Here is a 910,904-nt window from a genome sequence, read left to right on the forward strand (position 1 = left end):
CCAGTACGGACTCGGCGTCGAAAGGGGAGTACAGCTCCCCCGAATGGTGTGCTTGCTCGATCCTGCCCTCGCTGACCGCGTTCGCCTCGTCCATGGCCCGCGTCGCGTCCCCCCACTCCCGGAGCAAGACGTCCGCCGCCCGCTCCATCGCGGCGAGCTTCTCGTCCACCTCCTCCGCCGTCATGGTGCGAGGCGACTCAGGGCGATCACTCATGGCCGAACTCCTCTTGAGGCCGGTGAACTTCCTCCTGCGCCCACGGTATGAGGCCGTTGACGAGCTGCGGGAGAAGTCCCGTGTTCACCCGTGGCCGGAGTAGTCGCTGTGCTACCGGAGAGTGACCCGAGCCCGATGATGGCTGATTGAAGGCTCCCGGTAAGAGCCGCACAAAGGGGATGTAAGGTGACAGGGTGTGGCTCTCCAGGCGTCACTCCGGGTTCACCCGGAGGTTCCTGCGCCCGTCCGAACGCGGTGCTTATCGTGCGGAACACCCCCTTCCGCATCGATTGCCCGGAGCCCCACCATGCCCCACCGGATACCCGCCCGCTCCCTGCGTACGGCGGTCGCCGTGCTGTGTGCCGGAGGGCTTGCCCTCGCTGCCTCGGCCTGTTCGTCGGCCTCGGCGAGCGGTGGCTCGGACCACCACCTCACCGCGTACGTCGGCGGGGACACGAACATCCAGACGCTGTGGCAGGACATCGTCGTCCCGGCCTTCGAGAAGGCGAACCCCGGCTACCAGGTCAAGGTCGTCTACTCGGCGCACGGGGTCGCCGACGCCGCGACGCTCGCCAAGCTCCAGGCCGCCTCGAAGACGAAGCGCGACGCCGGGTACGACGTCATCGAGTCCTCGATCACCCCGGACGCGGCGGCAGCGGGCCTGCTGACAACGGTGTCGTCGGCTGACGTCCCGAACCTGGCCAAGGTGGATCCGAGCCTCCTCGGTCCGGTGAACAACGCCGCCGTCCCCTACCGGGGCTCCTCCGTAGTCCTCGCGTATGACTCCACCAAGGTGAAGACCCCGCCGAAGACGTACGACGACCTGGTGGCCTGGATCAAGGCCAACCCCGGAAAGTTCGCCTACAACAGCCCCTCCACCGGCGGCTCCGGCGGCTCGTTCGTCGAGACGACCCTCGACCGCCACCTCGACGCGGCGACCCTCAAGACCTTCCAGACGGGGTATGACGCCTCGCAGGAGTCCAAGTGGGACGCGGGCTTCGCCGACCTCAAGGGTCTAAACGGGTACGTCTACGGTAAGGGGGTCTACCCCAACGGCAATCAGGCCGTCCTCGACCTCCTCGCCAAGGGCCAGATCTCCATCGCGCCGGTCTGGTCCGACATGTACCTCTCCGCGGTCCAGAACCACACGCTCGACTCGACCGTGAAGTTCACCCAGATCTCCTCCCCGACCTTCACCGGCGGCGCCTCCTACATCGGCATCCCCAAGGGCGGCACCAAGCAGAAGGCCGCGCTGAAGCTCGCCGACTTCTTCCTGGAAGCGGCCCAGCAGGACGCGATCGTCAAGAACCTCGCCGCCTACCCGGTGATCCCGCTGACCGAACTACCCAAGGCAACTGCCGACCGTTTCACGGGAGTCGACGTCACCAAGCTGCGCCCCGGCTACTCCGGGAAGACCGGCAACGACATGAACAACCTGTGGCAGCAGAAGGTCCCCGGCCAGTGAGTCTCGCCGAACGCGTACGGGGCAGGGGCGCGGGGCATCGCACCCCGGGCCCCGGCCCGGCCGGCGCGACAAACCGGCCGGCGAGCGGCGTACGACGTCAACGCCCGCGCCCCGGCGGCCTGTTGGTGCTCCCGCCGCTCCTCCTGGTCGCCTTCTTCGTCGGCATCCCGGTCGTCTCCGGCGTGCTGTACACGCTCGGCCACTTCGGCGGCCTCAACTCCGTCATCGCCGCGATCGGCCTGCACCAGCACACCGCCGACCACTGGTGGGGCACCCTCGGCGCCTACCGCGAGGTCCTGACCAGCGACGCCTTCCTGCGCAGCCTGACGGTCACGGTCGAGGTCACCCTCCTGAGCGTCGTCGCCGTGTTCGCGCTGGCGCTGACCGTCGCCCTGTACGCGCGCCTCACCGGCGGCCGTACCGCGAAGATCGTCAGCGCCCTCGCGATCACCCCGCTGTTCCTGCCCGCGGTGATCGGCTCGTACGCGATCCTCACCTTCTACGCGGGCGACGGCGCCTTCACCACCCTTGCGCACGCGCTGGGTTGGAGCCACGCGCCCCGCCTCAGCTACACCGTCTGGGGCGTGGTGATCGGCCAGGTGTGGACCAACCTCCCCTTCGCGGTCCTCGTGCTGTCGTCGGGACTGGCCGCCGTGCCGGACGCCCTGATCGAGGCGGCCCAGGACGCGGGGGCGGGTCGTACCCAGGTAGTACTCCGGGTGCTCCTGCCGATGGCGGGCGTACCGGCCGTGATCACCGCCGCGTTCACCACCATCTCCGTACTCGGGAGCTACACCGTCCCCTACCTCGTAGGTCCTACGGCGCCGACGATGCTCGGGGTGCAGCTCGCGAACACCTTCCAGTCCTACAACCAGCCCCAGCAGTCCCTGGTGATGGCGGTCGTCGTGTTCGCGCTGGCCTCGCTGGTGGGTGTGGCGTACGTCCGGGCCAACGTCCGCGAGGCCAGGAAGGCGGCGGCGACGCGATGACCGTACGCATTCTCCGAAAAGCCCTTACCGGCCTGGGAGTTGGGCTGCTGGCCCTCTTCATTCTCGGCCCGCTGCTGTGGCTCTTCCCGCACGCCTTCGCCGGCACCTGGCGCTACCCCGGACTCCTCCCGCAGGAGTGGACGCTGCGCTGGTGGCGGGCCGTCGCCGACAACCCCGACCTGGTCGCGGCGGTGCGCTGGAGCTTCGTCTTCGCGCCGGTCGCCACGCTGCTGTCGGCGGTCGTCTGCCTGCCCGCCGCGTACGCGTTCTCCCGGTTCGACTTCCCCGGCCGCCGCTTCTTCCTCGTCGCGCTGTTCTCGGTGAACGCCTTCCCGAAGATCGGCCTGTACGTCGCGATGGCGTCGCTCTTCTACACGCTGAACCTGATGACGACGTTCTGGGGCGTCGTCATCGTCCAACTCCTCGGCACCGTCGTCTTCATGACGTGGCTGCCCGCCGCCGCGTTCTCCTCGGTGCCGCGCAGCCTGGAGGAGGCCGCGCGCGACGCGGGCGCCGGTCCGCTGACCGTGTTCTGGCGCGTGACCCTGCCGATCGCCCGCCCCGGCATCCTCGTCGCGGTGATCCTCTCCTTCCTCGCCGCGTTCGACGAGGCCCAGGGCACGCTGCTCGTCGGCGCACCGGTCTACCTGACCATGCCGACCGCCATGTACAGCATGGTCACCAACTACCCCGAGGGCGTCGCGGCCGTCTTCTCGCTCCTGCTGTCCATCCCGTCCGTGGTCCTGCTGTTCGGCGTGCGCCGGCACATCATGGGCGGCCATCTCGCCGAAGGGTTCCAACTGCGATGAATTCAGGGCTGGTTCTGGCAGGTCTCACCAAGACGCTCGGCGGCCGGACGATCGTCGACGGCCTCGAACTGCGGGTGGAACCCGGCGAGATGGTCTGCCTGCTCGGCCCCTCGGGCTGCGGAAAGACCACAACTCTCCGTATGGCGGCGGGATTTCTGGCCCCCGACTCCGGCCGGGTCGAGATCGGCGGCACCGACTACGCGGCCGTCCCGCCCGAACGGCGGCCCACCGCCATGGTGTTCCAGAACTACGCCCTCTGGCCGCACATGACCGTCGCGGGCAACGTCGGCTTCGGGCTCAAGATGCACAAGGTCCCCAAGGAGGAGGCGAAACGGCGGGTCGCCGAGGCCCTCGACCTGGTCGGCCTCGCCCACCACGCCGACAGCTACCCCGCCCGCATCTCCGGCGGCGAACAGCAACGCACCGCTCTCGCAAGGGCGTTGGCGCTCCAGCCCCAACTCCTGCTGCTGGACGAGCCGTTGTCCAATCTGGACGCCAAACTCCGCGAGCGCGTCCGGGAGGAGATCCGCGACATCCAGCAACGCCTCGGCATCACCACCCTGTTCGTCACCCACGACCAGGACGAGGCCCTCAGTGTCGCCGACCGCATCGCCGTCATGAACGCGGGCCGCATCGAGCAGTACGCCGCACCCGACGACCTGTACCGCACACCGGCGACCCTCTTCACTGCGGAGTTCGTCGGCAGCCTCAACCGGCTCGACGAGGTCACCGCCGGCCAGGGTGTCCTGCGCCACGCCGACGGTACGGAACTCCTGCGCTGCACCGAACTGGTGGGCCCCACCGGGCCGGGCAGGACGGTCGGCATCCGGCCGGAGGAGATCCGGATGGGAGGCGAGGACGGCAGCCCGGCGGTGGTTACCCGGGTACTTCCCAGGGGGCACTTCACGGAGGTCGTGCTGCGGCTGGAGACCGGCGGGGTAGCTCTCAGGTCGTACCTCACAGGGGGTACGCCCGGAGTGGGGGAGCGGGTACGGGTATCGGCCGGACGCGCTCTGTCGTACGACATACCTGAGAGCTACGACGCTCAGGGCGCCGCCGCGTGAGCGCCCTCGCCGTCGCCCACCGGGGCGACCCCCGACGCGCCGTCGAGAACACCCTCGCGGCGATCCGGCTCGCCGGAGCTGCCGGGGCCGGCGCGATCGAGGTGGACCTGAGACGTACCACCGACGGCGTACTCGTCCTCCACCACGACGACGACCTCAGCCGTCTCTGGGGCCGCCCGGAGCGCATCGCCGACCTCACCCTGCCCGAGCTGCACGCCCTCGCCCCCGAGGTCCCCACCCTCGCCGAGGCCCTGGAGACCGCCGACCGCCCGCTGCTCCTCGACACCGGTGACCCCGCGCTGGCGGTCGCCGCCCTCGCCGAGACCGGCGGAACGGACGCCATGTTCTGCGGCTCGGCCGAGGCGATGGCCGCCGTCCGGGCCCGGGACGACCGCATCACCCTCTTCCTCAGCTGGTACGGCGCCGAACCCCCGGCCGAACCGGTCCTCACCGCCGTACGCCCCCAGTACTACAACCCCGAGCACCGGTTCCTGAGCTCCGAAGAGGTACGGGTATGGCATACCCGGGGCATCAAGGTGAGCTGCTGGACGGTGGACGACGCCGCCCGGCGGGAAGAACTGATCTCCTGGGGCGTGGACGCGATCATCAGCAACGACGTGGAAGGCGTGGTGAAGAGCTGTGCGTGACGAGGTGGACCTCGACGCGGCGATGGAGGTCGCACAGGAGCTGGCGTACTGGGCGTCGGAGGTGATCCGCCGGCCTCGTCCTTCGGAGGTACGCCAGAAGGACGGCCCGGCGGACATCGTCACCGACCGCGACGAGGAGGTGGAGGCGCACGTCCGCGAGGTCCTCACCCGCGCGTTCCCGTCGTACGGGATCGTCGGCGAGGAGTACGGGACCACGGACGGCGTCCCCGACGCGCCGCACTGGCTGATCGACCCCATCGACGGCACCACGAACTACGCGCACGGCATCGGCTGGTGCTCCTTCTCCCTGGGCCTCGCCGCGCCCGACGGCAGCCCGCTGCTCGGCGTGGTGGCCGACCCGTGGCGGGGCGAGGTCTTCACCGCGCTCAAGGGCAGGGGCGCTCACCTGAACGGCGTACCTCTGAAGGCCGACCCGCATACGACCCTCACGGGCCACGTCTTCATGACCGAGTGGGCCGCGCACCGGCACTGGACCGGCCTCGACGCGCTGCTCGCGGCGCTCGCCGAGCGGCACTGCACGGTCCGCGTGATGGGCTCCACCGCCCTCTCCCTGGTCCAGGTCGCGGCGGGCCGCGCGAGCGCCGCCGCGATCGGCGAGTTCCACCCGATCGACGGCCTCCCCGCCCTGCTGATCGCGACCGAGGCCGGCGCGGTGGCCCTGCCGGAGCTGCCCGGGTACGACACACCGCTGCTGCTGGCGGCGCCGGGCGTGGCCGAGGAGGCGGCGGAGCTGCTGCGGGCCGCGCGGGGGTGACCCGTACTGACCCCGGAGAGGGACGCCGCCCGTCCCCCTCCGGGGTTACCCCGTAAGGGACCCGTCAAAGGGCCGTCCCGCGCCGTATGGGACCCGTCAAGAGGGGTCGGAAACAGCCGCCCCGGGAGGTTTGCTCGAAAGCGTCCGATCCGCTTGCGGATGCATTCGATCCTTCTCAGGAGCTCGCGATGGCCGACCTGGCCTTCGTCGTCACCACGGTCGCGGTGTTCGCGCTGATGGCTCTCGCCGCCAAGGGGGTGGCGAAGCTGTGACCGTCGAGAACGTCGTCGGCCTGATCGTGGCCGTCGCCCTGCTGGGCTATCTCGTCCTCGCCCTGATCTTCCCGGAGAGGTTCTGAGAGCATCATGGGTCCCGTACTCGCGGGGGTTCTGCAACTCCTCGCACTCATAGGCGCGTTGGCACTCGCCTACGTCCCCCTCGGCAACTACATGGCCCGGGTCTACTCCACCGACAAGCACCTGCGCGTCGAGAAGTGGATCTACAAGGGCATCGGCGCGAACCCCGACACGGAGATGACGTGGCCCGCGTACCTGCGCGGGGTGCTCGCCTTCTCGGCCGTCGGCGTGCTGTTCCTGTACCTGTTGCAGCGCCTCCAGGGCGTCCTGCCCGGCTCGCTGGGCTTCGACTCGGTGAACCCGGCGCAGGCGTTCAACACGGCCGTGTCGTTCGTGACGAACACCAACTGGCAGTCGTACTACGGCGAACAGACCATGGGCCACGTCGTCCAGACGGCCGGGCTCGCCGTGCAGAACTTCGTCTCGGCGGCTGTCGGCATCGCGGTCGCGGTCGCGCTGGTACGTGGGTTCGCTCGTTCGCGGACCGGTGAACTCGGCAACTTCTGGGCCGACTTGGTGCGCGGAGTGACCCGCATCCTGCTGCCCGGCGCGCTGATCGCGGCCGTCGTCCTCGTCGCCTGTGGCGTGATCCAGAACTTCTCCGGCATCCACGAGGTCGGTCAGTTCATGGGCGGGTCGCAGCAGTGGAACGGCGGCGCGGTCGCCTCGCAGGAGGCCATCAAGGAGCTCGGCACCAACGGCGGCGGCTACTTCAACGCCAACTCGGCGCACCCGTTCGAGAATCCGACGCCGTTCACCAACCTCTTCGAGATCTTCCTGATCCTCGTCATCCCGTTCTCGCTGACCCGGACGTTCGGCGTCATGGTCGGCTCGGTGAAGCAGGGCTACGCGATCCTCGCGACGATGGGCGTCATCTGGGTCGGCTTCGCCGCGCTGATGATGTGGACCGAATTCGCCCACCACGGACCGGCGTTGACGGCGGCGGGCGGCGCGCTGGAGGGCAAGGAGGTGCGCTTCGGCGTCGGCGGATCGTCCATCTTCGCGGTGTCGACGACGCTCACCTCGACCGGCGCGGTGGACTCCTTCCACTCGTCCTTCACCGGCCTCGGCGGCGGCATCGCGATGCTGGGCATGATGCTGGGCGAGATCGCGCCCGGCGGCACCGGCTCCGGCCTCTACGGCATGCTCGTCATGGCGATCATCGCGGTGTTCATCGCGGGCCTCATGGTCGGCCGCACCCCCGAGTACCTGGGCAAGAAGATCGGCGCCCGCGAGATCAAGCTCGCCGCCTGCTACATCCTCATCACCCCGGCGCTGGCCCTGGTCTTCACGGCCGTGTCGATGGCGATGTCGACGCCGCCGCACTCGATGCTCAACTCCGGTGCGCACGGCTTCTCCGAGGTGCTGTACGCGTTCACCTCGGCGGCGAACAACAACGGCTCCGCGTTCGCCGGACTCAACGCCAACACCGACTGGTACAACACAACGACCGCGCTGGCCATGGCACTTGGCCGGTTCCTCCCGATGGTGTTCGTGCTGGCGCTGGCCGGCTCGCTCGCCGAACAGCGCCCCGTGCCGGTCACGGCGGGCACGCTGCGCACCGAAAAGCCCCTGTTCACCGGCCTGTTGGTCGGCGCGATCCTCATCATCACGGGGCTGACCTACTTCCCGGCGCTGGCGCTGGGACCGCTGGCGGAGGGGCTGGCGTCATGACGACTCGTACGAAGGACCAAGAGGACGCTATGTCCACTCCCACCCTCGCACCCCACCCGGACGCCCCGGCCGGACGGGACTCCGCCCAAAACCGTGTGGGCGCAGGGCTGTTCGACCCGAAGCAGTTGCTGAAGTCGGTTCCCGAGGCGGTCCGAAAGCTCGATCCGCGGGTGATGGTCAAGTCGCCCGTGATGTTCGTGGTGTGGATCGGGTCGGTGCTGACGACCGTCTTCTCCTTCAAGGACCCCACGGACTGGTTCGGTTGGACGATCAGCGCCTGGCTGTGGCTGACCGTCGTCTTCGCCAACCTCGCGGAGGCGGTCGCGGAAGGGCGCGGCAAGGCGCAGGCGGACACGCTGCGCAAGGCCAAGACCGACACGGTCGCGCGCAAGGTCGACGGGACCGAAGTCCCGGGCACGGAACTGAGGATCGGGGATCTCGTCGTCTGCGAGGCGGGGGACGTCATCCCCGGTGACGGCGACGTCGTCGAGGGCGTCGCCTCGGTCGACGAGTCGGCGATCACCGGTGAATCGGCCCCCGTCATCCGGGAGTCGGGCGGTGACCGCTCCGCCGTGACCGGTGGGACGAAGGTCCTCTCCGACCGCATCGTCATCAAGATCACGACGAAGCCCGGCGAGACCTTCATCGACCGGATGATCAACCTGGTCGAGGGCGCGGCCCGGCAGAAGACGCCCAACGAGATCGCGCTGAACATCCTGCTCGCCTCGCTGACCATCGTCTTCTTGCTCGCCTGCGCCACGCTCCCGCCGTTCGCCACCTACGCGGGCACCCACCTGACGATGGTCGTCCTGGTCGCGCTCCTGGTCTGCCTCATCCCGACCACGATCGGCGCGCTGCTCTCCGCGATCGGCATCGCCGGCATGGACCGGCTCGTCCAGCGCAACGTACTCGCCATGTCCGGCAGGGCAGTTGAGGCCGCCGGGGACGTCTCCACGCTGCTGCTCGACAAGACCGGCACCATCACCTACGGCAACCGCAGGGCGGCGGAGTTCGTGCCCGTGCGCGGTACGACCGAGGCCGAGGTCGCCGACGCCGCGCAGTTGTCGTCGCTGGCCGACGAGACCCCCGAGGGCCGCTCCATCGTCGTCCTCGCGAAGGAGAAGTACGGGCTGCGGGAGCGCCACGAAGGGGAGTTGAGCCACGCCGAGTGGATCGCCTTCACGGCCCAGACCCGTATGTCGGGCGTCGACCTGGACGGTCGTAAGGTCCGCAAGGGGGCAACGGCCTCCGTCGTGGCCTGGGTTCGCGAACAGGGCGGTGAAGTCGCCGCCGACGCCCAGGAGTTGACCGACCGCATCTCTCAGTCCGGCGGCACCCCGCTGCTGGTCGCCGTCGAAGACGCCGACGGGGCACGGGTGTTGGGCGTCATCCACCTCAAGGACGTCGTCAAGGACGGCATGCGGGAGCGGTTCGAGGAACTGCGCCGGATGGGCATCCGTACGGTGATGATCACGGGCGACAACCCGCTCACCGCCAAGGCGATCGCGGAGGAGGCCGGCGTCGACGACTTCCTCGCCGAGGCCACGCCCGAGGACAAGATGGCGCTGATCAAGCGGGAGCAGGCGGGCGGCAAGCTGGTCGCCATGACCGGCGACGGCACCAACGACGCCCCTGCGCTCGCGCAGGCCGACGTCGGCGTCGCGATGAACACCGGTACGTCGGCCGCGAAAGAGGCCGGCAACATGGTCGACCTCGACTCCGACCCGACCAAGCTGATCGAGATCGTCGAGATCGGCAAGCAACTCCTCATCACCCGGGGCGCGTTGACGACGTTCTCGATCGCCAACGACGTCGCGAAGTACTTCGCGATCATCCCGGCGCTGTTCGCGGCCGTCTACCCGGGCCTGGACAAGCTCAACATCATGGACCTGGCCTCGCCCGACTCCGCGATCCTGTCCGCCGTCATCTTCAACGCGCTGATCATCATCGCCCTCGTGCCGCTCTCCCTGAAGGGCGTGCGCTACCGGCCCGTCAGTGCCGACAAGTTGCTGCGCCGCAACCTCACGGTCTACGGACTCGGCGGGCTGATCGCGCCGTTCATCGGCATCAAACTCATCGACCTCCTCATCTCCCTCATCCCCGGGATCGGCTGAAAGCCATGAACAACTCCCTTACCAACACAGCCCGGTTGCTGGGTGCGGGTCTGCGAGCGCTGCTCGTCCTGACCCTGGTGACCGGCGTGATCTACCCGCTGGTGGTGACGGGTATCGCCCAGGCCGCCTTCCACGGCAAGGCGAACGGCTCCGAGGTCAAGTCCCAAGGAAAAGTGGTCGGTTCGTCCCTCATTGGCCAACAGGGCTACAGCCTCGGCTACTTCCAGGGGCGGCCCGCGAACGGCTTGGGCGCGAACTCGGTCAACACCCAGTACAAGCTGCTGCTTTCGGGAGCGACGAACCTGTCCGCCGACAGCAAGACGCTGATCAAACAGGTCGACGACGCCAAGGCGAAGGTCGTCAAGGACAACTCTGTACCCGGCTACCCGGTGAAGCCGTCGGACGTCCCCGCCGACGCGGTCACCTCGTCCGGCTCCGGACTCGACCCCGACATCTCCCCGGCCTACGCCCAACTCCAGGTCCACCGCGTGGCGTTGACCAACCACCTGCCGGTCGCGGCGGTCGAGAAGCTGGTCGACGACCACACCGAGGGGCGCACCCTCGGCTTCATCGGCGACCCCCGGGTCAATGTCCTCCAACTCAACATCGCTCTCAAGGCACTTGTGGCCCGGCAGTGAGGAAGGCGCACTGAGATGACGCGGGTGCTGGTGGTCGAGGACGACCCGCAGCTCGTCCGAGCCCTCGTGATCAACCTCCAGGCGCGGCGCTACGACGTCGACGCCGCCCCCGACGGTACGACGGCCCTGCGCCTCGCCGCCGCCCGCCCGCCGGACGTCGTCCTGCTGGACCTCGGCCTGCCGGACATGGACGGCGTCGAGGTCATCAGGGCACTGCGCCTGTGGACCCGCGTCCCGGTCATGGTCCTCTCGGCCCGGCAGGCATCCGAGGACAAGGTGGCGGCGCTCGACGCGGGGGCGGACGACTACGTCATCAAGCCGTTCAGCATGGACGAGTTGCTCGCCCGCCTGCGGGCCGCCGTCCGCCGTACGGAGGAGACGCCCCTGGCTCCCGAGTCCAGCCGGGTGGAGACGGACGCCTTCACCATCGACCTCCTCGCCAAGAAGGTCGTACGTGCGGGCCAGGACGTCAGGCTTACGCCGACCGAGTGGCACCTCCTGGAGATCCTCGTCACCCACCCAGGCCGCCTCGTCACCCAGAAGTACCTCCTCCAGGAGGTGTGGGGGATCACCCGGGGCAACAAGACCAACTACCTGCGCGTCTACATGGCCCAGCTCCGCCGGAAACTGGAGACGGACCCGTCCCACCCCCGCTTCCTGATCACCGAGCCGGGGATGGGGTACCGCTTCGAGGGGTGAACCGGCGCAAAGAGCTTGGGTATACGGCTTGTTCAGGGTTTCCGGGCGGATTCCTTCCGGCGCGTGGATGTTTCGTGGATACCGATCGGTACAGCAATCTCCGGCCCGATCCGGGCATAGTGGACTGGTAGCTTCCGTTTCATCGGCCCCGGCCCAAGTGCTGTGCGGCCACCAGACCTTCGCCGATGCGCGTGACGCATCTGGACGGAAACGGAATACCCTTGCGCGTCTTTCGTGAGAACACAGGAGGAAGGCACCGCTGGCGGGTGCCGAAAAGCAGGCGGGGGCGGATGGCGGCGGCCGGTGTGATGTCCGTGCTCGCCACGGCGATCGTCGCCCCCCTCGCCTCGGCGACGCTGAGCGGACCGTCGTCGTCCGACGGCGCCGCCCCGCCGGACCGAGTCACCGACACGTCCCAACTCCCGTCGAACTGGCAGAAGTCGGGCGACCGGATGGTGACCTACGACGGTGACGCGACCGGCTTCCACGTCCTCGTCGCCGACTCCGCGCACGCCTACGCCTGGCGCACCGCCGCCACCCTCTCCGAGCCCGGCGTCGACACCGATCAGTGGATCGGGCAGACCTGCGTGACCGGTTCGGGCGACAAGGCGGTCGTCGTCTACGCGCCCCGCCAGGCCGCCAACGATCAACAGGGCTTCCAGGAAGGCGCGTTCGCCGCCGTGGTCGACCTGGCCGACGGCGCGGTGACCAAGCTCCCCGAACTGGTCTCCCTCGCCTACTTCAACCCCGGCTGCGGCGACGGCGAACAGGCCGTACTGACCCGGCCGCAGGGCGACGACACCCAGTTGCTGACCGTCGACGCCGGACAGGGCAGGATCGTCCGACAGCAGTCCGTGGCAGGGCAGTTGACCTCGGCCGTGCCCTTCGGGAACGGGATCGCCGCCTCGTCCGGCGACTCGGTCGTCTCGGTGAACAGCAAGGGCGACGTCCGTACGCTCACCCGGGCCGGCGGCAGGCCGTTCCGGCTCGTGCCGGACGCGCAGACCGGTCTCGCCTACCAAGTGCCCTCCGGGGACAAGGCAGTTCAGGTCCGCCGGGTGACGGCCGACGGAACCGACCACGTGCTTGGTTCCGGCGCGCTAGGCGCCCTCGCGGTGCACGGGACCGGCGGACAGGTCTTCGTCACCGGCGCCGACGCCGGCGAGAAGCTCAAGAAGGCCGATCTGCCGAAGAGTTGGCGGACCCTGGACGACGTACCCGCCTTTGCCGAGGTGTCCACGAAGGGCGCCCTCGCCCTGACCGGCGTCGGCAGCGGCACGGAAGCGGCGGGTGCCGAGCCGGGTGCGGTCGCGGACGCGGGGACCGCGCAGCCCGTCGGTATCGACGCCCTCGCGACCGGCACCGGCGCCGACTTCGCGTTCCGCGTGAAGCCCGACGCGCTTGAGGCGGCGCAGGGGCTGGCGCAGTCACCGGCGCTCGGCGGCAACAAGTCCGGTGCGGGCAAGGCGAGTTCGGACGCCGGTGCGCACACCGACAGCGTCCGCACGGAGCCGGTGGGCACCCGGTCCGGCGTACAGCCCCCGGCCGACGACCCCGCCCACGCCACGACCGACCCCGACCGCGCCTGCGCGGTGACCCGCAACGACCCGAACCTCCAGTCCCTCCAGCCCTCCCCGGCGATGGCCGAGTGGGCCACCGACCTCGCCGTCCAGGGCAAGCTCGACGTGCGGCGCCGTAAGGGCTGGAACGGCACCGACCTCCCGTCGTACACCCCGCAGGGCATGTTCCCGCCGCTCCAGCTCAAGGGCGGCGGACGGGTTCCCGCGCAGATCATGCTCGGTGTCCTCGCGCAGGAGTCCAACCTGGTGCAGGCGACGCCAAGGGCGTCCGCGGGGGAGAGCGGGAACTTCACGCAGGGCGGCTACTACGGCAACGCCGGCAGCGTCCACGCCATCAACTGGGCCGGTGCGGACTGCGGTTACGGCATCGCGCAGGTCACCAGCGGCATGGCGAAGACGCAGACCGACTACACCGCCGAGCAGCAGAAGGCGATCACCGTCGACTACGCGGCGAACATCGCGGCCGGGCTGCGCATCCTCCAGGACAAGTGGAACCAGCTCCACGACAAGGGCGTACTCGCCAACGGCGGCGACCCGCGGTACCTGGAGAACTGGTGGTTCGCGCTCTGGGCGTACAACAGCGGTTTCAACCTGCCCAGTACGACGGACAGTTCGGCACCCTGGGGCGTCGGCTGGTTCAACAACCCGGCCAACGGCCTCTACCCGGCGGACCGGAAGATGTTCCTCTCCTCCGGGTACGGGGACTCGCGTACCCCCAACCTGTGGACCTACCCCGAAAGGGTGATGGGCTGGGCGGCGTACTCCCTACAGAAGAACGACCCGGAGACCGGCAAGCCCGTCCCCGCGTTCACCGTCGGCTCCTGGCCGACCGGCAACGCGCCGGACGCGCAGCCCGCGCACGACACGTTCTGCGCGCCGGACGTCAACGACTGCGACACCGGCAAGCCGCACCAGGTGCCCGGCTCCACCCAACCGGTGGGACCCTGCCAGCGCGACGACTTCAAGTGCTGGTGGAACAAGCCGGTGACCTGGACCGACTGCGCGAAGACCTGTGGTACCGAGGTACTGAAGTATGAGGCGACCGCCCCGGAGCCGAAGGTCACGTCCGTCCACCCGGCGGCCTGCACCTCCACCCTGCCGCCGGACGCGCTGATCGTCGACGACGTCCCGAACACCGTGAAGTTCCGCGTCGGATCCGCCAACCCCTGTGCGGGGCAGCGGAACTGGGTCAGCCGGGGCACGCTGACGTTCACCTTCGGCTCGGCCGTGCGGAACGGGGCGACGGTCTACCCCTCGAAGATCGACTTCCATCAGCTCGGGGCCGGGTTCGGCGGGCACTTCTGGCTCACCCACACCCGGGTACCGACCTTCACGGACTCGGTCGTCACCGGCACCTGGACCCCCGACCGCACCCTCAAGGGCTGGGCCCGGGTCATGGTCCACCTGCCCGACCACCAGGCCGACACCCCCTCGGCGACCTACCGCATCGACCTCGGTGACGGCACGGTCCTGGAGAAGACGGTCTCCCAGGACACCGGCGGCAAGAACACCTGGCTCTCCCTGGGGTCGTACGACTTCCGGGGTACCCCCAGCGTCTCCCTCAGCTCGGCCACGGCCGACGGCACGGGCGACGCGGCGATCGCCTGGGACGCGCTGGCCTTCGTACCGCAGGCCGGTACACCGTCGGACGCGGTCACTCCGTAGTACCTCAGTAGGGGGTCACCGAGGCCGGGGAAGGGGAACACCCTTCCCCGGCCTCCGGCGTGTGAGCAGCTGGTACGGCAGACCCCTGAACCCCGCCGACGTCATCCGCCCCTTAGGCTCCTGTTGATCGTTCGAACAGCAGGGGGGAAGAACGGCCTTGGGGAACGCGGGCGGTGGATTCGAGGCGCTCCAGTGGGACGACCCTCAAGTGGCGGGCGGATACCGGCTGGTGGCGCGGCTGGGCGCCGGGGGGATGGGGCGGGTCTATCTGGCGTACACACGGGGCGGCCGGGCCGTCGCCGTCAAGGTCGTGCGGCCGGAACTGGCCGACGACCCGGTTTTCCGGAAGCGGTTCCACCGGGAGGTGAAGGCCGCTCGGCGCGTACAGGGCGCGTACACCGCGGAGTTGGTCGACGCCGACGCGGACGGCGTACCGCCCTGGCTCGCCACGCTCTACGTACCCGGGCCGTCGCTGTCCCAACTCGTCGCCCGGCGCGGGGCGTTGCCGGTGTCGGCGGTGCTGTGGCTGATGGCCGGGGTCGCCGAGGCGCTCCAGGCCATCCACGAAGTCGGCGTCGTGCACCGGGACTTGAAGCCGTCCAACGTGCTGCTCGCCTCCGACGGGCCCCGGGTCATCGACTTCGGGATATCGACGGCCCCCGACAGCACCGTGCACACCACGCAGGGCGCCGCCATCGGCACACCGCAGTTCATGGCCCCGGAACAGGCGTCCGCCGGTGAGATCACCCCGGCGGCCGACGTGTTCTCCCTCGGCCAGACCGTGGCGTTCGCCGCGCTGGGGGAGCCGTTGTACGGCAGCGGTACCGCGCTCAACGTGATGTACCGGATCGTGAACTCCGAACCCGACCTGTCGGCGCTGCCCGGACAGCTCCGGCCGATCCTCGCGCGGTGCCTGGCGGCCGACCCGGGGGAGCGGGCCACCCCGGCGGAGGTCGTCGCGTGGTGCCGGCGGGAGTTGGGGCCCGAGGCTGATACCTCCGGGGGACCGGAGGTATGGCGCGAGGTCGTGGGGCCGCCGGTGCCGGCGCCCGAGCCGGTACCGCCGGTCGTCCCCACACTGTCGGCCACCAGCCCGTGGGCGCCTCCCCCGGAGGTACTACGCCCCTCCGAGGTACTACGGGCAGGGCGGCGCCGTACTCGGCTGATCGCGGGCGCCGGTGCGCTGATGGCCGTTCCGCTCCTGGCGGCGCTGGCGTGGCTGGGCTCGGAGATCTCGGAACTGAACCGTGACAGGGCCGGTGCCTCCTCCTCGGCCACGCCGTCGCCGTCGGCCTCGGGGAAAGATGTGTCGGAGAAGGCCCTCCCGGAAGGGGCCGCCGGTGGCAAGGCGGCGGGATCGGCCGACCAGCCCGCCGCCGGCCCGCCGGAAGCGGTCGCGCATCCGCTGGTGAGGCTGGACGAGAAGAACTCGATCAGCCTCGACGCGCAGGGCCAACGCGACGACCGTAAAGGGGATGTCCGGCTCGTCTGCGGCAACTCCCGCTGCACATTGCGGAGCAGCACCAGCGCGATGAGCTATCTCCCGGCCGAGCCGACCAATTCCTATGAGGAGTGCCGTACTTACCTCGCGGGGTCCAGCACTCGCGGCAGCGAGCTTCCGCTCGTCGTCGTGGCGGAGGGGAGCCGGATCTGCGTCAAGCACCGCTCCGGGGCCATCGGCATGCTCGTGATCCAGATCAAGTCGACCTACCTGCCCGACAGCGGGGTCAACTTCCTGATGGGGGACCTCACGGTCTGGCCGACTTCCTAGGGTTACCTCTCTGGAGCTACCTCCTTGGGGCTACCCCTCCAGAGCTACCTCCTCCGGGGAGCGCCCCGGGTTTCCCGCCCGTCACTATCATCCGCACGTGGACCGTCCCCGAAGCTCTCCCTCATCCCCGCACACCCCCCTCGTCGTCTGGGACCTCGGCGGCGTCCTGGCCCCCTCCGGGCAGGCCCTCACCGCACTCGCCGAGGCGCTGGACCTCCCCGAGGCGGAGTTCGCCGCCCTCTACTGGGCCCACCGGGACCCGTACGACCTGGGAGGGACCCCCACCCAGTACTGGAGTCTGATCGGCGAGGCCCTGGGCCGGACGTTCGACGCCGAGTGGATCGCGCGGCTGGACCGGATCGACACCGCCGCCTGGGCCGTGCTCGCCGACGACCCGGCGCACCTCCTGGACCGGATCGCCCGGCGGGGAACCCCCCTCGGGGTGCTGTCCAACGCGCCCGCGTCCCTGGCGACGGCCGTCCGGCAGGCCGCGTGGAGCGCGCGGTTCGAGACGCTCGTCTTCTCCTGCGACCTCGGGCTCATGAAACCGGACCCCCAGGTCTACCGCAGCGCCGACCGGCACTTCGGGCGCCCGCCGTCCGACGTGATCTTCTTCGACGACCGTCCCGTGAACGTCGAGTCGGCACGCGAGCACGGCTGGCGCGCCCACGTGTGGACGGGCGTCGCGGCGGCGACCCAAGTCCTCGTCGGCGAGGGGGTGTTGGCGGGCTGACCCGCCACGCGCGTCCCGGCGGTCACCGATGCGGCTCGGCTCGCCGGGGCCCGGCACATGACGTGAAGCGGCCGACGCGGGCATTGACGCCCCGACCCGACGCGGTCACCTTGAACAAGGCCCCTGTGGGAGCGCTCCCGCATCCGACTCGTCGACGAGGACGATCACATGCCTTCTGGATTCCAACGCCCCTTGTCCCGCCGGACGTTGATGGCCGCGACCCTCGCGGGGGCGGTGGCCGCCGTCGCCACCCCCGCGCGGGCGATCGCCGCCCCGACCCGGTTCCATACGGTGGGCCGGACCGCGCCGGGCGCCGACGGGTTCGTCCAATTCACCTGGCCCGGCGTCTACTTCGAGGCCCGCTTCCAGGGGACCGGAGTGGGCGTCGTGCTCGACGACTCCGTCAACGACTACGACGTACAGATCGACGGCGTGACCGTGACGACCCTGGTGACGCCGGGCCGGACCACCGCCCGCATCGACGGTCTCGCCGACGCCGTACACCGCGTGCGGCTCGTCAAGCGGACCGAAAGTCCTTGGGCCGTAGGGAAGTTCGGGGGTTTCGTGGCCGTGCGCGGTGGTGCGATCCTGCCCGCGCCGAGTGCCCGGCGCCGGCAGATCGAGTACATCGGGGACTCCTTCACCGCCGGGTACGGCAATGTCTCCGGCGTGCGTGACTGCTCGGCCGTCGGGGGCGTGGACCGGAACACGAACGCCGACCTGTCCTTCGGGGCGCTGACCGCCAGAGCGCTCGACGCGGACTACCAGATCAACGCCTTCTCGGGCCGGGGCATGGTCCGCAACTACGCCGGTACCAGCCCCGGCACCGACTACCGGACGTACTACGACCGGGCGTTGCTGAACGTCGACGGCGACATCTGGCACCGGCCGCCGAGCTGGCGCCCTCAGCTCATCGTCGTAGGTCTCGGCATCAACGACTTCTCCACCCCTCTCCACCCGGGCGAGCCCTGGACGACGCAGGCGGAGCTGGTGACGGCGTTCGAAACCGCCTACCACGGCTTCCTGGACAGGCTCCGGACCCGCTACGGTCTCCACCCCCACCTCCTCCTCAGCTCCACCCAGATCTCCGCCCCCTACCGTGAGACCGTCGAACGCATCACCCGTACCCGTCATACCCAGGGTGACCCCCGCGTCCACCACTGGTACTACGGCGACGCCCCCTTGGACCTCCTGGCCTGCGACTGGCACCCCTCGGCGCAGGACCACCGCACCTTGTCGGCCCTGCTCCTCGACCGCGTCTCGACCATCGGCCTGCGCTGGTAGAACCCGCCCCCCCGGGCGCGGCGGCCACTCCCTGCGACCCGCCGCGCCCCGGTCCGGAAACCCAGCCCGGAGGAGGTGCGGGGGGCGGTGCGGGCGCTGGTGTCGGCCCAGTAGAGGCAGCGGTCGGTCGCGTTGTCGCGGACGGTGACTTCGTCGTAGTCGCTGTGGCGGTAGAGGTCGACGGTCCAGGTCTGGTAGGCGTTCCCCGGCCGGCAGGGCAGGGTGTGGACGTCACGGTTCCCCCGGCTGACCGGCCAGCTCACGGCGTTCGCCGGGGACCACGCGGAGGCGCAGGACGTCGTCCAGAAGGCGTTCGTGCGCGCCGCTGGCTGGAGTTGGTGCGCCGCACCCCGCCGCCCGAAACCGCGCCGGGCCCCGGTCCCGACCGCACCGCGCTGGTCGCCGCACTGTGCCAACTCCCCACGCCCCAGCGGATGGTGATCGTCCCGCACCACCTGTGTGACCTGAGCGTCGAGCAGGTGGCCGTCCGAGACGGGCGCGCCGGTGGGCACGGTCAAGGCCAGACCCTCCCGGGGCCGCGCGACCCACCTTGAAGTGGACGACGCGCGGCGCGATGTGCAGGACGGTACGGCCAGGAAGGAGAACGGCCGTGCCGGATGAACTCACCCGCGCACCGCACGAGTTGGCGTCCGCCCACGAGACGCCGCCCCCACCACCGGCACCGTCGACCTCGCCGGCCGCACCCTGACCATCGACGGCAGGCGCATGGGACTGGCCTCGGGTTTCGACAACTCACCCGCGCTCAAAGGCCCGTTGACGGTCGGCGAGAAACCCGGCACCGAGACCGTGACCGTCACCAACACCACCCGCTGCAACGCGGTCATCTCTTCCGTGGTCGAACTCCTCGACGCCGATGGGCGGCCCGTCTTCGTCGGAGCGTCCGACTCCTGCGACACGGAAGGCATCGGGGCGTACGAAAAAGCCGACGGCCGGCTCGCGTCGAACCAGTCCGACGCCAAGTGGTTCTACGGGGAAGCGGAGTTGGGAGAGGTCCTCTCCGTGGCCCCCTGAGGCGCTGCCTTCACCGCACCGGGAACCCGAACACGTACCCTTCCGCCTTGAGGCGCGGCAGCACCCGTCGCAGCGCCGCCACCGTCTGCGACCGGTCCCCGCCCGCGTCGTGGAAGAGCAGCGTCGGCCCGTTCGGCAACTCCCGTTCCACCGTGGCGACGATGGCGTCCGTGCCGGGGCGCTCGAAGTCCTTCGTGTCGACGTTCCAGCCCAGTGGGCGCATGCCGTGCGAGGCCGCGAGCTTGCGGCTGTACGGCGTGAACGCGCCGCCCGGCGCCCGGTAGTACATCGGCCGCACGCCCCCCGACGCCTCGGTGATCATGCGCTCGGCGTCGACTATCTGCTGCGACTGGTACGCCTCGGACTTCTTGTCCATGCCGGTGTCGTGCGAGACGGTGTGGTCGCACAGCCGGTGTCCGGCGGCGACGACCTTCTTCACCATGTCGGGGTGCGCCTGCGCCTGCGTCCCCACCATGCAGAACGTCGCCTTCACGCCGAACTCGCGCAATATGTCGAGCATGTGGGGCGTCCACACCGGGTCGGGGCCGTCGTCGATGGTGATGTTCACGCCGCGCGGGCCCGCGTCCGACGCGTGCACGATGGTGACGTCAACGGCCTTGGCCTGGCTGCCCGGTGACGCCGGCGCGCTCGCCTTCGGCCCCGAACCCGCCGTACCCGGCGCCCCGTTCGTCGCCGGGCCCGCCTGCGCCGTCCACGCCGCCGTGCCGGCCGCCAGCAGCGTCACGCCGAGCGCGGCCCCGACCATCTTGCCGTACCAGCCCCGCCCACCGTTGTGCCGCGCCATGTCCGCCCCGCTTTCCTCGCCGGTGTCTCCCCGCAACCACCTGGCATGACGGAGTCCGGCGCCCGCCGGCTCCCTCCGTTACGGATCACGGACATTTCCGGGGGAGTTCGGGGACATGAGGGAACGAGGGCCGCGCGGTCAGCCTCGCCCGTCCGGCCCTCGTGAGAACGCGGTCAGCCTCGCCCGTCCGGCCCTCGTGAGAACGCGGTCAGCCCCGCCCGTCCGGTCCCCGCGAGAACGCCGTGTCCCCCGCCGTCCCCACGATCGCGTCGTCGACGAGTAGTACCTGAGGGGGATACCCCTGCACCTTGTCCCCGGGGTCCGGTAGCGCTGAGGTAGCCCATACCTCCGCCCCCGTACGGCTGTCGAGCGCCAGCAACCGCCCGTAGCGGCTGGCGAAGTACACCCTCCCGTACCTCGTCGACACCACCGGCGCGGAGAGGCTCTCCACGTCCGTCACCCGCTGCCAGAGCTGCTTCCCGTCGGCCGCCGACACCGCCGTGACCGACCCGTTGGACCGGACGAAGTAGACGACGCCGCCGATCAGGGTCGCCGTACCGGTCAGCGCGCGGGCCAGCGGGACGCGGGTGACGTGTCCGGTCGCAGGGTCCACCCGCAGCAGCGCGTCGTACGGCCGCTCGTACCCGGACTCGTACACGTCCTCGGCGGTCTGCGGCGCGAGGAACAGGGGCTGTCCGCCGACCGCGCCGAGCGCCACCGCCTTCTTCGGCAGGATGGCGGTCGTGGACAGGCTGCCGGCCTCGGCCCGCATCAGCTCGACCGGCGCCTGCCCGGGCTCGGTGCCCTGCTCGCACAGGGCGTACGGCACGCCGCCCAGCGCCGCCGGGGTGCAGTACTCGTCCAGCGACGGCGCCCGCCACAACTCCGCGCCCGTAGGGCCGTACGCCACGAACTCCGAGGCGTCCGGGGACAGGGTCAGCAACCCGCCGTCGTACAGCACCGCCCCCTCGGACATGCTGATGTCACGCCGCCAACGCGCCTTCCCCGTACGGGAGTCGAGCGCCACCACGCGCCTGGTCTCGTCGTCCGGCTGCTCGTACGCGTAGACGATCCCGTCGCGTACGCCGATCGGGCCCGCCCCCTGCGGACGGGTCCCGGTCCGCCACGCGACCCTGCCGGACGCCGCGTCGACCCTGGCGGTCGTGAACCCCGTACCCCCGCAGTAGAGGGCGCCGCTCTCCGTCACGCACGCCGGGTTGTTGTACTCGAGAGGGATGCCTTTCACCTCGTACCTCAGAGCTACCTGCCACGGCTTCCAACCGGCGGGTAGCTCTGCGGTAGGGGTGGTACCAGTACTCGGGGTGGTACTAGTACTCGCCGGGTCTTCGGGGTCCCGGCCCGCCAGGAAGACACCCGTCGTACCCGTGACGGCCAGTACCGTGCCGAGGGCGGCCAGCAGCACCTTCGTACGGCGCTTGCGGCCCGTGCCGCCGGTCGAGGTCTCCACCGGGATCGTGGGTGAACTCCCGCGTATCAGGCGGCCCTTGGGGACCGTGTCGGCGGGTACGTCCTCCGGCAGCGCCTCCAGCATGCGCTGTACGTCCGCCAGCTCCGGGCGTTCGGCGGGATCCTTGGCCAGGCAGCGCTCGATCGTACTCAGGAGTTCCCCGGGTACCCCTGTGAGGTCAGGGGCCCCGAACGCCACCTGGTACCCCGTGATGTACGGGCTGTCCGAGTCGAACGGGCCCGCGCCCACCGCCGCGAACACCAGCAGCGAACCCAGCGAGAACACGTCCGAGGCCGGGGTGACGTCCCGGGGCGACGCCATCTGCTCCGGCGACATGAACGGTGGCGTACCGATCATCCGGCCCGTCGTGGTCAGGCTCTGGTGATCGGCCGCCCGTGAGATCCCGAAGTCGATGACGCGCGGGCCGTCCTCCGTCATCAGGACGTTCCCCGGCTTGAGGTCCCGGTGCACCAGGCCCACCCGGTGGATGTCCCGCAGCGCCTCGGTCAGGCCCAGCCCCAGCGCGCGCACCTCGCGCGGCCCCAACGGGCCTTCTTTCTGGACGACTTCGGCGAGACTCAGGCCCGGTACGTACAGCGTCGCCATCCACGGGCGCTCCGCGTCCGGGTCCGCGTCCACGACCGGTGCGGTGAACGCGCCGCTCACCCGGCGGGCCGCCGCGATCTCCTGCCGGAAGCGGGTGCGGAACTCCTCCTCCTGCGCGTACGCCCCGCGTACGAGCTTCACCGCGACCTGTCGTCCCGACGCGGACACCCCCAGATACACGACCCCCATCCCACCTGCCCCCAGCCGCCCGAGCAGGGTGTACCCGCCTATGGACTCCGGGTCCCCGGTGTTCAGGGGTGTCATCGCCGGTCATCCTTTCCCGGGTGGGGTGGGTTACGGGGATCACAGTAGGGCCTGGGGTTTCGGGGACAGGGCGGAGGTGGGGGAGTCTTTTGGGACGGCAAGTCAGGGACTGTAGAGGCATTTTGAGACCGTTCCGGGTGAACTGCGGCTCTGCCGGGTTCAGTTGCCTACCGCTTCTGCGCCCTGTACCGCTTCATCAAGGCGGCGATCCGGGTCGGGTCCGCCTTGCCGTTGAGCTCCGTCAGGAGATCGTCGGGGCACAACTCGTACAGGTCGCCCCACCATCGGCGTCCTCGGTTGCTCCAGATCCGGTATCCACCCGGTACGCCCCTGGCGACGTAGCGTCTTCCGCTCACACTCCTCCGTTCCGGCGCGGTTGGCTTCAGCGCGTGACGGTACGTGGGGTGCGGGCAACCGGCGAGTGAATATGCGGGTGTTGGCCCGCCGGGCTTCCAACTGCGTTGATTTGGAGGGGTGTTCCTGGTTCGGGAGTCGGCGGTCGGCGTTCGGGGGAGCGCACCCGAGGGCGAGCGAGGAGGATCCCGGCGACGCGCGGCCCGGACGTAGGGCGATCCCGACACGGCCGACCGACAGCCGGACAAGGCCAACGAGCCGGACGAGAGACCCGGCGCCCCGCAGCCTCACGTACACGTCTAATACCCGCGCGGCGGAGACCGGCACAACAAAAAGCCCCCCACCAGCACCGCGACGTGCCACAAACATCACACCCCCCACCCCACCCCACCTTGCTAACCTTAAGTCGTATTTATACGACATCCCGTGAGGGCAAGCCGTGAGCAGTGTGATCCCCACCATCGGCAACCTGCCCACGTCCCTCAACAGCTTCGTCGGCAGACGCACCGAGCTGGCCGAGATCCGCCGCCTACTGAACGCCGGCCGCTTGGTGACACTCACCGGCGCAGGCGGCACAGGCAAGACCCGCCTGGCACTGGCCGCAGCGGCGGCGGCCCGAAAGGCGTTCCTGGACGGAGTCTGGCTGGTCGAACTGGCCACCGTACGAGACCCGTCGACCCTGGCCGCAACAACCGCGAACGCCCTCCGCATCCCGGACCGCACCACCACCCCCGCCCTCGACCGCCTCACGCACCACCTGGCCCACCACAGAGCACTGATCGTGCTGGACAACTGCGAACACGTCATCGACGAGTCCGCCGCCCTGGCAAAGACCCTGCTGTCGGCCTGCCCGCAGCTGCGCATCCTCGCGACAAGCCGCCAGACACTGGACGTCACCGGCGAGAACGTCTTCGTCGTCCCCCCGCTCTCGATCCCGGACGAGGCGGTCGAACTGCTGCGGCAGCGAGCCACCGCCCTCCGCCCGGACTTCCGCGTCACCGACCAGGCCCAGGCCACCCGGCTGTGCACCGCCCTCGACGGACTCCCCCTGGCCATCGAACTGGCCGCGTCACGGCTGCGGACGCTGACCGTCGGCCAGGTCGTCGAGCGCCTGGAGGACCGCTTCGCGCTGCTCACCGGCGGCTGCCGCGGCACACTCCCCCGCCGCCGCACCCTGCGCGGAATGATCGAGTGGAGCTACGAGCTGTGCACCCCCGCCGAGCAACTGTTGTGGAACCGGTTGTCGGTCTTCGCCGGCGGCTTCGGCCTGGACGCCGCCGAAACCGTCGGTACGGGGGACGGCATCGCGGCGCACGAGGTGCTGGACCTCCTCGACCGGCTCGTGGCCCAGTCCGTCGTACTGACCTGCGAAGGCGACGGCGTACCCCGCTACCGGCTGCTGGAAACCATCCGTACGTACGGCAGGACCCGGCTCGCCGCGTCGGGTGAGGAGCGACCGCTGCTGCGCCGGCACCGCGCCTTCTTCCTCGCCCTCGCCGAACGCACCGCCTCCGCCTGGTTCGGCCCCGGCCAGGAAGAGGCGCTGGCCCGGATGCGTACCGAGCACCGCAACTTCCAGGCGGCACTGGACGTTGGAGCGAGCGCCGGCCCACCCGTACCGGCCCGGCCCGGCGAGCCGGAGCCGCACCCGCCGGAGCGTGAGGCCGCGGAGCCCGCCGACGCACAGGAAGCGCTCCGCCTGGCGACAGCCCTCCGCTTCCACTGGTGCGCCGACGGATACCTCGGCGAAGGACGCCGCCAGTTCGACCGCCTCCTCCCGGCGGCCCCCGACCCCACCCCCGTCCGGGCCCGCGCGCTGTGGGCCGCCGCCTGGGTGGCGATCCTGCAAGGAGATTTCGCGACGGCCGACCGTCGGCTGGACGAGGCCGGGCAACTGGACGACCCGTCGTCCCGGCCGTACGTCCTGGGCCACCGCGCCGCGTCGGCGGCCTTCCAGGGCCGGACGGCGCAGGCCGTGCCCCTGTACGAGGAGGCGCTGGCCGCTCACGAGGCGGCGGGCGAAGGACCGCAGGGGCTGTTCTGGCTGTTCCAGGTGGTGATCGCACAGGTCCGCCTCGGAAACCCGCACGCGGCGGAGGAGACCGGCCGACGCGCGACGCGCCTCGCGGAAGCGTCCGGGGAGCGGCTGTACGGGGCCTACGCGAAGTGGGCGCTGGGCTACGTACGCTGGGCCCGGGGCGACCGGCAGGAGGGTACGGCCCTGACGCGGGCCGCGCTGGAGATCCTGCGGGGCTTCAACGACTACGCCGGGACCGTGGCGGCCCTCCAGGTCTTCACCTGGATCACCGCGTCCCGGGGCGACCACGAGCGGGCGGCACGGCTGCTGGGCGCCGTACACGCCCTGACCAGGGACATCGGCGACAGCCCCGTCTGCGCGCTCGGCGGGCACCGCGCACGCTGCGAGGAAACGGTCGTCTCCGCGCTGGGCCCGGCCGGGTACGAGAGGGCCTTCGCGGAAGGCGCCCGGCACGACAGCCCGGCCCGGGCCATCGCCCTCGCCCTGGACGACACCGGGCAGGACGGGGGCACGCCGAGCCCCCTGAGCCGCCGGGAGCGGGAGGTCGCCGCGCTCGTCGCCCAGGGCATGACCAACCGCCAGGTCGCCGCCGCGCTGAACCTGTCACCGCGTACCGCCGACCGCCATGTCGAGAACATCCGGACCAAGCTCGGCTTCACGTGCCGGACGCAGATCGCGGCGTGGTGGGCGGAGAGCCCGGCGCCGTAGAACCGGGCGGCCCCGGCGGACGGGGTGAGGCCGGGTTCGTGGTCTCGCCGTTCAGGACGGTGTGCCGATGACCTCGGATTCTCCCTCCGGCGTGGCCCGCCCGCCCGCGCTGAGCCGAGCGCCGGGCGTGCGGTCTGCCGGTGCGCCACCGGCGCGGCAGCGAACGACGTCCACCGTGCTGCGGCAGACCGGTGTCCCGCGGCAAGCTTCTTGCCTCGGTTCAGTCGGCCGTGGCCGGGCCGAACCAGGTGGTGAGGGCGGTCCGGAGGGCGGCGGGGTCGGGGGTGGCGTCGGCGTGTGCGGTCCAGGCGACGTGGCCGTCGGGGCGGATGAGGAGCGCGGCGGGGGCGGGGGTCTCGTCGACCGGCCAGACGGGCCAGTGGTCGGCCGTGGACCGGGCTTCGACGAGGTCGACGCGATCGGCCCAGCTCTCGGCCGTGGCCGCCAGCGCGGTGTCACCGCGGAGGTCGAGCAGCACGGGGCGCGCGGTGCGCAGCAGTTCGACGACGCGACGCCGGCCGTCACCGGTCTTCAGATCGACGTCGGGGACCCGGCGGCCGGTCAGCGGATGGTCGTCGCTCATCGGGTAGCGGAGGTCCAGCGCGGTGATCATGCCACCCAGGTGCCGGTTGACGTCGTCGTATTCGATGAGCGAACGGAGTACGTCGCGCAGCGCGTCGGTCTGCGGGCCCGGACGCGTCAGCGCCGCCTGTGCCCGGGTGTTGTGCAGCACCCGTTCCGCGACGGGATACCGCTCGGCGTGGTAGCTGTCCAGCAGGATCTCCGGCGCCCGGCCGTGCACCACCGAGGCGAGTTTCCAGCCGAGGTTGACCGCGTCCTGGACCCCCAGGTTCAGTCCCTGGCCACCTGCCGGGAAGTGGATGTGAGCCGCGTCGCCCGCCAGCAGCACCCGGCCTTCCCGGTACCGCTCGGCCTGCCGGGCCGCGTCGCCGAACCGGGAGATCCAACGGGGGCCGTGCATACCGAAGTCGGTGCCCGCGATCCTCAGCAGCGACTCCCGCAGCTCCTCGAACGTCACCGGTTCTCTCTGGCCGGCGACACGGTCGTACGCCGTGGTGATCACCCGGTACCAGCCCGGCTCGAAGGCGAACACCGAGAAGTCACCGGCCGTCCGCCGCTGCATGAAGAGCGGTTCGGCGGGTGGATCGGCGAGTTCGACGTCGCCGAGCAGCGCGGTCACTGTCGCCGGGGTGCCCGGGAAACCGATGCCGGCGAGCTTGCGCACCGCGCTGCGCCCGCCGTCGCAGCCCACGAGGTAGCGGGCGCGCAGCGTCGAACGTAAGCCCTCCGGTCCGCCCACTTCGACCTCGACGTCGGAGTCGTGCTGTCGGATCCCGATCACCTCGGACGACCAGCGTACCTGTACGCCGAGCTCGGTGGCCCACTCCTCAAGCAGCCGCTCGATGTGGGACTGCAGGAGCACCAGCGACCGGGGATGCCTGGTCGCGAACCGGTCGAAGTCCAGCCACAGCCCCGAGAAGTGCCCTATCGGGCGCGGTGTGCCGGCCGCCAGGAAGCGGTCCAGGACGCCCCGCTGGTCCAGTACTTCCATGGTCCGGGCGTGCATTCCGCCGGCCCGCGACTCACCGGTCCGCGCGGCGAGCCGGTCGGCCACCACCACGTCGACCCCCGCCAGCCGTAGTTCGCAGGCAAGCATCAGGCCCGTCGGTCCGGCGCCCGCGATCACCACATCCGTGTCGGTCATCTGTACTTCCCCTGTTCAGGTTCGGCTTCCAGCCGCGCGTATCTAACGACGTTAGAAACCCTAACGCCGTTAGAGAGTGTCTCTAACGGTGTTAGGGTGTCAAGGGCCCAAGAAGGAGGGAGCAGGATGAAGATCAACGCCGAGGTGATCGCCCGGACGGCGTTGCGACTGCTCGACGACGTCGGCCTCGACGGGCTCACCATGCGCCTGATCGCCCAGGACCTCGGCGTACGAGCTCCCACCCTCTACTGGCACATCAAGAACAAGCAGGACCTGCTCGACGCCATGGCCACCCTGGTGTACGTCGATGCGGCCGAGAGGCTGGAGCCACCCCGCGACGGCTCCTCCTGGGAGGACTGGCTCGCCGACTGGGCCCGCCACCTGCGCCAGGCGATGCTGAGCCATCAGGACGGAGCACGCGTCCTCGCCGGCACCTACGTGAACCACGAGACCGTGCACCGGGCGGTGGAGCTGAACCTGCGAAACCTGCGGGATGCCGGCTTCACCCTCAGCGAGGCGGCACGCGGTTTCCCGGCGGTCCTGCACTACACCATCGGCCACACCATCGAGGAGCAGGCCCACACCAGCACGGCGTACGGCGACGACAACCCCTACGCCCCCGAGCGGCTCGCCGCGATGATCGACGCCGAACGCTTCCCCCTCACCGCCCAGGCGTCGAGCGACCTGCTCGGCATGGACGGCGACGTCGGCTTCGAGTACGGGCTTCGCATCATCGTCCTCGGTCTGCGCGCCGTCAGGGACGAGCGGGAGCGCGGCTGACCCGGTCGCGGCGCTTGAAGACGCTATGCAGGCCGACGCGGAAGGGCCATCTCGGCCGCCATCACCCGGCAGACTCCGCCCCGCCTACGGAACTTGCCACGCCGGCCTCCCCCAGCGCGTACGGCCCGATGCGGCCGGCCTTCGCCGCAGGGACGTCGACCTCGACAACCTGCGCGTCTGCGTTCGCCTCACCGAGCCGGAGCGTATGAAAGGGGCGCCGCGTCCAGGCCCACACCAAGTCCGGGGCGGACACTGCGATTCTTCCCGTCTTCCTCCGCCACGAGCACCGTTGGGAGTCGTACGCCGAGCCGACCCCCGATGGGCTGCTCTCCGCCGGCGAGCAAGGTGCTCCCTTCCACCGCAGCACCTTCGGCCCAAGGCGCGGTAGATCGTCGGCATCCCCGAGCGCTTCCGCTTCTACGACCTCCGCCACCGGCCAAACGCTGTCCACCCGCTCCGGTGCCCCCCCTCAAGGACACGACGGTCAGCGCCGGGCGGCCCTCCGAGAAGGCCACGCTGATCTGGGCCTTGATCGTGGAGCGGGTGACGAGAATCGAACTCGCGCTCTCGGCTTGGGAAGTTGCGATCATTTTGGGCTGGTCCGGGTGCTGACCTCGTAGAACTGCTTCGGCGCGAATTCCTCCAGGTCGACCACCGCAGCGAGGTTAACCCTTGCATTAACATCGGGACCGTGGCTCAATGGGAAGTGGTTCTCGTCGGGGAGGTCGCGGCGTGGTTCGAGGCACTGGCCGAAGAGGACTGGGACAGCTCTGAACAGGTAGAAGACGCCATCGACATGCTGGCGGCAACGGGCCCGACGCTCGGCCGTCCGCTGGTGGATCGGATCAAGGGTGCTGAGAACCATCACCTGAAAGAGTTGAGGCCGGGATCATCCGGGAGCAGCGAGATCCGCATCCTCTTCGCGTTCGATCCGGTGCGCCGGGCAGTCCTGCTGGTGGCCGGCGACAAAGCTGGAAACTGGCAGCGCTGGTACGACATCAACATTCCGCTTGCTGAGAAGCGGTACCAGGCACATCTGGCTGATCTTGAAATCAGGGAGTACGAATGAGCACGGTGAGCTGGGAGGAGACCAAGCGCAAGGCGCGCGAGCGGCGTGTGGCCTCGGGGCTGCCGGTGCGGTCGCCTCAGGAGAAGCAAGCGGCCATGGACCGGTTGACCGCTGAAGTGCGCGCTCACAAGCTCGCGGAGGTCAGGCGTGAACAGGCGCTGACTCAGCGCCAAGTGGCCGCGTCAATGGGGGTCTCGGCACCTCGGGTCTCCGCCATCGAGCACGGTGAATTGGATCGCGCGGAGGTCGCGACTCTCCGGGCCTACGTGGAAGCGCTCGGCGGTCGACTGCGCGTAGTCGCAGACTTCGGGGACGCGGAGTACACCGTCGCCTGAGACGCGCGCCGAACCTCTCGCCAACCAGCAAGGCCCGGGTCTCTGGCCTGGAACGGAAGAGCGTCTGACCCGCAATGTGGCGGTGATCGATCCCCGCTCTTCCGGGACCGCTTGAATCTCCGCCCACGAAAGTCAGCCACGATGTCGGGTGCGACGACTGATCAGGCGCGCGTGTGCCAGAGCACCCACCGCTGGGCCTCAGCCAAGCTGTTACGCAGGTGAAGTCGCGATGCGCCACAGAGGCGCGTCGTACTGCTCCGGGCGGTTGTCGAGCAGCAGCCGCCGTAGGGCATGGTGCTGGCCGCCGTTGAGGTTCAGCACCTCGGTGATGTGCCGGAACGTCGTATGCGTGACCCCACGGCCGCGCGCCTCGGCCTCGAACCGGGCGAGTTGGGACAGGACTGCCTTCGGGTCCAGCTCCTCCCATGGCCGCGCCTTGAGCCAAGTCGCCTTGTTCCGTTCGTAGTCGACCTCGGAGTACCCGCAGATCTCCCGACTCAGCGCCTCGACTTCCTCCAGGCTCCCCGTCGACATGATCGCGCGGGCCAGCTGGTTACGGCTCAACGCCTCGTCCATATCGACCTCATGGACCGTGGGCCCCTTGTCGGTCAAGGGAACGGGCAGCCCCGCGTCACGTACCTCGCAGATGCCCCGCGCACCCCGGGCCGTCGCCGCGAGCATCCCCGTAGCCTCGGACGGATGCCACTCCAGGACCGGGCCGACCGGCTCCACGTCCTTCGCCGTGAAGGCGTGAACGAGCGGGCCCAGCACCCCCCGCAGCTCATCGGCCGACAACTCACCGTCCAGACCAGGCCCCGCCACCAGCAGCCGCACCGGCGCCTCGACCTGACAACACGCGGCCAGCGCAAGAGCATCGGCGAGCGGACTCCTGAGCGTCGGCTCATCCCCCCTGGCCAAGATGTCCCCGCCGACGTCCAACAGGTCGACCGACTCAGGCCCCAAACGCCGGATCAGCTCTTCGAGTTGACGCGTGACCCCCTCGACTCCCCGGTGCGGGTCGATCAAGGCCAAGGTCTGTGGTACTTCTGCTGCGAGTCGCGGAAGGGTGGAACCCGCCGGAGCGATCGGACGGGCCGTCGCCGGCACCCCGAAGACAGCTGGGGTGAGCTGTTCGAGCCCGGTGAAGTCGTCCGCTCTTCGCGGCCCCGGTACCGGATCGATCAGGAGGCGATCCCATGAGTAGGTGAAGATGACCGCCAGGCTGTCAACGCCGTAGAGGGCAGCGCTGAGCATGGAAGCGGCGACGGTGTCGCCCCCTCCTCCTGCCGCGACGATCAACCTCGTCATGAGATCACCCCACGGGTTCGAACTGCTGCCCACCCAACCCTATAGTGGCTAGAGGCTATAGCCACTTGACCGCCATATGACCGAGGGGGATCAATGCCGCAGATCGAAGAGACCCAACCGAAGTATCTACAGATCGCGCACTACATCCGTGACCAGATCCTCCGGGGCGACCTGCGGCCAGGGGACGAAGTCCCTTCGGAACGGCAGTTGGCGGCGGACTGGAAGGTGTCGCGCCCCACGGCCGCACGCTCGCTGGAAGCCCTGAGTCATCAAGGACTGGTCGAGAAACGCCAAGGGTCCGGCACGTACGTACGAAGCCTCGAAGTCAACCGGCGCGCACGCGAGTTGTACGGCCGGGCCCGGCAGACCGGGAAGATCTACACGCCCGGCGAGTACGCGGTGATCACGGCGGCCGGCTGGCAGGAAGCCCCCGGCCACGTCGCCGAAGCGCTGGGGCTGGCGAAGGACTGCCGCGCCGTACGCCGAGAGCGCGTGACCCACGACCAGGACGGCCCGATCACACGGTCCACCTCATGGTTCGCGCCGGACGTCGGGCAGAAGGCTCCCGCCCTCACGGCGCCGGAGCGCATCCGGGAAGGCACCCTGATGTACATCGAGAGCATGACCGGCCGTCAGGGGAGTTACGCCGAAGACCGCATGTGCGCCCGGCAGGCGACCGACAGTGAAGCCGCTGACCTCCGGTTGGAGCCCGGCTCGGCGGTCCTGGTCGTCCATCACGTCGTCTACGACCTCCAGGACCGGCCGCTGGAGTTCGCCGAAGCCACCTACCCGCCTGATCGCTGGGCGTTCGAACAGGGCTACCCGCTCACCTGATGGGTCGTGAGTTGCTCGAATCGCTTGCACACTCCAAGTGGCCAATGCCACTATCCATTAAGTGGCTAAGGCCACTTGATTGGAAGGGGGCATGGGTGACGGGTCGGCGGCCTGAGCGGGGCTCGCGCTCAGCCTGTCGGGGATGCCGAGGGCACGGTGGGAAACGCATCGGTTCCCGTACGGCTCTTGCGCTCTCCACGGCCGGTGATCACGCCTATGCACCGTTACGGAGACGCTGCCTCGACCGCGACGGCAGTGGCAGCGGCAGCGGCAAGGAGTGAGCACGAATGGTCTACATGATCGACCGTTACCCCTCCCCGGATTCGCCTCGCCTGGGGGCGATGATCCTGCGCCCGGAAGCGGAGTCCGTACCTCGGGCGCGGCGCTGGTTCCGGAAGTTCATCGCCCCGTACAACCCGGCTTGCTCGGTCGACGACTGCGCGCTGATGATCTCGGAGTTGGTGACCAACGCGATCGTCCACGGGCAGCCGGAAGACGAGTCGGACGCGGAGACGGAGGACGAGTGGCGCGTACGCGTGGAATGGTTCCGCGACGACACAGACCTTCGGGTCGAAGTCCATAGCCCGGGGTCCCCGACAAGCGTGCAGATGCGACGCCCGCCCGCCGACGACACGCATGGGCGCGGCCTGTTGCTGGTCGACTCCATCGCCGACTCGTGGCACTACGGCCCCAGCCCCTTCGGCGGAACCAAGGTCTCCTTCGTCGTTGCCGACGCCTGGCCGCTGGAAGACTGACCGTCATGACCGGAATACGCTCCGCTGGGTATTCCAGCCACCGACGACGAACGGACCAAGCGCAACCCGTGCCGGATCAAGGGCGCCAGAACGCTGCATCGCCACCGTCCCCCAGGCCGACGAGCTCGCCGACCGCATCGGCTTGCGCTGGCGCCTCATGGTCGCCCTCGGCGCGTACGGGCCTCTCCGCCCAGGGGAGTTGGCGGGTCCGCGTCGCCGGGACGTGGACGTAGCGGCGCTACGGATCTGGCGCGCGACAACTGAACGACCGCGCACAGCAAAAAGGCCCGGGTCTTCGACCTGGGCCTTCACTATGGAGCGGGTGACGAGAATCGAACTCGCGCTCTCAGCTTGGGAAGCTGCGGGCCTATAAGGACCTACCAGCCTGCTGACCTGGGTGAACGGCTGGTCAGTGCCCTCGTTGGTTATGGTGGTTTTCGCCGTGGCTCCCCTCTGTTCCCCCTCGATCTGGTGCGCTTGTGGTGCTACGGACTTCAGTGCCGGAGGCCACGAGTACGCTTGGGGCTCCTCCGGGGATCTGGTGCGGTTGTGATGCAGGTTGTGCATCACGCAGAGGCGACCAAGCCCAGGACCTGTTCAACGTCATCACGCGTCCGGCTGGCCATCGCAAGAGCACATACTGAGCACTCACCTCGGCGGTAGCATGAGAAGACCGTACGTTTGAGGGGGAATACATGTCGTCGCACGTCGTCTCCTACTTGCTGGACGAGAAGACCACGGTCGGTTTCGAGATTGAGCCAGGCGACGACTTCCGCCCTGTCGGAGCGGAGCAAACCGTTGCTCGTGTCCGTGAGGCTGTACAGCCTGCTGTTCAGGCGGCGCGTAGCGTGCTCGACGAGCTGGCAGCGATGAAACCCGGTGAGATTCAGCTCAAATTCGGCATCAAGGTCAGCGGCAATGCCAACTGGCTGGTTGCAAAGGCCGCAACCGAGGCGAATTTCGAGGTCACTCTGACATGGCGGAATGAAGCAGCCTCGCCAGGACCCGACGCACAGTAGCAATAACGGGGCAAGCGCGGAACGCCGGCGGGAAAATCAATCATGGACAATCAGCCCAGCAGGCCCACAAATGACACTTGGGTTGCTGCCGTCCATCGCGCCGAGAACGACGAAAGATCCCTCGGATCTGCTTTCGTTTTGGATGTCCACCGCCTTGTCACCTGTGCCCATGTAGTGGCGAGCTTTGCCGAATCCGGAGCTTCACTCTGGGTCGCTTTCCCTAAGGCGGAGGAGAGCGACACTATCCGAGTGCGGGTTCGGGAAATCGTCCTGCCGCCACCGCAACTCCAAGGCACCCAAGACGTAGCGATTCTTCGACTAGTAGAGCCCATGCCAGCTACGCGAGTTCCCCAGCTACGCTGCCCGACGCCAGCCGATCTGGTCGGTCGGGACTGGTGGGCATTCGGTTTCCCGGGCGGCGAACAACTTGGCAACTCAGCTGCCGGAGTGGTCGGCGAGGCCCTCGGATACGGCTGGATACGACTAGACACTCACTCTCGGTACGTCGTTAAGTCTGGATTCAGCGGTTCCGCTCTGTGGTCACCTGAGTACGACGCGATTGTAGGCATGGTTGGTCAAGCGGGCGGCGAGGGCGACGGGCGCGCCTTGTCTCTCTGGAAGATCGACCGCATTTTCCCAGACGAGGGAATTGATGATCTTGCAGCGTGGTCGGTCGAGGCGGCTGGAGAGTCCGCTCTCGCCTCTTGGGGATGGTCCCTTCAGAGCGACCCAGAAGCTGGACGCCACTGGCGCCCGCGCGCCCGCGGGGTCAGCATCGAAACCGAGAAGGGCTTCCGCTTCCGTGGGCGGACAGCGGCCCTGACGGCCATCACTGATTGGATCAACCGCACGCCAGAGCGGAAAGCCCTCGTCGTCACGGGGTCTCCTGGCGTGGGTAAGTCCGCTGTTCTGGGACGGATCGTTACTACAGCAGACCGGGAGATTGCTGACCAGCTACCGATTGACGACACAGCTATGCGTGCACCAATTGGCTCAATTTCCTGTGCCGTGCATGCCAAAGGCAAGACAGCTCTCGACGTCGCGGTCGAGATCGCGGCAGCTGCCTCGGCTGCCTTGCCGGACAGCATTGATTACCTACCAGAACTGCTGCGCGAGGCGATTTCGTCCCGCCTCCCAACTAATGAAAATAGTCCTCGCCACCCGTTTAATGTGGTCATCGACGCACTTGATGAGGCAGCGACCCCACAGCAGGCGCGTTTGATCATTCGGCGGATTGTGGTGCCGTTGGTGGAGACCTGCGCTGACCTTAACCTCCGTGTTGTGGTGGGAAGTCGACGCCGAGATGACTCCGGTGACTTGCTTTCTTCCTTTGGTAGAGCTAAATCGCTTATGGACCTAGATCAACCCGATTATTTCGATCAGGAAGATCTAGAAGACTATACTCTTGCCACCCTCCAACTGTTGGGTGACGAACGGCGAAACAATCCTTACACCGACGACAGTGTTGCCGAACCAGTCGCCAGGCGAATCGCCGAAATGTCCGACCGTAACTTTCTTATAGCAGGGCTCGTGGCGCGGGCACATGGGTTGCATGACCAAGAACCTGTCCAGCCCGATAAGATCGCCTTCATCCCAACGGTAGACGGAGCCCTGCGTGACTACCTCGACCGCATCCAGCCGGTTGATGGCTGCTCAGCGCAATCTGTGCTTACGGCCCTCGCCTTTGCAGAGGCTCCGGGATTCTCCATCAGGCTGTGGAGTATGGCGATCGTCGCGCTTGGCGGGTCGAACGTTGCAGACAGAAGCCTCGCCGCGTTTGCCCGCTCCTCGGCAGCAAATTTCCTTGTGGAGTCGGGCGGCGGGCAGGAATGGGAAACTACCTATCGTCTCTTCCACCAGGCGCTCAACGATACATTGATCAGTGCGCGGTCCGACCTGCATCCCCGACGTGAGGACGAACGAGGGCTCACCCGAGCCATGATCGCAGAAGGGAAACGAAGTGGTTGGACGAATGTGGATTCATACCTGAAACGTTCGCTGCCTGCGCACGCTGAGATCGGTGCAGCAGTGGACGAACTGTTGACCCAAGATGAGTATCTCCTCCATGCGGATTTGCGTCGACTTCTTCCAGTAGCAGATCGCGTAGCTTCTGATCTCGCTCGCACTAAGGTGAAACTCATTCGGCGCACGCCCCAGGCATTCAATGCCGATCCTGGCCAGCGTCTGGCTCTCTTCAGCGTGACAGAGACTGAGCAACGCCTAGGCCACGTCTACCGCGACCTTCCAGAATTTGCCCCATATCGGGCTCGTTGGTCCACCGTGCTGCCTGGCAGCGAGGAGGCCGTTCTCGACGGCCATACACGTTGGGCTTATGTCCTTTGCGCGTTCAATCTCGAAGGACAGGAACTTCTGGCTAGCGCGGGTGGTGACCGCACCCTACGGATCTGGGACCCAATCCTTGGCGAGGCTGTGCATGTTATGGAGGGGCACTCGGACGAGATTCGGTCCATCGTTCCCATCCGCCTTGGAGCAGTGGAATCGCTGGCCACCACTGGCCGAGACGGGACCATCCGATTTTGGGACCCGTTGACCGGCGAAGCCGTTCATATTTTATCCGGAGATCCCGGAGGTTATTCGACCCTCTGCTCGATTAATCGGAGTGGGCAGACGCTGCTTGCTGCGGCAAGGTCGTCGGATGCGGTAATTCAACTGCTCGACCCCGAGTCTGGTCAGGAGGTCGCTGTACTCGATGGGCACGGCCAGTGGGTTACCGATCTCTGTGAAATCATCGTGGATGATGTTCCTCTGCTGGCCTCCAGTGGCGAGGACGGGACTGTTCGGCTATGGGACCCCAGCGACGGAACAAGCCGCTGGGTCGTGAGTGATGATGGCGCATGGGATGGGGTTTGGATCCGGACGTTGTGCGCGATCGAGGTCGGCGACCGCACGTTGCTCGTGGGCGGCGGATATGACCCTGCAATTCAGCTTTGGGATCCACGTGATGGCACGGAGGTTGGACTACTCACAGGGCACGACGGGGCTGTTTTCGCCGTGTGCGCTGCAACGCGCGATGGTGAGCCTGTGTTGATGAGTGGAGGTGATGATGGGACACTTCGACTCTGGTCTCTGGAGAGTAAGAGTGAGCTCGCTGTGTGGTTCGGGCACGCTGGCGCGATTTACTCTGTATCTGCGATCCATACAGAGCCACAGCTCCGATTCGCCAGCACTGGTGACGATCGTTCGATCCGCATTTGGGATCCTGCTACCGGCAGACAGACTGAACTAATAGAGAACAAGCCAACTCAGCTGTTCGATGATGCCTGCGTGCTTCGAGCCGAATCCGGGCTACTTGCCGCGACCAGGAGAGTCGGTAATGATTTCATCGATATCCGGGATCCCATGTCATGGGAAGTGGTGCGCAGAATGCCCGCAGAGGATGCGTCGGCAATGTGCAGGATCACAATCGATGGGCAAGCTTTTCTTGCGGTCGCCGGAAAGCAGTTGCAGATTTTGGATCCACAAGTTGGTCGTCAAGTCCGGGCGTTCAAGTATCGTTTTGTGCCGTACAGTGGTGTGGCCTCCTTGTGTGCAATCAAGGTTGGTTCGGTACCAGTGCTGGTTGCATCTTACGGAAACTCCCTTCACTTCTGGGACGTAACGCGTGAGTATCCTGTCCACTCTTTTAAAGTGGGAATCGGGGCGGCATGGAATATCTGTCCCGTTCCAGTTCGTGGACGGCTTGCGATTGCTGGCTTGAGCCTTACCGGCCGACGGGTTCAGGTCTGGAATCCCGCCTCGGGTGATATAGTGGCTCAGCTGGAAATTGAGCGATCTGTAATTACATCACAATGTGTCGTCAAGGTGGGCGGTAAAATTCTGCTAGCGACCGGTCATGACAGTGGCGACATTCGGCTTTGGGACCTTGACCACGAGAATTCGATGGCCATACTTGAAGGACACTCTGCCAGGGTTCAGCAGCTATGGGTGTCAAATATCGAAGGCTGTGCCGTGCTGGTAAGCGCTGGCGATGATCGCACCCTGCGCATCTGGGATCCAGCCAATTATCGCCTTCTTGTCGATATGCCTATGAATTATCCGATTGAGTGGGTGGCTCAGGCGGGTCCATATATCACAGCAAGCCTAAATGCGGGAATGATAGGTGTTACGCTGGAGAGCGTTTCAGGAATTACCGATCAGGTCTCGACCAAGGCTTCCGAATTGATGTCGACGAGTCTCACCCGCCAAGCGTGATGAGTAGTTGCCGCCGAAGGTCCATGACTCGGTCGGTGGAAGGGCTTTGGGCTGGAGCTGCTTTGGGGCGAGTAATCATGGCCCCGAAGCTTCCGGCGCGTCCGGCAGTCTGTGGACCTGCCCGGTAAAGCACGACGTTGGGGCCATGATCTTCGAGGCTCGCCCCAAAGTGGCTGCCTAAAGCCGTGGAACCGACCGCCCCAGCCACGACGTACCCCTTCTCTGACCTCATGCACGACGTGCCTGCTGATTGGGCGGGCGGGGGCCGACGGCCGTGCCGAGCGGGGCGGAGACAGGAGCGCGGGCGCGGACGGCGGCCCCCGCCCGCCCGGAGGAGCGAAGCGACGACGGGTGCTTGAACCAGTAGAGAAAGTTGTAACGCACCTTCGTCCGGGGCTATGTGGAGAATCCTCGGGCCACGATGACCATGATGGTGACGACCCACAAAGCCGCGCTGACTGTGATGGCGATCGCCCGTGCTCTGCTCATGCTGGCTCCAACTCGGCGGGATCTGCCGACCACTCGACTCCGCCGTTCACGGGTCGTACGAACGCCTTGGTCTGTGCATGGCGGTCTCCTATATTGATCAGAAACTCATGGGGTTCTCGTCCAGGACGTAGCGGACGTGCGGGCCGCCGAAGTAGCCGCGGACGATGTGCGGCTGACGCTGACGCCTTCGGAAGAAGCGGCGGGTCTCGGCGGCGAGTTCGGCCTGGTCCCGGGCCCGGTGCTGCTTGGGCAGGCTGTGCTTAAGGTCCGCGTTGACCAGCTCGTCGGGGTTCAGCTCGGGCGAGTACGGCGGCAGGAAGTGCAGTTCGACATCGTCGGGGTGGGCGACGAGCCAGTCGCGGACCTTCTTGGAGCGATGGGCGGAATGCCCGTCGACCACGAGATGGACCTTGCGGTCGAAGTGGCCGGCGATCCGGTCCAGGAAGCGGCACATCACCTCGGCGGTGAAGCTCTCGGTGAAGACCATGAAGTGCATCCGCCCTCTGGTGCTGATCGCCGACATCGCGTTGACCGAGAACCGGTTCCCGCTCCGCCGCACCACGGGCGTCCTGCCCTTCTCGCCCCAGGTACGGCCGGTGACCTGGTCGGAACGGATGCCGACCTGGTCGGCGAACAGGATCTCGCCGCCGTCCCTCTTCGCCTTCGCCCGGATCGTCGGCCAGGTCTCCTCGTGCCAACGGCGCACGGCCCGCGGGTCCTGCTCGACGGCCCGCTTGTCCGGACGCTGGAAGGACAGCCCCCACCGCCTGAGGTACTTGCCCACCCCCGGCTCGGTCAGCCGCAGCCGGTACAGCTTCGCGATCAGGTCACCGATCAGCCGCCGAGTCCACAACTGCCCGCTCAAGCCCACGTCGCAGGGCCGGTGATCGAGGATCGCCTGCCGCAAGGCGGCCTGCTCGGCCTCCCCGAGCACCTGATGCACCCCGACCGGCTTGCCGCGCGGGCGCATGACCAGCGCTTCCCGGCCGCCGGCCTGCCACTTCACCCACCAGATGTCGACCGCCTTCAGCGACACCCCGAAGAGTGCCGCCACCTCCTCACGGTCCCGCCCCGCCACCAACGCGGCCACCGCCCGCAGCCGCAGGGCCTCCTGCGCCGACGGCGACAGATGCCGCGCGTCCCCCACCAGATCACTCACACCCCACCAACGACCCAGAACCCAAACCGTTTCGGATCAATAGGGCTGGCCGGGTCCACCCAATCGGCGATCACGTCCGTCAGGATGCCGCTGCGGACACCGTCAGTGACCTTCTGGCCGATGAGCTGTGCCGTGACCATCACTCGCCCCTCTCCGGTTCCTCCGGGCTGTCCAGGAGCCGAACGACCTGAGGCAGACCCGCTGCATCAGGGGCCGTTGCGTGATCACGTTTCGTCCGGAGTGTCGTGCTGGCCCGCCCTTGGAGGGGACATCCCGGTTCGGGCGGGGGCGGACGCGGTGCAGGCACGGTCTCAGTGATCATGTGAGTGTCGAAGTCCCATGAACACCTGGCGAGTCCGTGCCTGCTCCTGCATCTTCTCCCATACCCACCGTGCTGGCCCAACTGGGCCGGACTGCCGCGCCCATCCCGCTGGCGGACGCGGTCGCACTGTCCGGTTTCCTGGATCTGGTGCCCGACCCGCGAGGCGTCCGTGGCCGCCGGTACCGGTTGTCCGCCCTGGTCGCCGCGGCCGCGGCGAGTGTCCTGGCCGGTGCCCGCTCGCTCACCGCGATCACGGAATGGATCAGCGACGTCCCCGCGTGGGCCTGCCGGGTTCTCGGCTTCCCCACCGACCCGCTCTCCGGCACCGTGTCCGTCCCGCACCCCCACACCCTGCGCCGTCTGCTCGTCCAGCTCGACGGCGACGCCCTGGACCGGGCGACCGGCGACTTCCTCACCGCCCGCGCCACCCCGGCCGGCCCCGGACTGCGGGCGATCGCTGTCGACGGCAAGGCCCTGCGCGGCTCGCGCACCCACGCCACCGGGCACGTCACCCTGCTCGCCGCGATGGACCACACCGGTCACGTCCTGGCCCAGCGCCAGGTCGCCGGCAAGAGCAACGAGATCCCCGCCTTCCGGCCCCTGCTGGACAGCGTCGACCTGACCGGCACGGTCATCACCGCCGACGCGCTGCACACCCAGCACGCCCACGGCACCTACCTCCGCGAGCGCGGTGCCCACTACATCGCCCAGGTCAAGGCCAACCATCCCGGCCTCTTCCACCGCGTCCGCCGCCTGCCCTGGCGCGAGATCACGCTCGACCACTACGACCGCACCCGGGCCCACCACCGCCTGGAGAGCCGGCGGCTGAAGACCGCCGGCTTCGCCCACCTCGACTACCCCGACGCGCGCCAGGCCCTGCAAGTCGTGCGCTGGAGGGCGGACTTCACCACCGGCAAGCTCACCATCGAGCGCGTCTACCTGATCACCAGCCTGCCGCCCGGCGCGGCTACCGGCGCCCAGCTCGCCGACTGGATCAGAGGGCACTGGAAGATCGAAAATCTTCTGCACCACGTCCGCGACCGCACGTTCCGCGAGGACGACTCCAAGATCCATGCCGGCCATCTCCCGCGCATCATGGCCGGCCTGCGCAACCTCGCCATCGGCGTCCACCGCCAGGACGGCCACACCAACATCGCCGCCGCCCTACGCCACACCGCTCGCGACTGGCGAAGGCCCCTGGCCGCCCTCGGCATCACCGGATGAATCCGGACAGACCTCGATCATGCAAGGGACCCTGCCCGCTGCATGCACGCGGTTCTCGGCGGCCTTGCCAGACGGCTTCACCGGGACCTCTTCGCACGCTTCTTGGGCCGGTAACAGGTGTAGTGCCGGTAGTCAGGTACGGCCTGCCCGTCCCCAATGTGGTCGGTGGCCAGCCGCACCGCCTTCTCCTCGGTGTCGATCGGCTCCTTGCAGTCGGCGCAGACGTACCCGGAAGGCGCATAGGTCGTGTACACGATCGGCGACACCTGCTCGCTTCCGCGCCGGTCGTCATCCCTGCTGGTCCTGTCAGACACTTTCCTCAACTCCTCTTGCTCTTCGACTCACTTGGGTGGCCATTGAGGTGGCCGACAGACACCGACCGTGCGAGGTGTTCAGAGCGGGGCGCCGCGTACAGCTCGGCAGTGACGGTGTGGCCCTGCCCGCTCCGATGCACGACGACCCGATGAGCAATCGCGCTGACCATCTCCAGCCCCCGCCCGTGCTCGGCGTCCTGCTCCTGGTGCTCGGCCTTCGGCGCCGTCCCGGTCTTGCCGTGGTCGGTCACGGAGACCGCGACGACCTGATCCGAGACCGCGAGCGCGAGGTGGAAGCTCCCGGCCTCCAACCCGCTGGCGGTGTGCAGGATCGCGTTCGCGCTCAGCTCGCTCACGATCAGCTTGGCGTCGTCGACGAACGGAGATCCGCGCAGAACATCCCGAGTCCACCGCCGAGCGCGACCAACTTCCTCCGGGAAGCCTGGGCAACTGAGCCCCCAGACCCTCACCTGACTCATATACTCGTGCATACAAGTTCCTTCGTGCTGGTAGGCCGCCATGTGCAGCGGGTTAGAGCTAGACGAGTTTCACGCCGTCATGGGCGCGAACGGCAGGCGGAGACGCCGAGTCCAACGCGTCCAGAACACGGATCGTGTACGCCTCATCGGCAAGCTCGGAGACTTCCTCGCGAGTGGCCCACCGCAGCGCGCGGGTCTCGGCGCCAGTAGTAGGGGTGCCGTCAGCCGCCTCGCACCGGAACACTAGCGAGACGATCAGCCCGGTCATGTTCTTGTAGACGCCAGTCAGCGTTGCGGGAAGGGCGATCTTGATGCCGGTCTCTTCGAGGACCTCGCGTTGAAGGGCCTCAGGGATGGTCTCCTCCCGTTCGAGGACACCCCCCGGCGGCTCCCACTTCCCGTTGTCCCGGCGCTGTATCAGGAGGGCCCGGCCACGGTTGTCGACGACGACCCCGGCCACGCTCACGGAGTGCGGGCGTTCTGTGCTCACGTACCTCGGCCCTCTCGGCTGGCTAGGCTCTCCACGGTAGCAACAACGCTCACCCGCTCGTCTAGATATCTAAAGGAGTACATGTGAGCCCTTCTCTCCCTTCGGGTCTCCTCGGCGGTCTCGATCCCACGAGTGACCGTGCGGTTTTCCGGCAGATCGCGGACCAACTCCGCGAGGCGATCGACCGTGGCCGCTTCAGCGAGGGGGAGAAGCTCCCGTCGGAGGCCGAACTGGTGGACCACTACGGGGTGTCCCGGATGACGGTCCGCAACTCCTTCTCGATCCTCCAGGGGGAGGGCCTGGTCCACGCGGAACACGGCAAGGGCGTCTTCGTCCGGCCGCGCCCGCCTGTTCGGCGTCTCGCCTCCGACCGCTTCGCCCGGCGCCACCGTGAACAGGGCAAGGCGGCGTTCATCGTCGAGGCCGACACCGTGGGCAGTCAGCCCCACGTCGACAGCATCGAGATCAAGGAAGTGAAGGCCAGCCCCGACATCTCCGCCCGCCTCGGCTCCGTGCGCCGAGTCCTCGCCCGCTACCGCCGCTACCTCCACGACGGCCGCCCGGTCGAGTTCGCCACCTCCTACCTTCCCCTCGACATCGCTCGCGGCACGCCGATCGCCGAACCCAACCCCGGCCCCGGCGGCATCTACGCCCGCCTCGAAGACCTCGGTCACCACCTGGACCACTTCGAGGAAGAGATCCGCTCCCGCATGCCCTCACCCGCTGAGGTCAAGACCCTCAACCTCGCGGCCGGCGTCCCGGTGTTCCACCTGATCCGCACCGCGTACGACACCGAAGGCCGCGCGGTCGAGGTCTGCGACACGGTCATGGCGGCCGACGCGTACGTCCTCTCGTACCAACTCCCGGCCACGTGACGACATGACCGGCGGTGGTGCGCGGGGCCGTTCCTCCGAACTCGTACACCCCAACACACTTGCTCATGTAGACGAGTAGATAGGGATGCGCTGTGCGCACCATCCGCGCAGAGACCTCCGCCGCGACGATCCTCCTGACCGAAACCCCCGAGCCGAAGGCTCGCGACCGCCAGACGAGCGAGAACGCGAAGGACGCCGTAACCGGCGAGGCGCTATGGAAGCCTGCGCCCCAGCCTCCCGACTCCGCGTCCTTGCGGCCCAAGCCGCCACCCGCTGAGAGATACGGCCGGTCCCACCCGAACGCCGCATCGCCACCGTCCCTCAGGCCGACGAGATCGCCGACCGCATCGGCCCGCGCTGGCGCCTCATGGTCTACCTCGGCGCGTACGGACCTTTCCGCCCAGGGGAGTTGGCGGGTCCGCGCCGCCGGGGTGTGGACGTAGCGGCGCTACGGATCTGGCGCGCGACAACTGAACGACCGCGCACAGCAAAAAGGCCCCGGTCTTCGACCTGGGCCTTCATCATGAAGCGGGTGACGAGAATCGAACTCGCGCTCTCAGCTTGGGAAGCTGATGTTCTACCATTAAACTACACCCGCACAAATTCGCCCCGGAAAGATCCGGCGGGCGACTGCTCCGTCACTCTACCTCATCAGGGGAGGCCAGTGCCGGAGGTGGAGTGGTGGAGGGGTGGTGTGGGGGATGGATTCGGGTGCGCGGCAAGGGAGTTGGGGCGTACCGTGGAGACCCGGAAGAGGAGCCGAGGAGTGCGGAGTGCCGCCTGGAGGCTCGTCCCTTTCATCCCGTAATGTGACGCCCGTCGTCACGGCATCCCGCCAGAGGTGACGCGGTTCTTGGGGAAGGGATTCCAGGACTTGATGGAGCGCACCGTCGTCCGTTGTGCCGATGGGCACGTATTCAGCACCGCCTCGTTCCCGATGCAGCAGGCCGACCGGCTCGGCCCGGGCCGCCTCGTCCGATGTCCCCGCTGCGCGCGGCTGCGCAGCGCGGTACCGGTCGTGGCACAGAAGCGGTAGCTCTCAGGTAGTACCCGGGTAGTACCCCGACGCGTGGAGCCGTCCGATTGGGGCGACTCCGCGCGTCTTGCGTATCCTCGGGGCGTGCTTCTCTCAGACAAGGACATCCGGGCCGAGATCGACGCCGGACGGGTACGGATCGATCCCTACGACGAATCCATGGTGCAGCCGTCCAGCATCGACGTACGACTCGACCGGTTCTTCCGGGTGTTCGAGAATCACCGCTACCCCCACATCGACCCCTCGGTCGAACAGGCGGACCTGACGCGGCTCGTGGAACCCGAGGGTGACGAGCCGTTCATCCTCCACCCGGGGGAGTTCGTCCTCGCCTCCACCTACGAGGTGATCGGTCTCCCGGACGACCTGGCCTCCCGCCTGGAGGGCAAGTCCTCCCTCGGCCGCCTCGGCCTCGTCACCCACTCCACCGCGGGTTTCATCGACCCCGGTTTCAACGGCCACGTCACCCTCGAACTCTCCAACCTCGCCACGCTCCCCATCAAGCTGTGGCCGGGTATGAAGATCGGCCAGCTGTGCATGTTCCGCCTCAGCTCCCCCGCCGAGTTCCCGTACGGCAGCGAGCGGTACGGCTCCCGCTACCAGGGCCAGCGCGGCCCGACCGCCTCGCGCTCCTTCCGTAACTTCCATCGCACCCAGGTATGAGGCGGGCGGCATGACCGACGTACGAGAGAACCTCAGCTACGACCGTTTCGGCACCGCCGTCCGCGAACTCGCGCAGACCATCGCCGACGACGGGTACGCGCCTGACGTCGTCCTGTCCATCGCCCGCGGCGGGGTCTTCGTCGCCGGCGGCCTGGCGTACGCGCTGGACTGCAAGAACATCCACCTGGTGAACGTCGAGTTCTACACCGGCGTCGGGACGACCCTCGACATGCCGGTCATGCTGGCCCCCGTCCCGAACGTCATCGACTTCTCCGACAAGAAGGTCCTGATCACGGACGACGTCGCCGACACCGGCAAGACCCTCAAACTGGTCCACGACTTCTGCCTCGACACGGTCGCCGAGGTCCGCAGCGCCGTCATCTACGAGAAGTCCCACTCCCTCGTGAAGTGCGACTACGTCTGGAAGCGCACGGACGACTGGATCAACTTCCCCTGGTCCGTGGAGCCCCCGGTGGTGAAGCGCTCGGGGCAGGTCCTCGACGCCTGAGGTATTACACGGGTACGACCACGAGGGCTTAGCGTCACATCGGCGCCGGGCCTTTGTCATACCCGTAGTACCTGAAACGTACCCGGCTGGATCGCGGAAGCCCCGAGCGTCCCGCTCCATGCGGAGACCAGCCACGCTCCGCGAAGGAACCTGTGGCCGATTTTCGCCTTACCCGGTCTCAAAACCGCAGGTCAGTGGCGCGGCAGGGCTGCTCTCGTCCGGATCTGTGCCGACGACCACAGCGAGCGGGGTACACGTAGGCTCATACTGAGTCATGACAAAGCCTGCTGCACCGAAGCGTCACCTGCCCACCAGCCCCTTCAAGGCCCCGGTCACACCGGCTCCCAAGCACTTCGCCGAGGGCGACCAGGTTACCCATGACGTGTACGGTCTCGGCCGGGTGATCAGCATCGAGGACCGTATCGCGGTGCTGGTGGATTTCGGTTCGACGCAAATGCGGATCTTGAGCCCGTACTCCAAGATGACCAAGCTGTAGGACCACCGCGCCCGGTCACGGCACTCCAGGCCCCCTCGGGGACCTGTAACGAAAGAGAGTCCTCTCATCGATCCGACGTCGCTGTTCTCCGCTCCGGAAAAGCAACCTCGCTGCTCCACCGCAGCGTCGCCGCCTCCGACGACAAACCCCTTCCAGGCCCCGGACTTCAAGGGGGACGACGTCTTCCTGTTCGACGATGCGCAGGATCCCGCCCCGGGCATGCGCTCGGCGCGCCACGAGGCGGCTTAGCTCCACGCAGGACGGTGACTTCGGCAGTCGGCCGTGGGGCGCGGCCGTCTCCGGTTCCGTCTCGTTCAGCCCCGGTCACGGTCGTTCGGACGAGATGGGGTCGCAGGTCGGTGTGGGACGTGCGGCCCCTGAAGGCAATGCCCCGGTCTGCCGCCTCGTCCAGGGTTTCGGCGGGCAGCCACGAACCGGTCGAGGCGCGAGCGAGCCCGAGGAGGACTCAGGTCGGCCGTCTGCCCAGGGCGGCGCCCGAACCGACGCCCGAATCGACGCCCGAATCGACGTCACCCGCTCCGTAGAAAGCCCCCAGGTCGAAGACCCGGGGGTTTTGTGTTGCCCGGATCCCCCTGCGCTCCGTCTACCGCCACCGGCCGACACGCCCCGCGCGAGAGATGTGACCTTCAGCGCGGCAGTGGAGTTTCGAGGTGCTCGCCGCTGTGCCGGCCGACGGCGGCGTCAGCAGCGGCGCACACCCCGTCGGTGGAGGTCACAGCGCTGTGGGCGGAAGCGCGGGCAGGAAGGGTCACCCTCGCGGCGAGCAATATCTGTTCCCGTGGAATGAGAAATAGGCGCGGGGCGCGGCGAGTATTCCTCGATCGTCGGCGGGGTCGGAATTATTGACCTTTCGAGGCCGATGGGACCGTGCTACTGTCGATCTCAGTTGCAGGTGTGGTTGCCAGAAGGTTTATTCCCGACGGGTTAATCAGCACGGCGACACGGAGTTCACGCAGGGTGAATTCCTGACACCGTCTCCGAAGGAGAATAGATATGTCTACTGGCACCGTGAAGTGGTTCAACGCGGAAAAGGGCTTCGGCTTCATCGAGCAGGACGGCGGCGGCCCCGACGTCTTCGCCCACTACTCGAACATCGCCGCCCAGGGCTTCCGTGAGCTGCTGGAAGGTCAGAAGGTGTCGTTCGACATCGCGCAGGGCCAGAAGGGCCCGACGGCCGAGAACATCGTTCCCGCCTGATCACCGGCACGCATTCTTCGCAGCTGGGGCCCGCACCTTGGGGTGCGGGCCCCAGCTTGCTGCATTTCAGGGCGCATCCCCTGTCGTACTGGCTCGTTCTCGCAATTCTCTGCGCCGCTCACCTGCTGCGGGAATTCCTTGATACGCGCCGCATCAAGGAAGGTTCCGCATGAATCGCACGCGCACAAACACCTACACCCGTGGCCGCTCCGGCGCTCCGCACCGCTCCAGGCCCCAGGGAAACCGGCAGGCCGTACAGGGCGAGTTCGCGCCGCCGAAGACGATCACGCCGGCGCTCCCCGCCGTCGAGGCGTTCGCCGAACTCGCCATGCCCGCGCGGCTGTTGGCCACGCTGGGCCACGAGGGCGTGACCGTACCGTTCCCGATCCAGGCGGCGACCCTGCCGAACTCCCTGGCCGGTCGTGACGTACTCGGCCGGGGCCGTACCGGCTCGGGCAAGACCCTCGCTTTCGGCCTCGCCCTGCTGGCCCGTACGGCGGGGCGGCGGGCCGAGCCGCGGCAGCCGCTCGCGCTCGTTCTCGTCCCCACCCGCGAGCTGGCCCAGCAGGTCACCGACGCGCTCGCGCCGTACGCCCGGTCCGTGAGCCTGCGGCTGGCCACCGTCGTCGGCGGGATGTCCATCGGCAGGCAGGCCGGTGCGCTGCGGGCCGGGGCCGAGGTGGTCGTCGCGACGCCCGGGCGGCTCAAGGACCTCATCGACCGGGGCGACTGCCGGCTGGACGAGGTCGCCGTCACCGTCCTCGACGAGGCCGACCAGATGGCCGACATGGGCTTCATGCCCCAGGTCACCGCCCTGCTCGACCAGGTGCGTCCCGGCGGGCAGCGGATGCTCTTCTCGGCCACCCTGGACCGCAACGTCGACCGGCTGGTGCGGAACTACCTGCACGACCCGGTCGTCCACTCCGTCGACCCGTCGGCGGGCGCGGTCACCACGATGGAGCACCACGTCCTCCATGTGCACGACGAGGACAAGCACCGGACGACCACCGAGATCGCGGCGCGGGACGGCCGGGTGATCATGTTCCTCGACACCAAGCACGCGGTGGACCGGCTGACCAAGCACCTGCTGAGCAGCGGTGTCCGCGCCGCGGCCCTGCACGGCGGCAAGTCCCAGCCGCAGCGCACGCGCACGCTGGCCCAGTTCAAGAGCGGGCATGTGACGGTGCTGGTGGCGACGAACGTCGCGGCGCGCGGGATCCACGTCGACAACCTCGACCTGGTCGTCAACGTCGATCCGCCCACCGACCACAAGGACTACCTGCACCGAGGCGGTCGTACGGCCCGTGCGGGCGAGTCCGGCAGCGTCGTCACCCTGGTGACCCGTAACCAGCGTCGCGAGGTGAGCCGGCTGATGGCTACGGCGGGCATCACCCCCCAGGTCGCCCAGGTGCGGTCGGGCGAGGCGGAGTTGAGCCGGATCACCGGTGCGCAGGCCCCGTCCGGGGTGCCGGTCGTCATCACCGCGCCGGAGGCGGAACGGCCGCGTGGCGCGGCGTCCTCGTCCCGGGGCCGGCGCGGGCGCCGGGGGCAGGGCGGCGGGCGGCCCGGTGGCGAAGCGGCGCCCCGCAGGGCACAGCGGCGGACCGGCTACGGCTCGGCTGCCTAGAGCCGCGCCGCCCTCTCATACGTCGCGGGCCCGCCCCGCACATCACAGGCCCACCCCTTTCTCGCAGGAGGCACCTTGACGCCGGTTCGGACGCAGCACGATGGAGTGGTTCCCTCCCTCAAGGCCATGGCCGACGGCAGGGCCGCGTCCGGACCCCGGGTCTGTGACGACATGACCGTCGAGGTGGCGCTGTCCCTCATGGCCGGTGCCCGGGTCGACCACCTCGTCCTGTGCGACGGGGACGAGCAGAGCACGGGCCTGATCACCCGGGCCCGGCTCGCCGTTCTCCGCGACGGTCCCACCTACACGGACCGGCTGCGCCTGCGGGACGTCCTCGACGGACCGTCCGGCGCCCTCGGTGACCACGGCCGGACCCCGGGCGTCCTCACCCTCGCCCGCTGATCCATCTCGCCCGATCGGCCCGCCCCCATCTTCCCTGTGAGGCATCCATGCGCTGTGTCATCGCCCGGTACCCGTTCGAGCTGACCAAGAGCGGGGTGCAGGCCTCGATGAAGGGCGTCGCGCCCGAGCTCGTCACGGGTGAGTCCGTGACCATCGGCCGCCGCCGCTACCCGGTCAAGCAGGTGGGCCAGGTCATCACCCGGCAGGACCGCCGCGACTTCAGCAGCGGCGAGGTCGTCCGGGCCATGACCCGCCTCGGCTTCACCTGCCACGAGCAGCCCGTGCCCGAGCCGGCGCTGCTCGGGGACATCGCCTGGTGAGGAGACAACGCCAGGTGAAGAGACATCGCCTGGTGAGGTGAGCACCCCGCCACCAGAAGCCCAGTGAGGGCCCTGCCGACGCGCGTCGGCAGGGCCCTCACTGTCGTATCGCCGCCTTCTTCCACCCGCCGCCGCGGGATCCAGGATGCCTGCGCCCCTTGGACACCAAAATCTACTCTCGCCGGAGTAGACATTGGCTCCTCGTGTGGTTACTCTTCTTCTCGTAGACGAAGTCAGAGAGACCCGGCAGACACGAACTGCCGGGTAGTAGTACCCCTTCACCCAGTGATTGGTCCAGAGGAAGAACGGAGGAGCAGACGCCATCAGGATCGCCCGGCCGGACTCGGTCCGGGTGCCGCAAGACCCCGGATTGGATGGTGGTCCCCGGTCACGCAGTCGCGATCCCCGCACCCCTCCCCTTGCCGGGCCGGGAAGCGGAAACAGAAGGCCGGCGCAGCATGAGGGCCGGCAGATGGTGTTGAATTCCCCTCGGGGCCCTGGTGCCGTACGGCACCAGGGCCCCTCGACGCGTTGTACAACGAGGTGACATGGCAGCAGATAATCCGCTCGGCGATCGTCTGGACGACGACGACTACCCCGCGTACACCATGGGCCGGGCCGCCGAAATGCTCGGTACCACCCCCGCTTTCCTCCGGGCCATCGGTGAGGCCCGGCTGATCACTCCGCTGCGCTCGGAGGGCGGACATCGCCGGTACTCCCGCTACCAGCTGAGGATCGCCGCCCGCGCCCGCGAGCTGGTCGACCGGGGGACCCCGATCGACGCCGCGTGCCGCATCGTCATCCTTGAGGACCAGCTGGAGGAAGCCCAGCGGATCAACGCCGAGTACCGCCGGGCCGCGAACGCGGCGTCCGACACCTTCGATTCCGGCCCGGGCTGACCGCGCGAGCGCGTACGGCTGCGCCACGGCGCGTACGGCCCCGCCGTACGACCGCTCACCGCGCGGTCCGCTCCGGGAGCAGTTCGAAGGTGATGTGCGGGGACAGCGCGCGCAGGAAGCGGGGCGCGTCGAAGGTTTCGCCGGCGGAGGCGACACCGGTCGTGCGGGTCCGGCCGGTGAGGATGCGGTGGACCGCCTCCACCGCGAGCGGTGCGCTGACCGCGTAGATGTCCCTGCCGCTCGCCACGGCGCGCCGTTCGGTGGAGCCGGAGCGGACGACGGCGTCGACGAGGAAGGTCTGGTCGGACCGTCCGTCCTCGTCGGCGGGGGCCGGCGCCGGGGTGTCCGGGGCCGAGAGGTCCCGGGCCGCTTCGCTCGCCATGTGGGTGCGCACCTCGGGGATGGCGAGGTGGCGGGGGACGGTGACCACGTCGGCCATCGTGAACTCCCCGACGACCTCCCTGATGCCCATCGGCTCGGGGAAGGGCCACTTCAGGAGCGTCGGCGCGTCGTCGTGGTACTCCAGCCGCCCGCCCGTGTAGCGGACCCGCCGACCGCCCCGGCGCTCGCCGGAGACCGCGCCCGCGGTGCGCGTCCCGGGCGTGGGGTGCCAACTGCTCAGTCCGTACGCGATCTCCGCCTCGTCGGCCGCCGTCCAGTCGCCCATCGCGGCGGTGGCCAGCAGGTCGCCGAGGCCGCCGTAGAAGGCCATCGCGGGGACGACCACCACTCCCGCCGCGCGGGCGCGGTCCGCGAAGTGCGTGAACGTGTCGAGGTTCGCCTCGATCTCGGCCGCCACGTCGACGTACGGGATTCCGGCGCGCAGGGCCGCCTCGATCACCGGCGCGGCGGTCACCGCGAAGGGCCCGGCGCAGTTGATCACGGCGTCGGCGCCGGCCAGGGCGCGGTCGAGCGAGGCGGGGTCGTCGACCGACGCCGGCCGGACCTCAAGACCCGGGCCGGACGCCGCCAGCGCCCGCAGCTTGCCGTCGTCGCGGCCGGAGAGGACCGGGACGAACCCGCGCTCCCGCAGGTGTGCCACCACGAAGCGTCCGGTGTGCCCGTACGCGCCGAACACCGTCACCGTCTGTCCCTGACCCATGGGTTCTCCCCCGTGCTCGAATGATCCGCTACGACCATCCTGGCGGGACCGGTGGTCTCGGCGTGAGTGTCCGGAACGACGTGCCCCGTACACTTTCGGACATGGGTACCGTCGTGGCGCTGGCCGTCACCAAGGGGATGCTGCACTTCGAACTCTCCCTGGCCTACGAGGTGTTCGGCGCCGCTCCGGCCGGCGTGACCGTTCCCTGGTACGACGTCGAGGTGTGCGGGTCGGACGCCGTGCGGCTCGGCCGGTTCCGGCTGGAGCCCGACCAGGGGCTCGGCCGGCTCCGGTACGCCGACACCGTGATCGTCCCCGGCTGGGCGGACACCGACGAGGAACCGCCCGCCGAGCTCGTCCGCGCGGTGCGGGCGGCCCATGAGGCGGGTGCGCGCGTGGCCTCCCTGTGCACGGGCGCCTTCGTGCTGGCCGCCGCCGGTCTGCTGGACGGCAGGCGGGCGACCACGCACTGGGCGCACACGGACGCCCTGGCCGCCCGGTACCCGCGCGTGGAGGTCGATCCGGACGTGCTCTACGTGGACAACGGCAGCGTGCTCACCGCCGCCGGCAAGGCCGCCGCGCTCGACCTGTGCCTGCACCTCGTCCGGCTCGACCACGGTACGTCCGTCGCCAACGCCGTCGCCCGCCGACTGGTCGTGCCGCCGCACCGGGCGGGCGGGCAGGCGCAGTTCGTGGCCGCTCCGGTGCCCGCCCGTGACGACCATCCGCTCGCCGCGCTGCTGCCCTGGGCGATCGAACGCCTCGGCGACCCGCTCTCGGTGGAGGACCTGGCCCGGCAGGCCGGGATGAGCTCGCGTCAGCTGGGCCGCCGGTTCAGGGCGGTGACCGGTACCACTCCGCTGCGGTGGCTGCTGACCCAACGTATCCGCCGCGCACAGGAGTTGCTGGAGACCACGGACGACGTCGTCGACGCCATCGCGGCGGCCACCGGTATGGGGACCGCGACGACGCTGCGCCGGCACTTCAACCGCACGGTGGGCGTACCCCCGGACACCTATCGCCGGACCTTCCGCTCATAGCCCCGCACCGGCTCGGGCCGAGGTATTAGACGGGTACGACCACGAAGGGCCCGGCGTCTTGGCGACGCCGGGCCCTGTCATACCCGTAATACCTAGAACGTCCCCAGCTTCACGATCGACAGCAGCGCCACCAGCTGGATCGCGGACGCGCCCAGCGCCTTCGGCCACGGCAGGTCGTGCGACTTGCCCACCATCAGGGTGAGCAGAACGCCGGCGGCGACCCACGTCGCCCACCCCAGCACCTGTACGAAGGGCGCGTCCCCGCCGAAGAACATCGCCACGATCAGCCGGGGCGCGTCCGTGAGGGACATGATCAGCATGGAGAGGCCGACGGTCGGCTGCCAGGCACCGTCGCCGCCGAGCTGGCGGGCCAGCGTGTGGGTGACGACGCCGAGCACGAACGACGAGAGCACCATCGCCACGGCCGTCGTCAGGACGATCGGGATCGCGTTGGCGAGCGTCGCGTCGATCGCGTCCTCGCGCGCCCCGTCGAAGCCGAAGACGGCGAGCAGACCGTAGAGGAAGGTGACGATGAGGGCCGGGACCCACATCGTGTAGTCCCGCATGACGAGGAAGGTCTGGTTCGGGGCGGTGACGATCCCCTTCAGCAGTTCCTTCCAGGGCAGCCGGGGCCCGACCGGACCGGCCGGCGCGGAGCCCGCGTGGTACGTCCCGCCCTGGTTGTACTGCTGGTGGTCGTCGACCGAGAACGCCTGCGTGTGCCCGGGGTTGTTCGCGGCGTACGGGTCGTACGGGGCGCCCTGCGGCTGGCCGTGACCCGGTCCTCGCCCAGGCCCTTGCCCAGGCCCCTGCCCCTGTCCGGGACCCTGGGGGTACCCCCCGCCGCCGAAGTACTCCGGCTCCTCCGAGCCGCCTCTCCCGCCGTCCTGCCGGCCGCCACCGGGCCCACCGCCCGGCCCGCCGTACGGCCGCTGCTGCTGCGGGTACGACGGCTGCGGCGGGTACCCGTACGACGGGCCGCCCTGGCCGTAGGAGGGTGCACCCTGCCCGTACGTGGGGCCCTGGGTGCCGTACGACGGTCCCTGCTGCCCGTGCGGGGGGTGTTGCGGTCGCGCTTGCGGGGCGCGGTCGTCCCGGCCGCCGCGTCCGATCCTGAATCCAGCCACGCCTTCGAACGTACCTGGTCCCGGAGAGTGAGGAGGGTGAGGGGACGGATACCGGACCCCATTGCGGCCTACCTGTGACATCCCGTAGGGGGCCGACCCCTAGTACCCGTACGCCTCAAGTACGAGGGGGCTACGAGGGCGCCCCCCACCTCCCCGGAGAGAGGCGAGGGGCGCCCTCGTAGCCGTACTACTACCCGGGAGCTACTTCACCGGCTCCGGCTCCGGAGCGTTCTCCGTCTCAGCGTCCCCCGCCGGGTCCACCGGGGTCCGCACGGATTCGAGGAGCAGCTGGGCGACGTCCACGACGGTGATGGACTCCTTCGCCTTGCCCTCGTTCTTCTTGCCGTTGACCGAGTCGGTCAGCATGACGAGGCAGAAGGGGCAGGCGGTCGAGACGATGTCGGGGTTGAGGGAAAGAGCCTCGTCGACACGCTCGTTGTTGATGCGCTTGCCGATCCGCTCCTCCATCCACATCCGCGCGCCACCGGCACCGCAGCAGAAGCCGCGCTCCTTGTGCCGGTGCATCTCCTCGTTGCGCAGGCCCGGGACGCTCGCGATGATCTCGCGCGGCGGCGTGTAGATCTTGTTGTGCCGCCCGAGGTAGCAGGGGTCGTGGTACGTGATGATCCCCTCGACCGGCGTCACCGGCACCAACTTGCCCTCGTCGACGAGGAGTTGCAGCAGCTGCGTGTGGTGCACGACCTCGTAGTCGCCGCCGAGCTGCGGGTACTCGTTGCCGATGGTGTTGAGGCAGTGCGGGCAGGTCGCGACGATCTTCTTCGCGGACCTCGGCTTCTTCGACTCCGGCGTCACCTTGCCGTCGTCGTCCATCTCCTCGCCGAACGCCATGTTGAGCGCCATGACGTTCTCCATGCCGAGCTCCTGGAACAGCGGCTCGTTGCCGAGGCGCCGCGCCGAGTCACCCGTGCACTTCTCGTCGCCGCCCATGATCGCGAACTTGACGCCCGCGATGTGCAGCAGCTCGGCGAACGCCTTGGTCGTTTTCTTCGCGCGGTCCTCCAGGGAGCCCGCGCAGCCGACCCAGTACAGGTACTCGACCTCGGAGAGGTCCTCGATGTCCTTGCCGACGACCGGGACCTCGAAGTCCAGCTCCTTCAGCCACTCCAGGCGCTGCTTCTTGGCGAGCCCCCAGGGGTTGCCCTTCTTCTCCAGGTTCTTGAGCATCGTGCCCGCCTCGGAGGGGAAGGCCGACTCGATCATCACCTGGTAGCGGCGCATGTCGACGATGTGGTCGACGTGCTCGATGTCCACCGGGCACTGCTCGACGCATGCCCCGCAGGTGGTACAGGACCACAGGACGTCCGGGTCGATGACGCCGTTCTCTTCGACGGTGCCGATGAGGGGACGCTCGGCCTCGGCGAGCGCGGCGGCGGGGACGTCCTTGAGGGCTTCCTCGGACGCCTTCTCCTCGCCCTCCATGTCCTTGCCGCCACCCGCGAGCAGGTACGGCGCCTTGGCGTGCGCGTGGTCGCGCAGCGACATGATCAGCAGCTTGGGGGAGAGCGGCTTGCCGGTGTTCCAGGCGGGGCACTGCGACTGGCAGCGACCGCACTCCGTGCAGGTGGAGAAGTCCAGCAGGCCCTTCCACGAGAACTGCTCGACCTGCGAGACGCCGAACACGTCGTCGTCGCCCGGGTCGGTGAAGTCGATCGGCTTCCCGCCGGACGTCATCGGCAGCAGCGCGCCGAGCGACGTACCGCCCTTCGCGTCGCGCTTGAACCAGATGTTCGGGAACGCGAGGAAGCGGTGCCAGGCGACACCCATGTCGGTCTTGAGAGCTACCGTGATCATCCAGATGAAGGACGTCGCGATCTTCAGGCCGGCGAAGAAGTAGGTGAGGTTCTGGAGGGTGGAGACGTCCATCCCCTCGAACCACGACACCACCGGGTACGAGATGAAGAACGACGCCTCGTAGCTGTCGACGTGGTGCTGGGCACCCTCCAGCGCGTGCAGCACGAAGATGCAGACGCCGACGATCAGGATGACCGTCTCGACGAAGTACGCCTGGCCGAAGTTGGAGCCGGCGAACCGGGACTTGCGGCCCGGCTTGTCCGGCCGGCTCAGCTGGCGGACGACGATCAGGACCAGGATGCCGAGGACGGTCATCGTGCCGATGAACTCGACGAAGACGTTGTACGGCGCCCACTCGCCGACCACCGGCAGCAGCCAGTCGGCCTGGAAGAGCTGGCCGACGGCGTTGACGATCGTCAGCAGCAGCGAGAAGAAGCCGACGGCGACGAACCAGTGCGCGACCCCGACGATGCCCCAGCGGTTCATCCGCGTGTGGCCGAGGAACTCCCTGGCGACGGTCAGGGTGCGCTGCGCGGGTTCGTCGGTGCGGGTGCCGGCCGGCACGTTCTGGCCGAGGCGCATGAAGTTGTAGATCTGTAGCAGGGCGCGCGCGAACAGGGCCACGCCGACCACGATCAGGACCAGCGACACGATGATCGCGGCGAGTTGCATGGGGGCTCCTCGTGCCTGCGAGAAGGAGAGCGGAGTTACTAAGCGGTAACTTATTCAGTCCGTCCGAGGGTACCCCGTGTTCCCCGTCGCACTGTAGCCGGGCGCGGAGTGATCTGAATCGCTGAGGGTTGCCTCAGGGTGGGTGGTACAAGGCTTCCGGGGGTGACTGGATCGTTCCGTTCATGTCATTCGTACTTAATTGCTACATTTGTGACTAATTTGTCACTGTGCTCTATGGAATCGTCGCCGCCACCGCCGCGCTCGCGCTGGCCGCCCTCCTGGCCGCCCTGCTCCGTGTCCCCGCGCTGCGCGTGGGACTGGTCGAGCGGCGGCAGCGGCTGCGAAGGGTGCCGCTGTCCGGGGGGCCCGCGGTGGTGGCGGCCACCTGTGGGGTCGCGGCCCTCGGCGACCGCACCGGCCTCGCCCCCCTCGGTCCCGACGCGGGCGTGCTCCTCGCCGCGGCCGGCGCCGTCGCCCTGCTCGGGCTCGCCGCCGATCTGTGGCGCCTCAAGAGCCGCTTCCTGGTGCTCGGTACGACCGTTTCGGCGGCCTTCGTGATCCCTTATGGCGTGATCGGCGTCCTAGGGGGCGCCGTTGCGGTCGGGTGGGTCGTCTTCGTCGCCCTCGCCTTCCGGAGCCTCGACCATGCGGACGGCGTCGCCGGGACGGTCGGCGTCGTCACCGCCTTCGGTGCCGGGGCGTGCGCCGCCGCCGAGGTGATGGACGGACCCGCCGTCCTGCTGAGCGTCCTCGCGGCGGCCCTGACCGGCTTCCTGATGCACAACTGGCCGCACGCGCGCGTGGGGCTCGGTACGTCGGGTGCGCTGTTCACCGGGTTCCTGCCGGCCGCGGTCGCCGTGCGCGCGTGCGCGGAACGCGGGCCGCTCACCGGTGCGGGCGCGCTGTTCGCGCTGACGGCGGTCGCGAGCCTGGACGTCGTCCTCGTCGCCCTCTCGCGCAGGCGCGCGGGACGGCCGCTGCTGAGACCCGCGCCGGACCACCTCGCGCACCGGCTGCGCCGCCTCGGCGTCACGGACCGGGGGGCGGTCGTCCTGATCGGCGCGGCGGCCTTCGGGGGCGTCCTGGTCGGGGGGCTCGTGCACGCGGGCTGGACGGGCGTCCCGGCGGTGCTGTGGGTGGTGGCCGTCGTGGCGGTGGCAACGGCGGGGCTGCTGCGCGTGCGCGTGCGCGTGTACGGGGTGCGGCCGAGGCGTGCGGGGGAGACGCTGGACAAGCGGCCCGGCGTACGGCGGCCCCGGCGCGCGCCCGGCGGTGCGGACGGTCGGCGCCTCACCCTCGTACACCGCCTCCTGGGCCTTCTGAAGCCTCGGCGGAAGCTCCCACAGGCCCCTGGAGTCACCCCTGGTGCGCATGTTCAGGCGCCTCGGAAGCCGGAGTCGTCGCAGGTCAAGGCTGCCATGCGTGTAAGGAACGGATAAGAGTTGAGCCTGTGTGACTCAGCTCTGTTGACTCCGCTGGGCGGGTGATGCACACTTGAGCCTGTTCCACTCAAGTCAGCTGGAGGAAGATCACCATGGCACGTGCGGTCGGCATCGACCTGGGCACGACTAACTCCGTCGTCAGCGTTCTTGAAGGCGGCGAGCCCACCGTCATCACCAACGCAGAGGGCGCCAGGACCACGCCGTCCGTCGTCGCCTTCGCGAAGAACGGTGAGGTCCTCGTCGGTGAGGTGGCCAAGCGCCAGGCCGTCACCAACGTCGACCGGACCATCCGCTCCGTGAAGCGCCACATGGGCACGGACTGGAAGATCCAGCTCGACGGCAAGGACTTCAACCCGCAGCAGATCTCCGCGTTCATCCTCCAGAAGCTGAAGCGGGACGCGGAGGCGTACCTGGGCGAGAAGGTGACCGACGCGGTCATCACCGTCCCGGCGTACTTCAACGACTCGGAGCGCCAGGCCACGAAGGAGGCCGGCGAGATCGCGGGCCTGAACGTCCTGCGCATCGTCAACGAGCCGACGGCCGCCGCGCTCGCGTACGGCCTCGACAAGGACGAGCAGGTCATCCTGGTCTTCGACCTCGGTGGCGGCACGTTCGACGTCTCGCTCCTGGAGATCGGCGACGGCGTCGTCGAGGTGAAGGCCACCAACGGCGACAACCACCTCGGTGGTGACGACTGGGACCAGCGCGTCGTCGACTACCTGGTGCAGCAGTTCAAGTCGGGCCACGGCGTGGACCTCGGCAAGGACAAGATGGCCCTCCAGCGTCTGCGCGAGGCCGCCGAGAAGGCGAAGATCGAGCTGTCGTCGTCCTCCGAGACGTCGATCAACCTGCCGTACATCACCGCCTCCGCCGAGGGCCCCCTGCACCTCGACGAGAAGCTGACCCGCGCGCAGTTCCAGCAGCTCACCGCGGACCTCCTGGAGCGCTGCAAGACGCCGTTCCACAACGTCATCAAGGACGCCGGCATCGCGCTCAGCGAGATCGACCACGTCGTCCTGGTCGGTGGCTCCACCCGTATGCCGGCCGTCGCCGAGCTGGTCAAGGAGCTGACCGGCGGCCGTGAGGCCAACAAGGGCGTCAACCCGGACGAGGTCGTCGCGATCGGCGCCTCCCTCCAGGCCGGTGTCCTCAAGGGCGAGGTCAAGGACGTCCTGCTGCTCGACGTCACCCCGCTGTCCCTCGGCATCGAGACCAAGGGCGGCATCATGACGAAGCTCATCGAGCGCAACACCACGATCCCGACCAAGCGCTCCGAGATCTTCACCACCGCCGAGGACAACCAGCCCTCCGTGCAGATCCAGGTCTACCAGGGCGAGCGCGAGATCGCGGCGTACAACAAGAAGCTCGGGATGTTCGAGCTGACCGGCCTGCCGCCCGCCCCGCGCGGTGTCCCGCAGATCGAGGTCTCCTTCGACATCGACGCCAACGGCATCATGCACGTGACCGCGAAGGACCTCGGCACGGGCAAGGAGCAGAAGATGACCGTCACCGGCGGCTCCTCGCTGCCGAAGGACGAGGTCGACCGCATGCGCCAGGAGGCCGAGCAGTACGCGGACGAGGACCACAAGCGCCGCGAGGCCGCCGAGGCGCGCAACCAGGGCGAGCAGCTCGTCTACCAGACCGAGAAGTTCCTCAAGGACAACGAGGACAAGGTCCCCGGCGAGATCAAGACCGAGGTCGAGGCGTCGATCGTCGAGCTGAAGGAGAAGCTCAAGGGCGACGACACCGCCGAGATCCGCACCGCCACCGAGAAGGTCGCGGCGGTCTCCCAGAAGCTCGGCCAGGCCATGTACGCGGACGCGCAGGCCGCCCAGGGCGAAGCAGGCCCGGCGGGTGACGCCAAGGCCGACGACGACGTCGTGGACGCCGAGATCGTCGACGACGAGAAGCCCAAGGGTGGTGCCGCGTGACGGAGGAGACCCCGGGCTTCGAGGAGAAGCCCGACGTCCCCTCCGGCGCCCCTGAAGACGCCGAGCCGAAGGCCGCCGCCCCTGAGGAGGAGGCGGCCCCGGCCGGGGACGCGAACCAGACAGCCGGTCTGGTGGCCCAGCTGGACCAGGTGCGTACGGCTCTCGGCGAGCGCACCGCCGACCTCCAGCGCCTCCAGGCCGAGTACCAGAACTACCGCCGCCGCGTGGAGCGGGACCGCATCGCGGTCAAGGAGATCGCCGTGGCGAACCTCCTGACCGAACTGCTGCCGGTCCTCGACGACATCGGCCGCGCGCGGGAGCACGGCGAACTGCTCGGCGGGTTCAAGTCCGTCGCGGAGTCGCTGGAGACCACCGCCGCCAAGATGGGTCTGACGCAGTTCGGCAAGGAGGGCGAGCCCTTCGACCCGACGATCCACGAGGCGCTGATGCACAGCTACGCGCCGGACGTCACGGAGACGACGTGCGTGGCGATTCTCCAGCCCGGGTATCGGATCGGCGAGCGCACCATCCGCCCCGCGCGGGTGGCCGTCGCCGAACCGCAGCCCGGCGCGCAGACCGTCAAGGCCGAGGACGAGGCCGGCGACGAGAAGGACAACGGCCCTGAGGAGGGCTGACACGGACGACGAGCGGAAGGGGGTGCGTCGGGGATGAGCACCAAGGACTTCATCGAGAAGGACTTCTACAAGGTCCTCGGCGTCCCCAAGGACGCCACCGAGGCCGAGATCAAGAAGGCGTACCGCAAGCTCGCGCGCGAGTTCCACCCGGACGCCAACAAGGGCAACGCCAAGGCCGAGGAGCGCTTCAAGGAGATCTCCGAGGCGAACGACATCCTCGGCGACCCCAAGAAGCGCAAGGAGTACGACGAGGCGCGCGCCCTCTTCGGCAACGGCGGCTTCCGTCCGGGCCCGGGCGCGGGCGGCGGCTCGTTCAACTTCGACCTGGGCGACCTCTTCGGAGGCGGCGCGGGCGGCGGCTCCCAAGGCGGCTTCGGCGGCGGCATCGGGGACGTCTTCGGGGGCCTGTTCAACCGGGGCGGCACGACCGCGGGCCGTACCCAGCCCCGGCGCGGGCAGGACATCGACACCGAGGTGACCCTCAGCTTCACCGAGGCCATCGAGGGGGCGACGGTCCCGCTGCGCATGACCTCCCAGGCCGCATGCAAGGCGTGCTCGGGCACCGGCGACAAGAACGGCACGCCGCGCGTGTGCCCGACCTGCGTCGGCACCGGGCAGGTCGCGCGCGGCTCGGGCGGCGGCTTCTCGCTCACCGACCCGTGCCCCGACTGCAAGGGGCGCGGCCTGATCGCCGAGCAGCCCTGCGAGGACTGCCACGGCAGCGGCCGGGCCAAGTCGTCGCGGACGATGCAGGTCCGCATCCCGGCAGGGGTGACGGACGGGCAGCGGATCCGGCTGCGCGGCAAGGGCGGCCCGGGCGAGCGGGGCGGCACCGCCGGTGACCTCTACGTCGTCGTCCACGTCGGAAGCCATCCCGTCTTCGGGCGCAAGGACGACAACCTGACGGTGACCGTGCCGGTCACGTTCGCGGAGGCGGCGCTCGGCGGGGAGATCAAGGTGCCCACCCTGGGCGGGCCCGCGCTCACCCTGAAGCTGCCTCCGGGCACGCCCAACGGGCGCACCATGCGTGCGCGCGGGAAGGGCGCGGTCCGCAAGGACGGCACTCGCGGGGACCTGTTGGTCACCGTCGAGGTGAGTGTCCCGAAGGACGTGACGGGGAAGGCTCGTGACGCACTGGAGGCGTATCGCGAGGCGACCGCGGGCGAGGACCCGCGGGCGGAGCTGTTCGAGGCCGCGAAGGGAGCATGAGAGTGATGGACGGCCGCCGGCGCAACCCGTACGAACTGACCGAGGAGACCCCGGTCTACGTCATCTCGGTGGCGGCCCAGCTCTCCGGTCTGCACCCGCAGACCCTGCGGCAGTACGACCGTCTCGGCCTGGTCTCCCCGGACCGCACGGCCGGGCGGGGCCGCCGCTACTCGGCCCGCGACATCGAACTCCTGCGCACGGTGCAGGCGTTGTCGCAGGACGAGGGCATCAACCTGGCCGGCATCAAGCGGATCATCGAGCTGGAGAACCAGGTCGCCGCGCTCCAGTCCCGGGTCGCGGAGCTGGAGTCGGCGCTGGACGGCGCCGCCGCGGCGATGCAGCAGCGCGAGGCCGCGGTGCACGCGTCGTACCGGCGCGACCTGGTGCCGTACCAGGAGGTGCAGCAGACCAGCGCGTTGGTGGTCTGGCGGCCGAAGAAGCCCAAGGACTGAGACACGGCCGAGATCGGTCAAGGATGGACGAAACACCGTGAAAGGGTTCGGAGTTCATGACTCCGGGCCCTTTCGTGCTTCTCAAGTGGCGGGGGTGTGAAGGGAGTTGGGGAAGGCTGAGGAGTCGTCTCCATGTGTTGCCGTTGCCTCAGCGCAGGGTGATGTTGCCATCTCGTTAAGTGATTCTTCTTGACTCTGCGGGAGCGGGCCGCGTTGGCTCTCAGTACCTGGGTCCTGGAAGTCGCCGTGCCCACGTCCGGAACGTCACCTGAAGTGAGCCCCCGCATGCGTCGTATCGCCATATCCGTCGTCGCTTCGACGATGACCCTCTCGCTCGCCGGATGCGGGATGCTGAACGCGACGGGGGACACGGCCGACGCGAGCCCGACGAAGGGCAACGACCTCACGGTCGGCGTGCTCATGCCGGAGAAGACCAACACCCGGTACGAGCAGTTCGACTACCCGATCATCCAGAAGACGATCGCCCAGCTCACGAACAAGCAGGGCAGGACGGTCTACGAGAACGCCTCGGCCAAGGCGGCGACGCAGGTCCAGCAGATGGAGAAGATGATCAGCGACAAGGTGGACCTGATCCTCCTCGACGCGGTCGACTCCAAGGGCATCGCCGCCACGGTCGAGAAGGCCAAGGACGCGGGCATCCCGGTCATCGCCTACGACCGGCTCGCCGAGGGGCCCATCGACGCGTACGTCTCCTTCGACAACGAGCTCGTCGGGCAGGTGCAGGGGCGCACCCTCGTCGAGACGATCAACAACGCGAGCACCGCCGACAAGATCGTCATGATCAACGGCTCGCCGACCGACCCCAACGCCGGGCAGTTCAAGGCGGGCGCGCTCTCCGAGATCGACGGGCGGGTGACCGTCGCGGCCTCCTACGACACCGACGAGTGGAGCCCGGCCCTCGCGCAGTCCGAGATGGCGCAGGCGATCCAGCGGATCGGCAAGAACAACATCGCGGGGGTGTACTCCGCGAACGACGCGATGGCCGGGGGCGCGCTGAAGGCGCTCGAAGCGGCGGGGGTCACCGATCTGCCGCCGATCACCGGGCAGGACGCCGAACTGCCCGCCGTGCAGCGGATCATCACCGGCAAGCAGTTCATGAGCGTCTACAAGCCCTATCCGCAGATGGCCGCCGCCGCCGCGGAGATGGCCGTCGCCAAGATCCAGGGCAAGGACATCAAGTTCGACTCGCTGACGCGGGACCGGGTGGACAGCCCGACGAACAAGAAGATCCCGGCGCAGCTGGTGACCGTGGTCGCGCTGACCAAGAGCAATGTGAAGCAGACGGTGGTGGCCGACGGGATCTACACGGTCGGGCAGATCTGCACGGCGAAGTTCGAGGCGGCTTGCGAGGCGGTCAACCTCAAGTAGGGGGGACCGGGGGTACTCCGGCGGGAGCCGGGGGGTCGGCCAGGGGCGGCGGGGTGTTCCGGTAGGGGATACAGGGGGTACCTCGGTAGGGGGTCTGCCGGGAGTACTTCGGTAGGGGGTACTCCGGGGCTACCCGTCCATCAGCGGTTTCATCGGGATCAGCAGGCCGTCCGGGGCGTGTGCCGCCGGGGTCGTCGCCATCCAGCTCGCCGGGTCGCGGTCGCCGGTCACCCGCAGGCCGGTGATCTTCGCGCCGCGGGGTACGTCGTACCAGAGCTCCACCTCCACGAGGGAGTGGCCGCCGATCGAGATCGACTCGTGCTGGCGGCGTACGGCCATGGCGAAGCTGTCGGGGCGGGCCGCGCGGCCTGTCGCGCCCTCCAGGCGCTGGTCCTTCACGGCGTAGGTGTGGAAGTCGGCGCTGGGGTTGTCGACGCGGAGTCTGGCCGCGCAGAACTGGCCGTCGGGCATGGCGTCGCTGTGGGTGCCGGTGACGCCGAGGATGCCGCAGCGCAGGGAGAGGACGGTGAAGACGAGGTGGCCGTCCTGGTGGGGGCGGGAGGGGGGTTGGGGGGTGGGGGTGGCGTTGGGTGCGGTGCCGGGGGTGGAGCCTGTGTCGCAGCTTGTGATGAGGACGGGGGCGAGGAGGGCGAGGGGGAGGGTCAGCAGGGCCGGGAGGCGGCGTAGGGGGGTGATCGGGTGGGAGGGGTCTGGTGTGCCTCGGTTCGCCATACCTGGGATTGTGCGGGGTGCGGGCGGGGGTGGGGAGGGGTATGGCGGGGGAGGGTTGCGTCGTACTGCGGGGAGGGCGCCAAGGTGTCGTCGTACCTCGGTCGTACACGGGTAGTACCCGGGGCGTACGCGGGGCGTGGAGGCTCCTGTCGGGTGTCCTCGTGGGCGCGTGGTGGACCCGGCCGGACGGGGAGCGTCCGGCCGGGTCTCCCGGGCGAGCGGCAGCCCGGGTGGAGCGGTTCCACCATGCCGTGAGTGGGTACGGTGCACCACCGTCAGCTTGTTGCAGTGCGAGGGGCGGAGGCGGGTCGAAACGGCCGTATACCGGGGGATTTCAGGTCGCGTGACCGAGGGCGCCGTGTTGCGGAGCCGGGTGGACGCCCCGCATAGTTGCGCTGCGGAAGAGCAAACTGCGGGGGTGGGATGGACGATGACCGGGCACGGGACGGAGCATCCCCCGCACGGTGCCGACCGACTGTGCGAGGCCGGTGACCGGGTCTACTCCCGCGCCGTGCGCCGTGGCCGCATCCCGCGCGCCGACGCCGGACCGGTCCCCTGTCTCCTCGAACTCGCCCTGCTGCACCCCGATCCCGACGACATGGACTGGCTCGTCCCGACCGCGCCGCAGGAGGTCATGACGCGGCTCCTGCGGGGCCTGTACGACGACGTCAGCGAGAGCCGGCGCCGGATGGGCGCGGCGGTCGCCGCCTTCGAGTGGTACGCCGGGCTCGGCGGCCCCGTCAGCGTCTCCGGCGAGGGCATGGCGCTGCGCGTCCTCGACGGGGCGTCCCGGATCCAGGCCGCGCTCGACGAGGCGACCGACGCGTGCACGACCGAGGTGCTGACCGTCCAGCCCGGCGGGATCCGGCGCGAGCACGAGCTCTCCGAAGGGCTGCACCGGGCGATGTCCCTGCGGGCGCGGGGAGTTCGGATGCGCGACCTCTACAACCACGTCGCCCGGCACGGCCAAGGGCTGCTCACCTACCTCGACTTGATGGGCGACGCCGTCGAGGCGCGCACCCTCGACGAGGTCACCGACCGGCTCATGGTGTTCGACCGGGTCGTCGCCTTCATCCCGGCGAACCCCGACCGCACGATGGCGCTTGAGCTGCGGCATCCCGCGCTGATCACGTACCTGGTCACGGTCTTCGAGCGCCTGTGGCGGCTGGCGATTCCGCTCTCCACGGCCATCCCGGCGCCTGCTGTCGAGGGCGTCTCCCATCGGGAGCAGTCCATCGCCGCGTTGCTCGCGGAAGGCCACCAAGACGCCGTCATCGCCGAGCGGTTGGGAATCAGCGTCCGTACCTGCCGGGCCCATATCGCCCGGCTCTCCGAGACGTTGGGGGCGGCGAGCCGTACGCAGCTCGGGGTGCGGATCGCTCAGGTCGGGCTGGTGGGGGGTGGGGGGACCTACGAGGCGGGCAAGGGGGTCACTCTTCCCGGTCAAGGATTCCCGACTGGCCTATGAGGTAGCCGAGTTGGGCTCGGCTGTCGCTGCCGAGGGTGGCGGCCAGCTTCGCGATGTGCTCGCGGGCCGTGCGGACGTTCATGCCGAGGCGGTCGGCGATGACGGCGTCCGTGTGGCCCTCGACGAGGAGGGCGGCGATGGTGCGTTGACGTGCGGTGATGCCGTCCGGGGAAGGCGGCCGGACAGCCTGGGGGTACATGGGGGTGGCGAGGTTCCAGAGGCGGTCGAAGGTGGTGGTGAAGTAGCTGATGAGGGCCGGGTGCCGGACTTCCAGGGCGAGGGTGCGGTCCTCGTTCGCAGGGATGTAGGCGACTGCACGGTCGATGATGATGAGCCGGTCTGTGACCTGGTCGAGGGTGCGGGCTTCGGCGTCGCCTCGCAGCTGTTCGTAGCGGGCGATAGTCGTGAGCTTGTGCTGCTGGGTGTGCTGGTAGAGGGCGCGGATACGGCCACCGCGGTCGAGCAGCGCTTGGTCGCGTTCCAAGGCGGCTTTCACCGTTGAAGGGATGCGGCCCGTGAAAGAGGGCTGGATGGTGAGGAGTTCACCGGTGCTGCCGGCCATGGCCTCGGTGATGGCTCGGTTGATGCGGTCTTTACCGCTCAAGACCCTGAGGGTCGGCGTGTCCGTCGTCGCTGGGTTCGTGTCGTACTTCACCAACCGTTCGAACAGCTCGGCCAGTCGTTCCTCCCGCTTCCGCTCGTCGGCGATGCGGCGGGCGGAGCGGCTGAGCATACGGTGCAGGGCGAAGGCGGCGGAGACCGGTTCCAGTCGGTTCAGGTCGTCCACGGAAGGGTGCAGCAGGCCGAAGTCCACGAGGCAGGGGGATTGTTGGACGTCGGCGACCGGTATGTGGCCTTCCCGTAGGGCCCGTTCATACAGTTCCGTACCCGCTTCGCAGAGTTCTTCCACGCCGTGGGGTGGGTGGAGAGCTGTCATGCGTCGACTTCCTTCTGCTCCAGGATCCCCGACTGGGCGATCAGATAGCCGAGTTGAGCCCTGCTGTCGCTGCCCAGGGTCGTCGCGAGCTTGGCGATGTGGACGCGGGCCGTGCGGATGTTCATGCCGAGGCGGTCGGCGATGACGGAGTCCGTGTGGCCCTCGACCAGGAGGGCGGCGATGGCGCGTTGGCGGGGGGTGATGCCGGTCAGGGGGGTGCGGTGGGGGGAACGGGGGTGCATGGGGGTGGCCAGGCGCCAGAGGCGGTCGAAGGTGGTCGCGAAGTACGTGATGAGTGCCGGGTGGCGGACTTCGAGGGCGAGGGAGCGGTCCGTGCCGGCAGGGATGAAGGCGACCGCGCGGTCGACGAGGATGAGGCGGTCGGTGACCTCGTCGAGCGTGCGGGCCTCGACGTCGCCCCTCAACTGCTCGTAACGGGCCAGGGTTTCGGGGATGTGGCGCTGGGTGTGCTGGTAGAGCGTACGGATCCGGCCGCCCCGGTCCAGGAGCGCCTGGTCGCGCTCCAGGGCCACGCCGACCGTCCTCGGGTGGCGGTCGGGGGAGGGCTGGATGGCGAGGAGTTCGCCCGAGGCGGTGGCCATCGTCGCGGAGATCGCGGAGTTGATGCGGTCGACGCCGCTGAGCAGTTGGGTGCCGGAGGTCTTCGTGCCGCCGCTGTCCGGTAGGGCGAGCGCGAGGAGCGGCTCGAAGGTCTCCGCGAGCCGTGTGCTCTGTCTGCGGCGCCGGGCGATGTCGTCGTCGGCGGTGCGCTGGAGGCGGGCGAGGGCGATGGCGGGGGGTACCGGCCGCAGCCGTCGTACGTCTTCGAAGTCCGGTTGCAGGAGGCCCGCTTCGAGCAGGCAGGGCAGCAACTCCGCTTCGGATGCCGGGACTTGGTCCTCGCGCAGTGCGCGGGTGTACAGCTCCAGGCCCGCTTCGCACAGGTCCTCCACGCCGTGGGGTGGGTGGGGCACCGTCATGTGTCGGTTTCCTTCTGTTCAAGGATTCCGGACTCGCCTGTGCGGTAACCGAGTTGGGGGTTGCTCTGTGCCGCGGGGTGTTCGCGGGGGGTCCGGATGTTCGTGCCGGGACGGGACGTGATCGCGGCGTCCGTGCGGCCTTCGGCCAGGAGTGCGGCGGAGGCTCGTCGGCGGGGCGGGGCACCGTCGGGTGAGAGGTGCTGGGCGGTCTTGGGGGGTTGGGGCGTCGTGTGCTGGTGCAGGGGGCGCGTACGGCCGTCCCGGGGCGCCTTCGGTGGGAGGGGCTCGGCCGAGGGGCCGGGCGTGGCCTGCCTGATCGCGTCGTCGGTCCGGGCGGGGGTGGGAGGTTCCGCCGAGGTGGGGGGCCAGCGTTTGTGCTTGTGCCCCTGCTCGCGCTTGGGGAGGGGCTGGAGCGGCGCGTAGGGCTCGGTCGGGTGGGGGAGGGCTTCGGCATCCGCTCCGTGCGTACGGGGCCCGCTCAGCGCCCGCGCGTAGAGCGCGAGGTTCTCCCCGCGCGCTTCCTCGGTGCTGTGACGGTGTGCTTCCACGTCACCTCATTGCTCCCTGTCCAGGATTCCGGACTGGGCGATGAGGTAGCCGAGCTGGGCGCGGCTGCCGCTGCCGAGGGCTGTGGCGAGTTTGGCGATGTGGGCGCGGCAGGTGCGGACGTTCATGCCGAGGCGGCGGGCGATGGCTTCGTCTACGTGGCCTTCGATGAGGAGCTTGGCGATGGAGTGCTGGATCTCGGTCAGACCGTCGGCGGCGGCTTCGTAGGGGGTGCCGGTGGTCATCGGGACAGCGCGGGTCCACATGAACTCGAAGACCTTGACCAGGTATCCGACGAGCCCGGGATGCCTGAGCTCCAGGGCGACCTGACGGTCGTCCCGCACGGGGATGAAGGCGACGGTCTCGTCACAGATGATCAGACGTTCGACGAGTTCATCGATGGTGCGGTACTCGACCTTGCCGTCCGCGAAATGGTCCACATAGGCGAGCCGGTCAGGGGTGTACCTCGCTGTGTGCTGGTAGAGGGTCCTGATACGGACCCCGCGTTCGATCAGCGGCCTGTCGCGCTCCAGGGCTTCCATGAGCCGGCTTTCGGGATGGCGGGCGCTGGGCTGGACCGTGAGCATCTCGTTCCGGCATTGGGCTGTGGCCAGATCCAGCGCGGCGTTGATCCGGTCCAGCCCTTCCAGGACCGTGATCGAGTGGGTCGGCGTGGTGTGCCGCGTACTCAGCTCCATGAACGGTTCGAACGCCTCGGCCAGCTCGATCGACGTGCGCCTTCGCGCGGTGATCTCGTGTTCCAGGGGAGTGAGCCGCTGAGCCAGAGCGATCGTGGGGGGAACGGGAAGCATCCAGTTCGCGTCGTCCGGATCGGGGTGCAGCAAGGCGAACTCCATCAGGCAAGGAGCCGCGTCCACCTTCGAACGGGCGATGCGTCCAGAGCTCAGGGCATCCGCATAAAGACGGCCGCCTTCTTCACACAGCTCCGTCAAGGCATGGGGATGTTTACCTTTAGTCCGATTCATCACCAAATCTCCACCCCCCAGGGTCCTGAACATGCAGGAACATGATGCACCGATCGTGTGGCCATGACGTGCCTGAATGAGCCATCGTCGTACTCGACGGGGGAAGAGGAGACCTTCAGAATGAGGACGAAGCCGACTATGAGCAAGAGAATGCTTCGCTCGGTGACTGTTGTGGCCCTCTCCGCTGTCGTTGCCTTTGGGGTGTCGGGTTTCTCCTCGGGGGCGAAGAGCGAGGGGCGGACCGATGGCGGCATTCGGTCATCGTCGACGGTTCTCGCAGCGGATAGCGGTGACACGACTGTCGCTTTCCCGAACGACAGCGTTTGGAGCTGACGGTGACCACCCCACCCGACGACCGCTCCTTCCGCCGCGAAATGGCCACCGCCTACCGCTCCGGCTGGCACTTCATCGATCTGGTCACCGCCATCCCCCACAACGGTGACTCGCTGATGGTGGCCGTGTTCGGTGAGCCGGTGGTGGTCACGCGGGACGAGGACGGGGACGTGCGGGCGTACCGGTGTCTGCGGCGGCCCCGTGGTGCGCCGCAGCCGGTGCAGTGTGCCATCCGGTACGGAATGATTTTTGTGAACCTTGATCGACGAGACCACAGGCTGACGGACGCGGAGCCCCCCACCTCGCGGACCGTTTCGGCCACCCCCCGCAGTGCCTGACGCGATTCCCCCGTCGTAAAAGATCGCTCAGGTGCTTCCCCCCGCAGCGGCGTCACCGTGACCTGAACACGGTGACGCCGCTGTGTTTTGCGGTGACATCTCACGCTTTGCGGCGGTCCCCCGGTTGGCCGGAAACCGCCCCTCGGGCCCCAGGTGTCACCCTCGCCCCATGGCCCGCGTCAGTGTGATCTCGATCACCACGCGCTCGGGGTTGGGTGACGGCGTCCTCCCGTACCGCTCGGCATAACGCCGCTCGGCGTCGGCCACCTGCTCCGGCTCGGTACGGACGACAGCGCGCCCTTCGAGCGTCGCCCACCGCGCCCGGTCGACCTGGCAGACGGCGACCAGGGCCCCCTCCTCCCCGGCGGCCAGCACGTTCCGCACCTTGCTGCTGGTCCGGCTGGCGATCACCCGCGCGAGCCGGTGCTCGGGGTCGTACGTAACTCCTACCGGTACGACGTGCGGGGTCCCGTCGGGGCGTGGTGTCGTGAGGGTGCACAGGTGGTATTCGCGCCAGAAGTCGACGTACGCGGCATCCGGCGCGTCCAGGTCTTGGGGGTATGCGGCCATGGCGTGAATCTAGCCGCTCGTGACCGCTTCCCCTCCCGGGCCAACCTTGAGTGGAATAGACTCAACTTTGTGGACGTTGCTCAAGTCAGCAACAGCCGCACTCGTAGTACCCGTAGTACTCCAGGACGCCAGGAGGAGACCCCGACCGTGGACGCAGAGCTGACCAACCGGAGCCGGGACGCGATCAACGCGGCGAGCAGTCGCGCCGTGTCCGAGGGGCACCCCGACCTCACCCCCGCCCACCTGCTCCTGGCTCTGCTCGCGGGCCAGGACAACGAGAACGTCATCGACCTGCTGGTCGCCGTCGAGGCCGACCAGGCCGCCGTACGCCAGGGAACGGAGCAGGTACTCGCCTCCCTCCCCAGGGTGACGGGGTCCACGGTGGCCCCGCCGCAGCCCAACCGTGAGCTGCTCGCCGTGATCGCGGACGCGCAGGCCCGCGCCGCCGACCTCGGGGACGACTACCTCTCCACCGAGCACCTCCTTATCGGCATCGCCGAGAAGGGGGGCCAGACGGGTGACGTGCTCGCACGGCAGGGCGCGACGCCGAAGAAGCTGCTGGAGGCGTTCCGCAAGGCGCGCGGCGGCCGGCGCGTCACCAACGCCGACCCGGAGGGCTCGTACAAGGCGCTGGAGAAGTTCGGCACGGACTTCACCGCCGCCGCCCGCGAGGGCAAGCTCGACCCGGTCATCGGCCGGGACCAGGAGATCCGCCGGGTCGTGCAGGTGCTGTCGCGGCGCACGAAGAACAACCCGGTCCTCATCGGTGAGCCCGGCGTCGGCAAGACGGCCGTCGTGGAGGGGCTCGCGCAGCGCATCGTGAAGGGCGACGTCCCGGAGTCCCTGAAGGACAAGCGGCTCGTCTCGCTCGACCTCGGCGCGATGGTCGCGGGCGCCAAGTACCGCGGCGAGTTCGAGGAGCGGCTGAAGACGGTGCTGGCCGAGATCAAGGACTCGGACGGGCAGGTCATCACGTTCATCGACGAGTTGCACACCGTCGTGGGCGCCGGTGCGGGCGGCGACTCCGCGATGGACGCGGGCAACATGCTCAAGCCGATGCTGGCGCGCGGCGAACTGCGCATGGTCGGCGCGACCACGCTCGACGAGTACCGCGAACGCATCGAGAAGGACCCGGCGTTGGAGCGCCGCTTCCAGCAAGTCCTCGTCGCCGAACCGTCGGTGGAGGACACGATCGCCATCCTCCGTGGCCTGAAGGGCCGTTACGAGGCGCACCACAAGGTGCAGATCGCCGACAGCGCGCTGGTCGCCGCCGCGACCCTCTCCGACCGGTACATCACCTCCCGCTTCCTGCCCGACAAGGCCATCGACCTCGTCGACGAGGCGGCCTCCCGGCTGCGCATGGAGATCGACTCCTCGCCCGTTGAGATCGACGAACTCCAGCGTGCCGTCGACCGGTTGAGGATGGAGGAGCTGGCGCTGGAGAAGGAGACCGACGCCGCCTCCCGGGACCGCCTGGACCGCCTGCGCCGTGACCTCGCCGACAAGGAGGAGGAGCTGCGCGGCCTCAACGCCCGCTGGGAGAAGGAGAAGCAGTCCCTCAACCGGGTCGGTGAACTCAAGGAGAAACTCGACGAGTTGAGGGGCCAGGCCGAACGTGCCCAGCGCGACGGCGACTTCGACACCGCGTCCAAGCTGCTCTACGGCGAGATCCCCACGCTGGAGCGGGACTTGGAGGAGGCGTCCGCCGCCGAGGAGGAGGTCTCCCGCGACACGATGGTCAAGGACGAGGTCGGCCCCGACGACATCGCGGACGTCGTCGGCTCCTGGACCGGCATCCCCGCAGGGCGGCTCCTGGAGGGCGAGACCCAGAAACTCCTGCGCATGGAGGAGGAGTTGGGCCGCCGCCTGATCGGCCAGACCGAGGCCGTCCAGGCCGTCTCCGACGCCGTACGCCGCTCCCGCGCCGGCATCGCCGACCCCGACCGGCCGACCGGGTCCTTCCTGTTCCTCGGCCCGACCGGCGTCGGCAAGACCGAACTCGCCAAGGCCCTCGCCGACTTCCTCTTCGACGACGAGCGGGCGATGGTCCGCATCGACATGTCGGAGTACGGCGAGAAGCACAGCGTGGCCCGGCTGGTCGGCGCGCCGCCCGGCTACGTCGGGTACGAGGAGGGCGGCCAGCTCACCGAGGCGGTGCGCCGGCGGCCGTACAGCGTCGTGCTGCTCGACGAGGTCGAGAAGGCGCACCCCGAGGTCTTCGACGTGCTCCTCCAGGTGCTGGACGACGGGCGCCTGACGGACGGTCAGGGCCGTACGGTCGACTTCCGGAACACGATCCTGGTGCTGACGTCCAACCTGGGCAGCCAGTTCCTCGTCGATCCGCTGACGACCGAGCACGAGAAGCGGGAGCAGGTCCTGGAGGTCGTACGGACGTCCTTCAAGCCGGAGTTCCTCAACCGGCTGGACGATCTCGTCGTCTTCTCGGCGCTCTCGCGGGACGAGCTGGCGCACATCGCGCGGCTCCAGATCGGCCGGCTCGCCCGGCGCCTCGCCGAGCGGCGGCTCACGCTGGACATCTCCGAAGCGGCGCTGGCCTGGCTCGCGACGGAGGGGAACGACCCGGCGTACGGCGCGCGTCCGCTGCGGCGGCTCGTCCAGACCGCGATCGGGGACCGGCTCGCCAAGGAGATCCTCTCCGGGGAGGTCAAGGACGGGGACACGGTCCGGGTGGACGTGTTCGGGGACGGGCTGATCGTGGGTCCGGCGACGGGGAAGACGCTGTAGGGCGCGGCGGGAGAGACGTAGTACCCGTCATACCTCCGAGGGTCCGGGCGGACCGGATACGACCGTCCTCCCGGGCCCTGGTCACCCTCGATGTTCAAGCCCCGGTCAGTTCCTGTCAGCCGACGGCTGACAGGGTCCTGCGGGGGTTGCCAGTCCCCGCCCCGCATGGGAGAGGATGGCGGCATCCGTACGAAGGGAAAAACACGGTGAGCATCGACCCGTCCTCGATTCCGAATTTCGGGGGCCAGCCCGAGCCGCAGTCCCAAGGACCGGCGGGCCCCGTCGTCCCTGACCAGGATCTCGTGAAACAGCTCCTCGACCAGATGGAGCTGAAGTACGTCGTCGACGACGAGGGTGACCTCGCGGCGCCGTGGGAGCAGTTCCGTACGTACTTCATGTTCCGCGGCGAGGGCGAGCAGCAGGTCTACTCGGTGCGGACCTTCTTCGACCGGCCCCACCAGATCGACGACAAGCCCCAGCTGCTCGAGTCGATCGACGACTGGAACCGCCGGACCCTGTGGCCCAAGGTCTACACGCACACCCACGACGACGGCTCGGTCCGCCTCATCGGCGAGACGCAGATGCTGATCGGCGCGGGCGTGAACATCGAGTTCTTCGTCTCCTCCACGGTCAGCTGGGTCCGCGCCGCGATCGAGTTCGACAAGTGGCTCGTGGAGCAGCTCGGTCTTGAGGACGAGGGCGAGGGCGTGGAGCTGGAGAAGCCGTCGGACGACGAGCAGTAGGGCGTTGCCCTGCCGGGGGTGGGCGTAGGTCCTGAGAGCTACCGGGTGAGTGGCTCCGTGGGTCTAGGTACCTACCTCCGGGGAGCCACGGGGCGCGTCTACAACGGCGTGTCCGCGAGCACCACCAGGTACGCCCCGTACGCGAACGAGAGCCCGGCCAGGGCCGCGACCACCACGGCCGCGTGCCACGGCCGGGCTCTCGTCGCCCGGGCCAGCGCCGCCGCGAGCGGCAGCAGCAGCGGGAACGCCGGCAGCAGGAACCTCGGCTTCGACTCGAAGAACCCCGACCCGCCGAGGGCGATCAGCAGCAGTACGCCGGTGTACACCAGCAGGGGCAGCGGCACGCGCTCGGCGAGCAGCAGGGCGTACAGCACGACCGCGGCACCGACGATCACGAGCGTCACCGGGAAGACGAACCGGTCCCCCTCCAGCAGCAGATGCCGCGCGAACCGCAGGGACCCTTCCCCGAAGTCGAAGCGCGACCCCCACAGGCGCTGCACGGCGAAGTAGCCCCCCAGGGGATCGCCCTTCCGGACGCCGACCCACAGGACGTACCCGATCCACCCGAGGGGCGCGAGCGCGATCCCCGTCCACAGCCTGTGGGAAACCCGCGCGCGCGAGCCCTCGGAACCCGGCCCGGAGCAGTGCCCTCCCGCCGCCCCCGCCATCCCCCGGCCCCACCCCCGCGCGCGTACCGCCTCACAGACCCCCGCCACCACCACAGCCGCCGCCACCGCGAACCCATTGGGCCGTGACACCCCCGCCGCAGCCGCCAGCGCGCCCGCCCACACCCACCGCCCCGTCAGCACGGCGTACAGCGCCCACGCGGCGAAGGCTGTCAGGACGGGCTCGGTGTAGGCCATCGACAGGACGACGGAGTGGGGGAGCAGGCCCCACAGGAGGACCGTCGCGGCGGCCACGGCGGGGCCGCGCAGGTGGCGGGTCACGGCGTAGATCCCGCACGCGGCGACCGCGGCGGCCGTCCAGGACACCAGGAGGCCCGCCGAGCCCGCGCCGAGGGGTGTCACGGCGGTCACCGCGCGGACCAGGGCGGGGTACAGCGGGAAGAACGCCAGGTCGCTGTGGACGACGTCCGGGCCGAACCGCAGCGTGCGGCCGTAGCCGTGCTCGGCGATGCCCAGGTACCACCGGGAGTCCCAGGAGTGCCCCAGGAGCCGCAGAGGCCGCTTGCCGGCCGCCCAGGCGACCCCTGCGAGCACTCCGGCCCCGGCGAGCCGCGCCAGGACGAACAGGCCGAGGGCGCCGAGCACGCCCCGGTGGCGCCGTACGGCGCGGCGGCGCGCGACGGCTGGTGGCGGCGGGGCGAGGGCGGTGGTGGCGTGAGTCACACTCGGCACCATGCAGGCCGATGCGCCCGCGCGCGAGCAGGACAGGGCCGGGCGGGGGGACTTTGACGGAGTGTCGGATCGGAGTGTCGCCGGTACGGCGCACCGGATCGCGGTCTGTGCGCCGCTCCGTAGGGACGCCGTTCCGGACATCGCCGTTCGCCGGGTGACGGAACTTGACCGAATCGCCGTCCCTATGAGGAAGGCGGTCTCACGACCCCTCTGCTTGATCGGATCATGACACTATCCTGGCCCGGCTGTGGGGGCTGGGACAGGGGAGGAAAGCAAGGATGAGTCGGCGTTCGACGCCCGGCACGCTGGGGGAGCTGCTGCGCGGGTACCGGTTCGCGGCCGGGCTCGGCCAGCGGGCGCTGGCCGAGCGGGCGGGGATCAGCGTCCGGACCCTGCGCTACCTGGAGCAGGGCCAGATCCGCAGGCCGCACGCCGACTCGATCCGGCAGCTGGTGGTGGCGCTGAACCTGTCGGATGCCGCCCGCACCCGGCTGCTGGAGGCCGGCGAAGCGCCACGGACGGCAGGGCTGCGCGTGACGGTCCTCGGCCCGCTGGCGCTGCACCGTGACGGCAGCCCCGTCGAGCTTCCGTCGGCGCTGCGGCGCAGCCTGCTCGGCCTGCTCGCCGTGCAACCGGGCGTGGTGGTCGGTACCGACGAGATCGTCGACGTGTTGTGGGGCGAGCAGCCGCCACGTACCTGTCGGCAGCTGGTGCAGACCTACGTCAGACACCTGCGTGATCTGACCGGCCCCGGCCGCCCGGGGCCCGACGAGGGGCGCGTGCTGCGGGCCACCAAAGGCGGGTACCGGGCCGACCTGTCGGCCGAGGAGTCCGACGTGGTCGCCTTCGACGAGTTGCTCGGCCGGGCCCGGCGTGCCGAGACGGACGGCGACGGCGCCGCCGCGCTGGAGGCGTACGGCCGAGCGCTGCGCTGCTGGCGAGGACCGGTGCTGGCCGATGGCGGCGAGCGGATCCGGGCGCATCCCGCGGCGGTCGCGATCGGTTCTCGTCGGGTCGCGGCGGCGGTGGCCCGGGCGGACCTGGCGCTCGCGCTCGGCAGCGCGGAGGACGTGGTCGCCGACCTGCGCGAGCTCAGTACGCGCGAGCCGCTGCACGAGGAACTCGCCGGCCGGCTGATGCTGGCCCTGGCCGCGTGCGGGCAGCAGGCGGCGGCGCTCGACGTCTTCACCCGGATCAGCGGGCGACTCGACGCCGACCTGGGTCTTCAGCCCTCCACGGCACTGCGCGCCACGCATCTGCGAGTGCTTCGCGGAGACGTCCCCGAGATCTCCAGAAACTCCGAGACCCCCAGGACCTCCCTGACGCCACCCGCCTTGTCCGCCTTACCGGCTTTACCCGGCTTCTCCGCGCGGGCGTTACCCCACGCCGCCGACAGACCGGTTCCGGCGCAGCTTCCGGGGCCGACGCCGGGCTTCACCGGCCGGACCGATCAGCTGCGGCAGCTGGACGCCCTGCTTCCCGGCCCGGCGACGGGGGACGGCCGTCACCGGCCGCAGGGGATGGTGCTCGCGGCGATCACCGGTACCGGTGGGGTGGGCAAGACCGCCCTGGCGGTGCACTGGGCCCACCGGGTGCGCGACCACTTCCCGGACGGCGAACTGTTCGTGGACCTGCGGGGCCACTCGGCGCAGGCTCCGGTGCGTCCGGTCGAGGCGCTGGCCCGGTTCCTGCTGGCCCTGGGCGTGGCGGCGGAGCGGATTCCCGGGACGCCCGAGGCCGCCGCCGACCTGTACCGCACCCTGTCGGCCGGACGGCGGATGCTCGTCGTGCTGGACAACGCCGTGGACCCGGAGCAGGTCCGGCCGCTGCTGCCCGGCGGGCCGGGCTGCGTGGCGCTGGTCACCAGCCGGGACCGGCTGGCCGGGCTGGCGGCCCGTGACGGCGCCCGCCGGATCGGGGTGGACATGCTCACGCCCGAGGAATCCAGGCTGCTGCTGCGCCGTACGGTCGGCGAGAGCCGCGTCGACGCGGACCTGCGGGCGGCGGCGGACCTCGCCGACGCCTGCGGCCACCTTCCGCTGGCCCTGCGGATCTCCGCCGCCAACATCGACCACACCCCCTGGCGTACCCTGCGCGACCAGGCCGACGAACTGCGCGAGGGCGACCGGCTGACCGCCCTGTCCGTCATCGGCGACCGGACCACGGCCGTACGGACCGCCTTCAGCCTCTCCTACCACGCCCTCGACGCACCGGTCCGGCGGATGTTCCGCCTGCTGGCCCTGTTGCCCGGACCGGAAACCGGCCTCCAGGCCGCCGCCGTCGTCACGGGCACCACCACCGAGGACGCCGCCCGGCTGGTGGAGCGGCTCACCGCCGCCCACCTGCTGCGCGAGCACCGGCCCGGACGCTACCGCTGCCACGACCTCGTCGCGCTGTACGCCGCCGAACGCCTGCGCCTGGAGGAGACCGAAACCTCCCGCCGGTCCGCCTCCGACGCCCTCTACGACTGGCTGCTGGCCGCGGTGGACCGCTGCGCGCTGCTGCTCTACCCCGGGATGAGGCAGCGCCTGCCCGGCGTCGACGACGCTTCCCGGAGCGCCGTGGCGCCGCCGGAGATCACCGACGCCGGGGCGGCGATGCGCTGGCTGGACGCCGAACTGCCCAACCTGGCGGCGGCCGTCCACCAGGCCGCGGCCGAGGGCCATCGGGCGGCCTGGCTGCTCGCCGGCGCCCTGCGCGGCTACGCCTGGATCCGCAAGCACACCGTGGACTGGGCGGCCCTCGGCCAGGCCGCCCTGGCCGCCGCCCGCGCCGCCGGAGAGCCTCTCGCCGAGGCCGCCATGCACCACGTACTCGGCCACGCGCACGTGCGGCAGGGCCGCGTCGCCACCGCGATCACCGACTTCGAGCAGTTGCTCACCCTCGCCGAGGCCGCCGACTGGCCGGAGGGAGCCGCCATCGCGCACACCAACCTCAGCATGGTCACCCGGCTCAGCGGCCGGCTGCGGCGCAGCGCGGAGCACCTGGAGCGGGCCATGGACCTCGACCGGCGGGGCGGCCTGCCGGACGGGCACCCCGTCGTCCTCGGCAACCTCGCCCACGTACGGCGTGACCTGGGCCGCCTGGCCGAGTCGCTCGACTGCCTCGTGCGGGCGGAGAGCCTTCCGCCGGACCTGGACAACCAGCACAACCGGATCCGCAGGCAGGCCGACCTCGGCCGTACCCGGCACCTGCTCGGCGACACGGCGCAGGCGGCACACCACCTCCGGACGGCTCTGGCGATGGCCCGGGAGTGCGGCGACCTGGGAGGCGAGGCGTACGTGCTGCGGCTGACCGCGTCCGCCGACAGGGACGCGGGCGACCTCGGCCGCGCCCTGGAACGGGCACGGACCGCCACCGCTCTCAGCGACCAGGACGTCGACGACTACTTCCGGGCCGCCGCCCGTCTCACCCTCGGCAGTGTGCTGCTCGCCCTCGGGCGCGGCGGTGAGGCCTCCGACGTCTGGCGGGAGGCGCTGAAGCTGGCCCGTGAGCGCGGCGCGCACGATCTGGAGGCACGCTCCCTGATCGCGCTGGCGGCCGTCCGGCGTCCCCTGGACCGCGAACAGGCGGCGACGGCGCTGGATATCGCCCGCCGTACGGAGTACGTCCTGGTGGAGGGCGAGGCGCTGACCGTCCTGGCCCGAGGCGGCCTGGAACACGGCGAGCCCGCCACCGCCGCCGGTCACGCCCGCCGGGCCCTGGCCCTGCACCGCGACTCCGGCCACCGCAGGGGCCAGGCACAGGCGCTGGACCTGCTCGGCCGGGCCGTGGACGCGACGGGCGAGGAGGACCCCGCGCCGTACTGGCGAGAGGCCCTGGCGGTCTTCGACGCGATCGGGGACCGGCGTGCCGCGGTGCTCCGGCAGCGGCTCGTCATGACGGACGTATGACCGCGTGCCGTCCGGACCCCGCAGGGGGGCCCGGACGGCGTAGGTCAGCTCGTGACCTTCTTCCAGGTCAGTTCCCGCTGGTCGCCGTGGCGCCAGCCGCGGGTGTGGACCGCGTCGGTGCGGGGCTTGTCGCGCTCGTTGATGTAGGGGGACCTGGCGTCGACGTTCTGCCCGCTGTCGTAGTACGACTGGAGCGCCGAGGCCCCCCAGCCCTCCTGTCCTCCCCAGGACCAGAGTTCGTCGTGAGCGTTGGCGCCGCTGCTCCCCTCGGGCTCCATCCACACGTTGTTCTCGTTGCCGCCGTGGTAGGCCATCACCTCGTCCTTGCCCATGTTGTACAGCGTGAACTGCCCGTCGGTGCCGAACTGCTTCCACCGGCAGTAGGAGTTGCCGGCGGCGGCACTCCTGGCCACCATCCAGAGCGCCTGGTTGTCGGGCGAGGCGCACAGCACGGCGTCCTCGAACCTGCCGTTCTGGAGCATCACCCCCGCGGCGGTGGGGGCGGCCGAGGCCGACGTGGCCGGTACGGCGGTGACGCAGAGCGCGGCGAGGCCGGCCGCTGCGGCGAGGCGGGTCCCGAGGCGGGCCCGGCTCTGGGGAACCCGTGTGGCTGAAGCCATGTGAAGAAACTCCCTACCTGTGTTCCAGGACATTCCGGGACCGAGGGCCCGGAGTGGACATGCCAAAGGTAGGGATGGGGTGCGTGTACCGCGGCGCACGCGTGACGCAGCGGAAAACCCCTGCTGGCGGCGGTGATGCGGCAAGAACCGGCAATACGTGGGGATCGCGGAGGACGAGCGCCTCGGCGACCGCGTACTGGAAGGGGCCGGAGGCGACGTACGTGAGGTGTAGTGCCCGACCCCCGAGTCCCGTCAGCTTTCGTAGTGGTAGCGGCACTGTGCGATCAGGACGCCGTCCTCGGTGGCCTTGTAGATCAGCCGGTGCTCGTCGTTGATGCGGCGCGACCAGTAGCCCTGGAATCCGTGCTTGAGCGGTTCCGGTTTGCCGATGCCCTCGTTGCCGTTCCGGGTGATGTCCGCGACGAGCGTGTTGACGCGCTTGAGGGTCTTCCGGTCCTGAAGCCGCCACCACAGGTAGTCCTCCCAGGCGCGGGAGGAGAAGGTGATCTTCAACTCGCGGGCCTTACCCGTCGGTCGCCAGCTCGCGCACGGTGCCGCCGCCGTTCTCCAGCTCGTCGATGGACGCGAGCAGGCGCCGGGCGTTGGCCGGACTGCGCAGCAGGTACGCCGTCTCCTTCAGGGACTCGTAGTCCTCAAGGGAGACGATGACGACCGGCTCATGTCCGGCCCGGGTGATGACGACCTCTTCGCGGTCGTCGGTGACGGAGTTGAGCACCTCGGCGTACCGCGCGCGCGACTCGGAATACGTCATGGTCTTCACGACCGACCTGCCTTCCACGTACAGAATGTTGTACGTCCACTCCTGTCGGTGCGGCAAGCGCCGACCAGTCCCGCAGGGCGACGGTCAGCCCGCGAGCTTCTTCAGCCGCTCCGCCGCCTCCTCCAGGACCGAGGTCCGCTTGCAGAACGCGAACCGTACGAAGGGGGCGCCCTGGTCGCGGTGGTCGTAGAAGACCGCGTTGGGGATCGCGACGACACCCGCGCGCTCGGGCAGCGCACGGCAGAAGGCGAAGCCGTCGCTCTCGCCGAGGGGGCGGATGTCGGTGGTGATGAAGTACGTGCCGGCCGGGCTGAACACCCCGAAGCCGGCCTCCTTGAGCCCCGCCGACAGCAGGTCCCGCTTCGCGCGCATGTCCGCGCGGAAGGACGTGAAGTACGACTCCGGGAGGGCGAGCGCCTCGGCGACCGCGTACTGGAAGGGTCCGGAGGCGACGTACGTGAGGAACTGCTTCGCCGAGCGGACGGCGGTCGTCAGCCCCGGGGACGCCGTCACCCAGCCGACCTTCCAGCCGGTGAACGAGAACGTCTTGCCGGCCGACCCGATGGTCACCGTCCGCTCGCGCATGCCCGGGAGGGAGGCCAGCGGGATGTGCTCGGCGTCGTCGTACACGAGGTGCTCGTAGACCTCGTCCGTGACGACGAGCAGGTCCCGTTCGACCGCCAGCTCGGCGATCGCGGTGAGCTCCGCGCGCGTGAGGACCGTTCCGGTCGGATTGTGCGGCGTGTTGATCAGAAGCAGTCGCGTCGAGTCGGTGACCGCGTCGCGCAGCTCGTCCAGGTCGAGGCGGAAGCGGGCCGCCTCGGGGTCGGGGCGCAGGGTCACGGGGACCCGGCGGGCGCCCGCCATGGCGATGCAGGCGGCGTACGAGTCGTAGTAGGGCTCCAGGGCCACCACCTCGTCCCCGGGCTCCAGGAGGGCCAGCAGGGTGGCCGCGAGGGCCTCCGTGGCGCCGGCCGTCACCAGGACCTCGGTGTCGGGGTCGTACGACAGGCCGTACCGCGCGCGCTGGTGCGCGACGATCGCCGTACGCAGCTCCGGCACGCCCGGGCCCGGCGGGTACTGGTTGCCGCGCCCGTCGCGCAGCGCGCGCACCGCCGCCTCGCGGATCTCCTCGGGGCCGTCCGTGTCGGGGAAGCCCTGGCCGAGGTTGATGGCGCCCGTGCGCACCGCGAGGGCCGACATCTCGGCGAAGATCGTCGTCCCGAACTCGGCGAGACGGCGGTTGAGGAAGGGGCGTGCGCTGCTGGTCATGCCCGCCATCCTGCGCTCAAGCTCTGGACTTCCTCAAGTGTGCTTTGGCTGCTGAGACGGCGGGGCATCCCCAGGTCACGCACCGCTCGTACGGTGCGCGAGGCGCCCGAGGGGGGCCGCTTCGGGGGACTTGTGAGAAGCGGAAGGAGGGTGATCGTCATGCCCATGGCAATCGGAATCATCCTGCTCGTCCTGTTCCTGGCTCTGATCACGGCGGCGCTGATCGGCAGCCGGCGCCGGGAGCGGGCCGAGAGGCGGGCGCGCGCCGCGCGGCGGCGGTCGTACAGCGGGAGCGGCAGCGGCAGCGGCAGCGCGAACAGCGACAGCATGAACAGCTCCTACACGGGCGGCGGCTGGTGGATCTTCGGGGGTGACTCGGGGGGTGGCTCGGGGGGCGACTCGGGGGGTGGCTCCGGAGGGGGGCACGGGGGGCACGGGGGTCACTCCTGCGGGGGAGGCCACTCCTGCGGCGGGGGTAGCTCCTGCGGGGGAGGCGGCGGCGGTTGCGGCGGAGGCAGCTGACACGGGGCAGCTGAGCTTCGTCCGGGCCGGGGGGCCTCGGAGGTACCCGGGTACCTCCGAAGTAGGGGGACGGGGGTGCGGGGCTTCCCGTGAGGGAGCGCCGACGGGGTCCGAGGGGAATACCGCAGAGGGACGCCCGCCGCGCGGCGACACGCGGCGGGCGTTCTCGTATGTGACATACGCCTCGCGTACGCCAGGGCCGCCCGGCGTACGCCGTAGTTGAACAGTTGAGCTGTGGAGCCCTCTGAGGGATGGAAACCGCACGAAGTTGGGTAAAAACGCTGTGGTGGGACCGCGGTCCATGATTCCCTCTAAAATACCAACGCAGCCCCTCGGACCCCTCGGACGTCCTGCGCGGACGTCCTCTCACACCGGGCCGACCGGGGCCGGACCCCGGAGTCGACCGGGGCGCGCCGGACCTACCCGCTTCTTCCTCGCGTGCTTGCGGAGCCGATCCATGCTCACGACCCTGACCACCTCCTACACCGACACGCGCGCGGCCGACCTCGCCTGGGCCCTGGGGCGCGAGCCGCTGCCGGCCCTGGCCACGCTCGACCTCGAACTGTCCGGTGCCAAACTCCAGTTGAGGCTCCTCGGCGCCTCCCACCAGGTGCTGCTGGAGGAGGCGGAGACCTCCTGCTCGGAGACGGTCGCCTGTATCCCCGGCAGCAGCACCCCGCTCCCGCTCGGCGTGGCCAAACGCGTCGGCGACTGGGAGTACGAGTTCGCGGCCCACGTGGAGGTCCTCTCCCCGGGCCAGTTCGCGGGCCGCGCGCAGGAACTGCTCGCACTCGTCTCCGACCACCCCCACGGCCTCGCGGGCGTCTTCCCCGGCAGCCCGCACGCCTTCACCGCGCTGCTCGCCCACAGAGTCGACGGGTACGTGCACTGGCGGACCTGGCACGCGTACCCCCAGGACGGGCAGCTGGTGGCGACCCGGACCCGGGTCGGGGTGCGGGTACCCGTGGGGTAGTCCCCGCGTACCCCTCACGGGGGCCGGACCGCCGTGTCCCCCGAAAGGGGTAGTACCCCCGTACCCCCGCACCCTCCCGGCTGCTTCCCTCACACGGGTGGAGCAGCCCGTCAGGACCCCCTCCCGGCCTACCCGGGTAAACCCAAGGGACCACTCCGGCCTCCGGTTTCACGCGTGTGGGTGACATGGCGTACTGAGGCCGTGACGTAACGTCGCAGTCGTGATCGAACCGCACGCGCCCGCTCCCCCCGGTGCCCCGCCTCCGTGGGGAGGCCGGGCCCCGCTGCCCGTCCGGCCGGCGACGGGGCGGTTCCTGGTCCTGGCCTGTGTGTTCGTGTGCGCCGCGTGCGGGCTGGTCTACGAACTCGAACTCGTCGCGCTCGCCTCGTACTTGATGGGCGACTCGGTCACCCAGGCGTCCGTCGTGCTGTCCGTCATGGTGTTCGCCATGGGCATCGGTTCGCTCGCCGCCAAGCGCCTGCGCACGCTGGCCGCCGCCGGGTTCTGCGCGGTCGAGGCGGTGCTCGCGCTGATCGGCGGGTGCAGCGCGATGGCCCTGTACGCGGTGTTCGCCTGGACCGGTGACTGGGGCGGCATGTGGGCGAACGGCCCGCGCGTGCTGCTCGTCGCGTTCTCCCTCGCCATCGGTCTGCTGATCGGCGCCGAGGTCCCCCTCCTGATGGAGCTGATCCAGCGCATCCGCCGCCAGGACGCGGGCGGCGCGGTCGCCGACCTGTTCGCCGCGGACTACGTCGGCGCGCTCGTCGGCGGCCTCGCCTTCCCCTTCCTCCTCCTGCCGTTCCTGGGCCAGCTGACGAGTTCGCTGCTCACCGGCGCGGTCAACGTCGTCGCGGGCAGTGCGCTGATCCTCGGCCTCTTCCGGCGCGACCTGACCCGCCGGGCGCGCTGGCTGCTGCTGGTGGCCAACGTGACCGTCCTCGGCGTCCTGGCCGCGGCGGCCGTACTCGTCGACGACTTCGAGCGCGCGGCCCGCGAGGCGGTGTACGGGGACGACGTGCGCGTAGCTCTCCAGACCGATGTGCAGGAGGTGGTCCTCACGGGGGGTACGCCGGGTCATCCTCTGGGGCTGTACCTCGACGGCCGGCTGCGTGTCGAGGGGCGGGACGAGCGGAAGTACCACGAGGCGCTCGTCCATCCCGCGATGTACGGGTCTCATGCCCGCGTCCTGGTCCTCGGGGGCGGGGACGGGCTCGCCGCGCGCGAGGTCCTCGCCCATCCCGGCGTACGGCGGGTGGACATCGTCGATCTCGACGCCGGGCTCGTCCGCCTCGCCCGTACCGACCCGGCGCTCTCCCGGCTCGGCGGGCACGCGCTGGGCGACCCCCGGGTGCACGTCACCATCGGGGACGCGTTCCACGTGCTGCGCACGACGGTGCCGGGTACGTACGACGTCGTCGTCGCCGACCTGCCCGATCCGGGGATCACCGCCAGCACCAAGCTGTACTCGGAGGAGTTCTACGGCCTCGCGCGCCGCTCGCTCGCACCCGGGGGGCGTCTCGTCGTCCACGCCGGGCCGCCGGCCAGCCGGTCCCAGGTGTTCTGGACGGTCGACGCGACCATGCGGGCGGCGGGGCTGCACACCACCCCCTACCGGGTGACCGGCCGCGACTCCGGGTTCGCGGCGGGGCCCGACCGGACGACCGCGCGGTCCCGGGCGCCGAAGGACTGGGGGTTCCTGCTGGCCTCGGCGGGGCCCCGGCCGCCGGTCCTCGCGCTCGACCCCCGGGCGCCGCGACCGCAGACGCTCACGCCGGAGGGGCTGGCGGAGGGGGCGCGGGTGGCCGAGGCTACGCGGGTGACGGGGGTGCGGGTATCTACGCTGGTCCATCCCAGGTATTAGGGGGAGGGGGTACGGGGGGATGAGGTCCTACTGGCTGGGGGGCTTGACGGGCTGGGGGCCTGATGGGGCGTCTCTCCACCCCCGGGTGCAGCGGAGCGAATCACCCTCTCCAGGGGTGCTTTTCCCCGACCGGTGGGTAGGCTCCACCGACATGGAGCAAGAGGTGTTCGTTCCGGTTCCGGCGGAGCGGCTGCGAGCGGCCCTCGCCGACCCCGCGCAGGTGGCCCGCGCGGTCCCCGGCCTCCAGCAGGACGCGGGGACGCCCCCGGTCGCGGGCCGGCTGAAGATCCGGGTCGGCAGCCACACGATCACCTACCGGGGTAACGCCCAGGTATCACCCGGCGCCGACGGCACGTACACCGTCCGGGCGGACGCGGCGGAGGCCAGGGGCAGCGGCAAGGTCCACCTCGCCCTCACCCTCGCCCTCACCGAGACCCTCACGGGGACGACCCTCAGGTTCACCGGCACCGCCCGCGCGGACGGCCGGATCGCGGAACTCCCGCAGGAGACGGTCGCGGCGGCGGTGGCCCGCCTCGTCAACCGCTTCGGGGGGAACCTGGGGACTACGGGTACGGATCCGCAGGCGGCGAAGCAGGACCGGGAAGCCGGGCGGGGCCCGGAGGCCGAGCAGAGCCCGGGAGCCGACCGGAACGTGGGAGCCGACCAGGACCCTGGAGCCGGCCGGGACCTTGAAGTCGGCCGGGGCCTTGAAGCCGAGCGGAACCCCGGGGCCGAGCACGAGGCGGAGCCGGCACAGCCGACGCCCCCGAAGCAGTCCCCGGACCCTGAGCCGGCCCCGGACCTGAAGCCCGAACTCCCCTTCCCCTCAACGGTCTTCGAGGCCGAGACCCCCGCGTCCGCCCTGGACCCGCTGGCCTCCCTGAACCCCGCCGACCCCCCGGCGGAAGCCGCCCACGCCCGCCGCACGATGATCGGCAGGAGCGCGGAGGAGGTCGACCACGCCCCACCGCGAGGCCGCTACGCCCCGGTCCCGGCCCCCCAGTCGTTCACCCCGGCGAACACCCTCCGCTGGGCGGCCCCGGCGGCGGCCCTCGCGGTGGTGTCGGCGGTGGTGGTGGGCCGCGCCCTGCGCAGACGCCGCTGAAACGAGGCCGGAGCGGAACGCGGGACGCCGGGACAGGGGACGTACCGCAACCGGCGTACCTCTCAGGAGGCAGACGTACCTCGGTACGACGCCCTGGCAGTCCGGCCCTTCGCCGCGCTCCCGGCGCAGCCACCCCCGCCGCCCGGCCGGACCCGTAGCCCCCCAGTACTGTCATCCCTTGTGAGCAACGAAGAGATCACACTGACCGCCGGCTCCGCACAGGCGACCGTGCACCCCGCCAACGGCGCCCGCGTGGCCTCCCTCCAGGTCGACGGTGTCGAACTGCTGCGCCAGGGCGAGAAGTTCGGCTGCTTCCCGATGGTCCCGTGGTGCGGCCGGATCAGGGACGGACAGTTCCGCAACGGCGGCACGACGCACCAGATGCCGCTGAACGCCCCGCCGAACGCCATCCACGGCACGGCGCGCGGCAGCGCCTGGAACGTCGCCCGCGTCGCACCCGGTGAAGCGGTCCTCACGTACGACCTCGTGGCTCCCTGGCCCTACCCCGGACGTATCACCCAGGTGTTCGCCCTGACCGAGGAGACCCTGACCCTCACCATGGCGGTGGAGACGTACGACGACTCCTTCCCGGCGCAGATCGGCTGGCACCCCTGGTTCAACAGGAACCTGGGAGGTACGGACGTACACCTCGCGTTCGCCCCCGCCTGGCAGGAGGAGCGCGGCGACGACCACCTCCCCACCGGGAACCGGATCGAGCGCAAGCCCGGCCCGTGGGACGACTGCTTCGGCATGCCGGACGGCGTCGACGTGACGCTGACCTGGCCGGGGCAGCTGGAGCTGAAGGTCGCCAGCCGCGAGCGGTGGGTCGTGGTGTACGACGAGCAGGAGCCCGCCGTGTGCGTGGAACCGCAGACCGGCCCGCCCAACGGGCTGAACACGCACCCCCGTCTGGTCACCCCGGTGGACCCGCTGGAGGCGTCGACGACGTGGACCTGGCGGCGCCTGTAGTACCCGTAAGACCCGAGAGCCACGGCCCCGCGTAGCCCGTACAGCTCGCCTCTAAGCTGTTCGCCATGACGGACGTCGACGAAGTAATGCCGCAAGGCACACGCGCTGAGCTGCTGCAACAGATCAAGGACAAGGCCGTGGTGCACGGCAGGGTGACGCTCTCCTCGGGGCTGGAGGCGGACTACTACATCGACCTGCGCCGCGTCACCCTGGACGGTGAGGCCGCCCCGCTGGTCGGGCAGGTGCTGCTGGACCTGACGGCGGAGCTGGAGTTCGACGCGGTCGGCGGGCTGACCATGGGCGCCGACCCGGTCGCGACGTCGATGCTGCACGCCGCCGCCGCGCGCGGCCGGCAGCTGGACGCCTTCGTCGTCCGCAAGGCCGCGAAGGCGCACGGGATGCAGCGGCAGGTCGAGGGCCCGGAGATCCGCGGGCGGCGCGTGCTGGTCGTCGAGGACACCTCCACGACCGGCGGCTCCCCGCTGACGGCGGTGGAGGCGGTGCGTGCGGCGGGCGCCGAGGTCGTGGCCGTCGCGACCATCGTCGACCGCGCGACCGGCGCCGACGAGAAGATCCGGGAGGGCGCGGGTGTGCCGTACCTCTTCGCCTTCTCCAAGGACGAACTGGGCCTGGACTGATACCTGAGACGTACCCGGTTACACCTTCCGGAGCAGAGGGCCATGTCTGGAAAGATGGGCATGACGACGACGTCATACCCAAGGTCTAGGTCAGGGCCGTAGTACGAAGATCGCCAACCCGCACACCCAAGGAGCGGACAGATGCCCATCGCAACCCCCGAGGTCTACAACGAGATGCTCGACCGGGCGAAGGCAGGCAAGTTCGCCTACCCGGCCATCAACGTCACCTCGACCCAGACCCTGCACGCGGCGCTGCGCGGCTTCGCGGAGGCGGAGAGCGACGGCATCATCCAGATCTCCACGGGCGGCGCGGAGTTCCTGGGCGGCCAGTACAGCAAGGACATGGTGACCGGCTCGGTCGCGCTCGCCGAGTTCGCGCACATCGTCGCCGAGAAGTACCCGGTCACGGTCGCGCTGCACACCGACCACTGCCCCAAGGACAAGCTCGACGGGTACGTACGGCCGCTGCTCGCCGTCTCCGAGGAGCGTGTGAAGGCCGGCCGCAACCCGCTCTTCCAGTCGCACATGTGGGACGGCTCGGCCGAGACGCTCGCCGACAACCTGGCCATCGGGCAGGAGCTGCTGGCCCGCGCGGTCGCCGCGAAGATCGTCCTTGAGGTGGAGATCACCCCGACCGGCGGCGAGGAGGACGGCGTCTCGCACGAGATCAACGACTCCCTCTACACGACGGTCGACGACGCGATCCGCACGGTCGAGGCGCTCGGCCTCGGTGAGAAGGGCCGCTACCTGCTCGCCGCGTCGTTCGGCAACGTGCACGGCGTGTACAAGCCGGGCAACGTCGTGCTCCGCCCCGACCTGCTGAAGGAGCTGAACGAGGGCGTCGCCGCCAAGTTCGGCAAGCCGGCCGGTTCGCAGCCGTTCGACTTCGTCTTCCACGGCGGTTCCGGCTCCTCCGAGGAGGAGATCGCGACCGCGCTGGAGAACGGCGTCATCAAGATGAACCTCGACACGGACACGCAGTACGCGTTCACGCGGCCGGTCGCGGCGCACATGTTCCAGAACTACGACGGCGTCCTGAAGGTCGACGGCGAGGTCGGCTCCAAGAAGACGTACGACCCCCGTACCTGGGGCAAGCTGGCCGAGGCGGGCATGGCGGCGCGGGTCGTCGAGGCCACGCAGAACCTGCGGTCGGCGGGTACGCGGATCAAGTAGTACCTCCGGGTGAGTGGTCCGGTGTCGTCCTCAGGGGACGGCGCCGGACTTTCTGTATGCCGGAGTACCCCCCTACCTGAGAGCCAGTGATCCACGCCACGCCACATGTGTGAATCCTGTGGACACGTTGTCATAGGCATGCAATAGGCTGCGATCACCGCACCCCGGTTCTCGGGGCACGCCCCAACTCACGGGGCAGCGAAGACCATTGGGGGGTCTTTTCATCGTGTTCGTGCGTAAACGCACTCTTTCGACCGCGACCGCGCTCGCGGTTCTCGTCAGCTCCGCCGCGCTGGTCGTGGGGACGGCCGGTTCGGCCGCGGCGGACAGCAGCAAGGTGCTCCCGCTGAAGTCCGCGGGCGACATCGTGGTGGACGGCGTCCACCGCAAGGTCTTCGTCAGCGACCCCGTCACCGGACGGGTCGTCGCGACGGACTACTCCGGCAACGTGCTCACCACCGTGCCCGAGCTGTACGGCGTCGCCGGCCTGGCTCTCTCGGCCGACTCCGGCTGGCTGTACGCGGCCGTCCCGAGCGTCGACGCGATCGTCGCCCTCGACACCACGACGATGGCCGAGCAGGCCCGGTACGCCACCGGCGAGGGCACCGACCCGCAGTTCCTGGCCCTCGCGGGCGACAAGATCTGGTTCGGGTACGGCACCGAGTCCGACGGCTCGATCGGCTCGCTGGACGTCTCCGGCGCCGAGCCCGTCGTCGCCCTCGACCAGGACGCCGAGACGGACTACTCCGGCGCCCCGCGCCTGGCCGTCTCGCCGACCGAGCCGAACACCATCGCGGCGGCCGGGTCGTCCTCCCAGCGGTTCGCCCTCGCGACGTACGACGTGACGACGGGCACCGCGGCCCGTACCTCGCGTAATACCTCAGGACTGACCGGGCAGACCAACGACCTCGCCTACACCCCGGACGGCAAGCGCATCATCACCGCCAACCCCGGCAAGGTGCACCACGTCTGGCAGGCCGCCGACCTCGCCGAGGCCGGTAGCTACACCAGCACCGAGCACGGCACGTCGGTCGCGATCGCCCCCGACGGCACCGTCGCGGCGGGCTCCGACGCCCCGTACGGCAAGGACGTCTTCGTCTACCGCCCGGGTCAGACCACGGCTGTACGGCAGTACGACTTCCCGGTGACGGGTACGACGTCCGCCGGCGACGGCCTCGTCAACGGCGGGCTCGCCTGGGAGCCGGGCGGCAGCCGCCTGTTCGCGGTCACCGACAACTGGGACAGCAACGTCCGGCTGCACATCCTGGACGAGCCGACCAAGTCCGCGCCGGCCGTCGCCGTCAAGGCACCGGCCACGGCCGCGCTCGGCAAGGCGCTCACCGTCTCCGGGACGGTCTCGGGGACCCTCGCACTGCCCGTGGGTACCCCGCTGGTAGTCACGCGGTACGACTCCGAGTCCCCCAAGGGCAAGTCCCTGGGGACGAAGAAGCTGGCCGCGAAGGGCGCGTTCTCCTTCACGGACACTCCGGCCGTCGCCGGGAACGTCACCTACAAGGTCGCGTACGCCGGAAGTACTACGCACTCCGCCGCATCCGGGTCCTCGGTCGTCAAGGTCGCCTACAACAGGACGGCCCTGAAGATCGACCGCAACAACCTGACCGTCAACTACGGCACCAACGTGACGTACACGGCGACGCTCGGCTCGACGTACAAGAACCGCACCGTCGAGATCTGGGCCGACCCGTGGGGTCCCGAGCCGAAGCGGCTGCTCAAGCGCGGCAAGGTCAACGCGAAGGGCCAGCTCGCGGTGGCGCTGCGGATGACCCGGGACACCACGGTCAGCGCGGTCTTCACCGGGGACGCGCGCTTCGGCAAGGCCGAGGCCAAGTCCGGTGTGCGCACGCGCGCCGGGGTGACGACCTCGCTGTCGGGCCACTACAAGTGGACGAAGTTCGGGAAGACCAACTACCAGACCTTCCACCAGACGACCGACCCGCTGATCACCACGTGGATCAACGCCTACCCCGGCCGGTACACGCGTCTCGACCTCGAGTTCTACTCCCAGGGCCGCTGGGTCTCGGGCGAGCCCGAGTACTTCCCGCTGGACAGCGCCGGCAAGTCGTACGTCACGCTGGACGGCGACGGTGCGGCCGGGTACCGGTTCCGCCTGCGGTCGGTGTACGTCGACGGCTACAACGGCGACATCGCGAACACGACGTCGTACGGGCCGTGGAAGTACTTCAACTTCACGAAGTGATACCTGCGAGGTAGCTCCACGGAGCTACGTCCGGCCGTGCGCTCCCACCGGGCCCGGCGCCCTTCCCGGGGTGCCGGGCCCGGTGCCGTCCGAGGTGACAGACTGGAGGTCATGACGATTCACGAGAACCTCCTCGGGGGCCCGCCCCCGACCCACCTCCCCGACGACCCCGAGCCGCGCGAGCTGCTCGCGGGCGGCACCGCGGCGGCCGACGTCGCCGCGAAGTACCCGAAGTCCTCGCTGGCCTGGGCGCGGCTCGCCGACGAGGCGTTCGAGCGGGGCAGCGTGGTGGAGTCGTACGCGTACGCCCGTACCGGATACCACCGGGGTCTCGACTCCCTGCGCCGCAGCGGCTGGAAGGGCCACGGCCCGGTGCCGTGGGAGCACGAGCCGAACCGCGGCTTCCTGCGCGCCCTGCACGCCCTCGCGCGCGCCGCCGGGTCGATCGGGGAGCAGGACGAGTACGAGCGGTGCACGCAGTTCCTGAAGGACTCCTCGGCGACGGCGGCGCAGACGCTGGGCTGAGGGCCGGGCCGAGGGAGTACTGAGGTTGTACCCGTGTAGTACCCGGGTATCAGGTTGGCCCGTCTGGGCGTGTGATCAGGCGGGCCTTGCCTTTTCGACCGAGGATCGAAGAGGATGCCCGGCGGGGACCGGGGCCCCCGTGTCGAGAACGGCAGGGGCGGACCGCTACCCGGAGCAACAAACAGGAGACAGCGATGTCCCAGGAGGCTCACGAGGCTCACGAGCCCGAGACACCTCATCTCGACTTCGCGGGTACGACGCCGTACGAGGACTACGTCCGGGCGGATGTGCTCACCCACCTCCAGCACCCCCTCTCCGAGGACCCCGGAGAGATGGTCTTCCTGGTCACCACCCAGGTCATGGAGCTGTGGTTCACGGTGATCGTCCACGAGTGGGAGACGGCCACGAAGGCCCTGCGCTCGGACCGCATACCGGTCGCGGTCGACGCGCTGAAGCGCTCCGTACGGGAGCTGGAGGCGCTCAACGCCTCCTGGCGTCCGCTCGCCCAGCTCACCCCGGCCCAGTTCAACTCCTACCGCGCGGCCCTCGGCGAGGGCTCCGGCTTCCAGTCCGCCATGTACCGGCGGATGGAGTTCCTGCTCGGCGAGAAGTCCGCGTCCATGCTCGTCCCGCACCGGGGAGCGCCGCGCGGGCACGCCGAGTTGGAGAAGGCACTGTACGAACCCAGCCTGTACGACGAGGTGTTGAGGCTGCTGGCGCGCCGTGGACACGCGATCCCGGACGAGGTGCTGAGCCGCGACGTGTCCCTGCGCTACGAGCCCTCGCCCGAGGTGGAGGCGGTCTGGACGGCCCTCTACCAGGGCGACCAGAACGCCGAACTCGCCCGGCTCGGCGAGGCGTTGACCGACGTCGCCGAGCTCGTCTGGCGCTGGCGCAACGACCATCTGGTCGCCACCCGGCGCGCGATGGGCGCCAAGGCCGGCACCGGCGGCTCCGCGGGCGTGGCCTGGCTGGAGAAGCGGGCCCGCAAGAACGTCTTCCCCGAGCTGTGGACGGCGAGGTCCCATGTCTGAACTGGCAGTCAAAGCACAGGAGTTGGACGCCAGGGACGAACTCGCCGCCAAACGCGCCGAGTTCGCCCTCGACGACGGGGGCGTCTATCTGGACGGCAACTCGCTGGGCGCCCTGCCCGCCGCCGTCCCCGACGCGGTCGCGGACGTCGTCCGCCGCCAGTGGGGCGAGCTGCGCATCCGTTCCTGGGAGGAGAGCGGCTGGTGGACGGCGCCGGAGCGGATCGGCGACCGGATCGCCCCGCTGATCGGCGCGGGACCCGGCCAGGTGGTGGTCGGTGACTCGACAAGTGTCAACGTCTTCAAGGCACTTGTGGCCGCACGCCGGATGGCGGGAGCGGGGCGGGACGAGATCGTCGTCGACGCCACGACCTTCCCCACGGACGGGTACATCGCCGAGTCCGCCGCGAGGATGACGGGGTGCACGCTGCTCCCCGTACCGCCCTCGGAGGTCGCCGGAGCGCTCTCCACCCGTACCGCCGCGGTACTGCTCAACCACGTCGACTACCGGTCCGGGCGGCTGCACGACCTCCCCGCGCTGACGTCCGCGATCCACGCGGCGGGCGCCCTCGCCGTCTGGGACCTGTGTCACAGCGCGGGCGCGCTGCCGGTCGGGCTCGACGAGCACGGGGTGGACCTCGCGGTCGGCTGCACCTACAAGTACCTGAACGGCGGCCCGGGTTCACCGGCGTACCTGTACGTGCGCCGCGATCTCCAGGGGGAGTTCGACTCCCCGCTGCCCGGCTGGAACTCGCACGCCGAGCCGTTCGGGATGAGCCCGTCGTACGAACCGGCGCGCGACGTCGTCCGGGGCCGGGTCGGGACGCCGGACATCCTCTCCATGCTCGCGCTGGAGGCGGCCCTCGGGGTGTGGGAGGGCGTGTCCATCGAGGCGGTGCGCGCCAAGTCCCTTGCCCTGACGGACTTTTTCCTCGAATGCGTCGGCGAGTACGTCCCCGCGGGCCTGGTCGAGTGCGTGACGCCGCAGGCCCACGCGGAGCGGGGCAGCCAGATCGCGCTGCGCTGCGACGACGCGGGCGACGTCATGAAACGGCTCGTCGCGCAGGACATTGTGGGGGACTTCCGGTACCCGGACGTCCTGCGGTTCGGATTCACGCCGCTGTACCTCGGGTTCGCGGACGTGGAACGCGCGGCGCGGGCACTGCGGCTGGCTCTCAAGTAGTCCCGCACGACAACCCTGTTCACACGAAGGGCACACCGCACGACCACGCGCGGTGTGCCCTTCGGTACGTACGGTACGAGGGGTGGGGGTGTCATATCCGGGCAGAACCGTTTACCCCTCACCCAGCGTGACATCCGCGTGTCCGCGCACGTCACGGGCCTGATAGCGTCCCCGCCAGCGGACGGATCAGTAGCCGTCCTCACCTGTCTGGTCGTCAATTCCATTTCGTTGCTGAGAGGTTGGAGCATGCCGGACGACGTCGCCGCAGCCCGGACCGCCGCCGAGGAGCAGTCCGCCTTCTCACATCCGCCCGTCGACCCCGACGTGACCGCCGCCTACGGCGACCACCCCGACCAGGTGATCGACTTCTACCTCCCGAGGACCACGGGGGGTACGGGGGGACTCGCGCCGCTGGTCGTCGTGCTGCACGGGGGAGCCTGGCGCGCGCGGTACGACCGCCGGCACCTGACGCCGTTCGCGGACTTCCTGGCCCGGCGCGGGTTCGCCGTCGCCAACGTCGAGTACCGGCGCGGGGAGTTGGGGACCGACGGCACCTCCGGCGGAAACGCTCCGGTGACGGACGACGCGGACGCGACGCCGGTCGCGGGGCGCTGGCCGGACACCTTCGACGACGTCGCCGCCGCGCTCGACGCGCTCCCCGCCCTCGTCCGGGACGTCCTCCCCACGGCCGACCCGCGCCGTACCGTCCTCACCGGCCACTCGGCCGGCGGCCACCTCGCGCTGTGGGCCGCCGCCCGGCACCTCCTCCCGGCCGACGCGCCCTGGCGCACGGCCGCTCCGCCGAACCTGAGGGGCGTGGTCGCGCTCGCGCCGATCGCCGACTTCGAGATCGCGCGGAAGCTCGACGTGTGCGGCGACGCCTCCACTCAACTCCTCGGTGGAGACGAGAAGTTCGCCGAGCGGCGGCCGTACGCCGACCCGGCGCTGCTGCTGCCGACAGGCATCGCCACGACGATCGTGCAGGGCCGCGCGGACGAGGTCGTGCCGATGGCGGTCGCGGAGGCGTACGCGGACGCGGCGGCGAAGGCGGGGGAGGTGGTGGGGGTGACGCTGCTGGAGGACGTCGGGCACTTCCCGCTGATCGACCCGGTGGCGGACGCTTGCGCGGTGGTGGGGGAGGAGATCGCGCAGCTGGCTTGGTGAGGTGGGGAGTTGGGGGGTGCGGGAGGAGATGCGGAAGGCGGGGAGCTGGCGGGAGGGGGGCCTGTGGCAGGACGCGTGTGGGGTTCCGCGCTGGTGCTCTCGGTACCTCTGCGGTAGTCCCCGGTCAGCTCCTGGGTATCCCCGGCCCGAGCCTGCCGCGTGGACGCCCGAGGCCCGCTGCGGACTCCTGGGAAGAGCCCCCGATCCAGGAGCCGCGTCATACCCGTAATACCTGAGAGCTACGTCGAAGAAGAGCTCTCAGGCGGGACGCGGACGACGAGCGCCGATCCGTAACTTCGCAACCAGTTCGCCCGACGGTCGGGCGGCCTGGACGGGGAGGGGCGCGGCGATGCGGCTCGATGACGCGGAGAAGACGGACGGAAGGGCGGGGCGCCTGCTCCGGGCCCTGCTCGCCGTCCTGGTCGTCGCGGCGGTGGTCGTCCCCCTTGTCGCGGCGGCCCGCCCCGACATCCCGGCCCCCACTCCGGCGCCGGCACTCCCGCTGACGGCCGCGACGCTGGAGAAGACGTACGCGGCCAACCGGGCCGACGCCGAGCTGGCGTCGAGGATGGCCCGGGACAACGGCGACCGGCACAGGGCCGAGGCCGACCGGAGACTGGCCGACCCCGACAGGCACCTCCTCTCCTTCGACGGCCGCGGCGAGGGCCGGGCCACGGAGGTCTTCGGCGACCTGGCGCACGCACACCGCATCGCGGTCCTCGTCCCCGGCTCCGACACCACGCTGGACACGTACGAACGCTTCCGCGCGGGAGCCGACGCCCTCCACCGCCGGCTCACCCGAGAGGGCCCGGCCGGTTCGGGGGCGGCGGTGGTCGCCTGGCTCGGGTACACGACGCCGGGCACGATCAGTACGACGGTCCTGACGCCGGACCGGGCGCAGGAGGCGGCACCGGACCTGCGCGACCTCGTCGCCGGGCTGCGCGCCCTCACCGGCCCGGACACCGACGTCAGCGTCCTGTGCCACTCCTACGGCACGGTGGTGTGCGCCCGAGCGGCCGACGGCCTGGACGCCGACGACCTGGTCCTCCTCGCCAGCCCCGGCACCGGCGCGGACTCGGTGGCCGACCTGGACACCCGCGCCCGGGTATGGGCGGCGCGCGGAGCGGACGACTGGGTCGCGGACGTCCCGCACACCAGCGCCCGCCTCTTCGGCACGACGATCGGCTTCGGCACGGACCCGGTCTCCCCGGCCTTCGGCGCCCGCGTCTTCGCCGCCGGGGACGGCGGACACAGCGACTACTTCATCCCGGGCTCGGTCTCGCTGGCCAACCTCACCCGGATCGTCCTCGGCGAGTCGACGGAGGTCACCCGTGTTCACCACACGTGATCCGCGCGGCACTTACCTGGCCCGCACGGCGGCCCGCATCGACGCGGCCACACCCCCGCACCGCGACCGCGCGGTGGACGCCCTGCGTGCGCTGGCCATCCTCGGCGTCGTCCTCGGCCACTGGCTGGTGACCGCCCTGGTCGCCGACGGCGACACCCTGCGCGCGGCGAGCCCTCTGGCGTCGATGCCGTGGCTGGCGCCGGTGTCGTGGACGTTCCAGACGCTCGCGGTGTTCTTCATGGTGGGCGGGCATGTGGCGACGCGGAGTTACGCGGCGGCGAGGGAGAGGGCACGGGGCGCGGGCGGTGCGCGCGAGGCAGGGCGGGCCGCCCGGGCGAGGGCCGGCGCTGGACGGGAGCCGTCGCGCGGCGTCTACGCCGACTGGCTGCGGGCCCGCCTCGCGCGGCTGTTCCGGCCGGTGGCCGCGCTCGTGGCCGTGTGGCTGACGGTGACCGTCTGCCTCCTGCTGGGCGGCGCCTCGTTCCTGACGGTGCACACGGTCGTGAAGCTGGCGCTGTCCCCGCTGTGGTTCCTCCTGGTCTTCGCGCTGCTGACGGCGGCGACCCCGCTGCTGGCACGGCTCAACCCGCTGTGGCCGCTGGTGGTGGTGCTCCACGTGGACCTGGTCCGCTTCGGGCTCGGCGGCCCGTCCTGGCTGGGCTGGGTCAACCTCGCGGCGGGCTGGGCGGTGCCGTACACGCTGGGCGCGGCATGGACACGGGGCGAGCTGGAACGTCCGCGCGCTGGGTGGGTCCTGCTGACCGGCGGTGCGGTGGTGACGGCGGTGCTGGTCCGGTGGGGCGGATACCCGGCGTCGATGGTGGGGGTGCCCGGGGAGGAGATCTCCAACCTGAACCCGCCGACACTGGCGGCGGTCACCTTTGGGCTGGCCCAGTGCGGAGCGGCGCTGCTGCTGCGGGGCCGGCTGCGCCGGGCGATGCGGCGGCCCCGCGCGTGGGCGGCGGTGGCCCTGCTCAACCTCTCGGCGATGACGGTGTTCCTCTGGCACCTGACGGCCCTGATGGCGACGACGGCCCTGGCGCTGTCCGCCGGCCACCTCCCCGGCCTCCACACCCGCCCCGACACCCTGGCCTGGGTCCCGTACCGCCTCCTGTGGCTCCCGGTGTTCGTGCCGGCGCTCGCGGTGTGCTGGGCGGCGTTCCACGGCTGGGAGACGCGGCCGGACCGGCGTGGGGGAGGGCGTGCGCGGGGCGTGATCGTCAACAGGACGACGCGTTCCGCCGGTGAACTGCCAGGCAAGGAGCGGATGTTGGCGTGCCTGGTCACAGGCCGGGAGCATCCGCTTCCGCGCCCGGGATCGGCCGCTCTGAAGGAGGTCGGCGGTGCATAGGGTGATGAGGGTGACACAGCTGGAGAAGCACCTGGAGCGCGCACTGCGCCGGTCATCGGGCGAGGACCGTCGGCGCCGCGTACTGCGGGACACGTGGGCGGGGCGGATGTTCGTCGCGCTACAGCGAGATCTGTGGCCGACCGAGGCGATGCCGTTGCCGCCGTCGGTGTGGCTGCGGTGGCTGCCGCACGGGCTGGTGTGCCTGGCGGCGCTCGTGGCGACGCTGGCGAACGGGGACCAGTTCAGTGCGCGCTACCAACTGGGCGTCGAGTTCGGCCTGTTGTGCGCGGCGGCGCAGAGCGTGGCGCTGGTCGTGGCGCTGTGGTGGCCGCTGCACGGGTGGTGGCTGTCCCTGGTGGCCACGGTCGTGGCGGCCCTGGGAGCGCGCAACCGACTGATGACGGGCACTTTCCCGGGATCGAACCAAGCCGTCTGGAACGGCGATGTCCCCTGGCCCTGGGGCGTTCCCGGGATAGTCGTCCACGCACTGGTCCTCCTCCTGGTCGCCCTGCGGGTCCGCGCGCGGGTCTCCATCGAAGTGCTGGCCCTGACCGCGCTGGCCACCTGGATCGTGGAGGGCGTGATCGGTGGCGGGTACTACTCCCCGAGCGGTGTGCCGGCGATGGCCGTCTTCCTGGGCTTCGTCCTCGTGGGCGCCGCCCTGCGAGGCCGTCGCGAGGCCCGGACCGAACTCGTCGAGCAGACCGGCATCACCGCGGAGGAGCGCGCGCGGCGCACGCTGCTGGAGGAGCGCACCCGTATCGCGCGGGAGCTGCACGACGTGGTGGCGCACCACATGTCGGTGATCTCGATCCAGGCGCAGGTGGCCCCGCACCTGGTGGCGGACCCGTCTGAGGAGCTGAAGGAGAACCTCGCGGGCATCCGGCAGAACGCGCTGGAGGCGCTGACGGAACTGCGCCGGGTGCTGGGGGTGTTGCGCTCGGAGAGCCCCGAGGACCCCGACGGGCCGTACGGGCTCGGCGCGGCGACCGGCACGGCGCCGGACGCTCCGCAGCCCACCCTGGACCGGCTGGACGCGCTGCTGGACAACACCCGTGCGGCGGGGCTGGACGTGGTCAAGGAGATGACCGGCGAGCCGCCGACGCCGCCGTACTCACCGGGCGTCCAGCTCTCGGCGTACCGGATCGTGCAGGAGGCGCTCAGCAACGTGTTGCGGCACGCGCCGGGGGCCGGTGTGACCGTGGAGATCGGGCAGCGGCGGGACGGCGTGTACCTGTGCGTCACGAACTCCGCCCCGAGCGGCCGGGCCGACCCGTCACCCGGCGCGGGGCACGGACTGCTGGGGATGCGTGAGCGCGCGGTGATGCTGGGCGGTCACTTGATGGCCCACCCGACTCTGCACGGCGGCTTCGTCGTCTCGGCGTTCCTGCCGCGTGACGGCGTCCGCGTGGACAGGCCCGCGAGCGACGAGGGGTACGTGGCCCTCCCCGGACTGGTGCAGGAGATGTCCGACGTTCCGAAAGTTCGATTGATCCTCCCGGAGGCGTTCCGGAAGAAGGGACGGGGCGACGTCCCGTCCCTTCGGCAGCCTCCTCCCGATGACGAGACAGGAGACGAGAAGAGATGACGAACGACACGAAGATCCGCGTACTCATCGCGGACGACCAGCAGATGATCCGGCAGGGCTTCACCGTCCTGCTGGACAAGCAGCCAGGGATCGAGGTGATCGGCCAGGCGGTCGACGGCCTGGACGCGGTGGAGAAGGCGGCCGAACTCACCCCGGACGTCGTCCTGATGGACATCCGGATGCCCGACCTGAACGGCATCGAGGCGACGCGCCGGATCACCGCCCTGCTGCCGGACATGAAGGTGCTGGTGCTGACGACCTTCGACCTCGACGAGTACGTGTACGAGGCACTGCGCGCCGGCGCCTCCGGGTTCCTGCTGAAGGATGCCTCCGCCGACCAGCTCGCCGAGGCCGTCAGGACCGTCGCGGCGGGTGACGCCATGCTCGCGCCCGGCGTCACCCGCAAGCTGATCACCGAGTTCGCCCGCATCGACAGCGGCCCGCGCGCGCCCGAGAAGGTGCGCCTGGAGGAGATCACCGAGCGGGAGACGGAGGTGCTGTCGCTGATCGCGCAGGGCCTGTCGAACGGGGAGATCGCCCGGCATCTGTGCGTGGCCGAGCAGACGGTGAAGACCCATGTGGGCCGGATCCTGGTCAAGTTGGGTCTGCGGGACCGGACGCAGGCGGCGGTGTTCGCGTACGAGGTGGGGCTCGTGCGCCCGGCCGTCCGCTGAACGGTGCTTCGCCGGGTCCGGCCAGGTGTGGGGGAGACCCCGTAGTACTTGAGATGGACCCGGCGGAACCCCTCTCAGTGGTGACGACGACGATCCCGGCTCCGGCCTACGGTGGTGAATGTGACCGAGACGACGCAGACCACCCGGACGCGGATCATGGATCCGCAGCCCCCGTACGGCGATTCGGACGGCGGCGGATACACCCCGCGCAGTCCGGAGGCCAAGGCGGCCCTGGACGCCCTGCGCGGGCTGCGGGGGGACTTGATCGACGACGCCTTCGCCTACCGCCCGCTGCCCCGCCTGGGCGACGAGAGCCGCCTGGTCCGCCGGCTGAAGGGCCGGCCCCGGGAGTACGCGGCCTGGGCGAGGCACGGCCTGGTCGCGGCGGTCGGCGTCCTGGCGATGATGAACACGTGGACGTACGCCCGGGACGGCGCCCTCAACATGGTGTGCGGCCTCCTGGTCCTGGCCCCGGTGCTGCTGACGCTGGTCCGGCCGGTGGGCGCCTTCTGGCTCTCGTTCGCGTCGACGACAGCGGTCGCGGCGGTCGGCACGTCGTACACGATGTGGCCCTGGGAGCCGGGCCCCTTCATCTCCCACCTGCTGGTGCTGACGGTGGTGGCGGTCCGCACCCGCCCGCGCACGGCGGCCTGGATGTGGCTGCTGACAGCCGTCTACGGCTTCACCGCCGAGTCGCTCTTCCGCTGGAGCCACGACGGGTACGGCACGGACACGGGCCCGATGCTGGTGCTCTCCGCGTTCGCCCTGCTCGCCGTCACCGTCTGGCACACCCGCCGGCAGGCGGAGCGGGAGGTCACGGCGCAGCAGACGGTGACCGAGCACGAGCGCTCCCGGCGGACGCTGCTGGAGGAACGCACGACGATAGCCCGGGAGTTGCACGACGTGGTGGCGCACCACATGTCGGTGGTGGCCATCCAGGCGGAGGCGGCCCCCTACCGGGTGGAGAACACCCCGCCGGAGCTGGCGAAGGCGTTCGCGACGATCAGGGAGAACGCGGTGGCGGCCCTCACCGAACTGCGCCGGGTGCTGGGCGTGGTCCGCGCCGAGGACTACGAGGTGCCGGACGCCCCGCAGCCGATGCTGGCGGACCTGGACGGCCTGCTGGCGAACGTGCGGGAGGCCGGCCTGGCGGTGGAGAAGGTGACGACGGGAGCGGTGCGGGAGCTGCCCCAGGGGGTGGAGCTGTCGGCGTACCGCATCGTGCAGGAGGCCCTGAGCAACACCCTGCGGCACGCGCCGGGGGCGAGGGCGACGGTGGAGTTCGGGTACGTGCTCGGGGGCCTCGGGATACGGGTGGTGAACGGCCCGGCGGAGCACCCGTCGCCGGCCAAGGCGCAGGCGGGCGAGGGGCACGGCCTGACGGGGATGCGGGAGCGGGTGATGATGCTGAACGGCGAGATGACGACGGGCGGTACGGACGACGGGGGCTACGAGGTGGCGGTGTTCCTGCCGGTCGTGGCTCATGGCGCGGAGTGAGAGGGGAGGCGGGACGTGACGATCAGGGTGCTGGTGGCGGACGACCAGATGATGGTGCGGGAGGGATTCTCGGTCCTGCTCAACGCGATGCCGGACATCGAGGTGGTCGGGGAGGCGGTGGACGGGCGGGAGGCCGTGGCGAAGGTGCGTGACCTCGCGCCGGACGTGGTGCTGATGGACATCCGGATGCCGGAGCTGAACGGGATCGAGGCGACGCGGGAGATCGTGGCGGCGGACGGTGTGGCGAAGGTGCTGGTGCTGACGACGTTCGACCTGGACGAGTACGTGTACCAGGCGCTGCGGGCGGGCGCCTCCGGGTTCCTGCTGAAGGACGCCTCGGCGCGGCAACTGGCGGAGGGGGTGCGGGTGGTGGCGTCCGGGGAGTCACTGCTCGCGCCCTCGGTGACGAAGCGGCTGATCACCGAGTTCTCGCGGCTCGCGGAGAGCGAGAGACCCCGGATCCCGGCGAGCGCCCAGGCGGCGTACGGGGACCTGACCGAGCGGGAGACGGAGGTGCTGGTGCTGATCGCGCAGGGCCTGTCGAACGCGGAGATGGCGGAGCACCTGGTGGTGGCGGAGTCGACGGTGAAGACCCACGTCAGCCGGATCCTGGTGAAGCTGGGGCTGCGGGACCGGACGCAGGCGGCGGTGTTCGCGTACGAGACGAGGCTGGTGGTGCCGGGATAGGGACGAGAATCGTCAATGTGTTCCCATGAACCCGTAAACCCCCTCCTCACCGGTCACTTCGGGACCTACGCTCACTCAGACGCTGTGCCGCGACTGTGAGTCGGCCGAGTGACCTCGGCTGACCCGGCGGGACGCGACCTATCACTTTTTTCATCTGCTCCGTGCCGGCCGGGGGACGGCAGGGCGGAGCGTCTGATCCATTGGGGGGTCGACACCTTGAGTTCGTTGTTCACACGTCGCGGCGCGGCGACGCTCGCATCGGCGGTGACGCTGGCCGCCGTAGGAAGTCTGGCGCTGGCGCCGGGCGCCCTGGCCGACGGCGCCGGGTCCTGGCCGGGCACGGAGGGGAAGCTGCTGACCGACGGTCCGGTGCTGGTGGACCCGGTGACCGGGGCGCAGACGAAGGTCGGCAGCGGGGCGGGGGCGTACGCGACGTGGGCGCCGGACGGCAGCCGGATCGTCAGCGTCGTAGGGGGCAGGATCGCCAGTGTGCGGCCCGACGGGAGCGGGCAGTTCCTGCTGCCGAAGCCGCAGGGGGTGCGCAGGAGCGCGCCGTACCAGGACCTGACGTTCTGGTGGGGCGGGCAGGCCGTCGTGTTCGCGTCGGGCGGGCAGCTCGTCGCCGGTCCGTCGGACGGCACCCGGGTGCCGCAGCCGCTGCTGACGGCGGCGCTCGAACCGGCGTCGGTGTGCGACAGCGGCCCGACGGTGAACGAGAAGGGGCAGGTCGCGTTCACCCGCAGTCCCACGGGCAACTGCACGGGCGCCGACGCGGTGTACGTGTACGACAACGCCAAGCGGACCGTGAGGAAGGTGCTGGACGACGCGGCGCAGCCCGCGTTCTCGCCGGACGGCGCGCAGCTGGCGTTCGTGCGCAAGGACGCGGGCGGCCTCCGGCAGGTGTTCACGGCGAACGCGGACGGTACGGGGGTGCGGCAGCGGACGAGCGGGACGGGCTGGGCCGAGCACCCGTCGTGGTCGCCGACCGGCAAGCGGATCGTGTTCGACGCGCACACCGCGAGCGACGCGACGGACGTGCACAGCACGGCGTACGTCGACCTGGCCTCCGGCGCGGTGACGCAGGTGCCCGGTACGCCCAAGGGGGACCGGCCGAGCTGGCAGCCGCTGCGGAAGAACAACACCGGGCGGGTGTGGGGTGCGACGCCGGACGCGACGAACATCGCGGCCTCGCGCTGGACGTGGAACAAGCTGGGCGCGCCGAGCGTGCCCGGGCTGATGAACGCGCGGTCGGCGGTGCTGGTCAACCGTGACGACTGGGCGTACGCGCTGACCGCGCCCGCGCTCGCCGGCAAGAAGGCGGGCCCGGTGCTGGCCACGCCGAAGACCGGCCTCACGACCGCCGTCAAGAACGAGCTGAAGCGGACGCTGAAGAAGGGCGCCCCCGTCTACCTCATGGGCGGCACCTCGATCCTCACGAACACGGTCGCCACGCAGGTCAAGTCCCTCGGCTACACGCCCCAGCGGATCGCGGGCGCGGACCGGTACGCGACGTCGGTGCTGTCCGCCAAGGCGATCACGACCGCGCCGAAGTACGTCTTCGTCGCGACCGGCGCCGACTATCACGCGGCGCTCGCGGCAGCGGCGGCTGCCGGGTCCGGTGGTACGAGCGGCGCGGCCGGCGTCGTCCTCAGCAACGGCAACAAGCTGACGGCGCCGGTCCAGGCGTACCTCAACGGCCTGAACCCCACCAGGACGATGATCATCCCGGTGGGTTCGCCCGCCGTGTACGCGGTGGCGCACGGGCGTTTCCCGAGGTGGCCGTCGAACTCCGTCTACTACCCGGTCTCCGGCGCCACCGACGAGGCGACGTCCGTGGCGCTCGCGAAGTTCTGGTGGGCGGCGCCGAGACAGATCACGCTGGTCGGCCCCGCCTGGCGCGACGGCATCTCGGCCGCCGCCGCGATGAACGTCTTCAGCCCCCTGATCTGGACCCCCAAGGCGACCGTCCTGCCGGGCACCGTCCAGAGCTACCTCACGCAGGCGTCGGCGAGCATCCAGTTCACGGCGACGTTCGGGGGCACGGGTTCGGTCGCAGCGGCGGCGCTGGACGCGGCGGGGAAGGCGATCAGCGCGGGCGCCGGGCAGTGGACGTACCACCCGTACTACAACGGGGTGGGTCCTGCGGCGGCGCACAACAGCCTCGTACGGTAGGGGAGTCGGCGAGCTGGGGGCTCTACGGCGTCCCCAGCTCGCACCACACGTACTTCCCCCCTCAGGCCCTGCCTGGTCGACGGCTTCCACCCCCACACGTCCGAGCAGTACCGGACCAGCGCGAGCCCTCGCCCGTTCTCGTTGTCCTCCTCGAACTCTCTGGTGAAATCGGGGGGTTCGGGGTCCGTGTCCCAGGTGCCGATCCGCAGGGCACCGGCGTCACGGCAGATCCTGAGGGTGGCGGGGCCGTTGGTGTGGCACAGGGCGTTGGCGAGGAGTTCGGCGGTGTCGAGTCCGTCATGGCAGGGCGGGGCGGTGCGCTTTCGGTCCCCGGGTGGAGGCGGGCAACGTCGGAGTGAGCGAGGAGAGGGTGCGGCGCCTTGCCGCCAACTATGCCTGTGTGGACGAGGAGTTGATCGACGCCCTCGTCGCCATGGCCACAGAGCGGACGCGCGGCTGGTGGGAGGCGTACCGAGGAGTGCTGCCTCAGGTGAACCTGGACGCGGCGGAGGCCGAGCACCACGCGACGTACCTGCGGGACATCGTCATCACCCGGATCTCCTGCCTTCTCCAGACCGCGGACTACGCCCGTCCGGTGTTCGCCTACATGAATCCGGGGCTGCCCGAGCGGGAGGTGGACACCAAGGTCGAGTACCGGATGAGGCGCCGCGTCGTCATCGAGGGGGACACCCCCCGTACGAAGCGATCATCCACGAGATCGCACTGCGGCTGCGCATCTCCGACCGGCGGGCGGCGTGATCCCAACTCCAGGAGATTCTCGGCCGAGTTGACGAGGGGAATGTCGCGGTGCGGACGACCTCGCGGGGGACCGGCTCGCTCGGCGTTGCACCGCCGAGTGCGGGGTCGTGGCGAACGCGATCAGCAGGCCGCGTCGAGTGGGTTCGGTCATGCGGGACACGATCTCCGTCGGGAACGGTTGCGGAAAGTGATGACCGCGTACGGAAGAGGCCCTGGTCAGAGCCGGTTTTCCGGGTTAGCGTCCGGGCATGGCAGCCTTCGACCCCTGGGACCCGGCGTTCCTCGCCGACCCGTACCCCGCGTACGCCGGACTGCGTGAGCGGGGTCGGGTGATCCACTACGAGCGCACGGACCAGTGGCTCGTCCCGCACCACGCGGACGTCTCGGCGCTGCTGCGGGACCGGCGGCTCGGACGCACCTACCTGCACCGCTACGAGCACGAGGACTTCGGCCGGACCCCGCCGCCCGCCGAGCACGAGCCGTTCCACACGCTCAACGACCACGGCATGCTGGACCTCGAACCGCCGGACCACACCCGCATCCGCCGGCTCGTCTCAAAAGCCTTCACCCCGCGCACGGTTGAGCAGCTCAAGCCGTATGTCGCCAAGCTCGCCGGGGAGTTGGCCGACCAGCTCGTCGAGTGCGGCGGTGGCGACCTCCTCACCGACGTCGCCGAACCGCTCCCCGTCGCCGTCATCGCCGAGATGCTGGGCATCCCCGAGAGCGACCGCGCACCGCTGCGCCCCTGGTCGGCGGCCATCTGCGGCATGTACGAGCTGAACCCGTCCGAGGAGACGGCGGCGGAAGCCGTACGGGCCTCCGTCGAATTCTCCGACTACCTGCGGGAGTTGATCGCCGAGCGGCGCAACTCCCCTGGCGACGACCTGATGTCGGGCCTCATCGCCGCCCACGACGAGGGCGACCGCCTCACCGAGCAGGAGATGATCTCCACCGCCGTCCTGCTCCTCAACGCCGGCCACGAGGCGACCGTCAACGCCACCGTGAACGGCTGGAACGCCCTCTTCAACCACCCCGATCAGCTTGCCCTGTTGCGCGCCGACCACTCCCTGATCCCGGGCGCGGTGGAGGAGTTGATGCGGTACGACACTCCGCTCCAGCTCTTCGAGCGCTGGGTGCTGGACGACATCGAGATCGACGGCGTCACCGTCCCGCGAGGCGCCGAGGTCGCGCTCCTCTTCGGCGCCGCGAACCACGACCCGGCCGTCTTCAACGACCCCGAGCGCCTCGACCTGCGCCGTACGGACAACCCGCACATCTCCTTCAGCGCCGGTATCCACTACTGCATCGGCGCGCCACTGGCCCGCATCGAGCTGGCGGCGTCCCTGGCGGCCCTGCTGGAGAAGGCGCCGACGCTGCACCGGGTGCGGGAGCCCCGCCGTAAACCCAACTTCGTCATCAGGGGGTTGGAGGGGCTGGACGTCGAGATCTAGAGCGTCGCCGGTCAGCGCTTCCTGCGCCTCAACAGCGTTGCCCACAACAGGAGTCCGGCGGCCGTCCCACCCAGGACGGCCAGCGGGAGTTCGGCGTACAGGACGCTCCAGTCGGACATCGCCTCGAACCGGTGGAACCGCCCACGGACGTCGACCGACCACAGCGCCAGCCCGGCTCCCGCTCCACCGACCGCCAGCAGACACCCCGCCGCGTCCCGGCCGTTGCCCCTCATGGGAACCAGGACGCGCACAACTCGCCCCGAGTTCCCGGCAGAAGAGCGGACCGGTCAGGTCACCAGATCGCGGCGGCGCAGTCCCGCCAGCCCTCCGGCCACCAACACCCCGGCCAGCGCCAGCAGTACACCCACCGGCCCCCAACTCATCTCACCACCAGGCAACTTGGGCAGGTGCCCGAACGGGGAGAGATCCAGCACCAGTTGGGGAACGTCGAGTGCCGGCCCCACCCACCCGATGAGCAGCGCGGCCCCGGCGACACCCCAACTCGCCGTTGCCAGCCGGGGAGTTGCCCCGACCAGCAGCACCGCAAGCCCGCCGATCACCCACACGCCGACGAGCTGCACGAGACACGCCCCCAGGATCGGCCCGAGCCGCTGTCCGTACCCGGCGCCGAATCCCAGCCCCGCGAGCAGCATGAGGACGGCCGACCCGCCGAAGGCGATCAGCAGATGACCGGCGGCCCACCGCACCCGGCCCACCGCGTTCGCGAGCACCAACTCGGCTCGCCCGGAGGTCTCTTCACCATGCAGCCGCAGCACCGAGGCGACGACGTACAGCGCGGCGACGAGCCCCACGAGTCCGGTCATCGAGGCGAGAAAGGCGTCGGCGAGGCCGGACTGTCCGCCCATCCGCTCGATGATCTCCCGCGTCCGCTCGTTGTCCCCGACGAGATCGGCGACCCCGTCGGTGAGGCCGCCGAACACCACCCCGGTGAGGAAGAACCCGAGCCCCCAGCCGAAGACGCTCCCGCGATGCAGCCGCCAGGCCAGGGCCAGGGCGGTACCGAGGCCGCCGGTGGCGGGCCCGGGGCGCGTCGGCAGGAAGCTCATGCCCACGTCGCGCCGCCCGGCCAGGACGTACGCGAGCACACCCTGAACGGTGGCGGCCACCGCGAACAGCCCCAGCACCCACCAGCGTTCACCGGCGAACGGCCGCAGATTCTCCAGCCAGCCCAACGGCGAGACCCAGGTCAGAAGTGACGAGCCATCAGAGGTCGCGGAGTCTCCGGCCGCCCGCAGCACGTACGCGAGACCGATCATCGCGGCGGCCAACCCCCTTGCCAGACGGGCGCTTTCCGTCAGCTGCACGACGACGGCGGTGAGCGTCGCGAACACCATCCCGACGCCCGCGAGGCCGAGCCCGAACGCCAGCGCCCCCGATGCGCCCTGCCCGGCGAGGCCGGCCGTCACGAGCAGTCCGAGCGCGCCGCTCGCGACGGTCGAGGCCAGCAGAGCCGCCGTGAGCGAGGCCCGCCGGCCCACCGCTCCGGCCGAGACGAGCTCCTGCCTGCCGGTCTCCTCCTCCTCGCGGGTGTGGCGCACGACGACCAGGAGAGCGGCGGTGGCCGCGAGGGCGCCCGCGAAGACACCGACGCGCCAGGCGGTGAGGGCGCCGAGGGAGTCGCCGAAGAGCGGGCCGATCAGTGACCGGAAGGAGGAGTTCGTCTCCAACTGGCCCAGCAGGTGGTCGCGTTCGGCCTGTGTGCCGTACAGGTTCTTCAGCGTGTCCGGCATCGACAGGACGAGCAGGGCGTTGACGGCCACCCAGAGCGGGATCAGCAGCCGGTCGCGGCGGAGCGCGAAGCGCAGAAGTGTCCCGGTTCCGGCGAGAGTTGTCATCGGACGCCCGCCTCTTCCCGCTGGTAGTGGCGCAGGAACAGCTCCTCCAGCGTGGGCGGGGTCGACGTCAGCGAACGCACCCCGGACTCGTTCAACTTCCTGAGCACGGCGTCGAGTTCACCGGTCTCGACCTGGAGGCGGACCCGGGTGCCCTGGATGTCGAGGTCGTGGACGCCGGGCAGGTCGGCCAACCCGCCGGGCGGGGCGGCGAGTTCGGCCCTGATGCTGGTGCGGGTGAGGTGGCGCAGTTCGGCGAGGGAGCCGGTCTCCACGGTCCGGCCCTGCCGGATGATGCTCACGCGGTCGCACAACTCCTCGACCTCGCTGAGGATGTGGGAGGAGAGCAGCACCGTCCGGCCGCGTCCGCGCTCCTCGCGCACGCAGTCGCGGAACACCTCTTCCATCAACGGGTCGAGTCCGGAGGTCGGTTCGTCGAGGATGAGCAGGTCCACGTCCGAGGCGAAGGCGGCGACCAGGGCGACCTTCTGCCGGTTGCCCTTGGAGTAGGTGCGGCCCTTCTTCGTCGGGTCGAGTTCGAAGCGGTCGACCAGGTCGGCGCGGCGGCGCGGGTCGAGGGGGCCGCCGCGCAGCCGGCCGTACAGGTCGATGACCTCGCCGCCGGAGAGATTGCGCCACAGGGTGACGTCGCCGGGGACGTACGCGATACGGCGGTGGACCTCCACCGCGTCCTTCCACGGGTCGTGGCCGAGGATGCGGGCGGTGCCGGAGTCGGCGCGCAGCAGGCCGAGCAGGACGCGGATGGCGGTGGACTTGCCGGCGCCGTTCGGGCCCAGGAAGCCGTGCACCTCGCCGGTCTCCACCCTGAGGTGGAGGCCGTCCAGGGCATGGGTGCGGCCGAAGGACTTGTGCAGGCCGGAGACCTCGATGGCGGGGCCGGACGCGGTGGCGGTCATGCTTCAGAACGTACACTTCTTTCAGAAATTTGTGAAGTTAATGAAATCTCGGATGCTATGAAAGTTCCCGAAGTTACGGAAGTCTCGGAAGCATCGGAAGCCCCGATAGGGTGGGAACATGGATGAAGCAGCAGGTGAGCGCGACCCGGCGGCCGTCTCCAGGTTCGTCGAGTCCTTCGCGGCACAGCTCGTCGAGGCGGGGATGCAGCGCATGCCGGCCCGGATCTTCGCCGCGCTCCTCTCCTCCGACACGGGCGTCCTCACCGCCGCCGAACTCGGCGAGCAGCTCCAGGTCAGCCCGGCGGCGGTGTCCGGCGGGGTGCGCTACCTCTCCCAGCAGCACATGGTCACGCGCGAGCGGGAGCCCGGCTCGCGACGGGAGCGGTACCGGGTGCACAGCAACCAGTGGTACGAGGCGCTCACCAACCGCGAGTCCGTCCTGCACAGGTGGGAGGTGTCGTTGCGGGAGGGAGTGGACAGCCTCGGCGAGACCACGCCCGCGGGGCGCCGGATGGCCGAGACGCTGGCCTTCTTCGAGTTCGTCGACGGGGAGATCGCGGCCATGATGGAGCGGTGGCGGATCCACCGCGACGAGATGTTCGGCAACGCCTCGGACGTGGCGTCGGGTCGGTGAGAGCGGACGTGACCGGTTTCGGAGAACGGTTGCTGAATCCGGTCACCGCCGGTCAGCGTTCCTTCGTCTCCTCCAGTACCGTCCGCCCCAGCAGCGCGTACCGCTCGGGCGAGCGCCGCTTCAGGAACTGCGCGTAACCGATCCCCCCGAGCGCGATACACGCCACCAGCCACGGCGTCGCCTTGAGCAGCAGCGCGCCCGACTCCGGCCCCGCCGCCACTCCCATGTTGGACACCAGAAGGACGACGACCGCGAGCATCGCCACGCCCCCGACGACGGGTGCGGTGAACGTCCGGAACCAGTGCCGGCTCTCGGGGTGGTGGGAGCGGAAGTAGACGAGGACGGCGAACGAGCAGACCGCCTGGACGACGAGGATCGCCATCGTGCCGAGGATGGCGAGCAGGACGTACGTACCGGAGTACGGGTCCTTCCCGGCCAGCCAGAACGCGCCGATGAGGACGGCGGACACGGCGGTCTGGACGAGGCCGGCGATGTGCGGGGAGCCGTGCCGGGGATGGGTACGCCCCGTAGTCCTCTGGAGGTAGGGGACTACACCCTCGCGGCTGAGGGCGTACACGTAGCGGGCCGCGCAGTTGTGGAAGGCCATACCGCAGGCGAGTGAGCCGGTGATCATCAGCCACTGCATGACGACGACGGCCCAGTGGCCGACGTACCGCTCGGTGGGGTCGAAGAACAGGGCGAGCGGGTCGGCGGTCGCGATCCTCACCGCGTCGCCCTCGCCGACGCCGCTGATCGCCATCCACGAGACGAAGACGTAGAAGACGCCAACTCCCAGGACACTCACCATCGTTGCCTTCGGGATGATCCGCTTCGGGTCGCGGGACTCCTCCCCGTACATCGCCGTCGACTCGAAGCCGACCCACGACCAGAACGCGAAGAAGAGGCCGAGCCCGGCGGAGGTGCCGTGGAAGGCGTTCACCGGGTTCACGGGGTCGAGCGAGAGGCCGTCGGGGCCGCCGCCGTGCAGCAGGACGGAGACGGCCATCGCGGCGAGGACGGTGACCTCGGTCGCCAGCAGCACGACGAGCAGCTTCTCCGCGACGGACACCCCGAACCAGGTCCCCATCGCGTTGACCGCCAGCATCAGCACCGCGAACGCCCACCACGGGACGTGAACTCCCGTCTGGTCCTTGAGAGTCGACGTCGCGAACGAGGAGAAGATGCCGATCAGCGCCGGCTCGAACACGACGTACGCGAACGTCGCGAGGAGGCCCGAGGCGAGGCCGACGGTGCGGCCGAGGCCGTACGAGATGAACCCGTAGAACGCGCCCGTCGACGTGATGTGCCGTGCCATCGCCGTGAAACCGACGGAAAAGATTCCCAGCACGACCATTGCGACGAGGTAGCTCGCGGGGGCGCCGACGCCGTTGCCGGACGACACGATGAACGGCACGTTCCCCGTCATCGCGGTGATCGGCGCGGCCGTCGCGACGGCCATGAACACCACGCCCAACAACCCGACGGCGTTGGGTTTCAGCCGGTGCACCGACCCCGATCCATCCGTCCCCGTCGCCGGTGCGACTCCCTCGTCCACTGCCATCGGGCGCCCCTCTCCCTGCCGGTGGCCAGCTTTGCCATAGCGGCCCTCGGAGGAGAATGCTGTAGCCCGAATGAGTCGGGCAAGAGGCGTGCGAGGTTAAATATGCGTCAACCAGACCTTTAGGCCGGCATCCGCACGACAGCCGAGGCCGGCCCTTCGCGGGGAAGAGCCGGCCTCGTGTCGAACTGCTGTGCCGAACTGCCGTGTCAGATGAACGAGTTGATCTCGATCGTCTCGTCCCGGCCCGGGCCCACGCCGATCGCGGAGATCGGCGCGCCCGACATCTCCTCCAGCGCCTTCACATACGCCTGCGCGTTCTTCGGCAGGTCCGCGAAGGTCTTGGCCTTCGTGATGTCCTCCGACCAGCCGGGCAGCGTCTCGTAGATGGGCTTCGCGTGGTGGAAGTCCGACTGGGAGTACGGGAGTTCCTCGACGCGCTTGCCGTCGATCTCGTACGCGACGCAGACCGGGATCTCCTCCCAGCCGGTGAGGACGTCGAGCTTGGTGAGGAAGAAGTCGGTCAGGCCGTTGACGCGCGTCGCGTACCGCGCGATCACCGCGTCGAACCAGCCGCAGCGCCGGTCGCGGCCGGTGGTCACGCCCCGCTCGCCGCCGATGCGGCGCAGCGCCTCGCCGTCCGCGTCGAACAACTCGGTCGGGAAGGGACCCGCACCCACTCGGGTGGTGTAAGCCTTGAGGATGCCGATGACCCGGCTGATCTTCGTCGGTCCCACACCGGCACCGGTGCAGGCGCCGCCCGCGGTCGGGTTGGACGAGGTGACGAAGGGGTACGTGCCGTGGTCGATGTCCAGGAGCGTCCCCTGGCCGCCCTCGAAGAGGACCACCTTGTCGTCCTCAAGGGCCTGGTTCAGGACCAGGACCGTGTCGGCGACGTACGGCGCCAGCTTGTCGGCGTAACCCAGAAGTTCCTCAACCACCTGAGCTACGGAGATAGCTCTCCGGTTGTACAACTTGGTGAGGATCTGGTTCTTGGCGTCGAGCGCCGCCTCGACCTTCTGGGTCAGGATCGACTCGTCGTACAGGTCCTGCACCCGGATCCCCACGCGGTTGATCTTGTCCGCGTACGTGGGGCCGATGCCGCGACCGGTCGTACCGATCTTCCGCTTGCCGAGGAAGCGTTCCGTCACCTTGTCGACCGTGACGTTGTACGGCGTGATGATGTGAGCGTTGCCGCTGATCAGGAGCTTGGACGTGTCGACGCCGCGCTCGTTCAGACCGCTCAGCTCGGAGAGCAGGACCGACGGGTCGACGACGACGCCGTTGCCGATGACCGGCGTACAGCCGGGGGAGAGAATCCCGGAAGGGAGAAGGTGGAGGGCGTACTTCTGGTCGCCCACGACCACCGTGTGGCCGGCGTTGTTACCACCCTGGTAACGGACCACATAGTCGACGGAGCCGCCGAGCAGGTCCGTCGCCTTTCCCTTGCCTTCGTCACCCCACTGAGCACCGAGCAGCACAAGTGCGGGCACGCGCGTACACCCCTTCCGGGCGGGGCAGACCCAAGGTCAGGGGCGTACGCGGCACGGCCTTGTGCCTCGTACCCCGACGGCCGCTGTACGGCCGCCGGCAGCCGTCGTACGGCCGTTGCCCGTCGGACCCGGATGCCCCGGAATAGACGAAGCCCCTGGCGCAATAGCGCAAGGGGCTCTTGCACAAAGATGCTACCCGAGGAAGCGAGGCAGGACCGAGGTGGCGACTTTCGCGACTTCCGATTTCGCGGCGTCCGATCAACTGCTGGTGGTCATCGACCCGGTAGCCCGGAAGACCGACGGTGAATCCGTGCGCATCGTGAAAGATGTCCTGAGTGCCGGGGCGGCGACGAAGGTCTGCCTTCCCGATGATCACGAGGAATTCGCCCGCGCGCTGGTCCGCAGGGGGTCCCGTAGACCTGTGGTGGTAGGCGACGACCTGGCTCTCGTGCGCGCGGTGGCCCTGCTGCACCGGCGCCGCGAGCTGGACGCGTGCGTCCTGTCCGTCGTCCCCGTGGGGGGTGCGGTGGCCGTCGCGCGGGCGCTGGGGGTGCCGACGGACACCGTCGCGGCGGCGCGGGCCGTGCTCGACGGGGTGGAGAGACGGGTGGACGTGCTGGTGGACGAGAGCGACGGGGTGGTGCTGGGGATGCTGTGGATCCCGCCGGGGGCGGGGGGAGGTACGCCGGGGGTACGACGGGGGCCGTGGGACCGGGGTACGACGGGGTCTACGGGTACTACGGCGGCCCCGGACGGCCTCTCCGGTGCCCGGCGCTGGCGTCGTACCTGTAGCTCCCTGGTACGGGCTCTCGTCCCCTCCCGGGAGGGTCCCGCTCTCTCGCCGCCCGGGCCCTTCCGGCTGCGCGTCGAGGTCGACGGGAAGGTGCTCGTCGGTCTGGACCAGCCGGTGGAGTCGGTCTCCGTGACCCCGGGTGCCTCGGGCGCGGCGCTGGTGGAGGTGCGGCCCGTGTCCGTGGGGGCGGAGGCGTCGCCGCTGGTCGCGCACGGGGGTGTGGTGACCGTGTCGGGGGGCGACTTCCTGTACGGCGCCGACGCGGGGGTCGGGGGACCGGTGCGGACGCGGACGTGGCGGGTGCGGGAGGGGGCGCTGGGGGTGGTCGTACCTGGGGTGTAGCGGGGGACGACTCAGGGACGGGCGCTGTCTGGCCGGTGGAACTCGGTCGTGTCGAGGACGCAGTCGAAGGGGGCCGGGACCGGGATCTCCTCGCCGAACGGCTTGTTGATCCGGATCTGGTACCCCTTGGCCGACGGCGACCCGTAGACGATCGCCTCCCGCGCCTGCATGTCGAGGATCAGGTAGACGGCGACCCCGGCCCTGGCGTAGACCTCGACCTTGTCGGTCAGGTCGTTGCTCCTGGTGGAGGGCGAGGTCAGCTCGGCGACGAAGGACAGGGCCTTGCCGTCCAGGTGGACGGCCTCCGTCTCGAAGACGTCCTCGTGCGCCGCGAAGATGTCGGGCCCGTACGCCGACGCCTCTCCGGGGAAGACAAACAAGTAGGGCGCGCGTTCGAGCACATGGCCCTTGGGGAGGTACGGCTCCAACTGGGTGCAGACCAGCTTCATCACTCGCCGGTAGTAACCCCTCGACCACGGTGACAAGACGATGCTCCCCCGGATGACCTCGGCCTGGAAACCAGGCACGTCCAAGCCTTCGAGGATGTTGAGAAGCGCCTCGAAGTCGTACGGCTCGGTGTCGCTCATCGGTCGCTCGGTCATCAGAACCATGATGCGCCCCTCCCGCCCACGCAGACCAGCCACCACTCAGAGTATCCGATCAAATACGCCCCCGTATCCCATCCTTGACCCGCCCATGGCCAACTCCTGGTTCCGTCCCGAAGTCAAGGGCCGCAAGCATCTACGCGGGTAGTCATACCCGTACCCCCTCGCGCGCTCCAGGAGCCCCCTCATGTCCAAGTCCCCTTGGAACCGACGTCAGTTCATGAAGAAGTCGGCCGTCACCGGTGCCGCGGTCGCCGCCGCGAGCGCGGTGGGCGCACCGGCCGCGCAGGCGGCGCAGCCCGAGAAGTGCCGGACGAAGAAATGGTCGTTCTCGATTCTCGGCACGACGGACCTGCACAGTCACGTATTCGACTGGGACTACTACAAGGACGCCGCGTACAGCGACAGCAAAGGCAATTCCGTAGGGGTGGCCCGGGTGGCCACCCTCATCAAGGAGCAGCGGAAAGCGAAAGGCGAGGGGAGAGTTCTCCTCGTCGACGCGGGCGACATCATCCAGGGAACGTCGCTCGCCTATTACTTCGCCCGCGTCGCGCCGATCACCGAGAAGGGCGGCCCGAAGCACCCGATGGCCGTCGCGATGAACCACATGCGCTACGACGCCGCCGCGCTCGGAAACCACGAGTTCAACTACGGCATCGACACCCTGCGCAAATTCGAGAAGCAGTGTCATTTCCCGCTGCTCGGCGCCAACGCGCTCGACGCGAAGACCCTCAAGCCCGCTTTCCAGCCGTACGTCGTGAAGCGGATCCGCGTCCCCGGAGCACCGGACATCAAGGTCGGCATTCTCGGTCTCACGAACCCCGGAATCGCTCTGTGGGACAAGGACAACGTCAGCGGGAAAATGGTCTTCCCCGGCCTGGTGGAGCAGGCGAAGAAATTCGTCCCCCGGCTGCGCGCCCTCGGCTGCGACGTCGTCTTCCTGACCGACCACTCCGGTCTGGACGGCTCGTCGTCGTACGGCGACGAGCTGCCGTACGTCGAGAACGCCTCCAACCTGGTCGCCCAGCAGGTCCCCGGCATCGACGCGATCCTCGTCGGCCACACGCACGTCGAGGTGCCGTCGTACACCGTCAAGAACGAGGAGACCGGCGAGGACGTCCTCCTCTCGGAACCCTATTGCTGGGGATACCGGCTCAGTGTCTTCGACTTCGAGGTCGAATTGGTGCGCGGGCAGTGGAAGGTCACGAAGAAGACCGCGACCACGCTCAACCCGAACACGGTCGACGAGGACCCGGAGATCAAGAAACTCCTCGAAGCGGACCACGAACTGGTCGTGAAGTACGTCAACACGGCGGTGGGAACCTGCACCGCCGACCTCTCGGCCGCCGATTCCTGCTGGAAGGACGTCCCGATCATGGACTTCATCCACCAGGTCCAGACCGACAGCGTGAAAGCGGGCCTTTCCGCCGCCGACGCCGCGCTCCCGCTGATCTCCGTCGCCGCGCCTTTCAGCCGCACCGCCGACATTCCGCAGGGCTCGGTCACCATCAAGGACATCGCCGGGCTCTACATCTACGACAACACCCTGTACGGGAAGAAGCTCACCGGCGTACAGCTCAAGGACTACCTGGAGTACGCCGCGAAGTACTACCACCAGGTGCCGAGCGGTACGAAGGTGGATACCGCTACCCTCACCAACGCCAACAACTTCTGGGACTACATGTACGACACGGCGGCCGGCGTCGACTACGAGATCGACATCGCGCAGCCGGAGGGGTCGCGGATCAAGAACCTCTCGTACGCGGGTAAGCCGGTCGCCGACGACCAGGTGTTCGTCGTCGCGGTCAACAACTACCGGGCGAACGGCGGTTCCGGGTACCCGCACATCGCCGCCGCCGAGATCGCGTACAGCTCCACCAACGAGATCCGGCAGCTGATGATCGACTACGTGACCGCGAAGAAGACGCTGGACCCGGCGGACTTCGCGGACGTCAACTGGAAGCTGACGCAGGGCGGGACGCCGGTGTTCTGAGCCGTACCGGGGAACTACCCCTCAGGTAGGGGAGCCGTCCGGACGGGCGGCCCCCTCTGCCCTCTCGACCTCACATATAAACCTTTTCGGGCATATGATACTTCTGACCGAGAAGGTGAGTGTCATGCGTGTACTTCTCAAGGCGACATTCGACACGGAACGGGCCAACGACGCGATCCGCACCGGCAAGATGCCCCAGCTGGTGGAGGAGGCGCTCGGCCAACTGAACCCGGAGGCCGCCTACTTCACCCTCGACCAGGGCCGGCGCGCGGCCTACCTCGTCCTCGATGTCCAGGACAGCTCCGAGATGCCGAAGATCGGCGAACCCTTCTTCCTCGACTTCGGTGCCGAGATCGACCTGACCCCGGTCATGAACCGGGAGGACCTCGCGAGGGGCCTCTCCCGGCTCACGTGAACCGGCGCGCCTGAACCGCCTCAGCTGAACACGATCATCGACCCCTGCGCCAGACTCCGCGTCGCCGCCGCGTGCAGCCCGAGCCATACGTGCCGCTCGCGCGCGAAGGGGCTGGGATCGTACGGCGCCGGGATGGCGGGCTCCTCCAACTCCGTCGGCGCGGACGGGGGTTGCGGCGGCGCCGGCGGGTTGGCCGGGTCGATGCCGATCGCGGGAGCGACGTACTCCAGCTCCCGCAGCAGCGCCTGCGAGGAGCCCAACGGGCCGCCCCCGGCGAGGAGTTCGTCGTTGGACAGCGGCGCCGGGAAGTCCACCGGCACGTACGCGCCCGCGTGGTCGTAGTGCCACACCAGGTGCGACTGCTGCGCGGTCCCCTCGAACATCTCCAGCAACTGCTCGTAGTCCCCGCCGAGTTCACCCACCGGCGTCACCGGGAGACCGCACACCTGCAACAGATAGACGCGCCGCAGGAAATGCAGCGCGTCGTAGTCGAACCCCGCCACCGGCGCGACCTCTCCGGACAGGCCCGGCATGTACTGGTACACCGGCACCGGCGGGAGCCCGCTCTCGGCGAGCACGTTGTTGTACTGCGCGAGTTCGTCCGCGAACGGGTTGTCGGGGGTGTGGCACAACACGTCCACGAGCGGTACCAGCCACAGGTCACAGGCCAAAGAAGTACTCCTCATCCGAAGTCACCCAGCGCACTCGTCCGATCAGGGAAGGGTAGTCGCTGCCGCTTTCGTCGGCTCCCCCTCGTGCAGGTCCCATACCCATACACCGCCCACCCGCTCACCAGGCCGCCCCACCAGCTTCTCCACGGTCTCACGCAGCTGCTCGGCGTACCTCCCTGGGGGTACGACCAGTGCCCCCGCCCGCCACCCGGCGAGATCGGCCCGCGCCTGCCGCCGCGCCGCCGCGTCCACCACAGGTACTACACCGGTCGCGTGGACGTCGGCGAACAACGCCGAGGTGAAGTTCAGCGGAACCCCGTACACCCCGGTCCGGTCCCCGTCCCCGTACGGCCCGTTGAAGTACCCGCCCGGCATCCGGAAACCCAGCCCCGCGACGACCTGCCAGTGCAGCGCCTCGGCGTCCAGCGGGTCCGCCAGGGGCACGGGCACGAGGGTCTCCCCGCCGCCCCGCTCCCCGCCCCGTACGTACGCCTTCCAGGCGCCGTCCGCGAAGAACGCGGGTACGGCCGCCCGGGGTTCGGACTTCAGCGGCGCCGGTACCAGCGGCAGCAGCGCGACGCAGACCGCCGCGAGCCCGGCGTACCGTTCCCGGCGGGGCCGCCGGGCCAGCCGCTCGACGCCGATCGCGACCAGCATCCCGAGGACGGGCGCGCAGACCATCGCCGCCCGCCCCTCGATCACCGAGTCGAGCAGCGGGAGCCGCCCGAGGAGCGCCCAGGGACCCGGAAGGACCACATCCGTGAGAGGTACGCCGATCCGGGGACCGAGGGACAGCAGCGCGGCGACGGACGCGGTGACCCCCAGTACCCGTACCACCGGAGTACTACGCCACATCAGTACGGTGACCGCGAGAGCCAGCAGCACCAGCGGGAAGCCGTAGAAGGCGTTCTGCTCGGTCGGGTTGAGGGAGAGCGCGTCGGCCCGCGCAGCGTCCCCGGCGATCAGCGAGCGTTCGGCGAACGACAGGAGCGCGAGCGGGCTGTTGCCGGCGTTCGTGCCGTGGTCGATCCCCGTGTAGCTCTGCGGTCCGTGGAACTGCCACAGCAGCGGGTAGCAGACGACCGGCAGGCACACCGACGCCGCGACCGCCAGCCCCCGCAGCAGCCCGGGCGCCGCCCGCCGCGCGACGTCCGGCCGTACGACGGCGTAGCCGACGGCGAAGACGGTCATCCCCAACACGGCCAGGAGCAGGGCCTCTTCGCCCAGGAAGCACTGGTACGCCGCCATCAGGCCGAGCACGATCGCGTTCCGCGTCGGCCGGGTGCCCTCGCAGAGCCGCAGGGCCCGTTCGACGATCGGCGGGATCATGAACAGGACGACGAAGTTGGGGTGCGCGTTGGCGTGGCTGACCATCGGCGGCGCGAACGCGGCGAGGGCCGCGCCGAGGAACGCGGCGGGGCGGTGCTGCACAACTCGCCTCACCAGCAGGCGGTACCAGGCGACCGCCGTGGCCGCGAGGCCCAGCGTCATGCAGAGGCTGAGCGCAACCGCCGGGCCCAGCAGGAGAGTTACGGGGGTGAGGGGCACCGACAGGCCCAACATGACCGTGTTCGCCATGAGGTTGACGCCGTCGGGGTAGCCCTGGAGGTCGGTGAAGAGGGGGTTGCGCAGGTGCGCGACGTTGTCCGCCGTCACCGCGAAGAACCACTCCCACTGGTTCTGGTCCTGGAGGGAGTCGGTGAGATAGCGGCCGTCCGGACCGAAGAAGCGGCCGGAGTACAGGATCACCGAGAACGCGAGGAACAGCAGCGCGGCCGAGACGCCGGAGCGGTGCAGGCGTATCAGGTCGGCGAGGAAGCGCGGGTAGTCCAACGGGCGGAGTTTCGAACCCGGTTGGTGCGCCCAGCGCACCGGGACCTCGGTGACCGTACGGCCGCCCTGGCGCAGCCGGCGCAGGACCTCGACGTCCGTCGCCCAGCCGTCGAGGCGTGAGGCGGCGTACGCGTCGCGGGCGGCCTCGCCGTCGTACAGCTTGAAGCCGCACTGGGTGTCACGGATGCCGGGGAGCGTGGTACGGCGGATGAGGAAGTTGCCCGCGCTGCCCAGGAGTTGGCGCAGCCGGGCGGGGCGGGCCTCGATCGTGGCGCCGGGTGCGGAGCGGGAGGCTATCGCCGCGCCGCCGTCCGCCAGCTCCTTCTCCAGGTGCTCCAACTCCTCGACGGGAGTGGCGAGATCGGCGTCCGTGACGAGGACGCGGCGGCCTCGGGAGGCGGCGACCCCGAGGCGCAGGGCATGGCCTTTGCCTTTGTTCTCTGGGGAGTCGAGGAGGCGGACGCGGGGATCGGCCGCCGCGCGGCCGGTGACGAGGGCGGCGGTGGCGTCGGTCGAGCCGTCGTCGACGACGATCAACTCCCAGGAACGGGAGGGGGTTCGGTCGAGGTGGGCGATGACGGCGTCGAGGGTGGGAGCGAGGCGCCGCTCCTCGTTGTAGGCGGGGACGACCACGGACAGGTCGAGTTCCCCCGCGACCCGGCCCGTTTCCGTCCGGCTCATCCGGCGGTGGCCAGTCGCTCGATCAACGCCACCGAGCCCGTGTTGTACTCGTCGAGGAGCGCCCGCGCCGTGGCCGTGTCGTGGCCGGCGAGGGCGTCGACGAGTTCGGTGTGACGGGACCAGAGGTGGCCGCGCAGATCGGTGAGGCGGCGCAGGTGCTGGACGGCGCACACCCAGGACTGCACGCGCAGCCGGTTGAGGAAGTCGGCGAGGTAGGGGTTGCCGAAGAGGATGCTCAGCTCCCGCCAGAACCGCAGGTCGTACCCGATGAGTACCGTGAGGTCACCCGCCGCGGCGGCCCGCTGCGCCTCCTCACCCCTGCGGCGTACCCCGGCGATCGCCGTGGCCACCTCCGGGTCCCCCGGGTCGCGCAGCTTGGCTCTGTCCCTCTCGGTGGCCAGGAACATGCCCTCCATGACGAGCGCGCGGGCCTCGACCATCCCCCGGTAGTCCGTCGCCGAGTACTCGTGGACCCGGAACCCCCGGTGCTGGTCGGCCTCCAGCAGCCCCTGCGCCGAGAGGTCCACGAGCGCCTCGCGGACCGGGGTCGCGGAGACCCCGTACTGTTCGGCGATCTCCTTGACCGTGAACTCCTGGCCCGGCTGGAGCCGGCCCCCCAGCACCTCGTCGCGAAGGGCCTCGGCGATCTGCTGCCGCAGGGTGCTGCGGGTCACGGCGCCGTTGCCGCTGCCGGCGGACATGGTCGGGGGCCTCCTTCGTCCTTCGTCACGTTCGACGCGCGGCCGGCCGGCGGGGTGTCGCCGGAGCCCGTGGGGTGACGTACTCGCCTATACCTACGAGCACGCCACCTTACGCGTTCGAATCGGAAGAGGGCCTAATCGCGCGATACCCCCTCAGGGGTACCCCGCTACGCCCCCAGGACTACGCGGAGTGCCCGGTCGTGTGCTCGTCGGCCACGGAGAGTGCCGCGTCCAGCGCCGCGAAGCCCTCCTTCAGCTCCTCCTCGGTGACGTTGCACGGCGGGACGACGTGGGTGCGGTTCATGTTGACGAAGGGCCACAGGCCGTTCTTCTTCGCGGCGGCGGCGAAGGCGGCCATCGGCGCGTTCGCCTCGCCGGCCGCGTTGTACGGCACCAGCGGCTCACGCGTCTCCTGGTCCTTCACCAGCTCCAGCGCCCAGAACATGCCGGTCCCGCGGACCTCGCCGACGCTCGGGTGCCGCGCGGCCAGCTCCCGCAGCGCCGGGCCCACCACGTCCGCGCCGAGCCGCTTCGCGTTCTCGACGACGCCCTCCTCGGCCATGACGCCGATCGTCGCGACCGCCGCCGCACAGGCCAGGGGATGACCCGAGTACGTCAGACCTCCGGGGTACGGCCGCTTGGCGAACGTCTCCGCGATCTCCCCCGAGATGGCCACGCCCCCGAGGGGGACGTACCCCGAGTTGACGCCTTTCGCGAAGGTCATCAGGTCCGGTACGACGCCGAAGAGGTCGGCCGCGAACCACTCGCCGGTCCGCCCGAACCCGGCCATGACCTCGTCCAGGATGAAGACGATGCCGTACTTGTCGCACAGCTCCCTCACCCCCGAGAGGTAGCCCGGAGGGGGGACCATGATGCCGGCGGTGCCGGGGATCGTCTCCAGGATCAGGGCGGCGATCGTCGCCGGGCCCTCGAAGGCGATCGTCGTCTCCAGGTGCTCCAGGGCGCGCGCGGTCTCCTGTTCCTCGGTCTCCGCGTAGAACCGCGTGCGGTAGAGGTAGGGGGCCCAGAAGTGGACGACCCCGGCGGAGGCGCTGTCGGAGGCCCAGCGGCGGGGGTCCCCCGTGAGGTTGACGGCCTGCTGCGTACCCCCGTGGTAGGAGCGGTACGCCGCGAGGACCTTGGTCCGGCCGGTGTGCACCCGCGCCATGCGGACCGCGTGCTCGACCGCGTCCGCGCCCGCGTTGGTGAAGAAGATCTTGTCCAGGTCGCCGGGGGTCCGCTCGGCGATCAGCCGGGCCGCCTCCGAACGGGCCTCGACCGCGAACGCCGGTGCGAACGTGGTGAGTCGGGCCGCCTGCTCCTGGATCGCCGCGACGACCTTCGGGTGCTGGTAGCCGATGTTCGTGAAGACGAGGCCGCTCGTGAAGTCGAGGTACCGGTTCCCGTCGTAGTCCCAGAAGTACGACCCCTGCGCGCCGGCCACGGCGAGCGGGTCGATGAGGTCCTGGGCGGACCAGGAGTGGAAGACGTGCGCACGGTCCGCCGCCTTCACTGCGGCGCCGGCCTGGGGATCGGTCTCAAGGGTCATGGGAGTGAGCGTAAATGTCCGCGATGCGGAAAGGTATCGGCGTCCTGTGCTGTGGGGGTGAGGAATCCGCGACAGGTTGTCGGGGGTGAGGGGCGGGGGAGGGGCGAGGAGCAGGGGTACTACGGGTATGACGGGACTACGGGTACTACCCGCGCCCGGCCCCCTGTTACGGAACCGTCGACCCCGCGCCGTACGACTCCTCGTACCGCCCGATTATTCTCGGCCCGTTCACGTGTGCGGGGGGAAGGCGGGCGGCGGCGATGGAGAAGCTGGGCGCGGGGGACCCGATGGGGATCTCGCCGGGGTTTCGGCTGCGGGGGCGGACCGGGGAGTACCGGCTGGTCGCGCGCCTCGGGGGCGGCGGCATGGGCCACGTCTACCTCGCGCGGTCGGACCGGGGCCGCACCGTCGCCGTGAAGCTGGTCCGCGCCGAGCTCGCCGCGCGCGAGGAGTTCCGGCAGCGGTTCCGGCAGGAGGTCGCCGCCGCGCGCCGGGTCGGCGGCCACTGGACCGCGCCCGTCCTGGACGCCGACACCGAGGCCGAGATGCCGTGGGTGGCCACCGGGTACGTCGCGGGTCCCAGTCTCCAGCAGGTGGTCGGCCGCGACCACGGCCCGCTGCCCGAGCGGTCCGTCCGCATCCTCGCCGCCGGGCTCGCGCACGCTCTCCAGGACATCCACGCGGCGGGCATCGTCCACCGCGACCTCAAACCCTCCAACGTCATGGTGACCATCGACGGCCCCCGGGTCATCGACTTCGGGATCGCCCGCGCGCTGGCGGGTGATACTCCAGAGCTAACTCTCACGGGGGTCATGGTCGGGTCGCCGGGTTTCATGGCGCCCGAGCAGGTACGGGGTGACCGGATCACCCCCGCCTCCGACGTGTTCTGCCTCGGCTCCGTGCTCTCGTACGCCGCGACCGGGTCGCTGCCCTTCGGCAACGCCGACAGCGGCATCCCGGCGCTGATGTTCCGCATAGCCGAGGACGAGCCCGACCTCACCGGCGTCCCCGAGGGCATCGCCGACCTGGTCCTCGCCTGCCTGCGCAAGGACCCCGCCGCCCGGCCCTCCCTGGACGCCGTCCTGGAAGGCATCGGCGCCGAGGACACCGTGTCCGGCGGACGCTCCCGCGACCCCTGGCTGCCCAGCGGCCTGGTCGCCCAACTCGGGCGGCACGCGGTCCAGTTGCTCGACATCGAGGGGCCCGGCGAGGAGGACGGCGAGACCGAGGCGGCGCCCGAGCACTCCGGGCCCCGCAGCACGGAAGGCTCCCGCGCCACGGAAGGCCCCCGCGGCACGGAGCGCGCGGCGCGAACGCCGGACGCGGACGGCGTCCCGCCCACCCGCCCGGCCGTCCACCCACCCGGCCCGCCGTCCCCGTCCACCCCCCTCGGCACCCCCGCGCCGGACCACCCCGCGTACGGCCGCCCCCAGCAGCACCCGCAGCCCGCACCGGGGTACGGGCCGGCGCCGTACGGCAGCGGCCCCCCGTACCCCGGAAGTACTACGGGTACGACGGCCCCCACCACCCCCTACGGCCCGCCCCCGCACCTGCCCCCCACCGCGTACACCACGTACACCCCGTACGCCCCCACCCCCTACTCCCCGTACCCCCCGGAGGACCCCGCCCCCCGCCGCAACAACCGCGCCACCGCCCTCCTGATAGCCGTCGCCCTGGTCGTGGCCGTCGCGGCGGGCGCCTCCGTCTACGCGCTGCTGAACGGCGACGGCACCGCCGGGGCGAAGACCCCCGACCCGGCCCCGACCGCCACCGGAACCGCCCCGGACAGCACGGCGCCCACCCCGGAACCCTCCGCCTCGCGGACCGCCGGGGGTGAAGGGGCCGTCCCCGCCGCCTACCTGGGCACCTGGAAGGCGACGATCGACACCACGAGCACCCGCGAACTCACCATCGCCCAGGGCGAACCGGGCAGCGCGGCGCTCACCCTGGTCGCCGAAGGCCCCGGCTACCACTGCGAGTTCACGGCGACGCTGACCCGCGGCCCGGCCGGCGGCGGCACCGGCCCGCTGGCGTACGGTCCCTCCCGGGTCACCACCGGCCGCCCCCTCTCCTCCTGTACGCCGGGCGCGGCCACCGAGGTCGCGCTCCTTTCCGGCGGCACCCTGGAACGGGTCAACACCTCCACCGGGGAGAAGCTGACTTACACCAAGGGGTGAACGTCCGGAGAACACAAGGGAGTTGGCCCGGTTTGTCCGGGCGTACGCCCCCCGCGCGCCCGTACCGTGACGGCACGGTCCAGGGATCGGCAGGGGCGGGGGAGCCCAGTGGAGTGGCTGAACGCGGAGAACGTGGTGGCCGTGGGCACGGCGATGCTCGGCATCGTCGCCTCCGGGGTGATGGTCTGGTACGAGCGCCGGGTGCCGCGCCGCAGACGGGTCGGGTACCGCGTACAGATGGACAACCCCATTGGTGACGACGCCCGTTCGGGCCGCGCCAACCGGCGGCTGGGTCTCTTCGAGGAGGCCCCGGGGATGATCGACGCGACGCTGGTCCTGCTGCGGATCGAGAACGACGGCTCGCAGGGCATCGACCGCGACGACTACACCTCGCCCGAAGTCCACGGCCTCACCGCGGTGTTCACCGACCGCACCGTCAAGGGCGTCACGGTCACCCAGCCGACCGACACCGACCACCTGATGGACCACTTCACCGAGGCGCGGGGCTTCGGCTACGACGGCCACACGCTGCGCATCCCGCGCGTCCCTCTGAACCGGGGCGACCACTACAAGCTGCTCGTCCTGCTCTCGGGCGGCGACGTCGGCAGCCCCATTCGCCTGTACGGCGGCATCCGTGAGGGGGAGGTCCACCCCAACCGCAGTGCTACCCCGGACGACGTACCCCCGCTGTTCAGCCGGGCGGCGCGGACGATCTCGATCATGCTGACGGTCTGCGTGCTGACGCTTGCGGCGATCGTCGTGGTCCGCGACGACACCCCGCCGCCCGTCGAGTGCGCGAAAGGGAAGCTGACGGTCAGCGGTTCGACCGCCTTCGCGCCGGTCGTACGGGACGTCGCCGAGCGGTTCCAGCACGACTGCGAGGGCGCGGCGGTCGACGTCGACGCGCACGGCTCGACCGCCGGGCTGCGCGACCTGATGTCGGCGGGCGGCGGACAGGGCTTCCCGTCCCTGATCGTCCTCTCCGACGGCCCCAAGCTCGCGGGCATGGACGCGCTCACCGAGGACCGGGCGGCGCTCTCGGTCTTCGCGCTCGTCGTGAACGACGACGTGCCGCTGAAGAACCTCTCCACCGACTCCGTACGGCGCGTCTACCGGGGCGAGATCACCAACTGGCGCCAGGTGGGCGGCCCTGACCTGCCGGTGCGGATGGTCAGCCGGGACGCCAACTCCGGTACCCGGCAGGTCTTCCAGCGCCGGGTGCTGGACCGCAGCGAGATGGAGAACACCTCCTCCGACTGCGTGCAGCGGGACTACGCACCGCAGAAGGGCCCCGTCCGCTGCGAACTCGACTCCACCGCACAGGTGTTGGCGCAGATCCGGAAGACCTCCGGCGCGATCGGCTACAGCGAACTGAACGTCGCCGAACGCACGAAGGGCCTGCACCCCCTCGAACTCGACGGCGACGCGCCGGACCTCGAAGCCATCGAACAGGGCACCAGCGCCTACCCGTACCGCGAGGTCGAGTACGCCTACACGTACGGCAGTCCGCCCGCCGGCTCCCTCGCCGCGAACTTCCTGACCTACCTCATCCGGGGTACCGGCCAGACGACGATCCGCTCCCACGGCCACCTGCCCTGCTGGAGCCCCCAGGGCCTGCAACTCTGCGCGGAGACGGTCCAGCCCGCCAACTCACCCTGAAACAGGCCCTCTTGCCGCCCGCCGACGGTGTCCAGGAGCATCGGCAGGACACCGCCCCAGGAGGAGCCATGCCCCCGACCCCCACCAGGCGCACCGTCCTCACCGCGACAGCGGCCACCGCCGCGACCCTCGCCGCGACGGCCACGGAGGCGACCGCCGCCGAAGCGACCGCCAACGGCCGGCCGGCGACCGCCCAGCCCCCGAGCCGTGAACTCAGGTCCCTGCTCAAGGAGTTGGACCCGGCCCGGATCGAGGCGACGATCCGCGCCCTCGTCTCCTTCGGCACCCGGCACACCCTCTCCACCCAGGACGACCCGGCCCGCGGCATCGGCGCCGCCCGCGACTGGATCCAGGCTCAACTCCGTTCGTACGCTGCCGAGTCGGGCGGCCGGATGACGGTCGAGCTCCAGTCGTACGTCCAGGAACCGGCGTCCAGGATTCCTGTCCCCACGCGCATCACCAACGTCCTTGCCACGCTGCGGGGTTCGGTCGCCCCCGAACGCGTGCACGTCGTCTCCGGGCACTACGACTCGCGCGTCAGCGACGTCATGGACGCCGTGTCCGACGCGCCGGGCGCGGACGACGACGCGTCCGGCGTGGCCGTGGTGCTGGAGCTGGCGCGGGTGTTCGCGCGGCGCCGCCCGGCGGCCACGATCGTGTTCGCGGCGGTCGCGGGGGAGGAGCAGGGCCTGTACGGATCGGGTTACCTGGCACGGCAGTTGAAGGGCGCCGGGGCGGACGTCCGGGCGATGTTCACCAACGACATCGTCGGCAGCCCGACCGCCGACGACGGGAGCCGCGACCTGTACACGATCCGGCTCTTCGCCGAGGGCGTGCCCACCTCCGAGACGCCCGAACAGGCCGCCGTGCGACGCTCGGTGGGCGGCGAGAACGACTCGGACACCCGCCAGCTCGCCCGCTTCGTCAGGGACGTCGCCGACAACGACGCCACCGGCATGCGCGTCCGGGTGATCTACCGCCGGGACCGCTATCTGCGCGGCGGCGACCACATCCCGTTCCTGGAGAACGGCTACCCCGCGCTCCGGTTCACCGAGCCCGCCGAGGACTTCGCCCATCAGCACCAGGACGTCCGCGTCGAGAACGGGCGGCAGTTCGGGGATCTGCCGGAGTTCTGCGACTTCGCCTACACGGCCCGCGTCGCCCGCGTGAACGCCGCCGCGCTGTGGACGCTCGCCCAGGCGCCGGGCGCGCCGCGCGGGACACGGATCGTGACCTCGGCGCTCACCAACTCGACGCGCCTGGTGTGGAGTCGGGGCACCGAGCCCGACCTCGCCGGCTACGAGGTCGTCTGGCGCGAGACGACGGCGCCCGAGTGGACGCACGTCGTCGAGGCCGGTGACGTGACCTCGTACGAGGTGGACCTGTCGAAGGACAACGTGTTCTTCGGCGTACGGGCCGTGAACCGCGCGGGGCTGCGCGGGCCGGTGTCGTTCCCATCTCCCCAGTCGTAGCGGAGAGTTGGCCGACTCCGTCAACTCCCCTGTGTCAGGCGGGCGGTCAAGGCCGCGAGGCGGTCCGGGGTGTCGTCCAGGAAGAGGAGGAGGCGCGGGGCGGCGCTGCCGTCGCCCGCCGCCTCGGCCAACACGTCGAGCAGCACGGCGAGTTCGAGCTGCGGCGCGTCGGCGAGGAGGGCGCCCGCGTCCCGTACGACGACCGCCGTCGGCACGACGTCGCGCAGACAGTCGGTGAACGCGTCCCAGTTGCGGCCGAAGTGGGCCGGGAAGCCGAGTGCGGCGCTCCACTCCGTGAACAGGTCCTGGCGGGTGCGGCTGCGCGCACCGCTCACCTCCTTCGCGGCGGCCGGCGCCTCGGCCAGGGGGCGTATCCAGTCGGTCGTGCGGGTCAACGGACGTACCTGCCTTTCGAGTTGAAGGGGGTGCGGCAGGCAGCCGCACCCCCGGTGAGCGGCTGTCAGTACTTACCCAGCCAGGCGAACGTCTGGTAGTGGTCCCAGGTCGCGAAGACGTTCCCGGTCAGCGGGTTGCGGATGATGCGGCGCAGCCCGCGGTCCTGTCCGCGCGTCGAGGTGTGCTCGTCGATGTCGTACTCGACGTAAGGAGCCGTACGCCCGTTGCCCGTCGAGAAGGCGCGGGACGAGGGTTCGTGGCGGGCCTGCTGCTCGAACGAGGCGAGGTCGCCGCCGCGGTCGTTGTAGCGACCGCCGTAGTAGATGTACCGGGTGGCGTGCGCGGCGCTGTCCCAGAAGTCGAACCAGCGCCCGCCGTCCGCCTGCCCCGGCCAGCCGTGGCCGTCGGCCGCGTCCAACTGCCCGATGCCCCACGTGAAGTGGGGGTCGACGTGGTGGTTCGCCCAGAAGTCGGCGGCCTGTTCGGCGTCGTCCCACTGCTGGTTGGTGATGACCGGGGTGCCGCCGGGCGGGTTGTTGCACCACTGGCGGCAGGCGCCGGGCGGCGGCTGCGCGATCGCCGTACCGGCCGCGCCGCCGACGAGGGCGAGCAGGACACCCGCGACGGTCAGGGCCCGGCGGCCACGCAGCCGGGGCTTCTTGCGGCGTTCCGCGTCGGGCGCGGACACCGGGGCAGGGGAGGTCGACACCTGGCGTTCCTCGATTCGTTCCGGGTTCCCCGAGGCCGACGGCCCCGGTGCGACACAAGGAACCAGCCGGGCATGACGGTGATCCGGCGGCCGGATCACAGCCGGTGGTCGGAAATGACGGCCGACCGTTACCGAAATGTGGGAGCGTTTCCACGTTTTGCCCGATCCTTAATGTAAGGACATGGTCCGTTTACCCCGGATCGGGTCAAAGTGGTGCTCTTCCTGTAAAGGTGGTCCAGACCACCGGAGGCGCGGAGAGGAGAGCGGTATGCGGTACGACATACCCGCGCTGGCGGCGCTGCTCGTCCTCGGGCTCGCGGGGTGCGGCACGGTCTCCGGCGGCGCGCGGGCCGAGGGCCCGGCACCGACCGCGATCCCCTGGACCGGTCCGGCCTACGTCGACGACGCGCGCTCGATCCCCCGGCAGAGCCCCGATGTCGTGGACCTCACCGAAACCACCACCCTGTACGGCCTGAAGTGGCGCGGCTGGGGCACGTCCCGCGCCGTCGCGACCGGCCTCGTCGTCGACTTCGCCTGCGTCTCCGGCTGCCCCCACGGCGATCCCCCCTCCTTCCCGGCCGGCCTCGTCCTCACCGGCCTGGTCAAACGCGAGTACGCCGCGTACTACAGCCACGCCGTCCTCACCCCGGACCGCCCGCCCGCCCCCGACTGGGCCCTGGACGTAGGACCCGTACGACTCCGGGTGCCCAAGGCGTGAGGGGGCGCGGGCCGTAGTACCCGTAGCTCCCGAGGGCCACGAAGGAGAGGCCCCCTACCCCCCTACCTCAGGAGTACAGCCATGCACGAGGTCCTGCTGGTCGAGGACGACACGTTGGTCCGGGAGGCCACCCGCCTCGCCCTGGAGTCCAACGGGTACGCCGTACGGACCGCCGCCGACGGCGCCACCGGCCTCGCCCTTTTCCGCGAGCACCGCCCCGACGTGGCCGTCCTGGACATCATGCTCCCCGGCCTGAACGGGGTCAGCCTGGCCGGCCGCATCCGCGACGAGTCCCGCGTACCCGTCCTGCTGATCTCCGCCCGCAACGACCCCGTCGACGTGGTGATGGGCCTGGAGGCCGGCGCCGACGACTACGTCACGAAGCCCTTCGACGGCGTGGTCCTCGCCGCCCGCATCCGCTGCCTCCTGCGCCGCGCCGCCCCCGCGGCCCCCCGCACCGCCCGCCGCACCTTCGGCGACCTCGACTTCTGCCCCGTCTCCCTCACCGCGTACCGCTCCGGCGAGCCCCTCTCCCTCACCACCACCGAACTGCGCCTCCTCCAGGAGTTCACCTCCTCCCCGGGGACGGTCCTCACCCGCGACCTCCTCCTGGAGAGGGTCTGGGACTACGCCTGGACCGGCGACACCCGCGTCGTCGACGTCCACATCCGCCGCCTGCGCACCAAGATCGGCCACGACCGCATCGAGACGGTCCGCGGCTTCGGCTACAAGCTGCGCCCCTGAAGTACTACGGCTCTACGACCTGAGTACCAGCAGACCTGAGGCCCAGAAGACCTGAGGCCCAGGGGACCCAAGAGGAACGCCATGAACATCGGTACGAAGGTCGCGCTGGCCGTCGCCGCCGCGGCCGTCTGCGTCGCGGGCGCCGTCGGCGTGCTGGTCCACCGCATCACTGCCGCCGACCAGCTCACCACCGCCCGCGCCGACCTGGACCGCCAACTGGTCGCCGCCGCCTACGACCACGCCGCCGGCCGCGAGACCGACGCCCGCATCGACCCGCCCGACCTGCCCGCGCCCCTCACCCGGCTGATCGCCAAGGGGGTACGGGCGACCTACCTCCGCAGCGGCAGCCGCCCCGAGCTGTGGGCGGCGACCAGGGTCTCCGACCGGACCGTCCTCGCGCTGTCGCGCCCCTACGGCCACGAGGCGGACGCGCTCGCCGACCTCGACCGCACCCTCGCCACCGCCGGCGTCGCCGCGACCGGCGCCGTGGCGCTGCTCGGCCTCGCCCTCGGCGTACGGATGGGCCGCCGGGCCACGGTCGCCGCCCGGACGGCGGAACGTATCGCCCACGGCGACCTCGACGCCCGCGTCCGCCCGCGCGGGCGGGACGAGATCACCCGGCTCGCCGAGTCCGTGAACGCCATGGCCGACGCGCTCGGCGCCCGCCTGGAGGCCGAGCAGCGTGTCACCGCCGACATCGCGCACGAGCTGCGTACGCCGGTCTCCGTCATGGTCACCGCCGCCGGGCTGCTGCCGCCCGGACCGGCCGCCGACCTCGTCGCGGGCGGGGTCCGCAAGCTGCACGGGCTCGTCGAGGACGTCCTGGAGATCGCGCGGCTCGACGCGCGGGTCGCGGTCGTCGAGACCGAGCACCGGCAGGTCAGCGCGATGGCGCGGCGCGCGGTCGCCGGGCTCGAAGGGGTCGGGGTGCGCATCGTCTCGGACCCGCTCGTGGAGACCGACCCGCGCCGGGTGGAACGTATCCTCACCAACCTCGTCACCAACGCGCTGCGGCACGGCGCGGCACCCGTGACGGTCACCGCCGACCGCGGTCCGGACGGGCCCCTCCTGCGCGTCCGTGACCACGGCCCCGGCTTTCCGCCCGACACGCTCGCCGTCCTCACCACCTCCGGCCCGCAGCGCTTCCGCACGGCCCGCACCTCCCCCGGCACCGGCCTCGGCCTCAGCATCGCCGCGGGCCAGACCCGCCTCCTCGGCGCCCGCCTGGTCTTCCGCAACCCCCCGGAGGGCGGCGCGGAGGCGACCTTGTACCTGCCGGCGGGGGGTATGGGGGAGGGGTACGGGGAGGGGGGTACGGCGACGGGGCACGGGTACGGGGATGCGGGCGCGGTAGTCCCCGTGTAGTACCCGAGAGCCACACCCCCCGCCCCTTCACCTCACCGCGGCTCCGGCGGCCTCTGCCTCGGCATGTTCGGCCGGGTCCCGTTCACCGGCGGCGGCGAGAACCGCCCCAGGTGCGGACCGGGCGCGTCCTGGCGGGGCACGGAGGGCGCGGTCGTCTGGAGCGCCAGCGACGTGGACGCCGTACGGAACTCGATCATCCAGTCCGCCGTCTCCGTACGGATCAGGTCCGTGACGTCCTCCGAGAACCGGCGCAGCACGCCCAGGCACCGTTCGGCCGCCTCGCCGGCGGTTCCCTCGGCCGGGCCGAGCACCTCGCGGACGCTCTCCGAGGCCCAGTCGAACTGGAGCACCTGGAGCCGCCGCTGGACGGCCTGCGCGGTGGCGACGTCCCGCATCCACCCCGAGGTCAGCCCGAAGGACCGGTCCGCGGCGACGCAGGAGACGGCGATCAGCAGGGCGAGGTACCCCCAGGTGGACGCGCCGGGCAGCAGGCCGGTCAGGTCGAGCAGCGGCAGCGCGGCACCGGCCACCGCGGAGCCCGCCGCCGTACCCCGCAGGGCGCGCGCGCCGCGCCGCTTCCACCCGCGGTCGGCGAGGTACCAGGCGGCCGTCTCCAGCGCCCCCCGCTCCACCCACCGGTACAGCTCGTCGAGCCGCACGGCGGGCTCACCCCAGTCGCCGTGCGGGAACGTCCGCCCGGTCAGGTCGCCCGGCCGCAGCCCGGCCGCGCCCTCGTCCCGTCCGTCCTGAGGCGGACCCTCGGGCTGCATCTCCGGCTGCTGACCCACCCGGCACTCCCTCCTGAACCCCGTTCCCACTACCTGACACACCCGGCACGCGGGGGTCCGCCGCGACGGGCCCGCTGCCACGAGGGCCGGACCCCGGCCGAAACCGTTGCCCCGCGAAGCGGCCCCGCGGCGCGGCCGTGTCGCCGTATACCGCCGGACGGCACCCCGTGTGCGCCGTGAACGCCCGTTGTCCGTGCGTCTGACCCTTCCTACCTCCCAATGGGTGGCGAAGAGGAAGGTTTCGCCGGTTTTACGCCCGGAAGTGGGCCTTGATCAGGTATAGGCCGTGGAGGAGACTCACTCGAAAGAGTGCCGGGGCAGCGTCCGCACAGACCACGTAGGCTCGTGCCGAGCGGGAAACCCCCCCGCCCCCGACGTCGCACGACACAGGAGCCGATGGTGTTTCCCGGTGGTGGCCAGCCCAACATGCAGCAGTTGCTCCAGCAGGCCCAGAAGATGCAGCAGGATCTCCAGGCCGCCCAGGAGGAACTGGCGAACACGGAGGTCGACGGCCAGGCCGGCGGCGGCCTCGTGAAGGCCACGGTCACCGGTTCCGGCGAGCTGCGCGCCCTGCACATCGACCCGAAGGCCGTGGACCCGGAGGACACGGAGACCCTCGCGGACCTGATCGTCGCGGCCGTCCAGGCGGCCAACGAGAACGCGCAGACCCTCCAGCAGCAGAAGCTCGGCCCGCTGGCCCAGGGCCTGGGCGGCGGCGGAATCCCGGGCCTCCCCTTCTGACCCGCCCCGACCCGACCCACCCACCCCCTACCTCCACCCCCTACCCAGGTACTACCCGGGGACTACTTTCCCGGGCTCGACCGGTCTGTTCACGCCGGTCGCCTTTCTGGGAGGGGTACCCGGCAACTACCGTACGCACTGAAGGAACCCCAGGAAGGACGGCAGTCCGTTGTACGAAGGCGTGGTCCAGGACCTCATCGACGAGCTGGGTCGGCTGCCCGGCGTCGGTCCCAAGAGCGCGCAGCGGATCGCCTTCCACATCCTCCAGGCGGAACCGACGGACGTACGCCGCCTCGCGCACGCCCTGCTGGAGGTCAAGGCGAAGGTCCGCTTCTGCGCGACCTGCGGAAACGTCGCGCAGGAAGAGCTGTGCGGCATCTGCCGCGACCCCCGCCGCGACCCCTCGGTGATCTGCGTCGTCGAGGAGCCGAAGGACGTCGTCGCGGTCGAGCGCACACGGGAGTTCCGCGGCAAGTACCACGTCCTGGGCGGCGCGATCAGTCCCATCGAAGGGGTAGGACCCGACGACCTGAGGATCAGGGAACTCCTCGCGCGCCTCGCGGACGGCACGGTCACCGAGCTCATCCTCGCGACCGACCCCAACCTTGAGGGTGAGGCGACGGCGACGTACCTCGCCCGCATGATCAAGCCCATGGGCCTGAAGGTCACCCGCCTGGCCAGCGGCCTCCCGGTGGGTGGCGACCTGGAATACGCGGACGAGGTGACCCTCGGCCGCGCCTTCGAGGGGAGACGACTCCTAGATGTCTGACGTCACGATGCCCGACGCCACACTGCACGCGACCGGCCGGGATCCGGACGACTTCGCGGTCCAGATCGCCGACCAGGTGGAGAGTTTCCTGGTCGCGGTCACCGAGGTCGCCAAGGGCGACGAACCCGGTTCCGCGGTCCCGTTCCTGCTCCTGGAGGTCAGCCAACTCCTGCTGGCCGGCGGCAGGTTGGGCGCTCACGAGGACATCGTCCCGGACGAGCGGTACGAGCCCGACACGGGCCCGGACCCCGACGCGGACGAACTCCGCGAGAACCTCGCCCGTCTCCTGGAGCCGGTCGACGTCTACTCCGAGGTCTTCGACCCGTACGAGCCCCGCAAGGCCCCGGTCCCGGCCCGCATCTCCGACGACCTCGCCGACGTCATCACCGACCTGCGCCACGGCATGGCCCACTACCGCGCGGGCCGTACGACCGAGGCGCTGTGGTGGTGGCAGTTCTCGTACTTCTCCAACTGGGGTACGACGGCCTCGGCGACCCTGCGCGCCCTGCACTCCGTCCTCGCGCACATCCGCCTCGACCAGCCCCTCGCCGAACTGGACGGCCTCGACACCGACCAGGCCGTGGGCGACGAGACCCTGGAGATCGAGGCGGGCCGCGTGATGACGGAGGAGATCGCGCAGCCGCTGGGGCTGAAGGCTCCGAAGTAGGGGGTACCGGGGGTACTCCGGAGGGACAGCGAGGGGTGGACGCGGCCGGACGCGCCCACCCCTCGGACGCGCCTCCCCCGACGCGCCCACCCCGACCCGCCCACCCCGACGCGCTCAGACGGAGACCGCCGTCCCCGTCACCCCGATCCCGCTGGCCGGCTCCCGGGGAACCGTCACCGTGAGCCTGCTGGGCCGCCCCATGTCCACCCCCTGATGGATCGTCAACGTCGCCGGCGTACCGACGAGTTCGAGCTCCCGGAGGTACCCCCCGAAGGCAGCCGCCGCCGCACCGGTCGCCGGGTCCTCGACAACTCCCCCCGGCGGAAAGGGATTCCGCGCGTGGAACACGGTCTCCGACTCCCGCCAGACCAGCGCGACGGTGGTCCACGAGCGGCGCTCCATGATGCCGCCGAGCGCGCCCATGTCGTAGTCCAGATCGGCGAGTCGACCCCGTTCGGCCACCGCGACAACGGGGTGCCAGGCACCGCCGTACGCCACGCGCGGCGGTAGCGCGGGGTCGAGGTCGTCGGCCTTCCAGCGCAGCGCCGAGAGCAGCTCGGAGAGGTCGTCCGGCGCCAGCTCAGTGGTACGCGGCTCCACGCTCACCAGCGTCGCCACGGTCGAACCCCCCTCGTCCACCGAGGTGTTGACGGGAACCGGCCCCGCCTTGGTCCGCAGCCGCAGCGGCCCCGTCCCGTGCCGGTCCGCGTGCGCGACGGCCAGCGCGATCGTCGCGTGACCGCAGAACGGCACCTCGGCGAGCGGGCTGAAGTACCGCACGTCCAGCGTCCCGTCGTCCGACGGCACCGCGAACGCCGTCTCGGAGTAACCGACTTCGGCGGCGACGGCCAGCATCGCCGCGTCGTCCATCCCGGTCGCGTCGAGGACCACTCCGGCGGGGTTGCCCCCCGTGGGACCGGTGCCGAACGCCACGTAGCGCAGAACATCCATGCGGTGACCGTACAGTTCCCCGACGTGCGGGAGAACGAGTTTTGGAGAGGTCCTGGATCTCTCCTGTACGACGGCTGCACGGGCGCTAACCGGTGAAACGGGAGTCTGGAGTCACTTCCTCCACAGGAGAACCGGAGGGAAGCGAACTAGCCCCAGACGCACTGGAGTTGTGATGAACCGTCGCCGTCCTCGCCCCGTCAGCAAGAGAGCCCTCGTCATCGGTACGGCCTCGCTCGTCGTCGCCGGGACCGTCGGCGCCGGTGTCAGCTTCGCCGGACCCGAGCACCAGCCCCAGTCCAAGAGGGCGACGAAGACCCGGATAGCCGGCCTGTTCAACACCTGGAACGCCACGCTGAAGACCGGCGACCCGGAGAAGGTCGCCGACCTCTACGCGAAGAACGCGGTCCTGCTGCCGACGGTGTCGAACAAGATCCGCACCGACCACGCCGGCATCGTCGACTACTTCGAGCACTTCCTCGCCAACAAGCCCGTCGGCAAGAAGATCACGACGATCGTGACCGTGCTCGACGACAACTCCGCGATCGACACCGGGGTTTACCAGTTCACGCTCACCGACCCGAAGACGGGCGTGAAGAGCGTCGTCAAGGCCCGCTACTCCTACGAGTACGAGAAGCAGCGGGACGGCGACTGGAAGATCGTCAACCACCACTCCTCGAAGATGCCCGAAGGCTGATCGAGACGCAGAGGCCGCCACCGGGAGCGTCGTTCAGGGCCACTGTGCCGCCGTCGTCCGTCACCAGCTGCTTGACGACGGCGAGGCCGAGCCCCGAACCGCCCCGGCCGGTGAGTCCCTGGCCCCGCCAGAAGCGGTCGAACGCCCTCGACTTCTCCTGGTCCGACATGCCCGGTCCCTCGTCCAGGACCGACAGGACCACCGTCCGCTGGCCCGAATCCCAGCGGGCGGTGCCCCACTTGACGGTGATGGTGCCACCGTCCGGCGAGACCTCCAGGGCGTTGGAGAGCACGTTGTCCAGCACCTGGTCCAGGTGACCGGGAGCGGCCAACACGAGCGGCCGGTCGTCGACACTTCCCCCCACGAGCGCGATGGTGACTCCGCGCTCGTCGGCGGCCGGCCTCCACACCGCGAGCCGTTCGTGCACGGTTTCGGCAAGGGGCAGCGGTTCCGCGGCGGTCACCTTCGCCTCGGCCCGCGCGAGCACCAGCAGACCGTTGACCAGGCGGCTCATGCGGACGACTTCCGCGGTCGCCTGCTCGACGTCCTCGCGGACGAATTCGTCGTCGACGCCGTCGGCGATGTTGTCGAGCGACAGCCTCAATGCCGTGAGCGGCGTACGGAGTTGGTGCGAGGCGTCCGCGACGAAGATGCGCTGCGAGGCGATCAGCGTGTCCAGTCGCTCGCCCGCCTGGTTCAGGGTGCGGGCGAGCGTCCGGGTCTCCTGGGGGCCCGTCTCAGGGGTACGGGCCGTCAGGTCGCCGTCGCTGAACTTGGTCGCCATGTCGTTGAGTTGGCGCAGCGGCCGGGTGAGCCGGCGGGCCACCACGGCGCCGATCACGGCAGCCACACCGAGGACGGCGGCGGCGAGTCCGGCCCGGAAACCCCAGATGTTCCACAGGCGGTCGGTCATGCCGTGCGTCGAGTAGACGATCCGTACGGCGCCGACGGTCTCGTCGCCCGACTTCGCGGGGACGGTGATCGTCAGTTCGTCGCCCCAGATGAAGTTCGAACCCCAGTCGGTGGTGTCCTTGCCCTGGCCCAGCGCACGCTCCAGGGCCTGGCCGGCCTGCGGGCGGGGCAGCGGGGGCGCGCAGTCGGCGGTCGCCGTGACCTGGATGTCGTCCTTCGTCGCCTTGGCGTACGCGCGCGCGAGCTGGGTCAGCGCCTGGCAGGACGCCGGGTCCCCGTTGCTGAGCAGCACCGCCATCGTCGTCGCCTCCCGCTTCACGGACAGCGCGGTGTCGTCCCGGAGCTGGTTGGTGAGGGTGAAGGCGACGGGGAAGGTGAACAGGCTGATCGCGCCGGCGACGAGCAGCGCGTAGCTGAGGATGAGCTGGCGGATCATACGGAGGTATCCCCCGGGGCGGCCGTAGTACCCGTAGTACCTGTAGTACCCGCGCCGCCGGAACCGGGCCCCGTAGTACCCGTACTACCCGTACTACCGGCGATCTCCAGCCGGAACCCCACCCCGCGCACCGCCTCGATCGTGATCGCCCCCGCCAGCTTCCGCCGCAGCGCCGCCACATGGACGTCCAGCGTCTTCGTCGGCCCGAACCAGTTCGCGTCCCAGACGGCCTCCATGATCTGCTCCCGGGTCATCAGCGCCCCCGGCTCCTCGGTGAGGAAGGCGAGCAGGTCGTACTCCTTGGGAGCCAGCGACACCTCCTCCCCGTTGAGCCGGACCCGCGCGGCCTTGCGGTCGACGGTGAGGCCGGGACCGTACCGGTCGGGCCCCGCCTCGGCGGACGTACGCGGCTGGACCCGCCGCATGACGGCCCTTATCCGCGCGATGACCTCCCGCACCCCGAACGGCTTGGAGACGTAGTCGTCGGCGCCGAGTTCGAGCCCGACGACCCGGTCCGTCTCGTCGCTGCGGGCGCTGATGACGATGATCGGCACGTCGCTGCGGGCGCGCAGCGCCTTGCAGACGTCGAGTCCGTCGGTGTCGGGCAGCCCGAGGTCGAGGAGGACGACGTCGTGGGGGTCGGCGTGAGCGAGCGCGGCGGCCCCGGTCATCACCCAGTCCACCTCGAAGCCGTACCGCTTCAGCCCGCGCCGCAGGGATTCCGCCACGGGCTCGTCGTCTTCCACCAGAAGTACGCGCACAGCGGCACCCTAGTGCTTGAAACTTAATTCACAGCAATCACGCGCGTAACCCGTACGACCTGGGTACTAGCTCTCACGTACTAGACCGGAAAGAGCGTCGGGAACGGGTGTCGGACATCTCACCATGCGATACCCCGGAGGGGGAATTCGGACGCTCGTTAGACTGACCGGTGCAATCGACTAACTGAGCGAGGAGCGCACGTGGGCCTTGTCGTGCAGAAGTACGGAGGCTCATCCGTAGCCGATGCCGAGGGCATCAAGCGCGTCGCCAAGCGGGTAGTGGAAGCGAAGAAGAACGGCCATCAAGTGGTCGTCGTCGTTTCCGCGATGGGCGACACGACGGACGAGCTGATCGATCTCGCCGAGCAGGTGTCTCCGATGCCCGCCGGGCGTGAGTTCGACATGCTGCTGACCGCCGGAGAGCGGATCTCCATGGCCCTGCTGGCGATGGCGATCAAGAACCTGGGCCACGAGGCCCAGTCCTTCACCGGCAGCCAGGCAGGCGTCATCACCGACTCCGTCCACAACAAAGCCCGGATCATCGACGTCACGCCCGGCCGGATCAGCGAGTCCCTCGACCGGGGCAACATCGCGATCGTCGCCGGATTCCAGGGCGTCAGCCAGGACAAGAAGGACATCACCACGCTCGGCCGGGGTGGCTCCGACACCACGGCCGTCGCCCTCGCCGCCGCGCTCAAGGCCGAGGTCTGCGAGATCTACACCGACGTCGACGGCGTGTTCACCGCCGACCCGCGGGTGGTGAAGAAGGCTCAGAAGATCGACTGGATCCACTTCCAGGACATGCTGGAGCTGGCGTCCTCCGGCTCCAAGGTATTGCTCCATCGGTGTGTGGAGTACGCCCGCAGGTATGACATCCCGATCCACGTCCGCTCCAGCTTCAGCGGCTTGCAGGGGACCTGGGTCAGCAGCGAGCGGCCCGTTTCGAAGACACAGCAAGGGGACCAGCAGGTGGAGCAGGCCATCATCTCCGGTGTCGCGCACGACACCTCCGAGGCCAAGATCACGGTCGTCGGTGTGCCGGACAAGCCGGGCGAGGCCGCGGCCATCTTCCGGACGATCTCGAACGCCGAGATCAACATCGACATGATCGTGCAGAACGTCTCGGCCGCCTCGACCGGCCTGACGGACATCTCCTTCACGCTCCCCAAGTCCGAGGGCCGCAAGGCGATCGACGCGCTGGAGAAGAACCGCTCCGGGATCGGCTTCGAATCCCTGCGCTACGACGACCAGATCGGCAAGATCTCCCTGGTCGGCGCCGGGATGAAGACGAATCCGGGGGTCACCGCGGACTTCTTCACCGCGCTGTCCGACGCGGGCGTGAACATCGAGCTGATCTCGACATCCGAGATCCGTATCTCGGTCGTCACCCGCGCGGACGACGTGAACGAGGCCGTCCGCGCCGTCCACTCGGCGTTCGGACTCGACTCCGACAGCGACGAGGCCGTCGTCTACGGCGGCACCGGACGATGAGCGGGGGCTCTGCCCGATGACCGTACGACCGACGCTCGCGGTCGTGGGAGCGACCGGGGCCGTCGGCTCGGTCATGCTCACGATCCTCTCCCAGCGCGCCGACGTCTGGGGCGAGATCCGCCTCGTCGCCTCCCCGCGCTCGGCCGGCCGCAAGCTGACCGTGCGCGGTGAGGAGGTCGAGGTCGTAGCCCTTTCGGAGGAGGCGTTCGACGGGGTCGACGTCGCGATGTTCGACGTCCCCGACGAGGTCGCCGCGCGCTGGGCGCCGGTCGCGGTCGCGAAGGGCGCGGTCGTCGTCGACAACTCCGGCGCCTTCCGGATGGAGCCCGACGTACCCCTCGTAGTCCCCGAGGTGAACCCGCACGCCGTCCGGGTCCGCCCGCGCGGCATCGTCTCCAACCCGAACTGCACGACCCTGTCGATGATCGTCGCCCTCGGCGCGCTGCACGCCGAGTTCGGGCTGCGGGAGCTGGTGGTCTCGTCGTACCAGGCGGTCAGCGGGGCGGGCCGGGAGGGTGTCGAGACGCTGCGCCGGCAGCTGGCGCAGGTCGTGGGTGGCTCCGGGGTAGGGGGAGACCTGGGTACTACCCCTGGAGATGTACGCCGGGTGGTGGGGGACGACACCGGGCCGTTCGCGGCGCCGATCGCGCTGAACGTCGTCCCGTGGGCCGGATCGCTCACCGAGGACGGCTGGTCCTCCGAGGAGCGCAAGGTACGGGACGAGTCCCGCAAGATCCTCGGGCTGCCGAAGCTGCCGGTCGCCGTCACCTGCGTACGCGTCCCCGTCGTCACCACCCACTCGCTGACCGTGCACGCCCGCTTCCAGGACGAGGTCACGGTCGCCGGTGCGCGCGAGATCCTCGCGACCGCGCCGGGCGTCGTGCTGTTCGACGACCCCGCGGCGGGCGAGTTCCCCACCCCGGCGGACGTGGTGGGCACGGATCCCACCTGGGTGGGACGGGTACGACGCGCCCTCGACGATCCGACCGCGCTCGAACTCTTCGTCTGCGGCGACAACCTCCGCAAGGGCGCGGCCCTCAACACCGCGCAGATCGCGGAGCTGGTCGCGGCGGAGTGGGCGCCGAAGTGAAAAGCCGCTGGCCAGAGCCGGACGGCTTTGTAGGATCCACGTCAGAACTGTGAGCCGGAAGACGGTCGCGCCGCCTTGTCCCCGGGCCGGTCGGCGTCCGAAGATTTTTCTCCCCGCGCACCGCAACCGAGCGGCGCACGGGGAGCGTCTTTGCGGTCACCCTCTCCGGGTGCGCAGGCGTGTGACCACGGGCTGTAGCTGTCGGAAGCCTGTGGACGGGCGTGGGGACGCCCGTTTCGTATGGGGACACTTCCTATGGGACATAGGGAACATAGGGGAAGAGCGGGACGTATGAGGGTAGACCAGGGGGCGCGGGCCGGCAGACGGCCGGCCGCGCGACCCGGCGGGACCGGCGCGAGCGCCGGTGGAGAAACGATTCAGGCGATGCCGTACGGAAAAGAGACGGCCGACACGTACAACCCCGCCCGGGGTACGGGTGTCCAACTGGCGTGGCAGAGGTACTCGACTTCACAGCGGCGACCCGCGGCGCGGCACTGCGCCCGCCCCGCCGGACCGCCCGCCCCCGCGTCGCCGGGGCGCCCGGCGGCCTGCCGGTGATCGCGCCCGTGCCAGCGACGCGGCCCACCCGCATCCCCGGCCCGCGTGCCGGCGCCGACAGCACCGATGACGTTACGGCCGCCGGTACGACAGTCGACCACCTCACCGAGACCTACCAGGCGCACTACCGCTCCCTCCTGGGTCTCGCCGCCCTCCTCCTCGACGACACCGCCTCCTGCGAGGACGTCGTCCAGGAGGCGTTCATCCGCGTCCACTCGGCGCGCAAACGCGTCCGGGACCCCGAGAAGACGCTGGCCTACCTGCGCCAGACCGTCGTCAACCTCTCCCGCTCCGCCCTGCGCCGCCGCATCCTCGGCCTGAAGCTCCTCTCCAAGCCGATGCCGGACATGGCCAGCGCGGAGGAGGGCGCCTACGACCAGCTGGAGCGCGACTCCCTGATCAAGGCGATGAAGGGCCTCCAGCGCCGCCAGCGCGAGGTCCTGGTCCTGCGCTACTTCGCCGACATGACCGAGGCTCAGGTCGCCGAGACCCTCGGCATATCCCTCGGCTCCGTCAAGGCGTACGGCTCGCGCGGCATCGCGGCGCTGCGGACGGCGATGGAGGCGTCGGCGTGAGCGGGGAACCGGACAGGGACGGTACCCCTCTGGAGGGACGGGGGGACTACCTGGGAGGTAGCCACCCCCCGTACGACACGGGCGGACCGCTGCCGTCGTACGGGACCGAACCGAAGCAACCAGACGCTGGGAACAGGACTGTGAACCACCACCTCGACGACCAGGGCCCGGACGGGCTCGACTCGGACGAGCTGGAGCTGCGCCGCATGCTGCGCGGGGCGGTGGACGAGATGGCGCCGCGCGACGGCACGCTCGACCACCTCCGCCGGGCGGTCCCCGCGCGCAAGGCCCGCAAGCGGCAGGCGATCGTGGGGGTGGCCGCCGCGGCCCTGTTCGCGGGGGTCGCCGTACCCGCGCTGATGACCGTCTCCGGCGTCGGCGAGACCGCGAACCCCGCCGTCGCGGGCCAGGCGTCCCAGACCGGTGGCTCCACCGGTGGGGGCAAGAACCCCGACGGGGGGTCCGCCGGGAAGGTCGGCGAGTCCACCGGAGGTACTACGGGTACGGGGTCCGGGGAGTCCAAGGGGACCGGCGGCGGCAAGCCGACCCCGGGGGCGGACGCCTCCAGCGGTACGGGGCCCTCCGCGTCGGCCGGTCCGGCCGCGCCTTCCTGCACCGCCGACCAGCTGGGGTCGGCGACCTCGACGGTGGACGGGCCGGACTCGACGGGCGTGGTGTACGGCACGTTCCGCGTCGTCAACGTATCCACCACGAGCTGTACGGTCGCCGGGGCCGTCGCGCTGTCCCCCGCGGTGCAGGGTGCTGCCGACGCCACGAAGGTCGGTGTCACCGAGCACGCGGCCGGGGATGTGGCCGCCGCTCTGCCGGACCCCTCCCTGTACGTCACGAAGCTCGCGCTGGCGCCGGGGTCCGCGTACGACGTGAAGTTCGCGTGGGTGCCGTCGGGCTCGTGCCCCTCGGACGGAGGGACCACCGGGGGGAATACCACGGGTGGAGATACCGGGTCTTCCCCGTCGCCCTCGCCGTCGCCCTCCGAGCAGACGACCAGTACCAGCAGCGGTACTACGGGTACGAGTCCGCAGTTGGTGCGGGAGGACGGGACCACGACCGCCGAGGGCAGTGTGTCGGTGACCTATACGGCTGACGCGGGGTCGCCGTCGGTGACGGCTACTGTGCCGGACGCGTGTGCGGGGACGATCTACCGGACGGGTGTGCTGGCGTCGTCGTGAGGGTGGGGTGGGGAACCGGCCTGAGGGGGAGCTGGCTCTGAGGTATTAGCGGGTTGGCAACTGTTGGTTGGTTTGTAGGCCATGGTCGGTCATACAGTCACTCACATGAGTGAGAAGGCTGACGATTGGATCTCTGCGGGTAGGGCTGCGAAGCGGCTTGGTGTGTCGACGCGGACGTTGCGGCGTTACACCCTCGAAGGGGTGTTGGAGGACCGGCGGTCGCCGGGTGGGCGGCGGATCTTCCGTGTGGGGGACCTGGACGCACTGTCCCGGCGGCGGGGTGAGCCGCTCCTGTCCACCCCGGGTGGTGTGGTGTTGTACGGGCGGGTGTCGTCGCACGGTCAGCGGGCCGAGGGTGATCTGGACCGGCAGATGTCCAGGCTGCGCGAGGCCGCGAAGGACCGGATCGTGATCGGTGAATACAGCGACGTCGCGTCGGGCCTGTCCGACCGGCGCAGGGGTCTGCGGAGGGCTTTGCTGGCCTGTCAGGCGGAGAACGTGAGCGTTCTGCTGGTCACACACGAGGAACGCCTCGCCCGGTTCGGTACCGCCATGCTGGCGGAGGCGGTTCTGCCGTCGTGGGGGGTCCGGTTGGAGATCGCCGGCGGGGACGAGGCGGGGGACGGGGATCTGGCGCGGGACATGCTCGCGATCGTCACCTCGTTCTCCGGCCGTCTGTACGGTGCCCGTTCCGCGAAGGCTCGTGCTGTGGTCCGTGCGGTCAAATCCACTGTCGATGAAGGAAATTTGTAGGCCACTATTGGTCAGGCGTAGGGTTTGGCTTGTTGATTGAGGGACCTGAACGGGAAGGGGACTGTGGTCGTGGCGAAGCGCCGGAAGGAACGCGAGTTGCGGACGATCGCAGCCCCCTTCACCATTGCCGCGCCGTCTGGCGCCCGGATAAGGGACCGGCTCCGGCTCGCCGCCGACGAGGCCGCTGTGGTGCGGCAAGTCGGCGAGCACCTCGGGCACCATCAGCGGGCCGACCTCGCGACGCGTGTCTCGTTGGGCCGGGTCAAGGTCAAGGAGAACCAGCGGGCGCAGCGGAAGAAGAAGCTCACCGCCGTGTCCTCGTCCCGCTGGGCCGGGGAAATGACCCGCGCCTCGGAGGACCAGTACCAGTTGTCCTTGCGTTGCCTGTTCGACGAACGCTCTTCACTCCGTCGCGCCGTCCGCACCATCGAGCGACGCCTCGCCGTTGCGTGCGGTCAGCGCATCGGCAAGGTGCGCGGCTACCCGAACCAGACCGAACGCTTCGAGAAGCAGCGCCGCCTGCAAGTACTCACCGCCCGGCTTGCCGGAGTTGAGCAGCGCATCGAGGACGGCCGACCGGGCATTGTGGTCGGCGGCCGACGCTTGGCCAAGGTGCGGCACAACCTTGCTGACGCGCGCCTCACCGAGGCTGACTGGCGTGAGCGTTGGGAAACGAGGCGGCTGTTTCTCACCGCGGACGGCGAGTCCGGCGCCCCGCACGGCAACTACACGATCACCGTTGACCCGGAGACGGGCGAGGTGTCGATCGTTCTGCCTGAGCCGCTGAGGCATCTGGCGAACGCCCCGCGTGGCCGATACCGGTTCGGCCGCACCGTCACGTTCTCCCACCGGCGCGGCGAATGGCTCGACCGCGCCACCGCGCACCGCGCCATCCGCTACGACATCGTGCACGACCCGGCGCGGGACCGCTGGTACCTGGACGCGTCCTGGTCCGGCGACCCGGCAGTGCCGCCCACCCCGGAGGAGGTCCGACAGTTCGGCGAGCGGCTGCTCGGCGTCGACTTGAACGCCGACCATCTGGCGGTGGCCGTGCTCGACCCGCACGGCAACCCTGTCGGCGAGCCGCACACGATCCCGCTGGAACCGACAGGCCCGGCATCCCAGCGAGACGGCAGACTCAGGGCGGCGATCAGTGAGTTGCTGGCCATCGCGCGCGAACACGACTGCGTCGGCATCGCGATCGAGAACCTGGGTTTCGACGACGCACGCTCCACCGGCCGGGAAACCATGGGCCGGGGCAAGCGCGGCAGGAAGTTCCGCCGCACCGTCACCGGTATTCCCACCGCGAGGTTCCGCGAGCGGCTGCGCGGCATGGCCTACCACCAGGGCCTGGTCGTCATCGCCGTCGACCCGGCGTACACCTCGATCTGGGGCGACAAGCACTGGAAGAAGCCCCTCCAGCAGCAATCGAAGACTTCCGTCACCCGGCACCACGGTGCCTCGGTGGCGATCGGCAGGCGTGGCCTGGGACACAGGATCCGGCGTCGGCCAGGTGTGACCTCCAGCGACCAGAGGATCGCTGCGAGGAGAGGATCGCTGCGAGGAGAGCTACCGGCCAGACCGTGTTCGCTCCCAGGCCACGCGGGACCACGAGCCCACCCAGGACCACAGGCACGCCAAACGGAGGCGACAAGACCTGCTGGAGCCGAAGTGACCAACTCGTGCTGTTCCCCGACCCTCAAGACCGTTCGGAGGGCCACCGGACTACCTGTCCGGATACATGCGATTCGGCCAACACTGGCCAACTCGCATAGGAACGGTTAGCACTGAAGGGCTGGCAACTCGCCGTCCTCGGTGATCAGCCCCAGCTCCGCGTCCCGCGCGGCCTCCACCTCGCGCCGCAGCAGCCGGAACCACATGAACACCACGAACCCGGCGAAGACGAACCACTCGCCGGTGTAGCCGAGGTTCTGGAACGCCTTGAGGTCGAGCCCGGTGTTGGCGGGCGCCTCGGCGGGCACGGTCGTCATACCGGGGTCGGCGCTGTCGAGCGTCACCCACGCGTCGTACAGGTCGTACGGCACGAGGTTGACCAGCGAGGCGGTGCTGATCGCGCCGATCTGACCGGCCGGCAGTCCGCCGCGCGCACTGACCCCGTTGTCGCCGGGCGTCTCGGACGCCTGGAGCGCGCCGGTCACGCTGACCTCGCCGCTCGGCGCGGCCGGAGCCTTCGCGGCGTCCGCCCTGCCGGGGAGCCACCCGCGGACGACGGGCAGGGCCTTCCCGGAGTCGGTCCGCAGCAGCGTGAGGACGTAGTACCCGGTCCGCTGCTCGATCTCCCGTCCGGGTACGAGGAGTTGCTCCCCGTAGTGCCCGGTGACGGTGACCCGCTTGCCCACGGTCGCCTTGTCCACCGGCAGCATCTCGCCGAGGGGCCGCGCGGGCTGCGACTTGCCCGTCTCGGCGGCTCTGTCGAGCGCGCGGTGGTCGTCCATCCGCGACTCGAACCGGCTCAGCTGCCAGGACCCCATGAACACGCAGAAGGGGATGGCCAGCAGCACGAAGACGTTGATTCCCCACCAGCGAGGCGTCAGCAGAAACCGGTACACGCGTTCAACCGTACGCGCCGGGGTGGGCGGCGGGGGCGGCGGGGTGGGCGCCGAGGGCTGTGGGGCGGGCGCGGGGCCGGTCGGCGGGGCGGTGGGTCGGCGGGTTGGTGAGGTGGGGCGAGGCGGGGTGAGGCAGGGCGAGGCAGGGCGGGGCGGGGCGAGGTACTACCCCGCTAATACCTCCGACGTACCTCCGGGTATCACCTCCGCTTCTTCACCGGCCCCGCACTTTCTGACGGATGCCGCGCTTCTCCTCGTGCAGCGATGTCCACGCGACCCTCCTCATCAGGTTTGATGGACGTATGAGTGACGCTGAGGCCATGCCCGAGTGGGAGAAGCGGTTCAGGGCGCCGCGGGTCTCCCTGCCCGACTGGGCGGAGGACGCCCCCGACCGCTCGCTGTTCACGTCGAACGCGACCGGGACGTACGAGCTGTACGCCTGGGACCGCGTGAGCGGCGAGCAGCGGCAGGTGACCGACCGGGCCAACGGGACGACGGACGGCAGGCTGTCCCCGGACGGCGCCTGGATCTGGTGGTTCGACGACAAGGACGGCGACGAGTTCGGCGTCTGGCGCCGGCAGCCGTTCGCCGGCGGCCCCGACGAGCCCGCCACCCCCGGCCTCGACCCCTCCTACCCGGCCGGACTGGCTCTCGGGAGGGACGGCCGTACCTCCGTGGTGGGACGCTCCACCGACGAGGACGGCACCACGATCCACGTAGTACTCCAGGGGGAGGCGCCCCGCGAGATCTACCGCCACCGCGAGTCCGCGGGCGTCGGCGACCTGTCGTACGACGGGACGCTGATCGCCGTCGAGCACACCGAGCACGGCGACGCCATGCACTCGGCGCTGCGGGTGCTCGCCCTCGACGGCACGACGGTCGCCGAACTCGACGACACCCGGGGCGGCGCGGAGGAACTCGGCCTGGAAGTCCTCGGGTTCGCGCCCGTCGCGGGGGACACCCGCCTGCTCATCGGCCACCAGCGGCGTGGTCGCTGGGAGCCGCTGGTGTGGGACGTGGTCTCCGGCGGGCAGACCGAACTGTCCCTCGACCTGCCGGGCGACGTCAACGCGGAGTGGTTCCCCGACGGGGGTTCGCTGCTGATCGCCCACAGCCACGAGGCCCGCAGCGAACTCTTCCGCTACGACTTCGCGTCGGGTGGGCTGGAGCGGATCCCCACCCCCGCCGGTACCGTCTCCGGCGCCTCGGCGCGGCCCGACGGGAGCGCCGAGTACCTGTGGTCCTCCGCCGCCGAGCCGCCGGCCGTGCGCTCTACCTCCGGAGGGGTAGTACTGGACCCCCCGGGTATGAGGTCGCCGGGTTCGGTCCCGGTCGAGGACGTGTGGGTGGAGGGCCCCGGGGGCCGGATCCACGCGCTCGTCCAGAAGCCGGCCGGTGCGCGGGGTCCGCTCCCCACGGTCTTCGACATCCACGGCGGTCCCACCTGGCACGACAGCGACGCCTTCGCCGCCGCGCCCGCCGCCTGGGTCGACCACGGGTACGCGGTCGTCCGCGTCAACTACCGGGGCTCCACCGGGTACGGCCGCGCCTGGACCGACGCGCTCAAGCACCGCGTCGGCCTGATCGAGCTGGAGGACATCGCCGCGGTCCGCGAGTGGGCCGTCTCCTCCGGGCTCGCGGACCCCGCGCGCCTGGTGCTGACGGGTGGCTCCTGGGGCGGCTACCTCACCCTGCTCGGCCTCGGCACCCAGCCCGACGCGTGGGCGCTGGGCATCGCCGCCGTACCCGTCGCGGACTATGTCACCGCCTACCACGACGAGATGGAGGCCCTGAAGGCGATGGACCGCACCCTCCTCGGGGGTACCCCGGAGGAGGTACCCGAGAGGTACGAGGCGTCCTCGCCGCTGACGTACGTCGACCAGGTGAAGGCGCCGGTCTACATCTCCGCCGGCGTCAACGACCCGCGCTGCCCGATCCGCCAGGTCGACAACTACGTCCGGCGGCTGGAGGCGAGGGAGGCTGTCCACGAGGTGTACCGGTACGACGCCGGGCACGGCTCGCTGGTCGTGGACGAGCGGATCAAGCAGGTGCGGCTGGAGCTGGAGTTCGCGGAGCGGCATCTGGGGAAGCCGGGGGTGTAGGTCCCGGGCGTAGGTCCCAGGGGGTACCTCTGAGGTACCCCCTGCGGACCGGTACTCGGGAGGTAGTTCTCAGGAGGTAGTTCTCAAGGGGTAGCTCTCGGGAGGTACCCCCTGAGAGCTACCCCGCCGGTTGCCCGTGCCTGCGCAGCAGGTCCGCCATCCCCTGCCGGGTCGCCGCCAGGATGACCCGGTCCGTCGGCCGCAGCACCCGGTCCGCCGGCAGGTCCCAGGCCAGCCCCGTACCGGTGTCGAGGGCCAGGACCCGCCAGTGACCGGAGCGGAACGCCTCGCCCATCGTGCGGCCCTCCAGCTGCGGGTGCCCGCCCGCCTCCAGCGCCGAGAACAGCAGCACCCGGCGCTCCACGGAGATCGCGCCCAGGATCTGGCGGCCCATCATCGCCCCGGCGAAGGAGGGGGCCGCCAGATGGGAGACGCTGCGGCTGCGGGTGCGCGCGTAGGGGTGCGCGGCGCGCAGGGTGCGGTAGACGGCGGTCGCGAAGTCGTCGTCGTACAGCCGTAGTACCGCGTTCAGGTCCTGGCGCAGGGAGCGGGCGTAGAGGACGGCCTCCAGGTTGGTGGTGTCGGAACTGGTGACGGCCAGCAGGGTGTTCGCCCGCTGGATCTTCGCCGCCTCCAGGACCCCCTCCTGGGTGACGTCCCCGAGGACTACGGGTACCCGCAGCCGCCGGGCCACCGCGAGCCCCCGCGCCTCGGGCCCGGACTCCACGCACACCACCGGGATGTCCAGCTCGCGCAGCCGGATCAGCACCCGGGTGCCGATCTTGCCGAGGCCCAGCAGCACGACGTGCCCGCTCATCCCGCGCGGCGGCTTGCGCAGGGAGCTCGCGCTGCGGAACGTGCCCAACGCTTCGAGCACGGCGGCCAGGAGGACCGGCAGCAGCAGCAACCCCATGAGTCCGGACAGGAGTTGGAGGATCTGCCGGGCCAACGGGTCGCCCACGGCGGGGTCGTTGATGGCGAAGAGGTCCAGCAGGGTCAGGTACAGGGCGCCCAGCGGATGGATGCCCGTCGTCAGCCACAGGGCGACCGCCAGCGCGAGGACGCAGGTGACGACACCCGCCAGCGACCAGCGCAGCCGCCGGGAGAAGAGCGAGGCCATCGGCGCGATGAGTCCGGTGCCGCGCCCCGTCGAGAGGTTGCCCTCGGAGGCGTACGACACCTGCTCCAGGACCACGGTCCCGCGCCCCGGCGAGGCGGCCGTCGCCGTCCTCACCTCCTCGGCGTCCGGCAGGAGTTGGGGTCCCTGCTCGATGTTCCCGTCGGTCTCCGAGGAGAGCAGCGCGAGCGTGGCGAGGCCGGGCGGGGCGCCCTCGCCGTGGTGCTCGACCGCCCGCAGGAGCAGGCCGTCGGTCTGAACGACCTTGGTGGTACCGGCGATCGCGGTCGCGGCCAGGGCCGGTGCCGCGGTGTCCGCGTCGGACAGGACCGTCGTCGTACCGGCGGTGGCGTCCTCCTCGCCGGACGCCAACAGGGCGGCCTGGTCGAGGAGTTCCTCGATGTGCTGGCCCAACCTCCGGTTGTACAGGCGCAGTACGAGGCGCACGCGCGGGTTGAGGCGGCGGGCGGTGAGGGCGGCGCGGATGTTGGTCTCGTCATCGTCGTAGACCAGCGCGAGGGCCGCCGCCCGGGCCACGCCCGCCTCGGAGAGGACCGCCTCGGTGGGCTCGGCCGCCTCCAGCGTCCGCTCGTTCCCGGCGGGGGCCGGTTCCGGCGTGCCCGAACCGCCGGTGCCCGACGCCCTGTTCACGGCCACGCTCACCACCCGGTCGATCAGCGCCGCCGAGACCGCGCGGGCCCGGCCCACCACCGGAGGGCGTACCGTGCGCTGGGCGGGCGGGACGACGAGAGTCACCTGCTCGCTGTAGACGCCCCGGAGTTCGGCGGCCAGACGGTGCGCGAGACCGTCGTCGCCGCACACCACCATGTGCGCCTCGACATCGATCGGTCTGGCCTGATTCGGAACGGTCCCCACGACGGAGAAGACTGCCTCATCGAGACAGGTGGTTCCACCAACGATCCGTTCGGGACCGCCTGAACGGAGCGGACGATTCGGTCGTACTTGAGATGTAGGGGGCGTACGGGTCGTAGAGAGCGGAGGCAGCGGATGCGATCCACGAGTGCTGAGGTGCCCCGGCCATGACCACCGTCGTCACCGGGCAGGAGCTGAAGGACGGTAGTCCTGAAGAGGTAGCCCGCAAGAGGGAGGAGCGGCCTCCCCGGCTCAGCTCCCAGCTCGTCCTCGTCCTCGGCATGCTGCTGATGGTGCTGTTCCAGTCCCCCATCCGGCGCGCGCTGGGCTCCCCGGTCATGCAGAGCTGGACGACCGTGTTCGTCGCCGTCGTCGTCCAGGCGCTGCCCTTCCTGGTACTGGGGGTACTGCTCTCGGCGGCGATCGCCGTGTACATCCCCCCGTCGTTCTTCGCGCGCGCCCTGCCCAAGCGGCCCGCACTCGCGGTGCCGGTCGCCGGGATCGCCGGGGTGGCGCTGCCGGGATGCGAATGCGCGTCCGTTCCCGTGGCCGGGGCACTGGTGCGCAGAGGCGTGACTCCGGCCGCCGCGCTCGCCTTTCTGCTGTCCGCGCCGGCGATCAATCCCATTGTGCTGACGGCCACCGCGGTCGCTTTTCCGCGCAATCCGGAAATGGTCGTGGCGCGTTTCGCCGCCAGCCTGGTCGTCGCCTGCCTGATGGGGTGGCTGTGGTTGCGGCTGGGGCGGACGGATCTGCTGAAACCGCCCACGCACGCCGCCTATGAGGGGCGCACCAAGGGTGCCGCTTTCTGGGGTGCCGTACGGCACGACGTCATGCATGCCGGGGGATTTCTCGTGGTCGGCGCGATGGCCGCCGCGACCCTGAAAGCGGTGGCGCCGGAGAGCTGGCTGAAGGCCGCCGCCGACAATCCCGTGATCGCCGTTCTGGCGCTGGCCGTTCTCGCCGTCGTGCTCTCCATCTGCTCGGAGGCGGACGCCTTTGTCGCCGCTTCCCTGACGCAGTTCTCCTTGACCGCCCGGCTGGCCTTCCTGGTCGTCGGGCCGATGATCGACCTGAAATTGTTCGCGATGCAGACGGGGACGTTCGGCCGGAGTTTCGCCCTGCGATTCGCGCCGGCGACCTTCGTCCTCGCCATCGTGGTGTCCGTGCTCACCGGGGCGGTGCTGCTGTGAATCGTCAGGCCCAGTCGGCCGTGCTCTTCCTTCTCGGCGCGGCCCTGCTGCACGCGGGGAGCACGGACCTCTATCTGCGGTACGTCAAGGCCGGGTTGCAGCCGTTGCTGCTGGCGGCGGGCGTGGTACTGATCGTCGCGGCGGCGGCGACGTGGTGGTACGAACGGAAACAGGCGCAGAGCGAGGAAAGCCATGCGCACCGCGAACCCCGCATTTCCTGGCTCCTCCTCCTCCCTCTTCTCGCCCTGATTCTCGTCGCCCCGCCCGCCCTCGGTTCCTACAGCGCCACCCGCACCGGAACAGCGCTCCAGGAACCCGTCGTCTACGGGAAGATCCCCGCCACCGGCCCGCTGAAGCTGGCGCTCGTCGATTACGCGGGCCGGGCGATCTACGACAACAAGAACATCAAGGGCCGGGAGATCCAGATCGCCGGATTCCTGGCACTGGGCAAGGACGGCACCCCGTATCTCGTGCGGATGGCGCTGAGCTGCTGCGCGGCCGACGCCCAGCCGGTGAAAGTCGCGCTCACCGGGAACATTCCGCCGGTCCTCCAGCCGGACACCTGGCTTTTGATCACCGGCACCTATTCCCCCAAACGCAGGGCGGACCCGGTGAACGGCGGCCCCATTCCCTTCATCCAGGTGACCCGAGCGGCCCCGGTCGCCGAACCGAGGGACCCTTACGACGAGACATGGAACGGCTGAAACATCTGAAATCACCCTGAATCGCCCGGAATTGTGCCGGAATTCAGAACGCCATGTCGTCCGGCCCGCCATTTCGCCGCCGCAGGAACAACACCGCCCCCGTCACCGCGGACGCCCCCAACAGGACCGCGCCGATGAGGAAGGTGTTCCGGGGAATGCCGAACCAGCCCAGGCTGGAGGCGCCCTTGGGGGTGGCGCTGCCGGGGTCCTGGGAGGCGGTGGCTCCCAGGTCGTACGGGTCCGGTACCTGAGTACTACGGGCCGGGCCGTGCGAGGCCGGGGGATGCGAGCCGGTCACCGGGGAGCCGACCTCGTGCGAGCCGGGGGTACTGGTGGTACCGGAGCCGGTGTGGTGGCTCCCGGGATCGTTCGGGTGCCCGGACGGGACCAGCGAGAACGCGGGGAGCTCACCGGGGACCTGGCTCCCTGAGGGGTGCGTGGAGGGGATACCTGGGAGGTACCCCCCAGGTACCTCGCCGGGCAGGAACCCAGGGACTACGGCGGGTACGTCGTCGTACCCCGTGACGGGTGCCTCCCCGGGTACGACCCCCTGTGCCGCCCCGGCGGAGAACGTGGCCGAGTTCTCCGACGTCCCCTCCGGCACCGACGTACCGGACGAGGGCACCTCGTCCTCGCCGGCGGCGGGTTCGGGGTCGGTCTGCGCGCCGAGCGGCATCGGCACCGGCGTCACGACGTCGCCAGCGCTCTGCGCGTACGGCACCCCGAACCGCAGCGAACTGTGCGCCCGCAGCGTGGGCGCGCCGATCAGCCGGCCCTTGTGGTCCAGGGTGCGGGTGCGGTCGCTGCCCTCGGCGAACCCCTCGCTGACCTGGCTGCCGGGGTCGAGGCGCAGCCGGACGGTGCAGTGCGCGGTCAGGCCGGGTTCCACCCGGCGTAGTACCGACGTACCCTCCGCACACCTCACCCCCTTGGGGGCCAGGGTGCGGTCGATGATCCGGACGCCGTGGACGGGCAGGTTGCCGGTATTGGTGAGGGAGTACTTCAGAGTGACCCGCGCCGGGTCGTCGGGCCCGGCGGGCGCGGCGACCGTGGCGCGCTGGCTGAGCGCGAGGGTGCCGCCGACCCCGGCGTACCCGGACCGGGCCGTGGCCCTGACCGGCGCGTTCAGGGAGGGGATCCGGCCGGAGGCGGTGGCCTGCGCGATCCGCCGGCCCTTCTGCGCGGAGCCCTGAGCCGTGCAGGTCGTGGAGGTCAGACCGGGCAGGAGCCGGACCTTGTCCGCTCCGCCCGCGCAGACGATGCGGGCGCCCTTCATACCTGGGTCGTAGACGTGTACGTCGTGCAGGTCGGCGCCGCCCTTGTTGGTGAGGCGGTACTCCTTGTACACGGGGTGGCCGGTCCGGATGCCCGGGTCGACGGCGCCGGTGCCGGGCCGTTTGTTGACGATCACCCGGAGGACCAGCCCCTTCGTGCCGGTCCCGTCCGCAGGGGCCGCGGCCGGTGCCGCGTGGGTGGGCCAGCAGGTGGAGAGGGCCGTGCACGCCAGGACCAGCGGCAGGACCGCCCGCCGGACCAGGGCGCTGGCGGCCCGGGGAGCCGGGGCGCCGGTGTGCTCGTCACACAGGGGAAATCGGATGATCATGAACGTATTGATCATTATGGTTGCGGGTGCGGGAGAGGCGGCACGCGCAGCGGACGTCATATGGGCGCATGGATTCACCCCGTTCTTTTGGCGGGCGCCCGGAGGAGGGGCCGGGGGCCAATCGGTGGTCCCGCAGGGGGAGATGGGGCCCCGGAGGAACGGCCGATAGACCCGTGCGTGGCTCCGGAGGCGTACGGCGCCGACGTACGGCCCGTGCGGGCGCCCCGATCGGAGGCCGCCGTTTCGTCTGATCGGATGCTGATCATCCATGGTTCTCGGGACACGCCGCAGACCTACGGGTGGCTCCGAGGTAGGAGCCGGTTACATGCGAGCCGACCCACCCGCCCCCACCCCGCTGGAGCACAGGTTGGCGCCGAGCAGTACCCCGAGCACCCCCGGCGGCAGGGCCCTCAAGACGTACGGCACGGCCGCAACCGCCGCCGCCGTACTGGCCGTTGCCCTGACCGTCGCCCTCCACCCGCACGCCGACGCCCCGGCCACGGACGGCAAACCCGCCCCGCCGCAGCCGGAGGTACGGGTCGGCACGCACTCCCAGGAACCGGAACCCCGCTCCCCGGGACGTACGGCTCCCGTCGACCCGGACGCCCCCGTCACCGTCACCCTCCGGGGCCAGGGTCACCTCACGGACGTAACGCTCAAGGACGACGCGGGACACCGGGTCGCCGGGCACCTCGACCCCTCGGCACGCGTCTGGCGCAGCATCCACGTCCTGCGCGCCGCCACCCACTACGTCGCCGAGGTCCGCACCGACCCCCAGCCCCACAACGCCCCCCACCGCACGGAGTTCACCACCTCCCGCGCCCGCAGCGGCCTCCTCACGGTCACCCTGGGACCGTCCGGCGGGGATACCCGTAGTACCTCCGGGGCAGCCGCCGCCGGTGATACCCGTAGTACCCCGGAGGGAGCCCGCACCTACGGCGTCGGCCAGATCATCACCGCCCACCTCAGCCACCCCGTACCCCCCGAGAGCCGCGCCCTCCTGGAGAGCCACCTCAGCGTCACCGCCACTCCGGCAGCCGCCCCCGGCGCCTGGCACTGGCTGAACCCCACCACCCTCCACTACCGCCCCCGCACCTACTGGCCCGCACGGGCCGACATCCGCGTCACCGCCGACGACCTCGCCGGACTACGCCTCACGGAGCACCTGCGCGTAGCCCCCGTAGTACCCCTGAGGTTCTCCACCGGCCCCCGGGTGGAGGCCGTCATCGACGCCTCCGCCCACCGGATGAGCGTCCTGCGCGACGGTACGACCCTCCGAGTCATCCCCGTGACGACGGGCAAGGAGGGCTACCGCACCCGCGCCGGCATCAAGGTGGTCCTCGACAAACAGGCCGTCCTGCGGATGCGCAGCACGACCATCGGCATCCCCTCCGACACCGACGAGGCGTACGACCTGCCGGTCCGCCACGCGATCCGCCTCACCCTCAGCGGCGAGTACCTCCACGCGGCCCCCTGGGCGGCCTCCTCGTTCGGGCGCCGGGACGTCAGCCACGGCTGCGTCGGGATGAGCGACGGGGACGCGGCGTGGCTGTTCCTCGTCCTCGGCGAGGGCGACATCACCCGGACCGTGCACACGCGCGGCCAGGAGATGACGCCGTTCTCCAACGGCGTGGGCGACTGGAACATGCCGTGGCGCGCATGGGTCAACGGCAGTGCCCTGAACGGGAGCAGCGCCGCACGGCCCGCCGAGGAACACCTGCGTCCCTCGGCCTCCTGACACGGCCGTACGAGGTCAAACCTCCAACTCCACGATCCTCACGGCTTCTTGACGGATTCTTGACGGCAGTCGGAACCAACACCCCCGAAAACACTGCCGAGAACCGGCAATGCGCGAAGCCCCAGGCCACGGGCACGATGACGGCACCAACCCAACGGCCGAAGGACGTACTCCATGGATGTCGTCGTCGTGCTGGCAGCCGTCGGCCTGATCCTGCTGCTGCTCGCGCTCCTCCTGGTCTCCCGGCTCTTCCACAAGGTCGAGCAGGGCAAGGCGCTGATCGTGTCCAAGATGCGCAAGGTGGACGTGACGTTCACGGGGCAGATCGTGCTGCCGGTCCTGCACAAGGCCGAGACGATGGACATCTCGGTGAAGGCGATCGAGATCACCCGCGCGGGCAAGGAGGGGCTGATCTGCAAGGACAACATCCGCGCCGACATCCGCATCTCGTTCTTCGTCAAGGTCAACAAGACGGCCGAGGACGTCGTCAAGGTCGCCCAGGCGGTCGGCACGGCCCGCGCCAGCGACCAGCGAACCCTCCAGGAACTCTTCCACGCGAAGTTCTCCGAGGCGCTCAAGACCGTAGGCAAACAACTGGACTTCACCGATCTCTACACCAAGCGCGAGGAGCTGCGGTACCGGATCATCGAGGTCATCGGCGTCGACCTCAACGGCTACCACCTGGAGGACGCGGCGATCGACTACCTGGAGCAGACGCCGCTCACCCAGCTCGACCCCGCCAACGTCCTCGACGCGCAAGGCATTCGGAAGATCACCGAACTCACCGCCGTCGAGCACGTCCGCACCAACGAGGCCCAGCGCACCGAGGAGAAGGAGATCACGCGCCAGAACGTCGACGCGCGCGAGGCGATCCTCGAACTCGAACGCCGCCAGGCCGACGCGGAGATCAAGCAGCGCCGCGAGATCGAGACCAGCCGGGCCCGCGAGGAGGCCGAGACCGCGCGGGTCGTCGAGGAAGAACGCCTGCGCTCCCAGGGCGCGTTCCTGCGCACCGAGGAACAACTCGGCGTCCAGCGCGAGAACCAGGCCCGCGAGGTCGCCGTCGCCGCGAAGAACCGCGAGCGCGTCATCGCCGTCGAGAACGAACGCATCGAGAAGGACCGGCTGTTGGAGATCATCGCGCGCGAGCGGGAGACCCAGCTGACGCGGATCGCCGCCGACAAGGAGGTCGAGGCGGAGCGCCGGGACATCGCCGAGGTCGTGCGCGAACGCGTCGCCGTGGACCGGACGGTCGCCGAACAGGAAGAGTCCATCAAGAAGTTGAGGGTCGTCGAGGAGGCCGAGCGCGGGCGCCAGGCCGTCGTCATCGCCGCCGAGGCCGAGGCCCAGGAGAAGCTCGTCAAGGACATCAAGGCCGCGGAAGCCGCCGAGGTGGCGGCAGTTCACCGCGCCGCCGAGGAACTCACCCTCGCCGAGGCCCGGTTGAAGAGCGCCGACCTCGACGCGCGCGCCAAACTGCGCCTCGCGGAGGGCATCCAGGCCGAGGCCGCCGCCCAAGGACTCGCCGCCGTGCAGGTGCGCGACAAGGAGGCCGAGGTCATCGAGAAGGCCGGCCGCGCCGAGGCCGAAGCGGCGGCGGCGAGGCTGCGCGCCGAGGCCGAGGGCACCCGCGCCACCGCCCTCGCCCGCGCCGAGGGCGCCGAGGCACAGGCCCTCGCCGACGCCAGGGCCATCGGCGAGAAACTCAAGGCGGAGGCCGCCGGACTCACAGACAAGGCCGCCGCGATGGCCGCCCTCGACGAGGCGTCCCGCACCCACGAGGAGTACCGCCTGCGGCTGGCCGCGGAGAAGGAGATCCGCCTCGCCGGGCTCGACGTACAGCGCCAGATCGCCGAGGCGCAGGCCACCGTCCTCGCGACCGGCCTGGAGAACGCGGACATCGACATCGTCGGCGGCGACTCGGTCTTCCTCGACCGCCTCGTCGGCTCCATCGCACTCGGCAAGGGCGTCGACGGATTCCTCCAACACTCCGACACCGCCCAGGCGTTGACGAAGCCCTGGCTCGACGGCAGCGCCTCGTTCACCGACGACCTCACCGGGGTGCTGGGCTCGGTCACCACCTCCGACGTCCAGAACCTCACCGTCTCCGCGCTCCTGACGAAGCTGATGAAGTCCGGCGCCGACCTGTCCCAGCTCCGCCAACTCCTCGACACCGCAACCGAGTCGGGCCACGCCGAACTCAACGGCACCACCAGGCCCTGACCCCCGGCGGGACGCCGTAGCTGCCGCGCGGGGGGCAGCAGCTCCGGCGTCCCGCCCGCCCTGACGACCCACCGAAGACAACACCCCTGGGGGAGCAGTTGAGTTCACAGGCGTACGACGGTGTCGACCCCGGCACCTACGAACTCCTCCGCGACCGACTCGCCGCCCAGGCCGACGAACTCGCCCGGCACACCGAGGAGTTGAACGCCCGCCGGGTCGCGGAGTTCGGCGCCGTCGGCCTCACCCTCACCGGCACGGACGCCCTGCGCACCGAACACCCCGTCCTGCCCCGGGACATCGTGGGCATCGGCGGCTTCCTCCTCTTCGGGTACGACACCGGCGCCGACGGCGACAGCCGCACCGGACGCCAGGTCTCCGACGTACTCGCCCTGCACGACCGCGAGTTGAACCGTGTCTCGGCCGACGCCCTGCCCGGACTCCTCGATTCTCCCGACTTCGTGCGGGAGTTCACCGACCTCCACCGCTACTACCGGCAGGCCCGGCTCCTGCGCCTCCGGCTCACCGACGACCGGCTGCTGGCCGTCTTCCGGACCGGCGAGAAGACCGACGACATCCGCGTCCTGCGGTGGTCCCTCACGCCGGGCGGGCGGCCGGAGTTCCTCGACGCGCGGGGCGACCGGGACCTCGTACGACCTGAGAGGTACGACTTCCGCTGGACGGAGGTAGTACGGGAGGACCACGTCCAGGGGCGCTACGCACGTCTTCCGGAGGGGCTGCGGGTCTCGACGTCGGAGGGCCTGCTCACCCTTGCCGCCGGCGGGGGTGATGCGGAGGACAAGGGGGACCGGAGCGGCAGCAGTGACCAGGGTGACGCGGGTGACGCCCTCTACACCGAGCCCGTCACCGAAGCCCTCCAGTCCCTCGCCGACGCCGACATCGCGCACGCCCGCGTAGGCCCCCTGGTCCTCGTCCGGGTCCGCCCCTACCGCGAACCCGGCCACCGGTACCTCGTCGTCAACACCCTGACCCGGACCGTCGTCCGGCTCGACGGCGTCGGGCAGGCATGCCGCCGCCTCCCCGACGACCAGGGCATCGTCTTCCCCGGCGGCTACTGCCTGGTCTCCGGCGCGCACAAGACCTTCGAACTCGACGCCGGGGGGCTGGAGTTCGAGCGCGAGGTGCGCTCGCCGTACGGGGAGGACGTCCTCTACGCCTTCGCCGGCGACGGCCGGGCGCTGCTGCTGTCGTACAACACCATCCGCAAGGAGTTCGCCGCGCCGCTGCCCTGCCGGGGGTGGGCGCGGTGGGACGACGGGGAGTTGCTGGTGCTGCGGGCCGGCGAGGAGCCGGGGCACCTGCACACCGTGCGGCGCTGGGCGTCGCCGTACGTCTCCGACCTGCGCGCACGGGCCGGGGGAGGGGGCGGGGCACTGGGCCGGGTGGGGAACGCCGACCTGGTGCGGGGGATCGCCGACTGCCTCTCGATCGCGCGGTCGGTGGGGGAGACCACCGCGACGGCCGAGGGGCACGAGGCCCTGGTCGCCGCCTGCGCAAGGGCAGTTGACGTCCACCACTGGCTCGCCGACGACGAACTCGGCGGCCTCGGCGCCCGGTTGGCGGACGTCCGGGCCACCGCCGAACAGGTCCTCGCCGAGTTCCGCACCGTCCGCGCCCTCACCCGCCAGGCCGCCGACGCCCTCGACGAGGCCGCCGGGCAACTAGCCTCCGTCATACGGCGGTTGCGCGGCGAGGCCCCGCGCACGGCCGCCGCCTGGGTGGCCGGCCTGACCGAACTCCGGCACGCACAAGGTCACTTGCTGACGCTGAAGGAGCTGCGGTACGCCGACCTGCCCCGCATCGACGCACTGTCCGAGGAGGCCGGCGCCGACCTCGACCGGTTCGGGCGGCGGGCCGTCGAGCACCTGGCCCGGCCGGACGCCTTCGACGCCCAACAGGCCGACGTGGAAAGGCTGTCGGCCGACGCGGGCGCCATCACGACCGTCGCGGAGGCCGGCCCCGTCGCCGACCGCATCGAGGCCCTGGGGGAGGGGCTGCGCACCGTCACCGAGGTGGTGGCGGGCCTCGACATCGGGGACGCGACCGTGCGGACGTCCGTGCTGGAGCGCATCGCCGACGTCCTCGGCGGCGTCAACCGCGCCCGCGCCGTCCTCGACGCCCGCCGCCGCAGCCTGCGCGACAGCGAGGGCCGCGCCGAATTCGCCGCCGAATTCGCCCTGTTGGGCCAGACCGTCACCGGCGCGCTCGCGGCGGCGGACACGCCGGACGCCTGCGACACCCACCTCGCGGGCGTCCTCGTCCGGTTGGAGAACCTGGAGTCCCGCTTCGCCGAGTTCGACGACTTCCTGGCCCAACTCGACGACCAGCGAACCGAGTTGACCGACGCCTTCACCGCCCGCAAACAGAGCCTCCTGGACGCCCGAGCCCGCCGCGCCGAACACCTCGCCACCTCCGCCGCACGCGTCCTGGAGACCATCGCCCGCCGCGCCACGGCCCTCCCCGACGCGGACGCCGTCAGTACCCACTTCGCCTCCGACCCGATGGTCGCGAAGATCCGCCGCACCGCCGACGAACTCCGCCGGCTCGGCGACTCCGTACGGGCGGAGGAACTGGACGGCCGCCTGCGCGCCGCCCACCAGGAGGCGACCCGCGCCCTGCGCGACCGCACCGACCTGTACGCCGACGACGGCCGCACCCTGCGCCTGGGCGCCCACCGCTTCACCGTCACCACTCAGCCCCTCGACCTCACCCTCGTACCCCAGGGTGACGGCCTGGCCTTCGCCCTCACCGGCACGGACTACCGCGCCCCCGTCACCGACCCCGCCCTCACCGCCGCCCGCCCCTACTGGGACCGCACCCTCCCCTCCGAATCTCCGCAGGTCAGCCGCGCCGAACACCTCGCCGCCCGGCTCCTGCGCGACCCCGGCCCCACCACCCTCACGACGACCGACGACCTCCCCGCCCTCGTACGCCGGGTAGCTCTGGAGTCGTACGACGAGGGGTACGAGCGCGGCGTCCACGACCACGACGCGACCGCGATCCTGCGCGCGGTACTACCCGTGTACGACCACGTGGGTACCCTCCGCCACGAGCCCGCCGCCCGCGCCGCCGCCCACCTGGCCTGGACGCACGGCATCGGCGCCGACGCCCGCGAGACCTGGACCCGGCGAGCCGTCTCCCTCGCCCGCGTCAGCCGGATGTTCGGCACCGCACCCGGACTCCCCTACCTGCTGGGGGAGTTGGCCTCCGCCCTCGGCGGATCACGCCCTGCCGCCGAGTACCTCTTCGAGGAACTGACCTCAGGTCCCGAGGGGTTCGTCCTGAGCGAGCCCGCACGGACCCTCCTCGACAAGTTCCGTTCCGTCGCCGGGAGTTCCGCCCACGACGACTTCGCGGCCCTGACGGTACTGGCGGAGCGCCGGCAGCTCGTGGAGTCATGGCTGTCGGCGTACGCCTCCTCAAGTGGCCTGGAAGTGACGGAAGGTGAGCTGGCCGAGGCCGTAGCGGCCGAACTGTGCCCGGAGTTGACGCGATACTCGGTGGACGCCTCACCCACCGTGACGGTCGAGGGCCTACTGGCTCCCCATCCACGGTTCACCGACGGCAAGTTGACACTCCGCCTCGACGAATTCCTCGCCAGAACCGCAGAGTTCGAGGAGCACGACGTACCCGCCTTCCGCGCCTACCAGCGGCGGCGCGGCGAACTGGTGGCGGCGGAGCGCTCCCGCCTGCGACTGTCCGAGCACCGGGCGCGCCCCATGACGACCTTCGTCCGCAACCGCCTGATCGACGAGGTGTATCTGCCGCTGATCGGCGACAGCTTCGCACGACAACTGGGCACCGCCGGGGAGACGAAACGCACCGACACCGGCGGCCTTCTCCTCCTGATCTCCCCACCGGGATACGGAAAAACGACCCTCATGGAATACGTGGCGGACCGGCTGGGCCTGATGCTGGTAAAAATCAGCGGACCGGCACTGGGCCACGACGCCACCTCGCTGGACCCGGCCGAGGCCCCCAACGCGACGGCCCGGCAGGAAATAGAAAAGGTCAACTTCGCGCTGGCCGCAGGAAACAACACACTGCTGTACCTGGACGACATCCAACACGTCTCCCCCGAGTTCCTCCAGAAATTCATCCCCCTCTGCGACGCGACCCGACGCATGGACGGAGTGGGGAACGGAGAACCCCGAACTTTCGACCTACGGGGCAAACGATTCGCCGTCTGCATGGCAGGCAACCCCTACACGGAGTCCGGCGCGAAATTCCGCGTCCCCGACATGCTGGCGAACCGGGCGGACGTATGGAACCTCGGCGACGTCCTCACCGGAAAAGAAACCGCATTCGCCGAAAGCTTCCTCGAAAACGCCCTCACCTCAAACCCCGTCCTGGCTCCCCTGTCCGGCCGCGCCCGCACCGACCTCGCCCTCTTCACCCGCCTGGCCCAGAACGACCCCACAGCAACCCCGGACCGACTGCACCACCCCTACACCACCGCCGAAACCGACGAGATCGTCTCCGTGATCCGCCACGTCCTGCGGGCCAGGCAAACGGTCCTGGCGGTGAACGTCGCATACATCGATTCCGCCGCCCAATCCCCCACAACCCGAACCGAACCCCCGTTCCGCCTCCAAGGCTCCTACCGAACAATGAACCGCATCACCCAACGCATACGCCCCGCAATGAACGAAAGCGAACTCGACGCCACCATAGAAGACCACTTCCTCGCCGAGGCACAGACATTGACCAGCGGGGCAGAGTCGAACCTGCTGAAACTCGGCGAGCTGAGAGGAACACTTTCGGACGAGCAGGCGAAGCGATGGCAAGCAATAAAAGCGTCCTATGCCCCGGAAGATGGAACCGATCCGATGGGCCGGGCTGTAGCCGCGCTGGAAAATCTCGCGGAGCGCATCTCGGCGATCGAAGAAGCCATCGGACGGGCCGTCGACCGACGGTGAATCAGCGGAGACCCGGCAGGCTGCGGAATTCCTCTCCCGACCGCGGAGCGCCGGCCGGCCGGTCGGCCTGACCAGATCGCCCTCTCCCTTTCCGACTGCGGTACGCCATACGATCACCACTCCGCGTACAGGGGAGGCGGTATGGCGGCTGGGGGATCGGCGTCGCGGCGCGCGCAGGAAGCGCGGCGTCAGGAACGGCTGTTGCGCGAGCAGTGGCAGGCAGCCCGGCAGGAGGCCCGCCGCTGGGAGGCCGCGAGCGAGGGGGAACGCCTGGTCGCGGCCCAACTGCTCGTCCTCACCGAACGCGGCTGGCGCCTTCTGGTGGACCGCCGTTGGCCCGGAACCCGCACGGCCAACGTGGACATGCTGTTGGCCGGCCCGGGCGGGGTCTTCGTCCTCGACGTGAAGAACTGGCGGGCCGCACCGCGGATCACGGACGGCCGCCTCCACGCCGAGGGGCAGGACCGCGACGCCCACGTCCGCAAGCTCCTCGCGATGACCCGTACGGCCGAACACGCCGTGTCAGCACTGGGGTTGTCGCCGGTGGCGGTGCGTCCGCTGATGGTCTTCGCCGGACAGCACGTGGACGCGACACTCGGCCGGGTCAGGCTGCTCGGTGAACGCGAGGTGGGCCCAGTGCTGTTGGGCGAGCCGATACGCCTGAGGCCGGAAGGGGTACGGGCCCTCGCCGACCACCTGGAACGCGCCTTCCCCGACTACGAGAACTCGTCCGTCCCGAAGCCGACCGAACAGCCACCCCAACTCACCGAGAACAAGGGCCTGTTCGACATCGACGGACTGCGTGACGCGGCCCTCGCGGAAGCCATGAAGCCCCCCGTCGAACAGTGGATGACCTTCCTCGCCCCCGACCAGATCCCTCTCGTACGCCGCAACTGGTCCGGCCCCGCGCGCATCAGCGGACCCGCCGGCACCGGCAAGACCGTGGTCGGACTGCACCGCGCCGCGCACCTGGTCCAACGGACCGGCGGACGCGTCCTGTACGTGACCTTCGCCAACAACCTCCCCCGCGTACAAGGCACGTTCCTCAAGACGATGTCCCCCGCCGTGGCCGACCGCGTGGACTTCCGCAGCCTCCATCAGTGGGCGCAGGAATTCCTCCGCGCCCGCGGCATCGACACCCGCCTGCACAAGGAGAAGTCGGACACCGCGTTCGGCCTGGCCTGGAAGGACGTGGGACGCGCGGGCCCACTCGCCGAGTTCGACTCCGACCCCACGTACTGGCAGGAGGAGATCGCCCACGTGATCAAGGGGCGGGGCATCACCGCCTTCGAGGAGTACGCGACACTGCGCCGCGTCGGCCGCCGGACGGCCCTGCGCCGCGTCCACCGCGAGGCGATGTGGGCTCTCTACGAGGAGTACGAGAAGCGGCGTACGGAGAAGGGCGTGCACGACTTCGACGACGTACTCACCCTGGCGCTCGCGGAGTTGACCCGAACGGGAGCGGACGGGACGGGGACGAGCCGGGGCGGGACGCCCAACTCCCCGTACACATCAGTGATCGTGGACGAGGTCCAGGACCTGTCCCTCGTGGGCGTACGCCTCCTGCACGCCCTCGTGGGCGACACCCCCAACGGCCTCCTCCTCATCGGCGACGGCCAACAGGCCGTATATCCAGGCGGGTTCAGGCTCGGTGACGCCGGCATCGACATCCGGGGCGACCGTGGCCAGGTGCTGCGCACGAACTACCGCAACGCGGAGGAGATCCTGGAGGCCGCCCTCGCCGTCGTCCGCGACGACCCCTTCGAGGACATCGACGGCATACGCACCCCCGGCCGCCGCGACGTAGACCTCACGTACCACGACGGCAAGGTCCTCCGCTCGGCCCACCCCACCCTCGCCGACCACGATCAGGCCCTCCTCGCCACCCTCCACGCCCTTCCGCCCGACCGCCTCGGCGACGCCGCGGTCCTCTGCCCCTCGAAGCGCGCCATCACCCAGTACCACCGCCTCCTCACCCGCTCCGGCCTCCCCGTCTGCCTCCTGGAGCACTACGACGGCCGCCCCACCCCCGGCATCAAACTCGGAACCTACCGCCGTGCCAAGGGACTTGAGTTCAAGCACGTCTACCTCCCCCAGCACGACGCCCACCTCACGACTCCCACCACCTCCCCCGAGACAACCTCCGAACGCCGCCAACTCGCCCGCAGCCAGCTCTTCGTAGCCATGACCCGAGCCCGCGACCTCCTGTGGCTCGGCACCGTCACTCCACACCTGAACCTCGCCGCCTAATAATGTCGACGAGGCCGTGGGATCCGTCCCACGGCCTTGCCGCACGGGCCCGACCTCAAACCGGACGCGGGACGGTCCTGCCCTACTTCCGGGTCACGGTGCCCGTCATGACGAGGGCGGCGCCGATGTCCTCATAGCCGGCCAGGCAGAGGATCACACCGCCGGTGCAGCAGGCTGCGGACAGTCCGACCGTGGCCCAGGCGAGAGCACCCTGCGAGCGCGAGTGCTCTGCGGAGGTCTCGTCCTGCTGCGGGACATCTGGATCATTGTTTGCCGTGGACATGGTGAACCTTCACTCCTCGGACGTGCGGCAGCACGCGCTGAATGGATGAAGGGACCTTGGATCGGCGGGGAGTTAGCCGCGCAAGTCCGTCACTGCGGTCCGGATAGCAGCTTGCTGGACCCCGAAAACCACACCCAGCCGGCACCCAGCCCAGGACCACAACGCAAATCAGGCCCTGCGCTGATCTCTCAGCACAGGGCCTGACCTGCTCAAACACTGTCGGGGTGGCGGGATTTGAACCCACGACCTCTTCGTCCCGAACGAAGCGCGCTGCCAAGCTGCGCTACACCCCGATGCCGCTGCGAATCCTGCTCGTTGCGGCGACGTCGTTAACTTTAGCCCACCGGCGGCCGGAGACGAAATCCGGTTTTGGGGTGGGGGCGGATGGGGTTGGGGCGGGTGTGGTCGAGGGCTGTGAGCAGGAGAGATAGGGCGTAGACGGCGAGCCCGAGGAGGAGCGCGTTGGCGAGAGTGTGCCGGTAGCCGTCGGCCGCCGCGTCGAGGAAGGGGTAGAGGTAGCGGCCGGGGGAGGACGCCCCCAGGAGGTGACCCCGCACGAGCGTGAAGCCCAGGAACAGCAGCGGATACACCAGCCACGCCGCCGCCTGCCGCAGCCGCAGCCTCGCCGGCGGCGTCAGCAGCAGCCAGTCGAGGACGGCCGCCGCCGGGATCGCCGTGTGCAGCAGGTGGGACGTGACCGCGTGCCACCCGCCCGTCCCGCCGGTCAGCGGCGCGGCCTGCGCGTTGTGCGCGAGCAGCAGGTGGTACGTCAGCGCGCCGGTCACCGTGTAGAGGAGCGCCGCCCCCGTCACCGCCCCCGGCAACGGACGCCGCGCCGTCCACGCACGCCGCGCCGACAACGCCGTCACCAGCGCCAGCAGCAACGCGCTCTGTACGGAGAACCGGCTCAGTACGGCCAAGGGGTCACCCAGCGCCACCGCCATCCCCACGCTCCCCGCCGCCGCCCCGGCCAGCAGCAGCCGCAGCACCGCGGCGAGGGGCCGCCGTACCGGCGCGACCACCGCAGCCGCCGGGACGTGCGAGACGTACGAGGGGAACAGCGCGTGCGTACGGGGAATCGCCGGCAGATCGGGAATGTCCCGGGGTATCGGAGCGGTCATGCCCCCAAGCTAGGGAAACCGGGCATACGGGGCGATCCGGGTGGGCCGAGTGGGGGACGCGGTACGACGAAACACCGTACGAAAATATGCCCGCCCCGCCCTTCTCCCACCCCGCCCCGCCCCTCTCCGGCTCCTCCCCCCCAGCTCCTCAGCGCCGCCCCGCCCCCAGCCCCCCTACTCCCACCCCCAGCCCCCTACTCCCGCCCCACCAACGTCAACAACGTAACCTCCGGCGGACAAGCGAACCTCACCGGCGTATACCGATTCGCCCCACACCCCGCCGACACATGCATGAACGAGGTCCGCCCCCCAGCACTGTGCGTCGACAACCCCTTCACCCGCCCCGCGTCCAGATCACAGTTGGTGACCAGCGCCCCGTAGAACGGCACACACACCTGCCCCCCATGCGTATGCCCCGCGAGAATCAGCGGATAGTCATCGGCGGTGAAGGAATCCAGCACCCGCAGATACGGCGCATGCACGATCCCCATCGAGAAGTCCGCGGAAGCGGACGGCCCCCCGGCGACCCGCTCGTACCGGTCCCGCCGGATATGCGGATCGTCGAGCCCGGTCAGCTCGATGGAGACGCCCTCGATCTTCAGCACCCCCCGCGTGTTCGTGAGGTTGAGCCACCCGGCCCCGTCGAACCCGTCCCGCAGGCTCTCCCAGTCGATGTGGACGACGTCGACGGCGGGCGCGTTGCCGTTCAGCCCGTGCCGCCCGCTCGCCTTCTCGAAGAGGTACTTCGCGGGGTTGCGCAGCCTGGGCCCGTAGTAGTCGTTGGACCCGAAGACATAGGCGCCCGGGAACTCCATCAGCGGCCCGAGCGCGTCCAGCGTCTCGGGGATGCCGTCGGGGTCGGAGAGGTTGTCGCCGGTGTTGATGACGAAGTCGGGCCGCAGCCCGGCGAGCGACCGCAGCCACCGCTGCTTCTTGCGCTGCCCCCCGACCATGTGGATGTCGGAGACCTGGAGCACTCGCAGGGGCCGCATCCCCGGCGGCAGCACCGGCACGGTCACCCGTCGCAGCCGGAACGAACGGGCCTCGAACCCGGCGGAGTAGGCCAGTCCGGCGGCGCCAACCGCCGCGATTCCCAAGGGGACTCCATAACGCGCGCGCATACCCCCATCGTGTCAGACCCCGCCGAGCCCCTTGACCACACGCCCCCCTTGCCTTAGAGGAGCCCGCACGTAATAGAGGAGCCGCCTTCCTCCCGCACCTGCCACAATCGACGTCATGACCACGCTCAAGTCCAAGCTCAAGGAAGACCTCAACACCGCGATCAAGGCCCGCGACGAACTGCGCTCCTCGACGCTGCGCCTCACGCTCACCGCGATCACGAAGGAGGAGGTCGCGGGCACGGAGAAGCGCGAGCTCTCCGACGACGAGGTCCTCAAGGTGCTCGCTCACGAGGCGAAGAAGCGCCGCGAGGCGGCGGACGCGTTCGCGCAGGGCGGCCGGGCGGAGCAGGCGGCGCGGGAGAAGCAGGAGGGCGAGGTCCTCGCCGAGTACCTCCCCCAGCAGCTGAGCGACGAGGAGCTGACGGAGATCGTCACGGCGGCGGTCGCCGAGGCCAAGGCGTCCGGCGCGGAGGGCCCCCGCGCGATGGGCGCGGTCATGAAGCTCGTCAGCCCCAAGGTCGCGGGCCTCGCGGAGGGCGGCCGGGTGGCGGCGGCGGTCAAGAAGCTCCTGGCAGGCTGACCGACACCGGCCGGCTTCCCCGGGCAACACCAGCCGAAACCCCGGCGACCTCATGACGAAGGGCGCCCTCATCACCGTACGAATCTGTACGAGGATGAGGGCGCCCTTTCTCAGGTCAGTGGCCGGAGCTCAGTTCCGCCCCCCGTTGCCGTTCCCGTTGTTCCCCCGGAACAGGCCCTCGGGGAGGCCCGTGATGGTCGGGGTCGGGAAGTCGCCGCCGTTCGAGCCGCCGTTGTCGGAGCCGCCGGATGCCCCGCCGGTCGAGGTGTTGGCGCCGTTCACGCCGCCGACGAGGCCGCCGAGGAAACCGCCGTTGTTGTCGCCGTTGTTGTTGTCGTTGCCCCGGCCCCGGCCGTTCCCCTTGCCCCGGCCGCCGTTGTTGCCGTTGTTGTCCAGGCTGCTGCCGGGGATGGTGACGGTGTTGAACTGCGGGGAGTCCTTGCCGGCGAGGGCGCCGGTCATGGCGTCCTTCCAGATCGGGCCCGGGGTGTCGCCGCCGTAGACGAGGGAGTGGTACTCGCCGCCGATGTAGATCTTCTCCATCTCGACCTTCTGGGTGGCGCTGCCGACCCAGACGGCGCCGGAGAGGTTCGGCGTGTACCCGGCGAACCAGGCGTTCTTGCGGGAGTCGGTCGTCCCCGTCTTGCCCGCGTTGGCGCGGTCCTTGAGCCCGGCCGTCTTACCGGTACCGGAGTCGACGACCCCGCTGAGCAGCGTGTTGATGGTGTCGGCGGTCTTCTGGCTCATCGCCCGCGAGCAGGTCGACTTGGGCACCTCAAGGGACTTCTTCGTGTTCCCGACGGTCTGCGTGATCGACTCGATGGCGACCGGCGTGCAGTACATCCCGCGCGAGGCGAACGCGGCGTACGCACTGGCCATGGTCAGCGGGGAGAGGCCGGTCGCGCCGAGGGTCATCGACGCGGGCCGCTCGGGAACCTTCTCGCCGTTGCCCTGCACGACCCCGAGGCCGTCGATCATCTTGGACACCGGGCACATCCCGATGTCCTCCAGCATCTGCACGAAGTACGTGTTGACGGAGAGTTCCATCGCCTTGCGCAGGTCGTACGGCCCGACCTCGGACTCGCTCTCGTTCTCCACCGTGTCGTTCCCGGTGTTGCGCCAGTCCTTGCCGCTGCACGTGGAGACCCGGTCCGGGTACGGCATGTCGTACGGCGCCGGGTACACCTGGTTCGCCGGCTTGCCGTCCTCCAGCGCCGCCGCCGCGAGGAACGGCTTGAACGTCGAACCGGTCGGCCAGCCGAAGTTGGAGCCGCCGTACGCCGAGTCGACGGAGTAGTTGTACTCCGTCTCGTTCTTGCCGTAGCCGTACGGCTTCGACTGGCCCATGCCGAGGATCTTGCCGGTGCCGGGCTCGACGAGGGTGACGGCGGTGGCGACCTTGTCGGACTGGTAGACGTGGTCCTTGATCGAGTCCTGCACGGACTCCTGGGCCTGCGGGTCCAGGGTCGTACGGATCGTCAGGCCGCCCTGGTTCCAGACCTTCGCGCGGTCCTCCTTGGTCCGGCCGAAGACGGGGTTGCTGAGGAAGACCTTCTCGACGTACTTGCAGAAGAACCCGGCGCCCTTGACGGCGGTGATGCAGCCGTTCTTCGGCTGGGTGACCTTCAGGCCGAGCGGCGCGGCCTTCGCCTTGTCGGCGTCGGCCTGCGAGACGTCGCCGAGTTCGGCCATGCGCTGGATCACGACGTTGCGGCGCAGGGTCGCCTGCTTCTCGTCGTTGATCGGGTCGTACAGGCTCGGCGACTGGACGATGCCCGCGAGCAGCGCCGACTCCTGGAGGTTCAGGTCCTTCGCGTGCTTGGAGAAGTACCGCTGCGACGCGGCCTCCACGCCGTACGCCTGCTGGCCGAAGAACGTGATGTTGAGGTAGTTCTCCAGGATCTTCTTCTTGCCGAGTTCCTCCTCGACCTGGATCGCGTACTTCAGCTCGCGGATCTTGCGGCCGATCGTCTGCTGGGTGGCCTCGGCGACCTTCGTCGGGTCGTCGCCCGCCTCCTCGATGAAGACGTTCTTCACGTACTGCTGGGTCAGCGTCGAGGCGCCTTCCGATACGCCGCCGCTCTGCGCGTTCTTGTTCAGCGCGCGCAGGATGCCCTTCAGGTCCACCGCGCCGTGCTGGTAGAAGCGCGAGTCCTCGATCGCGACGATCGCCTTCTGCATGTACGGCGAGATGTCCTTGAGGTCGACCACCGTGCGGTCGCGCGAGTACACGGACGCGATCCGGTTGCCCTTGGCGTCCAGGATCGCGGTGCGCTGGCTGAGCGGGGGCGTCTTCAGGTTGGCCGGGAGCTCGTCGAACGACTCCACCGACCCCTTCGCGGCGAGGCCCAGCGCGCCGACGGCCGGCAGGGCGATCCCCGCCAGGACCGCGCCCGACAGGACACTGACACCGAGGAACTTGGCGGCCTGCTGCGTCGTGGACAGACCACCGCCCGAGCGCTTCTTTGGCATGAGGGCAGCCTAATCCGTCGTTTCGGGGGTTCCGGTGGTGCGGGTGGGGGTGAGGCTGTTCGGGGCGGGATTGTGACATGGGGGCGTACGCCCGGCTCACGGACGTTCTCATTCTCCGGACACGCGCACAGGCATTGGCCTAAGCTGTTTCCACGAGTCACGGCGACAGGGCTTCGTATCAATACGTCCGACGACCCCGAATCGTTCTTGAGATCCCGGAGTTTTCTGCCGGGGACGTGCCCGAATCCGCCTCGTGTGTCACGCGGCGTCCGTTGTGGCACCAGTGAACTGCCCCCATTCGCCGGGAAAATCACGTATGTCGCGGGCTCACTCGCCCGGGTGATCTGCCGGATGCGCATAGTCCGTTCGGGCCATTCAAGATTGGGCCCGAAGGGGGTGTTGCGCTGTGCCCACCTTCCGTAACGTCCTCAACTGGCGGCGGTGAATATGCCGCTGCCGCCGTGGGGGAGCCTCGATTCGGGAGAGGACGGCGCCGGTATGGGCTGGGTAACCGACTGGAGTGCGCAGGCTGCCTGCCGCACTACTGATCCGGATGAACTGTTCGTTCAGGGAGCAGCGCAGAACAGGGCCAAGGCGGTGTGCACCGGATGCCCGGTACGCACGGAATGTCTGGCCGACGCGCTCGACAACCGCGTCGAGTTCGGCGTGTGGGGAGGGATGACGGAGCGTGAACGGCGGGCCCTGCTGCGCCGCCGGCCGACCGTCACCTCCTGGCGCAGGCTCCTGGAGACCGCACGCTCGGAGTACGAGCGCGACACTCCGGGCGTCGTGAGCGTCGCCGGGGTCGTCGCACTCGACGACGACCGGGTGTACGAGAGTTACGCGGCGGTGGGATAGCCGCCGCAGGACGTGAGTCGGGGGTTCTCGTGGGCCCTGCGGTGAGCGTTTTCCGGTGCGTGGACCTCGCGGTCCGCCTGCCGTCGTTGTTGGCGGTGCCTGGTCCCTTGTTCCTTTGTCGCGGAGCGGCATTTCGCGGCGCGGGGCGCCGGGTCCTCGGGTGACGTGCGCTGAATTCCTTCCGAGCCGAGTCGGGGGTTCGATTCTCGGCTCGGAGTTTTCGGCTTCTGCCCGGGGTTGTGCGGGGCTTTTGTGTGCGCCGGTGTACGGGGTCCGCCCCGCTGTGCGCCCGCGCCTAGTTCCCCGTGTCCTGCGGCAGCTCCGGGCGGTTCGCCGCGAGGCGTGCGCCGATGTCGCGCAGGCCCGCCAGGTCGTGGACGTCACCGGGGAGCGCGGCGACCTCGGCGACCGCGACCTCGGGGTGGCGCGCGGTGAAGCGGTCACGGGTGCGCTGCTCGCGGGAGAGCAGGTGCATACGGTCCGCGTGCAGGCGCAGCAGGCCCGCGGTGAGCCGGTCGACGGAGTGCTCCGCGTCGACGCCGGTGGGGGAACCGTCGTCGGGGGTCGGGGCGGCCGGCGTCGGCTGGGCGTCGTCGGAGGCGGTGACGGGGTCTGGGGCCGAGGCCGGAACTGGGGCGTCGGAAACGGGGGAATCCGAACTGCCGCGTGGGTCGGGAGAGTTACGTAGGACAGCCTTCCCTGGGTCCTGATCCACAATGCCGGCGGGGGCAAGATTTTCCGCGCCGGGTTCGGGTGGGCGGCGGCTGTTCGACGGGTCGGCGTTCTGGGGGAGGCGCGGCTCCTCCGGGGACAGGCCCGCCTCCAGGACCTCCGCCGCGCTCAGTGCCCGCTCCGCCGAGAGGTGCGCCGCGCCGCTGCCGTGCACCCGGTTGAGGACCAGGCCGGCCAGCGGCATGTCCTCGGCGGCGAGGCGCTCGACGAAGTACGCGGCCTCCCGCAGCGCGTCCCGCTCGGGCGCGGCGACGACCAGGAACGCCGTACCGGGGGCCTGGAGGAGTTTGTACGTCGCGTCCGCGCGCGTACGGAAGCCGCCGAACATGGAGTCCATCGCGGCGACGAACGTCTGGACGTCCTTGAGGAGCTGTCCGCCGAGCAGCTTGCCCAGCGCGCCGGTCATCATCGACATCCCGACGTTCAGGAACTTCATCCCCGCGCGCCCGCCGACCTTCGCGGGCGCCAGCAGCACCCGGATCAGCTTGCCGTCCAGGAACGACCCGAGCCGCTTGGGCGCGTCGAGGAAGTCCAGCGCGGACCGCGAGGGCGGCGTGTCGACGACGATCAGGTCCCACTCGTCCCGCGACCGCAGCTGGCCCAGCTTCTCCATCGCCATGTACTCCTGCGTACCGGCGAACCCCGCGGACAGCGACTGGTAGAACGGGTTCCCCAGAATCGCGGAGGCCCTCTCGGGGTCCGCGTGCGCCTCGACGATCTCGTCGAACGTGCGCTTCATGTCGAGCATCATGGCGTGCAGTTCGCCGCCCCCCTCGACGCCCTTCACCCGCCGGGGAGTGTTGTCCAGCGAGTCGATCCCCATCGACTGCGCGAGCCTACGCGCGGGGTCGATGGTCAGCACGACGACCTTCCGCCCCCGCTCGGCGGCGCGCAGCCCGAGCGCGGCGGCGGTCGTGGTCTTCCCGACTCCACCGGAGCCGCAGCACACGACGATGCGGGTCTTCGGGTCGTCGAGCAGGGGGTCGACGTCGAGGACGCGCACGGAGGAGATCCGGCGGGGCGTGTCGTGGGCCTCGCGGCCGGCCGGGTGCGTGCTCATGCGATCCCCTGCTTCCGCAGCTCGGTGGCGAGTTCGTAGAGGCCCGCCAGGTCCATGCCCTCGGAGAGGAGCGGGAGTTCGTGGGTGGTCAGGCCCAGGCCGGTGAGGACCGCGCGCTGGTCCTGCTCCAGGCGGTGGCGCTCCGCGTACTCCTCGGCCTGCGCCAGGAGGGGGGCGACCAGCTTCTCCGCGTTGCCCCCTCGGCGCGCTCCGCCCAGACCCGCCGAGGACAGCGACCGTGCGACAGAAGAACGCGCGACGCCGTCGGCGAGTTCCAGACCGGCGCCGTCCAGCACCTCGGGCCGGACCATGTTCACGACGACCCGCCCGACCGGCAGCCGCGCGGCGCGCAGCTCGGCGATGCCGTCGGCGGTCTCCTGGACCGGCATCTCCTCCAGGAGCGTCACCAGATGCACGGCGGTCTCCGGGGACTTCAGCACCCGCATGACGGCCTGCGCCTGGTTGTGTATCGGCCCGATCCGCGCGAGCCCGGCGACCTCGTCGTTCACGTTCAAAAACCGCGTCACCCGCCCCGTGGGCGGCGCGTCCATGACGACGTAGTCGTACGCGAACCGCCCGGACCTGTCCTTGCGCCGCACCGCCTCGCACGCCTTGCCGGTCAGCAGGACGTCCCGCAGCCCCGGCGCGACGGTCGTCGCGAAGTCGATCGCGCCGAGTTTCTTCAGCGCGCGCCCCGCACTGCCGAGCTTGTAGAACATCTGGAGGTAGTCCAGCAGGGCCAGTTCGGGGTCGATGGCCAGCGCGTACACCTCCCCGCCCCCGGGCGCGACGGCGATCTTCCGCTCCTCGTACGGAAGTGCCTCCGTCTCGAAGAGCTGCGCGATGCCCTGCCGGCCCTCGACCTCGACGAGAAGCGTCCGCTTCCCTTCCGTCGCGAGGGCCAGCGCGAGGGCCGCGGCGACCGTCGTCTTTCCGGTCCCGCCCTTGCCGCTGACGACCTGGAGCCTGCTCACATCTTCGAGCGTAACCACTCGACGCCCGGACCAATCAGCAGGCTGTGGATAACCGGTACGACAGTCGCACGAACCGCCCGCCCCCAACCTGTGGACAACCCCCTCGCCGCGTGCGGATACAGTCGCCCCATGACCAAGTGGGAATACGCAACTGTGCCGCTGCTCGTCCACGCCACGAAGCAGATCCTGGACACCTGGGGCGAGGACGGCTGGGAGCTGGTCCAGGTCGTGCCCGGCCCCAACCCCGAGCAGCTGGTGGCCTACCTGAAGCGGGCCAAGGCGTGAGCGCCGTAGAGGACCGGATCGCCGAACTGGGCCTGGCCCTCCCGGACGTCGTCCCGCCGCTGGCCGCGTACCAGCCCGCCGTGCGCACGGGCGCGTACGTCTTCACCTCCGGCCAGCTCCCCCTGGTCGACGGCAAGCTGCCCGTCACCGGCAAGGTCGGCGCGGAGGTCACCGCCGAGGAGGCAAAGGAGCTCGCCGCACGCTGCGCGCTGAACGGCCTGGCCGCCGTCAAGTCCGTGATCGGCGACCTGGACCGCGTCGTCCGCGTCGTCAAGGTCGTCGGGTTCGTCGCCTCCGCCCCGGACTTCACCGGCCAGCCCGGTGTGATCAACGGCACGAGCGAACTGCTCGGCGAGATCCTCGGTGACAAGGGCGTGCACGCGCGCAGCGCGGTCGGCGTCGCGGTGCTGCCCCTGGACGCGCCGGTCGAGGTCGAGTTCCTGGTGGAAGTCAGCGACTGACGTACCCCCTCGCGAAACCCCCCGGCCGGGGGGTTTCCGCATGTCCGGCCCTCGTGAACCGCCCCCTCTCGAACATTCGCTCCCCAGCGGATAGCCTCCGCCCATGGCGAATGGGCAGTGGTTCCCAGCGGACTGGCCGGACCGCATCCGCGCGCTGACGGACGGCGCGCTCACCCCGGTCGCCCCCAGACGCGCGGCCACCGTCATGCTCCTCAAGGACACCGCCACCGGCCCGGTCGTCCACATGCTGCGCCGCCGTACGTCGATGGCGTTCGCCGCGGGCGCGTACGCGTACCCCGGCGGCGGCGTCGACCCCCGGGACGACGACCGCACGGTCCGCTGGGCGGGCCCCTCGCGCGCGTGGTGGGCCGAGCGGCTCGGCACGGACAGGGCGACGGCCCAGGCGATCGTCTGCGCGGCCGTGCGCGAGACGTACGAGGAGGCGGGCGTCCTGCTCGCGGGCCCGGCCGCCGACTCGGTGATCGAGGACACCACCGGCGACGACTGGGAGGCCGACAGGGTGGCCCTGGTGGCCCGTGAGCTGTCGTTCGCGGAGTTCCTGGACCGGCGGGGGCTCGTGCTGCGCTCGGACCTCCTGGGGGCCTGGACGCGGTGGATCACCCCCGAGTTCGAACCCCGGCGCTATGACACGTGGTTCTTCGTCGCCGCCCTCCCCAAGGGCCAGCGCACCCGCAACGCCTCCACGGAGGCCGACCGCACGGTCTGGATCCACCCGGCCGAGGCAGCCGCGTCGTACGACAAGGGCGAGCTGGTGATGATGCCGCCGACCATCGCGACCCTGCGTCAGCTCGCGCCCCACGCGCGCGCCTCCGACGCCCTCGCCGCCGCACGCGTGCGCGACCTCACGCCGGTCCTCGCGACCGCCCGCCTGACGGACGGCGAGATCGTGCTGTCCTGGCCGGGCCACGAGGAGTTCACCCGGCACATCCCGATCCCCGGAGCCCCCGCATGACCCACGCAGGCGCCCTGCCCGGCCGGCCGCGCGGAGCGGTCCTCTCCGGACCGGCCACCCCGCGCGCGGTCAACGTCCTCGCGCCGAACGCCTCCGCGATGACGCTGGACGGCACCAACACGTGGATCGTCGCCGAACCCGACTCCGACCTGGCCGTCGTGATCGACCCCGGCCCCCTGGACGACGGCCACCTGCGCGCGGTGATCGACACGGCAGAGCGCGCGGGCCGCCGTATCGCCCTCACCCTCCTCACCCACGGCCACCCCGACCACGCGGAGGGCGCCGCCCGGTTCGCCGGCCTCACGCGTACGCGCGTACGCGCGCTGGACCCCGCCCTGCGCCTCGGCGACGAGGGCCTCGCGGCCGGTGACGTCATCACGACCGGCGGCCTGGAACTGCGGGTCGTCCCGACCCCCGGCCACACCGCCGACTCCCTCTGCTTCCACCTCCCCGCCGACGGCGCGGTCCTCACCGGCGACACGATCCTCGGCCGCGGCACGACCGTCGTCGCCCACCCCGACGGCCGCCTGGGCGACTACCTCGACTCCCTGCGCCGCCTGAGATCCCTCACGGTCGACGACGGCGTCCACACGGTCCTCCCGGGCCACGGCCCCGTCCTCGAAGACGCCCAGGGCGCCGTGGAGTTCTACCTGGCCCACCGCGCCAACCGCCTCGCCCAGGTCGAGACAGCGGTCGAGAACGGCCACCGCACCCCCGAGGAGGTCGTCGCCCACGTCTACGCGGACGTCGACCGCTCCCTGTGGCCGGCGGCGGAACTGTCGGTACGCGCACAGCTGGAGTACCTGCGGGACCACGGGCTCATCTAGGGACGCGGGCTCTTCACCCCGTGCACGCGCGCGTACTCCTCCGCCAGCCACGGCCCCAGGTCGTCCACGTACTCCGCGAGCGCCTCCGGCGAGTCGACCGGCTCGTACCCGCGTACGGCCGCCGCCCGGACCTGGTCCCCGCGCGCGGGGTAGTACCCGGCGAACGCCTCGGCCATGTCGTACAGGTCGCTCGTCCAGCCGTTCCAGCGGGGCATGACGAGGGTGAAGGCCGTGCGGACCAGGTGGCGGGACTGGTAGCGGACGAGGCGGCGGCGGGTGCCGGGATCGGTGGCCTCCGCCACGCGTGCGCGCCAGTGGGGGAGCAGCAGGTCCAGGTCACCGTTGGTCTCGCGGGCGAGCAGGGAGTCGGGGCGGTAGCGCGGGAGGTACTCGGCGAGGTCGTCGCCCAGGAGCGGCGTGCACAGGCAGGCGACGAAGAACCCCATGTCGTAGGTCTCGGCGTCGCTCAGGAGGCGGCCCCGGCCGTACAGCAGGGCGCCGACCCCGTCGATCTCCGGGAACTCCTTGTCGAGCCGCTCCCCGAGGGCCTGCACGGCGTCCCAGTCGGCCGGTGAGGGTTCCTCGCGCGTGGCGACGAGCAGGTCCAGGTCGCTGCGGCCCACGCGCGCGGTGCCGCGCGGGATCGAGCCGTACAGGTACGCGCTGTGCAGGCGCGCCCCGAAGAGGTCGAGGATCGCGTCCCGGGCCGCCGCGACGACGGGCCGGAACTCGTGCCGTACGCGCGCGAGGGAGCCCTCCCGGGCGATGTGACCCTGCGCGTCGAGACCTCTGTGGGGGACCGTTTCAGCCATGCGCCCACTGTGGCGCGAGGAGCACCGCCCGGGCACCTCATTTCGGCCGCGGCCCGGCCGATTCAGCGCCGATTCAGCCATGAGGGCCTCTGACGGCCGGGAACAGCTGTACGGACGGCGAGGGGGCCGTCCGTACCGTGCCAGGCCCTCCAGGGCCCGCTCAGGGCCTCAGCGGGAGCGCTTGGCCAGCCGCTCGACGTCCAGAAGGATCACCGCGCGGGCCTCAAGCCGCAGCCAGCCGCGCTGCGCGAAGTCCGCGAGCGCCTTGTTGACGGTCTCGCGGGACGCGCCGACCAGCTGGGCCAGCTCCTCCTGCGTGAGGTCGTGGACGACGTGGATGCCCTCCTCCGACTGCACGCCGAAGCGCCGCGAGAGGTCGAGCAGCGCACGCGCGACACGGCCGGGCACGTCGGAGAAGACCAGGTCGGACATCTGGTCGTTGGTCTTGCGCAGGCGCCGCGCGACCGCGCGCAGGAGCGCGCCGGCGACCTCGGGGCGCGCGTTCAGCCAGGGCTGGAGGTCGCCGTGGCCGAGGCCCAGCAGCTTGACCTCCGTCAGTGCCGTCGCCGTCGCCGTACGCGGGCCCGGGTCGAACAGCGACAGTTCGCCGATCAGTTCGCCGGGTCCGACCACCGCCAGCATGTTCTCCCGGCCGTCGGGGGATGTGCGGTGAAGCTTGACCTTGCCCTCGGTGACGACGTAGAGCCGGTCGCCCGGGTCGCCCTCGTGGAACAGGGAGTCACCACGCGCGAGGGTCACCTCACTCATGGAGGCGCGCAGCTCCGCGGCCTGCTCGTCGTCGAGAGCCGCGAAGAGCGGGTTGCGCCGCAGGACGTCGTCCACGAGTTCTCTCCTTGTCGACCTGCTCAGGGGTTCTTGTGCCCCCACGTACCAAGGGGCCCTGGTGCCCATTTTGCCGGACGGTCCAAACAGTGTGATCTGTCACAAGGATGCCGCACACCCGTCCCGGGGTAAGCGGCAGGGGTCCAATCGGGGGCCGCGCACCGGGGGCCGGGGCGGATGTCGGTGCCGGGCTCTAGGCTGGCCGGGAGTCCAAATCGCCGGTGGGAGCGCGGGATGGGGGACCGGGCGGGCGCTTCCCCCACGGCTTTCCGCTGTGGGCGAACAGGACGTCGGGGGGATCTCTGGTGGCGGCACGAAAAGGGCAGACATGACGGAGAAGGCTTCTGTGAAGAAAACGTCCGCAGGCGGGAAAACCGGCGGCGGGAAGGCCGAGTCCCGTACGGCGCTGGTGCGCCGGGCCCGCCGGATCAACCGCGAACTCGCCGAGGTCTATCCGTACGCCCACCCCGAACTCGACTTCGAGAACCCCTTCCAGCTCGTCGTCGCGACGGTCCTGTCCGCCCAGACGACCGACCTGCGCGTCAACCAGACCACCCCGGCGCTCTTCGCCAAGTACCCGACGCCCGAGGACCTCGCCGCGGCCAACCCCGAGGAGGTCGAGGAGATCCTCCGTCCCACGGGCTTCTTCCGCGCCAAGACGAAGTCCGTGATCGGCCTCTCCAAGGCGCTGGTCGAGGACTTCGGCGGCGAAGTCCCGGGCCGGCTGGAGGACTTGGTCAAACTCCCCGGCGTCGGCCGCAAGACGGCGTTCGTGGTCCTGGGCAACGCGTACGGCCGTCCCGGCATCACCGTCGACACACACTTCCAGCGCCTGGTCCGCCGCTTCCACTGGACGGCGGAGACGGACCCCGAGAAGATCGAGGCCGCGATCGGCGACCTCTTCCCCAAGTCCGACTGGACCGACCTCTCCCACCACGTCATCTGGCACGGCCGCCGCATCTGCCACGCCCGCAAACCGGCCTGCGGCGCCTGCCCCATCGCCCCCCTCTGCCCGTCCTACGGCGAGGGCGAGACGGACCCCGAGAAGGCCCGGAAACTCCTCAAGTACGAGAAGGGCGGCTTCCCCGGCCAGCGCCTGAACCCGCCCCAGTCGTACCTGGACGCGGGCGGCAAGGCGGCCCCGCCGCTGGGGAGCGCGTGAGGAAGAGGCCCGGCCGGGCTTCCCCGCGCACGCCCACATGATCGTGGCCGAATCCGGGGAGGAGCATCCGCGTGGGTGGAACGATCTCGGGGACACCGGGCGTTGAGCAGGGAGAGAACGGGGGGTGGTGTGGTCGTGCGGCATGTGGAGGACGACGGGGTGCCGGTGGAGGTCAGTGAAGAGGGGCTGCCGGAGTGGCTGGAGCCGGTGGTGCGCGCGGTGCGGGAGGTCCGGCCGGAGCAGCTCAGCAGGTTTCTGCCGCCTCAGGACGGGGGAGGGCGGCAGTCCGCCGTACTGATCCTGTTCGGGGAGGGGGAGCGTGGGCCGGAACTCCTCCTGATGGAGCGGGCCGGGTCGCTCAGGTCGCACGCGGGGCAGCCGTCGTTCCCCGGGGGCGCGCTCGATCCCGAGGACGGGGATCCGCAGGGCGACGGGCCCCTGCGGGCCGCGTTGCGGGAGGCCGAGGAGGAGACGGGGCTCGACCCCGCAGGCGTACAGATCTTCGGCGTCCTCCCCAAGCTGTACATCCCGGTGAGCGGCTTCGTCGTGACGCCCGTGCTGGGCTGGTGGCGCAAGCCCAGCCCCGTCGGCGCCGTCGACCTCGCCGAGACGGCCCGCGTCTTCACCGTCCCCGTGGCGGATCTCACGGACCCCGCGCACCGCGCCACGACCGTGCACCCCAGCGGCTACCGCGGCCCGGCATTCCTGGTCGAATCGGCCCTCGTGTGGGGGTTCACGGCGGGCGTGATCGACCGGATCGTCCATTACGCGGGCTGGGAGCGCCCGTGGGACAGGGGCAACGAGGTCCCGCTGGACTGGCGGTCATGACAGGGTGTCCCCCGGACGAGGGACCCCAGGCCGACCCGGAGTGAGGGCGAGTTGAATAGGCGAGGCGCCGAGCGGTGAACGTGCTGGACATCCTGTTGCTGGTCGCGGCCGTGTGGTTCGCGGTCGTCGGCTACCGCCAGGGCTTCGTCGTCGGCATCCTGTCGGTCGTCGGGTTCCTGGGCGGCGGCCTGATCGCCGTCTACGTCCTGCCGGTCGTGTGGGACGCCCTGACCGACAGCTCGGAGGTCAGTACGACGGCCGCGGTCGTCGCCGTCGTCGTCGTGATCGTGTGCGCCTCGGTCGGCCAGGCCCTCACCACGCACCTGGGCAGCAAGCTGCGCCGCTACATCACCTGGTCCCCCGCGCGCGTGCTGGACGCGACGGGCGGCGCGCTGGTGAACGTCGCGGCGATGCTGCTGGTCGCCTGGCTGCTGGGCTCGATGCTCGCGCAGACGACGCTGCCGACGCTCGGCAAGGAGGTCCGCGGCTCGAAGGTCCTTCTGGGCGTGTCCCGGACGCTGCCGGTGCAGGCGGACACCTGGTTCAAGGACTTCACCTCGGTCCTCGCGCAGAACGGCTTCCCGCAGGTCTTCTCCCCGTTCTCCAACGAGCCGATCCGCGAGGTCGACCCCCCGGACCCGGCGCTCGCGGGCAGCCGGGTCGCGGCCTTGGCGAAGCGTTCCATCGTCAAGGTGATGGGCACGGCGGAGAGCTGCGGCAAGGTCCTGGAGGGCACCGGCTTCGTCTTCGGCGAGCGCCGCGTGATGACGAACGCGCACGTCGTGGGCGGCGTCGACGAACCCACCGTCCAGATAGGCGGCGAGGGCCGCACGTACGACGCGAAAGTCGTCCTGTACGACTGGAAGCGCGACATCGCCGTCCTGGACGTCCCCGACCTCGACGCGCCCGCGCTGCGCTTCACCAAGGACGACGCGGGCAGCGGCGACGGCGCGATCGTCGCCGGCTTCCCGGAGAACGGCGCGTACGACGTACGGGCCGCGCGCATCCGTGGACGCATCACGGCGTCCGGCGCCGACATCTACAAGCGCGGCACGGTACGCCGGGACGTGTACTCCCTGTACGCGACGGTCCGTCAGGGCAACTCCGGCGGCCCCCTGCTGACCCCCGAGGGCGAGGTCTACGGCGTCGTCTTCGCGAAGTCCCTCGACGACCCGCAGACCGGGTACGCGCTCACCGCCGACGAGATCCGGCAGGACATCACCGAGGGCCGTACCGCTTCGCAGCAGGTCGACAGCGACAACTGCGCGCTGTAGGAGCCGGTCGAGGGGGCCGCGTCAGCCTCGTGGGTGACGCAGGCGCACCGAGACCCAGCGGGCCCTGCGGCGCAGGATGCGCGGAATCCCCACCCGGAGGTCACTGCCCGGCAAGTCCGGGTCGCTGCCTTGCCGGTGAGCGCTCAGACCGTCGGCGGAGCGGCGGTTGCGTGCGGCGTCACTGTAGTCGTGCGTCCAGCCCATACCCCGACGTCTGCCCCCGCCCCAAGGTCGATAACCTCACCGAGCCCCGCCAATCGGCCTATGCGCCGGGCACATGGCCGTTCGTAGGACAAGCGTTCTACAGGGGCCGTATTCACCGGTCAGGCTCGGGGTCCTTCAGCCAGTTGACCAGCTCCGTGGAGAACGCCACCGGGTCCTCCTCCTGAGGAAAGTGGCCGAGTCCGTCGAACAGCCGCCAGCGGTACGGCGCTTCCACGTACTCCGCGCTGCCCGCCGCGCTCCGCGCCCGTGACACCGGGTCCAGGGAGCCGTGCAGATGCAGCGTCGGCACACGCACCGGGCGCTTCATGCGCCGGTAGAACTGCACCCCGTCGGGCCGCGCGAGGGAGCGGACCAGCCAGCGGTACGGCTCGATCGAGCAGTGCGCGGTGGACGGGATGCACATCGCGCGCCGGTACACCGCCAGCGCCTCCTCGTCCGGCGGCACCGGCCCCGACCACTCCTGGATCAGCTCGCCGACCAGCGCCCCGTCGTCCGCGACGAGCCGCCGCTCGGGGAGCCACGGCCGCTGGAACCCCCAGATGTGTGAACTCGCCGTCGTCTGCTTGACGTCGGCGAGCATCGCGGAGCGCCACCGCCGGGGATGCGGCATCGAGGCGACCGCGAGGCGCCGTACGAGCTTGGGGCGCATCACCGCGGCCGTCCAGGCGAGGTAGCCGCCGAGGTCGTGGCCGACGAGCGCCGCGTCCGGCTCGCCGAGGGAGCGGATGACGCCGGTGATGTCGAGCGCGAGGTTCGCCGGGTCGTAGCCGCGCGGGGTGCGGTCGCTGCCGCCGACGCCGCGCAGGTCGAGGGCGACCGCGCGGAAGCCCGCGTCCGCGAGCGCCGTCAGCTGGTGGCGCCACGTCCACCAGAACTGGGGGAAGCCGTGCACCAGCAGGACCAGCGGGCCCTCACCGGCCTCGGCGATGTGGAATCGGGCGCCGTTCGCGGCGACGTCGCGATGCGTCCAGGGACCGTCGGGTCGTACCACCGAGGAGGGTGCTGTCGAGGGGTCCGTCATGATGTCGAGCGTGCCACAGCCTCGACGGCCTTCGGGGCTTTGCCCTCGACGAGTTCGGGACGGGGGTGCGGCTTCGCGTTCTGGAGGACGCCGGCGGTCTCCTTCATGGACGCGGCGACCTTCTGGGGGGCCTTGCTCTTCGCGGCCTTCTTCGCCATGGCTACGCCGACCAGCCCCAGCAGGACCGCGACCAGCACGTTCGCCGCGAACGACAGCAGGAAGCAGACGGCCAGGTTCCAGTGGCTCCAGGTCCGGATGCCGTACGCCAGCGCGAAGTTGAGCATCGGCAGCGAGAACAGCAGGACGACACCGGCGACGGTGAACGCACCTCCGCTGATCGCACCCCGCTTCACGTCCCGCTTGAGCTGCGCCTTCGCCAGCGCGATCTCGTCGTGCACCAGCGCGGACATCTCGGCCGTCGCGGAGGCGAACAGCTGTCCGACACTGCGTTCGGCGCCGACCGGGCTGTCGTCGGGTGCGCTCATCGCGTTCTCCCTCGTCCTGTTCACACGTTCTCGTTCCGTACCGTCCCGTCAGATCATGCCGGACGCCCGTCCCCGACGCCCGTCCCGCCCGGCACTTGTGCGGCCATGTCCCGGGCGATACGGCGGTGCTCGGCCGCCTTCCGCTCGTGGATCTCCGCCATCCGCAGGTGGTACGCCGGGTCGTCCTGCTCGTACACGTCCGGGATGCCGTCCGCGTCCTCGTCGCGCTCCTCGTCCTCCGCGAGCCTGCGGTAGCGCGTGTTGCGCAGCTTCAGCAGGACGGTCGCGCAGCACGCCGAGATCAGCGAGCCGATCAGTACGGCGGCCTTCACCTCGTCCGTGAGCGCCGCGTCATCGGCGAACGCCAGCTCGCCGATCAGCAGCGACACGGTGAAGCCGATCCCCGCGAGGGAGGCCAGCGCGAAGACGTCCGCCCAGGCGAGGTCCTCGCTCAGCGAGGCCCGCGTGAACCGTGCCGTCAGCCACGTACCCCCGAAGATCCCCAGCGTCTTCCCCACGACCAGACCGAGCACGACACCCAGCGTCTCCGGCTTCCCGAACACAGCCCCGAGCGCCCCGCCCGAGACGGTCACACCCGCGCTGAACAGCGCGAACAGGGGTACGGCGAGACCGGCCGACAGCGGCCGTACGAGGTGCTCGATCCGCTCACCCGGCGAACGCGTCTCGCCCTCCCGCGTCGTACACCGCAGCATCAGGCCCATCGCGACGCCGGCGACCGTGGCGTGGACGCCGCTGTTGTACATCAGCGCCCAGATGACGACGGCCAGCGGGACGTACACGTACCAGCCCTTCACGCCGCCCCGCAGCAGCACCCGGAACAGGACCAGCCCCGCCACCGCGCCGCCCAGCGCCGCGAAGTTCAGCGAGCCGGTGAAGAACACGGCGATGATCAGGATCGCGAACAGGTCGTCCACGACGGCCAGCGTCAGCAGGAACGCGCGCAGGGCACTCGGCAGGGACGTCCCGATGACCGCGAGTACGGCCAGCGCGAACGCGATGTCCGTCGCGGTGGGGACGGCCCACCCCGCGAGCGAGCCTGTGCCACCGGCGTTGACGATGGTGTAGACCAATGCCGGTGCCGCCATCCCGCACAGCGCGGCGACGACAGGGAGTGCGGCGGCCTTCGGGTCCTTGAGGTCCCCGGCGACCAGCTCACGCTTCAGCTCGATGCCGGCGACGAAGAAGAAGACGGCGAGCAGGCCGTCGGCGGCCCAGTGGGCGAGGGAGAGGTCGAGCCCGAGGCTTGAGGGGCCGATGTGAAAGTGGCTGACGTCGGCGTAACTCCCCTTGATGGCAGGCACGTTGGCCCACACCAACGCCCCGACGGCCGCGACGAGCAGGAGAACCCCACCCACCGTCTCCGTCCGCAACGCGTCCATCACGAACGTCCGCTCGGAGAGCGACATCCGCCCGAAGAACTTGCGACTGTCACGGGCCGCGACCACGGGAACCTCCGGTCTCTGGACATGCCGACTGCCATGCCGACCAGACTTCCCGGCGCACCTTGACGATCCCCCTGGGGATCTTGCCGCGCCCTTGACGCGACCTTTACCAGGGTACCGAAGGCGGGGTGGGGGGTGCAGCTACGTCAGGTGGGCGGACGGGCGCGGGGCTGTGTCGATATGCGGCTCCGCCACGTGGGCGCGACCAGCCACGGACGGTCCGCACTCGGCAGCGATCAGAAGCCCCCACTTCAGTAGCCGCACACACAAACGCTCCCGGCACCCTTTCCGATGCCGGGAGCGTCCCTGTCAGCCGGTGTCTCAGTCCTCGCTGGGCGCAGCCGGAAGCTTCGCCTGGATGAAGTCCATGACCGTGGAGTCGGTCAGCGTCGTGACGTCCCCCAGCTCGCGGTTCTCCGCGACATCCCGCAGCAGACGCCGCATGATCTTGCCCGAGCGGGTTTTCGGGAGCTCGGCGACGGGGAGGACGCGCTTCGGCTTGGCGATGGGGCCGAGGGTCGCGCCCACGTGGTTGCGGAGGTCCGTGATCAGATCCTCGCTCTCCGACGCCGTACCCCGGAGGATCACGAACGCCACGATCGCCTGCCCGGTCGTCTCGTCGGTCGCGCCGACGACCGCCGCTTCCGCGACCGCCGGGTGCGAGACCAGCGCCGACTCCACCTCCGTCGTGGAGATGTTGTGCCCGGACACGAGCATGACGTCGTCCACCCGCCCGAGCAGCCAGATGTCGCCGTCGTCGTCCTTCTTCGCGCCGTCCCCGGCGAAGTACTTGCCCTCGAAGCGCGACCAGTACGTGTCGATGAACCGCTGGTCGTCCCCCCAGATGGTGCGCAGCATGGAGGGCCACGGCTCGGTGAGGACGAGGTAGCCGCCGCCACCGTTCGGAACCTCGTTGCCCTCGTCGTCGACGACGGTCGCGGAGATCCCGGGCAGCGGCGTCTGCGCGGACCCGGGCTTCGCCTCGGTGACACCGGGCAGCGGCGAGATCATCATCGCGCCGGTCTCGGTCTGCCACCACGTGTCGACGACGGGCGTCTTCTCGGCCCCGATGTTCTTGCGGTACCAGATCCACGCCTCGGGGTTGATGGGCTCACCCACGGACCCCAGCACCCGCAGCGAGGACAGGTCGAACTTCGCGGGGATGTCGTCGCCCCACTTCATGAACGTACGGATCGCGGTGGGCGCGGTGTAGAGGATGGACACCCGGTACTTCTGGACGATCTCCCAGAAGCGCCCCTGATGCGGGGTGTCGGGGGTCCCCTCGTACATGACCTGGGTCGCCCCGTTGGCGAGCGGCCCGTAGACGACGTACGAGTGCCCGGTCACCCAGCCGATGTCGGCGGTGCACCAGTACACGTCGGTCTCGGGCTTGAGGTCGAAGACGGCGTGATGGGTGTACGCCGCCTGGGTGAGGTAACCGCCGGAGGTGTGCAGGATGCCCTTGGGCTTACCCGTAGTACCCGAGGTGTACAGGATGAACAGCGGGTGCTCGGCGTCGAATGCCTGCGGCGTGTGCTCGGCGGACTGCCGTCCGACGACGTCGTGCCACCACAGGTCGCGGCTGTCGTCCCAGGCGACCTCCTGCCCGGTGCGCCGTACGACGAGGACGCTGCGCACGCCGCCCGCCTTGGCGACGGCGTCGTCCACGGCCGGCTTGAGCGCCGCGGGCTTCCCGCGCCGGTGGCCGCCGTCCGCCGTGATGACGACCTTCGCGTCGGCGTCCTGGATGCGCGTGGCCAGCGCGTCCGCCGAGAAGCCGCCGAAGACCAGCGAGTGCGGGGCGCCGATGCGGGCGCAGGCCAGCATCGCGATCGCCGCCTCGGGGATCATCGGCAGGTAGATCGCGACCCGGTCGCCGGCCTGGACGCCCAGCTCCAGCAGCGCGTTCGCCGCGCGGGAGACCTCGTCCTTCAGCTCCGCGTAGGTGATGGCCCGGCTGTCGCCGGGCTCGCCCTCGAAGTGGATCGCGACCCGGTCGCCCAGGCCGTTCTCCACGTGCCGGTCGACGCAGTTGTAGGCGACGTTCAGCGCGCCGTCCTTGAACCACTTCGCGAACGGCGGGTTCGACCAGTCCAGCGTCTCGGTCGGCTCCTCGGCCCAGCTCAGCCGACGGGCCTGCGCCGCCCAGAAGCCGAGCCTGTCAGCCTTGGCCTGTTCGTACGCCTCGGCCGTGACGTTGGCGGCTGCCGCCAGGTCAGCCGGCGGAGCGAAGCGCCGCTCCTCCTTGAGGAGGTTGGCCAGGCTTTCGTTGCTCACGACATCTCCCTTTCCCAGGGTGTCCGTTGTGTCCCGGGCCACAGCTCATCAGACCCGGGGAGCGATGACAAGGGTCGGCCGATCAATGGTTTAGACCTGTAGAGCTCCAGGACCAGCCGGGTCATCCGTACCCACGGATCTCGGGGAAAGGGAGTTCAGCAGGTGTAACACCTTTCACACTCCGGGGGGTTGGGGTTCGAATTACCGGTTTGCGGGGAAGGCGCGTCAGACCACGCGGTCCGTCGTCCCCACGTGATCGAAGACGTCTTCCGTCAACAGGTACGCCTGTGCCTCCCCCACATGGAAGTACATGCCGTGCAGCTCCAGCGCGCCGGTGCGCAGGGCGTGGGCCACCGACTCGTGCGCGCGCAGGTGGTCCAACTGCTGGACGACGTTGGTGAGACAGAGCTGCTCCACCGCGTCCACGGGCGCGCGCCCGGCGAGCTTCGCCCATGCGCGGCTGTCGTCGGCCATCCGCTCCAGACTCGGCTGCCCGTGCCGCAGCCACCGCTTCAACGGGGTCTGCGTGCCGCCCGGTTCGGTATTCAGCAGCGCCTGCATCGCCCCGCACCCGGAGTGCCCGCACACGGTGATCGACCGCACGTTCAGCACGTCCACCGCGTACTCGATCGCCGCCGCCACCGAGTCGTCCCCGCTCTCCGCGCCGGGCAGCGGCACGAGGTTGCCCACGTTCCGTACGACGAACAGGTCACCCGGCCCGCTGGAGGTGATCATCGACGTCACGAGCCGCGAGTCCGCGCAGGTCAGGAACAACTGCGCCGGCCGCTGCCCCTCCCTGGCGAGCCGCGCCAGCTCGCCCCGCACGTGGGGTGCGGTGTTGCGCTGGAACGCGCTGATGCCGCGGGCGAGTTGGTGCGCGCTGGGCGGGGGGACGGGGGTGGCGGTGCTCTTGGGGGCGCCGGGGGGTGTTGTGCCGGGGGCCTCGGGACGGCTGGAGCCGGTGGGGGTGCCGGTGCGAGGGGTTCCGGCGGGAGCGTTCACGGGGCGGGTACCGGCGGGGCCGTTCGTGCGGCTGGTTTCGGCGGGGGTGTCGGCGGGGGTGCTGGCGCGACCGGTTTCGGCGGGAGCGCTCGCGGGGCCGGTCCCGGTGGGGCCGTTCGCTGGGGTGGTCCCGAGGGGGGTGTTGGCGGGGCCGATTCCGGCGGGGGCGCTTGCTGGGCCGGTCCGAGCGGGGGTACCGGCGTGGCCGGCCCCATCGTCCCCGGCCCCCGATGCTCCGCCGCGAACCCCCGGGGTTCCGCCCTCCGGCCCTGGGGCTCCTGGCGCCGGGGTTCCGTCCCCCGGGCCACCCGTCCACCGCCCGCCCTCCGGAGGTACGCCGCTGTCCTCGCCCAACCCCGAAGCCCCGGCCGCTTCCTGCGGGGCCGGCATCAGGCTCCCGCACTGGTGGTTGCGCCACGGCGTCCAGGGCCGGCACCGGCACTCGGCGGGCGCGGCGGGCGTGCGCCGCCCCGTGAGGTCGGCGGTGCCGCCCTGCGCGGTGTGCGTCTTGTGCCAGTCCTGGAGGGACTCGTACGCCGCGTGGTCCATGAAGGAGCCGTCGAGCTCGACGACCGCGTGCGCGCCCTGGGGGACGAGGTGGAGGGTGCGGCTGAGGCGCGGGACGGCGAGGAACGTCAGCTGGCCCCGGACGTGGATGTGGTGGACGCCGTCCTCCTCGGCGTGGGTGATGCGCGTGCGCGCGAGGCGGCGCAGGGCGACGGCCACGGCGACGGCGATCCCGAGGAGGACGCCCTCCAGGACGCCCAGGAACACCACGCCGAGGGTGGTGACCGCGTACACCAGCACCTCGCGGTGGCGCGTCACCGTACGGATGTGGTGCAGCGACACCATCTGGATGCCGACGGCCATGACCAGGGCGGCGAGGGAGGCGAGCGGGATCAGCTCCAGGACCGGGACCAGCAGCAGCGCGGCGATCACCACGAGAACGCCGTGCAGCATCGTGGAGTTCCGGCTCACCGCGCCCGCGTGCACGTTCGCGGAACTGCGGACGGCGACCCCGGCGACGGGCAGGCCACCGAGCGCGCCGGAGACGATGTTCGCGGCGCCCTGGCCGAGCAGTTCGCGGTTGAGGTCGGAGCGGCCCACGCGCGGGGCGGGCGCCGACGGCAGGGGGCCGGGGCCTTTGCCGGCCACGGGCGCGGACGTCTGCCGGGAGGCGATCATCTTGTCGACGGCGACCGCGCCCAGCAGCGACTGCACGCTGCACACCAGGGTGACCGTCAGCACGGCGGCGACGATGCCGGACACCGGCCCCTCGGGCAGTCCGGCGAGCGCGTGGCTGGACCAGGACGGCAGGTCGACCTTGGGAAGCGTGAGGGAGGCGAGCGCGGCGACGGCGGTGGCGCCGGTGACGGCGACGAGCGCGGCGGGGATCTTCCGCAGCAGCCGCCCGAGACGCCCGGGGATGCGCGGCCACAGCAGCAGGAGCGTCAGCGTGAGCGCGCTCACCGCGACGGCGGCCGGGTGCAGCCCGGCGAGCTGCGCGGGCAGGGCGCGCAGGTTGTCCAGGACGGAGCTCTGCGGGCTGCCGCCGAGGACGATGTGCAGCTGCGCGACGGCGATGGCGACGCCGATGCCGGCGAGCATGCCGTGGACGACGGCGGGGCTGACGGCGAGTGCCGTACGCGCGACGCGCAGGCAGCCGAGGGCGAGCTGGGCGAGTCCGGCCAGGACGGTGATCCCGCAGGTCGTGCGCCAGCCGTAGCGCTGGATGAGGTCGGCGGTGACCACCGTGAGCCCGGCGGCCGGGCCGCTGACCTGCAACGGGGACCCGCCGAGCCGCCCGGCGACCAGACCGCCGACGGCGGCGGCGACCAGGCCCGCCTGGAGCGGGGCGCCGGTGGCGAGCGCGATGCCGAGGGAGAGGGGCAGCGCGATCAGGAAGACCGCGATCGAGGCGGAGACGTCGGCTCCGGCGAGGCGGAAGCGGCGGCGCGGCGGCGGGCTGTGCGGCCGGTGGTTGCGCGGGGTGTGGTCGTAGGGGTCGATGGCTCGGGTGGGGGCGCAGGTGAACATGTTTCCCGTCTCCTGAGGGGCAGCGCGGTCGCGGAACTCGCGACCGTGGGGCACGGCAATACAGCGGCGGGATGAGATAACACTCGGTAAACGAATCGTAATGCAGAGTAAAGTCCCGGAATAGAACTCACGAGCAAATGGGCCAATAATTCACTCTTCGGGATGAAGCGGCTATTTGATCGGCTTGTCGTACTAATTCCTTTCCGGTCCCGTGCGACCTTGGCGGCGCCGTCGGCTCGCCCCGGCGGCCCACCACCGTCGCGCCGGGAACTCCGGGAAAGAAGGATGCTGATGGCCGCCACCCAGAGGATCGCCGCGTGCGCAGTGCTCGCCGCGGCCGTCGCCACGTCGCTCGCCGGCTGCGCGGGCACCGGCTCGCCCGGCGCCAAGGAGGGGGCGCAGGGTCCGCAGAAGGCGAAGCCGGCCGCCCCGGCGCCGAAGAGCGCCGTACGGCTCATCGGGGACGGGTCCACCTCCTACACCGGGGCCCAGCCCCACCTGCCCCGCCCCGAGCGGCTCGCGCCGGGCGCGAAGCCGCCGCAGTTCGTGGTCTTCTCCTGGGACGGCGCGGGCGAGGACAGCCAGAAGCTGTTCTCGCACTTCCGGGGGGTCGCCAAGGCCAACCACGCGACGATGACGTACTTCCTCAGCGGCGTGTATCTGCTGCCCGAGGAGAAACGTGACCTCTACCGGCCGCCGCAGCACTCGCCGGGCCGCTCCGACATCGGCTTCAACGACGAGCAGGGCATCGCCGACACCGTCAAGCAACTGCGCCTGGCCTGGCTGGAGGGCAACGAGGTCGGCACCCACTTCAACGGCCACTTCTGCGGCAAGGGCGGCGGGGTCGGCGAGTGGTCGGTGGACGACTGGAAGGACGAGATCGCCCAGGCCAAACGATTCGTCAAGACCTGGCGGACCAACACCGGGATGACGAAGGCGGCGCCCCTGCCCTTCGACTACGACAAGGAACTCGTCGGCGCCCGCACGCCCTGCCTCGAAGGCCAGAAGAACTTCCGCAAGGCCGCCCGCGAACTCGGCTTCCGCTACGACACCAGCGGCGTCAACAACCAGCTGTGGCCCGGGAAGAAGGAAGGGCTGTGGGACCTGTCCATGCAGCTCGTGCCGTTCCCCGGCCACTCCTACGAGCAGCTCACCATGGACTACAACTTCATGGTCAACCAGTCCGGCACCACCACCCAGGGCGACCCCGACAAGCACGAGTACTGGGGCGACCAGATGCGCGACGGCCTCCTCAAGGGCTTCCACCGCGCCTACGACGGCAACCGCGCGCCCCTGATCATCGGCAACCACTTCGAGTCCTGGAACGGCGGCACCTACATGCGCGCCGTCGAGGAGACGATCGAGCGGGTCTGCAACAAGCCCGACGTCCGCTGCGTCTCCTTCCGCCAGCTCTCCGACTGGCTCGACGCCCAGGACCCGAAGGTGCTGGCGAAACTCCGCACCCTCGACGTCGGCGAGGCCCCGAAGCAGGGCTGGGCGAACTTCCTGAGCGCCCGCCCGGCCCCCGCCCCCAAGGGCGTCCCCGGGGCCCCGGCCGCGACCGTCACGCGGTAACCGCGAGCCCCTCGCCGAGGACGAAGCCGGGGTCGACCTGCGCCGCCAGGTCGGCCCCGGTGCGCGCGTTCCCCCACGACTCGGCGTTCTTCAGGTGGAAGTGCACCATCTGGCGCGTGTACCGCTCCCAGTCGCGGCGGGCGTACGACGCGTCGGCGGTCGACCGCAGCCGCTCCAGGGCCGTACGGTTCGCCTCCTCCAGGGACGCGAACCGGGGCGGGCGGCCCTTCTCCATGGCGCGCACCCAGTCCGAGTGGCCGACGGTCACCAGCAGGTCGTCCCCGGCCTCCGCGCGCAGGAAGTCCACGTCGTCCGGGCCCTGCACCTTGTTGCCGACGACCTTCAGCTCGACGCCGAAGTCCCGGGCGTACTCCTTGTACTGGCGGTAGACGGAGACTCCCTTCCGGGTCGGCTCGGCGACGAGGAACGTGATGTCGAAGCGGGTGAACATGCCGGACGCGAAGGAGTCCGAACCTGCCGTCATGTCCACCACGACGTATTCGCCCGGGCCGTCCACCAGATGGTTGAGACACAGCTCCACTGCACCAGTCTTGGAGTGGTAGCAGGCGACCCCGAGGTCGGCGTCCGTGAACTGGCCCGTGACCATCAAACGGACGGCGCCGCCGTCGAGTTCCACACTCCGGGCACATTTCTCGTAGACCGGGTTGTCCTCGCACACCCGCAGCAGCCGGGAGCCCTCGCCGGGCGGGGTGGTCTTGATCATCGTCTCGGCCGAGGCGATACGCGGGTTGTCGCCGCGCAGGTAGTCCTTGATCAGCGGCAGGTGCTCGCCCAGCGCGGGCAGGGCCGCAGCCTGGTCCTCGTCGAGGCCGAGCGCGGGCCCCAGATGCTGGTTGATGTCCGCGTCGACCGCGATCACGGGCGCGCCGAGGGCGGCGAGATGCCGGACGAACAGGGAGGAGAGCGTCGTCTTGCCGCTGCCGCCCTTCCCGACGAAAGCAATTTTCATGTTCACGAAGGGTAGTGGCCCGCTGGCGCTGCGTGGCAGGGGTGCGTGAAGAAGACCACTCCTTCGAGGGGCGCGGGCGCGGGGTGGTTACTGTCGTACTCATGAGTACGACCGCCGATCCTCTTGTGGCCCTGGGCGAGCTGCCCGGGGTGGCCGAGTCCGTGGAGTCCGTCCGCAAGGCCGTGGACCGGGTCTACGGCCACCGCGTCATGCGCCGCCGCAGCACCGCCGTCACCTCCGAGGCCGCCCTGCGCGGGGCGCGCGGTTCGGCCGCGCTGGCCGGGGCGGACTGGGCGCTCGAAGAGGTGCGCCGGCGCACCGACTTCCGCGCCGACGACCAGGCGCGCGCGGTGGGCGCCGCGCTGAGGCTGAGCGCCGAGGCGGGCCAGCTGCTGTCCGTGTGGCGGCAGTCGCCGCTGCGCGTGCTCGCGCGCCTGCACCTGGTCGCCGCGGCCGAGCAGAGCGGCGCGACCGGGCGCCCCCGGCAAGGCGGCGAGCCCGTCGACGAACCCCTCGTCGAACTCCCCCTGCCGGGCGCCGCCGAGGTCTCCGCGCGCCTGGAGGGCCTCTCCGGGCTGATCGTCGCCGGCAGCTCCGCGCCCGCGCTGGTGAGCGCCGCCGTCGTCCACGGCGAACTCCTCGCGCTGCGGCCGTTCACCTCCCACAACGGGCTCGTCGCGCGCGCCGCCGCGCGCATCGTCCTGATCGGCAGCGGCCTCGACCCCAAGTCGATCTGCCCCGCCGAGGTGGGGCACGCGGAGCTGGGGCGGGCCGCCTACCTCGCGGCCCTGGAGGGGTACGTCTCCGGGACGCCCGAGGGGGTCGGGGCGTGGATCGCGCACTGCGGGCGGGCGGTGGAGCTGGGAGCGCGGGAGTCCACGGCCGTCTGTGAGGCGCTCCAGCGCGGGGCCGCCTGAGGCGCACGCGCGGGCGCGCGGGACAGGAAAGTGCGGCGGTACGGGATCCGTACCGCCGCTGGCATGTTCACCGGGTTACCAAGCGTCCTCGAATGTTGCCCATCAGGCCGGGAGCTTCGCCCGTCACCTGGTGCGGCTGGCCCGTAATCGACGGGTCGACGTCGCGTGGGTGCCCTGTTCACATGCTCGGTCCGTGGGGCCATGTGCGTCAGTCAGGTGATCCTCTCGGATGTCCTTCGGTCTCGCGGGCCGTGTCTTCCTTTGTACTCCCGGACCCGGGAGAGCGAAAGTCCTGGCCGCGATTCTTTGCTTTTGGTCGCAAACAGGGGCATTCGGTCAGATCAACGGGGGCCGCTTCCGGCTGACGTACCAGACGAGCCCCGCCGTCGCCGCCGCCGCGCCCACGGCCGCCGCCGCGACCAGTGCCGGGCGGGGTGCGAACGAGGGGATGCGCTGCTTGAGCCGTACCGGGCGGTGGAAGTCGAGAATCGGCCACCCGCGCGCGAGCGCCTCACGGCGCAGGGTGCGGTCCGGGTTCACCGCGTGCGGGTGCCCGACCGACTCCAGCATCGGCAGGTCCGTCGCCGAGTCGCTGTACGCGTAGCAGCGCTCCAGGTCGTAGCCCTCGGACTCGGCCAGCTCCCTGATCGCCTCCGCCTTCGTCGGGCCGTAGGCGTAGTACTCGACCTCGCCGGTGTAGCAGCCGTCGTCGCCCACGACCATCCGGGTCGCCACCACCCGGTCGGCGCCCAGGAGTTCGCCGATCGGCTCGACGACCTCGGCGCCCGAGGTGGAGACGATGACGACGTCCCGGCCGGCTGTGTGGTGCTCCTCGATGAGGGAGGCGGCCTCGTCGTAGATGATCGGGTCGATCAGGTCGTGCAGGGTCTCGGCGACGATCTCCTTCACCTGCTCGACGTTCCAGCCGCGCACCAGCGCGGAGAGGTACTCGCGGGTGCGTTCCATCTGCTCGTGGTCCATACCGCCCACGAGGAAGACGAACTGGGCATATGCGGTGCGCAAGGCCGCCCTGCGGTTGATCAGACCGCCTTGGTAGAAGGACTTGCCGAAGGTGAGAGTGCTCGACTTGGCAATGACCGTCTTGTCCAGGTCGAAGAAGGCCGCAGTCCGGGGAGAGGGGTGGTTTTCCACATCCCTGAGCATAGGTGCAGCCCATTCGGCGTAAGCTGAGGCGTGTGGGTTTGCCTGAGAGGGCTCTCGGGTACACCATGGAAGTCACGGATCGTTCGCGACCGTGCTAACCCGGCCCGACTCCTCCCCCCCCGAGTAGGGCCGCGGAGACGACCCCCACTCTCCCCCCCGGTGGGGGTCGTCGCATGTCCGGATGGGTTTTTCCCCTCTCTCCCCGGTGATCACGCTGTACGAGGCGGCTTCGGCCGCCTCTTTCGCATGCCCACGGAGCATCACTGAGCGTAGTCGTGATGATGCTCTGCGGAGATCGCCGAGGTGGGACGGGGGAGTTCGAGGGGGTGGGGGTGGTGAGTTCGCGGGAGTGGGGGCGGGGGTTTTGTCGACACTCCGTCGGGATTTCCGGGAGGCGGAAGTCAGCGGAAGTCGGAGGGCTCACCGGTTCGGGTGACGGAGATATCCACAGGCCGTCCTCCGTCCACAGTTTTCGACCAAGATCCACACGATTTCCGGGGCCGCCGCATCGTGATTCCACCGCGTCAGGTCGGGCCGAGTTCCGGGCCCGTTCCGCTTTTCGGACGCGGGGTGGCCGGTTTCCGTCCGGCCGCCGATGTCGGTCGATTGCGAGAAGGGGGAGGAAACCGTGTCCGGATCCGTCACACACGACCCGTCGTCCACAGCTCCGGGGCGGCCGGGCAGGCCGCTCATCGTCACCGAGGACGTGTGCCTGCTGGACGACCTGCTGCGGCTGTGCGCCGCCGCCGGCGCGACACCCGAGGTGCACCCCGCGCTGCCGCAGCGCCGGGGCGTCTGGGAGTCCGCGCCGCTGGTCCTCGTCGGCGACGACGCCGCCCGACGCGTACGGCACTCCGCGCGCCGTCGCGGGGTCGTGCTCGTCGGGCGCGACCAGGACGACCCCGACGTGTGGCGGCTCGCCGTCGAGATCGGGGCCGACCATGTGCTGGTGCTGCCCGACGGCGAGCAGTGGCTCGTCGACCGGATCGCCGACGTCGCCGAGGGCGTGGGGCGGCCCGCCCTCACGGTCGGCGTCATCGGCGGGCGCGGGGGCGCCGGGGCCTCCACGCTCGCCTGCGCCCTCGCGGTGACCTCCGCGCGGGAAGGGCTGCGCACGCTCCTCGTGGACGCCGATCCGCTCGGCGGCGGGCTCGACGTCCTGCTCGGCGGGGAGACCGCGAAGGGGCTGCGCTGGCCCGCCTTCGCCGCCTCCCGGGGGCGGGTCGGCGGGGGTGCGCTGGAGGAGTCGCTGCCCGAGCTGCACGCGCTGCGGGTGCTCAGCTGGGACCGCGGCGACTGTGTCGCGGTTCCGCCGCAGGCCGTCCGCGCGGTCCTCGCCGCCGCGCGGCGCCGGGGCGGGACCGTCGTCGTCGACCTGCCCCGCCGCTTCGACGACGGCGTCGCCGAGGTGCTCGCCCAGCTCGACCTGGGGCTCCTGGTCGTCCCCGCGGAACTCCGCGCCGTCGCCGCGGCCGGACGCGTCGCCTCGGCCGTCGGCATGGTCCTGCGGGACCTCCGCGTCGCCGTCCGCGCGCCGTACGTACCCGGCCTCGACGACCACGAGGTCTCACGGCTGCTGCGGCTCCCGCTGGCAGGTGAAGTCCCGCTGGACCCGGCGCTGCTGAAGGCGGACACGGGGCGCAGACCGCCGGGCGCGGCTGCCCGGGGGCCGCTGGGGCGATTCTGCAAGGAGTTCTGGGAGCGGGCGTTGGTGGAGGGAGGCGGGGGTGATCGGGGGGTTCAGGGGGCGGTGAGGTGAGCGGGTGCGGGTGCGGGTGCGGGTCGGTGGGTGGGGCGGTGCGGCCGGCCGTAGGTGCGGGGTGTGTGTAGCGCGTTTGTTCGGGAGTTGTCCGTGTTCTTCGTTCTTCGTTCTTTGTTCTTCGGGAGGAGAGAGTCGTGAGTGTCGAGTTGTTGGACGGGGTGCGGCAGTGGCTGGCCGTCAGTGGGGGTGAGCCGACGCCGGCTCGGGTGGCTCAGGCCCTGCGGGAGCAGGGGCGGGTGCTGGGGGACGCCGAGGTGCTCGGGGCGGCGGATCGGTTGCGGTCGGAGCTGGTGGGGAGCGGGCCGCTGGAGCCGTTGCTGGGGGACGCGTCGGTGACCGATGTGCTGGTGTCCGCGCATGACCGGGTCTGGGTGGACCGGGGCGGCGGGCTGGAGCTGACCGGGGTCGCGTTCTCCGATGCCGCTGCTGTCCGGCGGCTCGCTCAGCGGCTCGCCGCTGTCGCAGGGCGGCGGCTCGACGATGCCCGGCCCTGGGTGGACGCGCGGCTGCCCGACGGGACCCGGCTGCACGCGGTGCTGCCGCCCGTGGCCGTGGGGTGCACGTGCCTGTCGCTGCGGGTCGTACGGCCCAAGGCGTTCACGCTGGACGAGCTGGTGGCCGCCGGGACCGTGCCGCCGGGCGGGGACCGGGTGCTGCGGGCACTGCTGCGGGCGCGGCTGTCGTTCCTCGTCAGCGGCGGGACGGGGACCGGGAAGACCACGCTGCTGAGCGCCCTGCTGGGACTGGTCGGGCCGGGGGAGCGGATCGTGCTTGCGGAGGATTCGGCCGAGCTGAGGCCCGATCACCCGCACGTCGTACGGCTGGAGAGCCGGCCCGCGAACCAGGAGGGCGCCGGGCTGGTCACGCTGGAGGACCTCGTACGGCAGGCGCTGCGGATGCGGCCGGACCGGCTGGTCGTGGGGGAGGTGCGCGGGCCCGAGGTCCTGGACCTGCTGGCGGCCCTCAACACCGGCCACGAGGGCGGCTGTGGGACGGTCCACGCCAACGCCGCGTCCGGCGTGCCCGCCCGCCTCGAAGCGCTCGGCACCGCCGCCGGGCTCGACCGGGCCGCGCTGCACAGCCAGTTGGCGGCGGCCCTGTCGGTCGTCCTGCACCTCGTACGGGACGGGAGCGGGCGGCGCAGGATCGCCGAGGTGCACGTCCTGGAGCGGGACCCCGCCGGGCTCGTACGGACCGTGCCGGCGCTGCGGTGGGGCGCCGAGGCGTTCGTCCAGGAGACCGGGTGGGCGCGGCTGCGGGAGCTGCTCGGGGGTGAGGGCGCGTGACGTCGGCGTACGAGTTGTCCCTGGGCGCGGCCGTCGCGTGTGCCGGGGTCGTGTTCTGGACCGTCGGGGAGCAGCGGCAAGGGGTCCGGCGGGCTCGGCTGCTGCTCGCCGGGGGCGGGGTCGTCGTGGACGGAGGGTGGGACGCCGGGCGGGAGTGGCGGCGGGTGCGGGAGCGGTGGCGGGCCGAGTGGTGGGCGCCTGTTGTCGGGGTCGCCTTCGGGGTGTTCGGGGCGTCTGCGCTGCCGGTGCTCGCCGGGGTCGCCGCGGTGCCGCTCGTACGGAGGCTGCGGCTGGCCGCCGAGGCCCGCCGGGAGCGGGAGAGCCGGGTCGACGCGGTGATCGGGCTGTGCGCGGTCCTCGCCGGGGAGGTGCGGGCGGGGCGGCAGCCCGGGGAGGCGCTGTCGCTGGCCGCGCGGGAGTCCGCCGGGCTCGACGAGGCGCGGGCGGGGGTGCTGGCCGCTGCGCGGTTCGGCGGGGATGTGCCGGCCGCCCTCGCGGTTGCCGCTCGGCAGCCCGGCGCGGAGGGGCTGCTGGGGCTCGCCGCGTGCTGGCGGGTCGCCGTCGACCAGGGGGCCGGGCTTGCTGCCGGGCTCGATCGGGTGGAGGAGGCGTTGCGTGCGGAGCGGGACCAACGGGCGGATCTGCGGGCTCAGTTGGCTGGGCCTCGGGCGACCGCGGTGATGCTGGCGGGGTTGCCGGTGGTGGGGCTGGGGCTGGGGGCGGCGGTCGGGGCGGATCCGTTGGGGGTGTTGCTGCACTCCGGGGTGGGGGTGGGGTGCCTGGTGGTGGGCGGGGTGTTGGAGGCGGCGGGGGTGTGGTGGGTGGCTCGGATCGTTCGGGGGGCGGAGGTGGGGTGAGGGGCGCGGGCGGGGTGGAGGGGTGGGGCTTTGGGGCGGGGGGTGAGGGCGGGGTTCGGTTCGGGGGGTGACGGGGCGAGAGGTCGGTTCGGGTCGGGAGGTGACGGGGCTGGAGGTCGGTTCGGGTCGGAGGTTCGGGAGGTGACGGGGTGCGGCAGGTCGGTTCGGGATGCGGAGTTCGGGAGGTGAGGGCTGTGCGGTCTGTGGGGGCAGGCGGTGGGCGGGGAGTTTCGGAGGGGTTCGGAGAGAGGCGGTGTGACGTGTCGGGCGTGCTGGGGTTCAGGCGGTTCGTGGTGTTCGGAGAGGTGGTGGCCGGGTGAGTCAGGAAGTTGTCCACAGGCTGGGGGTGGCTCTCGGGGTGCTTGCGGTGCTCGGGTGGGGGCTGCGGGGTGTGGAGAAGGTTCGGCGGGAGCGGAGGGTTCGGCGGCGGCTCGCGGAGTTGATGGCTCTGCGGATGGTGGCCGAGGCGAGTGTGCCGAGGGTGCGGGTGTGGGAGCTGGGGCGGCGGTGGGGGCTTGAGGCGGGGGTTGTGGGGGTCGCCTGGGTGCTTGTCGGTGGGGGGCTCGGGGGCGTGCTCGGGGTGGTGGGGGCCGTCGGGGTGTGGCGGTGGCGGCGTGGGCGCGAGAGGAGCGCCGGGGAGCGTGGGGAGGTGGTCGACGCGGTGGCTGCGGCTCGGCAGCTTCCCTTGGCCGCAGATCTGCTGGCCGCGTGCGTTGCCGCCGGGGCCGGGCCTGTCGTCGCGGCTCAGGCTGTGGGGGAGGCGCTGGGCGGGCCTGTGGGGGAGGGGCTTGCCCGGGGGGCCGCCGAGGTGCGGCTCGGGGGTGAACCCGGGGACGCGTGGGGGCGGTTGGCCCGGGTGCCGGGGGCGGAGGGGTTGGCTCGGCTTCTTGAGCGGGCCGATGTGTCCGGGGTGCCTGCGGCCGGGCCCGTGGCGCGGCTTGCGGCGGACGCGCGGGCGGAGCGGTTGCGGTCGGCCACGGCTCGGGCCCGGCGGGCCGGGGTGTTGGTCACGGCTCCGGTGGGGCTGTGTTTTCTGCCGGCGTTCGTGGTGATGGGGGTGGTGCCGGTGATGGTCGGGCTGGCGGGAGGGGTGATGGGTGGGTGATCGCTGTGGGGTGAGGGCGGGGTGAGTGGTCGAGAGCGGTGTGAAGCGAATGAGAGATGGACTGTTGGAGGTCGGGATGTACCAGGTTGGAATGGGTCGGGCCGGGATGGGACAGGCCGACGTGTGGCGGGCTGCGCGGGCTCGCGTGCGTGGGTGGGGGTGTCGGGTGCGTGCCCGGAGGGGTGGGCGGGATGCCGGCATGGCGACCTCGGAGTACGCGGTCGGCATCTTGGTCGCCGTTGCGTTCGCGATGGCCTTCTACAAGGTTGTGACCAGCGATGCCGTGTCCGGGCAACTGGCGGCGATCGTTTCGAGGGCGCTCAGTGCGACGGTGTGAGCGGGATCGGGGGTTCGTCACCGCCGAGGCGGCCGTGGTGTTGCCTGTGCTGGTCGCGTTTGCGATGGCGTTGGTCTGGGGGCTGCTTTCGGTCGTCGTGCAGATCCGGTGTGTGGACGCGGCGAGTGCCGGTGCGCGGGCCGCTGCGCGGGAGGAGACCGAGGAGGTGGTCGTCCGGGTGGTCCGGGCGACCGCCCCTCGGGGCGCGCGGGTGTCGGTCGGGCGGGAGGGGGATCAGGTTCGGGTGGTCGTCGTCGCCAAGCCGGTCGGGTTCGGGGGGTTGCCGTTCGAGGTGCGGGAGGAGGCTGTTGCCGTGGCCGAGGGTGTGGAGCGGTGAAAGGGGGTTCTCGGGACCGGGGGTCCGCGAGCGTGTGGGGGGTCGTGGTCGTCGCCGCGCTGTGTGTCGTGTTCGGGGCGGTGCTGGCGCTGGGGCAGGCCGTCGTCGTACGGCACCGGGCGGCCGGTGGGGCGGACCTCGCGGCGCTGGCGGGGGCGGGGAGGGCGCTGGAGGGGGCGGGGGTGGCCTGTGAGCGGGCTCGGGGGGTGGCTCGGGCCCAGGGTGGGCGGGTGGTGCGGTGTTCCGTGGCGGGGGGTGTCGTGGATCTGACGGTGGCGGTGGGGGCGGGGCCGTTCGAGGCGGAGGGGCGCGCTCGGGCGGGGGTTGTGGGGGAGGGAGGTGAGGTCGGTGGGTGAGTGCGGGTTCGTCGCGCGCTGGTCGCGCCCGCGCGGCGGAGCCGCACACCGGTTCGGCCCCGCGCCCCAAGGGAGTCGGGCCGCTCGCCGTCTTGGTTGCTCCGCTTCAGCCGCCTTCCCGTGCCTTCACGCCCCCGACCCGCCCCCATGCCGCCCCGCACGCCCCCGCCGCACCCCTTCACGCCCCCCGCAGCAGCTCCCCCAACAGCCGTATCGCCCCCCGCTTGTGCAGCGGCTCGTTGCCGTTGCCGCACTTGGGGGACTGGATGCAGGACGGGCAGCCCGCCTCGCAGGGGCAGGACTTGATGGCCTCCAGGGTGGCTGTCAGCCAGGTTCGCGCCGTGTGGAAGGCGCGTTCCGAGAAGCCCGCGCCGCCCGGGTGGCCGTCGTACACGAAGACCGTCGGCAGGAGCGTGTCCGGGTGCAGGGGGATCGAGACGCCGCCGATGTCCCAGCGGTCGCAGGTCGCGAAGAGGGGGAGCATCCCGATGGAGGCGTGCTCGGCGGCGTGGAGGGCGCCTCCCAGGATCTCCGGGGAGATGGTGGCGTGGTCGAGCTGGGATTCCGTCACCGTCCACCAGACCGCGCGGGTGCGGAGTGTGCGGGGCGGCAGATCCAGCTTCGTCTCGCCCAGGACCTCGCCCGTCAGGACCCTGCGACGCAGGAACGACACCACCTGGTTCGTCACCTCCACCGAGCCGTAGTGCAACGTCCCCTCGCCCCAAGGGATCTCGGCGTCGACGGACAGCACCGCGACAGCCGTCGTATCGCGGGCGATCGTCGAGTAGGGCGGGTCGGCCTCCTCGACCAACGCCGTGGAGTCGTCGAGATCCAGCGCGCGCACGAGATACGTACGGCCCTGATGCAGGTGCACAGCCCCTTCGTGGACGCTCGTGTGCGCGGACCCGGCGTCGACGGTGCCGAGGAGCCGCCCCGTACCCGCCTCGACGATCTGGACCGGCGTACCCCCCTCGCCCCGGATGTCGGCGAGGTCGGCGGCCCGTTCCCGGCGTGTCCAGTGCCACGCCTTGGTGCGCCGGCGCAGCAGCCGCGCGGCCTCCAGCTGGGGGAGGAGGTCCTTGACGGAGGGGCCGAAGAGCGAGAAGTCCTCCTCGGTGAGCGGAAGTTCCGAGGCAGCCGCACACAAGTGGGGCGCCAGGACGTACGGGTTGTCGGGGTCGAGGACCGTCGACTCGACGGGCTGGTCGAACAGCGCCTCGGGATGGTGGACGAGGAACGTGTCCAGCGGATCGTCCCGCGCGACGAGGACCGCGAGCGCCCCCTCACCGCCCCGCCCCGCACGCCCCGCCTGCTGCCACAGGGACGCGCGGGTACCGGGGTACCCGGCGATGAGGACGGCGTCGAGCCCGGAGACGTCCACGCCCAGCTCCAGGGCCGTCGTGGCGGCCAGTCCCAGCAGCTCCCCGGAGTGCAGCGCCTGTTCGAGCGCCCGCCGCTCCTCGGGCAGGTATCCGCCCCGGTACGCGGCCACCCGCCGCGCGAGCGACCGGTCGACCTCGGAGAGCCGCTCCTGGGCGATGACGGAGATCAGCTCGGCCCCGCGCCGGGAGCGCACGAAGGCGACCGTACGCGCCCCCTGGACCGCGAGGTCGGTCAGCAGGCCGGCGGTCTCGGCTATCGCCGTACGCCGCACCGGAGCGCCCTTCTCGCCGTGCAGGTCGGTCAGCGGCGGCTCCCAGAGGGCGAAGACCAGCTCGCCGCGCGGGGAGGCGTCGTCGGCGACCTCGACGACCGGCAGGCCCGTCAGACGCCCGGCGGTGACCGCGGGCTCGGCGGCGGTCGCGGAGGCCAGCAGGAACACCGGGGAGGAGCCGTACCGCGCGCACAGCCGCCGCAGCCGGCGCAGGACTTGGGCGACGTGGGAGCCGAACACGCCCCGGTAGGTGTGACATTCGTCCACCACGACGTACTTCAGGGACTTCAGGAACGAGGACCAGCGCGGGTGCGAGGGGAGGATGCCGCGGTGCAGCATGTCGGGGTTGGTGAGGACGTACGTGCCGTACTGGCGGACCCACTCCCGCTCCTCGACCGGAGTGTCACCGTCGTACACGGCAGGACGCACCGCGGTGCCGAGAGGTTGTGAAAGTTCCTTCACGGATCGGAGCTGATCCGCCGCCAGCGCCTTCGTCGGCGCGAGGTAGAGGGCTGTCGCGCCACGGCCGTTGGGGGCCTCGGAGCCGTCCAGGAGGGCCGACAGGACCGGTACCAGATAAGCCAGCGACTTGCCCGAGGCGGTGCCTGTGGCAACGATCACCGACTCGCCGTCCAGGGCGTGTTCGGCGGCCAGTGCCTGGTGCGCCCAGGGGTGCTCGATGCCGTACTCCTGTACGGCCGCGACCACTTCCGCGCGGATCCGGTGCGGCCAGACGGCATGACGGCCCGCGCGCGGGGGCAAGTGCTCCGTATGGGTGATGCGCGAGGCACGGTCGGACCCCGCGGCGAGGCTGTGCAGCAGCGCCTGCGGCGAGGGTCGATCGGATCGGTGATTCTTTGCCATCGGCACCGAGTGTGTCACCGGCGTGACGGACAATGGAGCGAAGGCGTCGTGCACGCCTGCCGGTAAGTGATTGAATGCCATCGCGGCTGGCGAACCGTCCAGGGGCTCCTGCCTAGGTGTCCCGAGGGGCGACCGCTCGATAGCAAGGTGCTGGAGGATCCGTGGACCTGTCCCTGTCGACCGAGACCATCGGCGATCGCACGATCGTCAAGGTCGGTGGCGAAATCGACGTATATACCGCGCCCAAGCTGCGCGAGCAGCTGGTCGAGCTGGTGAACGACGGGAATTTCCACCTCGTCGTGGACATGGAGGGCGTGGACTTCCTCGACTCCACCGGGCTCGGCGTCCTGGTCGGCGGCCTCAAGCGTGTGCGTGCCCACGAGGGCTCGCTGCGCCTGGTCTGCAACCAGGAGCGCATTCTGAAGATCTTCCGGATCACGGGGCTCACCAAGGTGTTCCCGATCCACACCTCGGTCACGGATGCCGTCGAGGCCACCGACTGACCTCCGCCCACCAGCGGTACGACGAACTGAACAACCGGGGGGACCGGGCCGCCGTACACCGGCGGTCCGGCCTTCCCACAAGCACGCCCGTAGTTCCGAGGGGGACGCATGGCCACCGTTGAACTCCGCTTCAGCGCGCTGCCCGAGCACGTCAGGACCGCCCGACTGGTGGCGGCAGCGGTGGCGCGCAGGGCCGGAGTGGACGAGGCCGTACTCGACGAGGTCCGGCTCGCCGTCGGCGAGGCATGTACGCGCGCGGTGGGGCTCCACCAGAGCGCGGGCCTCACCGCACCCGTGCAGGTCGCGCTGATCGAGGAGGAGAAGCAGTTCTCCATCGAGGTCGGCGACGAGGCGTCGGTCACCGCCCCCGGTGACGGTCCGTCGGGCGGCGCGGAGACCGAGGAGGACGACATGGGCCTCGCGGTCATCAGCGGGCTCGTGGACGACGTCCAGGTCACGCCGGGTCTCATCCGGATGACATGGCCGACGACACCGGCGTAATACGACAGCAGTACCGAAGGGCCCCCTCAGCGGGGCCCTTCGGCATGTGCGGACCCGGTGATCAACACTTACAGTGGATTCGTCAAAAGAATCTTAATGCCCTCGCCGCATTACTTGACGCAGCGGCGAATTCTGCCTGCCGCGCACTGTATTGATCGGGTTCCGGTACCTACAATCCGTCCACATCTCAGGAGCTCAGCCCAAACGTCAAGGAGGACGAATGGCGGAGCTGACCGACGGAAATCGTGTCCTGGTGGCGGTGATCGCTGTCGTGGCGCTCGCCGCCCTGGTGGTCGCGGGTGTGCTGGTGCGCCAGGTACTGGCTGCCGGCGAGGGCACCGACAGCATGAAGAAGATCGCGGCGGCGGTCCAGGAAGGCGCGAACGCGTATCTCGCCAGGCAGTTGCGCACGCTCGGCGTATTCGCGGTGATCGTGTTCTTCCTGTTGATGTTGCTCCCCGCCGACGACTGGAATCAACGGGCCGGAAGGTCGGCTTTCTTTCTGGTCGGCGCGGGGTTCTCCGCGGCCACCGGCTATATCGGCATGTGGCTCGCGGTGCGCAGCAATGTACGGGTCGCGGCGGCGGCCAGAGAAGCGACTCCGGCCGAGGGGGAGCCGGAGAAAGATCTCACCGCTGTATCGCATAAGGCGATGAAGATCGCATTCCGTACCGGCGGAGTCGTCGGCATGTTCACCGTCGGCCTCGGCCTGTTCGGCGCCTCCTGCGTCGTCCTCGTCTACGCGGCCGACGCCCCCAAGGTCCTGGAGGGCTTCGGCCTCGGCGCCGCTCTCATCGCCATGTTCATGAGGGTCGGCGGCGGCATCTTCACCAAGGCCGCCGACGTCGGCGCCGACCTGGTCGGCAAGGTCGAGAAGGGCATCCCGGAGGACGACCCCCGCAACGCCGCGACCATCGCCGACAACGTGGGCGACAACGTCGGCGACTGCGCGGGCATGGCCGCCGACCTCTTCGAGTCGTACGCCGTGACGCTGGTCGCCGCGCTGATCCTCGGCAAGGCCGCCTTCGGCGACGCGGGGCTCGCGTTCCCGCTGCTCGTCCCGGCGATCGGGGTGGTCACCGCCATGATCGGCATCTTCGCGGTGGCGCCCCGCCGCGCCGACCGCAGCGGCATGAGCGCCATCAACCGAGGCTTCTTCATCTCGGCTGTGATCTCCCTCGCACTCGTCGCCGTCGCCGTCTTCGTCTACCTGCCGGGTTCGTACGGCGACCTGGACGGCGTCACCGACACCGCGATCAGCGGCCGGGGCGGCGACCCGCGGATCCTCGCGCTGGTCGCCGTCGCGATCGGGATCGTGCTGGCCGCGCTCATCCAGCAGCTCACCGGCTACTTCACGGAGACCACCCGCAGGCCCGTGCAGGACATCGGCAAGACGTCCCTCACGGGCCCCGCGACGGTCATTCTGGCCGGGATCTCCATCGGCCTCGAATCGGCCGTCTACACCGCCCTCCTGATCGGCCTGGGGGTCTACGGCGCGTTCCTGCTCGGCGGTACGTCGATCATGCTCGCCCTGTTCGCGGTCGCGCTGGCCGGGACGGGGCTGCTGACGACCGTCGGCGTCATCGTCGCCATGGACACCTTCGGGCCCGTCTCCGACAACGCGCAGGGCATCGCGGAGATGTCCGGCGACGTCCAGGGCGCGGGCGCGCAGGTGCTCACCAACCTCGACGCCGTCGGCAACACCACCAAGGCCATCACCAAGGGCATCGCCATCGCCACCGCCGTACTCGCCGCCTCGGCGCTCTTCGGGTCGTACCGGGACGCCATCACCACGGGCGCGCGGGACGTCGGCGAGCAGCTCAGCGGGGAGGGCGCGCCGATGAGCCTGATGATGGACATCTCGCAGCCCAACAACCTCGTCGGGCTGATCGCCGGCGCGGCCGTCGTCTTCCTGTTCTCCGGGCTCGCGATCAACGCCGTGTCCCGGTCGGCCGGTTCGGTCGTCTACGAGGTGCGGCGGCAGTTCCGGGAACACCCCGGGATCATGGACTACACCGAGAAACCCGAGTACGGGCGGGTCGTCGACATCTGTACGAAGGACGCGCTCAGGGAGTTGACGACGCCGGGTCTGCTCGCCGTCATGGCGCCCGTCTTCGTCGGGTTCACGCTCGGCGTCGGGGCGCTCGGCGCGTACCTCGCGGGGGCGATCGGGACGGGCACGCTGATGGCCGTCTTCCTCGCGAACTCCGGGGGCGCCTGGGACAACGCCAAGAAGCTCGTCGAGGACGGCCACTACGGCGGCAAGGGCAGCGAGGCACACGCCGCGACCGTCATCGGCGACACGGTCGGCGACCCCTTCAAGGACACCGCCGGGCCCGCTATCAACCCCCTGCTGAAGGTCATGAACCTCGTCTCCCTGCTGATCGCTCCCGCCGTGATCAAGTTCTCGTACGGCGTGGACAAGAGCGTCGGGATACGGGTGCTGATCTCGGTGCTGTCCCTCGCGGTGATCGTGGGCGCGGTGTACGTGTCCAAGCGGCGCGGGATCACGGTGGGGGACGAGGAGGAGTCCGAGGAGGCGACAGGCGCGCACCATAGGGCGGCCGTTACGTAAGTTCTGTACAGAACGTCGTCCCTATAGGGCGGGCGGTCCGTGCGTGGGCCGTCCGCCCTTGCGCGCCGTGAGGCTTCTCTCCCGGGAACGGGGGAGCGGGTGTGGGGGACAAAGGTCCCGATAGTCCCCTATAGAGGCCGCTCTCCCGGCGGTGCGGGTCCGGTCGGCGTGTATGTTTCCGTGGCCGAGAGCCAAGGAAGGGACCGATCCGGTGAACAAGAAGCTTGCGGCCGTACTGTCCGGCGGTGCGGTCCTGATACTGACGCTGTCGGGTTGCAGCAACCAGAAGAACAACGAGGTCGACAAGGACCTCGTCGCCTGGGCCGGGAAGCTCTGCTCCGACATCCCCGCCCTCAAGGCCAAGATCGACACGGCCGGTGCCTCCATCCAGAAGGTCTCCACCAACGGCCTCCCGCCGAAGGAGGTCCAGCAGACGCTGTCCCTGGCGTTCCAGCAGCAGGCCGACGGCTACAAGGGGCTCGCTGACGCCATCAGCTCCGCCGGGGCGCCGCCCGGGGTCGAGGGCGGCGCCACGAAGCAGCAGAACGCCGTCACGGCGCTCACCTCGCTGTCCACGTCGTACGCCGGGCTCAAGACCAAGACGGACGCGCTCGACACGAAGAGCGAGGCCAAGTTCTCCGTCGGGCTCGAAGCGGTGGCCTCCGACCTGAAGACGCTCAAAACCAGCGACACGGCGCTGACGGACCTGGAGACCGGGGACGTCAAGCGGGCGATGGTGGAACAGGACACCTGCAAGCAGACGGCGGCCCCCTCGGCACCGGCCGACGCGGGGACGCCCTCGGCACCGGCGGCCTCGCCGTCGCCGTCGGGGTCTGCGACGGGTCCGGCCAAGGGGTCGTCGCCGTCGGCTTCCACGGCGGGCTGAGGGCCGACGGCCGCCCACGCACGCGTACGGCCGGCGGGACTCGGAGGGGCCGCTCGACAACGTCCGCAGCCGCCCACGCGCGCGTACGGCCGACCGCGAGCCGCACCCGCGCGTGCGTACGGGGGACAATGAGCGGGTGAGTGAAGTCACCCCCTCCCCGCTGCCCTCGTCCGACCACGTCGATGTGACCGTCCGGCTGCGGGAGGCGCTGCTCGCGGCCTCCTTCACCGCCGACGGGCTCCTCGACCTGCTCGGCGCCCCCGCGTACACGGCGCTGGCCCGCAGCGAGACGGTGCCCGCGGTGCGCGCGACACGCGGCGACACGCCGCTGGAGGCCCTCGTACGGCTCTTCCTGTTGCAGCGGACCGTGCCGCACGCGCGCGTGGCCGGCGTGCTGCCGGTGGACGCGTGCGTCGAGAGCGGCTGGCTCACGCGCGCGGGCGACACGGTCGCGGCGACCGTCGACGTACGGCCGTACGGTGGGCCCGACGGCGAGGACTGGTTCGTCGTGTCCGACCTCGGGTGCGCGGTCGGCGGGGCGGGCGGCATCGGGAAGAGTGCCGACGCCGGTGTCGTGCTCGGCGTCGGCGGCGCCTCCACGACGCTCGCCGGGATCACCGTCCGCACGCCCGTGGGCGCCGCGCTCGACCTCGGCACCGGGTCCGGCATCCAGGCCCTGCACGCCGCCCGGCACGCCACGCGCGTGACGGCCACCGATCTCAACCCGCGCGCGCTGCACATCACCGCCCTCACGCTCGCCCTGTCCGGCGTCCCGGCGGCCGACCTGCGCGCGGGCTCGCTGTACGAGCCGCTGCGCGACGACGAGTCGTACGACCTGATCGTCTCCAACCCGCCCTTCGTGATCTCCCCGGGCGCACGCCTGACGTACCGGGACGGCGGGATGGGCGGCGACGACCTGTGCCGCGCGCTCGTCCAGGGCGCGGGCGTGCGGCTGAACGAGGGCGGGTACGCGCAGTTCCTCGCCAACTGGCAGCACGTCGAGGGCGAGGACTGGCAGGACCGGCTGCGCTCGTGGATCCCGCGCGGGTGCGACGCGTGGGTCGTCCAGCGCGAGGTCCAGGACGTCACCCAGTACGCCGAACTGTGGCTGCGCGACGCCGGGGACCACCGCGACGATCCGGCGGCCTACGAGGCGCGCTACGACGCCTGGCTGGACGAGTTCGAGGCGCGCAAGGTGAAGGCCGTCGGGTTCGGGTGGATCACCCTGCGCAAGGCCGCCGCCGCCGAGCCGTCCGTCACCGTCGAGGAGTGGCCGCACTCCGTCGAGCAGCCGCTGGGGGACGCGGTCCGCGCCCACTTCGACCGCGTCGACTACCTCCGCGGCCACGACGACGCGGCCCTCCTCGCCGCGCGGTTCAGGCTGGCCGCCGAGGTCGTCCAGGAACAGGTCGGCCTGCCCGGCGCCGAGGACCCCGAACACGTCGTCCTGCGCCAGCACCGGGGCATGCGCCGGGCCACCAAGGTCGACACCGTCGGCGCCGGGTTCGCGGGCGTGTGCGACGGCTCGCTGGCCGCCGGCGTGATCCTCGACGCGATCGCCCAGCTCCTCGGCGAGGACCAGGTCGTCCTGCGCGACCGCACGCCCGCGCAGATCCGGATGCTGGTGGAGCAGGGGTTCCTGGAGCCGGTGGCCGGGGACTGAGGCGGGGCGCTCGACCTCGGCCTCGGCCCGCGCGCGGAAGTCGGCCGGAAAGGCACCCGCGCGCGGGTGGTGTGTGCCCGGCGTGTGCGTCGGTGCGCCGGGTTTCGTCCGAGGGCCGAGGGAGCGTCGGGGCCGTGTTCACCTGAGGTTCGCCGGGGTGCCGTCCGGGTGTGGCAGGGTCCGGCGCAGCCGCACGCGCGTGCGGGGCGACGAGGGGGCGTGGACGGACATGGAGAGCGGGCCGGCGGTCTTCGCGGGGGCGGTGTTCGCGCTGTTCGGGGGCGGGTTGTTGGTGTGGACGACCGTACGCGCGCGTCAGCGGCAGCCGGTCGCCCAGGGGGTCGGGCAAGGGGTCGCGGTGACGTTCGCCACGGCCGCCGCCGTGGCGTCGCTGGCCGTCGCGGCGTGGTGCCTCACGCGGGTGTGAGCGCGCGTCCGGTGCGGCGCGGGGACACCGCGCGCGGGAGCGCCGTACCGGTCGGCGGGGTGGGGCGGCGGTGGCCGTCCTGAATACGTCGGTCGGGACTCCGGGCGGCAGGAATGGCGGTAGTCGGGTTACCGTTCGAGTGGCCGTTGCGGGCTTTTCCCGTTTGACACGGGGGCGGGAGGTACCGTCACACTCCGCAGCGTCACCATGACCGTGCCCCGGGACGAAGCCTGGGGAGGCCCCCAGCGTCGATCCGGAGAGAAGAGCGAAGTTGTCCCCGACAAGCGAGACCGCGAAGGGCGGCAGGCGACTCGTCATCGTCGAGTCGCCCGCCAAGGCGAAGACGATCAAGGGCTATCTCGGCCCCGGATACATCGTCGAGGCCAGCGTCGGGCACATCCGCGACCTTCCGAGCGGCGCCGCCGAGGTGCCGGAGAAGTACACCGGCGAGGTGCGCCGCCTCGGCGTGGACGTCGAGAACGACTTCCAGCCCATCTATGTGATCAACGCCGACAAGCGCGCGCAGGTCAAGAAGTTGAAGGACCTCCTCAAGGAGTCCGACGAACTCTTCCTGGCCACCGATGAGGACCGCGAGGGCGAGGCCATCGCGTGGCACCTCCAGCAGGTCCTCAAGCCGACGATCCCGGTCAAGCGGATGGTCTTCCACGAGATCACCAAGGACGCGATCCGGGCCGCCGTCGCCAACCCGCGCCAGCTCAACCAGAAGCTCGTCGACGCCCAGGAGACCCGCCGCATCCTCGACCGCCTCTACGGCTACGAGGTCTCGCCGGTCCTGTGGAAGAAGGTCATGCCGAAGCTGTCGGCGGGCCGCGTCCAGTCCGTCGCGACACGACTCGTGGTCGAGCGGGAACGCGAGCGCATCGCTTTTCGTTCTGCTGAGTACTGGGACCTGACGGGGACCTTCGCGACCGGCCGCGCCGGGGACTCGTCGGACCCGTCGTCGCTGGTCGCCCGCCTCCAGACCGTCGACGGCAGGCGGGTCGCGCAGGGCCGCGACTTCGACTCCCTGGGACAACTCAAGAGCGAGCAGATCCTCCACCTCGACGAGGCGAACGCCCGCGCCCTGGCCGCCGCCCTCCAGGAGACCCGGTTCGCCGTCCGGTCGGTCGAGTCCAAGCCGTACCGCCGCTCGCCGTACGCCCCCTTCCGTACGACGACCCTCCAGCAGGAGGCCAGCCGCAAGCTCGGCTTCGGCGCGAAGGCGACCATGCAGGTGGCGCAGAAGCTGTACGAGAACGGCTTCATCACCTACATGCGTACGGACTCGACGACCCTCAGCGACACGGCGATCAACGCCGCCCGCGCGCAGGTCACGCAGCTGTACGGCGCCGACTACCTCCCCTCCGCCCCGCGCACGTACGCCGGCAAGGTCAAGAACGCGCAGGAGGCGCACGAGGCGATCCGCCCCTCGGGTGATCGTTTCCGCACCCCCGCCGAGACCGGCCTGACCGGCGACCAGTTCCGCCTCTACGAGCTGATCTGGAAGCGCACGGTCGCCTCCCAGATGAAGGACGCCACCGGCAACAGCGTCACCGTCAAGATCGGCGGCACCGCCGCGGACGGCCGGGACGTCGAGTTCACCGCCTCCGGCAAGACGATCACCTTCCACGGCTTCCTGAAGGCGTACGTCGAGGGCGCGGACGACCCGAACGCCGAACTGGACGACCGCGAGCGGCGCCTCCCGCAGGTCACCGAGGGCGACCCGCTGACCGCCGAGGAGATCACGGTCGACGGGCACGCGACGAAGCCCCCGGCGCGCTACACCGAGGCGTCCCTCGTCAAGGAGCTCGAAGAGCGCGAGATCGGCCGCCCGTCGACGTACGCGTCGATCATCGGGACCATCCTCGACCGCGGCTACGTCTTCAAGAAGGGCACGGCGCTCGTCCCGTCGTTCCTGTCCTTCGCCGTCGTCAACCTCCTGGAGAAGCACTTCGGGCGGCTCGTCGACTACGACTTCACCGCCCGCATGGAGGACGACCTCGACCGCATCGCACGCGGTGAGGCGAAGTCCGTGCCGTGGCTCAAGCGGTTCTACTTCGGCGAGGGCACCGGCGCCGCGGGCGGCGCGGCCGACGCGGGCAACGGCGACGGGGACCACCTCGGCGGGCTCAAGGAGCTGGTGACCGACCTCGGCGCGATCGACGCGCGCGAGGTGTCGTCGTTCCCCGTCGGCAGCGGGATCGTCCTGCGGGTCGGGCGGTACGGGCCGTACATCGAGCGCGGGGAGAAGGACGCCGAGGGGCACCAGCGCGCGGACATCCCCGAGGACCTCGCGCCCGACGAACTGTCCGTCGAGATGGCCGAGGAACTCCTCGCGAAGCCCTCCGGGGACTTCGAGCTCGGCACCGACCCCGTCTCCGGGCACCAGATCATCGCGCGGGACGGGCGCTACGGGCCGTACGTCACCGAGGTGCTGCCCGAGGGGACGCCGAAGACCGGGAAGAACGCGGTCAAGCCGCGCACCGCCTCGCTCTTCAAGTCGATGGCCCTCGACACGGTCACCCTCGACGACGCGCTCAAGCTGATGTCCCTCCCGCGCGTGGTGGGCGCCGACGCCGAGGGCGTCGAGATCACCGCGCAGAACGGGCGCTACGGGCCGTACCTCAAGAAGGGCACCGACTCGCGGTCCCTCCAGACCGAGGACCAGCTCTTCACGATCACCCTCGAAGAGGCGCTGGAGATCTACTCCCAGCCCAAGCAGCGTGGCCGGGCCGCCGCCAAGCCTCCGCTGAAGGAGCTCGGCGCGGACCCCGTCAGCGGGAAGCCCGTCGTCGTCAAGGACGGCCGTTTCGGGCCGTACGTCACCGACGGCGAGACCAACGCGACGCTCCGGTCCGGCGACAGCGTCGAGGAGATCACCCCCGAGCGGGGCTTCGAACTCCTCGCGGAGAAACGGGCGAAGGCGCCGGTGAAGAAGACCGCGAAGAAGGCGCCCGCCAAGAAGGCTCCGGCGAAGAAGGCGGCGGCTACGAAGACGGCTGCCGCGAAGAAGACGGCGGCCAAGAAGACGACCACCGCGAAGAAGACGACGGCTGCGGCGGCTGCGGCGAAGAAGAGCGCTGCTTCCCGGGCGGCTGCGGAGGACTGAGCGAGGGACAGGGTCCCGTGTCGCGCCGAGGGTGGCGTGGCGCGGGGCTCTGTCGTTTTCGGGTGCGGGGGACGGGTGCGGGGGAGTGGTGAGGGTCTGGTGGGGTTTCGGTGGGGGCCGAGGTCGGGCGAGAGTGGTCGTATGGGGTGGGCTGTCAGTGGGGGCGGATAGGCTGAAAGCATGACGCGAGCCGAGCAGCCGACGGGCCTTCACCCGGCAGAGAATGACGCCCTGGTGGTGGACTCACGCGAGCGCGCCGTGCGGGCGTTGCTCAGGCAGCCGCAGTTGCGGCGGTTGTGGAGTGCGCAGCTGGTGGGCGGGGTGGGGGATGCCCTCGCCGTCCTCGTGCTGGTGTTCCTCACGCTTCAGGCCGTCGTCGCCCAGGAATCGCTGGGCGGCGGATACCGCGGCATGGCCCTGTCCGTGGCGCTCGTGCTCGGCGTGCGCGCCGCGGCCACCGTCCTGTTCGGGGCCGTCCTGCTCGGCCCGCTGACCTCGCTCACCTCCCCCGACGGCCCGCTGGACCGCCGCTGGACGATGGCGGGTGCGGACGGCGTGCGCGCGGTGCTGCTGATCGTCGCGCCCCTGTGGATCGACTGGACGCCGGGCAACGCGCTGGTGCTGCTGCTCGCGACGGTCTTCGTGACCGGCGTCGCCGAGCGGCTGTGGACCATCACGCGCGAGGGCGCCGCGCCCGCGCTGCTGCCGGCGCCGCCGCCCGAGGGGGCGACCGTACGGCCGCTCCCGGACCACATGGACGCCCTGCGCCGCCTGTCGCTGCGCACGAGCTTCGCGGCGATCCCGCTCGGCGGCGCCGTCCTGATCGCGGCCGGTCTGGTGAACGTCCTGCTGGGCGCCGGTGTCGCCTGGTTCGACCAGCACCAGGCGGCGCTCGCGTCGTACGTCGCGGCGGGCCTGTTCGCCGCGTCCCTGTCGGTCGTCTCCGCGCTGGAACTGCCCAAGGTGCGCACCCCGCGCGCGCGGTCCCCGCTGGAGGGCCTGCGCCGCCCGCGCGCGGGCACCGGCTCCGAGACCGGCCGCACCGGCGCGATCCCGCTGCTGGTGACGGCCTGCGGCGCCATCGCGGGCGCGATCGCCGCCGCCGTGGCGGTGTCGGTCCTCCAGGCCGTCGACCTGGGCGGCGGCCCGATCTCGTACGGCCTGCTCGTCCTCGGCCTGACCGGCGGAGTCGTCGTCGGCATCCGTACGGCGGCCAAGATCCTGCCCGCGCTGTCGCGCCGCCGCCTGCTGGCGCTGGCCATCGCGGTCACCGGCGTGGCGCTGCTGGCCGCCGGGCTCGTCCCGGACAACGCGACGGTCCTGCTGCTCGCCGCCCTCGCGGGCGTGGGCGCGGGTGTCGCCGCCAACACCGGGCACGCGCTGCTCGACCAGGAGACCGAGGACAGCCGCCGTGCGCGGGTCACCGAGCACCTGCACGCGGTCGTCCGGGTCTTCGTCGGGTTCGCCGCGCTGATCGCGCCCCTCGTGGCCGCGCTGATCGGCCCGCACCGCCTGGAGAGCGGCCGGTTCGTCTTCGCGCACGGCGGCGCCGCGTTCACCCTGATGCTGGTCGGCGCGCTGCTGCTGCCCGTCGCCGCGCTGGTCCTCGCCAAGGTCGACGACCGCTCCGGCGTCCCCCTGCGCCAGGACCTGCGCGACGCGCTCCTCGGCGGCTCGGAACCCGCCACCGCGCCCGCCACGACCGGCTTCTTCATCGCCCTGGAGGGCGGCGACGGCGCCGGCAAGTCCACCCAGGCGGAGGCGCTCGCCGAGTGGATAAGGGCCAAGGGCCACGAGGTCGTCCTCACCCGCGAGCCCGGCGCCACGCCGGTCGGCAAGCGGCTGCGCTCGATCCTCCTCGACGTCTCCTCGGCCGGCCTCTCGCACCGCGCGGAGGCGCTGCTGTACGCCGCCGACCGTGCCGAGCACGTCGACACCGTCGTACGGCCCGCCCTTGAGCGCGGCGCCGTCGTCATCACCGACCGGTACGTCGACTCCTCCGTCGCCTACCAGGGCGCCGGGCGCGACCTGTCGCCGGTCGAGATCGCGCGCATCTCGCGCTGGGCGACCGACGGTCTCGTACCGCATCTGACCGTCCTGCTCGACGTCTCGCCGGAGACCGCGCGCGAGCGGTTCACCGAGGCGCCGGACCGGCTGGAGTCGGAGCCCGCCGAGTTCCACGCGCGCGTGCGGTCCGGTTTCCTCACGCTCGCCGCCGCCGACCCCGGGCGCTACCTCGTCGTCGACGCGGGCCAGGAGCCCGAGTCCGTGACGACCGTCGTCCGCGCGCGGCTCGACCAGCTGCTGCCGCTGTCCGAGGCCGAGATCAAGGCCCAGGAGGAGGCGCGCAGGAAGGCCGAGGAGGAGGCCCGGCGCAAGGCCGAGGAAGAGGCCGCCCGCAAGGCCGAGGAGGAGCGCCTGGAGCGCGAGCGCCAGGAGCAGCTCGCCAAGCTCCGTGCCGAGGAGGAGGAGCGCAAGCGGCGCGAGCTGGAGGAGGCGCAGCGGCGCGAGGCCGAACGGCAGGCCGAGGAGGCGCGTGTGCGCGCGGAGGAAGCGCGCAAGCGGGCCGAGGAGGAGCGGGTCCGGCTCCTCGCGGAGGAGAAGGCGCGCGCCGAGGAAGAGGCGCGGCGTGCCGCCGAGGCGGAGCGGCGTCGTCAGCAGGCCGAGGAGGAGGCGCGGCTGCGTGCCGAGGCCGAGGCCCGGCGGGTCGAGAAGCAGCGGCGCGCGGAGGAGGCGCTGGTGCGGGCCGAGGAGGCGCGTCGGGCTGCTGAGGCGGCGGCTGCCGCTGCTGCGGCCGGGCCTCGGACGCCGGCGCACGGTACGCCTGTCGCGGGTGGGGGGTGGCCCGCCGTTGGCGAGCCCGGGACCGGTGCGGGGGCGGTGAGTTGGCCTGCCGCGCGTGGGGGTGCCGGGGGGGCTTCCGAGGGGCGGGATGTGCGGACCGAGTCCGGGGAGTCGGCGGCTTGGCCTGTGGCTCGGGGTGGGTCCGGTGCTGGGTCCGGTTCCGGTTCTGGTGCTGGTTCTGGGAAGAAGGGGGGCTGGCCTGCTGCTTCCGAGGCGATCACCGTGCCTACGCCCGCGGTGACGCCGGAGGAGGCTGTGCGGGGGCGGGACGTCGAGGAGACGGCTGTGCTGCCGCCGGTTCGGTTGGTGAAGGACGACGTGGCTTCGGGGCTGGGGGACGTGACGGCCGAGCTGCCTCAGCCGTCCGCTTCCGCGCGGCCGTCCTGGGCTGTGGACGCCGATGCGGAGGAGACGGCTGTGCTGCCGCCGGTTCCGGGGGCTTCGGCGGGGGAGCGGCCTGCCGATCGGGTGCCGCCGGGGTTCTTCCGGGAGGAGCGGGAGGACCGTACGCGGGAGTTGCCTCAGGTCGATGAGAGCGGGGCGCCTCGTCGGCGGCCTCGGTCCGACTGGGCCGAGGAGACGCCGTTGGACGATCTGCCGTCGTTGGCCGATGAGTTGCTGGGGTCTCGGCGGGATGACGATGAGGGGCGCCGGCGGTAGGCAGGCGCGTCACGGGGCGCCGCATCTGCCGTAAGGCGGGTGCGGCGCCTTCGTGGTTTCTCGCGCCCGCGCGGCGGTAGCCGCAGATCAGACACAGCCCCGCGCCCCTGAAGATGTGGGCTGGTCTTCGTTTGTCAGTGGCGCCACGCACAATGGAACCCGCAGCGCCGAGTGGGACGAAACGGAAGGTGGTCGGCCAGGTGAGTGTGTGGGACGACCTTGTCGGGCAGGAGCGGGTCAGCGAGCAGTTGGGGGCCGCCGCTCGGGACGCCGACGCGTTCGTGACCGCCGCCACCACCGGTGCGCCGCCTCCCGAGGCATCGTCGATGACGCACGCCTGGTTGTTCACCGGGCCTCCCGGCGCCGGTCGTACGCAGGTGGCGCGGGCGTTCGCGGCGGCGTTGCAGTGCGTCAGTCCGGACCGGGCGCTGGGGGGCGCGCCGGGGTGCGGGTTCTGCGACGGGTGCCATACGGCGTTGATCGGGACGCACGCGGACGTGACGACCGTCGCCGCCGTCGGTACGCAGATCCTCGCGGAGGACATGCGGGACACGGTCAGGAAGTCGTTCACGTCCCCGGCGACCGGCCGCTGGCAGATCATCCTCGTCGAGGACGCGGAACGGCTGAACGAGAAGTCGGCGAACGCGGTGCTGAAGGCCGTCGAGGAACCGGCGCCGCGTACCGTCTGGCTGCTGTGCGCGCCGTCCCTCGAAGACGTCCTGCCGACGATCCGCTCCCGCTGCCGGCACCTCAACCTGAGTACGCCGTCCGTCGCCGCCGTCGCCGACATGCTGGTCCGGCGCGAGGGCATCGCGCCGGACGTCGCGGCCTCCGTCGCGCGCGCGACGCAGGGGCACGTCGACCGCGCGCGGCGCCTCGCGACCGACCCGGCCGCGCGGGAGCGGCGCGCGTCCGTGCTGAAGCTGCCGCTGCGCGTCGGTGAGATCGGCGGCGCGCTGAAGGCCGCGCAGGAACTCGTCGACGCGGCGGCCGAGGACGCGAAGGTGCTCGCCGAGGAGGTCGACGTGAAGGAGACCGACGAGCTGAAGGCGGCGCTCGGCGCGACCCAGGGCAGCCGGATGCCGCGCGGCACCGCCGGGGTGATGAAGGACCTGGAGGACAAGCAGAAACGCCGCCGGACCCGTACCCAGCGCGACAGCCTCGACCTCGCGCTCACCGACCTCACGGCCTTCTACCGCGACGTCCTCGCCCTCCAGCTCGGCACGCGGGTCGCCCTCGCCAACGCGGACGCGGAGGACACGCTGGAGCGGCTCGCCCGGGAGGGGTCCGCGGAGGCGACGTTGCGGCGGATCGAGGCGATCGGGGCGTGCCGGGTGGCGCTGGACCGGAACGTGGCGCCGTTGCTGGCGGTGGAGGCGATGACGATGGCGCTGCGGGCGGGCTGAGGTTTTTCGGGCGTGCCTCGATCGCCTTGACGTCACCGCGAGTTGACTGACCGTCACTCGTACGGGGTGAATCCTGGGCGAATCGTGTTCATGTCGTCGCTCAGCGTTACTCTCGGTGTATGAGTCTCAGCCGCCTCCTCCGACCCCCCACCGTCCTGATCGCGTCGCTCGCCTCGGCGGCGCTGCTGCTGAGCGGCTGTTCCGCCGGGGGTGCCGCCTCGGTGGCCGACGCCGCGCGGGCCGAGCTGGTGGCGCTGCCGAAGGCCACGCCGGCCGAACTGTCGTCGTACTACGGGCAGAAGCTGCGGTGGCGCAGCTGCGGGGTGCCGGGCTTCGAGTGCGCGACGATGAAGGCGCCGCTGGACTACGCGAAGCCGGCGCAGGGGGACGTCCGGCTCGCGGTGGCCCGGAAGAAGGCCACGGGTCCGGGCAAGCGGCTGGGATCGCTGCTGGTCAACCCCGGCGGGCCGGGCGGCTCGGCGGTCGGCTACCTCCAGCAGTACGCCGGCCTCGGCTACCCGGCGCCGGTGCGCGCGCGGTACGACATGGTCGCCGTCGACCCGCGCGGGGTCGCGCGCAGCGAACCCGTGGAGTGTCTCGACGGGCGCGCGATGGACGCGTACACGCAGACCGACACGACCCCCGACGACCAGCGGGAGACGGACGCGCTGGTGGGGGCGTACCAGAAGTTCGCGGAAGGCTGCGGCGCCGACGCCCCCAAGCTGCTGCGGCACGTCTCGACCGTCGAGGCCGCGCGCGACATGGACATCCTGCGCGCGGCACTGGGCGACCCGAAGCTGACGTACGTGGGCGCGTCGTACGGCACGTTCCTCGGCGCGACGTACGCGGGCCTGTTCCCCGGCCGCGTCGGCCGCCTCGTCCTCGACGGCGCGATGGACCCCTCCCTGACCGCCCGCCGGATGAACCTCGACCAGACCGCCGGCTTCGAGACCGCGTTCCAGTCGTTCGCGAAGGACTGCGTACGGCACCCCGACTGCCCCCTCAGCGGCACGCCCGCGCAGGTCGGCGCGGGCCTGAAGGCGTTCTTCCGGCGCCTCGACGCGCACCCGATCCCCACGGGCGACGCGGACGGCCGCAAGCTGGGCGAGGCCCTCGCGACGACCGGCGTGATCGCCGCGATGTACGACGAGAGCGCGTGGGAACAGCTCCGCGAGGCCCTCTCGTCCGCGATCCGCGAGAACGACGGCGCCGGTCTCCTCGTCCTCGCCGACAGCTACTACGAACGCGACTCCACGGGCCGCTACGCCAACCTCATGTCCGCCAACGCGGCGGTGAACTGCCTCGACCTCCCCTCGGCGTACTCCACGCCCGACGAGGTGCGCGCGGCCCTCCCCGCCTTCGAGAAGGCGTCCCCCGTCTTCGGCGAGGGCATGGGCTGGGCGTCCCTGACCTGCGCGTACTGGCCGGTGGGCGCGACCGGCACCCCGCACCGCATCACCGCGCAGGGCTCCGCGCCGATCCTCGTCGTCGGAACGGTCCGCGATCCCGCGACGCCCTACCGCTGGGCCGAGTCCCTCGCGGGCCAGCTCTCCGCCGGGCACCTCCTCACGTACGACGGCGACGGGCACACGGCGTACGGGCGCGGCAGCAAATGCATCGACTCGGCGATCGACGCCTACCTCCTCACGGGAGCCGTCCCAGCGCCCGGCAAGCGCTGCTCCTGACCCCATCAGGGGTGGTCGGAGCACCCTTCGAAACTGTGTAGACTTAACCCCGTTGCTGACCGCACCATGGTGCGGACGGCGTGCCGCCTTAGCTCAGATGGCCAGAGCAACGCACTCGTAATGCGTAGGTCTCGGGTTCGAATCCCGAAGGCGGCTCTGTAGAAGCCTCAGGACTCACTCGCCGTGACCTGAGGCTTTTGCTTTTCCGTCCCCCGCGTCGGCCGACACAGCCCCCTCCGTTCGTGCCACCAAATCCAAGGGGTGCGCGAGGGGAGCGCATGAGCGCGGAGCCTGTGCAGAGGGGTGCGCGCGGGAGGGCGCGCCATCGCCATGGAACGGTCCGGTCAGATCACTTGGCGATTACACCGGTTTTGTGGAAAGGCTCCAACGTCCGCTTCTAGGCTGGGGACTGTGGCAGAGCTGATGGACCTGGTTCCGTTCAAGACCCTCGTGACCCAGACGAGCGCTGTACTGCTGACCCGTGGCGTCGAGGTGGAGTCGACATCGGTTCAGGGTGTCGCGGCCTATCTCGTCGAGACCATGGCGCGACAGACAAGAATGGATCTTGAGGAAGCGGTCCATCTGGTGACCCCGGAAGCCGCTGCCGAGATCATCATGAAGGCGGCGACAGAACACGATCAGGGAGCCGCCGGTCCTCATGCGGTACGGCCGGTACGGATCGACGACCGCACGGTCAACGTTCCCGTCGAGTCGCTGGGGCATCTGGTCACGGCCGCTGCGCAGGCCGGGAAGTACGCGAGCCTCAACGACGACGGCGCGGCAGCAGCTCATCTCCTGGACCTCGCTACGGAGATCGGTGCCGCGCTCGTGAAGCGTCATGCCGGCGGGGCGGCGGAGATTCCGGTGGGGGTGCTCGACGAACTGGCGGTGTTGGTGGACAGCGTTGCCGACCGCGTGGAGGAGGAAGGCTGGAGCATCTGTCCCTGCGGGGAGGAGCACAGCCAGGACAAGGTGGATTTGGGCACCGTAGCGGTCATGCGTCGCCATGCAGCGCTCGCCCGCGGTCTGCGCGAGCAGGCCAATGGATGATCTCGAAGATCAAGGGGACTGCTGGCTCGGAGCAAGGCGACGTGGAGCAGCTTTGCCAGTGTGGCCGCGAGACATCGGCCGACTCTCGGTTCTGCCGATTCTGTGGCCGCGACCTGCGCGAGAAGTCGCTCTGCCGCACATTGAGCCTGTGCTCCGAGTACACCTTCGGGCGGTTGTCTCACGGCCATCGGAAAGGCCAGGCACCCGGCGAGGTGGGGCTCACCGAACATCATCTGACGACCATCAGCATGGAGCACGCGGACCGCGTGGCAGTCCGCTGGTTCACGGGCACTGAGGAAGCCACGAACGGCGCGGACTGGGAATGGTGGTTCTATGCCGGAGACATCGGCTTCGGCATGAGGGTCCAAGCTAAGCGCGAGGAGTGGGACGGTACTTACAAGCTTCGGTACCGGCCCAACAAAGGGCGCCTGCAAAGCGACCTCCTGATCGAGGACGCTGTCGCCTCAGGGTGCTTGCCCGCCTACGTGTTCTACAACCGTCGGAGCTGGCAGTCAGACCTCCTGCCAGGGTCACTGGCGGGCTGCCGCCACGGCCCCGTTGGTGAACGACAGTTTGGGTGCACCATCGCCTCTGCCCTCGTCGTGCAGCGGGCCTTGCTCCTCAGCCGGGCCCGCACTTCGTACGTGAAGGACCGGAGCCTGCCGTGGCACCGTGTTCTGTGCGATGAGAATGAGTCCGAGGGCCGGAGGGCGGAGGCGCCGTATCGGCGAGTGAGGGACCTTCACCGGGCAGCGGTCAAGGAACTCCAAGTCGCCTTGAACGAGGAGTACGGTCCCCTCACGGTGAGGCCTGACGTGCCGTCGCGGCCCGCTAGGCCCAGGGCCAGTGGGCGAGTTCAGCCCACTGAGACCGAGGATGTTCGGCGAATGGAACGGGACGCCCTCGACCAGGAACTCGGCTTGGCGGGGGCCGCCGGCGAGCAGCCTCGCGACTTGAGGCAATGGCCGCTGTACCGGCGCATGAAGGAAATCGCGGAGCGCCCGCCATCCGAGCTGCCGAACCGCGTGCGAGGCATGATCCTTGGAGATGACGCCATCGCTCCGGATGAGCGAGCCGCTGGTGCGGTTCTCGTGAACCTGGAGGCGGATAACTAAGGGAAAGCGGAACCCGGCGCCCAACCGACGCGACAACCTGTCCTAGGCCCGGAAAATCCTTGCTACACAAACACAGAATCTCCGTCAGTACACCGACGGAGACTCATTGACGATCGAGGTTCGAAGGCCGATCTGGTTCCTGTGCCCAATCCGGGGACCGGCACTGGAACTGCAAGAGATTAGGCTGAGCACTAGGTGTTGCTGTCATGTGTAGAAGATGTCGTTTCGGTCTGATTCTTCAGATCTTGACTTCGTAACTCACCCCAAGCGCCTCTAGGTGACTCCTCAGCCTTTTTATCACCCCCAACAGATAATCATCGATATCGTCCGAGAATGGAATCCGGTTATTGGATTGATTCTCTCCCCGTTCCCATGATATGCGCAGCAGTCTTATGCGTGCGATGAATTTACTGAGAATGTCCGGCGGAGGGAATGACTCGTACAGTCCAGCCTTTGAGGTCAGGATATTTTCGATCTCGCTGTTGATTGCTAGTATCTGCTCAATGGCCTCTATTCTAGTAAGGTCACCACCTGCCTTGACGTCTGTAATGTGGTCGACGAGCCGCCATCGAGTACCATCGTCTTGCTTATCGGGTAGAAGATCGCGCAGACTCTCACTAGCACGCCTGCGCATGTAAATTGGTCCGTATAGTTCATTTAGTTGCTGACGGAGGAAATCCACGTTGCGTTGTCTTTCTGTATGCGCCGTTTGAGACCTAGTTGACCTCCAAGCAAGCGCCGCCGCCGAAATTGCCGCGATAGCCGCGATCCCGGCCGCAACAAGTGTTACCCACCACTTTGTATTAGCGGTCTCGCCTGCTACCCAGGAAAATACGGATATCATTGAATCCTCCTAGCGTGCGAATTTATCCACATGCTTCCGCTCATTCCGGGTTCTGCGGTAGTGGATAGAATTTCATAACCTGAGGAATCCAGGGCGTTGCTCACCTCTGCCTCTGAATAGAGGTGGAACCAACGGTCGCCCACCTCATGGCATTTTTCCCAGCCTTCCCCTGTGCCATGGCGTACTGCTACAAACAAAATTCCTCCCGGCTTCAGGACGCGCCTAAATTCCGCAAGCGTGCGTGCCGCTTGCCCCGTAGACAGGTGCACAAGGGAAGCGCATGACCAGAGACCGAAAAAGCTCATGTCCTCGAAGGGGAGCGCCCGGAAATCTGATTGGATGAGTGGGGTCGACGGCGACTGAGCATGAGCTATCTTTAGGAGGCCGTGTGACAAGTCACAGCCTGCGACGCGGACGCCCTCCCGCCTTAGGGCTTCGCAGTCCCGCCCCGCGCCACAACCGACGTCTAGGACCCAACCATTCCGATTTGGCAGTGAATTCAGAAAGCGCTGCCGATGCGTGCTCAAGTCTGCCTTCTTGAATCGTGCAGCATATTTTTCTGCTCTAAGGTCGTAGCTTTTAACGGTCTTCTTGAGGCGACTTTCGGTGAGAGGTTCTTCCATGGCGGATGCGTCGCTTTCGGAAATCGCTTGGAGGGTGGATTTATATAGCCTGCCGTCAGATCAGCTGAGAGGCGACTTACTCAAGCGCGCATGGCAAGCTGATGTTTGGCCGCACCCATTCACCGAGTCAGTGACCTTGTGACCTTGTGGAGTGATCCACGTTGTCCTCTCCCTGTCGCGGCCTCCTTAGTAATAGGCTAGCTTCCTTGGCTTCTGACCGCATCTCTCGCTTATTCTTCCTGTTGGTAGTGGCATGCCCCGTGGACATGAGACGCAAGGTCCAGAAATAAGTTGCTGCTCTCCGAGGGGGCGCGCAAAAAAGATCACTTCAGTCCGATGAGGCGAACGGGCTGGCCATCAGAGAACCGTGGTTGACAGGGTCAGCACAGCGGCGGGGACAACTCTGTATTGAGGCTGGTCCTTTATAGCTTGTGGAGCTCACGGTGCTACCGGTGCCACAGGCCAAAGGATCAACGGCAACGAGATCGACTACTTTCTTCCGAAAGACGCCAGCGCGAAGCGCCTGGAGGAGTTCAAGACCGCATACGGTCTACCCAAAAGCACAGCACTCTTCAACGTGCAGCATCAAGCTCAGCAATCCGTGTCCGGATTTCCGTGATGGAATTTTGTATGTCGTCGTCAAGGTCTCGAGGGAAGGAGACCCTCGGTCCTTCGAGGTCGCCTTTCTTACTCCATGCGACCTGAAGTTGCCTTGAGTGAGAAACGAATTTTTGGAAGCTTTCGGGTGGCGGGAATTTGTCCACTAGTCCAAATTGTGAAACCAGTAGATCCTCGATAGTTTTGTTGATCTTGATTATTTCTTCGATCGTCCCTATCTTGCTTTTCTCGTCCTCCGCGATTATCTCGTCGATGTGATCAACGAGGCGCCAATCTTGCGGTCGCTCCCCACTCGCATGCAAAGTAGCGTACAGACTCTTGCTAGCCTGCCTTAGCATGTAGAGCTGCCCGTATAGGTTGTTCAACTGTCGTCGACAGTATTCGATTCTCCGTTCGACTCTTACTGCTTCCCTCTGTCTATTGGCGGTTTTGGTTGCAATGACAGCAGCAACGATGGCGGCGACGGCTGCCACAACGGAGGCGATCACTTGGGGGGAGAAGATGTTACTCGTGACCCAGGGGCTACCAGCTTGCTCAATGCCGACCTGCATGTGATGTGCGCACTTTTCATTCATTGCGACCCCTTCGTGGCGAACACGCTGATCCAGCTGCCTCGAATCAAACCTGGCTCGATAATCGATGTTTCGATCGAAAATCCAGCCTCATCGACGATGTTCTCTACTTCGTCTTTAGCGTACAGCTGGAACCATCGGGCCCCGCCGGCTCCATCGTCTCGCCATTCGTTTCCTGACCCATGGCGAACAGTTAGGAACAGAATTCCTCCTGGTGTCAGGATACGCTCAAACTCCGAGATTGCCTTCCGGAAGCCTGGTGGAGGCATGTGAACCAAGGAAGCGCAAGACCAAACCCCTGAAAAAGATGCATCTCGAACAGGAAGTTTCCGAAGGTCACTCATAACTAGTTTCTGGCATCCGGCTCCCCGTGCCAATTTGAGTAGCCCCATTGAGAGGTCTACGCCCAGAACCTCTAGCCCCCTGGATGACAGCTCAACGTAGTCCCTGCCGCTACCGCAACCGGCGTCCAATACGGATGCATTGCCGTAGGGGAGCATAGAATGAAATCGAGAGATATGACTTCTCAAAATGGTGGTCGAGAATCTATTGCTGTACTCTCGCGATGTGGCATCGTAGCTGTTGATAGTGCGGGTCAGAAATTCTTCTTCAGCTTGCATGTGCGGCCTCGTGTTGGCGCGTCTAGATGACTACTTGATTCCCCAGACTCGCAAGCCTGAGACGTGGATGGTGGGTCAAAAAGTGGAATGTGTGATGAATTTCAGCATTTGGGATATTTGTATATATTTCTCCTTTTGGTTATGGATAGTCGCACCTGAGTCTCGCGCGCAGCAACTTTGACCCCACGCGCATGTGCGGCGCGCTGTTTGATCAGTGAGCGGATCGCGCTCGGAGCGCGAGGCACGAGCTTGACCACGGCCTCTGCCGCCGCACGCGCCAGATCGTCGAGGACGGACTGGTAGATGTCGCGCGTGATGCGGCTGTCGCTGTGGCCCAGCGTCTCCGAGACCACCTTGATGTCGACACCTGCGGCGAGCATGAGGGTCGCGGCGCCGTGACGCAGGTCGTGCAGGCGGATGGGCGGCAGTCCGGCTTCGGCGACGAGCCGCTCGAAGAGATCGGAGATCTTGCCCGGGTGGAGCAGGGAGCCGTCCTCCTCGGTGAAGATGCGACCCGTGTCCTTCCAGGCGTCACCCCACTGACGCTTCTCCTCTTGCTGGAGGAGCCGACGTCGCTCCAGCGCGTCCACCGTCTCCTCGTCGAGGGCGACGGACCGGATGCCGCTGTTGGTCTTCGGAAGACCTTCGAGGATCTCCCAGCCGCCCTGGACCAGCTGGGTTGCGATCTCCAGGGAGCGTGTCCTCTTCGAGAAGTCGATCCAGCGAGGGCTGCATCCCTCGCCTCGACGCAGGCCACGGAACGAGATCAGGCGCCACATGGCATCCAGACGGTCCCCGTCGACATGGTCCAGGAACTGCCCGGTCTGTGCTGGAGTCCAGACCATCACCGGACTGGGCCTCTCGCCCGTAGCCCGCCAGTGAGCCACTCGCTCTTCGGTCCACACGAGCGCTTTGGGCTTGGTCCCGGGCTTCAGCTCGACGTGCTCGGCCGCGTTGTAGTTCGGGATGATCCGCTGTGCGATGGCGGTGTTGAGCGCGGCGCGAAGCGTGGCCCTGATGTGGTGCTGGGTGTTGACGCTGGTCACCCGACGGAAGGGCGGCATCTGGTCGATGGCTGCCTTGAGCCACTTCCTGCGGGCGCGGTTCTCAGCGCCCTTCCAGGCGATGGCCTTGAGCTCGTCGAGAGCCGCGCGCCTCTGGGCGTTCTGCTCCTGGATCTCGATGTTCGCCTCGTTGATGGCGTCGAACATGCGGTCCAGGTGGGGGACGTTGAGTTTGTCGAGTCGTACTTCCCCGAGGTGGGGCTTGAGATGAACCCGGAGGTCGCTCTCGTACCGCTTGTGTCCACCCGCGCGGAGGCGCTTCTTGCCGCCCAACCAGAGGTCGAGCCACTCGGACACCGACATCCTGGGGTTGAGGGCCTGCCCGGCGGCGAGTCGCCGACGCGTCTCGTCGTAGTCCGGCAGAGGCTCCTTGTTCTGGGCGCAGGTCTCCAGCATGTCGCTGATCGCGAGATGACCTGCTGGGTCGTCCTCGGCGGGTATGGCGAGCAGCGCACGGACCTTGTTCAGTTCCTTGGTCGCCTCAGCCGAGGTCTCGAAGCCCCTACGGCGGAACTCCCGGCGGGTGCCGTCGGCCCGGTTGCCCAGCTCATGGCGTATCGCCCACGTGCCGTGGCGCCGGTTGGCGAGTTTGGGGCACGACTTGCTGTAGTTCTTGCCGGTCTCTGGGTTGCGACACGAGCAGCGCCGGGTGGTTGTGCCGCCGGAGGTGGTGGTGCTGGTCACGCTAGTCCTGGGGGTTGGGTTAGTCGACGAACGAGAGATCGGCGGGGAGGGAGGGCGGAACCAGCCCGCGTTCCCGCATCGCCTGGCGGAACTCCCGCAGCTCTCTGCAGTCGTCGAAGGCGAGTTGCTCGTACGAGGCTGCGGCTTCCAGAAGGGTCTCGCGCCGACCCGGGTCGAGCGTGATGCTGGCCTTCCGGCGTCGTTCCTTCGCCAGGCGGGTGGATGTCGCAGCCGTGGCCACCGCGTCGCTGTGGGCGCGGAACGTGTCCAGCACCCCTCGCGCGGAGCCTTGCGGTGCGGGCTCCTCCAGCGGCGTCTCGCCGGTGAACCAGGCCACCGCCTCCCAGGTCGGGACCTCCCGGTCGGGAAGCACGGCGACCGAGGCTTCCGCACCCAAGGGGAACAGCAGGCTGATCGGTGGGACCTTGTAGACCTCGGCGAGTACGAGGAACTCCGCCAGGTCGATCGAACTGCGGCGCCCGGTCTCCAGGTTTGTGATCGTCGTCTTGGGGACTGCCAGGCCCAGGGCGGCGCACGCCTGCGCGGCTTCCGCCACAGTGAGGCCGGCGGCCTTGCGGGCCTGGCGCATCTGCTCGGCGACGCGGGCGGTGAAGCTCGGCGACCAGTCTCCATTCGTCATGGCTACAACTTACATCGCAAAAATGAGCGGCTGCAACATTCGTGGTACACGTTCTGCCATCACTGCACATCCCGGCGATCGGAATGCATCATGGCGATACTCATGGCTGGCCGCGGGATGACCCGCGAAGAGCTGCTCGCTCTGCCTGTTGCCGTCGACCTAGACACCGCCAACAAGGCGCTGACGATCGGCCGCAGTACGGGATACGCCCTCGCGAAGAGGGGGGAGTACCCGGTCTCCGTCCTCAAGTTGGGCAACGCATACCGCGTGGTCACGGCGGAGCTGCATCGGATTCTCGGGGTAGGTCCGGAGCAAACGGCTGAACGCGGGGAACCGTGTGCCTAGCCGCGGCGACGATGGATGGGCTGTGCTCCACGAGAGCTGCCTGCAGTCGGCCCGTCTGCGGCTCGCGGACTTCGAGGAGGATGGCGCCGAACACGACGCTTCCTCTGGAGCGCGCGCCGGCGCGGAGTCGAGGGGCGAAGGGCGGCGGGGTCGGGGACTGCCGTTGGCCCCGCTGCCGTGCCGGACATCAACTTGGCTGTGACATACAGGTGTTCGGGGCTGCCTGGGCCCGCTCGGCGGCAGAAGAGGTGTCAGGCCACAGGCGCCGAGCGAGAGCGGTCGCTGCGGTGGTCATCTGCGCGTGGGTGGGCTGTTCGGCCTGCGGGTCCAGGACGGTGGGCGGATGCGGGCTGTGCCCGGGACCGTGGATGATTCCCCGGTTGGCGGGGAAGCGTCCCAGGACTGGTGTCCCGTAGCGGGCGAGCTGGTCCTCGACGGCCAGGTCGAACTCGTCGGGCGGCATGTTCTGGTCGGCGGAGGTGAGGAGCAGCATCCCGGTCAGGGGGCGCTTCGGGGTCCATCGGCCCAGTTCCTGCTGCCGCCACTGCATGGCCGACTCGGCCGGCGTCAGCATCACGGCCCTGCCGTCCTGCCCGGTTGTGGCGGGGAGCGGGATGTGCCGCTCGTAGGGCTCTGCCCGGTGCACGAGGATCCGTGCGTCGGCGAGTCGGCTGAGAGACCTGTCTTCCGAGGGCCAGTCGTCATTTCTGCCGATCAGGATGACTCGGTCGTAGGTGCGTCGGGCGTGCGCCAACGCGGCGGCGACTGCCTCGCCGTCGCGGGAGACTTCCAGGGACCAGAGTTCTCCGGGTGGTGGGGCGACGCGAAGCCGCCGCCATCCCGCGACCGTCTCCGGGACCGGGGCTGTGGCCCATGCCGGCCGGCCCCGGTCGAGGAGGCCGAACCCATGGTCCGGGTCCTGGGCCAGGGCGACGGCGGTGGCCAGGCCCTGGGTCGTCCAGACGGCCGCGATCTGCTCGGCGATCCAGGACAGGTCTTCCCGGGCCACGCCGTCGGTGCGTGGTACGCCGGTGAGCTGGATGACGGCACCGTCGCGGTCCGGGACACCGCGGTCTGGGCTGCTGGGGTTGGTTTGCGGACGACTGACGCTGAGACGATCACCGACAGCCGTCAGCGGCCGTGGACCGGGCGCCTGAATGTACGAGCCGAACGAGGCTTTCCGGCTGTGGACGGTGAGCACGCCCCGCCAGCCCCACCTCCCGGGACGCGGCGCCAGCCGTACCGTGCACCCCTCGGTGTCGCAGGTGTGGTCCAGGACGCGCAGGCCGCAGCCCACGACGTGGTCCGTGAGCACCTCGATGAGCCGGGCGTCGTCGAACTGTGGCCCGGCCACCTGACGTTCCACGATCCAGTCGAGCCCGTAGTCGGTCATCCGGGTGTCCACCTGCACCCCGGCGTAGCCGGCCAGGCTGTCCCACAGGCGCGGACGCCGCAGCAGCGCACTGCCCATCGCGGAGGAGGCGCTGAGCCGGCGAACCAGACTGCGCGCGGCCGGCTCCTTCCGTTTGGGCCCGGGTTCGGGACACTGAGGATCCCACTGCACGCTGTGCCCGGCCGCACGGATCTGCCCATCGTGGGCGGCCAGCAGCGCAGCCAGGTCCTCCCCGTGAGGTCCGGTCACCCACACCGCCGGTTCGGCCGACCACCACGACTGTTCGTACAGCCAGGTGCGGAACCCGAACCGCAACCGTGCACCGTCCATCTGCACGACCAGTCCGCGCACCCCGCGCCACGGTCCCTTCTTCGTGAGGGAGGGCAGCAGCCCGAACAGCGCCTGCACCTCCTCGGCCCGCTCCACCCGCAGTACCAAGCCCTCGTCCTCCGGCCTGGCCTCCCGTACCCCGAACGGCCGGGTCTGTCCGGTCACCGCGCCCAGCGCGGAGACAAGCACCGACTCCAGCCGCGCCTGGTTCGCCGAAGCGACTGGGACCAACTGGTCGAAGCGTTGAAGTGTGCCGAGGCGCAGCCGAGCGCCTTCCAAAGACTCACCGGTGAGCTGGGCGGCGGCGTTGCTGATCTGGTCGATGCTGTACATGGCGTGTTCCTTCCAGGCCGCCCCCCGACCTGGGCAGCGAAGGCGCATGTGAACACAGCAACAACACACAGGAAATGACGAAGATCAAACGACGTAGGTTCTCTGCTGATGCCCAGTGGTCGGGGCGGGCACCCAGAACTGGCCGCGTCCGAGGCCAGGCGGGACGAAACTAACCCATGCGTCCGTCGGGCTCCAACTGCATCACATGCTTATCGCTCGACTGGCGGTACGGACCCGGTTCGTTGTCGGTCTGGACAGCCTGCAGGGCCGTGCCCTGAACAGCCGGTGAAGGCTGGCGCTGCCGGGCAGTCGCTCCGCCGACGGTCGCATTGGGACGGGGATTTTCTCGAAGGGGGTTCTTCTGCACATGACGGGTATCAAGGTGGCAATGTGTACAGGCAATACCGGGAAGTTCCGAACAGCCCAGGAGCATCTTGCTCCATGGGGCATTGAAGTGGAACAGGTGCCGCTGGAGCTGGACGAGATCCAGACGGCGTCAGTCGTCGAGATTGCGCAGCACAAGGCTCGACAGGCGTATGCGATTCTCGGGCGGCCGTTGTTCGTCGAAGACTCAGGTTTCTACATCGAGGAGTTCGGCGGCTGGCCGGGGCCTATGGTCAAGCAGGCACTTGAGGCCTTCGGACCCAGCGGACTTACGCATCTCGCAGATCTCACGGAAAGAAGGACCTGCCGTTTCGCGAGTGCCGCCGTCTACGCGGAAGCTGACGGCCAGTTGAACACCTTCGCAGAGGACACGCGTAACCCAGGAACGATTGCGGCCGCTCCCGTTCGTGGAAACAGTTCACGGTCCTGGTCCGATCTGTGGTCGATCTTCGTGCCGAGCGGCGCAGTCACGACGCTGGCCGCGTTGCCGGAGGACGAGCAGAACCGTGTGTTCGCCGAGTGGGGAAAGAGTTCGGTCGTCGCAGCCTTGGGCGAGTGGCTGGCGCAGTCTCGTTGACATTGCGACGGTGATATCACCAGAGGGATAGGGAGTCGGGCGGCCTGTGGCTCATGGTGGTCATCCGTCACTTGCCGGGCTCTCATCGGATCTCCCGGTTGTCCTGCGGGGCTGCCCGGTGAGGTCGGCGAGCGATCCGTTCGCTTAGAGGAGATCGCGTTGACGCCCTAGCTCCTGCCCATCGAGAGGTTCCAGCTATGTCTCGCCCGCTCGAAGAATCGCCCTACGCGTTCACCGTCCCGCCTCTGGTCGAAGCGGTGCCAGCGGCACGGGAGCGAGTTGCGGACCGCGCTCGGTGGCTTGGGCTGCATCTGGGCGAGGAAATGATCAACGACTTGAAGCTGCTCACCGGGGAACTGGTTGCGAACTCGGTCACGCACACGAAGGCCGCGTGTGTGGTGTGCGTACGGTGGACCGGAGAGCGGCTCCGCGTGGAAGTCACGGATGCCGACCCCACCTCGGTGACTCCGTCCCAGGCGCTGTCCACGGACGAGCATGGCCGCGGCCTATTTCTCGTCGCAGCATTGGCAACAGAGTGGGGATCGCACCCCTGCACCGCGGGGAAGACCACTTGGTTCGAGCTGGCAGTCCCCACCTCTACGAAGCACACCGCAATCTTGACGTCCTCGCAGAGCGATGTGCCTGCTGAGAGGGTGATCGTCACCTGCGCAGGCAGTGCCCACCTGGCTTTCGCGAAAGCCGTACCAATAGCTGGTGCACAACCACGAGTTGAGCATCAAGCAGCCTGAGCGACGTCGACCACGCCGCTTCCATTCCCCGAAGCCAGGCATTGGCGCCTGGTGGCCTCCGTCCTGCCGGCCCCGGCGGAGTGCGGAACGTCATCGCGGCGGGGCGGGTCCAGTTGCCACTCCAGCTCCGCGAATCGCAGGACGCATTCGGACTCGCATAGGGGCTCAACACCGCGTTACCCGCGCTCTGCTCGTGAACCGGTGTCGGCGTGCTTGGTTTGGCGGTGCTCGAAGTCGTTGAGTCTCGACACCACTTCGCGATCAGTGGGGCGGGAAAAGTCGGTGGTTTTGGCGGCACCAGGGAACGCTGGCGCCGTTGCCTTATCCGCCAATTCCGAAGGGTAGCCCCTTGCGATCATTGCCCAGCGAACGTCGTATGACGTTGATCAGCTTCACCTGCGCTTCGGCGGGTGCCTGCCTGGCCTGTTCGAACTCCTCCGGACTCAGCGGGTCATGGAGCGGGGTGCGTTCGCCTCGCTCCACCTGGTTCAGGAAGGAATTTATGGCGCGGCCGAAATTGTCGATTTCCGTCGCAACCTCCGTGGGGGCGACCAGGGTTACGCGTATCAAGGCTGCGCTCCACTCGCCCCAGTCGTAGTCCCAGCCGCGCCGGTCACCATGCGCTCGCCGGAGTTCCATCGTGAACTTGGCGTAGTGACTGAACAGCTCCTGGTAGGCGGCAAGCTGCTGATCACTGTCGGCGACGGTTGAATCGTGACCCTCTGACGGCGGATCAAAACTGACCCACTTCGTGGTCTTCTGACCAACCTGATCTTGATCGAAGGTCAGGAGAAGAGGGTGATTTCCGTGGAGGACTGGGCAGAGATCCGCAGACTGCACCGGGCCGAGCAGATGCCGATCCGGGCGATCGCCCGGCAGCTGGGCATCTCGAAGAACACCGTGAAACGGGCGCTGGCCACCAACCGGCCGCCGGTCTACTCCCGGCCGGCCAAGGGCTCGGCGGTCGACACGGTCGAGCCGCAGATCCGGGAGCTGTTGAAACAGACCCCGACGATGCCCGCGACCGTGATCGCCGAACGGATCGGCTGGGACCGTGGCATGGCTGTCCTCAAAGAACGCGTACGCGAGCTGCGGCCCGCCTATCTGCCCGTCGATCCGGTCTCACGCACCACCTATCAGCCCGGCGAGCTGGCCCAGTGCGACCTGTGGTTCCCGCCCGTCGACATCCCGCTCGGATACGGACAGTCCGGCCGTCCGCCCGTGCTCGTGATGGTGTCCGGCTACTCGCGGATCATCGCCGCACGGATGCTGCCCACCCGCACCACCGGCGACCTGATCGACGGGCACTGGAAGCTGCTGACCGGCTGGAGGGCGGTCCCGCGGATGCTGGTCTGGGACAACGAGGCCGGCATCGGCCGCGGCAAGGTGACTGGCGACTTCGCCGCGTTCGCTGGCCTGCTCGCCACCCGGATCTACCTCTGCAGACCCCGCGACCCGGAAGCGAAAGGGCTGGTGGAGCGGGCCAACGGCTACCTGGAAACCAGCTTCCTGCCGGGCCGCACCTTCACCGGACCCGACGACTTCAACACCCAGCTGACCGCCTGGCTGGCCATCGCCAACCGGCGCCAGCACCGCACCCTGGGCGCCCGCCCCGTCGACCGGTGGGAAGCCGACCGGGCCCAGATGCTCGCCCTGCCGCCGGTCGATCCGCCGCGCTGGTGGCGATTCGCCACCCGCATCGGCCGCGACCACTACATCCGCGTCGACACCTGCGACTACTCCGTGCACCCCCTCGCCATCGGCAAGAAAGTCCAGGTCCGCACCGACACCGACGAGGTCGTCGTGACCCTCGCCCCCGGCGGGGCGGAAGTCGCCCGCCATCCACGCTGCTGGGCCAAGCAACAGACCATCACCGACCCGGTCCATGCACGCGCCGCCGCCGTTCTGCGCGGCGACTACCGCCACCATCAAGCCTCCCAGGCCCAGGCCGCCCGTCGGCACAGCGCCGCCACCGCAAGTGATCTCGTCGAGGTCGAACAACGCCAACTCGACTCCTATGACCGCATGTTCACCCTCATCGAGGGCGGCGGTCAGGCCGATGATCCGGAGGTCTCCTGATGCCCGTCACCACCAAGACCACCGCCGCGGCGGGGCCCAGGACCGGCCGTCAGACTGCCGCCGACCTGTCCTTCCTGGCCCGGGCGATGAAGGCCCCGGCCTTGCTGGACGCCGCCGAACGCCTGGCCGAACGTGCCTTGAAGGAGACCTGGACACACACCGAGTTCCTCGTCGCCTGCCTCCAGCGGGAGGTCTCCGCCCGCGAGTCCCACGGCGGCGAGGCCCGCATCCGCACCGCCCGCTTCCCCGCGATCAAGACGATCGAGGAACTCGACGTCACCCATCTGCGCGGCATAACGCGCCAACAGCTCGCGCATCTGGGCACGTTGGACTTCATCACCGGCAAGGAGAACGCCGTTTTTCTGGGACCGCCGGGGACCGGGAAGACACACCTGGCGATCGGACTCGCGGTCCGCGCCTGCCAGGCCGGCCACCGGGTCGCGTTCGCCACCGCCGCCGAATGGGTCGACCGCCTGGCCGCCGCCCACCACGCCGGACACCTCCAGGCCGAGCTCACCAAACTGTCCCGCTATCCGCTGATCGTGGTCGACGAGGTCGGCTACATCCCCTTCGAGTCCGAGGCCGCGAACCTGTTCTTCCAGCTGGTCTCGAACCGATACGAGAGAGCGAGTGTGATCGTCACGAGCAACAAACCCTTCGGACGCTGGGGCGAGGTCTTCGGCGACGAGACCGTGGCCGCCGCCATGATCGACCGCCTCGTCCACCACGCCGAGGTCCACTCCCTCAAAGGCGACTCCTACCGCATGCGCGGACGCCAACTCGGACGCGTCCCCACCGCCCCACACGACACCGACTGAACACCGGCAACCAGACCCGGTGGGTCAGAACTCGACCGCCCACACCGGGTCAGGATTCAACCGCCGCCGACAACCCCAGCACCTTCCATCGAACAATCGCCCCAGGGTCGGGCAGTATTCCGGGCGGGCGGGTGCTTCGTGATGTACTGCAGATCACCGCCGCCCGGTGGATGTCCATGGTGGAGGCCGTCGGCCAACCGCTGAGGCGAGGTCCCGGGCTGGCGATACGAGTGATGGTGAGCCAGGAAGGACCGCGGTGCAACGCATCGGTCTCTACTACCCGTACATCCATTTCCGGGACGAGAAATGGATGAAGATAGCCGCCCTCTACTGGCCTCGCATGGCACGGGTGGTTCCCCGCGGCTTTCCGGTCGTCGACCACGAGACGGCGACCGCTCTCCGCACCGAGCTGGACTTCCTCGTGGACGTCGATCCGCAGGAAGCTGCCCAAGCGGTCGCTCCGCGCTTTCTGCGTGTCCTGAATGATCACGGTACCGAATTGCGCGAGCGCTACCTGGCCGATGCAGCGCGTGGCATGCAGACAAACTCGTCCCACGAACCTCCCCACGTAGGCGGCAGTTCCCCCGTAGTGACGGTGGAGCCGACTTCGCAGACCGATCACCTCACGCTGCCGGTTGATATGCGCCCGCTCGCCGGCCTCTATTGGGACGAGCTCGAGCCCGGACTTCGCAGCGCGCTTTTCGACTCAGGACTCGCCGTCGCAACCACGCGATCCCGGCTCGCCGACCCGCTTTTCCTGCGATGGGTTGCCACCGACCCCACTCTGGCGTGGGTCTACAAGTGCGCGCTCACCGAAGAGTTGGCGCGACGCACGCGCTACGCACCGACTACCGACCAGGTCGCCGCCCACAGCGCAACGGACGGCTGGGACACCGACCGTATCGCTGAGGCCCTTCTGGACCGGCGGACCCCGGCAGTAGACAGCGACTTCGCCCGCCACATCGGGCTCATGGCGCTGAAATTCGTGCTGCCGGCGAGCCTCGACGACGTGCCTGTCGAGAAGATCATCAACCTGCGGCAGCGCTACGAAGCCGAGTTCACGGCCTTCACCAGCGCGGTTTCCGCTGCCGCCTCCGACCTGGAGGTGAACCTTGCTGGCATCGAGGATCCCCAGGCGCTGAGGGAACACCTCAAGGTCGACTTCGAGAGCCGCTTCAAGTCACCTTTGCAAGACCTCCGGAAGGCCATGAACGGGCTGCACCTCAAGACAGCCACCGGCATCATGAACTACAAATTCGAACTTGGATCCCTCACCACACTGCTCGCGACCGTGGCTGGCCAGGGGCCCGTGACCGCAGCCGGAGTAGCTCTTGGCGCAGCTACGATGCGCCAGGCAACCGCAGAAGCCCGTGATACGCAGCTGCGCAACTCCCCGGTCGGCTACCTGCTCAGGATTGAGCGCAACCTGCAACCCGCGTCACTCGTCCAACGCATCTCCCGGAGCCTCGCCCGGGGTGTCGGTACGGGTGTGTGATCGTGTCCTCGCCAGAGCAGCGGATGCCCTGGCACAGCGGCGGGATCTAATGCGGCACTTGAGGCACTGGTTGATTCAGTCAGCCTCGATCGGAACAAGGGCGGTCAACGACTCCACCGGGACCGGGTACTTGGTCTTCATGAGGTCGGAGTAGGAACGAAGTGCCCTACTGATCTGTACCTTTGTGCGCGGGGCCAGGTGGACGAGAAGCAGGTCGTAGAGCAGCTGGGTGTGGTCCTTACCGCTGGCCATCTTGCCCTGCTGCTTCCCCTCAGGAGTCTCGATCCACATGGATGAGAAGGGCGCTGCTGACATCTTCCAGTCCAGGGCTGACAGGCGCTTCATCAGCTCTTCCCACTCCAGTGTTTCCTGTTCCAGGATGTGTCGTACGGCCCGTGCAACTTGCACCTGGACTGCCGGGCGCATGAACGGGTGGCCGGCTCCATCTCGGCCCTTCGGTGCGCGCACGTCCTTGGGGGCCTGGGCGGTGAGGTAGCGCTGACGTAGGTTCCCGCAGGCATCAAGGAGATCCTGGACACGAGTCGCGAGGATGTCGTAGCTCTGGTCGAGGAGATCGTCCGTAGCCCGTTGCGTCGACTGCTCCGCGGTGCAGGGGAGGTCGAAGCCGATTTCCTTGACGACGTCATAGAGCACGCCGATTGTGCTCCAGGCTGGGCTAGTGGCGGTGATCGAGCGCTGGGCGAGGACCAGTTCGCCATCCTGGCCGACCTTGCTGAACACGAGGACGACCTTGTCCCGGCTCAGGAAGGGGTGATCGTCGAGCAGGCGGCGGGTGAGAATGGCGAAGCTGTCGTCCTCGTCGAGCGCGATGTTCTCCTGCGCGTTGGTGCTCTTGGCGTTGCGGTTGATGTTGGTGAACAACCGCCTAGTGCGTCGACGTCCGTCCGGGGTGTCGAAGTGGGGTACGACGATGACGTTGATGTCTTCGCCGCCCAAGTCGGGGTCCCGCTTGATCGCATCCTTGATCGCCTTGAGCCGGTGCTGACCGTCGAGGGCGAAGAACTGTTGCGTTCCATCGAAGGTGAGGACGCCGAAGTTGCGGTCGAGGCCGGCAAGAACTGCCTGGTTCGCGTCGTCCGTGTCCATCGATACTTCAAGGTAGTTGGGATCCCCGCCCCAGACCGCGATGATGATGGCTCCGAGGAAACGGTTCTCGTTGCTGAGCAGGTAGTCAGTGATCTGCGCTGTGCGAGTTCCGACGCCTCGCTGGATCATGGTGCCGAGGTCCTGATTCCCCCCGAGTTCATGCGCGAAGTTGATCTCGCGCGCCACCTGCGCGTAGCTCATCAAGCAGGAGTAGTAGGTCCAGTTGCCCACCTGGGCCTTGAAGGCGGGGACGAAGGTCTTGGATGCCATGTCTTCCTCGATGTCGGGATGCTGAAGTCAGCTATCGCGCAGAGCCGGTTGGGGGATGCTGCTGAGCCGGCCACGCAGCTTCGGCCGGTTCTGGTTGTTCAGAGGTGGGTTGTACAAGTTGATCAGCCGGGCCTCTAGGTTCTTGATCTTGGCGCGGTCTTCAACTGTGGCGAACCAGAACTCCAGGGGGCGAAGGGCAAGGTAGTGCGTGAGTCGGCCGGCCCGGGTGGTTGGAGGCTCCTCGGTCCAGAGGTGCTCGGGGTTGCCTCGAAGGTGCTTCTTGTAGTCCTTGTACCTGTTTCGGAGCGTGTTGCCACGTTGTCCTGATCCACCTGCCTGGCCTATGTAGAGAACCTGGTGGAAGCTGCTCCGTGAGTCGTCAGCCATCGCGAGCCTGATCGATGGGCGCCAGACGAACATGTAAAGCCCGGCCTCGTCAGGTAGTGCGCTGCCGAGGCTCTCGACCGCGAGGGCTTGTTCCCAGAGAGAGGCATGCTCCTCCAGGTCGTCCTGCAGGACTTTGTGGGCCGGGACATCGAGCATGGGAGCGATGCCGAGTCGGATGTCCAGCGAAGGGCCGGCTTCAGTGCGGTGGCGGATGACGGAGCGCTCGTGGGTGTCTGGTATCGCCATTCCTCAAGGCACTCCGGCTGCAGCGGCGGTAGATGGAGGAACATCCTTACACGCGGCACTGACAGTCGGTGCGATGAGACGAAAGTAGGCCCCGATAGTGATCAACCGTCACCATTGGGGCCTACTAGGGAACTTGGGGTCAATCAGAGGTGACAGACCGAGCAGCCGGCCTCGTCGTCATCCGAATCCAGGGCGTCGGACAGGACCTCCAGCAGAGGTCGGTTCGGCTTCACGCGCTTTGCAGCACGATCGAGCGCATCCTGATGCTTCGCCTCGATGTCTTCCCGACGCTCTATTAGCTGGTGCAGTGACTCTCCCTGTGACCAGGTGTAGTCGCGCCCCTGCATGGCGGTCCCTTGGTGCCGGATTTTCTCCTCGTACGCCACGGCCTTGTCGAACAGCTCGGGGTGACGATCCTTCAGCCCGACCCATTCATGCTTGCGCTGGAAGAAGCAGAAGTAGCAGCCCGAGCGGGTGCGCCACTCGTAGTAGCCCGGCAGACCGGTGCCCGCCTCGTCGAGGATGCGGCCGACACCTTCGCGGTCGATGCCGTCCTCGCGGAAAGGGAAGACCGCGGTGATGTTGGGCTTGGTACTGACGTAGCCGAGCCTGTTCTCGTCCGCGCGGATGGCGACGTAGGAGATCACCTCGTCCTCGCCGACCCACTCTTCCAACGGCTTGATCTTCAGGTTCTTGGTGCACCAGCGCATCTGGGGGCTCGGCAGCGTGCCTTGGTAAACCTCCAGCCAGTGATCGAAGTCCCGGTCTGTGTTCAGCCTTGTGATGGGCTTGCCGACCGCTGCCTCAAGCTTGTTGAGGTACTCGTAGGTCTCTGGCAGTTCGGCCCCGGTGTCGCAGAAGAAGTACTCCATCTCCGGCACTCGGTCACGCATGTAGATCGCCAATGCGGAGGAGTCTTTGCCGCCGGACAGGCCTAGGACGTGCCGGACCCTCTTCTTGGGAGTGGTGTCGTCGGTCATGGTCACTCCGTCCTCTCGGCTTCGGTGTTGGTAGCGGGCTCGGTTACGCGCTGGGCGAGGGCGGCAAGCAGAATGCGGGCGCCGTCCGGACCGAGCATGTTCCTAGCTTGCTCCAGGACACTGACAGCGAGGCTCTCGGCCTCCTGCCGGGACTGCTCCGGGACGTAGATCAGCGTCCGCTGTTCGACGCCGTCGTTGTCCGTGAGCGTGAGCAGGCGCGCTTGGAGGTTCTCGGTCTGGTCGGTGCTCTGTTCGCGACTCTCGTAGAGGTGGCTGACCCGGTCGAGAGCGGCAGCCATCTCCTTGACACGTCGGGAGAAGACGGCCGCATCGTTGTCGGACCAGTCGCCGAGGGCCGAGTTCGACAGCCGAACGATCAGTGGATCGAGCCAGTCATCGTCCGACAGATACTCGTTGAGCGCGATAGCAACGAAGCCGCGCAATTCCAGACTCAGGGAGACTCCGGCGAAGCCCTTGAGCCGTGCGGCAAGCTCACGGCGAAGCTTCGGCAGCGAAGAGGAGACACGGAACTCACGGCTGATGGTCTCGACGACCTCGGCACGCAGTGCCCTCTCCGCCCCGGAGAGTTCCTCCGCTGCGGCAGCGAGCCGTTCTGCGTAACCCTTGTTGCCGCTGCTGCTGATCCGGGCCTCGGGGCTGATCGGATCGAGGCCCAAGGCCTGCGGCAGCGTGTGGAAGAGCAAGTCGTCCGGGTCCTGAGCTGTGAGCAGGACGGTTCGGACAGCGATGGCGTCCTGGCTGATGCGCTTGGTGCGGCGGGCGTAGGGGGTCAGGACCATCACCCGCTCCATCAGCGCTCGGGTCACCGCGAGCAATGCTGGATTACGGAGAGCCTGAGAGCGTGGAGAGTCCACCTTCAGCGCAAGGGACAGGTTCTTTACGACGCTCTGGCGCAGGCCGTCGCCGAGCGGCGTGGACTTAACGGAGAAGCGCTTCGGTGCCTTGAGCATGCGCTCGACGATGTCGGGTGTAAGCCGGGGCAGGTATGTGCCCTCCTCGAACAGCGCTACGTCCTGGCTGCGCAGGATCAGTGCAGTGACCACCAGCAGCGGCACGGCGCCGGCCTTGACGCCGTAGGGCGGCACCATCAGGGCGCGGAAGATCTCGTCGAGATTGGTGCGCTTGTTCGCTGCGGTGAGTGACGCCTCCAGGGCCTCCCAGACCGCGAGGGTGTGCGGATGGGAGTCGCCAGGACGGGAGAAGCCGTAAGGGAACAAGGAGGTGGAGGAGTCGTCGGCGAGAGCCCCCGTGTTCTCCCGGTGCAGGCCCATGTATTCCAGGGCCCCGCTGTACATGGCACGCTCGGCTGGGTGCTTGGCGATGCCGAGATACCGTTCACCGGACTTCAGCAGCATCGCGGTGAGCAGTTCGCGGCGAGCCTTCGCACCCTGGCTGGTGAGTTCGTGGCGACCGAGCATCTCATTGCGGATGTGCGGGGTGGCCGAGAAAACGCGGTCGCAAGCGATCGAGGCCAGTCCGCTGAGGCTGCGGCCCTCGATCACCTCACCTTCGCCGTCGTCGGCGGAGATCCCCGATCGCCACAGTCGCCAGGTCGCACGCTGGGTCTGCGGGTAGAAGGCCGCGTCGAGGAGTTCCAGGAGCTCGCGTTTGGCCCCTGTTGTGCGTTCCCTGATCTCACGCAGTGCCACTGGGTCCAACGACTTGTCGAGCAGCAGCTCCTGGAGGGCTACGAGGTAGGTCGCAGCGCTTACGACGAGTTCTGGTTCCTCGGTGACTCCGAGGACCACCGGCAGCGAGGACTTGACCACGGGTCGGTCCTCGGTCGTGCCGAGGTGGAAGACGAGCAGTCCGTCAGCGTGGTCATTGAGTTCGTTCGGACCCTTGATGCTTTTGGTCTCAGGGCCGGTGACGCGGGTGAACAGGGCGCGCATCATCCCAGTGACCTGGCTGTGGCGTCCGGCGGTGAGCGCCTGCGGCAGGTACTCGCCGAGCCTTTGGATGACGTACGTGTTGTCGAGATGGTTGGTGATGTCCTTCAGACGGCCGTCGATGTCCACGTCCGTGCCGAGCCATGCCCTGTACTCACCGTTGAACTTTCGGTGCACCAGGAAGCCCCGGTCCACCAGGCTCTGCAACTGGTCCTCAAGGGCAGCGAAAGCCTTAGCGTCCGCCCCGTCCGACGGCTCATGCAGCGCAAAGTAGATCATGGCGGCAGTCGCTCGCAGAGCACCGTCCGAGTCGATCAGATTCAGCATGCCGATGGTGCGCAGCAGGTTCTGATCGGCCGTGGACAGTCCGTTGGCCTCGGTGACCCTGGCTTCGATTTCGATCCAGCGCCCAGCGTTGGTGGAGGCCAGGAGGGACGTACGGCCGGAGTCGAGGAAGAAGTCGTACAGCTGCGGCAACTGGATGGTGCTGGCCCGCTGCGGTTCGGCGAGCGAGAACAGATCCAGCGAGCGGCGGACCGTGTTGGGCTCGTCGCTGTTGAGGAAGTTCGTCAGACTGCGGTCGTGCTGGCCGATCTGAGCCGCGAGGAGAGGAGCGGCGACCGCGGTCAGCGGGTGCAGCGGGTAGAGGTCCGCGAAGTCTTGGGCCTTCAGGCCAACAACAGTGTTGAGGCCGTGATGTTCCCAGGCCTTCTCGGCAGCCACGGCCTGGGCCCGGATCAGCTTCTGGCCGGCCTCGGGAGCAGCGGACTGGTCGAGCCGACGGCGCATCAGCTGGACGGCGTCGCCAAGGTGCGGGGTGAAGGTGATGTCCTCGAACCGGCCCTGGATCTTCGCCCACTCGCGGGTCTGCAGCTCGCTGGAGCGGGCGGCGTAGTCCATGAACGACATGTGCTGCAGCGTCATCATGAACAGCGGCAGACCCTGATCGCCGGCGCTCTTCTCGGCGAGTTCCTGCAACAGGAACAGGTCGTCCTTGGTGCTGGCGAACTCGCTGTGACCGGCAAGGTGCTCAAGGGTCTTGCCGAACTCGTCGATGACCAGCAGCAGCGGCTGCAGCGCACACAGGGCCTCGACGGCGTTCAGGATGTCCTGCGGCGACGTCGTTGCAGGGTCGGTGCAGGCGGCAAGGGATGCAGCGACTGCCTTGGGCGGGCGGGTCTTCCAGCGGCGTTGAGCAGCGGTGTGGAGAGCCCGCGACAGCGTCGCGACGAGCGGCTCGCGGCGGGCCGTGGCGACGGCGCCGAGGAAGCCGGCCGGGGCGAGCTGCTCCCGGCCGGCGGGCAGGCGCTTGGCGAGGCTGGGGCTGGTGGCGCCGAGTAGGGACTCGGCTTCGGTACGGCGGACCTTGTCATAACCGAGGAGGGCATCGATGAGGTTGGTCAGGGTGGACTTGCCGGAACCGTAGGGTCCGGTGAAGGACCAGGACCGGGGACGGCGCAAATTACCGAGGGAACTCGTAACGCGTTCGAGGACGTCGACTGCACGCGTGCCGATGTAGAGAGAGTGCAGCTCGGTCTGGACGTCGCGTTCCAGATTGGTCGAGCGCATCTGTGAGCCGACCAAGGCGATGCCGGTGGGGAACTGCGGGCCACCAGGGTTCTTGCCGGCGGCACTGCGCCGCGTGGGGGTCGCGGTGGTCACACGTTCTCCTCGGTCAGGGCGAGCTGTGGCTCGACGACGTCTTGGTTCTTTCGCTCACGCTTCTCGGCGTCCGCGAGCTTGGGGTACTTGCGTGCCCACTCCTCGCGGGTGGGGAACCCCGGCCGTGACCGGACCTGGTCGTACTGATCGTCCAAGACGTCCCAGGCCAACTCGAACGGATCAGATGAGAACGCGAGGCTTTGCTGCCCGATCGCCTCGACGATCTGCAGCCCCGAGTGATCACCGGAGACTTTCTCCAGGGCGGCGGCGATATCCGGTTCGCGGATACGGAACGCGCGGCCGGGACCCCCGTGTTCGTTGGCGAGGCGGGCGAGCGAGATGGAGCCAGCACCGCGGGTTGTGCGGGCCGCGTAGTCAAGGCAGGCGTACGCCACGATCCGGGCCGGCAAAGAGGTGCGAACACCGGTGGTGAACTGCCATTCCATCTTGCCCCGCTGCCCAACCTGCTCCAGTAGCCCGAGTTCACGGAAGGGGCAGGCGAGCAAGTCCTCAAGCGCGCCTGGGGCGCCGATCTTCCCTCGGGGCGCGGGGGCGTACATCTTGGTGATGCAGTCGACGTCCTTGGCGATGGAGGCTTCCACCGGCCCTTCGGGGAAGGACAGGTTGACGTGACGCACGATCAGCTGTGTCAGATCCTCCGCTGTGAACCGGGAGAACGGCGCGATCTGGAAAGCGACATACCAAGCCGGAGCCCAGCTCTTGGCACCCGGCCGGGAGCAGAGGAGCCACCAGTGCAGCAACCACAGGCTGCCGGTCTCTTCCAAATAGGGGTCGGCTCCACGCTCGTCGAGCAGCCATCGCGCCTCCCACGTCGGGAACGACAACATGGCGCGCGAATTGGTGTCGTCGCCATAGTGCTCGCGGGTGAGCTTGAACGCTCGGGACCAGTAGCGCATGGAATAAACCATGTTCTTGCCGACGCCGAGCTGCACCGGAGCGTCATCCGCGAGGAACGTCTCAGGGTTGTCCTTCACCTGCATGTACGCCTTGTGGAGCCACCCAAAGCGCGGCGCGAACGTCTCATGGCGCGCGAAGGAGGAGTGGGCGGCTTCCGCGAGCCGAGTGTCTGACATGCGGGATTTCTCCGTGTCCGTTCAGGTTTCAGTTGGTTTCAAGGCTCATGCGCCAAATCAGATCGGGACCGACAGGAGTTTTCGCACCTTCCGCACGGCCCGGACGATGGAGGGCACCGCCCGATCCACATCGTGCTCCGTGGTGGCGTACCCCAGGGACAACCGCACCGTGGAGTCCGCTTCTTCCCGACTGCGCCCCATGCCCAGGAGCACATGGCTGGGAGTTGGTGCTCCGGCAGCGCACGCGCTCCCCTCGGAGGCCGCCACATCCGGCATGCCAGCGAGCACCGCATCAGCCGGCGCGCCGTGGAACGTGATGCTGGTAACCCCAGGAAGCCGCTGACCGATCGCGCCGTTGATCCGGCAATCGCCGGCCTGCTCAACGAGCGTGCGTTCCAGAGAGTCGCGCAACTGTGCGATTCGAGTCCCGTCACTGATCAAGTCGCGGCGGGAGGCTTCTGCCGCTGCTCCCGCACCCGCGATACCGGCGACATTTAGGGTTCCGGCCCGCCAGCCGCGCTCTTGCCCGCCGCCGAAGATCAGTGGGCGGTAGGGCAGGGCAATGCCGCGGCGAACAAACAGCGCACCGACGCCCTGCGGCCCTCCGAACTTGTGAGCTGACAGCGACAGCAGATCCACATCGCTCTCCAGCAGGTCGATCGGCAACCGGCCGACCATCTGAGTCGCGTCGGTATGGACCAGGGCGCCGGCCGCATGGGCAGCTTTGACGATCGGGGCGAGGTCCGTCAGAACGCCCGTTTCGTTGTTGGCGGCCATCAACGAAACGATCGCTACGCTACTTGCGGCCAGCGCGAGGTGGAGGCCGTCCAGATCCACCAGGCCGTCTTCGTCGACCGACAGCAGCATGAGCGACTCGGGGGCGTCGCTTGTCAGGGCCCTAGCGGTCTCCAGTACTGCGGGGTGTTCGACTGCGCTCGTCACGAGAGCCCCGCCCGCGCTGAACGCCGCACGTAGAGCGAGATTGTTCGCCTCGGTGGCCCCGGAGGTGAAGACGATCTCCCCGGGAGAGCAGTTGAGTAGATTGGCCACCTGACGACGGGCCACATCGACGCGCAGTGCCGCATCGCGACCCGAGCGGTGTGTGCTTGAGGCGTTACCCACGGTGCGCATGGCGTCAAGAGTGGCTGCGACGGCCTCGGGGCGTGTCGGTGCGGTCGCGTTGTAGTCCAGGTATGCCAGATCTGAATCAAGATCCTGTTCTGTCATGCTCCACCCCGCCTTGCGACGCTCTGTTCGCTGAGCTGGCGGAAGTCGTCGCCCGGTGCGACTGCTTCCACCAGTAGTACACCGAGATCCTAGCCGGGCGAGGATGCAGGTGTGGTAACCGGTCGGGTTTGTGCAGTTCGGTGCCCGTGTTGCATGCGCTCTTGAGAACTAATGTTCGCATGGGTGAGGGCTGATGCCCACAGCTGAAGTGGGCGCCGGGAAGATGGAGTTGAGTTCTCCGATGGCCAGATCGCATCGGCTGGTGAGAGCCGGTGGTGCGGATTCCGTCGAGGGTCCTGCGAGTGTCAGTGGTCCCCACTAGGGTTTGTGCGCAGGTCGTGGCGCACCTCATGCGCGCCGTGATGTGACGCACGCAGAGACAAGGGATCAAGGTTGCGGGAGATACTGGGTGTTCGTCAGGCAGGTACGAGTCAGGGAACACCATGACCGGATCTCCAGGCATCGCGTTTCAGTCGCTCCTCGACGCAGCTCCCGTGGCCTATGTGAGGAGGCTGCTCGGTGAGCACGCCTGCGAGCTGCTCGATCTGCTTCACGGCGGGAACGGGACCGAAGAGACTCTCCGCAAGGTTGCAGCCTCGGCCGTGTCGCCAGAACAGCTGATCAGTAACCCCGAAGAGAGAGCAGAGCTCCTGCAATTGATGCCCGATGCCAAGCGGGCGGAACTCGCTGGCCGGCTCGGCTTCGAAGGTACAGACAAACCGGGCACCTTCCTTGAGGAGCAGCCGTGGTCGCTTGAACAGCGCCGTACGCTTCTCGGCTTCCTCGGCCTGGTCGTCGACCGGGCGCCCGAGGCCCCCGTCTCCTTCCGCAGCAGCAGTCAGCCCGCCTACGCGATGTTCCCCCACCAACGGCTCGCTGCCAGCAAGGTGCGGCGCCTGCTGTACTCCGGGGAACGCCGGGCCGTGCTGCATCTGCCGACCGGCGTCGGGAAGACCCGCACAGGCATGAACCTCATCTGCGACCACCTGCGTCAGGGCGAGCCGACCGTCGTAGTGTGGCTGGCTCGTGGCCGAGAGCTTCTGGAGCAGGCCGCAGAGGAATTCGAGCGGGCATGGGGCGCCCTGGGCAACCGTGAAACCACCGTCCTTCGGATGTGGGGCGATTCTCCCACCAATCTCGATGGCCTGACGGACGGGATCGTCGTGCTCGGTCTCGACAAGGCCAGCGCAGCCGCCAAGGCTGATCCGACCTTCCTGGACCGGCTCGCCCTGACCGCCACGCTCACGGTCTTCGATGAGGCCCATCAGGCCATCGCCCCCACCTACCGCAGGATTGTCGATTCGCTCACGCTACGTAGCGACGCTAGCTTGATGGGATTGACAGCCACCCCGGGCCGCACCTGGGCCAACATTTCCGAAGACGAGAAGCTGTCCGATTTCTTCGCCCGCCAGAAGGTGATGCTGGAGATCGACGGCTACGACAACCCTGTTACCGCCCTCATTGAGCAGGGGTACCTCGCACGGCCGGACTTCCGCACCGTGGCTGCCGACTCCGGCATGCAGCTCAGTACGCGGGACAAGCAGGCACTGGCCGCATCCTTTGATATCCCCGAAGCTTTGATCGGGCGGCTTGCCGACAACGTGCAGTGGAACCTGCAGGTGGTACGCACCATCCTCGACCTGAGCCAGCATCACCGCCGGATCCTGCTGTTCGCCGCCTCCGTCGAACACAGCCGACTGCTGGTCGCCATCCTGTCCGTATTCGGACTCGACGCCGAACAGGTCACCGCCGAATCCTCACCACGGCACCGCGATCGGGTCATCAACCGTTTCAAGGGCACCGGTACTCGGCCGATGGTCTTGTCCAACTACGGTGTTCTCACAACTGGATTCGACGCCCCGGCGGCGAGTGCTGCTGTCATTGCACGACCCACCCGTTCCCTCGTGCTCTACAGCCAGATGGTCGGACGGGTCATCCGCGGGCCCAAAGCCGGCGGCACCCCGAATTGCGACGTAGTGACCGTTGTTGATCCCACACTCCCGGGCTTCGGAGACGTGGCAGACGCATTCACCAACTGGGAAGACGTGTGGAAGGCCCCATGACATCCAAGTACTCGATCGTGACGCCGGATCTAACGGTCAAGGCACTGCAGGACAGCGGCTATAAGTCGACGGCTCATGCCATCGCCGAATTGATCGACAACGGAATCGAGGCCGGCGCCGAACTTGTCGAGCTGTTTGCCGTGGAGGCCGTCGACCGGCCCGGATTGAGGGGGCGGCATCGTATCGAGAAGATCGCTGTTCTGGACAACGGCAGCGGTATGGGCGCGGAGACGCTTCGGCACTCCCTGCGTATTGGCGCTGGCACCCGCCAGGGTCGCAACGGGATAGGGCGTTTTGGCGTCGGGCTGCCCAACTCCAGCATCTCTCAGTGTGATCGGGTTGATGTCTGGTCATGGACGAACGGTCCCGATAACGCACTCCATACCTATCTCGACCTCAAGCAAATTGCCACGGGGGGCCTTGAAGAGGTACCCGAACCCAAGCCCGATAGTCTCCCAGACGAATGGCAGGCGCTGGCTGAGGGTCTCGGCCCTACCGGAACCCTCGTGCAGTGGAGCGAGCTGGAGCGGGTGCAGTGGCGGGGCGCTGAAACGACGCTCAACAACACGGAGGCCTTGATCGGACGCATCTACCGGCGTCTGATCGCGAAGGGGACGCGCATCAAGCTCGTCCCCGCCCGAGGTTGGGCTCAGCTGCCGGGCTGCCGGTATGCGAGGATCAACGACCCGCTGTACCTAATGACCCCCAGCGCAACACCCGAACCCTTCGACGTGCGACCGATGTTCCGCGCCCATGGAGGGGGGAACGCTGGCGAGATCGGCGTCGAACGGTTTTGGGTTCGAGCTCCAGACGGCAAGGATTACCCCGTCCTCGTCCGTTCCTCCATTGCGGTAGATGCCGCGCGTCGTCCCGACGTTGAGGGTGCCCGGTGGCCCACCACCATCTCGTCGAGCCTCAATCCTGGTGACACGCCTTGGGGCAAGCACGCAAGAAGGAACCTCGGCATTTCGCTGATCCGTGCCGACCGGGAACTTGACCTCGACACGGGCTGGGTCAACCCTTCTAGCCCGGTTGAGCGCTGGTGGGGCATCGAAATCGATTTTCCTCCGGCCCTCGACGAGGTCTTCGGCGTTACCAACAACAAGCAGGCAGCCACTACCTTCTCCAGCCTGGCGAACTTTAATTGGAGAGATGATGCTGCAGGACTATCCTGGGAAGAGTTCCGCGAGCAGCTGCGGGATGAGGGAAATCCACGGCTTCCTCTCATCGAGATCGTCTACCATATTCGGGAGAAGCTGATCGGAAAACTCCGATCAGACCTGGATGTACAGACCCTCGGGACAGGTACAAGCCGCAAACGGCATGAAGCGGTTGAAAGCAAGGTTGAAGAAGCGGTCAAGCGCCGCAGTCGTGAGACTCAGCCGAGTCTGACGACCAAGCTCTCTGAAGAGATCACCACGGAGGAGAGCAAGGAGCTGCAGCTTAAAAGCCTTGTGGAGACACATCATTACACTCCGGTGGACGCAAGGCGGATCACCGAAGAGACCATGTCGCAAGGCAAACACGTTCGCTTGATCACCAGCCGAAACCCTGACTCTCCGTCATTCTTCAACGTCGAGTACATCCCGGGTGTGCTGCAGGTTGCCCTGAACATGGACCACGCTGTCTACAGCGATTTGATCGCGGTGCTCGACTCCGACATCGAGGGTGCCACGCGAGAGCAGCTCGCCGAGCGTCTCGCCAGCGCAGCCAGCGCTTTCAAGCTCCTTCTCTTTTCCTGGGCGCGCTTCGAGGACGAACAGCCGGAACTGCCTCGCAAGCGTGCCAAGCAGATGCGCCAGGACTGGGGTCGAATCGCCAGTGAGTTCCTCGGCGCCAGTGACGCAGACGATGAGGACGAAGAGTGAGGGAGGACCACATCTGGCGGCAGATCGAGCAGATGCTTGCCTGTGCGACTCAGCGGGTCGTCCTGGCTGCCCCATTTATAAAGAAGGACGTTTTCGAGGCTGCCCTCGCTGCTATCCCAAGCCACGTACAGGACATTCAGTGTGTCACTCGCTGGTCGGTCGCCGAAGTCGCTGCAGGTGTCTCGGATCCGGAAATCGCAGACCTGGCAGCGGCCGACGGACGCGTTTCCATCGCGTTGTGTCACAACTTGCACGCCAAGCTCTACGCTGCTGATGATGTATGCCTGATTGGGTCGGCGAACCTCACGGGTAAGGCCACAGGCCTTGTTCCCGACTCGAACATCGAGCTGTTGATCGAAACCAGTACGGCGCACCCCGAAGTGCAGCGTTTGCTCCGTGTTATCAAGGACACGGGGGTACCCGGGACGATAGACCTTGCGCATCAGATCAGGAAACAGGCCGACCTCTTCCAAGCAGACGAGGAAGCTCCGCGAGTGCTCGTCGCTGGCCATGACGAACGCCCGATTCCATGGCTGCCGGAGACCAGAAACCCGACAAGGCTTTATGGCGTGTACAACGGACGACACGGCAAGATCGGTCGCGATGTACTTGCCGGGATCCTTCGGGATCTCGCGGCCCTCGACGTGGCTCCAGGGTTGGGTGAGCAGGCGTTTGGCAATGCCGTCCTGTCCCGACTCCGGGCTATTCCTGAAGTCCAGCGCCTCGTTGAGGCGGGACGTCTCAATATGGACGATGTCCAGCGAGAATTGATGGGCAGTGTCGGTTGCACGGAGGAGCGGGCCCGTAGGTCCACAGAGACAATCGCCGAGTGGCTGCGCTACTTTGACGAGATCCATCTCGTGCCCATCGGCCCGTGGGAGATTCGGCAAGGTCGACAGGTCATGTGACGCAGTCCTGTACCCATGGCGATGCGGCTGTGGGTCCAAAGAGGTGCTAGTGCCAGAGCTCGGCGAGGCCAGCTGATGCTGGAGGCCAGGAGCGTTACCTTTAGCCCGCTGGTACTGGTTGCCGCGACTATCGAAAGGGTGCAGGGAATGGCTGCGGCGCGTACCCCATACCTGCTCGGCCATACCGAGATTGCCGCACTCTACGACGTCAAGCGGCAGACCTCGCAGCTCTGGCGTACCGAGGGGACCCTCCCGGAGCCAGACCTTCTTGCCTCTGGAAATCCGTACTGGTTGCTCGCTACCGTCCTGCGTCTCGACGGACACTCAGGCCGCGTGGCAACTAGCGATCGGTTGCGTGCATACCGAGAACGCCAGCCTGACGGGTACGAGGTTGACGACAAGTCCCGCCTACCTGTGATCCTAGGCATCAAGGAGGTCGCTGTGGTCTGCCATGTTGATGAGCAGACCATCTCTCGTTGGCGTAACCGGAAGACCATTGCCGAGCCTGACCTTTCACTGTCAGGATCCCCTCTCTGGCTCCTGGAAACGGTCCTGAACGATGCCGCCCGTCGCGGGCGTGATGTCAGAGCAGAAGATGTCGAGCGAGTCAGAGCTGGCGGTCACGCACTACAAAAGCCGCGCGGCCGTAAGACGACGCCTCCATCGTCGCCGCCGCCGAACAAGCCGTTGCCCCTGTCGCAGACCTTCCAGCCAGGTGAAGAGGCGGAAGCTGCGCAGTTTGTATCCCAGGCGCTCGCGGAGGGGCTGTCCGTGGTGATCCGGCCCAAGCGCTGAGGTTAGCCGCTCCCGTCCGATGCTCGGCCTCCATCAGGGTCACACCTTTCCGCGTTGTGGTGGCGCTTCAGCCGTCATGAGAGTAACACTTGACTTCAGAGTTTGAGTCAATAGAGTCTCTCGCACTTCGATCAAGCGCCCCCAGGAGTCTCCCTGTCATGCCCCAATGCGAACGCCCGCCTGACCGATCACCCGTCGCCTCTGCCTCCGATGGAGAGGGTCCGAAACGGGGACGCGACTACTTGAGAGTCATCTCCTTCGGGGGCGGCGTTCAGTCGACGGCCCTCCTCGTCCTCGCTGCCCAAGGGCACATTGACTACTCGACTTTCCTGTTCGCCAACGTCGGGGACGATAGCGAGCACCCCTCGACCTTGGCGTATATCCGTGACGCAGGGGCCGTTGCGTGATCACGTTTCGTCCGGAGTGTCGTGCTGGCCCGCCCTTGGAGGGGACATCCCGGTTCGGGCGGGGGCGGACGCAGTGCAGGCACGGTCTCAGTGATCATGTGAGTGTCGAAGTCCCATGAACACCTGGCGAGTCCGTGCCTGCTCCTGCATCTTCTCCCATACCCACCGTGCTGGCCCAACTGGGCCGGACTGCCGCGCCCATCCCGCTGGCGGACGCGGTCGCACTGTCCGGTTTCCTGGATCTGGTGCCCGACCCGCGAGGCGTCCGTGGCCGCCGGTACCGGTTGTCCGCCCTGGTCGCCGCGGCCGCGGCGAGTGTCCTGGCCGGTGCCCGCTCGCTCACCGCGATCACGGAATGGATCGGCGACGTCCCCGCGTGGGCCTGCCGGGTTCTCGGCTTCCCCACCGACCCGCTCTCCGGCACCGTGTCCGTCCCGCACCCCCACACCCTGCGCCGTCTGCTCGTCCAGCTCGACGGCGACGCCCTGGACCGGGCGATCGGCGCCTTCCTCACCGCCCGAGCCACCCCGGCCGGCCCCGGACTGCGGGCGATCGCTGTCGACGGCAAGGCCCTGCGCGGCTCGCGCACCCACGCCACCGGGCACGTCACCCTGCTCGCCGCGATGGACCACACCGGTCACGTCCTGGCCCAGCGCCAGGTCGCCGGCAAGAGCAACGAGATCCCCGCCTTCCGGCCCCTGCTGGACAGCGTCGACCTGACCGGCACGGTCATCACCGCCGACGCGCTGCACACCCAGCACGCCCACGGCACCTACCTCCGCGAGCGCGGTGCCCACTACATCGCCCAGGTCAAGGCCAACCATCCCGGCCTCTTCCACCGCGTCCGCCGCCTGCCCTGGCGCGAGATCACGCTCGACCACCACGACCGCACCCGGGCCCACCACCGCCTGGAGATCCGGCGGCTGAAGACCGCCGGCTTCACCCACCTCGACTACCCCGACGCACGCCAGGCCCTGCAAGTCGTGCGCTGGAGGAAGGACTTCACCACCGGCAAGCTCACCATCGAGCGCGTCCACCTGATCACCAGCCTGCCGCCCGGCGCGGCTACCGGCGCCCAGCTCGCCGACTGGATCAGAGGGCACTGGAAGATCGAAAATCTTCTGCACCACGTCCGCGACCGCACGTTCCGCGAGGACGACTCCAAGATCCATGCCGGCCATCTCCCGCGCATCATGGCCGGCCTGCGCAACCTCGCCATCGGCGTCCACCGCCAGGACGGCCACACCAACATCGCCGCCGCCCTACGCCACACCGCTCGCGACTGGCGAAGGCCCCTGGCCGCCCTCGGCATCACCGGATGAATCCGGACAGACCTCGATCATGCAAGGGACCCTGATCCGTGACGTCGCAGTGCCATACGCCGCAGGCGCCGGCCTCGACCTCCAGCAGCTGCATCGTCGCCGGCGCGATGGCGCCACGGAGACCCTCTGGCAGCGGCTCAACCGTCCGGATACGCGCTCGATCCCCATTCCCGTGCGCATGGCCCAGGGCGGTTGCAAGTTCCGGGATCGCGTAGATCGTCCGCGTCCAGCGGGAGTTGACGTGGCAACAGCACAGGCACGAGACCGGTGATCATCAGGGTGTCTACGCCAGCTGATCACTTCGAGGTCCCGTGCCTGCCGCTCCATCCTCCCCGGTCCCTGCCGTTCTGGCGAAACTGGGTCCCCTTTACCAGCACGACACCGGCCGCCTGCGCGCCCACCTCCAGCGCGTACCCGACCCGCGTTCACGTCGCGGACGGTGGTATCCCCTGGTCGGCCTGCTGCTGATCTGTGCCTGCGCAGTCGTCTCCGGCGCCCGGACCATCACCGAGATCACCGAGTGGGGACAGCGCGCCACGATCACGGTGCTGGAGCTGCTCGGCATCCGCCGCCACCTGCCCGGACGTCGCCGCGCCCCGTCCCACGCCACCTTCACCCGGCTCCTGGCCGCCCTCGACGGCGATGCCCTGGACGCCGCGATCGGCGCCTACCTCGCCGAACGTGACCACACCGGCGTCGGTGCCACCGGCTCGGCGCCGCGGCCGGCGGTCGCGGTGGACGGCAAGGCGCTGTCCGGCTCCGCGCACCGGCAGCAGCGTCACCGGCACCTGCTGTCCGCCGTCACCCACGCCCCCACCGTCACCCTGGCCCAGCGGGAGGTGGGGGCCAAGACAGGCGAGACGGCCGCCTTCCGCCTGCTGCTTCAACCACTCGATCTGGCCGGAGCCGTGGTCACCTTCGACGCCCTGCACAGCGTCAAGGACCAGGTGCGCTGGCTGGTGCAGGAGAAGAAGGCCCACTACATCGCGGTGGTCAAGGGAAACCAGCCGACCGCGTCGGCCCAGCTCAAAGCCCTGCCGTGGGAACAGGTGCCCGTAGCGCACACCGTCTCCCAGGCCGGGCACGGGCGGCGGGAGTCCCGCTCGGTCAAGACCATGGCCATCGCGGCGAACCTGGGCGGGATCGCCTTCCCCGAAGCGCGGCTGGCCCTGCGCATCCACCGGCGCCGTCAGGAGAGCGGCAAGCGGCAGACCCGGGAGACGGTCTACGCCGTCACCAGCCTCGATACCCACCAGGCCAGCCCCGCTGACCTGGGCGGATATGTGCGCGGGCACTGGGGAATCGAAAATTCCAGCCACCACGTCAGAGATGTGGTGTTCGCCGAGGACGCCTCCACCGTCCACACCGGCAACGCACCGCGGGCAATGGCCGCTCTGCGGAACCTGGCCATCGGCAGGCTGCGGCTGCTGGGAGCCGACAACATCGCCAAGACCACCCGAGCGATCCGGGACGCACCCGAACACGCCCTCTGGATCTGGGGCATCACCGACAGCCCACTCCTACCAGGAACTTGAAGCCGCCCTGCGCATGGCCAATGGGGCACCGGGCCGTAGGTCCTGTACAGCAGATTTCAAGATCAAGGTCATCGGGCGGTGGCTTCGGGAACACGGAGCCACCGTGCGGGATCCAGCGACTGTCGGCATCGGGATCTCGCTCGACGAGATTCATCGCGCCAACAGACGTAGAAAAGAGCCATACGAGGAGATCGAGTACCCACTGCTCGATCTCGGTCTGCGCAGATCCGACTGCGAGCACATAATTGCGGAAGCCGGGCTGCCCGTCCCACCCAAGAGTGCCTGCTTCTTCTGTCCGTTTCGGACCGTCGAAGCCTGGAAGCAGCAACGTAGGAATGAACCAGAGCTGTTCGCCAAGTCAGTTCAGCTCGAAGCGGTCTTGAACGTGCGCCGTGAGGCCATCGGCAGGGACGCGGCCTACCTCACCCGCTTCGGCTTGCCCCTCGCGGACGCTATACCGGCCGATCAAGCTGAATCGTGGCCCGACGATGAAGGTGGCGGCGGCGGTTGCGATTCAGGCTGGTGCATGACTTGAATGGCTGCGCATGACAGGTGACCGTGCTCACGTCATACGGCCGCTTCACTCGCAAGGCGCGCCAGGGTAGGACCAACGGCGTTCGACCGGACTCCAGCCGGTTGAGGATGCCAAACGGCCGACCATGGCTGAGCCTCGCTGGCCGGATGTCAATCCGATCGCGAGCAAAATCTTCGGACATCGAACTGTGGCCGGGGGCACACCTGCTGCAGAGTCTGATCGGTTCCTCTTCCGAAAGTAAGGCGAAGCGTCATCCTACGGCGCTATGCCCGGTACTTGAACCGTGCCTCGGCGTCTACGAGTTGGTCCTGCGCTGGTTCCCCACTGGCCCAGTCCAGTCGATCGCACCCTCCCCGCTACTCATGGTCGATATGGTTATTGACCATGAGTAGTTGGCAGGGTTCCCAGTCGGGGAGCGAACGCGTGTGGAGCCCGCGGCCGTCGGTGAGTCCAGATGTCACCCAGGATGCGGTGATCGTCGTCCCTGGAATCATGGGCAGTGAACTACGAGATGCCAAGACGGGAAACCCGCTGTGGGGGCTGGACGTCCGGGTGTTGGAACGGGCATGGCGGCGTGGGGACGGCCTGCAGGGTCTCCATGCCACGGAAGAGGAGCTGGAGGGCAGAACCGGCAGAGTGTCCGCCACTCGTCTGCTGACCCGGCCTGCCTGGGCCCCCTTCCTGCGGGGAATCGAGCCGTACTCGGACTTGCTGGGGACCATCACGGAGGCCGCTGCCGCCCCGGAAGCGGTGCTGGCTTTCCCGTATGACTGGCGCTTGCCAGTCGAGCACAACGGGGCGTTGCTGGCGGCAGCGGCCCGAAAGCATCTTCTGCAGTGGTGCCTCCAAGTCGAGGCAAGCGCCAATCTTCGGGCTCTATGCGAGGACCGTCCCCCGCGTCTCGTCTTTGTGGCGCACTCGATGGGCGGTCTGCTTACACGCGCGGCCTTGGCCCGCGAGCCCGACCTCATCCCTGATACGCGCGCTGTCATCAGCCTAGGCACGCCCTTCCTCGGTGCCGCCCAGGCCGTGGTCATCCTCAATGGCGACCGAGCCAAGCCCTTGCCGGCTCTCCCGCCGCGACGGATGCAGGCACTGGCGGCCACGTTGCCGGGCGTGCATGACCTGTTGCCCAGCTATCGTTGCCTCGACGAGAGATTGGAGATCGCGCGGCTCTCGCCCGAGATCGTCGAAGCGATCGGAGGCAGTAAGGAACTGGCGGCCCGTGCGCTGGAGTTCCAGGAGCGCATCCGCACAACTGCCCCGGGACTGCCTGGGCACCGGGCTGTGATCGGCATCGCCCAGCCCACGGTCCAGAGCCTGCGTATTGACAACGGCATCGTTCATGCCCAGTACGAAGCCTTCCGGGCGCACGGCGACGGATTGCTGAGGCGGGACGCCGACGGTGTGCCGATCCGGCAAGACAGGACAGGCGACGGCACCGTCTACCGCGACGCGGCATCGACCAGCACGCCCAACTCCACGACCTATCTGCCAGTTCAGCACGGAGCCCTGGCCAAGAACAGCACAGCACTCCGCTACGTCCACGCAGTGCTGACCGAGCATGACGAACACCTCGGGGCCCCAATGGGCAGTGGCGATCTGGGTTTGATCCTGCCCGAGGAGGGAGTGATGGCCGAGCAACCATGGATGCTGCGGGTAACCGGTCGACCCTCGCCAGCGGGGGTGACCTGTCGCGTCGAGGACGTCGCGACAGGCAGATCGATTGCTCGACCGCAACTATCGGGCCGCGACGGCGAACTGGTCGCCCAGATCACTCTGTCGGACATAGGCCTGTACCGTGTGCGCCTGGACGCTGGCGGCAGTGCCCCGGTGACCCAGCTGGTCCTGGCCCTTGCGCCAGAGGACTTGGGCTGAGGCCGCCTGATGCCGACACCCCCTCCGCTGGAGTTTTTCGTAGTCGACATTAGCGACTACAAATACCACCAGCCCTTGCATACAGCTGAGGAAGTCAAGGCCGTCACTGCGGCCCTCGCCGCCTTTGCGCCCTGTCCGAGCCCTTGGAAAGTCATCGGGAGCGAACGCACCGCCGACGCTGTTCAGGAACGTCTGAGCGAATGGGCCACCCCATCCAGCAATGGCAACACCTTCCTCTATTGGATTAGCCATGGCGAGAGCGACGGCGAGGACATGGCCCTCCTCGCCCACGCTGGCAGTCCGCACCCGCTTATCCACAGCGGCATCTCACCGGATGATCTCCTCGGGTATCTGACGGCTCGGCAGAACCACCCGGATGCAGAAGGCACATGGGCCATCGTGGTCATCGATGCCTGTAAGTCAGGCCGCTTTGTTGAGCTCCTCAGCGCCCGTGCGTTGCTGAAGAGCAACGGTCCGCGCAACTTCCTGCTCGTGTCGACCTCCGAGGACGGGAACGCGAACCTTGGTGCCTTCCGTCACGCCTTGGAGACTGTCCTCGGCACTACTTTCGCGGCAGACAGCACCATTGATCTACGGGCCCTCGGCGATGAACTCCAACGGAATCTCCGCGGTTGCCCGGTCGTGCCCCACACTAAAATGGGACGAGCTCTGCTCCATAGGATTGTCCCTGCAGCGGCCGGAGCAGTCACAACAACGCTCGACGTGCTCGCCGAGATCCAGGCGGTCATCGACCAGCTGCCGCCAGACGAGCAACGTCACTTCATCCCCAAGGCAACGGGTGCTGAACTCGGCGAACTCGCTTGGTACTTCGAGGGGCGCGAAGAGGAGCGCGACACCATCCTGCGTTGGCTTGACACCGGTGCCGACGGAATGTTGGTGGTTACTGGCACCGCAGGTTCAGGTAAGTCCGCGCTTTTGGGGCACATCCTGCTCCACACCCGCCCCAAGCTTAGGAGCATCCTCCTCCGCACCGGCCACCTCCAACCGCTCCCAGCGGGAGTCCCCTGTCCCAGCGATCCTTTCGACGCTGTCATCCACTTATCCGGTGCCACCCCCCAAGAACTGATCGCACGCATCGCGCTCGCTGCTCAGCTCAGGGAGATACCGCGTGATCTGCTCCTGAACGAGCAGATCGAGTGGCTTCTCGACGGGCTAGCACAACGCGCGCTGCCCTTCGGGGTTTTGCTGGACGCGCTTGACGAGGCCCACGCGCCGCTGGTGATCGCCGACCAGATCATCCGTCGTCTCGCCGAAGTCCCTGGCACGCGAGTTGTAATCGGTACGCGCCGTTCTACCAAGGAAGGGCCCGATCTCCCGCCGCAAGTGGACAGGGACCTCCTTGACGCACTCGACATGAACGGCGCGGACTCCGACCTCGCAAAGTCGGTAGTGAGCGTTAACCGCGATTCACTAGCGATGGTTCGCTACGTCCGCCGCAAACTGGAGACGGCAGAGAAACTCGGCAGGCTCACGGCGTCATCCCAACAGATCACAATGGCAGCGTCCGAACTCGGTGACAGTGGCCGGGAATTCCTCTATGCCCGCTTGGCTGTACACGAGGTTATCCATGACTCGAACCTCCTCGACGACTTGACATCCCTGCGCAACAGCAGCCACAGACAACTGTTTGCTCGCGCGGCGCAGAGGCTCTCGATGCGTAACCCAGCTTTTCGACCCCTACTCCATGCCTTGGCGCTTGCGCAAGGACGTGGGTTGTCACTCCGGGACGGAATCTGGGCGACGCTTGCCACTGCTGTGGCTCCTATGGGTGTGACGATTAACGACGAGGTAATTCATGACCTGACCGTAGATGCGGCGCCCTATCTCATGCTCGACGCCGAGGCTGGGCAGACCGTCTACCGGCTCGCCCATCGAACCTTTATCGAGTATTTCAACTCAACTGGAGAGAAGCGTGAGAACCTCCACCAACAGATCACGGAAGCCCTGACCTGCGATGGTGACTTGCGCCTGCCCAAAGCAGAACTCAACCCCTATGTCATCTATCATCTACCCGCTCACGCGGCTCAAGGACAACTTCCGGCATGGGAATATCTCGCACAACACACCCGTGTGCTGGACCGTCTTGATTCCACTAGCATCACCAGCCAGGTCATGACTCACGCCTTCGGACGAGTTACCCTCCCACCAGCCATCGCCGGGGCGGTGGCCTCGCAGCATATGGCCGTCACGAACAGTCAAGGCGATCGCCGTGGCCTCCGAGAAGTCGCCACCGCACAAACCACCGGATCCTTCGACCGGTCACAGGGTGAGCCGGACGACACCCTTCCCACCTGGTCAGTCACCTGGGCTCGACTCAACACCAACCCTCTGCACCTGACTCTGCGTGGTCACACTCGTGGGGTGCGGGCGGTGGTGGCGTTTCCCATGCCGGACGGCCATACCTTGCTCGCTGCCGGCGGCGACGACGGTGCCGTCCGGATCTGGGATCCTCTGACTGGCACTGCTTTCGGTGAACCGTTGCGTGGTCACATCGGTGGGGTGTTTGCGGTGGTGGCGTTTCCCATGCCGGACGGCCGTACCTTGCTCGCTGCCGGCGGCAATGACGGGACGGTGCGGATCTGGGATCCGGTGGCTGGTGCTGAGGTTGGTGAACCGCTGCGTGGTCACACTCGTGGAGTTCGTGGGGTGGTGGCGTTTCGCGCGCCCGCGCCCGACGGACGCACTCTGCTCGCTGCCGGCGGTAATGACGGGACGGTGCGGATCTGGGATCCGGTGGCTGGTGCTGAGGTTGGTGAACCGCTGCGTGGTCACACTCGTGGAGTTCGTGGGGTGGTGGCGTTTCGCGCGCCCGCGCCCGACGGACGCACTCTGCTCGCTGCCGGCGGTAATGACGGGACGGTGCGGATCTGGGATCCGGTGGCTGGTGCTGAGGTTGGTGAACCGCTGCGTGGTCACACTCGTGGAGTGCTTGCGGTGGTGGCGTTTCCCGTGCTGGATGGTCGCACTTTGCTTGCTACCGGCGGCGACGATGGTGCGGTGCGGATCTGGGATCCGGTGGCTGGTGCTGAGGTTGGTGAACCGCTGCGCGGCCACACCGGCGGAGTGCGTACGGTGGTGGCATTTCTTGCGACGGATGGCCGCACTTTGCTTGCTACCGGCAGTGACGACGGGTTGGTGCGGATCTGGGATCCGCTGACCGGCACTGAGGTTGGTGAACCGCTGCGCGGCCACACCGGCGGAGTGCGTACGGTGGTGGCGTTTCCCGCGCTGGCTGGCCGCACCCTAATCGCTACCGGGGGAATCGACGGGACGGTGCGGATCTGGGATCCGCTGACCAGCACAGTCGGCGAACCCGGGTCTGGCTACGTCGGAGGGGTGGGCACGGTGGTGGCGTTCCCCGCGCCGGATGGCCGAACTCTGCTCGCTACCGGCGGCAACAATGGCACGGTGCGGATCTGGGATTCTGCGACCGGGATTTCTGACGGTACACCGCTGCGCGTCCACAGCGGTGGGGTGGTCGTGGTGGCGGCGTTTCCCGCGCCGAACGGTCATACCCTTATTGCCACTGGCGGCGGCGACGGGTTGGTGCGGATCTGGGATCCGCTGACTGGTGCTCCCTTCGGTGGACCGCTGGCCGGCCACGTCGACGGGGTGTTCGCGATGGTGGTGTTCCCCGCACCCGACGGCCGCACCCTGCTTGCTACCGGCGGCCTGGACGGGATGGTGCGGATCTGGGATCCGCTAACCGGCACCATGGTCGGTGAACCGCTGGCCGGCCACGTCGGCGGGGTGTTCGCCGTGGCGGCCTTCCCTGCCTTGGACGACCGTACGCTGCTTGCCGCAGGCTGCGGCGATGGGATGGTGCGGATCTGGGATCCGCTAACCGGCACCATGGTCGGTGAACCGCTGCCCAGCCACAGGGACGAGGTCTTCGCGTTGGTGGCGTTTCCCGCGCCCGACGGCCGTACTTTGCTAGCTACCGGCGGCGGCGACGGGTTGGTGCGGATCTGGGATCCGCTGACCGGCACTGAGGTCGGTGAACCGCTGCCTGGCCAGAGCGGCGCAGTGGTTGCAGTGGTGGCATTTCTCGCGGCCGATGGCCGCACCCTGCTCGCCACTAGCAGCAACGGGATAGTACGGATCTGGGACCTGGAAACTTCAACGAGCTCGGTTCTCCCGCTGACTGTCCACGTGCTTGGCCTCGCTAGTGTCGACGGAAGCCTCGCTCTGGTGGGACCAGACGGAGCCCTGATGACTAGATGGCACGGAGGGAGCGATCCTTCGACGTGACGCTGAGCTCGATCGAGTGGCCGGCGATTGCGGCCATTCACATCTGCTTGCCACGGGGTAGACCGTGAACAGGACGCCCTACATAAGCCCGGTCGTCCACCTGCCTTGGTCCGAGAGCCCGCGAAAGCCAGGGGAAGCAGCGGGGGTGCAGCGGTCACGACCGACCATCCCTCAGCTACCAGGACGTCGGATGAGCCGGTGTCCCCGCAGGGCCCGGCCGCAGCGGGCAAGTGCTCGCTCCCAACCCTCCTCGTTGCCGATGAGGTGTGGTTCCTCGTAGAGACCGGCTCTAACCTCGGCATCGGTAAGACGTTGATACTTCGGTACATCGGGGTCGTCCGGCGCGAGAAACTCATGCTTGCGGTGGAGCAGCGGACGGTTGGCTGAATCTGCGTAGGACATGAAGGACGACTTCAGGTTCTGCAGGTCAACGCTGTACGACGAGGCCAAACGGGGATGGGGATCTGCATCGAATGCTGGGTAGTCGAGCCAGCTGGCTCCGCGTCCCTGGTGACGTAGCTTGACGACGGACCATTCGGCCGGACGGCCCGCGGCGATGCTGGCGCATTGCTCGTACAAACGGAGCACGGTTGGGATCCGATGCACCGCCCGGCGGTGCACGTAGAGCGCGGTCGCGGTGAACTTGCCAGCAACTGACCCGGTCATGGCGCGGCGGACGTACGCATCATCGCGAAGCTTGTACAAGAGTCGGTCCGCGCGTTTGCATGCTTCTGTGTAGGAAGAGAAGAAGGCCCGAATGTCGAGTTGAACAGGAACCGGGAGGCTGCTCGCCGGACCGCGGCCATGGAAAAGTTCGACCGCAAGGAAGAGCAGAGTGTCGAGAGCTGAGTTCTTCGCGCCAGACTCGACCGCCGAAGGGTCGGCGGCCTGCTCGGCAAGCCTCTTGAGCTCCTGTGGCCGCATATGGCGAAGAAGTTCCATGACGGGTTGTGGCGTCTCTTCCAAGTGCGGAAGTCGACCGCGCTGCTCCAGGTGATCCACGACGGCAGCGATCGCGGACGCGGTGTCCTCGGAAGCTAGCCAGGTGGCGTCAGGCGTGATCTGTCGGGCGAGATACGCGAGGCGCGCTTCGTCACTTTTGAAGGCATAGACGATGCCGGGAGCGGCTGAGAGGCAGCGGACTCCGGTCACATCCTGGACGAAGTCGCGAAGCTCACTTGCAGCGAAGAGGTGCTGGAAGGTGTTGCGGCTGGTGAGGATGCCGTCGCCATACTCTGTGCCCTTGATCTGGTTCCGTTCCCAACGAAGCCGAGCGGAAACGACGAGAGCGGCTTTTGTGTGCTCCCATGCCTTTGCCAGGGTCGCGTGCCGTTCTTCAGGTCTCTCGATGACGTTGAGAACATACGTGAGGAGCACGATGTCGGAGGGCCTGAGTTCCCCGTTGGGGCGGTGGACTGGGTCCCAGCCGGAGACATCGAGACCGAGGTGCTCAAGAGCACGAACGTCGCCGCCGCGGCCACAACCGTAGTCCAGGACCTGAGTGCCATCGGCCATCTGCAGGTCCATCACGGCCTGACGAGCGGGAGCGGAGAGCCCCACTCTTCCGATGGCAGTCCGATGCCGATGGCTACTCCACGACTGCAGTGTCATCGGCGCTTCCCATGAGTCGAGGGGCAGATCGACGTACAGCAGCATTGAACCGTATGCCTTTGCCGCTCCGTGGAGATCCAACCGATGAGGGCCGAAACGAGCGATGGAGGCACCGTGCCGCGGCCGGTGTGGCACGGTCGATGCCTGTTCGGCCTGTCGCTCCATCCCCCCCGTGACGGCAGGCCGAGCCTTCCGGTGCTGCGTATTGACGGCACTACGCATCGTCCGAACTGCGGTTATGACGCTGCGGGTCGGATTCTGGTTGTCAGTGGCGCTATGCAGTCTCCCACGGTGATCGTTGACCGTACCGCCGCCGTTATCCCGCTCCGCTATGCCGATAAGACGTTGCGAAAGGAAAATGGCGACTCGGTAGGTAAGGTCGACCGCGATGACATGCATGTACGGTGCGCCTTGCTAAGGCACTGACGACGTGGACTTGCGGTGTGGCAGACAGGGTCAGGAGGCCATGCGGTTGGTTGCCCGCAGAACGTATGAGAGAACCGAAGCGAGTCGTACGAAGAGATAGTCGACAGCTGCGTCGTTAGGCAGTTCAGCCTGGCCGTGCTCGTGATGCCGGATGGTGAAACTGTTGCCGGTTTCTGTCAACATCTTGAATTCCGAGTTCAGAATCTCGCGGTACGGCTCGGAGCCGCAGGCGGCCCGATCGAGCAGCTGACTGGCTGATGCCTTCTTGCTGCTGCCGCCACCGAGCTCCAGGGTCTTGAGCCGTTCGAATCCGTCCCAGAGCTTCTCGACCGCGTTGCGTCGATCGCGTGGATCTCTGGAGACGAAGAGGACCAGCGCGTCGGTGAGTTTGGCGTCGAGGTCCTCGTCTCCGGTGGCGGGCCGGAAGTCTGTGATCAGCGGTCGTGCCTCGGGTGGGCCGAGCCGCTGAACCCGAAAGTCCTCGCCCAAAGTGAACGCGATTCCGTTCCTGGCGAAGAGCAGGTCGATGTCTTTCTGAAACTGGTCTTGCCCCGGCCTCCGATCGTCAAGTCGCTTCCTGGAGCCGAAGAAGTAGTGGGGATGGTCGCCGTTCCAAGGGTGATTCGTGGTCCGGGACGGCTTCTCGATGTGGCGGGCCACGAAGTCGATCACGTCCAGCGCTGTGACCGTGCCCGGCGACCGTCTCGGGTTCAACAGGTCGTCGATCTGAGGCTGCGGGCCTCCGCTCAGGGTACTGATGCCAAAAGGGTCCCCTACTTCCGCGTTCGCGCCTGCTGAGAGGTTGGACAGATCCGGGACATGGGCCAGGAGCGAAGAAATGAACATCGCGTTGTCCACGCCGGTGACGACGCTGTGGCCAGAACGGTCGTCCGAGCAGTCGTACGCGGGAAAGTCGCAGGCTAGAAAGCCGTTGCCGATCAATCGACGAATCAGCGCGACGACTCCTCCCCAGGCTGCTGGAGAAACCTCCTCGCTGACACGAGGCTTGCCCTGGCCTAGGCGGTCGGAGTAGAAGTCGCTGGCAGTCACGGAGTTCAGCTTGTCAGCAAGCGGTGCAGTTGACCAACAGCGTTACAGCAGAGGTTGTCTCGCCTGTGCGATCTCGACAAACTGTGCCAGCATGTTGCCGACGATGGGCTGTTCGCGCAAGCGTGCCGCGTCGTTGGGCGGTGGGGAGCGCAAGGGGAGCGCGGACGCCTTTGGACCGTGTAGCACGGGATGCGAACAGTTGGACCGCGACATGTGCTCTGATCTGGGAAAATGGGATCTGGAACGACCGCGCAGCACAACCCGGCACGGCCCCTATCGGTCTCGTAATGCGTAGGTCTCGGGTTCGAATCCCGAAGGCGGCTCAGATCAAGCCCAGGTCACATCCTTTGTGACCTGGGCTTTCTGTTTGAGTGTCGTGCGTGAGGGTCAGGCGCGTCGTTCCGCGCCATGCAGCAGTGTGTTGACGATGCGTGTGGCCAGCGCGTCCGGGTTCTGGGCGTCCGGGTTCTCGTGGGCGTCGGGGCCGTGCAGGGCCTCGCCGATGAGGGCGTAGTAGACGCGGCGGGTCCACTCCAGGTCGGCCTCGGGGGCCAGGAGGCCCTCTCGCTGGGCCCGGGCGAGGAAGGTGAGGGACCGGGCGTTGATCTCGGTCCAGACGTTCTCGGCGGTGTCGTTCCGGGTCAGGGGATTGCCGAGGGTGAACCGCCAGGCGCCTTTGACGCGCAGCGTGTTCGCGGTGGCGCGGTGCAGGGCGACCAGTGGGGGAGCGGTGTCCAGGTGGGCGTCGTCGATGGCGTCGGTGAGCTGCTGCTTCGCGGACGCGGCCAGCGCCTCGACGAGGGCCTGCCGGTTCGCGAACCGGCGGTGCACCGTCGTCCTGGCCAGGCCCGCGGCCTCGGCGATCTGTTCCATCGGCGCGCCGGGGTCCTCGGCGAGCACTCTCTCGGCCGCCTCCAGAATCGCGCGCACGCTGCGTTCGGCATCAGCCCGCAGAGCTCGCCCCATGGCGTCTCCCATCCCGTCGTCGACGCCCGCTTCCTGGAAGAAGGTACTCCTGAGCTGCACCTCTTCCATAAAATGCGACATGAGAGTTGCAGATAACTCGATAATGGCCACTCTGAAGGTGCAGCTATCGGTAGAGCGTCGGAGAGAGACGCGCAGCGCTGCGGACCTGACCGAAACCTCAGGAGCCCGTGATGGACACGAAACGACCCGTAGCGCTCGTGACAGGCGCGTCCTCCGGCATCGGAGAAGCCACCGCCCTCGCCCTCGTCGAAGCGGGGTTCGAGGTGATCGGAACCAGCCGGAACACCGCGAAGGTCGCCCCTCGCGCCGGTGTGACCTTCCTCGACCTCGACGTGAGCAGCGACGACTCGGTCGCCACGCTGGTCCGGCAGGTCATCGACCGGTTCGGCCGCATCGACGTCCTGGTCAACAACGCCGGCATCGGCTCGTCGGGCGCCACCGAGGAGAGCTCCCTGGCGCAGCACCGGCACGTCCTCGACGTCAACGTCCTCGGCGTCGTCCGTATGACGAAGGCCGTCCTGCCGCACATGCGCGCCCAGGGCCGTGGCCGCATCATCAACCTGTCGTCGATCTGCGGGTTCGTCCCCCAGCCCTTCATGGCCGCCTACATCGCGTCCAAGCACGCGGTCGAGGGGTACTCCGAGTCCGTGGACCACGAGGTCCGCGAACACGGCGTACGGGTGCTGCTCGTCGAGCCCGGCGGGACCAGTACCGCGTTCGAGGGCAACCTCGTGCGGCCCGACACCCCGCTGCCGGTCTACGCGGAGCAGCGGCGCACCGTCGACGAGGTGATCGCCGGGGCGGTCACCGGCGGCGACGCCCCCGCCGTCGTCGCCCGGGCCGTCGTCACGGCGGCCACCACGCGCAGGCCGCGGCTGCGCACCACCGCGGGACCGCTCGCCCGACGCCTCAGCCTGCTGCGCCGTGTGGCTCCCGCGCGAGTCTTCGACCGGCAGATCCGGAAGTTCAACAGGCTGACACTCGCGCATACTTCGTGACGCCGGGACGCCGCGAGAATCACGCTCGGCAGTCGTACTGCTGCCGGCAGGCCGGAGCCGGCCGTGACGCCTTTCCGGCGGACCGGACTCAGGCGGCATGGGCGGCGAGCGTGGCGCCGTGGCGGGTCGTGAAGGCGGATCGGCGGGAAGCCGGTGGCCTCGGGGACGTCCTCGACCCGGGCCTCGCGCCGATCAGGACGCCGTCCACGTCTGGTTGTCCCGCCCGTTGCACTCCCACAGCACAGCTCCCGTCCCGCTCGCGCCGCCGAAGATGTCGACGCACTTCGCGGACTGGGCGGCGACGAGCTGCGTACCGGTGAGACGGAAGCGCTGGCTCGCGGAACCGGTGCAGGTGGAGAGCTGGATCTCGGTGCGGTCCTCGGAGGAACCGCCGGCCACGGTCATGCACTTGCCGGCGGCGCGGGCCGTTCCGTCGGTGAACTGCCAGCGCTGGGAGGCGGAACCGTCGCAGACGGACTGGAAGAGCTGGAGGCCCTCGGTGCCCGGGCCGCTGCTGAGGCATTTGCCTGAGGCGGCGACGACCAGCGTGCGGCCGGGAGCACTGGGGGAAGGGGAGCCGGTGTCCGGGGCGGGGGCGGTGGCCTTGTTCTCGCGGGTGGAGTCCTGCCGCCCGCCCGTGGCGGAGGGGGGCGCGGACGGGGCGCGGCTCGGTGACGGGGCGGGAGACGCGGAGTCGGACGGTGAGACGGTGGGGGACGGGGACAACGGGGACGGCGACGAGGACGAGGACGGGGCCGTCCCGCCGCCGGGGAGCGGATCGGCCGTCGCGTTCTCCGGGTCCTGGGCGAGAGTGAGGACCAAGGCGGCCGTGGCGAGTGCGACGACGACGGCTGTCACGGCCAGCAGGAGGGTGCGGCGCCTGGAGCGGTCCTCGCGAGGAGCGGGGGAGCCGAGGCCGGTGGTGACGTTCAGCTGAGGGGGGCCGGGATCGGGAGGCACCTGAGTTGGGGCGGAGGCGGACCCCACAGGCGTACGGTCCTCCGCCGCGGCCGACAGCAACCGCTCGGCCTCCTCCCCCGAGAGCCGGTCCTCCGGCTTCGGTGCGAGCAACCCCCGTATCAGCGGCGTAAGACCTCCGGCGTCCCGCACCTCCGGCGGCGGCTCCATCGCGATGGCGTACATCGTCTCCGTCACCGACCGCCGCAGGAACGGCGACCGTCCGTCCACGGCCTGGAACAGCGTCGCACCGAGCGCCCACAGATCCGCCTCGGGACCGGGAGCCGCGCCCACCAGCCGCTCGGGAGCCATGAAGTCGACGGAACCGACGAGCTGACCGGTCCTGGTGAGCCCGGGAGCCTCGACGGCCTGGGCGATCCCGAAGTCGGTGAGGACGACCCGGCCCCCCTCGGTGAGCAGCACGTTCGCCGGCTTCACATCCCGGTGCAGCACCCCCGCACCGTGCGCCGCGCGCAACGCCGCCAGCACGCCTACGCCGATCCTGGCGGCGTCGGACGGTGCGAGCGGGCCCTTCGCGGCGACCAGTTCGGCGAGGGTGACGGACGGGACGTACTCCATGACGATGACCGGGCGGCCCTCGTCGTCCACGACGTCGTGCACGACGACGACGTTCGGATGGCTGATCCGCGCCGCGCTGCGTGCCTCCCGCCGAGTCCGCTCGTACAGCGTCGCCAGATCGCTCTCGTCGAGATGCGGCTGCGGGTGCAACTGCTTCACGGCGACGACTCGCGCGAGCGACTCGTCCCGCGCCCGCCACACCGTGGCCATCCCGCCACGCCCGATGCGGTCGAGGACGCGGTACCGGCCGGCGATCAGCCGTCCTTCGTCGGACACCGTGATTTCCTCATCAGTTCGGGGAGCCGCCGTCCGGCAGGCTCGGGTCGCACCGGCCTCTTCTGCTCAACGCCCGTGCGCTGAACTCCTGTTGAGGAGCGCGTCGCCGGTCGATGGGGGCGATCCTACGGTGGCCCTCACCGCCTCGGCCCCATTTCCCCGGTGGGGACGTCCGCGGGAGGCATGCGGTTCCGGGGGCGAACGCGACCTCGTTTCCCCGGAACTTGTCCCATGTCGCTGGGCGCTGTGGTGCGGAGGGTGGCCGACGGCGGTGGTGACGTATGCGTGGGCGGTGCCGACGGATGTGCCGATCTCAACGGCACAGGAGCTTCGTGCGTCGCGGGACACTCGCCCGTCACCCGATCCCTACGTCGTTCCGCGGGACACGGACGGACGCCCCGGCTCGTTCGCGGTCTCCGCCTGTCGTGGGAAGGATGCACCTCTGTCGGCCGCCGCACGCGACAATGGACCCCACCCGACAGGAACCGAGAGGCGTCGCATGAGGGTCGAACTTCCGCCGGAGCCCGTGCACTTCGTGAACCGGTATCGGGAACGGGAGCGTGTGGTGAGGGCGGTGGAGGAGTGGCGGGGGAGCGGTCGGCCGCTGGTGGTGGCGTTCAGTGGGCCGGCGGGGCTGGGGAAGACCGAGTTGGCGCGGCTGGTCGCGCGGACCGTGCTGGACCGGTATCCGGACGGGGTCCTCGCCGTCGACCTCGACGACCACCGCGTGGGCGGCACCCTCGACCCCGGCGACGTCCTCGCCCAGCTGCTGCGCTCGTTCGATGTCGAACCCGCCCTGGTGGAACCGCAGTTCAAGGCGCGCTGCCGCCAGTACTGGAACCTCACGGCGGACAAGAAGTTCGTGCTGCTCCTCGACAACGCCCGGTACGCCTCGGAGGTCGTCCCCCTCCTGCCCGCGTCCGGCGCGAGTGCCGTCCTCGTCGCGAGCCCCGGCCCGCTGTACGGCCTGGAGGACGGCGCCGCCCTCGACCTCGCGCTGCCCCCGCTGGACGAGGACGCGGCGACGGAACTGCTCGAACTCGTCGCCAGGGACCCGAGGTTGGCCGAGGACCCCGAGTCCGTACGGGCCCTCGTCCACCTCTGCGACGGCCTGCCCACCGCGCTGCACGTCGCGGGCCGCTGGATCCGCGCGCACCGCCTGCGCCCGCTCGCCCGCCTGCTCCCCGAACTGCGCGGCGAGTGGGACGAGAAGGGCGTACCCGGCGTCGAGCGCGTCTGGGACACGGCGTACGGCGGACTCTCGCACCCCGCGTCCCTCCTGTACCGCCTGCTGCCCCACCACCCCGGCCCCACCTTCACGCCGGCCTCCGCGACCGCGCTGCTCGGCCTCGGCGAGGACGCGTGCCACGCCGCGCTGGAGGAGCTCCACCGGGCGGGCCTGCTGAACCTCGACGCGGGCACGAGCCTGCGGTTCCCCGGGCCGCTGCACGCGCACGCGCTGCGCCGGGGCCGCGCGGACGGCGAAGAGACCGACGCCGGGCGGGTGCGGGTCCTGCGGTGGTACGTACGGCAGGCCCAGCGGGCCGATCTCCTCGTCGCCGGGCCGCGGTTGACCGTCGGTGACACCTTCCCGGCGCTGCCGGACACGCCGGACGCCGAGGTCGACGCCGGCTGGCTGTACGGCGAGCGGCACGCCCTCTTCGCGTGTCTGCGGCTCGCGCACGCAAGGGAGTTGGACGCCGAGGCGGTCGCGCTCGCCGAGCCCGTCTGGACGTACGCGCTCGACCATCCCCACCAGTCCGACGTCGTCGAGGTGTTCCGGCTCGCCGTCGACTCCGCCGTACGGCACGGGGCGCGGGCCGACTGGATCGTCCGGACGCGGCTCCAACTCGCGCGCCCGCTCTGGGAGTCGGGGCGACTCGACGAGGCCGGGCGGGAGCTGGACGCGGCCGAGGCGGCGGCGGGGCTGCTCGGGGACGAGGACGCCAGACTCCGGGGATCCGTCGCGGAGTCCAGGGGGATGCTGTTGGGGGTCCGGGGCGAATGGGGCGCCGCTGTACGGGAGTTCGAGAAGTCGCTCGCCATCCATGCGGCTGTGCCCAACGCGTACGGTGTGCTGCTCCAGACCTATCGGATCGGTGAAGCCCGGGCGCGGCTGGGGGAGTTGGAGGTCGCCCGGGGGCTGCTGACCGAGGCCCGCGCGGCGGCGGTCGAGCAGAAGCGGGAGCGGATCGTGGCGCGGATCTCCTTCGCCCTGGGGGGAGTCGTGCTGCGGCTCGGGGAGGTCGACGAGGCCCGGGAGTTGTACGAGGGGGCGTTGGAGCGGGCCCTTCGGCGCGGGTCCCAGTCCGAACAGGCGCGGGTGCATGGGGCGTTGGCGGAGTTGGAGGCGGCTGCCGGGCGGGAGGCCGAGGCCGCCGGGCATCGGGAGGCCGTGGAGGACATCAGGCGGAAGAACGGGATCGGCCCCAAGTCCGCAGGGTGAAAGTCCGCACGGCGAAGGCTCACACGGTGAAGGCCCGCAGCTGAAAGGGGCCCGGTCATACGGGCGTTGCGGCTTCGGCCTCGGTCGCTCCTCGTACTCGTACCGTGAACTGCCGTTCCCCCACCAGGCAGGTGAACTCCGCCGGCGCACCGTCCCAGCCGTTCGACCACACGTGCGTCGCCGACACCGCGACCGCCGGGTCGACGGACGTGATGCGGCCGGGGGCCTCGGTGTGCGGCTCGATCCGTACCGCGTACGGGAGTTCGCGGTCCCGGAACCTCAACAGGCCCTCGCCGGTGGGGTGGACGACCCCGGCGGTGCGGCAGCCGGGGTACTCGTCGAGGGCGTGGCGGGTCCAGCCGTCGGACGTCCAGGTCGGGGCGCCGGGGAGCGGGCGGCGGTACAACACCCCTGCGGAACGGGTGAGTTGCTCGCTCGACGTGCCGTGTTCCGCCGCGAGGTGGTGGCCCGGCGGGCCGAGGCCGACAGGGTGGCGGGTGATGCGTACGCCGGTGTGGGTGAGGGCGGCGTGGGTGTCGAAGGCCGTGGGGAGACGGAGGGACGGGGTGGGGTCGGGTAGGAGGCGGACCGGGGGCGCCGAAGGGGGCGGGGTGAGGTCGAGGAGGGCGTACAGCTCGGCGCGCAGCCGGTCCAGGGCGTGGCCCTGGTGGGCGAACGCGGCTTCCGTCGCTGGGCGGGTGGCGCCGGGGCGGTAGGCGCGGAGGGCGTCCGGGAGCGTCGCAGCGCTCAACTCCGGTACCGCGCGCAGGAGTACGTCCATGGGGCTGCCCGGGATCAGTTCCGGGCCGCCGTCCGTCGCCGCGAGGACCGGGCGGTCTCCCAGGGAGGCGAAGTACAGGGCCGTCGAGCCGTGGTCGGTGACCAGCGCGTCGGCGGCGATCAGGGTCGACGCCCACTTCTCGCGGGGTGCGGCGAGGACCATGCCCGCGTCGAGGGCGGGGGAGAGGCGTTCGGTGAGGTCGTAGGTGCTGAGGCGGCTGTGTTCGTTGGGGTGCACTATCAGGGCCAACTGGTATTCGTCGTACGGGAGTTGGGCCGTGAGTGCGACGGGGAGGTCCGGGTGGCGGCGCAGCAGGGACTCCGGGCCCCAGGTCGAGGTCAGGGCGAGGAGGGTGCGGGAGCCGGTGCCGAGCGCCGCGCGGTAGCGGTCACGCAAGGGGCGGGAGGCCAGGAGGCGTTCGAGGGTGGGGTCGCCCACGACGCCGGCCCGCGTGGCCGCGTACGGGGCGGCCGAGGCGAGGCGGGCGACCTGGCCGGGGTGGGCCATGGCGTGCAGGGCGATCGGGGCGCGGCTCAGGTAGACCGGGTCCAGTCCCGACGCCGAGTCCGCCGAGCCCTCCTCGCGGATCGTCTTGCTGAACCCCGCGCCGTGCGGCAACAGCACGTGCGTACCGCTCAGTTGGCCCAGCTCGCCCTTCGGGCTGGCGGTGACGACAAGCTCGTACACCTCCGTGCGGGCCTGCTCCCACGGGACGGTCCGGCCGCCCAGGGCGTCGACGACGGCCAGCGCGTCCACGCCGAAGTCCGAGCCGGGGACGAGGGTGAAGCAGCGCGTGATCCTGGGGTCGCCGGCGAAGACCGGGACGACGTCCAGGAGCCGGTACAGGGCGACCGCGGAGCGCGCGGCGAACAGCACCCTCGTCATGCCGGGGTTCTCGCAGGTGGGGAGGGGCTCCGGAGGGCCTGCGAGGACGGTGGCATGAGTCGATCGTAACCCTCACCTCCGGGGCGAAGATCGGGAAAGATGACCGCATGAGCGAATGGGGAGTCGCCCTGATAGCCGCGGGTTCCGCGGTCGCGGGCAGCATCGTCACCGGTTGGTACGCCCGCGGCGCCGGCATCCGGCAGGCCGAGGCGGCGCGGCACGCGGGGGACCGCCAGGCCGAGGCGCTCCTGGAATCCGTACGGATCACGGTCCGCGCGGACGCCGAGCAGCGCGCCCGCGCCGAACGCCGCCGCGTCTACGCGGAGTTCCTCGCGGCGGCGGAGGCGAGGATCCTCACGGAGCGGACGGGGCGGGGCGGCGCCGAGGACGAGACCCAGTTCCAGCGGGCCCTCGGCCTGATCCTCCTCGAAGGCCCGCCGCCGGTCGCGGAGGCGGCCCGGACGATCGCCGGGGCCCTGCGCGGGCATGCGTCGCCGGACGAGCTGGAGGCGGCGAAGTCGGCGTTCATCGGGGCGGCTCGGGGGGCTTCGGGGGGTACGGGGTGAGGGCGGCCGGAGGGGGCTGCGGGCTGCGGATGGCTGCGCGGCTGGCGTGAGCGGGCGTCCGGCGGGGACCGGCTGTCCGGCGTGACCGGCCGGTCGGTGCGGGCAGGGCCCCGCTGTCCAGGAGCGGCTTCCCGTCCGCGCGGCCCGCCCCATTCCCCCGCTGATCCGTACGCGAATCCGCCCTTGATCCAAACCCGCGCAAAAAGGAGGTAAAGCAACCCGCTCGTCCGACAACGCGCACCCTTGAGGCAACATCTTGGTGAACGGTGGGCGCCGATGGTGAGAATGGGTGCCCGGCCGGCCGGGAACAGGGACGTTGGACAGGGGAGTGCAGCCGTGGTGGAGCCGAGGATCGCGGTTGCCGTGGTGACGATGGGGAACCGGCCGGACGAGGTCGACGCCCTGCTGGAGTCCGTGGCGAAGCAGAGCCTGGCGCCCGCGCGGATCGTGATCGTGGGGAACGGCTGCCGGCTGCCGGAGTTCACGGACCGGCTCGCTCTTCCGGGTGAGGTCACGCTGATCGAGCTGGACGAGAACCTGGGCTGTCCGGGTGGCCGCAACGAGGCGCTGGCGCGGCTGCGGGAGTTCGGTGACGTGGACGTCGTCGTGGATCTCGACGACGACGGCCTGCTGCCCGACCCCGACACCCTGCGCGGCGTACGGGACCTGTTCGCCGCGGACGACGAGCTGGGCATCGTCGGCTTCCGCATCGCGGACGAGCACGGGGAGACGGCCCGTCGGCACGTCCCGCGCCCGGGGAATCCGGACCCCATGGACGGCGGGTACGTCACCGGGTTCCTCGGCGGCGGGCACGCCCTCAGCATGCGGATGCTCGCGCGGACCGGCGACTGGCCCGCCGAGTTCTTCTTCGCGCACGAGGAGACGGACCTCGCGTGGCGGGCGACCGACGCGGGCTGGAAGATCCTCTACGCCCCCGAGCTGCTCCTCCAGCACCCCAAGACGTCCCCCGCGCGGCACGCGATCTACTACCGGGTCACCGCCCGCAACCGCGTCTGGCTGGTCCGCCGCAACCTCCCCCTCCCGCTGATCCCCGTCCACCTCGGCATCTGGCTCGCGGTCACCCTCCTGCGCACCCGCTCCCTCGCGGGCCTGCGCGCGTGGTTCGCGGGCTTCGCGGAGGGCGTCCGCGAGCCGGCGGGGCCACGGCGGCCGATGCAGTGGCGGACGGTGTGGAAACTGACCCGGCTGGGGCGCCCGCCGATCATCTGAACGCCGGTCGGCTGGATGCCGATTACCCGAAGGCCGGTCGGCTGGACGCCGGTTGCCTGGACGCCTGTCGGCTGGATGCCGGTTGCCTGGACGCCGGTTCCGTGAGCCCGGGGCATGCGTGTTCGGGCCGTCCGAGCCCCGGCTCCACGAACGCCAGCCATCCGATCCCCGGTCGTTCGCGCCTCGCCCTTCGAGTGCCGTTCGGTGAGCCGGGTTGTCCGGCGTCCGTCCACCCGCGGCCCCGCCTCCCCCCTCACTTCGCGTCCGCATAGCACTCCACCACCGCCGTGCTGAACGGGAACCTCACCGGCGTCTCCCCGAACGTCAGCCGGGCCGCCAGCACCGACGCCTCCCGGATCGCCGACACCACCGCCTCCGCCTCGCCCTCCGGACAGTGCACGATCACCTCGTCGTGCTGGAAGAAGACCAGTTCCGCCGCCATCCCCGCGCACGCCTGCCGAAGGGCGGCCAGCAGCAGGAGGGCCCAGTCCGCCGCGCTGCCCTGGACGACGAAGTTGCGGGTGAAGCGGCCCCGCGCGCGGGCGTTGGTCGAGGCGTAGCCCGGCACCCAGGCCGACGGGGACTCCTCGACGGGGATACCCGCCTCGTCCCCGGCGTTCTCGGAGTCCTCGGCGTTCTCGCCGCTCGCCGGGGGCGGGCACGTACGGCCCAGCCACGTGCGCACCAGCCGGCCCTCCTCGCCCGCGCGGGCCGCCTCGTCTACGTACTCCACCGCGCGCGGGAAGCGGCGGCGCAGGGCCGCGAGGTTCTTGAGGCCGTCGCCGGAGGTCTGGCCGTACACCGCGCCGAGGACGGCGAGTTTGGCCTGGCCCCGGTCGCCGGAGAAGGCGCGGTCGGACACCTCCTGGTACAGGTCGCTCGCCCGGCCGGCGACCTCCATCAGCCCGGGGTCGCGGGAGATCGCGGCGAGGATCCTCGGCTCCATCTGGTCCGCGTCCGCGACGACGAGCCGCCAGCCGGGGTCCGCGACGACCGCGCGCCGGATCACCTTCGGGATCTGGAGCGCGCCCCCGCCGTTCGTCACCCAGCGCCCCGTGACCGTGCCGCCCGCGAGGAACTCCGGACGGAAGCGGCCGTCGCGGACCCAGTCCTGGAGCCAGCCCCAGCCGTGCGCCACCCAGATGCGGTACAGCTTCTTGTACTCGATCAGCGGGGCCACGGCCGGGTGGTCGAGCGTCTCGATCTCCCACCGGCGGGTCGACTTCACCTTGATCCCGGCCTGCGCGAACGCCTTCACGACGTCGGCGGGGAGGTCGGGCCGTACGCGCCTGCCGAACGCGGCCGAGACCTGGTCCGCGAGTTCGGCGAGGCGGCGGGGCTCGCCGCCGCCCGCGTACCGCTCGCCGAGCAGTTCGCCCAGGACGCCGCGGTGGACGTCCGCGCGCCAGGGCAGCCCCGCCGCGTTCATCTCGGTCGCGACGAGCGTCCCCGCCGACTCCGCCGCCGTCAGCAGGCGCATCCGCGCGGGGTGCTCCGCCAGGTCGTGGCGGCGCATCTGGTCCCGGTACACCTCCACGAGCTCCCCGACCGAGAGCCGCGCGCGGGCCTCGCCCGGCTCGAACAGGGAGGGCTGCCCGCCCGGCTCGACGGCCCGCACGGGCGGGTCGGCGGGTACGGCGGTCCCCCGCAAGCGCGCGAGCGCGGCCCACGCCGACTTCGGCGCCCCGAACCTCCCCTCGTGCCCCAGCAGCAGGTTCTCGGCGACCTCCACGTCGTAACACCGCTCCACGCGCGCGCCCGCGGCGACGATCCCCGCGTACACCTCCGCGCTGCTCCGCCACACCCACCGCCCCACGTCCCCCCGCTTCCGCACGGCCTCCCCCACACTCGCCTCCCGCACGACGTCCCCCGCCAGCACGCCGTCACCCCCGAGGGGGGCGACCTCCACGCCACCTCCCTCGCCCGGCACCAGAACCCAGCGATCACTCATACGCCGAGTGTCGCAGGCGGCACTGACAACGCCGTGAAATGGGTGGTAACGGGAGAAAAGGGGGCATCGGGTGAGTGGGGTGGAGGTCTGGGCGGCGCTCTGTCGAGGGGCGCGAGGTCGGAGGGCCGTCGCTGGGCGCGGAGGGGGCCGCGTGTCCTGAGGGGGCAAGTGCCCGAGGTGACCGGGGCCCGAGGCGGCCCGCGCCCGAGGAAGGCTGCGCCATGGCTCTCGCCCGTGCCGAGTAAGCCGGTGCGTAAGCCCTCGCCGACGCCGGGCCGTCGGCGAGTACCTCAAGGCGGAGGCCACCAGCCTGACCAGCGAGCTTGCCGCGACAGCCGTCTCCGGCGTTCCCGCCCTCAGCGGCTCCGGACCGCCCCGAACCGGCCCGCCTCGTCCCGGGCCGCCCCTCCGGTCACCCCTTCTTCTGGATCGTCACCGTCGCCAGCGCCTCCGCCACGAACCCCTCCACCCCCGGCTTCGTGACGCCCAGTCCACTGAGGGGGCCCGCGCCGTTCTCGTGCTCCAGCAGCGCCAGCAGGATGTGTTCCGTGCCGATGTAGTTGTGGCCCAGGCGCAGGGCCTCACGGAAGGTGAGTTCGAGGACCTTCTTGCCGGCCGCGCTGTACGGCATGAGGTCGGGGGACTCGGCGGACGCCGGGAGCGTCGCGGTGGCGGCCTCGCGGACGGCCGCCAGGGACGTGCCCTGCGCGGCCAGCGCCTTCGCGGCGATCGCCTCCGGCTCGGAGAGCAGGCCGAGGGTGATGTGCGCGGGCAGTGTCTCCACCGAGCCCGCGTTCTTCGCCTCCGTGTCCGCCGCGACCAGGACGTTGCGCGCGCGGGGCGTGAAGCGGGCGAAGTCGATGTCCAGGTCCTCGGAGTCCTTGGGGACGAAGCGTTTCTGGGCGGCCTGGCGGGTGACGCCCATGCTGCGGCCGATGTCGGTCCAGGACGCGCCGGAGCGGCGTGCCTGGTCGACGAAGTGGCCGATGAGGTGGTCCGCGACGTCCCCGAGGTGCTCGCCGGCGAGGACGGCGTCCTGGAGCTGGTCGAGGGGTTCGGGGTGGACCTTCTTGATGGCGTCGATGAGGTCGTCGAGACGGACGGATGACGTGATGTGCTCGGGCTCGGACATGTGTCAACCGTAAGTTGACACCTCTACACTGTCAACCTCGGGTTGACAACAGTGAGCCACTACGCGCGCGTGCTGGATAACGCCGGGAACGTGCTCCACGCGCGCGTGCCCTCAAAACCCGCCCCGTGACACCATCACCGGGTGAGCCAGCCCCACCCCACCCTCGCCAAAGCCCTCGCGACAGCCCTGTACGACACCACGGACGCCACCCTCGACACCGCCGCCTCCCTCCTCGCCGCCGACCCCACCACGGACCCCGGCCTCAAGGCCAAGGGCGAGGAGCTCCTCGCGACGGCCTGGACGAGGGGCTGGCAGCCCGCCGACCTCGTACGGCTCACCCGCCGCGACCTGGACGACGTACACGTCCGCCACCTGGCCGCCCTGATCCGCGCGCAGGCGGGGAACGACCGTGCGCGGGGCCCGCGTTGGAGGGCTCAGCTGGAGGCGCTCCCGGTGGAACCGGCGCCCCCGGCGGACAGGTTCACGCAGGCCACGGCGGTCCTGGAGCTGTACCGCCGCCTCCTTCGCCTGCCCACGCTGGAGCCCCTGACCGAGCCGCGCAGGCCCACGCGCGCGGGCGCGGACCGTACGCTCACCCGGATCCGCGCGCTCCTCGCGAAGGCGGAGGCGACGACGTACCCGCAGGAGGCGGAGGCGCTCACCGCGAAGGCGCAGGAGCTGATGGCGCGGCACAGTGTGGACGAGGCGCTGGTGGACGCGGCGGCGCCCGCGCCGGACGCGCCCGCGGCCTGCCGTATCGGTGTGGAGCCCCCGTACGAGCAGGCGAAGGCGATCCTGCTGGACGCGGTGGCGGAGGCGAACCACTGCCGGTCGGTGTGGAACGAAGGTTTCTGCTTCTCGACGGTGGTCGGTTTCGAGGCGGACCTGGAGGCGGTGGAGCTGCTCTACACCTCCCTGCTGATCCAGGCGCAGACGGCGATGGCCCGCGCGGAGGCGGCGCAGCGGGCGTCCGGCCGCAAACGCACGAAAACGTTCCGCCAGTCCTTCCTCGCGGCCTACGCGCACCGCATGGGCACCCGCCTCGCGGAGGCGACCCGCACGCAGATCCCGGAGGACCTGCTCCCGGTCCTCGCGACGCGCGACGTAGCGGTCGTCAACGCGACGGACGACCTGTTCCCGCACACGGTCAGCACGCGGCTGAGGGGGATCACGGACGAGGCGGGGTGGGTCGAGGGAGCGGAGGCGGCGGACCGGGCGACGGTGGGGGACCGGCGGGGGCTGCCGGGGGCGTGAGGTTGGGGCGGGCGGGCTGCGCGGGCCCGTCAAGCGGGGCGCGACTGAACAAGGCCGGGCCGTGTAGCGCGTACCGTCGGCCTCCGGCCCGGCCGCACCCCTATGCCCCCTGAGCCCCGGCCGAGCAAGGCCAGGCCGTGAAGCGCGTCCCGCCGAGCTCGGCGCGAGCCGTCCCGCCGTCGGCCTCCGGCCCGGCCGCACCCCTACGCCCCCCGAGCCTCAGCCCCGGCCCCCGCCCCGAGCCCCGTCTTCAGTCCCCGGCCTGCTGGAACCCGCTCACCGTCGCGTCCGGCGTCTTCGTGTCCTTCAGGACGACATCCCCGTACGACCAGTCGAACTCCTTGCCCGACCCCTCCGCGAGCCCGAACTCCAGCTTCTTCGCCGCGATCGCCTTGTCGCCGTCCCCGCGCGTGTAGGTGATCGTGAAGGAGGCGGTGCCCTGGGCCGGCAGGGTCACCGTCTGCGCGACCGCCGCCGGGTCCTGCGGTACGGCGACGGACGTGCCGCCCGCCTTCAGCTGGACCTTGGGGAAGCCGGCCAGCGAGCACTCGTCGCCGGTGTTGGTGATCGTGAACGTCACGTTGCCGCTGTCCCCGACACCGGGAGCCGCGTTGACGGGGCCGGCCTGCGTGTCCAGCTTGTCGACGGCGCAGGTGGAGCCGCCGGCGGCGGGCGCGGACGCCGACGGCGTCGTACCCGAGTCGGCGTTCTTGTCGTCGTCACCGCCCCCGGAACACGCGGAGAGCAGAAGGGCCGCGGAGAGAGCGGCAACGCTGAGGCGGAGCGGAACGGCGCGCATGAACTGATCCCTAAAAGGTGTTCTGTGATTCACGGGTGGTCGGACGTGAGGTCGTGCAGGACGGCTACGGCGCGGACGTCGTCATCGAAACGCCTACTACGCGTTTGAGGCGCTGGCGCCTGGTGCCTGGAAGTCTTTCAGTTGGACCAGGGAGTGTTCCACCCGCGTCCGTCGTTCGGCGATGACGCCGGGTATGAGGCTCTCAATTCCCGCGCTTCGGGTGGGCCACTCGCCAGGCATCCAACTGGTCGATCGGCCACAGTGGGGTGCGCCCCACGTACACGGGTGTGGGGAAGTCGGCGCGGCTGGAGTTGAGGTTGTAGACGTGCTGGACGGTCACTCCCAGTCGCGCTGCTGCCTGCTTCGCATCTTCGTAACCAGGAATCGTGAGGGCCATGAGTCCGATTCTATCGCACTTGCAGTAGCTGAGTTAATTCCTTAAATTGAATGGTGTCAGCTAATCTAAAGTCGGAGGTGATGGTCATGCAGGCTGCCCGGGTCCGGAAGTTTCGAGGGAAGAACAAGGCCCCGCAGTGGGCCAGACCCGACGGCGGGGCGGTGTCGGTGATGGTGCTGCCGCTCGCCATCACCGACACCGTCGACCTCGCCCGGCTGGACAGGCTGTTCGGCGCGATGTGGAGCATCAAGCGGGCCGTCCAGCGGGACGCCCGCGCCAGGGTGGATGTCTACTGGTCCGCCTGGCATGAGCGCGATGAGCAGGGCGCGAAGGCCGTACGGCAGCGTCTCGGCCTGACCCGCGAGGCATTGGAGCGGTGCGCTTACCGCCATCTGGAAGGCTCGGGGCACCTGAAGCACCACGCCTCCAAGGCCCTGGTCATGCACATGGCCGACGAGGTGTGGAACGGCGTACGGCGCCACCTCTTCTCCGACGCCGGCGGCCACCGCTTCGGCCGACCCAAGGTTGGCCGCCGGCACGACTTCACCCGCATTCCCGGCCGCGCTCGCTCCCACACCACCGCCAACAAGTGGGAGACCTTCCGGCTCGTCGGCACCCTGCACGGCCATGACCTGGCCTACACCGGCGACGGGCGGCACGGGATGCGGCAACCGCGCCGGATGCCGAAGCCCGCCATCCCGGCCGACGCCGTTCCCACGGGAAAGGTGACCGCCTCGGGCAGGCCAGGAACGCGCAAGGCCACGTGGTGGGACCACGCAGGCCCCCTCGCTGTCGTCTTTGCCGGAGGCTCTGGCTCCAAAGCCGGTGACCTCGTGCTGCCCGTGCGTATCCCGCAGGGGGCCGGACAGCGGGCGCGGGTGGAACACTTCCTCGCCGACCCCGGCCGCTGGCACAAGGTGGACCTCGTCCGCCGTCGCAAGCCGTCCGCGCCGGGCGGCTGGGTGTACGAGGCGCACCTGATGATCCTCGGCCCCGGCCACACCGCCCAGGCCGTACGCGAGATGCGCCAGGAGGCCGCCGCGCTGGACCGTGTAGGCGGGGTGGACGGCAACGTCTCCAACCTCTCAGTCGTCTCCTTCCCCGGCAGCCTGGACCCCGCCGACAGCGCCCCCGCGTCCACCGAGATCACTCTCACCGACGCCGAACTCGCCCTGCTGGCCAGGCAGGCGAACAGGCAGCGCGGCCGGGCGCGGGCACTCGAACGCTCCCGCCGGTCCACGAACGCGGCGCAGTACGGACTGTCGAATAAGCAGGCCCGGCGTGCGGAGCGCCGCGCTTCCAAGGGCCTGCCCGCCAAGACCGTCACCGTGTCCGGCGGTGCCCGCGTCGCTCGTGCGGACGGGGTGCCGAAGCAGGCGTACCGCCGCGACCGGCTGTCCGACGGCTACCAGAGACTGCGCGCCTGCCAGGCCGAAGCCGCCGCCTCCGCCGCCGAGCACCGCCGCCACCGAGCCCGCCGGATCGCCCGGCAGATCATCGCTGCCCATGGAGTGAACCTCACGGTCGAGGACTGCGACATCCGCACCTGGTACCGGCTGTGGGGCAGGCGCCTCTCCCAGACCACACCCGGAATGCTGATCGCCGTCCTTGACGCCGAGTGCCGGGCGGCGGGCGGTCGGCTCGTGCGGGCCTCCACCTGGTCGACGGCCCTGTCCCAGCACTGCTTGTGCGGCGAGCGCGTCACCAAGACGCTGAGAGACCGGGAACACCGGTGCACCGCCTGCGGCCTCACCGGGAAGCGTGACCTCGTGTCCGCCGCCCTGGCCGTTTTCGTCCGCCTCGCCGACGCGGACGACCCCAAGACCGCATACCTGGACACCCAGTTGTCCCGGCACACGCAGACCAAGTACGGACAAGGGCTGGAAGAGGCCCTGAGTGAGTCAACCACACCGTGCCAGAACGCTCCTCGGGGTGCTGGTCACGTGGCAGTCTCCCGCCGACGGGAGACCTCTGCTCACCGAACCGCCGCAAGACGGACCCGAGCAACCCTGGATGAGCCACGCCCCCAGCGTGACCACGCCGGAAAGCCCGGACACCGCCCCGGCTGCGACCCGCAACTCACCCTCTGGTGAAGAGTGGAACAAGTCTTAGGAACGAGTGACGTTGCTCAGGTCAGGGGGATCATCCCCTACCCCAGACCCCCGGTCGGCACACCCGACGGCAGCACGCTCCCGTCCGCCTTGGTGTACGTCTCCTTCCCCACACTCCCCGTCCAGGTCACGACCAGTTTCTCCGCGTCGACGGAGTCGACCATCCCGGTCGTACGGTCCTTGTTCCCGGTGGGACAGGTGAGGTGGATCATCCGCATCCCGGCCTCGTCGCCGGCGGTCCCGTTGCAGACGGTGCCGCCGGTCGCGTACAGCGACGCCTTGCCGCCTTCGACCATGAGAACGACGGCCTGCCCACCGGCGGTACCGAGCCAGCTGCCGGCGAGGGGGGTGGACGCAGACGTGGATGCACGTGCAGACGCGCTTGCGGAGGCCGTCGTAGGGCTGGGCGAGGGCGACGAATCCCCATCGCTGCTGCACCCGGCCAGTACGACGACCCCCGCGACTACGGCAACCCCAGACAACCCCACGGAACGCACGGCACACTCCAAGCGCTAGAAGCCCGAGACGACGGCAAGCTACCAGCCGCATCAATGCCCGAACTTGGAACCAGCGATGAGTCGACTTACCCAGGGGCGCGGGGCTGTGTCTATGTGCGGCTACCGCTGCGCGGGCGCGACAAGCCACGACGGCGCCGCACCTTCAAGGCCACCTACCAGGAACTCTTCCGAACCCCCGGCAGATACCCCGCATGCGCCTGCCCCCGCAAGCTCACCCGGGACAACCCGAACGCCCGGAAGTACCCCCGAGGCCGCCCGTCCACCTGATCCCGGTTCCGCACCCGGGTCGCACTCGCGTCCCGAGGCTGCCGCTCCAACTCCCGCCGGGCCGCAGCACGTTCCTCCTCGGAAGACGCCGGCCGCCGGATGATCTCCTTCAGCTCGGCCCGCCGCTCGGCGTACCGGGCGACAACCTCCTGCCGCCGGAGATTCGCCGCGATCTTGCTCTTCTTCGCCATCAGACCCGCACCCCCCGAGCCCGGATCCGGGCAACCGCGGCCTCGACCCCGATGGAGTCGACCGTCTTGATCCCCTTCGTGCTCAACCGAAGCCGCACGTACCGGCCTTCGCCGGGCAACCAGTACCGCTTCGACTGGATGTTGGGGTCGAACCGCCGCGAAGTCCGCCGGTGGGAGTGCGAGATGCGGTTCCCGAACCCCGGCTGCGCCCCGGTCAGCATGCAGTGCGCCGACATGAGTGACCTACCTCTCTCGATCGACTATCGCTAATGGAAGTCATTTTCAGTAAGATACCAGCATGGCACGCAACGAACTCCGCCCGGTCATCAAGCTCCGCTCCACGGCGGGGACCGGCTACACGTACGTCACCCGCAAGAACCGCCGCAACGACCCGGACCGTATGACTCTGCGCAAGTACGACCCGAGGGTCGGCCGCCACGTCGATTTCCGAGAGGAGCGCTAGAGACATGCGTGAGGCAATCCACCCGGCGTACGGGCCCGTCGTCTTCCGTGACCGTGCCGCGAACTACGCCTTCCTGACCCGCTCGACGATGACGAGCGAGAAGACGATCGAGTGGGAGGACGGCGCGACGTACCCGGTCGTCGACGTCGAGATCTCGAACGTCAGCCACCCCTTCTACACGGGTACGGCCCGCGTCCTGGACACGGCCGGCCGCGTCGAACGCTTCGAGAAGCGCTACGGAAAGCGAGCCGGCGCGTGACCCTGTCCGTGGCGATCGTCGGCGGGCTTCACGCGGAGGCCCGCAAGGCGACGGTCGCCCAACTCCTCAGGGACGTACCGGGAAGCGTGGTCCTGCACCACGACCTCGCTACGGCGACGGCGGGCACGGTCATCCGCACGATCCACGACGAGACGGGCCTCGTCGCCGCGGGCGAGGCCCCGTTGTCGAACGACTGCGCCTGCTGCGCGCTGCGCGAGGACCTGGTCCCCGAACTCCGCCGCCTGGCGGACGCCGGTACGACGGCCCTGGCGATCGTCGAACTCTGGGACTCGGTGGAACCGAAGGCGATGGCGGAGGTGGTGGCGGCGGCGGGCCTGACGGTCACATCGGTCATCACGGCGATCGATCCGGCCCTGCTCATCCCGTACCTGGGCAACGGCGACGACCTGGCGGAACGCGGCCTCGCGGCGGCCCCCACGGACCAACGCACGGTGGCCGACACGTTCGCCCGCCAGCTGGAGTACGCCCCGGTCCTGGCGATCGTCGACTCCCCGGAGGCGGACGACGAGGACCACGAACTCCTGACCCAACTCCACCCAACGGCCCGCCAGGTCCCCGTGTCGGGCGGCCACCTCACAGGGGACCTGGCGGGCGCAGCCGGAGAGAATCTGGACTGGGACGCATTCCTGACGGAAGCGACCACGGACCTAAGGGGCGCGGGGCTGGATCAATTTGCGGCTCCGCCGCGGGGCGCGAGCGACCACGACGTACCCGCACCCGGCAACACCCAGTCACCCCCCACCCCCCTCGCCCGCGAAGCCCTCGCCGGCTTCGACGTGGAGGCCGCCGCCGCAGCCCAGCACCCCGCCTCCGCCCTCCTCCCCACGGAAGCCGACAACCACGGCGTCACCACCTTCGTCTGGCACTGCGCCCGCCCCTTCCACCCGGAACGCCTCTACGCGGCGCTGGAGGACCTGACCTGCGCGGCAGCGCGCAGCAGGGGCCGTTTCTGGCTGGCGGACAAGCCGGACACCCTCCTCCACTGGGACGCGGCAGGAGGGGCACTCTGCGTAGAGGCCGCAGGCCCCTGGCTCGCGTCGCTCCCGGACGCGGCCTGGGACATGGTCCCCCCGACCAGACGAGCCGCCGCGGCCCTGGACTGGCACCCCGAACACGGCGACTGCTGCCAGCACTTGGTGTTCACCTCCCCCGGCCTGGACCGCGACGGCCTCGAACACCTCCTGGAGCACTGCCTGTTGACGGACGCCGAGTACGAGGCGGGCCGCACGGCGTGGCAGAACCTCCCGCCCGCCTTCGACACCCTCCTGGAGATCTGATGCCCCCGCGCAAGCTCGACCGCAAGCCCCAGAAGCCCCGCCCCAACCCCCTGGACCAGGCGAAGATCACGTACATCGACTACAAGGACACCGACCTGCTGCGGAAGTTCATCTCGGACCGGGGCAAGATCCGCAGCCGCCGGGTCACGAGGATCACGGCCCAGCAGCAGCGCCAGGTGTCGCGCGCGATCAAGAACGCGAGGGAGATGGCACTACTCCCGTACGTGTCGAAGTAGTTCGCGGTAGTTGGCGCGAAACCCCCCGAAGGGGCGGGTGGCTTACGGGAGTTGTCCCGCGAAGCCACCCGCCCCTCGCGTCATCTCCGGCTACGACGGCCCCGGCACCCGCAGCCGGAAAGGCCCCCAAGTCCTAAGCCCTACCCTCGACTTGGGCCCCCGCAACGGCCGTAGCCCGCGTCCGCACCCACAACACCCCCACCACGCCCGCACCTCGACGCACCCGGTTTCCCCACACCGGCGCCGTAGGGTGCCGCAAGTGGAGCCCCCCGGTCCGCCGGACGGTCGTGATCCGGCCAACAACCGGACTGGACCAATCGGTTGAAGACAGGAACACCGAGGCCCCGGCGCGCGTCTTGATAGATGCACGGGCTGAAGGCACGGGCTGTGTACGGGGGACCAGCGGGCCAAGCGCCCTGGAACGCGCTCGGTAAAACGTGCGTCAAACCTGTAACCGCGACGGCACGCCGCGTGCACGTGCATCTGCTCGCGCATCTGCACATGAACGGAGTTATGATCCGGACAGTTGACCACTGCACCAACGGCCGCAAGAGCCAGTGCACCAGCAGGGAGCGACCTGTGGACCACGACGTTGACGGGGGACGCGACGTGTACAACGGCATGACGGCCACGCAGTTGCACGGGGTGGCCTGGCAGAAGAGCAGGCACAGCAACTCGCAGGGAAACTGCGTGGAGTTCGCGCGCCTGCCCGGCGGCGACGTCGCGGTGCGCAACTCGCGCTTCCCGGACGGACCCGCGCTGGTCTACACGCGCGCGGAGATAGAGGCGATGCTGCTCGGCGTCAAGGACGGTGAGTTCGACCACCTGATCGCAGGCTGAGAGCGGCCGTTCCGGGGGACGGACGGCCGCTCTCCGTATACGACCCGCCGGTGACGCGCGTAGAACTCGCGCGCCCGGCGTCGTACGTGTTCATACGTCACTCGGCGGGGGTGCCGAGCCCGAAGAGGGCCCACACGACCTTGCCGCCGAGCGCGCCGGCCAGTGGGTGCCAGCCCCAGCTGTCGGCGAAGGAGTCGACGAGGAAGAGGCCGCGCCCGGACTCCGCCGCGAAGTCGTCGGTCTCGCGCGCCTCGGGCGTCGTACGGCCCGGGTCGCGCACCGCGCACACGAGCCGTCCGGTCCACCGCATCAAGTGCAGCCGCACGGGCGGCTGATGGTCGTCGGAGCCGTTCGACTCGGCCTGGGCGGACGGCAGTCCGTGCCGCAGCGCGTTGGTGACCAGTTCGGAGACGACGAGGCAGATGTCGTCGAAGCGGTCGCCGACGTCCCACTGTCCGAGCGTGCGGCGGGTGAACTGCCGTGCCTCGCGCACCGCTTCGAGGCGGGCGGGCAGAGCGCAGGAGGCGGCGTTGGACACGGCCGCGGGATCCAGCGGCGGAAGGCCCTGCCGTAATGGCTTGAGCATGGTCGATCCATTCGTCCCCATGCGAGGCACTCCCGGGAATTCGCGTGTCGTTGCGATGCAGCGGTGGCGCGAGACCATGGTTTCGGATGCGACCGGCGGATGCAAGGGCAGATGCACGTGCACGTGACCGAAATGAACCGCCCGTGGGGGTTGTTGGTCATTTTTTCCGCCAACTTCTCGCACAACTCTCCCTCCCGTCTTGCTTTCACACCCCCTCCTCCCGGGCAACCCATCTGTGAGCTTTGGCTTCTTTCCGTCTCTGTAATCAGGTGAGTACTGCTCGGAGTGTTTTAGTGGCAGACTTCGGCCCCTGGAGACGGTTGGGGAGGCTTGGCGAACGTGAGCGCGGGAGAGCCCGGATCGGTGGTGCGACGCATGCTGCTCGGCTCGCAACTCAGGCGGCTGCGCGAGACGCGCGGCATCACACGCGAGGCCGCGGGTTACTCGATCCGCGCCTCCGAGTCCAAGATCAGTCGGATGGAGCTGGGCCGGGTGAGCTTCAAGACGCGGGACGTCGAGGACCTGCTGACGCTGTACGGCATCACGGACGACACCGAGCGCGCGGCCCTCGTCGGCCTCGCCCGGGAGGCCAACGTGGCCGGATGGTGGCACAGTTACTCCGACGTCCTGCCGTCCTGGTTCCCCACCTACGTCGGCCTCGAAGGCGCCGCCTCCCTGATCCGGTCGTACGAGGTGCAGTTCGTGCCCGGCCTCCTCCAGACCGAGGCGTACGCGCACGCGGTCGTCGCGCGCGGCATGCGGGGCGCCTCCGTCGCCGACATCGACCGCCGCGTGGCGCTGCGCCTGGAGCGCCAGAAGTATCTCGTCGCCGAGAACCCGCCGGACGTCCACATCGTCCTCGACGAGGCCGGACTGCGCCGCCCCTACGGCGACCGCGAGGTGATGCGCGGCCAGCTCCAGCACCTCATCGACGTCTCCGAGCGGCCCAACGTCCGCCTCCAGGTGATGCCGTTCAGCTTCGGCGGCCACGCGGCCGAGTCCGGCGCGTTCAGCATCCTCAGCTTTCCCGAGTCCGACCTCTCGGACGTCGTGTACCTGGAGCAGCTCACCAGCGCGCTGTATCTCGACAAACGTGAGGACGTCGCGCAGTACGAGCAGGTTCTGCGTGAACTCCAGGACGACAGCCCGTCGCCCGCGGAGAGCCGTGACCTACTGCGCGGGCTTCTGCAACTCTCTTAATTCGCCTGTCAGTTGAACCGTCAGGCAGCACCCTCCGTGCGATAGGGAAAACCCTATAAACACCGCGTGGATGCTTGCCTGTTGAACATCTGCCCCTACAACGGCCCCTGTTCGTCAGTACGATGACGTGTGATCAGCTTGAACGGCTGTTCGGGAGACGGGTCACGGGGGTCCGCCTCCACTGCTTCGGCGGCAAGGATTGAGGGATCACATGTCGTCCTCCGACTTCACCGACCTGGCACAGCAGTTCATCGACGGCGAATGGCGTTCCGGCACGGGTTCCTGGGACATCATCGACGTCAATCCGTACGACGGGGTCAAGCTCGCGTCGATCACCATCGCGACGATCGACGAGGTCGACCAGGCGTACCGGGCCGCGGAGCGTGCGCAGCGTGAGTGGGCCACGACCAACCCTTATGCCCGCCGTGACGTCTTCGAGCGGGTCCTTCGGCTCGTGGAGGACCGCGAGCAGTTGATCACCGACTTCATCGTCGCCGAACTCGGCGGCACGCACCTCAAGGCGCGCTTCGAGATCGGGCTCGCGAAGGAATTCCTGCGCGAGGCCGCGCAGTTGACGCTTCGCCTCGAAGGCCGTCTGCTGCCGTCCCCCATCGAGGGCAAGGAAAACCGCCTCTACCGGGAGCCGGTTGGGGTCGTCGGCGTCATCAGCCCCTTCAACTTCCCGTTCCTGCTGTCGATCAAGCCGGTCGCCTCGGCGCTGGCCCTGGGCAACGCGGTGGTGGTGAAGCCGCACCAGGAGACGCCGATCGTCGGCGGCACGCTGATCGCCAAGTTCTTCGAGGACGCGGGTCTGCCCGCCGGACTGCTGAACGTCGTCCTGACGGACATCGCCGAGATCGGGGACGCGTTCATCGAGCACCCCGTGCCCAAGGTCATCTCCTTCACCGGGTCCGACAAGATCGGGCGGCACGTCGCGACGGTGTGTGCGGCTCAACTCAAGCGGACCGTACTGGAGTTGGGCGGCAACAGCGCGCTGGTCGTCCTCGACGACGCGGACATCGACTACGCGGTCGACGCGGCCGTCTTCAGCCGGTACGTCGATCAGGGCCAGGTCTGCATGGCCGCGAACCGGGTCCTCGTCGACCGTTCCGTGGCCGGCGAGTTCACGGAGAAGTTCGTCGCGAAGGTCAAGACGCTCAAGACCGGCGACCCCAGCGACCCCCAGACCGTCATCGGTCCGGTCATCAACTCCCTTCAGGCGAACGCGGTCACGGCCGCCGTGGACCAGGCGGTCGCGGAGGGCGCCACGGTCCTGGTCCGGGGCGAGACCACCAACAACCTGGTGGAACCGTCGGTGTTGACGGACGTGCCGAGCCACTCGGCGCTCCTGCACAAGGAGATTTTCGGCCCCGTCGCGCTCCTCGTCCCCTTCGACGGGGAGGAGGAGGCGATCCGGATCGTCAACGACTCTCCGTACGGGTTGAGCGGCGCCGTCCACACCGCCGACGTCGAACGCGGGGTCACCTTCGCGAAGCGCATCGACACGGGGATGTTCCACGTCAACGACGGGACGATCCACGACGAGCCGCTGATTCCGTTCGGGGGCGAGAAGCACTCGGGGATAGGCCGCCTGAACGGTGAACCGACGCTGGATGCCTTCACGACCCTGAAGTGGATCTCGGTCCAGCGGGGCCGGAGCAAGTTCCCCTTCTGACACGTCAGTTGTCGTCGGCCATGCCGAGTTGGGCGGCCTCGGCGCGGTCGGCGAGCCGGGAGGTGTAGCCACCCTCGCCAGCGGTGCATGCGGGCGCTCTTCGGCTCGGCGTTCCCTCCGATCAGCGAATGAGAAACGTGACAGCCGTGTTGTCACTCGCCTCGGTCGGGCCGAGATCTTCGCCGTCCGCGACTCGAAGGTGCTGGAGGGCCCGGCCCCGCTGGTGAGGCCGTGGGCGTCCTTCACCCCGTCCGTGAGGAAGGACCGGCGCGATGGCTGACCGCACACGCCCCCGTCCCCCCGGGCAACCGCCGCCGATTCCGCGCCACCCACCCGTACACAACCCGCGCACACCCCCGCACCCCCGGCAGCCGCACCACCGCCCCCACCACCCGCCACCCCACGGACGGCGACGACCCCACATACCTCCCCAACGCCTCGGCCCCACCGGCGAGCACCACACCCCCACGCATCAACAACACCTCCCGGTCGAGCCGTTCAAGCTGCGCCGAGGTCAACTCCGCATCCAGGAACTGCCAAAGACTTGTCCCGTAACTGCTGGTCACGGGTGAGATGATCTTGCTGTGTCTGGTGTGATCACGGCGTCGGAGCCGTCCTGGATAGCCCCGTTCACGGGGCTGAGCCCGCGTCAGTTCAGCAAGCTGATCACCGCGTTGCGGCGTGAGGGCGCGGATCCGGTCCGCAAGGGCCGGCCCTGGAGCCTGTCGCTGGAGGACCGGGTCCTGCTGGTCGCCGCGTACTGGCGAACCAACCTGACGCTGCGCCAACTCGCGCTGCTGTTCGGGGTGTCGAAGTCTGCGGCGGACCGCGTCGTCAACCAGCTCGGGCCAGCGCTGGCACTGCAGCAGCGAAGGCGGTTCCGCAAGGACACGGTGCTGATCGTGGACGGCACCCTGGTGCCCACCCGCGACCACACGGTGGCCGAGCAGTCGAAGAACTACCGGTACTCGACCAACCACCAGGTCGTCATCGACGCCGACACCCGCCTCGTCGTCGCCGTCGGACGGCCGCTGCCCGGCAACCGCAACGACTGTAAAGCGTGGGAACTGTCCGGCGCCAAGGGCGCCGTCGGCGGGACCACAGTGATCGCGGACGGCGGCTACCGGGGCACCGGCCTGGTCATCCCGCACCGCCGCGAACCCGGCCAGACCGAACTCCCGGACTGGAAAGAAGAACACAACACCTCCCACCGCAAGGTCCGCGCCCGCGTCGAACACGCCTTCGCCCGCATGAAGACCTGGAAGATCCTCCGCGACTGCCGTCTGAAAGGCGACGGCGTCCACCACGCCACGCTCGGCATCGCCCGCCTGCACAACCTCACTCTGGCCGGATGACGAAAAAACGAGCAGGTCACCCGCCGTGTCGGAGACTATTTACGGGACAAGTCTAAGGCACAGCCTCAACCACCGGCGAGGCCATGCCCCGCATCCGATCGACGGCAACCTGACAGAACCCACAGTCCCCGTCGTACACAAGCACCGGCATGCTCACTCCCTCACTCGAACCCCCTCATCCTGCGCCAACTCCCCTCCGCCGCAGCCTTTTTCAGCCGCCGCTCCCGAACGCCTACAGGTAGATGCGAGGGACATGCACCCGCTTCCGATAGCCGCGGCGGATTCGGATCATCCGCGAGCGACCCGTCCACCGTGAGCCCAGCCGCCGCGAGATCCGCGATCACGGAGGCCATGACGTGGACCGCCTCCTGATCCGCCTTCCGCATATCGCCGAGCACCCACTCCGCACCGGGATCGAACTCCCAGGCCCACCCGGTGACACCCTCACCGCGTACGTTCGGCGCGCGACCTCACCCAGCACCTCACGCGAAGCGGCATCAAGAACGGCCGCGACGGTGTCCCGCGCCGCGCGGAACGCCTCGTCCGAGATTCCGGGATCGGTCGGCGCACGTTCCGCTTCCTGAAGCCGCCGAGCCCGCTCGGGATGCCGCAGGATCGCCACGAGGGTCGCCCACTTCTCCAGGAACAGCCGTATGGGAGTCGTGGAGGAGAGCTGGACGGCGTGGTCGAACGCCTGCCCCGGATCGCTGTCGAACTCCGCCGGTTCCGGTGAGGCGGTTGATGGCGGGTGGCCACGCCTCCCCGACGGTACCCGCATGAACCAGCGAGGCGCAGCCGCGTACACGGTGTCGGATCGGACGGCGATTGCGGCCAGGATCTGACCTACATGCCCCCTAACGTCATCGGTGTCAGGCAGAACCGCCCCGGCGAAAGGCACCCACCATGGTCACCCACGTCCCCTCCGAAGCCCCCGGCGACGAGGTCGGCGCGCTCCTCGCGTTCCTCGAAGAGCAGCGCGGCGGCATCCGCCGGTCCGTGCTCGGCCTCACGGCGGAGCAGGCCGTGTCGAAACCCAGCGCCAGCGACCTCTCCCTCGCCGGCATCGTCAAGCACGTCGCCGAGGTCGAGCAGTTCTGGGTCGCGCTGGCGAAGGGGGAGGCGCCGGCCGTGCAGCGGGACGCCTCGAACTGGCACGAGTGTTTCCAGCTCGTCGGCGACGAGACCGTCGAGGGACAGCTCGCGTACTGGGAGAAGGTCGCCGCCGGGACCGAGGCGTTCGTCAGGGCCGCCGACAGCCTCGACCGGACCTTCGCACTCCCGGACCAGCCCTGGTTCCCGCCCGAGGGCCGCGTCTCCCTGCGCTGGCTCCTCCTCCACCTCATCCGCGAGACGGCCCGCCACGCCGGCCACGCCGATGTCGTACGGGAGTCCCTCGACGGCAAGACAGCCTTCGAGCTGGTCGCGCTCGCGCAGAAAAGCTGACCCCATAACCTGGACCGCATGTCAGCGATCCGTCTCCTCGTGCTGAACGCGGTCCGTCAGCACGGCCGGGCCCACGGCTACCAGGTGCGCAGCGACCTGGAGTACTGGGGCGCGCACGAGTGGTCCAACGCGAAGCCCGGCTCGATCTACCACGCCCTGAGACAGCTGGCGAAACAGGGCTACCTGCACGAGCACGAGATCGCCCCCTCGACGGCCGGCGGCCCCCCGCGTACGGAGTACGAGATCACGGCCGCCGGCAGCGAGGAGTACCTCCGCCTCGTACGCGACGCGCTGACCTCGTACGACCAGAAGACGGACGTCAAATCCGCCGCCCTCGGCAGCATGGTGGACCTCCCGAGGGCCGAGGTCGTCGCGCTCCTGGAGGAGCGGATCCGGCGCATCGCCGGCTGGCGGACGTCCGTGACGGACTACTACATCCCCGAGGATGGCCCCGAACCGCTCGGCCACATCGGCGAGATCATGAACTTCTGGATCCACACGGCGGACGGCGAGGCCGAGTGGACGAGGGGGCTGATCGCGCGGATCGCGGGGGGCGCGTACGTGTTCGCGGGCGAGGGCGAGCCGTTCGTGGGGGTGCTGACGGAGGGGCAGGAGAACCCGTACGCGACGGGGGAGAGGCACCCCGGGGACGCGCGGTAGCCCGGCAGGAGAGTACGGATCTCCCGCCGGGCGGCCTGGCTAATCAAGTTTGACCAATCCCCCGGACCCCGCTACCTTCGACCGGCATCGACTAGTCAACCTTGACTAACAAGGGAGCCCCCGTGACCGACCCGGCGATCACCGTCGACGGCGCACGCAAGTCCTACGGCCCGAAACCCGCCCTCGACGGCCTCGACCTCACCGTCCCCCGCGGCGAGGTCCACGCGGTCCTCGGCCCCAACGGCGCCGGCAAGACCACCCTCGTCCGCATCCTCGCCACCCTCCTGCGCCCCGACGCCGGCCGCGTCGAGGTCGCGGGACACGACGTCGTACGCCACCCCCGCGAGGTCCGCCGCCGCATCGGCCTGCTCGGCCAACACGCCGCGTTGGACGAGGACTTGGACGGCCGGCAGAACCTGGAGATGTTCGCCCGCCTCCACCACCTCGGCGCCCACCGTGCCCGCGCCCGCGCCGCCGAACTCCTCACCCGTTTCGACCTCACGGACACCGGCCGCAAACCGGTCACCGCGTACAGCGGAGGCATGCGGCGCCGCCTCGACCTCGCCGCGTCCCTGATCACCGACCCGGAGGTCCTCTACCTCGACGAACCCACGACCGGCCTCGACCCCCGGGGCCGCGCCGAGGTGTGGGCGTCCGTCCGCGCACTCGCCGCCGCCGGTACGACGGTGCTGCTGACGACCCAGTACCTGGAGGAGGCCGACCAGCTCGCCGGCCGCATCTCGGTCGTCGACGCGGGAAGGGTGATCGCGCAGGGTACGGCGGACTTCCTGAAGACGGCGACGGGAGGCGACCGCATCGACGTGGTCCTGCGCGACGCGGGCCGACTCGGCGACGCCGTAGCCGTGTTGCCGCTGACCGGCATCTCCGTCGACGCGGACCGCCGCTTGCTGAGCGCCCCGGTGACCGACCGGATGGCCGCGCTCGCCGGGGTCGTACGCGGCCTGTCGGACGCCGGGATCGAGGCGGAGGACATCGCGCTGCGGCGGCCGACGCTGGACGAGGTGTTCCTGCACATCACGGGGGACGCGCGGGGGGTGAGCGCCGAGGGAGCGCCGCCGAGCCCGGGTACGCCCGCCCCGCGTCCGGCGTCCACTCCCGACGGCACGGAGGTCGCCGCATGATCTACGCCCTCACCGACTCCTGGACCATGACCCGCCGAGAACTCTCGCACTGGGCCCGCCGGCCCGGCCGCATCGTCGCCGGGCTCCTCTTCCCCGTGATGCTCCTCCTGATGTTCGGCTACCTCATGGGCGGCGGACGCGGGGTGCGTGGCGACTACCTCGACTACCTCCTCCCCGGCATGCTCGCTCTGACCATGGTGTTCGGCCTGGAGAACACGATGGTCGCGGTGACACGGGACCTCGACAAGGGCGTCATCGACCGCTTCCGCTCGCTCCCGATGGCGGACGGCGCGGTCCTGGTGGGCAGGGCCTGCGCGGACATGCTCAGCTCGACGATCGGCGTACTGGCCCTGATGGCCATGGGCCTGGCGCTGGGCTGGCGCCCCGACACGTCCCCGCCGTCCTTCCTGGCCGCCCTGTCCCTCCTGCTCCTCCTCCGCTTCGCGATGCTCTGGATCGGCATCCACCTGGCCCTCATCGCCGGCAAACCGGAGATGATCCAGACGGTCCAGATCCTGGTCTGGCCGATCGGCTTCCTCTCCAACGCCCTGGCCACCCCGGAGGCGATGCCGGACTGGCTGGGCACGGCGGTGGCCTGGAACCCGCTGTCCCAAACAGCGACGGCGGTACGGGACTTGTACGGAGTGCCGGGGGCGGAGGCACCCCACATGTGGACGGCGGTGGCATGGCCACTGGGCTTGCTGGCGGTGTTCTTCCCGCTGGCGGTGAGGAGGTTCGGCCGCATGAGGTAGGCGGGGGTTGTGCTTCCCGGCGACACGGGGCATACGACTGGAGGGCAGACGAGGCGGGCATCCGACTGGCGGCTGAGCGGAGTCTTCAGGGCTGCCGGGGCGGGCCGCCACTTTCTCCACTGATGGCCACCCAAGTCCTTTAGGGGCGCGGGGCTGGATCAATTTGCGGCTCCGCCGCGGGGCGCGACCAGCCACGACGGCGCCGCACCCACCACACAACCCTTCGCCGCACCCCCTCAGTGATGAAACCCGGTCGCCGCCCCTTTATCCCGCGTCACCGGATGCGACTGCCGCCGCAACTCCGGCACCAACCGGCTCAAGTCCTCGAAGAACAACTCCGCCAGATCCTGAGAGAACCCGTTCCGGCAGACGACCCGCAGCACCGACAAGTCCTCCCGGTTGGCCGGAAACGTGTACGCCGGCACCAGCCACCCCTTCTCCCTCAGCCGCCGGGACACGTCGAAGACGTCGTACGACGTGACGTGCTCGGCGGTCGTGAAGGCGAACACCGGCAACTCGTCCCCGCGAGTGAGAAGCCGGAAATCCCCCAGCGACTCGATCTTCCCGGCGAGGCCCAGTGCGACGTCCCGCGTGGACTGCTGAACGGCCCGGTACCCGTCCCTCCCGAGCCGCAGGAACGAGTAGTACTGGGCGACAACCTGCGCCCCCGGCCGGGAGAAGTTCAGCGCGAACGTCGGCATGTCACCCCCCAGGTAGTTCACCCGGAACACCAGCTCCTCCGGCAACGCCTCCTTGTCCCGCCACAACGCCCACCCCACCCCGGGATACACCAGCCCGTACTTGTGCCCGGACGTGTTGATGGACGCCACCCGAGGCAACCGGAAGTCCCACACCAACTCCTCGTCGAGGAACGGCGCGACCATCCCACCCGACGCGCCGTCCACGTGCACCGGCACATCGATCCCGGTCTTCTCCTGCAACGAGTCCAGCGCAGCGCACAGCTCGGCGATCGGCTCGTAGGACCCGTCGAACGTGGACCCCAGAATCCCCACGACCCCGATCGTGTTCTCGTCGCACAACTCCGCGGCGGCCTCCGGGTCGAGATGGAACCGGTCCCCCTCCATGGGCACCTGCCGAGCCTCCACCTCCCAGAAGTTGCAGAACTTCTCCCAGCAGACCTGGACGTTCACCCCCATGACGAGGTTGGGCCGGGCGGAACCGGGATACCGGTCGGCGTTCCTCGCGGCCCACCGCCGCTTGAGGGCCATCCCGGCGAGCATGCACGCCTCACTGGACCCGGTCGTCGAACACCCCACGGCGGCGGAGGGATCCGGCGCGTTCCACAGATCCGCCAGCATCGCCACACACCGCCGCTCCAGCTCGGCGGTCCGCGGATACTCGTCCTTGTCGATCATGTTCTTGTCGCGGCACTCGGCCATCAGCACACCGGCCTGAGGCTCCATCCACGTCGTGACGAACGTGGCGAGATTCAGCCGCGAGTTCCCGTCGAGCATCAGCTCGTCGTGCACCAGCTGATAAGCCGTCGACGGCGGCATCGGCCCCTCCGCGAGCCGGTGCTTCGGCGGCGCCTCGCTCATCCCGCCCACCGGATCGGCCTCCCCGAAGAACGGGTTCACCGACAGCGCCCGCTCCTCGTGCTTCCTCGGCCCCTCATGCAACGCCATGTCCGCCTCCCACCAGCCGTCTGCTCAATGAACGTTCGTCACGATTGCCCAGTTCCCGAAATCCACACTTGCACCTCACGCAACGTGAGGCCCCACAGTGAAACGCGACCGAGAACGAACAGGAGCCCGACGTGACGTACTCCGTAGGACAGGTGGCCGAGTTCGCGGGCATCACCGTCCGCACCCTCCACCACTACGACGCGATCGGCCTCCTCCCCCCGACCGACCGCACCTCGACAGGCCACCGCCGCTACACGGAATCCGACCTCGACCGCCTCCAGCGCCTGCTCTTCTACCGAGAACTCGGCTTCCCCCTGGAGGAGATCGCCACGCTCCTGGACGACCCCGAAACTGACCCCGCACAACACCTGCGCCGCCAGCGAGACCTCCTCGCCGCCCGCATCACCCGGCTCCAAAAAATGGCCGAAGCCGTTCAACAAGCCCTGGAGGCACGCACCATGGGAATCAACCTCACCCCCCGAGAACGCTTCGAGGTCTTCGGCGACAAGGACCCCGACCAGTACGCCGACGAGGCCGCCGAACGCTGGGGAGGCACCGACACGTACGCGGAGAGCATGCGCCGCACATCCACGTACACGAAGGCCGACTGGCAGCGCCTGAAGGAGCAGATGGACGCCTGGGAGTCCCGCTACACGGCCCTGGTGGCGGCGGGCACGCCCCCGGAGAGCGACGAGGCGGTGTCCCTCGCGGAGGAACACCGCCTGCACATCACTCAGTGGTACTTCGACTGCCCGCACGAGCTGCACACGTGCTTCGCGGACATGTACGTCTCGGACGAACGCTTCAAGGCGTACTACGACGGGATGGAGGAGGGCCTGGCGGCACACCTGAGGGCCGCGATCAGGGAGAACGCGAACCGACACGTGTCCTAGGCCCCACCCTCACTCCCGCGCCAGCACCACCGCCGTCCCGTACGCGCACACCTCCGTCCCGACGTCCGCCGCCTCCGTCACGTCGAAGCGGAACGCCAGCACCGCGTTCGCCCCGCGCGCGCGTGCCTGCTCGATCAGCCGTTGCATCGCCTCGTTACGGGTCTCGACGAGCGTTTTCGTCAGACCTTTCAGCTCGCCGCCGATCAGCGACTTCAGGCCCGCTCCGATCTGGCTGCCGATGTGCCGGGAGCGGACCGTGAGGCCGAACACCTCCCCGATCACCTGATCCACCCGATATCCGGGCACATCGTTCGTGGTCACGACCAGTACGTCCGGCTGGGGCCCCTGCCCGCCGCCGTAGTCCTCGATACTCATGTCCACAGCTTTGCCCCAGCGCGCGCACAGTGCATCCTGGGTACCCGCCTGGAACCTGGCCCGGGGCGGCTGCGTTGATACGTTTGGGAGCGCAGTCCCGTCATCAGCCCCCGCCAGCTTCGTACCCTCACAGCAGGAGCCACATCCCCGTGATCACGCTCGCTCTCGGCCCCGAGTGGCTCAGCCCTGACTATCTGATCGAGACGTTCGCCCTGCCGGGCATTCTGCTGATCGTCTTCGCGGAGTCGGGCCTGTTCGCCTTCCTCCCGGGCGACTCCCTGCTGTTCACGGCAGGCCTGTTCGTGGCCCAGGGGAAGTACATCGACCAGCCCCTGTGGCTGGTCTGCACGCTGATCGTGGCGGCGGCGATCATCGGTGACCAGGTCGGTTACATGATCGGCAAGTTCCTCGGCCCGAAACTCTTCAGCCGCCCCAACTCCAAGCTCTTCAAGAAGGAGAACCTGGACAAGGCGCACGAGTTCATGGAGAAGTACGGCCCGAAGGCGATCGTCCTGGCCCGCTTCGTGCCGATCGTCCGCACGTTCGCACCGATCGTCGCCGGCGCCGGCCGTATGAAGTACCGCACGTTCCTGTCGTACAACATCATCGGCGGCGTCGCCTGGGGCACGGGCGTCACCCTGGCCGGCTACTGGCTGGGCCAGATCGAGTTCATCCGCAAGAACGTCGAGTCGATCCTCATCCTGATCGTGCTCCTGTCGGTCGTCCCGATCATCATCGAGTTCCTGCGCGAGCGCTCGAAGAAGAAGCGCGCGGCGGCCCAGCAGCCCACCCCGCAGCCGCAGTTCCAGGCCCCTCAGCAGCACATGGACGACGCGACGACCCAACTGCGCCGCATCCCGCAGCCGGACGCCCAGCAGCAGCCGTACGACAACGGCAACGGCCAGTACTACGGCGGCCAGCAGCAGCAACAGCCGCCGCAGCAACAGCAGTACGGCGGCGGCTACTACGACAACAACCAGCAGCAGTACCCGTACGGCCAGCAGCCCCAGCAACCGCACCAGCAGGGCTACTCGCAGAACGGCTACCCGCAGAACTGACCGGGACCGGTCAGAACCCGCGCGTGCGCTTCGCGGACTTCCGCTTCTCCACGGACACCCGCAGGAACAGCCGGGAGATCTCCGACCCGAGGTTGACCCCGATGGCGATGGCCATGGCGAGCGCCGCCGCCTTCGACAACCCCACCAGCCCCCGGTCCACCTCGTGCTGCGCGATGGACAGCAGCCCGAAGTAGGTGGCGGACCCGGGCAGCAGGGGCCCGATCGCGGCGGTCGTGTACGGCAGGGCCGACGTGAACCGGTACCGCGCCAGCAACTGCCCGAACAACCCCACCAGCCCCGCAGCGGCGGCCGTGGACACCACCGCCGACAGATGCCCGGCGTGCTGCATCGCCCCGTACACGCACCACGCCACACCCCCGTTGAGCGTCGCCGCGAGCACCGTCGACCGCTCCTGCTGCAACAGCACCGCGAACGTCAGCGACAGCATCATCGCCGCGCCGATCTGCCACCCGGGCCGGTCGGCGGTGACGAGCGCGGCGTCGGGGTTGAGCCGCGCTCCGAGTTTGACGCCGATGTAGAGCACGGCGAGCACCCCGACGACGATGCCGACGAAGAAGTACATGACCTCCAGCAGGCGCGCGGCGGCGGTGATGTAGAACCCGGTGAGCCCGTCCTGGACGCCCGCGACCAGCGCGCGCCCGGGGAGCAGCGCGAACAGACCACCGGTGATGACGGCGGACGCGGCGACGTCCACGCGCGCGAGCGTGAGGGCGACGCCGATCGCGGCGGGCGGCAGCGCGGCGACGAGGAACTGGTAGAACTCCGGCAGCCCCCGCCCCGCGAGGAGCCACGCGAGCCGGTCCCCGAGGACGGCGCCGAGCGCGGCGGCGACGAACACGAGCGCGTCACCCCCGACGAGCACGGACGCGGCCCCGGCGAGCAGCCCGCTCGCGGACGTCAGCACCCAGGTCGGGTACGGGTGCCGGTTGCGCCGCATCTCCGCGAGGCGCCTGTAGGCCTCCTCAAGGCTCAGATGGGCCTCGGGGTCACTGAGGTCCCCGACGAGCCGGAAAACGGCTGCCAGGCGCGTGTAGTCCGTTCCCCGGCGCCGTACGATCCGCGTCGCGGTCACCGGGTCCTCGACGAGCGAGGGCTGGTAGGAGATCGAGACCAGCGTGAAGGTGACGTTCGGCTCGCACCGGTCGAGCCCGTACGACCGGCAGACCGCGAACATCGCCGCCTCGACGTCCTCCGCGCCCTCCCCGCCGGCCAGCAGCAGTTCGCCGATGCGCAGGGTGAGGTCCAGCACGCGCGGGACGGCCGGTCCGTCGTCGTCCGTGTGCTTCGGCGGCGTCTCCGGCGCGGGCCGCTCGGTCACCGGCATGCGCAGCATCGTGCGCATCCGGTCCTGCCAGGGCGCGTCCTTCGTGAGGCTGACGACGGGTATCCCGGCGGGCGGGGTGAACGCGGGCGGCGCGTCCTGCGCGCTGTAGCCGCTCGGCCTGCTGAACGCCGAGCCCTCCGGCTCACCGGGCGGCTTCGGGGCGTCCAGACCCTTCGGGACGGCGAACTCCGAGGTCGTCTCCGACTCGCTCGCTCTGGGCGCGTCGAGCCCTGTCGGGAGCGCGAACTCGGAGGTGATCTCCGGGTCGTACGCACTGCGCGCCTCGTCCGACCGCGGCTTGCGGTCCACCGACTCCGACACTGAGAAACGCTCCCTGGAACGACACCTTCCGTCTCGGCCCTCAGTATGCGCACAGACAGACGAAAGGGCCGCACGCGTACGCACGCGCGCGGCCCTTCACACGAGTCCCGAGGGTGCTCAGTGGCCACCCTCGTCCTGGAAGCGCTTGTAGGACCGCTCGATCTCCGCCTCGGCCTCCGTACGGCCGACCCAGTCGGCGCCCTCTACGGACTTGCCGGGCTCCAGGTCCTTGTAGACCTCGAAGAAGTGCTGGATCTCCAGGCGGTCGAACTCCGAGACGTGGTGGATGTCACGCAGGTGCTCCACGCGCGGGTCGGTCGCCGGGACGCACAGCAGCTTGTCGTCGCCGCCGGCCTCGTCGGTCATCCGGAACATGCCGATCGCGCGGCACTTGATGAGGCAGCCCGGGAACGTCGGCTCGTCCAGGATGACGAGGGCGTCCAGCGGGTCACCGTCCTCGCCGAGCGTGTTCTCGACGAATCCGTAGTCGGTCGGGTACGCGGTCGAGGTGAAGAGTCGACGGTCCAGGCGGATCCGACCGGTCTCGTGGTCCACCTCGTACTTGTTGCGCGAACCCTTCGGGATCTCGATCGTGACGTCGAACTCCACCGGTGGCTCCTCCATGATCAGCACATACTTCGGGTGGTTAAGTGTCCCTCACGCCGACGTGTGATCGCGAAAGGGGCTGGTGGCCGTGCCGGAGCCAAGACCGAGGCAGGCCACGGGCCCCAACTCCGACGAGGCGGAAAAGAGGGTATCCGCCCCGCTCGCAGGGACGGACGGGGCGGGTGGTCCACGGGCCGACGAGGCCGAGGGGACGGCGGATTCCCCGGCGACCGAGGAGGGCGCCGTGACGGGTTCGCCTGCCGGCGAGGCGGATGGAAGGGAGCGCTCTCCGCTCACCGAGGGGGACGCGGCGGAGGGTTTCCCGTCGGCTGGGGTGGATGGGCCGGCGCGCGCTGCGGGGGGCGAGGCGGGGTCTTCCCGGACCGAGGCGGATGAGCCGGCGCGTTCGCCTGCCGCCGAGGCGGACGGGCCGAGGCTCTCCACCCCGGCCGAGGTGGATGGCGCGGAGCGCTCACCCCGCACCGAGGCGGACAGGTCGGTTGAGTTCCCGCCGGTCGAGACGGGCGCGTCGGCGCGTTCGTCCGTCGGCGAGGGGGATGGGGCAGCGCAGACTCCGGGGGCCGAGGCGGGGGCTTCGCAGGCTGAGGCAGAAGAACCGGCGGGTTCGGCTGCCGGCGAGGCTGACGATGCGGTGGGCCCTTCGTCGGCTGAGACGGCCGAGACGGGTGAGGCGGTGGGTTCGGCTGTCGGTGAGGGGGCCGGGGCAGAGCGTTCCCCGCTGGCCGAGGTGGGCGGGTCGGTGGGTTCGTCTGCCGGAGAGGCTGACCGGGCGGCGGGTTTGCCGCCGGGCGAGGTGGGTGGCGCGGCGGGTTCGGCTGTTGGCGAGAGGGATGGGGCAGAGGGCGCCCCGCCGGTCGCGGTTGACGGGGCGGTGGGTTCTTCGCTGGCCGCGGCCGTTGCTGCCGTGCGTTCGCCGTTCGGCAAGGCTGTCGGGGTCGTGCGGCCTCCGCTCGGTAAGGCCGTTGCGGCTGTGGGGCCCGGGTTCGGTAAGGCCGTTGCTGTTGTGCGGCCCGGGCTCGGTAAGGCCGTGCGTGCGGTGAAGCCGGGGGTTCGGGGGGTCTCGGCGTACGTCGTGAAGTTCGGGGAGGCCGTTCGGCCGCAGGTTGCCGAGGTGTCGGTGCGGCGGACGCTGCGGTACTCCGCCGGGGCGGCCGGGGCCGGGCTGGCGCTGGCCGTGGGGGCGGCGGGCCTTGCCGGGCCCTGGGATTCCAGCGGGCAGCGGACGGCCGAGCGTGAGCGGGCCGTCGCGATCGGGGGCGCGGATCACGGGCGGGGCTCGGCCGGTACGACGGGGCAGGCGCCGAAACCCGCCCCGAGCGCCCTCTCCGTCCTCACGGGCCTCGGGAGCGCCGCGGGTACCCCCAAGGCCCCCGCGCCCGCCACAGGGGCCCTCACGGCCGTTCTCGGCCCCCTCCTCGCCGACCCGGCGCTCGTCCGGCACGCCGCGGCGGTCGTCGACGTGTCCACCGGCAAGCTCCTGTACGGCTCCGGCGCCACCACCCCGCTGACCCCCGCGTCCACCACCAAGATCGCCACGGCCGTCGCCGCGCTCTCCGCGATGGGCCCCGACCACCGCCTCGTCACCCGCGCGGCCCTCGAACCGGACACCCGCGAACTCGTCCTCGTGGGCGGCGGCGACCCGACGCTCACCGCCCGCGCGGACGCACAGGGCTGGGCCAGCCTGCGCACGCTCGCGAAGTCGACGGCGGCGGCCCTCAAGAAGCGCGGCCTGACGGACGTGACCCTCTCGTACGACACGACCCTGTACGTCGGCCCCGACCGCCACCCCATCGGCAAGAACCCCAACCTCGCGCGCGTGGTCGCCCTCACGGCCGACGAGGGCCGGCCGGACGACTCGACCAGCGGCGCCGTGGAACGCGTACCGGACCCGGCGCAGGACGCGACGGCGAAGTTCGCGGGCTTCCTGGAGGCCGAGGGCGTCCGGACGAAGGCCCCGGGCCCCTCGAAGGCGACGTCCCGCGCGCAGACGCTGGCGACGGTCAGCTCACCCCCCTTGCCGGCCCTGGTCGAACGCATGCTCACGAACAGCGACAACGACATCGCCGAGGCCCTGGCCCGCCAGACGGCCCTGGCGACCGGCGTCCGCCCGGACTTCGCGGGCGCGGGCGAGGCGATCACGGCCCAACTGAGAAAACTGGGCCTCCCTGTGGCCGGAGTTTCGATCAAAGACGGAAGCGGCCTGGACAGATCCGATCGTCTGACCCCCGCCCTCCTGACCGCCCTCCTGACGACGTCGGCGAACCCCGCCCACCCGAACCTCCGCCCGGTCCTCACCGGCCTCCCGGTCGCGGGCTTCACCGGAACCCTGAGCACCCGCTACTCGAACGAGGCGGCGGGAGTGGTCCGGGCGAAGACCGGCACCCTGACGGGCGTCAACGCGCTGGCGGGCACGGTGGTCGACAGGGAGGGCCGCCAACTGGCCTTCGCGTTCCTGGCCTCGGACACGACGAACGCGGACGCGGCCCAGGCGGCCCTGGACAGAACGGCGTCGGCGCTGGCGAACTGCGGCTGTGCCTGAGGCCCGCCCGCAGCCCCCGAACCCGTACCCGCCCCCTCCACGCCCTGCCCGTTGTCGGACCGCTCACGTACGGTTGACGGCATGACGAGCATCGGTGCTTCTTCCGGGATGGTCGACTGGAATCTCGCGGTGGCGACCGCGACGCGCCTCGTGCGCCCCGGCCCAGAGGTCAGCCGGGACGAAGCGCGGCAGATCGTCGCGGAACTGCGGCGGTACGCGAAGGCGTCGGAGGGCCACGTCCGCGGATTCACCCGGATGGGGACGGAGGACGTGCACGACACCCCCGTACTGGTGGTGGACCGGCCGGGCTGGGTGAAGGCGAACGTCGCGGGGTTCCGCGAGGTCCTGCGGCCCCTGCTCGACAAGATGCAGGAGCGCAGGGGGAGTTCACCCGGCGGCGCGGTCCTGGGCGCGGTCGGCGGCAAGGTGACCGGCGTCGAACTGGGCATGCTGCTGTCGTTCCTGTCGTCGCGGGTGCTGGGCCAGTACGAGACGTTCGCGCCGGCGACGAGGGACCTCCCGGCGGGCTCGAACGGCGGCGGCAGGCTGCTGCTGGTCGCCCCGAACATCGTCCACGTGGAACGCGAACTGGACGTGGACCCGCACGACTTCAGGCTCTGGGTGTGCCTGCACGAGGAGACGCACCGCACGCAGTTCTCGGCCGTCCCGTGGCTGAGGGACCACCTGGAGGGCGAGATCCAGTCGTTCCTCGGCGAGACGGACGTGGACCCGTCGACGTTCCTGGAGCGGATCAGGGAGGCGGCGCAGTCGCTCGCGGGGGGCCGCCCGGAGGGCGAGGAGGACGACGGCGGACGCTCGCTGGTGGAGCTGGTGCAGTCGCCCGCGCAGCGGGAGATCCTGGCCCGGCTGACGGCGGTGATGTCGCTGCTCGAAGGGCACGCCGACTTCGTGATGGACGGCGTGGGCCCGGAGGTCGTACCGACGGTCGCGGAGATCCGCGAGAAGTTCCAGCAGCGCAGGGCGAAGGGCGCCTCCCGGCTGGACATCGCGCTGCGCAGGCTGCTCGGCCTGGACGCGAAGATGAAGCAGTACCGCGACGGCGAGCGCTTCGTGCGCGCGGTGGTCGACCAGGTCGGCATGGACGGCTTCAACCGCGTGTGGACGTCCCCGAACACGCTCCCCACGAAGGCGGAGATCGCGAAACCGGCGGACTGGGTGGCGCGCGTGCACCGGAAGGCCGATATGTGAGCGGACGGCAGGGAAACGCCGTAGCAATCACCCGTCCGAGGGACCGTGAGCCACCGGAAGGCGTGCAATGCTCGGGGAGCGGCCCGGCTCTGTCACCATCTACACACTCTGAGTGACATAGCTCGGGTGCACCCCCCCGAAAAACCTCATGAAGGGAACCGGACATGGGTCCCCATCCTGCGGTCGCGGCGATACGCCTGGCGGTCCGCCGCGTCCTCCACGACATCCTCAACGAGAACGAACACCCCGCGCCCCCCTCCCCACCGCTCGTGCTGGTGGCCTGCTCCGGCGGCGCCGACTCCATGGCGCTCGCCTCGGCGCTCTCCTTCGAAGCCCCCCGCCTCGGCCTGCGCGCGGGCGGCGTCACCGTCGACCACGGCCTCCAGACCGGCTCCGCGGACCGTGCGCGCGAGGTCGTCCAGCGGCTGCGCGAACTCGGCCTGGATCCCGTCGAGTCGGCCGCCGTCACGGTCGGCCGCGAGGGAGGCCCGGAAGCCGCCGCCCGCGACGCCCGCTACGCCGCCCTGGACGACGCCGCCGTACGCCACGGCGCCACGGCCGTCCTCCTCGGGCACACCCGCGACGACCAGGCCGAGACCGTCCTGCTGGGCCTCGCGCGCGGCTCCGGCATCCGCTCCCTGTCGGGCATGGCCGCGGTCTCGGGGGCCGGCGGCCGTTACCGGCGCCCCTTCCTCCAGCTCGACCGGCAGACCGCGCGCAAGGCGTGCATGGTCCAGTCGCTGCCCGTCTGGGACGACCCGCACAACGCCGACCCCGCCTACACGCGCTCGCGCCTGCGCCACGAGGGCCTGCCCGCCCTGGAGAAGGCCCTCGGCAAGGGCGTCGTCGAGGCGCTCGCCCGCACCGCCCAGCTCTCCCGGGACGACGCCGACGCCCTCGACAGCTGGGCGCGCCAGGCCGAGGCGTCCGTACGGGACGCGGCGGGCCTCCTGGAGTGCGCCAAGCTCTACGCCCTGCCGCCCGCCGTGCGCCGCCGCATCCTGCGTACCGCGGCCATCGAGGCGGGCGCCCCGGCCGGTTCCCTCTTCGCCCGGCACATCGAGGAGGTCGACCGGCTGATCACCGGCTGGCGCGGCCAGAAGGCCATCAACCTGCCGGGCAAGGTCGTCGCCCAGCGGCAGGGTGGCAGACTGGTCATCCGGCAGGGCTGAGAGACCCGCCCCTCCTGACGGGGGTGGTGGCCGGCGGGACGACCGACGAAAGTGATGCGGGTGGACGCGAACGACATGGGTGCCGACCTTCAGCAGGTACTCATCAGCAAGGAAGAGATCGACGCCAAGCTCGTCGAGCTGGCCGCGAAGATCGACGCGGAGTACGCGGGCAAGGACCTGCTCATCGTCGGCGTCCTCAAGGGCGCGGTGATGGTCATGGCCGACCTCGCGCGCGCGCTGTCCACCCCGGTCACGATGGACTGGATGGCGGTGTCCTCGTACGGCGCGGGCACCCAGTCCTCCGGCGTCGTGCGGATCCTCAAGGACCTCGACACCGACATCAAGGGCCGGCACGTCCTCATCGTCGAGGACATCATCGACTCCGGCCTGACCCTGTCGTGGCTGCTGTCCAACCTCGGCTCGCGCGAGCCCGAGTCGCTGAAGGTGTGCACCCTGCTGCGCAAGCCCGACGCGGCGAAGGTCGCCATCGACGTCGAGTGGGTCGGCTTCGACATCCCGAACGAGTTCGTCGTCGGATACGGCCTGGACTACGCGGAGAAATACCGCAACCTGCCGTTCGTCGGTACGCTCGCGCCGCACGTCTACGGCGGCTGAGAACCCCGTTCGACGGGAATACGGCGCGGTCGGGAACCCCGGCGGGATTCGCGCCGTTGGAGCATGCAGACGGCACTGCCGGGTCCTGAGTGCGGCTGTGGCCGCCCAGGCTGGGGTACCGTCGGAAGAACTGTCTTATCAAACTCACTATGGCAGGAGGGACGGGGCGGCTCCGCTCCGTGTGGATGGACGTGAAGCGATACTTCCGTGGGCCGGTCATGTGGATCGTGCTGGCCGTCCTTGCCGTGGTCGTGTTGATGCAGGTCGTCGGCTCGTCCGGCGGCTACAAGACGGTGGACACCGGCCAGGTCGTCCAGGCGATCAACGACAACAAGGTCAAATCAGCCAAGATCACCACCGGCGACGAGCAGACCGTCAAGGTCACGCTCAAGCCCGGCGAGAAGATCAAGGGCAGCTCGAAGATCCAGGCGAGCTACATCGGCGACCAGGGCGTGACCATCGCCGGCACGCTACAGAGCAAATACCAGGACAAGCAGATCCCCGACGGGTACACCGTCTCGCCGACCAAGCAGAACGCGTTCGTCGGCATCCTGCTCTCCCTGCTCCCCTTCGTCCTCATCGTCGTCGTCTTCCTGTTCCTGATGAATCAGATGCAGGGCGGCGGCTCCCGGGTGATGAACTTCGGCAAGTCGAAGGCCAAGCTCATCACCAAGGACACCCCGAAGACGACGTTCTCGGACGTCGCGGGATGCGACGAAGCGGTCGAGGAACTGCACGAGATCAAGGAGTTCCTCCAGGAGCCGGCCAAGTTCCAGGCCGTCGGCGCCAAGATTCCCAAGGGCGTGCTCCTCTACGGCCGTCCCGGCACCGGCAAGACGCTCCTCGCGCGCGCCGTCGCCGGCGAGGCGGGCGTCCCCTTCTACTCGATCTCGGGTTCCGACTTCGTCGAGATGTTCGTCGGCGTCGGCGCCTCCCGGGTCCGTGACCTCTTCGAGCAGGCCAAGGCGAACGCCCCGGCGATCGTCTTCGTCGACGAGATCGACGCGGTCGGCCGCCATCGCGGCGCCGGCCTCGGCGGCGGTCACGACGAGCGCGAGCAGACGCTGAACCAGCTGCTCGTCGAGATGGACGGCTTCGATGTCAAGGGCGGCGTGATCCTCATCGCCGCGACGAACCGGCCCGACATCCTCGACCCGGCGCTGCTGCGCCCGGGCCGCTTCGACCGGCAGATCGCGGTCGACCCGCCGGACCTCCAGGGCCGTCTGGAGATCCTCAAGGTCCACCAGAAGGGCAAGCCGGTCGCGCCGGACGTCGACCTCGCGGCCGTCGCCCGCCGCACCCCGGGCTTCACCGGCGCGGACCTGAGCAACGTCCTCAACGAGGCCGCCCTGCTCACCGCCCGCAGCGACAAGAAGCTCATCGACAACTCGATGCTCGACGAGGCGATCGACCGTGTGGTCGCGGGCCCGCAGAAGCGGACCCGGATCATGTCGGACAAGGAGAAGAAGATCACCGCGTACCACGAGGGCGGACACGCCCTGGTCGCGGCGGCTTCCCCGAACTCCGACCCCGTCCACAAGATCACCATCCTGAGCCGCGGGCGCGCCCTCGGCTACACGATGGTGCTCCCGGACGAGGACAAGTACTCGACCACCCGTAACGAGATGCTCGACCAGCTCGCGTACATGCTGGGCGGGCGCGCGGCCGAGGAACTGGTCTTCCACGACCCGACCACGGGCGCCTCGAACGACATCGAGAAGGCCACGGCGACGGCTCGCGCGATGGTCACCCAGTACGGCATGACCGAGCGGCTCGGCGCCATCAAGTTCGGCGGCGACAACAGCGAGCCCTTCCTCGGCCGTGAGATGTCCCACCAGCGCGACTACTCGGAAGAGGTCGCCGCCCTGGTGGACGAAGAGGTCAAGAAACTGATCGAGAATGCGCATAACGAAGCCTGGGAAATCCTGGTGGAGAACCGCGACGTCCTCGACAACCTCGTTCTCGCGCTGCTGGAGAAGGAGACGCTCGGCAAGGAGGAGATCGCCGAGATCTTCACCGCGATCCACAAGCGGCCCGCGCGGCCCGCGTGGACCGGTTCCTCCCGCCGCACCCCGTCGACCCGTCCGCCGGTGCTCTCCCCCAAGGAGCTGGCCCTGACGAACGGTGCGAACGGATCCTCGGCCGCGGCGATCACCGCCAAGGCATCGGTCGCCGAACCCGCCCCGGCGGTCGAGGCACCCGAGGACCGCACGGACGGCTGACACCGGGCCCGAAATGGATGCCGCACCCCCCAGGACCTAGCCTGGGGGGTGCGGCGTTTTCCAGCCGCAGGGCGCAGGCCCGCAGCTCAGACGCGTGACCCACACACGCGACCCGCACAGGAACGAGGCAGCCACATGACCGACCCCGTGACACTGGACGGCGAGGGCACCATCGGCGAGTTCGACGAGAAACGCGCCGAGAACGCCGTACGCGAACTCCTCCTCGCGGTCGGCGAGGACCCGGACCGGGAGGGGCTGAGGGAGACGCCGGGGCGGGTGGCGCGGGCGTACCGGGAGATATTCGCGGGGCTGTGGCAGCGGCCGGAGGACGTGCTGACCACGACGTTCGACCTTGGGCACGACGAGATGGTGCTCGTGAAGGACATCGAGGTGATGTCCAGCTGTGAGCACCATCTGGTGCCGTTCGTCGGGGTCGCGCACGTCGGGTACATCCCGTCCGCCGACGGGAAGATCACCGGGCTGTCGAAGCTCGCCCGGCTCGTCGACGTCTTCGCGCGCAGGCCGCAGGTGCAGGAGCGGCTCACCACGCAGATCGCCGACTCGCTGATGCAGATCCTGGAGCCGCGCGGGGTGATCGTCGTCGTCGAGTGCGAGCACATGTGCATGACGATGCGGGGGGTGCGCAAGCCGGGCGCGAAGACCATCACCTCGGCCGTGCGCGGTCAGCTGCGGGACCCCGCGACGCGCAACGAGGCGATGAGCCTGATCATGGCGCGCTGAGCGGGCCTCCCGGGGTGGCTCAGGCCGCCGAGGGCGCTCCGTTGCCGTTCGTCCGGTCGTCGTCCTCCGGGAGGCGGCAGACGCGTTCGAGGAAGATCGCGGCGAGTATGACGGCGATGCCCGCGAGGACCGAGAAGCCGGCGTAGATGGCCTGGTCGCGGCGGGCCGGGATGTCGAGGGACTCCAGGAGGAAGACGCCCACGCCGCCGTAGATCCCGGCGACGAGGGCGGCGACCAGGGCGCTCGCCTGGCCGAAGACGACCGCGCGGGCGGCCATCAGGAGGTCGACGCCCTTGGCGCCGGGGCGGCGCTCGCGCTGGGCCTTCAGACGGGCGCGCAGCGAGAGCGCGGTGGCCAGCAGGACGGCCGCGATCAGGGCGAGCACGATGGGGGCGGCCAGCGGGACGCTGGGGAGGGTCCCGACCGAGTTCCAGAGGCGGGCGCCCGCCCAGGACAGGATCGCGGCGACGGCGAACACGCCGGCCAGCACCCTGATGCGCAGCTCTCTCACGGTGTCCCTTCGGCTCCCCCGGGGGTCCGCGGGAGCCTCCCGCGGACGCAGTGTCGTCACCGACCTTAACGACTACGCGGGCAGGTGGAGTTCCAGGTCCGCCCGGGGGACGACACCTTCCTTGCCGACCTCGCCGAGCAGCTCGGCGACCGCGCCGCGGCCCGGCAGCTTGGCGTCCGGATCGACGTCGTACCAGGGAGCCAGCACGAACGCCCGCTCGTGCGCGCGCGGGTGCGGGAGGGTCAGCTTCGGGTCGTCGTCGACGACCTCCGCGTACGTCACGATGTCGACGTCCAGCGTGCGCGCGCCCCAGCGCTCGGCGCGCACCCGGTCGAACGCCTCCTCCACCGCGTGCGCCCGCTCCAGGAGGGACGACGGGGGGAGCGTCGTCTTCAGGACGACCACCGCGTTGAAGTACGACGGCTGGCTCGCCGGGTCGACGCCCCAGGGCTCCGTCTCGTACACCGGCGAGACGGCCTTGATCCGGACGCCCGGGGTGTCCTCCAGGGCGTCCACGGCGCCCTGGAGGGTCTCCAGGCGGTTGCCGAGGTTGGAGCCGAGGGACAGGACGGCCCACTGGGGGTTGTGCAGGGTGGTGTCGGCGGCGTCGACCTTTTCGACGACGGACGCGGGCACCGGCTGGACGGTCGGGTCGGCGGACGGCCTCATGCTCGGCTCCGGGTGATCGTGACGGTCACGTCGTCGAAGGGGACGGTGATCGGGGCGTCCGGCTTGTGGACGCGGACCTCGACCTCCTCGACCCCGTCGTGCTTCAGGCAGGTCTGCGCGATGCGTTCGGCGAGCGTCTCGATGAGGTTGACCGGCTCGCCCTCGACGACGGCCACGACCTCCTCGGCCACGATGCCGTAGTGCACGGTCTTCGCCAGGTCGTCGTCGGCCGCGGCCGGGCGGGTGTCCAGGCCCAGCACGAGGTCCACGACGAAGGTCTGGCCCTCCTCGCGTTCCTTGGGGAACACCCCGTGGTGCCCGCGGGCCTTCAGGCCGCTGAGCGCGACACGATCCACGCGAATCACTCCTGCAAGTCGTCGGTCGGCGGACGGCCGCCGCCCTGGTCGGGCGGCTCACCGGCCTCGGATTCGAATCTACCCGCGAGCACTGACAGCGCCGGTCCGCGGGGGACGCGGGGCCGGGCCGGGGCCGAGGGGACGCTTCACCGACTCCCTTGACCGACCCCGCCGCTGACGGGTCGGTAGCCGCCCCTACCCACGGGTTCGTGATTCCAACCACTTCTTGCTCCCTGTGGGGGGCGTGCGGGGGCGGATCCCGGTCAGGACGCCGGCTCGTCGTCCTCCTCGGCCGCGTCGTCGTCGTTCTCCGCGAGCACCGGGGAGGCGTGGTGGGACCACAGCTTCCAGCCGTCCGGGGTGCGCCGGAACACGTTCGTCGCGACGACGACCTGCCCCACCAGCGGTCCCAGCTCCTCCCCGGCGGCCGGTGCGGGGCCGCCGGAGAGGATGTTCTCCGAGCAGGTCACCAGGGCGGTGTCCCCGGTCACCGACACGTGCACGTCCGTGAGGAAGAACTGGATGTAGTCCGTGTTCGCCATGATCAGCGCGTACGACCGCAGCACCTCGCCGCGCCCGGTCAGCACCGGCCACCCCGGGTGCACGCAGGACACCACCCCGGCGTCCGCCGGGTCGTGGTACTCCTCGTCGACCCCCAGGTCCGAGGGGGTCAGCCAGAGCGCCGACACCCCCTCGAAGTCGCCGCGTTCCAGTGCCTCGTAGAACGCCGTGTTGGCGGCCTCGACCTGCTCGACGTCGGTGTGGGGCGCGCTCACCGGTCTCCTTCCGGGTGTCCGCTGCGGGCTCCCTCGACGGCGCGCGCGACGCGTACGGCGTCCGCCGTGGCCCGCACCTCGTGCACGCGTACGGCCCACGCGCCCGCCTGCGCGGCGAGCGCGGAGACCGCGGCCGTCGCCGCGTCGCGCTCGCGCGCGGGGGGCGGGGCGCCCTCGGGGCCGGCCAGGACGCGGCCCAGGAAGCGCTTGCGGGAGGCGGCGACCAGCACGGGGTGGCCGAGGGCGTGCAGGCGGTCGAGGTGGGCGAGGAGGGTCAGGTCGTGCTCGGCCTCCTTCGAGAAGCCGAGCCCGGGGTCGACGACGATCCGGTCCGGCGCGACGCCGCCCGCGAGAACGGCGTCCACACGCGCGCGCAGTTCGTCCATGACTTCGGCCACGACGTCCGCGTACACCCCGTGGATCGTCGCGCCCTCCAGGAAGCCGCGCCAGTGCATGACGACGAAGGGGGCGTCCGAGGCCGCGAGGACGGGGATCATCGCGGGGTCGGCGAGGCCGCCGCTGACGTCGTTCACCAGGCGCGCGCCCGCGGCGAGGGCCTGCTCGGCGACCGACGCGCGCATGGTGTCCACGGAGACCACGACGCCCTCGGAGGCCAGCCCGCGCACCACCGGGACGACCCGGCGCAGCTCCTCGGCCTCGTCCACCCGGCGTGCGCCGGGGCGCGTCGACTCGCCGCCGACGTCCACCAGGTCCGCGCCCTCGGAGACCAGGTCCAGGCCGCGCTTCACGCCGGCCGTCGTGTCGAACCAGCGTCCGCCGTCGGAGAAGGAGTCCGGGGTGACGTTCACGACCCCCATCACCGCGCAGCGGTCCCATTCGGGGAGTCCGGTGACGCGCCCGCGTTGCTTGCTCATGCGTTCAGCGTAGGCCCCGGCGGGAGGCGGGAGCGCGGGTCGGGGTGGGGTGCGCGGGGGTGAGTGCGTCGGGACGGGACCGTACCGACGTAACGCGAAACGGCGGCGTCGCGACGAAACCGTATCGTCGTGACGCCGCCGTACCGTCGGCACTGTTGCGTCCTGTCCTACGCGGCGCGCACATCCCCCTCGGTCACGTGCGCACAGGGGCGCGCGGGCGCGGGGGAGCGGCGCAGGAAGCGGGGGAGGGGGATGGCCAGGTCGACGAAGCCCTCGGCCTGCATGGCGGCGATGCCGATGCGGGGGATGTCGCCGGAGTTGCGGTAGACGACGAAGCGGGGCTCCCAGCGGGGCTGGAACTTCGCGTTGAACTTGTAGAGGGACTCGATCTGGAACCAGCGGGAGAGGAACACGAGCAGCCCGCGCCAGGCGCGCAGGACGGGCCCGGCGCCGATCTTCTCCCCGCGCGCGAGCGCGGAGCGGAACATCGCGAAGTTGAGGGACACGCGCGTGATGCCGAACTTCGGGGCGGCCTGGAGGGCGGCGACGATGAGCAGCTCGTTCATGCCGGGGTCGGCGGAGCGGTCGCGGCGCATCAGGTCCAGCGAGGCGCCGTCGTTGCCCCAGGGTACGAAGTGCAGGATCGCCTTCAGGTCGCCGTAGGCGTCGGTGACGTCGTCGGCCTTGTGCGCGGTCGCGATCAGGCAGTCGCCGTCGGAGGGGTCGCCGATGCGGCCCAGGGCCATCGAGAAGCCGCGCTCGGTGCTGGTGCCGCGCCAGTCGTCGGCGGCCCGGCGGATGCGCTCCAGCTCGGCGTCGCCGAGGTCACGGATGCGACGGACGCGGGTCTCGTACCCGGCGCGCTCGATGCGCTTGACCATCTGCCGGACGTTGCGCATCGCGCGGCCGGCCAGCGAGAAATCCGCGACGTCGACCACCGCCTCGTCGCCGAGCTCCAGCGCGTCCAGGCCGGTCTCGCGGGTCCAGACCTCGCCGCCGGTCTCCGAGCAGCCCATCACGGCGGGCGTCCAGGAGTGCGCCTTGGCCTCGTCCATGAACCGCTCGATCGCGCCCGGCCACGCCTCGACGTCCCCGATGGGGTCGCCGCTGGCGAGCATCACGCCGGAGACGACGCGGTAGGTGACGGCGGCCTTCCCGCTGGGCGAGAAGACGACGGCCTTGTCACGGCGCAGCGCGAAGTGGCCCAGGGAGTCGCGGCGGCCGTGCTTCTCCAGCAGCGCGCGCAGCTTCGTCTCGTCCTCCTCGGTGAGCTGCGCGGCCGGGTGCTCGGGGCGGAGGGCCAGGTAGATCGTGGTCAGCGCGGTCACCCAGCCCAGCGCGCCCAGGGAGAAGGCGACCGTCCAGGAGGTGTTCCCCGCGTAGTCCACGGGCCCCTCGAAGCCGAACAGGCCGTACACCACGTGCGTCAGCCGGTCGGCCACGCTCGGGTCGCCGACCATCCGCTCCGAGTGGACGCTGACGATGACCATGCCGAGAGCGAGGGAGCCCGCGCCCATGAGGATGAAGTTGGCCAGCGCCCGCCAGCGGCTGCGCGGATCGGGCAGCGCGTCGAACTGGTCGCGGTAGACGATCAGCGCGACCAGCAGCGCGACCGAGATGATCACGCCCACGGGGGAGTGGCGGTACGTGAACTGCGCCGCCGCGCCCGCCGGGAGCAGAGCCACCGCCGCGCGCCACGCGCGCCGCTTGCCGCGCTTCAGGCCGTGCGCGAGCAGCAGCAGCAGGATGCCCGCGCTGACCGAGAGAGCCGCCGCGAACGGGCCGAACGACCCGGGCAGCACTTCCGCGAGCGTGTGCATACGGCTGTGGCGGAACCGCGGGAACACGCCCGCAGCGACGTCCAGCAGTCCTACGACGGCACAGGCTCTGCCGACGAGAACCGGAACGGACTCGGGGCGCGGACCTCGCAGAACGCGCCGTACGCGACTTGATCGGATCGGAACCCCACCCGACATTTCCCCATCTTCCCTGACAGACATCGCATCCCGTAGTTCCGCGAGTGACTTTGATCCCGGTGCCGTAGGTGGCCGAACCGGCGACATTGCGCCCTCTAGGACGGTGTCTCGGGGAGAGAGGTTCACTCACATCCCCAAAGCGGCTCCAAAGGTCAGGGAAAGACCGGGACAAGCCCTCGCGAAGAAGTGTGGAAAGCGTGGGCGCCCGGCGAGGAAAGCGCAGGCAGGGAACGCCCTATGGGTCTTACGAGCAACAAGGTGCTGGTGCTGGCGATCGTGTGCGCCGCACTGCTGTTCATCGGCACGGTCTGGCTGTGGCCGCGGCTGGCGCGGCGCGGGGTCGTCCCCGTCGCCGGGCGCGTCGGCCTGCTGCTCGCCACCCAGGTGGCGCTCTTCGCGGCGGTGGGCCTCGCGGCCAACCAGGCGTTCGGCTTCTACGCCAGCTGGGCCGACCTCTTCGGCAAGGAGAACGGCCAGGGGGTCGTCGTCGACCACGCCTCCGGCGGCGGCCCGGCCAGCGCCCTCAAGGTCCTCGACGAACAGCGCGTGGAGGGACCCGCCGGCGGCCCGCAGGCGCGCGGGCAGATCCAGAAGGTCTCCATAGTCGGCCGTACGACGCACATCGCGTCCCCCGCGTACGTGTACCTGCCGCCGGAGTACTTCCAGCCGCAGTACCGCACGCGCGCGTTCCCGGCGGCGGTCGTCCTGACGGGGTACCCGGGTACGGCGCAGGCGCTCGTCGACAAGCTGGACTTCCCGCGCACCGCGCGGGACCTCGCCCGGGACGGGAAGATGCAGCCGATGATCCTGGTGATGCTGCGGCCGACCGTCGCGCCCCCGCGCGACACGGAGTGCGTCGACGTCCCGCGCGGGCCCCGGACGGAGTCGTTCTTCGCGAAGGACCTGCCCGTCGCGATCGCCTCGCACTACCGGGTCGCGAAGAAGTGGGGCGTCATCGGGGACTCCACGGGCGGGTACTGCGCCCTGAAGCTCGCGATGCACCACCCCGGGGTGTTCGCCGCGGGCGCGGGCCTCTCGCCGTACTACAAGGCGCCCATCGACCCCACCACGGGCGATCTGTTCCAGGGGAACGGGACGCTGAAGAACGAGGCGGACCTGAAGTGGTTCCTCAAGCACCGTCCCGCGCCGGACACCTCACTGCTCGTCACCAGCAGCAAGGAGGGCGAGGCGAACTACAAGGCGACCCTGAAGTTCATCGATCTGGTGAAGGCGACGAACCGTACGCACATCTCGTCGATCATCCTCGACAGCGGCGGTCACAACTTCAACACATGGCGACGGGAGATTCCGGCCACCCTTCAGTGGGTCAGCGGGAGGCTGACCCAACCGTGAGCCCCGCGCGCGGGCGCGCGACAGGTCCGCACGGGACGGCTGTTCAGGCCCTTGCGGCGCACTCCGACCGGAAATGATCTTGGAATTCGCCCGCACCTCCGCACGCTCTGGCCGGAATTCATTTCTCCTGTCGTGCGAAGGTTTCGGGATGGCTGTGTTTTTACGGGGCGGGGCGCCAACGCATCCCTACGCGCGGTAAGTTTCTGGCCATGCCACGTGGACGTCACCGCCATTCACCGCCTTTGCACAGGCTGCTGCCCCCGTCGGCGATCGCTGGCGTCTCCCTCGTCTGCGCGTTCGGGCCCTGGTTGTTCTCCGATACGGGCGTACTGCGCGTGATAGCCGCGCTCGCCGCGGCCGTCGCCGTCGTCGGTGCGGCCGTCCTGCGGCGCTGGGACGCGCAGGCGGGCAAGACGGTCGCCGACCTCTCGCGCGCGCGGGTCAGCGACGAGTGGCGCTACGAGGAACGGGTCGCCGAGCTGGAGACCGACCTGGAGGAGTCCCGCGAGCTGCGCGGCAAGCTGGAGCAACGCCTGCGCGCGAAGCGGGCCGAGCTGGCGGGGCTGCGCAATGAGCACGCGGCGCTGCTGCGGCGGTACGCGAACGCGGAGACCGAGCGGGCCAGTGCGCTGGAGGGGCGGCGGCGGTTGGAGCTGGAGGCGCTGACGCCGGGGGCTGTCGAGGGCGAGGGCGCTGAGACCGAGGTTGCTGAGGGCGCCGAGGCCGTCGCTGTTGAGCCTTCGGCTCCGGGGCTGTTCTCGCCCGAGGGGTCGAAGCTGTTCCTGCGGGCCGCGGAGGCGCTGGGTCGGTTGGAGAGGCCGGGGGCGGTTGAGGGGGGCTCAGCGGAGGGTGCTGCGGGGGCTGTTGAGGCCGGGGTCGCCAAGGGTGGTGCCAGCGGCGGGGGTTCGTCTGTGGAGGGGCGCGCGGGTGACCTGCTGCCCAAGGGGGGTTCGCCGAAAGGCGGTTCGCCGGTGAAGGGTGACGGGCCGTCGGGCGGTGGCTCTCCCCAGGGCGACGGTCCCCAGGGCGATGGTCCCGAGGGCGGCGAGCCCGTGGCGGAGGACGAGGGCGAGGGGAAGACCGGGGCGGCCGACGCGCAGGAGCACGCGGTCGCCGGGTCCACGGGGCGTGAGGACCGGTACGAGGCACTCCGGGGCGGAGTGTCCGGGGCGAACGGCATCCCCGCGCGGGGGAGCGACACCGCTGCCGAGCCCGCGCGCGGAACCGTCGAGGTCCCGCAGCAGCCCGCCCACGCCCTCGAACCCGCGCACGCGACGGGCATCCCGCAGCAGACGTCCACCTCCGGCGAGATCGTCCGCCGCCCCGCCGGTCACTTCGCGGTGCCGACCGCCGTCGCCGTCGTACCCGGCGAGCCCGTGCGCCGCCCCGCGGTCGAGGGGGACTTCGACTTCTTCGGCACGAAGCAGGACGCCGGACCCGCGGCGCTGGAGGCGGTCCAGAACGAGGACCTCGCCGACGTGGTCGGCCAGGAAGCCCTGGCCCTGCACAAGGCCGAATCGGAGGCGGAGTTCAAGCCCGCCGACGAGACGTCCCGGGCCGTGGGCCAGGTCGTCGACCTGACGTCCCACGACGAGACCGAGCAACTGGACCTCCAGGGCCTGCGCAGCGCGGCGTACTGACGGCACGCCGACGTTCACCGGGGGCTGTACGACTGCCGACAAGCGGCCCGTACAGCCCCCGAGGCATTCCCTCACGCCATCCACCGGTCCGGCGGTGCGTCGTGACGGCCCGTCCGGGAGCGGGCCGCCTGGTCGGCGAGGAGGGCGGCGGCCTCGTGGGCGTCTCTCAGGCGGGCGGAAACGGTCTTGTCGGCCCCGGTGTCCACGTGGACACCGGCGAGCCGCCAGAGCCGCCCCCAGGGCCCTTGGGTGAGCCGTACGCTCTGGACCTTGGCGTGGGGGACGAGGGCGAGGTGACGGCGGAGGATGCCGTGGCGGGAGGCGAAGACCTGGTCGGTGACGGCGATGCCGTAGCCGCGCCACCACCCCGGCGCGACCCGGCCGGCACGTTTCGGCGGGCGGGAGAGGACACCGGGGACGGCCACGCCGGGAAGCACGCGCGCGATGACGGCCTCGGCGGCGGCCCGCGGAGCGACCGGCACGAGCAGCGAGTTCGCGGACCCGGCGACGTCCAGCTCGACCCGTACCCACCCGAGCCGCCGCCACAGCAGGGGCTCGACGATCCGCACGGTCTGCACGCGCCCGGGCGGCACCGTCTCGTGGGACCGGTCGAGCAGCCCGTGGTCGAGCCGCAGCCCGTCGGGAGACTCCCCGACGGTCCAGTCGTACTCGGTGACGAACCGCCCCACGGTCCCCGCCCCGGCGGCCCCCAGCATCGGCAGACCGGCGACGAGGGCGGTCCACCAGTTCGTGGCCATCCACAGAAACGGCACCAGCACCGCCGCCCCGAGCAGCGCGACCCACGTACCCGCCGACAGCAGGCGCGCGATCAGGAGGTCGCGCGGCGGCACCCGCAGCAGCTCGCGCGTGGGCGCCTCCCCCACCTCGTGCGCGGTCTCGGGCGCGAACCCGGCCGCGCGCGCGAGGAGTTCGGCCCGCAGCGCCCGCGCATGAGGCTCCCCCAGAAACGCGAGCTCGTCCTTGTCGTCGGTCCCTATGACGTCGAGCCGCAGCTTCGCGACGCCCGCCACGCGCGCGAGGAGCGGCTGCGAGATGTCGATCGCCTGCACCCGCTCCAGCCGGATGTGCGCGGTACGCCGGAACACCAGCCCCGTACGGATGCGCAGTTCGGTGTCGGTCACCGAGAAGTGCGTGAACCACCAGCTGAGGAACCCGTACAGCGCGGACGCGGGGACGACGACGGCGATCGCGATCAGCAGGGTCGTCGACGTCAGCCGGGTGAGCTGCTCCTGGGCCTGGCCGGGATCGTGGACCGCCCACCCCGCGAGGACGGCGACCGGCGCCCACGCGCGCCGGAACGGCGTCACGGGATGCAGCCGGTGCTCGACGACCGGCGCGGCCGGTTTCTCCAGGCTCACGCCGTCCTGCGCGCCCGGCGTCGTCACAGCCCCGCCGATCGGGCCTCGCCCAGCTCGGTGAGCCGGTCGCGCAGCCGCTCGGCCTCCGCCGGGTCGAGCCCCGGGATGGTCGCGTCGGTCGCGGCGGCGGCCGTGTGCAACTGGACGCTGGCGAGCCCGAAGTACCGCTCGACGGGCCCGGAGGTGACCTCCACGAGCTGCATCCGCCCGTACGGCACGACGGTCTCCTCGCGCCACAGCACGCCCCGGCTGATCAGCAGGTCGTCCGCGCGCTCGGCGTACCGCCAGGACCGCCAGTTGCGGCCCAGCAGCACCCAGCCCCACGCGACGGCCGCGAGCGGCAGCACCGCGAACAGCGCCCACGCGGGGGCGACGAAGAGCCACAGGCACACCCCCAGGGCGACCGCGGCGCCCCCCAGCCACACCACCAGCGACAGCCGCCGCATCCGCAGCAGTCCCGGCGGAAGCCCGGTCCACGCCGGCTCCGCCCTCTCAGCGCCCCGCGGGCTCCCCGTCTCCATACGGCCAGCGTACGTAGGGGAGACTGGAACCATGACTCCTACGACGGAGACCACGGTCGGGATCGGCGGGGCGGCGGAGAGCACCGACATGGTGCTGAACATCGGCCCGCAGCACCCCTCCACGCATGGCGTGCTCAGGCTGCGGCTGGTGCTGGACGGCGAGCGGATCGTCCACGCGGAGCCCGTCATCGGGTACATGCACCGGGGCGCGGAGAAGCTCTTCGAGGCCCGTGACTACCGTCAGATCATCATGCTGGCGAACCGGCACGACTGGCTGTCGGCGTTCTCCAACGAGCTGGGTGTCGTGCTCGCCGTGGAGCGCATGCTGGGCATGGAGGTCCCCGCGCGCGCGGTGTGGACGCGCACGCTCCTCGCGGAGCTGAACCGGGTCCTCAACCACCTGATGTTTCTTGGCTCGTACCCGCTGGAACTCGGCGGGATCACACCGGTGTTCTACGCGTTCCGCGAGCGCGAGGTCCTCCAGAACGTGATGGAGGAGGTCTCCGGCGGGCGCATGCACTACATGTTCAACCGGGTCGGCGGCCTCAAGGAGGACCTCCCCGCCGGCTGGACCTCCCGCGCGCGTGCGGCGGTCGCCGCCGTCCGCTCCCGGATGGACGTCTTCGACGACCTGGTCCTCGGCAACGAGATCTTCCGGGGCCGCACCCGGGGCGTCGGCGTCCTGTCGGCCGACGCCGTGCACGCGTACGGCGTGAGCGGGCCCATCGCGCGCGCGTCGGGCGTCGACCTCGACCTGCGCCGCGACGAGCCCTACCTCGCGTACGGGGACCTCCAGGACGTCCTGAGGGTCGTCACCCGGCAGGAGGGCGACTGCCTCGCCCGCTTCGAGTCCCTCCTGGAGCAGACCCACAACGCGCTCGCCCTCGCGGACGCCTGCCTCGACCGCATCGCCGGCCTCCCGCCCGGCCCGATCAACCAGCGCCTCCCGAAGGTCCTCAAGGCCCCCGAGGGCCACACCTACGCCTGGACCGAGAACCCCCTCGGCATCAACGGCTACTACCTCGTCAGCAAGGGCGAGAAGACTCCGTACCGGCTCAAGCTGCGCTCCGCGTCGTACAACAACATCCAGGCGCTGACGGAACTGCTGCCGGGGACGCTGGTCGCGGACATGGTGGCGATCCTGGGGTCGATGTTCTTCGTCGTGGGAGACATCGACAAATAAGTGGGTTGGAAAACCCGACCGACCATCCCTAGAGGGCGAGTGGGTCCGGAATCCCGACCGGCTGCACGAGCCATCCGAAGTCGCCCAGCCCGCCCGGCGCGGTGAGTTCGGCGGCCTCCCCGACCGCCGCCAGCGCGCGCACGTACGCGGAGGGGTCGGTGGACGCCAGCGCGAGGGGCGGCCGTACGCCGGTGACGCCCAGGGCGCGCAGCGCGGCCCGCTGGGTGTGCAGCGCCGCCGGTACGGGGACGGCGTCCGCGCACGCGTCCAGCGCCACATGCGCCGTGATGTCGCACGTCCCGTCCGGTACCGGGACGACCTCGCGCCCCGCGCGGAACCCGGTGAGCGTCCCGAAGGGCGGCCGGGAATCCACCGCGTGCGCGTAGTCGACCGCCACGGCGAGCCCCCGGTCGACGCGGGCGACGGCAGACGCCCAGGCGCGGTCCCGGGGGAGGCCGATCTCCGCGCGCAGGCCCTCCTCGGTGTCCAGGGGCCACCAGCGCGCCAGCCACGCGGCGTCCTCGCCGGACACGGGCGGGCCGAGGCGTTCGGTGCCGTCGGGGCCGACGAGGACGACCCGGGGGACGCCGTCGGCGTCCGTCTCGACGACGTCCAGGGGCACGTTGTCCAGCCACTCGTTGGCGAACAGGAGCCCGGTGACGCCGCGCGGCGCCTCGGTGGTCCAGGTGATCCGCTCGTCCGCCGTCGCGGCGGGCCGGTCGGCGATCTCGACGGCCCATACGCGCGTGCGCGCCGCGACGTCGTACGGCAGAGCCGCCAGCACCCCCGTCACCAGTTCGCCCCGGCCGGCGCCGACGTCCACGAAGTCCAGCGCCCGGGGCCGGCCGAGCGCCTCGTCCACCCGGGTCAGCAGCGCGGCCACGGAGCGGGCGTAGAGCGCCGAGGCGTGGACGGAGGTCCGGAAGTGACCGGCGGGGCCCTCGGGGCGCCGGTAGAAGCCCTCAGGGCCGTACAGGGCCCTCTCGGCGGCTGTCCGCCAGCCGTGCCACGAGGCCGTCTCCACGCCTCTCACCTCCCCGGCCGCCCGCCCAGACTATGCGTACAGCTGATCACTCCCTCCACCTTGCGGAGTACGCGGGCGCTATACGGATCGGTCCTCCGGTTGACCCACAGGGGCATCACGCATCCCTACGCTGGGTTACGTGCAGCGCCTCTACGACTTCTTCCGCAGGCACCCGACCGGGGTGGACGGCTTCTGGGCCGTGGTCCTCTTCGGGTTCGCCATCGTCACGGAGACGGCACACCACGAGGTCGGGCGCACGAACTCCCTGCCGGTGGTGCTGCCGACGGTCGTCGCGCTGTGCCTGGTGATGACCCTGCGCAGGCGGATGCCGGAGGCCATGCTGGTGCTCGCGGCGGTCGCGGGCTGCGCGCAGCTCGTGCTGGGCGTCGGGGTCAACGTGGCGAACTTCGCGATGCTGATGATCGTCTACACGGTCGCGGCGGTCGGCGCCCGCTGGGCGTCGCGGGTGGCGCTCGCCATGGGCGTGTGCGCGGCGACGGCGGCGCAGCTGCGCTGGCCGGACAACGTGAGCGAGAGCGCCAACATCGTCACCGTCGTCTTCCTGACCGTGCCGTTCGTCCTCGCGTGGGTGCTGGGCGACTCGATGCGCACCCGGCGCGCGTACCTCGCGCAGCTGGAGGAGCGCGCGGCCCGTCTGGAACGCGAGCGCGAGGCGCAGGCGAAGGTCGCCGTCGCCGCCGAGCGCGCGCGCATCGCGCGCGAGCTGCACGACGTGGTCGCGCACAACGTGTCCGTGATGGTCGTCCAGGCCGACGGCGCCGCGTACGTCCTGGACGCCGCCCCGGACCAGGCGAAGAAGGCGCTGGAGACCATCTCGTCGACCGGCCGCCAGGCGCTCGCGGAGATGCGCCGCCTGCTGGGCGTCCTGCGCACCGGGGAGCACCGGGAGGGCGGCGAGTACGTCCCGCAGCCGGACGTCGAGCAGATCGAGGACCTGGTCCAGCAGTGCCGGGGTTCCGGGCTGCCCGTCGACTTCAAGGTCGAGGGGACCGCGCGCCCCCTGCCGAGCGGCGTCGAGCTGACCGCGTACCGCATCGTCCAGGAGGCGCTGACCAACACGCGCAAGCACGGCGGCCCGAACGCGGGCGCCAGCGTGCGGCTGGTCTACTTCGACGACGGCCTCGGCCTGCTCGTCGAGGACGACGGCAAGGGCGCCCCGCACGAGCTGTACGAGGAGGGCGGCGCCGACGGACAGGGGCACGGCCTGATCGGCATGCGCGAGCGCGTCGGTATGGTCGGCGGGACCCTGGACGCCGGTCCGCGCCCCGGGGGAGGCTTCCGCATCAGCGTGCTGCTCCCGCTCAAACCGGCGCACTGACACACCCCGCTGACACCTGTCACGAACGCCCGACACGAACGCATGGACATGGAAACGGAAGAGGACCTGATGGCGATCCGCGTGATGCTCGTCGACGACCAGGTGCTGCTGCGCACCGGGTTCCGGATGGTGCTCGCCGCCCAGCCGGACATGGAGGTCGTCGCGGAGGCGGGCGACGGGGTCGAGGCGCTCCAGGTGGTGCGGTCCACGGAGGTCGACGTCGTCCTCATGGACGTACGGATGCCGAAGCTGGACGGCGTGGAGGCGACCCGGCGCATCTGCGAGGAGCCCGACCCGCCGAAGGTGCTCATCCTGACGACGTTCGACCTCGACGAGTACGCGTTCTCCGGGCTGAAGGCGGGCGCCTCCGGGTTCATGCTGAAGGACGTGCCGCCGGGGGAGCTGCTCGCCGCGATCCGCTCCGTGCACAGCGGTGACGCGGTCGTCGCCCCCTCCACGACCCGCCGCCTCCTCGACCGGTTCGCGCCGATGCTGCCCAGCTCCGGGCGCGCCCCCGAGCACAAGGAGCTGGAGCGCCTCACGGAGCGCGAGCGCGAGGTGATGATCCTCGTCGCCCAGGGCCTGTCCAACGGGGAGATCGCCGCCCGGCTGGTGCTGTCCGAGGCGACCGTCAAGACGCACGTCGGACGCATCCTCACCAAGCTGGGCCTGCGCGACCGCGTACAGGTCGTCGTCCTCGCCTACGAGACCGGCCTCGTGCGCGCGGGCGGGGGCCACGCCTGAGGGCGCTCTCCCTAGCGGAGGATGCCCTCCAGGAAGTCGCTGCCCAGGCGGGCCACCAGGGCGACGTCCAGCTGGTGCAGGACGTATCTGCCGCGCCGGCGGGTCGTGATGAGGCCGGCCTTCTTGAGGGCGGCGAGGTGGCGGGAGATCTCCGGCGCGGACATGGTGTGGATCCGGGCGAGTTCGGTCGTCGTGTACGCGCTGCGCGCGAGGTTGCGGCACAGCTGCATGCGGACGGGGTGGGACAGCGCGTTCATCCGCAGGGTGAGCAGCTCGACCGAGGGCACCGAGTCGGGGGCCGGGGAGTGGGCGGGGTAGTGCAGCAGGGGGCGCCAGCCCTCGCGGTGCAGGACGTTCAGGTGCGGGCGGCCCAGGCTCGTCGGGATCAGCAGCAGACCGGCGTCCCGCGCGGACGTACGGCTCTCGACGAGCTTGTCGACGACGATCCGCCCGCGCGCCTCGTCGAGCCGTACGGCGGGGGAGACCGCGGCGAACGCCTCCGCGGGCCCGCGCCGGTGCAGGATCTGCGTCTTGTGCCGGGCGTCGGCGGCGAGCTGATGGCTCAGCCGCTCCCAGGTCTCCGCGAAGAACGCCTCGTCGCAGTCCTCCAGGAAGCGCCGCAGCCACGCGCGCACGCCGGGCGGGTCGTCGAGCAGCCGCCGCGCGAACGCGAGCTGCCGGGGCCCGCGCGAGGCGGCCAGGTCCAGGACGCGGGTCCGCAGGACGGGGTCCGCGAGGACGCCCGGCGCCGGGCAGTCGCACGCGGGGCACGCGAACTCCAGCGCCGCGTCCACGAACTGGTCGTCCGGCAGCTTGTCCAGCAGCGCCAGGTCCTCGGCGAGGGTCTCCCCGGGGAGCGCGCCCGGGACGCCCGCGCAGGCGAGGAACAGGTCCGAGAACACCGTCCGCCACAGGAAGTCCGCCTCGCACATCCGGTCGGCCAGATGCGGATCGAGCGCCGCGAGGACGCTCCCCGTCCACCCCTGGATGCCCGGGTGGTGCCCCGGCTCCGACAGCGCGTGCAGCGCCATGCCGAGCTCGGCCAGCGGCGACGGGACGAAGGCCACCTGCTCGGGCCGGACCCCGGCGAAGTCGATGCTCACGCTCATGCGCCCATGGTGCACCCCACCACTGACAACGCCCCCGCCGATTGACGCCGACCGTCAATCGGCGGCCCCCTCGGGCAGCCGCGCCACGAACTCCGCGACCGCCCGCTTCACGTCCTCGACGCCCCACGCGAGGCCCGCCTCCCGCACGGAGACCTCCGTGTACGACACCCCGGGCCCCTTCTCGTCCCAGGGCGACGGGAACAGAAGTGTGCCGGTCTCCTCGGACTGGCGCACCGCCGCCTCCGAGAGGGTGTCCGGGCCGTACGGCAGCCAGAGCTGGAACTCGTGGGTGTGCGGCACCCGCGGGTGCACGCGGAACCAGGGCACACCCGCCTCCGTGAACCCCTCCCGCATGGCGTCGGCCACCACGCGCGCGTGGGCGACGTACTCCGGCAGCCGGGGCAGCTCGCGGTCGAGGCCCGCCAGCGCGGTGAGGGCCGCGGGGAACTGGTGGAAGAGCGTGCCGCCGTAGCGGTGGCGCCACGCCCCGGCCTCCGCGATCAGCGTCTGCGGGCCCGCGAGGACGGCGCCGCTCAGCCCGTCGAGGGACTTGTACAGGGACACGTACACGCTGTCCGCGAGGGCGGCGATCTCCTTCAGGGGGCGGCCGAAATGGGGGACGGACTCCCACAGGCGCGCGCCGTCGAAGTGCACCACCGCGTCGCGCTCGCGCGCGGCGGCCACCGTCGCCGTCAGCTCCTCCCAGGACGGCAGCACGAACCCGGCGTCCCGCAGGGGCAGCTCCAGCGCGAGCGTCCCGAAGGGCTCCTCCGCCTCGCGCACCTCCTTCGGCGTCGGCAGCCGGGGCTCGTCCGTCAGGTGCACCGGCCGCAGCCCGGTGACCTGGCTGAGTGCGTCCCGCTCGTGCACCTCCAGGTGGGCCAGCGGATGCACGGCCACCGCGCGCATGCCGGTACGCCCCGCCCAGCACCGCAGCGCGACCTGCTGGGCCATCGTGCCGGTCGGGAAGAACGCGGCGGCCTCCATGCCCAGCAGCTCCGCGATCCGCTGCTCCAGGGCGGCCACGACGCCGTTGCCGTACACGTCCGCGCGCTCGTCGAGGTCGTACCCCTCGGCCGCCTCCTGGAGATGCGCCATGCGCTCGCGCAGGGAGGCCCGGGCCAGGGGGCGGGACAGGATGCGGACGGCTTCGCGCTGGGCCGTCGTGCGCCGCTCGCGCAGCTGCTCGGCGGGGGATTCGTCGGCCTGTCGGCCTGGCGTGGAGGTCATGCCCGGATCATGCCGTGCGACGGCGTGCGAGGGCATCCGCAATATGCACAGCCTGTGGACAACCGGCCGCCCCGGAACAGATCGCGTTAACATGACGAGAAATCGTCCGGTACCCAGATGCGGACTGGAACGGGAAGGCCGCCGTCGCGTGACTACAGTGCACCAGCCAGACCCAAGAGACCGCCCCGCGCGGCTCACCGTCGGCGTCGTCGGCGCCGGCCGGGTGGGCCCCGCCCTCGCCGCGTCCCTCCAGCTCGCCGGACACCGCCCGGTGGCCGTCTCCGGAGTCTCCGACGCCTCGCGCAAACGCGCGGCCCTGCTGCTGCCCGACGTGCCCCTGACGACCCCGGAGGACGTCCTGGCGCGCGCGGAGCTGGTCCTGCTGACCGTCCCGGACGACGCGCTGCCCGCCCTCGTGCAGGGCCTCGCCGACACCGGCGCGGTCCGCCCCGGCCAGCTCCTCGCGCACACCTCGGGACGCTACGGGGCGCGGGTCCTCGACCCCGCCCTGCGCGCGGGCGCCCTGCCGCTCGCCCTGCACCCGGCGATGACGTTCACCGGCACGCCGGTCGACGTCCAGCGCCTCGCCGGCTGCTCCTTCGGCGTCACCGCCCCCGACGAACTGCGCCTGGCCGCCGAGGCCCTCGTCATCGAGATGGGCGGCGAACCCGAGTGGATCGCCGAGGAGAACCGCCCGCTGTACCACGCGGCCCTCGCGCTGGGCGCCAACCACCTCGTCACGCTGGTCGCCCAGTCCATGGAGCTGCTGCGCGAGGCGGGCGTCGAGGCGCCCGACCGGATGCTCGGCCCGCTCCTGGGCGCCGCCCTGGACAACGCGCTGCGCTCCGGCGACGCCGCCCTCACCGGGCCGGTCGCGCGCGGGGACGCGGGCACGGTCGCCGCGCACGTCGGGGAGCTGCGCAAGCACGCGCCCCAGACCGTCGCCGGCTACCTCGCGATGGCCCGCGCCACCGCCGACCGCGCGCTCGCGCACGGCCTGCTGAAGCCGGAGCTGGCGCAGGACCTTCTCGGGGTGCTGGCAGGCGGCGCCTCCGCCCCGAACGGCACGCCCGGCACCGAAGGAGACGCCCGATGAGCCTCGCCCTGCTGCGCACCGCCGCGGAACTGGACGCCCGCGCGCGTACGGGCCGTTCCCCCGCGGGGACCGCCGGTTCTGACGTCATCCCTGATAAGGATGAGGCCACTTCGCGCGCCCGTACGCGTGCCGTCGTCATGACCATGGGCGCCCTCCACGACGGCCACGCCACCCTCGTCCGCGCCGCGCGCGAGATCGCCGGACCGGACGGCGAGGTCGTCGTCACCGTCTTCGTCAACCCCCTCCAGTTCGGCAAGGGCGAGGACCTCGACCGCTACCCGCGCACCCTGGACGCCGACCTGAAGATCGCCGAGGAGGCCGGCGCGGACGCCGTGTTCGCACCCTCCGCCGACGAGGTCTACCCGGGCGGCGAACCCCAGGTCCGCATCAGCGCGGGACCCATGGGCGAGTGCCTCGAAGGCGCCGTACGCCCGGGGCACTTCGACGGCATGCTGACGGTCGTCGCCAAGCTCCTGCACCTCACGCGCCCCGACGCCGCGCTGTTCGGCCAGAAGGACGCCCAGCAGCTCGCCCTGATCCGGCGCATGGTGCGCGACCTGAACTTCGGCGTGGAGATCGTCGCCGTCCCGACGGTCCGCGAGGACGACGGCTTCGCCCTCTCCAGCCGCAACCGCTACCTCTCGCCCCAGGAGCGCCGCACCGGACTCGCCCTCTCGCGCGCGCTGTTCGCGGGCCGCGACCGGCACGCCGCGCAGGAAGCCCTGCGCGCCCGCGCGCGGCAGGTCCCCGCCACCCAGGCGCGCGCACAGGCGCTGAGCGCGATCGGCGAGTCCCGCGCGGCGGCCGACACGCACGCCGTCGCCCAGGCCGCCGCCGGCGCCGCGGGCATCCGCGCCGCCGCGCGCACGGTGCTCGACGAGGCCGCCCGCCTCGACCCGCCGCTCGCGCTGGACTACCTCGCACTCGTCGACCCCGCCGACTTCACGGAGATCGGGGACGACTTCACCGGCGAGGCCGTCCTCGCCGTCGCCGCCAGGGTGGGGACGACCCGGCTGATCGACAACCTCCCGCTGACCTTCGGAGCCGCCTCGTGAGCACCACAGGCATACGCCCGCCCGCCGCCCACCTCCCCCGCCTGCACGCACCCGCGCCGGGCTGGTCGATCGCCGCCGACGTCGTGGTCGTCGGCTCCGGCGTGGCCGGCCTGACCGCCGCCCTGCGCTGCGAAGCCGCCGGCCTGAACACGGTCGTCGTCACCAAGGCCCGCCTCGACGACGGCTCCACGCGCTGGGCGCAGGGCGGCATAGCGGCGGCCCTCGGGGAGGGCGACACCCCCGAGCAGCACCTCGACGACACCCTCGTCGCCGGCGCGGGCCTGTGCGACGAGGACGCCGTACGCATCCTCGTCACCGAGGGGCCCGACGCCGTACGGCGGCTCATCGCGACCGGCGCGCACTTCGACGAGTCCGCCGAAGGCGACCTGGAACTCACGCGCGAGGGGGGCCACCACCGCCGCCGCATCGTGCACGCGGGAGGCGACGCGACCGGAGCGGAGGTCTCCCGCGCGCTCGTCGAGGCCGTCCGCGCGCGCGGGATGCGCACCGTCGAGAACGCGCTCGTCCTGGACCTCCTGACCGACGCGGACGGCCGCACGGCGGGTGTGACCCTGCACGTGATGGGCGAGGGCCAGCACGACGGCGTGGGAGCCGTCCACGCACCCGCCGTGGTCCTCGCGACCGGCGGCATGGGCCAGGTGTTCTCCGCGACGACCAACCCGTCCGTGGCGACCGGCGACGGCGTCGCGCTCGCCCTGCGCGCGGGTGCGGAGGTCAGCGACCTGGAGTTCGTCCAGTTCCACCCGACGGTGCTGTTCCTCGGCGCCGACGCGGAGGGACAGCAGCCCCTCGTCTCCGAGGCCGTACGCGGCGAGGGCGCGCACCTGGTCGACGCGGACGGCGTGCGCTTCATGGCCGGCCAGCACGAACTGGGGGAGCTGGCGCCCCGGGACATCGTCGCCAAGGGCATCATGCGGCGCATGCAGGAACTCGGCGCCGAGCACATGTACCTCGACGCCCGGCACTTCGGCGCGGACATGTGGGAGCACCGCTTCCCGACGATCCTGGCCGCCTGCCGCGCGCACGGCATCGACCCCGTCCAGGAGCCGATCCCGGTCGCGCCGGCCGCTCACCACGCCTCCGGCGGCGTGCGCACCGACTCCCGGGGCCGCACGACCGTACCGGGCCTGTACGCGTGCGGAGAGGTCGCCTGCACCGGCGTCCACGGCGCCAACCGGCTCGCCTCCAACTCCCTCCTGGAGGGCCTGGTCTACGCCGAGCGCATCGCCGCCGACATCGCCGAGGGCCTCGCGCGGACCGGCCCCCACGCGCGCGTGCCCGCCCCCGTCGAGACCCCGCAGACCCCCGCGCACCCCCTCCTCGCCCCCGAGGAGCGGTTCGCGATCCAGCGGATCATGAGCGACGGCGCCGGCGTGCTGCGCTCCGCCGCCTCCCTGGAGCAGGCCGCCGACCGGCTCGACGCGCTCCACGCGCACGCGCGGGACGCTCTCGACGAGAACGGCAAGACCGCCGAACCCGGCGTCGACACCTGGGAGGCCACCAACCTCCTGTGCGTCGCCCGCGTCCTGGTCGCCGCCGCGCGCCTGCGCGAGGAGACCCGCGGCTGCCACTGGCGCGAGGACCACGCCGAGCGCGACGACGACGCCTGGCGCCGCCACATCGTCGTACGGCTGGACCCGGACCGCTCGCTCGCCGTGCACCCCACGGACACCGCCGACTTCCCCCCGACCCAGCGCCCCCAGGAGCAGTGACCGAAGTGAGCAACGACCTTCCCCTCGTGGAGAACGGCGTCGAGAGCGGCGTCCAGAGCGGCGGCTGCGGCGACGGCTGCGCGTGCGGAGCCGAGGGCGACGCCGAGTACGTCGAGTACCTGGAGTGCGGGCTCGACCCCGCGCTCGCCGGGCTGCTCACCGACGCGGGGCTCGACCCCGTCGAGGTCGAGGACATCGCGAACGTGGCGATCCAGGAGGACCTCGCGCACGGCGTGGACGTGACGACCGTCGCGACCATCCCCGAGGAGGCCGTCTCCACCGCCGACTTCGTCGCGCGCGAGGCGGGCGTCGTCGCGGGCCTGAGGGTCGCCGAGGCCGTCGTCTCCATCGTCTGCACGGACGAGTTCGAGGTCGAGCGGCACGTCGAGGACGGCGACCGGGTCGAGGCCGGGCAGACGCTGCTGTCGGTCACCTCGCGCACGCGCGATCTGCTCACCGCCGAGCGCAGCGCCCTCAACCTGCTGTGCCGGCTGTCCGGGATCGCGACCGCCACGCGCGCGTGGGCCGACGCGCTGGAGGGCACGCGGGCGCGCGTCCGTGACACCCGCAAGACGACACCGGGGCTGCGGTCCCTGGAGAAGTTCGCCGTGCGCTGCGGCGGGGGCGTCAACCACCGCATGTCGCTCTCCGACGCCGCGCTGGTGAAGGACAACCACGTCGTGGCCGCCGGGGGCGTCTCGCAGGCGTTCAAGGCCGTCCGCGAGGCATTCCCGGACGTCCCCGTCGAGGTCGAGGTCGACACCCTCCACCAGCTGCGTGAAGCCGTCGACGCGGGCGCCGACCTCATCCTGCTCGACAACTTCACGCCCGGTGAGTGCGAGGAGGCCGTCGGGATCGTCGGCGGGCGGGCGCTGCTCGAAGCGTCCGGGCGGCTCACGCTCGACAACGCGCGCGCGTACGCCAGCACCGGGGTCGACTTCCTCGCCGTCGGGGCGCTCACCCACTCCTCGCCGATCCTCGACATCGGCCTCGATCTGCGTGAGGCGGAGTGAAGCGATGCTTCTGACCATCGACGTCGGCAACACGCACACCACCCTCGGGCTGTTCGACGGGGAGGAGATCGTCGAGCACTGGCGGATCTCCACGGACGCGCGCCGGACGGCCGACGAACTCGCCGTCCTCCTCCAGGGGCTGATGGGCATGCATCCCCTGCTCGGGGACGAGCTCGGCGACGGCATCGACGGGATCGCGATCTGCGCGACCGTCCCCTCGGTGCTGCACGAACTCCGTGAGGTCACCCGCAGGTACTACGGGGACGTCCCCGCCGTGCTGGTGGAGCCCGGCGTCAAGACCGGCGTGCCGATCCTCACCGACAACCCCAAGGAGGTCGGCGCCGACCGCATCATCAACGCCGTCGCCGCCGTCGAGCTGTACGGGGGGCCCGCCGTCGTCGTCGACTTCGGGACGGCGACCACCTTCGACGCGGTGTCCGCGCGCGGGGAGTACGTCGGCGGCGTCATCGCCCCCGGTATCGAGATCTCCGTCGAGGCGCTCGGCGTCAGAGGGGCTCAGCTGCGCAAGATCGAGGTCGCCCGGCCGCGGAGTGTCATCGGCAAGAACACGGTCGAGGCCATGCAGTCCGGGATCGTCTACGGGTTCGCCGGGCAGGTCGACGGGGTGGTCCAGCGGATGATCCGCGAACTCGCCACCGACCCCGAGGACGTCACGGTCATCGCGACGGGCGGCCTGGCGCCGATGGTCCTCGGCGAGGCGTCGGTGATCGACGAGCACGAGCCGTGGCTGACGCTGATCGGGCTGCGACTGGTGTACGAACGGAACGTCTCGCGGATGTGAAAGGTGCGCGCCACGCCTGAGGAATATGTCGAATTTGTCTGATTAGCGCGTATCGTTGCCGCATGCCCACGCCATACGGATCCCGCGGCGGCATGGCGTTCGGTGCGGAGGAGCTGCGTGTGCTCCGTCGCGCTCTCGCCCTCGCCCTTCACCCCGGTCCCGCCTCGGCAGAGGACATCCAGGACTGTCATCGGCTGGCGACGTCTCTCGACGAGGCGCTGCGCGAAGCCGCTCGGTTGCGGACGTTCCTGGTGGCCGACCTCGCTCGGTACCGGGCGGCGCTGCCCGGTACGGCAGCCGGGTACCTGACGTTGCTGGAGGAGGTGCTGGGCACCGGGTACCGCCCCGAGCCGGACGACCTCGCCGCGCTGCGGGCCCTGCGGGGCAACCCGCTCGCGGCGACCCTCCTGAGCCGCTGCCAGGTGCTGGCCGAGCAGGACGTCCGCAGCCGGCTGGCCCGCAGGACCACCCGCCACGCCGTCCCCGCGCCGCTCACGCCCGCTCCGGCGGTCCCGCCCTCCCGTACCCGCCTCCTGGCCCTCCCGGGCGGCCTGTCGCCCGACGGCGGCTTCGAGGAGGTCTCGGGTCAGGAGTCGCCGGCCCCGCAGAAGCGCCCGGCGGACGAGCCGGCCGGGCCCGCCGCCCCCGACCCCGCCCGGCGCCCCATCCCGACGCCCGGCGAGGTCTTCCCCCGCCGCAAACCGACCCCGACCCCACCCCCGGCCGACCCGGAGGAGCGCCTCGCGGCGGGCTGAAGCCCCACCGGACGCGTTTTCCCGCCCCGCCCTCGAAACCCGGCCCGTTCACGGCCGGCGCGAGGGCGGGGTTCTTGTGTGGCGCCTCCCGGACCGTCCCGGGAATGTCCGGCTCTGTCGTGAGCCCGCGCGGGTGTGCGTGAGGTCCGCCCCTATAGGGCGTCGCGGCGGGGCGTCCTGCGGAACGGGTTTCGTTCTCTGGAGCGGCTATCCGTGTGTTTCACAGCGGGCTCCGGCGCCGTTCGAGCGGGGCTATAGGCGGCGGTGAAGGCGTCCGGCAATGCGGCGTCTTGCCGGGTTCCCCGGGATTCGAGGGGAGAAGCGAGGGCCGGAGTAGTCATCGAACGCTCACTGATCGTGGTGACCGGGTTCGCGGGAGAAATTGACCGGACCGTGCTCGCGGGAGCGCTCTCGGTGGGCGATGTTCGCGATCGGGCCGCGTTTGGGAGCCCTCCCGTTTCCCCGGCCCGGCTTCTTCCCGGCTCGGAATCATCGGGGTCCGGGATTTTCCGGCCTCAGTTTTACCGGTTCCGGTCCCCTGGGGCCTGCATTTCCCGGGCATGGGGGTCACGGATTCCCTGGTCGGCCACGGCGCGCGTGTGATCGCCGGGAACGCCGGACCGCGCGGGCGGGGCCGCGAGGATACCCGGAGGACCTTGAGCGGGGCTCGGAGTTTTCAAAAGCTCTGGAATGCCGCCCCGGGATCCGCCGATCCGCCGGACGGAACACCCCCGGAGGGGCGCGGACGGCCTCGACCCGAGCGTCCCGCCCTTCCCGACCCCGCCCGGATGTCCGCTTTCTCCGTGGCTACCCTGGATCCATGGACTACGTCTCCGCGCTCGTGCCCCCCGTCGTCATGGCCGTGCTCTTCATCGGTTTGATCCGCGTGATCGTGAAGACCCAGGGCGGGGCCAACAAGGCCAAGGAGGACGCGGCCGTCGACGCGGCGCTCGCGCGCGCGGAGGCGGCCCGGCAGGCGGGCACCGGCCGCGCCGAGGACTGACCGGCATCTCACCGTCGTAAGCGCTATTTGTTCTCGTACCTCCCGAAAGATCCCGTTTCGGGAGGTGAATGACGGAATCTCCCGTTATTGTGCTGAGCGTGCCTCGCCCATTGGGAGAACTCGAAGACGCGGTCATGACGCGGGTGTGGAAGTGGAACCGCCCGGTGACCGTCCGGGAAGTTCTGGAAGACCTCCAGCAGGAACGGTCCATCGCCTACACCACGGTGATGACCGTTTTGGACAATCTCCATCAGAAGGGCTGGGTCCGCCGGGAGTCGGAGAGCCGGGCCTATCGCTATGAGGCGGTCTCCACGCGCGCGGCGTACGCCGCCGCCCTCATGAACGACGCGTGGAGCCAGAGCGACAACCCCGCCGCCGCCCTCGTCGCCTTCTTCGGGATGATGAGCGAGGAACAGCGCGAGGCCCTGAGCGACGCCGTACGGATGGTCCAGGGGCCGGAGACGCCCGCGCGGAGCCCCGGCGCGGCGGCCGGAAACGCCGGGCGATAGCGTCCGGCACATGTCAGCGCACAACCCTCCGGCGGAGAAGCCTCCCGTCAAAGCCATCACCGTCCGGCGCGCGCGGACCGGCGACGTCCCCGCCGTACGCACACTCCTCGACGACTACGCGCGCGGGCGCATCCTCCTCGACAAAGCGACGGTGACGCTTTACGAGGACATCCAGGAGTTCTGGGTCGCGGAACGGGACGACAACGCCGAGGTCGTCGGCTGCGGGGCGCTGCACGTCATGTGGGAAGACCTCGCGGAAGTTCGTACTCTCGCCGTCCAGCCCGGCCTGAAGGGCTCCGGTGTCGGGCATCAGTTGCTGGAGAAGTTGCTGCACACGGCGCGTTGGCTCGGTGTTCGCCGGGTTTTCTGTCTGACCTTCGAAGTGGACTTCTTCGGCAAGCACGGCTTCGTGGAGATCGGCGAGACGCCGGTGGACACCGATGTCTACGCGGAGCTGCTCCGTTCCTATGACGAGGGCGTCGCCGAGTTCCTCGGACTCGAACGAGTGAAACCGAACACCTTGGGCAACAGTCGGATGCTTCTGCATCTGTGATCGACCTTGCCCAAGGGCCCTATGTCCGAAACGCGCACGTTTCCGGTCGGGGCGGGGGGCCGGTCTCTCCCAGGGGTTTGTGTTTTCCCGGCAAAAGCGGTTTGCTTTCCGACGTACTGCGTAGTGCATATAACTGGGGGCGGTGAAACGGCGGACGCCGCAGAGCTTCGGCCCTCACGTTATCGATGAAAGGAATACCCGGTGGCACAGAAGGTTCAGGTCCTTCTTGTCGACGACCTCGACGGCGGCGAGGCGGACGAGACCGTGACGTTCGCTCTGGACGGCAAGACCTACGAGATCGATCTCACGACGGCCAATGCGGACAAGCTGCGCGGCCTTCTCGACGCGTATGTGAAGGGCGGCCGGCGTACCGGTGGCCGTGCTTCCGGCGGGCGCGGAAAGGCCCGTGCCGCGGCCGGCGGCAACCAGGACACCGCGCAGATCCGCGCCTGGGCGAAGGAGAACGGCTACGACGTCAACGACCGCGGCCGTGTTCCCGCGACCATCCGCGAGGCCTACGAGAAGGCCAACGGCTGAGCGCACGCGCTCCGCAGGCGGGCACGGTGCGCATGAGTCGCCAGCGTGTCCACCAGACGCACGAGACCGGGGGCGCCCTCATCGCCCCCCGGCGCCGACATCGTCGGCAGCGAGGATTCCTCGCGACCCGGAACGGGGGGCCGCAGCCACACGGCGGCCCCCTGTACAGCACCCCGGCGCAGCGCCCCCGGCGGCAGCGGAGCGAGCACACTCCCGCCCGCCCCGACCGCGACGAGATCCAGCGGCAGCGCGCCCCACTCCAGCCACCGCAGAATCCCCGGCACCTCCTCGGCCCCGCCGGCCGCGACCAGGAACCCCATCCGGTCGCCGTGCGCGAGGACGGGGCCCACGCAGGCCGGGCCCCCTCGAACCCCGTGACCCTCCGCCGCCCCCGCCGTGAGGTGTTCCAGCGTCGCCAGCCCCGCCTCCCTCGGCACCTCCAGGACGTCGAAGTCGCGGCCCGTGATTAGTCGTACCGGGGATCCGGGCACTGTCGGCCAGCCCAGGTCGTTCTCGTACCAACCGCGGAATTCAGGGCGGGGACCGGGCGGACGGCGTGGGGAGGGGACCGTGGTGACAGAGGTGAGTGCGGGGGGCGAGCCAACCATGACAAGCGCAACCGTGCGGAAGGGCCACGGGTTACGCTGGGTGGCTCAGCGGCTGCGCAGTGTGCGCGAGAGGGGGGTGTGGGGCCATGCGGGCGGGCGCAAGGTTGTTCGCCCGTAGCGGAGGGAACCGGTGCGTACGGCATGGACTGTCGGTGCCGACGGGTAAGACATCCCTAGTGGGAGGGGGCGACGCGCAGAAAAGGCCGTCCCGCGTTCGCCATCGGCGTACTGGCGACCGGGGTAAGTGCCTGGCCTGCGGGAACATCGTCTCGCACCATCAGGTTGGAGCAGATGTCGGCGTTAGGGGTCGGGAGACCGCACCAGGTCCCCGCTCCCGCGGAGGTGATCCGGACGGTGTCGGCAGTTGGAATGAGCGGTCCCCGCTTGCGGGACTAAGCTGCGGAAGGACAGCGAGGGGAGCGTCCCCTCATTGCCTGACCGCTCTGAGGAGCGATTAACGATGTTCGAGAGGTTCACCGACCGCGCGCGGCGGGTTGTCGTCCTGGCTCAGGAAGAAGCCCGGATGCTCAACCACAACTACATCGGCACCGAGCACATCCTCCTGGGCCTGATCCACGAGGGTGAGGGTGTCGCCGCAAAGGCCCTGGAGAGCCTCGGCATTTCGCTTGAGGCGGTCCGTCAGCAGGTGGAGGAGATCATCGGCCAGGGCCAGCAGGCCCCGTCCGGGCACATCCCCTTCACCCCCCGTGCCAAGAAGGTCCTGGAGCTGTCGCTCCGCGAGGCCCTTCAGCTGGGCCACAACTACATCGGCACGGAGCACATCCTGCTCGGCCTGATCCGCGAGGGCGAGGGCGTCGCCGCCCAGGTCCTCGTCAAGCTGGGCGCAGACCTCAACCGGGTCCGGCAGCAGGTCATCCAGTTGCTCTCCGGCTACCAGCAGAGCAAGGAGACCGCCACCGCCGGCGGCCCCGCCGAGGGCACGCCCTCGACCTCGCTCGTCCTCGACCAGTTCGGCCGGAACCTCACCCAGGCCGCTCGTGAGTCCAAGCTCGACCCGGTCATCGGGCGCGAGAAGGAGATCGAGCGGGTCATGCAGGTGCTGTCCCGCCGCACCAAGAACAACCCGGTCCTCATCGGTGAGCCCGGCGTCGGCAAGACCGCCGTCGTCGAGGGCCTCGCCCAGGCCATCGTCAAGGGCGAGGTGCCCGAGACCCTCAAGGACAAGCACCTCTACACCCTGGACCTCGGCGCCCTGGTCGCGGGCTCCCGCTACCGCGGTGACTTCGAGGAGCGCCTGAAGAAGGTCCTCAAGGAGATCCGCACCCGCGGCGACATCATCCTGTTCATCGACGAGCTGCACACGCTCGTCGGCGCGGGTGCCGCCGAGGGCGCGATCGACGCCGCCTCGATCCTCAAGCCGATGCTGGCGCGCGGTGAGCTCCAGACCATCGGCGCCACCACGCTCGACGAGTACCGCAAGCACCTGGAGAAGGACGCCGCGCTGGAGCGTCGCTTCCAGCCCATCCAGGTCGCCGAGCCCTCGCTGCCGCACACCATCGAGATCCTCAAGGGTCTGCGCGACCGGTACGAGGCCCACCACCGCGTCTCCATCACGGACGAGGCGCTGGTCCAGGCCGCGACCCTGGCCGACCGGTACATCTCGGACCGCTTCCTCCCGGACAAGGCGATCGACCTGATCGACGAGGCCGGCTCCCGGATGCGCATCCGCCGGATGACCGCGCCGCCGGACCTGCGCGAGTTCGACGAGAAGATCGCGGGCGTGCGCCGCGACAAGGAGTCCGCGATCGACTCGCAGGACTTCGAGAAGGCCGCCTCCCTGCGCGACAAGGAGAAGCAGCTCCTCGCCGCGAAGGCCAAGCGGGAGAAGGAGTGGAAGGCCGGCGACATGGACGTCGTCGCCGAGGTCGACGGCGAGCTGATCGCCGAGGTCCTCGCGACCGCCACCGGCATCCCGGTCTTCAAGCTCACCGAGGAGGAGTCGTCCCGCCTGCTGCGCATGGAGGACGAGCTCCACAAGCGGGTCATCGGCCAGAAGGACGCCGTCAAGGCGCTCTCCAAGGCGATCCGCCGTACCCGCGCCGGTCTGAAGGACCCGAAGCGTCCCGGTGGTTCGTTCATCTTCGCCGGTCCGTCCGGTGTCGGTAAGACCGAGCTGTCCAAGGCGCTCGCCGAGTTCCTCTTCGGTGACGAGGACGCGCTGATCTCCCTCGACATGTCGGAGTTCAGCGAGAAGCACACGGTCTCGCGGCTCTTCGGCTCGCCCCCCGGCTACGTCGGGTACGAGGAGGGCGGCCAGCTCACCGAGAAGGTGCGCCGCAAGCCGTTCTCCGTCGTCCTCTTCGACGAGGTCGAGAAGGCACACCCGGACATCTTCAACTCGCTGCTCCAGATCCTGGAGGACGGTCGCCTGACCGACTCCCAGGGCCGGGTCGTGGACTTCAAGAACACGGTCATCATCATGACGACCAACCTCGGCACCCGGGACATCTCCAAGGGCTTCAACCTGGGCTTCGCCGCCACGGGCGACACCAAGTCCAACTACGAGCGCATGAAGAACAAGGTCTCGGACGAGCTGAAGCAGCACTTCCGTCCCGAGTTCCTCAACCGTGTCGACGACGTGGTCGTCTTCCCGCAGCTCACGCAGGACGACATCCTCCAGATCGTCGACCTCATGGTCGGCAAGGTGGACGAGCGCCTCAAGGACCGCGACATGGGCATCGAGCTGTCCCAGGCGTCCAAGGAGCTGCTGTCCAAGAAGGGCTACGACCCCGTCCTGGGCGCCCGGCCGCTGCGCCGGACCATCCAGCGGGAGATCGAGGACACGCTCTCGGAGAAGATCCTCTTCGGCGAGCTGCGCCCCGGTCACATCGTGGTCGTCGACGTCGAGGGCGAGGGTGAGACCGCGACCTTCACCTTCCGCGGCGAGGAGAAGTCGGCGCTGCCCGACGTCCCGCCGATCGAGCAGGCGGCCGGCGGTGGCGGGCCGAACCTGAGCAAGGAGGCGTAAGCCTCAGCCTCCGGCGGATCAGCCGTACGGAAGGGGGCCGGTGCTTTCGGGCACCGGCCCCCTTCCGGCTGTCCGAGGGTGTTTTCGGGGGTGCGACCGGGCCGGGGCTCGCGTGGTGAGCGCCGGCCCGGCCCTGTCGTCCGTGGCCCGTCGTACCTGGCCGTCGTACGGGCCCGTGGCGGTGCTACGAGAGCTGGCCGTCGTAGTCCGGCAGCTTGAATGTCTTCTCGGCGTGGCCACCCGAGAGGTCCGTGGCGCTGTTGCCGATGTTCGCGATGATCGTGTAGCCCTTGTTCTCGATGTCGGCGCGCTGGGCGGTCTTGTACGCGGCGACGTCCTTGAAGAGGTCGAGGAAGCCGCGGACGTACAGGCCGGAGACCTGGTAGCCGACGTGCTTGAGGTTGTAGTCGGTGACCGCCTTGATGATGCCGGGCCGGGCGGTGACGAAGAACAGGGAGACGCCGTGCTCCTGCGCGTACTTCGCGACGTCCAGGACGGGCTTGTTGGCCGGCTGCGGGTAGCTGAAGCCGAAGTCGGTCTCCAGCGTGGTGTTGTCGATGTCGAGGACGATCGCCTGCTTCTCGCCGGACCCGGCGGCGGCGATACGGTTCTTCAGGTACGGCAGGGCCTGGTCCATCACGGCCTGGCAGTCGACCTGCCAGGTCGCGTAGTCGACGTCCGCTGCTGCGGCGGCGACGGCGGAGGTGCTGGTGGCCGTAGCGGCCTGGGCGCCGGCCGGGACGGCGAGGGCCGTCACCGCGGTCGCCGCGACGACCGTCAGGCCGATGCGGCGCGTCCAGGTGCCTCTGGTCATGTGTGGGGTCCTCTCGCGTCCTTGCGCTGCCTTGTCGTGGGCATGATGGTGGGTGGGAGTGGCTTGAGGGGAACCAGCGGGTTACTGGACGGTAGATGGTGCTGAGAGGCGCGTCACAGACCCGTGCGCGCATCGTGACCAGGGTCACAACTCGCCCTGGCCCGGGGTTCCTTGGGGTGGGAGGCCGGTGATGTGCCGCATAGGGCGCGCGTCACGTACTAGGCGGAATAGTGGTGCGGCGGGCTTGGGGGTTCTGTCCGGATCAGGGCTTTTTGTGGTGACGTACTAGCTTCTGTCGTAGGTCACCCGTTTGGGGGTCCGAGGGGGCGCGGGTTACCAAGGGAGGGTCCACCCGGCCGGGTCCGTACGGCGGGTGGCTTTTCTGTCCCCGACCTCACGAGGTACTCGATGTCCCCGCGCGCTCTCCTCCGCTCCCTCCGCACGTCCCCGCTCCGCACCCGCGTGGCCGTCGGCGCCACCGCAGTCGGCGCCGCGGCCGTGCTGGGGAGTGCGGGGACGGCGTCCGCCGCGTCCGCGACCTGGGTCGACCCGGTGAAGTCGTACACCCTCTCCGCGAGCTACGCGCAGTCCGGCAGCCTGTGGTCCGCCAAGCACAGCGGGCAGGACTTCGCGGTGCCGACCGGCACGGCCGTCGTCGCCGCGCACGGCGGTACGGTCGTCAAGGCGGGGCCCGGCGGCGCCGGGGACGGGTCCGCGTACGGCAACGCGATCGTGATCAGGCACTCCAGCGGGGTGTACTCGCAGTACGCGCACCTGTCGCGGGTCGACGTGAAGGTGGGGCAGACCGTCTCCACCGGCCAGCGGATCGGACTGTCCGGCAGCACCGGGAACTCGACCGGGCCGCACCTGCACTTCGAGATCCGTACGACGGCGAACTACGGCTCGGCGGTGGACCCGGTGGCGTTCCTGCGTACGAAGGGTGTGACGGTCTGAGGCGTTGACCTCGGACGGGCGTTGATCTGAGGGGGCGGAGCTGATCCGGGGCGCGATTTCAGCGCCCCGCGCCCGCCCTCAGCGCTTCGCGTTCTCGTGTGCCTGGGTCACCAGGTCCACCGCGACCTCCAGCACCGCCGCGCGCTTCTCCTCCGGCTCGCCCTCGAAGTCCTGGAGCAGGAACATCCCGGCGTGCAGTGTGAAGATCGCGCTGACGCAGCGGACCTGTTCGGTCAGGGGTGCGTCGGGGTCGGTGATGATGTCGCGCAGACCCCGCATGCGGTCCTTGAAGGAGTCGCCGATCTGGAGCTCGCGGACCGTCGCCTGGTTCTCCTGCATGAAGCGGAACAGAGGGGCGGCGTCGGCGAGGTGGCGGCTGTAGCGCCGGACGATCTCCCGCTTGGTCTCCAGGGTGTGCGGCTGCTGCGCGCCCCATTCGATCAGCTCCTGGATCGGCTTCGTCAGATCGTCGAAGATGCTGACGAGGATCTCTTCCTTCGTCTTGAAGTGGTAGTACAGGGCCGCTTTGGTGACGTCGAGGCGCTCGGCGATCTCGCGGAGCGACGTCTTCTCGTACCCCTGCTCGGCGAAGAGTTCGAGCGCGATGTCCTGGATGCGCTGGCGCGTGTTGCCGCGCCGCTGCTGCTTGGTGCCGTCCATGGTGGCGCCCATTGTCCAACTCCTCGCGCTTGCGTGAGAACCCGGGTGGTCACCCTGGCCGGATGGTTGCCTTGGGAGAAAACTTACTTGACGACCGGCTAGTTACGGGTCTACCTTCCCCAGTGTATCGAACTAGCCGGGCGGCAAGTAAGTGGCCAGCCGGGGGGAGTGGGAACCAATGGCGGACACACAGAGCGTCAAACCGGTGACCGGGGACGCAGTACAACGGGCGGCGGGGTCGGCCGCCGCAGCCTCGGTGCCGGCGGCACCACAGGACAAGCAGCCGAGAAGCGTACGGGTCGTCCTGCTCGCGCTCATGATCACGATGATGCTCGCGATGCTGGACAACATGATCGTGGGTACGGCGATGCCGACGATCGTCGGCGACCTGGGCGGCCTCGAACACCTCTCGTGGGTGGTCACCGCGTACACCCTCGCGACCGCGGCCTCCACCCCGATCTGGGGCAAGCTCGGTGACATGTACGGCCGCAAGGCCACCTTCATGACCTCCATCGTCATCTTCCTGATCGGCTCCGCGCTCAGCGGCATGGCGCAGGACATGGGCCAGCTGATCGCCTTCCGGGCCGTTCAGGGTCTCGGCGCCGGCGGTCTGATGGTCGGCGTGATGGCGATCATCGGCGACCTCGTGCCGCCCCGCGAGCGCGGCAAGTACCAGGGCATGATGGCCGGCGTCATGGCGCTCGCCATGATCGGCGGGCCCCTCGTCGGCGGCACGATCACCGACCACTGGGGCTGGCGCTGGGCCTTCTACATCAACCTGCCGCTCGGCGTCGTCGCGCTGGGCCTCATCAGCGTCGTGCTCCACCTGCCGCGCAAGCGGTCGCAGGCACGGATCGACTACCTCGGCGCCGCGCTGCTGACCGTCGGCATCACATCCACCGTGCTGGTCACGACCTGGGGCGGTACGGAGTACGCGTGGACGTCCGCGCGGATCATGGAGCTGATCGCGATCGGCGTCGCCTCGCTCGTCGGGTTCGTGTTCTGGCAGAAGAAGGCGGCCGAGCCGATCCTGCCGCTGCACATCTTCCGCAGCCTGAACTTCACGCTGATGTCCGTCATCGGGTTCGTCACCGGGTTCGTGATGTTCGGCGCGACGCTCTTCCTGCCGCTGTACCAGCAGTCCGTGCAGGGCGCGTCCGCGACCAACTCCGGACTGCTGCTCCTGCCGATGCTCGGCGCGATGCTCGTCACCTCCATGGTCGCCGGGCGGATCACCACCAGCACCGGGCGCTACAAGGTCTTCCCCGTCGCGGGCAGCGTGCTGATGATCGTCGGGCTGTACCTGCTGTCGACCATGGACACCGGGACCTCGCGGCTCATGTCCGGGGTCTTCATGGCCGTCGTCGGGCTCGGCATGGGGTGCCTCATGCAGATCACGATGCTGGTCGCGCAGAACAGCGTCGAGATGAAGGACATGGGCGTCGCGTCGTCCTCCGCGACTCTGTTCCGGACGCTGGGTTCGTCGTTCGGCGTCGCCATCATGGGCGCGCTGTTCAACAACCGGGTCCAGGACGTCATGGCCGAGCGCGCGGGTGCGCTGGGGTCCAAGGTCACCGAGTCGTCCGCCCAGCTGGATGCGGCGAGCCTCGCGAAGCTGCCGGCCGCTGCTCGGGAGGCGTACCAGTACGCCGTCTCCTCCGGCAGCCACTCCGCCTTCCTTCTCGGCGCCGTGATCGCCGTGATCGCGCTGGTCGCGGCGGTCTTCGTGAAGGAGGTTCCGCTGCGGGGGGCCGGGGGGCCGGCATCGGAGGACGGGCCGGTGAAGCCTGCGGCTCCGGTGGTGGAGCCGGTGTGACGCGGGGTGGTCTGACGCGGGTCGGCGTGGGGCGGGTCGCTCTGTGAAGCCGTTCGCGGTGTGACGCGGTTCTGAACGAGGGCCTTCCGGTTGGTGTCCGCCGCCGGGGGGCCTTTCGCGTTGGTGGGGCTGGGGCTGGGGCTGGGGCTGGGGCTGGGGTCGGGGGGTGCGGGTGGCAGGTGTTCTGTGCGGCGCCCGTGATCACGTCCGACGCGCCCTGGGTGTATCGCCCCGTGCCCTGACGCCGGCGCCCGGTGGTGTCACGGCAGCATCGGGTAGCTGCCCGTGTTCGTCGGGGCGTGTTCCGGGAGCCAGAGGACGGCTACCGCGCCCTCGGCGGGGATGTGGTCGGGAGCGGCCGGGGGGCGGACGTTGCGGAAGGTGAGGCGGGCGCCCAGGACGCGGGACTGGCCCGCGGCGATCGTGAGGCCGAGGCCGTGGCCCTGGACGGAGCGGTCGGTGCTGCCGGTGCGGAAGCGGCTCGGACCGTCGGCGAGGAGCGCCTCGGGGAAGCCGGGGCCGTGGTCGCGGACGCGGATGACCCGGCCCTCGACGGTGACCTCGATGGGCGGCTTGCCGTGCCGCGCGGCGTTCGTCAGGAGGTTGAGCAGGACGCGCTCCAGGCGCCGGGGGTCGGTCGTGACCTCCGACTCGTGCACCACTCTGACCCGCACCGCGGGGTCCTTCGCGGCCACCCGCCGGGTGACGAACTCGCCCAGCATGATGTCCTGAAGCTCGGCCCGCTCGGAGGCGCCGTCGAGGCGGGCCACCTCCAGCACGTCCTCGACCAGTGTCCGCATCGCCTTCGCACGGTCCAGGACCAGCTCCGTGGGCCGCCCGGGCGGCAGGAGCTCGGCGGCCGTCAGCAGCCCCGTCACCGGCGTCCGCAGCTCGTGCGCGATGTCCGCGGTCACCCGGCGCTCGGCCTCCAGCCGCTGCTGGAGCGCGTCCGCCATGGCGTCCACCGCGCTCGCGAGGTCGTCGGTCTCGTCCCGGACGACTCCGCCGATCGCGTCCCGCACCCGGACCTCCGACTCGCCCTTGGCCACCTGGTTCGCGGCGGCGGCGGCCTTGCGCAGCCGCCGCGACAACTGGCCGCCGATCAGCACACCGAGCGCGCTGCCGCCGAGGACGACCGCTATCGAGCCGATGATCAGGGCCTGGTCGAGGTCGTTGAGGATGTCGGTGCTGCGGTCGGTGAACCCCGTGTGCAGGGAGAGCACCTTGCCGTCCTTCACCGGCACGGCCGCCCAGATGTCCGGCCCCCCGCCCCTGCGGTCGGAGACGAACGTCGCCCGGCGCCCTTCCAGCACCTTGCCTTGCAGCTCCGGCGGCAGGTCCCGGTCGTTGATCTTGACGCCGGGGAAGTTCGGGCGGCCCGACACCTCGTAGTTGCGCTGGGCGATCTGGACCCGCTCGTCGGCCAGGTCGCGCGCGTTGTCCAGCATCGACACGCGCGCCGCGTTGTGCACGACCAGGCTCAGCACGATCGCGATCAACGCGCCCACCAGGGCGATCGCCGCGCTCAGTTTCCACCGAAGGCCCGTACGGATGTCCGCGCGCTCCCAGAGCGCCGACACCTGCTTCCGGATCATCCCCGCACCCCCGCCCCGCTCAGGCCTTCAGCTTGTAGCCGAAGCCGCGGACCGTCTCGATGCGGTCCTGGCCGATCTTGGTCCGCAGCCGCTGGACGTGGACGTCCACGACTCTGGTGTCCCCGCCCCAGCCGTAGTCCCAGACGCGCTCCAGGAGCTTGTCGCGCGACAGGACCGTCCCTGGCGCGGAGGAGAACTCCAGGAGCAGGCGCATCTCCGTCGGCGTGAGCGCGACGGGGACGCCCGCCTTTCTGACCTCCATGCCCTCCGTGTCGATCTCCAGGTCGCCGAAGGTCAGCACGCCCCCGGCGGCCGGGGCGTCGGACTCGGCGCGGTCGCCTCCACCCGCGTGGCCGAAGCGGCGCAGGACGGCGCGGATGCGGGCGACCAGGACGGCGCCGTCGAAGGGTTTGGTCACGTAGTCGTCCGCGCCGGCCTCCAGGCCGAGGACGACGTCGATGGAGTCGGCGCGCGCGGAGAGCATGATCACCGGCACGGTCGACTCGTCGCGGATGCGCCGGCACAGGCTCACGCCGTCCAGGCCGGGCACCATCACGTCCAGCAGGGCGATGTCGGGGCGGTCGGCCCGGAACGCGTCGAGGCCCGACAGGCCGTCGGGCATGGCGGTGACCGCGAAGCCGTCCCGCTCCAGGGCGAGCTGGGTGGCCTCGCGGATGACGTCGTCGTCCTCGACGAACAGCACGTGTGTCTGGTCTGCCATCCGGGTGCTCTCACAGTCCTCGTGGGGGTCTCTTGTCGGTACGTACCGTGCTCGGCGCGGGGCCTCCCACCAAGGGGACGCTCCGCCGGCCCGGTCCGTTCACCGGCGCTTTCACTCGTACATCGTTCCGAGCACCCCGATCGGTTCTCACCACCGGAGATTTTTTCGCCGACTTTGATTTCCGCAGGTCAGCGACGCGCCGTCAAGACGCCGAAAGTCCGGGAAGCATGGCCGGTCGGCGGTTGCGCCCTGGCCGATCGGCCATCGGGCGGCCCCGCCGACGGGCCCGGTGGCACCGCCTCAACCCCCACCCGGGGCAGGCGTGGCCTCCGTCCCCGTGTTCCCGTACTCCGTGTGCGTGCTGTATTTCTTCGCGAACTCGCTCGCGTTCCACGCGTACGTGATCACGGTCTCCCCGGACGGGTTGGAGACCGGGTCGTCCTTGGCGTACACCTGCTTCGTCACGACGAGGTAGCCGCGGTCTATCTCGGCGTAGACGGGCGGCTCCTCGGCCTTGAAGACGTTCTGGTAGCGGCCGTCCTTCTCGTGGTAGACGTACGAGCCGACCCCGACCGCGTCCGTGCAGGTGAGGACGTTGACCACGATGTCGGTCGCGGCGCCGCCGGTCAGGTTGCCGTACTCCACGTCGACCGGGTACTGGTCGGCGACGCACGGCTTCAGCTCGCGCTTGACCTCGGTGGAGACCGCGGGGTCGTCCTTGACGAGGCTGACCGCGTCGATGTCCTTCGGGTCGGAGTAGCCGCCCGGCGTGGGCGTCGCCCCGACGACCGCCTCGGCGTGGGCCGGGCCCTCGTCGCGCGCGCCGGTGCCACCGGTCCCGCAGGCGGAGGCGCACAGGGCGAGGACGGCGAGCACGGACACGCCCGTGATCGCCGCCTGGAAGGTCCCGTGGACCGCAGGTGGTTCCGGCTCGGTCAGGCCGCCGCGCAACGCTCCCGCTCCTCACGCTCCAGCGCGCGTGCGTCCAGATCGCGCGCCTCCAGCTCCTCACGGAGCCGGGCGAGCGCCCGGTGCAGCGTGCTTTTGACCGTCCCGGCCGACATCCCGAGGGCGGCGGCCGTCTCTTCGGTGGACATCTGCTCCCAGTGTCGCAGGACCACGACACTGCGCTGCTTCGGTGCCAGCACCTTCATCGCGTCCATCAACAGGGCGCGGTCCGCGTGCTGTTTGGTGGCGTCCTCGACCGAGGCGTCCGGGAGCTGCTCGGTGGGCACCTCCTCCAGCTTGCGCGCCCGCCACCATTCCGTGCGGGTGTTGATCATGACCCGGCGCAGGTAGGCGTCCGCGAGGCGCTTGTCCGCGATGCCCTCCCAGCGGCCGTACGTGCGCGCCAGCGCCGTCTGGAGGAGGTCCTGGGCGTCCACGGGGTCCGGGACCAGGCGGCGGGCGCTGCGCAACAGCGCGTCCTGCCGCGTGCGGACGTACTCCTCGAAACCGAGCACCTCGCTGTGCGCCATGTCCAACCGCCTCCGATCCCCGTTCCGGCCGACTTACGTGCCGGTTTCCCGCTTGTGGTCTGTGGCCCCCGCGTCTCGCCGGGGCATGGAAAAGAAGCTACGGAGCTGTTGTCACGGCACTGTGCGGAGCAGCCTGCGGCGAGCGCTCGGCTGTCCGTCGGTTGTGTAACGGACGGCGGATCGGATACAAGAAGCAGGGGTTTTGATGCGCCTATGTGGTGATTTGGGATGGATGTGGGTGTGACACAGCCGGAGGATCCGCTGTGACGCGGGGCCTCCGGCTGTGAGGTGACCGTGAATCAGATCGAGGGGTTCAGGTGCGCGGCAGGCGGTACAGGCCGCCCGCGAGCGGCTCCACCAGGCCGTCCGAGACGAGGCCGTCGAGCGCCCGCGCGCGCTGCACCGGTTCGTGCCACACCCGGTCGAGCGCGGACTGCGGCACGGGCGCGTGCGCCTCGCGCAGGACGGCGAGCAGCTTGCCGCGCACCTGACGGTCCGTCCCGGCGTACGTCTGCCCCTTGCGCGGCGGGCCCTCGTGCTCCGGCTTGCCCGCGAGGCGCCAGGCGCAGCTCGCGGCGATCGGGCAGCGGTGGCAGGTCTCGTTGCGCGCGGTGCACACCAGGGCGCCCAGTTCCATGGAGGCGGCGGCCCAGCGCGCGGCCGTCGGCTCGTCGTCCGGCAGCATCGCGCGCGCGAGCTTGCGCTCGGCGGCCGTCGTCGCGTTCGGCGGGTACTGCACGCCGGTCACCGCGCGCGCGAAGACGCGGCGGACGTTGGTGTCCAGGACGGCGTGCCGGCGGCCGTACGCGAAGGAGGCGACCGCCGCGGCCGTGTACTCGCCGATGCCGGGCAGCGCGAGGAGCTGTGCGTGGTCGGAGGGGACGTCGCCGCCGTGCCGTTCCGTTATGGCCACGGCGGCGCCGTGCAGACGCAGGGCGCGGCGCGGGTAGCCGAGCCGGCCCCAGGCGCGTACGGCCTCGCCGGGGGCCTCGGTGGCCAGGTCGGCGGGGCGCGGCCAGCGGGCCAGCCACTGCTCGTAGACGGGCAGGACGCGGCTGACGGGCGTCTGCTGGAGCATGAACTCGCTGACCATCACGCCCCACGCGCCCGCCTCGGGGCGCCGCCAGGGCAGGTCGCGGGCGTGCTCGTCGAACCAGTCGATGACCGGGGCGTGCAGGTGGGCTCCGGTGCTCTCGACCGGCTGTTCCTCACGCGCGCGGGCTCTGGGGGGCAGGCTGTCGGCGGTGTCGGAAGGGGCGGTGTGCGGGGGCTTCGTGGGCGCAGTCATGGCTCTTCGATCCTGCCATGGGAAGGGGTGCACGCGTGCGTGCCGTCACCCGGGGGAGGGGGCGCACGCGTACGCGCGCGGGGCGTCGCCCTCCGTGCCATGGCCAAAGGTGCAAGGGGTGCGATTGTGAACGAGTAGGGCGCCAGGGGGCGTTGCGGCGGGCGTGACCGGGATGATGATCCGGAAAAGTTGTGGTTCAGGCGGCGGGTGGGGACGGCGAACGCCGCGATCTCTCGTACAGTTTGCGCCGTGGGATCTCTGCGCAATCCGGTCGGGCCGCTTCCCTCCACCATCTACTGGCGACGGAGGGCCGTACTGCTGTCCGTGCTGGCCCTGTTGACGCTTCTGGTCGCCTGGATCGTCCTGTCGGGCGGCGGCGGCAAGAAGAACGGCGCCGAGGGGTCCAACGGCAAGAATCCCGCCTCCTCGATCACCCCGGGGCCATCCGCCTCGGGCCCGGCGATCAGCCAACACCCGGGCGGACGCGACGAGTCGACGCCCGGCGACGCCAACGGGTCGGCCTCCGGCGGGGGTTCGGACGGCGGCGGCTCCGGATCGGACACCGGCTCCGGCGACGGGGGCACCGCCGCCTCCGGCGGCTCGGGCGACGACGGCTCCAACGGCAGCGGCAGCGGCAGTGCCGGCACCGCCCTCCCGGCGGGCACCACGCTCCCCAACTGCACGGCCAGCGTGGTCACCTGGACCCTCAGCAGCGTCAGCAACACCTACTCGCCCGACCAGACGCCGACGTTCCGCCTCACCGCGCGCAACAGCTCCGGCAGCGACTGCAAGGTCGACCTCGGCCCGAAGAACACCGTCCTGACGATCACTCAGACCGGCAGCGACGACACGTACTGGGCCTCCGGCGACTGCCCCAAGGCCACCGGCAGCGCCCTGTACCGCGTTCCCGCCGGCGCCACCTTCACGTACACCCTGAAGTGGGACCGCAAGCCGAGCGCCCCCGAGTGCGCCACCCCGTCCGCCGGCCTCGCGAGCGCCGGCACCTACCTCGTCGAGGCGAAGGCCCCGGGATTCGCGAAGGCACAGACGTCGTTCGTCCTGGAGGCGGACTGACGGCTCGTCGCCACCGCGCGCGAGGATCGTCGTACGACCGTCCAGGGGTCGTTTTCCGGGGCGCTCGCCCCTTATCGCCGGTGAGGGGCTCCGCGAGCCCCTCACGCGCCGTCAGACGTAGCGCTCCAGGATCGACGACTCCGCCAGCCGGGACAGCCCCTCGCGGACGCTGCGCGCGCGGGCCTCGCCCACGCCGTCGACGGCCTGGAGGTCGTCCACACTCGCCGCCAGCAGCTTCTGGAGGCCGCCGAAGTGCTCCACCAGCCGGTCGATGATCGCGCCCGGCAGCCGGGGCACCTTCGCCAGCAGCCGGAAACCGCGCGGGGAGACCGCAGAGTCGAGCGCCTCCGGGGAGGCCGTGTAGCCCAGCGCGCGGGCGACGGTGGACATTTCGAGCAGCTCCGCGTGGGTCAGCGCGTCCAGCTCGGACAGCGCCTCGTCGACCGTACGGGAACGTTTCGCGGTCGGCTCCGGGACGTAGTCCCGCACCACCAGCTCGCGCTCCGGCTCCACGCCCGCGATCAGCTCGTCGAGCTGGAGGGCCAGCAGGCGGCCGTCCGTGCCCAGTTCGACGACGTACTCGGCGATCTCCGTCGCGATCCGGCGGACCATCTCCAGGCGCTGGGCTACCGCCGACACGTCCCGGACCGTCACCAGGTCCTCGATCTCCAGCGCCGACAGTGTCCCCGCGACCTCGTCCAGGCGCAGCTTGTAGCGCTCCAGGGTCGCCAGCGCCTGGTTCGCGCGCGACAGGATCGCCGCCGAGTCCTCCAGGACCCGCCGCTGGCCGTCCACGTACAGGGCGATCAGGCGCATCGACTGGGAGACCGACACGACCGGGAAACCCACCTGCTTGGAGACGCGGTCGGCGGTGCGGTGCCGGGTGCCCGTCTCCTCGGTGGGGATCGTCGGGTCCGGGACCAGCTGCACGCCCGCGCGCAGGATCTTCGACAGGTCCGAGGAGACGACGATCCCGCCGTCCAGCTTGCACAGCTCGCGCAGCCGGGTCGCCGAGAACTCGACGTCCAGCACGAACCCGCCGGTGCACATCGCCTCGACCGTCCTGTCGGAGCCCAGCACGATCAGGCCGCCCGTATTGCCGCGCAGGATGCGCTCCAGGCCGTCCCGCAGGGCCGTGCCGGGAGCGACCGCGCTCAGCGAGGCGCGCATCAGGCCATCGGAACCGGCGTTCCCACCGGACTTTCCGGGAGCCGCCGCCCGGTCATTGGCTGCCACTGCACTCCTCCGGTCACAGGATCTGGGTGCTCCCGCCTGCGCACATGGTTCGTACGGACGGGCGAGACCAGGGCAAAGTCTACCGGCGGTCCTCCTCGCTCTGGGGGGCCTGTCGGCGACGCGAGCGCGGGAGCACGCGCAGGGCGTCCCCTATGTCGGCGACTTCCAGGACCTTCATCCCGGCCGGGACCTTCCCCGGGTCGCCCGGCACCAGCGCGTGCGTGAAGCCCAGGCGGTGCGCCTCCGAGAGCCTGCGCTGCACGCCGGTCACCCGGCGCACCTCGCCCGCCAGGCCCACCTCGCCGATCGCCACCAGGTTCTTCGGCAGCGGGGTGTCGCTCGCGGCCGACGCCAGCGCGAGGGCGATCGCCAGGTCCGCGGCCGGCTCCGACAGGCGTACGCCGCCCACCGTCGCCGAGTAGATGTCCCGCTTGCCCAGCGCGCTGATCCGGCCGCGCTGCTCCAGGACCGCCAGCATCATCGACACCCGCGACGTCTCCAGGCCCGATGTCGTCCGGCGCGGGGTGGGGATCTGCGTGTCCACGGTCAGCGCCTGCACCTCCGCGACCAGCGGGCGGCGGCCCTCCAGCGTGACCGTCAGGCACGTGCCCGGCACCGGCTCGGCGCGGCGGGTCAGGAACAGGCCGCTGGGGTCCGCGAGGCCGGTGATCCCCTCGTCGTGCAGTTCGAAGCAGCCGACCTCGTCCGTCGCGCCGTAGCGGTTCTTGACGCCCCGCACCAGGCGCAGGCGCGCGTGCCGGTCGCCCTCGAAGGACAGGACCACGTCCACCAGGTGCTCCAGCAGGCGCGGGCCCGCGATCGCGCCGTCCTTCGTGACATGGCCCACCAGGAGCGTCGACATGCCGCGCTCCTTCGAGGCGCGGATCAGGGCGCTGGCCACCTCGCGCACCTGCGCCATGCCGCCCGGGGCGCCGTCGATCTCCGGGGAGGCGATCGTCTGGACCGAGTCCAGGATCAGCAGCGACGGCTTCACCGCGTCCAGATGGCCCAGGACCGCCGCCAGGTCCGTCTCCGCCGCCAGGTACAGGTCGTCGGCCAGCGCGCCGATGCGGTCCGCGCGCAGGCGCACCTGGCTCGCCGACTCCTCGCCCGTCACGTACAGCGTGCGGTGCTCGTCGCTCGCCGCCTTCGCCGCGACGTCCAGCAGCAGCGTCGACTTGCCCACGCCCGGCTCGCCCGCGAGGAGCACCACCGCGCCGGGGACCAGACCGCCGCCCAGCACCCGGTCCAGTTCCGGCACGCCCGTCGTCCGCGCCGTCGCCTGCCTGCCGTCCACCTGGCCGATCGGCAGCGCGGAGGACGTCACCCGGCCCGGCGCCGTCGTGCGCACCGCCGGCGCGCCGTACTCCTCGACCGTCCCCCACGCCTGGCACTCCGGGCACCGGCCGAGCCACTTGGCCGTCTGCCAGCCGCATTCAGTGCAGCGGTAGGAGGGACGGTCCTTGGTGGTCTTCGTACGGGCAGCCATGGGAGGAACGGTAACCTCCGGCACCGACAGCGCGGCCGGCCTGTGGACAACCGAGGGCGCGAACCGATCGCGTCACCCCGGGAAACGGCCACGGGAGAGCGCCCGCTGTCCCCTATTGAGGGATCGTTTCACCCGTATGGATTAAAAGGGCTCAAGGTTCGGGATCGGGGCGTCGCGAGGCGCCTACGGTCGCACGGGTGATGAGCACGAGTCCGGAGACCTCGCCCCGTACGACCGGCGCGCACCGGGAGCGACGGGAGGCGCGTGACCGTGAGGCGGCGCGCACGCTGGCCGAGCGCCCGCCCGCGCGCTACGAGCCGTATCTCGACGGCCTGTTCACGTACTGCCTGGCCGTCCTGTGCGACCACGACGCGGCCGTCGCCACCCTCGGGGACGCGCTGGCCTTCGCCGAGCGGCGCGGGCACCGGATGCCGGACGAGGGCGGCGAGCTGCGGGCCTGGCTGTACGCGCTCGCGCGCTGGTCGTGCCTGCGGCGGCTGACGCAGGCCAAGCAGAAACGTCATGCCTCCGGGGAGCGGACCGAGGCGCCCGCGCCCGACGACGCCGACCACGCCGACGACGCCGTCCGGGAGCAGCGGCGCCGCGAACTCGCCCTGCTCGCCTGGCCGGAGGCCGCCGGCACCAGCCCGGAGCAGCGCGAGGCGCTCGAACTCGCCGTACGGCACCGGCTCAGCGCGCCCGAGGTCGCCGCCGTCCTCGGCAAGGAGCCCGCCGCCACGCGCGAGCTGCTCTCCTCCGCCGCCTGCGAGGTCGAGCGCACGCGCGCGGCGCTCGCCGTCGTCGAGACCGGCGGCTGCCCCGGCGTCGCCCGCCTCGCCGACGGCCACCACCTGGTGCTCAGCGCGGCCCTGCGGCGCGAACTCGTCCGGCACGTCGACGACTGCCCGCGCTGTCGGCGGGCCGCCGAGCGCGCCGTCCCCGGGCGCTGGCCCGGCGCGGCGGTGACGCCCGCCGAACTGCCCGTCCTGGAGGCGCCCCGCGCGGCGCTGTACGTCGCGATGACGCACGTCCCGCGCGCGCGAGGCGCCGCCGCGCCCCGGTACGACCGGCGCGGGTTCCCCATGGACCCCAAGGACCGTGCCGCCCGGCGCGACCGGCTGCGCGCGCGTGCGGTGACGACGACCGTCGTGGCCACCGTCGTCGCCGCGCCGGTGCTCGCCCTGTGGGCCGCCTATCGCGGCGAGCCCCTCGGAGAGGGCGCCGAAGGCAGCGTCCCGCGCGCGAGCGAGGCACAGCGGCCCGGCGCGCTCGGGGGTGAGGCGGGGGGCGACTACCAGAGCGCGGGCAACACGGGCGCGCGGTCCGGCGCGGATCGTGCGGACGGGGGGCGGCCCGACGTGTCCGTCGAGGTCATCAGCGTCGCGGGGGCGGGCGCGAAGGGGGCCGCGCGGCTCACCGTCACCGCCGCCGGGAGCGGCGACACGACCCTCGTCACGCTGACCGCCGCGCGCGACGGGGGGCCGGTGCGGTGGTCCGCCACGACCGGTTCCGCGTGGCTGTACCTCAGCAAGTCCTCCGGGACCCTCGACCCCGGTGAGTCGATCACCGTCAAGATCTACGTCGACCCCCTCCGCGAGCCCTCCGGCGCCTGGCACGCGCGCGTGGCGATCGCTCCGGCGGGCGCGATCGTCTCGATCACCGGGTACGGCCCCGTCCCGAGCACCCCCGGCACGCCGCCCCCGTCGTCCGGCCCGTCCCCGACACCGACCGCCTCACCGTCCCCCTCGGCCACTCCGAGCACGCCGCCGACGAACTCTCCCGAACCGTCCCCGAGCGAGTCGTCCGCCGACCCCGGGAGCCCGTCACCGTCGGAGGGCGGCGGGGAGCCGACGCCGGCGGCTTCGTAGGGGTCGGCAGGGGCTCACCCGCCCGCCGGCCTCCCCGCGCGTACGCGCGATGCCCCCGACGCCCGCCCCCGCGCGCGTGTCCGCCCCCCTGCGCCCGGTTTGACGTAAATGTGGGCCGGGCTCGGGTGTGGGGTGCTGTGGTGCGGGAATTCGCAAGGAGGCGTATGCGCGCGGGGGAGAGGGGGACCGGTGGGCGAGTGGTCAGGAGGTCGGGTCCGCGGGGTGGGGGGCCACCAGGGGGAGCTGGGAGGCCAGGCGGGCCTCGCAGAGTTCGACGAGACGGTCGTAGCCGGCCTTGCCCATCAGTTCCGTCAGTTCGGGGCGGTACGTGACGTAGACGGGGTCTCCCGCGCCGTGCGCGGACGTCGCGGAGGTGCACCACCAGTGGAGGTCGTGGCCGCCGGGACCCCAGCCGCGGCGGTCGTACTCGCCGATGGAGACCTGGAGGATCCGCGTGTCGTCGGGACGGTCGATCCAGTCGTACGTCCGGCGCACGGGCAGCTGCCAGCAGACGTCCGGCTTGGTCTCCAGGGGCTCACGGCCCTCCTGGAGCGCCAGGATGTGCAGCGAGCACCCAGCGCCGCCCGCGAAGCCGGGACGGTTCTGGAAGATGCAGGAGCCGTTGTAGGGGCGCGTCTGGCGGGAGCCCTCGTCGTCCTTGGAGACCCAGCCGCCGCTCTGCCCCTCGGCGTGGTGCTGCCAGATCTCGGGAGTGAGCCGCGCCACATACCCGGCGACGCGCTTCTCGTCCTCGGCGTCGGAGAAGTGGGCGCCCAGTGTGCAGCAGCCGTCGTCCGCGCGGCCCGCCTGGATGCCCTGGCAGCCGCTGCCGAAGACGCAGGTCCAGCGGGAGGTCAGCCAGGTCAGGTCGCAGCGGAAGACCTGCTCGTCGTCCGCGGGATCCGGGAACTCGACCCACGCGCGCGCGAAGTCGAGCCCCTTCTCGTCGCTCTCCAGAGCCTGCTTCTTCGATGACTTCGCCGGCGAAGAACTCCCCGACGACGCGCCCGCCTTGTCGCCCTTGGGTGACTTCTCCGGCTTTTCCCGGTTCTCGCTCTTCGCCTTTTTCGTCTTTGGCACGGGACCAGGGTAAGTCGCCGCGGCCGTCTCACGGCACAGACGGAGGGACGGAGGACGGAGCCACTGGCAGTAGCGTTCTTTACATGAGACTCGGTGTCCTCGACGTGGGATCGAACACGGTGCATCTGCTGGTGGTGGACGCACACCCGGGCGCGCGCCCGCTGCCCGCGCACTCGCACAAGGCGGAGCTGCGCCTCGCCCAACTCCTCGACGCGGACGGGGCGATCGGCCCCGACGGCGTCGACAGGCTCGTCGGCGTCGTCCAGGACGCGCTCCAGGCCGCCGAGGACAAGGGCGTCGAGGACCTCCTGCCGTTCGCCACGTCCGCCGTGCGCGAGGCCAGCAACGCGGACGACGTCCTCGCGCGCGTGCACGAGGAGACCGGCGTCGAACTCCAGGTCCTGACCGGCGCGGAGGAGGCCCGGCTGACCTTCCTCGCGGCCCGCCGCTGGTTCGGCTGGTCCGCCGGCAAGCTGCTCGTCCTCGACATCGGCGGCGGCTCTCTGGAGATCGCCTACGGCATCGACGAGGAGCCCGACGCGGCCGTCTCCCTCCCGCTCGGCGCGGGCCGCCTCACCGCCGGCTGGCTGCCGGGCGACCCGCCGGGAGCGGAGCACATAAGGGCCCTACGGCGCCATGCGCGCGCGCAGATCGCCCGTACGGTCGGTGAGTTCAGCCGCTTCGGCGCCCCCGACCACGTCGTCGCGACGTCCAAGACGTTCAAGCAGCTCGCCCGCATCGCCGGCGCCGCGCGCTCCACCGACGGCCTCTACGCCCAGCGCGAGCTCAAGCGCGAGTCCCTCGAAGCGTGGGTGCCCCGGCTCGCCGGCATGACCGTCGCCCAGCGCGCCGAACTCCCCGGCGTCTCCGAGGGCCGTGCCGGCCAGCTCCTCGCCGGCGCTCTCGTCGCGGAGGGCGTCATGGACCTCTTCGGCGTCGAGACCCTGGAGATCTGCCCCTGGGCGCTGCGCGAAGGGGTCATCCTGCGGCGGCTGGACCACATGCCGGCGGTGTGAGGGGGCGTACGGAGAGGGTTGCGGCCCCTGGCGCGGGGGAAGTCGGCCGGGGCCGGTCTGCTGTCTCTCGCGTGCGCGGGTGCCCTGCCTCGGGGACGAGCCGCAGGACGGTGCGGGGCTGCTGTCTCCCGCGTGCTCGGGTGCCCTCCTGAAGCCGCGCTGGGGGTAGTTCAGCGACGGTGCTGTCTCCCGTGTGCGCGGGCGCCCTGGTACGAGGTACTGCCTGCCCTCGCGGGAACTGTGACCCCGGCGCGCGTGGACGTGTGGGGTCGGCGGGGTCGCCCTCTTCGGCTGTGCTTCCGGTGCGCGTACGCGTGGCGCGAGGCGCGTGCAGTGGGGGTGAGGCGCGGAGGGCTGGCGCGTGGCGCGTGAAGTGCGCCACCCTGCCCTGTCCGGCTCGGTCACCCCGGGTTGGTGTTCCGCGCGTGTGCCGGTTCGGGCGTCCGGTGCCTCTGGCCCTGTTCGGACGCCGTCCGGGCGTCGGGAGCGGCCTGCGCGTGCGCGTGCGCGGGCCGCGGGGCCTCGCCGGGGGACCCCGGGCACCCGGCTCCGGCGCCCTGCACGGCCCCGTACGCTGTCCCTCGTGGCAGAACCAGTGGTGCGCATCCCGGATGCGAAGGTCGCTCTGTCCACGGCCTCGGTGTATCCGGAGTCGACGGCGACGGCCTTCGAGATCGCCGCGCGCCTCGGGTACGACGGGGTCGAGGTGATGGTGTGGAACGACCCCGTGAGCCAGGACATCGAGGCGCTCAGGCGGCTCAGTGACTACCACCGGATGCCGATCCTCGCCGTCCACGCGCCCTGTCTGCTGATCACGCAGCGGGTCTGGTCGACCGACCCCTGGACCAAGCTCCAGCGCGCACGCGCGGCGGCCGAGAAGCTCGGGGCGGACACGGTCGTCGTGCACCCGCCGTTCCGCTGGCAGCGCCAGTACGCGCGGGACTTCGTCCAGGGGATCTGGCGGATGGCCGACGAGACGGACGTCCGGTTCGCCGTCGAGAACATGTACCCCTGGCGCTACCGGGACCGCGAGATGCTCGCGTACGCGCCCGACTGGGACGTCACCAAGGACGACTACCGGCACTTCACGATCGACCTCAGCCACGCGGCGACGTCCCGTACCGAGGCGATGGACATGGTCGACCGGATGGGCGACCGCCTCGGGCACGTCCACCTCGCCGACGGCCTCGGCTCCAACAAGGACGAGCACCTGGTCCCGGGCCGCGGCACCCAGCCCTGCGCGGAACTCCTGGAGCGCCTGGCCCTCACGGGCTTCGACGGCCACGTCGTCATCGAGGTCAACACGCGCCGCGCGATGTCCGCCGCGGAACGCGAGGCCGATCTGGCGGAGGCCCTCGCCTTCACCCGCCTCCACCTCGCCTCGGCGCTGAAGGTCCCCCGCAGATGACCGACGGCACACCCGCCCCACCGCCCCCGAAGCGGCCGACGGAACCGGCCGGGCGGGGAGAACGGGCCGCGGGGGAGGACCGGGCCGAGCGCTCTGCTCCGGACCCGGACGTCGCGGGGACCGGCCGGAGCGCCCGAGCGAAGCGAGGCGAGCCGGCCCCGGACCAGGCGGATCGAGCGGCGCGTCCCGTCCGGACGGCCCCCACGGACAGCGACGCCCCGCCTGCCCGGACGTCGGCCGGTATCCCGGGCAACGACCCCGCCAAGGCCCCCCAGGCCGCCCCAGGCGCCCCGTCAGCCCCCGAGGCACCCCCCGGCACCCCGGCGTCTTCTCAAGCCGCTCAGGCCGCCTCAGGCGCCCCGCGGGCCTTCGAGGCGTCCGCCACCACCCCCGCAGCTTCCCAAAGCACCCCTGAGCCCCCCTCGCCCCCCCGCCGCCGAGGCCGCCCCCGCCGTACCGAAGCCGCGAGTGGTGAGACGCGGGAGAAGATCCTCGCCGTCGCCCGGGAGGAGTTCTCCGAGCGCGGGTACGAGAGGACGTCCGTACGCGGCATCGCCAAGGCCGCCGGCGTCGACTCCGCCCTCGTGCACCACTACTTCGGCACCAAGGAGCAGATGTTCGCGGCGGCGGTCGAGGACGCCGTCGCGCCCGTGCTGAACGCGCCGGACCTCCTCGTCGACGGCCCGCTCGAAGAGACCGGCGAGCGGTTCGCGCGGTTCGTGTTCGGCGTCTGGGAGAACCCGACGACCCGTACGCCGCTGCTCGCGATCCTGCGTTCCGCGGTCACCAACGAGACCGCAGCCGCCGTCTTCCGCCGTCTGATCGCCTCCCAGCTCCTGCGCCGCGTCGCCGCGCGCGTGGACCTCCCCGACGCGGAACTCCGCGCGGAACTCGCCGCCGCGCAGCTCGTCGGCTGCGCGATGCTCCGGTACGTCATCAAGGTCGAGCCGCTCGCCTCGGCGGACGTGGAACAGCTCATCGCGCGCGTGGCACCCGTCGTACAGGGCCACCTGACCGCGCCGTGAAGCGCACCTGACAACCCCGCTCCACGCCCGACGGCCCCCGCCCCCTCCGAGATACACATCCCGCATTCCGGACACCCCGTCCCGCCCTCTGGATGACCGGCGTACGCTCGACGACAGCCCTATCTGTCTGAAGGAGCGAGCGACGATGCCCGAGCTGAGGTCCCGCACAGTCACCCACGGCCGCAACATGGCAGGCGCACGCGCGCTGATGCGGGCGTCCGGTGTACCCGGCGCGGACATCGGCCGGAAGCCGATCATCGCCGTGGCGAACAGCTTCACGGAGTTCGTGCCGGGGCACACGCACCTCCAGCCGGTCGGCCGGATCGTCAGCGAGGCGATCGTCGCGGCCGGCGGCATCCCGCGCGAGTTCAACACGATCGCCGTGGACGACGGCATCGCCATGGGCCACGGCGGGATGCTCTACAGCCTGCCCTCGCGCGACCTGATCGCGGACAGCGTCGAGTACATGGTCGAGGCGCACTGCGCGGACGCGCTGGTGTGCATCTCCAACTGCGACAAGATCACCCCGGGCATGCTGAACGCGGCCCTCAGGCTGAACATCCCGACGGTGTTCGTCTCCGGCGGCCCGATGGAGTCCGGCCGCGCGACCCTGGTCGACGGCTCGGTCCGCACGCTCGACCTGGTCGACGCGATCTCGGACGCGGTGAACGACAAGATCTCCGACGAGGACATCGCCCGCATCGAGGAGAACGCCTGTCCCACCTGCGGCTCGTGTTCCGGCATGTTCACCGCCAACTCGATGAACTGCCTGACCGAGGCGATCGGCCTCTCCCTGCCGGGCAACGGCTCCGTGCTGGCCACGCACACCGCGCGCAAGCAGCTGTACGTGGACGCCGCGCGGACGGTCATGGACATCACCCGCAGGTACTACGAGCAGGACGACACGACGGTACTGCCCCGTTCCGTCGCCTCCCTCGCGGCGTTCGAGAACGCGATGGCGCTCGACATCGCCATGGGCGGCTCGACGAACACGATCCTGCACCTGCTGGCCGCCGCCCAGGAGGCGGAGGTCCCCTTCGGCCTGGAGCAGATCGACGCGGTCTCCCGGCGCGTGCCGTGCCTCGCGAAGGTGGCCCCCAACGTCGCCAAGAACCGCACGTACTACATGGAGGACGTGCACCGCGCGGGAGGCATCCCCGCGCTGATGGGCGAGCTGCACCGCGCGGGCCTGCTGAACGAGGACGTGTACTCCGTCCACAGCCCCTCCCTGGCCGACTGGCTGAAGACCTGGGACGTCCGGGGCGGCTCGCCCTCCCCCGAGGCCGTCGAGCTGTGGCACGCCGCGCCCGGGTGCGTGCGCTCCGCCGAGGCGTTCTCCCAGTCGGAGCGCTGGGACACGCTCGACGAGGACGCCGAGGGCGGCTGCATCCGCTCCGCCGAGCACGCGTACTCCAAGGACGGCGGCCTGGCCGTCCTGAAGGGCAACCTGGCCGTCGACGGGGCCGTGGTGAAGACCGCGGGCGTCGACGAGTCCATCTGGACCTTCGAGGGCCCCGCGGTCGTCTGCGAGTCGCAGGAGGAGGCCGTCCAGAAGATCCTCCTGAAGGAGATCAAGGAGGGCGACGTCGTCGTCATCCGCTACGAGGGCCCCAAGGGCGGCCCCGGCATGCAGGAGATGCTCTACCCGACCTCGTACCTCAAGGGCCGCGGCCTCGGCAAGGCGTGCGCCCTGGTGACGGACGGCCGCTTCTCCGGCGGCACCTCGGGCCTGTCGATCGGCCACGCCTCCCCCGAGGCGGCCGGCGGCGGCACGATCGCCCTCGTCGAGGACGGCGACCGCATCCGCATCGACATCCCGGGCCGCTCGATCGAACTCCTGGTGGACGACGCCGAACTGGCCCGCCGCGAGGCCGCCCTGAACGGCGTCTACGCCCCCAAGAACCGCGAACGCAAGGTCTCCGCCGCCCTGCGCGCGTACGCGGCGATGGCCACCAGCGCCGACAAGGGCGCCGTCCGCGACGTGTCCAAGCTGGGCTGACCGCTTTCGGTACGACGGACCGGGGCCCCCTTCGCGCAGAAGCAGAAGGGGGCCCCGGTCCGTCGTCAAGGGAGCCCTGGTGTCGCCTACTGCCCCGGCGTGTCGTCCTCGGCCACCGCGAACACCGTCCCGTCCGGCGCGCCCGCGTACACGCGTCCGTCGACCGCCTGGGGCGCCGGCAGGGCGGCGGCGACCTCGTCGGGACGGCTGCCGGTGCGCAGGGTCGTCGTGCCGAGGAGGCGTCCCGCGCGCGCGTCGACGATCAGCAGGCGGCCGTCGGCGCCGCTGAAGTACACGCGCGCGCCGTCCGCCGCGAGGTCGGAGCCACGGCTCACGGACGTCTGGAGCGACCACACCTGCGCGCCCGTGCCGAGGTCCACGGCGGCCAGGGAGCCGTCGTAGCCCAGGAGGTAGACCTTCTCGCCGGCCACCGTCGCGCGCGCCTGCGTGAGGGCGACGTCCAGCGGCACCTTCAGGGACTTACCCGTAGCCGGGGAGTAGCGGACCACCGCGCCGGTCTCGCCGTAGTCCGTGCCGCCCTTGAGGAGGACGAGGTCCTCGCCCGCGCGCCCGACCGGGGTGAGCGCGCCGGTCAGCTTGGCCTCCCAGCGGACCGTGCCCGTCGTCGGGTCGAGCGCGGTGACCCGCGTGCGCGTGCCGTCGGAGGAGACGTTCGCCGCGTACGCGAGCCGGTCGCCCCGGAACGACGCGAACACCGGCAGGCGCTGGCCCTCGATCCGCTTGGTCCACAGGTCCTTGCCGGTCGCGCCGTCGACGGCCGTCACCTTGCCGTCGGAGGCGGTCAGCAGCAGCGCGCCGCCCGCGTGGCAGACGCCGGAGTACCCGGAGACGTCCCGCTGCCAGCGTGCCGCGCCGGTCGCCGGGTCCAGGGCGAGGGCGCGGCTGCCCGAGCGGGTGACGACCTGGACGAGGCCGCTCTCGACGACCGGCGCGCGGCCCGGGGTGTCGTCGGCGGCCAGCGCGTGCCGCCACAGCACGCGGCCGTCGTTCGCGTCGAGCGCCGAGACCAGACCCCGCTGAGCGCACAGGAGCCGCCCTGAGGCGTACGTGCAGCGCGGGAGGGACCCGGAGTCGTCCGGCGCCGGTTTTGTCGCCCAGGGGGCGAATGCGGCCGTTCTGGAGGGTGTTGTGCGCGGAGCGGCGGTGCTCGTGCCGTCCACGACGCGCAGGCCGACGAAACCGCCGCCCGCGAGGACGGCGACGGCGGCACCGGCGAGGAGCACCTTCCCGCGCCTGCGCCCCTTCCGGGGCTCCACCGGGACCGGCTCGGGCGCGCCGGCCGGGGTGGGCGTCCCGGCCGGCTCCGGGCCGGTCTCCGGCACGCGCCTGCTCGGGACGAACGTCTGCGTGTCGTACGACGCCGCCACCGACCGCAGCTCGCGCATCAGCTCGTCCGGCGTGGGCCGGTCCTCGGGCTCCTTCGCGAGGCAGCGCAGCACCAGGGGCGCGAGGTTCTCCGGCACGCCCGCGAGCTCCGGCTCGTCGTGCACCACCTGGTACGCCACGATGTACGGGCTGTCCGAGTCGAACGGGCCGCGTCCCGTCGCCGCGTGCACCAGCACCGAGCCCAGCGCGAAGATGTCCGCCGCCGGGCCCACCTCGCGCGGGCGCCGGAACTGCTCCGGCGCCATGAAAGGCGGCGTTCCGATCAACTTGCCCGTCTCGGTGCGCAGTTCGCTGTCCTTCGGGCGTGAGATCCCGAAGTCGATCACCTTCGGGCCGTCCTCGGCCAGCAGCACGTTGCTCGGCTTGAGATCGCGGTGCACCACGCCCACGCGGTGGATGTCCCGCAGCGCCTCCGCCAGCCCCGCCATCAGCCTGCGCAGCTTCGGCGGGGGCATCGGGCCGTTCCGCTTGACCTCCTCGGCCAGCGTCGGGCCGGGGATGAACAGCGTCGCCATCCACGGCCGTTCCGCGTCCGGGTCGGCGTCCACGACCGGCGCGGTGAACGCGCCGCTGACTCGCCGCGCGGCGCCGACCTCCTGTCGGAAACGGCTCCTGAACTCGGGGTCCTTCGCGAACTCGCCGTGCACGACCTTGACCGCGAGCTTCAGCCCCGACGTACTGCGCGCGAGGTGCACGACACCCATGCCGCCCGCGCCCAGACGTGACTCCAGGAGGTAGTGGCCGGCGTACTCGGGAAGTTCCGCTTCCACGCCCGCTCCGCTGTCCCTCCGTGGCGCCATGGAACCACCCCCGTGCTGTCTCGGCGCCTGGAGCCTAGTCGATGACACGTACGGGACAGAGGCGGGCCGTTGGCCGAGGTGTACGAATCTCGTACGCGTGTTTCGAACGCCGATCCGCGGGTATCAACGGGGTCCCATGGTCGTCATGGGAGTTCACGGGGATGTTTCACGGGGGGAGAGTTCTTCATGTCTGTCGACGAGGCCGCCGAGGCGGTGGAGACCGAGGAGCAGGCCGGTCTGGCGCAGGTGTACTACCCGGTCGCGCCCGACACCCAGCTCAACGTCCGCAACGGTCCGGGCACCAACTACTCCATCGTCAAGGTCCTGCCGCTCAACACGCGCGTGCCGGTCAACTGCCAGATCCCGGGGACGACGGTGTCCGGGTACTACGGCACCACGAACATCTGGGACAACATCGGGAACGGGGAGTTCGTCTCGGACGCGTACGTGAAGACCGGGAGCGACGGGTACATCGCACCTCGGTGCAACTTCTGAGCGGACCGGGGGAGTCGGGGTCGCGGCGGGGGTGACCCGGAGGGTACGGGGGTGAGGGCTGGGGCGTTCGCGGGGGCGAGCGGGTTGCGAGGCCGGGGGGTCTTGCCGGACGGGGCTCGTTGCGAGCCCGGCCACCCGCACGCGCCCCCGTCCACGCCGCCGCCTCCCCACCCCCGTACCCGCCCGCATCTCCGCCTCCCGGCCACGCCCTTGCCGCGACCCGCCCGGAAGTCCGCCCCCGCCCGGCGCCATAATCGTCCCGTGAGCGACGAAAACGGCAGCCCGGACACGGGGGACCTCCCGGACGGGGGCGCGGGGCCTCGTCCCGAACCCCTGCGCTTCTTCGGCACGACGTGGGTGAACCACGACGACGGCTACACGGCACGCCGGATCGCCGTCGCCGTAGGCTCCCCGATCGCCACCGTCGCCGCCTGCTTCGTCCTGCGGTTCGCGTACGAGGGCCTCGCGATCGCCGACATCGGCCGCTTCGTGACCGTCCTGCTCGTGGTCATGTTCGCGGGGTGCAGCGCGCTGGCCTTCGGCCACACCTGGGACGGCTTCCGCAAACGCCCCGACCCCGCCCGCCAGTCCTCCCTCCGCGGCCTCCTGACGATCGGCTTCCTCGGCTCCTTCCTCGCGTACACGTTCCGCGCCTTCCAGGAGGCCCCCGGCGAACAACTCCACCGCGAGGAGTACGAGGCGGCGCGCGAACGCCACGAACGCCGAGCGGTACGCAGGACGGGGAACCCGGCGAAGAAACGCCGGAAGGGCTGAGGGGGAGCGGCGGGGCCCACGCGTTTGGCGGTTGCCGTCGGTTGCCCGTGGGCGCGAGTACGTCGCGAGCGGCACGGGCGAAGCCCAAGGGCCGAACGAGCCTCTTGCGCGCGCGTGCGACGTGAGATGCGGTACGCGGAGCCGATGCCCTCCAGCAAACTCCCGCGCGCGTACGCGGTGTCGACGGGACAGGCTCGCGGCTCTCCGCCCGCGCCGGGGTGGTCGAACCGACGGTGGCCGTCAGCCCGAAGCCCTCGCCCGCACGGCACCTCCTTCGCGCGTGCGCCGGTACGACGCCCTCGCGTCGCCGTCTCCCGATGAGCCGGCATCCGCTTCCACGTACGCCCCCGTTCACACCAAAACCCGGTTCCCCCCGCCCCGACCCCCAGCCACCATGGCCTCATGACCGCTTCCCCGCACAACCCCACCCGAGCCCGTTCCTTCGACAGCGCGGCGGCCCAGTACGCGGCCAACCGGCCCTCCTATCCGGTCGAACTGCTGGACACGATCGAGGAGTTGGCGGGGCGCCGGTTCGTGGGGGCGATCGTGGGGGACGTGGGTGCGGGGACCGGTATTTCGACGCGGGTGTTGTACGAGAGGGGCGCGAACGTCGTCGGTGTGGAACCCGGCGACGGGATGGCGGCGGAGTTCCGGCGGGCGCTGCCGGACGTACCCCTGGTGCGGGGCGACGGAAACAACCTCCCCTTCCGCGACGGCAGCGTCGACTTCCTCACGTACGCCCAGTCCTGGCACTGGACGGACCCGAACCGCGCGGTCCCGGAGGCGCTGCGGGTGCTGCGGCCGGGCGGCGCGCTGGCGTTGTGGTGGAACACGACGCCGTTCGACGTCGCATGGCTGGCGGCGCAGGCGCGGCGCCTGGGGCGGCACTTCGGCATCGACGTCGAGGGCCAGAAGGCCCGCGCGTCGCGTACGGACCTGGCCGACCCGACCGGCACCCTCACCTTCACCCGCCGAACCGTCCGCTGGAGCCGCCGGGTCCCCCTGGACACACACCTGGCGAACATCGGCAGCCACTCGGCGTTCCTGGTCGACACACGGGAGCGCACGACAGCCTTCCTCACCGCCGAACGCGCCCACCTCCTGACCGAGTTCCCCGACGGCGCAGTGGAGGAGACGTACGACGTGACCCTGCTCCTGGCCCGACACACAACCACCTGACACCCCCGGGGCAACGCCGAACCACACAGCCTGCCCCGCATGGCGGGAGAGTCGCGTACGGCGGGGAGTGGGGTGCCGGGGATGCGGCGCGGCCCGTCGCTTACGAAGACAGCAGCGCACGGCTCGGTCCACCCCACCGGCCAACACCGTCCGCGACGGGCTCGCCGCACCCCCGACCCTTCCGCACCCCCGCCGGGCTCACCCCGCACCCCCCACCGCCCCGGAAACCACCTCCCGCCGCCCCTCGGCCCACCCCTCCAGCGCCGCCGCGCACGCATGGTCCACATGCCGCAGCCCGCCCAGTTCCAACCGCACCTCCCGGTCCCCCGGCAACCCCTCCAACGCGTCGAGCAGCTTCGGCAGCCGCAGAAACGTCGCGTGGCCGACGACCCGGACCACCAGCACCCCGTCCCCCCGGTCCTCGATCTCGACCTGTACATGGCTGATCTCCCAGGCCGTCTTGGCGACGGCGAGCCCCAGCCCGATCAGGACGCCCTCGAAGAGGTTCCCGAGGACGATCGCGACGGCGGTCACGATGAGGACGAGGACCTCCCCGCGATCCGTACGCCACAGCGCCCGGACCTGCCGCACGGGCAGGAGCCCGCACCCGGCGTGCACGAGGAGTGCCGCGAGGGCGGCGACGGGTATCAGGCCGAGCACCCCCGGTACGACGGCGGCGAAGAGCAGCAGCCAGGCACCGTGCAGCACCCGGGACGCCTTGGTCCGCACCCCCGCGCGGACTCCCCCAGAGGCCGCGCTCCGGACGATCACGGCAGTCATCGGCAGCGCCCCCAGCAGCCCGCACACCGCGTTCCCCGCACCCTGCGCCATCAGCTCCTTGTTGTAGTCGGTCCTCCTCCCGTCGTGCAGCCGGTCCACGACCGCCGCGCTGAACAGCGACTCCGCCGACGCGATCAGCGCGAACGCGACGACGGTCCCGATCACCCCCACCTCCGCGAGCCGCCCCACGTCGGCGAGGCCCGGCACCCGGACGGCCTCCCACAGCCCCCGCACCTCGACCCGCCGCACGTCCAGGCCGAAGCCACCGGTCACCGCCGCCGCGAGCGCGACCGCCACGAGCGGCGCGGGAACGAGCCGGGAACCCCGCCGCCACCGCCCCCACAGCAGTAGTACGACCATGGTGGCACCCCCCACTGACAACGCCACGGGATCCGCCCGCCCCGGCAGCTCCACCAGCCCCGCGAGCTTGCCGAGCCCGTCCGACGGCGCGCCCGCGTCCCCGAGCGCGTACATCTGCCCGGCGACCAGGACGAGCCCGATCCCGGCGAGCATCCCGTGCACGACGGCGACGGACACGGCCCGGAACCACCGCCCGAGCCGCAGCGCACCGAGCCCGAGCTGAAGCACCCCGGCGGCGAACACGAGGACGCCGAGCACGTGGAGCCCGTACGTGTGGACGGCCTCGTACACGAGCACGGTCAGCCCGGCGGCAGGACCGCTGACCTGGAGACCGCTCCCCGGCAGCGCACCCACGACGAGGCCGCCGACGATGCCGGTGACCAGCCCCAGCTCGGGCGGCACCCCCGAGGCCATCGCGACGCCCACACACAGGGGCAGCGCGACGAGGAACACGACGAGTGAAGCGGACAGATCGGCCTTGCGTACGACACGGCGCATCTCGGCAGCACCTCCGGTCGGCAGCGGGAGACGCGTGGGCGCCACGCCCGGGGGAGGGGCACGGCAGCTTCGTACGAACACCACGCGCGACCCGGAACCCCGCCGTTCCGCGCATGAATTCCATTGTCGGCAAGCCGAGTCGACCGCGCACCGGCTCCCGGGCGGCGCACGGGGGTGATCGGGAGCGGGAAGGGCGCGCGAGTCCTTGACGGCCCACCTCGTCGAGAGCATTATTCAGCGCATGATGAATAAAAGCTCCGGCATCCCCGAAGCGCCACCCGACACCCCCGCCCCCACCGACACCCCCGCTATCCACGCCGCCTCCCTCACCGTCACCCGAGGCCCCCGCGAAGTCCTCCACGCCCTCGGCTTCACCGTCCCGAGAGGCCAGATCACCGGACTCCTCGGCCCCTCCGGCTGCGGCAAGACGACCCTCATGCGGGCGATCGTCGGCACGCAGGCCAAGGTCACCGGCACCCTGGACGTCCTCGGCCGCCCCGCCGGCCACCCCGCGCTGCGCAGCCGCATCGGATACGTCACCCAAGCCCCGTCCGTGTACGACGACCTGACGATCCGGCAGAACCTCGACTACTTCGCGGCGATCCTCACCCCGGCCGCCCCGCACGCCGCCCGCCGCGCGGACGTCGACCGCGTCCTGGACGACGTCGACCTCACCTCCCACGCGAACTCCCTCGCCGGGAACCTCTCCGGCGGCCAGCGCAGCCGCGTCTCTCTCGCCGTCGCCCTCCTCGGCACCCCCGAACTTCTCGTCCTCGACGAACCCACCGTCGGCCTCGACCCCGTCCTGCGCCGCGACCTGTGGACCCTCTTCCACGACATCGCCGCAGCTCACGGCACCACCCTGATCATCTCCTCGCACGTCATGGACGAGGCCGAACGCTGCCACCGCCTCCTCCTCATGCGCGCGGGCCACCTCCTCGCCGACGACACCCCCGACGCCCTGCGCACCCGCACCACCACCGACACCGTCGAAGCCGCCTTCCTCCACCTGGTCGACGAGGCGACCGAGGCCGGCCGCGAGAAAGGCACTGTGCGATGACCACGGCACCCGCACCCACCCGCGTCCTGACCGCCGCCCGCACCACCGCGACCGCCGCCCGCGTCCTGCGCCAGCTCCGCCACGACCCGCGCACGATCGCCCTGCTCCTGCTCATCCCCTGCCTGATGCTGGTCCTGCTGCGCTACGTCTTCGACGGCAGTCCCCGCACCTTCGACGACATCGGCGCCTCCCTCCTCGGGATCTTCCCGCTGATCACGATGTTCCTGGTCACCTCCATCGCCACCCTCCGCGAACGCACCTCCGGCACCCTCGAACGCCTCCTCGCGATGCCGCTCGGCAAGGCCGACCTGATCGCCGGATACGCCCTCGCGTTCGGCGCGCTGGCCATCCTCCAGTCCGCGCTCGCCACCGGCCTCGCCGTCTGGTTCCTCGGCCTCGACGTCACCGGCAGCCCCTGGCTCCTGCTGCTCGTCGCCCTCCTGGACGCCCTCCTCGGCACCGCGCTCGGCCTCTTCGTCTCCGCGTTCGCGGCCTCCGAGTTCCAGGCCGTCCAGTTCATGCCGGCGGTGATCTTCCCCCAGCTCCTCCTCTGCGGCCTCTTCACCCCGAGGGACACGATGCACCCCGTCCTCGAAGCGATCTCCGACGTCCTGCCCATGTCGTACGCCGTCGACGGCATGAACGAGATCCTCCGCCACACCGACCTGACGGCCGCCTTCGTCCGCGACGTCCTCGTCGTCGCCGGCTGCGCCCTGCTGGTCCTCGGCCTCGGCGCCGCGACCCTGAGCCGCCGCACCCGGTGAACCGCCGTGTTCCGCCAGCCGGACAGCGCTCCCCGCCCCCTGCGCCCGGTGCGAGGATGGCGGCATGAGCCAGAAAGTCGCAGTCCTCGGCACCGGAAAGATCGGCGAAGCCCTGCTCAGCGGGATGATCCGAGGCGGCTGGGCCCCGGCCGACCTCCTGGTCACCGCCCGCCGCCCGGAGCGCGCCGAGGAACTCCGCGCCCGCTACGGCGTCACCCCGGTCACCAACCCGGAAGCCGCCAAGACCGCCGACACCCTGATCCTCACCGTCAAGCCGCAGGACATGGGCACGCTGCTCGACGAACTCGCCCCGCACGTCCCCGCCGACCGCCTCGTCATCAGCGGCGCCGCCGGTATCCCCACCTCCTTCTTCGAGGAGCGCCTCTCACCGGGCACCCCGGTCGTCCGTGTCATGACGAACACGCCCGCGCTCGTCGACGAGGCCATGTCCGTCATCTCCGCCGGCACCCACGCCACCGACGACCACCTCGCGCACGCCGAGGAGATCTTCGGTGCCGTCGGCAAGACCCTGCGCGTCCCCGAGTCCCAGCAGGACGCCTGCACCGCGCTCTCCGGCTCCGGACCGGCGTACTTCTTCTACCTGGTCGAAGCCATGACCGACGCCGGGATCCTGCTCGGCCTCCCGCGCGACAAGGCCCACGACCTCATCGTCCAGTCGGCCATCGGTGCCGCCGTGATGCTCCGCGACAGCGGCGAACACCCCGTCAAGCTCCGCGAGAACGTCACCTCCCCGGCCGGTACCACCATCAGCGCCATCCGCGAACTGGAGAACCACGGCGTACGCGCCGCCCTCATCGCCGCCCTCGAAGCGGCCCGCGACCGCAGCCGCGAGCTCGCCTCCGGCAAGAAGGACTAACCCTCCGAGGGAACGCCGGCCGGGATCGGTTCGGCTGCTCGACCCGGTTCGAGCAGCCCGATCGCACGGTAAGCGGCGTCCACCGTCGGCCGCGCCATGGCCCTCGCCCTCTCCGCTCCGTCCCGCAACACCCCTTCCACATGTCCTGGTTCCGCGCACAACTCCTTGTGTCTGGCCTGCACGGGCCGCAAAGTCTCGATCACAGCCTCGGCAGTGTCCGTTTTGAGCGCTCCGTACGACTTGTGAACGCCTGACAGATCCTCAGGGTTCCCGCCCGTGCACGCCGCGAGGATCTCCAGCAGATTCGCGACGCCGGGACTCGCCGCACGGTCGTACACGACCTCCCGCCCGCTGTCCGTGACGGCGCGCAGCACCTTCTTGCGGATCGTGTCGGGCTCGTCGAGGAGATAGACGATGCCCGGACCGGAATCGTCGGACTTCCCCATCTTCGACAGCGGATCCTGAAGATTCATGACCCGCGCGGCGACCTCTGGATGCGTCGCCTTCGGCACGACGAACGTATGGCCGTACCGCTGGTTGAACCGCACCGCCAGATCCCGCGCCAGCTCCACGTGCTGCGCCTGGTCGTCACCGACCGGCACCTCGTCCGTCCCGTACGCGAGGATGTCCGCGGCCATCAGCACCGGATACGTCAGCAGCGACAGCCGCACACTCCCGCCCCGCGCCTGCTCCCGCCGCGCCTTCTCCTTGTACTGGATCATCCGCCGCATCTCGCCGTCGGTCGCGATGCACTCCATGACGTACGACAGCCGCGCGTGCTCGTCGACGTGGCTCTGTACGAAGAGAGTGCACAGCCGCGGATCCAGCCCCGTCGCGAGCAGCAGCGTCGCCGCCTGCCGGCTGAGCCTGCGCACGCGCGCGGGATCGTGGTCCACGGTCAGGGCATGCAGGTCCACGACGCAGAAGACCGCGTCGGACCGGTGCTGGTCGGCCTCGGCCCACCGCCGCATGGCCCCCAGGTAGTTCCCCAGTGTCAGGTGCCCGGTCGGCTTGATCCCGCTGAAGACCCTCGTCATCTCCACTCCTCCTGATCCGGACCGCCGACCCGGTCGGCCCCCGCGATCCCGGAGAGGAAACGAGAACGGCCGCCGAGGCGGCGGCCGTTGATGCGTACGTGAGTACAGGCCGCCGTCAGGCGGCCCACCACTGCTGGGTGTACGTACGCGTTGTCATGAGGGCCAGCGTACGCCTCCGGGGTGCCCCTCGGGGGAGGAGTTGACACCCCCCGGAGCCGGTACGTAGTGTTCTCCGAGTTGTCCAGCGTGAGCGCCGACTCCGGTCGGTCCCCGGACAGCCATTCCACAAGTACCAACCAACACTCGACCTGGTGTCGTGTCTTTGGCGTGCGTATTTGCGAAATGAGGAATCCACGTTCGAAAGGGCGCGGCCCCCCGATTGGCTTCGGAGGGCGGGAATCCGCTAAAGTCTCACTCGTCGGAACGGCCCAAGGGCCAGGAAGACAACCCCCGCTGGCTGGGAATCAGACGCCGAAAGGATCTGATAGAGTCGGAACCGCCGGAAAGGGAAACGCGAGAGCGAGAACCTGGAAAGCACCGAGGAAATCGGATCGGAAAAAGATCTGATAGAGTCGGAAACGCAAGACCGAAGGGAAAAGCCCGGAGGAAAGCCCGAGAGGGTGAGTACGAAGGAAGCGTCCGTTCCTTGAGAACTCAACAGCGTGCCAAAAATCAACGCCAGATTAGTTGATACCCCGTCCCCGGCCGATGGCCGAGGATGAGGTTCCTTTGAAACAAACACAGCGAGGACGCTGTGAACGGTCGGATCATTCCTCCGATCGTTCCGCTCTTCTGTGTTGTGCACCCGATAACGGGTAAACATTCACGGAGAGTTTGATCCTGGCTCAGGACGAACGCTGGCGGCGTGCTTAACACATGCAAGTCGAACGATGAAGCCCTTCGGGGTGGATTAGTGGCGAACGGGTGAGTAACACGTGGGCAATCTGCCCTTCACTCTGGGACAAGCCCTGGAAACGGGGTCTAATACCGGATATCACTTCTGCCTGCATGGGCGGGGGTCGAAAGCTCCGGCGGTGAAGGATGAGCCCGCGGCCTATCAGCTTGTTGGTGAGGTAATGGCTCACCAAGGCGACGACGGGTAGCCGGCCTGAGAGGGCGACCGGCCACACTGGGACTGAGACACGGCCCAGACTCCTACGGGAGGCAGCAGTGGGGAATATTGCACAATGGGCGGAAGCCTGATGCAGCGACGCCGCGTGAGGGATGACGGCCTTCGGGTTGTAAACCTCTTTCAGCAGGGAAGAAGCGAAAGTGACGGTACCTGCAGAAGAAGCGCCGGCTAACTACGTGCCAGCAGCCGCGGTAATACGTAGGGCGCAAGCGTTGTCCGGAATTATTGGGCGTAAAGAGCTCGTAGGCGGCTTGTCGCGTCGGATGTGAAAGCCCGGGGCTTAACCCCGGGTCTGCATTCGATACGGGCAGGCTAGAGTTCGGTAGGGGAGATCGGAATTCCTGGTGTAGCGGTGAAATGCGCAGATATCAGGAGGAACACCGGTGGCGAAGGCGGATCTCTGGGCCGATACTGACGCTGAGGAGCGAAAGCGTGGGGAGCGAACAGGATTAGATACCCTGGTAGTCCACGCCGTAAACGGTGGGAACTAGGTGTTGGCGACATTCCACGTCGTCGGTGCCGCAGCTAACGCATTAAGTTCCCCGCCTGGGGAGTACGGCCGCAAGGCTAAAACTCAAAGGAATTGACGGGGGCCCGCACAAGCAGCGGAGCATGTGGCTTAATTCGACGCAACGCGAAGAACCTTACCAAGGCTTGACATACACCGGAAACGGCCAGAGATGGTCGCCCCCTTGTGGTCGGTGTACAGGTGGTGCATGGCTGTCGTCAGCTCGTGTCGTGAGATGTTGGGTTAAGTCCCGCAACGAGCGCAACCCTTGTCCTGTGTTGCCAGCGTGCCCTTCGGGGTGACGGGGACTCACAGGAGACCGCCGGGGTCAACTCGGAGGAAGGTGGGGACGACGTCAAGTCATCATGCCCCTTATGTCTTGGGCTGCACACGTGCTACAATGGCAGGTACAAAGAGCTGCGAAACCGTGAGGTGGAGCGAATCTCAAAAAGCCTGTCTCAGTTCGGATTGGGGTCTGCAACTCGACCCCATGAAGTCGGAGTTGCTAGTAATCGCAGATCAGCATTGCTGCGGTGAATACGTTCCCGGGCCTTGTACACACCGCCCGTCACGTCACGAAAGTCGGTAACACCCGAAGCCGGTGGCCCAACCCCTCACGGGGAGGGAGCTGTCGAAGGTGGGACTGGCGATTGGGACGAAGTCGTAACAAGGTAGCCGTACCGGAAGGTGCGGCTGGATCACCTCCTTTCTAAGGAGCATCTAGCTGCCGTAAGGCAGCCAGGGCCATAACGCAGGCGAACGTTCTGCGGTGGTTGCTCATGGGTGGAACGTTGATTATTCGGCCGGAACATCGGGTCGGAGGCATTGCGAGTACTGCTCTTAGGGGCGTGGAAAGCATGATCTCCGGACGGGTTCGGGTCGGGCACGCTGTTGGGTGTCTGAGGGAATGAACTCCCTCATGATGCCGACCCCGGTGAAAACCTGCGTGAGTGGGTTGTGACGGGTGGTTGGTCGTTGTTTGAGAACTGCACAGTGGACGCGAGCATCTGTGGCCAAGTTTTTAAGGGCGCACGGTGGATGCCTTGGCACCAGGAACCGATGAAGGACGTGGGAGGCCACGATAGTCCCCGGGGAGCCGTCAACCAGGCTTTGATCCGGGGGTTTCCGAATGGGGAAACCCGGCAGTCGTCATGGGCTGTCACCCATACCTGAACACATAGGGTATGTGGAGGGAACGAGGGGAAGTGAAACATCTCAGTACCCTCAGGAAGAGAAAACAACCGTGATTCCGGGAGTAGTGGCGAGCGAAACCGGATGAGGCCAAACCTACGACGTGTGAGACCCGGCAGGGGTTGCGTCGTGGGGGTTGTGGGATCTCTCTTCTGTCGTCTGCCGGCGACAGGACGAGTCAGAAACCGTTGATGTAGGCGAAGGACATGCGAAAGGTCCGGCGTAGAGGGTAAGACCCCCGTAGTCGAAACGTCAACGGCTCGTTTGAGAGACACCCAAGTAGCACGGGGCCCGAGAAATCCCGTGTGAATCTGGCGGGACCACCCGCTAAGCCTAAATATTCCCTGGTGACCGATAGCGGATAGTACCGTGAGGGAATGGTGAAAAGTACCGCGGGAGCGGAGTGAAATAGTACCTGAAACCGTGTGCCTACAAGCCGTGGGAGCGTCGGATACGTGCTTGCACGTATCTCGTGACTGCGTGCCTTTTGAAGAATGAGCCTGCGAGTTTGCGGTGTGTTGCGAGGTTAACCCGGGTGGGGTAGCCGTAGCGAAAGCGAGTCCGAACAGGGCGTTTCAGTAGCACGCTCAAGACCCGAAGCGGAGTGATCTAGCCATGGGCAGGTTGAAGCGGAGGTAAGACTTCGTGGAGGACCGAACCCACCAGGGTTGAAAACCTGGGGGATGACCTGTGGTTAGGGGTGAAAGGCCAATCAAACTCCGTGATAGCTGGTTCTCCCCGAAATGCATTTAGGTGCAGCGTCGTGTGTTTCTTGCCGGAGGTAGAGCACTGGATAGGCGATGGGCCCTACCGGGTTACTGACCTTAGCCAAACTCCGAATGCCGGTAAGTGAGAGCGCGGCAGTGAGACTGTGGGGGATAAGCTCCATGGTCGAGAGGGAAACAGCCCAGAGCATCGACTAAGGCCCCTAAGCGTACGCTAAGTGGGAAAGGATGTGGAGTCGCAGAGACAACCAGGAGGTTGGCTTAGAAGCAGCCACCCTTGAAAGAGTGCGTAATAGCTCACTGGTCTAGTGATTCCGCGCCGACAATGTAGCGGGGCTCAAGCGTACCGCCGAAGTCGTGTCATTGCAGCGTATAGCCCCAACGGGTGCTGTGATGGGTAGGGGAGCGTCGTGTGCCGGGTGAAGCTGCGCCGGAAGGCAGTGGTGGACGGTTCACGAGTGAGAATGCAGGCATGAGTAGCGATTCACACGTGGGAAACGTGTGCGCCGATTGACTAAGGGTTCCTGGGTCAAGCTGATCTGCCCAGGGTAAGTCGGGACCTAAGGCGAGGCCGACAGGCGTAGTCGATGGATAACCGGTTGATATTCCGGTACCCGCTGTGAAGCGTCAAACATTGAACCAGGCGATGCTAAGTCCGTGAAGCCGTCCCGGAGCCTTCGGGCAAAGGGAAGTGGTGGAGCCGACGGACCAGACTTGCAGTAGGTGAGTGATGGGGTGACGCAGGAAGGTAGTCCATCCCGGGCGGTGGTTGTCCCGGGGTAAGGGTGTAGGCCGTGCGATAGGCAAATCCGTCGCACATTGAGGCTGAGACCTGATGCCGAGCCGATTGTGGTGAAGTGGATGATCCTATGCTGTCGAGAAAAGCCTCTAGCGAGTTTCATGGCGGCCCGTACCCTAAACCGACTCAGGTGGTCTGGTAGAGAATACCGAGGCGTTCGGGTGAACTATGGTTAAGGAACTCGGCAAAATGCCCCCGTAACTTCGGGAGAAGGGGGGCCATCACTGGTGAGAGGACTTGCTCCTTGAGCTGGGGGTGGCCGCAGAGACCAGCGAGAAGCGACTGTTTACTAAAAACACAGGTCCGTGCGAAGCCGTAAGGCGATGTATACGGACTGACGCCTGCCCGGTGCTGGAACGTTAAGGGGACCGGTTAGTCACATTTCGGTGTGGCGAAGCTGAGAACTTAAGCGCCAGTAAACGGCGGTGGTAACTATAACCATCCTAAGGTAGCGAAATTCCTTGTCGGGTAAGTTCCGACCTGCACGAATGGCGTAACGACTTCTCGACTGTCTCAACCATAGGCCCGGTGAAATTGCACTACGAGTAAAGATGCTCGTTTCGCGCAGCAGGACGGAAAGACCCCGGGACCTTTACTACAGTTTGATATTGGTGTTCGGTTCGGCTTGTGTAGGATAGCTGGGAGACTTTGAAGCGATCACGCCAGTGGTTGTGGAGTCGTCGTTGAAATACCAGTCTGGTCGTGCTGGATGTCTAACCTGGGTCCGTGATCCGGATCAGGGACAGTGTCTGATGGGTAGTTTAACTGGGGCGGTTGCCTCCTAAAGAGTAACGGAGGCGCCCAAAGGTTCCCTCAGCCTGGTTGGTAATCAGGTGTTGAGTGTAAGTGCACAAGGGAGCTTGACTGTGAGACCGACGGGTCGAGCAGGGACGAAAGTCGGGACTAGTGATCCGGCGGTGGCTTGTGGAAGCGCCGTCGCTCAACGGATAAAAGGTACCCCGGGGATAACAGGCTGATCTTCCCCAAGAGTCCATATCGACGGGATGGTTTGGCACCTCGATGTCGGCTCGTCGCATCCTGGGGCTGGAGTCGGTCCCAAGGGTTGGGCTGTTCGCCCATTAAAGCGGTACGCGAGCTGGGTTTAGAACGTCGTGAGACAGTTCGGTCCCTATCCGCTGCGCGCGCAGGAACATTGAGAAGGGCTGTCCCTAGTACGAGAGGACCGGGACGGACGAACCTCTGGTGTGCCAGTTGTTCTGCCAAGGGCATGGCTGGTTGGCTACGTTCGGGAGGGATAACCGCTGAAAGCATCTAAGCGGGAAGCCTGCTTCGAGATGAGTGTTCCCACCTCCTTGAGAGGGTAAGGCTCCCAGTAGACGACTGGGTTGATAGGCCAGATCTGGAAGCCCTGTAAGGGGTGGAGGTGACTGGTACTAATAGGCCGAGGGCTTGTCCTCAGTTGCTCGCGTCCACTGTGTTGGTTCTGAAACCACGAACAACCCCATGCCATGGTTCATGGTGTGGTGCGGTTGATGTGTTTCATAGTGTTTCGGTGGTTATAGCGTGAGGGAAACGCCCGGTTACATTCCGAACCCGGAAGCTAAGCCTTACAGCGCCGATGGTACTGCAGGGGGGACCCTGTGGGAGAGTAGGACGCCGCCGAACAATCATTCCGGGAAACCCCCGCACCTTATGGTGCGGGGGTTTTCTGCGTTTAGGGTTGGTGTATGCGCTACGACCTGGTGATCTTCGACAACGATGGCGTGCTCGTTGACAGCGAGCCCATTTCCAATCGGCTGCTCGCCGAATATCTCACCGAGGTCGGGCATCCGACGTCGTACGAGGAGTCGATCCGGGACTACATGGGGTCCGCGATGCACCGGATTCACGATCTGGTGCTGGAGCGGACCGGGGAGCGGTTGCCGGAGGGGTTCGACGAGGTCTTTCATGGCCGGGTGTTCGCCGCGTTCGAGCGGGAGCTGAAGCCGGTCGCGGGGATCGTGGAGGTGCTGGAGCGGCTGGTGGCGGCGGGGGTGCCGTACTGCGTGGGGTCGTCCGGGAGTCATGAGCGGATCCGGGTGGGACATCGGGTGGCCGGGCTCGACCGGTTCTTCGGGGAGGGGCGGGTCTTCAGCGCGGAGGATGTGGGGCGGGGGAAGCCGGCGCCGGATCTGTTCCTGTACGCGGCCGAGCGGATGGGGGTGGCCCCGGGGCGGTGCGTGGTCGTCGAGGACTCGCCGCTCGGGGTGCGGGCGGGGGTGGCGGCCGGGATGGACGTACTCGGCTTCACCGCGATGACGCCCGCCGAGCGGCTCGTGGGGGCCTCGCGGATGTATGCCGAGCCGGGGGAGCTGGTGGAGTTGCTGCTCGGGTGAGGGCAGGTGAGGGACAGAATCTCTCAAACTGGGAGCAGAACATCCCAACCGTGAACGCTGGGCTATCAACACCAAGAGCTGAGCGAAATTCATCTTTGGCTTGATCTACCCATGAGTACGCCGGGGCCCTACGCTCGCCGCCATGACAGAAGTGCTGCGGCGCGGTAGGGCCTCGTTGGCGTTCAGCTTCTTTGCGCATGGGGCCGCGTTCGCTCTGCTGGTGACCCGGATTCCGGCGATCCAGGATCGGTACGGGATCTCCGACGGGCTGTTGCCGGTGTATCTGGCGGCCGTGCCCGTGCTGGCCGGGGTCGGGAGCGTGGCGTCCGAGCGGGTCGTGCGGAGGGCGTCGTCCAGGGTCGTCCTGCGGTGGGCCCAGCCCGTCGTCCTGCTCGCCCTGGTGGGGGTCGGGGCGGGGCACGGGGCCGTTCAACTCGCCGCCGCTCTGGCCGTGTTCGGGCTTTCGCTCGGGGCGCTCGACGCGACGATGAACATGCTGGGGGTGAGCCTTCAGCGGGCGTACGGGCGCAGCATCATGCTCAGCTTCCATGCGGCGTTCAGTCTTGGGGGGATCGTCGGGTCCTCGCTCGCCTGGGTCGGTGCGCACTGGGAGTTGGAGCTGTGGGTGCTCTATCTGCCCGTCGTCTGTGTGCTGTTGCCGGCCGCGCTCCTCGGGAGCCGGTGGTATGTCGACGGCCGTACGGGAGTTGAGGCCCCTGAGGAGGGCGTCAAGAGCGGGGACGGGCTTGCCTTCCGGGTGTTGCTGCCGCTCTGCCTCGTCATGGCGTTCGCCTATATCGGGGACTCCACCGTGTCCAACTGGAGTGCCAAGTACCTCCAGGACGTGCTGGGGAGTTCCGAGCAGCTCTCGACCGTGCCGTACAACGTCTACATGGTGACCATGCTCGTCGGGCGGGCCGTCGGGGACTACGGGGTACGGCGGTTCGGGGCCGTCGTCGTCGTGCGGGTCGGGGCGTTGGTCGCCGCCGGGGGGTTCGCCGTGGTCGCCGGGGCGCCGGGGGCCTGGGTGGGGATGGCGGGGTTCACGCTCGTGGGGGTGGGGTTGTGTGTGATCGTGCCGCAGACGTTCGCGGCGGCCGGGCGGTTGTTCCCCGGAGCTTCCGATGCCGCCGTCGCTCGGCTCAACATCTTCAACTACGTCGGGTTTCTGGTGGGTTCGCCGCTCGTGGGGGTGATCGGGGACGCCTGGAGTTATCGGGCGGCCATGCTCGTGCCCATGGGGTTGGTGCTGGTGACCGTCCTGTATGCCCGGTCGTTCGAGACGCGGGGGGACCGATACGGTGGCGGGCATGAGCGGGCGCGCACAGTTGATGTGGGATGAAGCGGTCACCGGGTACGACTTCGGGGACGGGCATCCGATGGATCCCGTACGGCTTGAGCTGACGCGGGGGTTGGTGGCGGCGCTCGGGCTGGACCGGGAGGTCGACGTCGTCTCGGCCAAGGCGGCCGGGGAGTCGACTCTGCGGCTTGTGCATCGGGAGGACTACATCGAGGCCGTGAAGGCGGCCTCCGCGGATCCTCGGGCGGCCGATCAGGCGTACGGGCTCGGGACCGTCGACGATCCCGCGTTCGCCGGTATGCACGAAGTCAGTTCCCTCATCGCCGGGTTGTCCGTCGGGGCCGCCGAGGCCGTGTGGCGGGGGGACGTCTTGCACGCCGTCAACTTTGCCGGGGGGCTTCATCATGCGATGCCCGGTGGGGCCGCCGGGTTCTGTATCTACAACGATGCGGCTCTTGCCATCGCGCGGTTGCTGGAGCTGGGGGCCGAGCGGGTCGTCTACATCGACGTCGATGTGCATCACGGGGACGGGGTGCAGGCTGCGTTCTGGGAGGATCCCCGGGTTCTGACCATCTCGCTGCATGAGCATCCTCGTACGTTGTTTCCGCAGACCGGGTGGGCCGAGGAGACGGGGGCGTCCGGGGTTGCCGAGGGGTCCGCTGCGAATGTGGCGTTGCCTGCGGGGACCGGGGATGCGGGGTGGGTGCGGGCGTTTCACTCCGTGGTGCCGGAGTTGGTGGCGGAGTTTCGGCCCGATGTTGTGGTCAGTCAGCACGGCGCGGATACGCATTTCGAGGATCCGTTGGCTCATCTCGCGGTTTCTCTCGATGCGCAGCGGGCTGTTCAGGTGGCCTGTCATGAGTTGGCTCATGAATACGCCGGGGGGAAGTGGGTCGCGCTGGGTGGGGGTGGGTATTCCGTCGTGGATGTCGTTCCTCGGTCCTGGGCGCATTTGGTGGGGATTGCCGCGGGGAAGGAGGTGTCGCCGGATGCGGTGATTCCTGAGGGGTGGCGGGAGCAGGTCTTTGCTCGGACTCGGCAGTTGGCGCCTGCTCGGATGAGTGATGGGCGGTGGCCGGTGAGTTGGGCTTCCTGGGAGGCGGGGTACGACCCGGGGGACCGGGTGGATCAGGCGGTGCTGGCGGCTCGGCGGGCGGTGTTTCCGTTGCGGGGGTTGTTGGCGTAGGGATTTCTCGCCCCCGCCGCCCCTACCCGTCCCATCCCCCAGGGGCTGCCGCCCCTTCGACCCCGCTTCAGGGGGCTCCGCCCCCTGGACCCCGGGTGGGTGGGGGAGGTGGGGGCAGCGTTCCGTGGGTGGGTGGGGATCGGCCCTGAAGGGGCCTCGTCCTCAAACGCCGGACGGGCTGGGGCGGTTGGGTGGAGTGGGTGGGTGCGGGCCGTCCCCAAACGCCGGACAGGCTGGGGCGGTTGGGTGGAGTGGGTGGGTGCGGGCCGTCCCCAAACGCCGGACAGGCTGGGATGAGACGGGCTGGGGTGGCTAGGGGCCCTCCGGTGGGCTCGGTGTGGTGTTACTCCAACCAGGTTGTGGGGGGCCTGAGTTTCAGGTGTAGCCGGGATGACTTCGGCAGGATTCTGGTGTGTTCAGTGCTGAGGCCCTCGCGGCCTATCTCGTTGATGTGGGGATTTCGGGGCGCGTGTCCACCACCCGGGAGCGGAGTCTGCGGAATTATCGGTTGTTCGGGGCGGGGGATCCTCGGGTGCGGTTGGGGGTGGTGACCCGGGGGGTTTGGGGGGTTCGGGAAGTGCTGGGGGTCATGGTGGAGGGGTGTGGGGTTTCGGACGATCTGCGGGTGGTTTCAGGGCAGGATTGGGTGGAGCCCCTGAAGACCGTCGCCGCGCTCGACGCGTTTGCGGATCGGATCAGGAATGTTGCGCTCTGTAACGGTGCCGTGTTGGTGGGGACGGGACATCCGGGGCGGTTAGGGGGGTTTTACCGGGGGATCGTGGACGCCTTGTCGACGGCGGGATGTGAAGTGCTCACACCTGCGAAGGGTCTCTCTGTCGACATAACGACCCGGTTCGGTCTACGCACGCACATCCTTCAGTACGTACGGGGAGTCGGCCGGCTCCTCGAACCGGGCGTCGAACGCGCCGGTTGCGCGACCGGCGTGCACACGCATTCCCCGCTGCCGGTTCGGCTCGCGCTGGAGGCCCTCGCGGCGTCCGGCGGGCGGCTGCCGGACCTGGTCATCGGGGACCACGGCTGGGTCTGCGGAGCAGGTCAGCTGGGGTTTGAGGCCATTGGGCTGGCCGATGCCGATGACCCCGCGGTGTTCGTGGGGCAGGCCGAGGGGATCGTGTCCGTCGCCGTTCCGGTTGATGACGGCGTGCGGTCCGATTACTACTTGCCGCTTACCCGCTACGTACTCAATCGAGCGTGTCTGTCACAGTAGGACTGCCTTGGGGTGCACCTCTTCCCCACTCGCATCACCCGCCCCTACATTGGGGAGTGAGCACGCAACGACGAAGAGTTACCGGAAGGGGAAGCCGGTGACCGTCGAGTGCGGAAGGTTCAGGTGTTGTCATGGCAGCTGATCGGCCTCTCAACGAGGTTGTGTTCCTTACCGTGGCGGAAGTCGCCGCGGTGATGCGCGTTTCGAAGATGACCGTGTACCGCCTGGTGCACAGCGGTCATCTGCCCGCGATCCGGGTGGGGCGGTCCTTCCGCGTCCCCGAACAAGCGGTGCACGAGTACCTCCGCGAGAGTTATGTGGGGGTGGAAACCGCCTGACGGCTGACCTGGGGGGGATCAGTGCAGGGCACGTCCGATCTCCCCCGACCCCCTCGATTACGACCTCAGCGCGCGGACGGGTAGGCTGGCCCCTCGTAGGTCGTGTGGGCCCCGGCGCCCAGCACCGAGTGATGAGAAGTGAGCGAGGGTAAGTCGTGGGCTCTGTCATTAAGAAGCGGCGTAAGCGGATGGCGAAGAAGAAGCACCGCAAGCTGCTGAAGCGGACGCGCGTCCAGCGCCGTAACAAGAAGTAAGCCAGAGCGCTTACGACTTGAATCGGCGCGTCGCGTACGCGTGGTGTGGCCCCCACCGGTTATTCCGGCGGGGGCCACCCGCATATCCGGTCACCCGCATATCCAGCTACTCGTATATCCGGCCAGTGTTTTCCCGGCGCTCCGCCTTCTTATGGCCATGCTTGCCTCGGGCAGTCATCACAGCGCAACACCGAAGCGCTAGGTTGGCACCCAACACCAGGCCCTGGAAGAAAGGCGCTGATCTTGGGGAAGGTCGTGCTTGTCACCGGAGTGGCCCGCAGGCTGGGGGGACGGTTCGTACGGCGGATCCAGCGCGATCCCGGCGTGGACCGGGTGATCGGGGTGGACGTCGTACGGCCCGAGCACTCCCTCGGGGGCGCCGACTTCGTCCAGGCGGACATCCGCCAGCCGGCCATCGCCCGGGTGCTGGCGGAGAGCGGCGCCGACACCGTCGTCCACATGGACGTGACCGGCACCCCGCTCGGCAGCGGGAGCCGGACGTCGGTCAAGGAGACCAACGTCATCGGGACGATGCAGCTGCTGGGGGCCTGTCAGAAGGCGCCCGGCGTCAAGCGGCTCGTCGTGAAGTCCAGTACGAACGTGTACGGGTCCGCGTCGCGCGACCCGGCCGTGTTCACGGAGTCGACGGCCGCGAAGTCGCTGCCGAGCGGCGGGTTCGCGAAGGACGCCGTCGAGGTCGAGGGGTACGTACGCGGGTTCGCGCGGCGGCGGCCCGATGTGGCCGTGTGCGTGCTGCGGTTCGCCAACATCCTCGGGCCCGGCGCCGAGACGCCGCTCGCCTCGTACTTCGAACTGCCCGTGCTGCCCACGGTGTTCGGGTACGACCCGCGGCTCCAGTTCGTGCACGAGGACGACGTCATCGAGGTGCTGCGGATCGCGTCGTACGACCCGGCGCGCGGGACGCAGAACAGCGGGACGTTCAACATCGCGGGGGACGGGGTGCTGCTGCTGTCGCAGTGTTCGCGGCGGCTCGGGCGGCCCACCGTGCCGCTGCTGCTGCCGGCCGTCACCTGGGCGGGGTCGCTGGTGCGCACGCTCGGGATGACCGACTTCTCGCCCGAGCAGATCCGGCTGCTGACGCACGGGCGGGTGGTGTCCACGACGCTGATGCGCGAGACGCTCGGGTTCTCGCCGGCGTTCACGACCGCCGGGACCTTCGCGGACTTCGCGCGCAGCCAGGGGGCCGGGCTGCTGCCGCCGGAGCTGGTCGGTGACGCCGTCGACCGGGTCGCGGCGCTGGTCCCGCCGAACTTTCCGACGCCGAGCGCGAACTGAGGAGCGTGTCCACGATGGCGGACGCCAAGGTCATCCCGTTCGACGACGACAGGTCCCGTACGGGGACGGCGACGCGGCCCGCGCGGCGCCGGGGCGGGCTCGGGAAGCGGGAGGCGAGGAACGGCGAGGTCCAGCCCCTGCCCATCAGGGCACCGGAGCGCGATGATGTTCCGGTGACACCACAGGAGCCGCGGTCCGTCGAGCGGCGTATCGCGGGCGGGCTGTCGTTCCTGCGGCGGCGGCTGACCGGGGAGTACGAGGTCGACGACTTCGGCTTCGACGAGGAGCTCACCGACCAGGTCCTGATGTCGCTGCTGCGGCCGGTGTACGAGAAATACTTCCGGGTCGAGGTGAAGGGCATCGAGAACATCCCCTCCGAGGGGGGTGCGCTGATCGTCGCCAACCACTCCGGGACGCTTCCGCTGGACGGGCTGATGATGCAGGTCGCCGTCCACGACAACCACCCCGCCGACCGCCATCTCCGGCTGCTCGCCGCCGACTTGGTCTTCGTCCTGCCGGTGGTCAACGAACTCGCGCGCAAGCTCGGACACACGCTCGCGTGCGCGGAGGACGCCGACCGACTCCTCGGCCAGGGCGAGTTGGTCGGCGTCATGCCGGAAGGCTTCAAGGGCCTCGGCAAGCCCTTCGGGGAGCGCTACAAACTCCAGCGCTTCGGCAGAGGCGGCTTCGTCTCCACGGCTCTGCGCAAGGGGGCTCCGATCATCCCGTGCTCGATCGTCGGCGCGGAGGAGATCTACCCGATGATCGGCAACGCGAAGACGCTGGCGAGGGTGTTGGGCTTCCCGTACTTCCCGGTCACGCCGACGTTCCCGTGGCTGGGCCCCCTGGGCGCCGTCCCGCTCCCGACCAAGTGGACGATCCAGTTCGGCGAGCCGATCCCCACGGACGGCTATCCGCCGGAGGCCGCCGAGGACCCGATGCTGATGTTCAACCTGACGGACCAGGTACGCGAGCAGATCCAGCACACGCTCTACAAGCTGCTGGTGCAGCGGCGGTCGGTGTTTTTCTAGGGTGGGTACGGCGATGGGGCGCCCAACTTCGAGTTGGGCGCCCCATCGCCGTACTAGTCCACGTCCTCGCTGTCGATGCCCAGGCCGGGGAGGAGGCCGGGGATGAGTGGGGGGATCGTGACGTCGGGGGGTGTGGTGGGGAGGGCGGGGGTGGGGGGGAGGTGTTTCGGGGGGTCCAGGAGGTTGCCGCCGGTGTTGCCGCCGAGGAAGCCGTCGTCGGACGGGGTGGCGGGGGCGGCCGGGGTGGTCGAGTGGCCTGGAGCGGTGTGGTTCGGGGTGGAGTGGCCCGGGGTCGGGGAGGTGGGGTTGGTGTGGGACGGGGTGGTGGTGCCGGGGGGTGTGGTGCGGGGGGTTGTCGAGCCGTGGGACGGGGGCGGCGGGAGGAGCGATTGCAGGGGGGCCACCTCCTCGTCCATCGCGTCGAAGACCAAGGTGACCTGCTCGCCGACGTCCCCCAGCTGGACCGGGAGGTGGTCGCGCAGGGCGCCCCAGGTCTCGCGGTGGGACTGGGCGAAGGCGGAGAGGGCGCGCATCGGGCCCAGGGACTCCGGGTCGCGTTCGTACGCCTCGTGCAGGAGGCGGTGGCCCTCCGTCGCGTCGTGGGTCATGCCCGAGAGGGTGCGGCGGATCTCGCCCAGGGACTCGTGGTCGAGGTGGACGCCCCGGCCCCGGTCGAGGAGGCGGCGCGCTTCGTTCAGGCGCGTCGACGCCTGGTCCAGGTACGCCTGGCCGCGCTCCGTGTCGTCGTCCGTCAGGTACGTCAGCTTGAAGTCCTCGATGCCGCGCTTCAGGCCGTACAGCGAGTCGCCCGGCAGCGCGTCCGAACTCGCCGCCGCGACCCCGCCGAAGGCGCCCGCGGCGACGCCGACGCTCAGGCCGCCGGCCGTGAGGCCCTTGGCGAGCCGGCCGCGCGGGCGGAGCTTGCCCAGCGACCGGTGTTTCGCGGCGCGGTGACCGCGCTGTTCCGGTACGGAGGGGGCCTCACCCCCTTGCAGCATGGCTTCCATCGCGGCGACCAACTGCGCCCGGTGGACGACCTTGACCTCGGGGTCCAGCTGCGGCTTCGGCAGCTCCGCCAGGTCCGCCGTCAGGGACAGCAGCGTGTCCTGTCCGGTGCGGTCGGCGGCGTCCGGTGCCGGCGGTGATCCCTCGGGCTGCTCGGCCGCCGTGCCCTGGTCCGAATCCTCCAGGGCCTGGGCGAAGGCGTTCGCCCGCCGGTGTGCCGATACGTTCGCGATCACTGGCGGCACCTCCTCTCGTCATCACGGTCGACTCCCCTGGGGGTCTGAGGGTTGCACGTCCTCGACCGGTTCCCCACGATCGGGTGACCGGGGGCGGGCGGAACGTGACCACAGGGAGCCTGTATCCCGCTCAACGAATGGCGCGGCACTTGGGTTACGGACTGAGGATGATCGGATCGGGAAGTCAACGGACTTTCACTGAAAGTGAGTTGGCGGGAGGTTTCGGTTACCGGGCGTCTTCCGGCAGGAGCCGGGCGAGGGTACGGACGGCCCGGTACTGGAGCGTTTTGATCGCGCCCTCGTTCTTGCCCATCACCCGCGCGGTCTCCGCGACCGACAGGCCCTGGAGGAAGCGGAGCGTCACGCACTCCTGCTGCTGGGGGTTCAGGCGGCGTACCGCGTCCAGGAGCGCCGCGTTCGACAACGACTCCAGGACCGAGTCCTCCGGGGAGCGCTCGACCTCGTTCGCGTCGAGCATCTCTCCCGTCGTCACCTCCAGGCGGAAGCGGCTCGACTTGAAGTGGTCGGCGACGAGGTTCCGCGCGATCGTCACCAGCCAGGCGCCGAAGTCACGGCCCTGCCAGGTGAAGGTGCCGATCCTCCTGAGCGCGCGCAGGAACGTCTCGCTCGTCAGGTCCTCGGCGGTGGCCTTTCCGCCCACCCGGTAGTAGATGTACCGGTAGACCGTGTCGCTGTACTGGTCGTACAGGCAGCCGAAGGCTTCGGCCTCGCCGGACTGCGCGCGTTCCACCAGGTCCATCATGCGGGCGCTGTCGCTGTCCGCGGCGGGGCGGCGGGCGGCGGGTGCGGTCGTGCGACCGCGCCTGCCGACAGTGGTGCCGCCGTCGGCGAGCGCGTAGCACGCGCCGACGGGGGTGGCGGTGGCGAAGGCGGGGACACCGAACGCGGGGGGGACACAGCCGCGCAGCGTTTCCTTTAGCGTCGCGATCGAATCGCGCAGCGTAGCCAGGCCCGAGGCGTCAACCCCGACGTGTGGGTACACGGGACTCCCAGAGGCAGAGCTTCCATCACATGCAGTGCGGGACCGATCACCTGTTGCAGTGGTGGGCGGGTTCCGGAATGCGTTTGAGGAGAATAACGCTTCGTGAAGGCCCTGCTACGCCGAGTTGCTCAAAACTTCGATTACGTCGGTTTTGTGATCGATTGACGTCGAATCAAGTTCACTGTTCCGACCGGGGGTTGATCGAAAAAGATCGGCTTCGGGGGTGTTTCGGGGCGTGTTGAGCCGGGTGCGGGCCGCGTTGTGGCTTGTCGCGCCGTTACCCGCGCCCCTAAACGCCAACTGCTCTCGGGTGGGAGGCGAGTTGACGTTTGCTGGGGGTTGTGGAGGGTTGCTGGCGGGACGGGTCCGGTGATTTTCCGGCCGTCGGATAATCGCCCAGCCGGGCCGGTGCCCGGGCTTCGACTACCGCTTCCTGCGGCTCAACGCGATCGCCGCCGCCGTGCCGCCCGCCACCGCGCCCACGCCCGCTGCCGCCGGGATGCCTACGCGGGCCGCCTTGCGGCCTGTGCGGTAGTCGCGCAGGCGCCAGTCCAGGTTGCGGGCGTGTTTGCGGAGTTTGGTGTCGGGGTTGATGGCGTAGGGGTGGCCGACCAGGGAGAGCATCGGGATGTCGTTGTGGCTGTCGCTGTAGGCGGCGCAGCGGGTCAGGTCCAGGGATTCGGCGGCGGCGAGGGCGCGGACCGCTTCCGCTTTGGCCGGGCCGTGGAGGAGTTCGCCCACCAGTCGGCCCGTGTAGATGCCGTCCACCGACTCCGCGACCGTGCCCAGTGCTCCCGTCAGGCCCAGGCGTCGCGCGATGACGCGGGCGATCTCGATCGGGGCCGCTGTGACCAGCCACACCTTCTGGCCCGCGTCCAGGTGGGCCTGGGCGAGGGCCCGGGTGCCCGGCCAGATGCGGTCGGCGAGGTACTCGTCGTAGATCTCCTCGCCGATCGACTGGAGCTCGGCGACCCGGTGGCCCTTCACGATGGAGAGGGCCGAGTCGCGGGCGTCCTGCATGTGCTCCGGGTCCTCGTGGCCGGCCAGCCTGAAGTACGCCTGCTGCCAGGCGAAACGGGCCAGGTCGCGGGTCTCGAAGAACTTGCGTTTGTACAGCCCACGGCCGAAGTGGAAGAGGGCGGCGCCCTGCATGACGGTGTTGTCGAGGTCGAAGAACGCGGCGGCCCTGTCGTCGCCCTGGACGGGGAACTCCGGCTCCCTGTCCTTCTTCTCCTCGTCCTCCTTGGAGGACTTGCGCGCAGCCTCAGCCGACGCTTCGCCTGCCAATACGCTCCGTGCCGTGGCTGAGCGCCTACGGGGAGTGAGCCATCCGAGAGCGGCCATGTCGTGAGCATAGCCAGTCCACCGGACACGTTCCGGATCGGTGGGGTTCGGATGGTGTGAACTCTCCACGACCGCTTCGTTAAAGAGCGCGGCAAGGGCCGGACAATGGGCCGTATGACTCCGCTCTTCCGGCGCAAGCCCGCCGCACCGAAGCACGTCACCCTGATCGGCAAGCCCGACTGCCACCTCTGTGAGGACGCCGAGGCGGTGGTGGCCAGGGTGTGCGGGGAGCTGGGCGTGGTGTGGGAGAAGAAGGACATCCAGCAGGACGCCGCACTTCACGACGCCTACTGGGAGCAGATTCCGGTCGTTCTGGTGGACGGGAAGCAGCACACGTTCTGGCGCGTGGACGAGGCCCGGTTGCGGAAGGTACTGACCAGCTAGTCCAAAGACGTACGAATGTCGCTTAGGATCGATGGCCAGGTGGTCTTGGGGGCGGGATTCATGAGGAGCGTGAGCTGTTTTGCCCCCAGGAGTGAAACGCGTGACCCCGGTCACGTTGGCCGGGCAAATCGGACACCATCTTTGTGCACGCGTTCACAAAGACATAGCCTGCTTTCGACGGGGCGGTCCGGGGACGTACGACCGCCCAGAGCCCCGCGCAACCCGCAGGAGCACCGTGGCAACTGGCCGAACTCACCGACCGGCGACCCGTAGCCGAGGGATTCCCGAGGCCACTGTCGCCAGGCTTCCGCTGTACCTCCGCGCCCTGACCGCGTTGTCGGAGCGCTCGGTGCCCACGGTCTCCTCCGAGGAGCTCGCGGCGGCGGCGGGGGTCAACTCCGCCAAGCTGCGCAAGGACTTCTCGTACCTGGGTTCGTACGGAACGCGCGGTGTCGGCTACGACGTCGAGTATCTCGTCTACCAGATCTCCCGCGAGCTGGGCCTCACCCAGGACTGGCCGGTCGTCATCGTCGGTATCGGCAACCTCGGCGCCGCCCTCGCCAACTACGGCGGGTTCGCCTCGCGCGGGTTCCGTGTCGCCGCTCTCATCGACGCCGACCCGGCCATGGAGGGCCGCCAGGTCGCCGGCATCGCCGTACGCCACAGCGACGACCTGGAGCGGATCATCCAGGACAACGGTGTGTCCATCGGCGTCATCACCACCCCGCCGAGCGTCGCGCAGCAGGTGTGCGACCGGCTCGTGGCCGCCGGGGTGACGTCCATCCTGAACTTCGCGCCGACCGTGCTGACCGTCCCCGACGGGGTCGACGTCCGCAAGGTCGACCTCTCGATCGAGCTCCAGATCCTCGCCTTCCACGAGCAGCGCAAGGCCGGCGAGATCGCCGAGAACGCGACCGCCGTGGCGCACGACGACTCCCCCGAGCAGGGACCCGACGGGGACGTCCCCGCCGTGATGCCGGCATGAGTCTCCTCGTCGTCGGCCTGAGCCACCGCAGCGCTCCCGTGAGCGTCCTGGAGCGGGCCTCGCTCGGTCAGGACGCGCAGGTCAAGCTGCTCCAGGACACGGTCGCCGCGGACCCGGCCGCCGAGGCCGCCGTCCTCGCCACCTGCAACCGGATCGAGCTGTACGCCGATGTGGACAAGTTCCACGCCGGGGTCGCCGAGCTGTCGACGCTGCTCGCGCAGCACAGCGGGGTCGGGCTCGACGAGCTGACGCCGTACCTGTACGTGCATTACGAGGACCGCGCCGTCCACCACATGTTCTCCGTGGCGTGCGGGCTCGACTCCATGGTCGTCGGCGAGGGGCAGATCCTCGGGCAGCTCAAGGACTCCCTCGCGAAGGCGCAGGAGCTGCACAGCGCCGGGCGGCTGATGAACGACCTCTTCCAGCAGGCGCTGCGGGTCGGGAAGCGGGCGCACTCCGAGACCGGGATCGACCGGGCCGGACAGTCGCTGGTGACCTTCGGGCTTGAGCAGCTCGCCCGGGAGACGCCGGTCGAGGAGTGGGTGCGGGGGAAGAAGGCGCTGGTCATCGGCGCCGGGTCGATGTCCTCGCTGGCCGCCGCGACGCTCGCGCGCGCCGGAGTCGGGGAGATCGTCGTCGCCAACCGGACGTACGACCGCGCCGAGCGCCTCGTACAGATACTGGCCGACGGTACGGACGTGACGGCCCGCGCGGTCCCGATGGAATCGGTGCCGGGCGAGCTGGCACGGGCCGATCTGGCGGTGTCCTGTACGGGGGCGACGGGGCTGGTGCTCACCGGTGAGGACGTCGCCCGTGCCGTCGAGGGGCGTACGGAGGCGGTGGCCGCTGTACCCGCGCCCCGTGTGATCAAACTCCCGCAGCCCGAAGAGTCCTGTCCCCTCGACCTCGGCGCCGTCCAGCAGGGCTTCTCCGTCGCCGGGGACGCCGCCGTCGCCGGGATGGACGCGGCCACGCTGGAGCAGCACGCCGCGTGGGTCGACAACGGGAGCGTGGACCGGCGGGCCGACAAGGAGGCCGAGCTGATCTCGGCGCTCGCGCAGACCGCCGCGACGGCCGGCCGGATTCCCGAGCGGCGCCGTCCCGAAACGGTGGACGCCGTCTCCGCCGAACCCGTGCTGTGCCTGCTCGACCTCGCGATGCCCCGCGACATCGACGGCGCCGCCCACCGCGTGGGCGGGGTGCGGCTGGTGGACATCGAGTCGCTGGCCGAGGTCAGCGCGGACGCGCCGATGGCGTCCGACGTGGACCAGGTCCGGCGGATCGTGTCGGACGAAGTGAACGCCTTCGGTGCCGCGCAGCGCGCCGCGCACATCACGCCGACCGTCGTCGCCCTGCGGACGATGGCCGCCGACGTGGTGGCCGGCGAGATCGCGCGCCTCGAAGGACGGCTGCCCGGGCTCGACGACAAGCACCGGGCCGAGATCACCCAGACCGTGCGGCGCGTCGTCGACAAACTGCTGCACGCGCCGACCGTACGGGTCAAGCAGCTCGCGGCGGAGCCCGGCGGCGCCGGGTACGCGGACGCGCTGCGCACCCTGTTCGACCTCGACCAGGAGACGGTCGCCGCCGTGTCCCGGGCAACGGATGAGAAGGACCCGGAATGAGTGACAAGGCGCTGAGACTGGGGACGAGGCGGAGCAGACTCGCCCTCGCCCAGTCGACGCAGGTGGCCGAGGCGGTGAGTCAGGTGACCGGGCGCCCGGTCGAACTCGTCGAGATCACGACGTACGGCGACACCTCCCGCGAGCACCTCGCCCAGATCGGCGGGACCGGCGTGTTCGTCACCGCGCTGCGCGACGCGCTGCTCGCGGGCGAGGTCGACTTCGCCGTTCACTCGCTGAAGGACCTGCCGACGGCGCAGCCCGAGGGGCTGACGCTGGCGGCCGTACCCGTGCGCGAGGACCCGCGCGACGTCCTCGTCGCCCGGGACGCGCTGAAGCTGACCGATCTGCCCCGCGCGGCGCGGATCGGGACCGGTTCGCCGCGCAGGGCGGCCCAGTTGAACGCGTACGCCCGTGCGCACGGGCTGGAGTTCGAGCTGGTCGCGATCCGGGGGAACGTCGACACCCGGATCCGGTACGTCCATGACGGTGAGCTGGACGCGGTCGTGCTGGCCGCCGCCGGGCTCAACCGGATCGGGCGCGCCGACGAAGTCACCGACTTCCTGTCGATAGACGCGGTTCTGCCCGCCCCCGGCCAGGGGGCACTGGCGATCGAGTGCGCGGCGTCCGACGCCGACCTCGTCGCCGCGCTCGGCGAACTCGACGACCCGTTCACGCGGGCCGCCGTAACGGCCGAGCGGTCACTGCTCGCCGCCCTGGAGGCCGGTTGCAGCGCACCTGTGGGTGCGTTGGCCGACCTGCTGGCCGACGGGCAGATTGTCAAGGAAATGCGCCTGCGGGGGGTTGTCGGTACCACCGACGGTTCCCGTACGGTGCAGCTGTCCACCACCGGTCCCGTGCCCGAGACGCATGACCAGGCAACGACGCTCGGTCGCGAGCTCGCCGCCGAGATGCTTGCCCAGGGCGCGGCCGGTCTGATGGGGGAGCGAGCACATTGAGCCCCACCACCCTTCCCTCCGGCCTGGACCACGGGCACGTCACCTTTCTGGGTGCCGGACCCGGGGATCCGGGACTGCTGACTCTGCGCGCCGTGGAGGCGCTGGCGAGCGCGGACGTCCTCGTCGCCGAGCACGAGGTGCTCGACGTCGTACGGACGCACGCGCGGACCGGCGTCTCCGTCGTGCCCACGGACCCCGCCCCGGGCACGATCGCACCACAGCCCACGGTAGTTGACAGTGCGTCAGCGACCGTGGCGCTTCCCGTGATGCGGGATGCGGCACATCTTGTCATGGAGGCCGCGCGGGGCGGCAGGCGGGTCGTCCGTGCGGTCTCGGGCGACCCGGGACTTGATACGTACGCCGCCGCCGAAATGCTCGCCTGCGCTTCCGCGGGTGTGCCGTTCGAGGTGGTGCCCGGTGTGGCCGCCGCCGTCGGCGTGCCGGCCTATGCCGGTGTGCCGCTGCGGGACGCCCAGGGCGCGGACGTCCGGTTCGTGGACGCCCGTACCGCCTCCGACCGGTGCTGGACCGAGGTGGGGGCGTCCGACGGGACGCTCGTCGTCTCGACCTCGCTGGACGCCGTCGCCGCCGCCGCGGGGGAGCTGGTCTCCGCCGGGCGCAAGCCCGATACGCCGTTGACGGTGACCGTCGCCGGGACCACCACCCGGCAGCGGACCTGGTGCGCGACCCTCGGGACCATCGCGCAGACCCTCAAGCAGGCGAAGGTGCTGCCCTCGCCCGACGGGTGGCGGCCCGTGATAGCCGTCGTGGGGGAGCGGTCCGCTCCCGCCCAGCGGGATCAGCTCGCCTGGTTCGAGTCGAAGCCGCTCTTCGGGTGGAAGGTGCTCGTTCCCCGTACGAAGGAACAGGCGGGCTCTCTCTCCGAGCAGCTGCGCTCCTACGGCGCCGTGCCGCACGAGGTGCCCACCATCGCTGTCGAGCCTCCCCGGACGCCTCAGCAGATGGAGCGGGCCGTCAAGGGGCTGGTCACCGGGCGGTACGAGTGGATCGCCTTCACCTCCGTCAACGCCGTCAAGGCGGTGCGGGAGAAGTTCGAGGAGTACGGGCTCGATGCCCGTGCCTTTGCCGGGATCAAGGTCGCGGCGGTGGGTGAGCAGACCGCCAAGGCGTTGATCGCCTTCGGTGTGAAGCCCGACCTCGTGCCCAGCGGGGAGCAGTCCGCCGCCGGGCTGCTGGAGGACTGGCCCCCTTACGACCCGGTCTTCGACCCCATCGACCGGGTGTTCCTGCCTCGCGCCGACATCGCCACCGAGACGCTGGTCGCCGGGCTCATCGACCTCGGGTGGGAGGTGGACGACGTGACCGCCTACCGGACGGTCCGTGCGTCGCCGCCGCCGGCCGATACCCGGGAGGCGATCAAGGGGGGTGGGTTCGACGCGGTGCTGTTCACCTCGTCGTCCACCGTGCGGAACCTGGTCGGGATCGCCGGGAAGCCGCACAACGTGACGGTGATCGCCTGTATCGGGCCGGCCACCGCCAAGACCGCCGAGGAGCATGGGCTCCGGGTCGATGTGATGGCTCCCGAGCCGTCCGCGCAGAAGCTGGCCGAGGCGTTGGCGGAGTTCGGGGTGCGGCGGAGGATGGCCGCGCTGGACGCCGGGGACCCTGTGACACGGCCGAGCGAGCGGCGGCCCGGGGGGCGGCGGCGCCGGGCCACCTGAGGGGCCGGCCGAGGGGTCGGCCGGCTGGCTGGGGCCGGGGCTTTTCGGGGCGGGGGTTCTTTCGAGGGCCCCCGCCCTTCGGCATGTGAAAGACGGCTCTTCGGTATGTGAGAGACGGTCCTTCGGTATGTGAGAGACGGCGGAGCGCTCTTTCCTCGCGGGGGGCTGCGAGGGGGGTGGGGCGCTCCGCCGTCGGCCTTTTGCTGTGAGCGGCCGGTGACCATGGTCCGGGGCGCGCTTCGGGGTTGTCGTTGGCGAGGCGTCCACGGGTGCTTGGCGCGGTGTCCACCGAGGTCGGGGCGCCGAAGCGGATCCGGGGCGTCCGGGGTGTCCGAGGCGTCCGGGGCGTCCGGGGTCGACAACCCGTCGGCAAAGGTGCTCCCGGGGCGGGCGTAGCTTAGGGATATGTCTACGTACGCTTCCTTTCCCGGCTCCCGGCCCCGGCGGCTTCGTACCTCTCCCGTGATGCGGCGGATGGTCGCGGAGACCCGGCTGCACCCGGCGGACTTCATCCTTCCGGCGTTCGTGCGGGAGGGGGTGGCCGAGCCCGTGCCGATCCAGGCGATGCCGGGGGTCGTGCAGCACACGCGGGACAGTCTCAGGAAGGCCGCCGTCGAGGCCGTCGAGGCCGGGGTCTCCGGGATCATGCTCTTCGGGGTGCCGGAGGACTCGAAGAAGGACGCGTACGGCACCCCGGGGACCGACCCCGACGGCATCCTCCAGGTCGCCCTCCGCGACGTACGCGCCGAGGTCGGTGACGAGCTGCTGGTCATGTCCGACCTCTGCCTCGACGAGACGACCGATCACGGGCACTGCGGGGTCCTCGACGAGCAGGGGCGCGTCGACAACGACGCCACGCTGGAGCGGTACGCCGAGATGGCCCAGGTCCAGGCCGACGCGGGCGCGCACGTCGTGGGCCCCAGCGGCATGATGGACGGCCAGATCGGCGTCGTCCGGGACGCGCTCGACCAGATCGGGCGGGAGGACGTGGCGATCCTGGCGTACACGGTGAAGTACTCCTCCGCGTTCTACGGGCCGTTCCGCGAGGCCGTCGGGTCCTCGTTGCGGGGCGACCGCAAGACGTACCAGCAGGACCCGGCCAACTGGCGTGAATCCCTGAGGGAGTTGGCCCTGGATGTGGAGGAGGGCGCCGACCTGGTGATGGTCAAGCCCGCCGGTCCCTACCTCGACATCCTCGCCCGCGTCTCCGACGCCGTCGAGCTCCCCGTCGTCGCCTACCAGATCTCCGGCGAGTACTCCATGGTCGAGGCCGCCGCCGAGAAGGGGTGGATCGACCGGGACCGCGCGATCTTCGAGACGCTGACCGGGATCCGGCGGGCGGGGGCGCGGAACATTCTGACGTACTGGGCGGTGGAGGCGGCTCGGAAGCTGGACGGGTGGCAGTGAGGTGAGTAACTCAACTGCCGTGAGCCGTTAGGTAGTTGGAGGGACTTTCGGTTCAGGGTGAGGAGACTGTCGTGCCTGGTGATGCGCTTGAGGTGGATCCCGCTGAACTGCGCAGGCGGATCGATACGACCAAGGCGCATCCCGCGCGGGTCTATGACGTGTTCCTCGGCGGGAAGGACAACTATCCCGTCGATCGGGAGGCCGCCGCTGCGGGGCTTGTCGCCAATCCCCGGGGGTATCTCGATGTGCGGCACAACCGGGACTTCATGCGGCGGGCCGTGACTCGGCTCGCCGGAGAGGGGGTCCGGCAGTTCCTCGATGTGGGGACCGGGTTGCCCACCGGGGAGAACGTGCACCAGATCGCCCAGCGGGCGGTGCCCGAGGCGCGGGTCGTGTACGTCGACAACGATCCGGTGGTGCTGGCGCACGCTCGGGCGTTGCTGACGTCGGGGCCCGAGGGGCGTACCGACTACATCGACGCGGATCTGAGCGAGCCCGGGCAGATCCTTGAACTCGCCGCGCGGACACTGGACTTCAGTGAGCCGATCGCCCTCGCCCTCGTCGCCGTGCTGCACTTCGTCGAGGACGAGCAGGCTTATCCGATCGTGCGGGAGCTGGTGGAGGCGTTGCCCGCCGGGAGCCGGCTCGTGCTGAGTCATCTCACCGACGAGATGCATCCGGTTCCCACGCGGGCGGTCCAACGGACGTACACCGAGCGGGGGTTCACGTTCGTGTTCCGGTCCAGGGCCGAGGTGGAGCGGTTCTTCGAGGAGACGCCGGGGCTGGCGCTCGACTCGCCGCCCGGCGTCGTGCCGGTGCACCAGTGGCATCCGGGGGCCGCGCCGCCGCCGCCCGCCATCGAGGCGGAGGAGTTCGAGGCGCTGGACGACATCGAGAAGATCCGGTACCGGGACATCAACGATGTGACGGACGACGACATCAACGTGTACGGGGCGACGGGGACCGTCAGCCGATGACGTGCCGCAGGTAGGCGGCGGGGTCGTCGAGGTAGCGGCGCCAGTGGTCCACCAGCTCCAGTTCGGGCCAGGTCGCTCTGCGCAGGCCGTGTTCGCCGACCTCGATGATGTCCGCGCCGGGGAGGGCGGTCAGCAGCGGGGAGTGGGTCGCGCAGATGACCTGGCCGCCGGATCGGGTCAAGTGGTCGATGTGGCCCAGGAGTTCGAGGCAGGACGTGAAGGAGAGGGCCGCCTCCGGCTCGTCCATCACGTAGAGCCCGGGGTGGTGGAACTTGCCCCGGAACGCGGCGAGGAAGCCTTCGCCGTGGCTGACCTCGTCCGGGGTGAAGCCCTCTCTGGCCAGGGCGTCCAACGCGGTCTCGGCGCGCAGGAAGAAGCCCTTTCTCGCCGACCAACTGGACATCATGCGGCGGCCATTGGGGGTCGCGTCGAGCTTGAGGCGTTTGCCCAAGGGGGACTTGGGGCGGTGGCTGGCGTACTTCCAGTCGTGCGAGCCGCCCCAGGGGTCCAGGCCGAAGGCTTCCGCGATGGCCTCGACGAGGGTGGATTTTCCCGAGCCGTTCTCGCCGACGAGGAAGGTGACCGGGGCGGTGAGGCGGAGGCCGGTCGCGAGGAGGTCCGCGACGCAGGGGACGGACCAGGGCCACTCGGGGGCGCCGGTGTCGTCCTTGTCGTCCGGGGTGGTGTGGGCGTACACGCGGTCGATGATCACGGGGTCGGGGCTTCCTCGGGGCGAGGGAGGGGGCGAGGGCGAGGGGGATGGCGACGGCGGGCCTGGGGCGAGGTCGAGGGCGGCCGGTCAGTCCCACCAGAAGTGCCAACTCGGGGCGCCGATCAGGTCCTTGGCGTACGCCTCGATCGTGCCGGGGCCCTGTTCGATGTTGTCCGGGCAGAAGGCGTAGTGCTCGGCGGCGATGGCCTCCGCCTCCTCCTGGGTGGCGGGCGGGGCGGCGACCGAGACGGCCAGGGTGGCGAAGCCGATGGCCACGACGCGGGCGCCGAAGCGGTCCTCCCACGTGCGCAGGACCGCGCAGAGGCGGGCCACGTCGTTCTCGTGGTTCAGGGGGCCGGTCCAGCCGATCGCGGCCGGGATGTCGGCGGAGCGGCGGGCGGGGACGAGGGCGAGGTGCGGCGCGGTGAACCAGGTCCTGTCCTTCGACTCCGAGATGTCGTCCGCGAGTTGGGTGGCGCGCGTGTCGGGGTCGGCGGTCGGGGTGGTGGCGGGGGCGAGGCCGGGCCAGGTGCGGGTGAAGGGGGCGCGCAGGTCGGCGTGGAACTCGTCGTACTCGTCCTCCTCGGTCTCCCAGAACTCCGCGAGGACGTCCTCCGCGTCGTGGTCCCCCGGGTACGACGCCGCGTCCGGGTCCAGCTCCCAACCCTGGCGCTCCTCCCAGTGGTTGGCCACGTCCACGAGGACCGGGAGGAGGCCCGCCTGGCCCGCCTGGGCGCCCAGCGCCGTCCAGTTGCCGGAGGACGCGGGCTGGTTCGCGTACCACAGCAGGGGCTGCGGCCAGTCGGCGTCCACCAGCTTGCCCGGCGGGAGTCGGAGGCCCAGTTTGCGGCCGCTCGGGTCCGACGCGAGCCGGGGGAGGGGGTTCGGGAGAGTCGCCATGTCTGTGACTGTAGGCGGCGGCACTGACAATCGGGGCCGGTGTGTCAGGTGAGGGGGGTCTCGGTGTGGAGGCCTTGGGTGTCCGCGCCGGTGAAGAGGGAGACGTGGCCGTCGGTCCAGCGGACGATGACGTCGTTGGCCGTGGTGTTGGCGGTGAAGGCGCCGGCGGTGACGAGAGTGGCGTTCTTCCAGGGGGAGTTCGGGGGCTGGAGCTGGGTCTCGGCGGGGAGGGCCCCGGCGGTCAGGCCGGGGTAGAGGGTGGTCTCGCCGTCGCTCCAGCGGACGATGACGTCGTCGGTGGGGCTGCCGGTGACGGAAGCGGTGGTGAGCTGTCCGGCGTGGGGCCAGGTGGCGTTCTTGGCGGTGATCTGGGTCTGGTTGCCCAGGCCGTTGGTGGCGAGGTCGGCGTAGAGGGAGACGTGGCCGTCCTTGAAGGTGACGAGGAGGTCGTCCCGGTTGCCGCCGGGGGTGAAGCGTCCGCCGGTCATGAGTTGGGCGGTGTCGCGCCACAAGGCGGTCTGGGGCGGGGCGAGTTGCTTCTCGCCGTGGAAGCCCTGGGTGTCGACGGTCGGGTAGAGGGTCATCTCGCCGTCGATCCAGCGCACGGCCAGTCCGTCGGTCTTCCCGCCGGTGTTGACGGTGGTGAGGGAGACGGCCTTGGCCCAGATGCTCTTGCTCTGCGCGAGCTGGTACTCGGCGGTGAAGGGGTGGGTGGTGTCGCCGCCCTGGTAGAGGGTGACCCTTCCGTCGTCCCACCGCACGATCAGGTCCATGTGACGGGAGCCGCCGGGAGAACCGCCGGTGAAGTAACCCGCCGTCATCCCCACCGCGTGCTTCCAGACGGCGGGGGCGAAGTCGGGCAGCACCAGGGTTTTGTACGGCGGTCTCGCGCCCACCGCGCGGTGCGCCGCCGCGTCGTTGAACAGGGCCTGCGCGTCCTTGCCGAACAGCGGGGCGTACGTCACCCAGTCGTCGTTCGTGTCGTTGCCGCCGCCGTTGTAGCCGCCGGTGGCGCCGATGACCTTGCCGGTTCCCCGGGCCGGGTCGTAGTCCTTGATCCAGGGGCCGCCGGAGACACCGCCGTAGAAGCCCGTGCACGCCATCCTCAACTGGCCGTAGCCCGGCAGGCGTTGGGTGGTCACGGGGCAACGGATCGGGGTGTGGCGGGGGTTGACGCTCGTCGCGCTGGGGTAGCCGAGGACGGTCACGCGGTGCGTGTAGCCCGTGGCCGTCGTCGTGAACGTCAGCGCGCCCGTGACGTCCTCCAGGCGTCTGCCCTTGCTGTTGGGTGCCGTCTGCGTGAAGGCCAGGTCCAGGTCCGAGACCGGCTTCTTCGTGTTCGACTCGTAGCGGGGGTCTATGTAGACGCGGATGACCGGGAAGACGCCGTACGGCTGCGAGGCCGCGGGCCTGCCGCTCACGTATTGGGGTACGAAGATCCGGTGCGTGGCCTTTTGCAGGCCCGTGCCGCAGTGGCCTGCCGTCAGGACGATGTCCTTCGCGGGCGTGTGGACGACGCTGCCCGTGCAGAACGTGCTTTTGCCGCCCAGGGGTTTGCTGTCGAAGAAGAACGTGCCCACTGTGGGGTGGCCGGCGAAGTGTTCCGGGCGGGGGGTGCCGGGGGGTGCGGTGCGGTGGGGGGTGACCGCGTCGGCGTGTGCGTCGGGGGTGGCGGTGTGCGGGGCGATGGTGCGGGGCGCGGAGGGGGTGGCCGCCGGGCCGGTCGGGACGGCGTCGGTCATGCGGTCCGCCGTCCAGTACCGCTCCTCTTCGCGCAGGCTGGGGGTGGCCGGGCGGGGCGAGGGCGTCGGGGTGCTCGGGGCGGCCGGGGTGCTCGGGGCGGCCGGGGTGCTCGGGCTGGTCCGGGGGGTGGTCTGTTGTGCCGTGTCCGTGGACGGTGCGGAGGAGGCGGGGGCCGCGCCGAGCGCGCTTGCGCTCAGGCTCAGCGCGAGGACCGGGAGCCAGCCGTGTCTGGAACGCAAGGGGACGTCTTTCGGTCTCGGATGTGCCCGGAGGCGGGGGCGGACGGTGGGACGCGCCGTGCGGTGCGGAGCTTGGAGGGGGTTGAGCTTGGAGGGGGGTGAGCCTGGAGGGGGCTGAGCTTGGAGGGGTCTGAGCTTGGAGGGGGCTGAGTCCCTTCCGGGTTCGAGTGATTATAGGGGTGGTGTCGAGATTGGGTTCGTACGCGGGTTGTGTGGGGTTTCGGAGGGGTGGGGGAGTAGGTGGCGACGACGTTTGCCGGTTCTCAGGGACGTCGACTCGCCGCTGTTGAGCTGACGGCGTGCCGTCCAGCCGGTGGGTGCCGGCTGGACGGGGGCGGTCAGGGGGTGGCTGCGGGTGTTGGTGACGGGTGCTCGGCTTGGCTCAAGGGGCCAGCAGCGGCAGGGAGTTGAGGTGTTCCTCCGGGACGTCGAAAGCGTCCGTGAAGGTCGTGAGGTGGGGGGCCAGGTACGTCGTGAGGGTTGCCCGCGCTGTCGGGAGCGCGCGGATCTGGTCCGGCGTGAACGCGCCCTCCGCGAGGAGCAGGCCCTCGTGCGGCTGGAGGTGGCGCAGGAGGAACAGGGCGTGCAGGGCGCTGAGTTCGGGGGAGTCCGCTCGCGCGCACGCCCTGGCGAACGCGTCCGACGCCTGGGCGAGTGCGTACGTCTCCACCAGGGTCAGCGCCGGGAGCGCCGCGTTGTTCCAGCGGGCGAAGGCGCCGCCCTTGGTGCCGGGGGCGCGGAGGGCTGCGCGGGCTGTCTGGTGCCAGTGGCGTTCGGCGGTGGAGAGGGCCCTGCGGAGAAACGTTACGTCCGTTACGCTCTCGGCTCCCGTCGCCTTCGGCTGCTTCCCGGCGAGGTCGTGGGCGAAGAGCATCTCGGCACCGGCCTTGGACCAGACGGCGAGGTTGTCGCCCTCGGCGGTGATCGCGCCCTCCGCGTTCGCGGGGTACTCGGCGAGGCCGTTCACGGGGAAGAGGCCGCGTGCGCCGCAGCGTTCGCGGCATTCGGTGACGATGTCGCGGGCCTGGTAGGTGATCCAGCCCTTCGCGATGGCGACGAGGCGTTCGGCTGCGGGGCGGTCGGGGGTGAGGGGGTGGGTGGGGGAGTGGCTGGGCCACTGGTCCACTGGGGGTGTGGCGGGTGGTTCGGTGGGTGAGTGGCTGAGCCACTGGTCCGCGCCTGCCGGGTCGGTGGTCGAGTGGCTGAGCCACTTGCCCTCCGTGCCCGCCTCGCCCGGCGCGCCGTCCGGTCCAGTGGCCGAGTGGTTCAGCCACTCATCCAGCACCGCCCGGTGCAGGAACGTCATCGCGTACGCCGTTGCCACGCGGTCCAGCAGGCGTGTGTGGTGGGTGCGGTAGGCCGAGATGGGGACGCGGGTTCCGGTGCCCGTCGGGGCGGTGACCTTGCGGAGGTCGGCGTAGCGGACCGCCACCGTCAGGGCTGCTCGGGCGCCGCCCAAGGCGCTTGCGCTCATGCACAGCTTGCCCGTCGTGACGCGGTCGATCGCCGTGAGGAAGCGTTTCCTTGGGCTGCCGAGGAGGCTCTTCACCGTGCCGTCGGGTTGTAGGCGGCCGTGGGGGCCCTGGATGAGGGACGTGCGGGGGAGGTGGACGTCCGTGAAGGTGGTCACGCAGTGGTCCACTGGGCTGCCGATACGTTCCGGCAAGGGGGTGATCGTGATGCCGGGGAGGGGCGCGCCGGTTGAGTCCGTCAGGGGAGTGAGGAAGAGGAACACGCCCTCGTCGCGGCCGTTCGTCAGGAGGCGGGCCGCTACCACCGCCGTCTTCGGGCCGCCCGCCGGGCTCGTGTTCGGCATGAACTTCGCGGCGCCGGGGTGCGGGGTGTGCAGGACGAACTCGTCGGCGTCGATGTCGTACGTCGCCGTCGTCTCCAGCGCGGCGGCGTCGTTGCCGTGGGCCTCCTCCGTGCAGAGGAACGTTCCTGTGCGGGTGAGTTCCGTGAACGGGGTGAGGTCGCGCGGCGGGGAGTCCTGGTCGTCCAGGACGCTGCCGAGGAACAGGTTGTAGTGGATGCCCGCGACTGTCGCCGTCGCGCCGTCCACGACCGACGTCCACTCGTGGAGCGCGGCGAGTTGGCGCGGGTCGTTCGCCAAGTGCTCAGCTGGGAAGGGGAGTTGGTCGTGTACGTGGCGTAGGCGGTCGTAAGTCAGCCGCCACCGTTCCTCGGTGGTCGCGTGGGGGCGGTGGCGGAAGACGGGGTGCGTGATGGTGTGGCGGTGGGTGGCGTGGACGCCGTCCTCGAAGAGGAGTTCTCGCAGAGTGGGGCGTGTTGTGGTGATCAACATGCCCTGTCTATCTGCGAGATGGGGTCTCAGGTAACGATCTTGCGGGTTACAGGTTGGTGGTGAAGGCGGCCCAAGTCGTGGGCGTGAGCTGGAGGGTGGGGCTCGCGGACTCGGGGTTCTTGGAGTCGCGGATGTGGATGGTGCCGGGGCACTCGGCCACCTCGACGCACGCGCCGCCCTCGTCGCTGCTGTAGCTCGACTTCCGCCATGCGACGGCGACTTCGAGGCACGCGCCGCCTTCGCTGCCGCTGTACGTCGACTTGAACCACTGAAGTGCTTCGGTGCTCATGCTTCTCCTACCAAGCTGTCCAGCATGCGCTTGGACTCTTCGACGTCGCGGGCTTGTGTCCGCAGCATCGCATATTTGCTTGCCAGGATGGACATCTCATCCGGGTCCGAAACCCAGTGACTGCCGCGCTGTCCCTCGGCGTACGCGAGGTATTGGTGGTCCTCCGTTTCGAGGAGGATGAACGGGCCGTCCAGGCCCGCGTGATGAGGGCTCGCCAGCGGGAGGATCTGGATCGTCACGTTGGGCCGGTCTGCCATCTCCCGCAGGTGGCGGAGTTGCCGCAGCCTTATGGCCGGGCCGCCGATCATCATGTGGAGCACCGGCTCCCAGATGATGAAGCTCATCGTCGGCGGGGTCTCGCGCTCGAAGATCGCCAGACGCTCGACGCGGCCCTGCAACTTCGCCTGGACTTCCTCCTCGTCGTACGCGGGGACGCGCTCGCGCAGGACGGCTTCGGCGTACTCCTCAGTCTGGAGAAGACCGGGGATGACCGCGTTGTCGTACCAGGACAGCACGATCGACGAGCGCTCGTGGTCGATGTACAGCTCCGCGAACTCCGGGTACTGGTCGATCTCCGGGAGGTTCTCCGCGCCCTCCTCGAACACCCCTTTCGTACCAAGGGCCTTGTCGATCTTCCGGCCGATGTCCGGCTTCAGGGGTCGTCGGCCCTGCTCGATGGAGGCGATGGTCTCGTCGTCGATGCCGACGATCAGCGCGAGCTGGACCTGCGTGTAGCCACTCGCGCGGCGGGCGGTGGCGATCTGCCTGCCCAGCATCTTCATCGAGGTTTTGTTCTTCGGCCTTGACGGCTTCCTGGGACTCATGTTGGCGTGTATCCCCCGGAGTTGGGCGCGGCTCACCCGTACACACCCGTACGAAACCCGGCGTACGGGCTGGCAGGGTGTTCAACCGTAGTGAGCTCGCGCCACTCTCGCCCCGTGAACGGAACAACTCAACGGCCGTCGCTGCGAGAGAGGTGCTTCCGCCGTGACCGGCGGTCCGTGCCTGCCGCGCGGCGGTTCGCCCTGGAGACGCTTACCGGTTGGGGGCTCGCTTCGTCCGAGCGGGTTCCCGATGTGCTGCTGTGTGTCAGCGAGTTGGTGACCAACGCGCTGCTGCACGGGGTTCCTGTCGGGCGCCAGCTCCTGTTGTCGCTGCGGCTCGACGAGGAGACCGTCCTCGTCGAGGTGCACGACAGCGGGGGCGGCTGGCCGCATGTCGCTCAGGCGCGGGACGGGGACGAGGGCGGGCGCGGGCTCGTGCTCGTCGCCGCGCTCAGCGCGAAGTGGGGGGTGCGGGAGAGGGGGGTCGGGAAGATCGTGTGGTGCGAGTTCGCGCTGCGGTGCTGAGAGCCTGTGACACAGGCTCTGCGGGTCAGCGGCGGGTCGTCCGGTTCTGGTCCGCCAACTGAGCCTTCAGCCAGGCCGGTTCGGGGTTGACGTACGGGCGGTCCCCGATGAACACCGTCGGTACCGTCTCGTTGCCGTCGTTCGCCGCGCGGACCGTGGCGGCGGCTTCGGGGTCCGTCCAGATGTTGACCCAGTGCAGGTGTCGCGCCTCGTTGCCCAGACGGATGCGGAGGCGCGCGCAGTACTTGCAGCCGGGGCGCCAATAGACGATCGGGCGGCCGTCGTCGGCGCTCCGGGCTGCCGCCTCGGTGGTCGAAGTGGGGAAGATCAGCGGGGAGTTGATGACCGCGAGGGCTGCGAACAGGAGCGCGAAAGCCACCGCCGCGACGGGGTTCTCCCTGCTGAGCAGGCCGGTTGCGGCGGCTGTGCCGCAGATGGCCAGCAGGGCGGGGAGGATCCAGGCGCGGTTCATGATGTCGCAGGGTATCCAGCGGTCAGCGGGAGCGTTCCGCCAGGGTGAGGAGGAGGTGGGCGGACTCAGGGTGGTGGAAGTCGGAGTGGGCGCCGGTGGGGTTGAGGGGGCTGCCCCGGTAGAGCCAGTCCGCGTCGACGTTCACCAGGCGGTGGTCCAGGGCGAGTTGGGGGTAGGGGTCGGTCGTCCGCAGCAGCTTCGTACTGAACTGCGGTACGGGGGCCGCGCCCGCGCCCGAGTGGCCGATGCCGGGTGCCTTCTCGGCGCGCAGGTGCCAGAAGCCCGTCGCCCGGTCCCAGCGGGAGTGCGTGAGGACGAGGGGGCCGCGCAGCGGGGCGCCGGGGTGGGTCGGCGTGGGGAACAGGGTGTCGAAGTGGGTCGTGAACGCGTCGCGGGGCGCGGCCATCTGGAAGATCAGCATGCTGTCGACGGTGAACGGCCGGCGTGGGTCGTGCGGGGTGCTCCAGCCCAGCGTCTTCGGCGGCTCGGCGGCCCGCTGCACGGCCTCGCACAGGAACCGGCCGCCGAAGGAGTGGCCCATCAGGTGCAGGTACTTGCCGGAGCGGCCCGTGAGGACCGGGGGCGCCTTGGGATCGCCGCGCACCTCGTCCAGGTACCCCAGCAAGTGGCCGATGACGTACGGCGCGTGGCCCTTGCCCTCCGCGCTCATCGCGTGCGCGCGGTCGCGGATGCGAGTGTAACCGCCCTTGAGTTTCGAGAGACTTGAGGAGGGCCAGCGCACGACGACGCACCAGGGGCGGTAGCCGTCGGCCTTGAGGCCGGGGTAGCGGTCGGGGCTCGCCGCGTACAACTCGACGGCCTGGCCCAGGAGTTGGGTCGCCGCCTTGGTCGCCTGGGCGGGTGGGGTCTGCCAGCCGTGGACGTAGACGTGGATGTCGGTGGCCCAGGTGGGGAGGGGGAGGGCGGTGGCGAGGTGGTCGGCGACGCGGTTGACGGGGACGGGGGTGCCCTTGCCCGTCGTCAGGCGGCCCTGTTGGTCGAGATCGATCTCGGCGGGCTTCGGGAGGGGGGCGGGCTTACGTCGTTTCACGAGGCCAGGTCCAGTCTGCTGTCGATGCCGCAGTTCAACCCGTACGTGAGAGCCAGCGGGTTGTGGTACTTCTCGGCGAAGTCCCGTACCAGGGACTGGCTGATCTCCCCGGCGGTGCGCTCGCCCGCGAGGTACGACTCCAGGAACCCGTACGCGTACTCCGCCGCGAACACCTGCGGTACGTCGATCTGCGGGGCCAGCACCCCCACCGCGCCCATCTCGATCAGCTCCTGGCCGAGGTGCTTGAGCGCGTTGGGGGCGCCCGCCCGGCCGGTGTGGCAGGCGTTGAGGAGGACGAAGGGCTTGAAGCGGGCCTGCGAGGTGCGCGGGATGCCGAGGCGCTGGAACTCGACGGCGGGGCCGTCCACATGCTCGTCGTCGGTGAGCCGTACCGACAGGCAGGTCCCCGAGGCGCCGTTGTCCGCGAAGTGGCCGTGGCACCAGAAGTACATGAGGTCCTCGGCGAGGATGCGCACGGCGAGCGCGTCGAGGAGTTCGCTGCCCTTGGTCCGTACGGTCAACCGGGTCCGGTTCTCCAGGAGTTGATGCACCTCGGGCGCCCGGCCCACCCCGTCCAGCGCCGTGTCCTTGTTGAGGCTGGTCGCCGCCCGGTCGCGCACGGCGAGCGGCGCGTGGTCCCAGGGGTGCCGGTCGTTCTGCTCGACCTGGTGCCGGTACCCGAGGAACGCCTCCCACGGCGTCCCGCACTCCCCGGGGTCAACTGCCAGCATCGGCCAGGGGAGTTGGACCTCGGAGTCGAACGTCACGCGCAGCGGCCCGGGTTGGGCCAGCGCGGCCATGAGGAAGTCGCGCACGTCGGCCAGGCGCGGGTGGTGGCCCTGGAGCAGCTTCGTCAGCAGCCCGTACCCCTCGCGCGCGAGCCGCGCCACCAACTCGTCGGTGACAGGGGCGAATTTGCTCAGGTCGACGGTCTCGGTGAGCGGGTAGCCGCCGACCTGTTCGCCGTACGAGCCGTCCGGGCTCTGGTGGTGCACGACCAGGTCGCTCCACAACGTCCGCAGCCGCACGCCGAGTTGCCACAGGGAGGTCGCCGGGGTCTCCAAGTCGGCCCGGAACCAGCCGTCCTGTCCCTTCACGACGATCTGGAGCTGCTCCGCGGTGCGGTACGTCAGGATCACGCGCAGTTCGCCGTCGCCCTGTCCTGGTGGTTCCCCCGTGTAGCCGTGGGCCGGGTCGCGGACCGTCTCCACCGCCATGTCCACCGTCATCGAGCCGGGCCCTTCCTTTCCTCGCTGACTGCGACCACCGTCTTGATCTCCTGGAGCGCGAACCCCGAGGCGTGGTCGTACATCGTGAAGTGCACCTCGTGGGCGCCGGGTTCGTGTGCGGTCAGGGCGAAGTCCAGGGCGCCGCCGGGCTCGTACTCGGCCATCGGCGGGTCGACCGTCGCCTTCGTGCGGCAGCCCGCGATGACCATCACGCGCGCCAGCTCCCTCTGCCCGCGCTGCCGTTCGAGGCGGAGTTCCAGGTGGGCGGGGGCGTCCGTGGCGGGCTCGTCGGTCAGAAGGATGACGCGGGCGCGCCAGGCGGGGCGTGCCGTGCGCAGGCGCCAGGCGAGCTCCTGGACCGTGGGGTGGTCGGCGCCGAGGGCCTCCGCGTGGCGGGCGACGACATCCTCGGGGACCTCGTCGATGCCCGACTCCAGGCAGGTGAAGGCGAGTTCGGCGAGGGCTTCGAGGGTGCTGGGATGGTGAGGGCCGAGGACGCGCGAGCGGCCGTCGTACACCGCTTCGAGGAGAGCCGTGGCCTCCCGAGGGTCGTCCAGGGTGCGCGCGACCAGGACGGCGAGGGTGGGGAGCGGAGCCTCGTAGCCGGTCGCGAAGACGTCCAGGAACCGGCCGAGGCGGACCGACTCCTCGTCGTCCTCCCGGACCGGACGGGATTCCTCGTGGACCTGTGCGATGTCCCGCGCGGTGTCGGGCAGGCCACCCGGGTAGTGGCGCAGCAGCTCCGCGAAGACCTCCGCCGCCTCCTGCCGCGCGCCGTCCTGGAGGAGGGCGTGCGTGAGGACCGGGAGCAGGCGCAGCGCGTACCAGTGGCCGGGGCCGAAGGTCCGGCGGGCGTGCTCGACCAGCTCGCGGGCCGTCCGCACGGCACGTCCCGGCACCCCGGCGTCGGCCGTCAGCCAGACGAGGAGGCCGCGTACCCAGAAGATCCCGGGGTGTTCCTCGGGGAGTTCCGCCTCGCAGCGCGCGAGGTGCTCCGTCAGGAGCTGGGCGGCGCGCCAGGTGTCTCCCGCCTGCCAGCAGACACAGGCGAGGACGATCCGCAGGTCGAGCGTCCTCGGATGGCTCTCCCCCCGTACCCGCTCGCTGTCCGTCAGCAGCGCCTCGGCCTCCCGCAGGCAGCGCAGCCGGTCCCCGGAGCGGCGCAGTGTCCACACGAGGGACCTGCGCAGGTCGAACACGTCGGCGTGGTCGGCGCCGGAGGCCCGGGTCCAGTCGGCCAGCAGCTCCGTACGCTCCCGCAGAGCGAGCGCGGTACGGCCCTCCGCGAAGTGCACCTGGGCGAGCCGACCGCGCGCGGTGAGGGTCTGCCGGTGAGCGGGGCCCAGGACCCGGGCGCAGTCCGCCACCAGCCGCTCGGCCGTCTCCTGGGTGCGCGCCGCCTCCGCCGGAGTCGACGACGTCCAGACGAGGTACTGGCGGACCCCGAAGGTGCGGACGTGGTCGGGACCGTGGATGCGTTCGTGGTCGGACAGCAGGGCCTTCAGGTCGCGCAGCGCTCCGGTGCGGTCCCCGGCGTACCGCCTGCTCTCGGCCAGGGAGACCCTGGTGGCGAGGGTGTCCCGGTGGTCCGCGCCCAGCACCCGCGTGCGGTCCGCCACCAGGTCCTCGAAGGCGGCGACCGCGCGCTCCAGGTGCATCCCCTCCCGCAGCGCGGACGCCAGCGACTCGCGGGCGTCCAGCGCGAGATGGTGGTCCGGTCCGCCGAGCCGGGTACGGATCTCCACCAGTTCCTCGAACCCGATGATCGCGCGCTGGTGCTGACCCGACCGCATCCACGCGTGGGCGAGCTGCGCGCGGACCCCGACGGTCGTGACGTGCTCGCGGCCACGGACCCGGGACTGGTCGGCGAGCAGCGCCTCGGCCAGCGCCGCCGCCCGCTGGTAGGCGCCCGCCGAGCAGTGTCCCCACACCAGGTCGCCGCGGAACGTGAGCACGGACGGACGATTCGGGCCGCCGCGCCGGACGGCGTCCGCCACGACGGCCTCCAGCAGGGCCAGGGACTCCGCGTGGGCGCCGGCGGTGCGGCGCACCAGGGCGAGGTCGCGGCGGGCCCGCAGCGTGCGCGGGTGATCGGCGCCCCGCAGCCGGGTCCAGGACGCCACGGCCTCCTCGTAGAGGACGGCGGCCCGCGCGTGATCGCCCGCCGCCGAGCAGGAGTTGGCCAGGTTCTCGCGGATCAGGAGGGTGTCCGGCGCCTCGGCGCCCAGGATGCGGCAGCGGTCGTCGAGCAGCGCGGAGAAGTCCGCCACGGCGTCCGCGTGGTCACCCGCGCCCAGTCTGGCCAGAGCGAGTCCGTTGCGGGCGTGGAGTGTCTCGGCGGCCTCCGCGCCGAGCACCCGGGCCCGGTCGGCCACCAGGTCGGCGGACGCCGACACGGCCTGGCGGAACTCGCCGGCCGAGCGCATCACCCAGGCCCGCCAGCTCCTGGTGTGCAGGGTCCGCGGATGGTCGGGACCCAGGAGCCGGGCCCGGTCGGCGGTCAGGGCGTCGAAGATCTCCGCCGCCTGCCGGTGGTTCCCGGCGGCCCGGTGCGCCTCCCCGAGCCGCTCGCGCGTGTAGAGGGTGGCGGGATGCGCCGGTCCCTGGAAACCCTCGCGGTCGGCGGCCAGTTGCTCGAAGAGGAGCAGCGCCGTGAGGTGGTCGTCCTCCTCCAGGTACACCTCGGCGAGGTCCGACCGGGCGTTCAGGACGGTGGGGTGGCCGGGGCGCAGGAAACCGGCGAGATCCGCCAGCAGGCGCCGCAGCCCCTCGACCGCTCCGCGGTGGTCACCGGCCAGCTGGCGGGTCCGTGCCAGGTACTGGCGGGTGTTCAGGCTGCGCGGGTGAGCGGGACCCAGGACGCGGGTGCGGTCCTCGACGACCTTCTCGAAGATCTGGATCGCCCGCGCGTGGCTCCCGTTGGAGCGGTGGGCGAAACCCAGGTTGGCGTGGGCCGTGAGGGTGTCGGGGTGATCCCGGCCCTGCACGCGGGTACGGACCTCGACCAGCTCGGTGCGCTCCCGGATCGCCGCGCGGTGGTCCCCGGCCAGCTGCCGGGTGAAGGCGAGATCACCCCGGCAACGCAGCGTCTCGACGTGGTGCTCTCCCCGGACGCGTACGAAGTCGGCGATCAGCTTCTCGTAGGCGGTCGCCGCCCGGCCGTGGTCGGCGCGGTTGCGGTGGGCCGTGGCGACGTCGTCACGGAAGTCGAGCGTCGCCGGATGGTCGGGGCCCTGGAAGCGGGCGCTGTCCGCGGCCAGGGACTCGAACTCGGGAAGCGCCTTGTGGTGACCCTCCGCGCCGGCCAGGGCGTAGGCCAGTTGCTGACGGCAGCGCAGGGTGTCGGGATGGTCGGGTCCCTGCACCCGGGTGCGGTCGGCGACCAGCGCGCGGTACCGCGTCACCGCCGTACGCGGATCACCGGCCGCCTGGTGGGCGGCGGCCAGCCAGCCCCGGCAGTTCAGCGTCTCGGGGTGGTCGGCGCCGCGCGCCGTCACCCGTGCCGCCACGGCCCGGGCGTACAGGTCCAGGGCCTTGCGGTGATCGCCCGCGGCCTGGTGGGCGTAGGCGAGGTTGCTGAGGGAGGCGAGGATGTCGGGGTGGTCGGCGGGCAGGACCCGGGGGAGGACCTCGGCCAGGGACTCGAACTCCCGGACGGCGTCCGCGTGACGGCCGGCGCTCTGGAGCGCGTAGGCGAGACTGCTACGGGCCGTCAGCGTCTCGGTGGCCTCGGGGAAGAGCCGCTGCCGGTGGGCGACCGTCGCGGTCAGCTCGGTAACCGCCCGGGTCACTTCCCCCGCCTTGCGATAGGCGTAGGCGAGGCGTTCACGGGCAGTGAGCGTCTCGGGAGCCTCGGCGCCGTGCAGCCGGTGACGGTCGAGATAGACGTCCTTGCACAGCCCCAGGGCCTTGGCGGGATCACCCGCCTTGGCATGTAGCTCCGCCAGCAGGTCGCGGTCGGTCAGGGTGACGTCCGCGTCCTCGCCGTGCAGGACGCTGTCGGCCTCCGCCACCTGGGTCATCAACGGGATCGCCAGGACGTGCTGTTCCCGGGAGATCAGCTCCGCCGCACCCTTGCGGTACATGTCCGCCACCCGGGTGTCGGCGCTGGCGGCCGGACCGGACTCGGCGAGCGCCTGGACGTGGACGAGAGCCGTCCGCTCGGCCGACGGGTGGGCTGCGAGCGCGCGTTCCATTCCGTCGCGGGCCGTCAACGCCTCCGGGGAGTCGGCGAGTTGGAGAGAGCTGCGGACCAGCCGGTGCAGGAGGAGACCGGCCGGGGTGGAGGTGATGAGGTGGAAGTCCGTCAGGGCGTCCAGAGCCGCCTCGACCTCCCGGCGGGGCTCGGGCCACTGGTCCAGGACCTCGCGGGGTACGGCCTCCGGCGCACACCAGGCGAGGGCGTGCAGGAGCGGCACCGAGAGCGGATGGTCGTGGCGGATGCTCTCCAGGCTGGTCCGCCAGATCTGGGCGATCTTCTCGCCGACCGGGTCGGTGTCGTCGTCGAGACCCTCGGCATCGGCCAGCCGGGAGCGGTAACCGGCCAGTCCGGTACGGGTCTCGCGGAGGTAGGCACCCGCCTGGGCCAGGGCCAGGGGGAGACAGCCGAGGTCCTCGATCAGGCGTTCCGCCGTCCTGCGGTCGGCGGGAGTGTCCTCGTCGAGTCCGGCCGTCCTGCGGAGCAGGTCGTACGCGTTCTCGGGGGCCAGGACGTCCAGGGAGATCGGATGGAACTGGTCCGGCCAGCCTCTGCGGTGCCGGGTGGTGACCAGTTGGTGGCCGCGGCCGAGGAGGCGGCCCAGATAGGGGGTGAGGTGCTCCGGCCGCTCCACGTTGTCGTAGATCAGCAGCCAGTCCGTGTGCTCGTGCAGCCAGAGCAGGGTGAACTCGGCGCATTCGCTCGGCGAAGCGGTACGGGACCAGGGTGGATGGAGGTGGTGTGCCAGATCGGCCAGGCCGGTGGCTGTCCGGGCCTCCGTCTCGGCGGGGATCCGCCAGATCAAGGAGTACGGGTCCGCGCGTCGCGCGTGCGCGTAGCGCAGGGCGAGGGTGGTCTTGCCCGTCCCCGCAGCGCCGATCAGGAGGGAGACGGCGTTGTCTCTCGCGGAGGACGGTCCGCCGCCCGACAGCAACGCGTCCTGTAATCGGCCGAGTTCGGTCTCACGGCCGATGAAGGGCTCCGCCGGGAGCGGCGGGAGGTTGTGCAGACCGGGAGGAGGCGAGAGGCGCGCGGCGGCCAGACGTACGTCTCGCGGGAGCACCGTCGCGGGCTGTTCGGTGTGCGGGTCGACGGGGAGCCGGGAACCGTCGGAATCGTGCTCGGACGTCGCCGTACCGCTGTAGGGCACGGCCGGGCGCGCGGCCCGTTCGTCGACGGTGATGGCCATGTCTCCCCCGCATCCATCGCGTTGTCAACGGTACTTTGCCGCAGGGGAGTTGTCACCGCCGGTGACTTCGGAGAAACCCTTACGGGAATCCGAGGGCACCGGCGGTGTCGTGCCTCAGAGCTTTTCCGGTGTCCTGATGCCCAGGAGGGCCATGCCCTGGTGCAGGGTGCGGGCCGTGAGGTCGATCAGGAAGAGGCGGTTCTCCTTCTGGGCGGGGGTGTCGGCCTTCAGGACCAGGCACTGGTCGTAGAACGTCGTCAGGTGGCTCGCCAACTGGTAGAGGTACGCGGCGAGTTTGTGCGGCTCGTAGGACGCCGCCACCTCCAGGACCGTCTCCGCGAACTGGTCCAGGTGCAGGCCCAACGCGCGCTCGGCGGGCGCGAGTTCGAGGTCCGGGTGGGGGGTCGGGGCCGCGCCCTCCGACTTGCGCAGGATCGACTGGATACGGGCGTACGCGTACTGGAGGTAGACCGACGTGTCGCCGTTGAGGGAGACCATCTGGTCGAGGTCGAACTTGTAGTCGCGTACGGCCGACGTCGACAGGTCGGCGTACTTGACCGCGCCGATCCCGACGTACCGGCCGTTCTCGACGATCTCCTCCTCCGTGAGGCCGATCTTCTCCGCCTTGTCGCGGACTACGGCGGTCGCGCGGTCGACGGCCTCGTCGAGGAGGTCCTCCAGCTTGACCGTCTCGCCCGCACGCGTCTTGAACGGCTTGCCGTCCTTGCCGAGGATCGTGCCGAAGGCGAGCTGGAAGGCGGTGACGTCGTCGCTGAGCCAGCCGGCGCGGCGGGCCGTCTCGAAGACCATCTTGAAGTGCAGCGACTGGCGGGCGTCGACGACGTACAGGAGGGTGTCCGCCTTCAGGCCGAAGACGCGGTCGCGGATCGCCGAGAGGTCGGTCGCCGCGTAGCCGAAGCCGCCGTCCGACTTCTGGACGATCAGGGGGACCGGGTTGCCGTCGGGGCCCTTGATGTCGTCGAAGAAGACGCAGAGCGCGCCCTCCGAGCGGACCGCTACGCCGGACTCCTCCAGCAGGCGGCACGTCTCGTGCAGCATGTCGTTGTAGCCGCTCTCACCGACGATGTCGGGGTCGCGGACCTCCATGTCCAGCTTCTCGAAGACGGAGAAGAAGTAGATCTTCGACTCGTCGACGAACTTCTGCCAGGTGGCGAGCGTGGCCGGGTCGCCCGCCTGGAGGTCGACGACCCTGCGCCGGGCGCGCGTCTTGAACTCCTCGTCGGAGTCGAAGACTTTGCGCGCGGTCTTGTAGAGGCGGTCCAGGTTGGACATCGCCTCCTCGCCGGTGATCTCGCCGTCCTTGTGGTCCAGTTCGTTCGGGTGCTCGTCCAAGTACTGGATGAGCATGCCGAATTGGGTTCCCCAGTCGCCGATGTGGTGCCTGCGGACCACGTTCTCGCCGGTGAACTCCAGGAGTTGGACCACCGCGTCGCCGATCACCGCCGAGCGGAGGTGGCCGACGTGCATCTCCTTCGCCACGTTCGGCTGCGCGTAGTCGACGACCGTCGTGCCCGGGTGGGACGCGTACGGCACGCCGAGGCGGCCGGTGTCGTCCGCGTAGCGCGCCGCGAGGTTGTCGGTGATCGCCCTGTCCGCGATGGTGATGTTGAGGAAGCCGGGGCCGGAGACCTCGATGTCCTTGATGACGGCGGAGCCGGCGTCGGGCGCCGTCAGGTTCGCGACGACCTGCGTCGCCAGCTCGCGCGGGTTGGCCTTCGCCTTCTTCGCCAGCGCGAGGACACCGTTGGCCTGGTAGTCCGCCCGGTCGCTGCGTCGCAGCAGCGGGTCCGCTCCGGCTGCCTCCGGCAGGGTGGCCGAGAGGGCGGACGCGAGGTGCTGCTGGACGGAGTCGCTCAGGGACGTGACCGAGGCCATGGGGTGGGTGCCGTTCTCCTCGTGGGGATGGATATACCCCTCCAGTATCCCATGGGTGGTAAAGCGCTTTTCGGGACGCAGGGTCACCGCCGTAAGGCGCACATAAGCGTCCACTTCGGCCGATGTGTAGGTCCGGTGTACGAATCCAGGCGCCATTGCCTACTGATCAGTTGCGGACTGTCATGTTGACCATGAAGCCCCCCACCAAGAAACTCCGGGCTGCGCTGGTCACGGCCGCTGCCGCCGGGCTCGCTCTCGTCACCGCTTCCGGTGCCTCCGCGACGCCCTCGTACTCCACCCCCTCCTTCGGTTCCGCGCACCGCGTGACCACCGCCGCCGACGGTCAGAAGTTCGACCTGCGGCTCGGCGCGTTCAACACCTCGCTGCCCGCGTCGGGCGGGACCGTCGACGTCGCCGGGTACGGGTACAACCGGGCGCAGGGCATCTTCCTCGCCTTCTGTGTCGTACCCAAGGGTGTGGTCGTCGGGCACCCTGAGACGTACACCACCCTGCCCACGCCCTGTCTCGGCGGGCGGGAGTCGACCGACGGGTCCGCCCGTCGGATCACCGACACGGGTACGGGTACCCCCGGGGTCACCCTCCCCTACCAGGAGGGCGGGTCCTTCCTGACCGACCTCAAGATCAAGCCGCAGATCGCCGACGGGGTCACCTGCGGGGTGAACGGGGTGCGGTGCGCGATCGTGACGCGGGCCGACTTCACCGCCACGGCCGACCGGTCGTACGACCAGTACATCCCGGTGAACTTCGGCTGAGGTTTCCGCATCTTCATCGGCGTCCCCCTTGAGTACTAACCGGGTACGACCTGGGGGGCGCCGATACCCGTTTTCGTGGTTTGGGTGCCTCCTGGGAGAATGGGACGGGTCAGCCGTGATTCCCCGAGGAATCCCAGAACACAGAGGACGTGCCGATCGTGGCTCAGAGCACCGAGACCACCGACTGGGTCTCCCGTTTCGCGGACGAGGTCATCGAGGAGTCGGAGCGCCGAGCCCCCGGTAAACGCATCGTCGTCGCGTCCGGTCTCTCCCCCTCGGGCCCGATCCACCTGGGCAACCTCCGTGAGGTCATGACCCCCCACCTGGTCGCGGACGAGATCCGCCGCCGGGGGCGCGAGGTCCGTCACCTCATCTCCTGGGACGACTACGACCGCTACCGCAAGGTTCCCGCCGGGGTCCCCGGGGTCGACGAGACGTGGGCCGAGCACATCGGCAAGCCGCTGACCTCCGTACCCGCGCCCGCCGGATCGGCGTACCCGAACTGGGCCGAGCACTTCAAGGCGGCCATGGTCGCGGCGCTCGGCGAGCTGGGCGTCGAGTTCGACGGGATCAGCCAGACCGAGCAGTACACCTCCGGGGTCTACCGCGAGCAGGTGCTGCACGCGATGCGCCACCGCGCCGACATCGACGCGATCCTCGACCAGTACCGGACCAAGAAGGCCCCGGCCAAGCAGTCCCAGAAGCCGCTGGACGAGGCCGAGTTGGAGGCCGCCGAGGGGTCCGGCGCGGCCGGTGAGGACGACGGGTCCGCCGGGTCCGCCGGGTACTTCCCGTACAAGCCGTACTGCGGCAACTGCGAGAAGGACCTCACGACCGTCACCGCGTACGACGACGACAGCACCGAGCTGACGTACACGTGCACCGCGTGCGCGTTCTCCGAGACCGTGCGGCTGACCGAGTTCAACCGGGGCAAGCTGGTCTGGAAGGTCGACTGGCCGATGCGGTGGGCGTACGAGGGCGTCGTCTTCGAGCCGTCCGGCGTCGACCACTCCTCGCCCGGCTCGTCGTTCCAGGTCGGCGGGCAGATCGTCGGGATCTTCGGCGGTCAGCAGCCGATCGGGCCGATGTACGCGTTCGTCGGGATCTCCGGGATGGCGAAGATGTCGTCCTCCAAGGGCGGGGTGCCGACGCCCGGGGACGCGCTGCGGATCATGGAACCGCAGCTGCTGCGGTGGCTGTACGCGCGCCGTCGGCCCAACCAGTCGTTCAAGATCGCCTTCGACCAGGAGATCCAGCGGCTGTACGACGAGTGGGACAAGCTGGTCCTGAAGGTGGAGGACGGGTCGGCGCTGCCGGGTGACGTCGCCGCGTACTCGCGGGCCGTCGGTACGGCCGCCGGTGAACTGCCGTCCACCGCGCGGGCGTTGCCGTACCGGACGCTCGCGTCCGTCGCCGACATCACCGCCGGGCACCAGGACCAGGCGCTGCGCATCCTCTCCGAGCTGGACCCGGCTCACCCTCTGGTCGTACTCGACGACGTACGTCCCCGGTACGACAAGGCGGAGGCGTGGATCAACACGCATGTGCCTGCGGACCAGCGGACCATCGTGCGGGCCGAGGCGGACGTCGATCTGCTGAAGTCCCTCGACGAGGCGGCCCAGCAGAGCCTGCGGCTGCTGCTCGACGGGCTGGCCTCGAACTGGTCCCTCGACGGGCTGACCCACCTCGTGTACGGGGTACCCAAGGTGCAGGCCGGGTTCTCCGCCGACGCGACGCCGAAGGAGCTGCCGGCCGAGATCAAGACGGCTCAGCGGACGTTCTTCGCGCTGCTGTACCACCTGCTGGTCGGGCGGGACACGGGGCCTCGGCTGCCTACGCTGCTGCTTGCCGTCGGGCAGGAGCGGGTGCGGGTCCTGCTCGGGGAGTAACCGGGTAGTCCTTTGTAGCTAGCCGGCCAGCTACGTAGCTCGCTCGCGAGAAAGGGAGCCTCCTCCAGAGGGGGCTCCCTTTTTGCTGCGCGCGCTCAGCTCTCCGCTCTACGCGATGTGGTCGTCCATGACCTCCGCCGTGTGGCGGTTCTGGAAGCGCAGGACCATGCGCTTCGCCTCGGCGTCCGAGAGGGAGATGCCGTGGGTGGCCTCGACGTTGTCGCTGAACTCGCGGGGAGTGGGGTAGCTGCCGTCTATCGACTGCTTGAAGATGCCGTAGAACGACTCCTCGTCCGGCGCGGGGGGTTCCGTGCCGCCGCCCTCACCGAGCTCGCGGGTACGGCCGGGGCCCGACGGGATCGGGAACGTGCCGGTCTCCTCGGGGGAGGGCTCCTCCTGCGGGGGCTCCTGCTGGTACTGGGCCTCGTACTGTTCCGCCTGGACCTGCTGGGCGTACCAGTCGGCGTACGCGGCCTCGGGATTGTAGTTCGGGTCGTAGCCGCCCTGGTACGCGACCTCGGCGGGGGCCTTCTGGAACCAGGGGCTCGCGTCGGGGCCCGACTCGGGCTGCTCGTCCGGGAGTTGCTGCGGATTCGGCTGCGGGGCCTGCTGTGCGTCCGGCTGTGCGTTCGGTTGCTGCTCCGGTTGCTGCTGCGGTGCCTGTTCCGGTGCCGGGTTCTGCAACGGCTGCTGCTGCGCCGCCTGCCCGGGCTGTGCGCCTGTCTGCGCGGGGAGTTGAGGGCGCCGGCCCTCCGCCGCCGGGGTCAACGAGGCCGCCGTAGCCGGGAGTTCCTCCTGCTGGAGCACCGGCGCCGGGGGGAGCAGACGCGGCTCTATGCCCGCCGCCGAGAGGCCCGCCGGGGCCGTCTCCGAGAGGGGGACGCCGTACCGGGCCAGGCGCAGCGGCATCAGGGACTCCACCGGGGCCTTGCGGCGCCAGGCGCGGCCGAAGCGCGAGTGGAGGCGGGCCTGGTAGACGAGGCGGTCCTGTTCGAGCTTGATCACCTGGTCGTAGGAGCGCAGTTCCCACAGTTTCATGCGGCGCCACAGGAGGAACGTCGGCACCGGCGAGAGCAGCCAGCGCGTCAGGCGGACGCCCTCCATGTGCTTGTCCGCCGTGATGTCCGCCATCCGGCCGATCGCGTGCCGGGCCGCCTCGACGGCGACCACGAACAGCACCGGGATCACCGCGTGCATGCCGACGCCGAGCGGATCGGGCCAGGCCGCCGCGCCGTTGAAGGCGATCGTCGCCATCGTCAGCAGCCACGCCGTCTGCCGCAGCAGCGGGAAGGGGATGCGGATCCAGGTCAGGAGCAGGTCCAGGGCCAGCAGGACGCAGATGCCCGCGTCGATGCCGATCGGGAAGACGTAACTGAAGTTCCCGAAGCCCTTCTTGATCGCCAGCTCGCGGACCGCCGCGTAGGAACCGGCGAAGCCGATACCGGCGATGATCACGGCGCCGGCCACGACCACGCCGATGAGCACGCGGTGCATCCGGGTCAATTGGATCGGCGCGGCCACCCGTTACTCCCCTTCGCTTTCCTGTCGTTGCGCGCAACAGGGTGGCACATGTGTGCGGCGTACGTGTCGTCGGACCGTCAGCTCTTGACGGCGGACGCGGACGCGGACGGGGTGGCGGACGGCTTCGCCGGCGGGGTCGCCGCAGGTGAACTCGGCTGCGCCGGACCGCCGTTGGCCTTCTTCACCGCCGCAACGACTTCCTTCGCGGTCTGCTGCGCGAGCTTCATCAACTCGGCCGGGTCCGGGGCCTTGTCGCCCGCGAAACCGGCGCCGTTGTAGTCGACCGTGACGACGACGTTCTCGGTGCGCGTCACCACCGTCTGCTGCTTGAAGGCGCCTTCCTTCTTCTTCTGGTCGTAGCTGACGGCCGTCGCGGCGTCGCCTATCCCGGCCGCCGCGCTCGACTTGACGTTCGTCGCGCCCTGCACCGACTTCGCGTCGTCCAGCTGCCGGGTGAAGTACTTCTGCGCCTGCTGATCGGCGTCCCCGGCAACGGAGTTGGAGTCGAAGCGCAGCAACGAGACGCTGAGCCAGCGGTACTGCGAGCCCTTCACACCGTTGTCGCTCAGGCTGTCCCAGGTGCAGCCCGAGCGCGTGCCCGCCTCGCCCGACGCCGACTTCTTGCCCGACTTCGCCTTCGGGACCGTGTCGTCGAGGGTGTCCTCCGACAGGGCCTTGCAGGCGTCCGGCAGCGTGGCGTACACCGCCGCCTTCAGCGTGGGGGACGGGGAAGCGCCGTCGGACGGCGTCGTCGCCGTACCCCCGGAGGACGACTGCTGGGAGTCCCCCGCGTTCGCGGCGCTGCCGCCACCGCCGTCCGAGTCCGAGGAGCAGCCCGCCGCGAACAGCAGCACCGGGAGTGCCCCTGCCGCGAGAGCGCGGTTCAGGCTCCGGGCACGCTTCGTCCGCCGGTCGTGCTGGTCTTCTCGCTGGGCTCGTCGCTGCATGGTTCCTTCACTCATGACGCTTGTGGTTCCTGCGGGTCTGAACGGGTCCGAGGGGCCACGGTACGCGGTGAAGAAGCTGTGCGGTCTCCTTTCGATCTCTTCGCGGGTGGGCGCACGGCGGGTGCCGGGGCCGTCGGTCAGCCGAGCCTGTCGGCCAGTTGAGCCGCGAGTTTCCGGGCCTTGTCCTGCATTTCCTCGCTGTCCGGGGCCGTGCCGAGGGTCGCCGGCTGCTCCTCGTACTGGACCGTCACGATCACGTTGGACGTGCGGAACGCCACAGTCACCGTGCGCTGCTTGGCCGTCGAGCCGGAGCTGGTGAGGGCGTCGTCGATGAACGCCTCGTCGCCGAGGTCGTCCAGGACGCGGGGCTGTACCTCTGCGGTAGGGGTGGTGGGGGAGGGGGACGCGCTCGTGCTGGGGGAGGCGCTGGAGGCGGGAGTACCACTGGGGGTGGGGGTACCGGGGGTACTTGAGGGGGAGGCGAGGGTCGGGGTCGGGCTCGGGGACACCGGGGCCGGGAGGTCCGCCGCGTCCTGCTTCTTCGCGAACAGCGTCTGCGCCTGTGTGTCGTCGCTCACGGCGTTGTCGTACGAGACCACGCGCTCGAAGTCCACCGACAGGTGGTCCGTCGCCGCCGTCGACTCCACCTTCCAGCGGCAGCCGACCCGGCGGTCCGTGTCGTACGTCAGGGTGGGGGTACCCGCGTACGCCTTCTGCTGCTGCGCCGGGTCCATGAGCTGCTTGATGCCCGGCAGGAGGGCGTCCAGCGTGCCTCGGGCGACCGCGCCGCACGCCTCCGGGAGCGTCGCGTACCGGCCCGGCTGCGCCGCCGCGCTCGTCGTACCGCTGTCGCCCGGGTTCGAGTTGTCCGTCGAGCCGCCGCCGCCCGAGCCGCCTGTGCAGCCGGCCAGCAGCGCCACGAGAAGGGCTGCCGCGCCGGGGACGTACGCCTTGCGCTGCACGGGGGCTCCTTAAGGGTGATCCCTGCGAGGGTTGTGCCGGTGGGGGGTTCCAGTGTCCCCCGCCGGGAATTTCGGTTGCCGGGCGAGGGTGGCACCTGACGACAATGTGTATCGCACGCGACACCTCGGACGCCGGTCCGGCATCCGTTTCGTCGGCTCTGACGCCGGTTTTGCGTATCCGGTCCTGTGGCGTTCTTTGTCGTGTTCGCGAGCTTTTCTGTTGCTGGGGGAATGAGGAAGTCATGTCGTACGTGGAGATGCCGGGCGCGCGGGTGCCCATTCGGATGTGGACCGACCCCGCCGCCGTCGAGGACGTCGCGCTCCAGCAGTTGCGCAACGTCTCGACGCTGCCGTGGATCAAGGGGCTCGCCGTCATGCCCGACGTCCACTACGGCAAGGGGGCGACCGTCGGGTCCGTCATCGCGATGCAGGGGGCCGTGTGCCCCGCCGCGGTGGGGGTCGACATCGGGTGCGGGATGTCCGCCGTCAGGACGTCGCTGACCGCCAATGACCTGCCGGGGGATCTGTCTCGGCTGCGGTCCAAGGTGGAGGCGGCGATTCCGGTGGGGCGGGGGATGCATGACGAAGCCGTCGATCCGGGGCAGTTCCATGGGGTCGCGACTTCTGGGTGGGACGGGTTCTGGGGGCGGTTCGACGGGGTGGCCGACGCGGTGAAGTTCCGGGAGGAGCGGGCCGTGAAGCAGATGGGGACGCTCGGCGGGGGCAATCACTTTGTCGAGATTTGTGTAGATACGTCGGATTCGGTCTGGCTGATGCTGCACTCCGGTTCCCGCAACATCGGCAAGGAACTCGCCGAGCACCACATCGGGATCGCGCAGAAGCTGCCGCACAACCAGGGACTTGTCGACCGGGACCTTGCCGTCTTCGTCTCCGACACCCCGCAGATGGCCGCCTACCGCAACGACCTCTTCTGGGCTCAGGAGTACGCGAAGTACAACCGGACGCTGATGATGGCCCTGCTCAAGGACGTCGTCCGCAAGGAGTTCAAGAAGGCCAAGCCGACCTTCGAGGCGGAGATCTCCTGCCACCACAACTACGTGGCGGAGGAGCGGTACGACGGGATGGACCTGCTGGTGACCCGCAAGGGCGCGATCCGGGCCGGGTCCGGGGACTACGGGATCATCCCGGGGTCCATGGGTACGGGGTCCTACATCGTGAAGGGGCTCGGGAACCCGCTCGCCTTCAACTCCGCGTCCCACGGGGCCGGTCGGCGGATGAGCCGCAACGCCGCCAAGCGGCGGTTCTCCGTCGCCGATCTGGAGGAGCAGACTCGGGGAGTGGAGTGCCGTAAGGACTCCGGGGTCGTCGATGAGATTCCGGGGGCTTACAAGCCCATCGACCAGGTCATCGATCAGCAGCGGGATCTGGTGGAGGTCGTGGCGAAGCTGAAGCAGGTGGTGTGCGTCAAGGGGTGAGTACCTGAGTAGTACGGGGGTAGCCCTTGGGGTCCCGGGGAGGTTTTCCCGGGGCCCCTTCGTGCGTCGTGGGGTGTACGGAGTTACTTCGCGTGGCGTACGGCGTAGATCATGACGAAGGCGATGATGTGGATGACGAAGAAGAAGTAGGCGAGGTAGATCCAGACCTGGCGTTCGTTCTTCGTCTCCCGGGCCAGGCGGCGGAGTTCCGCGGCGCGTTCCGGGGTGACCTCGGGTGGGGTTTCCGGGGCGGGGGACGGTGTGGGCTCCGGGTGGGTCTGTGGGTCCTCTTGGTGGTCCGGCATCAGAGTTCCCGGTGGACCTTCGTGTTGGATGCCTGGGCGCGGGGGCGGAGGACCAGGAGGTCCACGTTCACGTGGCTGGGGCGGGTGACCGTCCAGGTGATCGTGTCCGCCACGTCGTCCGCGGTGAGGGGGTCCGCCACTCCCTCGTACACCTTCGCCGCCCTCTCCTTGTCGCCGCCGAAGCGGGTCAGGGCGAACTCGTCCGTCTTCACCATCCCGGGGGCGATCTCGATGACGCGGACCGGCTTGCCGACGATCTCCAGGCGGAGGGTCTCCGCGAGGACGTGGGCGCCGTGTTTCGCCGCGACGTAGCCGGCGCCGCCCTCGTACGTGCCGTGGCCCGCCGTCGAGGAGACGATCACGATCGTGCCGTCGCCGCTCGCCTCCAGCTTGGGGAGGAGGGCCTGGGTGAGGTTCAGGGTGCCGATGACGTTCGTCTCGTACATCGTGCGCCAGTCGTCCGGGTTACCGGTCGCCACCGGGTCGCTGCCGAGGGCTCCGCCCGCGTTGTTGACCAGGACGCCGATCCTCTCGAACGCCGTCGCGAACTCGTCCACGGCCGCGCGGTCCGTGACGTCCAGGGTGTACGCCGTCGCCGCGCCGCCCGCGTCCGTGATCTCCTTCGCCAGCGCCTCTATCCGGTCCTCCCTCCTCGCGGTGAGGACCACTCGGTAGCCGGCCTCCGCCAGCTTGCGGGCGGTCGCGGCGCCGATACCGCTGCTGGCGCCGGTGACTACGGCGATGCGGGACGCGGGGGAGGGCATGTACGACTCCTGGGGTGGGGCGGGCGTGGCTCTTCCAGGGTAGGTGGGGGTGGCTGTGGTTTGTCGGGTGTGCTTCACCTGTTGGGCGGTGCCTGTCCTGTGGGGTCTGTGGGATACATCCCCGTACGACCTTCGGTGGACCGAGGAGTGATGTATGCGCAGGGTTCTGACGGCTGTGGTGGCTGTGGTGGCGGGTTCGGTGTTCGGGGGTGGGGTGGCGGTGGCTGGTCCTCAAGGGGGAGGGGTATGGGGGGTGGCTCCTGAGGCTGACCTCTCGTATCACGGGGCCGCTGTCATGGGCGGGGGGCGGATGGAGGTGCGGGTCGCTCCGCGCAATCACGGGCCCTCGGGCGTTGCCGACTCCGCCGTGCGGCTGCGGTGGTCCGTGCCGCTTGCCGCGGGGACGCAGGGGTTGCCCGGTGGGTGTGTGCGGGTGGGGACCGCGGAGGTGGTGTGCCGTACGGGGGCGCTCGCGGCGGACGCGGCGGGGGAGCGGATCGAGGTGGGGGTACGGCTGCGGGGGCGGCCCGAGGAGGTCGTACTGGAGGTGGAGACGGTGTGGAGCGGGGGGACGGTGGACCGGAACCGGGAGAACGATCGGCAGCGGGTGTTGGTGCTGGATACGGGGGACGTCTACTACTTCTGAGGGACGGGGGCGCGGGGTCTCGGAGGCGGGGCGCTTCTGCGGTGCGGGGCGGTGGTGTGCCTCTTCACGCCTCCCCGCGTCAGGTTTTCGGCCTGCTCAAGGCTCCGCGTCGAGTTCCCGGCCTCGGGCCGTCCGCCTCAGCCGTCGGTCCCTCAAGCCGTTCGGTGGGTTTCCTCCGTGTCGTAGTTCTGCCGGGCCGCGTGGACCTCGTCCATGTGGGTTTCCGCCCAGTCCTTCACGGCTGTGAGGAGGTGGGCGAGGCTGTGGCCCAGCGGGGTCAGTTCGTAGTCGACCCGGATCGGGACCGCGGGGGTCAGTTCGCGGGTGAGGATGCCGTCTCGTTCCAGGGCGCGGAGCGTCTGCGTGAGCATCTTGGGGCTCACGCCGGCCAGTTTGCGGGCCAGGCCGCTGTAGCGGAGGGGGCCGGGGGCCAGCGCGCAGACGACCAGGCTGGCCCATTTGTCGCTGAGGCGGGCCAGGAGCTGGTTCGTGGGGCAGCCCTTGATGAACGCGTCGTACTCGTCGCGTGCCTGAGCGCGGCGCTGGGCCGCTGTCATGGTCGCCATGGCTCACCTTCCGGGGAGGTACGCACTCCTGGGTAACTACTTCCCGTCGGATAGTAACTGTTCCTAGGGTCGTGGCAGCGAGTCGGGGGAGATTCCCCAAGTCGACCTGGAAATAAGGGAGTTGCTGTCATGCGTGCTGTCGTGGTCCGGGAGTTCGGCGGTCCGGACGTCGTGAAGGTCGTCGAGACCGAGGTGCCCGAGCCGGGTGCGCGGGAGGTGCGGATCAGGGTGGGCGCCGCCGCGCTGAACCCCGTCGACGTCGCCGTACGGAGTGGGATGTTCGGGGGTGCCGGGAAACAGGTGGGGCTCGGGTGGGACGTCGCCGGAGTGGTGGACGCGGCCGGGGTCGCGAGCGTGTGGGCGCCGGGCGACCGGGTCGTGGCTCTCGATCACGGGATCACCCGACCGCTGGGCGCGCAGGCGGAGTTCGTGGTCGTCCCCGTCGACGCGGTCGCCGTCGCGCCGGTCGGGGTCGACGAAGTGCCCGCGTCCACCTTGCCGTTGAACGGGCTGACCGCACTCCAGGGCCTGGACGCGCTGGAGTTGAGGGCCGGGCAGTCGTTGCTGGTGACCGGGGCCGCCGGGGGTGTGGGGGCGTTCGCCGCTCAACTCGCCGCGCATCGGGGGGTGTCGGTGACGGGGCTCGCGCGGGAGCGGGACGCTGAGTACGTCCGGGGGCTCGGGGGCGTGGAGTTCACCGCTTCCGTGGAGGGCGGGTTCGACGCGGTGTTCGACACGGCCGTGCTCGGGGAGACCGCGCTGGGGTGGGTGCGGGACGGGGGCGTCTACGTGGGGGTGATGCCGCAGGGGGAGCCCGCTTCCGTGCGGGGCGTCCGGACCTCCGCCGTGCAGGTCGTCGCGGACGGGGCGCAGTTGGCCGGGCTGGTGAAGTTGATGGAGGAGGGCGTGCTGACGACCCGGGTCGCCGGGACGTACACGCTGGAGGAGGCGGGCGCCGCGCACGCGCGGTTCGCGGAGGGCGGGGTCGGGGGGAGGCTCGTGCTGGTTCCGTAGGGGGATGGTCGTACGGCTTCAGCCGAGGGCCTGGACGTACGCCTCCGGGGGTACCCCCGGGGTATGCCGGTCAGCTCCGCGTACGGTGCGCCCCCGTCCTCGTCCCACTGGAAGGTGACGTTGATCGCCGGGTGAGGGATCACTCTGGAGGTGTACGCGGTAGGAAGGTCCCAGTCGATCAGCCAGTACCGCTCGATGTATGGGCGCAGGGGCGGCGCGGGGTGCCGGCGGCGGAAGTGGACGTGGGTGAGGAGGGTCGCCGGGTCGACGATGCCTCGGGTGTCCTGGGGGGCCGCCATGGGGGGATCGTATGCCTGGGAATACCGCTGGAGAGGGACGCGTTTCGGCGGTATAGTTCAAGCGTCAACTACTTGGAGAGTGAGCGGGCATGCAGTTCGGGATCTTCACCGTCGGGGATGTCACGCCCGACCCCACGACCGGGCGGACGCCGAGCGAGCGGGAGCGGATCAAGGCGATGGTCGCCATCGCCCTCAAGGCGGAGGAGGTCGGGCTCGACGTCTTCGCGACCGGGGAGCACCACAACCCGCCGTTCGTGCCGTCCTCGCCGACCACCATGCTCGGGTACGTCGCCGCGCGGACCGAGAAGCTGATCCTCTCCACCTCCACGACGCTGATCACCACGAACGACCCGGTGAAGATCGCCGAGGACTTCGCGATGCTCCAGCACCTCGCCGACGGGCGCGTCGACCTGATGATGGGGCGCGGGAACACGGGGCCGGTCTATCCGTGGTTCGGGCAGGACATCCGCGAGGGCATCAACCTCGCGATCGAGAACTACGCGCTGCTGCGGCGGCTGTGGCGCGAGGACGTCGTGAACTGGGAAGGGAAATTCCGTACGGCGCTCCAGGGATTCACGTCCACGCCCCGGCCGCTCGACGACGTTCCGCCGTTCGTCTGGCACGGGTCCATCCGGTCGCCGGAGATCGCGGAGCAGGCCGCTTATTACGGGGACGGGTTCTTCCACAACAACATCTTCTGGCCGGCCGATCACACGAAGCGGATGATCGAGCTGTACCGGGCGCGGTTCGCCCACTACGGGCACGGGACGCCGGAGCAGGCGATCGTCGGACTCGGCGGCCACATCTTCATGCGGAAGAACTCGCAGGACGCGATCCGGGAATTCCGGCCGTATTTCGATGTCGCGCCGGTGTACGGGCACGGGCCCTCGCTGGAGGACTTCTCCGCGCAGACCCCGCTGACCGTGGGGACGCCGGAGCAGGTCATCGAGAAGACGCTGCGTTTCCGGGAGTACGCCGGGGACTACCAGCGGCAACTGTTCCTCGTCGACCATGCCGGGCTGCCGTTGAAGACGGTGCTCGAACAGCTCGACATGCTGGGCGAAGAGGTCGTTCCGGTGTTGCGGAAGGAATTCGCCGTGGGGCGCGGGGCGGATGTTCCCGAGGCGCCCACGCACGAATCGCTGCTGGCCGCGAAGAACTCGGCGAAGAACACCACGAACAACACCACGAACAACACCGCGAAGAACTCCGAGGAGGCCGCCGTATGAAACTCGTCGTCGTTTCCGCCGGGCTGAGCGTTCCCTCGTCCACGCGGCTGCTCGGGGAACGGCTCTCCGCCGCCGTCGAGCGGACCGTACCCGGTGTCGAGGTGGAATTCGTCGAGCTGCGGGAACTCGCCGTGGAGATCGCGCACGCATTCGTGAACGGATTTCCGGGGACCGGACTGCGGGCCGCATTCGACTCCGTCGTCGGGGCCGATGCGCTGATCGCGGTCACCCCCGTCTTCTCGGGCTCGTACAGCGGCCTGTTCAAGTCCTTCTTCGACCTCCTGGACAAGGACTCCCTCGCCGGGAAGCCGGTCCTGGTCGCGGCGACGGGCGGCACGGCCCGCCACTCCCTCGTCCTCGACCACGCCCTGCGCCCCCTCTTCTCCTACCTCCGCGCCGTCGTCCTGCCGACCGGCGTCTACGCGGCCTCGGAGGACTGGGGCGCGGAGGGCCTGCCGGCCCGCATCGAGCGGGCGGCCGGGGAACTGGGCGCGCTGCTCCAGGGCTCCTCCGGGGTACGGCCGCCACGGCCCAGGGACGAGTTCGCCATCGACGTACCGTTCGCGGAGCGGCTGGCGGCGCTCGGCGGGGGCGGTCCGGAGTGACCGTCGGCCCGTATTCGTCCTACGGACCGCGCGTTTCCGCGATTTCCGGGGTTCGGTTGTCTTCGGGACGGTGAGAGGCAGGTAAAAAGGGTGATCGTCATGCCGGTCGTCGCGGTGGGATAGGCGTTCGGCTTGGCAGACTGGACGGGTGCCTCAGACCGTGTTGCTTGCCGAAGACGACCGAGCCATCCGCCATGCCCTGGAGCGGGCGCTGACGCTGGAGGGATATCAGGTCACGGCGGTGGCGGACGGTGTGGAAGCGCTCGCGCACGCGCACAAGTCGCCGCCGGACGTGCTGGTGCTCGACGTGATGATGCCCGGGATCGACGGGCTCCAGGTGTGCCGGGTGCTGCGGGCCGAAGGGGACCGGACGCCGATCCTCATGCTGACCGCGCTGGTCGAGACCGCTGACCGGATCGCCGGACTCGACGCCGGGGCCGACGACTACGTCGTCAAGCCCTTCGACGTCGAGGAGGTCTTCGCGCGGCTCCGGGCGCTGATGCGGCGCAGCGGCACAGGTGCCGTCCCCGCCGCCCCGTCCGGCGCCGTCCCCGTGCCGAAGGAGCCCCCCGTGTCCGACCGGCACATCGAGGCCGCCGGCCTGCGGATGGACCCCCAGGCCCGCCGGGCCTGGCGCGGAGCGCGGGAACTCGAACTCACCCGGACCGAATTCGAACTCCTCGAACTCCTTGTCCGGAATTCGGGGATCGTCCTCGACCATTCCACTATTTACGACCGTATCTGGGGATACGACTTCGGCCCCGGTTCGAAGAATCTCGCCGTCTATGTGGGATATCTGCGGCGGAAACTCGACGAGCCCGGTGCACCTCAGCTGATTCACACCGTCCGAGGTGTGGGGTACGTCCTCAGGGAGGACTGAGTGGACCGGCTGCGCCGGCTGCTCGTCCACCGGCGTCCGGGGCTCGCCGCGCTCGGTACGACGTTCGCCGTGTCGTTCGCGGCGGTCACCGCGGTCGTGACGATGCTGGTCGGCATCCTGTCGTACAACGCCGCCGCGCGGCTCGTCCGGGTCGACCAGCAGACCGTGTTCAGCGAGGTCGTCCAGGACCTGCGCGACGAGGTCCGGCAGCAGAAGATGACGCCGGAGGACTTCTCGTCGTCCGCGCCCGGACACGACCTGGTGCGGCCCGCCCGTACGAACGTGCAGGTGCTCGGTTCCGGCGGCCAGGTCGTCGACCCCGGCCAGCCGAAGCTGCCCGTCACCGACGCGGACCGGGAGATCGCGGCGGCCAAGGTCTCCGGAACTCTCGTCGAGCACAAGGACGTCGACGTCGGCAACGACGTCTACCGCGTCGCCACCGTCTCCCTCGGGCGGGGCTGGGGCGCCGTCCAGGTCGCCCAGGAGTTCAGCGGTACCGAGGACTTGCTGCGCAACCTCCAGCAACGCACCTTCCTCCTCATGGGAGTTGTCGTCACCGCCGCCGGGCTTTTCGGCTGGTGGCTGGCCCGCCGGATCACTCGGCGGCTCGTCGTCCTCACCATGGCCGCCGAGGACGTCGCCCGAACTCGCAGGCTGGGCATCCAGGTTCCGGTCACCGGGTACGACGAGGTCGGGCGGCTCGGCCGCGCCTTCGACCGTATGCTCGGGCGGCTCGCGCAGTCCGAGGAGGACCAGCGCCGGCTCGTCCAGGACGCCGGGCACGAGCTGCGTACGCCGCTGACCTCACTGCGTACGAACATCTCCCTGCTGCGCCGGATAGACGAACTCCCGCTCTCCACAAGGGAAGAGCTGGTCGCCGACCTCGGGCAGGAGGCGCGCGAGCTGACCGACCTCGTCAACGAGCTCGTCGACCTCGCGGCGGGGCAGTCCGACACCGAGCCGCCCCAGCGGGTCGATCTCGCGGACATCGCCGAGGAGGTCGCCGGGGTCGTACGGCGGCGCAGTGGGCGCGACATCGTCGTACGCGTCAGTGGTGACACGACGACCGACGGGCGGCCGGGGCTGTTGCAGCGGGCCGTGTCCAACCTGGTCGAGAACGCGACCAAGTTCGACCGGGACGGGAAGGGGCCGATCGAGATCAGCGTGACCGGGCCCGCGCGGCCCGGGACCGTGCGGGTCGAGGTGCTCGACCGGGGGCCGGGGATCGCGGAGGACGATCTGATGCGGGTGTTCGACCGGTTCTACCGGGCGGCTGATGCGCGGTCGTTGCCGGGGTCGGGGCTGGGGCTGTCGATCGTGCGGGAGGTGGCGTTGTCGCATGGGGGGACGCCGTACGCGCATCGGCGGGCCGGGGGTGGGTCGGTGATCGGGTTCACGGTCGGGGGTGGGTGAGGGGTCGGCGACAGGGCCGGGTGGGGGTTCGGTCGGTGTGAGGGGTGGGTGAGGGGTCGGACGGCGTCAGGCCGGGTGAGGGGTCGGTCGGTGTCAGGGGTGGGTGAGGCGGTGCAGGGCGTCGAGTACGGGGGGTGCGAGCGTGTCCGGGTGGGTGGTGTCGTGCAGCAGGTGGTCCACTTCCGGTAGCGTCACGCGGCCCGGGCCGGTGGTCTGCGCGTGACGTAGGGCTGTGGTCAGGGCGTTCGTCGTGGCGCAGGGGATCTGGGCGTCGTTCGTGCCGCATGTCAGCAGGACCCTGGTTCCCGGGCGGAGTGCTGCTGCGGCGTCCGGTGGGTGGATGGCGTCGTCGCCCCGGACGAACCGGGCGTTGGGGCCCTGGAACGCCTCGAAGAGCCGGGCGATCGCGGGGGGCAGGTCGGTGGTGTCGACCGGGCGGTGTGCGCGCAGGGCGGTGACGGCGGTGTCGATGGCCGTGTCGATGGCGCGTTGCTGGTCCGGGGTGAACTGGCCCTGCCGGGTCGCCTCGGCGACCTGGGCCTTCAGCTGGAGCGCGATCAGGTCCAGCAGGCGGATCGCCTGTGGTTGCAGGAGCGCGAGGCCCGCCGGGCGTGGGTGGACGGTGCCGCCCAGCAGGAGTGCCGTCAGGGCGCCCTCGCTGTGTCCGACGATCAGCAGCGTGTGCGGGTCGGTCTCCGGCTGGTCGCGCAACACCTCGTAGGCGGCCTGTGCCTGGCGGACGAAGGCCGGGTGGTCGAGGTTCTCCGGGTGGTCCCGGTAGGCGCCGAGTCCGGTGCGGCCGGTGCCGTACTTGTCGAACCTCAGCGTGGCGATCCCGTCCCCGCTGAGGGCGTCCGCCAGTTGGGACAGGGTGTTCGGCGTGTACGTGGGGGGCTGGTTGCCGTCGCGGTCGGTGGGGCCGCTGCCGGGTAGTAGGAGGGCCGCCCGTAGCCGTTGTCCGGCGCGGTGTCGGGGGATGTGCAGGGTGCCGTATGTGGTGGTGCCGTCGGTTGTGAAGGCGATCTCGCGGGTGGTGGCGGGTACGGGGGTGGTGGCGGTGTGGGGGTGGGTGCGGGTGCGTTGTGGCTGGTCGCGCAGTTCCCCGCGCCCCTGAGGTGGGTGGGGGTAGCTGTTGGTTTGGTGAGTGCGGGTGGCGCTCGCCGGGCTCGCCGGGGTTGCCGTGGCTGTGGTCAGTGCCAGCACAGCTGCTGCTAAGTGGCGGAGCATCGGGGCACCTCCCTTCAGGCCAGGGCCTTTTCGACCAGGGCGACCGTTGCGCGGGGGTCGTCTACCTGGAGGACCAGGCGTGTGTAGCGCTCGTCGGCCAGTTCGATCACTACGGCCTTCGACGGGTCCTTGACGTCCCAGAAGATTTTTTCGCCGTCCTGGTGGAAGGTGCCTGCCGTGATCACGCCGGGGACGTGGGAGCCCGGCGCGCGGATTCCCTTGGGGTCCGTGGTGATGCCGGGGTCGGCTGTCGCGCCTCGGACGTTGGTCAGGGGGATCGTCAGGCTGCTCTTGAAGGCCCAGAGCTTGTCGAGGCCCTCGATCACGACGACCAGGTCGTCGCCGTCGATGCGTATCAGTGCCATACCGGGTTCCCTTTTCAGGTGAGAGGGCCGAGGTGCCGGGTCAGTGCGGTGGCGACGCCGTCGGGGGTGCCGCGCAGGAGGATGCCCAGCGCGGCGGCGGTGAGTGCGGCGGCCAGGTCGGCGGGGACGCCGAGCGCGTCGGCGATCGCCCGGTCGACGGTGGCCAGCGCGGCCGTCACTTCGGACGCGACCTCCTCGTCGACCGGGGCGCGTTCGACCGCCGCGAGGAGCAGCAGGCCGAGGTCGGCCGACGTGACGAGCCGCAGTACGGTCGCGGCGTCCGGTGCGCCGGCCAGGGCGTCGAGCAGCGGGCGGACGTCGTCGGCGAGGTGGCGGCGCAGCGCGATCAGGTAGAGGCCGCGTTTGCTGCCGAACGTCTTGTACAGGCTGTTGCGGTGCACGCCGAGGTGGCTGACGAGGTCGTCGACGGACACGCCGTCGTACGCGCGCCCGCCGAACAGGTCCACGGCGGCGCGTACCGCCTCGTCCTCGTCGAATGCTCTTGGCCTGCCCATGCCCTCTACGGTAGACAGTTGAGGAACGATCGGTCAAGAACGATCGTTCCTTAATCGGTCTCGTACCTGGGAGGGATGTGCGCGTGTACACCGAGGCGGAGGCCGCTGTGCTGGCGGCGGTCGATGAAGCGGCGTTGGGGCGGACCTTGATGGAGCTGGTCGCCGTGCCGAGTGTGACGGGGAGTGCGGCCGAGTCGGAGATCCAGCGGGTGCTGGCGCGGAAGCTGGAGGGGCTGGGGGCTGCCGACGTCGATCTGTGGGCCATGGATCTGGGGGAGTTGTACGCCGATCCGGGGTTTCCCGGGCTTGAGGTGGAGCGGGACGAGGCGTGGGGGCTGGTGGGGTACTTCGGAGGGCCCGGGGAGAGCGGTGCGGGGAAGCGGGCCGGGCTGATACTTCAGGGCCACGTCGACGTCGTACCTGCGGGGGACCCTGGCGCCTGGGACGGGGACCCCTTCGTGCCCCGGGTGCGGGGGGATCTCGTGTACGGGCGCGGGGCCTGTGACATGAAGGCCGGGATCGCCGCGCAGCTCGCCGTGCTGGGGGCCCTGCGGGAGTCCGGGGTGCGGCTTCGGGGGCGGCTCGGGGTGCACTTCGTCGTGGGGGAGGAGGACGGGGGGATCGGGGCGTTCGGCACGTTGAAGCGGGGGCACACCGGGGGTGCCTGCGTCATCTCCGAGCCGACCGGGGGGACCGTCGTCACCGCCAACGCCGGGGCGCTGACCTTTCGGCTCGCCGTCAACGGGCTTGCGGCGCATGCCAGTTCGCGGGAGCAGGGGGTGAGTGCGGTCGATGCGTTTCTGCCGGTTCACCGGGCGCTGGGGGAGCTTGAGGCCGAGCGCAATCGGGACGTCGATCCGTTGCTCGCCGAGTACCCGATTCCTTACGCGCTCTCCGTCGGGACCGTCCGTGCCGGTGACTGGGCCAGCAGCGTGCCGGATCTCCTTGTCGCCGAGGGGCGGTTGGGGGTGCGGCTCGGGGAGGAGCCCGCGCTCGCGCGTGCCGCGTTCGAGGCGCGGGTCGCCGAAGTCTGCGCCCGGGACGCGTGGTTGAAGGACCACCCCGTGGAAGTCACCTGGCCCGGAGGGCAGTTCGCCAGCGGACGGCTTCCCGCCGGGCACCGGCTCCTGGGCCTCGTCCAGCGCGCCCACGCCGACGCGAACGGGGGTGCCGTACCGCGTGAGCGCGGCGCGACGTACGGCAGCGACCTCCGCCATTACGCCGGGGCCGGGATTCCCACGCTCCAGTTCGGGCCCGGGGACATCGGCGTCGCGCACAGTGCGCGGGAGGCGGTGTCGGTGAGGGAGACGGTGGGGGTGGCCAGGGCGCTGGCGCTGGCGGTGGTGCGGGAGCTGGGGACGGTGTGAGGGGCGGCGCGCACTCCCCCGTACGGCGCGCACTCCGACGTACCGCGCGCTCCGGCGACGTACCCCGCGCGCATCCCGACGTACCCCGCCCAGCGCCACGTACCCCGCGCACCCCCCGTACCGTACGCAGCCCGTCGTACCCGTGTAATACCTCCGAGCCACCCGCCTAGAAAGCCGCCGTCGACCCCATGGTCTGGGTACTGGTACCCGTACCCCCGGCGGATGTCCCCGCCGTGGTCCCCTTGCTCTCCGTCATGAACGTCTTCCAGCCGCCCGCCGGGGCCTGGCCGACGTCCAGGGTGCGCAGCTTCTCCAGGATCTCCGGCTTCTGGACGTCTATCCAGTCGGTGAACTGGCGGAAGGAGACCAGCCGTACGTCGGCGCCCTTCTCCTTCTCCGCGGCGATGTGCTTGAAGGCCTCCTCGACGGAGTCCATGTAGATGCCGCCGTTCCAGTGTTCGAAGTGGTTGCCGATGAAGAAGGGGGCGCGGTTGGTGGTGTACGCGCGCTCGAAGCCCTGGATGTAGGCGCCGGCGGACTGCTTGCGCCAGCCCGGGTAGTTGTGGGCCGGGGCCTTCGTGGAGTTGAGGGACTGGTTGGCCATCATGTTGTAGTCCATGGACAGGACCTCGAACTTGCGGCCGGGGAAAGGTATCGCCTGGAGCGGGAAGTCCCAGACGCCGTGTCGTTTCTTCGGCCAGACCTGGCGGCCACCCGGCGAGGACGCGTCGTAGCGCCAGCCCAGCTCACGGGCGGTCGGCAGGAGGTTGTCCTGGCCGAGGAGGCACGGCGTACGCGCGCCGACCAGCTCCTTGTCGTAGTCGAACGGCAGCGACGGAAGGTCGGTCCACCCCGTGTTCGTCCGCCACTCCTTGACGAACGCCTTCGCCTGGTCGATCTCGCTGCGCCACTGCTTGGCCGTCCACCACTTCACCGAGCCGTGCGCCTCACCGCAGAAGTGCCCGTTGAAGTGGGTGCCTATCTCGTGCCCCTCCAGCCAGGCGCGGCGGACGTTCGTGAGGGTCGCCTTGACGTGGTCGTCCGAGAGGTAGCCGATGTCGGAGGCGCCGCGCCGGTTGTTCGGCGGCTCGTACAGCCGCTTCTTGCCCTCCGGCAGCAGGTAGAGCCCGGAGAGGAAGAACGTCATGGACGCGCCGTGCTCCCTGGCGAGGTCCAGGAAGCGGGGGAAGAGGCCGTTGCCGACCTCGCCCGCGCCGTCCCAGGAGAAGACCACGAACTGCGGCGGCTCCTCGCCCGCCTCCAGCGGCACGGGCTTGGCCGGCTGGTGCGGCTGCTTGCCGGTGAACGACGTCGAGCCGTCCCCGATCGGCTTTGCCTGCGCGCTGGGACTGGCGCTGCCCTTGGGGGAGCCGCTCGCGGAGGGGCCGCCGTCCCCGGAGTCGGATCCGGAGGAGGTGCCGCAGCCGGTCAGTCCCGCTGCCGCGGCGGCGCCCGCACCGAGTCCGAGGGCTCCCCGTCGGGTGAGATTGCGCATGGAGCTGTCCCGTTCGTCGCATTGTCTCTGGTGGGTCACTCATTCAGAGGACGTATCGAACGACGAGGTTCCCGGAGAAGTTCCGGGTTTGGTAACAGGAGCAACCTTTTTCAGCCGCCGCCACAAGAGCGAACAGCCGTTACAGCAAGATCCTTACGCGCCGAACGCCTTGTCCTTACCCTTCACCGGCTTCGCACCCGCACGCAGATGCGCGGGCACCAGGTCGATCGCGGGCTCGGAGTACCCGACGGAGACGATGCGGTCCCCCTGGTACGTGAAGGTCGTCAGCGAGGCCAGCGTGCACTGCCGCTTGCGCGGGTCGTGCCACAGGCGGCGGCGCTCGACGTACGAGCGCACGATCCAGATCGGCAGCTGGTGGCTGACCAGCACGGCTTCGTGCCCGCGCGCCTGGTCGCGCGCCGCGTCCAGCGCGCCCTTCATCCGGACCACCTGGTCGACGTACGGCTCTCCCCAGGACGGCTTGAACGGATTGACGAGATGCGGCCAGTTGCCCGGTTTCCTGAGCGCGCCGTCGCCGACGCCGAACGTCTTGCCCTGGAAGAAGTTCCCCGCCTCGATCAGCCGCGCGTCGGACGCGAGGTCCAGGCCGTGCGCCTTCGCGATCGGGGTCGCCGTCTCCTGCGCGCGCTCCAGCGGGGACGCGACGACGTACGTGACGTCCCGGTTCGCGAGGTGCTCGGCGACCCGGTCGGCCATCTGCCGTCCCAGCTCGGAGAGGTGGTACCCGGGCAGGCGGCCGTACAGGATGCCGTCCGGGTTGTGCACCTCGCCGTGCCGCATCAGGTGGACGACGGTGAGTTCCTTGGCTGTGCTCATGCTGCCGTGGCCTCCGCGGCTGCTCTGGCCGCCGCCGGGAGGGCGTCGGCGATCTTCTGTACGGCGCGCTCGTCGTGCGCCGTCGACACGAACCACGACTCGAACGACGACGGCGGCAGGTAGACGCCGTTCGCCAGGAGGGAGTGGAAGAACGCGGTGAACCGGTACGACTCCTGCGCCTTCGCGTCCTCGTAGTCGCGCACCGGACGGTCGGTGAAGAACACCGAGAACATGGTGGAGGCGCTCTGCACGGTGTGCGCGACGCCCTCCTTGGTCAGCGCCTGCGAGACGAGCGCCTGGATCTGCTCCGATACGGCGCCGAGCTTGTCGTACGCCGCGTCGTCGAGCAGCCGCAGCTGGGCGAGACCGGCGGCCGTCGCGACCGGGTTACCGGAGAGGGTGCCCGCCTGGTACACCGGGCCGGCGGGGGCCAGGTACGCCATGACGTCCTCCCTGCCCCCGAACGCCGCCGCCGGGAAGCCGCCGCCCATCACCTTGCCGAAGGTCATCAGGTCCGGTACGACGCCGTCGACGCCGAACCAGCCCGCCCGGCTCGTACGGAACCCCGTCATCACCTCGTCCGAGATGTACAGCGCGCCGTTCTCCGTACACAGGTCCTTCAGGCCCTGGTTGAAGCCCGGCAGCGGCGGTACGACGCCCATGTTGCCCGGCGACGCCTCCGTGATCACGCACGCGATCTCGCCCGGGTGCAGGCGGAACGCCTCGCGTACGGCGTCGAGGTCGTTGTAGGGGAGGACGATCGTGTCGCCGGCCTGCGCGCCCGTGACGCCCGGGGTGTCCGGGAGGGCGAACGTGGCTACGCCGGAGCCCGCCGCCGCGAGCAGCGCGTCCACGTGGCCGTGGTAGCAGCCGGCGAACTTCACGACCTTCGCGCGGCGGGTGAAGCCTCGGGCCAGGCGGATCGCGGACATCGTCGCCTCGGTGCCGCTGGAGACCAGGCGGACCTGTTCCAGGGGGGCGATGCGGGCCGTCATCTCCTCCGCGAGCGCGACCTCTCCCTCGCCGGGGGTGCCGAAGGAGGTGCCCCTCGCGACGGCTTCCTGTACGGCGGCGATGACCTCCGGGTGGGAGTGGCCCAGGATCATCGGACCCCAGGAGCAGACCAGGTCCACGTACTCGCGGCCGTCGGCGTCCGTGAGGTAGGGGCCGGTGCCGGAGACCATGAAGCGGGGGGTGCCGCCGACGGCCTTGAAGGCGCGGACCGGGGAGTTCACGCCGCCCGGGGTGACGGTGGAGGCGCGGTCGAAGAGGGCCTGGGAGGCGGGGGCGGTGTAGGGGTAGGGGGGTTCGGTCATGGCCTGGGGCTTCTCCGGCTTGCTGGGGGCGGGGTGGGGCGGGGTGGAACCTTCTCAGGGTAGGCCAGGGGGTTCGGGAACTCGGGGCGGGTGGCGGGGGTTGTGAGGTGGGGATCTTGGTGCCCCGGGGGTGTCGTCCGGGTGTTCCGCGTGGGCCGGGGCAGGTGTCGGCGGGGCCCCCGTCGCCGTATCTCCGGGCAGTGTTCGGGATCTGAGAAACTGGGATCTGATACATACAGCTCACACGGGCCGTACTGAACGGGGACCGGGACGATCCCGCGGACAGGATGTTTCACCGCACGTTTCGGCGGGCGGCCGTGGGGGAGGTCACTGACACGATGATCGGGTTGCGCGGGCGGTACCGCGCGTCCTAGAAAAGCAGTCGGGTGGAGATATGCATCGCGGTGGCGGACTGGGCGAGGGGACCGATGACCTGGGTCCTCGTCGTGCCCGGCGGGGAAGGCACCGGCGCGACGCGGAGGAAACAGACGAAGCGCAGCAGACATTTCAGGCACAGAGCGAGTCCGAGGAGATCGGTCGGCTGATCCGACCCCGGACCGACCGCCTCACGGCGGGGAGCGGGAACGGTGGTCGGGTGGGCGTGACGTACAAGTACTTCGGTGCCCCCGACGGCGCTACGGCGGCCCGCGTCCCCATCTCGATGCGGCCCGAGGAACTCGGCGGCGACGAGCTGGGCATGAACGGCATGTTCACGAAGATCAAGCCGGAGACGATGGCGGCGATGGTCCTCACGGGCATCGAGGGCGTCCCCCTCCATAAAGTCCCGCCCCTCGAACTCGTCGTCCTCCACCCCGACTACGCGGTCGTCAAGCTGCCGATGACGGTCGTCGATCCCCTCCGGGACATAGGCGAGGAGGCGGTCGGGGCGGCGGCCTTCATCTGGTCGACGGTTCCTGATCGTGGGGGGCCTCGGGATGCGTTCAATGTGTATCAACTGCTGCATGAGTGGCAGGACTTCAGTCATCGGTTGCATGAGGCGGGGCATCAGCCTTATTGCTTGGTTTGGCCCTGAGCGGGGGTTTCTCGGGCGTACCGGGTGCCTCCGCCCGAAAGTGGAGGCACCTCCAAGGGGCCTGTCTGTCCGTTACTCGTACCGCTCCCACGTATGCCCGCCCCGATGCCCCTCGGCCAGCCAGCACGCGTCCTGCTGCGCGGGGCTTCTGGAGTGGCAGTGGGCCATGTGCCGGGCCTCGGCGCCACCGGCGGCGGACCAGGTGGCCCAGACCGCGCCGCCGTCCTGCGGGTGCAACTCGCGCAGGAGGGCCGCGTGGTCGCCGTGCGGGTGCTTGTCGAGTTCGCAGGTGACGAGGTCGGCGACGGGTTCTTCGTAGGCACAGCCGTGGGGGAAGGCCAGCGCGGCGGTCCGCAGGTCTTCCGGCACGGTGAGGGAAACGCGACAGGTCGTCATCACATCCACCTCTCAGTACCGGCGCAGGGCCGACGTGTTCTTCCGGCACTCGGCCCGGCTCGACTCGGGTACGACGAGTACGGCCGTCCCGTCGTCGAGCACCTGGCAGAGCTGCGCGTGCAGCACCTCCGCCTCGGCGGGGGAGAGCGTGAGGACGACGTCGGTGTCGTACACCCGCGTACGGCTCACCCACAGGTCGACGGCGATGTTCCCGTCCCCGTCCCGCCGTACGGGCTTGCTGGGCACCCGGCGGATCTGCGTCCCGCCCATCAGGCGGCCACCTTGACCCGGGTCCCGACGCGGTGACCGTGGATCACCTCGGGGCCGACGTCGATCCCGTCGAGCGCGAGGACCAGCGCGCGGCGGCGCATCCGTTGCTCGTGGGCGAGGAGGTAGGGGCGGACGCGGGCCGCGAGAGGGGTGGGGGGCCGGTGGGTGGTGCGGCGGCGGTTGAGGAGGTGGCGGGGTACGGGGATCTCGGCGCCGGCGATGCGGAGGGCGGGGCGGGGGAGGGGCGCGGGCAGGGTGGGGACGAGGAGGTGCGCGAAGCAAGTGAGGAGGAGGGCGGCGGCCTGGACGAGGGCTCGCGCGGGGCCGGGCGGGCGCCCGGTACGGTGATGCATGTTGACGCTCCTGTGAGGCGTTGGCCATGCCCCGGGGTGCCGCAGACACCGCCGGGGCGCTTGGCGTTGCGTGGTAGTCGGTTGATTACCGCGTGACACCAAGGTAGCGGGAATCTTTATGACGCATCAAGGTTGATGCGCAAGTTGGTTGGTTTGGCATATGCCTGTAGGAGGGGGCTCGCCTCGGGGACGGCGTCGAGTACCCGACAGCAACAGCCGGTGAACTACTCACCCACACTTGAGTAGCCGCACCCAGGTGGAGCGCGGCGACCGCAAGGGCGACCCTGCGCGGCAAGAAGCGCGACGTGCACCGGGCTCGCGACGTTGCGGGCGGGAAGTTCGACAACCTGGTGTGAGCTCTACAGTCGTAGGGATACGCCGACCCAACCGGGTTGCGCGTCAACGTCAATGGGTCCGCGAGGAGAGACACCTTGCCCGTGCGAAAGCCCCCCACCGCCCGTCAACGCCGCCTCGGCGCCGAGCTGCGCCGGATGCGTGAGCACGTCGGGCTCTCCCTCACCGATGCAGCCACGCTGCATCGGGTGGACAAGACCGCGATCAGCAACACGGAGTCGGCCAGGTTCGGGGTGAGTTCTGATCGGGTGCGGGTGTGGGCCACCAACTACTCGTGCCCCGATCAGGGTTACGTGGATGCACTGGCGGACATGGCCAGGGAGCGAAGCAGTTCCCACTGGTGGGACAAGTACCGGGACTCCATGGCCTCGTTCATGCTCGACCTGGTCGAGATGGAGCATCACGCCGTCGGCCTGAGGCACGTGCAGATCACCCATCTTCCGGGGCTGTTGCAGTGCGAGGACTATGCAAGGGCAGTCTTCGAAGAGGCCGTCCCGCCGCTGACTCCCGATGCACTCGACCTCCACGTCGAGTTCCGGATGCAACGCCGTTCTCTCCTCGACCGGCCGGAGCCGCCTGCCTGCTCGTTCCTCCTCCACGAAGCGGCGCTGCGGATGCTCTTCGGTGAACGCTTGGTTCTCCAACGGCAGTTGGAGGAGCTGTTGAATCAGTCCGAGCGGGAATCGGTGACCCTGCGGGTGGTGCCGTTCGCGGCTGGCGGTTTTCCCAGCGCGGGCAGTTCCACGCTGTACGCGAGCGGTCCCGTACGGCAACTTGACACCGTGCAGATCGATGTCCCATACGGCGTTGCCTTTCTGGACTCTGAGACCCACCTCGCCAACTACCGTACGGTGCTTGACAGGTTGGAGCAGCGTTCCCTGAAGCCGGGGCCGTCGCGGGACTTCATCCGCAAGATAAAGAACGATCTATGAGAGCGTGAGGACGTTGGAGATTCAGTGGCGTAAGTCGTCGTACTCCGAACAGGCGGGCAACTGCCTGGAGCTGGCCGTGGTCGACGGACAGATTCTGGTCCGGGAGAGCGACGAGCCCGGCGTGATCGTCAGCACGACGCGCACCAAGCTCGCGGCATTTCTGGCGGGGGCCAAGGCTGGGGAGTTCGACGACCTAGTGTGAGTTTGGATGGCTTCAAGCTCCTGGTAGAAATGGGCTATCAGCGATGGCCCACCAAGAGCTCGTAACGAACGGCTTCGAAAAAACTAGCTCATTTCGAAAGAGGCGTATCACTCGACCAGAACGATGAGCGCACGTTCGGTGCCGGCAGCTCTTGCTTCGAGTAGTCGGGACCGTTCGGCTTGCTGGTCGGTGGGGCAACCTCGGACTTCTCTACACATGGAGTGGTAACGCTCAGGTGCGCCTGACCAGCGGCACCAATCAGGACTTCGAGCTGAAATCCATCAGTCGTTTCGAAGTTGGCCGCAAGCCCGTTCGGGCTCGTGGCTACGATCTTGTAACCCTTGCTTTTCCAGTAACGTTCCAGAACTCCTAGAAAGCTACCTCTCCGTTCGGCAGAGATAATCGTCATGACTGAACGTTCACGGTCAATGTAGCAGCCTCCCGGCATGGAATACCGATGCGTCCATTGCACAGGAGGTTTGATCGCTGAGAATGTCTCATCCAAAATGGCGTCTGCCCTGTCAGCCGCCTCTTGCAAGTTCATCTTCGGCTCCTTCCCTGAAGACGCAGTGCCTGCCCCACCGCACGCAGAAAGAAGCAGAACCAGCACTGCGACTGCCGCACCATATTTCTTCATCGCGGCGTCTCCCTACTAACATATTCCGGGTGTCCAGCAACAATTGCAGCAATATTCCGCGCGGATATCTTGTCCTTCCCTTCCTCCGGAGAGAAATAATTACTGTGGGCGTCAATGTCGAACTTCGAGTCCCACAAGTCCGGAAGGGAAGGCTGAATCAGCTCTGGTCCGGGCAGAGTCTCAAATCTGTTGGCACCGAAAGCCTTACTCGCAGGATCTTTTCCGAACCATATATCATCGTCGCCCTGGTCGGCTATCTCCCCTCCGAGGTAAGCGCCAAGCGGCCCTCCCCCAAAGAATCCCATGGTTCCTACCACAGCTTCCTTTGACGAGGGCAGTTTAGTGACGATGTCGTTTTCAGCCGCACCCACCCAAACATGCCCCTTACCCACACCCAGGTCTTCTGCTTTGTCAACGCCGACGCCGGGGCTACCAACAAGGATGATGTCATCAGCTCCCGGAATCCCGCCAGACTCCTGCGTGGAAGCCCCCACCAATCGAGAACCATACGAATGCCCAATTGCGGTGATGTGTGGATCTGAGTTCTCATTGGTTGCCGAAATTCCACCCATAAAACTATTGTAGGCAGGTGCTCCACGCTCCGCATCATTCGTAGTCATCACGTCGATCGACTGTGGGGCGTCATAGCCGAGCCAGACTATCGAAGATGAAGAGGGATCGATCTTCTGGGCGCCTACCGCTGTTTCAAATGCACGCTTTACTGTACCGTCAGCGAATTCGGAGTTGAGCTTTGTGCCCAAGCCCGGCACATAAGCCGAAACGTTCTTTGAAGTATCAGGATTGCCGAATGCCACGATCGCTCTTCCGTTTCCTTCCAGGCCGACTCCCAGAAGAAACATGGGAGGTTGACTCCCGGCATTTAGCTTACTCTGGATACCTTGCAGTCCTTCGAGCTTCTCCTTGGCTGCGCCGCCGGGTTGACCCTCCAGCTGGGCAATAAGGAGGTGAATATTCTCTCGATTCACCTCGTCTCGAACCGTTGATGGAACTCCGTCCAAATTCCCAATTATTTCCGGAAAAGCCGTCTTGTACTCTTCACGCTCCTCATCGCTGAGGCCATCCCACCACTCCTTGCGATCTGCGGGTGATTTATTGAATGGAATGCGGTCCTTCAGGTATTCATTTGCCGCCGAGCCTACAGCGCTGACATCGGACGCAACGTCCGCCCACGTCTTGGTGTCAACGTTCAAGCCCGGAGCAGCCTTGAGCTTGTTTAGTGCTTTGCTGTACCGATCGTCAATCTCCTGGGCTTCTCTCAAAGAGTGAGAAATTCGATCGGCGATGTCCACAGCTTTACTGTAGTGAGGGTTCGGATTTTTGAATTGCGGATTGTTCGGCACGAGCCCCGGTGATTGAAATCCTTTACCGTCATCAATAAACCCGTTATTTCCCAGGACTGTGCCGCCGGGGATCGGCTCACCGGTAAGCTGGTTCTTGCCTCCGGCGGGATACGTGATGGTGCCATTCTCGTTGACGGTGTATTCCAGCGCGGCTGCTTCTTCCAGTGCGTCAGTCAAACGTCGCTTAGGAGCATCGATTTCAGACGAGAAGCCGTCGAGACTTCCAGTGATCAGACCGCACTCAACCTGAGTGTAGTGAAAATTTTCCGAAAGCTTTCGCAACTGCACCAAGGCTGCGTCTACAGCTTCGCCGGAATTAGCTTTCCGCATGGCCGCCGTTATTTGTTTGTCAATAATTTCTTTGGCCGCGTCAGCCATGGTGCTTATCTTGCGGTAGCCGTCTGCGGCCTCTGTGTACTCGGTCGGCTTGATGGATTTGAGCGTCTTGAGGTCCATGGCCCTGTATTACCTGCCCTTCCCGGAGCCATCGGCGCCGGAGGCCCCTACCTGGTTCAGTTTTGTGATCTCAGCCGAGATGTCCTGGTCCGTGCGCAGCAAGTCGTTTCCTGTCTTTCTCAGAACATCGGAAAGGCCAGCACACAACGCACTAATGTCCTTCACTCGGCGATCCCAAGACTCGTACACGCCCTGCTGTGCGGTAGATGTCAGACACCCTGCGTCGTTACCCGTTCCCACCTGCGCCTCCGTAAGCGCGACAAGGGCCTTGTCCGCGTTGTCCCGCAGGTCACCCACATCTGCTCCGGACTTGGACCATGTGGACTTGTCCGACCGTAGAGCGCCGGTGGCGGCTGTCCCTGAACCACCGGAGTCCGAGAGGTAAGAGCTCAGCTGCATATGCGCAGGCTGCCGTTCCACCGCTGCTGCTTTGAGCTGCTCCCACTCGTCCCACACCATGCGCAAGTCACTCCTTGTGTCACTAATCGTCACCGATTGGCTTGTACGGTAATCGACTTTGCGATGGTGGTTCTATCCGTACCAAGCGCCGTGCCGCGTAAGTGCCCGTACTCAGTCGGAACCGGAGGCTTGACCGTGCGGAGGGATGCTGCCGGGCATGGTGGGGGGTGGGCCGAAGCCTTGAGGCGGCGGACCAAAGCCTTGTTGGGAGGACGGAGGCCGCTGGTTCTGGGGCTGCTGAGGACTGGACGAGGTGGTAGCGCGGCGCTTTCGGACAATGACGGCTACGGCAGCGGCGGTCACGGCCAGAGCGCCCGTGCCGAGGCCGATGCCGAGCCAAGGGGTTCCGTCGTCGTCCTTGGCCACGGCTGCTGCCTTTGCCGGTTCGCTCGCCTTCGCCGATGGGGTGGGCGTGGGCGAGGCCGATTTCTCCGCTGCTGCGAGGTCGGGGAGGGGGTAGACGTTCGCCGGGCCGGGGTCGCCGGGGTTCTGGAGGGCGATGCGGGGGCGGACGATGCCGTAGCCGATGGCGTTGTTCCACTTGGCGCCGTCGACCGGGGCGCCGATCGTGTTCAGCATGACGCGGAGGATCTGGTTGTTGGTCCAGGTGGGGTGGACGGACCAGATCAGGGCGGCGCTGGCGGAGGCCAGGGCGGTGGCGTCGCTGGTGCCGTGGGTCTCGCAGAGGCCGGTCTCGCTGCCGCAGGCGTGAACCATCTGTTCGCCCGGTGCTGCCATGTCCACCTGCGGACCGAACTGGGACTCATCGGTCCTGCTGAGGTCCTTGCCCACCGCCGCTACGCCGACCACGCCGGGCGTGGCCGCTGGGTACATCACCGGGTTGCCCTTCGCTCCGCCGTTGCCGACACCAGCGAAGATCAACGAGCCCTTCCGGAGGGCGTATGCGACTGCGGCAGTCACCTCGGCTGAACTCTGCGAGATAGCCAGAGAGATATTGATGACCTTCGCATCGTGGTCAGCGGCATAGCGAATCGCCGGCGCCAAGGCCGCGTTGAAGATCTTGTTCCCCTCGGCCTGGTTGGCCGCCGTACCGCTCTTGGGCATACGGACAGGCAGGATCTTCGCCCCCGGTGCCAGACCAAAGGCTCCGTTTCCGCCCTTGTACGCACCCGTCCCCGCGATCAGTCCAGCCATCCCGGTGCCATGGCCGACGGGGTCGTAGTCGGTGTGCTCGTCACCAGGCTGGTTCGTGGCGAAGTCCTTGCCCGGGAGAACGCGTCCTGCGAGATCGGGGTTGGTGGGGTCAACGCCCGTGTCGATGACCGCGACCGTGATCCCCTCGCCGGTGCTGGTCTTCCACATCTTCTCGGCCTGCATCCCGTCCAGGAACCACTGTTCCGAACGCGTCGATCCGGCGCTCACCGCCGGAGTTCCCGCAGCGCCCACGAGCAACAAGCCCAAGGCAGTCGCCGCAGCAGCGCGGCGGGTACCACTGAAGCGCATGAGTTCCCGCTCTCCCTCTATCTCTGACGCGTCAGTCGACCACTGGTGGCACGGTGGGCCGCTGATTCCGACGCCAGGTCTCCTCGTCCTCGGTCACACCGTACGGTCGGCTGCTCGCGTTTCGCGTGTGCGCAGGAGGAGTCACCTGGGACGAGCGGGACGCAGCCCCTGCCGAGCCGTGGCCTTCTTCGGAGCGTGCCGCAGCACTTGTACCGCCTGTGATCGCGTTTCGCGGCCCTGTTCCACCCGAACCGATAACTCCGGAACTCGGCACACGCGTTCCCGCACGTCGCTGCTGAGCAGGACTGCCGCCCACGACACCGGCGTTGGATGCCGGATGGCCTCCGACAATGCCACCAGGCGAAGCCATGGAGCGAGCACCAGGAGTCATCCCCGTGGTGCTCCCCGCTCGGCCGACCGGGCTTGCCATACCGGAGGTCTGGCCCATCGGTCCCATCGAGCTGCGCCCAGGCGTGCCCTCTCCGCCCACGACCATGCCGCGCGGAATAGCACCGGTCGGCCTTCCCTCGGCGGGAAGGACCGGGCGACCTCCGATGATGCCGTTGCCCGCACCACCGGAGGTACCCGGAACGCGACCGACAGGCGTCGTGGTTCCGGCTTCCTGAGTGATCGGGGTCATGGGCATCCTGCCCACGCCGGGCCCTCGACCCTGCACGGTCGGGTTGTTGACCGGAAAGGACTGTCCGCCGCCGAACAGCGGGGAGACCGGGCCAGCCTGAGGCGTCGTGCTTCGCGCCGGGCCAAGTTCGGTGGACCCACGCGGAGTGTCCACCGGGGTCTGCTGCGGCAAGGTACCGACAGAGTCGACGGACGTCCGTACCGGAGGCAGGGTCTCAGCGGAGACGTGAGACTGAACCGCAGGGGAGTTGGAGACATGCCGCAGAGAAGCGGAGCCTGCCGAACCGGTTCCCCCTGACTGACTGTTGTCGGTGTGAACAGCCCCGGTGGTGAAGCTCCCGCCTGCGGAACCATCAGAGCGAGCCCTGACCACCGCTCCGCCGTCGACCGTGGCCACGGCCTCAGGTACGAGGGCCTCCGGCGGCGGCGGAAACTTCGGCCTCTCCAACGCGTTCATCTGCGTAGCCGACCACGCATACGACTGCGCCAGCTTCGTCATCTGCGCAGCGGCCTCCTGCCGCACCTTCTCCCGGTCGGCGGCCAACTCCGCGAGGTTCTGGGCGTACTTGGCCCTGACCGCAGGCGCGTCGGGATCGTTGTGCGCGGCGTACGCGGCATCCAGGTTGGCCTGCGCGGCAGGCGCGTCACGAGGGATGGCCGACTGGGCCAGGACGATGGAGTCCGACGCCTGCGTCAGCCAGCCGGACGCGTTCTTGCTGAACTCCGACAACCGCCACGTGGCGTTGGCGAGGTCGGAGGCCCAGTAGCGGAACGTGTCCGCGCCCTCGCCCTTCCACTCCACCTTGTCGGGACGGACCCCCAACTCCTCCGCGATCTTCGCGATCTCCTCCGCCGCCGACTCCAGCTTCGACGCGGCCGTCTGCACCATCCCGGCGTTCGCCTGGTTCAGCCACGCCAGCATCTGCTCATGACTCATGCCCTCGAACGGGGTACCACCGGAAGCCATCAGGCCACCCCTCCCACCGCGCCGACCGGCTTCGACTCCGCCCCGCTCATCGGCGACATCCCGTCATCCTCCCCGTACGACTCGCGCAGCCCACTCCGACCACCGCAGTCCATTCAACCCTCGCGTAGACCCACCCACATGAGCACTCCTACTCAGCCCACACAGCACCATCCCGGAACACCGGCACGATTCGAGCACAACCGCTCCCACCACGAACCCTTCACGCTCCTGGCCCCGTCTTCTCGCCTTCCTTGACCCCGTCAAGCTCGTCGCTCTCACGATGGGCTCCCGGAGTCTGTGGGAGGACTGTTCGAGGGGCCTGCTCTGCCCCCGAGAACCCCGTCTGAAATGCGGGTTTTCGGCTGTGAGGGGGGTGCGCAAGATCCTCAGAACGGGCATGCGAAACTTTTCACATGAGTGCCGCCAGCCGTGTGTTCCGGCGTTCGAACAGCGCCTTCGAGAAGAGGTTCCCGTCGCGTCGGGCCGTCCTGACGGCGGCCGGTGCCGTCGTGGGCGGGCTGGTGCTGTCCGCGTGTTCGTCGGGGGGGACGTCCGGCGGGGGCGGGGACACGCACTTCGTGATGGGGACCGACGGGATCGCCCGGGTCAAGGCGGGGCAGCGGGACGCGGTGCCCGACCTGTCGGGCGAGACGGTGGCCGGACCCCGGCTCGACCTCGCCTCGTACAAGGGCAAGGTCGTCGTACTGAACGTGTGGGGGTCCTGGTGCTCGCCCTGCCGGGCCGAGGCGCCGGGGTTCCAGAAGGTGTCGGAGAGCCTCAAGAGCAAGGGCGTCCAGTTCGTAGGGATCAACACCCGGGACGCGAACAACGCCAACGCGCTCGCCTTCGAGAAGCAGATGGGGGTGACGTACCCGAGCCTGTCGGACCCGACGGGGAAGCTGCTGCTGCGCTTCAAGAAGGGGACGCTGAACCTCCAGTCGATCCCGTCGACGCTGGTCATCGACCGTGAGGGCAAGGTCGCCGCGCGTTCGCTGTCGCCGCTGAGCGAGGAGCGGCTGCGGGAGATGATCGACCCGGTGCTCGCGGAGAAGGCGTGAACACGATCGCCGTGGGTGAGCTGAACGGGACCGTCCTCAACGGCGCCCTGATACTGGCGCTGCCGATCGCGTTGCTCGGCGGGCTCGTCTCCTTCTTCTCGCCGTGCGTGCTTCCCCTCGTACCCGGCTACCTCTCGTACGTCACAGGTATCAGTGGTACGGATCTCGCCGACGCGCGCCGGGGGCGGATGGTCGCCGGTGCCTCGCTGTTCGTGCTCGGGTTCACGGTCGTGTTCGTGTCGAGCGGCGCGCTGTTCGGGTACTTCGGGGACACCCTCCAGGCCAACAGGGACGTCCTGTCGAAGGTGCTCGGCGTGCTCATGGTCCTCATGGGCGTGTTCTTCATGGGTCTCATGCCGTGGATGACGGCGCGGGAGTTCCGTATCCACAGGCGTCCGATCAGCGGGCTGGTCGGGGCGCCGCTGCTGGGCGCGCTGTTCGGGATCGGGTGGACGCCGTGCATCGGGCCGACGCTCGCGTCCGTGCTCGCGCTGTCCTCGCAGCAGTCCAGTGCCGGGCGCGGGGCGATTCTGACCGTCGCCTACTGTCTTGGTCTGGGCGTACCGTTCGTGCTCGCGGCGGTCGCCTTCCGCAAGGCGCTGGGGGCCTTCTCCTGGGTCAAGCGGCACTACGTCTGGGTGATGCGGATCGGCGGCACGATGATGATCGTGACCGGTCTGCTGCTGCTGACCGGCGTCTGGGACGGCATGGTGCAGGACATGCAGTCCTGGTCCAACGGCTTCGTTGTAGGGATCTGATCCATGGGCAAGACCAGTCCGACGCCGACGGACGAGGCTTCTGCGGAGGCTGCTTCGACGGACGCCGCAGCGGTGGACGCCGCTTCGAGCGAGGCGCAGGCAGAGGCCGCCGCGAAAGACGCCGCTTCGAGCGAGGCCCGCGAGGCCGCGAGCACCAAGCTCTCCACCGCCCCCGAAGAGTCCGTCAACCTCCCCGCGCTCGGCGTCATCGGCTGGGTCCGCTGGTTCTGGCGGCAGCTCACCTCGATGCGGATCGCGCTGCTCCTGCTCCTGCTGCTGGCGCTCGCCGCGATCCCCGGCTCGCTGATCCCGCAGACCGGCAGCGACGCGACGAAGGTCGCCGACTTCCGCAAGGCGCACACCACGCTCGCGCCGATCTACGACCGGGTCGGCCTCTTCCACGTCTACGGCTCGGTGTGGTTCTCGGCGATCTACATCCTGCTGTTCGTCTCCCTGATCGGCTGCATCGTCCCGCGCACCTGGCAGTTCGTCGGCCAGCTGCGGTCCCGGCCGCCGGGGGCACCCAAAAGGCTGACGAGACTTCCGGCGTACACCTCGTGGCGTACGGCGAGCAGTCCCGAAGAGGTACGGGAGACCGCGCTCGCCCTGCTGAAGAAGCGGCGGTTCCGGGCGCACGTCGTCGGGGACGCCGTCTCCGCCGAGAAGGGGTACTTCCGGGAGGTCGGCAACCTCGCCTTCCACATCGCGCTGATCGTCCTGCTGGTCGCGTTCGCGTGGGGGCAGCTCTTCAAGTCGGAGGGCAACAAGCTGATCGTCGAGGGCGACGGCTTCTCCAACGTGCTCCCTCAGTACGACGACTTCAAGTCCGGGAACCTCTTCGACACCGGCGAGGACCTGGTCCCGTTCAGCTTCGAACTCAAGAAGTTCACGGGTACGTACGAGCTGACCGGGCCCAACCGTGGTACCCCCCGTACCTACGAGGCAGCCCTCACGTACAGCGAGGGTGCGTACGGCAAGGACAAGCAGACCGTCGTCAAGGTCAACCACCCGCTGGAGATCGGCGACGCGAAGGTCTACCTCACCGCGCACGGGTACGCCCCCGTCGTCACCGTCCGCGACGGCAGGGGTGACGTCGTCTACAGCGACGCGATCCCGCTGCTGCCGCTCGACAACAACGTCACGTCCTCCGGTGTCGTCAAGGTCATGGACGGCTACAAGGACGCGAAGGGCAAGACCGAGCAGCTCGGGTTCCAGCTCTTCTTCCTGCCGACGTACATGAAGGGGAACGAGGTGGCGTCGGCCTTCCCCGCGCTGCTCAACCCGATCATGAACGTCGTCGGCTACCACGGCGACCTCGGCGTCGACTCCGGGATTCCGCAGAGCGTGTACCAGCTCGACAAGTCCCACATGAAGGAGTTCAAGGACGCGAAGGGCGCGCAGCTGCGGGAGAACCTGACGCCGGGCAAGACGATGACGCTGCCGAACGGCGCCGGGACCATCACCTACGAGGGCACCAAGGAGTGGGCGAACTTCCAGGTCGTCCAGGACCCGGGGGGCGGCTGGGCGCTGGCCGGGGCGCTCGCCGCGATCTTCGGCCTCGCCGCGTCGCTGTTCGTGCAGCGGCGCCGGGTGTGGGTGCGCGCGGTCGCCGGGCCCGACGGGGTGACGGTCGTCGAGATGGCGGGGCTCGGCCGGAGCGAGTCGGCGAAGGTGCCGGAGGAGCTGGGGGCGCTGGCGGACGGGGTGTACGCGCGGTCGCCGGGGGTGGCGGAGGCGGAAGAGTCTCCCTCCGACCCTGAGGCCGACTCCCCCCCAGGTGCTACCGGTACTACCCCCACCGACTCAGGTACGGCCTCCCCCTCAGGTACTACCCCCGACGTATCCCCTACCCCCCAAGCTGTCCCTCCCGAAGGGTCTGAGAAGTGACTCTCGCCGCCGCATCGACGGAACTCGCCGCCGCGACCAACGAACACCTCGCCAACATCAGCAACACGCTGATCTACTCCTCGATGGCCGTCTACACCCTCGCGTTCTTCGCGTACATCGCCGAGTGGCTCTTCGGCAGCCGCAGCAAGGTCGGCCGTACGGCCGCCGCGCTGACCCCGGCCGCCACCGCCGCCGCGCAGAAGGCACCGGCCGTCACGGTCAAGAAGGCCGGCGGGACCGCCGTACTGGAGCGGCCGGAGGTCGTCGTCCGCTCCGCCTCCGGCGCGCGCGACGTGCCGGACGGGCCCGGGGCGCACGGCGGGGACGAGCAGGGTGACCTCTACGGCCGGATCGCGATCTCCCTCACGATCCTCGCCTTCCTCGTCGAGCTGACCGGCGTGATCACGCGCGCGGCGTCGGTGGAGCGGGCGCCGTGGGGCAACATGTACGAGTTCAACATCACGTTCTCGACGGTCGCGGTCGGCGTGTACCTCACGCTGCTGGCGCTGCGGAAGAACGTCCGCTGGCTCGGCCTGTTCCTCATCACCACGGTCCTGCTGGACCTGGGACTCGCGGTCACCGTGCTCTACACGGCCAGCGACCAGCTCGTCCCCGCGCTGCACTCGTACTGGCTGTACATCCACGTCTCGACGGCCATCCTCTGCGGCGCGGTCTTCTACGTCGGCGCGGTCGCCACGATCCTGTACCTCTTCAAGGACTCCTACGAGAACAAGCTCGCGACCGGCGGAACGCCCGGCAAGTTCGCGAACTCGGTGCTCGACCGGCTCCCCGCGTCCTCGTCCCTCGACAAGTTCGCGTACCGCGTGAACGCGGCGGTCTTCCCGCTGTGGACGTTCACGATCATCGCCGGCGCGATCTGGGCGGGCGACGCGTGGGGCCGCTACTGGGGCTGGGACCCCAAGGAGACCTGGTCCTTCATCACCTGGGTCGGCTACGCCTGCTACCTGCACGCCCGCGCCACCGCCGGCTGGAAGGGCCGCAAGGCCGCGTACCTCGCGCTGCTCGCCTTCGGTTGCTGGCTGTTCAACTACTACGGCGTCAACATCTTCGTGACCGGGAAGCACTCGTACGCGGGGGTGTGACCGACGGCTGCGAGGGGCCGGTTCCTGTGACTCAGATCACGGGAACCGGCCTTTGTCGTACGACAGTTGAAGGGCGTGGACACGAATCTGCGAAGACGCATCCGCGCCGGGGAGCATGACGCCTTCGGTGAACTCTTCGACGCCTGCGCGCGCTCCGTCTACAACCATGCGTACCGCCTGACCGGCGACTGGTCGAGCGCCGAGGACATCGTCTCGCTGACTTTCCTGGAGGCGTGGCGGCTGCGGGAGTCACTCGATGGGGAGGGGGGTCCTGTACGGCCGTGGCTGCTGGGGATCGCGACGAACGTGGCGCGTAATACCCGTAGGACCGTACGGCGCCATGCCGCCGCGATGTCCCGTCTCCCGAGGGGCGAACCCGTGGCGGACTTCGCCGACGAGATCGCGGGCCGCCTCGACGACGCCGCCCAACTCGCCCTCGTCCAGGAGGCGTTACGGCGGCTGCGGCGCCCCGAGCGGGAGGTGCTGGCCCTGTGCGTCTGGTCCGGCCTCGACTACGCGACGGCGGCGCAGGCGCTCGGCGTACCCGTCGGCACGGTCCGCTCCCGCCTCTCGAGGGCCCGGAAAAAACTCGCGAAATATATGGAACTCCCGCACACCGAACGACAGATGAAAGGTGACCGCGCACCTGCGGTCGGCCCCCTGAAGGAGGGAAACCGATGACACAGCTTCCCGAACGTGACCTTCCACCGGGCCGTCACCTACTCCTCAAGGAGCATCTGATGACCGAGATCCGTACGGAGCCGGCGCGGGCCGGCGTGAAGTGGCGGCGGCCCGCCTTCGCCGCCGTGGTCGTGGCGACCGCCGCGGCCATCGCGTTCACCGTCCTGCCGTCTTCCGGCCTCGGTGCCGGTGCCGGTGCCGGTGCCGGTTCCGGTTCCGGTTCCGGGGACGCCACGCCCTCGCCGCCCAGCAAGCAGGTCGTTGCCCTGCTGGAGGACATGGCGATGGCCGCCGAGTCGGGCACGCCGTACGGGGAGGTGCGCGACGACCAGTTCGTGTACGTCGAGAGCAGGGTGTCGTACTTCAGTGCCAGGGACGGCAAGATCACCGTCCCTCCGCTCCACCGGCAGGAGATCTGGACGTCGGTGGACGGCCTGCACACCGGGCTGAAGCGCGAGGCGGGGGAGAAGCCGATGGATCTCCCGCCGGACGTGAGGCCGGGCGGCCCCGGCTGGGAGGCGTCCGCCTTCTACAACCACCTCAAGACCCTCCCCGTCACCGCCGACCGGATGTGGGACTACCTCTACGAGACCGCGCCGAAGTACAGCGAACAGGAGACCTACCAGGCGATGTTCGTGCTGGCCGGCGACCTGCTGGTCAACTCCATCATGCCCCCGGAACAGGGCGCCGCGCTCTTCAGGGCCGTCGCCCGTATCCCCGGCGTAACTCTCACGGGGGACGCCGTCGACGCGGTGGGCCGCCCCGGGGTCGGCGTCTCCCGCAAGGACCCCGACAACCCCACCCGGGACGAGTGGATCTTCGATCTCAGGACCCACGCGTTCCTGGGTGAACGCAGCGTCGCCGCCTCCGACCACTCCGACGTGAAGAAGGGAACCGTCACGAGCAACACGGCCGTCCTGCGCCGCGCGGTCGTCGACAAAGCCGGTCAACGTCCCTGACGCTCACGACGGCGGCAGGCACTCCCTGGCCGGTGGTCTCCCCTCCGGCCAGGCGATCCGGACGAACCTGTTGCCGCCCCCGGCCGTCAGTTCCACGATCGGTACGGCCTTGTCGTACGGGTTCCCGTGTGTGTCGAGGCAGATCCAGCCGCTGGCGCCGTTCACCCGGTGCACGCCTGTCACCTGCGGCCATTGGATGCCGACGTCCGCCAGGGGCGGGAGCGTTCCGCCGTCCGGAGTCGCTTCGCGGACGCCCTTCACCGCCAGGGTCATCGCGTCGTAGCCGATGATCAACTGGCCGTCGTCCAGGGAGACTTCGCCGATGGGGCCGACGGGGGCGCGCTCGGCGCGGGTGACGAGGTCCGTGAGGGTCTTCGTGTCGGCGGCCGAACCGCCCGTACCGGACGGGGGAGCCGAGGCCCACGCGTCGGGGTGGGCGAGGGCGGAGTACCGGACGGAGAGGTTGCGGGACAGGGCCGTGGGGTTGAGCCCCTGGTCGCCCTCCAGGTAGGAGCCCTCGTCCCCGGTGAGGACCGTGAACCTGCGGTCCTGGCACCCCCGTTCCCCCAACTCGTTGATGAACTGCCTCAGTTGGATGTGCCGCCCGGCGAAGAGGATCGTGTCGACGCTGCGGGGCGTGCCGCAGAGGATGTAGGTGATCTGCCGGAAGGTGTTCGCGGTGTTTCCCTCCTGGCTGCGATCGGCGGGCGGAGTGAACGGGTGGGGTCCGTAGGGCGAGCCCTTGATGAGCGCGGCGAACGACTTCTGGAGGGTCCGGGTGTAGGGGTCCCCCGGCTTGTCGTGGACGAGGATCGCCTGCCCGGCCCCGACCTTCGCGAAGGAGGCCAGCGCGCGGGCCTCGTCCGTGTTGGTCGGCGAGACCCGCGCGAGCCCGGGGAAGGGGTCGCGCCCGCCCTGCCCGTTGGCGAGGTCGTCGGCGGTGATGGACGCGCCGACGACGGGGATGCCGCGCCGGGTCAGCTCGGCGACGGCGTCCTTGTTCGCGTCGGTGCTGGTACCGACCCCGGTGACGGCGCGCAGCCGGTCCTCGGACCGGGTCATCGCATCGAGCCGGTCCACCATCGGCGCCCAATGCTCGCTGGTGGCACCGGGGTTGGCGAGCACGAGCCGGATCGCCGGAGTCTGCCCGTTGGCCGCGTGGTTGGCCTGCCACTGCGCCAAGTAGGCGCCCTGCAACTCATGTTGGACGTCCCGCAGCGTGGACGGCGCGCTCGCGGAGAACGGCAGCATCAGCGCGACGGTGACGTACGAACCCTTCTTGAGGCGCTCGTTCTCGGCCGCGATCGCCCGTACGGCGTCCCGGAGTTGGGGCTTGCCGAAGTCGTACGCCGACGCCGTCACCCCGACGCACTCGGAGCTGCCGGCCGGCCGGGAGATCCCCGGCGCGCAGGAGCGGTCCTCCGACAGCAGCACCCGCGTACCGATCACGATCCCGGCCACCAGCACGGCCGAGACCAGGATCGCGGTGTACCGGTAGAGCCGGATCTGCCAGACCTCGCGCAGCCACCGCAGCATCAGACGTCCCCCTCGTCGTCGTCCTCGTCCTCGTCCGGGAGGCTCAACGGCCGCCCGGCCAGCGCGTCCGCGGGCCAGGCCCGGGACGTCGCGAAGAGCAGCGCGCCTCCGGCGGGGCGCAGGTCGGAGAGCTGTTCCAGTTCGAACCTGAGCCGGTCGCAGACGCGCGGGTCGGGCAGCACGAGCGGATCGCTCACCTGCCACACCGCGTGCAGCAGCCGCCGCACCCGCAGGTGCAACCCGGCGTTCTCCGGGGGCAGTTGCCCGACCGTGTCCCGGCGGCCCAGCGCGATCGCCACCCGCTGGTCCTCGGGCCTGAAGCGGGGCGCCGAGGCCACGAACCGCAGGGTGTCCAGCCAGGCGCGGACCGGCAACACGGCGAAGCTGTCCCGGAGTTCGGCGACCGCGCCGTCCGTGTCGCCGAGGGCGAGCTCGTGGTGGAGCCGGTAGACGGCGTGGTCGGTGGCGTAGTGCCGGATCAACACCTCATGCACGTCACGCCACTTGGTGAGCTGATGCAGCCGGAGCAGCAGCAGCGTACGGACGAACCGGTCGCCGACGAAGTGCCCCGGCTCCTGCGCGACGCCCTCCGCGAGGAGCCGCGCGCGCAGGGTCCGTACGCCGGACGAGCCGAAGTCGTCCGGGAGTTGGGCGGTGGCGAGCGCCACGGCGGAGTCGTGGTCGTGGGCGGCGGCGAGGACGGTCAGCTCGTCGAGGCGGTCGGCGGGGACGAGGCGGCGCAGGAGTTCGCCGTACGCGGGGAGGGGGTCCTCGTCGTCCGGGTGGACGGGCTCGGTGAGGAGGCTCGCCAACGAGCCCGCGTGGTCCGGGTGCCTGCGGGCCGCGGTCGCCGTGAGGACGATGCCGAGGGGGTTTCCGCCGGTCAAGCGGTGGACGGCGTGGGGGAGTTGGGGCGGGTAGGGGAAGTCGTCGCAGACGGCGCCGACGATGTGGAGGGTGTCGTCGGGGGAGAGCGGAGGCAGAGGCACCGCGAGTGCCCCCGCCGCGAGTGCCCCGACACCGAGCGCCCCGCCGGGCGTCCCCGCGCCGGGCGTCCCGGCCGACGGCGCCCCGACCGACCCCGCTCCCGCCACCCCCGCCGCCCCCGACACCCGTGCCACTTCGGCCAGTTCACGCCGTACCGCCCCCGCGGGCACCCCCCTCCCGCGCACGGTCGCGACGAACACCGCCGGATCGGCGATCCCCTCCGCACGGTCCCGCAGCACCGCGTCCAGCAGCCCGGGCCCCGCGGCCCCACCCGCGTTGTCGAGCAGCACCACCGGCCGCCCGATCCGCGTCAGATGCGACCCGATCCCGCTGCACCCCTCCGCGAGATCCGCCAACAGGGCCCGCACGAGCCACCGTTCGGCGTGTTCGCGCGAGGTCCCGCCCGCTCTGAAGTTCCCGGACAGGAGCAGCAGCCCCCGCTTGGCGTTGCCGCCCGCGTTCGGGTACGCCCGGTACCAGGTCGATGGGCGCTGCTCCTTGCGCGAGGTCACCCCCTCCGACAGCGCCTCCAGCGTCGCCTCGACGGCGGCGGCGAGGTACGGCCCCTGCCCGGTCGCGGCGGCGATCACCTTCGCGGCGACCCGCGCGGCCCACCGACCGGCCAGCGAGAAGCGGGAGCGGTGCTCGTTGAGCAGGAGGATACGGGTCAGTTCGCGCCGGATGCGCTCGGAGTCGGAGCCGCCGCTCCACTCGCCGGCCCGCACCGCGACCAGCCCCGCCGTGAGCCTCGGGAACGTCAACTGGCCCGCCGCGCGCACCGGTTCGGTGAGCTGCTCGGCGATGACCAGCAGGGCCTGCCAGAGCGGGGACCAGGACTCGGTGCTCTCCTCGTGCGGGGGCGCCGCGAACTGGGTGTCCTCGCAGTCGACGCGGGCGAGCGGGGTGCGCTTGCGCGGCTCTCCCTTGCGGGTGCGCTCGGTGTACGACGCCTCGACCTCGTCCAGTACGGCCGTCTTGCCGAGTCCGCGCCGGCCCGTCAGCACCAACACCGGCTGGACGCCCGGGTGTTCGGACTTGACGGTGAGGTGTTCGTCCGGCCGCAGCCCGATCAGCCGGGGCAGCAGCCCCGGCGGCTGCGCCTCGAACAGGGCACCCCGGCCATGCAGTTGTCCGTGCACCACGCCTCCCCCCAGAGCGGTGGTCCTGGACGCAAGGGTAAGGACGGAAGAGAGGTACGGAACAGACGTTGGCGTACAACAACCGTGAAACGGTCTGTCCCACCAGCCCGTCGCACACCAAAGGCCCCGGCCCGCCGGTCCGTCGGGCACCGGAAAGCCCCGGGCCCGTCCAACTGGACGGACCCGGGGCTCTGTTGGCGCTACAGGCTTACCGCAGGTCGAAGCGGTCCAGCTCGGCGACCTTCACCCACGCGGCGACGAAGTCCTTGACGAACTTCTCCTTCGCGTCGTCGCTCGCGTACACCTCGGCCAGCGCACGCAGCTCGGAGTTGGAGCCGAAGACCAGGTCGGCACGGGTGCCGGTCCACTTGACGGCGCCGTCGACGCGGCCCTCGAACGCGGTCTGGGAGGCGTCGGTGCCCTTCCACTCCGTGTCCAGGTCGAGCAGGTTGGCGAAGAAGTCGTTCGACAGGACGCCCAGGTTGTCCGTGAGGACGCCCGCCTTGGTCTCGCCGTGCGAGACGCCCAGCGCGCGCAACCCGCCGACCAGGACGGTCAGTTCGGGGGCGCTCAGGGTGAGCAGGTTCGCGCGGTCCAGGAGCAGGTACTCGGCGGGGAGGCGGTTGCCCTTGCCGTAGTAGTTGCGGAAACCGTCGACGACCGGCTCCAGCGCCGCGAACGACTCGGCGTCCGTGTGCTCGTCGCCCGCGTCGACACGGCCCGGGGTGAACGGCACCTCGACGTCGTACCCGCCGTCCTTGGCGGCCTTCTCGACCGCGGCGACGCCGCCGAGGACGATCAGGTCGGCGATCGAGACCTTCTTCGCGCCCTGCGCGTCGAAGTCGGCCTTCACGCCCTCCAGGACCCGCAGGACTTGGGCGAGCTGCTCGGGCTCGTTCGCTTCCCAGCTGCGCTGCGGCTCAAGGCGGATACGGGCGCCGTTGGCACCGCCGCGCTTGTCGCTGCCGCGGAACGTGGACGCGGACGCCCAGGCCACGGAGGCGAGTTGAGTGACCGTCAGGTCGGTGGCGAGGATCTTCGCCTTGAGCGCGGTGACGTCGGCGGCGTCGATCGCCTCGCCCTCGGCGGCCGGCAGCGGGTCCTGCCAGATCAGCGTCTCGGCGGGGACCTCCGGGCCCAGGTGCAGGGACTTCGGGCCCATGTCACGGTGCGTCAGCTTGTACCAGGCGCGGGCGAACGCGTCCGCGAACTGGTCCGGGTTCTCCAGGAAGCGGCGGGAGATCTGCTCGTAGACCGGGTCGAAGCGCAGCGACAGGTCGGTGGTGAGCATGTTCGGCGCGATCTTCTTGGCCGCGTCGTGGGCCGCCGGGACCGTGCCCTCGCCCGCTCCGTCCTTCGGCTTCCACTGCTTGGCGCCGGCCGGGGACTCGGTCAGCTCCCACTCGTAGCCGAAGAGGTTCTCGAAGAAGTTGTTGCTCCACTGCGTGGGCGTGGTGGTCCAGGTGACCTCCAGGCCCGACGTGATGGCGTCCGCGCCCTTGCCGGTGCCGAAGCTGTTGCGCCAGCCGAGGCCCTGCTCCTCCATCGACGCGCCCTCGGGGTCGGCGCCGACGTGGTCGGCGGGGCCCGCGCCGTGGGTCTTGCCGAAGGTGTGGCCACCGGCGATGAGGGCGACCGTCTCCTCGTCGTCCATCGCCATGCGGCGGAACGTCTCACGGATGTCGCGGGCCGCCGCGATCGGGTCCGGGTTGCCGTTGGGGCCCTCGGGGTTGACGTAGATGAGGCCCATCTGGACGGCGCCCAGGGGCTCTTCGAGCTCGCGGTCACCGGTGTAGCGCTGGTCGTCGAGCCACGTCGTCTCGGGACCCCAGTAGACGTCCTCCTCCGACTCCCAGACGTCCGCGCGGCCACCGGAGAAGCCGAACGTCGTGAAGCCCATGGACTCCAGCGCGACGTTGCCGGCGAGGATCATCAGGTCGGCCCAGGACAGGGACTGGCCGTACTTCTTCTTCACCGGCCACAGCAGGCGGCGCGCCTTGTCCAGGTTGCCGTTGTCCGGCCAGGAGTTGAGCGGCGCGAAGCGCTGCTGGCCGGCGCCGGCGCCGCCGCGGCCGTCGCTGATGCGGTAGGTGCCGGCCGAGTGCCAGGCCATCCGGATCATGAACGGGCCGTAGTGGCCGAAGTCCGCGGGCCACCAGTCCTTCGAGTCGGTCAGGACCGCCTCGATGTCCCGCTTCACGGCGGGCAGGTCCAGCGCCTCGAACGCCGCGGCGTAGTCGAACTCCTCACCGAGCGGGTTCGCGACGGCCGGGTTCTTGGCGAGGATCTTCAGGTTGAGCCGGTCCGGCCACCACTGGAGGTTCCCGCCGCCCTGCGTGGGGTGAGCGGCACGGCCGCCGTGTGCCACCGGGCACTGTGCTTCTTCGGCGTTCTCGGACATGGGGGAATCCTTTCGAGACTGAGCGACGGTCCGCGCTCAGGCAGCGCTGGAGGAGGTTGAGCAGGCGGGGCACAGGCCCCAGTAGACGACCTCGGCCTCGTCGATCGCGAAGCCGTGGTCGTCCGAAGCGGTCAGACAGGGGGTATGCCCCACCGCGCAGTCCACGTCGACGACGGTCCCACACGTCCTGCATATGAGGTGGTGGTGGTTGTCGCCGACGCGGCCCTCGAACCGGGCGGGGCTGCCCGCCGGCTCGATACGCCGGATGAGTCCGGCCGCGGTGAGCGCGTGCAGCGCCTCGTACACGGCCTGGACGGAGACATGACCCACGCGCTCGCGCACCCCGGCGGCGATGGCCTCGACGCCCAGGTGGTCACCGGCGCGGACGGCGTCGAGCAGCGCGACCCGGGCGGCCGTCACCCGCAGGCCGACGGCGCGCAGCTCCTCGGCGGGGGTGGGGGGTGCGGATCCGGTCATGGGCCCCAACCTACCCCGCTAAAGGCGAACGATTCAAGAAAAGGAGCTGTACAGGTTTGGTAAGGGGGGAATACCTGAGGTGTAGGGCGGTAGTACGGGAGAGTGTCCCCATGGATCACACGGCGCGTACGCGCGCATGGCTCGATACGGCGGTGGCGGAGGCCAGGACCGGGCTGCGCGAGGGCGGCATCCCGATCGGCGCCGCGCTCTACGGCCAGGACGGCACCCTCCTCGGGCGGGGCCGCAACCGGCGCGTCCAGGACGACGACCCCTCGATGCACGCGGAGACCTCCGCCTTCCGCGCGGCCGGACGGCAGCGGTCGTACACGGGTACGACCATGGTGACCACCCTCTCGCCCTGCTGGTACTGCTCCGGGCTGGTGAGACAGTTCGGGATCTCGCGGGTGGTGATCGGGGAGGCGACGACGTTCTCCGGCGGCCACGAGTGGCTGGCCGGGCACGGGGTGGAGATCATCGTGCTGGACGACCCGGAGTGCGTAACCCTCATGAGGGACTTCATCGCCGGGAACCCGGCCCTGTGGAATGAGGACATCGGTGAGTAGGACGACCCCTCGTATCCCCACGATCGATCTCCACCCGTGGGTGGAGGGCGACCCCGAGACCCGGCTCGGCATCGCCCGCACCGTCGACGAGGCGCTCCAGACCGCCGGATTCCTCCTGGTCACCGGCCATGGAGTCGACGCCGGGCTGCGCGCCCGGGTGCGCGCCGCGGCCCGCGCGTTCTTCCTGCTGCCGGCCGCCGCCAAGAAGCCGTACGCCGCCGAGGTCGGCGGACGCGGCTGGCTCGCGCAGGGAGCCGAGGCCAACGGGTACGCCGAGGGCACGGAGACCCCGCCCGACCTGAAGGAGTCGCTCACCTTCGCCAACGACGTGCCGTACGACGACCCCGCCGTCGACGCGGAGTGGTGCGCGCCCAACGTGTGGCCCCAAGAGGTGCCGCAGCTGCGGGAGTTGTGCGAGGAGTACCTGAGCCGGATGGCGGCACTGGAGAAGGAACTCCTGCTGCTGCTGGGCGAGGCCCTCGGCCTGGAACCCGACTTCTTCAGCCGCCACATGGGGCATCCGACCTACGGGTTCAACATCAACTGGTACCCCGGCACCGACGTCGTCGGCGCCCCGCACCCCGGCCAGTTCCGCATCGGCCCGCACACCGACTTCGGCACGGTCACGATCCTCGACCGCCAGGTGGGCAAGGGCGGCCTCCAGGTCTGGACGGAGACCGGCGGCTGGGAGGACGCGCCGTACGACCCCGCCGCGTTCACCGTCAACATCGGTGACCTGATGGCCCGTTGGACCGGCGACCGCTGGCGCTCCGGCCGCCACCGAGTCCTCCCGCCGCCCTCCGACGCACCCACCGAGGAGCTGATGTCCCTCGTCTACTTCGGCGAGTGCACACCGGGGACGCGGGTGGAGTCGGTACCGGCACCGGTGGGGAGGACGGCGCACGAACCGGTCGACTCACACGTCTACCTGAGGGAGAAGCTGGACTCGATCACGGTGAAGTGAGGGAGTCGGGTGCCCGGTGCCCTCAGCCCGCCTGGTCCGCTCCCGGCAGGTCCTTGTGGAGTTCGCGGCGGCTCTTGTCCAGGTCGTTCAGGAGGGAGCGCAGGGGGCGGCGGGTGAGGACCGCGTTGTGCTCGATGTGGACCGTCGCCAGGGTGGAGAGGCTGACGGTGAGGAGGCGCAGGCCGTCGCTGCCGTACTCCTTGAGGACCAGGTCGGCGACGCGCGACGCGCGGGCGGCCACGCGCTCCTCGGGGAAGAGGCCGACCGTGTGGCGCAGGAGCTGGAGGGTGATGCGGGAGATGTCGGGGAGGATCTTCATGAGCTCCACGGAGTCCGCCTCCTCCTCGTCGCTCCAGTTCTCGTCGTCCCACGCGCTGCTCAGATCCAGACCCATGGCCGCCCTCCCGCTCGCCTTGCCCGTCGTCTCGGACCGTACGCCCACGGTCCGTTCACGCCACGGGAGTTGAGGAAATTGCCCTCGAACGAAGGAACTTCTCCCGCTCTGGACAATTCCCGGCGAATTTTGACACGGTGAGACGCGTCGGCCGCGATGCGCATACGCGGCCCATTCCGCCGCGCCTCTCGCGCCCGGCGGCAATTCCCGCGCAGCGACAGGAGTTTTCGCGTGCCCCTCGCCCACTACCTCGCCCAGAGCCCGTACAGCACCCCGGGAGCCCAGGCCGCCCAGTACGCCGGGCTCCCCGCCGACCCGGCCCGACTGGCCCGCGTCGTACGGGACTTGCTGATCCACCGCGTCGAAGGCGACCTGTTCGCGTACGCCATTCCCGAGGACCGCCTGCACGACGACGCCGAAACCCGTTACGTGGACGGCATCCTGGGAATTCTCGCCGCCCGCTCCGAGGCCCCGCTCGGAAAACCCCGGCCACCCGCCGAGCGATTCGTCGGCGTCTGCCGGGACTTCGCGCTCCTGTACTGCTCGATGCTGCGCCACACCGGCACCCCGGCCCGCATCCGCTCGGGTTTCGCGGACTATTTCGGCACCGACGGCTTCCACGTCGACCACGTCGTCACGGAGTACTGGGACGCGGACCGGGGCCGCTGGCTCCTCGCGGACCCCCAACTCGCCGACCCGGACATCACCCGCCACTGGAACGCCGGCTTCGACCCCCTGGACGTCCCCCGCACCCGCTTCCTCACGGCCGGCACAGCCTGGCGCATGATCCGCGAACAGGGCGCTGACCACCGGGAGTTCGGCCTCCACCCCCCTCAGGAGGGACCCCTGTGGGGGGAACGCTTCGTCGCGGGCGACGTCCGCCTCGACCTCGCCGCCCTCAACGGGGTGGAGACCCTGCTGTGGGACGTCTGGGGCCTCGACCACACGGACCACGACCAGGACCAGACCCTCGACGAGGAGGCCCGCGCGGTGTACGACCGTGCCGCCGCCGTCATCGCGGGCGACGAGGTGCCGTACGCCGAGGCCCGCGCCCTCTTCGCCGGGGACGACGTGCTGCGCACCCCGGAGACGGTCCTGAGCCTGGCCCCCTACAACGGGCCTACCCGGGTAACTCTCAGGAGCCAGGTCAGCTCGCGAGACTGCCCTCGCTGACGGGGTCGGGCCCCAGGTCGGGCGTGTCCGGGCTGACGGAGAACGCCGTGTCCCCGGTCACCGCCACGATCGCGTCACCGACCAGCGTCAGGGTCGGCACGACGTTCTCCGGCGCCCCGGCCGGGTCCTGGAGCTTGTCCGTCGTCCGCTGCACGCCCCCCGTGGAAAGGTCCAGCGAGAGGAGCCGCCCGTACCGGTTGACGAAGAAGAGGCTGTCGGACGCCTGGGACCACACCGGCTTCGACAGGTTCTCGACCTGAGTGTCCGTCTGCCACACCAGCGCCCCGGTGCTCGCGGCGAGCGCGCTCACCGTCCCGTCCGGCCGGACGAAGTACACGGTCGAGCCGACCAGCGTCGCCGTACCCCGTACGGTCTGTTCGAGGGGCGTCCGCGTGACGGCCCCGCTCACCGGGTCCACCCGCAGGAACGTCGTGTACGCCTCGTCCAGCCCGCCCAGCGACTGCTGCTCCGCGTCCTTCGACCGGACGAACAGCGGCTTCCCGGCGAGGTCCCCCAGAGGTACTACCGCCGCGGGCAGCGTGGCGAGTTCCCGCGAGCCGTCCTTGCCGAGCCGCAGCAGGCTCCAGTCGCCGGACGCCGGGTCGTCCTGGTCGCTGCACAGACCGTAGGGGGAACCGTGGAGTACCAGCGGGGTACACCGCGTGCCCGCCGACGACTTCGTCGAGTTCCGCCACAGGTCCTTGCCGGTCCTCGCGTCGATGCCGATCAGCTGGGAGTGGTCCGTCGACAGGGCCAGGACACCGCCGTCGAACAGGACGGCGGGCTGTGTCGCGTCGACGGACCGGGTCCAGCGCCGCTCACCGGTCTTCGCGTCGAGCGCGACCAGCTGCCACTCGATGACGTCCCCGGACGACTCGACGGGCGGGTTCTCGTAGACGTACACGAATCCGTCCCGCACCCCGAGCGGTCGCGCGGACTGCGGACTCACCCCGAACCGCCACGTCACGCGCCCCGTCCCGGCGTCCAGCCGGGCGACCGTGAAACCGCTGCCCGTGCAGTACACGGCGGCCTTGTCGGGGACACAGCCCGGCCGGTCGTGGCTGGACAACCGGTCCTGGTCGGCGGCGGACACGGCCCGCGTGAGGTTCGTACGCCACGGCGACCAGCCCTCGGGCAGGGACAGCGCGGGGGTGTCGACGACGTCGGAGCTGTCCGAGGAGGAGCTGGTGCCGACGCTCATGCTCCACATCACGGCCACGATGCCCACGACGCCGACGGCAGCGGCGGTGAGGAGCCGGCGGGGCAGACGCCGGCCGCCGAGGCGGGGCAGGGCCGGTCTGAGGCGGCGCCGAACCGCCGGACGCCGCTTGAGGATTGCCGGCCGGCGGCGGGGGGAGGCCACGACCGCTTGCGTCGGCGCGTCGTACGGGATGCCCTCGGGCTCGGTGTGGTCGCCGGGCGGCGGTGGGGTGGGCACGGCGGGCGCGGTGTCCGGCAGGGTCTTGAACAGCCGCTGCAACTCGGCGAGTCGGGGGCGCTCCTCCGGGTCCTTGATCAGGCACCGCTCGACCATGCCCCGCAGCGGTTCCGTCACGCCGTCCAACGACGGTTCCTCGTGCATGACTTGATACACCGTCAAGTACGGGCTCTCGCCGTCGAAAGGACGGGTCCCCGTCGCCGCGTACACCAGCAGCGAGCCCAGCGAGAACACGTCCGAGGCGGCCGTCACCTCACGGGGCGAGGTGAACTGCTCCGGGGACATGAAGGGCGGCGTGCCCATCAGGCGGCCGGTGATCGTGAGCGTCTGGTTGTCGGCGGCGCGGGAGATGCCGAAGTCGATGACGCGGGGGCCGTCCTCGGCCATCAGGACGTTGCTCGGCTTCAGGTCGCGGTGCACGACCCCGGCCCGGTGGATGTCCTTGAGCGCCTCCGTCAGGCCGAGCGCCAGGACCCGCAACTCCCGCCCGCCGAGCGGTCCTCGGCCGGCGACCACCTCGGAGAGCGTGGGGCCCGGGACGTACAGCGTCGCCATCCACGGCACCTCGGCGTCCGGGTCCGCGTCCACCACCGGCGCGGTGAACGCGCCGCTCACCCGCCGCGCCGCCTGGACCTCCTGCCGGAAGCGGGCCCGGAACTCCTCGTCCTGCGCGTACTGCGCGTGCACGACCTTCACCGCGACCTGCCGCCCCGACGGCGAGTGCGCCAGGTGGACGACCCCCATACCGCCGCTGCCGAGCCGCTCGGCGAGCGTGTACCCACCGATGGAGGCGACGGACCCCGATTCTCCGCTGCTCGGCGGCATGTACGGTCGCCCTTCCCGAAGATCCTTGCGCGGCTTGGGTGTTGTTGGGGGATCAGCCTAGAGCCTGGGGGCTTGCGGGTGGAGTGAGGGTGGGGAGGGGGCGCTTGCCGGACGGCGGCCTCACCCCGGCTGCCCCGTCACCTCACCGCCCGTCCGCCTCCCGCGCCGTCCGCTCCAGGGTCTTCCGGTACTCCTCCCACCAACTCGCCTCTTCCTCCGGCACGTTGGACTTGTCCGCCAGCTCCCCGACCGAACCGTCCAGGAGTTCGCGGACGATGTCCGCGTGGCCCGCGTGGCGGCTCGTGTCGGCGCAGACCCGGGTGAGGAGGTGGTGGAGGGTGGCCGCCCGGCGTTCCTCGGGCCACCAGGGGACCGAGCCGACCGCGTCCAGGGGGAGTTCGGCGACCGTCGCGGCCGTGTGGGCCCAGGCCGCGCGGTACAGGCCGACGATGTCCGCGCGGGACTCATCGGCGGTCGCCCACATGTCCGAGTTCGGCTCGGAGTCGCGGGTGTACCACCAGGGCGGCGGGTCCTGCGTGTAGTACGGCCGCCCGAACGTGTCGCCGAAATAGCCGAGTTCGACGCCCGCGCAGTGCTTGACCAGGCCCAGCAGATTGGTGCCGGTCGGGGTGAGCGGCCTGCGTACGTCGTACTCGCCGAGCCCTTCCAGCTTCCACAGCAGGGAGTCGCGGGCCTCCTGCAAGTACCGCAGCAGGTCAGCCTTCGGGTCGGGAAGAGTCGTCTCCGTCATGCCGCGCAGCCTGTCACCCGGCACTGACAACCCCCTCCGGCCCGGGCTCAGTCCGCGTCCTTCTTCGGGTCCGCATCCTTGCCGTTCTTGCCGTCCTTGCCCTGGGGGTCCTTGCTCCGCAACTCCTCCTCGCGGCGCCGCAGATCGGCCTCCCACTCCTTGAGGAGCGCCTCGTCCTTCTGGTTCTCCTCCTTGAGGGAGTTCAGGAACTCGGGGTTGTCGTCGGGCGCCACCCACGTCGTGCGGTGGTCGCGGTGCCACTCGGAGGGGGTACGGCCACCGGTCGGCGGCGTACGCACCTTGCCCGTCACGAGCCACGCGATCGAACCCGCCAGCGGGAACAGCAGGATGATGAAGACCCAGGCGACCTTGGGAAGGTGCCGCACCTCGTCCTCGGGCGTGTTCAGGCAGTCGATGAACGCGAAGATCATCAGCGCCAGCGGAACCAGGAACAACAGCAGTCTGAGCATCGGGCGGGTTCCCCCAGGAAACGGCGTCGGGGCCCGGTGGCCCCGGTGTCGGGGCCAGGGTAACGGCTGGGGAAAATCCGGCGCAGGGGGCGGGGACACCCATAGGTACTACGCGGGGGGCACCCTCAGGTACTAGACGGGTACCCCGCAGGTACGACGGGCCCCTGCGCGGGTCCGTCGAGTGGCTCGGCGATACTGGGACGCATGGCTTACGACGATCTTCGCTCCCTGCTCAGGGCCCTGGAACGCGAGGGCGACCTCAAGCGCGTGAAAGCCGAGGTCGACCCCTATCTGGAGGTCGGGGAGATCGTCGACCGCGTCCAGAAGGCCGGCGGCCCGGCGCTGCTCTTCGAGAACGTGAAGGGCTCGGCGATGCCGCTGGCCATGAACGTCTTCGGCACCGACCGCCGGCTCCTGAAGGCCCTCGGCCTCAAGTCGTACGCGGAGATCACCGAGAGGATCGGCGGCCTCCTGCGCCCCGAGCTGCCGCAGGGCTTCATCGGCGTCCGCGAGGCGTTCGGCAAGCTCGGCGCGATGACCCACGTACCGCCGAAGAAGGTCAAGGACGCGCCGGTCCAGGAGGTGGTACTCCAGGGTGACGAGGTCGACCTGGAGCAGCTGCCGGCCCTGTTCACCTGGCCGCAGGACGGCGGCTCCTTCTTCAACCTGGGGCTGACCCACACGAAGGACCCGGAGAGCGGCGTACGCAACCTCGGCCTGTACCGCCTCCAGCGCCACGACAAGCGCACGATCGGTATGCACTGGCAGATCCACAAGGACAGCCGCAACCACTACCAGGTCGCCGCCCGCAAGGGTGAGCGGCTGCCGGTCGCGATCGCCTTCGGGTGCCCGCCCGCCGTGACGTACGCGTCCACCGCGCCCCTTCCGGGTGACATCGACGAGTACCTCTTCGCCGGCTTCCTCGCGGGCAAGCGGATCGAGATGGTGGACTGCAAGACCGTACCCCTCCAGGTCCCCGCTGCCGCAGAGGTAGTACTCGAGGGCTGGCTGGAGCCCGGCGAGATGCTTCCCGAGGGGCCCTTCGGGGACCACACCGGGTTCTACACGCCGCAGGAGCCGTTCCCCGCGCTGACCATCGACTGCGTGACGATGCGCAAGCGGCCGTTGCTCCAGTCCATCGTCGTGGGGCGGCCCCCTACCGAGGACGGACCCCTCGGGCGGGCCACGGAGCGGTTCTTCCTGCCGCTGCTGAAGATCATCGTGCCGGACATCGTGGACTACCACCTGCCCGAGGCGGGCGGCTTCCACAACTGCGCGATCGTCTCGATCGACAAGAAGTACCCCAAGCACGCGCAGAAGGTGATGCACGCGATCTGGGGCGCCCACATGATGTCCCTGACCAAGCTGATCGTGATCGTCGACTCCGACTGCGACGTCCACGACCTGCACGAAGTCGCGTGGCGGGCCCTCGGCAACACGGACTACGCCCGTGACCTCAGCATCGTCGAAGGCCCCGTCGACCACCTCGATCACGCCTCCTACCAGCAGTTCTGGGGCGGCAAGGCCGGGATCGACGCGACGAAGAAGTGGCCCGAGGAGGGGTACACGCGGGACGGCGGCTGGCCGGAGATGGTGCTGCCGGACCCGGAGACGGCGGCGACGGTGGACCGGCGCTGGAAGGAGTACGGGCTGTGAGCCGCCCCCTACTTGAGAGTGATGCGAGGTACGGCCGGTGAGCGCGTCCGCCGCCGCGGTGCCCCAGCCGGGGCGTACGAGAGCTTTTCTGCGCCTCGTCATGATCGAACACTCGATCTTCGCGCTGCCCTTCGCGTACATCGCCGCCCTCACCGCGATGTTCCAGCTCGACCGGAACATCCACTGGGGCCGGCTGCTGCTCGTGACCATCTGCATGGTCGGGCTGCGGACGTTCGCGATGGCCGTCAACCGGATCATCGACCGGGAGATCGACGCGCGCAATCCCCGTACGGCGCAGCGCGAGCTGGTGACGGGCGCGATGTCGGTACGGCACGCGTGGACCGGCGCGCTGATCGCCCTCGTCATCTTCCTCGGCTCGGCCGCGCTGCTGAACCCGCTGTGCCTGGCGCTCGCGCCCGTCGCCGTCATCCCGATGGTCGTATACCCGTACGGCAAAAGGTTCACGAACTACCCCCAGGCGATCCTCGGTCTGGCCCAGGCGATGGGCCCGATCGGCGGCTGGCTCGCGATCACCGGCGAGTGGTCCTGGGACGCGGTGATCCTCGGCCTCGCGGTCGGCGTCTGGATCGGCGGATTCGACCTCATCTACGCCTGCCAGGACATCGACACGGACCGCGAGACCGGTGTCCTGTCGGTCCCGGCCCGCTTCGGCATCCCCGCGGCGGTCTGGTCGGCCCGCGCCTGCCACGCCCTCACGACGGCCCTGTTCGTCTGGTACGCCCTGGCCACGGACGCGGGCGCGTTCTTCTGGCTGGGCCTCTTGATCGTCGCGGGCGCCTTCGTCTACGAGCACACGATCGTCCGCCCCCACGACCTCTCCCGCCTCAACCGGGCGTTCTTCTCGGTGAACGGCTTCATCGGCATCGCGCTGTTCGCGTGCGCGCTGCTGGATCTGCTGGTGCGGGGGCTGACGGTCTGAGCAGGGTGCGGTTCCTGTGAGCGGTACGGCACCCGCAACTCGCGTGCCGTACCGCCGGAGTACTACCCCGCAGGTAGGGGCCCCGGCGTACGCCTCCGGGGGTATCGGCGAGCTCTCCGTCCCCGCCCGCGCCCTCCCCGTCGACCGTGAGGGGCCCGGCCGGTCCTGAACCTCTTCATGCCCGCCGGTACGCTCAAGGTGTGAACGCAGGAGAAACGGAGCGCGTGCCTTGGATCGTGGGGGTGTCGGGGGCGTCGGGGACGCCGTATGCCGGCGCTGTCCTGCGGGCGTTGCTGGCAGCGGGCGAGTGTGTCGACCTCGTCGTCAGCCGAGCCTCGCGGCTCACTCTGCTGGACGAGACGGGGATCTCGTTCCGCGACGGGCACTGGCGCGAGGACCTGGGGGAGTGGCTCGGCAGGGGCGCGGACGGCAAACCTCAGAGCTACGACGTCGAGCTGAACCGCGTACGGTACTGGCCGGCCGGTGACCTCGCCGCGGGCCCGTCCTCGGGGTCGTACCCCTCCAGGGGGATGATCATCGTGCCCGCGTCGACGGCCTGCGTCGCCGGAGTCGCCCTCGGTCTGTCGAAGGACCTCCTCCAGCGCGCGGCGAGCGTCACCCTCAAGGAGCGCAGGCCGCTGGTCGTCGCCGTCCGGGAGACCCCGCTGAACGGCCAGACCCTGCGCCACCTCGTCACCCTGGACGACGCGGGCGCGAGCGTGGTCCCCACCTCGCCCGCCTTCTACGCCGGCGCGACCCACATCCAGGACCTGGTCGACTTCGTCGCCGGCCGGATCCTGGACTCGGCGGGCGTCCCGCACGGCCTCTACCACCGCTGGAAGGGCGAACTCGGCGGGGGCGGCGACGGCCGCGTACCCGGGGGCGCGCGCGCCGACTGAGCGCCGCTCCCCGCATCACGCACGCCCCGTACGGGTCTACCCGGGTAGTACGGGAGACCGACCCGGCGGCAGGGGAACCGGAGGCCCGTGGGGGACCCTCCGTACCGTCACGGGCACACGTCAGGAACCTCGCAGATCCCTTCGAGCGCGAACGGATCTCTCATCGGAAGGCGCGAATCGCATGGACGCCGTGGACAGGCAGCTCATCCAGGCCCTGAGGGAGAACGGCCGGGCCTCCTACGCGGAGCTGGGACGCCTCGTCGGCCTGTCGGGACCCAGCGTCACCGACCGCATCAACCGGCTGGAGGCGGCCGGCGTCATCACCGGCTACCGGGCCACCGTGGACTCCGCCTCCCTCGGCCTCGGTGTCACCGCCCTGATCGGCATCTCCCTCTCGGACGCCGCCGACCACGAGGACGTCGCCCGCCGGATGAAGGACTTCGGCGAGATCGAGGACTGCTGGTTCATCGCCGGCGACGACTCGTTCATGCTCAAGGTGCGGGCGGGCGACGTGGACGGCCTGGAGCGCATCATCCGCCGTCTGTCGGGGACGAAGGGGGTCTCCCGTACCCGTACGACCATCGTCCTGTCGACGAAGTGGGAGAACCGGGTGGGGGCGCTGCCCGAGGAGGCGTAGGCGTAGGGGTACGGGGCGGCCGGGGGTGGCACGCGGGCCGTGTCGTACCCAGGAGCTACGGGTCGCACATACCCCCGTACCTGAGAGCCACTGCCCCTCCGCTCCCCTGAACTGCGGGGGAGTACCTTTGGGGGAGCTGTCGTACGAAAGGTGGAGGCATGGACGTCGGGCTCAAGCGCGAGCTGGAGGAGAAGGTCCGCTCCGGCGAGCGGCTGACCCGCGAGGACGGCATCGCCCTGTACGCGTCGGACGACCTGGCCTGGCTCGGCGGTCTGGCGCACGAGGTGCGGACACGCAAGAACGGCGACGTCGTCCACTTCAACGTCAACCGCCACCTCAACATGACCAACGTGTGCACGGCGTCGTGCGCGTACTGCTCGTTCCAGCGCAAGCCGGGTGAGAAGGACGCGTACACGATGCGCATCGAGGAGGCCGTCCGGCTGGCGACGGAGATGGAGTCGGAGAACCTCACCGAGCTCCACATCGTCAACGGCCTGCACCCCAACCTCCCCTGGAGGTACTACCCCCGCTCGCTGCGTGAGCTGAAGGCGGCCCTGCCGAACGTCTCGCTGAAGGCGTTCACGGCGACGGAGATCCACCACTTCGAGACGATCTCCGGCCTGTCCGCCTCCGAGATCCTCGACGAACTCATCGACGCGGGCCTGGAGTCGCTGACCGGCGGCGGCGCCGAGATCTTCGACTGGGAGGTCCGGCAGCACATCGTCGACCACCGCACCCACTGGGAGGACTGGTCGCGCATCCACCGCCTGGCGCACGAGAAGGGTCTCAAGACCCCGTGCACCATGCTGTACGGCCACATCGAGGAGCACCGCCACCGCGTCGACCATGTGCTGCGGCTGCGTGAACTCCAGGACGAGACCGGCGGGTTCCAGGTCTTCATCCCGCTGCGCTACCAGCACGACTTCGTCGACCTGAAGGACGGCAAGGTCCGCAACCGCCTCCAGGAGCGCACCCGGATGGCGACCGGCGCCGAGTCCCTGAAGACGTTCGCGGTCTCCCGCCTCCTCTTCGACAACGTCCCGCACGTCAAGGTCTTCTGGGTGATGCACGGCGTGCAGACCGCCCAACTCGCCCTCCAGCACGGCGCGGACGACATGGACGGCTCGGTCGTCGAGTACAAGATCACCCATGACGCGGACAACTTCGGCACCCCGAACAAGCTGACCCGCGAGGACCTCCTCGACCTGATCCGCGACGCCGGCTTCCGCCCGGTGGAGCGCAACACGCGCTACGAGATCATCCGCGAGTACGACGGCGCGGACCCGCTGCGCCGCGAGTCGCCGCAGCCGATGCGGCTCTGACTCCCAGGTACTAGAGCTCTACGACCGACGGCGCCGGAGGGGCCTCAAGGGTGTGACCGAGTAGTCACCCGGTACTGGACGGGTAAGACCTACGATGACTCTGTGACCCTTACCTTCACTCTCGACCCCTCCGTCACCCCCGACCTCCGCGACGGCGTCCTCGACCTCTGGACGGACGTCTCCAACGCGGGCGGCGCCGTCGGCTTCGTCGCCCCGGTCGACCGGGAGACCGTCCGCCCGGCGCTGCTGAAGCACCTCACGGAGATGGCGGAGGGCCGCGTCCACCTGCTGGTCGGGCACGACGAGGCGGGCAAGGTCGCCGCGACCGCCTTCCTCAGCCTCAACACCCACCGCCTGATGGCGCACTGGCTGTGGCTCTACACGGTGATGGTCCACCCCTCCCACCAGGGCAAGGGGTACGGCCACGACCTGCTCGCCGCCGCCGAGTCCGCCGCCCGCTCCCTCGACGGCATCGAGGCGATCCGCCTCACCTGCCGGGGCGGCCTCGGCCTGGAGCGGTTCTACGGGTCCTACGGCTACAAGGAGGTCGGCCGCATACCGGACGCGATCCGGGTGGCTCCCGGGGACGACCGGGACGACATCGTCATGCTGCTGCCCCTCCTCTGACCCCCGTCCAAGATCGCCCGTACGGCGTGGTTGACTGGACGACGGACCTTTTCGAACCGGAAGAGTGGATTGCCATGCTCCGCTACACGCTGATGCGCCTCGGGATCTTCGTGGGCTGCCTCGGGGTCGTCTGGGGTCTCGCCTACACCGGAATCGTCCCGCGCGGTCTCGGCGACTCCAACGGCATGTGGCTCGTGCTGCTCGCGCTGGTCCTCTCCGCGCCGATCAGTTTCGTGGTCCTGCGCGGGGAGCGGGACCGCGCCTCCGAGAACGTCGCCCTGCGCGTGGACCGGATGAAGGCCAACCTGGAGGCCAACCGCACCCAGGAGGACGCCGAGACCGACGAGGTGGCGCCGCGCGTGCAGGGCCAGACCTCCTGACCCACGCGCTCCGCGGCCTTGGCCGGCGGCTGAGCCAGGCGTCGCCGCCCGAGGGGGAGTTGAACCGGCGGACAGGCCCTAACCTTGGCCCATGGGTGCCGTGAAGACCAAGCGGATGCCGCGCGCGGTCCGTGAGCAGCAGATGCTGGACGCCGCAGTGCGGATCTTCGGACGCCGGGGCTACATGGCCGCCTCGATGGACGAGATAGCCGAACTCGCCGGTGTCTCCAAGCCGTTGGTGTACCTGTACCTCAACTCCAAGGACGACCTCTTCACCGCGTGCATCCGCCGCGAGGCCGCCGCGCTGATCTCCGCGATCCGCTCCGGGATCGCCACGGACCTGCCCGCCGACCGCCAACTCTGGGACGGGCTGCGGGCGTTCTTCGCGCACACCGCCGAGCACCAGGACGCCTGGTCGGTCCTCCACCTCCAGGCCCGCACCCACGGCGAGCGGTTCGCCCGCGAGGTCGCCGCGATGCGCGAGGAGATCGTCGCCTTCGTCACGGGCCTCATCGTCGCCGCGGCCCGCGAGGCCCACCGCGACCCCGACCTCCCCGAGCGCGAGGTCGCGGGTCTCGCGGTGGCGCTGGTGGGCGCGGCCGAGTCCCTCGCGGACTGGGCGAACACGACGGAGGGCGTCACCGCGCGGGAGGCGGCGACGACACTGATGAACTTCGCGTGGTCGGGGTTGTCGAACTTGATGGAGGGGCGGCGGACGTGGTCGGCGCCGGAGCCGGGGGCGGAGTAGCTCGGGGGTAGTCCCCGTGCAGCACCCCGCCCGCCTCAGGACCCCTCCACCAGCGGGTCCACCCGCCCGTTCACATGCACCCGCCCCGCCTCCCCGTCCCGCGCCCTCTCCCGCAGCTCGAACCGCCCCCCGTCCGACGCGAACACCACGGCGGACGGCAGCAGCACCGGTGCCCGGAACTCCGCCCGTACCCGCACCGCCGGTGGCGTCCCGTGTGCGGCGAGGCAGCGTGCGGCCGTCCACATGCCGTGTGCGATGGCGCGGGGGAACCCGAAGAGGCGGGCGGTGAAGGCGTAGAGGTGGATGGGGTTGCGGTCCCCGGAGGCCGCCGCGTACCGCCGGCCCACGTCTCCGGCGAGCCGCCACTCGTCGAGCACGGGGAGAGGCCGAGCCTCTGAAGGAGCGTCAACTCCCTTGCCCGAACCGCCTTCCGTCCGGTGCCGCGCCAGATACGTACTCCGTGACTCCCACACGACCTCCCCGCCCCGCCGCAACTCGGTGACGACCGTCGCCTCGGTTCCCCGGCGATGCGGCGCCAACCCCTCGACGTGCACGCCGAGTTCGTACACCCCGGTCGCCGCGAGCGTCCCGTACCGGCTGATCTCGATGGACGTGTGCACGAGCCCCAGCAGCGGCAGCGGAAAACTCCGCGCGCTCATCAGCCGCATGGCCGGCGGAAACCCGAGGACGTGCGGATAGGTCACCGGCAACGAGTCGTCCCCGGTGGCGAATCCGCAGACGCGTTCGTACGCGGACAGCCGCGCGAGATCGATCCGCAGCCCGGGAACGACGACCCGCTCCCGCGTGAACCCGGCGTCGGCGCGCGGCCGTTTGAAGGGGGAGAGGAGCGCACCCCGGACGAAGGACGGGGCCAGCGAGGGGACAGAGGCGAGCGTCGGCATCAAGCCCCCAGCAGACTCTGGCCGCAGACCCGCACGACCTGCCCGTTGACGGCCCCGGACGCCGGATGCGCGAGCCAGGCGGTCGTCTCGGCGACGTCCGCCGGAATCCCGCCCTGCGCAAGGGAGTTCATCCGCCGCCCGGCCTCCCGGATGAACAGCGGCACGGCGGCGGTCATCTTCGTCTCGATGAACCCGGGCGCGACGGCGTTCACGGTCACCTCGTGCTCGGCAAGAGCGCGCGGCGCCAACGCCCGTACGAGACCGGCGATCCCCGCCTTGCCGGCCCCGTAGTTGGTCTGCCCGGCATTCCCCGCGAGCCCGGCGATGGACGCGGTCGCGACGATCCGCCCGCCCGGCCGCAGCGTCCCCTTCCCGAGCAGCGCATCGGTGGTGCGCAGCACGCTCGCGAGGTTGACGTCGAGCACCGAACTCCACCGCTCGGCGGGCATGTTGACCAGCCGCCGGTCGCGGGTGATCCCGGCGTTGTGGATCAACACATCGAGCCCGTCCGGCAGTTCGGCGGCGATCCGCTCCCCGGCGTCGGCGGCGGTGATGTCCAGCGCGAGGGCCCGTCCACCGAGCCGTGCCGCGAGCCGCCGCGCCTCGTCCTCGGCCTGCGGCACGTCGAGCACGACGACCTCGGCCCCGTCCCTGGCGAGCGTCTCGGCGACGGCCGCGCCGATCCCCCGCGCACCCCCGGTGACCAGCGCGATCCGCCCCGCGAGGGGCCGCTCCCAGTCCCCGGCGAACGCCTCGCCGCCGCCCACCTCGACCACCTGCCCGCTGACGTACGCGGACTTCGGCGAGAGCAGGAACCGCAGCGTCGACTCGGCGGCCCCGGCGTCGGTGACCCGCACGAGGTTCACGGTCCGGCCGCGCCCGATCTCCTTGCCCAGCGACCGCGTGAACCCTTCCAACGCCTGCTGCACGGCGGCCTGTTGATGGTCGGAGGCGTCAAGTGGCGCCCCCAGCACCACGATTCGCCCGCTCGCGGCGACGGACCGGACGACGGGGTGCAGGGCGGCGTGCACCTCGGCGAGCGTCTCGACGTCCCGCACCCCGGTCGCGTCGAGGACGACCGCCGCCGGATCGCCGGAGCCGGTGCCAAGTCCCGTGCGGGCGAGGACGGGTGAGAGGTCCAGCGTCGACGTACCGGCCGTAAGGTGAACCAAGGTACCGGTGAGGGACGGGCGTTCGGGTGAGAAGCGCAGGAGCGCAGCGGGCTGCGGCAGGCCGAGCCGGCGAGTGAGGAAACGGCCGGGTGCGGTGGCGGTGAAGCTCAGATAGCGGTCGGCCATGTACGTCTCCCAAGGTCTCGCACGGGCCCGGCGGAATTACTTACTCCGGAGTAAGGTTACCTGGGGTAAGTCTAGGTCAAGGGTGAGGAGCAGGTCGAGATGAGTCCCCTGGAGCTGGTGCGCGACGGCGAGTCCAAGCCCCCGGTCGAGCCCCCGCGCGCCCGCCGGGTCGCGGTGATCGGCGGCGCCCGCACCCCCTTCGCGCGCTCCGACGGCCCCTACGCGACCGCCTCCAACCAGGAGATGCTGACGGCCGCCGTGAACGGCCTCGCCCTGCGCCACGGCCTCGATGTCCCGGGCGTGGTGGGCGAGTTCGTCGCCGGGGCGGTCCTCAAGCACAGCCGCGACTTCAACCTCGCCCGCGAGACGCTCCTCGGCTCGAAGCTGGACGCGCGGACCCCGGCGTACGACATCCAGCAGGCGTGCGGCACCGGCCTCCAGGCGATCATCGCCGCCGCCAACAAGATCGCCCTCGGCCAGACGGACTCGGCCGTCGCGGGCGGCGTCGACACCGCGAGCGACGCCCCGCTCGGCGTCAACGACGACCTGCGCCGCATCCTCCTGGAGGTCCGCCGCGCCAAGTCGGCGGGCGCCCGCCTCAAGGCCCTGGCGAAGATCCGCCCCGGCCACCTGGTCCCCGACATCCCGCGCAACTCCGAGCCCCGCACGGGACTTTCGATGGGCGAGCACGCGGCGGTCACCGCCCGCACCTGGGGCATCTCCCGGGCGGAACAGGACGAGTTGGCGGCCACGAGCCACCAGCGCCTCGCGGAGGCGTACGAGAGCGGCTTCTTCGACGACCTCGTCGTCCCCTTCCGGGGCCTTCGGCGCGACCAGAACCTGCGCCCCGACTCGACGGTGGAGAAACTCGCCGCGCTCAAGCCGGTGTTCGGGACCGACGGACCCGATCCGACGATGACGGCGGGCAATTCGACGCCGCTCACCGACGGCGCGGCGGTCGTGCTGCTCGCCTCCGAAGAGTGGGCGGAGACACGGGGGTTGGAGCCGCTGGCGTACCTCACGGCGTACGAGACGGCGGCGGTGGACTTCGTACGCGGTGACGTCGCCGGCGGGGAGGACGGCCTGTTGATGGCGCCCGCCCACGCCGTACCGCGCATGCTGGAGCGAACGGGCCTCGGTATGGGGGACTTCGACTTCGTGGAGATCCACGAGGCGTTCGCCTCACAGGTGTTGGCGACGCTGGCCGCCTGGGAGAAGCAGGGGCTCGCGCCGGTCGACCGCGAGCGGCTCAACGTCACCGGCTCGTCCCTGGCGACCGGTCACCCCTTCGCGGCGACGGGCGCCCGGATCGTCGCGACGCTGGCCAAGCTGCTGGCCGAACGGGACGCCCCCGGGCGGGGGTTGATCTCCATCTGCGCCGCCGGGGGACAGGGGGTGACCGCGATCCTGGAGCGAACGTGACACTTCCTCACATAACCTCGATACTGCACAGCCCCACCCCCGGACCACCTCCCGACCCTCACAGGCCCCCCACGTCAGCACCGTACGATCACCGTGCCTAACCGCTGGTAACCGCGTCCCCCGAGGCCCCAGGCTGAACGCCTCGGTGCACGAGGCCCGTATGTCCTGCAGCAAGCGTTTTTTCCGCTGCGTGCCCAGGGAGCCGCCCGTGTCCACCTCGTACCCCTCGTCGGCCGACTACGCCGACGGCGCTCCCCCCGCCCTCGTCGAGCCCGAGGTCCGGCGGCTCGACGGAGTCGTCCGCGAGGCGGCCGTACCGGCGCTCGCGCCGCCCGTCACCCACGGCTCCCTCGCCGAACTCCCGTACGACAACGCGGCGGTGGCGCCCGGCCAGATCGTCCTCAGCCGCCGCGACGCCGAGGGGCGCTGGAGCGACGTGACGGCGGCGCAGTTCGCCGCGCAGGTCCACGCCGTCGCCAAGGGGCTGATCGCCGAGGGGCTGGTGCCGGGGGACCGGGTCGCGATCATGGCCCGTACGACGTACGAGTGGACGCTCCTCGACTTCGCGGCGTGGGCGGCCGGACTCGTCACCGTCCCGGTGTACCCGACCTCGTCGGTCTTCCAGGTCCGATGGATACTTCAGGACTCCGGCGCCGTGGCTCTCGTGACCGAGACCCTCGGGCAGGCATCGGCCATCGGGCCCGAGCGGGACCGGCTGCCCGACCTGCGGCACATCTGGGTGATGGAGAAAGGGCACGTGGAGCGGCTCGCCGAGGCCGGGGCGCACGTCCCCGACGCCGAGGTGGAGATCCGCAGGGGGATGCTGATCCCCGACACCCTGTGCACCCTGATCTACACCTCGGGTACTACGGGACGACCCAAGGGCTGCGCCATCACCCACGGCAATTTCTTCGCCGAGGTGGACAACGCGATCGAGCTTCTCCACCCGGTCTTCAAGGCGCAGGGCATCGAGGTCTCCGTCCTGCTCTTCCTGCCGATGTCGCACGTCTTCGGCCGGATGGTCGCCATTGCCGCCGTCCGCGCCCGGGTCCGCCTCGGCCACGCGCCGAGCATCAAGTCCGAGCAACTCCTCCCGGATCTCGCCGCGTTCAAGCCGACCTGCCTGCTCGCGATCCCCTACATGCTGGAGAAGGTCTTCAACGTGGCGCGGGCCCGCGCCGAGGCGGGCGGCCGGGTCACCTCCTTCGACCGGGCCGTGTCCGTCGCCCGCCGCTACGGCGAGGCCGTCGAGGCGCAGAAGACCGGCACCGGCTCGGGCCCCGGCGCGGCCCTGCGCACCGCCCGCACCTTCTACGACCCCCTGGTCTACCGCCGGATCCGCAACGCCATGGGCGGCCGGGTCCGGCACGCCATCTGCGGCGGCTCCCCGCTCGGCCGCCGCCTCTCCTCCTTCTACCTCGGCGCCGGCATCGAGATCTACGAGGGGTACGGCCTCACCGAGACGACCGGCGCGACGACGGTGACGCCACCCCTCAAACCCCGTCTGGGGACGGTCGGTTGGCCCATGCCGGGCACCCGCATCCGGATCGCGGCGGACGGCGAGATCCTCATCGCCGGGGAGCACGTCCTGCGCGGCTACTGGGACCCGGCCGCCGGAGGCGTCGTCCCCGCCGCGCCCGACGGGTGGCTGCCGACCGGTGACATAGGGGAGCTGGACGACGAGGGGTACCTCACGATCACCGGCCGCAAGAAGGAAATGATCATCACGGCGGGCGGAAAGAGCGTCGCCCCGGCGCCACTTGAGGACTGGCTCCGCTCCCACCCCCTGATCTCCCAGTGCATGGTCCTCGGCGACGGCCGCCCCTACGTCTCCGCCCTCATCACCCTCGACCCCGAAGGCGTCACCCACTGGCGCCGCATGAACGGCAAACACTCCGTCCCCACCGAACTCCTCATCGGGGACGAGGAGTTGGAGTCCCACCTGCAACGCGCCGTCGACGATGCCAACAAACTCGTCTCCCGCCCCGAATCCATCAGGAAGTTCGCGGTCCTGCCCACCGACTTCACCGAAACGGCAGGGCACTTGACGCCGTCGATGAAACTCAGGAGGGCGACGATCCTGCGGGACTTCTCGGAGGTCGTCGAGGGCTTGTACGAGCAGCGGTAAGGGGGGGGCGCCGGGGACGTGACGCTGCGGAGCTTCGGGCTAGGACGCGAACCCCCCGTTGCTCATGAGGAGTTGGCCGTTGACCCACTGGCCCTCGGGGGAGCACAGGAAGCCGACGAGGTGTGCGGTGTCCTGCGGAGTGCCCGTACGGCCCAGGGGAGTTCGCGCGAGCACCGACGCGCGGATCCCGTCGTTCATCCAACCCGTGTCCACCGGGCCGGGGTTGACGACGTTCGCCGTGATCCCGAGGCGGGCCAGCTCGTGCGCGGCGGCCTGCGTGATGCGGTCCAGGGCGCCCTTGCTCGCGCCGTACGGCAGATTGTGCACGGTGTGGTCGCTGGTCAGGGCGACGATACGGCCCGTGCCGTGCGGGGCGTCGAAGCGGCGGCCGAACTCGCGGATCAGCAGCCAGCTCGCCCGCGCGTTGACCGCGAAGTGCAGGTCGAAGCTCTCCACGCTGGTGTCCAGGATCCCCGAGTCGACGCTCTCGCAGTGGCACATCACCAGCGCGGTGACCTTGCCGAGCCGCTCCTCGACCTCGTCGAAGATCCTTGCCGGGGACCCGGGGCGGGCGAGGTCCGCCTCGACCGCGTGTACAGCGGCACCCCGCTCCACGAGCCCCGCCGCGATCACCTCCGCCGCGCCCGGCTCCCGTCCCCAGGCCATACGGTCGTCGTACGGCGTCCAGTGCGTGAACGCTATGTCCCAGCCGGAGTCGGCGAGTTGAGCCGCTATCCCCGCACCGATGCCGACCGTCCGGCCCACTCCGGTGAGCAGGGCGAGCGGACGGGAAGGCGTAGTCGTCATGGACGAGGATGGTCCGGCAGGCCCGGCGCCGCCGCAAACGCTTTTCCGTCCGTCAGCACCTCCGCCAACTCCTCCACGAACGCGGTGAGCCGCTCCAGTTCCGGCCCGCCCCGCGCCACCCGGAACCCATGCCGCCTCGCCCAGAACGCGGCCTGCACGGCGTGGAGTTGGGCCCAGCGCCGCAGCCGCTCCCGCTCGACGCCGGCCGCCTCGCCGAAGACGTCCAGGAGCCGCAGCGTCGCCGCCCGCAGATCCGGCGCGACCAGCAGCGAGAACGCCCGCGTCTTCAGGAAGTTCGCCCCGTCGTAACCCTGGTCGCCCGCATACCCCTTGGGGTCCACGGCGAGCCACGGCTCCCGCTCGGCGCGCAGGATGTTACGGGCGTGCAGGTCGCCATGGACGAGGGTGTCGGGCTGATCCCGGCCGAGGTCCCGCACGGTGGCGTGCGCGAAGTCGAGGACGCGAGCGGGGATGTTGTGCTCCAACTCCCCGGCATCCACGCCGAGTTGCTCGGCCCATTCGTCGGCACGGTCGCTGAGCCGGGGCAGCTGGGCGGGCGCGGGCACCGCGAGCCGTCGGCTGAGCTGCCCGGCGACCGACGCGATGAGGTCCTCGTCGGTCTCGCTCTCGCCCAGCGTCACCGACCCGACCCGCTCCAGCAGCATCGCGAACCGCGCGTCGTCCCGCTCGTACAGCAGAACGGCACCCCGCCCCGCCCAGGCGGCGAAGGCGTCGGGCTCGTGGACATTGCCGGGGTGAGGGAAGGAGACCTTCAGTACGGCGGGCCCGTGGCTCTCACGTACTACGGGTACGACGAGCCCGACCCCGCCGAACATCAGCTCGCCGTCGACAGCGCAACCCCAGCGGTCGAGCAACTCGGCGACGATCCCGGGGAGTTCGGAGATCCAGCGCTCGCCCGGCGCGCCCTCACGGGCGACGGTGGTCCGGGCGAGGACTTCGGGTACCTCGATCATCCGGGCACTCTAGTCCGGCACTTCGCGCGGGAGACGTACCGCCTGCTCACCGCCGCGAGTCCGCTACTCCGCGGGAGGTGCACCGCTTGTTCACCGCCGCGAGTCCGCTACTCCGCGGGAGGTGCACCGCTTGTTCACCGCCGCGAGTCCGCTACTCCGCGGGAGGTGCACCGCTTGTTCACCGCCGCGAGTCCGCTACTCCGCGGGAGGTGCACCGCTTGTTCACCGCCGTGAGTCCGCCACTCCGCGCGGGAGAGGTACCGCCTGTTCGCCGCCCTGAGTCCGCCGCTGCCGCAGTTCCACGACCAGTTCCGCGAACGCCCGCGCGGGCGGGCTCAGCGCGTCCCAGCGCCGCATCGCCCAACCGACGGGCAGGGGACGCAGATCGGGCAGCGGCACGAGCCGCAACGCCCCCGCGCCGGACGCCGCCAGACCCGGCAACGCCGGTACCACCGCCCGGCCCACCCCCACCTCGGCGAGCAGCAGCGCCGTGTCCCAGTCGGCGACGCTCGTGTCGTACGCGAACCGCACGCCCAACTCCGCGCAGGCGGCGTCCAGATGGGCGGCCGAGGTGGAGTTCGGGGGCAGGCGGATCAGCCGTATGCCGTCCAACTCCCCTGAGTCCAGGGCCGTTCGCCGGGCGAACTCGTCGTCCTCGCGCACCGCGAGCAGCCACGGCAGCTCCACCACCGGGCGCTGCTCGATGCCGCGTACCGGCGGTCCCAACGTGATCCACGCGAGGTCGAGCGTGCCGTCCGCGAGCGCCTCGAAACTGCCCCGGCCCGAACTCACCGTGCGGAATTCGAGGTTGACGTTCGGATGCCGCTCGCGGAAGGCGACGACCGCGTCCGACATGAAGTGCCGCACGGTGGTGGCGCCGGTGGCGAGCCGTACGTATCCCCGGCCGTCGTCGACGAGATCCCTCAACTCCCGTGCGGCCAGATCGAGTCCGGCGATCCCGTCCCGGGCGGCCCGCTCCAGGATCCGCCCGGCCTGCGTCACCGCGACTCCCCGGGGCCGCCGCTCCAGCAGCCCCACCCCGAACTCCCGCTCCAGCCGCTTCACATGCTGACTGACCGCCGACTGCGTGCACCCCGACTCCCGTGCCACAGCGCTCAGACTCCCGGCCCGGCACACAGCGACGAACACCCGCAGATCTTCCAGTGTCATACCCCCAAGCAAACACTAGGGTCCAGCAACAAATCCCAAGGATTGACTCCCCCTTCCCGCTCGTACGACGATCTCCCCGGGCCCACGGCGGCAACCCGCTCCCCACCCGGGAGGGAGCGGGTGCCGACCATTTCCCCGGCGAGAAGGGGAACGCATGAAGAGACAGGAACCGACCGCAGCCCCAAGGGAGTTGAGCGCGGTCACGACCCCTTGCCCGGCGACTACCGCACCCGCTGGGCGATCAGGAACGCGTGCGGTGTCCTCTCCTCCTCCATCGGCTCCCGGACCGTGCGCGACAGCATCGTGAAACCGGCCTCCGTCAGCAGCCCCTCCATGAACTCCGGGCGGCGGCGCAGGAAGTCGATGGCGACCGGGTGGCCCCAGGGCTGGTCGTAGTGGCGGGGTTCGTCGCCGACCTGGAAGGCGAGGAGGAGGTGGCCGCCGGGGGTGAGGGCGCGGTGGAAGCCCTCGAAGAGGCGGGGGAGTTCGGGTGACGGCGTGTGGATGGACGAGTACCAGCACATGACGCCGTCGAGCGAGCCGTCCAGGAAGGGGAGGTCGAGCATCGAGCCCTGTTCGAAGCGGATCCCGGGGTTCTCGCGGCGGGCCACCGCGAGCATCGACTCCGACAGGTCGAGCCCGGAGATGTCCAGGCCGAGCCCGGCGAGGCGCCCCATGGACCGACCGGGCCCGCACCCGAGATCGGCCACCTTCCCACCCGCGCCCACGAGTTCGGCGTACACCTCCAGTACGGCCCGCTCCAGCGGCCTCTTGGCCAGCTCGTCCTGGTACCGCTCGGAGTAGTCCTCGGCGATGGCGTCGTAGAAGGTACGGGTGGTGGTGAGGAAGTCGGTCATGGCGGGTGACCCTAACCGGCACCACTGACAATGCCCCTGAGCCCGGCGCCCGCTACCTGAGAGCCGGTCGGCGCCGCCCCCTCTCACCCCACCCCCAACCCCCGTAGTACCGCGGTAGTACCCGCCGCCCCCAGCACCACCACCACGAACGGCGCCCTCCGCCAGGCCAGCCCAACCCCCACCAGTACCCCCAGAGGACGAGCCCACCCCGAGAATCCGCCCCCCTCGGTCAGCGCCCCCGTCGCCAGCAGGGCGACCAGCAGCACGACCGCCCCGGCGGACAGCAGCTCCTGGACCCGCGCCGGCAGCGTGACCCGCCCGTGCAGGAGGGGCCCCGTCAGCCGGAAGGCGTACGTCCCGAGAGCCAGAACGATGACGGCGACGACGGTCGGACTCACGGGGTCACCTCAGGGCCGTACAGGAAGAGCCCCAGAAGGGCTACGAGGATAGGCACCCCGGCGGGGAGGAGAGGGGTCGCCGCGAGGGCGAGAACCGCACCGAGGGCGACAGGCCGCCGGACGCGGGAGTCCTTGCGGAGGGTGGGTACGACGAGCGCCGCGAGGATCGCGGGAAAGGCCGCGTCGAGCCCGTACCGGGAGGTGTCCCCCAGCGCCTGCCCCGCGAGCGCGCCGATGACGACGGCCGTGTTCCACACGGTGAACAGCGCGAGCCCGGACGTCCAGAACGCGGCGCGGCGGCGGGCCGGGTCGGACTGGGCGAGGGTGAAGGCGACCGTCTCGTCCGTGACGAGGTGCGCGCCGAGCAGCCGCGTGAGCGGCCCGCGGCCGATGTCCCCGGCGACGGCGAGGCTGTAGGCGACGGTACGGGTGTTGAGGGCGAGCCCGGTCGCGGCGGCGGCCAGCGGACCGCCCCCGGCGAGCAGCACGCCGACCGCGCTGAACTGGGCCGATCCCCCGTACACGGCCAGGGACATGACGACCGGCACCCAGACCGGCAGCCCGCCGCTCACGGCGATCGCGCCGAAGGACACCCCGACGACCCCGCTGGCGAGGCAGACGAGGAGGACGTCCCGCAGGAGGGTGGAGTCGTCCGGTGATACCTGTGGACTACCCCCTGATGGGGTAACCCTTGAGAGTGTTCGGCGTGGAGAACGCATGTTCTCTAAAATGAACGCCAGACCGACCGTTCGTCAAGGCGAACGTTCGTACTCGTACAGCGAACGGAGTGGAAGCGTGAGTGAACCCCTGGAGTGGCTCGCGGCCTCGCTGAAGCGGGAGCGCGCCAGGACCGGGCTGTCCCTGTCCGAACTGGCCAAGCGCGCGGGGATCGCGAAGTCCACGCTGTCCCAGCTGGAGGCGGCGAGCGGGAACCCGGGGATGGAGACGATCTGGGCGCTGGCGGTGGCGCTCGGCGTCCCGTTCAGCGTGCTCGTCGAACCGCCCTCGGCGCCCGTCCAGGTCGTCCGTGCGGGGGAGGGCCCCAAGGTGCACTCCGAACAGTCCAGTTATCTCGCGACGCTGTTGTCCGCGAGTCCGCCGGGAGCACGCCGGGACATTTACTACGTATGGCTGGAACCGGGCACTGTCCGGGAATCCGAACCGCATATCCCCGGCACCGTGGAACACATCGTGGTCACCGAGGGAAGCGTGAAAGCGGGGCCGCGCGGGGAGGGCGTGGAGGTCGGTCCGGGGGATTATCTGTCGTATCGCGGAGATGTGCCGCACATGTACGAGGCGACGGCGGCCGGAACGAAGTTCGTGCTCGTCATGCAGCACACGTGAACGGGAAATGAATTCGGCGCCGAGGGGCCGGCCCGCCAGGGGCGCCGGGAGAAAGGCAGGAGCCCCGTCGCCGGAAGGCGCGGGGCTCCTTGGGTGGTGCTCTCAGACTGCGATCACGCTGCCGGTTCCGGCAGTCGCCCGGCGGATCAGACCGGGGTGACGTTCTCCGCCTGCGGGCCCTTCGGGCCCTGGGTCACGTCGAAGGAAACCTGCTGGTTCTCTTCGAGGGAACGGAAACCCGAGGCGTTGATCGCGGAGTAGTGGACGAAGACGTCAGGGCCGCCGCCTTCTTGGGCGATGAAACCAAAGCCCTTTTCGGCGTTGAACCACTTCACGGTTCCGGTAGCCATAAGCCCTCCTTGGGCTCAAAGGGTCGCCCTGCTCCAGAACCTGCAAGTGTGAAAGCAGTGCTGCACAACTGCAAACTTCCGAAAACGTCGAGAGCCCGCGGTCACATGCTCCGCAGGCTCTGTACTGCAAGGGAAACCAAACTGCAACTTGCGGCGAGCCTAGCACGCAGGCAGCCGAAAGCGATAGAGGTCAAGATCACGTCACTCGGATGTTTGAAACGCCCGGGCAATGGTTGACGCCGGGGTACGGCGGGGCGTGACGTGAACGGATCGGAGAGCCCGCTGATACCGGTAAGACCCCAGGAGGATCGTGGGGGGTGACTTAGCAGCGTACCCGACCGGGGTCTAGCCTCGCGATGTGGACAATTCTCGCACCCGGCCGCGCGTCGGCCACATCCAGTTCCTCAACTGCCTGCCTCTGTACTGGGGTCTCGCGAGAACGGGCACGCTGCTCGATCTTGAGCTGACCAAGGACACCCCCGAGAAGCTCAGCGAGCGGCTCGTGCGGGGCGACCTCGACATCGGCCCCATCACCCTCGTCGAGTTCCTGCGTAACGCCGACGACCTGGTGGCCTTCCCCGACATCGCGGTCGGCTGCGACGGACCCGTCATGTCCTGCGTGATCGTCTCGCAGGTCCCCCTCGACCGGCTGGACGGCGCCCGCGTCGCCCTCGGCTCGACCTCCCGCACCTCCGTCCGGCTCGCCCAGCTCCTGCTCGCCGAGCGGTACGGCGTAACTCCCGAGTACTACACCTGCCCCCCCGACCTGAGCCTGATGATGCAGGAGGCCGAGGCCGCCGTCCTCATCGGCGACGCCGCCCTGCGCGCCAACCTCCTCGACGGGCCGCGCTACGGGCTCCAGGTCCACGACCTCGGCGCGCTCTGGAAGGAGTGGACCGGCCTCCCCTTCGTCTTCGCCGTCTGGGCCGCCCGCCGCGACTACCTCGACCGCGAGCCCGAGCTCACCCGCGAGGTCCACCGCGCCTTCCTCGCCTCCCGCAACCTCTCCCTCGACGAGGTCGGCAAGGTCGCCGAACAGGCCGCCCGCTGGGAGGAGTTCGACGAGACGATCCTGGAGCAGTACTTCACCACCCTCGACTTCCGCTTCGGCGCACCGCAGTTGGCGGCCGTCACGGAGTTCGCGCGCCGGGTGGGGCCGACGACCGGCTTCCCGGCGGACGTGCACGTGGAACTGCTGGCGCCGTAGGCGTACCGGCGTTCAGCGCCGCCCCATCCACCGCTCCTCATCGAGCAACTTCCGCAGCCGGGGCGAGAGTTCGGGTACGGCGGCCCCCGCCGCCTGCGCCCGCGCGACCGTCTCGACGTACGCCAGCGCCTCCTTGCGCAGCCGCTCCTTCTCCTTGCCCTGTCTGCTCCCGGCCAGCCAGATCCAGACCGCGAGGGGGAGGAGGACCAGGGCGAGGTAGCCGAGTGTCACGCCCTGCCACCAGCCGTAGGCGGCGCCGATCAGGGCCGCGACGACGAAGAGACAGCCGGCCTCGTCGTGCCAGCCGCCCTGGTCGGCGATCTTCTCGTACGCGGCGACGGCGTCGGGGACCGGCGGGACGGTGTGGACGGCGTAGGGGTTCGGGGTGCCGGGTGCGGCGCCGGGCGGCTGGTGGCTGTAGGGGCCCGCAGGGGTGCCCTGGGCCTGGCGGCCGTAGGGACCGGCGGCGTACGGTCCCGCTGGAGTACTAGGGGTACGAGAGGGCTCACCGCCCGTCGGCCGGTACGTCGGCACCGGTGTCGTCGGCTTGACACCTCCGTACTCCGACCGCCCCTCCAGCCACGCGGGTACGTGGGTCACCGGCAGCCCCCGCGACCGGGCGACGCCGAGGACGTGCCGGTAGCCGACCAGCGCCGGATGCTCCAGCTCCCTCTTCCAGCGGGCCCGTACGGATATCAGGCAGACGATCCCGGCCGCGAGGATCGGTACGGCGGGCCCGTAGGCGAGCGCCGGGCCGTCCGCGAGCGCGGGGACCTCCGGGCCGATGAACGGCCACACCCCGCCGACCAGCAGCGCGAGCCCGCCGAGCCACACGAGCGGGCCGCGCCGACTCCAGTGCAGCGCCTCCCGCCGCTCCTCGAACATCGCGGCCACGGCCCGGTCGTCCGCGTAGTCCACGCCGTACTGCGCGCTGATGGTCCGCACCGACGCCAGGACGGTCGGCTCCGAGGCCAGGGTGGCTCCGTTGATCGGGAGAAGATCCATCTCGGGATCATGGCACGGGAGTCGGCGGGCTCTCATGGGGGAATCGTGGGGGAGCGATGACCGGGGATGGGGCAGGATCGGTCCGTGGTGAGCGAGTTGTGGGTGATCGCCGTGGCGGCGGCGGTGTGGGGTGCGCTGGCGGGCGGGGTACTACCCCGAGCGGCGTACCGGTTCTCCGTCCCTCTGGAGTACCCCCCGGAGGACTCCCCAGCGGATTCCCCGGCAGGCTCCTCGCAGGAGGAGAGCGACGGCTGGCGGCGGGAGTGTCCCGAGGGACATCCCCTGCGCGGCTGGCTCGGCCCCGCGCGGTGCCGGACCTGCGGCCCGTACGACTCACCCCGTACCCCCTACGTACTGCTCACCGCGCTCCTCTCCACCCTCCTCGCCCTGGCCACCGGCCCCCGCCCCGAACTCGGCGCCTGGCTCCTGCTCGCTCCCGTCTGGGTGCTGCTCGCGGCGGTGGACGTACGGGTACGGCGTCTCCCGGACCCGCTGACCTGGGGTCTCGCGGTCGCCGCGCCCGCGCTGCTGGGGGTCGCCGCGCTGGTCCCGGACCACGCCGGGGAGTGGACGACCGCGCTGCTCGGGGCCGTCGTCCTCGGTGCCGCGATCCTCGTCCTGCACCTGCTGAACCCGGAGGGCATGGGGTACGGGGACGCGAAACTCGCGGTCGGGCTGGGGGCCGTACTGGGGTGGTACGGGTGGGACACGGTCCTGCTGGGCGCGTTCGCCGGGTTCGCGCTCGGGGCCGGGTACGGGGGAGTGCTCGCCGTGGTCCGCAGGTCGGGGAGGGGGACGACCATCGCGTTCGGGCCGTTCCTGATCGCCGGGGCGGTGCTGGGGGTGGCGGCGGGAGCCTGGACGGCCTGACCGTAGTCCCCCCGTACCTCTGGCGTACGCTGGACCGGTCCGTCCACAACCCTTACGAAAGGGACGCCCGGTGACCGAGAAGGCCGACCTCCAGTCTGTCCTTGACCGTGCCGCAGCCGGTGGACGGATCACCCCCGAGGAGGCGCTCGTCCTCTACCGGGACGCCCCCCTGCACGCGCTCGGCGCCGCCGCCGACGCCGTACGCCGCAAGAGGTACGCGGGTACCGAGCACATCGCGACGTACATCATCGAGCGGAACATCAACTACACGAACGTGTGTGTCACGGCGTGCAAGTTCTGCGCGTTCTACGCCCCGCCGACGGCCAAGGACAAGGGGTGGACCCGCGACCTCGACGACATCCTGCGCCGGTGCGCGGAGACCGTCGAACTCGGCGGGACGCAGATCATGTTCCAGGGCGGGCACCACCCGGACTACGGGGTGGAGTACTACGAGGAGCACTTCGCGGCGATCAAGAAGGCGTTCCCGCAACTGGTCATCCACTCCCTCGGGGCCTCCGAGGTCGAGCACATGGCCAGGATCTCCAAGGTGGGCGTCGAGGAGGCGATCCGGCGGATCAACGCGGCCGGACTCGACTCCTTCGCGGGCGCCGGCGCGGAGTTGCTCCCCGAGCGGCCCCGCAAGGCCATCGCGCCGCTCAAGGAGTCCGGCGAGCGCTGGCTGGAGATCATGGAGACGGCGCACAACCTGGGCGTCGAGTCCACCTCCACGATGCTCATGGGCACCGGCGAGACCAACGCCGAGCGCATCGAGCACCTGCGGATGATCCGCGACGTCCAGGACCGCACGGGCGGCTTCCGCGCGTTCATCCCGTACCTCTACCAGCCGCAGAACAACCACCTGAAGGGCCGCACGCAGGCCACGATCTTCGAGTACCTGCGGATGATCGCCATTTCGCGCCTCTTCATGGACAACATCGCCCACATCCAGGGGTCCTGGCTCACCACCGGCCAGGACGCGGGCCAACTCACCCTGCACTACGGCGCGGACGACCTCGGCTCGATCATGCTGGAGGAGAACGTCGTCTCGGCGGCCGGCGCCAAGCACCGCTCCAACCTCCAGGAAATGATCGACATGATCCGCTCGGCGGGCCGCGTCCCGGCGCAGCGCGCCACGACGTACGAGCACCTCGTCGTCCACGACGACCCCGCCAACGACCCGGTGGACAAGCGGGTGGTGTCCCACATCTCCTCCACGGCGATCGAAGGCGGCACCGCACACCCCGAGTTGAAGATCCTGGCGTCCAACTAGGCACCGGTGCTGACGATTCACGCCGCGCCCCTGCTGCTGCCGGTAGGGGCGCCCCCGGTCGAGAACGGCGCGGTCGCGGTGGCCGGCGACCGCGTCACGGCCTTCGGCGCGTACGACGACGTCGTGGCCGTCGCCCCGGCCGCGCGGGTGCGCCGCTGGCCCGGCACCCTCACCCCCGGCCTGCGCCAGTGGCACCCCCTGTGGCTGCTGCGCCGCTGCTACCACCCCGACCCGCGCGAGGCCGAAGAGCTGGGCGAACTCCCCCTCTGGGGCGAGGAGTTGGCCGCACTGGAGCTGCCCGAGTCCCGCTGGTCCGGCAGCGTACGGCGCGGCATCCAGCGGATGATGGCCCACGGTACGACAGCCGTCGCGGCACCCGGCGCCCGCTTCACCGACCCCCTCGTCGCACCGGCGATCGCCCGCTCGGGCCTGGCCGTTGTCACCGTCGAGGGCGCTCCCGGCCAACTGCTCGGCGAGCGGCCCGCCCTGGACCCGTTCGCCGAGGGGTACGACCTTCCCGGCACCGTGCACGCGCCGCTGGCCGTCGGCGGCCGGGCCGACCTCGCCGTGTTCGACGTCCCCGACGAAGCCGCCCTCACCGCGAAGGGCGCCGCCACCTGTGTGGCCACCGTCGTCAACGGGCGTCTGCTGTACCGGAGTCGGTGAACTCGGAGGAGCGCAGGCCGGGTTGACGCGCTAACCCGCGAGCGCCTTGCCGAACGCTCCCGAACTCTGTTCCACCCCACTGCAATTGGTCGCCGCGTCGTCCTGGCCGGCCGCGTCCGGCGCGCACTGCCGGTCGCGGAACGTCGACCACATCGACACCCACGAGACCCCCTTCTCCTCGGCGAACGACCGGAGTCGGGCCGCGTCGGAGAGGGTGAACGTCTCGTTCGCGATGTCGTTGACGCCGATCATCGAGGTCAGTGCGAGGCTGTGCCAGGCGGACTCGTCGGTGGTGCCGAAGACGGACTTCAGCTGGGTGTGCGTGGCCGTCGCGGAGGTGATCGCGTAGTCGCCCATGTCCCCGGTGTAGGTCTCGCCGTAGTTCATGGTCATGATGTTGACGGTGGCGACCTGGACGTCGTACTTGTTCGCGGAGGCGAGCAGCGCGAGGCCGTCCGCGTCGAGGCCGGACGGCATCACCGGCAGGGTGAAGGTGACCTCCAACTCGGGTCGTTCCTTCTGGAGTTGGGCGATGGCCTGGGAGCGCCGGGCGACCGAGGCGCTGTCGGTGAGGGTGGTGCCCTCGATGTCGAAGTCGGCCTGCGTCGAACCCGCCGCGTCCAGCGCCGCGCCGTACGCCGCCGCCAGCTTCGAGGCGCTGGTGCAGACCGTCGCCAGCTCCTTGCCGGAGGCGCCGCCGAAGGAGACCCGGACGCTCGAACCGGACGCGGTCAGCTTTGATATCCGGGACTTCACCGCCGTATCGCCGACGGCCGTCGTCCCGTTCCACTTCGCCGTGCACGCGCTGCCGTCGGAGATCACGAACGCCAGGTTGTACGTCGCCGGGGAGCCCGCCGAGTCGTTGGCGGACGCCTCCGTAGCACTCACGTAGGGGGCGTACCCCGTGGTGGCAGGTGATACCGAAGGGCTAGGAGAGGGCGACGCCGGTTCCGCCGCCCCCGCCGCCGCGTCCGACGTCGTACCGGGGTCGGACGAACAGCCCGCCACGGCCAGCGCGAACAGACAGGTCAGCCCGGACAGCGGCACCAGGAAACTCCGCATCGCGTGTAAGCACCCACTTTCGTGAACGGCCAACCCTGCCGTGCCGGACGGGCGTCGCGCAGGCGTTTTGCCTGTTCTCTCCTCCTGCTGCCGTGAGGTGCCCTGAGGTTCCCCGAGGGAGGCTGCAAGAATGACCCGGTGACCCGCGCATCCCTGGACAAGCAGCCGCACGAAGTCGCCTCGATGTTCGACAACGTGGCGGAACGGTACGACCTGACCAACGACGTGCTGTCCCTCGGGCAGGACCGGCGGTGGCGCAAGGAGGTCGCGCGGGCCGTGGACGCTCGGCCGGCACAGAAGATCCTTGATCTCGCCGCCGGTACGGGTACCTCCTCGCTGCCGTTCGCGCAGGCCGGGGCGTATGTCGTGCCGTGCGACTTCTCGCTCGGGATGCTTCAGGTCGGTAAGCGGCGGAACTCCTGGCTGCCGTTCACCGCGGGGGACGCCACGCGGCTGCCGTTCAAGGACGACACGTTCGATGCGGTGACGATCTCGTTCGGGCTGCGGAATGTGCAGGACTTCGATGCGGGGCTTCGTGAGATGTACCGGGTCACCCGGCCGGGGGGGCGGGTGGTGATCTGTGAGTTCTCGCATCCGACGTGGGCGCCGTTCCGGACCGTCTACACGGAGTACTTGATGCGGGCGTTGCCTCCGGTGGCCCGTGCGGTGTCGTCCAACCCCGATGCGTACGTCTATCTCGCCGAGTCGATCAGGGCGTGGCCCGATCAGCCCGCGTTGGCCTCGCGGCTGCGGGAGGCGGGGTGGGGGAAGGTGGCTTGGCGGAATCTCACCGGGGGGGTTGTGACGTTGCACCGGGGATTCAAGGGGTGACGCTCCGGGGTGGGGTGTGCGGACAGCTGTGCGGCTGCGGGTTCGTCGTGGTTGGTCGCGCACACGCGGCGGTAGCCGCAGATTGACACAGCCCCGCGCCCCTGGACGGGCCTGCGGCCCATCGGGGTGTGCTTCCCCTGCCGCGTAGTACCCCCCTACCCCAGAGCCATCGGTATCTCCCGGCCCCCGTACCCCACCGCCGCGTACCGCTCCCCCGGCTCCTCCAGTTCCCGTTGGAAGCCTCCGCCTCCCGGGCGGGGTATGCGCGGCTCGTGGACTCCCGCCCCGCCCCCGCCCTCCCCCTCGCCGAAGTCGAACCAGACGGAGACGACGGCCCCGCGGGGGACCTCGGCGCCGGGTGGGGGGTACTGGCGTACTACGTAGTCCACGACCGTGCGGAGGAAGTCCGGGCGGTCGGGGGCGGCCAGGAGTACGCCATGGGCCTGGGCCGTCTCGCGTGCGTCCATCGCCATCAGGCCGACCAGACGTGGGACATGCACTTCGGGTGTTTTGGGTGGTATGAGCACAGATGTCACCCCCAGCGGTACTGGAAGGGTAACCGCCGAAGGGTGCCGTCCGGAAGCGCTGTGCGACAATTTCGCGGTGCTTGGCTACTGAGGGTTACCACTTTCGAGATCGAGGCGGTAGCAGTGACCCGTGCGGCTGGAGTCGGGCGTGGTGAAGACCTCCCCGAGCCGCATCCCCAGCCGCCGCGTCACCGCGATCGACCGCTCGTTCCGGGCGTCGACCATGGCGACGACCCCCCGTACGCCCGCCGACCGCACCCGCTCCAGCGTCATCTGCGCGGCGGCCGTGACGTACCCCTTGCCCCAGTACTCCCGGCCGAGCCGCCAGCCGATCTCGATCTCGCCCACCGGACCCCACGCGAGGGGCCACGGCTGAGCCCCGGTGAAGCCGATCACCCGGCCCTCACGGTCGATCATGGTCCACAGGCAGAAGCCGTGCTCGGCGTCGTGCCGCCGCTGGCGTGCCGTCAGCTCCTCGTACTCCGAGAGTTCCGCCGCTCTACCTCCGTGGTACTCCATGACGTCCGGGTGGGCGAAGGTCCGGTGCCAGGCGACGGCGTCCTCGTCGGTGGGGACGCGCAGCCGTACTACGGGAAGAGCCAGGTTCACGGGGGCAACCCTTCAGCCGGGTGATCAATTCTGCTGAATAGACTGCCCATGTCCAGTGCCGGTCGGCACGCAGATTCCGAACCTGGGGAGATCCCGCCGTGACCGTCGTGACTGATCCTCACTCCGAAAACACCGCGCCTCTCTCCGGGAACACCGCCGATGTGATCGTCGTCGGTGCGGGACCGGCCGGTTCCACGACCGCGTACTACCTCGCCAAGGCCGGGCTCGACGTCCTCCTGCTGGAGAAGACCGAGTTCCCCCGCGAGAAGGTCTGCGGCGACGGCCTCACCCCGCGCGCCACGAAACAGCTCGTCGCCATGGGGATCGACATCTCCGAGGAGGCCGGCTGGCTGCGCAACAAGGGCCTCAGGATCATCGGCGGCGGCGTACGGCTCCAACTCGACTGGCCGGAGCTGGCGTCGTACCCGGACTACGGACTCGTCCGCAAGCGCGACGACTTCGACGAGCAGCTCGCCCGGCAGGCGCAGAAGGCGGGGGCGCGGCTGTACGAGCGGTGCAACGTGGGGGCGCCGATCGTCGACGACCGCACCGGCCGCATCACCGGCGTACACGCGAAGTTGGGGGAGGAGAAGCGCGAAGTCACCTTCCACGCGCCCCTGGTGGTCGCCGCCGACGGCAACTCCACGCGGCTGTCCCTCGCGATGGGGCTGCACCGGCGCGAGGACCGGCCGATGGGGGTCGCCGTCCGGACGTACTTCGAGAGCCCCCGGCACGAGGACGACTACCTGGAGTCCTGGCTGGAGCTGTGGGACCGGCGCGGGGCCGAGGACCGGCTCCTGCCCGGGTACGGGTGGATCTTCGGCATGGGCGACGGGACCTCCAACGTCGGGCTCGGGGTCCTCAACACGTCCGATTCCTTCAAGGAGTTGGACTGGCGCGAGGTGCTCAAGGCGTGGTGCGCGTCCATGCCCGAGGAGTGGGGGTACACGCCGGAGCACATGACCGGGCCCATCCGCGGGGCCGCGCTGCCGATGGCCTTCAACCGTCAACCCCACTACACCAAGGGGCTGTTGCTCGTCGGTGACGCCGGTGGGCTGGTCAACCCCTTCAACGGCGAGGGGATCGCGTACGCCATGGAGTCCGGGCAGATCGCCGCGGACGTCATCGTCCAGGCGCATGCGCGCGCCACGCCGGCGCAGCGGGAGATCGCGCTCCAGCGGTACCCGCGGGTGCTCAAGGACACGTACGGGGGGTACTACACGCTCGGCCGCGCCTTCGTGAAGCTCATCGGGAACCCGAAGGTCATGAAGATCGCGGCCCAGCGGGGGCTCACTCACCCGTTGCTGATGAAGTTCACGCTGAAGATGCTGGCGAACCTGACCGACCCGACCGGGGGTGACGCGATGGACCGGATCATCAACGGGCTGAGCAAGGTAGCTCCCAAGGCGTAGAGGGGTAGTACCTGAGGGGGTGCCGCGTCATGCCGGTGGGCGGGTGCGGCACCGTCGTGGCTCGTCGCGCCCACGCGGCGGTAGCCGCATATCGAATACGGCTCCGCGCCCCTAGGGACGTTGCCCTGCCGCCCTTTTCAACGCCTCCGCATTTGCCGCCCTCTGGGCCATCACCAGCTCCCTGCGGTCCGCCATCTGCCGCAGGGCCTCCTTCCGGTCCCGCTTCGACAGCCGGTCCAGATACACGTGCCCGTTCACATGGTCCGTCTCGTGCGCCAGGCACCGCGCGAAGTATCCGGTCCCCTCGACCGTGACGGGGGTACCGGTCCGGTCCAGGCCGTGGACCACCGCCATATTCGGGCGCGGTACGTCCATCACCGCGCCCGGCACGGAGAGGCAGCCCTCGTCGTCGTCCAGGAGGCGGCGGCCGGCCGTGGGGAGGGGCGCGAGGACCGGGTTGACGATGTGGCCGACATGGCGGACGCCCTCGTCGTCGGGGCAGTCGTACACGAACAGGCGCAGATCGACGCCCACTTGGTTCGCCGCGAGGCCCGCGCCGGTCGCGAGGTACATCGTCAGGAACATGTCGTCGATCAGCGCGGCGAGGTCGGGGCCGAACTCGGTGACGTCGCGGCACGGCTTGTGCAGGACCTCTTCGCCGACCTCGGTGATCCGGCGCACGCGACCCTGCCGGGCCTCGGGTGCGTGGCGCGGGTACGCGTCGACCGCGCGGCCCTGGACGAAAACGCTGGGCATGTCTGTCTCTCCCTCCGAGTGCCGATCGCTCGTCGATCGGTGCGAGGGGAGGAACGCGCCGGACGCGGCTGAAGTTCCGTACGAGGAAGGGCCGCTGCCCCCGAGCGGCTGCGGCCCTGCACCTCAGGTACTACCCGGGTAGTACCGCTCGCTCAGAGCACCCGCACCGCACCGCTCGCCGGGTACCCGGACAGGTCCTGGATGACGACGCCCTTGGAGGGGTTCGCCGCGTCGAGGTACTGCCCGCCGCCGATGTAGACGCCGACGTGGTACGCCGACCCCTTGCCGCCCCAGTACAGGATGTCGCCGACCTGGAGGTTGGACAGGGAGACGTCGGTGCCGGCCATCGACTGGTCCTCGGAGACGCGCGGCAGGTCGACGCCGACCTGCCTGAACGCGGCCTGGACGAGCCCGGAGCAGTCCCAGGAGTTGGGGCCGGTGCCGCCGAGGACGTACGAGTCGCCCACCTGCGCCTTGAGGAAGGCGATGACGGTCGCCACGCTGCCGCTGGCCGGCGCGGAGACGCTGCCGGAGTCCGACGAGCCGCCGCTCAGGCTCGCACGGGTCGCGGAGCGGGACACGGCCTCCTCGGCGGCGGCCTTGCGGGCCTCCTCGGCGGCCTTCTTCTTGGCCTCGGCCTGCTTCGCCGCAGCCAGGTCCTTCGCGGCCTCCTTGGCGGCAGCGGCGGCTGCGGAGTCGCGCTCGGCCTGGAGCTGGTAGTTGGCAGCGGCCTGCTGCGTGAACTGCGCGGCCTGCTCGACCTGCGCGGACAGGTCGGCGGTCAGCGTGGGCAGTTCCAGCGTCTGCGTCACCGTCGCGTCGGCAGCGTTGGCCGAACCCGCCGCGGTGGCGACGGCCAGCGTGCCGAGGACACCACTGGCGACTCCGGCACGCACCGCGATCGAGGACGCGTTGCGGCGGGGCTTTCGGTGGCTACGTATGTGAGCGGTGTGGGACATGAGTCCAACCGGTATCAGGAGCTCCTCCATACCTACAAGGAACGTGTCCTGCGCCACACTTGTTCAATCGGTGCCCCAACTTCCGTGCACCGATTTCTTTATTGACGCCGTAACGGACATTGCGGACCTGGGCGTTCAGGGCCGTGATCACTGCCTTTCGTTGTTACGTCCGAATTGCCCGCTGCCTACCATTCGTTGAGGTCGTTGGCCAAGTCTGGTTTCGGAGGGGTTCGTTCCGATGTGGCGCAGGTCACGGAACGGTTACCGGAACGCCCGCGTCCGGCGCTCGTGAATGTGTGCACGCGTCCACACTCGCGGCCGGTTCCCTCTGACGTGTGAACGGGGTCCCCTATCAACCCCCTTCGTCCAGGGCCAATTTGGATGCAAGGGAACTCTCTTGATATAGAGACGCCCCCTCCGGACCGTCACTGACGAGCGAAAATGTCACACCCCGTGATCACTTCGGCGCCTCGCGTGTCAAGATCCGTGCCGATATGACTTCATGATCCTTCGTCAGGTGGTGGAGATCACAAAGCTTGTGCAATACCCCGTGTCGCAGATCACAGAGCGACAGGCATAGGATGCGGGGCAGTTGGGCTTGTGACCTGCTTCACATGTTCGCGATCTTCGCGGTTCACCCAATGTTTCTCATGCAACCCGCCAACAGTCAGTGCCGACTGAGAGGAGCGAGGAGCGGTGAACGCCTATGCGCCCATCCTCGTACTGGGAGCCCTCGGGGCAGGCTTTGCGATCTTCTCCGTGATCATGGCCTCGCTCATCGGGCCGAAGCGGTACAACCGCGCGAAGCTCGAAGCCTACGAGTGCGGAATCGAGCCGACCCCCACGCCGGCCGGCGGCGGGCGTTTCCCCATCAAGTACTACCTGACGGCGATGCTCTTCATCGTCTTCGACATCGAGATCGTCTTCCTCTACCCCTGGGCCGTCACCTTCGACGCCCTGGGTGTCTTCGGGCTCGTGGAGATGCTGCTCTTCGTGCTCACCGTCTTCGTCGCCTACGCGTACGTCTGGCGGCGCGGCGGCCTGGAATGGGACTGAGGGGCCTTTAGCCATGGGACTCGAAGAAAAGCTGCCGAGCGGCTTCCTGCTGACCACCGTCGAACAGGCCGCGGGCTGGGTGCGCAAGGCGTCCGTCTTCCCCGCCACCTTCGGCCTCGCCTGCTGCGCCATCGAGATGATGACGACCGGAGCCGGGCGCTACGACCTCGCCCGCTTCGGCATGGAGGTCTTCCGGGGCTCGCCCCGCCAGGCCGACCTGATGATCGTCGCCGGCCGGGTCAGCCAGAAGATGGCGCCGGTCCTCCGCCAGGTCTACGACCAGATGCCGAACCCCAAGTGGGTCATCTCCATGGGGGTGTGCGCGTCCTCGGGCGGCATGTTCAACAACTACGCGATCGTCCAGGGCGTCGACCACATCGTCCCCGTGGACATCTACCTGCCCGGCTGCCCGCCGCGCCCCGAGATGCTGATGGACGCGATCCTCAAGCTCCACCACAAGATCCAGCACACCAAGCTCGGTGTGAACGCCGAAGAAGCGGCCCGCGAGGCGGAGGAGGCGGCGCTCAAGGCGCTCCCCCTCATCGAGATGAAGGGGCTGCTGCGATGAGCGACGCGAACGGCACCTCAGGCGCGAACGGCACCCCGGACGCGGGCGCGAACCCCGGGAACGCCGCCCCCGAAGGCGCCGCCAACCTCCCCGGCCAGCGCGGCGACCAGGGCGAGGAGATCCGCGTCCAGCGCGGCATGTTCGGCGCGAACAACGGCGGCGACACCTCCGGATACGGCGGCCTGGTCCGCTCGGTCCGCCTGCCGGGCGCCTCGACGCGGCCGTACGGCGGTTGGTTCGACGAGGTCGCCGACGAACTCGAAGGCGCCCTGGAGGAACAGGGGCTGCTCCCGGACAACGCGATCGGGAAGACGGTCGTCGACCGGGACGAACTCACCTTCCACGTCGAGCGCGAGCACCTCGTCCGCGTCGCCCGCACCCTGCGCGACGACCCGGCGCTGCGCTTCGAACTGTGCACCGGCGTCAGCGGCGTGCACTACCCGCACGACAAGGGCCGCGAGCTGCACGCCGTCTACCACCTGCGCTCGATCACCCACAACCGGCTGATCCGCCTGGAGGTCAGCGCCCCGGACGCCGACCCGCGCATCCCGTCCCTGGTCCCCGTCTACCCGACGAACGACTGGCACGAGCGCGAGACGTACGACTTCTTCGGGATCGTCTTCGACGGCCACCCGGCCCTGACGCGGATCATGATGCCGGACGACTGGCAGGGCCACCCGCAGCGCAAGGACTACCCCCTCGGCGGCATCCCCGTCGAGTACAAGGGCGCCCAGATCCCGGCTCCGGACCAGCGGAGGTCGTACTCGTGAGCACGTCGCACGCAACTCCCCGTGAGACCACGGAAGGCTCCGTCTACACGGTCACCGGAGGCGACTGGGACGAGATCGTCCAGTCGGCGGCCCGCGCCGACGACGAGCGCATCGTCGTCAACATGGGCCCCCAGCACCCCTCCACGCACGGTGTGCTCCGCCTCATCCTGGAGATCGACGGCGAGACGGTCACCGAGGCCCGCTGCGGCATCGGCTACCTGCACACCGGCATCGAGAAGAACCTCGAATTCCGGACGTGGACGCAGGGCACGACCTTCGTCACGCGCATGGACTACCTGACGTCCTTCTTCAACGAGACCGCCTACTGTCTCGCCGTCGAGAAGCTCCTCGGCATCGAGGACCAGATCCCCGACCGCGCCACCCTGATCCGGGTGCTCCTGATGGAGCTGAACCGGCTCTCCTCGCACCTGGTGTGCATCGCCACCGGCGGCATGGAACTCGGCGCCACCACGATCATGATCTACGGATTCCGCGATCGTGAAATGATTCTCGACATCTACGAGCTCATCACGGGCCTTCGGATGAACCACGCGTACATCCGCCCCGGCGGACTCGCGCAGGACCTGCCGCCCGGTGCGGTGGACCAGATCCGCGAGTTCGTGAAGAAGATGAAGAAGAACCTCCCGGAGTACGACAAGCTCGCCACCGGGAACCCCATCTTCAAGGCCCGGATGCAGAACGTCGGCCACCTCGACCTGGCCGGCTGCATGGCCCTCGGCGCCACCGGCCCGATCCTGCGCTCCACCGGCCTCCCGCACGACCTGCGCAAGGCGCAGCCCTACTGCGGGTACGAGACCTACGAGTTCGACGTCCCGACCGCCGACACCTGCGACTCCTACGGGCGCTTCCTGATCCGCCTGGAGGAGATGCGCCAGTCGCTGCGCATCGTCGAGCAGTGCCTGGACCGGCTCCAGCCGGGCCCGGTCATGGTCGGCGACAAGAAGATCGCCTGGCCCGCCCAACTGGCCCTCGGGCCGGACGGGTTGGGCAACTCCCTCGACCACATCAAGAAGATCATGGGCACTTCCATGGAGGCCCTGATCCACCACTTCAAGCTGGTCACCGAGGGCTTCAGGGTCCCGCCGGGACAGGCGTACGCGGCTGTCGAGTCCCCCAAGGGCGAACTCGGCGTGCACGCCGTGTCCGACGGCGGCACCCGCCCCTTCCGGGTCCACTTCCGCGACCCGTCCTTCACTAACCTGCAAGCCATGGCGGCGATGTGCGAAGGCGGCCAGGTCGCCGATGTGATCGTCGCCGTCGCGTCCATCGACCCCGTGATGGGAGGCGTCGACCGGTGACCACCAGTTCCTCCGGCGTCGGCCTGGGCATGCCCGAACTGCCCGCCGCCCCCTACCCGGACGACGTACGGGCCCGCCTGGAGGCGGACGCGCGCGAGGTGATCGCCCGCTACCCCGACTCCCGCTCCGCGCTCCTGCCGCTGCTGCACCTCGTGCAGTCCGAGGAGGGCCATGTCACCCGCACCGGGATGAAGTTCTGCGCGGACGTGCTGGGCCTGACCACGGCCGAGGTCACCGCCGTCGCGACCTTCTACACCATGTACCGGCGCCGGCCGAGCGGCGACTACCAGGTCGGCGTCTGCACCAACACGCTGTGCGCGGTGATGGGCGGCGACGCGATCTTCGACTCGCTCCAGGAGCACCTGGGCGTCGGGAACGGAGAGACCACGGACGACGGGAAGGTCACGCTGGAGCACATCGAGTGCAACGCGGCCTGCGACTTCGCGCCCGTCGTGATGGTCAACTGGGAGTTCTTCGACAACCAGACCGTCGAGAGCGCGAAACGCCTCGTCGACGACCTGCGGTCCGGCCGGACGGTGTCCCCCACGCGCGGGGCGCCGCTGTGCACCTTCAAGGACACCGCCCGCATCCTGGCGGGCTTCCCCGACGAGCGCGAGGGCGCCGTCGAGGCGAGCGGCGGCGCGGGACCCGCCTCGCTGGTGGGCCTCCGCCTGGCCAGGGGAGAGACCGCACCCGCGCGCGTGGTCCACCCACGCGTGGAACCCGGGCACCGGCCCGCCGCCGAGGAGGGGGAGGGATGACGTTGGCACCCGAACTGAAAGGCAGCAGCCCCGAGAAGCTGCTGGCACCCGTGCTGTCGGCCTTCTGGGACGAGGAGCGGTCCTGGTCGCTCGACGTGTACCGGAGGCACGAGGGGTACGAAGGGTTGCGCAAGGCCCTCGCCATGTCGCCGGACGACCTGATCGCGTACGTCAAGGACTCCGGACTGAGGGGGCGCGGCGGTGCCGGGTTCCCGACGGGGATGAAATGGCAGTTCATTCCCCAGGGCGACGGCAAACCGCACTATCTAGTTGTCAACGCCGACGAATCGGAGCCGGGGACCTGCAAGGACATCCCGCTCCTCTTCGCGAACCCGCACAGCCTCATCGAGGGCATCGTCATCGCGTGTTGGGCCATCAGGTCGTCTCATGCCTTCATCTACCTGCGCGGTGAGGTCGTTCCCGTTCTGCGGCGGCTGCACGAGGCCGTACGCGAGGCGTACGCGGCGGGCTATCTCGGCGAGAACATCCTGGGCAGCGGGCTCGATCTCCAGCTCACCGTCCACGCCGGCGCCGGCGCGTACATCTGCGGTGAGGAGACCGCGCTGCTCGACTCGCTCGAAGGCCGCCGGGGTCAACCGCGGCTGCGTCCTCCCTTCCCTGCCGTCGAGGGGCTCTATGCCTGCCCCACTGTCGTGAACAACGTCGAGTCCATCGCGTCGGTTCCCGCGATCCTGAATCGCGGAAAAGAATGGTTCCGCTCGATGGGCAGCGAGAAGTCCCCGGGCTTCACGCTGTACTCCCTCTCCGGCCACGTCACGAGCCCCGGCCAGTACGAGGCGCCGCTCGGCATCACACTGCGCCAGCTGCTGGAGATGAGCGGCGGGATGCGCCCCGGGCACCGGCTGAAGTTCTGGACGCCGGGCGGCTCCTCCACGCCGATGTTCACCGACGAGCACCTCGACGTCCCCCTCGACTACGAGGGCGTCGGCGCGGCCGGCTCGATGCTCGGCACGAAGGCGCTCCAGTGCTTCGACGAGACGACCTGCGTGGTGCGCGCGGTGACCCGGTGGACCGAGTTCTACGCCCACGAGTCCTGCGGCAAGTGCACGCCCTGCCGCGAAGGCACCTACTGGCTCGTGCAGTTGCTGCGCGACATCGAGGCCGGCAAGGGCGTCATGAGCGACCTCGACAAGCTGAACGACATCGCCGACAACATCAACGGCAAGTCGTTCTGCGCCCTCGGCGACGGCGCCGCCTCGCCGATCTTCTCCTCGCTGAAGTACTTCCGCGAGGAGTACGAGCAGCACATCACCGGCCGGGGCTGCCCCTTCGACCCGGCCAAGTCGACGGCCTGGGCGGACCGCCCGGAGGTGAACGCATGACGGTACGCCAGTCTGAAAGCGGCTCCGCCGCGGGCCAACGCCCCGCAGGCGGCGGGGAGGCGGCGGTGCCGCGGGAAGATCTCGTGACGCTGACGATCGACGGCGCCGAGATCAGCGTGCCCAAGGGCACCCTGGTCATCCGCGCCGCCGAGCAGCTCGGCATCGAGATCCCCCGGTTCTGCGACCACCCCCTCCTCGACCCGGCCGGCGCCTGCCGGCAGTGCATCGTCGAGGTCGAGGGCCAGCGCAAGCCGATGGCGTCCTGCACGATCAGCTGCACCGACGGCATGGTCGTCAAGACGCACCTCACCTCCCCGGTCGCCGAGAAGGCCCAGCACGGGGTGATGGAGCTGCTGCTCATCAACCACCCGCTGGACTGCCCGGTCTGCGACAAGGGCGGCGAGTGCCCGCTCCAGAACCAGGCCATGTCGCACGGCCAGGCGGAGTCCCGCTTCGAGGGCCGCAAGCGGACGTACGAGAAGCCGGTCCCGATCTCCGCGCAGGTGCTGCTGGACCGTGAGCGGTGCGTCCTGTGCGCGCGCTGCACGCGGTTCTCCGACCAGGTCGCCGGCGACCCGATGATCGAGTTGCTCGAACGGGGCGCCCTCCAGCAGGTCGGTACGGGCGAAGGCGATCCGTTCGAGTCGTACTTCTCCGGGAACACGATCCAGATCTGTCCCGTCGGAGCGCTCACCTCGGCCGCGTACCGGTTCCGTTCGCGCCCCTTCGACCTGGTGTCGTCGCCCTCGGTGTGCGAGCACTGCGCGGGCGGCTGCGCGACCCGTACGGACCACCGGCGCGGGAAGGTCATGCGGCGGCTCGCCGAGAACGACCCCGAGGTCAACGAGGAGTGGATCTGCGACAAGGGGCGCTTCGGGTTCCGGTACGCGCAAGCGCGCGACCGCCTGGAGACGCCGCTGATCCGCAACCCCGAGGGCGACCTGGAGCCCGCCTCCTGGCCGGAGGCCCTCCAGATCGCCGCCCAGGGACTGCTCGCCTCGCGCGGGCGCACGGGCGTGCTGACCGGTGGCCGGCTCACCGTCGAGGACGCGTACGCGTACAGCAAGTTCGCGCGCGTGGCCCTCGACACGCACGACATCGACTTCCGCGCGCGTGTGCACAGCGTCGAGGAGGCCGACTTCCTGGCCTCCCGGGTCGCCGGACGCGGCCGGGACCTCGACGGCACGGGCGTGTCGTACAGCGCGCTGGAGAAGGCACCGGCCGTCCTGCTGGTCGGGTTCGAGTCCGAGGAGGAGGCGCCCGGCGTCTTCCTGCGGCTGCGCAAGGCGTGGCGCAGGACCGGGCTCAGGGTGTTCTCGCTGGCCACGCACGCGACGCGCGGGCTGGAGAAGGCGGGCGGCACACTGCTGCCGGCCGCTCCCGGCACCGAGGCCGAGTGGCTGGACGCCCTCGCGGCCGGCAGCGGCCTGGAGACGCCCGGTGGGGCCGCCGCCGAGGCGCTGCGGGCCGAGGGCGCCGTCATCGTCGTAGGGGAGCGCCTGGCGGGCGTCGCGGGGGGTCTCACGGCCGCCGTGCGGGCCGCCACGGCGACCGGGGCGCGGCTCGTGTGGATCCCGCGCCGGGCCGGTGAGCGCGGCGCCCTGGAGGCCGGTGCGCTGCCCGCGCTGCTGCCCGGCGGACGCCCGGCGACCGACCCGCGCGCGCGGGAGGAGGTCGCCGCCGTCTGGGGGCTCGCCGAACTCCCGCACGGGTACGGCCGCGACACCGGCCAGATCGTCGAGGCCGCCGTCGCCGGGGAACTCCAGGCGCTGCTGGTGGCGGGCGTCGAGGTCGCCGACCTGCCCGACCCCGCGCGTGCGCGTACGGCGCTCGACGAGGTCGGCTTCGTGGTCTCCCTGGAGCTGCGGCCCAGTGAGGTCACCCGGCGCGCGGACGTCGTCCTGCCGGTCGCCGCGGTCGCCGAGAAGCCGGGTGCGTTCCTCAACTGGGAGGGCAGGGTGCGGTTCTTCGAGGCCGCCCTCAAGCCCGAGCAGATGACGCGCAGCCTGCCCCCGAGCGACGCGCGCGTGCTCCAGATGCTGGCCGACGCCATGGACGTCCACCTCGGTCTGCCCGACCTGCGCACCACGCGCGCGGAGATCGACCGGCTCGGTGCCTGGGACGGGCAGCGGGCCGCCGAGCCGAACGAGACCGGGGGAGCGCTCCCGAGGCCCGCCGCCGGTGAGGCCGTCCTCGCGGGGCACCGGCTGCTCCTCGACCAGGGGCTCCTCCAGGAGGGCGATGCGGCGCTCGCCGCGACCCGGCACGCCTCCTACGCGCGCGTGTCGGCCGCCACGGCCGCCGAGGCGGGCGTCGAGGACGGCGGCCTGCTGGCCGTCACCGGCGTGGCCGGGACCGTCGAACTGCCGCTGGCCGTCACCGAGATGCCCGACCGGGTGGTGTGGCTCCCGCTCAACTCCGCGGGCGCGGGCGTCGCCTCGGACACCGGGGCCCGGCCCGGAACCCTCGTCCGCATCGGCCCGGCGACGCCCGCCGACGCCCCCAAGGAGGTGGAGGCATGAGCCCGTACCTCGCGGCGGAAGACCTCTCGATGTTCGGCCGTGACCCCTGGTGGCTGGTCGTCGTCAAGGCGGTGTTCTGCTTCGCGTTCCTGATGGTGACCGTGCTGTTCTCCATCGTCTGGGAACGCAAGGTCGTCGCCTGGATGCAGTTGCGCGTCGGCCCCAACCGGCACGGCCCCTGGGGCATGCTCCAGTCGCTCGCCGACGGCATCAAGCTGATGCTGAAGGAAGACGTCATCGTCAAGCGCGCGGACAAGGTCGTCTACGTCCTCGCGCCGGTCGTCGCCGCCATCCCGGCGTTCATGGCGATCGCGGTGATCCCCTTCGGCCCGGCCGGCAACGAGATCTCGATCTTCGGCCACCGTACGACGATGCAGCTCACCGACCTGCCGATCGCGATGCTGTACATCCTCGCGGTCGCCTCGGTCGGCATCTACGGCATCGTGCTCGCGGGCTGGAGCTCCGGGTCGACGTACCCGCTGCTCGGCGGCCTGCGGTCGGCCGCGCAGATGATCTCGTACGAGATCGCGATGGGCGCCGCGTTCGCGTCGGTGTTCCTGTACTCGGGGTCGATGTCGACGTCGACGATCGTCGAGCAGCAGAGCGACCGCTGGTACATCCTGCTGCTGCCGGTCTCGTTCATCCTGTACATCGTCACCATGGTCGGCGAGACCAACCGCGCCCCCTTCGACATGCCGGAGTCCGAGGGCGACCTGGTCGGCGGCTTCAACACCGAGTACTCGTCGATCAAGTTCGCGATGTTCATGCTCGCCGAGTACGTCAACATGGTGACCGTCTCGGCCGTCGCCACCACCCTCTTCCTCGGCGGCTGGCGGGCCCCCTGGCCGATCAGCGGCTTCTGGGAGGGCGCGAACCACGGCTGGTGGCCGATGCTCTGGTTCGTCGTCAAGGTGCAGCTCCTGCTGTTCTTCTTCATCTGGCTGCGCGGCACGCTCCCGCGCGTGCGCTACGACCAGCTGATGAAGCTCGGCTGGAAGGTGCTGCTGCCGGTCTCGATGGTGTGGCTGATGCTCGTCGCCACCATGCGGACCCTGCGCAACGAGAACTACGGCTTCACCGACATCGCCCTGTACGTGGCCGGCGGGCTGATCGCCGTCCTGCTGATCTCCTTCGTCGCCGACGTCTTCCGCGACAAGGCGAGGAAGGGCGCCGAGGTCCCCGCCGAACCGGTCGGGTTCGACCCGATGGCGGGCGGATTCCCGGTGCCGCCGCTGCCCGGACAGGAGCTTCCGCCGGTGCCCCGGCGCCGGTCCCGCCAGGACCGGGAGCTGATTGTCAGTGGTGGGGTCGATACTCAGAGTGACGGACCTCGTGACGGAAAGGAGGCGTCCGATGGCTGAGGAGCCCAAGGAGACCACACCCGGTTTCCAGAACCCCGTCGCCGGCTTCGGCGTGACCTTCAAGGCCATGTTCAAGAAGCGGCTCACCGAGCAGTACCCGGAGCAGCAGAAGACCACCGCACCGCGGTTCCACGGACGGCATCAGCTCAACCGCCATCCGGACGGCCTGGAGAAGTGCGTCGGCTGCGAACTGTGCGCCTGGGCCTGCCCCGCCGACGCGATCTACGTCGAGGGCGCGGACAACACCGACGAGGAGCGCTACTCCCCGGGCGAGCGCTACGGCCGCGTCTACCAGATCAACTACGCCCGCTGCATCCTGTGCGGCCTGTGCATCGAGGCGTGCCCCACGCGCGCGCTGACGATGACCAACGAGTTCGAACTGGCCGACTCCAGCCGCGAGAACCTCATCTACACCAAGGAACAGCTCCTCGCGGGCCTCGACGACAACATGGTCGACACGCCCCACGCGATCTACCCCGGGACGGACGAACAGGACTACTACCGGGGGCTGGTGACCGAAGCGGCGCCCGGTACGGAACGCCAAGTGGCCGTCTCCAAGGGCGAGACACCTACGGAAGAGGGGGTGGACGCGTGAGCGCGCTGGCTGCTTACTCCACCTCCACCGGCGAGGCGTTCCAGTTCTGGACGCTCGGTACGGTCGCGGTGATCGGCGCCCTGTGCACCGTCTTCATGAAGCGCGCCGTCCACAGCGCCCTCTGCCTCGCCGGGACCATGATCATCCTGGCGGTGTTCTACCTCGCCAACGGCGCCTACTTCCTCGGCATCGTGCAGATCGTCGTCTACACGGGCGCGATCATGATGCTGTTCCTGTTCGTCGTGATGCTGGTCGGCGTCACCGCCGCCGACTCCCTGAAGGAGACCATCAAGGGCCAGCGCTGGCTCGCCCTGCTGAGCGGCCTCGGCTTCGGGGTCCTGCTGGTCGGCGGCATCGGGAACGCCTCGCTGAGCGAGTTCAACGGCCTCGCGCAGGCGAACGCGAACGGCAACGTGGAGGGCCTCGCGACCCTCATCTTCACGAAGTACGTGTTCGCCTTCGAGATCACCGGCGCGCTGCTCATCACGGCGGCCGTCGGCGCGATGGTCCTCACCCACCGCGAGCGCACCGAGCGCGCGATGACCCAGCGCGAACTGGCCGAGCGGCGCGTGCGCGAGGGCAAGCACCTCCCGCCGCTCCCGGCCCCCGGCGTGTACGCGCGGCACAACGCCGTCGACATCGCGGGCCTGCTGCCCGACGGGACGCCCTCCGAACTGACCGTCAGCAAGACCCTGCGCGAGCGCGGCCAGATCCGGGACGTGTCCACGGAGGCGATCGCCGACCTCAAGGCCCTCCAGCAGCGCTCCGAGGAGCGCCTGGAGCGCGACGAGATCGAGCCGCCCTTCCGGCGCGAGACGCGCGAGGCGAAGGAGGCGTCGCAGTGAACCCGGTCAACTACCTGTACCTCGCCGCCCTGTTGTTCACGATCGGCGCGACCGGAGTGCTCGTCCGGCGCAACGCGATCGTCGTCTTCATGTGCATCGAGCTGATGCTGAACGCCTGCAACCTCGCGTTCGTCGCCTTCTCCCGGATGCACGGCAACCTCGACGGCCAGATCATCGCCTTCTTCACGATGGTCGTCGCCGCGGCGGAGGTCGTGGTCGGACTCGCGATCATCGTGTCGCTGTTCCGCTCCCGCCACTCGGCCTCGGTCGACGACGCCAGCCTGATGAAGCTGTAAGGGGTCGGAAGAAACGTGGAGAACCTCATCGCGCTGCTGATCGCGGCGCCCCTGCTCGGAGCGGCCGTCCTGCTCACCGGAGGCCGCCGGCTCGACGCCGTCGGCCACTGGATCGGCACGCTCCTGTCGGCCGTCTCCTTCGTGTTCGGCCTGATCCTCTTCGCGGACCTGCTCGGCAAGGACGCCGAGCACCGCACGCTCCACCAGCACCTGTTCAGCTGGATCCCCGTCGAGGGCTTCCAGGCGGACGTCGCGTTCCGCCTCGACCAGCTGTCCATGACGTTCGTGCTGCTGATCACGGGCGTCGGTTCGCTGATCCACCTGTACTCGATCGGGTACATGGAGCACGACGACCGGCGCCGCCGCTTCTTCGGCTACCTGAACCTGTTCCTCGCGGCGATGCTGATCCTGGTCCTCGCCGACAACTACCTCCTGCTGTACGTCGGCTGGGAGGGCGTGGGCCTCGCCTCGTTCCTGCTCATCGGGTTCTGGCAGCACAAGCCCAGCGCCGCGACGGCCGCCAAGAAGGCGTTCCTGGTCAACCGGGTCGGCGACATGGGCCTGTCGATCGCGATCATGCTGATGTTCACGACCTTCGGGACGTTCGCCTTCGGCCCGCTGCTCGGCACGCACACCGCCCCCGGTGTCGCCGCCGACGCGAGCGAGGGCAAGCTCACCGCGATCGCCCTGATGCTGCTCCTGGCGGCCTGCGGCAAGTCCGCGCAGGTGCCGCTCCAGTCCTGGCTCGGGGACGCCATGGAGGGCCCGACGCCCGTGTCGGCGCTCATCCACGCGGCGACGATGGTCACCGCGGGCGTGTACCTGATCGTCCGCTCGGCGGCGGTCTTCAACGCCGCGCCGGACGCGCAGCTCGTCGTCACCATCGTCGGCGCGGTCACGCTGCTGTTCGGTGCGATCGTCGGTTGTGCGAAGGACGACATCAAGAAGGCCCTCGCCGGGTCGACGATGTCGCAGATCGGGTACATGGTCCTCGCGGCCGGCCTCGGCCCCATCGGGTACGTCTACGCGATCATGCACCTGGTGACGCACGGCTTCTTCAAGGCCGGGCTCTTCCTCGGCGCCGGTTCCGTCATGCACGGCATGAACGACGAGGTCGACATGCGCAAGTACGGCGGCCTGCGGAAGTACATGCCGGTCACGTTCATCACCTTCGGCCTCGGCTACCTCGCGATCATCGGGTTCCCCGGTCTGTCCGGCTTCTTCTCCAAGGACAAGATCATCGAGGCGGCGTTCGCCAAGGGCGGCACCGAGGGCTGGATCCTCGGCGGCGCGGCCCTGCTGGGGGCGGCCGTCACGGCGTTCTACATGACGCGCGTGATGCTGATGACGTTCTTCGGCGAGAAGCGCTGGCAGCCGGACGCGGACGGCAACGAACCGCACCCGCACGAGTCGCCCAGGTCCATGACGATCCCCATGATCGTCCTCGCCTGCGGATCGGTCTTCGCGGGCGGCCTGTTCAGCGTCGGCGACCGCTTCCTGCACTGGCTGGAGCCGATCACCGGACACGACCACGGCGACGCGCCCATCAGCGCCGCGACGGTCACCTCGGCGACAGTCGCCGTCATGGTCGTGGGCGTCGCCCTGGCGTACCTCCAGTACGGCCGCAGGCCCGTCCCGGTCGTCGCCCCGCGCGGGTCGCTGCTCACCCGGGCCGCCCGCCGCGACCTCCTCCAGGACGACTTCAACCACGTCGTGCTGGTGCGCGGCGGCGAGCACCTCACGCGCTCGCTGGTGTACGTCGACCACACCCTGGTCGACGGCGTCGTCAACGGCACGGCGGCCGGCTTCGGCGGCCTGTCCGGACGGCTGCGCCGCCTCCAGAACGGCTTCGCGCGCTCCTACGCGGTCTCGATGTTCGGCGGCGCGGCGGTCCTGGTCGCCGCGACGCTGCTGATGAGGGCGGTCTGATACCGATGTCCTTTCCCCTGCTGACAGCGACGGCGGTGCTCCCGGCCGTGGGAGCCGTCGCCACGGCCGCCGTGCCGGCCGCGAGGCGCAACGCGGCGAAGTCGCTCGCGCTGCTCGTCTCGCTCGGCACGCTCGCCCTCGCGATCGCGATCCTGGTCCGCTTCGACCCCGACGGGGACCGCTACCAGTTCACCGAGTCCCACTCCTGGATCAAGGACTTCGGGGTCCGCTACGAACTGGGCGTCGACGGCATCTCGGTGGCGCTCATCGCGCTGACCGCGCTGCTGATGCCGTTCATCATCCTGGCCGGCTGGAACGACGCCGACCCGCTGGAGACCGGCAGCAGGCGCTGGCGGCCCACCCAGGGCTTCTTCGCGCTGATCCTGGCCGTCGAGGCGATGGTGATCATCTCCTTCGCGGCCACCGACGTCTTCCTCTTCTACATCTTCTTCGAGGCCATGCTCATCCCGATGTACTTCCTCATCGGAGGCTTCGGGGACCGCGCGCACGAGCACGGCGAGGAGGCGGCGTCCACCCAACGGTCGTACGCGGCCGTCAAGTTCCTGCTCTACAACCTGGTCGGCGGCCTCATCATGCTGGCCGCCGTGATCGGCCTGTACGTGGTCGCGGGCAACTTCAGCCTCCAGGAGATCGCCGCCGCGCGGGCCAACGGCTCGCTCGACATGGCGACCAACACGGAACGCTGGCTGTTCCTCGGCTTCTTCTTCGCCTTCGCGGTGAAGGCCCCGCTGTGGCCGCTGCACACCTGGCTGCCGAACGCGATGGGCGAGGCCACGGCCCCGGTCGCCGTCCTCATCACGGCCGTCGTCGACAAGGTCGGCACGTTCGCGATGCTCCGGTTCTGTCTGCAACTCTTCCCGGAGGCGTCGAAGTGGGCGACTCCGGTCATTCTCGTCCTCGCCCTGATCAGCATCATCTACGGTGCCCTGCTCGCCGTCGGCCAGCGTGACATCAAGCGGCTGGTCGCCTACGCGTCGATCTCGCACTTCGGGTTCATCGTGCTCGGCATCTTCGCGATGACCAGCCAGGGCCAGTCCGGCGCGACGCTCTACATGGTCAACCACGGCATCTCGACGGCCGCCCTGATGCTCGTCGCCGGGTTCCTGATCTCCCGGCGCGGCTCGCGGCTCATCGCCGACTACGGCGGCGTCCAGAAGGTCGCGCCGGTGCTCGCCGGGACGTTCCTGATCGGCGGCCTCGCCACCCTCTCGCTGCCGGGCCTCGCGCCCTTCGTGAGCGAGTTCCTGGTGCTGGTCGGCGCGTTCGCGCGCTATCCCGTCGTAGGGATCATCGCCACCTTCGGGATCGTGCTCGCCGCGCTGTACACCCTCGTCCTGTACCAGCGGACGATGACCGGCCCGGTGAAGCCCGAGGTCGCGTCGATGCCGGACCTGAAGATCAGGGAGATCGCGGTCGTCACGCCGCTGATCGTCCTGCTCGTCGTCCTCGGCGTCTACCCGAAGCCGATCGCGGACGTCGTCAACCCGGCGGTCAAGCAGACCTTGTCCGACGTGAACAAGAAGGACCCCCAGCCCGAGGTGGAGGCGGCCCGGTGAGCGCAACAGCCGTCCACAGCCTGTGGACAACGGCGGCCGAACCGATCGCGAAGATCGACGCGCCGAAGATCGAATACGGGCAATTGTCGCCCACCCTGATCGTCGTGGGCGCGGCGGTCGTCGGGATCCTCGTCGAGGCGTTCGTGCCACGGAAGTCCCGTTACTACGCCCAGCTGTTCGTCTCCGTCGTCGCCCTGTGCGCCGCGTTCGCGGCGGTCGTCGCCCTCGCGGCGAAGGGGTACGGCACCACGCGCGCGGGGATCGCCGCGATGGGCGCCATCGCCGTCGACGGGCCGGCGCTGTTCCTCCAGGGCACGATCCTGCTCTCCGCCCTGGTCGGCCTGTTCACCTTCGCCGAGCGGCGCCTCGACCCCGAGGTGCACGGCAACCGGGTCGACTCGTTCGCCGCGCAGGGCGCCTCCGTACCCGGCAGCGACAGCGAACAGGCCGCCGTCAAGGCCGGGTTCACGACCACCGAGGTCTTCCCGCTGCTGCTCTTCGCGGTCGCGGGCATGCTGGTCTTCCCGGCCGCCAACGACCTGCTGACGCTCTTCATCGCGCTGGAGGTCTTCTCCCTCCCGCTGTACCTGCTGTGCGCGCTCGCGCGCCGCAAGCGGCTCATGTCGCAGGAAGCGGCCGTCAAGTACTTCCTGCTCGGCGCGTTCGCCTCCGCGTTCACCCTGTTCGGCATCGCGCTGCTGTACGGGTACGCCGGTTCCGTCTCCTACGGCACCATCGCGCAGGTCGTCGACGGCACGGTCAAGTCCGTCGACCCCGCGCTCGCCGACACCATGGGCAACGACGCGCTGCTCCTCATCGGGGCCGCGCTGCTCGTCATGGGCCTGCTCTTCAAGGTCGGCGCCGTGCCGTTCCACATGTGGACGCCGGACGTCTACCAGGGCGCGCCCACGCCGGTCACCGGGTTCATGGCCGCCGCCACCAAGGTCGCCGCGTTCGGGGCGCTGCTGCGGGTCCTGTACGTGATCCTGCCGGGGCTGCGGTGGGACTGGCGGCCGGTGATGTGGGGCGTGGCCATCGTCACGATGCTGGGGGGCGCGATCGTCGCGATCACCCAGACCGACATCAAGCGGCTGCTCGCGTACTCGTCCATCGCGCACGCCGGGTTCATCCTCGCGGGTGTCATCGCGACGACGCCCGACGGGGTCTCCTCGGTGCTCTTCTACCTGGCCGCGTACTCCTTCGTGACGATCGGCGCGTTCGCGGTGGTCACGCTGGTCCGCGACGCCGGGGGAGAGGCGACCCACCTGTCCAAGTGGGCGGGCCTGGGCCGCCGTTCACCCCTGGTCGCCGCCGTCTTCGCCGTCTTCCTCCTCGCCTTCGCCGGCATCCCGCTGACCTCCGGGTTCGCGGGGAAGTTCGCCGTCTTCAAGGCCGCCGCGGAAGGGGGTGCGGCGCCGCTGGTCGTGGTCGGTGTGATCTCGTCCGCCATCGCCGCGTTCTTCTACATCCGGGTGATCGTCCTGATGTTCTTCAGCGAGCCCCGTCCGGACGGACCGACGGTCGCCGTGCCCTCGCCGTTGACCATGACCGCGATCGGGGTGGGGGTGGCGGTGACGCTCGTGCTCGGTGTGGCGCCGCAGTACTTCCTCGATCTGGCGGGGCAGGCGGGGGTGTTCGTGCGCTGAGCGGTGGTTCGGGTGTACGTCGGCCCGGTGCCCTTCTTCCGGGGGGTGCCGGGCCGTCGGCATGCCGGCGCGTGGGCGCGGGCGGGCGGTTCCCGGACCGGCCTGTGGATAACTCTGTGGGTGTCGGTGCGGGGGCCTATCGTGGGGGGTACGTGGAGGCAGTGGTTCGAGGGACGACGGGTGGGATCGGCGTGATGGCGGAGGCGGTAGGGGTGGAAGGCGTGGTGGCCGGGGCGGGGGAGAGTGAGGCGCTCGCCGTACTGCGGCGGGTGTTCGGGTACGACAGTTTCCGCGGTGAGCAGGAAGAGGTCGTCGACCATGTGGTCGGCGGCGGGGACGCGGTCGTGCTGATGCCGACCGGCGGTGGCAAGTCGCTGTGCTATCAGATTCCCTCGCTGGTCAGAGCCGGTACGGGGATCGTCGTATCGCCGCTCATCGCGCTCATGCAGGACCAGGTCGACGCCCTGCGCGCGGTGGGCGTGCGCGCCGGGTTCATCAACTCGACGCAGGACTTCGACGAGCGTCGCCTCGTGGAGGCCGAGTACGCCGCCGGCGAGCTGGACCTGCTCTACCTCGCGCCCGAGCGCCTGCGCCTCGACAGCACGCTGGAGCTGCTCTCGCGCGGCAAGATCGCCGTCTTCGCGATCGACGAGGCGCACTGCGTCTCCCAGTGGGGCCACGACTTCCGCCCCGACTACCTGGCCCTGTCCCTCCTGGGCGAGCGCTGGCCGGACGTCCCGCGCATCGCCCTGACGGCGACGGCGACGGAGGCCACGCACCAGGAGATCGTCCAGCGCCTGGGCATGCCGGACGCCCGGCACTTCGTCGCGAGTTTCGACCGGCCCAACATCCAGTACCGCATCGTCCCGAAGGCCGACCCGAAGAAGCAGCTCCTGGCGTTCCTGCGCGAGGAGCACGCGGGCGACGCCGGCATCGTGTACTGCCTCTCGCGCAACTCGGTCGAGAAGACCGCCGAGTTCCTGGCGAACAACGGCATCGCGGCCGTGCCGTACCACGCCGGGCTCGACGCGGGCACCCGCGCCAGGCACCAGTCCCGGTTCCTGCGCGAGGACGGCCTCACCGTCGTCGCGACCATCGCCTTCGGCATGGGCATCGACAAGCCGGACGTCCGCTTCGTCGCCCACCTGGACCTGCCGAAGTCCGTCGAGGGGTACTACCAGGAGACCGGCCGCGCGGGGCGTGACGGACAGCCGTCCACGGCGTGGATGGCGTACGGCCTCAACGACGTCATCCAGCAGCGCAAGATGATCCAGTCCGGCGAGGGGGACGAGGCGTTCCGGCGCCGCGCGCAGTCCCATCTCGACGCGATGCTCGCGCTGTGCGAGACCGCGCGGTGCCGGCGCGGCCAGCTCCTCAACTACTTCGGCCAGGACCCCGACCCCGTCGGCTGCGGCAACTGCGACACGTGCCTGACCCCGCCGGAGACGTGGGACGGCACGGTCGCCGCGCAGAAGGTCCTCTCCACCGTCGTCCGCCTCCAGCGCGAGCGAGGGCAGAAGTTCGGCGCGGTCCAGATCATCGACATCCTGCTCGGCAAGCGCACGGCCAAGGTCATCCAGTTCGACCACGACCAGCTCTCCGTCTTCGGCATCGGCCAGGACCTCGCGGACGGCGAATGGCGGGGTGTCATCCGGCAGATGCTGGCGCAGGGTCTGCTCGCGGTCGAGGGCGAGTACGGCACGCTGGTCCTCACCGAGGGCAGTGGCACGGTCCTGCGGCGCGAGCGGGACGTGCCGTTGCGCAAGGAGCCGAAGAGGGCGACGGCCGCCAAGACGCCCTCCTCCGGTTCCGGGAAGAGCGGCAAGGCCAAGGCGGCCGTCGTCGAACTGCCGGCCCACCTCCAGCCCGCGTTCGAGGCGTTGCGCGCGTGGCGTGCCGAGCAGGCTCGTGAGCAGGGCGTCCCGGCGTACGTGATCTTCCACGACGCGACCCTCCGCGAGATCGTCTCCGCGTGGCCGTCGTCGGTACGGGAGCTGGCGGGGATCAGCGGGGTGGGGGAGAAGAAGCTGGTGACCTACGGCGAGGGGGTCGTGGCGGCGCTGGCGGAACTGGGCGGGGCGCCGGGGGGTGGCGGCGAGGCGAAGCCGGCTCCGGCGGCGCAGGGGGCTGTACCGGCGCAGGGGGCCGCACCTACGCAGGGTTCCGCACCGGCGGAGGACGACTTCTGGGGCGAGATGGAGGAGGAGCCGGACTGGACGTAGGGGGCGGGCGGCTGTGGCTGTGGCGTTCGCGTGGGCGTAGGGGGCGCCTACCTGGTCAGGGGCGGCTGGGTTGCCTGTCCGGCACCCCGCGAGCGTGTCGTCGTCCCGAACCCCCGCCGCAGGCTACGTCAGCGCCGACAACCCCGGCGCGAACGTGATCAGCAGCGGCAGCAGGGGGATCAGCGCGGCCACCGTCGTCGTCAGGGCCCGGTGCCGGCGGAGCAGGCGCGGCGGGGGCTGGAGGAGGCGGTCCACGCGTTCGCCCAGGAGGCGGTGGCTGGAGGCGCAGGAGAGGACGCCCCGGTGCTGGTTGAGCTCGATGAGGGCCAGGGCGGTCGTGAGGTGCCCGCAGCGCCGTGACGCCGTGTCGTCCGCGGCGAGTTCGACGAGGCGGTGGGTCTGGTCGCAGAAGTGGGCGAAGAGGGGGACGCGGGGGAAGCCGGTCGCGAGGGCCGTCGAGAGGTGCAGCAGCCAGTCGTGGTGGGCGCGGGCGTGCCCCTTCTCGTGCGTGAGGACGGCGTCGAGCTGGTGCGCGGTGAGCCGGTTCAGCGCGCCCGTGGTGACGATCAGCTGGGGCGGGCTGCCGGGCAGCCACCAGGCGTCCGGGTACTCGTCCTCCAGGACGAGGAGGGGCCCGCGCGCGGAGGGCAGGCCCGCCGGGAGGTCCGGCGCGCGCTCCCGCAGCAACGCCCGGTCACGGACGCGCCGCCGCCGGGCCTCGACCAGCTCCCGCCCGAGCATCGCCGTGGTCCAGGCGGCCCCGCACGCCAGCAGCAGTGTCAGGACGACCGCCCACACGGGCGCGGCCGACAGGTCGTACGCCTCGGTCACCTCCCGGGGCGCGGGCGCGAAGAGCTGCGTACGGACCGTGTGGAAGACCGCGGCGACGCCCAGCGTCAACGCGGTGACGCAGCACAGCAGTACGGTCGCGACGAGGCACTGCCACACCCACAGCCCCACCACGGGCTCCCGCTCCGGCCACCGCGCCCGCGTCAGCGCGCGCGGCACCGGCACCGCGGCCGTCAGCCCGACGGCGCTCAGCAGAAGCAGACAGATGGTCATCCCACGGTTTCCGGATTCTGCTCGGAGGACGTACACGGTCGTGCGGTGAACCAGCGGGCCGGCGTCACGCTCCCCGACCCGGCCGGGCGGCACCCCGGCCTCACGGGTCCTCGCGGCCAGTATGACCGCGGGCCCCCGACGCCGTCAGCCCTTTGGCAGCGAGGCCCGTGTCTCGCGCGCGGGCAGCCGTACCCCTGGCCCGGGGCGGACAGCACCCCACACACCTCACACACCCCAACAGTCCGTACACGACACCCCTTTAGGTCGGATACGGGAAGTTATCCACAGGCTGGGACGCAATCTTGACGGAGCGGTGCGAACGGGGAGACTCTGGGCGGGTGCCGGAGGGCCTCGGGGAGGGGGCTCTCGCTGGGCGCATCTGGGGGGCGGATGGCCGAAGGGGAGGCCGGCCGGGGGTCGGCGGGTCGTGGCGTACGGCTGGGCGGGACGGGAGCAGGGACCCGGCTCGCGCGGCTGGAGGCGACGATGCGCGGCAGACTCGGCCGGGAATGCGTGTACGTGCCGTCGTGCCGGTTCGGGCTGTACGTGGCGCTGCGCCACTGGTGCCCGCCCGGCGGACGGGTCCTGATGTCGCCGGTCAACGACGACGTGATCTTCTTCGTGGTGCTCGCGGCGGGCCTGCGGCCTGTCCAGGCGCCCCTGAGGCCGCTGGACGCGTCGATCGACGTGGACGCGGTCCCGGAGGCCACCTGGGGCACCCTGTCCGCCGTCCTGACGACGAACCTGTACGGCAACCCGGACGACGCCCCGCGCCTGCGCGCGAGGTGCGACGCGCTCGGTGTCCCGCTGTTCGAGGACGGCGCGCACGCGATCGGCAGCGAGGTGGGCGGCAGGGCGGTCGGCGCGTGGGGCGACGCCTCCGTGTTCAGCCTGTCGAAGCACGCCGGCGCGAAGGCGGGCGGGTTCCTGTCCTGCGCGGACGCGGGCCTGCGCGACACCCTGGAGAAGGCCCGCGAGGACCTGCTCCGTCCCGCGCGGCCGACGGCCGAACTGGCGTACGCCGTACGGCCGTACGCGGAGGCCGCCGTACGGGGCCTCGGCCTGCGCCGGGCCGCGTGGGCCACCCTGCGGCTGCTGGGGCGGATGGAGCGCGAGGAGATCCGGATGCCGCTGCGGCCGGCGGACCTCGCGCGCGCGGGCGCCACCGCCCCCGGCCTGGCCGCGTACGACCCGTGGGTCCGCGTCGACATGCACGACTACCGCCTGCGCGCCGGGACCGGCCGCCTCGCGCGCGTGGGGCGCAGGCTGGACCGTCTGGACGGCGTTCTGGCGGCCTGCCGGGAGGGTGCGGAGCGTCTCCTCGCGACGCCGTGGGCGCGCGCGGACGACGGCCCGCCGCAGCCCCTCTTCCGGGTCCCGCTGTTCGTCGAGGACCGGGACGCCGCGCGGGAGGCGCTCGCGCGCCGGGGGATCGTCGTCGGGTACCTGTACGACCCGCCGCTGGACGACTACGCGGGCGCGGAGTTCACGGACGTGTCGCCGGACCCGTCCGGGGCGCGCTGGTTCGCGCGGCACGCGCTGCCGGTCGACCCCCTGCGCGCACGCGCGGTGATCGCGGCGCTGACGGAGGCGGGGGTGCGGCCGGCGGGGAAGGCACCCGTGCGCGCGCCGGGAGTGAGCCGTGACTGAGACGCGGGCCGAGCCCAGACAGCGCGCGGCGACCGGTGCGCGCGCGGAGGCGAAGGACGCGCCCGCGCGCGAGGGCCCCGACTCCCTCTTCAGGAACGCCTACTTCCTGATGCTCAGCACCGGCGTCTCCGCCGTCCTGGGCCTCGGGTTCTGGCTGGTCGCCGCCCGCTACTACTCCGAGGAGGCCGTCGGGCAGGGCTCCGCCGCCATCGCCGCGATGCGCCTGCTCGCGAGCATCACCGCGACGACGATGATCGGCGCGGTCGTCCGGTTCGTCCCGCGCGCGGGACGGGCGACGGGGGCGCTGGTGTGGCGCGCGTACGCGGCGAGTTCGGTGGTCGTGGTGATCGCCGCGTGCGTGTTCCTGCTGACGCTCGACCTGTGGGGGGCCTCGTACGCGCCCCTGGGGACGCCTGCCGCCGGCGCGGTGTTCGTCGTCGCGTGCGTCGCGTGGGCGCTGCTGACGCTCCAGGACGGGGTGCTGACGGGGCTGCGCAAGGCCCTGTGGGTGCCCGTCGGCAACGCGGTGTTCTCCGTCGGCAAGCTGATCCTGCTCGCCGTGTTCGCGACCGCGCTGCCGGCGCTCGGCATCTTCGTCTCCTGGGCCGCCGCGATCGCCCTGTCGACGGTGCCGCTCGGCTGGCTGATCTTCCGCCGCTTGATCCCGCGCCAGCAGGCCGCCGACCGGCACGTCGAGCCGCCGCGCCTGCGCGAGATGGGCCGCTTCCTCGCGGGCGACTCGCTGGGCGCGCTGTTCAGCCTCGCGATGATCAACCTGCTGCCGGTGATGGTCGCCGTGCGCTTCAGCGCGGCGGAGAACGGCTACTTCTACGTCGCGTACACCGTCGGCGGCACGATGGAGTTCATGGCCATCAACATGGCCTCCTCGCTCACCGCGCACGCCTCCCACGACCCCCGTCACCTCGCCGACGGCGTACGGGGCGCGCTGCGCCGGATGACGCTGCTCCTCGTACCCGTCGTCCTCGTGCTGGTGCTGTTCGCGCCGCAGATCCTCACGCCGTTCGACGAGGACTACGCGGAGCACGGGACGACGGTGCTGCGGCTGCTGGCCCTCGGGGCGCTGCCTCGGGTCGTGGTCGAGCTGTACATCGGGGTGCTGCGGGTGCAGGGGCGCACGGGGATGCTCGCCGCGCTCCAGGGGGCGATGTGCACGCTGGTGCTCGGGTGCGCGGCGGTGCTGTTCGGGCCCGCCGGGATCGCCGGGGCGGGGTGGGCGGTGCTGCTCGGGATGACGCTGATCGCTGGGGTGTCGGTGGTGGGGCTGCGGGCGGCGCTGCGGCCGGTGGGGGCGGTGGGGGCGGGGCGGGGGCGCTCCGCGCGGGCGTCGGGGTCGGCGCCTGCGCCTGCGTTGGAGTCCGCTCATCGGCTCGGCGCGACCGCCGGGTACGCGACGGCCTCCGGGTACGGCACGAGCTGGGCGCGGCGGGCGGCTGTCGCGGACGAGGACACCGTGCCGTTGTTCATCGGGTGGCCGGGGTACGAGCGGGAGGCGCTGGAGGCGGACACGCTGGCGGTGATCGTGTGGCCGCAGGGGCGGTCGAGGGGGCGGGGTGGGGGTGCGTCGGCGGCGGGGGTGCGGTCGGGGGTCGTACCTGGGTACTACCCGGGTACGCCTCCGGGGTCGGCCTCCGAGTTGTCCTCGGGGTCGTCGTCCGAGTCCTCCTCGGGGCCGCCTGCGGGTGGGCTCCTCGCTGGGCGGGGCGTCGAACCGGCTTACGCGGCGCGGGGGTTGTGGTCCGAGAAGGGGCAGCGGTGGCTGCGGGGTGGGATGTGGACGGCCCTCGTCGCCGCCGTTGCCGTGTTCGCCTTCGGGGTGCGGGATCTGCCGTGGCTGCGGTCTCCGGGTACTACGGGTACTACGGGTACGGCATCGTCGTCCGGGTCCGTCTCCGGGCGGGCGATGCTCGACGCGCTGCCCTGGACGGCGCTCGGCGCCGGGCTCGTGCTGCTCCTGCTGTACGTCGGGGCGGTGACGCTCGGTCTGCGGCGCGATCCGTGGCTGCCGGGGACGGTGCTGGGTGCCGTGGTCCTCGCGCTGTACGCCGTACCGGTCTCGCTGGGGCGGGAACCGGAGGCGGTGGGTGGGACGTTCTATACGGAAACGGCGCGATTCCTCGCGGAGGCGATGGGGCTCGACGGTCCCGTACCGCTGCTGCGCTGGGCGCCGCCGCTGTGCCAACTGCTGTGCCTCGTCGCGCTGTCGCAGGTGCTCGCCCGGCTGGGGGAGCGGCTGCGGCTGCCCTGGACGGCGCGCTGGGGGCTCGTCTATCTCGCCGCCCTGGGGGGCTGGGTGTGGCGAGAGGCCCTGGCGCCCTTCGCGCCGCCCGTCCTCGCCGCACTCTTCGTCCTCGCCGTGCTCCTCTCGCTCCACCGCGCCCCACCGCGCCCCACGACCTGATCCAACGCCGAACGACAGGGGGGAACCGTCGTGCGCACACCGAACCAGAGAACCGGACCGGACCCGGCCAAGGGCTCCCAGAGTGCCGAGACGTCCCACCCGAACACGGACACCTCCGAACCGCCCGGCGTGGGGCCGGACGAACGGGGCGCGGGCGCGCCGGGGGGTGAACGGGCGGAGGGGACACGGAAGTTGCGGCTCGGAGGGGGTGGCCGGGAAGAGGCGGGTGAGCCGTGGGGTGGCGCCCGGGAGCCGGGGGCGGGCGAGCGGCTCGACGGTGCGGGGCGGGCGGGTGCGGGTGAGGCTGGGGCGCCGGGGAGCCGGGGGGGTTCCGCGCGTGCGGGGCAGGCGCGGGTCGTTCGTTGGCCTGAGGCTGCGGGGCAGGGGGGTGCGGGGGAGTGGGCCGAGACCGGTGGGGAGTCCGTAGGGGCCGAGAGGGAGGTGGAGCGGGAGTCCTTTGGGGGGAGGGAGTCCCGAGGCGTGGCGCAGTGGGTTGCGGGAGCTGCCGGGACCGGGGCGGGGGGGCGTTCGGGCGGTGCTCTCGGTGAAGCCGAAGCCGGCTTCGGGGTACGGGAGTCCGACGTCTCCGCCTCTCCCTTCGGTGGTCCCGTGGGTTCCTCGGAGGGCCCGAGGGCATCCGTAGTCCCTTCGGGGGAGCCGAGGCCGTCCTCGGATCCCGCAGTCCCCCCGGGGGGCCCGGTGTCGTACCCAGGTGGGTCCCCCCTGGGGCGTACGGAGCCGTCCGCAGCCCCTCTGCGCACTCCCGCCACCGCCCTCGCCGACCCTCCTGCCTCCCACTCCGAAGACCCCGTCACCGATCTCGCCGACCTGCCGCCCGCGCGCCCCTGGTACCACTCGGCGTTGTGGCCCGCGGCGGGACTGGCCGGGGCGATGGGGCTGTGGGCGTACGCCGTGCGGCACACGCACGTCGGGGAGCTGGACGACTTCGGGCTGCTCACGGCGCTGCACCCGGCGTTCTGGGCGGGCCTGGTCGTGCTGACGGCCGGGTTCTGGTCCACGCTCGTCAACTCCCGCCGCAGGCACCCCGCTTGGGCGCCGGCGTACGTCATCGGCCTGTTGGTGATGGAGCGCGCGACGCAGGCCGTCCTGTACCCCACCCCCCTGTACGCCTGGGCGTGGAAGCACGACGCGGTGATCGACCACCTCCTCACCGCGGGCCGCCTCCAGGGCTCGGACGCCCTCGGCGACATGGCCGTCTACGACCAGTGGCCCGGCTTCTTCGCGGCGCAGGCAACTCTCGTACGGCTCCTGGGAGTCGACTCGGCCGCCCGGTTCATGGCGTGGTGGCCCCTCGTCTCCAGCCTGATGCTGCTGCTCCCCCTGCTGCTGATCTACCGCACGTTCACGGAGGACAGGCGCCTGGTCTGGACGGCGGTATGGCTGTTCTACGTAGCCAACTGGGTGGGCCAGGACTACTTCTCCCCCCAGTCCGTCGCCTTCGCCCTCCACCTCGGCGTACTCGCCGTAGTCCTCAGGAGGTACGCCACCCCCCGTACCCCCGACGCCCGCTCCCGCGCGGCCGTATGGACCGTCGTCCTCACCCTGTTCGTCGTAGGGATCGTCATCTCCCACCAGCTCACCCCCGGCATGCTGGTGATCTCCCTCGCGGCCCTCTTCTTCGCGCGCCGCTACCGCGACAAGGTCCCGATCGTCACCACGGTCGTCATCTTCCTCGCCTGGTGCCTGACCGCCGCGCTGCCGTTCCTGTCCGCGACGATGCCGGACATGCTGCGCTCGGTCGGCGACATCGGCGGCAACGTCGAGACGGGCTACGGCGCCACCCCCACCGGCACGGGCGCGATCGCGACGTCCTGGGCCGCCCGCCTGCTGTCCGCGTCGGTGATCCTGCTCGCGGCGTTCGGCGCCTGGCGCCAACCGGTGCTGCGCCACCGGGCGTTGCCCCTGCTGCTGCTCGCCCTCGCCCCGCTGCCGATGTTCGCGGCGAGCAGCTACGGCAGCGAGATGATCTTCCGCGTCCTGATGTTCATGCTCCCCGGCGCCGCGTTCTTCGCGGCGGCGGCGCTCATGCCACAGGTCAGGACCCTCACGGCGACGGAACTCAACCCCCGTACGCGCCAACGGCGTTACACCTGGCTGCCGCTCGCGGCCCTGCTCGCCGGCACGCTCGCGTTCATCCCCAGCTACTCCGGCAAGGACCGCATCAGCTACTTCCCGCCCGCCGAGGTGCACCTCGTCCAGCAGGTCTTCGACCGCGCACCGGAGGGCTCCCTGGTCGTCGCGGCGGACCGCAACTACCCACTGGCGTACGCGGATTACTGGCGCGTCGACCACTACTGGTTCCTCGACGACTCGCGCGCGCACGTGGACAAGATCCTGAGGAACCCGGCGGCGACGCTCGCCGACGACATGTCGTCCGTCGACTCCCCGGCCCGCGCCTATCTGGTCCTGTCCCAGGGCCAGTACGCCGACTCGGAGATGAACGGCCTCCTCACGAAAGCCCAGTTGGACCACATCCGCGCCTCGGTCGCCGCGTCGCCCCTGTTCGAACGGGTGGCGGGCAACGGCGCGGGGGTGGCGTACGCGCTGAAGGAGACGGCCCGATGACCCCGCAGGAACTCGTCGTCCGGATGGCGGCCCCGTTCGCCGGCTGGCTCGCCGTCAGCTCCCTCGCGCTGCCCGGCGGATCCCCGCTCAGAGCCGCCGCCGTCGTGCTGTTCCTGGCGGCGGGGCCGGGCGGGGCCCTGGTCAGAATCTGCGGGCCCGCGCTCGCGGCGCGGCCCGCCGAGGGTCCCGTCGAAGGCCGCGATCCGGCCTTCGCACGCCACTCCGACCTCCTGGAGCGGCTGATGCTGACCGTCTTCGTGAGCGTGTCCGCCGTCCTGGTCGTCGGGACGGTGTTCATCGCCACGCACGCCTTCAGCGCGCAGCGCGTCCTGCTCACCCTGACGCTGCTGACCACCATCGCGGCGTTCTGCCCGCGCCTGCGCGCCTCCCCGCGGACTGCGAAAGGTACTGCCCTGTGAGGTGGCTCCACCGTTTACGACCTGCCCGCCGACGACCGGTCTACCGCTCAGGTATGACGGGCCAGCGCACCCCCGGGGTACCCCGTACCCCTCCCTCTCACGGACGACACCGGGGACGACCCCGCCCCCGCCCCCGGCGCCTCGCCCTCACCGCCGTCCTCACCGCGGGCGTCACCCTCACCGCCGTACTGCTCCTGAGGGACGACTCCTCCGGCGACCAGGACCGGGGCGGTTCCCGGCCCACCACCCAAGGCGGCCGGTGCGCGCCGACGGCTCTGCTCGAACCGCCCTGCGGGGCCTGGTTCGGCGCGTTCGTGCCGCACGACAAGGACGACCTTCCCGAGAAGGTGACGGCGTACGAGCGGCAGATCGGCCGCCCCCTCGACATCGTCTACACGTACCACGACATGTCCCTGGTCCAAGGGGCGCGCAGGGAAGGCCAGTTGCTCACCGACGAGGAACGCGAGGTCGGCAAGGACCGCCTCCTGCTGCTCTCCTGGGAGAGCAAGGTCTGGGGCGGTACGGCGGCCCAGCAGCCCACGTGGAAGCAGATCACCGCCGGTGACCTCGACGACTCGGTGATCGACGTCCAGGCCAGGCGCGTCAAGGCGTACGGGAAGAAGGTGTTCCTCTCCTTCGACCTGGAGATGGATACGCGTACCCCGGACAGCGGAACTCCCGAGGACTACGTACGGGCCTACCGGCACATCCACGACCGGTTCCGCGAACTCGGCGTCACCAACGTCGTGTGGACCTGGATCACCACCGGGTACCTGGGCCACGCCGACCTCATCAAGCGGATGTACCCCGGTGACGACTACGTCGACTGGGTGGCCTACAACCAGTACAACTACTACCGGTGCCACAAGGCCGGCTGGCTCTCCTTCGCCCAGACCCAGCAGGCCACGCACGACTGGATGCGCGGGAACATCTCCGACGACAAACCGCTGATGCTCTCCGAGTTCGGCACCGCGGACGACCCGACCCGACCCGCCCGCCAGGCCGACTGGTACGCCGAGGTCCCCTCGGTCCTCAAGAAGCTGACCGGCGTCAAGGCGGCCCTCCAGTGGAACTACCGCGACCCCGGCCCGAACTGCGACCTCGCGGTCGCCAACTCCCGGGCCTGGTCGAGCCTGCGCGAGGCGGTCTCCGACCCGTACCTGAACCAGCCCCTGAAGTAGTACACGGGGACTACCGGGGCGGGGTGCTCTCCCCGCCCCTTCAGCGCCTGCCGATACCTGAGGGGTAGACGGTTAATACCCGAGAGCCACCCCCACCCCCGCCCGCCGTCCTCACCCCGCGAACACCGGCCCCTTCACCGCCGCCCGCCCCTTCCGGTACCACCGCCACGCCACCGTCCGGGGCGCGTCCCGGTACGGCGCGATACGCGCCCCCCTACCTGAGAGCCAGTCGGCGACGTCCCCGACGGTATGACTCCGCCGCACGATCAGCCGCGCGATCCGGTGTGTCTCGTCCCGCTCCGAACTGAGCGCGTGCCGTACGGCGGTCGCCGTCTCGTACCCGGCGGCTGCCGCCATCCGGCGCACCCGGCGGTCGTTGTAGCCGTGCGGGTAGGCGAGATGACGGACGCGGTGACCGAGGACGTCCTCCAGCACGGCGCGGGAATGGCGCAGTTCGTGCGCGAGGTCCCGGGGCGCGAGGGTGTCGAGCTGCGCGTGGGTGACGGTGTGGCTGCCGATCTCCATCCCGGCCCGCTCCAACTCCCGTACGCCGCCCAGCGACATCATCGGCGCGGGCGGCAACAGGCTGCGCCCGCCCGGGGTGATGGCGCCGGTCGTGAGGTACGCGGTCGCGGTGAGCCCCCGCGCGAACACCGCCTCGGCGGTCGGGCCCGGCAGGTCAGCGAACCCGTCGTCGAACGTCAGCAGCACCGGCCTCGGCGGCAACGCCGCCCGCCCGGCGAGGAAGTCGGCGAGCGCACTGATCGTGACCGGCGTACGGCCACTGTCGACGACCGCGTCCAGATGCGCGCCGAACAGCTTCGGCGTCATGGTGAACTCGGCGATCCAGTCGGGGGGTTCCTCCATCACGGCGTGGTAGAGGAACACGGGGATGACATCCTCGTCCCCGTCCCCCGCAGGTATGACACCCTCACCCTCGTCCCTCCCGGGTATGCCCCCCTCGCCCCCGCTCACCGCGCCGCTCCCCGCCCCCACACCGCACGCAACGCCCACCGCGCCCGCAGATACCCGACCGGGCCGTACAGCATCCCGCGCCGCTGGAGCCTCGACAGCCGCCGGGGCCACGGATGATCCCGGTCACCGTGCACACCGGGCCCGGCGGAAGCCGGACGCGCCACCGAGTCCCCCCGAGGTACCCCCACCTCGTCCCCCGCAAGTACCCCGGACCCGTCCCCCTGAAGTACCCCCGACCCCGACCCGCCGCCGCCCTCTCCCCGACCCCTCACCGTCCCACGGCTCGCCGTCAACGCCCGCGCATAAGCCACCCCCTTGGGCAACCTGGCGAGGAACCCCGGCACCAACCCGGGACTGTTGACCAGCACCGCCGTCAAGTACGCCCCCAGCCCCGCCCCGTACCCGTACGCCTGCGTCTCCAGGTCCCGCCACGTCTCCCGGTGGTGGTGCCAGACCAGCGCGTACGGCGTGTAGTGCAGCCGGTACCCCCGCGCCAGCACCCGGACGAAGCCGTACAGGTCGTCACCCCCGCGAGCCAGGGTGCCGGCCCCGGTCGCCGGGTCGAAGCCCCGTACCTCGCGTAGTACCCGGGTACGGAACGCCATGCTGGCCCCCGACCCGAACCGCCCGGCGGTGAAGGGGAACAGGGGCTCGTCGGCGGGCGGCGCGGCGGGGTCGTACGTCCTCGGCACGAACCCCTTCGAGAAGCCGCCGTGGCTCTCCAGGAGGACCTGGGCCGGGGTGCGCAGCCGTGCGGGCAGGATCAGGCCCGTCGTGCAGCCGAGGCCCGGGTCGGCGGCGAACGGCGAGGTCAGCTCGGTGAGCCAGCGCGGATCGGCGACGACGTCGTCGTCCGTGAACGCCACGACCTCCCCGCGCGCCGCGGCCACCCCCCGGTTGTGCGCGACCGCGAGCCCCGGCACCGGCTCGCACACGTACCTCACCCGCTCGGCGTACTTCTCGCGTACGAGATCCCGAGTAGCCCTCGTCGCGGGCGCGTTGTCCACCACCACGATCTCGAACCGCGGATGATCCTGCGCGAGCATCGAGTCGAGCGCGTGCACCAGCTTGCCGGTCCGCTCGCGGGTGGCGATGACGACGGTGGTGTACGGCGGTGGAGGCCCCGTCGGCGGCCCGGCCTCCTCCAACTGGCCTATTCCCTGGGCCAGTTCGCTGAGCGTCGCCTTCGGGTCCGCCCCCTCCGGGACCTCCCCGAGGAGCGTGCCGACCGGCCGCCCCTCCCTGCGGACCAGGACGAACACCGGCCCCGAGGCCACCGGCGGGCTGCCAGGACCGGGTCTCAGGACCACGCCCCCGCCGGTCAGGTCCAGTTCACCGACCTGGACGGGCCGGACGGCGAGGAAGCGCCGTATCTCGTCTCGTACCTGGGATGTACGGGTCGTACGGGACATGAACCCCCCTGATGTCATGAGCCCTCAGGTATCACCCTGCGACGTCACCCTTGCGACGCCGCCCGCGCCGATCACTTCCCCCGCTGCCCGGAATCCTCCCGCTGTCGCCCCGCACCCCGCAGCCGCCCGGCGCTCTTCAGCGCACGCGCCGCAGCGCTCGCGAGCCGTGGGCGCCCGCGCACGAAGTGGTGCGCCCGGCGCGAGGGTTCACGGCTCAGCCAGTAGAGCGCCGCCCCCACCCCCGGACGTGTCCACGCGCCCTCGTACACGGGGATCTCGCCGGTCTTCAGCGCGTCCTTGTACTCGGCGGCCCCCCGCCCGAGATCCAGCGTCCCGATGCCCTCCGCAGCCGCCGCCTCGGCCATCCGCAGATGCAGCACGAGCCCCGGCGAGAACTTCGCGAACTCCGTGTCGTACGACGGGAACCAGCAGGCCAGGACGGTCGACGAGCGCAGCCCGAAGTGCGCGGCGACGGGCCGCTCCCCGGCGTACAGGACGGAGAGCGTGCCGGCGCACTCCGGCGCGCGCGTGTCGGCGAGGCGTGCGACCAGGCGCGTGATCCACTCCTGCGCGAACCGGTCACGCCGGCCGGTGCGGCGGTACTGCGCCGACTTCCACGCCATGAGCGTGCGCAGCGCGGCCGGGTCCCGCTCGTCGAACACGAACCTCAACTCGCCCGCCTGACGCCCGAGTCTGCGCTCCTTGGCGAGCGTCGTCCGCAGGAACTTCGGGGACTGGCCGCGCAGGACGGACTCGTACGCGTCGTAGCCCTTCTCGACGTCGATGACGAAGGCGGCGTACTCGGCGGCGGCGTGCGGGACGAACAGGCCCTGTTCCGCCTCCAGGTTGTCGAAGGCGAAGCTCGACAGGGCGCAGGCCCGCATCAACTCGGCGGCGTCCAGGCCGAGTCCGGGTGCCAGGGTCGCGCCCTGGGCGTCCGACACGCCGTACGCGAGGGCCTGGCCCATGCCGAGCGCGCCGCGCTCGTGGGGGAGGAACCCGACGGGTTCGCGCCCCTCGTACACCACCGCGACCCGCGTACGCGCCCGTACGCGCCCCACGGCCTCGGCGAACTCCGGTTCCATGAACGGATTGCGCGGGGCCGGCGAAGCGGCCCGCAGGGCCCGCCACCGCTCGCGCTCCCCCTCGCCCAACTCCTGCGCGCGCAGCACACGAATGCGCCCACTGTTCAACCTGACCCCCCGATCAAGTCCCCCTGGACACAGGGACCGTACCCCTCCGGACGGGACCAGCGGTAGATAGCGCCCCATGTTGTTGCCAACCGGTGCAGTCTTCGCAGAACCGTTGGTATTTCGATGGCGATTCGATGACGAACACCGCTGCGATGTCCTCATCGTCGTCCCGCGCGGGGGCGCGCTGAACGGAACGGACCTCCCCGCGCGGGTGCACGATCCGAAACCGGCCCTCCCGTGCGCGGGTGGTGCGAGACGGGCCGTCGGACCTCCCGGGGGCGGTGCGGTCCGTATTCTCTGATCATGGCCGCACCCACCACCCCCGCTTCCGGCACGCGCGCGTACGCCCTCGTCGCCACCGACCTGGACGGCACGCTCCTGCGCGCCGACGACACCTTCTCCGACCGCTCGCTGAGCGCCCTCCAGCGGGTCGTGGAGGCCGGCGCGCGGCACCTGGTGGTGACCGGCCGCCCGGCCCCCCGGGTGCGCCCGCTGCTGGAGATCCTGCGGTGCAGAGGGCTCGCGGTGTGCGGCCAGGGAGCGCAGGTGTACGACGCCGGCGCGGACCGCCTGCTGTGGTCGGTCACGCTGGACCGGGAACTCGCGGAGACCGCGCTCGGCAAGATCGAGGCGGAGGTCGGCCAGGTGTACGCGGCCGTCGACCAGGACGGCGTGGACGGGCTGACGCTGATCGAACCGGGCTACCTGATGCCGCACCCGACGCTCCCCGCGCTGCGCGTGGGGCGCCGCGAGGACCTGTGGTGCGAGCCGATCAGCAAGGTGCTGCTGCGTCACCCCGCGCTGACGGACGACGAGTTGGCGGCCACCGCGCGCGCGGCGGTCGGTTCGCTCGCCACGGTGACCATGTCGGGGCCCGGCACGGTCGAGCTCCAGCCGAGCGGCGTCACGAAGGCCACGGGCCTCGCGCTGGCCGCCGAACGCCTCGGGATCGCCCCCGAGGACACGGTCGCCTTCGGGGACATGCCGAACGACATCCCGATGTTCGAGTGGTCCGCGTACGGGGTCGCGATGGCCAACGCGCACCCCGAACTCAAGGCCGTCGCCGACGAGGTGACGTTCTCGAACGAGGAGGACGGGGTGGCGACCGTTCTTGAACGGATGTTTCCGTAACGCGCCCCCTGTAGGGGCCCCGATCCGAAACCGGGGCTCCTACAGGGACGTCGGTCTCCCGGAGGGCGTCCGGGAGGGACGGTCAGTACGCGCCGTACACGTTGTCGATCGACCCGTACACCGCCGCCGCGTAGTTGCACGCGGCGGTGATGTTCGCGACCGGGTCGTACGGGTCGTACGCCGTCCCGGCGACGTGGTACGCCTGGAAGGTCGGGTCGATGACCTGGAGCAGGCCCTTGGAGGGCGTGCCGGCGGCGGCGTTGGAGTCCCAGTCGTTGATGGCCCAGGGGTTGCCGGAGGACTCGCGGACGATGTTGCGGTAGATGCCGTCGTAGCTGCCCGGGATGCCCTTCTGGGCCATGATCGCGAGGGATTCGCGGATCCAGCCGTCCAGGGTGTCCGGGTACCCGGCGACCGTGGACGACGAGGGGCCGGTGGCGGCGGAGGCGCTGGTCGCGCCGGCGATCGGGAGGGCGAGCAGGGCCGTGCCGGTGGCGGCGACGGCCAGGGCCCGGGCGAGACGCTTCTTGCGGATTGCGGGCATGGCGGTGTTCCTCTCCGGCGCCTGCGAGGTGAGCTGTCGGGTTCGGGCGGGAGGTGCCCGGCCGGCCACCGGGGGCGGTGGCGCGGCTTCACCCCGAGCCGCTCCGGAGACGTGTCCGGCGCGGCGTACTACCTGGGTCCCCCGCTCCTGCCGTACGCGAGTGGTTCGTGGATGAGGTGGTGAAGGGCGGCGGCAGGATTAGGCGTCCGCCCGACTCGGCGGAACGTATGCGAGAGCACATGTCCGGAACAAGTGCCCGATTCACATCTCACCCCTATTGACCTCTGCCTGGGGCGTATGGGGTGCTTGATCCTTTGCGACCGCCAAGTGTCAACTCGCCAACAGGGGCAAGGCGGAAGAGAGGTGGGGGAGGGGCGGGCGGAGAAAGTGCCCGTGACTCAACTCACGGAATAGCAATAGCGGCAAAATGGACACAAGGCGTAGATATATCAAAATGATGCGTGTTATCCACCGATCAGCTGCATAACGGGCGTGATCCGATAGCGCCCGTGCTGTAACCGTGGGGGCTATCGGTGATCGAAACGTGACCGGATACGCTGACTTGAGTGATGGCAGCGACCTATCGACAAACCGTGTAATCGCCAACAGTCGCCAGTGGGCAACAGCAGACAGGAGATCCCTCGTGACCGTCGTCGGGCCGTTCGGGCTGAGCGTGCGGGACCAGGCACTGGAGGCCGATGTCCAGGCAGGACTGGCTGCCGTCGAGGAGGGTCTGCTCGAAGCCACCAAGAGCGAGGTCCCCTTCATCACGGAGGCCGCGCAGCACCTCGTGCGCGCGGGAGGTAAACGTTTCCGGCCACTCCTGGTGATGCTCGCGGCGCAGTTCGGCGATCCGTACGCGCCCGGTGTCGTGCCGTCCGCCGTGGGCGTCGAGCTCACGCACCTCGCCACGCTGTACCACGACGACGTCATGGACGAGGCCGAGGTCCGGCGCGGGGTGGCCAGCGCCAACACCCGCTGGGGCAACTCCGTCGCCGTCCTCACGGGTGACTTCCTCTTCGCGCGCGCGTCCCAGATCCTCGCCGACCTCGGGCCCGAGGTCGTCCGCATCCAGGCCGAGGCGTTCGAACGGCTCGTCACCGGCCAGATCCTGGAGACCGCGGGCCCCACGGACGGCCGTGACCCCGTCGACCACTACCTCGACGTCCTCGCCGGCAAGACCGGCTCCCTCGTCGCCGTCTCCTGCCGCTTCGGCGCGATGACCTCCGGCGCGGACGAGACGGTCGTGGACGTCCTCACGCAGTACGGCGAACGCCTCGGCGTCGCCTTCCAGCTCGCGGACGACGTCCTCGACATCGCCTCCGACTCCCACGAGTCCGGCAAGACCCCCGGCACGGACCTGCGCGAGGGCATCTCCACGCTCCCCGTCCTGCGCCTGCGCGAGCGCGCCGCCCGCCTCGGCCTGCCCGAGGACATCGCCCTGTGCGAACTCCTCGACTCCGACCTCACGGACGACACCCGCCACGCCGAGGCCCTCACGGCGCTGCGCGCCCACCCGGCCCTCGAACAGGCCCGCCGCGACACGGTCCGCTACGCGGAGGAGGCCCGCGCGGCCCTGGCACCCCTGGCGGAGTGCGACGCGAAGGTGGCGCTGGTGGAGATGTGCGACGCGGTGGTGCACCGGGCGGGGTGAGGTGGGCCCGGGCCTGGGGCTGTGGGCTCGTCCCCAGGTATGACCTCGCGACCCCTGAGAGAAGTACGGGGTGCCGGTGGGGCGTGTCATACCGCAGGAGTACGCGGAGTTGGCTCTGCGGGGTGACGCCGGTGACGGGTCCGGTTTGGTGTCATGGATGCAGACGCAGGACCACTGCTCACCGATTCGGGTGAGAATGGCGGTCGGGGTGGGTTGCCAGAGACGCCCACCGGCCGCCGCCGACGACGGAGGTAAGGCAGACATGGCACCGAACGCATCCGACGACCCCCGGACCCCGCTCACGGAGGCCGACGCGGACGAGGCGAGGTCCCGCCGCCGCAGGACGGCCGCCCGCTACGTCGTTCCGGTCGCCGTCGTGGGCATGGCCGCCGCCACCATCGGCCTGGTCCCCGCCCTCGCCGACTCCGGCGACCCCGACCTCCCCGGGATCACCGCCCAGCAGCTCCTGGACAAGGTCGCCGCGTCGGACGTCCAGCAGCTCTCCGGCACGGTGAAGATCACGACGGACCTGGGCCTCCCCGATCTCGGCGGCCTGGAGAGCAGCTTCCTCTCCGGCGCGACGCAGTCCTCGGACACCTCCTCGGCCGACCCCACCACCAAGCTGACGGAGCTGGCCGCGGGCACGCACACGCTGCGCGTCGCGACGGACGGCCCCGAGAAGCAGAAGCTCTCCCTGCTGGAGAACGCGGCGGAGTACAGCCTGATCCACAACGGCAAGGACGTCTGGGGCTACGACAGCAAGTCGAACGAGGTCTACCACTCGACGCTCTCCGAGGAGGCCCGCAAGGACTCCCAGGCCCCGGCGACCCCGAAGGACCTCACGGAAGAGACCCTGAAGGCGATAGACCCGACGACGTCGGTGACGGTGGACGGCACGGTCCACGTGGCGGGCCGCGACGCCTACAAGCTCCTCGTCACGCCCAAGCAGTCCGGCTCGACGGTCGGCGCGATCAGCATCGCGGTGGACGCGAAGACGGGCCTCCCCCTCAAGTTCACGCTCACCCCGAGGAGCGGCGGCGCGGCCGTGATCGACGCCGGCTTCACCCAGGTCAGCTTCGACAGGCCGGCCGCCTCCACCTTCGACTTCACCGCCCCCAAGGGCGCGAAGGTCACCGAGGGCGACAAGATCCACGGAGACCAGGGCAAGGACGCCCCGGGCAAGGGCGAACTCGGCAAGGGCGCCCTCGGCGAGGACCTCACGGGCCTGAACGTCCTGGGCAAGGGCTGGACCACCATCGCCACGTACGACACGGGCAAGGAGCAGGGCGTCCCCTCCTCCTCCGACCTCCCCGACGCCGGCGCCCTCGGCGGCTTCCTCGGCTCCTTCGGCGACAAGGTCTCCGGCGACTTCGGCAAGGGCACGGTCTTCTCCACCCGCCTGGTCAACGCCCTGATCACGGACAACGGCAAGGTCTACGTCGGCGCGGTCACCAAGGACGCCCTGGTGAAGGCGGCCGAGGGCAACTAAGTACGGTTACAGGGACACGACCACCGCGTCGTCACGGGATCGGGGGAGCCATGCCACAGCCGTCCACCACGGAGCCGGACCCGCAGCCCGCCCCGGCTCCGGGACCGGCGGCCCCCTCCGAGGGCCCGGCTCCCGCCCCCGACGACGCCGTCATCCACACCCACGCCCTCACCAAGCGCTTTCGCGGCGGCCAACTGGCCGTCGACTCCCTCGACCTGACCGTCCCCCGGGACAGCGTCTTCGGGTTCCTCGGGCCGAACGGCTCGGGCAAGACGACGACGATCAGGATGCTGATGGGCCTGATCGCACCGACGTCGGGGACGGCGAGGGTGCTGGGCAGGCCCATGCCGGGCGCGGGCCGCAAGGTCCTGCCGGAGGTGGGCGCGCTGATCGAGGGCCCCGCGCTGTACGGCTTCCTGTCGGGCCGCGACAACCTCGTCCGGTACGACGCGGCGGACCCGACGGCCGACCCGCGCACCCGCAGCCACCGGGTCGCGTCGGCGCTGGAGCGGGTCGGGCTGACAGCGGCGGCCGGCAAGAAGGCGCGGGCGTATTCGCTGGGCATGAAGCAGCGCCTGGGCCTCGCGGCGGCGCTCCTCCAGCCCAGGCGCCTGCTGGTGCTGGACGAGCCGACGAACGGCCTCGACCCGCAGGGCATGCGGGAGATCCGCGCGCTGATCAGGGAGCTGGCGGCGGACGGCACGACGGTCTTCCTCTCCTCCCACCTCCTGGACGAGATCGAGCAGGTGTGTACGCACGCGGCGGTGATGGCGCGCGGCCGGCTGATCGTCCAGGGCGAGGTGGGCGAGCTGGCGGCGCGCACGCGCGGCCGGCTGGTGGTGACGACGCCGGACCCGGCGGACGCGGCGCGCGTACTGAAGGAACAGGGCCTCGCGGATGTGACGTCGGAGGGCGAGCGGGTCACCGCGGAGCCGCCGGAGCGCGACCTCGCGGAGGTGAACGCGGCACTGGTGACCGCGGGCGTCAGGGTGCGTGGCTTCGCCTTGCGCCGGGCCTCGCTGGAGGACGCGTTCGTGGAGCTGACCGGAGAGGGATTCGATGTCGCGGGTTGAGACGGCACCGGCGGTGCGGGCGCCGGGCCCGCTGTGGACGCTGGGCCTGCTGCGCAGCGAGCTGGCGATCACGTTGCGCCGCTGGCGGACGCTGGCCCTGCTCGGCGTGCTCGCGGCGGTCCCGGTGCTGGTCGGCATCGCCGTACGGATCGAGACGGGTGACGGCTCCTCGGGCGGCGGGCCCGGTCCCGGCGGCGGGGAGGGCGGGCCCGCGTTCATCTCGCAGGTCACCAACAACGGGCTGTTCCTGGTGTTCACGGCGCTGGCGGCGACCCTGCCGTTCTTCCTGCCGATGGCGGTGGGTGTGGTCGCCGGGGACGCGATCGCGGGCGAGGCGAGCGCGGGGACGCTGCGCTATCTGCTGGTCGCCCCGGCCGGCCGTACCCGGCTGCTGCTCACGAAGTACGTGACGACGATGGTGTTCTGCCTCATCGCGACCCTGGTGGTGGCGGTCTCCGCGCTCGCGGTCGGGGCACTGCTCTTCCCGCTCGGCGACCTGACGACGATCTCCGGCACGCGCATCACGTTCGCCGAGGGCCTGTGGCGGGCCCTGCTGATCGCCCTCGTCGTCGCCGCGTCCCTGATGGGCGTGGCGGCCCTGGGCCTCTTCATCTCCACCCTGACCAACAGCGGCATCGCCGCGATGGCGACGACGGTGGGCCTCCTGATCACGGTCCAGATCATCGACCAGATCCCCCAGCTCCACGCCGTCCACCCCTACCTCTTCCCCCACTACTGGCTCTCTTTCGCCGACCTGATGAGAGAACCGATCTACTGGCCGGACCTCCAGAAGAACCTGGGCCTCCAGGCCCTGTACGCGGCAACATTCGGCTCAGCGGCGTGGGCCCGCTTCACGGCGAAGGACGTAACGGCCTGACGTTTCCGCCGAAGCAACGACGACGAGCCGCACCGCACGGTCCCACCGGCCCTACACACCTGCGCCGCCCCACTCACCCAGCTGCGGACAGCCGCACCGACCCGCACCCGCCCACTCGGCCCGCGTAGCTGCGGCAGGCCGCGCCGCACCCCTCCACGGACGGCCCCGCACCTCCCCCACCTCCTGCTGTAGCTGCGGGCAGTCGTGCCTCCCCCAGTGCCCGAAGGGCTTGGGAGGTACCCCTATGGGGCGGCACGGGTGGGCCAGGTCCCCCTTGCTCGGAGAGCTTGGGAGAGGCACCCCGCCGGCGCAGGCAAGCGCCGACATCCCCACCCCAGCCACCCACCAAGCCGCACTCACCCACACTCCGTCACCAATACCCCCGCGCCCCCCTCACCCCACCTCGTCCGGAAACCGCGCCAACGGCGCCTCCCCCGAGAAGAAGCCCTTCGCCCGTGCCACCGCCTCCCCGTCCTTGAGGACATCCTCCCGATCGGTCCCGTTCCCGAGCAGCACCCCGCCGAAGCGCATCCTCATGAACGCGGCGGTGTGATGAAGGGTCCCGGCAAGAGGGTCGGCGAGGGACGCGCGAGAGGCGTACGCGGTGACCCCCCAGAGCGTGCGCCCGGCCATGGCCCCCCGGAAATCCACCCCGGGCACCCGCAGCCACCCCGACCAGTGGTCGAGGTACCGCTTCGTGAGCCCGGAGACGGAGTACCAGTACAGCGGCGAGGCGACGACGAGGTCGGTCGCGGCGAGGGTGGCGTCGAGGAGATACCGCGCGTTGGGGTCGGCCGGCGCCGCGTACCCCTCGTCATGCCGCAGATCGGCGAAGTCGGGAAGCGGCAGATCGACGAGCCGGACCCACTCCTGCTCGACCTCGTCGGGCAACTGCTCGGCGGCGCGGCGCGCGAGGAGCTCGGTGTTCCCGCCCTGACGACTGCTGCCGAGCAGGAACAGGAAACGACGGTTCGTCATGACGGTCCCCCAGAGATCAGGTGAGGGGTGATTATATGCACGCGCAAGAATCAAGGTGGATGGCTAGAACGGAACCCCACCCCACCCCCACACACCGCCCTCACCTCAGCTTCCAGGACAACAAGGAGGCCACAGCAAGCAGCACCCCCTCCTCCCCCCGCCGCCCCACGATCTGCAACCCCAGCGGACACCCATCCGCCCCCACCCCCGCAGGCACACTCACCGCCGGATGCCCACTGAGATTGAACGCCCAGGTCAGAGCAGTGGAGTACCGCTCGCCAGGCCCTTCATGCCCATGAGCCGCATGAGGAGTCACCGGCGTCAACACCAGATCCGCACGCCGAAACACCTCGCCCAACCGCCGATCATTGACCTCCCGCACCCCGACGCCCACCCCGCCACCCGCACCCGCCGCCCCCACACCGGCCCCGCCATCCGCACCCGCCGCCCCCACACCGGCCCCGCCACCCGCGCCGAGCGATTCCCCGCCCCCCACCCCCCGAACCCCCAACCACGCCTCCGCCGGATCCTCCAACCCCACCGACCCCCCGACAAGCCGCACACCCCCCGCCCTCACCAACCGCCCCACAGCCGCCCGAGCCACACCCACCGGCTCCACATCACACCCGGCATACCCCAGATCCGCAGACCAGACGGCATCCACCCCCCGCCCCACCCCCGGCACGGCCTCCCCGGACAACACCCCCCAGCACGCAGCCGCGTCCCCCGCCTCCCGCGCGAAGAACCCCGGCGCGGCAAGCCCCGTACGATCCGGACTCGCCAACCGCCCGTTCCCCGCCTTCATCCCGAACACCCCGCACCAGGCTGCGGGAATCCGCACGGACCCGGCCCCGTCACTCCCAGTAGCCAGCGGTACTACCCCCGAGGCCACGGCAACAGCGGACCCGGCGGACGACCCCCCGGGCGTCCGGTCGTACCGCCAGGGGTTGACGGTACGGCCATGCCGCCCGACCCCCCAGGTCCGCCAGGGCGTCCCCGCCCCGGGCACAGCCGTACGCCCCACAGGAACGCACCCGGCGTCGAAGAGAGCCCCCCACTCGGACCGACCCCCCTTGACGGCGATCGGCACCCCGGCCAACGGCAACCACTCCCCGCCCCGCACCCGAGCATCCACGGCACGGGCCCACACGCCCGCCTCGGCCCCCCACACCTCCCGAAACATGCACAGCACCGGATCGATCCGCTCCAGCCGCTCCAGGGCCCCCTCCAGCACTTCCACGGCACTCACGGCCCCCGACCGAACGGCGGCGGAGATCGCGACGGCGCTGTCGGGCGGCGACACGCTCACGGCGCCCCGAGATCCAGCAGCAACGCCATGACCCCCACGAGCGTGGCCCCGCTGACGATCTCCCGCCGCCGGATCATCCCGGCGAGGCAGGAGAGCGGCACCCACTCCACCCGGTCGGACTCGTTGCGCTCGGTAGGAGCCCCGACCCACCGCGCATCGTCCGTACGGAACACGTGATGCCGCGTGTCACTGACACCGGCGGCGGGCTCCGAGTAGATCAACTCCCGTACGCTGCCCGGCCGCCACCCCGTCTCCTCCTCCAGCTCCCGCGCGCCCGCGCGTGCGGGCGACTCCCCGTCCTCGACGAGCCCCATCGGCAGCTCCCACCCCCACGCGTCCGTGAGGAACCGGTGCCGCCACATCATCAGCACGCGCGCGTCGTCGACCGCCGCGAGCACGGCGAGGTCGCGCAGGCGCACCGCGTGGTACTCCGTACGGGTGCCGTCGGGCCGTTCGACGTCCAGCGCGCGCAGGCGTACCCACGGCGTGTCGTACAGCGGTCGTTCGCCGTGCACGGTCCAGCGCATGAGGCCCCCCGGGATACGTCGTACGGTCTCATCCTCGGCGAACCCGCCTTGTGGATCAACGAAGTTGTGTACGGCGCCGGATTCCGGCCAGGTATCTGGAACGAGGCTGTGACGTCCCGGTGACGCGAGTGCCGGGGCCGAGCGGCCATACTCGCCAGTAAGCGTGTTTATCGGATCGTGACGCGCGGAACGCCGGTTCCCCGGCAGAACCGAGTGAGGAACACATGTCCCGACCCAGCCGAGAGCCCCAGCCCGGGCCCGCCGTGATGGCGCCGGTGCCGATCGACGTCAGGGTCGCGACGGCCGCCGGCCGGGACACCGCGTCCGTCGACGGGGTCCCGCTCACCGCCCCGCAGGGCGAGGAGATCAAGCACGCGGTCCTCGCCCACCTGCGGCGCATCGCCGTGGCCACCGGGCACCCGGTCCTGGCCACGATCCACGACGAACGCAGCGGCTACGCCGTCCCCCTCCGGATCGCCCCGGACGGCTCCAGCACCCTCACGGCAGAACCGACGCCACTCCCGCCGCCGGACGTGTACGCCGATGAGGCACCCCCCGCGCCACGGCCCCCCGAGCCGACGGACGACGGGTACGCGGACGAGGCCCCCTCCGCCGCACAGCACCCGGCGCCGACGGACGACGCGTACGCCGATGAGGCTCCCGCACCGGGCACCGTCACCGCACCGACCGGAGTCTTCGGCCCGCCACCGGCGATGGACCACCTCGAACCCCAGGAGTGGCCCGAACCCGAAGCCGCGCCGGAGCCCCCGTACGACATCCCCGAACCCCCCGCCCCGCCGTCCCCCCTGCTCGACACCCGCCCCCAGCCCGTCCCCCTCGACGCGCCCCCGTCCCGCCCCGTCCGCGCGCCCCTCCTCGACCCGGCGGCCACCGCCCCGGAGCCCTCGCCGAAGCACACGCCCGCGCGCGGGTTCGACGCGGTGGCCGAAGCCGTCCTCGGGGACGACCCCCGGGAGGCCGACGGCGCGGAGCCGGGACCGCTCGCGGGACCGGTGGCCCGGATCAACGAGGCCGTCCGCGCGGGCCGCATCGACACGGCGGCGGGACTGGCGGAACAGACGGTGACCGACGCGTCCGCGGCGCTCGGCGCGGACCACCCCGAGGTGCTGCGCCTGCGGGAACTCGCCGCGTACATCGCGTACTTGGCCGGCGACCCGGTCCGCGCCTTCCACGTCTCCCTCGACGTCGCGCGCGCCCACTGCCACGCCGGCGACGCCGAGGCCGCGTACGGCAACGTGCAGAGCGCCGCGACGGCCTGGCGCGCCGTACGGGAGCCCGTCCAGGGCCTGAACCTCGGCAGCGAGCTCCTCGGCCTGTGGACCACCCTCGCCACCGAGGGCGGCCCGGCGGCCGAGGATCCCTCGGCCCTGGACTCCGCCAGGTCCCGCATGCTGCGGCTGGCGGAACGGGCGGCGGCCGTACGGTGACGTAGCGACGGGTGCGTTTCGTCGTAACGGGCACGTCCGACGAAACGGTACCGTCGCGACGTACCCGTCCGACGCGACGTCGCTACACCCTCGTCACGACGCTACGGCCCCGTCCGACGTGTCAGGACGACAGCGTCCACACCGCGTACGCCGCCGCGTCCGAGTTCCGGTCCAGCGCCGTGTCGTTGATGTTGGCGGTCGTGTCGCACGACGAGTGGTAGCACCGGTCGAACGCCTGCCCCGACGTACCGCCCCACTTGGTCACCTGCGCGGCGGTCTTGGTGCGGCTCGCGCCCGTGAAGAGGCCGCCGACCGGGACGCCGGCGCTCTTGAAGGGCGCGTGGTCGGAGCGCCCGTCGCCCTCGGTCTCGATCTCGGTGGAGACGCCGATCCCCGCGAAGTAGTCCTTGAAGGTCTTCTCGATCGTGGGGTCGTCGTCGTAGACGAAGTACCCGGGGTTGGGCGAGCCGATCATGTCGAAGTTGAGGTAGCCGCTGATCTTGGCGCGGTTCGTGGCGGAGAGGTTGTTGACGTAGTACCGGGAGCCGACGATGCCGAGTTCCTCGGCGCCCCACCAGGCGAATCTCAGGTGCTTGGTGGGCTGGTAGTCCGCGCGGGACACGGCGAGGGCGATCTCCAGGATCGCGGAGGAGCCGGAGCCGTTGTCGTTGATGCCGGCGCCGGAGGTCACGCTGTCCAGGTGTGACCCGGCCATGACAACCTGATTCGTGTCTCCGCCGGGCCAGTCGGCTATCAGGTTGTAGCCGGTCCTGCCGGAGGAGGTGAACTGCTGGACGGTGGTGGTGAATCCGGCCGCGTCCAGCTTGTCCTTCACGTAGTTGACCGAGGCGAGGTAGCCGGCCCGGCCGTGCGCGCGGTTGCCGCCGTTGGCCGTCGCGATCGACTGCAACTGGCCGAGGTGCGCCTTCACGTTGGCCACGGAGATGTCGGGCGCGGCGGCCAGCGCCCCGGTGCTGGATGCCGCACCGGCGGCCGACCCGGTGACACCGGTGGCGAACAAGGTGACACCCGCGACGACCGCGGCGGCCGACGCCCGCGCGGAGACAGAGAGCTTCATGGTGGGGGGCTCCGGAATCCAGTCCTGGCGGCACCCCCGTGCGGGGTTTCCGCAGGGAGGCCACAGTTGATGAGGTGAGTGGATGGTGAAGCCGAGGTCAACGCGAAGTCAAGAGGGCCTTGGGGAAGGGGAGTTGGAGCGGCACCGGGAAAAACCACCGCAACACGCCCGGCCCCTCACCCGCACCTGACGCCCCTGCCTCACCCCCGTACCCCCTGGGTACTACTCACCGCTCCCTCGCCGGTCGTACTCCTCGCGAGCCGCCGCCACCTCCCCCTGGTGCTCCTCCGTCCACCGCACCAGTGACTGGACGGTCGCGTGCAGCGTCACCCCGAGCGCCGTCAGCTCGTACTCCACCTTCGGCGGCACCACGGGATACACGGTCCGCCGCACCAGCCCGTCCCGCTCCAGCTGCCGCAGCGTCACCGTCAGCATCCGCTGGCTGACCCCGTCGATCTCCCGCCGCAACTGCGTGAACCGGAGCCGCCGGTTGTCGAGCAGGGCGATGACCAGCAGCGACCACTTGTCGGCGATCCGGTCGAGGATCTGCCGTACCTGGCAGTCCTCCCGCACGTCCCACTGGAACGGATCGGCGTCGTCGGGATCGATGGTTCCCGCAGGGTGACCGGGTGACTCCGAAGTGCCTTCTTCCATGCCCGCTGATGCTGCCGCAGGCTGAGGACGGTTACAAGAGGGAACCGTCCCTCGCCGAGGGGCCGGCCCACCCCTGACTCCCGGGTCCTCCCCCGCTACCTCTGGAGTACCCCCATGCCTGCCCGAACCCGCCCGTCACTCCTGCTCGTCCTGTGCGGGACGATCTTCCTGGAGGGCGCGGACATCGCGATGATGGCGATCGCCCTCCCCGCCATCCGCGCCGACCTCACCCTCCCCACGGACACCGCCGCGTGGGTGATGAGCGCGTACGTCCTCGGGTACGCCGGCTTCACGCTGCTCGGCGGACGCGCGGCGGACCTCCTGGGCCGCAGACGCGTGTTCCTGGTCTGGCTGACCGTCTTCCTCGCCTTCTCCGGCCTCGGCGGCTTCGCGCAGGACGGCTGGACCCTGATCGCCGCGAGGTTCGTGACGGGGGTCGCCGCGGCCTTCATGACCCCGGCCGCGCTGTCGCTGATCACGACGTCGTACGAGGAGGGCCCGGCCCGCGACAAGGCGCTCCTGATCTTCGCGGGTACGGCGGCGGCCGGCTTCTCCCTCGGCATGGTGACCGGCGGCCTCCTCACCCAACTCGGCTGGCGCTGGGTCTTCTTCGCCCCGGTCCTGTTCGCGGTCGTCCTCCTCACGGGCGCGGTGAGACTGATCCCGGCAGCGCCCCCCACCCGGCGTCATACCCGGGAGCTGGACCTCCCCGGCGCCCTCCTCGCCGCCGCGACGATGCTGACGGCCGCCTACACCGTCGTACGCCTGGAGTACGGCACCGAGAACTGGCGGGTGACAGCGGCGTCCGGGTTGACGGCGATCGTCCTGGGGTTCGTGTTCGTGACGGTCGAGCGCCGGACCGGGCACCCCCTCGTACGCCTCGGCATCCTCCGGGAGGGGGAGGTTCTGCGGTCCGGGCTCGGCGCGCTGCTGTTCGTGGGCGCCTTCTTCGGCTTCCAGTTTGTCGTCACCCTGTACCTCCAGGAACTGCGCGGCTGGTCGTCGCTCCAGACCGCGCTGGCGCTGGTGGTGATGGGCTGCGACGCGATCCTCGCCCCGACGCTCACGCCGTGGCTGGTCGCCCGGTTCGGCAACGCCCGCGTGATCATCGGCGGTTTCGTGTGCGCGACGGCGGCGTACGGGACGTTCCTCCCGCTCGGGAGGGACTGGTCGTACGCCGCGATGCTCCCCGCCCTGTTCCTCGCCGGGCTCGCGTTCGCCCTGGCCTACGGCCCCCTGACGATCGCCGCGACCGACGGCGTCCACCCCCGCGAACAGGGCCTCGCCAGTGGCCTCCTGCACACCTCGACCCAGTTCGGCTCGGCGCTCGGCATCTCCGCGGTGACCGCGGTCTACGGCTTGGTGACGGGCGGCACCGGCTCGGCGTCCCCCTCGGGTACTACCCCTGCGGAGCCAGGGGCGGCTACCCCGGAAGTACTGGGCACCGCACCGGCGCTCACCCCCGAAGCCACGCTCTCCGCCTTCCGCGCGGCGCTCGCCGTCCCCGTCGCGATGGCCGCGCTCGGCACGCTGATCTCGCTCCTCGCCCTGCGCGCCGTACGCCACGCGTCCCCCGTGAGGAGGGCGAGCGCAAGCCACACCAGCCCGAAGCCCGCCCACCGCTCGGGCGGCATCTCCTCACCGAAGTAGACGACCCCGAGCAGGAACTGGAACACCGGCGCGAGGTACTGGAGCAGCCCCAGCGTGGACAGCGGAACCCGGATCGCCGCCGCACCGAAGCAGACGAGCGGTACGGCCGTGACGATGCCGGTCGACGCGAGCAGTGCGGCGTGCCCGGTGCCCTCGCTCGCGAACGTCGACCCGCCCCGCGCGCTCAGCCACACCAGATACCCGAGCGCGGGCAGGAACTGCACGGCGGTCTCGGCGGCCAGCGACTCGACCCCGCCGAGGTTGACCTTCTTCTTGACCAGCCCGTACGTCGCGAAGGAGAACGCGAGGACCAGCGAGATCCACGGCAGCCGCCCGTACCCGACGGTCAGGACGACGACGGCGGCGAACCCGACGCCCACCGCCACCCACTGCACGGGCCGCATCCGCTCCTTCAGCAGCAGGACGCCCATCGCGATGGTGACCAGCGGGTTGATGAAGTACCCGAGGGATGCCTCCACGACGTGCCCGGCGTTGACCGACCAGATGTACACGCCCCAGTTGACGGTGATCACCGACGCGGCGACCACGACCAGCGCGAGCCGCTTCGGCTGGCGGACCAGCTCCTTCGCCCACGCCCAGCGCCGTACGACGAGCAGCGCGCCGGCGACCACGGCGAGCGACCACACCATCCGGTGGGCCAGGATCTCCACCGACCCGGCGGGTTTCAGCAGCGGCCAGTACAGCGGGACGAGCCCCCACATCCCGTAGGCGGCGACCCCGTTCACCATCCCTATTCGCTGCTCGCCCCTGGACATCCCGGCCACGACACCTCCCGCTCACCCCACCGGCCCGCACCGTACGGACGCCGGGACGAAGGTAGCGGGGGAGGGGCGGGGATGTCATGCGTGTATCGGGATACGGTCATGACGGCGCTCCGGGTACTACCCGGGTACGACCACGGGGTGCACGAGCGACGCCCATCCGCGTCACCCGTACACCCCGTCATACCCGCGAGGTCATACCTCCGAGGGACTCTCCACCCCGGCGATCAGCCCCGCGCTCAGCCCTTCAGCGCCACCGCGATCGCCTCGGCGAGCGGCGTCGCCGGGCGCCCGATCAGCCGGGACAGGTCGCCGGACGTGATCTCCAGCTCGCCCTTCTCGATGGCCACGTCGACCCCGGCGAAGATCTGGGCGACCGGCTCCGGCAGCCCGGCACCGACGAGGATGCCGGTGAGCACCTCGGCCGTGACCGCGTTGTAGACGATCTCCTTGCCGGTCTGCGCGCTCAGCTCGGCGGCGTACTCGGCGAAGCCCCACGCGACGTCGCTGCCCAGCTCGTACGTCTGGTTCTCGTGCCCCTCACCGGTCAGCACGGCGACGGCCGCAGCCGCGTAGTCCGCGCGGGAGGCGGAGGAGACGCGCCCCTCGCCGGCCGCCGCGACGACCGCGCTGTGCTCCAGGACGGGGGCCAGGTTCTCGGTGTAGTTCTCGTGGTACCAGCCGTTGCGCAGCAGCGCGTACGTCACCCCGGAGGCGAGCAGCGCCTTCTCGGTGGCCCGGTGGTCGTCCGCGAGCGCGGCCGTCAGGGAGCCCGGCGCGCTGGTGTACGCCAGCAGAGCCACGCCGGCCGCCTTCGCGGCGTCGATGACGACCTGGTGCTGGCCGGGCCGGTCGTTGCCGACCTCGCTGCCCGAGATCAGCAGGACCTTGTCCCCGGCGGCGAGGACGCCGTCGAAGGTCGCGGGGGTGTTGTAGTCGGCGACGGCGAGCTTGACGCCGCGCGCCGCGAGGTCCGCGGCCTTGGCCTCGTCGCGTACGACGGCCGTGATCCGCTCCGCGGGAACCTTCTCCAGCAACTGCTCCACGACGTGGCGGCCGAGGTGTCCGGTGGCTCCGGTGACGACGATGCTCATGGGTTCACAACTCCTTGTGGGGTGCTCTGTGCACTAACCCTAGGAGATGCGCTAACCAAAGGAAAGTACCCACTTTGAAGTAAGCTACCGGCATGTCGGTAACCAAGGAGACCAGCGCCCCGCGCCTCACGGACCTCGTGCGGACCCACCAGGAACTCGACAGCGCGATGTGCCCCCAGCGCCTGGTGCTGGAGCACGTCACGAGCCGCTGGGGCGTCCTCGTCCTGCTCAACCTCCTGGACCGCCCGTACCGCTTCAGCGAACTGCGCCGCGCGATCGGCAGGGTCAGCGAGAAGATGCTCACCCAGACCCTCCAGACGCTGGAGCGCGACGGCATGGTCCACCGCGAGGCCCACGCGGTCATCCCGCCCCGCGTCGACTACTCCCTCACCCCCCTCGGCCGCGAGGCCGCCGAACGCGTCCGCGAGGTCGCCGAGTGGACCCAGACCCGCCTGGACCGGGTCATGGCGGCCCGCGAGGAGTACGACGCGCGCCGCGAGGAGCGGGCGGCGGGGTGAGTCCCGAAGCGTGTCCCGCCGCGGAACCCACCCGCCGCGGCGGACGTCAGCCCACCACCGTCCACGTGTCCCCGCCCGCCAGCAGCGCCGCGAGGTCACCCTTCCCGCGCTGCTCGACGGCTGTGTCCAGCTGATCGGCCATCAGGCTGTCGTACACGGGCCGCTCCACGGACCGCAGCACCCCGATCGGCGTGTGGTGCAGCGTCTGCGGGTCGGCGAGCCGGGAGAGCGCGAAGGCGGTCGTGGGGGACTCGGCGTGCGCGTCGTGCACGAGGAGATCCGCCTCGTTCTCCGGGGTGACGTCGACGACCTGTAGCTCTCCGGTACGACGGTCCCGTACGACCCCCCGCGTGCCGTCCGCGCCGAAGCGCACCTGCTGCCCGTGTTCCAGCCGGATGACCGCCTCCTGGGCCGCCTCCCGGTCCTTGAACGACTCGAACGCCCCGTCGTTGAAGATGTTGCAGTTCTGGTAGATCTCGATCAGCGCGGTCCCCGGATGCGCGGCGGCCTGCCGCAGCACCTCCGTCAGGTGCTTGCGGTCGGAGTCGATGGTCCGCGCGACGAACGACGCCTCCGCGCCGAGCGCCAGCGACACCGGGTTGAAGGGCGCGTCCAGCGACCCCATCGGCGTCGACTTCGTGATCTTCCCTACCTCCGAGGTAGGGGAGTACTGCCCCTTCGTCAGCCCGTAGATCCGGTTGTTGAACAGCAGGATCTTCAGGTTGACGTTGCGCCGCAGCGCGTGGATGAGGTGGTTGCCGCCGATGGAGAGCGCGTCCCCGTCACCGGTCACCACCCACACGCTCAGGTCCCGCCGCGACGACGCGAGCCCCGTCGCGATCGCGGGCGCGCGCCCGTGGATGGAGTGCATCCCGTAGGTGTTCATGTAGTACGGGAACCGCGACGAGCAGCCGATCCCCGACACGAAGACGATGTTCTCCTTCGCCAGCCCCAGCTCGGGCATGAAGCCCTGCACGGCCGCCAGGATCGCGTAGTCCCCGCAGCCGGGGCACCAGCGCACCTCCTGGTCCGACTTGAAGTCCTTCATGGCCTGTTTCGCCTCGGCCTTCGGGACCAGCTGGAGCAGCGGATTCGCCTCGGACACCTGCGTCGGCTCAGCCATCGATGGCCTCCTTGAGCGCCGTGGCGAGCTGCTCCGCCTTGAACGGCATGCCGTTGACCTGGTTGTAGGAGTGGGCGTCGACCAGGTACCTCGCCCGGACGAGCATGGCGAGCTGACCGAGGTTCATCTCGGGGATCACCACCTTGTCGTACCTCTTGAGTACGACACCGAGGTTTTTCGGGAAGGGGTTCAGATGCCGCAGGTGCGCCTGCGCGATGGCCTCCCCGGCCGTCCTGAGGCGGCGTACGGCGGCCGTGATCGGGCCGTACGTCGACCCCCAGCCGAGCACCAGCGTGTGCGCGCCGTCCGGGTCGTCGACCTCGATGTCCGGGACGTCGATCCCGTCGACCTTGGCCTGCCGGGTGCGGACCATGAAGTCGTGGTTGGCGGGGTCGTAGGAGATGTTGCCCGTGCCGTCCTGCTTCTCGATGCCGCCGATGCGGTGCTCCAGGCCGGGCGTGCCGGGGACGGCCCACGGGCGCGCGAGGGTGAGCGGGTCGCGCTTGTACGGCCAGAACACTTCCGTGCCGTCCGCGAGCCGGTGGTTGGGCCCCTGTGCGAACCGGACGGCCAGGTCGGGCAGTTCGTCGACCTCGGGGACCCGCCAGGGCTCGGAGCCGTTGGCCAGGTAGCCGTCCGACAGGAGCATCACCGGCGTGCGGTACGTCAGCGCGATACGGGCCGCCTCCAGCGCCGCGTCGAAGCAGTCCGCGGGCGTGCGCGGGGCGACGATCGGCACCGGCGCCTCGCCGTTGCGGCCGAACATCGCCTGGAGCAGGTCGGCCTGCTCGGTCTTGGTCGGCAGACCGGTGGAGGGCCCGCCGCGCTGGATGTCGACGATCAGCAGCGGCAGTTCGAGCGATACGGCGAGGCCGATCGTCTCACTCTTGAGAGCTACGCCGGGCCCCGACGTCGTCGTCACCGCGAGGGAGCCCCCGAAGGCCGCCCCCAGCGCCGCGCCGATGCCGGCGATCTCGTCCTCCGCCTGGAACGAGCGCACGCCGAAGTTCTTGTGCCGCGACAGCTCGTGCAGGATGTCCGAGGCCGGGGTGATCGGGTACGAGCCGAGGAACAGCGGCAGGTCCGCCTGGCGGGAGGCCGCGATCAACCCGTACGCGAGCGCGAGGTTGCCGGAGATGTTGCGGTAGACGCCCGGCGGGAACGCGGTGGTCGCCGGGGCGATCTCGTAGGAGACCGCGAAGTCCTCCGTCGTCTCGCCGAAGTTCCAGCCCGCGCGGAAGGCCGTCAGGTTCGCCTCGGCGATCTGCGGCTTCTTCGCGAACTTCGCCTTCAGGAACCGCTCCGTGCCCTCCGTGGGCCGGTGGTACATCCATGACAAGAGGCCGAGCGCGAACATGTTCTTGCTGCGCTCGGCCTCTTTGCGGGTGAGGTCGAAGTCCTTGAGGGCCTCGACCGTCAACGTCGTCAGCGGCACCGGATGGAGGTGGTAGCCGTCCAGCGAGCCGTCCTCCAGGGGACTCGCGTCGTACCCCACCTTCTGCATCGCCCGTTTGGTGAATTCATCGGTATTGACGATGATCTCCGCGCCGCGCGGCAGGTCCCCCACGTTCGCCTTCAGCGCCGCCGGGTTCATCGCCACCAGCACATCGGGCGCATCACCCGGCGTCAGGATGTCGTGGTCCGCGAAGTGCAGCTGGAAACTCGACACCCCGGGCAGCGTCCCTGCGGGGGCCCTGATCTCGGCCGGGAAGTTCGGCAGCGTGGACAGATCGTTCCCGAACGACGCCGTCTCCGAGGTGAACCGGTCACCCGTGAGCTGCATCCCGTCGCCCGAGTCCCCCGCGAACCTGATGATCACCCGGTCGACACGGCGTACGTCCTTCGCCGTCCCGCCCGGTTTGCGCTGCTCTCCCACGACGGCTTCGTCGGCCTGCTCCGCCGGGCTGCTGACCTGACTGGTCACTGAACTGGACCTCCTTCGAGGCGGCTGTCCGGGAGCTGCCTTCCCGCAGGCCCTCCCAGATCAAGCCTACGACTGTGAGGGTCGCCCGCCCTCGGCCATTCGGCCGATCATCGTGCGCGGATCACCGCCGTACGACGGCCGGACGTCCCGGCTTGTCATGATCTACCGCTCGCTCCGTTCCTCGTCGGTCGCCACACACGGTCATTGACAATGTCAAGCAACTACAGTGCTACCCCGTCACGAGTTCAGGTAGGTCAGAACCGCGAGAACGCGGCGGTGATCCCCGTCACTGGGCGACAGGCCGAGCTTCAGGAAGATGTTGCTGACGTGCTTCTCGACGGCCCCGTCGCTGACGACGAGCTGTCTGGCGATCGCCGAATTGGTCCGCCCTTCAGCCATCAGGCCCAGTACTTCCCGCTCCCGGGGGGTGAGTCCGGCCAGCACGTCCTGTTTGCGGCTACGGCCGAGCAGTTGGGCGACGACCTCGGGATCCAGCGCCGTACCCCCCCGCGCGACGCGTACGACGGCGTCCACGAACTCGCGGACCTCCGCCACCCGGTCCTTCAGCAGGTACCCCACCCCGCGGCTGGAACCGGCCAGCAGTTCGGTGGCGTAACGCTCCTCCACGTACTGTGACAGCACCAGCACCCCGAGCCCCGGATGGGCCTTGCGGAGCTGCACGGCGGCCCGCACCCCTTCATCCGTGTGCGTCGGCGGCATGCGTACGTCCGCCACGACCACGTCCGGCAGTGCCCCTTCGGCGGCCAGCTCCGTGATCGTCTTGACGAGCGCCTCCCCGTCCCCGACCCCGGCGACCACGTCGTGCCCCCGGTCGGTGAGCAGTCTGGTCAGCCCCTCCCGCAACAAAACCGAGTCCTCCGCGATGACGACTCGCACTCTGTCCTCCACGACTTCGGCTCCCCCGGTAGCTGTACGGCTGCGTGCGCACCCAGCATCCCAGGCCCGGAGCCGAACGGATCGTCTCTTAGGACGATCGGACCGCCGGGGAGACGTTTCGGCCCCCTCCTCAGGGCGACGTTTCGGTCTCTCAAGGACAGTGTTCCGGTCAGGAACGGTCACATCTGACCGTTCCTGACCGGAACAACACCCTCATGGACGACGATCAGATCCGCTCCGCCCGCCACGGCAGCTCCGCCGTCACCCGCGTCGGCCCCCCGGCCGGCGAGTCCACCACCAGGATCCCGTCCACCGCGTCCAGCCGCCCCGCGAGCCCGGCGAGACCGGACCCCGCGGAGGTGTCGGCGCCACCCACCCCGTTGTCGACGACCTGGAGCATCAGCCGGTTCTCCACCCGCCACACGTCCACCGACGCCATCGTCGCGCGCGCGTGCTTGCTGATGTTCTGGAGCAGTTCGGAGACGGTGAAGTAGGCGATCCCCTCGATGGCCGGCGCGGGCCGCTCGACGAGGTCCACGTCCACCTGTACCGGGACCGTGCAGCGGGAGGCGATGGAGGAGAGCGCCGCGTCGAGCCCCCGGTCGGTGAGGACCGCCGGGTGGATGCCGCGCGCCAGGTCACGCAGCTCCTGCAACGCCGTCTTCACCTCGCCGTGCGCCTCCGCGACCATCCGCGCGGCCTCCTGCGGGTCCTCACGGAGCTTCTCCTTGGCCAGGCCCAGATCCATCGCCAGGCTCACCAGGCGGGCCTGGGCGCCGTCGTGCAGGTCCCGCTCGATGCGGCGCAGGTCCGCCGCCGCCGTGTCCACCACGACACCCCGGTCCGACTCCAGCTCCACCACGCGCGAGGCCAGCCGCGAGGGGCCCAGCAGGCCGTGCACCATCAGCCGGTCCACCGTCGTCAGCGCCCGCACGATCCACGGCGTGACCATCGTGAACACCAGGCCGATCAGCGCGGTGACGGTGACCTCGAAGGGGTTGTCCAGGTAGATCCGGTGCCCGTCGTCGCCGTACAGCTGGAGGCCGTCCTGGCCGCCGTACATCGGGAACACCCAGAACCACAGCGGGTACGTCAGCATCATCCAGCCGATCGACCACAGCGTCACCGAGACGATGAACGTGAAGACCGCCCACGGCAGTTGCAGCAGCGAGTACAGCGCGTGCCGCCACGACGCGCCGTCCCTCAGGACCGCGCCCACCCACCCCATCAGGCTCCGCTTACGGGGCCGCAGCGGCGCCGGGTCGCCGATCTCCATGCCGAGCAGCCCCCGCGCGCGGGCCCGCTCCAGCGCTCCGAAACCCCGGCCGCCCGCCAGCGCGACGGCCAGCAGGGGCACCCCGAGGAACGACACCATCAGGCCGACGCCGACCGACAGCATCGTCACCGTGTAGCTGAAGAACACGACGCTGATCGGCAGGCTCAGCAGGACGTACCCGAACTCCCGCCAACTGCGCCCCTCGAACGGCGCCCGCAGCGCCGCCGGCAGCCGATGACGCCGCTCGGGCTCCCCGTACTCCCCGTAGCTCCCGTACCCCACGCCCTGCATGGCCATGGCTCCGTCCCGTTCCGCTCGTCGTGCACCGTCTGCCGTACCACCAGGGTCGTGGGTGGGGGCCGGGGGAGCCATGGAGTCCGTCGGCGTCTCGGGTGGGGGGTTATCCCTACCCAGGCTCTGAAGAGAGCCCTCGTCATACCCGTAGCCCTCATACCCGTAGCCCTCACAGCCGTACGACCGTGAGGGCTACGAGCGACCCCCTACCTCCGAGCTACCCCTCTGGAGCTACCTCCGCGGCACCCCCGGAGTACTACCTCCGCAGAGCTACCCCCGATCCCGCCAAGGCAGCTCCGCCGTCACCGTCGTACCGCCCCCCTGTGGCGAGTCCACGACGAACAGACCGTCGACGGCGTCCAGCCGGTCCGCCAGCCCCCGCATCCCCGTCCCCTTGTCGAGGCTCGCGCCCCCCTGCCCGTCGTCGCTGACCTGGATCAGCAGCCGCTCGTCGGACCGCCACACGTCCACCGAAGCGGACCGCGCGCCACTGTGCTTGCTGATGTTCTGGAGCAACTCGGAGACCGTGAAGTAGGCGATCCCCTCGATGGCCGGCGCGGGCCTGGTCGGCAGGTCGGCGGTGACCTTCACCGGGACCGTGCAGCGGGAGGCGACGGAGGAGAGCGCCGCGTCGAGCCCCCGGTCCGTGAGGACCGCCGGGTGGATGCCCCGGGCCAGGTCACGCAACTCCTGCAAGGCGAGCTTCACTTCACCGTGCGCCTCCGCGACCATCTCCGCCGCCGTGTCCGGGTCTTCGAGCAGCTTCTCCTTGGCCAGCCCGAGCCCCATCGCGAGGTTGACGAGCCGCGCCTGCGCCCCGTCGTGCAGATCCCGCTCGATGCGCCGCAGGTCCGCCGCAGCCGTGTCCACCACGACCCCCCGGTCCGACTCCAACTCCGCGATCCGGCGCTCCAGTTCGTCCGACGGCGACAGCAGCGCCCGCACCATCGCCCGGTCCACGTTCGCGAACGCCCGTGCCAGATAAGGGAGTAGAGGCCACGCCACGAACAGCGAGGTGATGGCGACCGTGAACGTGAAGATGCCCCACGGCAGCCTGATCACGTCGTACAGCACCGTCCGCCAGCCGACCGGGTCCTTCAGCGCCGTCCACAGCACCGGCAGGAACCCGCGCCCCCGGCGCCACGGCACCTTCGACGGTTCCTCCACCCGCACCCCGAGCAGCACGCGCGCCCGCGCCCGCTCGAACCGGCCCATCACCCGCGCGCCCATCAGCCCGAACGCCAGTAACGGCAGCCCGACGACGGTCACCGTCAGCCCCGTGCCGACGGCCAGCATCGTCACGGCGTACGTGAAACCGGTCAGCGCGACCGGCAGGTTGAGCACGAGATGGGTGATCTCCTTCCACGTCACCGCGTCGAGAGCGGGACGCGGGGGAGGGAGGGGCTCGTCGGGAGCCAGGGGTTTCGCGGTCATACAAGTCAGCCTGCCGTGTGCCGGGCGGCGACGCCATGACGTTCCCTACCGGCGGGTCCGGGGGAAAACCCCACCCTCCCCGGAAGTGGCGTGACGACCCGCTTACCGTCTCTTTAGCAGGGCCTAGACTCCCGTGAGTACGCGCCGCCGGACGGACAGTGGGTGGGACGGTCCGACAGACGCGGTACGGACAGCGGACAACAGGCAGCTCAGACAGCACTGACAGCTCGGCAGCGAAGGGACGGACGTGCGGGAATCGACCGGCGCCCCGGGGACCGCGCTCGCGGCGGACTACTTCCAGTCGTACTCGGCCGTCGGACTGCTCGCCGTCGTCGGCGTGCTGTTCGTGGCCGTGGCGTTCGGCGCGGGCCGCCTGCTGCGGCCCGTCGTCCCGACGCCGGAGAAGCTCATGACGTACGAGTGCGGCGTCGACCCGGTCGGCGAGGGCTGGGCTCATACCCAGGTCCGGTACTACGTCTACGCCTTCCTGTACGTCATCTTCGCCGTCGACTCCATCTTCCTCTTCCCCTGGGCGACGGTCTTCGCCGCCGACGGCTACGGCGCGACCACACTCGTCGAGATGTTCATCTTCCTGGGGTTCCTGACCGTGGGCCTGCTCTACGCATACAAGAAGGGCGTCCTGGAATGGACGTGACACCGGAGGCGGGACCGACGGGTACGGGCACAGGTACGGGTACGTGGCCGGGGTCGGCCGGAGGGACTACGGGTATGACGGTCGCCGGGAGCGGCGAGGGTGCCGGAGGTACTACGGGTACTACGGGTACGACAGGTACGACGCCGGCGGGCGAGGCCGCCGCCGTAGCCCCGTCACCCGTGTACCTCCCCGAGCCCAAACGCCTCGGCGCGCTCGCCCGGCTCGCCCCCGAGCCCATGAAGGTCGTCCTCAACTGGGGCCGCCGCTACTCCCTGTGGGTCTTCAACTTCGGCCTCGCCTGCTGCGCGATCGAGTTCATCGCCGCGTCCATGGCCCGCCACGACTTCATCCGCCTCGGCGTGATCCCGTTCGCGCCGGGACCCCGCCAGGCCGACCTGATGGTCGTCTCCGGCACGGTCACCGACAAGATGGCGCCGGCCGTGAAGCGGCTGTACGAGCAGATGCCCGAGCCGAAGTACGTCATCTCCTTCGGCGCCTGCTCCAACTGCGGCGGCCCGTACTGGGACTCGTACTCGGTGACCAAGGGCGTCGACCAGATCATCCCCGTCGACGTGTACGTCCCCGGCTGCCCGCCCCGCCCCGAGGCGCTGCTCCAGGGCATCCTCAAGCTCCAGGAGAAGATCGCCCGCGAGTCCCTGGCCGACCGCTACGGCACCCGCCCCTCCCCGGCCGCCCTCCAGAGCGACCTGCTCCCGGCCCCCGAGCCGAAGGGCACCCCGCGATGACCACCGGCTGGCTCCCGGCCCCCGTCCAGGACCTCTTCGGCCCCGACGCCGTCGCGGACGAGTCGTACGACGTCCTCACGGTCGACGTCCCCCCGGCCACCTGGCTCACCGCGCTGCGCACCGCCCGTACGACGCTGACCTGCACGTACTTCGACTGGCTCAGCGCGGTCGACGAACCCGGCACGGGCTTCCGCGTAGCCGCACACGTCGTCGCTCTCTCCCCCCTCCGCCGCCTCCTCGTGCGTACGACGGTCCCGCACACGTCCCCCGCCCTCCCCACCGCGGTCGACATCTACGCCGGCGCCGCCTGGCATGAACGCGAGACCCACGAAATGTTCGGCGTGGTCTTCACGGACCACCCCTCCCTCACGCACCTCCTCCTCCCGGACACCTTCGAAGGCCACCCCCTGCGCAAGGACTTCGTCCTGGTGGCCCGCGCCGCCAAGCCCTGGCCCGGCGCCAAGGACCCGGGCGAGTCGGACCACGCCGCCCCCAAACGCCGCCAGCCCCTCCCCCCAGGAGTCCCCGACCCCAACGAATGGGGCCCCCAGAAGGGCCGACTCCCCACCCCACCAGCCCGCCGCCCCCGCCCCACGACGGGGACCCCCACACCCGCAGGCTCCACACCCACGGCCCCCGCAACAGCAGCCCCCACACCTACGAACGCCACACCCACGGGCGCCACAACCACACCCCGCCGCACCCGCTCGGCCTCGCAGGGCTCAGCCAGCCAGACATCCCCCACCGGCGAGCCCCCAACCACCCCACCCACCCACCCGGCCCGCCGCACCCGCTCGGCATCACAGGGCTCAGCCAGCCAAACGGCCCCCGCCGAACCCCCCACCCCGGAAGCCACAACATCTCCGGGTGCCCGCCGTACCCGTTCGGCCTCCGAGGGTTCCGTGAGTCAAGCGGGCCCGGCCGGAAGCTCCGCCTCGGAGAGCGCAACGCCTTCGGGTGCCCGCCGCACCCGCTCGGCCTCCGAGGGTTCCGCGAGCCAAACAGCCACCACCGGCACTCCGCCCCCGGAGACGACCACCCCCGACGGCCGCCCGGCCCGCCGCACCCGCTCGGCGTCGCAGGGCTCGGCCAGCCAGTCGCTGGGTACGGCCGGAGTTTCGGAAACCGACAGCGGTACGACGGCCCCCACAGCGGACGCCCCGACCCCAGCCGCTCCTGACACGACACCCGGTACGCCCCCGGCAACCACCACCCCCGGCCAGACGCCCGCCCGCCGCAGCCGCTCGGCCGCTCAGGGCTCGGCCAGCCAGCGAACCGACGGCCAAACGGCCCCCGGCGACGAAGCCGCCCCGGCGGAACCGACCCCCGCACCCCAGGGGACCCGGACACCACCTCACCAGACCCCGCCCGCCCCCCACCGTTCCCGAACCGCGAACGAAGGCTCGGCCTCTCAACGGCCGCAGCCCTCAGCGGAACCGGAACCTGCGGGCGGCCCCCTGCCGGAACCGGCGTCGACCGACGAACCTCTGTCGGAGCCGGTGCCGGAAGGTGAACATCCGGCGGAGCTGGCGTCTGTGGGCGAGCCCTTGCCGGAGCTGGCGTCGGAAGGTGAACGCCCGGCGGAACCCGCGTCAGCGGGCGAGCCTCCAGCGGAACCGGCGTCTGCGGGCGAGCCCTTGCCGGAGCCGGTGTCGGAAGGCGAACGTCCGATGGAACCCGCGTCAGCGGGCGAGCCCCAAACAGACCCGTCCCCGACGGACGAGCCCCCAACACCCCCGCCCCCACCCCCCGGCCCCCGCCGCAACCGCAGCGCCTCCCAAGGCTCCGCCAGCCAGCGCACCCAGCCCCAGCCCCCGCGCCGCACCACCCCCCGCAGTGCCGACGCCCCCTGGCACCACGCCCGCCCGGCCTTCGACGACTCACCCCCCGGCGAACCGGCCCCCAACACCCGGGCCCCGGAGCCCATCCCCGAAGCCGAGCGACCGGGCACCCCCGGCACCCCAGCCCCAGGTCCGACCCCCGCAGCTGAACAACCCAGCACCCCGACTCCGGAGCCCACCCCCGAAGCCGGACGACCGGAAACCCCCGGCACCACCCCGAAACCCCCGGCACCCGAACCCCCCGCCGAAGACGACGACACCCCCTCAGGAGGCCCGCAGTGAACGACGCGCTCGACGTCACCCTGCGCCTGCTGATCGTCTTCGTCGTCTTCCTCACCTTCCCTCTCCTCGTAGGCCAGACGGAACACAAGGTCATGGCCCACATGCAGGGCCGCCTCGGCCCCATGTACGCGGGCGGCTTCCACGGCTGGGCCCAACTCGTCGCCGACGGAGTCAAGTTCGCGCAGAAGGAGGACATCGTCCCGGCGGGCGCGGACCGCCGCGTCTTCCAGCTCGCCCCGGCCGTGGCCCTGCTGCCGTACCTCCTCGTCCTGCTCGCGATCCCGATCGGCCCCGGCGAGGGCGCGGTCGGCCAGGTCCTGGACGCCGGGATCTTCTTCGTCCTGGCCGTGATGGGCGTCGGCGTCCTCGGCTCCCTCATGGCCGGCTGGGCCAGCGCCAACAAGTTCTCCCTCCTCGGCGGCCTGCGCACCGCCGCCCAGCTCCTCGCCTACGAACTCCCCATGCTCCTCACCGCAGCCTCCGTCGCGATGGCGGCCGGCACGGTCTCCCTGCCCGGCATCCTCGACGCCTTCGAGTGGTGGTGGCTGCCCTGGCAACTCGTCGGCGCGATCGTCTTCTTCATCGCCGGCCTCGCCGAACTCCAGCGCCCGCCCTTCGACATGCCCGTCGCCGACTCGGAGATCATCTTCGGCGCCTACACCGAGTACACCGGCCTGCGCTTCGCCCTCTTCCTGCTCGCCGAGTACGCCGGCATCGTCGTCCTGTGCGGCCTCACCACCGTCCTCTTCCTGGGCGGCTGGCACGGCCCCTGGGGCGCCGACGGCCTCGGCTGGGTGTGGACCCTCCTGAAAACCGCCCTCCTCGCCTTCGTCGTGATCTGGCTCCGTGTCACCTATCCCCGCCTGCGCGAGGACCAGCTCCAGAAGCTCTCCTGGACGCTCCTCGTCCCCCTCTCCCTCGCCCAGATCGCCGTCACCGGCGTCGTCAAGGTGGTGATCTCCTAGTGCCTCCGATCCCCGGCTCCGGCCTGGCCAAGGGTCTGGCCGTCACCCTCCGCACGATGACCCTCCGGTCCGTCACCGAGCAGTACCCCGACGTCCAGCCCGACCTCCCGCCCCGCACCCGCGGCGTCATCGGCCTGTTCGAGGAGAACTGCACGGTCTGCATGCTCTGCGCCCGCGAGTGCCCCGACTGGTGCATCTACATCGACTCTCACAAGGAGACGATCCCCGCCGCTGCGCCCGGTGGCCGCGAGCGCAGCCGCAACGTCCTCGACCGTTTCGCCATCGACTTCTCCCTCTGCATGTACTGCGGTATCTGTATCGAGGTCTGCCCCTTCGACGCCCTCTTCTGGTCCCCCGAGTTCGAGTACGCCGAGACCGACATCCGCGACCTCACCCACGAGCGGGACAAGCTCCGCGAGTGGATGTGGACGGTCCCGCCCCCACCCCCGCTGGACCCCGGGGCGGAGGAACCGAAGGAACTGTCAGCGGCCCGCAAGACGGCGGAGAAACTGACCGCCTCCCAACAGCCCACGCCCACCGGCCCCGCCCCCACCGACCCCCCGGGAGGCCGGCGGTGACTCTCGCCCAAGCGCCGCACGGCTTTCTCTCGCCGACCGGTGTCGAGGTCGCGTTCCTGCTGGTCGGCCTGCTGACCCTCGGCGCCGCCCTGGTGACCGTGACCACCAGACAGCTGGTGCACGCGGCTCTCTGGCTGGTCGTGGCCCTCGGAGGACTCGCCGTCGAATACCTGCTGCTGACGGCGGAGTTCATCGCCTGGGTGCAGGTCCTCATCTATGTCGGTTCCGTGGTCGTCCTCCTTCTCTTCGGTCTGATGCTCACCCGCGCCCCCATCGGCCGCTCCCCGGACGCCGATTCCGGGAACCGGTGGCCCGCCCTCGCGGTCGCGGCCGTCGCCGCCATCGCCCTGGTCTGGGTGGTCGCCGACGCCTTCCGCACCACCTGGATCGACCTCGACGGCCCGGCCGCCGGCTCCACGAAGGTCACCGGCGAGAGCCTCTTCCAGCACTGGGTCCTGCCCTTCGAGGCCCTCTCCGTCCTCCTCCTCGCGGCACTGGTCGGCGCGATCGTCCTGTCCCGCAAAGCGAAAGCGGATACGAGCTCTCCCCCCGAGAACGCCCGGCCGATCACGCAGAGTTCCCGCTCGGTCACAGATTCCGAAAAAACTTCGCGGCCCCCGAAATCCCCGGCCGGAACGACCACCGCCGGCACCCCCTCTCCTCCCACCGACCCCAACCCCCCGACCGAGCAGGAAGGCGCCCGCTGATGCACCTCGCCTACCCCGCCGTCCTCTCGGCCCTCCTCTTCTGCACCGGCCTCTACGGAGTCCTGGCCCGCCGCAACGCGATCCTGGTCCTGATGTCGGTCGAGCTGATGCTCAACGCGGTCAACCTCAACCTCGTCGCGTTCGACGTCTGGCTCAGCAAGACTGCCGAGGACACCCTCCACTCCGGCCAGGCCCTCACCCTGTTCACCATCGCGATCGCCGCGGCGGAGATCGGCATCGGCCTCGCGATCGTCCTCGCCGTGTACCGCAACCGAGGCACCTCGGACATCGACAGACTCCGCGACACGGCGGAGACCCCGGAGAACGCCACGCACCCGAGGGACGAGAAGGCCGAGGCCGCCGCGTGACCACGACCACCCTCGCAGCCCTCGTCCCTCTCCTGCCGTTCCTCGGCGCGCTCGCCGGCCTCCTCCTGGGCCGCACGGCCCCCGGCTACGTCCGCCCCCTGGCCGTCCTGCCCCCGCTCGCCGCCCTCGCGCTGGCCGCCCTGGTCGCCGTACGCCAGGGAGGCGACGCCGCCGTCGACGCGGCGACGGAACTCACCCCCACCGGCTCCATCCCCGTCGAACTCGCCCTGCACATCGACGGCTTCGCGGCCCTCGTCGCCGTCCTGGTCGCCCTCGTCGCGACCTGCGTACAGATCTACTCGACCGGCTACCTCCGCGACGACCCCCGCTACCCCTCGTACGCGGCCCTCGTCTCCCTGTTCACCGCCGCGATGCTCCTGGTCGTCTACTCGGGCGACCTGATCGTGCTGCTCGTCGGCTGGGAGGTCATGGGCATCTGCTCGTACTTCCTGGTCGGCCACTACTGGGAGACCCCCGAGGCGCGCGCCGCGTCGATCAAGGCGTTCCTGGTCACGAAGCTCGGCGACGTCCCGTTCCTCATCGGCCTGTTCGCGCTGGCCACGGACGCCGGGTCGTTCCGGATCACGACGATCCTCGACACCACCCTGCACGGCGGCCTGGACCACCCGACCCTGATCGCCCTGCTGCTCCTCGCGGGCGTGGCCGGCAAGTCGGCGCAGTTCCCGCTGCACACCTGGCTCCCGGACGCGATGGCGGGCCCCACGCCCGTCTCCGCGCTGATCCACGCCGCGACGATGGTCGCCGCCGGCGTCTACTTCGTCGCCCGCCTGCTGCCGGTCTTCGAGGCATCGCACGCCGCCATGGGAGTCCTCGCGGTGATGGCCGCCGTGACGATGCTCGGCTCCGGACTCGCCGCGCTCGCGCAGGACGACATCAAGCGCGTCCTCGCCTATTCGACGATCGGCCAGCTCGGCTACATGACCGGCGCCCTCGCCGTCGGCGACCGCGGCGCCGCCGTCTTCCACCTCCTGTCACACGGCGCCTTCAAGGCGCTCCTGTTCCTCGCGGCCGGCGCGGTCATCCACGCGGCCGGTACGAACTCCCTGGCCGCCCTGTCCCGTACGAGCGGCCTGCGCGCCCGCGTGCCGGACGCGTACTGGACGATGACCGTGGCGCTCCTCGCGCTCGCCGCGATTCCGCCGTTCAGCGGCTTCTTCTCCAAGGAGTCCGTCCTCGGCGCCGCCGAACACGTCGTCACCGGCCACACCGAGCACGCCCCCGCCGCCGCGGGCTGGACCGTCATCGTCGCCGCCCTGCTCACCGCCCTCCTGACCGCCGCCTACGCGGCCCGCCTGTGGCTGCTGGCCTTCCACGGCCGGGGCCCCGAAGCCCCCGACCACGGCCGCCGGCCCCTCTCCATGACCGTCGTCCTCTGGGTCCTGGCCCTCCCCTCCCTGGCCTTCGGCGGCCTCGCCTACGCCACGCTCCCCGACTGGTTCGACGGCACCTCCCTCGCCCCGACCCTCACCACCTCCGTCCTCGGCACGGGCTTCGCCCTGGTAGGCGCCCTGATCACGTACGGCGCCTGGCGCCACCTGACGGCCACCGCCGCCCACCCGGACGGCGACGCGGCCACCGTCGAGGCCGAGGCCATCGCGAGCCACGCGCCCGCGTACGGGAGCGTCGCCGCCGCCCAGGACCCCGCCGACCCCGGACGCCTGCTGCTCGGCCCCCTGCACCGCCACGCGGCCACCGGCTTCCACCTGGACGCCGTGTACGGCGCTCTGTTCGTCCGCCCGGTCCAGTCCGCCGCGCGCCTGGTCCGCTTCCTCGACCGCGAGGTCGTCGACGCCTACGTCAACGGCGCCGCCTCCCTGCCCCGCTGGCTCGGCACCGCCGTACGGCGGGCCCAGACCGGCAACGTCCAGACCTACGTGAGCGCCCTGCTCGCCGGCACCGTCGTCCTCGCGGTGACCGTCCTTCTCGTCGCCTCGGGAGGGTGAGCGGCCGTGATCGGTATCAACGAGTCCGTGATGCAGTTCCTTCTGGCGTTCACCGTCGTCGGCCCGCTCCTCGGCGCCGTCGCCGCCCTCCTGCCCGCCCCGCCGGGGCTGAAGGGGAAATCGCCGGACCAGGCGGTGCTGCGCCACGGTGTGACCGTGACCGGCGCCGTCCTCGCCGCGGCGATCGCCCTCGCGCTGGGCTTCGACCACGACCACCCCTCGAAGATGCAGGCCGGCACCGACATCAGCTGGATCCCCGCACTCGACGTACGCATCCACCTCGGCATCGACGGCATCTCCCTCCCGCTGCTGGTCCTGACCGCGCTGCTGACCTTCCTGTGCGCGCTGTACTCCTACTTCAAGCCGCCCGCGGGCCCGTCCCCGAAGGCGTTCGTCGCCCTGCTGCTCCTCCTGGAGGGCGGCACCCTCGCCACCTTCGCCGTCCTCGACCTCCTCCTGTTCTTCCTCGCCTTCGAGACCGTCCTCATCCCGATGTACTTCCTCATCGCCCGCTGGGGCGGCGAGGACCGGACCCGCGCGGCCTGGAAATTCATCCTCTACACGCTGCTCGGCTCCGTCGTCATGCTCCTCGGCCTGCTTCTCATCGGCGTCGAAGCGGGCACATTCGACATGGTCGCACTCGCCACTGACAACGGCCGCTCCCTGACCACATCCGTGCAGGTCACCGCCGCTTTGGCGATCGGTCTCGGGCTCGCCGTGAAGACCCCGATGTGGCCCCTGCACAGCTGGCTACCCGACGCCCACACCGCCGCCCCGACCACCGGCTCGGTCCTCCTCGCCGGCGTCCTGCTCAAGATGGGCACCTACGGGTTCGTCCGCATCCTCCTGCCCATCGCCCCGGACGGCCTGCGCACCTTCGCGCCCTACCTCGCCGCCTTCGCCGTCGTCGGGATCGTCTACGGCTCCCTGGCCTGCCTCGCCCTGGTCAGGCCCGGCGCGAACGGCGACCTCAAACGCCTCATCGCCTACTCCTCCGTCGGCCACATGGGCTTCGTCCTGCTGGGCATCGCGTCCATGACACCGACCGGCGTGAACGGCGCCCTGTTCGCGAACATCGCCCACGGCCTCATCACCGGCCTGCTGTTCTTCCTCGTCGGCGCCCTCAAGGACCGCACCGGCAGCACCGACCTCGACACCCTCGCCCGGCAGACCGGAGCGGCCCTGTACGGCCGCGCGCCGCGCCTGGGCGGGCTCCTCGCGTTCGCCGCCGTCGCCTCCCTCGGACTGCCCGGACTCGCCGGGTTCTGGGGCGAGATGCTGGCCCTGTTCGGCGCCTTCGACCCCGCGAGCGACCTCAGCCGCCCGGCCTTCCTGACGTTCACCGCGATCGCCGCCTCCGGCACCCTCCTGACGGCCGCCTACCTCCTGCTCGTCGTCCGGCGCGTGTGCATGGGCGCCGTCCCGCAGGACGCCCCGCACCTCGCGGACGTACGCGCGTACGAGTTCGCGGCCTGGACCCCGCTCGTCGTCCTCACCGTCGTCGGCGGCCTGTGGCCCAAGACCCTCCTCGGGCTCACCGACCCGGCCGTGCAGCAGCTCCTCGCAGGAGGCCCCCGATGAGCGCCCTCGCGCAGTCCGTCGTCCAGTCGGTCGACTGGACGACGATCGCCCCGCCGACCGTCACGGCCGTCGTCGGCCTCGCCGTCCTGGTCGCCGACCTGTTCCTCCCGGACGCGAAGAAGCACCTCCTGGGCTGGTTCTCCGTCGCCGGACTCGCTGCCGCCACGGCCCTCCTGCTGCCCCTCCTGGACGGCGACCGCGCCACCTTCTGCGCGGCCGGCGACCCGCGCGCGTGCAGCTACACGGCGGACCGCTTCACCCTCGTCGTCCAGTTCCTGGTGCTCGGCGGCGCCCTCCTGACCGCCCTCCTGTCCGTCACCGCCCTCAAGGACGAGCGCAAGACGCTGCCCGCGGGGGAGTACTGGTTCCTGCTGCTGTCCTCCGCCGCAGGCGCCGCCCTGCTGCCCGCCTCCCGCGACCTCGCCACCCTGATCGTCGCCCTGGAGGTCGCCTCCCTGCCCGCCTTCGCACTGGTCGGCATCCGCCACGGCGACAAGCGCTCCTCCGAAGCGGCCCTGAAGTTCTTCCTGTCGTCCGTCACGGCCACCGCCGTCAGCCTCCTGGGCATCAGCTTCGTGTACGCCACGACAGGCACCCTCTACCTCACCCAGGTGGCCGAACGCGTCCAGGACATCGACGGCCAGTTCCACACCCTCGCCCGGACGGGCGTCGTCCTCACCCTCGTCGGCTTCGCCTTCAAGACGGCCGCCGTCCCGTTCCACTTCTGGGTCCCCGACACGTACGCGGGCGCGCCCCTGCCGATCGCCGCCTATCTGTCGGTCGTCGGCAAGGCTGTCGGCCTCTCCGGCCTGATCCTCGTCACCGTGGTCGCCCTCCCCTCGTACGGCGACGTCTGGGGCCCCGCCCTCGCGGGGCTCGCCGCGCTCACCATGACCGTCGGCAACGCCGCCGCCCTGCGCCAGCACGCCACGCGCGCGTACAGCGCGGTACGCCTCCTCGCCTGGTCCTCCGTGGGCCAGGCCGGCTACCTCCTCGTACCGATCGCCTCGGCCGCCTACACGGACGACGCCGCCCGCGCCGTGGGCTCCACCCTCGCGTACGCCCTCATGTACGCCGCCGTGAACCTCGGCGCGTTCACCGTGGCCGCCCTGGTGGCCCGTCAGAGCCCCGCCAACCGCCTCTCGGACTACCGGGGCCTGTACGCCCGCAGCCCGCTCTCCGCGCTCCTGCTGGCCTTCTTCCTGCTCTGCCTCGCCGGCCTGCCGCCCGGCGTCATCGGCCTCTTCGCGAAGGTCACCGTCTTCTCGGCCGCCGTCGACGCGGGCCTCGGCTGGCTCGCCGTCGTCATGGCCGTCAACGTCGTGATCGCCCTCTTCTACTACCTCCGCTGGACGGCCCTGCTGTTCGCCGCACCCGAGGGAGAGCCGGTACGGCACCGCGTCCCGGCCCCGCTGACGGCCGCGCTCACCCTCACGGCCACCGCCGGCGTCGTCCTGTCCGGGGCGCCCCAGCTGGTCCTGCGGTTCGCCGACACCACCCTGTTCTGAGGCATCACCCGGACGGCCGAACCCTCGCGCCCGCGTGCGCGAGGGAACTCGTGGCGCTCGCCTGGCGTTGACACGGACAGGAGGGTCCACTGGACGTGACGCCAGAAGGACCGCAGATCAGCGAGCAAAGGGTTCCCCTGCCGCACGACCTGGAGGGAGTACCGTGCACCGCCGGCACAACGGGCTCAGGACCGCAGTACTCCTCGGGGGGCTGTCCGCACTCATCGTCGTCATCGGCGGTTTCTTCGGCCGGACCGGGCTGATCATCGCTGTCCTGATCGCCCTCGGCACCAACGCGTACGCGTACTGGAACAGCGACAAGCTGGCTCTACGCGCGATGCGCGCGCGCCCGGTGAGCGAGTTCGAGGCCCCCGCCCTGTACCGGATGGTCCGCGAACTCTCCACGCAGGCGCGCCAGCCGATGCCCCGCCTGTACATCTCGCCGACCGAGGCGCCCAACGCCTTCGCGACCGGCCGCAACCCGCGCAACGCGGCCGTGTGCTGCACGGACGGCATCATGCGCCTCCTCGACGAACGCGAGCTGCGCGGCGTCATCGGGCACGAGCTGAGCCACGTCTACAACCGCGACATCCTCATCTCCTCGGTCGCCGGGGCGCTCGCCTCGGTGATCGTCTTCCTGGCGAACTTCGCCTGGCTGATCCCCATCGGCCGCTCCGATGACGACGACGGCCCCGGCATCATCGGCGTGCTCCTGCTGTCGCTCCTCGGACCCCTCGCCGCCAGCCTCATCCAGCTCGCCATCAGCCGCTCCCGCGAGTACGAGGCCGACGCCTCCGGGGCGCAGCTCACCGGCGATCCGCTCGCCCTCGCGAGCGCGCTGCGCAAGCTCGAACTCGGCACCCAGCAGCTTCCGCTGCCGCCCGAGCCCCGGATCGAGACCGCGAGCCACATGATGATCGCGAACCCCTTCCGTCCGGGGCAGGGATTCTCCAAGATGTTCTCGACGCACCCACCTATGGCGGAGCGGATCGCCCGCCTGGAGAAGATGGCAGGTCGCCAGTCGTGAAGACCATCCTCAACGTCATCTGGCTCGTCCTGAGCGGATTCTGGCTCTTCCTCGCCTACCTCGGCGCGGGCCTCCTCCTGTGCATCACGATCATCGGCATCCCCTTCGGGATCGCCGCCTTCCGCATCGGCGTCTACGCCCTGTGGCCCTTCGGCCGCACCACCGTCGAACGCCGCGACGCGGGCGCGCCGTCCTGCGTCGGCAACGTCCTGTGGCTCGTCCTGGCCGGCTGGTGGCTGGCCCTCGGCCACATCGTCACCGGCCTCCTCCTGTGCGTCACGATCATCGGCATCCCGTTCGGCATCGCCAACTTCAAGCTCATCCCCGTCTCCCTCATGCCCCTGGGCCGCGAGATCGTCCCGACGGACGAACCGTTCGGCGCCCGCTGAACTCTGCCGGGGAGGGGGACAGCCACTTCGGGGTGAGCGAGTTGTCCACAGGCCCGGGGTTGTCCACAGGCCAGGGCGATTGTCAGTGGCGGCGTGCACGATGAATCCATGACCGAGCACGAGCAGTCGCTGACCCGGGTGCTGAGGAAGGCCCGCACCACCCGGCCCCAGGGCCGGAGTTCACTCCCCGCCGCCGTGGACGCCGAGGGAGCCTGGTACCTGGACCCGCCGAGCCTCGCGCAGTGGCTGGAGGACCAGGTGGAGGAGAAGGGCTGGTACGGGGAACCGGACGACGACGTCGAGACGGCCCCGTGGGCGGAGTTCCGGATACGTACGGGGGCGGCCCGCTGAGAGCTCACCCCCTCCCCGGCACCCACCCCCGCCGCACCCCGTACACCACCGCACCCAGCACCAGCACCCCCGCTCCGGACACCACCGACACCCAAGGAAGGGAGAACGCCAGCAGCAGACACCCCGCGAGACCGACCACCGGCACCAGGCGCGCGAGCGGTGCCGGAGACAGGGTCCACGCCGAGGCGTTGGCCACCGCGTAGTAGAGGAGGACACCGAAGGAGGAGAAACCGATCGCGCCGCGGACGTCGAGGGTGGCGGCCAGGACGGCGACGACCGCGCCGACGGCGAGTTCGGCACGGTGGGGGACCTGGAAGCGGGGGTGGACGGCGGACAGGGCCCCGGGGAGATGCCGGTCACGGGCCATCGCGAGGGTCGTCCGGGAGACCCCCAGGATCAGGGCGAGCAGCGATCCCAGTGCGGCGACGGCCGCACCGGCCCGCACCACGGGGACCAGCCCGGGCACGCCCGCCGCACGCACCGCGTCCACCAGCGGAGCACCCGCCCCGCCCAGCCCGTCGACACCGAGCACCGAAAGGACGGCGACCGCCACACACCCGTACACCACCAGCGTGACGCCCAGGGCGAGCGGGATCGCCCGGGGGATCGTGCGCGACGGATCCCGCACCTCCTCGCCCAGGGTCGCGATCCGCGCGTACCCCGCGAAGGCGAAGAACAGCAGCCCGGCGGCCTGGAGCAGCCCGCCCGCCCCACCGGAGAACCCGATGTCCGCCGGCCCGGCGCCGGACCTCCCGGCCCTCTCCGCCCCCAGGCACACGGCCACGACAGCCACCAGGACCGCCAGCACCACGGCCACGACCGCCCGTGTCACCCACGCCGACTTCTGGACGCCGCCGTAGTTCACCGCCGTCAGCACCAGGACCGACCCGACCGCCACCGCGTGCGCGTGGGCCGGCCAGACGTACAGCCCCACGGTCAGCGCCATCGCCGCGCACGACGCCGTCGTCCCGACGACGAAGGCCCACCCGGCGAGGTACCCCCAGAACGCGCCGAGGCGCTCCCGGCCGTAGACGTACGTACCGCCCGAGGCCGGATAGCGGGCGGCCAGCCGGGCGGAGGCGGTCGCGTTGCAGTAGGCGATCACGGCGGCGAGCGCGAGGGCGGGCAGCAGACCGGTACCGGCGGCCCGCGCGGCGGGCCCCAGGGCGACGAACACCCCCGCCCCGATCATCGCCCCGAGCCCGATCACGACGGCGTCCCCGAGCCCCAGGGTGCGGCGCAGTCCGGCGGGGGAACCGGAGGGGACGGTCATGGGTGGCGCCTTCCGGAGAGGGGGTGCCTCGGGGTGACGAGGGCCGAGGGGCGAGGCAGCGGGCGGGAGGCGGACGGGGGCGACGCTTTCCGAGCGGGACCGAGGAGGGCTGCGCCTCGGCCGGACGCGGTGAGGCCGGGTTCCCGCACACGGGCCGAGCCGCGAGGCGCCGGACGCCGAGGCGCCGGGGTGCGACGGGCCGCGCCTCGGCAGACCGGCCCGCCGTCGGCCGGGGGCCTCGCGCCGGGGCGGCGGTGAGGGGCCGGGCGGACCGGCGCGTGTGTCATGGGCGGCACCCTAATGACCGGGGGAACCGGCGCGTACCGGCACGACGTCGTCCACACCAACACAGAACGAACGCACGTGCGGCGGCGGGTGCGGGACACGTGGACGTCGCCGGCCGCTCGACCCGCCACTTTCACCGGACCCACACGGCAGGAACAGCGGACGCACAGCGCGGAAGGGCAGGTTCGGGGCATGGGCATCGTCAGTTGGATCATCCTGGGACTGTTGGCCGGAGTCGTCGCCAAGGTCCTGCTGCCGGGCCGCGACCCGGGCGGCCTCATCGGCACGACCCTCATCGGCGTCGCGGGCGCGTTCGTCGGCGGCTGGATCTCGGCGCGCTGGCTGGACCACCCGGTGACGAAGGACTTCTACGACGGCGCGACCTGGGCGGCGGCGATCGGCGGCTCGCTGGTGCTGCTGATCGTCTACCGGCTCCTGTTCGGCAACTCGCGGGACTGAGCCACGCGCAACCGGAACCCGGACCCACCAAACCCCCGGACACACCAGAAGGGCGGGCGCCGAGGCGCCCGCCCTTCTGGCCCACCGGCCCACGGACTACCGGTAGTTCACGAACTGGAGCGCGAAGTCGAAGTCCTGGCCCTTCAACAGGGCGATGACGGTCTGGAGGTCGTCACGGCTCTTGGAGCTGACGCGCAGTTCGTCACCCTGGACCTGGGCCTTGATGCCCTTGGGGCCCTCGTCGCGGATGAGCTTGGCGACCTTCTTCGCGTTGTCCTGCGAGATGCCCTCCTTGACCTCGGCGAAGAGCTTGTACTCCTTGCCGGAGAGCTGCGGTTCGCCCGCCTCCAGCGCCTTCAGCGAGATCCCGCGCTTGATGAGCTTCGACTGGAAGACGTCGAGGACAGCCATGACCCGGTCCTCGGAGTTCGCCTCCATCAGGATCTTCTCGCCGGACCACGAGATCGAGGCACCCACGCCCTTGAAGTCGTAGCGCTGCGAGATCTCCTTGCCGGCCTGGTTGAGGGCGTTGTCGACCTCCTGCCGCTCGACCTTCGAGACGATGTCGAAACTGGAGTCGGCCATGTCCTGTGGCTCCTTGTATCAGGGGGCGTGTCGAGTGCGTGGCGGCGTCCTCGGGGGCCCGTGCCTGTCCCGGCACAGCCCCGGCCACGTCCGGACAAGCCTAGCCACCCGATCACCTCCGGGCGCAGCTCAATCGGGTGGCGGACCACCCCTCCCCATCGGGTATTGTTTACGTCGTTGCCGGGAAACACCGCAGAAAAGCGGTCCGACCAGGCGACAAACCCCCGGCGGTGTGCCCGAGCGGCCAAAGGGAGCAGACTGTAAATCTGCCGGCTCAGCCTTCCCAGGTTCGAATCCTGGCGCCGCCACACGGGAACGCAAGGGCCCGTGATCCACTCAAGCAGTGGGTCACGGGCCCTTCGTCATGTGCGCCGCCGCGACGGCTCATGAAGAAGATCACACCCTCGCCAGGGAGCTGATCGCGCTTCTGCGCGCAGCGCCGCAGCGTGCCGTGAGGCCGTGTCCGCGGGGCCCCCTGAGGCACACTGACCTCATGTCCAGCCGCCGCAGAACCTGCCCCGAGTGCCGCCGCGAGATCGCCGTCGTCGCCGGCCGGTTCGCCCGGCACGACCCGCCCGGCGCCCGCGAGGCCGGCGAGCTGACGTCCTGCCCCGGCTCCCGCAGCCCCGCCCAACTCGGCGCCGCCCAGCCGTCGCTGGACGGCTTCACGGTCCCCGAGTTCCCGGGCCAGATGCCCCTCTTCTGACCCGCGCACCGCGTCGTACGAGCACCCACCACCACACACCCTCAGCCGTACAACGCCCCTGAGGCCCCGTCAGTTCCCCGCCACCGACTTCACCGCCACGGACACCGGCGTAGAACCCCCCACCAGCTCCAGCGTCAGCCCCGCCGTCGCCGGTGTCTCCAGCAGCTCCGCGAGTACGGCGGCCACATCGTCGCGCGGGATCATGCCGCGCCCCGTACACGCCTCCAGGCGCACCAGTCCGGTCCCGGCGTCGTCGGTGAGGCCCCCGGGCCGCAGGACGGTCCAGTCGAGGGCGCCCAGGCTCTGGACGTACGCGTCGGCGGCCCCCTTCGCGCGCAGGTAGGCGTCGAAGATCTCGTCCCCGGCGTGCCCGGCGTCCGCGCCCATCGAGGACACGACGAGGAACCGGCGCACGCCCGCGCGTACGGCCGCGTCGGCGAAGAGAACCGCCGCCCCCTTGTCGACGGTGTCCTTGCGCGCGACCCCGCTGCCCGGCCCCGCACCCGCCGCGAACACGGCCGCGTCGGCGCCCCGAAGAACCCCGGCGACCTCCTCGGCGGACGCCGACTCCAGGTCCAGGACGACCGGTTCGGCGCCGGCCGCGCGTAGATCGTCCCCCTGCTCGGCCTTGCGGACGATCCCCACGACCTCGTCCCCGCGCGCGGCGAGCAACCGCTCCAGCCGCAACGCGATCTGACCATGACCTCCGGCGATGACAATGCGCATGCTGTCGACCGTACGCCCGGGGAGCCCCACCCGCCGCACGACTCCCATCAAGTGTGACGGTCGGTAAATATGCTCACGAGCCCACCGAGCCCACCGAGCCCACCGAGCCCACCGAGCCCTCGGCGCCCCCGCAAACCGCCCCCCCCACCGCCCCTACGACACCTCCCCCCGCCCCTGCCGAGGCAACCCCGACTCCGCGGCCACAGCCGAATTGCAGTACTCCCGCACCGCACTCGTCCGAGCCACCACCCGCCCCCGATGAATCACGATCCGGCTGTAGGCGAGCGACAACGCCCCCGCGAGCCGCTCCCCCCGAACCGCCAGCAACTCGGCCGGAAACCCCGCCTCCACCCGCACCTCGGGCAACCCGAGCACCGCACGCGCGGACGCGCTGACCGCGTCGTACGCGTCCTCGGGCCGCAACCCCTCGCGCGAGGCCAGCAGATACGCGGCCTCCAGAGGATCGCCGCGCCCCACGGGGTTGGAGACGTCCCGCAGCGCCCCGCTCCCGGCGGCGACCCGCACCCCCGCCGCCCGCAGGAGCCGCACAGGAGCCGTCCCGCGGCCCTCCACGGCCCCGCAGGAGCCCTGGGGGAGGCAGACGACGGTGACGCCCGCGGCGGCGAGCTGGTCGGCCGTACGGGAGGCGTGCTCGGCGGGCAGCGCCCCGCAGGGGCTGAGCGTGACGCCGGGCCGCAGGCCCCCGCACTGCGCGGCGATGCGCGCGAGGCGCCCGGGGTCGGCGGCGTCGGTGTGCAGGTCGACCGGGCAGCCGTGCTCGGCGGCGACCTCCAGGACGGCCTGGACGTACCCCGTCGGATCGGGGTCGAGGTCGGGGCAGCCGCCCACCACGGAGGCGCCCATCTTCAGCGCGTCCCGCAGCATCGCGAGCCCGTCCGCGCCGGCCACCCCGGTCAGCAGCCGGGGCACCGCCACGGTCGTCAGCTCCGCGAGCCCGCGCAGCGAACGGCGCGCCTGGAGGACGGCGCCGAGCGCGCCGAGCCCCTGGACGTCGCCCACGCGTACGTGCGCGCGCAGGGCGGTCGCGCCGTGGCCGAGCTGGAGGAGGGCCGCCTCGGTGGCGCGCCGCTGGACGTCCTCGGGGGCGTACGACACCGGCCCGTCCGTGTCGGCGGACAGCGCGGTGTCCGCGTGCGCGTGCGGTTCGGCGGGGGCGGGGAGCAGGAGGTGGCCGGAGAGGTCGACGCGGCCCCCGCGCGCGGGAGGGCCGGTCAGGCTGCCCGCCGTACCGACGGCCTCGATCCGCCCGCCGCCCAGCCGTACGTCCACGGTCCTGCCGTCGGTGAGCCGGGCGCCGCACAGCAGGAGGGCCGACGGGTCCTGCCGGCTGCTGGAGGACCCACCGGACGACCCACCGGACGACGACGGGGACGGCTGCGGCTGACTGTCGGGCATCGCGCTCCAGAGGCTCCGAGGTCACAAAGGGTCATAAAAGATCACAGAGATCGCAGAGATCACAGAGGAAGATCACGCAGAGTGAGTCGAGCCTAGGGCGGTCGTCCGACGCTGTCAGGGAGGGGCGAAATAGTCGTACCGGTGTGGTCCGCCGTGCGGGGGAGGCCCCGGAGACCCTTGTGGCGGGCCGGAAACCGGGGCCGCACAAGGCCCGACAACGGATTTGGGTGAACGCCCGAGGAGCGTGTAATGTCTTCCTCGCTCGCCCCAATAGCTCAGTCGGTAGAGCGTCTCCATGGTAAGGAGAAGGTCTACGGTTCGATTCCGTATTGGGGCTCTGGTGAGAGAGGTTCCCGTCGCGAGGCGGGAACGGATCTCATCACAGCGGTGTAGCTCAGTCGGTAGAGCAAGCGGCTCATAATCGCTGTGTCACCGGTTCAAGTCCGGTCACCGCTACGAGCAGTAGCCGATTGTGGGGTCGGTCCTTCAGTCGGCTACTCTTTCATGCGTTAATCAATTTCTATCCGTTCGTCAAGGAGCACTCACGTGGCTGCCACCGACGTCCGCCCGAAGATCACGCTGGCCTGCGTGGAGTGCAAGGAGCGGAACTACATCACCAAGAAGAACCGGCGTAACAACCCGGACCGACTGGAGATGAAGAAGCACTGCCCGCGTTGCAACGCGCACACCGCGCACCGCGAAACGCGATAAATCAGGCTCGTACATGAGGCCGTCCCCGAGAGATCGGGGGCGGCCTCACGTCGTTGAACAGGCAGTACCGGTCAGTAGAGCAACCAGAGAGGTGCCGGGCCCATGGCGCTCGACCAGTCCTTCGTGGGGCGGAGCTACCCGCCCACCGAGCCCTACGAGGTGGGCCGGGAGAAGATCCGCGAGTTCGCGGTCGCGATCGGCGACGACCACCCCGCGTACACGGACCCCGAGGCCGCGAAGGCGCTCGGTCACCCGGACGTGATCGCCCCCCCGACGTTCGTGTTCTCCATCACCTTCAAGGCCGCCGGACAGGTCATCGAGGACCCCCAGCTGGGCCTCGACTACAGCCGCGTCGTGCACGGCGACCAGAAGTTCACGTACGTCCGCCCCGTGCGCGCGGGTGACCGGCTGAGCGTCACCAGCACCATCGAGGCCGTCAAGTCGATGGCCGGCAACGACATCGTGGACATCCGCGGCGAGGTCCACGACGAGGCCGGCGAGCACGTCGTGACCGCCTGGACCAAGCTCGTGGCCCGCGCGGCCACCGAGGAGGCGTGAGGAATCCCATGACGGCGAAGATTTCTTACGACGAGGTCGAGGTCGGCACCGAACTGCCCGCCCGCACCTTCCCCGTGACCCGTGCCACGCTCGTGCGCTACGCGGGCGCCTCCGGCGACTTCAACCCGATCCACTGGAACGAGAAGTTCGCCAAGGAGGTCGGCCTCCCGGACGTCATCGCGCACGGCATGTTCACCATGGCCGAGGCGGTCCGCGTCGTCACCGACTGGACCGGCGACCCGGGCGCGGTCGTCGACTACGGCGTCCGCTTCACCAGGCCCGTCGTCGTCCCCAACGACGACGAGGGCGCCCTCATCGAGGTCACCGCCAAGGTCGCCGCCAAGCTCGACGACAACACGGTCCGCGTCGACCTCACCGTCACCAGCGCCGGCCAGAAGGTCCTCGGCATGTCCCGGGCGGTCGTCCGCCTGGCCTGAGGCTTTCCGTGCGACAGGCGCGCACGCGTACGGCGATGTAAGGGGCGTTCTCCAGGGCGAGGCGCCCCTTACGCGTGCCCGGCGTGCGACCGGCGTTGTCAGTGCCGTCTCGTAGGCTTGGCCGCGTGCTCGAACTTCACGACGCTCCGCTCGCCCCGCTGACCACGTTCCGGCTCGGCGGCCCCGCCTCCCGTCTGGTGACCGCCACCACCGACGCCGAGGTGATCGAGGCCGTGCGCGAGGCCGACGCGGCCGGCACCCCCCTGCTGATCGTCGGCGGCGGCTCCAACCTCGTCGTCGGGGACAAGGGCTTCGACGGCACGGCCCTGCGCATCGCCACCCGCGGGACCGAGCTGAGCGGTACGACGCTGGAGCTGGCCGCGGGCGAGGTGTGGACCGACGCCGTCGCGCGCGCGGTGGACGCCGGGCTCGCCGGGATCGAGTGCCTCGCCGGGATCCCCGGGTCGGCGGGCGCGACGCCGATCCAGAACGTCGGGGCGTACGGCCAGGAGGTCTCCTCGACGATCACCGAGGTCGTCGCCTACGACCGGCGCGCGGGTGAGACGGTCACGCTGACGAACGCCGAGTGCGCCTTCTCGTACCGCCACAGCCGTTTCAAGGCGGACCCCGAGCGGTACGTCGTCCTGCGCGTGCGGTTCGCTCTGGAGGACGCGGGCGGGCTGTCGGCGCCCCTGAAGTACGCCGAGACCGCGCGGGCGCTCGGCGTCGAGGCGGGGGAGCGGGTCGCGCTCGGCGCCGCGCGCGAGACGGTGCTGAAGCTGCGCGCGGGCAAGGGGATGGTGCTGGACGCCGAGGACCACGACACCTGGTCCGCCGGGTCCTTCTTCACCAACCCGATCCTCGCGGACGCCGAGTTCGCGGCGTTCCGTGCGCGCGTGGGGGAGCGGCTCGGCGAGGGCACCGAACCGCCCGCCTACCCGGCGGGGGAGGGGCACACGAAGACGTCCGCCGCGTGGCTCATCGACCGCGCCGGCTTCACGAAGGGGTACGGCACCGGCCCCGCGCGCCTGTCCACGAAACACACCCTCGCCCTCACGAACCGGGGCACCGCCACCACGGAGGACCTCCTCGCGCTGGCCCGCGAGATCGTCACCGGGGTGGAGACGGCGTTCGGGGTGACGCTGGTGAACGAGCCGGTGATGGTGGGCGTCACCCTCTGAGGAGAGGCTCCAAGGTGAACCGGGACGACTTCGGCACTCTTAAGGGAGTTCAGTACGCCACCCCCACCCCCTGCTTCACCGCCCCCGCCTCACCGATCATCCCCAACATCGCGTGCGCCACATCCGCCCGTCCAATGAACCTCCCCGCGCGCGGGAAACCGCCGATCACCTTGCGGTAGACGCCCGTGAGGGGCTTGTCCTGGAGGCGGGGCGGGCGGACGAACGTCCAGTCCGTCGCGGAGCGGGCGACGTCCGCCTCCATCTCGCGCAGGTCGTCGTAGACGGGGCGCAGGATCGCCGAGACGGCACTGCGCATCCCCCGGTCGAGGAGGCCGTCGTCCGCCGGAGCGGGGCCCACGGGCGCGGCGCTGACCAGCAGGAACCGGCGTACGTCCGTCGACTCCAGGGCCTTCAGGGCCGTACGGGTCAGGCGGGTGGCGACGCCGGCGTCCGCCCGGCCGCGGGGGCCGAGGCCGGAGAGGACGACGTCGCGGCCGGTCAGCGCGGGGAGCAGGGCCTGCGGGTCGGTGAGGTCGGCGCGGACGACCTCCAGGTGCGTGCCGGTGACGGTGAGGCGGGCCGGGTCGCGGACGACCGCGGTGACCTCGTGGCCCGCGTCGAGGGCCTGGCGGACGATCTCGCGGCCGATGCCGCCGGTCGCGCCCAGGACGGTGAGTTTCATGGTGGACCCCCAGTGGGAATGAGGTGGGTGAGTGCTCACTCACCCTGCCTTCTCCTAGAGTGGGTAAGCAATCACTCACCCGTCAAGTGCCGACACCGAACGGATGTCCCCATGGAACCCAGGCCCACCCGGGCACGCATCCTCGACGCCGCCCACGACCTGATGCGCACGGTCGGGCTCGCCCGGGCCACCACCAAGGAGATCGCGAGAGCGGCCGGCTGCTCCGAGGCGGCCCTCTACAAGCACTTCGACAGCAAGGAGGACCTCTTCGTCCAGGTCCTCACGGAACGCCTCCCGCACCTGACGCCCCTCCTCGGCAGCCTCGCCGCTGAGCCCGGCCGGGGCACGCTGGAGGAGAACCTCACCGAGATCGCCCACCAGGCGTCCCTCTTCTACGACGAGAGCTTCCCGATCGCCGCGTCCCTCTACGCGGAGACCAGCCTCAAGCAGCGGCACGACCGGGCGATGCGCGAGAAGGGCACCGGCCCGCACGTCCCCATCGGCCTCCTCGACGCGTACCTCCGCGCGGAGCGGGAACTCGGCCGCGTCCACCCCGACACCGACACCTTCGCCGCGGCGTCCCTCCTCCTCGGCGCCTGCGCACAGCGCGCGTTCGCGTACGACGCGGCGGACACCCGCCCCGACACGGCGACGTTCGCGTCCCGCCTCGCCCGCACGCTCCTCGCGGGCATCACGGGACCCGCAGCAGAGGCCGGCACCAACGGGGCGACGAGGTTCGCGGAAACGGCCGGAGCCGCCGAGACACCCTAGGGAGACCGGACGCCCCCGCCAGGCCACCCGCCCCGCGCCCGCCCTCAAGCCACCGGTCCGCCAGGCCGCCCGCACCCACGCCCGCCCTCAGGACACTGCCCCCACCTGCCCCCGCGCCGCCCTCAACCCACCGGCCCCGCCAGCCAGTCGTCCACCCCGGACAGCAGCTTCCCCCTGACGTCCTCCGGCGCCGCCGACCCCCGGATCGACTGCCGCGCCAGCTCCGCCAGCTCCTCGTCCGTGAACCCGTGGTACCGCCGGGCGATCTCGTACTGCGCGGCCAGCCGGGACCCGAACAGCAGCGGGTCGTCCGCGCCCAGCGCCATCGGCACGCCGGCGTCGTACAGCACCCGCAGGGGCACGTCCTCCGGCTTCTCGTAGACGCCCAGGGCGACGTTGGACGCGGGGCAGACCTCGCAGGTCACCCCCCGCTCCGCGAGGCGCTTCAGCAGGCGGGGGTCCTCCGCCGCGCGGACCCCGTGGCCGATGCGGGTCGCGTGGAGGTCGTCCAGGCAGTCGCGGACGGAGAAGGGGCCGGTCAGCTCGCCGCCGTGGGGCGCGGACAGCAGCCCGCCCTCGCGGGCGATCGCGAACGCCCGGTCGAAGTCGCGGGCCATGCCCCGGCGTTCGTCGTTGGAGAGGCCGAAGCCGACGACGCCCCGCTCGGCGTAGCGGACGGCGAGCCGGGCGAGCGTACGGGCGTCCAGCGGGTGCTTCATCCGGTTCGCGGCGACCAGCACCCGCATCCCGATCCCGAGGTCGCGCGAGGTCGTCTCGACCGCGTCCAGGATGATCTCCAGCGCGGGGATGAGCCCGCCCAGCCGGGGCGCGTACGAGGTCGGGTCGACCTGGATCTCCAGCCACCCGGAGCCGTCCCGGACGTCCTCCTCGGCGGCCTCGCGCACGAGGCGCCGGATGTCGTCGGGCTCACGCAGGCACGAGCGCGCGGCGTCGTACAGCCGCTGGAAGCGGAACCAGCCCCGTTCGTCCGTAGCCCTCAGCTGCGGCGGCTCCCCGCTGGTCAGCGCCTCGGCCAGCGCCTCCGGCAGCCGTACCCCGTACTTGTCGGCCAGCTCCAGCACGGTCGCGGGCCGCATCGAGCCGGTGAAGTGCAGGTGCAGATGGGCCTTGGGGAGTTGAGAGAGATCACGTACGCACGGGGGGTTCGGGGGGCTCCCCCCTGAAAGGCTCAGCATTCGCCGATACTGCCGTACGCGGGTGAGGCGCGGGTAATCGATTCCCCGAACGTGGGTTTGCTCGTACAAAAAGGCGGGCCGCTTCCCCGAAGGGAGACGGCCCGCCAGGCAGCGACCTACTTGGCCTCGGCCAGCAGCTTCTGGAGCCGCGAGACGCCCTCGACGAGGTCCTCGTCGCCCAGCGCGTACGACAGCCGCAGATAGCCGGGTGTGCCGAACGCCTCACCGGGTACGACCGCGACCTCGGCCTCCTCCAGGATCAGCTCGGCCAGCTCCACCGAGGAGACGGGCCGCCGGCCCCGGATCTCCTTGCCGAGCAACTCCTTCACGGACGGGTACGCGTAGAACGCGCCCTCGGGCTCCGGGCAGAACACGCCGTCGATCTCGTTGAGCATCGCGACGATCTTCTTGCGCCGCCGGTCGAACGCGACCTTCATCTCCTCGACGGCCGTGAGGTCACCGGAGACCGCGGCGAGCGCGGCGACCTGGGCGACGTTGGAGACGTTGGACGTGGCGTGCGACTGGAGGTTGGTCGCGGCCTTGACGACGTCCTTGGGGCCGATGACCCAGCCGACCCGCCAGCCGGTCATGGCGTACGTCTTGGCGACACCGTTGACGACGATGGTCTTGTCGGCCAGCTCGGGGACGACGACCGGCAGCGAGTGGAACTCCGCGTCGCCGTACACGAGGTGCTCGTAGATCTCGTCCGTCAGGACCCACAGGCCGTGCTCGGCGGCCCAGCGGCCGATCTCCTCGACCTGCGCGCGCGTGTAGACCGCGCCGGTCGGGTTGGAGGGGGAGACGAAGAGCAGGACCTTGGTGTTCGCGGTCCGCGCGGCCTCCAGCTGCTCGACGGAGACGCGGTAGCCGGTCGTCTCGTCGGCGACGACCTCGACCGGGACACCGCCGGCGAGACGGATCGACTCCGGGTAGGTCGTCCAGTACGGCGCCGGGACGATGACCTCGTCGCCCGGGTCGAGGATCGTGGCGAACGCCTCGTAGATGGCCTGCTTGCCGCCGTTGGTGACGAGGATCTGGGACGCGTCGACCTCGTAGCCCGAGTCGCGCAGGGTCTTCGCGGCGATCGCGGCCTTCAGCTCGGGCAGGCCGCCCGCCGGGGTGTAGCGGTGGTACTTGGGGTTCTTGCATGCCTCGACGGCCGCTTCGACGATGTAGTCGGGGGTCGGGAAGTCGGGCTCACCCGCGCCGAAACCGATCACCGGACGCCCGGCGGCCTTCAGGGCCTTCGCCTTGGCGTCCACGGCGAGGGTCGCGGATTCGGAGATCGCGCCGATGCGGGCCGAGACCCGGCGTTCGGTGGGAGAGGTTGCAGCGCTCATGCGGCCCATGTTTTCAGACCCGCAACACCGGCGGCACGCCGGTTTCACGTACTGGGCAACGCGAGGCCACGCCCGGGTGAACCGACGGAACATCAGACCGAGACCGATCAAGAGCGCTTCGCGTTCGACGCCGGGCTCAGGAGCACGTACACTCATCCGTCGTTGGCCCCTCTACAGCCGTGCCACCAGCGGTGCACACCAAGCACCCGGGTGGATACGGTAGGTTGGGGGACGGACAAAGGGTCGTAGCTCAATTGGTAGAGCACTGGTCTCCAAAACCAGCGGTTGGGGGTTCAAGTCCCTCCGGCCCTGCTTCACACTCCTCCAGGATGTGTGCGCAGGTATACACAGCATTGCACCGTCGTGCGGCTCAGACCGGGCGCGGCACGGCCACGACCCGGGAACAGGTGAGGACGAATGGCGGATGCCGTGGGCTCCATCGATACGCCTGACGCCCAGGACGAAGCGCCTGAGAGCAAGAAGAAGGCGCGCAAGGGCGGAAAGCGCGCCAAGCGGGGCCCGCTGAAGCGGCTGGGCCTCTTCTACCGCCAGATCATCGCCGAGCTGCGCAAGGTAGTCTGGCCGACGCGCAATCAGCTCACCACCTACACCACTGTGGTGATCGTCTTCGTGGTCATCATGATCGGTCTGGTCACGGTGATCGACTACGGTCTCAGCCATGCCGCCAAGTACGTCTTCGGCTGATGCCGATTAGCGAAGGGCGCCGAGGAAACCGGCGCCCCTTTCGCATGTTCCACCCTTATGCATCCCAGGAAGAAGCAGCCACGTGTCTGACCAGAACCTGAACGACGACCACGAAGCTGTCGAGGCCGTCGAGTCCGTCGACGACGAGCTCGACATCGTCGAGGGCGCGGACGAGGACCTGGACGAGGTGGAGGCTGCCGACGCCGAGGCCGGCGAGGCCGCTGAAGAGGACGCCGTCCACCTCGAAGAGGAAGAGGACGCCGACTCCGAGGACGCCGGTCTCGAAGAAGACGCCGACCTCGAAGAAGGCGACGAGGACGACGAGGAGGAGGAGTCCGGCGGCGACGTCGAGACCGCTCCCGTCGACCCCGTCGAGGCCCTCCGCGAGGAGCTGCGCACCCTCCCCGGCGAGTGGTACGTCATCCACACCTACGCCGGTTACGAGAACCGCGTGAAGACCAACCTGGAGCAGCGCGCCGTCTCGCTGAACGTCGAGGACTTCATCTTCCAGGCCGAGGTGCCGCAGGAAGAGGTCGCCCAGATCAAGAACGGCGAGCGCAAGACGGTCCGGCAGAACAAGCTTCCCGGGTACGTCCTGGTCCGGATGGACCTCACGAACGAGTCCTGGGGCGTCGTCCGCAACACCCCCGGCGTCACCGGCTTCGTGGGCAACGCGTACGACCCCTACCCGCTGACGCTGGACGAGATCGTCAAGATGCTCGCGCCCGAGGCGGAGGAGAAGGCGGCCCGCGAGGCGGCCGAGGCCGAGGGCAAGCCGGCGCCGTCGCGCAAGCTCGAGGTCCAGGTGCTGGACTTCGAGGTCGGCGACTCGGTCACCGTCACGGACGGTCCGTTCGCCACGCTCCAGGCCACGATCAACGAGATCAACGCCGACTCCAAGAAGGTCAAGGGCCTGGTGGAGATCTTCGGCCGCGAGACCCCGGTCGAGCTGTCCTTCGACCAGATCCAGAAGAACTAGCTCTTCCTGGAAGACACACTTCCGGCCAGGTCAGGCAGGCTGTCACAGCTTGTCTGACCTGCTCGGTTTTTGGCCGCACACCTATACCCGTTATCGTTGTGCGGTATGCCTGCGTCCGGGTGATTCCCGAGCACGGGCAGGACCCGAATCGAAAGGACCCGGAGAGCTATGCCTCCCAAGAAGAAGAAGGTCACGGGGCTCATCAAGCTCCAGATCAACGCCGGTGCGGCGAACCCCGCCCCGCCGGTCGGCCCCGCGCTCGGTCAGCACGGCGTCAACATCATGGAGTTCTGCAAGGCCTACAACGCGGCGACCGAGTCGCAGCGTGGCTGGGTCATCCCGGTGGAGATCACGGTCTACGAGGACCGCTCCTTCACCTTCGTGACCAAGACTCCGCCGGCCGCGAAGATGATCCTCAAGGCCGCCGGTGTCGAGAAGGGCTCGGGCGAGCCGCACAAGACCAAGGTCGCCAAGATCACCGAGGCGCAGGTCCGCGAGATCGCCACGACCAAGCTCCCCGACCTCAACGCCAACGACCTGGACGCCGCGGCGAAGATCATCGCCGGTACCGCGCGCTCCATGGGCGTCGTCGTCGAGGGCTGACCTCACCCCCCTTCACCGCAGATATGTGGGAGGGCCTGCTCGGCCCTGAACCACGACTCCAGAACCTCACAGGAGCAGTAATGAGCAAGCGCAGCAAGGCCCTTCGCGCTGCGGACGCCAAGATCGACCGGGAGAAGCTGTACGCCCCGCTCGAGGCCGTCCGTCTCGCCAAGGAGACCTCCACCTCGAAGTTCGACGGCACCGTCGAGGTCGCCTTCCGCCTGGGTGTCGACCCGCGCAAGGCCGACCAGATGGTCCGTGGCACCGTGAACCTGCCGCACGGCACCGGCAAGACCGCCCGGGTCCTGGTCTTCGCGACCGGTGACCGTGCTGCCGCCGCGGAAGCCGCGGGCGCCGACATCGTCGGCTCCGACGAACTGATCGACGAGGTCGCCAAGGGCCGCCTGGACTTCGACGCCGTCGTCGCCACCCCGGACCTCATGGGCAAGGTCGGCCGCCTCGGCCGCGTGCTCGGTCCGCGTGGTCTGATGCCGAACCCGAAGACCGGCACCGTCACCCCGGACGTCGTCAAGGCCGTCACGGACATCAAGGGCGGCAAGATCGAGTTCCGCGTCGACAAGCACTCGAACCTGCACTTCATCATCGGCAAGACGTCCTTCGAGGACGAGAAGCTGGTGGAGAACTACGCCGCGGCGCTCGAGGAGATCACGCGTCTCAAGCCGTCCGCCGCGAAGGGCCGCTACATCAAGAAGGCCGCGATCAGCACCACGATCGGCCCCGGCATCCAGCTCGACCCCAACCGCACCCGCAACCTCCTCGTCGAGGAGGACCCGGCCGCGGTCTGAGCCTCACCGCTCGCCTCGTAGTCGGACACGGGCCCCACGCCTTCGGGTGTGGGGCCCGTTCCCGTTGTCGGTGGCCTGGGTTAACGTGCGGGAACGGAGATCGCACAGGGGTGGTGGGACGGATGGCGCGGGTGGGGCTGTGGGGGGCGACCGTGGCCCTGCTGGTGGGGAGCGTCGCGTGTACGACGCCGCAGCCGCGGGCCGGGGGTACTACGGCGGCGGCGAGCGCGCCGGTCAAGGCCCTGCGCGGCGCCGAGCGGGCCACCACGGACGCCGGGTCGGCGAAGGTCGAGTCGAGCACGGTGATGGGGAAGGTGATGTCCCTGACGGCCGAGGGGGCGGTGTCGTGGGCGCGGGGGTTCACGGGGACGCTCGTGCTGACCTACACCGGGGGCAGCGTCGCCGAGACCATGCGGGAGGCGGGCGTGTCCTCGACGGAGGCCCGCTATCTGCCGGACGCGTACTACGCGCGCACGGGCGCCCGGCTCGCGAAGGAGGCCGGCGGCAAGCAGTGGGTGCGGTACGCGTACGCCGATCTGGAGCGCCTCGCGGGCGGCGCCGGTGCCTACATCCAGGACCAGCTCCGGCACACGGCCCCCAGCCGCGCGGTGAAGCTCCTGCTGGCCTCGGGGGACGTGCGCGAGGTTGGCCGGGAGACGGTGCGGGGGCGGCGTACGACGCACTACGCGGGGGCCGTGGACTCCGACGCGTCCAGTGTGACGACCGAGCGGGTGGACGTGTGGGTCGACGAGCGGAACCTGCTGGTGAAGAAGGTGGAGAAGGGTGTCACCGCGGACGGGGCGTACAGCCAGACCGCGTACTACGGGGACTACGGCACGAAGGTGACCGCCGAGCGGCCCCCGGCGAAGGACACCGCGGACTTCTCGGAGCTGGTGCGGGAACTCTCGGGCGGGTGAAAACGTCGGGGACAGTAAAGGGGGCCTCGGACTAAGGTTCTATACAGGTAAAGCAAAGGAAGGGGAGCCTGGGGAGGCTCCTCGGGATGTGGGGGGTACTTGTGAACGTCCGGAAGAAGACCGCCGCCGCCGGTGTGACCGCCCTGGTGCTGACCGGTGCCGTGGCCTGCGGGAACGCGTCCGACACCGTGGAGCGGACGGCGGCTCAGGCGCTGACGGCGTCCTTCGAGAAGACCTCGGAGGCCAAGTCCGCGAAGGTCAGCATGACCATGTCGATGCCGAAGGCCATGGACGGCGGCGGCGACACGACGATGACCGGCGTCATGGGCTGGGACCCGACCGTGATGGACGTCACGATGAAGGGCGACGGTCTCACGAGCGAGCCGGGCGCCCCCGAGAGCGTCCGCATGATCATGGCGGACAACGTCATGTACATGGACATGGGCGCCTCGCCGGACATCGCCGAGCTGACGGACGGCAAGCGTTGGATGAAGCTCGACATGATGGCCGCCGCCAAGGCCAGCGGCGACAAGGCGCTCCAGAAGCAGATGACCGCCGGCCTGGAGAACATGAACCAGAGCCCGGTGGACCAGCTCGCCCTGCTGCTCGAATCGCCGAACATCAAGCACATCGGCAGCGAGAAGATCGACGGCGTCGAGGCGGAGCACTACAAGGGCCTGCTCACGGTCAAGGAGATGCTGGCGTCCAACAAGTCGCTGGACGTCCTGGACTCCGCCGACCGCGCCAAGCTCCTCAAGGGCATCGAGAAGTCCGGCTTCACGGGCTACGACACGGACGTCTGGGTCAACAAGGACGACCTCCCGGTCCGGATGGACGTCGTGATGGACCACCCCGACGGCGCGCTCAAGATGAGCATGAAGCTCTCCGACTACGGCGCGCAGGCCAAGGTCACGCCGCCGGCCGCCAAGGACACCTTCGACCTGATGGACATGTTCAAGAACCTCGGCGACAAGCTGAAGGGCCTCGACAAGGACCTGGAGGGGCTGGATGCCGGCGACCTCGACCTCCAGGGCCTGGAGAACACCCCGGCGACCTGAGCCGCGCCGGGAACCTCATCGTCGTACGACCGGATTTGCCCCGCGTGGATCCGGTCGCGTACTCTCCTTGAGAAGCCAAAGACCGCTGGTCGTTGCCGTGTGTCCGTCAGGATGTGCGGTGGCCGAAGGATCCGCTGATATGCGGACGACCCGCGCAGGTGTTCGTGGAAGTGCTCCCGGAGTTCGCCGCCCCAGCGGTGTGCGAGTGCCGGTCGAGCTACGCCCCGTGCGCCTGCGCCGGGGCGTTTCGTTTTAACCAGCCCCTTCCGAGCGGTCTCATCACCCGGAAGGAGGCCGACGCTCATGGCAAGGCCCGACAAGGCTGCCGCGGTAGCCGAGTTGACGGAGCAGTTCCGCAGCTCGAACGCCGCCGTGCTGACCGAGTACCGGGGTCTCACCGTGGCGCAGCTCAAGACGCTGCGCCGTTCGCTCGGTGCTGACGCCCAGTACGCCGTGGTGAAGAACACGCTGACCAAGATCGCGGCCAACGAGGCCGGGATCTCGACGCTCGACGACCTGTTCAACGGTCCGACGGCGGTCGCCTTCATCACCGGTGACCCGGTGACGTCGGCGAAGGGTCTTCGTGACTTCGCCAAGGACAACCCGAACCTCGTCATCAAGGGCGGTGTCCTTGACGGCAAGGCGCTGTCCGCCGACGAGATCAAGAAGCTCGCGGACCTCGAGTCCCGCGAGGTTCTGCTCGCCAAGCTGGCGGGTGCCATGAAGGGCAAGCAGACGCAGGCTGCACAGCTCTTCCAGGCGCTTCCGTCGAAGCTCGTCCGCACCGTGGACGCGCTTCGTGCCAAGCGGGACGAGCAGGGCGGTGCCGAGTAACTCGGCTCGCATCATGACCGCCGCGTGAGGCATCCGCCGTAGCGCGTGGGTCGTAGCGGGCCGAACGTACGCCCGCCAGACATGTACATCCCGGCACCAGCCGAATGAGAAGTGGAAGGAGCAGCCACCATGGCGCTCACCCAGGACGAACTGCTCGCCGAGTTCGAGGGCATGACCCTCATCCAGCTCTCCGAGTTCGTGAAGGCGTTCGAGGAGAAGTTCGACGTCACCGCCGCCGCCGCGGTCGCCGCCGCCCCGGCCGGCCCGGCCGCCGTTGCCGAGGCGCCGGAGGAGAAGGACGAGTTCGACGTCATCCTCACGGGTGCCGGCGACAAGAAGATCCAGGTCATCAAGGTCGTGCGCGAGCTCACCTCCCTGGGCCTCAAGGAGGCCAAGGACCTGGTCGACGGTGCGCCGAAGGCCGTCGTCGAGAAGGTCGCCAAGGACGCCGCCGAGAAGGCCGCCGAGGCCCTCAAGGGCGCCGGCGCCTCGGTCGAGGTCAAGTAACACCTTCCGAGCCTCGGAAAGAGTCTCGGAACCCGTCTCGAAAAACAGTCCGCTAGGGCTGTAACGCGAGCACCGCGAAGAGCGATCATCCATCCGGGTGGTCGCTCTTCGGCGTTCCTGGAAGGGTGGCCACGGTTACCTTGAACCCCTGTTCACGAGGGGTATGGTGATCTTCGTCGTGTCTCCGGACACCCTCTGTTCGGGCGGGGGGCTCTTGACGAACAGCACGCAGCGCGCAATTCTCAGGACGCGTCGTCACAAGGATCCGAATCCGAGGCATGGATCGGCGGCGAAGAGGGCAGGATGACCGTGCATCGAGGGCGAGCACGCCGAGGGCTGTGAGTGACGACGAGGGCTGTTGAAAATCGGGGCTGGACATCAGTGTGCCGAGTGGCTACACTGACCCTTTGCGCTGCCTGTTAGCTATCCCCTGCCCGTCACCAGGGGTCTGCCCTCACTTGAGCATCAGCGACTGAAACGGCCCTGACCTGGGAATTTCTGTCGTCTGGTGCGCCGGGGAGGGGCCGGGAAGCGCGTAGTGAGTCCGAGCCCTCGGAAGGACCCCCTCTTGGCCGCCTCGCGCACCGCCTCGACCGCGAATACGAACAACGCCGCCAGCACTGCCCCGCTGCGCATCTCTTTTGCAAAGATCAGGGAGCCTCTCGAGGTTCCGAACCTGCTCGCACTCCAGACCGAGAGCTTCGACTGGCTGCTCGGCAACACTGCCTGGCAGAGCCGCGTCGAGGCGGCTCTGGAGTCCGGTCAGGACGTCCCCACCAAGTCCGGCCTGGAGGAGATCTTCGAGGAGATCTCCCCGATCGAGGACTTCTCCGGGTCGATGTCGCTGACCTTCCGCGACCACCGCTTCGAGCCGCCGAAGAACTCCATCGACGAGTGCAAGGAGCGCGACTTCACGTTCGCCGCGCCGCTCTTCGTCACCGCCGAGTTCACCAACAACGAGACCGGTGAGATCAAGTCCCAGACGGTCTTCATGGGCGACTTCCCGCTCATGACCGGCAAGGGCACCTTCGTCATCAACGGCACCGAGCGTGTCGTCGTGTCGCAGCTCGTGCGCTCGCCCGGTGTCTACTTCGACTCCTCCATCGACAAGACGTCCGACAAGGACATCTTCTCCGCGAAGATCATCCCGTCCCGGGGTGCCTGGCTGGAGATGGAGATCGACAAGCGCGACATGGTCGGTGTCCGCATCGACCGCAAGCGCAAGCAGTCCGTGACCGTCCTCCTCAAGGCCCTCGGCTACACGACCGAGCAGATCCTGGAGGAGTTCGGCGAGTACGAGTCGATGCGCGCCACCCTGGAGAAGGACCACACCCAGGGCCAGGACGACGCGCTGCTCGACATCTACCGCAAGCTCCGTCCGGGCGAGCCGCCGACCCGTGAGGCCGCGCAGACGCTGCTCGAGAACCTCTACTTCAACCCGAAGCGCTACGACCTCGCGAAGGTCGGCCGCTACAAGGTCAACAAGAAGCTCGCGGCGGACGCGCCGCTCGACGCCGGTGTGCTGACCGTCGAGGACGTCATCGCGACGATCAAGTACCTCGTCAAGCTGCACGCGGGCGAGACCGAGACGGTCGGCGACAGCGGTCAGACGATCGTCGTCGAGACCGACGACATCGACCACTTCGGCAACCGCCGTCTGCGGTCGGTCGGCGAGCTGATCCAGAACCAGGTCCGTACGGGTCTCGCCCGTATGGAGCGGGTCGTGCGTGAGCGCATGACCACCCAGGACGTCGAGGCGATCACGCCGCAGACCCTGATCAACATCCGGCCGGTCGTCGCCTCCATCAAGGAGTTCTTCGGCACCAGCCAGCTGTCGCAGTTCATGGACCAGAACAACCCGCTGTCGGGTCTCACCCACAAGCGCCGTCTGTCGGCTCTCGGCCCGGGTGGTCTCTCCCGTGAGCGGGCCGGCTTCGAGGTCCGTGACGTGCACCCCTCGCACTACGGCCGCATGTGCCCGATCGAGACGCCCGAAGGCCCGAACATCGGTCTGATCGGCTCGCTCGCCTCCTACGGCCGGGTCAACGCGTTCGGGTTCGTCGAGACCCCGTACCGCAAGGTCGTCGAGGGCGTCGTCACCGACGACGTCGACTACCTGACCGCCGACGAGGAGGACCGCTTCGTCATCGCGCAGGCCAACGCCACGCTCGACGACGACCTGCGCTTCACCGAGAACCGCGTCCTGGTCCGCCGTCGTGGCGGCGAGGTCGACTACGTCCCCGGTGACGAGGTCGACTACATGGACGTCTCGCCGCGCCAGATGGTGTCGGTCGCGACCGCCATGATCCCGTTCCTTGAGCACGACGACGCCAACCGTGCCCTCATGGGCGCGAACATGATGCGTCAGGCCGTTCCGCTCATCAAGAGCGAGGCCCCGCTCGTCGGCACCGGCATGGAGTACCGCTCCGCCGTCGACGCCGGTGACGTCGTCAAGGCCGAGAAGCCCGGTGTGGTCCAGGAGGTCTCCGCGGACTACATCACCACGGCGAACGACGACGGCACGTACATCACGTACCGCCTGCACAAGTTCTCCCGCTCCAACCAGGGCACCTCGGTCAACCAGAAGGTCATCGTCGACGAGGGCGACCGGATCATCGCCGGCCAGGTCCTGGCCGACGGTCCGGCCACCGAGAACGGCGAGATGGCGCTCGGCAAGAACCTGCTGGTCGCCTTCATGCCGTGGGAGGGCCACAACTACGAGGACGCGATCATCCTGTCGCAGCGCCTCGTGCAGGACGACGTCCTCTCCTCGATCCACATCGAGGAGCACGAGGTCGACGCCCGTGACACCAAGCTCGGCCCCGAGGAGATCACCCGGGACATCCCGAACGTCTCCGAGGAGGTCCTCGCCGACCTCGACGAGCGCGGCATCATCCGCATCGGTGCCGAGGTCGTCGCCGGTGACATCCTGGTCGGCAAGGTCACGCCCAAGGGTGAGACCGAGCTGACGCCGGAAGAGCGGCTGCTGCGCGCGATCTTCGGTGAGAAGGCGCGTGAGGTCCGTGACACCTCGCTGAAGGTGCCGCACGGCGAGATCGGCAAGATCATCGGCGTACGCGTCTTCGACCGCGAGGAGGGCGACGAGCTGCCCCCCGGTGTCAACCAGCTGGTGCGTGTGTACGTCGCGCAGAAGCGGAAGATCACCGACGGTGACAAGCTCGCCGGCCGTCACGGCAACAAGGGTGTCATCTCGAAGATCCTGCCGATCGAGGACATGCCGTTCCTGGAGGACGGCACGCCGGTCGACATCATCCTCAACCCGCTGGGTGTGCCGTCCCGAATGAACCCGGGACAGGTGCTGGAGATCCACCTCGGCTGGCTCGCCAGCCGTGGCTGGGACGTCTCCGGGCTCGCCGAGGACTGGGCCAAGCGCCTCCAGGTCATCGGCGCCGACCAGGTCGCCCCCGGCACCAACGTCGCCACCCCGGTGTTCGACGGTGCGCGTGAGGACGAGCTCGCGGGTCTGCTGAACCACACCATCCCGAACCGCGACGGCGACCGCATGGTGCAGCCGACCGGCAAGGCGCGGCTGTTCGACGGCCGCAGCGGTGAGCCGTTCCCGGACCCGGTGTCCATCGGCTACATGTACATCCTCAAGCTCCACCACCTGGTCGACGACAAGCTGCACGCCCGGTCGACCGGTCCGTACTCGATGATCACCCAGCAGCCGCTGGGTGGTAAGGCCCAGTTCGGTGGCCAGCGCTTCGGTGAGATGGAGGTGTGGGCGCTGGAGGCTTACGGCGCCGCGTACGCCCTCCAGGAGCTGCTGACCATCAAGTCCGACGACGTCACCGGCCGCGTGAAGGTCTACGAGGCCATCGTCAAGGGCGAGAACATCCCCGAGCCGGGCATCCCCGAGTCCTTCAAGGTGCTCATCAAGGAGATGCAGTCCCTGTGCCTCAACGTGGAGGTGCTGTCCTCGGACGGCATGTCCATCGAGATGCGCGACACCGACGAGGACGTCTTCCGCGCGGCGGAAGAGCTCGGCATCGACCTGTCCCGGCGCGAGCCGAGCAGCGTCGAAGAGGTCTGACGGGAGTTGGGCCGGGTTCCCCGTGAACCCGGCCGGCCCCAGGACCCCCGTTTCAGACCCCATGACTGACAACCCTGAGAGGGATTGACGCATAGTGCTCGACGTCAACTTCTTCGACGAGCTTCGGATCGGCCTGGCCACCGCGGATGACATCCGCCAGTGGAGCCACGGCGAGGTCAAGAAGCCCGAGACGATCAACTACCGCACCCTGAAGCCGGAAAAGGACGGGCTCTTCTGCGAGAAGATCTTCGGTCCGACCCGGGACTGGGAGTGCTACTGCGGCAAGTACAAGCGTGTCCGCTTCAAGGGCATCATCTGTGAGCGCTGTGGCGTCGAGGTCACCCGCGCCAAGGTGCGCCGTGAGCGGATGGGCCACATCGAGCTGGCCGCTCCCGTCACCCACATCTGGTACTTCAAGGGCGTCCCGTCGCGCCTGGGCTACCTGCTCGACCTCGCCCCGAAGGACCTGGAGAAGGTCATCTACTTCGCGGCGTACATGATCACGTACGTCGACGACGAGCGCCGTACCCGTGACCTGCCCTCCCTGGAGGCGCACGTCTCCGTCGAGCGGCAGCAGATCGAGAACCGCCGGGACTCCGACCTGGAGGCTCGTGCCAAGAAGCTGGAAGGCGACCTGGCCGAGCTGGAGGCCGAGGGTGCCAAGTCCGACGTGCGCCGCAAGGTGCGCGAAGGCGCCGAGCGGGAGATGAAGCAGCTGCGCGACCGTTCGCAGCGCGAGATCGACCGCCTCGACGAGGTCTGGGCCCGGTTCAAGAACCTCAAGGTCCAGGACCTGGAGGGCGACGAGCTGCTCTACCGCGAGCTGCGCGACCGGTTCGGCACCTACTTCGACGGCTCGATGGGCGCCGCCGCGTTGCAGAAGCGGCTGGAGTCCTTCGACCTCGAAGAGGAGGCCGAGCGCCTCCGCGAGATCATCCGCACCGGCAAGGGCCAGAAGAAGACCCGCGCGCTCAAGCGCCTCAAGGTCGTCTCCGCGTTCCTCCAGACCAGCAACAGCCCCAAGGGCATGGTGCTGGACTGCGTCCCGGTCATCCCGCCGGACCTCCGCCCGATGGTGCAGCTGGACGGTGGCCGCTTCGCGACCTCCGACCTGAACGACCTGTACCGCCGTGTGATCAACCGCAACAACCGCCTGAAGCGGCTTCTCGACCTCGGCGCGCCCGAGATCATCGTGAACAACGAGAAGCGCATGCTCCAGGAGGCCGTGGACGCCCTCTTCGACAACGGTCGTCGTGGTCGCCCGGTCACCGGTCCCGGCAACCGCCCGCTGAAGTCCCTGAGCGACATGCTCAAGGGCAAGCAGGGCCGTTTCCGCCAGAACCTCCTCGGCAAGCGTGTGGACTACTCCGCGCGTTCCGTGATCGTCGTCGGTCCGCAGCTCAAACTGCACCAGTGCGGTCTGCCGAAGGCCATGGCCCTTGAGCTCTTCAAGCCGTTCGTCATGAAGCGGCTCGTGGACCTCAACCACGCGCAGAACATCAAGTCCGCCAAGCGCATGGTCGAGCGTGGCCGCACCGTCGTGTACGACGTCCTCGAAGAGGTCATCGCCGAGCACCCGGTGCTGCTGAACCGTGCGCCCACCCTGCACCGCCTCGGCATCCAGGCCTTCGAGCCGCAGCTCGTCGAGGGCAAGGCCATCCAGATCCACCCGCTCGTGTGCACCGCGTTCAACGCGGACTTCGACGGTGACCAGATGGCCGTCCACCTGCCGCTCTCCGCGGAGGCGCAGGCCGAGGCCCGCATCCTGATGCTGTCCTCGAACAACATCCTCAAGCCCGCCGACGGGCGTCCGGTGACGATGCCGACCCAGGACATGGTCCTCGGTCTGTTCTTCCTCACCACCGACGGCGAGCTGCGCGACACCAAGGGCGAGGACCGTTCCTTCTCCTCGGTGCCCGAGGCGATCATGGCGTTCGACGCCGGGGAGCTCGCGCTCCAGTCGCCGGTCGACATCCGCTTCCCGGTGGGCACCATCCCGCCGCGTGGCTGGACGCCGCCGGTGCGCGAGGCGGACGAGCCGGAGTGGCAGCAGGGTGACAGCTTCCGGCTGCGCACCACGCTGGGCCGCGCGCTCTTCAACGAGCTGCTGCCCGAGGACTACCCGTTCGTCGACTACTCGGTGGGCAAGAAGCAGCTCTCCGAGATCGTCAACGACCTCGCCGAGCGCTACCCCAAGGTGATCGTCGCCGCGACGCTGGACAACCTGAAGGCGGCCGGCTTCCACTGGGCGACCCGTTCCGGTGTCACCGTTGCCATCTCCGACGTCGTCGTTCCCGAGGCGAAGAAGGAGATCGTCGCCGGGTACGAGGCCAAGGACGAGAAGGTCCAGAAGCAGTACGAGCGCGGTCTGATCACCAAGGAAGAGCGCACCCAGGAGCTCATCCAGATCTGGACGCAGGCGACCAACGAGGTCGCCGAGGCGATGAACGCGAACTTCCCCAAGACGAACCCCATCTTCATGATGGTTGACTCGGGTGCCCGAGGAAACATGATGCAGATGCGGCAGATCGCCGGTATGCGTGGTCTGGTGTCGAACGCGAAGAACGAGACCATCCCGCGTCCGATCAAGGCCTCGTTCCGTGAGGGCCTGTCCGTGCTGGAGTACTTCATCTCCACCCACGGTGCCCGTAAGGGTCTCGCCGACACCGCCCTGCGTACCGCCGACTCGGGTTACCTGACCCGTCGTCTGGTGGACGTCTCGCAGGACGTCATCATCCGCGAGGAGGACTGCGGCACCGACCGCGGCCTCAAGCTGGCCATCGCCGAGCGCGGCGAGGACGGCGTGCTGCGCAAGACGGAGAACGTCGAGACGTCCGTCTACGCCCGGATGCTCGCCGAGGACATCACCGTCGACGGCCGTGTGCTGGCCCCGGCCAACACCGACCTCGGTGACGTCCTCATCGACGAGCTGGTCCTGCACGGCATCGAGGAGGTCAAGACCCGCTCGATCCTGACCTGCGAGTCGCACGTCGGCACCTGTGCCTTCTGCTACGGCCGCTCGCTGGCCACCGGCAAGCTGGTCGACATCGGTGAGGCGGTCGGCATCATCGCCGCGCAGTCCATCGGTGAGCCCGGTACCCAGCTGACGATGCGTACCTTCCACACCGGTGGTGTGGCCGGTGACGACATCACGCAGGGTCTGCCGCGTGTCGTCGAGCTCTTCGAGGCCCGTACCCCGAAGGGTGTCGCCCCGATCTCCGAGGCCCAGGGCCGCGTGCGGATCGAGGAGACCGAGAAGACCAAGAAGATCGTCATCACGCCGGACGACGGCAGCGACGAGACGGCGTTCCCGATCTCGAAGCGTGCGCGTCTGCTGGTCAGTGAGGGTGAGCACGTCGAGGTGGGCCAGAAGCTCACGGTCGGCGCGACCAATCCCCACGACGTGCTGCGCATCCTCGGTCAGCGTGCCGTCCAGGTCCACCTGGTCGGCGAGGTCCAGAAGGTCTACAACTCGCAGGGCGTGTCGATCCACGACAAGCACATCGAGATCATCATCCGGCAGATGCTGCGCCGGGTGACGATCATCGAGTCCGGCGACGCGGAGCTCCTGCCGGGCGAGCTGGTCGAGCGGTCGAAGTTCGAGACCGAGAACCGTCGGGTCGTCCAGGAGGGCGGTCACCCGGCCTCCGGTCGTCCGCAGCTCATGGGTATCACCAAGGCCTCGCTGGCCACGGAGTCCTGGCTGTCGGCGGCGTCCTTCCAGGAGACGACGAGGGTCCTGACGGACGCGGCGATCAACGCCAAGTCCGACAGCCTCATCGGGCTCAAGGAGAACGTCATCATCGGTAAGCTCATCCCGGCCGGTACGGGTCTGTCCCGCTACCGCAACATCCGGGTCGAGCCGACCGAGGAGGCCAAGGCCGCGATGTACTCGGCCGTCGGTTACGACGACATCGACTACTCGCCGTTCGGCACGGGCTCCGGCCAGGCCGTTCCGCTGGAGGACTACGACTACGGTCCGTACAACCAGTAGGCCCTAGGGCTCGGCAGTGCTTGAAGGGCGGTCACTCCTCGGGGGTGGCCGCCCTTCGGCGTGTCAGCGCGGCGGGCCGGGGTGCCGGTGGAGGTGGTGCAGCCGCGTGTGGTAGTCCGGGTGCGAGGAGAGCAGCCTGGCGAGTGTCCCGGCGCCCGGGTGGGTGGCGGCGGCCCGCTCCTGCTGCTCGTGCAGCTTTTCGAGGACGGCGGCCAGCATCGGGGCGAAACCCAGCGCCGCCGCGTGCCGGTCGGCCTGGAGCTCGGCACGCCTGCTGACGGCGGCGAGCGCGTACGGGACGGTCGGCAGGAGCAGCGGCAGACCGTACAGGCTGCTGATCGTCGCCAGCGCGATACCGCCGATGAACAGCACGGCGATGGAGACGCCGACGCAGCCGAAGGCCCGCGACACCTTGTACACGAGGCCGAGGACCGCCTTCAGGGCCCGCCAGGCGAGCCGGCCGGGCAGCGCGTACCAGTGGCCGAGCAGGCCGGACCAGGCGTGGCCGCCGACGTGGTGACCGAGTTCGTGCGCCATGACGGCGGCGAGTTCGCCGTTGGGGAGTTCGTTCATGGCGAAGCGGGTGACGCCGACGATGTGGCCGGCCGCGGCGACCGCGTTCAGGCTGTCGCTGTCCTCCACCCACAGTTCGTAGGTGCGGCCGTCCACCCCCGCGCGGGCGGTGACCTCGTTCCAGACCGGTTCCAGTTTGGCTCGTTCTTGTGGAGTGGGGTGGCGCAGATGGAGCAGATAGCGCGCCAGGGCGCTTTCCGTGGGCCGGTGGAACATGAGTGCGCCGCTGGCGAGCCACGCCAGCACCACGACGACGGCGAGTTCCCGGAAGAGCATCGACACGAGGACGACGACGAACAGGCTGCACAGGAAGTTCGGCAGGTGGAGCAGCAGGCTGCCGACGGCGGTGACGTCGGTCCGGCGCTGGTCCTTGCGGAGGTGGACGCGGCCCCGCTCGGTGCTGATGTGGTGCGGGTGGACGGGGGGTGCGGTGGGCTCGGGTGACGGGGTCTGCGGGTACTGCGGATACTGCGGCGCCTGTGGGTACGGGGGAGGCTCCGGTGGCTGCTGAGTCATGTGGGTTCCAGTCGGTGGCTTCGGTCGGGGACGGTGTGCGGCGGCTCAGCCGATCAGCAGGGACGCGGGGAGCAGGGCCGTGCCGAGGCAGAAGGCGGTCAGGCCGACGCGGATCCACCCGTGCTTGCGGGCGGCGATACGGCTCGACTCCGTGAGAGCCGTGGTGAGGGCGGCTGCCGGGTCGCGCTCCGTGTCGGCGAGCGCGGGCTCCAGCCGGCCCTGGCGGACCGCCTGCCGGATGTCGCCGAAGTACGTCAGCGGCAGGCCCGGTGCCCACGAGCCGGTGCGGTAGCGCGGGAGCACGGCGAGGAGCAGGGCGAGGAGGGAGCCGGTGAGGAGGCCGGTCCCCGACCACCACAGCACGGCTCCCGGGGCGGACAGCGCGGCCGGCGTCCAGTCCCGTCCGGCGAGCAGGCCGCTGAACATCCCGGCCGTCATGCCCAGCGCGGCGACCAGCACGGCCGCCTTGCTGTCGGCGCGCGCTATCTCGGTGCGCAGGTCGGTGAGGAGACGCTCGCACAGGCGGAGGCGTTCGGCGGGGTCCGCCGGGGGCGGTATCGGGCCGACGGCCGTCATGTGGCGCTCGCCTGCCGGGAGTCGTCCGGGGTGTCCGGCGGCCCGTCGTTTCCGGGCGGCGTCTGCGCGGGCAGCGTGGGGGTGCTGCCGTAGCCGGGAGGGGGCTGCCAGGCCGGGGGCTGCGGGGGGACGGGAGGCGGGGAGGGGATTCCCGGGTACGGCGCCGACAGGGTGGGCGGCGGGGGGTATGGCGGGACGGGGGGTGCCCAGGCTGGGATGGCGGGTTGCGCGTCCTGCGGTTCGGTGGGGGCGGCTGGCGTCCAGGCCGGGGTGGTGGGGATGGGCGGTGTCCAGGCTGGGGTGGGGGGTTGTGCGTCCTGCGGTACGGAAGGGACGGGTGGAGTCCAGGCCGGGGTGGTGGGTTGCGTGTCCTGCGGTTCGGCGGGGTGTGCCGGGGGTGCCGGTGCGGGACGAGGGCCGGGCAGGGGGTGGGGCTCCTGGGTGGGAGTCTGCTGTGCCGGCGTCGGCTGGACTCCGGTCGGTGCGATGAGGGGCGGGGTCTGGGGGACGCCCGGGAGGCGCTGGTTGAGGATGTCGCTGACCGTGCGTAGCGCGAGCTGTTTGGGGCCCTCCAGTTCGTAGTTCTCGGGTGTTCCGTCGCTCAGGAGCTTGGCCACGAGGTCCATCTGGGCCTGGATCATGCGGAGCTGGTCCTCGCGCATCGTGTTCATGACCAGCTGGGAGTCCTCGGGGTGCTGCGCGAGGTGCAGGGCCCATGCCTGGACGCCGCCCTGGGACAGGTGCCACTGATAGAAGCTGATCTTCTCGGCCTCGACGCGCTGCAACTCCAGCAGGTGCTGTCCCTGCCGCATCGCCAGCGCGTGCTGCCAGTTCTGCTGCTGGAGGGCGAACTCCTGCTGCCGTACGCCGTACTCCATGGCCCGGTCGAGCTGGAGCCGGTCCTGCTGCCGGGCGCGGCGGTCCGTCTCGGCGTCGACGCGCATGCCGTGCTCCGTCGCGCGGATCTGCTCGGACGCGGTGTGGTCGATGGTCTGGAGCCGGCGCTGGTGGTCGATGGCCTCCTGGTCGCGGCGCAGCCGCAGCGTCCAGTCGACCCGCAGCCCCGCGCTCTCCCCGAGCGGGCCGAGAACGGTGACCGCCCGCAGCAGTTCGTACTCGGCGTCGGCGCTGTCGGCGATGGCGAAGCGCCGGGTCACCGGTCTGGCCGCCTGCTGCAACTCGCCGAGCAACAGCCTCGGTACGTCCCGGTGCCCGCTGACCACGAACCGGGCCGGGTCGAGGACCTGCCAGGACAGGTCGACGGAGGCGGTGAACTCGAACGCGTCGTTGTCGCTGGGCAGCGCCAGTTCGGCGGTGAACGGGTGCACCCCCATGTCCACCTCGTACACGGAGGTGTAGCGCCGCGCCGCGATCTCGCCGCGGGTGGGGCGCCGGGGCGGCAGGAAGGGGTCGTAGCCGCCCTTCGGGGTGGTGAAGACCAGCGCGTGGTCCATGCGGACCAGCGGTTTGAGGTTGAGGTCGAGGCGGCCCAGCTGGCGCACGGTGAGCACCGGGTCGACCAGCGCGGTGTGCCGGTCCGCGGGCTGCTGCCACTCGGGCGGTCGGGAGAAGGCGGGCATGGTGGAGGTCTCCTCGGTACGGGTCAGAGGGGCAGCGGGTCAGCGGGGCGGCAGGACGGCCAGCAGGCGCGACGCCACCTCGGGCGGGGGACTGCCGTCCTCGCCGGGCATGGTCCGCAGCAGGTGGCTCAGCCGCTGGTGTTCGGCGGACGTGGTGACGAGCCGGGGGAGCAGGGCGGCGAGCGCCCACTCGGCGGCCTTGGACCGGTCGGCGGTCAGGACCCAGTTCCGCAGGACGGTCAGCGCGTCGTCGGTGGTCCCCGGGTCGGCGAGCGCGGCCCGCCACAGGGCGGGGACGCCGTCCCCAGCACCGGTGTCGGCCGCCGAGCGGGCGTACCAGGCCAGGACCAGCGGATCGCCGTGGGGCGCGTCCCCTTCCGTGTGCTCGCAGGCGCTCAGGAAGCCGTTGAGCGTCAGCTCGCGCACCGGCCGGTCGTCGTTCATCCGGGCCAGCAGCTCGGCGAGGGCGCGGTCGCCGGTGGGGGAGAGCAGCAACAGGTCCACGGCGGCGGCGAGTTCGCGCAGGATCTCGGTGTCGAGGTCGTCGGGATCGCCCTCGTACAGCCGGTGTACGGCTTTCCGCAGCGCGGCGAGCGCCTGTTCGGGGCGTTCCGGGCCGAGGAGGCCGTAGGCGCGGACGGCCACCCAGCGCAGCCGGGGGTCGTTGCCCTCGCACCAGCCGTCGAGGATGCGCGGGACGTGCGGGGTGCCGATGAGGTGCGCGAGGGTCAGCGCGCTCACCGCGACCTGCCGCTGCCGGAACGGCTTGGACGTCCCCCACGGCTCGATGACCAGTGCCATCGCCGAGGGCAGGTCCGTGAGGGCCAGGACCGCGACGGTCGACGCGGCCCGGGTGCGGACCAGGGGGCGGCCGTCGTCGGCGAGCTTGCGCAGCCAGCCGATCAGCGCGGGGCGGGCGGACGGATGGCCCGTCCACGCCTCGCGCAGCAGGACGTACGAGATCCGCTCGTCGACGAACCTGGCCTTCTGCTGGGGGACCGGGCCCCACTCGGTGTGCTCGTCCTCCTCGAACCTCTCCGCGCGGGCGAGCTGGAGCCGCTTGCCGATGTGCGTGCCGAAGACCGGGACCTCGGGGGCCAGGGAGCGGTTCCAGGTCTCCTGGAGGAGGCGGTAGAGCAGGTCGCTGACCTCGGCGGTGAGGGCGTACGGGCCGCCGTCGAACGCGGCGAGGGCCACCAGGAACGCCTTGTCCCGCAGGTGGATCGACGCCTCGTCCTCCTCGAACCACTCCTGGACCTGGCTCTCCAGCGACACCAGCGAGAACTGCGCGACCGCGTCGGCGCCCACCTCGCCGCGCGCGTACCGGGTGAGGTGCTGGGCGAAGGCCGCGACCTCGCGCAGCTGGTGCCCCCGCCGCAGGAACTCGGTGACGTCCGGGAGGTCGAGCAGCTTGGCCGCGGTCCCGGCGTCGGTGCGGGCCGTCAGGTGCGCGGCGAGGACGTCGGCGGCGGCGGGCGGCTGCCAGGACGCGACGAACGGCACGCTGTCGAGGACGGCGGTGAGGTCGACGGTGATGACCAGGTAGCCGTGCTCCCCGAGCCGGTCGCGGGCGGCGAGCAGATGGGGTTCGCGCAGCGGGCGGTCGCGGCGGGTGACCATGTCGCACATGACGTACCCGCGCGAGGGGTCCGCCGCGTCGTCGGGGGTGTCGGGGGCGGTGACCTGGTCGGCCAGGGCACCCGGCTCGACGCCGCCGTCCAGCGCGCGGACGCTCGTGAGGCCGAGCCGGTGCAGCAGCATCAGCGCGGCCGTACGGCGGCCGGTGAAGCGGGCGCCGGACAGGACGAGGACGTGGTCGCGGCGCAGCCGGTCGAGCAGGCCGGTGACGACGGTCTCGTCGGCGGTGAAGTCCTCGTGCAGCCGCTCCAGGGTGCTCGCCGGGATCTCGCCGGAGGCGGCGGCCCGGGACGAGAAGCCGGCCAGGGAGAACTGGTAGACCGTCTTGGTCCCGATGACGAAGTCGCCGCCGACGCTGTTGCCGGTGACGTTGTTCTGGTCGCCGTCGACCGTGCCGCCGCCGAAGCGGGCCTGGGCGCCGATGCTCATGCTGCGCGGGCTGTGGTCGACCAGGTCCCGCCTCGCCGACCAGGCGTTCTGCGGCTGGTCGAGTTCCTCGGGCTCCTCCTCCCCGCCCTCCGCGTGGGCCTCGTCCGCCGGAGCGGAGTCGGCCTGCTGCGGTTCGGCCGTGCTCACGAACCCTCACCCCGCTTGCGGACCGAGCCGATGACGAAGTCGCCGCCGACGCTGTTGCCGGTGACGTTGTTCTGGTCGCCGCCGACCGTGCCGCCGCCGACGCTGCCGGTGCCGGTGCCGGTGCCGGTGCCGGGGGCCGGGGCCGGTGCTTTCGCCTTCTCCGACCGGCGCGGCACCGGGCCGTGCAGCCATGCCGTCAGCGGGCCGTTCTTGCTGTCCACGGTCACCTCGTGGAACTCCTCCTTCGGGATGCTGGTGTGGTCGTGCCGGACGACTCCGGCGTACACGGCCTGCGAGACGCACAGCGCGAAGTCGTCGGCGCGCTTCCTCAGCGCCTCCCGCAGGACGTCCGCGTCGAGCAGCCGGCAGGCGTGGTTCAGGTCGGAGCCGACCCAGCCGTCGTGCTCGTCCACCGCGACCCAGCCGGTGGCGACGACACCGCGCAGCCGGATCTGCGCCGAACGCGACGCCATCCGGTTGACCGAGCGCAGCTGCGCCGGCACCCCGGTGAGCAGGCTGCGCAGCAGCGCCGTGACCGGGGCGCTCGACTCGACGAGCTCCATCACGGAGTCCCCGCGGTCCGCGCGCAGCCGCAGCGTCTCGTCGATGCCGGCGCTTTCGAGTGCGCGGTCGGCGATGTCGTAGAGCATGCGGCGCAGGTACGCCTGCTCCACGTCGTCACGGTCGCTGTACGCCTCGATGTCCAGCAGCAGGATGGTGCGGTGCACGGGGTCGGTCATGGTCGCCTCTCCGAAGGGGCCGGTGCGAGGCAACAGCGTGGCGTTCGCGCGGCCCGAGCGGTGAGGGCGGATGACTCACTCGTTCTGTGACCGTGTGCACAGAACGACTGCTGGGAACCGTGTGGTCACTCCTCGCGAGGACCCTGCGGTGAGGGGATTCCCGGGAGTTCCATCGCCGCGATCCGGCGCAGCACGTCCGGCCGGCGGATCAGCAGCGTCCGGCGGCCCGTGAGCACCGCCTCCTTGTCGCGCAGCTCCCGCAGCAGCCGCTGCACCATCTCGCGGGACGCGCCCACCGACCCCGCCAGCTCCTGCTTGCTCAGCGGTACGGCGAGCTCGACACCTCCCTCGGCGCGGCGGCCGTGCGTGCGGGCCAGGTCCAGCAGCAGGACGGCGAAGCGCTGGCGCACGCTCATCGAGGCGAACTCCAGGCGGCGCCGGTCCGCCGCGCGCGTGCGGTCCGCCGTCAGGCCGAGGAGCGCGAAGGACACGGCGGGGAAGCGGCCCAGGAACTCCTTGAAACGCTCGTGCTCCACGGCGACCGCCTCCACCGGTTCCAGCGCCGTCACCGTCGCCGAGCGGGGGCGGCCGGTGAGTGCCGCCGACTCCCCGACGATGTCTCCCGGGCCGCGCAGGGCGAGGAGGGCCTCGTAGCCGTTCGCCGCCGATGCCGTCACCTTCGTCCAGCCACGCACCAGGAACAGGACGTGGGAGGACGGTTCGTGCTGGTGGATGAGGACCATGCGGGCCGTGAAGTCCAGCCGGCGGCCGAGGCTCAGCATCGCCGAGCGGTCCTTCGTCTCCAGCCGGGCCAGGAAGGGCACCCGGTCGTCCAGCCCTCCGTCGTCCGGTGAGTACACCGCCGTACTTGTCACTCTTGCCCCCGATTTCCTCGCAGCGGACCGGTCAACGTACTGAAAGCGCAAGGTCGTCGGGGTGGGAAGAGCGCGAATCGGCCAACGTTTCCGGATATGTGCCAGGGGTGGGGCGTGCGGGGTGGCCGTGATTCTTTCGGAGGTGGAGTCGTCGGGTGGAACCGTGGGCGCGTGTCGGGCGTTGGGGGATGATAGGGGTAAGAGAAGTGCCGTCCGGGGGAGGTCCCGTGTCGTATCCGACGCCGTGGCAGCCGTGGCAGCCGGCTCAAGGGCAGGGTGGGCAGCAAGGTCCTTCGGGGATGCAGCAGGGGATGCTGGCGTCCACGGCCGACCGGGAGCGGGCTGTCGATGTGCTGCGGGCCGGGTTCAGTGAGGGGCGGTTGCAGGCGGATGAGCTGGAGAAGCGGGTTGCCCGGGCGTATCAGGCCCGGACCGTGGGGGAGCTGTCGCTGATCGTCTCCGATCTGCCTCAGGGGCCTGCGCCTGTGCAGCAGTTCGGGCCGCCTCAGGGGTATGTGCCGCGGACGTTTCGGCCCATGCCCGCGCCGCCGACGAACGGTAAGGCTGTGGGGGCGTTGGTGTGTGGGGTGCTGACGACCATGACGATGGGGTTGACGGGGATTCCCGCGGTGATTCTCGGGCACACGGCTCGGACGGAGATCCAGCGGACCGGGGAGGGCGGGGACGGGTTCGCCATGGCGGGGATCATCCTCGGGTGGCTGTCCATTGCCGGGTGGGCCGCGTTCATTTTGTTGATGGTGCTGATCGCGGCGTAGGGGGCGGACCGGGGAGGGGGGCTGGGTGCGTCGGCGGGTGCGGGTGCGTTGTGGCTTGTCGCGCAGTTCCCCGCGCCCCTAAAGGACGTGGTTGCTGTGGCGCGTTCGCGTGGCGGTAGTCGCGAATGGGTACGGCCCCGTGTCCCTGAAAGACGCGGTTGCTGTGTCGCGCTCGCGCGGCGGTGGCGGCAAATGGATACGGCCCCGTGCCTCTGGAAAGACGCGGTTGCTGTGTCGCGCCCTCGCGGCCGGCGGCAGAGCCCCGCGCCCCTATAAAGACAGGGTTGCTCTTCGGTCTCGGCTATCCGGTCTACGGGATGCCCAGTTCGAACATCAAGTAGTGCGCGTACCAACCCGATGCCACCGCGAACGTTCCGAACAGCGTTGCCAGCGTCGTCCACTTCAGGCGGCCCAGTGCCATCGCCGGGGCCAGGAGCAAGGGGAACGCCGGGAGCAAGTACCTCGGGGTGTTCGCGAACATCTGTTGCGTGCCCAGGACCGTGATGATCGATGCCAGCGTGTAGGCGACCAGGACCAGGGGAGGCTTTGCTCGTAGCATCAGGGCGATCAGGAACGGGAGCGTCAGGACCAGGAGTACCGCGATCAGGTCCGGCGTCGGGAACGCGAACAAGTAGTCCGTCTTGCCGACCGCCGTGTTGCGCAGGACGTCGAACGTGTAGGCGCCGAAGTCGAAGTAGTGCGCCCAGCCCTCGCGCTGGAGGGTGAAGTACGCCGTGAGGTCGCCCATGCTGAGGCCGACCCAGGTGATGTACGTGAGCAGGCCCATCGGCGCCGCGATCATCGCGTACACCGGTCCGGCGATGCCGTGTTCCCGGCGGGTCTCGCGACGGGCCAGGGTGACCAGTGCCGCCAGCCCCACCGCGCCGATGAGCGCGGCCGACGTGGGACGGTTCAGGCCCGCCAGGAACGCGAGCAGCCCCGCCGCCACCCAGCGGCGTTTCATCACGTACCAGCAGGTCCAGGACGCGATGGCGACGAAGAGGGACTCGGAGTAGACGGCCCACTCGACGCCGGCGCCGGGCACGATGGCCCACAGGCCCGCGGCGATCGTGCCGGCGCGGGGGCCCGCCAGCAGGGAGATCACCGCGTAGATGCCCGCCGCGGCGATGAAGGAGCTGACGACCGAGACCAGGATCGCGGAGCCGTAGAGGCCGAGGCCGGTGATCTCCGAGGTGCCGCGGATCAGGGCCGGGAAGAGGGGGAAGAAGGCGACCGAGTCCTGCTGGACGGTGAACATGCCGCCCGGCGCGAGGTGCTGGAGGGGCTTGGGGTCGTACCCCTTCTCGGCGACCTGGAGGTACCACCAGCCGTCCCAGGTGGACAGGACGTCCCACCAGTGCGCGCCGCCGCCGAAGCGCGGGTCCCTGGTCCTGTAGTCCCCGGTCCACTCCAGGAGGTACGCGAAGACGCCCAGACCGACCAGCTTGCAGACGCCGTACAGCGCGAGCGGGGGAAGGTACGGTCGTACCCCGGCGGGCACCGCGAAGCGGCGCGGTGGCTCAGGCGCCGTCACCACGGAGTCGGTCGCGGTCGTACTCATGGGTGGTTTCCCCCCTTATAGGCTCTGTCGTCACCTTCCCGCCTGCCGGGCGGGGTCTGGCACGCGCATCTGCGGCGTTGTCGTCGGTTGCCGATGCTCCGCATCGCCGCCCTCCTCCGCCTTGCAGCTGCACGCACCAGACCCCGCCCGGCACGCCCTCCGGGCGTACGACGGGAAGGTGACGACAGAGCCTAGGCATAAGATCGCACCAGAGTCGCACATCCGCTCCACAGGTTCGGGAGGGGCGCGTGGACCCAAGAGACGACAGGCAGGACGATGGCATACCGGGCGCGCCGGTGGTGCTTTCGGTCGTCGTGCCGATGTTCAACGAGGAAGAGGCGCTGCCCGCGCTCGTGAGCAGACTCCGGCCGGTCCTCGATGGGCTCGTGCCGTACGAGGTCGTGGCCGTGGACGACGGCAGTTCGGACCGTACCGCCGTTCTGCTGGACGCGTTCCGGCTGGGGTGGCCGGAGCTGAGGGTCATCACGCTGCGGAGGAACTCCGGTCACCAGGCCGCGCTGACCGCCGGTCTCGACCGCTCGCTCGGCGCCTACACCGTCAGTATCGACGCCGACCTCCAGGACCCCCCGGAGAAGATCCCGGAGATGCTGGACCTGGCGCGCGGGGGCGGCCTGGACATCGTGTACGGCATCCGCGCCGACCGCGCCACCGACACCGGCTTCAAACGCTGGACCGCGTCCCTCTACTACCGCCTCGTACGCCGCCTGGCGGGCCCCTCCGTGCCCGCGCAGGCCGGTGACTTCCGTCTCCTCAGCCGCGCCGCCGTGGACGCCCTGAAGGCGCTCCCGGACCAGCAGCGGGTGTACCGGCTGCTGGTGCCCTGGCTGGGTTTCCCGAGCGGCGAGGTGACGTACGAGCGGGAGGCGCGGACGGCGGGCCGCAGCAAGTACCCGCTGGGCCGGATGATCCGGCTGGCGGTGGACAGTGTGACGGGATTCTCGGCGGCGCCGCTGAGGATCGCGACCTGGCTCGGGGGGTTCGCGTTCCTGGTGTGCCTGGGTCTCATCGGCTACACGCTGTGGGCGCACGCGTACGAGGAGACGGTCCCGGGCTGGACGTCCCTGTTCACCGGCGTCCTGTTCATCGGCGCTGTTCAGCTGATCTGCGTGGGGCTGCTGGGGGAGTACGTGGGCCGGATCTACACGGCGGTGCAGAACAGACCGACGTACTTCGTGGCCACCGATACACACGCCGATACACCCGCCGAGACCGAGGTCCGGACGAAGTCCTGAAATCACCGGCGTGTCGTGCCCTGCGTATTCGTTTTGACCGAAGTCGGTGTGCTGGGTACGCTCAGACCTTGTGCCTGGGGTGTGCCCTGGCTCCTGTGCGTGCCTTCGAACCGCACACGAGCCGTGTACGGCCACCGCGATCCGCGCCTCTTCCCGCCTCACGGCGGGGGTGTGCCGGGTCCGACACACCCGACCGCGTGGGTCGGCGACGTTCCAGGTTAGCTTCACCATCGGCACACAGAAACCGGAGAAGTAGTGCCTACGATCCAGCAGCTGGTCCGGAAGGGCCGGCAGGACAAGGTCGAGAAGAACAAGACGCCCGCGCTCGAGGGTTCGCCCCAGCGCCGTGGCGTCTGCACGCGTGTGTTCACGACCACCCCGAAGAAGCCGAACTCGGCCCTGCGTAAGGTCGCGCGTGTGCGTCTGACCAGCGGTATCGAGGTCACTGCTTACATTCCGGGTGAGGGACACAACTTGCAGGAGCACTCCATCGTGCTCGTGCGTGGTGGCCGTGTGAAGGACCTGCCCGGTGTTCGCTACAAGATCATCCGCGGTTCCCTCGACACCCAGGGTGTCAAGAACCGCAAGCAGGCCCGCAGCCGCTACGGCGCCAAGAAGGAGAAGTAAGAATGCCTCGTAAGGGCCCCGCCCCGAAGCGCCCGGTCATCATCGACCCGGTCTACGCCTCTCCTCTGGTGACCTCCCTCATCAACAAGGTGCTGATGAACGGCAAGCGCTCCACCGCCGAGCGCATCGTCTACGGCGCCATGGAGGGTCTGCGTGAGAAGACGGGCAACGACCCGATCATCACGCTGAAGCGCGCGCTGGAGAACATCAAGCCGACGCTCGAAGTCAAGTCCCGCCGTGTCGGTGGTGCGACGTACCAGGTCCCGATCGAGGTCAAGCCCGGTCGCGCCAACACGCTCGCGCTGCGCTGGCTCGTCGGTTACTCCCGCGCCCGTCGCGAGAAGACCATGACCGAGCGCCTGCTCAACGAGCTTCTCGACGCTTCGAACGGCCTCGGTGCGGCCGTCAAGAAGCGCGAGGACACGCACAAGATGGCCGAGTCCAACAAGGCCTTCGCGCACTACCGCTGGTAGTCGCAGACCCCATCGAGACCGAGAGAAGACCGAGCCCTCATGGCTACCACTTCACTTGACCTGGCCAAGGTCCGCAACATCGGGATCATGGCCCACATCGACGCGGGCAAGACGACCACCACCGAGCGGATCCTCTTCTACACCGGCGTCAGCTACAAGATCGGTGAGGTCCACGACGGCGCCGCCACGATGGACTGGATGGAGCAGGAGCAGGAGCGTGGTATCACGATCACCTCTGCTGCCACCACCTGTCACTGGCCGCTTGAGGACAACGACTACACGATCAACATCATCGACACCCCCGGGCACGTCGACTTCACGGTCGAGGTGGAGCGTTCGCTCCGCGTCCTCGACGGTGCTGTCACGGTGTTCGACGGTGTCGCCGGTGTGGAGCCGCAGTCCGAGACGGTGTGGCGTCAGGCCGACCGTTACGGCGTGCCGCGCATCTGCTTCGTGAACAAGCTGGACCGTACGGGCGCCGAGTTCCACCGCTGCGTGGACATGATCTCGGACCGCCTGGGCGCCGTCCCGCTCGTCATGCAGCTCCCGATCGGCGCCGAGATGGACTTCCAGGGCGTTGTGGACCTCGTCCGCATGAAGGCGCTCGTGTGGTCCGCCGAGGCGGCGAAGGGCGAGATGTACGACGTCGTCGACATCCCCGCCACGCACACCGAGGCCGCGGACGAGTACCGCAACAAGCTGATCGAGGCCGTCGCCGACTACGACGACGAGATCATGGAGCTCTTCCTGGAGGGCGAGGAGCCCTCCGAGGAGCAGCTCTACGCCGCGATCCGCAAGGTCACCATCGCCTCCGGCAAGTCCGACGGTGTGACGGTCACCCCCGTGTTCTGCGGCACCGCGTTCAAGAACAAGGGCGTCCAGCCCCTGCTCGACGCGGTCGTGCGCTACCTGCCGACTCCGCTCGACGTCGAGGCCATCGAGGGCCACGCCGTCAACAACCCGGACGAGGTCGTCAAGCGCAAGCCGTCCGAGGACGAGCCGCTCTCCGCGCTCGCCTTCAAGATCATGAGCGACCCGCACCTCGGCAAGCTCACCTTCGTCCGGGTCTACTCGGGCCGCCTGGAGTCCGGCACCGCCGTGCTGAACTCCGTCAAGGGCAAGAAGGAGCGCATCGGCAAGATCTACCGCATGCACGCGAACAAGCGTGAGGAGATCGACGCGGTGGGCGCCGGCGACATCGTCGCCGTCATGGGCCTGAAGCAGACCACCACCGGTGAGACGCTGTGCGACGACAAGAGCCCGGTGATCCTGGAGTCCATGGACTTCCCGGCGCCGGTCATCCAGGTCGCGATCGAGCCCAAGTCCAAGGGCGACCAGGAGAAGCTGGGCATCGCGATCCAGCGTCTCGCGGAGGAGGACCCCTCCTTCCAGGTCCACTCGGACGAGGAGACCGGCCAGACCATCATCGGCGGTATGGGCGAGCTGCACCTTGAGGTGCTCGTCGACCGTATGCGCCGTGAGTTCAAGGTCGAGGCCAACGTCGGCAAGCCGCAGGTCGCCTACCGTGAGACGATCCGTAAGGTCGTCGAGCGCGTGGACTACACCCACAAGAAGCAGACCGGTGGTACCGGTCAGTTCGCCAAGGTGCAGATCGCGATCGAGCCCATCGAGGGCGGCGACACGTCGTACGAGTTCGTGAACAAGGTCACCGGTGGCCGTATCCCGAAGGAGTACATCCCTTCGGTGGACGCCGGTGCTCAGGAGGCCATGCAGTTCGGCATCCTCGCGGGCTACGAGATGACGGGTGTCCGCGTCACGCTGCTCGACGGTGGCTACCACGAGGTCGACTCCTCCGAGCTGGCGTTCAAGATCGCCGGTTCCCAGGCGTTCAAGGAGGCCGCCCGCAAGGCCGGTCCCGTGCTCCTGGAGCCGATGATGTCCGTGGAGGTGACCACTCCCGAGGACTACATGGGTGAGGTCATCGGCGACATCAACTCCCGCCGTGGCCAGATCCAGGCCATGGAGGAGCGGGCCGGTGCCCGCGTCGTGAAGGGCCTCGTGCCCCTCTCGGAGATGTTCGGTTACGTCGGCGACCTGCGCAGCAAGACGTCCGGCCGGGCCAGCTACTCCATGCAGTTCGACTCCTACGCCGAGGTTCCCCGGAACGTCGCCGAGGAGATCATCGCGAAGGCCAAGGGCGAGTAACGCACCGCGTTCGCACGCCGTAGGCTTGACCCCGGTGTCTCACGGGCTGTTCCTCCGCATTCGTGGCGGAACGGCCCGGGGCCCGGGACCCAACAGCAAAGATCACCTGGCGCCGATGAATCCAAGGCGTACAGAACCACTCCAGGAGGACCCCAGTGGCGAAGGCGAAGTTCGAGCGGACTAAGCCGCACGTCAACATCGGCACCATCGGTCACATCGACCACGGTAAGACGACCCTCACGGCCGCCATTACCAAGGTGCTGCACGACGCGTACCCGGACCTGAACGAGGCCACCGCGTTCGACAACATCGACAAGGCGCCGGAAGAGCGCCAGCGCGGTATCACCATCTCCATCGCGCACGTCGAGTACCAGACCGAGGCGCGCCACTACGCGCACGTCGACTGCCCCGGTCACGCGGACTACATCAAGAACATGATCACGGGTGCCGCGCAGATGGACGGCGCGATCCTCGTGGTCGCCGCCACCGACGGCCCGATGCCGCAGACGAAGGAGCACGTCCTCCTGGCCCGCCAGGTCGGCGTCCCCTACATCGTCGTCGCGCTGAACAAGGCCGACATGGTGGACGACGAGGAGATCCTGGAGCTCGTCGAGCTCGAGGTCCGTGAGCTCCTCTCCGAGTACGAGTTCCCGGGCGACGACCTGCCGGTCGTCCAGGTCTCCGCGCTCAAGGCCCTTGAGGGCGACGAGAAGTGGGCCGGTACCGTCCTCGACCTGATGAAGGCCGTCGACGAGAACATCCCGCAGCCGGCGCGTGACGTCGAGAAGCCGTTCCTCATGCCGATCGAGGACGTCTTCACGATCACCGGCCGTGGCACGGTCGTCACCGGCCGTATCGAGCGTGGTGTCCTCAAGGTCAACGAGACCGTCGACATCATCGGCATCAAGACCGAGAAGACCACCACCACGGTCACCGGTATCGAGATGTTCCGCAAGCTGCTCGACGAGGGCCAGGCCGGTGAGAACGTCGGTCTGCTCCTCCGTGGCATCAAGCGCGAGGACGTCGAGCGCGGCCAGGTCATCATCAAGCCGGGTTCGGTCACGCCGCACACCTCCTTCGAGGCCACGGCGTACATCCTGTCGAAGGACGAGGGTGGTCGTCACACCCCCTTCTTCAACAACTACCGTCCGCAGTTCTACTTCCGTACGACGGACGTGACCGGCGTCGTGACCCTCCCCGAGGGCACCGAGATGGTCATGCCCGGCGACAACACCGACATGTCGGTTGAGCTGATCCAGCCCATCGCCATGGAGGAGGGCCTCAAGTTCGCCATCCGTGAGGGTGGTCGTACGGTGGGCGCCGGCCAGGTCACCAAGATCAAGGCCTAGTTCTTACCGGCCTTCGGGCCACTGGTCCTCGGACCGCTGGGAAAACCCGTGCGACTTCGGTCGTACGGGTTTTCTCTTTCCGTTCACCTTGAGTTATGGGCGCTCCGTAAGGTGACGGGCGATGACTGGCCTGACCTTCACTCAGAGTTCACAGCCGTCGGTGTCCGTGCCGGTGCGGCGGCCCCGGCTGTACGTCCTCGACGGGCTGCGTCTGCTCGCCGCGCTCTTCGTCGCGCTGCACCACTTCGCGGGGACCGCTCGCGCCGACCGGCCCGGCAATCCCATCTGGGGCCGGCCCGTCTCCGAGATCATGCCGAACGTGTTCCGGGTCGCCTCGTACGGCTGGATCGGCGTCGAGATCTTCTTCGTCATCAGCGGGTTCGTGATCTGCATGTCCTGCTGGGGGCGGACTCCCCGGCAGTTCTTCGTCTCCCGGGTGATCCGGCTGTACCCGGCGTACTGGTTCGCGATTCTCTTCACGACCGGGGTGCTGGCGGCGTTTCCCGGGGTCTGGGAGAGGCTCGCTCCGCGTGATGTGCTCGTCAATCTCACGATGCTTCAGTCCGGGTCGCGGGTCGGCAACGTCGACGGGGTGTACTGGACGCTCTGGGCCGAACTCCGGTTCTATCTCCTGTTCCTGGTGGTCGTCGCGGTCGGGCTCAGTTATCGGCGGGTCGTGCTGTTCTGCTGCCTCTGGGGGGCCGCCGCGATGCTCGCGCCCTCCGCCGGGTGGCCCTTGTTCTCGCTGATCGTCAATCCTGACGGGGCCTGGTACTTCATCGCCGGGCTCGCGCTGTATCTCATGTACCGGTTCGGGCAGGACCTGTTGTTGTGGGGCATCCTCGGGATGGCCTGGCTGATGGGGCAGCAGGAGATCGGGCACCGGATCGACAACGTCGAGGGGGTGTCCGGGTGGCGGGGGGCGGTGCTCATCTTCACCGTGTTCCTCCTCGTCATGGTCGCCATCGCGCTCGGCAAGCTGGACCGGGTGCGGGGGAAGTGGCTCGTCACGGCCGGGGCGATCACGTATCCCCTCTATCTCCTGCACTACGCCGCCGGTACGACGCTGATCAGCCGACTCCGTGACGATCTCGACGCGCGGCTGCTGATCTGTGTCGTGCTCGCCGGGTTCATGGTGCTGAGCTGGGGGGTGCACCGGGTGGTCGAGCGGCCTCTCGCCGGGGTCATCAAGCGGGGGCTGGACTCGTCCTTCGCTCGGCTGAAGGGGTGAGTCCTCGGGCGGGACGTTTCGAAGGACTTCGAAATGCGTGACTCGGGAATCCGGGCGCATCAGGGTGGTCGTACTCAGTTGTTTCTCCATCGGGGGAAGGACCACCATGCGCAACCTCAGGAACGCCGTCGCCGCGCTCGGCACGGCCGCGGCCATGACCGGGCTGCTCTTCGCGACCAGCACGCCCGCTTCCGCGAGCGGGGAGTGGTGCAACAACCAGACCTGCTTCTCCATCAACACGAACGGCCGGTACGTCGGGAAGATCGACGTCAACGTCTGGTCCAGCAACATCAGCAACCGGGACATCAAGACGCACATCTGGAGCACGAACGGCCAGATCAACCTCTGGACCAAGGTGGAGAACGTCCCGGCGTGGACGAGGTACCGGGACTACAAGAACATCAACCAGAACTTCCCGCCGGGGACGCGGATCTGTGTCGAGGGCTGGCACGACGGCCGTAGCGTCGGTCTCCCGTGCGTGACGATCACTGACTGAGCCCTTGTTCCGAGCGGCCCGGTGGGGACGGGGGTCCCACTGGGCCGCTTGTATGTTGGTGGTCCTCTGCTGAGAAGGGGTACGAGGACATGGGCCGACTGCGCGACAAGTTCACGGGCACGATCCGCCCCGCCGAAGGATCTACGCCGGTCCCCCTCCCCGACCTCCGCGCCTCGCTCCGCGCCCTCGACGTCCCCTTCACGGTCCGCGCGCCACGCCTCGACGAGAAGGCCGACCTGGTCGCCGAGTGGTCCGCCCCTCATCGGGTCCGTCTCCGGATACGGATGCGGTTCGTCGCCGAGCGGGGTGAGGTGCGGGTGCTGGAGGAGCGGTGGGAGAGTTCGGGGGTGCTGGGCAATCGGCGGTACGGCCGGGGGCCGGGGAGGGTGGTCGTCTGGAGTGCGGGGGAGCGGTTCGACTCCGGGGAGATGCGGGGGGCGTTGACGGGGGTTGTGGTGGGGGCGGGGTGGGTTTGGCGGGGGGTGTTGGTGGGGTGGTGAGGGGGCTGGGGCTCTTCTCAATGCCGGGGCGAACTCATGCGCGTACGGCCCTCATCGCCTCGTCCAGGACCCTGCTCAGCTCCTCCAGCGCCTCGCGGGCGATCAGCGTGTCCGGGTGTTCCAGGCCGGCTTCCGCGCTGGCTCGGCGAGCGGACAGGTCCGGGCGGCGGGCGATCTCGATCTCCCTGGCCCAGGTGAGGACCCAGCTCTGTACGGGGCTGAGGGACCGCCACTCGACGGCCTTCGCGAACGCTTCGTCCTTGGTGGCCCGCATCTCCTCCAGCCGCCCCGGAGCGATGACGGCGAGCGCCGCACGCAGGGCCTCCGGCGTGTGCTCGGGGCGCGGGATCACTCGTCGTACCTCGGGAGGCCGTCCGTGGAGATCCTCCAGTCGTGGACGAGGGTGAGTTCGTGGCGGCCGGAGGGGTCCCTGAGGTCGTGGACGATTCCTTCGCGGGTGATTTCGAAGGTGCCGGGGATGCTGTCGTCCAGGGATTCGATGGCGGTGCGCATCGCTCGGTAGCGGTGGGAGGTCATGCGGCTTTCTGGTGGGTTGTGGGGCGGCAGTCCCGGCAGCGGGTGCCCTGGGGGGCTCGGATTGCTCTGTCGCAGCCCTCGCAGGTGGTTACCGGGTGGGGGCGGGAGGGTGATGGGGGGAGGGGTGGGGGGAGGTGTTCTGTGAGGCGGTGGGAGAGGAGGGCGGGGGCGTGGTGGAGGGGGGACGGGAGGGTTGTCGTCAAGGTCGTGCGGATTTTTTCCAGGGGGATTCCGCGCTCCAGCCAGGTCGCTACCGCTGGGGTCAGCTGCGCTACGTCCTTGCGGCGGAGGAGTAGGCGGGCGTCCGTGAGGTGGAGGGTTTTGAGGAGGGCTTCCGCGGATTCGTGGTGTTCGGGGTTGTGCGTTGTGGGGGTGGGGAGTGGGGGTTTTGGTTTGGGGGGTTCCGTGCTTACGGGTGGTGGCTCCACCGGCGGTTCCGGTGCTCGTCGCTTCGGCCTCGGTGGTACGGGGTCGTCGGCGCCGGGGTCCTTGGGGCCGTGCGCCCCCGGGTTGTTGTACGACACCGTCCGCGTCACCACGTGCCCCGACGCCAGCCGCACCCGTACCCGGCGGAGGTATCCGTACGCCTCCAGATCCCGCAGCGCGCGAGCGATGCGCACCTCGCCCTCGTCGAACTTCTCGTTGAGGGTCTTGATGTCGACGCGGGTGCCTGGGGGGAGGGACTGGATGTGGGTCGCCAGGCCGATCGCCGTGAGGCTGAGGTCGGTGTGCTGGGCGAGGTGGTTGCCGATCACCGTGAAGTGGGAGCGGTGGCGGACGGTGACGTGCGTGACGCCTTGGGGGGCGAAGTCGGTGGGGAGGGGGAGGTGCGCGTACGAGGGCGCGCTAGGGTTTTCTTTAGCCATCGGGAAGGGGCGTTCCTTACTAGCCATTGGGGAAGGGCGTTCCTTCTAGGTGGTCAGGCCCTCGTTCGGGATTGCGAGTCCCGGCGGGGGCCGACTTTTTGGTGTTGGCGGGAGCATAGGGCAGGGCGCTTTTGCGGTGTCAAGCTTTGGGGTGAGCTTCGGGGCGGGGGGTGGAGGGGGTTTGGAAGGGTACTTTCCACCCCCGGTACTTACTGGTGGTTGACCCCGCGCCGCCTCGAACTCCCGCCCACCGGAACGCCGTTCCCCGCGAGCCGGTCGTGCCGGAGGCCGATCTCCGCCCACACGGTCTTGCGGGGCGTGGGCCCGAACGACACGCCCCACCTCGCCGTCAGCGCCTCGACGAGAGCGAGCCCTCGGCCCGACTCGCCCTCCTCCAAAGGGGGTTCGTGGCGGGGCACCGCGTCGTCGCGCGTGTCGGTCACCTCCAGGCGGAGGGTCTCGCCGAGGACGTACATCGCGACGCGGAAGTCCCTGCCGGGGACTCGGCCGTGCGTCGCCGCGTTGTTCGCCAGCTCGGCGATCACCTGCTGCGCCGGGTACAAGGGGAGTCCCCAGCAACGGAGTTGTTCCGTGACGAGGAGGCGGGCCAGGCGTGCGCCCCGGCGCGTGGGGGAGAGTTGCACGCAGAAGGTGAGGGCGGGGAGGGGGGCTGGGGTCTGGGGAGATTCGCTGTTCACGTGACCCAGGGTGGCGGGAAGTGGCTAGCGTTATCGGCTACTTGGCGACTGCGTACGGTAACTGTCTTGGCGCTGTCCAGTGGTGTCTAGGGCGTCTAGGCCGTTGGTTGGGTACCTGGCGTCGCGAGGAGGTCACGGTACGCAGTGAAAGGGCGGGCCATGTCGGAGAGTGCGCAGCAGCAGGGCAACGAGGCCGAGGAGGAGCCGGGTTGGGCTCCGGACCCGGACGACGAGTGGGGAAAGGCGGTGCTGGAGACCGCCGGGCGGCAGATCAAGAAGCGGCGCGAGAACAAGGGGATGCGGGCGGCGGAGTTCGGCAGGCGCGTCAACTACACCGAAGACATGGTGTACAAGATCGAGCGCGGGGAGCGGATTCCTGGGCCGGGCTTCCTGGACCTCGCGGATCAGGTGCTGGAGGCGCAGGGGACGATCGCGATCCTCAAGGAGGACGTGGAGAAGGTCAAGTACCCGAAGAAGGTGCGGGACTTGAAGGCGAACGAGGCCAAGGCGGTCGAGATCGGGGTGTACGTCTGCAACAGCCTGCCGGGGTTGTTGCAGACGCAGGAGCACGCGGAGGCGCTGTTGCGGTCGTGGAAGCCGACCTATGCGCAGAAGGAGTTGGAGAGGCTGCTGGCGGCCCGTATGGCCAGGCAGTCGATCTTCAAGCGGGACTTGGCGCCTTCGATGCACTTTGTGCTGGAGGAGGTGATTCTTCAGCGCCAGGTTGGGGGCACAATGGCCTGGAAGCGGCAACTCGAACACCTCCTGGAGGTAGGGCGTCTGGACTTCGTCACCCTCCAGGTCATGCTGACCAACTCCGACCCGCACCCGGGGCTGGAGGGCAAGATGGAACTGTTCAAGTTCGCGGACGGATCGGCGGTTGGGCGCGCGGACGGTCTCTTCAACGGCCGTCCCGCCAATGAACCGAAACAGCTCCGCCACATCGAGCTGCAACTGGGCACTATCCGAGCGCTGGCCCTCCCGCCCCGGGAGACGCTGGCCCACATTGAACGACTGCTGGGAGAAACATGATCCGCAAGGCCCTCGCCGGTGACCTCCCCAAACTGGCGTGGTTCAAGAGCAGTTACAGCGACGGCCCCAACGGCGAGAACTGCGTCGAGGTCGCTCTGAACTGGTTCAAGAGCTCCTACAGTGACGGCACCAGCGGCGACGACTGCATCGAGATCGCGACCACCCCCACCTGCGTACACATCCGCGACTCCAAGCTCACGGACACCAGCCCCACCTTCCAGGTAACCCCCACCGCCTGGTCCACCTTCGTCACCCACACCACCTCCCACTGACCCCGCGTCGGGAACACCGCCCGCCCGGAGTCGCCGTGCGGGTCCGGGCGGCCCTGAGCTGACAGACTGGGGTGACCTGGTCGGCGTGTGGAAAGAGGTGAGCGGTGGAAGGGCCCCGTCTGGAGGAGGTGCGGCTGACCTCGTTCAAGAGCTTCACCGGTCAGCGGCTGCCTTTGCAGGACCTCACCGTGCTGATCGGGCGGAACGGGAGCGGGAAGTCGAACGCGCTGGACGCGTTGATGGTGTTGGCTCGGCTGGCTTCGGGGGAGTCGGTGCGGGATGCGCTGGACGGGCCTCGGGGTGCGGAGTCGATCCGGGGTGGGGTCGAGGGGTGCGCTCCGCTGGGGGAGGACTCGTTCCGGATCGGGTGCCGGGTTCGGCAGGGCGACGCCGTGTTCGATCTGGACGTCGAGGTCGAGGTGCGGCCCGAGGTGCGGATCGTGTGGGAAGAGTTGGTTGCCGTCGATGGGATGAGGTACGGGAACCGGCGGCTGAAGGAACGGCCGTTGCTCAGCGCCGACGGGATGACGGTTCAGTATCTGGTCGGTGGTTCGAAAACTCTTCCCTTCCCGGACCGGTTGATGACCAGCCAGACTCTGTCGCATCCGGGCGTGGCCAACAGGGCGACGGCGTTGGTCAACCGGGCTGCGGAGACCGTCCTCACCGCCCTCCGTGAAGTCTTCCTCCTCGATCCCGTCCCCCACCTCATGCGGAACTATGTCAACGAACGGGACTCCGAACTGCGGCGTAGCGCAGACAACTTGAGCGCGGTCGTCGCGCGGCTCGCGGAGACCGAGTCGGATGCCTTTCACCGGCTCACCGACCTCGTCGCCGGTATGCCGGAGTACCCCGTGAAGGGGGTCGGGTTCGTCGTCACGGGACTCGGCGACGTACAGCTCCTGCTCAGCGAGTCCGGGTACCACGGCGCCGACCACGACGTCCCCGCCCGCCTCCTCAGCGACGGCATGCTCCGCTTCCTCGCCTTCGGCACCGCCTTCCTCAGCAGCCGACGGCACCTGGTCATCGAGGAGATCGAGAACGGGCTCTATCCGACGCAGGCCGCGCGGGTCCTGGACCTGATGAAGGAGGAGACCCGACGCCGCCGGATCGACGTCCTCTTCACGACGCACAGCCCGGCGCTCCTCAACTCCCTCACGGCGGACGACCATTCAGGTGTCATCGTGTGTAGCCGCGACCCGGAGACCGGCGAGAGCCTGCTGACGCCGTTGCCGGAACTCCCCGGATACGTCGACCTGTTGGCCGCCGGTGACCTCGGAGACGCCGTCGCCAAGGGGCGGTTGCCCGATGCGGTGCGGCCACGCGACACGGGAAGCGGCAGCATCGAGGACTTCTTGAGGAGCCTGTGAGTACTCGTCCCGGACTTGCGCTGCCCGTCGTCGACTTCCTCGACACGTCCGTCTTCGTCGAGATCCTCGACGTACCCGGCAGGAACGAGCACCGTGCCGACATCGTCGTAGAGATGGAGAAACGACGTCAGGCGGGCGTCCGCTTCGTCCTTCCCACCGCGACCGTCATCGAGACCGGCAACCATGTCTTCCAGGTCAAGGATGGTTCGGCGCGCCGGAGTTGTGCGCACAGCTTCATGCGACTCCTGCGCCTGACCGCAGACGGTGCGGCGCCGTGGGTCCTCCACGAACGGACCTGGAACGCCGCCTTCTTCGCCGACCTCTGCGACGGCGGCTGCACCGGCATGGACCTCGCCGAACACGCCGTCCGCCAGCAACTCGGCACCGGCGACCTCAGCATCGTCGCCGAACGCGACCTGTACGCCTCGCGGTTGCGGGCGGAGGTCCGGATCTGGACGTTGGAGGCGACGATGGGGACGTGGGCGGGGGTGCCTGGGTGATTGCTCCCAGGCCACCCACACCACCTCCCGCTGACTGCCCGCTCAGACCTTGAGGATCTCCATGGTCGCTCCGCAGAGCACGCCACCGGGCCGGGCACGGCGTGGTCGCCGACGGCCCGGGTGACCTCGTGGACGTCGATGCGCGACAGCACCCACCGGACACGGGCCTGGTGGACGCGTGGGTAGTCCGCCTCCGGCATGGTCATCAGGCGGGGGCCCCGCCCGCGTCGCGACGCTCACGGCTCAACTGGGCGCGGGCCGCCTCGATCTCCTCCCTGGTGAGCGGGTCGTCGTCGGTCTCGAAGTCGGCGACGATCTCGCGGAGCTTGTCCATGGCGACCCGCTGTTCCAGGACCTCGGCGAGGCTGATCGAGTACTTCTTGCTACCGCTCATGCCGCTCATACTGTTGGTTCCGTCGAGTCAAGCGGCAGAGGGGAAGGCATGAGCGACCTGTACCCGGACGTGGTTGCTTCCGGTGGGCTCGGGGTGGCTGTGCGGGAGGCCGCGCGGCGGCGGGGGTGCGATGTCGGGGTGCCGGATTGGGCCACTGACTACGTCACGGTCGCGACGACGAGGGGGTACGTGTCGGTCGATCTGTCCGACGAGGAGCGTCTCTTCCGCGTGCGCGTCCACATCCCCGGCTTCTCCTGGGAGATCGGGGCTACGGACGACCTCGGACTCCTCGCCGACGTGATCGCTGCGTGGCGGGACGGGGTGCCGCTCGACGTGCTGGCCGAGAAGTTCGCGTTCCTGGAGCTGGACGAATTCGCCGGAGCGCTCGACAGGGGAGAACCGACCGCTGCTCAGTGGGCCGGCCTTCTGGCCTCCGATCCAGGGGACCTTCTGAGCCGTCTCCACGCGGACGAGGTGCTGCGGAACATGTTCCCTACGATCACGCACGGCGCCGTACGCCTGCGGGTGGACCCGATGAACTGGCTGAGCCGCCAGATCCTGGTGTTTGAGCGGCGCGAAGGGCACTACGCGGTCGCGCGACCCCCGGCCACGGCCTGGACGGAGGTCATGGCCGCCGAGCTCATCCCTCACCTGAGGGCGGCTCTCGGCAAGGACGGGTGAGCGCCGAGGGCTGCGCGGACGGTTCTGGCCAAGTTGTGGCGGAGTCTTTTCGGTTTCTCCACATTCTCCGTGGTCTCCGGGTGTGAGGGCGAGTAATCCCTTGTCGTGGCCCGTCCCCCCGTGGCTATGGTGTGCGTCGCATGTCTGTTCGAGGGGGCCGACCACCCTCTCGTGTGGCATGTACATGTCCTATGGGGGGATATTTTTTGCGACCCAGATCGCTCACGTCTGCCATCACATCCATCGCCGCTCTGGCCGTCCTGGGCGGCCTCGCCGTGCCGCCGAGTCGAGCGGCCGAGCAGCGCGTCACCGCCGCCGGTGACTCGTACGACGGTTTCGACAGCAAGGCCGCGGAGCAGGTGCGTGCGGACCAGTGCGTGGCCTCCGACGCTCTGCGCAAGGGGGGAGCGAACCTCTTCGCGCTCGCGCAGAACGCTCTGACGCTGCCGGACGGTCAGCTGCATCAGAAGCTCGACCGGGACCTGTTCGACACCGGCACCCCGCTGCATCAGGCGTACGACGCGGACGCCGCGAGCAGTGGTCAGTGGGCGAAGAAGGTCCAGGACCAGGAACTCGCGTGGAACGGCGCGGTCTCCTCGCTGAGTTTCTACTCGCAGCGGGACGGTGCGTGGGGGATCTTCGAGCGGACCGGGCTGGTGCCGTGGCTGTGGCAGTCGTACTCGAAGTCGATCGATCTGTTCTCGCCGTTCTACGAGCCGTCTCCCACCGCGGACAGGGCGACGAAGACGGCCGCGCTCGCGGTCGGTGATCCGCAGTACACCTCGGGGGGCACGCCGGCCGAGCGTGAGGCGTGGAAGCTGTGGCAGAAGAACTCGGGGGAGATCAAGCCCAACGTGCTGTTCGTGCCGAGGGTGTTCGCGGACGACGCGCGGATCTTCCTGGCGTCGGGGGGCTTCCCGCGTGCCGGTACGACTCCGGACACCCCGGAGTTCCGTATCGCTGTCGAGGACCTGAAGTCCCGTTTCGCGTCGTGCGGTTGGCACGCGCCGATCGATCCGAACCGGGTGCTCGGCAAGGAGGTCGCGCAGGCGTCCGCCGAGTGGCAGCGGGAGATCGCCGCGCAGGCCGGGCCGCGCCAGCAGATTCTGGCGGCGTCCGCGTCCGCGACGAAGGCGTTGCAGGAAGGCACGTACACGCTGGGGCAGTTGCTCGGGCAGTCGTGGCTCGCGGACTACGCGACCCGCTGGCAGGACTACTGGTCCGCCGGGGGTGTGGGGTGGATCGGCGACAGTGCTGTGACGGTCGAGGTGCCCGGCGCGAAGGGCAGTTGCCTGGACATCGCGGGCAGCGGCAAGACCGACGGCACACCCGTACAGGTCTATTCGTGCAACGGCAGTGCGGCCCAGCAGTGGACGCTTGAGGGCGGCGGGGGAGACCTGCATCTGCGCAGCGTCGTATCGCAGCGGTGCCTGGACATCGGCGCGAACGGTACGAAGATCCAGGTCACCGAGTGCTACAAGACCAACGGGCAGTCCTGGCAGGGCAATCCGCGTGCCGCCGCGCCGCTGAAGAGCGCGACCACAGGCAAGTGCCTGGACCTGGCGAACTTCACCAAGGGGACGGACGCGCGGCTGGCGGACTGCAAGACCCCCGTCCCGGCCGCCCAGAACTTCCTCATCAAGCCGTCCGGCCACCAGGGTTCGGGCTCCCCGCTGTATCCGAAGAAGGCGGAGTTCGACAAGGCGAAGAAGGTCGTCGCCGATGCGCAGGCGACGGCGAAGAAGCAACTCCCGCTGCTGAAGGCGCAGTTGGACGGCGCGCGCAAGGCGGCCACCGCGTCGGACACGGCCCTTCAGACCGCGTACGGCATCGCTGACGCCGCCGGTGCGCCGCGTGGGCGTGGGCTGCTGGTGGGTATGCAGAAGGCGCAGGTCGTCAAGGGGTCGGTGGCCGCGCTGACGGCGTTGGTGAAGGCGGGGGAGACCGCCGAGGCGGCGACCCGGGCGGCTGCCGCCGACAGTGAGACCGTCGCGCAGCGGGCGCTGGCGCAGAGCGCGCAGTCGAAGGCGGAGTTCCGGCGGGAGGCCGCGCGGACCGCCGAGTCGCAGGCGAAGGCCGCTTCCGACGCGGCGCTGATGCATCGGGACAACGCGAAGAAGGACAAGGAGACGGCGGAGGCGAAGCTCTCGGTCGCGCTGAAGGCCGAGGGGGATGCGAAGGCTGCTGCTGCCGATGCGCGGGCCAGGCGGCTCGGCGCCGAGGCGGAGGAGAAGACGGCCCTCGCGGAGCAGAAGAACGCGGTCGCGAAGCAGGGTGAGGCGAACCGGTACAAGGAGACGGCGCAGGCGGAGGCGGCCACCGCGCAGACGGCCCGGCAGCAGGCTCAGGCCGCCGAGGCGACCGCGTCCGCCCGCCGCGACGGCGCGGTCAAGGCCCGTGACAACGCGAAGGCGAAGCGGGACGACGCGTGGGAGGCGGAGCAGAAGGCCGACGCGTTGCGGGCGAAGGCGGACGCGAAGGAGGCGTACGCGCAGTCGCTGGACGCCGGGGCTGCGGCTGACGCGGCTCGGGGAGCCGCCGACGCGGCGGACCGGCACGCCGGGGATGCCGAGGCTGCGGCTGGGAGGGCTCGTACGGCTGCGGATGCGGCTGGGCGTGCTGCGGCTGACGCCGATGCCGCCGCGACGCGTGCCGAGGCTGCGGCCGGGCGGGCCCGTGCGGACGCGGACGGTGCTCAGGCGGCGAAGCTGCGGGCCGACGCGGCGGTGAAGACGGCGACCGCCGCTGTCGCGGACGCCATCGAGGCCGCCGGGCACGCCGCCGGGGAGGCTGACGCGGCTGTCGCCCAGGCCGAGGAGGCGGAGGCGCTGGCCCGTACGGCGAAGTCCGAGGCGAACGGGGCGCGTGAGGAGGCCGCGAAGGCGGTGGCCGCCTCTGCGAAGGCCGCCGGGTTCGCGTACGTCACGGCTCAGGCCGCCGCTGATGCCGGCGCGGCTGCCTCTGCCGTCGCCGACCCTGCCAATGACGCGATCCAGATCGGGTCCGTGTATGCCGAGACCGATTCGGCGGCCTCGCTGGTGGTGTTGACCGGGCAGGCGTCCAAGACGATCGCCGAGCAGCAGCGGGCTGTTGCCGAGGCGCACGCGCGGAACGCCGCCGCTGAGGCTTCCGCCGCGAAGAACCTCGCGAACCAGGCGAAGGGGGACGCCAAGCAGGCGTACGTCCATGCCGCTGGTGCCGCTGGGTATGCCTCGACGGCGCGGGGCTACGCGAAGGAGGCGCTCGGGTACTCGGCGGATGCGGCCAGGGCGGCTGCCGCTGCGTCCGCTTCGCTGACCCGGACGGTCGAGTACGACCGGCAGGCTACGGCTGACGCGTCCGCCGCCGATGCCGCCGCCGGGCGGGCCGAGGGGTACGCCGCTTCCGCCCGCGACTCCGCCGACCAGGCCGCGCTCGACGCCGCTGCGGCTCGGTCCGCCGCCGCTGAGGCCGAGCAGGCGGCCAAGGACGCCCGCGCCGCCGCCGACCGGGCGAACACGGCCGCGACCGAGGCCGAGCAGGCGGCGAAGGACGCGGACAAGTACGCGCAGGAGGCCCAGGAAGCGGCGGAGTCCGCTGAGCGGAAGGGGGCCAACGAGCAGGTCAGGAACGGTGCCGGGACCGGGACCGGCGGCACGTTCTACGTCGTCGACGAAGACAGCGTCGAGATCACGGGCACCCGGCAGAAGAACGACTGCGTCATCGACATCGGCTTCGGCGGCTGCACCGTCACGTTCGAGGTCACCTTCGACGCCACGGTCGACTTCTTCCTGTGCACCGACCCTGCCGTACCCGCCACCGCTTCCGGTTGCCCGTCCGAAGACACGATCCTGGTCAAGACCGAGCGCTTCACCGGCATGAAGAAGGACGTCACCCAGTACTTCAGCAAGCTCGACATCCTCCAGCAGACCGTCGTCTACCAGATCCTCAAGGCCGTCCTCGTCCAGGACTTCCTCGACTGCTGGCACGGCAGCGCGAGCGGCTGCGCCTGGGCCGCGTCCAACTTCATCCCCGGCAAGGCGTTCGCGAAGATCGCCGAGGCACTCAACGCACTCGACGCCGCGCTCAAGACCGGCATCGGCGTCGCCGACGCGTTCAAGGCGCTCAAGGCACTGGACGTGGACCCCGCCACGCTGGCCAAGATCGCGCAAGAGGTCAACATCGTCGAGGACGCCCTCACGAGCTGCCGCGTCAACAGCTTCCCGGCTCGGACGCCGGTGCTGATGGCGGACGGGACACGGCGGCCGATCGCCGCGGTTCGCGAAGGTGACCTTGTCCTCGCGGCGGATCCCGAGACCGGTGTCAACGCGCCCCGGACGGTCACCGACACGTTCCGGCACGACACGCGTCGGCTCGTGAACGTCTCTTTCGCCGACGGGTACGGACTGACCAGCACGGCCGGGCATCGGGTGTTCGTGGACGGCCGGGACTGGACGTTCGTGTCCGACCTGCGGCCCGGCGATCGACTGCGGGGACCGGACGGCACGTCCCGTGTCGTCAGCGCACTGCGTGACCGGGCGGATCTGGCCCCGCGAGAGGTGTACGACCTGACGGTCGATGGGCTGCACACCTTCTACGTGGGGGCCGAGGGCGTGGAGGGTGCTCCGGCGCGGGATGTCCTGGTCCACAACTGCTTGAATCTGCGGCTGCACGAGAACAAGCGTGGTGCCCACACGATCGGGGACCATGTCGAGACCACTCCTGGGCGGGCGCGTGCCAAGGCCGAGCGTGACTACCAGAGAAACCCGGATGGACACCCTGGTGTGACTGGTGTCTGGAAGGACCTGGACACGGCCCAAGCCGCAGTGGACGAAGCGATGAGGAAGTGGCTGACGGGCGGATCCCCGACTCAGAACAAGGCCAATCAGAAGCGGCTCCAGAAGTGGATGGCCCAGACTCCGCGCGACTCGGAAAGCCCGCTGCATCTCCTTTCGTTCAACGTGACACTGGACGACACGGCGTCTCTGGGGACGATCTACCATCGCGACGGCAGCAGTTGGCCCGCGCAGAACATCGTGTCCATGATCCTCAAGAGGTCAGAGGACAAACCGGGTTACATGGTGTACACCGCGTTCCCCAACGGCAAGAGACCCACGAGGTGACAGTGCGACGAGAGGACATCTGGGTCGACTTCGGGCTGAGCGGGCTCACCAAGTGGTTCACCGTGCCTTGGGGTGAAGCCACGGAGGACGAGATCGTCGCCGAGGTCGCGGGGTGGGGGGACGGGAGCTATGCGCCGACCCTGCTGGAGGACGCTCTGAGGCTGCGGAACTCGTCCATGCCGACACAGACGATCGACCTGTTGATGCGTGCGGCGATCGGGCTTCCGTACGAGCCGGACGACGTCCGCAGGGACGGGCGTACCCGGCTGGACGCGATGATCCGGATCTGTACCGAGCGGATTCGCTGTGACGACCCGTCGTTCGAACCCGCGCCGCCGGAGCCGGCGGTGGGTTCCCCCTTGTTGCGGGAGGCGGTTCTGGCGGAGATCCGTGCAGTCGCGCCCGCTGTGCGGGACGAGGTCGGCGCGCGAGGGAGCGAGGTGCAGGCCGCGTTGGAGCAGGTGGTTGCCGAGATCGATCCCGATCTCGGGTTCCGGTTGTTTCTCCGGGTCATGAAGGCGTACCCGGTGGCGATCACGGAAACGCGATACCTGCGTTACCACGAACTCGGTGAATGCTTCGGGTACAACGAGTTCGTCGTCGACGACGGGACGCTGCATTCTGTTCCGGATCCGGATTGACGGGTCCGGAGCCCGCAGGTGGCGCGGTGCGGTGCCGGCGGAATCGGACGCTTTGCCGAGGGTGTGACCTGACGGTTTCGTGGTTGTGTCCAAAGGGTCCCCGCGCGGTGGGAGCGGTGTCATGATGAAGGGCATGGTTGAGGGGGAAGCGCCCACATCGGGCTGGCGGGTTCGGTACGACGGGAGTCGGGGCGACGTCGATGCGCTGAAGGCGTGGCTGGAGCGGGAGGAGTCGCTCAGCGGGCTGGTGCGTGCGGGGGAGCTGCGGATCGTGGCGAAGTCCCGGCGCGGTGACGGGCCGGAGTACATGGGCTCGCAGACGGATCTGGTGCTGGTGGTCATCGGGACCGTCGCCAATCTCACGACGATCGGCGCCTCCCTGGCCGCCTCGGCGCGGGCCTGGCGGGACAACCGGGAGCGGGTGACGGGGGAGCCGACCCCGGAACCGACGGTGGAAGAGCTGGAACCCGGCCAGGAGTAGTCCGGTGAGCGGCTTCGACCCTCGCGGGAAGGCCAACCGGGCGCTGGTCGTCGGCGTCTCCGAGTACGACTACACACAGCCCGAGGACCCGGGCGGCGTACCGGGACAGCTGGGCGCCGTCCTGCACAACTGCAAGGGGCTGCGCGACGTCCTGGAGCGCGGCGGGGTGTTCGGCCACCGCGAGGTGATCGTGAAGCACTCGCCCTACCACGACGAGTTCCAGGGCACCCTGCACCAGGTCGCCCAGGAGGCCGAGGGCCTGCTGCTGTTCTACTTCGCCGGGCACGGCATCGTGAACACGCGGGGCGACGAACTGCACCTCCAGATGCGCAACGCCCGCATCGTGCACGGCGTCAAGGAGGCGTTCGTCAACGCCGTCCACTTCGGGCACGTCCTCGCCGAACTGGCCGCGAGCCGGGCCGAGCGGGTCGTGGTGATCCTGGACTGCTGCTACTCGGGCAACGCGGCCGGCATGCCGAGCGGCCGTCTCGGCGACGACCGGCGCCGCCGTCAGATCCTGCTGCTGATGAGCGCGCAGGCCAACCAGCTCACCGACCCCGGCGACCACCGCAGAGCGACGCCCTTCACCCACGAGCTGATCCAAGTCCTCGGCGGACAAGGCGAGTTGTGGCTCTCCGGGGTGTACGAGAGGCTGAAGGAGCGGATGCGCGCGGCAGCCGTCCGTACCGTCCACGACGGAGTGCAGATGCCGCAGGGGGTGTGGGAACCCGGGGAGGACGTCCTGCTGGGCGGCGACCCCACACCCGAACCGGCCCCCGCGCCCACCCCCGATGTTCCGCCCCCGGCGACGACCGCACCGGCCCCGAGTCCACCCCGGCCCCGGCGCGCCAACCCGCTGCGTCCCCTCCTGCGCACCGGCGGCCGGTTCGTCCTCACCCTGCTGCTCACGGTCGCCGCGACCGTCGGCGGCGCCGCCGGGATCGTCGTACTCGTCGCGAGCGGCGACCCGGGCTGCGCCCCGCCGCTGCACCTGCGCGTGCTGACCGACCCGGACCTGGAACCGGTACTGACGGCGGCGGCGAACACGTACACCGAGTCGGAGGACAACCTCCGGGACGGGTGCAGGAGGAGCGGGATCGGGGTGTACGCCGCGAGCGCCACCGACGCGGTGACGGGGCTGCGGGAGCGGACGAACCACTGGTGGCGGCCGACCGGGCGGGAGGGCGAGCCGCAGCCGCAGCGGGACATCGGCCCGCAGCCGGACGTATGGATCCCGGCGACCCGCACGGACCTCGAACGCGCCGCACAGGACCCGGACGACCAGAACTCCGCGCAACTGCGGGCGGAGGGCGGGCCGTTCGCGTACTCCCCCGTCGTCCTCGCCGCCTCCGGCACCGTCCCCGGACAGCGCACCGGCCGGTCGCTCGCCGCGATGGCCGCCGACCTGGAGACCGACGTACGCCGGCCCGACCCGGAGTCCACGGACGCGGCGCTGCTCGCGACGATGGGCCTGTACGGGGAAACGGCCGACGCACGCGCCGGCGAGCGCCTCGTCGCCTCCGCCGGACCCCCGGCCCGCTCGGCCGCCGACCTGCTGTGCGCCGCCTCCCCGGACCGGCGCAGCGCACTCCTCGTACCCGAGTTCACGCTGCGCAACGACGCCGACTGCCCCTGGGGCGGCCTCCAGCCGCGTACCGCGCTGTACCCGGACGACGTACCGGGCCTGACCCCCACGTTCGTCCGGGTGACCTGGACCCCCGCCGGCCGGGACACCGAGGCGCGCGACGAGGCGGTGCGCGGGTTCCGGGACTGGCTGACCGGCGACAAGGGGAAGGCGGAACTCGGCAGGTACGGGCTGCGCTCGGCCGACCCCGGTCACGCGCTGCTCGGCATGGCACCGAGGGGAGCCCAGGCCAACCTCGCCGACCAGGAGCAGTACACCGACGCGACCGCCATGAACGCCACCCTGGAGCGGTACCGCAACGCCCTCGGACCCGGCCAGGTGCTGTTCCTGCTCGACAGCTCCGGATCCATGGACGGCCTGTGGCGGGGGCTGAGCAGCGGACCCGGACTGATCCAGCAGTCCCTCGGCGGACTCGGCGGGAAGGACCAGTACGGGGTGTGGTCGGTGGCCGGGCGGACCGGCCGCACCCACACCGACCTGCTGCGCTTCGGACCGCACGCGCGCGCCGACGCCGTACGCGCCCTGGAGGCCGCGCGGAAGGCGGGCGCGCGCGGGGACCAGGCCGACCCGTACCGGGCGCTGCGCGACGCGCTGGAGTTCATGAAGTCGCGGGGCGTCGACAGCCAGCGTCCCCGGCTGATCGTGTACGTCACCGACGACGAGGACAACGACCGGCTGACCGGCCAGAACCTGGAGGACCTGCGGGAGCTGGCCCGCACCGCGGGGACACCGGTGACCATGGTGTCGCTGGCCACCGGAGGCTGCGAGGAGGGCCGGGCCGACGCGGTCGTCTCCGCCGCCTCCGCAGGACGCTGCCTGGACCCCGGGGACGACCCGGCGGCCTCCCTGCGGGACGAGGTCGCGCGCACCGGAACGGGGGAGGGATGACGCGGCGCGCCTGGCTCGCGGCCCTGCTGCTGACGGCCACCGCCTGCACCGGCGGCACACCCCCCGAACAGCCGGTGGCCGGAGCGGACCCGCACCGGATCGTCGTCGCCAGCGGCCGGGACGTCACCGACGGCATCCGCCAGCGGCTCATCGACGCGTGGAACGCCCGGCAGCCGCCCGGCGGCTACAAGGCGTCCCTCGTCGAACTCCCCGGCTCCGCCGACCAGCAGCGCGGCCAGCTCCTCGGCGCGCTCCAGTCCGGGAGCAGCTCCTACGACGTCGTCAACCTGGACGTCACCTGGGTGCCGGAGTTCGCCGCCGCGAAACTCGTGCGACCGCTGCCGGACGACGCCGTCCGCGACCCCGCCGACCTCGTCGGACCCGTGGACGCGACGTCGTTCTGGGCCGGGAAGCGGTACGCCGTGCCGTTCAACAGCGACGTCGGGCTGCTGTACTACCGGCGCGACCAGGTCGGCGGTGAACTGGGGCCCGTGGTCGGATGGGCCGGCCTGCGCGGCTACATCGACGCCGTGCGCGGCAGGAGCCCGGCCGGCTGGGAGGCCGGCTGGACCACCCAGCTCGCCCCCTACGAAGGGCGGACCGTCAACGCCATCGAGGCGTTCGCCTCCGCCGTCGAGGGGCTGCGGATCACCGACGACGACGGGCACTACCGCGCCACCGAGGAGCAACTGGCCAAGGGCGTCGCGGAGTTGCGCGACCGTACGGCGGACGTCCTGCCGCGCGCGTACACCTCGAACGAGTCCGACTCGCTCAGCGACTTCACGCGGGGCAGGACCACGTTCCTGCGCAACTGGCCCTACGCGTACCCCGCGTTGTCCAAGGCGTTCGGCGACGCTCTCGGCGTGACCCAACTGCCGGGGAAGGCGGTGCTCGGCGGCCAGAACCTCGCGATGACCCGGTCCGTGTCCGGGGAGAAGGCCGCCAGGACCGCCGACCTGATCCGGTTCCTCACCGACGCCGACAGCGAACGGTGCCTGCTGTACGCCGGGTTCGCGGCGACCCGGGAGTCCTCCTACCGGGCGACGACTTCCTGCACGTACGCCGACACCTCCGGCGCGCAGAGCCCCGGCGAGAACCCCGGCGGCTGGAGCCCGGAGCGGGAGCGGTTCGGCCGGGACGTCCTGCTGCCCGCCCTGCGCGCCGCCGTCCAACGCCCCCGCACCCCGCTGTACGGGGCCGTCACCCAGACGTTCACCGAGGAACTCGCGCCACTGTTCACGAGCGGAGCGGACCCGGGGTCGGTGGCGAAGGCACTGGACGAGGCGCTGAAACGCGAACTGCCTTGAGGACGTGATGGTGTCTCAGCCGGTCCGGTGCCGGTCGTGGAGTACCGCCAAGGCGTATGCCACGCGCGTGTCCAGGTGTTCCGGGCGGTGGTGGTAGACCGCCTTGATGCCCCGGAAGTCGAGGGCGGGGCGGGAGTGGGGGGCTCGCCAGCGGGTTCGTTCGGGGGCCTTCAGGTCCAGGTCGAAATCCGGGAGGTCGTCGAAGAGGAAGGCCAGGGCGAGGACGACGAGGGCGTAGAGGAGGATCAGGGGGAACGTGAGGACGTAGAGGTACCAGGCGTACGCGGTTCCCCGGCGGCCGGTGAGGGTGGGGGACGCGGGGAACAGGACCGTCCAGCGGGCCCGGCGCGGCCAGGGGAGGAAGCGGCGGGGGCGGTGCATGACGCGGGCCAGGGGAGTGGCGTCGGGCGCCAGGACGTCGTACACGTCCCGGTAGGCGTCCTGGACGCGGACGACGGTGCACAGGAGGGTGTCGCCGGGGGTGCTGTGCAGGGTGTAGAGGGGTGGTCCGGGGAGGGGGGAGGAGATCCGGGCCAGCGGGGTGCCGTCGGGGACGCGGGTCAGGGTCGAGCGCGGTATGTGGTCCGGCGTCGCGGGGCTGAGGTCCGGGGTGACGGCGAACGTGTACGGCACGGCGTGGAAGCTCCCCGCGTTTGAGCTGCGTCACTCCCGGGGTATGCTCCCCGACCCGATTGGCGGACCCGACCCCCCGTATGGCAGACTAGCGGGGTTGCTCGGTCGAGTGTTGATGCTGTGCGCCTCCCGCCGGGAGGACCGGAAGCGAGTCCCACAGTACTCGTCGCCTTAACTGCCCAGAAGGGCAGCGCTGGGGCGGACGTACGGGAATCTTTCGGGAAGTGCGGTGCGGTACCGGCCAGGGGCTTGGTGGAAATCCTCGTGGACGGATGGTTCCCCTTGGGAACTTTTGTTGGCGAGGGTGCGACACGCCCGACCGCGTGGGTCGGAGCGAAGAGCGGAAACCACCAGGTTCCGGAGCGAAGAAGAACAGGACTACTGAGTAGCCATGGCGGGACAGAAGATCCGCATCCGGCTCAAGGCCTACGACCACGAGGTCATCGACTCCTCGGCGAAGAAGATCGTCGAGACGGTGACGCGCACTGGTGCGTCGGTCGCGGGCCCGGTGCCGCTGCCCACTGAGAAGAACGTGTACTGCGTCATCAAGTCGCCGCACAAGTACAAGGACTCGCGCGAGCACTTCGAGATGCGCACGCACAAGCGCCTGATCGACATCCTCGACCCGACGCCCAAGACCGTTGACTCTCTGATGCGACTCGACCTCCCGGCCGGTGTCGACATCGAGATCAAGCTCTAGGGGACGGTGATCTGAGAATGGCTAAGCAGATCAAGGGCATCCTGGGCGAGAAGCTCGGCATGACGCAGGTGTGGGACGAGAACAACCGTGTTGTTCCGGTCACCGTCGTCAAGGCCGGCCCCAACGTCGTCACCCAGGTCCGTACGAACGACGTCGACGGCTACGAGTCGGTCCAGATCGCCTTCGGCGAGATCGACCCGCGCAAGGTGAACAAGCCCCTCAAGGGCCACTTCGCCAAGGCCGACGTCACCCCCCGTCGTCACCTCGTCGAGATCCGCACCGCGGACGCCTCCGAGTACACGCTGGGCCAGGAGATCTCCGCCGAGGTCTTCGAGGCCGGCGTGAAGGTCGACGTCACCGGCAAGAGCAAGGGCAAGGGCTTCGCCGGTGTCATGAAGCGTCACAACTTCAAGGGCCTCGGCGCCGGTCACGGCACCCAGCGCAAGCACCGCTCGCCCGGCTCCATCGGTGGCTGCGCCACCCCGGGCCGCGTGTTCAAGGGCCTCCGCATGGCGGGTCGCATGGGCAACGAGCGTGTCACCACCCAGAACCTGACCGTCCACGCCGTTGACGCGGAGAAGGGTCTGCTGCTCATCAAGGGCGCCGTCCCCGGTCCGAACGGCGGCCTCGTCCTGGTCCGCACCGCGGCCAAGGGGGCCTGAGGTACCGATGAGCACTGTTGACATCCTTTCGCCTGCCGGCGAGAAGACCGGAAGCGTCGAACTCCCCGCGGAGATCTTCGGCGTGGAGAAGATCAGCATCCCGCTGATCCACCAGGTCGTCGTCGCGCAGAACGCGGCTGCCCGCCAGGGCACGCACAAGACCAAGACCCGTGGCGAAGTCCGTGGTGGTGGCAAGAAGCCTTACCGCCAGAAGGGCACCGGCCGCGCCCGTCAGGGCTCGACCCGCGCGCCGCAGTTCGCCGGCGGTGGCGTCGTGCACGGCCCCCAGCCGCGCGACTACTCGCAGCGGACGCCCAAGAAGATGAAGGCCGCGGCCCTGCGCCACGCCCTCACCGACCGGGCCCGCCACAACCGCATCCACGTCGTCACCGGCGTGATCGCGGGCGAGACCCCGTCCACGAAGGCCGCTCGCACGCTGTTCGGCAAGATCTCGGAGCGCAAGAACCTGCTCCTGGTCGTCGACCGCGCCGACGAGGCCGCGTGGCTGTCCGCCCGCAACCTGCCCCAGGTCCACATCCTGGAGCCGGGCCAGCTGAACACGTACGACGTGATCGTCTCGGACGACGTGGTCTTCACCCAGGCCGCTCTCGAGTCCTTCGTCGCCGGCCCGAAGGCCAACGACATCGAAGGGACTGAGGTCTGAGATGGCTATCCGTCACCCCTCTATCGCCCCCAAGGCCGCGAAGGCCGCCAAGGCCGCGCGCGTCGCCAAGGCGAAGCGCCACGAGGCCGAGGGCAAGAACACCGTCGTCACCCCGCTCAGCAAGTCCTTCACGGACCCCCGTGACGTGCTGCTGAAGCCGGTCGTGTCGGAGAAGAGCTACGCGCTCCTCGACGAGGGCAAGTACACGTTCGTCGTGGCCCCCGGCGCCAACAAGACCCAGATCAAGCAGGCCGTCCAGGCGGTCTTCTCGGTCAAGGTCACCGGCGTCAACACGATCAACCGCCAGGGCAAGCGCAAGCGCACCAAGACCGGTTTCGGTAAGCGTGCGGACACCAAGCGCGCGATCGTGACCCTGGCCGAGGGCGACCGTATCGACATCTTCGGCGGTCCGACCGCGTAAGCGGGTCGGATCGTCCGATATCGGACGAGGACTGAGAAATGGGAATCCGCAAGTACAAGCCGACTACGCCGGGCCGTCGTGGCTCCAGCGTCGCCGACTTCGTCGAGGTCACGCGGTCCACGCCGGAGAAGTCGCTGGTCCGCCCGCTGCACAGCAAGGGCGGTCGTAACAACTCCGGTCGTGTGACCGTTCGCCACCAGGGTGGCGGACACAAGCGCGCCTACCGCGTGATCGACTTCCGTCGTCACGACAAGGACGGCGTGCCGGCGAAGGTCGCGCACATCGAGTACGACCCCAACCGCACCGCGCGCATCGCGCTGCTGCACTACGCCGACGGCGAGAAGCGCTACATCATCGCGCCGCGCGGCCTCACGCAGGGCGACCGCGTCGAGAACGGTCCCGGGGCCGACATCAAGCCCGGCAACAACCTGGCGCTCCGCAACATCCCGGTCGGTACCACGATCCACGCGATCGAGCTCCGTCCCGGTGGCGGCGCCAAGTTCGCCCGCTCCGCCGGTGCCTCGGTGCAGCTGCTCGCGAAGGAGGGCTCGATGGCCCACCTCCGCATGCCCTCCGGCGAGATCCGCCTGGTCGACCAGCGCTGCCGCGCCACGGTCGGCGAGGTCGGCAACGCCGAGCAGAGCAACATCAACTGGGGCAAGGCCGGCCGTAAGCGCTGGTTGGGCGTCCGCCCGACCGTGCGTGGCGTGGCGATGAACCCGGTCGACCACCCGCACGGTGGTGGTGAGGGCAAGACCTCCGGTGGTCGCCACCCGGTCTCCCCGTGGGGTCAGAAGGAAGGTCGTACTCGTTCGCCCAAGAAGGCGTCGAACAAGTACATCGTCCGCCGCCGCAAGACGAACAAGAAGCGCTAGGAGCGGGTTTAGATGCCGCGCAGTCTCAAGAAGGGACCCTTCGTCGACGGCCACCTGATCAAAAAGGTGGACGCCCAGAACGAAGCCGGTTCCAAGAACGTCATCAAGACCTGGTCCCGTCGCTCCATGATCATCCCGGCGATGCTCGGGCACACGATCGCGGTGCACAACGGCAAGACCCACATCCCGGTGTTCGTCACCGAGTCGATGGTCGGCCACAAGCTCGGCGAGTTCTCGCCGACGCGCACCTTCCGGGGTCACGTCAAGGACGACCGGAAGTCGAAGCGCCGCTAAGCGCGGATCGCATCAGACACGTAAGTAACTGAGAGGGACAACCATGGAAGCCAGGGCCCAGGCGCGGTACATCCGCGTTACGCCCATGAAGGCCCGCCGCGTGGTGGACCTTATCCGTGGCATGGACGCCACGGAGGCTCAGGCGGTCCTGCGATTCGCCCCGCAGGCCGCTTCCGAGCCCGTCGGCAAGGTGCTGGACAGCGCCATCGCCAACGCCGCTCACAACTACGACCACCCCGACGCCACGTCGCTGTTCATCAGCGAGGCGTACGTCGACGAGGGCCCGACCCTGAAGCGGTTCCGTCCGCGCGCCCAGGGCCGTGCCTACCGGATCCGCAAGCGGACCAGCCACATCACCGTGGTCGTCAGCAGCAAGGAAGGAACCCGGTAATGGGCCAGAAGGTTAACCCGCATGGGTTCCGGCTCGGCATCACCACGGACTTCAAGTCCCGGTGGTACGCCGACAAGTCGTACAAGGAGTACGTCGGCGAGGACGTCGCCATCCGTCGGATGATGACGTCCGGCATGGAGCGCGCCGGTATCTCGAAGGTCGAGATCGAGCGCACCCGTGACCGCGTCCGCGTCGACATCCACACCGCGCGTCCGGGCATCGTCATCGGCCGCCGCGGCGCCGAGGCCGACCGTATCCGCGGTGACCTGGAGAAGCTGACCAAGAAGCAGGTCCAGCTCAACATCCTCGAGGTCAAGAACCCGGAGACGGACGCTCAGCTGGTGGCCCAGGCCGTCGCCGAGCAGCTCTCCTCCCGCGTCTCCTTCCGCCGTGCCATGCGCAAGAGCATGCAGTCGGCGATGAAGGCCGGCGCCAAGGGCATCAAGATCCAGTGCGGTGGCCGTCTCGGCGGCGCCGAGATGTCCCGCTCGGAGTTCTACCGCGAGGGCCGTGTGCCCCTGCACACGCTCCGCGCGAACGTGGACTACGGCTTCTTCGAGGCCAAGACGACCTTCGGCCGTATCGGTGTGAAGGTCTGGATCTACAAGGGCGACGTCAAGAACATCGCCGAGGTCCGCGCCGAGAACGCCGCAGCCCGCGCCGGCAACCGCCCGGCCCGTGGCGGTGCCAACGACCGTCCGGCCCGTGGTGGCCGTGGCGGCGGTGGCGGCGAGCGTGGCGGTCGCGGTCGTAAGCCGCAGCAGGCTGCCGCAGCCGAGGCCCCCGTGGCCGAGGCTCCGGCCGCCGCTCCGGCTGCCGAAAGCACCGGAACGGAGGCCTGACCGACATGCTGATCCCCCGTAGGGTCAAGCACCGCAAGCAGCACCACCCCAAGCGGGACGGCGCTGCCAAGGGCGGCACGCAGGTGTCGTTCGGCGAGTACGGCATTCAGGCCATCACCCCGGCCTACGTGACGAACCGTCAGATCGAGGCCGCTCGTATCGCCATGACGCGTCACATCAAGCGTGGCGGCAAGGTCTGGATCAACATCTACCCGGACCGTCCCCTCACCAAGAAGCCCGCCGAGACCCGCATGGGTTCCGGTAAGGGTTCCCCGGAGTGGTGGATCGCCAACGTCAAGCCCGGACGCGTGATGTTCGAGCTGTCGTACCCCAACGAGAAGATCGCCCGTGAGGCGCTGACTCGTGCGGCCCACAAGCTGCCGATGAAGTGCCGGATCGTCAAGCGCGAGGCAGGTGAAGCGTGATGTCGGCCGGTACCAAGGCGTCCGAGCTGCGCGAACTGGGTGACGAGGAGCTTCTCGCGAAGCTCCGCGAAGCCAAGGAAGAGCTGTTCAACCTCCGCTTCCAGGCGGCGACGGGCCAGCTCGAGAACCACGGTCGGCTCAAGGCCGTCCGTAAGGACATCGCGCGGATCTACACCCTGATGCGTGAGCGCGAGCTGGGCATCGAGACGGTGGAGAGCGCCTGATGAGCGAGAACAACGTGACTGAGCAGACCGCAGAGGCCCGCGGCTTCCGCAAGACCCGTGAGGGTCTCGTCGTCAGCGACAAGATGGACAAGACCGTCGTCGTCGCCGTCGAGGACCGCGTCAAGCACGCTCTGTACGGCAAGGTCATCCGCCGTACGAACAAGCTCAAGGCTCACGACGAGCAGAACGCCGCCGGCGTCGGCGACCGCGTCCTCCTGATGGAGACCCGGCCGCTGTCCGCCACGAAGCGGTGGCGCATCGTCGAGATCCTCGAAAAGGCCAAGTAAGACATCCTGCGGGGCATTCCTCGCAGGACGGTTCCGCCAGGCTCGGCAGGGGTCTCGTACTGAGACCCCTGCCGGGAACCGGCAGACACACAGGAGATAGACGTGATCCAGCAGGAGTCGCGACTGCGCGTCGCCGACAACACTGGTGCGAAGGAAATCCTTTGCATCCGTGTGCTCGGTGGCTCCGGTCGCCGCTACGCGGGCATCGGTGACGTCATCGTTGCCACCGTCAAGGACGCGATCCCGGGCGGCAACGTGAAGAAGGGCGATGTCGTCAAGGCGGTCATCGTGCGCACCGTCAAGGAGCGCCGTCGTCCGGACGGCTCGTACATCCGCTTCGACGAGAACGCCGCCGTCATTCTGAAGAACGACGGTGACCCTCGTGGTACCCGCATCTTCGGCCCCGTCGGGCGTGAGCTGCGCGAGAAGAAGTTCATGAAGATCATCTCGCTGGCCCCGGAGGTGCTGTAAGCATGAAGATCAAGAAGGGCGACCTGGTCCAGGTCATCACCGGTAAGGACAAGGGCAAGCAGGGCAAGGTCATCGCGGCCTTCCCCCGCGAGGACCGCGTCCTGGTCGAGGGTGTCAACCGGGTCAAGAAGCACACCAAGGCCGGTCCGACCGCTGGCGGTTCGCAGGCCGGCGGCATCGTCACGACCGAGGCGCCGGTCCACGTCTCCAACGTCCAGCTGGTCGTTGAGAAGGACGGCAAGAAGGTCGTCACGCGTGTCGGTTACCGCTTCGACGACGAGGGCAACAAGGTTCGCGTTGCCAAGCGGACGGGTGAGGACATCTGATGGCTACCACCACCACTCCGCGTCTCAAGACGAAGTACCGCGAGGAGATCGCGGGCAAGCTGCAGGACGAGTTCACCTACGAGAACGTCATGCAGATCCCCGGCCTCGTGAAGATCGTGGTCAACATGGGTGTCGGCGACGCCGCCCGTGACTCGAAGCTGATCGAGGGCGCGATCCGCGACCTCTCCACGATCACCGGCCAGAAGCCGCAGGTCACCAAGGCCCGCAAGTCCATCGCGCAGTTCAAGCTGCGTGAGGGCCAGCCGATCGGTGCCCACGTCACGCTCCGCGGTGACCGCATGTGGGAGTTCCTGGACCGCACCCTGTCGCTCGCGCTCCCGCGCATCCGCGACTTCCGCGGCCTGTCCCCCAAGCAGTTCGACGGCCGTGGCAACTACACCTTCGGTCTCACGGAGCAGGTCATGTTCCACGAGATCGACCAGGACAAGATCGACCGCGTCCGGGGTATGGACATCACCGTGGTGACCACGGCGACCAACGACGCTGAGGGCCGCGCGCTCCTTCGTCACCTCGGCTTCCCGTTCAAGGAGGCGTGAGCATGGCGAAGAAGGCTCTGATCGCTAAGGCTGCTCGCAAGCCCAAGTTCGGTGTGCGCGCGTACACCCGCTGCCAGCGCTGCGGCCGTCCGCACTCCGTGTACCGCAAGTTCGGCCTGTGCCGTGTGTGCCTTCGTGAGATGGCTCACCGCGGCGAGCTGCCGGGCGTGACCAAGAGCTCCTGGTAGTCCCGTACTTCGGGATTCCAGAGGCTCTCGGTAAGCACTGGGCGTGTCAGGCGCCCCCCTCTCCATGCCGTAGGCTTGGGGGGTTGGGCGCCTGATGGTCGCCCGTACGACTTACTACGCCGTAGGTCCCCGCACCGCACCCGTCCCGCCACTGAGTGGGGAGAGGGATGGCGCATACAGGAAACCCCGGCGAGAGAGGCCGAAGGCCAATTCATGACCATGACTGACCCGATCGCAGACATGCTGACGCGTCTGCGGAACGCGAACTCGGCGTACCACGATTCCGTGACCATGCCGGCTTCGAAGATCAAGTCCCACATCGCGGAGATCCTCCAGCAGGAGGGCTTCATCACGGGCTGGAAGGTCGAGGACGCCGAAGTCGGCAAGAACCTCACCATCGAGCTCAAGTTCGGCCCGAACCGTGAACGCTCCATCGCGGGCATCAAGCGGATCTCCAAGCCCGGTCTCCGGGTTTACGCGAAGTCCACCTCCCTGCCGAAGGTGCTGGGCGGCCTCGGCGTGGCGATCATCTCCACGTCGCACGGGCTCCTCACCGAAAAGCAGGCCGGCAAGAAGGGCGTGGGTGGGGAAGTCCTCGCCTACGTCTGGTAGCAGAAGGGAACGGAGGAAACAGCTATGTCGCGTATCGGCAAGCTCCCCATCGCGGTTCCCGCCGGCGTGGACGTCACCATCGACGGCCGCACGGTGAAGGTCAAGGGCCCCAAGGGCGAGCTGACCCACACCGTCGCAGCTCCGATCGACATCGCCAAGGGTGAGGACGGCGTGCTGAGCGTCACCCGCCCCAACGACGAGCGTCAGAGCAAGGCCCTGCACGGCCTGTCCCGCACGCTGGTGGCGAACATGATCACCGGCGTGACCCAGGGTTACGTGAAGAAGCTCGAGATCAGCGGTGTCGGTTACCGCGTGGCCGCGAAGGGCACGAGCCTCGAGTTCGCGCTCGGTTACAGCCACCCGATCGTCGTCGAAGCGCCCGAGGGCATCTCTTTCAAGGTGGAGAACCCGACCCGCTTCCAGGTCGAGGGCATCGACAAGCAGAAGGTCGGCGAGGTTGCGGCGAACATCCGCAAGCTGCGCAAGCCTGACCCGTACAAGGCCAAGGGTGTCAAGTACGAGGGCGAAGTCATCCGCCGCAAGGTCGGAAAGGCGGGTAAGTAAGCCATGGCATACGGACAGAAGATCCTGAAGGGCGACGCCTACAAGCGCGCCGCGATCAAGCGCCGTCACCTGCGCATCCGCAAGCGGATCAACGGTACGGAAGAGCGTCCTCGTCTGGTCGTTACCCGCTCCAACCGCCACATCGTGGCCCAGGTGATCGACGACCTCAAGGGGCACACCCTTGCGTCGGCGTCCACCCTGGACACCTCGATCCGCGGTGGCGAGGGCGACAAGTCCGCGCAGGCCAAGCAGGTCGGCGCCCTGGTCGCCGAGCGTGCCAAGGCCGCCGGTGTCGAGGCCGTGGTGTTCGACCGTGGTGGCAACCAGTACGCCGGGCGCATCGCCGCCCTGGCGGACGCCGCCCGCGAAGCCGGGCTCAAGTTCTGAGCCGCTCGTAGCTAGCGGAAAGAGAGAGGTAATCCAATGGCTGGACCCCAGCGCCGTGGAAGCGGTGCCGGTGGCGGCGAGCGGCGGGACCGTAAGGGTCGTGACGGTGGCGCTGCCGCCGCAGAGAAGACCGCGTACGTCGAGCGTGTCGTCGCGATCAACCGTGTCGCCAAGGTTGTCAAGGGTGGCCGTCGCTTCAGCTTCACCGCGCTCGTCGTGGTGGGCGACGGTGACGGCACCGTAGGTGTCGGTTACGGCAAGGCCAAGGAGGTGCCGGCCGCCATCGCCAAGGGTGTTGAGGAGGCCAAGAAGCACTTCTTCAAGGTCCCCCGTATCCAGGGCACCATCCCGCACCCGATCACGGGCGAGAAGGCCGCGGGCGTCGTCCTGCTCAAGCCTGCCTCCCCCGGTACCGGCGTCATCGCCGGTGGCCCGGTGCGTGCCGTGCTGGAGTGCGCGGGCGTGCACGACATCCTGTCGAAGTCGCTCGGCTCGTCCAACGCGATCAACATCGTCCACGCGACGGTGGAGGCCCTCAAGGGTCTCCAGCGTCCGGAGGAGATCGCGGCTCGCCGCGGCCTCCCCCTGGAGGACGTCGCCCCCGCGGCTCTGCTGCGGGCGCGTGCCGGGGCTGGTGCTGCGTAATGGCCCGCCTCAAGATCACGCAGACGAAGTCCTACATCGGCAGCAAGCAGAACCACCGTGACACGCTGCGTTCGCTCGGGCTCAAGCGCCTGAACGACGTCGTCGTCAAGGAGGATCGTCCCGAGTTCCGCGGCATGGTGCACACCGTCCGCCACCTCGTGACGGTCGAGGAGGTCGACTGATCATGGCGGAGAACAGCCCGCTCAAGATCCACAACCTCCGTCCGGCCCCCGGCGCCAAGACCGCCAAGACCCGTGTCGGTCGTGGTGAGGCGTCGAAGGGTAAGACGGCAGGCCGTGGTACCAAGGGTACGAAGGCCCGTTACCAGGTTCCGGAGCGCTTCGAGGGTGGCCAGATGCCCCTCCACATGCGTCTTCCGAAGCTGAAGGGCTTCAAGAACCCGTTCAAGACCGAGTTCCAGGTCGTGAACCTCGACAAGCTGGCCGCCCTCTACCCCGAGGGTGGCGAGGTCACCGTCGAGGGTCTGGTGGCCAAGGGCGCGGTTCGCAAGAACAGCCTCGTCAAGGTCCTCGGCCAGGGTGAGATCTCCGTGGCGCTCCAGGTGACGGTCGACGCCGTCTCCGGGTCCGCCAAGGAGAAGATCACCGCCGCCGGCGGCACGGTCACCGAGCTCGTCTGATCACCTCAGGCGCCTCGATGACATGAGCGATCCCGACCGGGGATACCCCACAAAAGGGGTATCCCCGGTCGGTCGTTCCAGAGGGGGCAGTGTCGCCGGTAAGGTGGCCTGCGCTGTCTGTTATTCAGCACCGTCGTTAACCAACCGTCGAACCTCAGACCGTCACCCTTGACGCAGATGCGCGGGGGTCGCAGGAGGCACCGTGCTCACCGCGTTCGCCCGGGCGTTCAAGACGCCCGACCTGCGCAAGAAGCTGCTCTTCACGCTCGGTATCGTCGTGGCCTACCGGGTCGGTACCCACGTCCCGATCCCCGGCGTCGACTACAAGTCCGTCCAGCAGTGCGTGGACGAGGCGTCCGGCAACCAGAGCCTCTTCGGGCTGATCAACATGTTCAGCGGCGGCGCGCTGCTCCAGATCACGATCTTCGCGCTGGGGATCATGCCGTACATCACGGCGAGCATCATCCTCCAGCTGCTGACCGTCGTGATCCCGCGCCTGGAAGCCCTCAAGAAGGAAGGGTCGGCGGGTACCGCGAAGATCACGCAGTACACCCGCTACCTGACCGTGGCACTCGCCATCCTTCAGGGCACCGGTCTCGTCGCCACCGCCCGCAGCGGCTCCCTCTTCTCCGGCTGCTCCGTCGCGAGCAACATCGTCCCGGACCGCGACATCTTCAGCACCATCGTGATGGTCATCTGCATGACCGCCGGTACGGCCCTCGTCATGTGGCTCGGTGAGCTCATCACCGACCGCGGCATCGGCAACGGCATGTCCATCCTGATGTTCATCTCGATCGCCGCGACCTTCCCCTCCGCGCTGTGGGGCATCAAGAAGCAGGGCACCCTGGCCGGCGGCTGGATCGAGTTCGGCACCGTCATCGCGGTCGGCCTCGTCATGGTCGGCCTCGTCGTCTTCGTCGAGCAGGCCCAGCGGCGCATTCCCGTCCAGTACGCGAAGCGCATGATCGGCCGCCGGTCCTACGGCGGTACGTCGACCTACATCCCCCTCAAGGTGAACCAGGCGGGCGTCATCCCCGTCATCTTCGCCTCGTCGCTGCTCTACATCCCGGCGCTGATCGTCCAGTTCTCCAACTCGCAGGCCGAGTGGGCGACCTGGGTCACCCGCAATCTCGCCGACACGGCGGCGCCGGTGCACATCGCGCTGTACTTCCTGCTGATCGTGTTCTTCGCCTTCTTCTACGTCGCGATTTCCTTCAACCCCGAGGAAGTTGCCGACAACATGAAGAAGTATGGTGGATTCATCCCGGGCATCCGGGCTGGCCGACCGACCGCTGAGTACCTCTCCTACGTACTCAACCGGATCACCTGGCCGGGTTCGCTGTACTTGGGCCTGATCGCTCTCGTCCCGACGATGGCGTTGGCTGGTTTCGGGGCAAACCAGAACTTCCCGTTCGGCGGTACCAGCATCCTGATCATCGTGGGTGTCGGTCTGGAGACCGTGAAGCAGATCGAGAGCCAGCTCCAGCAGCGCAATTACGAAGGGTTCCTCCGCTGATGCGAATCGTCCTCGTCGGGCCGCCGGGTGCCGGGAAGGGTACGCAGGCCGCGTTCCTCGCTCGGAATCTGTCGATCCCGCACATCTCCACGGGTGATCTCTTCCGCGCCAACATCAGCCGGCAGACCGAGCTCGGGAAACTCGCGAAGTCCTACATGGACGCGGGCAACCTGGTGCCGGACGAGGTCACCATCGGGATGGCCAAGGACCGCATGGAGGAGCCGGACGCCGAGGGCGGTTTCCTCCTCGACGGTTTCCCGCGCAACGTCTCGCAGGCCGAGGCGCTCGACGAGATGCTCCGCACCGAGTCCATGAAGCTGGACGCGGTGCTGGACCTGGAGGTCCCCGAGGAGGAGGTCGTCAAGCGGATCGCCGGGCGGCGGATCTGCCGCGAGGACTCCAGCCACGTCTTCCACGTGACGTACAGCCCGCCGAAGCGTGACGGTGTCTGCGACGTCTGCGGCGGCGAGCTGTACCAGCGCGACGACGACTCCGAGGACACCGTCCGTACGCGGCTGGAGGTCTACCACACGCAGACCGAGCCGATCATCGACTACTACAAGTCCCAGGGGCTGGTCGTCACCATCTCCGCGCTGGGCAAGGTCGACGAGGTCACGGCGCGTGCCATGGAGGCGCTCCAGGCCGAGTAGGGCCCGGCGACTTCGCATCGGAGCCCCCGCTGTCCCTGAGGGACGGCGGGGGCTTCTTTGTGTGCGCTTTGCTGAAACATCAGATAGTCGTGGACATGCAAGATCCCGGTGGATAAGGTCGTCCCGACCAACGGGGGAAACGGTGGTCGGCAGGGCCAACTTCCGTATGCCCCCGTGCAGTTGAGCCGTTCTCGGCTCTCACAACGGGGAGAATCTCTTATGAAGACCGCAATCAAGCGCGCGGGCATCGTCGCCGCCTCCGCCGCCGTCGCCATCGGCTTCGCGTCCTCGCCGGCCATGGCGAGCAACGTCAGCATCAGCCTGCCGAGCGGGCGCGGGACGATGACCTTCATCGACGACGGTGACAAGTTCCGCGTCTGTGACACCAAGGTCGACGACCACGGGGTCACCGGGTACGTCCGGCAGCTCCGTGCCGACGGGCGCATCGTCACCATCCTGACCATCGACGACGGTGGCGACAACGGCTGCGACACGAAGGAGACCGACCTCCTCGGCCGCACGCCGCACGACATGGTGCTCTGCTGGAACGGCGGCGGCGCCTGTGTCGTCTCGCCGGTGATCCGCGAGAGCTGAGCCCCTAGGTTCCCTCCGAAGCCCCGGTCGAGTGCACCGACCGGGGCTTCGGCGTACGTCTGTGCGTGGGCGTATCCTGAGGTGCCGAAAACGACCGTGGCCCAGGAGGCGCAACCCAGCATGGTGCAGATCAAGAGTCCCGAGCAGATTGCCAAGATGCGGGTGGCGGGGCTCGTCGTGGCGGCGATCCACGCTGCCACTCGGGAAGCCGCTGTGCCGGGGGCGTCCACCCGCGACCTCGACGAGGTGGCCCGCAAGGTGCTCGCGGAGCACGGGGCCAAGTCCAACTTCCTCGGGTACGGCGGATTCCCCGCGACGATCTGCACGTCCGTGAACGACGTCGTCGTCCACGGCATCCCCTCCGACGAGGTCGTCCTCAAGTCCGGGGACATCATCTCCATCGACTGCGGGGCCATCGTCGACGGGTGGCACGGGGATGCCGCGTACACCGCGTTCGTCGGCTCCGGGCACGCTCCCGAACTGGTCGAGCTGTCCCGGGTGACCGAGGAGTCCATGTGGGCCGGGATCGCGGCGATGAAGCCCGGCAGCCGGCTGGTCGACGTCTCCCGCGCCATCGAGACGTACATCCGGCGCCAGCCGAAGCCCGGTGGCGGTCGGTACGGGATCATCGAGGACTACGGCGGGCACGGGATCGGTACGGAGATGCACATGGACCCGCATCTCCTGAACTACGTCGACCGCAAGCGCGGGAAGGGCCCCAAGCTGGTCCCCGGCTTCTGCCTCGCGATCGAGCCCATGGTGTCTCTCGGCACCCCGAAGACCGAGGTCCTCGCCGACGACTGGACGGTCATCACGACCGACGGCACGTGGTCGTCCCACTGGGAGCACAGCGTGGCCCTCACGGAGGCCGGGCCCCTGGTCCTGACGGCTCCGGACGGCGGCAAGGCGAAGCTGGCGGAGTACGGGGTGACGGCGGCCCCCGATCCCCTGGCCTGACCTCCTCCGCTCCCGCCCTTCGGGGGCGTGTGGGGCTGTTTGGGGGAAAAGGGGGGTTGGGGATCTTCGTTGGGGGGCATCCTTCTCGATTCGTCTTTCTGGGTGGGGTGACGTAGACTGACGCGTCGGCTTTCGTGCATTCGTGTGTCTGGAATGCGGCAGCGGAAGTCGATCAAGGTAGTCGATTCGAAGGGCGAAGCGTGGCCAAGAAGCAAGGTGCCATCGAGATCGAGGGCACTGTCGTCGAGTCTCTTCCGAACGCGATGTTCAAGGTAGAGCTCCAGAACGGCCACCAGGTCCTGGCCCACATCAGCGGCAAGATGCGGATGCACTACATCCGTATCCTCCCTGACGACCGGGTCGTGGTGGAGCTTTCTCCGTACGACCTGACCCGTGGCCGGATCGTCTACCGCTACAAGTAGATCTTGCCCGCATCCCGCTCACACGGGGTGGTGGCACTGACCCGGAGAACCTCAATCCCATGAAGGTCAAGCCGAGCGTCAAGAAGATCTGCGACAAGTGCAGGGTGATCCGCCGTCACGGCCGGGTCATGGTCATTTGCGAGAACCCGCGCCACAAGCAGCGCCAGGGCTGACCGCAACCCGATCCACACCCTCTGCATCCGCAGAATCTTCGCGCGACGCGAGCTGAATTGTTCATACGCAGGACCCAGACGGCCGAGGCCGTCTGACACCCCCGGTTCGGAGGCCGGGGACCCGGTTCGTACCTAGTACGGCGAGCTGGGAGGCGGTCCTGTGGAAGACCTCCGACGATCACCAGGAGCCATTTAATGGCACGCGTTTCCGGTGTTGACATCCCGCGCGAAAAGCGCGTGGAAGTCGCCCTCACCTACGTGTTCGGCATCGGCCGGACCCTCTCGCAAGAGACGCTGGCTGCGACCGGCATCAACCCCGACACCCGCGTCCGCGACCTGAGCGAAGAGCAGCTCGTCGCGATCCGCGAGTACGTGGACGCCAACATCAAGACCGAGGGTGACCTCCGTCGCGAGGTCCAGGCCGACATCCGCCGCAAGGTCGAGATCGGCTGCTACCAGGGTCTGCGGCACCGCCGTGGCCTGCCCGTCCGCGGTCAGCGCACCAGCACGAACGCCCGTACCCGCAAGGGCCCGCGTCGCGCCATCGCCGGCAAGAAGAAGCCGGGCAAGAAGTAGTCCTCAGCGGACAACGCTTCATCAGCGGTCTTCGCTGTAGGACCGACCACCTCCCCGTAGGAGTTTGTAGATGCCCCCCAAGGGTCGTCAGGGCGCTGCCAAGAAGGTGCGCCGCAAGGAAAAGAAGAACGTCGCGCACGGCCAGGCGCACATCAAGAGCACGTTCAACAACACGATCGTGTCCATCACGGACCCGGCCGGAAACGTGATCTCGTGGGCCTCCGCCGGTCACGTCGGCTTCAAGGGCTCCCGCAAGTCCACGCCGTTCGCCGCGCAGATGGCCGCCGAGTCGGCCGCCCGTCGCGCGCAGGAGCACGGCATGCGCAAGGTCGACGTGTTCGTCAAGGGCCCGGGTGCCGGTCGTGAGACCGCGATCCGTTCCCTCCAGGCCACTGGCCTTGAGGTCGGCTCCATCCAGGACGTCACGCCCACGCCGCACAACGGCTGCCGTCCGCCGAAGCGTCGCCGCGTCTGATCCGGGGCGCGACGGCCTCTCCGCTCACGCGGAGGTGAACCGCGCCGTCGCGTCTGATCTGACATACGGCTGCTTGGTCTGAGGTTTTCGGGCGGTACGACTCCTTCGGGTCGTATCGCCCGTACCCTTGTAGTACAGAGTCGGGCGTCAAATAGCGGGCGCCCACAACTGAAGGATTCACCACATGCTGATCGCTCAGCGTCCCTCGTTGACCGAAGAGGTCGTCGACGAGTTCCGCTCCCGGTTCGTCATCGAGCCGCTGGAGCCGGGGTTCGGCTACACCCTCGGCAACTCCCTGCGTCGTACGCTCCTCTCCTCGATCCCGGGTGCGGCGGTCACGTCCATCCGTATCGACGGCGTCCTGCACGAGTTCACCACCGTGCCGGGTGTCAAGGAGGACGTCACCGACCTGATCCTCAACATCAAGCAGCTCGTCGTCTCCTCCGAGCACGATGAGCCCGTCGTGATGTACCTGCGCAAGCAGGGCCCGGGTCTGGTCACCGCCGCCGACATCGCGCCGCCGGCCGGTGTCGAGGTGCACAACCCCGACCTCGTCCTCGCCACGCTCAACGGCAAGGGCAAGCTGGAGATGGAGCTGACGGTCGAGCGTGGCCGCGGTTACGTCTCCGCCGTGCAGAACAAGCAGGTCGGTCAGGAGATCGGGCGTATTCCGGTCGACTCGATCTACTCGCCGGTTCTCAAGGTCACGTACAAGGTCGAGGCGACTCGTGTCGAGCAGCGCACCGACTTCGACAAGCTGATCGTGGACGTCGAGACCAAGCAGGCGATGCGTCCCCGTGACGCCATGGCCTCCGCCGGTAAGACGCTGGTCGAGCTGTTCGGGCTCGCCCGTGAGCTGAACATCGACGCCGAGGGCATCGACATGGGGCCGTCCCCCACGGATGCCGCCCTCGCCGCTGATCTGGCGCTGCCGATCGAGGAGCTTGAGCTCACGGTTCGGTCGTACAACTGCCTCAAGCGTGAGGGCATCCACTCCGTGGGTGAGCTGGTTGCGCGCTCCGAGGCCGACCTTCTCGACATTCGTAACTTCGGTGCGAAGTCCATCGACGAGGTCAAGGCCAAGCTCGCGGGTATGGGGCTTGCGCTGAAGGACTCGCCTCCCGGGTTCGACCCGACCGCCGCGGCTGACGCCTTCGGCGCCGACGATGACGCGGATGCGGGCTTCGTGGAGACCGAGCAGTACTGAGTGGCTGGGGTTCGCCCCAGAGGATCTCAACGTGGAGATCGAGCAGTACTAAGAGCTCGGGCCATCCGGTTCGTGCTTGGGTGCGGGTGCGCTGTGCTTGATCGCGCAGTTCCCCGCGCCCCTGACTCCGAGCTTCGCTCGGATCTCCGACGGGCGACCGTCCGCTCGGATACTGACCCCGGTACCTCGTACGGCCGGGGCAGACACCTCAGGAGAATGAAATGCCCAAGCCCACCAAGGGTGCCCGTCTCGGTGGTAGCGCTTCTCACGAGAAGCTGCTTCTGGCGAACCTTGCCAAGTCGCTCTTCGAGCACGGTCGCATCACCACGACCGAGGCGAAGGCGCGGCGGCTGCGGCCGTACGCCGAGCGGCTGGTGACCAAGGCGAAGAAGGGTGACCTTCACAACCGTCGCCAGGTGCTTCAGGTCATCACGGACAAGAGCGTCGTCCACACGCTCTTCACCGAGATCGGTCCGCGGTACGAGAACCGTCCCGGTGGTTACACCCGTATCACCAAGATCGGTAACCGTCGTGGCGACAACGCGCCCATGGCTGTCATCGAGCTGGTCGAGGCGCTGACGGTTGCGCAGCAGGCGACGGGTGAGGCCGAGGCCGCGACGAAGCGTGCGGTCAAGGAGGCGGACGAGGCTGCTGCGACCAAGGTCGAGGAGACCGAGGTTGTTGAGGCGTCGGCCGAGGAGTCGAAGGACGCGTAAGCGTCTGCCGGGGGCTGTTGTCGGGCGGCTGCGGCTTCGTCGTGGTTGTTCGCGCAGTTCCCCGCGCCCCTAGGTAAGTCGGGTGGGCCTGTTCCTAATAGGAGCAGGCCCGCTTTTGTTTGGGTGAGAGGAACTTGCCGTGAGTGATGACGTGCAGGCCGGGTTCGTGCGGGTTCGGCTTGATCTTTCCTATGACGGTTCCGGGTTTCATGGGTGGGCCAAGCAGGCCGGGGGGAAGCGGACTGTTCAGGGGGAGGTTGAGGATGCGCTCAGGACTGTGACGCGGTCCGGGGAGGTCGGGTACGACCTCACGGTTGCGGGGCGTACCGATGCCGGGGTACATGCTCGGGGGCAGGTCGCTCATGTCGATCTGCCGGATGCTGTGTGGGGGGAGCATCGGGAGAAGCTGCTCAAGCGGCTGGCCGGGCGGTTGAGCAAGGACGTGCGGGTGTGGGGGGTTGCTGAGGCTCCGGAGGGGTTCAACGCACGGTTCGCGGCTCTGTGGCGGCGGTACGTGTATCGCGTGGGGGATCAGGCCGGTGGGGTCGATCCGCTGCTTCGGAGTCATGTGCTGTGGCACGACTGGCCGTTGGACGTCGCCGTGATGGATGCCGCCGCCAAGTCACTGGTGGGGGAGCACGACTTCGCCGCTTACGCGAAGAAGCGGGAGGGTGCTTCCACCGTGCGGGAGATCTTCGACTTCGGGGTGCGGCGGCGGGATGACGGGGTGGTCGAGGTCGAGGTGCGGGCCGACGCCTTCTGTCACAACCAAGTGCGGTCGATGGTGGGGGCGTTGCTGTTCGTGGGGGACGGGCACCGGGACGCGGGGTGGCCCCGGCGGGTGTTGGACGCCGGGGTGCGCGACAGCGCCGTACACGTGGTACGGCCGAACGGGCTGACGTTGGAGGAAGTCGCTTACCCGGCGGACGAGTTGCTTGCGGAGAGGCAGGTGCAGGCCCGTCGGGTGCGGGGGGTGGTGCACGTCGGTCGGTCTTCCCGGACGTGATGAAGATCTCGGACGTCTCGGTGTGCGGTCACGACGTGGCCGCCGCTGACGCCTGGGTCTCGCCGCGGCGGTTGATCTGCTGGAACGTGAACTCCGCGAGGGTGTCGCCCGCTGTGAAGACGGCCGTGTCGGTCTTCGTGACGTTCTTGCCGTTCGTGAAGCCCGAGACCGTGAAGTAGGCGTACCGGCCGTAGGAGTTGGTGGTCGAGCGGCAGATCGCGCCGTTGCAGAAGGCGGCGATGCCGTTGCCGGCCAGCGGCTTCACGAAGCTCTTGTCGTCCGCGTCCTTCTTCGCCTTCAGGGCCTGTGCCTCGGTGTCGAAGACGGCCACGCCGACCGTCGTCGCTATGCCGTCCTTCACGTAGGTGACGCGCATCAGGCGGGTGCAGCCGTTGTCCTTCAGGACCTTCGGGAGCGAGCCCTGGGAGCCGGTGTCGCAGGCGGGGCTGTCGGCGGACGGGCCCTTGCGGAACGTGCCGCCCGTGAGGGTGACCTGGGTGCCCGGGAAGAGGAGGTGCGGGCCGTTGGGCGCCGTGTCCTTCGCCTTGTCCGAGATGAACTCCTTCGGGTTCAGCGGCGGCGGGGCCGTCGTCGGCGCGAAGGAGGGTGCCGAGGAGGCGCTCGGCAGGTCGCCGCCGGCCGCGGGCAGGGACGACGTCGGCTTGTTCGCCGTAGCGCCGCCGTTCGCCGAGACCACGGCCATCGCCACGGCCGTACCGATCGCGACGGTCGCCGCGGCGCCGCCGCCGATCAGGAAGATCCGCTTGCGCTTGTTGCGCTTCTCCGAGGACTCCGCGAGGGCGGCCCAGTCGGGGCCGCTCGGGCCGGTGCTCTCACCGTTCCACGGCTGCTGGGAGTTCGGTTTCCACGGATCCCACTGGGACGGAGGTCCCCCCTGCCCATAGCTCATGCGCCGCATCCTAGACGGGGCGACACACCGGTGGGGCGGCCTCGGGAAGCTTTGAAACCCACTCACCCGTAGATGTCGTGTTTGGGTGTGAGGCAGTTCCCAGGGAGGGGGCGGGCAGGGGCGGGAGAGCTCGTTTTGACCCGCCCGTGGGAGCCCGGGTACGCTGGCTAGTCGTTGTGTATTGGCTTCCTCGTTTTCACGCGAGAGAGCCTTACCTAGGTTCCCTGGAGCAGTTTCCAGTGGGCGGCATACGGGCAGTGTTCCCGGCCATTGTCGTCCCCAACTGCACGATCGCTTCAGTGATGCCATGTGTCAGCACCCCATCCCTGAAGAAGAAGGCTGCTAAGTGCGTACGTACAGCCCCAAGCCCGGCGATGTGACTCGCCAGTGGCACGTCATCGACGCCCAGGACATCGTCCTGGGCCGCCTCGCCAGCACCGCCGCCTCCATCCTGCGCGGCAAGCACAAGGCGATCTACGCGCCCCACGTCGACACCGGTGACTTCGTCATCATCATCAACGCCGACAAGGTGCACCTCTCCGGCAACAAGCGGACCCAGAAGATGGCGTACCGCCACAGCGGCTACCCGGGCGGTCTGCGCTCGGTCCGCTACGACGAGCTGCTGGACAAGAACCCGGAGAAGGCCATCGAGAAGGCCGTCAAGGGGATGCTCCCGAAGAACACGCTGGGCCGTCAGATGCTCTCGAAGCTGAAGGTCTACAGGGGTGACCAGCACCCGCACGGCGCGCAGCAGCCGCAGCCGTTCGTGATCACCCAGGTCGCGCAGTAATTCCGGCCACGCAGACCATTCACTAGCCAAGAGAAGCTGAGGAAACACCGTGGCTGAGACCACCGCCGAGCAGCCGCTCGACAACGACGTCGACATCGAGAACGTCGACATCGAGAGCTACACCACCGAGTCCGAGGTCGTCCTGGAGGGTGACTACACCTCCGAGTCCCTCGCGGGTCGTTTCGGTGACCCCCAGCCGGCCGCCGGCCTGGGCCGCCGCAAGAACGCCATCGCCCGTGTCCGGATCGTTCCGGGTACCGGCAAGTGGAAGATCAACGGTCGCACCCTTGAGGACTACTTCCCCAACAAGGTGCACCAGCAGGAAGTCAACGAGCCCTTCAAGGTTCTTGAGCTCGAAGGCCGTTACGACGTCATCGCGCGTATCGGTGGGGGCGGTGTCTCCGGTCAGGCCGGTGCGCTGCGTCTCGGTGTCGCCCGTGCGCTGAACGAGGCCGACGTCGACAACAACCGTGGTGCGCTGAAGAAGGCGGGCTTCCTGCGTCGTGACGACCGTGCGGTCGAGCGCAAGAAGGCCGGTCTGAAGAAGGCTCGTAAGGCTCCGCAGTACAGCAAGCGTTAGGCTCCGCCGGGGGCGCCGGGTTTGTCTGCCGGTCCGGCTGTGGCTGGTCGCGCCCGCGCGGCGGAAGCCGCAGATCGAACACAGCCCCGCGCCCCTCAGGTGGCGGCTTCGCCGCCATCCCCGGGTGGCAGCTTTGCTGCCTGCCCTTTATCGCTTGTCCGAATGCCCCGGCGGCACGCCCGTGCTGTCGGGGCATTCGTTTATTGCTGCCTTGGGCGTATAACGGCACAAGACGCTCATAGGCTCATGTGATCGGATGATCTCCGTAAGTGACGCTTCCTCAGGAGGACAAGTGGGACGACTCTTCGGTACCGACGGCGTGCGTGGGGTGGCCAACGCGGATCTGACGGCCGAGATGGCGCTCGGTCTGTCTGTCGCGGCTGCTCATGTGCTTGCCGAGGCGGGTACGTTCGAGGGGCATCGGCCCACCGCCGTCGTCGGGCGGGATCCTCGGGCGTCCGGGGAGTTTCTCGAAGCGGCCGTTGTCGCGGGGCTGGCCAGTGCGGGTGTGGATGTGCTGAAGGTGGGGGTGCTGCCCACTCCTGCCGTGGCGTATCTCACGGGTGTGCTTGGCGCCGACCTCGGTGTGATGCTCTCCGCCAGCCACAACGCCATGCCCGACAACGGGGTCAAGTTCTTCGCCCGTGGCGGGCACAAGCTTGCGGACGATCTTGAGGATCGGATCGAGGCCGTGTACGAGGGCCATCGGCATGGCGAGCCCTGGTCGCGGCCCACGGGGAGCGGGGTCGGGCGGGTCCGTTCCTACGACGAAGGGTTCGATCGGTACGTCGCCCATCTCATCGGGGTGCTGCCCAATCGGCTCGACGGGCTGAAGATCGTCCTCGACGAGGCGCATGGCGCTGCCGCTCGGGTGTCGCCGGAGGCGTTCTCCCGCGCGGGCGCCGAGGTTGTCACCATTGGTGCCGAGCCTGATGGGCTCAACATCAACGACGGGTACGGGTCCACCCACCTCTCCAAGATCAGGGACGCGGTTCTTTCCCACGGGGCTGATTTCGGGATCGCGCATGACGGGGACGCGGATCGGTGTCTTGCCGTCGATCACACCGGGGAGGAGGTCGACGGGGATCAGATTCTTGCCGTGCTCGCGCTCGATATGCGGGAGCGGGGGGTTCTGCGGGCCGACACCGTTGTCGCTACCGTCATGTCCAACCTCGGGTTCAAGCTCGCGCTTGAGCGGGAGGGGCTGTCTCTCGTGCAGACCGCTGTGGGGGATCGGTATGTGCTGGAGTCCATGAAGGAGCATGGGTACGCGCTCGGGGGGGAGCAGTCCGGGCACGTCATCATTCTTGACCATGCGACGACGGGGGACGGGACGCTTACGGGGCTGATGCTGGCGGCACGTGTGGTCTCCAGCGGTAAGTCTCTCCGCGACCTCGCTGGTGTCATGCAGCGCCTGCCGCAGGTTCTGATCAACGTTCCTGATGTCGATCGGTCCCGGGTGTCCACGTCGGCGGAGCTGGCGGCGGCTGTCACCGAGGCGGAGCGGGAGCTGGGGGCGACGGGGAGGGTTCTGTTGCGGCCCTCCGGTACGGAGCCGTTGGTTCGGGTCATGGTGGAAGCGGCGGATCAAGGGCAGGCGCAGTCGGTGGCGTCGCGGTTGGCGGATGCGGTGAAGTCGGCGCTGGGGTAGGTGCCGGGTTCGGGAGGGGTGGGGCTGCGCGCGGCGGGGTGCGGGTCCGTCGTGGCTGGTCGCGCAGTTCCCCGCGCCCCTGAAAGACGGGGTGCGGGCCGGTGGTTGGGTGCGGGGGTGTCGTGGTTGCTCGTGCCCGCGCGGTGGTAGCCGCACATGGGTACAGCCCCGCGCCCCTGAAAGACGGGGTGCGGGCCGGTGGTTGGGTGCGGGGGTGTCGTGGTTGCTCGTGCCCGCGCGGTGGTAGCCGCACATGGGTACAGCCCCGCGCCCCTGAAAGACGGGGTGCGGGCCGGTGGTTGGGTGCGGGGGTGTCGTGGTTGCTCGTGCCCGCGCGGTGGTAGCCGCACATGGGTACAGCCCCGCGCCCCTAAAAACGCGGTGCTGTTCGATGGTTGGGTGTGCGGTGGTAGCCGCACATGTATGTGTTTCGCTGCTCGCAGCTGACCGCCGGTCCGCACCCAGTCTTTCAGGGGCGCGGGGAACTGCGCGATCAGCCACGGCGTGCCCGCAGTTGGCTACCTTCCCCCGCCCACTCCTTGCCTCCTCCACAGCCACTTCTGTACCAGCAGCGTTGCCACCCCCGCCAGGACGATGCCCAAGAGGTTCAGGAGGAGTTGGAGCGTTGAGCCCCAGGTTTGGCTGGGGTCGTTGTAGGTGAGGGCTACTGCCGCGTTTGCTGCTGCTGGGACTGTCGTTACCGAGATGGCCACTCCTACCAGGGCGCCCGATTTCGCTGATGTCAGGGAGAGGGTGCCTGCTGCTCCTGCGAGGAGGGCCACCACGAAGCTGAACGCGTCCGGGGCGTAGACGAAGGCCGTGTTGGGGCGGGTGCCCTCCAGGTCGGACTCGTGGAAGAGGTTCGCCGCGTTCATGAGCCAGCTGAAGGCCACCGTCAGGGTCATGGCTACGGCGAAGCCGACCAGGAGGGCGGTCAGGGCGCGGAGCGCCAGGCGTGGGGTCTTGCGGACGATCGAGGTCGACAGCGCCGCGAGGGGGCCGAACTCCGGGCCCACCGCCATCGCGCCGACGATGAGGATCGCGTTGTCCAGCACGACCCCGCACGCCGCGATCATCGTCGCCAGCGTGAGGAAGGCGACGTACGTCCAGGAGAGGGTCGACTCCTCGTGGGTCGCGTCGGTGAGGTGTTCCCAGAGGACCGCGTCCGCCCCCTCGCCCGGCGCCTCCGCTTCCGCCTTGTCCGCGCGGAGGGACAGGGAGAGGTCGATGTTCTCGACGGCGATGGAACCCGTGCGGTCGAGGCCGAGGTCCTGGAGGGCCGTGAGGAGCCCGTCGCCGGCCTCGCGGGCGACGTCGCACAGGACGACGTCACCGGCGGGGTTGCGGGCGGCGCCGGGGAGGACGACGAGGTGGGTGGCGCCCACCGTCTTCTCGATGAGGCGGACCGCGTCGTCCGTGGTGTCGGGCGGGGTGATGAGGCGCAGGTGCAGCATCGGCGGCTTTCAGAGTTTGCGCAGGTGCAGGCGCTGGACCTTGTGGTCGGGGCCTTTGCGGACGATCAGGGTCGCACGGCCACGGGTGGGGGCGATGTTCTCCAGCAGGTTGGGCTTGTTGATGGTGCGCCAGAGGGTGCGGGCGTAGTCGAGGGCCTCGGGCTCGGACACCTGCGTGTACTTGCGGAAGTACGAGTCCGGGTCCTGGAAGGCGGTGGCCCGGAGTTTGCGGAACCGGTTGAGGTACCAGCGCTCGATGTCGTCGGCGGCGGCGTCGACGTACACACTGAAGTCGAAGTAGTCCGCGAGCCCGACCCGCGTACGGCCGTCCGTGCCCGGCAGGGCCGGCTGGAGGACGTTGAGGCCCTCGACGATGAGGATGTCGGGGCGGCGGACCGTCAGTTTCTCGCCCGGGACGATGTCGTAGATGAGGTGGGAGTAGACGGGGGCCGTCACCTCGTCCTTGCCCGCCTTGATGTCGGCGACGAAGCGCGTCAGGGCGCGGCGGTCGTACGACTCCGGGAAGCCCTTGCGGGACATCAGGCCCCGGGCCTCCAGTTCGCGGGTGGGCAGGAGGAAGCCGTCCGTCGTGACCAGCTCCACGCGGGGGTGTTCCGGCCAGCGGGACAGGAGCGCCTGGAGGAGGCGGGCCACGGTGGATTTTCCTACGGCGACCGAACCGGCGACGCCTATCACGAACGGCGTACCCGACTGGGAACCCCGTTCGCCCAGGAACGTGTTGAGCGCGCCCCGCAGGCCGTCCGTGGCACCGACGTACAGGTTGAGGAGGCGGGAGAGCGGGAGGTAGATGTCCCGCACCTCGTCCAGGTCGATGACGTCGCCGAGGCCGCGCAGCTTCTCGACCTCCTCCGCTGTCAGGGACAGGGGGGTTTTGTTCCGCAGCGCGCTCCACTCGGAGCGGGTGAGGTCGAGGTAGGGAGTCGCCTCCGGCCTGTGCCGGTGGGCGCTCCGGGGGATCGGGGAGACCGGAGAGATCACAGTCCATTGTTAACGGAGTTTGAACGGGGCGGGGGGTGGGGTCCGTCACGCCGGGGGCGAAGTCGCGTACAACCGTTGCTGTGTGCCGGCTGTCCAACGGGGCACTTCGGGCTGCATGGGAGATGAGGGGGCGGCGGTATGCGTGGTGGGCCAGGCGTGGGGAGAGGGCTCGCGGTGGGGGCCGTGGCGGTGTTGCTGGGGGCGGTCGGGGTGACGGGGGCCGGGGCGGAGACGGCATCGCCGTCGCCGTCCGTATCGCCGTCCGTCTCGGCATCGCCGTCGCCGTCGGGATCGCCGTCCGCGCGGGGCGCCGCCGCTCCCGTGGACGTGCGGATGTCGATCGGCTTCCCGCCGGGGGACGTCGCTCCCGGCAGCCGGGTCTTCCTCACGGCCAAGGCGGCGATCGTCAGCGGGGCGCCGGCCGAGCTGACGGCGGTCTTCCGGATACCGGCCGGGCTGGAGTACTTCTCCGACCAGTCGGACCACGACGAGACCGAGGAGTGTGCGAACTCCGCCGACAAGCGGACCGTGACCTGTACGTCGCAGTACACCCCGGCGCACGAGCTGTCGTACCGGCTCCAGATGATGGTCGGCGACTATGTGAAGCCCGGCACCGACCTGCCGATCACCGCCACGGCCTCCACCGGTGACGAGCCGGACACGAACCCGGCCGACAACACGGCCTCGACGACTCTCCAGGTGCGCACGGGGGCCGACTTCGGGGTGAAGTGGTTCACGCCGAAGACGTCCGTGAAGCCGGGGGAGTCGGTCACGACGAAGCTGGTCGTCACCAACCACTCCGACCGGACCTCGCGGGGGCCCGGGGGCGTGGAGATGTCGGCCTACGGCCTGCTGATCTGGCCGTACGAGTCACCCGGGCTGCCCTGCTGGGCCGACCCCAACCACTGGATCTGCGAGTGGGAGGCGGGGTTCACCCCGGGGGAGAGCCGCACCTTCGTCTTCAAGTGGCGGTTCCCCGAGGAGAGCGCCGGGAAGACGCTGAAGGTGTCGGGCTCGACCCTCTTCGACGACGCCGACGACCCGGTCCGCGCCAACGACAGCGACGAGCTGGTCTTCAAGATCGGCAAGGTGTCCGGTACGCCGACGCCGACACCCAGCGCTTCCGCCTCCGTCTCCGCTTCTCCCACGCCGACCTCCACGCCCACGCCCGCGCCTGTGCCGTCGGGGCTCGGCGGTGGCGGCAACCTCGCGTCCACCGGTGCCGGGGTCGGGCCCGAGGTGCTGGGCGGGGCCGTCGGGATGGTCGTCGTCGGGGGTGCGCTGTTCGTTCTCGTGCAGAGGCGGAGGCGGGTGCGGTGATGCTCGGGCGGAGAGGGTGGGGCGCCGTGGCGGCCGGGGTGGCGGTGGTGTCGCTGGTCGCGGGGCCGGTGGCGCGGGCTGAGGGGGGTGCGGTGTCGCCGTCTCCCTCGCCGTCGTCGTCTTCCTCGCCGCCCGAGGGGCCGGGTACGCCGTCGCCGTCCGGGACGGGTACGGCTGGACCGGCGCCGTCCGTGTCGCCGTCGCCGTCCGCGTCCGCGCCGGTCGGGCGGGCCGAGCCTCACATCGACGCCACCACCCGGATGTGGCCCGACCTCGGGACCATCTGGGCCGGGGAGTCGTTCGGGATCTGGGCCATCGCCGAGAACCTCTTCGACACGACGCCGCGGCTCGCGCTGAAGCTGACGTTGCCCGAGGGGGTGACGTACGAGGGGAACACGGCCGGGCAGACGAACGGGACCTGTACGCCGTCCGGGGCGCGGACGTTGACCTGTCTCGCCGATGACGGGAACACCAAGCAGGTCATGGCGAAGATCAAGGTCAAGGCCGATGACGGTCTGCCGCCGATGACCGGCCTGAAGTTCACGGCGGTCGCGGACATCGGGGACACGGTCGATCCCAACCCCGCGAACAACAGCCTCGACTGGACGGTCACCGTCATGGAGAAGGCCGATGTCGGGGTCGAGTGGAGCATGACGCCGTCGGGGCCCGTCGCGGCCGGGACGGAGGTGAAGACCGTGTTCACCGTGACCAACCACGGGCCCGGGATCTCGCGGGTCGGGACCGTGAAGTTCTATCCGGGGTTCGACTACTGGCCCACCAGCGCGCCGGGGTATCCGCCCTGCTGGACCGATCCCGGGGTGATCATCTGCGACCGGGCGGGGGACATGGCGCCGGGGGAGACCTTCTCGTACACGTTCACGTGGAAGTTCCCGAAGAAGGCGGTGGGGACGACGTACCGGATGCGGGGTGAGCTGTACCTGGCCAGCCGGCACGATCCCGTCGCCGCGAACGACCATGCGGACGCGGTGTTCAGGATCGTGAAGCCGGGGGCTTCGGCCGGGCCCACACCGTCGGCGTCCGCCACGCCTTCCTCGCGACCCGCGCCCGCGCCTTCGGCCGCCGGGGGCGGGGGGAGTCTCGCGTCCACCGGAGGCGGGGGCGCGGTGCCGGTGCTGTGGGGTGCGGCGGGCCTCGTCGTCCTCGGCGGGGCGCTGTTCGCCGTCGTAGGGACCAGGGCGCGACGACGCGCTCTGGACGACCGGTAGAGAACTGGGGAGGAGCGAGATGTCCGTACGAGGGGGACGCGCGGCCGTTGCGGCGGGCGCGGCGGCGTTGGCGTTACTGGCGGGGACGGGGGCGGGAGCCTGGGCGGCGGACGGGGGTGGGCCGGGGTCTGCTGGGTCCGGGGTGGAGTCGGCGAGGTCGGTCGGGGCCGGTCGAGGGTCGGCCGGGGCGGAGTCGGTGCTGGGGCTCGGGTCGGGGGAGGCGTCGAGTGGCGCGCCAGTGCCTGGGGCGGGTACCGCGCCCGGGGCGGAGCGGGCGGGGCAGGGGGGTGCGGGGGCCGAGTCTGCCGGGGCCGAGGTCCGGGCGGGGGAGGCGTCGAGTGGGGCGCCGGCACCTGGGGCGGGGGCTGAGCCCGGTGGTGTGTCTGAGCCTGGGGCGGGCGCCGGGTCCGCGCCTGAGGCAGGGGCTGAGCCCGTGCCTGTGCCTGGTGGTGTGCCTGAGCCTGGGGTGAGTGGTGCGCCCGTGCCCGCGCCCGGTGGTTCGTCTGCGCCCGAGTCGGGTGCCTCGCCCTCGGCCGATGGGCTGCCCAGTCCTGCGCCGGATGCTGTGCCCGCTCCCGGTGCCGGGGCCGGGTCGGGTACCGCGTCCGCACCCGTCGACGTCGTATCGCGGCTCTATCCCGACTCCCCCTTCATCGCACCCGGCAGGCTGCTGGGTGTCCGGGCCATCGCCGATGTCGAGAAGGGGAGCGTCACGAAGCTCGGGCTCACCTTGAAGCTGCCCGCCGGGGTCACGTACGTGAAGGACCTCGACAACGCGAGCAACGGGGTCTGCAAGCCGTCCGCCGACGGGCGGAGCGTCAGTTGTGTGCCGGCCGGGGGGCTGGAGTTGTTGTCGGTGTACGTGCAGGTCAAGGTCGGTGTGGGGGTGGCGCCCGGTACGGAGCTGGCGTTCACCACGACCGCCGACATCGGGGACGCGGTCGACAGTACGCCGGAGGACAACGTCGCGTCGGCGAAGGTCACCGTCCGGGTGCCCGCCGACCTCGGGGTCGAGTGGACGACGGCGCCCAAGGGGCCGGTGAAGGTGGGCCAGGAGGTGCTGACCGAGGTGACCGTCACCAACCACGGCCCCGGGGCCGCGCCGCTCGACGCGGTCAGTTTCTGGATGGGCTTCGACTACTGGCCCGCCAAGGCGCCCGGGTACCCGCCGTGCTGGGCCGACCCGGGTGTCCTGATCTGCGACGTCTTCCGGGACCTCGCGCCCGGCGAGACGCTGAAGTTCGCCTTCACCTGGAAGTTCCCGAAGAAGGCCGCCGGCAAGGAGTACCGGGTGCCGGCGGGCCTCTACACGAGCAGCCCGCTGGACCCGAACCGGGCGAACGACAGCTCCGAGCTGGTGTTCAGGATCGCGAAGCCGGGGACCCCGAAGCCGACACCGACACCGACACCGACCCCGAAGCCCACCCCGACACCGAGCGCCTCGCCGTCGTCGATGCCGTCCCCGGCGGGCGGCAGGGGCCAGCTCGCCGCGACCGGCGCCGGGTTCCCCGTGGCCGGGCTCACGGCGGGTGCGGGTGCGCTGGTCCTGACGGGCGGCGCACTCGTCGTACGGCGGCGGCGTTCGTCGTAACGCGGTCTCGGGAGGTCTGTTCCCGCCGGGGTGCGAAAACCTGGCGGGAATTTCCGATATCGGGCACGCTGGACCCTGTTTCGGCGCTCGAACCGGCTTAGGCTGCCGCGCATGTGCGGAATCGTGGGATACGTGGGGTCTCGGTCGGCGCTCGATGTCGTGATGGGGGGACTGAAGCGGCTGGAGTACCGCGGGTACGACTCGGCCGGGGTGGCCGTGCCGGCGGACGGGGGGCTCGCCGCCGCCAAGCGGGCCGGGAAGCTCGTCAATCTGGAGAAGGAACTGGTGCGCCAGCCGTTGCCGGCCGGGGGGACGGGGATCGGGCACACGCGGTGGGCGACGCACGGCGGGCCGACCGACGCCAACGCCCACCCGCACCTCGACAACGCCGGCCGCGTCGCCGTCGTCCACAACGGGATCATCGAGAACTTCGCCGTGCTGCGGGCCGAACTCGCCGAGCGCGGGCACGCGTTGGCGTCCGAGACCGACACCGAGGTCGTCGCGCACCTGCTCGCCGAGGAGTTCTCGGGGTGCGCGGACCTCGCGGAGGCGATGCGGCTCGTGTGCCGGCGTCTGGAGGGCGCGTTCACGCTGGTCGCCGTGCACGCGGACGAGCCGGACGTCGTCGTCGGCGCCCGGCGCAACTCGCCGCTGGTCGTGGGGGTCGGCGAGGGGGAGGCGTTCCTCGCGTCCGACGTCGCCGCGTTCATCGCGCACACCCGCTCCGCGATCGAGCTGGGGCAGGACCAGGTCGTCGAGCTGCGCCGCGACCGGGTGACCGTCACCGGGTTCGACGGGGCGCCGGCCGCCGTCCGCCCGTACCACGTCGACTGGGACGCCTCCGCCGCCGAGAAGGGCGGGTACGACTACTTCATGCTCAAGGAGATCGCCGAGCAGCCGAAGGCGGTCGCCGACACGCTGCTCGGGCGGATCGACGGCGCCGGGTCGCTCGTGCTCGACGAAGTCCGGATCTCCGCCTCCGAGTTGAGGGAGGTCGACAAGGTCGTCATCGTCGCCTGCGGGACCGCCTTCCACGCCGGGCTCATCGCGAAGTACGCGATCGAGCACTGGACGCGGATTCCCTGCGAGGTGGAGCTGGCGAGCGAGTTCCGGTACCGGGACCCCATTCTCGACGGGCGGTCGCTGGTCATCGCGATCTCCCAGTCGGGGGAGACCATGGACACGCTGATGGCGCTGCGGCACGCCCGCGAGCAGGGGTCCAAGGTGCTCGCCATCTGCAACACCAACGGGTCGACCATCCCCCGCGAGTCCGACGCCGTGCTCTACACGCACGCCGGGCCCGAGGTCGCCGTCGCCTCCACCAAGGCGTTCCTGACGCAGCTCGTCGCCTGCTACCTCGTCGCCCTGTACCTCGGGCAGGTGCGCGGCACGAAGTGGGGGGACGAGATCCGGGCCGTCGTACGGGACCTCGCGCGGATCTCCGGGGAGGTCGAGCGGGTGCTCGAAACGATGGAGCCCGTACGGGAGTTGGCGCGGTCGCTGGCCGACAAGAAGACGGTGCTGTTCCTCGGGCGGCACGTGGGATACCCCGTCGCGCTGGAAGGGGCGCTGAAACTCAAGGAGTTGGCGTACATGCACGCCGAGGGGTTCGCTGCGGGGGAGTTGAAGCACGGGCCGATCGCCCTCATCGAGGACGACCTTCCCGTCGTCGTGGTCGTGCCCTCGCCCCGGGGGCGGTCCGTGCTGCACGACAAGATCGTGTCCAACATCCAGGAGATCCGGGCGCGGGGGGCCCGGACGATCGTCATCGCGGAGGAGGGGGACGAGGCGGTGGTGCCGTACGCGGATCATCTCGTACGGATTCCCGCGACGCCGACGCTGCTTCAACCGCTGGTCGCCACCGTGCCGTTGCAGGTGTTCGCGTGTGAGCTGGCCACGGCGCGGGGGAACGAGGTGGACCAGCCCCGGAACCTGGCGAAGTCGGTGACGGTGGAGTAGGGGGTCTCGGCCCGCCGGGGAGTCCGGCGGGCCGTCCTCGTGGGTGTCAGGCGACCGTCATTCCGCCGTCCACCGGCAGGACCGACCCCGTGACGTACTCCGCGCCGATCAGGTAGCGGATCGCCGCCGCGACGTCCGTCGGGTCGCCGACCCGGCCCGCCGGGACCGTGTCCGCCGCCGCCTTGAACTGGGCCTGCCTGGCGTCGTCCGGGAGGAAGGACCACCACGGGGTGTCGACGGCTCCGGGGGAGACCGCGTTGACGCGGACGGGGGCGAGTTCGGTGGCCAGGGGGGAGACGGCGCGTTCGATCGCGCCGTTCACCGCGGCCAGCGCGGTCGTGCCGGCCAGGGCCGAGCGGGCCGTGGCCGCCGAGAGGAGGGTGATCGAGCCCGTGACCTCGGCCCGCTGGATCGCGGACAGGTACGGGAACAGCTTGCCCTCGAACGCGGCGCGGACGTCGGCGAGTTCGACGTCCGCGAGGGGGCCGAGGCCCACCGCGCCGGGGCTGAACGCGAGGACCAGGTGGTCGATCGGGCCGGTCCGGGTGAAGAACTCCGCGACCTCGGTCTCGTCGGTGGCGTCCAGCCGTACCGCCGTCGCCGGGATGTCGCGCGCGGCATCCAGCCTTGCGGCGTCGCGGCCCGTGACGGTCACCTCCGCGCCGTCCGCCGCGAGCGCCTTCGCCGTGGCGAGGCCGATGCCGGAGGTTCCGCCCATGATCACAACACGCATGACAGTGCACCTTCTTTTCGGGACGTGGCGTCTCGTTTTTATATCGAGACGTGGCGTCTTGTAAAGTGGTGGGTATGACGGGTGAACGACGGCCGGGCAGGCCGCGCAGTGCGGAGTCGCGGGGGGCGGTGCTCGCGGCGGCGATGGAGGGGCTGTGGGAGCACGGGTTCGCCGCGCTGACCATCGAGGGGATCGCCGCGCGGGCGGGGGTGGGGAAGCAGACGATCTACCGCTGGTGGCCGTCGAAGGCGGACGTCGTCCTCGACGCGCTCCTCGACCGCGTGGAGGAGCGGATTCCCGTCCCGGACGAGGGGTCGTTGGCGGCGGACCTCGGGGCGTTCCTGTCCGCGACGTTCCGGGAGAGCCATCACCGTCCCGTTCTCGTGGGGTTGATGGCCCAGGCCCTGCTCGACCCGGTCTTCGCGGCGGCCTTCCGGGAGCGGTTCCTGTTCAGCCGCCGGGCGGTCCTGCGGGAGTTGCTGGACCGGGCGGCGGTCCGGGGGGAGATCGCGGCGGACGTGGACCCGGAGTTGCTGATCGACACGGTGTACGGGGTGCTGTGGTACCGGCTGATGCTGGATCACGCGCCGTTGGACGAGACGGCGAGCCGTGAGCTGGCGGGGTTGGTGGTGAAGGCGGCGCGGTGAGGCGGGGTCGCGCGCCGGAGCCGTACCCGTCCGGCGCGCGACGCGGAGCGGTCAGGCGATGCCCGTACCGACCCCCTTGCCCTCGTCGTTGGTGTTGTCGCCCCAGTACTCGTAGACGATGACGGTGACGGGGGTCTCCTCGATGTAGTAGTTGCCCTCGATCGACGCGCAGTGGCCGTCGTTGGACGGGTCGGACTGGATGAGCCAGACGCTCGTGCCGTTGTTGTTGCCGTAGACCTGGGCCCTGATGCCGCGCCCGTCCGACTTGTTGTCGCAGACGGTGAGCTTCTCGATGCCGGGCTGGCCGTTGAGGTCGGCGTCGAAGAACGCGGCTCCGCTGCGGTTGGTGGTGTAGACCCAGCCGCTGTTGGCGGACGCCTGCGCCTGGGTGGAGAGGCCCATCGTGGCGGTCAGGGCGAGCCCGGCGACGAGTGAGGCGTTTCTTACGGCTTTCATGGTTTCCTCCCGTTGGTGTGAAGGGCACGACTATCCCGGGAGGGGAGGGCGGCTGTCGTTGGCGGAGCGTCCACGCTTGATTGGCGAAGCGTCCAGGGCCGCGTACAGGCTCTTACGCGCCGCGTCCGCTCACGTCCCGCCACGCTCCCGGCAACGCCTCCGCCACGTCGTACGCCGTCGTCGGCGCGCCCTCGGCCGCGTACCTCCCCGCCAGGCCGTGCAGGTACGCGCCCACGCTTCCCGCGTCCAGGGGTGACAGCCCCGCTGCCAGGAGGGAACCCGTCAGGCCGGACAGGACGTCGCCGCTGCCGGCGGTCGCCAGCCAGGGGGTGCCTGTCGGGTTCACTCGTACGGTGCCTGTTGCGTTGGCGATCAGGGTGGTCGCTCCCTTGAGGAGGACCGTCGCCTGGTAGCGGGACGCCAACTCCCTTGCCGCTGACAGGCGTTCGGCCTCCACCTGGTCCCGGGAGATGCCCAGGAGGGCTGCCGCCTCGCCCGCGTGCGGGGTGAGCAGGGTCGGTGCTGTGCGGCGGCGTACCGTCGCCGCGTCCGCCAGGCGCAGGCCGTCCGCGTCGATCAGGACGGGGACGTCGTCCAGGGCGAGGATCTCCGCGACCGGGCCCGCGTCGTCGCCGGCGCCCGGGCCCGTCACCCACGCCTGGACGCGGCCCGCGTTCTTCGGGCCCCGGTCCGTGACCAGGGTCTCCGGGAAGCGCGCGAGGACCGCGTCCCCGGCGGGGCCGACGTACCGTACCGCTCCCGCGCCGCCCCGCAGCGCCCCGGCGACGGCGAGGACGGCGGCGCCGGGGTAGCGCCCCGAACCCGCCGCGATGCCGACAACTCCCCTTCTGTACTTGTCACTCGACGCGCCGGGCCGGGGGAGGAGACGGGCGACGTCGGCGTGCTGGAGGGCCTCGGCGGCGGGCTCCTCGGGCAGGTCGAGGCCGATGTCGACGAGGCGGACGACCCCGGCGTACTCCCGTGCGGGGTCGATCAGCAGGCCCGGCTTGTGCGTACCGAACGTCACCGTCAGGTCGGCGCGGACGGCCGCGCCGCGCACCTCGCCGGTGTCCGCGTCGACGCCGCTGGGGAGGTCGACGGCGACGACGGGGACACGGAACTCCTCGACGGCGCGGACGACTTGCGCGGCGTCCTCCCGCAACCCGCCCCGGCCGCCGATGCCTACGATCCCGTCGACGACCAAGTCGGCGTTGCGGACGGCGAGTTCGGCGCCGTCGGTTCCGACGACCCGGCCGCCGGCCCGCACCAACGCGCTGAGCCCTCCCTCGTGCACCTTCAGCGGCGACAACAGCACGGCCGTCACCCCCGCACCCCGCCGCGCGAGCCGTGCGCCCGCGTACAGCGCGTCGCCCCCGTTGTCCCCGCTCCCGACGAGCAGCACGACCCGCCGCCCGTACACCCGCCCCATCAACTCCCCACAGGCGACGGCGAGTCCGGCGGCGGCCCGCTGCATCAACGCCCCCTCGGGCACGCGGGCCATCAACTCGCCCTCGACCTGGCGGACGGTCTCTACGCGGTAAGCAGTACGCATGGGCCAAGTCTGCCTCGCCGCCGGGAAAAACCCCTTGCGCCTCCGCCGTGCCCCGTGGTTACCATCCCTCCGATGACTACCTCTTCTCTCATGAGATTGGGGGCCCCGTCCGCTCAAGGTGAGTGCTGATGGCACACCACCTCAAGGACGGCACCCTCTTCTGGCCGCGAGTACGCCGTTACGCCGTACCGCCCGCCATGATCAAGACCGCGACCGCTCGCCGGGAGACCGGGGACTGGGCCGGCGCCTGCGCTGCGGCGCGCGTGGAGGTGGACCTGGATCTCGGGTCCGCGAAACGGGCGTACGGCACGGCACCGGTGGCTCGACTCCGGGCGGATCTGAGGAACTTCGCGCCCGATCTGCTGCGCTGGCACATGCCGAGAACCGCACCGGACGGCCTCCTGAGACCCGCGCTGACGATTCCGCTGGCCCGGTACGACACGGACGGCCGGCCCCTGTGGCTCGTCGTCCGTACGCCGCCCGCGTGGGCGGACGCGGGCCAGCGTATGAGCCTCGCGCTGTGGGACGGCGATCTCGCCGGGGACACGATGGCCCGGCGCCATCCACACCCCCACCCCAGCCGACGTTTCCGCCTCGACCTGCACCGGCATCTGTGGGACGCCCGCAGGGCCGGTGAACTGGCGGAACGCTCGTCCGCCGACGACCAGCACGCGACGCGCCGCTGGCTCGCCGAGGCCGCGCTCCTGCTGGACGCCGAGGGGCTTCCGGCGGGGCCGGTGGAAGTGCGGGCGGGTGGGCGGCGGAGGGTGGTGGATACGCGGGAACCGCCGCCGGGGGGTGGGGAGTTCGCGCGGTACGGTGAACCGGGCGGCGGGGTGCGGGGGTTCGCGTCGCACGTCGAACAGGCAGGCGGTGTGGGCGAGTTCGCGTCGTGCGTCGAACCGCCGGGCCACGCAAGCGAGTTCGCGTCGTACCCCGGATCGCCGGGCCGCCCGAGCGGGTTCGCTTCGTACGTCGAACTGCCCCATTCCGTACGGGAGTTCACGCCTCCCCAGCGCACCCTCCCCCTCCCCCTCCTCCCCGACGCCTCCACCCACCCCCTCCCCGACCTCGTCCTCCTCCGTGCGGGTGTCATCGACGCCGGTGACCTGCATCCGCTCGTCGCCGACGCGTTGGCTCCCGGGTGCCCCCGTCCCGCCGGCCCGCCGCCCGATCAATCGCACCGCTTCGTCGACTGCCGGGGCGAGCGGCACCGTATCGGCTTCGTCGGGGGTGTGCTCGCGCCGCTCGATCACGCGCCCGAACAGCTCCGCAGGGAGGAGCTGTTGATGGCGTTGACCGGAACTCCCTTGCCCTGTCTGCGTGTTATCGACGAGGCGCACCGTCGGCCCGACTGTCTGACCGGCGTCCGGGAGCGGCTGGAGCATGGGGACACCGCCGGTGCGCTCGACGTCGTGGAGGAACTCCTCGGTCCTGGCGCCGTGTTGAGGGACGGCCCGCTCAAGGACGCGTTGGCGGAGGCGGCCGAGCGGCAGGTCGTGTACGGGCTGTACCGGGCGGGGTTGAGCGAGGACGCGCCCGAGCGTACGCGGGAGGGGTGGACCGGGCGGAGGCGCCGGCCTCGACGGTACTCGCGGCGGCCTCAGCCCAAGAAGTAAGCCCAAGAAGCAAGCCCGAGAAGTAAGCCCCGCCCCGCTGTTCAGCTCCTCCCTTTCCGGTCCGAGTGGACCCCTTCTCCCCGAAACGGTGATCGCCCATGCCTGAAAACTCCCAACTCTCCCTCGCCGACGACCTGTTGGCACTCCTCTCCGACACTCGTACCGAACCCCGCCCCGACATGCAGCTGGAGGCGTTGACGCTCGCCGTCGCCGCCGACCTCCCCGTCCTCCTCTGGGGCGAGCCCGGTATCGGCAAGACCGCCGCCCTCAACCAGCTCGCCGAGTCCCTCGGGCTCCCCCTCACGACCGTCATCGCCAGCGTCCACGAACCCTCCGACTTCTCGGGGCTGCCCGTCGTCGGCGACGACCCCGCCGTCCAGGGCGTCCCCATGGCCCCGCCCGACTGGGCGGTCCGGCTGGTGCGTGCCGGGAAGGGGCTGCTCTTCCTGGACGAGCTCTCCACCGCGCCGCCCGCCGTCCAGGCCGCGCTGCTGCGGCTCGTGCTGGAGCGGCGGATCGGTACCTTGCGGCTGCCGGCCGGCGTACGGATCGTGGCCGCCGCGAATCCGAGGTCCTCGGCGGCGGACGGGTGGGAGCTGAGCGCTCCGCTCGCGAACCGGTTCGTGCACCTTCAGTGGGCGCACGATCACGAGGTCGTCGTGCGGGGGCTCGGCGGGACGTGGCCGCGTGCGAGCCTTCCCGTGCTCGACGCCGGGCGGCTGGCCGAGGCGGTCGAGTACGCGCGGCGCGCGGTGTGCGGGTTGCTGGAGGTGCGGCCCAAGCTGGTGCACCAGTTGCCGAGCGCGGAGACCCGGCGGGGCGGTGCGTGGCCCTCGCCGCGCAGTTGGGACATGGCGCTGCGGCTGATCGCGTTCGCGCGGGCCGCGGGGTCCTCCCGGGAGGTGCTGTCGTTCCTCGTCCGGGGAACCGTCGGCGACGGGCCCGGCCTCGAACTCCTCGCCTGCGTCGACCGCATGGACCTGCCGGACCCGGAAACGGTCCTCGCGGACCCGATGAACGCCGAGCTGCCCCGCCGGGGCGACCTCCGCCAGGCCGTCCTGGACGGCGTCGTCGAGGCGGTCCGCAACCGTCCGACCCGGGCCCGGTGGGACTCGGCATGGTCGGTACTGGTGCGTGCGCTGGAGACGGGGGCACCGGACCTGATCGTCGTCCCGGCGACGACGCTGGCCTCGCTGCGGCAGGAGGAGTGGGAGGTGCCGGGGGAGATCGAGCGGCTGGCGGGGGTGGTGGAGCTGTCGCGGGGTGCGGACCGGGTGATGGCACGGGTGAAGGGCAAGGAGACGGCGGGGGTGGGGCGTTGAGGGGGGAGATGGGGGGCGTGGCTTCGGCGCCGGATCAGGGCCGGGTGGAGGATCAGGTGGCGAGCGGGACTCGTACGCCGGGTCACCCGGCGGGTGTGCCCCCGACGCCGGGCCACCTGGCAGGTGTGACCTCGACGCCGGACCAGGCCCGTACGCCGGACCAGGTGGCGACCCCGACGCCGGACCAGCCCCGTACCCCGGGCCACCCGACGAGCCCGCCCCCGGCGCCGGACCACACCCCCACCCCGGCCCCGGCAACCACCCTGCCCGCAACGCCAGTTCGCGTCCTCACCCCCGTACCGCCCCGCCCCCTCGACACCGACAAGCTCTACACCGCCCGCCTCCAAGCCGCCCGTGCCCGGCCCTACCTCGCCTCGGCGCTCTTCGCGCTGCACGTCGTCGCGTCGGACACCGTGCCGACGATGGCCGTGGACGGGTACTGGCGGTGCTACGTGTCGCCGGGGTTCGTGGAGCGGATGCCGGTGGAGGAGCTGGCCGGGGTGTGGGTGCACGAGGTGTCGCATCTGCTGCGGGACCATCACGGGCGCGGTGACCGGTTCGCGAAGGAGCGGGGGCTCGACGGGCCGGGGGAGCGGCTGCGGATGAACATCGCGGCGGACATGGAGATCAACGACGACATCTACGGGGACGGGCTGGAGTGCCCGAAAGGCGCGGTGACGCCCGCCAGGCTGGAGCTGCCGGAGGGGCTCCTCATGGAGGAGTACCTGCGCCGGTTCCAGCTCAAGACGTACGACAGCGATGTCGCCTGGCTCGACTGCGGCAGCGGCGCGGACGGCCGTCGGCGCGGCTGGGACCTCGGCGCGGCCGGTGCCGACGGGCTCACCGCGCAGCAGCGGGACGCCGTACGGTACCGGGTCGCCCAGGCGATCAAGGGCCGCCCCGGGGACGCGCCGGAGGGCTGGAAACGCTGGGCGGAAGACGCCTTCCACCCGCCCCAGCCCTGGCTGCGCCTCCTCGGCGCGGCGTTGCGCTCCGCCGTCTCCGGCGCGGGCGCGGGCCAGGACTACACGTACGGCCGTCCGTCGCGCCGCGCGTCCGCCCTCCCCGGCATCGTCCTGCCCAGCCTCCGCCGCCACCCGCCCCGCGTCGCCGTCGTCATCGACACGTCCGGCTCGGTCAGCGACGCGGAACTCGGCAGCGCGCTCCTCGAAGTCGCCGCGATCACCCGGGCGGTGGGCGGACGCCGGGACCTGGTCACGGTCGTGGCCTGCGACGCGGCGGCCCACGTCGCCCACCCCCTCTGCCGGGCGGAGGACATCCCCCTGATCGGGGGCGGCGGCACGGACCTCTGCGCGGGCTTCACGGCGGCCCTGCGCACCCGCCCCGACGTGGTGGTGGCCCTGACGGACGGCCAGACCCCGTGGCCGCCCCAACCCCCGTGCCGCACGGTCGTCGGCCTCTTCCCCCGTACGGGGCGGGGCAGTTGGCGCGAGACGGACCCCGAGTACGTCCCGGACAGGCCGCCGGAGTGGGCGAAGGTGGTGGAGATCGGGTGAGCGGCCCCACCCCTACCCCTCCGCGATCACCACCGCCGAAGCCACCCCCGCGTCATGGCTCAGCGACACATGCCACCCCGTCACCCCCAGCGCCTCGGCCCGTGCCGCCACGCTCCCCCTCACCCGCAGCCGGGGCTGCCCGCTGGGCTCGACGTACACCTCCGCGTCGGTCCACAGCAGCCCCCCGGGCGCTCCCAGCGCCTTCGCCAGCGCCTCCTTCGCCGCGAAGCGGGCCGCGAGGGAGGCCGGGCCCCGGCGTTCGCCGTTCGGGAGGAGGAGTTCGCTGTCCAGGAAGAGGCGCGCGGCGAGACCCGGCGTGCGCTGTAGGGACGCCGCGAAGCGTTCGATCTCGGCCACGTCGATGCCGACTCCGATGATGCTCATGCCGAGCACTTTAGGGTTCGCCCCGGCTGTTACTCTGCGGCGTCTTGAAACAGATGTACGAATCAGGCCAGGGGTGGGGACAGAGTGGGCGGCGCAGAGCCGAGTTTCGACACGTACGACAACACGCCCGAGTTGATCCCCTTGCGGGACGCGGCGTACGCGGGGGACTGGGCCGCCGTGCGGGCGTTCTTCGGGCGGCTGGGCAGCGTCGACGACATGATCACCGCGCTCAACTCCGTCGCCGAGACACCCGGCGTCGAGCGCTGGCTGGAGCGCGCCGCCGCCGACTTCCCCGCCGACCCCCTGCCGAGGACCATCCTCGCCAAGCGGTACGTGATCATCGGCTGGGACATCCGCAGCGCCGCGCTCGCGAAGGACGTGTCCCGGGACCAGTTCGAGCAGTTCCACGCCTGGCTGCGGCGGGCGGAGCAACTGCTCATCCAGGTCTGCGCGGAACAGCCTTCGTACGCCCCGGCCTGGTACATCCGCATCACCCTCGCCCGCGGCCTGGAACTCGGCGCCACCGAGGCCCGCCGCCGCTACGACCGCCTGCGCGCACACCACCCGCACGTGTACGGCGCCCAGGCCGCCCTCCTCCAGCAGCTCTGCCCGAAGTGGGGCGGCACCTGGGAGGAGGCGCACGCCTTCGCCGCCGAAGCGACCCGCGAGGCCCCCGACGGCGCCCCGACCGGCGTCCTCGTCGCCGACGCGCACATCGAGCACTGGCTGTCGCTGGACGAGAAGGGCGCACCGTACCTGCGCGGCACGACCGTCCTCCAGGACCTGCGCAACGCCGCCGCCATCTCCGTACGGCACCCGGCGTACCGCCCCGGCCTCTCCAGCGTCTTCGCGCACAGCACCTTCGCGATGGCCTTCTCCCTCGGCGGCCACCACGCCGACGCGGCCCCCCACTTCGCCGAACTCGGCGACCGGGCCGCCGAGTTCCCCTGGTCCTACCTGTCCGACCCGAAGGCCGCGTTCCGCAGGTACCGCAAGTCCGCGCGAGAGGCGGTCGCCCGATGAACAGCACGGTCACGCAGGGCATCCCGACCCTCTACGCACCCGGCACGTCGTCCGAGATCACCGCCGGCCTCATGTTCCGCGTCGGCCGGGCCGACGAGACCCTCGCCACCGCCGGCCTCACCCACCTCGTCGAACACCTCGCGCTGCACCGCCTCGGCCTGTCCGACCTGCACTACAACGGCGCGACGGCGAACACCTACACCCTCTTCCACGTCACCGGCACCGAGGCCGAGGTCGTCACGTACCTCAACAGCGTCTGCGCGTCCCTGCGCGAACTGCCGCTGGAGCGGCTGGAGACGGAGAAGGAGATCCTGCGTACGGAGGCGGCGGGGCGCGGCGGGTCCTCGCAGCTGCCGCTGTGGCGGTACGGGGCGCAGGGCTACGGCCTCAGCAGCTACACCGAGCTGGGCACCTGGAGCCTCACGCCGGACGCCGTCCGCTACTGGGCGCAGACCAGGTTCACCCGCGACAACGCGGTCCTCTGGCTCACCGGCGACCACGTCCCCGCCGGCCTCGACCTCACCCTCCCGCCAGGCACCCGCATCCCCGCGCCGCCCGCCTCCGACGCCCTGCCCGTCACCCCGGCGTACGTCCACGGCGACGACGGCACGGTCGTCCTGTCCGCCGTGGTCCGCCGCTCCGCCGCCGCCATGGTCTTCGCCGACCTCTTCGGCCGCGCCCTCTTCCACGACCTGCGCCAGGAGGGGGGTTACTCGTACCAGGCGGACGCGGACTACTCCGTACGGGACGCGACGCACGCCACGATCACCGCGTACGCCGACGCGCTCCCGAAGAAGCAGGACGCCGTGATCGGCGGCTTCGTCGACACGCTGGCCCGCCTGCGCGCGGGCACGTTCACCCAGCAGGAACTGGACTCGTCCCGCGCGCGTGTCGCCAAGCAGTACGACGACCCCGGCGCGGGCCTCCTCCCCGGCAACGCGCTCGGCATCCTGCTGGGGCGTCCGGTGACGACGGTCGGGGAACGCCGGGCGGAGCTGCGTGCCGTAACCCTCGCGGACGTCCACGAGGTCGCCCAGGAGACCTGGTCCAACGCGCTGATGCAGGTGCCGGGGCGGGGCGTCGACTGGGCGGGCTTCACCCTGGCCCCGCAGTACTCGTCGACGACGGTCACCGGTACGACGCACCCCTCACCGGACGGCGTGACCCTGACGATCGGCCCGGACGGCGTCTCGCTGACCACCCCCCGGGGCCCGGTCACCGTCCACTACGCCACCTGCGCCGCCATGACCACCCGCCCGGACGGCTCCCGCTCCCTCACGGGCCACGACGGCTTCTCGGTGACGGTGGAACCGACCCTCTACAAGGGCGTGACCCCGGACCGCATCGCGGCGATCGACGCGGCGATCCCGTCCCACCTGGTGGTCCACCTCCCGCCACGCGACCCCGCGAACATCCCCCAACCCCGGCGGACGGCTCCGTCTGCACCCGGGAAGTCCACCCCAGGGTGGACGCTGGGCCTGTGGGCGGTCGGCCTGCTCGCCGCGTTCTGGGCGCTGCTGGCGGTGATCATCACAGCGGACAGCACGTCCACGGCGGACGTGATCGTGACGGTGTGGATCATGTGGGTGCCCATGGCGGCGGGGACGGTGGCGCTGTACCAGGCGAGACGCCTACGCCGCTGATGACGGACCCTACGCGGCGTCCCGTACGTCCAAGGGCTCACCGGCGACGCTCTCCGGCTCGTCCGCCGAAGGCGCAGGCGCCCGGGGAGGCAGTGACACCGCCTCCGCCGCGGCGCCCGCCGCGAGGAGCTCACGCATAGAAACAACCGGCACGGACATGGACGCCTCCAGCGGGTCGGGGGCGAGCGTGGATGGTTACTTAGGTAGACCTAACCACGAGCTGGATACCATATGACCACGCCCGGCGCCGGGGACGCAATATTTTGCCGACATCGCGTCGGAACGTTCACACGCGCAGCACACCGTCCAGGTCGACGCCGCTCCACCGGGAACCGAGCCCGCGCAGCGACACGTGCCGGACCTCGTCCGTCGTGTCCCCCACGGCCCGCTGGATGCCGATCACGAGCCGGTCGTCCGTCAGCTCCTCGACCTTGCCCTCCCCCCACTCCACGACGATCACGGAGTCGGGGAGGGAGACGTCGAGATCGAGGTCCTCCATCTCGTCGAGCCCGCCACCGAGGCGGTACGCGTCGACGTGGACGAGCGGCGGACCCTCACCCAGGGACGGGTGCACGCGGGCGATGACGAACGTCGGCGAGGTCACGGCCCCCCGTACGCCGAGCCCTTCCCCGAGTCCCCGCGTGAGCGTCGTCTTCCCGGCCCCCAACTCCCCGTCCAGCATGACGAGATCCCCGGCACGCAGGATCGAGGCGAGCCTCAGGCCGAGGTCACGCATCTGCTCGGGGGAGGTGACGGTCAGCTCAACCAGGCTGTGCGGTGCTGCTTCCATAGCCCCCCACGGTAGCTCCCGCCGGAAACGCCCCGGCCCGCATGAGCAGGTCGGCGAGCCGGTCGGTGACCACCTCCGGGTGCTCCAGCATCACCAGATGCCCGGCGTCGGGGACGAGCACCAACTCCGCGTCCGGCAGCAGATCCCCGATCGCCTCGCTGTGCTCGCTCGGCGTCACCAGATCCCCCACCCCCGCGAGCACCAGCACCGGCATCTCCCGGAACCACGCCAGCGCCTCGGTCTTGTCGTGCTCCGTGAACGCCGGATAGAACTCGGCGACGACATCGATGGTCGTCCCCTCGATCATCCGCTCCGCGAACCGCGCGACGGCGGGATCGACGTCCCGCGAGGAGAACGAGTACCGCTTGATGATCCCGGCGAAGATCTCGGCGGTGGCCCGCCGCCCCTTCTCGACGAGCGCGGCCTGCTGCCCGAGCACCTTCAGGACCCCCGGAAGCACCCGCCGCACGGCGTTGACCCCGGCGGCCGGAAGCCCGTAGTTGACCTCCCCGAGCCGCCCGGAGGACGTCCCGACGAAGGCGGTCGCGACGACCCGCTCCCGTACGAAGTCGGGGAACTGACCGGCGAGCGCCATGACGGTCATCCCGCCCATGGAGTGCCCGACGAGCACGACAGGCCCGTCCGGCACGGCCGCGTCGATCACGGCCTTCAGATCCCGCCCCAGCTGATCGATGCTGACCGGCACCCCGTCCTGGAGCTGCGCGACCCCGTGCCCCGACCGCCCGTGACTGCGCTGGTCCCAGTGCACGGTCCGCACGACACCTCGCAGCGCCGCCCGCTGGAAGTGCCACGAGTCCTGGGTCAGGCAGTACCCGTGACTGAACACGACGGTCACGGGAGCCGGCGCCTTACGGCCGAACAGGCGCCGCCGCCGGGGCGCGGGCCCGCCCTCGGGCTCGACGTCGTCGACCTCGTAGTACAGCTCGGTGCCGTCATCGGCGTACGCCTTGCCGGGGGTGCCGCGCAGCGCGCCGTACGGACCGGTCGAATCCAGCGCGAGGCGCGCCTTCTTGCGCATCCCGCGCCCGACCGTCATCCGCTCCAGGGCGACCCCGGCGGCGGCGCCCGCCGCGATCACCCCTATCGCGGCGCCCGCGATGCCGGTCGCGCGGCGCCAGTTGCCCGCGGCGTCCCCCGTGGCGGAGACGATCGCCTCCACACCGCTCTCGCTCACGTACCGCTCCTCTCCACCGGATGACTACCCATTGACGTAGACGCGGGGAACACGCGCGGAGATGCGGGTCACGATCTCGTACCCGATGGTCCCCGCGGCCTGCGCCCAGTCCTCGGCGGTAGGTTCCCCACGATCACCCGGACCGAACAGGACCGCCTCCGCACCGGCCTCGACCTCGTCACCTCCGAGGTCCACGACGAACTGGTCCATCGCGATCCGCCCGGCGGCCGTCCGCCACTTCCCGCCGATCAGCACCGGCCCGGCGCCGGACGCGTGGCGGGGTACGCCGTCGCCGTAGCCGAGCGGGACCAGCGCGAGGGTCGTCTCGCCGGGGGTGACGTAGTGGTGGCCGTAGCTCACGCCGTGTCCGCCGGGTACGTGCTTGACCAGCGCGACCGGCGCCGTGAGCGTCATCGCCGGGCGCAGGCCCAGATCGGCGGGGGCGCCGAGGGCGGGGCTCGGGGAGAGGCCGTACATCGCGATGCCCGGCCGGACGAGGTCGTAGTGCGCCTCGGGGAGGGTGAGGGTGGCGGGGGAGTTCGCGATGTGCCGGACCTCGGGGCGGACACCTTGAGCTTCCGCGTACGCCGTCATCTCGCGGAAACGGTCCAACTGGGCCTGGACGGAGGGGTGTCCGGGTTCGTCCGCGCAGGCGAGGTGCGACCAGAGACCTACGACGCGTACGGCGCCCGCGCGCTCGGCGTCCAGCGCGTGGCGTACGAGGTCGGACCAGTCGGCGGGTTGGCTGCCGCCCCTGCCCAGTCCGGTGTCGGCCTTGAGGTGGACGCGGGCTGTTGCGTGGGCGGCTTTCGCGGCCTCGGTGACTTCGCTGAGTGCCCACAGCGCGCTCACCGACACGTCGATGCCGGCCTCGATCGCCTCACGCCAGGGGGCTCCCGGCGTCCACAGCCAGCACATGATCCGTACGTGATCGGGGAGGCCGGCGTTCTCCTTGAGGGCCAGCGCCTCTTCCGGCGTCGCCGTCCCCACCCACGTCGCGCCCGCCTCCACCGCCGCGCGGGCGCACGGGATCGCGCCGTGGCCGTACCCGTCGGCCTTCACGACCGCCATGAAGGCCGCGCCGGGTGCCTTCGCCTTCAGCGCGCGTACGTTCGCCCGCAGCGCCGCCAGGTCGATCACCGCCCTGGGGCGCGCCCGTTCCGTCTCTCTCATCGCCCCCAGTCTCTCAGAGCCGCCTCATCCCCCAGACGTACACCCGGTCACCCTTCTTGAGCACGCCCCAGAGCTTGCGGGCGTCCGGGACGGTGAGATTGACGCAGCCCATCGAGCCGACGGTCGTGTGAATGCTGCCGTACACCGCGTGGAATGCCTGGCCGCCGCTGAAGAACTGGGAATACGGCATCGGGGTGTTGTACAGCGTGGAGACGTGGTTCTTGTGCCGCCAGTAGATCCTGAACCAGCCGGTGCGGGTCGGGTGTGCCTTTCGGCCGCTCCGCATGGAGACGGGGCCGAAGACGACTTTATTGCCCTTCTGCACCCAAGTGATCTGCCGGGTGAGATCCACACACGCGATACGGTAATTCCGGACGGGGCATTTCTTCGCCGCGTTCGGTTTCTTCTTGGCGGAGAGGAATTGCATCCGTTTCCAGGTCACTGGCCCGGCGAATCCGATAGCGGGCCTGATCTTCTGCTTCTTCTGGAACGCCTTGATCGCCTGGCAGTCCTTCGCCGACTGTTTCCCGTCCGCTTTCAGCTTCAGCCATCGCTCGATCTGCCGCTGATAGGGCCCGGTTTTCTTGGTGCAGCTGATACGGGCGACGGCTTCGCCGAGGGGTACGTATTCGACGAGGGCGTAGGCGTTGGGGGCGGCGTCCCGGGGTTCGACGGCGTCTTCTTCAACGCCGGGTGCGTATGTCCTGGGCGCCAGCACCTGGTCCGGCGTGTCGACCAGCGCGGTCTGCTTCACGCCGGGCACGAGGTCTTCCTCCGGGACGGGGGCGGCGTTGGCTCTGGCGCCGGGCAGCAACACGACGCCGGCCAGGATCAGGGCGATGGGGGTACGTCTGCTCATCATGCGATCAGACGTAACGCCCCTGACGCCGCGAGCCGTGTAGGGCACGCGGTGAAGTCACTCGTACCGCTCCCAACTGTGCCCGCCCCGATGCCCCTCCGTCAGCCAGCACGCGTCTCCCTTGTCCGGGCCCCGTGAAACGCAGTACGGCAGCTGTTCCACTTTTACGTTCTGGGGGTCCGACCATGTGATCCACACCGAGCCGGTCGCTTTTGCCGAGAGGTCCCTCAAGAGGCAGGTGTGCGTGCCGTACTTGTGCTTGTCGAGTTCACAGGTGACGTAGTCCGGGATCGGCTCCTCGTCCGTCCGTCCGGGTATTTCAGCGCGGCTTCCTTCAGTTCGTCCGGGACGACGAGGGTGGCGGAGCAGAGCATCATGCAACCTCCTTGACTTTCCGGGTTGTTCTGGTCACACGATGGACTATCGGTGCGTACGGTTGAAGGGTTCTGAGGTTTCCAATAGCCCTGGAAAGCAGGTGAATTGAACAGGTGAACGACGAATCGGAGCCTGTGGACGGACTGGAGTGGTTCGGGAGGGAGGTCGCGGCGGCGCTGGCACACAAGGGGGCGACGCAGAGGGCTTTGGCCATTGCCACGGGCTACAAGGAGCCGTACGTGTCCAAGGTCGTGAACGGGAAGGCGCTGGCGTCACAGCACTTCGCGGACAAGTGCGACTGTTTCTTCAACACGCCGGGGTCGTTCGGGCGGTTGCTGGTGCGGGTGAGTGAGCGGGGCCATCCCGGGTGGTTCGTTCCGTACGTGCAGTTGGAGAAGAACGCCGACGTCATCGAGGAGTACAGCCCCAGTTTCATCATGGGGATGCTCCAGACGCCGGAGTACGCCGAAGCCATCTACCGGACGGCACGTCCTCGGGAGACCGACGATCAGATCAAGGCGCGCGTGGAACTGCGGATGCGCCGCAGCGACGCCCTGGAGAGGGAGAACCCGCCGTTGCTGTGGGTCATCCTCAACGAGGCTGTGCTGCGCATGGTGGTGGGGAGCCGGAAGGTCATGGTCGACCAGCTACAGCACCTTCTGACGACCGCTGAGAAGCCCCACGTCACGCTTCAGGTGTTCCCCTTCTCTGCGGGAACTCCCGCCGCCGGGCAGCCCTTTATCCTGCTCACCCAGGAGGATGGGTCGGCGGTCCTGTACTCGGAGGCCGCAGGCAAGGGGTTCATCAGCGACTCCGTGTCCGACGTGAAGAAGTGGGCGGACGCCTACAACCGGCTTCGCGCGTCGGCGGAGTCCGAGGAGCAATCGCTGACCCTGATCCGCGCGATCATGAAGGAGCACGCCCAATGAGCAACACTCTCGACCTCACGTGGGTCAAATCCACCTACAGCGACGGCGAGGGCGGCAACTGCGTCGAGTGGTCCCCGTCGTACGCGCACGTCCACGGCGTCGTCCCGGTCCGCGACAGCAAGACCCCCACCGGCCCAACCCTCCTGCTCACGCCTCAGAGCTTCACCAGCCTCGTCCGCAGTCTCTAACGTGTAGGAGCAGTCCATGGTCTGGGTCAGGTCCACGTACAGCGACGCAGAGGGTGGCCAGTGTGTCGAGTGGTCCCCGTCGTACGCGCACGCCCACGGCGTCGTCCCCATCCGCGACAGCAAGACCCCCACCAGCCCAACCCTCCTGCTCACCCCCAAAGCCTTCACCGGCCTCCTCGCCCTCGCCCGACTTTCCTGACCCCCAGGAAAGTCGGGACGGTCCTACCGGATCACCACCACCCGGCGCCCCACCGTCGCGAAGTCCCACATCGCGTCCCCGTCCGGTCGGGTCTCTCGGATGCCGCCCGTTTTGACCATCGTGTCCCCAGAGGGCAGGGCGCCGTTGACCGCCGCGCTGAAGCCGATCGCCATGCCGTCGGGGGTCGCCGCGAAGCGGACCACGTGTTCGATGTGTGTGCCGTCCGTCGCGGTGACCGCGTTCGCGCGGGAGGAGACGGTGTGCGGGCCGAGCTTGGGGTCGACGCCGCCGGGGTAGACGCGGAACGTTCGCGTGACCTTGCCGGTCTCGTCGACGAGCCAGACCCGGTCGTCGTCGACGGAGTAGACGACCCGCTGGCCCGTACCCGAGTTCACCGGCAGCGCGTCGGGGTGCTTCACGTCGCGCGGTGCCTTCGACGCGGCCGTCGGGAGGAGCTTGCTCAGGTCGCCCGGCGAGTTCGCCGACGCCTGCCACGCCAGCACCCCCACCGTCGTGATCGCCGCTGCCGTGAGCCCGGCCACGAATCCCGCGCTGCTGCTTGTCACCTGCGCCCACCTCTGTACGTAAACGTCCGTTTTCGCGTCGGACGCTAGCAGCAGCGGACGTACACCACTCCCGCGCGCCGTAGGCTGTTCGCGTGCTCTTGCTCGCTCTGGATACCGCCACCCCCGCAGTCACCGTCGCCCTGCACGACGGCGGCGAGACAGTCGCCGCGTCGAGTCAGGTGGACGCGCGCCGGCACGGTGAGCTGTTGTTGCCGACCGTGGACCGTGTGCTGGCGCAGGCGGGGGTGAGACTGGACGCCGTGACGGGGATCGTCGTAGGGACCGGGCCGGGGCCGTACACGGGGCTCAGGGTCGGGCTGATGACGGCGGACACGTTCGGGCTGGCGCTGGGCGTGCCGGTGTACGGCGTGTGCACGCTGGACGGCCTGGCGTACGAGGCGGAGGTCGAGGGCCCCTTCGTGGTCGCGACGGACGCGCGGCGTAAGGAGGTGTACTGGGCTCGGTACGAGGACCGGCGTACGCGGGTGAGCGGACCGGCGGTGGACAGACCCGCCGAGGTCGGGCAGGAGGTCCCGGCGTTCGGCGCGGGCGCGCTGCTGTACTCGGAGCACTTCCAGGTCGTACCCGGCCCGGAACACGTCTCGGCGGAGTCCCTCGCCGCGCTGGCCGCCGAGCGGCTCGAAGCCGGGATCGAACTGGACGAACCCCGCCCCCTGTACCTGCGCCGCCCCGACGCCCAGGTCCCCAAGAACTACAAGGTGGTCACACCGAAGTGACCGAGCCCGTGTTGCGTGAGATGCGCTGGTGGGACATCGATCCCGTGCTGGAGCTGGAGCGTGGCCTGTTCCCCGAGGACGCGTGGTCGCGGGGGATGTTCTGGTCGGAGCTGGCGCACGCGCGGGGCCCGGAGGCGAACCGGCGGTACGTGGTGGCGACTCAAGACGACCACCGGATCATCGGGTACGCCGGACTCGCGGCGGCCGGCGACCTCGCCGACGTACAGACCATCGCCGTGGCCCGCGACCACTGGGGCACCGGCCTCGGCGGCCGGCTCCTCACCGAACTCCTCCGCGCCGCGACGGAGTTCGAGTGTCCCGAGGTCATGCTGGAGTGCCGCGTCGACAACCTCCGCGCCCAGAAGCTGTACGAGCGCTACGGCTTCGAGCCGATCGGCTTCCGGCGCGGCTACTACCAGCCGGGGAACGTGGACGCGCTGGTGATGCGCCGCCCCGACCCCGCAGCGACTCCCGTACGAGGAACCGAGAACGATGACTGACGCACCCCTGGTCCTGGGGATCGAGACCTCCTGCGACGAGACCGGCGTCGGGATCGTCCGGGGGACCACCCTGCTCGCGGACGCGGTCGCCTCGTCCGTCGACGAGCACGCCCGCTTCGGCGGCGTCGTCCCCGAAGTCGCCTCGCGGGCGCACCTGGAGGCGATGGTCCCGACGATCGAACGGGCCCTGAAGGACGCCGGGGTGAGCGCGAAGGACCTCGACGGCATCGCCGTCACGGCGGGTCCGGGCCTCGCGGGCGCCCTGCTGGTCGGCGTCTCGGCCGCGAAGGCGTACGCGTACGCGCTCGGCAAGCCGCTGTACGGCGTCAACCACCTGGCCTCGCACATCTGCGTCGACCAGTTGGAGCACGGCCCGCTGCCCGAGCCGACGATGGCGCTCCTGGTCTCCGGCGGGCACTCCTCGCTGCTGCTCTCCAGCGACATCACGTCGGACGTCCGGCCGCTGGGCGCGACGATCGACGACGCGGCGGGCGAGGCGTTCGACAAGATCGCGCGCGTGCTGAACCTGGGCTTCCCGGGCGGGCCGGTCATCGACCGGTATGCCAAGGAGGGTGACCCCAACTCCATCGCTTTCCCACGGGGGTTGACCGGTTCCCGCGACCCCGCGTACGACTTCTCCTTCTCCGGGCTGAAGACGTCCGTGGCCCGCTGGATCGAGGCGAAGCGGGCGGCGGGGGAGGAGGTGCCGGTGCGCGACGTGGCGGCGTCCTTCCAGGAGGCGGTGGTGGACGTGCTCACGCGCAAGGCGGTACGGGCCTGCCGGGACGAGGGCGTCGACCACCTGATGATCGGGGGCGGTGTCGCCGCCAACTCCCGGCTGCGGGCGCTGGCTCAGGAGCGGTGCGAGGCCGCCGGGATCCAACTCCGGGTGCCCCGGCCGAAGTTGTGCACGGACAACGGGGCGATGGTCGCGGCGCTGGGCGCGGAGATGGTCGCGCGGGGCCGGGCCGCCTCGGACTGGGACCTGTCGGCGGACTCGTCGCTGCCGGTGACGGACCCGCATGTGCCGGGGCACACACACGCGCACGACCACGATCACGTGCATGAGATCAGCAAGGGCAACCTGTACGGATGACAGTCGCGTTGATGTGGGAGGCCAGGGCGGCGGCAGGCCGTGGCGAAGAACTCCTCGCCTGGGCCCGCCGCCAGCCCCTCCCCTCGTCCCCCCTCCGTCGGGAGACGTTCCGCGCCCCCCAGGACCGGGTGCTGGTCATCACCTGGTGGGACGCGGAGTACGACGCACCGCTGCCCGAACTCCCGGAGCCGGAGGGGGAGTTGGTCACCCGCGCGGTGCATCGGTGGCGGTTCGAGACGGTCGATTAGCCCTCGCTGACGGCGACTTCGCAGACGAGCCGCCGGTCCACCCCCAACTCCCGTACCTCCCCCGCGAGTTCGAGCTGAACGGCATGGCGCGTGTCCGCGCTGGACGCCCCCAACCGCAGCTCCAGCGCCCCGGGTTCGACGATCCGCCGCCCGCTCCGGTCCGTGAACGCCGACAGGTCCGCGTGGAACGTGAACGTCACCCGACGGGACTCACCCGGCGCCAACTCCACCCGCCGGTACCCGATCAGGCGTACGTCGGGCCGCGTCACCGATGCCACCGGGTCGTGCAGATAGAGCTGGACGACCTCGGTACCGGCCACGTCCCCGGCGTTGCGGACGGTCACGCCGACGTCGTACGAACCGTCGGTCGGGATCACCGCCCCCTCCCCGAAGCCCTCCCACACGAACTCCGTGTACGACCGCCCATGTCCGAACGGATACAGGGGAGTCGGGTCGAGGTTGCTCACCTCGCCCTTGAGCCCCAGCGGCGGCTGGAGGTACGTCCACGGCTGCCCTCCGGTCACGCGCGGCACGCTCACCGGCAGCCGCCCGGACGGATTGACGCGCCCCGACAGCACCCCCGCGACCGCGGGCCCTCCCTCCTCCCCGGGGAAGAACGCCTCGACGACCGCCCCGAGCCGCCCGTGCCACCGTCCCAGCGCGTACGGCCGCCCGGCGAGCATCACCAGCACCACGGGAACCCCGGTCGCGACCAGCGCGTCCAGCAACTCGGCCTGGACACCCGGCAGTCGGAGATCCTCCGCGTCACACCCCTCCCCGGAGGTCCCCCGCCCGAACAGCCCGGCCCGGTCCCCGAGAACGGCGACACAGACGTCCGCCTCGGACGCACGCGCCACGGCCTCGTCGAAGCCCCCCGTGTCGGGCTCGTCGACCCCGCACCCTTCGGCGAACGTGACCTTGGCGTCCGGCAGTTCACCGCGCAGCGCCTCCAACACCGTAGGAATCTCGACGCCGTTGACGACCCCGGGGTGGTGGGGCAGGACGTGGGACGGGAAGGAGTAGCACCCGAGCATCGCGAGCGCGTCGGCGGCGCGCGGACCGACGACCGCGATCCGCGTGTCCGGCGCGAGCGGCAGGATGCCGTCCGGGTTGTCGAGCAACACCACCGATTCCTCGGCGAGTTGACGCGCGACCGCCCGGTTCTGCGCCGAGTCCAGCTCGACCGGCTCCGCGTGGACCGGCGCCCAGTCCTCGTCCAGGAGCCCCAGCTCGCACTTCTGGAGCAGGACCCGCCGGACAGCGTTGTCCACCAACTCCTCGGGCACAGAACCTTCCTGAACAGCCGTCAGGAGCGGCTTGCCGTAGCACTTCAGCGTCGGCAGCTCGACGTCGATGCCGGCGGCGAGCGCCACGTGGGCCGCCTGCGCGGGCGTACCGGCGACGCGGTGCAGGCTCTCCAGGAAGCCGACCGCGAAGTAGTCGGAGACGACCGTGCCGGTGAACCCCCAGGTCTCGCGCAGGAGTTGGGTGAGCAGTTCCGGGTCGGCCGAGGCCGGGACGCCGTCGCGCTCGGTGTAGGACGGCATGACCGAGCGGGCGCCCCCCTCACGGATCGCCATCTCGAAGGGCGGCAGGGTGACGTCCGCGAACTCGCGGGTGCCCGCGCGCACGGGAGCCAGGTTGCGGGCGCCCGCAGAGGACGCGTACCCGGCGAAGTGCTTCAGCGTGGCGACCACGCCGGCCGACTCCAGGCCCCGTACATAGGCCGTGCCGACCGTGCCGACGAGGTACGGGTCCTCGCCGATCGTCTCCTCGACGCGGCCCCAGCGCGCGTCGCGCACGACGTCCAGGACGGGGGCGAGGCCCTGGTGGACGCCGACCGAGCGCAGGTCGTGGCCGATGCGCGCGGCCATCCTCTCGACGAGGTCCGGGTCGAAGGAGGCGCCCCAGGAGAGGGGGACCGGGTAGGCGGTGGCCTGCCAGGCGGTGAAGCCGGCGAGGCACTCCTCGTGGGCGAGCGCGGGGATGCCGAAGCGGTTCGCGGCGACCAGACGGCGCTGCGCCTCGGCGAGGGCGCGGGCACCGGCCGTCGGGTCGACGGGGGCGGTGCCGAAGGGGCGGGTCAGCTGGCCGAGGCCGTGCGAGACGAGTTCGTCCCACTCGTAGTCGGCGGTCATGTCGGACTGATGGGGTGCGACTCCGCCGCCCTCGGTGTCGGCGCCCACCCAGACGCCGTACAGCTGGGCGGTCTTCTCCTGGAGGGTCATCCGGGAGATGAGGTCGTCGACCCGTGCGGCGGCGGGCAGGGAGGGGTCGCGCCAGGGCGCGCGCTCGGGGACCGAGCCGGTCTCGGAGGCGGTGGTCATGAAGCTCCTGTCAGAGGTCGGTGAGCCACCAGTCGGACGATTTCGCGCAGTCCCTGCGCGAATGTTTCGAGATTAATTCCGAATGTTCCGGGAACCTATGGCGCCGCACGGGGTTCGTCAAGAGGGTGTGCGGGGATACGATCGCCGCCATGACACCCTCGGACCCCGCTGAAACGCGGCCACAGACCGCGACGCTCGCGGAGATCGCCCGCGAGGCCGGCGTCTCCGCGCCGACTGTTTCGAAGGTCCTCAACGGCAGAGCCGACGTCGCACCCGGCACCCGGACCCGCGTCGAGGACCTGCTGCGCGCCCACGGCTACCGGCGCCGGCGGGCCGAGGCGACCCGCTCCCCCCTCATCGACCTGGTCTTCCACGAGCTGGAGAGCGCCTGGGCGCTGGAGGTCATCCGGGGCGTGGAGAACGTCGCGCGCGACGCCGGCCTCAGCGTCGTCCTCAGCGAGAGCGCGGGCCGGCTCACCCCCGGCCGGACCTGGGCCGACCAGGTCGCGGCCCGCCGTCCGCACGGCGTGATCCTCGTCCTGTCCGGCCTGGACGAGTCCCAGCGCGCGCTCCTGACCAGCCGTTCCGTGCCGTTCGTCGTCATGGACCCGGCGGGCGACCCCGGCGCGGACGTCCCCTCGATCGGCGCCACCAACTGGCAGGGCGGCCTCGCCGCCACCCGCCACCTGGTCGAACTCGGCCACCGCCGGATCGGCGCGATCACCGGGCCGCCGCAGATGATGTGCAGCCGCGCGCGCATCGACGGCTACCGCGCCGCGCTGGAGACCGCCGGGCTGCCGGTCGAGCCCGACCTCATCCGTACGGGGGACTTCCACCACGACACCGGCTACCGCGTGGGCCGCGAACTCCTCGCCCGGCCCGACCGGCCCACCGCCGTCTTCGCCGGCAACGACCTCCAGGCCCTCGGCCTGTACGAGGCCGCGCGCGAGCTGGGGCTGCGCATCCCCGAGGACCTCAGCGTCGTCGGCTTCGACGATCTGCCGGTCGCGCGCTGGGTGGGTCCGCCGCTGACGACCGTACGGCAGCCGCTGACCGAGATGGCCGAGGCGGCGGCGCGGCTCGTGCTGGAGCTGGGGCGGTCGGACAACGGGAGCGCGGAGGGGCCGGCGGCCACGCGGGTGGAGCTGGCGACGAGCCTGGTGGTGCGGTCGAGTACGGGGGTGCCGCCGCTGGCCGGAAGCTGATGTATTGACGGGTCCGACGGGTGCCCCCACACTCCTCCGAAGTCAATCGGTTGCACAACCGAAACTTTCGGAGGCACCCGCAATGAGACCCTCCTCTCGATCACGCCTGTCCGCCCTGTCCGCCCTGTTCGCCGGTGCGGTCACCGTCGCCGCCCTGCTCACCGCCACGGCCGCACCCGCCCAGGCCGCCGACACACCGCTGCGCGACCTCGGTACGGCGAAGGGGAAAGTCATCGGTACGGCCGTGACCGGCTCCAAACTCACCGGCACCTACGGCGACCTGGCCGCAGCCCAGTTCTCCTCGCTGACCCCCGGCAACGCCATGAAGTGGGGGTCCGTCGAACCCAACCAGGGCGTCTTCAACTGGGCCGAGGCCGACCAGATCGTCGACTTCGCCGAGGCGCACGCGCAGAAGGTGCGCGGCCACACCCTCGTCTGGCACAACCAGAACCCGAACTGGCTCACCAACGGGAGCTGGACGCCTGCCCAGTTGAGCACGCTGCTCCAGAACCACATCAACACCGAGGTGGGGCGGTACAAGGGGCGGATCGCCGCGTGGGACGTCGTCAACGAGCCCTTCAACGAGGACGGTACGTACCGCCCGACCCTCTGGTACAACGGGCTCGGCGTCGACTACATCGCCAACGCGCTGACCTGGGCCCGTGCCGCCGACCCCGACGCCAAGCTCTACATCAACGACTACAACGTCGAGGGCGTCAACGCGAAGTCCAACGCCCTGTACAACCTGGTCAGTTCGCTCAAGCAGCGGGGCGTGCCGATCGACGGGGTCGGGCTTCAGGCGCACCTGATCCTCGGGCAGGTTCCGTCGACGTTCCAGCAGAACATCCAGCGGTTCGCGGATCTGGGGCTCGATGTCGCGATCACCGAACTCGACATCCGGATGAACCTGCCGTCCGACGCGGGCAAGCTGGCTCAGCAGAAGGCCGACTACAAGGCGGTGACCGCCGCTTGCGTGGCCGTCGCGCGGTGCGTGAACCTCACGGTGTGGGGGTTCACCGACTCCGACTCGTGGGTCGAGTCGACGTTCCCGGGGCAGGGGGCGGCCACGCCGTACGACGCCAACTATCAGCCCAAGCCCGCCTATTACGGGATCTCCGAGGCGCTCGGGGGTGGGGGGACCACGCCGACCGGTGCCTGCAAGGCGACGTACAGCGTGACCAGCCAGTGGAACACCGGGTTCACGGGGAACGTGGTGATCTCCTGCTCGGGGGCCGCTCTGTCGTCGTGGCGGGCTACGTGGAGCTTCGGTGCGGGGCAGACGGTGACGCAGGCGTGGAACGCGACGTGTACGCAGTCGGGGGCGGCCGTGTCGTGCGCCAACGCGTCGTACAACGGGACGGTGCCGGACGGGGGTTCGGTGTCGTTCGGGTTCAACGGGGCGTGGAGCGGGAGCAATCCGCTACCGACGGTGACCGTGTCCTGACGCCGGGCGCGGCTGCGGTGTGAGATTTTCCGAAGAAAACAGTCCCAGCGCCCCTTCCCTTACAGTGCGTTGACATTCCGGACTTATGTTCGTCGTGTGACGCGAAACGAGGGGCAAGGCGACGAAGGCAGACAGGTGAGCCGGCGATCCAGGGTTCCGAAGATCGTCGGCCTCGCCCTGGCGGGCGTGCTGGTGCTCGGTGTGGCGGCCGGGGGATGGGCCTACTGGCATCTCGACTCCAACATCAAGAGCGTCGACATCGACCAGGCACTCGGCGACGACCGGCCCGCGCGGGCGATGGTCACGCCGTCGCCGTCCGCGTCGCCCCTGCCCACCGGCTCCCTCAACATCCTTGTCCTCGGCTCCGATTCGCGAACCGGCAAGGAGAACAAGGAACTCGGCGGCGGCCCCGAGGGGGGTGCCCGCTCCGACACGGCGATGGTCGTCCACCTCGACGCGGGGCGTACGGCGGCGACCGTCGTCAGCATCCCCCGCGACACCCTCGTCACCCGGCCGTCCTGCCCCCGCGACTCGGGCGGGTCGACCAAGGTCGCCCACGGCGTCATGTTCAACACCGCGTACGAGATCGGCGGGCCCGTCTGCGCCGTCAAGACCGTCGAGCGGCTGACCGGCGTCCGTATGGACCACTACATCGAGGTCGACTTTGCCGGGTTCGCGAAACTCGTCGACTCGCTCGGGGGTGTCACCGTCACGACCACCGAGGACATCCACGACTCCGACAGCCACCTTCGACTCGACGCCGGTACGCATCACTTGGACGGGAAGACGGCCCTCGCGTTCGCCCGTACGCGCCACGGCATCGGTGACGGCAGCGACTTGGGCCGGATAGGTCTCCAACAGACGCTGGTGAAAGCCCTGTTGACCCAGATCTCCCACCTGGACCTGCTGGGCAGCCCGACGAAGCTGTACGGAGTCGCCGACGCGGTGACCGGGAGTCTGACCACCGACACGGGGCTGAGCTCTCTGTCCGACCTCATGGAACTGGGACAGAGCGTCAGGGGGCTGACGGTGCGGAACCTGACGACCGTGATGATGCCGGTGGTGCTCGCGCCGTCGGATCCGAACAGGGTGGTGGCGAAGGAGCCGGGGGCGAGTGAGTTGTGGGAGTCGTTGAGGTAGGGGGTGCTGTGGGCGGCGTTCGTGTTCGGGGGTTCTGCGGCGTCGGTGCGGCCCCGGAAAATTTCCTCGGGATTTTCCGGTGAGCCTGTCGATGTGGGCGAGTCCTGTTCGACGTACCTATGAAAGGCGGGGAACGACCCCGCCCCGTACCCGAGGAGTCACCATGCCCCGCTACCTGTCCCTCGTGAAGATCGACGAAGCCACCGCCCCGGCGGAGGGCCCCAGCCCTGACCTGATGCAACGCATGGGCGACCTGATCGAGGAGATCACCAAGGCAGGCGTCATGCTCGACACGGCGGGCCTCCTCCCGAGCGCCCAGGGCACCCGCGTCCACTGGCAGTCAGGCAAGATCTCCATCACGGACGGCCCCTTCACCGAGGCCAAGGAGGTCGTGGGCGGCTACGCGATCATGCAGTGCAAGGACAAGGCGGAGGCGCTGCACTGGACGGAGCGCTTCCTCCGGGTCCACGAGGAGCACTGGACGGTGACGTGCGAGGTACGGGAGATCGCGGAGGGCTGAGGGGGTGGGGGGACGCCTTGGCGGCCCGATTCCCGTCCCTGGTGGTGGAGTTGAACCGAGCGGTGGCACTCTCGATGACCGAGGGCCCCGCAGCGGCCCTCACCCTCCTGGACACCCTCGCAGCCGAACCCGCCCTGAAGGACTACCACCTCCGCGCTTCCTCGCGGGGTGCCCCGGCTTCAGGCCGGGGGTGAATGCGAGTTCCTGCGGAGCAGGGCAGGGAGAGCCGTTACGCCCCCTGGGCGGAACGGCGTTCACCCTCCTCGACGGCACGCCGCACGAGGTGCAGCAACTCCGAGTTCACGGAGCGCTCCTCGGATGCCGCGAGGTCCTTGAGGTCGGTGTACAGGTCGTCAGGGATGCGGAAGTTGAAGATTGCCATGGGGTCACGATAGCCCTAGCCTGGGGTCATGGCGAGGTTTCGGATGTACCCGACGTGCGAGCAGGAGGAGCAGATGTTCCTGCACTGTGCGCACGCCCGGTACGTCTGGAACCTCGCCGTCGAACAGCACTCGCACTGGCGCCGTTGGCGCGGGTCCGCTCCCGGTTTCGCCGAGCAGTGTCGTCAGCTCACCGAGGCCCGGCGTGAGAACGAGTGGCTGGGCGCCGGGAACGCGGATGTGCAGCAGCAGGCGCTGAAGGACTTCGCTCAGGCCAAGAATGCCCGCTTCGCGTCCGGGTTCGGCGAGCCGACGTGGCGCAGGAAGCATCGGCATGAAGGCTTCCGTGTCATCGGCACCGACCGCGTTCCGGAGTTCGACGGCGACGGTGCGGTGAAACTCAACGCGAAGACCGGCAGGCAGGTCATGGGCCGCTCGGTCGTGGTGCGGAAGCTCAACCGCCGGTGGGCTCAGGTCAAGGTGCCGGGCTGCGGCTGGGTCCGCTTCCGCCTCAGTGCCAAAGGCAAGGGCGCCCGGCCTCCGTCCGCGAAGACGTTCCGCGTCACCTTCCGGAACGGCCAGTGGCACGCGGCGTTCGCCGTCGTCCCCGATCCGATCGACGCGCCTGGCACGGGCGAGGCCATCGGCATCGACCGGGGCGTGAAGATCACCGCCGCACTCTCCGACGGCCGAACCCTCAACTGCCCCCAGCTCACCACCCGCGAGCGGGCGCGGATCCGCAAGCACCAGCGCCGGGCAGCACGCGCCCCCAAGGGCAGCGACCGCAAGACCGCCGAGTACGCGAAGGTCGCGAAACTCAAGGCCCGTGAAGCCGACCGGCGCAAGGACTGGTGCGAGAAGACCAGCACCATGCTCGCCCGCACCTACGACCTGGTGCGGTTCGAGAAGTTGAACATCAAGAACATGACTGCCAAGGCCAAGGCCAAGCCGGACCCCGACCGGCCCGGCCAGTACCTCAAGAACGGCCGGGCGGCCAAGGCCGGATTGAACCGGGTGATCCTTGCCCAGGGCTGGGGGCTGTTGCGGCGGCGCACCGAGCACAAAGCCCCTGGGCGGGTCGAGGACGTACCCGCCCCGTACACGAGTCTGCGGTGCAGTGCCTGCGGGTGGATCGACAAGAACTCGCGCAAGAGCCAAGCCGAGTTCGAGTGTTCCTCCTGTGGCTTCACCTGCAACGCGGACACCAACGCAGCAGTCAACGTCGTGGCAGGACAGGGCGGGATTCCCCGCCCCCGGCGATCAGCCGGTGCCGGAGGGACGACACCCCGCAAGGGGTCGAGCGTCCGTGAACCTCAACCCGTATGGGTTGGAATCCCCCTCTTTTAAGAGGGGGAGGATGTCAATTGCTCCCCAGCGTCCGAGGAGACCTCCTGGGCCGCAAGGCGGAAGCCCGCACGGAGTTCGAACGCGCGGCAACCCTGACGGCCAACGCGAGAGAACAGGCCCTCCTGAGAAAATGCGCCGCGAACTGACGTACCCCGAAGGGGGGTTCACCGACGCCCCCCGCTGTCACAATCGGCGGAATGAGGGGGTATCTCGCGCTGGACAGCGCGTCCGTGGTCACCGCCCTGGGCGGACTCCTGGCCGCGCTGATCGCGGCGGGAATCGCCCTGTGGCAGGTCCAGCGCGCCCAGAGCCTGGAGCGCGAGAAGATCCAGCTCGAACTGTCCTCCCAGCTCCGCCTGAAGGAGCAGGAGTGGGACCACGAACGCCAGTTGACGGAACGTGAGAGAAGAAGGGCCGAACGCGACGCGGCCCGCGAGGTCGAACAGGCGGCGGCCCGCGTCGCCGAGCACCGCTCGACCCTGGAGGACGCGGCGGCCCTGTACTGCGCACGCCTGGTCCAGGAACTCTCCACCCTGAAGATCCTCGACATGTCGCGCCCGCTGCGGCTGGAACGGCTGTACGTCCAGGTCGGCGTCCAGGAACAGCAGCCGCTGAGGTTCCTGTCGGCGGACGAACTGGACCGCGACGAGCCCCGTCTCACCCCGGACCCGACCCGCCCGTACCGCGAGGAGGCCGACCCGGATGACCCGTACCGGAATCGGCGCCACCGGGATTCCGTGGACGATCAGGAGCGGGAACGCGAACGTGCTCAGGCCAGAGCCGCCGCCGCGGCACGCGCCGCAGCGGTTCAGACCTACGCCCCGCTCGACGCCCTCACCCGCTACCGCCGCATCGTCGTCGTCGGCGACCCCGGCGCCGGCAAGACCACCATGCTCCGCCACCTCGCCCTGCGCCTGGCCGCGGACTCACCCCAACTTCCGGCGTACGTAGAACTGTTCCGGTTCGTCGAGAGCCAGCACACCTCCCTGCTCGACTACTTGGCGGAGACCTGGTCCGACCACTACGGCTTCGACGACGCCCGCGACTACCTCACGGACAAACTCGCCGACGGCACCGCCGTGTTGCTCCTCGACGGCCTCGACGAAGTCCTCGGCGGCGAGAACGCCCAGGACGCGGAGAACGCCTACCGCAGGGTCACCGCCGAGATCGCCCGCCTCTCAACTCGCTTCCCCCGCGCCCTCCTTGCCACGACCTGCCGCCGCCAGGGCTGGCGCGGCGGCCTCCCCCAGTTCCAGGTCCTGGAGGCCCTCGACTTCGAGTGGCCGCAGATCGAGACGTTCGTCGCGAACTGGTTCGGTACGACGGACCGCCGCCGCGCCGGCCTCGTACGCGCCCTCTCGGCGAACGGCCGGCTCCAAACCCTCGCCGCCAACCCCCTGTTGCTCAGCCTCATCGCGATCGTCTACGAACGCGATCTCGAACTCCCCGAACGCCGGGCCGCGTTGTACCAGCGCTGCGTCGAGGTCCTGCTGCGCGAATGGGACGCGCACCGCGAGATCACCCGCTACAGCCGCTTCACCACCGACCGCAAACAGGACCTCCTCAAGGAACTCGCCCGCCACTACCACCAGCGCGGCCTGCGCTACTTCCCCGAGGACGACCTCCTCGACCGGATCGGCCGCTTCCTCCCCACGATCGACCTCGACCCCGCCGACAGCCGCACGATCCTCGACGAGATCAGCACGCAGTACGGCCTGCTGAAGCCGCAGGCCCACGGCTGGTACGGCTTCCTCCACCTCACGCTCCAGGAGCACTTCACGGCGGCGGCCCTGCTGGAGCGAGGTTCTGAGGGCATCCAACAGGCGGTCGGCGCGCGGTACGACCCGTGGTGGGAGGAGGTGATCCTGCTGCTCGCGGGCGCGCTGCCGGACGCGACGCCGTTGCTGGCCGGGGTGTTGCAGCTCGGGGAGCGCCGGGACGTCGACCTGCTCGACCTGCCCGACGACGACTTCTTCCACACGGATCTGCTGCTGGCGGCGCGGTGCCTGACGGGGAGTCCACGGGTGGCGGATGTGGGGCTGCGGCGACAAATAGTGGCCGCCGTGCGGGAGTTGCTGGATCGTTCCCCGCATCCGGACGAGAAGCGGCGGGCCGCCGAGGCGCTGGTGGGGGTGCTGCGGTCGGACGAGCAACTCGACGATGTGATCGCGTACATCTGCGACGTCCGGCGGGCGGACGATGCGCGGATCGCGTTGGTGCGGGCGCTGGAGGCGCATGGCGGGCGGCGGGTGGGGGAGCGGTTGTTGGGTGCGTTCGCCCTGTGCCGGGGGGAGTTGAGGGATGCGTTGATCTCGGCGCTCGGGACGCTGCGGGTGGAGGGGGCGGTGGGGGTGCTGCGGGCGGAGCTGGAAGGGGCGCTGGAATCGGCCGAGCGCTTCCCGCTGAACCGCTTGCAGCACGCCGTACGCGTCGCTCTGATCCTGCGCGCGCTCGGCCCGGAGCACACGCCGACCGATCTCCTGCTGCGTGCGCTCGAAGCGGGCAGGGGCGGGTACGCCAACCCGGTTGCGCCCGTGGTGCGTGAACTTCTCAAAGGGCGGGAGGAGTTCGGACTGCCCGAGCGGCTTCTGCACCATCTCGACCTGCGTCAGTGGGGCGACGACATCGCCTCCGCCTACCTGGATTCGGCCGGTGACGACGGGGTACGGGCGCTGCTCGACCGGATTCTGGCGGCAGGCATGAGAGGCGGCGACCAGCTCATGCGGGCCGTACGCGACCACGTCGCCGGAGGACAGGGGAACGCCCACCGGGACGCGCTGCTCGACCTCGTCCACCGCAACGCCGTGGACGTCCAGGTCCGCATCCTGGCCCTGGAGGCACTCGACCACTGCCCCGGCGACCCCGGCGAACTTGACGCACTCCTCGACCACTACGACATGCGGGTGCGGGCGGCCACCGCCGCGACTCTCGCCGCGTGGGGTGCGCCGGTGCGGCTCGACATCATCCGGACGGCGGTCCTCAGTAACCGGGCCAGGCCCGGTGAGCAGGGGGACGGCTTCGTCTGGGACCCCGATCGGATCGTCACCGCGCTGACGCCGTACGGCCTCGACGGCATCGTCGCCGATCTGCGCTCCCGCATGGAATCCGTGAGCCTCCTACAGGATCCGGACGTCGCCCGCGCCTGGCTGTATGTTCTCTCGCCGGAGGACGAGGTCGACCACTACCTGGACCGGTTGCGCCGGGGGCGGCCCCAGGCGATCAGTTCGGTCCCCGCCCGCGTTCCCTCCTCCCGGGCCGAGGCCGTCTTCCGCTACTTCCAGGACACCCCGAGCGCGGCCACCAGCCAGCACGGCTACTACCGGCTCCTCCTCACCCGCACCGCCACCGCCGCCGAAGGCCCCACCGCCGTCGCCTGGCTCGTCCGCTTCCTCCCCGGCGGCGACCTGGCGGGCGCCCATTTCCCCGAGGCCCACCACCACGCCTACGAAGCCGCCCGCCGAGCCCGCGTCCGCATCCTGCGCGACCGCACCATCCAGCCCGTCCCCGTCACACAGGCCGCCCCACCAGCATCACCGGCGCCCCCGCCACCCGGGTGAGGAAAACCGTCGCCGAGTTCGCCCCCCGCAGCTTCACCTTCTTCCGCAGCTCCTCCGGCTCCACCGCAGACCCCCGCTTCTTCACGGTCAGCACCCCCACCTCCCGCTCCCGCAGCAACGCCCGCAACTTCTTGACGTTGAAGGGCAGTTGGTCGGTGATCTCGTAGGCGGACGCGTACGGGGTCGGCCGCAGCTCGTCCGACGTGACGTACGCGATGGTCTCGTCGATCAGCCCGCCCCCGTCGAGCCCGGCGGCGACATCCGCGACCAGGTGCGCGCGGATGACGGCGCCGTCAGGCTCGTACAGATAACGCCCCACGGGCCGTACGGGCGGATTCGGCAGCCCGGCGCCCAGCAGGGTGTCCCCCTCGGGCAGCAGGGTCGCCCGTACCGCTCCAGGGGCAGTACCGAACCACACCACCGCCTCCTTCACGTCCCCGCCGTCCGAGATCCACTCCGCCTCGGCGTCCTCGGGAAGCGCCTCGTGCGGAACACCGGGCGCGATCTTCAGGGCCGCGACCCGCGCCGTACGGGCCGCCCCGATGGCCCAGGACAGCGGCGGCGAGTACGCCTCGGGGTCGAAGATCCGCCCCCGCCCGCCCCGCCGGGCCGGGTCGACGAACACGGCGTCGTACGGCCCCGTATCGACGTCGACGACATCCGCCTCCCGCACCTCGATGAACTCCGCGAGCCCCAGAGCCTCGGCGTTGGCGCGGGCGACGGCGACGGTGTACGGGTCCCGGTCGACGGCCAGCACCTTGATCCCGGCCCGCGCGAGCGCGATCGCGTCGCCCCCGATCCCGCAGCACAGGTCGACGAGCGAGGTCACCCCCAACTCCGCGAACCGCCGCGCGCGGTACGAGGCGACGCTCGCCCGGGTGGCCTGCTCGACCCCGTCGGGCGTGAAGAACATCCGCCCGGCGTCCTCGGCCCCGAACTTCACCACCGCGCGGTCCCGCAGCCGGGCCTGCCCCAGCGCGGCGGACACCAGTTCCGCCGGGTGCTCCCGCCGGAGCCGGGTCGCCACCGCCAGTTCGTCACCGGGCGACGTCCCGCGCACTTCTTCCAGAAGAGCGCGGCCTTGGGGGGTGAGGAGGGGAGCGAGGTCGTTCACCGGGTCATTGTCCCCGGCCCGCGCCGCCCCCTGTACGCCACCCGAAGGATCGCCGCACCCCACCGGCGGTGTCGCCCCACCCCCACCCCCCTCGCCTGTAAAGATCCCCCACCATGGAACTAGTGGGACAAAAATACAAAAAGCGTACGTCGCGGGTGAACCGGATCCGAGGCGGCGTGACCGTCCTCGCGGTCGCCGCGATCGCGTCCGGCTGCGCGCAGGGGGAGCGGCCGGCGGGGGAGAGCAGGCCGGCGGCCGGTCAGGAGGCGGGCGCGGCCCGGGCCCGCCCGCCGATGTCGTCCGCCGAGAGGCTCCGCTCGGAGCAGGCGGCACGCGTCGCGGCGGCGAAGAGGTGGGGGCTGAAGAGGGTCCCGCTGACACCCCCGGCCCCGCCCGCGAAGAAACCGGTCATCACGACGCGGGACGGCTTCGAGGTCGACGACCACGAGGAACTCGGCCTCCCGCCGGTCTTCACGACCGTCCCCACCGAGGAGAAGGTCCTCTTCCTCACGATCGACGACGGCGCCGAGAAGGACCCCGCGTTCCTGCGGATGATGACCGAACTGAAGGTCCCGTACACCGCGTTCCTCTCCGACTACCTGGTCAAGGAGGACTACGGGTACTTCAAGAAGATGCGGGACGCGGGCGTCGTCCTGAACAACCACACCCTCCACCACCCGTACCTCCCAGGTATGTCGTACCAGCGGCAGAAGCACGAGATCTGCGGCATGCAGGACGTCATCCAGAAGCATTACGGCAAGCGCCCCCTCCTCTTCCGCCCCCCGTTCGGCAACTACAACCGCGACACCCTGCGCGCCGCGAAGGCGTGCGGCGTGAAGTACGCCCCACTCTGGGACGAGGAGGTCTTCGTCGACCACTGGGAGTACCGCGAGTGGGACCGCGACCTCCACCCCGGCGACATCGTCCTGAGCCACTTCCGAGGCCGGGACGACTGGAAGGGCACGATGCCCGACATGGTCCGCCGGTTCCTGAACATGGTCACCGAGAAGGGGTACGCCGTGGGACGCCTGGAGGACTACCTGTGAGAACGCGGGGGCCGGTGGCGGCCGTCCTGCTCGTGGCCCTGACACTCGTCACCGGCTGCGCCCAGTCCGTCGACCCGATCGAACGCCTCGGCAAGAAGGCGGCGGAACGCGTCCACGGCTCCCACCCGCCCGGCGCGCGGCAACCGGCGTACCTCCGCTGGGGGCTGACGAAACCGCTGGCTCCCGCGCCGGTGAAGGGGGGTATGACGGGTACGGGGGGTATGACGGGTACTACGGGACGTACCGGGTCCCCCGGAAGTACTACGGGTAGCACCGTCACCCCCGTACCCCCTGTCCCCTCGGTCCTCGACCGCATCCCCACCCCCGACCGCGTCGTCTTCCTCACCTACGACGACGGCGCCGAACGCGACCCACGCTTCATCGACATGGTCCGCGAACTCCGCCTCCCGGTCAGCATGTTCCTCACGGACAGCGTCGTGGGCCCCGGCTACGGCCACTTCGCCCGCCTCCAGTCCGTGGGCGCCAACCTCCAGAACCACACCCTCCACCACGCCGCCCTGCGCGGCCTCCCCTACGCGGGACAGCGCGCGGAGATCTGCGGCCAGCAGGACAAGCTCCGGTCCCGCTTCGGCCTGCGCCCCCGCTTCTTCCGCCCGCCCTACGGCACGTACGACGCGACGACCCTGCGCGCGGCGGCCGACTGCGGCATCTCCACCGTCGTCCTCTGGCGCGCCGCCATGACCCCCGGCGGGCTCGCCTACACGCACGGCTCCCGCCGGCTCCTCCCCGGCGACATCGTCGCGATGGACTCCGACGAGGCCGGCGGCCCGACCCTCAGGGAGCGGACCGTGCGGGTGCTGCGGGAGGCCCAGGAGCGGGGGCTCACCGTGGGGCGACTCGAGGACTACCGGTAGGGCCGCCGATAGGGAAAAACTCGGTCACCACGGCGCCGGGATTAGCAGTCCGCTTGACCGAGTGCTAATCGCGGTCATAGTCTCAGGTCTGGCACTCCCCACTGGAGAGTGCCAACAACGCGACGGGCAGGTCCGGCACCCGCGACGACGGATCCACCTGGTCGCCACCTCAGACAGTTAACCCCGTGAGATCTCCGAAGGGGGAGGTCGGATCGTGACGACCGCCAGCTCCAAGGTTGCCATCAAGCCGCTTGAGGACCGCATCGTGGTCCAGCCGCTCGACGCCGAGCAGACCACGGCCTCCGGCCTGGTCATCCCGGACACCGCGAAGGAGAAGCCCCAGGAGGGCGCTGTCCTCGCCGTGGGTCCGGGCCGGTTCGAGAACGGCGAGCGCCTGCCGCTCGACGTGAAGGTCGGCGACATCGTTCTCTACAGCAAGTACGGCGGCACCGAGGTCAAGTACAACGGTGACGAGTACCTCGTCCTCTCGGCTCGCGACGTGCTCGCGATCATCGAGAAGTAGGACACTTCAGTTTTTCAGCCGCGCCCCCGGCACCGCGATCCTTTGATGGAGCCGGGTGCCGGGGGCGCGGCGTTTTTCCACCCATAGATTTTCCGAGAGGGCACCCGCTGTCATGGCGAAGATCCTGAAGTTCGACGAGGACGCCCGTCGCGCCCTTGAGCGCGGCGTCAACAAGCTGGCCGACACGGTCAAGGTGACGATCGGCCCCAAGGGCCGCAACGTCGTCATCGACAAGAAGTTCGGCGCGCCGACCATCACCAACGACGGCGTCACCATCGCCCGTGAGGTCGAGCTCGACGACCCGTACGAGAACCTCGGCGCCCAGCTGGTGAAGGAGGTGGCGACCAAGACCAACGACATCGCGGGTGACGGCACCACCACCGCCACCGTGCTCGCCCAGGCGCTGGTCCGCGAGGGACTGAAGAACGTCGCCGCGGGTGCCTCCCCGGCGCTGCTGAAGAAGGGCATCGACGCGGCCGTCGCCGCCGTCTCCGAGGACCTCCTCGCGACCGCCCGCCCGATCGAGGACAAGGCGGACATCGCCGCCGTCGCCGCGCTGTCCGCGCAGGACACGCAGGTCGGCGAGCTGATCGCCGAGGCGATGGACAAGGTCGGCAAGGACGGTGTCATCACCGTCGAGGAGTCCAACACCTTCGGCCTGGAGCTGGACTTCACCGAGGGCATGGCCTTCGACAAGGGCTACCTGTCGCCGTACTTCGTGACGGATCAGGAGCGCATGGAGGCGGTCCTGGAGGACCCCTACATCCTCATCAACCAGGGCAAGATCTCCTCCATCCAGGAGCTGCTGCCGCTGCTGGAGAAGGTCATCCAGACCGGCGCCTCCAAGCCGCTGCTGATCATCGCCGAGGACGTCGAGGGCGAGGCCCTTTCCACGCTCGTCGTCAACAAGATCCGCGGCACGTTCAACGCCGTCGCCGTCAAGGCGCCCGGCTTCGGCGACCGCCGCAAGGCGATGCTCCAGGACATGGCGACGCTGACCGGCGCCGAGGTCATCTCCGAGGAGGTCGGCCTCAAGCTCGACCAGGTCGGTCTCGAGGTGCTCGGCTCCGCGCGCCGCGTCACCATCACCAAGGACGACACCACGATCGTCGACGGCGCCGGTGACTCCTCCGCCGTCCAGGGCCGCATCGCCCAGATCAAGGCCGAGATCGAGAACACGGACTCCGACTGGGACCGCGAGAAGCTCCAGGAGCGCCTCGCGAAGCTCGCCGGCGGCGTGTGCGTGATCAAGGTCGGCGCCGCGACCGAGGTCGAGCTCAAGGAGAAGAAGCACCGCCTTGAGGACGCGATCTCCGCGACCCGCGCCGCGGTCGAGGAGGGCATCGTCTCCGGCGGTGGCTCCGCGCTCGTCCACGCCGCGAAGGTCCTGGAGGGCGGCCTCGGCAAGACCGGCGACGAGGCGACCGGTGTCGCCGTCGTCCGCAAGGCCGTCGTCGAGCCGCTGCGCTGGATCGCCGAGAACGCCGGCCTGGAGGGCTACGTCATCACCTCCAAGGTCGCCGAGCTCGACAAGGGCCAGGGCTTCAACGCCGCGACCGGCGAGTACGGCGACCTGGTCAAGGCCGGCGTCATCGACCCGGTCAAGGTCACCCGCTCCGCCCTGGAGAACGCCGCCTCCATCGCCTCCCTCCTCCTCACGACCGAGACCCTGGTCGTCGAGAAGAAGGAAGAGGAGGAGCCGGCCGCGGCGGGCCACTCCCACGGCCACTCGCACTGACCTCCGAGTGCACAGAAACCCGGCACCCTCTCGGGGGGTGCCGGGTTTCCCCGTTCCCGGCGCCGTACGGGAAACCGGGGGGAGCGCTCACTGCGGCCCGTACTTGCGCCCCGCCTTCGACGAGACCCCGCCCAGCAGCCCCCGGGGTGCCATCTTCACGACGCCCATGAGGGCCTTGTAGCGGGGGTCCGGGATGGAGACCGTCTTGCCGCGGGCGAGATCCTGGAGAGCGGCCGTGACCAATTTGTCCGCGTCGAGCCACATCCAGCCGGGAATGTTGTCCGTACCCATACCGGCGCGCTCGTGGAACTCCGTACGCACGAAGCCGGGACACAGGGCCATCAGGCGTACGCCGCTGCCCGCGAGGTCCTTCGCCGCGCCCTGGGTGAACTGGACGACCCACGCCTTGGACGCGCCGTACGTGCCGCGCGGCAGGAACGCGGCGACCGAGGCGACGTTCACCACGCCCCCGCGTCTGCGCTCCCGCATCGCCTCGGCGGCGGCGGACGTGAGCCGCAGGACGGCCTCGCAGTGCACCTTGAGCATGGTCAGCTCGTCCGCCATGGAGACGTCGAGATAACGGCCCTTGTTGCCGAAACCGGCGTTGTTGACCAGCAGGTCGACGGGGTTCTTGCGGTCACCGAGACGGGTGGCGACCGCCTCGATGCCGGCGTCCTCGGAGAGGTCCGCGGTGAGGACCTCCGCCTCGATGCCGTGCCGGTCGTGCAACTCCGTCGCCTGCTCGCGCAGCCGCTTCGTGTCGCGCGCCACCAGCACGAGGTTGTGCCCGTCGGCCGCCAGCCGCCGCGCGAACGCGGCACCGATCCCCGCGGTCGATCCCGTAATCAGAGCCGTTGTCATGGCAGAAGCGTAGGCGGCCACCGTGCGCGCGTCCGTATGCCCCAGGGGCTTTCCCGAGGGCTGAGAACCCCTCGGCAACGGCTTGGTGACACTCCCTGCGCCGCCCTGGACAAAGCATCCCTGACGTCGTTTCAGCCGCCGTGTCTCTCCACGTACTTCAGCGCCCGCGCCCTCTCCTCCGGATGCAGCGCCTCGCCCGCCGCCAGCAGCCGGGGCAGCAGCTCCCGCTCGGTGGTGACCGCGCGGAACGCGACCGCCACCGTCACGTCGTGCTCCGGCCGGTGCACGATCTCCAGCGGGTCGCCCGCGCGGATCTCACCCGGCTCGATCACCCGCAGATAGGCCCCCGGCGCCGCCTCGCGGGTGAACCGCTTGACCCACTGCTTCTCGCCCAGGTGGCCCTGGAAGGTGAGACAGGGGATCCGCCCGGTCGTCACCTCCAGGACCACCTCCGCGCCGATCCGCCACCGCTCCCCGATCAGCGCCCCCGAGACGTCCACCCCCTCGGTCGTGAGGTTCTCCCCGAACGCCCCGGCGGCCAGCGGCCGGCCCAGCGCGCGCTCCCAGGCGTCGAGATCCTCCCGCGCGACCGCGTACACCGCCTGGTCGTCCCCGCCGTGGTGGCGCAGGTCGGCGATCTCGTCCCCGGCGAGCCCGCTCCCGCCGGTCCCCTTCGGCCCCGGCGCCGACACCCGCACCGGCCCCGCCACCGGACGCTTGTCGATCCCGGTCAGGCCCTGCGGCTGATCGGTGTACGGCACGGCCGCCAGCCGCCCCAGGTTCACGGACAGAATCTTCATGTACGCACCGTAATCGAGCGGACCTCAAAGAGTCGACATACTTTTGGCTGTCATACCCAAGAGCTACTTATGGCCGGGGCTATGCTCGCCCGGTGATAGAGGCCCGCCATCTGCGCGTTCTGCGCGCCGTCGCCACCACCGGCTCCTTCTCCGCCGCCGGCCGCGAACTCGGCTGCACCCAACCGGCCGTCAGCCAGCAGATGAAGGCGCTGGAGACCTCCGTCGGCACCCCGCTGCTGGTGCGCGGCGGACGCGAGATGCGCCTCACCGAGGCGGGCGAGGCCCTGGTGCGGCACGCGTCCGGCATCCTCGCCGGGCTGACGGCCGCGGAGGAGGAGATCGCCGCGATCGCGGGCCTGCGCGCCGGCCGGGTCCGCCTGGTCTCCTTCCCCAGCACTAGCTCGACCCTCGTCCCCGCCGCCCTGGCCGCCCTGCGCGCCGCCCACCCCGGCACCCGCGTCTTCCTGGAGGAGGCCGAACCGCCAGGCTCGGTCACCCTCCTGCGCGAGGGCGACTGCGACGTGGCGCTCGCCTTCCGGTACGAGAGCCCCCGAGGCACGGCGGCCGACACCGAGGAGTGGGCCGACCTCGTCGTACGGCCCCTGCTGACCGACCGGCTCGTGGCCCTCGTTCCCGAACGGCACCCCCTCGCGCGCGCGGCGGCCGTCGGGATCGCCGATCTCGCGCGCGAGCCCTGGATCGCGGGCTGTCCGCGCTGCCGGCGTCAGCTGGTCGAGGTGTGCGAGAGCGCCGGGTTCACCCCGCGGATCGACTTCGCGACCGACGACCACCCGGCGGTCGTCGGCCTGGTCGCGGCGGGGCTCGGGGTCGCCGTACTGCCCCGGCTGGCCCTGGAGTCCGTCCGGCCGCGCGGTGTGCGCACGCTGGCGCTGGAGCCGGCCGTCCGGCGCGAGGTCGTCGCCCTCACGCTGCCCGACCTCGCGCGCGTGCCCGCGGTGGCGGCGACGCTGGAGGAGCTGGAGCGGGCCGCCGTACGGCAGTGAGAAACCGGGGCGCGCGTGTGCGTGCCCCGGCCTCGGACGGTCAGACTTCCGGTGGTGTGACCCTTCCGTTAGAAGAAACGTTCCTTCATGTGTTCGAAACGGCGGCCGTCTCGACCGACGCCGTGACGAGGCGGCTTCGTGCCCGCCCCATCAGTTCCTCGCGCTCGTCCTCGGTCAGTCCGCCCCACACGCCGTACGGCTCACGCACCGCCAGTGCGTGCGCCGCGCACTGCGCGCGGACCGGACACCTCATGCAGACCTCCTTGGCCGAGTTCTCGCGAGCGCTCCTGGCTGCCCCGCGCTCGCCCTCAGGGTGGAAGAAGAGCGAGCTGTCGACCCCGCGGCAGGCAGCGAGGAGCTGCCAGTCCCACAGGTCCGCGTTCGGTCCGGGAAGGCGGGAGAAATCTGCCATTACGTGACCCCTTGTAGCCGTGCTGAGCGGATACGGTGCCCACGACCGTACAACTACGATCTAAGGAGATGAAAATATGACTCATCGCGAATCTAGCCCTAGACACCACCTAAAGGGAAGAAATGGGTCTAAATGGGGCACCGGTTGTGATGAAACGGCGAGGGTCTGTTGCGCCTGTCTGCACCGTCCGAGCACCCTCACGTAGAGTGCCGAAGAGGCTACGCAGCCCCGTAACTCTTTCGAGTGACCGTCGTTGAGAGTGCGGAGGCGGTTGAAAACACAAAAGCTCGGGCAGATGTCCGAGCCGGTCGACCGCACAGGTGAATACGTACCAGCCTGGAGGCACAAGGTGACGCGCATCAGCTGCGGAGGGCGGCCATGACTTCCGTCCTCGTCTGCGACGACTCCCCGCTTGCCCGAGAGGCGCTGCGCCGCGCGGTCGCGACCGTGCCCGGCGTCGAGCGCGTGACAACCGCGGCCAACGGCGAGGAAGTCCTCCGCCGCTGGGGTGCGGACCGCTCGGACCTGATCCTGATGGACGTACGCATGCCCGGCCTGGGCGGCGTCGAGACCGTACGGCGGCTGCTGTCCGCCGACCCCGGTGCGCGCATCATCATGCTCACCGTCGCCGAGGACCTGGACGGCGTGGCCCTCGCGGTCGCTGCCGGGGCCCGCGGCTACCTGCACAAGGACGCGTCCCGCGCGGAACTGCGCGCGACCGTCACGCAGGCCCTCGCCGACCCGACCTGGCGGCTCGCGCCGCGCCGGCTGCGGTCCGCCGAGATGGGCGCCGCACCGACGCTCACCGCGCGCGAGATCCAGGTGCTCGAAGGGATGAGCCACGGGCGGTCCAACGCGGAGATCGGGCGCGAACTGTTCCTGTCCGAGGACACCGTCAAGACGCACGCGCGACGGCTGTTCAAGAAACTGGGCGCGTCCGACCGGGCGCACGCGGTGGCTCTCGGGTTCCGGTGGGGGCTCGTCCGCTGAGTCCCGCGCCGACGGTGCCGGACGCTCGCGGGGAAGCCGTGCTCCCGGAGTCATCTTGGACACATTCCGAGTGTGCTTCCGGCGGCTGTCGTCTCCTCACTCTCCGCTGGTGGGTGGGGTGGTGGGAGCCGGCGGGCGCGGGTCGTGCGGGCCGGTTCCCCGGAGGGGCGCTGCTCGTTTCGGCGGGGATGCCGCATGCTTGAGGTGTGGAGTTCCTCGGGGACGAGTCGGCCGAGCGGGAGGGGAGGGCGCGGGGTATGAGTTCCGGCGCACCTGCTCATAACGCTTCGGTGCACAACGAAGGACACGGAGCCACGGACGAGACGGCCTCGGTGCACCATGGACCGATGCGTGATGACGAGGCGGTCCGTGCCCAGGGAACGATCGGCTCCCTCGTCCATCGCGCGGTGGACGGCGATGAACAGGCGACCCATGACCTGCTCGCCCACGTCCACCCCCTGGCCCTGCGCTACTGCCGTACGCGCCTGTCGCGTCTGCCCGGGGACGCGCGGCACTTCGTGGAGGACCTCGCGCAGGAGGTCTGCGTGGCCGTCCTCCTCGCCCTGCCGCGCTACCGGGACACCGGGCGCCCCTTCGAGGCGTTCGTCTTCGCCATCGCCGCCCACAAGGTCGCCGACCTCCAGCGCGCCGCCATGCGCCACCCCGGCTCCACGGCCGTCCCCTCGGACGAGATGCCGGAGCGGCCCGACGACTCCCTCGGCCCCGAGGAGCGCGCCCTGCTCAGCAGCGACGCCGCGTGGGCCAAGAAACTCCTCGCCAACCTCCCCGAGAACCAGCGCGAACTGCTCCTGCTGCGGATCGCCGTGGGGCTGACGGCGGAGGAGACCGGACAGATGCTCGGCATGTCGCCCGGCGCGGTCCGGGTGGCCCAGCACCGCGCGCTGAGCAGGCTGCGGGCGCTGGCGGAGCAGTGACAACGGTAAGGGGCGGGCTCCAGGGAGACGCCCCTTACCTGTCGAGCGGAGTGCCGAGCGGCGCCCGCGCGCGGACGGGGCCCCGGCTGAACAGGTCGCCCGTCGGCTCCGTACGAACATACGAAGCCCGAGGTCACCTCGTACCGTGGAATTTGCGGCCCCTGCTTCCCGTTAGCATGGACATCCGCACCGATCAAGGCCATTTGGGGAAGGTGTCATGACTGCCAACGTCGACGGAGTGCCCGGCAAGTTCGCGACTCTCGGGTTGACCTACGACGACGTGCTGCTGCTGCCGGGAGCCTCCGAGGTCCTCCCGAACGCGGTCGACACCTCGTCCCGCGTCTCCCGCAACGTCCGGGTGAACATCCCCCTGCTGTCGGCCGCCATGGACAAGGTCACCGAGTCCCGCATGGCGATCGCCATGGCCCGCCTCGGCGGCGTCGGCGTGCTGCACCGCAACCTGTCCGTCGAGGACCAGGTCAACCAGGTCGACCTCGTGAAGCGCTCCGAGTCCGGCATGGTCTCCGACCCGATCACGGTCCACCCGGAGGCGACCCTCGCCGAGGCCGACGCCCTGTGCGCGAAGTTCCGCATCAGCGGCGTCCCGGTCACCGACCCCGCCGGCAAGCTCCTGGGCATCGTCACCAACCGCGACATGGCCTTCGAGAACGACCGTGCCCGCCAGGTCCGCGAGGTCATGACCCCGATGCCGCTGGTCACCGGCCACGTCGGCATCTCCGGCAGCGACGCGATGGAACTCCTGCGCCGCCACAAGATCGAGAAGCTGCCCCTCGTCGACGACGCGGGCATCCTCAAGGGCCTCATCACCGTCAAGGACTTCGTCAAGGCGGAGAAGTACCCGAACGCCGCCAAGGACGCCGACGGCCGCCTCATCGTCGGTGCCGCCGTGGGCGCCAGCCCCGAGGCCCTGGAGCGCGCCCAGGCGCTCGCCGAGGCCGGCGTGGACTTCCTGGTCGTCGACACCTCCCACGGCCACAACAGCAACGCCCTCAGCTGGATGGCGAAGATCAAGTCCAGCGTGAACGTCGACGTCATCGGCGGCAACGTCGCCACCCGCGACGGCGCGCAGGCCCTCATCGACGCCGGTGTCGACGGCATCAAGGTCGGCGTCGGACCCGGCTCGATCTGCACCACGCGCGTGGTCGCCGGTATCGGCGTCCCGCAGGTCACCGCCATCTACGAGGCGTCCCTCGCCGCCCGCGCGGCAGGCATCCCGCTCATCGGCGACGGCGGCCTCCAGTACTCCGGCGACATCGGCAAGGCCCTCGCCGCCGGCGCCGACACGGTCATGCTGGGCTCGCTGCTCGCGGGCTGCGAGGAGTCCCCGGGCGAGCTCCAGTTCATCAACGGCAAGCAGTTCAAGTCGTACCGGGGCATGGGCTCGCTCGGCGCCATGCAGTCGCGCGGCCAGGGCAAGTCGTACTCCAAGGACCGCTACTTCCAGGCCGAGGTCTCCGCCGACGACAAGCTCGTCCCCGAGGGCATCGAGGGCCAGGTGCCCTACCGGGGCCCGCTCTCCAGCGTCCTGCACCAGCTCGTCGGCGGCCTGCGCCAGACCATGGGCTACGTGGGCGCCGCCACCATCGACGAGATGGAAAGCAAGGGCCGCTTCGTACGGATCACCTCGGCCGGTCTGAAGGAGTCGCACCCGCACGACATCCAGATGACCGTCGAGGCGCCGAACTACAGCCGCAAGTGACCTTCACACGCGCGTGAGGCCCGATCGAGGCGGTCCCGGGAACTCCGGGGCCGCCTTTGTCATACCCGTCGGGGATACTGGGAGACGCTGCAACGCAACAGGGAAAGGCCACAGACGTGACTGAGATCGAGATCGGGCGCGGCAAGCGCGGCCGGCGGGCGTACGCCTTCGACGACATCGCCGTCGTCCCCAGCCGTCGTACGCGGGACCCGAAGGAGGTCTCGATCGCCTGGCAGATCGACGCCTACCGCTTCGAACTGCCCTTCCTGGCCGCCCCCATGGACTCGGTCGTCTCCCCGGCCACCGCGATCCGCATCGGCGAGCTGGGCGGCCTCGGCGTCCTCAACCTCGAAGGGCTCTGGACGCGCTACGACGACCCGCAGCCGCTGCTCGACGAGATCACCGAGCTGCCCTCCGAGCAGGCCACCCGCCGCCTCCAGGAGATCTACGCCGCGCCGATCAAGGAGGAGCTGATCGGCCGCCGCATCAAGGAGGTGCGCGACGCGGGCGTGGTCACCGCCGCCGCGCTCTCCCCGCAGCGCACGGCCCAGTTCTCCAAGGCCGTCGTCGACGCGGGCGTGGACATCTTCGTCATCCGGGGGACGACGGTCTCCGCCGAGCACGTCTCCGGGTCGCACGAACCGCTCAACCTCAAGCAGTTCATCTACGAACTCGACGTCCCGGTGATCGTCGGCGGCTGCGCCACGTACACGGCCGCGCTGCACCTCATGCGCACGGGCGCGGCGGGCGTCCTCGTCGGCTTCGGCGGCGGCGCCGCGCACACCACGCGCAACGTGCTCGGCATCCGCGTCCCGATGGCCACCGCCGTCGCGGACGTCGCCGCCGCGCGCCGCGACTACATGGACGAGTCCGGCGGGCGGTACGTCCACGTCATCGCCGACGGCGGGGTCGGCTCGTCCGGCGACCTGCCCAAGGCGATCGCCTGCGGCGCCGACGCCGTCATGATGGGCTCCCCGCTGGCCCGTGCCACCGATGCGCCCGGCAAGGGGCACCACTGGGGCATGGAGGCCGTCAACGAGGAGCTGCCGCGCGGCAAGAAGGTCGACCTCGGGACCGTCGGCACGGTCGAGGAGGTCCTCACCGGGCCGTCCCACACGCCTGACGGGTCGATGAACTTCTTCGGCGCGCTGCGCAGGGCCATGGCGACGACCGGGTACAGCGAGCTGAAGGAGTTCCAGCGGGTCGAGGTGGCTGTCGCGGATTCGCAGGATCGGCGGTAGTCGGTCGTACGACGCCTGGAGGGGCCGGTTGCCGTGGGTGCGGTGATCGGCTCCTTTTCGTTTTTCTTGAGGCTTTTGGTGGCGGCGCGAGAAGTGAAGTGGGGGGCGTGCGGTGGTGAAAGAGGTTTGACGGAAGGTTTCTGCTGATCATCGGGCGATAGCGTCCTTCTCGTGGCGCCCAGGTTTTCTGGTAGCGCCCCCTTCCAAGGACTTGATCCGGACCCCGTCCCCTCGGGGCCCGGCCCGATTCCAGACGAGCCGCTCTACCGGGCTATCGGGCGGCGTCGTGGAAGGGGGCGCCCATGGGACGCCATCGCAAGCCCACCCGCTGGGACAAGGTCCGTCTTCGGATGGTCCAGTTCAAGAGGAGGTGGATCTTGCGGCTGTTTGGATGGTGAGTGGCCGCCCCTAAGAAACATAGGGGCGGAGCACCCATGAACCATCCGGGAGCCTGCCGCAGTGCCTGCTGTGGTGGGCTCCCACTCTTTAGGCGGGATGGTGAATGGCCGTCCCTGCGAGAACCAGGGGCGGACACCCTGTAGCCCATCCGCGAGTCTGCCCCAGTGCCCTCTGCGGCCGACTCCGCCTGCTTCCAAGGTACTGGCCCCTGCCTGCCGTGCGCCACCAACCCCAGAAGTGCGCTCCTCTTTCGCGCCCCCTTTCACAACCGATGCGCCGCCCCCGTAGGGGTCGCCCCCCGCGTGTCCAGCAGTAGCTGCGCCTTCACCGACAACCCCTGAAGGTCGTACGTCCGGTGCTGCTGGAGGAGGATCGTCAGGTCGGCGTCGGCGGCGGCCTCGTAGAGGGAGTCGGCGCGGGGGACGGGGCGGTCGAGGACGTTCCAGGAGGGGACGTGGGGGTCGTGGTAGCTGATGGAGGCGCCCAGCTCCATCAGGCGGACCGCGATCTCGTGTGCGGGGGTGTTCTGGCGGTCGGCCAGGTCCGCCTTGTAGGTGACGCCCAGGAGGAGGACGCGGGCGCCGCGCGCCGACTTGCCGTATTCGTTCAGGAGAGCCGCGGCGCGCTGGACGACGTACCGGGGCATGCGCGTGTTGACCTGCTGGGCGAGTTCGACCATGCGCAGGGGGCCGCCGGGGTGGTCTAGGGGGACGGAGTGGCCGCCGACGCCGGGTCCCGGGCGGAACGCCTGGAAGCCGAACGGCTTGGTCTCGGCGCAGCGGATGACGTCCCAGAGGTCGACACCCAGACGGTGGCAGAGGATCGCCATCTCGTTGACGAGCGCGATGTTGACGTGCCGGAAGTTGGTCTCCAGGAGCTGCACAGTCTCCGCCTCGCGCAGCCCGCGCGCGCGGACGACCTTGTCGGTGAGGCGGCCGTAGAACGCGGCGGCGGACTCCGTGCACGCGGGCGTGAGGCCGCCGATGACCTTCGGCGTGTTGGCCGGGGTGAAGGCGCGGTTGCCGGGGTCGACGCGGCTGGGGGAGTGCGCGAGGTGGAAGTCGCGTCCCGCGTGCAGGCCGGAGGTCTCCTCCAGGAGGGGCCGCAGGAAGTCCTCGGTCGTCCCGGGGTGCACCGGCGATTCGAGGATCACGGTGGTGTGCGGGCGCAGGTGACCGGCGAGGGTGCGCGCGGCCGACTCCACCTGGCCGAGGTCGAGTCCGCCGTCCGCGTCGCGCGGGGTGGGCGCGCAGATCACCGCCGTACGGACGCGGCCGAGTTCGGCGGGGTCCGTGACGATCCGGAAGCCCCCCGCGAGCATCCGGCGCAGTTCGGCGGGGGTGAGGGAGCCGGGTTCCGGGCCGGTGCGGTAGCCGATGGTGGGGATGCCTGCGGCGACCGCTGCCTGGGCCAGGGGGAGGCCGAGCGGGCCGAGTCCGATGACGGCGAGATCTGCGGGCATGGAGTGGGCCGTCCTTCCCAGTCACCGAGAACGGTGGGGTTAACCGAAGCGGGGCGGGCGCGCAAGCCCTGTGGACTGAACGAGCGAGCGCAATGTCAGACTAGGAGTAAATATGACCGTTATGTGGGATTGGCCGGGCGTGTTGTCCACAGGTGTGGCCTGACGCGGACAAGGCGGTCAGAATCTGAGCGAGGGCAAGGTGATCGACGGCGGGAGACGACGGTGAGGACAGCGACACTGGGACCGGTGCAGCGGGCCGAGTCACTGGCGGACATGGCCGAGCACGAACTCGACGTACTGGTCGTCGGAGCCGGGGTGGTCGGCGCGGGGACAGCCCTCGACGCCGTCACCCGGGGCCTGTCCACCGGCCTGGTCGAGGCGCGCGACTGGGCGTCGGGCACCTCCAGCCGCTCCAGCAAGCTCATCCACGGCGGACTGCGCTACCTGGAGATGCTCGACTTCGCCCTCGTCCGCGAGGCGCTGAAGGAACGCGGCCTGCTCCTGGAACGCCTCGCGCCGCACCTGGTCAAGCCGGTCCCGTTCCTCTACCCGCTGAAGCGCAAGGGCTGGGAGCGGCTGTACGCGGGCTCGGGCGTCGCCCTCTACGACGCGATGTCGATGGCCCGGGGCCACGGCCGGGGCCTGCCCACGCACCGCCACCTGAGCCACCGTCACGCCCTGCGCGTCGCCCCCGCCCTGCGCAAGGACGCCCTCGTCGGCGCGCTCCAGTACTACGACGCCCAGATGGACGACGCCCGCTTCGTCGCCACGCTGGTGCGCACGGCGGCCTCGTACGGCGCGAAAGCCGCCAACCGTGCGCGGGTGACCGGGTTCCTGCGGGAGGGGGAGCGGGTCGTCGGCGCGCGCGTGCAGGACGTCGAGGCGGGCGGGGAGTACGAGATCCGGGCCCGGCAGATCGTCAACGCGACCGGGGTGTGGACCGACGACACGCAGGCCATGGTCGGCTCGCGCGGGCAGTTCCACGTCCGGGCCTCCAAGGGCATCCACCTCGTCGTGCCGCGCGACCGCATCAACTCCTCGACCGGGCTGATCCTGCGCACCGAGAAGTCCGTGCTGTTCGTCATCCCCTGGGGGCGGCACTGGATCGTCGGGACGACCGACACCGACTGGGACCTCGACAAGGCGCACCCGGCCGCGTCCAGCGCCGACATCGACTACCTGCTGGAGCACGTGAACTCGGTGCTCGCGACGCCGCTCACCCGCGACGACGTCGAGGGTGTGTACGCCGGGCTGCGGCCCCTGCTGGCCGGCGAGTCGGACGCGACCAGCAAGCTGTCGCGCGAGCACACCGTCGCGCATCCGGTGCCGGGGCTCGTCGTCGTCGCGGGCGGCAAGTACACGACGTACCGGGTGATGGCCAAGGACGCGGTCGACGAGGCCGTCCACGGGCTCGACCAGCGGGTCGCCGCGTGCGTCACCGAGGACGTGCCGCTGCTCGGTGCCGAGGGGTACCGGGCGCTGTGGAACGGGCGTGCGCGGATCGCTGCGCGGGCCGGGCTGCATGTCGTGCGGGTCGAGCATCTGCTGAATCGGTTCGGCGCGTTGGCGCAGGAAGTGCTGGACCTCATCGCCGGGGATCCCTCGCTCGGGGAGCCGCTCCAGGGGGCCGACGACTATCTGCGGGCCGAGGTCGTGTACGCCGCCTCGCATGAAGGGGCCCGGCACCTGGACGACGTGCTGACCCGGCGGACCCGGATCTCCATCGAGACGTTCGACCGGGGGACGCGGTGTGCCCGCGAGGTCGCCGAGTTGATGGCGTCGGTGCTGGGGTGGGACGAGGAGCAGGTCGAGCGGGAGGTCCAGCATTACGAGAAGCGGGTGGAGGCGGAGCGGGAGTCTCAGCGGCAGCCGGATGATCTGACGGCGGATGCGGCGCGGTTGGGGGCGCCGGACATCGTTCCCTTGTGAGGGGCGTTCACTTCTAGGCGCCTAATGGGGGGCCTGGTGAGGGTTGTCGGCGGGTGCAGCGGCGTTGTGGCTGATCGCGCAGTTCCCCGCGCCCCTTAGGGCGGCGATGACCTGCCCGGCATCGCCCTGGAAACGTCACTCGATCGAGCTACAGCCTGCCGGGATCTTTGCCGGGAACCCGGCCGTTTCACTGGTAACGCGGGCAGAACTCGGCAGCGAGCAAGGCCGGTTCGAGGTCGGGGGTCGCCAGCGTCGTGGTGTTCACGCGGAACGTGAGGACGTGCCGGCCGTCAGGCGTCGCGGCGGTGCGGACGTAGCTGCCGGGGATGCGGCCGTCGTGTCCCCACACCGTGACACCGCAGGGCAGCCTCACGGGGAACAGGCCCATGCCGTACGAGCCGTGTGCGGCGCGGGTGTCCAGCATCTCGCGCAGCCAGTGCGGGGGCAGGAGTTCACCGGAGAGCAGCGCCGCGTAGAAGCGGTCGAGGTCGGCGAGCGTGGTCACCAGCTCGCCGGCGGCGCCCGCGACGCGGGGGTCGAGATCGGTGACGTCGGAACCGTCGCTCGCGAAGGCGCGGCCGTGAGGTGAGGGAAGGGACGTACGGGAGCCAGGGAAGGAGGTGCCCGCCAGACGGAGGGGAACGATGACGCGGCGCTCGGCCTCGGCGGCGTAGGAGCGGCCGGTGACCTGTTCGACGACCAGGCCGAGCAGGACGTAGTTGGTGTTGGAGTAGGAGAAGCGGCCTCGGTCGGCCGGAGGGTGGGTGAGGGCCAGACGAACGGCTTGGAGAGCGGTGAGCGGGACGGTCCCCCGGGTGGTCCGGGTGAAGTCGTACAGGCCGCTGGTGTGGGTGAGCAGGGAGCGCAGGGTCAGCGCGCGGCCGTCGTTGCCGGCTCCCCGCACCAGTCCCGGCAGGTGCCGCTCCACAGGGTCGGACAGCGACAGCCGGTGTTCCGCGGCCAGTTGGAGCACCACGGTGGCCACGAAGGTCTTGGTGACGCTGCCGGCCCGGAAGTGGTCGTCCGGGGAGATCCCGGTCCCGGCGGAGGCGTACCGGCTGCCGTCCGGCGTCCGTGCCAGCAGGGCGGCGGCCGGGGCCTTCCCCCGGGAGACCAGCAGGGGGAGCAGAACCTCCGGGGACGGGTTCACGGTGGCTCGCGAGCCGGCCGCCGCGAGTTCCAGCAGGAGCAGGGCGACGGCCACGACCAGCAGGCTCCGGCGCGGTGGCATCGCGGTCCTCCTCGGGTGGGTGGGGGTCATGATGCAGGCCGCGGATGGGGGTGAGGTGTGACAGGCAGGGGGGAGGCGTGGGGTTGACGTGACGGTCGGGGACAACTGGCCCCGGGCGGCGGGTGGTTCGGTCACTTCGGGTGCCGGTGCGGTGAATGTCCGGGCGGGTGTGGCGGGGTGACGGAGGACGAGGTCGGCGGAAGGAGGTGAGGATGACCGAACGGCGGTGCACCTATTGGCCGGAATGCGAAGAGGAGGGGTGCGAGGAGAGGGGGGTCTGGGCGTCGGGCACTTGGCGGGTAGGGGACAATGGAGGCTCTGTCAGGGCGGGTTGCATGAGGGGACGCATGTCGGAGGCGGAGCGGGCGGGGACATCCCGTCAGGACAAGAGCGCACGTCTCCTCGCCGGGCGGTACCGGCTGGGAGGCGTACTCGGCCGCGGCGGCATGGGGACGGTGTGGCGCGCGGAGGACGAGACGCTCGGGCGGACCGTCGCCGTCAAGGAGCTGAGGTTCCCGTCGAGCATCGACGACGAGGAGAAGCGCCGGCTCATCACGCGCACGCTGCGCGAGGCCAAGGCGATCGCGAAGATCCGCAACAACAGCGCGGTGACCGTCTTCGACGTGGTCGACGAGGACGACCGGCCGTGGATCGTCATGGAGCTGGTCGAGGGGCGCTCGCTCGCGGAGGTCATCCGTGAGGACGGCCTGCTGAAGCCCCGGCGCGCGGCCGAGGTCGGGCTCGCGATCCTCGACGTGCTGCGGGCGGCGCACCGCGCGGGCATCCTGCACCGGGACGTGAAGCCGTCGAACGTGCTGATCGCCGAGGACGGCCGGGTCGTGCTCACCGACTTCGGCATCGCGCAGGTCGAGGGCGACCCGTCGATCACCTCGACCGGGATGCTCGTCGGCGCCCCCTCGTACATCGCCCCCGAGCGCGCGCGGGGCCACAAGCCCGGCCCCGCTGCCGACCTCTGGTCGCTGGGCGGCCTGCTGTACGCGGCGGTCGAGGGCGCCCCGCCGTACGACAAGGGCTCGGCGATCGCGACGCTCACGGCGGTGATGACCGAGCCGCTGGAGGAGCCGAAGAACGCGGGCCCCCTCAGGGACGTCATCTACGGGCTGCTCACCAAGGACCCCGTGCGGCGCCTCGACGACGCGGGCGCGCGCAGGCTGCTGGAGCGGGTCGTCTACGCGCCCGAGGCCGAGGAGCCGCCGCCGCTGGACGTGACGCAGGCGGTGCCGATGGTGGCGCCGCCGGAGCAGGCGGACAAGCCGCGGAAGGCCGCCGTCACGGCCGGTGCCCCCGCCGCCGGGCGCACCGAGCCGGCGGTGGGCGGCGGCCCGGCACCGGCGAACGCCCCGGTGGCCGGGCGCAGTTCGGGCTGGCCCGTCATGGAGCCGCCGGACCTGCCCGCGCGGCCGGTGCAGCGGGCGCCGTTGACGGACGTGGTGCCGAAGCGGACGCTGGTGATCATCGCGGTGGTCGTGGTGCTCGCCGTGATCGGCACGGTCCTCGCCGTCACCCTCGGCGGGGACGGCGGCGCCGACGACGCGGGCGCGGAGGGCGGCAAGCAGACCGTCGCGAGCGAGGGCGTCGGCACCAAGGAGGACCAGTCGGGCGGCGCGCGCACGGACGGGTCGGCCGGCCGGTCCGCCGAGCCCGGCGCCTCCGCCCCGGCCGGCGGGACCGCGCCCACCGGCGGCACCGGCACGCAGGTGTCGCCCTCGGCGGACGGCGCGGCGGTGTCGACGCACAAGGGCGGACAGGGGTACACGATCGGGCTGCCCGCCGGGTGGAAGTTCGGCAGGGCCAGCTCCGCGGGTGACCGGTTCACCGGGCCGGACGGGCAGAAGCTGCTCGTCGCCTGGACCAGTACGCCCAAGGGCAACCCCGTCGCGGACTGGACGGCCCAGGAGAAGTCCATGTTGCGCGCGCAGTACCGCAAGATCCGAATAGAGGCGGTGGACTACCGGGGCTGGAACACGGCCGACTGGGAGTTCACCTACACGGAGAGCGGTACCTCGTACCGGACCATCGACAGAGGCTTCGTCGTCAGCGACACGCAGGGGTACGCGCTCATGTACACGGCCAAGGCCGCCGACTGGGACGGTGAGCTGCGGAAGTCCACCTGGACGGCGCTCACGGAGAGTTTCCAGCCCAAGAAGTGAGACGGACGCTTCCGGGCGGTCCGTACGGGGGATGGACCGGGATATATGGCAACCGCTCTTTGCGGGTTGCCTCCGGCACGTATCGTGAGTGCTCGCGGACCGTATGCATCCGGGTCGAGGTGCACAACGGAGCGCGACGCGAACGGAATTGACAGACCGGGCGGCCGGGGGAGGCACGATGGACGACTACGCGGGCCGGGTGCTCGCCGACCGCTACCGGCTGCCGCTGCCGCCGTCCGAGGCGTACGAACTCAGCGAGACCCGGGCCTTCGACACGTACAGCGGTCAGGAGGTTCTCGTCCGGCAGGTGCCGCTGCCCGAGGTCGTCGAGGCGGAGGTCCTCGACGCGGAGGGGCTGCCGGAGGGCTTCACCGCGCGCGAGCGCGCGTACGGCGCCGGCGTGAGCACCCGCAGGCCTGCCGACCCTGTCGTACGGCGCGCCCTCGAAGCCGCGCAGGCCGCCGCGCGGATCCCCGACCATCCCCGGCTCGACCAGGTCTTCGACGTGTTCGCCGAGGGCGGCTCGCTGTGGATAGTGAGCGAACTCGTGGGCGCGCGCCCGCTCGCCGAACTGCTCGCGGACAAGCCGCTCACGCCGTACCGGGCCGCCGAGGTCGCCTCCGACGTGCTGATGGCGCTCCGGGTGCTGCACGCGCACGGCTGGGTGCACCGCAACATCACCGCCCGGACCGTCCTCGTGTGCGACGACGGGCGGATCGTCCTCACCGGCCTCGCGGTCGGCGCGGCCGAGGAGGCGCTGTGCGGGAACGACCCGGTGCCCACCGAGGACGGACCGCTGCCCAGGACCGTCTCCGTGCCGCCCCTCGGGGACGGCGGGACGGACCCCGAGGCCGCGCGGCGGGCCGCGATAGAGGCACGGGCCGCGGGCCGGCTCCCCGGCGGCGCGACCGGCAACGGCGGCACGTTCGGCAACGGCACGGCGGCGACCCCGGCCGGTGAACTCGCCCCGCCCACCGCGCCCTCGGAGACCGGCGGGGACATCCGCGCCGCGCGCGCCGGGGCCATCGCCGCGTACCGCGCGGGCGCGCGGGCGGCGGCCCGGGTCCAGGAGGCCGAGCAGAACGGGAAGGCGCTGGAGAGCGGGCGCACCGCGTTGCCGGGCGCGCGGGGGGAGGGCTCGCACGGGCAGATCGCCGATCCGTACGGGGTGCGCGAGGCGCAGGGCGGCACCGGTTCGTACGGCTCCCGCGAGGGGCAGGGCGGCGCCGGCTCGTACGGTGGGAGCGAGGCGCAGGGGCTCGCCGGACCGTACGGTGCCCGCGAAGCGCAAGGGCTCGCCGGTCCCTACGGCGCCGGTGGGGCGCAGGGTTTCGCCGGTCCGCACGGCACCCGTGAGACCCCGGACGTCGCCAGCCCCTACGGCATACGCGACCCCCGGACCCCTCGCCCCGAGTCAACGCAGGCACCTGTCACTCCCACCCGATGGAGTGACCTCGCGGCGGGAACCCCGCTGCCGCCCTCGGCCGTTGACCAGGCAGACACCGCTCGTCCTGGCCACACCGTCCCGCAGCAGCCGACCCCGACATCCGCCCCGACCACCGCCCTCGCCGCCGAGCGTGCCCGCCAGGCACGGATGGCCGTCGTGGGACCCGTCACCGAGCGCTGGGCCCCCGAGCAGGCCGGACCGGTCCACGAGAACTGGCAGCTGGCCGCGCCCATCGGCCCCGCCACCGACCTGTGGGCGCTCGGCGCGCTGCTCTTCAGGTCGGTCCAGGGACACGCGCCCTACCCGGAGGAGTCGACGGCCGAACTCGTCCAGATGGTGTGCGGTGAGCCCCCGGCGTTCGCCGAGGAGTGCGGGCCGCTCAGGCCGGTCGTGGAGTCGCTGCTGCGCCAGGACCCGACCGAGCGGCCGGACTTCGAGGAGCTGCGCGGCTGGCTGCGGTCGCTGGTGCGGTCGGCGCCCGAGGCGGAGGCCGGGGCGTACGTCGTCACCGCGCCGCCCGCCGACCCGCGACGGCTGCCGATCATCCGCCGCAAGGGCGAGCTGGTGCGCCGGCGCAAGGCCAAGGCGCGGGCCGCCGCGGGAGGCGCGCACGCCCGGCACAAGCGGGGGCGCGCCGAGCCGGAGCGTTCGCCGCGCAGTCTGGGGCGGACACTGCTGGTGATCGTCCTGCTCCTGCTGGCGGGGGCGATCGCGTACGCGGTGTTCTTCATGCCGAAGGCCGGCGAGGAGGGGGCCGCGAGCAGCCCCGGTCCCTCGGCGGGTGCCACCGCGCCCGCCGGGGCGACCGCCTCGCCGCCGCCCGCCAGCAGCGAACCCAGGCCCGACCAGTCGACGCCGGGGGGCGACGAGACGACGGCGGGCACGTCCACGCAGGCCGGGTCCGACGTGGCCGACGGGTTCACGCTGCGCGCGGACGACGCCGGGTTCAAGATCGCCGTGGCCGACGGGTGGGACCGGTCGCCGAAGAACGGGCGCGGACAGGTCGTCTACTCGCACGGGGACTTCGAGCTGATCGTCGTACCCGGGCGGGACACCGCCGCGGCCAACGGGAGTGATCCGATGGCCTATCAGCGGGACAAGGAGAGCGAACTGGAGCCCTACCGGCAGTCCAGTTGGGCGACCGCGTCCGGGCTGAGGAACATCCAGGTCGGGCAGCAGAAGATGGCCGAGGGGCAGTTCACCTGGACGAGTGACGGCGGGCAGGAGTTGTTCGTGCGCAACCGGGCAGTTCTCATCGCGGGGCGGTACCACGTCGTCCAGGTGCGAGGGCCGGAGGCGGAGCGGGACGAGGTGACGCGGCTGTACGAACAGGCCGCCGAGAGCTACCGGTACACCGGCTGAGGTCCGGTTCCCGGAACGCATCCGAAGCGACAACCGTCACAGTGCTGTCTCCATGGGCCCCCTTTGGTTCCACGGACGTCGGCCGGTCTTTACGCTGAGCCTGTCAAGAGCATTGCGGGGCAACGTGAATCAGATGCAGGGCCTGCTCATCGCGGGCCGCTACCGGCTCGTCGACTCCATCGGGAGCGGCGGCATGGGCCGTGTGTGGCGTGCGCACGACGAGCTGCTGCACCGGGCCGTCGCGATCAAGGAGCTGACCGCCGCCCTTTACGTCGCCGAGGCCGACCAGCCCGTCCTGCTCGCCCGGACCCGGGCCGAGGCGCGCGCGGCGGCGCGGATCAACCACTCCGCCGTCGTCACCGTCCACGACGTCCTCGAACACGACGGCCGGCCCTGGATCGTGATGGAACTCGTCGAGGGCCGCTCCCTCGCCGACGCCGTCAAGGCGGACGGCAGGGTCGAGCCCGCCGAGGCCGCGCGGATCGGGATGTGGGTGCTGCGGGCGCTGCGCGCGGCGCACTCCGCGGGCGTGCTGCACCGGGACGTGAAGCCTGGCAACGTTCTCCTCTCCGAGGACGGGCGGGTGCTCCTCACGGACTTCGGCATCGCGCAGATCGAGGGGGACACGACGATCACCCGTACGGGTGAGGTCGTCGGGTCCGTCGACTACCTCGCGCCCGAGCGGGTACGCGGCAACGACCCCGGGCCCTCCTCCGACCTGTGGGCGCTCGGCGCGACGCTGTACACCGCCGTCGAGGGGCGCTCGCCCTTCCGGCGTACGTCCCCGCTGAGCACGATGCAGGCCGTCGTCCAGGAAGAGGCCGCCGATCCGCAGCACGCGGGGGTGCTCGGGCCGGTCATCACCGCGCTGCTGCGCAAGGACCCCGCGACGCGGCCCGGTATCGCCGAGGCCGAACAGATGCTGGCGGAGGTCGCCGAGGGGCGGCGGGCGCATGGGGCTCAGGCGTATGTGCCCACGCAGTACGGGGGCGGTGGGTACGGGGCGTCCGGGCAGGGGTTCGACTCGGGGTCGGGTGCGGGGTTCGGGAGCGGGTCCAACGGGGTCTACGGGACCGGTGGGGCCGGTGGGGCTGCGGGTGGGACGGTCGGTGGGGGGAGCAACGGGACCGGGTTCGGAGCCGCCGGGGGCAGTAACGGGAGCGGGTTCGGGGCTGTCGGTGGCAGCAACGGGAGCGGGTTCGGGGCTGTCGGCGGGAGTGGCGGGTTCGGGTCCGGGGGGCAGGCCGGGGGCGGGGTGCCGTCGTACGGCGGTGGGGCCGAGGTGCACTCCGCCGAGGTGCGCTCCGCCGAGGTGCGCTCCGCCGGGGTCGTCACCGGGGGCGGTGCCGGGCAGGCGCCGCCCAAGCGGCGGCGGTTGCGGACGCTCGCGCTCGTCGTCGTGCTCGCCGCGCTCGTCGGTGGGGGGACCGCCGTCGCCTTCCAGCGGTGGGACGAGGGGCGGCAGAGCGGGGGTTCGCCCTCCGCCGGGGCCTCGCCGAGTCCGTCCGCCGTCGAGGGGACCGTGCCCGACTCCTGGGTCGAGGTGAACGATCCGCTCGGGTTCGGGCTGTCCCTGCCCAAGGGGTGGAACCGGCAGGTCTTCCAGGACGACGGGGACCTCAAGCAGATCGACTACACGCCGGACAACGGCAAGCACTTCGTCCGCATCGCCATGGACATCTCGCCCGACTACGCCGATCCCCACGCCCACCAGATCGACCTGGAGAAGCAGCTCCAGCGGCTCGTCGACTACCGGCGCGTCAAGCTGGAGGAGAACCTGTACCGGGACCGCAAGGGGTCCGAGTGGGAGTACACGTGGACGGCGCTCGCCAAGGACACGAAGTTCCCGGGGTCCCGGCGGGCGGTCGAGGAGACGTACGTCGCGCATGACGGGACGGAGTACGCGATCTACATGTCGTCGCCGGTGGAGGACTGGGCCACCGCGGCCAAGCAGTTCACGTCCGTGTTGAAGAGCTGGCGGGAAGCGGATCGGTCGGGGAGCTGAGGGCCGGGGGCGCGGGGCGCTTCGGCCGGTTTGTTGCCTTCCCTCCGGCCTCGCATCCCGCTCGCGTTGATAATCCGGTGCTTCGCACGGTAGTCATGGGGGCATGAGCGACGACCGGGGTGCCGGGGATGATGGGGACGGGCTGATAGTGGGTGGGCGGTATCGCCTTCTCGGGGGAACGGGGGGTGCGGGGGCGGGAGTTGTCCGGCGGGCCTGGGATGTGGAGGCTGGGCGGGAGGTCGCCGTCAAGGCGCCTCGGGTGCCGGGGGTGCCGGGGGGCGAGGAGTTCCGGCGGGCCGCTCATCGGCTTTATCAGGAGGCTCGGGCGGCGGCTCGGGTGGAGCATCCCGGGGCTGTCGTCATCCATGACGTTGTGGTGGAGGGGGAGGATCAACTTCCCTGGGTGGTCATGGAGTCGGTCGAGGGGGAGTCGCTCGCCGAGGCTTTGGAGCGGGGGCCTCTGGGGGTTGTCGAGGCCGCTCGGGTGGGGGGTGTCGTGCTGGGGGCCCTGCGGGCCGCGCACGCCGTGGGGATCGTGCATCGGGACGTACGGCCCGAACATGTGCTGCTGGGGGTGGACGGGCGGGTCGTGGTGACCGACTTCGGGATCGCTCATGGGTACGAAGACGGGGGCCCCGTACGGGAGTTGGAGTTCGCGGCGCCGGAGCGGGCCGCCGGGGGGCATGCGGGGGCCGAGTCGGACCTGTGGTCGCTCGGGGTGTTGTTGTACGCCGCCGTCGAAGGGGTGTCGCCGTTCCGGCGGGGCACGGCCGAGGAGACGCTCGCGGCGGTGCTCGCCGGGGAGGTGCCCGAGCCGGTGCGGGCCGGTCAACTGGGGGTGCTGCTCTCGGGGTTGCTCGTGAAGGAGCCGGGGGAGCGGATGGGGGCCGGTGAGGTGGAGGAGGTGTTGAGGGCGGTCTCCGGAAGCGGTGCCGAGGGCTCCGCGCAAGGGGATGTCGTACCTGAGGGGGACGCGCGAGAGGGGCGCGCTCGGGGTGTCGTACCTGAGGGGGACGCGCCGAAGGACCGTACCCGAGTCGTACCCGAGAGTGAGGCTGCCCGAGTCGTCGTACCCGAGGACCAGAGCGAGTACGGCGTCCAGGAGCCGGCGCGGCGGCGCCCCTTCCCGCTCAGCCTCTTTTTCGGGTGACCCGGCGGCAACCCCCTGATCAGCACCTTCCTTGCCAGTGAACGCTGGCACGGTGTGCGGGTGCGGTGAATCCGCGTTACCGGCGGGTACCCAAAGGCGTGGCGGCGGCATACCCTGCGCGTCATGACCGACTCGCAGGCTCGAAGCAGCGCCCCGCACGGCACGAACCCCGTCGCCCCGGCCCCCGCCGGAGTGCGCACCGCGGCGGACGTGGTCACCCCCGAACTGGTCGCCCAGCTCACGAAGGGCGTCGTGGGCTCGGGGCGCACGGCCAACCACACGCCGTTCACCGGGGAGAAGCTCGCCGACCTGCCGGAGTCGACGCCCGAGGACGTGGCGCTCGCCTTCGAGCGGGCCCGCGCCGCGCAGGACGTCTGGGCTCGGACGCCGGTCAGGGAGCGGGCGGCGGTGCTGCTGCGCTTCCACGACCTGCTCCTGGAGCGCCAGGCCGAGGTCCTCGACCTGGTCCAGCTGGAGACCGGCAAGGCCAGGCTGCACGCGCACGAGGAGGTCCAGGCCGTCGCGGTCGCCGCCCGGCACTACGGCCGCAAGGGACCGTCGTACCTGAGGGCCAGGGGCCATACGGGCGCCGTCCCGAGCCTCACCAAGGTCACCGAACTGCGTCATCCCCGAGGGGTGGTCGGGCAGATAGCCCCCTGGAACTACCCCCTCGAACTCTCCGTCGGCGACGCGATCCCCGCGTTCGTCGCGGGCAACGCCGTCGTCATGAAGCCCGACACCGGGACCTGCCTCACCGCCCTGTGGGCACGCGACCTGCTGATCGAAGCGGGGCTGCCCGCCGAGGTGTTCCAGGTCGTGCTCGGCGACGGTCCGGTCATCGGGCCGGAGATCGTCCGGCACGCCGACTACGTCTCCTTCACCGGCTCCACCCGCGTCGGCCGCGAGGTCGCGCAGGGCGCCGCCGCCCGGCTGGTCGGGGTGTCGCTCGAACTCGGCGGCAAGAACGCCATGCTGGTGCTCCAGGACGCGGACATCGAGAAGGCCGCCGCCGGCGCCGTCCGGGCCTGTTTCTCCTCCGCCGGTCAACTCTGCGTGTCCATCGAGCGGTTGTACGTCCACGAGTCGATAGCCGACGTCTTCCTCGACCGGTTCGCCGCCCGCACGCGCGCCATGCGGCTCGGCAACTCCCTCGCCTACGGTGCCGAGATGGGCTCGCTCGTCGGGCAGCGGCAGCTCGACACCGTGACCCGGCACGTGGAGGAGGCCGTCGCCAAGGGGGCCACCGTCGTCACCGGCGGCGTGCCCCGGCCCGACATCGGGCCCTACTTCTACGAGCCGACCATCCTCGACGGCGTCGAGGCGCCGATGGCCGTGTGCGGGGAGGAGACGTTCGGGCCGGTCGTCGCGATCTACCGGTTCACGGACGAGGACCAGGCCGTCGCGCTCGCCAACTCCACGTCGTACGGCCTCAATTCGTCCGTCTGGACCAAGGACGGGCGGCGTGGGCGGGCCGTCGCCGCGCGGCTGCGGACCGGGACCGTCAACGTCAACGAGGGGTACGCGTCCGCGTACGGCAGCGTCCAGTCGCCAATGGGCGGCATGAAGGACTCCGGGCTCGGCAGGCGGCACGGGTCCGAGGGGATCCTCAAGTACACCGAGGCCCAAACGGTCGCGCACCAGCGGCTGTTGCCGATGGCGCCCGCGCTCGGCATGGACGACGAGAAGTACGCGCGGTTCATGAGCCGGAGCCTCCGGGCGATGAAAGCGTTCCGGTTCCGGTAGGAGGGGACAGCGTGTCAGAGACATCCCAAGGCACCCACGACTACGACGTGCTGGTCGTCGGCTCCGGCTTCGGCGGGTCGGTGACCGCGCTGCGCCTCACCGAAAAGGGCTACCGGGTAGGCGTGTTGGAGGCCGGACGCCGGTTCGGCCGCGATCTGCTGCCCAAGAACTCCTGGGACCTGAGGAACTACCTCTGGGCACCCCGGCTCGGCTTCTACGGCATCCAGCGCATCCATCTCCTGGGCAACGTCATGGTGTTGGCCGGCGCCGGGGTCGGCGGCGGGTCCCTCAACTACGCCAACACCCTCTACGTACCGCCCAAGGCGTTCTTCGAGGACCCCCAGTGGAAGGAGATCACCGACTGGGAAGAGGAGTTGACGCCCTACTACGACCAGGCCCGGCGGATGCTCGGCGTGCGGCTGAACCCGACCCTCACCCCCTCCGACGTCCACCTCAAGGCCGCCGCGCAGCGCATGGGCGTCGGTGACACCTTCCACATGGCGCCGGTCGGCGTCTACTTCGGGGACGGCGAGGACGCGGACGGGCAGGGGCCGACGGCCCAGCCGGGTGAGGAAGTCGCCGACCCGTACTTCGGCGGCGCCGGGCCCAAGCGGCGTGCCTGCACCGAGTGCGGGGAGTGCATGACCGGCTGCCGGCACGGCGCGAAGAACACCCTCAACGAGAACTACCTGTACCTCGCCGAGAAGGCCGGGGCCACGGTGCACGCGATGACCACCGTCGTCTCCGTCACCGACGACTCGCGCGGCGGGTACGCGGTCGCGACGCTGCCCACCGACAACCGGCGCAAGGGCAAAGGGCGGATCTTCACCGCCCGCCGGGTCGTCCTCGCGGCGGGCACGTACGGCACGCAGACGCTGCTGCACCGGATGAAGGCGGGCGGTCAACTCCCTTACCTGTCCGAGCGGTTGGGAGAGCTGACCCGCACCAACTCCGAGGCGCTCGTGGGGGCGCAGGCCGACGAACGGCGCTATCGGAAGGCCACTGGGCGCAGCCCCGACTTCACGCGCGGGGTCGCCATCACGTCGTCCGTGCACCCCGACGCCAACACGCACATCGAACCCGTGCGGTACGGCAAGGGGTCCAACGCGATGGGCGGCCTGTCGATTCTCCAAGTCCCTTACGCCGAAGGGTCGTCGAGGGTCGCCGGGTGGCTCGCGCACGTCGCCCGGCACCCGATGCTGCTGCTGCGGTCCCTGTCCAACCGGAAGTGGTCCGAGCGGACCATCATCGGGCTCGTCATGCAGTCGCTGGACAACTCGCTCACGACGTACCTGAAGCCGTCCGGTGCGGGCAAAGGGCTGCTGACGGCCCGTCAGGGACACGGCACGCCCAACCCCCAGCAGATCAAGGCCGCTTCGGAAGCGGCGTCCGCGCTCGCCGCCGACATCAACGGGTTCGCCGGGTCCAACGTCGGTGAGCTGATGGGGACTCCGCTCACCGCGCACTTCCTCGGCGGGTGCCCCATCGGGGACTCCCGGGAGAGCGGCGTCATCGACCCCTACCACCGGCTGTACGGCCACCCCGGGATCTCCGTCGTCGACGGCGCCGCCGTCTCCGCGAACCTCGGCGTGAACCCCTCCCTGACGATCACCGCGCAGGCCGAACGGGCCATGGCGTACTGGCCGAACAAGGGCGAGCCCGACACGCGGCCCGCGCAGGGGGAGGCGTACGAGCGTCTCGCCGCCGTCGAGCCGAAGTCACCGGCGGTGCCCGAAGAGGCGTTCGGGGCACTGAAGCTGCCGTTCCTCGGGATGCCGGTCGTACCCCCGAAGGGGGACTGAAAGCACGGAAGGACCTGCGCCCCCCTCCGAGCGCAGGTCCCTCCGTCGTCCTCAGGTACTACGCGTGGCTGCCGTCCGTCTTGCGGCGGCGGACGATGAAGATCGCGCCCGCACCGGCGACGACGGCCGCGCCGCCGACGAGGCCGATCATCGGGAGCGCGGAGGAGGAACCGGTCTCCGCGAGGCTCCCGGTGACCTCGACGTCGTTCAGGTTGACCGGCTTGGCGCCGCCCGTCTGGGGCTTGGCGTTGCCCGGCTTACCGGGCTTCGAACCGGCGGCGAGGATCTCGAAGATGTAGTTCTCGGCGTTCGGGTCGTTGCCCACCCAGCAGCTCTTGGCGTCCGAGTAGGTCGCCAGACCGATGGCGATGCCGATGGAGTCGGGCGTCTTGCCCGCGACCGAGAGCCGCAGCTTGTACGACGTGGACTTGCCCGCGTCGAGCGTGAGCGTGCTGAAGATCGTCGCGTCGCCGTAGCCGTCCTCCAGCGTGATCCACTTGCCCGAGGAGGGCTGGAAGACCTGGAGGGTGAGGCTGCTGGAGTAGTCCTCTTCGAAGTCCTCGGACCCCGCGCCGACCAGGATGAACGGCTTGATGTTCTTGATCGTGTCCTTGCCGTCGTTGGCGAGGTCGAAGGTGAAGTTGTGCCAGCCGCTGCCCGCGACGATCTTCTCCGGCAGGTTGGACAGACCGGTGCTCAGGCTCTCGCTGAGCGGGAGCTCGCTCTCGTCGGAGAGGGTCTCGCAGTAGTCGACGTCCGCCGGGGCCGACGGCGAGGAGCTGACCGAGGTGCTCGCGGACGGCGTACCGGTCGGCGTGCTGGACGCGCTGCTCGACGACGAGGTGCTCGGCGACGCGGAGCCCTTGTCGGCGTCACCCTTCTCGCCGCCGGTCGTGTCGTCGGCCGACGGGGACGCCGACTCGGTCTCGGGCGCCGACTCGCTGGCCGACGCGGAAGCCGAGGCCGACGGAGACGGGGACGTGCCCTCCTCCGCGAACGCGGACGGCGCGGACATCAGGGCCAGCGGGGACAGTGCGGCGGTCGCGGCGGCCACGGCTATGGCACGGCGGAGCTTCATGAGAAGACCTCTGGGTGTCAGGCACGGCGCGCCCGGTTGGCGTGACGTGTCGGCGGGAGACCTTCCGCGTTGGGGGCGCGGGTGTGGCCCGTGTTACGCGAGGTTTGATCCGCGAGCCGTGGGAAAGGTTGTACGGATTCTCACGCCATTCTTATGTGTTCCACATCACGTGTTCTCGGTGTGGGGCGCATCACGTTCTACGCTCTGCTGCCGCAGAAGCCTGCGTGAGGACCGAGGGGGATGGCCGCCGTGCCCGAGATATCCGACGACGACTGGGACAAGTTCCTGCGCGAGACCGTGGAGGACACGGAGAAGACTCCGGACGACGCACCGAAGGAGCCGTCCGCGCGCGCCCGCATGGTGACCGCGCGCCTGCGCGAGCAGGAGGCGCGGGGCGAACTCCCCGAGGGCTGGCGCACCGGCCCGGCCTGGCAGGACACCGAGGTGCGGGCACGCAAACGGCGCCGCCTGTGGACGTTCGTCGGCGTCCCCGTCGCCGCCGCGCTGGCCTTCGTCGCGATGAAGCCGTCGGTCATCCCGGGCGACCCCTTCGGTACGGGGTCGAACGGCACCGACGTCGCCGCGACCCCCCTCCCGCCCGAGACGGCGGCCCCCAGCGGCGCCCCCGGAGCCGTCGACCCGGACGCCCCCACGCAGGCCCGCCCCTTCGCGGGCTCCCCGGCGCTCCAGTGGGCCGACGGCGCCGCCGGCATCGTCGCGCCGCCCGCGACTGCGGTGAAGGGGTTCACGAAAGCGCAGGTCAAGGACGTGCTGGCGAAGACGCGCACGCTCCTGATCGACACCAACCTCGACCCGGCGACGTTGCGAGGCGGGCGCCCGGACGCCGCGTCGAAGATCGTCGACCCGCTCCAGAAGGACGTACACAAACTCTTCGGCGCGGCCCTGAGCAAGCCCGGCAAGGACGACGACGATCCGCTGCTGATGGCCAGCCGGTTCGACCCGGCCGAGGTGCGGATCGCCGGGAGCGTCGTGAAGACGCGCGGGCGGATGACCTTCGCCGGGGACAAGGACGGGTCGGTCGTCGTCCACGCCGACTACACCTTCGTCTATCCCGTCGTCCGCGCGAGCACGCCGGCCGACGACAAGGACGCGGAGGCCACGAGGACCGTCGTCCGCCGCGTCCTGGAGGTCCAACTCTCCGACCCCGCGCGCTACCAGGTGACCCCGGGGACCGTCTTCGTCTCCCGCTACCAGATGGAGAGCGGCAACTCGTCGTGCGACGTGTACGACGGCTGGTTCCACCCCGAGTTCCGCGACGACCGCTCGTCCGGGCCGGAGCCCTCGGGTCCCGAGGCGGACCCGTACGACCGGAGCAAGGAGATGTCGACGCAGGCACCGGCCGAGGACGAGCCGTGCGGAACGGTCTCGCGCATCTGACCGCGTAGCGTCGGGCAAGAGCGAAGGGCCCCGCGGGACGGAGCCGCGGGGCCCTTCTTTCGTCAGCACCGGCGTCAGGGCAGCGCCGGTGCCTCCCGGGAACGGCGCCGGGGGGTGCGCCGCTGTGGGTGGTACGTGGGCCGGCCCGTCACCTGCCGTACGCCAATGGTCTGGACCTCTGGCAGTAGACGTTCCGGCGTTCCCGCCTTGCCGTGCACGGCGAGCGGGGTTTCGTGGGGGGACGTGAAGCTGTACGCATCGTGCTGGATGAACGCGGTCGCCGCAACCGTTTGACCCGGACCTCATAGATTTTTGCAGTTTCCGCCGGTCGGCCCCGAGCGTCCCCGGGGCCGGCCGTTTCTCTGGGATGACCGGGCCGCTGTCCCCTGCCGTCCGGTCATCTCGCTGGAGCGAGGTCCCACGACGTACGGCACGATCCGTACGTCTCATCGCTCCGACGAGCCACGCGTGGTTCTTCCGGGCCCGCGCCTGGCTGGCACGGACACCGGTACCAACGACGGACACCGGGAGCGGTCACGCGCCGTACGAGTGAGGGAGGGCCCGAACTCATCTGCGAGACACGGCCGATGCTCAGATACGACCCCGGCACAGCTCCAGCAACGTCATCGCCAGCGTCGTACCCGGCTTGCCCAGCGCCTCGCTGTAGTGGCCGATGACCTCCATCTCGCGGGAGAGGTTCACGCGCCGGCCGCCGGAGGTGATGCGCGCGTCCTGGATGACGGCGGAGACGGCGGCACGCTCCTGGATGAGGCCGATGATGCGGTCGTCGAGGGCGTCGATGCGCTCGCGGGCGCCGGTGATGACGTCGGCGGCGCCGGGGGTCTTCGCGCCGGTGAGGTCGAGGGAGGTCATGCGGGGCTCCTTGGGATTCGGTGAGCCCCGGATCGAACAGGTCCCGGAGGAGAAACGACAGGCGCCCCGGGCCTTGTCGGCCCGGGGCGCCTGGGAAGTCGCTCGGCTCTACGCGCGAGCACGACCATGGCAGCCGGCGGGCCGGGTGCCATAGGTAAAGAACGTCGTGGGCGTGAGCATGCGGCCAGTATGCCACGGCCTCCCTCCCCACCGGCCCCCCTCCGGCAGCCCCGGTAGAATCGGCCCCACACACCCCGCCCCTCCGCCGGAAGGCCCCCGTGTCATCAGCGACCCCAGCCGCCCCCGACACCGTCCTGGTCGTCGACTTCGGCGCGCAGTACGCCCAGCTCATCGCCCGTAGGGTCCGCGAGGCGCGGGTCTACAGCGAGATCGTGCCGAGCACCATGCCGGCCGCGGAGATGCTCGCGAAGAACCCGGCGGCGATCATCCTCTCCGGCGGCCCCTCGTCCGTGTACGAGGAGGGCGCCCCCCGCATCGACAAGGCGCTCTTCGAGGCCGGTGTCCCCGTCTTCGGCATGTGCTACGGCTTCCAGCTGATGGCGCAGGCCCTCGGCGGCACGGTCGACAACACGGGCGCGCGCGAGTACGGCCGTACCGACCTGCACGTCTCGAAGGTGTCGTCCACCCTCTTCGAGGGCACCCCGGCCGAGCAGGCCGTGTGGATGTCCCACGGCGACGCCTGCTCGGCGGCGCCCGAGGGCTTCGCGGTGACCGCGTCCACCGACGTCGTCCCCGTCGCCGCCTTCGAGGACGACGAGAAGCGGCTGTACGGCGTCCAGTACCACCCCGAGGTCATGCACTCCACGCACGGCCAGCAGGTCCTGGAGCACTTCCTGTACCGGGGCGCCGGGCTCAAGCCGGACTGGACCACTGGCAACGTCATCGAGGAGCAGGTCGCGGCGATCCGCGAGCAGGTCGGCGACAAGCGCGCCATCTGCGGGCTCTCCGGCGGCGTCGACTCGGCGGTCGCCGCGGCGCTCGTCGCCCGCGCCATCGGGGACCAGCTGACCTGCGTGTACGTCGACCACGGCCTGATGCGCAAGGGCGAGACCGAGCAGGTCGAGAAGGACTTCGTGGCCGCGACCGGCGTCAAGCTGGTCGTCGTCGACGCTCAGGAGCGGTTCCTCAACGCGCTCGCCGGGGTCTCCGACCCCGAGGAGAAGCGGAAGATCATCGGGCGCGAGTTCATCCGCGTCTTCGAGCAGGCGCAGGCCGAGATCATCGCGGACGCGGGTCCGGCGGTCGAGTTCCTCGTACAGGGCACGCTCTACCCGGACGTCGTCGAGTCCGGCGGCGGCACCGGCACCGCCAACATCAAGTCGCACCACAACGTCGGCGGCCTCCCCGAGGACCTGGAGTTCCAGCTCATCGAGCCGCTGCGCAAGCTGTTCAAGGACGAAGTCCGCATGGTCGGCCAGGAGTTGGGCCTCCCCGAGGAGATCGTCCAGCGCCAGCCCTTCCCCGGCCCCGGCCTCGGCATCCGCATCGTCGGCGCGGTCACCAAGGAGCGCCTCGACCTGCTGCGCGAGGCCGACGCGATCGCCCGCGAGGAGCTGACGGCGGCCGGCCTCGACCGCGAGATCTGGCAGTGCCCGGTGGTCCTCCTCGCGGACGTCCGCTCGGTGGGCGTCCAGGGCGACGGCCGCACCTACGGCCACCCGATCGTGCTGCGCCCGGTCTCCTCCGAGGACGCGATGACGGCGGACTGGTCGCGGCTGCCGTACGAGGTGCTGGCGCGGATCTCGACACGGATCACGAACGAGGTGCGGGACGTCAACAGGGTGGTGCTGGACGTCACTTCGAAGCCCCCGGGCACGATCGAGTGGGAGTAGTCACCTGCGTTTGATCGTACGTAGGGGCTTGCCGGGCTCCCAGAGTTCGACGACCAGGTAGGTCTCGTCCTCCACAGACGTCCTCGTGACGTCGGTGAGTTCGACGCGGAAGAGGTGGAACGGCTCCGGCGGTTCCACCTCTTTCACGTACGACGCCTTCAGCGCGCCGTCCCCGACTTCCAGCGCCCGCCCGGAGATCCGTACGTCACCGCCCCCGAGGCTCGTCCCCTCCCCGGGGTTCGCCTGGAGCGCGAACCTCGGGTCCCGCCGCAGATCACGTGCCTTGAGGGAGCCGGTCATCATGCCGAGCCACAACTCGCCGTCGTGGAAGCGGACTTCGATGCCGCTGGTGCGTGGCGAACCGTCCTTGCGGAGCGTCGCGAGGACATGGTGCGTGTGCTGCGCGAACCGTGCCTCGACGGTCGCGGCGAGGGCGGGTTCGGCGGTGCGGAAAGCGGTCCAGTTCGTGGTCATGTCGTGAGTGTCCCGGCGTATCCCGACAACCCCTGTCGCCTTTCCCGCGCGGCCCTGCCTTTTTCCGCTGACCGGCGGTAACTTCCGGGCCTGTAGCGCAGTCCATCGCTGGAGGACCGATGCCCGGGCCCACGCCGCCTTCCCCGCTGCCCACCGACCGGCTCCGGTTCGCCCTGCCGCCGACGCACGAGTCGCCCGAGGACGAGCGGCGGTACCGCAAGGAACGGCTCGCCGGGGCCGTACGGATCTTCGGGCGGCTCGGGTTCGAGGACGGGGTGTCGGGGCACATCACCGCGCGGGACCCGGAGTTCGGCGACTGTTTCTGGGTGAACCCGTTCGGGATGCCGTTCCGGCACGTGACGGTGAGCGATCTGGTGCTGGCGAACTCCGAGGGGCAGGTCGTGGAGGGGAGCTACCACGTCAACCAGGCCGCGTTCACCGTGCACGCGCAGGTGCACGCGGCGCGGCCGGACGTCGTCGCCGTCGCGCACTGCCACTCCGTGTACGGGAGGGCGCTCGCGGCGCTCGGGGAGCTGCTCGACCCGATCACGCAGGAGAGCTGCGCCTTCTTCGAGGATCACGCGCTGTACGACACGTACACCGGGGTGACCGTCGACGCGGACGAAGGGCGGCGCATCGCCTCGGCGTTGGGGTCACGGAAGGCCCTTGTCCTGCGCAACCACGGGCTGTTGACCGTCGGGGACTCCGTGGACGCCGCCGCCTGGTGGTTCCTGTCCATGGAACGGTCGAGCCAGGTACAGCTGACCGCGAAGGCCGCCGGGCGTCCCGTGCTGATCGAACGGCGCCAAGCGGTCACCACGCGCGAGCAGTTGGGCGGAGACCTGGTCGCGTGGATCAACTACCAGCCACTGTGGCAGGACATCAGCCGCAGCGAACCGGACCTGCTGAGCTAACTCCCGAACCCCCTCAGCACCACGGCCTTCGTCCGCGTGAACTCCTCGTCCGTGAGCACCCCGGCGCGGTGCAGTTCCCCCAACTCCCGCAGGCGGCGCAGGAGTACGTCGTGGTGGTCCGCCGAAGGCGGGGGCAGGGCCGGGAAGTTCTCGCGCGCCGGGTGGGTCGACGGGTGCGGGAGGCGGGCCGTGACGGCCGTCGCGACCAGGGCGGTGAGCAGGTCGCGGCGGGTGTTGCCCCACAGGTCCAGCGTGTACGGGTCTTTCTCCGGCGGGAGTTTCGAGAACACCGTGTCCCGGGTGACGAACCGCAGAAAGCCGTCGTCGTAACCGGAGTTGGGCATCCACTCGACCCGGACGACGTCCCCGACGCCGATCACGCGCGGCCCCGTCGCCCGCTTCACCCGGTCCGAGGTGTCCGTCCAGTCGATGCGGATACGGGTGCCGTCGAAGGAGACCGTGCCGTCCGAGGAGCGGACCGAGACCGGGACCGGCGGGCCGGGGAGGAGGTAGCCGGCTGTCGGGTCCTTCGGGATCTGCTCCAGGAGCAGCGCGTTGCGGATCTCCTCGGCGACGAACTCGGCGGTCCCGGCGCTGTCCGGGTCCACCAACAGGCGGTAGGGGTCGGCGGGTTCGGGGAGCCGGCCGCCGGTCGCCTGGAGGAGCGGGTCGGCGCCCTCGCGCAGGCGGACCCGTAACCGGCCGCGTCTGCGCTCCGGTTCGTAGAAGACACCGGCGACCGCTTCCAGGGGGAGCGCGACCTCGCCGTACGTCTGGCGGAACAGGGGGACGCTGCGGTGCAGACCGGGGGTGATCCTGACCGTCGTACCGTCGAAGGCCCAGGTCCCGTCGCGCTGGATGATCTCGGCCATAGGGGAATTGTCCCAGGGAGGTCAACAGGGGGTGGGGGAAGGCGGGTTGGGACCGGGCGGGGCGCTTCGTGGATGTTCGGTGATCGGTTCCGTCCGGTGCCTGGTCGGATCAGCGCGCGACGATCCCGATAGGGCACAATTCGCTCTCGGCACACGGGAGTTGTCGGGGGGCGTCACAGCTCCCGCCCGTCCTCTGTCCGAGTTCTCTGTCCAGGCGCTTTGCCTGGGGTTTCTTTCTGGTCGCGGGAAGGCGGTCGTCGGACGTGGCGGTGCGGCAAGCTGGGCAGGGGGCCGGTGTCGACGCCGGGGGCGTCCACACGGGCGGATGCACGTGCGGAGGGTGTCCGCACGGGGCCCGGGAAGGGCACCGGCGGGCCGTCGCGGCGTTCCTCGTGCAGCGGGACTCCTTCGCGGCCGGCAAGGGGGTGCCGGCGGCCGTCGCGCACTCGGCGTTCGCCTCCCGGCAGTGGGTGTCCGAGGAGCTGACCCAGTCCGCCGGGGACGTCGCCGAGCGGGGGCGGGCCGAGGGGGAGGCGTGGCTCGCCGGGTTGTGGCGGTGGACCGTCGTCTCCGTGTGGGCGGGCGTGCTCGTGCTGCTGCTCGTGCAGGCGCTCACGGCGATCGGGGCGGGGTGGAGCAGCGCGCGGACGGCCGGTCTGCTCGCGGCGGTCGTCGTGGGGGGTGCGGTGAGCGCCGCCGCCTGGTTCCACCGGGGTCGCGGCGGGGCCCTCGCGCCGGTCGTCGGGGAGGACAACCGGCTCTCCACCTCCCGTGTGGTCGCCGGGAGTTGGGTGCTGGTCGTGGCGTACTCGGTGCTCGTGCTGGTGGGAGAGCTGGCCGCCGCGTCCGGGTCCGCCGAGCGGGACGCGTTGATCGACGGGCTCGATCTCGCGCGGGGTGCGGGGGTGGTGACCGTCCTCGCCGTCGTGTGCGCGATCGCCGTACTGGTCAGGCGAGTTGTGGGCGTGCGGGTGCTGGCGCAGCGGGTGCAGAAGGTGCGGGCGCACCGGCCGCGGGCCGCCGATCTGCTGACCGACGACTCCGGGCGCGGGGCGTTCGCCGATATCCAGTACGTCGTGATCAGCGGGGTCGCCCTCGTGTTCACCTGCGTGCGGCTCGCCCGGCGGCCCGATCAACTGCCCGACCTGCCCTGGGGGTTGGCGCTGGTCGTGCTCGTGTCGGCGGGGACCTATCTCGCCGGGAAGTACGCCGAGGGCGGGCGGCCGGTGATCCTGTCCGTCGTGCGGTCCCGGGAGGCCGGGGATCTCGACGGGCCCATCCGTGCCGGGGACGACATCGAGATCCGGGGCGCCGGGTTCGTACCGCCCGGGGCGCAGAGCGCCGATCGGCTCGCCCGGATGGTCGTACGCGTCGGGGCCGTGCATGTGCACGTGCCGCTGGTGCCGGTCGTCGGGGGGTTCAGCAATCCGACCGACGCCGTGCTGACCGTGCCGGTGCCCGCCGAGGTGGAGCCGGGGCGGGTGGAGGTGCAGGTCGTGACCGCCGCCGGGGTGGAGACCGGGCGGTACGCGATCGACGTGGCCGAATAGCGCCCGCTGTCGCTTTGCTGTCAGTCACGGCGGACGGTGAGCCGGGGGCACCCCGCGTCCGTATCGTCTGGTGAGGGGTTCACGGTGTGGTGGACGAGAGGCGGCGACGGCAATGGCTCACGGGATGCGTACGGACACCCACTCTTCCTCGGTCGGTGGCGGCGGAGGGCAGGGCTGGCGCGACGTGGCGACGCGGTACGCGCTCGTACCGCTGCGGATCTTTCTCGGCGTGACGTTCGTCTACGCCGGGCTCGACAAGCTCACGGACAGCGCGTTCATGAAGGACTCGGGCGCCGGGTCCCTCGGCGACACCATGCGGGCCGTACGGGACTCCTCGGCGATCCCCGCGCTCGTCGACCTGGCGCTGAAGAGTCCCGTCGGGTTCGGGTACGCCATCGCGCTCGGTGAACTCGCCGTCGGGATCGGCGCGTTGCTGGGACTGCTGACGCGGCTCGCGGCCCTCGGGGGGCTGCTCATCTCGCTCAGCCTGTGGCTGACGGTGAGCTGGGCCTCGGACCCGTACTACTACGGCAACGACCTGCCGTACATGATGGCCTGGCTGCCGTTCGTGCTGGGCGGGGCGTCGGTGGTGTCGGTCGACGCGCTGCTCAAGGAACGGCGGCGGGGCTCCAGGGGGCTTTAGACGTTCGGTTCCACGGGAGCGCCGGGTCTGTGTGCCCGGCGCTTTCGTACGGCGCGGGCCGTCGCTCCCGCCGCGCCCGCCAGCACCAGGCCGAACAGGACCAGCGGGATCACCGCGAACCACGGCGTCTCCCACAGACCCCCCGCGTCGCCCGCGTAGACCGCGCCCGCGAGGGCGAAGAAGAGGCCCGCCAACAGGCGGCCGGGGCGGAACTCATGACGCGGCACGGGACACCTCCAGCTGGCCGAGGCCCACGTGGACGTCGAGGTCCAGGGTGCCGGACGGAGTCGTACCGGCGGGGGGTGCGAGGGTGAGGTCCTGGTGGCGTCTCGGCTGCACGTCCACGTCCTTCTGGTTGTCGCCCGGCAGTTGGATGTCCCCGAGGCCCACCTCGGCGCTGAGCCGTACGGTCGCGTCCTTCGGGACGATCACGCGCAGCTTGCCCAGGCCCACGGTGATCCCGGTGGCGGTGGTGGAGCCCTTCGGCAGGGCCAGGCCCGACAGGTCGAGGGTGCCCTTGCCCGTGCCGAGGTCGTACGAGCTCTGGAGCTGCGTGGTGGTGAGGGGGCTCCAGGTCAGGTCCCGCCAGTGTGTCGTGATGTTCTTCGGTACGGCCGTCGTCGCGGCGAGCAGGCCCGCCGTGACCAGGGCGAGGAAGAAGGAGCCCGCGCCCGTGCGGCCCAGGAACGAGCTGACGGCGATGCCGAGGCCCAGCACGATCAGGGCCGCCGACAGGCCCGCCTGGAGGCTCGTGCCCAGCGGGCGATCGGCCCAGGTCAGGCTGGTGGTCAGGGCGCCGGCGCCCAGCGCGAGGAAGAAGAACCGGCCGCCGATCGGACGGGGACCGCGCCTCGGCCGGGCCGCCGCTGCGTGGTGCCGGGGGGCGCCCCCGTGGTGGCGGGGCGGGAAGCCGCGGTGCAGCGTGTGGAGACCGGGCCACGAGAAGGCGGGCGGGGTGGCGTCGGCGGGCTCGCTGGGGCCCCACAGATAGCCCGTGCCCCCGTTGTGCGTGCCGTCCTTCACGATCGGGTCGCGCCACCAGGACGGCAGCGTCGCCGTGATCGGCGGGGCCTGCGGCTCCGGCGGGGCGTCGGCGGCGGCCTGCGCGGTCAGGGGGGCCGTGTCCGAGGTGTCGCGGTGCCGCGACCAGTAGCCCGCGCCCGCGAGAAGCAGGGACAGGACCGTCGCGAACGTCAGGACGTCCCCGTTGCGCAGCATCGACAGGAAGATGCCGCAGCCGACGAGGGCGAACAGGACGGCGGCGAGCGCCTGCCCGTCGACACGGCCGGTCAGCAGCCGGCGTACCTCGTTCTCGTCGTCGTCCTCGTACGGGACGAAGAGCCAGGCGAAGCCGTAGAAGATGAGGCCGACGCCGCCCGTCGCCGACAGCACGGCGAGGGTGATCCGGAAGATCACCGGGTCCATGTCGCACTGCCGCCCGAGGCCCGCGCAGACACCGGCGATGAGCTTGTGATCACGGTCGCGGCGGAAGGCGAGGGGGGCGGGTTTCTCGGTGGTGGTGGTGCCGGTGGTTCCGGGCGGGGCCGCGGCTCCCCCCGGGTTCGCGGCGGGTTCGTGATCTGCCATGGGTCCATGGTGGCGGGTCCGAGGGGGGTGCGGGAGTCGGGACGACCCTGGTCGGACCCTGATATCGCCCTGCGGCGGGGGCGGCGGGATCAGGGGAGTCTCGGGGGCGGACCCTGATGTCGGGGGGCGGCTTTCCGTGTGACCATCGTCCGTATGCCGGACCCCGCGACCGCACCCCTCGTCGAACCGCGGCCTCTGCGCAAGCTCTACCGCAGCGGCGACGGCCGCTGGCTCGGCGGAGTGGCGCGGGGGCTCGCCGGACATCTCGGGCTGCCCGTGATCTGGGTCCGGCTGACGTTCGTCGGCATGTTCATGGCCGAGGGGCTGGGCGCGCTGCTGTACGCCGCGTTCTGGTTCTTCGTCCCCCTCGGCGTCGGCGGGGTCGGCGGGAAGCCGCCGCCCTCCCTGGTCACGACGGAGACCGCGCCCGACGGCCGCCGCAGACTGGTCGCCCGCAAGCCGGACCGGGGCCAGATCCTCGCGCTGCTCCTCATGGTCGTCCTCGCGATGGTGTTCGTCGGCAGCGTCGACGTGGGCAGCGGCGCCCGCGTGTACTTCCTGCCGATCGTGCTGGTCGGCGCGGGTGTCGCGCTGGTCTGGCGGCAGGCCGACAACGCGCGCCGCGCCCGCTGGGTCGAGGTCGGCAGCCGCCGGCGCACCCTGACGCTGGTGCGCACCCTCGGCGGCGTCCTCCTCGTCGCCGCGGGCGTCTCCGGCGTCTTCGTCCTCCAGGGCTCCGCCGCGCACCTCGGCTCGGTCCTCCAGGCGGCGCTCGCCGTACTCGTCGGCATCACCCTCCTCGCGGGCCCGTACCTCGTCCGCATGACGCAGGACCTCTCCGAGGAACGGCTGATGCGCATCCGCGCACAGGAGCGTGCCGAAGTCGCCGCGCACGTCCACGACTCCGTCCTGCACACCCTCACCCTGATCCAGCGCAACGCCGAGAACGCCGCCGAGGTCCGCCGCCTCGCCCGCGCGCAGGAACGCGACCTGCGCACCTGGCTGTACAACCCCGAGGGCACCGGCAAGGACGAGGCCGACGAACCCACGACCGTCGCCGACGCGATACGCCAGGGCGCCGCCGAGGTCGAGGACAAGCACGGCGTCCCCATCGAGGTCGTCGTGGTCGGCGACTGCGCCCTCGACGACCGGACGTCCGCACAGATGCAGGCCGCGCGTGAGGCGATGGTCAACGCCGCCAAGTACGGTGGCGAGGGCGGGGCCGTCCAGGTCTACGCCGAGGTCGAGGGACGTACGGTCTTCGTGTCCGTCCGTGACCGGGGCCCCGGCTTCGACCCCGACGCGATCCCCGCCGACCGCATGGGCGTACGGGAGTCGATCATCGGGCGCATGGAGCGCAACGGCGGTACGGCACGGCTGCGCGCCGTGCCCGGCGGCGGCACCGAAGTCGAGCTGGAGATGGAGAGGGCGGAGAAGACGTGACGAGCGAAGAGACGGGTCCTGAGCGCCGGGTGAGGGTCGTCCTCGTCGACGACCACCGGATGTTCCGTACGGGGGTCCAGGCCGAGATCGGCCGCACCGACGAGACCGGCGTCGAGGTCGTGGGGGAGGCCGCGGACGTCGACCAGGCCGTCACCGTCATCACGGCGACCCGGCCGGAGGTCGTCCTCCTCGACGTCCACCTGCCCGGGGGCGGCGGCGTCGAAGTCCTGCGCCGCTGCGCCGACTTGGCGTCCGACCCGGAGCGGCCGGTGCGGTTCCTCGCGCTGTCCGTGTCCGACGCCGCGGAGGACGTCATCGGCGTGATCCGGGGCGGTGCGCGGGGGTACGTCACGAAGAACATCAACGGTACGGATCTGGTCGCCTCGGTGTTCCGCGTCCAGGAGGGCGACGCGGTCTTCTCCCCGCGCCTCGCGGGCTTCGTCCTCGACGCGTTCGCCTCCACGGACGCGCCGCCGGTCGACGAGGACCTCGACCGGCTGACCCAACGCGAGCGCGAGGTACTGCGGTTGATCGCGCGGGGGTACGCGTACAAGGAGATCGCCAAGCAGCTGTTCATCTCCGTGAAGACGGTCGAGTCCCATGTCTCGGCGGTCCTGCGGAAGTTGCAGCTGTCGAACCGGCATGAGCTGACCCGGTGGGCGACCGCTCGCCGGCTGGTGTGAGATCTGTACGTGGCTTCACACCACCCGCGTCGCCCCCGCGAACGGCATCTCGTCGATCGGGGCGATGCGGACCGGGGCCGAGGGGTTGGGGGCGTGGATCATCCGGCCGTTGCCGATGTAGAGGCCCACGTGACTGATGCCGGAGTAGAAGAACACCAGGTCGCCGGGGAGGAGTTGGGAGCGGGAGACGCGTCGGCCCGCGCCGATCTGGGCGTAGGTGGTGCGGGGCAGGGAGAGGCCCGCCGAGCGGTACGCGGCCTGGATCAGGCCGGAGCAGTCGAAGGCGTCGGGGCCGGTGGCGCCCCAGACGTAGGGGCTGCCGAGTTTGGCGTAGGCGTACGAAAGGGCCGCGCCGGCACGGGAGTTGGGGGCCTGGGCGGCCGGCTGGGCCGCACTCGGCAGGGCGGTGCGCGCGCTCCGGGAGGCGCGCGGTGACGTCGTCCCGGTGCTGCCGCCGGTGACCTGTTCCCTTTCCCGCGCGGAGAGTTGGCCCAGCAGACTCCGCGCCGCCCCCAGCTTCCCCGTCACCGTCTCCTTGTGCCGGCGCAGCTCCGCCCGGCGGGCCGTGAGCGACGCCAGCTCGACACGGGCCGCGCCGCGCAGCCGCTCGACCTCGGCGAGCCGGCGCCGTACCCGGGAGACCGCGGCGGACTGCCGGTCACCCGCGCGTTCCGCGAAGGCGGCACCGTCGAGGTAGCGGTCCGGGTCGCCGGAGAGCGCGAGTTGTACGGCGGGGTCGAGGGCGCCGTCGCGGTACTGGGCGGCGGCGAGCGAACCCAGCTTGTCCCGCTCGGAGTCGAGGCTCGCCTCCTGCCGCGCTGCCTCGTCCTGAAGGGAGTTGAGCCGCCGCTGGGCCGTGTCCGCCTTCTCCCGGGCGCCGTTGTACTGCTCGGTGGCCACCTCGGCCTCCCGGTACAGCTTGTCCACCTTCGCCTTCACCTGGGCCGCGGTCGGCGCGGGCTCGGCGTGGCCGGTCCCGTCGAAGGCCGTCGCGGTCGCCGCGCCGGCGAGGGCGAGGGTCGCGGCGGTGCGGGCGGTGTGCGCGACGTTCGCGCGCTGACGGGGCTTGCGGTGCGCTGCCACGGTGGACCTGTCACGTCCTTTCGTACGACCGCGTCCGGCGACGCCCCGCACAGGGGGAGCGCGACGCCGCCGGACTTTCTCGGCGGTGGTGTCCGACTGCCGCCCCTGGCCCGGGGCGGCGGTGGGGAGCCGGGCACCTGGGGCAGGACGCTAGGCCGCACTGTGACGTTTGAGTAACGCGATGTGCGGAAGTGGTTCCAGAGAGTTGTCGGGTGACCGTATCTGCGTACCGATCCCGCCTTCGAGGGCGGGGCGGAGCGCGGGGTTGACCGAGTGCGGGGAACCGGCCCGCCGGGGTGGGGGTGGCTGATAAGGGGCCGCGACCACGTTGGTCACCGTCGTCAATGTCTTCATCGCTGTGCTCTGGACCTGAGTTTCGGCGTTCTTCCGGGCAGTTACACGTGTTCAGGCCGGGCGTACCACGCTGTGGATCTCCGACGTTCCCGCGAAGTGGATGGATTCCTCGCACACGTACGCGCCGGGGCGCGGGGCGTGGATCATCCGGCCTTCGCCGAGGTAGATGCCGACGTGCGTGATGGCGTCGTGGAAGAAGACCAGATCGCCGGGGCGGGCGTCCGGGAGGCGGATCGGTTTGCCTGCCGTGACCTGGCCGAACACGGTGCGCGGGAGGTTCACTCCGGCGGATTTCCAGGCGGTCTGGGTGAGGCCGGGGCCGTCGAAGGAGCCGGGGCCCGCCGCACCGAGGACGACCGGTTTGCCGAGTTGTTCGCGGGCGAAGGCGAGGGCCCTTTCCGCCTCTGCGGAGATCGGGGTGGATTCCGTCCGGCGGGGGGTCGCTTTCTGCTGTCCGGCGGTGTGGAAGGACAGCAGGGCCTGCGCTTTGCTCAGTTTTCCCTGGACGACGGATTTCGCGTGGCTGAGATCGCTTTCCGGGTCGTCCGTTCCGGGGCCGGATATTTCGGGGCCGGCCATGTCGGTGTCGGCCAGGATCGCCGCCGGGAGGGGGATCTCCGGGAACGACGGGTGGCCCGGCGGCATCTCGTCGTACCAGTCCGGAATCCGGTCGGTGCTTCTCGGCGCTCCCTCGTGACCTGCGGGCTCGCTCGGGAAGTGCTCCGGTTCGGCCGTGAAGTCGTAGCCGTGGGCGCGGTCGCGGGCGCGGTCATGGCCGGTGTCGTGGCCGGTGTCGTGGCCGGGGGAGACCGACGGCGGGAACGACGGGAGCGGCGGCAGCGCGGGGGGCGGCGGGAGCGCCGGCTCCTCCTGCGTGCGGTAGCGCGCCGCCGTGTCGAGGAAGGTCTTGGCGCGCCTGGTCTCCTTCTCCTTGGCGGCCGTGTCCTTCTTCGATCCCGACTGGCTGCTGTAGAAGGCGTCGAGTTTGGCCTCGACGTCCTCCAGGGTAGGTCTGCCCTCGTCGGACGGGTCCGGGGTGGCCTCGGCGGGCTGGGAGAACATCGCCATGGACGTGATGGCGGCTGTGGCGAGGGCGGGGGCGCTGATGCCTGACGCGCGCATGCCCGTCCAGCGGAGCCTGCGTTGATGCGACGCCAATGGAGGCGACTCCTTCCTTGTACCGCCTAGCGGGTTAGCGGTGGGGGTTCCCCCGGGCTTCAGGCCCTGGGGGAGGGTTCGGGCGGGTTGTCGCTGCGGAAGGTTGCCCTACGGCCTTCCCCGGTGGAGGTCGGCCGATTCACCCCAAGTTCTCGTGGGTCCCCGGCTCCGGCTGCCTCGCGCACGGGGGCGGGCCGGACTCGGCGGAGGCCGCGCGGCCCGGCGACGTTCGCCGGTGGGGACAGGCGGCCCTGACCGGCACGGTAGCCAACTCGTGTGGCTTCTGTGAAGGTTGGCGGGCGATTTGCCCGATACGTTTTTGTGACCTGTGTCGAAGTCCCCGCAGGTCATCACGGGTTGTGATAGGGGCGATCCGGAAGGTGAGCGTGGAGATCGAGGGGGACCGGGTCCGGTTGTCAGTGGGGGCCTCTAGACTCGGAGAGCGATGAGCAGCCTCTTTGACGACAGCTTCCTGGCGGACCTCCAGGCCCCGCGCGGGCACGCCGAGGAACCCCCTCCGCCGCCCGAGGACGAGCAGGGCCCGGAGTCGGTCCCGGACGATCTGTTCGGCGGGAAGTTCGACCTGCCGCCGGACCGTGACGCCCATTACCGGGGCGGCGCCCCCCGCCCGGTGCTGGACTCCGCGGCGCTCGTCGACGGGCTGAACGACAACCAGCGCGCGGCGGTGATCCACGCCGGCTCGTCCCTGCTCATCGTCGCCGGCGCCGGGTCAGGCAAGACCCGCGTACTGACCCACCGCATCGCGTACCTCCTCGCCGAGCGCGGCGTCCACCCTGGCCAGATCCTCGCGATCACCTTCACCAACAAGGCCGCCGGTGAGATGAAGGAGCGCGTCGAGGCGCTCGTCGGCCCGCGCGCGAACGCGATGTGGGTCATGACGTTCCACAGCGCGTGCGTACGGATCCTGCGCCGCGAGTCCAAGAAGCTCGGCTTCACCTCGTCGTTCTCTATCTACGACGCCGCCGACTCCAAGCGGCTGATGGCCCTCGTCTGCCGCGACCTCGACCTCGACCCCAAGCGGTTCCCGCCGAAGGCGTTCAGCGCGAAGATCAGCAACCTCAAGAACGAGCTGATCGACGAGGAGGACTTCGCCGGGCAGGCGAACGACGGCTTCGAGAAGACCCTCGCCCAGGCGTACGCGCTGTACCAGTCGCGCCTGCGCGAGGCCAACGCCCTCGACTTCGACGACCTGATCATGACGACCGTCAACCTGCTGCGGGCGTTCCCGGACGTCGCCGAGCACTACCGGCGGCGCTTCCGGCACGTGATGGTCGACGAGTACCAGGACACGAACCACGCGCAGTACGCGCTCGTACGGGAACTCGTGGGAATCACGCCGCTCGTGGGGGAAGCCTCGGACGTGCCGCCCGCCGAACTCTGCGTCGTCGGTGACGCCGACCAGTCCATCTACGCCTTCCGCGGCGCGACGATCCGCAACATCCTCCAGTTCGAGGAGGACTACCCGAACGCGACGACGATCCTGCTGGAGCAGAACTACCGCTCCACGCAGACGATCCTGACCGCCGCCAACGCGGTCATCGAGCGCAACGAGTCCCGCCGGCCCAAGAACCTGTGGACCAACGCGGGCGCGGGCGCCCGCATCACCGGCTACGTCGCCGACACCGAGCACGACGAGGCCCAGTTCGTCGCCGAGGAGATAGACCGCCTCACCGACGAGGGCGCGGCCAAGGCCGGGGACGTCGCGGTCTTCTATCGTACGAACGCCCAGTCCCGCGTCTTCGAAGAGATCTTCATCCGCGTCGGCCTGCCCTACAAGGTCGTCGGCGGCGTCCGCTTCTACGAGCGCAAGGAGGTCAGGGACGTCCTGGCCTACCTCCGCGTCCTCGCCAACCCCGAGGACTCCGTCCCGCTGCGCCGGATCCTCAACGTCCCCAAGCGCGGCATCGGCGAGCGCGCCGAGGCGATGATCGACGCGCTCTCCCAGCGCGAGAAGATCAGCTTCCCGCAGGCGCTCAAGCGCGTCGACGAGGCGTACGGCATGGCCGCGCGCTCCGCGAACGCCGTCAAGCGGTTCAACGAGCTGATGGACGACCTCCGTACGGTCGTCGAGTCCGGTGCCGGACCCGCCACCGTCCTGGAGGCCATACTCGAACGCACCGGCTATCTCGCCGAGTTGCAGAACTCCACCGACCCCCAGGACGAGACCCGTATCGAGAACCTCCAGGAACTCGCCTCCGTGGCCCTGGAGTTCGAGCAGGAGACCGGGGAGGGGGAGAACGAGACCCCGGCAGGGCTCGCCGCGTTCCTGGAGCGCGTCGCGCTCGTCGCCGACTCCGACCAGATCCCCGACGACGACGAGGACGGCTCCGGCGTCATCACGCTGATGACCCTGCACACCGCCAAGGGGCTGGAGTTCCCCGTCGTCTTCCTCACCGGCATGGAGGACGGGGTCTTCCCGCACATGCGGGCGCTCGGGCAGGTCAAGGAGCTGGAGGAGGAGCGGCGGCTCGCGTACGTCGGGATCACGCGTGCGCGTGAGCGGCTGTACCTGACGCGGTCCACGCTGCGCAGTGCGTGGGGGCAGCCCTCGTACAACCCGCCGTCGCGGTTCCTGGAGGAGATTCCGGGGACGTACGTCGACTGGAAGCGGACCGGGGCGCCTGCCGCGCCGCCTTCCGCCGTCGCGTCGTCCCTGTCGTCGTCCCGGTCCTCCGCGAAGGGCGCTTCCGGGTTCGCCACGCGGCGGGGGGCCGAGGAGAAGCCCGCTATCGCGCTGGCCGTCGGGGACCGGGTGACACACGACCAGTTCGGCCTCGGGACCGTCGTCGGTGTGGCGGGTGCGGGGGCGAAGGCCGAGGCGACGATCGACTTCGGCGAGGGGAAGCCGAAGCGGCTGCTGCTGCGGTACGCGCCGGTCGAGAAGCTCTGAGGGTACCCGGGCGCACGCGAACGAGCCCCCACCAGGGACAGCGGTGGGGGCTCGCGGCGTGTGGGACGGGTACTTACGTCGGGTCCAGTCCGTGGCTGCGCAGCCACGGCAGGGGGTCGATCGACGAGCCGCCGTTCGGCCGGACCTCGAAGTGCAGGTGCGGGCCCGTGGAGTTGCCGGAGTTGCCGGAGTACGCGATCGGGTCGCCCGCCTTGACCGTCGTCCCCGACGCGACGCGGTAGCTGGAGAGGTGGCAGTACCAGGTCTCCGTGCCGTCCTTCGCCGTCAGGATCAGCATGTTGCCGTAGGCGCTGTTCCACTGGGTGCGGACCGTGCCGTCGGTCGCGGCCATGACCGTCGTGCCGTACGCCACGGGGAAGTCGATGCCGGTGTGCATCGACATCCAGTTGATGCCGGACTGGCCGTAGTACGCGCTCAGGCCGTGCTGGGCCACCGGCAGCGCGTACTTGGGACGCAGCCGCTCCAGCCGCGCCGCCTCCGCCGCCGCCTTCTTCCGCTCGGTCTCCTGCTGCGCCTTGAGGTCGATGCGCTCCTGCGTACGGCTCGCGCGGTCGGCGAACGCGTCGGCCTCCGCGCTCAGGCTCGCCAGCTGGGTGTCCAGCTTGTTGTTCGCGGCGGACGGCTTGACCGACTTCGTCTCCACGGACGAGGCGGTCGTCTCCTTGGCGTCGTCGCTGAACGTGCCGACCGAGGCGGCGGCGATACCGGCGACGCTCATCACGCAGGCCGAGGGGACGGCGATGGTCAGCAGGGCGGAGCGCTTCGCGGGGGGCTTGCGGCGGGCCGCGCGGGTCGCTGCGCGGCCTCCGGGGCGGGGGGTGGGGCTGTGGTGGTCGATGTTGTGGTGGTCGGCGCTCCGGTGGTCGGCGCCGGAGTGGAGGGCGTCGTCGTAGGGGGCCGTCTCCTCCTGGCCGTCCAGGAGGACGGGGAGTTCACCGGTCTCGGTCTCGGCGTGGGGCGTCGCCTCGAACGTGGTGGTCGGCTGCTGGTCGAAGGGGAGGTCGGGGCTGTCGTACACGGCGTCGGAGGTGTCGGCGGTGTCGTATCCGTCGCCGCTTGTCTCGTGAACGTCCGGGGTGCTCGCCGAGTTCCACTCCGTCGCGTCGTACGCGCCCGTGTCGAAACTCTGCGTCCCCCACTCCCACTGCTGGGTCTGGTCGGCGGTCCCGCCCGTCTGTTCAGGGGGGAGCCAGGTCCGCGCGTCCCACTGCCCCGTGCCGTCGTCGTGCGCCGGGGCCTGCGCGGGGATCGCGGACAGGTGCTGGTAGTCGGCCTGCCAGCCCGTCGTGTCGTACGCGCCCGTGTCGTACGCGGCGTGGTGCTGGGCCGCGTACGGGTCGTAGTTCAGGTTCTGGTGACCGCCCGTCGCCGTCTGCCACGCGCCGGTGTCGTAACCACCCGTCGCGTACGTGCCGGTGTCGTAGCCGGTGTAAGAGGAGGTGACGTCGTCGTACGTGGCCTCCTGGGTGCCGTACGACGCCGAGTGCGCCGGGCCGGCTTCGGAGGCCGGGGTCGGGGTGGTCATGGCCCCCGACGGGTGACGATCGTTCACCAACTTCTCTTTCGCCTCGACAACAGGGGCTGCCAGAGCAGTGCGGTGACTGTACCCGGCAGTATGCGGGCACGACAATCTTCGTCGGGTTTCACCCTTGCGGGAAACGGGCATTCGGCCGTGTTTCGGGGGAGGGCGGGCGCGGGTTTGGGGATGTGTTCGACGGGTGTTCGAGGCGGGCGGGATTTCGGGCGGTCCCGGGCGGGTGTCCCGGGCGGGTTTCTCAGGCGACGGTCAAGCCGTTTCGCCGGGTGTCGGACGCCGCCGGGTGCGGGAGGTTCTCGTCCAGGGCCTCGCGTATGCCCGCCGCCACGGCCGGGTGCACCGGCAGGGCGAGGTGGCCGATGCCGGTGACCCGTATGTTCTCGGCCGGCAGGTCGGGGTGGTCGACGCGCGCCGTCTCCGGCGGGTCCATCACCTGGTCCATGTCGCTCCAGAAACTCACGAAACGCGTCCGGCAGCCCGGCGCGGGACGCTCCAGCTCCTCCATCACCGGTGAGCCGGGGCGCATCTGGCGCACGATCGGGTGCGCGTTCGCCAGCGGGACCGCGCGCGTGCCCCCGTGCGGGGTGCCGAGCGTGACCAGCGTGCGGACCCGGGTGTCGCCGCCGAGGCGCTGCACGTAGTAACGGGCGATCAGACCGCCGAGGCTGTGCCCGACCACGTCCACCTGCCGGCTGCCCGTGCGCTCGCAGACGTCCTCTATGTGCCGGGCCAGCAGCTCCGCCGCCGTGCGGATGTCGCAGGTCAGGGGGGAGTAGTTGAGTGAGGTCAGGGCGCGGGTGCCGTGCTCCGCGAGGGCTCGGCGGAGGAGGACGAAGACGGAGCGGTTGTCGATGAAGCCGTGCAGGAGGACGACCGGGGGGCGGGGTGCGGCGGGCAGTCGGGTCGCCTTGTCGTCGGGGGTGGTGGGGGCTGGGGTCGCGCGCTCCTGCGTGATGCCGGTGGGGTAGAGGAGGAGGTGACCGGCGAGGATCGCGAGCTCCAGGGCTGTCGCTTTCCACAGGGCTGCGGAGAGGGTGGTCAGGCAGGCGGGGATGAGGCGTTTCAGGGGGGTGGGGGGTGCGGTGCGGGGGGTGGCGGGTGCCGAGGTCCTGGCGGGGGGTTCGGCTGTGGCCTGCGCCGGGATCGGTGCGTCGGCCGGAGGCTGGGCGCCGGGTGCCGGGGCTTTGGCGGGGGCCTGAGGCTGCGTGCCGGGCACCGGGGCCTTGGCGGGGGCCTGAGGGGCGGCGGGTGCGGGGAATGCGGCCGGTGTCGTCGGAGGTCGGGGGGCGGCTGCGGGCGCGGCGTCGGGTGCCTCGCCTTCGGCTGTGGGGGTCCGTGTGGCGTGTGTCATGGCCGGCCTCCTCCTGTCGGCGCGCGGGAGGAACGGCGCTGTTCCCCCGTGTGCCCTCGTGGGAGTCCGGGCGGAGGGTGGCGGCGAGGCGGTGGGGGCGATGCGGAGGGTGGCCGGGCGGCGCGGTGATCGGTGTGCTGGTGCCGGGTGTGCGGTGCTGGTCGCCTGCGGTGTCGCGTGTCCGCGGTGCCGTTGTCCCGTCGCCTGCGGTCCTGCTGGTTGTGGTGCTGGTCGTCGTACTGGTCGTCCGTGGTGCGTGAGTCGTGCCTGAACTGCTGCCCGTGACGCGGCGAGGCTCCTTGCCGGTGTGGCGACGAGGCTTCCCCGCTGTCGTGCCGTACCTGCTCTGCTCGTGTCCTCCCCCCCAGAGCCAATGGCCTGGGAGGTGCCCCCAGTTGCCTGCGCCGACTCGCCGTACCGCCGCGGCGCGCGGCCACGGCGCGGCGGTACGGCGACCTCGTTGCGGCTCCCGTTGCGCTTGTTCCCCCGTGTTGCGAGGGGAGCGGTGCGCGGCGAACGTGTCCCACTGTGTGATGTGCCCCTCGCCCTTCGCCGTGAAACGGCAGGTTGCGGGAAGCTGTAGGAAACGTTCGTTCACATCTCGTGCCACTGTGGGCCTGGGGCGTCCGTGCCGCAGCGGCATCGACGAGGCGATCCCTCCAGGGAGGCAGTGATGAGTGTGGCAGCCGGCCGGATCCGTGTCGTGGTGGCCAAGCCTGGGCTCGACGGCCACGACCGCGGGGCCAAGGTCATCGCGCGTGCGCTGCGCGATGCCGGGATGGAGGTCATCTACACCGGCCTCCACCAGACCCCGGAACAGATCGTCGACACGGCGATCCAGGAGGACGCCGACGCGATCGGCCTCTCCATCCTCTCCGGCGCCCACAACACGCTCTTCCCGGCGGTCATCGCCCTCCTGCGCGAACACTCCGCCGACGACATCCTCGTCTTCGGCGGCGGCATCATCCCGGAGGCCGACATCCCGCCCCTCAAGGAGCAGGGCGTCGCGGAGATCTTCACGCCCGGGGCCACGACGCAGTCGATCGTGGAGTGGGTACGGGGGAATGTGCGGCAGTCGGCGGTCTCCGGGGGGTGAAGGGTCCGGGGAGCGACGCCGGCCGCACCCGTGCCCTGCGCGGCGCGCCCTCACCTCGTCCGGCCTCATGACGCCTCCCCGTCGGTTTCGGCCAAGAGGGCCGCACTCGTGTCGGCTCCCTGGCAGCGGCAGGCGTGTGCCGGGCGCCCTGCCCCGCTTCTTCCGGCTTTCGTGAGGTGGTCGCCGTGTCCCGGGCGCCCCGCCTCCTCCGGCCTTCATGACGCGGTCACCGTGCGCCGAGCGCCCCGTCCCCTCCAGCCTCACGTCCCCTCCAACTCCCACCGCATCTCGCCCCGCAGCCTCAGCGTCGCCGCGAGTCTCTGGAACGCCTCCGCCCAGTAACTCCCGGCGCCGGGCGCGGTGTTCTCGGACTCCTCCGGTACTGAGAGGAGCGCGTCGAGGCGGGTGGCCTCCTCGGGGGCGAGGCAGCGTTCGGCGAGGCCCATGACGCCGCTGAAGCTCCACGGGTAGCTGCCGGCGTCGCGGGCGATGTCGAGGGCGTCGACGACGGCGCGCCCGAGGGCCGGCGCCCAGGGGACCGCGCAGACCCCCAGGAGCTGGAACGCCTCGGACAGCCCGTGCGCGGCGATGAACCCGGCGACCCAGTCGGCACGTTCGGCCGCCGCCAGCGTCCCGAGGAGCCGCGCGCGCTCGGCCAGCGAGACGGCACCGGGCCCGCCCGCACCCGGCGCCGAGGGCGCCCCGAGCAGCGCCCGCGACCACTGCGCGTCCCCCTGCCGCACGGCGGCCCGGCACCATGCCGCGTGCAGCTCACCGGCCCACCCGTCCGCCACCGGCATCGCGACGATCTCCTCCGGCGTACGGCCCCCCAGCCGCGCCGGCCACGCACCGAGCGGCGCCGCCTCCACCAACTGGCCCAGCCACCAGGACCGTTCACCGCGCCCCGTCGGAGCCGTCCTGATCACCCCGTCGCGCTCCATGCCCGCGTCGCACTCGTGCGGTGCCTCCACCCCGATCGTCGGGACCTCGGCCATGTGGTCGACGGCGACGCACGTACCGGCACGGGCCGCCATCCGCGCGGCCAGCGCGGAACCGGGGAGCGCGGAGAGCAGCTCCGCCGCCGTCGACCGGACGTTGCGGCTGCGGTCGGAGAGGGCCTGCTCCAGGAACGGCTCGTCGCGCGGCCCGAGCCCCGCCCGCAGGGAGTCCAGGAACATCAGCCGGTCCTCGGCACGTTCGGTCGCCCAGGTCCCCGCCAGCAACTCCCGCGCCCCGTCGGCGTCCCGCCCACGGAACGCGATCAGCAGCGTCACCCGCTCCGCGAACAGCCCCTCCTCCCACAGCCGCCGGACCCGCTCGGTCTCCTCCGGCCCCGGCAGCGCCACTCCGTCCCCGGCCGTCGCCCGCAACGCGAACCGCCAGTCCGGGTTGAGCCGCGCCAGCCACAGCGCCCTCGGCCCCGCGAACTCCAGCGCCGCGGGCCGCAGATCGGTCCGCCCCCTGGCCGCGTCCAGCAACGCGGGGAGTACCTGCGGAGGCGGCGCGTACCTGTGCGCGTTGGCCGCCGCCAGCCACTGCGGGAGCAGCTCCATGAGATCCGGGGCGGCCCCCCGCCGGCCACCTGCCTGCGCGGCGCGGTCGGCGAGCAGGAGCACCAGCCGCCGGGCCGCCGGAGCCGGAAGGGGCCGGCGGAGATCCTCCGGGGACAGAGGAAGAGGAGGCGCGGCGAGCCCGGGAAGAAGACCGGCCCTGCGCCGGAGAGTTTCCGTGGCCGCGAGGTCGAGGAGGACGGCGGGGGTGTCCTTGCTCAGGTCGTGGCCGTCGGGCGGGTCCGGCGCTCGCCTTCGCGGGGAACCCGGCGACGATTCCCCGCCCGGCACCGGCAACATCCCCGTGACCGACCGCCGGTTCGTGCCCAGCAGTGCCGTCGTGACCAACTCGTCCCAGAGACCGGATGACGATGTGCCGTTCATGACCCTGTCCTTTCCTGCGGTTTCGGTGCCTTCACGAGGAGATCGGAACGAACAGCCCGATCGGTTCTCCCCGATCGGGTGACCATGCCGTCAGCGGCGTGAACCCCCGATGCCCGCACTCGCCGAAGACCGTGACGGGAGCGCCGCCGGAGAGAGCGACGAGACGCCAGAGCCCGGAACGGGACAGAGCGGTCGGGGTGAGGGGGAGGGCGGTCTTCCCTTCCACGTCGGTGAGTTGCCAGGTGTCGCCCACGGGAGTGGGTACGACGCCGTCCAGAGTCACCGGGACGGAGTCCAGCCACGGATCGGCCTGGAGCGCGGTGCCGTAGAGCGCGGCGGCTTCGCCCGGCGTGACACCGGGAGGCCGCAGGGACGTCGGGACCGGAACGGCGGAGAGGTCCCCCAGCGCGACCCGGGGGCCGACCGGATGGGGAGTGGCCTCCGCGCGCACGGACAGGCCGACGGGCAGGGCCAGTTCGGGCGCCCGACCTGCGGGCCCGTACGAGAGGACCAGGGCCGTGCGTCCGGTGGCCGCGCCGTACAGCCAGATGCGGCGGGTCGTCAGCCTGCCGTCCGACGTGTCGTACTGGGCCAGGACGAGCCAGTCGTCGAGGACCGGCGGGCCGGCCGGGGCCGAGGGCAGGCCGACGTGCGCGCGGACCGCCGCCGCCAACTCCTCGGGCAGGCCGTCCCGGTGGAGCCACGCCCGGGTCAGGAGGTGCAGCAGGGCGCACTCCTCCAACAGCCGGGACGGCCAGCCGGGACCGGAGGCCGGTATCGCGCCCACCTCGCGCACGCGCGCGGCGAGCCCCGGCGCCTGCGCGTCGACCATCCGGGCCGCCGTCTCCTCCCACAGCCCGTACCCCTCCCGCTCGGCCCCCGCGAGCCCCGACCGGACCAGATCGGCGAGCCGCTGCTCCAGCTCCACGACCCCCGCGGTGATCCGCGCGGCCCGCCGCTCGGCACGCCGCCGCGCGGCCCCGGGATCGGCCAGGCCGCCGTCCTTCGCCGGCGACGCCCCCTTCGGGCCGCCCTGCCGGACCCAGTCCGGCGCCACCCCCTCCCGCACGGCCGGATCCTCCGCCGCCCAGAGCAGCAGCAGCCCCAGCACGTGCTTGCACGGCGACTTCCGGCTCGGGCAGCCGCACGCGGACACCAGCCCCTCGGCGCCCGAGAGGTCGGCGAGCGCCCGGTACGACGCCCCGCCCGCCTCGTACACCCCCCACACCACCCCCGCACCGGAGCAGCCCGCACCCGACCACCGCCCGGCCTCGGCCAGTTCGCTCCCCGCTTCGCGCGACGCGTCGTCAGGCGCCAGTGCCAGCACCTGGTCCGCGGTCCGGCGCACCCCCTGCTGAGTCATGACACCGACGGTAGAACCCCCCACTGACAATCGCCCTCGAAAACGCGTTTATGCAGGTCAGAGCGATTGTCAGTGGGGTGGTGCATGGTGGAACCAGATCAGAAACCGGCCGAGCTGGAGGGGGCCTCAGCCATGTCTTTCACCGCTGGACCGACGTCCGCCGAACCGACCCAGAACCATGCCGCGCTCGCGAACGAGACACCCGCGATCGAGGCCGTCCTGCGACCGCACGCCGAGACCGCCTTCGCGTCCGAACTGGCCGCGCTGGCCGCGCAGGACGACCGTCCGCGCCCCCCGAACTGGAAGCTGTCGCCGTGGGCGGTGGCGACATACCTGCTGGGCGGCACGCTGCCCGACGGCCAGGTGATCTCGCCGAAGTACGTGGGCCCGCGCCGGATCGTGGAGGTCGCCGTCTCCACGCTCGCCACGGACCGCGCACTGCTCCTGCTGGGCGTCCCCGGCACCGCCAAGACGTGGGTGTCGGAGCACCTCGCGGCGGCGGTCAGCGGCGACTCGACGCTCCTCGTGCAGGGCACGGCGGGGACGCCGGAGGAAGCGATCCGCTACGGCTGGAACTACGCGCAGCTCCTGTCGCACGGCCCGAGCCGCGCCGCCCTCGTACCGAGCCCGGTGCTGCGGGCGATGGCGGAGGGGATGACGGCCCGCGTCGAGGAGCTGACGCGCATCCCGGCCGACGTGCAGGACTCGCTGATCACGATCCTCTCCGAGAAGACCCTCCCCGTCCCGGAACTGGGCCAGGAGGTGCAGGCCGTGCGGGGGTTCAACGTCATCGCGACGGCCAACGACCGCGACCGGGGGGTCAACGAGCTGTCCAGCGCGCTGCGCCGCCGGTTCAACACGGTCGTGCTGCCGCTGCCCGCGAGCGCGGAGGCGGAGGTCGAGATCGTCGCCCGGCGCGTCGAGCAGATCGGCCGCGCCCTGGACCTGCCCGCCGTCCCGGACGGCATCACCGAGATCCGGCGCGTCGTGACGGTCTTCCGCGAACTGCGCGACGGGATCACCGCCGACGGCCGCACGAAGGTCAAGTCGCCCAGCGGCACACTCTCCCCGGCGGAGGCCATCTCCGTCGTCACCAACGGCCTCGCGCTCGCCGCCCACTTCGGCGACGGCGTCCTGCGCCCGGCCGACGTCGCCGCCGGGATCCTCGGCGCGGTCGTCCGCGACCCGGCGTCCGACCGGGGCGTCTGGCAGGAGTACCTGGAAGCCGTCGTCCGCGAGCGCGAGGGATGGACGGACTTCTACCGCGCCTGCCGGGAGGCGAGCGCGTGAGAGACGACAGCACGTGGCCGGGACGGAGGTGAGGACGATGAAGCTGCTGGGGGTACGGCACCACGGACCGGGTTCGGCCCGCGCCGTGACCAGGGCGCTGGAGGAGGCGCGGCCCCGGGTCGTGCTGATCGAGGGACCCGCCGACGCGGACGCGCTGGTGCCGCTCGTCGCCCACGCGCACATGCGCGCGCCGGTCGCCCTGCTGGCCCACGTCGTCGACGAGCCCGGACGGTCCGCGTTCTGGCCGTTCGCCGAGTTCTCCCCGGAGTGGGCGGCCCTCACCTGGGCGCTGGCGCACGGCGTACCGGCCCGCTTCATCGACCTGCCGGCCGCCCACACCCTCGCCGCGCCCCCGGCCGCCGCCCCCACCGCCGTACGCGTCGACCCCCTGCGCGCCCTCGCCGAGGCCGCCGGCCACGACGACCCGGAGCGCTGGTGGGAGGACGTCATCGAACACCGCGGGACCGGCGACCCGTTCGCCGCCGTAGAGGAGGCCATGGGCGCGGTCCGCGAGGCGTACGACGACCAGGAGGACGCGCGGGACGCCGTACGGGAAGCCCGGATGCGGCTCCACGCGCGCGCGGCGGTGAAGGAGTTCGGCGAGGACGGCGTGGCCGTCGTGTGCGGCGCATGGCACGTGCCCGCGCTGCGCCGCCGTACAACCGTCGCCGCCGACCGCGCGCTCCTGAAGGGACTGCCGAAAGTCAGGGCCGAGCTGACCTGGGTGCCGTGGACGTACCGCAGGCTCGCGCGGGCGGGCGGGTACGGCGCGGGCGTCGAGTCGCCGGGCTGGTACGGGCACCTGTTCGGCGCGCCGGACCGGCCGGTCGAGCGGTGGATGACGAAGGTCGCACGGCTGCTCCGGGAGGAGGACCGGATCGTCTCCCCGGCGCACGTCATCGAGGCCGTACGGCTCGCCGAGACGCTCGCGGCGCTGCGGGGGAGGCCGCTGGCGGGGCTCGGGGAGGCGACCGACGCGGTGCGCGCGGTGCTGTGCGAGGGGTCGGACGTACCGCTGGCACTCGTGTGGGACCGGCTCGTCGTCGGGGACGTCATGGGGGAGGTCCCCGACGAGGCGCCCGCCGTGCCCCTGCGCCGCGACCTGGAGCGCGAGCAGCGCCGGCTGCGGCTGCGCCCCGAAGCGGCCGAGCGGGAGGTCGACCTGGACCTGCGGGGCGACACCGACACCGCGCGCAGCCGCCTGCTGCACCGGCTGCGCCTGCTCGGCGTCGACTGGGGAACCGCCCTCCCCGCGCGCGGCGCCACGGGCACGTTCCGGGAGACCTGGCGGCTGCGCTGGGAACCCGAACTGGCCGTACGGGTCGCCGAGGCGGGCGGCTGGGGGACGACGGTCCAGGCCGCCGCGACCGCGAAGGCCCAGGCCGACGCCGTCGCCGCGCGCGCCCTCGCCGAGGTCACCGCCCTCGCCGAGCACTGCCTCCTGGCGGGCCTCACCGACGCCCTCCCGGCGGTGATGCGGGCCCTCGCCGACCGCGCGGCCCTCGACACCGACGTCGGCCACCTCGCCCAGGCCCTCCCCGCGCTCGTCCGCGCCCTGCGCTACGGCGACGTCCGGGGCACCGACACCGGCGCGCTCGCCGAGGTCGCCGCCGGGCTCGCCCTGCGGATCTGCGTCGGCCTGCCCGCCGCCTGCACCGGCCTCGACACCGACGCGGCCGGCGAGATCCGGGGACACGTGGACGCCGTCCACGGGGCCGTGGCGCTGCTCGTGGAGGGCACCGGCAAGGAGGCCACCGGGGGAGACCTGGGCGCGCGCTGGCGCGGCGTCCTGCGCACCCTCGCCGGACGGGACTCCGTCGCCGCCGTGATCCGCGGGCGCGCGGCGAGGCTCCTGCTGGACGGCGGCGACGCCGGACCGGAGGAGGCCGCCCGGTGGATGGGGCTCGCCCTGTCCCGGGGGACCGCGCCCAGGGAGGCCGCCGACTGGGTCGAGGGGTTCGTCGGCGGCGGGGCGGGCGGCGGACTGCTGCTAGTCCACGACGAACGGCTCCTCGCGATCGTCGACACCTGGCTCACCGGCGTGTCCGAGGAGGCGTTCGTGGACGTACTGCCGCTGCTGCGGCGGACGTTCGCGTCCTTCGACGCGGGCGTGCGCCGGACGCTGGGCGAGGTCGTGCGGCGGGGGAGCGCGGCCGGAGCGGCAACGAGGACCACCGGATTCGCCGAGGAACTCGACGCGGTCCGGGCCGAGGCGGTCGTACCGGTGGTGCGGCTCCTGCTCGGGATGAGTGAGGGCGAAGGTTAGCGGCGATTGGCCGTGGTTCGCCGAGATTTTCAGGGATTGAGAAATTGGTGAGCGGATGAGTGAACCGATGGGGGAGGCTGAAGCGATCGATGAGTGAGGGGCCGGAAAACCAGGCAACTACCCGACTCATAAAACGAATTGACGAATCATCAGATAACCGGAACGCCGCCGGGAGGCCCCGGTGGCGGCGACCGAGGGGGAGGTGAAGACGGTGACGGACACGAGCGGACTCGCGGGGGACGGCGAGGCGCGGGAGCGGTTGCGGCGATGGCGGCTGGTGCTCGGGGGAGCGGAAGCGGAGGGGACCGGATGCGAACTGCACGGGCAGGACGCGGGGATGGACGCGGCGCTGGGAGCCCTGTACGGAAAGGAGGGGGAGCGGCAGGGGAGGGGAGCGGGGCTCGGGGCGTCCGCACCGTCGGTCGCCCGCTGGCTGGGGGACGTACGGACGTACTTTCCCGCACCGGTCGTCCAGGTCATGCAGCGGGACGCCGTCGAGCGCCTCGGGCTCGCGTCCCTGCTGCTGGAGCCGGAGATGCTGGAGGCCGTCGAGGCCGACGTGCATCTCGTCGGCACCCTGCTCTCGCTGGACCGGGCACTCCCGGAGACCACCAGGGAGACGGCCAGGGCCGTCGTCCGCAAGGTCGTCCGGGACCTGGAGAAGCGGCTCGCCGGGCGGACCCGGGCCGCGCTCGCCGGAGCACTCGACCGCAGCGCGCGGACGGGGCGGCCACGCCCGCGCGACATCGACTGGAACCGCACCATCGCCGCCAACCTCAGGAACTACCTCCCGGACCACGGGACGGTCGTACCGGAGCGGCTCGTCGGATACGGGCGGGCGGCACAGTCACTCGACAAGGGGGTAATGCTATGCGTGGATCAATCGGGTTCGATGGCGTCGTCGCTGGTGTACGCGGCGGTGTTCGGGTCGGTGCTGGCGTCTCTGACGACGATCAGCACGCGACTCGTCGTGTTCGACACGTCGGTCGTTGATCTGACCGACCAGCTCGACGACCCGGTGGACGTCCTGTTCGGGGCGCACCTGGGCGGCGGGACCGACATCAACCGCGCGCTCGCGTACTGCCAGGCGCGCATCGAGCGGCCCGCCGGCACCGTCGTCGTACTGATCAGTGATCTCTACGAGGGAGGGATCCGGGGCGAGATGCTCAAGCGCGTCGCCGCGATGAAGGCGGCGGGTGTCGAGTTCGTCGCCCTTCTCTCCCTCTCCGACGAAGGGGCTCCGGCCTACGACCGGGAACACGCCGCCGCGCTGGCGGCCCTGGGCGTACCCGCCTTCGCCTGCACCCCGGAGCTGTTCCCCGAGGTGATGGCCGCGGCGCTGGAGGGGAGACCGCTGCCGGTGCCGGAGGCGGGCTGAGAGGCCGGGGCGAGGGGAGAGGGGGCGTCGGGCGGGACGGGGGTTCCGGCTCCCCTCGTCCCGCCTCCCCTCGTACCCGTCCCTCCCCTCACTCCTCCACCCCCGCCTCCGGGACCAGCGCAGACGGCACGCGGTGCCAGAAAGAGTCCGTCGGACGGCATCATGTGACAGGTATCACCGCTCAGGTGTGACCCGCGATTTAGAGGGGGTCGCATGGCGGGGATAACCTGCGAGACGGACATGCCGCGCGCTCGGACACCGTGTGCGCCCTGCTTGTGACACACGCGGTCGTCACGTTGCCCTTCGCGGCACGCCCACGCATCCAACGAACCGCGAGATCACTGATAGGGACGGAAGCGCGTGGACCTGTTCGAGTACCAGGCGAGGGACCTCTTCGCCAAGCACGATGTACCGGTGCTGGCCGGTGAAGTCATCGACACGCCTGAGGCGGCCCGCGCAGCCACCGAGCGGCTCGGCGGCAAGTCCGTCGTGAAGGCCCAGGTGAAGGTCGGAGGCCGTGGCAAGGCCGGCGGCGTGAAGCTGGCTGCCACCCCCGACGAGGCGGTCGAGCACGCGACCAACATCCTCGGCATGGACATCAAGGGCCACACGGTCCACAAGGTGATGATGGCCGAGACCGCGCCGGAGATCGTGGAGGAGTACTACGTCTCCTTCCTGCTGGACCGCGCGAACCGCACCTTCCTCTCCATCGCGTCCGTCGAGGGCGGCATGGAGATCGAGGAGGTCGCCGAGAAGCGTCCCGAGGCCGTCGCCAAGACGCCGATCGACGCCATCGAGGGTGTGACCCCCGAGAAGGCGCAGGAGATCGTCAAGGCCGCGAAGTTCCCGGCCGAGGTCGCGGACAAGGTCGCCGACGTCCTCGTCAAGCTGTGGGACACCTTCATCAAGGAGGACGCCCTCCTGGTCGAGGTGAACCCGCTGGCGAAGGTCGCCTCCGGCGATGTCATCGCGCTGGACGGCAAGGTCTCGCTGGACGACAACGCCGAGTTCCGCCACCCCGACTTCGAGGAGCTCCACGACAAGGCCGCGGCGAACCCGCTTGAGGCCGCAGCGAAGGAGAAGGGCCTCAACTACGTCAAGCTGGAGGGCGAGGTCGGCATCATCGGCAACGGCGCGGGTCTCGTCATGAGCACCCTCGACGTCGTCGCCTACGCCGGCGAGAACCATGGCGGCGTCAAGCCCGCCAACTTCCTGGACATCGGCGGCGGCGCCTCCGCCCAGGTCATGGCCAACGGCCTGGAGATCATCCTGGGCGACCCGGACGTCAAGTCCGTGTTCGTGAACGTCTTCGGTGGCATCACCGCCTGTGACGAGGTCGCCAACGGCATCGTCCAGGCCCTGAAGCTCCTTGAGGACCGCGGCGAGAACGTCTCCAAGCCGCTCGTCGTCCGCCTCGACGGCAACAACGCCGAGCTGGGCCGCAAGATCCTCACCGACGCCGCGCACCCGCTGGTGCAGCGCGTCGACACCATGGACGGCGCGGCCGACAAGGCCGCCGAGCTGGCCGCCGCCAAGTAAGCACTCAGGACGAGGACACCGACACACCATGGCTATCTGGCTCAACAAGGACAGCAAGGTCATCGTCCAGGGCATGACCGGCGCCACCGGGCAGAAGCACACCAAGCTGATGCTGTCCGACGGCACCAACGTCGTGGGCGGCGTGAACCCCCGCAAGGCCGGTACGACCGTCGACTTCGACGGCACCGAGGTACCCGTGTTCGGGACCGTGGCCGAGGCGATCGAGAAGACGGGCGCCAACGTGTCCGTCATCTTCGTGCCGGAGAAGTTCACGAAGGACGCCGTCGTCGAGGCCATCGACGCCGAGATCGAGCTGGCCGTCGTGATCACCGAGGGCATCGCCGTGCACGACTCCGCGTCGTTCTGGGCGTACGCCGGCAAGAAGGGCAACAAGACCCGGATCATCGGCCCGAACTGCCCCGGCATCATCACGCCCGGTCAGTCGAACGTCGGCATCATCCCCGGCGACATCACCAAGCCGGGCCGCATCGGGCTGGTCTCGAAGTCCGGCACGCTGACGTACCAGATGATGTACGAGCTGCGTGACCTCGGCTTCTCGACCGCCGTCGGCATCGGTGGCGACCCGATCATCGGCACCACGCACATCGACGCGCTCGCCGCGTTCCAGGCCGACCCCGACACCGACCTCATCGTCATGATCGGTGAGATCGGTGGCGACGCCGAGGAGCGGGCCGCCGCGTTCATCAAGGAGAACGTGACGAAGCCGGTCGTCGGCTACGTCGCGGGCTTCACCGCGCCCGAGGGCAAGACCATGGGCCACGCCGGCGCCATCGTCTCCGGTTCGTCCGGCACCGCCCAGGCGAAGAAGGAGGCCCTTGAGGCCGCGGGCGTCAAGGTCGGCAAGACGCCGACCGAGACGGCCGAGCTGGCCCGGGAGATCCTGGCCGGCTGACGCCGACCGGCTCCCTCCGATGGGCCCGCTCCCCGAACGGGGGGTGGGCCCATCGGCGTACTCGGCCCACCGGTGTCACCGACTCACCGGCGTTGTCGGCTCACCGGACGGTGTCATCTGACGTCCGGTACGAGCCTCTCCGGGCCGTGGCTCGTCTCCTTGCGCAGCTTCGCCCGCAGCGCCAGCTCCGCGTCCGACAGCGCGCCCGGCGCCTGCCTCGGCGGGACCCCGCTGACCGTCGCCCCCGGCGGGACCGGCGGTTCGTAGTGCGTGGGCGCCGTGTTCAGGGTCAGGGCCGTCGCGCCGATGATCGCGACCGTGAACGCGATGGCCGCGCGCGTCCAGAAACTCGCCCGGCGCTCCCCCGACAGCCGTACCGTCCTGGGCTTCGGCGTACGCAGGCGCTCCGCAGAGGCGACCTCCGCCAGGCGCCGGTGGAGGGTGGCCGGGTCGGCGAGTTCGGGCAGGCGGGTGGCGAGGGCCTCGCGCGCGTGCAGCACGCGGTTGGCCGCCGCCGGGGTGCTCGACTCCGTCTCCGCCGCCGTCTCCGGCAGGTCGAGGCCGACACCGTCGTACAGGACGAGCGTGCGGCGGTAGGACGGGGGGAGCCGCAGGAGTACGTCGAGGAGGGCGCGGTCGGGAGCGCAGGCGGGCGGGGGTTCGGGGTGCCGGTAGCGGGGGCGCAGCCGGTGCCAGGGGGAGAGCGCGTACTCGTACGCCGTGGCGCGGATCCAGCCCGCCGGGTCGCGGTCCGTCGCGACCTCGGGCCAGCGCTGCCACGCCGACTGGAAGGCGCGCTCCACCGATTCGCGGGCCAGCTCGCGGCGGCCGGTGAGGAGGTATGCCTGGCGGACGAGGGCGGGGGCGCAGAAGGCGTACAGGGCGTCGAACGCCTGGGCCGGGGTGAGGGGTGAGCGCTCGGGCTCGCCGGCGGCGGGCTGTTCTGCCTGGAGAGACGCCACCACCGGCGGTTGAGGTTGCGTCACTTCCTGAAATTTCGTCACTTCTTTTTCCAGTGACGCCAGGAGCCTCGCGTACGCCTCCCGTGTGGTGCCGCGCGGCGTCGTACGGCCGGCCTCCCAGGCGCGCACCGTCTCTCGGGTGACGCCGACCGTCGAGGCGACCTGAGCCTGCGTCAGCGCATGGGCCTCGCGCAGGCGTCGGCGTTCCTTGGGAGGGGGGAGGGGAGCGGCTTGGCTCTGGGTCACCGGGCACCCTTCCGTACGAAAAAGTACATAAAACTATTTTGGGTGACACGGCGAACGTTCGCCTGTTACGCCGGGAAAGCGCGTGTCGTTGGGAGCATGACGGGCGTGAACCCGATGACCGCCCGCCGCCCGCCGCTGTCGTCCCTCCCCGCGCGCGTGCGCGAACGCTCGCCCGGACTCGCCGCCGGCCTCCTCGGCGGCGCGCTCGCCGCAGGTCTGGGGCTCGGGTCGTTCGCGGTGCTCGTCATGGTCCTGTGGATCAGCTCCCCGTACCCCGACAGCGGGCCCGGCGGCGCGCTCCACGTCGCCGCCTCCCTGTGGCTCCTCGCGCACGGCGCGGAACTCGTCCGCGTCGACACACTTTCGGGTGTGCCCGCGCCCATGGGGGTGACGCCGCTGCTGCTCGTCCTGCTGCCGGTGTGGCTCGTACGGCGCGCCGCGCGCGACGCGGACGGGGGCGGCGCCGGGTGGGCCGGCGTCGTCGCCGGGTACCTCCTCGTCGCGGCGGGGGCGGCCTGGTACGCCGCCGGGGGCGCGCTGCGGCCCTCCTGGGGGTGGACCGGCGTGTGCGTGCCGGTTGTCGTCGGCACCGCTGCTGCGGCGGGCGCCTGGAGCGGTTTCGCCGGGTTCGGTTTCGGAGGGCTCGTACGGGGGGAGGGCGCCGCATCCGTCCGTGTCGCCGCGCTTCTGCGGAGGCTCGGCGGCGGGCGACCGGAAGCCTCAGCGCCGGGCGCACAGAAGGCCGACGGCGAGGGGTGGGACGTCCGGGAGTGGTGCGGCGTCGCCCTCCGCGCCGGGTTCGCCGGTGCCGGAGTCCTCCTCGGCGGCGGTGCGCTGCTGGTCGCCGTCTCCACCGTCCTGCACGGGGGCGCCGCGCGCGGGTCGTTCCTCCACCTGACGGAGGGCTGGTCGGGGCGGTTCGCCGTCCTGCTGCTCTGCGTCGTCCTCGTCCCCAACGCGGCCGTCTGGGGTGCCTCCTACGCCCTCGGCCCCGGTTTCGTCCTCGGCACCGGGCACCCCGTCACGCCCCTCGTCTCCGACCCCGCCGCCCTTCTGCCGCCCTTCCCGCTCCTCGCCGCCGTACCCGACGTCGGCAACGGCGGACCGTCGACCTGGGCCGCCGCCGGCGTCGCCCTCGCGGGCGCGCTGGCCGCCGGGTGCTTCCTCGCGCGCGCGGGCGCCGCGTGGTCCTGGGGGCGGACCGCCGGGGGCGCCGTCGCGGCGGCCGTCGTGTTCGCGGTGGTCATGGCCGTCGCGGCAGGGGTCGCCGGGGGCTCGCTCGGGGTGGGCGCGCTGTCCCGGTTCGGGCCGGTGTGGTGGCAGGTCGGGGGCGCGGCGTTCGTCTGGGGGGCGGGGGTCGGAGTGCCTGTGGCCCTGGGGGTACGGGGGTGGTCCTGCCGGGAACGGGGGGCGAGGACCGTGCGGTGGTGGCGGGTTCGGAAGGTGTCGGGTGTCGGGGAGAGCGGGCGGGACGCGGGGAGTTCGGAGAGCGGGCGGGAGTGGGAGCTGCTGGTCGACGGGGCGGCTTGGGAAGCGGGGGTGCCGGGAGACGGACAGGAGAAGGAGGCGGCGGAAGCCGGCCGGGAGGGGAGCGGCCGGCGGTGGTGGCAGCGGGGGCGTGGGCCGGAGCACGAGGCGCGGGAAAGCGGGGGCGAGCCGGGAGCGTTCGAGGACGGGTACGAGGGGGAGGGGGCGCGGCGACGTCGTACGTGGTTCCCGTCGCCGACCGGGCTGTTCCGTACGGTGGAGAAGGCGCCCGACCTTGCCGGGGCCGCTGTTCCCCGTACTGACGATCCCGTCTACGCGTCTCTCCTCAAAGACACCTCCGACGGCGCCGTCGCCTCCGAGACTCTTTTCGAGCCGTACGACTTCCTCACCACGTCCCCCGATCCGGCCTGGCACGACGACACGGCCCGCGAAGCTCGCTGGGCGGCGTTGAAGGAGGCTTCGAGGCCGTGGGAGGAGGCGGAGACGAGGCCGGGGACGGGGCCGGAGGCGGAGTTGCCGGGGGAGAAGAAGGGGGAGAAGGGTGAGGGGTGAGGGGTGGGTTTCGGCGGGGCGGAAATTTTTTCGCGGGGAAGTGAACCGGGCGGCGGGGTCGGAACGATGAGGGGGTAGAGGGGCAGGGCGGAAAGGCCGGACAAGGAGGAGGTGAGGCCCACGACCCTCAGTTGTCGGTACCCAGGAATTTCCTCAGCTGCTCAGGAAGGAGATCGTCGCAGGACTGCTGGGCCTCGTTGGTGAGGGCGTCCGCCCGGCAGGTGTAGTAGTCCCGGTAGACGAGCTGCGAGGTGAAGCCGGCGCCGACGAGAGCGAGGGCCAGGGACGCGGTGACGAGCCCGGTGATCGCGGCGGTCTTCTGGGGCCGGCCGCCGGAGGAGCCGGGGGAGTTGCCGAGGGCGGACGGGTTGGCGGAGCCGTTCGCGGCGGGGGCGTCGGAGCCGTTCTGGCGGGGACGGGCTCGCAGAGCACTGATCGCCCAGTAGAGGGAGAGCGCACCGAGAAGGAGGGAGACATAGGCCCAGCCGAAGAGGACGAAGAAGAAAGCCCACATGCCGCCGAGCAAGGAGTACCGCGCACGGCGCTGAGCCGGATCGGTCGGGTCCCACCGAGGACCGGGTGCCTGGTTGCCCCCCTGCCCCTCGGGCCCCGCACCGGGCCGATCCCCGAACCCGCCCTGCGACCGCCCCGGCTGCCGGTCGCTCCACCGACCCCAGGGTGAACCCCCCTCCCCGTCGCCCCCTTCTCCCCGCGAGGGTTCCCGAGGCCGCCAGGGCTGATCCGGAGCCCCCTCGGGCGGCGGGGCGAAGGGATTCCCACCCCGCCCGTCCCGACCGCCCTGAGCCTCCTGCCCATCCCGACCGCCCTGGCCTTCACGCCCCTCCGGAGCGCCCCGACTCCCCTGAGTCTCGTCACCCTCGGAGGAACCCCGCCCCTCTGAATCCCGAGCCCCGTCGACCCCGGAGGAACCCCGGTCCTCCGGACTCTGATCCTTGTCAACTCCAGAGAGTGCCTGAGCATCGGTGCCCTGGGGGACCCGGTCCGTGTCGGAGGGGAGGTGGCCCTCGCGCAGGAGGGGGGAGTGGGTGGAGGGTCGCAGACTGCGGTCCGGCATCAAGTGAGCGTCTTCCCTAGGTGAGTCGGAGGTCAGTCGGACGGGCAGGGCGGTCCGGTGGACGCCCTGTTCGGACCGGCCGGCGAGGAGAGGATGGCGCACCCACCCCCCATGTGCCGATCGGTCTGAAATGAGCTGTCACTCCGGGAACGTGCCACACCACCGCCGCGTTCCCGAGTCCGCTCCCCGCAGACGCTACCTCCCGGCCTCGCCCCCGTCCCGTGGGGGCCGCCGGGTGTGCCGGTATCGTTGCTGACGGTCGGCCGCTTCGTAGACTTCCCCGTATCCGAGGGCGCGAAGCATTCGTACGACCGCACAAAGACCGACCGTGAGAAAGGTCCCCGAACGTGGCCGACCCGGCCCCCGCCCCCAAACGCCTGGTCGTCCTGGTCTCCGGCTCCGGTACGAACCTCCAGGCCCTGCTCGACCACATCGCCGAGGCCGGAGCGCGGGAGTACGGCGCCGAGGTCGTGGCGGTCGGCGCGGACCGCGCCGGGATCGAGGGCCTCGCCAGGGCCGAGCGCGCGGGGATCCCGACGTTCGTCGTCCGGGTGAAGGACCACGGGACACGGGACGGATGGGACGCCGCGCTCGCCGGGGCGGTCGCGGCGTACGAACCGGACCTGGTCGTCTCGGCGGGGTTCATGAAGATCGTCGGCAAGGAGTTCCTGGCCCTGTTCGGCGGCCGGTTCGTGAACACGCACCCCGCGCTGCTGCCGAGTTTCCCCGGAGCCCACGGAGTGCGGGACGCGCTCGCGTACGGGGCGAAGGTCACCGGCTGCACCGTCCACTTCGTCGACGACGGCGTCGACACCGGTCCGATCATCGCGCAGGGCGTGGTCGAGATCCGGGACGAGGACGACGAGAGCACGCTGCACGAGCGCATCAAGGAAGTCGAGCGAAGGCTGCTCGTCGAGGTCGTGGGGCGCATCGCCCGCAACGGCCACCGCATTGAGGGACGAAAGGTAGTTATCCCGTGACCGCCGAGGCTGTGACTTCAGAGGCCGCAATTTCTGAGGCCGTAATTTCTGAAAACGTGCGCCCGATCCGCCGCGCGCTCGTCAGCGTGTACGACAAGACCGGCCTGGAGGAGCTGGCCCAGGGCCTGCACGCGGCCGGCGTCCAGCTCGTCTCCACCGGCTCCACCGCCGCGCGCATCGCCGGCGCCGGTGTCCCCGTCACGAAGGTCGAGGAGCTGACCGGGTTCCCCGAGTGCCTCGACGGCCGGGTCAAGACCCTGCACCCCAAGGTGCACGCCGGGATCCTCGCGGACCTGCGGCTGGAGAGCCACCGTGAGCAGCTCGCCGAGCTGGGGGTCGAGCCGTTCGACCTGGTGGTGGTGAACCTGTACCCGTTCCGGGAGACGGTGGAGTCCGGGGCGAGCGCGGACGAGTGCGTGGAGCAGATCGACATCGGCGGGCCGTCGATGGTGCGGGCCGCCGCGAAGAACCACCCGTCGGTGGCCGTGGTGACGAGCCCGGCGCGGTACGCGGACGTCCTGAAGGCCGTCTCGGGCGACGGGTTCGACCTGGCCACGCGCAAGCGGCTCGCGGCGGAGGCGTTCCAGCACACGGCCGCGTACGACGTGGCGGTGGCGTCGTGGTTCGCGTCCGGGTACGCGCCGGCGGACGCTGTATCCGATAGCGGCTCCGCCGCGGGGCAGTTCCCCGACTTCCTGGGCGCGACCTGGGCCCGCGAGAACACGCTGCGCTACGGGGAGAACCCGCACCAGCCGGCCGCGCTGTACGTCGACGGCAGCGGGACCGGGCTCGCGGTCGCCGAGCAGTTGCACGGCAAGGAGATGTCGTACAACAACTACACGGACACGGACGCCGCGCACCGGGCCGCGTACGACCACGACGAGCCGGCCGTCGCGATCATCAAGCACGCGAACCCCTGTGGGATCGCGGTCGGTTCGGACGTCGCGGAGGCGCACCGGAAGGCGCACGCGTGTGACCCGCTGTCGGCGTTCGGCGGGGTCATCGCCGTGAACCGGCCGGTGTCGAAGGAGCTGGCCGAGCAGGTCGCGGAGATCTTCACGGAGGTCATCGTGGCGCCGGACTACGAGGAGGGCGCGCTCGAAGCGCTCGCCAAGAAGAAGAACATCCGGGTGCTGAAGGCTCCGCAGGGGCCGTCCGCGCCGGTCGAGCTGAAGCCCATCGGGGGCGGGGCGCTGCTCCAGGTCGCCGACCGGCTCCAGGCCGACGGCGACGATCCGGCGAACTGGACGCTGGCGACGGGGGAGGCCCTCTCCGCCGAGGAGCTGGCCGAGCTGGCGTTCGCGTGGAAGGCGTGCCGGGCGGTCAAGTCCAACGCGATCCTGCTGGCCAAGGACGGGGCGTCCGTGGGCGTCGGCATGGGGCAGGTCAACCGGGTCGACTCCGCGAAGCTCGCGGTCGAGCGGGCGGGCGCCGAGCGCGCGCAGGGTTCGTACGCCGCGTCCGACGCGTTCTTCCCCTTCCCCGACGGCCTGGAGATCCTCACCGCGGCCGGCGTCAAGGCGGTCGTCCAGCCCGGCGGTTCGGTCCGTGACGAACTGGTGGTCGAGGCGGCGCAGAAGGCGGGCGTGACGATGTACTTCACGGGGACGCGGCACTTCTTCCACTGAGCAGCTTCCCCGGGAACGCCGGTGCGAGGTTGTGGACGGGCCCTGATACCTGTCAGGTACCCAGGGCCCGCCTCAGTCGGAAGACTGACAGGCGTCACACCGAGTCAGAGGGAAGGAACACGGAATGCGACGCCTCGTTCTGTCGAAGGCGCTGGTCAGCGCGGCAGCAGTGGTCGGTCTCGCCGCCGGGGGGCTCGCGACGGCGGCCCCGAGCTTCGCGGCGCCGGCCACGCAGGAGCGGGCGGTGGCGGCCGAGTCGGCCTCCACGCACGCTGTCGTCAACTTCGGCCTGAGCCGTGCGCAGGCCAAGAACGTCCAGCGCTGGCTGGCCGAGTTCTGGGGGTACGACGACGCCGTCGACGGCCTGCTCGGCGCCCAGAGCTGGAAGGCGTACCAGCGCTGCCTCCAGAACTGGGGCTACACGGGCCCGATCGACGGAATCGTCGGCGACGGCACGATCAGGGCGCTGCAGACCCAGTTGCAGTCGACGTCGGGTTACACCGGCCCGATCGACGGGTACGTCGGTCCGCTGACCCGGGCCGCGTTCGCCCGGTTCGCCGACGCCCACGCCTAGAGCCGGCGTATCAGGAGGGACCCTTCCGCAGCGCCGACCCCGTGCGCCGACCCACCACCCCGTCCGCGTCCAGTCCCGCGCGCTTCTGGAAGGTGACGACCGCGCCGTGGGTCAGCGGGCCGAAGTCGCCGTCCGCCTTGCCGGCTTCGGGGATTGCGTGCAGGTTCCGCAGCAGGCACTGGAGTTCACGGACCTGGTCGCCGCGTTTGACGGTGAAGTCCCAGGTGCCGTTCCAGTCGGCGGTGTAGCCGCTGCCGTACGTCGGGTCGGAGCGCAGCGCGGGTCTCTCGCAGGTCGGCGGGGCCGAGGTGGTCGTCTCCTGGTCGCGCAGGGCCGCGTACGTCGCGGAACCGGCCCCCAGCAGGGCCACGGCGAGCGCGGCGGCGAGGACGGGTCGCCGCCGGCGCAGCGGGCGCAGGCGGGGGAGGCGGGCCGAGCGGGTGGTGCCCGCCGCCGACTCCACCCGGCGCAGCAGCTCCTTCGCGGTGATGCGTGAGCTGTGGTCCGGCGTCAGGCAGTCCCGCACGATCTCCCGCCACTCGGCGGGGAGTTCGGCGCTGAGGCGCAGCTCCTGCGTGCCGCGGGCGTGAGGCAGGGCCGCGTCCGTGCGGGCCCGGGGGCGCCCGGGAGGGGGTGGGTGCCGGTGAGGAGTACGTGGGCGAGGATGCCGAAGGCCCAGGTGTCGGCGCCGGGGCGGATGAGGGTGCCGCGTTCGCTCACCTCCGGCCAGAGGAGCTCCGGCGGGGTGTGGTCGGGGGTGGTGAAGAGGGGTGCGTAGGCGTGGGTGCCCTCCAGTTCCGCCGCCGTGCGGAAGTCCGCGAGCCGTACCGAACCGTCCTTCGTCAGCAGGACGTTGGCCGGTTTCAGGTCGCCGTGGACCCAGCCCGCGTGGTGCGGCTGGTGCAGGCCCTCGCAGATCTGGGCCAGGACCTGAGGGGTTCGTAGCGGGAGGGTGTCCAGGGAACCCTCGGCGCGTTCGAGGACGAGGACGGTGGCGCCGTCCAGCTCCGGCCGCTCGGGGTGCTCCACCGTCACGACGTCGTGCACCCGGATCAGCCGGGGCCTCCAGCCGGCCCGGTGCGACCTTGACGTGCTCACCGGCGCCCTCGGGGTTCTCGACCCCGTACGGCTGGCCTCGCTGTGGTTGCTGAGCAGCCAGAACGTACGGTCGGGAACGATCTCGTCGGCGACCCGGGGCACCCCCTCGTGCGCGATGACGAGTCCGTCGCCCGCCCTCCCGAACGGCAGCCGGTCCCCCGCACCGAGTCTGATCTGGCCGTTCGCGCTCGCACACGACGGTGGTACGACGATGAGGCTGTGCCTGGAGTCGTCCCCTTTCTCCGGGCAAGCCAGGGGGCTCGGCCCCCCGATCCGGTGGGCCTGAGAGTAAGGAGAGCTTGGTGGTGTCCGCCACGCTTTGCCCGACAACGCGATATCCGCGGGGGCGAACAGCACTCAGGCGTGCACGCCCGGAGCCGGTCCGGGGGTGCACGCCTGAGGGTCGAACCCGCCGGCCGCGTTACCGGTTGTGGATGACCATGGTCTTGGACGCCTTGTCGTGCCAGCCCTGCTGGCGGCCCGACTTGTCCCAGAACGGGGACAGGTAGACGAGGAGCTGCCCGATGCCGCAGGCGAAGCCGCCGACCAGCGGGATGACCCAGCGGATGAACGAGGACCCCATGCCGGGCTTCTGGCCGGTCTCGACGTTCACGACCCGCAGCCCCACGGCGAGCTTGCCGAGGGTGGCGCCCTTGAGGCCGACCATCAGCCACTCGTACACGAAGCTGACGACGGTCAGCAGGAGGGCTATCGCGGTGAACTTGCCCACGATGTCGCTCGCGGCGTCGTTCACGCACGCCTCGTAGACGGCCGAGGAGGCGTTCGCGTCACAGTCGTTGACGGAGCTGACGCTCCCCGCGAGACCGGCGATCGCGAAGGCCAGGTACACGACGAAGATGATGGCGCCGTCGATGAGGCGCGCACCGAGGCGGCGGCCCATCGACGCGACCTGCGGGGCGCCGGTGTTGTAGCCGGGCGGCGGGTAACCGCCGGGGCTCTGCGGGTAGCTCGGGTACCCCTGCGGCGGCTGCTGCCCGTACTGCTGCTGGTCCTGGGGGTAGCCGTAGCCCTGCGGGGGCTGGCCGTATCCGGGCTGCTGCGGCTGGCCGTAGCCGCCGGGCTGCGGCTGCTGGGGCTGCTGGCCGTAGGGGTTGCCGGGCGGCGGCGCGCCGAAACTCATGGCTGGATTCCTCCGTTGGACTACGCGGGGACGGCGCGGGCAAGGCGGAGGAATGTCGATTCATGAGCGGTTCTTCCCCCGACCTGACCGCTGATGTGCGGTTTTCATCGTTGATGGTCGGACGAGTTCTTGTCCAGCCCGATTCGCCGGGTGTTGTGCAAGTGCAACATCGGCGACAGGAGTGACCGGATTGGAAGCGGGGACCCGTCATCCGCGAGGATGGCCGCATGACCGCCCAGATTCTCGATGGCCGGGCCACCGCGGCCGAGATCAAGTCGGAGCTGACCACGCGCGTGGCGGCGCTGAGAGACCGGGGCGTCACGCCCGGCCTCGGCACCGTCCTCGTCGGTGACGACCCCGGCAGCCGCAAGTACGTCGCCGGCAAGCACCGGGACTGCGCGGAGGTCGGCATCGCCTCCATCCAGCGTGAACTCCCCGCGACGGCCACGCAGGAGGAGATCGAGAAGGCCGTCCACGAGCTGAACGAGGACGCGTCCTGCACCGGCTACATCGTCCAGCTCCCGCTCCCCGCGGGCATCGACGAGAACCGCATCCTCGGCCTCATGGACCCGGCCAAGGACGCGGACGGCCTCCACCCCACCAACCTCGGCCGCCTCGTCCTCGGCGAACCCGCCCCCCTGCCCTGCACGCCGAACGGCATCCTCACGCTCCTGCGCCGCCACGGCGTCCGGATCGACGGCGCGGAGGTGGTCGTCGTCGGACGCGGCGTCACGATCGGCCGCCCGATGCCGCTGCTGCTGACCCGGCGCAGCGAGAACGCGACGGTGACGCAGTGCCATACGGGTACGAGGGATCTGGCGGCGCACCTGCGGCGGGCGGACATCGTCATCGCGGCGGCGGGGTCTCCCCACCTGGTCCGCGCGCAGGACGTGAAGCCGGGGGCGGCTGTTCTGGACGTGGGGGTGTCGCGGGGGGCCGACGGGAAGATCGTCGGGGATGTCCATCCCGACGTGCGTGAGGTCGCCGCGTGGATCTCGCCCAACCCCGGGGGAGTGGGCCCCATGACCCGCGCGCATCTGCTGGTCAACGTGGTCGAGGCGGCGGAGCGCGGTGCCGGGCGATAAGGGGGAGGCCGAGAAGGGGGTGGCCGGGGAGAAGGCGGCCAGGGCCAGGGCGGGGACGGTCGGAGCGGGTGTGCCCGCGACCGAACCTCCGGCGGCAGAACCTTCCGCAACCGAACCTTCCGCGGCCGAGCCTTCCGCAACCGAACCTTCCGCGGCCGAGCCTTCCGCAACCGAACCCCCCACCGCCGGCCTCTCTGCAAGTGCGGCGTCCCGGCCGCGCGACACTGGACAGCAGCATACGAACGATCGAGGCGAGGAGCCCGTGGCCGAAGAGGCAGTCAACCGGCGTGGCAGCAGGCGGTTTCCGCGGATCACGCGGGACACGGCGCGGCCCGAGGGGAGTGGGCGGGCGGTCGCCGGGGCGTCGTCCGTGCCGGCGCGGCAGTGGCCGATGCTGGCGGTGTTCGGGACGGTGGCGCTCGGGCTGCTGATCACCGCGCTGGACCAGTTCCGGGTGGGGACGATCCTCATCGGGGTGGCGTTGCTGGGCGGGGCCGTCCTGCGGTGGCTGCTGCCGGGCGTGGGGATGCTGGCCGTGCGGTCGCGGTTCACCGACATCGTGACGTACGGGGTGCTGGGGCTGGCGATCGTGCTGCTCGCGCTGATGGCTCAGCCGAACCCGCTGCTCCAGATCCCCTTCCTCAAGGACACCCTGCACTTCACGGTCAAGACCTGAGGCCCTGTCGACTCGTCGACGATTCCCTCCCGGTGCCTGTCGATTCCGGCGCTGAACCGGACTAACGTCTCTGAACGGGACGGACTGTCACTGGGGGGACACGATGGCTCGCTGGAAGCCTCTGCCGGACGAACTCGACCCGCGGATGGTCGAGTTCGTCGTCCACATGCGGCGTGCGGTCGACCGCGGCGGGCTGAGTACGACGGCGCTGGCCGAGCACACGGGCTACAGCCGCACATCGTGGGAACGCTTCCTGGACGGCCGCCTCCTGGCCCCCCGCCGGGCGGTCGACGCCTTCGCCGAGGCCACGGGGATCTCGCCGGTCCACCTCACGACGTTGTGGGAACTCGCGGAACAGTCCTGGAACCCCGGCTCCCACGACCGTGCGACCACTCAACTCCGGGTGCCTCCAACGGCGTTGCCGACGAGGGAGGTGGGCGGCCCGACGGAGGGGAACTCCTGGGGGCTGGCGGGGTACAAGGGGCCGTCGAGGGTGGGGGGTTCGGGGGAGAGCGGGGGGAATGGGGAGGTGAGGGCCGGGAGTTCGGTGGATGGGAGCGCCAAGGAGGCGGTGGAGGACGGGAGTTCCGTCGCTACGGCCGTCCGTTCCGAAACCGGCGTCAAGTCCGTCCCCCGCTGGCTCACCTTCGCCGCAGGGGCGCTCGGCGTCGTCGCCCTCGCCGGTGCCGCCTTCCTCCTGACGGACAGCGGCCCCGACGACACCCCCACCGCCGCCGCCAACTCCCCCTCCCCGAGTCCCCGCCCCACCCTCCCGCCCGGCGTCACCTGCAACGGCCCCACCTGCACCGGCAAGGACGCGGAGACGACGGGCTGCGCCGACGACCTCGTGACGACAACGGCGAGCACGAGGGTCGCCGGGACACGGGTCGAGGTGCGGTACAGCAAGACGTGCGGGGCGGCGTGGGGGCGGATCGTGCAGGCGAGGCCGGGGGACGTCGTACAGGTCGAGGTGGGCGGGACCCGGCAGCGGGGCGAGATCACGGCGCCGGGCGACACGATCGCGTACACGCCGATGATCGCGGTGCGTACGCCGGGGGAGGCGAGGGCGTGCACGGAACTGGCGTCGGGGAGGAGAGGGTGTACGTGACGAGCCACAACGAATCCGCCCCCGATCACCGGACGGCACCCAGTCTTTTAGGGGCGCGGGGAACTGCGCGACCAGCCACAACGAACCCGCACTCCGCCAAGCACAGCCCCACCCCCTCGGAACCCGCCCCCTCACAAACCCGAGCCCGAAAATTCCGGCCCCCCGTGTTTGTCCCCCCGACTCCGGGGCACGCGCACTACAACCCCACGGGAGCCCGGCTCGCCCGGCCGCCGCACCCGTCCTGGCGGTCGTCGGTCACTCCTCTCCCGGACCGGCGACCGCCATCGCGTGTACCCACCCCTCGCGTACCAAGATCTGTGGGCTGAGCCACACAACCCCGCGCACCCCCCATCCCGGATGCGCGATAGCCTGACCGCTGGATTCTCTTGATGCCAAGAGATCGATCATCCGGGGCAGGGACGCCCCACCGCCAGCTGTCATACGGAGAACGCCATGACCCGCACTCCCGTGAACGTCACCGTCACCGGCGCGGCCGGCCAGATCGGTTACGCCCTGCTCTTCCGCATCGCCTCCGGCCAGCTGCTCGGCGCGGACGTGCCGGTCAAGCTCCGCCTCCTGGAGATCACCCCGGCGCTGAAGGCCGCCGAGGGCACCGCCATGGAGCTGGACGACTGCGCGTTCCCCCTGCTCCAGGGCATCGACATCACGGACGACCCGAACGTCGCCTTCGACGGCACGAACGTCGCCCTCCTCGTCGGCGCCCGCCCCCGCACGGCCGGCATGGAGCGCGGTGACCTCCTCTCCGCGAACGGCGGCATCTTCAAGCCGCAGGGCAAGGCGATCAACGACCACGCGGCGGACGACGTCAAGGTCCTGGTCGTCGGCAACCCGGCGAACACGAACGCGCTGATCGCGCAGGCCGCCGCCCCGGACGTACCGGCCGAGCGCTTCACGGCGATGACGCGCCTGGACCACAACCGCGCGCTGACGCAGCTCGCGAAGAAGACCGGCACGACGGTCGCCGACATCAAGCGCCTCACCATCTGGGGCAACCACTCGGCGACGCAGTACCCGGACATCTTCCACGCGACGGTCGCCGGCAAGAACGCGGCCGAGGTCGTCAACGACGAGCAGTGGCTCGCCGACGACTTCATCCCGACCGTCGCCAAGCGCGGCGCGGCGATCATCGAGGCCCGTGGCGCGTCCTCCGCCGCGTCCGCCGCGAACGCCGCGATCGACCACGTCCACACGTGGGTCAACGGCACGGCCGAGGGCGACTGGGTCTCGATGGGTATCCCGTCGGACGGTTCGTACGGCGTCCCCGAGGGCCTCATCTCCTCCTTCCCGGTCACCACGAAGGACGGCGTGTACGAGATCGTCCAGGGTCTGGAGATCAACGAGTTCTCCCGCGCCCGCATCGACGCGTCCGTGAAGGAGCTGGAGGAGGAGCGCGAGGCGGTCCGCGCGCTCGGCCTGATCTGAGCCTGATCGGTTACGACCGATTCCCGGCCCCTGGGTGACCGTACCGTCGCCCGGGGGCCGGTGTTTTTGGCGAACCGGGGCCGCTGTACTGGTCGTTCGGGCACCGTAGGGCAACCGAACCCTCAAGACAGGGCAATTGGCATGTCTGCCCACCCCCTCAACCGGGCACGGTACGTGCATGACCGATTACCAGGACAACCATCCGGCCTACCTCACCTTCCGGATGACCGTCCCGGAAAGCCCCCTCGCTCAGTTCGCGGACCAGGAAGCGTGGCGGGCACGGGACCGGTACCCGCAGGTGATGGGGTTGGGGCTGCCGGAGTTCTTCCACATGGGGGAGTGCGAGCAGGGGGGTTGGGAGGTGCTGGGGTACGGGAACATCACTCCCCAGGGCTCCCGCGACTCCCTCGGCAGTCACTTCCGCATGCACGCGAAGGAAGCGCAGGACGCCGGCGACGAGAAGAACCGCCGCAAGTGGATGGCGGCGGCGAAACGCATGGACCGCGAGGTCGTGAACGACCTGACCGTCCAGGGCCGCCGCTACCGCATCGTCCGGGTCAGCCGATTCCTGCGGATGGGCCCCAACGGCCCCGAACCGCCCCGCCCTTCGGACCGCGACACGGGCGAGGTCGGCGGCGGTGACGTCCCCGGCCCGAAGGACAAGGGCCACATCGTCGACGTCTTCGCCTGGACCGGCCTCTCCGAAGGCATCCTGAAGATGGAACTCGTCGACTACGTGAACGCCCGCGACCACACGACGGAGGAGGGGTACGAGGACTCCCGCAAGGCCCGCCGCGAGTACCCCGGCGGCGTCCTGATGCCCCCCGTGTTCACGGTCTCCGAGCGCCGCGACGGCCAGTGGGGCGCGTTCAACATCGCCTCCTCGTACGCGACAGCGCAAGGCGCCCGCGACGCCCTCGCCTCGTACCTCCGCCTGCACGGCCCGTGGGAACTCGGCCTCGACGAGGAGACGAAGGCCGAGTGGGCGGCCCACGCCGACCGGCTCGACGAGACCCGCGCCAACGCCCTCGTCGTGGACGGCGTCCGCTATCGCGTCACCCGCGTCGAACGCCTCGTCCGCATGGGCCCCGACGGCCCCGAGCCGCCCCGCCCCTCCGACTACGACCCCGAGGAACCCTCCGACGTCCAGGTCAAGCGCCTCAAGGACGCGGGGCTGTGGAAGGACGAGGAGGACGACACCCCGCCCGACCCGGAGATCAGCGCGCAGATGGAGGAGTACCGCACCTTGTGGGAGGCGGAACGCGCGCGCAAGAAGGCGTGGCGGAAGGCGAGGGGGATGCGGGACCTGGACAAGTAGGTGCGCCGGGGACGCGCGAAGGGTCTCAAGTGACGTCCGCTGTCGTCGCTTTCACACCCGTCTCCTTCCGGCGCGTCCCCCTGAACTCCGTCACCACCAAGGCCGTCGACACCAGCACGGTGATCCCCACGACCCGCAGCGCCGACCCCATCCCCGACGCGAGGTCGGTGTGGTGGGCCAGCAGCGTGCCGGACACGGCGACGCCGAGCGCCGCGCCGATCTCCCGGGCGGACGTGCCGAGCCCGGAGCCGAGGCCGGTCTGGTGCGGCGGGAGGGACGTCGCGACGCCCAGAGTCAGCGCCGGCATCGCCAGCCCCGTACCCGCCGAGATCGTCAACAGCCAGCAGGCGTACAGGAGATACGGCGTTCCCGCGTCCGCCGTCGACGTCCCCAGCAGGCCGAGGCCGATCAGTGCGAGGCCCGTGCCGACCACCGGACGCGGGTGCGCGGACCAGCGTGCCGCGAACTTCGGGACCAGTGCCATGCCGACGATCACGGGGAGGATCGCGACGCCGGTGACACCGGGCCCGTACCCCTTGACCTCTTGCAGGTACTGCGAGTTGACGAAGAAGAGGGCGAAGAGGCCGAAGAACCCGGTGGCCAACCCGAGGACGGTGGCGCGGAGTTGGGGGGAACGGAAGAGGCGGGGGTCGAAGAGGGGGGCTCTGTACGAGGGGTGCGCGGCCAAGTTCGTTTTCTGATCAATGAGTTCGCCCCGGCGTGCCGCCCTCACCGACCTCCCCGCGAACCCCCCGATCAGCCCGGCACCCACCCCGAACGCCGCCAGGATCACCCCCGACGTCCACCCGTGCTCAGGGCTCTCGATGATCCCGAACAGCACCGCCACCAACCCGGCGGTGAGCAGCAACGTCCCCACCGGATCAAGGGAGTTGCGCGGCGAGCGGGGCGTGCGCGGGGTCGTCACCGCAACGGCGATCGCCAGCAAACCGGCAAGCGGCACCATCGCCCCGAACAGCGCCCGCCACGTGAGGAACTGCCCCACCAGCCCGCCCCCGAGGTTCCCCGCCATCCCGCCCAGCCCGATCGCCAGCGTCCACGACGCCATCGCCTGCGCCCTGCGCGCGGGCCCCGCGAGGTGGACGACGAGGGACATCGTCGCCGGCGTGATGAGCGCGGCGCCGGCGCCGGAGATCCCCCGCCCGGCGATGAGCAGCGCGGGCGTCGGGGCCGACGCGCTGACCCCGGCCCCGATCGCGAACAGCGCGAGCCCGGCGAGAAGGGCGCCCTTGCGCCCGTACCGGTCCCCCAGCGCCCCCGCCGGGATCAGCAACCCGGCGAACGCGATGACGTACGCGTCGACGGTCCACAGGATCTCGGCGTGCGAGGGCCGCAGATCCGACGCCGCGAGCTGCGGGATGAGGAGGTTGATCGCGGCGACCATGCTCTGCGCGACGAGCACGCAGGCGCACAGCGCGAGGAGGGTCGAGCGTTTCAGGGCGGGCGCGGACACGGCTCCTCCAGGGAGCTGGACGGTGTGGGATTCCCGGGTGCTTTCACCGTAGGCTCGACCCTGTCCTGCCTTCCAGTGCAACCTTCGCAAGGGATGAATGCGCGTGACGCAATCCGTGGACCTCAACCTGCTCGTCGCGCTGGACGTCCTGCTGGAGGAGCGCAGCGTCCAGGGCGCCGCCCGGCGCCTGCACCTCTCCGAACCCGCGATGAGCCGTACCCTCGGCCGCATCCGCACGGCACTCGGCGATCCGGTGCTGGTCAGGGCCGGCCGGCGGATGGTCCCCACACCGCGCGCGCTCGCCGTCCGCGCCGAGGTGAGTACGGTCGTCGAGCGGGCCCGCGCGTTGTTCACCCCGGCCGACACCGACCTCCGTACCGTCGTACGGACCTTCTCGATCCTCGGCCACGACGCCATAGCGGCGGCGCACGGGCCCGCCCTTCTCGCGCGTGCCGCCGCCGAGGCGCCCGGCATCCGGCTGCGGTTCCTCAGCGAGAGCCACCTCGACGCGCCGTTCCTCCGGGAGGGCACCGCCGACCTCGAAGTGGGCGTCGTCGACAGCACATCGCCCGAGGTGCGGACCGAACCCCTCGTCGAGGACCGGATGGTCGGGGTCGTGCGGGCCGGACACCCGTTGCTGGACGGGGAGTTGACGCCCGAACGGTTCGCCGTCGAGGCCGACCACCTGACCGTGTCCCGACGCGGCAAGCTGCACGGGCCGGTTGACGCGGCGCTCGCCGAACTCGGCCTGCAACGCAGGGTGGTGGGGAGCGTCGGCTCGCTGCCCGCGTCGCTCTTCGTCCTCCGCGACACCGACCTCGTCGGACTCAACACGGGGTGGGGGCTGTCGCTGGCGCGGACGTTGGGGCTCGTCCACTTCGAAGTACCGCTGCCGCTCCCGCCGTTGAAGCTCGGGATGGCCTGGCATCCGCGCTACGACGCCGATCCCGCGCACGCGTGGCTGCGGAGGCTGGTGCGGGAGTGGATGCGCGGCGCACTGCCCGAATAGCGGCGCACCGCCCGAATGGTGGAGCACCGCCCGAACAGGTGAGGGTGCCCCCCGGACGATTCAGGTACGTCCGGAAGGCACCCTCGGGAGAGCCGGCCCGCCGGATCGGGGTGGAGACGAGAGCGGCTGAACCCGATCCGCCGGCCCGGCAAGGTCAGGCCGGTGGCGCGAGACCCGCCGCGATCTCCCGCAGCGCCGCCGTGGCACACCGCTGCATCCCCGGCCCGAACGTCACCCGGGTGGCCCCCAGCGTGCCCAGGTCCGCGGGTGTCGGGCCGTCCTCAAGGTCGCCGAAGACGTTGATCGGCCCCTTGATCCCCGCCCGCAGCAACGGCAGCGCGACCGGGGGCGCGAGGATCGGGTACACGCAGTCCGCGCCGGCCGCCACGTACAGCGCGGCCCGCTCGATCACCGCCTCCGGGGAGGCGACACCGCGTACGAAGGTGTCGATGCGCGCGTTGACGAACAGACTCCCGTCCGCCACCGCGCACACCTCCGCGAGCCAGTCGGCGTGCTCGTGCGGGTCCTTGAGGACTTCCCCACGTGAGTCCTCAAGGTTGCACCCCACCACACCGGCCTCCAGGAGCCGTGCCACCAGCTCCCTCGGCGCCAGCCCGTACCCGTCCTCGACATCCGCCGACACCGGGACGTCCACCGCGCGCGCGATCCGCGACACCGCGGCGAACATCTCCGGGGCCGGGGTCTTCCCGTCCGCGTACCCGAGGCTCGCCGCCACCCCGGCGCTCGGCGTCGCCAGCGCCGGGAACCCCGCGTCCGCGAACACGCCCGCGCTCACCGCGTCCCACGCGCCGGCCAGGACGAGGGGGTCGTCCGGGCGGCGCCGCGAGTGCAGCGCGCGGAAAATCTCCGCCTTGCTCATCCGGCGTCCACCGGCCGGGCCGAAGGTCTCCGCCCCGCTCATCCGGCGTCCTCCGGCCGGTACGTCCCCGCGACCATCCTCGTCGTCACGCCGATCCTGTTCCACGCGTTGATCACCGTGATCACCGAGATGAGCCGCGCCAGCTCCGTCTCCCCGAACAGCTTCGCCGCGTTGCCGTACACCTCGTCCGACACCGGGCCCTCCGTCAGCCGCGTCATCGCCTCGGCCAGCTCGAACGCCGCGACCTCGCGCTCGGTGTAGAAGTGCCGGGACTCCTCCCACACGGTCAGCTGCATCAGCCGCTCGACGCTCTCACCGTTCGCCAGCGCGTCCTTGCTGTGCATGTCCACGCAGAACGCACACCCGTTGACCTGCGAGACCCGCACCTTGACGAGGTACCTGAGCGTCGCGTCGACGCCCTGCTGCGCCGCCGCGTCCAGTCTCACCAACGCGCGATAGACCTCCGGCACCCTCTCCGCCAGCACCATCCGCGGACAGTGCGCCGCCCGCTCCCGCTCCGCTGCGCTCATGCGACCGACCCTAAGATCCAAGCAGCCCACGGATATGGTCCATTCCGTGACCGAAAACGTGGGCCAATCGGGAGGGGCCGAGAGTGGACGAGAACGGTGACGAGCCCGTCGTCATGACCGGCCTGGCCGGTATCCCCACCTCCGAGGCCGTGCCCGTGTACGACAACGCCGGTCCCGACGAGCCCCACGAAGCGCCCCCCGCCCCACCCCCCGTCGGCCTCGGCATCGACCTCCACCTCGTCCCCACCGGCCCCCATCTCCGGCGCGGACTCACCGACGCCCTGCGGGAGGCCGTACGGAGCGGCCGGCTCGGGCCGGGGACGCGGCTGCCGTCGTCGCGGGCGCTCGCCGTCGATCTGGGGATCGCCCGGAACACCGTCGCCGACGCGTACGCCGACCTCGTCGCCGAGGGGTGGCTGACCGCGCGGCAGGGGTCCGGGACCCGGGTCGCCGAGCGGGCCGTGCCACAGCGGGCGGCCAGGGGCGGCGGGCACCGGCGGGCTCCCGGGAGGCCGCGGTACAGCCTGCTGCCCGGCAGCCCCGACCTCGCCGCGTTCCCGCGCGCCGAGTGGCTCAAGGCGGCCCGGCGGGCCTTCACCGCCGCACCGAACGACGTCCTCGGGTACGGGGACCCCCGCGGCCTGCCCGAACTGCGCGCCGCGCTCGCCGGCTACCTCGCCCGCGTACGCGGCGTCCGCACCGACCCCGAGCACCTCCTCATCTCCACCGGCTTCTCCCACAGCCTCCGCCTCCTCGGCGAACTCCTGCACGCGCGCGGCGTCCGCACCCTCGCCGTCGAGTCGTACGGCCTCCCGCCCCACTGGGCGATCCTCGAACGCACCGGCCTCACCACGACCCCCCTCCCCTTCGACACCCACGGCACCCGCGTCGAGAACCTGCCCGTCGATGCGGGCGCCGTCCTCCTCACCCCCTCCCACCAGTTCCCCCTCGGCGTCGCCCTGCGCCCCGAGCGCCGCGCGGAGATCGTCGACTGGGCACGCCGCAGCGGCGGGCTGATCCTGGAGGACGACTACGACGGCGAGTTCCGCTACGACCGGCAGCAGGTCGGCGCGCTCCAGGACCTCGCCCCCGACCACGTCGTCTACCTCGGCACCGCCAGCAAGTCCCTCGCCCCCGGCCTGCGCATCGCCTGGCTGGTCCTCCCGCCGTCCCTCACGGCCGAGGCGGCCCGCCTGAACGGCGCCCAGTCGACCAGTGTCCTGGAGCAGTTGACCCTCGCCGAGTTCATCGAATCCGGCGCGTACGACCGCCACGTACGCGCCTCCCGCCTCCGCTACCGGCGCCGCCGCGACGACCTGGTCACCGCCGTCACCACCCACGCACCCGACGTCCGCGTCACCGGCATAGCCGCCGGCCTCCACGCGGTCCTCAGCCTCCCGCCGGGCACGGAGGACTCGGTCATCCACGCGGCGGCGTGGCAGGGCCTGGCCCTCTACGGCCTGACCCGCTTCCGCCACGCGACCCTCGACACGCCCCGCGACGCCCTGGTCGTCGGCTACGGAACGCCGTCGGACCACACGTGGCCGGCGGCGCTGGCGGCGCTGTGCAGGGTGCTGCCGTGAGCCCGCGCCGGGCTCAGGGAGCCCAGGGAACCGAGGGTTCCCGGCCCGGGAAGAAGTCCGCGACCGACGTGCCGCCCGCCGCGACGGCCCGGCGGTGGACCGCGTCGGCGTCCTCGACGTACAGGCGGAGGAAAGCCGGGGTCGGGGGCCACTCCGGGCGGGTGTCGAACATCATCACCACCGAGTCGCCGATACGGACCTCCGCGTGGACGACGGAGCCGTCCTCGCCCTTGAGACAGGTGAGTTCCTCGGCGTCACGGTGGTGCAGCCCTCGGGAATCGGCTTGACGGACAGCTGACCTCCTGGGTTCCCGGTGACGCCAGGCCCCGGGTGGGTCAGTCCCGGTCCTGCGCGGAGCGGACGTACTCCAGGATCCGGTACCGCAGCCCCGACACCGAGGTCAGCCAGTCGCCCTCCTCGGCGACCCGCCAACCGCCGTCCAGCGCGGGCGCGTACGTGTCGCCCGCCACCTGTACGTCGATCTCCGTCACCGAGAGCCGGGCCGCGAACTCCATCGCCGCCCGGTAGATCTCGCCCCCGCCGATCACCCACGCGTCCGGCGCCGAGGCGAGAGCCCCGGACAGCGACGCCGCTCGCTCCGCGCCGTCCGCCGTCCACGAGGCATCCCGGGTCAGCACGATGTTGCGGCGCCCGGGGAGGGGCCGGAACCGGGGCGGGAGGGAGTCCCACGTACGGCGGCCCATCACCACCGGGTGCCCCAGCGTCGTCGCCTTGAAGTGGGCCGTGTCCTCGGGCAGGCGCCAGGGAATCGTGGAGTCCGCGCCGATCACGCCGTCCAGGGTCTGCGCCCAGATGAGTCCGACGCTCATACCGCGACCGGCGCCTTGATGGCGGGGTGGTGCTTGTAGTCGACCACCTCTACGTCGCCGTAGGCGTACGAGAAGAGGTCGTCGGCCTGGTGCAGCTGAAGCCGGGGGAAGTCCAGCGGCGTACGGGAGAGCTGTTCCGTCACCTGCTCGACGTGGTTGTCGTAGATGTGGCAGTCGCCCCCGGTCCAGACGAAGTCACCCGGCTCAAGCCCCGTCTGCTGCGCGACCATGTGCGTCAGCAGCGCGTAGCTCGCGATGTTGAAGGGGACGCCGAGGAACAGGTCGGCGCTGCGCTGGTAGAGCTGGCAGGAGAGGCGGCCGTCGGCGACGTAGAACTGGAAGAACGCGTGGCAGGGCGCGAGGGCCATCTCGGAGAGCTGGGCGACGTTCCACGCGGAGACGATGATCCGGCGCGAGTCGGGGTCGCGGCGGAGTGTGTCGAGGACCTCGGTGAGCTGGTCGATGTGACCGCCGTCCGGCGTCGGCCAGGAGCGCCACTGGACGCCGTACACGGGACCGAGTTCACCATCGGAGTCGGCCCACTCGTCCCAGATGCTGACGCCGTTGTCCTGGAGCCACTTGACGTTCGAGTCGCCGCGCAGGAACCACAGCAGCTCGTACACGATCGACTTGAGGTGCACTTTCTTCGTCGTGACCAGGGGGAACCCCTGCGCGAGGTCGTAGCGCAGCTGGTGTCCGAAGACACTCCGGGTACCGGTGCCGGTCCGGTCGGCCTTGGCCGTACCGGAGGTGAGCACGTGTCGCAACAGGTCTTCGTACTGGGTGTCCGCCACGTCGGCCGAGTCTACTGGGACGCCCGTGACGCGGGTGTCTCCCCCACTGGCGCCTCCTCCGGCGCCTCCCCGAACCGCGCCAGCGCCAGCGCCCCCGCCACGGCGACCGCGAACCCCAGCACCGCCAGCCACTCCAGCCCGTCCCGCGTCCGGTCCCCCAGCCAGATCACGCCGACGGCGGCCGGCCCGACCGTCTCCCCGATCACCATCCCGGCGGTGGCGGCGGTCACCGACCCCCGCTGGATCGCCGAGGTGAGCAGCAGGAAGGCCGCCCCGCCGCCGATGAGCAGCGCGTACGAAGCCGGATTCGCCAGCAGCGACAAGGGGTCCACGGAGTCGATCAGCCGCACCCCCACCTCCACCACCCCGAACCCGAACCCGGCGCCGAGGCCGAGGGTCAGCGCGCGCCCCTTCTCCGGCAGCCGCCCCCCGACGGTCCCCAGCAGCAGGATGCAGACGGCGGCCCCGAGGACCGCCCACTTCAGTACGCCGGACCCGTGCCGGGACCCCTCCTCGCCGGACGCCAGGCCCAGCATCCCCAGCCCCGCGCAGACCACCGCGACCGCGCCCCACTCGGTCCGGCTCAGCCGCGTCTTCAGCATCCGCGCCGCCACGACCGCCGTCACCGCGAGGCTCGCCGCGAGCGCCGCGCCGACCGCGTAGATCGGTACGGACCGCAGCGCCAGCACCTGGAAGACGAACCCGAGCCCGTCGAGCCCGAGCCCGGCGACGTACCGCCACTGCCGTACGGCACGCAGCAGCAGCGCCGCGTCACCGTGAGAGGAACCGTCGCCGGACCCGGCCGCCGCTTCCCTGGTCGCCACCGCCTGCCACACCGTGGCCGTACCGAAACAGACCGCAGCGGCGAGTGCGCACACCATCCCAAACATCACAAACGGACTGTAGGGGAGGGGCGGGCGGCGGGGGTACCCGAACGGGAACTCTCACCGATCTCTAGGCTGACCGTCGCACACACGCACTCATTACACGGGGAGATCAGGACATGGCGGACACGACCAGGAGACTTCGCTCGAACGCGGTCGTCCTCGGCGGCGTGGGGATCCTCGCGGTGGCGCTCACCGCGTGCTCCTCCGACCCGGTCAAGCGGTGCGTCGACCGCGACAGCTACGACTCCGTGAAGGGCTACAAGGTCGTCTCCGACAAGAACTGCAAGTCGTCGAGCGGTTCGTCGCACACCGTCTGGTACTACGGCGGCAACCGGAGCAACGGCTACGTGGACGGCGGTTCGCTCACCAAGTCCCGTAAGTCCTCGGGGAGTTCTTCCGGGAGCAGCTCCGGCGGAAGCGGCGTCGACCGGGGCGGCTTCGGCGGCAGCGACGGCGGCCACGGCAGCTCCGGCGGCTGAGCGCGCCGTGATACGCCACCGCATCGAACCCCGCCCCGACTGGCAGCGGACGGTGGAGGCGCAGGGCCTCGTCTATCCGCTCTCCCGGCACGCGGACGGGGAGTTGTACCCCTACTGGGACGAGAGCGCCTACTACTCCTTCACCCTCGACGAGGTCGAGGCGCTGGAGGAGACGGTCGAGGAACTGCACCGGATGTGCCTCGCCGCCGCCGAACTCATCGTCGCCGAGGGCCGTTTCGCCGATCTCGGCATCACCGATCCCCAAGTCGCCGACGCCGTCGCCGAGTCCTGGCGCCGACGGGCCGAACTCCCGTCCGTGTACGGCCGGTTCGACCTGCGCTACGACGGCACCGGGCCCGCGAAGATGCTGGAGTACAACGCCGACACCCCCACGTCCCTCGTGGAGGCGGCGTCCCCCCAGTGGTTCTGGATGGAGGACCGCTTCCCCGGCGCGGACCAGTGGAACTCCTTGCACGAGCGGCTGGTCGCCGCCTGGAAGCGACAGGGCGACCTGCTGCCGCCCGGCAGTCCCCTCTACTTCGCGCACTCCACCGCCGACGAGCTCGGCGAGGACCTCATGACCGTCGCCTACCTCAAGGAGACGGCCGAACAGGCGGGGCTCGACACGGAGTGGATCCCCGTCGAGGACATCGGCTTCGACCGGCTCTCGGGGCGGTTCGTCGACAACAAGCTCCGGTTCATCCGGAGTTGCTTCAAGCTGTACCCCTGGGAGTGGCTCACGACGGACCGCTTCGGCGGTCACGTGCTGGACACCCTCGACAACGGGGGCGGTACCGGCAGCACGCTGTGGATCGAGCCGGCCTGGAAGATGCTCCTCAGCAACAAGGCGCTGCTGGCAGTGGTCTGGGAGCTGTACCCCGGCCACCCCAGCCTCCTCCCCGCGTACCTCGACGGACCCCGGGAGCTGGCCGAGTACGTCTCGAAACCCTTGCTGGGACGGGAGGGCGCCGGGGTGGTCATCCATCGGGGCGAGTCCGTCGTACGCGAAGAGCCTTGTTGCTACCAGCAGTTGGCACCCCTCCCCGCCTTCGACGGCAACCACGTCGTCCTCGGCGCGTGGACCGTCGAGGGGAAGGCGGCGGGGCTCGGTATCCGGGAGTCGGCCGGGCTGGTGACGGACGAGTACGCGAGGTTCCTGCCGCACGTCATCCGGTGAGCCGCACACCCTGTTGAGACTTTTCGACGGCCTTCCTCGGCTGATCGCCGGAAAGTCTCACAGGGTGCGTCAATGAAATGATTAATGGCATGACGACCGCGAAATTCGTGCTCGAAGTCTCCGTCGACCCCGAACGTCCCGCCGAGGAACTCGGCCGCATCCTCCGTTACTGGGGCGGCAACCTCCACCACTACGAGCTGAAACCCGGCGACGGGAGCGCCGTCTACGACTCCGCGCACCAGGACGTGGGCCGGTGGCGGATCGAGGCCACCGGGTAGGCTGGCCGAGGGCCGTGACTGGCGCGCTGGGATGGGACCGACCATCGGGGAGCGGCCCGGAGTGACGAGTGCCGTGCGCCTGGGCCGAACCTGAACGCCGAACGCCGTAGCCCTACGTCCGGAGGTCTCATGTCCGAGCCCCTTTCGCCCCAGTCCACCGCTTTCCGCGCCGCCCTCGACGTCATCCGCGCGGTCGAGCCGCGCGTCGCCGACGCGATCGGCCAGGAGGTCCACGACCAGCGCGAGATGCTCAAGCTGATCGCGTCCGAGAACTACGCCTCCCCAGCGACCCTCCTGGCCATGGGGAACTGGTTCAGCGACAAGTACGCGGAGGGCACGGTCGGCCGGCGCTTCTACGCCGGGTGCCGGAACGTCGACACCGTCGAGTCGCTGGCCGCCGAGCACGCGCGTGAGCTGTTCGGGGCGCGGCACGCGTACGTCCAGCCGCACTCCGGGATCGATGCCAACCTCGTCGCCTTCTGGGCCGTACTCGCCGACCGCGTCGAGGTGCCGTTCCTCGCGAAGACCGGGGTCCGCCAGATCAACGACCTCTCCGAGGCGGACTGGGCCGAGCTGCGGCAGGCCTTCGGCAACCAGCGGATGCTCGGCATGTCCCTCGACGCGGGCGGCCACCTCACGCACGGTTTCCGGCCCAACATCTCCGGCAAGATGTTCGACCAGCGCTCGTACGGCACGGACCCCGCGACCGGCCTCATCGACTACGACGCGCTGCGTGCCCAGGCGCGTGAGTTCAAGCCGCTGATCCTGGTCGCCGGGTACTCCGCGTACCCCCGGCTGGTGAACTTCCGTGTCATGCGGGAGATCGCGGACGAGGTCGGCGCGACGCTCATGGTCGACATGGCCCACTTCGCCGGTCTCGTCGCGGGCAAGGTCCTCACCGGCGACTTCGACCCGGTCCCGCACGCGCAGATCGTCACGACGACGACCCACAAGTCCCTGCGCGGCCCGCGCGGCGGCATGGTCCTGTGCGACGACTCCCTCAAGGACCAGGTCGACCGGGGCTGCCCGATGGTTCTCGGCGGCCCGCTTCCCCACGTCATGGCGGCGAAGGCGGTCGCCCTCGCCGAGGCCCGTCAGCCGTCCTTCCAGGACTACGCCCAGCGCATCGTCGACAACTCGCGCGCGCTCGCGGAGGGCCTGATGCGGCGCGGGGCGACCCTGGTGACCGGGGGCACGGACAACCACCTCAACCTCATCGACGTAGCCACGTCGTACGGCCTCACCGGCCGCCAGGCGGAAGCGGCCCTGCTCGACTCGGGCATCGTCACCAACCGCAACGCGATCCCGGCCGACCCGAACGGCGCCTGGTACACCTCCGGCATCCGCATCGGCACGCCCGCCCTGACGACGCGCGGTCTCGGTACGGCCGAGATGGACGAGGTCGCGGGCCTCATCGACCGCGTCCTGACGGCGACGGAACAGGGCACGACGAAGTCGGGCGCGGTGTCGAAGGCGGCGCACGTCCTGGACCCGAAGGTCTCCGAGGAGATCGCCCAGCGCGCGACGGACCTGGTCCAGGGCTTCCCGCTGTACCCGGAGATCGACCTGGGCTGAGGGGGTGCCCGCCTCGCAGGGCGGGCTTGAACGGTGAAGACCCCGCCCGACACGTCTCGGGGGAACGACCATGTCGGGCGGGGCCGATCGGGGGCCGGCGGTTCTCAGCGGTACGGGGTCCCACTCGATGCCGCCGCCCTCGGGGCGGACGTACGCCGTGAGCCGTGAACGGCGGTAGGCGGGAGGCTGGTCGGGGTTCTCTTGCTTGATCAAGGCCATGAGGGTGCCGGTGCGTCGGCCGTCGGTGACGGTCTTCCCGATGTGCTCAGCGGTGCCCATGGGGCGCCTCCCGCGCGCAGTCGGGGCAGTTCGCTGTAGGCCGGGGTGGGGAGGGGGAGAACGTCACCAAGTGGGGAAGGCGTCAGACACGGACGCCGCACAGAGGTGGATGCACCTTGCCGAGCCGGCGACCATGAAACAGCGCATGGCTTCCGAGCGGGCCGACCCGATCGCGGCGATCGTCCGGACGGAATCGATGCTCACCGGTCGGGACCGTGCGTACGCGTTGGAATCCCGCGTCTTCGCGGCCTGACCCTGGCCGGACGGCTCAAGGACAACCGGACGGCTCAAGGACAAGCAGACGGCGAACCGGCACATCGAAGCGGCTTGGGAAGTGGCCGGAGGATTTCCGGAGGACATCGTCGAGCACGGTATCCATTTCGGCCCCGAGAATGCGGCCACACATGTCATCGCGACGGCTTCCGCCACGGAGCAGCACCGCGAGGCGTTGGACACGGCGGATGCCTTGATCCGGGCGGGACTCAGCCTTCCCGCCACCAGGGTGGGGCCGCTCTACATGAACCTCGGCCGTTCACCCCACGTCTCTTGAGCCGACCCGAGTCCTGGTGTCGAAACACAAGCGGAGCAACGAGCGGTTGACCAGGATCGCGAAGAGGACGGGTACCTCGCTGTAAACACCTTTACAGCTCGATCAGCTCCTGCCGAGGCCCCTCCCGTGGCGGCCCCGCTCCACGCCGGCCCGCCACGCGGCGTACGAGGAGCACCCCGCCGGCCCCCAGCACCACCCCCACGCCGCCCGGCACCAGCCACCCCCCTCCAGAGGCGGGCGACGGGACGCCGTGGGTACGGAGAGATGTCGCGCGGACATCCGGTGGCATCCGGCGCCGCGTCCTCGCCCGGCGACCGGTTGTCCTGGGGCCAACCGCCGACCCCGCTGCGGCCCCGCACGACGGTGAACCGGACCGCCGGATAGTGCCCCGCATCCCACCCCACAGGCACCCGCACCGTCCCCGTGTACGTCGGATCGAGCAGCTCCCGGAGCCGGTCGAAGCCGGCCTCGCGGGAGCGTATAGCCAGGGTCTGTCCCGACGTGCCGTCGACGAGCATCGCCACATCGGGCGTATCCGCGGCGGCGGCCCCGGTCACGGGCAGCGCGGACAACGCCAGTACCAGTACCGCGACCCGTCTCACAGACACCCCCGCCCCGTTCCGTACCTCTCCCCGGAACCTGAGAGAATGAACCCATGGCCTCTGCTCGACCCCGTGTGCTCTCCGGCATCCAGCCCACCGCCGGCTCGTTCCACCTCGGCAACTACCTCGGCGCGGTGCGCCAGTGGGTGGCGCTCCAGGAGTCGCATGACGCGTTCTACATGGTCGTGGACCTGCACGCGATCACGCTTCCGCAGGACCCGGCGGAGCTGCGGGCGAACACCCGGCTGGCGACGGCGCAGCTGCTGGCGGCGGGCCTCGACCCGGAGCGCTGCACGCTGTTCGTCCAGAGCCACGTCCCGGAGCACGCGCAGCTCGCGTGGGTGATGAACTGCCTGACCGGCTTCGGCGAGGCGTCGCGGATGACGCAGTTCAAGGACAAGTCGGCGCGCCAGGGCGCGGAGAGCGCCAGCGTCGGCCTGTTCACGTACCCGATCCTCCAGGTCGCGGACATCCTGCTGTACCAGGCGCACGAGGTGCCGGTCGGCGAGGACCAGCGCCAGCACATCGAGCTGACCCGGGACCTCGCGGAGCGTTTCAACGGCCGTTTCGGGGAGACGTTCACGATCCCGAAGCCGTACATCCTCAAGGAGACGGCGAAGATCTACGACCTCCAGGACCCGGCGGTCAAGATGAGCAAGTCGGCGTCGACGCCGAAGGGCCTCATCAACCTGCTGGACGACCCGAAGGCGACCGCGAAGAAGGTCAAGAGCGCGGTCACGGACACGGACACGGTCGTCCGCTACGACGCGCAGAACAAGCCGGGCGTCAGCAACCTCCTGACGATCTACTCGACGCTGACCGGCAAGAGCATCGCCGAGCTGGAGGCGGAGTACGAGGGCAAGATGTACGGCGCCCTCAAGACGGACCTCGCGGACGTCGTCGTAGATTTCGTGACCCCGTTCAGGGAGCGCACCCAGCAGTACCTGGACGACCCGGAGACGCTGGACGCGATCCTCGCGAAGGGCGCGGAGAAGGCGCGTTCCGTGGCCGCCGAGACCCTCGCGGACACGTACGACCGCGTCGGTTTCCTGCCCGCGAAGCACTGAGCGCGCACGCACGCACCGTACGAACACGGCGTCTGCCGGAGAAGAGCGCTGCACATCACTACGGCTGCGCCTGCCCACACGCCGACCGTGGCCGTACAGTCGATAGCCGGCTGCCACGGACGGCAGCGACCAGACGACCCGGACGACAGGGAGACGACGTGGGGACCGTAACGATCGGTGTGTCGATCGCGGTCCCGGAGCCTCACGGCAGCCTGCTCCAGGAGCTGCGCACGGGCTTCGGCGACGCCGCCGCGCACGGCATCCCCACGCACGTCACGCTGCTGCCGCCGACCGAGGTCGACGACGACGCGCTGTCGGCCGTACAGACGCACCTGACGGACGTCGCGCGCGCGGGGCGGCCGTTTCCGATGCGGCTGTCGGGGACGGGGACGTTCCGGCCGCTGTCGCCGGTCGTCTTCGTGCGGGTCGTCGAGGGCGCCGAGGCGTGCGCGTGGCTCCAGCAGCGGGTCAGGGACGCGTCGGGGCCGCTCGCGCGCGAGCTCCCGTTCCCCTACCACCCGCACGTGACGGTCGCCCACGGCATCGACGAGGCCGCGATGGACCGCGCGTACGAGGAACTCGCCGGGTACGAGGCGGACTGGTCCTGCACCGGCTTCGCGTTCTACGCGCAGGGACCGGACGGGGTGTGGCGCAAGCTGCGCGAGTACCCGTTCGGCAGCCCGGTGGTCCCGCCGCAGGCGTCGGCGCCGGCGGACTCGGTCCCCAGCCTCTAGAGCCTTCTAGAGAGGCAGCCGGCGGAACACCCCGCGCGGGACGTGCCGCAGCGCCGACATCACCACCCGCAGCACCCCCGGCACCCACACCGTCTCCGCGCGCCGCCTCAGCCCCGCCTCGATCGCCGTCGCGACCGCCTCGGGGGTGGTCGCGAGCGGCGCCTCGGGGAGGTCCGCCGTCATCCTCGTCCGGACGAAGCCGGGGCGTACGACCATGACGTGGACGCCCGTCCCGTGCAGCGCGTCCCCGAGGCCCTGCGCGAACGCGTCGAGGCCCGCCTTGCTGGAGCCGTAGATGAAGTTCGCGCGCCGCGCGCGTTCCCCGGCGACGGAGGAGAGGACGACCAGCGAGCCGTGGCCCTGCGTCTGGAGCGCGCGGGCGGCGACCAGGCCGGAGGAGACGGCACCGGTGTAGTTCGTCTGCGCCACGCGCGCGGCGGCGAGGGGATCACGCTCATCGCCGGCCTGGTCCCCGAGCACGCCGAACGCGAGCAGCACGACGTCGATGTCCCCCTCCGCGAAGACCTTGCCGAGGTCCGTCTCGTGGGACTCGGCGTCGAGGGCGTCGAAGGGGACGGTACGGACGTCGGCGCCGAGCGTACGGAGGCTCTCGGCGGCGGCCTCCAGCGCGGGGGAGGGGCGCCCGGCGAGCCACACCGTGCGCGCGCGGCGGGCGATCAGGCGGCGGGCGGTGGCGAGGGCGATCTCGGAGGTGCCGCCGAGGATCAGGAGGGACTGGGGGAGGCCGAAGGCGTCTTTCACGGGGGCTCCTAGCGGGGGGACGGTTCTGGGGGCTCTCTCGGCGTTACCGGCGGCGGTTGTCCACGGCCGGGTGCTTGTGCGCGGCGGCTTCCCGTGGCCGGGTCCTCAGAGGCTCAGCCGCCGCGCGAGGTCCGACACGAACACCCCGCGCGGGTCCAGTTGTGCGCGCAGCTCGCGGAAGGCGTCCGCGCGCGGGTACATCGCCGTGAGGAGGTCGGGCCGCAGCCGTGAGTCCTTCGCGAGGTACACCCGGCCCCCCGCCCCCGCGACCTCCTCGTCCAGCTCGTCCAGGAACGCCGCGAGGCCGGGCAGGGCGGCCGGGATGTCCAGGGCGAGGGTCCAGCCGGGGCGGGGGAAGGAGAGCCAGCCGGGGTCGGCCTCGCCGAACCGCTTGAGGACGGCGAGGAAGGACGGACAGCGGCGTTCGGAGATGCGGTGGACGATCCGGCGCAGGGCTTCTTCCTGGCCGTGTCCGACGACGAACTGGTACTGCACGAAGCCGCCCCGCCCGTAGATCCGGTTCCAGTGGGGGACGCCGTCCAGGGGGTGGAAGAACGCCGGGATCCGCTGGAGTTCACCGGCACGCGCGCGGGGGGCGCGCCGGTACCAGAGCTCGTTGAAGAGGCCGACGGTCGTGCGGGTGAGCAGCCCGCCGGGGACGAAGGAGGGGGTGGCGGGGAGCCGGGACGTACGGAAGGCGAGCGGCTCCCTGCGTGTGCGCGCGGGCAGCGCGTCCAGGGGTGCGTGGTCCCCGCGCGTGAGGACCGCGCGTCCCGTCGACGCCCCGCGCGCGAGGAGGTCGATCCAGGCGACGGAGTACCGGTGGTGCCGGTCGCCCTCGGTCAGCCGGGCCATCAGGTCGTCGAGGTCGGCGGCGCGTTCCGTGTCGACGGCCATCAGGGACGTCTCGACGGGCTGTAGGCGCACGCGCGCGGTGAGGATCACGCCGGTCAGGCCCATGCCCCCGGCGGTCGCGTCGAACAGGGGCGTGCCCTGGCGGACCGTACGGATCGTGCCGTCCGCCGTGAGCAGCTCGAACGACGGGACGTGGCGGGCGAAGGAGCCGGACGCGTGGTGGTTCTTGCCGTGGATGTCCGCGCCGATCGCGCCGCCGACGGTGACGTACCGGGTCCCCGGGGTGACCGGCACGAACCAGCCCAGCGGGAGGAGGACCTCCATCAGGCGGTGCAGGGAGATCCCCGCGTCGCACAGGACGATCCCCTCGGAGGCGTCGATCGCGTGGACCCGGTCGAGGCCGGTCATGTCCAGGACGGCGCCGCCGGCGTTCTGCGCCGCGTCGCCGTACGCCCTTCCCAGGCCCCGGGGGATGCCGCCCCGGGCTCCCACACCCCGGACGGCCGCCACGGCCTCCTCGTACGTCCCTGGGCGGATCAGACGGGCCGTGGAGGGGGCGGTGCGGCCCCATCCGGTGACGGAAGCGGTCTCGGCAGGCATGTCGGTGACCGTAGCGCCCCTATTTGTCCGGAAACCTCGTCAACATCAAATCCCCTCCCCGAAATGGGTGATAAATGGGATTTCGCCCAATATTGCCGGTCCTGCGGCTGTTTGGGCGTGAACAGTGGGCTGATATGGACGAGAACTACGACCGGCGCCTCCTCACCGCGCTCCACGCGCGCGGCGCCGACCCCCGGGTCGCGAACGCCGCGCGCGCCCTGTCGTGGGCCGGCGAACACGGCGCGGTGTGGCTCGCGGCCGGCCTCGCCGGAGCGGCCCTCGACAGGGACCGGCGCGGCGCCTGGCTGCGGGCGACGGCACTCTGCGCGGGCGCGCACGCGGTGAGCGTCGGCGCGAAACGCGTCGTACGGCGGCCCCGGCCGTCCCACGTACGTCCCCTGGTCCGCACCGCCGGGCGGCACTCCTTCCCCAGCTCCCACGCGACGTCGGCCGCCGCGGCGGCGTACGCGTACGGGGCGCTCGGCGCGTACGCGTACGCCCCTGCCGCCGTCGCCATGGGGGTGTCCCGGCTGGTGGCGGGCGTGCACTATCCGTCGGACGTCGTGGCGGGAGCGGTGCTCGGTGTGGTCACCGCGCGCGTGGGGGCACGGTGGATGCGGGGCGTTCCCGGATGACGCAGACCGCGCCCGAACTCCACGAGCAGCGCACGCGCGCGGGGTGGCCGCCGGTGTCGGCGCCCTCGCGCGGGGTGCTCCTCGGTCTGCTGCTGACCGCGCGGCCCAAGCAGTGGGTCAAGAACGTCCTCGTCGTCGCCGCGCCGGCCGCCGCCGGACGGCTGCTGTCCTGGCACGCCGCCTCCCGGATCGCCCTCGTCTTCGCCCTGTTCACCGCCTGCGCGGCGGCCGTCTACCTCGTCAACGACGCGCGCGACGCCGGCGCGGACCGGGCCCACCCCACCAAACGCCTCCGGCCCGTCGCCGCCGGACAGGTCCCCGTCCCCCTCGCGTACGCCGTGGGCGGCCTTCTCGCGGCCTGCGGGCCCCTCCTGGCGCTGCGGCTGTCCACACCCGGCGTCGCGGCCCTCCTGGCGGCGTACGTGGCCATGCAGCTCGCGTACTGCGTCAGCCTCAAGCACGTCCTCGTCGTCGACCTCGTCGTCGTCTCGACCGGGTTCCTCATGCGGGCCACCGCCGGGGGGCTCGCGCTCGGCATCCCGCTGTCCCGGTGGTTCCTCATCACCACCGGGTTCGGGGCGCTGTTCATGGTCGCCGCCAAGCGGTACTCCGAGGCCGTGCAGATGGCCGGGACGGCGGGGGCCACGCGCGCGCTGCTCACCGAGTACACGACCGGGTACCTGCGGTTCGTGTGGCAGCTCGCCGCCGGGGTCGCCGTCCTCGGGTACTGCCTGTGGGCGCTGGAGGGCGGCGCGCACGCGAGCGCCGTGCCGTGGCGTCAGCTGTCGATGGTCGCGTTCATCCTCGCGGTGCTGCGGTACGCCGTCTTCGCCGACCGGGGGACCGCCGGGGAGCCCGAGGAGGTCGTGCTGGGGGACCGCGCGCTCGCGCTGATCGGGGTGGCGTGGATCGCGATGTACGGCCTGGCGGTGGCTCGTTGGTGAAGGTCGGCTACAGTCCCGCACTTCCGGGGAACCCGGACAGGGGTTTTCCGGCACACAGGTGAGGCAGAGTTCCGATCATGGACTGGCTGAAGAGGCTTCCCGTCGTCGGGCCGTTCGTGGTGCGGCTGATGGCCACGCACGCGTGGCGGTCGTACGAGCGGCTCGACAAGGTCAAGTGGACGCGGCTCGCCGCCGCGATGACGTTCGTCAGCTTCGTCTCGCTGTTCCCGCTGCTGACGCTGGCCGCCGCCGTCACGGCCGCGACCCTCAGCGGCGACCAGCAGAAACGCCTCCAAGACCGCATCGCCGACCAGGTCCCCGGCATCTCGGGACAGCTCGACGTCGCGTCCCTCGTGCAGAACGCCGGCACGGTCGGCCTCATCGCCGGCGCGATCCTGCTCTTCACGGGCCTCGGCTGGGTCGCCCAGATACGGGACTGCCTGCGCGCGGTCTGGGAACTCCCCGACGACGACGGCAACCCCGTCCTGATCAAGGCCAAGGACGCGGGCGTCCTCGTGGGCTTCGGCGGCGCGGTCCTGGTGACGTTCGCGGCGTCCACGGTCGCGACGTGGGCGGTGGACGCCCTCGCGGACGCCCTGGGCCTGGCCGAACACGGCTGGGGCACCGCACTCCTGCGCGCAGCCGCGTTCGCGGTGGCGGTCCTGGCCGACTTCCTGCTCCTGCTGTACGTCCTGACCCTCCTCCCCGGCGCCGACCCCCCACGCCGCCGCCTCCTCCAGGCGGCGCTGATCGGCGCGTTCGGCTTCGAACTCCTCAAGCTCGTCCTGAGCGGCTACCTCCAGGGCGTCGCCACGAAGACGATGTACGGCGCCTTCGGCGTCCCCGTCGCGCTCCTGCTGTGGATCAACCTGACGGCGAAGCTGGTGCTGTACTGCGCGGCGTGGACGGCGACACGGAGCGAGGAGGCGGAGGTGGAGGAGGCGGAGGTGGAGGTGGAGGTGGAGTCGTGAGGGGGATTCGCTGAACGCGCGTGCGGGGTGCGAGCCGACGTCCCTCCTCAGGCCCTCGGCGTCTCCTCCGGCTCTCCGGCCCCCGTCTCACCCGCCCGCGCGGCCCTCCCCGAAGGCCACTTGCGGTTGACCAGAAACACACCCCCGGCGAGCAGGACCAGCACTCCGCCCGTGATGGCCATCGCCGTACCCATCCCGCCGGAAGCGCCGGTGGCCGTCTTCGCGGCGACCGGGGAACCCGACGCGTCGCCCGCGCCTCCGGCCTGGCCCGTGGGTTCGGACGGGGTCGAGGTGCTGGTGGAACCCTGCTGGGCGGTCGCGTTCTTCGGGGGGACCAGTTCGCCGATGGGGCGGGTCTTGCCGGCCGCCTGGAAACCCCAGTCCAGGAGGGCGGCGGTCTCCTTGTAGACCTCGTTGTGGGCTTCCTTCGAGGGGTTCATCACCGTGACCAGCAGGACGCGGCCCGCGCGTTCGGCGACGCCCGTGAAGGTCGCGCCCGCGTTGGTCGTGTTGCCGTTCTTGACGCCCGCGATGCCCGGGTACTGGGCGATGTCGGAGTCGCCGCTGAGCAGGCGGTTGGTGTTCTGGATCTCGAAGGGGGTCCGGGTGACCTTGCCCGTCTTGGCGTCCTTCTTCGTCTCGCCCGGGAACTTCGCCTTGACCGTCGACGCGTACTCCCGGAAGTCCTTCTTCTGGAGCCCGGAGCGCGCGATGAGGGTGAGGTCGTAGGCGGAGGAGACCTGCCCGGGGGCGTCGTACCCGTCCGGCGAGACGACGCTCGTGTCGAGCGCCTGGAGCTCCTCCGCGTGCGCGTTCATGTCGGCCACCGTCGCGGGGACGCCGCCGTTCATGGCGGACAGGACGCGCACCGCGTCGTTCCCGGAGCGCAGGAAGACCCCGAGCCACAGGTCGTGGACGGAGTAGGTCTCGTTCTCCTTTATCCCGACGGTGCTGGAACCGGCCCCCATGCCGGAGAGCTCGGCCGGCGCCACCTTGTGCCGCGTCGTCCTCGGGAAGCGCGGCAGCACCGTGTCCGCGAACAGCATCTTCATCGTGCTGGCCGGCGGCAGCCGCCAGTGCGCGTTGTGCGCCGCGAGCACGTCCCCCGACTCCGCGTCGGCGACGATCCAGGACCGCGCGGTGATGTCCTTGGGCAGCACGGGCGCGCCGCCCGCGAGGTCGGCCTGCGTCCCCGGCAGTCCCAGCCGCGCACCCCCGACCGTCGACATGCGCGCGGGCGGCGTCACGGAGGGGCTCGGCGACGGGCTGGGCGCGGCGACGGCGAACGGCGCGGTGAGCGAGGCGGTCGCGAGCGTGGCGGCGGTGACCGTCAGGGATCGCCTGACGGCCCGTTTCATGGGTGCGGGCACGACGCCGAACGTACCCGCAGCCCCGGCGGAAGTCCCACCGCGCTCCCCACCCGCCTCCGGGAACCGGACACCCGACGGCGATACTGGGCGCATGAAGCTCACCCGCCCCCTCTCGTGGTTCCTGCTCGCCTTCGGGGTCTGGTCGTGGGTCATCTGGGTCACTTTCGTAAAGAATCTGATCAAAGACGGCAGCGGCCTGGCGTTCGACGACGGACATCCCACGGCCTACTTCTGGGTGCACCTGACGCTCGCGGTCGTGTCCTTCGTATTGGGGACGGCCATCGGGCTCATCGGGTTGCGTTCCCTGCGCGCGCTGCGCGCCACGCCGTAGCGGATCGAGCCGGGCGGGCGGCGTGGGCGACGTCCTGCGTGGCCCGAAGGTGAAACGCGTCACGGTTCCCCGCGCGCAGCGCACAGCAGTGAAGACCCCGCCGCACTCATCTCTGAGTGCGGCGGGGCAGTCAGGCGGAGGGCCTCACTTTGTGATCACGTCGTCCGTCGTGGGGCCCGCGCCGACGGTGAGGATGCAGTCGGGGCAGGCGTAGAGGGTGATGCCGGGGCCGCTCATGCGCTCGATGTGGCGGCAGGCGACGGGGGCGAGGGTCCAGCGGTCGCAGCGGCAGCAGGCGGCTTCGAAGGGGGCGGGAGGTTCGCTGGTCAGTGCGTCGCGGTTCACGTGTTCACCTCCGTCGCGGTGAAGGCGTCGGGGCCGAACGGGGCGCCGGGGTAGATGTAGGGGTGGTCGATGCCCATCGTGGCGAGCGTGAGGACGTGGAGGCGTTCCCGCTGACGCTGGAGTTCGAGGGTGTCCGCGTCCTGCTGGAACAGTGCGGCGGCTTCGGCTTTCGTGCGACTGGTCCACGGGCGGGACCAGGGGGATGCGGGGACGGCGTCCGGGGTGGTCGCGGTGGCCTGCGGTTGCACCGCGAGGAATGCGGCGCTGTGGCGTCCGGGGCGACGGCGGGGGGTGAGGACGGCGAGCACCCAGGCGAGGGTGCGGGCTATAGCATCGCGCATACGTCAGTCAGCTCCTTCAAAGCTGTCTTGGCGAGCCTCGGGTGGACCGCTTAGGACCGGTCCGCCCGAGGCGTTTTTGTTTGTTCTGCGATGACGATAGAGCAACTCCTCTAAGTCATCTACCCATACAACTAATCTACTGGTCTAAGTCGCCATGGGGTGACTCGTTGTCTACGCTTTCGCCATGCCCGAGCGACCGCAGCACCCGTACACACCCCGTGCTCCGTACCTACGGGTGCTGGACGCGCTCGCGGCGGAGATCCAGAACGGGACGTACGGGCCGGGCGACCGCATCCCGAGTGACGCCGAGCTGTCCGAGCGCTTCGGGGTCGCGCGCATGACTGCCCGGCGGGCCGTGGGGGTGCTCAGGGAACGTGGGTTGGTCTTCACCGAGTGGGGGAAAGGCACGTTCGTCATCGGCCCCGTGAAGTCGGACGAGGTTGGCTAACTCTCGTCCCTGGGCCCGAGGACCCGTGTCCGCAGGCCGGGTGGTAACTCCTCCAGTGCGACCATCACGGGGTCTGTCACCTCCCACGAGTGGCCCGAGGGGTGGTGGGTGAAGAACAGGCACTCTTCGATGCCGGGAGTCTTCGCGAGGCACTGCGTCCCCAGCTCGAACCGGCAGATGGTGAATCGGCCGACGTCCGCCCAACGGATCGTCCACAGACGCGTGTTGTCCACGTCGGGGCTGAACCAGAGCACTGCGGCGTGCTCGGTGTACTCGTCGTGCTCGCCCAGTTCGCACAGGGTGTCAGAGGGGACTATGTCCCGCCAGTCCTCTTCTATCTCGGGTATCGCCCAGAGGGCGCGTGCGCCTTCACCCTGCGGGACCTCGGTGAAGGCTGTGCATTGGAGCGGCATGGTCGGCCGTGATCCTCGTTCGTCCGTGTCGGAAGGAAAGAAAACCCCGCCCGCATGCCACGGGGCACACAGGCGGGGTACGGGTACCGCGTTGCCGCTTCAGGTCGGCGAGGGCGCCCGGTGGGGGCTGTCCGGCGGGTCAGACGGGCAGCCTCCATGCCTGCTTGCTCTCTGGGCAGTCGAGCCAGAGCGTGTGGCCCTCGTACGTCACCGTGAGCCCGAAGCGGTCCCATGCCGGGCGGTCGTGAGCGAGGTACCAGGACCACCAGCGCTCCACGGTGTCCCACGCGCCTGTGTCCCCGCCTTCCCGGGCGTACGGCTCGGCGCCGGGGACGTACACGCTCTCGGCCCAGCCGCCGTCAGGCATCACGAGCCGGCGCATGACGGTCGAGGGCGAGTCGTCGTCCGTGCCGTACTGGAGCTGTGCGCCAGGAAGGTGCGCGGCGAGAAGGAACGTGAAGTGGTAGTCGTCGAACGCGTCCACCGGTACGTCGGTCGGGCGCCCTTCCGCGGAGACCTCGGCCGCGAGGGGATCGTCCTGGGGTGTCTTCCCTCGGGCGGCCATGTAGGAGCCGCCGTCCGCGTGGAAGCGGCCTTCGAGGCTGCCGTCCTCCTTGGCGTCCAGAACGGCGAGTCCGCCGCTCATGGGCGGGAACAGGTTGGCGATCAGTCGTCCACCGGAGGCGACGGCCGAGCGCAGCGTCTCGGTCACCTCGGGCAGCGCGCAGGTGACGATCACTTTGGTGAACTTCCGTCCCCAGTCGTGCGTTCGGATGTCCGTCGTCACGATCTCGGGCGTGTGTCCGAGCGACGCGAGCGCCCGGCGTGCGGGGCCCGTCAGGCTGGGATCGACGTCCGCCGAGACGAGTTGTGCGCTGCTGTGGAGCCGGTGCAGGAGGAGAGCGGCTTGGTAGCCGGTTCCTGTACCCGCGTCCAACACCTCGTCGGTCGGGGTGAGTTCGGCGGTCTCCAGCATCCGGGCCGTGAGACTCGGCTGTGTGCTGGACGACGTGGGTACCCCGGTGAAGAACCTGTCACCTTCTTCCGTGATCGGCTGGAGCCGCGTGACGAGTGTGTTGTTGTCGTAGATCGGCCAGAGCCAGGCGTGACCGTGCTCGACGGTGAGCTTCTGCCACCGGGTCGGGACGCCACCCCGGGAAAGGAAATACTCGGGGACGAACACATGCCGGGGTGTTTCCGCGAACGCCTTATGCCAGTGGCCGGAAGGCACGGCGCCCATTTCTCTGAGTTGATCGGCAAGTTTCTGGGTCCGGAAATTCTCCATCATAGGTGACACCACCTCTCAAGAGTTCTGCTGATGGATTCGGCGATCCGGGCGTCTTGCGCTTCGAGCCAAGCCCATTGTCCGGACGGATTGGCCTCCAGGAAGACCCATTCACCGTCAGGGTGCACCACGAAATCGAAGGCCGCGTACTCAAGTCCCAGACGGGCGGTGTAGACGGTCACTCCGAATGCGACGTCTGTCGGCGTTTCGATCGGGCTGTATTTCAGCGAGTCGTAGTCCGCCCGCCAGTCGGCACGGGAAATATCGCTCCCCGCATCGATCCTGACAGCCCGACAGATTCCCCCCACGTACGTCAGACGCACCTCGTACGCCTTGGGTACGCGCTCCTGGAACAGATGCGCAGTGGTTCCCACACCGTCGAGCGTCTCCAACGAGACCTCTCGGGTGTACATCGACTCGGTGCCTGCCGAGTGCGTGATGTACGGGCCGCCGAGAGGCTTGGTAATCATCGGGGTGTCGATCTCCGCAGCGAATGCACGGACCGCCGCGCTGTCACACGTGATCAGCGTGCGCGGGGTGCTGAGCCCGGACGCATGGGCTGTGTGGAGCTGTACGGGCTTGAACTCTGCTGCGGAAGCCTTGGCCGGATGATTCAAGTAGGGAACGGGAAGGCTGGTAAGAACTCCGCCGAATCCGATCCGCGCAGCCCCTCGCGCCCAGTGTGCGTCAGCTTCGGAGAGATCCGGAAACTCGAACAGTCGGGGGCGATTCCAGTAGACGGCTCCGACGTCGGACAGTTCGACGCGACGACAGGACGTTTCGAGAGACCCTGCCCATTCCCCGTCATCAAGGGTTGCCCGGAGCGAGAGTTCTCCCGGAAATTCCCGAGTGTCGAAGCGGAACACCGGAATACCGGCCGTGGACAGCCGCTCCACGACGAGATCGGTCCCCGCGTCGTAAGGGCTGTCCACGACCAGAACGGTTTTCGTCACTCGAACACTCCGGGGTCACTACCCTCGTCGTTCGGCGGCGGGTTCTTGATGTCGCCGTCGGGATTGGTCTTCTTCGAGGTCGCCATGGACGTCAACGGCGACCCGTCTGCGAGGCGGGCGGTCTGGGTCTGCGGGTCGTAGACAGGCGCCGGGAGAACCGCGCCGTCGGACAGGGGATGCAACCGTGCGCCCTTGGTTGCGTACGGCCTGCGGCCCGTCGGTGCGACAGCCACCGGGACTTCTCCCTGAAGGGGAAGCGAGGCAATGAGATGCACGAGGTCTTCCTTTCTCTGAGCCGGGACTTGCTCCGCTGCTTCTGCTGCTGTTCTGGAGGTGCGACCCGTCCGGCTGCCTCGCTTCACGGGATGCGTGGCAGCCGGACGGGAGTTCAGGTGGGTGCGTCAGGTGGCGGGTTCGCCGCGCGTCAGGATCGGGATGCGGTGGCCGTTCTTGAGAGCGGTCACGGCTTCCCGGATGCGGCGTTCCTGGTAGGTCTGAACGTGTACGTCGAGGTCGTCCAGGGGAACCCACTTGAGCGCCGCCAACTCGTCGGCCGCGCTGGCGGGTACGGCCACGGCGTCCGCTTCCTCGGGGGTGACCGTTCCGCCGTCCGCGACGATGTTGTACCCCTCGGCGGTTTCGCTGCTCGCGGGCATGTAGTCGATGACGAGGGCGTGGGTGATTTCGCGGACCAGGCCGGTTTCCTCGGCGAGTTCACGTGCCGCCGCATCTGTCGGCGCCTCTCCCGCCTGGGCGCTGCCGCCGGGGAGTTGCCACTTGCCCGACGTGTAGGTGGGCTGCACCAGCAGTACGCGGCCCTCCTGGTCCAGGACCAGGGTGACGGCGCCGATCCTGCGGCGGGGCGGGGTGGACATGCTGACGTCCGAGTGAGCCATGCCGTTGACTCCCGCCGTCACTCGTGACCGGTGAGGGCCGAACCATCACCCTCGTCCGGGACGTCCGGGGGGAAGTACCGGCCCTCGGCGGCTTCCAGCGTGATCGTCTTGCCCATGGGCTCGTGCTCCTTGTGTACTTGAGGTGTGGCCCCGGTCGGCCGTCAGCCGCCATGCAGAAAGCCGACCGGGGTTGGTCCCGCCCCTGCCCCAGAACGCGAGTTCATGGGGCAGGGGGCGGAGTCTTCAGAACGGCTGACTGCCAAGGCCGCTCATGGTTCCCGCCGTTATCGAGTGCCGGTCGCACTCGCCGGCCAAAAGGCGCGGCAGGCGAGTGCTCGTGGCGGTTGAGCATCAGACGAACAACCGAGCGCGGCGATGCTTCCCACGACGGTTCGGCCCGCCCTGATCGGAAGGGGAAGAGTCGTACCGCCGTCGGAACGACTCTTGAGACCAGGGCGGGGGCTCAGGGGGCAGGCTTCCTGCCGGTGCATGGAGCGATTGTGCGAACAGCACGTACCGGCACCGCGCATCGGCGTCTTCCACCACCGCCGTGAGCGGAGTCCCCGCTTTGAGAAGCTCTTGCGCTTCACCGTGCGGCGTGAAGTAAGCAGCCCACAAACGGAGTTCACCGGCAAGGGCACAGCTGGACAGGTACGGGCGGAACGCCCCAGGAGGAGCCCAGCCAACCGACGACGGGTCGGGGTCCACGCGGTCGGCAAGGCGAAGGGCCTGACGACGCGGCCAACGCATCGCGAGGACTGGAGAGATCGTTTGGGAAGTGTCGAAGACGAAGGGCGCCGTGTCGTTCGTCTGGCGCACATGACCCTCAGCGCGCACCACGCACACATAGCCGACAGTCGAGGGGAGTTGATGCCTCACGCGATCTCACCCCGACTCCGTGCGTTCGCTTTCCCCACCTCGGCCCACAATCTCTGTTTCGCTGTCACCGGCCGTACGTCCCCGGGCTCCACGTCCCACTCGACCCCACCCTTCACCGGCCGCAGCGCCCACCGCCCCGCCCACTCACCCCTGAACTCCCCGACCTGATCCCGCGTCACATCCATCAGGAGCACCCCCACTTCCGGCACGGGCCGGGAGTGCTCGGGAGCGTTCATTCCGCTGTCTCCTTTCGGTTCGTCGCCCATCGGCGGGGGCGTCGTCGGCCCTTGAGGAGAGCTCATGACTCCGCCTCCACGCGTGTGACGTGCGGATGCTCAGTGATCGTCCGGTTGGCGAACCCGACGCCCAACGCGCCATCCAAGGTGCGCTCTCTGCTGCGGTACCGGTCAGCGGCTTCACAGACGGCGCAGCCCTCAACCGGGACGGGTTCGAGATCAGACGGGAGAGCCATTCCAGCCCCTTCAACGCCACGGTGGCTGTCCTGTCCCAGCCGCCAGAACACCCGCGAATCGACGAGCGCTTCAAGCTCAGCCACAGCAGCTGTCAGGGCCGGAGTCGTGAATCTGTTCATGGTTCGCAGCCGTGCCCCTCTGCTGATCCGTGACGGCCGTCAAGACCGCAAAGCGATTTGCTCTGCGTGACCTCAGATTTGCAGGCAGCGGCCTACCATCGCTACAAGTGCATGTCTCGTAACGCAGGTTGGAACATGGAGGGCATATGCCTGCCAAGCCCAAGCCGCTGACACCGGACAGGTCGGCAAGACACCTGTTCGGCGCCAAGATGCGCGAACGCAGGGAACAGGTCGGCATGAGCCTTGACGCTCTGTCAGTGATCGTGAACATCTCCAAGGCGCACCTGTCGCGCATCGAGCACGCGGAGTCCCCCATCCCGGCGGGGCTACCACCGTTGCTGAACCGGGAGTTCAACACCGACACCTTCACGGACCTGTATTTACTGGCCCGCAAGGAGGTCCACCCGGACAGGTTCCAGCGGCGGATGGAACTGGAAGCTCGGGCCGTCGTCATCAAGGAGTACACACCCCAGATCGTTCCTGGAATGCTCCAGACCGAGGACTACGCCCGTGCGCAGTTTCGTACGCACAACCCCAAAGCCTCGGCTCAGGAGATAGAGGATCTCGTCATCGGTCGTATGTCTCGGGTAGCGACCCTGCTGGGAGACCCTCAACCCGATTACTCGGCGATCCTGGACGAAGGTGTACTGCGTCGGGGATACGGCGGTTCAGTCGTCATGAGGGAACAACTGGCCAAGCTTGCGGACCTCTGCCTGACGCCCTCGACCTGCCTTCAGGTCCTGCCTTTTACCCACGGTGGCCACGCTCTTGCCGGAGGCTCGCTGTCGCTTTGGGCTCTCAGCAATGGTGCTCTCGCGGCCTACGAGGAGGCCATCACGACTGGAACGTTGCTGGAGGAGGCGGAAGAGGTGACGGCCAAGTGGCGGTCCTATGATCTGCTGAGCGCCTCGGCGCTGTCCCCCAGCCAGTCAGCGGACCTCATTCGGTCCGTCATGGAGGAACTTTCTGATGAGCACCACTCCTGACCTTTCCACAGCACAATGGGTCGCATCGAGCTACAGCGGCAACGGAGGGGGTAACTGCCTTGAGTGGTCCCCTTCTGCGGCACAGGTCTCGGGTGTCGTCCCTGTTCGTGACAGCAAGGCCCCGGACGGTCGACACCTCACGTTCAGTGCCCGCGCGTTCGCAACCTTCGTCGACTTCGCTCGCGGCGCCGACGCCTAGCATCTGCCAGCTCCGTTGCCTCTGAGGGAGAGGCAACGGGGCTGACTGCTGCTATGAGCCGTGTGGAGCTACTTCGACGCGTTCCGGGTTGCTCATCCGCCCCGCAGGCCAACCAGCCATGGGGACAAGGGGTTTACTTCAGTCATGGTGATCGTCTTCGGCGCGCTCGCGCTGGCCGTCCTGGTGACCGGCAACTGGTACCTGTGGCGGCGGCTGGTCCGCGACACGACCCGGGGGCCGGGGTGGGTGCGCCGCGCGGGTGCGGTGCTGATCGGGGCCGGCTGGGTCCTCGCGGTCACGGCTCTGGTCGCCGAGCGCACGGGCGCGCCGTTCTGGCTGCAACGGGTCCTGGCCTGGCCGGGCTTCCTGTGGCTGGCGGTGGCGATGTACCTGCTGCTGGCGGTCCTGGCGGGGGAGGCCGTACGCCCGTTGCTGCGGCTGTTCCTGGACCGGCGGGCGGCGAGGCGGCTCGCGGATGCCGCTCCCGAGCCCCTGAAGGCCCCCCAGGAGCCCGTACGCACCCTCTCCGAGGTCCCGGCGTCACCGGACGCCGCAAAGGCCCCTGAGGCCACACAGGCGACTTCGGCACCCGAGGAGACCCGCGGCACCCCAGCCCCAGCCCCCGCCCTCGCGGACCCCACCCGCCGCCTCTTCGTCTCCCGGGTCGTCGCCGGCGCCGCAGCCACCGCCGCCGTCGGCACCGTCGGCTACGGCACCTACGGCGTCCTGCGGGGCCCGAAGGTGAAACGCGTCACGGTCCCCCTCGCGAAGCTCCCGCGCGCGGCCCACGGCTACCGCATCGCGGTCGTGAGCGACATCCACCTCAGCCCGATCCTGGGCCGGGGCTTCGCGCAGAAGGTCGTCGACACGATCAACGGCACCCAGCCCGACCTGATCGCGGTGGTCGGCGACCTGGTGGACGGCAGCGTCAAGGACCTCGGCCCGGCGGCGGCCCCCCTCGCTCGACTGAAGGCCAGGCACGGGCAGTTCTTCGTCACGGGCAACCACGAGTACTTCTCCGGCGCCGAGCAGTGGATCGAGGAGGTCCGCCGCCTCGGCATCCGCCCCCTCCAGAACGAGCGCACCGAACTCCCCTGGTTCGACCTCGCCGGGGTCAACGACATCGCGGGCGAGAGCGAGGGCCAGGGCCCGGACTTCGCGAAGGCCCTCGGCGACCGCGACACCGCGCGCACGGCCGTACTCCTCGCGCACCAGCCCGTACAGATCCACGACGCGGTGCAGCACGGCGTCGACCTCCAGCTCTCGGGCCACACGCACGGCGGCCAGCTCTGGCCGGGCAGGTACTTCGCCGAGGCGGCGAACCCGACGGTCTCGGGCCTGGAGCGGTACGACGACACGCAGCTGTACGTCTCCAACGGCGCGGGCGCGTGGGGGCCGCCCACGCGCGTGGGCGCGCCGTCCGACGTCACGGTGATCGAGCTGGCGTCCCTGAGAGCGTGAACCCCCCCACAGCTGTGGAGGGCCTGTGAAACCGGACCGAAACAACTGTTCGGGTAAGTTCTCTCTCATCTCGTCCGATTAACCTTCCCTGGGCGAAACCGTGTGTGATTAGGTGAGCCGGCCATTCAGGGGAGTGGCCTCTTTTTCGTAGGACTGGGCCCGTTCACCGGGCCTGGGGAGGCAGGGCACCACCATGCGATCTGTTCGCATGCGGATCATCGCGGCGCTCGCCGTACTGGCCGCTGTCGGCGTGGGCGGCTGGCAGTTGCTGCCGTCGGACAGCGGCGACGGCAAGGCCATCGTGGTCGGCACCACCGACACGGTCACGTCCCTCGACCCGGCGGGCTCGTACGACTCGGGCTCCTGGGCGCTGTACAGCAACGTCTACCAGTCGCTGCTGACGTTCGCGCCGGGCGGCGTACAGCCCGTCCCGGACGCGGCCAAGAGCTGCGCCTTCCAGGGCGGCGGGCTGACGACGTACCAGTGCGAGCTGCGCGACGACCTGAAGTTCCCGAGCGGGCGCAAGGTCACGCCGAAGGACGTCAAGTACTCGATCGACCGCATCAAGAAGATCAACTCTCCGGTCGGCCCCCAGCCGCTGCTGTCCACCCTCAAGTCGGTCGACACGGAGGGCGACACCGTCACCTTCCACCTGGCGTCCGCCGACGCGACGTTCCCGTTCAAGCTGGCGACCGGCGTCGGCTCGATCGTCGACAGCACCAAGTACCCCGAGAACAAGCTCCGTACGGACGACGGCGTCGACGGCACCGGCCCGTACACGATCACCGGGTACACCAAGGACGAGCGGGTCGACCTCAAGCCCAACGCCGCCTACAAGGGCGCCTTCAAGCCCGGCGAGCCCGTCGAGCTGAAGTACTACAAGGACTCCGCGCAGCTGGAGAGCGCCTGGAAGGCGAAGGACGTCTCCGTCGCCACCCGGCAGCTCCCGCCGAAGATGCTCGCCTCCCTCAACGCCAGCGACCCGAATCAGCGGGTCACCGAGGCGGAGAGCTCCGAGACGCGCAACCTGTACTTCAACACCCGCGCCGGTTCCCCGCTGCACGACGCGCGCGTGCGCAGGGCCGCCGCCTGGCTGATCAACCGCGAGCAGCTCGCGACGACCGTGTACGACGGCACCGTCGACCCGCTGTACTCGCTGATCCCGACCGGCATCACCGGCCACGCCACGTCGTTCTTCGACGCCTACCCCAAGCCGGACGTCGACAAGGCCAAGGACCTCCTGAAGGCCGCCGGCGTCTCCCTGCCCGTCACGATCACCTACGGCTACGGCAAGCGGGGCGTCGCCGAGCAGGAGACCGCCGCGGTGAAGGCCCAGCTCGAAGCGGGCGGCCTGTTCAAGGTGGACGTCAAGGCGTACGAGTGGTCCGACTTCCAGAAGGAGTGGGCCACCGGCAAGCTCGACGCGTACCCCGTCGGCTGGGTCGCCGACTACCCGGACGCCGACACCTTCGCCGCGCCCCTCGTCGGCAGCGACTCCACGATGAACACCGGCTACAGCAGCAAGGCCGTCGACAAGCTCATCCTCGACAGCCAGCAGTACGCCGACCGCAGCCGCGTCTCCGACGACTTCCGCCGCCTCCAGGAGGACGTCGCCGAGGACGCGCCCGTCATCCCGCTGTGGCAGCGCAAGGAGTACGTCGTCGCCACGGAGGACGTCGGCGGCAGCCAGTACCTCGCGGACGGCAACGGCGTGTTCCGGCTGTGGAGCCTCAACTGGATCTAGGTCCGGATCGAGTACGGCTGGATCTCGTACGGCACTCCGGGAACTCCCGGGGTGCCGTCGCCCGTTTCAGGAGCAGCCAGGGCGCTCGGGCAGCTCCACCGTCGCCGTCAGCCCCTCCCCGGGCGCCGTACGGACGCTGATCGTGCCGTTGTGGGACTCCACCGCCCGCTGGACGATCGCGAGCCCGAGGCCGCTGCCCGCCGCGCTGCCGGTGCGGAAGAAGCGGTCGAAGACGCGGGAGGCGTTCTCGGCGCTCAGCCCCGGCCCCTTGTCGGCGACGGTCAGGGTGATCCGCTCGCCCGCGCGCCGCGCCGAGAGGTGCACGGGCACGTCGGCGGGCGTGTGGGTGCGGACGTTGGCGACGAGGTTGCCGAGGATCTGCCGCAGCCCCGACTCGTCGGCCTGGAGGAGCAGGGTGCCCGAGGCGTCCACGGTGACCGGGCGGGCCGGCTGCTGGGCGCGCAGGTCCTGCGCCGCGTCCCGCACCAGGCGCGTGACGTCGACGGGCCGCAGCCGCAGCTCCGGGTGCTGGTCGAGGCGGGCCAGCGTGAGGAGTTCGTCCACCAGCCGCCCCATCCGGTCGACCTCGGCGTTCATCCGGTCCCAGGCGCGCCGCCGCTCCTCCTCCTCGCGCAGCATCCCCTTGTCGTACAGCTGGAGGTAGCCCCGGATCGCCGCCAGCGGGGTGCGCAGCTCGTGCGAGGCGTCCGCGACGAACGACCGGAGCTGGGCGGCGCTGCGCTCGCGCGTGCGGTACGCGGTCTCCACCTGGTGCAGCATCGAGTTCAGCGCGAGCCGCAGTTGCTCGACCTCCTGCGTGGCCTCGCAGTTGGACGGCACCCGGCGCGTCAGATCGCCCTCCGCGATCGCCGACGACGTCTCCACCATGTCCTCAAGGGGCCGCATCCGCCGCCGCACGTTGAACAGCGTCAGACACGCCAGCAGCGCCAGCAGCAGCGTCCCGACGGTGACATCGGCCCGCAGCGCCTTCGCCATCCCCTTGTGGAGGCCGTCGGTGGAGGTCGCCATCAGGACGTACGTACCGTCCCTCAGGCGCGTCGCCGTCGCCCGGTAGGGGGCGCCGTGCAGGTCGACGTCCTGCGGGGAGCTGTGCCGTACGAGACCGGCGGGCGAACCGACCGCCTTCGCGATGCCCTTCTGCGCCTCGGTCGGCTGGATGCCGAACAGCGGCAGCGCCGTCCCCCTGGCGTCGACGGCGGCGAACACCGAGTCCGGCGTGGCCTGTTCGCGCTCCGCCTCGGGGAGCACCTGGTCGCTGATGAACGCCAGCACGGTCAGCGAGTCGACGTCCCGCAGGGTGAGCCGCGAACTCTCCAGCGAGGAGCGGGTCTTGGTCAGCCCGGAGTCGATCTGGCCGATCAGGTAGTGCCGCATCGCCATCAGGCTGACGGCGGTCGCCGCCGTGATGCCGAGCGCGAGCAGGGCGACGTTCGCCAGCGTCAGCTTCACCCGCAGGGAACGCATCGCCCACGCGCGCGGGATGCCCATCACGCCAGCCCGTAGCCGACGCCGCGCCGCGTGGTGATCACCGGCGGGCCCAGGGCGGCCAGTTTGCGCCGCAGATAGCTGATGTACGTCTCGACGACCGTCGATTCGGGCGGCGTGTGCTCGTACTGCCAGACGTGGCGCAGGAGTTGTTCCTTGGGGACGACCCGGCCGCCGTTGCGCACCAGGAACCGCAGCAGCGCGTACTCCGTCGGCGTCAGCTCCACCGTGAGCCCCGCGCGGTGCACGCTGTACGTCGTCTCATCCAGCTCCAGGTCGCCGTAGCGCAGGGGCGGGCGCTGCGGCAGGACGTCGGCCGCGCGCGTGCGCCGGAGCACCGCGCCGATGCGCGCGACGACGACGTCGATGTCGAACGGCTTGGTGATGTAGTCGTCGCCGAAGCCGAGTGCGCCCACGATCTCGGCGGGCGAGTCCCGCGCGGTCAGGAACACGATCGCCAGGTCGGCGCGCCGGGTGCGCAGTTCGCGGCCGAGGGCGCGGCCGTCGCCGTCCGGGAGGATCACGTCGAGGAGCGCCACGTCGGGACGGGTGCGCCCGACGAGCGCGAGCGCCTCGCGCACCGTACCCGCGACCATCACCTCGAAACCGTGGAAGCGCAGCGCGATGGCGAGGACGTCCGCGATGCTCGGCTCGTCCTCCACGACCAGCACGGTGCCAGGGGCCGTCGTCATGCCCTCAGTATCGGCGCCGCCCCGGCCGCGCGTGCGGGGTTTGTCTTTGGAGTTCCTTGAGAGTCATGGCCCGTGGATGTCCAGCCGCGTCCGCTCCTGCCGATGCTGTCCTCCAGGACCTGGGGGACCAACCGAACTGACCGGATACGAAGAGGAGTTGAAGCGTGGCGGCATTGGCACGCTGGTGCTACCGGCACCGGCTGGTGGTCCTGTTGCTGTGGGTGGGGGCACTGTTCGGCATGGGGTTCGCGGCGTCGGCCGCCGGAACCAACTACGCGAACGTCTTCTCGCTACCGGACACGGACTCCAAGAAGGCGTACGACCTGATGGAGAAGGCGTTCCCCGCACGCGCGGGCGACACCGACACCATCGTGTGGAAGACCGACAGCGGCAGCGTCCGCGACGACGCCGTACGGCAGCGGATCGAACCCGCGCTGAAGGAGATCGCGGGGCTGGACGGCGTCGGGGACGTCGCCGGGCCGTACGCGGGCGCGGGCGGGGCGGCGCAGATCAGCCGCGACGGGAAGATCGCCTACGCGCAGGTGACGTTCACCAAGCAGGCCAACGAGGTGCCCAAGGAACTCATCGAGAAGGTCGTGGACGCCGCCCAGAAGGCCGAACAGGGCGGCCTGAGGGTCGAGCTGGGGGGCCAGGCGATCCAGCGCGTCCAGGAGCCGCCCACGGGCCTCGCCGAGATGGTCGGGCTCGCCGCCGCGGCGATCGTCCTGTTCCTCGCGTTCGGCTCGTTCTTCGCGATGCTCCTGCCGATCGCCATCGCCGTCTTCGGCGTCGGCATGGGCCTGTTCGGCACGCAGCTCCTCAGCCACACCACCGACATCCCCGACCTGGCGCCCCTGCTGGCCTCCCTGATCGGCCTCGGCGTCGGCATCGACTACGCCCTGTTCATCGTCACCCGGCACCGCAAGGGCGTCCTGCGCGGCCTCGACCCCGAGGAGTCGGCGGTCACCGCCCTCAACACCTCCGGGCGCGCCGTCCTGTTCGCGGGCGGCACCGTCTGCATCGCCCTCGCCGGGATGCTCGTCACCAACCTGCGCTTCCTCGACGGCGTCGTCATCGGTACGTCCCTGACGGTCGTCCTCAGCGTCCTCGCCGCGACGACCCTGCTGCCCGCGCTCCTCGGGTTCCTCGGGCAGCGGGTGCTGAGCCGTAAGCAGCGGCGCCGGCTCGCCGCCTCCGGGCCCGAGCCGGAGGCGACGAGCGGGCCCGCCGTGCGCTGGTCCACGCAGGTCCAGCGGCGGCCCCGGTCCATCGCGGCCCTCGCCCTCGCCGTCATGGTCGTCCTCGCGCTGCCGGTGCTGTCGCTGCGGCTCGGCGCGACCGACCAGGGCAACGACGACACGACCACGACGACCCGCCAGGCGTACGACCTCCTCGCGGAGGGCTTCGGGCCCGGCTTCAACGGGCCTCTCCAGGTCGTCGCCGACGGCGGGGACACGGCCGCGCTCGTGCGGGGCATCGAGGCGACCGAGGGCGTCGCGCGGGTCGCCGCGCTGCCGCCGGCCGCCGGTGTCACCGTCGTCCAGGTCGTGCCCACCACCTCTCCGCAGTCCCGGGAGACCGACGACCTCATCGACACCCTGCGCGATCGCGTCATCCCGCAGGCGGGCGCGCAGGCGCACGTCGGGGGTGTCACGGCCGTCTCCAAGGACTTCGCGACCGTCACCGGCGACCGGCTGCCGCTGTTCGTCGCGACGATCATCGGGCTCGGGTTCCTGCTGCTCCTGGTGGCGTTCAGATCGCTCGTCGTGCCGCTGACGGCGGCCGTCATGAACCTCATCGCCGCGGCGGCCTCGTTCGGCGTCCTGGTGGCGGTCTTCCAGTGGGGCTGGGGCCTCGAACTGCTCGGCCTCGGCAAGGAGGGGCCCATCAACGCCTTCCTGCCGGTCATCATGCTGTCCCTGCTCTTCGGGCTCTCCATGGACTACCAGGTCTTCCTCGTCAGCCGTATGCACGAGGAGTGGGTCCACACCCGCGACAACGCGCGCGCGGTACGCGTCGGCCTCGCGGAGACGTCCCGCGTCATCAACTCCGCCGCGCTCATCATGGTGTGCGTGTTCCTCGCGTTCGTCCTGAGCGGGGACTCCGGGGCGGCGATGGCGGGCGTCGGGCTCGCGGTCGCGGTCGCCCTGGACGCGTTCATCCTGCGCACGGCACTTGTCCCTGCGGCGATGCACCTCTTGGGTACGTCGAACTGGTGGCTTCCGGCGTGGCTGGAGAAGCGGCTGCCGCACCTGGCGGTGGAGCCCCAGGAAGAGGCGCCGCCCGTCGCTTCCGACGGCCCCGCCTCCGCCGTCCACGGCTTCGTCCGCGACCCGGAGGGAGCCCCCGTCGCCGACGCCGCGGTCACCCTCCTCTCCTCAGGAGGAGGCCGCCAGCTCGACCACGTGGTCACCCTCGCGGACGGCTCCTACATCCTGTCGGTCCCGGCACCGGGCACGTACCTCCTGGCGGTCACCGCACCCGCGTACGGCTCGTCCGCACGGCACGTGAACGTGGGGGAGGGGCCGGTGGTGCAGGACGTGGAGCTGCGGGAGGGGGAGGTGGACGCGGTCAGTTAGCCCTTGGGCTGCCCGTACTTGATGATCTGGGCCACGTCGAGAGTCACTTCGGCGCCGATCGAGTCGGGCAGCGTGACCGTCTCGCCGGGGGCGTGTACGCGATGGCTGCCGTACTCGTCCCCGGAGGGCTCGGTCAGGACGTGAAGCCGCTGGTGCTTGCGGTCGACGACGACGTACACGGGCACCTTGGCCTCGGCGTAGACGCGGACCTTGGTCTTGAGGTCGTCCCTCCAGTTTCCGGAGGTGACCTCCAGGACGAGGCGGAAGCAGACCGGGTCGTACGCGTTCTTCTCGATGAGGTGGTCGTCGATGTCGGCGTCCACGATCACCAGATCCGGGATGACGTAGTCCTCGGCGGCGCTGGGCAGCCACAGACCCATGCCCTGGTGAACCTCCGAGTCACCGTCGTCCAGTCCGGCCGCGATGAACGGACGCATCAGCTTGGTCAGCGTGCGTGAGTGACCAGAGTCCGGTGAAGGGGTCACGAGGAGATGGCCTCCAACGATCTCGACGCGATAGCCCGGATGACTTTCCATGATCTCGTCGGCAATGACCGCGAGGGAGAACGGCTCGTCGTCGAAAGGCTGCTCGACGGATGCTGCGGACATCACGTGCCTCCCATGGGCTGGTGTCGAGGGCATCATCGTAGACAGGCGACGCCCCTGATGTCCGAATGAGTCGCTTGATCAAAAGTGATCATTTTTCCCTCTTCTTCGTTCCCGGGTCCGGCAGCATCCTCGTCATCCCCGGTAGGAAGTCCGTGAACAGTTCGTGCACCTCGCGCACCAGCGGGCGCAGGACGCGGAAGCGGGACAGGGCCACTCCGCGTGCGGTGAGGCGGGCGCCTCTTTCCGCCAGGCGGTAGCTGCGTTCTCTGCCCGGGGTGCGGTCGAAGATCCAGTAGAGGACCAGGCCCATCTGGGAGAGCCACATCAGCTCGGGGAGGACGTCCTTCAGGTCGTCCGCGACCTTGGTTTTTGTGGCGCCCCGCAGGATTTCCCGGTGGACCGAGATCGCCTCCTCGCGCGCGTGCTCCGACTCCGGGGAGAAAGGGCTCAAGGGGCTGTCGGGATCCGCCGCGTTCTTGAAGAACTGGACCGCGAACTCGTGGTACGGCGTCGCCAGGTCGAGCCACAGGCGCAGGACCCCGGCGAGGCGGGCCTCGAAGTCGGTCTCGCGGGCGAGGAGGGGGCGGACGGCGGCGCGGTGCTCGGCGGCGAGGCGGTCGTAGAACCCCTGGATGAGATGTTCCTTGCCGGCGAAGTAGTAGTACGCGTTGCCGACGGAGACCCCCGCCTCCTGGGCGATGGCCCGCATGGTCGTCTTGTCGTACCCGCGCTCCTGGAAGAGCCGCATGGCGGTCTCCAGGATGAGCGCACGGGTCTGCTCGGACTTGCTGGGAGCTGCGGCGGGACTGTCGTTGTTCGCGGACACGGTCGCGAGCCTAACCAGTGCCGCAGGAGTCGCCGTCACAGACATACATCCAGCCCAGGGTGGGGCGGTACACCCACCCGTCGACACCGTCGTACGCTCCGCCGCCCCATTCCTCGCCCCATTCCTCGCCCCGCTCGTACGCCGGGTCCCTCCACCCCCGCTCCCGCAGCCGCGCGGCGACCAGCACTGCCTTGCGGGCCAGCCGCCGCCCTGACGGCGTGCTCAGCCGGTGCGCGAGCGGCCGGTGCCCCCGCAGCGCCCACAGGACGACGACCCAGGCATCGGCGCCCCGGTAGAGCTGGCCGCTGTCGCCGACGACGGTGATCTCGGTGAGCGTGAGCCCGTGGTCGAGGCCGGGGAAGAGGGCGCGGGCGGCGTCGGAGGCGGCCGGTACGAGGTCCAGCGGGACGAGTTTGGGCTGGCGGGCCAGCCAGCCGCTGAGCGCGCGGCACAGGCCGCACCCCGCGTCGTACAGGACGGTCAGCCGGCGGACCGGGACGCGCGCGGCGTCCCGGTCGGCGGCGGTCTCGTGACCGGCTGCGGTCACGTCGGGCTCGCCGGTCACGCCTGGGCCGGCTTCGTCGGCGCGACCCACGCGCGCGGGGCGACCGGCGGCACGTCCTCGCGCTCCAGCATGCTCCGGCGCCGTATGCGGCTCAGGACGTACACGTTGCCCAGGTGCATCGCGCCGAGGACCAGCAGGACCACGCCGAGCTTCGTCGACAGGGCCTCGAAGATCTCGCGGGTGTTCGACAGGGACTCGTCGCCGCTCAGGTAGAGGGCGACGAAGCCCAGGTTCACCAGGTAGAAGCCGACCACCAGGAGGTGGTTCACCGCGTCGGCGAGCTTCTCGTCGCCGCGCAGGACGTCCGCGAGGAAGATGCGGCCGTTGCGGCTGAGGGTCCGGGCGACCCAGACGGTCAGCGCGATGCTGACGGCCAGGTAGACGACGTAGGCGATGACCGTGCGGTCCATGTCCCCACCACTTTCTTGAACACGTTCAAAATGCTGTCACGGATGACTGTAGACCTGTTTTTGAACGTGTTCAACATGGGGGGTGACTCGGGATCTCAGTGGCTCGGGATCTCGGTGACTCGGGGTTTCAGCGCCTCGCCAGCTCCGGGCGCTTCGTGTAGTCCGTGAAGCCGACGACGTTGCCCCAGGGGTCGGCGATCTCCACCGTCCAGCCCGTCGCGACGGACGCCGGTTTGTCGATCGCGGCGACTCCCGCCGCCGTCAGCCTGCGCGCCACCGCCCGCGCGTCCGGGACCTCCATCCATACGCGCGCGCAGCCCCACGGCGGGGGGCGGTGGGCCAGCGCCTCCTCCTCCCGCAGCAGGATGCCCGGCGTCTCCCGGCCCACCTTCAGTGACGCGATCCCGCCCTCGTCGAAGCGGAATCCCACCGCGAACCCGGCGCGCTCGTAGAACCCCACCGCCTCGGCGAGGTTCCCGACCGGCAGCAGCACGTTGTCGAACCCGAGCAGCTCGTACGACTCGTCATCAGACATAACGTCACAATAGGTGTATTGCTGGCTGGATCGGGTGATTGTCAGTGGTGGCTCGTAGGGTCGAACGTATGCGCACACCTCGCTCGCACTCGGACCGCATCGCCCACCGTGCCGCCGTCGGCGCGGTGGAGGGGGCGGTGACGCATCGGGGCGTGTGGGGCGGCGTCGGTGCTGGGGTAAGTGCCGGGTTCGGGAGGGGTGGGGCTGTGGTGTGGCGGGGTGCGGGTGGGTTGTGGCTGGTCGCGCAGTTCCCCGCGCCCCTGAAGGACGGGGTGCTGCTGAGTGGTTGAGTGCGGGTGCGTTGTGGAGCCGGGGGTGAGGGGGCGGTCTCCCCGTACCGCCGTCACACATCCATGTGCTCCGGCACAGAGAAGTCGGGCAAGATGGCGGCATCCGATTGTCAGACCTTGGGGGAGTACCACCGTGACGGAACAGCCGAAGCAGCCCTACGAGCCGCCGGGGTACGGGTACCCGAACAACAACCCCTACAGCCAGCCGCCGCAGCAGCCGGGGTACGGGTACCAGCAGCCGCCGCAGGGCCAGGGTTACCCGCCGCCCCCTCAGGGGCAGCCGGGGCAGGGCTATCCCCCTCCGCAGGGGCAGCCGGGACCGGGTTACCCCCCGCCCCCGCAGGGCTACGGGTACCCCGGGGGCCAGATGCCGCCCGGCGCCGGTTACCAGCCGCCCGGCACCTACACCGGTGACCCGTACGCCCCTTACGGCTACGACGCCTACGGTCGCCCCTACTCCGACAAGTCGAAGATCGTCGCGGGGATCCTCCAGCTCTTCCTGGGCACCCTCGGCGTCGGCCGGTTCTACATCGGACACGTCGGCCTCGGCCTCGCCCAGCTCTTCACCTGCGGCGGCTTCGGCATCTGGGCCCTGATCGACGGCATCATCCTGCTGACCAGCGACAGCACGACGGACGGGCAGGGCCGGGTCCTCCGTGGCTGAAACGCCGCCCGCGCCGACCGGGGAGGCACCCACGCCGACCGGGAAGGCACGCGCGTCGTCCGAACGACCGGGGGAGGGACCCGGGCCGGCTGAGGAGACACCCGCACTGCCGGGGCCGCCGCCCACACGGACCGGGGCTGCGTCCGGGCCGCCCGGGAAAGGGTCCGAGTCGTCGGGACCGGCGTCCACGCTGAAACCCTCGGCGCCGGGACCGGCGTACACATCGACGCCCGCCTCCTGCGGACCGGCGTCCACGTCCAAGCCCGTCACCCCCGGACCGGCGCACACCGTCAAGCCCGCCCCCCTCCTCCGGCACCCGGCGGCAGCCCCCCTCGCGGTGCTCGTCGCCGGGGGCGCCGGGGCGGCTTATCTGTACGGGACCGATCCCCACCAACCGGGCCACCTTCTCCCCCAGTGCCCCTTCCGGTTCGTCACCGGGCTGCTCTGTCCCGCCTGTGGTGGCACCCGCATGGTGTACGACCTGATGCACGGCCGTCTCGACGCGGCGTGGCTCGATAATCGGGTGCTTCTGCTCGCCTCCCCGTTCGCGCTCGCGTTGCTGGGGCGCTGGATGTGGGAGGGGGTCGGGCGGGGGCGCCGGTGGAGACCTCAAGTGGGCGGGCGTGCGCAGGTGTTGATTCTTGGGGTTGCCGTTGTCTGGGCCGTTGTCCGGAACCTTCACTGACGCGACGCACGGTGGTGTGTACGGGTTGAGCGAGACGTCTGAAGTGGCCGGAACCAGCCGTAAGTTGGCGCGAGCTTTGTCACGGTAAGGGAACGATAGTTCGACGGAGCTGCCGTACGGCGCTCGCCCCTGCCTACGCTCAGCGCTCACACGGGGGGACGGCCGAGGCATGGGCTGACGTGCGCGCTCCCCGGTTCTCGCATCCCGAGCAGTCCCGTCAGGAGAGCAGTTCCTATGACCGTCCCCGTCCCCAACGCCGAAGCCCCCTACGGCTACGACCCGCAGGGCCGCCCGTACTCCGACAAGTCGAAGCTCGTCGCCGGCCTCCTCCAGATCTTCCTGGGCACCCTCGGCATCGGCCGCTTCTACGTCGGCAACGTCGGCATCGGCCTCGCCCAGCTCCTGACCTGCGGCGGCTTCGGCCTCTGGGCGCTGATCGACGGGATCATCTTCCTCGTCAGCAACGACCGCACGGACAAGCAGGGCCGCGTCCTGCGAGGCTGACCCCCCCCCGCGGGGTCCCGGGTCCGCCCCTGATCTTCTCCCAGGGGCGGACCCCTCCACGGGGTCTACGGACTCAGCAGCCGGCGCGCCGGGGACCCACCGCGATGTCGGCCATCCGCACGTCGTACGACGAGGGGTTCGGGTTCGCCTGGTACAGCTGCCACCCGAGCTTCAGCTTGTCGAACGTCGGGAACACGAAGTCGTCGGCGGTCCCGCCGTGGTTCTTCGTCGACACGGTCAGGTCGGGGTTCTCGACCCCGTCGAAGTACACCGTGACCTTGTTGTCGGATGCGTCCAGATGGAACTCCAGGCACTGCCAGACGCCCGCGGCGGCCGGCGCCGAGGTCCGCCAGTTCGTCCAGTCGCCGGTCACGCCCAGGTCCGAGCCTACGCCGTAGAAGTTGCCCTTGTCGGTGGGCGCGTACTGCCCGCCCAACGGCCGTACCAGCGTGGGCGAATCGCTCCCGGACGCCTCCGCGAGCGTCCAGTGCGCCCAGTCGGGCGAGAGCGGAACGGCCCCCAGCTTCACCCGCGCGCGGGCCCAGAGACTGTTCCCCGGAAGGGACTTGAGCGGCAGGACGACGAACGCCTTGCCGTTGCCCTCGGTGTGGAAGAGAAGTTCCTTGCCGGGACGCCCACTTGTACTGGGCACCACCGTGATCGTGCTGCCGGCGGACGTCTCCGTCGTCCACGCGGGGGAGGCCGAGGCAGTGGGGGGTATCGCGAAGAGCACGGCCGCGAGGGCCAGTGAGGCCGTCGCCGCTTTTCTCAGGATTGCCATGCGCCAGAGTCTGACTTGAACTCTCAAGCAGATCAAGGCGGGTTGAGGCATCAAGCCAAAGCGTCAGGCCAACGCGCAGGGCCCCGCTCCCCGGTGCAGACCGGAAGAACGGGGCCCAGTACGACGTACCCAGAACCTAGAAGCGGCGCGTGATCAGCGCTCGCTTCACCTCCTGGATCGCCTTTGTGACCTCGATGCCGCGCGGGCAGGCGTCCGTGCAGTTGAAGGTTGTGCGGCAACGCCACACGCCGTCACGGTCGTTGAGGATTTCGAGGCGCTGCTCGCCGGCCTCGTCGCGCGAGTCGAAGATGAAGCGGTGCGCGTTGACGATCGCCGCCGGGCCGAAGTACTGGCCGTCGTTCCAGAAGACCGGGCACGAGGACGTGCAGGCCGCGCAGAGGATGCACTTCGTCGTGTCGTCGAAGCGCTCGCGGTCCTCGGCGCTCTGGAGGCGCTCGCGGGTCGGTTCGTTCGTGTCCTTCGTGATGAGGAAGGGCATGACGTCGCGGTACGCCTGGAAGAACGGCTCCATGTCCACGACCAGGTCCTTCAGGACCGTGAGGCCCTTGATGGGCTCGATCGTGATCGGCTTGGCCGGGTTGATGTCCTTGATCAGGGTCTTGCAGGCAAGACGGTTCTTGCCGTTGATCCGCATGGCGTCCGAACCGCAGATGCCGTGCGCGCAGGAGCGGCGGAACGTCAGCGAGCCGTCCAGGTCCCACTTGATCTTGTGGAGGCCGTCGAGGACGCGCTCCTTGGGGTCGATCTCCAGCAGGAAGTCTTCCCAGGTCGCCTCCGCCGAGACCTCCGGGTTGAACCGGCGGACGCGGAACGTGACGGTGATGAGGTGGTCCGAGGCCGCGGCCTCCGCCTCCACCTTGTCCAGAACGGGAGTTGCCATCAGTACTTACGCTCCATCGGCTGGTAGCGGGTCTGCACGACCGGCTTGTAGTCGAGACGAATCGAGTCCGTGCCGTCGTCGCCGACCTCGCGGTACGCCATGGTGTGGCGCATGAAGTTGACGTCGTCGCGGTTGGGGTAGTCCTCGCGGTAGTGACCGCCGCGCGACTCCTTGCGGGCCAGCGCGGACACGGCCATCACCTCGGCCAGGTCGAGCAGGTTGCCCAGCTCGATGGCCTCCAGGAGGTCCGTGTTGAACCGGCGGCCCTTGTCCTGCACCGAGACGTTCTTGTACCGCTCGCGCAGCTCGGCGATCTTCTCGACGGCCGTCTTGATCGTCTGCTCGGTCCGGAACACCATGACGTTCGCGTCCATGGTCTCCTGGAGCTCCTTGCGCAGCACGGCGACCCGCTCGGTGCCGGTCGACGCGCGCAGGCTCTCCACCTGGTCGACGACCGACTGCGCCGGGTCCTCCGGGAGCTCGACGAAGTCGGCGCCCTGGGAGTACTCGGCCGCCGCGATGCCGGCCCGCTTGCCGAACACGTTGATGTCCAGCAGCGAGTTGGTGCCGAGGCGGTTCGCGCCGTGCACGGAGACGCAGGCGACCTCGCCGGCGGCGTACAGACCCGGAACGACCGTGGTGTTGTCGGAGAGGACCTCACCCTGGACGTTCGTCGGGATGCCGCCCATCGCGTAGTGCGCGGTGGGCTGGATCGGGATCGGGTCCGTGTACGGCTCGATACCGAGGTAGGTGCGCGCGAACTCCGTGATGTCCGGGAGCTTCGCGTCGAGCTGCTCCGGCGGGAGGTGCGTGAGGTCGAGGTAGACGTGGTCGCCCTCGGGACCGCAGCCGCGGCCCTCACGGATCTCCGTGTAGATGGAGCGCGAGACGACGTCACGGGACGCGAGGTCCTTCATGACCGGCGCGTACTTCTCCATGAAGCGCTCGCCGTCCTTGTTGCGCAGGATGCCGCCCTCACCGCGGGCGCCCTCCGTCAGCAGGATGCCCATGCGCCAGATGCCGGTCGGGTGGAACTGGAAGAACTCCATGTCCTCCAGCGGCAGCCCCCGGCGGTAGCAGGCGGCCTGCCCGTCACCGGTCAGGGTGTGCGCGTTGGACGTCACCTTGAAGAACTTGCCGGTGCCGCCGGACGCGTAGATCACGGCCTTCGCCTGGAAGACGTGGATCTCGCCGGTCGCCAGCTCGTACGCCACCACGCCGGCCGACTTCTTGACGCCGTCGACCTCGGTGAGCAGCTGGTCGAGGACGTAGAACTCGTTGAAGAACTCCACGCCCTCCTTCACGCAGTTCTGGTACAGCGTCTGGAGGATCATGTGACCGGTGCGGTCGGCCGCGTAGCAGGAGCGGCGCACCGGCGCCTCGCCGTGGTTGCGGCTGTGCCCGCCGAAGCGGCGCTGGTCGATCGTCCCGTCGGGCGTCCGGTTGAACGGCAGGCCCATCTTCTCCAGGTCGAGGACGGCGTCGATGGCCTCCTTCGCCAGGATCTCGGCGGCGTCCTGGTCGACCAGGTAGTCACCGCCCTTGACCGTGTCGAAGGTGTGCCACTCCCAGTTGTCCTCCTCCACGTTCGCCAGCGCGGCGGCCATGCCGCCCTGCGCCGCGCCCGTGTGGGAGCGGGTCGGGTAGAGCTTCGTCAGCACGGCGGTGCGGCTGCGCTTCGTCGACTCGATGGCCGCGCGCATACCGGCGCCGCCCGCGCCGACGATGACGGTGTCGTACTTGTGGATCTTCATGTTGGTCGCAGCCCCGTGCCTAGCGGATGTTCGGGTCGAAGGTGAAGATCACCAGCGTGCCCAGCAGGATGGTGAACACCGTGGCGGTGTAGAGCAGGCCCTTGAGCCACAGCCGGGTGTTCGCGCGCTCCGCGTAGTCGTTGATGACCGTACGCAGGCCGTTCGCGCCGTGCAGCATCGCCAGCCACAGCATCAGCAGGTCCCAGACCTGCCAGAACGGGGACGCCCAGCGGCCCGCGACGAACGCGAAGCCGATCTTGGAGACGCCGCCGTCCAGCACGAGCTGGATCAGCAGGTGGCCGATGACCAGCACGACCAGGACGATGCCGGACAGGCGCATGAACAGCCACGCGACCAGCTCGAAGTTGCCCCGCGTCGACTTCGGGGTCTTCTTCGTGCGCTTGCGCGGGGCCTCGATGTACGGGGCCGGGTTGTCGACGTCGTACAGCGAACCGCCCTCTACGGGGCCGATGCCGGACGCGGTGGTTTCGGTGGTGGCCATCGGTGTCAGCTCCCGAAGAGTTCGCGGGCCGCGTGGCCGAGGACGGGGTAGATCGCGCCGATCATCAGCACGACCCACAGGCCGACGACCGTCCAGAGCATCTGCTTCTGGTAGCGCGGGCCCTTCGACCAGAAGTCGACGGCGATGACGCGGAGGCCGTTGAGCGCGTGGAAGAGGATGGCGGCGACGAGGCCGTACTCAAGGCACGCGACGATCGGCGTCTTGTACGTGGCTACGACCTTGTCGTAGTCCTCGGGGGAGACACGCACGAGAGCGGTGTCGAGTACGTGGACAAACAGGAAGAAGAAGATGAGGACGCCGGTGACTCGGTGAGCCACCCAGGACCACATTCCTTCCCGGCCGCGGTACAGCGTTCCAGCCGGCACGGAAGTCCCTCCGGGAGCGGGGTTCGGGGCCTGCCGGCTTGTGCTGTCGGTCGGCCCGGCCGGGTACGGTCCACCGGCCCCCAGCATGTTAGCTACGCAGTGAGGGCGGGTTTACGGCGGGCCTACCGGTGTGATCAAACTGGCACGCGGATGGGTGAACTACGCGGCATCTGGGGTGGGGTGTGCGGTTATCTGCCGACTGCGGGATCGTTGTGGCTGGTCGCGCAGTTCCCCGCGCCCCTAGAGGGCGTGCAGCAGACGTTGCTTTGCCAGCTTGCGGAGTTCCTCCGCTGCCACTACCCGTTCGTCCTCCCGATCGTTGAGCAATCGTGATCGGATGGCTTCCAGGACCAAGTCCAGCGAGTCTTCGCAGACGACGAAGGCATGACCGAATTTCGCCTCGTACGCGGCATGTGCGGCGCTGAGGGCCATGCTGGCCGCTGCGTACGTTTCGTCAGGGAGTCGCGGCGTTTTCTCCGCCGCCAGTGCCTCTGCCAAGTCCCCCCTCGTCAAGTCGTACGCCGCCTCGTCCGCCGCTGCCAGGAGTGCTTCGACCGTGGGGTACGGGCGGTGGGTTGCCACCCTTGTTGCCCAGGTTTCGCTGTGGAGGCAGGACAGGAGGGTGGTGTGGGCCTCCGTGAGGGGCGCCTTGTTGAACGCCGGGAGGCGGGTGTGCGTAGGTGATGGTTGTTCGGGAAGGGCCGGTATGGCCACGCGGTGGGCGGGCAGCGGTGGTCCTCGTGTCACAGGGGGCTGGTGTGGCGTCACCGTATCGAGAGTGGTCGTGGTGTGTCCGACAGTTGCCCGAATTTCACTCGATCGGGAGAGTTTCGGAACGTGTGGTGGACGATGGGTGGTCGGTCGTGAGCCGTAGGTTGACGGCGTGAGCAGGCACAGGCGGGGCACGCGGCAGGGTGGCGGGCGGCGGGGAGCCCTCGTCGCCGGGGTGTTCGTGGTGACGGTCGGGCTCGGGGTGGGGGTCGGGGTGTGGGCCTCGTCCGGGTCGTCCCCGAAGGGCGGCGCCGAGGCGTCCGCACGGGCCTCCCGCGCCACGCCCAGTACCTCCCCCAGTACCCGGCCCCCCTCCTCGTACCCTCTCTCCGCCGGCCCCAGCACGATCCCCGCCGTCGCCTCCCACACCCCGGCGCGCGGCCCCGGGTGGCGGCCCGAGCCAGGCTTCCGGGTCGTCGTCGACGACTCCCGGCTCGCGGACGAAGGGCGGCTGATCGCCGGGGAGTTGGGGATGTCGTACGGGGGTGAGGCGGCCGACGGCCGGGACGGCGACGTACGGCTCGAACTCGGCGAGGACGGGCCCCCGGAGTCGTACAGCATGACCGTGAGCGGGGGGAAGGTCACCGTCAGCGGGGCGTCCGAGGCGGGCGTGTTCTACGGGACGCGGACGCTGAAGCAGGAGGTGCGCGGGAGCGGGGCGGCGCCCGAAGGGGTCGTGCGGGACCGGCCCGCCAAGCCCGTACGGGGGTTCATGCTCGACATCGCGCGCAAGAACTTCTCGGCGTCCTGGATCGAGGACCGGGTACGGGAGTTGGGCGACCTGAAGTTCAATCAGCTCGGGCTGCACTTCTCCGACGACCAGGGGTTCCGGATCGCCTCCGATTCGCACCCGGAGGTCGTGTCGAAGGTTCATCTCAGCAAATCCGAGGTGAAGTCGATCGTCTCCCTCGCGGCGTCCCGGCATATCGAGATCGTGCCGGAGATCGATTCGCCGGGGCACCTCGGGGCGGTCATCTCGGCGCACCCGGAATTGCAGCTCCGCAATGTGAACGGCGTGCCGACGAAAGGCGCCGTCGACATCTCCAAAGGCGCCTCCGCCCAGATCGTCGACGAACTCCTCCGCGAATACGCGGAGTTGTTCCCCGGCTCCGCCTGGCATCTCGGCGGCGACGAGTACCAGGCGCTGACCGTGCCCAACCCCGGCGCCCTCTATCCTCAGCTCGCCGCCGCCGCGCGGAACGAGTACGGCGCCGGCGCGGGCGTCGCCGATCTCGCCACCGCGTGGCTCAACGACCGTGCGAAGGCGGTCGCCGGGCGGACCGTGCGGGCCTGGAACGACGGGTTCTACCGGGGGACGTCCGTCGAGGCCGCCGACGGGATCCAGGTCGCGTACTGGACCGGGAAGGAGCTGGGGGCGCGGAAACCGGTCGAGTACCTCTCCGCCGGGCGGAAGGTCGTCAATTACAACGACGAGTTCCTCTACTACGTGCTCGGGGAGCCGAACACCTTCGTCTATCCGACGGGGCAGCGGATCTACGAGCAGTGGAATCCCCGGGTGCTGCGGGGGGCCGTCGCGGTTCCCTCGTCCTACGACGCGCAGATTCTCGGCGGGGTTTTCGCCGTGTGGTGCGATCTGTCCCAGTCGCAGACGCAGGCTCAGGTCGCGGCGGGGATTCGGATGCCGTTGCGGGCGGTCTCGCAGAAACTGTGGGACTCCCGTACGCCTTCCTTGTCGTGGGCGGGGTTCCGGGAGTTGGCGGGGCGGGTGAGCTGAGGGAATCCTGTGCGAGAATGCGCGTTCCGGGTCTGGGGAGGCCCGGAATTCTCATGACTCGGGGGGATTTCATGTCTGTTGCGTGGTTGCGTTCGCCGGTGGGGCTGGCGAGAGCTACGGCCGTGCTGTTGGGGGCTGTCGTCGTCGGGCAGTTGTTCGCGGTGTGGGTGGGGAGCGTGGAGTACGGCGTCTACGACGACCTCGCGGCCGGGGTCGACGTCGTCGAACGGGCTCGGGACGCGGACCGGTTGTCGAACCTGTCGGCGGTGGTCCAGACGCCCGTGTTGATGGCCACCGTCGTCGTCTACCTCTGCTGGTTCTGGCGGGTGCGGGTGAACGGGGAGGTCTTCGAGCCGGGCGGGCACGCGAAGGGGCGGGGGTGGGCCATCGGCGGCTGGTTCGTGCCGGTCGTCAACTTCTGGTTCCCCCGGCGCGTGATGGTCGACGTCTGGAAGGCGAGCGCGCCACTCGGGCGGACGGTGTCCCATGGGCTCGTCAATGCCTGGTGGGCGGCGTGGGTGCTGTGGATTCTCGCCGGTCGGGTGATGAGCGCGAAGTACCGGTACGTGGAAACCGCCGTCGAATACCGGCAGTTCACCGGGATGACCATGGCCACGGACGCGGTGGAGGCGGTGGCGGCGGTGCTGGCGATCCTGGTCGTGCTGCGGGTCACCCGGATGCAGAACGAGAAGGCGATGGCGGGGGCTCAGGGGGCCGCGTTGCCGGTGGGGTGACGCCGGTGTCGCTCGGGGGTCTGTGAAGCAGTCGTCAACGGCGGTCGTCAACTGTGGGCGTCAGCTGTGGGCATCGACCAGGCATATGCCTCACCCCGCCTCTTTCCGCTTCCCGGCGGGTTTCTCCCCTCTCTCGGCCACTTCTGGCCGGAAATCTCCGTTCCGTTTGCCCTGGCGTATCGGGTGGTGGCCCTGTGAGACTGGGGCGCCACAGGGAAACAGGGGCTTCGTACGGGGGTGGGGCCCAGGGGAGGGAGAAGTCGATGAACCTGGTCGAACTGTTGGCGGGGGCCGACGAACTGACGCTCGCCGCGAGCGGGTTGGCTTGTTTGGATCGGTGCGTGTCTCTGCTGGGAGGCGACGACGAGGTCCTGAGACCCCTGTGGGGAAACCTCGCACCCGGCGGCGACCCCGCCGCCTGGCCGGCCCTGCTCCAGCAGATCCAGTCGAAGCTGGACGGCTCCGCCGAGTCCGAGGACGACGCCGTACTCCTCACCCGCGCGATGCTCGACGGCACACCCGCCGAACGCACGGGGCAGGCGCTCCGCGACTGGGCCGACACCTGCTCCCTCGCGGCCCTGCGCATCCACCTCCTCCTCGACCCCGCCGGCACCGACACCGACATCCCCCGCGACGGCCGCACCGAGGGCCTGCCGCCGCTGGTCGTCGCGGAACTCCGGCGCCAGGTGACGGTGTTGGAGGTGGTCGCGGGGCATGGGGGTGCGGGGTTGCGGCGGGCGGTGGATGTGTCCACGGAGGGGCGGCGGGTGGTGCGGGCGGTGGTTTCTCGGCGGGGGCGGGTGGTGGAGGCGTTGTGAGGGGCGGTGGGCGACCCCCACCGCCCCTCACTCCGTCCCCTACACGTCCGGCCCCAGTGCCCCCGCGTCGATCGCCCCCGCCAACGCCCCGTACCCCGCCGCCGTGAGGTTGACGTGGTCCCCGGCGTCGGCCTCGGGGCTCAGGTCCAGTGGAGGAGGGTCGGCCTTGCTCGTCGTGTCCGGTACTCCTACCGCCGCCTCCGTGTCGGCGTAGCTCACCGTGGGCGTGTTCGCGTCGAACTGGTCCGTGATCCAGGTGTTGGTGCCGACCCGGTTCGCGTCGGCCGGTGCCGTGCAGGGGGCGTAGCCGGTGCAGGGGGTGAGGGTGGTGAAGACGACCTTGACGCCCCAGCCTCTGAGCTGCGTGCGCAGCACGTCGTACGCGGCTTCGAGGCCGGCCTCGTCGGTGCCGGAGACGATGTCCTGGAGACCCTCGTCGACGACGACCGTGGAGAGGCCGGGCAGGTCGAGGACGTCCCGGTCGAGGCGGGTGAGGACGGACGGGCCGCCCTGCCCGGTGAGGTCGGTCGCGAGCCGGTTGGCCTCGATGCCGGTGCCGACGACACCGTACGAAGGACTGGTGAGGGCGTCGGCGAGGCGGGGTGCGCCGAGGACGGCCTTGGTGGCGGTGTCGAAGGGGCTGACGAGGTTGTCGCCGAGGACCGCCACGGTCGGCCGGTTCCCGTCGGTGACGACGTCGATGCCGGTGAGGATGTCCGTGAACGAGCCCCAGGTGGTCCCGGTCCCGCTGAACGCGGTCGTCGCCGTGTCGGCGGTGTGGTCGCCGGAGCCGACGGCGCTGACGTACATGGTGGTCCCGGCGGCCCAGCTGTGCTGGACGAGGAACGGGGTGTCGTTCACCAGGTGCAGGCTGACCATGACCCGCTTGCCGGGCGTGGCCGCGTAGCTCACCGGGTCGCTGTAGACCTCGCCGCCGACCGGGATCGTCACCGCCTTGCCGCCGCCGAAGGTGAGGTCGGCCGGCGTCGCGGTGGGGGCCGCGCCGGAGGACTGGGTGGCGAGGGTGGTGTGGTCGATGGTCAGCGGGGTGCGGCCGAGCGCGTTGGACAGGCGGACGCGGATGCTCGACCCGGCGATGCCCGGCGCGGCGGTGACGCGGAACGTCTGGTCCCTGTAGTCGGTGGTCTCGTAGTTGAACGCGCCTTCGTTCGGCGCGCTCCAGGCCCCCGTCCAGTGCGCGCCGCCCGGCGCGGCCGTCGTGTCGCGGACCGCCATGCCGAAGATGTGCAGCCCCGGCACGTCGACGCGGGCCGTGTCGGCGAGGTCGGGCAGGGTGACCGAGCTGAGCGCGGCGCCCGCCTTGAGGGGGACGGCGAAGGCGTAGACGTTCGTGGAGCGGGTCTCCTGGGTGCCGTCGGCGTGGTTGCGGTGGGGCAGGGTGAGCGCTGCCAGGGACGGGGAGCCGTACACCCAGTCGGGGACCGTCAGGTGGTACCGCTGGGCGGCGGTGCCGTCGGCGTAGGTGACGGTGCCGATCGGGCCGCCCGTCAGGCAGTCCTCGTACTGCCCGTTGCCGAGTGTGCACTCGGTGCCGCCGACGGAGGTGCCGTCGGGCACGGCGGGGCTGGTGACGTCGTCGTCGGCCCGCTGCGCGCCGACGAATCCGTACGTCGAGGTGGCGAGGAACACCAACGCCCGGCCGCTGCCGCTCAGTTGGACGGTCTGGTTGGCCGCGAGGACGTTGTCGCCGCTCGCCGCGCCGAAGGAGGGGAGCGTGAACGTGGCGCCGTCCACGGTGATCTTGCCGCCGGGCTGCCAGCCGGCCGCCTTGAGATCCTGGAGGGAGAAGGTCGCGCCGTTGCCGTCCGCGTCGCCGGCCGCTCGGTGGGCGTCGTCGGTGACGGCGGTGTTGTCGAAGGCCGCCTGGAGGCTCGGGTACGTCGTACCGGTGTGGCCGAGTGCGGTGAACTGGTACTGCTGCTGCGCCGATACGTTCCCGGCCGCGTCGACCGCGTACACGTACAGGGTGTGCGTGCCGGGGGCGGGCGGGGTGACGGTGACGGTCGCCTTGTTGCCGGAGGCGGTGACGGTCTGGGCCGCCGGGGTGTTCGAGGTCGGCGGGCTGACGTCGAGGCGGTAGAGGAACTTGGCCGCGCTGTCGGTGACGAGGGTGAAGCGGCCCGCCGTACCCGCTGCCGTCGTGCCTGCCGCGTCCTCGGGGTAGAGGCTGTCGGCGCTGGTGACGGTCGGGGCGGCCGGGGCGCTGAGGTCGACCGTGAAGTGGCAGGTGGAGGAGGCGCCGCTGGTGTCCTTGCCGTCGCTCGCGGTGACGTTCCAGCTGACGACGTCCCCGCTCCTGAGGCCGCTCATGAACGTGGACGACAACTGCTTCGGCGCGTTCGTGCCGCTCGCGACCGTCGCGCTGGCCGTCGTGGTCGCGCTGCCGCTGCCGACCCAGTACTTGTACGTCGCCGCGAGGGCGTCCTTGTCGCCGTCGCTCACCACGGAGTTGAGGGTCGGCGGGGTCGTCGCGAGGGTCTTGCCGATCACCGGGTACGGCGCTGTCGTGCCGCAACCCGCCGAGTGCGTACCGAACTTGGCGGCCAGGGCGCTCGGCTTGGCCGGGACGTGGTTGTACTCGACGGACATCGAGGGGTTGTTCGCGAACCGCTTGAAGTAGTTGCCGTCGCCGCTGCCCTCCTGGCTGTTCACCAGCGCGAAGGTCCAGCTCGACGCCTTAGAGGCGGCCAGCCTGGCGATCGTCGAGGTGACGGAGAAGCCGCCGGAGGGTTCGCTTGAGCAGGCCGGGCCGAAGCTCTTGGACCCCAAGTAGGTGGACAGGGCAGGTCTGTTGGACCAGGTCGTGCCGGAGCCGATCGCGCCCGTGAGGTACAGCTTCACGTCGGCGGAGAGACTGCAACTGGCCGAGTAGTTCTCCTTGGCGTCGACCGTCGCCGCGACGATGTGGGTGCCCCAGACGGCGGAGGGGATCGCGAGCTGGAAGTACGAGCGCTCGACGCCGATGCAGCCCGACCAGCTGTTGTAGCCGACGCCGGGGTCGCCGTACTGGGTGGAGTCGTAGTTCTTCGCGGAGGGGCAGCCCTGCTGGGTCTCGATGTAGTGCTGCTTGGCGCCGGAGGCGTAGTGCGGGTTCCAGGTGGGGTCGATGTAGACCGGGTAGTGGGTGGAGGAACTGGTGAGGAGGGTCCGGTCGGGGGTGAGGGAGAGGGTGGAGCCGGTGACGTCGTCGGTGACGTGGGCGGTGCGGGCGCCGGGGGCGGGGCCGGTGGTCGTGGTGGCAGTGGCGGCCGTGGTGGTCGTGCCCGAGTCGCTCGTCTCCGCGAGGAGTTGGGGTTTCACCGAGTTCGTGGCTGTGCTCGTCGTCGAGTCCCACATCAGGGGTTGCGGCGCGCTGAACATCACCTGGCCGTTCGGCGTGGCCGCCTGGAGGTTGTCGTGGCCGTCGTCGGTGACCGTCAGTCCGGTGGTGTGCGTGGCGAGTTGGAGCTTCGCCAGGGCGGGGTTCGCGGCGGCGGTCGCCGTCTTGACGACGATCAGCTCCGAGAAGCCGCCGGTCGTGTCCGCCGTGAGTCTCAGGTCGACGTCCTGGAGGACGTCCGGGTAGGTGATCGTCGGGCCCGAGACCGTGGGCGCGGGGAGTGACGTCGGCCAGGAGAAGGCGAGTTGGGCGGTACCGCTGGTCATGGTGACGAGCGGGCCGGTGCCGCCGCCGGAGAAGGTGAGCGGCTCGGCGGAGGCGGCGGGGCTGTAGCCGCCGGTGCCGGCGCGGAGGGTGGCGTCGACCGGGACCCAGGCGCCGTTCTGCCGGACGCGGGCCGGCAGCAGGCTGCCGGTCCAGGTGACCGTGCCCGACGGGTTGGCCTGCGCGGTGGAGGTCTCGGTGGTGAGCGCGTCGACGGTGACCGGGCTGCCGCTCGCGGACGCCTTCGCCTGGGCGGCGGCCAGCGCGGATTCCTGGGCCGACGTCAACCCCGAGTCGTCGGACGGGAGTTGGGTGCCCGCCGGGCCGTCGGGGCGGGTGGCGGTGAGCGGCGGGGCCGGGACGCCGGGCGAGGGGGCGGTGCTGTCGGCCGTGGCGGGGGCGGCCGTCAGGCCCACCGCGACCAGCGGTGCGAGAAGCACCAGGGTCACGGCTCTTCGTATGTCGGACATGCGGAATTCCCCCCGGCCGGGCGAGTGCGTCTGATGCGCACACCCTAGGGAGAAGCCTTTTCGCATTTCGGACGATAAGGGGCGGACAACTGTCGCATTGCTGATCCTTTGAGTGTGCTTTGAGTTCTTTGGCATATGCACGCAGTCTCTTTATTCGTTCCTTAACCTCCCCATCTGTGGCGTCGGTTAGCTTCACGGGGCCTTCACTAGGGGATGGGGATATCAGGTGACTCGCGGCACGCGATTGGTTCGAAATTTCGGAAGAATTGGCAGACGTAGATCCACGGCCCGGATCTGGCTGATTCTCACGACGACACTCGCCCTGCTCCTCTCCCTTTCCGCCACCCAGACCGCGCTCGCGGCGGCCACCCCCGCCCCCGGTCACCTGGTGAAGCCCCAGAAGGACCGCTCGGTCCCGGTCACCCCCGTCCACGGACACGCCGTCCCCGCGACCCGCATGCCGTCCTGGAACCCGAAGACCGCCTGGCCGGCGGCCGGAGCCGCCGACACCACTCTCGCGGCCAAGACCCGCGCCGGCCGCCTCCCCGTCACCGTCACCCCCACGGGCCCGCACCACGCCCCCGCCACGACGAAGCTCCACATCTCCCTGCCCGGCCGGCAGGCGGCCCAGAAGCTGGGCCTGCCCGGCGTCCTGCTCACCGTCCGGCCCAGGAGCGCCACCCCCGGCGGCAGCGCCCAAGTCGCTCTGGACTACTCGGCGTTCAAGGACGCGTACGGCGGTGACTGGGCCACCCGCCTGCGCCTCGTCCAGCTCCCCGCCTGCGCCCTGACCACCCCGGCCGCCCCCCACTGCCGCACCCGCACTCCGCTGCCCTCGGCCAACGACGCGCGCCACGAGCAGGTCACCGCGACCGTCCAGGTACCCCGCACGACCGCGTCCCCCCTGGTGCTCGCGGCCGTCGCCGCGGCGACGGGCGGCGGCGGAAGCTACGCGGCCACCTCCCTCGCCCCCTCGGGACAGTGGTCGGCCGGCGGCTCCAGCGGCGCGTTCAGCTACTCGTACCCCGTCCCCGTCCCGGACGTCCCCGGCAGCCTCGCCCCGAGCGTCTCCCTCGACTACAGCTCCCAGGCCGTGGACGGACGGACCTCCTCCACCAACGCCCAGTCCTCCTGGATCGGCGACGGCTGGGACTACGCGCCCGGCTTCGTCGAGCGCGGCTACGCCTCCTGCGCCGACGACACCGCGAACGGCAGCCCCAAGACCTCCGACGAGTGCTGGTCGGACGACGCCGACTCGCTCACCCTGTCCCTCAACGGCTCCTCCAACACCCTCGTCCACGACGACGCCACCGGCACCTGGCACCCGCAGGACGACAACGGCGAGAAGATCCAGGTCAGGACGGACACCGTCAACGGCGACAACGACAACGAGTACTTCGTCGTCACCACCGCCGACGGCACCCAGTACTACTTCGGCCTCAACCGCCTCCCCGGCTGGACCACCGGCGCCGCCACCACCAACTCGGTGTTCACCGCCCCCGTCTACGGCAACGACACCGGCGAACCCTGCCACGCCGCGACCTTCGCCGCCTCCTGGTGCCAGCAGGGCTACCGCTGGAACCTCGACTACACGGTCGACCCGCACGGCAACGCCATCAGCTACTGGTACACGCCGGAGACCGGCTACTACGGCCGCGACAACGCGACCACCCCCACGCCCTACACGCGCTCCGGCTCCCTCGCGAAGATCCAGTACGGCCAGCTCGCCGGAAAGGTCTACGACACGGCGTCACCGGCCGCCGCCCAGGTCCTCTTCGACACCGCCGAGCGCTGCCTGCCCGACGCGAACTTCGACTGCGCGCCCGCCAAGATGACGTCCGCCAACGCCACCCACTGGCCGGACGTCCCCGTCGACCAGGTCTGCCCGTCCACCGGCACCTGCGACAACCACGGCCCCGCGTTCTTCAGCAGCCGCCGCCTCACCGGCATCCGCACCCAGACGCTCGTCGCGGGCGCCTACACGGACGTCGACGCCTGGACGCTCGCCCACACCTTCCCGGCCACCGGGGACACCACGACCCCGGCCCTGTGGCTGTCGTCCATCACCCGCACCGGCAAGGACGGCGGCAGCCTCGCCCTGCCCCCCATCACGTTCACCGGACAGGCCCTCGCCAACCGGGTCGACGGACTCGACGGCTACCAGCCGATCACCCGCTACCGGATCACCAAGGTCACCACCGAGTCCGGCGGCACGACCACCGTCAACTACACGGGTCCCCAGTGCCACCGCACCGGCACCCCCGTCCTCCCCTCGGCCGCCGACACCAACACCCTGCGCTGCTACCCCCAGTACTGGACGCCGCCGGGCCAGACCTCCCCGCAGCTCGACTGGTTCAACAAGTTCGTCGTCACCTCCGTCACCGAGCAGGACGCGACAGGCGGCGGACTCCCCGTCCAGACCACCTACAGCTACCTCGGCGACCCCGCCTGGCACTACAACGACGACCCGCTCACCCAGGCCAAGTACCGCACCTGGAACCAGTGGCGCGGCTACGGCCGGGTCGAGTCCCGCACCGGCACCTCACCCGGCACGCTCACCCTCTCCCGGCAGACCTACTTCCGGGGCATGGACGGCGACAAGACGTCCACCGGCACCCGCTCCGTCACTCTCGACGCCGCGATCGGCGCCGACTCCCAGAAGGACTCCGACTGGCTGACCGGCCAGGTCTTCGAGGCCCAGTCCTACAACGGCGACGGCGGCGCGCTCCTGTCCGACGGCGTCACCGACCCCTGGACCTCGGCGGCGACGGCCACCCAGACCCGTACGAAGACCGGTCTGGACCCGCTCGTCGCGCGCCGCACCAACATGCAGCGCGCCCGCAGCGTCACCACCAAGGCCGACGGCACCAAGCAGACCACCGAGATCGACTACACCCTCGACCCCGCGACCGGCCTGCCCACCGCCGTCGACGACCAGGGCGACACCTCCACCACAGCCGACGACACCTGCACCCGCACCTGGTACGCCAAGGACGCCTCCGGCGCGACCCTGCCCGCGCCCCGCCGGGTCCAGGAGGTCTCCGTCTCCTGCGCGACCACCCCCACCTACCCGAAGAACCTGGTCAGCGACGACCTCACCTTCTTCGACGGCTCCACGGACAACACCGCGCCGCCCACCAAGGGCGACGTGACGATGGTCCAGAAGGCCGACTCGGTCGCCGCCGACGGCACGGCCCACTACATCACCGCGCTGAAGACCGGCTACGACTCCTACGGCCGCGAACACACCGAGACCGACGCGGACGGCCGTACCACCACCACCGACTTCACCCCCGCGACCGGTGCCTCACCCACCTCCGTCAAGGTCACCCGCCCCCAGGTCACCGGCCAGACGGCGGCCTTCACCACCACCTCCACACTCGACCCGGCACGCGGCACCGACCTGAAGACCACGGACGCGGCGGGCTACGCGACCAACAGCACCTACGACCCGCTGGGCCGCCTCACCGCCGTATGGAACCCGGGGTTCGCCACCACCGCGAACCCCAACACCAAGTACGCCTACGACCTGAACCCGAGCGCTCCCTCGACGGTCACCACCCAGAGCCTCCAGGACGACAACACCTACCGGACGTCCATCTCCCTCTACGACGCGCTGCTGCGTCCGCGCGAGACGCAGACGGCGACGGTGGACGGCGGCCGGGTCATCACCGACACGGTGTACGACTCCCACGGGTGGGCGGTCAGCGCGTCGGCCCCGTACTACAACACCGGCGCGCCCTCCGGGACGCTGGTGGACGCCGCCGACAACCAGACGCCGTCCCAGACCGGCACGGTCTACGACGGCGCGGGCCGGCCCACCGCCTCCATCGCCTACCACTTCGCCACCGAGACCTGGCGCACCACGACGGCCTACCCCGGCTCGGACCGGGTGGACGTCACACCCCCCGCAGGTACTACCCCGACGACGACCTACACGGACGCGCGCGGCCGTCTGTCCAAGCTCCTGCGGTACCACGGGACTACCCCCACAGGGGTAGCCGACACCGTCACCTACACGTATGACGCGGCGGGCAACCAGACCGGCCAGGACGACGGCCAGGGCCACGTCTGGAGCAGCGGCTACGACCTCCTCGGCCGCCGCACCACCCAGACCGACCCCGACACGGGCACCTCGACGTCGGCGTACGACAACGCGGGCCAGCTCCTGTCCACCACGGACGCCCGGCACAAGACGATCGGCTACCAGTACGACGAACTGGGCCGCAAGAAGGCCGAGTTCGACCTCACGGGAGGCGTCGACGCGTCCACCACGAACGAGCTCGCCTCCTGGACGTACGACACCCTCAAGAAGGACCGGCCCACCTCCTCCACCCGCTACGTGGGCGGCACCTCCGGCGCGGCGTACACCCAGAAGGTCCTCGGCTACGACAGCCACGGCTGGGTCCAGGGCACCCAGCTCGTGATCCCCTCCACCGAGGGCGCGCTCGCCGGGAACTACACGAGGTCCAACCACTACAAGCTCACCGGCACCCTTTCGGAGTACTCCGAAGGTCTGCCCACGACGGTCACCCTTCCAGGGGAGACCGTCAGCTACACCTACGACAAGTACGCGCGCCCCATCGCCGTCGCGGGTGACATCAACGGCTGGGAGTACGTCCGGGACCTGAAGTACACCGAGTTCGACGAACCCTCCCAGTTCACCTACGGGGTCGACGGCAACTTCGCCCAGCAGACCCTGGCGTACGACGACCAGACCCACCGCCTGACCGGCTCGACCGTCACCACCAAGTCCGGCGCGGCCATCTCCGACCAGACGAAGTACGCCTACCAGCCCTCCGGCAACATCACGAAGATCACCGACAAGCTGGAGACCGGCACCACCGACACGCAGTGCTACTCGTACGACTGGGCGCAGCGCCTCAGCGCGGCCTGGACGGCGAAGGACGACTGCGCGGGGGCGCCCGGCGCGGCCACGGTGGGCGGCCCCTCGCCGTACTGGCAGAGCTGGACGTACGACGCGACCGGCGCGCGCAGGAGCCAGGTCGATCACGACGTCACCGGTGACTCCCCCCACGACACCACCGCGACGTACACCCCCGTCACCGCCGGCCAGGGTCCCGCCCACGCGGTGTCCCAGGTGGCGAAGACCGTCCCGGCGGACGCCACGTCCAACACCACGAACACCTACGGGTACGACGCGAACGGCAACGTCACCACCCGCACGACCCGCGCCGGCACCGACACCCTCACGTACGACGACGAGGACAACCTCACCGACCTGTCCTCGACCGGGACGGCAGCCGACACGACCTACCTGTACGACGCCGACGGCACCCTCCTGCTGCGCCACGGCCCGGACACCACCACCCTCTACGCCGGCGACGAGGAACTCACCCTCAAGAAGGGCGCCACCAGCGCCGACGGGCTCCGGTACATCTCCATCGCCGGTGAGACCGTCGCCACTCACTCCTCCGACGGCCACCTCACATACCTGATCCCCGACCACCAGGGCACCGGCACCCTCGCCGTCGACTCCCAGACCCAGGCGGTCACCCGGCGCCAGTTCAAGCCCTTCGGGGAGGCCAGGGACCAGAGCGGGGCGTGGGTCGGGCAGCGCGGGTTCGTCGGGGGTGCGCAGGACGACAACACGGGGCTGACGCATCTGGGGGCGCGGGAGTACGACCCGTCGATCGGGCGGTTCCTGAGTCCTGACCCGGTGCTGGACAGTGGGGCGCCGCAGACGTGGAACGCGTACGACTACGCCGCCGACTCCCCGGTGACTCTGTCCGACCCGTCCGGGCTGTGCCCCGCCGACCTGTGCGGCATCGGGTACCCCATCGGGGGTACGGGGACCGGCCCGAACAACCCCGTCCGCTACATCACCGACGGTCCCGTCGACCCGGGTGGCCCCAACCACGCCACCTGCCATCACGGACGCTGCTCCGACGGGCACGCCTACGGGGCCAGCGGCGGGAACATCAGCAAGAAGACGTACGACCCGCAGGCCGAGGCGCGTGCGGTCGCCCGTGCGAAGTCCACGGCGAACGCTGCGGCTGCCGCTGCGAAGAAGCAGGTCACCGGGCTCAAGCACCAGCTTTTGAACCTCGTCGCCGATGTCCTCGGTGTCACGGACGCCTACAACTGCTTCACCAAGGGCGACGTGATGGGCTGCCTGAACACGGCTCTCACCGCTGTCCCCTGGGGCAAGGCGTTCAAGGCCATCAAGGTCGGCGTCGAGGCCTTCAAGATCTGGCGGCAGCTGGACCGGGCGTTCACGGCCGTCAAGGACGCGGAGGAGGCGGCGCGGGTCGCGGAGGACGTGGCCCGCAGCGAGCGGGCGATGGCCGACGCCGGGCGGGCCGAGAGCGCCGGGGGTGACGCGGAGGCCGCCGCGAGCTGCGAGGTCCACAGCTTCACACCCACCACCCCGGTCCGCCTCGCTGACGGGTCGGCGAAACCGATCAGCAAGGTGAAGACGGGCGACAAGGTCCTTGCCACGGACCCCCAGACCGGCGTCACCTCACCGGAACCGGTCCAGAAGGTCATCGTCACCCGCAACGACCACGACTTCACGATCCTGACGCTGGCTGTGGCACCGGTCCGGGGGCCGCCCTCGTCCGGCGACAACTCCGGCAAGTCCCAGACGCTGACGACGACTTGGCATCACCCCTTCTGGGATGCGGGGCGGCAGCGGTGGGTCGACGCCCACGATCTGACGCCGGGGACGAAGCTCCGCCAGCCCGACGGGTCGGTTGTGGTGGTGGCGGGGGTGCGGAACTTCCACCGGGGCGGGGTCACCTATGACCTGACCGTCGGGAAGCTGCATACGTACTATGTGCTGGCAGGCGGTACTTCCGTCCTTGTTCATAACTGCGGTGAGCAGGTATATGAGGCCGGAGGGAAGCATGGGCGAGAAGCTCGCGGAAGTTCACGTGGTGAGAACAGTGCGGAACCTGCGGATGGGCAGGGTGCGCTTGATAATTCGGTGCAGATCAAGGCGACTTCCCCGCGTCGTGTTGGGATCGACCCCAGTAATGGCGACCGTGTGATCCTCGACCGTACTGGTGAGGTTCAGTGTGGATGCACAGTGGAAGGAGGGACGAATGATGTTTTCCACGGGCATGTGAGGACGGACATAAATTCTGACCCCGGGATGCAGCAGGCGCGTAATGCCTTGCGTCGAGGGTTGAAGGCAGGAGATATCCAGGAGCCATGACGGCCAGAGGTGTAAATGATCCGAATGAGACTCGCATCAAAAAATTGACGGACCTTAAGAGTGGCGACACAGGGCGGGCGACTCGTGCTCTCCTGTATCTCACCTACGAGGATCCGGATCGAAAATGGCTGGAAAGTCTTCTGCTTGAGCAGCTACGGGAGGATACTGATCCTCAGTTGCGTTCACTGGCGGTAACGTGCATGGGGCATATTGGAAGGATGCGCGGGATTGTCGGAAGTCAAATAGTTGATTGCCTGGAGGGGCTTCTAGGCGATTCGATGCTGGGAGGGATTGCCGAGGACGCCTTGGGTGACATTAGGTTTTTTGCTCAGATGGAGTGAGAGCAAGGGTGGCTTCAAGTTCCCGGTGGGCACGGCCGTGCCGCCGACTTCCGTGACCTAATCCTCACGGAGGACGAATCGGCCGCGCCCGCGTAACTGCGGTTCGACGACGTGGGATCCGGCGCGCTCCAGGTCCGGCTACTGGCCTACGGCTACTCGGCGTTCGCCGCCAGACGCCAGCCCGAAGCCATCGGCGTCATCGGCGGAACCGGCCTCATCGCCCCCGCACTCTGACCCCCGGAAAGCAAAGCAGAGCCGGGAACAGACGGTGGCCCCTGGATCGAACCGCTCCAGGGGGCCGCCGGGGGGACCGTCCGCCTTGCTGCCACGGGGGAAGGCAGACAAGGCGGGCGGCCGTTTCATGGGGCGGGGATCACCCGCCGCCGTGCGCGATGCTCCATACCAGACACCGGCCCGACACGGCCAGCACCGTCAGGTACACGACCGTCAGCCACCGCTCACGACGACCACCCCCACTCTCCAGGTGCTCCAGATGCCCGAGCAGACAGACCACCGACCGCGCCAGACGCCGCGCGTGCGCGAACTCGCGGGGAAACGCGCCGTCCCCCACTGCGTCGAGCCGCCGCCGTGCCTTCCCGATGCCCGCCCACGCCGTCACCACGGCCGCATCGTCCTGCGGGCACTCCAGCGTCACCCGCCCGACCTCCGGGATCAGCACCATGAGGTGCCCCGGTACATCAGGACCAGGGTCTCCAGTTCATCGACCGTCGGCACCCCGGCATCCTCCGCGAGGCCCCGCGCCGTCGTCGCGCGCATCGTCTCCCCATCCACCGGAAGCGACTCGTACCCGCTCACAGCCACTCCCCCCTCGACCGCGCGTTGGCCACGGACACACCCGCACGCAGCGCCTCCCCACCGGACACCGGCCGCAGCAACTCCCGGCGCGCGTCCCACTCGACACCGCCCCCGACCGGACGCACCTGCACGTACGGGCCGACGAACCCCGTCACCCGCCCGACCTTCCCGCTCCCCGTGTCCTCGACGGTGTCCCCCAACCGCACGACCACCGCCGCCGCACCGTCCCCGGACGCTTCCGGGACCGACCCGCCACGCTCACTCCGCGCACCCATCAGGCCACCCCCTCAGTACCGATCACACGGCGGTCCAGATCGACCCCGAAGCCAGCCGTCAGAACCAGCGCGAACCGCCACCGTGCCTGCCGCTCCCGCTCCCAGGAACGCTCAGCCTCCAGAGGGCGACGTCATGGGCTGCTTCAGCACAGCCTTCACCGCAGTCCCTTGGGGCAAGGTGTTCAAGGCCATCAAGGTCGGGGTGGAAGCGTTCAAGATCTGGCGCCAGCTCGATCGGGCGTACACGGTGGTGAAGGATGCGGAGGACGCGGCTCGGGCCGAGAGCGCGGGGGGTGATGCGGGGGCTGCGGCGGCCATGTCCGGCTTCGGTGGTGCGGGTCTGCAACGGGATCTGTTTCCAGGAGGGGGTTTCCCGGCTCGGGTGCGGTGTCGGATTCCCGTCATGTGACCCGTTCCACACCCCAACCCCGTGATGCTTTCCGGTCGTTCGTCGCTGGACACAGTGAGGGCCGCGTCGCGGACCGGCGGCCGGGGCGGTCCCACGGGGGTGGGCCGCGCGGGCGTCGCCCTCGGACTTCGGCATCAACGGGGACTTGTTGTGGGGCAGGGTGGGGAACCCCGGCGCCCTCAGGCGGCGTTCGACGGGGAGCTCGGGGTGGCCGTCGCCCGTGCCCAGGAGGGCGATGAGGTGGCGTTCGGGGTTGTCTATCGGATCGTGCAGCCCGGGTTGCTCGGGTATCTGAAGGGGATCGTCGGCGACGAGGCCGAGGACGTCGCCTCCGAGGCATGGCTGGAGATCGCCCGCGATCTGGGGCGGTTCCGGGGGGACGGGGCCGGGTTCCGGGGGTGGTCCGCGACCATCGCGCGGCATCGGGCGCTCGATCATCTGCGCCGCATGAAGGTACGTCCCGTACGCGGCGGTTCGCTGGAGGACGTCGACCCCGTCGCCCCGCACGACACGTACGACGAAGTCGCCGAGGCCCTCTCCACGGAGCGCGCCCTCACCCTCGTCCGGATGCTGCCGCCCGACCAGGCCGAAGCCTTACTCCTGCGCGTCGTCGTCGGCCTCGACGGTCCCGCCGCCGCCCGCGTCCTAGGCAAGCGCCCCGGCGCCGTACGCACCGCCGCACACCGCGGACTCCGCCGCCTGGCAAAGGAGTTGGGCATCGAATGACCGACCTCCCGCGCCTCCTCGCCGACGCGCTGACCCTTCCCGACCCCGACATCGACGCGGAGACCGAGGCGCTGGCCGCGTTTCGGGTGGCGCGGGATTCGGGGGCGTTGTGTGCGCCTACCCGGCGGTGCGACGACCGGCGGCGGGAGGACGACGGGGTGTCGTAGACCGGGTGACTCCGCGTGCGGGGTGGTTCGCTTCCGCACGGACTCGAAGGCGGAGGCAAGGGCCGACCGGCGGTGATTCCGGCATGGCGGGCTCTGTCGAAGTGGACTTAGACGGAATACGTCGTAGTCGAGATGTACGGAGTCCGGATGCCGAGGAACCTGCCGGTCAAGCCCGACGACGTGGTCGGCCGGGAGCGGGAGTGGGGGCTGCTCGCGGAGTTCCTCGTCGATCCGGACCCGGCGATGCGGCTCGGGATCGTGTCGGGTCGGCGGGCTGTACGTGACCGCAGTCCGGGAAGAGGGGCGGCTGCCCGCGATCCGGCGGTTCAGCGACGCTGTCGCCGCGCACGCGGGGCTGCGGGCGGGGAGCCTCCGGCTGACCGACTGGCGGGACGTCCTGTCCAACGCCCTTGACGTGACCGCCCGTTCGGAGCGTTCGCTGCTGGTGATCGACGAGTTGCCGTACCTGCTCCAGCACTCGCCCGAGATCCCGGTTCAGCAGCTCTACGACGAGCGCCAGCGGGGGGTGGTCGGCTGGCCGGGGCCGCGGCTGATCCTCTGTCGCTCCGCGATGAGCGTCATGCGCGAACTGCTGTCCGGGACCGAGCTGCTCCGGGGCCGCGCGGTGGTCGACCTGCGGCTCGGCCCGTTCGGCTACCGGGACAGCCGGAACTTCTGGGGGATCACGGACCCGCTCACCGCGCTGAAGGTGCACGCGGTCCTCGGCGGCGCCCCCGGCTACCGTCCGGTGGCGGGCCGCCCGCATCCGGACGGCGGCTTCGGCACCTGGCTCGGCCGCACCCTCCTCGACCCGGGCCGGGCGGTGTACTCGCGGACCGAGACCGAGTACCTGCTGCGCGAGGACCCGAGGATCACCCGGCACACGCTGTACTACGACATCCTCACCGCGATCGCGAACGGCGCCACCACCCCCAGCAAGGTCGGCGCCGCCCTGGAGCGTCCGCGCAACGCCGTCGCGCACCCGCTGGGCGTGCTGGAGTCCACCGGCTGCATCCGCCGTGAGCAGGACGTCCTGCGTGCCCGGTACCCCGTCATCACCCTCGCCGACCCCGTCATCCGCTTCAACCAGCTCATCACCCTCCCGCAGGCCGCCCCGACCTTCAACTCCAAGATCCTCGGCCCTCACTTCGAGGACCTGGCCCGCGAGTTCACCCGCCGATACGCCCACTCCCTGCTGCCCGGAGGCCTTCCCGGACCGGTCGGCACCACCGAGGTCGCCGACCCGGCCGCCCGCACGAAACACGAGGTCGACGTCATCGCCCTCGCCGTCGGCGAGCGGCCCCAGGCTCCCCGCGCGAGGATCGCCCTCCTCGGCGAGGCCAAGGCGACCGCGGCTCGCCGGCGGACCGGGGATCTGGAGCGGCTGGAGCGGATCCGTACGCTGCTCGCGGAGCTGGGGTACGACATCGGCGCCGCCGTTCTGGCGCTGTACTCGCTGCACGGGTTCTATCTGGACCTGGTCGAGGCGGCCGGTCGGCGTGGTGACGTACTTCTTGTCGATCTGCCCGCTCTCTACGGTGGCTGAAACAGGCGACGACATGGACGGCGACTTGAACCGAAAGGTGACGGTGATGTGGTGATCACCGACGATGCGGAGGGAAAGGCCCCAGCCGGAGAGCTAGCCTCTGCGTATGTCTGGGAGCCGGTTCGGTCTGTTGAGCCTCCGTATTGATGCGCTCTACTGTCTGCTCGTCGGGCTGGTGATCGCTTCGACTGCGCATCTGACGGCGGATACCGTCCAGTTGCCGGCACTCGTCGTCGTCAGCATCGGTGTGGCTACCGTGCTGTGGGCCGGCGTCGTGTGGTGGCTCAGCCTTCGTCCCCTGGCGGGGAGCTTGCGTCTCGTACTTGTAGCGAATGCACTTGCGGCGTGTGTACTTGCTGCGGTGTCTGTGGCCGCAGCAAGTGTGCTTGTCCTGCTCACCCTTGCGGCGATTGCGATTGATGTCGCTGCTTTCGCGGGCAGTCAGATCGTTGCGCTCAGACGACTGGCGCGCGAAGTGACCTGACCGGTCAACGCGGGTGCAGCCAGGTTGCGTAAGTTCGACCGTCGCCGCTCCCACGACGAAGTCCGCACCGGACCCGGTCGAGGCGGCCGAAACAGGCGACGACCGGGGTCGCCACCCCCCACAGGAGAGACCCCGGCCGTCGTTGTACGGGTCGCGCGGCGGCCCGTGTTCTGTACAGCGTCGGGAGAGCGGTTTCTGTCACACCGGCGTGGACGGGGCGCGGATGGAGGTCGTAACGTGCCTTTCGCGCCAGGGAGCGGGGTGGGTGACCGACCGTCTCGTCCAGGGATCTTCGGTGGCGCGAATCAGACGGACTAGAGACCAGGGTGCCGGGGTGCTGGGGGACGACGCGGAGCTGACTGCCGCGGTGCTCGGTGCGCAGGGCGGGGACGAGGACGCGTTCCGGGCCGTGTACCGCGCCGTGCACCCTCGGCTGCTCGGGTATGTGCGGACCCTGGTGGGGGAGGCGGACGCGGAGGACGTGACGTCCGAGGCATGGTTGCAGATCGCCCGGGACCTGGAGCGGTTCAGCGGCGACGCCGACCGGTTCCGGGGGTGGGCCGCGCGGATTGCCCGTAACCGTGCTCTCGATCACATCCGGATGCGGGGGCGCAGGCCCGCCATCGGCGGCGACGAGACCGAGCTGACCGGGCACGCCGCCGAGTCGGACACCGCGGGGGAGGCCATCGAGGCGCTCGCCACCGGCCGTACGCTCTCCCTGATCGCGCGGCTTCCGCAGGACCAGGCCGAGGCCGTCGTGCTGCGGGTCGTGATGGGGCTCGACGCGAAGACCGCCGCCGAGACGCTGGGCAAGCGCCCCGGCGCCGTACGGACCGCCGCGCATCGCGGACTGAAGAAGCTCGCCGAGCTGATCGGGGAGGATCCCGGCGCCTCGGGCGTGCTCGACGCGCTGCCGCAGCAGTCGGGGCCGGGTGTGACGCATGCGTGCGCGCGGACGCAGAAGGACATGTGATGGCCGACGAGCAGTACAGGTGGCTGGACTCCGACACGGCGGAACGGCTGCTGAGCGGACAGTCGCCCGACGTCGTCGAGCCCGCGGACCGGGAGCGGGCGGCGCGTCTCGCGCACACGCTCGGCTCGCTGACGCCGGCCGCACCGCAGGACGGTGCGGAGCTGCCGGGCGAGGCCGCAGCGCTGGCCGCGTTCCGCAAGGTGCGCGCGGAGCGGGTGACCGAGGGGGGCTTCGCCGGGGCGCCGGTGGGGGACGCCGGTGAGGTGGGGGACGTTGTCCAGCTCGGGGTGCCTGTCGTGTCCGCCGGGGTGTCGCGGCGGCAGCGGGCGGCCCGGTTCGGGCTCGCCGCTGTGCTGGCGCTGGGTGTCGCGGGGGGTGCGGCCGTGGTGGCCGGGGTCGGGTCCGGGGGGTCGGGTACGCCCGAGCCGGGGGCGACCGTGTCCGCCGCTGCCACGCCTACGCCCGAGGAGTCCCAGGGGGGTACGCCGGTGCCTGCGCCGGGGGTCAGCGCCGAGGGCGTAGTACCTGACGGTGGGGGGGCCGGGGGTACTACGGGGGGAGGCCCGTCCGGCGGGGCCGGTGGATCCGCCGTGTCCGGGGGGTCCGGGGCATCCGGGGGGACTACTTCAGGGGGAGACGGCGGGACGGGCGCCCAGGAGAACGAGGCCCTCGACACCACGTGCCGGGACCTCGCGCTGGGGCGTTCCGTGGATAGGGCACGGCGTAGGTCCCTGGAGGGAGCCGCCGGGGGTGCGGCCAAGGTGCCCGCGTACTGCGCGGGGGTACTTCAGGGGGACAAGGGTGACAAGGGCGGGTGGGGCAAGGGGGGTTCCGGCGGCGGCGCGTCCGGCGGGAACGGCGGGAACGGGAGCAGTGGGAACCAGGGGGGCTCCGGAGGGGGCAACGGGGGGAGTACGGGTACGGGGTCGAACGGCGGGTCCAGATCCGGCGGGGGGTCCGGCTCCGGGGGTAGCTCTCAGGGGGGATGGGGCGCGGGGTTCGCGTTCGGGGGGTCTGCCGGGAGTACCAAGGGTGCCTGGGGTGGAGGGGGCGGAGGGGGTAACTCCGGAGGGGGACAGGGCGGTGGGTACGGCGGTGGTCACGGCGGTGGCGGCCACGGCGGCGCGGGCGGCGTCCGTCCGCACGGCGGCGCACAGCTCCTCGCCTAGCCCTGACCTGCTCTTTTCCGGCGTTCAGAAAAAAACCTCCCTGAGGGTGTGACACTTTCCCGCCCCCCGGCGCAGTACCAAGTGAGCCGACTGGTCATCGGCCCTCGCACAGAGCCGGGGTTCCCCCCGTACCTACGGCTCCGTGCACCTGGCGCGGGCGGGACACGTTCCCCCGGTCCCGTCCGCGCTCTTACTTCCACGGGACGACCGCACGCCGCTGAGCCAAGATGGTGCCGAGGCCCACAGTTCAGCGAGAGGCGGCGGCACCATGACGCGCGAGTCGGAGTCCGGACTCCCCATCGAACCGGTCTACGGGCCGGAGTCACTCGAGGGCTGGGACCCGGCCGAGAAGCTGGGGGTACCCGGGGAGTACCCGTACACCCGGGGCGTGTACCCGTCGATGTACACCGGCCGCCCCTGGACGATGCGCCAGTACGCCGGTTTCGGCACGGCCGTGGAGTCCAACGCCCGCTACCGCCACCTCATCGCGAACGGCACGACGGGCCTGTCCGTCGCCTTCGACCTCCCCACGCAGATGGGCCACGACTCGGACGCCCCGATCGCCTCCGGCGAGGTCGGCAAGGTGGGCGTCGCGATCGACTCCGTGGACGACATGAAGGTGCTGTTCGACGGCATCCCCCTGGACCAGGTGTCGACGTCGATGACGATCAACGCCCCCGCCGCGCTGCTGCTGCTGATGTACCAGCTCGTCGCGGAGGAACAGGGCGTCGGCGCGGGCGAGTTGACGGGGACGATCCAGAACGACGTACTCAAGGAGTACATCGCGAGGGGGACGTACATCTTCCCGCCCAAGCCCTCCCTGAGGCTGACCGCCGACATCTTCAAGTACTGCAAGGCCGAGATCCCGAGGTGGAACACGATCTCGATCTCCGGGTACCACATGGCGGAGGCGGGCGCGAGCCCCGCGCAGGAGATCGCGTTCACGCTGGCCGACGGGATCGAGTACGTCCGTACGGCGGTCGCCGCCGGCATGGACGTCGACGACTTCGCGCCCCGCCTCTCGTTCTTCTTCGTCGCGCGGACGACGATCCTGGAGGAGGTCGCCAAGTTCCGTGCGGCGCGCAGGATCTGGGCCCGCGTGATGCGGGACGAGTTCGGCGCGCGGAACCCCAAGTCCCTGATGCTGAGGTTCCACACGCAGACCGCCGGGGTCCAACTCACCGCGCAGCAGCCCGAGGTGAACCTCGTCCGGGTCGCCGTCCAGGCCCTCGGCGCGGTGTTCGGCGGTACGCAGTCCCTGCACACGAACTCCTTCGACGAGGCGATCGCCCTGCCGACCGACAAGAGCGCGCGGCTCGCGCTCCGTACGCAGCAGGTGCTGGCGTACGAGACCGACGTGACCGCCACCGTCGACCCCTTCGCCGGGTCGTACGTCGTCGAGCGGATGACGGACGACGTGGCGGACGCCGCGCTCGAACTCATGGGCAAGGTCGAGGAGTTGGGCGGGGCTGTCGCTGCGATCGAGCACGGGTTCCAGAAGGGCGAGATCGAGCGCAGCGCGTACCGGATCGCGCAGGAGCAGGACGCCGGGGAGCGGGTCGTCGTCGGCGTCAACCGGTTCCGCCTCGACGCGGAGGAGCCGTACGAGCCGTTGCGCGTCGACCCGGCGATCGAGGCGCAACAGGCGCGCAGGCTCGCGGAGTTGAGGGCGGGCCGGGACCAGGGGGCGGTGGACACCGCGCTGGACGCGCTGCGGAAGGCGGCGTCGGGGGAGGACAACGTGCTGTACCCGATGCGGGAGGCGCTGCGGGCGCGGGCGACGGTGGGGGAGGTGTGCGACGCGCTGCGGGAGGTGTGGGGGACGTACGTCCCGACGGACGCGTTCTGAACCGGCGCCGGGCCCTTGGAAGCGCCGGGCACCTCACCCCCGTATGCCGACCTGTGCCGCGTACTCCGCCAGGCCCTCGCGCGTCGGCCCCGACCAGCCGACGTACCCGTCCGGGCGGACGAGGAACACGCCCTCGGGGAGGGTGAGTTCGGTCCAGTCGGGGCCCTGGACGAGGGCGTGGAGGTCGGTGCCGTCGAGGGTGTTCGGGACGCGGTCACCGGCGCGCAGCACCCGTGTCGTCCCCTGTGACAGGCTCGACTCCCGGTAGTTCAGGTCGAGTTGGCGGGTGGACCGGCCGCGCCGCGCCTCGGAGCGGGCGATGGCCGTCGAGAGGCCCAGCATGTCGGCGGCGATCGCCCTGCGCTCCTCCTCGTACGTGTCGAGGAGGTCCGACGGGGCGCCGCGCAGCACCGCGCCGAGTTTCCAGCCGAGGTTGTAGGCGTCCTGGACACTGGTGTTGAGGCCCTGGCCGCCCGCCGGGGTGTGGATGTGCGCGGCGTCGCCCGCGAGGAAGACCCGGCCGGCGCGGAAACGGTCGGCGAGGGCGGTGCGGGGGACGAAGGCCGAGGACCAGGTGAGGTCGGTCGCACCGGACAGGTGGGTGCGGGCGCGCAGGATGGCGTTCACGGTCTCCAGCGCGGCCCTCGCGTCCGTGTCGAGGCCCTGGCCGCCCGTGAGTTGGGCGACGAGCTGGAAGTGGTCCGTGCCCGCGAGAGGGCAGATCGCGAGGAAGCCGGTGCCCTCCTGGGACGGCGGGAACATGTGCCAGTGCGCGCGGCTGAGGCCGGGGATGCGGACGTCCGCGACGACGATCGGGTCGAGGGAGAGGGTCTCGCCGCCGGCCAGACCGATGCCGAGCGCCCGGCGCAGAGCCGAGCGTCCGCCGTCCGCCGCGACGACGTACCGCGCGCGGATCTCCGTACCGCCGGTGAAGGTGACGGTCACGCCGTCCGCGTCCTGCGTGAGGGTCAACGCCTCGTGATCGAAGGCGAGTCGGCCGCCGAGGGCGCGCAGGCGGTCGTACAGGATCTCCTGGGTGCGCCACTGGGGGAGCATCCACGGCGTGGTGAAGCGGGAGCCCTCGTTCTCCTCGACGGGGTCGAACATCGGGCGCTCGCCGAGCTGTTCGCCGTCCTGCCAGGTCATCGTCGTGGGGTAGGGGCCGCCCGCCGCGAGGATCTCGTCCGCGACGCCGAGGTCCTCGAAGACCTCCAGGGTGCGGGGCTGGAGGCCCTTGCCCCGGGAGCCGGGGGAGAGGGCCGGGCCTTTCTCGGTCACCAGGGCGTCTACGCCGCGCCGGGCCAGGTCGATGCCGAGCGTCAGGCCGGTGGGGCCCGCGCCGACGATCAGGACGTCGGTGTGCTGCATGATCGTCTCCTTAACGTTGTTAAGTGCTTACGTCTACGAGAGTGCCCTTAACGACGTTAAGGTGTCAAGCTGTTTCCCGTGACGACCGAACGACGTGCCCCCCTCGACCGCACCCGGGTCGCCGAGACCGCGCTGAGTCTGTTGAACGACGTGGGGCTCGACGGGCTCACCCTGCGGGCCATCGCCAAGGAGTTGGACGTCAAGGCGCCCGCGCTGTACTGGCACTTCAAGGACAAGCAGGCGTTGCTCGACGAGATGGCGACCGTGATGTTCCGGCGGATGGAGGCGGGGATCGTCCTCGACGCGGGGGATTCCTGGCGGGACCGGATCCGGGGGGCGTGCGTCGCCCTGCGGGCCGCGTTGTTGTCGTACCGCGACGGGGCGAAGGTGTTCAGCGGGTCACGGTTCACCGGGACGCAGCACGCGGGGCGGATGGAGGAGAACCTGCGGTTCTTCCTCGACGCCGGGTTCTCGCTGGCCGACGGGGTGCGGGCGTACACCACCGCTACGAGTTACACCGTCGGGTTCGTGATCGAGGAACAAGGCGTCGTACCCCTCCCCGGGGAGCGGCGGGAGGGGTACGACGTGGAGGAGCGGGCGCGGCGGATGGCGGAGTTTCCGCTGGCGGCGGCTGCGGGGGCGGAGATCTTCGCCGACTACGACCGGCACTTCGCGGAAGGGCTGGAGATCGTCATCGACGGGGTGGCAGCGCGGTACGGAAAGAGTTAGCGCGCCTTCAGCAGCGCCGTACGCAGTTTCGGTGTGAACGGCTTCTCGATGAACCGGTAGATCAGGTACGCCAACCCCAGCATCCCCCCGATCGTCAGGAAGAACGTCGGGATCGCCGGGATGTCCAGCTTCCTGTGCAGAGCCCAGATCACCACCCAGCCCAGGTGTTCGTGCAGCAGGTAGAACGGGTACGTCAGTGCCCCCGCGATCGTCAGCCACTTCCAGTTCGCCCAGTTCAGCCAGCCCAGGGCGATCGCCGCCACTGCGATGAAGCCGAACGCGACGATCGCCACGATGCCGAACGTCGTGCGGTGGGCGAACGCGTTGGGGTCGGCGGCGTTCCAGAGGTCCTTGACCGCGTAGTGCTGGCCGATGAGGAAGCCGGCGGCGGCGAGGCCCCAGGCGTAGATGTCGCGGCGGTCGCGGTGGACGAGGTAGAGGCCCATGCCGCCGATGAAGTACGGGGCGTACTCGGGCATGACGACCAGGTCGAGGAACGGCAGGTGCGACGCCTGGGCGATCGGGATGGCGAAGAGCCAGCCGATCGAGAACTTCAGGACGCGGCGGCGGTTGGCGCCGGGGATGACGACGAGGAGCGCGAAGAGGGCGTAGAACCGGATCTCGACCCACAGCGTCCAGCACACGCCGAGGACCCGCTCCGCGCCGATCGGCTGTTGCAGGAGCGTGAAGTTGATCAGCGCGTCGCTCGGCGAGACCCCCTTGAAGGGGACGGCCGGCAGCGCCATGACGACGATGAGCAGGGCGACCGCGAACCAGTACGCCGGCATCAGCCGCGAGACACGGGACGCGAAGAACGACTGGAGGGACCGGCCCCAGCCGCTCATGCAGATCACGAACCCGCTGATGACGAAGAAGACCTGGACACCGAGACAGCCGTACGTCGCGAACTGGTGCAGCGTCGGGAACTCGGTCTTCGGCGAGGCACCCCACGACGTGGAGACCTGCGCGCCGCGCCCCGCGTAGTGGTACATGGCGACCATGAGCGCGGCCACGAGCCGCAGCCCGTCGAGGGCGCGCAGCCGGTTCTCCCGGGGAGGCTTGGGTGCGGCTGTCGGCTCCGCCGGGGACTCCGTGGTTCGTACGGCCGTCTCGGTCACGCTGGTATCCCTCGTACGGGAGAGGTGGTCATGGGGGATCGTAGGGCGCCGGGTGGGCACGTCTGTGCGAGGAACGGACCGTGCGTCCACTCGTCGCCGAATGTTCATCCCGGCGCCCCGCTCGGTTACTTCTGCACGGACTTCTTCAGCGCGCGGGCCCGCCGTACGACCCTGCGCGCGGTGGCGTTGCGGGGCAGGAACGCGAGGCGGGCCGGGATGCCGCCGGGCAGGCCGAGCGCGGTGAGGCGGCGGCGGCGGAAGTAACGCTGGGTGCGCGGGGTGAGCCGGGAGGCGAGGTACTTCTCCGCCACGGGCCGCAGGTGCGGGTAGATCTGGGCCTGCATGACGAAGCCCATCGTCTCCAACAGGTCGTCCATGGCGACGGGTTGGTCCTTGCCCTCCAGGTCGGGCAGCAGCGCGTCCGCGAGGATCACCGGCACCCGGTTGCTGTTCTGGAAGGGGACGAGCCGCTCCAGCATCAGCGGTGTGCCGACGCGCGCGACGGGGATGCCGTAGAACTCCTTCGCCGTGAACAGGGCGGTGGAGAAGCAGCCCACGACCAGGGCCGGTTCGGCGGTGGCGAACAGCACCTCCGCGAGGACCGGCGTGTCCAGCACCAGGAGATCCGCGCCGAGTTCCCGCGCGGCGGCCTCAAGTGCCTTGCTGTACCCGGCCGGTGCGGAGGGGTGCGGCTTGAACGCGATCGAGGTGTGCCCCTTGGCGACCGCGCCGCGCAACATCCGTACGTGCAGCTCCTCTTCCTCCTCGACGGTGAGGATGTCGAGGGCGGCGAGGTACTGGCCCAGCAGGAGCGCCGAGTTGGCCGGGAGGCGCGGCAACTCCTCTGCGGTGTCCGTGATTTCGCCGAGCACCTTGAGGAACGCGTCCGTCGGCACGATCTCGGCGGGGACCCCGAACTCCGTGAGCACCAGCGGGACTTCGCCGGGGACCAGGTCCAGGTGCAGCACCCGGCGGACCCGGGTGCCGATCAGCGGGTCGACCTTGTTGCGGGTCGGGCCGTACGTCATCAGGCCGTCCGCGTACACGTCGACCGGGGCGCCGAAGAAGCACGCGGCGATCGCCTGGGCGGGGTTGACCTGGATCGACTCCAGGACGATCTCGATCCGGTCGTCCCCGAGGTCCCACAGCATCCTCAGGTACCGCTCGAAGAGCACGGTGTCGTCGGCGCGCGGCGACCAGGTGCTCGGGTGGAACGGGCTGATCGCGTCGTTCCAGGACAGCACCCCGTCGAACCGGCGGCGCAGCGGCGCGAACCCCGGCATCGCCTCCAACGTGTCCACCGTCTCAGGCGCGCCCGCGTTGTTGCACACCAGCAGCAGCCTGCGGTCCGCCGCCGGGAAGACGTCCGAGTCCATCGCGGCGGCGATGGTCGCGACGCCGTACAGCGTGGAGGCGACGTAGATCTGGGTCGTGCGGGGCATCAGGCAGCCGCCTTCGCTGTCGTGACCTTGCGGCGCAGCCGCCGCAGCTTGGCGGAGCGCTCGATGTCCATGGTGTCGAGCACGTCCGTGAGGAGTTCCTGCGGCAGCCGCTGGATGGCGGCGGCGCTGCGCACCCGCAGCAGTTTGGCCACCGCCGGCTCGAACTTCTCGATCTCCGACAGGTGGTGGGCGATGATCGCGAGGTACGTACGGACCGCCTTCGGCAGCAGCCGGTCGGCGTCCGGGTCCTTCGAGGTCTCCGCGACCACCTGGTCGAAGGCGCGGATGAAGTCCAGCTGGCGCACATCCCCGATCTGCGTCAGGGAGTTGGCGACGCCGCGCCGGTAGAAGATGCCGTGCAGGTCGGCCACCGCGAACGACTCCGCCTCGCGGTGCAGCTTCCAGATCCAGGGCCGGTCCTCGGCGGTGCGCAGCCCGTCCGTGAAGTGCAGCAGACCCTTGTCGACGAGGCGGCGGTGGTAGACGCCGGCCCACGCGTACGGGTAGTCGACCGAGGTCGAGCGGTCGGCCGGGAGGATCGAGTCGCGAGGGTCCAGGACGACGTTGCGGCGGCCCTCGGGATGGCGGAAGATCGCGCGGGCGCGGGCCGTCGTCTGCACATGATCGACGCGGACGAAATCACAGCCGAGTTTCTCGATCGAATCGACCAATTCGGCCAGAAAACCGCGTGCGTACCAGTCGTCGCCGTCCAGGAACGTCAGATATTCACCGCGCGCCACATTCAGTCCGTTATTACGGGCGGTGGCCAGTCCGCCGTTCTTCTCGGGGCGGACGACCTGCACCTGGGAGACCTTCGAAAGGATCTCGGCCGCGCGTTCCAGAACAGCCGCGGTGTCGTCCTTCGACTTGTCGTCGACAAGGACGAACTCGAAATCCTCGCGCGCGTTCGCCTGGAGGCTTCTGAGGGTGTCCAGTACGAGGTGCTGCACGTTGTAACAGGGCACGATCACGGAGAGCTTGGGCACCTGAGTGAGCCTAGGAGGCGGCGCGGCGGGAGAAGCGTCCGGAAGCTGTACGGGCGGTGAACTCGATGCGTCGGGAATGTGCATCCTGGCTGCTTTCCATGATTCCACGGCCCAGTTGGCCGCTCGGTAGGGTGCTGTTCACTTTTTGTTGAGTCTTGGTTTTCGCGATGCCGGATTTTGCCTTACTAGTCTCTCGTGCTGTGCCACCACGTACTTCGACACCCCTCAAGATCGCTGTCCTCGCGGACTCCGACACTCGCTGGAAATGGGGAGCCCGCACCGCCCGGCGCATAGCTCCCGACAGCGGCCGGGACCCCATTCTGGACGGTTATCTGCTGCGCGGACGCGCGACCCCCACACCTCGGCAGCTCGCCGAGGTGGGGATCGCCGCGGACTCGCTGCGCGAGGTCACGGCCGTCGAGTTCCTGCGCGCGATGGGCGCCGAGTCCTACGACGTCCTCGTCCTGTCGCTCGTCGGCGGCGGTGTACAGGCCATGCTCCACGGCCTGAAGCGCGTCTGGGAGGACAAGCCCCGGCCCGTCGTCGTCACCGGGTACGTCGGTGTCGTCTATGAGAAGCTCGCCGACGGCCTCCTCCTGCGGCACGGCGCGGACCTCGTCCTCGCCAACTCCCGCCAGGACGCGGACCGTTTCAAGGCCGTGTACGACGGTGTCGGCGCCGACTCCTCGGCGGTGACCGAAGTCGCCCTGCCGTTCCTGGGGGGTGCGCCCTACACGGGTGAACACGAGCCGTACACCGTGGTGTTCGCCGCGCAGCCCTCCGTGCCGGAGAGCCGCAAGGACCGTACGTACCTGCTGGACCGGCTCGTCCAGCACGCCCGCTTGCACCCGAACCGCGAGGTGCTGCTCAAGCTGCGCTCCAAGCCGGGTGAACACACCACCCACATCGAGGAGTTGCCCTACCAGAAGCTCGCCCAGAGCAAGGACCTGCCGGCCAACTTCCGGCTGGTGTACGGGAACATGGGCGAGGTTCTCGACCGCACCGACCTGCTGGTGACCATCAGCTCCACGGCCGCGCTCGAATCGCTCCACCGCCGTATCCCGACCGTCGTCCTCACCGACCTCGGCATCCGGGAGTCGCTCGGCAACCACCACTTCGTCGGCTCCGGGTGCCTCGCGTCCTGGGAGCAACTCGACGCCGGGCACCGGCCGGTGGCGGACGAGGAGTGGGTGTCGCGGCAGGGCGTCTGCGCCGACGGTTCCTACGAGAACGCCTTCGACGCGGCCCGCGAGCGGATCACGAAGCTGCTCGACCGGTCGGGGCTTCCGCCGCTCCAGCCGTACTACACGCAGGCCACCGCGCCGGGTTACCTCCCCGGCATCCTCGCCCGCCACCACTTGGGCCCCGACGGCACGCCGCTGCCGGGGGCGCCGGCCGCCGACAAGACGCCGGGGCCCGTACGGCAGATCGTGCGGCGCGCGGCGCGGGGTGCCTACCGGCACGGGGTGCAGCGGGTGGCGCCGGTGATCCGGCGGATGGGCGAGCTGTGAGCGGGGTGCCTTCGGCGAACGGGCGCGCTGCGCGGGGCGAGGGCGCTGCCGAGCACCGGCTCGCCCCGGGCGCGGGCCGGCTGACGAGCGCGCCTGCCGCGAGCGGCCGTCTTGCGGTGCCTGCCGGGTCGGTGGCGTCTTGCGAACTCGCGGCGTCTGCCGAATCCGTGGTGCCTGCCGGGTCGGTGGCGCCCGCCGAATCCGTGGTGCCTGCCGAATCCGTGGTGCCTGCCGAACTCGTGGTGCCTGCCGGGTCGGTGGTGCCTGCCGGGTCGGTGGTGCCTGCCGGGTCTGTGGCGTCCGCCGAATCCGCGGCGCCTGCCGAACTCGCGGCGCCCTCCGAATCCGCACAAGGAGTTCAACCCATGTCCAACTCGCAGGCTGAGCAAGGCGGTTCATCTCGCCGGGTGCTCGTCGTGATCCCCGCGCGGGGCGGCTCCAAGGGTGTGCCCGCGAAGAACCTCGCGCCGGTCGGGGGCGTGCCGCTGGTGGCGAGAGCCGTGCGGGAGTGTCTGGCCGCGCGGCTCGTCACCGATGTCGTCGTGTCCACCGACGATCACGGCATCGCCGCCGCCGCGCGCGAGGCCGGGGCCGAAGTCGTGCTGCGGCCCGCCGTCATCGCCGGGGACACCGCGACCTCCGAGGCCGCCGTCCTGCACGCGATGGACGCGCACGAGGCGGCGCACGGTGCGCCCGTGGACGTCGTGCTGCTCGTGCAGTGCACCAGCCCGTTCGTCATCCGCGAGGACGTCGAGGGCGTCGCCGCCGCCGTCGTCGAGAAGGGCGCCGACACCGCCGTGACGGTCGCCGCGTTCCACGGGTTCGTGTGGCGCGAGGAGACCGAGGGCGGGCAGGGCGTCAACCACGACAAGGCGTACCGGCCCCGCCGCCAGGACCGGCCGCAGGACTTCCTGGAGACCGGCGCCGCGTACGCGATGGACGCGGCCGGGTTCCGCACCCACAACCACCGCTTCTTCGGCCGGACCGAACTCGTCCGCACCGACCCCGCACGGGTGTTGGAGATCGACGACCCCCACGACCTCGCGCGCGCACGGGCGTTGGCGCCCCTCTTCGACTCCGAGCGCGCGGGCGGCCTGCCGACCGGCGCCGAAGTCGACGCCGTCGTCATCGACTTCGACGGGACGCAGACCGACGACCGGGTCATGATCGACCAGGACGGCCGGGAGTTCGTCTCCGTGCACCGGGGCGACGGACTCGGCATCGCCGCCCTGCGCCGCAGCGGCAAGAAGCTGCTCATCCTCTCCACCGAGCAGAACCCGGTGGTCGCCGCCCGCGCCCGCAAGCTCAAGATCCCCGTCCTGCACGGCATCGACCGCAAGGACCTCGCGCTCAAGCAGTGGTGCGAGGAACAGGGCATCTCGCCCGAGCGCGTCCTCTACGCCGGCAACGACGTCAACGACCTTCCCTGCTTCGCCCTCGTCGGCTGGCCGGTGGCTGTGGCCAGCGCCCACGACGTCGTCCGGGGCGCCGCCCGCGCGGTCACCGCCACAGCCGGCGGCGACGGAGCGATCCGCGAGATCGCCGGCTGGCTCCTCGGACCCTCGCTCGACACCCTCACCCAGTAAGGAAACACCCCGCCATGAGCACCAACTCCCGTATCCGCAGCTTCGGTTCGCGCGAGGCCGGCCCCGGCCGCCCCGTCTACATCTGCGGCGAGATCGGCATCAACCACAACGGCGACCTCGACAACGCGTTCAAGCTGATCGACGCCGCCGCCGAAGCCGGCTGCGACGCCGTCAAGTTCCAGAAGCGCACCCCCGAGATCTGCACGCCGCGCGACCAGTGGGACATCGAGCGGGACACCCCCTGGGGCCGGATGACGTACATCGACTACCGCCACCGCGTCGAGTTCGGCGAGGACGAGTACCGCAAGATCGACGAGTACTGCCAGGCGAAGGGGATCGCCTGGTTCGCGTCCCCGTGGGACACCGAGGCCGTCGCGTTCCTGGAGAAGTTCGACGTCCCCGCGCACAAGGTCGCCTCCGCGTCCCTCACCGACGACGAGCTGCTGCGCGCGCTGCGCTCCACCGGCCGTACGGTCATCCTCTCCACCGGGATGTCCACGCCGAAGCAGATCCGGCACGCCGTCGAGGTCCTCGGCTCCGACAACATCCTTCTCTGCCACGCCACTTCGACCTACCCGGCGAAGGCGGAGGAACTGAACCTGCGCGTCATCAACACCCTCCAGGCCGAGTACCCCAACGTCCCGATCGGCTACTCCGGCCACGAGACGGGCCTCCAGACCACGCTGGCCGCCGTCGCCCTCGGCGCGACCTTCGTCGAGCGCCACATCACCCTCGACCGCGCGATGTGGGGCTCCGACCAGGCCGCGTCCGTCGAGCCCGGTGGCCTCACGCGCCTCGTCCGCGACATCCGCACCATCGAGGAGTCCCTCGGCGACGGCGTCAAGAAGGTCTACGACTCCGAGCTCGGCCCCATGAAGAAGCTCCGCCGCGTCACCGGCGTCATCGCCGAGGCCGAGATCGCGGACGCCGCGGGCGAGCCCCTCACCGTCTGACCCCTGTGCCCCGCTACGCCTTACGACGGATTGGCCGTACGAGGATGACCCCGCGCGCCGACACGCCCACGACTCTCGCGTTCGTCGAGAGTCCGGTGCAGCTGCTCAATGTCCTGGAGTGGGCGCACGCCCGTGAGTTGGGGGCGGGGCGGGGTGACTCGGCCCACGCTTCCGGCACCGATGGGGTGTCGGGGGCGGGGGGCGAGGATGGGCTTGTGCTGGTTGTGCTCGCTCCCAACGACCCCATGACCCGGGGGCAGTTGAGGCGTATGGCCGAACTCGCCCGGGAGGAAGGGCATGTGGTGCGGTGGGAGGAGGCGCGTGGGGGAACCTCCGCCCCGTTCAAGACAGTCGGGGGGCTGTCCCGGCTGCTGCGCAGGGCTCATCGGGTCGTCATGGGCGATCCCTTCTCCCGGTACGTGCAGTTGTTGCTGACCATCACCAAGGCCACCGAACTCGTCGTCGTCGACGACGGGACCGCCACCATGGAGTTCGTCGGGCAACTCGCCCGTGGGGAACGGCTCGTGCGGTGGCACCGCAAGGGAGGCCGGCCCGGGCCGCGTGACCTCGTCTTTGCGCCGGTGTCCTCCTCCGCCCGGCGCCGGCTCACGCCCTCCGCGCGGCGGCGCGTCGAAGTGTTCTCGGCGATGCCCATCGAGGACGTGCCCGAGGGGGTGCGGATCACGGAGAACGCGTTCGCGTGGACGCGGGGCCGCTTCGGGCCGCCGACCGTCACCAAGGGCGCCGACATGGTCGGAACGTCCCTCGTGGAGACGGGAGTTGTCGACGAGGACCGGTATCTGGAGGCCGTACAGAACCTGGCGAAGACCCACGGTGTGACCCGCTACTTCGCGCACCGCCGTGAGTCCACGGAGAAGCTCCACCGGCTCCAGACCGAGTCCGGCCTGGAGATCGTCCGCCCCGAACTCCCCCTCGAACTCATCGCCCGCCGGGGGCCCATCGGCCGTACGATCCTGAGCTTCCCCTCAACTGTCGTGCACACCCTGCCGATTGCCCTGGTCGGTACGGGCGTCCGGGTCACCGTCTGCGACATCGACCCGAAGTGGCTGACGACCAACGCGTCGCCCCGGGCGCAGGGTTTCCTGTCGGGCGTGACCGGCACGGCGCGGGACGTGCACCGGCTGGCGTCGGTGAACACTGCCTGACGGAGCGTCAGTACAGGTGTTCTGAACGGGAGTTGCCCCTGTGTGGGGCATGTGGCCCCGGCGTGCTCCGTGCGTGTGGCCCGATCGGCGGGTGAGGCCCTGGCCTGCGCCGTCGCTCTTCCGGCGTACACACATGCCATCCCTCGGCCCACGGGCTTGTGTATCCGCGGCCCTGATGTGGATGCTGCCGCGAGGGACGTTCCGTCGGAGGATCGGGGCAGGAGAGCGCATGGACGAGAACGCGCCGGAGAAGTATCCGCGGGAGGGGGTTCCGCTGGGGCGGGACACCGGAGAGGTGCCGGTGGGACGGGCCTACGGCACCGGTGTGGCCCGGTGGCGCGCGCTGTGGTGGCGGGTCCGGGGTGCGCTGCGGTGGCCGGTGCGGAACCGTGGGTGACCCCTTCGTGAAGTCCGGCGACGTCGTGTCCGTCGTGATGGCCGCGTCCCGGCTGGTCATGGGGATCTCGGCGCGGGCGCTCGCCGAGGTCGACGAGTCCTTGTCGCTGGCCCAGTTGCGGACGCTGGTCGCGCTGGAGGGGTGCGGGCCGGTCAAGTTGGCTGTGCTGGCCGAGGTGTTGGGCGTGAACTCCTCCACCGCGCTGCGGTCCGTGATGCGGCTGGAACAGGTCGGGCTGGTCGATCGCCGGGCCAGCGAGGTCAGCCGCCGGGAGGTCGTCCTGCGCCTCACCGGGCGCGGCGAGGATCTCGTACAGCGGGTCCTGGACCACCGCCGCCGCGAGGTGGAGAAACTCGTCGAGGGGGTACCGCCGGGGGTGCGGGCGGGGTTGGTGGAGGGGCTGCGGGTGCTGCTGGAGACGGCGGGGGACAGGTCGATCGTGATTCCGGGGGCGGCGGAGGAGTTCAGGGAGGGGGCGGAGTGAGGGAGTGGGGTGGTGAGTCGGGGCGGCGAGGGGGTGAGTACGTGAGCGGCGAGGGGGTGGGTGCGGGTGGTGAGTACGTGAGCGGCGTGGGTGCGGGAGGCGTGCGCCGGGTGCCGCAGAGCTGGCCGCTTCGCTGAGCCGCCGCACGGCCTCGCGCCCCCTACCCCTTTCTCGCCAGCAGGATCGCCCTCGGTCTGTTCGCCCCCTCCGGGGGTTCCAGGATGCAGTGGGCCTCGACCAAGAGGCCCGCTTCCGTGAGGAGTTGGGCGAAGCGGGTCGGGTCGTGCCAGTGGTAGTCGAGGGTGATGTCGTGGCCGAAGCGTTCCGTGATGCGCAGGCGGGTGGTGGTGCTGTCGATCTGGAAGCAGAGGAGGGCGTAGCCGCCGGGGACCAGGACGCGGCTGAACTCCTTGCACAGGGCCGGGAGTTCGGAGTCCGGGACGTGGATGACCGAGAAGAGGGAGAAGATGCCGCCCAGGGTCTGGTCCGGCAGGTCCAGCGCGGTCATCGAACCCACGTGGAAGCGGAGGCCGGGGTGGGTCCGGCGGGCCAGCGCCACCATCCGGGGGGAGAGGTCGACGCCGAAGACCTGGAGGCCGAGGTCGCGGAGGTGGGCCGTCACGTGGCCCGGCCCGCTGCCGAGGTCGGCGACCGGTTCGGTGCCTCTCGCCCGTACCAACTCCGCGAAGGCGCGCACCAGTCCACGGTCCACGGGCCGGTCGCCGAGTCCGCTGGGGAACTGCTCCGTGTAGTCCTCGGCGATCTTGTCGTACGAGTCCCGGGTGTTGTGTATGAAGTCCGCGTCCGTCACGAGGGGGACTGTATCCGCCGGACCTTACGGGCCCGTTCTGCCGAAGAAGTTTTGCAAAAACTCTTTGGGAAACGTGCCGCAAGCGGTTACCGTCCCTTCTCATGGACAGTGACGACAGCCAGGGACGCGTCCTCGACCCCACCCGGGACGCCGCCGCGCTCAAGGCCCTCACGCATCCCTTGCGTATCCAACTCCTCGGCCTGCTCCGGCAGTTCGGTCCGGCGACGGCGAGTGAACTGGCCGCGCGGACGGGGGAGTCCTCGGCGTCGGCCAGCTATCACCTGCGGGTGCTGGCCAAGTACGCGTTCATCACGGAGGCCGAGCACCGTGACAGCCGTGAGCGCCGCTGGAAGGCCGTCCACCGGGTGACGTCCTGGGACAACGCGGCGATGGAGAAGGACCCCGTCGGTCAGGAGTTCGTGGGCATCGCCCGCCGCCTCCAGGCGGACCACCTCGCGGCCTCGGCACGGCGGTACGAGAGCGACGTCGCCGTGGGGCTCCTGGGGGAGGAGTGGACCGCGGTCGCGGGCATCGCCGACGCACTGCCCCGCCTGACCCCCGAATCCCTCGCGGAACTCACGGAGTTGCTCGAAACGAAGCTCGAAGAACTCGGCCACCGCGACGCGGAGAACCCTCGGGCCCGCCAAGTCGCGGTGATCTTCGCGGGGTTGCCGCGTGGCGATGCGGACGACACGCGGGACGACGCGGACGACACGCGGGACGACGCGTGAGCGCGCTCGTCCGCCGCCGTTACGTCACGAACACCGCCCTCTACTGGTTCCCCGTCGGCCTCGGTGTCGCCCCCCTCGTCCTCCTCCTCGCCGGGCGCGGCCTCTCGCCCGCCACCGTCGCCGCCCTGATCTCCGTGCACTCCTTCACCGCCGCCGCGCTGGAACTGCCGACCGGCGGACTCTCCGACGTCCTCGGGCGCCGGGGTGTCCTGGCCGCCGCCGGCATCCTCATGTGCGCCGCGTTCCTGCTGATCGGCCTCGGCGGTACGGCCGTGCTGCTCGGCGTCGGCACGGGCCTGCTCGGCGCGGCGCGGGCCCTCTCCAGCGGGCCTGCGGAAGCTTGGTACGTCGACTCCGTCCGCGCCTCCGAGGGCCCGACCGCCGACCTGCGCACGGGCCTCGCGCGGGGCGCCACCGCGTCGTCCGTGGCCCTCGCGGTCGGGACGGTCACCGGGGGAGCGCTGCCGTGGGCACTGGGCGGATACGGCGACGAACTGCGCAGGGTGACAGGGGGAACGGTCGTCCCCCTGTCGACCCCGATGCTGCTCGCGTCACTGTTCGCCCTGGCCCTCACGGCCCACTCCCTCATCGCCCTGCACGAGCCGCCCCGTCCCCGGGAGACTCACGGGGGCACCCGGCACGAGCTTCCCGAGACGGGTTCCGGGAGCGCCCCGGGCGAGCTTCCCCGGCCCCGGACACACCTCGGGGCTGCCCGGCGCGAGCTGCCTCCGGCGGGCCTCGGGGGTACCCGGCCCGAGTCTCCCGGCGTGGACTTCGGGAGCGCCCCAGGTGAGCCGCCCCGTGCCCAGGCGCGCCTCGGGGCTGCCCGGCGTGAGCTTCCCGGGGCAGGCTCCGGGAGCAGCGTCCCGGGCGAGCCGCCCCGTCCCCAGGGAACCCGGCGTGAGTCTCCCCGGCCCCGTTCCACCCTCGTGGGCGTCCTCCGTGCAGTCCCCGGCACCGTCCTCGACGGTCTTCGGCTCGCCGTGCGGGATGCCGTCGTCCGGCGTGTGATGTTCAGTGCCGCCGCAGCGGGCAGTGCGCTTGCCGTCGTCGAGTTGCTCATGCCGGGGCGGGTCGCCGCGATCACCGGGGGTGCCGAGTCCGGTGCCGTCGGGTACGCCGGGCTCGCGACCCTCGGGTTTCTGTGTTCCGCCGGGGGGAGTCAGGTCGCGCCGTTGTCGGGGGGTGGGCGGCGGGCCGTCGTCGTGGGGACCGGGGTCGTCGCGGCGGCGCTCGGGTTGCTTGCGGTCGGTGGGGACCTTCTCGCCGTTGCCGGGTACGTCGTGTTCTACGTCACTCTCGGTGTCGTCAACCCCAACCTCAACGAGCTGCTTCATCACCGCGTCCCCGACGACCGGCGAGCCACCGCGCTCTCCGTCCAGTCCCTCGCGCTTCAACTCGCGGCCGGAACAACGGGGTTGGTCATCGGGCCGTTCGCCACGGACGGGGTCCTGCCCTGGCTGTTCCCCCTCGGTGCCGTTCTCGCCGTGACCCTGCTCTGGGCCCGACCGCTACGCAAAGTCACCGCCGGGCAACCGGTTTCACCAAATGGACAGGAACCGCGCGCCGTCGATCTCTCGTGATAAGGGTGGGGCCCGGGTAACCCCGGACGGGTTTGCGGAACGCCCCTTAGCGGTACCCCTCGCACGAGCGGGCGAGTTTACCCATCAGCCCTGCCAGCCATGCGCCGCGCGGCCATTTTTCTTCGCCTGACGGGCTGAAGTTTTGTGGATCGCGGGTCAGTTGACCACCTCGGCGTCCTACCCTTCAGAGGGTGAAGCAACTGATGTCCCGAGAGTCCGAGGCCGACCCCGTCGGCGGAACCCAGCTCCCCGGCGTCCTTCCGGAGGCCCTGTTCGCCGAACTCGTGGCCTTCCGCCGCGACGTCCACATGCACCCCGAACTCGGCAACCAGGAGTTCCGCACGACGGCCGCGATCAAGGCCCGCCTGGAGAAGGCGGGCCTGAAGCCGCGCGTCCTGGCAGGGGGCACCGGACTCGTATGCGACATCGGCGTGGAGGAGGACGCACCGGGCGCCAGAGCTGGGGCGGGGGCCGCGAGCACGGAGAGGGCACCCGGCACCACAGCCACCGCCCTCAACGCCCCCGGCACGAAGCCCCCCGCCACTTCCCCCGCCCCCGGCGTGAAGGCACCCCTGGACGCCGCTCCGACGATCCCCGGCGTAAACCCCCCCGGCATCTTCGCCCTCCGCGCAGACATCGACGCCCTCCCCATCCCCGACACCAAAACCACCTCCCCCTACCGCTCCACCGTCCCCGGCCGAGCCCACGCCTGCGGCCACGACGTCCACACAACCGTCGTCCTCGGCGCCGGCCTGGTCCTCGCGGACCTGCACCGGCAGGGCAAGCTCCCCCGCCCGGTACGCCTGATCTTCCAGCCGGCGGAGGAGATCCTCCCCGGCGGCGCGTCGGACGCGATCGAGGATGGCGTGCTGGACGGCGTCGGACGGATCATCGCCGTCCACTGCGACCCCCGGGTCGACGCCGGCAAGATCGGCCTCAGGGAAGGCGCGATCACCTCCGCCTGCGACCGCCTGGAAATCGCCCTGGACGGCCCCGGCGGCCACACCGCCCGCCCCCACCTCACCACGGACCTGGTCACAGCGGCGGCCCGCGTCGTCGTCGACGTACCCGCCCTGGTCGGACGGCGTGTCGACACCCGCGCGGGGCTCGCCGTCACCTGGGGCCGGATCGAGTGCGGCCACGCCCCGAACGTGATCCCGCAGCACGCGGAACTGTCGGGAACGGTCCGCTGCCTGGACATCGAGGCATGGCGCCAGGCCCCGGACATCGTCGTCGCGGCGATCGACGAGGTCGCGAACATGCACCACGCGAAGTCGGAGATCACCTACGTCAGGGGCGTCCCCCCGGTCGTCAACGACCCCGAGGTCACCGGCCTGTTGAGGGAGGCGATGACCGCGCGGCGCGGCGCGGAGTCCGTGGAGGGCACCGAACAGAGCCTGGGCGGCGAGGACTTCTCCTGGTACCTGGAGCAAGTCCCGGGCGCGATGGCCAGGTTGGGCGTGCGGACGCCGGGTGAGCGGACCGTGCGCGACCTGCACCAGGGCGACTTCGACGCGGACGAGCACGCGATCACCGTGGGTGTGGAGCTGTTCACCGCCGCCGCGCTGCTGGACGCGGCGACGAGGACGTCGTAACCGGCCTGCCGCGCACGGGAGAAGGGGTGCTCCGGAATGTACGGAATGCGCCCCTTCGCCGTATTGCGTCACTCCCGTGTAACCCCGTGTGCGTGGTCGTAACGCGGCACCGGCACGAATCGGTAACGGCAGGGAGAAACCCTGTTCCCCTGCCCGTCTACGCGCGTTACGGTGCCCGAAATCGCCACCGAGAACGGCTTGTTGGGGGAGCCTTCACGGAGGGCTCCGCCATGGGGAAAACGGGCCGCACGCGGTGCCGTGAAGTAAGGGGTGCTTGCCATGCGTCAGTTGTCCAGGAGTGCGAGAGTCGCCGCCGCGATCGCGGTCGTCGCGCTCGCCGCGGCCGGCTGCGGTGAGTCCAGCAGTTCTTCGAGCACGAAGCCGTCGGGTTCCAGCAGCTCCGGCGGCTACTCCGGCAAGGGGATCGGCCTCGCGTACGACATCGGCGGCAAGGGCGACCAGTCCTTCAACGACGCCGCGTACGCCGGTATGGAGAAGGCCATGTCCGAGTTCAAGATCCCGGGCCGGGACGTCGAGCCGCAGGACGGCGAGTCGGACGCGGACAAGGTCCAGCGCCTCACGCAGCTCGCGCAGGCCGGCTACAACCCGGTGATCGGCGTCGGCTTCGTGTACGCGCCCGCCGTCAAGGCGGTCGCCGCGAAGTTCCCGAACACCAGCTTCGGGATCATCGACGACGAGACGATCAAGGCCCCGAACGTCGCCGACATGGTCTTCCACGAGGAGCAGGGCTCCTACCTCGCGGGCGTCGCCGCGGCCAAGGCCACGAAGAAGAAGCACGTCGGCTTCATCGGCGGCGTGAACATCCCGCTGATCCAGAAGTTCGAGGCGGGCTTCCGGCAGGGCGTCACGGACACCGACAAGAGCGTCAAGATCGAGTCCCAGTACCTGACGGAGACCCCCGCCGAGGGCGGCTTCTCCAGCCCCGACAAGGGCAAGGCGGGTGCCAGCGGCCAGATCGACGCCGGTGCGGACGTCATCTACGGCGCGGCGGGCCTCTCCGGCCAGGGCATCATCAGCGAGGCCGCCGCCAAGAAGGTGTGGGCGATCGGCGTCGACTCCGACCAGTACAGCCAGTCCGCGCTGGCGGCGTACAAGGACTACATCCTCGGCTCGGCCACGAAGAACGTCGGCGGCGCGGTGTACGACCTGGTCAAGTCGGTCGTGGACGGCAAGCCGCTGACCGGCGTGGTGCGCGGGTCGCTGTCCAACGACGGCGTCGGGTTCTCCGACACCAACCCGAAGTACAAGGCGATGACGGACGTCGTCGCGGCCGTGGACAAGGCGAAGAAGGACATCATCGACGGCAAGGTGACGATCAAGATCACCAAGTGATCCTGGCCTTTCACCCGTACGCCCCTCGCATGAAGCGAGGGGCGTATTGCTGTCCGTAATCTGAAACCCGAATGTGGCCACAGGTCGGTAACGGAGCGGACAGAAGGGTTTTTCCTGCTGGTCTACGCGCGTTACGCTGCCGCGGAACCAGCGCCTGGTATAGGGCGCTTGCACAAAGGAGTCTCGCACCATGCGCCGGGTTTCCCGTCTCACCCTCGCGGGTGTCTGTACCGCGGCTCTCGCCGTGACCGTTTCCGCCTGCGGATCCTCTTCCACGTCGACCTCGTCGTCGGCCGGTGAGAAGAAGAACCTGGGCCTCGCGCTCGCCTACGACGTCGGCGGCAAGGGCGACCAGTCCTTCAACGACGCGGCGACCGCCGGTCTGGAGAAGGCCGACAAGGAGTTCGGCTACAAGTCCAACGCGGTCGAGCCGCAGGACGGCGAGTCCGACGCGGACAAGGTGCAGCGCCTGGAGAGCCTTGCCAAGCAGGGCTACAACCCGGTGATCGGCGTCGGCTACGCGTACGCGCCCGCCGTCAAGGACGTCGCCGCGAAGTACCCGAAGGTCACCTTCGGCATCGTCGACGACAACACGATCAAGGCCGCGAACGTCGCCGACCTCGTCTTCCACGAGGAGCAGGCGTCCTACCTCGCGGGCGTCGCCGCCGCGAAGGCCACCAAGACCAAGACCGTCGGCTTCGTCGGCGGCGTCAACGTACCGCTGATCCAGAAGTTCGAGGCGGGCTTCCGGCAGGGCGTCACGGACACCGACAAGAGCGTCAAGGTCAAGTCGCAGTACCTGACCGAGACCGCCGCCGAGGGTGGCTTCTCCAGCCCCGACAAGGGCGAGTCCGCCGCCGACGGCCAGATCGACGCCGGTGCGGACGTCATCTACGCCGCCGCCGGCCTCTCCGGCCAGGGCGTCATCAAGGCCGCCGCCGCGAAGAAGATCTGGGCCATCGGCGTCGACTCCGACCAGTACAACCAGACCGCGCTGGCCGCGTACAAGGCGTACATCCTCACGTCGGCCATGAAGAACGTCGAGGGCGCCGTCTACGACCTCGCCAAGTCCGTCCACGACGGCAAGCCGCAGTCCGGCGAGATCCGCGGCTCCCTGGCCAACGGCGGCGTCTCCCTCGCGAACTCCAACCCGAAGTTCGCCTCCGACACGGCGATCCAGGACGCGGTGAAGAAGGCGGAAGAGGGCATCAAGGCGGGCACGATCAAGGTCAAGACGACGGTCTGACCGATCGGGTCGGCTGTCGTAATGACACCGTTACCGCTCTCGAACGGGGTGCCTGGAGGATCGCCTTCCTGCACCCCGTTCGCGCGGCACAATGCTCGGAACGGATCGTGACCGAAAATGTTCGATCACCTTCGGGCTCTATTTAAAGTAGGGGCGCTACGCGCGTAGATGGCCCCTTTCTCAAGGAGAGTGCGCCATCGACGCGTCCAGCAGCCCTCCGCTCACCGCAGAGCCGACGATCGCGGTGGAGCTGGCGGGCATCACCAAACGCTTCCCCGGTGTCGTCGCCAACCACGACATCCACCTGACCGTCCGCACCGGCACCGTCCACGCGCTGGTCGGCGAGAACGGCGCCGGCAAGTCGACGCTGATGAAGATCCTCTACGGCATGCAGAAGCCGGACGAGGGCACGATCACGGTCGACGGCGAGCAGGTCGCCTTCGCGAGCCCCGGCGACGCGATCGCACGCGGCATCGGCATGGTCCACCAGCACTTCATGCTGGCCGACAACCTCACCGTCCTGGAGAACGTAGTCCTCGGCAGCGAGAAGCTGTACGGGATCGGCGCCGGCGCCCGCAAGAAGATCCGCGAGATCTCCGACCGGTACGGCCTCGGCGTCCGCCCCGACGCCCTCGTCGAGGACCTCGGCGTCGCCGAACGCCAGCGCGTCGAGATCCTCAAGGTCCTCTTCCGGGGCGCGCGCACCCTGATCCTGGACGAGCCGACGGCCGTCCTCGTCCCGCAGGAGGTCGCCGCTCTCTTCGGCAACCTCCGCGAGCTGAAGTCCGAGGGCCTCTCGGTCATCTTCATCAGCCACAAGCTCGGCGAGGTCCTCTCCGTCGCGGACGAGATCACCGTCATCCGGCGCGGTACGACGGTGGGGACGGCGATCCCCTCCGAGACGACCCCCCGCCAGCTCGCGGAGCTGATGGTCGGCAGCGAACTCCCGACGCCGGAGACCTCGGAGTCGACGGTCACCGACCGCGCGGTCGTGACGGTCGAGGACCTGACGGTGTACGCGGCCGGCGGGGCCTCCCTCGGCGCCGTGGCCGGGGTCGAGGGCCAGCCCGCGGGCGAGGTCAAGAAGGTCCTGGACGGCGTCTCCTTCACCATCCACGCGGGCGAGGTCATGGGCATCGCCGGCGTCGAGGGCAACGGCCAGACCGAGCTGATCGACGCCCTGATCGGCACCAAGAACGCCGACTCCGGGACGATCGCCTTCCTCGGCGAGGACATCACGCCCTGGCCGACCCGCAAGCGCCGCGAGTCCGGCGTCGGCTACATCCCCGAGGACCGGCACCGCCAGGGGCTCCTCCTGGAGTCCCCGCTCTGGGAGAACCGCATCCTCGGCCACGTCACCGAGAAGCCCAACGCGAAGGGCTTCTGGCTCGACCCCAAGGGCGCGCAGGCCGACACGCGGCGGATCGTCGAGGAGTACGACGTCCGCACGCCCGGCATCGACGTCACGGCGGCGTCCCTGTCCGGCGGCAACCAGCAGAAGCTGATCGTCGGCCGTGAGATGAGCCACGACCCGAAGTTCCTGATCGCCGCGCACCCGACGCGTGGCGTGGACGTCGGCGCGCAGGCCCAGATCTGGGACCGCATCCGCGAGGCGCGCCGCGAGGGCCTCGCCGTCCTGCTGATCTCCGCCGACCTCGACGAGCTGATCGGCCTCTCCGACACGCTCCGCGTCATCTACGACGGCAAGCTGGTCGCGGACGCGGACCCGGCGACGATCACGCCGGAGGAGCTGGGGTCGGCGATGACGGGGGCGGCGAGCGGGCACCTGGAGCACGCGGACGCCGATGGGGCCCTCATCGGCGTACAAGCCGATAATCAGCCCGCCGAAGCCGAAGCCGAAGTCGCTGAAGCCACCGAAGCCGAAACCGCCGAATCTGCCGAAGGCACCGGCACCGAAGGGGAGCGCGACGCCCGATGAAGAAGTTCGACAAGGAGCGCGTGCTCCTCGCGGTGGCCGGCCCGGTCATCGCGCTCGTCGCGGCGATCCTGCTGACCTCGGTCGTGCTGCTCGCCTCCGGCAAGAACCCGATCGAGCCGTACCGGCTGATGCTGGAGCAGATCCCCTACTCCGACATCCAGGTCCTGATCATCAACCAGGCGTCGATGTACTACATCGCCGCCCTCGCGGTCGCCCTCGGCTTCCGCATGAACCTGTTCAACATCGGCGTCGACGGCCAGTACCGCCTCGGCGCGCTGGTCACCGCGATCGTCGGCGCGCACGTGGCGCTGCCGTCGTTCCTCCAGATCCCCCTGCTGCTGATCGTCGGCGCGCTGACCGGCGCGATGTGGGCCGGTATCGCGGGCGTCCTCAAGGTCACCCGGGGCGTCTCCGAGGTCGTCGCGACGATCATGCTGAACTCGATCGCGACCAGCCTCATCGGCTACCTCACCCTGCGCGACAACTTCGGCGTCCTGGTCGGTGACAACGTCACGACCGGGATCATGAAGGACTCCGGCTGGATGCCCGGCATCAACCTCGGCGCGGACGTCGGCGAGATCTACGGCCTGGTCTTCCTCGCCGTCGCCCTCGGCATCGCGTACTGGGTCGTCCTCAACCGCACCCGCTTCGGCTTCGACCTGCGCGCCACCGGCGAGTCCGAGACGGCCGCCGCCGCGTCCGGCGTCGACGCGAAGCGGATGGTCGTCACCGCGATGCTGGTCTCCGGCGCGGTCGCCGGTATCTCCGGTCTCCCGCTGCTGCTCGGCGACGCGCACACCTACAGCCTGAGCTTCCCGGCGGGCCTCGGCTTCACCGCCATCGGCATCGCCCTCCTCGGCCGCAACAACCCCGGCGGCATCGCGCTCGCCGCGCTGCTGTGGGCCTTCCTCGACAAGGCGTCCCCCGCGCTCGACTACGCCATGCCGGTGGCGTACGAGAAGGAGATCGCCACGATCATGCAGGGCCTGATCGTCTTCGCCGTCGTCATCAGTTACGAGGCCGTACGGCAGTGGGGTCTGCGCCGCCAGCAGAAGCAGGTCGGCGCGCAGCTCGCCGCCGAAGCCGCTCAGAACGTCAAGAAGGAGGTGGCGGTCTGATGGCCACCGCGACCGTCGCCAAGCCCCGGGCGCAGCAGCCCGGCAAGGGCAGCCGCAAGCTCTCCCTGCCCGTACTCCTGCTGATCATCGCGGGTGTGCTGGTCCTGACCTCGATCGTGCGCCTGATCTCCGGCGCCGACGGCATCACCTCCACCGGCCAGATGTCCACGGCGCTGCGCCTCGCCGTACCGATCGGGCTCGCCGGGCTCGGCGGGCTGTGGGCCGAGCGCGCGGGCGTCGTCAACATCGGCCTCGAAGGCATGATGATCCTCGGCACCTGGTTCGGCGCGTGGGCCGGCTACCAGTGGGGCCCCTGGGTGGGTGTCGTCTTCGGCATCCTCGGCGGCGCGCTCGGCGCCGTCCTGCACGCGATCGCCACCGTCACCTTCAACGTCAACCACATCGTCTCCGGTGTGGCGCTCAACATCCTCGCGCTCGGCCTGACCCGATACCTCTCGAAGTTCACCTTCGAGGACGCGCCGCAGGGCTCCTCCAAGCAGTCCCCGCCGATCGACTCGCTCGGCAACTTCGACATCCCAGGGCTCTCCAGCTGGCTGGAGACCCTGAACGACAAGCACTGGTTCCTGGTCTCCGACATCGCGGGCCTGGTCGGCGGGCTGGTGACGAACCTGTCCCCGCTGACCGTCGTCGCCGTCGCGCTCGTCCCGCTGACGTGGTGGGTGCTGTGGCGTACGGCGTTCGGTCTGCGCCTGCGGTCCTGCGGTGAGAACCCGGTCGCCGCCGAGTCCCTCGGCGTCAACGTCTACAAGTACAAGTACCTCGCGGTCATTATTTCGGGTGGTTTCGCGGGTCTTGGCGGGGCGTTCCTGTCGATCGTCGCGTCGAATGTGTACCTGGACGGCCAGACCGCCGGGCGCGGGTACATCGGCCTCGCGGCCATGATCTTCGGCAACTGGATGCCGGGCGGGCTCGCGCTGGGCGCCGGTCTCTTCGGCTACACCGACAGCCTCAACCTCCGAGGCGGTACGACCAACGTGCACGCGCTGCTCCTGCTGCTCGCGCTGGTGCTGGTGGTGGCCGCCGGGTACCAGATCTGGAAGAAGAAGTACGTCTCGGCGGCGATCAGCGTCGTGATCGCCGCTGTCATGTTCATCTGGTACGCCAACACGGACGAGGTCCCGCGCCAGCTCGTCACCGCCGCGCCGTACCTCGTCACCCTCCTCGTCCTCTCCTTCTCCGCGCAGCGCCTGCGGATGCCGAAGGCGGACGGGCTGCCGTACCGGAAGGGGCAGGGCAAGTGACGGTGGACTGGTCCTCGCTGCGCGCGGTCGCCCACGAGGCGATGACCCGCGCCTACGCCCCTTACTCCGGCTACCCCGTGGGGGTCGCGGCGCTGGTCGACGACGGACGTACCGTCTCCGGCTGCAACGTCGAGAACGCGTCGTACGGCATCGGCCTGTGCGCGGAGTGCGGGCTGGTGTCCGAGCTGCACCGCACCGGGGGCGGGCGGCTGACCCACTTCACGTGCGTCGACGGCAACGGCGACGTGCTGGTCCCCTGCGGTCGCTGCCGCCAGCTCCTGTACGAGCACGGCGGGCCGGATCTCCTGCTGGAAACCCCCGAGGGGATCCTCCCCCTCTCCGAGATGCTCCCCCAGGCCTTCGGGCCGGGGCACCTCACCAAGTAACTCCCTTGCGGCCCCTCCCATTTGGATCGGGAGGGGTCGCTGTCTGAAAGGCACCCACCCCATGGCCATGGACGCCATCTCCGTCATCCGCACCAAGCGGGACCGCGCCGAACTCACCGACGAGCAGATCGACTGGGTCATCGACGCGTACACCCGTGGCGAGGTCGCCGACGAGCAGATGTCCTCGCTCGCCATGGCCATCCTCCTCAACGGCATGAACCGCCGCGAGATCGCGCGCTGGACGGCGGCGATGATCGCGTCCGGCGAGCGGATGGAGTTCTCGTCGCTGTCCCGCCCGACGGCGGACAAGCACTCGACGGGCGGCGTGGGCGACAAGATCACGCTCCCGCTGGCCCCGCTGGTCGCCGCCTGCGGCGCGGCCGTCCCGCAGCTCTCCGGCCGGGGTCTCGGCCACACGGGCGGCACGCTGGACAAGCTGGAGTCGATCCCGGGCTGGCGCGCGCTGCTCTCCAACGAGGAGATGCTGTCTGTGCTGGACAGCACGGGCGCGGTGATCTGCGCGGCGGGCGACGGCCTGGCTCCCGCCGACAAGAAGCTGTACGCCCTCCGGGATGTCACCGGCACGGTCGAGGCGATCCCGCTGATCGCGTCCTCGATCATGTCGAAGAAGATCGCGGAGGGCACCGGCTCGCTGGTCCTGGACGTGAAGGTGGGCACGGGTGCCTTCATGAAGACCATTGAGGACGCGCGGGAGTTGGCGTCGACGATGGTGGGCCTGGGGACGGACCACGGCGTCAAGACGGTCGCGCTCCTGACGGACATGTCGACGCCGCTGGGCCTCACGGCGGGCAACGCCCTCGAAGTGCGCGAGTCGGTGGAGGTCCTGGCGGGCGGGGGCCCGGCGGACGTGGTCGAGCTGACGATCGCGCTGGCCCGCGAAATGCTGGACGCGGCAGGGGTCCACGGCACCGACCCGGCCAAGGCCCTCGCCGACGGCTCGGCGATGGACGTCTGGCGCCGGATGATCTCCGCGCAGGGCGGCGACCCGGACGCGGTGCTGCCGGTGGCGCGCGAGCAGCACGTGGTGACGGCGTCGGCGTCGGGCGTCCTGACCCGCCTGGACGCGTACGACATCGGCCTGGCCGCCTGGCGCCTCGGCGCGGGGCGCGCGCGCAAGGAGGACCCGGTGCAGGCGGGTGCGGGGGTGGAGCTGCACGCGAAGCCGGGCGACACGGTGACCGCCGGCCAGCCGCTGCTGACGCTGCACACGGACACGCCGGACCGCTTCGCGTACGCGCTGGAGGCGATCGAGGGTTCGTACGACGTGGCTGCGCCGGGGACGGACTTCAAGGCGTCGCCGGTGGTGCTGGAGCGCATCGCCTGACCGGGGCTTTCCCCTTTCGGGTGAACGGGATCGGTGGACCGCCGCCGGTCCCGTTCGGCATGCTGGGATCGGTGACGCACTGATAGGAGACCGCCATGAGCGCACTCACCGTGGGCCACGATCCCGAGCAGAGCTGGGACGACCTCGTCCGGTTCTGGGAGGAGATGGAAGGGCCTGAGGGCAGCAAGGTGGAGATCATCGAGGGGATCGTCACCGTGTCACCCGCTCCCGCATACCGCCACAATGTGATCGCGGCCCGTATCCAACGTCGCCTCTACTCCGTGATTCCGGAGGACTGGGAGATTTTCCAAACGCTGGCCATCGCCGTGCCGTCGCGCCTGGGGATGCTGATCCCCGACCTCGTCGTCATGCCGGTGCAGGAGCACACCGAAGCGGACGCGTACGTCCCGGCCGCGCTCGCCGAACTCGTCGTCGAGGTGACGTCCAAGTCCAACGCCCGCCATGACCGGGTGAGCAAACCGGCCGCCTACGCCGCCGCAGGCATCCCGCTGTATCTGCTCGTCGACCGCTGGGCGGACGGCGGTCCCACCGTCACGCTGTACGGCGAGCCGAGCAACGATGTCTACCGTGTTCTGAAGGCGGGCAAGTTCGGCGATCCGATCGACCTGCCCGGGCCCTTCGACCTCACGCTCGACACGTCGGATTTCCCACACCGGTGAGCTGACCGGCAGCCGACAGCCCCGCCCGTCGGGTACACGGGCGGGGCTGTCGCGGTGGGTACGACCGTCAGACGCGCGGCTCGGTGGAGGCCAGCTCGACGAAACCACTCCATGCGTCGCGGGAGACGGAGAGGTGGGGGAGGCTGGTGTCTTTGGAGTCGCGGACGTGTACGGCTGTGGTGCGGGCCGAGACCTCGACGCACTGGCCGCCCTCAGCGCCGCTGTAGCTGCTCTTGCGCCAGGCGACCTCGACGCATTCGCCGCCTTCGGCGCCGCTGTAGCTGCTCTTGCGCCAGGCGAGACCGGAAACGGTGGTCGAGGACTCGGCGTTGTTCATAGCGATCCCAGCACTCCTTCGATCTGTTTCATCGACTCCCGTGGAGGGAGAGCCTGCGATCGGATGATCCCATAACGGGTCGCGGCGAGAGTCGTTCGCTCCGCGTCGGTCTGCAAGGTGCTGCTTCCCTGAGCCTCCGTGTACGCGAACCGTTTGCCGTCCTTGCGGATGACGATCGTGAACGGCCCGTCCACGCCTGCGTTTTCCTCCCGGTCGTGCGGCATGATCTGGATGTCGACGTTCGGCTTCTGACCGAGTACCAGCAGGTGCTCCAACTGTCCGCGCAGGACGTCCTTTCCGCCGTACGGACGCCTGAGAACCGACTCGTCGATCACGAAGCTCAGCATTGGCACGGGTTGGCGGTCGAAGATGGCCTGCCGCGCCAACCGCGCCGACACCCGCTGCTCGACGATGTCGTGGTCGAGGAGCGGACGTCGCATTACCAGCAGCGCCCTCATGTACTCCTCGGTCTGAAGCAGACCGGTGAAGACGTACATGTCGTACGTGAGCAACTCGACGGCTTTCTTCTCCAGCGACGCCATCCCCTGGAAGAACGCCGGGTACTGCGCGCGCTCCATCTGCTCCTTCCACACGCTCAACAACCCGTTCGCGTGGAGGAAGTTGTCCGCCTTGTCGATGGTCGGGCCGCTCGGAATCCGCCGACCCTGTTCGTACGAGGCGACCGTCGCAGGCGAGTACCCAATCGCCTTGCCGAGGGTCGGACGGTCAACTCCCTCTCGTTCCCGCACTTTCTTCAGGGTCTGGCCGAACGCGATGACGAGCCCCTTGCTGGCCTCGTCCGCAGGCTCTGGACCGGCGTCCTCGTCGTCCCAGTTGTCACCGAAGGCCAACAACGCGCCCTCGGCCTCGAACTCCCCGGTCGCCGTATTCGTACGCTCCTTCATAGGATCACCACCTCTCCGGACCAACGCCCCGCAGGGGAACGCGGTCACGCCGCACGGCTCGTACAGGGGCTGACACCCACGCGTACAAAGCCGGCCGGCGTCGGTGCGTCACCAATCGTGACGGTACGCCACCGGCGAGGCCGGGACAGTCGAGATCCCGAAACTCGATGCCCCTCGCGAACCGCCGCGCCTATGCCGGATCGCGCGCGTACGTGAACAGCGACTCCGCCTCGACGGCGATGAAGACCCCGTTCCCCCAGTCCGACACCCGCGTTCCACGTGCCTGGAACTGCGCTTCCTCGACCGCCGCGAACCCGGGATCGGAGGCGTCCATGATCCGTCCGGTGCCGTGCACGATCAACGCGAACCCGTCCTCGGCCGACAGGCTGAGGCTCAGGGCGGGACGCTCCGTGAGGTTGCGGGCCCGATGAGATCGGGCGCCGGTCGGGACGTACAGCTTCCCCCCGACGAACAACGCCCCCACCGGCGCGCACCTGGGGGCTCCCGAAGCGGTGACGGTGGCCAGGATCACCTGGAACACACCTGTGCACCGCCGTACCAACTGCGCTGCGGACAGCGACTGTTCGGGCAGTCCGAACGAGGCGCGCAGGGACGGAGAGGCACGGCGGACGCTTTCGTCGATGAGTTCCTGGAGCCCGGCCAGTTCCGCTACCGATTCGTTCACCCGGCTGTTCTACCGAGCACCTCGGAAAAACGGAAGTCCACCTGTTTGTGACTGACGGTGTTGTTCGGGCTCACCGATGAGTTGAGCGGCCGGCCGGGGTCTACCCCACGTGGACCCCGAAGGACTCCCCGTAGTCATCCCGCGCAGCCCCTTCACCCCTGATGCGGTGGAGGGGCTCTCCGACGAGGTGCGGAGGTTGTTGGCCGTGGCTGTTGAGAAGGTGGTCGTTGTCGATGTGGGCGGGCTCGGGCCGCCGGGGTTGGCGCAGGTCGACCTCGTGGCCCGGTTGCAGCTCGTGGCCAAGCGGGCCGGGGGGCGGATACGGCTGCGGAACCCCGCCCCGGCGCTCACCGCGCTGCTAGGGCTGGTCGGTCTCGTCCTTGAGGTGGAGGGGGAAGCCGAAGAGGGGGAACCAGCGGGGGGTGTCGAGGTAGAAGTGGAAACCGGTTAGGCGGCCGTCCGAGATCTCCAGGACCTGGATGGACCAGGGCGACCAGCCGCCCTTCTCCGGGTCCGGCTTGTAGTGCGCGAAGCCGGGCAGCCCGTTGACCTGGACGGGGAAGAGGCGGGAGTTCTCGCAGCCCTTGCCGAGGGTGGTCATGAAGCCGGTGATGTCCGCGTGGCCGGTGAGCCACAGGTCGAACGGCGGCATCGTCATGATCGCGTCCTCGTGGAGGAGCGCGGTGAGGGCGGTCATGTCGTACCCCTCGAAGGCGGCGACGTACCGCTCCAGGAGTTTCTTCTGTTCGTCGTCGAGGGAGTTGAAGACGTCGGCGGCGGCGCCCTTGTCCTCGGGCTGCTCGGCGAGGGTCGCGCGGGCGCGCTGGAGGGCGCTGTTCACCGAGGCCACCGAGGTGTCGAGCAGCTCCGCGACCTCGCTGGCCTTCCACGCGAGGACCTCGCGGAGGATGAGGACGGCCCGCTGCTTGGGCGGGAGCTGCTGGAGCGCCGCCATGAACGCCAGCCGGATGGATTCCTTGGCCACGGCCGCCTCCGCCGGGTCCTCGACGGTGGGGAGCGCTCGCGCGTCCGGGATCGGTTCGAGCCAGGTGTTCTCGGGGCGCGGGGAGAGCGCCGCCTGTGCGAGGGGTGTCGACTCGCTGAGGTCGATCGGCCGGGCGCGCTTGTTGCCCGCGTTCAGCATGTCCAGGCACACGTTCGTCGCGATCCGGTACAGCCACGAGCGCAGGCTGGACCGGCCCTCGAACTTCTCGTAGTTCCGCCAGGCCCGCACCAGCGTGTCCTGGACCGCGTCCTCCGCCTCGAAGGTCGAGCCCAGCATGCGGTAGCAGTACCCGGTCAGCTCGACCCGGTGCTTCTCCAGCCGCACATCGAGGTCCGCCACCGCTGTCGTACCGTCACTCATTCCTCGTCCACCCACCCCTGTGGCCTTCGTGTCACGCGCCTTCGCGTCCACCTCCTCGGAAGCTACCGCACCCCACTGACAATCACCCCTGGACTTGACAAATCCGCTGGTCAGAGGGGTGAGAGTAGGCTCCTGACAACCCCTGCCCCGGGAGTCTCACGGGCCCCACGGACGGCGTCGGCATCAAACCGCCGCCCCAACCTCCCGCCGAGCAGCCCGAGCCGCCCGAGTCCCCGCCACCGTGATCGCCACAACCCCCGCCACCGCCAGCAACCCCACCGCGACGGTCCCACCCCACCCACCGGCGTGGAAGGCGATCGCCCCGACGGTCGACCCGACGCTGGACCCGATGTAGTACGCCGACTGGTACAGCGCCGAAGCCTGCGCCCGCCCGCTCGTCGCCGTCTTGCTCACCGCCGACGACGCCACCGCGTGCCCCGCGAAGAACCCGGCGGTGATGAGGACCAGCCCGAGCAGGACGAGCGCCAGCGACCCGGCGAGGGACAGCAGCAGCCCCGTAGCCGTCGTACCCCCGGAGAGGTACAGCGCGCCCCGCCGCCCGACGCGCCCGACCAGCCGCCCGGCGGTGGAGGCCGACACCGTACCCACGAGGTAGACGAGGAATACCGACCCCACGATGCCCTGCGGCAGTGAGAACGGCCCCTCGGTGAGCCGGTAGCCGATGACCGTGTACACGCCCCCGAAGACGGTCATGAAGAGCGCGCCGATGGCGTACAGCCTCCGGAGGAGGGGGTTACCCAGATGACCCCGTACGGTGCCCAGCAGCACGCGAGGCCGCAGCGACCCCGGCGTGAAGTGGCGCGGAGCGGGCAGCAGCGCGCGGAACGCGACCGCGCACACCACCGCGAGCCCCCCGATCACCCCTACGGCGACCCGCCAGCCCCACTCCTGCGCGACCCACCCGGTGATGACGCGCCCGCTCATCCCGCCGACGCTGTTGCCCGCGACGAACAGCCCGATGGCCGTGACCAGCGCCTTCGGCCGGACCTCCTCCGCGAGGTACGCGGTCGCGGACGCCGGCAGCCCGGCCAGCGCGGCACCCTGCACACCCCGCAGCACGACGAGCGCACCGAGCGACGGTGCGAACGGCACCAGCAGCCCGACGGTCACCGCGACCGCGAGCGACGCGGTCATGACCGTACGGCGCCCGTAGCGCTCGGACAGCGCGCTCATCGGCAGGACGAACAGCGCGAGTCCGCCGGTCGCGGCGGCCACGGTCCAGCTCGCATCGCTCGCGGCGACGCCGAACTCGCCCGAGATCAGGGGGAGTAGAGCCTGCGTGGAGTACAGCAGCGCGAAGGTCGCGACGCCCGCGAGGAACAGCGCGAAGCTCATCCGGCGGTAGTCGCGGTCACCGGGGTGCATACGGGTGTCGGCGGAGGGGACGGCTGCGCGGGCGCCCGTGGTGACGGGCGCCTCGGTACTGGCGGAAGGCATACGCCGACGGTAGGACGACCTGCGTTGATGCGTCCAATGCACGGACTCGTCATAATCGTTCCCATGGTGCATCAACCGAGGTCACAGGGTCATCTGTCACCGTCCGGTGACACGGAAGACATGACGACGCTGCTCGCTCCGAGGCTCGCGTACTTCGCCGGGGTGGCCCGTACGGAGCATGTGACCAGGGCCGCTCAGGAGCTACAGGTCCCGCAGTCGACGCTGTCGCGGGCTATGGTCCGGCTGGAGCGGGACCTCGGGGTGGACCTGTTCGCGCGCCGGGGCCGTACGGTCTCGCTGACGCCCGCCGGACGGACCTTTCTCGCCTCTGTGGAACGGGCGTTGGGGGAGATCCAGAAAGCCGCCGACGCGGTACGGGCCGACGCGGACGCGGCAACGGGCAAGGTGGCGTTCGGATTTCTGCACACGATGGGCGCGGAGACCGTGCCGGCGCTCATCCACGCCTTCCGCGCGGACCATCCCCGGGTGCGGTTCAGCCTCGTGCAGAACTACGGCGAGGCGATGATCGAGCGTTTGCGGACAGGGGAGTTGGACCTCTGCCTGACCTCCCCGGTGCCGGACGCGCCGGACCTGGTGGCGCGTCGCCTGGACGAACAGAAACTCCGGCTGGTTGTCCCCGCCGACCACCGGCTCGCCGCCCGCCGCCGGGTCCGTCTGTCCGAGGCCGCCGAGGAGACGTTCGTGACCCTGGAACCCGGGTACGGGCTACGCCGGATCACCGACGATCTGTGCCAGCAGGCAGGCTTCCGGCCACGCATCGCCTTCGAGGGGGAGGAGGCGGAGACGCTTAGAGGACTGGTGGCGGCAGGACTAGGGGTAGCACTCCTGCCGCCGCCGGCGGTACCGAGACCAGGGGTGGCAGAACTGACGGTGACGTCGCCGAGGGCGGTACGGGAGATCGGGGTGGCATGGCTGGACGGCCATCCGGACACGCCCCCGGTGGCTGCCTTCAAGAAGTTTCTCTTGTCGAGAAGGGGAACTCTCTTGCCCTAGGGGCGCGGGGCTGTGTCAATTTGCGGCTCCGCCGCGCGGGCGCGAGCAACCACAACGAACCCGCACCCGACCGACGGCCAACTACCTCCGCAACGACGCCCCGAACCCCACAGCCAACGGCATCCTCAACCCCAGCGGCGGCGGCGCAGCCAACGCATCCTCCAACGGCCTCGCGAACCCTCGCCCGTACAACGTCCCCATCACGAAGTCCTCGGCCAACGCCTGCACTTCACCCCGGTACTGATGCAACCCGTGCCCATCGGAGTGCACTTCGAACCGGCACACATCCCGGTTCGCCTTCTTCGCCCGAGCCGCGAGCCGAAACGACAACTCCGGGTCCGTACGCTCGTCATTGGTGCCGTGCACGATCAACACCCGCCGCCCCACAAGCTGCTTGACCGGCTCGGGAGACGCCGCCACATCCTCCTCCGGCAGCCAAGGAGCCAGCGCGAGAACGGAGTTGACGGCATCATGCCCGGCGGCCCGCAGTGCGGCCCGCGCCCCCATCCCGACCCCGGCGAGGCAGACGGGGACGTCACCGTACCGGCGTACGACCTCGTCGGCCCCCCAGAGCGCGTCGGCGGCGAGATGCGCCTCCGTCCCGTTCCACCCGCGATAGCGGTAGTGGACGGCGTGGACGGCGAGCCCCTCGGCGCGCCCCGCGCGGGCGAGGCGGCGGCCGAGGGCGCGTACGGAGGACGTCGCCCACATGGGGGACGGCTTGCGCTCGGAGAGCTCCTCGCCGCCGGGGAGGAGCAGAACCGCTCCGCTGACGGAGGTCGGCTCGGGGCCGATCGCCTTGCCCAGGTGGGGGGTTCGGAGCGGCGTCACATGCTGTGCCATGGCAGAACAGTGTCAGAAGCGCCGGTGTACTCCACCCGTCCGTGGGGTCACCTTTGCGTATCGGCGGTGCGCTGAGCCGAGCCGTCTACGCGCGTAGGAGTTACTGTGCCGGGATGACGAGCCAGAGCATCCCCAGGGGCGTCACCCCGACACCGGACCAGATCCGTCGGGCGCCCAAGGTTCTGTTGCACGACCACCTCGACGGCGGGCTGCGTCCCGGCACGATCGTCGACCTAGCCCGCGAGTACGGGTACTCGGGGCTACCTGAGAGTGACGCCGACAAGCTCGGCGTCTGGTTCCGCGAGGCCGCCGACTCCGGTTCGCTGGAGCGGTACCTGGAGACCTTCTGGCACACCGTCGGCGTCATGCAGACGCGCGACGCGCTGGTCAGGGTCGCCGCCGAGTGCGCGGAGGACCTCGCCGAGGACGGCGTGGTCTACGCGGAGGTGCGGTACGCCCCCGAGCAGCACCTCGACGGCGGGCTGAGCCTCGAAGAGGTCGTCGAGGCGGTCACCGAGGGCTTCCGCGAGGGCGAGCGCCGGGCCCGCGAGAACGGCCACCGCATCCGCGTCGGCGCCCTCCTCACAGCGATGCGGCACGCCGCCCGCGCCCTGGAGATCGCCGAACTCGCCAACACGTACCGCGACTCGGGCGTCGTCGGCTTCGACATCGCGGGCGCCGAGGCCGGTCACCCGCCGACCCGGCACCTCGACGCCTTCGAGTACCTGAAGCGCGCGAACAACCACTTCACGATCCACGCCGGCGAAGCCTTCGGGCTGCCGTCGATCTGGCAGGCCCTCCAGTGGTGCGGCGCCGACCGGCTCGGCCACGGCGTACGGATCATCGACGACATCGAGGTCGCGGACGACGGGAGCGTGAGGCTCGGCCGGCTCGCCGCGTACGTCCGCGACAAGCGGATCCCGTTGGAGCTGTGCCCCAGCTCCAACCTCCAGACCGGCGCCGCCGCCTCCTACGCCGAGCACCCCATCGGACTGCTGCGGCGACTGCATTTCCGGGCCACCGTCAACACGGACAACCGCCTGATGTCCGGGACGAGCATGAGCCGGGAATTCGAGCACCTGGTCGACGCGTTCGGTTATACGCTCGATGACATGCAGTGGTTCTCAGTCAATGCTATGAAATCGGCGTTCATTCCTTTCGATGAACGACTCGCCATGATCAATGACGTGATCAAGCCGGGGTACGCCGAGCTGAAATCCGAATGGCTGTTCCAGCAGACGGCCTCCACCAGCGGTTCTTCCACCGGGCAGGGTCGGTAGCAGAGGCTTCGGGGCTCCGGGATGCGGACGGGTGTTCACCACTCGTCCGCATTTCGATGTTTGCGGTGGGTGCCTCCGCATGTTTACGGTCGGGGACCGCTCGTATTCCCGTACATTCCCCATTGCCCCCTTCGAGTTCGAGGACGCAATTCCCATGAAGCAGTCTGCTGCCAAGACCCTCGGTGTCGCCGCCCTCGGTGCCGCCATCGCCGCCGTCGGCGCGGGTGCCGCCTCCGCCGCCCCCGCCCTGCCGGACGCCACGCAGGCCCTCGGCGGTGTCACCAGCGCGCTGCCGGGCGCCGGCGAGGTCGTCGGCCAGGCCCAGCCCGCCGTCGCGACGAGCGCCGCCGCCGTCGCCCCGATCGCCCAGCGCGCGCTGGCCGACGGCCCCACCGCTCCCGTCGCCGGTCTCCTCGGCGGCCTCCCGATCGGCAAGGGCCTGCCCACCCACGGTCTGCCGATCAACGGCATCCCGCTCGGCTGACGTACCCCCTGCGGGGTGCGCCTGAGGTACTACCCGGGTAGTACCTCAGGCGCACCCCGTTCTGCTCTCCCCGGGCCTCTCACGGCGCCGGGATGACCTCGACCCGCTCCCCGTTCAGCAGGTACAGCGGCAACAGCCGCTCCTTCTGCGGCACCGGGAACTCCTGCGACCCGGCGAGGCTCGCCAGCGCCAGCAGCCCCAGCGACACCTGAGCGCGGGGCGCCGGGGAGTCGCCCCAGTACAGCGCGTGCTTCTCCAGCGCGTCCGCCAGCGTCTTCGCGAACTGCTCGTCGTCGTTCGCGATCATCCGGTGGAACAGCGCGGCCGGCTGGTAGTCGACCTGGTCGGAGAACCCGGTCGGCGTGTACGCGACGGCCTCCGGGTGCCCCGCCTGCATCGTCGCCAGCAGCTTCTGCACGATGTCGTCCATCGGCCCGCGCGACAGGTACGTCCGCAGCGTGTCGATCCAGTGCAGCACGTACTCGTCGACCGACTCGTCCTCCCGCAGCCGCTCCAGCGGTACCTCCACCAGCCGGGACACCCGCCCCCACTCCCGGCACACCAGCGCGAGGTACAACGCGTCCAGCCAGGCCCGCGCGTCGGCCGGCGGCTCCGCCGGGAACGCGGGGAGGCGCACCTCCAGGTCGTCGAAGAGGAACTCCCGCGCCTCACCGCCCGTGAACAGCAGCGTCCCGAGCTGGACCGCCGCCGACCAGGCGTCCCACGTGGCGAGTTCGGACGCGACCGGGTCGACGGCACACCGCGCGTGCGCCAGCGTCACCGTCGAGGCGAAGGCGTCCGCGAGCACCGACGGGTCCTGGGCCAGCCGCTCCAGCAGCCCCGCCGTGTCCCGCGCCAGCGCCTCGGCGTCCGGCGCCCGCCCGGTCAGCGCCGTCCGCAGCCGGCCCGCGCCGTCCAGCCTGACCAGGCCCTTCATCGCCGCGAGCAGCTCCGGCGGCGGCTGGATCGAGAAGCTGCGGTTCTCCTCGTCGATGACCGTCAGGGACGTCAGCTTCCCCCGGTACCACCAGTACACGCGCGGCGACAGGCGCCCCTCGCCGCTCTGGTGCGCCCCCAGCGCGAACTGCGCGAGCGCGTTCAGCGCGTCCACGACCGTGCCGTCCGCGATCGGGTGGTAGACGAGGTTGTCGCGGGTCGGTACGACGAACAGCGCGCCGTGCTCCGGCAGCGGCTCGCCGGTGACGCGGCGGGCCACCTCCCCCAGGTACAGGGCCTTGCTCGCGACGAACGGGGAGTCGCCGTAGAGGCTGTGCAGCGTCGTGTGCTCGCCGACCTGGACCACGTCGTGCTCGACCGGGACGCGCGCCAGGTTGTCGTACCCCGCCTTGCCGAGCGCTTCGAGGCCCGCGCGCTCCACGTCCCCGTCGGTGAGGATGCGTACGCTCGTCGGGCCGTCCAGGGCGTACGCGAAGACCAAGCCGTCGGCCACCACGCGCGCGTACGTCAGGTCGGCTGCGATCTCCGGGCCGATCGACTCGGCGGGCAGCAGCCGGACGTGCGCGTCCCTCAGCAGCTCCTCGGCGCTCTCGCCGCCCCCGCTCGCCTGCCGCAGGTGACCGAAGTGGGCGTCCACCAGCGCGGGCCACTCCTCCACAGCGGACCGGGCGCAGCGGACGGCCAGGTCGTGCAGGGAGTACCGGTGGCCGCCTCGAAGGTGCGGAGCGGCCAGCGAGCGCAGGTGATCGGCCTGCGCCGCCGTCAGCAGGGGGAGTTCGGCGTCGGGGGTCGTCTCTGGTGCTTCGTCGAAAGTCACCCGGATGACTCTATGAGGGTTTCGGCCACCCCTGTGACCCGACGGCGGCTACCAGGCGGCGCTCCCCGTGGTCCGCGCCTTCTCCTCCGACGGGAAGAGGATCCACAGCGCGATGTAGAGCAGGAACTGAGGCCCCGGCAGGAGGCAGGACAGGACGAATATCACGCGCATCGTCGTGGCCGACGTGCCGAAGCGGTTGGCCAGGGCTGCGCACACGCCGCCGATCATGCGGCCGTGGGTGGGACGGGCGAGGCGGGACATCTGGGGCTCCTTCACTGCGTGAGCTTCGGTCGAGGCGCGGCCCCTGTCGGCCGCCTCTCCATGACCCAAAGCTACGAGGACGAAGCGGGTAAAGCGTCACTCTACGGAGCTATCCCGACCCTGGGAATCGTCGGGGTACGACCCTGAGACGGCTCCTCCTGACGGACGGCGGTCCGTCGTCGCCGCGTCGTACGCCTACGCAGCAGGTACCTCCCGGCGGGTACCACCAGGGTATGAGCCAGGGCGACACCGAGGGTGTTCAGCAGGATCGAGTCGACGTCCACGACCTGGCCCGGTACGCCGGTCTGGAGCAGCTCCACCGTCACCGAGAGCATCGCCCCGGCGGCGGACGTACGCACCAGCGAGCCGAACGGGGAGACCCGCAGCCTGCCGTGCACCAGGGGGAGGAGTACTCCGAGGGGAGCCAGCAGCAGGAGACCCCGCCCGATCCGGCGGACCGCCTCGTGCCACCCCAGACCGAGGTCGGTGCGGATGCCGTCGAGCGGGTGCAGGTTGGCCGGCATCACCCAGGGGACGTCCAGCGGTCGCAGCGAGTACCAGACGACGAACGCGAGATGAGCGGCGAGGAGAACACCTCCCGCCGCGCGGACACGGATCACGGCGCTGCCGCCGATGGGGCCTTGACGCTGCACGACCCCCAAGACGCACCGCTCACGGCGAATGGTTCCGCAGGGGCCGCAGGGAGGGGGGTGAGTCCTTCACCACACCCGCACACACGGGGACTTGATCACGGTGAGTCACGGCGACCGCCGCAACTCACGTACCGGTCCTCTTACTTCGCCACCTGCGACGACGGCGGCACCTTGGTCCCCGGCCGCTGTTTCACCTCGTCCGTGCACTCGTAGCGCGTCAACTCCCGGCCCGCCGGGCCGCCCAGGACCACGGAGCCGTCGCCGTCGGAGGCGGCCGAGTCGGAGAGGGTGCAGACGACCTGCGCGAGGGCGTACGGCGAGAGCGTCTCCGGCGCGACGGTGAGGCGGAGCGCGTCGTCGGGGTCGGTGCCGGTCAGCGGCGGGAGGACGGTCACGCCCTCGCGCACGTCGGTCGTGTACCCCGACTCCTTCTCCTGGGACGACGGGCTGGCCTCCAGCTCGTTCAGCAGCCCCTGGGCGACCAGCACCCGGCGCTTGGCCCCGACTGCCCCGTCCGGTACCGGAACCGCCCGGTCGACGGCGACGAGCGACGCCCCGCACAGCAGGAACACCTGCACCGGCACCCGGCCCGACAGCTGCGCGGCGGTCGTACCCGACCCGGCGGCGGAGCACCGGACGCGGGAGGGCGCCGCACCGAAGTCGGTCGGCACCTCGGTCGCCCGGATGCCGCACCCGGAGAGGACGAGTCCGAGCGCGGCGACGAGCAGCAGCCGCGTACGACCCTTTGCCGTCAAGGCAGTTGAGGCCACCCGGGACGGGACGCCCTTTGCCGTCACGGCAGTTGAGCCCGCCCCGTCCGTTACACCTTCCGTCAGCCTCACGACGCCGTCTCCCCGTCCTCGTCCTCCCGCTCCACCACTTCCCAGCTCCCCCGGGGCAGTCTCAGCGTGAACACCGCACCGCCTTCAGGGGAGTTGGCGGCGCTGATCTCGCCGCCGTGGATGTGCGCGTTCTCCAGCGCGATGGAGAGCCCGAGGCCGCTGCCTTCCGAACGCGGCCTGGACGCACTGGCCTTGTAGAACCGGTCGAAGACATGCGGCAGCACTTCCTCGGGGATACCGGGCCCGTGGTCGCGCACGGCGATGACCATCTCGTCGGCGCTCTCCCGCACGGACACCCGCACCGGCGACCCCCCGTGCTTGAGGGCGTTGCCGATGAGGTTCGCGAGGATGACGTCGAGCCGACGCGGATCGAGCTGCGCGTGAATCCCGCGCTCGGCGTCGAGTTCGACCGCGTCCAGCCAGGCGCGCGCGTCGATGCAGGCGGTGATCTGGTCGGCCACGTCGACGACGTCGAGCACCAGCCGGGCCGTCCCCGCGTCGAAGCGGGTGACCTCCATCAGGTTCTCGACGAGGTCGTTGAGCCGCCGCGTCTCGCTCACCACGAGCCGTACGGCGGGCTCGATCATCGGGTCCATGCTGCCGGTCTCGGCCTCGAGTTCCTCTTCCAGGACCTCGGTCACGGCCGTGATCGCGGTCAGCGGCGTCCGCAGCTCGTGGCTCATGTCGGCGACGAACCGCCGCGACGCCTCGTCCCGCGCCGCCATGTCCGCGACCCGCTTCTCCAGCGCCTCGGCGGCACGGTTGAACGTCCGTGACAGATCGGCGAGTTCATCCGTACCGGACACCTGGAGCCGCGTGTCGAGCCGCCCCTCGCCGAGATGCCGCGCGGCAACTCCCAGCCGGTGCACGGGTTTCAGCACGGTCGTGGACGCGGCCTGCGCGATCAGCGCCGCCCCGATCAGCGCGAGCCCGGTGGCGATCCCCAGCGACCAGGCAAGGGAGTTGAGGTCCTTCGCCTCGGGCTCCAGCGACTTGCGCATGTACCCGGTCGGACCACCCCCGTCGACCTTCGTCCCGGCGACCAGATACGGCGTGCCGTGATCGACGACCCGCTGCCAGAACAGGTGGTACGGCGCCCTGTTGGCCCCCGACACCGACTGCTGCTTGTTCACCGCGCGCCGCAGCGACTCCGGCACATCGTCCAGCGAGAACCCGCTCAGACCACCGGAGTTGCCGTACACCGTCCGCCCAACGTCGTCGGCCGCGACCAGCAACACACTGAAACGCTGACTGGAGTTGGCCATCTGCGCGGCGGTGCGCTGGAGTTCGGTCTGCGAGGGACGCTCGGGGAGCGCGCCCGCGCGGTTCTGCATCTCCGTACGGAAGTCCTTCAGCACCGCGTCCTGCGCGCGCGTCAGCACGGCCTCGCGGTTGAGCCAGTAGGCGATGCCGGACGCCGAGACGGCCGTGGCGAGCGCGACCGCGCCGAACACGACGACCAGCCGCAGGCGCAGGCTCGTGAAGCGCAGCCGGGACAGGACCACTTTGCGAAACGCGGACCAGCCGCGGAAACCTGGTGCGGCCTGGGTCACTGAGGCGCGTCCAGGCGGTAGCCGACACCCCGGACGGTACGGATCAGCGTGGGCGACGACGGCACGTCCTCGATCTTGGCGCGCAGCCGCTGGACACACGCGTCCACCAGCCGCGAGTCACCGAGGTAGTCGTGCTCCCACACGAGCCGCAGCAACTGCTGCCGCGACAGGGCCTGTCCGGGCCGCCGGCTCAGTTCGAGCAGCAACCGCAGCTCGGTGGGCGTGAGTTGGAGGTCCTGGCCGTTCTTCGTCACCGTCATCGCCGAACGGTCGATGACGAGGCTGCCGAACGTCGCCGAGTCGCTCGACTCCCGCTCACCGCGCCGCAGCACGGCCCGGATCCGGGCGTCCAGCACCCGGCCCTGGACCGGCTTCACGACGTAGTCGTCCGCGCCGGACTCCAGGCCCACCACGACGTCGATGTCGTCGTTGCGCGCGGTCAGCAGGATGATCGGCAACTGGTCCGTGCGCCGGATGCGCCGGCACACCTCGAACCCGTCGATGCCGGGCAGCATCACATCCAGCACGATCAGATCCGGTCGCTGCTCACGCAGCAGTTTCAGACCGTCCTCTCCACTGGCAGCGGTCGCCACGCGGTGCCCCTGGCGCGTCAGTGAGAGCTCCAGGGCCGTACGGATGGCGTCGTCGTCCTCGATCAGCAACAGGGAAGGCACGGCCTCATTCTGGCCCATACAGGGGGTGAGGTTCGACAGGTGGGGGCTTATAACGCCTTTACGAGCCCCCACAGGTACTACCCGGTTACACCCTGATCCCCAACCGCCACAGCGAGGTCACCTCCGCGCTGCGGACCGTATACAACGGGTCACTCCGGTCCTTCGCGCGTCGGTGCCGGGGGCGTACGTCGTGCCTTCCTACGACGGTGAGGCCGCTGGCGCGAAAAAGTCGCAGCAACTCCTCCCGGGTCCGCAGGCCCAGCAGCTCGGCGAGATCCGACATGATCAGCCAGCCCTCGCCATGCGGTAGCAACCGGTTGCACAACCCGGCGAGGAACGCTTGGAGCATCCCGCTGTCCTGGTCGTACACCCCCAGCTCCAGCCCGCCGCTCGGCGTGCCCGGCAGCCACGGGGGGTTGCAGACGACGAGGTCGGCGCGGCCCTGTGACGGGTACAGCGCCGGGCCCTGTACGGCGATCCGCGCGCCGTGTCCGAGGCGGCGCGCGTTCTCCTCGGCGCAGGCGAGGGCGCGCGGGTTGACGTCGGTCGCGATGATCCGCTCGACCCCTCTGCGGGCCAGCACGGCCGCCAGGACGCCGGTTCCGGTGCCGAGGTCGAAGGCGGTACGGCAGGGGCGGGGGAGGGGGGCGGAGGCGACGAGGTCGACGTACTCCCCTCGTACGGGGGAGAAGACGCTGTAACGGGGGTGAATGCGGTTACTGAGAGCGGGCACCTCCACGCCCCTCAGCTGCCACTGGTGGGCGCCGATCACTCCCAGGAGTTCCCGCAGAGGTACGACGGAGGGGCCGGCGGGCGGGCCGTACGCGGCGCGGCAGGCTTCGCGGACGTCGGGGGCGCGGCGCAGGGAGAGGGCGTGGTCCGCGTCGAGTTCCACGAGGAGACGGTTCAGCGTCTCGGCCCGGCGGGCTCGGTCACGGCGCTGGAGGCGGAAGATCTCCGCCGGTGAACCGGCCTCGTCGTACGGCGAGTTCGGGATGCGGCGGCTCAACGCCGTAAGCATCTGGCGGGCGTTGATGTAGTCGCCCCGCCACAGGAGCGCCGTGCCGGTGGAGGTCAGGCGGTGTGCGGTGGAGGCGCGGAGGGTGTCGTCGACGGGGACGTACCCGGTGCGGGGCGCGGTCTCGTTCCGGGGCTCGCGGGAGGGCATGGGGATGCTCCTGGAAGTCGTAAGTGCCGTGGGAACGGAGGCACTTCGACGGGGCGAGGAGCAGGGGGAACGGCAGAAGGCCCGCTGTCACCGCCGCGCCGAAGCGCGGGGGAGCGGGTCGCCCAGGACCATGCCGTAACCCATGTCCGCAAGGGTCCCATGGGGGTGGTGAGGAGGCCAAACGCACCGGTCTACCGCCGACGCCTTTGCAGCCGCTGTGGTGTCGCCGTGAGGGGCCCCTGTGACAGCTCTGTGACAGTCGGCGGACACGGCCATGAAGGTCCCCCGGCAAGCTTCTCGGCACAGGGCAAGACGGCCTGGCGCAAGAGCACCAGAGGTCCACGACGGGAGGCGCGACATGTCGCTGCACAGCATGAACACCAGCGCAGTGGTCACGCGTCTCCACGACGTCCGGTGGGGCTCGGAGAAGTCCGGTGTTGTGAGCGGGCGGGGGTGCGCTCGCAACGCCGGGCGTCAACACACCACGTACATCACGGTGGTTGACGCGAAAACGGGGGATGCGGTTCCGGGGGGAGCCGCGTACAGGGAGGACACGGGGGAGCGTCGCTCCATCAGCGAGGCGGAGTTCACCGCCTACGTCCAGGAGCGCCGCGCCTCCCTGTACGCCACCGCGTACCACCTGACCGGCGACCGGTTCGAGGCCGAGGACCTGCTCCAGAGCGCGCTGTTCTCGACGTACCGGGCCTGGGACCGGATCAGTGACAAAGCGGCAGTAGGCGGTTACCTGCGCCGCACCATGACGAACCTGCACATCAGCGCGTGGCGCCGCCGCAAGCTGAACGAGTACCCGACCGAGGAACTGCCGGAGACGCCCGGCGACACGGACGCGATGCGCGGCACGGAGCTGCGCGCGGTCCTGTGGCAGGCGCTGTCCCGGCTGCCGGAACTCCAGCGGACGATGCTGGTCCTCAGGTATTACGAGGGCCGTACCGACCCGGAGATCGCGGAGATCCTCGACATCAGTGTCGGCACGGTGAAGTCCAGCATCTGGCGGTCGCTCCGCCGGCTGCGCGAGGACGAGGTCCTCAGCTTCGGCCGTGACGAGGAGAGCGCCTTCGGGGAGCTTGTCGCCTGAAGGTCGGCCCCGGCTCCGCTCTGGGGGGAGCGGTGGCGGGGGTATCGGGGGAATGCGGGGGAGCGGTACCGGGGGGACCTTCGGGGGACGGCGTTCGGGGGAGCGTCGCGGGGAGCGGTACCGCAGGGGGGAGCACGGGGGAAACACGGGGGAACAGGGAGCGGGGCTGGAGGGCCGGGGGGTCTGTCCAGTCCCGTTTCTTTGTGTTCCTTCGTGCCCGACTCCCCGGCGTGGTCCGGGTGTTGGGGGTTACGGCGCCGTCGGTGCCGTCGTCTGGGTGCGGCCGGTGGCGTCCGCCAGGCGGGTCAGTGCCTCGTCACGGTCGCAGGCGTGTGCGCCGAGTGCGGTCTGGCGGGCGACGATGGCCCGCTCGGCGCGCATCAGGCGCCAGCCCCGGCGCAGCAGGAAGGGGACCGACTTGCGGCCCTCCTTGAGGTCCCGCAGGAAACGCCTGCGGAACGTCTTCACCGGGCCCCGGCTCAGGCACAGCGCGTCCGCGAGTACCCCCTCCTCGCGGCACCGCTCGACGATCTCGGCGGCGAAGATGCCCTCCGCGATGAATACCGGAGTACCACCGAAGTCGACCGTCTCGCTGCCGGTGCGCGCGCTGAGCGAGATGTCGTACACGGGTACATCCGTGGAGCCACTGCGGCACAGCTCCGTGATCGCCGTGACGGCCGTCTCCGTGTCCCACGACGCCGGGTGGTCCCAGTCGATGTCGGAGCTTCCCTCGACCTGCGGCAGCGTCGGGTCGTCGCCCTCCTTGTAGAAGTCGTCGAGCCGCAGCACCGGGAGGCCGGAGTGGGCCGCGACGAGGGACTTGCCGGAGCCGGAGGGGCCGCACAGCAGTACGACCCGCGTGGGGGTGGAAAGGGAACTCACGGGACACCAGTGTGCGGCATGTGCCCTGCTCGGCACGAGTCCGCGGGGCGCCTTTGAAGCGCGCGTCACATCATCGCGGGTCGCCTTTGATGCGTACGGCGCCCTTCAACTACCCTCTGCGTCGACTCGATTACTCCCCGCATCGAAAAGGTGGCAGCGAGATGCCTCAGCACGAGAACGTCCCCTCCTCTTCAACCGGCCGCCGCGCGCTGGCCGCCCTCGCGACCGCCGGGGTCGCCCTCGGGGCCGGCGCCGGGGTGGCTGCCGCGGCCGACGCGCCGGTCGTCGACGCCGTCCGCACGAACCCCTCCGCCGTCGGCCAGATCGACCCCCAGGCGGGGCTCCAGGGGGCGCTCGGCTCCCTCCCGTACGCGACCGGCGCGGTGACCGCCCTCAAGCCGAACCCCCTCGCCGGCACCGGCGTCGACCCCCTCGACAACGGGGCGGGCACCCAACTCGCCGACTTCCAGCCGATCGCGACCCAGGCACTGACCGGGCCGGTGGCTCAGGCGCAGTCGATCGGGTCGTTGCCGGTGGTGGGGCAGGTGGCGGGGTTGCTGAAGGGGTGAACGGCGACGGAGGGCCACGGCTCCGCCGTGACCCTCCACCTGTTTCTTATGCGAACGTGCCCGAGTTGAAGACGATGAAGCCGTCCTTCGCCCGGCACGACGGGTCGATCCCGGAAGCGACCGCCCGCTTGTCGTCGGCCTTCAGATAACTCCCGCCGGCGGTGATGGCGTCACCCTCCAGGACGGGGCCGAAGCCCGGCACCTTCACGCCCCGCTTGCCACCGCTCAGCACGGCCTCGGTCCCTTTGGGCCAGACCGGAGTCATCGTGAACTCCTGCTCCGCCCTCTTGCCGTGCACGACAAGGCACTTGCCCGCCTCGACGTACGCCAGGCGCCCGCCCACGGACATGTCGGCCGCCAAGGCCAGATCGTGCACGACGATCTGCGGGTCCGTACCGGTGAGGGAGATCTTGTCGGTGCCCGAGACCACCACCTCTTCCGTGCTCGGAGAGGAGGACTCCCGAGGTTCGGCGCTCCCCTCGCCGGAACTTCCGCAGGCGGCGAGCGCCAGCACGCTCAGGGAGGCGACGAGTACGAGCTTGATCGGCTTCACCGGGACAACTTTCTGAGTTGGTGGCTGACTACCGCGTCCACACGTCGTAACCGCGGTTCTGGAAGAGGTACGCCGGGGTGAAGACGCATCGTCCCGTCCCGTCGTTGAGGACCCCGGAGTGGATGCCGTAGGCGGTTCCACCGTTGTACCAAGGGCCGCCGCTGTCACCGGGACGGCAGCCGCCGCCCCTCATGACGACCATGTGCTGGAGGGAACCCACTGTCGCGTTACGGATGCTGACGGTGCTACAGGTCTTGCCGGACGTTCTGCCGAACTTGCAGATGGACGTTCCGACGGCGGGCATGGTTCCCCGGTCGTCCGCGTACCGGGTGCTGTTGGTGCTCTGGTAGAAGGTGCGCGTGCTGGTCTTGTTGCCCCGGCTCGTGTAGCCGAGGTCGCCCGAGGAGCCCTGGTGGGTCCAGACGTTGCTGACGCTGGTGGAGCCCCCGTGGGTGCTGTGGTTGGAGTAGGTCTGCGAGCCACCGCCCGTGGTGCAGTGACCGGCTGTACCCAGGCGCTTGGTGTCGCCGGATATCTCCTTCAGGTTGAAGCCGGCCGTGCAGCCGACGGACAGGTAACCGCCACCGCGTATGTACTCGTCCTGCTGGTCGAGGGAGGCGTTCTTCACCACTTCCACCGAGACGCGGACACCAGCGTGGTCGGAGGCGTCCCGCCGCACCGCTTCCTGGACGCCCTTCAGGCGCGAAGTGGCCTTGGCCGCCGGGCTGTTCAGCTCGATCTGGACCTTGACCTCCCCCTCCTCGACGTCGTAGAAGCTGATTGCGTCGGCGACGTCGTTCTGGGCGAGCGCGTTCGCGTGGGCCACTTGCTGGGCGTCCGCGAGGTCGACCTCGGAGAAACCTCGGTTGGTCACCAACTCGACCGGTACGGGGAGGGATTCCGCGAGTTCGACGGCTTCGGCGGGAACCGCTCCCTTGAACGCGAACCACGCGCTGTGCGCTGACTTCACCGCACCGGCGAATTCGTCCGGGAAGGAGGTCTCCAGCTCTTCCGCGATGTCGGAGAACTTGTCCTGCCACCCGTACTGTTCGATGGCGTCCGCGAGCGGGATTCCCTCGTCCGACGCCATGGTCCGGATGTCTTCCAACTGCCCCGCGGTCAGGTCGTCCACCATCACGTCAGGGGTGTCCACCGGCCCGTCGGGCTGGCTCTCCGCCGTGGGCCGGGCGGCCGAAGCGGCTTGCGCGACATAGGAGTCCAGCGCTTCCGAGAGGGAGATCCCCTGAACCTTCGAGGTCTGCTTGATGCTGTCGAGCACGGGACGGTCGACGCCCGTACCGCCCTCGGAGTTGAGGAACACGGACCGCTCCACCGGAGCGCCGGATTCCACGGCCACGGCCTGCGGGACGAGGACGAGCGACCCGGCCAGCGCCGAGATCGCGGCGACGGCGTGGAGCCGGCGTCGGGTCCGCTTGATGTTTTCGACTGACAAAGTTTTCCCCCTGGGTCAGTTTCGGACAAGCGTGTGGCCTTGCAGCAACTACCGCCGCCGCAAGGCCATTTGGCTCAGACTTTACTCTAGCTTGCCCTTTGTTGAACCTGGGAGGATTTTTGGTGAGGCTTTCGGCTCAGTACGCCGAACCCGACGCCCCCAGCGACCCCGTCGTGTGCCAGACCGTCTTCGTCTCCAGGAACGCCGTGAGGCGGTCCGTGCCCTGCGGGTCGTTCCAGTCCACAGGCTGTGGACGCAGGACGCGCTTTAGGTTGTCCGCCGCCGCGATCTCCAGCTCCTTCGCCAACTCCTCGTCCGCGCCCGCCAGATCGATCGCGTTGACGTCCTGGTGGGAGGCGAGGGACGGGGTGATCTCGGCCGTGCGGCCGGAGAGGATGTTCACAACTCCGCCCGGGACGTCGGACGTTGCCAGCACCTCGCCGAGGGAGAGCGCGGGGAGCGGGGACTTCTCGGAGGCGATGACCACGGCCGTGTTGCCGGTCGCGATGACCGGGGCCAGCACCGAGATCAGGCCCAGGAAGGACGAGTCCTGGGGCGCCAACACCGCTACCACGCCGGTCGGTTCGGGCGTGGAGAGGTTGAAGTACGGCCCCGCCACCGGGTTCGCGCCGCCCACGATCTGCGCGATCTTGTCGGTCCACCCCGCGTACCAGACCCACCGGTCGATCGCCGCGTCCACCTGAGCCGCGGCCTTGGACTTCGACAGCCCCTCCGCCTCGGCCACTTCACGCGTGAACTGCTCGCGGCGCCCCTCCAGCATCTCGGCGATGCGGTACAGGATCTGACCCCGGTTGTACGCGGTCGCGCCCGACCACCCGCCGAACGCCTTGCGCGCGGCGACGACCGCGTCACGGGCGTCCTTGCGGCTCGACTGGGGCGCGTTGGCCAGCCAGTTGCCCTTGGAGTCGGTCACCTCGTACACCCGGCCGCTCTCGGAACGCGGGAACTTCCCGCCGACGTACAGCTTGTAGGTCTTGAACACACTGAGTCGGTCAGACATCGAGGTACGCCTCCAGGCCATGGCGACCGCCCTCGCGGCCGTAACCCGACTCCTTGTAACCGCCGAACGGCGAGGTCGGATCGAACTTGTTGAACGTGTTGGACCAGATGACACCCGCACGCAGCTTGCTCGCGACGGCGAGGATGCGGGAGCCCTTGTCGGTCCAGATACCGGCGGAGAGGCCGTACTGGGTGTTGTTGGCCTTGGCGACGGCCTCGTCCGGCGTGCGGAAGGTCAGCACGGACAGGACGGGACCGAAGATCTCGTCACGCGCGATGGTGTGCGCCTGCGTGACGTTCGTGAAGAGCGTCGGCGCGAACCAGTAACCGGAGGACGGGAGTTCACAGGCGGGCGACCACCGCTCGGCGCCCTCCGCCTCACCCTGCTCCGTCAACGCCGTGATGCGCGCGAGCTGTTCGGCGGAGTTGATCGCGCCGATGTCCGTGTTCTTGTCGAGCGGGTCACCGAGGCGCAGCGTGGACAGGCGGCGCTTCAACGCGTTCAGCAGCTCGTCCTGGATGGACTCCTGGACCAGCAACCGGCTTCCGGCGCAGCAGACTTGGCCCTGGTTGAAGAAGATCCCGTCGACGATCCCCTCGACGGCCTGGTCGATCGGGGCGTCGTCGAAGACGATGTTCGCGCCCTTGCCGCCGAGTTCGAGCGTCAGCTTCTTGCGGGTACCGGCGACGCTGCGGGCGATCTCCTTGCCGACGGCGGTCGAGCCGGTGAAGGCGACCTTGTTGACGTCCGGGTGCGCGACGAGCGCGGCGCCTGAATCCCCGTACCCCGTAAGGATGTTGACGACACCCTTGGGGAGGCCCGCCTGACGGCAGATGTCGGCGAAGAAGAGAGCCGACAGGGGAGTGGTCTCCGCCGGCTTCAGGACGACCGTGTTGCCGGTCGCGAGAGCGGGGGCGATCTTCCACGCCAGCATCAGCAACGGGAAGTTCCACGGGATGACCTGGCCCGCGACACCGAGCGGCTGCGGGTTCGCGCCGTACCCAGCGTGGTCCAACTTGTCGGCCCAGCCCGCGTAGTAGAAGAAGTGCGCGGCGACGAGCGGGAGGTCGGCGTCCCGCGTCTCCTTGATCGGCTTGCCGTTGTCCAGCGTTTCCAGGACGGCCAGTTCGCGGCTGCGCTCCTGGATGATGCGGGCGATGCGGAAGAGGTACTTCGCGCGCTCGGAGCCGGGCAGCGCGGACCACTTCTCGAACGCCTTGCGGGCGGCCCTGACCGCGCGGTCGACGTCGGCCTCACCGGCCTGTGCGACCTCCGCCAACACCTCTTCCGTGGAAGGGGAGATGGACTTGAAAACCTTGCCGTCCGCCGCGTCGGTGAACTCGCCGTCGATGAACAGGCCGTAGGACGGCGCGATGTCGACGACCGAGCGGGACTCGGGTGCGGGTGCGTACTCGAAAGCCATGGGGAATCAGTCCACCGTCACGTAGTCGGGACCGGAGTAGCGGCCGGTGGCCAGCTTCTGACGCTGCATCAGCAGATCGTTGAGGAGGGAGGAGGCGCCGAAACGGAACCAGTGGTTGTCCAGCCAGTCCGCACCGGCCGTCTCGTTCACCAGCACGAGGAACTTGACCGCGTCCTTCGTCGTACGGATGCCGCCCGCGGGCTTCACCCCGACCTGTACGCCGGTCTGCGCGCGGAAGTCGCGCACCGCCTCCAGCATCAACAGGGTGTTCGCGGGAGTCGCGTTGACGGCGACCTTGCCGGTGGACGTCTTGATGAAGTCCGCGCCCGCGATCATGCCCAGCCAGCTCGCGCGCCGGATGTTGTCGTACGTCGACAGCTCGCCGGTCTCGAAGATGACCTTGAGCCGGGCGGCGCCGGACGCCTCCTTCACGGCCACGATCTCGTCGTACACCTTGAGGTAGTTCCCGGCGAGGAACGCGCCCCGGTCGATGACCATGTCGATCTCGTCGGCACCGGCGGCCACGGCGTCACGGACGTCGGCCAGCTTGACGTCGAGCGCGGCGCGGCCGGCGGGGAACGCGGTCGCCACCGACGCGACCTTCACGCCGGAACCGGCGACGGCCGCCTTCGCGGTCGCGACCATGTCCGGGTACACGCAGACGGCCGCCGTCGCGGGCGTCGTACGGTCGGTCGGGTCGGGGTGGACGGCCTTCGCGCCGAGCGCCCGGACCTTGCCGGCGGTGTCCGCGCCTTCCAGCGTCGTCAGGTCGACCATGGAAATGGCCAGGTCGATGGCGTACGCCTTCGCGGTGGTCTTGATCGAACGGGTCCCGAGCGAGGCGGCACGCGCCTCCAGGCCGACCGCGTCGACACCGGGGAGGCCGTGCAGGAAGCGCCGCAGCGTGCTGTCGGACGCGGCGACGTCGGCGAGCGCCGAGCGGGCAGCAGGGGGTGCAGTGGTGGGCATGGTCACCAGATGAGCATATCTACGCGCGTAGCGGATGTATAGGGCCGGTGGGCCTTACCGCAGCTGCCTGGGAGGCGGCTACCTGGGAGCTACGGGTATCACGCGCAAGGCAGCTCCCAGGTATGAGGCCCGCGTCTGGCTCTCAGGTACCTCCTACCGGGGTCTGAGATGGCCCAGGGAGACCCTTCGGGCAGAATCGGGCGCATGACGACCCCCGCACACGAGCCGCAGCCCTCCGGTCCCGCGTACCCGGACCGCGTCTACCGCTCACCCGCCGGCATCGTCGGCGGAGTCCTGCTGCTCGGCATCGGCGGCTGGCTCGGCATCGACGCGGTCGTCGTCGGGCACGGCCGTACGCCGTGGCTGGCGCTCGCGGCGCTCCTGCTCGCCGTACCCCTGGTGGCGGCCTTCACGATCCGCCCGGCGGTGTACGCCAACGAGGAACGCCTCCGCATCCGCAACCCCTTCCGGGTGATCGTCCTGCCCTGGTCCCAGGTCGCGGTGGTCCGCTCGAACTACACGAACGAGGCGGTCAGCAACGCGGGCGACACGTTCCAGCTCTGGGCCATCCCGGTCTCCCTCCGGGGCCGCAAGAAGGCGACACGCCGCGCCGCTCGGGGGAGCGCCGGCGGGGGGATGCCGCTGTTCGGCGCCGGGATGCGTACGACGGATGTCGACACGGGGGACGACCTCGCCTCCGGCGACCGCTCCATGGCGGACCTGCGGTCCCTGCACGAGGGGTACCGCCCGGGGACCGAGTCCGCCGACGCCCCGACCGAGGTGAGCGTCCGCTGGGCGTGGGAGGTACTGGGACCCGTCGTCGCCGGGGCTGTGGTCCTGGTGATTCTGCTGGCGGTGGGGTAACTCACGCGGCTCGCGCGCTCCGCGTCGTACCGCATGCGTCGCACCGTACGGCCTTGGTCGGTCAGTTGGTCGAGCCAGGGTGAGGGGGCGTTCGTGTGTCGCCCCTGGGTCCCCCCGGCAGTGCGCCAGCACCCGCGCGAGACCGACTCCGGCTGACGCCGTCCAATTCGATATCGCCCGACAACATCCCTAGTACTACAGGGCTACGGCGCGCTCGGCCACACGAGTGCCATGTACGCCCCGAAGTACGCCGAAGCCGTCACCGCCGTACCCAGCGTCAGCCACCGGAACCTCCGTGATGCCCTCGTCAGGTGGGCGGCGAGCGGGAGGAGTAGGGGGAACGCTGGGAGGAGGAAGCGGGCTCGGGGGAAGTAGACGCCGCCGCTGCCCAGGACGATGGCCAGTATTACGCCGGTGAAGATCAGGAGCGGGACCGGTTGGCGGTCCCAGATGGACAGTGCGTAGAGGGCTGCTGCCGCGATCAGTGTCAGTGTTACGCCGATCAGGAACAGTTCCGGTCGTGAGTCCTGGCCCAGGAGTTCGCGGAAGCGGCGGAGGGTTTCCTGGCCGCCGTTCCATTCGTTGTGCCAGAGGCGTTGGACCGCGAAGTAGCCGTCCCAGCGGTGGAGGCGGAGGCCGACCCAGGTGACGTAGGCGCACCAGCCGAGAGGGGCGGTGGCAACCGCGAGGGCGGCTTTGTGCGAGCGGTGGTGTCGTAGCGACAGCAGCGCTGCCACCGAGACCGCCGCCGCCACGGCGATGCCCGTGGGGCGGGTCAGGCCGGCCAGGGTCGCCAAACCCGCTGCGGGGAGCCAGCGTTGGGTGAGGACCGCGTACAGGGACCAGGCAGCCAGGGCCGTGAAGAGGGATTCCGTGTACGCCATCCACTGGACCAGGGCGACCGGCCAGGCCGCCCACAGGACCGTCAGGAGGATGCCGGTGCGGCGGTCGTGGAGGTGGTCGCCGATCGCGAAGATGCCCCAGGCCGCGAGGAGGGAGGACGTGAGAGCTACGGCCAGACCCGTACTGGGGAGGGAGAGGGGTGTGATCGCCGAGAGGGTTTTCACCAAGTAGGGGTACAGGGGGAAGAACGCCAGGTTGTTCGCGTCGTACGCCGTGCCGAGGGTGTGCGTGTAGCCGTGGGTGGCGATACCCCAGTACCACTTCGCGTCCCACTCCAGAGCCAGGATCGGGCGGACGCCGTGGTGGCGGCGGTGGGCCCAAGTCGTCAGGACGGCAAGGGAGACGATGCGGACCGCGAGGTACGCGGCGAGAGCGGGGGCCGCGTGGCGCAAGGCGGCGGTGCGGGGGCTCGGCGGGGGAGTCGGCGCCGTCGGAGGGGGTGGGGTGGGGGTGGTCAGGGTGGTCACGGCGGCGGGCTCCAAGTCGGGTGGGGTCCGGTACTACCGGTCCACCGTTCACCCGAGGAGGCGTGCGGGGCGGGGCGCGCGGGGGCTGTCGCCGGGAAATCACCCTATGGGAGCAGATGGTTGTGCGAGGGGCGGGGTACGGAGTTCAGCCGTCCGGTGCGGGTCTGAACCCCGTAGTCCCCGTGTACATCTCAGGTATTAGATGCCCGCCGCCGTCGAGAAGTCCCGCTTGATCTCCGTGAGGAGCTGCGCCGCCTTCTCACGGGCCGCCGGGAGCGCCGCGTGGTCCTCGACCGGGATCACGACCTCCAGGTAGCACTTGAGCTTCGGTTCCGTGCCGCTCGGGCGGACGATGACCCGGGCGCCGTCCAGGGTGTAGCGCAGGCCGTCCGTGGGCGGGAGCTTGTCCGTGCCCTGCGTGAGGTCCTCCGCCTTCGTGATCGGCAGGCCCGCCAGGCTCGTCGGGGGGTGTTCCCGCAGGCGGGTCATCGCGTCCGCGATCAGGCTCAAGTCCTCGACACGGACCGAGAGTTGGTCCGTCGCGTGCAGGCCGTGCTCCACCGCGAGGTCGTCCAGGAGGTCCAGGAGCGTGCGGCCCCGCTCCTTCAGCTCCGACGCCAGTTCCGTGATCAGGAGGGCCGCCGTGATGCCGTCCTTGTCGCGGACGCCCTCCGGGTCCACGCAGTAGCCGAGGGCCTCCTCGTACCCGTACCGCAGGCCCTCCACCCGCGCGATCCACTTGAAGCCTGTCAGGGTCTCCTCGTACGGGAGGTTCGCCTTCTCCGCGATGCGGCCCAGCAAGGAGGAGGACACGATCGACTCCGCGAACGTTCCCCTCGCGCCCCTCTTGACCAGGTGGGATGCCAGGAGTGCGCCCACCTCGTCGCCCCTCAGCATGCGCCAGTCCTCGCCGTCCCGGACCGCCGCCGCGCAGCGGTCCGCGTCCGGGTCGTTCGCGATGATCAGGTCCGGGGTCGTCTCCCTCGCCTTCGCGAACGCCAGGTCCATCGCGCCCGGTTCCTCCGGGTTCGGGAAGGCCACCGTCGGGAAGTCCGGGTCCGGGTCCGCCTGTTCGGGGACCAGGACGGGGGTGGGGAAGCCCGCTCGTTCGAAGGCTGCGAGGAGGACGTCCCTGCCTACGCCGTGCAGCGGGGTGTACACCGTGCGGGCCGTTCTCGCGGACGTGGGGGACAGCACCTTGTCCGTACGTGCGAGGTACGCCTCCAGTACTGCTTCGTCCAGGATTTCCCAGCCGGTCTCCGGGCGGGGGACGTCGTTCAGGGACTCGATCGCTTCGATCCGGGCCGCGATCTCGCTGTCCGACGGGGGGACGATCTGGGAGCCGTCACCCAGGTACACCTTGTAGCCGTTGTCCCTCGGGGGGTTGTGGCTCGCCGTCACCTCTACGCCTGCCGCTGCGCCCAAGTGCCTTATGGCGTACGCCAGTACGGGGGTCGGGAGGGGGCGGGGGAGGAGTGCCGCGCGTAGGCCCGCGCCCGTCATCACCGCGGCCGTGTCCCTCGCGAAGTCCTCCGACTTGTGGCGGGCGTCGTAGCCGATGACCACCAGGGCGTTCGTCTCGCCCTTGGTCCTCAGGTATGACGCCAGGCCTGCTGCCGCTCTGATGACGACCGTGCGGTTCATGCGCATCGGGCCTGCGCCGAGTTCGCCTCTCAGGCCGGCTGTGCCGAACTGGAGGGTGCCGGTGAAACGGTCGGCGAGTTCTGTGACGTCGCCGGCCTCGATCAGTTTCGCCAGTTCGTCTCGGGTCTCGGGGTCGGGGTCCTCCGCGAGCCAGGTTCTGGCCCGGGTCATGAGGTCGTCGTGCACTGCGGGTCAGCCTCTCGTTGTACGTCGTGGGTGGTACGGCTCGGAGTTTTCTCGCCCCCGCCGCCCCTACCCGTCCCATCCTGAAGGGGCTGCCGCCCCTTCGACCCCGCTTCAGGAGGCTCCGCCCCTGGGCCCCGGGTGGGTGGGGGAGGTGGGGGGCAGCATTCTGTGGGTGGGTGGGGGTCGGCCCTGAAGGGGCCTCGTCCTCAAGCGCCGGACGGGCTGGAAAGAGGTGGGCTGGGATGGGTGGGGAGGGTTTCGGTGGGTGGGGAGCGGCTCTGAAGGGGTCTTGTCCTCAAGCTCCCCCAAGCTCTTCGAGCAGGGAGGTGTCCCCGGACGGGCTGAGATGAGGTGGGCTGGGGTGGGGGTCCGTGGGTGAGGGGCGGGACCTGTCCTCAGGTGCGGGGCAGGGTGGGCAAGTTGGGCTCCGTCCTCAGGTGCCGGACAGGGCTGGAGGGGCGGCTCCGGAAGTGCCTCGTCCTCAAGTGCCGGGCGGGGTGGGCGGCGGGGCTTCGGCCTCGGGTGTCCGGCGGGCCGAGGGTGCCTGGCCCGTTGCCCGTCCGGGGCCCCGCTACCGCCGCCTCGGACCCAAGTGCCGGACCCGCTGTCCCGCGTCCGGCACCCCAGCCCCCGTCCGGTACTACAGCCGGTCCAGCACCCGTGTCAGCAGTTCGCCCATCCGGGCCGCGCTGTCCCGGCCCGCCTGGAGGACCTCCTCGTGGTTCAGCGGCTCGCCCGTCATGCCCGCTGCCAGGTTCGTGACCAGGGAGATGCCCAGGACCTCCGCGCCGGCCTCGCGGGCCGCGATGGCTTCGAGGGCCGTCGACATGCCCACCAGGTCCGCGCCGATGACGCGGGCCATGCGGATCTCCGCGGGGGTTTCGTAGTGGGGGCCCGTGAACTGGGCGTAGACGCCCTCCTCCAGCGACGCGTCGATCTCCTTGCAGAGGGCGCGCAGGCGGGGGGAGTAGAGGTCCGTGAGGTCGACGAAGTTCGCGCCGACGATCGGGGACGCCGCCGTCAGGTTGATGTGGTCGCTGATGAGGACCGGCTGGCCGGGGCGCATGCCCTCGCGCAGGCCGCCGCAGCCGTTCGTCAGGACGATCGTCTTGCAGCCGGCGGCGACCGCGGTGCGGACTCCGTGCGCGACGGAGGCGACCCCCCGGCCCTCGTAGTAGTGCGTACGGCCCAGGAAGACCAGCGCGCGCTTCTCTCCGATCTTGTACGAGCGGATCTTGCCGCCGTGGCCCTCGACGGCGGGCGGCGGGAAGCCGGGGAGTGCCGTGACCGGGAACTCCGCGTCGGGCGCGCCGAGCGCGTCGACGGCCGGTGCCCAGCCGGAGCCCATCACGAGGGCGACGTCATGCGTCTCGGCACCCGTCAGCTCACGCAGCCGCGCGGCGGCGCTGTCGGCGGCGGTGTAGGGGTTGCCCTGAATGTCGTCCGGGATGTCGTCCGGCAGAAGAGATGCGTTCACGCGGATGAGCGTAGCCGGTCCATGCCTACGCGCGTAGATGACAGACCTTACGGCTCGACGATCGTTGTCTTGTCGTTTCCGACCAATTCCGGTCGGCCGCGATCAAGGAGATCTCAACAGGGCCGCTTCCGCAGCTCCATCACGTAGTCGTGCGGCGCCCCCGCCGACTCCGCCGCGTCCGCGATCTCCCCGAGGTAGCGGGCGGAGGGGAGACCCCCTTCGTACCCGTTGAGAACGTATGTCCACGCGCCCTCTTCGCCCTCCAGGGTGTGGACGCGCATACGTGTACGGCGGTAGATCCCGAGGCCGGTGCCCTCCCAGCGGTCGAGGGACTCCTCGTCCATGGGGGCGATGTCGTACAGGCCGACGAATACCTGAGAGCCAGGCTCCTCGACGATCGTCGCCAGCGCGCCCTCCCAGCCCATCTGCTCGCCGCCGAAGGTGAGCCGCCAGCCGTTCAGCCAGCCGGTCGCACGCAGCGGGGAGTGGGGAGCGCGGCGGGTCATCAGCCGCGCGTCGAGGTTGCCGGCGTACGCGGCGTAGAGCGACATGGGGGAGAGGGTACGGCAGTGACGCCGGGGGTCTGATGCGAAGCCGTAGTACCCCGGCTGGGCGGTGGTCCGCGCTGTGCGGGAGAATTGCGTACGTGACTCGGATCGTGATCATCGGTGGTGGGCCCGGCGGGTATGAGGCGGCGTTGGTGGCCGCCCAGCTCGGGGCGGAGGTGACCGTCGTGGACTGCGACGGTCTGGGCGGTGCGTCGGTGCTCACCGACTGCGTGCCGTCCAAGACGCTCATCGCCACGGCGGAGGTGATGACGACCTTCGACTCCTCGTACGAGGAGCTGGGGATCATCGTCGCCGACGACACGCCACCCCTGGAGCAGGCGGCCAGGGTCGTCGGCGTGGACCTCGGCAAGGTCAACCGGCGGGTGAAGCGCCTCGCGCTCGCCCAGTCGCACGACATCACCGCGTCGGTGACGCGCGCCGGCGCCAAGGTGATGCGCGGCCGGGCCCGCCTGGAGGGCATGCAGGCGCTCGACGGCTCCCGCAAGGTCGTCGTCGCGACCCCGGACGGCAACGAGCAGACGCTCACCGCCGACGCCGTACTCATCGCGACGGGTGCTCACCCCCGGGAGCTGCCCGATGCGCAGCCCGACGGTGAGCGGATCCTCAACTGGACGCAGGTCTACGACCTGACCGAGCTGCCCGACGAGTTGATCGTCGTCGGCTCCGGCGTCACCGGCGCGGAGTTCGCCGGGGCGTACCAGGCGCTCGGCTCGAAGGTCACCCTCGTCTCGTCCCGCGACCGGGTACTACCCGGGGAGGACCCGGACGCCGCCGCCGTACTGGAAGAGGTCTTCCGGCGCCGCGGCATGAACGTCATGGCCCGCTCCCGCGCCGAGTCCGCGAAGCGGGTCGGCGACCGGGTCGAGGTGACCCTCGCGGACGGCCGTGTCATCACCGGCAGCCACTGCCTGATGGCCGTCGGCGCGATCCCCAACAGCGCCGGGCTCGGCCTGGAGGAGGCCGGCGTCAAGGTCCGCGAGTCCGGGCACATCTGGACCGACAAGGTGTCCCGCACCACAGCTCCGGGGGTATACGCCGCCGGCGACGTCACCGGTATCTTCGCGCTCGCCTCGGTCGCCGCGATGCAGGGACGTATCGCCATGTACCACTTCCTCGGCGACGCGGTGGCCCCCCTCAACCTCAAGACGGTCTCCTCCAACGTCTTCACCGACCCCGAGATCGCGACCGTCGGCTACAGCCAGGCCGACGTGGACGGCGGCAAGATCGACGCGCGCGTCGTCAAGCTGCCCCTGCTGCGCAACCCCCGCGCGAAGATGCAGGGCATCCGCGACGGCTTCGTCAAGATCTTCTGCCGTCCCGGTACGGGGATCGTCGTCGGTGGCGTGGTCGTCGCGCCGCGCGCTTCGGAACTGATCCACCCCATCTCGATCGCCGTCGACAACAATCTGACGGTCGAACAGATCGCGAACGCGTTCACCGTGTACCCGTCCCTGTCGGGCTCGATCGCCGAGGTGGCACGGCAGTTGCACACGAGGAAGGCGGCGGGCGAGAGCTGACGGCCGAAACCAACTCCCCGTCGGTCACGGGGAGTTGCCAGGGTTGGTGACGGCGTGGGGCGGGTAGCCGAGCCCCTATACCACTTCACCCACTCCTGTGCGAACAACTTCGTTTATTCGACGCAAACACCTGAAAACAGACGGTCGCCCGCGTTACTGTCAGTTTCGTGTTCGCTGCTGAACGTCGCCAATTGATCCTCGAAATGGTGCGAGCGAACGGGGCCGTGTCGCTCCGTGAGCTCGCCCGCGTCGTCCAGACCTCCGAAGTGACCGTACGGCGGGACGTGCGCGCGCTGGAGGCAGAAGGACTCCTCGACCGCCGGCATGGCGGTGCGGTACTGCCGGGTGGATTCACGCGAGAATCCGGCTTTCCGCAAAAGTCCCATCTCGCGACCGCCGAGAAGACGGCCATCGCCGATCTCGCGGCGGGATTCGTCCAGGAGGGCGAGGCCATCGTCGTCGGGGCCGGTACGACCACGCAGGAGCTGGCCCGCCGGCTCGCGCGGGTCCCCGGGCTGACCGTGGTCACCAACTCCCTTCTCGTCGCCCAGGCGTTGGCCCATGCGAATCGGGTGGAGGTCGTCATGACCGGTGGGACCCTGCGGGGGTCCAACTACGCGCTCGTCGGGAGTGGTGCCGAGCAGTCCCTCCAAGGGCTGCGTGTCTCCCGGGCGTTCCTGTCCGGGAGCGGGCTGACCGCCGAACGGGGGCTGTCCACGTCCAACATGCTGTCCGCGTCCGTCGACCGTGCGCTCGTGCAGGCTGCCGCGGAAGTCGTAGTCCTCGCGGATCACACGAAGTTGGGGACCGACACGATGTTCCAGACGGTGCCGACCGATGTCATCACGCGGCTCGTCACCGATGACCCTCCGGCCCACGACGACCGTGCGGCAACCGAGTTGCAGGCGCTGGCGGATCAGGGCGTGCAGATCGCTGTCGCGGGGGCCGGTGCGGGTGCCGCCGGCGGTGAGGCGGGTCCTGCGCGGCAGCATCCTCCGCAGCGCCGGGATGTTCCGCTGCCCACGCCTCGGAGGGGGCAACTGCCCGGCGCTGCCGGGGGGTTGAGGGCGGCGGCGGTGATGGGGGAGCAGCCGCAGAGTGAGAGGGCGCGGGTTGCGGATCTGCGGCGCAGTAGGTAGGGGGCGGGTTCTGGGGGTGCGCGGCTGACCGTCCGTCGTGGCTGGTCGCGCAGTTCCCCGCGCCCCTAAAAGACGTGGTTGCGGCTGTAGTTTGGCCGCGGGTTCTGGGTGGAGTCTGCTGGCGCAGCCTCCACCCAGAACGTCGTGGCTTTCCAACGCCGGGCCAGCCCAATGCCCTTAGGGGCGCGGGGCTGTATCGATTTGCGGCTACCGCCGCGTGGGCGCGACCAGCCACAGCGGTGGGTGCGACTCGTACGGATTCGAGCTCACCCACCGCTGTCGAGCAATCAGTCCTTGATCTCGCAGATCGCCGCGCCCGACGTCAACGACGCGCCCACCTCCGCCGACAGACCCTTGATCACGCCCGCCTTGTGGGCATTCAGCGGCTGTTCCATCTTCATCGCCTCCAGGACGACCACGAGGTCACCTTCCTTGACCTCCTGGCCCTCCTCGACGGCGACCTTGACGATGGTGCCCTGCATCGGGGACGCGAGGGTGTCGCCCGAGGCCACGGGGCCCGACTTCTTCGCCGCCCGGCGCTTCGGCTTGGCTCCGGCCGCCAGGCCGGTACGCGCCAGGGACATGCCGAGGGAGACGGGGAGGGAGACCTCGAGCCGCTTGCCGCCCACCTCGACGACGATCGTCTCGCGGTCGGCGTCGTCCTCGGCCTCCGCATCGGCCGCCGCCGAGAACGCGGGGATCTCGTTGACGAACTCGGTCTCGATCCACCGCGTGTGGACGGTGAACGGCTCGGTGGAGCCGGTGAGTTCGGGGGCGAACGCCGGATCGCGGACCACCGCGCGGTGGAAGGGGATCGCGGTCGCCATCCCCTCGACCTGGAACTCCTCCAGCGCCCGGGCGGCCCGCTGCAACGCCTGTTCGCGCGTGGCACCCGTGACGATGAGCTTGGCCAGCAGGGAGTCCCACGCGGGACCGATGACCGACCCGGACTCGACGCCCGCGTCGAGACGCACCCCGGGACCGGACGGCGGCGCGAACGCCGTCACCGTACCCGGCGCGGGCAGGAAGCCCCGGCCGGGGTCCTCCCCGTTGATGCGGAACTCGAAGGAGTGGCCCCGGAGTTCGGGGTCGCCGTACCCGAGCGCCTCGCCGTCGGCGATGCGGAACATCTCGCGGACGAGGTCGATGCCGGCGACCTCCTCGGTGACCGGATGCTCCACCTGGAGGCGGGTGTTGACCTCCAGGAAGGAGATCGTGCCGTCGACCCCGACGAGGAACTCGACGGTACCGGCGCCGACATAGCCGGCCTCGCGGAGGATCGCCTTGGACGACGAGTACAGCTCGGCGACCTGAGCATCCGTCAGGAACGGTGCGGGCGCCTCCTCGACGAGCTTCTGGTGGCGCCGCTGGAGCGAGCAGTCACGCGTCGACACGACGACGACGTTGCCGTGCGAGTCCGCGAGGCACTGCGTCTCGACGTGCCGGGGCTTGTCGAGGTACCGCTCGACGAAGCACTCACCGCGCCCGAACGCGGCGACGGCCTCGCGCACGGCGGACTCGTACAGCTCCGGCACCTCTTCGAGCGTGCGGGCGACCTTCAGCCCGCGCCCGCCACCGCCGAACGCGGCCTTGATCGCGATCGGCAGCCCGTGTTCCTCGGCGAACGCGACGACCTCGTCGGCGCCGGACACGGGGTCGGGCGTACCGGCGACGAGCGGCGCGCCCGCGCGCTGGGCGATGTGCCGGGCGGCGACCTTGTCGCCGAGGTCGCGGATGGCCTGCGGCGGCGGGCCGATCCAGACCAGGCCCGCGTCCAGGACCGCCTGGGCGAAGTCGGCGTTCTCGGACAGGAATCCGTACCCGGGGTGGATGGCGTCCGCGCCGGACTCCCGGGCCGCGTTCAGGACCTTCTCGATGTCGAGATAGCTGCTCGCCGGGGTGTCACCGCCCAGGGCGAACGCCTCATCTGCGGCGCGGACATGCAGCGCGTCCCGGTCCGGGTCGGCATAGACGGCCACACTGGCGATACCGGCATCCCGGCACGCGCGAGCCACGCGGACTGCGATTTCGCCACGGTTGGCGATGAGCACCTTGCGCACGATTGAGGCTCCTTCCTGGAAACAAGCCGAGTTTAGGGACTGCCGACACGGCGCATCGACCCGTCCCCAAAGGTGAGCTTGCCCACACAGAGCGTGACACCAGGCTCGCTCGACCCGCGAAATCCCTTGTCGTACGGCCGTACGCAGGACTCCTCGGAAAACCCTAGCCCTCCGATGTGGTCAAGGTCTCTGTGAAGGGGTGCTGCGGCCCACTCCGTTTCTTTGTCGGGTCCCTACGAACGACGCTCCGGATCTTTGCGCCGGCCCGAACCATTGTCCTGAGCTTTACCAGTCAGTAGCGTTCTTGGTGGTCCGAACGTACGCCGGACCACAGCAGAATCGCTCCAGCACGGGTCGAAAGCAGGTGGTGACGATGGTCCGCAGGCCGGTGGCATGGGTGGTCGCGGTCGTCCTCCTCGTGGAGGCGTTCGGCGTCGCGCTCCTGAACTGGATCCTCGGGACGCTCGTCGGCCGCCAGCACATGTCCCTCGCGGGCCTCGACCCGGACGTGATGGCGAACTCCTCGAAGATCTCCGGCTTCGTCTTCGCCGCCTACTTCGCCTTCTGCGCGCTCGTCGCCCTCCTGGTCGCGCTGCGCGGCCACCGACCGGCGGGCCTCGGCCGCGTCCTGCTGATCAGCGCGGCCGTCGTCCACGGCCTGCTGGCCGCCGTCGCCTGGGGCCTGGCCGGCGCCACGGCCTTCGCCGCGCTGGCCCTGGTCATGGCCCTGATCGTGCTGCTGCTGATGACGCACGACGGGTACGAGGATGTCGCGCCGAAGCCGGAAGGGAGCCCGCGCGGCAGCGGGCCGGGGCCGCTCACGCCTCCGTCGGTGCCCACAACTCCGTGATGCCGATGCCGAGTTCGCCGAGCAACCGGCGAACGAGCGGCAGGCTGAGGCCGATCACGTTGCCGTGGTCGCCGTCGATGCCGTCGATGAACGGCGCCGAGCGCCCGTCGAGCGTGAACGCGCCTGCGACGTAAAGGGGTTCGCCCGTCGCGACGTACGCCGCGATCTCGTCGTCCGTCGGTTCGCCGAAGCGGACGACCGTGGAGGCGACGGCGGACGTCCAGCGGCCGTCGGCGTACACGCAGTGGCCGGTCTGGAGGGTGCCCGCGCGGCCCCGCATCGACTTCCAGCGGGCGGTGGCCTCCTCGGCGTCGGCGGGCTTGCCGAGTGCCTGGCCGTCGAGGTCGAGGACCGAGTCGCAGCCGATCACGACCGCGCCGGTGGCCTCCGGGCGGGCGGCGACCACGGACGCCTTGGCCTCCGCGAGGGCCCGCGCCAGCTCGGCCGGGGTGGGGGCGGTGATCGCGTCCTCGTCGACGCCGCTCACGATCTTCTCGGGCGCGAAGCCGGCGTCCCGCAGCAGCTTGAGGCGGGCCGGGGACTGGGAGGCGAGGATGAGGCGGCGAGGTGCGGTGGTCATGGCGTTCAGCGTATCCGCGCCGGTTCGGCGCCTCAGCGCAGGCCGATGACGAACATCGCCAGCACCATGGCCGCCGCCATGAGAACGCCCAGTCTCCGCAACATCACCTGCATGTCGCGGAGTTCCTTGGGAGGTTCGTTCTCAGGGTCGGACCACAGCATGGTGTCCAGGGTGCGACGGAAAGGTGGCGAAGACCTGAGTACTAGTACTCAAGTCTTCCGCTTACCGGGTCATACCCGTCTGGTCACCTCGGCCAGTAGGTCCGCGCCCATGCCGTGGCACCCGCCCGGGGTACACCCCGCTCGGCGATCCGCGCCGGATCCGACCACGCGTCCTTCGTCTTCGGGACGTCGGTCTCAGGAGCTACCGACGCCCTCGCTCTCACCACCGCGAGTGCGGCGGCCAACTCCTCCGGGGTCGGGTTCCCCCGGACGACCTTGATGTTCATCGCGGCTCCTGGTCTGCCGACTCTACAGAGGGATGTTGCCGTGCTTCTTCGGGGGGAGCGACTCCCGCTTCGTCCGCAGCTGCCGCAGCCCCCGTACGACGTGCCGGCGCGTGTCCGACGGCCTGACCACCGCGTCCACGTACCCGCGCTCGGCGGCGATGTACGGGTTGAGGAGGGTGTCCTCGTACTCCTGGATGAGGCGCGCCCGCACCGCCTCGACATCCTCGCCGTTCGCCTCCGCTTCGGCGATCGTGCGCCGGTGCAGGATGTTGACGGCGCCCTGCGCGCCCATGACGGCGATCTGCGCGGTCGGCCAGGCGAGGTTGAGGTCGGCGCCGAGGTGCTTGGACCCCATCACGTCGTACGCGCCGCCGTACGCCTTGCGGGTGATGACGGTGATGAGGGGGACCGTCGCCTCCGCGTAGGCGTAGATCAGCTTCGCGCCCCGGCGGATGATGCCGTCGTGCTCCTGGTCGACGCCGGGCAGGAAGCCGGGGACGTCGACGAACGTGAGCACCGGGACGTTGAACGCGTCGCAGGTCCGCACGAACCGGGCCGCCTTCTCGCTCGCCTTGATGTCCAGGCAACCGGCGTACTGCATCGGCTGGTTGGCGACGATCCCGACCGGCCGGCCCTCCACCCGCCCGAACCCGGTGAGGATGTTCGGCGCGTACAGCGGCTGCGTCTCGAAGAACTCCGCGTCGTCCAGGACGTGTTCGACGACGGTGTGCATGTCGTACGGCTGGTTCGCGGAGTCCGGGACGAGGGTGTCCAGCTCCAGGTCCTCGTCGGTGACGGCGAGATCGGCCTCCTCGGGGAAGACCGGCGCCTCGGAGAGGTTGTTGGACGGCAGGTACGACAGCAGCTGCTTGACGTACTCGACCGCGTCCTTCTCGTCCCCGGCCATGTGATGCGCCACGCCGGACACGGAGTTGTGCGTGCGCGCGCCGCCCAGCTCCTCGAAGCCGACGTCCTCGCCGGTCACCGTCTTGATGACGTCCGGGCCCGTGATGAACATGTGCGAGGTCTGGTCGACCATCACCGTGAAGTCGGTGATCGCGGGCGAGTAGACCGCTCCACCCGCGCACGGGCCGACGACCAGGCTGATCTGGGGGATGACTCCGGAGGCATGGGTATTACGCCGGAAGATCTCGCCGTACGCCCCCAGCGAGGCGACCCCCTCCTGAATACGCGCGCCGCCCGAGTCGTTGATCCCGATCACCGGGCAGCCCGTCTTCAGCGCGAAGTCCATGACCTTCACGATCTTCTGGCCGTACGTCTCGCCGAGCGCGCCGCCGAACACGGTGAAGTCCTGCGAGAACACGGCGACCGGACGGCCGTCGACCGTGCCGTACCCGGTGACGACCCCGTCGCCGTACGGCCGGTTGTGCTCCAGGCCGAAGTTGGTGGAGCGGTGCCGGGCGAACTCGTCCAGTTCGACGAACGAGCCCTCGTCCAGCAGGAGTTCGATCCGCTCACGGGCCGTCAGCTTGCCCTTCGCGTGCTGTTTCTCGACAGCCCGCCCCGACCCGGCGTGCGTCGCCTCCTCTACGCGGCGCTGGAGATCCGCGAGCTTCCCCGCGGTCGTGTGGATGTCGATCTCGTGGCGCGTTTCCGGCTCGGACATCGGGATGCGGCTCCCTGCCTGCTCAAGAGAGGGGACGGTTACTCGTTCGTAGAGTAGTGGTGCGCCTACAGGTCAGCAGTGCGGCGTTGGCCACACCTAGGGTGGGTGGTATGACACCCCGCGACGCCGCAGACCCGAGCCCCTGGTCCGACCTCGAACGCCCCCCGCTGAACGCGACAGCGCTCCGCCGGGGACTGATCCACGAGGGCGGGCTGTGGCGCGAGGTCCGTGTGGTCCGGCGGACGGGCTCCACGAACACGGACCTGGCGTCCGTGGCCGACACGACCGCTGAGGGCACGGTCCTCGTCGCCGAGGAACAGACCGCGGCGAGGGGTCGCCTGGACCGCCGCTGGACGGCACCACCGCGCTCGGGCCTCTTCTTCTCGGTCCTCCTGCGTCCCTCTCAGGTACCGGTCCACCGCTGGGGCTGGCTCCCCCTGCTGACCGGCGTGGCCGTGGCGACGGGGCTGGCGAGGTCGGCTGGAGTGGACACGTCCCTGAAATGGCCGAACGACCTCCTGGTAAAGGTCGAGGGCGAGGAACGCAAGGCGGGAGGCATCCTCGCGGAGCGCGCGGGCAGGGACGCGGTGGTCATCGGCGTAGGCATCAACGTCACCCTCAAGTCCGCGGAACTCCCCGTACCCCAGGCGGGCTCCCTGGCCCTGGCCGGCTCGGTGAGCACGGACAGGGACCCCCTGCTGAGGGCCGTACTCCGCTCCCTGGAGGAGTGGTACGGAAAGTGGCGCGACGCGGAGGGCGACCCGCTGACGAGCGGCCTCCAGGAAACGTACGCGGCGGGCTGCGCGACGCTGGGCCGGACGGTGCGGGCGGAGCTGCCGGGGGACAGGTCGGTAGTGGGGGAGGCGGTGGCGGTGGATGGGGACGGCAGGCTGGTACTGGCGACGGAGGACGGGGTGAGGGAGCCGGTGGGGGCGGGGGACATCGTGCATTTGAGGCCGGCGTAGAGGTAGGGGAACTTTCTGGGGCGGCGTGGGCGCATGTCTTTTAGGGGCGCGGGGAACTGCGCGACCAGCCCCAGCGGACCTGCGGCCGACAGCGGACCCATCCCGGCGGGGGTCTAGGGGGCAGCGCCCCCTATGCAGACGCCCACACCAGCACCGGCCACCAGCAAACCGGCGTTCACCAGATCCCCCGGTTCCCCTTCCCAGCGTGAGCTACCGCACATCTGCCGTAAAGTTGACCCCGGTCGATACCTGACCGTGGCAGACCGGAAAGGCAGCAGGCGTGACCGTCGACGACACCGGCTCCGATGTGGGCGAGGACGCCGCCGACCCCGGCGAGGACCCCCTCGCGCTGCGCCTGGAGGGCCTGATCCTGGGTGCGGAGCGCCGTTACACCCCGTTCCAGGCGGCCCGCAGCGCGGGCGTGTCGATGGAACTGGCGTCGAGGTTCTGGCGCGCGATGGGCTTCGCGGACATCGGCCAGGCGAAGGCGCTGACGGAGGCGGACGTCCTGGCCCTGCGCCGCCTCGCGGGCCTCGTGGAGGCGGGCCTGCTGAGCGAGGCGATGGCCGTACAGGTGGCCCGCTCGACGGGCCAGACGACCGCCCGCCTGGCGGAGTGGCAGATCGACTCGTTCCTGGAGGGCCTCACGGAGCCCCCGGAACCGGGCATGACCCGCACGGAGGTCACGTACCCGATCGTCGAGCTGCTCCTCCCCGAGCTGGAGGAGTTCCTCGTGTACGTCTGGCGCCGCCAGCTCGCCGCGTCGGCGGGCCGGGTCGTGCAGACGGCGGACGACGAGGAGATGGTGGACCGGCGTCTCGCCGTCGGCTTCGCCGACCTCGTCGGGTTCACGCGGCTGACCCGCCGCATGGAGGAGGAGGAACTCGGCGAACTGGTCGAGGCGTTCGAGACGACGGCGGCCGACCTGGTAGCCGCGCACGGTGGCCGGCTGATCAAGACGCTGGGCGACGAGGTCCTGTACGCGGCGGACGACGCCGGTACGGCCGCCGAGATCGGCCTGCGCCTCATCGAGACGATGGCGAACGACGAGACGATGCCGGAACTCCGCGTCGGCATGGCCTTCGGCACGGTCACCACCCGGATGGGCGACGTCTTCGGTACGACCGTCAACCTCGCCTCCCGCCTCACCTCCATAGCCCCCCGGGACGCGGTCCTGGTGGACTCGGCGTTCGCGGAGGACCTGATCCGCAGCGGCGACGCGCCCGCCTCGGAGGCGCAGGCGGCGGAGGAGGCGGCGACGGCGGAGAAGGAGGGGGAGGAGCCCCCGGAGTACCGGTTCGCGCTGCAACCGATGTGGCAGCGGCCGGTGCGGGGCCTGGGCGTGGTGGAACCGTGGCTGCTGAGCAGGCGGGGCGGGGAGGACGAGGAGCGCTGACGGGGTTCGACGGGGTTCGACGGGGTTCGGCGGGGTCTGGGTGCGGCTCTCAGGGGTTCGGCTCGATGAACGGTGTGTCCACGCAGAGGCCGATGGCCGGTATGCAGATGTCGTGGGGGTCGTCGGGGGTGGGGGTAGTACTCGGGGGGTGGCTCTCAGGGGGTACGACCGTGGGGGTAGGGGCTGGTGTGGGGCGCGCGGTGCGGGTGGGGGTATCAGGGGTCGGGGTAGGGGATACCGGTAGCTCCTGAGAGGGAGCCGAAGGGCGGGGTACGCCGGAGGTACCGGGGGTACTACGAGGGTCCGGGACCCTGGAGACGGCTCCCCCTGGAGTGCTACGGGTATCACCGGTACGGGGGTCACCGGTACGGGGGTCACCGGTCGCACCCGAGGGGACCGGCGCCGCGTTCGTCGCGAGATCGGTGACGCCACCGGCGTACCCCTCACGACCGACCTCACCCTCCCCCACTCCAGTACCAGTACCTCCGTCGTCCCCCACCGCAGCCCCCGCGACCGGCCCTCCGCCGCCCCCGTCCGGCACCACCCGCAGCAGCCCCAGCACCCCCGCCGCGAACGCCAGCCCGCCCGCCGCGAGGACCACCTTGCGGGGCCGGGGACGCCGATGCCGCCCCCGGGGACGGAACGCCCCTGAGCGTGCCGTCGCCGGATCGTCTCCCTCGTACATGTCCCCTCCCGATGGGCCGCAGCGACGGTATGCGGCGGGGTGGGGGACAGGGCCGTAGTCCGGAGGTATGTCACTCGAACGGGTAGTCGGACCCCGAACCCGCCACCCTTCCCCGGGCGGGGGATGTACTGCGATGATCGCCCCGGACGAAGTGTTAACCACCGTTAACGACGTGACCCCGGAGGATGCCATGAGCAGCGAGGAACGGTTCGGCGAGCATGTCCTGGTCCGCCGCGACGCCGATGGACATGTGGCGGAGCTGGTCCTGGACCGGCCGAAGGCGATGAACGCGGTGTCGACGGACCTGGCCCGTGCCATCACCGCCGCGTGTAGCTCTCTGGGGGTAGACCCCGAGGTACGGGTCGTGGTCCTCACGTCGTCCAACGACCGTGCGTTCTGCGTAGGCGCCGACCTGAAGGAGCGCAACTCGTTCACGGACGCTGATCTGCGCCTCCAGCGCCCGACGACCCGGGCCGCGTACACGTCGGTCCTCGACCTCCCCGTCCCGGCGATCGCGGCGGTCAACGGGTTCGCGTTGGGGGGCGGCTTCGAACTGGCCCTGTCCTGCGATGTGATCGTGGCGGACAGTACGGCGGTGGTGGGGTTGCCGGAGGTGTCGGTGGGGGTGATCCCGGGGGGCGGGGGTACGCAGTTGCTGCCACGCAGGGTGGGAGCGGCGCGGGCGGCCGAGCTGATCTTCTCGGCGCGGCGCGTGGAGGCTGCGGAGGCAAGGGAGTTGGGGTTGGTGGATGTGCTGGTGGAGGAGGGCGGGGCGAGGGAGGAGGCGCTGGCGTTGGCGACGAGGATGGCCGCGAACTCGCCGGTGGGCCTGAGGGCGGCGAAGAAGGCGCTGCGGCTGGGGCAGGGCCTGGACGTCAGGGCGGGGCTGGAGGTGGAGGACGCGGCGTGGAGGACGGTGGCGTTCTCGGGGGACAGGGCGGAGGGGGTGAGGGCGTTCAACGAGAAGCGGAAGCCGGTATGGCCGGGTGAGTGAGGGACACCCTCAGGGGGTGCCTCTTGGATGCCGGGGCGGATCTCTTTCTTTAGGGGCGCGGGGAACTGCGCGACCAGCCACGATGCGCCCGCACCCCGAATCCCTCAGAACCCCCCACTCGGACCGCCCCGAACCCCCCTTTCGCCCCAAATGTCCCTAGCCTGAACTAATGGGCGACGAAAGACACCTCGCGGCAGTGGTGAAGCTCGCGCAGGGGCTCGCAGCCGCACGCACCCCCAGGGACACCTGGACCGCCGCGGCCACAGGTGCATGCCACGCCCTCGATGGCACCTTCGCAGCCCTCTCCGTCTGGGAACGGGAGCTGGGCCGACTACGGGTACTGGTGAACGTAGGAGACAGAGCCCCGGGCGAGGAGCAGTACCCGGAGTCGGAGTCATACCCGGTCCACCAGTTCCCGGAGATCGCGGAGTTCCTGCACGAACGCTGGGCGACCGGCGGCGAGCCGAACGCGTGGGTGGAAACGGCGGAGGGCCCGACAGGCGGCACCCCGGGCTACGTACACCAACGCGTCGCGGCGCTACGGCGTAGAGGCCGGGGCTCCTGCGTGGTCGCCCCGATCGTCCTGAACGGCAGAGCGTGGGGTGAGCTGTACGTCGCGAGACCGACACAGGTACCCCCCTTCGAGCGCGCGGACGCGGACTTCGCGACGGTGCTGGCGTCGGTCGTGGCGGCGGGCCTGGCGCAGACGGAACGCCTGGAGGAGGCCCGCCGCCTCGCGTTCACGGACGCGCTGACGGGCCTCGCGAACCGCAGAGCCGTGGACGTCCGCCTGGACGAGGCGATCGAGGAGCACCGCGAGGGGGGCACGACGGTCAGCCTCGTCGTCTGCGACCTGAACGGCCTGAAGAAGGTGAACGACACACAGGGCCACGCGGCGGGTGACCGCCTGCTGGAGCGGTTCGGCTCGATCCTGTCCCTCTGCGGAGCCATGCTCCCGGGCGCGCTGGCGGCACGCCTCGGCGGTGACGAGTTCTGCCTCCTCGCGGTGGGCCCGACGGCGGACGAGGTCGTGTCGGCGGCGGCCGAACTGTGCCGCAGGGCGGGCGAGTTGGACCTCGGCGAGGGCGTGGCCTGCGGCGTCGCGTCCACGGCGGACCCGATCGGCCCGATCCGTACGGCCCGGCGCCTCTTCCGGCTCGCGGACGCGGCCCAGTACCGGGCGAAGGCGGAACGCGCGGGATATCCGGTGGTCGCGGGCCGCAAGGGCCCCGAGGACCCCGTAGTACTTCTGGCGGACACCCCACCCCCTACCGGCGCCGAACGCCGCCGCTTCCGGGGCGACCGCACCGGTAAGGGGTGAAACGGGGCTCCGATGGTGACAGCGTCCTCTTCAATGCGTACGCTCCTGAATATGGATATGCACACTGTGGTGGTGGGGACCTCCGGGGTCACCGCGTCCGACGTTCTCGCCGTGGCCCGGGGCGGAGCCCGGATCGAGCTGTCGGCCGAGGCGGTCGCGGCGCTCGCGGCGGCGCGGGAGATCGTGGACGCGCTGGCGGCCAAGCCGGAGCCGGTCTACGGGGTGTCCACCGGGTTCGGCGCGCTGGCCTCCCGGCACATCGGGCAGGAGCTGCGCACCCAGCTCCAGCGCAACATCGTCCGCTCGCACGCCGCCGGGATGGGCCCGCACGTGGAGCGGGAGGTCGTCCGGGCGCTGATGTTCCTGCGGCTGAAGACGGTCTGCTCGGGTCATACCGGAGTACGACCCGAGGTCGCGCAGACCATGGCCGACATCCTGAACGCGGGTATTACCCCGGTAGTCCACGAGTACGGCTCCCTCGGCTGCTCCGGCGACCTCGCCCCCCTCTCGCACTGCGCCCTGACCCTCATGGGCGAGGGCGACGCGGAGGGCCCCGACGGCACCGTACGCCCGGCCGCCGAGCTGCTCGCGGCGCACGGTATTACGCCTGTGGAGCTACGCGAGAAGGAGGGCCTCGCGCTTCTCAACGGCACCGACGGCATGCTCGGCATGCTGCTGATGGCGCTCGCCGACCTCGACGCCCTCTACAAGGCCGCCGACATCACCGCGGCCCTCTCCCTGGAGGCGCTCCTCGGCTCCGCGAAGGTCCTCGCGCCCGAGCTGCACGCGATCCGCCCGCACCCCGGCCAGGGCGACTCGGCCGCCAACATGCTTGCCGTACTGGACGGTTCGGAGCTGACCGGGCACCACCAGGACGACGCGCCGCGCGTCCAGGACGCGTACTCCGTGCGCTGTGCTCCGCAGGTCGCCGGGGCCGGGCGGGACACGATCGCGCACGCGCGGCTCGTGGCGGAACGGGAGTTGGCGTCCGCCGTCGACAACCCCGTGGTCCTCCCGGACGGCAGGGTCGAGTCCAACGGCAACTTCCACGGGGCGCCGGTCGCCTACGTGCTCGACTTCCTCGCCATCGCCGCCGCCGACCTCGCGTCCATCGCCGAGCGGCGCACCGACCGGCTGCTCGACAAGAACCGCAGCCACGGGCTGCCGCCGTTCCTCGCGGACGACGCCGGCGTCGACTCCGGGCTGATGATCGCCCAGTACACGCAGGCGGCGCTGGTCAGCGAGCTGAAGCGGCTCGCCGTGCCGGCGTCCGCCGACTCCATCCCGTCCTCGGCGATGCAGGAGGACCACGTGTCGATGGGGTGGTCGGCGGCGCGCAAGCTGCGGACGGCCGTCGACAATCTGACGCGGGTGCTGGCGGTGGAGCTGTACGCGGCGACGCGGGCGGTGGAGCTGCGTGAGGGTCTCGCGCCGGCACCCGCGACGCGGGCCGTCGTCAGCGCCGTCCGTGCGGCGGGTGTCCAGGGTCCGGGACCGGACCGGTTCCTCGCGCCGGATCTCGCTGCGGCGGACGCGTTCGTGCGGAGCGGGGGGCTCGTGGAGGCGGTGGAGAAGGTGACGGGGGCGCTGCGGTAGGGGGTTGCGCAAAGGGTTGGGGCCCCTGTCCCTCGTACGTATGAGGGACAGGGGCCCGTAATACCCGGGTACTACCCGGTTACTTCAGCTTGGCGAGCTGGGCCGTGACGACGGCCGGGGGGTTCATCGGCATCTTGCCGTCGCCCGCGAAGGCGGAGAAGTTGATCGTGTAGAAGGTGGCGACCGTGTTGCCCTTGCGGATCACCTCGCCGTGGACGGTGGCGGTCTCGCCGTCCACGTCCACGGTCTCGACGAAGGCCAGGGCCTCGTCACCGCCGCCGGTGCCCTTCTCCGCGGCGACCTTGGTGATCTTGCTGGCCTCGCCGTCGGTGGTCGAGGTGTAGCCGGTCGCGCAGGCCGTGATGCTGTCGGAGACCGACTTCATGGCCTTCTGGGCGCCGTCACCGTCGTACGAGGACAGGCCCACGAGCGTGCGGGTGGCGTCGAGCAGCGCGGCGGCGTCGAGGCTGCCGGAGGTCGGCGGCTTCTTGTCCTCCTTGAGGGAGTTGCTGACGCCGACGGTGGTGTCACCCGGAGGCAGGGCCAGCGAGGACCAGACCAGCGGTCCGCACGCCGCCTTGTCGAGCTTCGCCTCGGTCTTGGCCTTCGGCACGAGACCCTCGGTCGCCTCGACCGTGTAGCCGGTGGCGTCCCCCGCCGCCAGCAGCAGCTTCTTCAGCTCCTCGGCCGTGGACGCCTTCGCCGCAGGCGCCGCAGCGGCCGTCGGCGTCGCCTTGGCGTCCGCCGCTGTGTCCTTCTTGCCCTCGTCCGAATCCGACGAGCAGCCCGTGATGAATGCGAGCGAGAGCGCGCTCGCGGCGGCCGTCATGGACAGCCGCACCCCCCAGGAACGGTTCATGACGCGAACTATGAAGTTAAAGCCAAGTAACAGTCAAATTCGGCTCAAAAATCCAGGCGTTCCCGGCGAACCGAATAAAGCACGAATCCCGCACCCAAGGTGAGGAAAGCACTCCCACCGACGATGTACGGCGTCGTATCGAAACTCCCCGTGTCGGCGAGCTGTGCGCCGGAGGAATCGGCGGCGGGTACGGCGCGCGCCTGCTGGGAGGCGCTGTGCGTCGTCGGCGGCTGTGGGGTGGTGGCCGTATCGGCCTTGGCGGACGGGACGAACCACAGGGCGCACAGGAGGGTCCCCGCGGCGGTGGCGGTCAGCAGGGGGCGGCGGGCGGAGGACACGGAATATCGATCTCCTTGTGCGCTGGAGAATGTGGCCGTGGGGGCGAGCTTAGTGAAAGGCGAGGGTCACGGGAAAGTCACGGAGGAGAGAGATCGTACGCTCCCGGCATGAGCACTGAAGAAACCTCGCGCTTTGTCCGCCTTCGCGTGGATATCGTGCTGGAACTCGATGACGAAGGCGCCGTGACGAGCGCCGCGCTGGAGCGGCTCGCGGCGGATCCGGAGCTTCCGGAAGCCGAGCGCGCGCACGCCGAGAGCGCTGTGACGGAAGACACCGCTGAGGCGCTCGCTTATCTCGTCGACCCGTTCGGCCTGGTCAGCGGGGTGCCGGGAGCGGAGCTCGTACAGGCATCCTGGTCCACCGAGCGCATCGAGTACGACCCCGATTCGCCTGAATGGGACCTCGACGAGGATGATGACGAGGAGGACGACGCCATGGACCGTAACGGTTGAGCGTCCTGGGGAACCAGTGAAACCCGCGGCCCCGGACGGAAACCGCGTCCGGGGTTTCGTCGTCTCAGGCAGTACGCGGGCCACCGCCGCCCCGGCGCCGTGTCGCCCGCATGACGACGTGGCGATGCCCACATGACGGGAACATGTGGAACGTGGAGCGGCAGTCAGCGCGTTGAATAGGCAAGAGGGCCCCGGGGATTGGGGAATCCTCGGGGAAACGGGGACGTCCGGGTTCCGGGTAATCGGCAACGTATGGAGAAGCGAGTGATAGCGAACAGTAAGCGGCGCAAGGGTCTACGGGCCGCGTCCGTACTGCTCGGGGGGGTCCTGGTGCTCTCCGCGTGTTCCGGTGGCGACGACGACGCCTCCGGCAGCGGGAGCGGCGAGTCCTCGCAGGCCAAGGCCGACGAGGCGGCGGCCCAGAAGGCGTCCGTGGCGGACATCAAGATCACGCCCGCGGACGGCTCCGCCAACGCCTCCATCAACAACTCCGCGGCCGTCACGGTCAGCAAGGGCACGCTCACGGCGGTCACGATGACCGCGTCCGACGGTACGGCCGTCAAGGGCGCGCTCTCCGCCGACAAGCTGACCTGGAAGCCGAGCATCCAGCTGGAGCGCTCGACGACGTACAAGGTCGCTGCCGAGGCCAAGGACTCCGAGGGCCGCGTCGCCCACGAGAACGGGTCGTTCACGACCGTCTCCCCGGCCAACAGCTTCATCGGCAACTTCACGCCGGACGACGGCTCCACGGTCGGCGTCGGCATGCCCGTCTCGATCAACTTCAACAAGTCGATCGCGAACAAGGCCGCCGTCCAGAAGGGCATCACGGTCACCTCCAGCAGCGGTCAGGAGATCGTCGGCCACTGGTTCGGCGCCAACCGCCTCGACTTCCGCCCCGAGCAGTACTGGACGGAGAACTCCACCGTCACGCTGAAGCTCGCGCTCGACGGGGTCGAGGGCGCGCCGGGCGTCGTGGGCGTCCAGCAGAAGACCGTCACCTTCAAGATCGGCCGCAACCAGGTCAGTTACGTCGACGCGAAGACCAAGCAGATGAAGGTCACGCAGGACGGCAAGACCATCAAGACCATCCCGATCTCCGCCGGTTCGCCCGACAACAAGACGTACGAGGGCACGATGGTGATGTCGGAGAAGTTCAAGGAGACGCGCATGAACGGCGCGACCGTGGGCTTCACCGACGACGACGGCAAGGGCGAGTACGACATCAAGGACGTGCCGCACGCCATCCGGCTGACCAACTCCGGGACGTTCATCCACGGCAACTACTGGGGTGCGAAGTCCATCTTCGGCAGCACCAACACCAGTCACGGGTGTGTGGGTCTTTCGGACACGAAGGGTGCCAACGACACGGGGACGGCGGGGTACTGGTTCTACACGAACTCGATCGTCGGTGACGTCGTGGTGGTGCAGAACACGGGTGACAAGACCGTCGCGCCGGACAACGGGCTGAACGGCTGGAACATGAGCTGGGCGGACTGGAAGGCCGGGTCCGCCGCCTGACGATCTGTCATACGGCTTGATCGATGCCGCCTCCCTCACCGGGGGCGGCATCGGTGTTTTACCGGGACTTGGGCTCACAGCGCCTTCTCATGCCGCTCTTATGCGCGGCTTATCGAGTCATCACATGCCGTCCATACCTTGCGGCGCATGTTCTTCACCTACCTGAGGCGCGAGCTGCGCCGCCGCAGAAAAGCGGCCCTCGTCGTCGCCTCCGGGCTCGCGCTGGGTATCGCGCTGGTCATCGTGGTCAACTCCGTGTCCTCCGGCATGGGGAAGGCCCAGGACAAGGTCCTCCAGTCGCTGTACGGCCTCGGCACGGACATGACCGTCACCAAGGCGGCGGCTGCCGGCGGCACCGGCGCCGGGCGGCCCCGCTTCCAGTTCGACGCGCAGAACGGTGACAGCGATACGCAGCAGAGCAGCGATGTCGTGATGGTGCGGGGGTTCCAGACGCTGGCGACCTCGACCGTGACGCAGGTCGGGAAGCAGGGCGGTGTCGCCGACGCGGTGGGTGGGCTCAGCCTCCAAGTCATCAAGGTGGACGGGCAGTTCACGCGGGGGCAGTTCCAGCAGAACGGGGGCGGGGGCGGTACGGGGGGCGGTCGCGGCGGTTCTGGTGGCCAGCCGCAGGGTGAAGTCCAGGGCGGGGGCGCCAACTTCGACGTCAACAACTACTCCGTGTACGGAACCGACGTCGCCAAGCCCGAGTTGGGGCCGCTGACCTCCTCGAAGATCACCAGCGGGCGGACGTTCAAGACCTCCGAGACCGACGCGAAGGTCGCCGTCGTCGACGCGTCGTACGCCAAGGAGAAGTCCCTCAAGGTCGGTTCGACCGTCACCATCAAGACCGCCAAGTTCTCCGTCATCGGCATCGCGACCGCCGACAGCGGTGACTCCGCGGCCAACCTGTACGTCCCCCTCGCCCAGGCGCAGACCCTCGCCGACGCGAAGGACAAGGTCACCACGATCTATGTCAAGGCCACCGACTCCCAGCAGATCGACGGCGTCAAGTCGACGATCCAGAAGAACATTTCTGGGACGACGGTGACGACGTCGGCGGATCTCGCGGACACGGTGTCGGGGTCGCTGTCGACGGCGTCCTCCCTCGCGACGAACGTCGGCAAGTGGCTGTCGATCGCGGTGCTCGTCGCGGCGTTCCTGGTCGCCGGGTTGCTGACCTCCTCCGCTGTCTCTCGCCGGGTGCGGGAGTTCGGCACGCTCAAGGCGCTCGGCTGGAAGTCGGGGCGGGTGACGCGGCAGGTGATCGGCGAGGCGATGGTGAACGGGCTGCTCGGGGGTGCGCTCGGTATCGCGCTGGGGCTTGCGGGGGCGTACGCCGTGACGGCCATCAGCCCTACGTTGCAAGCCCAGTTGGGCGGGGGCAGCGGGGGCGGCGGCGGTTTCGGTGGCGGCGGGGGCGGTGGTGGCTTCGGGGGCGGCGGTCCCGGACGTACGGCCGCTGCGCGCACCCTCGACGTCGCCCTGACGGCGCCGGTCAGCGTCTCGACGGTCGCGTTGGCCGTGGGGCTCGCGGTGGCCGGTGGGCTCGTCGCCGGGGCGTTCGGGGGCTGGCGGGCGTCCCGTCTGCGTCCCGCCGACGCGCTGCGCCGTGTCGAGTAGTTGGCCCTGACCCCCGTATCTCACCGAGGAGTTGCTCACCCCATGTACGAACTCAGAAACGTCACCAAGCGCTACACGCGGGGCAAGGACGCCGTACTCGCCCTGGACAACGTCGACTTGACGATCCCGGACGGCGACCGCCTGGTCATCCAGGGGCCCACCGGCGGCGGCAAGTCCACGCTGCTCCAGATGATCGGCGGCCTCGACCGTCCCACCTCCGGTGAAGTCGTCCTGGACGGCACGGACCTGGCGAAGCTCTCCGAGTCCAGGCTGACGAAGGTCCGCAGCGAGAACATCGGCTTCGTGTTCCAGTCGTTCAACCTCATCCCGACGCTGACGGCTCAGGAGAACGTGGAAACGGCGTTGGTACCGCTGGGCCTGAAGGTCAAGGAACGCCGCCAACGGGCCGCCGAGGCGCTGGAGTCGGTGGGGCTGGGGGAGCGACTGGCCCACCTTCCCTCGGAGATGTCCGGCGGCCAGCAGCAACGCGTGGCGATAGCAAGGGCGTTGGTGAAGAAGCCGAAGGTGTTGCTGGCCGACGAGCCCACCGGCAACCTCGACGAAAGCATGCGCGACGAGATCATGGACGTGCTGGTGACGCTGTGGAAGGAGCACGGCCTGACCTTCATCATGGTCACGCATGACTCGTCGATCGCGAAGAAGGCGCCTCGTCTGGTGACGATCAGGAAGGGGCGGATCACGGTGACGGAGAAGGCGACGTCCTGACGCCGCCTCCCTCGACGTCGTCGTCACACGTCGCTGACCTCGCACCACACGGTCTTGCGGCCGGCCGCCCATT

General features: G+C 70.2%; 815 protein-coding genes, 7 tRNA genes, 3 rRNA genes, 13 pseudogenes and 1 riboswitch (2 of these 839 cut by a window edge). Of the genes and pseudogenes, 513 read left to right on the forward strand and 325 right to left on the reverse strand.

The window, feature by feature from the left end:
* Nucleotides 1-214 carry the 5' end (the start) of a hypothetical protein gene (locus tag ACQCO7_RS22970; RefSeq protein WP_464073619.1) on the reverse strand. The gene continues 710 nt to the left of window position 1, outside the view, so 214 of the gene's 924 nt are visible here — the first part of the coding sequence; its start codon is at nt 212-214; the stop codon falls past the left edge of the window.
* Nucleotides 215-521: 307 nt separating this feature from the next.
* Between ACQCO7_RS22970 and ACQCO7_RS22975 the strand changes: the two genes are divergently transcribed.
* The 18 genes and pseudogenes from ACQCO7_RS22975 (at nt 522) to ACQCO7_RS23060 (ending at nt 19,509) form a co-directional block, all read left to right on the forward strand.
* A complete protein-coding gene (locus ACQCO7_RS22975; RefSeq protein WP_464073620.1) occupies nt 522-1,679 on the forward strand; it encodes an extracellular solute-binding protein in 1,158 nt (385 codons plus the stop codon).
* Nucleotides 1,676-2,668: an ABC transporter permease gene (locus ACQCO7_RS22980; protein ID WP_464073621.1), complete on the forward strand. Its 993-nt coding sequence runs from the start codon at nt 1,676-1,678 to the stop codon at nt 2,666-2,668. The genes ACQCO7_RS22975 and ACQCO7_RS22980 overlap by 4 nt, the downstream gene beginning before the upstream one ends.
* The gene (locus tag ACQCO7_RS22985) at nt 2,665-3,477 is read left to right on the forward strand and encodes an ABC transporter permease (RefSeq protein WP_464073622.1); all 813 of its coding nucleotides are present in this window, start codon (nt 2,665-2,667) and stop codon (nt 3,475-3,477) included. The genes ACQCO7_RS22980 and ACQCO7_RS22985 overlap by 4 nt, the downstream gene beginning before the upstream one ends.
* Nucleotides 3,474-4,541 carry an ABC transporter ATP-binding protein gene (locus ACQCO7_RS22990; protein ID WP_464073623.1) on the forward strand — a complete coding sequence of 356 codons (1,068 nt, stop codon included), beginning with the start codon at nt 3,474-3,476 and terminating at the stop codon, nt 4,539-4,541. Before ACQCO7_RS22985 ends, ACQCO7_RS22990 begins: the two co-directional genes overlap by 4 nt.
* Nucleotides 4,538-5,188, forward strand: coding sequence for a glycerophosphodiester phosphodiesterase (locus ACQCO7_RS22995; RefSeq protein WP_464073624.1), 651 nt, complete (start codon nt 4,538-4,540; stop codon nt 5,186-5,188). The genes ACQCO7_RS22990 and ACQCO7_RS22995 overlap by 4 nt, the downstream gene beginning before the upstream one ends.
* Nucleotides 5,181-5,963, forward strand: coding sequence for an inositol monophosphatase family protein (locus ACQCO7_RS23000; protein WP_234330308.1), 783 nt, complete (start codon nt 5,181-5,183; stop codon nt 5,961-5,963). Before ACQCO7_RS22995 ends, ACQCO7_RS23000 begins: the two co-directional genes overlap by 8 nt.
* 86 nt (nt 5,964-6,049) lie before the next feature.
* Nucleotides 6,050-6,235, forward strand: coding sequence for a hypothetical protein (locus ACQCO7_RS23005; protein WP_464073625.1), 186 nt, complete (start codon nt 6,050-6,052; stop codon nt 6,233-6,235).
* Nucleotides 6,232-6,321, forward strand: coding sequence for a K(+)-transporting ATPase subunit F (kdpF, locus tag ACQCO7_RS23010; RefSeq protein WP_010351568.1), 90 nt, complete (start codon nt 6,232-6,234; stop codon nt 6,319-6,321). The genes ACQCO7_RS23005 and kdpF overlap by 4 nt, the downstream gene beginning before the upstream one ends.
* Nucleotides 6,322-6,328: 7 nt before the next feature.
* Entirely contained in the window at nt 6,329-7,993 is a 1,665-nt protein-coding gene (kdpA, locus tag ACQCO7_RS23015) for a potassium-transporting ATPase subunit KdpA (RefSeq protein WP_464073626.1), read from the forward strand.
* On the forward strand, nt 7,990-10,107 hold the full coding sequence (gene kdpB, locus ACQCO7_RS23020) for a potassium-transporting ATPase subunit KdpB (RefSeq protein ID WP_464073627.1): 2,118 nt from the start codon (nt 7,990-7,992) through the stop codon (nt 10,105-10,107). Before kdpA ends, kdpB begins: the two co-directional genes overlap by 4 nt.
* Nucleotides 10,108-10,112: 5 nt before the next feature.
* Entirely contained in the window at nt 10,113-10,745 is a 633-nt protein-coding gene (locus tag ACQCO7_RS23025) for a potassium-transporting ATPase subunit C (protein WP_464073628.1), read from the forward strand.
* 15 nt (nt 10,746-10,760) lie between these two features.
* Complete coding sequence (locus ACQCO7_RS23030; protein ID WP_010351564.1) at nt 10,761-11,444, forward strand: response regulator; 684 nt, start codon at nt 10,761-10,763, stop codon at nt 11,442-11,444.
* Nucleotides 11,445-11,710: 266 nt separating this feature from the next.
* A complete protein-coding gene (locus tag ACQCO7_RS23035) occupies nt 11,711-14,689 on the forward strand; it encodes a golvesin C-terminal-like domain-containing protein (protein ID WP_464073629.1) in 2,979 nt (992 codons plus the stop codon).
* 157 nt (nt 14,690-14,846) lie between these two features.
* Entirely contained in the window at nt 14,847-16,460 is a 1,614-nt protein-coding gene (locus ACQCO7_RS23040; RefSeq protein WP_464073630.1) for a serine/threonine-protein kinase, read from the forward strand.
* A 97-nt stretch (nt 16,461-16,557) separates the two neighbouring features.
* Nucleotides 16,558-17,193, forward strand: coding sequence for an HAD family hydrolase (locus ACQCO7_RS23045; protein WP_464073631.1), 636 nt, complete (start codon nt 16,558-16,560; stop codon nt 17,191-17,193).
* Nucleotides 17,194-17,361: 168 nt separating this feature from the next.
* Nucleotides 17,362-18,477, forward strand: coding sequence for an SGNH/GDSL hydrolase family protein (locus ACQCO7_RS23050; RefSeq protein WP_464073632.1), 1,116 nt, complete (start codon nt 17,362-17,364; stop codon nt 18,475-18,477).
* 222 nt (nt 18,478-18,699) lie between these two features.
* A pseudogene (locus ACQCO7_RS23055) lies at nt 18,700-19,098 on the forward strand (sigma factor-like helix-turn-helix DNA-binding protein).
* Between the two features lie 105 nt (nt 19,099-19,203).
* Nucleotides 19,204-19,509 carry a hypothetical protein gene (locus ACQCO7_RS23060; RefSeq protein WP_464073633.1) on the forward strand — a complete coding sequence of 102 codons (306 nt, stop codon included), beginning with the start codon at nt 19,204-19,206 and terminating at the stop codon, nt 19,507-19,509.
* A 10-nt stretch (nt 19,510-19,519) separates the two neighbouring features.
* Here ACQCO7_RS23060 and ACQCO7_RS23065 read toward each other — a convergent pair whose 3' ends face one another.
* The 3 genes from ACQCO7_RS23065 to ACQCO7_RS23075 all read right to left on the reverse strand — a co-directional run bounded on the left by ACQCO7_RS23065 (nt 19,520) and on the right by ACQCO7_RS23075 (nt 23,008).
* Nucleotides 19,520-20,314 (reverse strand): polysaccharide deacetylase family protein, encoded by a 795-nt coding sequence (locus ACQCO7_RS23065; RefSeq protein WP_464073634.1) that lies wholly within the window; start codon nt 20,312-20,314, stop codon nt 19,520-19,522.
* Between the two features lie 208 nt (nt 20,315-20,522).
* The gene (locus ACQCO7_RS23070; protein WP_464073635.1) at nt 20,523-22,652 is read right to left on the reverse strand and encodes a protein kinase domain-containing protein; all 2,130 of its coding nucleotides are present in this window, start codon (nt 22,650-22,652) and stop codon (nt 20,523-20,525) included.
* Between the two features lie 167 nt (nt 22,653-22,819).
* Nucleotides 22,820-23,008 carry a hypothetical protein gene (locus tag ACQCO7_RS23075; protein WP_464073636.1) on the reverse strand — a complete coding sequence of 63 codons (189 nt, stop codon included), beginning with the start codon at nt 23,006-23,008 and terminating at the stop codon, nt 22,820-22,822.
* A gap of 437 nt (nt 23,009-23,445) precedes the next feature.
* Between ACQCO7_RS23075 and ACQCO7_RS23080 the strand changes: the two genes are divergently transcribed.
* Nucleotides 23,446-25,752, forward strand: a complete 2,307-nt coding sequence (locus tag ACQCO7_RS23080; RefSeq protein WP_464073637.1) for an ATP-binding protein — start codon at nt 23,446-23,448, stop codon at nt 25,750-25,752.
* Between the two features lie 220 nt (nt 25,753-25,972).
* On the opposite strand, the gene ACQCO7_RS23085 is transcribed toward ACQCO7_RS23080, so the two are convergent.
* Nucleotides 25,973-27,478: an FAD-dependent monooxygenase gene (locus ACQCO7_RS23085; protein WP_464073638.1), complete on the reverse strand. Its 1,506-nt coding sequence runs from the start codon at nt 27,476-27,478 to the stop codon at nt 25,973-25,975.
* A 126-nt stretch (nt 27,479-27,604) separates the two neighbouring features.
* Here ACQCO7_RS23085 and ACQCO7_RS23090 point away from each other — a divergent pair, with 126 nt between their 5' ends.
* The 3 genes from ACQCO7_RS23090 to ACQCO7_RS23100 all read left to right on the forward strand — a co-directional run bounded on the left by ACQCO7_RS23090 (nt 27,605) and on the right by ACQCO7_RS23100 (nt 29,662).
* Nucleotides 27,605-28,258 (forward strand): TetR/AcrR family transcriptional regulator C-terminal domain-containing protein, encoded by a 654-nt coding sequence (locus ACQCO7_RS23090; RefSeq protein ID WP_464073639.1) that lies wholly within the window; start codon nt 27,605-27,607, stop codon nt 28,256-28,258.
* A gap of 682 nt (nt 28,259-28,940) precedes the next feature.
* A complete protein-coding gene (locus tag ACQCO7_RS23095) occupies nt 28,941-29,327 on the forward strand; it encodes a type II toxin-antitoxin system RelE/ParE family toxin (protein ID WP_464077270.1) in 387 nt (128 codons plus the stop codon).
* Nucleotides 29,324-29,662 carry an XRE family transcriptional regulator gene (locus ACQCO7_RS23100; protein WP_464073640.1) on the forward strand — a complete coding sequence of 113 codons (339 nt, stop codon included), beginning with the start codon at nt 29,324-29,326 and terminating at the stop codon, nt 29,660-29,662. The genes ACQCO7_RS23095 and ACQCO7_RS23100 overlap by 4 nt, the downstream gene beginning before the upstream one ends.
* A gap of 210 nt (nt 29,663-29,872) precedes the next feature.
* Here ACQCO7_RS23100 and ACQCO7_RS23105 read toward each other — a convergent pair whose 3' ends face one another.
* The gene (locus ACQCO7_RS23105) at nt 29,873-30,970 is read right to left on the reverse strand and encodes a DUF1152 domain-containing protein (protein WP_464073641.1); all 1,098 of its coding nucleotides are present in this window, start codon (nt 30,968-30,970) and stop codon (nt 29,873-29,875) included.
* Nucleotides 30,971-31,063: 93 nt separating this feature from the next.
* Between ACQCO7_RS23105 and ACQCO7_RS23110 the strand changes: the two genes are divergently transcribed.
* From ACQCO7_RS23110 to ACQCO7_RS23135, 6 genes and pseudogenes are all read left to right on the forward strand, one after another.
* The gene (locus tag ACQCO7_RS23110; protein ID WP_464073642.1) at nt 31,064-31,804 is read left to right on the forward strand and encodes a GntR family transcriptional regulator; all 741 of its coding nucleotides are present in this window, start codon (nt 31,064-31,066) and stop codon (nt 31,802-31,804) included.
* A 287-nt stretch (nt 31,805-32,091) separates the two neighbouring features.
* Nucleotides 32,092-32,559, forward strand: coding sequence for an ATP-binding protein (locus ACQCO7_RS23115; protein ID WP_464073643.1), 468 nt, complete (start codon nt 32,092-32,094; stop codon nt 32,557-32,559).
* A gap of 36 nt (nt 32,560-32,595) precedes the next feature.
* A pseudogene (locus tag ACQCO7_RS23120) lies at nt 32,596-32,806 on the forward strand (tyrosine-type recombinase/integrase); the annotation flags it as partial.
* 448 nt (nt 32,807-33,254) lie between these two features.
* On the forward strand, nt 33,255-33,578 hold the full coding sequence (locus tag ACQCO7_RS23125; RefSeq protein ID WP_464073644.1) for a CU044_2847 family protein: 324 nt from the start codon (nt 33,255-33,257) through the stop codon (nt 33,576-33,578).
* A 42-nt stretch (nt 33,579-33,620) separates the two neighbouring features.
* Nucleotides 33,621-34,136: pseudogene (locus ACQCO7_RS23130) on the forward strand (S1 family peptidase); the annotation flags it as partial.
* 48 nt (nt 34,137-34,184) lie between these two features.
* Complete coding sequence (locus ACQCO7_RS23135; RefSeq protein WP_464077271.1) at nt 34,185-37,790, forward strand: AAA family ATPase; 3,606 nt, start codon at nt 34,185-34,187, stop codon at nt 37,788-37,790.
* A gap of 586 nt (nt 37,791-38,376) precedes the next feature.
* On the opposite strand, the gene ACQCO7_RS23140 is transcribed toward ACQCO7_RS23135, so the two are convergent.
* A complete protein-coding gene (locus tag ACQCO7_RS23140; protein ID WP_464073645.1) occupies nt 38,377-39,438 on the reverse strand; it encodes an IS630 family transposase in 1,062 nt (353 codons plus the stop codon).
* Entirely contained in the window at nt 39,435-39,578 is a 144-nt protein-coding gene (locus tag ACQCO7_RS23145; protein WP_464073646.1) for a hypothetical protein, read from the reverse strand. Before ACQCO7_RS23145 ends, ACQCO7_RS23140 begins: the two co-directional genes overlap by 4 nt.
* 251 nt (nt 39,579-39,829) lie before the next feature.
* Here ACQCO7_RS23145 and ACQCO7_RS23150 point away from each other — a divergent pair, with 251 nt between their 5' ends.
* The gene (locus tag ACQCO7_RS23150) at nt 39,830-40,984 is read left to right on the forward strand and encodes an ISAs1 family transposase (RefSeq protein WP_464073647.1); all 1,155 of its coding nucleotides are present in this window, start codon (nt 39,830-39,832) and stop codon (nt 40,982-40,984) included.
* A 77-nt stretch (nt 40,985-41,061) separates the two neighbouring features.
* On the opposite strand, the gene ACQCO7_RS23155 is transcribed toward ACQCO7_RS23150, so the two are convergent.
* The 3 genes from ACQCO7_RS23155 to ACQCO7_RS23165 are packed head-to-tail and all read right to left on the reverse strand — an operon-like array spanning nt 41,062 to nt 42,243.
* Nucleotides 41,062-41,298 (reverse strand): hypothetical protein, encoded by a 237-nt coding sequence (locus tag ACQCO7_RS23155; RefSeq protein ID WP_464073648.1) that lies wholly within the window; start codon nt 41,296-41,298, stop codon nt 41,062-41,064.
* 5 nt (nt 41,299-41,303) lie between these two features.
* Entirely contained in the window at nt 41,304-41,789 is a 486-nt protein-coding gene (locus tag ACQCO7_RS23160; RefSeq protein ID WP_464073649.1) for an ATP-binding protein, read from the reverse strand.
* A 46-nt stretch (nt 41,790-41,835) separates the two neighbouring features.
* Nucleotides 41,836-42,243, reverse strand: coding sequence for an NUDIX hydrolase (locus ACQCO7_RS23165; RefSeq protein ID WP_464077272.1), 408 nt, complete (start codon nt 42,241-42,243; stop codon nt 41,836-41,838).
* A gap of 107 nt (nt 42,244-42,350) precedes the next feature.
* Here ACQCO7_RS23165 and ACQCO7_RS23170 point away from each other — a divergent pair, with 107 nt between their 5' ends.
* From ACQCO7_RS23170 to ACQCO7_RS23180, 3 genes and pseudogenes are all read left to right on the forward strand, one after another.
* Nucleotides 42,351-43,142, forward strand: a complete 792-nt coding sequence (locus tag ACQCO7_RS23170; protein WP_464073650.1) for a GntR family transcriptional regulator — start codon at nt 42,351-42,353, stop codon at nt 43,140-43,142.
* 92 nt (nt 43,143-43,234) lie between these two features.
* Nucleotides 43,235-43,357, forward strand: a pseudogene (locus ACQCO7_RS23175) (SCO3933 family regulatory protein); the annotation flags it as partial.
* Nucleotides 43,358-43,440: 83 nt separating this feature from the next.
* Nucleotides 43,441-43,599: pseudogene (locus ACQCO7_RS23180) on the forward strand (tyrosine-type recombinase/integrase); the annotation flags it as partial.
* Nucleotides 43,600-43,669: 70 nt separating this feature from the next.
* Here the strand turns inward: ACQCO7_RS23180 and ACQCO7_RS23185 are convergent.
* Nucleotides 43,670-43,740, reverse strand: a tRNA-Gly gene (locus tag ACQCO7_RS23185).
* A gap of 522 nt (nt 43,741-44,262) precedes the next feature.
* On the opposite strand from ACQCO7_RS23185, the gene dcd reads away from it, so the two are divergent.
* The 8 genes from dcd to ACQCO7_RS23225 all read left to right on the forward strand — a co-directional run bounded on the left by dcd (nt 44,263) and on the right by ACQCO7_RS23225 (nt 50,308).
* Entirely contained in the window at nt 44,263-44,838 is a 576-nt protein-coding gene (gene dcd / locus ACQCO7_RS23190) for a dCTP deaminase (protein WP_409115413.1), read from the forward strand.
* A gap of 10 nt (nt 44,839-44,848) precedes the next feature.
* The gene (locus ACQCO7_RS23195) at nt 44,849-45,346 is read left to right on the forward strand and encodes a phosphoribosyltransferase (RefSeq protein ID WP_464073651.1); all 498 of its coding nucleotides are present in this window, start codon (nt 44,849-44,851) and stop codon (nt 45,344-45,346) included.
* A gap of 274 nt (nt 45,347-45,620) precedes the next feature.
* Complete coding sequence (locus tag ACQCO7_RS23200; protein ID WP_409115405.1) at nt 45,621-45,842, forward strand: hypothetical protein; 222 nt, start codon at nt 45,621-45,623, stop codon at nt 45,840-45,842.
* Between the two features lie 1,014 nt (nt 45,843-46,856).
* Complete coding sequence (locus ACQCO7_RS23205; protein WP_010351538.1) at nt 46,857-47,060, forward strand: cold-shock protein; 204 nt, start codon at nt 46,857-46,859, stop codon at nt 47,058-47,060.
* 169 nt (nt 47,061-47,229) lie between these two features.
* Nucleotides 47,230-48,687, forward strand: a complete 1,458-nt coding sequence (locus ACQCO7_RS23210; RefSeq protein ID WP_464073652.1) for a DEAD/DEAH box helicase — start codon at nt 47,230-47,232, stop codon at nt 48,685-48,687.
* A 126-nt stretch (nt 48,688-48,813) separates the two neighbouring features.
* The gene (locus ACQCO7_RS23215) at nt 48,814-49,089 is read left to right on the forward strand and encodes a CBS domain-containing protein (RefSeq protein ID WP_464073653.1); all 276 of its coding nucleotides are present in this window, start codon (nt 48,814-48,816) and stop codon (nt 49,087-49,089) included.
* 47 nt (nt 49,090-49,136) lie between these two features.
* On the forward strand, nt 49,137-49,409 hold the full coding sequence (locus ACQCO7_RS23220; RefSeq protein ID WP_464073654.1) for an SCO5918 family protein: 273 nt from the start codon (nt 49,137-49,139) through the stop codon (nt 49,407-49,409).
* 548 nt (nt 49,410-49,957) lie between these two features.
* Nucleotides 49,958-50,308: a helix-turn-helix domain-containing protein gene (locus ACQCO7_RS23225; protein ID WP_464073655.1), complete on the forward strand. Its 351-nt coding sequence runs from the start codon at nt 49,958-49,960 to the stop codon at nt 50,306-50,308.
* A gap of 55 nt (nt 50,309-50,363) precedes the next feature.
* Here ACQCO7_RS23225 and ACQCO7_RS23230 read toward each other — a convergent pair whose 3' ends face one another.
* On the reverse strand, nt 50,364-51,410 hold the full coding sequence (locus ACQCO7_RS23230; protein ID WP_464073656.1) for a saccharopine dehydrogenase family protein: 1,047 nt from the start codon (nt 51,408-51,410) through the stop codon (nt 50,364-50,366).
* 101 nt (nt 51,411-51,511) lie between these two features.
* Here ACQCO7_RS23230 and ACQCO7_RS23235 point away from each other — a divergent pair, with 101 nt between their 5' ends.
* Nucleotides 51,512-52,450, forward strand: coding sequence for a helix-turn-helix domain-containing protein (locus ACQCO7_RS23235; protein ID WP_464073657.1), 939 nt, complete (start codon nt 51,512-51,514; stop codon nt 52,448-52,450).
* Between the two features lie 92 nt (nt 52,451-52,542).
* On the opposite strand, the gene ACQCO7_RS23240 is transcribed toward ACQCO7_RS23235, so the two are convergent.
* Both ACQCO7_RS23240 and ACQCO7_RS23245 read right to left on the reverse strand, forming a co-directional pair.
* Complete coding sequence (locus ACQCO7_RS23240; RefSeq protein WP_464073658.1) at nt 52,543-53,658, reverse strand: Yip1 family protein; 1,116 nt, start codon at nt 53,656-53,658, stop codon at nt 52,543-52,545.
* Nucleotides 53,659-53,778: 120 nt separating this feature from the next.
* Nucleotides 53,779-56,061 carry a (Fe-S)-binding protein gene (locus ACQCO7_RS23245; protein ID WP_464073659.1) on the reverse strand — a complete coding sequence of 761 codons (2,283 nt, stop codon included), beginning with the start codon at nt 56,059-56,061 and terminating at the stop codon, nt 53,779-53,781.
* Nucleotides 56,062-56,288: 227 nt separating this feature from the next.
* On the opposite strand from ACQCO7_RS23245, the gene ACQCO7_RS23250 reads away from it, so the two are divergent.
* The 6 genes from ACQCO7_RS23250 to ACQCO7_RS23275 all read left to right on the forward strand — a co-directional run bounded on the left by ACQCO7_RS23250 (nt 56,289) and on the right by ACQCO7_RS23275 (nt 63,119).
* Nucleotides 56,289-57,500: an MraY family glycosyltransferase gene (locus ACQCO7_RS23250; protein ID WP_464073660.1), complete on the forward strand. Its 1,212-nt coding sequence runs from the start codon at nt 56,289-56,291 to the stop codon at nt 57,498-57,500.
* A gap of 95 nt (nt 57,501-57,595) precedes the next feature.
* A complete protein-coding gene (dnaK, locus tag ACQCO7_RS23255) occupies nt 57,596-59,434 on the forward strand; it encodes a molecular chaperone DnaK (protein ID WP_409115395.1) in 1,839 nt (612 codons plus the stop codon).
* The gene (grpE, locus tag ACQCO7_RS23260; RefSeq protein ID WP_464073661.1) at nt 59,431-60,069 is read left to right on the forward strand and encodes a nucleotide exchange factor GrpE; all 639 of its coding nucleotides are present in this window, start codon (nt 59,431-59,433) and stop codon (nt 60,067-60,069) included. Before dnaK ends, grpE begins: the two co-directional genes overlap by 4 nt.
* 33 nt (nt 60,070-60,102) lie before the next feature.
* On the forward strand, nt 60,103-61,278 hold the full coding sequence (dnaJ, locus tag ACQCO7_RS23265) for a molecular chaperone DnaJ (RefSeq protein WP_010351524.1): 1,176 nt from the start codon (nt 60,103-60,105) through the stop codon (nt 61,276-61,278).
* Between the two features lie 5 nt (nt 61,279-61,283).
* Nucleotides 61,284-61,730, forward strand: a complete 447-nt coding sequence (locus ACQCO7_RS23270; RefSeq protein ID WP_055722792.1) for a heat shock protein transcriptional repressor HspR — start codon at nt 61,284-61,286, stop codon at nt 61,728-61,730.
* A gap of 285 nt (nt 61,731-62,015) precedes the next feature.
* Complete coding sequence (locus tag ACQCO7_RS23275) at nt 62,016-63,119, forward strand: sugar ABC transporter substrate-binding protein (RefSeq protein ID WP_464073662.1); 1,104 nt, start codon at nt 62,016-62,018, stop codon at nt 63,117-63,119.
* A gap of 129 nt (nt 63,120-63,248) precedes the next feature.
* Here the strand turns inward: ACQCO7_RS23275 and ACQCO7_RS23280 are convergent, their stop codons facing one another.
* Nucleotides 63,249-63,851, reverse strand: a complete 603-nt coding sequence (locus ACQCO7_RS23280; protein ID WP_464073663.1) for a DUF4352 domain-containing protein — start codon at nt 63,849-63,851, stop codon at nt 63,249-63,251.
* Between the two features lie 430 nt (nt 63,852-64,281).
* Here ACQCO7_RS23280 and ACQCO7_RS23285 point away from each other — a divergent pair, with 430 nt between their 5' ends.
* Nucleotides 64,282-65,319 (forward strand): helix-turn-helix transcriptional regulator, encoded by a 1,038-nt coding sequence (locus ACQCO7_RS23285; protein WP_464073664.1) that lies wholly within the window; start codon nt 64,282-64,284, stop codon nt 65,317-65,319.
* Here ACQCO7_RS23285 and ACQCO7_RS23290 read toward each other — a convergent pair.
* The 4 genes from ACQCO7_RS23290 to ACQCO7_RS23305 are packed head-to-tail and all read right to left on the reverse strand — an operon-like array spanning nt 65,282 to nt 68,768.
* A complete protein-coding gene (locus tag ACQCO7_RS23290) occupies nt 65,282-66,256 on the reverse strand; it encodes a helix-turn-helix transcriptional regulator (RefSeq protein WP_464073665.1) in 975 nt (324 codons plus the stop codon). The genes ACQCO7_RS23285 and ACQCO7_RS23290 overlap by 38 nt on opposite strands.
* Nucleotides 66,253-67,236, reverse strand: a complete 984-nt coding sequence (locus ACQCO7_RS23295; RefSeq protein WP_464073666.1) for a LuxR C-terminal-related transcriptional regulator — start codon at nt 67,234-67,236, stop codon at nt 66,253-66,255. The genes ACQCO7_RS23290 and ACQCO7_RS23295 overlap by 4 nt, the downstream gene beginning before the upstream one ends.
* A complete protein-coding gene (locus ACQCO7_RS23300) occupies nt 67,233-67,784 on the reverse strand; it encodes a hypothetical protein (protein ID WP_464073667.1) in 552 nt (183 codons plus the stop codon). The genes ACQCO7_RS23295 and ACQCO7_RS23300 overlap by 4 nt, the downstream gene beginning before the upstream one ends.
* A gap of 6 nt (nt 67,785-67,790) precedes the next feature.
* Nucleotides 67,791-68,768 carry a helix-turn-helix transcriptional regulator gene (locus ACQCO7_RS23305; protein ID WP_464077273.1) on the reverse strand — a complete coding sequence of 326 codons (978 nt, stop codon included), beginning with the start codon at nt 68,766-68,768 and terminating at the stop codon, nt 67,791-67,793.
* A 335-nt stretch (nt 68,769-69,103) separates the two neighbouring features.
* Here ACQCO7_RS23305 and ACQCO7_RS23310 point away from each other — a divergent pair, with 335 nt between their 5' ends.
* Nucleotides 69,104-69,439, forward strand: a complete 336-nt coding sequence (locus tag ACQCO7_RS23310) for a hypothetical protein (protein WP_409115386.1) — start codon at nt 69,104-69,106, stop codon at nt 69,437-69,439.
* A 156-nt stretch (nt 69,440-69,595) separates the two neighbouring features.
* On the opposite strand, the gene ACQCO7_RS23315 is transcribed toward ACQCO7_RS23310, so the two are convergent.
* Entirely contained in the window at nt 69,596-70,009 is a 414-nt protein-coding gene (locus ACQCO7_RS23315) for a pyridoxamine 5'-phosphate oxidase family protein (RefSeq protein WP_050371420.1), read from the reverse strand.
* Nucleotides 70,010-70,156: 147 nt separating this feature from the next.
* Between ACQCO7_RS23315 and clpB the strand changes: the two genes are divergently transcribed.
* Nucleotides 70,157-72,754, forward strand: coding sequence for an ATP-dependent chaperone ClpB (gene clpB, locus ACQCO7_RS23320; protein WP_464073668.1), 2,598 nt, complete (start codon nt 70,157-70,159; stop codon nt 72,752-72,754).
* Between the two features lie 206 nt (nt 72,755-72,960).
* On the forward strand, nt 72,961-73,497 hold the full coding sequence (locus ACQCO7_RS23325; protein ID WP_464073669.1) for a YbjN domain-containing protein: 537 nt from the start codon (nt 72,961-72,963) through the stop codon (nt 73,495-73,497).
* A 98-nt stretch (nt 73,498-73,595) separates the two neighbouring features.
* Here the strand turns inward: ACQCO7_RS23325 and ACQCO7_RS23330 are convergent, their stop codons facing one another.
* Nucleotides 73,596-74,846 carry a hypothetical protein gene (locus ACQCO7_RS23330; RefSeq protein ID WP_464073670.1) on the reverse strand — a complete coding sequence of 417 codons (1,251 nt, stop codon included), beginning with the start codon at nt 74,844-74,846 and terminating at the stop codon, nt 73,596-73,598.
* Between the two features lie 287 nt (nt 74,847-75,133).
* Here ACQCO7_RS23330 and ACQCO7_RS23335 point away from each other — a divergent pair, with 287 nt between their 5' ends.
* Nucleotides 75,134-78,748, forward strand: a complete 3,615-nt coding sequence (locus ACQCO7_RS23335) for a BTAD domain-containing putative transcriptional regulator (RefSeq protein ID WP_464073671.1) — start codon at nt 75,134-75,136, stop codon at nt 78,746-78,748.
* A 44-nt stretch (nt 78,749-78,792) separates the two neighbouring features.
* Here ACQCO7_RS23335 and ACQCO7_RS23340 read toward each other — a convergent pair whose 3' ends face one another.
* From ACQCO7_RS23340 to ACQCO7_RS23355, 4 genes are all read right to left on the reverse strand, one after another.
* A complete protein-coding gene (locus tag ACQCO7_RS23340; protein ID WP_464073672.1) occupies nt 78,793-79,368 on the reverse strand; it encodes a hypothetical protein in 576 nt (191 codons plus the stop codon).
* Nucleotides 79,369-79,620: 252 nt separating this feature from the next.
* Nucleotides 79,621-79,881: a Txe/YoeB family addiction module toxin gene (locus ACQCO7_RS23345; RefSeq protein WP_464073673.1), complete on the reverse strand. Its 261-nt coding sequence runs from the start codon at nt 79,879-79,881 to the stop codon at nt 79,621-79,623.
* A gap of 10 nt (nt 79,882-79,891) precedes the next feature.
* Nucleotides 79,892-80,149, reverse strand: a complete 258-nt coding sequence (locus tag ACQCO7_RS23350) for a type II toxin-antitoxin system Phd/YefM family antitoxin (RefSeq protein ID WP_189263334.1) — start codon at nt 80,147-80,149, stop codon at nt 79,892-79,894.
* 84 nt (nt 80,150-80,233) lie between these two features.
* On the reverse strand, nt 80,234-81,430 hold the full coding sequence (locus tag ACQCO7_RS23355; protein WP_464073674.1) for a pyridoxal phosphate-dependent aminotransferase: 1,197 nt from the start codon (nt 81,428-81,430) through the stop codon (nt 80,234-80,236).
* 156 nt (nt 81,431-81,586) lie between these two features.
* Here ACQCO7_RS23355 and ACQCO7_RS23360 point away from each other — a divergent pair, with 156 nt between their 5' ends.
* From ACQCO7_RS23360 to ACQCO7_RS23460, 21 genes are all read left to right on the forward strand, one after another.
* A complete protein-coding gene (locus ACQCO7_RS23360) occupies nt 81,587-81,943 on the forward strand; it encodes a hypothetical protein (RefSeq protein ID WP_464073675.1) in 357 nt (118 codons plus the stop codon).
* 457 nt (nt 81,944-82,400) lie between these two features.
* Entirely contained in the window at nt 82,401-82,916 is a 516-nt protein-coding gene (locus tag ACQCO7_RS23365) for a DUF2617 family protein (protein ID WP_050371427.1), read from the forward strand.
* A 220-nt stretch (nt 82,917-83,136) separates the two neighbouring features.
* Nucleotides 83,137-84,777, forward strand: a complete 1,641-nt coding sequence (locus tag ACQCO7_RS23370) for a polyamine aminopropyltransferase (RefSeq protein WP_464073676.1) — start codon at nt 83,137-83,139, stop codon at nt 84,775-84,777.
* 151 nt (nt 84,778-84,928) lie between these two features.
* Nucleotides 84,929-85,882 carry an SRPBCC family protein gene (locus ACQCO7_RS23375; RefSeq protein WP_464073677.1) on the forward strand — a complete coding sequence of 318 codons (954 nt, stop codon included), beginning with the start codon at nt 84,929-84,931 and terminating at the stop codon, nt 85,880-85,882.
* Between the two features lie 180 nt (nt 85,883-86,062).
* A complete protein-coding gene (locus tag ACQCO7_RS23380) occupies nt 86,063-86,851 on the forward strand; it encodes an aldose epimerase family protein (RefSeq protein WP_464073678.1) in 789 nt (262 codons plus the stop codon).
* A 65-nt stretch (nt 86,852-86,916) separates the two neighbouring features.
* Nucleotides 86,917-87,489, forward strand: a complete 573-nt coding sequence (gene pyrE, locus ACQCO7_RS23385) for an orotate phosphoribosyltransferase (RefSeq protein WP_464073679.1) — start codon at nt 86,917-86,919, stop codon at nt 87,487-87,489.
* Nucleotides 87,490-87,630: 141 nt separating this feature from the next.
* Nucleotides 87,631-88,662, forward strand: coding sequence for a class II fructose-bisphosphate aldolase (gene fbaA, locus ACQCO7_RS23390; RefSeq protein ID WP_010350815.1), 1,032 nt, complete (start codon nt 87,631-87,633; stop codon nt 88,660-88,662).
* 232 nt (nt 88,663-88,894) lie between these two features.
* Nucleotides 88,895-90,880 carry a WD40 repeat domain-containing protein gene (locus tag ACQCO7_RS23395; protein WP_464073680.1) on the forward strand — a complete coding sequence of 662 codons (1,986 nt, stop codon included), beginning with the start codon at nt 88,895-88,897 and terminating at the stop codon, nt 90,878-90,880.
* 111 nt (nt 90,881-90,991) lie between these two features.
* A complete protein-coding gene (locus ACQCO7_RS23400) occupies nt 90,992-91,405 on the forward strand; it encodes a DUF3151 domain-containing protein (RefSeq protein ID WP_010350817.1) in 414 nt (137 codons plus the stop codon).
* A 194-nt stretch (nt 91,406-91,599) separates the two neighbouring features.
* Entirely contained in the window at nt 91,600-92,439 is an 840-nt protein-coding gene (locus tag ACQCO7_RS23405; protein ID WP_464073681.1) for a tryptophan 2,3-dioxygenase family protein, read from the forward strand.
* Nucleotides 92,432-93,619, forward strand: coding sequence for a kynureninase (gene kynU / locus ACQCO7_RS23410; RefSeq protein WP_464073682.1), 1,188 nt, complete (start codon nt 92,432-92,434; stop codon nt 93,617-93,619). Before ACQCO7_RS23405 ends, kynU begins: the two co-directional genes overlap by 8 nt.
* A 246-nt stretch (nt 93,620-93,865) precedes the next feature.
* Nucleotides 93,866-94,783 carry an alpha/beta hydrolase gene (locus tag ACQCO7_RS23415; RefSeq protein WP_464073683.1) on the forward strand — a complete coding sequence of 306 codons (918 nt, stop codon included), beginning with the start codon at nt 93,866-93,868 and terminating at the stop codon, nt 94,781-94,783.
* A 349-nt stretch (nt 94,784-95,132) separates the two neighbouring features.
* The gene (locus ACQCO7_RS23420; protein WP_464073684.1) at nt 95,133-96,131 is read left to right on the forward strand and encodes an alpha/beta hydrolase; all 999 of its coding nucleotides are present in this window, start codon (nt 95,133-95,135) and stop codon (nt 96,129-96,131) included.
* On the forward strand, nt 96,115-97,482 hold the full coding sequence (locus ACQCO7_RS23425; protein WP_464073685.1) for an acyltransferase family protein: 1,368 nt from the start codon (nt 96,115-96,117) through the stop codon (nt 97,480-97,482). Before ACQCO7_RS23420 ends, ACQCO7_RS23425 begins: the two co-directional genes overlap by 17 nt.
* Nucleotides 97,483-97,486: 4 nt before the next feature.
* Nucleotides 97,487-99,070 (forward strand): sensor histidine kinase, encoded by a 1,584-nt coding sequence (locus tag ACQCO7_RS23430; protein WP_464073686.1) that lies wholly within the window; start codon nt 97,487-97,489, stop codon nt 99,068-99,070.
* Nucleotides 99,067-99,744 (forward strand): response regulator, encoded by a 678-nt coding sequence (locus ACQCO7_RS23435; RefSeq protein ID WP_464073687.1) that lies wholly within the window; start codon nt 99,067-99,069, stop codon nt 99,742-99,744. The genes ACQCO7_RS23430 and ACQCO7_RS23435 overlap by 4 nt, the downstream gene beginning before the upstream one ends.
* 120 nt (nt 99,745-99,864) lie before the next feature.
* Nucleotides 99,865-101,241: a sensor histidine kinase gene (locus tag ACQCO7_RS23440; RefSeq protein WP_464073688.1), complete on the forward strand. Its 1,377-nt coding sequence runs from the start codon at nt 99,865-99,867 to the stop codon at nt 101,239-101,241.
* Between the two features lie 15 nt (nt 101,242-101,256).
* Nucleotides 101,257-101,928: a response regulator gene (locus ACQCO7_RS23445; RefSeq protein ID WP_464073689.1), complete on the forward strand. Its 672-nt coding sequence runs from the start codon at nt 101,257-101,259 to the stop codon at nt 101,926-101,928.
* Between the two features lie 225 nt (nt 101,929-102,153).
* Nucleotides 102,154-104,100 (forward strand): cell wall-binding repeat-containing protein, encoded by a 1,947-nt coding sequence (locus ACQCO7_RS23450; protein WP_464073690.1) that lies wholly within the window; start codon nt 102,154-102,156, stop codon nt 104,098-104,100.
* Between the two features lie 433 nt (nt 104,101-104,533).
* Entirely contained in the window at nt 104,534-105,178 is a 645-nt protein-coding gene (locus ACQCO7_RS23455; protein WP_464077274.1) for a Scr1 family TA system antitoxin-like transcriptional regulator, read from the forward strand.
* Nucleotides 105,108-106,310, forward strand: coding sequence for a cytochrome P450 (locus ACQCO7_RS23460; protein WP_464073691.1), 1,203 nt, complete (start codon nt 105,108-105,110; stop codon nt 106,308-106,310). The genes ACQCO7_RS23455 and ACQCO7_RS23460 overlap by 71 nt, the downstream gene beginning before the upstream one ends.
* An 11-nt stretch (nt 106,311-106,321) precedes the next feature.
* On the opposite strand, the gene ACQCO7_RS23465 is transcribed toward ACQCO7_RS23460, so the two are convergent.
* The 3 genes from ACQCO7_RS23465 to ACQCO7_RS23475 are packed head-to-tail and all read right to left on the reverse strand — an operon-like array spanning nt 106,322 to nt 109,080.
* Entirely contained in the window at nt 106,322-106,543 is a 222-nt protein-coding gene (locus ACQCO7_RS23465; protein ID WP_464073692.1) for a hypothetical protein, read from the reverse strand.
* Nucleotides 106,544-106,597: 54 nt separating this feature from the next.
* Complete coding sequence (locus tag ACQCO7_RS23470; protein ID WP_464073693.1) at nt 106,598-108,166, reverse strand: ABC transporter permease; 1,569 nt, start codon at nt 108,164-108,166, stop codon at nt 106,598-106,600.
* Nucleotides 108,163-109,080 (reverse strand): ABC transporter ATP-binding protein, encoded by a 918-nt coding sequence (locus ACQCO7_RS23475; protein WP_464073694.1) that lies wholly within the window; start codon nt 109,078-109,080, stop codon nt 108,163-108,165. The genes ACQCO7_RS23470 and ACQCO7_RS23475 overlap by 4 nt, the downstream gene beginning before the upstream one ends.
* Before the next feature lie 118 nt (nt 109,081-109,198).
* Between ACQCO7_RS23475 and ACQCO7_RS23480 the strand changes: the two genes are divergently transcribed.
* Nucleotides 109,199-109,714 (forward strand): GbsR/MarR family transcriptional regulator, encoded by a 516-nt coding sequence (locus tag ACQCO7_RS23480; protein ID WP_464073695.1) that lies wholly within the window; start codon nt 109,199-109,201, stop codon nt 109,712-109,714.
* Nucleotides 109,715-109,766: 52 nt separating this feature from the next.
* Here the strand turns inward: ACQCO7_RS23480 and ACQCO7_RS23485 are convergent, their stop codons facing one another.
* Together ACQCO7_RS23485 and ACQCO7_RS23490 are read right to left on the reverse strand one after the other, a co-directional pair.
* The gene (locus ACQCO7_RS23485; protein WP_464073696.1) at nt 109,767-111,275 is read right to left on the reverse strand and encodes an APC family permease; all 1,509 of its coding nucleotides are present in this window, start codon (nt 111,273-111,275) and stop codon (nt 109,767-109,769) included.
* 206 nt (nt 111,276-111,481) lie between these two features.
* Nucleotides 111,482-112,765 (reverse strand): adenylosuccinate synthase, encoded by a 1,284-nt coding sequence (locus ACQCO7_RS23490; protein WP_075733736.1) that lies wholly within the window; start codon nt 112,763-112,765, stop codon nt 111,482-111,484.
* 220 nt (nt 112,766-112,985) lie between these two features.
* Between ACQCO7_RS23490 and ACQCO7_RS23495 the strand changes: the two genes are divergently transcribed.
* Nucleotides 112,986-113,900, forward strand: a complete 915-nt coding sequence (locus tag ACQCO7_RS23495; RefSeq protein ID WP_464073697.1) for a diacylglycerol kinase family protein — start codon at nt 112,986-112,988, stop codon at nt 113,898-113,900.
* An 11-nt stretch (nt 113,901-113,911) separates the two neighbouring features.
* Here ACQCO7_RS23495 and ACQCO7_RS23500 read toward each other — a convergent pair whose 3' ends face one another.
* Nucleotides 113,912-114,502 carry a Uma2 family endonuclease gene (locus ACQCO7_RS23500; RefSeq protein ID WP_464073698.1) on the reverse strand — a complete coding sequence of 197 codons (591 nt, stop codon included), beginning with the start codon at nt 114,500-114,502 and terminating at the stop codon, nt 113,912-113,914.
* 190 nt (nt 114,503-114,692) lie between these two features.
* On the opposite strand from ACQCO7_RS23500, the gene ACQCO7_RS23505 reads away from it, so the two are divergent.
* Together ACQCO7_RS23505 and ACQCO7_RS23510 are read left to right on the forward strand one after the other, a co-directional pair.
* The gene (locus ACQCO7_RS23505; protein WP_464073699.1) at nt 114,693-116,498 is read left to right on the forward strand and encodes a bifunctional metallophosphatase/5'-nucleotidase; all 1,806 of its coding nucleotides are present in this window, start codon (nt 114,693-114,695) and stop codon (nt 116,496-116,498) included.
* A gap of 124 nt (nt 116,499-116,622) precedes the next feature.
* Nucleotides 116,623-116,913, forward strand: coding sequence for a hypothetical protein (locus ACQCO7_RS23510; protein ID WP_464073700.1), 291 nt, complete (start codon nt 116,623-116,625; stop codon nt 116,911-116,913).
* A gap of 20 nt (nt 116,914-116,933) precedes the next feature.
* Here ACQCO7_RS23510 and ACQCO7_RS23515 read toward each other — a convergent pair whose 3' ends face one another.
* The 4 genes from ACQCO7_RS23515 to ACQCO7_RS23530 all read right to left on the reverse strand — a co-directional run bounded on the left by ACQCO7_RS23515 (nt 116,934) and on the right by ACQCO7_RS23530 (nt 122,348).
* Nucleotides 116,934-117,584 (reverse strand): hypothetical protein, encoded by a 651-nt coding sequence (locus ACQCO7_RS23515; RefSeq protein WP_010350840.1) that lies wholly within the window; start codon nt 117,582-117,584, stop codon nt 116,934-116,936.
* Nucleotides 117,585-117,626: 42 nt separating this feature from the next.
* Nucleotides 117,627-120,098 carry a glycosyltransferase gene (locus ACQCO7_RS23520; RefSeq protein WP_464073701.1) on the reverse strand — a complete coding sequence of 824 codons (2,472 nt, stop codon included), beginning with the start codon at nt 120,096-120,098 and terminating at the stop codon, nt 117,627-117,629.
* Nucleotides 120,095-120,799, reverse strand: a complete 705-nt coding sequence (locus ACQCO7_RS23525) for a GntR family transcriptional regulator (protein WP_464073702.1) — start codon at nt 120,797-120,799, stop codon at nt 120,095-120,097. Before ACQCO7_RS23525 ends, ACQCO7_RS23520 begins: the two co-directional genes overlap by 4 nt.
* A 181-nt stretch (nt 120,800-120,980) precedes the next feature.
* On the reverse strand, nt 120,981-122,348 hold the full coding sequence (locus ACQCO7_RS23530; protein WP_464073703.1) for an aminotransferase class III-fold pyridoxal phosphate-dependent enzyme: 1,368 nt from the start codon (nt 122,346-122,348) through the stop codon (nt 120,981-120,983).
* A 260-nt stretch (nt 122,349-122,608) separates the two neighbouring features.
* Here ACQCO7_RS23530 and ACQCO7_RS23535 point away from each other — a divergent pair, with 260 nt between their 5' ends.
* The 3 genes from ACQCO7_RS23535 (at nt 122,609) to ACQCO7_RS23545 (ending at nt 127,656) form a co-directional block, all read left to right on the forward strand.
* Entirely contained in the window at nt 122,609-124,525 is a 1,917-nt protein-coding gene (locus ACQCO7_RS23535) for a serine/threonine-protein kinase (RefSeq protein ID WP_464073704.1), read from the forward strand.
* A gap of 108 nt (nt 124,526-124,633) precedes the next feature.
* Nucleotides 124,634-126,184, forward strand: a complete 1,551-nt coding sequence (locus tag ACQCO7_RS23540) for a substrate-binding domain-containing protein (protein WP_464073705.1) — start codon at nt 124,634-124,636, stop codon at nt 126,182-126,184.
* Nucleotides 126,185-126,252: 68 nt separating this feature from the next.
* Complete coding sequence (locus ACQCO7_RS23545) at nt 126,253-127,656, forward strand: M20/M25/M40 family metallo-hydrolase (protein ID WP_464073706.1); 1,404 nt, start codon at nt 126,253-126,255, stop codon at nt 127,654-127,656.
* Between the two features lie 20 nt (nt 127,657-127,676).
* Here the strand turns inward: ACQCO7_RS23545 and ACQCO7_RS23550 are convergent, their stop codons facing one another.
* Nucleotides 127,677-128,051, reverse strand: coding sequence for a barstar family protein (locus tag ACQCO7_RS23550; protein ID WP_464073707.1), 375 nt, complete (start codon nt 128,049-128,051; stop codon nt 127,677-127,679).
* A gap of 65 nt (nt 128,052-128,116) precedes the next feature.
* Nucleotides 128,117-128,761, reverse strand: a complete 645-nt coding sequence (locus tag ACQCO7_RS23555; protein ID WP_464073708.1) for a hypothetical protein — start codon at nt 128,759-128,761, stop codon at nt 128,117-128,119.
* 268 nt (nt 128,762-129,029) lie between these two features.
* On the opposite strand from ACQCO7_RS23555, the gene ACQCO7_RS23560 reads away from it, so the two are divergent.
* The 3 genes from ACQCO7_RS23560 to ACQCO7_RS23570 all read left to right on the forward strand — a co-directional run bounded on the left by ACQCO7_RS23560 (nt 129,030) and on the right by ACQCO7_RS23570 (nt 131,588).
* Nucleotides 129,030-129,479: a hypothetical protein gene (locus ACQCO7_RS23560; protein ID WP_464073709.1), complete on the forward strand. Its 450-nt coding sequence runs from the start codon at nt 129,030-129,032 to the stop codon at nt 129,477-129,479.
* A gap of 81 nt (nt 129,480-129,560) precedes the next feature.
* Nucleotides 129,561-130,223 carry a response regulator transcription factor gene (locus ACQCO7_RS23565; protein WP_464073710.1) on the forward strand — a complete coding sequence of 221 codons (663 nt, stop codon included), beginning with the start codon at nt 129,561-129,563 and terminating at the stop codon, nt 130,221-130,223.
* Between the two features lie 81 nt (nt 130,224-130,304).
* Nucleotides 130,305-131,588, forward strand: a complete 1,284-nt coding sequence (locus ACQCO7_RS23570; protein ID WP_464073711.1) for an ATP-binding protein — start codon at nt 130,305-130,307, stop codon at nt 131,586-131,588.
* 32 nt (nt 131,589-131,620) lie between these two features.
* On the opposite strand, the gene ACQCO7_RS23575 is transcribed toward ACQCO7_RS23570, so the two are convergent.
* Complete coding sequence (locus ACQCO7_RS23575; RefSeq protein WP_464077275.1) at nt 131,621-132,358, reverse strand: SLATT domain-containing protein; 738 nt, start codon at nt 132,356-132,358, stop codon at nt 131,621-131,623.
* A 417-nt stretch (nt 132,359-132,775) separates the two neighbouring features.
* Here ACQCO7_RS23575 and ACQCO7_RS23580 point away from each other — a divergent pair, with 417 nt between their 5' ends.
* The 3 genes from ACQCO7_RS23580 (at nt 132,776) to ACQCO7_RS23590 (ending at nt 134,553) form a co-directional block, all read left to right on the forward strand.
* Complete coding sequence (locus ACQCO7_RS23580; protein WP_029183439.1) at nt 132,776-133,117, forward strand: YbaB/EbfC family nucleoid-associated protein; 342 nt, start codon at nt 132,776-132,778, stop codon at nt 133,115-133,117.
* A gap of 169 nt (nt 133,118-133,286) precedes the next feature.
* Nucleotides 133,287-133,886 (forward strand): recombination mediator RecR, encoded by a 600-nt coding sequence (recR, locus tag ACQCO7_RS23585; RefSeq protein ID WP_464073712.1) that lies wholly within the window; start codon nt 133,287-133,289, stop codon nt 133,884-133,886.
* 7 nt (nt 133,887-133,893) lie between these two features.
* Entirely contained in the window at nt 133,894-134,553 is a 660-nt protein-coding gene (locus ACQCO7_RS23590; RefSeq protein ID WP_464077276.1) for a DUF5063 domain-containing protein, read from the forward strand.
* A 114-nt stretch (nt 134,554-134,667) separates the two neighbouring features.
* Here ACQCO7_RS23590 and ACQCO7_RS23595 read toward each other — a convergent pair whose 3' ends face one another.
* Nucleotides 134,668-135,504, reverse strand: coding sequence for a PhzF family phenazine biosynthesis protein (locus tag ACQCO7_RS23595; RefSeq protein ID WP_464073713.1), 837 nt, complete (start codon nt 135,502-135,504; stop codon nt 134,668-134,670).
* 172 nt (nt 135,505-135,676) lie between these two features.
* On the opposite strand from ACQCO7_RS23595, the gene ACQCO7_RS23600 reads away from it, so the two are divergent.
* Nucleotides 135,677-136,198, forward strand: a complete 522-nt coding sequence (locus tag ACQCO7_RS23600) for an SgcJ/EcaC family oxidoreductase (RefSeq protein ID WP_464073714.1) — start codon at nt 135,677-135,679, stop codon at nt 136,196-136,198.
* Here ACQCO7_RS23600 and ACQCO7_RS23605 read toward each other — a convergent pair.
* Both ACQCO7_RS23605 and ACQCO7_RS23610 read right to left on the reverse strand, forming a co-directional pair.
* Nucleotides 136,164-137,546 carry a HAMP domain-containing sensor histidine kinase gene (locus tag ACQCO7_RS23605; RefSeq protein ID WP_464073715.1) on the reverse strand — a complete coding sequence of 461 codons (1,383 nt, stop codon included), beginning with the start codon at nt 137,544-137,546 and terminating at the stop codon, nt 136,164-136,166. The two genes, ACQCO7_RS23600 and ACQCO7_RS23605, sit on opposite strands and share 35 nt — an antisense overlap.
* The gene (locus ACQCO7_RS23610) at nt 137,543-138,307 is read right to left on the reverse strand and encodes a response regulator transcription factor (RefSeq protein WP_464073716.1); all 765 of its coding nucleotides are present in this window, start codon (nt 138,305-138,307) and stop codon (nt 137,543-137,545) included. Before ACQCO7_RS23610 ends, ACQCO7_RS23605 begins: the two co-directional genes overlap by 4 nt.
* Nucleotides 138,308-138,508: 201 nt before the next feature.
* Between ACQCO7_RS23610 and ACQCO7_RS23615 the strand changes: the two genes are divergently transcribed.
* From ACQCO7_RS23615 to ACQCO7_RS23640, 6 genes are all read left to right on the forward strand, one after another.
* Nucleotides 138,509-139,798 (forward strand): aspartate kinase, encoded by a 1,290-nt coding sequence (locus ACQCO7_RS23615; RefSeq protein WP_010350865.1) that lies wholly within the window; start codon nt 138,509-138,511, stop codon nt 139,796-139,798.
* A 16-nt stretch (nt 139,799-139,814) separates the two neighbouring features.
* Nucleotides 139,815-140,888, forward strand: a complete 1,074-nt coding sequence (locus ACQCO7_RS23620) for an aspartate-semialdehyde dehydrogenase (protein ID WP_464073717.1) — start codon at nt 139,815-139,817, stop codon at nt 140,886-140,888.
* 449 nt (nt 140,889-141,337) lie between these two features.
* Nucleotides 141,338-142,021, forward strand: coding sequence for a SigE family RNA polymerase sigma factor (locus ACQCO7_RS23625; RefSeq protein ID WP_464073718.1), 684 nt, complete (start codon nt 141,338-141,340; stop codon nt 142,019-142,021).
* A gap of 140 nt (nt 142,022-142,161) precedes the next feature.
* On the forward strand, nt 142,162-143,211 hold the full coding sequence (locus ACQCO7_RS23630; protein WP_464073719.1) for a hypothetical protein: 1,050 nt from the start codon (nt 142,162-142,164) through the stop codon (nt 143,209-143,211).
* 105 nt (nt 143,212-143,316) lie between these two features.
* Nucleotides 143,317-143,964: an IS607 family transposase gene (locus ACQCO7_RS23635; RefSeq protein WP_464073720.1), complete on the forward strand. Its 648-nt coding sequence runs from the start codon at nt 143,317-143,319 to the stop codon at nt 143,962-143,964.
* Nucleotides 143,965-144,033: 69 nt separating this feature from the next.
* Complete coding sequence (locus tag ACQCO7_RS23640) at nt 144,034-145,749, forward strand: nuclease/transposase family protein (protein ID WP_464073721.1); 1,716 nt, start codon at nt 144,034-144,036, stop codon at nt 145,747-145,749.
* Here ACQCO7_RS23640 and ACQCO7_RS23645 read toward each other — a convergent pair.
* Nucleotides 145,746-146,534, reverse strand: coding sequence for an SURF1 family protein (locus tag ACQCO7_RS23645; RefSeq protein ID WP_464073722.1), 789 nt, complete (start codon nt 146,532-146,534; stop codon nt 145,746-145,748). The two genes, ACQCO7_RS23640 and ACQCO7_RS23645, sit on opposite strands and share 4 nt — an antisense overlap.
* 302 nt (nt 146,535-146,836) lie before the next feature.
* On the opposite strand from ACQCO7_RS23645, the gene ACQCO7_RS23650 reads away from it, so the two are divergent.
* Nucleotides 146,837-148,636, forward strand: coding sequence for a S9 family peptidase (locus ACQCO7_RS23650; protein WP_464073723.1), 1,800 nt, complete (start codon nt 146,837-146,839; stop codon nt 148,634-148,636).
* Nucleotides 148,637-148,754: 118 nt separating this feature from the next.
* On the opposite strand, the gene ACQCO7_RS23655 is transcribed toward ACQCO7_RS23650, so the two are convergent.
* Nucleotides 148,755-150,581 (reverse strand): NAD-binding protein, encoded by a 1,827-nt coding sequence (locus tag ACQCO7_RS23655; RefSeq protein WP_464077277.1) that lies wholly within the window; start codon nt 150,579-150,581, stop codon nt 148,755-148,757.
* 212 nt (nt 150,582-150,793) lie between these two features.
* Here ACQCO7_RS23655 and ACQCO7_RS23660 point away from each other — a divergent pair, with 212 nt between their 5' ends.
* Nucleotides 150,794-151,819: a permease gene (locus ACQCO7_RS23660; RefSeq protein ID WP_010350872.1), complete on the forward strand. Its 1,026-nt coding sequence runs from the start codon at nt 150,794-150,796 to the stop codon at nt 151,817-151,819.
* Nucleotides 151,816-152,523 carry a TIGR03943 family putative permease subunit gene (locus tag ACQCO7_RS23665; RefSeq protein WP_464073724.1) on the forward strand — a complete coding sequence of 236 codons (708 nt, stop codon included), beginning with the start codon at nt 151,816-151,818 and terminating at the stop codon, nt 152,521-152,523. Before ACQCO7_RS23660 ends, ACQCO7_RS23665 begins: the two co-directional genes overlap by 4 nt.
* Before the next feature lie 43 nt (nt 152,524-152,566).
* On the opposite strand, the gene ACQCO7_RS23670 is transcribed toward ACQCO7_RS23665, so the two are convergent.
* Nucleotides 152,567-154,126, reverse strand: coding sequence for a hypothetical protein (locus ACQCO7_RS23670; RefSeq protein ID WP_464073725.1), 1,560 nt, complete (start codon nt 154,124-154,126; stop codon nt 152,567-152,569).
* 325 nt (nt 154,127-154,451) lie between these two features.
* Between ACQCO7_RS23670 and ACQCO7_RS23675 the strand changes: the two genes are divergently transcribed.
* From ACQCO7_RS23675 to ACQCO7_RS23690, 4 genes are all read left to right on the forward strand, one after another.
* Nucleotides 154,452-155,864 carry a L,D-transpeptidase gene (locus tag ACQCO7_RS23675; protein ID WP_464073726.1) on the forward strand — a complete coding sequence of 471 codons (1,413 nt, stop codon included), beginning with the start codon at nt 154,452-154,454 and terminating at the stop codon, nt 155,862-155,864.
* Nucleotides 155,865-156,038: 174 nt separating this feature from the next.
* Nucleotides 156,039-158,087: a flotillin family protein gene (locus tag ACQCO7_RS23680; protein ID WP_464073727.1), complete on the forward strand. Its 2,049-nt coding sequence runs from the start codon at nt 156,039-156,041 to the stop codon at nt 158,085-158,087.
* A gap of 98 nt (nt 158,088-158,185) precedes the next feature.
* Nucleotides 158,186-163,024, forward strand: coding sequence for a DNA repair ATPase (locus ACQCO7_RS23685; RefSeq protein ID WP_464073728.1), 4,839 nt, complete (start codon nt 158,186-158,188; stop codon nt 163,022-163,024).
* A 141-nt stretch (nt 163,025-163,165) separates the two neighbouring features.
* On the forward strand, nt 163,166-165,274 hold the full coding sequence (locus tag ACQCO7_RS23690) for a nuclease-related domain-containing DEAD/DEAH box helicase (RefSeq protein WP_464073729.1): 2,109 nt from the start codon (nt 163,166-163,168) through the stop codon (nt 165,272-165,274).
* Nucleotides 165,275-165,356: 82 nt separating this feature from the next.
* Here ACQCO7_RS23690 and ACQCO7_RS23695 read toward each other — a convergent pair whose 3' ends face one another.
* The 4 genes from ACQCO7_RS23695 to ACQCO7_RS23710 form a co-directional block, all read right to left on the reverse strand.
* Complete coding sequence (locus tag ACQCO7_RS23695) at nt 165,357-165,557, reverse strand: hypothetical protein (protein WP_464073730.1); 201 nt, start codon at nt 165,555-165,557, stop codon at nt 165,357-165,359.
* Nucleotides 165,558-165,776: 219 nt separating this feature from the next.
* Nucleotides 165,777-165,850, reverse strand: a tRNA-Pro gene (locus ACQCO7_RS23700).
* Between the two features lie 42 nt (nt 165,851-165,892).
* The gene (locus ACQCO7_RS23705; protein ID WP_464073731.1) at nt 165,893-166,678 is read right to left on the reverse strand and encodes a Pr6Pr family membrane protein; all 786 of its coding nucleotides are present in this window, start codon (nt 166,676-166,678) and stop codon (nt 165,893-165,895) included.
* Nucleotides 166,679-166,872: 194 nt separating this feature from the next.
* Entirely contained in the window at nt 166,873-167,799 is a 927-nt protein-coding gene (locus ACQCO7_RS23710) for a metallophosphoesterase (protein WP_464073732.1), read from the reverse strand.
* A 115-nt stretch (nt 167,800-167,914) separates the two neighbouring features.
* Here ACQCO7_RS23710 and ACQCO7_RS23715 point away from each other — a divergent pair, with 115 nt between their 5' ends.
* A complete protein-coding gene (locus ACQCO7_RS23715) occupies nt 167,915-168,379 on the forward strand; it encodes a GatB/YqeY domain-containing protein (RefSeq protein WP_464073733.1) in 465 nt (154 codons plus the stop codon).
* Between the two features lie 129 nt (nt 168,380-168,508).
* On the opposite strand, the gene ACQCO7_RS23720 is transcribed toward ACQCO7_RS23715, so the two are convergent.
* Nucleotides 168,509-170,851, reverse strand: coding sequence for a transglycosylase domain-containing protein (locus tag ACQCO7_RS23720; RefSeq protein ID WP_464073734.1), 2,343 nt, complete (start codon nt 170,849-170,851; stop codon nt 168,509-168,511).
* Nucleotides 170,852-171,349: 498 nt separating this feature from the next.
* Between ACQCO7_RS23720 and ACQCO7_RS23725 the strand changes: the two genes are divergently transcribed.
* The gene (locus ACQCO7_RS23725; protein WP_050371477.1) at nt 171,350-171,709 is read left to right on the forward strand and encodes a WhiB family transcriptional regulator; all 360 of its coding nucleotides are present in this window, start codon (nt 171,350-171,352) and stop codon (nt 171,707-171,709) included.
* 295 nt (nt 171,710-172,004) lie between these two features.
* On the opposite strand, the gene bagB is transcribed toward ACQCO7_RS23725, so the two are convergent.
* Nucleotides 172,005-173,501 (reverse strand): ATPase BagB, encoded by a 1,497-nt coding sequence (gene bagB, locus ACQCO7_RS23730; RefSeq protein ID WP_464073735.1) that lies wholly within the window; start codon nt 173,499-173,501, stop codon nt 172,005-172,007.
* Entirely contained in the window at nt 173,498-174,475 is a 978-nt protein-coding gene (gene bagA, locus ACQCO7_RS23735; protein ID WP_464073736.1) for an ATPase BagA, read from the reverse strand. The genes bagB and bagA overlap by 4 nt, the downstream gene beginning before the upstream one ends.
* A 129-nt stretch (nt 174,476-174,604) precedes the next feature.
* Between bagA and ACQCO7_RS23740 the strand changes: the two genes are divergently transcribed.
* The 4 genes from ACQCO7_RS23740 to ACQCO7_RS23755 all read left to right on the forward strand — a co-directional run bounded on the left by ACQCO7_RS23740 (nt 174,605) and on the right by ACQCO7_RS23755 (nt 177,021).
* On the forward strand, nt 174,605-174,760 hold the full coding sequence (locus ACQCO7_RS23740; protein WP_010350935.1) for a DUF4177 domain-containing protein: 156 nt from the start codon (nt 174,605-174,607) through the stop codon (nt 174,758-174,760).
* Nucleotides 174,757-175,221, forward strand: coding sequence for a RidA family protein (locus ACQCO7_RS23745; RefSeq protein ID WP_010350936.1), 465 nt, complete (start codon nt 174,757-174,759; stop codon nt 175,219-175,221). The genes ACQCO7_RS23740 and ACQCO7_RS23745 overlap by 4 nt, the downstream gene beginning before the upstream one ends.
* A 103-nt stretch (nt 175,222-175,324) precedes the next feature.
* Nucleotides 175,325-176,194: an NUDIX hydrolase gene (locus tag ACQCO7_RS23750; protein ID WP_464073737.1), complete on the forward strand. Its 870-nt coding sequence runs from the start codon at nt 175,325-175,327 to the stop codon at nt 176,192-176,194.
* Nucleotides 176,191-177,021, forward strand: coding sequence for an MBL fold metallo-hydrolase (locus ACQCO7_RS23755; protein WP_464073738.1), 831 nt, complete (start codon nt 176,191-176,193; stop codon nt 177,019-177,021). Before ACQCO7_RS23750 ends, ACQCO7_RS23755 begins: the two co-directional genes overlap by 4 nt.
* Here ACQCO7_RS23755 and ACQCO7_RS23760 read toward each other — a convergent pair.
* Nucleotides 177,018-177,833: a nucleotidyltransferase domain-containing protein gene (locus ACQCO7_RS23760; protein ID WP_464073739.1), complete on the reverse strand. Its 816-nt coding sequence runs from the start codon at nt 177,831-177,833 to the stop codon at nt 177,018-177,020. The two genes, ACQCO7_RS23755 and ACQCO7_RS23760, sit on opposite strands and share 4 nt — an antisense overlap.
* A gap of 168 nt (nt 177,834-178,001) precedes the next feature.
* Nucleotides 178,002-178,676, reverse strand: a complete 675-nt coding sequence (locus ACQCO7_RS23765; RefSeq protein WP_010350941.1) for a Crp/Fnr family transcriptional regulator — start codon at nt 178,674-178,676, stop codon at nt 178,002-178,004.
* A 328-nt stretch (nt 178,677-179,004) separates the two neighbouring features.
* On the opposite strand from ACQCO7_RS23765, the gene nth reads away from it, so the two are divergent.
* The 3 genes from nth to ACQCO7_RS23780 all read left to right on the forward strand — a co-directional run bounded on the left by nth (nt 179,005) and on the right by ACQCO7_RS23780 (nt 181,940).
* Entirely contained in the window at nt 179,005-179,838 is an 834-nt protein-coding gene (nth, locus tag ACQCO7_RS23770) for an endonuclease III (protein ID WP_464073740.1), read from the forward strand.
* A 135-nt stretch (nt 179,839-179,973) separates the two neighbouring features.
* Nucleotides 179,974-180,666, forward strand: coding sequence for an NUDIX hydrolase (locus ACQCO7_RS23775; protein ID WP_464077278.1), 693 nt, complete (start codon nt 179,974-179,976; stop codon nt 180,664-180,666).
* Nucleotides 180,667-180,740: 74 nt separating this feature from the next.
* Nucleotides 180,741-181,940, forward strand: coding sequence for a MarP family serine protease (locus ACQCO7_RS23780; protein WP_464073741.1), 1,200 nt, complete (start codon nt 180,741-180,743; stop codon nt 181,938-181,940).
* Between the two features lie 21 nt (nt 181,941-181,961).
* Here ACQCO7_RS23780 and ACQCO7_RS23785 read toward each other — a convergent pair whose 3' ends face one another.
* From ACQCO7_RS23785 to ACQCO7_RS23810, 6 genes are all read right to left on the reverse strand, one after another.
* Complete coding sequence (locus tag ACQCO7_RS23785) at nt 181,962-182,144, reverse strand: hypothetical protein (RefSeq protein WP_075661357.1); 183 nt, start codon at nt 182,142-182,144, stop codon at nt 181,962-181,964.
* Between the two features lie 112 nt (nt 182,145-182,256).
* Entirely contained in the window at nt 182,257-183,186 is a 930-nt protein-coding gene (locus ACQCO7_RS23790; RefSeq protein WP_409119104.1) for an alpha/beta fold hydrolase, read from the reverse strand.
* A complete protein-coding gene (locus ACQCO7_RS23795) occupies nt 183,183-183,671 on the reverse strand; it encodes a phage holin family protein (protein WP_010350946.1) in 489 nt (162 codons plus the stop codon). The genes ACQCO7_RS23790 and ACQCO7_RS23795 overlap by 4 nt, the downstream gene beginning before the upstream one ends.
* A 53-nt stretch (nt 183,672-183,724) precedes the next feature.
* Nucleotides 183,725-185,098 carry a Na+/H+ antiporter NhaA gene (nhaA, locus tag ACQCO7_RS23800; protein ID WP_464077279.1) on the reverse strand — a complete coding sequence of 458 codons (1,374 nt, stop codon included), beginning with the start codon at nt 185,096-185,098 and terminating at the stop codon, nt 183,725-183,727.
* Nucleotides 185,099-185,455: 357 nt separating this feature from the next.
* Nucleotides 185,456-187,411 (reverse strand): acetate--CoA ligase, encoded by a 1,956-nt coding sequence (gene acs, locus ACQCO7_RS23805; RefSeq protein WP_464073742.1) that lies wholly within the window; start codon nt 187,409-187,411, stop codon nt 185,456-185,458.
* A gap of 225 nt (nt 187,412-187,636) precedes the next feature.
* Nucleotides 187,637-190,450 (reverse strand): bifunctional SulP family inorganic anion transporter/carbonic anhydrase, encoded by a 2,814-nt coding sequence (locus tag ACQCO7_RS23810; RefSeq protein ID WP_464073743.1) that lies wholly within the window; start codon nt 190,448-190,450, stop codon nt 187,637-187,639.
* 291 nt (nt 190,451-190,741) lie between these two features.
* Here ACQCO7_RS23810 and ACQCO7_RS23815 point away from each other — a divergent pair, with 291 nt between their 5' ends.
* The gene (locus ACQCO7_RS23815) at nt 190,742-192,025 is read left to right on the forward strand and encodes a polysaccharide deacetylase family protein (RefSeq protein ID WP_464073744.1); all 1,284 of its coding nucleotides are present in this window, start codon (nt 190,742-190,744) and stop codon (nt 192,023-192,025) included.
* Here the strand turns inward: ACQCO7_RS23815 and ACQCO7_RS23820 are convergent.
* Nucleotides 192,015-192,995, reverse strand: coding sequence for an ATP-binding protein (locus tag ACQCO7_RS23820; RefSeq protein ID WP_075694068.1), 981 nt, complete (start codon nt 192,993-192,995; stop codon nt 192,015-192,017). The two genes, ACQCO7_RS23815 and ACQCO7_RS23820, sit on opposite strands and share 11 nt — an antisense overlap.
* A 101-nt stretch (nt 192,996-193,096) precedes the next feature.
* On the opposite strand from ACQCO7_RS23820, the gene ACQCO7_RS23825 reads away from it, so the two are divergent.
* The gene (locus tag ACQCO7_RS23825) at nt 193,097-193,912 is read left to right on the forward strand and encodes a Fic family protein (RefSeq protein ID WP_464073745.1); all 816 of its coding nucleotides are present in this window, start codon (nt 193,097-193,099) and stop codon (nt 193,910-193,912) included.
* 336 nt (nt 193,913-194,248) lie between these two features.
* On the opposite strand, the gene ACQCO7_RS23830 is transcribed toward ACQCO7_RS23825, so the two are convergent.
* Nucleotides 194,249-195,076: an HAD family hydrolase gene (locus ACQCO7_RS23830; RefSeq protein WP_050371489.1), complete on the reverse strand. Its 828-nt coding sequence runs from the start codon at nt 195,074-195,076 to the stop codon at nt 194,249-194,251.
* 628 nt (nt 195,077-195,704) lie between these two features.
* On the opposite strand from ACQCO7_RS23830, the gene ssd reads away from it, so the two are divergent.
* From ssd to ACQCO7_RS23865, 7 genes are all read left to right on the forward strand, one after another.
* Entirely contained in the window at nt 195,705-196,835 is a 1,131-nt protein-coding gene (gene ssd, locus ACQCO7_RS23835) for a septum site-determining protein Ssd (protein WP_464073746.1), read from the forward strand.
* Between the two features lie 137 nt (nt 196,836-196,972).
* Nucleotides 196,973-198,124, forward strand: a complete 1,152-nt coding sequence (locus ACQCO7_RS23840) for a TadA family conjugal transfer-associated ATPase (protein WP_464073747.1) — start codon at nt 196,973-196,975, stop codon at nt 198,122-198,124.
* Complete coding sequence (locus ACQCO7_RS23845; RefSeq protein WP_464073748.1) at nt 198,121-198,981, forward strand: type II secretion system F family protein; 861 nt, start codon at nt 198,121-198,123, stop codon at nt 198,979-198,981. Before ACQCO7_RS23840 ends, ACQCO7_RS23845 begins: the two co-directional genes overlap by 4 nt.
* Before the next feature lie 316 nt (nt 198,982-199,297).
* A complete protein-coding gene (locus ACQCO7_RS23850; RefSeq protein WP_464073749.1) occupies nt 199,298-200,086 on the forward strand; it encodes a type II secretion system F family protein in 789 nt (262 codons plus the stop codon).
* A gap of 199 nt (nt 200,087-200,285) precedes the next feature.
* On the forward strand, nt 200,286-200,423 hold the full coding sequence (locus ACQCO7_RS23855; protein WP_370516984.1) for a DUF4244 domain-containing protein: 138 nt from the start codon (nt 200,286-200,288) through the stop codon (nt 200,421-200,423).
* Entirely contained in the window at nt 200,410-200,760 is a 351-nt protein-coding gene (locus ACQCO7_RS23860; protein WP_464073750.1) for a TadE family type IV pilus minor pilin, read from the forward strand. The genes ACQCO7_RS23855 and ACQCO7_RS23860 overlap by 14 nt, the downstream gene beginning before the upstream one ends.
* Entirely contained in the window at nt 200,757-201,116 is a 360-nt protein-coding gene (locus ACQCO7_RS23865; RefSeq protein ID WP_464073751.1) for an Rv3654c family TadE-like protein, read from the forward strand. Before ACQCO7_RS23860 ends, ACQCO7_RS23865 begins: the two co-directional genes overlap by 4 nt.
* A 178-nt stretch (nt 201,117-201,294) precedes the next feature.
* Here ACQCO7_RS23865 and ACQCO7_RS23870 read toward each other — a convergent pair whose 3' ends face one another.
* Nucleotides 201,295-203,715, reverse strand: a complete 2,421-nt coding sequence (locus ACQCO7_RS23870; protein ID WP_464073752.1) for a DEAD/DEAH box helicase — start codon at nt 203,713-203,715, stop codon at nt 201,295-201,297.
* Between the two features lie 80 nt (nt 203,716-203,795).
* On the opposite strand from ACQCO7_RS23870, the gene ACQCO7_RS23875 reads away from it, so the two are divergent.
* From ACQCO7_RS23875 to ACQCO7_RS23935, 13 genes are all read left to right on the forward strand, one after another.
* A complete protein-coding gene (locus tag ACQCO7_RS23875; protein ID WP_464073753.1) occupies nt 203,796-204,137 on the forward strand; it encodes an STAS domain-containing protein in 342 nt (113 codons plus the stop codon).
* A 108-nt stretch (nt 204,138-204,245) separates the two neighbouring features.
* Nucleotides 204,246-204,638, forward strand: a complete 393-nt coding sequence (locus ACQCO7_RS23880) for an ATP-binding protein (protein ID WP_464073754.1) — start codon at nt 204,246-204,248, stop codon at nt 204,636-204,638.
* A 220-nt stretch (nt 204,639-204,858) separates the two neighbouring features.
* Nucleotides 204,859-207,213 (forward strand): sodium-translocating pyrophosphatase, encoded by a 2,355-nt coding sequence (locus ACQCO7_RS23885; RefSeq protein WP_464073755.1) that lies wholly within the window; start codon nt 204,859-204,861, stop codon nt 207,211-207,213.
* Nucleotides 207,214-207,424: 211 nt separating this feature from the next.
* A complete protein-coding gene (locus tag ACQCO7_RS23890) occupies nt 207,425-208,099 on the forward strand; it encodes a small secreted protein (protein WP_464073756.1) in 675 nt (224 codons plus the stop codon).
* A gap of 136 nt (nt 208,100-208,235) precedes the next feature.
* Nucleotides 208,236-209,762, forward strand: a complete 1,527-nt coding sequence (locus ACQCO7_RS23895; RefSeq protein ID WP_464073757.1) for a DUF7059 domain-containing protein — start codon at nt 208,236-208,238, stop codon at nt 209,760-209,762.
* A 199-nt stretch (nt 209,763-209,961) separates the two neighbouring features.
* Nucleotides 209,962-210,189 carry a hypothetical protein gene (locus ACQCO7_RS23900; protein WP_464073758.1) on the forward strand — a complete coding sequence of 76 codons (228 nt, stop codon included), beginning with the start codon at nt 209,962-209,964 and terminating at the stop codon, nt 210,187-210,189.
* A gap of 271 nt (nt 210,190-210,460) precedes the next feature.
* Entirely contained in the window at nt 210,461-213,298 is a 2,838-nt protein-coding gene (gene topA, locus ACQCO7_RS23905) for a type I DNA topoisomerase (protein WP_464073759.1), read from the forward strand.
* A gap of 180 nt (nt 213,299-213,478) precedes the next feature.
* Nucleotides 213,479-216,802 carry a dTMP kinase gene (tmk, locus tag ACQCO7_RS23910; RefSeq protein ID WP_464073760.1) on the forward strand — a complete coding sequence of 1,108 codons (3,324 nt, stop codon included), beginning with the start codon at nt 213,479-213,481 and terminating at the stop codon, nt 216,800-216,802.
* 200 nt (nt 216,803-217,002) lie between these two features.
* Nucleotides 217,003-218,208 carry a DNA polymerase III subunit delta' gene (locus ACQCO7_RS23915; protein ID WP_464073761.1) on the forward strand — a complete coding sequence of 402 codons (1,206 nt, stop codon included), beginning with the start codon at nt 217,003-217,005 and terminating at the stop codon, nt 218,206-218,208.
* A gap of 119 nt (nt 218,209-218,327) precedes the next feature.
* Nucleotides 218,328-219,893 (forward strand): alpha/beta hydrolase, encoded by a 1,566-nt coding sequence (locus tag ACQCO7_RS23920; RefSeq protein WP_464073762.1) that lies wholly within the window; start codon nt 218,328-218,330, stop codon nt 219,891-219,893.
* 82 nt (nt 219,894-219,975) lie between these two features.
* A tRNA-Thr gene (locus ACQCO7_RS23925) sits at nt 219,976-220,049 on the forward strand.
* 255 nt (nt 220,050-220,304) lie between these two features.
* Nucleotides 220,305-220,943, forward strand: a complete 639-nt coding sequence (locus tag ACQCO7_RS23930; RefSeq protein WP_363174664.1) for a hypothetical protein — start codon at nt 220,305-220,307, stop codon at nt 220,941-220,943.
* Nucleotides 220,940-222,058: a DUF6615 family protein gene (locus tag ACQCO7_RS23935; protein WP_464073763.1), complete on the forward strand. Its 1,119-nt coding sequence runs from the start codon at nt 220,940-220,942 to the stop codon at nt 222,056-222,058. The genes ACQCO7_RS23930 and ACQCO7_RS23935 overlap by 4 nt, the downstream gene beginning before the upstream one ends.
* A 238-nt stretch (nt 222,059-222,296) precedes the next feature.
* On the opposite strand, the gene ACQCO7_RS23940 is transcribed toward ACQCO7_RS23935, so the two are convergent.
* The 6 genes from ACQCO7_RS23940 to ACQCO7_RS23965 form a co-directional block, all read right to left on the reverse strand.
* Nucleotides 222,297-222,902: a hypothetical protein gene (locus tag ACQCO7_RS23940; protein ID WP_464073764.1), complete on the reverse strand. Its 606-nt coding sequence runs from the start codon at nt 222,900-222,902 to the stop codon at nt 222,297-222,299.
* Nucleotides 222,899-223,525 (reverse strand): class I SAM-dependent methyltransferase, encoded by a 627-nt coding sequence (locus ACQCO7_RS23945; RefSeq protein WP_363170540.1) that lies wholly within the window; start codon nt 223,523-223,525, stop codon nt 222,899-222,901. The genes ACQCO7_RS23940 and ACQCO7_RS23945 overlap by 4 nt, the downstream gene beginning before the upstream one ends.
* Nucleotides 223,526-224,097: 572 nt before the next feature.
* Entirely contained in the window at nt 224,098-224,694 is a 597-nt protein-coding gene (locus ACQCO7_RS23950; protein WP_363170539.1) for a hypothetical protein, read from the reverse strand.
* A 20-nt stretch (nt 224,695-224,714) separates the two neighbouring features.
* Nucleotides 224,715-225,335 (reverse strand): class I SAM-dependent methyltransferase, encoded by a 621-nt coding sequence (locus ACQCO7_RS23955; RefSeq protein ID WP_464073765.1) that lies wholly within the window; start codon nt 225,333-225,335, stop codon nt 224,715-224,717.
* A 101-nt stretch (nt 225,336-225,436) separates the two neighbouring features.
* Nucleotides 225,437-227,083 carry a tyrosine-type recombinase/integrase gene (locus tag ACQCO7_RS23960; RefSeq protein WP_464073766.1) on the reverse strand — a complete coding sequence of 549 codons (1,647 nt, stop codon included), beginning with the start codon at nt 227,081-227,083 and terminating at the stop codon, nt 225,437-225,439.
* Between the two features lie 19 nt (nt 227,084-227,102).
* Nucleotides 227,103-227,723 (reverse strand): helix-turn-helix domain-containing protein, encoded by a 621-nt coding sequence (locus ACQCO7_RS23965; protein ID WP_464073767.1) that lies wholly within the window; start codon nt 227,721-227,723, stop codon nt 227,103-227,105.
* Between the two features lie 90 nt (nt 227,724-227,813).
* Here ACQCO7_RS23965 and ACQCO7_RS23970 point away from each other — a divergent pair, with 90 nt between their 5' ends.
* The gene (locus ACQCO7_RS23970) at nt 227,814-228,068 is read left to right on the forward strand and encodes an integrase (RefSeq protein WP_464073768.1); all 255 of its coding nucleotides are present in this window, start codon (nt 227,814-227,816) and stop codon (nt 228,066-228,068) included.
* A gap of 187 nt (nt 228,069-228,255) precedes the next feature.
* Here the strand turns inward: ACQCO7_RS23970 and ACQCO7_RS23975 are convergent, their stop codons facing one another.
* Nucleotides 228,256-230,124: a hypothetical protein gene (locus ACQCO7_RS23975; RefSeq protein WP_464073769.1), complete on the reverse strand. Its 1,869-nt coding sequence runs from the start codon at nt 230,122-230,124 to the stop codon at nt 228,256-228,258.
* A 367-nt stretch (nt 230,125-230,491) separates the two neighbouring features.
* Between ACQCO7_RS23975 and ACQCO7_RS23980 the strand changes: the two genes are divergently transcribed.
* Together ACQCO7_RS23980 and ACQCO7_RS23985 are read left to right on the forward strand one after the other, a co-directional pair.
* Nucleotides 230,492-231,085: a non-canonical purine NTP pyrophosphatase gene (locus ACQCO7_RS23980; RefSeq protein WP_363170533.1), complete on the forward strand. Its 594-nt coding sequence runs from the start codon at nt 230,492-230,494 to the stop codon at nt 231,083-231,085.
* Between the two features lie 197 nt (nt 231,086-231,282).
* Entirely contained in the window at nt 231,283-231,834 is a 552-nt protein-coding gene (locus tag ACQCO7_RS23985) for an ATP-binding protein (protein ID WP_464073770.1), read from the forward strand.
* A 321-nt stretch (nt 231,835-232,155) separates the two neighbouring features.
* Here the strand turns inward: ACQCO7_RS23985 and ACQCO7_RS23990 are convergent, their stop codons facing one another.
* Complete coding sequence (locus ACQCO7_RS23990) at nt 232,156-232,674, reverse strand: hypothetical protein (RefSeq protein WP_464073771.1); 519 nt, start codon at nt 232,672-232,674, stop codon at nt 232,156-232,158.
* On the opposite strand from ACQCO7_RS23990, the gene istA reads away from it, so the two are divergent.
* The 3 genes from istA (at nt 232,633) to ACQCO7_RS24005 (ending at nt 236,226) form a co-directional block, all read left to right on the forward strand.
* The gene (istA, locus tag ACQCO7_RS23995; protein WP_464071875.1) at nt 232,633-233,913 is read left to right on the forward strand and encodes an IS21 family transposase; all 1,281 of its coding nucleotides are present in this window, start codon (nt 232,633-232,635) and stop codon (nt 233,911-233,913) included. The genes ACQCO7_RS23990 and istA overlap by 42 nt on opposite strands.
* A complete protein-coding gene (istB, locus tag ACQCO7_RS24000) occupies nt 233,913-234,731 on the forward strand; it encodes an IS21-like element helper ATPase IstB (protein ID WP_464071874.1) in 819 nt (272 codons plus the stop codon). Before istA ends, istB begins: the two co-directional genes overlap by 1 nt.
* Nucleotides 234,732-234,987: 256 nt before the next feature.
* Nucleotides 234,988-236,226 (forward strand): DUF6236 family protein, encoded by a 1,239-nt coding sequence (locus ACQCO7_RS24005; protein ID WP_363173006.1) that lies wholly within the window; start codon nt 234,988-234,990, stop codon nt 236,224-236,226.
* Between the two features lie 75 nt (nt 236,227-236,301).
* On the opposite strand, the gene ACQCO7_RS24010 is transcribed toward ACQCO7_RS24005, so the two are convergent.
* The 6 genes from ACQCO7_RS24010 to ACQCO7_RS24035 form a co-directional block, all read right to left on the reverse strand.
* Entirely contained in the window at nt 236,302-237,603 is a 1,302-nt protein-coding gene (locus tag ACQCO7_RS24010) for a DNA sulfur modification protein DndB (RefSeq protein ID WP_363173007.1), read from the reverse strand.
* 27 nt (nt 237,604-237,630) lie between these two features.
* Complete coding sequence (locus tag ACQCO7_RS24015; RefSeq protein WP_363173008.1) at nt 237,631-238,236, reverse strand: hypothetical protein; 606 nt, start codon at nt 238,234-238,236, stop codon at nt 237,631-237,633.
* A gap of 143 nt (nt 238,237-238,379) precedes the next feature.
* Nucleotides 238,380-239,216, reverse strand: a complete 837-nt coding sequence (locus tag ACQCO7_RS24020) for a phosphoadenosine phosphosulfate reductase family protein (RefSeq protein ID WP_363173697.1) — start codon at nt 239,214-239,216, stop codon at nt 238,380-238,382.
* 2 nt (nt 239,217-239,218) lie between these two features.
* The gene (locus ACQCO7_RS24025) at nt 239,219-242,788 is read right to left on the reverse strand and encodes an ATP-binding protein (protein ID WP_464073772.1); all 3,570 of its coding nucleotides are present in this window, start codon (nt 242,786-242,788) and stop codon (nt 239,219-239,221) included.
* Nucleotides 242,785-243,882, reverse strand: a complete 1,098-nt coding sequence (locus ACQCO7_RS24030; RefSeq protein WP_363173699.1) for a DUF4007 family protein — start codon at nt 243,880-243,882, stop codon at nt 242,785-242,787. The genes ACQCO7_RS24025 and ACQCO7_RS24030 overlap by 4 nt, the downstream gene beginning before the upstream one ends.
* Before the next feature lie 57 nt (nt 243,883-243,939).
* Nucleotides 243,940-245,109 carry a cysteine desulfurase family protein gene (locus tag ACQCO7_RS24035; protein ID WP_363173700.1) on the reverse strand — a complete coding sequence of 390 codons (1,170 nt, stop codon included), beginning with the start codon at nt 245,107-245,109 and terminating at the stop codon, nt 243,940-243,942.
* A gap of 443 nt (nt 245,110-245,552) precedes the next feature.
* Here ACQCO7_RS24035 and ACQCO7_RS24040 point away from each other — a divergent pair, with 443 nt between their 5' ends.
* The 9 genes from ACQCO7_RS24040 (at nt 245,553) to ACQCO7_RS24080 (ending at nt 260,692) form a co-directional block, all read left to right on the forward strand.
* The gene (locus tag ACQCO7_RS24040) at nt 245,553-247,172 is read left to right on the forward strand and encodes a DEAD/DEAH box helicase (protein WP_464073773.1); all 1,620 of its coding nucleotides are present in this window, start codon (nt 245,553-245,555) and stop codon (nt 247,170-247,172) included.
* A complete protein-coding gene (locus tag ACQCO7_RS24045; RefSeq protein ID WP_363173702.1) occupies nt 247,169-249,040 on the forward strand; it encodes an ATP-binding protein in 1,872 nt (623 codons plus the stop codon). Before ACQCO7_RS24040 ends, ACQCO7_RS24045 begins: the two co-directional genes overlap by 4 nt.
* A complete protein-coding gene (locus tag ACQCO7_RS24050; RefSeq protein WP_464073774.1) occupies nt 249,037-249,948 on the forward strand; it encodes a phospholipase D family protein in 912 nt (303 codons plus the stop codon). The genes ACQCO7_RS24045 and ACQCO7_RS24050 overlap by 4 nt, the downstream gene beginning before the upstream one ends.
* 75 nt (nt 249,949-250,023) lie before the next feature.
* Entirely contained in the window at nt 250,024-250,743 is a 720-nt protein-coding gene (locus ACQCO7_RS24055; protein WP_363173706.1) for a hypothetical protein, read from the forward strand.
* Between the two features lie 574 nt (nt 250,744-251,317).
* Nucleotides 251,318-252,472, forward strand: a complete 1,155-nt coding sequence (locus ACQCO7_RS24060) for an ISAs1 family transposase (RefSeq protein ID WP_464073775.1) — start codon at nt 251,318-251,320, stop codon at nt 252,470-252,472.
* A gap of 311 nt (nt 252,473-252,783) precedes the next feature.
* Nucleotides 252,784-254,007, forward strand: coding sequence for an ISAs1 family transposase (locus tag ACQCO7_RS24065; RefSeq protein ID WP_464073776.1), 1,224 nt, complete (start codon nt 252,784-252,786; stop codon nt 254,005-254,007).
* A 103-nt stretch (nt 254,008-254,110) separates the two neighbouring features.
* On the forward strand, nt 254,111-254,542 hold the full coding sequence (locus ACQCO7_RS24070; protein ID WP_464073777.1) for a hypothetical protein: 432 nt from the start codon (nt 254,111-254,113) through the stop codon (nt 254,540-254,542).
* A gap of 384 nt (nt 254,543-254,926) precedes the next feature.
* Nucleotides 254,927-256,420: a lipase/acyltransferase domain-containing protein gene (locus tag ACQCO7_RS24075; RefSeq protein ID WP_464073778.1), complete on the forward strand. Its 1,494-nt coding sequence runs from the start codon at nt 254,927-254,929 to the stop codon at nt 256,418-256,420.
* 9 nt (nt 256,421-256,429) lie between these two features.
* Nucleotides 256,430-260,692, forward strand: a complete 4,263-nt coding sequence (locus ACQCO7_RS24080) for a hypothetical protein (RefSeq protein ID WP_464073779.1) — start codon at nt 256,430-256,432, stop codon at nt 260,690-260,692.
* A gap of 171 nt (nt 260,693-260,863) precedes the next feature.
* Here ACQCO7_RS24080 and ACQCO7_RS24085 read toward each other — a convergent pair whose 3' ends face one another.
* The 3 genes from ACQCO7_RS24085 to ACQCO7_RS24095 form a co-directional block, all read right to left on the reverse strand.
* Nucleotides 260,864-262,702 carry a DNA phosphorothioation-associated putative methyltransferase gene (locus tag ACQCO7_RS24085; RefSeq protein ID WP_464073780.1) on the reverse strand — a complete coding sequence of 613 codons (1,839 nt, stop codon included), beginning with the start codon at nt 262,700-262,702 and terminating at the stop codon, nt 260,864-260,866.
* A 57-nt stretch (nt 262,703-262,759) separates the two neighbouring features.
* Entirely contained in the window at nt 262,760-263,779 is a 1,020-nt protein-coding gene (locus ACQCO7_RS24090; RefSeq protein ID WP_363167469.1) for a hypothetical protein, read from the reverse strand.
* A gap of 387 nt (nt 263,780-264,166) precedes the next feature.
* Complete coding sequence (locus ACQCO7_RS24095) at nt 264,167-264,745, reverse strand: TetR/AcrR family transcriptional regulator (RefSeq protein WP_464077280.1); 579 nt, start codon at nt 264,743-264,745, stop codon at nt 264,167-264,169.
* Between the two features lie 191 nt (nt 264,746-264,936).
* Here ACQCO7_RS24095 and ACQCO7_RS24100 point away from each other — a divergent pair, with 191 nt between their 5' ends.
* A complete protein-coding gene (locus tag ACQCO7_RS24100) occupies nt 264,937-265,764 on the forward strand; it encodes an oxidoreductase (protein WP_464073781.1) in 828 nt (275 codons plus the stop codon).
* Nucleotides 265,765-265,956: 192 nt separating this feature from the next.
* On the opposite strand, the gene ACQCO7_RS24105 is transcribed toward ACQCO7_RS24100, so the two are convergent.
* Nucleotides 265,957-267,576, reverse strand: coding sequence for a serine/threonine protein kinase (locus ACQCO7_RS24105; RefSeq protein WP_464073782.1), 1,620 nt, complete (start codon nt 267,574-267,576; stop codon nt 265,957-265,959).
* Between the two features lie 499 nt (nt 267,577-268,075).
* Between ACQCO7_RS24105 and ACQCO7_RS24110 the strand changes: the two genes are divergently transcribed.
* A complete protein-coding gene (locus ACQCO7_RS24110; RefSeq protein WP_464073783.1) occupies nt 268,076-270,022 on the forward strand; it encodes a hypothetical protein in 1,947 nt (648 codons plus the stop codon).
* Nucleotides 270,023-270,077: 55 nt separating this feature from the next.
* Here the strand turns inward: ACQCO7_RS24110 and ACQCO7_RS24115 are convergent, their stop codons facing one another.
* Entirely contained in the window at nt 270,078-271,688 is a 1,611-nt protein-coding gene (locus ACQCO7_RS24115; protein ID WP_464073784.1) for a translation initiation factor 2, read from the reverse strand.
* 107 nt (nt 271,689-271,795) lie between these two features.
* Here ACQCO7_RS24115 and ACQCO7_RS24120 point away from each other — a divergent pair, with 107 nt between their 5' ends.
* A complete protein-coding gene (locus tag ACQCO7_RS24120) occupies nt 271,796-272,254 on the forward strand; it encodes a hypothetical protein (protein ID WP_464073785.1) in 459 nt (152 codons plus the stop codon).
* A gap of 336 nt (nt 272,255-272,590) precedes the next feature.
* Nucleotides 272,591-273,484, forward strand: coding sequence for a glycosyltransferase family 2 protein (locus ACQCO7_RS24125; RefSeq protein WP_464073786.1), 894 nt, complete (start codon nt 272,591-272,593; stop codon nt 273,482-273,484).
* Between the two features lie 253 nt (nt 273,485-273,737).
* On the opposite strand, the gene ACQCO7_RS24130 is transcribed toward ACQCO7_RS24125, so the two are convergent.
* Nucleotides 273,738-275,435: a bifunctional 3'-5' exonuclease/DNA polymerase gene (locus ACQCO7_RS24130; protein WP_464073787.1), complete on the reverse strand. Its 1,698-nt coding sequence runs from the start codon at nt 275,433-275,435 to the stop codon at nt 273,738-273,740.
* A gap of 412 nt (nt 275,436-275,847) precedes the next feature.
* Entirely contained in the window at nt 275,848-276,567 is a 720-nt protein-coding gene (locus ACQCO7_RS24135) for a Clp protease N-terminal domain-containing protein (protein WP_464073788.1), read from the reverse strand.
* Between the two features lie 141 nt (nt 276,568-276,708).
* Between ACQCO7_RS24135 and ACQCO7_RS24140 the strand changes: the two genes are divergently transcribed.
* The gene (locus ACQCO7_RS24140) at nt 276,709-277,821 is read left to right on the forward strand and encodes a DUF2786 domain-containing protein (protein ID WP_464073789.1); all 1,113 of its coding nucleotides are present in this window, start codon (nt 276,709-276,711) and stop codon (nt 277,819-277,821) included.
* 250 nt (nt 277,822-278,071) lie between these two features.
* Here ACQCO7_RS24140 and ACQCO7_RS24145 read toward each other — a convergent pair whose 3' ends face one another.
* On the reverse strand, nt 278,072-278,620 hold the full coding sequence (locus ACQCO7_RS24145; RefSeq protein ID WP_464073790.1) for a DUF4232 domain-containing protein: 549 nt from the start codon (nt 278,618-278,620) through the stop codon (nt 278,072-278,074).
* Between the two features lie 202 nt (nt 278,621-278,822).
* Nucleotides 278,823-279,017, reverse strand: coding sequence for a helix-turn-helix transcriptional regulator (locus ACQCO7_RS24150; protein ID WP_464073791.1), 195 nt, complete (start codon nt 279,015-279,017; stop codon nt 278,823-278,825).
* 86 nt (nt 279,018-279,103) lie between these two features.
* Here ACQCO7_RS24150 and ACQCO7_RS24155 point away from each other — a divergent pair, with 86 nt between their 5' ends.
* Entirely contained in the window at nt 279,104-281,110 is a 2,007-nt protein-coding gene (locus ACQCO7_RS24155) for a zinc ribbon domain-containing protein (protein ID WP_464073792.1), read from the forward strand.
* A 56-nt stretch (nt 281,111-281,166) separates the two neighbouring features.
* Here ACQCO7_RS24155 and ACQCO7_RS24160 read toward each other — a convergent pair whose 3' ends face one another.
* The 3 genes from ACQCO7_RS24160 to rpmB all read right to left on the reverse strand — a co-directional run bounded on the left by ACQCO7_RS24160 (nt 281,167) and on the right by rpmB (nt 282,340).
* Nucleotides 281,167-281,424, reverse strand: a complete 258-nt coding sequence (locus tag ACQCO7_RS24160) for a hypothetical protein (protein WP_464073793.1) — start codon at nt 281,422-281,424, stop codon at nt 281,167-281,169.
* A gap of 374 nt (nt 281,425-281,798) precedes the next feature.
* Nucleotides 281,799-282,104, reverse strand: a complete 306-nt coding sequence (gene rpsN / locus ACQCO7_RS24165; protein ID WP_464073794.1) for a 30S ribosomal protein S14 — start codon at nt 282,102-282,104, stop codon at nt 281,799-281,801.
* On the reverse strand, nt 282,104-282,340 hold the full coding sequence (gene rpmB / locus ACQCO7_RS24170) for a 50S ribosomal protein L28 (RefSeq protein WP_010351412.1): 237 nt from the start codon (nt 282,338-282,340) through the stop codon (nt 282,104-282,106). The genes rpsN and rpmB overlap by 1 nt, the downstream gene beginning before the upstream one ends.
* 62 nt (nt 282,341-282,402) lie before the next feature.
* Here rpmB and rpmG (ACQCO7_RS24175) point away from each other — a divergent pair, with 62 nt between their 5' ends.
* The 5 genes from rpmG (ACQCO7_RS24175) (at nt 282,403) to ACQCO7_RS24195 (ending at nt 285,200) form a co-directional block, all read left to right on the forward strand.
* Entirely contained in the window at nt 282,403-282,567 is a 165-nt protein-coding gene (gene rpmG, locus ACQCO7_RS24175) for a 50S ribosomal protein L33 (RefSeq protein WP_010351413.1), read from the forward strand.
* 4 nt (nt 282,568-282,571) lie between these two features.
* Nucleotides 282,572-282,826 (forward strand): type B 50S ribosomal protein L31, encoded by a 255-nt coding sequence (locus ACQCO7_RS24180; protein ID WP_464073795.1) that lies wholly within the window; start codon nt 282,572-282,574, stop codon nt 282,824-282,826.
* Nucleotides 282,823-284,124 carry a GTP-binding protein gene (locus tag ACQCO7_RS24185; RefSeq protein WP_464073796.1) on the forward strand — a complete coding sequence of 434 codons (1,302 nt, stop codon included), beginning with the start codon at nt 282,823-282,825 and terminating at the stop codon, nt 284,122-284,124. The genes ACQCO7_RS24180 and ACQCO7_RS24185 overlap by 4 nt, the downstream gene beginning before the upstream one ends.
* Complete coding sequence (gene rpsR / locus ACQCO7_RS24190; protein WP_010351416.1) at nt 284,124-284,360, forward strand: 30S ribosomal protein S18; 237 nt, start codon at nt 284,124-284,126, stop codon at nt 284,358-284,360. The genes ACQCO7_RS24185 and rpsR overlap by 1 nt, the downstream gene beginning before the upstream one ends.
* A gap of 579 nt (nt 284,361-284,939) precedes the next feature.
* On the forward strand, nt 284,940-285,200 hold the full coding sequence (locus ACQCO7_RS24195; RefSeq protein WP_010351418.1) for a DUF397 domain-containing protein: 261 nt from the start codon (nt 284,940-284,942) through the stop codon (nt 285,198-285,200).
* Nucleotides 285,201-285,297: 97 nt separating this feature from the next.
* On the opposite strand, the gene ACQCO7_RS24200 is transcribed toward ACQCO7_RS24195, so the two are convergent.
* A complete protein-coding gene (locus tag ACQCO7_RS24200; protein WP_040835590.1) occupies nt 285,298-285,786 on the reverse strand; it encodes an ATP-binding protein in 489 nt (162 codons plus the stop codon).
* Nucleotides 285,787-286,161: 375 nt separating this feature from the next.
* On the opposite strand from ACQCO7_RS24200, the gene ACQCO7_RS24205 reads away from it, so the two are divergent.
* Together ACQCO7_RS24205 and ACQCO7_RS24210 are read left to right on the forward strand one after the other, a co-directional pair.
* Nucleotides 286,162-286,986, forward strand: a complete 825-nt coding sequence (locus ACQCO7_RS24205; RefSeq protein WP_464073797.1) for a helix-turn-helix domain-containing protein — start codon at nt 286,162-286,164, stop codon at nt 286,984-286,986.
* Between the two features lie 211 nt (nt 286,987-287,197).
* Nucleotides 287,198-288,661 carry an aldehyde dehydrogenase family protein gene (locus tag ACQCO7_RS24210; RefSeq protein WP_464073798.1) on the forward strand — a complete coding sequence of 488 codons (1,464 nt, stop codon included), beginning with the start codon at nt 287,198-287,200 and terminating at the stop codon, nt 288,659-288,661.
* 242 nt (nt 288,662-288,903) lie between these two features.
* Here ACQCO7_RS24210 and ACQCO7_RS24215 read toward each other — a convergent pair whose 3' ends face one another.
* Nucleotides 288,904-289,227: a DCC1-like thiol-disulfide oxidoreductase family protein gene (locus ACQCO7_RS24215; RefSeq protein ID WP_464073799.1), complete on the reverse strand. Its 324-nt coding sequence runs from the start codon at nt 289,225-289,227 to the stop codon at nt 288,904-288,906.
* 18 nt (nt 289,228-289,245) lie between these two features.
* On the opposite strand from ACQCO7_RS24215, the gene ACQCO7_RS24220 reads away from it, so the two are divergent.
* The 5 genes from ACQCO7_RS24220 (at nt 289,246) to ACQCO7_RS24240 (ending at nt 294,013) form a co-directional block, all read left to right on the forward strand.
* Nucleotides 289,246-290,016 carry a transposase gene (locus ACQCO7_RS24220; RefSeq protein WP_464073800.1) on the forward strand — a complete coding sequence of 257 codons (771 nt, stop codon included), beginning with the start codon at nt 289,246-289,248 and terminating at the stop codon, nt 290,014-290,016.
* A 903-nt stretch (nt 290,017-290,919) separates the two neighbouring features.
* The gene (locus tag ACQCO7_RS24225; RefSeq protein WP_464073801.1) at nt 290,920-291,459 is read left to right on the forward strand and encodes a DinB family protein; all 540 of its coding nucleotides are present in this window, start codon (nt 290,920-290,922) and stop codon (nt 291,457-291,459) included.
* Nucleotides 291,460-291,477: 18 nt separating this feature from the next.
* On the forward strand, nt 291,478-292,119 hold the full coding sequence (locus ACQCO7_RS24230; RefSeq protein WP_464073802.1) for a PadR family transcriptional regulator: 642 nt from the start codon (nt 291,478-291,480) through the stop codon (nt 292,117-292,119).
* 122 nt (nt 292,120-292,241) lie between these two features.
* A complete protein-coding gene (locus tag ACQCO7_RS24235; RefSeq protein WP_464073803.1) occupies nt 292,242-293,261 on the forward strand; it encodes an ATP-binding cassette domain-containing protein in 1,020 nt (339 codons plus the stop codon).
* Entirely contained in the window at nt 293,258-294,013 is a 756-nt protein-coding gene (locus ACQCO7_RS24240) for an ABC transporter permease (protein WP_464073804.1), read from the forward strand. The genes ACQCO7_RS24235 and ACQCO7_RS24240 overlap by 4 nt, the downstream gene beginning before the upstream one ends.
* A gap of 236 nt (nt 294,014-294,249) precedes the next feature.
* Here ACQCO7_RS24240 and ACQCO7_RS24245 read toward each other — a convergent pair whose 3' ends face one another.
* On the reverse strand, nt 294,250-295,659 hold the full coding sequence (locus tag ACQCO7_RS24245) for a glutamate decarboxylase (RefSeq protein WP_464073805.1): 1,410 nt from the start codon (nt 295,657-295,659) through the stop codon (nt 294,250-294,252).
* A gap of 131 nt (nt 295,660-295,790) precedes the next feature.
* Between ACQCO7_RS24245 and ACQCO7_RS24250 the strand changes: the two genes are divergently transcribed.
* Complete coding sequence (locus tag ACQCO7_RS24250) at nt 295,791-296,552, forward strand: MerR family transcriptional regulator (RefSeq protein WP_464073806.1); 762 nt, start codon at nt 295,791-295,793, stop codon at nt 296,550-296,552.
* A gap of 9 nt (nt 296,553-296,561) precedes the next feature.
* On the opposite strand, the gene ACQCO7_RS24255 is transcribed toward ACQCO7_RS24250, so the two are convergent.
* Nucleotides 296,562-296,927, reverse strand: a complete 366-nt coding sequence (locus ACQCO7_RS24255; protein WP_010351435.1) for a YbjQ family protein — start codon at nt 296,925-296,927, stop codon at nt 296,562-296,564.
* A 149-nt stretch (nt 296,928-297,076) separates the two neighbouring features.
* Here ACQCO7_RS24255 and ACQCO7_RS24260 point away from each other — a divergent pair, with 149 nt between their 5' ends.
* Nucleotides 297,077-297,985 (forward strand): DedA family protein, encoded by a 909-nt coding sequence (locus ACQCO7_RS24260; RefSeq protein ID WP_464073807.1) that lies wholly within the window; start codon nt 297,077-297,079, stop codon nt 297,983-297,985.
* Nucleotides 297,986-297,995: 10 nt separating this feature from the next.
* Here ACQCO7_RS24260 and ACQCO7_RS24265 read toward each other — a convergent pair whose 3' ends face one another.
* The gene (locus ACQCO7_RS24265) at nt 297,996-299,651 is read right to left on the reverse strand and encodes a threonine/serine exporter family protein (RefSeq protein WP_464073808.1); all 1,656 of its coding nucleotides are present in this window, start codon (nt 299,649-299,651) and stop codon (nt 297,996-297,998) included.
* Nucleotides 299,652-299,768: 117 nt separating this feature from the next.
* Nucleotides 299,769-300,260, reverse strand: a complete 492-nt coding sequence (locus tag ACQCO7_RS24270) for an inorganic diphosphatase (RefSeq protein WP_010351438.1) — start codon at nt 300,258-300,260, stop codon at nt 299,769-299,771.
* A 955-nt stretch (nt 300,261-301,215) separates the two neighbouring features.
* Here ACQCO7_RS24270 and dacB point away from each other — a divergent pair.
* The 6 genes from dacB (at nt 301,216) to folE (ending at nt 308,776) form a co-directional block, all read left to right on the forward strand.
* Nucleotides 301,216-302,817 (forward strand): D-alanyl-D-alanine carboxypeptidase/D-alanyl-D-alanine endopeptidase, encoded by a 1,602-nt coding sequence (gene dacB / locus ACQCO7_RS24275; RefSeq protein WP_464077281.1) that lies wholly within the window; start codon nt 301,216-301,218, stop codon nt 302,815-302,817.
* Nucleotides 302,818-302,898: 81 nt separating this feature from the next.
* Nucleotides 302,899-304,026, forward strand: coding sequence for a zinc-dependent metalloprotease (locus tag ACQCO7_RS24280; protein ID WP_409118430.1), 1,128 nt, complete (start codon nt 302,899-302,901; stop codon nt 304,024-304,026).
* A 164-nt stretch (nt 304,027-304,190) separates the two neighbouring features.
* Entirely contained in the window at nt 304,191-305,198 is a 1,008-nt protein-coding gene (tilS, locus tag ACQCO7_RS24285; RefSeq protein WP_464073809.1) for a tRNA lysidine(34) synthetase TilS, read from the forward strand.
* Nucleotides 305,199-305,252: 54 nt separating this feature from the next.
* Nucleotides 305,253-305,813: a hypoxanthine phosphoribosyltransferase gene (hpt, locus tag ACQCO7_RS24290; RefSeq protein ID WP_040835593.1), complete on the forward strand. Its 561-nt coding sequence runs from the start codon at nt 305,253-305,255 to the stop codon at nt 305,811-305,813.
* Nucleotides 305,814-305,998: 185 nt separating this feature from the next.
* Nucleotides 305,999-308,035, forward strand: a complete 2,037-nt coding sequence (gene ftsH, locus ACQCO7_RS24295; RefSeq protein WP_464073810.1) for an ATP-dependent zinc metalloprotease FtsH — start codon at nt 305,999-306,001, stop codon at nt 308,033-308,035.
* A gap of 135 nt (nt 308,036-308,170) precedes the next feature.
* Nucleotides 308,171-308,776: a GTP cyclohydrolase I FolE gene (gene folE / locus ACQCO7_RS24300; protein WP_464073811.1), complete on the forward strand. Its 606-nt coding sequence runs from the start codon at nt 308,171-308,173 to the stop codon at nt 308,774-308,776.
* Between the two features lie 19 nt (nt 308,777-308,795).
* Here the strand turns inward: folE and ACQCO7_RS24305 are convergent, their stop codons facing one another.
* The 6 genes from ACQCO7_RS24305 to ACQCO7_RS24330 all read right to left on the reverse strand — a co-directional run bounded on the left by ACQCO7_RS24305 (nt 308,796) and on the right by ACQCO7_RS24330 (nt 313,939).
* The gene (locus ACQCO7_RS24305; RefSeq protein WP_464073812.1) at nt 308,796-309,287 is read right to left on the reverse strand and encodes a DUF3180 domain-containing protein; all 492 of its coding nucleotides are present in this window, start codon (nt 309,285-309,287) and stop codon (nt 308,796-308,798) included.
* 72 nt (nt 309,288-309,359) lie between these two features.
* Complete coding sequence (folK, locus tag ACQCO7_RS24310) at nt 309,360-309,956, reverse strand: 2-amino-4-hydroxy-6-hydroxymethyldihydropteridine diphosphokinase (protein WP_464073813.1); 597 nt, start codon at nt 309,954-309,956, stop codon at nt 309,360-309,362.
* Nucleotides 309,953-310,312, reverse strand: coding sequence for a dihydroneopterin aldolase (gene folB, locus ACQCO7_RS24315; protein WP_010351447.1), 360 nt, complete (start codon nt 310,310-310,312; stop codon nt 309,953-309,955). Before folB ends, folK begins: the two co-directional genes overlap by 4 nt.
* Before the next feature lie 263 nt (nt 310,313-310,575).
* A complete protein-coding gene (locus ACQCO7_RS24320; protein ID WP_010351448.1) occupies nt 310,576-311,088 on the reverse strand; it encodes a nuclear transport factor 2 family protein in 513 nt (170 codons plus the stop codon).
* The gene (gene folP, locus ACQCO7_RS24325) at nt 311,085-311,963 is read right to left on the reverse strand and encodes a dihydropteroate synthase (RefSeq protein WP_464073814.1); all 879 of its coding nucleotides are present in this window, start codon (nt 311,961-311,963) and stop codon (nt 311,085-311,087) included. The genes ACQCO7_RS24320 and folP overlap by 4 nt, the downstream gene beginning before the upstream one ends.
* 167 nt (nt 311,964-312,130) lie before the next feature.
* Complete coding sequence (locus ACQCO7_RS24330; protein ID WP_464073815.1) at nt 312,131-313,939, reverse strand: phosphatidylglycerol lysyltransferase domain-containing protein; 1,809 nt, start codon at nt 313,937-313,939, stop codon at nt 312,131-312,133.
* A gap of 237 nt (nt 313,940-314,176) precedes the next feature.
* On the opposite strand from ACQCO7_RS24330, the gene ACQCO7_RS24335 reads away from it, so the two are divergent.
* On the forward strand, nt 314,177-315,292 hold the full coding sequence (locus ACQCO7_RS24335; protein WP_464073816.1) for an alpha/beta hydrolase: 1,116 nt from the start codon (nt 314,177-314,179) through the stop codon (nt 315,290-315,292).
* Nucleotides 315,293-315,501: 209 nt separating this feature from the next.
* Entirely contained in the window at nt 315,502-316,932 is a 1,431-nt protein-coding gene (locus ACQCO7_RS24340) for a hypothetical protein (RefSeq protein WP_464073817.1), read from the forward strand.
* 71 nt (nt 316,933-317,003) lie between these two features.
* On the opposite strand, the gene ACQCO7_RS24345 is transcribed toward ACQCO7_RS24340, so the two are convergent.
* Complete coding sequence (locus ACQCO7_RS24345; RefSeq protein ID WP_464073818.1) at nt 317,004-318,338, reverse strand: PH domain-containing protein; 1,335 nt, start codon at nt 318,336-318,338, stop codon at nt 317,004-317,006.
* A complete protein-coding gene (locus ACQCO7_RS24350; RefSeq protein WP_464073819.1) occupies nt 318,335-318,832 on the reverse strand; it encodes a PH domain-containing protein in 498 nt (165 codons plus the stop codon). The genes ACQCO7_RS24345 and ACQCO7_RS24350 overlap by 4 nt, the downstream gene beginning before the upstream one ends.
* Before the next feature lie 31 nt (nt 318,833-318,863).
* Here ACQCO7_RS24350 and ACQCO7_RS24355 point away from each other — a divergent pair, with 31 nt between their 5' ends.
* Entirely contained in the window at nt 318,864-320,015 is a 1,152-nt protein-coding gene (locus tag ACQCO7_RS24355; RefSeq protein ID WP_464073820.1) for an NADH-quinone oxidoreductase subunit D, read from the forward strand.
* Between the two features lie 28 nt (nt 320,016-320,043).
* Here ACQCO7_RS24355 and ACQCO7_RS24360 read toward each other — a convergent pair whose 3' ends face one another.
* Nucleotides 320,044-321,039, reverse strand: coding sequence for an SAM-dependent methyltransferase (locus tag ACQCO7_RS24360; protein WP_464073821.1), 996 nt, complete (start codon nt 321,037-321,039; stop codon nt 320,044-320,046).
* A 139-nt stretch (nt 321,040-321,178) separates the two neighbouring features.
* On the opposite strand from ACQCO7_RS24360, the gene ACQCO7_RS24365 reads away from it, so the two are divergent.
* On the forward strand, nt 321,179-322,378 hold the full coding sequence (locus ACQCO7_RS24365) for a sensor histidine kinase (protein ID WP_464073822.1): 1,200 nt from the start codon (nt 321,179-321,181) through the stop codon (nt 322,376-322,378).
* Between the two features lie 69 nt (nt 322,379-322,447).
* Nucleotides 322,448-323,122, forward strand: a complete 675-nt coding sequence (locus tag ACQCO7_RS24370; RefSeq protein ID WP_010351458.1) for a response regulator — start codon at nt 322,448-322,450, stop codon at nt 323,120-323,122.
* A gap of 11 nt (nt 323,123-323,133) precedes the next feature.
* Here the strand turns inward: ACQCO7_RS24370 and ACQCO7_RS24375 are convergent, their stop codons facing one another.
* Together ACQCO7_RS24375 and ACQCO7_RS24380 are read right to left on the reverse strand one after the other, a co-directional pair.
* On the reverse strand, nt 323,134-324,231 hold the full coding sequence (locus ACQCO7_RS24375; protein ID WP_464073823.1) for a DUF5937 family protein: 1,098 nt from the start codon (nt 324,229-324,231) through the stop codon (nt 323,134-323,136).
* A 54-nt stretch (nt 324,232-324,285) separates the two neighbouring features.
* The gene (locus tag ACQCO7_RS24380; protein WP_464073824.1) at nt 324,286-325,461 is read right to left on the reverse strand and encodes a threonine aldolase family protein; all 1,176 of its coding nucleotides are present in this window, start codon (nt 325,459-325,461) and stop codon (nt 324,286-324,288) included.
* 148 nt (nt 325,462-325,609) lie between these two features.
* On the opposite strand from ACQCO7_RS24380, the gene ACQCO7_RS24385 reads away from it, so the two are divergent.
* The 10 genes from ACQCO7_RS24385 to ACQCO7_RS24430 all read left to right on the forward strand — a co-directional run bounded on the left by ACQCO7_RS24385 (nt 325,610) and on the right by ACQCO7_RS24430 (nt 334,517).
* On the forward strand, nt 325,610-326,557 hold the full coding sequence (locus tag ACQCO7_RS24385) for a Rossmann-like and DUF2520 domain-containing protein (RefSeq protein WP_464073825.1): 948 nt from the start codon (nt 325,610-325,612) through the stop codon (nt 326,555-326,557).
* On the forward strand, nt 326,554-327,612 hold the full coding sequence (panC, locus tag ACQCO7_RS24390; RefSeq protein WP_464073826.1) for a pantoate--beta-alanine ligase: 1,059 nt from the start codon (nt 326,554-326,556) through the stop codon (nt 327,610-327,612). Before ACQCO7_RS24385 ends, panC begins: the two co-directional genes overlap by 4 nt.
* Complete coding sequence (locus ACQCO7_RS24395) at nt 327,609-329,345, forward strand: L-aspartate oxidase (RefSeq protein WP_464073827.1); 1,737 nt, start codon at nt 327,609-327,611, stop codon at nt 329,343-329,345. Before panC ends, ACQCO7_RS24395 begins: the two co-directional genes overlap by 4 nt.
* A 5-nt stretch (nt 329,346-329,350) precedes the next feature.
* A complete protein-coding gene (gene nadC / locus ACQCO7_RS24400) occupies nt 329,351-330,358 on the forward strand; it encodes a carboxylating nicotinate-nucleotide diphosphorylase (protein WP_464073828.1) in 1,008 nt (335 codons plus the stop codon).
* 4 nt (nt 330,359-330,362) lie between these two features.
* Nucleotides 330,363-331,160 (forward strand): type III pantothenate kinase, encoded by a 798-nt coding sequence (locus tag ACQCO7_RS24405; RefSeq protein ID WP_010351467.1) that lies wholly within the window; start codon nt 330,363-330,365, stop codon nt 331,158-331,160.
* Between the two features lie 92 nt (nt 331,161-331,252).
* Complete coding sequence (locus ACQCO7_RS24410) at nt 331,253-331,915, forward strand: hypothetical protein (RefSeq protein ID WP_464077282.1); 663 nt, start codon at nt 331,253-331,255, stop codon at nt 331,913-331,915.
* A gap of 820 nt (nt 331,916-332,735) precedes the next feature.
* Nucleotides 332,736-332,918, forward strand: coding sequence for a hypothetical protein (locus ACQCO7_RS24415; RefSeq protein WP_464073829.1), 183 nt, complete (start codon nt 332,736-332,738; stop codon nt 332,916-332,918).
* A 110-nt stretch (nt 332,919-333,028) separates the two neighbouring features.
* Nucleotides 333,029-333,427 (forward strand): BlaI/MecI/CopY family transcriptional regulator, encoded by a 399-nt coding sequence (locus ACQCO7_RS24420; RefSeq protein WP_464077283.1) that lies wholly within the window; start codon nt 333,029-333,031, stop codon nt 333,425-333,427.
* Nucleotides 333,428-333,437: 10 nt separating this feature from the next.
* A complete protein-coding gene (locus ACQCO7_RS24425) occupies nt 333,438-333,980 on the forward strand; it encodes an amino-acid N-acetyltransferase (protein WP_409118457.1) in 543 nt (180 codons plus the stop codon).
* A gap of 201 nt (nt 333,981-334,181) precedes the next feature.
* Nucleotides 334,182-334,517: a histone-like nucleoid-structuring protein Lsr2 gene (locus ACQCO7_RS24430; protein ID WP_010351472.1), complete on the forward strand. Its 336-nt coding sequence runs from the start codon at nt 334,182-334,184 to the stop codon at nt 334,515-334,517.
* Here the strand turns inward: ACQCO7_RS24430 and ACQCO7_RS24435 are convergent.
* Nucleotides 334,496-335,125 (reverse strand): SCO3374 family protein, encoded by a 630-nt coding sequence (locus tag ACQCO7_RS24435; protein ID WP_464073830.1) that lies wholly within the window; start codon nt 335,123-335,125, stop codon nt 334,496-334,498. The two genes, ACQCO7_RS24430 and ACQCO7_RS24435, sit on opposite strands and share 22 nt — an antisense overlap.
* A gap of 460 nt (nt 335,126-335,585) precedes the next feature.
* Here ACQCO7_RS24435 and ACQCO7_RS24440 point away from each other — a divergent pair, with 460 nt between their 5' ends.
* Complete coding sequence (locus ACQCO7_RS24440) at nt 335,586-338,114, forward strand: ATP-dependent Clp protease ATP-binding subunit (protein WP_464073831.1); 2,529 nt, start codon at nt 335,586-335,588, stop codon at nt 338,112-338,114.
* 184 nt (nt 338,115-338,298) lie between these two features.
* Here the strand turns inward: ACQCO7_RS24440 and ACQCO7_RS24445 are convergent, their stop codons facing one another.
* Entirely contained in the window at nt 338,299-338,928 is a 630-nt protein-coding gene (locus tag ACQCO7_RS24445) for an HAD family acid phosphatase (protein WP_464073832.1), read from the reverse strand.
* Nucleotides 338,929-339,336: 408 nt separating this feature from the next.
* Here ACQCO7_RS24445 and ACQCO7_RS24450 point away from each other — a divergent pair, with 408 nt between their 5' ends.
* Nucleotides 339,337-339,882 (forward strand): M23 family metallopeptidase, encoded by a 546-nt coding sequence (locus ACQCO7_RS24450; protein ID WP_464073833.1) that lies wholly within the window; start codon nt 339,337-339,339, stop codon nt 339,880-339,882.
* A gap of 78 nt (nt 339,883-339,960) precedes the next feature.
* Here the strand turns inward: ACQCO7_RS24450 and ACQCO7_RS24455 are convergent, their stop codons facing one another.
* Complete coding sequence (locus ACQCO7_RS24455; protein ID WP_464073834.1) at nt 339,961-340,554, reverse strand: TetR/AcrR family transcriptional regulator; 594 nt, start codon at nt 340,552-340,554, stop codon at nt 339,961-339,963.
* Nucleotides 340,555-340,720: 166 nt separating this feature from the next.
* On the opposite strand from ACQCO7_RS24455, the gene ACQCO7_RS24460 reads away from it, so the two are divergent.
* Nucleotides 340,721-342,358, forward strand: a complete 1,638-nt coding sequence (locus ACQCO7_RS24460) for an MDR family MFS transporter (RefSeq protein ID WP_464073835.1) — start codon at nt 340,721-340,723, stop codon at nt 342,356-342,358.
* 260 nt (nt 342,359-342,618) lie between these two features.
* Here the strand turns inward: ACQCO7_RS24460 and cseC are convergent, their stop codons facing one another.
* The 5 genes from cseC to ACQCO7_RS24485 form a co-directional block, all read right to left on the reverse strand.
* A complete protein-coding gene (gene cseC, locus ACQCO7_RS24465; RefSeq protein ID WP_464073836.1) occupies nt 342,619-343,953 on the reverse strand; it encodes a two-component system sensor histidine kinase CseC in 1,335 nt (444 codons plus the stop codon).
* A gap of 19 nt (nt 343,954-343,972) precedes the next feature.
* Nucleotides 343,973-344,674, reverse strand: coding sequence for a two-component system response regulator CseB (gene cseB / locus ACQCO7_RS24470; RefSeq protein WP_010351480.1), 702 nt, complete (start codon nt 344,672-344,674; stop codon nt 343,973-343,975).
* Between the two features lie 300 nt (nt 344,675-344,974).
* The gene (locus tag ACQCO7_RS24475; RefSeq protein WP_464073837.1) at nt 344,975-345,625 is read right to left on the reverse strand and encodes a hypothetical protein; all 651 of its coding nucleotides are present in this window, start codon (nt 345,623-345,625) and stop codon (nt 344,975-344,977) included.
* Entirely contained in the window at nt 345,610-346,152 is a 543-nt protein-coding gene (locus ACQCO7_RS24480) for a SigE family RNA polymerase sigma factor (RefSeq protein WP_464073838.1), read from the reverse strand. The genes ACQCO7_RS24475 and ACQCO7_RS24480 overlap by 16 nt, the downstream gene beginning before the upstream one ends.
* Nucleotides 346,153-346,465: 313 nt before the next feature.
* Complete coding sequence (locus tag ACQCO7_RS24485; RefSeq protein WP_464073839.1) at nt 346,466-347,440, reverse strand: HhH-GPD family protein; 975 nt, start codon at nt 347,438-347,440, stop codon at nt 346,466-346,468.
* A gap of 249 nt (nt 347,441-347,689) precedes the next feature.
* Between ACQCO7_RS24485 and ACQCO7_RS24490 the strand changes: the two genes are divergently transcribed.
* Nucleotides 347,690-348,514: a hypothetical protein gene (locus ACQCO7_RS24490; protein WP_464073840.1), complete on the forward strand. Its 825-nt coding sequence runs from the start codon at nt 347,690-347,692 to the stop codon at nt 348,512-348,514.
* Nucleotides 348,515-348,625: 111 nt separating this feature from the next.
* Here ACQCO7_RS24490 and disA read toward each other — a convergent pair whose 3' ends face one another.
* Together disA and radA are read right to left on the reverse strand one after the other, a co-directional pair.
* Nucleotides 348,626-349,750, reverse strand: a complete 1,125-nt coding sequence (disA, locus tag ACQCO7_RS24495) for a DNA integrity scanning diadenylate cyclase DisA (RefSeq protein ID WP_464073841.1) — start codon at nt 349,748-349,750, stop codon at nt 348,626-348,628.
* Nucleotides 349,751-349,829: 79 nt separating this feature from the next.
* The gene (radA, locus tag ACQCO7_RS24500) at nt 349,830-351,239 is read right to left on the reverse strand and encodes a DNA repair protein RadA (RefSeq protein WP_464073842.1); all 1,410 of its coding nucleotides are present in this window, start codon (nt 351,237-351,239) and stop codon (nt 349,830-349,832) included.
* Nucleotides 351,240-351,439: 200 nt separating this feature from the next.
* Between radA and ACQCO7_RS24505 the strand changes: the two genes are divergently transcribed.
* Nucleotides 351,440-353,107, forward strand: coding sequence for a BACON domain-containing protein (locus tag ACQCO7_RS24505; protein ID WP_464073843.1), 1,668 nt, complete (start codon nt 351,440-351,442; stop codon nt 353,105-353,107).
* 201 nt (nt 353,108-353,308) lie between these two features.
* Here the strand turns inward: ACQCO7_RS24505 and ACQCO7_RS24510 are convergent, their stop codons facing one another.
* Nucleotides 353,309-354,064 carry a DUF3109 family protein gene (locus tag ACQCO7_RS24510; protein ID WP_464077284.1) on the reverse strand — a complete coding sequence of 252 codons (756 nt, stop codon included), beginning with the start codon at nt 354,062-354,064 and terminating at the stop codon, nt 353,309-353,311.
* A gap of 206 nt (nt 354,065-354,270) precedes the next feature.
* On the opposite strand from ACQCO7_RS24510, the gene ACQCO7_RS24515 reads away from it, so the two are divergent.
* The 4 genes from ACQCO7_RS24515 to ilvD all read left to right on the forward strand — a co-directional run bounded on the left by ACQCO7_RS24515 (nt 354,271) and on the right by ilvD (nt 359,635).
* Nucleotides 354,271-355,203, forward strand: a complete 933-nt coding sequence (locus ACQCO7_RS24515) for a Ppx/GppA family phosphatase (RefSeq protein ID WP_464073844.1) — start codon at nt 354,271-354,273, stop codon at nt 355,201-355,203.
* 583 nt (nt 355,204-355,786) lie between these two features.
* Nucleotides 355,787-356,611: a sugar phosphate isomerase/epimerase family protein gene (locus tag ACQCO7_RS24520; protein WP_464073845.1), complete on the forward strand. Its 825-nt coding sequence runs from the start codon at nt 355,787-355,789 to the stop codon at nt 356,609-356,611.
* A gap of 242 nt (nt 356,612-356,853) precedes the next feature.
* On the forward strand, nt 356,854-357,636 hold the full coding sequence (locus tag ACQCO7_RS24525) for a TetR/AcrR family transcriptional regulator (protein ID WP_464077285.1): 783 nt from the start codon (nt 356,854-356,856) through the stop codon (nt 357,634-357,636).
* Between the two features lie 145 nt (nt 357,637-357,781).
* Entirely contained in the window at nt 357,782-359,635 is a 1,854-nt protein-coding gene (gene ilvD / locus ACQCO7_RS24530) for a dihydroxy-acid dehydratase (RefSeq protein ID WP_010351495.1), read from the forward strand.
* A gap of 86 nt (nt 359,636-359,721) precedes the next feature.
* Here the strand turns inward: ilvD and ACQCO7_RS24535 are convergent, their stop codons facing one another.
* Complete coding sequence (locus tag ACQCO7_RS24535) at nt 359,722-361,842, reverse strand: serine/threonine-protein kinase (RefSeq protein ID WP_464073846.1); 2,121 nt, start codon at nt 361,840-361,842, stop codon at nt 359,722-359,724.
* A gap of 186 nt (nt 361,843-362,028) precedes the next feature.
* Between ACQCO7_RS24535 and ACQCO7_RS24540 the strand changes: the two genes are divergently transcribed.
* From ACQCO7_RS24540 to ACQCO7_RS24550, 3 genes are all read left to right on the forward strand, one after another.
* Nucleotides 362,029-362,337, forward strand: coding sequence for a peptidase (locus ACQCO7_RS24540; protein WP_464073847.1), 309 nt, complete (start codon nt 362,029-362,031; stop codon nt 362,335-362,337).
* A gap of 261 nt (nt 362,338-362,598) precedes the next feature.
* Nucleotides 362,599-363,111: an EamA/RhaT family transporter gene (locus ACQCO7_RS24545; RefSeq protein WP_464073848.1), complete on the forward strand. Its 513-nt coding sequence runs from the start codon at nt 362,599-362,601 to the stop codon at nt 363,109-363,111.
* 402 nt (nt 363,112-363,513) lie between these two features.
* Nucleotides 363,514-364,290: a class I SAM-dependent methyltransferase gene (locus ACQCO7_RS24550; protein ID WP_464073849.1), complete on the forward strand. Its 777-nt coding sequence runs from the start codon at nt 363,514-363,516 to the stop codon at nt 364,288-364,290.
* A gap of 198 nt (nt 364,291-364,488) precedes the next feature.
* Here the strand turns inward: ACQCO7_RS24550 and ACQCO7_RS24555 are convergent, their stop codons facing one another.
* Nucleotides 364,489-365,928: a SulP family inorganic anion transporter gene (locus ACQCO7_RS24555; RefSeq protein WP_464073850.1), complete on the reverse strand. Its 1,440-nt coding sequence runs from the start codon at nt 365,926-365,928 to the stop codon at nt 364,489-364,491.
* A gap of 241 nt (nt 365,929-366,169) precedes the next feature.
* Here ACQCO7_RS24555 and ACQCO7_RS24560 point away from each other — a divergent pair, with 241 nt between their 5' ends.
* The 3 genes from ACQCO7_RS24560 to proC all read left to right on the forward strand — a co-directional run bounded on the left by ACQCO7_RS24560 (nt 366,170) and on the right by proC (nt 368,629).
* Nucleotides 366,170-366,988 carry an ABC transporter ATP-binding protein gene (locus tag ACQCO7_RS24560; protein ID WP_464073851.1) on the forward strand — a complete coding sequence of 273 codons (819 nt, stop codon included), beginning with the start codon at nt 366,170-366,172 and terminating at the stop codon, nt 366,986-366,988.
* Nucleotides 366,985-367,752 carry an ABC transporter permease gene (locus ACQCO7_RS24565; protein WP_464073852.1) on the forward strand — a complete coding sequence of 256 codons (768 nt, stop codon included), beginning with the start codon at nt 366,985-366,987 and terminating at the stop codon, nt 367,750-367,752. The genes ACQCO7_RS24560 and ACQCO7_RS24565 overlap by 4 nt, the downstream gene beginning before the upstream one ends.
* Nucleotides 367,753-367,816: 64 nt before the next feature.
* Nucleotides 367,817-368,629, forward strand: a complete 813-nt coding sequence (gene proC / locus ACQCO7_RS24570; protein WP_010351505.1) for a pyrroline-5-carboxylate reductase — start codon at nt 367,817-367,819, stop codon at nt 368,627-368,629.
* Here proC and trpS (ACQCO7_RS24575) read toward each other — a convergent pair.
* Nucleotides 368,626-369,666, reverse strand: coding sequence for a tryptophan--tRNA ligase (gene trpS, locus ACQCO7_RS24575; RefSeq protein ID WP_464073853.1), 1,041 nt, complete (start codon nt 369,664-369,666; stop codon nt 368,626-368,628). The genes proC and trpS (ACQCO7_RS24575) overlap by 4 nt on opposite strands.
* An 822-nt stretch (nt 369,667-370,488) precedes the next feature.
* On the opposite strand from trpS (ACQCO7_RS24575), the gene ACQCO7_RS24580 reads away from it, so the two are divergent.
* The 11 genes from ACQCO7_RS24580 (at nt 370,489) to ACQCO7_RS24630 (ending at nt 382,990) form a co-directional block, all read left to right on the forward strand.
* Nucleotides 370,489-372,015: ribosomal RNA gene (locus tag ACQCO7_RS24580) — 16S ribosomal RNA — on the forward strand.
* 302 nt (nt 372,016-372,317) lie between these two features.
* Nucleotides 372,318-375,439, forward strand: a 23S ribosomal RNA gene (locus ACQCO7_RS24585).
* Between the two features lie 91 nt (nt 375,440-375,530).
* Nucleotides 375,531-375,647 (forward strand): 5S ribosomal RNA (gene rrf, locus ACQCO7_RS24590).
* The 16S, 23S and 5S rRNA genes sit together here, the layout of an rRNA operon.
* Before the next feature lie 62 nt (nt 375,648-375,709).
* The gene (locus ACQCO7_RS24595) at nt 375,710-376,357 is read left to right on the forward strand and encodes an HAD family hydrolase (RefSeq protein WP_075733539.1); all 648 of its coding nucleotides are present in this window, start codon (nt 375,710-375,712) and stop codon (nt 376,355-376,357) included.
* 142 nt (nt 376,358-376,499) lie between these two features.
* Nucleotides 376,500-377,699 carry an MFS transporter gene (locus ACQCO7_RS24600; protein ID WP_464073854.1) on the forward strand — a complete coding sequence of 400 codons (1,200 nt, stop codon included), beginning with the start codon at nt 376,500-376,502 and terminating at the stop codon, nt 377,697-377,699.
* A complete protein-coding gene (locus tag ACQCO7_RS24605) occupies nt 377,668-378,843 on the forward strand; it encodes an acetoin utilization protein AcuC (RefSeq protein WP_464073855.1) in 1,176 nt (391 codons plus the stop codon). The genes ACQCO7_RS24600 and ACQCO7_RS24605 overlap by 32 nt, the downstream gene beginning before the upstream one ends.
* A gap of 412 nt (nt 378,844-379,255) precedes the next feature.
* Nucleotides 379,256-380,071, forward strand: a complete 816-nt coding sequence (locus tag ACQCO7_RS24610) for a phosphatase (protein ID WP_464073856.1) — start codon at nt 379,256-379,258, stop codon at nt 380,069-380,071.
* 131 nt (nt 380,072-380,202) lie between these two features.
* Nucleotides 380,203-380,409 (forward strand): helix-turn-helix domain-containing protein, encoded by a 207-nt coding sequence (locus ACQCO7_RS24615; RefSeq protein WP_010351066.1) that lies wholly within the window; start codon nt 380,203-380,205, stop codon nt 380,407-380,409.
* Between the two features lie 155 nt (nt 380,410-380,564).
* A complete protein-coding gene (locus ACQCO7_RS24620; protein ID WP_003948845.1) occupies nt 380,565-380,663 on the forward strand; it encodes a 30S ribosomal protein bS22 in 99 nt (32 codons plus the stop codon).
* Nucleotides 380,664-380,906: 243 nt separating this feature from the next.
* Nucleotides 380,907-381,959, forward strand: coding sequence for an NAD-dependent epimerase/dehydratase family protein (locus tag ACQCO7_RS24625; protein ID WP_464073857.1), 1,053 nt, complete (start codon nt 380,907-380,909; stop codon nt 381,957-381,959).
* Between the two features lie 14 nt (nt 381,960-381,973).
* On the forward strand, nt 381,974-382,990 hold the full coding sequence (locus ACQCO7_RS24630) for a lysophospholipid acyltransferase family protein (RefSeq protein WP_464073858.1): 1,017 nt from the start codon (nt 381,974-381,976) through the stop codon (nt 382,988-382,990).
* 53 nt (nt 382,991-383,043) lie between these two features.
* On the opposite strand, the gene ACQCO7_RS24635 is transcribed toward ACQCO7_RS24630, so the two are convergent.
* The 3 genes from ACQCO7_RS24635 to ACQCO7_RS24645 all read right to left on the reverse strand — a co-directional run bounded on the left by ACQCO7_RS24635 (nt 383,044) and on the right by ACQCO7_RS24645 (nt 386,578).
* The gene (locus tag ACQCO7_RS24635) at nt 383,044-384,231 is read right to left on the reverse strand and encodes a DUF5667 domain-containing protein (protein ID WP_464073859.1); all 1,188 of its coding nucleotides are present in this window, start codon (nt 384,229-384,231) and stop codon (nt 383,044-383,046) included.
* 226 nt (nt 384,232-384,457) lie between these two features.
* The gene (locus tag ACQCO7_RS24640; RefSeq protein ID WP_010351070.1) at nt 384,458-385,234 is read right to left on the reverse strand and encodes an ECF subfamily RNA polymerase sigma factor, BldN family; all 777 of its coding nucleotides are present in this window, start codon (nt 385,232-385,234) and stop codon (nt 384,458-384,460) included.
* A gap of 423 nt (nt 385,235-385,657) precedes the next feature.
* Nucleotides 385,658-386,578 (reverse strand): HAD family hydrolase, encoded by a 921-nt coding sequence (locus ACQCO7_RS24645; protein ID WP_464073860.1) that lies wholly within the window; start codon nt 386,576-386,578, stop codon nt 385,658-385,660.
* Between the two features lie 105 nt (nt 386,579-386,683).
* Here ACQCO7_RS24645 and ACQCO7_RS24650 point away from each other — a divergent pair, with 105 nt between their 5' ends.
* The 7 genes from ACQCO7_RS24650 to ACQCO7_RS24680 all read left to right on the forward strand — a co-directional run bounded on the left by ACQCO7_RS24650 (nt 386,684) and on the right by ACQCO7_RS24680 (nt 394,594).
* Nucleotides 386,684-386,962 (forward strand): glutaredoxin family protein, encoded by a 279-nt coding sequence (locus tag ACQCO7_RS24650; RefSeq protein WP_464073861.1) that lies wholly within the window; start codon nt 386,684-386,686, stop codon nt 386,960-386,962.
* A gap of 235 nt (nt 386,963-387,197) precedes the next feature.
* Nucleotides 387,198-387,947, forward strand: a complete 750-nt coding sequence (locus tag ACQCO7_RS24655) for a redox-sensing transcriptional repressor Rex (RefSeq protein WP_464073862.1) — start codon at nt 387,198-387,200, stop codon at nt 387,945-387,947.
* Nucleotides 387,944-389,572, forward strand: coding sequence for a glutamyl-tRNA reductase (locus ACQCO7_RS24660; protein ID WP_464073863.1), 1,629 nt, complete (start codon nt 387,944-387,946; stop codon nt 389,570-389,572). The genes ACQCO7_RS24655 and ACQCO7_RS24660 overlap by 4 nt, the downstream gene beginning before the upstream one ends.
* Nucleotides 389,569-390,528 carry a hydroxymethylbilane synthase gene (gene hemC / locus ACQCO7_RS24665; RefSeq protein WP_464073864.1) on the forward strand — a complete coding sequence of 320 codons (960 nt, stop codon included), beginning with the start codon at nt 389,569-389,571 and terminating at the stop codon, nt 390,526-390,528. Before ACQCO7_RS24660 ends, hemC begins: the two co-directional genes overlap by 4 nt.
* Entirely contained in the window at nt 390,525-392,210 is a 1,686-nt protein-coding gene (locus ACQCO7_RS24670; RefSeq protein WP_464073865.1) for a bifunctional uroporphyrinogen-III C-methyltransferase/uroporphyrinogen-III synthase, read from the forward strand. The genes hemC and ACQCO7_RS24670 overlap by 4 nt, the downstream gene beginning before the upstream one ends.
* Before the next feature lie 405 nt (nt 392,211-392,615).
* Nucleotides 392,616-393,617 carry a porphobilinogen synthase gene (gene hemB / locus ACQCO7_RS24675; RefSeq protein ID WP_464073866.1) on the forward strand — a complete coding sequence of 334 codons (1,002 nt, stop codon included), beginning with the start codon at nt 392,616-392,618 and terminating at the stop codon, nt 393,615-393,617.
* 71 nt (nt 393,618-393,688) lie between these two features.
* The gene (locus ACQCO7_RS24680) at nt 393,689-394,594 is read left to right on the forward strand and encodes an SAM-dependent methyltransferase (protein ID WP_464073867.1); all 906 of its coding nucleotides are present in this window, start codon (nt 393,689-393,691) and stop codon (nt 394,592-394,594) included.
* Here the strand turns inward: ACQCO7_RS24680 and ACQCO7_RS24685 are convergent.
* The 6 genes from ACQCO7_RS24685 to ACQCO7_RS24710 all read right to left on the reverse strand — a co-directional run bounded on the left by ACQCO7_RS24685 (nt 394,584) and on the right by ACQCO7_RS24710 (nt 401,564).
* On the reverse strand, nt 394,584-395,306 hold the full coding sequence (locus ACQCO7_RS24685; RefSeq protein ID WP_464073868.1) for an AAA family ATPase: 723 nt from the start codon (nt 395,304-395,306) through the stop codon (nt 394,584-394,586). The genes ACQCO7_RS24680 and ACQCO7_RS24685 overlap by 11 nt on opposite strands.
* A gap of 87 nt (nt 395,307-395,393) precedes the next feature.
* The gene (locus ACQCO7_RS24690) at nt 395,394-396,206 is read right to left on the reverse strand and encodes a DUF4253 domain-containing protein (protein ID WP_464073869.1); all 813 of its coding nucleotides are present in this window, start codon (nt 396,204-396,206) and stop codon (nt 395,394-395,396) included.
* Between the two features lie 44 nt (nt 396,207-396,250).
* Nucleotides 396,251-398,188 (reverse strand): trypsin-like serine peptidase, encoded by a 1,938-nt coding sequence (locus ACQCO7_RS24695; protein ID WP_464073870.1) that lies wholly within the window; start codon nt 398,186-398,188, stop codon nt 396,251-396,253.
* A 382-nt stretch (nt 398,189-398,570) separates the two neighbouring features.
* Nucleotides 398,571-400,493: an acyl-CoA dehydrogenase family protein gene (locus tag ACQCO7_RS24700; protein WP_464073871.1), complete on the reverse strand. Its 1,923-nt coding sequence runs from the start codon at nt 400,491-400,493 to the stop codon at nt 398,571-398,573.
* 46 nt (nt 400,494-400,539) lie between these two features.
* Nucleotides 400,540-400,782: a DUF397 domain-containing protein gene (locus ACQCO7_RS24705; RefSeq protein ID WP_464073872.1), complete on the reverse strand. Its 243-nt coding sequence runs from the start codon at nt 400,780-400,782 to the stop codon at nt 400,540-400,542.
* On the reverse strand, nt 400,779-401,564 hold the full coding sequence (locus tag ACQCO7_RS24710) for a helix-turn-helix domain-containing protein (protein ID WP_464073873.1): 786 nt from the start codon (nt 401,562-401,564) through the stop codon (nt 400,779-400,781). The genes ACQCO7_RS24705 and ACQCO7_RS24710 overlap by 4 nt, the downstream gene beginning before the upstream one ends.
* Nucleotides 401,565-401,720: 156 nt before the next feature.
* Here ACQCO7_RS24710 and ACQCO7_RS24715 point away from each other — a divergent pair, with 156 nt between their 5' ends.
* Nucleotides 401,721-402,131: an ATP-binding protein gene (locus tag ACQCO7_RS24715; protein WP_464073874.1), complete on the forward strand. Its 411-nt coding sequence runs from the start codon at nt 401,721-401,723 to the stop codon at nt 402,129-402,131.
* A 25-nt stretch (nt 402,132-402,156) separates the two neighbouring features.
* Here the strand turns inward: ACQCO7_RS24715 and ACQCO7_RS24720 are convergent, their stop codons facing one another.
* The 5 genes from ACQCO7_RS24720 to argS all read right to left on the reverse strand — a co-directional run bounded on the left by ACQCO7_RS24720 (nt 402,157) and on the right by argS (nt 412,166).
* Nucleotides 402,157-402,603 (reverse strand): glutaredoxin domain-containing protein, encoded by a 447-nt coding sequence (locus ACQCO7_RS24720; protein ID WP_464073875.1) that lies wholly within the window; start codon nt 402,601-402,603, stop codon nt 402,157-402,159.
* Between the two features lie 22 nt (nt 402,604-402,625).
* A complete protein-coding gene (locus ACQCO7_RS24725) occupies nt 402,626-403,654 on the reverse strand; it encodes a hypothetical protein (protein ID WP_464073876.1) in 1,029 nt (342 codons plus the stop codon).
* Nucleotides 403,651-404,883, reverse strand: a complete 1,233-nt coding sequence (locus ACQCO7_RS24730) for a CHAT domain-containing protein (RefSeq protein ID WP_464073877.1) — start codon at nt 404,881-404,883, stop codon at nt 403,651-403,653. Before ACQCO7_RS24730 ends, ACQCO7_RS24725 begins: the two co-directional genes overlap by 4 nt.
* Complete coding sequence (gene fxsT / locus ACQCO7_RS24735; RefSeq protein WP_464073878.1) at nt 404,880-410,270, reverse strand: FxSxx-COOH system tetratricopeptide repeat protein; 5,391 nt, start codon at nt 410,268-410,270, stop codon at nt 404,880-404,882. Before fxsT ends, ACQCO7_RS24730 begins: the two co-directional genes overlap by 4 nt.
* A gap of 114 nt (nt 410,271-410,384) precedes the next feature.
* Nucleotides 410,385-412,166 carry an arginine--tRNA ligase gene (argS, locus tag ACQCO7_RS24740; protein ID WP_464073879.1) on the reverse strand — a complete coding sequence of 594 codons (1,782 nt, stop codon included), beginning with the start codon at nt 412,164-412,166 and terminating at the stop codon, nt 410,385-410,387.
* 191 nt (nt 412,167-412,357) lie between these two features.
* On the opposite strand from argS, the gene ACQCO7_RS24745 reads away from it, so the two are divergent.
* Both ACQCO7_RS24745 and lysS read left to right on the forward strand, forming a co-directional pair.
* Nucleotides 412,358-412,939, forward strand: coding sequence for a hypothetical protein (locus ACQCO7_RS24745; RefSeq protein ID WP_464073880.1), 582 nt, complete (start codon nt 412,358-412,360; stop codon nt 412,937-412,939).
* A 149-nt stretch (nt 412,940-413,088) separates the two neighbouring features.
* A complete protein-coding gene (gene lysS, locus ACQCO7_RS24750) occupies nt 413,089-414,828 on the forward strand; it encodes a lysine--tRNA ligase (protein WP_464073881.1) in 1,740 nt (579 codons plus the stop codon).
* A gap of 108 nt (nt 414,829-414,936) precedes the next feature.
* Here lysS and ACQCO7_RS24755 read toward each other — a convergent pair whose 3' ends face one another.
* From ACQCO7_RS24755 to ACQCO7_RS24765, 3 genes are all read right to left on the reverse strand, one after another.
* Nucleotides 414,937-416,349 (reverse strand): DUF2637 domain-containing protein, encoded by a 1,413-nt coding sequence (locus ACQCO7_RS24755; protein WP_464073882.1) that lies wholly within the window; start codon nt 416,347-416,349, stop codon nt 414,937-414,939.
* 77 nt (nt 416,350-416,426) lie between these two features.
* Nucleotides 416,427-417,311 (reverse strand): DUF3558 domain-containing protein, encoded by an 885-nt coding sequence (locus ACQCO7_RS24760; protein WP_464073883.1) that lies wholly within the window; start codon nt 417,309-417,311, stop codon nt 416,427-416,429.
* A 122-nt stretch (nt 417,312-417,433) separates the two neighbouring features.
* Nucleotides 417,434-418,258, reverse strand: a complete 825-nt coding sequence (locus ACQCO7_RS24765) for a DUF3558 domain-containing protein (RefSeq protein WP_464073884.1) — start codon at nt 418,256-418,258, stop codon at nt 417,434-417,436.
* A gap of 242 nt (nt 418,259-418,500) precedes the next feature.
* Between ACQCO7_RS24765 and ACQCO7_RS24770 the strand changes: the two genes are divergently transcribed.
* Nucleotides 418,501-419,694: an RtcB family protein gene (locus ACQCO7_RS24770; protein ID WP_464073885.1), complete on the forward strand. Its 1,194-nt coding sequence runs from the start codon at nt 418,501-418,503 to the stop codon at nt 419,692-419,694.
* Nucleotides 419,695-419,777: 83 nt separating this feature from the next.
* Here ACQCO7_RS24770 and ACQCO7_RS24775 read toward each other — a convergent pair whose 3' ends face one another.
* Nucleotides 419,778-419,999 carry a hypothetical protein gene (locus ACQCO7_RS24775; protein ID WP_464073886.1) on the reverse strand — a complete coding sequence of 74 codons (222 nt, stop codon included), beginning with the start codon at nt 419,997-419,999 and terminating at the stop codon, nt 419,778-419,780.
* Entirely contained in the window at nt 419,999-420,763 is a 765-nt protein-coding gene (locus tag ACQCO7_RS24780) for an SDR family NAD(P)-dependent oxidoreductase (RefSeq protein WP_464073887.1), read from the reverse strand. The genes ACQCO7_RS24775 and ACQCO7_RS24780 overlap by 1 nt, the downstream gene beginning before the upstream one ends.
* A gap of 154 nt (nt 420,764-420,917) precedes the next feature.
* On the opposite strand from ACQCO7_RS24780, the gene ACQCO7_RS24785 reads away from it, so the two are divergent.
* Nucleotides 420,918-421,409, forward strand: coding sequence for a hypothetical protein (locus ACQCO7_RS24785; RefSeq protein ID WP_464073888.1), 492 nt, complete (start codon nt 420,918-420,920; stop codon nt 421,407-421,409).
* A 152-nt stretch (nt 421,410-421,561) separates the two neighbouring features.
* Here ACQCO7_RS24785 and ACQCO7_RS24790 read toward each other — a convergent pair whose 3' ends face one another.
* Entirely contained in the window at nt 421,562-421,975 is a 414-nt protein-coding gene (locus ACQCO7_RS24790) for a winged helix-turn-helix transcriptional regulator (protein WP_464073889.1), read from the reverse strand.
* Between the two features lie 129 nt (nt 421,976-422,104).
* Here ACQCO7_RS24790 and ACQCO7_RS24795 point away from each other — a divergent pair, with 129 nt between their 5' ends.
* Nucleotides 422,105-422,989 (forward strand): NADP-dependent oxidoreductase, encoded by an 885-nt coding sequence (locus ACQCO7_RS24795; protein ID WP_464073890.1) that lies wholly within the window; start codon nt 422,105-422,107, stop codon nt 422,987-422,989.
* Between the two features lie 104 nt (nt 422,990-423,093).
* On the opposite strand, the pseudogene ACQCO7_RS24800 reads toward ACQCO7_RS24795, so the two are convergent.
* Nucleotides 423,094-423,288, reverse strand: a pseudogene (locus ACQCO7_RS24800) (DUF6597 domain-containing transcriptional factor); the annotation flags it as partial.
* An 89-nt stretch (nt 423,289-423,377) separates the two neighbouring features.
* Between ACQCO7_RS24800 and ACQCO7_RS24805 the strand changes: the two are divergent.
* The 4 genes from ACQCO7_RS24805 to ACQCO7_RS24820 all read left to right on the forward strand — a co-directional run bounded on the left by ACQCO7_RS24805 (nt 423,378) and on the right by ACQCO7_RS24820 (nt 427,415).
* Nucleotides 423,378-424,517, forward strand: a complete 1,140-nt coding sequence (locus ACQCO7_RS24805) for an LLM class flavin-dependent oxidoreductase (RefSeq protein WP_464073891.1) — start codon at nt 423,378-423,380, stop codon at nt 424,515-424,517.
* The gene (locus ACQCO7_RS24810) at nt 424,514-425,122 is read left to right on the forward strand and encodes an FMN reductase (protein WP_464073892.1); all 609 of its coding nucleotides are present in this window, start codon (nt 424,514-424,516) and stop codon (nt 425,120-425,122) included. The genes ACQCO7_RS24805 and ACQCO7_RS24810 overlap by 4 nt, the downstream gene beginning before the upstream one ends.
* Nucleotides 425,123-425,270: 148 nt before the next feature.
* Complete coding sequence (locus tag ACQCO7_RS24815; protein WP_464073893.1) at nt 425,271-426,002, forward strand: response regulator transcription factor; 732 nt, start codon at nt 425,271-425,273, stop codon at nt 426,000-426,002.
* Nucleotides 426,003-427,415, forward strand: a complete 1,413-nt coding sequence (locus tag ACQCO7_RS24820) for a sensor histidine kinase (protein ID WP_464073894.1) — start codon at nt 426,003-426,005, stop codon at nt 427,413-427,415.
* A 93-nt stretch (nt 427,416-427,508) separates the two neighbouring features.
* Here the strand turns inward: ACQCO7_RS24820 and ACQCO7_RS24825 are convergent, their stop codons facing one another.
* From ACQCO7_RS24825 to ACQCO7_RS24835, 3 genes are read right to left on the reverse strand one after another with little or no spacing between them, the layout of a single operon-like run.
* Nucleotides 427,509-428,642 (reverse strand): alpha/beta hydrolase, encoded by a 1,134-nt coding sequence (locus ACQCO7_RS24825; RefSeq protein WP_464073895.1) that lies wholly within the window; start codon nt 428,640-428,642, stop codon nt 427,509-427,511.
* A 14-nt stretch (nt 428,643-428,656) separates the two neighbouring features.
* A complete protein-coding gene (locus tag ACQCO7_RS24830) occupies nt 428,657-429,007 on the reverse strand; it encodes a hypothetical protein (protein WP_464073896.1) in 351 nt (116 codons plus the stop codon).
* A gap of 14 nt (nt 429,008-429,021) precedes the next feature.
* Nucleotides 429,022-429,522, reverse strand: a complete 501-nt coding sequence (locus ACQCO7_RS24835; protein WP_464073897.1) for a TetR/AcrR family transcriptional regulator — start codon at nt 429,520-429,522, stop codon at nt 429,022-429,024.
* A gap of 77 nt (nt 429,523-429,599) precedes the next feature.
* On the opposite strand from ACQCO7_RS24835, the gene ACQCO7_RS24840 reads away from it, so the two are divergent.
* Nucleotides 429,600-430,889 carry an ArgE/DapE family deacylase gene (locus ACQCO7_RS24840; RefSeq protein ID WP_464073898.1) on the forward strand — a complete coding sequence of 430 codons (1,290 nt, stop codon included), beginning with the start codon at nt 429,600-429,602 and terminating at the stop codon, nt 430,887-430,889.
* Nucleotides 430,890-431,055: 166 nt separating this feature from the next.
* On the opposite strand, the gene ACQCO7_RS24845 is transcribed toward ACQCO7_RS24840, so the two are convergent.
* From ACQCO7_RS24845 to hemL, 3 genes are all read right to left on the reverse strand, one after another.
* Complete coding sequence (locus ACQCO7_RS24845; protein ID WP_464073899.1) at nt 431,056-432,384, reverse strand: polysaccharide deacetylase family protein; 1,329 nt, start codon at nt 432,382-432,384, stop codon at nt 431,056-431,058.
* Nucleotides 432,385-432,537: 153 nt separating this feature from the next.
* Nucleotides 432,538-433,221, reverse strand: a complete 684-nt coding sequence (locus ACQCO7_RS24850) for a histidine phosphatase family protein (protein ID WP_464073900.1) — start codon at nt 433,219-433,221, stop codon at nt 432,538-432,540.
* Nucleotides 433,218-434,537, reverse strand: coding sequence for a glutamate-1-semialdehyde 2,1-aminomutase (hemL, locus tag ACQCO7_RS24855; protein ID WP_464073901.1), 1,320 nt, complete (start codon nt 434,535-434,537; stop codon nt 433,218-433,220). The genes ACQCO7_RS24850 and hemL overlap by 4 nt, the downstream gene beginning before the upstream one ends.
* A 394-nt stretch (nt 434,538-434,931) precedes the next feature.
* On the opposite strand from hemL, the gene ACQCO7_RS24860 reads away from it, so the two are divergent.
* A complete protein-coding gene (locus tag ACQCO7_RS24860; RefSeq protein ID WP_193555087.1) occupies nt 434,932-435,570 on the forward strand; it encodes a hypothetical protein in 639 nt (212 codons plus the stop codon).
* Nucleotides 435,571-435,642: 72 nt separating this feature from the next.
* Here the strand turns inward: ACQCO7_RS24860 and ACQCO7_RS24865 are convergent, their stop codons facing one another.
* From ACQCO7_RS24865 to ACQCO7_RS24875, 3 genes are read right to left on the reverse strand one after another with little or no spacing between them, the layout of a single operon-like run.
* A complete protein-coding gene (locus ACQCO7_RS24865) occupies nt 435,643-435,966 on the reverse strand; it encodes a hypothetical protein (protein ID WP_464073902.1) in 324 nt (107 codons plus the stop codon).
* A 12-nt stretch (nt 435,967-435,978) separates the two neighbouring features.
* Entirely contained in the window at nt 435,979-436,236 is a 258-nt protein-coding gene (locus tag ACQCO7_RS24870; protein WP_464073903.1) for a hypothetical protein, read from the reverse strand.
* Complete coding sequence (locus tag ACQCO7_RS24875; RefSeq protein WP_464073904.1) at nt 436,236-436,589, reverse strand: hypothetical protein; 354 nt, start codon at nt 436,587-436,589, stop codon at nt 436,236-436,238. The genes ACQCO7_RS24870 and ACQCO7_RS24875 overlap by 1 nt, the downstream gene beginning before the upstream one ends.
* Nucleotides 436,590-437,020: 431 nt before the next feature.
* Here ACQCO7_RS24875 and ACQCO7_RS24880 point away from each other — a divergent pair, with 431 nt between their 5' ends.
* Complete coding sequence (locus tag ACQCO7_RS24880) at nt 437,021-437,875, forward strand: helix-turn-helix domain-containing protein (RefSeq protein ID WP_464073905.1); 855 nt, start codon at nt 437,021-437,023, stop codon at nt 437,873-437,875.
* Nucleotides 437,876-437,879: 4 nt separating this feature from the next.
* Nucleotides 437,880-438,077 carry a DUF397 domain-containing protein gene (locus ACQCO7_RS24885; protein WP_464073906.1) on the forward strand — a complete coding sequence of 66 codons (198 nt, stop codon included), beginning with the start codon at nt 437,880-437,882 and terminating at the stop codon, nt 438,075-438,077.
* Nucleotides 438,078-438,165: 88 nt separating this feature from the next.
* Here ACQCO7_RS24885 and ACQCO7_RS24890 read toward each other — a convergent pair whose 3' ends face one another.
* The 4 genes from ACQCO7_RS24890 to ACQCO7_RS24905 all read right to left on the reverse strand — a co-directional run bounded on the left by ACQCO7_RS24890 (nt 438,166) and on the right by ACQCO7_RS24905 (nt 444,060).
* Nucleotides 438,166-438,714, reverse strand: coding sequence for a hypothetical protein (locus ACQCO7_RS24890; RefSeq protein ID WP_464073907.1), 549 nt, complete (start codon nt 438,712-438,714; stop codon nt 438,166-438,168).
* Complete coding sequence (locus ACQCO7_RS24895; protein ID WP_464073908.1) at nt 438,711-440,531, reverse strand: alpha/beta hydrolase; 1,821 nt, start codon at nt 440,529-440,531, stop codon at nt 438,711-438,713. The genes ACQCO7_RS24890 and ACQCO7_RS24895 overlap by 4 nt, the downstream gene beginning before the upstream one ends.
* A gap of 570 nt (nt 440,532-441,101) precedes the next feature.
* Nucleotides 441,102-442,454 (reverse strand): type VII secretion-associated serine protease mycosin, encoded by a 1,353-nt coding sequence (gene mycP / locus ACQCO7_RS24900; RefSeq protein WP_464073909.1) that lies wholly within the window; start codon nt 442,452-442,454, stop codon nt 441,102-441,104.
* Nucleotides 442,455-442,485: 31 nt separating this feature from the next.
* On the reverse strand, nt 442,486-444,060 hold the full coding sequence (locus ACQCO7_RS24905) for a translation initiation factor IF-2 (RefSeq protein ID WP_464073910.1): 1,575 nt from the start codon (nt 444,058-444,060) through the stop codon (nt 442,486-442,488).
* A gap of 413 nt (nt 444,061-444,473) precedes the next feature.
* On the opposite strand from ACQCO7_RS24905, the gene ACQCO7_RS24910 reads away from it, so the two are divergent.
* The 6 genes from ACQCO7_RS24910 to ACQCO7_RS24935 all read left to right on the forward strand — a co-directional run bounded on the left by ACQCO7_RS24910 (nt 444,474) and on the right by ACQCO7_RS24935 (nt 450,506).
* On the forward strand, nt 444,474-445,118 hold the full coding sequence (locus tag ACQCO7_RS24910; protein WP_464073911.1) for a TlpA family protein disulfide reductase: 645 nt from the start codon (nt 444,474-444,476) through the stop codon (nt 445,116-445,118).
* The gene (locus tag ACQCO7_RS24915) at nt 445,115-445,876 is read left to right on the forward strand and encodes a cytochrome c biogenesis CcdA family protein (protein WP_464073912.1); all 762 of its coding nucleotides are present in this window, start codon (nt 445,115-445,117) and stop codon (nt 445,874-445,876) included. The genes ACQCO7_RS24910 and ACQCO7_RS24915 overlap by 4 nt, the downstream gene beginning before the upstream one ends.
* A 3-nt stretch (nt 445,877-445,879) precedes the next feature.
* Nucleotides 445,880-447,763, forward strand: coding sequence for a cytochrome c biogenesis protein ResB (gene resB, locus ACQCO7_RS24920; protein WP_464073913.1), 1,884 nt, complete (start codon nt 445,880-445,882; stop codon nt 447,761-447,763).
* Nucleotides 447,760-448,866: a c-type cytochrome biogenesis protein CcsB gene (gene ccsB, locus ACQCO7_RS24925; RefSeq protein WP_464073914.1), complete on the forward strand. Its 1,107-nt coding sequence runs from the start codon at nt 447,760-447,762 to the stop codon at nt 448,864-448,866. Before resB ends, ccsB begins: the two co-directional genes overlap by 4 nt.
* 75 nt (nt 448,867-448,941) lie before the next feature.
* Complete coding sequence (locus tag ACQCO7_RS24930) at nt 448,942-449,547, forward strand: RNA polymerase sigma factor (RefSeq protein ID WP_464073915.1); 606 nt, start codon at nt 448,942-448,944, stop codon at nt 449,545-449,547.
* On the forward strand, nt 449,544-450,506 hold the full coding sequence (locus ACQCO7_RS24935; RefSeq protein WP_464073916.1) for a CU044_5270 family protein: 963 nt from the start codon (nt 449,544-449,546) through the stop codon (nt 450,504-450,506). Before ACQCO7_RS24930 ends, ACQCO7_RS24935 begins: the two co-directional genes overlap by 4 nt.
* 3 nt (nt 450,507-450,509) lie before the next feature.
* Here ACQCO7_RS24935 and ACQCO7_RS24940 read toward each other — a convergent pair whose 3' ends face one another.
* From ACQCO7_RS24940 to ACQCO7_RS24955, 4 genes are all read right to left on the reverse strand, one after another.
* Nucleotides 450,510-452,042 carry a type 1 periplasmic-binding domain-containing protein gene (locus tag ACQCO7_RS24940; RefSeq protein ID WP_464073917.1) on the reverse strand — a complete coding sequence of 511 codons (1,533 nt, stop codon included), beginning with the start codon at nt 452,040-452,042 and terminating at the stop codon, nt 450,510-450,512.
* Nucleotides 452,042-454,171, reverse strand: coding sequence for a hypothetical protein (locus tag ACQCO7_RS24945; protein WP_464073918.1), 2,130 nt, complete (start codon nt 454,169-454,171; stop codon nt 452,042-452,044). The genes ACQCO7_RS24940 and ACQCO7_RS24945 overlap by 1 nt, the downstream gene beginning before the upstream one ends.
* 205 nt (nt 454,172-454,376) lie before the next feature.
* Nucleotides 454,377-456,569 (reverse strand): catalase/peroxidase HPI, encoded by a 2,193-nt coding sequence (katG, locus tag ACQCO7_RS24950; protein WP_464073919.1) that lies wholly within the window; start codon nt 456,567-456,569, stop codon nt 454,377-454,379.
* A 36-nt stretch (nt 456,570-456,605) separates the two neighbouring features.
* Nucleotides 456,606-457,046 carry a Fur family transcriptional regulator gene (locus ACQCO7_RS24955; RefSeq protein WP_464073920.1) on the reverse strand — a complete coding sequence of 147 codons (441 nt, stop codon included), beginning with the start codon at nt 457,044-457,046 and terminating at the stop codon, nt 456,606-456,608.
* Nucleotides 457,047-457,156: 110 nt separating this feature from the next.
* Between ACQCO7_RS24955 and ACQCO7_RS24960 the strand changes: the two genes are divergently transcribed.
* Both ACQCO7_RS24960 and ACQCO7_RS24965 read left to right on the forward strand, forming a co-directional pair.
* Entirely contained in the window at nt 457,157-457,609 is a 453-nt protein-coding gene (locus ACQCO7_RS24960; RefSeq protein WP_464073921.1) for a nucleoside deaminase, read from the forward strand.
* Nucleotides 457,590-458,573 carry an isopenicillin N synthase family dioxygenase gene (locus ACQCO7_RS24965; protein ID WP_464073922.1) on the forward strand — a complete coding sequence of 328 codons (984 nt, stop codon included), beginning with the start codon at nt 457,590-457,592 and terminating at the stop codon, nt 458,571-458,573. The genes ACQCO7_RS24960 and ACQCO7_RS24965 overlap by 20 nt, the downstream gene beginning before the upstream one ends.
* A 22-nt stretch (nt 458,574-458,595) precedes the next feature.
* Here the strand turns inward: ACQCO7_RS24965 and ACQCO7_RS24970 are convergent, their stop codons facing one another.
* The gene (locus ACQCO7_RS24970; protein WP_464073923.1) at nt 458,596-458,967 is read right to left on the reverse strand and encodes a hypothetical protein; all 372 of its coding nucleotides are present in this window, start codon (nt 458,965-458,967) and stop codon (nt 458,596-458,598) included.
* Between the two features lie 231 nt (nt 458,968-459,198).
* Between ACQCO7_RS24970 and ACQCO7_RS24975 the strand changes: the two genes are divergently transcribed.
* Nucleotides 459,199-460,140 (forward strand): transglutaminase domain-containing protein, encoded by a 942-nt coding sequence (locus ACQCO7_RS24975; RefSeq protein ID WP_464073924.1) that lies wholly within the window; start codon nt 459,199-459,201, stop codon nt 460,138-460,140.
* On the opposite strand, the gene ACQCO7_RS24980 is transcribed toward ACQCO7_RS24975, so the two are convergent.
* The 3 genes from ACQCO7_RS24980 to ACQCO7_RS24990 all read right to left on the reverse strand — a co-directional run bounded on the left by ACQCO7_RS24980 (nt 460,115) and on the right by ACQCO7_RS24990 (nt 463,624).
* A complete protein-coding gene (locus ACQCO7_RS24980; RefSeq protein ID WP_464073925.1) occupies nt 460,115-462,403 on the reverse strand; it encodes a protein kinase domain-containing protein in 2,289 nt (762 codons plus the stop codon). The genes ACQCO7_RS24975 and ACQCO7_RS24980 overlap by 26 nt on opposite strands.
* A 142-nt stretch (nt 462,404-462,545) precedes the next feature.
* Nucleotides 462,546-463,154: a DinB family protein gene (locus tag ACQCO7_RS24985; RefSeq protein WP_464073926.1), complete on the reverse strand. Its 609-nt coding sequence runs from the start codon at nt 463,152-463,154 to the stop codon at nt 462,546-462,548.
* Between the two features lie 47 nt (nt 463,155-463,201).
* Complete coding sequence (locus ACQCO7_RS24990) at nt 463,202-463,624, reverse strand: PLD nuclease N-terminal domain-containing protein (RefSeq protein ID WP_464073927.1); 423 nt, start codon at nt 463,622-463,624, stop codon at nt 463,202-463,204.
* Nucleotides 463,625-463,828: 204 nt separating this feature from the next.
* Here ACQCO7_RS24990 and ACQCO7_RS24995 point away from each other — a divergent pair, with 204 nt between their 5' ends.
* The 8 genes from ACQCO7_RS24995 to ACQCO7_RS25030 all read left to right on the forward strand — a co-directional run bounded on the left by ACQCO7_RS24995 (nt 463,829) and on the right by ACQCO7_RS25030 (nt 470,833).
* Nucleotides 463,829-465,280, forward strand: a complete 1,452-nt coding sequence (locus ACQCO7_RS24995) for a menaquinone biosynthesis decarboxylase (RefSeq protein WP_464073928.1) — start codon at nt 463,829-463,831, stop codon at nt 465,278-465,280.
* A 37-nt stretch (nt 465,281-465,317) separates the two neighbouring features.
* On the forward strand, nt 465,318-466,220 hold the full coding sequence (gene mqnP, locus ACQCO7_RS25000; protein WP_464073929.1) for a menaquinone biosynthesis prenyltransferase MqnP: 903 nt from the start codon (nt 465,318-465,320) through the stop codon (nt 466,218-466,220).
* A gap of 224 nt (nt 466,221-466,444) precedes the next feature.
* A complete protein-coding gene (locus tag ACQCO7_RS25005) occupies nt 466,445-467,119 on the forward strand; it encodes a UbiX family flavin prenyltransferase (RefSeq protein WP_464077286.1) in 675 nt (224 codons plus the stop codon).
* A 181-nt stretch (nt 467,120-467,300) separates the two neighbouring features.
* Nucleotides 467,301-467,756: an Lrp/AsnC family transcriptional regulator gene (locus tag ACQCO7_RS25010; RefSeq protein WP_409117094.1), complete on the forward strand. Its 456-nt coding sequence runs from the start codon at nt 467,301-467,303 to the stop codon at nt 467,754-467,756.
* 158 nt (nt 467,757-467,914) lie between these two features.
* Complete coding sequence (gene mqnE, locus ACQCO7_RS25015) at nt 467,915-469,078, forward strand: aminofutalosine synthase MqnE (RefSeq protein ID WP_010353944.1); 1,164 nt, start codon at nt 467,915-467,917, stop codon at nt 469,076-469,078.
* 102 nt (nt 469,079-469,180) lie between these two features.
* On the forward strand, nt 469,181-469,705 hold the full coding sequence (locus ACQCO7_RS25020; protein WP_464073930.1) for an N-acetyltransferase family protein: 525 nt from the start codon (nt 469,181-469,183) through the stop codon (nt 469,703-469,705).
* Between the two features lie 74 nt (nt 469,706-469,779).
* Entirely contained in the window at nt 469,780-470,085 is a 306-nt protein-coding gene (locus ACQCO7_RS25025) for a DUF4229 domain-containing protein (RefSeq protein WP_464073931.1), read from the forward strand.
* A 91-nt stretch (nt 470,086-470,176) separates the two neighbouring features.
* A complete protein-coding gene (locus ACQCO7_RS25030) occupies nt 470,177-470,833 on the forward strand; it encodes a TetR/AcrR family transcriptional regulator (protein ID WP_464073932.1) in 657 nt (218 codons plus the stop codon).
* A 35-nt stretch (nt 470,834-470,868) separates the two neighbouring features.
* Here the strand turns inward: ACQCO7_RS25030 and ACQCO7_RS25035 are convergent, their stop codons facing one another.
* A complete protein-coding gene (locus ACQCO7_RS25035; protein WP_464073933.1) occupies nt 470,869-471,735 on the reverse strand; it encodes a MaoC family dehydratase in 867 nt (288 codons plus the stop codon).
* Nucleotides 471,735-473,033 carry a 3-oxoacyl-ACP reductase gene (locus tag ACQCO7_RS25040; protein WP_464073934.1) on the reverse strand — a complete coding sequence of 433 codons (1,299 nt, stop codon included), beginning with the start codon at nt 473,031-473,033 and terminating at the stop codon, nt 471,735-471,737. The genes ACQCO7_RS25035 and ACQCO7_RS25040 overlap by 1 nt, the downstream gene beginning before the upstream one ends.
* A gap of 99 nt (nt 473,034-473,132) precedes the next feature.
* Between ACQCO7_RS25040 and ACQCO7_RS25045 the strand changes: the two genes are divergently transcribed.
* Nucleotides 473,133-474,455 (forward strand): acetyl-CoA C-acetyltransferase, encoded by a 1,323-nt coding sequence (locus tag ACQCO7_RS25045; RefSeq protein ID WP_464073935.1) that lies wholly within the window; start codon nt 473,133-473,135, stop codon nt 474,453-474,455.
* Nucleotides 474,456-474,663: 208 nt separating this feature from the next.
* A complete protein-coding gene (locus tag ACQCO7_RS25050; protein WP_464073936.1) occupies nt 474,664-476,583 on the forward strand; it encodes an AMP-dependent synthetase/ligase in 1,920 nt (639 codons plus the stop codon).
* Between the two features lie 39 nt (nt 476,584-476,622).
* Here the strand turns inward: ACQCO7_RS25050 and ACQCO7_RS25055 are convergent, their stop codons facing one another.
* The 6 genes from ACQCO7_RS25055 to ACQCO7_RS25080 all read right to left on the reverse strand — a co-directional run bounded on the left by ACQCO7_RS25055 (nt 476,623) and on the right by ACQCO7_RS25080 (nt 481,508).
* Nucleotides 476,623-477,390: an SDR family oxidoreductase gene (locus tag ACQCO7_RS25055; protein ID WP_464073937.1), complete on the reverse strand. Its 768-nt coding sequence runs from the start codon at nt 477,388-477,390 to the stop codon at nt 476,623-476,625.
* Complete coding sequence (locus ACQCO7_RS25060; protein ID WP_464073938.1) at nt 477,387-478,364, reverse strand: aminoglycoside phosphotransferase family protein; 978 nt, start codon at nt 478,362-478,364, stop codon at nt 477,387-477,389. Before ACQCO7_RS25060 ends, ACQCO7_RS25055 begins: the two co-directional genes overlap by 4 nt.
* Before the next feature lie 222 nt (nt 478,365-478,586).
* Nucleotides 478,587-479,534, reverse strand: coding sequence for a LysR family transcriptional regulator (locus tag ACQCO7_RS25065; protein WP_464073939.1), 948 nt, complete (start codon nt 479,532-479,534; stop codon nt 478,587-478,589).
* A gap of 221 nt (nt 479,535-479,755) precedes the next feature.
* Nucleotides 479,756-480,391: a class I SAM-dependent methyltransferase gene (locus tag ACQCO7_RS25070; RefSeq protein ID WP_464073940.1), complete on the reverse strand. Its 636-nt coding sequence runs from the start codon at nt 480,389-480,391 to the stop codon at nt 479,756-479,758.
* 83 nt (nt 480,392-480,474) lie between these two features.
* Nucleotides 480,475-480,789, reverse strand: coding sequence for an AzlD domain-containing protein (locus ACQCO7_RS25075; RefSeq protein WP_464073941.1), 315 nt, complete (start codon nt 480,787-480,789; stop codon nt 480,475-480,477).
* Complete coding sequence (locus ACQCO7_RS25080; RefSeq protein ID WP_464073942.1) at nt 480,786-481,508, reverse strand: AzlC family ABC transporter permease; 723 nt, start codon at nt 481,506-481,508, stop codon at nt 480,786-480,788. The genes ACQCO7_RS25075 and ACQCO7_RS25080 overlap by 4 nt, the downstream gene beginning before the upstream one ends.
* 76 nt (nt 481,509-481,584) lie before the next feature.
* Here ACQCO7_RS25080 and ACQCO7_RS25085 point away from each other — a divergent pair, with 76 nt between their 5' ends.
* Nucleotides 481,585-482,133, forward strand: a complete 549-nt coding sequence (locus ACQCO7_RS25085; protein ID WP_010353958.1) for a helix-turn-helix domain-containing protein — start codon at nt 481,585-481,587, stop codon at nt 482,131-482,133.
* Between the two features lie 146 nt (nt 482,134-482,279).
* Here the strand turns inward: ACQCO7_RS25085 and ACQCO7_RS25090 are convergent, their stop codons facing one another.
* Nucleotides 482,280-482,483 carry a cold-shock protein gene (locus tag ACQCO7_RS25090; protein WP_003992177.1) on the reverse strand — a complete coding sequence of 68 codons (204 nt, stop codon included), beginning with the start codon at nt 482,481-482,483 and terminating at the stop codon, nt 482,280-482,282.
* Nucleotides 482,484-482,841: 358 nt separating this feature from the next.
* On the opposite strand from ACQCO7_RS25090, the gene ACQCO7_RS25095 reads away from it, so the two are divergent.
* On the forward strand, nt 482,842-483,690 hold the full coding sequence (locus tag ACQCO7_RS25095; protein ID WP_464073943.1) for a menaquinone biosynthetic enzyme MqnA/MqnD family protein: 849 nt from the start codon (nt 482,842-482,844) through the stop codon (nt 483,688-483,690).
* A gap of 12 nt (nt 483,691-483,702) precedes the next feature.
* Here ACQCO7_RS25095 and ACQCO7_RS25100 read toward each other — a convergent pair whose 3' ends face one another.
* Nucleotides 483,703-484,695, reverse strand: a complete 993-nt coding sequence (locus ACQCO7_RS25100; protein WP_464073944.1) for a hypothetical protein — start codon at nt 484,693-484,695, stop codon at nt 483,703-483,705.
* A 66-nt stretch (nt 484,696-484,761) separates the two neighbouring features.
* Between ACQCO7_RS25100 and ACQCO7_RS25105 the strand changes: the two genes are divergently transcribed.
* The 3 genes from ACQCO7_RS25105 to ACQCO7_RS25115 all read left to right on the forward strand — a co-directional run bounded on the left by ACQCO7_RS25105 (nt 484,762) and on the right by ACQCO7_RS25115 (nt 487,501).
* The gene (locus ACQCO7_RS25105) at nt 484,762-485,565 is read left to right on the forward strand and encodes a prepilin peptidase (RefSeq protein WP_464073945.1); all 804 of its coding nucleotides are present in this window, start codon (nt 484,762-484,764) and stop codon (nt 485,563-485,565) included.
* A 70-nt stretch (nt 485,566-485,635) separates the two neighbouring features.
* On the forward strand, nt 485,636-486,835 hold the full coding sequence (gene mqnC, locus ACQCO7_RS25110) for a cyclic dehypoxanthinyl futalosine synthase (RefSeq protein ID WP_464073946.1): 1,200 nt from the start codon (nt 485,636-485,638) through the stop codon (nt 486,833-486,835).
* Nucleotides 486,836-486,841: 6 nt separating this feature from the next.
* Nucleotides 486,842-487,501 carry a hypothetical protein gene (locus ACQCO7_RS25115; RefSeq protein ID WP_464073947.1) on the forward strand — a complete coding sequence of 220 codons (660 nt, stop codon included), beginning with the start codon at nt 486,842-486,844 and terminating at the stop codon, nt 487,499-487,501.
* Between the two features lie 30 nt (nt 487,502-487,531).
* Here the strand turns inward: ACQCO7_RS25115 and ACQCO7_RS25120 are convergent, their stop codons facing one another.
* On the reverse strand, nt 487,532-488,563 hold the full coding sequence (locus ACQCO7_RS25120) for a chitinase (protein ID WP_464073948.1): 1,032 nt from the start codon (nt 488,561-488,563) through the stop codon (nt 487,532-487,534).
* 138 nt (nt 488,564-488,701) lie between these two features.
* Between ACQCO7_RS25120 and ACQCO7_RS25125 the strand changes: the two genes are divergently transcribed.
* Nucleotides 488,702-489,394: a demethylmenaquinone methyltransferase gene (locus tag ACQCO7_RS25125; protein ID WP_075825024.1), complete on the forward strand. Its 693-nt coding sequence runs from the start codon at nt 488,702-488,704 to the stop codon at nt 489,392-489,394.
* A gap of 155 nt (nt 489,395-489,549) precedes the next feature.
* On the opposite strand, the gene ACQCO7_RS25130 is transcribed toward ACQCO7_RS25125, so the two are convergent.
* Nucleotides 489,550-489,894: a PASTA domain-containing protein gene (locus ACQCO7_RS25130; RefSeq protein ID WP_464073949.1), complete on the reverse strand. Its 345-nt coding sequence runs from the start codon at nt 489,892-489,894 to the stop codon at nt 489,550-489,552.
* Nucleotides 489,895-490,005: 111 nt separating this feature from the next.
* Nucleotides 490,006-490,530 carry a GNAT family N-acetyltransferase gene (locus ACQCO7_RS25135; RefSeq protein ID WP_464073950.1) on the reverse strand — a complete coding sequence of 175 codons (525 nt, stop codon included), beginning with the start codon at nt 490,528-490,530 and terminating at the stop codon, nt 490,006-490,008.
* Between the two features lie 98 nt (nt 490,531-490,628).
* Between ACQCO7_RS25135 and ACQCO7_RS25140 the strand changes: the two genes are divergently transcribed.
* Entirely contained in the window at nt 490,629-491,942 is a 1,314-nt protein-coding gene (locus ACQCO7_RS25140) for a geranylgeranyl reductase family protein (protein WP_464073951.1), read from the forward strand.
* 111 nt (nt 491,943-492,053) lie between these two features.
* On the opposite strand, the gene def is transcribed toward ACQCO7_RS25140, so the two are convergent.
* The gene (def, locus tag ACQCO7_RS25145) at nt 492,054-492,698 is read right to left on the reverse strand and encodes a peptide deformylase (RefSeq protein WP_464073952.1); all 645 of its coding nucleotides are present in this window, start codon (nt 492,696-492,698) and stop codon (nt 492,054-492,056) included.
* Nucleotides 492,699-492,850: 152 nt separating this feature from the next.
* A complete protein-coding gene (locus tag ACQCO7_RS25150; RefSeq protein WP_464073953.1) occupies nt 492,851-493,687 on the reverse strand; it encodes a C40 family peptidase in 837 nt (278 codons plus the stop codon).
* Between the two features lie 666 nt (nt 493,688-494,353).
* On the opposite strand from ACQCO7_RS25150, the gene ACQCO7_RS25155 reads away from it, so the two are divergent.
* From ACQCO7_RS25155 to recQ, 15 genes are all read left to right on the forward strand, one after another.
* Complete coding sequence (locus tag ACQCO7_RS25155) at nt 494,354-494,713, forward strand: NADH-quinone oxidoreductase subunit A (RefSeq protein ID WP_005476348.1); 360 nt, start codon at nt 494,354-494,356, stop codon at nt 494,711-494,713.
* A 13-nt stretch (nt 494,714-494,726) separates the two neighbouring features.
* A complete protein-coding gene (locus ACQCO7_RS25160; RefSeq protein ID WP_050369101.1) occupies nt 494,727-495,281 on the forward strand; it encodes a NuoB/complex I 20 kDa subunit family protein in 555 nt (184 codons plus the stop codon).
* Complete coding sequence (locus tag ACQCO7_RS25165) at nt 495,278-496,051, forward strand: NADH-quinone oxidoreductase subunit C (RefSeq protein ID WP_464073954.1); 774 nt, start codon at nt 495,278-495,280, stop codon at nt 496,049-496,051. Before ACQCO7_RS25160 ends, ACQCO7_RS25165 begins: the two co-directional genes overlap by 4 nt.
* Nucleotides 496,048-497,370, forward strand: coding sequence for an NADH-quinone oxidoreductase subunit D (locus ACQCO7_RS25170; RefSeq protein ID WP_464073955.1), 1,323 nt, complete (start codon nt 496,048-496,050; stop codon nt 497,368-497,370). Before ACQCO7_RS25165 ends, ACQCO7_RS25170 begins: the two co-directional genes overlap by 4 nt.
* Nucleotides 497,367-498,131, forward strand: coding sequence for an NADH-quinone oxidoreductase subunit NuoE (gene nuoE / locus ACQCO7_RS25175; protein ID WP_464073956.1), 765 nt, complete (start codon nt 497,367-497,369; stop codon nt 498,129-498,131). Before ACQCO7_RS25170 ends, nuoE begins: the two co-directional genes overlap by 4 nt.
* Entirely contained in the window at nt 498,128-499,474 is a 1,347-nt protein-coding gene (gene nuoF / locus ACQCO7_RS25180) for an NADH-quinone oxidoreductase subunit NuoF (protein ID WP_464073957.1), read from the forward strand. Before nuoE ends, nuoF begins: the two co-directional genes overlap by 4 nt.
* Complete coding sequence (locus ACQCO7_RS25185) at nt 499,471-501,996, forward strand: NADH-quinone oxidoreductase subunit G (protein ID WP_464073958.1); 2,526 nt, start codon at nt 499,471-499,473, stop codon at nt 501,994-501,996. The genes nuoF and ACQCO7_RS25185 overlap by 4 nt, the downstream gene beginning before the upstream one ends.
* A complete protein-coding gene (gene nuoH, locus ACQCO7_RS25190) occupies nt 501,993-503,357 on the forward strand; it encodes an NADH-quinone oxidoreductase subunit NuoH (RefSeq protein ID WP_010353984.1) in 1,365 nt (454 codons plus the stop codon). The genes ACQCO7_RS25185 and nuoH overlap by 4 nt, the downstream gene beginning before the upstream one ends.
* Complete coding sequence (nuoI, locus tag ACQCO7_RS25195) at nt 503,350-503,952, forward strand: NADH-quinone oxidoreductase subunit NuoI (RefSeq protein WP_464073959.1); 603 nt, start codon at nt 503,350-503,352, stop codon at nt 503,950-503,952. The genes nuoH and nuoI overlap by 8 nt, the downstream gene beginning before the upstream one ends.
* Nucleotides 503,949-504,797, forward strand: coding sequence for an NADH-quinone oxidoreductase subunit J (locus tag ACQCO7_RS25200; protein ID WP_464073960.1), 849 nt, complete (start codon nt 503,949-503,951; stop codon nt 504,795-504,797). The genes nuoI and ACQCO7_RS25200 overlap by 4 nt, the downstream gene beginning before the upstream one ends.
* The gene (gene nuoK, locus ACQCO7_RS25205) at nt 504,794-505,093 is read left to right on the forward strand and encodes an NADH-quinone oxidoreductase subunit NuoK (protein WP_059299944.1); all 300 of its coding nucleotides are present in this window, start codon (nt 504,794-504,796) and stop codon (nt 505,091-505,093) included. Before ACQCO7_RS25200 ends, nuoK (ACQCO7_RS25205) begins: the two co-directional genes overlap by 4 nt.
* 15 nt (nt 505,094-505,108) lie before the next feature.
* Nucleotides 505,109-507,022 carry an NADH-quinone oxidoreductase subunit L gene (gene nuoL, locus ACQCO7_RS25210; protein ID WP_464073961.1) on the forward strand — a complete coding sequence of 638 codons (1,914 nt, stop codon included), beginning with the start codon at nt 505,109-505,111 and terminating at the stop codon, nt 507,020-507,022.
* A 5-nt stretch (nt 507,023-507,027) separates the two neighbouring features.
* The gene (locus ACQCO7_RS25215; RefSeq protein WP_464073962.1) at nt 507,028-508,599 is read left to right on the forward strand and encodes an NADH-quinone oxidoreductase subunit M; all 1,572 of its coding nucleotides are present in this window, start codon (nt 507,028-507,030) and stop codon (nt 508,597-508,599) included.
* A complete protein-coding gene (gene nuoN, locus ACQCO7_RS25220) occupies nt 508,596-510,245 on the forward strand; it encodes an NADH-quinone oxidoreductase subunit NuoN (RefSeq protein ID WP_464073963.1) in 1,650 nt (549 codons plus the stop codon). Before ACQCO7_RS25215 ends, nuoN begins: the two co-directional genes overlap by 4 nt.
* Nucleotides 510,246-510,439: 194 nt before the next feature.
* Nucleotides 510,440-512,467: a DNA helicase RecQ gene (gene recQ / locus ACQCO7_RS25225; protein WP_464073964.1), complete on the forward strand. Its 2,028-nt coding sequence runs from the start codon at nt 510,440-510,442 to the stop codon at nt 512,465-512,467.
* Between the two features lie 123 nt (nt 512,468-512,590).
* On the opposite strand, the gene ACQCO7_RS25230 is transcribed toward recQ, so the two are convergent.
* Nucleotides 512,591-513,529, reverse strand: a complete 939-nt coding sequence (locus ACQCO7_RS25230; RefSeq protein WP_010353993.1) for a M56 family metallopeptidase — start codon at nt 513,527-513,529, stop codon at nt 512,591-512,593.
* Between the two features lie 390 nt (nt 513,530-513,919).
* Between ACQCO7_RS25230 and ACQCO7_RS25235 the strand changes: the two genes are divergently transcribed.
* From ACQCO7_RS25235 to ACQCO7_RS25255, 5 genes are all read left to right on the forward strand, one after another.
* The gene (locus ACQCO7_RS25235) at nt 513,920-515,179 is read left to right on the forward strand and encodes a DegT/DnrJ/EryC1/StrS family aminotransferase (RefSeq protein WP_464073965.1); all 1,260 of its coding nucleotides are present in this window, start codon (nt 513,920-513,922) and stop codon (nt 515,177-515,179) included.
* Nucleotides 515,172-517,598, forward strand: coding sequence for a lipopolysaccharide biosynthesis protein (locus ACQCO7_RS25240; protein ID WP_464073966.1), 2,427 nt, complete (start codon nt 515,172-515,174; stop codon nt 517,596-517,598). Before ACQCO7_RS25235 ends, ACQCO7_RS25240 begins: the two co-directional genes overlap by 8 nt.
* 699 nt (nt 517,599-518,297) lie before the next feature.
* Nucleotides 518,298-520,184, forward strand: a complete 1,887-nt coding sequence (locus ACQCO7_RS25245; RefSeq protein WP_464073967.1) for a glycosyltransferase — start codon at nt 518,298-518,300, stop codon at nt 520,182-520,184.
* Nucleotides 520,181-520,603: a hypothetical protein gene (locus tag ACQCO7_RS25250; RefSeq protein ID WP_055724945.1), complete on the forward strand. Its 423-nt coding sequence runs from the start codon at nt 520,181-520,183 to the stop codon at nt 520,601-520,603. The genes ACQCO7_RS25245 and ACQCO7_RS25250 overlap by 4 nt, the downstream gene beginning before the upstream one ends.
* Before the next feature lie 53 nt (nt 520,604-520,656).
* Complete coding sequence (locus ACQCO7_RS25255; protein WP_464073968.1) at nt 520,657-521,784, forward strand: glycosyl hydrolase; 1,128 nt, start codon at nt 520,657-520,659, stop codon at nt 521,782-521,784.
* A 111-nt stretch (nt 521,785-521,895) separates the two neighbouring features.
* On the opposite strand, the gene ACQCO7_RS25260 is transcribed toward ACQCO7_RS25255, so the two are convergent.
* The 3 genes from ACQCO7_RS25260 to ACQCO7_RS25270 form a co-directional block, all read right to left on the reverse strand.
* On the reverse strand, nt 521,896-522,672 hold the full coding sequence (locus tag ACQCO7_RS25260; protein WP_464073969.1) for a polysaccharide deacetylase family protein: 777 nt from the start codon (nt 522,670-522,672) through the stop codon (nt 521,896-521,898).
* An 83-nt stretch (nt 522,673-522,755) separates the two neighbouring features.
* Complete coding sequence (locus tag ACQCO7_RS25265; protein ID WP_464073970.1) at nt 522,756-524,171, reverse strand: glycosyltransferase family 2 protein; 1,416 nt, start codon at nt 524,169-524,171, stop codon at nt 522,756-522,758.
* Between the two features lie 71 nt (nt 524,172-524,242).
* On the reverse strand, nt 524,243-525,343 hold the full coding sequence (locus ACQCO7_RS25270) for a GNAT family N-acetyltransferase (RefSeq protein WP_464073971.1): 1,101 nt from the start codon (nt 525,341-525,343) through the stop codon (nt 524,243-524,245).
* 324 nt (nt 525,344-525,667) lie between these two features.
* Here ACQCO7_RS25270 and ACQCO7_RS25275 point away from each other — a divergent pair, with 324 nt between their 5' ends.
* On the forward strand, nt 525,668-526,495 hold the full coding sequence (locus tag ACQCO7_RS25275; protein WP_464073972.1) for an HAD family hydrolase: 828 nt from the start codon (nt 525,668-525,670) through the stop codon (nt 526,493-526,495).
* An 82-nt stretch (nt 526,496-526,577) separates the two neighbouring features.
* Here ACQCO7_RS25275 and ACQCO7_RS25280 read toward each other — a convergent pair whose 3' ends face one another.
* Nucleotides 526,578-527,039, reverse strand: a complete 462-nt coding sequence (locus tag ACQCO7_RS25280; RefSeq protein ID WP_464073973.1) for a transglycosylase SLT domain-containing protein — start codon at nt 527,037-527,039, stop codon at nt 526,578-526,580.
* Between the two features lie 643 nt (nt 527,040-527,682).
* Here ACQCO7_RS25280 and ACQCO7_RS25285 point away from each other — a divergent pair.
* The 4 genes from ACQCO7_RS25285 to ACQCO7_RS25300 all read left to right on the forward strand — a co-directional run bounded on the left by ACQCO7_RS25285 (nt 527,683) and on the right by ACQCO7_RS25300 (nt 532,132).
* Nucleotides 527,683-528,693, forward strand: coding sequence for a polyprenyl synthetase family protein (locus ACQCO7_RS25285; RefSeq protein ID WP_464073974.1), 1,011 nt, complete (start codon nt 527,683-527,685; stop codon nt 528,691-528,693).
* A 262-nt stretch (nt 528,694-528,955) separates the two neighbouring features.
* Complete coding sequence (locus tag ACQCO7_RS25290; protein ID WP_464073975.1) at nt 528,956-530,182, forward strand: LolA family protein; 1,227 nt, start codon at nt 528,956-528,958, stop codon at nt 530,180-530,182.
* A 50-nt stretch (nt 530,183-530,232) separates the two neighbouring features.
* Complete coding sequence (locus ACQCO7_RS25295; protein WP_464073976.1) at nt 530,233-531,255, forward strand: ABC transporter ATP-binding protein; 1,023 nt, start codon at nt 530,233-530,235, stop codon at nt 531,253-531,255.
* Entirely contained in the window at nt 531,242-532,132 is an 891-nt protein-coding gene (locus ACQCO7_RS25300; RefSeq protein WP_464073977.1) for an ABC transporter permease, read from the forward strand. Before ACQCO7_RS25295 ends, ACQCO7_RS25300 begins: the two co-directional genes overlap by 14 nt.
* 393 nt (nt 532,133-532,525) lie before the next feature.
* Here ACQCO7_RS25300 and ACQCO7_RS25305 read toward each other — a convergent pair whose 3' ends face one another.
* The 3 genes from ACQCO7_RS25305 to ACQCO7_RS25315 all read right to left on the reverse strand — a co-directional run bounded on the left by ACQCO7_RS25305 (nt 532,526) and on the right by ACQCO7_RS25315 (nt 534,946).
* A complete protein-coding gene (locus ACQCO7_RS25305) occupies nt 532,526-533,110 on the reverse strand; it encodes a flavodoxin family protein (RefSeq protein ID WP_464073978.1) in 585 nt (194 codons plus the stop codon).
* A gap of 100 nt (nt 533,111-533,210) precedes the next feature.
* Entirely contained in the window at nt 533,211-534,359 is a 1,149-nt protein-coding gene (locus tag ACQCO7_RS25310) for an amidase (protein WP_464073979.1), read from the reverse strand.
* A gap of 56 nt (nt 534,360-534,415) precedes the next feature.
* A complete protein-coding gene (locus ACQCO7_RS25315) occupies nt 534,416-534,946 on the reverse strand; it encodes an NUDIX hydrolase (RefSeq protein ID WP_464073980.1) in 531 nt (176 codons plus the stop codon).
* 224 nt (nt 534,947-535,170) lie between these two features.
* On the opposite strand from ACQCO7_RS25315, the gene ACQCO7_RS25320 reads away from it, so the two are divergent.
* Nucleotides 535,171-536,394: a tetratricopeptide repeat protein gene (locus ACQCO7_RS25320; protein WP_464073981.1), complete on the forward strand. Its 1,224-nt coding sequence runs from the start codon at nt 535,171-535,173 to the stop codon at nt 536,392-536,394.
* Nucleotides 536,395-536,515: 121 nt separating this feature from the next.
* On the opposite strand, the gene ACQCO7_RS25325 is transcribed toward ACQCO7_RS25320, so the two are convergent.
* Both ACQCO7_RS25325 and ACQCO7_RS25330 read right to left on the reverse strand, forming a co-directional pair.
* Nucleotides 536,516-537,472, reverse strand: a complete 957-nt coding sequence (locus ACQCO7_RS25325; RefSeq protein WP_464073982.1) for a M28 family metallopeptidase — start codon at nt 537,470-537,472, stop codon at nt 536,516-536,518.
* Between the two features lie 222 nt (nt 537,473-537,694).
* A complete protein-coding gene (locus ACQCO7_RS25330; RefSeq protein WP_464073983.1) occupies nt 537,695-538,126 on the reverse strand; it encodes a winged helix-turn-helix transcriptional regulator in 432 nt (143 codons plus the stop codon).
* 192 nt (nt 538,127-538,318) lie between these two features.
* Here ACQCO7_RS25330 and ACQCO7_RS25335 point away from each other — a divergent pair.
* Nucleotides 538,319-539,398 (forward strand): annotated as a pseudogene (locus ACQCO7_RS25335) (MFS transporter); the annotation flags it as partial.
* Nucleotides 539,399-539,478: 80 nt separating this feature from the next.
* Here ACQCO7_RS25335 and rarD read toward each other — a convergent pair.
* Entirely contained in the window at nt 539,479-540,561 is a 1,083-nt protein-coding gene (gene rarD, locus ACQCO7_RS25340) for an EamA family transporter RarD (protein WP_464073984.1), read from the reverse strand.
* Between the two features lie 236 nt (nt 540,562-540,797).
* Nucleotides 540,798-541,652: an SDR family oxidoreductase gene (locus tag ACQCO7_RS25345; RefSeq protein ID WP_464073985.1), complete on the reverse strand. Its 855-nt coding sequence runs from the start codon at nt 541,650-541,652 to the stop codon at nt 540,798-540,800.
* Between the two features lie 92 nt (nt 541,653-541,744).
* On the opposite strand from ACQCO7_RS25345, the gene ACQCO7_RS25350 reads away from it, so the two are divergent.
* Nucleotides 541,745-542,170, forward strand: coding sequence for a winged helix-turn-helix transcriptional regulator (locus tag ACQCO7_RS25350; RefSeq protein ID WP_464073986.1), 426 nt, complete (start codon nt 541,745-541,747; stop codon nt 542,168-542,170).
* Nucleotides 542,171-542,216: 46 nt separating this feature from the next.
* Here ACQCO7_RS25350 and ACQCO7_RS25355 read toward each other — a convergent pair whose 3' ends face one another.
* The 5 genes from ACQCO7_RS25355 to ACQCO7_RS25375 all read right to left on the reverse strand — a co-directional run bounded on the left by ACQCO7_RS25355 (nt 542,217) and on the right by ACQCO7_RS25375 (nt 549,118).
* The gene (locus tag ACQCO7_RS25355) at nt 542,217-543,293 is read right to left on the reverse strand and encodes a 2-oxoacid:ferredoxin oxidoreductase subunit beta (protein ID WP_464073987.1); all 1,077 of its coding nucleotides are present in this window, start codon (nt 543,291-543,293) and stop codon (nt 542,217-542,219) included.
* A complete protein-coding gene (locus tag ACQCO7_RS25360) occupies nt 543,286-545,217 on the reverse strand; it encodes a 2-oxoacid:acceptor oxidoreductase subunit alpha (protein ID WP_464073988.1) in 1,932 nt (643 codons plus the stop codon). Before ACQCO7_RS25360 ends, ACQCO7_RS25355 begins: the two co-directional genes overlap by 8 nt.
* Before the next feature lie 237 nt (nt 545,218-545,454).
* Nucleotides 545,455-546,114 (reverse strand): LuxR C-terminal-related transcriptional regulator, encoded by a 660-nt coding sequence (locus ACQCO7_RS25365; RefSeq protein ID WP_409117032.1) that lies wholly within the window; start codon nt 546,112-546,114, stop codon nt 545,455-545,457.
* Nucleotides 546,115-546,340: 226 nt separating this feature from the next.
* Complete coding sequence (locus ACQCO7_RS25370; RefSeq protein WP_464073989.1) at nt 546,341-547,687, reverse strand: sensor histidine kinase; 1,347 nt, start codon at nt 547,685-547,687, stop codon at nt 546,341-546,343.
* A 267-nt stretch (nt 547,688-547,954) separates the two neighbouring features.
* Nucleotides 547,955-549,118: a sensor histidine kinase gene (locus tag ACQCO7_RS25375; RefSeq protein ID WP_464073990.1), complete on the reverse strand. Its 1,164-nt coding sequence runs from the start codon at nt 549,116-549,118 to the stop codon at nt 547,955-547,957.
* A 247-nt stretch (nt 549,119-549,365) separates the two neighbouring features.
* Between ACQCO7_RS25375 and ACQCO7_RS25380 the strand changes: the two genes are divergently transcribed.
* The 13 genes from ACQCO7_RS25380 to ACQCO7_RS25440 all read left to right on the forward strand — a co-directional run bounded on the left by ACQCO7_RS25380 (nt 549,366) and on the right by ACQCO7_RS25440 (nt 562,080).
* Complete coding sequence (locus ACQCO7_RS25380; protein WP_409123328.1) at nt 549,366-549,773, forward strand: NADH-quinone oxidoreductase subunit A; 408 nt, start codon at nt 549,366-549,368, stop codon at nt 549,771-549,773.
* 74 nt (nt 549,774-549,847) lie between these two features.
* Entirely contained in the window at nt 549,848-550,519 is a 672-nt protein-coding gene (locus ACQCO7_RS25385; protein ID WP_464077287.1) for an NADH-quinone oxidoreductase subunit B, read from the forward strand.
* Nucleotides 550,516-552,642, forward strand: coding sequence for an NADH-quinone oxidoreductase subunit C (locus ACQCO7_RS25390; RefSeq protein ID WP_464073991.1), 2,127 nt, complete (start codon nt 550,516-550,518; stop codon nt 552,640-552,642). Before ACQCO7_RS25385 ends, ACQCO7_RS25390 begins: the two co-directional genes overlap by 4 nt.
* Entirely contained in the window at nt 552,639-553,607 is a 969-nt protein-coding gene (locus tag ACQCO7_RS25395; protein ID WP_010354322.1) for a complex I subunit 1/NuoH family protein, read from the forward strand. The genes ACQCO7_RS25390 and ACQCO7_RS25395 overlap by 4 nt, the downstream gene beginning before the upstream one ends.
* On the forward strand, nt 553,607-554,185 hold the full coding sequence (locus tag ACQCO7_RS25400) for a NuoI/complex I 23 kDa subunit family protein (protein WP_464073992.1): 579 nt from the start codon (nt 553,607-553,609) through the stop codon (nt 554,183-554,185). The genes ACQCO7_RS25395 and ACQCO7_RS25400 overlap by 1 nt, the downstream gene beginning before the upstream one ends.
* Nucleotides 554,182-554,892: an NADH-quinone oxidoreductase subunit J family protein gene (locus tag ACQCO7_RS25405; RefSeq protein WP_464073993.1), complete on the forward strand. Its 711-nt coding sequence runs from the start codon at nt 554,182-554,184 to the stop codon at nt 554,890-554,892. The genes ACQCO7_RS25400 and ACQCO7_RS25405 overlap by 4 nt, the downstream gene beginning before the upstream one ends.
* Entirely contained in the window at nt 554,892-555,260 is a 369-nt protein-coding gene (nuoK, locus tag ACQCO7_RS25410; protein WP_050372951.1) for an NADH-quinone oxidoreductase subunit NuoK, read from the forward strand. The genes ACQCO7_RS25405 and nuoK (ACQCO7_RS25410) overlap by 1 nt, the downstream gene beginning before the upstream one ends.
* A complete protein-coding gene (locus ACQCO7_RS25415) occupies nt 555,257-557,224 on the forward strand; it encodes an NADH-quinone oxidoreductase subunit 5 family protein (protein WP_464073994.1) in 1,968 nt (655 codons plus the stop codon). The genes nuoK (ACQCO7_RS25410) and ACQCO7_RS25415 overlap by 4 nt, the downstream gene beginning before the upstream one ends.
* 6 nt (nt 557,225-557,230) lie before the next feature.
* A complete protein-coding gene (locus tag ACQCO7_RS25420) occupies nt 557,231-558,805 on the forward strand; it encodes an NADH-quinone oxidoreductase subunit M (RefSeq protein ID WP_464073995.1) in 1,575 nt (524 codons plus the stop codon).
* Nucleotides 558,802-560,313, forward strand: coding sequence for an NADH-quinone oxidoreductase subunit N (locus ACQCO7_RS25425; RefSeq protein ID WP_464073996.1), 1,512 nt, complete (start codon nt 558,802-558,804; stop codon nt 560,311-560,313). Before ACQCO7_RS25420 ends, ACQCO7_RS25425 begins: the two co-directional genes overlap by 4 nt.
* Before the next feature lie 163 nt (nt 560,314-560,476).
* Nucleotides 560,477-561,340 (forward strand): zinc metalloprotease HtpX, encoded by an 864-nt coding sequence (gene htpX / locus ACQCO7_RS25430; protein ID WP_010354313.1) that lies wholly within the window; start codon nt 560,477-560,479, stop codon nt 561,338-561,340.
* Complete coding sequence (locus ACQCO7_RS25435; RefSeq protein ID WP_050372956.1) at nt 561,337-561,729, forward strand: YccF domain-containing protein; 393 nt, start codon at nt 561,337-561,339, stop codon at nt 561,727-561,729. Before htpX ends, ACQCO7_RS25435 begins: the two co-directional genes overlap by 4 nt.
* Before the next feature lie 108 nt (nt 561,730-561,837).
* On the forward strand, nt 561,838-562,080 hold the full coding sequence (locus ACQCO7_RS25440; RefSeq protein ID WP_464073997.1) for a hypothetical protein: 243 nt from the start codon (nt 561,838-561,840) through the stop codon (nt 562,078-562,080).
* A gap of 4 nt (nt 562,081-562,084) precedes the next feature.
* Here ACQCO7_RS25440 and ACQCO7_RS25445 read toward each other — a convergent pair whose 3' ends face one another.
* Entirely contained in the window at nt 562,085-563,353 is a 1,269-nt protein-coding gene (locus ACQCO7_RS25445; RefSeq protein WP_464073998.1) for an APC family permease, read from the reverse strand.
* Nucleotides 563,354-563,830: 477 nt separating this feature from the next.
* Between ACQCO7_RS25445 and ACQCO7_RS25450 the strand changes: the two genes are divergently transcribed.
* On the forward strand, nt 563,831-564,097 hold the full coding sequence (locus ACQCO7_RS25450) for a GlsB/YeaQ/YmgE family stress response membrane protein (RefSeq protein ID WP_010354309.1): 267 nt from the start codon (nt 563,831-563,833) through the stop codon (nt 564,095-564,097).
* Between the two features lie 96 nt (nt 564,098-564,193).
* Here the strand turns inward: ACQCO7_RS25450 and ACQCO7_RS25455 are convergent, their stop codons facing one another.
* On the reverse strand, nt 564,194-564,682 hold the full coding sequence (locus ACQCO7_RS25455; protein WP_464073999.1) for a YajQ family cyclic di-GMP-binding protein: 489 nt from the start codon (nt 564,680-564,682) through the stop codon (nt 564,194-564,196).
* 226 nt (nt 564,683-564,908) lie between these two features.
* Between ACQCO7_RS25455 and ACQCO7_RS25460 the strand changes: the two genes are divergently transcribed.
* Both ACQCO7_RS25460 and ACQCO7_RS25465 read left to right on the forward strand, forming a co-directional pair.
* A tRNA-Tyr gene (locus tag ACQCO7_RS25460) sits at nt 564,909-564,990 on the forward strand.
* 185 nt (nt 564,991-565,175) lie between these two features.
* Nucleotides 565,176-565,388, forward strand: coding sequence for a hypothetical protein (locus ACQCO7_RS25465; RefSeq protein WP_050372960.1), 213 nt, complete (start codon nt 565,176-565,178; stop codon nt 565,386-565,388).
* Between the two features lie 69 nt (nt 565,389-565,457).
* Here the strand turns inward: ACQCO7_RS25465 and ACQCO7_RS25470 are convergent, their stop codons facing one another.
* A complete protein-coding gene (locus ACQCO7_RS25470) occupies nt 565,458-566,114 on the reverse strand; it encodes an SDR family oxidoreductase (RefSeq protein WP_464074000.1) in 657 nt (218 codons plus the stop codon).
* A 153-nt stretch (nt 566,115-566,267) separates the two neighbouring features.
* Nucleotides 566,268-567,530, reverse strand: a complete 1,263-nt coding sequence (locus ACQCO7_RS25475) for an amidohydrolase family protein (protein ID WP_464074001.1) — start codon at nt 567,528-567,530, stop codon at nt 566,268-566,270.
* A 264-nt stretch (nt 567,531-567,794) separates the two neighbouring features.
* Between ACQCO7_RS25475 and ACQCO7_RS25480 the strand changes: the two genes are divergently transcribed.
* The 6 genes from ACQCO7_RS25480 (at nt 567,795) to ACQCO7_RS25505 (ending at nt 570,417) form a co-directional block, all read left to right on the forward strand.
* A tRNA-Thr gene (locus ACQCO7_RS25480) sits at nt 567,795-567,867 on the forward strand.
* Between the two features lie 46 nt (nt 567,868-567,913).
* Nucleotides 567,914-567,986 (forward strand) — tRNA-Met (locus ACQCO7_RS25485).
* Nucleotides 567,987-568,076: 90 nt separating this feature from the next.
* Nucleotides 568,077-568,241 (forward strand): 50S ribosomal protein L33, encoded by a 165-nt coding sequence (gene rpmG / locus ACQCO7_RS25490; RefSeq protein WP_003948671.1) that lies wholly within the window; start codon nt 568,077-568,079, stop codon nt 568,239-568,241.
* 102 nt (nt 568,242-568,343) lie between these two features.
* Nucleotides 568,344-568,799 (forward strand): MaoC family dehydratase N-terminal domain-containing protein, encoded by a 456-nt coding sequence (locus ACQCO7_RS25495; protein ID WP_010354302.1) that lies wholly within the window; start codon nt 568,344-568,346, stop codon nt 568,797-568,799.
* An 8-nt stretch (nt 568,800-568,807) separates the two neighbouring features.
* A complete protein-coding gene (locus ACQCO7_RS25500; RefSeq protein ID WP_464074002.1) occupies nt 568,808-569,236 on the forward strand; it encodes a MaoC family dehydratase in 429 nt (142 codons plus the stop codon).
* 125 nt (nt 569,237-569,361) lie between these two features.
* A complete protein-coding gene (locus ACQCO7_RS25505) occupies nt 569,362-570,417 on the forward strand; it encodes a UDP-N-acetylmuramate dehydrogenase (RefSeq protein ID WP_464074003.1) in 1,056 nt (351 codons plus the stop codon).
* 49 nt (nt 570,418-570,466) lie between these two features.
* On the opposite strand, the gene ACQCO7_RS25510 is transcribed toward ACQCO7_RS25505, so the two are convergent.
* Nucleotides 570,467-571,099 carry an NAD(P)-dependent oxidoreductase gene (locus ACQCO7_RS25510; protein WP_464074004.1) on the reverse strand — a complete coding sequence of 211 codons (633 nt, stop codon included), beginning with the start codon at nt 571,097-571,099 and terminating at the stop codon, nt 570,467-570,469.
* 111 nt (nt 571,100-571,210) lie between these two features.
* Here ACQCO7_RS25510 and ACQCO7_RS25515 point away from each other — a divergent pair, with 111 nt between their 5' ends.
* A complete protein-coding gene (locus ACQCO7_RS25515; RefSeq protein ID WP_464074005.1) occupies nt 571,211-571,870 on the forward strand; it encodes a TetR/AcrR family transcriptional regulator in 660 nt (219 codons plus the stop codon).
* A 122-nt stretch (nt 571,871-571,992) separates the two neighbouring features.
* Here the strand turns inward: ACQCO7_RS25515 and ACQCO7_RS25520 are convergent, their stop codons facing one another.
* Together ACQCO7_RS25520 and ACQCO7_RS25525 are read right to left on the reverse strand one after the other, a co-directional pair.
* Complete coding sequence (locus ACQCO7_RS25520) at nt 571,993-573,066, reverse strand: adenosine deaminase (protein WP_464074006.1); 1,074 nt, start codon at nt 573,064-573,066, stop codon at nt 571,993-571,995.
* 116 nt (nt 573,067-573,182) lie between these two features.
* Entirely contained in the window at nt 573,183-574,406 is a 1,224-nt protein-coding gene (locus ACQCO7_RS25525; protein WP_464074007.1) for a pyridoxal phosphate-dependent aminotransferase, read from the reverse strand.
* Nucleotides 574,407-574,645: 239 nt separating this feature from the next.
* On the opposite strand from ACQCO7_RS25525, the gene ACQCO7_RS25530 reads away from it, so the two are divergent.
* The 11 genes from ACQCO7_RS25530 (at nt 574,646) to ACQCO7_RS25580 (ending at nt 588,863) form a co-directional block, all read left to right on the forward strand.
* Nucleotides 574,646-574,718: transfer RNA gene (locus tag ACQCO7_RS25530), tRNA-Trp, on the forward strand.
* Nucleotides 574,719-574,823: 105 nt separating this feature from the next.
* Nucleotides 574,824-575,111 (forward strand): preprotein translocase subunit SecE, encoded by a 288-nt coding sequence (gene secE, locus ACQCO7_RS25535; RefSeq protein WP_464074008.1) that lies wholly within the window; start codon nt 574,824-574,826, stop codon nt 575,109-575,111.
* A gap of 82 nt (nt 575,112-575,193) precedes the next feature.
* Complete coding sequence (nusG, locus tag ACQCO7_RS25540) at nt 575,194-576,090, forward strand: transcription termination/antitermination protein NusG (RefSeq protein ID WP_464074009.1); 897 nt, start codon at nt 575,194-575,196, stop codon at nt 576,088-576,090.
* 168 nt (nt 576,091-576,258) lie between these two features.
* Nucleotides 576,259-576,693: a 50S ribosomal protein L11 gene (rplK, locus tag ACQCO7_RS25545; protein WP_010354293.1), complete on the forward strand. Its 435-nt coding sequence runs from the start codon at nt 576,259-576,261 to the stop codon at nt 576,691-576,693.
* Nucleotides 576,694-576,773: 80 nt separating this feature from the next.
* Nucleotides 576,774-577,499 (forward strand): 50S ribosomal protein L1, encoded by a 726-nt coding sequence (gene rplA / locus ACQCO7_RS25550; protein WP_464074010.1) that lies wholly within the window; start codon nt 576,774-576,776, stop codon nt 577,497-577,499.
* 122 nt (nt 577,500-577,621) lie between these two features.
* Nucleotides 577,622-578,416, forward strand: coding sequence for an SCO4651 family lipoprotein (locus tag ACQCO7_RS25555; RefSeq protein WP_464077288.1), 795 nt, complete (start codon nt 577,622-577,624; stop codon nt 578,414-578,416).
* Between the two features lie 86 nt (nt 578,417-578,502).
* Complete coding sequence (locus tag ACQCO7_RS25560; RefSeq protein ID WP_464074011.1) at nt 578,503-579,474, forward strand: SCO4651 family lipoprotein; 972 nt, start codon at nt 578,503-578,505, stop codon at nt 579,472-579,474.
* Nucleotides 579,475-579,777: 303 nt separating this feature from the next.
* The gene (gene rplJ / locus ACQCO7_RS25565; protein WP_010354288.1) at nt 579,778-580,308 is read left to right on the forward strand and encodes a 50S ribosomal protein L10; all 531 of its coding nucleotides are present in this window, start codon (nt 579,778-579,780) and stop codon (nt 580,306-580,308) included.
* A gap of 129 nt (nt 580,309-580,437) precedes the next feature.
* The gene (gene rplL, locus ACQCO7_RS25570) at nt 580,438-580,815 is read left to right on the forward strand and encodes a 50S ribosomal protein L7/L12 (protein WP_010354287.1); all 378 of its coding nucleotides are present in this window, start codon (nt 580,438-580,440) and stop codon (nt 580,813-580,815) included.
* 568 nt (nt 580,816-581,383) lie between these two features.
* Nucleotides 581,384-584,869 carry a DNA-directed RNA polymerase subunit beta gene (gene rpoB, locus ACQCO7_RS25575; RefSeq protein ID WP_464074012.1) on the forward strand — a complete coding sequence of 1,162 codons (3,486 nt, stop codon included), beginning with the start codon at nt 581,384-581,386 and terminating at the stop codon, nt 584,867-584,869.
* A 94-nt stretch (nt 584,870-584,963) separates the two neighbouring features.
* Nucleotides 584,964-588,863 (forward strand): DNA-directed RNA polymerase subunit beta', encoded by a 3,900-nt coding sequence (locus ACQCO7_RS25580; protein WP_010354284.1) that lies wholly within the window; start codon nt 584,964-584,966, stop codon nt 588,861-588,863.
* A 63-nt stretch (nt 588,864-588,926) separates the two neighbouring features.
* On the opposite strand, the gene ACQCO7_RS25585 is transcribed toward ACQCO7_RS25580, so the two are convergent.
* The 6 genes from ACQCO7_RS25585 to ACQCO7_RS25610 all read right to left on the reverse strand — a co-directional run bounded on the left by ACQCO7_RS25585 (nt 588,927) and on the right by ACQCO7_RS25610 (nt 595,937).
* Nucleotides 588,927-589,952, reverse strand: a complete 1,026-nt coding sequence (locus tag ACQCO7_RS25585) for a M48 family metalloprotease (protein ID WP_464074013.1) — start codon at nt 589,950-589,952, stop codon at nt 588,927-588,929.
* 45 nt (nt 589,953-589,997) lie between these two features.
* Nucleotides 589,998-590,528, reverse strand: a complete 531-nt coding sequence (locus ACQCO7_RS25590) for a Pycsar system effector family protein (protein WP_464074014.1) — start codon at nt 590,526-590,528, stop codon at nt 589,998-590,000.
* Nucleotides 590,525-592,108, reverse strand: a complete 1,584-nt coding sequence (locus ACQCO7_RS25595; protein WP_464074015.1) for a hypothetical protein — start codon at nt 592,106-592,108, stop codon at nt 590,525-590,527. Before ACQCO7_RS25595 ends, ACQCO7_RS25590 begins: the two co-directional genes overlap by 4 nt.
* Before the next feature lie 39 nt (nt 592,109-592,147).
* On the reverse strand, nt 592,148-594,322 hold the full coding sequence (locus tag ACQCO7_RS25600; RefSeq protein ID WP_464074016.1) for a hypothetical protein: 2,175 nt from the start codon (nt 594,320-594,322) through the stop codon (nt 592,148-592,150).
* Entirely contained in the window at nt 594,319-595,062 is a 744-nt protein-coding gene (locus ACQCO7_RS25605) for a hypothetical protein (protein WP_464074017.1), read from the reverse strand. Before ACQCO7_RS25605 ends, ACQCO7_RS25600 begins: the two co-directional genes overlap by 4 nt.
* Nucleotides 595,063-595,187: 125 nt before the next feature.
* Entirely contained in the window at nt 595,188-595,937 is a 750-nt protein-coding gene (locus tag ACQCO7_RS25610) for a Crp/Fnr family transcriptional regulator (RefSeq protein ID WP_464074018.1), read from the reverse strand.
* Nucleotides 595,938-596,236: 299 nt separating this feature from the next.
* Between ACQCO7_RS25610 and ACQCO7_RS25615 the strand changes: the two genes are divergently transcribed.
* Nucleotides 596,237-596,713, forward strand: a complete 477-nt coding sequence (locus ACQCO7_RS25615; protein ID WP_464074019.1) for a DUF1707 and DUF4190 domain-containing protein — start codon at nt 596,237-596,239, stop codon at nt 596,711-596,713.
* A gap of 310 nt (nt 596,714-597,023) precedes the next feature.
* Here ACQCO7_RS25615 and ACQCO7_RS25620 read toward each other — a convergent pair whose 3' ends face one another.
* Nucleotides 597,024-598,274: a glycosyltransferase family 39 protein gene (locus ACQCO7_RS25620; RefSeq protein WP_464074020.1), complete on the reverse strand. Its 1,251-nt coding sequence runs from the start codon at nt 598,272-598,274 to the stop codon at nt 597,024-597,026.
* A 248-nt stretch (nt 598,275-598,522) separates the two neighbouring features.
* On the opposite strand from ACQCO7_RS25620, the gene ACQCO7_RS25625 reads away from it, so the two are divergent.
* The 8 genes from ACQCO7_RS25625 (at nt 598,523) to ACQCO7_RS25660 (ending at nt 606,369) form a co-directional block, all read left to right on the forward strand.
* The gene (locus ACQCO7_RS25625; RefSeq protein WP_464074021.1) at nt 598,523-599,527 is read left to right on the forward strand and encodes a glycosyltransferase family 2 protein; all 1,005 of its coding nucleotides are present in this window, start codon (nt 598,523-598,525) and stop codon (nt 599,525-599,527) included.
* A 255-nt stretch (nt 599,528-599,782) separates the two neighbouring features.
* Entirely contained in the window at nt 599,783-600,154 is a 372-nt protein-coding gene (rpsL, locus tag ACQCO7_RS25630) for a 30S ribosomal protein S12 (protein WP_003948652.1), read from the forward strand.
* Between the two features lie 2 nt (nt 600,155-600,156).
* Complete coding sequence (gene rpsG / locus ACQCO7_RS25635; protein WP_010354273.1) at nt 600,157-600,627, forward strand: 30S ribosomal protein S7; 471 nt, start codon at nt 600,157-600,159, stop codon at nt 600,625-600,627.
* 39 nt (nt 600,628-600,666) lie between these two features.
* On the forward strand, nt 600,667-602,793 hold the full coding sequence (fusA, locus tag ACQCO7_RS25640; protein WP_464074022.1) for an elongation factor G: 2,127 nt from the start codon (nt 600,667-600,669) through the stop codon (nt 602,791-602,793).
* Between the two features lie 155 nt (nt 602,794-602,948).
* A complete protein-coding gene (gene tuf / locus ACQCO7_RS25645; RefSeq protein ID WP_010354271.1) occupies nt 602,949-604,142 on the forward strand; it encodes an elongation factor Tu in 1,194 nt (397 codons plus the stop codon).
* Nucleotides 604,143-604,263: 121 nt separating this feature from the next.
* On the forward strand, nt 604,264-605,373 hold the full coding sequence (locus ACQCO7_RS25650; protein WP_464074023.1) for an acyltransferase family protein: 1,110 nt from the start codon (nt 604,264-604,266) through the stop codon (nt 605,371-605,373).
* A gap of 106 nt (nt 605,374-605,479) precedes the next feature.
* On the forward strand, nt 605,480-605,869 hold the full coding sequence (locus ACQCO7_RS25655; protein ID WP_464074024.1) for a hypothetical protein: 390 nt from the start codon (nt 605,480-605,482) through the stop codon (nt 605,867-605,869).
* Between the two features lie 89 nt (nt 605,870-605,958).
* Nucleotides 605,959-606,369 (forward strand): hypothetical protein, encoded by a 411-nt coding sequence (locus ACQCO7_RS25660; RefSeq protein ID WP_464074025.1) that lies wholly within the window; start codon nt 605,959-605,961, stop codon nt 606,367-606,369.
* Between the two features lie 34 nt (nt 606,370-606,403).
* On the opposite strand, the gene ACQCO7_RS25665 is transcribed toward ACQCO7_RS25660, so the two are convergent.
* The 4 genes from ACQCO7_RS25665 to ACQCO7_RS25680 form a co-directional block, all read right to left on the reverse strand.
* Nucleotides 606,404-606,721 (reverse strand): hypothetical protein, encoded by a 318-nt coding sequence (locus ACQCO7_RS25665; protein WP_464074026.1) that lies wholly within the window; start codon nt 606,719-606,721, stop codon nt 606,404-606,406.
* Complete coding sequence (locus ACQCO7_RS25670) at nt 606,718-606,906, reverse strand: hypothetical protein (protein ID WP_464074027.1); 189 nt, start codon at nt 606,904-606,906, stop codon at nt 606,718-606,720. The genes ACQCO7_RS25665 and ACQCO7_RS25670 overlap by 4 nt, the downstream gene beginning before the upstream one ends.
* Nucleotides 606,903-607,772: a helix-turn-helix domain-containing protein gene (locus ACQCO7_RS25675; protein ID WP_464074028.1), complete on the reverse strand. Its 870-nt coding sequence runs from the start codon at nt 607,770-607,772 to the stop codon at nt 606,903-606,905. Before ACQCO7_RS25675 ends, ACQCO7_RS25670 begins: the two co-directional genes overlap by 4 nt.
* Nucleotides 607,773-607,981: 209 nt before the next feature.
* On the reverse strand, nt 607,982-608,470 hold the full coding sequence (locus ACQCO7_RS25680; RefSeq protein ID WP_464074029.1) for an ATP-binding protein: 489 nt from the start codon (nt 608,468-608,470) through the stop codon (nt 607,982-607,984).
* A gap of 159 nt (nt 608,471-608,629) precedes the next feature.
* Here ACQCO7_RS25680 and ACQCO7_RS25685 point away from each other — a divergent pair, with 159 nt between their 5' ends.
* The 4 genes from ACQCO7_RS25685 (at nt 608,630) to ACQCO7_RS25700 (ending at nt 611,641) form a co-directional block, all read left to right on the forward strand.
* Complete coding sequence (locus ACQCO7_RS25685) at nt 608,630-609,502, forward strand: helix-turn-helix domain-containing protein (RefSeq protein WP_464074030.1); 873 nt, start codon at nt 608,630-608,632, stop codon at nt 609,500-609,502.
* Complete coding sequence (locus ACQCO7_RS25690) at nt 609,499-609,774, forward strand: DUF397 domain-containing protein (protein WP_464074031.1); 276 nt, start codon at nt 609,499-609,501, stop codon at nt 609,772-609,774. The genes ACQCO7_RS25685 and ACQCO7_RS25690 overlap by 4 nt, the downstream gene beginning before the upstream one ends.
* Nucleotides 609,775-609,878: 104 nt before the next feature.
* Nucleotides 609,879-611,141, forward strand: a complete 1,263-nt coding sequence (locus tag ACQCO7_RS25695; protein WP_464074032.1) for an AAA family ATPase — start codon at nt 609,879-609,881, stop codon at nt 611,139-611,141.
* Nucleotides 611,138-611,641, forward strand: coding sequence for a hypothetical protein (locus ACQCO7_RS25700; protein ID WP_464074033.1), 504 nt, complete (start codon nt 611,138-611,140; stop codon nt 611,639-611,641). The genes ACQCO7_RS25695 and ACQCO7_RS25700 overlap by 4 nt, the downstream gene beginning before the upstream one ends.
* 205 nt (nt 611,642-611,846) lie before the next feature.
* On the opposite strand, the gene ACQCO7_RS25705 is transcribed toward ACQCO7_RS25700, so the two are convergent.
* Nucleotides 611,847-612,035 carry a hypothetical protein gene (locus ACQCO7_RS25705; RefSeq protein WP_464074034.1) on the reverse strand — a complete coding sequence of 63 codons (189 nt, stop codon included), beginning with the start codon at nt 612,033-612,035 and terminating at the stop codon, nt 611,847-611,849.
* Nucleotides 612,036-612,083: 48 nt separating this feature from the next.
* Here ACQCO7_RS25705 and ACQCO7_RS25710 point away from each other — a divergent pair, with 48 nt between their 5' ends.
* The 6 genes from ACQCO7_RS25710 (at nt 612,084) to ACQCO7_RS25735 (ending at nt 622,780) form a co-directional block, all read left to right on the forward strand.
* A complete protein-coding gene (locus ACQCO7_RS25710) occupies nt 612,084-612,716 on the forward strand; it encodes a hypothetical protein (RefSeq protein ID WP_464074035.1) in 633 nt (210 codons plus the stop codon).
* A gap of 206 nt (nt 612,717-612,922) precedes the next feature.
* A complete protein-coding gene (locus tag ACQCO7_RS25715) occupies nt 612,923-617,818 on the forward strand; it encodes an RICIN domain-containing protein (RefSeq protein WP_464074036.1) in 4,896 nt (1,631 codons plus the stop codon).
* The gene (locus ACQCO7_RS25720) at nt 617,815-618,459 is read left to right on the forward strand and encodes a hypothetical protein (RefSeq protein ID WP_464074037.1); all 645 of its coding nucleotides are present in this window, start codon (nt 617,815-617,817) and stop codon (nt 618,457-618,459) included. Before ACQCO7_RS25715 ends, ACQCO7_RS25720 begins: the two co-directional genes overlap by 4 nt.
* Nucleotides 618,460-618,592: 133 nt before the next feature.
* Entirely contained in the window at nt 618,593-618,940 is a 348-nt protein-coding gene (locus ACQCO7_RS25725; RefSeq protein ID WP_464074038.1) for an effector-associated constant component EACC1, read from the forward strand.
* A gap of 4 nt (nt 618,941-618,944) precedes the next feature.
* Nucleotides 618,945-621,473 carry a caspase family protein gene (locus tag ACQCO7_RS25730; RefSeq protein WP_464074039.1) on the forward strand — a complete coding sequence of 843 codons (2,529 nt, stop codon included), beginning with the start codon at nt 618,945-618,947 and terminating at the stop codon, nt 621,471-621,473.
* Nucleotides 621,470-622,780: an extracellular solute-binding protein gene (locus ACQCO7_RS25735; RefSeq protein ID WP_464074040.1), complete on the forward strand. Its 1,311-nt coding sequence runs from the start codon at nt 621,470-621,472 to the stop codon at nt 622,778-622,780. Before ACQCO7_RS25730 ends, ACQCO7_RS25735 begins: the two co-directional genes overlap by 4 nt.
* 15 nt (nt 622,781-622,795) lie before the next feature.
* On the opposite strand, the gene ACQCO7_RS25740 is transcribed toward ACQCO7_RS25735, so the two are convergent.
* Nucleotides 622,796-623,413, reverse strand: coding sequence for a hypothetical protein (locus ACQCO7_RS25740; protein WP_464074041.1), 618 nt, complete (start codon nt 623,411-623,413; stop codon nt 622,796-622,798).
* A gap of 391 nt (nt 623,414-623,804) precedes the next feature.
* Between ACQCO7_RS25740 and rpsJ the strand changes: the two genes are divergently transcribed.
* The 32 genes from rpsJ (at nt 623,805) to truA (ending at nt 641,880) form a co-directional block, all read left to right on the forward strand.
* Complete coding sequence (gene rpsJ, locus ACQCO7_RS25745; RefSeq protein ID WP_003948644.1) at nt 623,805-624,113, forward strand: 30S ribosomal protein S10; 309 nt, start codon at nt 623,805-623,807, stop codon at nt 624,111-624,113.
* A gap of 17 nt (nt 624,114-624,130) precedes the next feature.
* Nucleotides 624,131-624,775 carry a 50S ribosomal protein L3 gene (gene rplC, locus ACQCO7_RS25750; RefSeq protein ID WP_005481233.1) on the forward strand — a complete coding sequence of 215 codons (645 nt, stop codon included), beginning with the start codon at nt 624,131-624,133 and terminating at the stop codon, nt 624,773-624,775.
* A 7-nt stretch (nt 624,776-624,782) separates the two neighbouring features.
* Nucleotides 624,783-625,439, forward strand: coding sequence for a 50S ribosomal protein L4 (gene rplD / locus ACQCO7_RS25755; RefSeq protein WP_464074042.1), 657 nt, complete (start codon nt 624,783-624,785; stop codon nt 625,437-625,439).
* A gap of 1 nt (nt 625,440) precedes the next feature.
* Nucleotides 625,441-625,860 carry a 50S ribosomal protein L23 gene (rplW, locus tag ACQCO7_RS25760; RefSeq protein ID WP_010354238.1) on the forward strand — a complete coding sequence of 140 codons (420 nt, stop codon included), beginning with the start codon at nt 625,441-625,443 and terminating at the stop codon, nt 625,858-625,860.
* Between the two features lie 38 nt (nt 625,861-625,898).
* Nucleotides 625,899-626,735: a 50S ribosomal protein L2 gene (gene rplB, locus ACQCO7_RS25765; RefSeq protein WP_055718841.1), complete on the forward strand. Its 837-nt coding sequence runs from the start codon at nt 625,899-625,901 to the stop codon at nt 626,733-626,735.
* A gap of 12 nt (nt 626,736-626,747) precedes the next feature.
* On the forward strand, nt 626,748-627,029 hold the full coding sequence (rpsS, locus tag ACQCO7_RS25770; protein WP_409119278.1) for a 30S ribosomal protein S19: 282 nt from the start codon (nt 626,748-626,750) through the stop codon (nt 627,027-627,029).
* Nucleotides 627,030-627,072: 43 nt separating this feature from the next.
* Nucleotides 627,073-627,420 carry a 50S ribosomal protein L22 gene (rplV, locus tag ACQCO7_RS25775; RefSeq protein ID WP_010354235.1) on the forward strand — a complete coding sequence of 116 codons (348 nt, stop codon included), beginning with the start codon at nt 627,073-627,075 and terminating at the stop codon, nt 627,418-627,420.
* Nucleotides 627,420-628,262: a 30S ribosomal protein S3 gene (gene rpsC / locus ACQCO7_RS25780; RefSeq protein ID WP_010354234.1), complete on the forward strand. Its 843-nt coding sequence runs from the start codon at nt 627,420-627,422 to the stop codon at nt 628,260-628,262. Before rplV ends, rpsC begins: the two co-directional genes overlap by 1 nt.
* Nucleotides 628,263-628,267: 5 nt before the next feature.
* Nucleotides 628,268-628,687 carry a 50S ribosomal protein L16 gene (gene rplP, locus ACQCO7_RS25785; RefSeq protein ID WP_055718837.1) on the forward strand — a complete coding sequence of 140 codons (420 nt, stop codon included), beginning with the start codon at nt 628,268-628,270 and terminating at the stop codon, nt 628,685-628,687.
* A complete protein-coding gene (rpmC, locus tag ACQCO7_RS25790; protein WP_003998824.1) occupies nt 628,687-628,911 on the forward strand; it encodes a 50S ribosomal protein L29 in 225 nt (74 codons plus the stop codon). Before rplP ends, rpmC begins: the two co-directional genes overlap by 1 nt.
* The gene (rpsQ, locus tag ACQCO7_RS25795) at nt 628,911-629,198 is read left to right on the forward strand and encodes a 30S ribosomal protein S17 (protein ID WP_010354232.1); all 288 of its coding nucleotides are present in this window, start codon (nt 628,911-628,913) and stop codon (nt 629,196-629,198) included. The genes rpmC and rpsQ overlap by 1 nt, the downstream gene beginning before the upstream one ends.
* Before the next feature lie 102 nt (nt 629,199-629,300).
* Nucleotides 629,301-629,669, forward strand: a complete 369-nt coding sequence (rplN, locus tag ACQCO7_RS25800; protein WP_003998823.1) for a 50S ribosomal protein L14 — start codon at nt 629,301-629,303, stop codon at nt 629,667-629,669.
* A 2-nt stretch (nt 629,670-629,671) separates the two neighbouring features.
* On the forward strand, nt 629,672-629,995 hold the full coding sequence (rplX, locus tag ACQCO7_RS25805) for a 50S ribosomal protein L24 (RefSeq protein ID WP_010354230.1): 324 nt from the start codon (nt 629,672-629,674) through the stop codon (nt 629,993-629,995).
* Entirely contained in the window at nt 629,995-630,552 is a 558-nt protein-coding gene (gene rplE, locus ACQCO7_RS25810; RefSeq protein ID WP_010354229.1) for a 50S ribosomal protein L5, read from the forward strand. The genes rplX and rplE overlap by 1 nt, the downstream gene beginning before the upstream one ends.
* 2 nt (nt 630,553-630,554) lie before the next feature.
* The gene (locus ACQCO7_RS25815; RefSeq protein WP_003956452.1) at nt 630,555-630,740 is read left to right on the forward strand and encodes a type Z 30S ribosomal protein S14; all 186 of its coding nucleotides are present in this window, start codon (nt 630,555-630,557) and stop codon (nt 630,738-630,740) included.
* Nucleotides 630,741-630,953: 213 nt separating this feature from the next.
* Entirely contained in the window at nt 630,954-631,352 is a 399-nt protein-coding gene (gene rpsH, locus ACQCO7_RS25820; RefSeq protein ID WP_010354228.1) for a 30S ribosomal protein S8, read from the forward strand.
* A 24-nt stretch (nt 631,353-631,376) separates the two neighbouring features.
* On the forward strand, nt 631,377-631,916 hold the full coding sequence (gene rplF / locus ACQCO7_RS25825) for a 50S ribosomal protein L6 (RefSeq protein ID WP_050372997.1): 540 nt from the start codon (nt 631,377-631,379) through the stop codon (nt 631,914-631,916).
* A gap of 3 nt (nt 631,917-631,919) precedes the next feature.
* Entirely contained in the window at nt 631,920-632,303 is a 384-nt protein-coding gene (rplR, locus tag ACQCO7_RS25830) for a 50S ribosomal protein L18 (protein WP_010354226.1), read from the forward strand.
* Between the two features lie 36 nt (nt 632,304-632,339).
* Nucleotides 632,340-632,948 carry a 30S ribosomal protein S5 gene (rpsE, locus tag ACQCO7_RS25835; RefSeq protein ID WP_010354225.1) on the forward strand — a complete coding sequence of 203 codons (609 nt, stop codon included), beginning with the start codon at nt 632,340-632,342 and terminating at the stop codon, nt 632,946-632,948.
* On the forward strand, nt 632,948-633,130 hold the full coding sequence (gene rpmD, locus ACQCO7_RS25840) for a 50S ribosomal protein L30 (RefSeq protein ID WP_005313525.1): 183 nt from the start codon (nt 632,948-632,950) through the stop codon (nt 633,128-633,130). The genes rpsE and rpmD overlap by 1 nt, the downstream gene beginning before the upstream one ends.
* A 2-nt stretch (nt 633,131-633,132) precedes the next feature.
* Nucleotides 633,133-633,588, forward strand: coding sequence for a 50S ribosomal protein L15 (gene rplO / locus ACQCO7_RS25845; RefSeq protein ID WP_055718833.1), 456 nt, complete (start codon nt 633,133-633,135; stop codon nt 633,586-633,588).
* Between the two features lie 202 nt (nt 633,589-633,790).
* Nucleotides 633,791-635,104, forward strand: a complete 1,314-nt coding sequence (gene secY, locus ACQCO7_RS25850; RefSeq protein ID WP_010354223.1) for a preprotein translocase subunit SecY — start codon at nt 633,791-633,793, stop codon at nt 635,102-635,104.
* On the forward strand, nt 635,104-635,754 hold the full coding sequence (locus tag ACQCO7_RS25855) for an adenylate kinase (RefSeq protein ID WP_464074043.1): 651 nt from the start codon (nt 635,104-635,106) through the stop codon (nt 635,752-635,754). The genes secY and ACQCO7_RS25855 overlap by 1 nt, the downstream gene beginning before the upstream one ends.
* A gap of 219 nt (nt 635,755-635,973) precedes the next feature.
* Nucleotides 635,974-636,348, forward strand: a complete 375-nt coding sequence (locus tag ACQCO7_RS25860; RefSeq protein WP_464074044.1) for a hypothetical protein — start codon at nt 635,974-635,976, stop codon at nt 636,346-636,348.
* Between the two features lie 120 nt (nt 636,349-636,468).
* Nucleotides 636,469-637,305: a type I methionyl aminopeptidase gene (gene map, locus ACQCO7_RS25865; RefSeq protein WP_464074045.1), complete on the forward strand. Its 837-nt coding sequence runs from the start codon at nt 636,469-636,471 to the stop codon at nt 637,303-637,305.
* A gap of 200 nt (nt 637,306-637,505) precedes the next feature.
* A complete protein-coding gene (gene infA, locus ACQCO7_RS25870; RefSeq protein WP_003948620.1) occupies nt 637,506-637,727 on the forward strand; it encodes a translation initiation factor IF-1 in 222 nt (73 codons plus the stop codon).
* Nucleotides 637,728-637,786: 59 nt separating this feature from the next.
* The gene (gene rpmJ / locus ACQCO7_RS25875) at nt 637,787-637,900 is read left to right on the forward strand and encodes a 50S ribosomal protein L36 (RefSeq protein ID WP_003998809.1); all 114 of its coding nucleotides are present in this window, start codon (nt 637,787-637,789) and stop codon (nt 637,898-637,900) included.
* A gap of 195 nt (nt 637,901-638,095) precedes the next feature.
* On the forward strand, nt 638,096-638,476 hold the full coding sequence (gene rpsM / locus ACQCO7_RS25880) for a 30S ribosomal protein S13 (protein ID WP_010354219.1): 381 nt from the start codon (nt 638,096-638,098) through the stop codon (nt 638,474-638,476).
* Nucleotides 638,477-638,546: 70 nt separating this feature from the next.
* The gene (rpsK, locus tag ACQCO7_RS25885) at nt 638,547-638,951 is read left to right on the forward strand and encodes a 30S ribosomal protein S11 (protein WP_010354218.1); all 405 of its coding nucleotides are present in this window, start codon (nt 638,547-638,549) and stop codon (nt 638,949-638,951) included.
* Nucleotides 638,952-639,135: 184 nt separating this feature from the next.
* Entirely contained in the window at nt 639,136-640,158 is a 1,023-nt protein-coding gene (locus ACQCO7_RS25890) for a DNA-directed RNA polymerase subunit alpha (protein ID WP_003966937.1), read from the forward strand.
* A gap of 221 nt (nt 640,159-640,379) precedes the next feature.
* The gene (gene rplQ / locus ACQCO7_RS25895; protein WP_464074046.1) at nt 640,380-640,874 is read left to right on the forward strand and encodes a 50S ribosomal protein L17; all 495 of its coding nucleotides are present in this window, start codon (nt 640,380-640,382) and stop codon (nt 640,872-640,874) included.
* Between the two features lie 139 nt (nt 640,875-641,013).
* Complete coding sequence (truA, locus tag ACQCO7_RS25900; RefSeq protein ID WP_464074047.1) at nt 641,014-641,880, forward strand: tRNA pseudouridine(38-40) synthase TruA; 867 nt, start codon at nt 641,014-641,016, stop codon at nt 641,878-641,880.
* 28 nt (nt 641,881-641,908) lie between these two features.
* On the opposite strand, the gene ACQCO7_RS25905 is transcribed toward truA, so the two are convergent.
* Complete coding sequence (locus tag ACQCO7_RS25905; protein WP_464074048.1) at nt 641,909-642,790, reverse strand: hypothetical protein; 882 nt, start codon at nt 642,788-642,790, stop codon at nt 641,909-641,911.
* A gap of 346 nt (nt 642,791-643,136) precedes the next feature.
* Between ACQCO7_RS25905 and rplM the strand changes: the two genes are divergently transcribed.
* The 3 genes from rplM (at nt 643,137) to glmM (ending at nt 645,811) form a co-directional block, all read left to right on the forward strand.
* Complete coding sequence (rplM, locus tag ACQCO7_RS25910; protein WP_464074049.1) at nt 643,137-643,580, forward strand: 50S ribosomal protein L13; 444 nt, start codon at nt 643,137-643,139, stop codon at nt 643,578-643,580.
* A 49-nt stretch (nt 643,581-643,629) separates the two neighbouring features.
* A complete protein-coding gene (rpsI, locus tag ACQCO7_RS25915; RefSeq protein WP_464074050.1) occupies nt 643,630-644,160 on the forward strand; it encodes a 30S ribosomal protein S9 in 531 nt (176 codons plus the stop codon).
* A 292-nt stretch (nt 644,161-644,452) separates the two neighbouring features.
* Nucleotides 644,453-645,811 (forward strand): phosphoglucosamine mutase, encoded by a 1,359-nt coding sequence (gene glmM / locus ACQCO7_RS25920; protein WP_464074051.1) that lies wholly within the window; start codon nt 644,453-644,455, stop codon nt 645,809-645,811.
* A gap of 518 nt (nt 645,812-646,329) precedes the next feature.
* On the opposite strand, the gene ACQCO7_RS25925 is transcribed toward glmM, so the two are convergent.
* Nucleotides 646,330-647,265, reverse strand: coding sequence for a DUF389 domain-containing protein (locus ACQCO7_RS25925; protein WP_464074052.1), 936 nt, complete (start codon nt 647,263-647,265; stop codon nt 646,330-646,332).
* A 9-nt stretch (nt 647,266-647,274) separates the two neighbouring features.
* Entirely contained in the window at nt 647,275-648,264 is a 990-nt protein-coding gene (gene coaA, locus ACQCO7_RS25930; protein WP_409119265.1) for a type I pantothenate kinase, read from the reverse strand.
* Between the two features lie 138 nt (nt 648,265-648,402).
* On the opposite strand from coaA, the gene ACQCO7_RS25935 reads away from it, so the two are divergent.
* The 4 genes from ACQCO7_RS25935 (at nt 648,403) to glmS (ending at nt 654,360) form a co-directional block, all read left to right on the forward strand.
* The gene (locus tag ACQCO7_RS25935) at nt 648,403-649,584 is read left to right on the forward strand and encodes a hypothetical protein (RefSeq protein WP_464074053.1); all 1,182 of its coding nucleotides are present in this window, start codon (nt 648,403-648,405) and stop codon (nt 649,582-649,584) included.
* A complete protein-coding gene (locus ACQCO7_RS25940; protein ID WP_464074054.1) occupies nt 649,584-650,810 on the forward strand; it encodes a hypothetical protein in 1,227 nt (408 codons plus the stop codon). The genes ACQCO7_RS25935 and ACQCO7_RS25940 overlap by 1 nt, the downstream gene beginning before the upstream one ends.
* A 565-nt stretch (nt 650,811-651,375) precedes the next feature.
* Entirely contained in the window at nt 651,376-652,401 is a 1,026-nt protein-coding gene (locus ACQCO7_RS25945) for a hypothetical protein (RefSeq protein ID WP_464074055.1), read from the forward strand.
* A 111-nt stretch (nt 652,402-652,512) separates the two neighbouring features.
* A complete protein-coding gene (glmS, locus tag ACQCO7_RS25950) occupies nt 652,513-654,360 on the forward strand; it encodes a glutamine--fructose-6-phosphate transaminase (isomerizing) (RefSeq protein WP_464074056.1) in 1,848 nt (615 codons plus the stop codon).
* Between the two features lie 46 nt (nt 654,361-654,406).
* Here glmS and ACQCO7_RS25955 read toward each other — a convergent pair whose 3' ends face one another.
* Nucleotides 654,407-655,093 (reverse strand): SDR family oxidoreductase, encoded by a 687-nt coding sequence (locus ACQCO7_RS25955; protein ID WP_464074057.1) that lies wholly within the window; start codon nt 655,091-655,093, stop codon nt 654,407-654,409.
* A 74-nt stretch (nt 655,094-655,167) separates the two neighbouring features.
* On the opposite strand from ACQCO7_RS25955, the gene ACQCO7_RS25960 reads away from it, so the two are divergent.
* Complete coding sequence (locus tag ACQCO7_RS25960; RefSeq protein WP_464074058.1) at nt 655,168-655,740, forward strand: TetR/AcrR family transcriptional regulator; 573 nt, start codon at nt 655,168-655,170, stop codon at nt 655,738-655,740.
* A 51-nt stretch (nt 655,741-655,791) separates the two neighbouring features.
* On the opposite strand, the gene ACQCO7_RS25965 is transcribed toward ACQCO7_RS25960, so the two are convergent.
* Both ACQCO7_RS25965 and ACQCO7_RS25970 read right to left on the reverse strand, forming a co-directional pair.
* Nucleotides 655,792-656,196 (reverse strand): hypothetical protein, encoded by a 405-nt coding sequence (locus ACQCO7_RS25965; RefSeq protein ID WP_409119258.1) that lies wholly within the window; start codon nt 656,194-656,196, stop codon nt 655,792-655,794.
* A 112-nt stretch (nt 656,197-656,308) separates the two neighbouring features.
* Nucleotides 656,309-657,748 (reverse strand): NAD(P)H-hydrate dehydratase, encoded by a 1,440-nt coding sequence (locus ACQCO7_RS25970; RefSeq protein WP_464074059.1) that lies wholly within the window; start codon nt 657,746-657,748, stop codon nt 656,309-656,311.
* A gap of 128 nt (nt 657,749-657,876) precedes the next feature.
* Between ACQCO7_RS25970 and ACQCO7_RS25975 the strand changes: the two genes are divergently transcribed.
* From ACQCO7_RS25975 to ACQCO7_RS25985, 3 genes are all read left to right on the forward strand, one after another.
* On the forward strand, nt 657,877-659,367 hold the full coding sequence (locus tag ACQCO7_RS25975; RefSeq protein WP_464074060.1) for a hypothetical protein: 1,491 nt from the start codon (nt 657,877-657,879) through the stop codon (nt 659,365-659,367).
* Between the two features lie 98 nt (nt 659,368-659,465).
* Nucleotides 659,466-660,689 carry an AAA family ATPase gene (locus ACQCO7_RS25980; RefSeq protein WP_464074061.1) on the forward strand — a complete coding sequence of 408 codons (1,224 nt, stop codon included), beginning with the start codon at nt 659,466-659,468 and terminating at the stop codon, nt 660,687-660,689.
* Between the two features lie 8 nt (nt 660,690-660,697).
* On the forward strand, nt 660,698-662,206 hold the full coding sequence (locus tag ACQCO7_RS25985) for a vWA domain-containing protein (protein WP_464074062.1): 1,509 nt from the start codon (nt 660,698-660,700) through the stop codon (nt 662,204-662,206).
* 12 nt (nt 662,207-662,218) lie between these two features.
* On the opposite strand, the gene ACQCO7_RS25990 is transcribed toward ACQCO7_RS25985, so the two are convergent.
* Complete coding sequence (locus ACQCO7_RS25990) at nt 662,219-662,590, reverse strand: holo-ACP synthase (protein ID WP_464074063.1); 372 nt, start codon at nt 662,588-662,590, stop codon at nt 662,219-662,221.
* Between the two features lie 84 nt (nt 662,591-662,674).
* Here ACQCO7_RS25990 and ACQCO7_RS25995 point away from each other — a divergent pair, with 84 nt between their 5' ends.
* Together ACQCO7_RS25995 and ACQCO7_RS26000 are read left to right on the forward strand one after the other, a co-directional pair.
* Nucleotides 662,675-663,613, forward strand: a complete 939-nt coding sequence (locus ACQCO7_RS25995; RefSeq protein ID WP_464074064.1) for a hypothetical protein — start codon at nt 662,675-662,677, stop codon at nt 663,611-663,613.
* On the forward strand, nt 663,610-665,256 hold the full coding sequence (locus tag ACQCO7_RS26000; protein WP_464074065.1) for a M16 family metallopeptidase: 1,647 nt from the start codon (nt 663,610-663,612) through the stop codon (nt 665,254-665,256). Before ACQCO7_RS25995 ends, ACQCO7_RS26000 begins: the two co-directional genes overlap by 4 nt.
* Before the next feature lie 9 nt (nt 665,257-665,265).
* Here ACQCO7_RS26000 and ACQCO7_RS26005 read toward each other — a convergent pair whose 3' ends face one another.
* The 5 genes from ACQCO7_RS26005 to ACQCO7_RS26025 form a co-directional block, all read right to left on the reverse strand.
* Nucleotides 665,266-665,415 carry a hypothetical protein gene (locus tag ACQCO7_RS26005; protein ID WP_464074066.1) on the reverse strand — a complete coding sequence of 50 codons (150 nt, stop codon included), beginning with the start codon at nt 665,413-665,415 and terminating at the stop codon, nt 665,266-665,268.
* 127 nt (nt 665,416-665,542) lie between these two features.
* Nucleotides 665,543-666,046 carry a tRNA (adenosine(37)-N6)-threonylcarbamoyltransferase complex ATPase subunit type 1 TsaE gene (tsaE, locus tag ACQCO7_RS26010; protein ID WP_464074067.1) on the reverse strand — a complete coding sequence of 168 codons (504 nt, stop codon included), beginning with the start codon at nt 666,044-666,046 and terminating at the stop codon, nt 665,543-665,545.
* A complete protein-coding gene (locus tag ACQCO7_RS26015) occupies nt 666,018-667,241 on the reverse strand; it encodes an alpha/beta fold hydrolase (RefSeq protein WP_464074068.1) in 1,224 nt (407 codons plus the stop codon). Before ACQCO7_RS26015 ends, tsaE begins: the two co-directional genes overlap by 29 nt.
* Before the next feature lie 24 nt (nt 667,242-667,265).
* Nucleotides 667,266-668,414, reverse strand: coding sequence for an alanine racemase (gene alr, locus ACQCO7_RS26020; RefSeq protein ID WP_464074069.1), 1,149 nt, complete (start codon nt 668,412-668,414; stop codon nt 667,266-667,268).
* A 13-nt stretch (nt 668,415-668,427) separates the two neighbouring features.
* Entirely contained in the window at nt 668,428-669,276 is an 849-nt protein-coding gene (locus ACQCO7_RS26025; protein WP_464077289.1) for a L,D-transpeptidase family protein, read from the reverse strand.
* Nucleotides 669,277-669,761: 485 nt separating this feature from the next.
* On the opposite strand from ACQCO7_RS26025, the gene ACQCO7_RS26030 reads away from it, so the two are divergent.
* The 3 genes from ACQCO7_RS26030 to ACQCO7_RS26040 are packed head-to-tail and all read left to right on the forward strand — an operon-like array spanning nt 669,762 to nt 670,964.
* Nucleotides 669,762-670,577, forward strand: a complete 816-nt coding sequence (locus tag ACQCO7_RS26030; protein WP_464074070.1) for a helix-turn-helix domain-containing protein — start codon at nt 669,762-669,764, stop codon at nt 670,575-670,577.
* Nucleotides 670,574-670,765 carry a DUF397 domain-containing protein gene (locus ACQCO7_RS26035; RefSeq protein WP_464074071.1) on the forward strand — a complete coding sequence of 64 codons (192 nt, stop codon included), beginning with the start codon at nt 670,574-670,576 and terminating at the stop codon, nt 670,763-670,765. The genes ACQCO7_RS26030 and ACQCO7_RS26035 overlap by 4 nt, the downstream gene beginning before the upstream one ends.
* Nucleotides 670,766-670,781: 16 nt before the next feature.
* On the forward strand, nt 670,782-670,964 hold the full coding sequence (locus tag ACQCO7_RS26040) for a DUF397 domain-containing protein (protein WP_464074072.1): 183 nt from the start codon (nt 670,782-670,784) through the stop codon (nt 670,962-670,964).
* A gap of 23 nt (nt 670,965-670,987) precedes the next feature.
* Here the strand turns inward: ACQCO7_RS26040 and ACQCO7_RS26045 are convergent, their stop codons facing one another.
* A complete protein-coding gene (locus ACQCO7_RS26045; protein ID WP_464074073.1) occupies nt 670,988-671,530 on the reverse strand; it encodes a hypothetical protein in 543 nt (180 codons plus the stop codon).
* Between the two features lie 92 nt (nt 671,531-671,622).
* Here ACQCO7_RS26045 and tsaB point away from each other — a divergent pair, with 92 nt between their 5' ends.
* From tsaB to ACQCO7_RS26065, 4 genes are read left to right on the forward strand one after another with little or no spacing between them, the layout of a single operon-like run.
* On the forward strand, nt 671,623-672,267 hold the full coding sequence (gene tsaB / locus ACQCO7_RS26050; protein WP_464074074.1) for a tRNA (adenosine(37)-N6)-threonylcarbamoyltransferase complex dimerization subunit type 1 TsaB: 645 nt from the start codon (nt 671,623-671,625) through the stop codon (nt 672,265-672,267).
* Nucleotides 672,264-672,767: a ribosomal protein S18-alanine N-acetyltransferase gene (rimI, locus tag ACQCO7_RS26055; protein WP_464074075.1), complete on the forward strand. Its 504-nt coding sequence runs from the start codon at nt 672,264-672,266 to the stop codon at nt 672,765-672,767. The genes tsaB and rimI overlap by 4 nt, the downstream gene beginning before the upstream one ends.
* Nucleotides 672,760-673,863, forward strand: coding sequence for a tRNA (adenosine(37)-N6)-threonylcarbamoyltransferase complex transferase subunit TsaD (gene tsaD / locus ACQCO7_RS26060; RefSeq protein WP_464074076.1), 1,104 nt, complete (start codon nt 672,760-672,762; stop codon nt 673,861-673,863). The genes rimI and tsaD overlap by 8 nt, the downstream gene beginning before the upstream one ends.
* Complete coding sequence (locus ACQCO7_RS26065) at nt 673,860-674,111, forward strand: hypothetical protein (RefSeq protein ID WP_029183575.1); 252 nt, start codon at nt 673,860-673,862, stop codon at nt 674,109-674,111. Before tsaD ends, ACQCO7_RS26065 begins: the two co-directional genes overlap by 4 nt.
* Here ACQCO7_RS26065 and ACQCO7_RS26070 read toward each other — a convergent pair.
* On the reverse strand, nt 674,108-676,438 hold the full coding sequence (locus tag ACQCO7_RS26070; RefSeq protein WP_464074077.1) for a beta-xylosidase/alpha-l-arabinosidase: 2,331 nt from the start codon (nt 676,436-676,438) through the stop codon (nt 674,108-674,110). The genes ACQCO7_RS26065 and ACQCO7_RS26070 overlap by 4 nt on opposite strands.
* 149 nt (nt 676,439-676,587) lie before the next feature.
* On the opposite strand from ACQCO7_RS26070, the gene ACQCO7_RS26075 reads away from it, so the two are divergent.
* The 5 genes and pseudogenes from ACQCO7_RS26075 to ACQCO7_RS26095 all read left to right on the forward strand — a co-directional run.
* Nucleotides 676,588-677,643 (forward strand): LacI family DNA-binding transcriptional regulator, encoded by a 1,056-nt coding sequence (locus ACQCO7_RS26075; RefSeq protein ID WP_010351740.1) that lies wholly within the window; start codon nt 676,588-676,590, stop codon nt 677,641-677,643.
* A gap of 82 nt (nt 677,644-677,725) precedes the next feature.
* Entirely contained in the window at nt 677,726-679,087 is a 1,362-nt protein-coding gene (locus ACQCO7_RS26080; RefSeq protein WP_464074078.1) for a glycoside hydrolase family 10 protein, read from the forward strand.
* Between the two features lie 135 nt (nt 679,088-679,222).
* On the forward strand, nt 679,223-680,227 hold the full coding sequence (locus ACQCO7_RS26085; RefSeq protein ID WP_464074079.1) for an LCP family protein: 1,005 nt from the start codon (nt 679,223-679,225) through the stop codon (nt 680,225-680,227).
* A gap of 163 nt (nt 680,228-680,390) precedes the next feature.
* Entirely contained in the window at nt 680,391-680,747 is a 357-nt protein-coding gene (locus ACQCO7_RS26090) for a YciI family protein (protein ID WP_075733306.1), read from the forward strand.
* A 17-nt stretch (nt 680,748-680,764) separates the two neighbouring features.
* Nucleotides 680,765-680,917, forward strand: a pseudogene (locus ACQCO7_RS26095) (RNA polymerase subunit sigma-24); the annotation flags it as partial.
* Nucleotides 680,918-680,976: 59 nt separating this feature from the next.
* On the opposite strand, the gene ACQCO7_RS26100 reads toward ACQCO7_RS26095, so the two are convergent.
* Complete coding sequence (locus ACQCO7_RS26100) at nt 680,977-681,129, reverse strand: Arc family DNA-binding protein (RefSeq protein WP_464074080.1); 153 nt, start codon at nt 681,127-681,129, stop codon at nt 680,977-680,979.
* A 28-nt stretch (nt 681,130-681,157) separates the two neighbouring features.
* Between ACQCO7_RS26100 and ACQCO7_RS26105 the strand changes: the two genes are divergently transcribed.
* The 3 genes and pseudogenes from ACQCO7_RS26105 to ACQCO7_RS26115 all read left to right on the forward strand — a co-directional run bounded on the left by ACQCO7_RS26105 (nt 681,158) and on the right by ACQCO7_RS26115 (nt 686,031).
* Entirely contained in the window at nt 681,158-682,474 is a 1,317-nt protein-coding gene (locus ACQCO7_RS26105) for an RNA-guided endonuclease InsQ/TnpB family protein (RefSeq protein WP_464074081.1), read from the forward strand.
* Nucleotides 682,475-682,491: 17 nt separating this feature from the next.
* Nucleotides 682,492-682,620 (forward strand): annotated as a pseudogene (locus ACQCO7_RS26110) (RNA polymerase subunit sigma-24); the annotation flags it as partial.
* A gap of 51 nt (nt 682,621-682,671) precedes the next feature.
* Nucleotides 682,672-686,031: an NACHT domain-containing protein gene (locus ACQCO7_RS26115; protein ID WP_464074082.1), complete on the forward strand. Its 3,360-nt coding sequence runs from the start codon at nt 682,672-682,674 to the stop codon at nt 686,029-686,031.
* Here ACQCO7_RS26115 and ACQCO7_RS26120 read toward each other — a convergent pair.
* Nucleotides 685,982-687,145 carry a THUMP-like domain-containing protein gene (locus tag ACQCO7_RS26120; protein WP_464074083.1) on the reverse strand — a complete coding sequence of 388 codons (1,164 nt, stop codon included), beginning with the start codon at nt 687,143-687,145 and terminating at the stop codon, nt 685,982-685,984. The two genes, ACQCO7_RS26115 and ACQCO7_RS26120, sit on opposite strands and share 50 nt — an antisense overlap.
* Nucleotides 687,146-687,258: 113 nt before the next feature.
* Between ACQCO7_RS26120 and ACQCO7_RS26125 the strand changes: the two genes are divergently transcribed.
* The 4 genes from ACQCO7_RS26125 (at nt 687,259) to groL (ending at nt 691,327) form a co-directional block, all read left to right on the forward strand.
* The gene (locus tag ACQCO7_RS26125) at nt 687,259-688,191 is read left to right on the forward strand and encodes a polysaccharide deacetylase family protein (RefSeq protein ID WP_464074084.1); all 933 of its coding nucleotides are present in this window, start codon (nt 687,259-687,261) and stop codon (nt 688,189-688,191) included.
* Entirely contained in the window at nt 688,188-689,066 is an 879-nt protein-coding gene (locus ACQCO7_RS26130; protein ID WP_464074085.1) for a polysaccharide deacetylase family protein, read from the forward strand. The genes ACQCO7_RS26125 and ACQCO7_RS26130 overlap by 4 nt, the downstream gene beginning before the upstream one ends.
* Nucleotides 689,067-689,280: 214 nt before the next feature.
* Nucleotides 689,281-689,589: a co-chaperone GroES gene (gene groES / locus ACQCO7_RS26135; RefSeq protein WP_018543953.1), complete on the forward strand. Its 309-nt coding sequence runs from the start codon at nt 689,281-689,283 to the stop codon at nt 689,587-689,589.
* Between the two features lie 112 nt (nt 689,590-689,701).
* Nucleotides 689,702-691,327 carry a chaperonin GroEL gene (gene groL / locus ACQCO7_RS26140; RefSeq protein ID WP_464074086.1) on the forward strand — a complete coding sequence of 542 codons (1,626 nt, stop codon included), beginning with the start codon at nt 689,702-689,704 and terminating at the stop codon, nt 691,325-691,327.
* Nucleotides 691,328-691,414: 87 nt separating this feature from the next.
* Here groL and ACQCO7_RS26145 read toward each other — a convergent pair whose 3' ends face one another.
* A complete protein-coding gene (locus ACQCO7_RS26145) occupies nt 691,415-692,188 on the reverse strand; it encodes an SDR family NAD(P)-dependent oxidoreductase (protein ID WP_464074087.1) in 774 nt (257 codons plus the stop codon).
* A 131-nt stretch (nt 692,189-692,319) separates the two neighbouring features.
* Nucleotides 692,320-692,988 carry an MOSC domain-containing protein gene (locus tag ACQCO7_RS26150; protein ID WP_464074088.1) on the reverse strand — a complete coding sequence of 223 codons (669 nt, stop codon included), beginning with the start codon at nt 692,986-692,988 and terminating at the stop codon, nt 692,320-692,322.
* 92 nt (nt 692,989-693,080) lie between these two features.
* Here ACQCO7_RS26150 and ACQCO7_RS26155 point away from each other — a divergent pair, with 92 nt between their 5' ends.
* Nucleotides 693,081-693,992: a LysR family transcriptional regulator gene (locus ACQCO7_RS26155; protein WP_464074089.1), complete on the forward strand. Its 912-nt coding sequence runs from the start codon at nt 693,081-693,083 to the stop codon at nt 693,990-693,992.
* An 85-nt stretch (nt 693,993-694,077) separates the two neighbouring features.
* Here the strand turns inward: ACQCO7_RS26155 and ACQCO7_RS26160 are convergent, their stop codons facing one another.
* The gene (locus ACQCO7_RS26160; RefSeq protein WP_010351756.1) at nt 694,078-694,404 is read right to left on the reverse strand and encodes a WhiB family transcriptional regulator; all 327 of its coding nucleotides are present in this window, start codon (nt 694,402-694,404) and stop codon (nt 694,078-694,080) included.
* Between the two features lie 378 nt (nt 694,405-694,782).
* On the opposite strand from ACQCO7_RS26160, the gene ACQCO7_RS26165 reads away from it, so the two are divergent.
* From ACQCO7_RS26165 to ACQCO7_RS26180, 4 genes are all read left to right on the forward strand, one after another.
* Nucleotides 694,783-695,394, forward strand: a complete 612-nt coding sequence (locus tag ACQCO7_RS26165) for a response regulator transcription factor (RefSeq protein WP_003948568.1) — start codon at nt 694,783-694,785, stop codon at nt 695,392-695,394.
* A gap of 347 nt (nt 695,395-695,741) precedes the next feature.
* Nucleotides 695,742-696,329 carry a sigma-70 family RNA polymerase sigma factor gene (locus ACQCO7_RS26170; RefSeq protein WP_010351757.1) on the forward strand — a complete coding sequence of 196 codons (588 nt, stop codon included), beginning with the start codon at nt 695,742-695,744 and terminating at the stop codon, nt 696,327-696,329.
* Between the two features lie 217 nt (nt 696,330-696,546).
* Nucleotides 696,547-698,049, forward strand: coding sequence for an IMP dehydrogenase (gene guaB / locus ACQCO7_RS26175; protein ID WP_464074090.1), 1,503 nt, complete (start codon nt 696,547-696,549; stop codon nt 698,047-698,049).
* A gap of 116 nt (nt 698,050-698,165) precedes the next feature.
* On the forward strand, nt 698,166-699,290 hold the full coding sequence (locus ACQCO7_RS26180; protein WP_464074091.1) for a GuaB3 family IMP dehydrogenase-related protein: 1,125 nt from the start codon (nt 698,166-698,168) through the stop codon (nt 699,288-699,290).
* A gap of 661 nt (nt 699,291-699,951) precedes the next feature.
* On the opposite strand, the gene ACQCO7_RS26185 is transcribed toward ACQCO7_RS26180, so the two are convergent.
* A complete protein-coding gene (locus ACQCO7_RS26185) occupies nt 699,952-701,151 on the reverse strand; it encodes a nucleotide sugar dehydrogenase (RefSeq protein WP_010351760.1) in 1,200 nt (399 codons plus the stop codon).
* Between the two features lie 222 nt (nt 701,152-701,373).
* Between ACQCO7_RS26185 and ACQCO7_RS26190 the strand changes: the two genes are divergently transcribed.
* The gene (locus tag ACQCO7_RS26190) at nt 701,374-703,080 is read left to right on the forward strand and encodes a glycerol-3-phosphate dehydrogenase/oxidase (protein ID WP_464074092.1); all 1,707 of its coding nucleotides are present in this window, start codon (nt 701,374-701,376) and stop codon (nt 703,078-703,080) included.
* 187 nt (nt 703,081-703,267) lie between these two features.
* On the opposite strand, the gene ACQCO7_RS26195 is transcribed toward ACQCO7_RS26190, so the two are convergent.
* A complete protein-coding gene (locus ACQCO7_RS26195) occupies nt 703,268-704,311 on the reverse strand; it encodes a serine hydrolase domain-containing protein (RefSeq protein ID WP_464074093.1) in 1,044 nt (347 codons plus the stop codon).
* A gap of 347 nt (nt 704,312-704,658) precedes the next feature.
* Here ACQCO7_RS26195 and ACQCO7_RS26200 point away from each other — a divergent pair, with 347 nt between their 5' ends.
* The 6 genes from ACQCO7_RS26200 (at nt 704,659) to ACQCO7_RS26225 (ending at nt 715,991) form a co-directional block, all read left to right on the forward strand.
* Complete coding sequence (locus tag ACQCO7_RS26200; protein WP_464074094.1) at nt 704,659-706,482, forward strand: serine/threonine-protein kinase; 1,824 nt, start codon at nt 704,659-704,661, stop codon at nt 706,480-706,482.
* Nucleotides 706,483-706,660: 178 nt separating this feature from the next.
* Nucleotides 706,661-709,291, forward strand: coding sequence for a protein kinase (locus ACQCO7_RS26205; RefSeq protein ID WP_464074095.1), 2,631 nt, complete (start codon nt 706,661-706,663; stop codon nt 709,289-709,291).
* Nucleotides 709,292-709,424: 133 nt separating this feature from the next.
* Nucleotides 709,425-711,296 carry a serine/threonine-protein kinase gene (locus ACQCO7_RS26210; protein ID WP_464074096.1) on the forward strand — a complete coding sequence of 624 codons (1,872 nt, stop codon included), beginning with the start codon at nt 709,425-709,427 and terminating at the stop codon, nt 711,294-711,296.
* A 103-nt stretch (nt 711,297-711,399) separates the two neighbouring features.
* Nucleotides 711,400-712,446, forward strand: coding sequence for a serine/threonine-protein kinase (locus tag ACQCO7_RS26215; protein WP_464074097.1), 1,047 nt, complete (start codon nt 711,400-711,402; stop codon nt 712,444-712,446).
* A 123-nt stretch (nt 712,447-712,569) separates the two neighbouring features.
* Nucleotides 712,570-714,189: a succinic semialdehyde dehydrogenase gene (locus ACQCO7_RS26220; protein WP_464074098.1), complete on the forward strand. Its 1,620-nt coding sequence runs from the start codon at nt 712,570-712,572 to the stop codon at nt 714,187-714,189.
* 11 nt (nt 714,190-714,200) lie between these two features.
* The gene (locus tag ACQCO7_RS26225) at nt 714,201-715,991 is read left to right on the forward strand and encodes a GMC family oxidoreductase N-terminal domain-containing protein (RefSeq protein ID WP_464074099.1); all 1,791 of its coding nucleotides are present in this window, start codon (nt 714,201-714,203) and stop codon (nt 715,989-715,991) included.
* Between the two features lie 58 nt (nt 715,992-716,049).
* Here ACQCO7_RS26225 and ACQCO7_RS26230 read toward each other — a convergent pair whose 3' ends face one another.
* On the reverse strand, nt 716,050-717,069 hold the full coding sequence (locus ACQCO7_RS26230) for an LAETG motif-containing sortase-dependent surface protein (protein ID WP_464074100.1): 1,020 nt from the start codon (nt 717,067-717,069) through the stop codon (nt 716,050-716,052).
* Nucleotides 717,070-717,309: 240 nt separating this feature from the next.
* On the opposite strand from ACQCO7_RS26230, the gene ACQCO7_RS26235 reads away from it, so the two are divergent.
* Nucleotides 717,310-718,467 carry a hypothetical protein gene (locus tag ACQCO7_RS26235; protein ID WP_464074101.1) on the forward strand — a complete coding sequence of 386 codons (1,158 nt, stop codon included), beginning with the start codon at nt 717,310-717,312 and terminating at the stop codon, nt 718,465-718,467.
* Nucleotides 718,468-719,058: 591 nt separating this feature from the next.
* On the opposite strand, the gene ACQCO7_RS26240 is transcribed toward ACQCO7_RS26235, so the two are convergent.
* Nucleotides 719,059-719,340, reverse strand: coding sequence for a chorismate mutase (locus tag ACQCO7_RS26240; RefSeq protein WP_050373056.1), 282 nt, complete (start codon nt 719,338-719,340; stop codon nt 719,059-719,061).
* Between the two features lie 278 nt (nt 719,341-719,618).
* Between ACQCO7_RS26240 and guaA the strand changes: the two genes are divergently transcribed.
* Entirely contained in the window at nt 719,619-721,193 is a 1,575-nt protein-coding gene (gene guaA, locus ACQCO7_RS26245; protein WP_464074102.1) for a glutamine-hydrolyzing GMP synthase, read from the forward strand.
* Here the strand turns inward: guaA and ACQCO7_RS26250 are convergent, their stop codons facing one another.
* Complete coding sequence (locus ACQCO7_RS26250; protein WP_464074103.1) at nt 721,194-721,667, reverse strand: pyridoxamine 5'-phosphate oxidase family protein; 474 nt, start codon at nt 721,665-721,667, stop codon at nt 721,194-721,196.
* A gap of 119 nt (nt 721,668-721,786) precedes the next feature.
* On the opposite strand from ACQCO7_RS26250, the gene ACQCO7_RS26255 reads away from it, so the two are divergent.
* Nucleotides 721,787-722,581, forward strand: coding sequence for a class II aldolase/adducin family protein (locus ACQCO7_RS26255; RefSeq protein ID WP_464074104.1), 795 nt, complete (start codon nt 721,787-721,789; stop codon nt 722,579-722,581).
* On the opposite strand, the gene ACQCO7_RS26260 is transcribed toward ACQCO7_RS26255, so the two are convergent.
* Nucleotides 722,578-723,453, reverse strand: coding sequence for a DUF4429 domain-containing protein (locus tag ACQCO7_RS26260; protein WP_464074105.1), 876 nt, complete (start codon nt 723,451-723,453; stop codon nt 722,578-722,580). The two genes, ACQCO7_RS26255 and ACQCO7_RS26260, sit on opposite strands and share 4 nt — an antisense overlap.
* A 263-nt stretch (nt 723,454-723,716) precedes the next feature.
* Here ACQCO7_RS26260 and ACQCO7_RS26265 point away from each other — a divergent pair, with 263 nt between their 5' ends.
* The gene (locus tag ACQCO7_RS26265; RefSeq protein WP_464074106.1) at nt 723,717-725,003 is read left to right on the forward strand and encodes a hypothetical protein; all 1,287 of its coding nucleotides are present in this window, start codon (nt 723,717-723,719) and stop codon (nt 725,001-725,003) included.
* Between the two features lie 112 nt (nt 725,004-725,115).
* Complete coding sequence (locus tag ACQCO7_RS26270) at nt 725,116-725,646, forward strand: DoxX family protein (RefSeq protein ID WP_464074107.1); 531 nt, start codon at nt 725,116-725,118, stop codon at nt 725,644-725,646.
* On the opposite strand, the gene ACQCO7_RS26275 is transcribed toward ACQCO7_RS26270, so the two are convergent.
* Nucleotides 725,643-725,873, reverse strand: coding sequence for a hypothetical protein (locus ACQCO7_RS26275; protein WP_464074108.1), 231 nt, complete (start codon nt 725,871-725,873; stop codon nt 725,643-725,645). The two genes, ACQCO7_RS26270 and ACQCO7_RS26275, sit on opposite strands and share 4 nt — an antisense overlap.
* Nucleotides 725,860-727,233, reverse strand: coding sequence for a PspC domain-containing protein (locus ACQCO7_RS26280; RefSeq protein WP_464074109.1), 1,374 nt, complete (start codon nt 727,231-727,233; stop codon nt 725,860-725,862). The genes ACQCO7_RS26275 and ACQCO7_RS26280 overlap by 14 nt, the downstream gene beginning before the upstream one ends.
* A gap of 153 nt (nt 727,234-727,386) precedes the next feature.
* On the opposite strand from ACQCO7_RS26280, the gene ACQCO7_RS26285 reads away from it, so the two are divergent.
* Nucleotides 727,387-728,676: an ATP-binding protein gene (locus ACQCO7_RS26285; RefSeq protein WP_464074110.1), complete on the forward strand. Its 1,290-nt coding sequence runs from the start codon at nt 727,387-727,389 to the stop codon at nt 728,674-728,676.
* Nucleotides 728,673-729,359, forward strand: a complete 687-nt coding sequence (locus ACQCO7_RS26290; protein WP_029183585.1) for a LuxR C-terminal-related transcriptional regulator — start codon at nt 728,673-728,675, stop codon at nt 729,357-729,359. Before ACQCO7_RS26285 ends, ACQCO7_RS26290 begins: the two co-directional genes overlap by 4 nt.
* A gap of 15 nt (nt 729,360-729,374) precedes the next feature.
* On the opposite strand, the gene ACQCO7_RS26295 is transcribed toward ACQCO7_RS26290, so the two are convergent.
* Entirely contained in the window at nt 729,375-730,442 is a 1,068-nt protein-coding gene (locus ACQCO7_RS26295; protein WP_464074111.1) for a C40 family peptidase, read from the reverse strand.
* 405 nt (nt 730,443-730,847) lie between these two features.
* Nucleotides 730,848-731,918, reverse strand: a complete 1,071-nt coding sequence (locus tag ACQCO7_RS26300; RefSeq protein WP_464074112.1) for a C40 family peptidase — start codon at nt 731,916-731,918, stop codon at nt 730,848-730,850.
* A gap of 481 nt (nt 731,919-732,399) precedes the next feature.
* Here ACQCO7_RS26300 and pcrA point away from each other — a divergent pair, with 481 nt between their 5' ends.
* Nucleotides 732,400-734,865: a DNA helicase PcrA gene (pcrA, locus tag ACQCO7_RS26305; RefSeq protein ID WP_464074113.1), complete on the forward strand. Its 2,466-nt coding sequence runs from the start codon at nt 732,400-732,402 to the stop codon at nt 734,863-734,865.
* Between the two features lie 73 nt (nt 734,866-734,938).
* Here pcrA and ACQCO7_RS26310 read toward each other — a convergent pair whose 3' ends face one another.
* Nucleotides 734,939-736,411, reverse strand: a complete 1,473-nt coding sequence (locus tag ACQCO7_RS26310; protein WP_464074114.1) for a M23 family metallopeptidase — start codon at nt 736,409-736,411, stop codon at nt 734,939-734,941.
* A gap of 250 nt (nt 736,412-736,661) precedes the next feature.
* A complete protein-coding gene (locus ACQCO7_RS26315; protein WP_464077290.1) occupies nt 736,662-737,489 on the reverse strand; it encodes an esterase/lipase family protein in 828 nt (275 codons plus the stop codon).
* Nucleotides 737,490-738,447: 958 nt separating this feature from the next.
* Here ACQCO7_RS26315 and ACQCO7_RS26320 point away from each other — a divergent pair.
* Complete coding sequence (locus tag ACQCO7_RS26320) at nt 738,448-738,870, forward strand: cobalamin B12-binding domain-containing protein (RefSeq protein WP_464074115.1); 423 nt, start codon at nt 738,448-738,450, stop codon at nt 738,868-738,870.
* Nucleotides 738,871-739,130: 260 nt separating this feature from the next.
* Here the strand turns inward: ACQCO7_RS26320 and ACQCO7_RS26325 are convergent, their stop codons facing one another.
* Complete coding sequence (locus tag ACQCO7_RS26325) at nt 739,131-740,804, reverse strand: DUF5691 domain-containing protein (protein WP_464074116.1); 1,674 nt, start codon at nt 740,802-740,804, stop codon at nt 739,131-739,133.
* A 31-nt stretch (nt 740,805-740,835) separates the two neighbouring features.
* Entirely contained in the window at nt 740,836-742,167 is a 1,332-nt protein-coding gene (locus ACQCO7_RS26330) for an SWIM zinc finger family protein (RefSeq protein ID WP_464074117.1), read from the reverse strand.
* Nucleotides 742,168-742,299: 132 nt separating this feature from the next.
* On the opposite strand from ACQCO7_RS26330, the gene ACQCO7_RS26335 reads away from it, so the two are divergent.
* The 5 genes from ACQCO7_RS26335 (at nt 742,300) to sucD (ending at nt 749,553) form a co-directional block, all read left to right on the forward strand.
* Nucleotides 742,300-743,457, forward strand: coding sequence for an ATP-binding protein (locus ACQCO7_RS26335; RefSeq protein ID WP_464074118.1), 1,158 nt, complete (start codon nt 742,300-742,302; stop codon nt 743,455-743,457).
* A 37-nt stretch (nt 743,458-743,494) separates the two neighbouring features.
* Nucleotides 743,495-745,723, forward strand: coding sequence for a DUF5682 family protein (locus ACQCO7_RS26340; RefSeq protein ID WP_464074119.1), 2,229 nt, complete (start codon nt 743,495-743,497; stop codon nt 745,721-745,723).
* 211 nt (nt 745,724-745,934) lie between these two features.
* Nucleotides 745,935-747,101 (forward strand): VWA domain-containing protein, encoded by a 1,167-nt coding sequence (locus ACQCO7_RS26345; RefSeq protein WP_029183588.1) that lies wholly within the window; start codon nt 745,935-745,937, stop codon nt 747,099-747,101.
* Between the two features lie 360 nt (nt 747,102-747,461).
* On the forward strand, nt 747,462-748,640 hold the full coding sequence (gene sucC, locus ACQCO7_RS26350; protein WP_464074120.1) for an ADP-forming succinate--CoA ligase subunit beta: 1,179 nt from the start codon (nt 747,462-747,464) through the stop codon (nt 748,638-748,640).
* Between the two features lie 28 nt (nt 748,641-748,668).
* Nucleotides 748,669-749,553 (forward strand): succinate--CoA ligase subunit alpha, encoded by an 885-nt coding sequence (gene sucD / locus ACQCO7_RS26355; protein WP_464074121.1) that lies wholly within the window; start codon nt 748,669-748,671, stop codon nt 749,551-749,553.
* A 113-nt stretch (nt 749,554-749,666) separates the two neighbouring features.
* On the opposite strand, the gene ACQCO7_RS26360 is transcribed toward sucD, so the two are convergent.
* Nucleotides 749,667-750,761: a helix-turn-helix domain-containing protein gene (locus ACQCO7_RS26360; protein WP_464074122.1), complete on the reverse strand. Its 1,095-nt coding sequence runs from the start codon at nt 750,759-750,761 to the stop codon at nt 749,667-749,669.
* A gap of 96 nt (nt 750,762-750,857) precedes the next feature.
* On the opposite strand from ACQCO7_RS26360, the gene ACQCO7_RS26365 reads away from it, so the two are divergent.
* Nucleotides 750,858-752,801: a cell division protein PerM gene (locus ACQCO7_RS26365; protein ID WP_464074123.1), complete on the forward strand. Its 1,944-nt coding sequence runs from the start codon at nt 750,858-750,860 to the stop codon at nt 752,799-752,801.
* Nucleotides 752,802-752,928: 127 nt separating this feature from the next.
* Here the strand turns inward: ACQCO7_RS26365 and ACQCO7_RS26370 are convergent, their stop codons facing one another.
* Nucleotides 752,929-753,876 (reverse strand): hypothetical protein, encoded by a 948-nt coding sequence (locus ACQCO7_RS26370; RefSeq protein WP_464074124.1) that lies wholly within the window; start codon nt 753,874-753,876, stop codon nt 752,929-752,931.
* 347 nt (nt 753,877-754,223) lie between these two features.
* Between ACQCO7_RS26370 and purN the strand changes: the two genes are divergently transcribed.
* The 3 genes from purN (at nt 754,224) to ACQCO7_RS26385 (ending at nt 757,058) form a co-directional block, all read left to right on the forward strand.
* Nucleotides 754,224-754,856: a phosphoribosylglycinamide formyltransferase gene (purN, locus tag ACQCO7_RS26375; RefSeq protein WP_464074125.1), complete on the forward strand. Its 633-nt coding sequence runs from the start codon at nt 754,224-754,226 to the stop codon at nt 754,854-754,856.
* Nucleotides 754,857-754,900: 44 nt separating this feature from the next.
* Nucleotides 754,901-756,484 (forward strand): bifunctional phosphoribosylaminoimidazolecarboxamide formyltransferase/IMP cyclohydrolase, encoded by a 1,584-nt coding sequence (purH, locus tag ACQCO7_RS26380; RefSeq protein ID WP_464077291.1) that lies wholly within the window; start codon nt 754,901-754,903, stop codon nt 756,482-756,484.
* A gap of 124 nt (nt 756,485-756,608) precedes the next feature.
* Nucleotides 756,609-757,058 (forward strand): peptidoglycan-binding domain-containing protein, encoded by a 450-nt coding sequence (locus ACQCO7_RS26385; RefSeq protein WP_464074126.1) that lies wholly within the window; start codon nt 756,609-756,611, stop codon nt 757,056-757,058.
* A 10-nt stretch (nt 757,059-757,068) separates the two neighbouring features.
* Here the strand turns inward: ACQCO7_RS26385 and ACQCO7_RS26390 are convergent.
* From ACQCO7_RS26390 to ACQCO7_RS26400, 3 genes and pseudogenes are all read right to left on the reverse strand, one after another.
* A pseudogene (locus tag ACQCO7_RS26390) lies at nt 757,069-758,138 on the reverse strand (protein kinase domain-containing protein); the annotation flags it as partial.
* Nucleotides 758,116-758,411: pseudogene (locus ACQCO7_RS26395) on the reverse strand (hypothetical protein); the annotation flags it as partial. The pseudogenes ACQCO7_RS26395 and ACQCO7_RS26390, both read right to left, overlap by 23 nt.
* Nucleotides 758,412-758,577: 166 nt before the next feature.
* The gene (locus ACQCO7_RS26400; RefSeq protein WP_464074127.1) at nt 758,578-759,297 is read right to left on the reverse strand and encodes an RDD family protein; all 720 of its coding nucleotides are present in this window, start codon (nt 759,295-759,297) and stop codon (nt 758,578-758,580) included.
* A 227-nt stretch (nt 759,298-759,524) separates the two neighbouring features.
* Here ACQCO7_RS26400 and ACQCO7_RS26405 point away from each other — a divergent pair, with 227 nt between their 5' ends.
* From ACQCO7_RS26405 to ACQCO7_RS26425, 5 genes are all read left to right on the forward strand, one after another.
* The gene (locus tag ACQCO7_RS26405) at nt 759,525-760,382 is read left to right on the forward strand and encodes a bifunctional methylenetetrahydrofolate dehydrogenase/methenyltetrahydrofolate cyclohydrolase (protein WP_075733253.1); all 858 of its coding nucleotides are present in this window, start codon (nt 759,525-759,527) and stop codon (nt 760,380-760,382) included.
* 70 nt (nt 760,383-760,452) lie between these two features.
* The gene (locus ACQCO7_RS26410; protein WP_464077292.1) at nt 760,453-761,058 is read left to right on the forward strand and encodes a DUF3017 domain-containing protein; all 606 of its coding nucleotides are present in this window, start codon (nt 760,453-760,455) and stop codon (nt 761,056-761,058) included.
* A gap of 103 nt (nt 761,059-761,161) precedes the next feature.
* Nucleotides 761,162-762,166 (forward strand): helix-turn-helix domain-containing protein, encoded by a 1,005-nt coding sequence (locus ACQCO7_RS26415; RefSeq protein WP_464074128.1) that lies wholly within the window; start codon nt 761,162-761,164, stop codon nt 762,164-762,166.
* 453 nt (nt 762,167-762,619) lie between these two features.
* Nucleotides 762,620-763,609 (forward strand): malate dehydrogenase, encoded by a 990-nt coding sequence (locus ACQCO7_RS26420; protein ID WP_464074129.1) that lies wholly within the window; start codon nt 762,620-762,622, stop codon nt 763,607-763,609.
* Between the two features lie 178 nt (nt 763,610-763,787).
* Nucleotides 763,788-764,927, forward strand: a complete 1,140-nt coding sequence (locus ACQCO7_RS26425) for a DUF5954 family protein (RefSeq protein ID WP_464074130.1) — start codon at nt 763,788-763,790, stop codon at nt 764,925-764,927.
* Between the two features lie 25 nt (nt 764,928-764,952).
* Here ACQCO7_RS26425 and ACQCO7_RS26430 read toward each other — a convergent pair whose 3' ends face one another.
* Nucleotides 764,953-766,398, reverse strand: a complete 1,446-nt coding sequence (locus ACQCO7_RS26430; protein WP_464074131.1) for an MFS transporter — start codon at nt 766,396-766,398, stop codon at nt 764,953-764,955.
* Between the two features lie 97 nt (nt 766,399-766,495).
* Here ACQCO7_RS26430 and ACQCO7_RS26435 point away from each other — a divergent pair, with 97 nt between their 5' ends.
* Nucleotides 766,496-767,407, forward strand: a complete 912-nt coding sequence (locus ACQCO7_RS26435; RefSeq protein WP_464074132.1) for a LysR family transcriptional regulator — start codon at nt 766,496-766,498, stop codon at nt 767,405-767,407.
* A gap of 154 nt (nt 767,408-767,561) precedes the next feature.
* Here ACQCO7_RS26435 and ACQCO7_RS26440 read toward each other — a convergent pair whose 3' ends face one another.
* Together ACQCO7_RS26440 and ACQCO7_RS26445 are read right to left on the reverse strand one after the other, a co-directional pair.
* A complete protein-coding gene (locus ACQCO7_RS26440) occupies nt 767,562-768,287 on the reverse strand; it encodes an isocitrate lyase/PEP mutase family protein (RefSeq protein ID WP_464077293.1) in 726 nt (241 codons plus the stop codon).
* Between the two features lie 38 nt (nt 768,288-768,325).
* On the reverse strand, nt 768,326-768,817 hold the full coding sequence (locus ACQCO7_RS26445) for a carboxymuconolactone decarboxylase family protein (protein ID WP_464074133.1): 492 nt from the start codon (nt 768,815-768,817) through the stop codon (nt 768,326-768,328).
* A gap of 83 nt (nt 768,818-768,900) precedes the next feature.
* On the opposite strand from ACQCO7_RS26445, the gene pdxR reads away from it, so the two are divergent.
* Complete coding sequence (pdxR, locus tag ACQCO7_RS26450; RefSeq protein ID WP_464074134.1) at nt 768,901-770,400, forward strand: MocR-like pyridoxine biosynthesis transcription factor PdxR; 1,500 nt, start codon at nt 768,901-768,903, stop codon at nt 770,398-770,400.
* Nucleotides 770,401-770,413: 13 nt separating this feature from the next.
* On the opposite strand, the gene ACQCO7_RS26455 is transcribed toward pdxR, so the two are convergent.
* The 4 genes from ACQCO7_RS26455 to ACQCO7_RS26470 form a co-directional block, all read right to left on the reverse strand.
* Nucleotides 770,414-770,572 carry a hypothetical protein gene (locus tag ACQCO7_RS26455; RefSeq protein WP_464074135.1) on the reverse strand — a complete coding sequence of 53 codons (159 nt, stop codon included), beginning with the start codon at nt 770,570-770,572 and terminating at the stop codon, nt 770,414-770,416.
* Nucleotides 770,573-770,735: 163 nt separating this feature from the next.
* Entirely contained in the window at nt 770,736-771,230 is a 495-nt protein-coding gene (locus ACQCO7_RS26460) for a dihydrofolate reductase (RefSeq protein ID WP_464074136.1), read from the reverse strand.
* Entirely contained in the window at nt 771,227-772,024 is a 798-nt protein-coding gene (locus ACQCO7_RS26465) for a thymidylate synthase (protein ID WP_464074137.1), read from the reverse strand. Before ACQCO7_RS26465 ends, ACQCO7_RS26460 begins: the two co-directional genes overlap by 4 nt.
* 11 nt (nt 772,025-772,035) lie before the next feature.
* The gene (locus ACQCO7_RS26470; RefSeq protein ID WP_464074138.1) at nt 772,036-772,905 is read right to left on the reverse strand and encodes a hypothetical protein; all 870 of its coding nucleotides are present in this window, start codon (nt 772,903-772,905) and stop codon (nt 772,036-772,038) included.
* Between the two features lie 122 nt (nt 772,906-773,027).
* On the opposite strand from ACQCO7_RS26470, the gene ACQCO7_RS26475 reads away from it, so the two are divergent.
* From ACQCO7_RS26475 to ACQCO7_RS26500, 6 genes are all read left to right on the forward strand, one after another.
* Nucleotides 773,028-773,390, forward strand: coding sequence for a hypothetical protein (locus ACQCO7_RS26475; protein WP_464074139.1), 363 nt, complete (start codon nt 773,028-773,030; stop codon nt 773,388-773,390).
* Between the two features lie 7 nt (nt 773,391-773,397).
* Nucleotides 773,398-774,567, forward strand: a complete 1,170-nt coding sequence (locus tag ACQCO7_RS26480; RefSeq protein ID WP_464074140.1) for a glutathionylspermidine synthase family protein — start codon at nt 773,398-773,400, stop codon at nt 774,565-774,567.
* A gap of 89 nt (nt 774,568-774,656) precedes the next feature.
* A complete protein-coding gene (locus tag ACQCO7_RS26485) occupies nt 774,657-774,845 on the forward strand; it encodes a hypothetical protein (protein WP_464074141.1) in 189 nt (62 codons plus the stop codon).
* Nucleotides 774,846-774,849: 4 nt separating this feature from the next.
* A riboswitch (ZMP/ZTP riboswitch) is annotated at nt 774,850-774,937 on the forward strand.
* Nucleotides 774,938-774,974: 37 nt separating this feature from the next.
* Nucleotides 774,975-776,420 (forward strand): glycine hydroxymethyltransferase, encoded by a 1,446-nt coding sequence (locus ACQCO7_RS26490; RefSeq protein WP_464074142.1) that lies wholly within the window; start codon nt 774,975-774,977, stop codon nt 776,418-776,420.
* A 1,484-nt stretch (nt 776,421-777,904) separates the two neighbouring features.
* On the forward strand, nt 777,905-778,918 hold the full coding sequence (gene trpS / locus ACQCO7_RS26495; protein WP_464074143.1) for a tryptophan--tRNA ligase: 1,014 nt from the start codon (nt 777,905-777,907) through the stop codon (nt 778,916-778,918).
* A 158-nt stretch (nt 778,919-779,076) separates the two neighbouring features.
* The gene (locus ACQCO7_RS26500) at nt 779,077-779,652 is read left to right on the forward strand and encodes a 2'-5' RNA ligase family protein (protein WP_464074144.1); all 576 of its coding nucleotides are present in this window, start codon (nt 779,077-779,079) and stop codon (nt 779,650-779,652) included.
* Between the two features lie 6 nt (nt 779,653-779,658).
* On the opposite strand, the gene ACQCO7_RS26505 is transcribed toward ACQCO7_RS26500, so the two are convergent.
* Both ACQCO7_RS26505 and ACQCO7_RS26510 read right to left on the reverse strand, forming a co-directional pair.
* Nucleotides 779,659-780,414: a decaprenylphospho-beta-D-erythro-pentofuranosid-2-ulose 2-reductase gene (locus ACQCO7_RS26505; protein ID WP_464074145.1), complete on the reverse strand. Its 756-nt coding sequence runs from the start codon at nt 780,412-780,414 to the stop codon at nt 779,659-779,661.
* Nucleotides 780,415-780,519: 105 nt separating this feature from the next.
* Nucleotides 780,520-781,869 carry an FAD-binding oxidoreductase gene (locus ACQCO7_RS26510; RefSeq protein ID WP_464074146.1) on the reverse strand — a complete coding sequence of 450 codons (1,350 nt, stop codon included), beginning with the start codon at nt 781,867-781,869 and terminating at the stop codon, nt 780,520-780,522.
* Between the two features lie 134 nt (nt 781,870-782,003).
* Between ACQCO7_RS26510 and ACQCO7_RS26515 the strand changes: the two genes are divergently transcribed.
* The 3 genes from ACQCO7_RS26515 (at nt 782,004) to ACQCO7_RS26525 (ending at nt 784,419) form a co-directional block, all read left to right on the forward strand.
* On the forward strand, nt 782,004-782,504 hold the full coding sequence (locus ACQCO7_RS26515) for a phosphatase PAP2 family protein (RefSeq protein ID WP_464074147.1): 501 nt from the start codon (nt 782,004-782,006) through the stop codon (nt 782,502-782,504).
* Nucleotides 782,501-783,448 (forward strand): decaprenyl-phosphate phosphoribosyltransferase, encoded by a 948-nt coding sequence (locus ACQCO7_RS26520; protein ID WP_464074148.1) that lies wholly within the window; start codon nt 782,501-782,503, stop codon nt 783,446-783,448. Before ACQCO7_RS26515 ends, ACQCO7_RS26520 begins: the two co-directional genes overlap by 4 nt.
* A 77-nt stretch (nt 783,449-783,525) precedes the next feature.
* Nucleotides 783,526-784,419, forward strand: a complete 894-nt coding sequence (locus ACQCO7_RS26525) for a YihY/virulence factor BrkB family protein (RefSeq protein ID WP_464074149.1) — start codon at nt 783,526-783,528, stop codon at nt 784,417-784,419.
* A gap of 47 nt (nt 784,420-784,466) precedes the next feature.
* On the opposite strand, the gene ACQCO7_RS26530 is transcribed toward ACQCO7_RS26525, so the two are convergent.
* Nucleotides 784,467-785,789: a D-alanyl-D-alanine carboxypeptidase family protein gene (locus ACQCO7_RS26530; protein ID WP_464074150.1), complete on the reverse strand. Its 1,323-nt coding sequence runs from the start codon at nt 785,787-785,789 to the stop codon at nt 784,467-784,469.
* 91 nt (nt 785,790-785,880) lie between these two features.
* Here ACQCO7_RS26530 and ACQCO7_RS26535 point away from each other — a divergent pair, with 91 nt between their 5' ends.
* The gene (locus ACQCO7_RS26535) at nt 785,881-786,120 is read left to right on the forward strand and encodes an SCO4848 family membrane protein (protein ID WP_464074151.1); all 240 of its coding nucleotides are present in this window, start codon (nt 785,881-785,883) and stop codon (nt 786,118-786,120) included.
* A 144-nt stretch (nt 786,121-786,264) separates the two neighbouring features.
* Here the strand turns inward: ACQCO7_RS26535 and ACQCO7_RS26540 are convergent, their stop codons facing one another.
* Complete coding sequence (locus ACQCO7_RS26540) at nt 786,265-786,465, reverse strand: hypothetical protein (RefSeq protein ID WP_464074152.1); 201 nt, start codon at nt 786,463-786,465, stop codon at nt 786,265-786,267.
* Nucleotides 786,462-786,806: a hypothetical protein gene (locus tag ACQCO7_RS26545; RefSeq protein ID WP_464074153.1), complete on the reverse strand. Its 345-nt coding sequence runs from the start codon at nt 786,804-786,806 to the stop codon at nt 786,462-786,464. Before ACQCO7_RS26545 ends, ACQCO7_RS26540 begins: the two co-directional genes overlap by 4 nt.
* A 184-nt stretch (nt 786,807-786,990) precedes the next feature.
* Between ACQCO7_RS26545 and ACQCO7_RS26550 the strand changes: the two genes are divergently transcribed.
* Complete coding sequence (locus ACQCO7_RS26550) at nt 786,991-787,254, forward strand: GntR family transcriptional regulator (protein ID WP_464074154.1); 264 nt, start codon at nt 786,991-786,993, stop codon at nt 787,252-787,254.
* Here the strand turns inward: ACQCO7_RS26550 and ACQCO7_RS26555 are convergent.
* The 7 genes from ACQCO7_RS26555 to ACQCO7_RS26585 all read right to left on the reverse strand — a co-directional run bounded on the left by ACQCO7_RS26555 (nt 787,251) and on the right by ACQCO7_RS26585 (nt 792,272).
* Complete coding sequence (locus tag ACQCO7_RS26555; protein WP_464074155.1) at nt 787,251-787,667, reverse strand: hypothetical protein; 417 nt, start codon at nt 787,665-787,667, stop codon at nt 787,251-787,253. The two genes, ACQCO7_RS26550 and ACQCO7_RS26555, sit on opposite strands and share 4 nt — an antisense overlap.
* Before the next feature lie 139 nt (nt 787,668-787,806).
* On the reverse strand, nt 787,807-788,907 hold the full coding sequence (locus ACQCO7_RS26560; protein WP_464074156.1) for an rRNA adenine N-6-methyltransferase family protein: 1,101 nt from the start codon (nt 788,905-788,907) through the stop codon (nt 787,807-787,809).
* A gap of 44 nt (nt 788,908-788,951) precedes the next feature.
* Complete coding sequence (locus ACQCO7_RS26565; RefSeq protein WP_464074157.1) at nt 788,952-789,884, reverse strand: MvdC/MvdD family ATP grasp protein; 933 nt, start codon at nt 789,882-789,884, stop codon at nt 788,952-788,954.
* Between the two features lie 17 nt (nt 789,885-789,901).
* Complete coding sequence (tgmA, locus tag ACQCO7_RS26570; RefSeq protein ID WP_464074158.1) at nt 789,902-790,138, reverse strand: putative ATP-grasp-modified RiPP; 237 nt, start codon at nt 790,136-790,138, stop codon at nt 789,902-789,904.
* 168 nt (nt 790,139-790,306) lie between these two features.
* Nucleotides 790,307-790,801: an NUDIX domain-containing protein gene (locus tag ACQCO7_RS26575; protein WP_464074159.1), complete on the reverse strand. Its 495-nt coding sequence runs from the start codon at nt 790,799-790,801 to the stop codon at nt 790,307-790,309.
* Between the two features lie 875 nt (nt 790,802-791,676).
* The gene (locus ACQCO7_RS26580) at nt 791,677-791,916 is read right to left on the reverse strand and encodes a hypothetical protein (RefSeq protein ID WP_464074160.1); all 240 of its coding nucleotides are present in this window, start codon (nt 791,914-791,916) and stop codon (nt 791,677-791,679) included.
* A 62-nt stretch (nt 791,917-791,978) separates the two neighbouring features.
* Nucleotides 791,979-792,272: a hypothetical protein gene (locus tag ACQCO7_RS26585; protein WP_464074161.1), complete on the reverse strand. Its 294-nt coding sequence runs from the start codon at nt 792,270-792,272 to the stop codon at nt 791,979-791,981.
* 146 nt (nt 792,273-792,418) lie between these two features.
* Between ACQCO7_RS26585 and ACQCO7_RS26590 the strand changes: the two genes are divergently transcribed.
* From ACQCO7_RS26590 to ACQCO7_RS26605, 4 genes are all read left to right on the forward strand, one after another.
* Nucleotides 792,419-793,258, forward strand: a complete 840-nt coding sequence (locus ACQCO7_RS26590; RefSeq protein ID WP_464074162.1) for a Scr1 family TA system antitoxin-like transcriptional regulator — start codon at nt 792,419-792,421, stop codon at nt 793,256-793,258.
* Nucleotides 793,242-793,457: a DUF397 domain-containing protein gene (locus ACQCO7_RS26595; protein WP_464074163.1), complete on the forward strand. Its 216-nt coding sequence runs from the start codon at nt 793,242-793,244 to the stop codon at nt 793,455-793,457. The genes ACQCO7_RS26590 and ACQCO7_RS26595 overlap by 17 nt, the downstream gene beginning before the upstream one ends.
* A gap of 144 nt (nt 793,458-793,601) precedes the next feature.
* A complete protein-coding gene (locus tag ACQCO7_RS26600) occupies nt 793,602-794,918 on the forward strand; it encodes a metallophosphoesterase (protein ID WP_464074164.1) in 1,317 nt (438 codons plus the stop codon).
* Between the two features lie 193 nt (nt 794,919-795,111).
* Nucleotides 795,112-796,662, forward strand: coding sequence for an ABC transporter substrate-binding protein (locus ACQCO7_RS26605; protein WP_464074165.1), 1,551 nt, complete (start codon nt 795,112-795,114; stop codon nt 796,660-796,662).
* A gap of 66 nt (nt 796,663-796,728) precedes the next feature.
* On the opposite strand, the gene ACQCO7_RS26610 is transcribed toward ACQCO7_RS26605, so the two are convergent.
* Both ACQCO7_RS26610 and ACQCO7_RS26615 read right to left on the reverse strand, forming a co-directional pair.
* Nucleotides 796,729-798,171, reverse strand: coding sequence for an ATP-binding protein (locus ACQCO7_RS26610; protein ID WP_464074166.1), 1,443 nt, complete (start codon nt 798,169-798,171; stop codon nt 796,729-796,731).
* Nucleotides 798,171-798,860: a response regulator transcription factor gene (locus tag ACQCO7_RS26615; protein ID WP_050372640.1), complete on the reverse strand. Its 690-nt coding sequence runs from the start codon at nt 798,858-798,860 to the stop codon at nt 798,171-798,173. The genes ACQCO7_RS26610 and ACQCO7_RS26615 overlap by 1 nt, the downstream gene beginning before the upstream one ends.
* A gap of 173 nt (nt 798,861-799,033) precedes the next feature.
* On the opposite strand from ACQCO7_RS26615, the gene ACQCO7_RS26620 reads away from it, so the two are divergent.
* Nucleotides 799,034-801,439 carry an MMPL family transporter gene (locus tag ACQCO7_RS26620; protein ID WP_464077294.1) on the forward strand — a complete coding sequence of 802 codons (2,406 nt, stop codon included), beginning with the start codon at nt 799,034-799,036 and terminating at the stop codon, nt 801,437-801,439.
* Here ACQCO7_RS26620 and ACQCO7_RS26625 read toward each other — a convergent pair.
* The 5 genes from ACQCO7_RS26625 to ACQCO7_RS26645 all read right to left on the reverse strand — a co-directional run bounded on the left by ACQCO7_RS26625 (nt 801,436) and on the right by ACQCO7_RS26645 (nt 804,383).
* Complete coding sequence (locus ACQCO7_RS26625; RefSeq protein ID WP_464074167.1) at nt 801,436-802,047, reverse strand: Uma2 family endonuclease; 612 nt, start codon at nt 802,045-802,047, stop codon at nt 801,436-801,438. The two genes, ACQCO7_RS26620 and ACQCO7_RS26625, sit on opposite strands and share 4 nt — an antisense overlap.
* 88 nt (nt 802,048-802,135) lie before the next feature.
* Nucleotides 802,136-802,873 carry a TetR/AcrR family transcriptional regulator gene (locus ACQCO7_RS26630; RefSeq protein ID WP_464074168.1) on the reverse strand — a complete coding sequence of 246 codons (738 nt, stop codon included), beginning with the start codon at nt 802,871-802,873 and terminating at the stop codon, nt 802,136-802,138.
* A gap of 10 nt (nt 802,874-802,883) precedes the next feature.
* Nucleotides 802,884-803,438, reverse strand: coding sequence for a thiol-disulfide oxidoreductase DCC family protein (locus tag ACQCO7_RS26635; RefSeq protein WP_464074169.1), 555 nt, complete (start codon nt 803,436-803,438; stop codon nt 802,884-802,886).
* Nucleotides 803,435-803,848: a hypothetical protein gene (locus tag ACQCO7_RS26640; protein WP_464074170.1), complete on the reverse strand. Its 414-nt coding sequence runs from the start codon at nt 803,846-803,848 to the stop codon at nt 803,435-803,437. The genes ACQCO7_RS26635 and ACQCO7_RS26640 overlap by 4 nt, the downstream gene beginning before the upstream one ends.
* 127 nt (nt 803,849-803,975) lie before the next feature.
* Complete coding sequence (locus ACQCO7_RS26645; RefSeq protein WP_464074171.1) at nt 803,976-804,383, reverse strand: VOC family protein; 408 nt, start codon at nt 804,381-804,383, stop codon at nt 803,976-803,978.
* A 68-nt stretch (nt 804,384-804,451) separates the two neighbouring features.
* Between ACQCO7_RS26645 and ACQCO7_RS26650 the strand changes: the two genes are divergently transcribed.
* The 4 genes from ACQCO7_RS26650 to ACQCO7_RS26665 all read left to right on the forward strand — a co-directional run bounded on the left by ACQCO7_RS26650 (nt 804,452) and on the right by ACQCO7_RS26665 (nt 806,526).
* Nucleotides 804,452-804,673: a hypothetical protein gene (locus ACQCO7_RS26650; protein WP_464074172.1), complete on the forward strand. Its 222-nt coding sequence runs from the start codon at nt 804,452-804,454 to the stop codon at nt 804,671-804,673.
* A 133-nt stretch (nt 804,674-804,806) separates the two neighbouring features.
* Nucleotides 804,807-805,337 (forward strand): TM2 domain-containing protein, encoded by a 531-nt coding sequence (locus ACQCO7_RS26655; protein WP_464074173.1) that lies wholly within the window; start codon nt 804,807-804,809, stop codon nt 805,335-805,337.
* Nucleotides 805,338-805,674: 337 nt separating this feature from the next.
* Nucleotides 805,675-806,022: a DUF2752 domain-containing protein gene (locus tag ACQCO7_RS26660; protein WP_464074174.1), complete on the forward strand. Its 348-nt coding sequence runs from the start codon at nt 805,675-805,677 to the stop codon at nt 806,020-806,022.
* A 234-nt stretch (nt 806,023-806,256) separates the two neighbouring features.
* Nucleotides 806,257-806,526, forward strand: coding sequence for a TM2 domain-containing protein (locus tag ACQCO7_RS26665; RefSeq protein WP_464074175.1), 270 nt, complete (start codon nt 806,257-806,259; stop codon nt 806,524-806,526).
* 73 nt (nt 806,527-806,599) lie between these two features.
* On the opposite strand, the gene ACQCO7_RS26670 is transcribed toward ACQCO7_RS26665, so the two are convergent.
* From ACQCO7_RS26670 to ACQCO7_RS26695, 6 genes and pseudogenes are all read right to left on the reverse strand, one after another.
* Nucleotides 806,600-807,307, reverse strand: a complete 708-nt coding sequence (locus tag ACQCO7_RS26670) for a hypothetical protein (RefSeq protein ID WP_464074176.1) — start codon at nt 807,305-807,307, stop codon at nt 806,600-806,602.
* Nucleotides 807,308-807,443: 136 nt separating this feature from the next.
* Nucleotides 807,444-808,208, reverse strand: a complete 765-nt coding sequence (locus tag ACQCO7_RS26675; RefSeq protein WP_464074177.1) for a succinate dehydrogenase iron-sulfur subunit — start codon at nt 808,206-808,208, stop codon at nt 807,444-807,446.
* Nucleotides 808,208-809,962 (reverse strand): succinate dehydrogenase flavoprotein subunit, encoded by a 1,755-nt coding sequence (gene sdhA / locus ACQCO7_RS26680; RefSeq protein WP_464074178.1) that lies wholly within the window; start codon nt 809,960-809,962, stop codon nt 808,208-808,210. Before sdhA ends, ACQCO7_RS26675 begins: the two co-directional genes overlap by 1 nt.
* Before the next feature lie 19 nt (nt 809,963-809,981).
* Nucleotides 809,982-810,464, reverse strand: a complete 483-nt coding sequence (locus ACQCO7_RS26685) for a succinate dehydrogenase hydrophobic membrane anchor subunit (RefSeq protein WP_055721466.1) — start codon at nt 810,462-810,464, stop codon at nt 809,982-809,984.
* A gap of 5 nt (nt 810,465-810,469) precedes the next feature.
* Nucleotides 810,470-810,850, reverse strand: coding sequence for a succinate dehydrogenase, cytochrome b556 subunit (gene sdhC / locus ACQCO7_RS26690; RefSeq protein ID WP_010351863.1), 381 nt, complete (start codon nt 810,848-810,850; stop codon nt 810,470-810,472).
* 188 nt (nt 810,851-811,038) lie between these two features.
* A pseudogene (locus tag ACQCO7_RS26695) lies at nt 811,039-811,597 on the reverse strand (2-oxo-4-hydroxy-4-carboxy-5-ureidoimidazoline decarboxylase).
* A 136-nt stretch (nt 811,598-811,733) separates the two neighbouring features.
* On the opposite strand from ACQCO7_RS26695, the gene ACQCO7_RS26700 reads away from it, so the two are divergent.
* From ACQCO7_RS26700 to ACQCO7_RS26710, 3 genes are all read left to right on the forward strand, one after another.
* A complete protein-coding gene (locus tag ACQCO7_RS26700; RefSeq protein WP_464074179.1) occupies nt 811,734-813,356 on the forward strand; it encodes a beta-N-acetylhexosaminidase in 1,623 nt (540 codons plus the stop codon).
* A 71-nt stretch (nt 813,357-813,427) separates the two neighbouring features.
* Entirely contained in the window at nt 813,428-814,090 is a 663-nt protein-coding gene (locus ACQCO7_RS26705) for a DUF4328 domain-containing protein (RefSeq protein ID WP_464074180.1), read from the forward strand.
* A gap of 263 nt (nt 814,091-814,353) precedes the next feature.
* Nucleotides 814,354-814,908 carry a hypothetical protein gene (locus ACQCO7_RS26710; RefSeq protein ID WP_464074181.1) on the forward strand — a complete coding sequence of 185 codons (555 nt, stop codon included), beginning with the start codon at nt 814,354-814,356 and terminating at the stop codon, nt 814,906-814,908.
* Nucleotides 814,909-814,947: 39 nt separating this feature from the next.
* On the opposite strand, the gene ACQCO7_RS26715 is transcribed toward ACQCO7_RS26710, so the two are convergent.
* Nucleotides 814,948-819,042, reverse strand: a complete 4,095-nt coding sequence (locus tag ACQCO7_RS26715) for an SGNH/GDSL hydrolase family protein (RefSeq protein WP_464074182.1) — start codon at nt 819,040-819,042, stop codon at nt 814,948-814,950.
* 388 nt (nt 819,043-819,430) lie between these two features.
* Between ACQCO7_RS26715 and ACQCO7_RS26720 the strand changes: the two genes are divergently transcribed.
* The 3 genes from ACQCO7_RS26720 (at nt 819,431) to ACQCO7_RS26730 (ending at nt 826,797) form a co-directional block, all read left to right on the forward strand.
* On the forward strand, nt 819,431-826,222 hold the full coding sequence (locus ACQCO7_RS26720; protein WP_464074183.1) for an RHS repeat-associated core domain-containing protein: 6,792 nt from the start codon (nt 819,431-819,433) through the stop codon (nt 826,220-826,222).
* Entirely contained in the window at nt 826,219-826,563 is a 345-nt protein-coding gene (locus ACQCO7_RS26725; protein WP_464074184.1) for a hypothetical protein, read from the forward strand. Before ACQCO7_RS26720 ends, ACQCO7_RS26725 begins: the two co-directional genes overlap by 4 nt.
* A 111-nt stretch (nt 826,564-826,674) precedes the next feature.
* Nucleotides 826,675-826,797: a hypothetical protein gene (locus ACQCO7_RS26730; protein ID WP_464074185.1), complete on the forward strand. Its 123-nt coding sequence runs from the start codon at nt 826,675-826,677 to the stop codon at nt 826,795-826,797.
* Between the two features lie 139 nt (nt 826,798-826,936).
* Here the strand turns inward: ACQCO7_RS26730 and ACQCO7_RS26735 are convergent, their stop codons facing one another.
* Genes ACQCO7_RS26735 through ACQCO7_RS26745 form a run of 3 tightly spaced genes read right to left on the reverse strand, consistent with a single transcriptional unit; the run spans nt 826,937 to nt 827,654 of the window.
* Entirely contained in the window at nt 826,937-827,245 is a 309-nt protein-coding gene (locus ACQCO7_RS26735) for a DUF6415 family natural product biosynthesis protein (protein ID WP_464074186.1), read from the reverse strand.
* Complete coding sequence (locus ACQCO7_RS26740; protein WP_464074187.1) at nt 827,236-827,379, reverse strand: hypothetical protein; 144 nt, start codon at nt 827,377-827,379, stop codon at nt 827,236-827,238. The genes ACQCO7_RS26735 and ACQCO7_RS26740 overlap by 10 nt, the downstream gene beginning before the upstream one ends.
* A complete protein-coding gene (locus tag ACQCO7_RS26745; RefSeq protein ID WP_464074188.1) occupies nt 827,376-827,654 on the reverse strand; it encodes a hypothetical protein in 279 nt (92 codons plus the stop codon). Before ACQCO7_RS26745 ends, ACQCO7_RS26740 begins: the two co-directional genes overlap by 4 nt.
* Nucleotides 827,655-827,787: 133 nt before the next feature.
* On the opposite strand from ACQCO7_RS26745, the gene ACQCO7_RS26750 reads away from it, so the two are divergent.
* The 8 genes and pseudogenes from ACQCO7_RS26750 to ACQCO7_RS26785 all read left to right on the forward strand — a co-directional run bounded on the left by ACQCO7_RS26750 (nt 827,788) and on the right by ACQCO7_RS26785 (nt 834,977).
* Nucleotides 827,788-828,063, forward strand: a complete 276-nt coding sequence (locus tag ACQCO7_RS26750) for a hypothetical protein (RefSeq protein ID WP_464074189.1) — start codon at nt 827,788-827,790, stop codon at nt 828,061-828,063.
* A gap of 150 nt (nt 828,064-828,213) precedes the next feature.
* The gene (locus ACQCO7_RS26755; RefSeq protein WP_464074190.1) at nt 828,214-828,789 is read left to right on the forward strand and encodes an RNA polymerase sigma factor; all 576 of its coding nucleotides are present in this window, start codon (nt 828,214-828,216) and stop codon (nt 828,787-828,789) included.
* Entirely contained in the window at nt 828,786-828,956 is a 171-nt protein-coding gene (locus ACQCO7_RS26760) for a hypothetical protein (RefSeq protein WP_464074191.1), read from the forward strand. Before ACQCO7_RS26755 ends, ACQCO7_RS26760 begins: the two co-directional genes overlap by 4 nt.
* A 147-nt stretch (nt 828,957-829,103) precedes the next feature.
* Nucleotides 829,104-830,502, forward strand: a pseudogene (locus ACQCO7_RS26765) (AAA family ATPase).
* Nucleotides 830,503-830,608: 106 nt separating this feature from the next.
* The gene (locus tag ACQCO7_RS26770) at nt 830,609-830,986 is read left to right on the forward strand and encodes a hypothetical protein (protein ID WP_464074192.1); all 378 of its coding nucleotides are present in this window, start codon (nt 830,609-830,611) and stop codon (nt 830,984-830,986) included.
* Between the two features lie 334 nt (nt 830,987-831,320).
* Nucleotides 831,321-831,959 carry an RNA polymerase sigma factor gene (locus tag ACQCO7_RS26775; protein ID WP_010351882.1) on the forward strand — a complete coding sequence of 213 codons (639 nt, stop codon included), beginning with the start codon at nt 831,321-831,323 and terminating at the stop codon, nt 831,957-831,959.
* Complete coding sequence (locus tag ACQCO7_RS26780; RefSeq protein WP_464074193.1) at nt 831,959-833,128, forward strand: hypothetical protein; 1,170 nt, start codon at nt 831,959-831,961, stop codon at nt 833,126-833,128. Before ACQCO7_RS26775 ends, ACQCO7_RS26780 begins: the two co-directional genes overlap by 1 nt.
* Before the next feature lie 268 nt (nt 833,129-833,396).
* Complete coding sequence (locus ACQCO7_RS26785; RefSeq protein WP_464074194.1) at nt 833,397-834,977, forward strand: acyl-CoA mutase large subunit family protein; 1,581 nt, start codon at nt 833,397-833,399, stop codon at nt 834,975-834,977.
* Between the two features lie 33 nt (nt 834,978-835,010).
* Here the strand turns inward: ACQCO7_RS26785 and ACQCO7_RS26790 are convergent, their stop codons facing one another.
* Complete coding sequence (locus ACQCO7_RS26790) at nt 835,011-836,345, reverse strand: FAD-dependent monooxygenase (protein WP_464074195.1); 1,335 nt, start codon at nt 836,343-836,345, stop codon at nt 835,011-835,013.
* A gap of 78 nt (nt 836,346-836,423) precedes the next feature.
* Between ACQCO7_RS26790 and ACQCO7_RS26795 the strand changes: the two genes are divergently transcribed.
* Nucleotides 836,424-837,074 (forward strand): TetR/AcrR family transcriptional regulator C-terminal domain-containing protein, encoded by a 651-nt coding sequence (locus ACQCO7_RS26795; RefSeq protein WP_464074196.1) that lies wholly within the window; start codon nt 836,424-836,426, stop codon nt 837,072-837,074.
* Here ACQCO7_RS26795 and ACQCO7_RS26800 read toward each other — a convergent pair.
* From ACQCO7_RS26800 to ACQCO7_RS26810, 3 genes are all read right to left on the reverse strand, one after another.
* On the reverse strand, nt 837,071-838,192 hold the full coding sequence (locus tag ACQCO7_RS26800) for an acyltransferase family protein (protein WP_464074197.1): 1,122 nt from the start codon (nt 838,190-838,192) through the stop codon (nt 837,071-837,073). The genes ACQCO7_RS26795 and ACQCO7_RS26800 overlap by 4 nt on opposite strands.
* A 125-nt stretch (nt 838,193-838,317) precedes the next feature.
* Nucleotides 838,318-839,634 (reverse strand): alpha-2,8-polysialyltransferase family protein, encoded by a 1,317-nt coding sequence (locus ACQCO7_RS26805; protein WP_464074198.1) that lies wholly within the window; start codon nt 839,632-839,634, stop codon nt 838,318-838,320.
* Nucleotides 839,634-840,620 (reverse strand): glycosyltransferase family 2 protein, encoded by a 987-nt coding sequence (locus tag ACQCO7_RS26810; protein ID WP_464074199.1) that lies wholly within the window; start codon nt 840,618-840,620, stop codon nt 839,634-839,636. Before ACQCO7_RS26810 ends, ACQCO7_RS26805 begins: the two co-directional genes overlap by 1 nt.
* Nucleotides 840,621-840,820: 200 nt before the next feature.
* On the opposite strand from ACQCO7_RS26810, the gene ACQCO7_RS26815 reads away from it, so the two are divergent.
* The 6 genes from ACQCO7_RS26815 (at nt 840,821) to ACQCO7_RS26840 (ending at nt 846,717) form a co-directional block, all read left to right on the forward strand.
* Nucleotides 840,821-842,131, forward strand: coding sequence for a DUF6716 putative glycosyltransferase (locus tag ACQCO7_RS26815; protein ID WP_464074200.1), 1,311 nt, complete (start codon nt 840,821-840,823; stop codon nt 842,129-842,131).
* Between the two features lie 365 nt (nt 842,132-842,496).
* Nucleotides 842,497-843,717, forward strand: coding sequence for a cytidylyltransferase domain-containing protein (locus tag ACQCO7_RS26820; RefSeq protein WP_464074201.1), 1,221 nt, complete (start codon nt 842,497-842,499; stop codon nt 843,715-843,717).
* A 14-nt stretch (nt 843,718-843,731) separates the two neighbouring features.
* Nucleotides 843,732-844,670 (forward strand): N-acetylneuraminate synthase family protein, encoded by a 939-nt coding sequence (locus ACQCO7_RS26825; protein ID WP_464074202.1) that lies wholly within the window; start codon nt 843,732-843,734, stop codon nt 844,668-844,670.
* Nucleotides 844,671-844,714: 44 nt separating this feature from the next.
* Entirely contained in the window at nt 844,715-845,836 is a 1,122-nt protein-coding gene (locus ACQCO7_RS26830; RefSeq protein ID WP_464074203.1) for a hypothetical protein, read from the forward strand.
* A gap of 229 nt (nt 845,837-846,065) precedes the next feature.
* Nucleotides 846,066-846,233 (forward strand): hypothetical protein, encoded by a 168-nt coding sequence (locus tag ACQCO7_RS26835; protein ID WP_464074204.1) that lies wholly within the window; start codon nt 846,066-846,068, stop codon nt 846,231-846,233.
* Complete coding sequence (locus tag ACQCO7_RS26840; RefSeq protein WP_464074205.1) at nt 846,226-846,717, forward strand: MarR family winged helix-turn-helix transcriptional regulator; 492 nt, start codon at nt 846,226-846,228, stop codon at nt 846,715-846,717. Before ACQCO7_RS26835 ends, ACQCO7_RS26840 begins: the two co-directional genes overlap by 8 nt.
* A gap of 160 nt (nt 846,718-846,877) precedes the next feature.
* Here ACQCO7_RS26840 and ACQCO7_RS26845 read toward each other — a convergent pair whose 3' ends face one another.
* The gene (locus ACQCO7_RS26845) at nt 846,878-847,528 is read right to left on the reverse strand and encodes a class I SAM-dependent DNA methyltransferase (protein WP_464074206.1); all 651 of its coding nucleotides are present in this window, start codon (nt 847,526-847,528) and stop codon (nt 846,878-846,880) included.
* A 101-nt stretch (nt 847,529-847,629) separates the two neighbouring features.
* Here ACQCO7_RS26845 and ACQCO7_RS26850 point away from each other — a divergent pair, with 101 nt between their 5' ends.
* The 11 genes from ACQCO7_RS26850 to ACQCO7_RS26900 all read left to right on the forward strand — a co-directional run bounded on the left by ACQCO7_RS26850 (nt 847,630) and on the right by ACQCO7_RS26900 (nt 860,766).
* Nucleotides 847,630-848,259, forward strand: coding sequence for a helix-turn-helix domain-containing protein (locus tag ACQCO7_RS26850; RefSeq protein WP_464074207.1), 630 nt, complete (start codon nt 847,630-847,632; stop codon nt 848,257-848,259).
* On the forward strand, nt 848,256-849,842 hold the full coding sequence (locus ACQCO7_RS26855; RefSeq protein WP_464074208.1) for an MFS transporter: 1,587 nt from the start codon (nt 848,256-848,258) through the stop codon (nt 849,840-849,842). The genes ACQCO7_RS26850 and ACQCO7_RS26855 overlap by 4 nt, the downstream gene beginning before the upstream one ends.
* A 203-nt stretch (nt 849,843-850,045) precedes the next feature.
* A complete protein-coding gene (locus ACQCO7_RS26860; protein ID WP_464074209.1) occupies nt 850,046-851,437 on the forward strand; it encodes an amidohydrolase in 1,392 nt (463 codons plus the stop codon).
* 279 nt (nt 851,438-851,716) lie between these two features.
* Nucleotides 851,717-852,790, forward strand: coding sequence for a BMP family lipoprotein (locus ACQCO7_RS26865; protein ID WP_464074210.1), 1,074 nt, complete (start codon nt 851,717-851,719; stop codon nt 852,788-852,790).
* 190 nt (nt 852,791-852,980) lie between these two features.
* On the forward strand, nt 852,981-854,036 hold the full coding sequence (locus ACQCO7_RS26870; protein WP_464074211.1) for a BMP family lipoprotein: 1,056 nt from the start codon (nt 852,981-852,983) through the stop codon (nt 854,034-854,036).
* Between the two features lie 238 nt (nt 854,037-854,274).
* Nucleotides 854,275-855,975: an ABC transporter ATP-binding protein gene (locus tag ACQCO7_RS26875; protein ID WP_464077295.1), complete on the forward strand. Its 1,701-nt coding sequence runs from the start codon at nt 854,275-854,277 to the stop codon at nt 855,973-855,975.
* Complete coding sequence (locus tag ACQCO7_RS26880) at nt 855,972-857,093, forward strand: ABC transporter permease (protein WP_409118564.1); 1,122 nt, start codon at nt 855,972-855,974, stop codon at nt 857,091-857,093. The genes ACQCO7_RS26875 and ACQCO7_RS26880 overlap by 4 nt, the downstream gene beginning before the upstream one ends.
* Nucleotides 857,093-858,355 carry an ABC transporter permease gene (locus ACQCO7_RS26885; protein ID WP_464074212.1) on the forward strand — a complete coding sequence of 421 codons (1,263 nt, stop codon included), beginning with the start codon at nt 857,093-857,095 and terminating at the stop codon, nt 858,353-858,355. The genes ACQCO7_RS26880 and ACQCO7_RS26885 overlap by 1 nt, the downstream gene beginning before the upstream one ends.
* Complete coding sequence (locus ACQCO7_RS26890) at nt 858,352-858,741, forward strand: cytidine deaminase (protein ID WP_010352537.1); 390 nt, start codon at nt 858,352-858,354, stop codon at nt 858,739-858,741. The genes ACQCO7_RS26885 and ACQCO7_RS26890 overlap by 4 nt, the downstream gene beginning before the upstream one ends.
* A gap of 61 nt (nt 858,742-858,802) precedes the next feature.
* On the forward strand, nt 858,803-860,086 hold the full coding sequence (locus tag ACQCO7_RS26895) for a thymidine phosphorylase (RefSeq protein ID WP_464074213.1): 1,284 nt from the start codon (nt 858,803-858,805) through the stop codon (nt 860,084-860,086).
* 95 nt (nt 860,087-860,181) lie between these two features.
* A complete protein-coding gene (locus tag ACQCO7_RS26900; RefSeq protein WP_464074214.1) occupies nt 860,182-860,766 on the forward strand; it encodes a Uma2 family endonuclease in 585 nt (194 codons plus the stop codon).
* A 67-nt stretch (nt 860,767-860,833) separates the two neighbouring features.
* Here the strand turns inward: ACQCO7_RS26900 and ACQCO7_RS26905 are convergent, their stop codons facing one another.
* From ACQCO7_RS26905 to ACQCO7_RS26915, 3 genes are all read right to left on the reverse strand, one after another.
* A complete protein-coding gene (locus ACQCO7_RS26905; RefSeq protein ID WP_464074215.1) occupies nt 860,834-861,103 on the reverse strand; it encodes a DUF397 domain-containing protein in 270 nt (89 codons plus the stop codon).
* Entirely contained in the window at nt 861,100-862,008 is a 909-nt protein-coding gene (locus ACQCO7_RS26910; RefSeq protein WP_464077296.1) for a Scr1 family TA system antitoxin-like transcriptional regulator, read from the reverse strand. Before ACQCO7_RS26910 ends, ACQCO7_RS26905 begins: the two co-directional genes overlap by 4 nt.
* A gap of 190 nt (nt 862,009-862,198) precedes the next feature.
* A complete protein-coding gene (locus ACQCO7_RS26915) occupies nt 862,199-862,693 on the reverse strand; it encodes a pyridoxamine 5'-phosphate oxidase family protein (RefSeq protein ID WP_464074216.1) in 495 nt (164 codons plus the stop codon).
* A 205-nt stretch (nt 862,694-862,898) separates the two neighbouring features.
* Here ACQCO7_RS26915 and ACQCO7_RS26920 point away from each other — a divergent pair, with 205 nt between their 5' ends.
* A complete protein-coding gene (locus ACQCO7_RS26920) occupies nt 862,899-863,144 on the forward strand; it encodes a hypothetical protein (protein ID WP_464077297.1) in 246 nt (81 codons plus the stop codon).
* On the opposite strand, the gene ACQCO7_RS26925 is transcribed toward ACQCO7_RS26920, so the two are convergent.
* Both ACQCO7_RS26925 and ACQCO7_RS26930 read right to left on the reverse strand, forming a co-directional pair.
* Entirely contained in the window at nt 863,052-864,059 is a 1,008-nt protein-coding gene (locus ACQCO7_RS26925) for a sigma-70 family RNA polymerase sigma factor (protein WP_464074217.1), read from the reverse strand. The genes ACQCO7_RS26920 and ACQCO7_RS26925 overlap by 93 nt on opposite strands.
* A gap of 183 nt (nt 864,060-864,242) precedes the next feature.
* Nucleotides 864,243-865,517 carry an MFS transporter gene (locus ACQCO7_RS26930; protein ID WP_464074218.1) on the reverse strand — a complete coding sequence of 425 codons (1,275 nt, stop codon included), beginning with the start codon at nt 865,515-865,517 and terminating at the stop codon, nt 864,243-864,245.
* Nucleotides 865,518-865,580: 63 nt separating this feature from the next.
* Here ACQCO7_RS26930 and ACQCO7_RS26935 point away from each other — a divergent pair, with 63 nt between their 5' ends.
* Nucleotides 865,581-866,531, forward strand: a complete 951-nt coding sequence (locus ACQCO7_RS26935) for a LysR family transcriptional regulator (protein ID WP_464074219.1) — start codon at nt 865,581-865,583, stop codon at nt 866,529-866,531.
* A gap of 81 nt (nt 866,532-866,612) precedes the next feature.
* Here the strand turns inward: ACQCO7_RS26935 and ACQCO7_RS26940 are convergent, their stop codons facing one another.
* Nucleotides 866,613-867,374 carry an alpha/beta hydrolase gene (locus tag ACQCO7_RS26940; RefSeq protein ID WP_464074220.1) on the reverse strand — a complete coding sequence of 254 codons (762 nt, stop codon included), beginning with the start codon at nt 867,372-867,374 and terminating at the stop codon, nt 866,613-866,615.
* A 113-nt stretch (nt 867,375-867,487) separates the two neighbouring features.
* Between ACQCO7_RS26940 and ACQCO7_RS26945 the strand changes: the two genes are divergently transcribed.
* The gene (locus ACQCO7_RS26945) at nt 867,488-868,654 is read left to right on the forward strand and encodes an adenosine deaminase (protein ID WP_464074221.1); all 1,167 of its coding nucleotides are present in this window, start codon (nt 867,488-867,490) and stop codon (nt 868,652-868,654) included.
* 154 nt (nt 868,655-868,808) lie between these two features.
* On the forward strand, nt 868,809-869,138 hold the full coding sequence (locus ACQCO7_RS26950; RefSeq protein ID WP_409118537.1) for an ATP-binding protein: 330 nt from the start codon (nt 868,809-868,811) through the stop codon (nt 869,136-869,138).
* 79 nt (nt 869,139-869,217) lie between these two features.
* On the opposite strand, the gene ACQCO7_RS26955 is transcribed toward ACQCO7_RS26950, so the two are convergent.
* From ACQCO7_RS26955 to ACQCO7_RS26985, 7 genes are all read right to left on the reverse strand, one after another.
* Nucleotides 869,218-870,912, reverse strand: a complete 1,695-nt coding sequence (locus tag ACQCO7_RS26955; RefSeq protein ID WP_464074222.1) for an immunity 49 family protein — start codon at nt 870,910-870,912, stop codon at nt 869,218-869,220.
* A 48-nt stretch (nt 870,913-870,960) separates the two neighbouring features.
* Nucleotides 870,961-871,173: a PspC domain-containing protein gene (locus ACQCO7_RS26960; protein ID WP_010352551.1), complete on the reverse strand. Its 213-nt coding sequence runs from the start codon at nt 871,171-871,173 to the stop codon at nt 870,961-870,963.
* 101 nt (nt 871,174-871,274) lie between these two features.
* Complete coding sequence (locus ACQCO7_RS26965; RefSeq protein WP_464074223.1) at nt 871,275-871,826, reverse strand: VanZ family protein; 552 nt, start codon at nt 871,824-871,826, stop codon at nt 871,275-871,277.
* A gap of 140 nt (nt 871,827-871,966) precedes the next feature.
* Entirely contained in the window at nt 871,967-872,581 is a 615-nt protein-coding gene (locus ACQCO7_RS26970; RefSeq protein WP_464074224.1) for a hypothetical protein, read from the reverse strand.
* Between the two features lie 83 nt (nt 872,582-872,664).
* The gene (locus ACQCO7_RS26975; RefSeq protein WP_464074225.1) at nt 872,665-874,221 is read right to left on the reverse strand and encodes an ATP-binding protein; all 1,557 of its coding nucleotides are present in this window, start codon (nt 874,219-874,221) and stop codon (nt 872,665-872,667) included.
* The gene (gene afsQ1 / locus ACQCO7_RS26980; RefSeq protein WP_010352555.1) at nt 874,218-874,895 is read right to left on the reverse strand and encodes a two-component system response regulator AfsQ1; all 678 of its coding nucleotides are present in this window, start codon (nt 874,893-874,895) and stop codon (nt 874,218-874,220) included. The genes ACQCO7_RS26975 and afsQ1 overlap by 4 nt, the downstream gene beginning before the upstream one ends.
* Nucleotides 874,896-874,980: 85 nt before the next feature.
* Entirely contained in the window at nt 874,981-876,063 is a 1,083-nt protein-coding gene (locus ACQCO7_RS26985; protein ID WP_464074226.1) for a methyltransferase, read from the reverse strand.
* A 358-nt stretch (nt 876,064-876,421) separates the two neighbouring features.
* Here ACQCO7_RS26985 and ACQCO7_RS26990 point away from each other — a divergent pair, with 358 nt between their 5' ends.
* On the forward strand, nt 876,422-877,159 hold the full coding sequence (locus ACQCO7_RS26990; protein WP_010352557.1) for a SigE family RNA polymerase sigma factor: 738 nt from the start codon (nt 876,422-876,424) through the stop codon (nt 877,157-877,159).
* A gap of 249 nt (nt 877,160-877,408) precedes the next feature.
* On the opposite strand, the gene ACQCO7_RS26995 is transcribed toward ACQCO7_RS26990, so the two are convergent.
* Entirely contained in the window at nt 877,409-878,110 is a 702-nt protein-coding gene (locus tag ACQCO7_RS26995; protein ID WP_464074227.1) for a uridine kinase family protein, read from the reverse strand.
* 92 nt (nt 878,111-878,202) lie between these two features.
* Here ACQCO7_RS26995 and ACQCO7_RS27000 point away from each other — a divergent pair, with 92 nt between their 5' ends.
* Nucleotides 878,203-878,610, forward strand: a complete 408-nt coding sequence (locus tag ACQCO7_RS27000; protein WP_464074228.1) for a hypothetical protein — start codon at nt 878,203-878,205, stop codon at nt 878,608-878,610.
* Nucleotides 878,611-878,656: 46 nt separating this feature from the next.
* Here ACQCO7_RS27000 and ACQCO7_RS27005 read toward each other — a convergent pair whose 3' ends face one another.
* The 5 genes from ACQCO7_RS27005 to deoC form a co-directional block, all read right to left on the reverse strand.
* Nucleotides 878,657-879,163 carry a hypothetical protein gene (locus ACQCO7_RS27005; protein WP_464074229.1) on the reverse strand — a complete coding sequence of 169 codons (507 nt, stop codon included), beginning with the start codon at nt 879,161-879,163 and terminating at the stop codon, nt 878,657-878,659.
* A gap of 28 nt (nt 879,164-879,191) precedes the next feature.
* Nucleotides 879,192-880,616 carry a S1 family peptidase gene (locus tag ACQCO7_RS27010; RefSeq protein WP_464074230.1) on the reverse strand — a complete coding sequence of 475 codons (1,425 nt, stop codon included), beginning with the start codon at nt 880,614-880,616 and terminating at the stop codon, nt 879,192-879,194.
* 136 nt (nt 880,617-880,752) lie between these two features.
* Entirely contained in the window at nt 880,753-881,637 is an 885-nt protein-coding gene (locus tag ACQCO7_RS27015) for an aldehyde dehydrogenase family protein (RefSeq protein WP_464074231.1), read from the reverse strand.
* On the reverse strand, nt 881,630-883,060 hold the full coding sequence (locus tag ACQCO7_RS27020; RefSeq protein ID WP_338686045.1) for an aldehyde dehydrogenase family protein: 1,431 nt from the start codon (nt 883,058-883,060) through the stop codon (nt 881,630-881,632). Before ACQCO7_RS27020 ends, ACQCO7_RS27015 begins: the two co-directional genes overlap by 8 nt.
* A 6-nt stretch (nt 883,061-883,066) precedes the next feature.
* Complete coding sequence (gene deoC, locus ACQCO7_RS27025; protein WP_464074232.1) at nt 883,067-884,035, reverse strand: deoxyribose-phosphate aldolase; 969 nt, start codon at nt 884,033-884,035, stop codon at nt 883,067-883,069.
* A gap of 198 nt (nt 884,036-884,233) precedes the next feature.
* Here deoC and ACQCO7_RS27030 point away from each other — a divergent pair, with 198 nt between their 5' ends.
* Entirely contained in the window at nt 884,234-884,893 is a 660-nt protein-coding gene (locus tag ACQCO7_RS27030; RefSeq protein WP_464074233.1) for a PH domain-containing protein, read from the forward strand.
* 203 nt (nt 884,894-885,096) lie between these two features.
* On the opposite strand, the gene ACQCO7_RS27035 is transcribed toward ACQCO7_RS27030, so the two are convergent.
* The 4 genes from ACQCO7_RS27035 to ACQCO7_RS27050 form a co-directional block, all read right to left on the reverse strand.
* Entirely contained in the window at nt 885,097-886,263 is a 1,167-nt protein-coding gene (locus tag ACQCO7_RS27035; protein ID WP_464074234.1) for a hypothetical protein, read from the reverse strand.
* 198 nt (nt 886,264-886,461) lie between these two features.
* A complete protein-coding gene (locus tag ACQCO7_RS27040) occupies nt 886,462-888,093 on the reverse strand; it encodes a phospho-sugar mutase (RefSeq protein WP_464074235.1) in 1,632 nt (543 codons plus the stop codon).
* 640 nt (nt 888,094-888,733) lie between these two features.
* Nucleotides 888,734-889,570 (reverse strand): purine-nucleoside phosphorylase, encoded by an 837-nt coding sequence (locus ACQCO7_RS27045; protein WP_409118517.1) that lies wholly within the window; start codon nt 889,568-889,570, stop codon nt 888,734-888,736.
* A 113-nt stretch (nt 889,571-889,683) separates the two neighbouring features.
* The gene (locus ACQCO7_RS27050) at nt 889,684-890,121 is read right to left on the reverse strand and encodes a gamma-glutamylcyclotransferase (RefSeq protein ID WP_010354562.1); all 438 of its coding nucleotides are present in this window, start codon (nt 890,119-890,121) and stop codon (nt 889,684-889,686) included.
* Between the two features lie 86 nt (nt 890,122-890,207).
* Between ACQCO7_RS27050 and ACQCO7_RS27055 the strand changes: the two genes are divergently transcribed.
* Nucleotides 890,208-891,656, forward strand: a complete 1,449-nt coding sequence (locus tag ACQCO7_RS27055; RefSeq protein ID WP_464077298.1) for an NAD(P)H-quinone dehydrogenase — start codon at nt 890,208-890,210, stop codon at nt 891,654-891,656.
* Between the two features lie 203 nt (nt 891,657-891,859).
* Nucleotides 891,860-892,795: a DeoR/GlpR family DNA-binding transcription regulator gene (locus tag ACQCO7_RS27060; RefSeq protein ID WP_464074236.1), complete on the forward strand. Its 936-nt coding sequence runs from the start codon at nt 891,860-891,862 to the stop codon at nt 892,793-892,795.
* A gap of 287 nt (nt 892,796-893,082) precedes the next feature.
* On the opposite strand, the gene ACQCO7_RS27065 is transcribed toward ACQCO7_RS27060, so the two are convergent.
* Nucleotides 893,083-894,855, reverse strand: coding sequence for an acetyl/propionyl/methylcrotonyl-CoA carboxylase subunit alpha (locus tag ACQCO7_RS27065; RefSeq protein WP_464074237.1), 1,773 nt, complete (start codon nt 894,853-894,855; stop codon nt 893,083-893,085).
* Nucleotides 894,856-895,228: 373 nt separating this feature from the next.
* On the opposite strand from ACQCO7_RS27065, the gene ACQCO7_RS27070 reads away from it, so the two are divergent.
* Entirely contained in the window at nt 895,229-895,705 is a 477-nt protein-coding gene (locus tag ACQCO7_RS27070; protein WP_464074238.1) for a hypothetical protein, read from the forward strand.
* Here the strand turns inward: ACQCO7_RS27070 and ACQCO7_RS27075 are convergent.
* From ACQCO7_RS27075 to ACQCO7_RS27090, 4 genes are all read right to left on the reverse strand, one after another.
* Nucleotides 895,674-896,285 carry a Maf family protein gene (locus tag ACQCO7_RS27075; protein WP_464074239.1) on the reverse strand — a complete coding sequence of 204 codons (612 nt, stop codon included), beginning with the start codon at nt 896,283-896,285 and terminating at the stop codon, nt 895,674-895,676. The two genes, ACQCO7_RS27070 and ACQCO7_RS27075, sit on opposite strands and share 32 nt — an antisense overlap.
* A 32-nt stretch (nt 896,286-896,317) precedes the next feature.
* A complete protein-coding gene (mmpB, locus tag ACQCO7_RS27080; RefSeq protein WP_267889629.1) occupies nt 896,318-896,446 on the reverse strand; it encodes a morphogenic membrane protein MmpB in 129 nt (42 codons plus the stop codon).
* 83 nt (nt 896,447-896,529) lie between these two features.
* Complete coding sequence (locus tag ACQCO7_RS27085) at nt 896,530-896,733, reverse strand: acyl-CoA carboxylase epsilon subunit (RefSeq protein WP_464074240.1); 204 nt, start codon at nt 896,731-896,733, stop codon at nt 896,530-896,532.
* A gap of 22 nt (nt 896,734-896,755) precedes the next feature.
* A complete protein-coding gene (locus tag ACQCO7_RS27090; RefSeq protein WP_464074241.1) occupies nt 896,756-898,360 on the reverse strand; it encodes an acyl-CoA carboxylase subunit beta in 1,605 nt (534 codons plus the stop codon).
* A gap of 110 nt (nt 898,361-898,470) precedes the next feature.
* Between ACQCO7_RS27090 and ACQCO7_RS27095 the strand changes: the two genes are divergently transcribed.
* Nucleotides 898,471-899,325 (forward strand): biotin--[acetyl-CoA-carboxylase] ligase, encoded by an 855-nt coding sequence (locus ACQCO7_RS27095; protein WP_464074242.1) that lies wholly within the window; start codon nt 898,471-898,473, stop codon nt 899,323-899,325.
* A gap of 280 nt (nt 899,326-899,605) precedes the next feature.
* Entirely contained in the window at nt 899,606-900,721 is a 1,116-nt protein-coding gene (locus tag ACQCO7_RS27100) for an adenylate/guanylate cyclase domain-containing protein (RefSeq protein WP_464074243.1), read from the forward strand.
* A 49-nt stretch (nt 900,722-900,770) separates the two neighbouring features.
* On the opposite strand, the gene ACQCO7_RS27105 is transcribed toward ACQCO7_RS27100, so the two are convergent.
* Nucleotides 900,771-901,406 (reverse strand): hypothetical protein, encoded by a 636-nt coding sequence (locus tag ACQCO7_RS27105; protein ID WP_464074244.1) that lies wholly within the window; start codon nt 901,404-901,406, stop codon nt 900,771-900,773.
* 190 nt (nt 901,407-901,596) lie between these two features.
* Here ACQCO7_RS27105 and ACQCO7_RS27110 point away from each other — a divergent pair, with 190 nt between their 5' ends.
* From ACQCO7_RS27110 to hutH, 3 genes are all read left to right on the forward strand, one after another.
* On the forward strand, nt 901,597-902,400 hold the full coding sequence (locus ACQCO7_RS27110) for an enoyl-CoA hydratase/isomerase family protein (RefSeq protein ID WP_464074245.1): 804 nt from the start codon (nt 901,597-901,599) through the stop codon (nt 902,398-902,400).
* A gap of 169 nt (nt 902,401-902,569) precedes the next feature.
* Nucleotides 902,570-903,721, forward strand: a complete 1,152-nt coding sequence (locus ACQCO7_RS27115) for a GGDEF domain-containing protein (RefSeq protein ID WP_464074246.1) — start codon at nt 902,570-902,572, stop codon at nt 903,719-903,721.
* Between the two features lie 57 nt (nt 903,722-903,778).
* Nucleotides 903,779-905,317 carry a histidine ammonia-lyase gene (gene hutH, locus ACQCO7_RS27120; RefSeq protein ID WP_464077299.1) on the forward strand — a complete coding sequence of 513 codons (1,539 nt, stop codon included), beginning with the start codon at nt 903,779-903,781 and terminating at the stop codon, nt 905,315-905,317.
* Between the two features lie 79 nt (nt 905,318-905,396).
* On the opposite strand, the gene ACQCO7_RS27125 is transcribed toward hutH, so the two are convergent.
* Together ACQCO7_RS27125 and ACQCO7_RS27130 are read right to left on the reverse strand one after the other, a co-directional pair.
* Complete coding sequence (locus ACQCO7_RS27125) at nt 905,397-906,176, reverse strand: hypothetical protein (protein ID WP_464074247.1); 780 nt, start codon at nt 906,174-906,176, stop codon at nt 905,397-905,399.
* 44 nt (nt 906,177-906,220) lie between these two features.
* Nucleotides 906,221-906,514, reverse strand: coding sequence for an LAETG motif-containing sortase-dependent surface protein (locus ACQCO7_RS27130; protein WP_464074248.1), 294 nt, complete (start codon nt 906,512-906,514; stop codon nt 906,221-906,223).
* Nucleotides 906,515-906,622: 108 nt separating this feature from the next.
* Between ACQCO7_RS27130 and ACQCO7_RS27135 the strand changes: the two genes are divergently transcribed.
* The 4 genes from ACQCO7_RS27135 (at nt 906,623) to ACQCO7_RS27150 (ending at nt 910,831) form a co-directional block, all read left to right on the forward strand.
* Nucleotides 906,623-906,967 carry a hypothetical protein gene (locus ACQCO7_RS27135; protein WP_464074249.1) on the forward strand — a complete coding sequence of 115 codons (345 nt, stop codon included), beginning with the start codon at nt 906,623-906,625 and terminating at the stop codon, nt 906,965-906,967.
* Between the two features lie 252 nt (nt 906,968-907,219).
* On the forward strand, nt 907,220-908,485 hold the full coding sequence (locus tag ACQCO7_RS27140) for a L,D-transpeptidase (protein ID WP_464074250.1): 1,266 nt from the start codon (nt 907,220-907,222) through the stop codon (nt 908,483-908,485).
* 147 nt (nt 908,486-908,632) lie between these two features.
* Entirely contained in the window at nt 908,633-910,105 is a 1,473-nt protein-coding gene (locus ACQCO7_RS27145) for an ABC transporter permease (RefSeq protein WP_464074251.1), read from the forward strand.
* 42 nt (nt 910,106-910,147) lie between these two features.
* Nucleotides 910,148-910,831 (forward strand): ABC transporter ATP-binding protein, encoded by a 684-nt coding sequence (locus ACQCO7_RS27150; RefSeq protein ID WP_464074252.1) that lies wholly within the window; start codon nt 910,148-910,150, stop codon nt 910,829-910,831.
* Between the two features lie 23 nt (nt 910,832-910,854).
* Here the strand turns inward: ACQCO7_RS27150 and ACQCO7_RS27155 are convergent, their stop codons facing one another.
* A protein-coding gene (locus tag ACQCO7_RS27155; protein WP_464074253.1) for an ATP-binding protein crosses the window boundary here: on the reverse strand, nt 910,855-910,904 show its 3' portion. It continues 304 nt past the right edge of the window; 50 of the gene's 354 nt are visible here — the last part of the coding sequence; the start codon falls outside the window, past its right edge; the stop codon is at nt 910,855-910,857.

It is taken from the genome of Streptomyces saintjeani (genome assembly GCF_055409605.1).

What these genes read in the sequence shown, in the direction of transcription:
- ACQCO7_RS24770 (WP_464073885.1), top strand. Translation starts at nt 418,501, where the DNA reads ATGTCGTACGTGGAGATGCCGGGCGCGCGGGTGCCCATTCGGATGTGG.
- ACQCO7_RS25305 (WP_464073978.1), bottom strand. Translation starts at nt 533,110, where the DNA reads ATGACGAACCGTCGTTTCCTGTTCCTGCTCGGCAGCAGTCGTCAGGGC.
- resB (WP_464073913.1), top strand. Translation starts at nt 445,880, where the DNA reads ATGGGCAAGACCAGTCCGACGCCGACGGACGAGGCTTCTGCGGAGGCT.
- ACQCO7_RS26035 (WP_464074071.1), top strand. Translation starts at nt 670,574, where the DNA reads ATGAGCAACACTCTCGACCTCACGTGGGTCAAATCCACCTACAGCGAC.
- ACQCO7_RS25710 (WP_464074035.1), top strand. Translation starts at nt 612,084, where the DNA reads ATGAGCGACCTGTACCCGGACGTGGTTGCTTCCGGTGGGCTCGGGGTG.
- ACQCO7_RS25160 (WP_050369101.1), top strand. Translation starts at nt 494,727, where the DNA reads ATGGGACTCGAAGAAAAGCTGCCGAGCGGCTTCCTGCTGACCACCGTC.
- ACQCO7_RS23480 (WP_464073695.1), top strand. Translation starts at nt 109,199, where the DNA reads ATGGATGAAGCAGCAGGTGAGCGCGACCCGGCGGCCGTCTCCAGGTTC.
- ACQCO7_RS24380 (WP_464073824.1), bottom strand. Translation starts at nt 325,461, where the DNA reads ATGACCTCCACGCCAGGCCGACAGGCCGACGAATCCCCCGCCGAGCAG.
- rpmJ (WP_003998809.1), top strand. Translation starts at nt 637,787, where the DNA reads ATGAAGGTCAAGCCGAGCGTCAAGAAGATCTGCGACAAGTGCAGGGTG.
- ACQCO7_RS26895 (WP_464074213.1), top strand. Translation starts at nt 858,803, where the DNA reads ATGGCCATGGACGCCATCTCCGTCATCCGCACCAAGCGGGACCGCGCC.
- ACQCO7_RS26065 (WP_029183575.1), top strand. Translation starts at nt 673,860, where the DNA reads ATGACAGTCGCGTTGATGTGGGAGGCCAGGGCGGCGGCAGGCCGTGGC.
- ACQCO7_RS24410 (WP_464077282.1), top strand. Translation starts at nt 331,253, where the DNA reads ATGGCGTTCGGTGCGGAGGAGCTGCGTGTGCTCCGTCGCGCTCTCGCC.
- ACQCO7_RS24110 (WP_464073783.1), top strand. Translation starts at nt 268,076, where the DNA reads ATGAGGGTCGAACTTCCGCCGGAGCCCGTGCACTTCGTGAACCGGTAT.
- ACQCO7_RS24705 (WP_464073872.1), bottom strand. Translation starts at nt 400,782, where the DNA reads ATGAGCACCGAAGCACTTCAGTGGTTCAAGTCGACGTACAGCGGCAGC.
- ACQCO7_RS23950 (WP_363170539.1), bottom strand. Translation starts at nt 224,694, where the DNA reads ATGCAGGTCGGCATTGAGCAAGCTGGTAGCCCCTGGGTCACGAGTAAC.
- ACQCO7_RS23720 (WP_464073734.1), bottom strand. Translation starts at nt 170,851, where the DNA reads ATGCCAAAGAAGCGCTCGGGCGGTGGTCTGTCCACGACGCAGCAGGCC.
- ACQCO7_RS23295 (WP_464073666.1), bottom strand. Translation starts at nt 67,236, where the DNA reads ATGACGGTGCCCCACCCACCCCACGGCGTGGAGGACCTGTGCGAAGCG.
- ACQCO7_RS26785 (WP_464074194.1), top strand. Translation starts at nt 833,397, where the DNA reads ATGACGCGCGAGTCGGAGTCCGGACTCCCCATCGAACCGGTCTACGGG.
- ACQCO7_RS24405 (WP_010351467.1), top strand. Translation starts at nt 330,363, where the DNA reads ATGCTTCTGACCATCGACGTCGGCAACACGCACACCACCCTCGGGCTG.
- ACQCO7_RS24355 (WP_464073820.1), top strand. Translation starts at nt 318,864, where the DNA reads ATGACTCCTACGACGGAGACCACGGTCGGGATCGGCGGGGCGGCGGAG.
- ACQCO7_RS25510 (WP_464074004.1), bottom strand. Translation starts at nt 571,099, where the DNA reads ATGAAACTCACCGTCCTGGGCGCGACCGGCGGCATCGGCCGCGAGATC.
- rpsQ (WP_010354232.1), top strand. Translation starts at nt 628,911, where the DNA reads ATGAGCGAGAACAACGTGACTGAGCAGACCGCAGAGGCCCGCGGCTTC.
- ACQCO7_RS24980 (WP_464073925.1), bottom strand. Translation starts at nt 462,403, where the DNA reads ATGCCGCCGAGCAGCGGAGAATCGGGGTCCGTCGCCTCCATCGGTGGG.
- ACQCO7_RS25690 (WP_464074031.1), top strand. Translation starts at nt 609,499, where the DNA reads ATGATCCGCAAGGCCCTCGCCGGTGACCTCCCCAAACTGGCGTGGTTC.
- ACQCO7_RS25060 (WP_464073938.1), bottom strand. Translation starts at nt 478,364, where the DNA reads ATGATCGAGGTACCCGAAGTCCTCGCCCGGACCACCGTCGCCCGTGAG.
- ACQCO7_RS26665 (WP_464074175.1), top strand. Translation starts at nt 806,257, where the DNA reads ATGACCGTCCCCGTCCCCAACGCCGAAGCCCCCTACGGCTACGACCCG.
- ACQCO7_RS23210 (WP_464073652.1), top strand. Translation starts at nt 47,230, where the DNA reads ATGAATCGCACGCGCACAAACACCTACACCCGTGGCCGCTCCGGCGCT.
- rpsR (WP_010351416.1), top strand. Translation starts at nt 284,124, where the DNA reads ATGCCCCCGCGCAAGCTCGACCGCAAGCCCCAGAAGCCCCGCCCCAAC.
- ACQCO7_RS26580 (WP_464074160.1), bottom strand. Translation starts at nt 791,916, where the DNA reads ATGAACGCTCCCGAGCACTCCCGGCCCGTGCCGGAAGTGGGGGTGCTC.
- rpsH (WP_010354228.1), top strand. Translation starts at nt 630,954, where the DNA reads ATGACCATGACTGACCCGATCGCAGACATGCTGACGCGTCTGCGGAAC.
- ACQCO7_RS26675 (WP_464074177.1), bottom strand. Translation starts at nt 808,208, where the DNA reads ATGGCAACTCCCGTTCTGGACAAGGTGGAGGCGGAGGCCGCGGCCTCG.
- ACQCO7_RS26270 (WP_464074107.1), top strand. Translation starts at nt 725,116, where the DNA reads ATGGCTCACGGGATGCGTACGGACACCCACTCTTCCTCGGTCGGTGGC.
- ACQCO7_RS24660 (WP_464073863.1), top strand. Translation starts at nt 387,944, where the DNA reads ATGAGTCTCCTCGTCGTCGGCCTGAGCCACCGCAGCGCTCCCGTGAGC.
- ACQCO7_RS25090 (WP_003992177.1), bottom strand. Translation starts at nt 482,483, where the DNA reads ATGGCTACCGGAACCGTGAAGTGGTTCAACGCCGAAAAGGGCTTTGGT.
- ACQCO7_RS23870 (WP_464073752.1), bottom strand. Translation starts at nt 203,715, where the DNA reads ATGGCATTCAATCACTTACCGGCAGGCGTGCACGACGCCTTCGCTCCA.
- ACQCO7_RS25100 (WP_464073944.1), bottom strand. Translation starts at nt 484,695, where the DNA reads ATGGATCTTCTCCCGATCAACGGAGCCACCCTGGCCTCGGAGCCGACC.
- ACQCO7_RS24330 (WP_464073815.1), bottom strand. Translation starts at nt 313,939, where the DNA reads ATGTCGGGTGGGGTTCCGATCCGATCAAGTCGCGTACGGCGCGTTCTG.
- ACQCO7_RS23245 (WP_464073659.1), bottom strand. Translation starts at nt 56,061, where the DNA reads ATGCAACTCGCCGCGATCATCGTGTCGCTGGTCCTGATCGTGGTCGGC.
- ACQCO7_RS26165 (WP_003948568.1), top strand. Translation starts at nt 694,783, where the DNA reads ATGACTTCCGTCCTCGTCTGCGACGACTCCCCGCTTGCCCGAGAGGCG.
- ACQCO7_RS27145 (WP_464074251.1), top strand. Translation starts at nt 908,633, where the DNA reads ATGTTCTTCACCTACCTGAGGCGCGAGCTGCGCCGCCGCAGAAAAGCG.
- ACQCO7_RS25150 (WP_464073953.1), bottom strand. Translation starts at nt 493,687, where the DNA reads ATGGAGGAGCTCCTGATACCGGTTGGACTCATGTCCCACACCGCTCAC.
- dnaJ (WP_010351524.1), top strand. Translation starts at nt 60,103, where the DNA reads ATGAGCACCAAGGACTTCATCGAGAAGGACTTCTACAAGGTCCTCGGC.
- ACQCO7_RS27105 (WP_464074244.1), bottom strand. Translation starts at nt 901,406, where the DNA reads ATGTACGAGGGAGACGATCCGGCGACGGCACGCTCAGGGGCGTTCCGT.
- ACQCO7_RS23225 (WP_464073655.1), top strand. Translation starts at nt 49,958, where the DNA reads ATGGCAGCAGATAATCCGCTCGGCGATCGTCTGGACGACGACGACTAC.
- ACQCO7_RS25815 (WP_003956452.1), top strand. Translation starts at nt 630,555, where the DNA reads ATGGCGAAGAAGGCTCTGATCGCTAAGGCTGCTCGCAAGCCCAAGTTC.
- tmk (WP_464073760.1), top strand. Translation starts at nt 213,479, where the DNA reads ATGACGCGAGCCGAGCAGCCGACGGGCCTTCACCCGGCAGAGAATGAC.
- ACQCO7_RS23500 (WP_464073698.1), bottom strand. Translation starts at nt 114,502, where the DNA reads ATGACCGAGCGACCGATGAGCGACACCGAGCCGTACGACTTCGAGGCG.
- ACQCO7_RS24130 (WP_464073787.1), bottom strand. Translation starts at nt 275,435, where the DNA reads ATGAGTGATCGCTGGGTTCTGGTGCCGGGCGAGGGAGGTGGCGTGGAG.
- folP (WP_464073814.1), bottom strand. Translation starts at nt 311,963, where the DNA reads ATGAGCAAGCAACGCGGGCGCGTCACCGGACTCCCCGAATGGGACCGC.
- ACQCO7_RS23200 (WP_409115405.1), top strand. Translation starts at nt 45,621, where the DNA reads ATGACAAAGCCTGCTGCACCGAAGCGTCACCTGCCCACCAGCCCCTTC.
- ACQCO7_RS25515 (WP_464074005.1), top strand. Translation starts at nt 571,211, where the DNA reads ATGGAACCCAGGCCCACCCGGGCACGCATCCTCGACGCCGCCCACGAC.
- ACQCO7_RS25685 (WP_464074030.1), top strand. Translation starts at nt 608,630, where the DNA reads ATGTCGGAGAGTGCGCAGCAGCAGGGCAACGAGGCCGAGGAGGAGCCG.
- ACQCO7_RS26705 (WP_464074180.1), top strand. Translation starts at nt 813,428, where the DNA reads ATGTCTGTTGCGTGGTTGCGTTCGCCGGTGGGGCTGGCGAGAGCTACG.
- ACQCO7_RS25890 (WP_003966937.1), top strand. Translation starts at nt 639,136, where the DNA reads ATGCTGATCGCTCAGCGTCCCTCGTTGACCGAAGAGGTCGTCGACGAG.
- ACQCO7_RS23945 (WP_363170540.1), bottom strand. Translation starts at nt 223,525, where the DNA reads ATGGAAGAACCTCTCACCGAAAGTCGCCTCAAGAAGACCGTTAAAAGC.
- ACQCO7_RS27150 (WP_464074252.1), top strand. Translation starts at nt 910,148, where the DNA reads ATGTACGAACTCAGAAACGTCACCAAGCGCTACACGCGGGGCAAGGAC.
- ACQCO7_RS24905 (WP_464073910.1), bottom strand. Translation starts at nt 444,060, where the DNA reads ATGGCTTCCGGTGGTACCCCGTTCGAGGGCATGAGTCATGAGCAGATG.
- ACQCO7_RS26725 (WP_464074184.1), top strand. Translation starts at nt 826,219, where the DNA reads ATGACGGCCAGAGGTGTAAATGATCCGAATGAGACTCGCATCAAAAAA.
- ACQCO7_RS25955 (WP_464074057.1), bottom strand. Translation starts at nt 655,093, where the DNA reads ATGCGTGTTGTGATCATGGGCGGAACCTCCGGCATCGGCCTCGCCACG.
- ACQCO7_RS23510 (WP_464073700.1), top strand. Translation starts at nt 116,623, where the DNA reads ATGCGTGTACTTCTCAAGGCGACATTCGACACGGAACGGGCCAACGAC.
- ACQCO7_RS23220 (WP_464073654.1), top strand. Translation starts at nt 49,137, where the DNA reads ATGCGCTGTGTCATCGCCCGGTACCCGTTCGAGCTGACCAAGAGCGGG.
- ACQCO7_RS23475 (WP_464073694.1), bottom strand. Translation starts at nt 109,080, where the DNA reads ATGACCGCCACCGCGTCCGGCCCCGCCATCGAGGTCTCCGGCCTGCAC.
- ACQCO7_RS25925 (WP_464074052.1), bottom strand. Translation starts at nt 647,265, where the DNA reads ATGCTGCACCTGCGCCTCATCACCCCGCCCGACACCACGGACGACGCG.
- ACQCO7_RS23975 (WP_464073769.1), bottom strand. Translation starts at nt 230,124, where the DNA reads ATGTACAGCATCGACCAGATCAGCAACGCCGCCGCCCAGCTCACCGGT.
- ACQCO7_RS23660 (WP_010350872.1), top strand. Translation starts at nt 150,794, where the DNA reads ATGACCACCGTCGTCACCGGGCAGGAGCTGAAGGACGGTAGTCCTGAA.
- rplP (WP_055718837.1), top strand. Translation starts at nt 628,268, where the DNA reads ATGCTGATCCCCCGTAGGGTCAAGCACCGCAAGCAGCACCACCCCAAG.
- mmpB (WP_267889629.1), bottom strand. Translation starts at nt 896,446, where the DNA reads ATGCTGTGGTCCGACCCTGAGAACGAACCTCCCAAGGAACTCCGCGAC.
- argS (WP_464073879.1), bottom strand. Translation starts at nt 412,166, where the DNA reads ATGGCCTCGGTCACGTCCCTGAGCGACTCCGTCCAGCAGCACCTCGCG.
- ACQCO7_RS24075 (WP_464073778.1), top strand. Translation starts at nt 254,927, where the DNA reads ATGAGTAGTTGGCAGGGTTCCCAGTCGGGGAGCGAACGCGTGTGGAGC.
- sucD (WP_464074121.1), top strand. Translation starts at nt 748,669, where the DNA reads ATGGCTATCTGGCTCAACAAGGACAGCAAGGTCATCGTCCAGGGCATG.
- kdpB (WP_464073627.1), top strand. Translation starts at nt 7,990, where the DNA reads ATGACGACTCGTACGAAGGACCAAGAGGACGCTATGTCCACTCCCACC.
- ACQCO7_RS23670 (WP_464073725.1), bottom strand. Translation starts at nt 154,126, where the DNA reads ATGATCATCCGATTTCCCCTGTGTGACGAGCACACCGGCGCCCCGGCT.
- ACQCO7_RS27070 (WP_464074238.1), top strand. Translation starts at nt 895,229, where the DNA reads ATGGTCCGCAGGCCGGTGGCATGGGTGGTCGCGGTCGTCCTCCTCGTG.
- ACQCO7_RS26240 (WP_050373056.1), bottom strand. Translation starts at nt 719,340, where the DNA reads ATGACCTCCCTCGACCTCACCGGCGCGAAGACCCCCGGCGCCGCCGAC.
- ACQCO7_RS26515 (WP_464074147.1), top strand. Translation starts at nt 782,004, where the DNA reads ATGGACGAGAACTACGACCGGCGCCTCCTCACCGCGCTCCACGCGCGC.
- ACQCO7_RS25010 (WP_409117094.1), top strand. Translation starts at nt 467,301, where the DNA reads ATGGACGCCGTGGACAGGCAGCTCATCCAGGCCCTGAGGGAGAACGGC.
- ACQCO7_RS26650 (WP_464074172.1), top strand. Translation starts at nt 804,452, where the DNA reads ATGCGCACACCTCGCTCGCACTCGGACCGCATCGCCCACCGTGCCGCC.
- ACQCO7_RS26385 (WP_464074126.1), top strand. Translation starts at nt 756,609, where the DNA reads ATGCGACGCCTCGTTCTGTCGAAGGCGCTGGTCAGCGCGGCAGCAGTG.
- ACQCO7_RS25280 (WP_464073973.1), bottom strand. Translation starts at nt 527,039, where the DNA reads ATGCCCGCAATCCGCAAGAAGCGTCTCGCCCGGGCCCTGGCCGTCGCC.
- ACQCO7_RS25120 (WP_464073948.1), bottom strand. Translation starts at nt 488,563, where the DNA reads ATGCGGAGTTTCCTGGTGCCGCTGTCCGGGCTGACCTGTCTGTTCGCG.
- ACQCO7_RS22975 (WP_464073620.1), top strand. Translation starts at nt 522, where the DNA reads ATGCCCCACCGGATACCCGCCCGCTCCCTGCGTACGGCGGTCGCCGTG.
- ACQCO7_RS26250 (WP_464074103.1), bottom strand. Translation starts at nt 721,667, where the DNA reads ATGACCACGAACTGGACCGCTTTCCGCACCGCCGAACCCGCCCTCGCC.
- ACQCO7_RS25990 (WP_464074063.1), bottom strand. Translation starts at nt 662,590, where the DNA reads ATGAGCATCATCGGAGTCGGCATCGACGTGGCCGAGATCGAACGCTTC.
- ACQCO7_RS23710 (WP_464073732.1), bottom strand. Translation starts at nt 167,799, where the DNA reads ATGCGCGCGCGTTATGGAGTCCCCTTGGGAATCGCGGCGGTTGGCGCC.
- ACQCO7_RS26745 (WP_464074188.1), bottom strand. Translation starts at nt 827,654, where the DNA reads ATGGGTGCGCGGAGTGAGCGTGGCGGGTCGGTCCCGGAAGCGTCCGGG.
- ACQCO7_RS26985 (WP_464074226.1), bottom strand. Translation starts at nt 876,063, where the DNA reads ATGCCCTCCCGCGAGCCCCGGAACGAGACCGCGCCCCGCACCGGGTAC.
- ACQCO7_RS24595 (WP_075733539.1), top strand. Translation starts at nt 375,710, where the DNA reads ATGCGCTACGACCTGGTGATCTTCGACAACGATGGCGTGCTCGTTGAC.
- ACQCO7_RS23235 (WP_464073657.1), top strand. Translation starts at nt 51,512, where the DNA reads ATGGGTACCGTCGTGGCGCTGGCCGTCACCAAGGGGATGCTGCACTTC.
- ACQCO7_RS26945 (WP_464074221.1), top strand. Translation starts at nt 867,488, where the DNA reads ATGACGAGCCAGAGCATCCCCAGGGGCGTCACCCCGACACCGGACCAG.
- ACQCO7_RS24825 (WP_464073895.1), bottom strand. Translation starts at nt 428,642, where the DNA reads ATGCTCCGCCACTTAGCAGCAGCTGTGCTGGCACTGACCACAGCCACG.
- ACQCO7_RS24135 (WP_464073788.1), bottom strand. Translation starts at nt 276,567, where the DNA reads ATGTCCGAGCCCGAGCACATCACGTCATCCGTCCGTCTCGACGACCTC.
- ACQCO7_RS24115 (WP_464073784.1), bottom strand. Translation starts at nt 271,688, where the DNA reads ATGACGAGGGTGCTGTTCGCCGCGCGCTCCGCGGTCGCCCTGTACCGG.
- map (WP_464074045.1), top strand. Translation starts at nt 636,469, where the DNA reads ATGGTGCAGATCAAGAGTCCCGAGCAGATTGCCAAGATGCGGGTGGCG.
- ACQCO7_RS26370 (WP_464074124.1), bottom strand. Translation starts at nt 753,876, where the DNA reads ATGCCGGACCGCAGTCTGCGACCCTCCACCCACTCCCCCCTCCTGCGC.
- ACQCO7_RS24210 (WP_464073798.1), top strand. Translation starts at nt 287,198, where the DNA reads ATGTCGTCCTCCGACTTCACCGACCTGGCACAGCAGTTCATCGACGGC.
- ACQCO7_RS23240 (WP_464073658.1), bottom strand. Translation starts at nt 53,658, where the DNA reads ATGTCACAGGTAGGCCGCAATGGGGTCCGGTATCCGTCCCCTCACCCT.
- ACQCO7_RS26285 (WP_464074110.1), top strand. Translation starts at nt 727,387, where the DNA reads ATGCCGGACCCCGCGACCGCACCCCTCGTCGAACCGCGGCCTCTGCGC.
- ACQCO7_RS25330 (WP_464073983.1), bottom strand. Translation starts at nt 538,126, where the DNA reads ATGGAAGAAGGCACTTCGGAGTCACCCGGTCACCCTGCGGGAACCATC.
- def (WP_464073952.1), bottom strand. Translation starts at nt 492,698, where the DNA reads ATGCCCAGCGTTTTCGTCCAGGGCCGCGCGGTCGACGCGTACCCGCGC.
- folK (WP_464073813.1), bottom strand. Translation starts at nt 309,956, where the DNA reads ATGAGGCCGTCCGCCGACCCGACCGTCCAGCCGGTGCCCGCGTCCGTC.
- ACQCO7_RS23115 (WP_464073643.1), top strand. Translation starts at nt 32,092, where the DNA reads ATGGTCTACATGATCGACCGTTACCCCTCCCCGGATTCGCCTCGCCTG.
- ACQCO7_RS24180 (WP_464073795.1), top strand. Translation starts at nt 282,572, where the DNA reads ATGCGTGAGGCAATCCACCCGGCGTACGGGCCCGTCGTCTTCCGTGAC.
- ACQCO7_RS23655 (WP_464077277.1), bottom strand. Translation starts at nt 150,581, where the DNA reads ATGGTGGTGTGCGGCGACGACGGTCTCGCGCACCGTCTGGCCGCCGAA.
- ACQCO7_RS26080 (WP_464074078.1), top strand. Translation starts at nt 677,726, where the DNA reads ATGAGACCCTCCTCTCGATCACGCCTGTCCGCCCTGTCCGCCCTGTTC.
- ACQCO7_RS25855 (WP_464074043.1), top strand. Translation starts at nt 635,104, where the DNA reads ATGCGAATCGTCCTCGTCGGGCCGCCGGGTGCCGGGAAGGGTACGCAG.
- ACQCO7_RS23705 (WP_464073731.1), bottom strand. Translation starts at nt 166,678, where the DNA reads ATGACCGCTCCGATACCCCGGGACATTCCCGATCTGCCGGCGATTCCC.
- ACQCO7_RS23830 (WP_050371489.1), bottom strand. Translation starts at nt 195,076, where the DNA reads ATGCTCAGGGATGTGGAAAACCACCCCTCTCCCCGGACTGCGGCCTTC.
- ACQCO7_RS24045 (WP_363173702.1), top strand. Translation starts at nt 247,169, where the DNA reads ATGACATCCAAGTACTCGATCGTGACGCCGGATCTAACGGTCAAGGCA.
- ACQCO7_RS25275 (WP_464073972.1), top strand. Translation starts at nt 525,668, where the DNA reads ATGGCCGCACCCACCACCCCCGCTTCCGGCACGCGCGCGTACGCCCTC.
- ACQCO7_RS24890 (WP_464073907.1), bottom strand. Translation starts at nt 438,714, where the DNA reads ATGAAGAAATATGGTGCGGCAGTCGCAGTGCTGGTTCTGCTTCTTTCT.
- ACQCO7_RS25030 (WP_464073932.1), top strand. Translation starts at nt 470,177, where the DNA reads ATGGGTGCCGTGAAGACCAAGCGGATGCCGCGCGCGGTCCGTGAGCAG.
- hemC (WP_464073864.1), top strand. Translation starts at nt 389,569, where the DNA reads ATGAGTGACAAGGCGCTGAGACTGGGGACGAGGCGGAGCAGACTCGCC.
- ACQCO7_RS26715 (WP_464074182.1), bottom strand. Translation starts at nt 819,042, where the DNA reads ATGTCCGACATACGAAGAGCCGTGACCCTGGTGCTTCTCGCACCGCTG.
- ACQCO7_RS26990 (WP_010352557.1), top strand. Translation starts at nt 876,422, where the DNA reads ATGTCGCTGCACAGCATGAACACCAGCGCAGTGGTCACGCGTCTCCAC.
- ACQCO7_RS23795 (WP_010350946.1), bottom strand. Translation starts at nt 183,671, where the DNA reads ATGAGCGCACCCGACGACAGCCCGGTCGGCGCCGAACGCAGTGTCGGA.
- ACQCO7_RS26935 (WP_464074219.1), top strand. Translation starts at nt 865,581, where the DNA reads ATGGTGCATCAACCGAGGTCACAGGGTCATCTGTCACCGTCCGGTGAC.
- ACQCO7_RS26560 (WP_464074156.1), bottom strand. Translation starts at nt 788,907, where the DNA reads ATGGGCGCCGTGCCTTCCGGCCACTGGCATAAGGCGTTCGCGGAAACA.
- ACQCO7_RS23230 (WP_464073656.1), bottom strand. Translation starts at nt 51,410, where the DNA reads ATGGGTCAGGGACAGACGGTGACGGTGTTCGGCGCGTACGGGCACACC.
- ACQCO7_RS25250 (WP_055724945.1), top strand. Translation starts at nt 520,181, where the DNA reads ATGACCCCGCAGGAACTCGTCGTCCGGATGGCGGCCCCGTTCGCCGGC.
- ACQCO7_RS24205 (WP_464073797.1), top strand. Translation starts at nt 286,162, where the DNA reads ATGCTGCTCGGCTCGCAACTCAGGCGGCTGCGCGAGACGCGCGGCATC.
- ACQCO7_RS24340 (WP_464073817.1), top strand. Translation starts at nt 315,502, where the DNA reads ATGCCACGTGGACGTCACCGCCATTCACCGCCTTTGCACAGGCTGCTG.
- ACQCO7_RS25165 (WP_464073954.1), top strand. Translation starts at nt 495,278, where the DNA reads ATGAGCGACGCGAACGGCACCTCAGGCGCGAACGGCACCCCGGACGCG.
- ACQCO7_RS25520 (WP_464074006.1), bottom strand. Translation starts at nt 573,066, where the DNA reads ATGCTGAGCCTTTCAGGGGGGAGCCCCCCGAACCCCCCGTGCGTACGT.
- ACQCO7_RS24015 (WP_363173008.1), bottom strand. Translation starts at nt 238,236, where the DNA reads ATGGCGATACCAGACACCCACGAGCGCTCCGTCATCCGCCACCGCACT.
- ACQCO7_RS24720 (WP_464073875.1), bottom strand. Translation starts at nt 402,603, where the DNA reads ATGAACCGCGCCTGGATCCTCCCCGCCCTGCTGGCCATCTGCGGCACA.
- rplV (WP_010354235.1), top strand. Translation starts at nt 627,073, where the DNA reads ATGGAAGCCAGGGCCCAGGCGCGGTACATCCGCGTTACGCCCATGAAG.
- dnaK (WP_409115395.1), top strand. Translation starts at nt 57,596, where the DNA reads ATGGCACGTGCGGTCGGCATCGACCTGGGCACGACTAACTCCGTCGTC.
- ACQCO7_RS22990 (WP_464073623.1), top strand. Translation starts at nt 3,474, where the DNA reads ATGAATTCAGGGCTGGTTCTGGCAGGTCTCACCAAGACGCTCGGCGGC.
- ACQCO7_RS23195 (WP_464073651.1), top strand. Translation starts at nt 44,849, where the DNA reads ATGACCGACGTACGAGAGAACCTCAGCTACGACCGTTTCGGCACCGCC.
- ACQCO7_RS23650 (WP_464073723.1), top strand. Translation starts at nt 146,837, where the DNA reads ATGAGTGACGCTGAGGCCATGCCCGAGTGGGAGAAGCGGTTCAGGGCG.
- ACQCO7_RS26160 (WP_010351756.1), bottom strand. Translation starts at nt 694,404, where the DNA reads ATGGCAGATTTCTCCCGCCTTCCCGGACCGAACGCGGACCTGTGGGAC.
- ACQCO7_RS26790 (WP_464074195.1), bottom strand. Translation starts at nt 836,345, where the DNA reads ATGCAGCACACCGACGTCCTGATCGTCGGCGCGGGCCCCACCGGCCTG.
- ACQCO7_RS26905 (WP_464074215.1), bottom strand. Translation starts at nt 861,103, where the DNA reads ATGAACAACGCCGAGTCCTCGACCACCGTTTCCGGTCTCGCCTGGCGC.
- kynU (WP_464073682.1), top strand. Translation starts at nt 92,432, where the DNA reads ATGTCTGAACTGGCAGTCAAAGCACAGGAGTTGGACGCCAGGGACGAA.
- ACQCO7_RS27125 (WP_464074247.1), bottom strand. Translation starts at nt 906,176, where the DNA reads ATGAACCGTTCCTGGGGGGTGCGGCTGTCCATGACGGCCGCCGCGAGC.
- ACQCO7_RS25620 (WP_464074020.1), bottom strand. Translation starts at nt 598,274, where the DNA reads ATGAGTACGACCGCGACCGACTCCGTGGTGACGGCGCCTGAGCCACCG.
- ACQCO7_RS24200 (WP_040835590.1), bottom strand. Translation starts at nt 285,786, where the DNA reads ATGCTCAAGCCATTACGGCAGGGCCTTCCGCCGCTGGATCCCGCGGCC.
- ACQCO7_RS24480 (WP_464073838.1), bottom strand. Translation starts at nt 346,152, where the DNA reads ATGGCGCACAGCGAGGTGCTCGGTTTCGAGGAGTACGTCCGCACGCGG.
- ACQCO7_RS25065 (WP_464073939.1), bottom strand. Translation starts at nt 479,534, where the DNA reads ATGACACTGGAAGATCTGCGGGTGTTCGTCGCTGTGTGCCGGGCCGGG.
- rplA (WP_464074010.1), top strand. Translation starts at nt 576,774, where the DNA reads ATGAGCAAGCGCAGCAAGGCCCTTCGCGCTGCGGACGCCAAGATCGAC.
- mqnE (WP_010353944.1), top strand. Translation starts at nt 467,915, where the DNA reads ATGGACGTCGGGCTCAAGCGCGAGCTGGAGGAGAAGGTCCGCTCCGGC.
- rplD (WP_464074042.1), top strand. Translation starts at nt 624,783, where the DNA reads ATGAGCACTGTTGACATCCTTTCGCCTGCCGGCGAGAAGACCGGAAGC.
- ACQCO7_RS23750 (WP_464073737.1), top strand. Translation starts at nt 175,325, where the DNA reads ATGGCGAATGGGCAGTGGTTCCCAGCGGACTGGCCGGACCGCATCCGC.
- ACQCO7_RS23360 (WP_464073675.1), top strand. Translation starts at nt 81,587, where the DNA reads ATGGCAATCGGAATCATCCTGCTCGTCCTGTTCCTGGCTCTGATCACG.
- ACQCO7_RS25255 (WP_464073968.1), top strand. Translation starts at nt 520,657, where the DNA reads ATGACGGGCCAGCGCACCCCCGGGGTACCCCGTACCCCTCCCTCTCAC.
- ACQCO7_RS24830 (WP_464073896.1), bottom strand. Translation starts at nt 429,007, where the DNA reads ATGGCACTGATACGCATCGACGGCGACGACCTGGTCGTCGTGATCGAG.
- ACQCO7_RS23635 (WP_464073720.1), top strand. Translation starts at nt 143,317, where the DNA reads ATGAGTGAGAAGGCTGACGATTGGATCTCTGCGGGTAGGGCTGCGAAG.
- ACQCO7_RS23565 (WP_464073710.1), top strand. Translation starts at nt 129,561, where the DNA reads ATGCACGAGGTCCTGCTGGTCGAGGACGACACGTTGGTCCGGGAGGCC.
- ACQCO7_RS23570 (WP_464073711.1), top strand. Translation starts at nt 130,305, where the DNA reads ATGAACATCGGTACGAAGGTCGCGCTGGCCGTCGCCGCCGCGGCCGTC.
- ACQCO7_RS25230 (WP_010353993.1), bottom strand. Translation starts at nt 513,529, where the DNA reads ATGACCATCTGTCTGCTTCTGCTGAGCGCCGTCGGGCTGACGGCCGCG.
- ACQCO7_RS25465 (WP_050372960.1), top strand. Translation starts at nt 565,176, where the DNA reads ATGTCCAGCCGCCGCAGAACCTGCCCCGAGTGCCGCCGCGAGATCGCC.
- ACQCO7_RS24040 (WP_464073773.1), top strand. Translation starts at nt 245,553, where the DNA reads ATGACCGGATCTCCAGGCATCGCGTTTCAGTCGCTCCTCGACGCAGCT.
- ACQCO7_RS25970 (WP_464074059.1), bottom strand. Translation starts at nt 657,748, where the DNA reads ATGCGTACTGCTTACCGCGTAGAGACCGTCCGCCAGGTCGAGGGCGAG.
- ACQCO7_RS26520 (WP_464074148.1), top strand. Translation starts at nt 782,501, where the DNA reads ATGACGCAGACCGCGCCCGAACTCCACGAGCAGCGCACGCGCGCGGGG.
- rplR (WP_010354226.1), top strand. Translation starts at nt 631,920, where the DNA reads ATGGCATACGGACAGAAGATCCTGAAGGGCGACGCCTACAAGCGCGCC.
- ACQCO7_RS23760 (WP_464073739.1), bottom strand. Translation starts at nt 177,833, where the DNA reads ATGGCTGAAACGGTCCCCCACAGAGGTCTCGACGCGCAGGGTCACATC.
- ACQCO7_RS23070 (WP_464073635.1), bottom strand. Translation starts at nt 22,652, where the DNA reads ATGACACCCCTGAACACCGGGGACCCGGAGTCCATAGGCGGGTACACC.
- ACQCO7_RS26590 (WP_464074162.1), top strand. Translation starts at nt 792,419, where the DNA reads ATGCCTGCCAAGCCCAAGCCGCTGACACCGGACAGGTCGGCAAGACAC.
- ACQCO7_RS24280 (WP_409118430.1), top strand. Translation starts at nt 302,899, where the DNA reads ATGACGAGCATCGGTGCTTCTTCCGGGATGGTCGACTGGAATCTCGCG.
- ACQCO7_RS23365 (WP_050371427.1), top strand. Translation starts at nt 82,401, where the DNA reads ATGCTCACGACCCTGACCACCTCCTACACCGACACGCGCGCGGCCGAC.
- ACQCO7_RS23505 (WP_464073699.1), top strand. Translation starts at nt 114,693, where the DNA reads ATGTCCAAGTCCCCTTGGAACCGACGTCAGTTCATGAAGAAGTCGGCC.
- ACQCO7_RS23375 (WP_464073677.1), top strand. Translation starts at nt 84,929, where the DNA reads ATGGAGCAAGAGGTGTTCGTTCCGGTTCCGGCGGAGCGGCTGCGAGCG.
- ACQCO7_RS26750 (WP_464074189.1), top strand. Translation starts at nt 827,788, where the DNA reads ATGGGCTGCTTCAGCACAGCCTTCACCGCAGTCCCTTGGGGCAAGGTG.
- ACQCO7_RS26625 (WP_464074167.1), bottom strand. Translation starts at nt 802,047, where the DNA reads ATGTCCGCAGCATCCGTCGAGCAGCCTTTCGACGACGAGCCGTTCTCC.
- ACQCO7_RS23535 (WP_464073704.1), top strand. Translation starts at nt 122,609, where the DNA reads ATGGAGAAGCTGGGCGCGGGGGACCCGATGGGGATCTCGCCGGGGTTT.
- ACQCO7_RS26170 (WP_010351757.1), top strand. Translation starts at nt 695,742, where the DNA reads ATGCGTGATGACGAGGCGGTCCGTGCCCAGGGAACGATCGGCTCCCTC.
- ACQCO7_RS23940 (WP_464073764.1), bottom strand. Translation starts at nt 222,902, where the DNA reads ATGATATCCGTATTTTCCTGGGTAGCAGGCGAGACCGCTAATACAAAG.
- rpmD (WP_005313525.1), top strand. Translation starts at nt 632,948, where the DNA reads ATGGCCCGCCTCAAGATCACGCAGACGAAGTCCTACATCGGCAGCAAG.
- ACQCO7_RS26100 (WP_464074080.1), bottom strand. Translation starts at nt 681,129, where the DNA reads ATGGCAATCTTCAACTTCCGCATCCCTGACGACCTGTACACCGACCTC.
- ACQCO7_RS23400 (WP_010350817.1), top strand. Translation starts at nt 90,992, where the DNA reads ATGACGATTCACGAGAACCTCCTCGGGGGCCCGCCCCCGACCCACCTC.
- ACQCO7_RS27060 (WP_464074236.1), top strand. Translation starts at nt 891,860, where the DNA reads ATGGTGCGAGCGAACGGGGCCGTGTCGCTCCGTGAGCTCGCCCGCGTC.
- ACQCO7_RS25705 (WP_464074034.1), bottom strand. Translation starts at nt 612,035, where the DNA reads ATGAGCGGTAGCAAGAAGTACTCGATCAGCCTCGCCGAGGTCCTGGAA.
- ACQCO7_RS25980 (WP_464074061.1), top strand. Translation starts at nt 659,466, where the DNA reads ATGCCTGAAAACTCCCAACTCTCCCTCGCCGACGACCTGTTGGCACTC.
- rplC (WP_005481233.1), top strand. Translation starts at nt 624,131, where the DNA reads ATGGCTAAGCAGATCAAGGGCATCCTGGGCGAGAAGCTCGGCATGACG.
- ACQCO7_RS25295 (WP_464073976.1), top strand. Translation starts at nt 530,233, where the DNA reads ATGCCACAGCCGTCCACCACGGAGCCGGACCCGCAGCCCGCCCCGGCT.
- ACQCO7_RS27135 (WP_464074249.1), top strand. Translation starts at nt 906,623, where the DNA reads ATGAGCACTGAAGAAACCTCGCGCTTTGTCCGCCTTCGCGTGGATATC.
- ACQCO7_RS23280 (WP_464073663.1), bottom strand. Translation starts at nt 63,851, where the DNA reads ATGGCGAACCGAGGCACACCAGACCCCTCCCACCCGATCACCCCCCTA.
- ACQCO7_RS23030 (WP_010351564.1), top strand. Translation starts at nt 10,761, where the DNA reads ATGACGCGGGTGCTGGTGGTCGAGGACGACCCGCAGCTCGTCCGAGCC.
- rplJ (WP_010354288.1), top strand. Translation starts at nt 579,778, where the DNA reads ATGGCAAGGCCCGACAAGGCTGCCGCGGTAGCCGAGTTGACGGAGCAG.
- ACQCO7_RS26215 (WP_464074097.1), top strand. Translation starts at nt 711,400, where the DNA reads ATGAGCGACGACCGGGGTGCCGGGGATGATGGGGACGGGCTGATAGTG.
- ACQCO7_RS24935 (WP_464073916.1), top strand. Translation starts at nt 449,544, where the DNA reads ATGACACAGCTTCCCGAACGTGACCTTCCACCGGGCCGTCACCTACTC.
- ACQCO7_RS24555 (WP_464073850.1), bottom strand. Translation starts at nt 365,928, where the DNA reads ATGCGCCGTGTCGTACGCAAGGCCGATCTGTCCGCTTCACTCGTCGTG.
- ACQCO7_RS24650 (WP_464073861.1), top strand. Translation starts at nt 386,684, where the DNA reads ATGGGCCGTATGACTCCGCTCTTCCGGCGCAAGCCCGCCGCACCGAAG.
- ACQCO7_RS23595 (WP_464073713.1), bottom strand. Translation starts at nt 135,504, where the DNA reads ATGGATGTTCTGCGCTACGTGGCGTTCGGCACCGGTCCCACGGGGGGC.
- rplL (WP_010354287.1), top strand. Translation starts at nt 580,438, where the DNA reads ATGGCGCTCACCCAGGACGAACTGCTCGCCGAGTTCGAGGGCATGACC.
- ACQCO7_RS25040 (WP_464073934.1), bottom strand. Translation starts at nt 473,033, where the DNA reads ATGGCCGACCGCTATCTGAGCTTCACCGCCACCGCACCCGGCCGTTTC.
- rplQ (WP_464074046.1), top strand. Translation starts at nt 640,380, where the DNA reads ATGCCCAAGCCCACCAAGGGTGCCCGTCTCGGTGGTAGCGCTTCTCAC.
- ACQCO7_RS26910 (WP_464077296.1), bottom strand. Translation starts at nt 862,008, where the DNA reads ATGAAGGAGCGTACGAATACGGCGACCGGGGAGTTCGAGGCCGAGGGC.
- ACQCO7_RS24160 (WP_464073793.1), bottom strand. Translation starts at nt 281,424, where the DNA reads ATGGTCGAAGGCGGCAAGGCGTCGCTGTACGCGACCGGCGGCACCGTC.
- ACQCO7_RS25655 (WP_464074024.1), top strand. Translation starts at nt 605,480, where the DNA reads ATGCGCAACCTCAGGAACGCCGTCGCCGCGCTCGGCACGGCCGCGGCC.
- ACQCO7_RS24020 (WP_363173697.1), bottom strand. Translation starts at nt 239,216, where the DNA reads ATGACCGACGACACCACTCCCAAGAAGAGGGTCCGGCACGTCCTAGGC.
- ACQCO7_RS25725 (WP_464074038.1), top strand. Translation starts at nt 618,593, where the DNA reads ATGGTTGAGGGGGAAGCGCCCACATCGGGCTGGCGGGTTCGGTACGAC.
- hemL (WP_464073901.1), bottom strand. Translation starts at nt 434,537, where the DNA reads ATGACCGAACCCCCCTACCCCTACACCGCCCCCGCCTCCCAGGCCCTC.
- ACQCO7_RS26340 (WP_464074119.1), top strand. Translation starts at nt 743,495, where the DNA reads ATGAAGCTGCTGGGGGTACGGCACCACGGACCGGGTTCGGCCCGCGCC.
- ACQCO7_RS26405 (WP_075733253.1), top strand. Translation starts at nt 759,525, where the DNA reads ATGACCGCCCAGATTCTCGATGGCCGGGCCACCGCGGCCGAGATCAAG.
- ACQCO7_RS23620 (WP_464073717.1), top strand. Translation starts at nt 139,815, where the DNA reads ATGACCGTACGACCGACGCTCGCGGTCGTGGGAGCGACCGGGGCCGTC.
- ACQCO7_RS26470 (WP_464074138.1), bottom strand. Translation starts at nt 772,905, where the DNA reads ATGGTGTGCGCACTCGCCGCTGCGGTCTGTTTCGGTACGGCCACGGTG.
- ACQCO7_RS25670 (WP_464074027.1), bottom strand. Translation starts at nt 606,906, where the DNA reads ATGACCTCCCACCGCTACCGAGCGATGCGCACCGCCATCGAATCCCTG.
- ACQCO7_RS24940 (WP_464073917.1), bottom strand. Translation starts at nt 452,042, where the DNA reads ATGCTGCGGTGGCTGCGCGAGGTCTGGCAGATCCGGCTCTACCGGTAC.
- ACQCO7_RS23920 (WP_464073762.1), top strand. Translation starts at nt 218,328, where the DNA reads ATGAGTCTCAGCCGCCTCCTCCGACCCCCCACCGTCCTGATCGCGTCG.
- ACQCO7_RS24505 (WP_464073843.1), top strand. Translation starts at nt 351,440, where the DNA reads ATGAGCACGAGTCCGGAGACCTCGCCCCGTACGACCGGCGCGCACCGG.
- ACQCO7_RS27075 (WP_464074239.1), bottom strand. Translation starts at nt 896,285, where the DNA reads ATGACCACCGCACCTCGCCGCCTCATCCTCGCCTCCCAGTCCCCGGCC.
- ACQCO7_RS24535 (WP_464073846.1), bottom strand. Translation starts at nt 361,842, where the DNA reads ATGGCGCCACGGAGGGACAGCGGAGCGGGCGTGGAAGCGGAACTTCCC.
- ACQCO7_RS26205 (WP_464074095.1), top strand. Translation starts at nt 706,661, where the DNA reads ATGGACGACTACGCGGGCCGGGTGCTCGCCGACCGCTACCGGCTGCCG.
- ACQCO7_RS25975 (WP_464074060.1), top strand. Translation starts at nt 657,877, where the DNA reads ATGGCACACCACCTCAAGGACGGCACCCTCTTCTGGCCGCGAGTACGC.
- ACQCO7_RS26640 (WP_464074170.1), bottom strand. Translation starts at nt 803,848, where the DNA reads ATGGACCGCACGGTCATCGCCTACGTCGTCTACCTGGCCGTCAGCATC.
- alr (WP_464074069.1), bottom strand. Translation starts at nt 668,414, where the DNA reads ATGAGAGAGACGGAACGGGCGCGCCCCAGGGCGGTGATCGACCTGGCG.
- ACQCO7_RS23435 (WP_464073687.1), top strand. Translation starts at nt 99,067, where the DNA reads ATGACGAACGACACGAAGATCCGCGTACTCATCGCGGACGACCAGCAG.
- ACQCO7_RS26950 (WP_409118537.1), top strand. Translation starts at nt 868,809, where the DNA reads ATGAAGCAGTCTGCTGCCAAGACCCTCGGTGTCGCCGCCCTCGGTGCC.
- ACQCO7_RS24835 (WP_464073897.1), bottom strand. Translation starts at nt 429,522, where the DNA reads ATGGGCAGGCCAAGAGCATTCGACGAGGACGAGGCGGTACGCGCCGCC.
- ACQCO7_RS26535 (WP_464074151.1), top strand. Translation starts at nt 785,881, where the DNA reads ATGAAGCTCACCCGCCCCCTCTCGTGGTTCCTGCTCGCCTTCGGGGTC.
- ACQCO7_RS24415 (WP_464073829.1), top strand. Translation starts at nt 332,736, where the DNA reads ATGGACTACGTCTCCGCGCTCGTGCCCCCCGTCGTCATGGCCGTGCTC.
- ACQCO7_RS26445 (WP_464074133.1), bottom strand. Translation starts at nt 768,817, where the DNA reads ATGAGCGCAGCGGAGCGGGAGCGGGCGGCGCACTGTCCGCGGATGGTG.
- ACQCO7_RS26735 (WP_464074186.1), bottom strand. Translation starts at nt 827,245, where the DNA reads ATGGTGCTGATCCCGGAGGTCGGGCGGGTGACGCTGGAGTGCCCGCAG.
- trpS (WP_464074143.1), top strand. Translation starts at nt 777,905, where the DNA reads ATGGCCTCTGCTCGACCCCGTGTGCTCTCCGGCATCCAGCCCACCGCC.
- ACQCO7_RS23590 (WP_464077276.1), top strand. Translation starts at nt 133,894, where the DNA reads ATGCCCGACGCCACACTGCACGCGACCGGCCGGGATCCGGACGACTTC.
- ACQCO7_RS23460 (WP_464073691.1), top strand. Translation starts at nt 105,108, where the DNA reads ATGGCAGCCTTCGACCCCTGGGACCCGGCGTTCCTCGCCGACCCGTAC.
- ACQCO7_RS25960 (WP_464074058.1), top strand. Translation starts at nt 655,168, where the DNA reads ATGACGGGTGAACGACGGCCGGGCAGGCCGCGCAGTGCGGAGTCGCGG.
- ACQCO7_RS24955 (WP_464073920.1), bottom strand. Translation starts at nt 457,046, where the DNA reads ATGACCGGATCCGCACCCCCCACCCCCGCCGAGGAGCTGCGCGCCGTC.
- ACQCO7_RS27015 (WP_464074231.1), bottom strand. Translation starts at nt 881,637, where the DNA reads ATGTCTGACCGACTCAGTGTGTTCAAGACCTACAAGCTGTACGTCGGC.
- ACQCO7_RS24810 (WP_464073892.1), top strand. Translation starts at nt 424,514, where the DNA reads ATGAAACTCGTCGTCGTTTCCGCCGGGCTGAGCGTTCCCTCGTCCACG.
- ACQCO7_RS23455 (WP_464077274.1), top strand. Translation starts at nt 104,534, where the DNA reads ATGGCCACAGAGCGGACGCGCGGCTGGTGGGAGGCGTACCGAGGAGTG.
- ACQCO7_RS23955 (WP_464073765.1), bottom strand. Translation starts at nt 225,335, where the DNA reads ATGCAAGCTGAAGAAGAATTTCTGACCCGCACTATCAACAGCTACGAT.
- ACQCO7_RS26260 (WP_464074105.1), bottom strand. Translation starts at nt 723,453, where the DNA reads ATGGCCGAGATCATCCAGCGCGACGGGACCTGGGCCTTCGACGGTACG.
- ACQCO7_RS24845 (WP_464073899.1), bottom strand. Translation starts at nt 432,384, where the DNA reads ATGCGCAATCTCACCCGACGGGGAGCCCTCGGACTCGGTGCGGGCGCC.
- ACQCO7_RS23675 (WP_464073726.1), top strand. Translation starts at nt 154,452, where the DNA reads ATGCGAGCCGACCCACCCGCCCCCACCCCGCTGGAGCACAGGTTGGCG.
- ftsH (WP_464073810.1), top strand. Translation starts at nt 305,999, where the DNA reads ATGGACGTGAAGCGATACTTCCGTGGGCCGGTCATGTGGATCGTGCTG.
- ACQCO7_RS24150 (WP_464073791.1), bottom strand. Translation starts at nt 279,017, where the DNA reads ATGGCCCTCACGATTCCTGGTTACGAAGATGCGAAGCAGGCAGCAGCG.
- ACQCO7_RS26670 (WP_464074176.1), bottom strand. Translation starts at nt 807,307, where the DNA reads ATGGCAATCCTGAGAAAAGCGGCGACGGCCTCACTGGCCCTCGCGGCC.
- ACQCO7_RS27050 (WP_010354562.1), bottom strand. Translation starts at nt 890,121, where the DNA reads ATGTCGCTCTACGCCGCGTACGCCGGCAACCTCGACGCGCGGCTGATG.
- ACQCO7_RS24910 (WP_464073911.1), top strand. Translation starts at nt 444,474, where the DNA reads ATGAGTGCCGCCAGCCGTGTGTTCCGGCGTTCGAACAGCGCCTTCGAG.
- ACQCO7_RS23545 (WP_464073706.1), top strand. Translation starts at nt 126,253, where the DNA reads ATGCCCCCGACCCCCACCAGGCGCACCGTCCTCACCGCGACAGCGGCC.
- sdhA (WP_464074178.1), bottom strand. Translation starts at nt 809,962, where the DNA reads ATGAAGATCCACAAGTACGACACCGTCATCGTCGGCGCGGGCGGCGCC.
- ACQCO7_RS26885 (WP_464074212.1), top strand. Translation starts at nt 857,093, where the DNA reads ATGGCCACCGCGACCGTCGCCAAGCCCCGGGCGCAGCAGCCCGGCAAG.
- fbaA (WP_010350815.1), top strand. Translation starts at nt 87,631, where the DNA reads ATGCCCATCGCAACCCCCGAGGTCTACAACGAGATGCTCGACCGGGCG.
- ACQCO7_RS25320 (WP_464073981.1), top strand. Translation starts at nt 535,171, where the DNA reads ATGTCCCGACCCAGCCGAGAGCCCCAGCCCGGGCCCGCCGTGATGGCG.
- ACQCO7_RS26125 (WP_464074084.1), top strand. Translation starts at nt 687,259, where the DNA reads ATGGAACTAGTGGGACAAAAATACAAAAAGCGTACGTCGCGGGTGAAC.
- ACQCO7_RS23270 (WP_055722792.1), top strand. Translation starts at nt 61,284, where the DNA reads ATGGACGGCCGCCGGCGCAACCCGTACGAACTGACCGAGGAGACCCCG.
- ACQCO7_RS23065 (WP_464073634.1), bottom strand. Translation starts at nt 20,314, where the DNA reads ATGGCGCGGCACAACGGTGGGCGGGGCTGGTACGGCAAGATGGTCGGG.
- hemB (WP_464073866.1), top strand. Translation starts at nt 392,616, where the DNA reads ATGTCTACGTACGCTTCCTTTCCCGGCTCCCGGCCCCGGCGGCTTCGT.
- kdpA (WP_464073626.1), top strand. Translation starts at nt 6,329, where the DNA reads ATGGGTCCCGTACTCGCGGGGGTTCTGCAACTCCTCGCACTCATAGGC.
- ACQCO7_RS27095 (WP_464074242.1), top strand. Translation starts at nt 898,471, where the DNA reads ATGACACCCCGCGACGCCGCAGACCCGAGCCCCTGGTCCGACCTCGAA.
- ACQCO7_RS25105 (WP_464073945.1), top strand. Translation starts at nt 484,762, where the DNA reads ATGGGGCAGGATCGGTCCGTGGTGAGCGAGTTGTGGGTGATCGCCGTG.
- ACQCO7_RS23880 (WP_464073754.1), top strand. Translation starts at nt 204,246, where the DNA reads ATGGCCACCGTTGAACTCCGCTTCAGCGCGCTGCCCGAGCACGTCAGG.
- ACQCO7_RS24795 (WP_464073890.1), top strand. Translation starts at nt 422,105, where the DNA reads ATGCGTGCTGTCGTGGTCCGGGAGTTCGGCGGTCCGGACGTCGTGAAG.
- ACQCO7_RS26025 (WP_464077289.1), bottom strand. Translation starts at nt 669,276, where the DNA reads ATGATGAGCAGACGTACCCCCATCGCCCTGATCCTGGCCGGCGTCGTG.
- ACQCO7_RS24630 (WP_464073858.1), top strand. Translation starts at nt 381,974, where the DNA reads ATGGCGGACGCCAAGGTCATCCCGTTCGACGACGACAGGTCCCGTACG.
- ACQCO7_RS24460 (WP_464073835.1), top strand. Translation starts at nt 340,721, where the DNA reads ATGGCGGACACACAGAGCGTCAAACCGGTGACCGGGGACGCAGTACAA.
- ACQCO7_RS25935 (WP_464074053.1), top strand. Translation starts at nt 648,403, where the DNA reads ATGCGTGGTGGGCCAGGCGTGGGGAGAGGGCTCGCGGTGGGGGCCGTG.
- ACQCO7_RS24860 (WP_193555087.1), top strand. Translation starts at nt 434,932, where the DNA reads ATGCATCGCGGTGGCGGACTGGGCGAGGGGACCGATGACCTGGGTCCT.
- ACQCO7_RS24540 (WP_464073847.1), top strand. Translation starts at nt 362,029, where the DNA reads ATGTCTGTCGACGAGGCCGCCGAGGCGGTGGAGACCGAGGAGCAGGCC.
- ACQCO7_RS23275 (WP_464073662.1), top strand. Translation starts at nt 62,016, where the DNA reads ATGCGTCGTATCGCCATATCCGTCGTCGCTTCGACGATGACCCTCTCG.
- ACQCO7_RS23575 (WP_464077275.1), bottom strand. Translation starts at nt 132,358, where the DNA reads ATGCAGCCCGAGGGTCCGCCTCAGGACGGACGGGACGAGGGCGCGGCC.
- ACQCO7_RS23305 (WP_464077273.1), bottom strand. Translation starts at nt 68,768, where the DNA reads ATGAATCGGACTAAAGGTAAACATCCCCATGCCTTGACGGAGCTGTGT.
- ACQCO7_RS25440 (WP_464073997.1), top strand. Translation starts at nt 561,838, where the DNA reads ATGACCGAGCACGAGCAGTCGCTGACCCGGGTGCTGAGGAAGGCCCGC.
- istB (WP_464071874.1), top strand. Translation starts at nt 233,913, where the DNA reads ATGCCCGTCACCACCAAGACCACCGCCGCGGCGGGGCCCAGGACCGGC.
- ACQCO7_RS23470 (WP_464073693.1), bottom strand. Translation starts at nt 108,166, where the DNA reads ATGACAACTCTCGCCGGAACCGGGACACTTCTGCGCTTCGCGCTCCGC.
- ACQCO7_RS25080 (WP_464073942.1), bottom strand. Translation starts at nt 481,508, where the DNA reads ATGCGTTCTCCACGCCGAACACTCTCAAGGGTTACCCCATCAGGGGGT.
- trpS (WP_464073853.1), bottom strand. Translation starts at nt 369,666, where the DNA reads ATGACGAGGGTCTTCAGCGGGATCAAGCCGACCGGGCACCTGACACTG.
- ACQCO7_RS23790 (WP_409119104.1), bottom strand. Translation starts at nt 183,186, where the DNA reads ATGACGGACCCCTCGACAGCACCCTCCTCGGTGGTACGACCCGACGGT.
- ACQCO7_RS26335 (WP_464074118.1), top strand. Translation starts at nt 742,300, where the DNA reads ATGTCTTTCACCGCTGGACCGACGTCCGCCGAACCGACCCAGAACCAT.
- ACQCO7_RS23420 (WP_464073684.1), top strand. Translation starts at nt 95,133, where the DNA reads ATGCGGCTCGATGACGCGGAGAAGACGGACGGAAGGGCGGGGCGCCTG.
- ACQCO7_RS26485 (WP_464074141.1), top strand. Translation starts at nt 774,657, where the DNA reads ATGACGACCGCGAAATTCGTGCTCGAAGTCTCCGTCGACCCCGAACGT.
- ACQCO7_RS25905 (WP_464074048.1), bottom strand. Translation starts at nt 642,790, where the DNA reads ATGAGCTATGGGCAGGGGGGACCTCCGTCCCAGTGGGATCCGTGGAAA.
- ACQCO7_RS23105 (WP_464073641.1), bottom strand. Translation starts at nt 30,970, where the DNA reads ATGACGAGGTTGATCGTCGCGGCAGGAGGAGGGGGCGACACCGTCGCC.
- rplW (WP_010354238.1), top strand. Translation starts at nt 625,441, where the DNA reads ATGGCTATCCGTCACCCCTCTATCGCCCCCAAGGCCGCGAAGGCCGCC.
- ACQCO7_RS23885 (WP_464073755.1), top strand. Translation starts at nt 204,859, where the DNA reads ATGGCGGAGCTGACCGACGGAAATCGTGTCCTGGTGGCGGTGATCGCT.
- ACQCO7_RS23465 (WP_464073692.1), bottom strand. Translation starts at nt 106,543, where the DNA reads ATGAGGGGCAACGGCCGGGACGCGGCGGGGTGTCTGCTGGCGGTCGGT.
- ACQCO7_RS26595 (WP_464074163.1), top strand. Translation starts at nt 793,242, where the DNA reads ATGAGCACCACTCCTGACCTTTCCACAGCACAATGGGTCGCATCGAGC.
- rplF (WP_050372997.1), top strand. Translation starts at nt 631,377, where the DNA reads ATGTCGCGTATCGGCAAGCTCCCCATCGCGGTTCCCGCCGGCGTGGAC.
- ACQCO7_RS23110 (WP_464073642.1), top strand. Translation starts at nt 31,064, where the DNA reads ATGCCGCAGATCGAAGAGACCCAACCGAAGTATCTACAGATCGCGCAC.
- cseC (WP_464073836.1), bottom strand. Translation starts at nt 343,953, where the DNA reads ATGATCCGGAAGCAGGTGTCGGCGCTCTGGGAGCGCGCGGACATCCGT.
- ACQCO7_RS26005 (WP_464074066.1), bottom strand. Translation starts at nt 665,415, where the DNA reads ATGTCCGTGCCGGTTGTTTCTATGCGTGAGCTCCTCGCGGCGGGCGCC.
- ACQCO7_RS25375 (WP_464073990.1), bottom strand. Translation starts at nt 549,118, where the DNA reads ATGACCGCGAAACCCCTGGCTCCCGACGAGCCCCTCCCTCCCCCGCGT.
- ACQCO7_RS26105 (WP_464074081.1), top strand. Translation starts at nt 681,158, where the DNA reads ATGGCGAGGTTTCGGATGTACCCGACGTGCGAGCAGGAGGAGCAGATG.
- ACQCO7_RS24710 (WP_464073873.1), bottom strand. Translation starts at nt 401,564, where the DNA reads ATGAAGATGCTGGGCAGGCAGATCGCCACCGCCCGCCGCGCGAGTGGC.
- ACQCO7_RS24145 (WP_464073790.1), bottom strand. Translation starts at nt 278,620, where the DNA reads ATGCGCGCCGTTCCGCTCCGCCTCAGCGTTGCCGCTCTCTCCGCGGCC.
- nuoK (WP_050372951.1), top strand. Translation starts at nt 554,892, where the DNA reads ATGCACCTCGCCTACCCCGCCGTCCTCTCGGCCCTCCTCTTCTGCACC.
- ACQCO7_RS26490 (WP_464074142.1), top strand. Translation starts at nt 774,975, where the DNA reads ATGTCCGAGCCCCTTTCGCCCCAGTCCACCGCTTTCCGCGCCGCCCTC.
- ACQCO7_RS27020 (WP_338686045.1), bottom strand. Translation starts at nt 883,060, where the DNA reads ATGGCTTTCGAGTACGCACCCGCACCCGAGTCCCGCTCGGTCGTCGAC.
- ACQCO7_RS27030 (WP_464074233.1), top strand. Translation starts at nt 884,234, where the DNA reads ATGACGACCCCCGCACACGAGCCGCAGCCCTCCGGTCCCGCGTACCCG.
- ACQCO7_RS25185 (WP_464073958.1), top strand. Translation starts at nt 499,471, where the DNA reads ATGACGGTACGCCAGTCTGAAAGCGGCTCCGCCGCGGGCCAACGCCCC.
- ACQCO7_RS24095 (WP_464077280.1), bottom strand. Translation starts at nt 264,745, where the DNA reads ATGGGGCGAGCTCTGCGGGCTGATGCCGAACGCAGCGTGCGCGCGATT.
- ACQCO7_RS24960 (WP_464073921.1), top strand. Translation starts at nt 457,157, where the DNA reads ATGGATCACACGGCGCGTACGCGCGCATGGCTCGATACGGCGGTGGCG.
- ACQCO7_RS23680 (WP_464073727.1), top strand. Translation starts at nt 156,039, where the DNA reads ATGGATGTCGTCGTCGTGCTGGCAGCCGTCGGCCTGATCCTGCTGCTG.
- ACQCO7_RS25265 (WP_464073970.1), bottom strand. Translation starts at nt 524,171, where the DNA reads ATGTCCCGTACGACCCGTACATCCCAGGTACGAGACGAGATACGGCGC.
- ACQCO7_RS26555 (WP_464074155.1), bottom strand. Translation starts at nt 787,667, where the DNA reads ATGCCGCTCCAATGCACAGCCTTCACCGAGGTCCCGCAGGGTGAAGGC.
- glmS (WP_464074056.1), top strand. Translation starts at nt 652,513, where the DNA reads ATGTGCGGAATCGTGGGATACGTGGGGTCTCGGTCGGCGCTCGATGTC.
- ACQCO7_RS25035 (WP_464073933.1), bottom strand. Translation starts at nt 471,735, where the DNA reads ATGCCGACGCTCGCCTCTGTCCCCTCGCTGGCCCCGTCCTTCGTCCGG.
- ACQCO7_RS23935 (WP_464073763.1), top strand. Translation starts at nt 220,940, where the DNA reads ATGATCTCGAAGATCAAGGGGACTGCTGGCTCGGAGCAAGGCGACGTG.
- ACQCO7_RS23825 (WP_464073745.1), top strand. Translation starts at nt 193,097, where the DNA reads ATGAGTACGACCGCCGATCCTCTTGTGGCCCTGGGCGAGCTGCCCGGG.
- ACQCO7_RS26435 (WP_464074132.1), top strand. Translation starts at nt 766,496, where the DNA reads ATGCGCGTGACGCAATCCGTGGACCTCAACCTGCTCGTCGCGCTGGAC.
- ACQCO7_RS23085 (WP_464073638.1), bottom strand. Translation starts at nt 27,478, where the DNA reads ATGACCGACACGGATGTGGTGATCGCGGGCGCCGGACCGACGGGCCTG.
- ACQCO7_RS26150 (WP_464074088.1), bottom strand. Translation starts at nt 692,988, where the DNA reads ATGAAGATTCTGTCCGTGAACCTGGGGCGGCTGGCGGCCGTGCCGTAC.
- ACQCO7_RS25525 (WP_464074007.1), bottom strand. Translation starts at nt 574,406, where the DNA reads ATGAGCGCTGCAACCTCTCCCACCGAACGCCGGGTCTCGGCCCGCATC.
- ACQCO7_RS24805 (WP_464073891.1), top strand. Translation starts at nt 423,378, where the DNA reads ATGCAGTTCGGGATCTTCACCGTCGGGGATGTCACGCCCGACCCCACG.
- ACQCO7_RS25555 (WP_464077288.1), top strand. Translation starts at nt 577,622, where the DNA reads ATGGCGCGGGTGGGGCTGTGGGGGGCGACCGTGGCCCTGCTGGTGGGG.
- tsaE (WP_464074067.1), bottom strand. Translation starts at nt 666,046, where the DNA reads ATGGAAGCAGCACCGCACAGCCTGGTTGAGCTGACCGTCACCTCCCCC.
- ACQCO7_RS26600 (WP_464074164.1), top strand. Translation starts at nt 793,602, where the DNA reads ATGGTGATCGTCTTCGGCGCGCTCGCGCTGGCCGTCCTGGTGACCGGC.
- ACQCO7_RS25350 (WP_464073986.1), top strand. Translation starts at nt 541,745, where the DNA reads ATGTCGGTAACCAAGGAGACCAGCGCCCCGCGCCTCACGGACCTCGTG.
- rpsG (WP_010354273.1), top strand. Translation starts at nt 600,157, where the DNA reads ATGCCTCGTAAGGGCCCCGCCCCGAAGCGCCCGGTCATCATCGACCCG.
- ACQCO7_RS24550 (WP_464073849.1), top strand. Translation starts at nt 363,514, where the DNA reads ATGACCGCTTCCCCGCACAACCCCACCCGAGCCCGTTCCTTCGACAGC.
- ACQCO7_RS24375 (WP_464073823.1), bottom strand. Translation starts at nt 324,231, where the DNA reads ATGAGCGTGAGCATCGACTTCGCCGGGGTCCGGCCCGAGCAGGTGGCC.
- ACQCO7_RS24985 (WP_464073926.1), bottom strand. Translation starts at nt 463,154, where the DNA reads ATGACGGAGACGACTCTTCCCGACCCGAAGGCTGACCTGCTGCGGTAC.
- guaB (WP_464074090.1), top strand. Translation starts at nt 696,547, where the DNA reads ATGACTGCCAACGTCGACGGAGTGCCCGGCAAGTTCGCGACTCTCGGG.
- nuoF (WP_464073957.1), top strand. Translation starts at nt 498,128, where the DNA reads ATGACGTTGGCACCCGAACTGAAAGGCAGCAGCCCCGAGAAGCTGCTG.
- ACQCO7_RS26115 (WP_464074082.1), top strand. Translation starts at nt 682,672, where the DNA reads ATGAGGGGGTATCTCGCGCTGGACAGCGCGTCCGTGGTCACCGCCCTG.
- ACQCO7_RS22985 (WP_464073622.1), top strand. Translation starts at nt 2,665, where the DNA reads ATGACCGTACGCATTCTCCGAAAAGCCCTTACCGGCCTGGGAGTTGGG.
- ACQCO7_RS27110 (WP_464074245.1), top strand. Translation starts at nt 901,597, where the DNA reads ATGAGCAGCGAGGAACGGTTCGGCGAGCATGTCCTGGTCCGCCGCGAC.
- ACQCO7_RS26425 (WP_464074130.1), top strand. Translation starts at nt 763,788, where the DNA reads ATGACCGATTACCAGGACAACCATCCGGCCTACCTCACCTTCCGGATG.
- rpsJ (WP_003948644.1), top strand. Translation starts at nt 623,805, where the DNA reads ATGGCGGGACAGAAGATCCGCATCCGGCTCAAGGCCTACGACCACGAG.
- ACQCO7_RS23205 (WP_010351538.1), top strand. Translation starts at nt 46,857, where the DNA reads ATGTCTACTGGCACCGTGAAGTGGTTCAACGCGGAAAAGGGCTTCGGC.
- ACQCO7_RS23405 (WP_464073681.1), top strand. Translation starts at nt 91,600, where the DNA reads ATGTCCCAGGAGGCTCACGAGGCTCACGAGCCCGAGACACCTCATCTC.
- ACQCO7_RS26210 (WP_464074096.1), top strand. Translation starts at nt 709,425, where the DNA reads ATGCAGGGCCTGCTCATCGCGGGCCGCTACCGGCTCGTCGACTCCATC.
- ACQCO7_RS26805 (WP_464074198.1), bottom strand. Translation starts at nt 839,634, where the DNA reads ATGCCCCGCACGACCCAGATCTACGTCGCCTCCACGCTGTACGGCGTC.
- rpmC (WP_003998824.1), top strand. Translation starts at nt 628,687, where the DNA reads ATGTCGGCCGGTACCAAGGCGTCCGAGCTGCGCGAACTGGGTGACGAG.
- ACQCO7_RS25045 (WP_464073935.1), top strand. Translation starts at nt 473,133, where the DNA reads ATGAGTCCCCTGGAGCTGGTGCGCGACGGCGAGTCCAAGCCCCCGGTC.
- ACQCO7_RS24995 (WP_464073928.1), top strand. Translation starts at nt 463,829, where the DNA reads ATGGCTTACGACGATCTTCGCTCCCTGCTCAGGGCCCTGGAACGCGAG.
- nhaA (WP_464077279.1), bottom strand. Translation starts at nt 185,098, where the DNA reads ATGTCGCTCTCCGAGCGGACGTTCGTGATGGACGCGTTGCGGACGGAG.
- ACQCO7_RS24225 (WP_464073801.1), top strand. Translation starts at nt 290,920, where the DNA reads ATGGTCACCCACGTCCCCTCCGAAGCCCCCGGCGACGAGGTCGGCGCG.
- ACQCO7_RS26615 (WP_050372640.1), bottom strand. Translation starts at nt 798,860, where the DNA reads ATGACGACGGCCCCTGGCACCGTGCTGGTCGTGGAGGACGAGCCGAGC.
- ACQCO7_RS26880 (WP_409118564.1), top strand. Translation starts at nt 855,972, where the DNA reads ATGAAGAAGTTCGACAAGGAGCGCGTGCTCCTCGCGGTGGCCGGCCCG.
- ACQCO7_RS27085 (WP_464074240.1), bottom strand. Translation starts at nt 896,733, where the DNA reads ATGAACATCAAGGTCGTCCGGGGGAACCCGACCCCGGAGGAGTTGGCC.
- ACQCO7_RS24010 (WP_363173007.1), bottom strand. Translation starts at nt 237,603, where the DNA reads ATGGCATCCAAGACCTTCGTCCCCGCCTTCAAGGCCCAGGTGGGCAAC.
- ACQCO7_RS26185 (WP_010351760.1), bottom strand. Translation starts at nt 701,151, where the DNA reads ATGCCCGCAGATCTCGCCGTCATCGGACTCGGCCCGCTCGGCCTCCCC.
- ACQCO7_RS23090 (WP_464073639.1), top strand. Translation starts at nt 27,605, where the DNA reads ATGAAGATCAACGCCGAGGTGATCGCCCGGACGGCGTTGCGACTGCTC.
- ACQCO7_RS23430 (WP_464073686.1), top strand. Translation starts at nt 97,487, where the DNA reads ATGAGGGTGACACAGCTGGAGAAGCACCTGGAGCGCGCACTGCGCCGG.
- ACQCO7_RS25660 (WP_464074025.1), top strand. Translation starts at nt 605,959, where the DNA reads ATGGGCCGACTGCGCGACAAGTTCACGGGCACGATCCGCCCCGCCGAA.
- ACQCO7_RS24350 (WP_464073819.1), bottom strand. Translation starts at nt 318,832, where the DNA reads ATGGAGACGGGGAGCCCGCGGGGCGCTGAGAGGGCGGAGCCGGCGTGG.
- ACQCO7_RS23160 (WP_464073649.1), bottom strand. Translation starts at nt 41,789, where the DNA reads ATGCACGAGTATATGAGTCAGGTGAGGGTCTGGGGGCTCAGTTGCCCA.
- ACQCO7_RS26040 (WP_464074072.1), top strand. Translation starts at nt 670,782, where the DNA reads ATGGTCTGGGTCAGGTCCACGTACAGCGACGCAGAGGGTGGCCAGTGT.
- ACQCO7_RS26550 (WP_464074154.1), top strand. Translation starts at nt 786,991, where the DNA reads ATGCCCGAGCGACCGCAGCACCCGTACACACCCCGTGCTCCGTACCTA.
- ACQCO7_RS26255 (WP_464074104.1), top strand. Translation starts at nt 721,787, where the DNA reads ATGCCCGGGCCCACGCCGCCTTCCCCGCTGCCCACCGACCGGCTCCGG.
- rplO (WP_055718833.1), top strand. Translation starts at nt 633,133, where the DNA reads ATGGCGGAGAACAGCCCGCTCAAGATCCACAACCTCCGTCCGGCCCCC.
- ACQCO7_RS24965 (WP_464073922.1), top strand. Translation starts at nt 457,590, where the DNA reads ATGAGGACATCGGTGAGTAGGACGACCCCTCGTATCCCCACGATCGAT.
- ACQCO7_RS23970 (WP_464073768.1), top strand. Translation starts at nt 227,814, where the DNA reads ATGGCGATACTCATGGCTGGCCGCGGGATGACCCGCGAAGAGCTGCTC.
- ACQCO7_RS26365 (WP_464074123.1), top strand. Translation starts at nt 750,858, where the DNA reads ATGACGGGCGTGAACCCGATGACCGCCCGCCGCCCGCCGCTGTCGTCC.
- ACQCO7_RS24450 (WP_464073833.1), top strand. Translation starts at nt 339,337, where the DNA reads ATGTCCCCGCGCGCTCTCCTCCGCTCCCTCCGCACGTCCCCGCTCCGC.
- ACQCO7_RS23415 (WP_464073683.1), top strand. Translation starts at nt 93,866, where the DNA reads ATGCCGGACGACGTCGCCGCAGCCCGGACCGCCGCCGAGGAGCAGTCC.
- ACQCO7_RS24100 (WP_464073781.1), top strand. Translation starts at nt 264,937, where the DNA reads ATGGACACGAAACGACCCGTAGCGCTCGTGACAGGCGCGTCCTCCGGC.
- ACQCO7_RS23855 (WP_370516984.1), top strand. Translation starts at nt 200,286, where the DNA reads ATGGCGACCTCGGAGTACGCGGTCGGCATCTTGGTCGCCGTTGCGTTC.
- ACQCO7_RS24035 (WP_363173700.1), bottom strand. Translation starts at nt 245,109, where the DNA reads ATGACAGAACAGGATCTTGATTCAGATCTGGCATACCTGGACTACAAC.
- ACQCO7_RS24895 (WP_464073908.1), bottom strand. Translation starts at nt 440,531, where the DNA reads ATGGACCTCAAGACGCTCAAATCCATCAAGCCGACCGAGTACACAGAG.
- ACQCO7_RS24435 (WP_464073830.1), bottom strand. Translation starts at nt 335,125, where the DNA reads ATGGTTGGCTCGCCCCCCGCACTCACCTCTGTCACCACGGTCCCCTCC.
- rplK (WP_010354293.1), top strand. Translation starts at nt 576,259, where the DNA reads ATGCCTCCCAAGAAGAAGAAGGTCACGGGGCTCATCAAGCTCCAGATC.
- ACQCO7_RS24775 (WP_464073886.1), bottom strand. Translation starts at nt 419,999, where the DNA reads ATGCCGGACCACCAAGAGGACCCACAGACCCACCCGGAGCCCACACCG.
- ACQCO7_RS23965 (WP_464073767.1), bottom strand. Translation starts at nt 227,723, where the DNA reads ATGACGAATGGAGACTGGTCGCCGAGCTTCACCGCCCGCGTCGCCGAG.
- rpsK (WP_010354218.1), top strand. Translation starts at nt 638,547, where the DNA reads ATGCCCCCCAAGGGTCGTCAGGGCGCTGCCAAGAAGGTGCGCCGCAAG.
- ACQCO7_RS24155 (WP_464073792.1), top strand. Translation starts at nt 279,104, where the DNA reads ATGCAGGCTGCCCGGGTCCGGAAGTTTCGAGGGAAGAACAAGGCCCCG.
- ACQCO7_RS25590 (WP_464074014.1), bottom strand. Translation starts at nt 590,528, where the DNA reads ATGACGGCCGTCGGCCCGATACCGCCCCCGGCGGACCCCGCCGAACGC.
- ACQCO7_RS25385 (WP_464077287.1), top strand. Translation starts at nt 549,848, where the DNA reads ATGACGGTCGCCGGGAGCGGCGAGGGTGCCGGAGGTACTACGGGTACT.
- ACQCO7_RS23335 (WP_464073671.1), top strand. Translation starts at nt 75,134, where the DNA reads ATGAGTCGGCGTTCGACGCCCGGCACGCTGGGGGAGCTGCTGCGCGGG.
- ACQCO7_RS23690 (WP_464073729.1), top strand. Translation starts at nt 163,166, where the DNA reads ATGGCGGCTGGGGGATCGGCGTCGCGGCGCGCGCAGGAAGCGCGGCGT.
- ACQCO7_RS23050 (WP_464073632.1), top strand. Translation starts at nt 17,362, where the DNA reads ATGCCTTCTGGATTCCAACGCCCCTTGTCCCGCCGGACGTTGATGGCC.
- ACQCO7_RS26830 (WP_464074203.1), top strand. Translation starts at nt 844,715, where the DNA reads ATGACCCCGCGCGCCGACACGCCCACGACTCTCGCGTTCGTCGAGAGT.
- ACQCO7_RS26860 (WP_464074209.1), top strand. Translation starts at nt 850,046, where the DNA reads ATGTCCCGAGAGTCCGAGGCCGACCCCGTCGGCGGAACCCAGCTCCCC.
- ACQCO7_RS24245 (WP_464073805.1), bottom strand. Translation starts at nt 295,659, where the DNA reads ATGGCGTTGCATGAGGGGCCGAGGAAGCACGAGGAGCGGGCGCTGTCG.
- fxsT (WP_464073878.1), bottom strand. Translation starts at nt 410,270, where the DNA reads ATGGCCATCACCGTCGACGAACGGGCCGCGCGCCCGGCCGTGCCCTAC.
- ACQCO7_RS26760 (WP_464074191.1), top strand. Translation starts at nt 828,786, where the DNA reads ATGACCGACCTCCCGCGCCTCCTCGCCGACGCGCTGACCCTTCCCGAC.
- ACQCO7_RS25965 (WP_409119258.1), bottom strand. Translation starts at nt 656,196, where the DNA reads ATGAAAGCCGTAAGAAACGCCTCACTCGTCGCCGGGCTCGCCCTGACC.
- ACQCO7_RS25470 (WP_464074000.1), bottom strand. Translation starts at nt 566,114, where the DNA reads ATGCGCATTGTCATCGCCGGAGGTCATGGTCAGATCGCGTTGCGGCTG.
- ACQCO7_RS23600 (WP_464073714.1), top strand. Translation starts at nt 135,677, where the DNA reads ATGAACCGTCGCCGTCCTCGCCCCGTCAGCAAGAGAGCCCTCGTCATC.
- ACQCO7_RS23355 (WP_464073674.1), bottom strand. Translation starts at nt 81,430, where the DNA reads ATGGCGGGCATGACCAGCAGCGCACGCCCCTTCCTCAACCGCCGTCTC.
- ACQCO7_RS26930 (WP_464074218.1), bottom strand. Translation starts at nt 865,517, where the DNA reads ATGCCTTCCGCCAGTACCGAGGCGCCCGTCACCACGGGCGCCCGCGCA.
- ACQCO7_RS24645 (WP_464073860.1), bottom strand. Translation starts at nt 386,578, where the DNA reads ATGGCCGCTCTCGGATGGCTCACTCCCCGTAGGCGCTCAGCCACGGCA.
- ACQCO7_RS26325 (WP_464074116.1), bottom strand. Translation starts at nt 740,804, where the DNA reads ATGAACGGCACATCGTCATCCGGTCTCTGGGACGAGTTGGTCACGACG.
- ACQCO7_RS25025 (WP_464073931.1), top strand. Translation starts at nt 469,780, where the DNA reads ATGCTCCGCTACACGCTGATGCGCCTCGGGATCTTCGTGGGCTGCCTC.
- ACQCO7_RS25235 (WP_464073965.1), top strand. Translation starts at nt 513,920, where the DNA reads ATGGCCGAAGGGGAGGCCGGCCGGGGGTCGGCGGGTCGTGGCGTACGG.
- ACQCO7_RS23060 (WP_464073633.1), top strand. Translation starts at nt 19,204, where the DNA reads ATGGGACTGGCCTCGGGTTTCGACAACTCACCCGCGCTCAAAGGCCCG.
- ACQCO7_RS24615 (WP_010351066.1), top strand. Translation starts at nt 380,203, where the DNA reads ATGGCAGCTGATCGGCCTCTCAACGAGGTTGTGTTCCTTACCGTGGCG.
- ACQCO7_RS24565 (WP_464073852.1), top strand. Translation starts at nt 366,985, where the DNA reads ATGACCACGGCACCCGCACCCACCCGCGTCCTGACCGCCGCCCGCACC.
- recQ (WP_464073964.1), top strand. Translation starts at nt 510,440, where the DNA reads ATGGCGGAGGCGGTAGGGGTGGAAGGCGTGGTGGCCGGGGCGGGGGAG.
- ACQCO7_RS26230 (WP_464074100.1), bottom strand. Translation starts at nt 717,069, where the DNA reads ATGAAGCTCCGCCGTGCCATAGCCGTGGCCGCCGCGACCGCCGCACTG.
- ACQCO7_RS27090 (WP_464074241.1), bottom strand. Translation starts at nt 898,360, where the DNA reads ATGTCCGAGCCGGAAACGCGCCACGAGATCGACATCCACACGACCGCG.
- radA (WP_464073842.1), bottom strand. Translation starts at nt 351,239, where the DNA reads ATGGCTGCCCGTACGAAGACCACCAAGGACCGTCCCTCCTACCGCTGC.
- rpmB (WP_010351412.1), bottom strand. Translation starts at nt 282,340, where the DNA reads ATGTCGGCGCACTGCATGCTGACCGGGGCGCAGCCGGGGTTCGGGAAC.
- ACQCO7_RS24515 (WP_464073844.1), top strand. Translation starts at nt 354,271, where the DNA reads ATGAGACTCGGTGTCCTCGACGTGGGATCGAACACGGTGCATCTGCTG.
- ACQCO7_RS26820 (WP_464074201.1), top strand. Translation starts at nt 842,497, where the DNA reads ATGTCCAACTCGCAGGCTGAGCAAGGCGGTTCATCTCGCCGGGTGCTC.
- ACQCO7_RS25475 (WP_464074001.1), bottom strand. Translation starts at nt 567,530, where the DNA reads ATGCCCGACAGTCAGCCGCAGCCGTCCCCGTCGTCGTCCGGTGGGTCG.
- ACQCO7_RS24870 (WP_464073903.1), bottom strand. Translation starts at nt 436,236, where the DNA reads ATGGGCGGGACGCAGATCCGCCGGGTGCCCAGCAAGCCCGTACGGCGG.
- ACQCO7_RS23340 (WP_464073672.1), bottom strand. Translation starts at nt 79,368, where the DNA reads ATGGCTTCAGCCACACGGGTTCCCCAGAGCCGGGCCCGCCTCGGGACC.
- ilvD (WP_010351495.1), top strand. Translation starts at nt 357,782, where the DNA reads ATGCCCGAGCTGAGGTCCCGCACAGTCACCCACGGCCGCAACATGGCA.
- ACQCO7_RS25495 (WP_010354302.1), top strand. Translation starts at nt 568,344, where the DNA reads ATGGCGCTCGACCAGTCCTTCGTGGGGCGGAGCTACCCGCCCACCGAG.
- ACQCO7_RS23530 (WP_464073703.1), bottom strand. Translation starts at nt 122,348, where the DNA reads ATGACCCTTGAGACCGATCCCCAGGCCGGCGCCGCAGTGAAGGCGGCG.
- katG (WP_464073919.1), bottom strand. Translation starts at nt 456,569, where the DNA reads ATGTCCGAGAACGCCGAAGAAGCACAGTGCCCGGTGGCACACGGCGGC.
- ACQCO7_RS26510 (WP_464074146.1), bottom strand. Translation starts at nt 781,869, where the DNA reads ATGCCTGCCGAGACCGCTTCCGTCACCGGATGGGGCCGCACCGCCCCC.
- ACQCO7_RS25325 (WP_464073982.1), bottom strand. Translation starts at nt 537,472, where the DNA reads ATGAAGCTCTCTGTCTCCGCGCGGGCGTCGGCCGCCGCGGTCGTCGCG.
- ACQCO7_RS23520 (WP_464073701.1), bottom strand. Translation starts at nt 120,098, where the DNA reads ATGAGCCGGACGGAAACGGGCCGGGTCGCGGGGGAACTCGACCTGTCC.
- ACQCO7_RS26145 (WP_464074087.1), bottom strand. Translation starts at nt 692,188, where the DNA reads ATGACAACGGCTCTGATTACGGGATCGACCGCGGGGATCGGTGCCGCG.
- ACQCO7_RS26780 (WP_464074193.1), top strand. Translation starts at nt 831,959, where the DNA reads ATGGCCGACGAGCAGTACAGGTGGCTGGACTCCGACACGGCGGAACGG.
- ACQCO7_RS23525 (WP_464073702.1), bottom strand. Translation starts at nt 120,799, where the DNA reads ATGTCCGCCGGCAGCGGCAACGGCGCCGTGACCCGCAGCACCCTGCGG.
- ACQCO7_RS25390 (WP_464073991.1), top strand. Translation starts at nt 550,516, where the DNA reads ATGACCACCGGCTGGCTCCCGGCCCCCGTCCAGGACCTCTTCGGCCCC.
- ACQCO7_RS26235 (WP_464074101.1), top strand. Translation starts at nt 717,310, where the DNA reads ATGGCCGCCGTGCCCGAGATATCCGACGACGACTGGGACAAGTTCCTG.
- ACQCO7_RS24255 (WP_010351435.1), bottom strand. Translation starts at nt 296,927, where the DNA reads ATGAGTATCGAGGACTACGGCGGCGGGCAGGGGCCCCAGCCGGACGTA.
- ACQCO7_RS23740 (WP_010350935.1), top strand. Translation starts at nt 174,605, where the DNA reads ATGACCAAGTGGGAATACGCAACTGTGCCGCTGCTCGTCCACGCCACG.
- proC (WP_010351505.1), top strand. Translation starts at nt 367,817, where the DNA reads ATGAGCCAGAAAGTCGCAGTCCTCGGCACCGGAAAGATCGGCGAAGCC.
- ACQCO7_RS26525 (WP_464074149.1), top strand. Translation starts at nt 783,526, where the DNA reads ATGGACTGGCTGAAGAGGCTTCCCGTCGTCGGGCCGTTCGTGGTGCGG.
- panC (WP_464073826.1), top strand. Translation starts at nt 326,554, where the DNA reads ATGAGCCTCGCCCTGCTGCGCACCGCCGCGGAACTGGACGCCCGCGCG.
- ACQCO7_RS23980 (WP_363170533.1), top strand. Translation starts at nt 230,492, where the DNA reads ATGACGGGTATCAAGGTGGCAATGTGTACAGGCAATACCGGGAAGTTC.
- mycP (WP_464073909.1), bottom strand. Translation starts at nt 442,454, where the DNA reads ATGCGCTTCAGTGGTACCCGCCGCGCTGCTGCGGCGACTGCCTTGGGC.
- ACQCO7_RS24120 (WP_464073785.1), top strand. Translation starts at nt 271,796, where the DNA reads ATGAGCGAATGGGGAGTCGCCCTGATAGCCGCGGGTTCCGCGGTCGCG.
- ACQCO7_RS26585 (WP_464074161.1), bottom strand. Translation starts at nt 792,272, where the DNA reads ATGAACAGATTCACGACTCCGGCCCTGACAGCTGCTGTGGCTGAGCTT.
- ACQCO7_RS26330 (WP_464074117.1), bottom strand. Translation starts at nt 742,167, where the DNA reads ATGACTCAGCAGGGGGTGCGCCGGACCGCGGACCAGGTGCTGGCACTG.
- ACQCO7_RS26545 (WP_464074153.1), bottom strand. Translation starts at nt 786,806, where the DNA reads ATGCGCGATGCTATAGCCCGCACCCTCGCCTGGGTGCTCGCCGTCCTC.
- ACQCO7_RS25560 (WP_464074011.1), top strand. Translation starts at nt 578,503, where the DNA reads ATGTGGGGGGTACTTGTGAACGTCCGGAAGAAGACCGCCGCCGCCGGT.
- rpsN (WP_464073794.1), bottom strand. Translation starts at nt 282,104, where the DNA reads ATGGCGAAGAAGAGCAAGATCGCGGCGAATCTCCGGCGGCAGGAGGTT.
- ACQCO7_RS25985 (WP_464074062.1), top strand. Translation starts at nt 660,698, where the DNA reads ATGGGGGGCGTGGCTTCGGCGCCGGATCAGGGCCGGGTGGAGGATCAG.
- ACQCO7_RS27115 (WP_464074246.1), top strand. Translation starts at nt 902,570, where the DNA reads ATGGGCGACGAAAGACACCTCGCGGCAGTGGTGAAGCTCGCGCAGGGG.
- ACQCO7_RS23290 (WP_464073665.1), bottom strand. Translation starts at nt 66,256, where the DNA reads ATGACAGCTCTCCACCCACCCCACGGCGTGGAAGAACTCTGCGAAGCG.
- ACQCO7_RS25585 (WP_464074013.1), bottom strand. Translation starts at nt 589,952, where the DNA reads ATGACTCAGCAGCCACCGGAGCCTCCCCCGTACCCACAGGCGCCGCAG.
- ACQCO7_RS23215 (WP_464073653.1), top strand. Translation starts at nt 48,814, where the DNA reads ATGGCCGACGGCAGGGCCGCGTCCGGACCCCGGGTCTGTGACGACATG.
- ACQCO7_RS26460 (WP_464074136.1), bottom strand. Translation starts at nt 771,230, where the DNA reads ATGAGCGTCGGACTCATCTGGGCGCAGACCCTGGACGGCGTGATCGGC.
- rplE (WP_010354229.1), top strand. Translation starts at nt 629,995, where the DNA reads ATGGCTACCACCACCACTCCGCGTCTCAAGACGAAGTACCGCGAGGAG.
- fusA (WP_464074022.1), top strand. Translation starts at nt 600,667, where the DNA reads ATGGCTACCACTTCACTTGACCTGGCCAAGGTCCGCAACATCGGGATC.
- ACQCO7_RS24425 (WP_409118457.1), top strand. Translation starts at nt 333,438, where the DNA reads ATGTCAGCGCACAACCCTCCGGCGGAGAAGCCTCCCGTCAAAGCCATC.
- ACQCO7_RS26940 (WP_464074220.1), bottom strand. Translation starts at nt 867,374, where the DNA reads ATGGCACAGCATGTGACGCCGCTCCGAACCCCCCACCTGGGCAAGGCG.
- ACQCO7_RS25300 (WP_464073977.1), top strand. Translation starts at nt 531,242, where the DNA reads ATGTCGCGGGTTGAGACGGCACCGGCGGTGCGGGCGCCGGGCCCGCTG.
- ACQCO7_RS24745 (WP_464073880.1), top strand. Translation starts at nt 412,358, where the DNA reads ATGAAGCCCCCCACCAAGAAACTCCGGGCTGCGCTGGTCACGGCCGCT.
- ACQCO7_RS24790 (WP_464073889.1), bottom strand. Translation starts at nt 421,975, where the DNA reads ATGGCGACCATGACAGCGGCCCAGCGCCGCGCTCAGGCACGCGACGAG.
- secE (WP_464074008.1), top strand. Translation starts at nt 574,824, where the DNA reads ATGGCGGATGCCGTGGGCTCCATCGATACGCCTGACGCCCAGGACGAA.
- ACQCO7_RS26835 (WP_464074204.1), top strand. Translation starts at nt 846,066, where the DNA reads ATGGACGAGAACGCGCCGGAGAAGTATCCGCGGGAGGGGGTTCCGCTG.
- ACQCO7_RS24780 (WP_464073887.1), bottom strand. Translation starts at nt 420,763, where the DNA reads ATGCCCTCCCCCGCGTCCCGCATCGCCGTAGTCACCGGCGCCAGCAGC.
- ACQCO7_RS24865 (WP_464073902.1), bottom strand. Translation starts at nt 435,966, where the DNA reads ATGACGACCTGTCGCGTTTCCCTCACCGTGCCGGAAGACCTGCGGACC.
- ACQCO7_RS23725 (WP_050371477.1), top strand. Translation starts at nt 171,350, where the DNA reads ATGGGCTGGGTAACCGACTGGAGTGCGCAGGCTGCCTGCCGCACTACT.
- ACQCO7_RS26200 (WP_464074094.1), top strand. Translation starts at nt 704,659, where the DNA reads ATGTCGGAGGCGGAGCGGGCGGGGACATCCCGTCAGGACAAGAGCGCA.
- ACQCO7_RS25345 (WP_464073985.1), bottom strand. Translation starts at nt 541,652, where the DNA reads ATGAGCATCGTCGTCACCGGAGCCACCGGACACCTCGGCCGCCACGTC.
- ACQCO7_RS25940 (WP_464074054.1), top strand. Translation starts at nt 649,584, where the DNA reads ATGCTCGGGCGGAGAGGGTGGGGCGCCGTGGCGGCCGGGGTGGCGGTG.
- ACQCO7_RS26770 (WP_464074192.1), top strand. Translation starts at nt 830,609, where the DNA reads ATGTCTGGGAGCCGGTTCGGTCTGTTGAGCCTCCGTATTGATGCGCTC.
- ACQCO7_RS27140 (WP_464074250.1), top strand. Translation starts at nt 907,220, where the DNA reads ATGGAGAAGCGAGTGATAGCGAACAGTAAGCGGCGCAAGGGTCTACGG.
- ACQCO7_RS25370 (WP_464073989.1), bottom strand. Translation starts at nt 547,687, where the DNA reads ATGGCCATGCAGGGCGTGGGGTACGGGAGCTACGGGGAGTACGGGGAG.
- ACQCO7_RS23815 (WP_464073744.1), top strand. Translation starts at nt 190,742, where the DNA reads ATGGCCGCCACCCAGAGGATCGCCGCGTGCGCAGTGCTCGCCGCGGCC.
- ACQCO7_RS26090 (WP_075733306.1), top strand. Translation starts at nt 680,391, where the DNA reads ATGCCCCGCTACCTGTCCCTCGTGAAGATCGACGAAGCCACCGCCCCG.
- ACQCO7_RS25355 (WP_464073987.1), bottom strand. Translation starts at nt 543,293, where the DNA reads ATGGCTGAGCCGACGCAGGTGTCCGAGGCGAATCCGCTGCTCCAGCTG.
- ACQCO7_RS24875 (WP_464073904.1), bottom strand. Translation starts at nt 436,589, where the DNA reads ATGCATCACCGTACCGGGCGCCCGCCCGGCCCCGCGCGAGCCCTCGTC.
- ACQCO7_RS23715 (WP_464073733.1), top strand. Translation starts at nt 167,915, where the DNA reads ATGACCACGCTCAAGTCCAAGCTCAAGGAAGACCTCAACACCGCGATC.
- ACQCO7_RS25315 (WP_464073980.1), bottom strand. Translation starts at nt 534,946, where the DNA reads ATGCGCTGGACCGTGCACGGCGAACGACCGCTGTACGACACGCCGTGG.
- ACQCO7_RS26645 (WP_464074171.1), bottom strand. Translation starts at nt 804,383, where the DNA reads ATGTCTGATGACGAGTCGTACGAGCTGCTCGGGTTCGACAACGTGCTG.
- ACQCO7_RS24730 (WP_464073877.1), bottom strand. Translation starts at nt 404,883, where the DNA reads ATGACGGTGGACATGGCGGTGGAGACGGTCCGCGACCCGGCCCACGGC.
- ACQCO7_RS25425 (WP_464073996.1), top strand. Translation starts at nt 558,802, where the DNA reads ATGAGCGCCCTCGCGCAGTCCGTCGTCCAGTCGGTCGACTGGACGACG.
- cseB (WP_010351480.1), bottom strand. Translation starts at nt 344,674, where the DNA reads ATGGCAGACCAGACACACGTGCTGTTCGTCGAGGACGACGACGTCATC.
- ACQCO7_RS24440 (WP_464073831.1), top strand. Translation starts at nt 335,586, where the DNA reads ATGTTCGAGAGGTTCACCGACCGCGCGCGGCGGGTTGTCGTCCTGGCT.
- ACQCO7_RS24085 (WP_464073780.1), bottom strand. Translation starts at nt 262,702, where the DNA reads ATGCATGTCATCGCGGTCGACCTTACCTACCGAGTCGCCATTTTCCTT.
- ACQCO7_RS25650 (WP_464074023.1), top strand. Translation starts at nt 604,264, where the DNA reads ATGACTGGCCTGACCTTCACTCAGAGTTCACAGCCGTCGGTGTCCGTG.
- ACQCO7_RS27000 (WP_464074228.1), top strand. Translation starts at nt 878,203, where the DNA reads ATGCCTCAGCACGAGAACGTCCCCTCCTCTTCAACCGGCCGCCGCGCG.
- rpsC (WP_010354234.1), top strand. Translation starts at nt 627,420, where the DNA reads ATGGGCCAGAAGGTTAACCCGCATGGGTTCCGGCTCGGCATCACCACG.
- ACQCO7_RS24230 (WP_464073802.1), top strand. Translation starts at nt 291,478, where the DNA reads ATGTCAGCGATCCGTCTCCTCGTGCTGAACGCGGTCCGTCAGCACGGC.
- ACQCO7_RS24850 (WP_464073900.1), bottom strand. Translation starts at nt 433,221, where the DNA reads ATGAGCACAGCCAAGGAACTCACCGTCGTCCACCTGATGCGGCACGGC.
- nuoH (WP_010353984.1), top strand. Translation starts at nt 501,993, where the DNA reads ATGAGCCCGTACCTCGCGGCGGAAGACCTCTCGATGTTCGGCCGTGAC.
- ACQCO7_RS26610 (WP_464074166.1), bottom strand. Translation starts at nt 798,171, where the DNA reads ATGGGCATCCCGCGCGCGTGGGCGATGCGTTCCCTGCGGGTGAAGCTG.
- nuoI (WP_464073959.1), top strand. Translation starts at nt 503,350, where the DNA reads ATGGCTGAGGAGCCCAAGGAGACCACACCCGGTTTCCAGAACCCCGTC.
- ACQCO7_RS25070 (WP_464073940.1), bottom strand. Translation starts at nt 480,391, where the DNA reads ATGACCGACTTCCTCACCACCACCCGTACCTTCTACGACGCCATCGCC.
- ACQCO7_RS25290 (WP_464073975.1), top strand. Translation starts at nt 528,956, where the DNA reads ATGGCACCGAACGCATCCGACGACCCCCGGACCCCGCTCACGGAGGCC.
- ACQCO7_RS24370 (WP_010351458.1), top strand. Translation starts at nt 322,448, where the DNA reads ATGGCGATCCGCGTGATGCTCGTCGACGACCAGGTGCTGCTGCGCACC.
- ACQCO7_RS24455 (WP_464073834.1), bottom strand. Translation starts at nt 340,554, where the DNA reads ATGGGCGCCACCATGGACGGCACCAAGCAGCAGCGGCGCGGCAACACG.
- ACQCO7_RS23755 (WP_464073738.1), top strand. Translation starts at nt 176,191, where the DNA reads ATGACCCACGCAGGCGCCCTGCCCGGCCGGCCGCGCGGAGCGGTCCTC.
- ACQCO7_RS26870 (WP_464074211.1), top strand. Translation starts at nt 852,981, where the DNA reads ATGCGCCGGGTTTCCCGTCTCACCCTCGCGGGTGTCTGTACCGCGGCT.
- ACQCO7_RS23145 (WP_464073646.1), bottom strand. Translation starts at nt 39,578, where the DNA reads ATGGTCACGGCACAGCTCATCGGCCAGAAGGTCACTGACGGTGTCCGC.
- ACQCO7_RS26925 (WP_464074217.1), bottom strand. Translation starts at nt 864,059, where the DNA reads ATGAGTGACGGTACGACAGCGGTGGCGGACCTCGATGTGCGGCTGGAG.
- ACQCO7_RS25605 (WP_464074017.1), bottom strand. Translation starts at nt 595,062, where the DNA reads ATGACCGACCCCGTGCACCGCACCATCCTGCTGCTGGACATCGAGGCG.
- ACQCO7_RS24445 (WP_464073832.1), bottom strand. Translation starts at nt 338,928, where the DNA reads ATGACCAGAGGCACCTGGACGCGCCGCATCGGCCTGACGGTCGTCGCG.
- ACQCO7_RS23605 (WP_464073715.1), bottom strand. Translation starts at nt 137,546, where the DNA reads ATGATCCGCCAGCTCATCCTCAGCTACGCGCTGCTCGTCGCCGGCGCG.
- ACQCO7_RS26960 (WP_010352551.1), bottom strand. Translation starts at nt 871,173, where the DNA reads ATGTCCCGCCTCGCCCGTCCCACCCACGGCCGCATGATCGGCGGCGTG.
- ACQCO7_RS25500 (WP_464074002.1), top strand. Translation starts at nt 568,808, where the DNA reads ATGACGGCGAAGATTTCTTACGACGAGGTCGAGGTCGGCACCGAACTG.
- ACQCO7_RS25445 (WP_464073998.1), bottom strand. Translation starts at nt 563,353, where the DNA reads ATGACCGTCCCCTCCGGTTCCCCCGCCGGACTGCGCCGCACCCTGGGG.
- ACQCO7_RS23285 (WP_464073664.1), top strand. Translation starts at nt 64,282, where the DNA reads ATGACCGGGCACGGGACGGAGCATCCCCCGCACGGTGCCGACCGACTG.
- ACQCO7_RS25735 (WP_464074040.1), top strand. Translation starts at nt 621,470, where the DNA reads ATGACGCGGCGCGCCTGGCTCGCGGCCCTGCTGCTGACGGCCACCGCC.
- ACQCO7_RS25055 (WP_464073937.1), bottom strand. Translation starts at nt 477,390, where the DNA reads ATGACGACTACGCCTTCCCGTCCGCTCGCCCTGCTCACCGGAGTGGGC.
- ACQCO7_RS26850 (WP_464074207.1), top strand. Translation starts at nt 847,630, where the DNA reads ATGGACAGTGACGACAGCCAGGGACGCGTCCTCGACCCCACCCGGGAC.
- ACQCO7_RS24055 (WP_363173706.1), top strand. Translation starts at nt 250,024, where the DNA reads ATGCTGGAGGCCAGGAGCGTTACCTTTAGCCCGCTGGTACTGGTTGCC.
- ACQCO7_RS25860 (WP_464074044.1), top strand. Translation starts at nt 635,974, where the DNA reads ATGAAGACCGCAATCAAGCGCGCGGGCATCGTCGCCGCCTCCGCCGCC.
- ACQCO7_RS26455 (WP_464074135.1), bottom strand. Translation starts at nt 770,572, where the DNA reads ATGTTCGACACCCGCCCGGAGTGGCCCCCGACCCCGGCTTTCCTCCGC.
- pyrE (WP_464073679.1), top strand. Translation starts at nt 86,917, where the DNA reads ATGACGGACGTCGACGAAGTAATGCCGCAAGGCACACGCGCTGAGCTG.
- ACQCO7_RS24970 (WP_464073923.1), bottom strand. Translation starts at nt 458,967, where the DNA reads ATGGGTCTGGATCTGAGCAGCGCGTGGGACGACGAGAACTGGAGCGAC.
- ACQCO7_RS24240 (WP_464073804.1), top strand. Translation starts at nt 293,258, where the DNA reads ATGATCTACGCCCTCACCGACTCCTGGACCATGACCCGCCGAGAACTC.
- ACQCO7_RS23785 (WP_075661357.1), bottom strand. Translation starts at nt 182,144, where the DNA reads ATGGGCTGGACGCACGACTACAGTGACGCCGCACGCAACCGCCGCTCC.
- ACQCO7_RS23985 (WP_464073770.1), top strand. Translation starts at nt 231,283, where the DNA reads ATGTCTCGCCCGCTCGAAGAATCGCCCTACGCGTTCACCGTCCCGCCT.
- ACQCO7_RS26300 (WP_464074112.1), bottom strand. Translation starts at nt 731,918, where the DNA reads ATGCGCGCGTCAGGCATCAGCGCCCCCGCCCTCGCCACAGCCGCCATC.
- ACQCO7_RS26575 (WP_464074159.1), bottom strand. Translation starts at nt 790,801, where the DNA reads ATGGCTCACTCGGACGTCAGCATGTCCACCCCGCCCCGCCGCAGGATC.
- ACQCO7_RS26685 (WP_055721466.1), bottom strand. Translation starts at nt 810,464, where the DNA reads ATGGCCACCACCGAAACCACCGCGTCCGGCATCGGCCCCGTAGAGGGC.
- ACQCO7_RS24690 (WP_464073869.1), bottom strand. Translation starts at nt 396,206, where the DNA reads ATGGCGACTCTCCCGAACCCCCTCCCCCGGCTCGCGTCGGACCCGAGC.
- ACQCO7_RS26075 (WP_010351740.1), top strand. Translation starts at nt 676,588, where the DNA reads ATGACACCCTCGGACCCCGCTGAAACGCGGCCACAGACCGCGACGCTC.
- ACQCO7_RS26070 (WP_464074077.1), bottom strand. Translation starts at nt 676,438, where the DNA reads ATGACCACCGCCTCCGAGACCGGCTCGGTCCCCGAGCGCGCGCCCTGG.
- ACQCO7_RS23810 (WP_464073743.1), bottom strand. Translation starts at nt 190,450, where the DNA reads ATGTTCACCTGCGCCCCCACCCGAGCCATCGACCCCTACGACCACACC.
- groL (WP_464074086.1), top strand. Translation starts at nt 689,702, where the DNA reads ATGGCGAAGATCCTGAAGTTCGACGAGGACGCCCGTCGCGCCCTTGAG.
- ACQCO7_RS25215 (WP_464073962.1), top strand. Translation starts at nt 507,028, where the DNA reads ATGTCCTTTCCCCTGCTGACAGCGACGGCGGTGCTCCCGGCCGTGGGA.
- nth (WP_464073740.1), top strand. Translation starts at nt 179,005, where the DNA reads ATGACGGAGAAGGCTTCTGTGAAGAAAACGTCCGCAGGCGGGAAAACC.
- ACQCO7_RS24080 (WP_464073779.1), top strand. Translation starts at nt 256,430, where the DNA reads ATGCCGACACCCCCTCCGCTGGAGTTTTTCGTAGTCGACATTAGCGAC.
- ACQCO7_RS26220 (WP_464074098.1), top strand. Translation starts at nt 712,570, where the DNA reads ATGACCGACTCGCAGGCTCGAAGCAGCGCCCCGCACGGCACGAACCCC.
- ACQCO7_RS23315 (WP_050371420.1), bottom strand. Translation starts at nt 70,009, where the DNA reads ATGGCCGCATACCCCCAAGACCTGGACGCGCCGGATGCCGCGTACGTC.
- ACQCO7_RS24605 (WP_464073855.1), top strand. Translation starts at nt 377,668, where the DNA reads ATGAGCGGGCGCGCACAGTTGATGTGGGATGAAGCGGTCACCGGGTAC.
- ACQCO7_RS23695 (WP_464073730.1), bottom strand. Translation starts at nt 165,557, where the DNA reads ATGTCCACGGCAAACAATGATCCAGATGTCCCGCAGCAGGACGAGACC.
- ACQCO7_RS26400 (WP_464074127.1), bottom strand. Translation starts at nt 759,297, where the DNA reads ATGAGTTTCGGCGCGCCGCCGCCCGGCAACCCCTACGGCCAGCAGCCC.
- rpsM (WP_010354219.1), top strand. Translation starts at nt 638,096, where the DNA reads ATGGCACGCGTTTCCGGTGTTGACATCCCGCGCGAAAAGCGCGTGGAA.
- ACQCO7_RS23820 (WP_075694068.1), bottom strand. Translation starts at nt 192,995, where the DNA reads ATGAAAATTGCTTTCGTCGGGAAGGGCGGCAGCGGCAAGACGACGCTC.
- ACQCO7_RS24600 (WP_464073854.1), top strand. Translation starts at nt 376,500, where the DNA reads ATGACAGAAGTGCTGCGGCGCGGTAGGGCCTCGTTGGCGTTCAGCTTC.
- ACQCO7_RS23560 (WP_464073709.1), top strand. Translation starts at nt 129,030, where the DNA reads ATGCGGTACGACATACCCGCGCTGGCGGCGCTGCTCGTCCTCGGGCTC.
- ACQCO7_RS26320 (WP_464074115.1), top strand. Translation starts at nt 738,448, where the DNA reads ATGAGTGTGGCAGCCGGCCGGATCCGTGTCGTGGTGGCCAAGCCTGGG.
- ACQCO7_RS26605 (WP_464074165.1), top strand. Translation starts at nt 795,112, where the DNA reads ATGCGATCTGTTCGCATGCGGATCATCGCGGCGCTCGCCGTACTGGCC.
- ACQCO7_RS25595 (WP_464074015.1), bottom strand. Translation starts at nt 592,108, where the DNA reads ATGCCCGCCTTCTCCCGACCGCCCGAGTGGCAGCAGCCCGCGGACCGG.
- ACQCO7_RS26310 (WP_464074114.1), bottom strand. Translation starts at nt 736,411, where the DNA reads ATGACCACCCCGACCCCGGCCTCCGAAGCCGGCCCGGCGCACTCGGCG.
- tilS (WP_464073809.1), top strand. Translation starts at nt 304,191, where the DNA reads ATGGGTCCCCATCCTGCGGTCGCGGCGATACGCCTGGCGGTCCGCCGC.
- ACQCO7_RS25675 (WP_464074028.1), bottom strand. Translation starts at nt 607,772, where the DNA reads ATGGCTAAAGAAAACCCTAGCGCGCCCTCGTACGCGCACCTCCCCCTC.
- hutH (WP_464077299.1), top strand. Translation starts at nt 903,779, where the DNA reads ATGCACACTGTGGTGGTGGGGACCTCCGGGGTCACCGCGTCCGACGTT.
- rplB (WP_055718841.1), top strand. Translation starts at nt 625,899, where the DNA reads ATGGGAATCCGCAAGTACAAGCCGACTACGCCGGGCCGTCGTGGCTCC.
- ACQCO7_RS25455 (WP_464073999.1), bottom strand. Translation starts at nt 564,682, where the DNA reads ATGGCCGACTCCAGTTTCGACATCGTCTCGAAGGTCGAGCGGCAGGAG.
- ACQCO7_RS24485 (WP_464073839.1), bottom strand. Translation starts at nt 347,440, where the DNA reads ATGACTGCGCCCACGAAGCCCCCGCACACCGCCCCTTCCGACACCGCC.
- ACQCO7_RS24560 (WP_464073851.1), top strand. Translation starts at nt 366,170, where the DNA reads ATGATGAATAAAAGCTCCGGCATCCCCGAAGCGCCACCCGACACCCCC.
- ACQCO7_RS23025 (WP_464073628.1), top strand. Translation starts at nt 10,113, where the DNA reads ATGAACAACTCCCTTACCAACACAGCCCGGTTGCTGGGTGCGGGTCTG.
- ACQCO7_RS25615 (WP_464074019.1), top strand. Translation starts at nt 596,237, where the DNA reads ATGCAGCAGGGGATGCTGGCGTCCACGGCCGACCGGGAGCGGGCTGTC.
- bagB (WP_464073735.1), bottom strand. Translation starts at nt 173,501, where the DNA reads ATGAGCACGCACCCGGCCGGCCGCGAGGCCCACGACACGCCCCGCCGG.
- ACQCO7_RS23485 (WP_464073696.1), bottom strand. Translation starts at nt 111,275, where the DNA reads ATGGCAGTGGACGAGGGAGTCGCACCGGCGACGGGGACGGATGGATCG.
- ACQCO7_RS24700 (WP_464073871.1), bottom strand. Translation starts at nt 400,493, where the DNA reads ATGTTGATCACCACAACACGCCCCACTCTGCGAGAACTCCTCTTCGAG.
- ACQCO7_RS24760 (WP_464073883.1), bottom strand. Translation starts at nt 417,311, where the DNA reads ATGAGTGAAGGAACCATGCAGCGACGAGCCCAGCGAGAAGACCAGCAC.
- pcrA (WP_464074113.1), top strand. Translation starts at nt 732,400, where the DNA reads ATGAGCAGCCTCTTTGACGACAGCTTCCTGGCGGACCTCCAGGCCCCG.
- ACQCO7_RS26280 (WP_464074109.1), bottom strand. Translation starts at nt 727,233, where the DNA reads ATGGCAGATCACGAACCCGCCGCGAACCCGGGGGGAGCCGCGGCCCCG.
- ACQCO7_RS26475 (WP_464074139.1), top strand. Translation starts at nt 773,028, where the DNA reads ATGGCGGACACGACCAGGAGACTTCGCTCGAACGCGGTCGTCCTCGGC.
- ACQCO7_RS23100 (WP_464073640.1), top strand. Translation starts at nt 29,324, where the DNA reads ATGAGCACGGTGAGCTGGGAGGAGACCAAGCGCAAGGCGCGCGAGCGG.
- tsaD (WP_464074076.1), top strand. Translation starts at nt 672,760, where the DNA reads ATGACTGACGCACCCCTGGTCCTGGGGATCGAGACCTCCTGCGACGAG.
- rpsE (WP_010354225.1), top strand. Translation starts at nt 632,340, where the DNA reads ATGGCTGGACCCCAGCGCCGTGGAAGCGGTGCCGGTGGCGGCGAGCGG.
- ACQCO7_RS23125 (WP_464073644.1), top strand. Translation starts at nt 33,255, where the DNA reads ATGTCGTCGCACGTCGTCTCCTACTTGCTGGACGAGAAGACCACGGTC.
- ACQCO7_RS25450 (WP_010354309.1), top strand. Translation starts at nt 563,831, where the DNA reads ATGGGCATCGTCAGTTGGATCATCCTGGGACTGTTGGCCGGAGTCGTC.
- hpt (WP_040835593.1), top strand. Translation starts at nt 305,253, where the DNA reads ATGCGGGTGGACGCGAACGACATGGGTGCCGACCTTCAGCAGGTACTC.
- ACQCO7_RS26000 (WP_464074065.1), top strand. Translation starts at nt 663,610, where the DNA reads ATGAACAGCACGGTCACGCAGGGCATCCCGACCCTCTACGCACCCGGC.
- rpsS (WP_409119278.1), top strand. Translation starts at nt 626,748, where the DNA reads ATGCCGCGCAGTCTCAAGAAGGGACCCTTCGTCGACGGCCACCTGATC.
- folE (WP_464073811.1), top strand. Translation starts at nt 308,171, where the DNA reads ATGACCGACCCCGTGACACTGGACGGCGAGGGCACCATCGGCGAGTTC.
- ACQCO7_RS24335 (WP_464073816.1), top strand. Translation starts at nt 314,177, where the DNA reads ATGGGTCTTACGAGCAACAAGGTGCTGGTGCTGGCGATCGTGTGCGCC.
- ACQCO7_RS26415 (WP_464074128.1), top strand. Translation starts at nt 761,162, where the DNA reads ATGGCTCGCTGGAAGCCTCTGCCGGACGAACTCGACCCGCGGATGGTC.
- ACQCO7_RS26825 (WP_464074202.1), top strand. Translation starts at nt 843,732, where the DNA reads ATGAGCACCAACTCCCGTATCCGCAGCTTCGGTTCGCGCGAGGCCGGC.
- ACQCO7_RS26865 (WP_464074210.1), top strand. Translation starts at nt 851,717, where the DNA reads ATGCGTCAGTTGTCCAGGAGTGCGAGAGTCGCCGCCGCGATCGCGGTC.
- ACQCO7_RS24785 (WP_464073888.1), top strand. Translation starts at nt 420,918, where the DNA reads ATGCGCAGGGTTCTGACGGCTGTGGTGGCTGTGGTGGCGGGTTCGGTG.
- ACQCO7_RS26900 (WP_464074214.1), top strand. Translation starts at nt 860,182, where the DNA reads ATGAGCGCACTCACCGTGGGCCACGATCCCGAGCAGAGCTGGGACGAC.
- ACQCO7_RS23005 (WP_464073625.1), top strand. Translation starts at nt 6,050, where the DNA reads ATGGGACCCGTCAAGAGGGGTCGGAAACAGCCGCCCCGGGAGGTTTGC.
- rplX (WP_010354230.1), top strand. Translation starts at nt 629,672, where the DNA reads ATGAAGATCAAGAAGGGCGACCTGGTCCAGGTCATCACCGGTAAGGAC.
- ACQCO7_RS24990 (WP_464073927.1), bottom strand. Translation starts at nt 463,624, where the DNA reads ATGCTCAGACTGCTGTTGTTCCTGGTTCCGCTGGCGCTGATGATCTTC.
- ACQCO7_RS26710 (WP_464074181.1), top strand. Translation starts at nt 814,354, where the DNA reads ATGAACCTGGTCGAACTGTTGGCGGGGGCCGACGAACTGACGCTCGCC.
- rpmG (WP_010351413.1), top strand. Translation starts at nt 282,403, where the DNA reads ATGGCACGCAACGAACTCCGCCCGGTCATCAAGCTCCGCTCCACGGCG.
- ACQCO7_RS24030 (WP_363173699.1), bottom strand. Translation starts at nt 243,882, where the DNA reads ATGTCAGACACTCGGCTCGCGGAAGCCGCCCACTCCTCCTTCGCGCGC.
- ACQCO7_RS26420 (WP_464074129.1), top strand. Translation starts at nt 762,620, where the DNA reads ATGACCCGCACTCCCGTGAACGTCACCGTCACCGGCGCGGCCGGCCAG.
- ACQCO7_RS26195 (WP_464074093.1), bottom strand. Translation starts at nt 704,311, where the DNA reads ATGCCACCGCGCCGGAGCCTGCTGGTCGTGGCCGTCGCCCTGCTCCTG.
- ACQCO7_RS26440 (WP_464077293.1), bottom strand. Translation starts at nt 768,287, where the DNA reads ATGAGCAAGGCGGAGATTTTCCGCGCGCTGCACTCGCGGCGCCGCCCG.